Source organism: Tenacibaculum maritimum NCIMB 2154 (genome assembly GCF_900119795.1).
Taxonomy (GTDB): Bacteria; Bacteroidota; Bacteroidia; order Flavobacteriales; family Flavobacteriaceae; genus Polaribacter; species Polaribacter maritimus.
On sequence record NZ_LT634361.1, the window covers coordinates 1,888,773 to 2,770,000 of the forward strand.

The window sequence follows — 881,228 nt, forward strand, 5'->3', positions numbered from 1 at the left end:
TCAACATCATGACAATACCTCCTACAACTTCTCCTTTTCCATCTCTTGTCATCGCTCCGTATCGAATGGCACTTCCTAATTGTACTTTAGCAATATCTTTAATTAGAATTGGAGTTCCATTTGCTGCGTTTTTAACAACTACATTTTCAATATCTTCAGGTGTTTTTACCAATCCTTGACTTCTTATGAAATAAGCTTTTGGATTTTTATCAATATAGGCTCCTCCTGTGTTCTGATTATTCTTAGAAAGCGCTTCTAACACTTCATTGATACTTACCTCTAATGTTTGCAAACGCTCTGGTTGAACAGCTACTTCATATTGTTTTAATAGGCCTCCAAAGCTACTTACATCTGCCACCCCTTCAAGTCCTAATAGTTGGCGGCGAACAATCCAATCTTGAATAGAGCGGAGTTCCATTGCTGAAAACTTCTTTTCAAATCCTTCTTTAGGAAATAATGTGTATTGGTAAATTTCTCCTAATCCTGTAGTTACTGGTGCCATTTCAGGAGATCCTATTCCTTCAGGAATGTTACTTTTTGCTTCTCCTAGTCGTTCATTTATTTGCTGTCTTGCCCAATAGATATCTACATTATCTTCAAAGACAATGGTTACAACACTTAATCCGAAACGAGAAAAAGACCGTACTTCTTCTATCTTTGGAATGCTTGACATAGTCATTTCTATAGGGAAAGTAACTAAACGTTCTATATCTTGTGCTGACTGTGACGGTGCTGATGTTATTATTTGCACCTGATTATTTGTGATATCTGGCACAGCATCTATAGGTAATTGTTTTAAAGAATAAACTCCCATACCAATTAACATGACTATAAGGGCACCAATTATCAATTTATTTTTAATTGAAAATTTTATAATGCTATCTAACATTTTTCATTTGTTTAATTTTATTTTAATACGATTTTATTAAGATAATTTTTTAAAGCAGCGAAACTAGCTTTACATCATTTGCTCTGATAATCAAATGATTTTATTATCTAAAACAGCAACCTTACTTCTGTCTTTTTTATTGATAGAAGTATATGCGATTGCTTAAATTTTAAAATAAAATTAAATTTGTGGTGGCTGAAAAAGCTCATCTAAAAAACTAGATGCATTTAGCTCTTTATAAAAATGTATGCGTTTTCTTGCTTGAGAAAATCTTACAAATTGAAAACTAAAATTAGGTGTTATTATTGCACTTGAAACTCCCACAATAGTGCAATGGTGGTGGTGATCTGTATTTCTTTCTTCTTCTGTATCGTGTTGATGATGTTTTTGATGGTGTCCTTTTTCCAAACTATTGAAATGAACTTCGGAAGTATTTTCAAAAACAATTGTATCAGCATGCGCTTGTACTGGTGGTACAAGGAGTAATAATGTCAATATGATAAGTATTACTTTTTTCAACACAGATATAATGAATGTGCAAATTTATAAAAAAATAAAATCCTTTTTATTTTTTTAACCGATCCTTAACATACTCTACTTTTGTTTTTCCATGCCCTATGGGCTTTCCATCTGCTCCTAAACTTACCATTACTATTTTATCTATTTCGATAATTGTTTTGTGGGTCAGTTTATTACGAACTTCACAACGCAATGTTATGGAACTCTTTCCAAATGCTACTACTTCTATTCCTATTTCTATAATATCTCCTTGCTTTGCTGAGCTAACAAAGTCTATTTCAGACATAAATTTAGTTACTGTTCTCGGTATTTCTAATTGAATAATTGCATAAATACCTAACTCTTCATCAATCCATTGCAATAGACGACCTCCAAATAAGGTTCCGTTTGGATTTAAATCTTCTGGCTTGACCCATTTTCTTGTATGAAACTTCATTCTCTTGAATTTTAATTTTTTATATTATATTTTTCCATAGTATTTTCTAATAAACCATTCTGTAGCTAGTAGAGTAGCTATAAAAAGTAATATCCATTCCCAATCTATCAAGTTTTGGGTGGTCTTTATTTCTTTCTGAGTTGTATAAAAAGACCTATCTGCTATTAACTTTTCCTTTAACCCGACTACTTGGCTTGGATAAAATAATTTCCCTTTTGTTCTTTCTCCTAATGCTTTTAATTTCTTATTGTTTCCATTAACAAACTGCTCTTCTACTTCATAATCTGTTATTTTAAACCTACCATAAACTTTTAACTGCTGATTAGCAACTGATACTTGATATGAATAATTTCCAGGTGCTAAACTTTCTATGCTTACTTGGTATGAATTTCCTACCAAAGACATAGGAAGCCTTTTTATAGACTTCGTTGCCTTATTGGTTAGTGTAAGTTGTAAAGAAGCTCTATTGTCAAACTGATAGTTTTTATCCAAATAAAAAGCTGAAATATTCACCACTGAATTTGCTGGATATAAATTTTCTCCTTCAACTTCTAACCTTGCCCTTTTTTTGTTTGTACTTAAATATTGAACAATATTTCCTATAAACGCATCAAATTCTTCAAAGGTATTCTCCTTACGAAATAAACTAGCTCTCCATCTCCATATCCCTTCTCCAAATAACGCAGTTATTTTTTGGTTATTTTCCTCAAAAGTAGCTAATAATGGTTGCTTCGTTAATATTCCTGAGATCTTTTGAAAAAGCAATGGTTGAAATACTCCTTTTGCAGTAATCTCACCGAATTTATCTTGAAGAGGAGGCAAACCATTAAACCCGATATTTTTCTGCTGAAAGGTTAAAAAACGATCATTATATCCTCCTCCATACCTTTCTAATTTTTGAATGGTGTTTTTAGTAAAAAAAGATTGTTGTTTGTTTAAAAAGCCCCAGTCTGTTTGAGCTCCTGAAACAATCATATAGTTTAATTTTTCAGCATTTAACCACTCAAACAGATTCTTAAACTTATTATTCGGCTGATATAATATAAGCAACTGATAATCATTTTTATAGTTATTTTTTTTAGACAAATCTAAAATTTCAACCTTACGTTGTTTATTTACTTCTATTGCTTTTTTAAGAGCTCCTAAATCTGGATGATTAATTGAAGATACAATTCCTATTTTAAGTTGTTCATCTATTACTTCTACAGAAAAATTTTTATAGTTATTCTTAGTATTCTTTTCTTTAGAAATTTCACCTACTACAGCTTTATAATACCCTATACCTTCTTTTAATGAAATTAAGTTAACTCTTATTGTTTTTGTATTATTTTGAGGCGTAAAATAAATCTTTTCTGAATATATATTTTTCTCATTTCTATATATTGAAAACTTGGTAGTCACCTTCTCTTTTCCTTCATAATAAAGCATTACTTCTACTGGAAACTTGTTTTTTATATAGCTATATTTATTTACGTTTAATCGCGCTATTTTTATGTCATTGTATGCAGTTGTATCCCCTAATGCAATAGGATAAATACTTTGCTTACTTGCTATAAATTCATAATCGTTCCCTATTGTTTGATTTCCATCAGTAAGCATGATAATTGCTCCTAGATCATTTTCATACAAATTATTTATAGATTGAATTGCTTGGGAAATATTTGTTTGATTTTTATCAAATGATAAACTATCTAAAGTTTTTATATCTTCATCGAAAGCAAAATAATTTACCTCAAATTTAGAGTTTAGCGCTTTACTTTTTTTGAACTCTTCAACTATTTTTTTTGCTTTTTCTGTTTCTTTAAAATGTTTTATAGAAAGGGAATTATCTATAGCAACAGCCAATACTGGCTTCTTATTTTTAGTTGTTTTTGTGGTTATTTTTGGGTTTATAAATAACACAAACAATAAAAAAAGACTGATTAGTTTTAAGGAAAATAAAAGAATATTGACCTTCCTTTGATCTTTATTTTTATAAAAATACTGAAAGAATGCAATAGCAGTACTTACTAAAAAAGCTACAAAAAGATATAGAAGTATTGTTGTTTCCACTATTTTTATTTTAGAGTGTGAATATAAAAATATCTAATCTTCCTAAAAAATATATTCGCCATAATATTTTAGATCTCTCAATAACTGATTTTAGTAGTTCTTCTTCCTTATCATTGGAACCATCAATGAATTATAAGATGATTTGTAAATTTGCCTCATAAAGCTTTTACTCATGAATACGCAACTAATAGCGAGTAATGAAATTACAAGCAGAAACAATACTCTTTCTAAACTTATTTATTGGATGGGTGGATTCATTTACAAAGGGGAAGGCAATTCAATGGAAATATCTATAAGACTAATTATGCTAGATATGGTCATCACTTGACTTTCTCAGGTATTGGTTATTCATAATACTGCTTCAATTCTCTTCTTAATTACTACTACACTCACAGCAATGAATACAAATGTAACAACTATAAGCTATTAATTTTTTAAAACTGTCTTTTACTTCCCTCTCTTTAATTACTTTAACGAATTTACTTTGGTAAATATATAAAATAGTCAATTTGTTTCTTTAGGCTTCTCTTTAAACATTTTCATAAAAAGCATAAAAGCTATATTTCTTGCCCTTTCTTTGGCTTCTATTGCTTTTCTACCTTCAAACAATTCATCGACCGTACTACACCAAAGCTCTAACCACTTTCCAAAATGTTTTTGAGTTATGCTATAATTATATACAATATCTATATGCTGATGTACTTTTACTGGGTTTCCCTTGAATTTACGAACAAAAAACAAATTAGTTTCCCAAAAATCAGTTAACTTTTCAAGATGATGGCTCCATTCGTTTGCTGAAATCATTTTTAAAAAGATAGGTCCTATGAACTCATCTTTTTTTATCTTATCATAAAAAGTGGATACCAATATATAAATATCTTCTCTATTTTCTATTTCTTTTAATTCCATATTTATAAAATATTATATGCTCAAAAGTATATCTTTATACCATTTGCAATTTATGACTTAAATCATAATGATTCACAACGAACTTTTATTAAAATACGGAGCCAAGACTCAAGAATACACAAAAAATAAAATTATTTTTTCTGAAAACGAGTATGCTAAAAACTACTATCAAATAATTTCAGGAGCGGTAAAAATGAGTAATTTTAATGATGACGGAAAAGAGTTTATCCAAGGAATTTTTTATAAGCAACAGAGTTTTGGAGAACCTCCTTTATTTATCAATGTAACCTATCCTGCTAATGCTATAACTTTAGTAAAAACCACCCTTTTTATACTTCCCAAAAAAGCTTTATTACAGCTACTTTATGCACAGCCCGAAATTCATTTGAATATAACAAAAAGCTTAGCCAATAAATTATATTATAAAGCAATCATTGCCTCTGAAATATCTAATCAAGAACCTACACATAGAATTATTAGATTTTTTGATTATTTAAAAAATGATGTTCACCATATCAATGGCTCTTTTAACTTTAAAGTACCTTACACTAGGCAACAAATTGCTGATATTTTAGGCTTGCGCGTCGAAACTGTCATACGTACGATTAAAAATTTAGAGCAAAAAAAAGCGCTTAAAATTATCAACAGAAAAGTTTTTTGGTAATTTTATTAATTTTCACCAATAAAAATACCAAAACACCTCTATAAAGTTATAAAACATAAGGGTTTTCTACGTTTTCATCAATTTGCTTTTTGTGCTTTTTTTAACATTAAAGCTGTCTTATTTATAGTTAAATTAGCATAAAAATAACCCAAATAAATATGAAAAAACATGTACTTATCCTGTTGTGCTTTTTACCTTTTTTAAATGGTTTTGCACGAACTAACTGTAATGAAGAACAAAAAATAACTAGCTTTAGAAACGCTAGTTTCAAAACATTTTCAGCGCTTCATAAATCAGTGAACATTAACAACAATAGTCAAATTCAAAACCCCAAAACTAATGAACTCCTAATTAACAACAAACAAACAGAAATTACTGCTTCGAGCTTTAAGAAAGCACAACAGTATAACTTAACAATAGACACTAATAATGGTGGAAGTATTACTATGAAAGTTAATGGTGCTGTATTGGCACCTTACCCATACCCTACTAATGCTGTATTTGATGAAAATACAGAGGTTACACTGAATGCTTCTCCTAGTAATGGATATGAATTTGTTGAATGGATTGGGGATGTGACAGGAAATACAAGCTCCTTAAAGATTACCATGGATAGTGACAAAAAGGTTACAGCTGTTTTTAAAAAGGCGCAACAACACACCTTAACCGCAGATGTTAGCAATGGAGGTAGCCTTATCATAAAAGTTGGAAATGTAGTCACCAATCCTTATCCATACCCTACCAAAGTCGTGTTTGATCACAATACGGAAATTACATTAAATGCCAATCCTAATAATGGTTACGAATTTGTTGAATGGACTGGTGATGTGACAGGAAATACCAATCCTTTAAAGATTACTCTAGACTCAGATAAAAACATTACTGCTGTTTTTAAAAAAACTGCTAATGTATTAACATTAAATGCTTCTAATGGAGTTATTGCTGTAACAGCCAACAATTTAACCCAAACTCCTACTAAGTATCCTATAAGCGGAAACTTTCCTCCCAATACTATGGTTTCACTGAATGCTAAACCTAGTAATGGATACAAATTTGTAAAATGGACTGGAGATATTACTGTTAATACTCCTATTGCAACCATTAAAATGGATGGTGATAAAAATGTGACCGCTGTGTTTGAAAAAGACGCTACTCCCGTAGTGTATATTCCTGATGCCAATTTTAAAGAGATTTTAATAGGCAAACAACTCATTAACACAAATAATGATAATGAAATACAGGTAGCGGAGGCAGAAGCTTACTCAGGAGTAATTTATGTTTCTGGAGAAGGAAAATCAGAAAGTAAAAAAATCAAGGATTTAACTGGTATCGAAGCTTTTAAAAACTTAGTTGAACTTGATTGTAGCTATAACCGAATTAGTTATTTAGTTCTATCTAATAATCCTAAACTAAAAATTGTTAATGCTAATAATAATCAAATTTTTTATACTGGTTTATTTAGTTGTACGGAGCTTAAAGAGTTAAAAATAGAAACTAATTTGGTGCCTAACTTAGATTTATCTGAAAATACAAAGCTAGAAGTGTTACAATGCTCCAATAATAGTTTACAAGAATTAAGTGCACCTAATAGTCCTATTTTAAACATATTGACCTGTAGTAACAATCAGCTTACCACATTAGATACTTCTAATAATCCGAATCTAAGCTCTTTAAAATGTAATGGAAACCTACTTACAAAATTAGATATTTCTAATAATACAAATTTAGAAACCTTAAATTGTGCTAATAACAACCTTAGCAATTTAAACATCAATATAGGGCATTTATTAAACAACTTTGATGCTACAAATAATCCTAACCTTACTTGTATTGAAGTTGATGATATAAACGCTATTCCTGCTCCATGGTATAAAGATGCTATTGCTCAATATAGCACCAATTGTAATGCTACAGCTGGTGTTGACGACATCTTTACAAGTAAATTAAGTATTTATCCTAATCCTGTAAACAATTTACTTCGTATTACTAAAAACCAACATCAAGATATTAAAAATGTACATATTTTTAATATGGTTGGACAAAAAATACTACAAACTGATGAGTTAACTATCAATTGTAGCGAACTCTCTAAAGGTGTGTACATCTTGAAAGTTGAAAGCACTGATCATAAAACTGGCATAAAAAAGTTTATTAAAAACTAAGCTACTTTATTATAAGATTCAAGAGCCCCTGCTTTTACCTCAGGGGCTTCTTTATTTTAAGAACCTTAAAAGAGGTTCTTTTATAAGGAATTTTTAGTCTTTTTTTAACATTATTCTTAATTAGATTATCTCTAGATTAGCGCCCAAAAAACAACCTGATTAAACATGAAAAAAATCACCCTTATTCTGCTATGCTTTGGCTATTTTTTTAGCGGCTTTGCTCAAAATAATCTTGATGGCCAAACAATAATTAACATTCCTGATCCTAATTTTAAAGCATATTTAGTAGCTAATAAACTAATTAATACTAATAATGACAATGAAATTCAAAAATCTGAAGCAAACAACTTTACAGGAAAAATATATCTTAATGATAAACTTGATGAAGAAGGAAATTATATAAGAGACCTGAGAAATGATGAAAAAGTATCTGACTTAACAGGTATTGAGCATTTTAAGAAATTAAAATTTCTTGCCTTGCAATCTAACCTGCTAAAAACATTAGATATCTCTAAAAATACTGCTTTGGAGGTACTCAATTGCAGTAGCAATCAACTAAAAACATTAGATATCTCTAAAAATACCGCCTTGGAGGTGCTTTATTGCGGTAAAAACCAACTAACACGTTTAGACATATCTCACAATAACAATTTAAAAAAATTATCTTGTAGAGTTAATAAGTTATCTGAATTAAATCTTACTAATAATACAAAACTTGAAGAATTATCTTGCGATGCAAATAAACTACGTGAGCTAGATCTTTCTAAAAACCTTGCTCTAACATTTTTATATTGCACCGATAACCAACTTACTCGTTTGAATACGTCTAATAATCCACAATTAGCGTACTTATTCTGCGGTAGCAATAATATTGTTGACATAAATACCCAACATAATCCTTTATTGATTAGATTAGATTGTAGTCGTAATAAACTAACAACATTAGATGTTTCCGATAATAAAGAGTTAGAAACCTTCTTCTGTTCATATAATGCACTAGAAACATTAGATCTTAGTCAAAATAAAAAGTTAGCATATTCTTTTTATTGCGATAATAATAAACTCAGCTCTTTAAACATTAAAAATGGTAATAATCATAATTTAAAAAACTTCGAAGCTCATAATAACCCTAATCTTTTATGCATCCAAGTAGATGATGTTAACTTAGCAAATGGACAATCTACAGATTTATGGATGAAGGGTAGAAATGCTAAATATAAAAACAACTGTAATACTTTTAACTTTACAGTTAATATTAATGATAAGGAAGGAAAAATAAATACCACTCCTGCTCTTATTGATGATAGTTATGATAAAGGAACCGTCGTTACATTAGAAGCAATACCTAATACAGGGTATGAGTTTTCTGAATGGGCTGGAGATGTTACTGGAAAAATCAACCCATTAAACGTTACAGTAAACGCCGATAAAAATATTACTGCTATTTTTAAAAAAACGCAACATACACTAACAATAAATGCTAATAATGGAGCAGTTACCATAGGCACTAGTACGATACATTTAACTCCCTCTTCTTATCCTTCAAATGAGGTTTTTGAGTACAATACATCCGTTTCGCTACATGCTGTTCCTAATAGTGGTTACAGGTTTGTTAGATGGCTTGGAGATATTGATAATGATCATGCTTCTACCTCTATAAAAATTGTGATAAACAATCATAAAAGTATTACTGCTGTTTTTGAAAAAGAACCTGTAGTTTATATCCCTGATCCTAATTTTAAAGCATATTTAATAAAAAACCCGTTTATCAATACCAATAATGACGATGAAATACAAGTTACAGAAGCAACAAAATATTCTGAATATATATATATTCCTAACCGTGAGCAATCAGAAAGCAAAAAAATCAAAGATTTAACAGGTATCGAAGCTTTTATAAATTTAACAGAACTGAACTGTAATTATAATCTAATTTCTCAATTAAACCTTTCTAAAAATACGAAATTAAAAAGGGTACACTGCTCTAACAATAAACTTACCAGTTTAAACATAGGTTCTAATTTAGTATTAGAGGAGCTCTATGTTGATAATAATCAAATTACTAATTTAGATACCTCTAATGCTCTAAATCTAATTAAATTAGCAGTAAACTCTAATCAAATATCAACTATAGATCTCTCCAAAAATTTAAAATTAAAAGATTTTAGCTGCTCCAATAATCAGCTAACTGAATTAAGTACAATTCATAACAAAAACTTAGAATGGTTACTTTGTAAAAATAATCAGCTTACCAACTTAGATTTGAGTGGTATGAGAAACCTAATCGTTGCTGATTGCTCTAACAATCAAATTGCTGATTTAACAATTTCCAACACCCCTAAATTAAAAGATCTATCATGTGCTTATAACCAACTTAATTCATTAGATCTTTCTAAAATTCCTTCATTAGATCGATTAGATTGTAATGATAATAAAATTTCTGAGCTAGATTTCTCTAGCAACAAAAACCTAACCAGTGTAGCTTGCTCTAACAACCTTCTTGTCAAGTTAAATATTAAAAATGGACATAATGAAAATATCAACTATGTATCTATATGGGGCAACTCAGATCTTGCATGTATTCAAGTTGATGATGAGAACGCTATTCCTAACTCTTGGCATAAAGATGCTATTGCTCAATATAGTACCAATTGTAATGCTACAGCTGGCATTGATGATGTCTTTACAAGTAAATTAAGTATTTATCCTAATCCTGTTAATGGCATACTTCGCATTTTGAGTCCTTATCAAGATATTGAAAACGTACGTATTTTTAATATGGTTGGACAAAAAATATTACAAACTGATCAGTTAACTATTAATTGTAACGAGCTCTCCAAAGGGGTGTATATCGTAAAAATTAAAAGTACTGATAATAAAACTGGCGTAAAGAAGTTTATTAAAAACTAAAGCGTTTGTATTGTAAATCAAAAAAGTCCTTCTTTTTATAAGAAGGACTTTTTATCTTTATATAGATATACAAAGTCATTGATAACTGCTACATCAATTTACTACTTTACTTTCTCTCTTTTTAAATATTTGATTAACTTATAAAAGTAATTGTAAATGGATAATTTGGCATCTGATCATTACTTGCCTTAATCGCATTAATAATTGGAAATATCATATAAAAGACCCATAATACTAAAAAGCCTACGATTCCTAATCCAAAAAATAAAATTAATGGGATACATATTAAAAAATAAATAAACATGGTAATACGAAAGTTTAAAATAGCTTTACCATGCTCATCCATATGCAAAATTTCATCTTTCGTTGACACCCATAGTATTAGCGGTACCACAAATCCTCCTATTCCTGTGACGAAATCTAACAGTTGACTCAAATGAGTTAAAACTAATAACTGGTTGTTTTTTTTCATAATCCCCTTTTTAAATGGTTAGTTTGATACTTATCAGACGTAGTGTTTTGTTTTCTGTTACAAAAATAACTTCAACATTCTTATTTTTCTGTAACAATTTTCTCTATAGGCTTTATTCTATATTGATAAAACGTGTTTTTTCATTTCCAAAATCATCAATTACTGTAATTTTATAATTCCCTTTTTCTGGTTGTATAGCCTGCTCATGATAGTGTTGTGTAACTCCGATAAACTCATCATTTAAATACCAATATACCTTTGCTTCGGCATCAGTATGCATTAATTTTAAAACTACCGGATTTATCTGAGATGCTTCGTTTTTTGTTAAAAAAATTTTCGAACTGTTTTTGGTAGGAAACACAAAGTCCATAGTATTTCTTCCCGCTATACCAACACAATCATTTCTATAACTCGGTAATTCTCTATAATCAGTATTTTTTTGCTGATAATAATGCGCTATTAAAGGAGGTAGTACAAACCATGGTAATACCTTGATTTTGCTTACTGATTCGCAATTAGAGTGGACTTGATATTGAACCGTACTATCTACTGTTATTTGCCTATGATATGGACATGACTTCCCTTTAACTCCATTTTTAGGAATATTTCTTAACTCCCATTCACATATTGGAAGTGCTAAATAGCCACTTTGTTTACAAATACGCGCTGCTACCAAATCTTCATAAGGTGTTGCAAACCAAGTTGACTTTGGCAATACGTCAAAAACATCAAACATCAAAGGAGCAGCACTTCCCACTCCTGTTAAATCTGATCTTCCTTCTCCATCAGAATTACCTACCCATACACCAACTACATATTTTGGAGTCGTCCCAATTGCCCAAGCATCTTTGTTTCCAAAACTTGTTCCTGTTTTCCAAGCAACTTTTTGAGAAGTATCAAAATATTTCCAAGCTTGATCTGTATAAGGTCTATTGACCTCTGTTAATACCTCTAAAACAGTAAATGCAGTTCCTGCGTCAATATCATTATTTTCTTTTTTAATAGCTCCAAAATTTACCGTATCAGTATGCTTGTAACTAGGAGTTACAAACTCTTTTTCGTAATAATGATACTGCAAACTTTTATAATGATTTACAATGCCTGCATATGCTGCAAAAGTTTTACATAAATCCCATAAGCTAGCTTCTGCTCCTCCTAAAATTAATGGCAAACCATAATAATCTGCTGACTTATCAATATCTTGGATCTTATACCTTCTTAAATGTTCCCTAAACTTTTCCAATCCATATGTTTGTAACATGCGTACTGCTGGAATATTTAATGAACGAGTTAATGCTTCATTTGCATGTACTGCTCCATCAAACGTTAAATCAAAATTATTAGGGCTATATCCTGCTATTTCCGTAGGAATATCAGCTATTAATTGAGTAGGTAGCAAATCTCCTGATTGTAACATTTCTGCATATAAAAATGGTTTTAAAGTACTTCCAGTACTACGTGGCGCTATAACATTATTCACATCTTTTTGGTGCGCTTTATCTGTAGGCGAATTTCCTACATAGCTCACTATTTTTCTTGTAGCTACTTCTAACACCAATACTGCCATATTATATACTTCGTTTTGTTTTTGGCGAAAATAATGCTGCTGTACTAAAGAATTCACTTGTTTTTGCGTATGGATATCAATAGAGCTTTGTACATACTTCCCTTCGTGTTTCTTTGCAATTTCTTGCACTAAATGAGGGGCTATTGTAGGCAAATCAAATGGTTTTTGGGGCAAGCTTTCTTCAATAGCTAGCATGTATGTGATACTATCTATTGCTGCTGCTTCATATAATTTTCTTAAAAGTCGATTTCTTTTCCTTTTCAATCGTTCTTGATTTTTACCTGGATAAATTAATGAAGGAGCATTGGGCAATACTGCTAAAGTAGCACTCTCTGCCCAAGAAAGTTGATCTGGTTGCAAGCCAAAATAACGCCAGGATGCCATTTCCAAGCCAACTACGTTTCCTCCAAAGGGAGCATGCGAAGCATATAGTTTTAATATTTCTTCTTTGGAATACCTAAATTCTAATCGAGTTGCCAATAGCAATTCTTTTATTTTTTCAGCATAAGATCGTTTTTTATGGTTTCGTGCCAAGCGAATGACCTGTTGGCTAATGGTACTTCCTCCTCTTACCACTCGCTTTGCTTTTATATTTTCTACCAATGCTTTTCCTATAGATATTGGATTAAAGCCAAAATGCCAATAGAAATGTGCATCTTCAAACTTCAAAATACATATTTCAAATTTTTTAGGTACTGAGGCTACTTCGGGGAAACGCCACTGTCCATCTTTTGCTATTACAGCTCCTAATAATTCGTGATTTTTTGCGGTAACTACTGTAGAAGTTGGCACCTCAAACAATTTCCTCGGCAAACAATAGTAGTAAGCAATTATAGATATGCTTACAATAATTATCTTTATCGGGTGTTTCCTAAAATAAGTTAAACCATTGTTTATACAGCAATATATCCCCTTAAAGAAATAGTCTTTTTTCATTTTACATCCAACTTTCTATACCTTCTTATTTATTTGAAGCCATTATTACAGTACGTTTTAAAAGGTTTACTATACACAACTATGATTTTATTGGAATCGTAAACCTTATACTGTTTATTGGCTATATGTTAGCATTGCTTTAAAAAAAGTGAACATCGCATTTTTTTATTTCTTATCAAAATACTGTCTTTTCCTTCAATTTATTACTTCAATCCATTGTCCTTTCGTACGTGCTACATAATCATTATCATACATTGCCTCTACTTGTATTCCTGGTAGATAATACCTTCCTAAATAAGAAGCATTTAATAATACTTGGAATCGTTTTGTTTGGTGGCTTCTTACACTAAAATAATTCCTAATACTTGCATCACGAATATCTGTATAATCTACTTTTGAAGTACTTGTATGATTCCCAAAATCTGTAAAACGTGTATTTATAATTTCCCAACCAGAAGGAATTAACGTTGTTAATGCTACATTTTTAATATGTTTATTCGTTGTATTTTTAACCGTTATTTCTGCAATAAAATTAGTACCCTGTGCGATCCTTGTAGGGAGCATACTAGCTCCTTCTTTTGTTTTATAAACAATGGAGGTTTCCAAATTATTCTGCATTACCTTTTCGGATCCTACCGGCAAAATTCCTTTATGAAATACACGTACATATAGTACTCCTGTTCCATGATTTATAGCTTTAAAAGTATTTTCTTTTTGGCTACCTTTTAAATCTTGTGTGTATAATGCTTTAGAAATTCTTACTTTTTTACTCGTTCCATTCAATGAATAACTTGCATTAATTCCTTCTGCTCCTCCATTTTTCAAGGCATATTTACTCATTGCTAGTAAGCTAAAAGCAGTAGTTTGAGTACTCATCCATGCTTCGCTCGACAAGCTTTCTGCTATTATTTTAGCTAACTTTATAGCCTTTGTTTCGTTTTGTAATAAGGTATAGGTTTCTAAAGCCATTGCTCTATTTCTCATTTCCGATCCATAATTTGAGTAACGTCTTTTAGCATAGTTTTTTGTAGTTAATGTTCTCAAAATTGCTTTTGCAATCGGTTCTTTTCCTATAATTGCATACGCATTTGCCAATCGCATTTTTGCTTCATTAGAAATACCATTTGTGCTACGCAAACGATTCATAGAGGCCAAATCAGCACTATTTGCCAAACTCAATGTATATAATCTATAGGCTTGTGACAATGCATTGTTATCATAGCTATTATTATTCCTCCAACTTCTTGCACGCTCTTTTTGATACCCTATCCATGCTGTTTTAAAACCTATAGGTAACGCGTATCCTTTTTTAGCAGCTTCTATCATGAAATGCCCTGCATAAGAAGTTCCCCAACTATCAGCACTACTCCCTCCTTGCCAGTAAGACAGTCCTCCATTTGATAATTGAAAATCAGACAATCGTTGTATTGTTGCTTTTATATTTCGTTCTATAGCTTGTTGCTTTTCTTCAGATAATTCAAAGATTTCAGGCAAATACACTTGTGGAAATGCACTTGATGTAGTCTGTTCTACACAGCCATGCGGGTACTGAATTAAGTACTCCATACGTTTGGTAAAATTCATTGGTGGTAAAGTAGATAACTCCACACTGATAGCATTTGTTCCTTTAGTTCCAAAATTTGTAAAATAAAGTTCATTTTCGGCATTTGATTTTAATACCATATCCTTTACTTCCGTTGTAATTGGATTAGGATTCAATACATCTATTGCTACTTCATACGATGCTTTTTCACTTCCTGATCTTGCTATTACCTTTACTTTTCCTATTCCTTTAAAGTCATTTACTTTTAGTTTAAAATATGCCATTTTTTCACCTGGTTCATTGAATGAAAGTTCTTGGCTAGCATTGCTTATAATTGTGTAAGAAGCATCAGGTTGTACAGTTACTGCTACTCTCTTTACGCTTGGTTTCATGGCAAATACAGTTACTGGCAAAGTAACCGTTTCTTGTGGTGTTATTTTTCTGGGTAAGGATGCTAAAATCATCACAGGTTTACGTACAAAAGCCGTTTTTTCACTACTTCCATAAGCTTCCTTATCTGTATTCGCTGCTACAACCATTGCCTTTACAGCTCCTATATACTTAGGTATTTGAATGTGATGCTTTTTTGTAGCTCCTTCTTTTAAGGTAAATGGGCCTAAATACCTTACCATGGGTTTAAAACGGTTTGCTTTTTTATTTTTGCTACCTGCTTCTGACTCATCACCTCCAATACTTAATATTTGATTTACTTTTCCACCATAGGCACCAATAACATCATCAAAGATGTCCCAAGTTTTTACTCCCAATGACTGTTTTGCATAAAAGGTATTCCATGGATTAGGGGTTTTAAATCTTGTTAAATCCAATAAGCCTTCATCTACTACAGCAATAGTATATGTCATTGGTTTTCCTTCTTTTTCTTTGACCTCAAGAGTGGCTATTGTTTCTGGCTGTAATTCTTCAGCCATCTTAATTTCTGGCGTTAATTTTGTTGTTTCATCAATTACTTCCATTGGAATAGTTCCATACATACGCATGGGCAAATCATTTTCTGTTTGGTGATGTGCTTGTAGTAATGAAATATTCACAAATACGTTAGGTGTATAAGTTGGTAATACGGGAAAATTAAACGTGGTTTGTTGCGCTGTTGTAGTTACCCAAAAATGATCGAGTACTTGTGTTCCGTTTTCAATCGTTATTAATGCCCTACCTCCTTCTGAAGATGGAAATTTTATTGTAGCGGTTTCATGTATTTTATAAGATTCCTTATCAGTAGTACACACCAACATCGTAGCATTGGTTTTGTCTTGGCTACCTCTTTTCTTTCCATACCAAGATGGCCAATCAAAATAAGCCACATTTGATGTTACGTGTTTGCTTTTTCTGTCTAATACTTTAATCAGGTAACGCCCCCAATCATTCTTATCAACTTTTAAGTCAAAAGCTCCTTTTCCATTTGCATCAGTAGTTACCGTTACTGTTTTATATGGTTCATGGTAATTTGTTCCATCATAGTTAGAAAGTCCATCATTGGTTGTATTCCACCACCAACGCCAAGATAATTTATATATCTGTACTCTTAAAGTATTAGGGATTCCTACTCCTTTTTCATTTACAGAAACAACGTTAAAAGTATAATTTTCATCTGTAAACAAATAGTTTTTAGATTGTTGTTCCTCAGCATTTAGCAATCCTGCATAACTTGTATAAGGTGATACTTTTTTTGAAAATACATCCGTGCTAAAATCTCCTCCATTTTCATACACCTTAGTAATAAAGCTAGCCTTTAACATGCCAGGTGCTCCTCTATTCAATTTAGGTTTTACTGAAAAAGTAGCAAGTCCTTCTTCATTTAAAGTTCCTTCACCAACCCTGAACTCCTCTGTACCAAATCTTTTAGCCACATCATCAAAGTTATAGTTTTTAAACGTTGAAAATACTGTTTTTGTTTGTCTAAACTTTCCATTAATATCTATCTTCAAGTCTTTTGCTATGGCTCCGTGTAACCATTTTACGACTACCTTTCCTTTCATAGAACTGTTTGCCTTTATGAATTCTTCTTCCTCCGTCATACTGAATTGTATTTTTAGGCGGTTTGGCTTAATCGTTTCTATTTTTAATGTTTTCTGAAATACTGCTCCTCCTACGCTTACACGTAATTTCCAGTTTCCTGTAAGTGCATTTTCGTTGGTTTTTGGTGCGTATGCATATACATTGGCTTTGTTTTTATAAAGTAGCTTTCTATGTATCAGTTTTCCTTGGGGATTGAGGAGCTCAAATTTTATAGGATGCTTCTCTGGAATGGGGTTTGCTTTATCATTTAAAACAAATGTTAAAAAGAGTTGGTTACCAGGCCTCCATACACCTCGTTCTCCATAAAGGTATCCCTTTATTCCTTTTTGAAGCTTTACTCCTGATACATCAAACTTACTCATAGATAAGGAGTTTCCATCGTTTAATTTGACATAGGTTGTGCTATTTTCTTTGGTTATTGCAGCAAAAAATGCATTGCTTATTCCTTCAAAGATAGCGACTCCTTCTTTATTGGTTTGTGATGTTTTGATTGGTTGTTGTTGTAAATTGTATAAAGTTACCTTTGCGCCTTCTTCTGGCGCTGTTGTTAACAAATTGGTTACTGCAACAAAAGTAGTGGCATTGCTCCCTTTTTTTACAATAACTCCTAAATCGGTAGCTAAAATATTCGTACTAATTTTTTTATCATAATAATATGATGCAGTACATGGATCGTCTCGTTCGTTCCAATCGTAGGTATCATAATACTCGTCATCGTAACTAATACGGTCATAATTTTCAGTTGCTATTTCTTTTTTTCCATAAATAATCGTTGTTTTTGGTGCTTTTTGATCACAAACATAATTTGAATATGCTTCATTAAAGGATAAGGCTACACGATACATTGCTCCAGGTTCTATAGTTGTGATTTCTGATAGATCAATAGCAAATACATTTTCTTTATCCAAATCAAGACCTTGGTTGCTTAGGTTTACTGTATATTTAGCAACGGGTCTTCCTACATAATTTAAGCTCCCTTGATTGTTTACATTGTTCGTTTGTAAAAACTGTAATATATTGTTTTTGTAAATTTTATAAACTGTTGCGTCAACTGCTTTTAAATTAACTGCTTTAAAGTTCAATTTTACATTAGAGGAATTGGGTAATATGGATCCGCTATTTATAAAACTGACGGAAGGTTTTAGCTGTTCAAAATACAGGGTTTTACTGTAGTTATTCTTTAAAGTGTATCCTCCAATACTTTGTATTCCTTTAAACACTTCAATAGTTACATTATTTTTAAAAGAAGCTCTTGGATAAAGGGTAACTATGTTCTTTTTAATGCCATAAGTAAATTTTCTTTTTTGGGTATTTGTCAACTGAATTAGTCCTTTTATATGCTGTGCTTTTTTGATTGGATCGGAAAAACTGATTTCGATGTATTGCTTATCATCATTTACTACTTCAATGTCTAAGATTTTAAAGTTATTTTTTCCTGCAATGGTTAGTTCTCGAGTTCCTTCTGATGCGGAAGCTATTTCTACTCCACTCCAAGAAACTTTTAGGTCTTTATTTTCTTCAAAGCGTTGTAAGCTATCTATTTTAAAATGTACTTTTGAAGCCAGTGGTTCAAAGGTTTCAAAAATTATTTTTTTAGGCTTTCCTTCATAATTTGCCGTTATAATAGTTCCTAATTTAGCGGTATCAATTACATCACTTGCTGTTAATACCCCTGTTACGGCATACCAATCTTTAGTTAATACAGTTGGCGATTCTAATGCTACGTTAAATAATAGCTCTTTCGTTTTTACTTTTATTGTAAAATCTTTTAAATCGGGTGAAATATCTTCATAAAGCTTCGATAAATGCAATGTTATTGTATATAAGGCATTGCTTTTTAGTTTTTCTTTGGGTATAAAGGATAGTACTTGATCTCTAAATAGTACTTCTCCTTCTACTTTGGGACTTATGCTTATAACATCTTCTGCTATTGTTGCTTCTCTAAGTTCTTTTTTTAAAAAGAAATCGAGTTTTGGTACCACTGAAATCATCTTTTCAGGATACATGGTGATGTACTCGCTGTAGGCATGTATATTGCTTTCTGTGGCTGTTGTTTTTTTACAGGCGTTGCTTATGAATACCAATAGTAATATACTAAGTAGCTTCATTGTTTTTTTCATAACAAATGGTATTTAATTATTTTTTTAGTGTTCCAAAGTTACGTTTTTATAAAAAATACACCCAAGCTTTTTTCTTTTTTTTCTAACTTCTTGAAGTTCTAAATATGCATTGGAAATGCTTCGTGTAGGTATGCTGTTATTCCAATTAGCTTAAAAGGATGTCATTCTAATTGCCTTTTAAAGGTGTTTGGAATCATCCACTCGTTTTCTTCTTTAAAGGTTAACTGGTACATATTCTTTATTTTAACAAATATCAAGAAACTTCAATCGTATATTTTACGGAATACAATATATATACTTATTTTTGTGGCATGATACAAAACGATACTATTATTGCTTTAGCAACTCCTGCTGGAGTTGGAGCTATTGCTGTTATTAGACTTTCTGGTGAAAAATCTATTGAAATTGTAAATTCTTTTTTTAAATCTGTAAAAAAAGAAAAATCATTACTTCTTCAAAAAACTCATACTTTACACCTAGGTCATATTGTAAATAATGGTGTTGTTTTAGATCAAGTTTTAGTTTCTATTTTTAAGAATCCGCATAGCTATACAGGTGAAAATGTGGTAGAAATTTCTTGCCACGGTTCTAGTTTTATTCAACAAGAAATAATTCAGTTGTTTTTAAAAAATGGTTGTAGAATGGCGGATAACGGGGAATTTACTATGCGTGCTTTTTTAAATGGCAAAATGGATTTGAGTCAGGCAGAAGCTGTGGCGGATGTGATTGCTTCGAATTCTGCTGCTAGTCATCAAATGGCGATACAACAAATGCGCGGGGGTATTACTAATGAGCTAAAGGTACTGCGTACACAGTTATTAGATTTTGCTGCTTTAATTGAATTAGAACTCGATTTTTCTGGTGAGGATGTTGAATTTGCTGATCGTTCTAAGTTTAAAGAATTGGTGGCTAAAATAACATTGGTTTTAAAGCGTTTGATTGATAGCTTTGCTTTTGGTAATGCTATGAAAAATGGAATTCCTGTTGCTATTATTGGGGAGCCTAATGTTGGGAAATCGACCTTACTAAACACCTTATTGGATGAAGAAAAAGCTATTGTTTCAGATATTGCAGGTACTACGCGAGATGCTATTGAGGATGAACTTGTTATTCATGGGGTTGCTTTTCGTTTTATTGATACGGCAGGGATTAGAGAGACTAAAGATTTTGTTGAAAATATTGGTATAAAAAAAGCGTATGAAAAGGCTGAAAATGCTCAGTTGATTCTCTTTTTAATTGATGCTCATAAATTTATAGATTCAAGCGAGGAGTTTTTACAAGAGATTAAAGTTATTAAAAAACGTTTTCCTAACAAGCGTTTATTGGTTATTGCTAATAAAATAGATACTCTTTCTTGTCATGATACTGCTATTTTACAATCAGAAATCGACCATTTGATTTTACTTTCAGCAAAACAAAAAACTGGTATCGAAGCATTAAAATCGCATTTGACTTCTTTGGTTAATACAGGTGCTTTAAGTAATAATGAAACTATTGTTACCAATTCTCGTCATTTTGAAGCTCTTACTCATGCTTTAGCGTCTATTCATGCTGTACAGGAAGGGATTGACTTAGGTATTTCTACTGATTTATTTTCTATTGATATTCGTGAGTGCTTACGTCATTTAGGAAATATTACTGGTGAGTATGATGTTGACAAGGATATTTTAGGGCATATTTTTGGAAATTTCTGTATTGGGAAGTAATTACACTTCCTTTTCTTAGCTAACCTCTTCTCTTATTGATGTTTACAGGTTTTCAACTTCTCTTTTTTGCCATAATTCAAATATACTATTTATGGACTCAATTAATTCGTCTCAACAAATGTAGACACTCCATACGCTTTACCAAGAAACTTTAACCGTCAAAAGTATTTGGAGGTAGCCAAAAAACTAAACATTCCTGCAAAAACAGCCGAAGGCTATATCACCAGTTTCATAAAGTCTAACCTTATTCACCGTGAGCAACAGGACACGTATATAAATCTCTCTATTGAGGAAAGTAAGGGTGTTGAGGATGCTAAGGATTAACTATCCTTGGTTTCCTCTGTTTCCTTGCAATTCTCAGACTGATAAGTTTTTGTAAAATCGAAATAAAATTTAAGAAAACAATCCTATCTTTGACAAAAGATGTCCAAATTTATTTTTCCAGAAAAAACAAGAAATGTCTATAAACGAAACATTTGGTGAACACATAAGGAATTTAAGAGAGCAATCAGGCTTACCACTTAGAAAGGTAGCAGCATCACTTGATATTGACCCATCTACATTAAGTAAAATTGAAAGAGGTGAAAGGTCTGCAAATAAAGAAATGGTTCCCATTTTGGCTAAAATGTTTAGTGAAGATGAAAATACTCTTGGTTTAATTCTGATGAGTGATAAAGTAGCAAATGAATTATTGGCAGAAGAAAATCCAAATGAAATTCTGAAAGTGGCAGAGGAAAAAATAAAATATTTAAAGAACAAGAGCTTGGAACAAGGCTCACTTGATTTTGACGAACAATGAGCATTGAACAAAGACGTGAAGCATTAACAAACCTTGTTAATAGATATAACCAATTTAAAGAAGAAGGTCGCCTCGACTTAACTTCTGAAGAGACTATTCGTACCTGGCTAAATGAAATGTTGGGTATTTTCGGATGGGATGTACAAGACACTTCTCAAATACTACAAGAAAAAACACTAACACAAGCAGAAAGGGATAGATTAAGAGAAATTGGATCTACAAGTATTCGACCTGACTATACATTCAAATTAGGCAAAGAAAAGCTTACATTTTTAGATGCAAAGGATATAACTGTAGATTTGAATACAGATACTTCTGCATCCTTTCAGATTAAATCATATGGTTGGTCAATTTTAGCACCTTGTGCTTTCATATCAAATTTTGAACAGTTTGCGATTTATGATTGTGGTTATATCCCCAACAGAGAACAAGCAGCAGAATTTGGTAGAATTTTCTTAACTGTAGATGAGTATATTGATAATTTTGAACTTTTAGATAATCATCTATTCAAGCCAAATATTTATGGAGGAAGATTGGCGGAATTATATTCAGGTAATGAGGTTGAAGGAATTAAAAAGGTTAGTCCTGATTTTGCTTTTGCAAATTTCTTATCTGGCTTTAGACTTACATTAGCGGCTAATATTCTTGAAAATAATAATGAAGCTATAGCAAATGACACATCATTGTTAAGCTATGTTGTTCAGGTTATTATAAACAGAATCCTTTTTATCAGAGTATGTGAAGCAAGGAGATTAGAAGAAAATGGTCTATTACTGCAATTTAAACAAGAAGGTTTTTGGGAGAGATTTAAAGAATCTTCATATTTAGATTTCTATCAACATTATGATGGTCCTTTATTTGATCGTATTGATAGTATTCATAACCTCACAATTAATAATGAAATTTTTGATGAACTCTTATCATATCTATACTACCCATCTCCTTATAGGTTTGATGTAATCCCAACTAAACTTCTTGGGGACATTTATGAAATCTTCCTTTCAAAAAAGCTGATATTAACTGAGGAGGGTGTTTCAGATATTCTAAAAACTGAGTACATCAAATCAAAGGGAGCAGTAAGTACACCACAATTCTTAGTAGATGACATATTAAAAAGAACCTTAATAAAACAAAATCTTATAGATTCAGGTGTTGAGGGTGTTTTAGGTATATCTGCGTTAGATATTGCTTGTGGTAGTGGGGTCTTTTTGATAGGTCTTTATGATTATTTAGAAGACATAGTTCTCGAAATTCAGAGTATTGCACCTAACGAGGCATATAGCCATTTATTCAGTCATACAGAAACCGAGCTTATATTAAACCTTAGAGGAAAGCAGGCTATAATAAAGAATTGTATCTATGGTGTTGATATTGACCCTGAAGCTGTAGAGGTTGCGAAAATGTCTCTTGCTCTTAAAGCTATTGACAATGAAGAATATCCTGAAGCTTCTGAACAAATAGGTTTATTCGGTGAGCAAATATTAAATGGTATAGGTTTAAATGTAAGATGTGGCAATTCTCTTGTTGATTCATCTGTTCTCACTCAATACCCTGAAATTTTAGCCAATGATGAAGAGCTTTTTAAAACCCGACCTTTTGATTGGCAAACTGATGATTATTTTCGTGATGTTTTCGACAATAATGGAGGATTTGATTTTATAGTAGGTAACCCTCCTTATGTTGAAGTTAAACACTTTAATACTGAATTACCTTTTATGCACTCCTTTATCAAGGATACATATACAACAGGGAATAATGGTAAAATTGACCTTGCCGTCCCTTTTGTGGAAAGAGGATTATCTGTGTTGAATGACAACGGTCGTTTAGGTTTTATTGTTCAAAAACGATTTTTTAAAACAGATTATGGTAGTAAGATTCGTGAATTAATCTCATCTGGAAACCATCTATCAACGATAGTTGATTTTACCACACAAAGCATTTTTAAAGGAAAAATGACCTATGTGGCAACTCTTGTTCTAAGTAAATCACCTAATGAGCAATTTTATTACCACAAAACGGAAGATAGTATTGAAACATTACCCGCTTATCTTCGTGAATTATCGATTGCTGAAATTGACGAAACACCATTTTACAATCTACCAAGTGAATCAATAACTGCAAACCCTTGGAGTTTTGATGACCCAAGTTTACTACGCATAAAACTTGATTTGGCAGAATTAGGAACTTTTGGTGATGTTGTTAATGTAAAAGTAGGTCTACAAGCTTTAAAGAATGAAGCTTATCATATTAATGCAATAGATATTTCAGAAGGTATAATTACAGGGCGTTCTAATTGGCAGGATGAAATTACTATTGAGGAAGGAGCTTGCAGACCATTAATGTGTAATATTCAATTTTATCCTTTTAGACCAGATACAACGGACACCTATGTAATATTTCCATACGATATAATTGATGGAGAAAAAAGAGAAATTCCTTATCCTGAATTTTGTGAACGTTTTCCGTTGGCAGGTGCATATTTGGATGGTCAGAGAGCAAGATTAGAAGGTCCAACGGCTAATGGTGGTGTTCAAACAATGCCAATTAGAAACCCACAAAGGTATACCGTAGATTATTGGCATATTTATACCAGAGCTAATAATATAGAACACGTATACCCAAAAGTCCTTGTGCCTATGACTACAATGGACACTTTTGCAACTGTCACTTTATCAGAACAAATTTATTGTGATAATGCGAATATGTTTTTTATTCAAATTGATGAAGTTTCAGAAGATCGCCTTTTTGCTGTATCGGGAATAATAAATTCAATTGTATTTTCTGTTTTGGGTCGTTCTATTGCAAACCCTCAGTCTAATGGATATTTCAAGTTTAATAAGCAGTTTTTAGAACCAATTCCATTTCCTGTTGAAAATTTCAATAATTCTCCTGAGTTGGTAAATCAACTTGCTACAGTTTCAAGAGATATAAAAAATAGGCAAGATCAGTATCGTAGAAACCCAAACAACAGAAACACTTTAATACCTGTATTAAGACAGCTCTGGAATCAGTTGGACAATTTAGTTTATTCATTATATGGATTAACTGAAGAACAAATCGCCTTTTTTAATGAAAGAGGTCGTAATGTGAACAGGGTAACATTCTTAAATAACTGGATGTAAAATGAAAAAAATATTTGAAAATATAGTAAAGAAGCATTCGGAAGATAACGCCTTTTTAGATCAATTATTTACATCTGTTTACCTTTATTCAAGGGGTATTTATGATGTTAAGAATAAATTTATAAAAGATCAACTTCTTGAAAAAGACCACGAACTGGTATTGAGTGTTTTACCTCAAATCGGTTCTGAACTTTCTACTCAATCTCTAATCGAACTTTTTGAAATAGCAATCCCAAGAGATGAGCAGCAGACTAATGGTGCTGTATATACTCCTGATGTTATAAAGGATTATATAGTAGATACTACACTAACAAAATTCATAGATAAATTAGATACAGTATTAGTAGCTGATATTTCTTGTGGTTGTGGTGCATTTCTTTATTCTTCAGCTAAAAAGTTAAAACACAAAACTCAGCAACCATATAGAGATATATTTTCTCAATTGTATGGGCTTGACATAAGTTCTAACAGTTTACAAAGAGCTAAAATCTTATTATCACTTTTGGTAATTGTAGAAGGGGAAGATGAAGAAGGATTTAGCTTCAATTTATTTGAAGGCAATGCCTTGAATTTTGATTGGCATAAAATTTCGTCAGTAAAAAATAACAAAGGCTTTGATATAGTTGTAGGGAACCCTCCTTATGTAAGAGCAAAACATATAGATAGTGCTTCAAAGAAGCTACTTAAAAATTGGAAAGTTGCTTCTTCTGGTAATCCAGATTTATACCTTCCCTTTTTTGAAATTGGTATGCACTGGTTAAATTCTAATGGTGTTCTTGGTTATATTACTGTTAACTCATTTTTCAAAAGTGTTAATGCAAGAGGTCTAAGGAATTATCTATCTAATAATGAGTTTCCTTTAACGATTATCAATTTTGGTCACGAGCAAATATTTGAAAAGCGACTAACATATACTTGCATCTGTTTTATTGATAAACAAAATGATGGCAATGTTTCCTACACAAAAGCTACTTCAAAAGATTTATTAAATAAAAAAAGTTTTAACTATTCAATTCTTAATTACAATAACTTAAACCATCATAGGGGATGGCTTTTAAATAATACAAAGATTGTTTCTAATATCAACAGAATTGAAAATGCAGGACCAAGCTTAGATCAATTATACAGTATTAAAAATGGAATAGCCACATTGAGTAATGATGTATACATTTTTAAACCTATAAATGAGGATGATTCAAATTATTACTTTATAAAAGACAAGAAAGAATACTCTGTTGAAAAGACTATATGTAGAGAGATCATCAAGCCAAATATCCTTAAAACTGAAAATGAAATTGATGAAGTTAAAGAGAAAATAATTTACCCCTATACAAATGGTATAGCCCCACTCTCTTTAATGAAGGAAAGTAAACTCCAAGACGAGTTTCCATTGGCATATAATTATCTTTTAGATTATAAGAGTCAACTTGACGAAAGAGATAAAGGAAATGGAGATTATGGTGCGTGGTTTGCCTTTGGTAGAACACAAGCTCTAAATGATAAAGGGTTAAAACTTTTATTCCCTTATATGGCTAAAAAGCCTCATTTTGTATTTACTGATAACTCAGATATGCTTATTTATTGCGGATATGCAATTTTTTCTGAATCTGAGGAAGAGCTTCTAATTCTAAAAAGAATACTTGAATCTGATGTATTTGATTATTATATGAAAAATACAAGTAAACCATACTCTTCGGGCTATTATTCCTACGCTAAAAACTATGTAAAACATTTTGGGGTATGTGAGTTATCTGATAGAGAGAAAACAGAGCTTTTAAGCTTTAATTCTAAAAAGCGTATAAATCAATTTGTATCAGATAAATATGAAATACTAATATAAAGCAGATAGAAATACTCATTAGATAATGCAAAATCACTGTTTCAACATATTAACTTTTAACCATCCACAGGAAGAACTAACACTCTACTTTACTAATGTAGAAAATGAAAGCCTAACAAGGATATTTCACAAGTTAGTTCCTGATGAGGTTATTGAGGAGTTTGGAGAACACGAGCATTATTATACATCATTCACAACAGAAGTTGAAGGCTTTTATCCAGTTACCAAAGCGGTTAATCCAAGCTATGAGATAAAGGAAGATGAAAACGGAGAAGAACGCTCATTTAGAGTTCACAATTCAGCAATATCGGTTTCTATATTAAAACGGTATTACAACGCACTCATACACGAATACTTTAAAAGGAAAGGCTTTTTGGTCAAACCTAATTTTGTTAGTGATACAGAAATTTGGCTACCAAGTAAGAAATACGATAAAACAGGACAATTTAACCTGGACTACCTAATAAATTTGGGATTAATTTCATCAAACCTCTTTGTTAAAACTCATTCTTATTTTGACTTCCATTTCTAAAGGAGAAATATACCCTAGACTAGAGTGAAGTCTTTCGTTATTATACCTATTTATGTAACCTTCAATACTGCTGAATAATTGTTTATAATAACCATATTTAAAATGGTATAACCTATTCGTGCTTAATTGTTTTAAAAAAGCTCTCTGCTACTGCATTAGTAGTATCAGAAACCCATTTTTCTCCTAATTTTAAACTTGTAAAATTTCTATCTAATTCGTTTTTAGCAATCGATAAATTATCATAGGAGTTAGTAGTCGCTACATATTTCCTTTTTATAATACTTTTTAGTCTTAGTTGTTTCATTAGTAGCCCAGTATAAGAACGTGCATAAACTAAACCTTCTCTTTCCAACATTTTTTGAATACGATAGCTTCCGTAAATTTCTCTACTTTGTTCGAAATGAAATTTAATTCTCTCTTTGAGTAAAACCTTAGAGGGTAGTATTTTTATTACATCCTTGTGTTTTAACCAATAGTAATAAGCATTTTTGCTAACTTTCATACATTTACACATCTTCTCAACAGGATATACACTTACATTTTTTAAAATGAATTTATATCTCATTTGTCGCTCTTGGAGAAGATGCTCACGTTAATTAGTTTTCATGATAAAAACAGGCCTTATTCATAAAAATCTGATTAAGAATTCAATAGTTAACGTGAGTTCGACGTAAGAAATCTATTTTTACTATAGTAAAAAAGCAGAAAATTTAGTATATTAAAGTACTGAATTCCAACAAACTAAAATTATTCTGCTTATGATTTCTGACACTAAAATAATTGAAATATTTTGTAATCTTGACGATTTTATGAAAAAAATTTAAACAGTTTTAATAAAAAACAGTATTTCAGAGAGTTCTAAAGTTAAAAAGCGCAAGAGAAAATCCAAAATGAGTAAAAGTGAAGTAATGACCATTATGGTTATTTTTCATCTAAAATCCTATCGAAATTTAAAACACTTTTATTTGTATTATGTGTGCAAAATACATGGATTATTTCTTTCCTGATCTTGTCTCCTATAATTGATTTGTAGAACTACAAAAGAAAGTTATTCCACCTTTAGCAGTGTATTTAAAATTACACGGATTAGGAAAGTGTTCTGGTATCTCTTTTATTGATTCCACAGCACTAAAAGTGAGTCATTATAAAAGAGAAAAACAACACAAGGTATTTAAAGGAATCGCAGAAAAAAATTACGGAACATTCGGTTAGTTCTACGGTTTTAAACTTCATTTAGTCTGTAATGATAAAGGACAAATAGTTGATTTTATGATTACTAAAGCAAATGAAGATGACAGAATCCTTTAAAGAACAAGTGCTTTCACGATAAGATATTTGGAAAAATATATGGTGATAAAGGTTATTTAGGCAAAGATTTATTCGATAAATTATTTGTGGATGGTATCCATTTAATTACCAAATTAAGAAAAAACATGAAGAAGAAAGCTCTTGATTTTATGGATAAAGTTTACTTAAGAAAAAGAGCCATTATAGAATCTGTAAATGACGTATTAAAAAATACCTGTCAGATTGAACATTCTAGACATCGCTCGTTTGATAACTTCTTAGGAAACCTAATTGCTGGATTGATTGCTTACTCTTTTCTTGAATCAAAACCGAGCATTAAAATACAAAGATTCTTACCTAATCATGGAATAAGTTAAGTCGAACTCACGTTTACTAGTATGCCTAACATCTTGAAACAACTCTTTCCAAAAAGGTTTTAAAAATATCTAAAGAGATCATTTCTTATCCAGCAAGAGGATTGAAGGTCTATTAGCAAATAGCTCTGATTCAATAATTGGGTTCTTCAATTTATTTATAAAACATTAGATAGATACCTAATTATTTATCCAGAGCAGGATGTAAAGGTTTTCGCTCTTTTTCTTTTTTTGTATCAGTTATTTTTCTTGAATATTTCCTTCCATTTAAAAACTTTCCTATAAATGTACTTCTTACTAGATAATGATAGCTTGTAAAAGAAATAATGGTAGTACTAATAATGACTATTACAAATTTAGTGATGGCATGTACTTCCCAACCAATTAGCAATGGTGCTATAAAAATGGTTAGGGTATAGTGTACTAGATATACCCAATAAGATGCATCGGAAATATACCTCATTCTTGCTGAATGGTTACTCGCATATCTAATAAACAATCCAGTTATTCCAAAAATGAATAACCATACTTCTAAAGATTGAACAAGTATCTTGATCATATTTCCATAAGGTGCTGCTATTAATTTTGATTGCTCTATACTCAATCCTATCGTAAATAAAACAAGTGCTAAAATTGTACACATCCAATCTAATTGCTTAAAACTATTTAATTGTTCTTTAGATTTGTATAAAATCCAACCAACCATATAAAAAGAAAAGTAAAAGATAAACACATTTAAGCTAGGTTTGAAGGAATTAGAATGTGGAATAGATGGTGTTCCTATTATTAAAAAAACAAACGCAGTCATTCCTGCAAAAATAAAAACTCTTAAAAATGGTTTTTTAAAAATATTATTAGAAATCTGTAAAAAACCAGTAGTGTGCTTTTTAGGTACCTTTTTAAAAACTGTAGCTATGATAACGGAAGTAATTACAAAGTATATCAGATAATATAAAAACCAGAGGTGCCATGTAACATTCGGTAAAAAACTAAGAAGGTTTGTAAAATAAGCAGCAGCTTCTTTTATAGGATAATTACTTCCTGAAAAAACTGCTTTTGCAAAAAGTTGAGCAAATTGAAGGGTTGGATGAAGCAATAAGAGAAAGACTATAAAAGGAAAGACTACCCTAGTAACTCTATTTTTTAACATTTTATAAATACCTCTTTCGTAAAATAGCATTGCTCCAAAGAACCCTGCTATAACCATAAAAATAGGCATACGAAAAGAGTGTATTAATACAAAAATAATATCAACAGTTATGTGCGTTGTATTTGGATCTTTATGAAATCCAAACTCAGTTACTGTATAGGGAATTGCTGAGTGAATTACAATTCCTAACAACATCATAATTGCTCTCAAAGAATCTAATGAGTGTATTCTTTCTGTTTTGTTTGCTTGTAGCTCCATTTTTTATTGCTATTCTTTATTTATTGCAATTCTACACAAGGTTTTATCCCTCTATTTGTTCAAACATATTTACTTTTACTGTTTGTTATGCAACGTTAATCAAACGTACATTTTATTTCAATATAAATCAAATGAACCTTTCTCAGAGCATCGTTTTTAATACTATTTTAACCTTTTTACAGACTCCTATTATCTCTCTTTTAACAATTACTGCTATGAATTAACATTCTTCATTAACCTCTCTCATTTCTAATGCTAATTCCTACAATCAATCTTAATTGTGCATTTTTTGGTGTAATAAAAAACGCCTTAGAGTATATCTTACTCTAAAGCGCATTTGCCTTGTTTAAACCCGTAAATTAAACAAGCTTACTCATTATTTCTTTACAATATAAAAATAAGATCTTCGATTTAGTTGATGTTCTTCTTCACTACACTTATTTCTATGTGCGTCATCACAATGATTTAATAATTGATCTTCGCCATATCCTATTGCACTCGCTATTCTTGAACCCTCAATACCTCGTGAAATTAAATAATCTCGGGTAGATTTTGCTCTGTTATCTGATAACTTACGATTGTATAATTTTGACCCTCGACTATCTGTATGCGACTCAATTTTAATCACCATATTCGGGTGGTTATTCATTACAGATACAATATGTTCTAGTTCATACGCTGCATCTTCACGGATATTCCATTTATCAAAGTCAAAATAAATTGGGTTAATTACAATCTGATCCTCTACAATCAACGGAGTTAATCCTAAATCAGCTTCATTTCTATAATTTGACTCGCTATTTGTTACTACTTTCTTTTGCGCCGATTTATAATCTAGTTTTTCTGCTAAAACTACGTAGTTTGATTTACAATCTACTTTTTCAAAATTATATTTTCCTCTTTCATCGGTTTCTTTAGTCATTACAATAGCTCCTGATTCATCTATTAATTTAACAGTAGCTCCTGCTAAACTCGCTCCTGTACGAGTATCTGTTACAATTCCTACGATAGACTGGGTACAATCATAAATTAAAAAACTATAAATATCATCATCTCCTTTACCTCCTTCTCTATTCGATGAAAAGAATCCTTTATTTAATTCTTTATTTAATATAAAACAAAAATCATCGCGATTGCTATTGGTTGGACTTCCTAAATTTTCTGGTCGCACATAAATACCGTTTTCTTTTTTACTTTCAAAGATATCTAATAGCCCTAAGCCCAAATGACCATCTGACGAAAAATACAACGTTTCGTCTGATCCTATAAATGGAAACATCTCTCTACCTTCTGTATTAACTGGCCTTCCTAAGTTTTCTGGTTTCCCATAACCTCCTGATGCTTCTATAGATACTTTATAAATATCTGAAGATCCTAATCCTCCAGGCATATCTGATACAAAATACAACGTTTGCTCATCTACACTTAATGCTGGATGCCCTACGGAGTAGGATGGATTGTTAAAAGGGAGTTCCTCTGGAGTGGTCCATTCTCCGTTTTTTAATATGGATTTATATATTTTTAAACGAGACGTTCGTTTTTTATCTTTATGCAAACGCTTTCCATCATAGTTATTACGTGTAAAGTACATCGTTTGGCCATCTTTGGTGAATATTGCATTTGACTCATGGTATTCTGTTGCTATTGGTGATTTTAATGATTCTACATCATTGACGTCAAGAATATCATCCAACGATCCCTCAATATCTCCTAATTCTATAACAGATTTATATAAGTTTAGATAAGGTTGCTTATTCCATTTATACAACCTCGAATTGATTCCTACTGGCTTTGAAGATGCAAAGTAAAATTTATTTCCTTGAATAAAACCTCCAAAGTCAGAGTACTTCGTATTGCTTGATAAATTATGTATATTCAAATAAGTATCAGGCTTGTTGGTATAGGCTGAAAAGTAATTTTTATTAGTTAATAATTCACCACCACGGCTATCTCCCTTTTTTAATGCGCTAAACTTTAACATCCAACTATCTGATAAAGATTGCTCCCCATTACTCTTTAAACTTTGAGCATATTTAAATAAATACTCCGGAGATACACTGGACGCATACTTGCTTAATAACTCTCCATACCAATGTGATGCTTCCTTCGTTTCTGAATTAAGGTAATGGCAATCTCCTAAACGTTCCAAAACTAATTGTGATCGATCTCCTCTATCATACAATCTCTTGTATAATTTTGATGCCTTTTTATAAGAGTATTCTTTAAAATACCGGTCCGCAGCATATTTTCGCTGACCAAAACTAAACGTGGTTACCAATAAGGCAACGAATATTAATATATAGTGTTTCATAACTGTTCCTTATTTGAGTTAAAAAAATCTTGGTGATAGTACGCTTACCTCCTTAAAGATCTCATAGCGTAACATAATCTCATGAGTTCCTGAATTGTAATTCTGCAAATTACTCGTTGTCAAATCATAAGCATATCCTATATGAAGACCCTCCGTTACTTGAAATCCTAAAATACCACTGATCGAATCATCCCAACGCCAAGAAATACCTGCATTGAATCGATCATGGAATAAAAAGTTCGCTGAAACATCTAAAGATAAAGGTGCTCCGGATACCACTTTTGTTAAAACCGCAGGTTTAAACTTTATACGATCGTTTAAATCAAAAACATATCCTGCTATTAAAAAATAATGCATACGCTCTGCTGCTACAGATTCTAAATCATTATCATAATGATCCGTTCGTAAGAAATTTGGAACAGAAATACCTGCATACCATTTTGGGGTATAATAATACAACCCTGCTCCTACCGTAGGTAAAAACTTATTATTGATATTTTCATTCAATAATTTATCTGTGATATGTCGATACCTCCCTTTGCTCCAATCAATATTAAACAAACGAGCTCCTAGTTTTAGTCCGAAGGCAAAGTTCCCTTCATCACTAGTACGCAAAGTGTAAGAAGTATTCACATCTAACGACGTTTCATTTACGGGACCAATCTTATCATTTACCAAATTAACCCCTAAGCCTACCCCACTATAACCTAGTGGAGTATCGTAACTTAGTGTTTGTGTTTGTGGGGCTCCTGTAAATCCTACCCATTGTGTACGTGCCAAACCTGTAATTGTTGTATGCCCCCGCGATCCAGAATACGCAGGGTTTACACTCATCGTATTATACATATACTGTGTGTACTGAGGGTCTTGCTGACCATATATTGTAAATGATAGCAAGAATATTCCTAGTAATAAAATATTGCGTTGTAATGAAATATTCATATTGCTTTGTATTTGTGTTAATCTCATGTTTCCTCTGAATTTATACTACCTACCTATTAATGTATAACCATCCTTTTAAAGGCTCTTTCCCTACTTTGCTCAAATCTAATACATAAAAATAGGTTCCTGCTGGTAACTTAGACCCCTCACTTATATTTACACGACCATTTGAAATTCCTTCAAAAGTATTATCATATCCTTTCTTACTATATACCAAATTACCCCATCTATTATAAATCTCTAAACTATTATTCGGGTATTTGTTGATAGCATCAATATAAAAAGTGTCATTATCACCATCGCCATTAGGCGTAAGCTCGTTATAAATAGTAATATCCGGATCACCTAGTGTAACATTTAAAGTAGCACTATGCGCTACGCTTCCACAAATATTATCAGGATGAGTTACTGTTAGCGTATATACTTTTCCATCCAAACCTGATACATCGCTGATACTTAAAGTCTTCGTTTTTGCACCTAAATAGACTCCTTCATCTGATAAGTCTATCCCATCTTCTTGCCACTGATAAATAATAGCATCTGAAATATCTATTGCTGACGCCGCTGTATAATCTGGAACTGTGGATGATGCTGCTCCTGAATAAGCAACTGCTTTTATAGCTGTTGCATTGCTAATTGTAAATGTAGTTGCGCTACCTCTAGAAACTTCTTGATCTATTAATTCGCTAGCATCTACCGTCAACTGAACAGCACTATCTTCTCTTCCTGTTACACCATCATAATTGGTAGTTAAAATAGCTCCTCCAGTAGTTACTTGCCCTACATTATTAAATCCATCTCCATCTGCAATACCATCATTGTCTTCATCAATTCCTCCTGACTCTATTACGTCATTACACCCATCATTGTCAGAATCTAAATCTAAATAATTAGGAATACCATCTCCATCAGTATCACAAGATACCGATGCTAAAGACACAAAGATTTCATCTATCAATAAAGTATTATCCAATTCTCTTATATTATTATTATAAATCTCTACAGTTACCGTAGTAGTAGTCGATGTAAATAATAATTCAAATTTTTTCCAGTCTAATGTAAACGTACCTGTATTTATAGTTTGTAGTACCATTCCTAAATCATCTTTTACCTCAATTCTAGCATCAGGGTAAGCAATTGCTTGTTTCCCTATAGCTTCTTTGGCTGCTGCTGCAAAGAAACTATAGGAATATTCTTGATTTACTTCTACATTAATACTTTCTTTATATATTAAAACAGGCGCTGATCCTTTAGGGTTATCTAACGATAAATATCTTCCTTCTGGATCTCCTGTTGCATCTGCTCCTGACTTTGATTGGAACCACGGTTTTCCTACGAAGTCAGGATTTGAACCTATTCTAACATCTCCTACATTACCTACTGGCACATTTGAATGATTTATTAGAATATTCCCCTTTCCTGAACCAAAGTTTTCTAATGAAACAAAACACGGTTTCTCATTTACATCTAAAATTCCATCATTATCATCATCTAAATCTATTGAATCTACTATACCATCTTCATCTGTATCTGGTTCTACAATTATTATAGCAATTGCCGTAGTACAATTTGCGGGTGATGCATTATCACAAATAGTATATTGAAAACTATCTGTTCCACTAAAATCCGGATTAGGAGTATAGGTTACTATGTCATCGCTTGGGTCATTTGGTGTGCCTCCGTTATCAATCGTCACCGTTCCATTTACGGGATCTGTTGTGGTTAAATTTCCACTAGTTGGTACGTTACTATCATTGGTATAAATATCAACGGTTACTGGAGTATCTTCTCCTGTACTAGCTATATCATTTCCTGACATTGGGGTTACATTTACTCTTACTGTTGAAGTGGTACAATTTGCGGGGGATGCATTGTCACAAACTGTATAATCAAAACTATCCGTTCCTATAAAACTAGCGTCTGGTGTATAAGTTACTACATCATCACTTGGATCATTTGGTGTACCTCCATTATCAATTGTTACCGTTCCATTTGCTGGATTCGTTGTTACTAAAGATCCATTTGTTGGAATATCATTATCATTTCCATAAATGTCAACAGTTACTGCTGTATCTTCTGTGGTATTTGCTACGTCATCTTCGCTATCAAGTATAGCTCCTACCGACACATTTACTGTTGCCGTAGTACAATTTGCTGGCGATGCATTATCACAAACCGTATAATCAAAAGAATCTGTTCCATTAAAATCAGCATCTGGTGTATAAGTTACTATGTCATCACTTGGATCATCTGGTGTACCTCCATTATCAATAGTCACCGTTCCATTTGTAGGGTTTGTAATATTTAAAACTCCATCTGTTGGGATATTACTATCATTGGTATAGATAGCAACGATTACGGGCGTATCTTCTGTCGTATTTGCCATATCATTCTGACTATCTGGTGTAGCCCCTACCGATACATTTACCGTTGATGTAGTACAATTTGCTGGCGATGCATTATCACAAACCGTATAATCAAAAGAATCTGTTCCATTAAAATCAGCATCTGGAGTATAAGTTACTACGTCATCACTTGGATCATTTGGTGTACCTCCATTATCAATAGTCACCGTTCCATTTGTAGGATTCGTTGTTACTAAAGATCCATCTGTTGGAATATCATTATCATTTCCATAAATGTCAACAGTTACTGCTGTATCTTCTGTGGTATTTGCCGTATCATTCTGACTATCTGGTGTAGCCCCTACCGATACATTTACCGTTGATGTAGTACAATTTGCTGGCGATGCATTATCACAAACCGTATAATCAAAAGAATCTGTTCCATTAAAATCAGCATCTGGTGTATAAGTTACTATGTCATCACTTGGATCATCTGGTGTACCTCCATTATCAATAGTCACCGTTCCATTTGTAGGGTTTGTAATATTTAAAACTCCATCTGTTGGGATATTACTATCATTGGTATAGATAGCAACGATTACGGGCGTATCTTCTGTCGTATTTGCCATATCATTCTGACTATCTGGTGTAGCCCCTACCGATACATTTACCGTTGATGTAGTACAATTTGCTGGCGATGCATTATCACAAACCGTATAATCAAAAGAATCTGTTCCATTAAAATCAGCATCTGGTGTATAAGTTACTACGTCATCACTTGGATCATTTGGTGTACCTCCATTATCAATCGTCACCGTTCCATTTGCTGGATTCGTTGTTACTAAAGATCCATTTGTTGGAATATCATTATCATTTCCATAAATGTCAACAGTTACTGCTGTATCTTCTATCGTATTTGCCGTATCATTCTGACTATCTGGTGTAGCCCCTACCGATACATTTACCGTTGATGTAGTACAATTTGCTGGCGATGCATTATCACAAACCGTATAATCAAAAGAATCTGCTCCATTAAAGTCTGGATCTGGTGTATAGGTTACTATGTCATCACTTGGATCATTTGGTGTACCTCCATTGTCAATCGTCACCGTTCCATTTGTAGGGTTTGTAATATTTAAAACCCCATCTGTTGGGATATTACTATCATTAGTATAGATAGCAACGATTACGGGCGTATCTTCTGTGGTATTTGCCATATCATTTTGACTATCTGGTGTGGGCACTACCACTACTGTAACCGTTGATGTTGTACAAACCAACGGCTTCGTTTTATTACAAACTGTATAATTAAACGTATCTGTTCCTACAAAACCGACATCTGGTGTATAAGTTACTACGTCATCACTCGGATCATTCGGAGTACCCCCATCATTAATCGTTACCGTTCCATTTGCTGGATTCGTTGTTACTAAAGATCCATTTGTTGGGATATCATTATCATTCGCATAAATATCAACCTCTATCGGTGTCCCTTCAATTGTTTCTTCATCATCATTTTGGCTATCTGGCGTAGGTATCACGGTTATCTCTACTGTGGACGTAGTACAATTTGCTGGTGATGCATTGTCGCAAACGCTATAATCAAAAGAATCTGTTCCATTAAAGTCTGGATCTGGTGTATAGGTTACTATGTCATCACTTGGATCATTTGGTGTACCTCCATCATCAATTGTTACCGTTCCATTTGCTGGATTCGTTGTTACTAAAGATCCATTTGTTGGAATATCATTATCATTTCCATATATATTCACTCCTATAGACATATCCTCTAAAATACTCGCCATATCATCCTGGCTATCTGGTGTAGGCATTACGGTTACCTCTACCGTTGCTGTAGCGCAATTTGCTGGCGATGCATTATCACAAACACTATAATCAAAAGAATCTGTTCCATTAAAGTCTGGATCTGGTATATAAGTTACTACATCATCACTTGGATCATTTGGTGTACCTCCATCATCAATCGTTACCGTTCCGTTTGTTGGATTCGTTGTTACTAAAGATCCATTTGTTGGAATCCCTCCATCATTATTATAGATATCTATATCTATAGGAGTATCTTCCATTGCATTTATATCATCATTATTTACTTCCGCTACAACCAATACATCTATCACAGCTGTATCGCAATTAGTTGGATTTACTACTTCACAAATTTGATAAGTAACCTTATAAATTCCTGCTGGCGTTCCTGCTGGCACTTGAACATCTCCATTAGATGCTACTATTATATTTGCAGCATTAGCCTCTGTCGTAATCGTTATATTTCCCACAACTATAGCTGCACCATCCAATGTATCATTATTAGCTACCGCATTTCCAGCAACTCCTCCTATGGCTCCATTTACACCAGTTCCACTAAAGTTATCATCTACTGCATCAATCAATGGAACTATTTTTAAGGTTGCTCCATGTTGTATATCAGTACAATAATTATCTGAATGCGTAATTGCTAAAGTATATACTCTTCCATCTAAACCAGTTACATCACTAATTCTTAATGTACTTGTATCTGTTCCTGAAAAAACACCTCCATCAGAAATATTAAATCCATCTTGAAGCCATTGATAAATGATGCCTCCAGAAACATCTACTGCAGAAGCATCTGTATAATCAGGAACTGTTGTAGGAGCCACCCCTGTGTAGGCCGTTGTACTAATTGCTGATGCAGAAGTAATCGTAAATGTAGCTGCCGCTCCTCTTACCGCTATTTGATCTTCTAAAGCAGTAGCATCTACTTCCACTTTAGTAGCCACTATTTCGTTTCCTGTCACTCCATTATAATTTGCTCCTGGTCCTCTTCTTCTTTCCGATTTAATTACCAGTCCTGCTGCATCAATTCCATCTCCATCTACCTCCCCATTTATATCATCATCTACCCCTCCTGATTCAATACTGTCAAAACACCCATCATTATCACTATCAAGGTCTTCACAATCAGGAATTCCATCATTATCTGTATCCAAGCTCTTCTTTCTATAAAATAAGCTAAAACCAACAAAGTTATTTGCATTAATTATTGAAGGTGTGTCTGTATTATCTATATCTATATTAGATATTGTAATACTTGTTACTGTTTTATCAGTATCTCCGTATAAAAATATAAAATTATTTTGCTCTATAGGATCATTTGCAGAAGCAGTATTTACAATATGCTCCGCTGTTCCTGTTGCTGGATCCCAAGTCATATTTAAAACTCCCAAATAATCTGATTTTTTAAAATCATTTGCAGTAGCAGTACCCCCTGAGAAGGTAAACTTCAAATCTTGATAAAGATCTATATCATACAAAAACAACCCTATTTGATTTGCTGGAATAGGAGTATTGAAAGTATATGTAACAAAATTTGTATTGATATTAGGAATATTTAATAGCCCCCTATCATTATCTCCTGTATTTTTTATTAAATAAGAGTCTTCTATAGCTAATGAAAAATTTGGAGCGAAAGTAGCTCCGTTCAAAGCATTTATTGTAACTGTTGTATTCGTCGGATTTGTATCTATAGCAATAGGAGTGTTAAAAGTTCCTCCCACTGTTTCCATGATAAAGCAATTTTCATTTTCATTTGTTATTCCATCATTGTCTTTATCTGAATCGCAAATATCCGAAACCCCATCATTATCTAAATCAGGGTTTCCTGATGTAACTGGGTCACATTGATCGTTTACAATAATAGCTATAGCTATAGAAACTTTTTCTCCGTATAAGATTCCTGAAACTGTTACCTCATGAACACCAATTCCTGAAGCTACCGGATCAAATACCCCATTTTTTCTATCAATGATACCCGGTCCTGAAAAATAAACTTCGTTTATATTTGGATTTAATTCTGATGGAAATATTCCTAGAGAAAACGGTGCGTCTCCCGTTGTATAAAAACCTTTTTCTGGGAAATCAATTTCAAAGAGGTCTTTTAAAATCGCTTCGTTTAATTTATTGTTTTTCTTAGATTTTTCATCTACGTTGGCTAAGGCTCCATATTGACTTATTTCTAATGTATTCAATATCGGATTAAATATAGGAAACATAGAAGTTTGAGAAGATGCTATTTTTAAAATTGCTGAGTTTTCTCTTGAAATACCTGCAAGGATATTTAAAGAAAAAAACATCACTCCTACAAATAGAAGATTGCTTTTAGAGGTTTTCTTTTTCATAAAAAAGTACTTTTTATTCATATATTTCATTTTTAATACCTGTTTTAAACTAACTTTATGATACAAGAAAATACATAACGATTATTTTTCGTTATCTATTCGGCTTAAATTTATTACGCATAGGACTATGTAAACTCTACTAAATCAAGTTTACTTCAATCTGGATGTAAAAAATGGGTATTTTATTATTATTGCTATAAATTAAAAGGGGGTAGCAAAATAGATTTACTTTTTATTTTTCTTATTTATCAATTTTTTAAAAAGTATTATAGGAGGTGCTACTGATAATGACGAGGTCAATATATCTGTTTTCATTGAAGGGTTATTTTTATGGTTATTTTTTTCGATGCAAACATACTTCTTTTTTTAAACTTTTTATGATTATTTTAAAAAAAAATGATTGAAATATGTTATGAATCAATCAAATATATTTATTTAAGGTTACACATAATATTAGCCTACAAAGATTTCAATAACTCTTTACAATCTATTTTTACTTGGCTAAAAATAATTTCATAATAAATTATGTTTATTCTTATGATTTTTTAAAATTAGACGTATTATTTTTGATAAAGCCTAAATGTAACAAGCTTCCATTTCTTTCTCTTATTTTTTAATTAAAAATAGGGGATAAAAAACATACTAAATATCAATTCAACCTTACCAAAAAAATATTTTACCCCCTATTTATCGTTATATTTCTTCACTTCACTAATTTTTAACAAAGTAAGCCTATAGTTAATATGGAACTTTTGCTTTATAAATTATCGCTGTTTTCTTAGTACTAATACTATAATCACTTCCTGGTTTTAAAAATACTGATCTCCCTTTTACTAGGGATAATGCTGATTTTTTTTCTAAAATAGTTACTTCTCCGTCCATAACTAGTAATATTTCAACTGTTAGCACTTTTGCTTTATAGACTTCTTTTCTTGATATATGTATTTTACTAAGTTCAAAATCTTTTGCACTTGTATAGTATATCCGTTCCAGCCCATTCTTTTGTAATGTTCCTTTTAGTAAATTAGGTATTGTTCCTTCAAATACTATATGCTTTAACAATTCAGGAACATCTATATGCTTTTTTGTTAGACCTCCTCTTAAAACATTATCCGAATTAGCCATTAATTCTATATTTTGCCCTTCTAAATACGCATGTGGCACTCCTGCTTTTTGAAAAATAGCTTCTCCTTTTGGAACATTTACCAAATTAAAAAAATAAATAGAAAAAATACCTTTATCCATTTTCCTTCTACCTGAAAGTGTTTTCATTGCTTTTGCTGCCCAATAATCAGGATTTTCTTTATGTAGCTTTCCTTTTTTATATAAAGGTATTATCCTTTCTCCTAGAGGAATTAATATCGTATTCACTTCTTCTTTTGATAATTCCATTACTTTCTTATATAAACCAAAATATCCTTTCTTTTTGAATGTTTTCATGAAGCATGAAAGCTCCTGAGTATTCTTCAATCTGTTTTTTAATTTTCTTTTAGTCAAAAAACCATGTAACAACCAAAAATCACTAAGTGCTACCATTATTTCTGGTTTATGATTATCATCTTTAAAATTCCTATAGCTTGCAGTTAGAGGGATTCCTAATTCATTTTCTCTTTTAAACCCTATTTCTGCCTCTATTTTTGTTGGATGAACTTGAATAGAAAGCATACTATTGACATCTAAAACTTTAAATAAAAATGGTAACCTCCCATACTTAGTTGCTATTTCTTTTCCTAAGTTTCTCTTTAAATTTAATTTTAAATACTTATCTAACGATAGATTTCCACGCCCCGTTTTGATTATAGATGGAGCTTTTTTATGAGCCCCTAACCAATATTCCGCATCATTTTTTGCGGACGTCTTACCTCCTAATAATTTAGATAAGTACTTTTTACCTCCCCATGCATAATTTTGAATTCTACCTTTAAGTAAAAACATATTGAGCGTTGTTTTGATAGTACTTATCATGTGTTATTTTTTTAATATTTAAATCTTTTTATTCGTTTAAGTTTTCATCTGCTTTCTATGAATTTTTAGAGATCCAAAATAATTTCTTTTTTGTTATTATTTTAACATCAGTATTCTGCTCGTTCTCTTTTCCTCTATACTCCCAAACAATTTGCCCCAATTGCCCTACTATCTTCATGGAATCTGCCATTGATAATTTAGATCCATCAACATGTACCCACCTTTTAAGAGGCTTTTCACACATCATTGCTCTGGCCTTCTCTATTCCATAATACTTTTTCATTCTCATAAATATTTCAACATCAAACAACCATTTAGTTACAAACTTTTTATCAAAAGCAATATTGATAACTTCTCTTTCAAATATTTTAGCTCCACATTGGGTATCTTTAAAATTCATGGATAAAATTGTTCTAATGATATAATTAATAGTAAGACTGATTATTTTTCTAGCTGAATCCTTTGCTATATTCGCTCCCATTCTGGCAATTCTAGAACCGCTAACTATTTTAAATTCAGTTTTTTCTATAGTAGATACTAAATCATCAAAATCTGCTAAATCTGTAGATAAATCGGCATCTAAAAAACCTATGTAATCTAAATATTCAAAGGTAAACATATGCAACATCCCTAATCTTACGGCTTCTCCCTTTCCTCCATTTCTTTTACAATCATAAACGGTTATAAAATCCTCTCTCCCTTCTTTTAATCGATTTAACACTTTTAATGTTTTATCAGTACTTCCGTCATTTACAAAGCATAAAACATACCCTGAATTTTTATCAACAAAATCAATAAACTCTTTACTTAATAATCTTTTCTCTTCATTATAACAAGGTATCACTACCCCTACGCATCTCTGCTGAATTATGGTATTATTACGATTTCTAACCCCTTCTTTTTTAGGAACTCCTATTAATCTCTTTACTCTAGCACATACCTCATTCAAACTTAGTGGTTTTTTCATATAATCGTTAATCCCCATATCAAAGCTCTCCGTAATCATCTCATCATCCGTATTTCCTGAGAGCACCATTATAGGTACCTCTGATTTTTTAGTATTTCTTATATGCATAATTATTTCCATTCCTGAAATAGTAGGCATATTCATATCTACAATAACTAAATCGGGTTGAAATGAGCTATACAGCGCTATTCCTTTTAATCCATTTGTTTCTGTTATTACTTGGTAGCCTAGCTCTTTAAACCTTGCTTCTAAAGGAATTAAAACTAATTTTTGATCATCAATAATAAGTATTTTCATGGGGGATGTTTTTTATAGTTGTGTGTTAAAAGTAATGCTGATTATTTCTTAATCAGGTCTCTTTCACCTAAAAAGCTATTTTCTTTAGATGAGTGGTCTTCTAATAAGGGTTGAAACTTATTAATAACTATTTGACATATAGCATGCTAAAGGATACTTCTAAAGCTCCTTTCTCAACTTTCTTCGTACTAAAAAGAAAGTTTTTTAAAAAAATGCAAATTGGACTTGGTGTAGTTTCATTAGGGGATTTTTTATTATGATTATACGCTAAAAGCAGCTTCGGTTATTCAATAAATAGCTGATTTTTAAATAAAAGTAATTTTCTTTAGACGAATGGTACTTTAATGAGGTCTAATAAAAATTATATTTCTATTAAATCAGTTATATTTATAGTATCCTAAGATATCAATTTTTTTTAAATGAAACAACCTTCAAACAAATACCTAATATTTGCTGTACTTATTGGTATCGTATTCCATGGTACTTCTATATTTTTTACTTTAGAAAACACCTATGATGCATTAATACACCTGTTTTTTGCAGAACACTATGCTTCTAACTGGTTTGAGCCTTGGAATTTTAAATGGTACACAGGGTTTACGGTAATGAGTTATCCTCCATTAGTACACCAATCTATTGCTGCTCTTTCTTTGATTGGAGGCTTAAAGTTTGGTCTTTTTGTTGTTACTATTATAGAGGTACTATTGTTTATTACAGGGGTATATCGTTTTGCTTTTTTAATTACAGCTAATAAAAAGGCCTCTGGATATGCATCTGTTTTAGCCGTTTTTTCTTCTTCTTTTGTAGAAACTCTTCATATTTTCGGACAACTGCCTAGTATTGTAGGGATTTCTGTACTAATGCATGCTTTACCAGAAATATATATGTGGTTAAGAACAGGAAAATATAATTATCTTTTTATTTCACTTTCTTTAATTTCTGTTACGGTAACTTCACATCATGTAACTTCTATTTTTGGAATTGTATTTTTTATCTTTCCTTTAATAGGTATGGCTGTTATGGATGCTTCTCGCGAACAGGTAAAAACAGTGAAAATGGTTACTTTTAAATTGTTTTTTAAAACGTTATCGGGTTTATTTAAACGAATTATAAGTTTTGTATTGCTTTCTTTAGGGGTTATTATTGGTGCTATTTTGCCTTATTGGATTGACTCAAGAAACAATCCTATTACTCAAGTTCCTATACCACATGGCTCTCGTGATAATTTTATTGAAATATCTTCTTCTGGATTGGTTTTTTTCATAATTCCTTGGGGAATTCTACTTTTCATATTTCCTTATTTCTTTTATAGATACTTTACCAAGCGCTATTTATTCTTTGGACTTTCTTTTTCTATGTTATTTCTTCTAGGTACTGGAGGAACCACTCCTATTCCTAGAATTATATTAGGTGACAATGCCTTTAACATACTAACTTTAGATAGATTTACTCTTTGGGCTTCGATTATGTCTTTACCCTTATTTGGAGAATTCGTTTGTCGATTTGTAGAAGGTGATTTAAAAAAACTTATTCAAAAAAAGTTTGGAAGAGATTATTATAGATTGATAGGAGGAGTGCTCGCTGGTTCCTTCTTATTTATGACTGTTTTTACAATAAGTCTAGGCTATTTTAGACCGTTACAACCTCAAAAGATTAAAATGTTACCTATCGTTAACTTTTTAAATCAGGATCAACATGACCAGTGGAGGTATTTAACACTCGGTTTTGGTGATCAAATGGCATGGCTATCTGCTCTAACGAATGCAATGACTGTAGATGGAAATTACCATTCCGCAAGAAGGCTTCCTGAGTTAACTACAAGATCTATTGAACGTTTAGAAAATTCTAAATTTAAAGGAATTGCCGGAATTGGTTCTTTACAACAATTTTTAACAACTCCTGAAAAATACAATTTAAAGTATATTTTTTCTAACGATAAATTTTATGATCCTATCTTATATTTTTGTGGATGGCAACGCTTATCTAGATTAGAAAATGGTGTTTTAGTATGGGAAAAAATGAATGTTCCTCCAATAGCAACTATCATTCCTAAAGAACATATTGCCACTTGGCTAAGGTTTTTATGGGGAATTGTGCCTTTTCTAACCTTAGTAGTTGCTTTTTTACTAAATCTTCAATCAGTATTTAACCCTCAAATGAAGGTCAGCAGAGCGTTGGTTCAAAAAAACTTGAAAATAAAAAAGTTTTACTCTAATTTTTCTGAAAAGATATTGAAGATAAATCATATTTGGGCCGGTTTTTTGATTGTTTTGATACTATATAGTATGTACATCTTTTATTTGAAAAATGATACTCAACGATCTCCTGAAAATGTTATAGAGGCTTATTATGATGCTTTAGATTTTAATAAATTTGAAAAAGCACATCGACTTATAAATCCTCAAAAAAATATTTCTATTGCACAATACATGTTGGAAATCTCGGTAACGGATGGTTTGTTAAATTCTTATGCTAAGCTAGATGCTTTAGAAACTGAAGTAACTAAAAGAACTCCTCATTTAGCTACTCTAAAAGTAAAATCTTATTGGATTACTCCTTTAGAAAGAATTAATAAGATCGATTATAAAACTGTGATAAAACTAGACGGAAAATGGTTTATAGAACCAGATGATATTGATTTAGATTTACCTCCTGATCAATTATATACTGATAATAGTACCACTTATTTTAATCAAGGTAGAAAACGTATTACAACAGAGCAAACACATCATGAAGATGTCTTGAAGCAACCTGTGCTTGAGATTCTTTCTGCTAAATTAGTAAACTATAAAAGTCATTATGCTATTATTGGAGAGATTCAAAATATAGATAACGTGCCTGCGGATGTTGTTTTAAAAGGAACTTTATATAATGAAGAAAACAAAGAGTTGGCTAGTTATAATGCAAAGTATCATATGAAGCATAAACTCATGCCTAAAGAAATCACTTCTTTTAGAATCAATTTTGAAGGGATTGCTTGGTCTAGAGTTCAAGATTCCATTCCAAAAACATTTAACCCTGATGAATTTACTCCTATTCAACTAGAGGAGCAACCCACTAAATTTAACATACACGCCGCTGGAAATGTTTCTGGAGCCGATTTACACAAAAGTGCTACATTAAGTGAAGTCAACGTTTATGAAAAAATGATTACAGGAAACTTATTTAATAGCGGTATTCAAGAAATAACCATTCCTCAACTAATTTTTACTTATTATGATGATAATAAAAATATGCTATGGGTAGATCATTTATTTTTAGGGGAAGGTATTAGACAACAACGAAAGCAATATTTCGAATATGAGCTGTTAGATGATAGTTCTGTTGATGTCATAAATACTGATATGACTTACTGTTTTGTTAACGGACTTCCTAACGAAAATATATCTAATCAAATGGTTCCTAATAGAATCCAAAATCATACTAATAATAAATTCCAAAAAATAGTGCATCCTATCTATAAATTTGTTAAAATTGAAATGAATAGTTATATCGGTGAACCTAAATAAATGATACCTATTAAATATACATACCTGCTATTATTAAGCCTGTTTGTCCTATCTCCTAGTACAAGCGAAATGGCTATAGGGCTTACTGAAAGAATTTCTCTGGTAAGTAGCGCCAAAGAATACGTAGCGGGCAATACTATTATTTTAGAATTCTCAGGAACCCAAGATACTTCTATTCGGCTATATTGTACTAATAGTTATGGTAGTACTATATTAAGCTCTGAAGTTAAAAACAATCGCTTGTTTTTCTTTTTCCCTGATTATATGAGCGACAAGGCTAGTGTTATCAATTGGAAGTTATTGGCTACGGGCAAAAATGCCCTCTCTGGAAAATTCACTATTATCCCACAACCTAAACCAACTACCATGGAAACTTATTTAGGTCCACCTAGTATAGTAGCTGGTGGCAGAGATTTTTCTATGCTTGTAGTAATCCCTACTGATGCTTTAGACAATCCTATAAAAGAAAAAACTAAAGTCGTCATACAAAATCAATTTAATAAAGCTAAAAAACGTAAGCGAACTTTTACCAAAAATTTAATTTCTCATACTAAAATATATTCGCCTAAAAAAAGTGGAAGAATGTTAATTTCATCAACTTGCTTAGGCTTGGATTCAAAGGAATACAGCTTAAATGTTATGCCTTCTACTTCTTTAAATTTCAAAATATTTGCTCAACGTCATCATAAATATGCGGATGGCAATCAAATTACTACTTTCACTACTTCTATACTGAAAGATGCTAATAATAACATTGTTAGTGATGGTACTTTTGTTGAGTTTTTTATCACTAATAAAAAAGGAAATATTTTGAAAGCTATGGCTGCAACTATTAATGGAGTGGCTACAGCGCGAATGATTCATCCAGATTATGAAGAAGAATGGCGTATTAAAGCTTATGTTATTGGTATTGCCGAAAGTAATACCTTATTTTTAAAATATCAGAAAGCAGTTACTACTTTCAATGTTACTTTTTCTCATGAAAATAGAACTATTGAAGTAGGTCCTTTGAAAAGCTTTATGGATCAAATAATTCCTGATGGCTTACAAGTAAAACTGGCTGTTTATCAAAATGGAACTCTTCAGAGAGAAATGGTCAAAGAATCAAGAGATGGTTATGTAAAGTTTACATTAAATCCTAATATTTTTAGTGATGGAATGTATGGTATAGAAATCACAACAGCAGGAATTACGAGAAAATTTCAAACTAAAAAACTATGGTAAAAACAGATAGAAATATTATACGTGGACTTCTAATTTTATCTTATGTCTTCGTTATTTCAATACTATTATTTCTTATTAGTACTATCTTTAACTATTTTAATACTGGTGCTGATAGAAGTAAAATGCTCCATATTAACATCAAAAAAACAGATAAGTATTTACCTAAAATAACTTGGAAAGAAAACGGTAATGAAGGGCGTTTTATGGATTCGCAAACATTACTTGATATAGAAAATGACTATTTAGATGCTTGGCATGTAAGGCATATTGCTTATAAAACGAATAAAATTTTAAGTATTGATGACTATTATACTGAAAATGCTCAAAAAAGCATTCTCCACTTCATTGAAAAACATATAACCAATGATATTACTATTGAATCTACAACTTTAGAGCACCACCCTGATATTCTTTTTTTTAGCGAAGACGGACAATTGGTTGTTCTTGAGGATAAGAATATTCTTGAATATAAAAAAATGTATGTGGGTAATAAATTAGTAACTGAAGATACTGAGGTTGCTAATTACAAAATAATACTATTGTTAGAAGATGGTTTTTGGAGAATTCGCCATTTTGTAAAAGAAAAAACAACTTCTTATAATAAAAAATCTACTCCTGTTTCTTCTCCTTTTTTGAATATAAGAGGGATCAATTATTATCCTCAAAAAACCCCTTGGAATATGTTTGGTGAACAGTTTGATATTGATGTTATTAATAGGGATTTTGAAATTATTAGAGATGCTTGCTTAAATAGTATTAGAGTTTTTGTTCCTTATGTTGATTTTGGAAAAGCAAAAGTAAAAAAAGACAAATTAGATAAACTAACGCAAGTATTGGATAGTGCAGAAAAAAATGGATTAAAAGTAATCCTTACTCTTTTTGATTTCTATGGTAATTATGAAGTACTTGATTGGACACTAAACCACAGACACGCTGAAACCATAGTAACTGCTCTAAAAGATCATGAGGCTCTTTTAGCATGGGATATTAAAAATGAACCTAATTTAGATTTCAAATCCAGAGGTAAAAACGATGTAATAGCTTGGTTAAAACATATGATTTATCTTATAAAGTCTATTGATACTACTCACCCTATTACTATTGGTTGGTCTGATGCAGAAAGTGCAACTATTTTAAAAGATGATGTTGATTTTGTTTCTTTCCACTATTATGAGGATTTGGAAAATTTCGAAAGTATCTACCAAACACTACAGCAAAAAATTACAGATAGACCTATTGTTTTGGGTGAATTTGGGATTTCTTCTTATAGTGGGTTATGGATGCCTTTTGGCGGATCAGAAGAAGATCAGGCAGCCTATTACCAAGAAATGCAAAAAGTTATCAAAAAACACCACATCCCTTTTATGTCTTGGACGCTCTATGATTTTAAGAAAATTCCTGCTGGAGTAGTCGGAACTCGCCCTTGGCGTACAAATCCGCAAAAGGAATTCGGATTTATTAACTTAAATGGAGATAAAAAAGCTTCTTTTAAATTTATTGCAGAATAAATAATACCAATTAAACTTTAATTTAAGTTAAATTTATTATCTTTAAGGTATGGGAAGACTGACTCAAATCCGTATTAGAGAAGATTTAGACACATTAGAATCGTACAAACAAAAAGTAACCAATTTTAAGAGTTCACAAAAGCTTAAAGTTTTGTTTTTAATTAGCTCAGGAGGTTATAAAACATTAGGTCCAATAGCTAGTATCCTTTCTATCAATTATAGTACTCTTCATAGATGGTTGAAGATATATAGAGAAAAAGGAATAGATTATTATCTAAGTCCAGACAAACGTAATAGATCCTCAAAAATAATTACTCCTGCTATTCACAAGGAGTTACAGAATCTGTTGAACCAAGAAAGAGTTCAATTCAATGGTTATAAAGATGTTCAAAAGTGGTTAGAAGTAAATCACGGTGTTAAGATTGAATATCAATGGCTTTGGAAATACTTAAAAACTAAATTAGGTACTACTCTTAAAGTTCCAAGAAAAAGTAACGTTAAGAAAGATAAAGATGCTTCGGCTGAATTTTTTAAAACTTCCTGATAGGTTTAATTCGATTAGAGATAGTCTAAATAAGAATAATAGATTTGATAGCGTCAATTTATATTTTCAAGATGAATCTCGATTTGGTCTGAAGACCTTTGTAGGTAAATGTCTATCGTTAGTAGGATTAAAACCAGTAGTGTCTTACCAACATAAATTTTCTAATACTTACCTGTGGGGTAGCTATTCTCCTATAAATGGAGATAGTTTTGTGTGGGAAATTAATGGAGTAGATTCAAAAATATTTGAAGCCTATTTAGCGGCTTTTTCTCTACATAATCCTAACGAATATAAAATTGTAGTTATAGATAATGCCGCTTTTCATTCCTCAAAAAATATTAATGTGCCTGATAATATTTTTCTCTTGAGAATACCTCCGTACACACCAGAACTTAATCCCTGTGAACAAATATGGCAATATATCAAGTATCGTTTTAGAAATAAGTATTTTCAAAATATGACAGAATTAAAACAATGGTTATATCAAATTGTAAATCAAATGGACAATGAACTTATAAAATCAATTGTAGCTGATTATAGATACAAAGAAATATTTATAACGCATTTTAAAGTTTAAATCGTATAATTCTATAAACATAAAAAACTTCTTACTCTTTTAGGCTTTTTCTTAAAAAATATAAACCAATTAATCTTATTTTTAGCTACGTCAATTTACTAGAAATATCTCCACAACAATCTTTGTTTTTAATAATGCCCCAAAAAACCTCCTTACAATTTGTAAAGAGGCTTAATTTACCATAATATTCCTTCCTAAAACAATAGCTTTCAATAAGTATTTTTACAATTACTCCTTACATATTCATCTTTTAGAGTTTCTAATTTTACTATGGGGCAATTTTTTTGGATGTCTTTGCTTTAGATATCATAATTTTTTCAAACTCATTGATATACATCGCTGCTATACGTTCCATTGGAAACGCCGTTGCTGCTTTATAGTTTGCTTTCGCTATTTTTAAACGATGCGCTCCATTTGTTACTAAGGCTTCTATAGCTTTTGCTAAGCTAACAACGCTATTAGGCTCAAAAAATTCTCCTTGGTATCCTTCGTCCTGCACCAATAAAGCTAAATCTCCTAAATCAGGCATAACTACCGCTTTTCCATAACTTCCTGCTTGATGAAGTACTCCCGAGCTTCCTGTGGTAGAAGTATAGGGAAAAACCACAACAGTGCTTTCTTTAAATAAAATAGGTACCTCTTCTTCCTCTACATACCCAGTGAACCTAATTTGCGATACATCTTTATATTTTTCTTGTACTCCTGCTAAATACCCTATTACATTTGGGTTATCTGTTCCTGCAATAACTATTTCTAGATTCAATCCAGTAGTTTCTCTCACTCTTAAAACTGCTTCAATCATTATTTCTACTTTCTTATAAGTTCCGAATTTACCAAAAGCCATTATTTGCAAAGGGTCTGTTACTAAATTATAATCTGGTTCTTCTTGGGTTATTTCAAAAGTTCCATGAGGAATTTTTACAACATTACAGGTTTGGTATTTTTCTACTAGTATTTTTACATATTTCTGCATCGTTACGGCAACAATATCTGCCTTTAAAATTAATCGAGTTAACAACGTTCCTATCATAGCATATATCTTTTTTGCCAATTGATTAGAGGCAAAACCTGCCTTATTCAAATCTACCTGTTCTAAAATATTATGTAATAACACTATGGTAGGAACTCCTCTCAATTTACTAACCCATGGCAATATCAACCCTAACGCTGCTGGTATTTTTTTGTCCCCAAACTTCATAAACTGTAAATTAAATAAAACAGCATCAGGGCTCGATTTCTGAATAGCTCTAGTTATCGTAAAAATATTTAGGTAACTATTAAACTCCCAACACTCCATTACTGTTATTTTACACCCTTTTTCAGAAAAGTCAACTTCTCTTTGCTTTGAAGTTTTATCGGTTAAAAGAATTAATTCTGTTATTTTTTTGTTCTGATGAAAACTCTTTACCAAATGGTAAGCATATTCATTTAACGTTACTTTACTTGGAGGGTACGCTGTTATAATAGCTAATTTCATGGGGGATTGGTTTTATAATGGTATAAATTAAGATTTAAAAAAATTGGAGATGATACACCTCTATCGTTTACTGCTTAACAAAGCATATGCCTGAAGATTTACTTTGCTTTATCTTTATAATACTTCCATAGAAAAAAAGACAATTGCACTGCTAATAATAATGACATTGCTATAATTTGCATATGCACAACTTCCTCTAAGCTCTTATGAAAAAAAATAACGAGTACTATTTGAAGCATCCCAAAAAGCCCAGACAATATAACGGGAGTATATTCATCTATTGATAAATAATAATACGCAAAAATATTAGAAATGGCAAATACACCAGTTGCTAATGCATATTTCCACAATAAGGGAACTACTTCTAAATAATCTCCTCCAAACAATAAATAAATAATTTGATTAGGAAAAAGTAAACAACCTAAAATAATTAAAATAGTAATCAAACTAATGGCAATTACATATTTTAATAATACCGAAAGTGTAGGCTTTCCTTCTTTCTTTAATTGAACAACGGTAGGTAATAATAACATTACAAACATCCAGGCAATGAAGTAAACTACCCTTCCTATTAGCGCTAAAGAAGCATATAAACCAGCATTATATCCATCAAAGTAATGCTTTACTAGTAATATATCGCTATTGTTAATTAATATTTGCGTTAGTTCGTAAAAAGCAGTTACTATAAAAAAATTACGAACCATTTTATTTTCAATGATTCCTAATACTTTTGACGTCACAAATGATATTCTTTTGTATTTAAATGGAACCAACCCCAAAAGAAAAGAACAAAAAATACCTATTGAAACAATTAAAGAAGTATCTATTTCTAAGAGCATCAATAATCCCATCGTTAATACTAAACGACTTAGCATTTCTGCCTGGTAAGTTACCGATAGAGAGGTAAATTCTTTTTTCCCTTGTAACAATCCTCTATTGACGCTCATCATAAAATAAATAGGCACTCCTAAACCAAATACGATGAAGGTATTTACCGATGATATTTTAAAAAATGTTTGTAATTCAGAAGAAAAGATAATAATCAAAGCTCCTAATCCAATTCCTGTTGCTAGCGCATATTTGAATGTTTTAGCTATAAAAGGTTCCAAAGTATCTCCGTCAAAAGCAACTAAAAACTTAGCCGTTACTAATTGAAAGGTCATTGCAAGAAACGAGAGTACTAATAGAAAAGTTATTAGCACTGCTGCATCAGCAAATTTCTCAGGGCCTAAAAACCTCCCTAGCAAAAGATTGTATAGGTAGTTTCCTCCACTTACCAAAAGAACACTTATCATAAATAAGTGTTCTGACGTTATTTTATTTTTAACTTTTCTAGTCAATGTTATCATAGTATAGTTTGTTTTTTATTAACCAAATATTAAGCTACCTGAGAACTATTGAAGTCATCATAAATATCTTTACATCCATAACCTATAATCAAAAAGACTTTATGATTTTCTGATGCTATATAAGTAAGTTTTTTCATGGCTTTTAATCCGTCTCTATCAATCTCGATTACATGATCTATATTGATAGTTACTTTTTTATTTTGAGTAATCATATATTCAAAATGGGTTGTAAAAGGGATTACCGTGCTGGTATTGATTTTTCCGTGTAAATAGAACACTCCGTTTTTTTCTGTAATTTGTAAAGCCATAATTTTAAAGTTTTTATAATTGATTATACTACAAATCTCTTTATATATCCCTAAAAAAAATGAATTTATCGTTAAAAAACCATTTACTTTCGATGAAAGATTAAATGCTTATGCTTAAATTGCAATATCTAAAAAGATAATATGATTTTGTACAGAATAAACCTCTTCATTTTCCTCTTTATTAGTATTTCTGGTATTTCACAAAACATGAAAGACGGCTTTGCTTATTTAGATACTGGTAAATACAAACAAGCTGAATTTTTTTTTAAAAATATCTTAAAAATATATCCTACGAATAAAACAGCGAGACTTTGTTATGGTAGAGCTATTGGACTCAATGGAAATCCTAAAAAAGCACAAGTTATTTTTACGGACTTATTAAGAGATTATAGAGATGATTTCGAAGTGAAATTAAACTATGGAGAAGCGTTATTATGGAATGAAAAATTCTTTAAAGCTAAATTCTATTATAAAGATTTAGTGGATGAAAATAATCAAAGCTTTTCTGCTTTATTAGGATTAGCCAATACGCTCTCTAACCTAAAAGAATATAAAGAGGCTCTAGTGTATGTAAATAAGGCTTTAGCTGTTTCTCCAGGAAATCCAAATGCCTTAATCTCTAAAAAGTATATTTCTCTAGGATATGCTTATCAACAACAGCAATTTCAACAGTACGAATTGGCTGAAACACTTTTAAAAGAAAGTTTACTCTTAGCCCCTAATGATAAGGACATTTTATTAAATCTTGCCGATTTATATTTAATCATGGATGAACCTAGAAAGGCAGAGGCAACCTACTCTATTTTAATTGAGAGTACACAGGATATAGAAAATAAGTTAAGTGCCTTAAACGGCTTAGTATTGGCTGCTCATTTACAAGGAAAAGAAAAAAAAGCTTTAAAAATCAGCCAACTCGTATTTAATACTTTTCTAGGAGATAATATTGATAAAACGCTTGTTAGAAAGGCTACTGAGCGCTACGTTCAAGCACTAATTTGGAATAAAAAATATCAAAAGGCAGAAGCTGTTATTACTGATTTACAACGCAAAAGATCTTATAAAAACATACGCACATTACTTAGAAATAAAGAATATAAGAAAGCAGAAACTTTAACTTCTGAATTAATCAAAGAGCAATCTTATGCTAATTGGCTTCTTTCTTTAAGAGCTACTTTAAATATTTACAAGGGCAACTTTAAAAAGAGCTTATCTGACTATAATTTAGTTTTAGCAAAAGACAGCGCTTCTTTTAATGGTAACCTTGGTAAAGCTAATGCTTTAAAGGCAGCTGGATTTTATGATGAAGCTTATAAAAGTGCTGAAAACACCCTGCTTTTTTATGAAAAACAAAAAGATGCTACTGATTTTATCAAAGCTTTAAACAGAAGGTTCACTCCTTATTTTGACATCAAAGCTTCCTTTTCATTTGATAATGGAGATAATGATGCCTATTCTTGGAATGTAAGTACAGCAGTTCCTCTTTCTACTAAAGTAAGCGTATTAGGAAGCTACAAATATAGAACAACTACCAATAGTATCAGTAATACCAAAGCTATTACTAATAATTTTCATCTTGGAGCTTCCTATCAAATTTTAAATAATCTCACTTTAAAAGGTCATTTAGGATTGATTTCATCAGAAGTTATTACTAAAAAATACGATCAATTTTTAACAAATATTTCTTTTAGTTTAAAGCCTTTTAAATTACAAGACTTGGAAGTTGGGTATAAAAGAGAAATTCAAGACTTCAATGCAGCATTATTAGATAGAGAAATTATGCAGAATAATTTTTATGTCGATTATAATTTAAGTACTAATTTTAATCTAGGTTGGTTTACACAATATTATTATACATTTCAAAATGATGATAATGTAAGAAATTTATTTTTTACTTCCTTATATTATAAAGTGATAGATAATCCATTTTTAAAAACAGGAATAAACTACCAATACATTGCTTTTAAAAATCAAGTTCCTACAATATATTTTAGTCCTAGAAGATTCAATGCTGTTGAAGTGTTTTTTAATATTATAAAAGAGGAATCCCTTCTTAAAAAAAACGGCTGGTTTTATGAATTAACTGCTGCTACGGGGTTTCAATTTATTGAAAACAACAAAAGGCAAGGAACTTACAGATTTAAAGGGAAAGTAGGTTATAAACTATCTGAAATAAGCTTGCTAAATATTTATGGCACCAGAAGTAATATTGCTTCCACTACTGCTGCTGGTTTTATATTTACAGAGATGGGAATTCGTTTTAAATGGTACCTATTCGACAAACCTTTATTTAGAAAAAGACTATTTTAAACAACCTCAAAAAAATCCCCCTAATAGTCTAAAAGGGGGATTTTTAAAAATATATTTTTTACAGTAAGTTTAAGCGCTTCATTAACTCTGGTCTTTTAGACCTACTTACTGGTACAACATCTCTCTTAATCAATACGCTATTATCTTCTATATCTATTATCTTCTTTAAATTTATGATATAAGAACGATGCACTTTTAAAAATAGCGAATCAGGTAGTTTTTCTTCAATCTTCTTCAAAGTAGAATGAACAATATAATTCTTATCGTCTGTTTTTATATTTATATAATCTCCTTTTGCTTCAATAAGATAAATGCTTGGCAAATCAATTTTAATCAAACGTCTATCAATATTTACATAAAAGTCATTACTATATGTTTCTTTACGCTCATTTTCCAAGGACTTTACCTCTAAAGCCTTTTTTTTCATAACTTTTTGAATTGCTCTTTCAAAACGATCAAAAGTTACAGGTTTTAATAAATAATCCACAATACATTCGTATTGAAAAGCTTCTAATGCAAAGTTAGGATCGGAAGTTGTTAAAATTACTTGAGGAGGATTTTTTAATGTTTTGACAAAATCAAAGCCTGTAAAATCAGGCATATGAATGTCTAAAAAAATAAGATCTATTTCATTTTCGTTTAAAAATTTAATTGCTTGTAAAGCGTTGGGGAATTCATCTACAACTTGTAAAGACTCCATCTCTTTACAAAGTGTTTTAATAACGGTTCTTGCTAGTTTTTCATCATCTATAATAATACAATTCATAAAACTTAAATAGTTTTTAAATACTCAGTAATAGTTACTAGAATTTTTTCAAAATCTTGAGCTTTATCAAGTTTATGCTCTCTTAGATTATGTTCAAATTCATTGGCTAATTTGTAACTTTTCTCAAGACCTAAAATACTAATTTTATGTTTAATTTTATGAACATTCCCTTCTATTTTTTTAAAATTTCTGCTTTCTAAATTTTTATAATATTCTCTTTTTTCTTCTGGAAATTCTGTTTTAACAATATGAATAAGTTCTTTTTTGATTGCTTTATCTCCTCTTGCTAATTGTGCTATATAGGTTAAGTTTGGCTGCTCCATATAATTATTTTTTAATTGTAAAGTAAAACGTTGTTCCTTCATTAAGCTTTGAATCTAACCATATTTCTCCATCATAAAGATCTATGATTTTTTTAACGATGGAAAGCCCTATACCAGTTGACTCACTGCTTTCTTTTAGAAAATGGAAAATTTTAAAGATTTTATCGTGATATTTCTGCTCTATCCCTATTCCGTTATCTTGTATTGAGAATTGATAAAAAGATTTGTTCTCTATAAAATCTACCTGAATAATTCCTTTTTCCTTATCATTAAATTTAATTGCATTACTGATCAAATTTTGAAACAATTGTTGAAATTTTGTTATTTCTCCATTTACAACAGGCATTTTCTTAACTATTTTGATGGAAATATTTTCTGGAATAAAAAGTATTTTCTGTAAATTCTCCAAAACCTCATTCAAATCTACTTTTTGTTTTTCTACAACCGTATCAATACTTGAATAAGTAAGGACATCTGAAATTAATTGCTCCATTTTTTCTAGTGTTTCTTCAATAAGATTAAAATTACTCAATGTCATTTCATCAAACTTTCCTTCGTTATCTGATTTTATCCAAGAGGTCAAGGCATATACACTTCTTAATGGAGATTTCAAATCATGAGAAACAATATGGGCATATTCATTCAATTCATCATTACTCTTTTCTAACTTCTTTAAAAGTTGAATATTTCTAATCTCTGCTTTTTCTCGCTCTCTTATATTCAATGCACTTTTTAATTGCATAGAAATTAAACTAGCTATATTTTCTATTGTTTGTAAATGCTCTTTTGTAAAATAATTTTTATCTATATGTTCAGAATCAATAACTCCAATTACCTTGCCTTCACTAATAATAGGAACGGTTAATTCCGATAGCCGTACTTGATCATCTACAATATATCTACTGTCTTTACTTGTATTATTAACAATTTCTCCTTTTCCTGTTTTTACAACGTGCCCAACAATACCACTTTCAATTGGTAAACTTATTTTATTTATAATTTCCTTTTGTTCATTTGTTTTGGATCCAAATGCTGCTATTTGTTCTAATGTTTTTCTTCTATAATCTACCAAATAAATAACACAATCTTCAGTATCTAAATAATTCGCAATTTTCTGAGCTACCTCCCAAGCTATCTCATAAATATTAACTTTTCCTAGAATAGATTTTGCTAAATCATTAATCATATGGATAATCAAAGATCTTTCTCTTTCAAATGTAACATCCTCTACCAAAGCTACTTGACATTGTATATTTCCCGAGCGATCTCGTACTGCATTCACACTTGTTTTTGCCCATAGAATAGAATTATTCTTTCTTCGATATCTTTTATTAATAACGAAATTATCTATCTCTCCAGAATCCATTTTTTCTAAATATATTTTAGATTCTGGCAAATCTTCAGGAATAGAAATATCTTCAATGGTTAACCTTTCTAATTCTTCTTCAGAATAACCTAATAATTCTTGAAAAGATTTATTCGTTCTTAAAATCCCTCCAAACTGTGTTAATGCTATTCCTAAAGAAGAGTTTTGTACAATTATATCAAGCTCTTTTTTCTGAGCTTCCATTGCTTCAGAAGTTCTCTTCAACTCTGTAATATTCCTTATAATTCCTTGAGCTGCTACTGTTTTTTGCTTTCTATCGTAAACTAAACTAGCATTTATATGTACCCATTTAACACGATTCCTTTTAGTTACAATCCTAGCTATATAATTTGAAAATATCCCAGCTTTTTTTAATTTCTCAAAAGATTCAAATGCATATTCAGCGTCCTCTGGATATATTAAATTCATTACATTCAATCCTTCTTTTGCTATATCATAGCCAAAAAGATCTATGGCAGCGTCGTTCATTTTAAGCACATTACCACTTAAATCAATCATTAAATAAGCATCTAAGATATTTTCAAAAACACCTTGTAACTGAGAACTTTTTTTATTTAATAAGTCTTCAAGTTTCAAGTTTGTTTCTTTTAACTCTTCTGATAACGTATATAGCTCTCTCGACTTATCTTCTAAAATTTTCTCCGCTGCTTTTCTTGCCGCTTTTTCTCTTTTTAATGCACGCTTTAGTATTTCTATTTCTGATGAACTCATTCATTTTTGTTAATAATAAACTTTACTTCCGTTCCGTCTTCTTTTATCTTTTCTAAAATAATGGTGGCTGTACTATCAAAATATTCAAAAGTTTTATTCATCAACCCTAAACCAAAATGATGCATAGCTCTATTAGATTTATAAATTAATATTAGTGATTTTTCTGTTTTCTCTTTTACTATAAATGTAGGTAATTCTGCATCTGGATATATTTTTTGAACCTCAACATGAATATGATTTTCTATTGATGCAAGCATTTCTATAGGATCTTTATAGGTTTTTAAAAGCCCTGGATAACTCTCTTCTAAAACGCTAAAAAAATGCTCCGCATATATTAACAGCAAATCGTCTGTAGATACTCCTGTGTTTTTGCTTAAATTTTGAAGTAACTGTAACATTTCTGAAAAACGATATGTTCCTATAGATGTATATACTCCTCCTGATTCTAACTCAGATGCTAAAATAATTTTATCCACCATCTCTAATCCAAACTTATCTTCTACTAAGTCTAGAAATTCTGTAAAAACGATACCTTTCATTTATTTTACTTTAAATTCATTTTCACTCCAATAATTTAAAACTGCTGCTATCTTTTTAACATAATCATCATATTTTAAAGGCTTTAACATATAACCTGAGACTCCTATTTTATAGCAACTTAATAAATCTTTCTGATTGTCAGATGTTGTCAATATAATTGTTGGAATGTGCTTATAATTTTCATCATTTTTCAAAATTGATAAAAATTCTATGCCGCTGACTTTTGGCATGTTTAAATCTAATAAAATTATGTCAGGTAATTTCGTTTTATCTTCTAAAAATTTAAGTGCATCCTCCGCATTTTTGGCTTCCTTAACTGTATGCTGTAATCCTAATAATGAAATTGTTCTTTGCATTTTCATTATTTCAATAATATTATCTTCTATTAGTAGTATATCCAACTTTTTTTTCATCTCACTTATAGGTATATCTAATTTACAAAGCACAATAGTACTTCAATAGTTAGAATAAAATTCTTTTTCCCGCTTAACTAAAATTAAAGTATCGATGACTGGTTTAAAAGTATCGATAAACTATTTTTTACTAAAAAACTAAATGCCTATTTCAGTAGCTAGGATCTTTTTGTAAAACTAGTTAAAATATAGTAATTTTGTCCCTTTTACACACTATGAAAATTCAAGATTTAGTTGGAGAATACCATATCATAGGTACTAATCAGGATATAAGTTCCAATCCTTACAAAGGAATCCTCTCTTTAAAGTTAGATTTCCATAATAGAATTGTAGCCAAATGGATTATTTCCGACAACCAAGAACAATTTGGTACCGGTTTTTTTAAAAACAATATTCTTGTTATTAATTTCAACTATAAAGATGATAATAGCTATGTATATAAAGGCGTAGTTGTTTACCAATGCCTTTCTAATAATATCTTAGACGGCTTTTGGTCTGAAAAACATGGAAATCCTTTATACCTTGGGCAGGAGCGCTGCTTTAAAATATCTCATAATAAACTACTCAATTAATAGAAAAAAATGATGTTATGTCTCTGTAATTCTTCAAAAACGTATAGTAATTGTTGTAAAAAAGCTCATGATAATATTTTTACAGTAGCAACAGCAATATCTCTAATGCGCTCTAGATATACTGCTTTTGCTTTAGGAAATATCGAGTATTTACAAAAAAGCCACCATAGTAGTACTAGACCTTCTAAACGCGAAAAGGAAGAAATTCTTCAATGGACTAAAACTGTTCAATGGTTGAAATTAGAAATATTAAATACTACGCAAGGAGATATCAACTCTGATAAAGGTACCGTAGAGTTTAAGGCTTTTTTTATTGAAAATGGTATTCTCGATTGTATTCATGAGAACTCTGTCTTTTATAAAGAAAATAAACATTGGGTATATCATAGCGCTTATTAAGCTTTAAAATAGATTCAAAAAAGACTATACTCAATATCACTCCTAAATCATTCAGCAAAATTTAGCTCATCTGCGTCTCAAATGCATGGAAATCTCCCATACTTATTTATTTTCTAAAAGCATTTCAAAAATCATCTGATGTTCCTATTAAATACCTTCTAAAGTACCGAAAAGAAGCTTGCTTTCTAGCTATTTATTCTTTTGTTATAGAATATTTATGCGTAAAACTTAAACTCGCTACTCCTTATTAACTGAAGGTGGTAACTTAAGAGTTTGTTTTAATATGGCCTATTCTCTTCCTTTTAAAAATAGAAATCGTACTCTAAATCGCTTCATCAAATAGTCGCCTCATCAAATTAGGGATAATTTTACGAGGCACTCCACTTTTTTTAGTAGCTTTGCTCCCCCATAATAAAAAAACTGTATTTCCCTTCAATATATGAATACAAAAACCACCTATAACCATCTTATTATCAAGGTTATAAATGACGAAAAATCATTCATAATCAATTAACTATCTTTAGTGCCACTTCTTTTTTTAAAAGAAATAGTTAGCACTTCCATATCCTTTAAACTAATACTTACTAAATAAATAATTAAAGGTTTTATCAACAATTTAAATACCATAATACATCTTAACTATAATACCCTATTTATGAAAAAAATAAACCTCTTCTTATTGGTTCTTTTATCCTTAAACGGATCCATAGCTTTTTCTCAAACAATCATCTTTCAACAGCAAATACTTACAAGTACAGACGATGCTGAAGAAAAATTTGATGGTTCTTACGTTTCTACTTCTAGTTCTGATATTGAAATGGCTTATGATACTTGGAACGATCAAGGCTTACAAAAAATAGGCTTGCGATTTGACAAGGTTACGATTCCTTCTAATGCTACAATAACAAATGCATATATTCAATTTACAGCTAAAGGAGATACTTCTGGCACTATTGCTATGACCATCAAAGGTGAAAATACAGCGCAATCTATTCCCTTTGAAAATAAAATCTATAACATTTCCAATCGATCTACTACAAATGCTAATGTAATATGGAATCTTACCAAATCTTGGGCTGATGAAGAAACTGAAAGCATCCAAAAAACACCTAATATAAGTGCTATTGTTAGTGAAATTATTACTTCTAATGGATGGAAAAATGGGAATCCTATTACCTTTATTATTAATGGAACAGGCGATCGTTCAAACTATCGAAAAGCATATTCTTTTGACGGAAATGCTTCTCTAGCTGCTAAACTAGTGGTAGCATATACTTCAAACTCAAATCACGATCTAGCATTATCTGCCATTATTAATCCTACTACAAATAGCTACGCTAATCCTGCTACCCCTGTTCAAGTAAAAATTTCAAACTATGGAAATTCCATTGCTTCTAATTATGACGTTTCTTATTCAATAAACGGCAACTTAATTGCTACGGAAACAAGCAACACACCTCTTTCCATTGGAGAAAGCACCATATTTACGTTTACACAAACGGCCGATTTAAAAACCACTGGAAATTACAATCTAAGTGCTTCCGTTACTATTAATGATGACGAAGATACTAGCAATAATACCCTAGCTACTTCTATTTCTGTAATCAATGAAATAGAAGATATATTTTTTACCAAAGGAAGCTCTTGGCGCTATTTAGATACAGGAACAAATCCTGGAGATTTATGGAATACTTCTGATTTTAATGCTCGCTCTTGGAAAGAAGGCATTGCTCATTTCGGTTTTGGAGAGGGAGATGAAGCAACTATCATCAACGAAGGACTCGCTACCTATTATTTTAGAAAAAAAATTGACGTTCCTGATGTTACTGCATTAAATGATGTCTATCTTCATATAATACACGATGATGGCGCTATGGTTTACATTAACGGTAAGGAAGTTGTTCGTACTGAAACAATGCCTTTGGGAGTCATTGAACATACAACAACAGCAAGGCAACGCGCTAACACAACCAATGAAAATAATTTTTATACCTACAAAGTAAACGCCAGCTATTTTGTGTCAGGCACAAATACTATTGCTATTTCTATACATAATAGCAGCCTTTCTAGTAGCGATCTTTCCTTTGATTGCTATATTACTCCTAACCATACTTATCAACAAGATGGGCCTTATGTCCAATATCATGGAAATGATATTATAGTAAGTGAGGTTACTCCTAACGGACTAGTTAGCAATACTTATACTTCTAAAAGTGAAGTCACCTTAACTTGTAAACTTCCTCATATGGGAACCAGCTTCTCTTTTCCTTTAAAAACAGAAATCAATACCGAGGTTTCTGTTTATCCGACATCCCCTTCTAAATTCTTAGTCATATCTGATTTTGATGGAAATATAGAAGCTTTTACCATGCTACTAAAAGGAGAAGGGATTATTGACAATCAATTTAATTGGACTTATGAAGATGGACACCTCATTATTACAGGTGATTTATTTGATCGTGGATTTCATATAACTGAGTGTATGTGGCTGTTATACAAATTAGAATCTGAAGCCATTGCTAAAGGAGGAAAAGTACATTTAATTATAGGTAATCACGAGATGATGAACATGACTGATGACTGGAGGTATGTAGAAACCAAATACTTTAACAACGCGCATCTTATGGGGAAAAGAATGTTGGACTTATACGATGCTTCTACTGAACTCGGAAGGTGGTTAAGATCTAAAAATATTATTGAAAAAATTGGGAATTATGCATTTATGCATGGAGGAATCAGTAAAGAAGTCGCTGAATTAAACCTTACCTATGATCAAATTAATAATTATGGACGACTTGAAATGAACAGTGCTCCTTGCTACGGAGATTGTGCTACCGTTACTGGTGGTGATGGTATTTATTGGTCTAGAGATATGGCTAAAGAAACATATTCACAAGAAACAGTGGATGCTATCTTAACCCAATTTGATGTTAAACGTATTATCATAGGCCATACAAAAGATGCCTCTATACGAGCTCTTTATAACGAAAAGGTAATGGCTATTGACATGTACCATATAGATAATTTTTACGATGGTTATATGGAAGCTTTACAGTTTCAAATAGGATGTTTTTATCTATTTCATACTGATGGTATAAAAGCAAATAGTAATTATACTCAAATAGGAAATTGCGACAATACTACTTTAAATTTATTGGATGTTAATAAAGAAAATAACTTTAAAGTCTATCCAAATCCTACAAATCGTTTTTTGAATATCCAACTTCCTACAAATCTATTAGAGAATTACGCTTATACTATTGTAGATCAAACAGGAAAACAAATTGCAGCAGGTAAACTGTATTCAGCACTATCAAAAATAAAAGTTGACTCATATGCTGCTGGGAAATACATACTAACCCTAAAAAGCTCAACATCAACCATAACTGGTTATTTTATTTTAAAACGCTAAAACAATGAGTGCTATTCTCTAAAATAAGAATAGCATATTTTGCTACTATTATGGTTTAAAATTTCTATAGTTTTTTTTACAGTAGTTTTAAACCATAAATAGCATAGTGATATAATGCTATGTTAAAATTTTTATCTTATAATTTCTTCTCATTTTATATGCTTAAATTTAGTCTCTATATAAAAACTATGTCAAAAACTAAATAATACTACTTGTACTTTAAAACTATTGTAGTAAAAGATAACTTTTTTCCTCATACAAATTATAAAAATCAAGTACGATCTATACATTTGGTAGTAGTAAAAAAGAGAACGCTTACCTCAATTTCTTTAATTTACAAATAGTACTAATACTTCGCTTTAATGAAATCAACCGATATCAACCTAAAGGAAATAGAAACACAATTAAGTTGTCCCAATGGAGCATCTGGGATTAAAATTGGAGAAAACATGAATGAGTCAAATATTGGAATGACACTGGCTTCTATCAACATTTTAAACATTACAGAAAAAGATAGCCTTTTAGAAATAGGTCATGGAAATTGTGGGCATCTCAATGAACTCTTCAAAATTACAAATGATATTTCTTACACTGGGTTAGAAATATCCGAAACTATGAAAAAAGAGGCTCAAAAAATTAATAAAAAAATTATTGCTAATACGCGCACTGAATTTCACCTATACGATGGAATTACAATTCCCTTTCCTAAAAATTCATTTTCAAAAATATTTACAGTGAATACTCTTTATTTTTGGAACAATCCAACTTCTTTTTTAGCTGAAATATACCATGTATTAAAACCTTCTGGTACCTTTGTTTTAACTTTCGCTCAAAAAGAATTCATGGAAAACCTTCCTTTTGTAAAAGATAAATTTAAATTATATGACATCGAAGAAGTAAAAAAACTTATCAAAACTTCTGCTTTTTCAATTACATCAATAACTACTCGTACTGAAAGAATTAAAAGCAAAGCTGGCAACTGGGTCAACAGAATCTTCTACCTCATAAAAGTAACAAAGAATAGTTTTCCTAATGAGTAATTATAGCTAAAAAATTAGCATAACACCTTTTTTATAAAATATAACTACAAATCAATCATACCCCATTACAAATGACTTATAAAAATAAAAAAGCCAGTAACACTTGGTTTTCTAAAGTAGATGCTTCTATTACAGAATGGATGTGCCGAAATGGCTACTTATTAATACGAATTTCTATCGGAATTGTATTTCTTTGGTTTGGATTTCTTAAGTTTTTCCCAGGGCTGAGTCCTGCTCAAGAGCTTGCTACAAAAACAATTAGAAGCTTAAGTTTTAACCTTATCCCTGACCTTTTCATTATTAACGGACTGGCCTTTATAGAAATGCTTATTGGCATCGGACTCATTTCTGGTAAATTTATGCGAGAAACATTACTATTATTATTCTTACAAATGACAGGGACTTTTACTCCTATCTTCCTTTTTCCTAATGAAATTTTCACACATTTCCCTTATGCTTTAACTTTAGAAGGACAATACATTATTAAAAATTTTGTATTAGTTTCAGCTGGAATTGTACTAGGCGGAAATCTTAACAAGAAGAACGCTCAATAGGTAATAAAAAAACATTAAAAACGACCATACTAAAAACGACTAAAAATAGTTAATTTCATATATCAAATTATACATATTTTGAGTTTTAAATACAAACTATTTATACCAATAAAACATACATCGATGAGGCATCAAATTATTTTACTATTGATTATTATAACTACCAAAGTTTTTTCTCAAAACAACTTCCAAAAAGATTCTATATCACTCATTTTCATGGGAGATATTATGGGACATACTCCTCAAATAAAAGCTGCTTTTAATGCTAATACAGGAACCTATAATTATGATAATGTATTTGAAAAAGTAGCCCCAATTATCAAAGAAGCCGATTTTGCTATAGCGAATCTTGAAGTTACATTATCTGGAGCTCCCTATAAAGGTTATCCTCAGTTTTCTTCTCCAGATGCACTTGCTATAGCTTGCAAAAATAGCGGAATGGATGTCTTAGTTACCGCTAACAACCATTCTTGTGATGGCGGAAAAAAAGGAATTTTAAGAACCATCAATGTTTTAGACTCTTTGAAAATAAAACATACAGGGACCTTTAAAAATTTTTCAGATAAAGAAAAAAATAATTTATTAATCCTAAACAAAAACAATATAAAAGTAGGTTTATTGAATTACACTTATGGCACCAACGGTTTAAAAGTTCCAAAGCCCACTATAGTTAATCAAATAGATACATTAGCTATGTTAGCTGATATTCAAAAAAGCAAAGCGTCAGCCTTAGACAAATTAATTGTACTTATTCATTGGGGTAATGAATACCAATCGCACCCCTCTAAAAAACAATTAAAAATTGCTGACTTTCTTTTTAAGAATGGAGTAGATATCGTTATTGGTGGGCATCCTCATGTTTTGCAAAAAATGGAACATTTCAAAAAAGATGCTACTAATAAGAAAGAGCGCTTTATTGCCTATTCGCTAGGCAACTTTATCTCTAACCAACGCACAAGAAAAAGAGATGGTGGGGCTATTTTAAAAATAACATTAACTAAAAAAAATAATGAGGTTACTATTACCAATCCTGGGTATTATTTAACATGGGTAGATAAAACATTTACTAATGGGAAACTAAACTACAAAATAATACCATGCGCTACTGCTTCAGAAAACAACTTTGAGGATATGGAAACTAGTCATATAAAAAAAATGAAATTATTTATGTCTGATACAAAAGCTTTATTTGACAAAGAAAATACCAATGTTAAAGAAATAACTATTGATAAAAATAATAAGCTTTCAAATAACTAAAAGATAAAGCCTCAAAACCATGTTCTTTAAATACTATATAACCTTATTTTTTATACTACTATATACCTCTTTTAGTATAGATGTTTGTGCTCAACATCAAAAAAACGACAAAGCAATAGCAAATTTCTATAAGAAAAAAGCAATAACTTATTTATTAAAAAATGAAATAGACAGCTACCAGCAACTATCTTTTAAAGAAAAGGGGCTCTATTTTTACAAAGATTCCTTAGAGAAAAGCAAACATAAAGAGCACTACTTTATTTCTTGGAAGGATTTTAAAAACCTAAAAAAAGATTTTGAAAATCAACCTCTTGATTCAATCTACAAGCAATTTATAAGCAATACCCACTATATCAAGGTTAGAAACAATAGCATTCCTAAACAAAATAAGATAAAAATTGCCATAAGCCCAGGGCATTTAGCTACAAATTTTAATGAAGCTAAGTACGAAAAAAAATATATTGAATTTGAAGATGGAAAAACTAAATTTTATGAAGCTGAATTAAATTTAACAACTGCACTTCTTTTAAAAAAAGAGCTTCTAAAAAAAGGGTTTGAGGTTTTTATGACTAGAACAAGAACAAAGCCTGATATATGGGGGTTAGGATTCGAGCAATGGAAAGTTAAAAAATTTGATACTACTTTAAAAGAGTATCTAGATGCAGGAGATTTTTCTAAAGAACAAGTTGATTGGTTCAAAAATGAAGCAACCGAACAGCAAATATTCAAATACTTGTATGTTAAATCAGAATTAAAAAAAAGAGCCGAAGTAATCAATCAGTTCAACCCTGATATTACTATTGCGATACATTATAATGTCGATGAAAAAAATGAGGATTGGAAAGTACCTACTTCTAAAAATTATATGATGGCTTTCGTGCCTGGTTCTTTTTTAAAAGAAGAACTAAACAAACCTCTAGATAAATTTAATTTTTTAAAGCTTTTAGCTACTGATAATCTTAAAAATTCTATACAACTATCTAAAAACTTTATACAATCATTTTCCAAAACATCTTGTATTCCCATTGCCAAAATGGAAGACGCCATTTATTTAGACAAATTTAGCCTACCTACTGAAAAAAGAGGTGTTTTTGCAAGAAATTTAGCAATGACCCGACTTGTTCATTCTCCTATCCTTTATGGTGAACCTCTATATCAAGATCATAAAAAGATAGCAAAATCATTAAATCTACATAATCCTGATATTCCTCAAAAAAGAGTATCAAAATATATCATAAAAGTAGTCAAAGCGTATTACAAATCAATTTTAAACTATACCAAAAAATTAAAATCTCATACTAAAAAGTAAATCGCATATTATTAATCTATTTTTTCAATATCAAGCATCTTTTTTACTTATACAAAACGAATGAGCGTTAAAAAATAGTTATTTATTAAATACTTTATTTTACTTTTATCCTAATATATTGCAAGTATAAAAATCAATAATAAATCTAAATATAACAATGAAAAACTATTTATCTTTTTTGTTAATCGCTACCATCTTTGTAGGTTGTTCTGATGATAAAGCTGCTGTAAAAACAAAAACTGCCGTTGCCACTATTAAGGCTAAAAGTAACAGTAATGTTTCTGGAGAAGTTATTTTTACTGAAACCAATGGTAAAGTATCCATGGTAGCCAATATCAAAGGGTTATCAGCAGGAAACCATGCCATTCACATACACCAAATTGGAGACTGTAGTGCTGATAATGGTTCTTCTGCAGGAGGCCACTGGAACCCAACTAATGTTGGCCATGGAGTATGGGGAACAGCACCTTTTCATATCGGAGACATAGGCAACATCGTAGGCGATGCAAATGGAAATGGAACAATTTCTAGAGAAACCGATTTGTGGTGCGTTGGTTGCAAAGACGAAACTAAAAACGTAGTAGGAAAAGCAATTATCATTCATGAAGGCCCAGACGATTTTACTTCACAACCATCTGGTGCTGCAGGGCCTAGAATAGGTTGCGGGGAAATTACATTAAAATAATACGTTTAATATTAAAAACATTCTAATAATGGGATTGAATACTAAATATTGGTATTCAATCCCTTTATTAACCTTTATAAACTAAATATTTAAAATAAAAATTCAAAAAAATGAAAGTAAATGCATATGCAGCTACAGAAGCTGGAGCAAAACTAACCCCTTATTCATATGAGCTGAATGAACTAGGAGATGAACAAGTAGATATTAAAGTAGCTTATTGCGGTATTTGCCATTCTGATTTAAGCATGATCAATAATGAATGGGGAATGAGTCAATATCCTATTGTTCCTGGTCATGAAATCGTTGGTGAAGTTGTTGCTGCTGGTAAATCAGTAAAAAACGTAAAAATTGGTGATAAAGTCGGTTTAGGATGGTTTGCTGGTTCTTGTATGAGCTGCCAAGAATGTATGGATGGTTCTCAGCACCTCTGTGCTAATAATGAGGCTACAATTGTAGGACGACATGGTGGATTTGCGGACTATGTTAGAGGACATTGGTCTTGGGCCATTCCACTTCCTAAAGCGATTGATATGAGTAAAGCTGGCCCTTTACTTTGTGGAGGTATTACCGTTTTTAATCCTATCATATTAGCTGGTGTAAAACCAACTGACACTGTTGGTGTTATAGGAATTGGAGGACTTGGACATATGGCTCTTAAGTTCTTGAAACATTGGGGATGCGAAGTTGTTGCTTTTAGTTCTAATCCAGATAAAAAAGAGCAAATTTTAAATATGGGAGCCAACAAAGTTATTAATTCGAAATCACCTGAAGAATTAGAGAGCATTGCTGGTAAGCTAAACTTCATTCTAAATACTACCAATGTTACATTAAACTGGGATGCTTACTTAACTACTTTAGCTCCTAAAGGAAAACTTCATACTGTAGGTGCTGTTTTAGAACCAATGGCAATTCCTGCATTTAGCCTAATTGGAGGTGAAAAATCTGTAGGGGGAAGTCCACTAGGAAGCCCAGCTTTAACAAAAACAATGCTTGATTTTTGCGTAAGGCACGAAATTTACCCTACCGTAGAAGAGTTTCCTTTTGAAAAAATTAATGATGCTATAACGCATTTAAAAGAAGGGAAAGCTCGATATAGAATCGTTCTTAAAAACTAATTAAGTGAAATCAGTAATGTGCTTTTAAAACTCAAATTCATTATGTAATAAAATGGTGCTTTTTTTCTTAGAAGTGATTTAGACTTTTTGTTTTGAAGCAAAAATCTAGGATTTTGCCCCCTAATAAGTCTTTTTTGAGTTACATAGCCTTAGCGACGTTGTAAAAAAGCTAAAATTAGAGTGAAATAAGACAACTTTGCTGACATCAGAAAAAGTTAAAACCGCTTCTTAATTAAAAAAGACATTTCACCATAATAATCGTAGCTTTAAAATAATATTACCATATAGAAGTTTACTATTACTCCTACCTTATTTTATTTTTACAAATTTTTTAAGGTAGGTTCTACTAAGTAGTCTAAAATTTAATATGGTAAAAGAATGGATCTACTAACTCAAATATGCCATCAAATTGAAAAACATTCACCATAGACTAAAATAATCTGTCTTAAAAGAAACTAAATTGAAAGCGATCTCCTAGAAAAATCATATAACATTAATAGATAAAAATAACGAAAATAAGTAACTTTGGAATACCATTTTTAGAACAACTAGAACGAGAAAAAGACATTTTAATCAGCGCTACTCTTAAAGAATACCAAAGGGTTAAAAAAAGAAGCCCTCAATTATTTCAAGAAACCCCTAATAAACATATTGCTTCTTATTTAAGAATGACTCCTGAAACACTCTCTAGAATCAAAAAATCTTGATTTCAATCAATTCTTTTTTATTTACTAAACCATAACTTTACACCAAATAAATAACCATGGAAACCAAAGTACTTATCAAAAAATTAATACAACTAACTAACTAGCGAAAATATAAAATTTGTAGAAAGCCTTACAAACCTTCCTTCTCAAAAGTTAAGTTACAAGCAAACCCCTGAGGTTTGGAGTATTTTAGATTGCATAGAGCATTTAAATCGATCCCGTAACTTTTATATTCCAGAAATAACAAAAAAATAGAAGCCAATAATTATCCTTATAGCGACGTTTTTAAAAGCAGTTTTTTAGGAAATTATTTTGCTCAAAGTATGCTTCCTAGAGAAAACATCAACAAAATGAAAACTTTTAAAATAATGAATCCTAATAATAGTTTATCAACTCCTATTATTTTACAAGAATTCATAAACCAACAAAAAAACTACTTATTTTACTTAGAATAAGCTAAAAAAAAGAATCTTACAAGAATTAAAACTTCCATTTCAATATCAACAATGGGCAAAACTAAGATTAAGATTAGGAAATACATTTAAAATAGTTATTTACCACAACTTAAGACATATTATACAAATAAAAAACATTTTAAAAAATATTGAAGCAGCTTAAGTAGTAAGCTCCCCTACCCTACGTATTTCGTTTTTTTCAAAGTACTTAATACTAAGAAAGAAGCTAAGAAAAAAATTGCCAATGACAATACTGACCATTGCATAGAGTTTGTAATAGCATACAACAAACCATATACAAAAGTTCCTAAAACAATAGCTATTTTTTCAGTTACATCATAAAAACTAAAATAAGTAGCATGGTCTTCTGTTTCTGGTAACAATTTAGAATAAGTAGAGCGCGTTAATGACTGTATGGCTCCTTGCACCAATCCTAATAAGCCCCCCAAACCATAAAAATAGTACGCTACATTCTCCTGCTCTTTGTCTAACATAAAAGCGCAGCAACAAACCAACATCCAAGTAATAATGGTTAGTTTCAAAGCCTTAATATTTCCCCATTTTTCAGATAATCGAGAAAAAATAAAAGCTCCTACAATAGCTACTACTTGTACCAATAAAATAGTTACAATTAAATTCATTGCTGGTAATCCTAACTCCGAAGAACCAAAAATAGCAGCCATCAAAATGATGGTTTGCACCCCTATGCTCAATAAGAAAAAAGATATTAAAAATCGTGTTAAATTAGGACAATTCTTTACTTCCTTAATAACTACTTTCAATTCATGAAACCCCTTCCAAATATAATCTCTGCTAGGTTTCTTATGAAATACATTGTTAGGCAATCTTTTAAACGTTATTTGCGCAAAGCCTAGCCACCACAAACCAACCATCACAAAAGATATTCGAGAAGCCATTCCAGCTGTAATGCCAAACAAATCTGGCATTTGTATCATTATTAAATTAATAACCAGCAATATAATAGAACCTATATAACCATATATAAACCCTTTAGCACTGGCTCTATCTTGTTGTTCTGGTCTTGCCACCTCTGGTAAATACGCATTGTAAAAAACCAAACTCGCCCAAAAACCAATGCTTGCTAAAATAGTAAAACCAATACCTACCCAAACGCAATCCACACTATCAAAAAAATACAGACTCATCACAGATAAGGATCCCATCCAACAAAAAAACTGCATAAACTTCTTTTTACTTCCTGTATAATCAGCAATACCAGATAACACAGGAGAAATAAATGCTACTACTAAAAATGAAAAAGATAAAGCATAGCTGTACAAACTATCAGGGTGCTCCCATTCCATTCCTAGAAACCGTACTTTTTTATCTTCTGTAAGCGCTGTATAGTATAACGGAAAAACAGCTGTACTAATTACTAATGAATATACTGAGTTCGCCCAATCATAAAATGCCCAAGCATTTATTAATTTTTTACTTCCTATTTTCAACATAGATATATGGGGATTATTTTTTTAATCGGATGTACGTATCATCTTTTTTATAAAACAAAAAAAGCCGTTCTTAAAAGAACGGCTGGCAATATAGTAAAACTATTTTAGTTAACTATTTTTTCATTGCAGTATTCGTTTGTCTATTAAATTTAGCGGCTAATCTTTTTGCTTCTGGCAAATAGCTACGCAGCGTTGAAATTCTAGTTTGATTTGATGGATGCGTACTTAAAAACTCTGGAGGAGTTTTTCCTCCCGCCTTTTTACTCATACGAATCCATACATTAACTGCCTCTTCTCCATTATACCCTGCCATTAACATAAAAACCAAACCTAACTTGTCTGCTTCTGTTTCATGCGTTCTACTAAATGCTAAAGTACCTAATTGAGAGCCTATACCATAAGCCATGTTCCATATCTGAGATTTTTTGCTACTTGCTGTTCCTATAGCTACTGCTGCACCACCTAATTGTTGCATTTGAGCTGACGACATACGTTCTTGACCATGCTTAGCAAAAGCGTGGGCTACTTCATGTCCCATTACCGCTGCAATTCCATCTGTATTGGCACAAATTGGTAAAATTCCAGTATAAAAAACTACTTTCCCCCCTGGTAAACACCAAGCATTTACATTTTTATCTTCTACTAAATTAAATTCCCATTTATAAGTATCAGCCTCTGCTCCCATACCATTTGCTCTCATAAAACGATCTACCGCTGAAGCCACTTTTTTACCTACTGATTTTATCTTATTGGACATCTTTACATCCGTAGAAATCTTATTTTTTTCCAAAAAGCCTTTATACTGAGCAAAACTTGCAGGCAATACCTGTGAATCACTTACAAAATTAACACGGCTTCTCCCAGTAATAGGCACTGTACTACATTGTGTAAATAGCAATACTACAGCAACTAATCCTAAAATTCTTTTCATTATATTCTTATTGTTTAGATTTGGTTTACTCTTCATATGACACTTTTAAACAAAAAAGTCACTTCAAAATAATTTTGTTAAAATTACAAATTCTATCTTTATCCTAAAAATACTTTTATAGTAATGACTAAATTATATAATACTAAAAAACTACCATTAAGCATAGAACCTCCTAAATCACTTATATACGCCGCTAATACATTGCAATTTTTTTCTCATAGACTAGCCGTATTATTCACTCAAAAACTATTTGCTACACCTGTTAAATTTAGCACTCCTGAGCGAGAAAGATTTATGGAAAAAAGTGCTCAAAAAAAAGTACTCACTATAAAAAGTATCGCTCAAAAAGTACATATACTTTCTTATGGATATTCAAAAAAGAAAATACTACTAGTACATGGATGGTCTGGCAGAAGTACTCAATTATTTTCTTTTGCTGATCGCTTGCTTGAAAAAGGATATATGGTCATTTCTTTCGATGGTCCTGCCCATGGTAAATCAACAGGCAAAACTACCGCAATGCCTGATTTCTTAGAAACAATTACCGCTATTAATGACGAATACGGACCTTTTCATGCTGCAATAGGACATTCTTTTGGCGGAATGTGCTTATATAATGCTGTGGCTAATGGTTTTAAAATTAAAAACTTAGTAACAATAGGCGCAGGGGATACCGTATCAGAAATCATCAATAATTTTACTAATAACTTAAAACTAAAACCCCTTATTGGTAAAAACATAAAAACTTATTTCGACCAAAAATGGCGTACAAATATCGACACATATTCAAGCAGTAATAATGCTAAAAATATAAGCATACCTACTTTAGTCATACATGACTCTCAAGACGGAGATGTTGCTGTAAGTTGTGCTCAAAATATTCGTCAAAACTTACAAAACGGAACTCTTTTAATTACTAAAGGTTTAGGGCATACTAAAATTTTACGTAATAAAGATGTAGTGAATCATACTATTAATTTTATTATACAAAACGAATGAAATACTTAATAACAATTTTCTTTTTTAGCTTATTTATAAGCTGTATTGGAAATGCCCAAACAAAAGAAAAAGCAACCTATAAAGTTGTGAAAACAAAAGCGGAATGGCAAAAAGCATTAACGCCAATGCAGTACTATGTATTACGAGAAGCTGGAACAGAAAGACCATTTACTAGCAAGTTAAATAAAAACTATTCTGACGGAACCTATACTTGCGCTGCTTGCAATACTCCTTTGTATGAATCAGCTCATAAATTTGACTCTGGAACAGGATGGCCTTCATTTGACAGAGCTATTAAAAATAATGTTGAGTTAGATGTAGATTATAAAATAGGATATGCACGTACTGAATTAAAATGCAGCACCTGCGGTAGCCATTTAGGGCATTCATTTGATGATGGTCCTAGTAAAACAACTGGAAAACGCCATTGTATAAATGGGGTCGCTTTAAAATTTATACCAAAATAAGAATACAGCCGAAGTAGTAGCTGTTTTATGTATCCTGAAATAATAAAGAAATCGCTTAAACACTATTTTTTAAGCGATTTCTTCTTTTAATATAAAATATCGTACACAACTTTACCAAACCAACCGCATCACAAACTCACCTTAAAAAAATCAAGAACTATAATATCCCATTCTTAATAATTAAGATAGAGTACAATCTTAGCATATATTTTTCCTTGTTTAAAATTAGATAAAAGCTTTCTTTATTTCCACAGTTCCAATTCATAAACGAAAATATTAGTTTACAAGCTATTTATTTTTTTATCTTAAATAAAAAATAGGAGATTTAGCACTGTGAATATCTTTCAAAGATCACAAACGCATCCACTGTTATTTTAAATAATAATAAATTTATTATATATTAAAGCTTTTAAAATTTAGAATTTTTACTTTTGTTTTTTCAACACAACAACAAAATGAATTTAACACAACTTAATGCCATCTCTCCTATTGATGGACGATACAGAAACAAAGTAGCCAATCTAGCAAATTATTTTTCTGAACAAGCTTTAATAAAATACCGTGTAAAAGTAGAAATAGAATATTTCATTGCACTTTGTGAGATCCCATTACCTCAACTAGAAAATTTTAATCATAATTTATTCGTTGATTTACGTAAAATATATGAGGACTTCACTGCAGAAGACGCTCAAAAAATAAAAAAAATAGAAAGTGTAACCAATCATGATGTAAAAGCTGTTGAGTATTTTATCAAAGAAAAATTTGACACACTTCAACTTGAAGAATATAAAGAATTCATTCACTTTGGATTAACTTCTCAAGATATTAATAATACTGCAATTCCATTATCTATAAAAGACGCAATGGAAGAAATATATTACCCTACTTTGGATACCTTAGTGTGTAAACTTGCCGACTTATCTGAAGAATGGGAAAACATCCCCATGTTGGCAAGGACTCATGGACAACCTGCTTCTCCAACTCGTTTGGGTAAAGAATTTTTTGTTTTTGTAGAACGCATCAATAATCAAGCAATACATATACAGCATACTCCTCATGCAGCTAAATTTGGAGGAGCAACAGGGAACTTCAATGCACACCAAGTAGCATACCCTAGCATTGATTGGAAAAACTTTGGAACTCATTTCGTTGAGAATATACTAGGATTACACCATTCCTTTCCTACTACACAGATTGAACACTATGACCATATGGCTGCTTTATATGATGGGTTAAAACGTATTAATACTATTTTAATCGATTTAGATAGAGACATATGGACCTATATTTCTAATGATTATTTCAAACAAAAAATAAAAGCTGGTGAGGTAGGATCTTCTGCAATGCCGCATAAGGTAAATCCTATTGATTTTGAAAATTCAGAGGGGAATTTAGGAATTGCTAATGCTATTTTTGAACACCTTTCTGCAAAATTACCTTTATCTAGGTTGCAAAGAGATTTAACAGACAGTACTGTTTTGCGTAATATAGGAGTTCCTTTCGGACATACATTAATAGGTTTTGCCTCTACTTTAAAAGGGCTAAACAAACTTCTTTTAAATGAAAGTAAATTTGAAAAAGATTTGAATAATAATTGGGCGGTAGTAGCAGAAGCTATACAAACCATTTTGCGCAGAGAAGCCTATCCTAATCCTTATGAAGCTTTAAAAGGACTTACTAGAACTAACGAAGAAATTACGCAAACATCTATTGCCAATTTTATTGATACATTAGATGTTTCTTCTGACATTAAGAACGAGTTAAAAGTTATTACTCCTTCAAATTATACAGGAATTTAAATGTTTTACATTCATTAAAGAGAATACCATGAATATCATCATTTTTGGACCTCCTTTATCGGGCAAGGGCACTCAAAGTAAAAAAATCATGCAAGATTTTGCTATCACCCATCTCTCTACTGGGGCTATTTTAAGAATAGAGAAAGCAAAAAAAACAGCATTAGGAATTAGTGCCGCTGGATATAGTGAAAAAGGACTTCTTGTTCCTGATAATATTGTTTCCAAAATTGTAGAATCCTGTTATCAAGATAACAAAGGGCAACGAGGTTTTCTATTTGATGGTTATCCCAGAAATATTGAACAAGCCAAACACTTAATTAATGTCTTACAAAAAGAGGATGTCCTTATAAACCTTATCATCTATTTAAAGGTTCCTAAAGAAGTTCTTTTAGAAAGGGCTCTCATAAGAGGAAGAGAACAAAATAGAGGAGATGATAAAGACTCAGATATTGTTATTAAAAGGATTAATGAATTTAGCCAATTTACTATCCCTGCGATAGGATACATTAAAGAAACAGGTGTTAAGGTTTTGGAAATCGATGGAACGCAATCAATTGAGGAAATTTATGCTAAAATAAATCTTGAATTAAACACTCCAACATATCAATCATAATAATGAAAAGAAACAGCAATCAAATACAACTTAACGCTCAAAAAATAACTTTTTTGCTGTTAATAAGCCTTTTAGCTTCTTGTACTCCTAAAAAGGAGAATAGTGAGGGTCGTTTTAAAAAAGGCATCTTTGAAATTCCAGCAGGAACTAATTTCGATAAAGAAACTATCATCAGAAAAGACAGTCTCCAAATTAGTAAATATGGAAATCATATAGATACGCTAGTTATCAAATGGAAAAATAATTTTTTCTATACCTTGCGTTACCTAAATCCCAAAAATGATTTACAAAAAGACCCTATGTTTGTGCAAATAAACAAAGTCCGTGAAAACTCTTATGATTTTACTGTAAAGGTTGGTTTTTCTAGCTTTTCTAAAAAAGGAACTATTTATAAATTAAAAGATTAAAAGCTTTCAACAACATATAACCCTTATACTATCTCTTGTACTACTGATTCCTTCAATAGTACAAGGGATTCACATGCTTCAAAAACACGAGCATACTGTTTGTAAATCTGTTTCAGATCACCATATACATGAGTTACGCTTTGATTGTTCTGATTTACATTTGCAAATAGAACTATTTTCTTCTATTGTTTTTCAAAAAACAGCCGTCATTCCTCAATATTTTTATACTGAAAACATCTTATACAAGCCCAAGCAGGCTAATAAGCTATTCATCAGTAAAAAGCACTCTAGAGGACCTCCTTATCATGTTATATAGATCTTAAATTCTTATAAAATTGAAATTACTTGCTATTTCTATTTACTATAGAATGAACAAAGTTTCTTTTGTAAATATATAAACTCGTTTAAGTTTTTAACACATGCCAATTATGATTCTACACGATCATAATTGGTATAAAATTATATGCAAACGCTTTTGAGCCCCCTAAAGCTTTTAATAGCATTTACCAATTGAAACTACCCTATAAAAAGATTTTTTTAAAACAAGCTTAAATTATACCTAGTATAAATTGTATAACATTGCTATGAAAATTAGAAAAAGACAAGATAATAATTTTTCAATAAATAAAAGATAGTAAATACCATATGAAAAAAATAATATACCTCCTATTCCTTATAGGATTCTCAGCAATATATGCACAAAAAAACACTCTTACAGGACGTATTACCAATACGCAAAACAGTCCTCTAGAAGGTGTTGAAATTTATATCAATAAACTACATAAAGGGACTACTACTAATGATAATGGTAATTATACCTTCAACAATATCCCTAATGGAAAAACTAAAATAAGCATTACTTACTTAGGGTTTAAGACCATTATCAAAGAAATCATTTTTAATAACCAAAGTCAAACGTTGAACGCTCAATTAGAAGAAGCCATTTTTGAAATAGAGGAAGTCATCATAGCTACACCTTTCAACAAATTACAATCAGAAAACGTAATGAAAGTAGAAAGACTTTCTGCTACATCACTGCAAAAAACAGGAGCAACTACACTAGCAGAAGGAATTACTCATATCCCAGGAGTTTCGCAAATATCTACAGGCGCTTCTATTGGAAAACCTGTAATTAGAGGATTAAGTGGTAACAGAGTATTGGTATATACCCAGGGAACTCGACTAGAAAATCAACAATTTGGCGCTGAACACGGTATTGGAATTAACAGCTCTGGTATAGAAAGTATAGAAGTTATCAAAGGACCTGCATCATTATTATACGGTTCTGATGCCCTTGGAGGAGTTTTATATATCAATCCTGAAAAATTTGCCACAGAACATCGTTCAAAAATAATGCTAAACCAACACTATTTTAGCAATACTCTAGGTAGTAATACCTCTTTAGGAATCAAAAGCTCAACAGATACTTGGAAATTTTTAGGACGTGGTACTTATACCTTCCATTCTGATTATAAAATTCCTACTCATCAACGAGTAACGAATACTCGCTTCCAAGAAAAAGACTTAAAATTAGGAATCGGCTACAATAAAACCAATTTCTCATCTGAACTACGTTATAACTTTAACAACTCTAAATTAGGAATACCTGAAGAAGGAATTAACGTTCAAAATAAAGAAACAACACCACTTATGCCCTACCAAAGTATAAACAATCATATCATTAGTTTACACAATCACTTCTTCCTTGGAAAATCTCAATTAGATGCGGATATAGGATATACCTTTAATCACAGGCAGGAATTTGAAGAACATGAAGAGCATGAAAATGAAACAACAGAAGAACACGAAGCGCATGAAGAAGGGGCTTCTTTAAACATGAAATTAAAAACACTTAGCTATAATTTCAAGTACCACTTTCCTAAATTTAAGAAATTAGAAACCTTATTAGGGCTCCAAGGAATCTACCAAACAAATACTAATTTTGGAGAAGAAATCTTAATTCCAAATGCTAGAATCAATGATATCGGTGCCTTTTTAACGGCTAATTATGAAGCTAGTAAATCTCATATTTTTCAAATAGGGATACGCTTTGATAATCGAGCTATAAAAACAGAAAAACACGAAATACAACATGATGATGAAGTACACACTTTTACTCCTATCAAAAGATCATTCAATAGCTTTACAGCTTCCCTAGGGTACCGAACAACACTATTCAAAAAAATTCAAACAAGAATCAATATAGCAAAAGGGTTTAGAGCTCCTAATTTAGCCGAATTAACTTCTAATGGAGTACATCACGGTACCAATCGCTTTGAAGTAGGAAATGCAAACTTAAAAAATGAGGAAAATGCTCAATTAGATATATCCTTAGACTATAATACTGACCATTTTGAACTCTTTGCTAATGGATTCTACAATCACATAAATAATTATATTTATAGCAGCCCTAATGGAGCAGTAGAAGACGGAGTTCCTGTATATAATTATCTCCAAGACAATGCAAAATTATACGGGGGTGAATTTGGCTTCCACTTGCATCCACATCCATTAGACTGGTTACATTTAGAAAGTACTTTCGAAACCGTTATAGGAAAGCTACACAACGAAAATTACCTTCCATTAATTCCTGCGAACACCTTAAAAAATACCCTTAGAGTAGAATTTGACTACAATACATGGTGGCAACAAGGATATGCTTCTATCAGTTTAAACAATACTTTTTCTCAAGAAAACATCAGTCAATTCGAAACAATAACAGCAGCATATAACCTTGTTAACTTAGGAATAGGAGGTAATATTATTTTAGGAAAAACCACCTTTAATACTTCCATTGCTATTAACAACCTTTTCAATAAAAAATATATCAATCACCTATCTAGACTAAAAAGTGATGGTATTTTAAACCCTGGTAGAAATATTGTCTTAGCATTAAAATTCACATTATAATATGCACTATCCGCACCTTTTACTTATAACTAATAAAAGAATCCTTTTTAGCGCTTCTTAAAACTACGTAAAGATCACCAATACTAAACGCAGAAGAATTTTATTTCACTGCGTTTATTTTTTTACTTTTGTATCATTGTATATGTCTTTATTAACTTCTTTTCAATTCTCAATAAAATGAATGGCATAACAATTTAAAATACACTCTATGACTCCTACTATCCTCTTCTACATCCTAATAGGAATTTTATCACTTAGCTTCTTTATTAGCAAAGTATTAGACTATCTCAATGCCCAACATTTTGAAGATGATATTCCTAAAGAACTCATTGATGTTTATGATACAGAAGCCTATCAGAAGTCTCAAGATTATAAAAAAATAAATTACGAATTTTCAAATATTACCGATACCTTTTCTATAGTGGTTACACTTGCCTTTTTCTTTTTGAATGGATTTAGATATCTTGATGATTTTGTGAAAAGCATTTCACAAAATAGCACCATAGTAACACTACTATTTTTTGGTATTATTATGATTGGCAGCGATCTCTTAAGTATTCCTTTTTCATACTATAGAACCTTTGTCATTGAAGAACAATTCGGATTTAACAAAACCAATAAAAGGACTTTTTTCTTAGACAAGCTTAAGGGTTGGTTAATGATGGCTATTCTTGGAGGAATTATCCTAACACTTATGTTGCTCTTATACGAGCTAACCCAAACGTCTTTTTGGTTATACTCTTGGATATTGATAGCTGCATTCTCGATTTTTATGAATATGTTTTACGCTCAATTAATCGTTCCCTTATTCAATAAACAAACACCTTTAGAAGAGGGTGAATTAAAAACAGCCATTGAAAATTATGCTAAAAAGGTAGGTTTTGCACTAGATAATATTTTCATAATTGATGGCTCAAAGCGTTCTACGAAAGCAAATGCATACTTCTCAGGGTTTGGCAAACAAAAACGAATTACACTATATGATACACTACTCACAGATCTTAATACCGATGAAATTGTTGCTGTTTTAGCACATGAAGTCGGTCATTATAAGAAAAAACATATCATTTTTAATTTAATAAGCGCTATACTACTAACAGGGATAACATTGTTCATACTTTCTCTTTTCATTAACTCCTCAATACTATCAGAAGCATTAGGCGTTGGCATGCCTAGTTTTCATATAGGCCTCATTGCTTTTGGAGTTTTATACACCCCCATCTCAGAAATCACCTCATTATGCATGAATTATATTTCAAGAAATTTTGAATATCAAGCTGATAATTATGCTAAAGAAACCTTCTCTGAAATTGCCTTGATCTCCTCCTTAAAAAAGCTTTCTAAAAACAGTTTAAGCAATTTGACTCCGCATAAATTTTATGTTTTCGCTCACTATTCACACCCTACTTTACTTGAACGTATCAAAAACTTAAAGAACTCAATAAAAACTTGCTAATTAAAATTCTTTATGCTACTTTTCCTATGCAAAACAAATCGTTTTTAATTTTACGGAAGAAGTAGCCTATGACATATACAGCAACCCTAGAGGAAGAAAACAAAGAAATAGCAAATCGTTATAAAGATTTAGTAAAAAACACCTACAAAGACCTTTCTAAGGAAGACAACACCTTAATACGAAAAGCATTTGATATTGCTGTAGAGGCGCATAGCGAGCAACGAAGAAAAACAGGGGAACCTTATATCTTTCATCCTATTGCTGTTGCCAAAATAGTGGCCAATGAAATTGGTTTAGGTGCTACTTCTATTGCTGCTGCATTACTACACGATGTTGTAGAAGATACCCACTATACTATTGAAGATATGGAGCGCTTATTTGGTAAAAATATTGCACGCATTGTCAACGGTCTTACTAAAATATCAAATCTAAAAAAAGAACAAAACTATTCTTTACAAGCAGAAAACTTTCGTAAAATGCTGCTTACCTTACATGATGATGTACGAGTTATCTTAATTAAAATAGCAGACCGGCTACATAATATGCAAACTATGGATGCAATGCCATCTCATAAACAAGTTAAAATAGCCTCAGAAACCTTGTATATATACGCACCTTTAGCACATCGACTAGGCTTATACAATATTAAAACTGAATTAGAAGATCTGGGCTTAAAATATACAGAACCAGAAGTGTACACTGATATACTTACCAAAATAAAAGAAAGTAAAGAAGAGCAACAAAAATACATTACCAGTTTTACAGATACTCTAAAGACAGCCCTTAACAAAGAAGGTTTTTCTTATAATATCAAAGGGAGATTCAAATCTATTTTCTCCATTAGAAGGAAAATGCGTAAACAAAATGTATCCTTTGATGAAGTGTATGATAAATTTGCTATTCGTATTATTTATACTCCTACTTCTAAAGATGAAAAATTTGACGCTTGGAAAATTTATTCTATTGTAACAGATTTCTTTAAACCAAATCCTTCTCGACTTAGGGATTGGATTTCTCAACCTAAAACAACTGGATATGAAGCTTTGCATATTACAGTAATAGGCCCTGAATCTAAATGGGTCGAAGTACAAATTCGCTCAGATAGAATGGACGAAATCGCTGAAAAGGGCTATGCTGCTCATTTTAAGTATAAGCAAGGAAATCTTAAAGAAAATGGATTAGAAGGTTGGCTCAATAAACTGAAAGAAACTCTTGAAAATCAAAATATAAATGCTGTTGATTTTGTTGAAGATTTCAAGCTGAATCTATATGCTAAAGAAATTTATGTCTTTACGCCAAAAGGCGACTTAAAATCACTTCCTAAAGGAGCCTCTGCTTTAGATTTTGCTTTTTCAATTCATACAGGAGTAGGACTAAAATGTCGCGGTGCCAAAGTAAACGGGAAATTAGTTCCTTTAAATCATCAACTCAATAGCGGCGATCAAGTAGAAGTACTGACTGCTTCTAATAATAAACCCAACATTCGATGGCTTGATTTTGTTATAACAGCTCGTGCAAGAACAAAAATAAAAGCTGCTCTAAAAGAGGAAGAAAAGAAAATAGCTGAAGAAGGAAAAGCCATTTTAGCCAGAAAACTACGTCATTTAAAAATTACTTTGAACGAAAAAGTAATTAATGAACTGGCTAATTACTTTGAACTAAAAACAAGTTTTGACCTCTTTTATAGAATTGGTAATGGCGCTATAGACAACTCTCAATTAAAAGCTTTTGCTAACCAACGTAGCGGAGCAATCATGTCTTTCATAAAAAATCGATTCAAAAGAGTACCTTCTAAAGAAATTATAAATAAGGAAGAAGTTACTCATAAATATGACGCTTTAGTTTTCGGAAAAGAAGAGCAAAAATTAGACTATAAATTAGCAAAATGTTGTAATCCTATTGCAGGTGATAAAGTTTTTGGATTTGTAACAATTAACGAAGGAATTAAAGTCCATAAGAAAAACTGTCCTAACGCAATTTCTTTGCAATCTAACTACGCCTATAGAATTATGCTTGCAAAATGGATTGACTCTTCTAAACAAGAATTTAAAGCCATTTTACATGTTAGTGGAGTTGATAACAAAGGGATTGTTAATAATCTTACCCGTATAATATCTAGCAATATGAACGTATTTATAAACAGTATTAATATAGCGGGAGAAGAAGGTGTCTTTGAAGGTAAACTATCACTAAGCATTAAAAACATCAATCAATTGAACAAATTGATAGCTAGTATTCAAAAGGTTGATGGAGTACAAAAAGTAGAACGTATTAACACTTTATAAATATCCTTTCTACTTATTTTTAAAATTAATTCAGAAATTAACGTAAATTTGCCACTTCGTAAAAATTATAATCAATGAGTAACTCTGTTGAAAATCAAGAAATCGTTAAAAAAGTATTTACCGCTTTTTTAGAGGAAAATAAGCATAGAAAAACCCCCGAAAGATATGCAATACTTCAGGAAATCTATGAGGTAGATGATCATTTTGATATAGAATCTTTATATATCAATATGAAAAACAAAAACTATCGTGTTAGTAGAGCTACACTCTACAATACCATAGATTTACTATTAGACTGTGGTTTGGTTAGAAAACATCAATTTGAAGGGCAAACCATGGCTCGCTATGAAAAAAGTTACTTTGATAAAAACCATGACCACGTTATCCTAACAGATACAGGTGATGTAAAAGAATTTTGTGACCCACGAATTCAAATTATCAAAAAAACTATCGAAGATGTTTTTGATATCGATATTCATAACCACTCTCTTTATTTTTACGGAACGAAAAGACAGAATAAAAAAGACTAACACAATACACAAACACAACTAAATGGCTGTAGATTTATTACTCGGATTGCAATGGGGAGACGAAGGAAAAGGTAAAATAGTAGATGTACTTACCTCTAATTATGATATTATTGCTAGATTTCAAGGAGGACCTAATGCAGGGCATACCTTAGAATTTGATGGTATCAAACATGTATTAAGAACAATTCCTTCTGGAATCTTTCATAAAAAGTCAATAAATGTAATTGGAAACGGGGTAGTAATAGACCCTGTTGTTTTTGTACAAGAATTAGAAGGACTTAATAAGTTTGATATTGATTATAAATCAAAATTAATTATCTCTAGAAAGGCACATGTTATTTTACCAACTCATCGCTTACTAGATGCTGCTTCTGAGGCTTCTAAAGGAAAAGCAAAAATAGGCTCTACCTTAAAAGGAATTGGACCTACCTATATGGATAAAACGGGCAGAAATGGTATTCGAATTGGTGATTTAGAGCTAGATAACTGGAAAGAAAAATATAGAAATCTAGCAAATAAGCACGAAGCTATGATTAACTTCTATAATGTTGACGTACAATATAATTTAGAAGAAATGGAAGCAGAATTCTTTACTGCGGTTGAGCGACTCAAAGAATTACAGTTCATCGATAGTGAAGAGTATTTAAATAAAGCTCTTAAAGAAGGTAAAACAATTTTAGCCGAAGGAGCTCAAGGTTCTTTGCTTGATATTGATTTTGGTACATATCCCTTTGTTACCTCTTCTAATACAACTGCCTCTGGGGCTTGTACTGGTTTAGGAGTTGCTCCTAATAAAATTAAGGAAGTATATGGAATATTTAAAGCCTACACTACACGCGTTGGTTCAGGTCCTTTTCCTACAGAATTATTTGATGAAGTTGGTGAAGAAATGGCAAAAGTGGGTCGTGAGTTTGGAGCTGTAACAGGAAGGCCAAGGCGTTGTGGATGGCTAGATTTAGTGGCCTTAAAATATGCTTGTCAAGTAAATGGAGTTACTCAATTAATGATGATGAAAGGAGATGTTCTTTCTGACTTCGATCATTTAAAAGTTTGTACTTCTTACGATTATAAAGGAAAAACGATTACTCATTTACCTTATAATATTGAACCTGAAAATGTAACTCCTATTTATACAGAATTTCCTTGCTGGAAAGAAGATTTGACTCAAATGACAGCAGAAAGTGAGTTTCCAAAGGAATTAAACGAATACATTGCTTTTTTAGAGAAAGAATTAGAGATACCTATTAAAATAGTATCTGTAGGTCCGGATAGAAAACAAACTATTCATAGATAACAAATAAAAGCAAAAAGAGGCTATTTTTAAGTAAAATAGCCTCTTTTTTTATGCTTACCCCTATTTACTTAAGCTTCACTACATCTATTTTTCCTCACAATTCAAAAATAATTGACTTTTAAAACTTTCTGAGAAATGGAGAAGCTTACAATTTAGATCAACACGGCTCTTTTCATAACCACAACCTTTATTTGGGATTGATCTATAAAAACTTTAATAGATATTCTTAGATCATAAAAAAACCCACTCAAAGAAAATTGAGTGGGAAAATTGCTATGAAAAAGAAAAAGTGTAATTGGATATCTCCAACTACACTTCAAAGATAATATCTTTTTTTAAAGTGACAAAACTTTTTTACAAAATTTATTTATTTCTAAGAAAACATATCTTTTACCTTTTCAAAAAATGATTTATCCGATCGTTGCGGACTAGGCGCAAAGTTATCGTCTTCTTGCATTTTTTCAAAGAATTGCTTTTGTTCTTTTGTTAGCTCCTGCGGAGTCCATACATTAATATGTATTAAAAAATCACCAGTACCATAGCGTTCTATACTTGGCAATCCTTTTCCTTTTAATCGAAGGATCTTTCCAGATTGCGTACCTGAATCTATTTTTATTTTTACTTTTCCTGTAACTGTTTCTATTTCTTTAGAAGTTCCTAAAACAGCTTCTGAAAAATTAATGTACAAATCATAATGGATATTACTTCCTTCTCTCTTTAATTTTTCATGCGAAATTTCTTCTATTAAAACTAATAAATCTCCTGCTATAGAATTTTTACCCGGTGCTTCATTTCCTTTCCCTCCTACTTTTAGTTGAACTCCTTCTGAAACTCCTTGCGGAATATTAATTGATACTGTTTCTTCACTTACCACTAAACCTTGCGCATCTGCCCCATTAGGCTTACTCTTTATCATTTCACCCGCTCCATGACATGTAGAACAAGTTGTGGCCGTTTGCATTCTACCCAATATAGTATTGGTAACTCTCATTTGCTGCCCTGACCCGTTACAGGTCGTACAGGTTTTATAAGTAACCCCTTTTGCTTGTACCTTTCTACGTACTTTTACCTTTTTCTCTACTCCATTTGCAATCTCTTCTAAAGTTAACTTTACCCTTATACGGAGATTACCTCCTTTTACTCTTGCTTGTCGTTGTCTTCCTCCACCGCCGAATCCACCACCAAATCCACCGCCAAAAATATCACCAAATTGACTAAATATATCATCCATATTCATTCCGCCGCCGCCAAATCCGCCGCCGCCATGACCTCCTTCAAAAGCAGCATGACCAAATTGATCATAACGCGCTTTCTTATTCTCATCGCTTAAAACCTCATAAGCCTCCGCTGCTTGCTTAAATTTTTCTTCCGCAGCTGAATCATCCGGATTTTTATCTGGATGATATTTTATTGCCATTTTACGATATGCTTTCTTTATTTCTGCCTGAGATGCAGATTTTGAAACACCTAATATTTCGTAGTAATCTTGTTTTGCCATTTTAATTTCAATTGATAACTAACAGTCTATCATCGTATTTTTACCCCAAACTGTTAATCAATAATTAGTAATTGTTATACTTGCCCTATAACTACTTTTGGATAACGGATTATCTTATCTCCTAACTTATACCCTTTCTCTACACAATCTATAACCTTTCCTTTCAAATCATCAGAAGGCGCTGGAATTTGGGTAATTGCTTCATGAATTTCTGTGTCAAAAACATCTCCTTTAGCTACCTCTATGGCCACTAACCCTTTTTGTTCTAATGTTTTTACCATTTTCTGGTAAATTAATAAAACTCCTTTACGCAATTCTTCTGCTTCTTTATCATCTTCAATATGCATCAAGGCTCTTTCAAAATCATCCAAAATTGGCAGTAAAACTGTCATTAATTCCTGCCCTGCTGTTTTAAACAACTCAATACGTTCTTTAGTGGTTCTTTTTTTATAATTTTCGAACTCAGCAAATAAACGCAAATACTTATCCTTTTCTACTTGAATCAACTCTTCTGTTGTTAACTCTTTAGCCATTTCTTCCGCTGTTTCCTCTACCACTTCCTTAGTTTCTTCTGTTGAAGCTCCCTCCGCTGTATCTTTTATTGCTTCCTCTTTTATATTTTCTTCTTTACTCATTTTCTAAAGTATCATTAAATTGTACACCTTTCATTAGCAAGAATACTGCCAATAAAAAAATAGTGCCAACTTGACACTATTTTTAGTAAATCTTTTATAAGAAATAGTAAGATTCAGTGCTATTTTTGTAGCAACTAGCCTTCTATTCTTTCTATTTTGGCTCCTATAGATTTTAAACGTGCTTCAATATTTTCGTAGCCTCTATCTATTTGCTCTATATTATTAATAATACTTGTTCCTTTTGCTGATAAAGCAGCTATTAATAAAGATATTCCTGCACGAATATCTGGAGAAGTCATTTTAGTAGCTTTTAACTGACTGTCAAAATCATGTCCTATTACTGTAGCTCTATGCGGATCACATAGAATTACTTTTGCTCCCATATCTATCAGTTTATCTACGAAGAACAAACGACTTTCAAACATTTTTTGATGAATCAATACAGTTCCTTTTGCTTGTGTAGCTACTACCAAAATAATACTTAATAAGTCTGGCGTAAAACCAGGCCATGGGGCATCTGATACTGTTAATACAGAACCATCTATATAGTTTTGAATTTCATAACTTTCTTGTTCTGGAATATAAATATCATCTCCTTTTCTTTCTAATTTAATTCCTATTTTTCTAAACACATTTGGTATTTGCCCAAGGTCTTTCCAACTTACATCTTTTATTGTTAACGCTGAACGCGTCATAGCTGCCATACCTATCCAACTTCCTATTTCAATCATGTCTGGAAGCACATTATGCTCACAACCTTTTAAACTATCAACTCCTGTTATTTTTAGTAAATTAGATCCAACTCCTGTTATTTTCGCTCCCATAGCATTCAACATTTTACATAACTGTTGAATATATGGTTCGCAAGCTGCATTATAAATAGTGGTTATCCCCTCTGCTAACACAGCCGCCATAATAATATTGGCAGTTCCTGTTACAGATGCTTCATCAAGTAACATTTCTGTTCCTTTTAAACCTTCCTGTGCTTCTACTCCGTAAAAATACTCCTCTTTATTATAGCGAAATTTTGCTCCTAACTTTATAAAACCTTCAAAGTGGGTATCTAAGCGCCTTCTTCCGATTTTATCTCCTCCCGGTCTTGGAATATACCCTCTACCAAAACGAGCTAATAGCGGTCCTACAATCATAATAGACCCTCTTAAAGAACTTCCATCTCTTTTAAATTCTGCTGATTCTAAGTATGACAACTTAATATCATCAGCCTGAAAGCTATATGTATTGGCTGCCAGTTTTTCTATTTTTACGCCTAGCTCTCCTAAGATAAAAATCAGTTTATTAACATCAATTATATCCGGTATATTTTTGATAATTACCTTTTCAGGAGTCAATAAAACAGCACAAACAATCTGCAACGCTTCATTTTTTGCCCCTTGCGGTGTAATAGTTCCACTTAATTTGTGCCCTCCCTCAATTTTAAATGACGCCATGAATTACCTCTTTCTGTATTTATTATTGTTATTTTTTCCTTTCGAGTGTTTCGTATTCTGACCTTGCCCCGATCGTTTCTTTAGCAGTTCTTTGCTCTCTGCCAATTTTTCTTCTGTTTCCCTAAGATCTATTCTACCATCAGACAATTCAAATAAGTGCTTAAATATTACGGCATCATCTACGGTGTCTTTGTTCCAGTTTAAATAACATTTCTTCATATGATTTGCTATTGTAAACACAAGAGCTTCTTTTTTATCTCCTTCTTCCCAACTTAAGGCAATATCTATCATCGTTTGAATATTATTTCCATAATAACGGTATCTAGAAGCTGATTTAGGATAAGGTAATCCTTCTGGCTTTCCTTTCAACTCCTCTTTTGAAGGCTTTTCATAAGGAGCATCAGCATCTAACTGAAAATCAGACATGATAAATAATTGATCCCATAACTTATGCTTAAAATCAGGAACATCTCTCAAGTGGGGCTGTAAATTCCCCATTACATCTACAATTGCCTTTGCCATTGTATTTCTTTCTTCCTTGGTTTCTAATGCCATACAATGATCTACTAATTTTTGTATATGCCTACCATATTCTGGTATAATCATTAATGGTCTTTCTGAATTATATTCTAAATCAAATGTCATTTTTATGTTATTTTTTGTGAAGTGTTCTCAATACATTTTCTTTTTCTTCTACATCAAAAGAAAACACTCGAACTGACATGTTTATAATCATCATTATTAAACGCTGCAAAATAGGGATTTATTTTGAGTTTCAGTCAACTAATCTCTATCCAATTACTTTTAATTTTGCGAATTGCAGTAATAGTTTCTTTTTACCTACCGTTCCAAATTTAATTTCTGCTTTTTTATTAGGTCCTTTTCCTTCTAAACCAAGTACTTCTCCCGTTCCGAAACGATTGTGTTCTACGATATTACCCACTGCTATTTCTCCTGTAAATGAATTAGCACTAGAGGTAGTGGGTTTATTAGGTATTTTTTTTAATTTTTTAGCAGGAACTAATGTTTTTTTCTCTTTTTTATCTAAAAATTCCTTTCGCTTCTTTTGGATTGGTTTTTGAAATCGGAGTCTTGTTGGCTCTTCATCTTCAAATATCCCTTTATCTACAAAACGGTTGATTGCCGACTCTGGTCTTTTAGGAGCTATGTGCGCTACATACTTTTCATCTATTTCTTCCAAAAATCTACTGGGTTCTCCATCGGTTAATTTTCCCCAACGATAACGCGTTTGCGCATAAGTAAGATAAGCTACTTTTTCTGCTCTTGTAAGCGCTACATAAAATAAACGTCGTTCTTCTTCTAATTCACTACGCGTATTCATACTCATTGCCGATGGAAATAATGTTTCCTCCAACCCTACAATATACACGTACGGATATTCTAGCCCTTTTGATAAGTGAATGGTCATTAGCGAAACTCTTGGAGTATCATCTTTTTCACTATCAAAGTCAGTTGCCAACGCTACATCTTCTAAAAAAGCGGTTAGAGAAGCATCTTCTCCTGTTTCTATTTTATCGGTTATGAAGTCTTTTATTCCATTTAAAAGCTCCTGCACATTTTCTACCTTACTAATTCCTTCAGGAGTTCCATCTTTTTGTAAGTCTTTAACAAACTGTGTTTTCTTTGCTACCAAATCGGCTATTTCAAATGCATTTTTTGTTTGCGCTTCTATTTGAAAACGCTGCATCATATTAGCAAAGTTTTGTAGTTTGTTTTTTGTTCCAGCATTTATCTTTAAATCAATTTTATCTATATTTTTAACGATTTCGAATATTGATTTCTTATAATGATTCGCCGCAATCATTAATTTATCAATTGTTGTTGCTCCTATACCTCTTGCAGGATAATTGATAATTCTTTTTAAAGCTTCTTCATCATTAGGATTGATTAACATTCGCAAATAAGACAGTAAATCCTTTATTTCTTTTCGTTGATAAAAAGAAATACCTCCATAAATCTTGTATTTTATGTCTTTTTTTCGCAATGCATCTTCCATTGCTCTTGATTGCGCATTTGTTCTATATAAAATAGCAAATGAATCGTTGGTCAATTGCTCGTTCATTTTATTTTCCCAAATAGACTGCGCTACGAATCGTCCTTCTTCTCCATCAGAAATAGTTCGCATTATTTTTATAGGTTCTCCTTCATCATTTGCCGTCCAAACCTCCTTATCTAATTTCGTTTTATTCTTATCAATTACGCTATTAGCCGCTTCTACTATATTTTTTGAAGACCTATAATTCTGTTCTAGCTTAAACGTTTTTACATCTGGATAGTCTTTTTGAAAATTTAAAATATTATTAATATTAGCTCCACGAAAGCTATAAATACTTTGAGAATCATCTCCTACTACGCATATATTCTGGAATCGATCCGCTAAAGCTCTAACTATTAAATATTGAGAATGATTTGTATCTTGATACTCATCTACCATAATATATCTAAAGCGGTCTTGATATCTTGCTAATACTTCTGGAAAGCGAGCTACTAATTCATTTGTCCTCAATAATAGATCATCAAAGTCCATTGCTCCTGATTTAAAACATCTATCTACATATTCTTTATAAATTTCTCCTACTTTCGGCCTGCTTGCTTGCAAATCGGCCTCTTGTAAATCTGAATTATTAAAATAAGCTCTTACAGTTATTAAACTATTCTTAAAAGAAGATATTCTTCCCAAAATCTGCTTGGGTTTATATCGTTCTTTATCTAATTTCATTTCTTTTATAATTGTTGTCAATAAACGAACAGAATCTTGAGAATCATAAATCGTAAAGTTAGAAGGGTATCCTAATTTATCTGCTTCTGATCGTAATATACGCGCAAAAACAGAGTGAAAAGTTCCCATCCACAAGTTTTTAGCCTCACTATGCCCTACTACCCCTGCAATACGCTCCTTCATTTCACGTGCTGCTTTATTTGTAAAAGTTAGTGACAATATGTTAAACGCATCAACCCCTTGCTGCATCAAGTGAGCAATTCTATAAGTTAGCACCCTTGTTTTTCCTGATCCTGCACCTGCTATTATTATCATTGGGCCGTCTTTTTGTAAAACGGCTGCTCTTTGTGGTTCGTTAAGTTGCTCTAAATAAGTTTCCAAGTATTATTTTTATTGAAAGAATTTGATGCTCGAAATTTAAGTATTCTTTAGTTGCTATTATTAGTGTAATCCTTTTTTTTATTCACAAATTTCTCTTTGCTATTCTTTATTTCCTTAAAGTTTCGCTGCTTACTCGATAATAGTTGAATATTTTTTATTTCTTTTAAATAAATTATTCTGGTAGTTAGTACTATATTCGCACTCTTAGAAGTTATTATTTTATGGAAAACAAAATATTAGAAGGGCTAAGTTATGCTTTGCCTGCCATTGTAACTGGTTTAGTAGCCTATTATTTTTTTAGTAGCTTTTTGAAACATAATGCAACTGAAAAAAAATTTAAGGCTTTGGCTGAAAGAAAAAGAGCGTCTTTGCCTATAAAACTCCAAGCTTATGAACGTTTGCTCTTATTTTGCGAGCGTATTCATCCATTAAAGTTATTGGTCAGAGTAAAACCTATTGGAAATAACACCAACGCTTATTTACAACTACTTATTGGTAATATGGAACAAGAATTTGACCATAATCTTGTACAACAAATTTATATTTCTGAAGATACTTGGACTGCCATTATTACAGCTAAAATTGCAATTATAAACAAGTTAAAAGAGCTTTCTGAAACTGCCAAAACTGCTGATGAGTTAAGAGAAAATATCTTAGCTAATTATTCTAAAAATATTTCTCCTACTGAAACCGCGATTTCTTTTATTAAAAATGAAGTAAGAAAGCTTTTATAAAAGTGGAGTACTTGGGGGTATGTTCTTAAATTCATGAAATTAGGAGTTCCTTCTAAAAGATCACCTTGGTACAAAATATACCAAGGTGATTTTTTTATTAAGGTTATTTTTCAATAGGCAACTTATGATTACTTCCCCATTCTGTCCATGAGCCGTCATAAACACCATAGTTTTTATAGTTTGCTATATCTGCTCCTAACGCTAATATACAAGCAGTAATTCCTGATCCGCAAGAAAACATCATCTTTACTTTTTCTTTGTTCACCTTTTCAAATAAGATTTCTAATTGACGCGAAGATTTCATCAACCCTCCCTCTTGTAACAGTCCATAAGGTAAGTTAATTGCACTAGGAATATGACCTGATCTTACTTCTTTTCTTGGTTCAGGCTCTTCTCCTTTAAATCTACTGGAAGAGCGCGCATCAATTATTAATGAATCTTTTACACTCAGTACAGTTAATAATTCTTTTGTGCTAATTATCTTTTTATTTTGGAAATTCACCGTAAAATTTCCTCTTGTTTTCGCAGTTATGATTTTCTTATCTTCCGTAGGAAAGCCTTTACTTTTCCATTCAGGGAAACCTCCATTTAAAACTGCAACATTTTCAAAGCCCATCACTTTAAACATCCACCAAACTCTAGGACTTGAATAAGTTCCTAAATCATCATAAACAATGATACAACTGTCTTTTGAAATTCCTAGCTTTTGGCTTTCCTCTTCAAATTTATCAGGAGGCAGCATTGTATTCGGTAATGGAGAATTTTGATCCGAAAAAATAGTTTTTAAATCGAAAAATAAAGCTCCTTTTATTTGTTTCTCTTCTTCCTTAAAATCATCTTTATTTCCTATTTTTTTTATCGTTGCATTTAATATTACCAAATTCTGATTCTCCATATTTTCATACAGCCAATCAACAAATACAATAGCTTTATGTACTCTTAATTCCATAAATAAAACTTATTACTATACGACCCTTTATTTATTTAACAGCTTCATAATGATCATCCCAATTTTTTGGAGCTGGTATTCCTAATTTGCCAACTGACTTTGCTACAATCATAGAAACAGTTGCATCTCCTGTTACATTTATTGTTGTTCTTAACATATCTAAAGGTCTATCAACAGCAAAAATTAAGGCCAATGCTACAGGGTACAAATCTTTTGGAAATCCCACTGACTCTAACACTATAACTAACATCACCATTCCCGCTCCTGGCACAGCGGCACTTCCTATTGACGCTAATAACGCTGTTAACACAATAGACATTTGATTCGCAAATCCAAGCCCCTCTGGCCATAGCACCTGCATTACAAAAACAGCTGCTACTGCTTGATACAAGCTTGTTCCATCCATATTTATAGTTGCTCCAACTGGTAACACAAAACTTGATACTTCCTTATCTACTCCTATATGCTCTTCTACACGCTCCATCGTTACAGGCAAGGTTGCCGCGCTTGAACTTGTTGAAAAAGCCAATAATTGAGCTGGACTCAATTGTTTTAAAAACCACATAGGGTTTTTCTTAGTGTAAATACTAACCAAAATACAATAAAAAATAACCATTGCTAACAAACCAATAATCACCACTCCTGCATATTTTAACAAGGCTAATAAAACTTTTGGGTCTCCTGAAGTAACCATAACATTTGCCAGTAATGCAAAGACAGCATAAGGAGAAACTAACATAATGATATCTACCATTTTAAGAATAGCATCATTTAAACTATCAAAAAAGTTTTTTAATGGTGCAGCTTTCTTTTCCCCTATCAACAACATTGAAATTCCTAAAAATATAGTAAAAAATATAACCCGTAACATCGCCTTATTATCACTCATCGCCTTTACAGCATTATCTGGAACCATATTTACTACGAATTCCAATGGTCCACTTTTTTGCTGTTTTGTAGCCTCTGTTATTTTGGCAGAAATACTAGAGCTCCCTGCATATTTTTCTGTTAACTTATCTACTGTTTCTTGAGAAATTCCATTGCCAGGTTCAATCATATTTACTAGAAAAAGACCTATAGTAATAGCAGCTATAGTCGTTCCTATATAAATGATAATGGTTCTAACACCTATATTTTTAAATTTTGAAATATCTTTTAAATCTGAAATCCCTTTTATTAATGATGCAACTATTAGAGGCACTGCTATTAACTTCAATAATTTCACAAAAATAGTTCCTAATGGTTTTATCCAATCAGCCACAAAATCCTTCCAACCAAATTTAAGGGCTAAAAAACCGAATATCAATCCCACAACCATCCCTATTAAAATTTGCCAATGCAATGCTATTTTTTTCATATCTACTAAGTAATTTATGTTTTTATTAACTTTTACAAGTTATGGGTAAAGATAAAAAATACTATAAAGCATCCTATTTTTAATGCTCTTTTTTAGTTTTTCTTGTGACTTCCTTTTTGTATCTTGTGTCTTAATTTATGTAAAAACATATTTATCATTCATATTTAAACAATAAAAATGGCAGGAATTTTAGATTTATTGAATAGCGACTTAGGGAAAACGATTATTTCAGGTGTAGCAGGATCTACTGGGCAAGACACAGGAAAAACAAGTAGTGTTTTAACGATGGCTTTACCAGTGCTAATGAAAGCAATGCAACGAAATACCACTACTCCAGAAGGTGCTGCGGGGTTGATGGGAGCTTTAAAGAAACATGACGGAGGTATTTTGGATAACTTAGGCGATTTATTTGGAGGTGGTGTTAACGATGATGTGACACAAGACGGAAGCAAAATTCTAAACCATGTTTTAGGTGATAAACAACAAGGTGTAACACAAATCATTGGTCAAAAAGCTGGAATAGATAGCGGTTCAGTTGCCAATATTTTAAAAACAGCTACTCCTCTTTTAATGGGAGTGCTAGGACAGCAATCACGTCAAAATAATGTAAATAATTCAAATCAACTGAATGGTTTACTAGGAGGGTTGCTAGGTGGTAACGATACACAACAAGAACAAAGCTTTTTAGAAAAAATTTTAGATGCTGATGGTGACGGAAGCGTTATTGACGATGTAGCTGGAATGATTTTAGGAGGTGGAGAACAAGGAAAATCTGGAGGTCTTGGTGGGCTTCTTGGCGGTTTATTTGGAAAATAATTGCCATTTTTACAAAAAATATAAAAGGTCAAACAAATTTTGCTTGACCTTTTTCTTTTATATACTTTTGCATCAAACTTTATTATTCTTATGGAGAAATTAAAACAGCGTTGGGGAATTACGAATAACTGGAGTGTTATAGCAATATTTATTGTATTTGCCATCAATGGCTCTTTTGCCGCTTGGGTTGCCAAACCTATCACTACTTTCTTAGGGATTTCTCCTGATATAACTAGCCCTTGGATATACTACCCATTGCGCATATTACTCATTTTTCCTATTTATCAAACTACCTTACCTATCGTAGGCTGGCTCTTTGGACAATTTAGCTTCTTTTGGGAATTTGAAAAAAAGTTTCTAAGCCGATTAGGGCTAGGGTTTTTATTTAAAAAATAAGTTTTAAACTCTTTAAAAGTAACTTCTTTTTTTACCTCTTTTCCATTGCTCTATTATCTTTTTTAAAGATATAAGAATAACACCACATTAAAGTAAAAGTAGGAAGTACATCTATCCCTGGCATTGCTTCTTCTATAAAATTTAAAACCGCTCCTATTTTTCCCTTTTTTCCATCATACATTCTCATCATCAAATAAGCAGATATAGGTGCCCATATAATATCTAATAATTCACCTACTCCTGGAATTATAAAAGAAACATACCCTATCACATCAAAAAGTAAACTCAATACTAATTTTCTTCTTTTACTCATCTGGCAAATTATTTAATAACAAGCGTTTTACGTTCCCTCCCATTATTTTCTGAATATCTACTTTAGAAATCCCTAACTTCAACAACTCTTCAACAACTAAAGGTAAGCCAGTAACATCAATACTTGCTTTTACTGCCCCATCAAAGTCAGATCCTAATGCAACAAAATCTACTCCTACAAGATGTACTACATATTGTATGGCTTTTGCTGTTTTTTTCACAGAACTTCCACAGACTGCTTTAGGAAACATAGCAATGCTAATTAAACCTCCTGTTTTTGCTATTCCCTTAATATGCTTATCAGATAAGTTCCGAACATTGTTACAAGTTCCTTTGACTCCAGTATGAGAACTAACAAGTGGCTTCGTTGTTATTTTTAAAATATCATCAATCATTTTTGGAGAAGCGTGCGCTACATCAACAATCATATTTTTAAGTTGCATTCTTTTTATCACTTCCTTCCCAAACGCTGTTAATCCTCCTCCAGAAACACCATGTGCAGATCCTCCTAATTTATTATCAAAAAAATGGGTAGGCGCCATCATTCTTACCCCTGCATTAAATAATACATCTATATTTTCTATATTTCCATCTAAAGCATGAGCTCCTTCTACTCCTAAAAATCCAGCAGTGATCTTAGGATTTTTTTCTTTCTTTAATATATAACTTTCTAAATCTTTTTTAGAATTAATTATACTAAACTTTCCTTTAGATTTTTCAGCAAAATCATACAATCTCGAGCACTGTATCAATGCCCTTTCTGTTAAACTAGTCCACGATTTAAAAGAATTTCCTTGCGCTAACATAAGCATTGTTATTTGATCCGTATCTGCTGCATTTTTATCAAAATTTTGTCCTTTGGGCGATTTTGTTACAATGGTAAATGCCTGCAACCCCATATTTGCTTCTATCATTCTAGGAATATCTACGTGTCCATAGGTTTTAGCATCCAATAAATTTCTCTGCCATAGTAATGCATCACAATGCATATCTGCTATAAACTCCAGTGAATCATATACTTCCTTAGCTTTCTTCGAAACTTGATACGGAGGTAATAAAGCTGTTTTATTTTGCATTTTATCTACCTGTGAAGGCATTAAAAGAGTTGCCAAAAAATATAATGTGATCAATCCTGTTAATATATTAAATAGCTTTTTCATTTTACATTTTTATAATTATTATATGAACTTTTAATATGTTTGCCTAAAGTAATCATTTCTATGGATTTTAACACGTTTTTATCAAAAGTCCCTCTTATCAAAACAAAAAGACTAGGAGGTCTAGATGCTCAATTCAAACTAGCTCCAGAGATGCGTTTGCGCTATTCCGAAAATAAAATAAAAGCTTTAAACCCTAGAAAAGCTGCCGTTTTAGCTTTATTTTACCCTAACGAAGCTTCTCAAACCTGTATTTTACTAACTAAAAGAGCTAGTTATAAAGGCACTCATTCTGCACAAGTAAGTTTTCCTGGTGGAAAAGTTGATAAAACAGATAAGAACTTACAAGAAACTGCTTTAAGAGAAGCTCATGAAGAAATGGGCATTCCAAAGAATTTAGTAACGGTACTTCGTGAAACAACAGACGTTTATATTCCTCCTAGCAATTTTTTAGCAACTCCTTTTATTGCTGTAAGTTCACAAAAACCTGATTTTATAATGAATGAAGAGGTTGCCGAAACAATTGAAGTTCTGGTTGCAGATTTATTAAATGACGCCAACATTAGCGCTGTTAACCTTTCAACTTCTTATGCTACAAATATAAATGTACCCTGCTTTAAACTAAATAATTATACTGTTTGGGGAGCAACTGCTATGATGTTAAGTGAAATTAGAGAACTATTAATTTAACATTCTTAGGTAATTCTTTCGTACTTTTGTATTTCGCTCTTTTTTTAAAAAAGCGATTTTAACTAATAAACTAACATATAATGCCTCTATTAAAAAGAAATCCTTTTGGACATATTTTATTTTTAAAGAAATGGTTAATTAGAATCTTTGGCGTAATTTCTCACGGTCGCTATCGTAGATTTAACGACTTGCAAATTGAAGGCTCTGAAATCATTAGAGATCTCCCCCATGCTAATGTTCTGTTTGTTTCTAACCACCAAACTTATTTTGCGGATGTTGCCGCTATGTTTCATGTTTTCAATGCTTCTTTAAAAGGACGCGTTGACAATATTAAAAACATAGGGTATATCTGGAATCCTAAATTAAATTTATACTATATTGCTGCAGGTGAAACTATGCGATCTGGTTTACTTCCTAAAATATTCGCTTATACAGGGTCTGTTTCTATTGATAGAACTTGGCGTAGTGCTGGAAAAGATATCAAAAGACAAGTTAAGATGTCTGATATTTCCAATATTGGAAAAGCCTTAAATGATGGGTGGGTCATTACTTTTCCGCAAGGTACAACCACCGCTTTTAAACCTATTAGACGAGGAACGGCACATATCATTAAAACCTTTAAACCAATAGTTGTTCCTATTGTTATTGACGGTTTCAGACGCTCTTTTGATAAAAAAGGGCTACAAATAAAAAAACGAAATGTATTGCAATCTATGGTAATAAAAAAGCCATTAGAAATTGATTATGAAAACGAAAGCATGGATAGCATTGTCGAGAAGATTCAATATGCAATAGAACAACACCCTTCATTTTTAAAAGTATTATCTCCAGAAGAATTAAAGGAGCAAGAAGATTTCATTAGAAGCAGACGCTTCTGGGGAGCTGACAACAAAGAAGAACGTAAAAATTAAGAAATATGGCAAATAAATCAATTTTGAATGAAAAGTCTTTAGATTTTTTAGAAAGATACTTGAATAATGCATCTCCTACAGGATATGAGTGGGAAGGTCAAAAAATTTGGATGGATTATTTAAAGCCATACGTAGATGAATTCATTACTGATACTTATGGTACCGCTGTTGGTGTTATTAACCCAAAAGCTAAATATAAAGTAGTTATAGAAGGACATGCTGATGAAATTTCTTGGTATGTAAATTATATTTCGGATAATGGGTTGATCTATGTCATTCGCAATGGAGGTAGTGATCACCAAATAGCTCCTAGTAAAATTGTAAACATACATACTAAGAATGGGATTGTTAAAGGCGTATTCGGATGGCCTGCTATTCATACACGTGATAAAGGAAACGAGGAAGCTCCTAAACCAGATAATATTTTTATAGATACTGGCTGCGCTACCAAAGAAGAAGTTGAAAAATTAGGAGTACATGTAGGCTGTGTTATCACTTACCCTGATGAATTTCATGTTTTAAATGGTGATAAGTTTGTTTGCCGCGCTTTAGACAATCGTATGGGAGGATTTATGATTGCAGAAGTAGCTCGTTTATTAAAGGAGAATAACAAAGAACTACCTTTTGGATTATATATTACAAATTCTGTTCAGGAAGAAATTGGCTTACGTGGTGCAGAAATGATTACCAATACAATTCAACCAAATGTTGCAATCGTAACTGATGTAACGCATGATACTACCACACCTATGATTGACAAAAAGAAAGAAGGTCATTTAGAAATGGGGAAAGGACCTGTGATTGCTTATGCTCCTGCTGTTCAACAAAAGTTACGTGATTTAATTACAGATACTGCAACAATTAACAAAATCCCTTTCCAACGCTCTGCTTTGTCAAGAGCTACTGGTACTGACACTGATGCTTTTGCTTATAGTAATGGTGGTGTTGCAGCTGCATTAATATCATTACCGCTTCGTTATATGCATACTACTGTAGAAATGGTTCATAGAGAAGATGTGGAGAATGTGATTAAAATGATTTATGAAACATTATTAAATATAAAAGAAGGAGAAACGTTTTCTTACTTTAAATAAAACCAAAATCCCGCTTTTACGCGGGATTCTTTTTTATGGACGAACTAATAGCTATTGTTGATCATACAGGAAATTATACAGGAAAAACCTGTTTAAAGTCAGAAGCACATATAAATGGATTTTTTCATTTAACAGTGCACATTTGGTTATATACTAGTAATGGTAAAATTTTGCTTCAAAAAAGAGCTCCTTCTAAAAAAGTTTTCCCCAATATGTGGGATATTTCAGTAGCAGGTCATGTGGCTGCTAGTGAAAAGATCATGACCGCAGCTCTCAGAGAAGTTAAAGAAGAAATAGGATTAAAAATAACAGCGAAAGAGCTTTTTAAAATAACTGTGCGCAAACATCAAATATCACATTCAAATGGAATTCAAGATAACGAATTTCATCATGTTTTTATTACCGAACTAACCTGCCCTTTTGACTCATTAACCCTTCAAAAGGAAGAAGTATCTGAACTCAAATTATATCCGCTTGAAACTTTGAAGAATACTCAAAAGCTGAATAATATATTGCTTCCTCAGTATCACGATTATTATTGCTTCGTGTACGATAAAATCTTAGAAAAAATCAACTCATAATGCCTATCTTCCCACTATAATATCTGTTTATTTACAGGCCCGCAATTCCTAAAAACAAGCATAAAGGTTTATAACACCTAGCTATCCTTCTAAAAAAATTCAGTTAGAAGGCTATCAAGTGACGTAAGATTTAGCATTAATATTCCATTTACTTCCCTTTCCTCAAAATAAATAATGAAATTAGAACCAATACTAAAAAAACTTATTCCTTCCAAAAAAGCAACATAATTATTAGTTTTTAATGTAAGTTTGCTACCTTAAAATTACAAATTTCACATGGCTACTTTATTGATAAACATCAAAGAATTAATTCAAGTAAGAGAAAATACTATTACCAAAGTTTCAGGAAAGGAGATGGGGATTTTACCTACAATTAAAAATGCTTTTCTGTTGCTCGAAAACGATCAAATAATTAACTACGGCAGTATGGATACTTTAGACACCTCTGCTGATGAAATTATTGATTGCACAGGTAAAATGATATTGCCTACATGGTGTGATTCTCATACCCATATTGTGTATGCTGGTAATAGGGAACAAGAATTTGTAGATCGAATTAATGGATTGACTTACGAGGAAATTGCTAATAATGGAGGTGGAATTTTAAATTCTGCTAAAAAACTACAGCAAACTAGTGAAGAAGATTTGTATCATCAATCTGCCCAACGATTAAAAGAAGTTATTTCGTTAGGTACTGGTGCTATTGAAATAAAATCAGGATATGGGCTCACAGTTGATGCTGAACTAAAAATGCTACGTGTCATCAAAAAACTTAAAGAAAATTTTGAGCTACCTATTAAGGCAACTTTTTTAGGTGCTCATGCCTTTCCGCAAGAGTATAAAGAGGACAAAGAAGGCTATATTGATTTAATTATCAATCAAATGCTTCCTCAAGTTGCAGCAGAAAACCTAGCTGAATTTATAGATGCTTTTTGTGAAACAGGATATTTTTCTGTTGAAGATACTTCCAAGATTTTAGCAGCAGCAAAACCATACGGATTGATTCCTAAGGTTCATGTCAATCAATTTACAACCATTGGAGGTATTCAAATGAGTATCGCTCAAAATGCTTTATCTGTCGATCATCTAGAAGTAATGAATTCAGAAGACATCAATGCTTTAAAAAACACGGATACAATGCCCGTTGCACTTCCTTCATGTTCTTATTTTTTAAGCATCCCATATACCCCTGCTAGAACTATTATTGATGAAGGACTTCCTTTGGCCTTGGCTACAGACTTTAACCCTGGATCAACCCCCTCAGGCAATATGAATTTCGTGGTAGCAACTGCTTGTATAAAAATGAAAATGACTCCTGAAGAAGCTATAAATGCCGCAACAATCAATGGAGCCTATGCTATGAACCTATCTAATCAAGTTGGAAGTATTACCAAAGGCAAAAAAGCTAATTTTATAATTACTAAAGAAATTCCTAGTTACGGATTTATTCCTTATAATTTTGGTACTAACGTAATTGAAAGCGTTTTTATTAATGGTAAAAAAATTTAATATGTTACATATTTTCACGCAAGATGAAATCCGTCAATTTATAAACCTTAGAGAAGGTGAGGTAAAATTAGGAGAAGTTATTTCTACTATTCATGATCCTGAAAACTTTTTCAAACAGGTAGAAAATAGCAAATCAAAATTCGTTATCATAGGAGTTCCTGAAGATATTGGGGTGAAAATGAATAAGGGAAATGGCGGAGCACATACTGCTTTTACCCCTAGTTTAAAAGCTCTTCTTAACATCCAAGAGAATCAATTTATAACAGGAAAAGATATCCTTCTTTTAGGTTATTTAGATTTTTTAGAGGTAGCTCATGATTTTACTCCTGATGATCCTGAAAAAGGAGATTACTTGGTAAAGCAAATTGATTTAGAATTATCAAAATTAATCCATTTTCTCATTTCGGTAGGAAAAACCCCTATTATAATTGGAGGAGGCCATAACAATTCCTACGGAAACTTAAAAGGTTTAGCTACAGCCAAAAAATCCTCTATTAATGTAGTCAATTTAGATGCTCATACTGATTTGCGAAAACTTGAAGAACGCCATAGCGGTAATGGATTCTCTTATGCTATACATAATGGCTTTTTAGATCATTATTTTATGTTCGGGTTGCATCAAAATTATACCCCTCAATATATTTTTGATCGTATTCATGAAAACATGAAGCTGGAGTACAATACTTTTGAAGCACTAGAAATATACAAATCTGTTCCTTTTGAAAACGAATTACAACGAGCTTTAAACTTTATCAAAGAAAAGCCTTTCGGTATTGAAGTTGACTTAGACGCTATCCAAAATTTTCCAAGTAGTGCAATGACTCCTACTGGATTTTCACCGCAACAAACTCGACAATTCGTTCATTTCTTCGGAAAGAACAAGAACGCTAGCTACCTACATATATGTGAAGGAGCTCCTTCTGTGATGCAAGATGACCTAGCTATCAATCAAGTAGGTAAATTTATAAGTTATTTAATTACTGATTTTATAAAAGCGAACAACAGACGCTAAGTAATTTTTCATAGCATGCTCTAAAATATTTTTGAAATAATGTAACAAAATGTATTTTTACACTACTCATTAGCATCAACTAATTAAACTTTAAGTGCAGAAAGATCTAGAAGCTAAATTTTTATTAGACTTTGAGCAAAATCAAAATATTGTTCATAAGGTATGTCGAATTTATACGACCAACCAAGACGCACATAATGATTTGTTTCAAGAAATAACAATTCAGCTTTGGAAAAATTATAGTAAATTTAGAGGAGATGCTAAATTCAGCACTTGGATGTATAGAGTTGCTTTAAATACAGCAATTTCTTTATACAGAAAATCAACTCGAACTATAAAAACGCAAGACATTAGCGACTTTGCTTATAAAATAAAGTCTAATGATTATGATGACACCGAAGAATTGCAATTAAAAGCCTTATACACTGCCATTCATAAATTAAACGATATTGATAAAGCATTGATATTTTTATATTTAGAAAACAAACCTTATAAGGAAATTTCAAAAACTTTAGGTATTAGTCAGGTAAATGCTCGTGTGAAGATGAATCGAGCTAAAGAAAAACTTAAAAAAGTATTAAACCCATAATATATGGATTTATTAGAAGGATATAAAAAAGCATGGGATAATCAGCCTAAAGAAGTTAATATACTGTCAAAAGCTGATATTTATAAAATGGCACATTCAAAATCGTCTTCTATCGTAAAATGGATTTTTATTATAGGACTTTTGGAATTTGCGATATTAAATTCTCTTTATTTCATTATTGATATGGAGGCAACCTATCAAAAATACAATAGTTTGGGGCTGGGAAAATTTGTTTTTTATTCTCAGATAATAACCTATCTTATCTTGTTTTACTTTTTAGCAAAGTTTTATTTGAATTATAAAAGTATCTCTGTTATTGAATCAACAAAAACGTTAATGGCTAAAATTTTAAAAACTAGAAGAACAGTAAAGCATTATGTTTTATTCAATCTTATTTATGGCTTTATACTTTCTGGCATAGTCACTATATCAATGATACAAACCAACATAGAAGAGCTTAGTTCTAAAAAACTATCATTATTCATTTGCCTAGCAATTATTAGCACAATAATATTGCTCGTACTCATTTGGGGGTTTTACCAACTAATTTACGGTTTTTTACTACGTAAACTAACTATTAACTATAAAGAATTAGCAAAACTTGAAAATTAAACATACTATGAAAAAAGGAATCGCTTTACTATCCCTTATATGCTCTCTACACCTTTCATCTCAAAATACTACAAAATCTGATTTTTGGAATCATGTTCGCTATGGAGGTGGTTTGGGGTTGTCTTTTAGATCTAATAACACTACAGTTTCCATATCACCAAGCGCACTCTACGAATTTAATGACCAATTTTCTTTAGGAGCTAGTTTAGGGTACTTATATAACAAACAAAATAGTTTAACATCAAATGTTTTTAGTGCCAGTATTATTTCATTATATAACCCCATAAGTCAAATACAAGTATCTGCAGAACTTGAACAGTTATTTGTAAACCAAAATTTACTAGGGTTCAAAAATAATTATAATTACCCCGCTCTTTACTTAGGAGTAGCTTATAGATTTGGAATGGCTTCTTTAGGTATTCGATATGATATTTTATATGATAAAGATACAAATATCTATATTTCTCCTATTTCTCCAATCATTAGGTTTTACTTTTAACTTAGCTTAATATAATTTTTTAAGTTCTCTTAGTAGATAATGGTGCATTTCATCTGTATAATTTAAATGAGTAACAATTCGTAATTTACCTTCTCCCATAGCTATTAATAAAATCCCTTTTTCTTTTAGCTTTTTTATAAATTCCTCTGAACTTATAGCTTTATCTACATAAAAAATAACAATATTAGTTTCAATAGGTTCTACTTTCGTTATATAAGAGCATTCCTTTAAAACCGCTCCTATTTCTTTTGCTTTTTGATGATCTTCTTTTAAGCGATTAATATGATAATCCAACGCATATATTCCCGCAGCAGCTAAAAAACCCACTTGTCTCATTCCTCCTCCAAATAGCTTACGAATTCGTAATGCTTTTTCTATTTCTTTTTTTGTTCCTACTAAAACAGAACCAACAGGAGCTCCCAACCCTTTTGACAAGCATATAGAAATTGTATCAAATAATTTTCCATACTGCTTAGGTGTCTCGCCCTTCGCTACAAGAGCATTAAACAACCTAGCTCCATCTAAATGATACTTCAAATCGTGTTTTTTTGCTACTGCTCCTATCTTTTGCAGTTCCGAAAAATCCCAACAAGCACCACCTCCTTTATTCGTAGTATTTTCAATACATATTAACCTATTATACGGAGTATGTATATCTGGCTTATCTGAAACAAGTGAAACTAATTGCTCACTCGTAAACATCCCTCTATCTCCATCAATTAAACACGAAGTTACTCCTGAATTAAAAGCTACCCCACCTCCTTCATAGTTATATACATGCGCCCATTTATCACAAAACATACGATCACCTGGCTGTGTGTGTAATTTTATTCCTGCTTGATTAGCCATAGTTCCTGACGGAAAAAACAATGCATCTTCCATGCCAAACATAGTTGCTATTTTCTGCTGTAATTTATTTACCGTAGGATCTGCTTTGAAAACATCATCCCCTACTTTAGCTACTAACATTGCTTCTAGCATTCCTTTAGTTGGTTTTGTAACCGTATCACTAATTAAATTGATTTCCATTTACTATATAATTTAGTTTGAAAGTGTATTTTTGTACCGATTATGATAACAAACGAACAACTTAAAAATATTTCTGAACGAGTTGACAAGTTAAAGAGCTATTTGGAAATTGACAAGAAATTAATAGAAATTAATAATGAAGAGGAAAAAACCGCTAATCCTGATTTTTGGAATGATCCAAAAGAGGCAGAGATTTTAATGAAATCACTTCGATTCAAAAAAAAGTGGGTTGAAGATTATAACACCTGTGTTTCTTTAAATGACGATTTAACCGTCTTATATGAATTTTATAAAGAAGGAGATATTGAAGATGAAGAACTCTTACAGCAATTTGAAAAAACAAATTCTTTTTTAGAAGATATCGAATTTAAAAATATGCTTTCTGAAGAAGGAGATCGCTTAAGCGCTACGATCCAAATCACTGCTGGAGCAGGAGGTACCGAAAGCTGTGACTGGGCTGAAATGCTTACTAGAATGTACACCATGTGGGCTGAAAAGCAAGGTTTCTCTTTAAAAACCTTAAATTACCAAAGTGGTGATACTGCTGGTATAAAAACAGTTACTATAGAAATAAGTGGCGATTACGCTTTTGGATGGTTAAAAGGAGAAAATGGCGTACACCGTTTAGTTAGAATCTCTCCGTTTGATAGCAATGCCAAACGGCATACTTCTTTTGCTTCTGTGTATGTGTATCCTGTGGCTGATGATAGTATTGAAATAGATATAAATCCTGCTGATATTGAGATCGTAACTGCAAGGTCAAGCGGTGCTGGTGGGCAAAATGTAAATAAAGTTGAAACTAAAGTACAACTAACCCATAAACCTACGGGTATTAAAATTTCTTGCTCTAATTCACGCTCTCAACATGATAATAGAGCTACTGCACTACAAATGTTAAAATCTCAACTATATGAAATAGAATTGCAAAAAAGATTGGCTGCGCGTGCTGATATCGAAGCTAATAAATTAAAAAATGAATGGGGAAGTCAAATTAGAAATTATGTAATGCATCCCTATAAGTTAGTAAAAGATGTGCGTACAGCTCATGAAACAGGAAATGTAGATGCTGTAATGGATGGAAATATTAACCCTTTCTTAAAAGCCTATTTAATGTTAAATGGACAGAAGGAAAAATAAATTTTAATGGATATGATAAAAATATACCACAACAATAGATGTAGTAAATCTCGTTCAGGATTGGAAATTTTAGAAACATCTGGAAAAGAATTTGAGGTTGTAAAATACCTTGAGCAACCTCCTTCTATTTCTGAACTCACAAAAATCATTAATTTACTAAATATAAAACCTATTCAACTCGTTCGTAAAAACGAAGCTGTTTGGAAAGAAAATTATAAAGGTAAAGAACTTTCTGACACTGCTATTATGGAAGCTATGGTTGAGTACCCTAAATTAATTGAGCGCCCAATAGTTATTAACGGTAATAAAGCTACTATAGGAAGACCTCCTGAAAACATACATAGTATCCTTTAATAACCAGCTTTTACATAGCAAATATTATATATCAGTTTTTACTAAAACTTGAATTAATTTAACATGAAGTCTTCTTTTTTAAGAAGGCTTTATAGTTTTATCTTTTGATAATTACTGAAATAAAAATAACTTTTCTTTAAACGAAACTAAGCCTAAGTTATTAGTAACATTAGTTATTGGATAGAAGATTTAATAAACCCCGTACCATAGCCTAAAAACTGAACCGATGTTGTTAATATGCTAAGAGCAGCAACATTTAATTTTTTATTTTGAATAAGTGAATCTACAAATATTGCTATAAAATATAATCCATAAAATATTAAAAACTCCCAATACCCTAAAAAAGATAACAGAATCCCTATACATAAAAACAATATAAACAGCGAAGGAAACCAGTAAGTTAATTTAGCTGTTGTAGGATATTTCTTATTCAATATTGGGCGAGCTGCTCCAAAAGAAAAAGTTTGCTTTAAAAATTGCCCTATAGTACTTCTTCTCTTATGAAAAACAAAAGCCTTTTCTATTAATTGCGTTTCAAAGTCATTTTTCCATAACCTAAATGTCAAGTCAATATCTTCACCCACCTTCATTTTAGAAAAACCTTTTGTTTTTTCAAATGCTTTTTTAGAAATCCCTAAATTAAAGCTACGGGGTTGAAACTTACCGATTGCCTTTTTCTTTCCTCGAATACCTCCAGTTGTTAATACTGAAGTCATTGAATAATTAATTGCTTTTTGTAATGGCGTAAAATCACTATGCGCTGCATCTGGCCCTCCAAAAGCATCTGTATAATTTTCTCTTAAGTTTTTTTTGACCTCTTGTAAATACTGAGTAGGAACAAGCACATCAGAATCTAGAATTATAAAATAATTCCCTTTCGCTTTATTCATTCCAAAATTACGACTTTCTCCTGCTCCACTATTTTCTTTAAAGAAATAACGAATACAAAGCTTTGATTTATACTTTTCTACTATTAAATCGCACTTTTCTGTTGATCCATCCTCTACGATTACAATTTCAAAATCATCATGAAAATTTTGTTTAATAAGACTGCCTAGTAATTCATCAATCTCTTGAGGCCTATTATAAACGGGAATAACTATTGAAAATGATAAGTTCATCATTACCTTTTTAGCACATTTGCTATTCCTGTCCAAAGGTCAATTCTCTTTTGTAATGCCTCCTTTGCATAACTTTCTACCTCATTCCATTTTTTAGCATCATTGCCGCACAATTCCTCAATCATTTTTAATGATAAAGGACCATGTTCATCTCCATCTAACTCAATATGCCTTCTTAAATAATAGGTTAATTTACTATAACTAACATTATTTCCTTCTTCTGCTTTTTGAACGATTTCTAAAAACATATCTGGAATTACATCTTCTCTTCCAAAAGTAAAACTTGCTGCTATAATATGCGGTTGCTCAGTTTTTATTACCTCAAAGGTAAAATTAACAAAATCTTCTACCTCTTTGAGTACTTTTATTTCCTTTAATATTTTATCTATAGATTCCCTTTCTTTTATTTTCTCTATAAAAGTGGTAATTTGAGTCATATCGGCTCCTACCTGCTCCATAGCATCTAAATACATCTCAAAATGGCTTTTAGGTTCGCCTTTTTCATTAATATCACTTTCTTCTCCGTGCACAATTTCATTTACAAATCTTGCTGTTGTTGGATTTACCACGGGAATCCAAGGTAAGCTAACACATGTTAACTTTTGCTGTAATGCTTTTAATAGCGACATAAAATCCCAAACAGCAAATACATGGCTTTCCATAAAAATTCTTACATCTTTAATATCACTTAACGCCTCATACAGCTCATGCTTTTTTAACACTTCTCTAAGTGGCTCTACTCGCTTTTCTATTGATAAAATTCTTTTCATTTTGTCCCCTCTTTAAATAAAAAATGCAAATTTACTAATTTGCATTTTTTATCCATCATAAAATTGAAAGCCTTTTTATTTATTCTCTTGCAAACTTTTCCATCACGTCATCACTTACTCCCATATTTGAAAAACCTCCATCATGAAATAAATTTTGCATAGTCACTTTTTTCGTCAAATCAGAAAATAAAGAAATCGTATAATCAGCACATTCTAATGCTGTTGCATTCCCTAAAGGAGACATCTTTTCTGCATATGATATAAAATTATCAAAACCTTTTACCCCTTGACCTGCCGTTGTTGGCGTTGGTGATTGAGAAATGGTATTTACACGTACTTTTTGATCTCTTCCAAAGAAATACCCAAAACTACGAGCTATCGACTCCAAATATGCTTTATTGTCAGCCATGTCATTATAATCAGGAAAAACTCTTTGCGCTGCCATATAAGTTAACGCAACAATACTTCCCCACTCACTCATCGCTTCTTTGTTATATAAAACATTCATTACTTTATGAAAAGAAATTGCTGAAACATCCCATCCTTTTGTTGTAAAATCATATTTAGGATCTGTATAATGACGCCCTTTACGGACATTTACAGACATCCCTATAGAGTGCAATACAAAATCTATCTTCCCTCCCAAAATTTCCATTGATTGCTCAACTAATTTGGTTAGGTCTTCCATAGAAGTGGCATCTGCTGGTATAATTTCTGAGTTTGTTTTTATCGCTAAATCTTTTATTGCCCCCATTCTCATTGCTATAGGTGCATTGGTTAACACAAACGTGGCTCCTTCTTCATGTGCTCTTTCTGCTACTTTCCACGCAATAGAATTTTCATCTAAAGCCCCAAAAATAATTCCTTTTTTACCTTTTAATAAATTATACATATTTCGTTTATTAATGTTTATTAATTAAGCTTAACCTTTCAAAAAAAGTCATTTTACTCTTCACTCTTAATAAAGAGCTATTAATTTCTTCCATATAATTGGAAGCTGTTGAATTTTTTCTTGCTAATAAATAATTACGATAAGCCTCTTTTAAACTCCCTATAAGTTCCTGCGCTTTTCCTAACTGATTATAAATAGTTCCTTTATCAACAAATCTTCTTTGTAAGGCTTTAGTCCCAAAAGAAATCATTTCTTCATAAGCTCCCATATCAATTAGGAGGTAAGAAAAATTATGATATGCAGAATGGTAGCTACTACTTAGCTTAATACATAATTTATAATGCCTCTCTGCCTTTTCATAATCTACCATTTTGTAATGGTAAATCCAACCTAAATAATTATGAAACTTTCCAAAATTTGGATACTCTGCTAAAGCTTCAAACAAAACTTCTTTTGCTTCAATTATTTTATCTTCTGAAATCAATTTATCTGCTTCAAATAATACGTTTTCTGCCTCATTAAAATTTTCCATAATTTTTCTTTTTTAAGCAAGTAATTCTTTGGCATGTGTAATTGCTGATGCTGAAATATCTTTTCCACTTAACATCTCTGCAATTTCTACAATACGTTCATCTTTTGTTAATTCTTTTAATCCAGATGTCGTAATGCCTTCTATTTCTTTTTTAAATACTTTATAATGTTGTTTTCCTTTAGCTGCTATTTGTGGTAAATGCGTAATCGTAATTACTTGCATGTTTTTACTCATTTCTTTCATGATAGCCGCTATTTTATTAGACACTTCTCCTGAGACTCCTGTATCTATTTCATCAAAGATAATTGTTGGCAGCTTTGTGTTTTCTGATAATATCTTCTTGATAGAAAGCATCACTCTAGAGAGTTCTCCTCCCGATGCAACTTTTCTTAGTTCTCCAAAATGACCTCCTTTATTAGCCGAAAACAAAAAATCTAGTTCATCTTTTCCGTTTGAAAAGTAATTACCAGACGCCTTTACTTGAATAGCAAAACGGGCGTTGGGCATTCCTAGTTCTGCTAATAAAAACTCTAATTCCTTTTGTAACTTTGGAATTACTTTTTTTCTTGAATTAGAAATCATTTCAGCTACCTCATTTAATTTTAGCGTAACTTCATGGATGTTTTTTTCTTTTTCTTGTATAATTTCTTCTGCATTTTCAACTTGACCTACTTTAACAGATAGTTCTTCTTCTATTTTTTTTAGTTCTGCTATAGATGCTACTGAATGTTTCTTTTGTAAATTATAGATTAATTGCAGCCTATCATTTAATGCTTCTATTTCATTAGGATTAGAATCTATATTTTCATTAGCATTCTCCAACTCTACAACAATATCATCTAACTCAATTTTAATACTAGAAATTCTTTTATGTAAGTTTTCATAATCTTTAGAGAAACTAGCTATCTTACTCAAACTATGCTCTAATATATGCAACTGAGATTGAGTACCTACTTCCTCACTGACCGTTATTTGCAATGCTTCTGAAAGGCTTAATTTGATATCTTCTACATTATTTAGCTTTTCTAGTTTTACTTCTAAATCTTCTTGTTCTCCTTCTTCCAGTTTTGCTTCACTCAGTTCTTGAAATAAATGCAGATTGTACTCATACTGCTGCTGAAACTCTTCTTGTTCTTTTAGCAATAAATCCAGCTCTTTTTTTAATGCTTGGTACTTTTTTAACCCTCTCTTATAAGAAGCTATTTTAGTTTGATTTTTTGCCAAAGCATCAATAATACTAAATTGAAAACCTGTATCCGAAAGCTGCATCGTTTGATGCTGTGAGTGAATATCTATTAATTTAGATTTGAGTTCATTTAAAACAGATAGCTTAACAGGAGTATCATTTACAAACGCACGCGATTTCCCTGATGGTAGAATTTCTCTACGTATAATCGTATTTGCCTCATAATCTAAATCTACTTGGCTAAAAAAGTTTTGTAAATTATAATTTTCAAGTAGTAGTTCTACTTCAACGACACATTTCTTAGAAGTATCTTTTAATGAAGATAAGTCAGCTCTATTTCCTAAAACTAATCCTAAAGCTCCCAGTAAGATAGACTTACCTGCTCCTGTTTCTCCTGTAATAATTGATAAACCATTGGTTAAATCAATCGAGAGATGATTGATTAACGCATAATTTTGTATTGATAGTGTTGTTAACAAATTGTCTTATTTGAAAAATAAAAAATCTTTTTGAATTAATACGGCAAATAGTAAGCTATGGCTCTTTTTTAATCCTTGACAAAATTAATTAATTTTTTGCCATTTATCTCTGTTAGTTGGCGAGACTTTCTGTAAAACTTGCTTCATTTTTTGTGGATTTTTTCCTAAAGCTCCATCAGAAAACATATTGACTATTTCATCTGATTTAGCATCTAAAAACATACGGATCATAAGGTTTCCTATACTTATATTATACAGACTTTCTAGTTGTTCTACACTTGTTTGTATATTTTTTTTAGCTTCTTTTTCATCTTCACTAAAAACATCAAGTCCTTTTATATGGTAATTATAATAAATAGTACGCAATGGATCGTATTTGGCAGACAGTAAATTATCAATAATAGAAAAACGGCTTTGTTTTCCTATGACGTTTTTCCAACCTGCTCCTCCACTTTGCTGAGCCTGTAACATTACATTTTCTGCTTCTTTTAAATAATCTTCCCCTCCTTTCAAGGCAAACGTATCTGCATCTATTCCTATAATTGTATATACATAAAAAACAATCGTAGATATTAAATTACTATCGAAACTTGTTGGATTATATATTAATGGATCAAATTCATTATAGGTAAAACTAAAGTCTGTGTCATTAATATTTAGTATAGGGGTTTCATATGTCGAATTATAAGCAGGTCTTGTTGACTGTACTTGCAAACTTGCATCAAAATTGTTATTAGTTTGAGAATTAATAATAATGTTAAATGCACAATTAATTCGCTCTTGCACTTTCACCTTTTTCTTTGTCCATTCTGTTTGATTAAGGAACTCAGTCAATGACTTTTCAAGTGTTTTATATACCTGTTTGTTAGAGCTTTGAATCTTATCGGCATTAATTGTTACCAATGCGTTGAGTTCTTGCGCATTGATTAAATTTATTGAAAGCATTGCTAAGACAATGGATAGAAAATAATTACGCATTTATGATCATTTAATTTGTTAAATCGAACGCAAGTCAAAAATTATAAAAAAACTTTTCAACTGCCTCCTAATTAATGCTAAGATAGCATTTTTATAATTTCATGAATGATATCTTTAGCTACTGCTTCTTTCGATTTCAACTCGAATGGTATTTCATTCAAATTTTTATCAATAATTGTTACCTTGTTAGTATCTGTTGCAAATCCCGCTCCTTTATCTCTTAACGAATTTAATACAATTGCATCTAAATTCTTACGCTGCAACTTCCCTTTCGCGTTCGTTAACTCATCATTCGTTTCTAATGCAAAACCTACTAAAAACTGACTTTCTTTTATAGCTCCTAAAGAAGCCAAAATATCTTTTGTAGGTGCTAACTCTATCTGTAACGAAGTATCTTTCTTTTTTATTTTCTGAGTAGCTATATTTTTAGGTTTGTAATCAGCTACTGCAGCCGATAAAATAGCAATATCTATATTTTTATAGTACTTATGTGCTTCTCGGTACATTTCTTCAGCCGAAACCACATCAATTCTATTTACAAAAGAATGGTGTATTTTTTGAGAGGATGGCCCTGTTATTAAAAAAACCTCTGCCCCTAAATTCGCCGCTGTTTTTGCCAATTCAAAGCCCATCTTACCAGAAGAATGATTTCCAATAAACCGAACGGGATCTATTGCCTCATAAGTAGGGCCTGCTGTTAGCAATACTTTTTTTCCTCGTAAAGGTAATTTAGAAAGCATATCTTTTTCTATAAAAGAAATAATATCTTCTGGTTCTGCCATTCTTCCTTCTCCTACCAAGCCACTTGCTAATTCTCCCGAAGCTGCTGGTATTAATATGTTTCCAAAACGTTGCAATTTTTTTAAGCTGACCTTTGTTGAGGAATGTATATACATGTCCAAGTCCATTGCAGGAGCAAAATACACCGGGCACTTTGCTGACAAATAAGTTGCTAACAACAAATTATCACAAATACCATTTGTCATTTTAGAAAGCGTATTTGCTGTTGCTGGAGCAATAAGCATTATATCAGCCCATAATCCTAATTCCACATGATTATTCCACAATTCATTCTCTTCTTCTTTTTCATAAAATGTAGAATGAACAGGATTCTTAGATAATGTAGAAAGTGTAAGCGGGGTTATAAAATCTTTAGACGCAGGAGTCATAATTACTTTGACCTCTGCGCCTGATTTTATAAACAAACGAACTAAATTCGCTGTTTTATAAGCAGCTATTCCAGCAGTAACACCTAATAAAACTTTTTTACCGCTTACTATAGACATTATTTTGCTTCTGGAGTTCTGTGATACACATTACCTTTTAACCATTCTTCTACAGCAATTGCAGTTGGTTTAGGTAATTTCTCATAAAATTTAGAAACTTCTATTTGTTCTTTATTTTCAAAGACTTCCTCTAAGCTATCGTTATAAGTAGCAAACTCATCCAACTTTTCTATTAGTTCTTTTTTGATATCTCCATTAATCTGAGTAGCTCTCTTTGCTATTACAGAGATCGCTTCATAAATATTTTCCGTTGGAGCCTCAATAGCTTCTTTATCGTAAGTAATAGTACTTAATGCTGCCTTTGTATCTTTATAATTCATAATTAACTTTTCTTTGCGAATTGTTCTTGTTCCTTGTTTAATTTTGCTAACATTTTATCCGAATCTTCCATAAATTTTGATGTTGGAAAATTTCTTTTTAGCTTTTCATATGCCTTCATAGCATTTTTCAGGCGTTCTTCCTTTCTACGCTTGGTACTCTTTAAAGCATAATCATGAGCTGCTTTTAAACGAAAATACAGTGCTTCTTCTTTAAATTCAGTACCTAAGTAATCTGATAATAAATTATCAAAAGCTGTGATTGCTGCTCTGTAGTTTCTTGAATCATAGTCAGCGGTTCTATAATAAGTTTTTGCTATTTCAAATGACTTTCTTTCCAACTTATAGCGCAATTTCCTGTAATACTTATTAGCTTCATCTATTCTACTAGAAGTTGGATATTTATCTATAAAATCTTGAAAAGAACTTAACGCTTTATCCGTATCTGTTGGTTCTAGGCTAAAAGGTGGCGACGCTTTATAATAACTTAATGCTGATAAAAACGCTGCTTCTTCTACCTTTGAACTTTTTGGGTAATTTTGGGTAAATCTATTAAAGTAGTATCCTGATAACTCATAATTCTTTTCATTAAAATTAGATTGTGCTACCATAAATTGTATTCGTTCCATTTGAGGCTTACCTCTATAGGAAGGGGTAACCTTTTCAAATAAACGCAAAGCCTTACTGTACTTTTTAGCTTCATACATTTTTACCCCCATTTTATACTGATCTTCTACTGCTCCTCTATTTAACACCTTTTGATACTCACTACAAGAAGCAAATATTAAAGTCATTATACATAAATACGCGAAATTTTTCATTTTTTGCATCTGGCAAAATTAGTGATTAATTATGAATTATTAAAACGAATTTTAAGAGATAAAATTCGTTGATGCAATTAACTGTAAAAACTTTACTCATCGCAATTACCATTGCTAAAAATTTGTTAATCTTATATTTGTTCTCCTGTATCTTCTACAGTAATCAGTTGTTTGATATCATTATCAAACAGGTAGAATCCACTTTTATCATCACCTATCAAATTGATTTTATCTAAGATATTTCTTGCTAAAGCTTCCTCTTCTATTTGCTCTGAAACATACCATTGTAAGAAATTGTGTGTAGCATAATCCCTCTCTTCTAAAGTAATATGTACCAATTCATTAATTGACTTCGAAACCATTATTTCATGGTTAAATAATTCTTGAAACATGTCTTTAAATGATCCAAACTCTGTTGGCGGTGCTGATAATTCTGACACTATGGCATGCCCTCCTCTCTCATTTACAAACTTAACCAACTTTAGCATATGTTGGCGTTCTTCATCTGAATGTGCATACATAAACTGGGCGATCCCTTCAAAACCTAAATTTTCAGCCCAAGACGCCATTGCTAAATATACTTGAGAAGATTCTGCTTCAATTCTTATTTGCTCATTAAGTGCCTTTTCTATTGTTTTTGATAACATATATTAATTTTTAAAAATATTTTATTCTGAATTATTCTACAAATATCATAAAAAAAGACTACAAATAGCTTTTGTAGTCTTAACTCTATTGAAATTTTTATTTAGATAAGTTATAAACTGCTTACGTACTCTTTTATTTTTCTTTCCAAGTCTGCTGATACCTTTACTAAAGGCAGGCGAACTTCTTTAGATACAATTCCTATTTGATCTAAAACAGCTTTTATTCCCGCAGGGTTATTCTCCTCAAAAATATAGTCTATGATATCCATTAATTTATAATGAATTCTATATGCTTCTTTGTTCTTTCCTTCTAAGCCTAACTGAATCATTTTAGAAAACTCTTTTGGAAACCCTTGCCCTATTACAGAAATTACTCCTGCTCCTCCAGCTAAGACCACTCCTAATGCTAGATCATCATCTCCTGAAATCACTAAAAAATCAGCTGGCTTATCTTTTAATAATGTCAAATATTGTTGCGTATTATTTCCTGCTTCTTTCACCCCAATAATATTGTCAAAATCTCTTGCTAAACGCAAGGTTGTAGATGGCAACATATTTTTAGCTGTTCTTCCTGGTACATTATACAGTATAATAGGAATAGGGCTTGCTAGTGCAATTCTTTTAAAATGCTCATAAAATCCTTCTTGAGTTGGCTTATTATAATAAGGAGCCACTGAAAGAATCGCATCTATACCTGTTAAATTTCTAGTTGTTAATTCTTTTACCACATTAGCGGTATTATTTCCTCCTACTCCTAAAACCAAAGGAAGCCTACCATTATTAACGCGTATAATCGTTTCAATAATCTGTTGTTTTTCTTCCTCTGTTATAGTTCCACTTTCTCCTGTAGTGCCATTAATAACTAAATAGTTTGTTCCGTTTTCTATATTGTATTCCACCAATTTAATAAGCGCATCATAATCTACACTCAAATCATTATTAAAAGGCGTAACTAATGCAACTCCTGTACCTATAAACTTCTGCATTATATTTTTTTTAAAATCGTTAAATATTTATGTATTTCTTTATTAAAGATTGACGTATCGAAAGTACCATCTGTTATTATTAAATCAAACAAACGATCATCAATATCAGCAAAACCTATTTTAAATTTAGCTTGCGATAGCAAAGTTAACATATTCAAGTATAAATTAGATTGAGATGTGCAATTTATAAGTACATCGTAATCCTTTTTAACGAAACTTTTCAAATTGTTAGATTTCAAACTTCCTCTTCTTCCAAAATCTTTTTCCGTAAAATAATTAAACCCTCCTATTACCTCATTTTTTGAATCTGATTGATATACTAAAACAGAAATCAAGTTAATATTTACGTTTAACTTTTCAGAAATATCTTTTAAACTTATTTGATTTTCAATATCCTCATCTATTAAAACAGCTACTGTTTTTATTTTATCAGATGTATCTTTAGATAATCGTTTTTTTTCTATTTCTTTGTCGTAAAACTTTTGGATAGAGCCTTCTCTCAGAGTGTTAAAAATCATTCTTAAATTAATTACCTTAGCTAAAAGACAAATGTAACTAAAAAGCACAAATTTTAATGAAAAAACTAACGATGATAACCTGTTTGTTTTTTTTCTTAATAGCATGCAAGAAAAAAAAACAATCGCTTACTAAAATTACCGCTAAAACTATTTTAGTAGATAGTAATATCCCTACCAATGACGCTATTACTAGAACCATTGCTCCCTATAAAAAGAAAATGCTTAAAGAAATAACTACCATTCTTTCTCATACTGATAAAGATTTAACTAGGCTCGACGGAAAAATGCAAAGTTCTTTAGGGAATTTATTAGCTGATTTATGCTTTGATATTGCAAATCCTATTTTTAAAACTAAAATGCATAAAAACATTGATTTCGCAATGTTTAATTATGGAGGTATTAGAGCTGGAATCCCTGCTGGAAAAATAACAAATAAGCACGCTTTCGAATTAATGCCTTTTGAAAATAGTTTAGTTGTTGCTGAGCTTTCTGGTGAAAAAATAATCGAATTAATCAACTACTTTATAAATAACCAAAAAGCACATCCTCTTTCAAAACATATAGCATTAACTATTTCAGAAAATAACTTTACTCTTAACATAAACGGAGTTCCTTTTGATAAAAATAAAAACTATTTTGTTTTGACCTCCGATTATTTACAAAATGGAGGAGATAAAATGATTTTTTTTAAAGCTCCTATCAGCTTGACAAAGCTGGATTATAAAATGCGAGATGCAATTATCACCTATTTTAAAAATACCAGTCCAATAACCTCTGAATTAGATAACCGCGTAATCATTAAATAAGATGAATAGAAGAAATTTTATACAACAAACAACTGCTGCTTCTCTTTTAACTGCTATTGGTGGCCTTACATTGCCTTCTTTTACAACCAAAAAAAAGAAACAAATTACCATTTTACATACAAATGATACGCATAGTCATATTGAGCCTTTTGAACAATCTCACTATAAATATGCTAATAAAGGGGGGATTGCCAGACGCGCCTCTGCCATTCAAGCTATTAGAAAAGAGAATCCCAATACACTACTCCTAGATGCTGGTGATATTTTTCAAGGTACCCCTTACTTTAATTACTTTGGAGGTGAATTAGAGTTCAAATTAATGAGCATGCTCAAATATGATTTAGCCACATTAGGCAATCATGATTTTGATAATTCTATCGACGGCTTTTATAAGCAACTTCCCAATGCTAAATTTGATTTTGTTTCTGCCAATTACAATTTTAAAAATACTATTCTAGACGATATTGTCAAGCCTTATAAAATTTTTATTAAAGATGGTATTAAAATTGGCGTTTTTGGTCTTGGCGTTCAGCTAGATGGATTAGTTGATCCTAAGATGTATAAAGAAACAAAGTACTTAGATCCAATTGAAATATCTCAAGATATGTCTAGAATATTAAAGGAAGACAAACAATGTGATTTGATTATTTGCCTTTCTCATTTAGGTTACTTCTACAAACAACATCCTACAAAAATTTCTGACTTAAACTTGGCTCAAAAGACCAATAATATTGATCTAATTATTGGAGGGCATACACATACTTTTTTACCTAAGCCAACTATTGTAAAAAATATAGATGATAAAAATTTACTTGTTAATCAAGTAGGTGCTTATGGTATTAATCTAGGTCGCGTTGATTTTTATTTTGATGAGTATGATAATAAATCTGCTAAAGGAACAACTATTTTGCTGTAAGTTTTAAAAAACCTTTCGTCTAATTAGAAAATGATAATTAAGATGAAAAAACACCTCCCTTTAGTCTTAAAGATAATAGTTGCATTTATTCTTTTACAAACGCTATTTTTCAAATTTACAGGGGCTCAAGAAAGCGTAGATTTGTTTACTAAAGTAGCTGGAAACGAAAATGAAAAGATCATGAGAATCGGGACAGGCATTTTAGAATTGATTGCCACTATTCTTTTATTTACCCCTAATAAAGCATGGTTGGGGGCTTTGCTTTCTTCAGGGGTAATGGGAGGTGCTATTATGTCTCACCTCACTGTACTAGGAATCATACATAATAATGATGGAGGCACTTTATTTATCTCTGCAATTGTTGTACTAGCAATTAGTAGCTTCTTACTTATCTTCGATAAAGGAAAGATTCCCCTTTTTCGATAAAAAATGTAATTATTTGATTGTTATTTATAAAAGAGGGATTTAATAATTATTAAATCCCTCTTTTTAAATGTTACTTTATCGTAATATAATTTTCTAGTTTACCTTTTTATAAGTGTTTTCAGCACTCTGCTTATAATTTAAAATTTACTATGTACAAACCATAAACCTAACAAACTAGACTTAGTGCTTTCTTAATTATCAACCACTTTTAGCTACTATTGCCTTTACAATTAAATATTGAGAGACAACATATAAAGTTATTATCAAAATATCAAATAAATGCTTTGGAGTATAAAAGTTATTTAAGGCAATCATACTATCTGAAGCTATAAATAATAAAGCCCCTAAAAGTAACCAACTATTTTCTAGCGATTTTTGTTCCTTATAATTAAGTAAAGCACAAGTACCAAACGCAGAAATTGCTAGCCCGTATATAATTACAGGCACCAGCATATTTCCTAAATTAGCTGAAATAAAAAATAGTATTGTTCCGAAAAAAGTTATAAATGGAATTGCTGCCTTTATCAATTTTCTTTTTGATATAATTTTTAGAAAACTTGCTGTCATTTTGATATACATAAAATGAGCTATTAAAAAAGCTCCTAATCCAAAGACAAAGTATTTTTTTTTATCTAACAAGAAAACATCTCCCCAAAAAGAAAAAAACAATCCACTTACCAACCAAAAATTAGGCTTTTTTACTGACAATAAATATATTACTACAAGAATTGTCATTAATAATGGTTTAAAAAATATCTCTATAGTTTTGTTTTGTATAATTACAGCATATATATCTATTATTGCTACTAGGATAAAAAGTATAGATACGAACACTATTTTTATGTGCTTGGTCATGATAGAATAATATAATTAATATGATATATACAAATGTAACTCATACCGCTTATAAGTTACAATCATAAAAAGCTTTTTCTTTCCGTGTTATTAGAAAAACAAGATACAAGCAATAGATACGTTCATTTTTATAATTAATCTAAAATAAAAAGATTTTCGTCATTATTAATGGTATAAAAATAAGAGCATCTTATGAATGCTCTTGCTTTAATAACTGCAAACCATTTACGATTAACGAATCATTTCTATAAATTTTTGTTCTGAAATTATTTCAATTCCTAAATTTTGTGCTTTAGTCAATTTACTTGGCCCCATATTATCTCCAGCAATAACATAGGTTGTTTTTTTAGAAATAGAACTACTTACTTTCCCTCCATTATCTTCAATTGACTTTTTCAACTCATTTCTTGTCATCTGATAAAAAACACCTGAAACCACAAATACTTTCCCTGCCAACTTATCTGTTTGGTTTTCTAAACTTTTCGCGGATACCTCTAGCTGAATCCCATAAGATTTCAACCGATCGACAAGAACCCTATTTCTTGAATCTGCTGAAAACTCAATAATACTTTGCGCTATTCGGTCTCCTATTTCATCTACTGCTACCAAGCTCTCAAAATCAGCTTTCATTAATGTTTCCATCGATTTAAAATGTTTTACTAATTTTTTAGCTACAGTTTCTCCTACAAACCGAATTCCTAGTGCAAATAATACCTTTTCAAATGGTATTTCCTTTGACTTTTCAATGCCATCAATTATATTTTGAGCCGATTTTTCTGCCATTCGCTCTAAGGGTATTATTTGCATAGCTTTCAACTCATATAAATCTGCATAACTTTGAATCAATCCTTCCTTTCTTAATAAATCAACAGTTTCTCCTCCTAAACCATCAATATCCATTGCTTTTCTGCTAATAAAATGCTGTATTCTTCCTGTTATTTGAGGTGCACAGCCAAATTCATTAGGACAGTAATGTTTCGCGTCTCCTTCTGTTCTCACTAATTTTGTATTACACTCGGGGCAGTTGGTTGCGTATATTGTTTCTTTAGACTCTTTGGCTCTTTTTGTTAAATCAACAGCGATAATCTTAGGAATAATTTCTCCTCCTTTTTCTACAAAAACAGTATCATTTATACGAATATCTAACTTCTTTATTTGATCTGCATTATGTAACGATGCTCTTTTTACAATAGTTCCTGCCAATTCTACAGGAACTAAGTTTGCTACTGGAGTTATTGCTCCTGTTCTTCCTACCTGATAGGTTATTTCATTCAATACCGTTGATACCTGCTCTGCTTTAAATTTATAAGCAATTGCCCATCGAGGCGATTTAGAAGTATATCCCAATTCTTCTTGCTGTTGTAAATCGTTTACTTTTATCACTACTCCATCTGTTTCATAAGGTAATTCATGACGTTTTTCATCCCAATAATTCACAAATTCAAAAACTTCTTCTATCGACTTTGCTAATACCATAGTATTAGGTATCTTAAACCCTACTTGCGTAGCTTTCTGCAAACTCTCAAAATGGGTTTTGTACTTACGTTCATCAGTAACAACCTGGTATAACAAACAATCTAAAGGACGTTTAGCAACTTCAGCGCTATCTTGCAATTTTAAACTTCCACTTGCCGTATTTCTCGGATTTCTATACGCTTCTTCGCCATTTGAAATGCGCTCTTCATTCATTTTATGAAATCCGTCTAAGGGTAAAATAATTTCTCCTCTCATTTCGAAATCCCCCAAAAATTCACCACTGGGTTTCAATGGAATTGATTTTATCGTACGGATATTAGCTGTAACATCATCTCCTCGAAATCCATCTCCTCTTGTTACTGCCTTGATAAACTCTCCTTTTTCATATGTTAAATTAATAGAAGCTCCATCATATTTTAATTCGCATGTATATGCTGTATTATCTTCTCCCAATATTTTACGGATACGTTTTTCCCAATCTAATAAATCTTCTTTAGAATAGGAATTATCCAATGAATACATTCTATTCTTATGTGCAACAGTCTCAAAACTTTTTGTTATTCCTCCTCCTACTCGTTGCGTTGGTGAATTTGGATCAAAAAATTGCGGATTCTCTTCTTCTAACTTTTCTAATTCTTTTAATTTTATATCAAACTCATAATCAGAAATGGTTGCATTATCTAACACATAATAATTGTGATTATGTTGACGTAATTCTTCTCTTAGTGCCTCTATTTTTTGCTTAATTGCCATTTTTTATACTAGCTTTCTTATTTTAAAATCTTATTTTTTTCTTTATCATGATTTATTTTTATACACTTAAAATAAATCATACCTTATGTTTTTGAAATCAAGGATTAAAATCATTAGATAATTCCCCCTCTCTTTACTGACATAATTTATTATTAAAGTTTCCAAAATATATAATTGTCCTAAACCAGACAACTCTTTTTTAATTTAATTGTATTTAAACGGTATAAAAAAAGCAAGCTTTTAAAGGCCTGCTTCCATTTATATTTATTTGATAGGTATCTATTTGTATAACAATAGTAAGGTTTTAAAAGATATTTTTTAAACTATTACCTTTTTTAATCTCTTTTCTTTTCCTTAAAACTTAACACCTGCCTCTTATTCTTAGTTTTCTCATATGCTAATCAATTATTTCTGCATCTTGAATTTCAGAATCCTCATTCTTATTTTTATTATTCTGCTTCCCAAAATAATATCCTAAAAAAAGAATTCCTAAATGAGATATTGTTCCAATTAAGTAAGTAAGAAATTTCTCATGATTATTAGCTAAGCAAAAAGCAGAAAAGCCTAAAATTATTAACGTAAAAATCACACCAAAAATTAATGATTGACTTCTATTTTTTCTTTTTTCCTTAGGTGCTTTTTCAAGTAATTTTTCTTGTATTGTTAGTGATTGCTTCGCTAAATCTGCTTGACTTTTTAAATGCTGTTTTTTTAGTTCTAATTCAGATTTTTCTAAAGATATTTTTTCTTTTTGAACTTCAATAAACTCCTTAAACATTGCGGAATCTATTGGTTTGCTATTTCCGCTTGATTGCTGTCTTAGTTTATTACCACTCATATTCCACAACAAACTTACCTAAACTATTAGAACCTAGCTTAGGAGTTACAAAATTTACATTTTCTACTTTTTCAGAGTTTTTCTCCAACAATTTTAAAAGTTTTTTCGATGTAACAACTTTTCTTTTATAAGGAAGTATTTCAACTTTATTTCTTAAATTTACTTTTGTTCTCATATCTATCAAGCTTACAATTTTACAAATAAACTAAAAAATAGTTTAATTTAATAAACTAAATATACAAAATATAAGTTAATTTTCAAACTGCTATCCAATAGTACGTATAGAATATTGCTATATCTCTCCTTTTCCAAGAGTTATCTTTTCACTTTTCCTGTTAATAAATTAACTCCTTTAGGTAATGGGTTTCCTGAAGAACGACGAAATGTTACTACTTGTCCTACGTGCCAAATAGCATCAGCAATAGGACCGTTTAATTGATTCCAAAACGGATACTCTTTATCTCCTCTTTTCATAACCATAGAAGATATTTTTTTGCTTTCTTTTAATATTTCACTTGTTTTCTTAAAATTTTCTAACGTTTTTTCACGTAACTTATGAAAAGATAAACTACCTTTTTTAGGAATATCCATCTTCTCTTTACTAACACTACTCAAAGTTACTATGGATAAGTTTAAAATATGCTCTAAAGTACTTCGTGTATTCCTCGCTTCTTTACTTGGTTGATACTCCAAATCTTCCTGTTTTAAGCCTTCTGTAGCCCAATAATAACGAAAACCAAGCCCATCAACCATCCTCCCCGCTACGGCTCCTGCTGTGTATTCTCTTGGGGGCGCTGGAATTTCAAAATATGGCAATTTACCTTGTGCTTTTATAGTTAGTCCCAGAAAGAACACCAGTACAGAAAAAAGTCTTTTCATTTGTTTTTATTTTAGGCTAATTTATGCAAAAGAGATTTCTTTTACAAATTGATTTTACCACTACTTTTCAACTCTAAAAATTATATATTTCCTTTATCATCTACATAGCTCTTTAAAAAGTAAACCTCCAAAATAATCTTGTTTTGGAGGTTTACTTTTTAAGCTTTCAAACTATTAATAATAAGTATATCGTCTTACTTTTGCTATATGCTTTGCCAAACGCATTACTTGATGAGAATATCCATATTCATTATCATACCATATGTAAATTACGATAGTATCACCATCTGCAATTGTAGCTTTACTATCAAATATTGATGGCGCTGTAGTTCCTACAATATCAGAAGAAACTAATTCATGGTCCATAGAGTATTTAATTTGCTCTACTAACTCTCCTTCTAATGCATATTTTTTCATTATTGCATTAATAGCATCTACTGTTACCTCTGAATGTAATTGTAAATTTAAAATAGCCAATGAACCATTAGGTACTGGTACACGAATAGCACTTGATGTTAATTTCCCTTCTAATGCAGGTAATGCTTTTGCTACTGCTTTTCCTGCTCCCGTTTCAGTAATCACCATGTTTAAAGCGGCTGCCCTACCTCTTCGGTATTTCTTATGCATATTATCAACTAAGTTTTGATCATTTGTATATGCATGAATCGTTTCTAAATGTCCTTTTTTTATTCCGTAGTTATCTTCTAATACTTTTAAAACGGGTGTAATTGCATTTGTGGTACAAGAAGCTGCCGAGAATATATCGATCTCATCTGGGTTATTTTCTCCTTGATTTACTCCATGTACAATATTAGGAATCCCTTTACCTGGAGCAGTTAATAATACTTTACTAGCTCCATTGGGTACCAAGTGCCTACTTAAAGCTTCTTTATCTCTAAAAGCTCCTGTATTATCAATAATCAAAGCATCTTGAATTCCATACTCTGTATAATCGATATCTTCTGGTTTTGATGCTGAAATCATATGTACTGTAGTACCATTTATGATTAATGCATTATTATCTGCATCAATTTCAACCGTTCCTAAAAAATCTCCATGAACAGAATCTATACTTAATAAAGATGCTCTCTTTTCTAATACTGTTTGGTTAATTTCTCCACGAGTAACTATAGCTCTCAATCTTAACTGAGAACCTTTTCCCATTTTACTCATTAACTCACGAGCTAGTAAACGGCCTATTCTACCAAAACCGTACAGAACAACATCTTTAGGAGCTATTTCTGTTGCTTCCGTAGCTCCTTGTAATTTTTGTGTTACAAATGCTACTTTATCTTCATTTTTATCTTCATTTAAATGAGATTCATATGCTAATTTCCCTATATCTAATTTTGATGGAGGTAACGCTATCGATTGAATTGCTTTTGCTATTTCTAAAGCATCATCTATAGATATTGGCTTCGCCACAAACTCTTTAGCATAATTAATTAAGTTTAAAACTTCACTAGCTCTTTTATCTACTAGTGGGTTTCTAAACAATACCAATTCAATAGATTTATCATACCATAAATCATTTACAATGTTAATAAATTCTACCGTTGCTCTTCTTGTTTGAGCCTGTACAGTAACTTCTTTTTCGTAATCTGTTATTGTTGACATAGTTGTGTGTTAACTAAATTTAAAAAATTCCTTGCAAAAATAGTTATTTCAATCGATTTCGTAACTCTTTTTTTAAATAAAAAAACTGCTTTTAAATAAATAAAAGCAGTTTGCATAAAATACATTTAATTTACTGTCTAAATCCGTAACGTTCTCTCTCTCCTTTCAAGTTAATTACTTCTATAAACAAAGGAGCATTACTTCTGGCGGCACTTGTCAATCTTCTCTTTGCATCCAATCCATCTATGACATCCTCTTTATTAATTTTTGTAATTATATAACCAGCTTCAACTCCATACGCCATTAAATATCGATTAGCATTTTGCAATACCTTTGCTCCTCCTTTTACTTTGTACTTTTTTATCTCTTTTTTTGATAAATCTTTTAGCACCAATCCTAACTCACGAATTTCTACAAAATCTTTTTTACTTAATACTACTAATTTTTCTAACTTATTACCTTCCCTTAAAACAGTCAAAGTAACCTCTTCTCCAGGTCTCTTAGCCGATAGTTGCCCTTTTAAATCAGAAAATTTAGTAATTCTATTATCATTTACTTTTGTAATAACGTCTCCTTCTTCCAACCCAGCTTTTTCAGCGCCACTATCTTCTGTAATTGCTCCTACCTTTACTCCTTCAATTTCTTCACTATTTCTTAAGTCTGGCGTAAAACCTATCAATGCTTCTTGCACATCTCCATATTCCAATAAGTCATCAATAATTTTTTTAGCAATATTAGAAGGTACTGCAAAAGAATATCCTATAAAAGATCCTGTTTTTGATGAAATTGCAGTATTTATCCCCATCAATTCTCCACGAGTATTAACTAATGCTCCTCCGCTATTTCCTGGGTTTACAGCTGCATCTGTTTGAATGAACGAGTCTATATTTGTGTTTCCTTCTAAATCACGTCCTTTTGCACTAACAATACCTGCTGTTACGGTTGACGTTAAGTTATAAGGATTCCCTACTGCTAATACCCATTCTCCTATTTTAACATTATCAGAATTACCAAAAGGAATATATGGCAATTCCATATCTGTATCAACCTTTAGCAATGCTATATCATTTTTAGCATCAGCGCCTATTAATTTTGCTTTTACTTTCTTTCTACTATTTAGCGTTATTTCAATATCATTTGCTCCATCAATTACATGGTTATTTGTTATAATATAACCATCAGAGGAAATGATAACTCCACTACCAGTACCTACTTGCTCATACTTTTTTTGCCCACTTCCTCTCCCATAAAAATACTCTGCCCATGGATTTATTTGCGTTTTTAATGCTGTGTTCTTTACATGTACTACTGCATGTACTGTTCTTTCTGCCGCCTCTGTAAAATCAGTTGGACTACTTGAATTGTTAACTACTATCGGATTATAATTTGTTTTTACCGTTTGTAATGTTGGTTTTTGAGCTTGTTCTACAAATACGGGTTTCTCTATTAAGAACTTATATCCTGCAAGAGAAATTACTCCACCTAAAAAGGCTGCCCCTAAAATTCCTATAAATTTCTTCATACTTTTTTCTTAATTTTACATTCAAATATACAATTTTAACATTTAAAAAAAATCTGTTTAACTCACTTTTAACGCTCTTTAACCGTGTTTTAACAATCAATTTAAATAAGATTAATGCTTACCTTTGCCTTCAATGAATTTAACTTTTTATAAATATCAAGGTACTGGAAACGATTTTATTTTAGTGGATAATAGAGCTAAAATTTTTCCTAAAAATAATACTAAAATTATTAGCCAACTATGTCATAGACATTTTGGAATAGGTGCCGACGGATTGATTTTACTCGAAGAGGATTTTGATACCGATTTTAGAATGATTTACTATAATGCTGATGGATATGAAAGTACCATGTGCGGTAACGGGGGGAGATGTATCGTGGCTTTTGCTCATAAATTAGGAATATTCCAAAAGGAAACTTCTTTTATTGCAATTGATGGGATACATTATGCTGCTATTAAAAACACCTCTGTATCTCTTCAAATGATTGATGTTGATACTATTGAGATGCACCCTAATTATATTTTTACAAACACAGGGTCTCCTCATCATGTACAACTTGTTGAAAATATTACTGACTTCAACGTTTTTTCGGAAGGCAGAAAAATTAGAAACGCTATTTATGGTTTAGAAGGTAGTAATGTTAATTTCGTAGAACAAATTAACCAAAATACTTTTAGGGTTAGAACTTACGAACGTGGAGTCGAAAATGAGACTTTAGCTTGTGGAACTGGAGTTACTGCGGTTGCTATTGGAATGCATACTTTACAGAAGACGAATGCTAATACTATTCATCTCCTAGTGGAAGGAGGCGAGCTAGAAGTTTCTTTTTCTAACGAAAAAAAGCTTTATAGTAATATTTTTTTAACAGGAAAGGCTACATTTGTATTTACAGGTACTATTGATATTTAATGCAACTATTACAAGGAAAATATATTCATCTTAGAGCCTTAGAGCCAGAAGATCTTGCTTTTTTATTTGAGATAGAAAATAATGAGGTTTTTTGGGAGGTAAGCCATACAATTGCTCCTTTTTCTAAATTTTTACTGAAACAATATTTAGAGAATGCCCATTTGGATATTTACGAAGCAAAGCAGTTACGGTTAATTATTGAAAATAAAGCTTCTAAAACTCCTATTGGTATGGTTGATTTGTTTGATTTTAACCCACAACACAAACGTGCTGGTATTGGAATTCTCATTCATCCTCTCTTCCAAAAAAAAGGATTTGCTTCTGAAGCACTATCTGTTTTAATTCAATATGCTTTTAAATACCTACATCTACATCAGTTATATGCGAATATTACGTCAAATAACACGAATAGTTTCAACTTATTTGCAAAACATAATTTTAAAAAAATCGGGATTAAAAAAGACTGGATTTTTTCTAACGGAACCTTTAAAGACGAAATTTTATTTCAATTAATTCATGAATAAAAAACTTATCTACGGAAGCACCATCATTTTATTTCTAGCTGTAGGCGCTATCTGCTTTAACTTTTATCAAAAAATATTTTCAAAAAGTGTTCTTAAAAGCGGAGCCATTTATCTTCGTTCAGATGATACTATTACTAAAGTAGCTAGCCTCATCTCCCCTTTTATATCAAATCCTGACAATTTTATTTGGGTTTCAAAACTGAAAAAATTTACCAAACCTAAAAGCGGAATGTATTTTTTAAAAGAAGGGATGAATATGAACGAAGTAGTAAACCTATTGAGAAGTGGAAACCAAACTCCAATTAAAGTTTCTTTTAACAATCAAGATACTTTAGAGAAATTGGCAGGAAGAATCTCCCAACAAATAGAAGCTGATTCGCTTTCTTTAATCACTGCTATGAGAGATAGTAACTTTCTCTTGAAAAACAACTTTACAGAAAAATCTGCTTTGGGAATGTACATTCCTAATAGCTATGAATTTTATTGGAATACTTCTGCTGAAAAATTTCGTGATAAAATGCTACGAGAATTCAAACGATTCTGGACTCCTTCTCGTGTAAAACAAGCTAAAAAGATAGGGTTAAATAAACATCAAGTAATCACCCTTGCTTCTATTGTTCAAAAAGAAACTGCTCAAAAAAGTGAGCGTCCAATTGTTGCAGGTTTGTATTTAAATCGATTTCATGATGATTGGCCACTACAAGCTGATCCCACCGTTATTTTTGCGCTACGAGAACAGAAAGGTCAAGATTTAATTGTTAAACGGGTATTGTCTGAAGATTTAAAAATCGATTCTCCTTACAATACTTATAAATATAAAGGGCTTCCTCCTTCTCTAATTGCAATGCCTGATATTTCTTCAATTAATGCTGTATTAAACCCTAGTAAACATAAATTTTACTATATGTGTGCTAGTATTGATAAAATTGGATTTCACGACTTTGCTAAAAGTTTAGGAGAGCATAATAGAAATGCTGCTAAATATCAAAGATGGATCAACCAAAGAGGCATTAAACGTTAACATTAGTTAAAGTAGTAGATCTATAAAAATTACCGAAGAATGGTACTAACTTTCTAACAAACCTTCTTTAGTAATAGCATATTCGTAAAAATACAGCTATATAAATCAAAACATTTCAAATTAATACTATTTTAACTTATTGATTATCAAATATTTAACTTTTATATACTATATTTGCCCCGCTAAACAGAAAGTAATATATTATTAGAAATTTTTTATTAATCTTAGTTTTTGTAACTTTTACTAACTTTACTACTACTAATCCTAAAGAACGTAAAACTACGCGAATTGCCACTGTAAAGAATAACGATACTTTTAAAATTCCTTTTCTACAAAAAGACTTTATTGGTTTTAAAGAAGCTTTAGCTTTTAAGGAATCACAAGGAAAATATACTATTGTAAATAAGCTTGGATATCTAGGAAAATATCAGTTTGGAAAAAATACTTTACATCGTCTTGGTATATACAATACCTATCTCTTTTTAAAAAACCCTGAACTGCAAGAACGCACCTTTGTTGCTCTTTGCAAATTAAATAAATGGATTTTAAGACGAGATATTAAAAGAAACCTAGGCAAAAAAATTAAAGGCATTGAGATTACCGAATCAGGTATTTTAGCCGCCGCTCACTTGAGTGGTGCTGGTAATGTTAAGAAATTTCTAAGAACCAAAGGTCATAGCAATGCCCAAGATGCATTTGGCACTTCTATCGCGTTCTATATGAAAAAGTTTAGTCATTATGATGTTTCAAATATCATAGCGAATAAAAGACCTAGGGTCTAAAAAATTTGCTATATTTATTATGCAATTAATAATGAATAATAAATATAGCAGGTCTTTTATGTAAATCAGCCTTTTCAAATTTCCACTCCTTTGCTGATAATGTTCTTATATATTCAGAAGGAAGCGTAATATCGCAAGCTATACAAATTTGCGTAGTAGGTGAAAGGATTGCTCTTAAATCTTCCAACATACTCTTATTTCTATAAGGAGTTTCTATAAAAATTTGAGATTGATTTTTCTCTTTAGAAGTTTTTTCTAAATTTTTAATAGCTTTTTTTCTTTCAGATTTATCTATCGGTAAATATCCGTTAAATGCAAAGTTTTGCCCGTTCATGCCTGAGGCCATCATTGCTAAAATAATAGACGAAGGTCCTACTAAAGGCACTACCTGTATCCCTTTCTCGTGGGCTAACTTTACAATACTGGCGCCAGGATCTGCAATAGCAGGAACCCCTGCTTCAGAAAGTAACCCTACATGAACTCCTTCATTACAAATATCCAGATAATTTCTTGTTTCAAATTCACTTGAATATTTATCCAATAAGTGTAACTGCAAGGATGACTGCGGCTTTGTTGGTGTTATTTTCTTTATAAATTTCCTTGCTGATTTTTCATTTTCAACAATAAAATAATCTATTTGCTCTACTACCTTTTTAACAGATATAGGCATTACCTCTAAAGGCTCTGTATCTCCTAAAGTTGTAGGGATTAAGTATAATTTTCCAATCATGATTAGGGGTATTATAATTTCGACACAATGCTATCGCATGCTTCATTTAACATTTGATATACAATCTTAAAACCTTTATCTCCTCCATAATATGGATCAGGAACATTATTATTTTCACTTACGGCAACTTCTTTTAAAATAAGCTTAACTTTTTCCCGATCTTCCTTATTTTTAGCTAAGGATAAAATATTTTGATAATTACTTTCATCCATTGCATAAATCAAATCAAAATCAAGAAAATCACTATATTCAAATTTTCTTGCTCGTTGATTTGTAATATCAATTCCATTTTCTCTAGCTATCAAAATAGATCTTTTATCAGGCTGTTCGCCTTCATGGTATGCGGCTGTACCTGCTGAGTCAACAAAGACTTTTTTTGAATCAACTTTAGACTTTAAAATACCCTCTGCTAGAGGAGAACGACAAATATTCCCTAAGCAAACCATCAGTATTTTCATCTTTTATGCTTGTTAAAAAGTTAACTTTTTCGTTAAATCATCTACGTATTTTCGGAATTGCTTATCCGTTTCCGTCAGGTTATCTACAGTTTTACACGCATGCAAGACTGTTGCATGATCTCTTTGACCTATCTGTGAGCCTATATTTGCTAACGAAGACTTAGTCATTCTTTTAGCGAAATACATTGCTAATTGACGAGCTTGAACTATATGTCTCTTACGAGTTTTAGATTGTAAAGTAGCAACATCCATATCAAAATATTTTGATACTACCTTTTGAATATAATCAATAGAAACCTCTTTCTTAGTATTCTTCACAAATTTATCAACTATCTGCTTAGCTAATTCCAAAGTAAATTCTTTACGATTGAAAGAAGCTTGCGCAATCATTGATATCAGCACCCCCTCTAATTCACGTACATTCGATTTAATATTCTTTGCTACATATTCAACAATATCTTCTGGCATTTCTACACCATCTCTATATAATTTGTTTTGAAGTATCGAAATACGCGTTTCATAATCGGGAGATTGTAGCTCCGCTGAGAGCCCCCATTTAAATCGAGACAATAAACGTTGTTCAATATCCTGCATATCCACAGGCGCCTTATCTGAGGTTAAAATTACCTGTTTGCCATTTTGATGTAAATGGTTAAAAATATGGAAAAAGACATCTTGTGTTCCTGCTTTTCCTGATAAGAACTGAACATCATCAATAACTAAAACGTCAATCATCTGATAGAAATGGATAAAATCATTTCGTGTATTTGATTTTACAGAATCTATAAACTGTTGAGTAAACTTCTCTGATGAAATATATAAAACTGTTTTATCCGGATACTTGTCCTTTATTTCAACACCTATAGCGTGTGCTAAATGCGTTTTTCCTAGCCCTACACCTCCATAAATTAATAATGGATTGAAAGAAGTACCTCCTGGCTTATTCGCTACCGCCATACTTGCTGACCTTGCTAACCTATTGGAATCTCCTTCTACAAAATTCACAAAATTATAATTAGGGTTCAGTTGCGATTCTATTTTAACCTTCTGTAAACCTGGAATTACAAAAGGGTTTTTTAGCTCTCTCTTTGACTCTATAGGAGCCGTTACCTTCTGAGGTTTCAGAGGGTTACGATTTGAACTAGGAATCTTTACTGTTTGAGGGTTATTACTACTATACGTATTTTCCATACGCACGTCATAAACTAATTTTGCTTCTTTACCTAATTCTCTTACTAAAGCAACTCTTAATAGTTTTATATAATGCTCTTCTAACCATTCATAAAAAAATTTACTTGGAACTTGAATCGTCAAAGCTTCTCCTGCCAACTTGACAGGCCTAATCGGTTCAAACCACGTTTTATATGCTTGTGGTTTAATGTTATCTTTAATAAAAGATAGGCATTCATTCCAAACTGAATCGGCAGTTTTAGTCATTATATAATTACGAATAATATTGTTAATAAAAATAGGTATTTAAGCCCCCTCATCATACCCTTTTCATAGGTTATACAAAAGTGTGAATAAAAAACAGGATAAAAAAATCATTTCCCTATTGATTATTAATTTTTTTTTCCGTAGAATTCATAAATTTTTAAACTAAAAAAGTAATGCTATCACACATATTTTCATTCAGAGTAAGATATGCAGAAACGGATCAAATGGGGGTTGTTTACCATGGTAACTATGCCCAGTTTTTTGATATAGGACGCACTGAGTGGCTTCGTTATCTGGGAGTCACTTATAAAGATATGGAAAAAAATGGAATTATGCTCCCTGTAATCTCATTATCTTCCAATTTTAAGAAATCAGCTTACTATGACGATTTACTAACAATTAAAACAAAATTAAAAAAACTCCCTAGCGTTAAAATAGAATTTGACTACGAAATTACTAATCAGCATCAAGAAATCATAACCACAGGAAGCACTGTTCTTGCATTTATGGATGCATCCAAAAAACGACCTATTCGGTGTCCTCAAAGTATCTTAAATAAGATAACAAAATCTTTAAAATCATCGCTTCCCAAACATTAATAACTAAAGCACAAAAACTTAGCATCTAATGAAAATATACACTAAAACAGGAGATAAAGGAACCACGGCTTTATTTGGTGGTACACGAGTACCTAAAAATCATTTAAGAATAGAATGTTATGGAACTGTTGATGAACTCAATTCGTATATTGGTCTAATAAGAGATCAACAAATATCAAAAGACATTCAAAATGACCTCCTAAAGATTCAAAATGACCTATTCACTCTTGGCGCTATGCTAGCAACTCCTCCTGAAAAAGAAACACTAAAAAATGGCAAAGAACGATTAAATATTCCTAAAATAAATCATGCTTCTATTAACTTCTTAGAGAAGCAAATAGATCATATAAACAAAGCCTTGCCTCAAATGACTCATTTTATATTACCAGGAGGGCATCAAACCGTGTCATTTTGTCATATTTCGAGATGTATTTGCCGTAGAACAGAACGTTTAGCTGTCGCTTTAAACGAAGAAGAAGCGATAAATAACGACATTTTGATGTACTTAAACCGACTTTCTGACTACCTTTTTATATTGGCACGGAAATTGACACAAGACTTATCAGCTGAGGAAGTTAAATGGATTCCTGAGAAAAAAAATTAAGTTCTTTTTTTATTACTGATAGATTTATCAAAAAAAACTTGACTATTTAAGTAAAAAAATTATTTTTGCAAGGAAATTAAAATCTAATAAAATGTATTGGACATTAGAATTAGCATCATATTTAGCAGATGCACCTTGGCCAGCCACTAAAGACGAGTTAATAGATTACGCAATTAGAACCGGTGCTCCGTTAGAAGTTGTTGAAAACTTACAGGACATTGAAGATGAAGGAGACGCGTATGACTCGATTATTGAAATATGGCCAGATTATCCTACTGAAGAAGACTACCTTTGGAACGAGGATGAATATTAACAATGTAAGAAAAATTATAAAAAGTCTCAATTAGAGGCTTTTTTTTTGTTTATTTTTAAACATCCATATTAACTATAATATCAGTCTGTTTAATAAAAAAATAACAGATTAATTAACAATAAATTATACAAATGAATATCTTGAACTCTGTTATTAAATTATTTGTTGGAGACAAACAGCAAAAAGATTTAAAAACATTACAGCCAATCGTAGACAAAGTAACATCATTTGAAAAGAAAATCAGTCAACTTTCAAATGACGAATTGCGTCAAAAATCAAATGACTTTAAAACTAAAATAAAAGAAGCTACCAAATCTTTTAACGAACAAATTGCTACCTTGGAAATGGAAGCAAAATCTGCTGATATTGATCGTCAAGAAGATATTTATGCTGAAATAGATGAGTTAAAAGATCAATCTTATAAAGCCTCAGAAGCTATTCTCCAAGAAATTATGCCTGAAGCTTTTTGCGTAGTTAAAGAAACCGCTAAGCGATTTACCAATAACAAACAACTTGAAGTAACCGCAACTCCTTTTGACAGAGAATTATCTGCCTTCAACCCTCACATTACTTTAGATGATCAAAAAGCCTATTGGGCGAACTCTTGGGATGCTGCAGGAAAACCCGTTACTTGGGATATGATACATTACGATGTACAACTAATGGGAGGAGCTGTTTTACACCAAGGTAAAATTGCTGAAATGATGACAGGAGAAGGTAAAACATTAGTATCTACCCTCCCTATATATCTAAACGCTTTAACAGGAAATGGAGTTCATGTCGTTACAGTAAACGACTATTTGGCTAAACGTGATAAAGCTTGGATGGCTCCTATTTTTGAATTCCACGGGTTAACTACAGATTGTATTGACTACCACCAGCCAAACTCTGAAGCTCGTAGAAAAGCTTATAATGCTGATATCACTTACGGTACCAATAACGAGTTCGGGTTTGATTACTTACGTGATAATATGGCTAATTCTAAAGAAGACTTGGTGCAACGCGCTCCTAACTATGCTATTATCGATGAGGTTGACTCTGTTTTAATTGATGATGCGCGTACTCCTTTAATCATCTCTGGACCTGTACCACAAGGAGATAGACATGAGTTTAACGAACTCAAACCTTTAGTTGCTGATTTAGTTGCTCTTCAAAGCAAATATTTAGTAGGGGTTTTAGCCGAAGCTAAAAAATTAATCGCTAGTGGAGACACCAAAGAAGGAGGGTTTCAACTACTAAGAGTTCATAGAGGATTGCCAAAAAATAAAGCTTTAATTAAATTCTTATCTCAAGAAGGTGTCAAACAAATCTTGCAAAAAACAGAGAATTTTTACATGCAAGACAACAATAAATTAATGCCTGAAGTTGATGCAGAATTATATTTTGTCGTTGAGGAAAAAAATAACCAAATTGACCTCACTGATAAAGGTATCAATCATTTGTCTGATAAAACTCAAAATGATACTTTTTTTGTTTTGCCTGATATTAGCGTAAAAGTTGGAGAGATCGATAAAAGTAGTGCTTCTCCAGAAGAAAAAGCAAACCAAAAAGAAGAATTATACAGAGACTTTAGTGTTAAAAGTGAGCGAATTCACACTATGAATCAACTGCTAAAAGCTTACACAGTATTTGAAAAAGATGTTGAGTATGTAGTCATAGATAATAAGGTGATGATCGTTGATGAACAAACAGGTCGTATTATGGATGGTCGTCGTTATTCTGATGGGCTCCATCAAGCTCTTGAAGCAAAAGAAAACGTTAATATTGAAGATGCTACACAAACTTTTGCTACAGTAACCCTACAAAATTACTTCAGAATGTATCGCAAGTTATCAGGAATGACAGGTACTGCTATTACTGAAGCTGGTGAGTTATTAGAAATTTACAAACTAGATGTTGTTGAAATACCTACTAACAAACCTATACAACGAGATGATAAAGAAGATTTAGTTTACAAAACAGCTCGTGAAAAATATAATGCTGTCATTGAAGATATTGTACAACTAGTTAATCTAGGAAGACCTGTGTTAGTAGGTACTACCTCTGTTGAAATTTCTGAATTATTAGGTAGAATGTTACAAATGCGTAAAATACCTCATAATATATTAAATGCAAAACTACATAAGCGCGAAGCTGATGTAGTTGCCGAAGCTGGAAAACCAGGAGTAGTAACTATTGCTACTAATATGGCTGGTCGTGGTACAGATATCAAACTTTCCAAGGAAGTAAAAGATGCTGGTGGTTTAGCCATCATTGGTACAGAGCGTCATGATTCTCGCCGTGTAGATCGTCAGCTACGTGGTCGTGCTGGTCGTCAAGGAGATGTAGGGTCTTCTCAATTCTATGTTGCTTTAGACGATAATCTAATGCGTTTATTTGGTTCTGATAGAATTGCTAAAATGATGGACAGAATGGGATTAAAAGAAGGGGAGGTCATTCAACACTCCATGATTACAAAATCTATTGAAAGAGCTCAGAAAAAAGTAGAAGAAAATAACTTTGGTATCCGTAAACGTTTATTAGAATATGATGATATTATGAATGCACAACGGGAGTTTGTTTATAAACGCCGTCGTCATGCTTTAGATGGAAAACGACTTGAAGTTGATATCGCTAATATGATTTACGATACTTGTGAGTCCATTATAAAAGAAAATAAACCTACTAAAAACTTCCAAAACTTTGAGTTTGAATTGATTCGCTTTTCTTCAATGACATCTCCATTTAGCGAAGGAGAATTCAATCAAGCAACAGAAAAAGAGCTCGCTGATAAACTATATGAAATCATTACCGATCATTACAAAAAGGATGCAGAAAAAAATGCCTTACAAGCTTTCCCTGTAATTAAAGATGTATATGAAAACGAGGGAGATAGATACGAAAGAATTGTAGTCCCTTTTACAGATGGAGCAAAAACACTACAAGTTGTCACTAATTTAAAAGAGGCATATGAAAGTGAAGGTAAATCACTTGTTACCGATTTCGAAAAAAATATCACCCTAGCTATTATTGATGAAAATTGGAAGGATCATTTACGCAAGATGGATGAACTGAAACAAACCGTTCAAAATGCTACTTATGAACAAAAGGATCCTTTGCTAGTTTATAAATTTGAAGCCTTTAACTTATTCCAAGATACTATTGATAAGATCAACAAAGAGGTGCTATCTTTCCTTTTTAAAGGAAAATTGCCTTCTCAAGACGCTTCACAAGTTTCAGAAGCACACGAGCAAAAACCTGAGAAATTAAACTTACGTAAGGATGATGTGCAGAACTCTACACAACAAGCCATTCAGAATTCACGTCAAGAAGAACCTGAAATTGTAGAAACAATCGTTCGAGAGCAACCTAAAATAGGTCGTAATGAACGTATTACTATTAAAAACGTAATGACAGGAGAAGAAAAAGAAGTAAAATACAAACAAGCCATTCCACTCCTAGAACAAGGTACGTGGGTACTCTATAATAAATAAAATTACTAAAAAGCTCAGGAACACATACTCCTGAGCTTTTTTATTATTTACCAATCAATTTGTTTCATTCTATTATTCTTTAAAAAAGCATTCGCTTTAGAAAAATGACTGTTTCCAAACCAATACCCTCTATTAGCACTTAATGGAGAAGGATGGCCTGAGGTTAGTACATGATGTTTTTTTACATCAATTTTTTTCCCTTTTTTCTTTGCAAATCCACCCCAAAGTAAAAAGATAACATTTTCTTTTTCTTCTGAAATCTTTTGAATAACAGCATCCGTAAACTCTTCCCATCCTTTATTTTGATGACTCCCTGCTTCATGAGCTCTTACTGTTAAAGTTGCATTAAGCAATAAAACTCCTTGATTAGCCCAATGAGATAAATCACCACTATCAGGATACGCTTTTTTTACATCAGTTTCTAGTTCTTTAAATATATTTACTAAAGAAGGAGGATGCCTTACTCCTTCATGTACTGAAAAACACAAACCATTTGCTTGATTTACACCATGGTAAGGATCCTGCCCTATTATTACCACTTTCAAATCTTCAAAAGAACAATAATCAAACGCTGAAAAAATGGCTGTTCCTTTAGGATAGCATACATTTTCTGCATATTCTTTCTTAACGAAGTTTGTTAGTTTTTCAAAATAAGGTTTATCAAATTCTGATTGCAAAATTTTCTTCCAATCTTGTGCTATTCTTACTTCCATCGTAACTAAATTAAAATATCCTCCAAATATTGCAAAAAAAAATGTTATTTTTACGAATCTGTTAAAAAAACAAAACTAGTATGAGAAAAAAATTATGCGTACTCCTATTATTTTCAATAGGAGTTACCTTTGGGCAAATGTCTCCTGACTACAAAGGAGGGTTTAAAGTTAAATTTGATGAAAAAGGAGATAAATACTTGCGTATTATCAGCTTTTTACAAGTTCAAGCTAAATACAATAACGACGTACAGAGCGATGTATCAAAAACTTCTTTTGAATTACGTAGAGCAAGGTTACTTGCTTTCTCGCAAATTAATAAAGACTTCTTGGTCTTTTTTCACCTAGGCTTAAACTCTTTTAATAGAGAAAGCTTAAGCCCTCTAGGCAAAGGAGAGTCTTCTCAATTCTTTCTTCATGATGCTTATTTACAATATAAGCTATTTGGCGATTATTTATACTTAGGTGCAGGACTTCATTATTACAATGGTATTTCGAGGCTTAATAACCAGTCTTCTACCAATATGGTTACACTATCTAATAACCGCTCTTCATGGGCTACCGTAGGATTGGCTGATCAATTTGCAAGACAATTAGGTGTTTTTATCAAAGGTTCATTAGATAGAGTTAATTATAGATTCAGTGTTAACGAAGCAAACGTTTCTACCCTAGATAAAGCTCAATTAACGGCTAATACCATCCGATATCAAGGTAATAAAATACTAGGTTCTAGAGAAGCTGGAAGAACCTTTTCTGGATATTTTGACTACAACTTCCTTCAGCAAGAAAAGTCACTTCTTCCTTACATGGCAGGAAGTTACCTTGGAGCTAAAAAGATATTAAACATAGGAGCAGGTTTCTTTGCACACCCTAATGGAGTAGTTTCTCAAGATGCTTCTGGTAATACAACTGGTCATGATGTTAACATCTTTTCTCTAGATGCTTATTACGATGCTCCTCTTAAAAATGGTGCCATATCTGCCTATGCGCAATATCAAAATAGTGATTATGGTACAAATTATAATTTTGGTCCATACGCTTCTGGAAATATGTTATACGGACATGTAGGTTATTTAATTCCTGGAAAAAATAATAAATTCCGCGTACAACCATTTGTTGCACATTCATATAGAACAGCGGATGCCATACCTAACGCAACATACAATTCTACAAAGTTAGGTGCTAATTTTTTCTTAAGCGGTCATAATTCTAAATTCTCTATTGAATATCAAAGGGACAACACATTTGCTGACGTGAACACGAATTTAGTAACGGTTCAAGCACAAATCTTATTTTAATTAAATATAACACTAATTTATGGGAGATTTCATTAAAGAAAGTATTTTTATACAGGCCTTACTAGCTTTTTCACCGATTTTAGCTTCCGCTATTTTACTAGTTGGCTTACGTTGGTCTGCAAAAAGAACAATGCCTATTATTTATTTTTTAGTTGCATTCATTGCCATATTTGCTTGGCAGGTGCCTACACAAAGAGTTCTTGCATCAACTTTACAAGGACTAATTTACACAGCTTCTATTCTTTGGATCGTTTTTGGAGCAATCCTACTTTTAAATACATTAAAGAACTCTGGAGCTATAAAAACTATCCGAAAAGGTTTTATTAATATCAGTCCTGATAGACGTATTCAAGTAATTATTATCGCTTGGTTATTTGGATGTTTCATTGAAGGAGCTTCTGGATTTGGAACTCCAGCAGCAATCTGCGCACCACTTTTAGTAGGGCTAGGTTTTCCAGCAATGGCAGCTGTTATCATAGGAATGATGATCCAAAGTACCCCTGTTTCTTTTGGAGCTGTAGGAACTCCTGTACTCATTGGAGTTAAGGGAGGCTTAGATTATGAAAATATTGGCAAGCAATTAACTCAAGGGGGCAGCTCTTGGGATGCTTTTTTACAAATTATCACATCTGAAGTAGCTATCACACATGCTATCGTAGGAACATTAATCCCTTTATTTATGTGTGTCATGATGACTCGTTTCTTCGGAAAAAATAAATCATGGAAAGAAGGGCTAGAAATTTTACCCTTTGCTATTCTATCTGGATTGGCTTTTACAATTCCATACGCTTTAACAGGAGTTTATTTAGGTGCTGAATTCCCTTCTATTATAGGAGCTTTAGTTGGCTTACCTATAGTCATTCTAGCAGCTAAAAATAAGTTTTTAACGCCAAAAAAATCTTGGGATTTCCCTGAGAGTTCTTTATGGCCTACAGAATGGCTAGGGAACCTACAAAACAAAGTGGATGATTTGACTGAAGATGTCAAGAAATCTAATATGTCTTTAACTAAAGCATGGATTCCTTACTTATTAGTTGCCTTACTCCTAGTGCTTAGTAGAATTCCTGAATTAGGAATTGGTAGCGCTTTAAAATACATCAATATCAATTTTAATAATATTTTAAGTCAAGAAGGTATTAAAGGTAGCTTCGCTCCTTTATATTTGCCAGGAGGAATTATGGTTGTGGTCGTTCTCTTAACATATTTTATTCATAAAATGAAGCCTAAAGAGTTGTCTAGTGCTGTTGTAGAATCTACCAAAACGCTAATTAGCGCAGGATTTGTGTTAGTATTTACAGTTCCTATGGTTAGAATCTTAATTAATTCTGGCGTAAATGACTTAAATATAGCAAGTATGCCCGTTGCTATGGCTGAATTTGTTGCAAATAATGTAGGTAAAGTATATCCTATCTTTGCCCCTACTATTGGTGCTATGGGAGCTTTTATTGCCGGAAGTAACACAGTAAGCAATATGATGCTTTCTCAATTTCAATTCTCAACAGCTGTTTCTTTAGGTGTTTCTGGAGCTGTATTGGTAGCATTACAAGCTGTAGGAGCTGCCGCAGGAAATATGATCGCTATACACAATATCGTAGCAGCATCAGCAACTGTTGGCCTTTTAGGTAAAGAAGGTAGCATCTTAAGAAAAACTATAATCCCTACAATTTATTATGTAATCTTTGCTGGAATTATAGGCTTAATCATGATATATGTTTTAGGAATTACAGATCCTTTACTTACTCCTCCTGTAAAATAGAAATATAAAATATCAAGTAAAAAATGTCTTTTAATATAAACACTAACTATCCATCAATAGAGCATCTTCGTGTTAAAGCTAGAAAAAGAATGCCTAAGTTTTCTTATGAATACTTAACAGAAGGATGTAATGACGATTTAAATGTATATAAGAATACTGCAGAAATCAGAGATATAGAACTTTTACCTCAGTATTTAAGTAAGCATACACATTCCAATACTAAAAAGGTATTATTTGGTCACGAATACGACGCCCCTATAGGTATTTGCCCTGTAGGTTTACAATCACTAATGTGGCCAAAAACTGCAGAAATTTTAGCTAAAACTTCTGTAAAACATAATATTCCTTTTATATTAAGTACAGTAACGACTTTAAGCATAGAAGAAGCCGCTAAAATAACAAATGGTAAATTTTGGTTTCAATTATACCATCCTGCTGATAATAAAATCACAGATGATATATTAAAGAGAGCTAAAGATAATGGTTGCGATGTATTAGTACTTCTATCTGACGTACCCACCTTCGGATACCGTCCCAAAGATATTTATAATGGTCTAGGAATGCCTCCTAAAATGATGCTAAGAAACATTATTGAAGTTCTCAGAAAGCCCAGATGGGCTTGGGAAACATTAAGAAATGGTGTTCCTTCTTTTAACACTATGGAGAAGTATATGCCTAAAGGCATGGATTTACAACAATTAGGTGCCTTTATGGATAAAACCTTCTCAGGAAGGTTAAATGTTGATAAAATCAAAAGAATTCAAGATAAATGGGATGGAAAAATAGTTATCAAAGGAATTGCTAGCTGTGAAGATACTCAAAAGGCAGTAGATTTGGGTATTGATGGTATCATAGTATCTAATCATGGAGGAAGACAACTAGATGCTGGGCCTTCTACTATAAAAACACTACATCCTATCGTTGAAAAATTTAAAGGACAAATACAAATAATGATGGATAGCGGTATGCGTACTGGTCCAGACGTTGCTAGAGTTATTGCCTCTGGCGCTGACTTTGCTTTTCTTGGGCGCCCTTTTATGTATGGTACAGGTGCTTTAGGAAAAGCAGGTGGTGATCAAGTAGCTTCTATTCTTAAAAGAGAGTTTCAACAAGTAATGGAACAAATTTGTTGCGAAAGAGTAGAAGATTTACCTAATTTCTTAATCAGAAAGTAACAAAATAACTATAGCTTTGCATTAGCTCACTTATTATAAAAGCACCTCTTCTTATAAAAAGGGAGGTGTTTTTTATATCTGTAATTCATAAAAAAACAAAAAGAATTTATAGCTTTGCTATCCATATAAAAACTTTTTTTTTGAGCATACAAATTTCTGAGAAGACATTACACGATTTAGAATTTCCTACTATTTTAGAACAAGTTTCAGAATTTTGCATTTCTGATTTAGGAAAAGAAAAAACCTTATCAACAAAACCTTTTACTAATAAAAAGCAATTATTTTTTGAACTAAACCTAGTTAATGAATACTTAGCTTCTTTTACTAGTGAAAATAGGATACCCAATCATTTCTTTGATAATATTATTGAAGAAATAGATCGACTTTCCATAGAGAATAGCTTTTTAGAAACAGGAGCTTTTTTACGTTTGGCTACCACTACAGACACTGTAAATGAGCTTAAAAAGTTTTTTACTAAATTTAAGGATTATTTTCCTTCTCTCTTTTTGCTTAGCGAACGAATAGAACTTGATACATTTATTGCTGATACTATAAAAAAGATTATTACTTCGCATGGAGTTGTTTCCGATAATGCTTCTCCTCTGTTAAAACAAATTCGGAAAGACATAGCACAAATACGCGGTAAAATTTCTGAAAGCTTTTCAAGAGCTTTAAGTAAAAATATATCTTCAGGATATTTAGATGATATTAAAGAAACTATTATAGATAACCAACGAGTACTTGCTGTTTTAGCAATGCATAGACGAAAAGTAAAAGGAAGTTTACTAGGTGCATCAAAAACAGGAAGTATTGTTTATATTGCTCCTCAAGCAACACTTGCCTACAGTAGAGAACTTCAAAATTTATACTACGAAGAAAAGCAAGAAATTGTAAAAGTTCTAAAGAAACTAGCTGAATTAATTAGACCCTATACTCCTCTATTAAAAAAATACTTAGATTTTCTAATACATTTAGATAATGTTGCCGCTAAAGCAAAATATGCTCAGGAAATTAATGGTCTATTACCCAATATTTCCGAAGAAAAGAAAATACTTTTTAGAGACGCCTTCCACCCTATCTTATGGAGAAAAAATAAAGATCAGAATGTCCCAACAATACCGCAAACACTTTCTTTAAATCAACAACAACAAATTATTGTCATTTCAGGACCTAATGCTGGCGGTAAAAGTATTACTCTAAAAACAGTGGGCTTGTTACAAATTATGTTGCAAAGCGGCTTTCTAATTCCTGTACATGAACGAAGTGAAACATTTATTTTCTCCACGGTATTAACAGATATTGGAGACAATCAATCCATTGAAAACCAACTAAGCACCTATAGTTACCGCTTAAAAAACATGCGTAACTTTTTGCGAAAATGCAATACAACTACCCTATTTTTAATTGATGAATTTGGTACTGGTTCCGATCCAGAGCTTGGAGGCGCCTTAGCCGAAATATTTTTAGAAGAATTTTATCAAAAAGAGGCTTTTGGCATTATCACAACCCATTATGCTAACTTAAAGGTTTTAGCTAATGAACTTGATAATGTAACCAACGCAAATATGCAATTTGACGAGCGCACTCTAGAACCCTTGTATAAATTGTTTATAGGACAAGCAGGTAGCTCTTTTACCTTTGAAGTTGCACAGAAAAATGGGATTCCTTATAGCTTAATTAACAAAGCTAAAAAACGTGTTGAAACAGAAAAAATTAGACTGGATAAAACTATTTCTAAATTACAAAAAGAGCGAAATCGTTTACAAAAAAACTCTGATAATTTAGAAAGACAAAAACGTAAGGAGCAACAACATTTAGAAAGTCTTCAAGAAAAAGAACAAAAAATTAAGGATAAGCTATCTGGTTTTCAAGATTTATATGATAATAACCAACGTATGCTATCACTTGGTAGAAAGACAAATGAGATTCTTAATAAGTATTTCCAAACCAACAACAAAAAAGAACTCTCCAGTAGTTTTACAAAATGGGCTCTCATAGAAAGAACCAAACATCTGAAAAAGAATCCTCCTAGCATTAAAACAAAAAATCAAAAAAAACAAGAAAAAGTTATTGCTCAAAAGCAAAAAGAAATTGTTCAACAAATTGAGAATGAAGTACTCAAAAAAGTAGTAGAAGTTAGAAAAGAAAAAAAATTAGAGGCTAAAAAAATAGCAAAAGCAAAAGCTGATTATATCTTTAAAATTAATGATAGGGTTCGCTTAATTGATGGAAACTCCGTAGGAACTATTGAAAAAATCGAAAAGAAAAATGTATTTATCAACTATGGTATGTTTACCACCAAGGCTTCTACGGATAAATTAGAACTTGTTGAAAAAGCTAAAAAATAACCTTATACTTATCCCATTTAAACTAAGATCATTTATTGTTCTGAAATGATCTTAGGCAAACTCATAAAAATAATGCTCGAAGTAAAAACGTCGAGCATTATTTTTTTGTAATTATTTTTAGTTTATATTAATTATCATTCTGTATCGGATAATAATATTATTTACTCAAATACATCTTACGTCTTGAATATAAATCATAAAACTGATCATCTTTTAAGCTATCTATAAACAAAATACTCTCTCCTGTCGATTTCATCTCTGGTCCTAGTTTTTTATTTACATTTGGAAATTTATTGAATGAAAATACTGGTTGTTTAATTGCATATCCCTTTAATTGAGGTTTGAAATCAAAATCAGTTACTTTCTTATCTCCTAGCATTACTTTTGTTGCATAATTTACATAAGGTTCTCCATATGCTTTTGCTATAAAAGGTACTGTTCTTGAAGCTCTCGGGTTTGCCTCTATGATATATACTTTATCATCTTTAATTGCAAATTGAATATTAATCAACCCTACTGTTTTTAAAGCTAAAGCAATAGTTTTTGTATGATCTTTTATCTGTTGCATCACTAAATCTCCCAAGTTAAATGCAGGCAGAGTTGCATTAGAATCTCCTGAGTGTACTCCACAAGGTTCTATATGCTCCATAATTCCTATAATATACACGTTTTCACCATCACAAATAGCATCTGCTTCTGCCTCTATAGCTCCATCTAAATAATGATCTAACAACAATTTATTATTAGGCATTCTTCTTAATAAACCTACTACATGTTCTATTAATTCCTCTTTATTAATGACAATCTTCATTCCTTGTCCTCCTAACACATAAGAAGGTCTTACCAAGATTGGAAAGTCTAATTTTTCTGCCAGTGCTAGTGCTTCATCAGCTGTTTCTGCTATTCCAAATTCCGGATAAGGAATATTATTTTCCTGTAATAACCTAGAGAAGCTTCCTCTATCTTCTGCTAAATCTAACGCCTCAAAGCTTGTTCCTAAAATTTTAATTCCGTATTTCGTTAGCTTCTCTGCTAACTTTAAAGCGGTTTGTCCTCCTAATTGAACAATAACCCCTTCTGGCTTCTCGTGCTTAATGATGTCATAAATATGTTCCCAAAAAACAGGCTCAAAATAGAGTTTATCCGCGGTATCAAAATCAGTAGATACTGTTTCCGGATTACAATTGATCATAATTGTTTCATAACCACTTTCAGCAGCTGCCAGCACTCCATGAACACAACAATAATCAAATTCAATTCCTTGCCCTATTCTATTTGGTCCCGATCCTAAAACAATGATTTTTTTCTTATCTGAAACAGTACTTTCATTTGCTACCGTTATCTCTCCATCTGCGGTTTTAACCGTATTTTCAAAAGTTGAGTAATAATATGGTGTTTTTGCTTTAAACTCTGCTGCACAAGTATCTACTAACTTATAAACTCTATTAACTCCTAACTCTTCTCTCTTACTATATACCTCACTTTCTAAACACCCTAGCATATGTGCTATTTGTCTATCTCCATACCCTTTTTGCTTTGCTTCTAATAGCAACTCCCTGTCTAAAGTATCTATAGTATATGTAGCAATTTCTTTTTCTATTTCATATAGTTCTTCATACTGTCTTAAAAACCACATATCAATTTTTGTGATATCATGAATTTTACTCAATGGAATTCCTATCTGAATCGCATCATAAATAGCAAAAACACGATCCCAAGAAGCATTTTTCAATTTCTCTATGATCTGATCATAATTTTTATACCCTTTTCCATCTGCGCCAATTCCATTACGTTTAATTTCTAAAGACTGAGTGGCTTTATGCAAAGCTTCTTGAAATGAGCGTCCAATTCCCATTACCTCTCCTACCGACTTCATTTGCAACCCTAACACTCTATCAGATCCTTCAAATTTATCAAAGTTCCAACGAGGTATCTTTACAATCACATAATCTAACGTTGGTTCAAATAATGCCGACGTTGATTTGGTAATTTGGTTTTCTAATTCATCTAAAGTATAACCTATTGCTAGCTTTGACGCTACCTTTGCAATAGGATATCCTGTTGCTTTACTAGCCAAGGCAGAAGAACGAGATACTCTTGGATTGATTTCAATAGCTATGATTTCCTCTTTTTCATCAGGAGAAACCGCAAACTGAACATTACATCCTCCTGCAAAATCACCAATTGAGCGCATCATTTTAATAGCCATATCGCGCATCTTTTGATACGTTTTATCTGATAACGTCATTGCTGGAGCTACCGTAATAGAATCTCCTGTATGGATTCCCATAGGATCCATATTTTCAATAGAACAAATGATAACCACATTATCATTTTTATCTCTTAACAGCTCTAGTTCGTATTCTTTCCAACCAATTAAAGCTTTATCAATCATTACTTCATGAATCGGAGATATTTCTAAACCACGTGTTAATAATTCATCAAAATCTTCTTTATTATGAACAAAAGAAGCCCCTGCTCCTCCTAATGTAAATGAAGCTCTAATAACTAGCGGAAAACCAAACTCTTGTGCTATTTCTTTCCCTTTAAGATAAGATGTTGCCGTTGCTTGAGGGGCCATTGGAATTCCTATATCCAACATTAAATTTCTGAATTTCTCCCTATCCTCAGTTATGTTAATAGCTTCAATATCAACCCCTATAATTTCTACTTCAAAATCTTCCCAAATTCCTTTTTCATCAGCTTCAATACATAAATTCAATGCTGTTTGCCCTCCCATTGTAGGTAAAACGGCATCAATTTGTGGATGCTCTTTTAAAATTTGGATTAATGATTTTGTTGTTAAAGGCAATAAGTACACATGATCCGCCATTGAAGGATCTGTCATAATTGTTGCAGGATTCGAATTAATTAAAATTGTTTCGATTCCATCTTCTCTAAGTGAGCGTAACGCTTGTGTTCCTGAATAATCGAATTCACACGCTTGACCAATAACGATTGGGCCAGAACCGATGATTAAAATTGATTTAAGGTCTTGTTTTTTAGGCATTTTAAAGTTTGTTGTATTGTTGTGTAAAAATAAAAATTACTTAAGTATAAAAAAAGGTGTTACTAAAAATAGTAACACCTCAATTATTAACAATTGTTAATCATTATTTCTTATGTCTTGCTTCAGATGAAACAGAAATTTTCTTTCTTCCTTTTGCTCTTCTTCTAGCTAATACTTTACGACCATTAGCAGAAGCCATTCTTTCTCTGAAACCGTGTTTGTTTCTTCTCTTTCTTTTTGATGGTTGGTACGTTCTTTTTGGCATTACTTATATTTTTAAAAATCTTCTTTAAATTACATATTGCTTTTGTGAAATTCCGTCTGCTAAAAGCGTTGGCAAATATACAACTAGTTTTGTTTTTCACAAATACTATCTCAAAAATATTTCAAATATTTTTTATTTGTTTTTTTTATTCACTTTTTGTTTGCGAAAACTTGGAGAGTTCTTACTTTTGCCCAAACCTAATAATACCATGAACAACACTAAATACGTTTTTGTAACAGGAGGCGTAACTTCATCACTAGGAAAAGGGATTATTGCAGCTTCTTTAGCTAAATTATTACAGGAAAGAGGCTATTCAGTAACCATTCAGAAACTAGACCCATATATTAATATAGATCCAGGAACTTTAAATCCATACGAACACGGAGAATGTTTTGTTACTGAAGATGGTGCTGAAACCGATCTTGATTTAGGTCATTATGAACGTTTTCTAAACATCCCTACTTCTCAAGCAAATAACGTTACAACTGGAAGAATTTACCAATCTGTAATTCATAAAGAGCGTAAAGGAGAATTTCTAGGAAAAACGGTACAGGTTATTCCTCATATTACTGATGAAATCAAGCATCGTATCCAAATTTTAGGTAAAACAGGGGAATTTGATATTGTAATCACGGAAATTGGAGGTACTGTAGGAGATATTGAATCTCTACCATATGTAGAAGCTGTTCGTCAATTACAATGGGAATTAGGAGATGAAAATGCCATTGTTATTCACTTAACTTTAGTACCTTATTTGGCTGCTGCTGGCGAGCTAAAAACAAAACCCACGCAGCATTCTGTAAAAATGCTGATGCAAAGTGGTATTAGTCCTAATATTTTGGTATGCCGTTCTGAACACCATATCAATGATACTATCAAACGTAAGCTAGCGCTCTTTTGTAATGTTAAAAAACAAGATGTCATTCAATCTTTAGATGCTGAAACAATTTATGACGTACCTAATTTAATGTTTAATGAGGGATTGGATCGAGTTGTTCTAGAAAAATTAGAATTATCTACAGATAAGCAACCTGCTTTAGAAGCTTGGAATAATTTCTTATCAAAGCATAAAAATCCTACCTCTACTATTGAAATTGGGTTAATCGGAAAATATGTAGAATTGCATGATTCTTATAAATCAATTACTGAAGCCTTTATTCATGCCGGCGCTACTAACGAAACAAAAGTTAAGATCCGTTGGATTCATTCTGATGAGTTAACTTCTAAAAATGTTATACAAAAACTAGAAGGTATCAATGGAGTTTTGGTTGCTCCTGGTTTTGGAGATCGTGGTATTGAAGGTAAAATTAAAGCAGTACAGTATGCACGTGAAAATCATATCCCATTTTTCGGAATATGCTTAGGAATGCAAATGGCTGTTATTGAATATAGCAGGAATATACTCGGGCTTAAAGATGCTTTTTCTACAGAAATGGATGAAAATTGTAAAACCCCAGTAATAAATCTAATGGAAGAGCAAAAAAGCATTACTGAAAAAGGAGGTACAATGCGTTTAGGTTCTTGGAATTGCGAGTTATCTAAGGATTCGAAAGTATATGCTGCCTACAGAAATACTTCTATCCATGAGCGTCACCGCCATAGATACGAGTTCAATAATGCTTATAAAGAACAACTTGAAGCTGCTGGAATGAAAGCTACTGGAATAAATCCTGAAACTGGCTTAGTAGAAATTGTTGAAATAGATACTCATCCTTGGTTTGTGGGAGTGCAATATCATCCCGAATATAAAAGCACTGTTTTAAATCCACATCCCTTATTTGTCAATTTTATAAAAGCAGCTTTAGAACAATCTAAAAAATAAGAAAAAAAGCCAACAAAATACGTGTAGAAATGTTGGCTTTTTTTTATACACTGCACTAGATTTACCCTTTTAACTTTACACCAAAACCATCAACTATTTATAGAACGCTGAAGCTTTTGAAATTATACGATGTTGAAATAAAGAAAAGGTACTCAAAGTAATGCTTTTTGGCAAACTGAAAAGTTTTGAATCAGCTTATTAAATGGAATACTCTTTGAACTATTAGTATTCGCTAAATTAACCGTAACAAAACATCTTAAAAATCATAGAGTTTTGCTACATTTGTCGAGTTTTTCTCTAAATCCTTTTTTAGAAAAATGACAAATTGACATTATAACATACATCAATGGAAGAAAAAAAATTTGATTTCAATTCCTTAATAGGAATGATTTTACTGGGGGCAATCATGTTTTGGTATATGAGTAGCCAAAAGCCAGAAGTACAACCAGAAAATACCACCAACCAAGAAATTATTGATTCTACAAAAATAAGCAGTACTCCTGCTGAAAGAATCAATACAAATATTCAAAACGATTCTTTACAACAATTAGCTTTAAAAAGTAAACTAGGTGCTTTTGCTCATAGTGCTATCAAAGGAAAAGAAGGAACAACTACCTTAGAAAACGAAGTTTTAAAATTAACTATTTCTAATAAAGGAGGGCAAATTACAGAAGCCTTAGTCAAAAATTATTTTACTTACGATAAATTGCCCTTATATTTGATTAAAGGCAATAATGCTTCTTTCAATATTAATTTTGGAACTACAGACAATAGAGTTTTAAATACTAAAGAACTATTTTTCGAGCCTTCTCTCACCAAAAACGGAACATTGACTGTACTTTCTATGAAGTTAAAAGTTTCAGATAGCAAGTTCTTAGAATATCGCTACGAAATGTCTCATGACCAATATATGGTGAATTTTGCTGTTCGTTCTCAAGGATTAGGAAATATCATTAATACTTCTCAACAAATCAATCTCGATTGGAAATTAGAAGCATACAGACATGAAAAAAGTCAGCAAACAGAAAATATGTATTCAACTTATTACTATAAAGCTGACGACGAGGTAGAATATTTAAGCCCTAAAGATTCCGAAAATGTAAATGATGTTAATTGGGTAGCTTTTAAACAGCACTTTTTCTCTTCAATATTACTAACTGACACTCCTTTTAATAATGCTACCTTAATTTCACAAGACTTTAAAGGTGAAGAAATTGACAGTGTTTTTACAAAAACATATAGCTTAAAAACTCCTTTAGTTGTAAATAATGGTGAGTTGAACTACAATATGAAGTGGTATTACGGTCCTACAAACTATAATTTATTAAAAACTTATGCTAAAACAGATTTAGATGAAATAGTAGATTTAGGTTGGGGAATTTTTGGATTTTTAAACAGAACTATTTTTTACCCTGTTTTCAATTTGTTAAAAGGGTTTATGAGCAACTACGGCTTAATTATCATTTTAATGACTATTGTAGTACGTATCCTAATGTCTCCACTAGTTTATAAATCTTATTTATCAAGTGCTAAAATGAAGGTTATCAAACCTGAGATGCAAGAAGTTAACGACAAGTATCCAGGAAAAGAAAATGCCATGAAACGTCAACAAGAAATAATGGCTATACAACGAAAAGCAGGAGTCAGCATGATGTCTGGATGTATTCCTGCATTGCTTCAAATGCCTATTTTCTTCGCTCTGTTCAGATTTTTCCCTTCTAATATAGAATTACGCCAAAAAGGATTTTTATGGGCTACCGATTTATCTTCTTATGATACGATCTTCAAACTTCCTTTTAAAATTCCTTTTTATGGAGACCACGTAAGTTTATTTCCAATACTTGCATCCATTGCTATTTTCTTTTATATGAAAATGAATCAAAGCCAACAAGCAAATATGCAACAACCAACACAAGAAGGAATGCCTGATATGAGTCAAATGATGAAGTATATGATTTACTTCTCTCCTCTTATGATGTTATTCTTTTTTAACAACTATGCAAGTGGCTTAAGTTTATATTATTTTGTTTCAAACTTACTAACCATTGCAATCATGTTAGTTATTAAGCATTATGTTATTGACGAGAAGAAAATTCATGCTCAAATAGAAGAAAATAAAAAGAAACCTGAAAAAGCAAAAAGCAAATTTCGTCAACGTTTAGACGAAGCAATGAAACAAGCTCAAGAGCAACAAGCCGCTCAACAAAGACGAAGAAAATAAAATCTCTAAAAACAAGTAAGAAAGTCCTCAAAATTGAGGACTTTTTTTTTAAACCTTTGCTAGTTTAAAATGTCTAATTATAAATGTGCTCAATACCTCTTCTTATGAAAAAACTATTACTATTTATTTTCTGCATTTATAACATCTCTCTTTATGCACAAAAACCTAAAATGCATACAAAGCAAACAACCTTATTATCAGGCATTGTGCTAGAAGCCTCCACCAGACAACCATTAGAATACGCTACAATCATATTGACAGATTTAAAAAATCAGCAAATTACAGGTGGAATTACGAATGAAAAAGGCCTTTTTTTGATTCGAGTTCCTCAAGGAAGTTATGATATTAACATAGAATTCATAGGTTTTAAAACAAAACAATTATCTAATAAAATACTAACCAATCATACTTCATTAGGCACAATCCTTCTTTCAGAAGATACAGAAACTCTTGAAGAAGTAGAAGTCATTGCTGAAAAATCAACCATTGAAATTCGACTCGACAAAAAAATATATAATGTTGGTAAAGACATGACTGTTAAAGGAGGAAGTGTCAGTGATGTTTTAGACAATGTTCCTGCTGTTCATGTAGATGCTGAAGGAACAGTAAGCCTTAGAGGAAATGAAAATGTTCGTATTTTAATAGATGGAAAACCCTCTTCTTTAATAGGCTTAAACAGTACAGATGCATTGCGTAACCTTCCTGCTGAAGCCATTGAAAAAGTTGAAGTAATCACCTCCCCTTCCGCACGCTACGACGCAGAAGGAACTGCTGGGATTTTAAATATCATTCTTAAAAAAGGTAATATCCGAGGAGTTAACGGTGCTATAAATCTAACAACTGGTATCCCTGAAGTTTTAAGTATCTCTCCCAATTTGAATTACCGCGCACAAAAAATCAACTTATTTTCTAATATGAATTACTCTTACCGCAAGAGCCCAGGAAATTCACAAACTTTTTTCACCAATTTTAATCCAGATGCAACTATTAAGGATTTTCGCAATGAAGATCGTTTTTTTGACAGGAAAAACACCAATATAAACACCTCTTTAGGTTTAGAATATTACCTTACTAAAAACAGTTCTATCACAAGTTCTTTTTTCTATAAAAAGAATAATAGTCATACTACTACTACTAACTTCACAGAAAATAGCAATCTATCAAACTCCTTAACTTCTACTGAAAATAGAATTGAAAATGAAGATAAAAAAACTACTGATAAACAATATACTTTAAATTATACCAATAACTTCCATGGAAAAGGCAAAAAACTGGTCATAGAAGCGCAATATAATGATAGCAGCTCTTTAGAAAATGCTCCTGTTTCTGTAGCTGGCATTTTAGAAGAAATCAATTCACAAATTACCAATTCCAAAGACTTCCTATTTCAAATCGATTACCTCATTCCTTTCGGAAAAAACAGTCAACTTGAATTTGGACATAAAACAACTGTGCAAGACCTCTTTTCAGACTTTAAAGTGCGCGACAAAAATGGAACTCCTTTTGAATACGATCCTTCTAATGCTATTGATTTCAAGCAAAATATTTATGCTTTTTACATACAATATGGCAATCGATTACGCGATTTTTCTTACTTGCTAGGCTTACGAACTGAAATTACAGATATTGACTTAGCAGTATTGACCACAAAGGAAGCTTCCAATAAAAACTATACAGAATGGTTTCCTACCATAAACTTAGGATATGAACTGAATAAGTATGCTCAATTAACTTTAGGGTATTCTAGAAGGCTTAGAAGGCCTCGTCACTGGTTTTTAAACCCTTTTGAATCTCGTAGTTCAGCAAGAAATATATTCAAAGGAAATCCAGATATCAATCCAACTTTTACTAGTTCTTTTGATATAGGATATACTAATAAAATTAACAAATTAATTATTAACACCTCTATTTATTATCAGCATTTCACAGACATCATGCAAGCTATTTCTTTTACTGAAAGAAGAATACAAAATGGAAAATCTTTCGATGTTTTTATTAGAACTCCTGTAAACTTAGGTACTGAAAATCGTTACGGATTTGAACTTACCTCTAATTACTCTCCTTCTAAAAAAATACGTTTGTCTGCTACATTTAATTATTTCCATTTTAATATAGATGCTTTTACATATACTTATAATAACCTACAATCTGTTTTTCTAGATAAAGTAAATCAAAATAGTTGGTTTGCTCGTTTTAATACTCGCATTAGTTTGCCAGCTAAAATTCAATGGCAAACTCGCTTACTATATCGCGGTGCACAAACTACTGCTTTAACTGATAGAAAAGGTGTTTTTATAACAAACTTAGCTTTTAGTAGAGACTTTCTTAAAGACAAGGCTTCTTTGATATTAAACATTAATGATCTGTTTAATTCTCGTAAAAGAAATAGTACTACTTATTACGGGGGAAGAATTACTCCAGTAACTATTTCAACAGCAGCTTTTCAATGGAGGGAACGACAAATATCTTTGAGTTTTACTTATCGCTTCAACCAAAAGAAAAAAAGACCAAAACAAAACCACTCAAGAACGAGTGGCAGTGGTGGTGATTTTGAAGGCTAGAATAGGATATTTCTTTAAAAGCTTAATTTGAAATTCCTTGATTTAATATTTTGCCTTGGCTATCATTGGAATTCATATGAAAAAGAGCAGAGTTTAAAGGAAGCTGAAATCTACAAGTCTTCTTATTTAGAATAGCACTATTTTTGAGAATGCGCCTTTAAAAAAAGTGTGTGCACTCAACATATTTTACTTTTTTAACCTCTAATTTCTTTTTATAAAAAAAACTCGTTCCTTAAAATAAAAGAACGAGCTTTATAATATATGTTTAGAATTGCTATTATTTTCCTTCAGCAGCTCTCTTTGCTTCTTTCTTTAACTTTATATTTTCCCAAATTGTTCCTCCAATCCAATAAGGAACGACAAATGTTAACAAGAAAATCAACAGCCAAAAACCTGCTGTAAAAATAAACATGAATAATACCAGTCCTGAAAATTCTGAAAAATCTAACATTAGTTTCTTATTAAATATTGTTACGCCACAAAATTAAAACTATTTTTCTTTTTCGCACAATAATTTCAAAATAAATTATGATAAAAATAAATTTTTAAAAGATCGAGAATTTGTAATTTAGCATTTTATTAATTTTTAGCATTTAAAATCATACTCAAAATGAAATATAGAATCGAAAAAGATACTATGGGACAGGTAGAAGTTCCTGCAGATAAATATTGGGGAGCGCAAACTGAGCGTTCTCGTAATAACTTCAAAATAGGTCCTGCTGGATCAATGCCCTTGGAGGTGGTTTACGGTTTTGCTTATTTAAAGAAAGCCGCTGCTTATACCAATGCTGATTTAGGTGTTTTAAGTAATGAAAAACGCGATTTAATAGCGCAAGTTTGTGATGAAATTTTAGATGGAAAACACGATCATCAATTTCCTTTGGTCATTTGGCAAACAGGTTCTGGTACACAATCAAATATGAATGTGAATGAAGTAATTGCGAATAGAGCGCATGAGATTGCTGGGAACGTGATAGGTGAAGGTGAAAAAACAATACAGCCCAATGACGATGTAAATAAATCTCAATCTTCTAACGATACTTTCCCTACAGGAATGCACATTGCTGCTTATATAAAAATTATAGAAACAACGATTCCTGGAATTACACAGTTAAGAGATACTTTACAAGCTAAATCAGAAGCCTTTGCTAACGTTGTAAAAATTGGACGTACCCATTTAATGGATGCTACTCCTTTGACATTAGGACAAGAATTTTCTGGATATGTTGCGCAGCTAAACTTTGGTTTAAAAGCATTAAAAAATACTTTGGCGCATCTATCTCAATTAGCATTAGGTGGTACTGCGGTAGGTACTGGTTTAAATACACCTGCTGGATATGACGTCTTAGTAGCCAAATATATTGCTGAATTTACTGGACTGCCATTTGTTACTGCTGAAAATAAATTTGAGGCATTAGCTGCTCATGACGCATTGGTAGAAACACATGGAGCACTGAAACAATTAGCTGTTTCTTTAAATAAAATTGCCAATGATATCCGACTAATGGCCTCTGGGCCTCGCTCTGGTATTGGCGAAATTATCATTCCAGCTAACGAACCTGGTTCTTCTATCATGCCTGGAAAAGTAAATCCAACACAAGCTGAAGCAATGACAATGGTATGCGCGCAAGTTATGGGGAATGATGTAGCTGTAACTATTGGAGGAACCCAAGGACATTACGAATTAAACGTATTTAAACCAATGATGGCGGCAAATGTGCTAGCATCAGCTCAACTAATTGGTGATGCTTGCATTTCTTTTGATGAAAATTGCGCAAGCGGTATTGAGCCAAATCAAGCTAGAATTACTGAATTATTAAATAACTCTTTAATGTTAGTTACTGCTTTGAATACTAAAATAGGATATTATAAAGCTGCAGAAATTGCAAATACTGCACACGCAAACGGAACTACTTTAAAAGAAGAAGCTGTTCGCTTAGGCTATGTTACTGAGCAACAATACGACGAGTGGGTAAAACCTGCTGATATGACTGGTAGTTTAAAATAAACTAATTCAGCTTATATAAAACAAGGGCTGCAATTAATTTTTGCAGCTTTTTTAGTGAATAGAATTAACTTTATAATAATAATAAATGAAAAATCACGAAGAATTTATGAGTGAGGCTGTAAAAGCAGCTTTAAAGGGAATGAATAATAATGAAGGGGGCCCATTTGGCTGCATCGTGGTAAAAGATGGAGAAATTATAGGACGCGGAAATAACAAGGTTACTTCTACTAATGATCCTACAGCTCATGCAGAAGTAACTGCTATTAGAGATGCGTGCAAGAATATAGGCTCTTTTCAATTAGATGGTTGTATTGTATATACTTCTTGTGAGCCTTGCCCTATGTGCTTAGGAGCTATTTATTGGGCTAGACCTGATAAGGTATATTATGGAAGTAATCAAGTAGATGCCGCTAATATTGGTTTTGATGATGAGTTCATCTATAAAGAAATTCCATTACCTTACGAAAAAAGAAGTATTCCTTTTGAACAAGTTGGAAGAGATATTGCTTTGGCACCTTTTCAAGAATGGACTAAAAAGCAAGATAAAATAGCTTATTAATACAGGTATTTCCAAAACAAAACGAATAAAAAACACCTTGTAAATAAAAAATACAAGGTGTTTTATTTATATAAGTACCCTATTTTTTTATTCTTCTTTTCCTAGAGATAATAAGTTGGCAAATAATTTATAGGCTCCTGAGACTCCTGCTGGTAATTCTCTAAAAAAGCTCAATCCTGTATATATATAATTTCCTTTTCCATAACTAGCAACTAATAAACTTCCTTTTTTAGCACTTTCTCCTTTATCTTTCATAGACAATATAGGTGTAAACTCACTGCCCCATTGATTCGGAAAATAAAGCCCTCTTTCTTGTACCCATCCTTTAAAATCTTCATCTGTTATAATATTCGGATACTTTAATACGGGGTGTGTTTTTGCTATAATTTTTACTTCAGATTCTTCATCTGTTACACGATCTCTCGATAGTTTTAATTTGTATGGCGCTTTTATAGCTACATTTCTATTAGTATTATATTGGACAATCATATTGCCTCCATTTTTCACATAGTCTAATAAATACTTTTGCTTAAATTGCAATGCTGGCAAAGTATTATATGCGCGAATTCCTAAAACAATTGCATCAAATTGCTGTAAATTTTTATCGTTAATATTTTCAGGTGTTATTTCTACAACCTTATAACCTATTTGTCGCAAACTTGCCGGCACTGCATCCCCTGATCCTTGAATATACCCTATCGTATTTCCTTTCTTCTTAATATTTAATCGTGTAACCTTAGCTATGGACGGTAATAAAACCGATTGCTTAGGAATATGCGAATACTCTATTTCTACCAATTCCTTAGTGTATTTTTGTCCATCAACCATAGCCGTTGCTTTTAAAGTTCCTTCTGATTCATAGGCTGGAGGCGTTACTGTAAACTGTACAGTCTCTACCAATCCTTTTTGCGTAATTTCAAATGGTATTTCTGCTGGTGTTACCTCCCAACCCGTTGGCACTTCCAACGCAACAATACCTTTGCTATTTTCTGCTCCTGAGCGAATTTCTAAAGATATTTTTTGCGAAGCATCTTCCGAAAAAACAAATACTTTGTTTTTTAGCTTTGTTGTTACTTTAGGAAGTACTTCAAACGGTTCATAAATTTCTCCCTTATCTCTTTTAGCATACTTGTGAACTACATTTTTTACAAATGAAATTGCTGTATCTTCAATCATTAAATTGAACTGAACCTGAATGGGTCTCCTACTTTCTGGAGTTCCTATATTTTCCTGATTTGTTACCTTATACATTCCCATACTCCAAGGCAGCTGTAACCAATAAGGTGATGAGTATCCTTTATTTTTAATGACAATCCTCTCTTTAAAGTTCACTTTTTTGTTAGGAGCTAAATCAATCTCTTTTTTTAAAACTTTTCCTTCTGGTATTATTTTTATTCCTGTTAACTCCATAGAAGCTGAACTTCTATTCAACACTTCAAAATGAAGTTGAACCGATTCTCCCAAGGTACTACTTGAACGTGCTGCAGAAGCCTCTAAATAAATTCCTGAGCAAGCTAAAATAATTTCCTTAAGTTCTTTTAATTTTATCTCTTTCCAATGCGTATCTCTTAACTCACCTATAAGCTTATATGCTTCTATAAAAGCAGGCAAATGTTTGGAAGGGTTTACAAAGTCGAAATTTTCTTCTACTTCATATAAAATAGCTCCTATTGCCCCTCCTCCTTCTATCCTATTCCATGTAGTGTTAATTCCTGAAAAGGCATCATTTTTGTCCTTTGGAAAATCTCCTTTTAAAAATTCTACATACTCTTTCTGGCTTCCTCTTGTACTCAATCTTCCAAAACCTTGGCATAAATGTTGGCTACTTGCTATGGATGCCAACTCATTATTTGACAATCCTTTTAATGGGTAATAGCCTCCTACATCAAATTGTAACATATTACTCTTATTTGCTTTTGCAAATTTTTCTTGGCTCCCATAAAACCACCAAGAAGTGTTAAAGAATAATCTTCTAGGTTTCCAAACAGCTATTTTTTTAAGCTGACTTGTATATTTCGTTGGATCATTTGCTAAATCAAATGCTTCAACACTTAACATTGCTGATGACGTATGATGCCCGTGAGTAGTTCCTGGAGTTCTATGGTCAAACCTATTAATAATTACATCTGGCTTAAATTTACGAATCGCCCAAACCACATCAGCTAGTACCTTATCTTTATTCCATATTTTTAAAGTTTCATCAGGATGCTTTGAATATCCAAAATCATTCGCTCTTGAAAACATTTGCTCTCCCCCATCTACACTTCTAGCCGCTAATAGTTCTTGTGTACGAATTACTCCTAATAACTCTCTGATTTCTGAACCTATTAAATTTTGCCCTCCATCACCTCGGGTCAATGATAAATATCCTGTTCTTGCTTTTACATGATTTGCTAAATAAGCAATCAATCGAGTGTTTTCATCATCTGGATGTGCTGCAATATACAATGCTGTTCCTAAAAAGTTAAGCTTTTGTACCTTTTCATATACTTGGTTTGATGTTAATTTCTGAGGTTTTTGAGCTACTATTGATAAGTTAACCAATAAGAAAAAACATCCAAAAAAATATTTTTTATTCATTTGAAATAATTTGAATCGTAAACAAATGTAGTTTTTTTATAAGTGTATCCTATCAAATTAACAAAACGCTAACATTTAGCTACTTAAAAAACATTCATCTTTAAATCCTATTAAATATAATCTTTCTTGGGCTCGTGTTACCGCAGTATATAACCATCTTAAGTATTCAACACTGGGTCCTTCTGGCAAATAAGGTTGTTCTATAAAAATAGTATTCCATTGTCCTCCTTGAGACTTATGGCAGGTCATAGCATACGAAAACTTTACTTGAAGAGCATTGAAATATTTATTCTTTTTTATGGCTATAAACTGTTTATATTTTGATTCATTTGCAAAATCTTCTTTCACAGCTTCGTATAATTTATTGGATTCTTCATAAGTTAGAGAAGGACTTTCGCTAGTTAAAGTATCTAATAATAAAACTGTTTCAAAAGGTTTCATATCAGGGTAATCAATCATTCTAATTTCTACTTCTGCAAACTTAAATCCATACAGTTCTTTTACTGTATTAATTCTCATTACTTCACAGATATCTCCATTTGCAATAAAACCTGCCGATGATGCGTCTTTTAGCCAAAAATAATTGTTTTTAACCACCATAACATAGTCTCCCGTAGAAATATCATTTTCTTGTCCTCTTATTTTATAACGAATTTGCTGATTATATTGATTGGCTCTTTTATTAGACCTTACAATTATAGCCGTATCTTCCACCCCCATATCACCATCATAAGCGGAAGTTATAGCATTTTGAATATCATCACCATCTTCTAACCTGATAATATCTGGAAAATTTAGATCAAACTGAAAGTGAGTTGCTCCTCCTTGTAATAGCAAACGTAAATCTGTTGCGTTGAATAAAATTCCTGAGTTTTCTTTTTGACGAACTACCTCATCTAACTCTATCTCTGTAACTTCTTTATTAAAGTCTAAAGCAAGTTTATCTGCTTCTAAAGCAGGACTCACATCTAATTTAACAGGAGGCAACTGGGCGGTATCTCCAATAAAAACAATCTTACAATTTTTACCCGAATATACATACGATATCAAATCATCTAGCAACGAACCATTTTCAAACAACTTAGCACTTTGAGGTCTATCTGGTATCATTGAGGCCTCATCTACTATGAAAACAGTGTTATTATGTTTATTCGGTTGCAATACAAAATCGACTGCCCCATTGCTTTGTTTCTTAGGAAAATAGATTTTCTTGTGTATCGTTAAGGCTTGTTTTTTTGAGTATCCTGAAATTACTTTAGCCGCGCGTCCTGTTGGAGCTAATAAAACAGCTTTTTTTCCTGCTTTCCATAAGCTATTTACGATTGTACTTATGGTTGTTGTTTTTCCTGTACCTGCATATCCTTTCAATAAGAACAAAGCGCGAGTATCTTTGGTAAAAATAAACTTTGTTAGCTCATTTATAAGGAGGTTTTGCTTGTAAGTAGGTTCATAAGGAAATTTTTGAATAATCTCTTTGTAAAAATCAGCTTCGGTTTTTATCATATTATAAATAATTCACAAAGATAAGCCTATTTATAAAGAAAAGTTTTCTTCATTGAAAAAAAATTGTAGATTTGCGACTATCACATATTAAAAATTAAAAAAATGAATTTAGTATTAATGATTTTAGCAGCTGTTGTGGTTGCATTTATTTTAGCATTAGTTATTGTTAAATTTGTACCACTTAAAATGAGATGGCTAGTTTCTTTATTACTCTTAGGTGCTTCTGTTTATTTAGGGTGGAAGATTTATGAAGGAGTAATGAGTCCTATTAAATTTAACGAAGACAAGCAAATACGTTACGCTAAGGTAATTCAAAATTTGAAACTAATTCGTGATGCTGAAGTAAAATACAAACAGGTATATGGAACATATACTAAAAATAAAGATACTTTGCTTAACTTCATTGAAACTGGTAAATTAGCATTAACAGAAACTAAAAATGTTGAAGAAAAAGTAGATAAAGGTGGAGGCATCTTTGTGACTGTTTCTAAAAGAAAAATAGATACTATAGGATATGAAGATGTAAAGAAATATTTTGATGGTAAAGACTATAAAAATATGTTTAACGTTCCTAATACAGCCAAACAATATACTTTAGAAACTGCTGAGATTGAAAAAGTAGCAGGATTAGTTGTTCCTGTTTTTGAAGCGAAAATAGACAAGGAAACTATTTTAAAGGGAATGGATCGTTCTTTAGTAAAAAGAGAGTTAGAAGCTGTTGAAACAGATCAAATTAAAGGCGCTTTTGTTTCTGTAGGTTCTTTAGAAGATGTAACAACAGGTGGTAACTGGCCTCCTTCTTATGATAAAATAACCAACATTGCAAAAAAATAGTACAAGAAACAATATTGTTTCAGAACATAAAGATTTATCCGTCCAATTCAGTTTGGATGGATTTTCTTTTTGCATCAAAGATGCTTTGTCTCACAAACCTATTTGTTTTACAAAATATTCTTTTGATCAAAAGATAGCTACTCCTGAACTACTCCTTGAAAAGATTGAGCATATCTTTTCTTCTGACCCTGATTTGCAGCAAGATTTTAAAAATACTATTGCTATTCATCAAAGTAACTTAGCTACACTGGTTCCTAATGAATACTTTCAGGAAAAGGAATTAAAAACATATCTTAACTATAATATCAAAACGTTGGCTACTGACTTTATTGCCTTTGACGATTTACAATGTATAGAAGCCAAGAATGTGTACGTACCCTACGTTAATATCAATAATTACCTCTTTCAAAATTTTGGGGAATTTGAATACAGACATCACGCTTCTGTGTTAATTGATAAATTATTAAATCACACTAAAAAAGATGGTCGCTCCTACTTTTTCGCTCATGTTTTTAAAAGCCAATTGGATATCGTAGTTTTAAAAGACAATTCTTTGCTTCTTTACAACTCTTATCCTTTTAATACTAAAGAAGACTTCCTTTACTATCTTCTTTTTACTGCAGAGCAATTGGGACTAGATCCTAATGAATTTCAACTTACTTTTTCTGGAGATATCGAAGAGAACTCTGCTATTTATACAATTACTTATCAGTATATTAGAAATATAAATTTTATCAGTACTACTTCAAACTTTTTTAACAATTCAAACGATTTTTCTAACCATTCTAATTTTATTCTTATTTCATAATGCGTATTATATCTGGAAAATATAAAGGAAGACGATTAACTGCTCCTAAAAACTTACCTGTTAGACCTACAACAGATATGGCAAAAGAATCCTTATTTAATATTCTTAATAACTTGTATTATTTTGATGCCATCTCTGTCATGGATCTTTTTTCTGGTACTGGCAATATTAGTTTTGAATTTGCTTCTCGCGGAAGTAAAGAAATATATGCTGTTGATCAACATTTTGCTTGTATAAAATTTATTCAAAGTATCGCTGAAAATTTGAATTTTGATATTCATACTTATAAAAGTGATGTTTATAAATTCTTAGAAAAAACTCCTTTAAAGACCGACGTGATATTTGCAGATCCTCCATACGATTTCGAAAAGGAAGAGTTTTTAAAGATTGTGAATACCGTTTTTGAAAGAAATCTTTTAAATGATGATGGATTACTAATTGTCGAACATTCAAAGCATACCGATTTATCTAGCCATCCAAAACACAGTTATGATAAACGCTATGGTGGAAATGTGTTTAGCTTTTTTGAGAAAGAATAGCTTTCCCTCTAATTAAACGCATTTATAAATTCTAAAATACCGCTACTTTTAAATTAAAAATAGCGGTATTTTCGTATGAAAAATAAAATGCCAATAGAAAGCTTTCCCGAAATTTATATTCAAGATTTTAAACAACAGCACGACCTGTTGATTTACGACTTTAAAATGACTCGCAATGTCATTAAAAGCAAAGTCAATTTGAATATGAATATGTTTAGTTTCTTACCTGCTGGTAGAAAGCAATTACATTTTGCTAATGCTTCCATTTCCGTTGATAAAAAGCAATCATTATTATTAAAAAAGGGAAATTGGCTTTGGACAGAGTTAATGGACTTTGACACTACTTATTTTTGTAAGCTTTTTTTCTTTTCTGAAAAAAAGTTAATCGATTTTCTTAATAAATATACTAATAATGCTTCCCCGTCTAAAGAAGAAACTCCTTATTTCATTATAGAAAATGATTCTTATATTACATCCTTCTTAAACTCTTTGTCTAATATAACCTCTTTACACTCTAATTTATCAGCCTCGCTCCTCTCTATAAAATTCGATGAAATACTACTGTATTTACTCAATAAATACGGAACTATATTTGAATTGTACTTACACACTTTAATTTCCAGAGAAATATCTTCTTTTAAGTCCATTATAGAAAAGAATACCTACTCCAATCTAAAACTTGAAGAAATTGCTTTTTTATGTAATATGAGTTTATCTACTTTTAAGCGTCGCTTTATTTCAGAGTACAATGAAGCACCAGGAAAATGGTTAAAAAACAAACGATTGCAAAGGGCAAAAAAAATGTTAGAATCAGGTAATTTAAAACCTTCCGATATTTATTTAGAAATGGGATACAATAACCTATCTAACTTTAGTACTGCTTTTAAAAAGAAATTTGGAGTGAGTCCTAAAAATATTTTCTAGTTTAACCTCCTCCAAAAAACAGGTTATTATTTTATTAATATAATACCTTAAGATATTTTTATGCATTATACTAAAAAAGTTTGAATACCTATCATTTATAATAAAATAATTAAGGCAGCATTCGTAAATTCTATATGGTTATTTTGACCTTTTTTCATAAATGATTGAACTGGATGAATAACCTATACAACAAGAGTTGTCCATACATTTGCCCCTGAATTAAAAATGCTTTTTTAAAGCTAAAAAATAAATCTTATAATACATTATGGCAAACGTAAAAAAACCCCTTTTCAAAAAAAGATATGAAAATTTTATCGATGGGAAATTTGTTCCTCCTGTTAAAGGAGCATACTTCGACAACGTATCTCCCGTAGATGGTAAAGTATTTACCCAAGCAGCTCGCTCTACAGAAGAAGACGTTAACTTGGCACTAGATGCCGCTCATAAAGCTTTTCCTACATGGAGTAATACTTCTGTTACAGAACGTAGCAATATACTCTTAAAAATAGCTCAAATAATGGAAGATAATTTTGAGCTATTAGCTACTTCAGAAACTATTGATAACGGAAAACCTATTAGAGAGTCTCGCGCAGCTGACATTCCTTATTGTATTGATCATTTCCGCTATTTTGCTGGTGTTATTCGCGCCGATGAAGGTAGTATCTCTGAGCACGATAAAGATACTGTAAGTATTGTTTTACACGAGCCTCTTGGTGTAATTGGTCAAATAATTCCTTGGAATTTCCCTTTACTTATGTTCACTTGGAAAATTGCTCCTGCTTTAGCTGCTGGATGTACTATCGTAGTAAAACCTGCGGAACAAACTCCTACAAGTGTAATGGTTTTAATGGAGTTAATTGCAGATATTTTACCTCCAGGTGTATTAAATATTGTTACTGGATTTGGTATCGAAGCAGGGCAGGCTTTAGCTACTTCTAATAGAATTGCTAAACTTTCTTTTACTGGCTCTACCGAAACAGGAAGAAAAGTATTACACAATGCTGCTGAAAACATCATACCCGTTACTATGGAATTAGGTGGGAAATCTCCCAATATTTTCTTCCCTTCCGTTGCCGATAAAGATGATGACTTTTTTGATAAAGCTATTGAAGGAGCACTAATGTTTGCTCTTAATCAAGGTGAAATTTGTACTTCTCCTTCTCGTATCTTGGTACATGAAGACATTGCAGATCTTTTTATTGAAAAAATGAAAATTCGCTTAAAGCACGTAAAAACAGGAAATCCACTTGACCCTGAAACAATGATTGGCTCTCAAGTATCTAAAGAACAATATCATAAAATTCTTAACTATATCAATATAGGTAAAGAAGAAGGAGCTGCTGTTTTAGCGGGTGGATCAGCAGGAAATTATGAAGGTGAACTTTCAGAAGGTTATTATATACAACCTACCATTTTAAAAGGAAATAACACCATGCGTGTATTCCAAGAAGAAATTTTTGGTCCTGTTGTTGCCTTGACTACTTTTAGTTCTACTGAAGAAGCTATCGCTATTGCTAATGACACTTCTTATGGTTTAGGAGCTGGTGTTTGGTCTCGTGATGCTCATGAATTATACCAAGTTCCAAGAGCCATCCAAGCTGGTAGAGTTTGGGTTAATCAATACCATACATATCCTGCTCATGCTCCTTTTGGAGGTGTTAAAGAATCAGGATTTGGTCGTGAAAACCATAAAATGGTATTAGATCATTATCGCGTTGTAAAAAACATGCTTATTTCTTATGATAAAAAGCCTGTAGGCCTTTTCTAATAATATGATAAAGCCTCATTTATAATGGGGCTTTATACCCATATAAAAAACGCTTTCTTTTCCAATAATTTCAAATTGTTATTAGTAATATACTATTCTAAAAACTTTATTTTACAAGTAAATACTCCTAGGTATCTTTCGTAATTTTTCGTATATTTATATGGCAAAAGAAAGGCTCTTGAATACTTAATAATCAAGCTTTAACTCTTGCTAAAAATCTTATTTACAAACTAAAAATAAAGCAATATGAAATTTTCTAACTATGGATTTATTATGATAGATCCAAGCTACACCGAAGAACAGTCAACAGCATTAAAAGCGAATGGTTTTACAACTACTGTATATTGCGTACAGGATATTAATATGGCTTGTAAAGCCGCTAAAAAGCTACAAGATAAAAGAGTACATCTTATCGAGTTATGTGGTGCTTTTAATCATGAAATGGTAACTCAAATTATTGAAGCCGTTGACGGAAAAGTTCCTGTAGGAAACATCGCTATGCGACCAGAGGAAAGTGAGAAATTTATGTCCTTTTTAAATAAAGAACCTAGCTTAACTTAATTTTTTTCTGATACCAGATATTGAAGTGGTTTCAATTTTTTCTGATGCCTGCAAATTTTCCTTATTTCATCCTAATTTTAGGTTGTTGTCACAATGTAGCTAAAGCTATGTTGCTCAAAAAAAGACTTCATTAGGGCAAAAAATCCTAAATGTTCGCTTCAAAACAAAAAGTTGAAATCACTTCACTAATTATGCCAAGGAAATTTCCTTGGCATAATTTATTGCAAAATTTCAATAGAAACTAAATAATAGTACTTTGCCCCATATGAATATTTTGAAAATTTATATTGCTATCTTCTTGATTTTGTATGTAATCAGCAATAAAATCTCCCACCTTAGATGTAGTAAATGGTTTTTCTGAATTGATATCCATTGTCGAAATTCCCAATTCTAATGACTTCTGAACGGCACTATTGATAGCTTCCGCTTCTTCATGCAACCCTAAATGATCTAACAGCATTGCTGCTGATAAAATAGAGGCTAACGGATTCGCTATGTCTTTTCCTTTTGCTTGTGGAAAAGAGCCGTGAATAGGTTCAAACAAAGCATCTTCCTTTCCTATAGAAGCTGATGCTAACAAACCTATTGATCCTCCTATAACACTTGCTTCATCTGAGATGATATCTCCAAATAAATTTTCTGTCAAAATTACATCAAATTGCTTTGGATTTAAAATGATTTGCATTGCTGCATTATCTACAAATAGGAAATCTAGCTTTACATCAGGATATTCAACAGCTAACGTTGTAACAGTTTTTCTCCATAATCTAGAAGTTTCCAATACATTTGCTTTATCTACTAAGGTTAATCTTTTTTTTCTATTTTGAGCTGCTCTAAAAGCTAAATGTGCTATTCGTTCTATTTCTTCTTTAGAATAAGAACAGCCATCAAAGGCAATATTACCATCATCACTCAATTCTTTTATTCCAAAGTAAATACCTCCTGTTAACTCTCTATAAATAGCAATATCTGTATCTTTAACAATCTCTTCCTTTAGAGGGGAGTTCCTAATTAATTGATCATATGCCTTTACGGGGCGAAGATTACAGAATAATCCTAATTCTTTTCTCAATCGTAATAATCCTTGCTCAGGACGTACTTTTGCAGAAGGATCATTATCATACTTAGGATCTCCAATAGCTCCAAATAGTATAGCGTCTGAATCTTTACATAAAGCTATTGTTTCATCTGGTAATGGAGTTCCTGTTTTATCTATTGCACAAGCCCCCATCAACCCCTCTTTGTAAATAAAGGTATGTTCATATACAAACCCTACTGCATTGATCACTTTTTTTGCCTGTTCTATCACCTCTGGTCCTATACCATCTCCTGGTATTACTGCTATGTTAAATTTCATAATTAAACTTTTAATTAGACACCCAATCTGCTTCCTCTTTTCCCTTCAATTAAAAAACAGATATTGAAGTAGTTTCAACTTTTTCTAATGTCTGCAAATTCGTCTTATTTCACTCTAATTTTAGCTTTTTATCACAGCGTAGCTAAAAGGCTAGCTTACTCAAAAAAGACCTCATTAGGGCAAAAAACTAAATGTTTGCTTCAAAACAAAAAGTTGAAATCACTTCATTATTAAATTTATATATTTTCTTAATAAACGTTATTTATTGATTCAATTCAAAAACTTCGATAAGCCTTTTTTTACTCATTAAAAAGTCAATATCATCATATCCTTTTAATAAGCAAATCTTTTTATATGGATTTATATCAAATGCTTCCACAAAATGGTCTCCTTTTACAGCTACTTTTTGATTTTCTAGGTCTATTTCAATAGCTACATCAGGATTTACCGTTACTTCATTCATCAAAAAGTTTAAATACTCCTTAGATACTTGCACTGGCAGCAATCCATTATTCAATGCATTTCCTTTAAAAATATCAGCAAAAAAACTACTAATAATTACTTTAAATCCATACCCTGATAACGCCCACGCCGCATGCTCTCTACTAGAACCACATCCAAAATTATCTCCTGCAATTAAAATCGTTCCTTTATAACGCTCATTATTCAAAACAAAATTCGAGTTAATGTTGCCATCCTTTTGATAACGCCAATCTCTAAACAGATTATCACCGAACCCTTCTTTATCTGTTGATTTTAAAAATCGAGCGGGTATTATTTGATCTGTATCTATATTTTCTGTTGGCAATGGAATCCCTGTATCAATCAATCTATCAAATTTTTCCATTAATTCAATTGCTTTGTAAAGTTAGTAATTTTTCCTTCTATTGCAGCCGCAGCCGCAGTTAAAGGACTTGCTAAAATAGTTCTTGCTCCTTGCCCTTGCCTTCCTTCAAAGTTTCTATTAGAAGTAGAAACACAATATTCTCCTTCTGGAATTTTATCATCATTCATGGCTAAACAAGCTGAGCATCCAGGCTGACGTAATTCAAATCCTGCTGCTTCAAAAATAGTTTGTAACCCTTCTTCTTTTATTTGTTTAGCCACTCTTTGAGAGCCTGGTACTAACCATGCATTCACATGCAAAGCTTTTTGTTTTCCTTTTACATAAGATGCTGCTATTCTAAAATCTTCTATCCGAGAATTTGTACAGCTCCCTATAAACACATAATTTATAGGTTTATTTATTAAGTACTCTCCTTTTTGAAAATTCATATAATTTAATGATTTTTCAAAAGAAGCATCCTCTTCAAATGGTATTTTCTCTGTTATTTTTATTCCCATTCCAGGATTCGTACCATAAGTGAGCATCGGTTCGATATCTGCTGCATCTAATGAATACTCTTTATCAAATTGCGCATCTTCTTCTGTTTTCAATGTTTTCCAATACGCTACTTTTTTATCAAATGTCTCTCCTTTAGGAGCAAATTCTCTTCCTTTTATGTATTCAAATGTTGTTTCATCAGGCGCAATTATTCCTCCTCTTGCTCCCATTTCTATGCTCATATTACAAACAGTCATACGCCCCTCCATTGACATTTCCTCAAATACATTGCCTGCATATTCGCAAAAATACCCTGTTCCAGAATTGGTACCTAGTTTAGCTATAATGTATAATATAACATCTTTAGGCAATACCCCTTTTTTTAATTTTCCATTTACATTCACCCGTAAACTCTTCGGCTTTTCCAATAATAAACACTGACTAGCAAACACTTGTGCTACTTGGCTTGTTCCTATACCAAAAGCAATGGCTCCAAATGCTCCATGTGTTGACGTATGACTATCTCCACAAACCATGGTCATTCCAGGCTGCGTAATTCCTAATTCTGGAGCTATTACATGAACAATCCCATTATTTTCATGACCTAACCCGTACAAGGTTATATTATTTTTTTTACAATTTTCTGTTAATTGGTCAAGTTGCTTACGAGACAAAGCGTCTTTAATTGGTAAGTGCTGATTTTCTGTTGGTGTATTATGATCAGCGGTAGCAACTATTTTATCTGGCCTCGCCAAAGGAATTCCGCGGTTTTCTAATTCTTTAAAAGCTTGCGGACTTGTAACTTCATGAATCAAATGTTTATCTATATACAAAATTTGCGGTCCATTTTCAATGGTATCAACCACATGTGCGTCCCAAACTTTGTCAAATAATGTTCCCCTCATTATAGTATCATTCTTTTAGGTAAATTATAAATACCTTTATCATAATCTTTTGATTATAAAACAGTAAATATAACCTTATTTATATTTTAAGCTATTCTTATTTTTGAAACTTTATTTACCTCCTTCATTATTAAATGAATATCATTATCTATTACTTCTTTTTGTTTATCTGCAAAAGATAAAAATGTTTTATATGCTGCATCTAGCTGTATTTTTGTTAATTCATATCCTATTTTTTTTGCTCTATAGGCCAATGCTGCTCTACCACTTCTTGCTGTTAAGACAATCGATGTTTCATTTACTCCTACATCTTCTGGGTTCATTATTTCATAAGTTTCACGATGCTTAATAACCCCATCTTGATGAATTCCTGAACTATGAGCAAATGCATTTGCCCCTACAATTGCCTTATTAGGCTGTACTGGCATCCCCATCTTTTCACGTACCATCATACTGGTATCATATAATAATTTCGTATTAATATTTGTGTGTAAATTTAAATATGGATGTTGTTTTAACACCATAACTACTTCTTCTAAAGCTGTGTTTCCTGCTCTCTCTCCTATCCCATTAATTGTACATTCTATTTGACGGGCTCCATTCATAATTCCTGCTATGGAATTTGCAGTTGCCAATCCTAAATCATTATGACAATGACACGAAATGGTTACCTTATCAATATCTTTCACGTGTTCTTTTAAATAGTTTATCTTAGCACCATATTCTTCTGGTAAACAATACCCTGTGGTGTCTGGTATGTTTAAAACTGTTGCTCCTGATTTGATTACTTCTTCACATACTTTTGCCAAAAACTCATTGCTGGTTCTTCCTGCATCTTCTGCAAAAAACTCTACATCTTCTACAAATTTTTTAGCATAACCAACTGCTTCTTTTGCTCTTTTAATGACCTCTTCTTGCGTACTATTAAACTTATATTTTATATGAAAATCGCTTGTACCGATTCCTGTGTGTATCCTTGGTTTTACAGCTACTTTTAATGCCTCTGCTGCTACTTCTATATCTTTTTTAACTGCTCTCGTTAAACCACAAACTGAAGCATTTTTGACTAATTTAGCCACTTCATTAACTGATGTAAAGTCTCCTGGGCTTGACACAGGAAAACCTGCTTCAATAATATCTACTCCCAAAAAATCTAACCTTTCCGCTATTATTAGTTTCTGATTAGTATCTAATTTACATCCTGGAACTTGCTCTCCATCTCTAAGGGTAGTATCAAAAATTTGAACTTTATCGTTTTGCATATATCTTAAAATGATTGTCTAAATAAAAATCAAATGTATATATTGGCTTTTCAAAAGATTTCTTTTTCAAAAAGATTAATACGATATTTAACCATCAAACAAAAAGACTAAAAAACTAACAATCAATAACTTATGACTAAAAACCTTACAGTTTCCAATCATCAAAATGATGCTCTTTTTGTTCTAATAAAATCCTTATCGAAATCAGAAAAACGCCAATTTAATCTATACATAGGAAGATTAGGAGGAAATACTGACGCTAAATTTTTTTCACTTTTCAAAATTTTAGATAAACAAAAGTACTATAGTGAAAAAGAAATCATAAAAAGCGGTATTGTTAGCAAGCAACAACTATCCAATTTAAAAGCGCATTTATATAAACAAATATTAATTAGCTTGCGTTTAAATCCTGCTCTTAAAAATATCCGAATCCAAATTAGAGAGCAATTAGATTTTGCAACTGTCTTGTATCAAAAAGGGTTGTATAAGCAAAGTTTAAAGCTCTTAGATAAAGCTAAAAGCTTAGCTTTGGAGAATAATGAAAAAAACATTGCTTATGAGATTGTAGAGCTTGAAAAAGTTATTGAAAGTCAATACATCACAAGAAGCATTCATACAAGAGCTGATGAATTAACCATTCAAGCAAAAGAATTAAGCTTGCAAAATGTAATTACTAGTAAGCTGTCTAATTTGTCATTGCAACTATACAGTACATTATTAAAAAATGGTTATGTGAAGAATGATACTGAACTACAAAAAATCAACACTTATTTTAATACCAAACTTCCAAAATATGATTTTAAACATTTAGGTTTTAGAGAAAAATTATGGCTATACAAAGCTCATTTATGGCGTAGTTTTTTAACACAAAATTTTTTACAAAGCTATAAATATGCCGATAAGTGGGTTAGTTTATTCACAAAGGCTCCTAAAAATATTTATGTACACCCTGTTTTTTATTTAAAAGGGAAAAACTACCTATTAGAAAGCTTATTTTTCTTAAAGCATTCTTTAAAATTTAAAGATGAGCTTACTTTTTTCGAACAGGAAATCGCTACTAAAGCGATTCCTTTAAATAGCAATACAGAAATACTCATTTTTCAATATCTCTATTCTAACAAACTACACTTGCATTTTTTGGATGGTAATTTTAAAGAGGGAGCATATCTAGTTGATATCATCAATACTAAAATAGAAGCATTTAAAAATAGACTTGATAGCCATCACATTGTTATTCTCTATTATAAGATTGCTTGTTTGTATTTTGGAATGGGGAAAAATGAAACCTGTATTAAATACCTGAACAAGATTATTAATTCAAAGAATTTAAAAGTAGCTGATGATTTGCAATGCTTCGCCAGGGTGCTCAGCCTTATTGCTCATTATGAATCTGGGTTAGATCATGATTTAGAACGACAATTTAAAGATACCTATCGCTTCTTACTTAAAATGGAAAATTTACAAGAGGTTCAAAAAGAATTCATTGTTTCTATAAGAGATCTAAGAGATGTTTTTCCACATCAAATAAAAAAAGAATTCCAAAAAATATATGCTCGTTTAAAGCCTTATGAAGAACATCCTTATGAAAAAAGAGCTTTTTTATACCTAGATATTTTATCGTGGTTAGAGAGTAAAATTCAAGGTAAAAGCGTAGCTTACATAATTCAAAAAAAATCATTCAAATAAGCTACGCTTCTCTTTCTGTGTTCTATCAATAATTTCTGAACTTAGCTGTTGCTTGAAAAACGTGTTCTAGAATTTCTTGCTCTTGTGCATCAAAAACCTCATTTCTACGCTTCATAACAGTTTCAGCAACTTCAAAAACTTTAGCCGTTTTATATTCTGTAAAACCAGCAGCTCCTCCCCAACTAAATGATGGCACAAAATTTCTTGGAAATCCACTTCCAAAGATATTTGCCGAAACCCCTACTACAGTTCCTGTATTAAACATTGTATTAATTCCACATTTAGAATGATCTCCCATAATTAAACCACAAAATTGCAATCCCGTTTTTGAAAAACGCTCTACTTCATAATTCCATAATTTTACTTCAGCATAATTATTTTTTAGATTAGAATTATTCGTATCTGCTCCAATATTACACCATTCTCCTAAAACGGAGTTGCCTAAATAACCTTCATGCCCTTTATTAGAGTTTTGAAAAAGAACTGAATTATTTACTTCTCCTCCTACTTTACAATTTGGTCCTATAGTTGTTGCTCCATATACTTTAGCTCCCATTTTTAATGTTGCTTTTTCACATAGAGCTAGTGCACCTCTTACCACTACTCCTTCCATTATTTCTGCATTTTTACCTATATAAATAGGTCCTGTAGCAGCATTTAATGTAGCAAAATTCAATATAGCGCCTTCTTCTATAAAAATATTTTCTTTGTTAATATAATTGATTGTGTCTGGAATTTCTTGCGAGGTTCTTCCTTCAGTAATTAAATCAAAATCTGCTCGAATTGCCTTATCGTTTAATGAAAAAACATCCCAAGTATTTTTTATTTGAATCAAATCTTCTTTAAACTCTATCTGCTCATAAGTACTAAAATCAACTTCTTCTTGTGTATCCAAAGTATAAAAGGCAATCACATCTTCTCCTTTAAATACCGCTTGATTATGCGTTAATCCTTTTACTATTTCAACTAAATTATTAGTTGGTAAAAACGAAGCATTTATAAATACATTTTGCTCCATTTCTAACATTGGGTACTTAGCTCCTAAATATTCTTCAGTAAGCGTAGTCGTTGTCAACCCTAAATATTTCTCCCATTTTTCACGAATCGTTAAAATTCCTACCCTTATTTCTGCAACTGGTCTTGTATATGTAAGTGGAAGTAATGCATTACGAACATCACCATCAAACAATATATAATTCATCTTTTAAAATTTTATACAAATATAAAATAATGCACCTTAACTCTAATTAAAATAAGCTTTCTATTAGTATTTTTAAGGTTTTTTCAGATAATGTCATCAATCAATTGATTTTCTCAGAATAAAAAACAGCTTTTTAGAGCTTAATTAATTACATTTTCATATATCAAACTCACGCTCAATAGTTTCTATAAATTTTGCTACATAGACCTCTACTACCATTATTCTTGTTTTCTTTTCTACTCTTTATTCTTCGGTTGTTGCACGATCCTAATATCTTATTACATGTTCCTAAAGTGCATTGTTACACTTTCTTAGTAAGTTACTAGGGTGTTTTACAAAAAAAAGCTTAACTTTTTAGAACTTCGCTATATTCTTGCTAAGTTTATTTAATTAACTTATAAGTAGTATATAACTAATGTGATCGCCACGTAAAAAACTACGTTTTATTATTGTATAAAAGCAGTACACTAAAGTATTGAATTACAAAACACTGAAATTGCCTAAGCGAGAAAAAAATAGGAAAAAGAGCTATGATAGCACCTGTAAATGATATCTTGAAAAATACCTACCAAATTAAGCACGCTAAGCATTGCTCCTCTAACCATATTTAGCAAGCTTAATGACTAGACACACTGCTCGCTCCTTTCTGGATACTACACCGAGCATTAAAATGCAGCTATTTTTACCAAATAATTGGAATAAGTTACGTCAAACTCACATTAACTTATATGATAAAAACCGATTCCTTCTGCAACCAGTTTTTATCATGATAGCTTCTTTTTTCTATTCTTTTATGAATTGTTGAGCACCTAATTTACCATCAGCAGCTACTCTAAAAATATAAGTCCCTCTACTTAAATCTTTTACTATTATCTTATCCTTTCTAGATGATACTTCTTCCGACTTGATAAATTTTCCTGAAATATCATATACATCAACTTTTGCTGTTGAAATTTCAGTTGGTAATTGAACTGTCACCTCCTTTTCTGATGAAGGATTTGGATACATAGAAAAATTTAATCGCTTAGCTTCTTCTATTCCTAAAGATTGGATACTACCCGTTGTTGCTAATACCACCTTATCTCCTGAATCATTAACTCCATTTCCATTTGCTGCTACAGCTGCCGCATAAAACTTCACTAAACTTTCAGAAGTTGATGGAGATCTCCATTTAAACGACCATGTTTTTAAATTGGTTCCATTATGAGTTATCCTTTGCCCTGTAACTCTTGAGCCTGTTCCTGCAATAAAAGTCCCTATCTTAGAGTTATCACTAATTTTTTCTGCCGTTAGCTGAAAACCGCTTGTTGCTGTTGATGATGATAATGCAACTGTTACATCATACACTGTATTAACATCGTATCCTGTACTAGGAATATTTGTTGTAATAGCTAAAGAAGCTCCTGATGCTCCACCTGTATGACAAGTAGCACAACTTGCTCCTCCATCACCTAAAGATCCTGTTCTTCCATCGTTTCTTCCTCCTGAACTAGACATTAAAACAAAAGCAGAAATTGGAATTGATACTAAAAATAATTTAAAAAAGTAATTTCGATTCATACGATTCAAATTTTGGTTAATTTGAGAAATAGTCGCTTACTATGGTGTAAAATTTCACCAACCCCCTTATTTAAAAACAATATAAATAACTACTAATCAACACAGTAACACTATAAAAATATGCTTTTATTACTGAAATAAAAAGAGAGCTATCATTAAGTAATTTATAATATCACTAAAAGTTATTATATTAATTGTACTTTTGGCTTATGAAAAAAATACTTGCTCTCATTATTCTCGCTATTATATTGATGGCCGCTAGTTATTATGTTTTTATATATTATGTACCCTATAGTGAAGGCGTTCGTTCAGGCGAATTAATAAAAATTAGTTATAAAGGAGTAGCAGTCAAAACTTGGGAAGGCGAAATTAGTCAAGGCATTTCTGGGGCACAAATTTTTGCTTTTTCTGTTGAAGACAAAGAGAAGCAAGTAATCAAAGACTTAGAAAAATTTCAAGGTCGCTATGTAAAAGTTACTTATAAAGAACGTTTTGGCACCTTTTTCTGGCTCGGTGATACCAAATATTTTGTTACAAAAGTAGAGGAAGAACAATCTCCACATTTCAAAAGGCTTATAAATGAATAAAAACTATAAGCATGTTGAAGAAACTCGTATTACCATTTCTGAGTTAATGCTTCCTTCTCATGCTAACTTTAGCGGTAAAATTCATGGAGGCTATATTTTGTCTTTGCTAGATCAAATTGCTTTTGCCTGCGCTTCAAAACACTCTGGAAAATACTGTGTTACAGCTTCTGTTGATACCGTTGACTTTTTAAATCCGATTGAAGTTGGCGAATTAGTTACTATGAAAGCCTCTATTAACTATGTAGGAAAAACATCTATGGTTGTAGGTGTTCGTGTAGAAGCTGAAAATATCATTACAGGAATAAAAAAACACTGCAACTCTTCTTATTTTACGATGGTTGCTAAAGATGCTAAAGGAAATAGTAGCTTAGTACCTGGTCTTATAATTGAGGATGACATTGAGATTCGTAGATTTCTAAAAGCAATCAAAAGAATTGAAATGAAGCATAAACGTAAGCAAGAATTCGATCATGAAGATTTTATTCCTCATGACTACTTAAAAGACTTGGAAAGCTATCATGTTAAAATCAAGTCAAACAAAAGTAAATAACCATCCCCTTTGATAGGTAATCTTCTACTACACCTTATCCCTTCTACTTCTCACTCTTCAATTTCTTTATGTTTATATAGAAGCTTTACTCTCGTTGTTTCCCTTTAAACACATCGTAAATCATAGTATTTCACTATTTTATATTCCTTTTTTTATAAAAAGCACAACAATTATCCTTGCCAAATTCGTCTTATTATTCTAAAATTGCAACCTAATAAAACCTAACTTAATTTCAGTCTCTATGAAAAAAAAATACCTTTCCCTTTTATTTTTTGCATTTGCTATTGCTATAAACGGTCAAACAAATCTAATTACAGATGGAGGATTTGAGAATTGGTCTACTACTACTACTTTAAGTGATTGGACTACCGAAAACAACATCTCTCAAAACTCATCGGATTTTTCTGAAGGAAACTTCTCTGCATCGCTAGTAGTGACTACCGATAATATTCAACCAAAAGTACGCACTAAAGTTCCTATGAGTAGTGGTGTTGAATACACCGTTTCATATACTTATAAATATGTTGATGCTAATTATGGGGGTACACACCCTATCAACTTGAATATCTCTCGTACGGGAAGCGCTACCACTCTTTCTAGTAATCGATTTGCTTCTAACAATAACTGGAACGAAGTCACAAAATCATTTATTCCTGACCAAACAGGCAACTATGATTTAAGTATTTCTACTGCAACCTTTAATGGAGAATCTTTTCAAGTATTAATAGACAATGTAAAAGTGTATGACAAGAGTAATCATGAAATCGTTGTTATTCCTGATGCTAATTTCAAAAATGCTCTTTTAAATCATACTCCTACAATTGATACCAATAACGACCTTGAAATTCAAGTTAGTGAAGCCGAAGCTTATACTGGATCGCTAAATGTTAGTCATAAAAATATTAACAGTTTAATAGGAATAGAAGCTTTTATAAATATTACAGCGTTATCATGCGATAGAAACAATTTAACTAGTTTAGAAATCAATAATAATATTCACTTAGCCTATTTGGGATGTCGTCAAAATAAGATTGCAACAATTGATTTAGCTAAAAACATAGCGTTAAAACAATTATTTATATCTCATAATAGATTGACTAATTTAAACCTCTCTGAAAATATTAATTTAACAAATGTAGGTTGCGTAGGAAATAATTTGACTGACTTAAATCTTTCTAAAAACTCTAAGTTAACTGAACTATTTTGCTTCTTTAACAAAATTACGAGACTGGATCTTTCTAAAAACCGCTTTCTGACCGCTGTAAGTTGTAGAGAAAACGAGCTAAATTACCTAAACGTAGCTAATGGAAACAACCATCTTTTAAATCTATTGAGCGCTGAATCTAACCCTTTATCTTGTATTCAGGTAGATGATGTTACGAATGCTGAAAATAATGCAAATTGGATTAAAGACCCTCATACAAACTATAGCACGAATTGTGTAACTTTCACACCTGAAATTGTTAATATTCCTGATCCTAACTTTAAAAAAGCACTAGTATCTGATCCTGCCATCAATGCCAATGGAGATACTGAAATACAGGTTTCAGAAGCTTATGATGCTACCCAAGTAAGTGTTAGCGATCAAAATATTAACGACTTAACGGGTATAGAGGCATTTCTTAATATTACCTTTTTAGACAGTTCTAACAATAATTTAACTACCTTAGATCTTTCTAAAAATACAAAGCTAACTACTGTATGGATTTCTAAGAATAATTTAACTCACTTAGACCTTTCTAAAAACATCCATCTAACTGGTCTTAGCATCTATGAAAACTCGTTAACCAATATTGACCTTTCTAACAATACTTCTTTAACTAACTTCACTTGCTCCAACAATCAATTAACGAACCTAGACATTTCTAAAAATGTTAAGCTAGCTGATTTAGGATGCGGAGGCAATAAGCTTACCCATTTAGACCTTACTCAAAACACTAACTTAAGAGAGCTTAACTGTGGTGATAATCTCTTTTCTACAATTGACCTTTCTAAAAACCTCCTTCTAAAGAAATTAATCTGCGGTTCTAGTAAACTTACTAGTTTAGATGTTTCTAATAACAATCAACTAGAAATTTTTTCTTGTGCTTCTAGTGCTCTAACTAACCTAGATCTTTCTAAAAATACTGCTTTAACCCATATCAGTTGTCATTACAATGAACTAACTAACTTAAACATAGCTAATAACCACAATACAAAAATTACTCAATTCAATGCTACTAATAATCCTAATTTATATTGCATCTCTGTTGATGATGTAACTTACAGCAACAATAACTGGAAAACAATAGACAACCATACAAGTTTTAGCACGGATTGTTCTTCTGTTAAAAAGCTAACGATTCACTCTGAAGGAGGTACAGTAGTTACAAATCCTTCTTCTACTAATGGTTTATTCACCAATGATACCGAAGTTATTTTAACAGCAAGCCCTGACGCTTTTCATGAATTTACCGCATGGAGTGGAGCTTATACTAGTACTGAAAATCCATTGAATATTACCATGGATACTGATAAAAAGATTACGGCTAATTACAAGAAGATAAAACACACTGTAACTATAATAAGTACTTATGGAACAGTTACAAAAACACCTGATGCTTCTAATAATATTTACGATGATGGTACTGAAATTACATTAACAGCTAGTCCAAATAGTGGATATAGACATACAGGATGGACCAAAGGGAACACTACTCATTTCTCTAATTCATTTACTACTAAAATAACAGAAGACGTTACCATTATTGCCAATTACACACAAACTCGTACCCTTACCTTAAATGCTAATAACGGAATTGTTACTACAGATCCAACTCCGAATCATGGTACCAATAACAATTATGATGATGGAATGATCGTAATATTAACAGCAACTCCGAATCCTGGTTTCCAATTTGATAGCTGGAGTGGAGATGTTAGTGGTAATCAAAATCCACTAGACCTCACTATGGATACCGATAAAAATGTGACCGCTAAATTCGTGGAAGTTCCTTCTAATGTTACAATTACTGAATTTGCAACTGGATTTGATTCTTCTCTTGAAGGAATTGCTATTGATCATAATAATACCGTTTATGTTTCAGAACATAACACAGGAAAAATATATCGTGTAAATACTGATGGTACTAGAACCGTATTTGCTTCTACTGGTTTTAGAGCTAATGACATTGCTTTTAATGAAAATAATAAACTTTTTGTTGCAGAACCTTTCAATGGAAAAATTCTGGAAGCAGATAGCTCTGGAAAACTGACACAGTATGTCAATGCTTTTGGTGATTCTCCTTACGGAGTTACCTTCTACAATAATTCTTTGTATTACGTATCAGAAAATAACTCCAAAGTTGTTAAAGTAGATAGTAATTTAACTAAAACAGATGTAGCAACACAACTATTTACTCCTGAAAGTACCGATTTTGACTCTAATGGCAATATGTATATTACAGATAGAAATGACCGAAAATTGATCCAAATATCTATGAATGGCACAAGAACGGAAGTAGCTAGTGGCTACCCTGCTATTAGAGGAGTAGTTGTTGTTAATGATATCGTTTATTTTACTACTTACAGTGCAAATACAAACAAAATTGTAAAATACAATAGTCTTACTAATACTGTTAGTGATTATGTTACTACAAACTTACAACAACCTAGAAATCTGGAAGTAGATCAACTAGGAAATATGTATGTTACAAATCAAGGAAATGGAAGTATCATTAAAATTTACGATGAAGATTTAAAACCTCAAGTTACTGCTGGCATTGATGATGAAAGTTTTAGCAATAGCCTAAACATCTTCCCGAATCCTGCTACAAATAATATTCAAATACATACTAATACCCCTCTAAGTAGCATCAAAGTAATAAACCTTCTAGGGAAAGAAGTTTTAAAAACAAATTCCCTCAATATTGATATTTCAACACTACCAAAAGGAATGTATTTTTTAAAAATTAAAGGAAAAAATAGTACAACTGCTACTAAAAAAATTATTAAGCAATAATACCTTTAATTCAAAATTGATAGGAAAGATTTCCTACTATTATTATTTTAATTTTTCAAATAATTTCAAAACCTCTTTATAATTTTAAAGAGGTTTTTTCATAGCTTTCTGATATAGTAAATGTCATTTAGGTCAAATAACCTATTAAAAAGGGAGGTATCCCCCCCTTTTAATAACTTAAACAAAAATATATTTGACACATCAATAACCAACTTTTTTATTATGTGTAAAACAATTGCAAAAAATCAACGAACAGCTATTTTTGTTACTATAGGAATACTTTCCTTGTCTTTAACTTTTGCTATACTAGGACTTATAGCAAATCTCGCTATTTGGACTACAGCAGCTTCTGTAGGATTAATGTCACTTTCTTTTGCGATGGCGTTAGGAGCTAGAGGAAATATATGGAAGCTACTAGATGAGTTACCAAAATTGCTTGAATGTTTGTATCAAAGTAACAATGATAAGTGCTTAAGTTTGTTTCACAAAATTAAAGCTAGTGTAAAGCTTATTCATGGACTATTAATTGTTTGTTGTATCTTAATCATTTCAGCCGCAGCAATCTCTTGGTTACCTCTATGGGGCGCTATTGCCATTGGAGTAGCTATCGCTATGATTGGTACTTGCTTAGGGCTGATCATCGCATTGGCAAACCATTACACCAAAATTATAAATTGTATCGTATAATGACTAAATACCATTCTCCCTTAAAATAACTAAGAGAGAATGGTTTTGTTTTATTAGCATACCATATCTGTATTTGGAAACTTCCTTACAGGTTGTTTATCCTGCTTTGAGCGAGCTCTTGTTGCTAGAACAACTTGTTTCTTTTTTACAATAAAAAGTAAAAAGAAACTTACTAAAACAATACGCTCTTCCATTTTTCATCAAACCCAGAACCAAAATTTATATCAATCCCACTAAGTCAGGAGACTTCGCGCAACTAACTGGATTAATCATATCGTTTATATTTTCTTACCTCTATTGCTCTACCAATCCCTGATCCGTAAGCTTGTATTTAGTTACTTCTTTTCGAATTTCTTTAACTGGATACATATTGTCTTCCGTACTGTTTTCTTCATCCCAGATTTTGAAAATTTTATAAACTTCTAAATCATCATGATCTAACTTAAAACCTATATCATGATAACCAGTTGTAACACTATCCCCATCTAATGCCAGGGAAGAACCATAAAGTTGAATAAACTCTTTTGTTTGGCCGTTGTCAATGATTGCCATTTTCATGTATAAATTATCACTATCACAAGTATAAAATAGCAATCGATATTTTATGGTTTCATAATGCATGATATCCCATACACTTCCTCCTCCACAAAGATTACCTTCAACGACCTCATTTAAATTTTTAAGTTTAAACTTTTCTAAATCATCTACATATTTACCGCTTAAAAGTTTATCATTTGTTAATGGAAAAAAGTCTATTTTATTTAGACCGAAATAATATAAGCAGTTCTTATTCTCTTTTAAAGTAAATTGGGTTTCGAAATGTTTTACCTTACCAATATAGCTTTGCTCTTTATCTGATAAAGTGACTTCTATAGTAGAGTCAGGTTTATACCAAGACTTGGTTTTATAATACGTATTTAGGTCTTCACTTTTAAAAACATAACCTTTACGAGCAAAAATTTCATTTCTAATTAAACGTAATTCTTCTTTGGTTTTTACTTTTAACACTTCTTCTGATAAGTACTCAAATGATGATGTTACTACTTTAGGTTCAGTTTGTCCTTTACAAAACAAGAAAACATATATTATTAGAAATACTACTATTCTTTTCATTATAATTGTTTTGTATAATTTTTAGGTCTATAATTGTTAAGTTTCATATGATTGATAAAGCCAATAGGATGAAAATGATATACCATATCTGTATTTGGAAACTTCCTTACAGGTTGTTTATCCTGCTTTGAGCGAGCTCTTGTTGCGTTAATACCTACTTTCTACTTCTTTTAATTTAACTTCCTTACCGTTATCTATAAGCGAACTTTTAGCGTAAAAGTCTTCTCCTTTTTTATATATTCTAGCGAGTGGTTTACTTTTATCGCCTTTATATTCATCATCGTCCTCAGCCTCTATATAATAAAGCAAAACACCTTCGTTTGTTCTAACTTGTCTACATTTATAATCAAACTCGCCTTCATAACCCATCATTTGAAAAACAATATATTCTTCTTCTAAATATTCTATAATATAACTTGTCTCATTAATACGATCTCCAGGGTTTATTACGTAATCAAAAGAGTAATATTTATACTCACCTTCTTGTTCGTTGACCTCTAGAGTTGAAGGTTTAGATTGGCCATTTAAAGAACTGCTTATCTTTGATATTTTTAATTTTTCTTTCTCTATGACAGTAACATAAATTATATTGTCATCACTATCATAATAACCTTTCTCACGAGATACACTATAAACGTTATTTTTATCGGTATCCTCTACTTTTAGTGTTTTCAACCATTCTACAGTAGAATCTTGGGCATTTATTATGTAGTCATACCCTTTAACTTTGTTTATTTCATTAATTAAATCTTTTGTTAGATAAAATTCATAATCTATTGATTCTTCATTTAATGGGTCTTCTAAATACTTAATGTACTTTGTATAAAATTCAAGAATAAAATCTTTAATCTCTATTCTTGCTTGGATATTATCAATAGAATTATCATTTTTTTCTACATTAAGTACTGATCTATTATCTATTAAGACATCTTTATTGTTTTTAGTACCTCCTTTACATGATAAAAAAGAAGATATAAAGATAAATACAATTAAAAATTTAAATATTCTATTTATTCCCATCTGTATATTTTATAATTTGGCTTTGCTTTTCTGTAGGCATTCCCTGGATAAAGAGTTTTTTGAACAAAATCAGAAACCCAATTTTCGCCGTTCCACATGGCTATATGACCGTGAGGATTATTTGTAATAACTTTCGATAACTGATATATCGCCTTTTTGATAATTCCCTGCAGAGACCTCTTTGAAACCTTTATGTAATAAAAATGGACCATAATCTTTTGCAGAGCCTGGACGTTGATCTGCTTTAGCCTTACACCATATCTCCATTCCACCAGCTTGCGGAATTGTACTCATAGATCTTATCAATAACGAAATCTTAAGTCGGGAGGTTTCGTGTAGCAGAGTATTTTTATTCTTCTTCTTTTAGCTTAATCTCTTTACCATCTTCAATAAGAGGACTGGTAGCATAAAAATCATCTCCTTTTTTATAAATGGTAATTAATGATTTGCTAGTATCGCCTGTGTATGCTTCATAATCTAAAGGCTCTTTGTAATAAAGTTTAAGACCGTTTTCAGTTACTTTCTTAGCACATAAATAGGCGAACTCTTCATCATAACTACTTTTTCTAAAGACAACGTTGTTTTCATCAAAATCTTCTAAGGTATATGTGATGCCTATTCTTGGTTCTTCTGAAGGTTTTATATAATAAATTAATTTATAGTAGGTATATTCATGTGTTTTCAGTTCTGAAAAAACAATATCAATATTTGCTTTCTCAAAATTACTATCAAGATTTACGATCTTATAACCGCCATCAACCGATTTAACTCTAGCATATATTACAGTTTCATGCCCCATATTAATAAATTGCACTTTAAACACATCATCTTTTTGCGTTGTAGAAACTTTTAAAGTATTCAAATCAAATATCTCATAATCTTGCGCATCAATTATTAAGTTTCCGTCATCTATTCTATTTATATATTTAATCAAATCTTGAGATAAGTATTTGTTAAGATTATAATTGAATGTAGCATTATTGATTTCAGTCAAATACGAAGTGTAAAAACCTCTTACTAAATTAATTGGGTTGTTTTGAGAGACTTGCTCTTCTATTTGAGCTGTCTCTTCCTTTTTTACTTCAGCTTTTTGTGTAGCTACAACGTCGGTGGCATTCTCTTTTTTTACCTTCTGTTTACATGCAACAATGAAAAGTGCAAATAGAAAAATTATTAGAGATTTTAATATTTTGTTTATTCCCATCTGTATATTTTATAATTTGGCTTTGCTTTTCTGTAGGCATTCACTGGATAAAGAGTTTTTTGAACAAAATCAGAAACCCAATTTTCGCCGTTCCACTGAATCATTCTTTCCAAAATCATCACACTCCTCTTTAGAAAAGCACTCAATACAAGGTTGCTCAATATATTTATAATTTTGTTTCAATTTACTTTCAACAAATAAACTTCCATCAATATTCCATAATTGTTTTTCTTTCTTCAAACGAACTGTATCAGGTCTATCTTCTGTTAAATTGTATGTTATCAAAAATTCACTTTCGTTTATTCTCTCTTTTTTTAGAATTGCTTTTTTATAAACACCATCTTGATGAGTAGTTATTATTAAAGTATCTTTTCTTATAATTATTTTTTCGACATTAGCATCACAAGGCTTGTAAATAATTAATTTATTTTGACGTTTCGTCAAATTAATAAACTCATAATTTTTTTTATGTAAATCAACTTGCTGCCCTTTACTACTACAACTTACTAGCATTAAAGTGACAATATTCAAAAAAAAGAATATTGAATTTTCAAATAATTTCATAGTTAGTCTTTCTTATTTAATTGAATTAAAGTTAATCTATTTTCTTTGGTAGCACGTGCAATTTGAGTAACTGTGAATTTTCTTCCGTCTTTTCCTCCTCCTGCATTAACATCTTCATTTATTAATTTATAACCATCAACTAACTTAAATCTATATTTTTCTTGTGCTCCTCTAAAAGTACCCACATCCCAATATGGATATATAACTTTTCCGTTTAAACATTTTCTTCCAACAATCAATACAAAATGATCTGTAGTAATTACAAACTTTCAAAACACTTTTAGATAGAATAGCTGTATAGGAAGCAGAACTAATTTTTTATTTTGTATTTAGTCACTTTAGGGTTATTCATCTGAATATTAATCTCCTGATTAGTAATACCGTATTTTTCAAAAATAACCAAATTTTTACCTTTAGAAGCTATTATGCGTCGTTCACCAGATTTTTTGATTTGATATGAGTAACTTAACAACTCTCCTTCTGTATTATGAGTAGAAACAAAAAACGGGCATCCATCACATTCACGCTCTCCAATAACAAATAAAAAACTTCCTGAGTCACCATTTAATTTATATGCTTCAATATTTTTTGGAAGTTTATCATAACCAGATGGTATGGGTATTTCTAAATTTATCTCTCTTTTACCAATATTTAATTCAAAAATTTTATAGTTAACTTTTGTGTTTTTTTCATAGTTTTTTTCTGCTTTTGACTTTTTTTTGTTGGTCATTTCACCAAGTGCAATGCATTGCTCCTCTGTATAACATTCTAAACAAGGTTGTTTTAAGAGTCTAAATGACTTGGAATTATCCAAATCTACTACAAAAGGAGGGATGCCCCAATTCTTATTGGAAAAATTATCTTTCCTTTTGCATGTCACTTTATAAACCCTTTTTTCTTTATCAAAGATTCTGAAATCATAATAATCTCCATTTCCATAATAGATTCGGAAACCATCTCTAAATTCTTCCGTATATGATATTTTCTTTTTCAAGTCTTCAACTACTTCAATGATTTCTAGTTCGTTTTTTGCATTCCATTTAAGTTTTCTGGTTGGTCCATCACATGGTTTGTATATAATAAACTCTCCTTTTTTCTTAGAAACTTCAATAAAAGTTTTAAACTTAAAATTATTAGTTAATGCAGAAGATTCTTTTTGTCTGTTTTTACAACAGGATAGCGACAGTAAAAACGTAACTATTAATAAAATTATTTTTATAAAATTCATGTTAATTTTTTCTTACTTGTGAAACAATATATTTATGACTAGGCTTATATTTAGATGTACCTCTTAAAGTATTATCTTCTTCTAAAAATAATTTATTCATAGGATGAATTCCTTTATCTCCATAATTAGTTCCTACTTCATAAAAACTAAAATATCTTTTATTATTCTCACAGCCTCTGCCTTTAATAATAAAAAAGTGATCCGTAGTTTTATCTGTATTTTTCTTAAATGTGAAGTTATAATGTAAACCAACTAGAACTGGATTTCCTTTCTCTAATTCAGAATCTATATATTCTATTCCTTTTATTGCATTTTGATTATTAATAGAAATTGTTTTAGCTTCTGAATCCTCTGTTACTATAAGGATAGGATTAATATTCTTTCCTGAAGAATCAGGTAAACCTGACTTCATCAAAAGTTTTTTAGAAGTTCTAAAACACCCTTCTCTATTTCCCGCTTCATCTTTATTGAATTGACTCATCCAAGGTACCCTATTTGATAAATCAATATTTTCTTTACCACAACTAGTATCATTATCATCATCACTACAACAATCGTAGCCAAGTTGTTTAGCTGTTCCCCAAGGCATTTTTAGAGTAGTAATACCATTTAATTCTTCTTTATAGTATTTAGTATATTCAGCTAATATTTCAAATAAATTTTCTTCCCTTTGTCCGTGACCAGAACCAGGTAAGCTAGCCCACTCTTTTCTACATTTTCTAATAGCTTCTGTAATGTCTCCTTGTTTAATTAAGTCTAAAGACTTTTTTTTATCTGCCAATAAGTAAAGACAATATTTATCCTGACTTTCAGGTGAAAAATCTGACAATCCTTTTTTCTTTCTCCAATTTACAAAAGGGGTATCATTCCAATTTTTTTGTGTAATCTGATAAGCACCAGCAGCATAAGAATAATCTTCAATACTTGATATATATACTTTTACATTTGGATGACCGCTAAAATCTTTACCATGGTCGCTAAAATGAGTACCTCCAACAATTCTCTCGTATCCTTTTTCATCTTTAGTACCTTCGCCTATTCGAAGCATTCTCATAAATGCTCTAACTCTTGCCTCTCCATAGCAAACTCCTAAACCATTGCCTCCTCCATAAATCAATTTCATATGATTAACAAAGCCAATAGGATGAAAATGATATACCATATCTGTATTTGGAAACTTCCTTACGGGTTGCTTCTCCTGCTTTGAGCGAGCTCTTGTTGCTGGAGCAACTTGTTTCTTTTTTACAATAAAAAGTAAAAAGAAACTTACTAAAACAATACGCTCTTCCATTTTAATTGACTAGAAATAGGTAGTCCAACTATATTATTACTTATTTGTACCTGAGAGATGCTCACGCTAGCAGGGTACTTAATTTACTCTTTTAATGATGTTACAATATTGATCATCCCAATCGAAGTAACCATCTATACTCTCAACTTTGTTCGTTCTTTTATTATAAACACCTAACCATTTCTTTTTTATAGTATTGTTATCTAATATTTCAATTTCTGCAATGGGATGTGTTTTTGAATAATGCCGTGATTCCATAGGTGGCTCATATTTAGTATAAAAAGTTTTGTAAAACAAAGCATATTTATTAGATGATGACTTTATTTTTCTAGCATCGCATTGAAGATACAGAACATCTTCTATTTTTATTTCTATATCATTTCTAAATATTTCAGTAGTATTATCTGATACATTTTCAACTTCATAATCTTTATTTGATATTTTCAAATAAGCTCCACTGTGCACTTCTTCTCCGTCTTTATACTCACACGAAAAATTTCCTTCTATTGGTAAATCATCTATCAATTCAGAATAAACATTCGAATTTATAATTTCATCTTCTTTTATGACAACTTTTTCTTTTTTAGGTTCTGGAAAATTACCTTTAGTTACAAAACTTTTTACAACACTTTTATTCCTAACAATACTATCAACTCCATCAAAATATCTTAAATATCTTATCTCCCATTCTCCAACCCCTTTATTTTTATTCAACCATTTAAACTTTGCATAATCTATTTCTGAATGCTTAAAATTTATCTGATATGTATTATTAATTAAGGTTACAGAATCAAATGGTATTTCAAAATAATATGTTTCATAAACATCAAGTACTGTATGAAAAAGATTCTTTTCTGTTTTAATTGAATTTCCTGCATTATAATCTAGTATATTTTTATAGGTGTTATACTTATCATATTCAGGATTACTATGGATATATATCCATGTTTTGTTAGCAATATCATCAGGCAAGCCTTTTAATATTTTTTGCTTATTATTCAACAAACTTTTCTTATTCTCTTGAGCATTATTTTTACAAGATATTATCGTAAAAAGTAATATAAGTGAGAAAACTAATCTATTCATATTATTTGAAGTTTCCATTGGTTTTGTTACCTCTGATTTGAGTTAATGTATAAGTTCTAGTTAGGTTATGTTGCGGTGTAGGCTTCCCCTTTTTCGAACTGATTATTAATCCAAATATATGAATTTTACGTTTTAAAACAGGATTGACATTTTTCATTATATTTTTTTATGTCAATCCTGTTTTAAAATGCGCCCAGCGGCAGCGACACAATGTTGTTTCGCATACGGGATTGGAGCCATATCGTCCAAAGCATCATGCGGTCTAAAATTATTATAATCGTGCATCCATATCTGGGTTTGCTCTCTGACTTGATGAATGTTTTCAAAAATATATTTATTTAAAACCCCTCGTCTATATGAACCGTTAAAACGTTCTATAAAAGCATTTTGTGTGGGTTTTACTGGTTCTATATATTTAAAATCAATTTCATGCATAGCACTCCAAGTAGCGGTTAAATTAGCTATAAATTCCGGACCATTATCCATACGTATCTTTTGTGGTTTACCTTTACGTTTTAACAGATGATTTAAAACGTAAACTATTCTATTACTAGGTAACGAAAAATCTACTTCTATATGTAAAGCCTCTCTATTAAAATCATCTATGATAGTAAAGCCTCTAAATCTTTTTTTATTCTCTAATACATCTGTTACAAAATCCATACTCCAAGTTTGGTTGAGTTCTGTAGGAACTATTAAAGGTTCTTTTATTCTTGCTGGCAAACGTTTCTTCACCTTCCTTCTCAGTGGTAAACCTAGTGCTACATAAACTCGATGAACTCGCTTGTGATTCCATGGATTCCCTTCATTGCGTAGTCGTTTATAAGCTTTCCAAAATCCTTCCTCACAATGGTCAATAGCCTTTTGTTTTAAGGCTAATTCAATTGGTGTATCGTCTTGTAATTTTGGCTTATAATAATATACGCTTTTACTCATTTTTAAAACCCGACATGCCCTGCTTATGCCGTAATGAGAAAGGTCAATACTTAAGGAGCGCTTAACGCAAGGCTTTAAAGCTTTTTTTCGATAATCTCCTTTGCCATTTGGTGATCTAATGCAAGAGTAGCATACATTTGCTTTAATTTTCGATTTTCTTCCTCTAATTCCTTTAGACGTTTGAGCTCTTTAACATTCATACCTGCGTATTTACTACGCCATTTATAAAATGTTGCCGAACTAACTCCATGTTCTCTGGAAATTGCTTCTACGGTTCTACCGTTTTCGTATTCCTTTAAAATCTTTGCGATTTGCTGGGGGCTAAATTTACTTTTCCTCATAATTACTGTTTAAATTTAATACTTTTTTTTATACTTTTAAACAGTTCGGTTTGTAGGGAAGCTTACAGCGGTATTCCTGTAATTGACCAATTATCATTTATATACAATCTATTATCATCATGTTGTCCTTTGTCTGAATAGCTTGTCCCTACTTCATAAAAAAGAAAATATCTTTTTTCATTTTCATAACCACGACCTACTATAATTACAAAATGATCAGTAGATTTATCATGATTTTGCTCGTATTTAAACCCTTTTGTCTTTTTTATTTTTTTATATGTATGGCGAACACCAACTAATATGGGGTTTCCTTTTTCTAATTCTTGATCTAAATACTCGATAGCTTTTTTTGTTCCATCATCAAGTATTATTATAGAATTATTTTGCTCAATTGCAGTTTGGATTACATTACTGTAATCATTAAAACCATAAGAATTTTTAAGCTCTATTTTTTTACCTAATTTTCCTCCGTTTTTAATTCCGCCATATTTCAATAATTCTATGGAAGCTCCATAACAAGAAGTTTGTTGTCTAGATTTCCAACCAAATAAATCAGGACTCATTTGTGTTTGCCTTGGTATAAAAGGTCTAAGGTCAATATCTGATTTACCACAACTCTCCGATTCATCAATTGTGTTTTCTGTAGTATAACAATCATAACCAAATTTCTTTAAAAATATCGATACCATCAATTAAATCAGATCTCCTTTTAAATGGTCGAATAGTATTAGATAATTGTTTTTTCAAGTCGAAACCCTGAGAGCCATCATATATTTCTAAATGCAACATGAAAATATCGAATCCTTTAACAACTCCTTTATGCCATGCTCTTAAAAAACCTGTTTCCCCTATTAATTGACCTTGAATAATGCTATCATCTTGCTTTACTTTTACTGCGGAGTCCTCAACTTCTCCATAACGAGCAATAAACTCTTTTCCTGATTTACTTTCATGTAAAACTGTAACTGCATCTGTTCCATCTGCAAAGGTAATTGAGGTTGAGACTACACTACCAGTTTTATCTTCCTTCAGATTCTAATTTGTTTAAGTAAATTCTTCCATTGATTTTATTAAAATAAACGTATAAAGTTTCTTCGCTCAATTCTCCATCGTCCGTTTCTTCTTGTGATAAATTATAATAACAATAAATCTCACATTTCAATTTATCCGTGTTATCATTAATTTTATTAATCATTATATTTTGATTTAAACAATCTCTACTCTTTATATAACTGATTATAAAGTCTAGACTAATATTCTCTTTATTTTTAAAATACTTTGAAAAATTTTCTTTTGAGGGGTTATTTAAAAAGAATTTTATATTATTTATATCTGTACTTGTAAATAATTTGGGATTTTCTGCATCTACCTTACTTGTCTTTTCAAATTTAATTTTAGAAAGATCAATTTTTGTTTTTTCATAAATTAACCTGTGAGCATTTTCCTTTATTTCATTAGACACAAAGTTAATTGCAGCTATACTTTCAGCAAATTCTATCTTACTTTCTGCATTTTGAAAATAGGTAGGAATATCAATATCAAAACTTATTTTCTTATTATTCCAAATATTAATCTTTAACAATTCTGGTTCTTCACCATCACAACTGTGTACTATCGGAAAATATAAAATTTGATTTTTCTCTTGGCTGAGTATCTTTATTTCTTTAGTAGGAACTTTTAAATCGCATAAAGGACTTTGATTTTCAAAAGAATATTTGTCTATTAAGTTTTTATTTTCATAAATTAAAACATCTAATTCCTTTAAAAAACCACTTGTTCCGATTTCTCCTTGTTCCTTCAAGAAAAAATAAGAATTTAGTTTTTTACCATTGTTTTCAAAATCAATTTGTTTAATTAATTTTTTATCGTTGTATTCGTCTCCCAATATATCTTCAAGTCGAATTGTATTCTCTACTTTTTCTAAAATTGAGTTATCGATTTTTACTTGTTTTTTACAAGATGCAAAGAGAGTTAAGATTAAGTTAGCGAGTACTAGATAATGTCTCAAAGCTAAGGTTGGTGTTTTTAATATCATCATATTCGTAATCTTTATTTTCAGGAGTATAATTTTCAGGTATTCTAAAATAGTCTATCACAGATTTATCATATCTAGATACACATACTTTACCATTTGTTGTTTTATCACCACCTGTTTGATTTCCTCCTAGTAAATAAACATCATTACCCTCTACATTTACAACAAAGCCAACATGTCCTCTACCATCATCATTTTCACCCCAATCTATAACAGCTAAGGAACCATAAATAGGTTTGTCTCTTGAATCTGCTTTACCCCAATTTTTCCAATTAGTTGCTTTAGCCGTTATCTTTCCTGTATATTCTTTTGATTGTGTAAATACCCAACAAGCAAAAGAAGAACACCAAGCCCATTTCTTATCATCGCTTATATTACTACCAGTATGACCAGCAGATGCATGATATTCGAGTACTCTTGGATTATGTTTTGAGCCAGCTATTTCATCCAACTAATATTTTTGTTATCAAATTGTTTAAATGTTATCTTACCAAATTCTTGTTTGGTATACATCTTCTTTGGCAATTCTTTATTGGGGTTTCGTCTATCAGTATAAGAGAATTTTTGACTATATAAGTATATCTCATCAGTAGATTCGTCATACTCAAATGTAATATAATTGTCAACAAACATCCATCCATCACAAATTGATTCCTCTATAGTGAAATAATTATTTTCGAATATTAAATCATTAAACCCCTCAGTAGGACAACTGTCCGAATTTACACTTGATAAAACTTTTACACTTTGTCTCCATATATTAAAGCCATCATCACCGTTAATTAATATAGACAATAAGTTATTATCCATCTTTTCTCCTTTTAATAAAAGAAATGCATCTTTTTTATTGTCACCGTTTATATCGTATAAATATTTTTTGATAAGCGAGTAACCAAGCTTTTGATATTCGTTTATTTGATCTTGTAAAGTTATCTTATCATCATTACAATTTTCTTCAACAACTTTGTAGTTATTTAATTCTTTGGTGGTAACAACTGTAAAGTTATTTGGTAAGTGCCAAACACCAATACCTTTTTCAAATTTTAAACTAATATTTACTAATGACTTACCAAAAGATTTAACACCTTGAAATTCCACCTCCCGACCTTCTTGGACAATAGAGGTATAATTATAAGTTTGACTTTCTATGCCATAATTGACAATGATACTATTTATATCTTGTTTAACTGAAATACTTGTATTTAAGGCATCACATGGTTTATAAACTATGAAATCTCCTTTTGTGTTTTTAGTCAATTTATGCCATACACCATAAACTGTTTGTTTATAATTGACTTTAGAAGTTACACTATTTTTACACGCTAAAAAAGTTAATATTACAAAAAGTTTAATTCCTGCGCACTTGTGCGACTGTATAAGTTTTTTTACCATCTGGATGTTTTCCTTGTATTAGTTGTTCTGATTCTTTTATAAATAATCTGTTTGTCTCTTTTGTACCTTTTGATAAATGTTTAGTTCCGACATCAAAATACCTGTAATATTTATTTCCATTTTCACAACCTTTACCAACAATCACTAGAAAGTGTTCAGTTGTTTTATCCGAATTATACTTTTCATTTCTACCGTCATCTAACCCCACAATAATAGGTTTTTTATTATCTAGTTGTTGATCTAAATATTTTATTCCTAATTCAAAATCTAATACTTTTAACACTGAACTATCCTTTTGACTAGCTGTAATTATTGGATTTATATTTTTTCCTGAACTAGCAGGTGGTTTCGTGTAGCAGAGTATTTTTATTCTTCTTCTTTTAGCTTAATCTCTTTACCATCTTCAATAAGAGGACTGGTAGCATAAAAATCATCTCCTTTTTTGTATATTTTCATTAAAGGCTTGCTTCTATCTCCTGTAAATTCATTTATTCCTGTATTCTTCTTATAATGAAGTTCCACTCCTTTTTGAGACTTTTTTTGTAAACATTCATATTCAAATGAATCATTACGAGAATCCATGTTAATAACAACAATATCATTATCAATGTATTCTATTCTGTACTTTAGAGCATCCATTGGATCATCTGGCTTTGTTCGATATTTAAAAAGATAATAAGTAAATTCATCTTCGTTTATAGAATTATTTTTGTTAAAGTCCGTAGGAATTGTGTATTGATCATTAGTAAGCTCTGTTATTATACATGAATTACCTCTTGAAACAATTTTAACGTCAGTAAGTACTTCTTTATTCATATTGATAAATGAAACTCTATAAATATCTATTTTTTTGGTTTTTAAAACTTTTAATGTATTTAAATCAAATTTGCCATAATCTTGAGCGTCAATAATTGCATTATAATCTAATTTATTGAGAACATTAATTAATTCCTCAGATAAATATTCCCTAAATACACATGTATTAGTATACTCATTCAAATCTCTCAAATACTTTGTGTAAAAGCTTTTTATAAAATCAATTTGATCAGTTTTAGAAAACTGATCTTTCAATTCCTTTTTTACAATTGAAGTATCGTCGGAATGCCCATTATCATTTTTTTGATTGCCTTTACATGAAATTATGAAAAACGCAAAAAAAGAAATAACTAAAAGTTTAAAATCTGTATTTATTCCCATCGGTAAGTTTTATAATTTGGTTCTGCTTTCCTGTAGGCTCTACCAGGATAAAAATAGTTCTGAATAAAATCAGAAACCCAGTTTTTACCATTATACATCTGTATATGACCAGCTTTGTGCCCTGAAAAAGATTCTATAACAACTATATCTCCTTTTTTATAATCTCCATTAGACACTTCTATAAATCCTTTATGAAGTAAAAATGGGCCATAATTACACGCATAATTAGGCCTTTGTTCAATTTCAGTTGCTCCCCATGTTTTCATTCCTCCATTTTCTAATGCCCATCTAACATATTTAGCACATTTACCTACAGCTGTATCATTAGCTCCTGCTCTTTTATTTAATCCTTCAATTGCTTTATTTAAATCAAGCCCTTCCTTTTTATTTTCTATCAATTCTTGCGCTTCAGGCTCTTTAATTCCAAACTTTTTTAAAAACCCAGGTTCTAAATGTAAATCTGATTGTCCTGCTAACTCTTCCCCAAGATATTTATCATACGCTTCCCATTGCTTTACCCTAGCGTTATGTATAGCGTCTTTTATTTCTCCCTTATCAGTAAGATCTATACACTTAGTACATGAACAATCTTTGTCACAAGTGCAGTTACTAGACGTATTGGTGTCTGTGTACTAATTAATCGCATTTTTCAAGAATCATAGGAGACTCTATACCGTCCTCATTCTCACCTTGATTAAATATTATTTTTCGATAATCTCTTTTCTTTTTCTCTTTATTATAAACACCGTACCAATATAATTTAGCTTTATTATTAGTATCAAAACCAAAATGACCTATAATACTATCTTTAGAATATTTATTCCAATCAACAAATTTCGTTTTAGAGGCATCTGGATGCAATTTTAAAACCAAGCTATTTTCTGTTAATTTATAAGCACATGGTATAAAAAAATCTTCTTGATCAAAAGGCATAAAGAAAGCTCCTTTTTGCTCTGGATCTATTGATAAAGTCGCATAATACTCTCTTAAATTTTCACAATCTATAAACCAACTTCCTGAAGCTTTTGTAATACTTACATTTGAATCAAAACTTATTTTAGGCTGTTTTATAGACTTATACTTAACTAAATCTTTTTTTGATTTATCAAATAAAACAATGCTCTCAAGAAAATCGGGGTTTTCTGAAAACCTTAAAGTATTGTCACTCTTACTATATTTAAAATACAAATCTCTTTGAACTCCACTTGGATAAGATATCTTTACCTTTATCTTGTCTGAAAGAGTTTCTGTTTTTAATACATTATAATCTACCCACTCTACAGGATCTAAGTGTTTTATTTTTGTTTTATCAAACATAAACACACGATGATTCATATCGAAGGTAAAGTCTTGATATACATAATAATACTCGTTATTCACCTTTAATACTTCAAAAAAAGTTTTACCTATCAAATTTTCATATGAAAAAGGGTTCTTAGTAGTCTGATTTTGATCTATAACTAAAGCTGTTTTCTGATTTACAAAATCACGGTTCTCTTTGTTCTTTGAATCTGTATTTTCCTTCTTACATGAAATCAATAAAAACAGACTAAGAAAAAAATAAACTTTCATATATTTAAATTTTATAATTTTTTCTAACCTGTGTCATTATATACCTTTTACCTCTAGAGTTAGACACAAATCTATTACTTTCCACACTAAAATAATAATCTCCTTTACCTCCATTATATGTACCTACATCCCAGTAATTATACACAATTTCACCTTCTAAAATACTCCTCCCAATAATTAAAACATAATGATCTGTAGTGTCTTCATTTATTTTTCCAAACTTTCTGTATTTAAATGTATGATCAACACCGACCATAATAAGATTTCCTTTTTCTAACTCACTATCAACAAATACAATAGATTCTTTAAATTTATCTTCATAATAAACAAAATCGTCTCTACTAGTATTTTCTTCTGCTAACTGATAGTAACATCCTTTTTTCTTTCTTAAAGGTGAAGGGGAAGAAGATCCTCCTTCTGGTTTTAAACCAAGCTGCGCTAAAATTGCTCTACAAGTATCATTACAACTAGGCCCTCCTCCTTGTTCATGAAATACTACTTTTTCTCTTAAATCTATAGCTTTTTTACCTAATGAACTCGTCCCTGTATAGAGTTCATTGGACTTAGCAGTAATGCCTAATTCTTTTAAAAAACCTTCTTTTAAATATAACGGTGATTTACCTTCTAGCTCTTCTAAATAATATTTTCTATACCTTTCCGCAACATCTCTTCTAGATTTAACACCTTGACCGTGTTGAGAAGGGGGTAAACTTGCCCACTCATTACTTGCGTAATCCTTACACGCTTTTAATATTTCTTTATCTTCTATTATTAAGTCCAAGATACCTTTTCTATAATGTTTTAGAATTATAACTGCTAATTTATCCTGAGATTCTGGTGAAAAATCAGGTATATTGTATTTTTTAATTAAATCCCTAGATTCTTTATAATCATCAGAAGCAACATAATATGTTTGCCCTTTTAGATTTTTCTTTTTAATTAATTTATACCCTGATAATCTTTTATGGGTAAACCCCATAATTTGATACGCTCCTGCCGCAGAAGAAGTATATTTACCTGCTGTAATTTTATTATCAGGATGTGTGCTATAATCATTAAAGGTTTCATGACTATATAATGTTTTATATCCTAAATCTCCACTTTTTTCTGTTCCTTCTGCCCATTGTATAACTCTTAAAAATGCTCTTACTCTAGCTTCACATTTACACTCTCCATTCCCCTGCGGGAACATAAGCCTCATTTGATTAACAAAGCCAATAGGATGAAAATGATATACCATATCTGTATTTGGAAACTTCCTTACGGGTTGCTTCTCCTGCTTTGAGCAAGCTCTTGTTGCTGGAGCAACTTGTTTCTTTTTTACAATAAAAAGTAAAAAGAAACTTACTAAAACAATACGCTCTTCCATTTTTCATCAAACTCAGAACCAAAATTTATATCAATCCCACTAAGTCAGGAGACTTCGCGCAACTGGATTAATTCTTTTTTAAAACCCTAAATTCTCCTTTTCTATCAATTAAAGAAGTAGCAATGTATTCGTTATCTTTAATAATAAGCTTTAATAACAACTCTTCATCAGGCTCTTGGCTGTAAATAAATAAACAACCTTCTTTTTCTATTGCATAACTTTTTTTGTATCTAACATATTGATAACCATAGCTTTTTAAATTAACTGAATCTAACGAAATATATAAATCGTAATGTTTACCTTCTCTCCAATCTTCATCCTCTTTAGCGTCTGAAAATTTATAAAACCCTTCCCATTTTTTGGTAAAGCTACTTTCTTTCGATGTAAGATCATCTTCCTTATAATTATCCGAACCATTACAAACAATATCGTAAGGCTTTGCATTAAATATTTGCCCCTTAAAAATTGTCCATTTAACTAAGCTTCGATCGTAATCAAGAATTTCTACTTTAAATACATTTCCATAATTACAGTTTTCTTCGATTGTTATTTCTAAAGTTTTTGAATCAAGTTGCTTTACATTTTCGATTTTACATTTTGAAGGTTCAACTCCATTGTATTCATGAAAATACCCATCTTTAATTGTAATGCTTCTAGCATACTCATGACAAGGAGTTTCATCTGCTAAATCAACCCATCTCTTTGAAGAAATAAACTTTTCAAATTCTTCTTGTTTAGAAAAATACTCTTTACCTGTTGTAAGGTTTTTATTCTCATAAACTAAATCATTGTTAACTTTACTCTCTGAATTTGCATTATTAGTCTGTTGTTTTCTATAACAACTAGTTATAACAATACTTAAACCTATTAAATATAATACTTTTCTCATTTAGTTTTTTCTTACTTGACTTACTGTATATTCTTTCCCTTTATTGTGTGCAGGAGATCCTTTTAAAGAATAATCATCTCCTAAAAACAACTTATTACTAGCATGTTGTCCATAATGCAACCAACTAGTACCAACTTCGTAAAACCTATAATATGTTTTATTGTCTTCACAGCCTCTGCCAACTATAACAACATAATGATCTGTAGTTCCTGGATCTCCCAGATCAGGATTTGCATTAATTATTTTTCCATTATGCCTATAATTTACTGTATGATCTAAACCAACCAATACAGGATTTCCTTTTTCTAACTGACTGTCGATATATTCAACACCTTCTTTTGTTTTAGCGGTTAATTTTAACTCAGTATGCTTGTCATCCTCCAAAGCAGTCATAATCATCCCTGTTTTATAACCAGAGGTTTTACCAAGTCCTGCACTCATCAATAATTTTTGAGAAGTTCTCCAACAACCGTCTGTTTGCATTTTCCCATTCTTTTTTTCACTTTTATTAAATTGAGATATCCAAACAACCTTATCTGTTAAATCAATACATTTATGTTCACAAGCGCAAGGCTTACAATCATTTGAAGTATTGGTCTCAGGAATTCCTTTATCATACCATTCTTGTATGGCTTCAGCTATTTCCCAAATATACGTTTTTCCTCCAACTTTGCCATGTCTTTCATAAACTTTTCCTTTACTATTTTTTTTAAACTTATCTTCTTCTCTATGAAAAGTAGGGTTTTTATGGTAAGCACTTTTTTTATCTCCAATGGCATCGTCATCAAAAACAATATAGTCTGGTTCATTTCCACGCCCTACAGCTGTAGGCCACAAAATAGCTAAATAAAAATCTGCTAATGTTTTTAGTTTACCTTTATGCCGAGATAAAAAACATTCCACATAGCATAATTGATCTTCGGCAGTCATGTTCTTTAAATCTCTCTTTGTAATTTTTGCTTTATATATAAAGTAATTCTTATTTAGTTCTTTAATTGCAAGATTACCAAATTGAATCAATCCTACATATCCGATACCATCTGCATCCTTTGCAAGACCATTATCAATACTAGGATTAAATTTCCCACCAGTCTCCAGTGCCATTGCAGCCATCAAATGATTCGGATCACATTCAAGGCGTTTAGATATTTGAACTACTCGTTTTCTAAATTCACAAGAAACTTTTTTACCCCAAACGAGTTCTGGACAATCTCCGTTTCCACCTTCCCCTGAAATAAGCCTCATTTGATTAACAAAGCCAATAGGATGAAAATGATATACCATATCTGTATTTGGAAACTTCCTTACGGGTTGCTTCTCCTGCTTTGAGCGAGCTCTTGTTGCTGGAGCAACTTGTTTCTTTTTTACAATAAAAAGTAAAAAGAAACTTACTAAAACAATACGCTCTTCCATTTTAATTGACTAGAAATAGGTAGTCCAACTATATTATTACTTATTTGTACCTGAGAGATGCTCACGCTAGAGGGAGGAGCGAGTAGATATTGTGTTTTCGTTATTATAAATTTCATCATAGAATTTTTCCGTATCAATTGTCTTTATATTATAATACAACCCTTTAAGTTCATATTTGGTCGTTTCTCCTTCATCATAGGATTCAGCATAAGCTTTAAACATTTTTAAAGTTTCTAGATTGTTATCATAATACCAAAATGTTTCGACAAAACTTCTATTATCATCTAAATTCTTTATTTTTATAATACTATTCTCTTCTACTTCTATGTAATGATAAGAGGTTTGAAAGCTAGGGTTCTCAAATTTTAATGTTTTTCCATTTTCTAAGTGTATTTTAAAATATTCCTTATCATCACCTTCAAAATTAGCATGCTTAATTGAGATAGGTTTACTTTTTGATAATTCTAAGTCGCTTTTATTATTTAAGGAATTCTTTTTCTCTGAACTGACTATAGTTACATTACTATATAGTTTTTTATTAGCTATTTTATGTTCAAAGGAATATTCTTTCCATATTGATTTAAGTCCATTTGAAAAAGAAGAAGGAATGTCACTACTTATATCTGTTATTTTGCCCTGAGGATTATTTAATGTTAATTCGTCAAATTTATTTACCCCAATACCATATACAAAATATCTTCTATACTGTTTGGTATCAAATAAAATAGCTTTTAGACTCTTTGGTAATTGTTCTGTTTTGTTTAAATAACGATGAAATAAGTATACAACCTCAGGATAAGAGTCGTTATTTAGATCAATTATTTTAAAAGAACCTTTAATATAATCAATACTACAGGAAGTTTCATTGTTATTAGAATCTTCTTTAGGTATAGATTCTTTTAAAGAATCTATCAAATCATTACCTTGATACAATTCGAACGATATTATATTGCCCTTATCGATAATTTTCATAGTAAGCTCCTCCTCACTAGTTAAAGACCGTGCCTCTATTTTCTTTATCTTTCCTTTACATGAGCTCAACAAAAGAACTAATATAAATATAACTGCTAATTTTCTAACCATTTTAAATATCTATCTAAGTGAAGAATAAGTTTCGGAAGGATTGTTTATATCTATAACAGGTAGATTTTCTTCTTCCCACTCTGTTTTGACAATAAATCCTTTAGGCTTCATATAAAAAGCTATTTTATCAGATGGATAAGAAGAGAAACAAACGCTTTCATCACCACCAACCTTCAAATTACCTATTACACCATTTTGGTTTCCTCCAAGTAATACTATTTTTCCTTTACTGTTTTTACCAACAACAAAACCAACATGACTACCTGAATAAACTGCTAACGCACCTAAAAATGGTTTTTTGTGATCTTCACCTTCTTTCCAGCCTCCAATGGTTTTTCTATCTGCATTTAGATATTTATTATTAGCAGGCCCCCACTCAAAAGCTCTAACTTGTATTCCCGTTTCATTTTTATATGAAGGATTTCCATTTAGATAGCAATAATTTACAAAGGCAGCACACCAAGGTACTTCTGACTTTAAGCCTTTAGAAGTTGTTGAATTGAAATATGATTTTTCAATACGATCACTTAAATTTTTCTCCTCTTCTATATAACCTAAATGTGTGTTATACTCTACAAATGCAACTTTAAGCCATGGTGGGACTGCTTGTAAGTTATCAGTACTTGATTTAGAGAAATTATTAATACAATCCAATTCATAGCGGAATATACTTTTTAAAACTTGATAATATTTAGCCCTTTTCTCTATTCCCTTTTTACCTCCATTAATAACCTTTGAGATAATTCTTTGTTTAGAATCTGCCTCAAGTGAATGATCTAAAAGACTTTTCTTTTTATAAATTTTGTTTACCCAGAACCAACCTGCTGAATCCATCGCATATTTAATATCATCAGAGATATGTTTTTCATAATTATTACTGCGCAATTCGAGTTCTGCATCAGTTTTTCCTTTTAATATACCTTCTGAATTTTTAGCTGCATATTTTAAATATTTGATTTGAGTATTACGCCAAGTTAGCTGCATAAAACCTCGTCCCTTATATTTTGGACCATCACCAATTACAGTATTTCCATTATCTTTGGCTTCGGGATGTCCCCCATTTGGGTTATAATAGTTTCCTGTATCAAATTCCAAACCAGTAGTAAATCTTGCTGATTCATGATATATTTGAGTTAAAAAATGTATTTTCTGAATACATTGATTGATACCATATTTTCTAGCAGTTTTATTGAATTCTTCTGTTAATCTTTCAAATGTTTTATCTTCATTTGAAATAGCACAATTATCGTGATTTAGAATAGTTCCTCCACCTAATCCTTCATTTTTTCTAAGCCTTTTAACAATACGTGTAAAATCTTCTACAGCAAAATCCTTATTACAATAACATTCTCCTTCTTCCCCAAAAATGAGTTTCATTTGATTAACAAAGCCAATAGGATGAAAATGATATACCATATCTGTATTTGGAAACTTCCTTACGGGTTGCTTCTCCTGCTTTGAGCGAGCTCTTCTTGCTGGAGCAACTTGTTTCTTTTTTACAGAATCCTTTTTGGGAGCTTGCTTTTTTAATGCTTCCTTTTTTGCTATTTCCTCATCACTATCAAACACATTAAAACAAGTAGCTCCTTCCGTAGAAGAACTAGTTAATAAAGACAAAGGCTGCATTTTTAAATCTGCTCCCAATACCCTTACCTCTTTATGTGCTCCATAAGGCAAGGCGGACGCTTCTTTCCAAAACATCAACTTACTCACTTGCTCCTTTATAGCAGCTAACTTTTCTTCCTTTAATTCTTCCAACTTTTGAGTATCTTCTCCTAAGTCTCTTTGATATCCTATATAATAATTGTAAAAACCTTCTACCTCCTTTGCAATCTCTTCTGGAGTATAAGACCATTCTATCTTATGCTTACAAACCATCTTTGAAATCTTTTCTTGTGTTTCCAAAAGGGCATATGCTGCCTCCAATTCAAAGAAATCCAAAACATCGTCTTCCAGTACCCCTAATTTTCGCCACATTGTTTCTACAAACCTACTTTCAGTTGTGCTAGCTTCTCGTAAATCTTTGATATCGTACATATATTCCTTTCCTCCATCAACCAATTCAAAACCAAAACGCTCCCAATGATATCCATTAAAAGCTTTCTTTTCCAACCCTTTTGCTGGAATCCAACCTTCTTGCTTATAAGAATCATTTCCTATGGTATAGCTACAGCGAACTTTTAAGTACTTTTTCTTTTTTACCATACATTCTTTAGCTCCACGAAGATCTACAACTACTTCTTTATACAGCTCCTCCTCTTCATCTTTTTTTGACACTTCCAAATATGCTGTGTCTATAAAACGATTCAATAAAACTTTTTGATTTTTTGCTATAGGTACTTTTACTGCTTTACAAACTTTTACCTTTTTTTGCACGGTTCGGTCTTGAGTAACAATATAATCCAAAAGCCCTTCAAATACATTTAGCCTTTTAGGCACCTCTCTTACTTCTTCCTTTTCTTCATAAACAACATTCTTGCTCAGAGCATCCAAAGGCACCCAATAGCCCTTCTTTCCTCCTTCTTTTGGATAATACTTTACCTTACGCTGTACTTTGCTATTTCTTAATCCGTGACAAAATAACTTACTCTCTCCTTCTATCAGTAGCCCGTCAAACCGTTTATTAATATTTTCAAAATTTAAAATATGGTAGCCTCGTATCCTATTATACCCCCTCATTTTACCATCAGCACTACTTTTATTAGGCGTATATAAGTCCCTTTTATCCACAATTTTATCCACAAACTTAGGTACATTTATTTTTGCATAGTTTCCTCTTATTTCCACGATTTTTACAGGCAAATTCTTTTCTAATTTGACAGAAACAGAAAGCTTTTCTTTTAATTTCGTTCCTTCTGGTAAAGTTATAAAATTTTTACCTGTTACCGTAGCTCCAAAAGTATTTTTTAAAAAATCTTCCACTCCTTCTGTCATAAAAACATCCAATTGTGATGCGCAGTACCACGGAGTGTTTTCACCATGCATGGCTCCTGTATATCCTATATAAACACCTGATTCAACAGGAATATCGCTTGCCGTAATAGCATTTTTTGTAAACGCTTTAGTGTTTAAAATTTTTCGTTTTTCAAAATTTCCTTTATGACTAACCCCTTCATAGCCTTTGATACGGTACCAGTTCCCTTCTTTTTTTACGATCTCTACTGTTTCATTATAAGGTATAATAGCTGTAATTGCTTTTCCTGGTGCCTCTCTTACCCTAGCTCCTTTGTCTGTTGGAAAATCTTCTTTAGTATTGATCCGATATCCTTCTCCTTCTTTTTTTACCTTTCCTTTTTTAGTATAAATATAAATATCATCGTAAATGGTTCCTGTTTCATCTTCATAAACGACCCGTGTATAACTATTTTCTGTTACAAAATTTCCTGCAGTATCTTTATATTTTTGAACAATCGTTCCATAAGGTATGATTACCTTAACCCCTGAAGCCCCTCTTTGTACTTTTCCAGCTGCATTTAAAACCCTTCCATTCAATCCTGCTTTCTTAAAACTACTATCGTACCTTTCCTTTTTAATCACTTTCAATTCCTCTTTACTAATAAAGTCAGGAAAAGGCAACCCTAATTTTTCTTGCTCTTTTAAAGGCATTAAATGATTATATAAACTATAAAAGGTTACTTGTTTTTTTTCTACTTTATCCGTCTCTTCTTTCGTTTGAACTTCTTTTGTCAATTCTAAATCATGTTGCATTAAAATAAAGCTATTTGAGTAAGTGTACTTTTTTTTACTTGCTTTTTGGGTTCCCTTTAACACTTCATATTTTTCCTGTAACCGATATGCTATTATCCTTCCTTTTGCTATAGTTTGTATTGCTTTTTTAGCCCCTTCTAAATGAATCCCTCCGTGCCAAGTATTGAAATGACTTATCAAATATTTTCCGTATGAATTCGTAAATTTTAAATCTTCTTTGCTTCCATTTTTTTCTGGATATCCTATTTTCATAACTTTTTCATCTATAAACTCAAACTAAAGTTACCTAAGTGACCTTCGTTTAAAAATGCTCTTTTAATTTTCTCTTGCTCTTTTTTAGCCGCTGTTATTTTTTCGCCATTTCCTGAAACCGCAGCCAGCACCTTGGTTCCAAAACCTATTTTAGGAAATGGAATTTCTTCTATTGCTTTGATCGCTTTTGGTGCCTGAGTTCCTGTTCCTATCAACACCGTAGTATTTCCTTCACTCACAACCCCTCCATGAGCTGTTTTATCTCCTTGTGTTACCGCAGGTTTGCCACCTATCAGAACTGTTGAGCACCCTTCTACAATGGTATCTGGAGGGCCTTGGCAACTACATTTATCCCCCATAACAGCCGCTGGCTTATTTCCTATTAATACGGTAGGTACTCCTTGTCCTATAATCCCTCCTCCTTTATGCGCTTTACTACCACTATACATAGGGCAAGTATGCTCGTGTCCTATTGTTGCTGCTTTTCCTGGCATTTTTTACTAATTTATTTTTACAATTCCTCCTGATATCTCTGTGATGCTATCACCATTAACTTTAGCTGTATTTCCTTGTAAAGAAACCTCCGAACTGCCTTCCAATGAAGTAGCTACTGCCTTTAAAGTAGCCTTATTAGAAGCCTCCATCTGTAAGTTACTGCTACTTTTTATACTTGTATTTTCAGTTGATTGCAATTTTAATGCAGTATTTGCCATCATTACAGTATCTATTTCTGATACACTTTCAATATTTTCTTGCGCATGGAATCGTATATTTTCGGTAGCCGCTATTTTGATATTTTTAGCCGCTAACTCTAAATTTTCTGTAGCTTGTATATAAAGAGATTTCTTTTTAGTGTCAAAAGTGATAATGCTTCCGCCATTATCATAAATATGGATCTTTTCCTTTCCTTTAGTATCATCTAGTTCTATGGTATGTCCACTACGCGTTTTTAAACTTTTTACACTATTCTTCTTTTTTCCTCCCCCAGCACTATCAGAGTGATGTAAACTTCCTAAAACAAACGGACGATTAGGATCATTATGGTGGAAACCAATAAGTACTTGATCTCCTTCCTCTGGAATAAACACATATCCTCTATTCTTTTCTACCACATTGCTATTTCCCGCATCTGGTGCCAGTACTTGAATCCAATTAGTAGTCATTTCATTTTCTTGCCATAACATTTTTACTTTTACCCTCCCTTGTTCTAACGGATCTTCATGATCTACTACAATAGCCCTTTGCGTACCTGCTATTGCTGGTGTAATTTTCGGCTCAGGCAAATACCTACTATTTGCAGCAATAGCTTTAAATTCATTTTCATATTCTCTTCCTTGCCCTTCTGTATGCGTAATCTCTGTAATCAAATAACTATCACCAACATGTTTTTCTTTACTAGTTAACCGAATAACGCTACCTATTTCCAATCCTACAAATTTACTCTTCGCCTCCAATACATCAAACTCACTTAAAATGCTTTCCGTTTTCCCTAATAAATAACGATCCATTTCATATTTATCTCCCAATACCGTTTCAGGCATGCCTAATGTTTTCTTTGGATATAATTTCATGGCTGCATTCAACGCATATTCAGAAATAGCACTAGTTACCTTGTCATTTTTAGCAGGAGTTTCTAACATTTTATTTTCCCTATAACTAAAGTCGTATGCCCTTTGAGATACCGCAGCAGTTTTAGTCGCTATTTTTACTTCATAAACCTCTTTATTATATTCTAAATCAATGCAACTCTTTCCTTCTTTAGGTTTTCCAAACACAATATATTCTCCCTCATAATAAAACCATTCATGGTACTGCTTTGCCAAACGTTGCAAATACCTAAAATCACTTTCATTATACTGACATTGATAAGGTATGGGAAAATCTGTTTCTGGTGCAATCATTCCTCTCATACCCGATTCCTCTAAAATACTTTTCACTATTTGCGGCATCGCTTTATCCGTCCAAGACTTTAACCTATCTCCTGACTCTAATAAAATTGTTTTAGAATAGCCTTTCAGCAATGTATGTCCATACTCTCCTTTTGACATTTCAAAATCCATTGCAGTAATCCTTCCTAAAAAGTCGTATTTTTCTATTTCAATATAAATCGATTTACCAATATATTCCTTAGAACTAAAAATATCCGTTCCTTTTGTAAGGAGAAATATCTCATTATCTAATGCCACTTCAAAAGTATGATGCGCATTTATTTTCTGTACTAATTTTAAACTTACATAGCGATCTATAGACACGCCGTCTATAGAAATTCGACAAGGATTTCTCTTTAACATATTTCTCTTTTTTATAACTTTTATCTATTCTTTTTTCAATGCGCTGCCTTTTTCTTCTTTCAAAAGATATTAGGGTACCACTACATATTTTGTAAACGCAATTTAATTTACCTGCTCTCTAGCTAGAATGCCATAAACAGTCCCCAAATATAACTTTTTTTCCTTAATTTGCCAATAGAATACATTTTTTTTTATTTTTTCAGCCACCTCAATACAAACACTTCAATATATACTCATAACAATTTTCTTTACACAAAAAGTTGCTATCGCAAACAAATGCCTGTAAAATATTTCTAACTGGTACTTTCCTTTTTTATAAATTAAACAAAATTCTATTACTTCATTTTGTTTGTTATAAAACACATGGCTGCCATCATGTAAAACTCTCTCCAAAAATAATACCCTTTCCTTTATACAAATTGCTACAATAAAATACCACTATTATTTATATTTCTTTTTACCAAGAAAGCTACTAAAAACAGTTATTATCTTGATGGTCTCAAAAGGCAATTCGTCTTAATTTATATAAAGCCCAAACTTTTACACTTTCTTTTGTAATTTAGTTGCTTTAAACTCTCGTAAATGAATAAAATTCTTATTACTGGCGGAAAAGGACTCATAGGAAGCCATTTATGTAAAAAGTTGGAAAAAGCAGGCTATCAAATAGCTATTTTAACAAGAACTCCTGTTCATAAAAATGAATATAAATGGGATGTCAATCAACAATATATCGATCCGGAAGCTTTAAAAAACACCACGCATATAATTCACTTAGCTGGTGAAGGAATAGCTAATGAACGATGGACAAAAATCAGGAAGCAAAAGATTAGAGATAGCCGAATAACATCAATACACTTATTGCTGCATAAAGTCAAAGAGTTACAAATACCCTTACAAGCCTTTGTTTCTGCATCTGCTATAGGGTATTACGGAGCTGTTACTGCTGATACTATTTTTAAAGAAAGTGATGCACCTGCCACTGATTTTATAGGAACTACTTGTAAACAATGGGAAGATAGTGCACTACAATTCTTAAATGAAAATATTCCTACTACCATTTTAAGAACAGGAATCGTATTAACAAAGCAAGGAGGAGCCCTAGAAAAAATGAATACTCCATTTTTTTTGGCTACGCTAGGAAGTGGCCAGCAATACATGCCTTGGATTCATATTGACGATTTGTGCAACTTATATCTCAAAGCCATCCAATCTGATCGTTTTACAGGTATTTTTAATGCTATAGCTCCAGAACATCATACCAATCGTACTTTTACTAAAGCCCTCTCTCAAATAACTAACAAAAGTATTTTTCCTTTTGCCATTCCTTCTTTACTATTTAAAATAGCTTTTGGTGAAATGAGTCTTCTTCTTCTACAAGGAAGTAGGGTTTCTTCTGAAAAAGTAGCTAGCTCTTACACTTTCAAATTCCCTAACTTACCAATGGCATTGACTGATATTTATTCAAAAAAGCAACCACTATGACCGCTACATTAAAAAATCCTGTTTGGTATTCGCTTTGCGAAACGCATAAAAAACATACCATCGATTATGATGGAGTAAAATTTTACAATCCAAAAATTTCCTCTTTTGGTGCCTTTTTAAGGCATGATTATGATCCAAAAGCCCTCAACGAATACGCAAAACTTGCAGGAGATTTCTTTTTAGTTAGCGAAAAAGAAACACCTTCCTTTGACGCCTCTTTCGTACAACTAAACAAAAAAATGGAAGGCTGTCAAATGGTATTAAATAAATTTGTTGATTGTGAAATCACAGAAGAAATAACCGTTCTTACAGAAAAACACCTTCAAGAGATTTACAATTTAGTGTGGTTAGTAATGCCTGGTTATTACAAAAAACATACTTTTTATATGGGAGCATATTTCGGTATTTTTAAAGACCAAAAGTTAGTTGCTATAACAGGGCAACGTATGCAAACAAATTCTTTTATTGAGGTGAGTTCTGTAGTGACGCATCCTGAGTACACTCGTAAAGGCTTTGCTAAACAGCTAGTAGCCCATACCACCAAAGAAATCTTAAAAGCCCAAAAAACGCCCATTTTACATACTACTAAAGGAAATAGCGCTATTAAGCTGTATGAAAACTTAGGGTACAACATCACCAGAGATATGAATTGGTGGTATTTTAGAAAAAAATAAAGCGAGGAAAAAACCTCGCTTTATATCTAATATTTTACATTAAAGATTAGAAATCTTGGTTCACATCCCAAGCTTCTAATAATTCTTTAAATGTTTTAATAAACATTCCTCCTAAAGCACCATTTACCACTCTATGATCATATGAATGAGAAACAATCATCTTATGGCGAATTCCTATAAAGTCGCCATCTGGTGTTTCTATTACCGCAGGCTTTTTTACAATTGCTCCTAAAGCCAATATAGCTACCTCCGGCTGGTTAATGATTGGTGTTCCTGTAATACTTCCAAAACTACCTACATTAGTTACCGTGTAAGTTCCTCCTTGAATATCGTCTGGTTTTAATTTATTAGCTCTTGCTCTCTTTGCCAAATCATTAACTGCCTTTGTGATTCCTACCAAACTTAGCTGGTCTGCATTTTTAATAACAGGCACTATTAAATTTCCATCAGGCAACGCCGCTGCCATTCCTAAATTAATATGCTTCTTTTTTATAATGCGATCTCCATCTACAGAAATATTAATCAAAGGGTGCTTCTTAATTGTAGAAGCTACTGCCTGCATCAAAATTGGCGTAAAAGTCAATTTCTCACCTTCCCTTTTCAAAAAGGCATCTTTTACCTTATTTCTCCATTTTACAATATTGGTGACATCTATTTCTATAAAAGACTGTACATGAGCAGATGTTTGTATGGAAGCTACCATATGCTTAGAAATTAATTTCCCCATACGACTCATTTCTATAATCTCGTCCTCTCCACTTACTGAAATTGGAGTTGCTTTTTCTACTACCTTCACTTCTTTTTTAGTAGGAACTACTTTAGCTTCTAAATTCCCTCTATCAGCTACATACAAAAGAATATCAGCTTTCGTTACTCGTCCATCTTTTCCTGTTCCTATAATCCCTTCCAATTCTTCTTTTGAAATACCCTCAGTTTGTGCAATACTTTTTACTAACGGCGAATAAAACTTATCTGTATCACTATAAGCTTCCTTTACTGTTATAGTTGTACCAATCTCTTTAGCTTCTGCAACTGTTTTTTCAATAGCCGCTACTTCTTTTGGTGCCTCTTCTTTGCTAACTTTCTTTTCCTCAGAAACATGTTCTCCTCCCGCTGTTTCAATAATAGCTATTGTTTCTCCTACTTGAACAACCGCATCTTTATCAAATAAAATTTCGACTAAGGTTCCTTCTACCTCACTTGGCACTTCAGAATCTACTTTATCAGTAGCTATTTCTACCACAGCATCATCAAGTTCTACCGTATCCCCTACCTCTTTTAACCAAGATGTAATTGTTGCTTCTACAACACTCTCGCCCATTTTAGGCAATTTAAGTTCAAATCTAGCCATTGTGTGTCTTTTTTATTGTTCGCGAAATTAGTAAAAATCTTCTATTTTTTTGCTTTTTTAACTATAAAATATATAAACTCTCGCGATATTTTGATACATTTTTAACAATAAAAAGTATTAAACACACTTTTTTCTATAATCAAATCTTTTTTTTAGCTTAAAAAATTATCAAATTAACAAAACATCTTCCTAAGATTCTTAAAACTTCTCTAAAAAGGAATTCTTTCCCTTTTTATTTACAGATAGAACTTCGTATTCCACGTGATCGTTTAGGTCTGTTTCAACCTATCGTCTTGGCGTTGAGGAAGATTATACAAGAGAGGTCATTGGCATTGTGAACATCCCCTCTGAATCAGCCTCTGGTTGGAAAGAAGTATTAACATCTATAAAACAACGTGGTCTTCAAAAAATAGAATTAGATACCATAACTCCATTAGTTTTTAAAAATGCTGCACATCAAAAATGTGTCGTTCATTTAAAGAGGAATATTTTAAACAGAGTGGCTTCAAAACATAAAGAACAAGTTGTTGAGGATTTAAAAGGAAGTCTTTATTTAATCTAGACCTATCAAAAAACAATATTAAAACAGCATTTAAGAGCCTTAAACTGTTTCTGATAAATGGTCAGGGCACTAGAAACATATGGAAAAAATAAGCCTTAACTTGATGAATGAACTCTATTTTACATACACAAATTGGATAGAACCTTTAAATAAAGAGTTTAGGCATACTTTTAAAATTAGAAACTCAATGCCTAACTATGGATAAAGAAGATACTTATTTTAAATACCCTATTTATAATTTTAAATTTCTATCAAAATTAAACATTTCAAATCTTATAAGTCGAGATGAGACAGATACACTAAGTTGGACACTACCAGCCTTTATAAACCTTTAATATAATACAAAGGAGGTTAGCTAACTTAAAAAGCCCTTATATCTAGTATATTCCTTTTGGAAATAAATTCCATAAAAAAAGCTCTTAGTTTTTTAACTAAGAGCTTTAAAAGCAAGGCAACGACCTACTCTCCCACCTGTGGCAGTACCATCGGCGCTAATGGGCTTAACTTCTCTGTTCGGAATGGTAAGAGGTGAGCCCCATCGCTATAATCACCTTAAATCGTTCAGTATATTCCAACTGTAAAAGTTAACATATTAGTAAAAAAATATCCTAATCAAATCATTATAACGAGTCTATCCTCCCCTCACATGGAGGGGAAGACCATACATAAGCCTATGGGTTATTAGTACTACTCGGCTATGACATTACTGCCTTTACACCTATAGCCTATCAACGTTGTAATCTCCAACGACCCTTTAAAGAAATCTCATCTTGTAGTGGGTTTCGCGCTTATATGCTTTCAGCGCTTATCCCTTCCCGACGTAGCTACCCAGCAGTGCTCCTGGCGGAACAACTGGTACACTAGAGGTCAGTCCAACTCGGTCCTCTCGTACTAGAGTCAGATCTACGCAAATTTCTAACGCCCACAGCAGATAGAGACCGAACTGTCTCACGACGTTCTGAACCCAGCTCGCGTGCCACTTTAATGGGCGAACAGCCCAACCCTTGGGACCTTCTCCAGCCCCAGGATGTGACGAGCCGACATCGAGGTGCCAAACCCCCCCGTCGATGTGAGCTCTTGGGGGAGATCAGCCTGTTATCCCCGGAGTACCTTTTATCCTTTGAGCGATGGCCCTTCCATGCGGAACCACCGGATCACTATGCTCTACTTTCGTACCTGATCGACCTGTATGTCTCTCAGTCAAGCTCCCTTATGCCATTGCACTCTTCGCACGGTTACCAAGCGTGCTGAGGGAACCTTTAGAAGCCTCCGTTACTCTTTTGGAGGCGACCACCCCAGTCAAACTACCCACCAAGCACTGTCCTCATTGCTGAGTTAGAATCTAGATAAGCAAAGGGTGGTATTTCAACGATGACTCCACAACCCCTAGCGAGGCCGCTTCTTTGTCTCCCACCTATCCTACACATTACTTATCCAAACACAATACTAAGCTATAGTAAAGGTTCACGGGGTCTTTTCGTCCCGCTGCGGGTAATCGGCATCTTCACCGATACTACAATTTCACCGAGCTCATGGCTGAGACAGTGTCCAGATCGTTGCACCATTCGTGCAGGTCGGAACTTACCCGACAAGGAATTTCGCTACCTTAGGACCGTTATAGTTACGGCCGCCGTTTACTGGGGCTTCATTTCATTGCTTCGCAAATGCTAACAACTCCACTTAACCTTCCAGCACCGGGCAGGTGTCAGGCCTTATACATCATCTTTCAATTTAGCAAAGCCCTGTGTTTTTGATAAACAGTCGCCTGGACCTTTTCACTGCGGCCCTCATTACTGAGGGCGACCCTTCTCCCGAAGTTACGGGTCTATTTTGCCTAGTTCCTTAGCCATGAATCTCTCGAGCACCTTAGAATTCTCATCCCAACTACCTGTGTCGGTTTACGGTACGGGTTCTTATAATCTGAAGCTTAGAGGTTTTTCTTGGAAGCCCTTAGGCACACTATCAACGCATCCGAAGACTTGTTGTACTTTCACATCTCAGCTAGATCCACGGTTTTTCCTATGGGTCCAATACCTAAATGTTTCAACGAACTATTCCGTCAGTTCGCGGTGCTTTCATCACTCCGTCACCCCATCGCAATTATAACAAGTACAGGAATATTAACCTGTTGTCCATCGACTACTCCATTCGGATTCGCCTTAGGTCCCGACTAACCCTCAGCTGATTAGCATCGCTGAGGAAACCTTAGTCTTTCGGTGAGGGGGGTTCTCGCCCCCTTTATCGTTACTTATGCCTACATTTTCTTTTCTATACGCTCCACGCTATCTTACAATTATGCTTCTACGCATATAGAATGCTCCCCTACCACTTTATATATTATATAAAATCCATAGCTTCGGTAATATACTTATGCCCGATTATTATCCATGCAGAACCGCTCGACTAGTGAGCTGTTACGCACTCTTTAAATGAATGGCTGCTTCCAAGCCAACATCCTAGCTGTCTAAGCAGTTCCACCTCGTTTATTCAACTTAGTATATATTTGGGGACCTTAGCTGATGGTCTGGGTTCTTTCCCTCTCGGACATGGACCTTAGCACCCATGCCCTCACTGCTGAAAAACATTTTATAGCATTCGGAGTTTGTCAGGAATTGGTAGGCGGTGAAGCCCCCGCATCCAATCAGTAGCTCTACCTCTATAAAACTTTTATTCAACGCTGCACCTAAATGCATTTCGGGGAGTACGAGCTATTTCCGAGTTTGATTGGCCTTTCACCCCTACCCACAGGTCATCCAAAGACTTTTCAACGTCAACTGGTTCGGTCCTCCACTATGTGTTACCACAGCTTCAACCTGCCCATGGGTAGATCACTCGGTTTCGCGTCTACTACTACTAACTATGCGCCCTATTCAGACTCGCTTTCGCTTCGGCTCCGTATCTGAAATACTTAACCTTGCTAGAAACAGTAACTCGTAGGCTCATTATGCAAAAGGCACGCCGTCACACAGTTAATGTGCTCCGACCGCTTGTAGGCGTACGGTTTCAGGTTCTCTTTCACTCCCTTACTTAGGGTTCTTTTCACCTTTCCCTCACGGTACTAGTTCACTATCGGTCTCTCAGGAGTATTTAGCCTTACCGGATGGTCCCGGCAGATTCATACAGGATTACTCGTGTCCCGCACTACTCAGGATACCACTATAATTATTAATCTTACCTATACAGGACTATCACCTTCTTTGGTTAGTCTTTCCAAACTATTCTAATTCAATTAATAATCAATATTGTGGTCCTACAACCCCATTATTGCCGTAACAACAATGGTTTGGGCTAATCCGCGTTCGCTCGCCACTACTAACGGAATCACTTTTGTTTTCTCTTCCTCCGGTTACTTAGATGTTTCAGTTCACCGGGTTTACCCCTATTGCTAGGTGACATGTCTTCAACATGACGGGTTGCCCCATTCGGATATTTGCGGATCTTAAAATATGTGCTTCTCCCCGCAACTTTTCGCAGCTTATCACGTCCTTCATCGTCTCTGAGAGCCTAGGCATCCGCCATACGCCCTTATTTAGCTTATTGTTCTTTTGCTCTAGTGATTACACTAGAACGAGCTCTTTATATTTATTTATTTTTTTATAAAAATATCTTGTTAATCTTAAGATTAACACTCTATCTTGATTCTTTACGATATCATTTTACCAATATGTCAATGAACGTTTTCAGATTTACATCTGATTGTGGAGAATATCGGAGTCGAACCGATGACCTCTTGCGTGCAAGGCAAGCGCTCTAGCCAGCTGAGCTAATCCCCCATATGAAATTTAGATTATAAAATCCTCAATCTTGTAATGTTGAATCCTCTAACTTCCAGAATTTCCTTTTTTTTTCTAAGTCTTAATTTTGTAGTCTCGGGCAGACTCGAACTGCCGACCTCTACATTATCAGTGTAGCGCTCTAACCAGCTGAGCTACGAGACTGTCTAAGACAGCTTAAGCATATAAATACACTTAAATCATTCTCTTTTTTTTTAAGATCTTAGTCTATATTTTAAAATTAACAGCAAAGAGTAAAACTTCCTTTTGTAACTCACCATCTTTCTCTAGAAAGGAGGTGTTCCAGCCGCACCTTCCGGTACGGCTACCTTGTTACGACTTAGCCCTAGTTACCAGTTTTACCCTAGGCGGCTCCTTGCGGTGACCGACTTCAGGCACCCCCAGCTTCCATGGCTTGACGGGCGGTGTGTACAAGGCCCGGGAACGTATTCACCGGATCATGGCTGATATCCGATTACTAGCGATTCCAGCTTCACGGAGTCGAGTTGCAGACTCCGATCCGAACTGTGATATGGTTTGTAGATTCGCTCTCTGTTGCCAGATGGCTGCTCATTGTCCATACCATTGTAGCACGTGTGTAGCCCAGGACGTAAGGGCCGTGATGATTTGACGTCATCCCCACCTTCCTCGCGGTTTGCACCGGCAGTCTCGCTAGAGTCCTCAGCTTTACCTGCTAGCAACTAACAATAGGGGTTGCGCTCGTTATAGGACTTAACCTGACACCTCACGGCACGAGCTGACGACAACCATGCAGCACCTTGTGAAATGTCCGAAGAAAAAGCTATCTCTAGCCCTGTCATTCCACATTTAAGCCCTGGTAAGGTTCCTCGCGTATCATCGAATTAAACCACATGCTCCACCGCTTGTGCGGGCCCCCGTCAATTCCTTTGAGTTTCAATCTTGCGATCGTACTCCCCAGGTGGGACACTTATCACTTTCGCTTAGTCACTGAGACATTTCCCAACAACTAGTGTCCATCGTTTACGGCGTGGACTACCAGGGTATCTAATCCTGTTCGCTCCCCACGCTTTCGTCCATGAGCGTCAGTAAATACGTAGTAGACTGCCTTCGCAATCGGTATTCTATGTAATATCTATGCATTTCACCGCTACACTACATATTCTATCTACTTCCGTATTACTCAAGTCAACCAGTATCAAAGGCAGTTCCATAGTTAAGCTATGGGATTTCACCTCTGACTTAATCGACCGCCTGCGGACCCTTTAAACCCAATGATTCCGGATAACGCTCGGACCCTCCGTATTACCGCGGCTGCTGGCACGGAGTTAGCCGGTCCTTATTCTTACAGTACCGTCAAATACCTACTCGTAGGTACGTTTCTTCCTGTATAAAAGCAGTTTACAACCCATAGGGCAGTCTTCCTGCACGCGGCATGGCTGGGTCAGAGTTGCCTCCATTGCCCAATATTCCTCACTGCTGCCTCCCGTAGGAGTCTGGTCCGTGTCTCAGTACCAGTGTGGGGGATCTCCCTCTCAGGACCCCTACCTATCGTTGCCATGGTAAGCCGTTACCTTACCATCTAGCTAATAGGACGCATAGTCATCTTCTACCGATAAATCTTTAACTTTAAAACGATGCCATTCCAAAGTGTTATGAGGTATTAATCTTCATTTCTAAAGGCTATCCCTCTGTAGAAGGCAGATTCTATACGCGTTACGCACCCGTGCGCCGGTCGTCATCTGTAGCAAGCTACAATGTTACCCCTCGACTTGCATGTGTTAAGCCTGCCGCTAGCGTTCATCCTGAGCCAGGATCAAACTCTTCATTGTATAATCTTTAATATTATGAATGAATAAGTTTCAAAAGAATTACTTTATTATATAAAGTGGTTATTCTACTCTTTGTTTACGCTGTCAATTTCAATATTTTCAATGAACTTATTATTCTAATCTTTATGCAAACTAAAATAATCTCTTGTAGAAATGTTAGACTCGAACTAACTGATTTTTTTATTTAAAATCTTCCAAATTTTCTTGAACGCTACTCTCTTTTAGAAAGCGGTTGCAAATGTATAACCTTTTTTAAAACTGACAAACTTTTTTTTGAAAAAGTTTTTTTTTGAATTTTAAAAGCTAAAAAATCAACTCCTCGTTATTAAACAAGCGCAAATATAAAACTTTTAAATCTCTCGAAACAAACGTTTTTTAACTTTTATTTAAACATCTACAAGCCCAATCTCTCAATGATCTTTACTAACTTTGCTTATTTGCCCGTTAGCGGCTGCAAATATAGAAACTATTTATACAATAACAAGCCTTTTTTTGCCCTTTTTTATGCAATACAACGCAACTTCATAGAAAACAACACCTTATAGAAGCAAAGTTTTTTATTGTTATTTATTCCTATCTTGTAAAAATTACATTTACTAGCTATTTCTTCTTCTTTTTAGAGCGTCTTCTCATCTTTGAAAACATCTCTTTATACGCACTTACGTCTATATTCCCTCTTTTATTCGTCAAAATTTCCATAGGTTTAAAAATCAATTTAGGTTCTTGTTCTTCCAACTTTTCATCTCTAAAAGCTCTTTGCAATATATTTTCTATTAAATAATCTTCATTTACTTGCTCCGGATGATATTCACTTTTTAATGATAGTTTAAATATATTAGCTGTGGTATTATACCAGAATGCTTTCCATCCGCTTCGCAATTGCTTGATATTATCAAAAACCGTTTTTCCTGTTTGACGATGAATCAGTTTAATAAGAATGCGCCCTTCTGTTCTGGTCATTTTCTTTATCTGATCGGTAAATTCACCTTCTACATAATCCTGCACTCTCCTAACATATTTGCTTCTTTTTCTCTTTGATGTGATTCTATCTAATCGGTTATTTAAGCTGTCCAACCTTTGAGAAGCTAACTTTGCATAAGGGTATGCTTTAAATACCTTTCTTTTAAACCAATAATAATATCGTAAATCTTCTTGCGATTTAAATTTATTTCTGGGCAACACCGAAATCTCCTCTAATTGAATCATTAAAGTATCTCCATCTTTCACCAAATAATAATCATCTTTAAAATTTGGCAAGGTATCTTTTATCTGAGCTTTGCTCGATATTGATAGTAACAATACGTATATGTATAAAATATTTTTCATCTGTTCTTTCTTTACAAAAAAGAAGCCAAATATGCTTTGTTTTACATTAAAATAAAAAGACTCATGAATTAATCATGAGCCTTTTTATTAAATTATTTCTTGCTATTCATTCATCATTACTTCTGCTACCTGTTTATAGGTGCCTTTTTCTAATTTTTCTCGAATAGCTGAGAATGCTTGAATTGTTTCATCTACATCTTCTTGTGTATGGCGCGCTGTTGGTATCAATCTTAAAATAATAAATCCTTTTGGTATTACAGGATATACAACTATAGAGCAAAATACTCCGTGATTTTCTCTCAAGTCATGTACCATCGCCATTGCTTCGGGAATATCTCCTTTTAAATATACTGGTGTAATACAAGTTTGAGTAGTTCCTAAATCAAAACCAGCATTTCTCAGACCTGATTGCAATGCTTTTGTAATTTTCCATAAGTTTTCTTTTAACTCTGGCATTGTACGAATCATATCTAAACGCTTTAAAGCACCTTTTACCATTGGCATTGGCAGTGATTTTGCAAACATTTGCGAACGCATATTATACTGTAAATATTGTATTACATCTTCATCTCCAGCAAAAAAAGCACCAATACCAGCCATTGATTTAGCAAAGGTAGCAAAATACACATCAATTCCATCCTGTACTCCTTGTTCAAAACCAGTACCTCTTCCTCCTTCTCCAAGCGTTCCAAAACCATGAGCATCATCTACCAATAAACGGAAGTTGTATTTTTCTTTTAAGGCTACAATTTCTTTTAAGCGACCTTGTTCTCCTCTCATTCCAAAAACACCTTCAGAAACCAATAAGATTCCTCCCCCTGTTTTTTCTGCCATTTTAGTTGCTCTCATCAAGTTTTTCTCACAACTTTCTATATCATTATGACGATATACAAATCGTTTTCCTTGATGTAAGCGAACTCCATCAATAATACAAGCATGTGTGTCCATGTCATATACTATGATATCTTCCTTATTTACTAAAGCATCAATTGCAGAAACCATTCCTTGGTATCCAAAATTTACCAAATAAGAAGCTTGTTTACCTACAAATTCAGCACATTCTCTTTCTAACTGCTCATGATATTTTGTATGCCCAGACATCATTCTGGCACCCATTGGATAAGCCATTCCATCAATTGCAGCAGATTCTCCATCTACCTTTAACACTTCTGGATGGTTTGCCAATCCTAAATAATCATTGATACTCCAAGTAACCACTTTCTTTCCATTAAAAGACATTCTATTAGATATAGGCCCTTCTAACTTAGGAAATACATAATATCCTTCTGCTTTATCTGCCCATTTACCTAACGGTCCTTTATCTCCTTTAATTCTTTCAAATAAATCTTTTACCATTGTTACTTTTATGATTTTTATAAAGTGCGAAAGTAGTACTTTTTTAACAGTTTATCAAATAGCTTTACTTCATAGTTAGCACTAAATCATTCGTATTTACTAATTTTCCTTTATCCAACTCTATCTTATCTATAATTCCGGATTTTACTGCTGTTACCGTTGTTTCCATTTTCATAGCTTCAATAATAAATAAAGGCTGGTTTTCTTTTACCTGGTCTCCTTTTTTGACTAATACATTAGAGAGTAATCCTTGTAACGGTGCTCCTATTTGATTTTTATCAGCGCTATCTACTTTTTTATTTTCCTTTTTATCAACCTTAATGGCAGTGTCTTTTATTAAAACATTTCGCATTTGACCGTTTATTTTAAAGAAAATACTTACGTTTCCATTTTCATCTGGAGCACTTTTTTGCATCAAAGAAATCAATACGCGCTTTCCTGGTTCTAAATCTACCAATATTTCTTCTCCTATTTCCATTCCAAAGAAGAAGTTTTTTGTTGGTACATTCATCACGTTGCCAAATTTCACATGGTTGTTATAAGCATCTACAAACACCTTCGGGTATAGCTTATACGATAAGAAATCTGTAATTTCTAGTGCTCTCCCCATTCCTTTTTTAAACATCTTTTTAAAATCGGCAAATTCTTTATCAAAATCAATTGGTTCTAAATGAGCGTTAGGTCTATCTGTGTAAGGTTTTTGGTCTTTTAATACAATTTTTTGTAATTTTTCAGGAAAACCTCCTACTGGCTGCCCTAAATCTCCTTTAAAGAAGCTGATTACTGATTGTGGAAACGAAATAGTATCTCCTCTTTCCATCACATCTTCTACTGTTAATTTATTACTAATCATGTATTGCGCCATATCGCCTACGACTTTAGAACTTGGAGTTACCTTAATAATATCTCCAAACATCTTATTTACTTTTCCATACATTTTAGTTACCTCCGGAAACTTATCTTCTAAGCCCAATGCTATTGCTTGGCCTTTTAAATTAGAATATTGCCCTCCTGGTATTTCATGATTGTAAACCTCTCCTGTTCCTGATTTCAAACCGCTTTCAAATGGGTAATAATAATTACGAACTGTTTCCCAATAATTAGAGTGCTCTGCTAAACTATCTGTATTTAATGGATTTTCACGTTTATCGAATTTCAACATTTCTACCAAAGAGTTAAAATTAGGTTGTGATGTTAATCCTGACAAACCTCCTAAAGCTACATCTACAACATCTACTCCTGCCTCAATTGCTTTTAAATACATGGCTGATTGTACAGATGATGTATCATGAGTATGTAAATGAATAGGAATATTAATTTCTGATTTTAATGCTGAAATTAACTCATAAGCAGCTTGTGGCTTTAGCAACCCGGCCATATCTTTTACTCCTAAAATATGTGCACCTGCATTTTCAATATCTTTAGCTAGTTGTAAATAATATTTTAAGGAATATTTTGTTTTTTCTGGATTTAAAATATCTCCCGTATAACATATTGAAGCTTCTGCCAATCCTTGTGTTTTATTACGAACATGCTCAATACAAGGTGCTATAGACTTCATCCAATTTAAAGAATCAAAAATTCTAAAAACGTCCACTCCAGTTTCCCAAGATTTTTCTACAAATTTTTCTAGCAAATTATCGGGGTAAGCTGTATATCCGACTCCGTTAGATCCTCTTATGAGCATTTGCAATAATACGTTAGGCATTGCTTTTCGTAATAATGCCAGTCGTTCCCATGGATTTTCTTGTAAAAATCGTAAGCATACATCAAAAGTAGCTCCTCCCCAAACTTCCATACTAAAAATCTCAGGATTACTTTTTACATAACCTTCTGCTACTTTTAACATATCCGTTGTTCGCATTCTAGTTGCTAATAAGCTTTGGTGTGCATCTCGCATTGTGGTATCTGTAAAATGAATCTTTTTTTCATTTTTTAGCCACATTGCAAATTTTTCTGGCCCTAGCTCTGTCAATAAATCTTTTGTTCCTTTTGGGTAGGCGTCCATTTTAGGACATTCAGGAACAATTGGTTTTATAAAAGTATGGTTTGCGTTTATTTTCTTTACATCTGGATTTCCGTTTACAATGGTTTCTCCTAAAAAGTTAAGTAATTTATTGGCTCTGTTTCTAGGTTCTTTAAATTCAAAGAGTTTTGGTTCGTTCTTAATAAAGTTAACGGTTACTTCTCCATCTTTAAAAGTTGGATGCCTTAATATATTTTGAAGAAATGCAATATTAGTACTTACTCCTCTTACTCTAAATTCTGCCAAAGCACGCAACATTTTTCTACATGCCCCGTCCAATGTTCTACTTCTTGCAGAAACCTTTACCAACATTGAATCAAAAAACGGTGATATTTTTACTCCTTGGTATATACTTCCTGCATCTAATCGTATTCCAAAACCAGAAGCACTACGATACGTAGTTACGGTTCCATAATCTGGTTTAAAATCATTTGCTGGATCTTCTGTAGTTACTCTACATTGTAAGGCATATCCTGAAATTTGAACGGTTTCTTGGCTTCCTATTTTTATTTGTTTATCTGATAACTTATATCCTCCAGCAATAAACAATTGGGTTTTTACCAAATCAATATTGGTAACCATTTCTGTAACAGTATGTTCTACTTGAATACGCGGATTCACTTCAATAAAATAAATACTGTCATCTTCATCTACTAAAAACTCAACAGTACCTATATTATTGTAATCCACCGCTTTACATATATCAACTGCATATTTATATAGGTTATTTTTGATTTCTTCTGATACTCCTAGTGATGGTGCAAATTCAATTACTTTTTGATAACGGCGTTGTACGGAACAATCTCTTTCATATAAGTGTACTATATTTCCATGCGTATCTGCTACAATTTGGATTTCTATATGTTTCGGGTTTTCTACAAATTTTTCTAGGAAAACGGTATCGTCTCCAAAAGCATTCAATGCTTCTCTTCTTGCTTCTGGAAATGATTTTTTTAGATCTTCTTCTGTTCTAATCACACGCATTCCTCTTCCTCCTCCTCCAGAAGCGGCTTTGAGCATTACAGGAAATCCGATTTTATGAGCTTCTTTAATAGCAATTTCTACTGTAGTGATATCAACACTACTACTTTGTATAATAGGTACTTGATTTGCTACGGCTACTTCTTTTGCCATTATTTTGTCTCCTAATGCTTTTAAAACGCTTACTTTAGGACCTACAAAGACAATTCCGTTATCTTCACATTTTTGAGCAAATTCTGCATTTTCAGATAAAAATCCATACCCTGGATGGATGGCATCTACTTTGTTTTCTTTTGCTACTTTTATGATTGCATCAATATCCAAATACGGTTTTAAAGGCTCATCATCATTTCCTATTTGATAACACTCATCTGCTTTATACCTGTGTAAGGAGTATCTATCTTCATAAGTATATATACCTACTGTTTTAATGCCTATTTCTACGCAAGCTCTAAATATACGTATTGCTATTTCACCCCGATTTGCAACCAGCACCTTTTGTATTTTCATTTAATTTGTTTTTAAATAGTTTTGTTTGTTAAATAATTGTGTTGAAAACGAAGCTAAATTAAATTTTAAATATTGATTTTCAAGTAAAAAAAACATTTTTTTATCCTCTTTAATTTTTTTATTTGCCCCTGTTGTTCTTGTCTTTTTATTTTGATGGTATAAGATATAAAAAACAGTAATTTTATACTCTTATTTTTTTTCTTTTTAAGAAAACTTTAAGCTAAATATCGGATTTTCTTGCTATTAAGGTTTTTATATTTTTATAGTTTTGTTTCTTCTTAAAATTTTATAGTATGAAACTAAAATCTATTGCATTATTAACTGCTATCTTTTTTATTTCTTGTGAAAAGAATGGCAAAAAGAAAAAAGAAACTTTTCCTATAAAAGAGCAACAAACTTGGCAATTAGCAGCCAAGGTTAAAGGTTTGTCTCAACCTGAAGGAATTACCTTTGACCCTGCTCGCAATGTATTATTTATTTCAAATCAAAATGATAAGGAAGCTGGCTTTATAAGTAAAATGAGTCCTGATGGTAAATTAATTGCTAAAGAGTGGGTAAACGGTTTAGCAAACCCTAAAGGAATTGAAATTGTAGGCAATAAACTTTATGTGAGCGATGATGGCGTTTTGATTGAAATAGCTATTGATGAAGCTAAAATCGTTAATCAATATAAAGCTAAAGATGCTAAATTATTAAATGACGTAACTTCTGATGTTAATGGTACTATTTATGTTTCTGATATGCTTGCTTCTGCTATTTATAAATTGGATACTCTTGGAAATTTTACCAAATGGTTAGAAGATCCTAAATTGGAGTTTCCTAATGGGTTACTTGTTAAAGATAAAGATTTATATGTTGCTGCTTGGGGTGAAATTCCTAATGAAAAACCTATGGAAGCGCAGCAAGGTAATGTGTTAAAAGTTTCTTTATCTGATAAAAGTATTACCAAAGTTAGTACTAAAAAAGTAGGCAATTTAGATGGCATACAATCTTATGAAAATGGTTTTTTACTGTCTGATTGGATGAATGGAGCTATTTATCATTTTACAAACCATACACCTCATTTATTATTTACCTCTTCAAAAGGAAGCGGTGATATTGCTTATGCTAACGAAAAAATATACATTCCAATGGCTTTAGAAGGAGAAGCTTTAATTTATCATAAAAAATAATGGTTTTTTAATGTACACAAGACGAAATTATACGGTAAAAAGTATGCTTCTTTGGACGCGAAGAAGCATTTATATTTTTATTATTCTATCTACTATTCCTGTTTTACTATATACGGTATTACGTTGGTACTGGTTACACTTGCCTTGGTTGCCTATTGGTTTAGTAGGTACTGCTGTAGCTTTTATTACAGGGTTTAAAAACAATACTTCTTATAGCCGCCTATGGGAGGCTCGTAAAATTTGGGGCGGTATTGTAAATACTTCTCGTTCTTTTACTATTATGGTCAATGATTTTATTGATGTAAAAGAAGGAAATGCTTCTATTACGAAAAAAGAGCTTGCTGACATAAAAAAAAGATTAATCATGAGGCATATTGGTTGGATGACTTCTTTACGTTATGCTTTACGCTCTCAAAAGCCGTGGGAGCTTAGTTATGTAAATAAGGCAGATAGAGAATATATTGACAGCAGAATTAAGGTTTCGGAGCATACTATTCCTTTAGAAGAGGCATTGGCTCCTTATCTTTCTGATGCAGAAAAAAAATACGTTTTAAATAAAAAAAATAGACAAACTGCTTGTATCAACCTACAATCAAAAGACTTAAAGACACTAAAAGACAATGGTTTTATCTGGAAATTTTCGTATTTAGAAATGGAAAGAACCTTAGTACAACTTTACGATTTACAGGGAAAGGCTGAACGAATTAAGAACTTTCCTTATCCGAGGCAGTTTGCTACTTTAAATAGGTTTTTTGTTTGGATTTTTATTTTCTTTTTACCTTATGGTATGATGTGTGAATTTGACAAAATTGGAAAAAATGTTGTTGCTTTTATGGAACAATTCAAGCCTTACCCTGATGTGGGCTACCATCATCTTATAGAGCTAATTGGCATTCATTTTGTTTGGTTTACAATTCCTTTTAGTGTAATTATTGCTTGGATTTTTCATACTATGGAACGTATTGGGGAAACTAGTGAAAATCCTTTTGAAGGAAATACTAATGATGTTCCTATTACGACAATGGCACGTGATATTGAAATTGATATTCGTCAAATGATTGGCGATGATGAAAACGAGATTCCTGCGCCAATTCCTGAACAGGATCATATACAAATGTAAATGGTAGTAGGTGATGTTATAAAGGGACTCTTACGATAGAATCCCTTTTTTTACTTCATCTACTTCTATTTGGTAATCATACTGTAAATCTTCATGCAATGTTTTTATTGATTTTTCTATCAACTTTATTTGTGTTATAAGTACTTTTTGCATTCTTGGACTTTTATGTATAGAGGGAGTAACTTTTTTTAATTTTGTGCAGAAATATAACAACAATACTACTTCTGTTTCTTTTTTCTTTGAATAACGGATATATTTCTTTGTATTCGTTAAAATTTTACGAATACTTTTTCGGATATAAAAATAGCTCTTTGTGTTAATTTCACTAAATAACACATCCAATTCTTCTTTAACTTCTAGGATATATGCTTCTTCTTGGTAAGATGCAAATAGCACATAAGTAAGTAGCTCTTTATTTTCTTTCTTAAATCGAGCCAGCTTCAAGCATACATCTATCAGTTCTTTCGTATTTTTATGCGCTAATTCTTCTTTTAAAACTTTTATTGAAACTGCTTTCATATTTCTTTTGAGGTGCATATCAATTACCCATTGAGTTTGTTGACATCATTTCAAACTACAATTGGTATAAAGCGGTAATATACCTAAAAAACCTCATAGGTTTATGTCCTATAAGGTTTTAATATACTCATTATATAGATACGCTAATTGTAACTTATTGAATACTCGGTACTGCTACCATTTCATTTACTTCAGCATTATAATCTACACCTGCTACTTCAAATCCGAATAAATTAAAGAAATCATCACTATACCCTTTTAAATCTGCTATTTCTGGCAAATTTTCAGTAGTTGCCTGTTTCCATAATTCTGCTATTTCTTGTTGAACGTCTTCACGCATTTCCCAATCGTCAATACGGATTCTTCCTTTGTCATCTAACGTAAGTGCTCCTCCATATAATCTTTCGCTATATAATCGTTGAATTTGTTCTATACATCCTTCATGAATTCCTTTTTCTTTCATTACCTTAAATAATAATGATATATATAATGGAATTACAGGTATTGCAGAACTTGCCTGTGTAACTAATGCTTTATTTACTGAAACATATGCCTTTCCTCCTATTTCTTTTAAAGTGTTTGTAATTGTAAATGCAGTAGCTTCTAAATCATCTTTTGCCGCTCCAATGGTTCCTTTTCTATATACTGCTTCTGTTAATGAAGGCCCTATATAAGAGTAAGCAACTGTAGTTACTCCTTCTGCCAATACATTTGCTGCCTTTAATGCATCCATCCACATTTTCCAATCTTCTCCTCCCATTACTGTTACTGTATTTTCTACATCTTCTCCTTCTGCAGGTTTTATGGTAACCTCTGCTACTTTTCCTGTATGAAAATCTACGGTTTTATTAGAAAATATTTCTCCTATTGGTTTTAATACCGATTTAAAACGTTTTCCGCTTACAGGATGAGTTCGCACTGGTGACGCTAAGCTATAAATTACTAAATCTATATGTCCTAAATCTTCTTTTATCAAATCAATCACCTGCTCTTTTACCTCATTTGAAAAAGCATCTCCATTAATACTTTTTGCATATAATCCTGCGGCATGGGCTTCTTTTTCAAATGCTGCTGTATTGTAAAAACCAGGAGATGCTGGCCTTCCTTCACTTGCTGGTTTGTCAAAAAATACGCCAATAGTTGCTGCGTCTGAACCAAATGCACTGGTTATTCTTGACGCCAAACCGAATCCTGTTGACGAGCCTATAACCAATACTTTTTTGGCTCCTTTTATTTCTCCTTTTGACTGGATATAGGCTATTTGTTTTTTTACATTTTGCGCGCAGCCCGTTGGATGGGCAGTTAAGCAAATAAAACCTCTAGTTTTTGGTGCTATTATCATGGTTTGTTTGTTTTATTTTTTTTATAGCAAGTTGATTTTCTCGTATTTTTTTTTCAATCATTGCTAAGATTCTTTTGTTTATTTCCGTATCATGTTTCTCGTAAAACAAGAATTCACTTACCGTAAAATGCCCTACAATGCCCCCTATTAATTGATTTCTTGAAGGGATATTCTTTTTTAAAATACCTGCTATTACTTTTTCATATTCTTTTTCTTTTATGTTAGAAAGAGCTACTTTTTGTTTGCTACAAAAAAAAGCGGCCATTTGTAGGATGAATGAATGTTGTAATTTTAAAATTGGACGTAGGGTCCTATTTTGAAAATCTTCAATAGGAATTGTTGATGACAAATTTAAAGCAGGTCTAATACTTAACTTTTTATTATCCATTTAAAAAATTAACCACATTTTTTTCTATACGATGTAATACTTCTTCTGTATTTGCTTTCACAAATTTTTCTCCTGTTATTTGCTCGTATAATTCAATATATCTGTTAGATATTTCATTAATTTTTTCATCTGACATTTCAGGAATCTGCTGGCCTTCCTTTCCTTGAAAGCCATTTTCAATTAACCATTGACGTACAAATTCTTTTGACAATTGTTTTTGTTTTTCTTTTTTTTCTTGGCGTTCTTCATAGCCTTCTTTATAAAAATAACGCGATGAGTCAGGAGTATGAATTTCATCTATCAATACAATTTTTCCTTCTTTGGTTTTTCCGAACTCATATTTGGTATCTACCAATATTAAGCCACGAGCAGCTGCTATTCTAGTACCTCTTTCAAATAATTTATATGTGTATTCTTCTAATATTTGATACTCTTTTTCTGATACAATTCCTTTGGTTAAAATTTCTTCTCGTGAAATGTCTTCATCATGCGCTCCATGATCGGCTTTTGTTGAAGGGGTTATTATAGGCTTTGGAAATTTGTCATTTTCTTGCATTCCTGCGGGCATTTCAACTCCGCAAAGTACTCTTTTTCCTGCTTTATATACACGCGCTGCATGGCCTGACAAATAGCCTCTAATTACCATTTCAACCTTAAAGGGTTCGCATAAATGCCCTATGGCTACGTTTTCATCAGGATTTGCTATTAACCAATTCGGAACAATATCTACAGTATCGTTCATCATTTTGGTTGCAATTTGATTTAGTATTTGTCCTTTAAATGGTATTTGACGTGGTAAAATAACATCAAATGCTGACAGCCTATCAGAAGCTATCATAACCAATACTTCATCATTAATATTATATACTTCTCTTACTTTTCCTTTATAAACAGATTTTTGCTTTGGAAACTTGAAATGAGTTTCATTAATTGTGTTCATATTATTGTTGTGTTGTTGTTGGCTGCAAAAGTACGCTAAAAACTATTTTTACCAATAAAAAACGACAGTCGATTTGCCTCTTATTATAGCGCTTCTTTTTTGCTTTATGTTGTTTCTATACTTTTATAAGCAGTAATAATCTTTTTTATCAAACGATGGCGTACTACATCTTTATCGTCTAAATATATTTGCCCTATTCCTTTAATATCTTTTAATGCTAATAGAGCTTGCTTTAATCCTGAAATTTGTCTTCTTGGTAAATCTATTTGCCCTGGATCACCAGTAATAATAAACTTTGCATGCATTCCCATTCTTGTTAAAAACATTTTCATTTGCGCATGGGTTGTATTTTGTGCCTCGTCTAATATTACAAAAGCATTGTCTAAAGTTCTACCGCGCATGAATGCCAAAGGAGCTATTTGGATGATTCCTTTTTCTAAATAGGATTCTAATCGTTCATGCGGTATCATATCTCTCAATGCATCGTATAAAGGTTGCATATATGGATCTAGTTTTTCTTTTAAGTCTCCTGGTAAAAATCCTAAATTTTCACCTGACTCTACCGCTGGGCGAGTTAAAATAATTCTACGAACTTCTTTTTCTTTTAAGGCTCTTACTGCCAAAGCTACTGCGGTATAAGTTTTTCCTGTTCCGGCGGGTCCTACTGCAAACAACAGATCGTTTTTTTTCATGGATTCAACCATTTTTTGTTGGTTGATTGTTTTTGCTTTAATAGGTTTACCACTTACGCCATGCACTAAAACATCTGTGTCTTTTCCGGAAGTTGCTTTTTCTTCTTTTCCTGTAGAAGTTAGCAAACGTTCAATGCTATTTTCGTCTAGCTTATTGTATTTTATAAAATACTTTACAAGCATTGCTAAACGTTTTTCAAATTCATCTAAAATTTCGGGTTCTCCGTATATTTTAAGGGTATTTCCTCTTGCTACAATTTTTATTTTCGGATAGTAGGTTTTTAATTGTGTAATGGTACTGTTTTGTGCACCAAAAAAATCGTTAGGATTTATTTCCGTTAGCTCAATAATGCGTTCGTTCAAATGATTTATTTTTAAAGTTATCTTATTTTAGTGTTATAATCTATGATTCACAGTTATATAAAACAGTCCTTTGATTACAGAAGAAATTTAGTAATAATTTTGAATAATTGCGTAGCTTTGCCAAAATTTTTTAGCATTTTTTTTACAACTAATTAATAGAAAGCTTTTTAATGTCTCTGATTACATTAACAACAGATTTTGGAACCAAAGACCACTTTGTGGGTGCCGTAAAAGGAGCTATCTATACAGAGCTTCCTGATGCTAGAATTGTAGATATTACTCATGAAATATCTCCTTTTAATATTACTGAAACTGCATATATTTTAAAAAACTCTTATAAAAGCTTTCCTAAAGGCACTATTCATATTGTTGGGGTAGATTCTGAGTTAAGTGTAGAAAATAAACATATTGCTATTGCCTTGGATGATCATTTTTTTGTTTGCCCTGATAATGGCTTGATTTCTATGATTGCCTCTGAAATAAATCCTACTAAAATTGTTGAAATTAATATTCATGATCGTGTTGAAAGTAGTTTCCCTGTTTTAGATGTTTTTGTACAGGTAGCTTGTTTTATTGCTCGTGGCGGAAGCTTGGATGTTATTGGAAAGGAAATTCAATCGTATAAGAAAATTATTGAAATTCAACCTAAGGTAAATCAAGCAAAAACAACCATTATTGGTGGGGTTATTTATATTGATAATTATGGAAATGTTATTAGTAATATCCATAAGAAAATGTTTCATGAAATCGGTAGAGGGCGTCATTTTAAAATTACTGCCAGAAGGTATTCTTTTACAAGAATATATAGTAAGTATAATGATATTGTTGACTATACGCTGGATGTAGAAAGGCGTCAGAATGATGGTGATAAACTGGCTATTTTTAATGCTGCTGGTTTTTTGGAGATTGCCATATATAGAAGTAACTTAAAAACTGTTGGTGGGGCTTCTTCATTACTTGGTTTGGGGTATAGAGATTCTATTACTATTGAGTTTATAACTCCTGTTACCCCTGAATTTACAGTCTTAAAATAAAAAATATGTTTGTTCGCATTGTTAAAATGAGTTTTCATCCTGAAAAAATTGAAGCGTTTCTCTTTAATTTTAATGAAAAGAAAGAATTTATACGAAAATCGGCTGGTTGTCGTTTATTAGAGTTGTATAGAGATAAAACAAATCCTAGTATTTTTTTTACGTATAGTTACTGGGATACGGAACAGGATTTAGAAAATTATCGGAATTCTGATTTGTTTAAGGGCGTTTGGGCTAAAACAAAAGTTTTATTTAATGACAAACCGCAGGCTTGGAGCCTTGATAAACTAACTTCTTTACCGTAATATTAATTAATTTTGAAATTATAACTAATGTTTCCTATATTAAGAAAAGAATTTAATTCGTTTTTTGCTTCTCCTATTGCTTATTTGGTTATTGGGGCTTTTTTAATGGCTAATGGTTTATTTTTATGGGTTTTTAAAGGCGATTTTAATATTTTAAATGCTGGGTTTGCTGATTTGAATAGCTTTTTTTATTTGGCTCCTTGGGTGTTTTTATTTTTGATTCCTGCTATTACAATGAAAAGTTTTGCGGATGAGTTTGGTAGTGGTACTATTGAAGGCTTAAGGACTAAACCTTTAACTGATTGGCAAATTGTGCTTGGTAAATTTTTAGCGTCGCTTTTGTTAATTGTGCTTGCTTTGCTACCTACTTTAACTTATGTTTATACGGTGTATGCTTTAGCAAATCCTACTGGAAAAATTGACCTAGGGGGCACTATAGCTTCTTATATTGGCTTGTTATTTTTAGCGGCTACTTATACGGCTATTGGTTTGTTTACTTCTACATTTTCTAAAAGTCAAATAGTTGCTTTTATTGCTAGTGCTTGTATTACTTTTTTCTTTTTTTATGGATTTGATGCTATGGCGGGTTTATTTGACAATAGTTATGCCATACAGCAATTAGGTATTTATGAGCATTTTAAGAGTGTGAGTCGTGGGGTTATTGATTCTCGTGATCTTGTTTATTTTATCAGTATTACTTTTTTCTTTTTATTTATTACCAAAATACAATTAACTAATGAATAAAAAACTATCACCTATTGCTTTCTTGCTTTTTGGAATATTCATTGTAACTATTATTAGTCGTAAAATATATACGCGTATTGATCTTACGCAAGATAAGCGTTATACTTTATCTAGCACTACTAAAAATAGTATTGCTGCTATTGATAAGCAACTGATTATTAACGTGTATTTAGAGGGAGATTTTCCTGCTGAATTCCAACGTTTACAAATAGAAACTCGTCAGTTTTTGGAAGAATTAAGAGCTCTTAACCCTGCTATTTATTTTAGGTTTATTAATCCTGATAGCCATCGAAAAGCCTTGGTTAAAAAAGGAATGATGCCTAGCCAATTAACGGTAGAGGAAAACGGAAAACTGTCTAATGCCATTATTTTTCCGTGGGCTGAAATAACATATGGGCATCAAACAGAAACGGTTTCTTTATTACCCAATTCAGTTGCTAAAACTCAAGAGGCTCAATTGCAAAATGCAATTGAAGGTTTGGAATATTCTTTTACAAGTGCGATCCATACTGTTGTGAAAAATACTAAAAAAACAATTGCTGTATTAAGTGGTAATGGCGAGCTAGAAGATCTTAATTTGTATAGCTTTTTGAGTGAGGTGGGTAAAAAGTACCGCTTGGCGAAGTTTACTTTGGATAGTGTAGCTGTTGCGCCTGAAAAAACGCTGAATCAGCTTACTAAATATGACATGGCTATTATTGCTAAGCCTACTCAAAAGTTTACTTCTGAAGAAAAATTTACCTTAGATCAGTTTATTGTACATGGCGGAAAAACACTATGGATGCTTGATAATGTGCAGGCAGATCAAGATAGTTTATTGGTGGACGGAAAAATGTTGGCATATCCTAGAGATTTAAATTTGACGGATCTTCTTTTTAATTATGGGGTTCGGGTAAATGGTACTTTGATTAAAGATTTGTATGCTGCTAAGATTCCATTAGCAACGGGTACTATGGGAAATCGGCCTCAATTTCAGCATTTAAATTGGTTTTTTCATCCTCTGGTACATGGAAATCCTAATCATGTTATTACTAAAAATACGGCGCCTATACGCTTGCAGTTTGCAAACCCGATAGATACTTTACAAAATGGTGTTAAAAAAACGCCTTTATTATTGAGTTCTATGTTCACTCAAACTGTGGGGACTCCTAAAATTATTGAGTTGGCTAGTATTGCTAAAACACCGCAACAAAATGCTTATAAGGGCGGGCATCAATTATTTGCTGTGCTTTTGGAAGGGGCTTTTACTTCTGCTTATAAAAGTAGGGTGCATCCTTTTACAACGCCTTTATTTATGGCTAAAGGTATGCCTAATAAAATGATTGTTATTGCTGATGGTGATGTTGGTAAAAATCAAATTTTAAAAGGAAAACCTACCGATTTGTCTATAGATAAATGGACGGGGGAACAGTTTGGTAATAAGGATTTTTTGTTAAATGCTGTTGATTATCTTTTGGATGATAATGGTATTATTGACTTGCGTAATAAAGCTATTCAAATTAATCACTTAAATAAACAACGTGCTTATAATGAGCGTACTTTTTGGCAATTTTTTAATATCGGATTGCCCCTTTTAGTTTTGTTTGTTTTTGGTTTTGGTTTTAATTATTGGAGAAAGAAAAAATATTCGTAAGTTTTTAATGCGTAATTATTTCTTATTTATCTAGTAGCATTATACGCAATTAATTCATTGATAATTGTTGGTACTCTACTTTCAAAGCTCTTTTGACTCAGTTCTTTTTCATGTAAAGAACTATTTTTTAAGGCTATTTTATTAGTTGCTACTATTATATCTTCTATGGTTGTAATTTTAAATATGGTGTTGTTTTTATTTAAATAATAGCAGGTAGGGTATTCAATGTTTCTTATTCCGTAAATCATTTCTCCATAACCGTCTTCCAAACCTTCTAAATTTGCGGTTGTAAAATAAATGATATGGATGGATGGGTGGTACTTATTAGGAGTGCAATCTTCCGGAGATTTTTCTCTATATAGTTTGTTATTACACAACGGATTGGATTCGTGGTTTTTGTTAATCAGTAAAATAAAGGTAACTTTATCTTGGTATTTTTCAACCAAGATATTCAACGCTTCCAGCTCTCTATTGCACTGCTCTACTCTTCTGGAAAAGGTTTGAATGTAAACAGGTTTACCTGTTTTATTTAAATGGATAGTGGTTCCTTTTTTATCTTTGAAGGTTAAATTACTCATTTTCATTCCTACAAGTTTTTCATCTAAATATTTTCTCAATGGGTTTTTAAAAAGTTTTCTTTTTCCAGAAGATAAATAGTCTTTTCTGCTTTGCTCCAAGCATTCGCTAATTGCTATTGCATATGTAGGGACTCTTTTACAATGGATAAAAGAGCATAAAATAAGTGCCAAAAAATAGTCTTTTACTTTCATAGTTTTTTACAATTAAGGAGTAAATATACTATTATTCAACAATATAGTATAAACTGTATTTGCTGTGTCTTGTTTTTTTCTCTCGTAAAAACGCTGTACAAGATTTCAACTTCATTTTTTGTACAGCGTTTTTTTCTCTTGTAAAAACACTGTACAAGATGTTAACTTCATTTTTTGTACAGCGTTTTTTTCTCTTGTAAAAACACTGTACAAGATTTCAACTTCGTTTTTTGTACAAGGTTTGGAATGCGTTCTAAAAAGTTTGTACAGATTTCCCCTAAAAATCAATGGGTTATATTTTTAAGTTAAAATAATCATCCCTTTTTTTTATGAGGGGAACGGGATTTTTATCATGGTATTTGGAGAGGATAGAGTTTTTTTAGGGGGTAAGTTTATTGTACCTCAAACCAATTTTGATGAACAGGCTCGGCATCCATAGCAATAAAAATGCTTTTTTAGTTTAAAAAGAAGTATTCTTAAGTAATTTGAATTTACCCTTTTCAATTCTATATTCTTTCCAATTATTACTATGAATACCCTCCTCACCTTCATTAAATTCATATATATATATATATATATCATTATTTTTTATATAAAAATAAGTACTCTTATTAACTAAGGCTTCGATATAATTTTCATAACTAAAAACAATTAGAGAATCTTGTTTTTGATTATTTTTCGTAGAGTATAGATTTACAAACTTATAGTCATCTGAATCAGATTTTTTGTTAGCTAATGCTAGGTAGTAATCAATATAATTATTATTAAACAGCTCTTTTTTTTCTTCTAAACCTCTAAAAAAATCGTATTCATAATTTATCTTATAGAAGTTACACTTTTGATTAAACTCTTCTCTTTCTTTTTTACTATCGCTTAATATTCCCGAAGGCCTCCTACAACTTTTATCTATAGTTTTTATAAAACTGATATTAGAAATTAAAGAATCTCCTAATTCAAAATTTATACTTTTTAAAGCGTGTTTTTCCTGAGTATTCTTATCTTTTAGTGATGACTTACAAGAAAGTGATAATAAGGCTAATAAAATTATGTAGGCTTCCCCTTTTTCGAACTGATTATTAATCCAAATATATGAATTTTACGTTTTAAAACAGGATTGACATTTTTCATTATATTTTTTTATGTCAATCCTGTTTTAAAATGCGCCCAGCGGCAGCGACACAATGTTGTTTCGCATACGGGATTGGAGCCATATCGTCCAAAGCATCATGCGGTCTAAAATTATTGTAATCGTGCATCCATATCTGGGTTTGCTCTCTGACTTGATGAATGTTTTCAAAAATATATTTATTTAAAACCCCTCGTCTATATGAACCGTTAAAACGTTCTATAAAAGCATTTTGTGTGGGTTTTACTGGTTCTATATATTTAAAATCAATTTCATGCATAGCACTCCAAGTAGCGGTTAAATTAGCTATAAATTCCGGACCATTATCCATACGTATCTTTTGTGGTTTACCTTTACGTTTTAACAGATGATTTAAAACGTAAACTATTCTATTACTAGGTAACGAAAAATCTACTTCTATATGTAAAGCCTCTCTATTAAAATCATCTATGATAGTAAAGCCTCTAAATCTTTTTTTATTCTCTAATACATCTGTTACAAAATCCATACTCCAAGTTTGGTTGAGTTCTGTAGGAACTATTAAAGGTTCTTTTATTCTTGCTGGCAAACGTTTCTTCACCTTCCTTCTCAGTGGTAAACCTAGTGCTACATAAACTCGATGAACTCGCTTGTGATTCCATGGATTCCCTTCATTGCGTAGTCGTTTATAAGCTTTCCAAAATCCTTCCTCACAATGGTCAATAGCCTTTTGTTTTAAGGCTAATTCAATTGGTGTATCGTCTTGTAATTTTGGCTTATAATAATATACGCTTTTACTCATTTTTAAAACCCGACATGCCCTGCTTATGCCGTAATGAGAAAGGTCAATACTTAAGGAGCGCTTAACGCAAGGCTTTAAAGCTTTTTTTCGATAATCTCCTTTGCCATTTGGTGATCTAATGCAAGAGTAGCATACATTTGCTTTAATTTTCGATTTTCTTCCTCTAATTCCTTTAGACGTTTGAGCTCTTTAACATTCATACCTGCGTATTTACTACGCCATTTATAAAATGTTGCCGAACTAACTCCATGTTCTCTGGAAATTGCTTCTACGGTTCTACCGTTTTCGTATTCCTTTAAAATCTTTGCGATTTGCTGGGGGCTAAATTTACTTTTCCTCATAATTACTGTTTAAATTTAATACTTTTTTTTATACTTTTAAACAGTTCGGTTTGTAGGGAAGCTTACAATTAAACCAATATTTAAATTATTCATTACTTATTTTTTTATGACTTTTACATTATTTTTATCAAAATCCCCCGAGTGTAGATGCGAATTGTGAAGACTACCTCCATCTTCACAATTATCAAAATCTGAAAAATATTTTTTATTACCTACTAGAATTTTAGCGAAGTGAAATTTATCCATAGCATTAATTATTTTTTGGTCAGTCTTTTTTACCCACTTATATATAGTATCAACACTCTTGCCATTAACATGTTCTGAACTTGGAAAACACGAACCTTCAGAAAAGCAACTTCCAGTAGTGGTTATTTGTGTTTTTAAATCTGCTAAAGCTCCTATAAAACCAGCTAAACATTCAGGTCCAGTATACCTTCTTTTAGTGCTAGAAAATTTATACTCTATTGATAGACCATCTTTTTTATACGATAATGAATCAGGCATCTTGACTAATTCTACATCATTCTTTTTGGCTTTATATAATCGCCATATCTTTCCTTTTGTTGGGTGTTTTCCATATTCAGCTATGTCACCATTGATGTATTTAACTCGTCTTTCAGTGCTACCTTCACTAACTGTTTTATCAGACTCAATTTTAGAATGAGTTGGCTTGGTTTTATGTGTTACTCCATTTTTCTTTTCTTTTGTAACATTACTTTTAACGGTACAAATCTCATGCTCTTTTCCAGATGAATCGTGATAAATATATTTGTATTTATTTTGTGAATTATTTTCACCATAAATAAACTTTTCAATCTTCCCATCTTGATAAATATGATACTCATTAATTTTGTCACTTTCTCTTAACTCAAACCAATTCCCTTCACCATAATACCAAAGGTTAGGGCGATTATCAAAAACCTCTTCATATTTTACCTCAAACCAATTTTGATTAGCGGGCTCGGCATCCATAGCTATATAAAAAGGACTGGTTTTTCCTTCGGCTTTGTTTAAGGCGTCTTTGTATTGTTTGTTTTCTTGTTGGTCTGTAGATTGTAAGGTGATTTTAGCAATGGCATGATCTTTAAAATCAGCTGCATTGAGCGCATTACTTTTTTGGGAAAACTCACCAACAACCGCCTTAAAAGCAAATACTTTTTTATTATTTTGAGTTACATATATCGGTTCTTTCGTTGTTGTTAGTGCATCGGTATCTCCTCCTTGTTTTAGGTTTAAAGTTATTTCTCTATCTGGCATATATTGTGTTTGTATAACAATATATACCTCCTCTCCTAATTGCGCACTGGTTCGTTTGGTAAATTTAATCTTTTAAAATAACCAGTGCTGTCTATTTCATACTTATTTAAATATTCTATTTGTTCAATTTCTTTTTCTTCTTCAAAATCATAGCAAGACTGTTTGTCTATTATTTTAATAAAATAATTTCCATCAATATTAAAACTTCTATCCCAACCACATTCATAAGCTTTTCCTCCTACCTCTATAAGTTTATCGATAGATCTATCATTAGTGTTTATAGTTTGTAATTCGAAGTATGGTAAATAACAATCTTGTTCTTTATTTAGATAAACAAATAATAGTACCTTGCATTTGTTTTTGTTAGGTAATCTTTTATAAAAGTATGCGCTTCCTTGGTAAGGATATCCAATTGGAACATCTATCATAATCAAAGTGACACACTTAATCTAAAAAGCTGATTTTCAGTGATTTTTAAGGTTTAAAAGCTCCATTTTGCCCCATTACCATTTTGTTTTGTCCTCTATGTCATAAAAAAAATCTACAGGATTATATTTATCTTCTTGATCTATAACCCACTCGTTAAAAGAATTCCATTCACCACTGCAAAAGAATTCCTGATTTCTTTTGGAAAGTTTTCTATTCTTTATATCTAAAAAAATACAATAATACTTTTCAATACTTTCTTTTTTATCTCTTACATCTAAAATTCCTCTTTCCAAAGAGTGAAGTGTTAGATATTTTTGATTAGGAGAAAAATCATCTAACGAATTACTTTCAAAACATAATGACTTATCTGTATTTAATAAAAAAACTTGATTCTTAACTTTATCTTTAATTTTTAACATATTCCAACATTCGTTTTCCTTATTTAGAAAATAAATGATGTAGTTATTCAATTCAAAAATTAAACTGTCTTGTTTTATTTTCTTTTCTACTAGCTTAAGTTTTTTTGGAAAAATTTTATTGTTTTCTACTTTAAGCTTAACTACTGATTTCGTTTCTTTTTGTTCATTTTTTTTACATGAGTTCAAACAGACAAAAAAAATAATTAATAATTTACTAAATTCTTTTATCATAATTCTGCTTTTAAGTGTTTGTATCTGCTAGGAGCCACGCTCTTACCATTACTTTTTGACATTCTTCTATTTTTACCATAGTCGTCTAATATACTCTTTTCATAAGTCGAATGGTTATTTTCCCAATCATTAGGATTTCTTGAAACTTTGCTTTTATGTTTCTTTTTATCTTTCTCTTTTTTATTAAACTCTTCTACTTCTTTATCCTTTTTTATAAAGAAATTATCTAAAGCCTTACCTAAATCGGTCTTCACATACGCAGGTCTATTAATATGATGATCTAATACAACAGCTTTACCTAATTTTGATTTTAGAAACTCCTGAATTTTATAATTGTATTTTTTTGGCGTCAATCTAATAACCCTTGATAACCTTTTCTGGATATCAACCACCTGTAAACTCTGAAAGTCAACATCTTTGGAAACTTTCACTATTGGTTCTAATAATTTACAATCTATTTTTTTTGCATATGTGGTACTATCAAAACCCTTCCTTATTTCTTTTTTTAATTTACTTCCGTCTAGTTTTTTATTTAAATCTTTAAAATACATTTTTGTGTCACTCTCTAATATCCACCCACAATCTTCAAAGTATTCTTCAAACTTCTTTGGATACTCTTTCTTAAAACGGCTGACTTGCTTTGGAAATTCACCTTTACCTTCTATATTAACAGTTTTCTGTATAGCTCCTACTGAAAATATCTCACTATCATAGGACTGGACTGAATCAAGTTTTCCTTCATTTTTAGTAACAGCAACTATAATCTCTCTTTCTTCAGTTGTTACTTTTTTATTCTCGATTAATTTTTTCCAGCCACTATATGTTTTTGTTGAAATACTACCAAAATAAACAGGTCCGTATTGGATTATAGAACTTCCTGTATATTTAACACATTCAAATTTCAGGTTTAAACTTTCTCCACAATCGCAGCCTTTCTTCAACTCAAACCAATTTCCATCCATATCCAACCAATAGTTTGGAGTACTCCGCTGGTCTAATTCACCATTTTTATCTGGATTCGTACCATTATAAGCTACTTTTATGTTATTTGGGCTATGGGCATCTACCAATAAAAATAAAAAAGCTTTTTTATTAGGTAATTTTTCAAGTGCTTCTTGTTCTTTTTTATTGTCTTTACTACCCAATGTTATTTTAAATATTGCCCAATCTATAAAATCATCTTTATTGGTGATACTATTATCATGTGCATACGCCCCTATTTTTGCTTTCGCTAAGGTACTTTCCCCTTCATCATGCTGTAATAGTAAAGATGAATTGTTTCCGTGTAATTCTGGAGTCTCGGTTTTTCCTTGCTTTACATTTATGGCAACGGTATAATTATGTAAATTATCGGTTTTTACCAATACATATACCTCATCGCCTAAATGGGCAGAATTTAAACGCTTAAAGTTTACTTTTGTTCCTTTTTCTTTTTGATTTTCAACTATTAAAGCATCTCCTACTTTTATCGCATTGCTTGTTAAATTATTATCTTTTTTTAGTTTTGCAACCGTAGTTTTTTTCTTTTTGGCTATTTTGCTTAAATGATCGCCTGCTTTTACGGTATAGGTTTCTTTTACCGTTTCATATTCTGGTTTACTGATGCGTTCGGCAAAATAGGCATCTAATACGCGATTGTGTTTTATGTTAAGTCTGTTTTCTGGAAATACGGTTAATCTACTCATCTTTTTCTTATTTAGCGTTAATTGCTTCTTCTTGCTGTGCGACTACTTTTAGCTTTATTTTATGGGTATTGGCGGTAATATGAAAGTTTTTAATACAATCATCTTCAATTCGTTCACCATTATATATAAAGTCTTTGGTATGATTGCTAAGGTCAATAGTTATGATTTGTCCTATTAAATTTTGAGTGCTTACTACTGCATATATTTCCTCTCCTGTAGTGGGGTTGGCTTGTGTATTCCCTTCTAAGTCCGTATAAAAACACTTCATTCGAGGCCTCGTATCCTCCATGCTTTGAGGTTTGTATTCGTGCCTAGGAGTCCAAGACTCATTCCAAGATTTAATTAATGGAGGTAGGTTTTTAAAATATTGTATAGCAGCAGAAAGGGTTAGCTCAGTAATCATTCCCCTTTGTACATCAAAGTACTCCTTATAATAAATAGGCAAGCAATCAACTAACTTATATTTAAAAAGGATTTGCCCATCAAAATCGTCTTGATAAAATACCACTTCGGCATTTTTTAAAGTATATAGGTTATAAGGATACGCAATCGTTTTATCCTCCATTCTATGTGTAAACATCCATTTTAAAATATGATCTTCCTCTCCTTTGGGTGTAAAAAAAACAGTAACATACCCGCCAAGAGTTTCAGTAGCTGGTCTTCCTGTTTTTCGAGTATAGCGCTCGTATTCTACCAATACATGTTGTAGTATTCTTTCTACATTTCCAATATATAATTTAGCAACAATAGGCATTCTTTTACTTTTTAATAACAGTTTTTCTTCTTCAAATGTATTTAAAAAAACAATAAAAAACAAAAATCTAAAAATAAAAATACAAAGGCTAGTGTGTTTTAAATGAGCGGCTTTTGATTCACAGCGTATAACTACGTATTCTTATGCAAGTACAATTACGTAGCACCAAAAACAAAGTAACAATATTCTTTATTTTATTTGTTTTTTGTTTTTTTTAAAAAAATTAAACACCCCTCTTTTAGTTATATAAATTGGGAGGTTTCCTTTTTTGTACAGCGTTTTTTTCTCTCGTAAAAACACTGTACAAGATTTCAACTTCATTTTTTGTACAGTGTTTTTTTCCTTCGTAAAAACGCTGTACAAGATGTTAACTTCATTTTTTGTACAGCGTTTTTTTCCCTCGTAAAAACACTGTACAAGATTTCAACTTCATTTTTTGTACAGTGTTTTTTTCCCTCGTAAAAACGCTGTACAAGATTTTATAAAACTTTTTTATCTTTTTTTTAGGGGGTTATGGAAACCCATCGGTACGATTGCTTCCTTTGTTATTAGTTTTGAATATCCATATACTATAACTGCGCTGCTATAAATGCTTGTTGAACGATGAAAAACTTCTTTTTTATTTTTAATATAATTACCGTCTTATGATTAGAAAAACCCTTTTTTTTACGAACAAATGTTCTTTGACTACTCAATATGAACAATTATTAATTACAACTGCTCATCGCAAAACATCTATTCCTATGGAAGATATTGGCTTTGTGGTTATAGAACATCAGGAGGTTTATATCAGCATGCCTACTATTTCTAAATTGAGCGATTATAATATTGCTGTTATTTTTTGTAACAATAAGCATTTGCCACAAAGTATGCTTTTAAATTTGGATAGTCATCATATACAACAGGTGCATTTTAAAAATCAAATAGCAGCTTCTGAGCCTTTAAAAAAACAATTGTGGCAGCAAATTATAAGGACTAAAATTACGAATCAAGCAATATTGTTACAAAAGATAGGCAAGGGCAATACTCCTTTGTTGTTTTATGCTGCCAAAGTGTTAAGTGGTGATAGTAATCATAGAGAAGCCGTGGCGGCGGCTTATTATTGGAAAAACTTGTTTGATTTTGATTTTAAACGGGCTCGTAATGGTTGTTTTCCTAATCTTTTTTTAAATTATGGTTATACTGTATTGCGTGCTGCTGTGGCTAGAGCGCTTTCTGGTAGTGGTTTATTAAATACTTTAGGGATTCACCATCATCATAAATACAATGCTTTTTGTTTGGCGGATGATATTATGGAACCTTACCGACCTTTAATTGATAAAAAGGTGCTGGATATTATGGAGCAATTTGATGGTACTTTTTTAACGCCTTCTATTAAATTGGCTCTTTTAGAAACGTTGACACAAACGGTTTATTTTGATGGTAAAAAGCGTCCTTTAATGGTTGCTTTATCTGTTACAACTAGCTCTTTACAGCAATGTTTTTCTGGAAAGACTAGAAAAATAAAATATCCGAAGCTATGGATTTAAATGCTTATAGAGTTATGTGGTTATTTGTTTTTTTTGATTTGCCTACAGCAACTAAAAAAGATCGGAAAAATGCACAGTTATTTCGTAAACAGCTTTTAAAAAATGGTTTTACCATGATGCAATTTTCTATATATATTAGGCATTATGCTAGCAGTGAACGTGCTGATGTACATGAAAAAAGAATACAATCTGTATTGCCTCCTTATGGAAGAATAAGTATTTTAAGAATTACAGACAAGCAGTACGGAAATATGATGAATTTTTGGGGTAACGCCCAAGAAGCGTCTCCTCCTCCTGTTTTACAACTAGAATTGTTTTAATACCTTATTTATTAAAGTGGTTTCAACTTTTTCTGATGCCTGCAAATTGGTCTTATTACACGCTAATTTTAACTTTTTATCACAACATAACGAAGCCTATGTTAGTTAAAAAAACTATTTTTTTGCTTCCAAACAAAAAGTTGCCACCAATTTATTGATAAAAAGAAAAATATACAATAGGAATAAAAAAATGCTTCAAATAAAGCCTTTCTATCTTTATAAGAAGCATTTTTACAATACGATACAATACCTTAACTATATAGTTACCAAGCGCTAAGCCGCTAACGAATATCGTTATCTCTAATCTTTTATCAAACCACAACAAGGTGTTCAATACTGTTACTTTAACTTCTAATATCGTTATCTCTAATCTTTTATCAAACCACAACAATCGCTGGAACATATTTTTGCGCACTACCAATATCGTTATCTCTAATCTTTTATCAAACCACAACTAACAAGGTTTATAATGCTTTTGGTAAACGAATATCGTTATCTCTAATCTTTTATCAAACCACAACCAAAAAATTGTAATTTCAAGAAGTTTAATAATATCGTTATCTCTAATCTTTTATCAAACCACAACTCATTAAATCTCTTCCCTTCTTATAATTCTAATATCGTTATCTCTAATCTTTTATCAAACCACAACAAAGTATTCAATACTGTTACTTTAACTTCTAATATCGTTATCTCTAATCTTTTATCAAACCACAACTTAAAAAGATTAATATTTTCAATCCTCCCAATATCGTTATCTCTAATCTTTTATCAAACCACAACCTGGTTAGGTACACAAAGCTATATTCAAATAAATATCGTTATCTCTAATCTTTTATCAAACCACAACTACGTCCGTTTAAGACAATCATTTTTTTCTAATATCGTTATCTCTAATCTTTTATCAAACCACAACAAAAAACCACTTAAAAAGTAAGTATATCAAATATCGTTATCTCTAATCTTTTATCAAACCACAACTGTACTTAGGCGTTCTTTAATTAAATTTAAATATCGTTATCTCTAATCTTTTATCAAACCACAACAAGAGTTAAAAACCAAAGAGTACGAATATGAATATCGTTATCTCTAATCTTTTATCAAACCACAACTACGGGTAATACCATAATCCATTAATTCTTAATATCGTTATCTCTAATCTTTTATCAAACCACAACTAAATCATGTTTAAACAATAAAATATGAAAAATATCGTTATCTCTAATCTTTTATCAAACCACAACGTGTCTCCCCAAATATAATTATCCTCGTGGAATATCGTTATCTCTAATCTTTTATCAAACCACAACGCTTATACGGAAACGCTCAATTCAGAAATTAATATCGTTATCTCTAATCTTTTATCAAACCACAACTATGTAATGTAGTAAGCTCCTCCGCTATCTAATATCGTTATCTCTAATCTTTTATCAAACCACAACTATAACGGACGAATTGCATGACTTTACCCTAATATCGTTATCTCTAATCTTTTATCAAACCACAACCTCGTGGTTGGTTTTATACATTACACGCAAAATATCGTTATCTCTAATCTTTTATCAAACCACAACTAATTCACTTAATTTTACGTTTTTTAATTTAATATCGCTATCTCTAATCTTTTATCAAACCACAACCAAACCATCTAAATCAACGTGAAAGGTATCAATATCGCTATCTCTAATCTTTTATCAAACCACAACAAAGGTGTTTCAAGTATGAAAGATTTTTCCAATATCGTTATCTCTAATCTTTTATCAAACCACAACACACTAAGCTTAGTTTCTATTAATAACAAAAATATCGTTATCTCTAATCTTTTATCAAACCACAACTGTTCAGAAAGGATATTTAGATGTAAGTTAATATCGTTATCTCTAATCTTTTATAGTTCAAAAGATGTTTATATATTTCAAAGAACGTTAATGCTATAAGCACTATGCTTTTACTATTTTTCCTATGCTATTTAGTTTTACCTTAATAGGGTTCATTGTTTTCCATCCTTTTTTTCCTTCTCCTAAACTAGTAATACGAATATATTCTTTTTTTGCGGCTTCGTCTGGTCTTGCATCTGAATGTTTTCTAAAACTATAATCTTTGCTAGATATTTTTTGCACTTTGTATAAATGCTCTTTTAGCAGGCTGTTATCTTGCCATGCTTCCTCAACTGTTTCTATGTCTAAGCCAAGTACAAACATATCATTTTTTTGGAGTATTGCTAGTTTTTCTTTCCCCTTTTTTGGCATTTTAAACACGTCTATTTCTTGCTTTTTGCGTTCTACCGCTTCCCAAAAGCTAACTACTTCTTCTTCCATGATTCCTTTGGCATTTTTATAAATTAATATATGGTGATTGTTTTTGGGGTTTACATATTGGTTGACAGTATTTTTTAACGGTACTGCCTTTCCTATTACCTCTCTTATTCTTACTTTTTTAATAGGAACAGGAGCTCCGTTTTTATTGGGTAAGAAAATTTGAGGCACTCTTTGTCCGTTTTCTGCTAGTTTGTAAAAGGTTTCTGATGGTATTTTTCCTTTTACAAAGCCTCCTAATTTTTGTATTCTTTTAAAAATTAGATTTTTAATTGTTGGATCTACTACTTTTTCTAATTTTTTTTCAGTAGTTATGCTTTCTATGGGTTTTCTTATATGATAAGCTTCTTCTTTACCAGGAGCTTTTCTTTTTCCGTACACTGACTCTTTGTGCAAGAGGCCTCTTGCGGCTATTCCTTTATTGGTATATGGCTGTCCGTTTTTTATAACCGTGTGTTTTCTTACGGTCAGTAATTTTTTTTCTTTTTTATGAGATACTAAAATGCCCGTTATTGCTACTGCTGCATCTACTCTAAAAGATGGCCAAGGCATTGCAAAGTCTTTTAGTTCATAATTTCTGTCGTACCTATTCCACTGGCTTAGAGCTTGTACATGCCCCGCTGTTATACAAGCCATTACCAAAGCATCTATAGCATGGTGCCTATGGTCATGCCTAGTTTTTGCGTTTTCTACTTCATTTAAAATACTATTTAATCCCCAATGGTGGCGTAGTGCCGCGGTTGCTTGCCCTGATGCTACAAGTACGTTATTGCTTATTTTAGACAGGTAATTTTTAGCTTCTTTGCTAATATATCTTGTGTCATTTAATTGACGACTTACAAAGTCTTCTTCTCTTTTCTTTTGCACAAAATGTTTAAACTTATTGTAAGCATTGGGATAATTCGGGTATTTGTTTTTAAAGCATGCTAAGGCCTGTTGTTTTACTTGCGCCCATTTTTCTTCGCCTTGCTCATCATGATAAAATTCATAGGGTGTTTTATTTTTTTTCGCCCTATTTTCATTAGCATAACAAAGTGTTTTATTCATAAAGCTATCATTTAATGAACGGCTCCATGGGTAAATGTGTTCTATTTGAATTTCGCCTGTAAAAAGCTTATGAATAGGAATTTTTGTATTGGTATATGGGCAAGTATGGTTGCATTCTTCCCATAGTTTGTATTTTAATATATTGGTTGGCGTTGCTCGTTGTGCTAAATTTTCCAATTCTTTTTGTATTCTGTTATTTTCTTTTTCTAAAAATTGTTGTTGTTTTCTTATTTCATACCTATTTTTTTTTGATGTTTTTAAATCTCTTGCCAATTCTATCTTTATTTCGTCAGGTTTTCCGTAGGTAGTTATTAGCTCGTTTACCAGTTTTCTGACTTCAAAAAGGGCTTTGATTACGATTGGGTTTTTTATTTTTTGTATTTCTTTATCAGCAATATCTCCTACTGGTAATTTTGGTGCTATAGTAGTAGCTTTTATAGCACTACTATGGTGGTATAACTTTTTGAGCTGCGTGGGGGTACAGGCCAAGGTTGCTGCTAACATTTTTTTTAAGGGTGCTAAATAGCCTCCTTTTATATTTGCACGTACTATTTCAGGCACATTGTTTTTTACAAATTCTTGGTGTGTTTGCCAAGTGTTACCTAAAGCATTTTTAACCCCTGCCAATGCTACTGCTACATCATACATAAAGCCTTCTTTTAAAAAAGGTAAAATTCCGTTAATGGCTTTTCTACTTAGGTTGGCATAACCTTCTTTTAAATTGAATTTTGAAATTTTAATGGCTTTTTCTTCTGTAAATTGCCAATGGGTCATGGCATAGTTTTTTAATTTTTCACGATCGTCAAAAAAAGACAATATGTGCCAAATATTTTCTTGCTCTTCCTGAGTAAAGTTGAACCATTGCTTGCCAAAAAACTTCTTATTTGATAAGTTACTAATGGTGTGTGTACCATAAATAATAGCGTCATCTTTATAATTGAACTGGTATTCTTTTTCTGTTTTTCCTATGGCTTTTCGTATTTTTTTAAATGCTACTTTTTCTGCTGATAGTAATAGTGTTATTATTTGATGGCGCTCTTTTTGGCTAATGGGATGGTGGTTTCCGTTAAAATCGCATGCCAATGTATTTATCCATTGGTATATTCTAAAATACTCAAAGGGAATGGAACTTATGCTGGCTTTTGTTTTTTTAGGTTCCAAGGTACAGTTGCCTACTAGATGTTTTTGAGAGCGTAATGGCCTTTGATGAAACAGGATACCATCTTTTTTATAGCCGTCTTTTTTTCGTCCTCCCAAATGGGTTTTTAGAGAGTTGGTTAATACTGCATGAAATTGTTTTTGAAATTCCCAAATCATTTCAAATTCGTCTATATACATTTGCCTAGTAGTATATCTATTTCTTATACGTGCTACTTTTTTTACATATGGGGCGTGCTCTTTAGGTTGTATTGTATGCAAGTAACTTCCTAAAGTGATGCTTTGGGCTATGCTTTGTTGAGTACTAGCGATCCCTACTTTCTCTTGTTTTAAATCGCCTTTAAAAATAGCACTAGTTTCTTTGGTTGCTGCTCCTGCGCTTCTGCTATTGCTCAAAAAACCTCTGCGCTGTATCATATGATAAAATATGCGTCCTATTTCATGCAAAGAAATAGGTGCTTTAATAGCTTTGGCTCTTAATTCATACGGATTAAGTTGAAACCATTTTTTTAAAACTTCGGTGTCAAAAACAGTGGTTTGATTCCAATTTTCTAAGGCCTCTGGGGCTATGGGGCATAGTTGGTGTTTGGCCAATTCTTTTAATAGGTACCGCTTGCGTAACCTGCGTCTAAACAATTGTCTTCTGACTCCTCTTGCTACTGTTCTGCTAGCATTTTTTGACATTTCTTTTCCTTCTCCGCCTCCTAAATCTACTACCCCTTCTGAAAATACCCTACTTCCTACTCCTATTATTTTTGAGGTTGTGTTGTTTATTAAAGCCCAACCAATGGAGTTGGTACCTAAGTCTAATCCAAGTATTGTTGACATTGTTTTAATAGCTTTTAATTTCTTATAAAAATAAAAATTGTTTGGGGGCTTAACAAGCTTTTTTTATTATATTTGAACTGTGAAAAAAATTACTCTAATCTTTAATTCTTATCACAATAAGGCTATATGCCGTAGAAGAAATTCTTGAGTCCTGCTTCGTGTAGGACTTTTTTTATAGCATCTATTTTGGTTATTGTCTGTTTTTTATTGAAGTTTTTAGTAGCCTCTCGTTGTTATAGCTATCCTTCCTATTTTAAGAAGGATCTTTTGCTTTTGGATTCCTTTTTTTGTACAATTTTTTGCCCCTCTCTAAAAAGTTTGTACAAGATTTCAACGTCATTTTTTGTACAGTGTTTTTTTCCCTCGTAAAAACGCTGTACAAGATTCCAACTTCGTTTTTTGTACAGTGTTTTTTTCTCTTGGACTACCTAATAAATTTGGGACTAATTTGATCAAGCCGCTTTGTTAAAATTCATTCTTATTTTGACTTCCATTTCTAAAGGGGAAATATACCCTAGGCTAGAGTGAAGTCTTTCGTTATTATACCAATTTATGTAATCTTCAATACTGCTGAATAATTGTTTATAAGAACTATATTTAAAACGGTATAACCATTCGTGTTTAATTGTCTTAAAAAAGGATTCAGCTACTGCATTATCCCAACAGTTTCCCTTTCTACTCATACTCTGTGTTATTTTTCTATTAAAAGAAAATAAGTTAGTTATTTTATTAGAAGCATACTGCACTCCTCTGTCTGAATGAAAGATAAACTTATTTGTAATAGCTCTATTATTACTTGCTAAATTCCACGCCTTCATTATTGTATTTTCAGTGGTCATATCTTTACTTAAAGACCATCCAACTACCCTTTTATCTGCTAAATCTATTATTGTTGTCAAATAATTCCAATGATCATTTACACGTATATAAGTAATATCAGAAACCCATTTTTCTCCTAATTTTAAACTTGTAAAATTTCTATCTAATTCGTTTTTAGCAATCGATAAATTATGATTGGAATTAGTAGTTGCTACATATTTCCTTTTTAGAATACTTTTTAGTCCTAGTTCTTTCATTAGTAGCCCAATGTAAGAACGTGCATAAACTAAACCTTCTCTTTCCAACATTTTTTGAATACGATAGCTTCCGTAAATTTCTCTACTTTGTTCGAAATGAAATTTAATTCTCTTTTTGAGTAAAACCTTAGAGGGTAGTATTTTTATTACATCCTTGTGTTTTAACCAATAGTAATAAGCATTTTTGCTAACTTTCATACATTTACACATCTTCTCAACAGGATATACACTTACATTTTTTAAAATGAATTTATATCTCATTTGTCGCTCTTGGAGAAGATGCTCACTGCCTTTTTTAATATATCGCGTTCTAACTTAACCTCTCTAAGTTCTTTCTTTAGTGCTTTTAATTCTTGCGCTTCTACCGATAACTCACGTTTCTTAGAGAAATCTCCAGATTTAGCTTCATACTCACGTTTCCAACGTCTTATGACTCCGTCATTAACACCGTATTCTTCACTAAGAGATTTTGCTTTTCTTCCTGATTTTAAAAGCTCTACTAGCATTACTTTAAAATCATTATCATACTTTTTTGCCATAATTCAAATATACTATTTATGGACTCAATTAATTCGTCTCAACAAATGTAGACACTCCACTCTCGTAAAAACGCTGTACAAGATTTCAACTTCGTTTTTTGTACAGTGTTTTTTTCCCTCGTAAAAACGCTGTACAAGATTTCAACTTCGTTTTTTGTACAGTGTTTTTTTCCCTCGTAAAAACGCTGTACAAGATTTCAACTTCGTTTTTTGTACAAGGTTTGGAACGCGTTCTAAAAAGTTTGTACAGATTTCTATTGAAAATCAATGGGTTATGTTTTTAAGTTAAAATAATCATCCGTTTTTTTATGAGGGGAATGGGATTTTTATCATGGTATTTGGAGAGGATAGAGTTTTTTTAGGGGGGTAAGTTTATTGTACCTCAAACCAATTTTGATGAACAGGCTCGGCATCCATAGCTATATAAAAAGGACTGGTTTTTCCTTCGGCTTTGTTTAAGGCGTCTTTATATTGTTTGTTTTCTTGTTGGTCTGTATTGTAAGGTGATTTTAGCAATGGCATGATCTTTAAAATCAGCTGCATTGAGCGCATTACTTTTACCTTATTGAGATAAAATGGTTAATGATATATACTTCGCTTTTTTTCTGTCTTTTTCGCTAATAAATTTTAGATACAAAATATTTTGATCTTTCCAAAAAAAGCTTTCTAGATAGGTATCTGAAAAAAAATGATATGGTTTAAAATATACTTTTTGCAATTGTTTTTTTACATACTTATATATGTACACATCTTCCGATGGAGGGAAAATATCGTTATATGTTTCATAAGGATTATAATCAACTACAAATATGATGTTTTTGTCTTTAGAAAAGTAAGGATAGCTTGGTATTGTATCAATACTTTTATCGTCTTTATCTAGTAGAAGAAAATAATCCCTTTCATATTCTTGAACGCTTATTATAAACTTAGTAGCTTTTTTACTTTGGACTTTGCGGTATTGGATGCTGTTTTCGTCATAGGGGGTTCCTAAATTATCTTTGAAAAAAATAGTTTCTCCATTATTTAAAAATAAATTGGTAATCGTATCATTTTTATTTTTTTTCTCTAATTGAAATCGTGATAATGCATTGTTGTTATCAAATTCGTTTTTGCTAATTATAGATTCATAAACGCTAATTTTCTTTTCAGAGTTTTGCGATTTACACGCTGAAAGGAACATTACGGTCAATGAAATTATTGATAATAAGTATTTCATTCTTTTACTTCTGTATAATCGGGTTTATAAGATTGAATATGTAGATGGTCATTGTGATTGTTTTTCTTATCGTTTTTACAGTGATTTAACAGCTTGGTAGATTCCCCTTTTTCATTTCTCTCTCCATAATATTGAGAAATCATGCTTTTCCATCCAAATTTAAATAATTCATCATGAAACTTGTTTTGCCTTATTTCGTCTAACCCTTTCCATCCTATCGATTTATTGTCAACAGAAAGGTCTGTTTTTCCTCCTTTTTTATTATCCCTTAAATATCTAAAATCTCCATTATATCCATTTTTATGACTTACACTAGGTTTAGAGCCTCCATTAGAATGACTAAACCCATTAAAAACAAAGTCTTTATAGCCACAAGATAACATTGCTCCAAGTAAACTAGCCAGAGTTTTACTATTTAGATATTTTCTAGATGAATTTATTTTTATTTCGAATTTAGTTTTACCATCATCGCTTTTATAATTTTCTAATTGATCAATATTTATTAAATCTACTGTTTTACCTCCGTATAGTGCTCCATATTTATTTTTTATGGTTTTATATTTAAAAATACCTAAGTCATGTTCATTTTTTTTCTTGTCAATAAATAAATACTGATATTTCTTTTTGTATTTTTCTTCTATGGTTTTAGGAATTCGTTTTTCTATTTTTCCATTATCATATATATAAAAAGTAGGTAAATTTAATTTTTGAGTAGCTCTTAACTCAAACCAATTCCCTTCACCATAATACCAAAGATTAGGGCGATTATCAAAAACCTCTTCATATTGTACCTCAAACCAATTTTGATGAACGGGCTCGGCATCCATAGCTATATAAAAAGGCGTTTTCTGTAATTTACTTAATAATTTCTTAGACTAATTTTTCTATTTATTTTAGCTATTGTTAATTCAAGATAATTTTATGTAATCAGTTTTAAAAACTAACCTTATAACAAGCGATTTAAATGTTTAAAATTTATGCTAAACCTATACTCATTTAACAATACCTATTTTAAATTACCAATTACGAAAGATGATAAGGAGTCTTTTTTATAAATATATCTATCTATATACTCAGTGAAGCCAGAGTTTTTAATTTTCCTTATTTCTTTGTCTAACCTCTTTATATATTTGCTTTTAGCATCTAAAAAAATACTGTCTGTTACAAATAAATTATTTGTGTTTTTCCATAAGAATATCTTATCGTTATTAAAAAATAATGAATCTTTAATATCTTCAAATGTTTCTGTTACTAACAATAATTTATTGTTTTCGTAATAAAAACCATAGTATTTAGATATTTTTTTAGCATGAAAACCTATTTCTTCTCTTGAATTTTTAGATGAAACCCAAGTGGTTAAACCATCATAATCATAATCAGGATGTCCATATACATCACTATTGTCATCTAAAGGATCTTCAAGAAAACCTTTTTTTAATTTTAGTTGAGTACTTTTATAATCTCCAATTAATTTCTTATTTATTTTTTTAGGAAATATAGATTGATAATTAGGTTTTGCTATTGCATATTTCGGAATAAATAAACTATCATTTTTCTGTTTTTTTGCTATATTCTTTTCTGATTTTTTTTCTTTACAAGAAAACAAGAGAGCAAGAAAACAAGAAAACAAGAAAATAAAATTGTTTTTCATAATTATTTATAATTTGGATTAAAATTTTCTTTACGAAGGTGTAAATGATGATGATGATGAGCTAAATGAGTAGTATGACTCTCTTTAAGTCTAAAAGTTTTTTTGTTTAATATAATATCATAACTATAAAAACTACTCCAGCCAAATTTAATTAAGGCATCAATAAACTTCTCTGTTCTATCAACATCTAAATCATTAGGGCTTGTATTTATATGTAAAGCTGTATTTCTTTTGTCTTTTCTTAAATATCGAAAATCTCCAGCAATACCGTTATAATGTGATACGCTTGGAGCTCCCGTACCATCTTTTGAAGTAAAGCCATTTATAGCGACATCTTTATAATCATTTTCTGCTAACGCTCCCAATAAACAAGCATAAGCTTCAGGATTTATATATTCTCTATCCGTATTATCTTTAAGTGTAATCTTAATACCATTTTTATCATAAGAAATAGGTAATTTCAATTTAATTAATGGTACTTTTCCTATATCGTATTTATAATATCTGACATCTTTTCCTACTTTGATTTTTTTCCACTCTTTTTTGTAAATTGAAGAGCCCTTCTTCCATTTTTGAGCTTTAACAACATCAAATGTTCCTAAATTATGTTTACCACCATTTTTATCATGATATACATAGCTAACTTCTTTTAAACCTTTAAAATCCAATTTACTTATTTCTCCTGTATGGTAAATATTCAGAATATTATCTACCTTCAACTCAAACCAATTCCCTTCACCATAATACCAAAGGTTAGGGCGATTATCAAAAACCTCTTCATATTGTACCTCAAACCAATTTTGATGAACGGGAACATCATTTATTATAATTCCAACCTAGTTTAGCTAGTATAAAAAATTACTATTTCAAAACATTATTTCTTTCTAAAATAATTTTTTCTAAAATCCTTTTTCCTTCTTTGTAATATTCAAATACATAATGTAAGCTTCCCTACAAACCGAACTGTTTAAAAGTATAAAAAAAAGTATTAAATTTAAACAGTAATTATGAGGAAAAGTAAATTTAGCCCCCAGCAAATCGCAAAGATTTTAAAGGAATACGAAAACGGTAGAACCGTAGAAGCAATTTCCAGAGAACATGGAGTTAGTTCGGCAACATTTTATAAATGGCGTAGTAAATACGCAGGTATGAATGTTAAAGAGCTCAAACGTCTAAAGGAATTAGAGGAAGAAAATCGAAAATTAAAGCAAATGTATGCTACTCTTGCATTAGATCACCAAATGGCAAAGGAGATTATCGAAAAAAAGCTTTAAAGCCTTGCGTTAAGCGCTCCTTAAGTATTGACCTTTCTCATTACGGCATAAGCAGGGCATGTCGGGTTTTAAAAATGAGTAAAAGCGTATATTATTATAAGCCAAAATTACAAGACGATACACCAATTGAATTAGCCTTAAAACAAAAGGCTATTGACCATTGTGAGGAAGGATTTTGGAAAGCTTATAAACGACTACGCAATGAAGGGAATCCATGGAATCACAAGCGAGTTCATCGAGTTTATGTAGCACTAGGTTTACCACTGAGAAGGAAGGTGAAGAAACGTTTGCCAGCAAGAATAAAAGAACCTTTAATAGTTCCTACAGAACTCAACCAAACTTGGAGTATGGATTTTGTAACAGATGTATTAGAGAATAAAAAAAGATTTAGAGGCTTTACTATCATAGATGATTTTAATAGAGAGGCTTTACATATAGAAGTAGATTTTTCGTTACCTAGTAATAGAATAGTTTACGTTTTAAATCATCTGTTAAAACGTAAAGGTAAACCACAAAAGATACGTATGGATAATGGTCCGGAATTTATAGCTAATTTAACCGCTACTTGGAGTGCTATGCATGAAATTGATTTTAAATATATAGAACCAGGAAAACCCACACAAAATGCTTTTATAGAACGTTTTAACGGTTCATATAGACGAGGGGTTTTAAATAAATATATTTTTGAAAACATTCATCAAGTCAGAGAGCAAACCCAGATATGGATGCACGATTACAATAATTTTAGACCGCATGATGCTTTGGACGATATGGCTCCAATCCCGTATGCGAAACAACATTGTGTCGCTGCCGCTGGGCGCATTTTAAAACAGGATTGACATAAAAAAATATAATGAAAAATGTCAATCCTGTTTTAAAACGTAAAATTCATATATTTGGATTAATAATCAGTTCGAAAAAGGGGAAGCCTACAATATGAGGTTGATAAAATTGATTTTTCGATAAATAATTCTTCAGAATTCATCATGTTATTATTCTCTATACGCTTAAGTATACTTTTAGCTTTCTTTTTATCAATCTCTCCATATGAATTAGACATCGAAACATTTGTCCAATAATCTTTATTTATTTTTTTTGCTACCTCAATAAACTCTTCTTCAAAATTTAAGACAGGTTCTGAAATTTTATAAATTTCGTTTTCACAAAACATTTCCTCTTCTATATTTTTAGCCAAATTTAAAGCTATTTGCTTTTTCTCTTCAGCAAAGAATACAAAATCAACTCTGATTAAACATTTGACTTTAATTGAATTTATAGATTTACTCTGAATCATAAATTCGTTGTCGCCTAAAAATTCTGACTCTAAATACTTCTGATGAATAACTACTGTATTTCTTTTATTTGCTATCTCAAAATCTAAACTAGGGGCATCTATTGATCTAACGTTTTTGAATATTATATTAAAATCTTTTAAGTTTACTAAAAATTGATTATCGTATATTTTTAGATTTTCTTTGAGAATACAATTTTTATTCGAGTTAAATTCATCTTTATTTAAATTATTGACGACGAATTTCTTCCGACTCTTTTTTTTGTTTAATTGTATTTCACAACTAAAAAAAGAAAATAGTATAATTAATATGTATTTATATTTCATCCTATCTTAAATTGATTTGATTGTCTCTATTTGTTGATTCGATAGTCCTATATGACCATGATCTTTATGATAACTTATGTCTTTTGTGCCTTTTATATTTTCCCCTAAAACAGTTTTCATATTTGTACAATAGTTTTTTCTAAAACCGTATTTATATGCTATTTCAAAAAAGATTTTATTCTTTTCTTTACTAAAATCAGATTGATCATTATTTCCATGAAAGCTTACTCCTTTTTTGTTTAAATATCTGAAATCGATATCTAACCCTTTTCTACCTCTCTTTCCTCCATGTCCACTATGATGTTTAGAACCTGGTTGCCAAGGATCCTTGCCATCTTCTGAAGACATATCTCCTAAATGAATTTCCCATCCTTTATTATGAATTTCATTAATCACTCCAAAAATTGAAGCGGCAGTTTTTGGTAATAAATAATGATCCCCAGCACCATGATTTTTATCACCTTTATCAATAGTTCCATAACGGTTGAAGCCGTTTCCAGAAGCAGGAAATTTTACTAATCCATAAGAGTTTTCTTCTAATGTATAGATTAGTTTAAAGTTTCCTGAATTGGTTTCGATTAAATAATCATTTTTTAAATTTTTACCTTTTATTAATTTTATATTCCCTGTTTTGCAGATATAATATTGCGAATTATCAATTTTTACCTTCAACTCAAACCAATTCCCTTCACCATAATACCAAAGGTTGGGGCGATTATCAAAAACCTCTTCATATTTTACCTCAAACCAATTTTGATGAACGGGCTCGGCATCCATAGCAATATAAAAAGGACTGGTTTTTCCTTCGGCTTTGTTTAAGGCGTCTTTGTATTGTTTGTTTTCTTGTTGGTCTGTAGATTGTAAGGTGATTTTAGCAATGGCATGATCTTTAAAATCAGCTGCATTGAGCGCATTACTTTTTTGGGAAAACTCACCAACAACCGCCTTAAAAGCAAACACTTTTTTATTATTTTGAGTTACATATATGGGTTCTTTCGTTGTTGTTAGTGCATCGGTATCTCCTCCTTGTTTTAGGTTTAAAATATCTCTACAATCGCAGCCTTTCTTCAACTCAAACCAATTTCCATCCATATCCAACCAATAGTTTGGAGTACTCCGCTGGTCTAATTCACCATTTTTATCTGGATTCGTACCATTATAAGCTACTTTTATGTTATTTGGGCTATGGGCATCTACCAATAAAAAACTTTTTACTTAACAATTCTTTCTAAAACTCGCTTTGGAATTATAACTTCCTTACCTTTTTTTTGCATTTGTTTTACATATATCTGATACGTTTTTTTTGCTTTTTCAAAACTTCCTACCCCCCAATATGAATCTCCTAAATTGATATAGGCAACTGTTCTGTTTGGATATTGTTTGATTATTCTTTCTAATAAGTAAATGGCTTCTGTATATAATCCTGATTGCTCTAAGTAATAGGCTTTATCATTGTAAAAAGTCAGATTCGTATTTTCTATTTTCAGTTTTTTTACTAAACTTATAAATTTAAGACTACAATAAGAAATACGTTCATAATAGTTTGTGCTATTACCATAATTTTGAATGAATATAGTATCTCTCGAATAAATACATTTAAATGCATTATCGAATATTAATTGTTTGCTCTCATCATTATCTATTAAAGATAATTTCCCTGTTTTTTTTACTTTAGAACCATTAAAAAAAGTGTATAAATATTCCTTGCTATTTTTAAGGTGAATTTTTATCCAAAAATCACAATCCTCATTATATTGATCTGGAAAATAAATACCATCAACTAAAAAAGTCTTTTGACTTCTCTTTTTTTTGACTTCTTTTTTAATTAATATTTTACTTTTAGTATCTTTTCTATTTTCTCTACATTGAATAAAAAAAACAAATATTACTAACAACAACAAAAACTTATTATTTTTCATCTTTTAATTGTTTTATTCTTAATTCAGCTGCATCTCTTACTTTTACATAGGTCTTTTTATTTTTACCTTTACCTTCTGTTTCTTTAATCGATAAAAATTCTGAAATTGACTTGATACCATACCAGTTTTTTTTTGAATAATTAGCATTCGTTAATTCTACAAACCTTTCGTACCCCTCAAATGATTTTACTTTATCTTTTGTACAACCTGACTTAGATAAATCTGGATCATGCCATAACCCCCAAGCAAACGAAGCTCGTTTATCATTATAAGCAGCGCTTTTATTGAACTCATAATTGTAAGCTTCCCCTTTTTCGAACTGTTTTTTAATCTTTTGAATCGGAATAAGAATATTTTACTTTTTTATAATTATGCCTTCAGAAGTAATTAAATATTGTGAAATTTTAGAATAATTAAAATTATTTTCCTCCCCTTCATTAAAGTACCTTATTCGTATATTGTAGTCTTTATCTATAAAAAATAATTTGGTTCTAGATATTATTCCATCAGTATAGCTAAAATAGATATTCATTTCATCAACTATTTTCAAACTTGAGTTAAGAATAACAATATCTTTCCTACTGATATTTATAGGGTTTCCATCATAATCAAGTGCTGATGATAAACCATCAAATATTAATATTGAATAATTATTTTTTTTAGGAAGTACTTTTGTTAATTTGAAATAATTATAAGTATCATTAGTTCTAAGAAAAAAAACGTCTTCCTCATTTCTTGAGTCTGAACTTGTAGGCTTATAAAAAGAATTATATTTTAAGTTTTTTATTGGTTTAAAATACAGGCTTGGTTCACCATTTATGGTATCATAATAATTAAATAGTTTTACAGAGTTGATATATTCATTATCTAACTTTTCTTTAATTAACTCTTTTTTTCCAATAGGTAATTTTGACTGTAAAAGAGAAAAATCTTCTTTATTTTCTATCTGAATAACAGTTTTGTTTTTATCTAATTTATTATGGTTTTTTGATTTACAATTAATAAATAAAAACAAAGAAATTAACATTAAAGTTTTATCTAATTTCATTTTATTATTTTTTATAATTTGGCTTTAAAACACCAGAGTGTAAATGATTGTTGTGTAGTTTACCTCCATCTGTGGTGTTAGTGTATTTTTTCTTACTTGAACCTCTTAGTTGAGAGGTGAATCCAAATTTATGCATTGCATTAATAAATTTCTGTTCATCCTTATCATTTAAATAACTCGTATCTATACTTTGCCCATTTATATGACTCACGCTCGGATAACAAGTACCATCTTCCTCACAAGCTCCTCCAGATTTAAGTGTTAACCCCGTTTCTGCCAAAGCCCCAACAAAGCAAGCAAAATGCTCAGGTCCACAATATCTTCTTGTAGTCTTTGTAAAACTATAAATAACTGATTTATCTGTAATTTTTTTATTAATACTATCAGGCATTTTTACTAAATTTTTTGTCCCACTCCCTTTTTTATAAGTTACTAAACGATGAGTGGTTTTCTTATCAGGATTATAAAATTTACCATATGTTCTTATAGTTCCGTTAGGGTACGAATATTTTTTTCTGCTAGAGTCATGAGAATATGTTATAACACTACTAGTATTATAACCGCTTTCTACAGTGTGTTTCGTTTTTTTATCACTAGAAACGCCTTTTAACCTCTCATCTATTTTTAATAACTCGCAAGTACAAATGTTATGTTTACCACCATTTTTATCATGATATACATAGCTAACTTCTTTTAAACCTTTAAAATCCAATTTACTTATTTCTCCTGTATGGTAAATATTCAGAATATTATCTACCTTCAACTCAAACCAATTCCCTTCACCATAATACCAAAGGTTAGGGCGATTATCAAAAACCTCTTCATATTTTACCTCAAACCAGTTTTGATTAGCGGGCTCGGCATCCATAGCTATATAAAAAGGACTGGTTTTTCCTTCGGCTTTGTTTAAGGCGTCTTTGTATTGTTTGTTTTCTTGTTGGTCTGTAGATTGTAAGGTGATTTTAGCAATGGCATGATCTTTAAAATCAGCTGCATTGAGCGCATTACTTTTTTGGGAAAACTCACCAACAACCGCCTTAAAAGCAAATACTTTTTTATTATTTTGAGTTACATATATCGGTTCTTTCGTTGTTGTTAGTGCATCGGTATCTCCTCCTTGTTTTAGGTTTAAAGTTATTTCTCTATCTGGCATATATTGTGTTTGTATAACAATATATACCTCCTCTCCTAATTGCGCACTGGTTCGTTTGGTAAATTTAATACTTTCCTTTACCAAAGCAATGTCTATACAGTCGCCTTTAGTATAATTGCTTTTACTTAATGCTGCTACAACCTGTTCTAAGCTTGTTTGTTGTTTATTAATGAGTTTTCCTTGTAGGTTTTTATAAATTATTTTGGCTATTTTACGTTTTCTTTTTTTAGTTCCCGTGTTATTATTTCCCTTAAAAGTATAAGAAATAGCCTCTGTTGTTTTTTCGGTACTTACAATTTCTTTTTTAGCAAAATAAGCCGTTTTTACCGTTTGTACTTTTATATCGAGGGAGTTGCTAGGGCGTACTATTAAATTTTTCATAGTGTTTAATTTGTTAAAATTTCTCTATCTTCTTCTTGCTGTGCGACTACTTTTAGCTTTATTTTATGGGTATTGGCGGTAATATGAAAGTTTTTAATACAATCATCTTCAATTCGTTCACCATTATATATAAAGTCTTTGGTATGATTGCTAAGGTCAATAGTTATGATTTGTCCTATTAAATTTTGAGTGCTTACTACTGCATATATTTCCTCTCCTGTAGTGGGGTTGGCTTGTGTATTTCCTTCTAAGTCCGTATAAAAACACTTCATTCGAGGCCTCGTATCCTCCATGCTTTGAGGTTTGTATTCGTGCCTAGGAGTCCAAGACTCATTCCAAGATTTAATTAATGGAGGTAGGTTTTTAAAATATTGTATAGCAGCAGAAAGCGTTAGCTCAGTAATCATTCCCCTTTGTACATCAAAGTACTCCTTATAATAAATAGGCAAGCAATCAACTAACTTATATTTAAAAAGGATTTGCCCATCAAAATCGTCTTGATAAAATACCACTTCGGCATTTTTTAAAGTATATAGGTTATAAGGATACGCAATCGTTTTATCCTCCATTCTATGTGTAAACATCCATTTTAAAATATGATCTTCCTCTCCTTTGGGTGTAAAAAAAACAGTAACATACCCGCCAAGAGTTTCAGTGGCTGGTCTTCCTGTTTTTCGAGTATAGCGCTCGTATTCTACCAATACATGTTGTAGTATTCTTTCTACATTTCCAATATATAATTTAGCAACAATAGGCATTCTTTTACTTTTTAATAACAGTTTTTCTTGTTCAAATGTATTTAAAAAAACGATAAAAAACAAAAATCTAAAAATAAAAATACAAAGGCTAGTGTGTTTTAAATGAGCGGCTTTTGATTCATAGCGTATAACTACGTATTCTTATGCAGGTACAATTACGTAGCACCAAAAACAAAGTAACAATATTCTTTATTTTATTTGTTTTTTGTTTTTTTTAAAAATTAAACACTCCTCTTTTAGTTATATAAATTGGGAGGTTTTCTTTTTTGTACAGCGTTTTTTTCTCTCGTAAAAACACTGTACAAGATTTCAACTTCGTTTTTTGTACAGTGTTTTTTTCCCTCGTAAAAACACTGTACAAGATTTCAACTTCGTTTTTTGTACAGTGTTTTTTTCCCTCGTAAAAACGCTGTACAAGATGTTAACTTCATTTTTTGTACAGTGTTTTTTTCCCTCGTAAAAACGCTGTACAAGATTTCAACTTCGTTTTTTGTACAAGGTTTGAAACCCGCTCTAAAAAGTTTGTACAGATTTCTCCTAAAAATCAATGGGTTATGTTTTTAAGTTAAAATAATCATCCGTTTTTTTTAGGAGGGGAATGGGATTTTTATCATGGTATTTAGAGAGGATAGAGTTTTTTTTAGGAGAGGCATTATTCTTATACAAAAAATAGATTTGAAATATGCCTCCTATTTCCTTTTGAGGAGGAAAGGTTTAAGTTTGCCTGTCTTACTTGTTTTTATACTTTTATTTCAGATTTTTTTATATAAAAGCTACGTAATTCTACTAGAATTCAACTAAGTAGTTTTACCAGACAAAAACATAAGGTACTCAAAAACAAAGAATTAACAAGCAGCACTGTTTTTTACCTCAGAGCTTCCATTATAAAAAGGAAATTATTTTTACTAGCTTTGAATATTGGTGTCAGACATTAATTATATGTTGAATGTATCCTAAAAATAAATCAATACCGTTTTGATGTAGATTTTCTTTTTTATTGAAGTAGCCATAAAAAAGAAAGCTTTACTAGTGCTACTTTCACAGAACTCATTGAAACTTTTTGAACTTAAAAAAGTTTATTTTCTAATGTAGCCTCTTATTACAACTAGCTACTGTATTAAAAAACATACAACTTATTTTGTTGTCAAATACTGCAAAAACAATAAATACCACTGTTATACATGATGCTTATTTTTTCCCTTCTCTTTTTCTTATTACTTGCTTTCTTATTAATTAGGTTATTTATTATTTGGTACTTTAAAACAATTAAAAATAGATACCGTCTTGAAAGCAACTATCTATTCAAATATGCAATCGGCATCTTATTTACTGCATTTTGTATTATCAACTCCCAAATTACTCCCCATATTATTAACTGGATCATTGGTAATATAAACCAACAATTCCGTACAAATTATACTCTATTAAGTGTACAACTAAATACGCCTACTATCATAACCTATGGCATATTTTGCTTAGCGGTAATTATTTTATTGCACATGGCTTTTAAAACAAGAAAACAAAAAGCTTTTCAAAACTTTTTTGCCGGAAAAGAAGAACCTAAATCTGAAAAAAAAGAACTGTTATTTCCAAAAGATCACTTTTACGAGTCTCCAATATTTTACGAAAGAATAAAAAGATACATTGAACTTAAATACAAAAAGCAAAAACTATTTTTAAATGTATCTACCAAAGATCAATTACTGTATGGTTCGTATAGTGAAGGCTTTAGGCACTACTTTATAATTATAAAATATGTAGAAAATAATACTGATACGGTTATTTCTGAAGTAACACAACAACGCGCTTTACAAGAAATGAAACGTTTAAAAACGGTATTAAAACACAATAAAAGCAATATTACTTATTTATATGATTATTTTTATATCATCAATAAAGGTAGCTTTGCGCCTTCTGCTATTCCTGGTTTTTATACAAAAACAGAAGATGCTATTTTAAATGAATTGATTGATTTTAATAGTTATTTGAACTCGCTTATATTCAAGTATAATAACAATAAGATATTTTCAGCAATTGCCAAAGACTCTGAAAAGAAAACACTTTCTGAAACATTTATAATGCCTAGCTATTCGTTAGATAATAATAGCCAACCTACACTTACTTTAGAAGAGTATGTAACAGATTGGCTTGAAAAATCTCCTACCTCTAAACACTTGGCTTTGCTGGGCGATTATGGAATGGGTAAAACCTCCTTCTTAACCTATTATGCAAGTAATCTTGCCAAAGATATTTTAAGTAAAAAAAGAATCTTACGGTTTCCTGTATGTATTTCTTTAAACAATACTTCGCCTAGGCACGGAGGTATAAAAAAAACAATTAGTGCTTTTGTGGCTGAAAACTTAGGGGTAGATTATGAATTGTTTGAAATACTTATTCATAAAGGCAAAATTCTTTTTTTACTAGATGGTTTTGATGAAATGGGATTTGTTGGAACTCATGATGACCGATTTAAACAAATTAATGAAATATGGAAATTGGCTTTTAAAAAGAATAAAATACTCTTAGCTGGACGTGCTTCTTATTTTCCATCAAAATTTGAATTAGAGCAAACCTTAAATATTATTAAAGAGAGCGATCATATAATTCAAACACAGCCTTATTGTAGTAGCATTCGTTTAAAATTACTGGACGAAACTAAAATAAAAAGCTACATTGCCAAATACTATAAGGTAGAAAGAACTGCTGAGTTTTTTGCTTGGCTTGAAAATTCTCCTAGTATATTAGAGCTATGCAAACGCCCTTCTTTAATGCATATTATTAGAGAAATGCTCCCTAATTTGTATAGAAGAAATGCTACGGAAATAGAAAACCCAGGAAATGCCATAGAAAAATATATTGATTATTGGATTAACCGACAAGAAAGCAAAAATATTCAATCGGCTTTTTCTAACAACAGTCAAAAAAGAACCTTTATCAAATCGTTTTTTAAACATATTGCTGCTCAAATATTTATTTCCAAACAGTTTAAAATACGTCCTGATTTTATTAAAGAGGAACTACAACAATGGGTTGAAAAATATGCGATTAAAAACTTATCTAAAAAATACCAAAAAGAGGGATTTGAAAATGAAATCCTGACAGGATATTTTATTGAACTAGAAAATGATTACTTTAAGTTTGTTCATAAATCGTTTTTTGAGTTTTTTGTAGCAGAAGAAATTATTAACGCTATTAAAACAAATAAATTTAAAAGTAGAATTTTATTTGAAGATTGGTCTAACCCTATTGTTAATTTTATTTATGATTCCATTCCTAACAATTTAAAGCTTAACAAAAATATTCCTGCTCTATTGCTTTTAATGCAAAATGGCTGGCGTAGTAAAGTTAAAAATTTTATGGCTAGAGTTTTTCTTAAAAATGGAGAGTTTATTATTGGCTTAACCATTCTTTTCATAATTATTGCGGCTGTATTTTTTTATTTTACATGGGTACCCTTGTCAATCATGGCCTTATTATTTCTTTTTATTCCTTTTTTATTGGGCTTAATCATTACTATTTCTATATTACAATACGCTTTAATTCAGTTTTTTAAAGTTAATAAAAACACCAAGTTTATCATAAAAGCTTTTAAAGTGGCTTTTATAAAAAAACAATTTGAAGTTCAAAACAACCTTGATGTGGTATTGCCATTGTTAAAACAACGCTCTTCTCCCCACATTCCTCTAGAAAACATCACCTTTACCTCGCAACTTTTTAAAAATTGTAATTTTTACCGCCTTCGAAATGTAAAGTTCTATCGCTGTAAATTCAATATCCCCATACTTACTAGCTGCCATTTACATCAGGTAGATTTTGCCGACTCAAAAATGGATCCTATTATCTTTCTCAAATGCCGTTTTACCAATGTTAATTTCAGCAACTTAAAACTTATCCTTTCTGAATCGAGAGCGCACCTGCCTCATAAATTGACTCCCCATAAAAACACAACTCCTTTAATGTATTTTAAAGATTGTAAATTTGATAATACTACCTTACATAATTTAAAAAAGTTTATGAAAAACAACAATTTACCAATGGAAGCAAATGGTATTAGTGGTTGTAGCAACTTTAAAAAAAGTATTCGTGCTACATTCGATATAAAGAAAATTGACCCGTCCACACTTCCTAAAGTAAATTTTTTTAAGGAGCTTGTTTAATTTTTTTCAACTTCCTAAAAAATGCTACTTTAAGCACCTTATTAACTTTTTGAGGAATATGTATAAATAACTATGTAATATAGAAAGGTAACCTTCTATACTTATTCCTTAAATTTGTACAAACTAAAAAAACAATGAAACTCAACATCAAAGACAAGTTTAATAAAGAATTACCTTCTGATCCTGTGCTAGCAAACACCCGTAGGCAAGTAAAAGAAGCCTGCTTCTCTTACGTAACTCCCAAAAAAACGTCTGCTCCTCGCATAATACATACTTCAGAAGAAATGGTATTTGCTTTAGGGCTTTCTAAAAATGATGTGAATTCAAACTTTTTTAAAAATGTTTTTACAGGAAATGAACTACTTCCTAATACCCAACCTTATGCAATGTGCTATGGAGGACATCAGTTTGGAAATTGGGCGGGACAATTAGGAGATGGCCGTGCTATTAATTTATGTGAAGTGGAATACCAACAAAAAAACTGGGCTTTGCAGTTAAAAGGTGCTGGAGAAACTCCTTACTCCAGAACAGCTGATGGGCTGGCTGTTTTACGTTCGTCTATTCGCGAGTATTTATGTAGTGAGGCTATGTTTCATTTAGGAGTACCAACTACACGTGCTTTGTCATTGGCACTTTCGGGAGACAATGTATTAAGAGATGTTTTATATAATGGAAATGCTGCTTATGAAAAAGGAGCTATTGTTTGTAGAACTGCCGAATCTTTTTTGCGCTTTGGTAATTATCAAATTTTTGCTGCCAGAAATGATCAAAAGAATTTAAAAAAACTGGTAGATTATACCATAAAACACCACTTTTCTTTTTTGGGAACTCCTTCTAAAGAAACGTATATCAACTTTTTTAGAGAGGTTGCCAAAAGAAGCTTAGAAACAGTAATTCATTGGCAACGTGTAGGATTTGTTCATGGAGTTATGAATACTGATAATATTTCAATACTAGGACTCACTATTGATTATGGGCCTTATGGTTGGTTGGAAGGATATGACCATGGCTGGACTCCAAATACCACTGATAATGCTCTTAAAAGATATAGATATGGTACACAACCTGAAATAATGTACTGGAACTTATATCAGTTAGCAAATGCTTTGTATCCTATTATTGGGGAAGCTAGCCCTTTAGAAGAAATTTTAACAACTTATGCAGATGATTTAACGGATGCTTATTTAAGCATGATGAGAGCTAAATTAGGACTTTTAAGTAACAAGGATGGAGATTTAACGCTTATTGCCGATTTGGAAACTTTGCTGCAACAAGCAGAAACGGATATGACTATATTTTTCAGGGTATTAAGCAATGTTAAAAAATCTGATACTAGTAAAAAAGCAATGGATATTGTTAATGAAGCTTTTTACAAACCTGAAGAAATTCAAAAAACACTCCAAGAAAAATGGGCACAATGGTGCAACTCTTATATTACGCGATTACAGGAAGAAACTACTACTGATGAAGATAGAAAACATGCAATGAATCGTATAAATCCTAAATATGTTTTACGTAATTATATGGCGCAATTAGCTATAGAAAAAGCAGATACAGGAGATTATACGCTTATAGAAACATTGCATCAATTATTAAAAAAACCTTATGACGAACAACCTGAAAACGCAAAATGGTTTGCCAAAAGACCAGAATGGGCACGCCATAAAGTGGGCTGCTCTATGCTTTCTTGTAGCTCATAATGAACTCGCTGTTCAAAAAGTTTCAAAAGACCAATAAACAAATACTATATGTTAATGAGTACTGTTAAAAATGGATTTCCTACCTTTTTATGGAGAGTGACTTAAAGGAACATGAAAATGAGTCTGACCTGCCATAAGCCTATCTTTTAAAGGTAGTGCTATATTTGATAGCACTCAAAATAGTTGTCCTGATATGGTTATTGGAAACGTACACCGCCTTTTTTTTAATCAACGTATAAAATAATGCATCAAAACTTTAGTACTCTTTTAAGCACAATAAAGAAATGTAATACTTGCGCACAATTTCTTCCAACCCCTCCCAATCCTATATTTTCAATTTCAACAAATTCAAAAATATTGATTGTGGGACAAGCTCCTGGAAAAAAAGTAGCTCAAACAGGCATTCCTTTTAAGGATAGAAGTGGTGATAACTTAAGAAACTGGCTACATGTTAGTAAAGAGCAATTTTACAATACTACTAACTTTGGCATTGTTCCTATGGGCTTTTGCTTTCCTGGAAGCAATCCTAAAGGAGGGGATTTTCCTCCAAGAAAAGAATGTGCCCCTCAATGGCATCCTGAACTTTTAAAATATAGTACTAACATTAAACTCATATTGTTAGTAGGCACCTACGCTCAAAAATATTATTTAGGAAAAACAATGAAAAAAAATCTAACAGAAACAGTTAAGCATGGTTATGAATACCTTCCTAAGTTTTTCCCACTAGTGCATCCCTCTCCTTTAAATTTTAGATGGCAAGCTAAAAACCCTTGGTTTAAAACAGACGTGGTTCCTATGCTACAACAAAAAGTTGCTGAAATTTTACATAGTTCTTAACCTTACTTACTCTTCATAAATCATGCATTATCATACAGCTTTTAAAACAACATAAAATACCATGTTACACTATTTAAATAAAATTAAAGAAGGCTTTTCAGAAGGAGTTTATGAGAATAAAAAATACGGCATTACGAAAACAACATTTAACCAAGGAAAGTCAATAAAACTGTACGCAAAAGAATTAGGAGGCAACAATTTCATCAGCCTTAATTATTATATCACCAAAGAAAATGAATTTCTAAAACCTTGCGAAATGCCTACACAAAAAGTAATTACCTTTTTACAAGATGTGCAATTAAATGAAGCAAGCTCTTCTTAAAAGAATAAATTAACGCAACGAGCAAAATATACCTCCTTACAGGAATTATGTCCAATTATTAGCGCTCGTAAATTCGTAATTTTGTAAGAGCAAAAAAAGAAATAACATCAATAAATCCTTAAAATTAAAAAGCATGAACAATTATAAAAAAGCATACATAGCAGGTGGATGTTTCTGGGGAATGGAAGATTTATTTAGAAAGCGCCCAGGAATTAAAGATACAGAAGTAGGCTATATTGGCGGTCAAAATGAACACCCTACTTACAAAAATCATCCAGGACATGCTGAAGGAATTGAATTGACCTACGATCCTTCTGAAACAAGCTTTAAAAATATTTTAGATTATTTTTTCAGAATACACAATCCAACTACCATTGATAGACAAGGAAATGATATTGGATCCAGTTATAGATCTGCCATATTTTTTCAAAATGATGAAGAGAAACAAGTTGCAAAAGAAGTCATACAAATAGTAAACGACTCCAGAAAATGGGAAGCCGATGCAGTAACTACCCTAGAACCTTATACTACGTTTTGGGTTGCTGAAGAATACCATCAAGATTATTTAGAAAAGAAACCTAACGGTTATACTTGCCATTTTGAAAGGTTTGATAGCTTTTTAAAAAACTAAATAGACCTTGCCGTAAATTAATAGCACTAAAGGGTAACTATTTTTGAACAGTATAGTTTTATAAAAATAAACCATAACTTTAGTGCTTCCTTTGCTTGTTGCAAAAAAGTCATTCGTAATAGCCATTACAATTTGGTAAACAATCAAGTGCAAAGGAATAGTAGTTTTAATTATTAAAATGCTACTATACTTTACCACCACCAAAATAAACCTTAATAAAATGAGTAATCTAAAATTTAAAAACACCCGATTCAATCCAGCAACAACTCCTTTTCTTGATATTGCTAAGCAAATGGCTAAAGCATTTGGATATACTGCCGATTTAGCTACTGATAGAAAACTTGCTCAATTATTACGCTTGCGCGTAGCCCAAAAAAATGAATGTGCCTACTGCACCATTTTACATGCAAAAACTTCTAGAGAAATTGGTATTCCAGAAGCAAAAACAGATAATATTTCTTCTTGGTGGAATAGTGAATTATTTACCGAAAAAGAAAAGATCGCATTGGCTTATTGCGATATCCTTACAGAAGGAAGTAACAAAAACTTTCAAAAATATCATGATGCTATGACCACACAATTTTCAGAAAAAGAAATTGCAGAAATAGCGGCAATTGTTATCAATATGAATGTTTGGACACGATTAAAATTAGCACAAGGAGAAATTCCTTATTTTGAATAGCCATATATGAATGCTTGTAAAAACATAGGGTTGGGTACTGCTGCAATAGGAAGACCTAGCTATATTAATATAAAAGATACCTTTTCAAAAACAAAAACTTTTTCGCAAAGTGCTTTCAAAAAAAAAGGGATCGCATTGCTTGATATTGCCTATGAAAATGGCATAAGATATTTTGATACAGCACCAGGATATGGAATTGCAGAAACGCTATTGATTGACTGGGTGAAAACTAAAAATGACCCAAGCATTCTTGTAGGTAGTAAATGGGGATATACTTATACTGCTAATTTTGATCCGAATGCCATACAACATGAAATAAAGGAGCACAGCCTAAGCAAATTAAACGCACAATGGCAAGTATCTAAACAATTACTTCCTTATTTAAGGTTTTACCAAATTCATTCAGCTACGTTAGCTACTGGAGTTTTAGAAAATCAAGAGATTTTAGAAAAATTACATCAATTAAAAACAGTCCATAACCTTCAAATAGGAATCACAACCTCAGGAGCCAATCAAACAGCAATATTACAAAAAGCACTTTCCATAAAAATAGCGGGGGTAGCATTATTTTCTGTATTCCAATGTACTTATAATCCTTTGGAACAAAGTATATACGCTATTGCCAAAGAAATTAGCAACCAAAATAAACAACTGATTCTTAAAGAAGTATTAGCAAATGGTAGGGTATTCACCAATGAAGCATATCCGCATTATACCAATTTTTATAATTATTTGCATGCCTTAGAAATAAAATACAAGGTAAGTAGAGATGCTATTTTAATGCAATATGCTGCAACACAATTTCCTAAAGCCATTGTACTGAGTGGAGCACATCATAATTTACAATTGCAAAGTAACCTAAAAGCGCTACACCTGAGTATATCCCCTGACGAATTGGCTACTCTTTCTAGCTTTAAAACTGCTCCTGAACTATACTGGAGTGAACGCAAACAACTCAATTGGAATTAAAATGGAAAATACCATGTTATTATTACAACATCCGTTGCCTGAATGGCATATAGAGCCTATTTTTAATACAGAGGCTCCTACTGTTAAAACTTATAAAGGAAAACCATTGCTTATTTTATTTTTTAACTTGGGTTGTCCAGGGTGCAAAGGACGAGCACTTCCTTATGCTAATAGAATGGTGGTTGAAAACGGAACTCAATTAAATGTTATAGGCATTCATTCACGGTTTGAAGGACCTGAATATAGCTTTTCTGATTTTAAAGAAGCGCAAGAAAAATACTACATACGTTTTCCTTTTTATAAGGATAGTGATATGCTCAAAACTTTCAAAAAATACCATGCAGGAGGCACTCCCCACTGGCTATTAATAAATTCAGAAGGGGTACTTGAATATAGTATTTTCGGCTCTGATCCAAACAATGCATTGCTCCGTTTAGACTTAAAAATAAAGGAATTAATTTCTTGATAAATGGACCTTTCCCTTATGCTAAATAACAACAACTCTATTTCAAAAAAATAAAGAAAATTCACTTTATTTCGACTAGATATAAATTAGCAGAAACAAATACCTTAACGCTAGATTTTAAGCGCGATTTTCGTTAAATTAGTAGCTGAAATATACTATTTCATACTTAAATTTAACCCCCTAATTATAATGAAAAAATTAGTACTCTTAATTCTTTTCAGCATAACGATATGCTGTAAAAAAAACAATGAAAAAGATCTTATTTTTCTAGGAAAAAACGCTTATGAATATCCCGTTTGGGAAGAAATGCTCCTCCTAGATAAAGTAAAGTTTTCTGATATTGTAGTAGCTTTTAAAGCTTATAAATCAAACAATATTTTAGATAAAGAAACCATAGAGCATTTCGAAAAGCTTGAAAAAAGGATAAAACCAACATTAGATAGTGAAGGCTACTATATTTCTAAACAAGCTCAATATCAAAACCTATTGGCGTATAGAAAGGCCAAACCTAATGGCAATGCCTCACAAACAATATACGGCAAATCTGCTTCTTTTGTTAGTGCTGAAATACCTAATAAAGATAGCTATGGAAGATGGAAAAATTTGGGACCTTTTGGTGACCCAGAAGTAAGATGGTCTGCTACTGGAAATGGTGCTATGCAATATATTAAAATGCACCCTACAAATCCTGCCATTATGTATGCTTGTTCTAGAAATGGTGGCCTATGGAAAACCATTAACTATGGTAAGAATTGGACTCCTGAAACAGATTATTTTGCAACCAACAATACTTCTTGTATTGAAATTTGCCCTAAAAACCCTGCCATTCTTTACTTAGGAGCTGCGGAGGATCAAAAAATTTGGTATTCTTCTGACGAGGGTAAATCTTGGGAAGATAGAAGTACGGGAATTTCTGGTACTATATACGATATACACTCAGATCCTATAGATGACACAAGAGCAATTGCTGCTACTTCTAATGGTATTTATATCACGCAAAATGCTGGAATGAATTGGACTTTAAAACTTAGTGGAAGATATACAGATATTGATTTAACAGATAACTGGGACTTAATTGTAGTGGCTAATGATCATAATGATCTAGCTCCTGTCATCCATTTTTCAAAAGACAAAGGAGATTCTTTTATAGCACAACAAGTTACCACAGAACTTAATGAAGTAGATAAATTTTATGTAGGTATTCACAAACCAACATCGGGTACTGGGCCTACACAAGTTTTTGCTTACGGACTTGTTAACGGTAACACCCCTACACTATTTGTTGGATTATGGAAATCTGATTATATCCCTACTCCTACGAATGGTGCTTCTCATTTTAATTTTGCTAGAATTCAACATCCTACCTATGCTTATCCTAACGGACCAACGCCATTAACGGCTGCTGATAATGATGATGGATTCAAGGCGGAAACTTCTGATTATTATGGAAGTGTGAATCCTAATACAACCTCTACTTGGATTGGTGATTTCTATGTAAGTCCTAATGATCCTAATAAACTACTAACCTTAAGAGAAAAGTTTTGGGGCAGTAGAGATGGAGGAATCATCTGGGAGTTTAAGCCTAGCTATGGAGGTAGCAACTGGGCAGATAATAGATACGTAACTACAAATGTTGCTAAAGATTCTGTTTTTTGGTGTAATGATGGAGGTATGTGGGCCATTAAAGAAAGTGATTTATTTCCTACTGAGGCTATACTAACTGCTGCTGGCTTATCTGAAAGTGCTTATATGGCTAGTAAAGTTGTTGGTAAAAATGGAGATATTTGTGTGATAGAAGGTAGCCAAATGGATGTGAGTCAAATGAATAAAGGTGTATTCATTACAGGCGGGCAAGATATTGGTCAAATATTTACTAGAAATGGAAGAGATTCACATGTAGCTTCTGCGGATGTGTATAGAGGTCGTATCAAACCTACTAACGATAAGCAATTCATTACGGGGGGCTTAAAAGTTCAATTAGAAGGAGAAACAGGAACTTTTGAAGTGTATAACCATATAGAACCCGACCATTTTAACGCAAACCGATTATACGGTTTTACCAAAGGAACTACTCGATTGGTTCGCTCTCCTGATGGGCAAGATGGATGGTTAGTCAATGGTTTTAGAGGAGAAAACCGAGCAAATGCAGGAGGGCACTCTTGGACTCCTACTCATAATAATTGGGAAATTGTTGCTATTGAATCCTCTGGTATTACCAACTTAAGAGCAGGTACTTTTGAGCAATCTAGAGCAAATGCCGAACTTGCTTTTCTAGGAGATGAACAAGGTGGAAAACTTTTTTATACCGAAAACTTATCTGCTGATGCTCCTACTTGGATACAACTACCAAATGCTCCTAAAGTATCTCGATACAGAATAGCAACGCACCAATACAATGAAAATATTATTGTTGTTGCCAGCAATTCTGGAGTGTATATTTCAAAAGACAAAGGTCAATCTTGGGCAGCTAGAGGCGCTTTCCCTGGAAATAATCCTGCCGCTGTTTTAATGGATAGAAATACTTCAGAAGGAATTTATGTCATGACAGGACTCACAGTATATTATATTGATGAAAATTTAACGGAATGGGTAGAATTTAACCAAGGGCTCCCGCTGCAAAATCTTTCAGATATGCGAATTGCTTACTACCCTAATAACGATAATAGGCTGTATGTATCAAAATATGGACGTGGTGTATGGGCTTCTAATTTGCAATCTACTTTAACTGAAATTCAAAACAAACCTATTGCCGATTTTTCTATTCATGGAGGCAGCTCTAATGAAATTTTGATCGGAGAAAAAGTACAATTACTCAATCAATCATCTAATAGCACTGAATTGGCATGGACAATTGAAAACGGAAACGATGTTTTTAATATTTCTAATGAAAATAGTCCGAAACTAACATTAACGACTCCTGGATACTATAAAGTTACCTTAACAGCTACCAATGCTGAAGGAAGTGATACCGCCATAAAGGAGCAATTTATTTATGTTAAACCAACGCCTATAACGCCTAACTGTAAAATAGAATATACTAGAGAAATTACCTGGTTTAAACGCTTTAGAGTAATTCGCATGGATGAAGATACTTTTAACACCTCTTCTAATGCCGATTATATTTCTTCTCAAAAAGAATTCAAAATAAGAAGAGGAGAAACAGTAGATGTTTATATGAAAAATAACTGGTATCAAGACACCAAGTATTTCTATACAAAAGCGTGGATTGATTATAATAACGATGGTGTTTTTAATGAAAATACCGAAGAAGTTGTAGACAGCAAAGGAATAGCTGGTGAATTTACAACTACATTTACGGTTTCTAAGGATGCGGAACTAAACAAACCTCTTTTAATGAGAATTGTAGCTTTAGAATCAGATACCGCTCCTATACCTTGCCAAAAAACGGGGTATAAACAAATTATTGATCTCTTTGTACAAGTTGTTCCTTCTGTAAATTTTGAATCCTCGCATAGCAATGTTACCTCCAATAGTGCACAACTACAAACCAATTATACAGGAACCACCCATCCTACAAGTGCTGGTTTTGTATATGCTAAATTTGATGGAGAACTTACTGTTGACAATGCCGAAGTAATTACGCACAATGGTACTTTAAACAACGATGACAACTATACCTCATTAGTAACTGACTTAGCTTATAATGCTACCTATTATTACAGGCCTTTTGTGCGCGATGCTTATGGAATATACTATGGAAATAAACAACAATTTCAATTAGCTCCTTATAAAATGCCATTAGCTGAAGGAGTTATTGCCACAAACCTAGGAAACAATCAATGGAAACTAAAAGGATTGGTTATTCCAGAAGGAGCTCTCCTTGATGAGGTAAGCATAGAATACGGTGAAGATCATTTTAACAATAGCATTGCTTTTAATCCGAATTCTTATGACATGAATACTAGTTTTAACATTACTACAGAAATTAACACCGTTTTAGGAAGCGCATATCAATTTCGAGTAAAAATGGTTGAAGGCGACAAAACGTATTATAGTAATAGTATCAAATTTGATACTAACCAAACTATTTGTACACCTGTAATAAGTAATAGTCCTTGGTACAAACGAATTAGAAATGTCACTTTTGATGGACATAGTAATAACAGCTCAGGAAGTGCTGGCTATGAGGATTTTACAGACATTGTATTTGATACTAAAAAAGATCAAACTTATACTATTTCCGTAACAGATTCATATGCTCCTGGATACAACCTAAGCTATCTTGTATATATTGACTATAATAATGATGGTGATTTTAACGATTATCACGAAGTGGCTGCTCAAGGAACTCCTAATGCTGAAACCTTTACAACTACCATTACCATTCCTTCAGAAGACGTTGTTTATAATACCAATTTAAGAATGCGAGTGATGGGATATAACGGATCCGCTAATCAATGTAGTATTGGTACGGGGCAAATTGAAGATTACACTATCAATATAGCAGCTCCTGTATCAACTCTAGCACTAGAAAAACACGAAGACAATACGACTCTTAAGGTATTTCCTAATCCAGTAGATGCTACGCTTTTCTTATCTACCGAAAATTTAGAAGGAAACACCCTCGAAATTTTCAATAACAAAGGAAAATCAATGCACACAAGTAAAGTATTTACAACAAGCCCGACAAAGCAAATAGACGTTAGTCAATTAACTCCTGGAATTTATATTCTAAAGGCCAGAAAGGATAAAAAAGAGAAATCTATAAAATTTATAAAAAGATAATGAAAGCTGTTTGAAATAACCAAATAATTGCAGAAAGTGAAACTACAGAAATCGTAGAAGGAAATCATTATTTCCCACCAGAAAGCATCCATAAAGTTTTTTTTAAACATAGTAAAACACAGAGTACCTGCCCTTGGAAAGGGCAGGCCTCTTACTATACGTTACTTGTAAACGGGCAAGAAAATAAAGATGCTGCTTGGTACTATAAACATCCCTCAAATAAAGCAAAGCATATTAAAAATTATATTGCCTTTTGGAAAGGTGTAAGCATAAAAATATAGGATATGACACAATGGTACCTACCAATTACAATACTACCAGCCATAGGCATGCTCATCATGTCAACTACAAGTCAAATGATGGCATTGAGTACAGAGATTAATTTGCTACTCTCCGAAAAATGTACAGATTTTCAGCATTTAATTTCTGCCAAAAAACTTAAACAACTAGGACTTCTAACAAGGTCTAGTGCTTTACTTTACTTGGCTGCGGGAATTTATGTACTATCTGGCATTTCTGGAGCTGTATTAAAAAATGAATCATTTTTTGACCCTCCTAGCTTACTACTATACCTAGGTACCGTATTAATTTTTATTGCATTCGTATTGTTAATCATCTATGCTTTTAGAGCAGTTGGCATACGAAAGTTACAATTTGAAAATAACCATAACTTATAAGCAAATGTTAATTAAAATAGCATTCGGTGGAGGTTGCCACTGGTGTACTGAAGCTGTTTTCCAATATTTAAAAGGGGTCCAAAAGGTACATCAAGGATGGGTTGCCTCTACAGGAGATCATAGCAGTTTTTCTGAAGCTGTCATCATACATTTTTTTCCCAACCAAATTTCCTTAAAAACGTTAATAGCAATTCACTTATACACGCATAAAAGTACTAGTGAACATTCTATGAGAAAAAAATATCGTTCTGCCATTTATACTTTCTCCGAAGAACAAAAATTTGAAAGCATGCAAATTCTAAAGGAGTTTCAAAACGAGTTTGACAATAAAATTATTACCAAAGTATATCCCTTTTCTGCATTCAAACCTAATACAGAAAATTTCCAAGAATACTACAAAAAGAATCCTAAAAAACCCTTTTGCGAAACCTTTATCAATCCAAAATTAAGGTTGTTATTAAATATGTTTTCTAAAAATGTAAAAACAGAAGAGCTCTCTCACTTAATCAATTAAAAAATGAACACACTACAACTAAACATTACCAATTCAAAGGAATATAAATTACGTGCTTATATGGAATTACCTGCAAATCAAAAACCTCAATATTATGCGGTTTTTGCTCATTGCTTTTCTTGCCATAGTAGTATTAATGCTGTTAAAAATATTAGTAGATCATTAACCAATCATGGTTTTGGTGTGGTTCGATTTGATTTTACAGGCTTAGGAAGAAGCGAAGGAGATTTTTCTGAAAGTCACTTTTCCGCCAATGTTGATGACTTGATTGCTGTAAATAATTATATTACTGAAAATTTTAGTGCCCCATCATTACTTATAGGACATTCTTTAGGTGGAGCTGCTGCAATAGTAGCCGCTTCCAAATTGGCTAATATTAAAGCTGTTGCCACTATAGGAGCTCCTGCAACTGTTAACCACGTTACGCATTTATTTTCTCATGCTATTGAAGAAGTGAAAACAAAAGGAGAAGTTGAAGTTAATATTGGAGGCAGACCTTTTAAAATAAACCAAGAGTTTGTAGCTGATTTTAGTAAAACAGACCTGCCCGCAATTACCAGAAAACTACGCAAACCACTACTCATCATGCATTCTCCTATTGATAAGGTTGTTGAAATTGAAAATGCACACCAACTGTACCATGGAGCTAAACATCCTAAAAGCTTTGTGAGTTTAGACAAGGCAAACCACCTGCTTACAGAACGTAAAGATAGCTTGTATGCTGGAAATATGATAGGAACGTGGGCGCAACATTTCTTTGAGCCTCAAGAAAATATCATGCTAGCACCTGATGGCGAACAACTCGTAGCACACCTAAATTTAGTAGAAGATCATTTTACCACTTCTCTACAAACTCAAAAACATTCCTTTATTGCTGATGAACCTACTAACTTCGGCGGAAATGATTTCGGTCCTTCTCCTTACGAATATTTAAGCGCTAGTATTGCTTCCTGTACCACTATGACTTTAAAGCTATATGCACAAAGAAAGCAATGGGACTTAAAGGAAGTTTATGTTTATATATCTCATTCTAAAAAACATGCAGAAGAACTTGGCTTAGATACTCTTGGTAGCATAGATCATATTTCAAAAAAAATAAAACTGATTGGCAACTTAGATGATAAACAGCGTGAACGGTTAAAAAATATTGCCTCAAAATGCCCTGTACACAAAACAGTAGCTAGTGAAGTATTCTTTGAAACAAACTTAATATAATGCCATGAATAAAAAGGAAAGCTTATTATTAAGATTCAAAACTACTCGGAAACAAACGGAGGTATTTTGTAATCCTCTAAAAAATGAGGACTATTCTGTTCAACCTGTTGTAGATGTATCTCCTCCTAAATGGCATTTAGCTCATACTACTTGGTTTTTTGAACAGTTTATACTGGTCAAATATCTTCCTAATTATAAAGTGTACAACACTGATTTTGCTTATTTATTTAACAGCTATTATAATAATGCTGGAAAACGTGTTTTAAGGCCTAATCGTGGATTAATGACGCGTCCTACTGTAAAAGAAGTATATTATTATAGAGCTTATATCACTGAGCAAATTTTAATGTTGTTCCATAATAATGTTGTTTTTTCTAATGAAATTGCACAACTTATAGAAATAGGAATCCATCATGAAGAACAACACCAAGAGTTATTAGCTTATGATATCAAATACATCTTAGGGCATCAGCCTACCTTTCCTGCCTTTGAATCTTCATTACAGCTTCCTATTGAAAATGATACTTTAACATATTTTAATATCGAAGAAGGTGTCTATAAAATTGGGCACCAAAAAAATAGTTTTTCATTTGACAATGAATTAGGGGTTCATAAAGTATATCTCAATCCTTTTTCCATAGCAAACAAACTCGTTACCAATAGAGAATTTATCGAGTTCATAGCTGATGGCGGCTATCAAAACTTTAATTTATGGCATGCTGAGGGCTGGGATTTTATTCAAAAAAATGCTATTAAAGCGCCTCTATATTGGCACCAAGTAAATAACGAGTGGAAATATTACAATTATAATGGACTCCAAAGTATCAATTTAGATTTACCAGTAACACATATTAGTTATTATGAAGCTTTTGCATTTGCTGAATGGAAAAAAATGCGCTTACCTACAGAATTTGAATGGGAAGTAGCTTCCGATAAATTTAACTGGGGAAATCTATGGGAATGGACAGGCAGTGCATACCTTCCTTATCCTAATTATAAAAAAGCAGAAGGTGCTCTGGGAGAATACAATGGAAAATTTATGGTAAATCAACATGTACTTAGGGGGGCTTCTATTGCAACACCTAAAGAACATCGTAGAAAAACTTATAGAAATTTCTTCCCTCCTAATTTGAGGTGGATGTTTTCTGGAATTCGTTTGGTAAAATAAAGACTAGATTTTTACTTTAACTCTCTCTGTTCATTTTTACATTCACTATTTACCCTCTTTTTTATTATTAATAAATAACTAAAAAAACAAACCGATTCATGAATCATACTTTTGCCAAAGATATTATAAAAGGTTTTTCTAGTAAGGAAAAACATCTTTCTTCTAAATATTTTTATGACGATAACGGGAGCAAGATCTTCCAAGAGATCATGCAAATGCCCGAATATTATTTAACAAATAGCGAATTTGAAATACTATCACTACAAGCACAACAAATAATAGAAGCTGTAAATTTTAAACAACCTTTTAATATTATTGAGCTTGGCGCGGGTGATGGCTTTAAAACTTTTAAACTACTTGAACATCTCGTTCATAACCACATTGATTTCCAATACATTCCAATTGATATTTCAGAAGGAGCAATGAACAATTTAGTACGTAATTTAAAAGAAAGGCTCCCTAACTTAAAAATAAATCCTAAAATAGGAGATTACTTTGATGTTTTAAATAAAGAAAATGTGCACACGCAAACCCCTAGCCTTTTATTATTCTTAGGAAGTAATATTGGAAATTACCTCTATAAAGATGCTGTAAACCTAATGGAGCTCTTTAATAAAAATATGAAAAAGGGAGACAAACTACTACTCGGAGCTGACTTAAAAAAGAATCCTAGAGTAATTCAGTTTGCATATGATGATCCTCACAAAATAACAAAACGTTTTAATATCAATTTGCTACTTCGAATCAATAAAGAGTTTGAAGGAGATTTTAAAATAGATGATTTTGATTTTTACTGCCATTACAACCCCATCAACGGAGAAGTTAGAAGCTATCTTATAAGCCTCCGAAAACAAACTGTTTACTTAAAAAAAATAGCTCAGCATTTTAACTTTGATTATAATGAGCTGATATGGACAGAGCTGTCTAAAAAATATGATCTTGAAGAATTGAGCTCTTTAGCTCAAAAAACAAATTTTAGTGTGGAAAAGCATTTTTTAGACTGTAAACATTATTTTACAGACACACTTCTAAGAAAATAGTTATTTTTATTTAAAAAGGGCAAAACTAAATTAGTATTGCCCTTCTTAAAATTACCTTTATTTGGTTATTATTTTTCCTCTTTGAATTTTATCTTTAGTCATTATTGTATAAAAATAAACTCCTGCCTTTTGAATTGCTTTTATCCTTTGATTTTCCTTTACTACTGACTTGTAGATAGCCTTTCCTTTAACATCAAAAATTGATAAAACAGCTCGCTCTCCTATATTTTTAAAAGCAAACCCATCTTTTTGAGATGACAAGTTAGGATACAAAACAATCTTCTTTTCACTAGCAATGGCTCCTTCACTTGACAAGGTACTCACTGCTGTTGATTTTAACATTAATTGCGTTGCTGAATTCAATTGCGGCTCCCCATCTCCTACTGGTTGTAAATTAGCTATATCAATGGTATTAAATACTGCTATTTGGTTTTCTGATGAATCCGTTGCTCCTATAAGTGTCCATTCTTCATCGGTGTTCCTTTCTCTTTTATAGATATTGTAATCAATGCTAGGATCTAAATTATCAAACCCATATAACTCTAACTTATCCAACGTTCCTATAGTACTCTCTGTTCCATAATTATCAATAATATAATACTCCTTATGGTACTCAAACCCTTCTTCAGGAACTATATTTGGATGCAAATTTATTTTTGAAGCATACACTGCGCCATTAAAGTTATTTGCTCCTGTAGTCAACCTCAATTTAACCTCATCAAAATCATAAACCGTATGATTCCCGTCAATTACCATCTTTTGAGAAACTCCTGGTCCAACAGGACAAGTAGATTCTTCTATAATAGCATTATTAATCACAGATAAATCATTACTTCCTTTTACATCATAAATTACATTACTCCCATTAATATCATTAAATTGGTAGTAAGCAAAAATAGCAGCATCCATATTAATAGGCTTCGTTAAATGCCTTTGCGCTCTAATTTCATCAAGAGTAAGTGCTCTATTCCAAAAAGTAGCCTCGTCAAGCATTCCTTTATACTTCCTATCATTTCTAAGATTATGAATACCTAAATCAATTCTTTTTATATCCAAGGAATTAAAACTTCTATTAATTTCATACGTTTTTTCATTAAGTACTAAAGTTACTTTACTAGTAGTATATATTAAAGCTACGTATGACCATTTATCTTTAGGTACAACTAATCCTGAATTATACCACCAAAGCCCTCCTGAATGGGTTCCTAGTTCATTTTTACTATTTTTAAAATCTAACGTAGGCCCCCCTGGAATAAAAAACACTGAAGAATAATTAGGCTGAATACCGTTAGGCTTAATCCACCCTGTAAATGTAAATGCATCTGTTTGAATAGATTCTTTTGGAGAAGTTGTTAAATATTGATTATTTTCTCCTGTAAAAACAACTGCTTTTTCCGGGCTAGGCTGTGGACTACACAAACTTCTATTAAATTTAATAATATTCTGAATAGTTTTAGTACTAGTTCCTTGAGGGTTCGTTATTGTTAATGTAACATCATATTCTCCTGGAGTAGCATAAGTAACTTTTGGGTTTCTAACAGTTGTTGATGATACTGATTGAGCTCCTGGAAACTCCCACTCCCAAGTAGCATTTGTATGATCTAAAATAGAATAATCTTCAAATTGGATTTCCTCTCGATTACAAAAAGCTTCTTTATGAGAAACCATTGGCTGTGCTTTTGGTTTCGATAATTCATAAAAATCTCTTTCCCAAACACCTCTGTTACCTGCCATTCTTATTTTACTCTTTTTATAAAATAATTTAGCATCTAATAATCTAAAGCTTTTAGGAAGACCTGAAGAAATATTCACCCAATCAGCCATAGTATTATTCTTATAAAAAGCCTCTCTTGATCCGAATACATAAACTCCTCCATCCGTTCCGTCTTGAACTTCTATATCTCTTAATACAATTCCATTTAATGCATCAGTTGATAAATTTTCCCAATTTTCTCCTAAGTCTGTCGATTTATATACTTTTTGCGAAGAATTCCCCGACTTATCAAAAGCTATGAAAAGCTCATTTTCAGCATTTAAACTAAGTGTATATTTATTAGAATATATCGGCAAGTTCAATTCCTCCCAAGTTACGCCACTATCTACTGTTTTATACAATTTCACAGAAGCTCCAACATGTAAATTTACGAACATAATTGCCGGATTAGCTCTAGAAATTTCTATTCCTCTAACAGTATTCCCCGCTATTCCAAATTCTTTTAGTAACTCATAATTCTTACCATAGTCTTCACTTTTCCATAATTTATTTTCACTTCCTAAATATACATTGTTCCACCATCTAGGATCATTAACTATTTCACTTTTCTCAAGGCTATTTCCTGATTTAGGATATTTTGAAAAATTAGGAATTGATGTGACATTTCCTTGCAAGGTTTCTGGAATTAATTTACCTCCTATGTCATCATGATATACTTTTCTATTTTCTCCTAGATTTACAAATCCAGTTGCACTCTCACCACCACCTAACCTTATCGTAGTTCCATTTTCGTAATTTTCATGATAAGCCATATTTCCATTATGGTATCTCCCTCCTACAAGAACATCTTCATTCCATCCTTGGTCAAACCCCCATAATTCACAAGTTGTAATTCCTTTCATTCTAGATTCTATAATTTCTAAATCAGGACCATAATAATCAATTCCACCATCACTACATACCCAAACATCATTCCCTTGGATTAGAATATCTTGTTGATCTGGATGTCGGTAATACGGCTTACAATTGCTACATCCATACCCTCCATGTACCTTAAAAGTAACTCCTCCATCAGAAGATCTAAAAAGATTTAACATCCCCACTAAAAATTCATCTGCATTCGTATCTGAAACATCTATATCTGCATTATAAAATCCTTGGTCATAACTTCCTCCGCAAACATTAAAAGTTGACATTGCCCAGTGATCACAAGAATAAGGTCCTCCAGGGTTATTATCAGGTTGCCCATCACCATTACCATCATAAGGTAGGGTCCAAGTTTCTCCTGCATCATCACTTCTATAAACTCCCAGATAATTTAAATCTTCTGCGTAGCTAACATCTGATCCTAGCAATAAAACATATAACCTATTACCGTCTGCCTTTGTATTTGCTATTTTAGCACCTTGCGCATGAGCTGCCTTACCATTATTAGTAGGTGTAAACCAACCTGTTATTTTTGCTTCAAAACTAAGTCCATTATCCATAGATTTCCATATTTCGTAGTAATTTCCTGTTGTATTATATTTTGCTGCAAAAACAGTGCTTGGATCATCACTCTTAAACTCAATATCAGTTACCTTATCCGTTAAAATATCAGTCCATGTTTGCCCAGCATCAGCACTTCTTTTAAGACCAAAGTTACCTGCCAAATACAATATGTTTGTATTCGCATAATTTATTTCTATATCATATTGGTAACTTGTATTTAATATAACATTCCAAGTTTGACCTCCATTTGTAGTTTTATATAAATCTCTATTCAAGGCTATATATACTATATTTTCATCAGTAGGATCTATTTTAATAGCTTGTGCATTGCTTTGGAAGATATCAGCTCCTACTTCTATCCAATTCAACCCTTTATCTACTGATTTAAACACTGCTCCTGTTTCTGTACTACAAAACAATACATTAGGATTTGATGGAGATTGTGCCATAGCATAAACATTTACTTGAGCAGATACAGTAACTCCTCCATTATCTAGAGCAATAGTTTGTATTGGAGCTACAGGAGACCAATTAGTACCCAATGTACTCTTTGGATACACCGATTTTTGTTCTTGGATGCCTTCTTCTTCTGAAATAAAAATATCTCCTTTATTCGTATAATAATGATTTTGAGATACAATTCTATAAAAATGCTTATAATTTTGCGTATGAGTTGTTTTTTTAAGAAGATTCACGCTATAATACTTATCATAAGCTTCTTTTATTTTAAAAAAATTAGGGTTTTTACTATACATTAATCGTACCCATTCTGGATCAGAATCTTTTATTGGTGTACCTAATGTTTTAAATAATTCTGGGTATTTAGGATTAGGAAATCCATTCTTGGTTTGAGCAAATGAAATTGCTACCAAGCAAAAAAATGCTAAAAAAAGTTTTGTTTTCATATTGTTTACTTAGATAAGTAAAATCAAAACCAATCTAATTTATTTTGATAACTATACAAATATTAATTAGGAAAGGGTTCAATTCTTTTGGGGGTTATATTGAAAGGGTTAAAAATATTTTAGACAATAATAAACAACTAAAAATAAAGTGTTTAAAACACAAAAAAAGTTTATTTTATTATCAATAAAGTTATAGGTAAATTTATGAAATATAACTTAATTTTAACAATTTAAAATTGAAAAAGTATCGTTTAAAAGAAAAATATATTAAGTCCATATAAGAATAAAAGATTACAAAATCGAGCCCGTAAATCCTTTACCTTTTTTATGATTTTTTTTACAAAATTGTTTTTCTTTCAAAAAATGCTGTGAAATTTCGCTTTCGTATCTCTACAAAACGCGAAACTTTAAAAATCAAAAAAATAGAATTTCTTCAATTAAATTGCCAACAAATCATCATACTGAAATACATAATTCAACTTTCTTTGTAATTTTTCTGAACTAATAATTTTATATGACAATATTGCTTCCTCTATAAACTCAGGAACTTCTAAACCTAGTTTCAATTTTGCATTTGTATAAAACTCTCTTCTAGTCGGATGATGATTTGAACAGGCATTTAACGTTTCATTCCAGCATTCTTGATTGATAATTTCCTGAATAACACCAATGCAATCCTCTCTATGAATCATATTTACAAAACCATTGGGCTGCCCTATTTTTCTCCCTTTAAACCAGTTACCTGGATGCCTATTTCCTCCCAATAATCCTGCAAATCTTATTATCGTAGCGCCAAAATCAGACTCCTTTCTAAACAAGTTTTCAATATCAATTAGCGGTGAGTTTGATGTAGCTTCCTCTTCTTTTATCACTTTGTTTAAATTTTCATATACCGATGTTGAACTTATAAAAATGACTTGCTTTATAGTTGATTGCCTTATTTGAGAAATCAACCTGTTAAAACTTTCATAATCTTTTGAGGTAATCGCTACAATAAGAATTTCCGAAGCTAAAAACTCACCTATTTCACTTTCTTGAGAAATATCTATCAGAAAAGGAATTATTCCTACTTCTCTTAATGCTTCCAATTTTTCTTCTGAAGTTGTAGATCCTTTTACTACATACCCTTTTTTCAACAAAGAGGCTGCTAGGGGTTTTCCTAGCCAACCACAACCTAAAATACTAACAGTTTTCATCACAACAGTTATCGTTTTTTACTAATTTACAAGATATTACAGCTAATAGTGCCCCCAATACAGGTGCCAAAATATACAACCATAAATGTTCCAAATGCCCAGATATCAATGCAGGAGCAATAGAACGAGCAGGATTCATTGATGCTTTTGTCATAGGGCCTGCAAAAATAGCCTCTAATAATACCATACCTCCAATAGCGATACCTGCCATGGTTCCTACTTCTCTACTCCCTGTAGATACATTTATAATCGTTAACATTAAAAAAAAGCTCAATAAAAATTCTAAAATAAAAGCTCTCCAAGATTCCATAGAAGGAATTGTTGCGCCTAAATACTCACTCTTAGGAAATAACAACCACAATACCACACTTGCTAAAATGGCTCCCAAAAGCTGAGCTACTATATATTTCGGCACCTCTCTCCAAGAAAACTTCTTCGCGTATGCAAAAGCAATAGATACGGCTGGGTTTAAATGTGCTCCAGAAACTTCTCCAAAAGCATAAATCATTGCCATTACAGCAAACCCCCATGTCAAACCAATCCCTACGTGCGTTACCTCTCCTCCTGTTACCTCATTTATAGTCATAGCTCCTGTTCCACAAAAAATTAAAATGAATGTACCTATAAATTCTGCAAAATATTTTTTCAATGGTCTTTTATTTTCTTCAAATATACAACCCTTTATTTTAAGTTTTCATTAACATTTACAATTGTAATTCATTGTAATTTTATCGACATAAAGTAAAACAAACCTTTCTATTATGAAAAAAATATTATTAAGTTTATTAATTATTACGGCTACTGTTAGTACAAACGCACAGGTCAAAACTCCACAGCCTAGTCCTTCTTCTAAAATCGAACAAAAAGTAGGATTGACGGATGTTACCTTAGAATATTCAAGACCTGGTATGAGAGGAAGAGCTATATTTGGCGATTTGGTTCCTTTTGGTAAAACTTGGAGAACTGGTGCTAATGCAAATACAAAAATTACATTTACAGATCATATTACCATTGACGGCAAAGAGTTAAAAGAAGGAACTTATGCTATTTATACAATTCCTAATAAAAATTCTTGGGAAGTTATTTTTTATAATGATAGTTCAAATTGGGGAGTACCAGAAAAATGGGATGAGACCAAAGTTGCTTTAAGAACTTCTATTAAACCGACGCCTATTTCAACTCCTGTTGAAACATTTACTATTACTTTTGACAATTTAAAAAATAATGCTGCTACCTTAGGAATATTATGGGACAAAACATATGTAGGAATTCCTTTTTCTGTACCAACAGACAGTACTGTTTCTGCTAGTATAAACAAAACAATGCAGGGCCCAAGTGCCAATGATTATTATAAAGCTGCTGTTTATTATTTACAAGAAAACAAAGATATTAACCAAGCTAAAACATGGATTAATAAAGCTGTTGCCATGACCAAAGATCAACCACGCTTTTGGTTTTTACGTCAACAATCTTTAATTCTTGCCAAAGCTGGTGATAAAAAAGGAGCTATAAAAGCTGCGAAAGCTTCTTTGGCTGGTGCTAAAAAAAGAGGAAATGCTGGTTATGTTAAAATGAATCAAGAGTTTTTAGCTAAAATGAAATAATACCTTTCTACAATTATTTTTAAAAACTCGTAACAATACATAATAATTGTTACGAGTTTTTGCTTTCTATAATATGCTCGTTACTCATGAATACTTATTATAAAAAAATATACCATTAATAATCAATAAATTAATTAAATTTAAAGGGTAATTAAAAAACCAACTAAATGAAATTCCAAAAAACACCACGGTTCCTTTTTATTTTATTTTTATTTATTTTTCAAATTAATTATTCCCAAAGTAACAATTATACTATTGGGGTAGGAATATCAGACATTACTGGCCAAATTGCTGAAAGTGCATTCTTTGGCTATGGAGATCCTTTCTTCAAAAATGGAGGTATCAGAGACAGACAGTATGCTAGAGCTTATATTGTAAAAGATATTCATCAAAATAGCGTCGTATATGTTTCTATTGATAAAGGAGCCACTTTTCAATCTGTAAATCTAGCTGTCATTGAAAAACTCCGCGAAGCATATGGTAATTTATACACAGATACTAATGTTGTTATAAGTGCCACACACACACACGTTTCTCCAGGAGGATACTCCCATTATGGGTTATACAATACTTCTACAGGCGGTTTTTACAAAACTAACTTTACTATTTTAGTTGATGGAATTTTTAATGCCATCCAACAAGCACACAATAATTTGGCTCCTGGAAGAATCTATTATAATACAGGATCTTTAACAAACGCTAGTATCAATAGATCTCTTGTAGCCTATAATTTAAATGCTGATGCTAATGACTACATAAGTATTGATGACCAAATGACCGTGCTAAAATTTATTCAAGGAGACACAGAAGTTGGTATGATTTCTTGGTTTGCTGTACACCCTACAAATTTATCAAATAGCTATAAATATGCAAGCGGAGATAATAAGGGGCATGCTTCCTTAAAATTCGAAAGACACAAAGGTGCTTCCTATGGAAAGGGAGCCGCTACCTTTGTTGCTGCTTTTTCAAATAGCAATGCTGGAGATATGTCTCCAAATCTAAATCAACCTCTTCCTAGTGATCTATACACCAATGCTACAGGGCCTGGCAACAACGAAGAAGAAAGTACTGAAATTATAGGAAACCGTCAGTACTATAAAGCTCTTGATTTATACAATAATGCACACATACAATTAATAGGAACTATTAAAGCTGTTTCAAGATATAGTGATTACTCTAATATTCTTGTTTCCCCAAAATTCACCGACGGATACTATCAAAGCACTTGCAAGGCCGCGCTGGGCATTTCTTTTAGAGCTGGCGCCGAAGATGGTAGAAGTGGAATTGGTAAAGAGGGGCAAACAAGATCAAATCCAACTGCTGGATTCGAAGTTGATAGATGTCATATGGAAAAACCTATAGATCCTCTTTTTTATGTAGGAGCTAATAACAATGATCCTAAAACTCCAAAGATATTACCTACCAGTATCTTAAAAATAGGACAATTAGGAATATTAGCAGCTCCTGCTGAGTTTACTGTTATGGCAGGAAGAAGAGTTAAAGCTACCGTTCTTGAAAATAAAAATACAGAAATTCAATATACTGTTTTTGCGGGATATTCAGACGCTTACTCTGGCTATGTTACCACTAGAGAAGAATATGCTTCTCAACAATACGAAGGAGCAAGTACACAATTTGGTCCATGGACTTTAGCTGCATACCGGCAAGAATTTGAAAAACTAACCTCCATATTAGCAGATCCAAATGTGACACCTTGGGATACCCCAGCCCCAATACCTCCTAGAAAAAATTACATAGGTAGTGATAAAACTGTTCCTATTCTTTTTGACGATATACCTTGGTTCAAAAGTTTCGGGAGTATTTTTTCTAATACGAATGACAACTATTCTACTGATGAAATAGCAGAAGTTACTTTTTGGGGAGCTCATCCTAATAACGACCCTAAAACTAACAGTACTTATTTTAGAGTGCAAAAAAAAATAGGAGATTCTTGGGTTTCCAAATATGAAGATAGAGATACTAATACTAAATTAATTTGGAACAGAGACGGGGTTGCTAATTCTAAAATCACTATACAGTTTAAAATTACCTCCGATGTTGAAAGTGGTCACTACAGAATCATCCACCATGGAAAATGGAAAAATGGATGGAATGGAAAACTGACTCCATATACTGGTATTAGTAATACTTTTTACATCCATCAAAATTTTAATAGAGCTGTACCTACCTCTAAAAATACAATTAATAACATTCTTATATACCCAAATCCTACCTCTGGAGCTTTCACTATTATAAACGAAAGGCTATTAACGGGGAATTATAGTATTACAAACGCGATGGGGCAAATAGTTAAAAAAGGAAAATTATCTTCAAAAAGCCACCATCTGATAAATATGGATGTGCTTCCTGGAATGTATTTTATAAAAACAATATTCCAAAATGGAGAAACAAATACCATCTCTATCGTAAAAAAATAATTTTAACCAATAAAAGTAAAACATTAACATTACCAATAAATTAACAAAAAAAAGAAATACTATTTTACCATCAGAAACCTATTCAAACTAAAAAAAAGGCAATAAAATACCAATAAAAATCATAAAAACAACCTTTTATATCTAATCTTATAAAAAATCTGTTTTTCGGCATAGTTATTGATTTAACACTACTTTAACATAAAACCAGAACCGTATGAAAAACTATGTATCAAACAGTTTAAAATTGGTGGGATAATTGTTAAAGAAAAGGAAGAAAGAAAAACTGAAGTATTTTTACTTCAGTTTTTTCTATTTAAACATATAATAGTTTGTTAATTTCTTTGAAAAGAGGCACAAAAAAGCTATTTTCGGTGCTTATAAACAATTAAAGAATTAAAAACCTAATAATGAAGAGACTACTACTTTTATCCCTAATAGGAGTTGTTATAGTTGCATGTAAAAAAGAACCTGTGAAAGATTATTTAGTTTTATCAGGTAAAATTGGCAATTTCAAAAAAAGAGACATAACTTTAAAAGGCTTTGGCTTCGAAAAAAAGATTTCTTTTGACAAAAGTACTAACTCTTTTGTAGATACCTTAAAAATTCCTGATGGCTACTATACTCTTCAAGCAAATAAAAAGCTCGTAAATTTATATTTAACTAAAACTGAGGATACTGAAATCTTCTTTGATTACAAAAAAATAGATTTCATTACTTTTAATGGACCTAATGCTAGAATTAACAACTACTTTGTAGAAAAAGCTGATAAATTTCCTAAGATTATAGGAAATGCAAATAAACTATTCTCTCTAAATGAAGAAGAGTTTCTTAGCAAGATGGAAGCATACAAAGAGGCTCTTACTGAATTAGCTATTAGCTCGGAGTTATCTCCTGACTTTCTAAAGAAAGAGGTTAGAAATATTGATTATGAATACATGAGAAATCTTAATAATTATCAAGATTATCATAGACTATTATCTAAAGACAAAGAATTTGTTGTTTCAAAAAACTTTCCTACTGTAATAAACGACTTAAGCTTTGACAATGGAGATGATTATAAGAATTCTTTTTCTTATCGTAAAATATTAGCAGAACAGCTAAAGAAAATTACTACTAAAAAAAATGGGGAAGATGGTGATTATGATTTAACTTACTTAGAAACCGTTCAAACAGAAGTAAATGATTCTTTGGTTAAAAATGATTTATTATTTAATAGTGCTAAAACAAGTATTACCTACACAACCCATCTAAAAGAATTCTACAAAAAATTCATGGCATACTCTTCTAACAAAGCACACAAAGATGAAATTACGAATATCTTCCATTTGTTAGAATTAACTTCAAAAGGAAAACCTTCTCCTAAATTTGTAAACTACGAAAATTATAATGGAGGCACCACTTCTTTAGATGATCTGATTGGGCATGGCAAATACCTATATATAGATGTTTGGGCCACTTGGTGTGGTTTTTGTAAAAGAGAAATCCCTTTGCTTAAAAGATTGGAGCAACAATATGTAGGAAAGAATATCGAATTTGTTAGTATTAGTGTTGATTCAAAAAATGCTTATGATAAATGGAGAACTACTATTGAAGAAAAAGAAATGTCTGGAGTTCAATTATTTGCCGATAAGTCCTTTGCTTCTGATTTTATTAAGAAATATTCTATAAAAGGACTTCCGAGATTTATATTAATAGATCCTGAAGGAAAAATTATCAGTCCTAATGCACCAAGACCTTCTGAAGGAGAAAAGTTAATTAAAACACTGGATGAATTAGGAATTTAATAAAATAACAAACAAAAAAAGCCGCTGATTAGCGGCTTTTTTGTTTTAAAACCTATTATCTCCATCCAAAATATTCCCCAAACCGCCCAAAATACTGCCTTCTCCTCTATCTCCTGAATTGTTGGGAGCCATTGCCAAAACCCTACCTGCTAATCTACTAAATGGAAGCGATTGAATATACACTGTACCAGGGCCTTTTAAGGTAGCAAAAAACAGCCCTTCTCCTCCAAAAATTGTATTTTTAATTCCTCCTACAAACTCAATATCATACTCAATATCATAAGTAAACCCTACAATACAACCCGTATCTACTTTTAATACCTCCCCTGAAGACAATACCTTTTTTGCCATAGTTCCTCCTGCATGAATAAATCCTAGACCATCTCCCTCCATCTTCTGCATAATAAATCCTTCTCCTCCAAAAAGACCTCTTCCTATTTTTTTGGAAAACTCAATCCCTATAGAAACTCCTTTCGCTGCACATAAAAATGCATCTTTCTGACAAATAAACTTTCCATTAAACGCCGTTAGATCAATTGGTATTATCTTACCGGGATAAGGAGATGCAAATGAAATCTGCTTTTTACCATGACCATTATTAGTAAAAACAGTCATAAATAAACTCTCTCCTGTCAGAATTCTTTTTCCTGCTGAAAAAATTTTACCCAATAATCCTTTTTCTTGATTAGATCCATCACCAAATATCGTATTCATTCCTATTTCATCATCCATCATCATAAAGCTACCTGACTCTGCTACAACCCCTTCTCTTGGATCTAACTCTATCTCAACATACTGCATCTCTTCTCCGTAAATGCGATAATCTATTTCATGTGCATTCATATTTTTTATTTTAATCATTTTTTACAAAATATAAGAAGTCAACCCCTACAATTTGTTACATGTTTTTGTGCTAAAAATCATTCTTTTAACTTAATACTCCACTCGAACTCAAATTTAGAAACAGAAATTCCTTCATTATTAACCCCAACTGATTTCATTACTACAACTTGTCCTTCTCTTGTTTCAATAGACTTATGTATCGCTTTTCTAATCAATTCACCATCTTTACAAACAAAAGTAATTTTTCCAGTAGCTTTTTTAGTAAAGGTCGCATTCATATTAGTAACTAACATAGATATTTTTTTTCCCGAATTATCTATCTCTTTCATTACCAAAGCTCCTGTAGCCAATTCAGCTGCCATTCCTTGAATTGCCCAAAATAGCGATTTAAAAGGGTTTTGGTTTACCCATCTATGTTTAACAGTTACACTACATTCACAATCATTAATATGCTTAACTCTGACCCCTGTAAAATATGCAGCAGGCAATTTTAGCATCGTAAAAGCATTAATTTTTCTAGGTGTTAATTTCATTCATTCTTTTTAAATGTTCCAAAAACAAAGTTATTTTCAGAAAAAGTGTTAAATTTTAATTTGCTTCACAATGTATGAAAAATATCTAACCTCGTTGTATATACTATAAAAACAATATTTTTTTTATAAAAACAGTACTATGTATTGCATAATACCTTTTAAAAACTATATATTTGCATAAAAAAGTATTATACAATAATCTTAAGTCATGAAAAATAATAGCGATCATATCAATACTTCTGTAATAGATCTAGCAGGGCTCTCAAGATACTTACTTTCTATAAGAAGTATCATTATCACTTTAGTAGTATGGCAGGTATTAAAAAAAAGAAGCATTTTTCTGGACGGTCATGAAAAAGAGGTCTTAAATTTTAACATGAGTCTCGCTTTATATATCTTTTTACTTAATATTTCTTTTATCCCTCTATGTTTCACTTCTTTCTTTAGTACATTTCAAGGTTTACAGCAAACGAATAAAGAAGAAAAATATCATTCCTCTCTTACCACCATTAATCTTATAAAATAAACACCATATATGAAGATAGAAAATACCAAAGCACAAATGCGAAAAGGTGTACTAGAATATTGCATTTTATCTATCCTACAAAATGGAGATGCTTATACTTCTGAAATATTAACTACACTTAAAAGCGCAGAGATGATTGTTGTTGAAGGAACTATTTATCCATTATTAACACGCTTAAAAAATGCAGGACTCTTGACTTATAGATGGGAAGAATCAACCGCTGGTCCTCCAAGAAAGTATTACGTCTTAACAGAAAATGGAAAAATGTTTCTTAAAGAACTTGACAAAACATGGGGAAACCTAGTGAATGCAGTTAACTTAATTACAAGCACAAAATCAACTAAATAATGAATAAAACAATTAATATAAACCTCGGAGGGTTCTTCTTTCATATAGATGAAACAGCCTATCAAAAACTAAAGCGTTATCTAGATGCTATTGCCTTATCCCTTAGTAACGATCCACAAGGAAAGGACGAAATCATTGCCGATATAGAAGCACGAATTAGTGAGCTACTACTAGAACGAATTACAGATGCTAGACAAGTTGTTAATAATACTGATATTGATGATATCATTACAATCATGGGGCAACCTGAAGATTATACGGATACCGAAGATGCTTTTACGGATTCCTCTTCTTCTAAAAGGAAAACAAACGTTAGAAAATTATTTAGAGATGGTAACGACAAGTTTTTGGGTGGGGTAGCCTCTGGACTTTCTCATTACTTTAATATTGATGTTATTTGGGTTCGTATTGCTTTTATTGCATTGACTTTTGGCTTTGGTTTTTCTCCTCTTGTGTATATCATGTTATGGATATTACTTCCTGAAGCAAAAACTACTTCTGAAAAGTTGCAAATGGAAGGAGAAGATGTAAATATTGATAATATCGAAAAGAAAATACGTGACGAATTTAACTATTTTTCTTCAAAAATTAAGGATGGAGCAAGTGAACTAGGTGATAAATTTTCTAGTGCAGATTATGAAAAGTTACGGAATCAAACAAAATCAGGGCTTCATGATTTTTTAAATACCTTGGGAAAAATAACTACTGCCATCTTCAGCATTTTTGGTAAATTCATAGGCGTATTGCTGATGCTTGTAGCTGCTATTGTTTTACTTTCATTAATTATCGGTGGTTTTTCAATAGGGAGTCTTGAATTCATCAATATAGGAAATAACATCACCTACTACCCCGCTTTCTTCTATGATTCTATTCTTCCTAAATGGATACTCATTTTATTGTTCTTAATTGTCATAGGAATTCCTTTCTTAATTTTATTTATTCTAGGATTGCGAATTATATCAAGTAGTATCAATAAACTTACTAAAACAACTTCTTTAACTTTATTAGGAGTTTGGATTTTAGCTGTTTTCGGACTAACATTTACTGGAATTGAATATGGTACTACAAAGGCATATGATGGTCTTAAAGTTACAAAAAGTAATCTTCCTTTTAACTCAAAAGATACCATACATCTAAAAGTGGTAAATAATGATGAATTATACTATAGACACAATTTCAGAAGAAGAAAAAGCCATCACATAGTAGATTTTAATGGCAAAGAAAAATCATATTGCAATAATGTAAAAATAGATGTTCAAGAAAGTGACATCAATATTCCTTTTATAGAAGTAAAAAAACACTCCGAAGGTAAAAATCGTAGAGAAGCAAATGAATATGCCAAAGAAATCCTTTATCAATTCAATACAACTAATAACGAAATTATACTAAACGGATATTTTTTAAGCTCCCCCAACAATCTCTATAAAGATGAAAGTGTTCTCGTTACTATTTATATTCCTAAGGGTACAACTATATTTTTCACCCATTCTTCCAAACATTTTCTATATCAAATAGATAATACCGAAAATATCTATGACAAAGATATGATTAATCATTATTTTAAAATGGGGTCTAAAGGATTTTACTGCACTGATTGCTATGCATACGAAACCTATATAGAAGAGAAAAAAAATAATAAACCACCCCAATTAAAAGCCAACGATAATCGTGCACAAATTGAATTTTAAAAACTCATAAAATATTATAACTATGAAAAATATTTCTAAAACACTTATACTCTTGATACTAGCTACCACATTATCTTCATGTCTCTTTAATAACATTAAAGGGATATCAGGTAATAGAAATGTAATCGAGCAACAACGAGAAGTAAAAGGAAACTATTCTAGCATTGCTATTAGTAATGGTTTAAATGTGTATATCACCCAAGGAAAAGAGAGCAACATAAGAATAGAAGCAGACGAAAACCTACACAACGTCATAAAAACAGAAATCCAAAATAAAGTCTTAAAGATTTATGCTGAAAAAAACATAAAAAGTGCTAAATCTAAAGATATTTATATTAGCACCCCTTCTATAAAAAGCATTACCAGCAGTAGCGGAAGTTATGTAATTACTGAAAATACATTAACTGCCAATACCTTTACTATACAAACTAGCAGTGGTTCTTATGTGAAACTTCGAGTAAAAACAAATATTCTTTCATCTAGTTCTTCAAGCGGTTCTAATTTAAATATTATAGGAGAAACCGACCAATATACTGGAAATGCTAGTAGTGGAAGCACTACAAATGCTTATGATTTAACAAGTAAAGTAGCTATCATAAAAACTAGCAGCGGAGCTAGTATTCAAGTTTTCACTACAAATGAAATCAATGCAAAAGCTAGCAGCGGAGCTAGTGTAAGCTATAAAGGAAACCCTAAAAGGGTATTTAAAAAATCTTCTTCTGGAGGAAACATTCACGCTTATTAAACATCTCAAAAAAAATCAAAAAAATGACAAAAGAAATGATATATCTATTTTCCACCATTTTAATAAAACTTGTTATTCTCATTTTTACCTTATTACTTTCCTGGATCGTGAATATATAATGAAGTGGTTTAAATTTTTTTTGATGCCTGCAAAGTTGTATTATTTCACCCTAATTTTAGCTTTTTTTCACAACGTAGCGAAGGCTATGTTACTCAAAAAAGACGTTTTAGGGCAAAAAAACCTAAATTTTCGCTTCAAAACAAAAAGTTTAAATCACTTCAAAAATACCAATAATAGCTTTCATTTGGTAAATAATAATATGGATGTAGTTGGCATCATAAACCTAATTACACACTAATACTTGGTTTTATTAGTTTACTTAAAAAGGTCGCTTTATGCGGCCTTTACTTTTTAATATCCGTTCTATACTTTCTAACAACAATTTTATATTACGAATTCTTCTATTTAGGAATTAAAATTACCGAAACAAAACTAACATTTTAACAAAATTCTTAAATTGGCATCACATCAACTTGTAAATATCTTTATCATCAAAGATCTCCACCCCTTAAAATAATATACATATTGGTTTTAATATATTTTCAATTAAATTAGCATTTTTATAACCTTTATGCCTTAATAAAACATGAAACAATTTATACTACATATTTTGCTACTAACATCACTGTCCGTAGCAACCCAAAATTTACCTAACGGTTTCGTGTATTTAAAAGACATAGCTCCTTCTATAAAATCTGATGTACGCTACTGCTCTCACAACAATTTTATAGGTACTCCTATTGACGGTTATGAAAACAATATTGTAATCACTACCCTTCCAACAGCAAAAGCTTTACAAAAAGTTCAAAAAAAGCTCCTTTCAAAAGGGCTAAGTCTAAAAATTTTTGATGCTTATCGTCCTCAAAGAGCTGTCAACCATTTCGTTGCATGGGCCAAAGTCTTAAAAGATACTGTAATGAAGCAACAATACTATCCTAAAATTCATAAAAAGCACCTTTTCAAACTGGGGTATATAGCTTCTAAATCAGGGCATACTCGTGGAAGTACAGTGGACTTAACTATTGTAAATTTAAAAACAGGAAAAGAACTAGATATGGGAAGTCCTTATGATTTTTTTGGACCTATTTCACATGTACTCTCCAAGCAACTTACCCCGAAGCAACATGCCAATCGCTTCTTACTAAGAAAACGAATGCTCGAAGAAAACTTTAAACCTTATAAAAACGAATGGTGGCACTTTACACTACGAAACGAACCTTTTCCTAAAACTTATTTTAATTTTCCAGTAAAGCTTTAAGAAATCTTATAAAAATAAAAATGGTATCATATTTGCTTAAGAAATAAATCATATGAAACACCTATCACAATTACTTTTATTAATAATGAGCTTCACAAAGCTTCATTGTTTTGCCCAGCTAGACAATTCCTTTGGAGGAAACAAAAATAAGGGGAGTTCCTTAGAAACTATCTCCGCTCCTGTTACCACAATTAAAAAGCCCACATCACTAGATTTTAATAACAGCAATGGGTTTAAAACCGCTCATAAAAAACAGCAACAAAAAGAAAGGAATATTGCCCTAGAAAAAGCCATAGAAACTAAAGGAATTTTCACCCCAAAAATGCTAGCAAAACAACGCTACCTAAAAAACATGGAGGGCTTTAGATCCGAAATACCTATGATTGATAAAGACTTAGGATCTTTTAACACTAAATCCAAAAACATTCATATCAGTGGAGCTGATTTCGGTCAAATAGATGGAGATGTTATTTCTATTTATAGAAATGGTGTCAAATTATTTTCTAATTATACCCTAGGAAGAAATACAAAAATTTTCACGATCCCTCTTGAAATAGGCTTTAATAAAATAGAAATTTTAGCCATTGATGAAGGAAAACTCAGACCCAATACTGGAGCATTTACTATTTATGATGATTATAAAAATGTATTTTTATCTGACCTATGGTCTCTTGCTAAAGGGGCAAAAGTCATAGCCCATGTCATAAGAGAAAAATAAGCTTAAAAGTACCTAACTACTGCTATGAAATAGTAAAAATGGTTACAAATCAAACCATTTTTACTATTTCCTGTTAAACTCTTTTTTTAAGTTATAGAAAACTACTACTTTTGTAGTTAGACTTTATTTTTTTTAAGTCAAACAAACATTAAATAAACAACTATTCATAATGAAAAAAATCACTAAAGAAACCTACGTCAATTGGTATAGAGATATGCTATTTTGGAGAAAGTTTGAGGATAAATTAGCAGCAGTTTATATTCAACAAAAAGTAAGAGGTTTTTTACACTTATACAATGGTCAAGAAGCCGTATTAGCAGGTGCCTTACATGCTATGGACTTATCTAAAGATAAAATGATTACTGCTTATCGTAACCACGTTCAACCAATAGGTATGGGAGAAGATCCTAAAAAAGTAATGGCTGAATTATACGGAAAAGCAACAGGAACCTCTAAAGGTATGGGAGGATCAATGCATATTTTTTCTAAAGAATTTGGTTTTTACGGAGGTCATGGAATAGTTGGAGGTCAAATACCTTTAGGAGCAGGTATTGCTTTTGCTGACAAATACAAAGGAAGTGATGCTGTTACTTTAACCTACTTTGGTGATGGAGCTGCTAGACAAGGTTCCTTGCATGAAACATTTAATATGGCTATGAACTGGAAGTTACCCGTTGTTTTTATTGTTGAAAACAATGGATATGCCATGGGAACATCTGTAGAGAGAACTGCAAACCATACTGATATTTGGAAACTCGGTTTAGGTTATGAAATGCCTTGTGGTCCTGTTGACGGAATGAACCCTATTAAAGTTGCAGAAGCTGTAGATGAAGCAATTCAAAGAGCTCGCCGTGGAGATGGCCCTACTTTTTTAGAAATGAAAACATATCGATATAGAGGTCACTCTATGTCTGACGCGCAACATTATCGTACGAAAGATGAAGTTGAAGAATATAAAAAAATAGACCCTATAACCCAAGTTTTAGATATCATTAGAGAGCATGAGTATGCTTCTGAAGATGAAATCAAAGCAATTAATCAGGAAGTAAAAGATAAAGTGGCAGAATGTGAGAAATTCGCAGAAGATTCTCCATTCCCCGAACTGAATCAGCTACATGATATGGTATATGAACAAGAAGATTACCCTTTTATCAAATAAATTATGGCAATAGTAATAAATATGCCGCGTTTAAGTGACACCATGGAAGAAGGTGTTGTGGCACAATGGATCAAAAATATAGGTGATACTGTGGAAGAAGGTGATATTTTAGCTGAAATTGAAACGGATAAAGCTACTATGGAATTTGAGTCTTTCAATGAAGGTACCCTTCTACATATTGGAGTTCAAGAAGGTGAAAGTGCTCCCGTTGATAGCTTATTGGCTATTATCGGAGAAAAAGGAGAAGATATTTCTGCTTTACTAAGCGGCGCTACCACTACTTCTTCTTCTGAAGAAAAAAAAGAAGAATCTCTTGAAAAAAGCACATCAGAAACTACTACAACTTCCATTCCTGAAGGCACTGTAATTGTTACAATGCCACGTTTAAGTGATACTATGGAAGAAGGGACTGTTGCTTCTTGGTTAAAACAAGTAGGTGATTCAGTTGAAGAAGGTGATATTTTAGCCGAAATTGAAACAGATAAGGCTACTATGGAATTCGAATCCTTTAACGAAGGTACTATATTGTATATTGGTGTTCAAGAAGGTGAGAGCGCTCCTGTTGATAGCCTATTGGCTATCATTGGTAAAGCAGGCACAGATATTTCAAACCTTACAAAAGGAGGCAATACAAATCTAACCGTCACTAGTACTCCTAGAGAAACAACAAAAGAAGCCCCTACAACTGAAACAAAAACTACTGATAATAAGACAAATGAAGTTGCTATTAGTAGTACTTCTACTCAACGAATTTTTGCATCTCCTCTTGCTAAAAAAATAGCAAAAGATAAAGGTATTTCTTTACTAGACATCAAAGGATCAGGAGAAAACGGACGCATCATAAAAAAAGATGTTGAAAACTATACTCCTAGCATTCAAACAGCAGAAATTGTTTCTCCAAAAGCAACTACCAATACAATCAACCCTTCGCCTATTACAGATAATACAATAACTTTTGGTGAAGAGCATACTGAAGAAATTAAAAATTCTCAGATGCGAAAAGCAATCGCAAAAGCCTTATCTGGCTCAAAGTTTTCGGCACCTCACTTCTACTTGAATATAGAAGTTGACATGGAAAATGCAATTGCTTCTCGTAAAACAATCAATAACGTTCCTAATGTAAAGGTTTCCTTTAATGACATGGTTGTAAAAGCTTCTGCCATGGCTTTAAAAAAACACCCACAAGTAAACACTAGCTGGACAGATAATACCACGAAGCACCACAGCCATATCCACGTAGGCGTAGCAGTAGCGGTAGATGAAGGGCTAGTAGTTCCTGTTGTAAAACATACTGATGCATTGAGCTTAACTCAAATAGGAGCTTCTGTAAAAGATCTTGCTGGAAAAGCTAGAAATAAAAAAATTACCCCTGCTGAGATGCAAGGTAGTACATTTACCGTTTCTAACTTAGGAATGTTTGGCATCGAAAGCTTTACTTCTATCATTAACCAACCGAATTCAGCTATTTTATCTGTTGGAGCAATCATTGAAAAACCTGTAGTCAAGAATGGAGAAATTGTAGTTGGAAATACTATGAAATTGACCTTAGCTTGTGACCACAGAACCGTTGACGGTGCTGTTGGAGCTCAGTTCTTACAAACCTTAAAAATGTATATAGAAAACCCTGTAACCATGTTAGCTTAACCTGATTACCAGTGTTTTACAATAAAAAAAGCTCGGATATCCGAGCTTTTTTTATTATTTTTTCATAGTTTTGTTTTGTTAATGAAAAAGAAAAACTATGGAAAAGAAATTATTATTCTTGATTCTTGCGTGTATTTATACCTTAAGAAATTACTCTCAACAAATTTGGAAGCAAACTAACAACTACTATAATGGTAAACAGAATCCTACCAAATATTACAACTCTTTACAACTCAACAAAGACTATTTCTTAACAATTGTCAAAAATGCTCCTAGCAGCACTCAACGAGAATCTTTTTCTAAAATAACACTTCCTATCAACGAAAAAGAGTTTGAAATTTTTGAAATTTTCAAAACTTCTTATCTAGCTCCTGAATTAGAAGCGAAATACCCCTCTATAAAATCTTTTATCGGTAGAAGTCTAACTTCAAACAAAATTGCTAGAATTAGTTATTCTAAATATAGTGGATTTCATGCAGCTATAAGTACTAGTAAAGGAACATACCTCATAAAACCTCATCATATAAAAAGTAACAGCTATTTATGCTACGATAAGAACAGTGGTCCATCATTTTCTAACTTTGAATGCAATACTATAGCAACTGTCAGAAATATGAATAGAGGCAAACAAAAATACGTAGCAAATGATCAATATTTAAGAAAATATAGACTTGCCATAGCAACAACAGCTGCATATTCTAATTTTTTCTTAACAGGAAATGAAAAAAGCAACGCCGAAAAAAAAGCTATTGTTCTTTCTCATATCAATAACTCTATCACAAGAATAAATGGCATATTCGAAAGAGATTTCGGTATAACAATGGAACTAATACCTAACAATGATACTTTAATTTTTTTAACCCCTGAAACTGACCCCTTCAATAGTAATGATTATAATAATAGCTTACAAACTACCTTAGATAATTCTATTGGAAATACCAACTATGATATAGGCCATCTCTTTGCTTATGAAATAAGCATACACGGAAACGCTGGTTGTATTGCTTGTGTTTGTACCGATCAAAAAAAAGGAAGTGCTTTTACTGCTCACAATGCTCCCGATTCAGATCATTTCAATTTAATTGCTAGCCATGAATTCGGACATCAATTTGGAGGGTACCACGTGCAAAGTAGCGCGAATTGCAGAAGCTCCATAGGTTTACAGGAAGTTGAACCTGGCAGTGGTAGTTCTATTATGAGCTATGCTGGTATCTGCTCTCCTATAGTACAAGAATCACCCGATGACTATTTTAACTATGTTGATATTAGAGATATTATTCAATGGACTCGAAATGAAAGCTCTTGCGCTGAATTAATCCCTACAAACAACACTCCTCCTAATGCCAACGCTGGAGACAACTATATCATTCCTAAATCAACTCCTTTTATTTTAACTGGATCAGGAACTGATATAGATCATTCCTCTATTTTATCATATTGCTGGGAACAAAACGACCCCGAAGATCCTAAATCTGTAGAAAGTCCCCAGCCAAGTTGGACAAAAGGTCCTTTATTTAGAAGCAGACCTCCTATATACAAACCAACTCGATATATTCCTCAATTATCCGACGTAATTAATGGAAATTTTACCCCTAAATGGGAAGTACTTCCTGCTGTTCAAAGAACAATGGATTTTGCATTAACCGTTAGAGATAACGCAATTATTGGAGCTAAAACAGCATCTGATGAAATGACGATCACTGTTACTGACAATACTGGCCCTTTTATCGTTACCTCTCAGAATACTACAGAAACATGGCATGTTGGAGAAATAAAAACAATTAATTGGAATGTAGCAAATACTAACAATCCTCCAATTAACACTTCTCATATAAACATATTATTATCTACAGACGGAGGATATACATATCCATATACAATAGCATCTGATTTAGAAAACAACGGAAGCGCTATAATAACAGTTCCCGAAATAGAAAAATCGACCAAAAGAGGTAGAATTATGATACAACCTAAAAATAATATTTTCTATGCAATAAATGCAATGGATATACATCTCAATACCTCTGAATTTACGATGAGTTTTCCTGAAAGCCATAAAGAAATATGCAAACCGAACGAGATTATTTATAATTTTACTTATAAAACTTATGTAGGCTTTAATGAAATTACCACCTTTACTACTGAAAACCTACCTCAAGGGTTCAATGCTACATTTAATCCTTCTGCTGCTTCAAAAAACAACACACCTATTACACTTACAATATCCAGTACGAATAGCACCCCCACAGGAAGAACAGATTTTAGTGTCATTGGTCTCTCTAACACGGTTAGAAAAAAATCTTTCCTTTCCTTTCATACCTATAACAATTTCTTAACCTCTCCTACCTCTCTTAAACCAGCCAATAATGCCCAAGAAGTAGATACTGACACTGCCCTAGAATGGAATTTTGACATCAATGCTAAAAACTATACTATACAACTCTCTAAAAATCTCGATTTTTCTAATATTATTGAACAAGCGAATACTACTGAAAACATTTATCATCCTAATCGACTTGCTCTAAATACTACTTACTTCTGGAGAGTAAAAAATGAAAATATATGCAGTGAAGGAACGTACTCTAAAGTTTTTTCTTTTACAACCAAGTGCTTCCCTCCTGAAAATATCCTTATTACGAATATTACTAAAAATTCAGCAAAAATAACTTGGACGGATAGCTATTCATTAAACTGGGAGGTTCAGATTGTACCTGAAGGAACCTCATTTACTAATACTGGTATCAATACATATACTCCTTCATATACCCCTTTATACTTAATACCTAGAACTAATTATGATGTTTACATACGATCTTTATGCAGTAATACCAACCGTAGTTCATGGGTTGGTCCTTTTTTATTTACCACACTACCTGATTATTGTAACGGAGGGCTCTTTTATGACACAGGTGGCTTTCATAGAAATTACTTAAATAATGAAAATACGATTACTACAATACTCCCTTCAAAAGCTACAGACATTGTTGAGGTCTCTTTTAGTAAATTTCATATAGAAGACGGCTACGATTATTTGCTCGTATATAACGGTAATAGTACTAATAGTCCTCTTATAGGTAATTACACAGGAAGTACCTCACCTGGAACACTTCGTTCCAAACAAGGGCAAGGTCTAACATTTTCTTTTATTTCCGACGATTCTATAACAAATACTGGCTGGGTTGCTACTGTTGACTGTATCACAATCACCTGTCCTCCTCCTCATAATTTATCTAGTCATAACACCACTTCTAATAGTTCAAATATTAGCTGGACCAGTAATGGAACTGAAACCGAATGGTTACTAGAGTACGGAGTTAAAGGGTTTACGATTGGGAAAGGCATAAATAAGATTTCAAAAAGTACCACCTATACATTAACAAACCTTATTCCACAAACGGAATATGATGTTTATCTCAAAGCTATTTGTGGAAACCTTCCTAATGATGATGACAGCAATATCATAGGTCCTATTAGTTTTAAAACCTCCTGTGGCATCTTCAATGCGCCATATTTGTACAATGTTGAAGATCAAAATCTAAATACTCCCATTCATGATTGTTGGTCTACTACTCCTAGCCTACAGGAAGCTCATTACTTTTGGGAGGTGCAACGTGCTACTTATAGCGAATCTAAAACAGGACCTTACAAAGCTCACGAAGGAGATCAATATTTCAGAACGACCTCATATACCAATGCTTCTTCTGGAGATGTTGCTGTTTTAGAAACTCCTTTTGTAAATATTTCTTCTCTAGAAAACCCTGTATTACATTTCTTCTCATTTCTATACGGAAGTCATATAGGAAGTCTCCATATAGATATATTCAGTAACGATACTTGGATAAATGACATTTTAACTTTAAGCGGAGCGCAACAAAACAGCTCTAAAGACCTTTGGCACGAACATCTAATCAATTTAAAAGATTTTTCTGATATTGTAAAGATTAGGTTCAGAGCAATTGCTAACGGCAATACTTTTAATGAAATTAACATTGATAAAATTAGCTTTACCGAAAAGCCTTCTTGCCCATCTCCTACCAATATTCAAATTTCAAATACAACAATAAATTCTTCTAATATTTCTTGGAGCTCTAATGGGGAAGAATCTGAATGGGTTTTAGAATATGGAGAAGAAAACTTTCATATAGGTAATGGCACTATCCTTACTATCAACTCAACTCCTTTTACGCTAAACAACTTAAAATCAAACACCTCCTATGACTTTTATTTAAAAGCAAATTGCAGCAACAAAGAAAGTAATAACATTGGTCCTTTCAAAATAAAAACAAGGGCTAATTGCACTGGTGATAACTTCTATGATTCTGGTGGTTTTGACACCATGTATTCTAACAATGAAAATTATACTACTACTATATTTCCTCCTAATGAAACCCATAAAATTACTGTAAATTTTCATTCTTTCGAGCTAGAAAGTTGTTGTGATGAGCTGCTCATTTTTGATGGTCCTAACACTGATGCTCAACTAATTGGTATCTATACAGGAAACAACTCTCCTAACAAAATAACATCTACCCATTACTCAGGTGCTTTAACTTTTAAATTTACCTCTGATAGCTCTATAACCTATCCTGGATGGGAAGCCTCAGTTTCTTGTGAAGGGACTCTTGGCTATCCTTCAATTTTTGAAAATGAAAACTTTCACTTTTTTCCCAATCCTGTACATGAAATACTAACAATTTCTTCAAATGACTACATCAAGCTGATAGAAGTTTATAATATCATCGGGAAAAAACTATTAAACCTTACTCCTCACAAAGATTCTTTGTTTTATAAAATTGATTTCACCTCCTTCTCCAGTGGTGTATATATCGTTAAAATTTATAGGAATAACAATGTATCTTCACTACGAATACTGAAGAATTAGCACTATCCAATAAAAAATACCAGTAACCTATTCAGTACTGGTATTTTCATCGTTTTAGTTAATACCTAAACATTGATTGTTCTTTTATATATAAAATTCTCTTATAATTTTCTCATTTTATTCAATAACCAAAAATCAGCTAACACCAAAGCAGCCATCGCTTCAACAATAGGCACTGCTCTTGGTACTACGCAAGGATCATGTCTTCCTTTTCCCTTTATTTCAGTAAGCCTTCCTTTTGAATTTATAGTCTGCTGATTCTGCATAATAGTAGCAACAGGCTTAAAAGCAACCCTAAAATAAATATCCATTCCGTTACTTATACCTCCTTGAATACCTCCTGATAAGTTTGAGGTAGTTTTCCCTCCTTCTTCAAAAGTATCATTATGTTTGGAACCTTTCATCTTAGCACCGCAAAAACCGCTTCCAAACTCAAACCCTTTAACGGCATTTATAGATAACATAGCCTTTCCTAATTCTGCGTGTAACTTATGAAAAATTGGTTCTCCTAAACCAACCGGAACATTTTTAACAACACAAGTTATCGTTCCCCCAATAGTATCCCCTGCTTTTCGTATTTCTTGGATTTTCTCAATCATATTTGTTGCAGACTCTTCATCTGGACAACGGACAATATTACTTTCTATTTTTCGAAAATCTAAATCTTGATATGGTTTATTTATAAAAATATCACCTACTGATGAAGTAAATGCATTAATTTCTATCTGCGCTATTAATTGCTTCGCTAATGCTCCCGCAACTACCCAATTAGCTGTTTCTCGAGCTGAAGTTCGCCCTCCCCCTCTGTAATCTCTTATCCCATACTTCTTATCATAAGTATAATCTGCATGTGAAGGCCTATACACATCTGTGTTATGATTATAATCCTTTGATTTTTGATTGGTATTTTTTATCACAAATCCGATGGAAGTACCCGTCGTAATTCCTTCAAAAATACCCGACAAAAATTCTACTGTATCAGGCTCCTTTCTTTGCGTTACTATTTTAGATTGCCCTGGTTTACGTCTGTCTAATTCAAATTGAATTGCTTCAAAATCTACTTTAAGACCTGCTGGAATTCCATCTATAACTCCTCCTATTGCCACTCCATGAGATTCTCCAAAAGTTGTTACCTTTAATGTATTTCCAAAAGAATTAAACATACTATCAAATTTTATACTGAGTTAAGAATGCGAAATTAGCATATAATATTATAAGAACATAACTTTATTTTATAGATATGATTGTAAATTATCGCTACTTCTTAATACCCCTAATTTAAGAGATCTCTTCTCTACTAAAAAAGCACACTCATAATTCACTAATAAACAACACACTATCAAAAAACCATAAAAAAAACAGTGTTTTTTTTTTGTATTCTATAAATAGTACATATATTTGCACCCGCAATCAGACAATGATCTGGTGAGACACTCAGGAGAAATGGCAGAGTGGTCGAATGCGGCGGTCTTGAAAACCGTTGACTGTAACAGGTCCGGGGGTTCGAATCCCTCTTTCTCCGCAAAACCTTTACTATTCTTAGTAAAGGTTTTTTTGTTTTTATAATTAAGTAAAAAATAAAAGAGAAAATATTTTTATATTCCAAAAAGGATTATATATTTGCATCCGAAATCAGAGAATATCTGATAAGGCGCTCAGGAGAAATGGCAGAGTGGTCGAATGCGGCGGTCTTGAAAACCGTTGACTGTAACAGGTCCGGGGGTTCGAATCCCTCTTTCTCCGCGAAACCTTTACTATTCTTAGTAAAGGTTTTTTGTTTTTATTAATTACTCCCTATAATTTAAGAATAGTTAGAGATCATGGATCAACCTCATTTGTTCTGGTTAAGCAAAAATCTGAGTTAATCTGTATAGGAAAAATTCTGCGTTTCTCACCCCTCTAAATTGTGTTCTAAATGCTTTTACCTTTGCATTGAAAGATTCCGCGGAAGCATTTGGGATTGATCCCTTGCCCTGCCTTATTTCTCCATACTATTTATCAAACTTTGATAAATAGTTTTTCGAATTCCTTCCCCAGAAATAAACCAACCTCCATATTTTTTATCATATTCTTGAGTTATTCTCACAGCAGCCTCTACCTCTTCAAGGGTTTTTCCTTGAAAGATTTCCTCCTTAATACGATCTCTAAGCACCACTAACATTTCCTTATAAGAAGACAGTTCTTTTTTATTTGAAACCTTCCGATGCCCCGGAATAATTTTAGTTTCTTTGTTCGCTAATAACAATACCTTATCAATCGCATTGATATATCCTTGAATACTCCCTCCCGACTCCAAATCAATAAATGGATATTTTCCTTGAAAGTAAGTATCCCCCATATGAATTACATTACTTTTCATAAAAAACACAATCGCATCTCCATCAGTATGAGCATTATGAACATGGGATATTAACATATCTTCTCCATTTAAATGAATCATCATATCTTCTGTAAAAGTTATAACAGGCAATGCTTCTTTTGATGCAGCTTCTTTCTCTTTTCCTCTAACAAATTGTTTTACACTCATTCTTCTCCTTACATTTTTATGAGATACAATTACCGCTCCTTCCTTTCTCATATTTTCATTTCCTCCTGTATGATCGCCGTGCCAATGCGTATTTACTAAGTATTTTACAGGTTTTTTTGTAATGCTCTTTATTGCAGCGAGTATTTTAGGTGTTAAAGGAGCAAACTGATCATCTACCATAAACACTCCTTCATCTCCTATATGCAACCCTATATTTCCACCTTGCCCTGTTAACATATATACCTTATCGGTAACTTTGTGTGTTTTTATAGTAACTTCTTTTTTTTGCCCCCATACTCCAAGAGTACATAAAATTGCCACTGATATTAGTATTTTTTTCATCAAGGATAAGTTTTGTATCTATCTTTATTCAAATTTCGAAAATTGATTTCTTTATAGTACGTATGTTTGAATATCCGTCGAATAGCATCTTAACTCATTACATATTTTCTCATCAAAAAATGAGTCCCTATTAACTTTACCTCAAAAGCCTTTCCTATAAGATCAAATCCTTGTTCTTTATAAAAACCAGCTGCATTATCTCTTGCATTACACCAGAGTACCCTTATAGTTCTATCTCTTAAAATAATTAAAGATTTCTCCAATATCATTGCTCCTATTCTCCTTTTCCTCCACAAAGGTAGTACAGCCATTCCTCTAAGCTGGTATTGACTTCCTCTAAATAATGGATTCTCAAACTCCATAAAAGTTGCCACACCCAATAACTCATTTTCTTTAAAAGCACCTATATGGAATGTATTTTCGTCAAAATCTCCATAAAACTCAAAAGGCAACTCAATTCCTTTTCTTAATACCTCAATTCTAATAGCATAAGTTTCTGAGGCCTTTATTTTTTTTATTTCTATCATTTTAATAGTATTATATATCTTTATATCAAATTATAAAAGCAATGAATATCCATTTTAGTCCTATTAAAAAAGAGCATATATCAATAATACTCCCTTTATTACAAAAGTTAAACACTAAAACACCTCCTAACATCTTAAAAGATCGCATTTTAGAAATGGTAAATTATCAAAATTATGAATGCCTAGGCGCTTTTGATCGCACAAAATTAATTGGTATTTGCGGTTTATGGTATAGTTTAAGGCATTACATCGGTAAAAGTGTTGAACCAGATCACGTAATTATAGATGAACAGTACAGGGGGCAAAATATTGGTAAAAGATTTTTTGAATATATTTATGAGCATACAAAAGCGAAAGGCTGTGAAGCTATAGAATTAAATACTTACACTGGTAATACTAAATCGCACAAATTTTATTACAACGAAGGTTTTGATATCTACGGTTTTCATTTTCTGAAAGTTATGCGTAAAGACAAAAAATTTTACTAATTTTTTTCGAGAAATTCTTTGTAGATACTAAAAAACCTTCTATATTTGCAACCGCTTTACTGCGGGAGTAGCTCAGTTGGTAGAGCGTCAGCCTTCCAAGCTGAATGTCGCCAGTTCGAACCTGGTCTCCCGCTCTAAAATTTCCTTTTAGGAAACTAAACATAGACAAGTTGTAGTAAAATACAATTTTGCTTTACTGCGGGAGTAGCTCAGTTGGTAGAGCGTCAGCCTTCCAAGCTGAATGTCGCCAGTTCGAACCTGGTCTCCCGCTCTAAAATTTCCTTTTAGGAAGCTAAACATAGACAAGTTGTAGTAAAATACAATTTTGCTTTACCTGCGAGAGTAGCTCAGTTGGTAGAGCGTCAGCCTTCCAAGCTGAATGTCGCCAGTTCGAACCTGGTCTCTCGCTCTAAAAACCGAAACAAAAGTTTCGGTTTTTTTTATTCATTTCATTTAAACCTACATTTTTTGTAATCTATCTCCAAAAGCTAATAACCCTATAATAGGAACCGCTAAGAATGCAATAAACATTTTATTTTCTGAAAACAACGCAGGAAATAATAATAAGGTAATGATGAACCCACCAATTGCTCCTCCTAAATGAGCAGCATGTCCTACATTTCCTAATTGTTTTTTCATTCCATAAATTGAGTATAACAAATATCCTATTCCGAAAATATAACCTGGCATTGGAATAGGAATGGGAAACATTATTAATTCCATACCTGGATACAACATGATTGCTGCATATACAATTCCTGAAACAGCTCCAGAAGCTCCTATTGCGCTATAATAAGGTGCTCTTTTATGTCTATAAAGTGAATACATGCTTCCTCCTAGCAAACTTCCTATATAAACAACCATAAAATTTATGCTTCCTAGACTATTTGCTACAATATCTCCAAACAAATACAATGCATACATATTGAAAAATAAATGAATATAATCTGCATGTAAAAACCCCGAGCTAAACATTCGAAATTTATCACCGTTTAAAATTTCACTAATTTGAAATTTATATCTATCAAAGAAAAAACGGTCATTAAAGCCTTTTAAAGAAACCAAAACCGTAGCTATAATTACTACTAATACAATTCTACTCATATTATATTACATTTTTTAGTTAGCAAACATAGCTAATTCTTGCAATAGTCTTGTGTGTTTTCAATTTTTATATTCGATATTTGCAACTTAATTGAAGTATATGTCCTTTTTAGTATTTGCACTTACTTACCCTTTTATTTGGCTATTATCTAAATTGCCAATGTGGTTTCTTTATTTAATTTCAGATTTCTTTTTCTTCCTAATTCACTATGTTTTTGGTTATCGAAAGAAGGTTGTTGAAAGTAATTTAAGAATGGCTTTTCCGCAAAAAAGTAATGCTGAAATAAAAAGTTTATCCAAAAAATTTTCTCGCCACTTTACGGATTTAATCATGGAAAGCGTTAAAGCTTTTTCTATGAGTGAAAAGAGCATGCGAAAACGTTATGTTTATAAAAATATCAGCCTTATAAATGAGCTTGCACAAAAAGGAAAAAGCATTGTTCTTACGGGCTCTCATCAAGCTAATTGGGAGTGGTCTTTTGGACTCCCTATGTTTGCCAAACTTAATTGCTATGGTACTTATACCAAAATCCAAAACCCCTATTTTGAGAAAGTAATAAAATCTTCAAGAAAAAAATTTGGTTATGATGGTACTGTTACTACTTTATTCAACAAAAGCGTTAATGATAGAGTTAAAAAAAATATTCAAAGCTTATATATTTTATTAAGTGACCAATCTCCACAAGTAGAAAAAACGAAATATTGGGCTAACTTTTTCAATATAAAGGTACCTGTTCATACAGGTGCTGAAATATTAGCTAAAAAGCATAACTTTGTAGTGGTTAATATGAACATAACGAAGAAGAAACGTGGATATTATGAGGCTGAATTTCAATTGATAACAGAAACTCCTAACAAGTTAAAAGACTTTGAAATTACGGATAGATATTTACAAATAACAACACAACATATAACCAAACAACCCGAATTCTATTTATGGTCTCATAAGCGTTTTAAGCATAAAGACAGGTATGACGAATGGCACAAAAAGCAAACTTTAAAAAGTAGCCATATTCCTCAATCTGTTTAAGTTAAAATAGATGTATTACTACTCTTTTACTTAAAAGTAACTATAAGAATTCTTGCTTAGAAAATATTTTTATACGTATTTATACTAGAAATCAACTAGGTATAAATACGGAAAACAAAGTCTAAATACCTGTAGGACAAAAAAATAAATAGCACTCTCTTAAAATTACATATAAGCACCTTATAAATAATTCCACATTTTTTAATATTTTTGATAAATAAGGGGAGCCTTCCCTTAAAGAAAAGCTATATCATAACCTTCTAATAAAAACTAATAAAAAAATAGCAATGATGAATCATATCGAAATAAAAGAAACAGAAAACATTTCTGAAGAATCCTACCAAAAAAATTTATCTAAAGTAAAATTGAAATTAGAAGAATCTGTTGGCACTTATGATTTAGAGCACGCTGAATTTGTTGCTAGCAAGGTATTTAATAATACTCCTGGGCTTTACAATAGGTATAAAATTTTAAAAAACAATGAGCTCATTGCTTTCTTAGAAACTTTTAAAAGCAAAAACCTCATACAAATTTACACTAGCCCTGTAAACCTACAGTAGAACAATATTTAACCATATAAAAAAATCAGCGTTACTTAAAAAAGCAACCCTGATTTGATCTCTAATATTTCGATTTACAGATAATTATTATAATAACGAAGTAACAGATGATTGGAGACCTCTAAATTCATTTATAATATCTTTAACAACCTCTTTTGCCGGTTTAATTTTATGAATTAGGCCCGCTATTTGCCCTATTTCCAATTCTCCTTCTACTAAATCTCCTTCAAATATTCCTCTTTTAGCGCGCGCTCTTCCCAACAATTCTTTTAGTTCTTCTATAGACGGGGACTTCTGATACAACTCTTGAATTTGTTTATAAAATTCATTTTTAACCAAACGTACAGGAGCCAATTCTTTTAAAGTCAAGTGAGTATCTCCGTCTTTAACGCCTATGATTGCTTCTTTAAAATTATTATGTGCTGAAGATTCTTCTGTAGCGGCAAATCTACTACCTATTTGAACCCCATCCGCTCCTAGAACCATTGCTGCTAACATTCCTTTACCCGAAGCTATTCCTCCCGCAGAAATTACAGGTATTTGAACCTGCTCTTTTACCATTGGAATCAATGTAAATGTAGTTGTTTCTTCTCTTCCATTATGCCCTCCTGCCTCAAAACCTTCACAAACAATGGCATCAACCCCTGCTTTTTCTGCTTTTAATGCAAATTTTACGGAACTTACCACATGCACTACTGTAATACCCTTTTCTTTTAAAAAGGAGGTCCAAGTTTTAGGGTTTCCAGCAGAAGTGAAAATAACTTTTACACCCTCTTCTACTATAATATCCATTATTTTTTCAATATCAGGATATAACATTGGTACATTTACGCCAAAAGGCTTATCTGTTGCTTTTTTGCATTTTTGAATATGTTCTCTTAGTACTTCTGGGTACATAGAACCTGCTCCTATCAGCCCTAATCCTCCTGCATTAGAAACTGCCGATGCTAATTTCCATCCACTAACCCAAATCATTCCCCCTTGAATAATTGGATATTTTATATTCAAGAGTTTTATTATGCTATTTTCCATTTATTTTTTAATTAACTTCACCGTTTTTCTCAAAGCTCCTTTACTCAACTCTAATATATAAACTCCTGACTTTAAAGATGAAATATCCATAGAGTTCCGTTTATTTTCAAAAAATAGTTGCTTTCCTAAAACAGAAAACACCTTTACCTTATAATCTTCCAAACTTCCTTTATCTATCTTAAAATTAAGGTATTCATCTACAGGGTTAGGGTAAATTGTAATTCCTAAATCTTGTAAAGTATAAGGTTTTATACTCAATGTTTGCTTTGCTAATTCAAAATTAGGGATTCCATATCCATAACGATCGTCTGGTGCATTATATCTATCTGCTGACTTTTTTATAATATCTACAATTTCAGCATGTGTTTTATTAGGAAAGGCTTGCCAAAAACACGCAACAACTCCTGCCATAATAGGAGAAGAAAAAGACGTACCATTAGTAGTTCTCGGTGTTCCTGTTCTATAATCAATTACATAGGCTGATTGCCCTTGGGCTAGCACATCTGGTTTTACTCGACCATCTGAAGTAGGACCATAAGAACTAAAGCTGGCAATTCCTTTTGATGAGTTTACAGCTCCGATAGTAAATACTGATGGTGCATCTGCAGGTACTCCAATATATTTCCAACTATCATTTCCCGAATTCCCAGCAGCATTGACCAAGATCATTCCTCTTGAAACTCCTATTTCAGCCCCTCTAGTTATAAAAGCGGTTTTACCGTCCATATCGGCATACGTATAGTTATACTTAGCATTATCAAACGTAGTATATCCTAAAGAAGTATTAATAACATCTACTCCTAAACTATCGGCTCTTTCCGCTGCTTCTACCCATAAACTCTCTTCCAGAGGTACCTCATTAGCAGCATCTTCTGATATAAATAAATAAAAAGATGCATCTGGCGCTGTTCCTACAAAACTTCCTTCTATATATCCTCCTATATCAGATAACACATGAGTTCCATGAGAATGCCCTGTATAGAAATTTACATTTCTATTTACGAAATCGTACCCTCCTAAAATCTGATTATTATCTCGCAATCGTTTAAAGCCGGCTAATGTATTTACATTGGGAAAACCTGCATCTATAATTGCTATTTGCATTCCTGTACCGGTAAACCCTTCTCTATGTAAAAAGTCTCCTTTTAACATTTGTATTTGATTGGCTGCATTACCGTAATCAAAGTTTGTGGTAATTTCAGCGAACTTATTTGAACGATTCGTATTATTACTCTTTGCTATGATATTTCTCCCTTTGCTCAGATTCTTATTAGCAAATTCTATTTTATCAATAAAATTAAAATCTGTTTCCAATGCCCTTATCACAGCTTCGTTACCTTGTACATGAATTGCATTTAGCCATTTGGACTTTGCTTTTACTGTAATTCCTTCTTTGTTTTTTATTTGTACATAATAGCCTGCATCTATAGGGACGTCTTTATTATCTATGTTTATATTTTGTCTTGCTCTTCTATCTAAAGACCGTTGAGAAAGCATTGTTAATGGGTTTGCTATAAAGGTAGCTGCGTTCGGCTTATCTTTTAAAAAAACCCATGCATCTTCTTGAGAGTAAGATGTAGTAGTTGTGTACGCCGTAAGTAAAAAAAGTAGTAATTTCTTCATATATCGAAATTACTACTTTTTTCTTATTTATACCATTTTACCTTTTAAAAACAAACGAATAAATCGTCTTTTTTACGGAAGTACTTTTAAAAATGGTGTATGGTTATTTTTGATTCATTTAGTTTAAGAAATAACCCCTGACCCTAAAAGTTCTTCATGAACATACCAAGCTACAAATTGCCCTTCTTGTATGGCGGATTGTTTGTTTTCAAACTCCACAAACATCCCTTCTTTTACTTTATACAAAGTAGCTTTTTCTAAGGCTTGCCTATATCTAATACGCGCCTCAACTTGCATTGAATTTCCTTCTTGAAGCGCTAAATCTTCTCGAATCCAATGTAACTCTTCATTTGACACAAACAACACATTTCTATACAAGCCTTGATGGAGCTTTCCTTCTCCTGCGTAAATTACATTTTCAACTACATCGGTTTCTATCACAAAAAGAGGCTCTTTAGTACCTCCAACGGCCAACCCTTTGCGTTGTCCTTTAGTAAAATAATGAGCTCCTTGGTGCGTTCCTACTACCTTACCAGCTTCTTTATGATATACAAATTTCTTCGAAAAATATGTTAGTTCTTCTTCTTTACTACCAAATTCTGGAATTGAGGTTGTGTATTCTGAAAAATCATTTGGTATTTGTACAATAACTCCTTCTTTAGGTTGTAGTTTCTGTTGTAAAAATTCAGGTAGTCGAACTTTTCCTATAAAACACAAACCTTGGGAATCTTTTTTATCGGCTGTAATTAAAGCTGCTTTTTTAGCTATTTCTCTAACCTCTGGCTTGGTTAGTTCACCTATGGGAAACAAGGCTTTTTCCAATTGGGCTTGTGACAATTGGCACAAGAAATAAGATTGATCTTTATTCATGTCTTTTCCTGCCAGCAACTTATATACTGTTTTACCTCCAATTTCTTCTTCAGCTTTCCTACAATAATGCCCCGTTGCAACATAATCTGCTCCTAATCCTAGCGCTATGTCCATAAAAACATCAAATTTTATTTCTCGATTACATAACACATCTGGATTAGGTGTTCGACCTTTTTCATATTCGTCAAACATATAATCCACAATACGATGTTTGTATTGCTCACTTAAATCTACTACCTGAAAAGGAATTCCTAGTTTATCAGCTACAATCATAGCGTCATTACTATCTTCTAACCATGGGCATTCATCAGAAATTGTTACACTATCATCATGCCAATTCTTCATAAACAAGCCTATTACCTCATATCCTTGTTCTTTTAATAAATAAGCGGTTACGCTACTATCTACCCCTCCTGAAAGTCCTACTATTACTCTTTTCATTTTAAAAAAAATTGGCTACAAATTTACAAATTTATAGCCAATTTCATGGTTAAAAACCAAATGATTCCCTTTCTTGAAATCATTCTACTTTTATGGTATGCTTTCGTCTTCTCTTTGAATTTGAAACAGCTTCTCCATCCATATAAAACTCCCATTTCCCTATTCGCTTTCCTTCTTTATAAACTCCTTTTTCTTTAATTCCTCCTTTTAAATCGAAGTACCTAGCAGGGCCTTCTAATTTTCCTGCTGCATAATTTTCTTCCTCTATCAAAATGCCATCTTCTGTATATTTCTTAGAAATGCCATGCTTTACATTATTTTTGTAATTGCTTTCTTCTGTAACCTGCCCATTACTATAGTAGTTTTTCAAAACGCCATCTAACTGCCCATTCTTATAAAACTCTTCTGAAAGTAATTTTCCATTGGTAAAAAAGTAACTCCATTTACCTACCCTTTTCTTACCTACCATCGTTCCTTTTGTTTTTAGTTTTCCTAAAAGAGTGTAAAATTTAACCTCAGCAGAATCAGAATGTTTCGAAAATTTCTTAATCATTACTGGTTTCCTCGGTGCTTTAATATCATAATACTTAAACACTCCTATTTCCTTCCCATTTTTAAATTGGCCTTCATATCTAATTTTCCCATTTTTATAGGTCTTTCGCCAAATTCCCTCTCGTTCACCGTTTTCGTTGCATTGATTTATCTTTTGCCCTTGTACTTCTATTCCACTAAAAAGCAAGAATAAAGTAGGAAATAACAGTAATCTCTTTATTTTTAACATAAATTAGATTTTTTTCGAGAACAAATATACACAAACCATACCAACCTAAAAGTAGCTTCTTTTATTACTCAATTAAAAAAACAGGAAACTAAATCGTAAAAAATAATGAATATTACAGCTCCGCTTCTTTAGCTTTTTATTTAAACATTCTTATTTACTTTATTCGTGCAATCATAAAATACCTAAAAAAAACATGGCAAAATGCCTTTTTACTACTAACTTACTGAAATACATGTATTAAGATTAGCATAGCAATTCTTGTTAATTTATATAGTGCTACGGTGTATGGTCTTTCTAAAAAAAGGAAGTCATCTATCCTGTAAATTTTATGTTACATTTACTATCAGTTTGGCGCGTTTTTTGAAATCATCACTACCTAATAAAAAACAACCAATTTTTAACATCACTATTTATCATGCATCATTTTTTTTATATTTTAATCATTAGCCTCTTCTTTAGCAGTTGTAAAACAAATAAGCAAAAAGAAATGGTAGCTCCGCACTCTACCGAATATGCTTTGGATTATGAGGGACTTTATAAAGGTACTTTTCCTTGTGCCGACTGTAGTGGCATTCAAGTGAGCTTGCTGCTTACTAAAAACAATACTTTTCGCTATGAAACTACTTATCTAGGAAAGGGGCATTATATAGAAAAAGGGAACTATAGCGTTAAAGAAAAGATCCTTACTTTAAAAGAAGGTAACAGAAGCATCTACTTTCTTATAGGAAAGAACAGGTTGTCTTTTCTTGGCGAAGACCTAAAAGCTGCTACTGGCCAATTTGCGAGCTACTATGAACTAAAAAAACAACAGGAGTTTAATTTTATAGGAGCATACGAAACCTTTAACGAATCAAAAGGGGGCTATACAAATACACTATCTATTCAACCTAAAGGGAAAAATTTTGATGTCCAATTTTCTGCTTCAAAAGTTAATGGGTTTAAAAATTGTAATTTCAAAGGAATTGCCCATAAAAAAAATGATACTCTTTGGGTAAATATCGCTCATAAGAGCGACAATGAAGCTATACAGATGTACATTGCTCCTTCTCATGATAATTTGGGAGTGGAAGTTTTTACCTCTGATTTTGAAAAACGATTTACTATGATGTTCTATTGTAGGGGTGGCAGCTCTATTGCCGGAAATTATATGAAAAATACCATTACTAATAATAGTATTGGTGTTTTTAACAACCAAACTACCATCAGCAAAGTACTTCATCAACTTCCGCTTGCACAAATACAAAAAAAAGAAGGATATGGTGAATTTAAAGATGCTATATATGATGACTATGAAATATCTAGACACTACGGTGAGCCTCTTTTTACGATTACTCCAAAAGACACAGGAAATGTACATCAAAAAATAAATAGGGTTCTTGTTCTTAGCCCCTTTTTTAAAACAGAAAAAGGAATTACAAAACATGCTACATATGGGGCTATCAAAAAGGCTTATACTATTGATAAAATGGAACCTACCAAAACCCATATTGTATTAATCGTTGATGAAATTAATGCTAGTTTTAGTATTTTAAAAAGTGAATTGAATAAAGGTTGGTGGGATGATACTACCAATACGATTGATTCGAGTAAAATACCTCTTGATGCTAAAATAGATGATTTTGTGCTTTGGTGGAATAAATAACAATCATTGCACCAATATCGATACGTTTTAAAAAGCAGCTTAAGTTTGTCATTACTTAAGCTGCTTTTTATAATAAAATAAGATACTTTTTTTATAGTTCTTCAATATTTGTTGGTCTTCGATATCCTTGAAATGGTTGCTTTAACAACTCTTTTATCTCTCCATTTTTAACCTCATTAGGAAAAGTATCAACTCCATATACTATTTTTTCACGATCAAGTTCCATATAAGTACCTAAAAGTCGATCCCAAATAGAAAAGATGTTTCCATAGTTAGCATCTGTATAAGGTAATAAATTATGATGGTGTACTTTGTGCATATCGGGAGACACTATAAAATAGCTCAATAACTTATCTAGCTTTCTTGGCATTTTGATATTTGCATGCGTTAGTTGCGTAAATATCAACGACATTGATTGGTACAACATTACAATAGCAATAGGAGTGCCTACTATAAAAACACCTAATAGCGTAAATGCAAATCGGATGATACTTTCTAAAGGATGGTGCCTATTGGCTGTCGTTGTATCTACCTTATGATCTGTATGATGAACCAAGTGCACCATCCATAATAATTTTATTTTATGTTCTGTAAAGTGTGCTAAATAAGCACCAAAAAAGTCTAATAGTAACACTCCTAAAAGAGCATATAACCATAAAGGCATTTCTGGCAACCAATTAATTATTCCAAAATTAGTTACGGTTACCCAATCTGCTGTTCGTAGTAATAAAAAAGCAAGTGCAACGTTGATGATAATTGTAGTTCCTGTAAAAAATAAATTTGGAATTGCATGTTTCCATTTTTTATACTTAAAATCAAATAAGGGAACGGCGCCTTCTATTATCCAAAAAAAACTGATTCCTCCTACCAAAATCAGACTTCTATGACTTGATGGAATGGTTTCAAAATAAGCTAGTATTGTTTCCAAATAAAAATATTTTCTTTAAAAGTAAGAAAAAATCACTTAAAACCACAATAAATACATACATAAACATCTATATATCAAAACAATATCTTGTTTCTTTTTATGTAAAATAAATTATTTTCTTTTTATTTTCGGATTCGATTTTAGCGGTAAACGTTTTTTTAATTTTTCTATGATTCTATAAGTTGCAGGGCAAATTTCTGTGTTTTTTAGTGTTAAATCTGCTATTTGAATAAATTTTCGTCTATCGGTATGCGGGTATTCTGCACAGGCTTTTGGACGAACGTCATAAATAAAACACGTATTATCAGTCGTATCTAAAAATGAGCAAGGTGCAGTTTTCAATACCATAAAATCATCCGCATCTCTCTCTAAATACTGTGCTACAAAATCACGTACCTTCATTCGTAAATGTTTCGCGATCCGTTCTATATCTTTTTCTGTAAAAATTGGACTGGTTGTTTTGCAACAATTTCCGCACGTTAAGCAGTCTGTTTTTTCAAACTCTTCTTCATGCAATTCCTGCATTAATACATCTAAATGCTTAGGGGTACGTTTTTTTAATGTAGCAAAATATTTTTTACTCTCTTTTACCGCTTCTTTTGCTAGTTTGGGTAAGTGCTCCAAATCTTTATCCATTGGGCAAAAATACTTATATAATTTGATAGAATCAGTTTAAATACCATGCGCGAAAAAATCAAAATAATTTATGTAATTTTGCTCTTCAATTTTCAATCGCAAAATGAATATTCAAAATCTAATAGAAACCAAAGTAAAAGAAGGATTTTTATCCTTATATCAAGTAGCAATCCCATCGGTAGAATTTCAGGCTACTCGTAAAGAGTTTGAAGGTGATATTACTGTAGTCGTTTTCCCTTTATTAAGGTATAAAAAAGGGAATCCTGTTCAAATTGGAGAAGACTTGGGAAACTATTTGGTAGCTGCTATTCCGGAAGTTACAAATTATAATGTGGTAAAAGGTTTTTTAAATTTAGTGATTGACGATCGCTTTTATACGGATTTTTTCAATAGCATTCATACAAATGTAAATTACGGACTGCAAGCTACTGCTAAAAATGAACAAGCAATGCTCGTGGAATACTCCTCTCCTAACACTAATAAACCATTACATTTGGGGCATGTTAGGAATGTATTACTAGGGTATTCTGTTTCTGAAATTATCAAGGCTTCTGGTAAAAAAGTATATAAGACTCAAATTATTAATGATCGAGGAATTCACATCTGCAAATCAATGCTTGCATGGCAAAAGTTTGGCCATGGAGCAACTCCTGAATCAACAGGTTTAAAAGGGGATAAACTGGTTGGTAATTATTATGTGAAGTTTGACCAAGAGTATAAAAAAGAAATTGCCGACTTAATAGCTCATGGACACCCTGAAGAAACTGCTAAAAAGGAAGCGCCTTTATTTTTAGAAGCACAAGAAATGCTTCGTAAATGGGAAGCTGGTGATAAAGAGGTGGTGGCTTTATGGGAAATGATGAATGGCTGGGTATATACTGGTTTTGATGTTACTTATAAAAATATTGGGGTTGACTTTGATAAGTTATATTATGAAAGTAATACTTACTTATTAGGTAAAGATATTATTGAAGAAGGATTGTCAAACGGTGTTTTTTATAAGAAAGAGGATGGCTCTGTATGGTGCGATTTAACGAGTGATGGCTTGGATGAAAAACTGGTGTTGCGTTCTGACGGAACGGCTGTTTATATGACACAAGATATTGGAACGGCTGTGCAACGCTCTAAAGATATGCCTGATGTTAATGGTATGGTATATACGGTTGGTAATGAGCAAGATTATCATTTTAAAGTATTGTTCCTTATCTTAAAAAAACTAGGATATTCATGGGCTGAGCAATTATACCACTTAAGCTATGGAATGGTTGATTTGCCTTCTGGAAAAATGAAATCTCGTGAAGGAACTGTTGTAGATGCGGATGATTTAATGGATGAGATGACAGGAACTGCGAGAAGTATTTCGCAAGAATTGGGTAAATTAGAGGGCTATTCTGAAGAAGAAAAGGAAAAACTTTATAAAATTATTGGGCTAGGTGCCTTGAAATATTTCATCTTAAAGGTAGATCCTAAAAAAAGAATTTTATTTGATCCAAAAGCTTCTGTTGATTTCCAAGGAAATACAGGACCTTTTATTCAATATACCTATGCTCGAATTCAATCTATTTTAAGGAAAGCTACTTTTGATTATTCAAAGGAGTGCACGGTAGCACTACATGAAAAGGAAAAGGAACTTATTAAGCAATTAACTTTATATCCTGAAACTATTCAATTAGCCGCTGCAAATTATTCGCCTGCTCTTATTGCCAACTATACGTACGAGTTGGTAAAAGAATTCAATTCTTTTTACCAAAACGTATCTATTTTAGGAGAGGAAGATCAAAATAAAAAAATATTTAGAGTACAATTGGCAAAAAAAGTTGCCGACACTATAAAATCAGCATTTTCTTTGTTAGGGATTCAAGTTCCTGAAAGAATGTAAAAAATAAACAAACAACAATAAAAACATACACATGAAATACGACGTATTAATAATCGGAAGTGGACCTGGAGGTTATGTAACGGCTATTAGAGCCTCTCAATTAGGCTTTAAAACCGCTGTAATCGAAAAAGAAAACTTAGGTGGAATTTGTTTGAACTGGGGGTGTATTCCTACAAAAGCTTTACTAAAATCTGCACAGGTTTATGATTATTTAAAGCATGTTGACGAATATGGCTTAAAAGCTGAAGCTATTGATAAAGATTTTGAAGCCGTTATTAAACGTAGTCGTGGCGTTGCGGAAGGAATGAGCAAAGGGGTTCAATTTTTAATGAAAAAAAATAAAATTGACATCATTGATGGTTTTGGTAAGGTAAAAGCTGGCAAAAAAGTAGCTGTAACTGCTGCGGATGGTAGTATTACGGAATATAGCGCTGATCATATTATTATTGCTACAGGTGCTCGCTCTCGCCAATTGCCTAATTTGCCGCAAGATGGTAAAAAGGTAATTGGATATCGTGAAGCAATGAGCTTGCCTAAACAACCTAAATCTATGATTGTTGTAGGATCTGGCGCTATTGGAGTGGAATTTGCTCATTTTTATAATGCAATGGGAACTGAGGTAACTATTGTTGAGTTCATGCCTAATATTGTTCCTGTTGAAGATAAAGATGTTTCTAAACAAATGGAGCGCTCTTTTAAGAAAGCTGGTATAAAGGTAATGACAAATTCTTCTGTTGAATCTGTTGCTACTTCTGGAGAGGGAGTAAAAGCAACTGTTAAAACTAAAAAAGGAACTGAAGTTATAGAGGCTGATATCGTACTTTCTGCTGTGGGAATTAAAACGAATATTGAAAATATTGGTTTGGAAGATGTGGGAATTATTACTGATAGAGATAAAATTTTGGTAAATGATTGGTACCAAACTAATATTCCTGGGTATTATGCTATTGGCGATGTTACTCCGGGTCCTGCTCTTGCTCATGTTGCTTCTGCAGAAGGAATTACTTGTGTTGAAAAGATAGCAGGAATTCATACTGATGCTATTGATTATGGTAATATTCCTGGTTGTACTTACGCTACTCCTGAAATTGCTTCTGTTGGTTTAACGGAAGAAAAAGCGAAGGAAGCTGGCTACGAATTAAAAGTTGGAAAGTTCCCTTTTTCCGCTTCTGGAAAAGCGAAGGCTGCTGGAACTCCTGATGGATTTGTTAAAGTTATTTTTGATGCGAAATATGGAGAATGGTTAGGTTGCCATATGATTGGAGCTGGGGTTACTGATATGATTGCTGAAGCCGTTTTAGGTCGTAAATTAGAAACTACAGGGCATGAGGTGTTAAAAGCAATACACCCTCACCCTACTATGAGTGAAGCTGTTATGGAAGCTGTTGCTGATGCTTATGATGAAGTGATTCATTTATAGTATGTTGCAATAAATATCTTATAAAAAACCTTGCACTACACTTGCAAGGTTTTTTATTGTTCTACATTGTACTATTTAGTTTTACATTGAATATTTAAAAACAATAAGAGTATTAAAATCATTATTCTCATTTTAATTCTACTTTGGTTAACCGTAGTAAACTTAATATATCTTTTTCGTGAGCAATAAAGCGATTATAATCAAAAAGTGGAGGATTATCAGTATAGTATGGCATTATATCCATTTCTCCATTTTTAGGATATGCTTTTGCGTTTGAACTTTCGGATTGAGTTATCGTATTGACACTTCCTTTATGACCATAAGAATAAAATGTACCTCCATAGGCTTTTAAAATAGTGTGACCAATTTCGTGAGCAGAAGTATCCATAAATTCTAGATTTTCTCCCAAACCAGAAGTTGTACTTTTTTCTTCTCTATATGGACTACCTAATTAATTCGGGACACTAACCCAGTTCATGGGGTTACGAAAAATAAATACTATTAGTTTAATACAAGTAAATAAGGTAATGCATATGGCTGCCATCGCTTATAACCTAAAGAAGTGCTTAAATTTTCTAAGAAAAAAGGTAATTAGTTATTTTACACATCTATTTTTATATCCGTATTATACAAAACTTTATTTCGATGTTTAATTTCATTTGGTTCGAAATAGTCTCCACCTCTGACTTTCAACCAGTTTGTTTCTTTCATTAAAGAAACAACTTCGTTGTTTACTAAATCTCTGTGCTTTTCCTTATCATGTTTAGATATATTTTTCACAGAAACCAGTTCAATCGGCTCATACATTTCGCACCATTTATGACCTTTTTTGTTGAATTCTTTGAGTATTCCAAGTTTAATATTTTTCGCTGTTCCCACAAAGAATTTCCCCATCTTTAATTTAAGTACAAAAATGAATACTCCGTGATAATTTAGATTAAATCTTTTTGGGTTTTTTATTGGTAATAGTTCATTACCAAGGTCGGAATTTTTACAAAGTAAAAACCTTAATCTTTCGATGTCAAGAGTGCAAAAATCTCCACCTCTCACATTTTTCCAACCATATTTTTTCATAAATTCAATCGTTATTGAATTCTCTAAAAACATTGCTTCGGAAAGTTCTGTAAATCTTGTTTCAATTATTTCAATTATCTCAATTGGCTTATTCAATTTAGTCCAATCAGAGCTTGATTTGCCTTTTTTATGCTTTCCAAATCGATCTTCCACGTCTTTTGTTTGTCCGACATAATATTTATCATCTTCAAGTCGTAAAACGTATATTTTAATCATTCAAGTTTTCTTACTTATGAGAGTGAGTTTAATTAACTACAACGTTCTCGGCTATTAGTTTTTGCGTGAATTTAGGAATAAATTTTATAACAAAAAAGGTAAAAAGTGACCATAGAGTATCATTTTTGATTTTATTCAATACAAACCTCTTTAAAAACAAACAGCGGTTGGTTTTGAGCTCATTCTATTTTAGTTTTTGAAGGTCTCCTAAAAAAAACAAAAGCCCTAAAAAGGGCTTGGTTTTATATCTATTTTCGTAAAATTATAGGCTTGTACAACGGTTACCATTGTTAGGCAATGTTTTTATTTTCATAGAACAAGTATTATTAGTTTTTCTATTCGTGCCTTCAGAATAGGTATGACTGTATCGGTATATTATCTTCTTTTATTCAAATTACTATAATTCTACTTTATTTAAGTAATATTTTGTTAGGTCTTTATTATTTTCTAGGAGCCATTCTTGCCAATCTTTTGAAGCATTATATTTTTTGAAGAGTTTGTGTTTCTCATTTTCATTTAAACTTACCCAAGAAGGGAGCCAAGATTCTGTTGCATAAATCTCTTGAATGCCTTGCCTCCAACAAGGACTTCCGTGAAATGAGTTTGGAAAGGCTACCCAAAAAGGGTATAAATTGGTGTTGTCTTTAAGCTCTTTTTTTAAGTTTTCTAACAAATCAATATCCTTTGTATAAACAGAAATGGCTACATAATATTTAGAAACATAATTTACTCCTATTTTTGAAGTACGTTTTTTATTAAATGTAGTATCTAAGATTTTATTTATTTTTTTACTTACAACTTTTCTGTTTATTTTTTTTTGATCAATTTCAGGGCGTAATTTTTCTACCCACGGAATAGGTAAAAAAAAATCAGTACTGTATTTATAATTTTTAAAAAAAGAAAACATAGTTTATTATTTTAATTTTCATTTATATGGTCTGCTATCCAATCTGCTCCAAAATAACCAGCAGTACCAAAAACAAGACCTCCAATAGCACCACACAGAATAGCACCAGGTCCACTAACTAAACTTAAAGTTGCACCTGCCGAAGCTCCTATTTTAGCACCAACAATTGCACCTCCCCATCCACCAGCTTGTCTAATCATTTCAGCGACGATTGGTTTAGAAGAATCTTCTTCTATAGATTCGTTAGTAGCTTTGCCTAGCTCATAGGCTGATAAAACTATTCCAACTACGGCAACTACTCTTAATCCTTTTACTAATCGTATTGTCCCTTTAGATTTAATCATATCTGGAGCAACATGTCCTTCTAATAATACTTCTTGCTCTGTATTTTTAACAACGTTTATAAGTTTATCAATTCTAGCTTTAGCACTTTCTGTAAAAAGTCCTTCTTTGTATTTTTCTAAATGAGTTATAATCTCACTAGTACTATAAATCTTTCCTCCTGATTTTTCAAATTTATTCTTATCAATGTAATGAAGAGTTCCTTCGATTGTTGGAGCACCACTTTTTAGTGTACTTGCAGATAAAAATTTAGAAGGTTTATTGTTTGCTACATGTTCTGCTATTGTAGCAGCTGAATTAGGAGCTTTGGCTTCCATTCCAAAGTATTCGGAAGGAGTACCATGAATTATTCTGTCAAAAAACATAGAAGTGTTTTTAATTGGAGGGACTCCAACTTTTCTAGTTATTTTACCAGAAGGTAAAATTTCTTCAAATATTATAAATGTAAAACCGTGTCCTTCTTTTACAATTTCTAGAAAATCATTTTCTTTAGTGAGTAACGGGTTTTTGATATCATTTAGAGTTGTCTCCCAAGATAACTTAACACTAAGATTATCTACATCAGGCTCATTAGCAAATACTTCGTCCCAAGCTGGGTCTAAATCTAAATTGATAACGACTTTATTATTTTTAACATTAGTTTTATAATTGACAGTTATTTTCTCTTTGTTTCCAATAATATTTACCCCTTGATCTATCAAGTTGAAATTTAACTCCGTATTATCGGGAATGTTTTTTGTTTTAATATGAAAATAGGTGGTTTCTCCAATAGAAGCTTTATTGATTTTATTTTCACCTTCGAAATCAGAACTCCACCAACTATCTATGATTTCTTCTTTCAGTTGCTTTTCAGTTTCTTCCCCTTGAATTTCATTTACAGGTGTTTCATATACCGGTGTTTGGTATTGTTCTGTAATAGAAAAAGTTTTTCTCCAATCAGTAGTGTATTCTAATTCAGAGTTTGGAGTTTTAACACCTGCAGAAGTTATTTTTAACCTGTTTATCATCGGTTCTTCATTACTATTGGAAAAAGTGGTTTGAAAACCTATCAAATAACAGTCGTAAAAGGTCATAATTTTAGATCCTCCGTTTAAGTAAGGATAGAAAATTTGAAGTTCAATTTTTTCTATAGCTCTTTCGCTAGTCATCCATTCTTCAAAGTATATACTTTCAGTAGCTTCAATTTCCATTTCAAGACCTTTAAAACTTGTTAGTTGTATAGGCCTACTTTGTTCATTGACTTTTTTACTAAATCCGAAACGATATGATAGTAAATCTATTTCCTTATTTTCTATAATTAATTTGGCTACAAAGCTCATTTTTTGTTTTAAGGGTTGGTTTGGTTAATGTTACCTAACGTTCTCGGCTATTAGTTTTTGCGTGAATTTAGGAATAAATTTTATAACAAAAAAGGTAAAAAGTGACCATAGAGTATCATTTTTGATTTTATTCAATACAAACCTCTTTAAAAACAAACAGCGGTTGGTTTTGAGCTCATTCTATTTTAGTTTTTGAAGGTCTCCTAAAAAAACAAAAGCCCTAAAAAGGGCTTGGTTTTATATCTATTTTCGTAAAATTATAGGCTTGTACAACGGTTACTATTGTTGGCTTTAGTTTTTTAATTCATCAATTGTCTAAAGTTAGGTAAATCTTCAGGTAATTCATTTGTTATTGTTAGTTTATGAGAAAAATCTGTTGGTTCAAGTTTTAAAACTTTAGTATTGTCATCGATAGTTATTTTGTGGTTGCTTTTCATTTTAAAAATTTCTTTGTGTTCAAGATGAAAACTTTTAATGCCTGTTCCAATATCGACTATGAAATATTCACCATAATTTATTTGTCCGAAAGATTTATCATTCACAAGGACATTTACTTTAGTTGTAGTTCCGCAAGTTATAACAGGACAATAATAATGTCCGTTGTATATCATTATTCTTCCATTTCCAAGATTGTCTAAATTAACTTCTTGATATGGTAAATAGACATATTTTTTTTCTGAAACTAGTGGTTTTATAGCACAAGAAGACATAATAAGAATTACGCTTAATAGTACAATCTTTTTTATAATAGTTTCTGGTTGTTTCATTTTTTTTAGAATTAAAGTCAACGTTCTCGGCTATTAGTTTTTGCGTGAATTTAGGAATAAATTTTATAACAAAAAACTTAGGATTGAAAATCCTTTCGGGTTTTCATAAGTAGTCGAGAAGTAGCAAGTACTTATAGCCATTGTTACAAATAGTACTTCATCTAAAATTCGGTTCTTTTATCCCAAACATATATGTCTTTTGGTGTCATTTCATCATACCAAACCGTTATAAAATTCAAACTATCTTTTTCCCATGTTAATTCTTCTATCTTTATTGTATTACTTAATACTTCCTCTTTCGAATAAATATTAAGTAACTCTATTCTAAATTCAGTTGGTCCATCATTTAAAATAAAACTATCATATTTAAAAGGTTTTCCATATTTTTCAACTGCTTTTATTTTATTTAAAACCTTTAAGTCATTAAAAACTAAACTATCTTGAGTTTCCATTATTTCAATATCTTCCAATATGTTGCTTGGTAATTGTTTTCTCATTTTAGAATTTTTAGAGATGTTGTCACAACTAAGAATCAAATAAGACAAACAAATAATATATTTTTTTACCATAATTAATATTTGCTAAAGGTAGATCTTGTTATCATTGTATTTAATTCTGATATTATAAAATCTAAATGACGATCTCTTAATTCATCACCTACATTCATAAGACTGTTTTTATCCATAGAATAGGAAGATGAGTTGTATTCGTCACCATGACCTACAGCAATTGAATTTCCGGCGGAGTGTCCAAATTCATGAACAACAGGATATTGAAAATAGTTTTTACCTTGAATAATTCTTTTTTGTTTCGATGTATCTAAAGTATCTAAGTTCATTTCTTTAGAATACCATTTGACATTGCTTTTCATGAATGTCTTTGAAGGATTTTTTTTCACATTAACTTTCCAATGTTCTCCATATTGTACCCATTCAATATCAAAATTTACATCCCATCTTTTCTTTATATTTCTTATTGCAAAATCAGAAGTTCCTTTAACTTTTAAAAAAAAGTGTTCACCCCAACTATTCCAAATTAAATTATCTACTTCTTTATGGAATTTTTGTTTTTCCGAATATGTCCACCTTGAAGTATTCATAGAATTAAACCAAAAGTATCGCCATTTTTGTTTTATTAAAATTGTTCCTCGACTTTCTTCAATATGAATATCCATTCTGTCGGTATACTTTGAGTAATATCCCATAATCTCGTTCTGTATTATTTGTAACGTTCTCGGCTATTAGTTTTTGCGTGAATTTAGGAATAAATTTTCTAAGAAAAAACTTAGGATTGAAAATCCGCGAGTATTTTCATAAGTAGTATGGAAGTCAAAACAAGAATGGGGTTTAACAAAGCGGCTTGATCAAATTAGTCCCAAATTTATTAGGTAGTCCAACTTCATTTTTTGTACAGCGTTTTTTTGCCTCGTAAAAACGCTGTACAAGATTTCAACTTCGTTTTTTGTACAGCGTTTTTTTCCCTCGTAAAAACACTGTACAAGATGTTAACTTCATTTTTTGTACAACGTTTTTTTCTCTCGCAAAAACACTGTACAAGATTTGGAGTTGGTTTGCTGTACAAAGTTTTAGACATACTTAAAAAAGTTTGTACAGATTTGTGTTGAAAATCAATGGGTTATATTTTTAAGTTAAGATAATCATCCATTTTTTTTATGAGGGGACTGGGATTTTTATCATAGTATTTGGAGAGGATAGAGGAATTTTTAGGTTTATAAACTAAATGCTGCTTCCTTTTTAGAGAAAAAAACAAGGCAAAATTACGGTAGTACTTATATAATGGTTGCGCTAGTAATACCATGTTTTAGTTTGTAAATAGTGTAATTTTCTATGTATAAAAAACAAAAACCTTATCTTAGCTAGTGAAGTAATTGCAACTTTTTATTTTAAAGAATAAAAACATGTGATATCTTCTAACTTTTAAAATACTTAAGTCACCCAATTGGTCATTTTTATTGTATGAGATTTATGAAAAAACAAACATACTACTCCGTTTTTATATTCCTATTATATTTATGTCATAATAGTTTTTCTCAAAATGCGATGGGAAAACTCCGAGGGTATATTTATGATGCGTATGGATTTCCCTTGGTGGGGGCTACTGCTATTTTAGAGGGTACCGAAAAAGGAGCTACTACCAATATTGATGGTCTTTTTATTATTGAAAATATTGTACCGAATACGTATAATGTTACTGCTCGTTATGTAGGTTTTGAAGCTACTACAGCGTTTAATATTATTGTAAAATCTGTTGGAAATCAACCTTTCACTTTTACATTAAAAGAAAGTAGTAATACACTGAATGAGGTTCTTATCAAAAATAGCCAGGTATCCAAACCAAAAGAAACGCCGGTTTCTTTTCAAAAACTTTCTGCGGTAGAAATTGCTACTTATCCGGGGGAAATAATGATATCGTAAAGGTTGCCCAATCTTTACCTGGTATTTCGCCTTCGCCTGGTGGTTTTAGAAACGACTTAATTATTCGGGGTGGCGGTGCTAATGAAACGGTGTATTATTTAGATGGGGTTGAAATTCCTAACATCAATCATTTTAGTACGCAAGGAAGTGCTGGTGGCCCTGTTGGTTTGTTAAATGTTTCTTTTATGGAAAATGTAAATTTATCAAGTTCTTCTTTTGGTGCTCAGTATGAAAATCCGCTTTCTGGAGTTTTACAATTCAACCAACGTTTTGGTAATAGAAATACATTTGCTGGCAATGTTAGGGTAAGTGCTAGCGAAACGGCGCTTACTTTAGAAGGGCCTTTATTTAAATCGGATGCTAAAGAAAGTAATACTAGTTACTTAATTTCTGTAAGACGTAGCTATCTTGAATTTCTTTTTAAGTTGATTGGCTTGCCTATACGACCTAATTATTGGGACTATCAATATAAGGTTACTCACCAATTGGGAAAAAATGATGAACTGCATCTTATAGGCCTTGGTAGTGTGGATGATTTTTCTGTTGAAGTTCCTGCTAATTTTGACCAAGAGCAGCAGGCAACCTTAGAGCAAGCTCCTTTTATTGAGCAAAAAACAAATACGATAGGGCTTTCTTGGAAGCATCGTTTTCAACATAGTGCTAACTTTATTCGTACGGTTTTAAGTAACAATAGATTGCAAAATACGTTTACAAGGTTTGGGGATAATGAAAATGAAAAAGATCCTTTTTTTGTAAATGATGCTGTTGAACAAGAAACAAAACTGCGGTTTGCATACCATTCGTTTTTTAAGGGCTTTACATTAAAAACAGGTTTTAATGCTCAAATTTCAAACTATCAGAATACGACTTTTGACGAACGAAATGCTTTGCATTACAATAGTAATATTCGTTTTTTTAAATATGGTGCCTTTGCCAACCTTACCAAATCGTTTATAGCAAATACATTGGATGTTTCTATGGGGTTTAGGGTGGATGCAGATACGTTTACTCGTACGCGTTTTTTGGATACTTTTTCTCCAAGAATTGCTGTTTCTTATGAATTTATAGATACTTGGAAAATGAGTGCTTCTGTGGGTCGTTATTTTAAAATAGCTCCTTATACGATTTTGGGATTTAAAAACCAGCAAGGAGCTTTGGTGAATCAATATAGCAATTATACGCGTTCTGATCATTATGTACTGGGGCTATCTAAAGCGTTTAGCAAATCGGTAAGTCTTTCACTAGAGGGATTCTATAAAAATTACGACGATTATCCTGTTTCTATAAGAGATGGAGTGTCATTAGCTAATAAAGGAGCTGGTTTTGAAGTATTGGGTAATGAACCAATTGCTATGGTTGGTAAGGGGCGTGCTTATGGTTTGGAATTTTTATTTCAACAAAAATTGACCCGTAATTTTTATGGAATCTTGTCATATACGCTTTTTTATAGCGAATTTACAGGTCTTAATTCCAACAAATACCTTCCGTCTGTTTGGGATAGTAGGCATCTTATTTCTTTTACGGGGGGATATAAACTGCCTCGTAATTGGGAGTTAAGTTCTCGATGGCGATTTGCGGGAAAAACGCCTTTTGTTCCAGTAAATGTGGAGGCTTCAACACCTGTTTATCCTGATATTCTTTTGGATTATGATCGTTTGGGGGAAGAAAAACTGAATGTGTTTTCTCAGGCTGATGTTAGAATTGATAAAAAATGGAATTTTAGTAAACTTTCTTTAAACTTATTTCTTGAAATACAGAACGTACTTTTTCAAGATATTCCGAAAGCTCCTAAATTTGGGCTTTATCGAGATGCTAACGGAATGGTAACATCCCCTAGAACATTGCAAAAAATACAAGCGAGTAATAATGCACCTATTCCTGTGATAGGTATCGTTATAGATTTTTAATGTGACTGCCTATACAACGTTTTAACAACCTGATATTAAATAACTTTAAAATGGCTCCTCTATTGGATGTTCCTTAAAGTAATCTGATATTATTTTTCTTTTTTCATCATTAGACTCAAAGTTCTCTTGCTTTATCCAATAAAAAGACCCTCGATACCCGATCTTACTATCAAATGTATAAATAGCTATTTCTTTCTTCGGAGCAAATAATGTATGCATCGTATAGTCAGTATCTACCCGATGCTCTGTATTTTCATCAATTCCATCGCCATACTTAAAGAAAGTCAAAGACCATTTTGCATTTTTATTTTTATACAAAAAGCTGTCTTTTTGGATATAATTTACCACAAAGCTATCTACTTTAGTTTTATGTTTTTCGTTCTCTTTATCAAAGTTTTTTATCGCAAAAAAGTCATCTCTACTCAACTCATAATATTTTTTATTTTCTTTATAATGAGGAAATTCACCTATATCATTCGGTTTTAAATGGTATATCTTAAGACTTTTGTCTTTTTCTTTGGACTGGCATGCAAACAATAAGCCCATTATAAGCACCCCATAAAAAACCATCCCTTTTAAATGTTTCATATTAACTAATTTTACCATGACTCCTTTATTGGATGTTCCTTAAAGCAGTCTGATATTATTTTTCTTTTTTCTTTTACCACTGAATCTCCATCCTTAAAGTAGTAACCCGTTGCTATATACCCCTTTTGGAATCTCGAACTAAAAGAATAATAGCACCGCCGTTTTTCAAAAGCAAATAACGTATGTATGGTATAATCCGTATTATATGCATGTTTGGTATTTTTATCAATCCCATCACCATACTTAAAAAAAACCAACGACCAATAAGTGTTTTTATTTTTATACAAAAAGCTGTCTTTTTGGATATAATTTACCACAAAGCTATCTACTTTAGTTTTATGTTTTTCATTCTCTTTATCAAAGTTTTTTATCGCAAAAAAATCACTTCTAGTTTTTGAATACCATCCATATACACCAACCGTGTCCTTCTTTATATATAAACTATTCGGTTTTAAATGGTATATCTTAAGACTTTTGTCTTTTTCTTTGGACTGGCACGCAAGCAATAATACCATTATAAGCACCCCATAAAAAATCACCTCTTTTAAATGTTTTATATTAGCTAATTTTACCATGGCTCCTTTATTGGGTGTTCCTTAAAGTAATCTGATATTATTTTTCTCCTATTCTTATCTATTTTTTTAGGGGAGTACTCAATCCAATAATTAGACCCAATATACCCTACTCTACTGTCAAAATAAAAATTACATATTTCTTTTCTTTGAGCAAATAATGTATGAATGGTATAATCAGTATCTACCCGATGCTCCGTATTTTCATCAATTCCATCGCCATACTCAAAAAAGGATAAAGAAAATTCTGAATTTTTATTTTTATATAAAAAGCTGTCTTTTTGGATATAATTTACCACAAAGCTATCTACTTTGGTTTTATGTTTTTCATTCTCTTTATCAAAATTTTTTATCGCAAAAAAATCACTTCTAGTTTTTGAATACCATCCATATACACCAACCGTATCTTTATTTACATGAACAAGATTCGGTTTTAAATGGTATATCTTAAGGCTTTTGTCTTTGGGTTGGCACGCAAACAATAAGCCCATTATAAGCACCCCATAAAAAACCACCTCTTTTAAATGCTTTATATTAGCTAATTTTACCATGACTCCTTTATTGGATGTTCCTTAAAGTAATTTGATATTATTTTTCTATCTTCATGCACTATGGAATCTCCATCCTTAAAATAGTAATTAACTTTTTTATATCCCTTTTTATATCTTGAATTAAAAGAATAAGCAATTTGTTGCTTCTCAAAGGCAAATAACATATGTATGGTATAATCCGTATTATATGCATGTTTGGTATTTTCATCAATCCCATCACCATACTTAAAAAAGGTTAAAAACCACCTTGCATTTTTATTTTTATACAAAAAGCTGTCTTTTTGGATATAATTTACCACAAAGCTATCTACCTTAGTTTTATGTTTTTCGTTCTCTTTATCAAAGTTTTTTATTACAAAAAAGTCATCTCTACTCAACTCATAATATTTTTTATTCTCTTTATAATGAGGAAATTTACCTATATCATTCGGTTTTAAATGGTATATCTTAAGACTTTTGTCTTTGTCTTTGGATTGGCAAGCAAACAATAAGCCCATTATAAGCACCCCATAAAAAACCACCTCTTTTAAATGTTTTATATTAGCTAATTTTACCATGACTCCTTTATTGGATGTTCCTTAAAGTAATTTGATATTATTTTTCTATCTTCATGCACTATGGAATCCCCTCCTTTAAAATAATATGTAGGAATATGATCTCTTAAAGCAAATGAGTAAACAACTTCTCTCTTTTTAAAGGCAAATAATGTATGAATGGTATAATCAGTATCTACTCGATGCTCCGTATTTTCATCAATCCCATCACCATACTTAAAAAAGGTTAAAAACCACCTTGCATTTTTATTTTTATACAAAAAGCTGTCTTTTTGGATATAATTTACCACAAAGCTATCTACCTTAGTTTTATGTTTTTCGTTCTCTTTATCAAAGTTTTTTATCGCAAAAAAATCACTTCTAGTTTTTGAATACCATCCATATACACCAACCGTATCTTTATTTACATGAACAAGGTTTGGTTTTAAATGGTATATCTTAAGACTTTTGTCTTTGTCTTTGGGTTGGCACGCAAGCAATAAGCCCATTATAAGCACCTCATAAAAAACCACCTCTTTTAAATGTTTCATATTAGCTAATTTTACCATGACTCCTTTATTGGGTGTTCCTTAAAGTAATCTGATATTATTTTTCTCCTATTCTTATCTATTTTTTTAGGGGAGTACTCAATCCAATAATTAGACCCAATATACCCTACTCTACTGTCAAAATAAAAATTACATATTTCTTTTCTTTGAGCAAATAATGTATGAATGGTATAATCAGTATCTACCCGATGCTCTGTATTTTCATCAATTCCATCGCCATACTTAAAAAAAACCAACGACCAATACGCATTTTTATTTTTATACAAAAAGCTGTCTTTTTGGATATAATTTACCACAAAGCTATCTACCTTAGTTTTATGTTTTTCATTCTCTTTATCAAAGTTTTTTATCGCAAAAAAATCACTTCTAGTTTTTGAATACCATCCATATACACCAACCGTATCTTTATTTACATGAACAAGATTCGGTTTTAAATGGTATATCTTAAGACTTTTGTCTTTGTCTTTGTCTTTGGATTGGCAACCAAACAATAAGCCCATTATAAGCACCCCATAAAAAACCACCTCTTTTAAATGTTTTATATTAGCTAATTTTACCATGGCTCCTCTATTGGATCTTCCTTAAAGTAGTCTGATATTATTTTTCTTTTTTCTTTTACCACTGAATCTCCTTTTTTAAAATAGTAACCAGTGGTTTTATATTTTTTCTGATAATAAGTATCATTAGACTCAAAAGAATAATAGATTTCCCGCTTTTCAAAGGCAAATAGCGTATGTATGGTATAGTCCGTATTATATGCATGTTTGGTATTTTCATCAATCCCATCACCATACTTAAAAAAAACCAACGACCAATACGCATTTTTATTTTTATACAAAAAGCTGTCTTTTTGGATATAATTTACCACAAAGCTATCTACCTTAGTTTTATGTTTTTCGTTCTCTTTATCAAAGTTTTTTATCGCAAAAAAATCATTTCGAAGTAATTCGTAATACCTTTTATTTTCCCTATACTCTGGAAGTTCACTAATATCATTCGGTTTTAAATGGTATATCTTAAGACTTTTGTCTTTGGCTTTGGGTTGGCACGCAAACAATAAGCCCATTATAAGCACCTCATAAAAAACCACCTCTTTTAAATGTTTCATATTAGCTAATTTTACCATGACTCCTTTATCGGGTGTTCCTTAAAGTAATCTGATATTATTTTTCTTTTTTCATCATTAGACTCAAAGTTCTCTTGATTTATCCAATAAAAAGACCCTCGATACCCGATCTTACTATCAAATGTATAAATAGCTATTTCTTTCTTCGGAGCAAATAATGTATGCATCGTATAGTCAGTATCTACCCGATGCTCTGTATTTTCATCAATCCCATCGCCATACTTAAAGAAAGTTAAAGACCATTTTGCATTTTTATTTTTATATAAAAAGCTGTCTTTTTGGATATAATTTACCACAAAGCTATCTACTTTAGTTTTATGTTTTTCATTCTCTTTATCAAAGTTTTTTATCGCAAAAAAATCACTTCTAGTTTTTGAATACCATCCATATACACCAACCGTATCTTTATTTACATGAACAAGGTTTGGTTTTAAATGGTATATCTTAAGACTTTTGTCTTTGGGTTGGCACTCAAGCAATAATATCATTATAAACACCCCATAAAAAATCACCTCTTTTAAATGTTTTATATTAGCTAATTTTACCATGGCTCCTTTATTGGATGTTCCTTAAAGTAGTCTGATATTATTTTTCTATCTTCATGCACTATGGAATCTCCATCCTTAAAATAGTAATTAACTTTTTTATATCCCTTTTCATATCTTGAATTAAAAGAATAAGCAATTTGTTGCTTCTCAAAGGCAAATAACGTATGTATGGTATAATCCGTATTATATGCATGTTTGGTATTTTCATCAATCCCATCACCATACTCAAAAAAGGTTAAAAACCACCTTGTATTTTTATTTTTATATAAAAAGTTGTCTTTTTGGATATAATTTACCACAAAGCTATCTACTTTAGTTTTATGTTTTTCGTTCTCTTTATCAAAGTTTTTTATCGCAAAAAAATCACTTCTAGTTTTTGAATACCATCCATATACACCAACCGTATCTTTATTTACATGAACAAGATTTGGTTTTAAATGGTATATTTTAAGGCTTTTGTCTTTGGGTTGACACGCAAGCAATAAGCATAAAAAAATAAAAAAGGGAAAAAATCTAATAGTCGCCATAGCAAAAAAATGAAAAGTTAAACACCGAAGTAAATGGCTTTTTCCCACGTTGGTGTTGCAGTACCCACATATCAGTCAATCCTCCAATCCCTAATTTAGCAGCAGGAGAAGCCTTCGTCAAATCGCCTTCCGTAACTCCAAAATCGTCTCGTATTTCAACAGAAATTAAGGCTGCCCAATTGCATTTTTTAGGATTGTAAAAAATTGCCGACAAATTGACAATGAGTTTTTGAGTACCTCCTACTAAAATTTTTAACGTAGGGCTAGAATTCCATGAAAAACTAGGAGTTCTATAATCCTTCTCTTTTAACCCTACTTTCGCAAAATCTCCTCCATAAGCAAACATCAACTCTTTAAACTCGGTAGATATTTGCTTTATTAGGTTTTGTCCTTCAGGAGAATGTTTGATTGCATGAGAAAGACCTCCATCATCATACCACATTTCTCCTTGTTTGGTCATAAAATGATTTACAAAATCCTTGGCATAATAAGCAGCATCCGCCTGATCTATATGTTTTTCCCAATAAGCCCCTGCATAAATTCCTGTCTTTAAGGTCAACTCTAAATCAAAAGCCAAATAAGCATCGCTCATAAAACGAGTAGGAGCTACCAAGGTTTTTACCAAAGCACTGTTGGGTTTTTTACTTCGAGAAAATTGAAAATCAGGCCCTCCACTACTAAACTTACCAATATTCAAAAGTTCATGAGGTAACTTTCCTTGCACAGTGGCAGCAATGCTATCCAAACGGAATCCTAGTTTATCAACTTTTTTGTAATCAGGAGAAGTCTCTCTCTCTATTTCATGAATAAGACTTCGGCAATCTCTTAAATCAAATGTAATCATACGTGTTCTTTTTTTACATGGCATTCATTTTTGCACCATTACTAACTTATTTCTTTTTACTAAAACAAAAAAACAAGAAACAAACGAATCTTAAAATCAAAATGATCAAAAAAAAGAGCTGTAAGGTGCTGTAACAAAGCTACTAAAAATAAGATTAAAATTATTTTCATATTTTTTATAAAAAAAAGAAACCTAAAACCAAAAACCCTGATTATTAACATGTTGAATTTTAAGCTACGTAAAAACACCGAGCCAAAACCTAGTAAAATTACGTAGCTTTTTTTTTATAAATCAAGTAGAAAACAGTAGAAAAAACACCTAAAAAAACAATCTTTTGCGTAAAAAAAACAGTAGAATTTTGTTTTCAAAAAGAGTACATTCAAAATTGATGCCTAGCACTATGCCAAAAAAATTTATTTTGTAAAAACGAGGCTTCTTTCACCTAACTTAAAAACAGCATGATTTTTATGCTCAATAACACCATTACTGTATCCTTATTTCTTGGTGTATTCACAAGTTATTGAGCAATTTTATTATTTTTATTAAAACATGGAATAGCCGGCCTATCTATTCTTTATTCGTATATTTCAACAAGGAGTTTTTTACCCTTATAAGAAGCTTACTTTCTCTTTTTTCTTAGAGGAAAAATAAAGCCCCATTTGCCTAAAGCATTATTATTTTACTTACCCCCTTCTTTTATTATAAAAACAGCGCCATTTTACTAGTAAATTATGGCGCTTTTTTTTGAAATAACTGTATGCAGGTAGCAATTCCCATTACCAAAACGCAACCTAACAAATTTAGCCACAAATAAGGCAACCAATCAACATACCAAACCAATACAATAAGTATTTGAGTAATGATTGCGGCTATAAATACGGCATTTCCTTTGACAAATTTCACAAAAAAAGCAAGTAAAAAAATTCCCAATACATTTCCATAAAAAATAGAACCTATAATATTTACTAACTGAATTAAGTTGTCAAATAAATTAGCTACACAAGCTACTAAAATTGCCAAAATTCCCCAACCTAATGTAAACCATTTTGACGCTTTCACATAATGCTCTTCACTCCTATTAGCCGCTACATTTCTTTTATACAAGTCAATAGCCGTAGTACTTGCAAGGGCATTTAGCTCAGAAGCGGTAGATGACATTGCTGCAGATAAAATTACCGCTAGTAAAAGACCTATTAAACCTCTAGGCAAATTGTTTAATATAAAATGAATAAACACATAGTCTTTATCATTTGTTTCTACAGAAGCATCTGCCTTTTTTATGATTTCTTTTGCCGCATCTTTAACTTCAGCATCTTGTTCATTTAAAGCTTTTATACTAACCAATTCATTGGTTTGTATTCCATTAAGCAGTAACTCTTTTTTACGTTGCTCTATTTCTTGATGCGTTTCTTGAAGTTGTTTATAGGTTGTTGCATACGCTGATGAATAGACCGCCTCATTAGCTTTCGGATTAAAATTCAATGGCGAAGGGTTGAATTGGTAAAATACAAATACCATTACCCCTACTAATAAAATAAAAAACTGCATTGGCACTTTTAGCAATCCATTAAAAATCAACCCCAATTGACTTTCTCTAGCTGATTTTCCTGATAAATATCGTTGTACTTGGCTTTGATCTGTACCAAAATAAGAAAGCATTAAAAAAGTTCCTCCAATTAACCCTGTCCAAACAGTATAACGATTGCTAAAATCAAATGAAAAATCCAATACATTCATTTTTCCACTTGCTCCTGCAATTTCCAACGCTTTTACAAATGTAATCTCTTTAGGTAGGTATTGCATTACCAAATAAAAAGCAATTAACATTCCTAAAAAAATAATAATCATTTGTTGCTTTTGCGTAACATTTACCGCTTTTGTACCTCCTGAAACTGTATAAATAATTACTAAAACTCCAATAATGATGTTTAAGCTTATCAAATTCCAACCCAATACTGCTGATAAAATTATTGCAGGAGCAAAAATGGTAATTCCTGCTGCCAAACCGCGCTGCACTAAAAACAAGAACGCTGCTAGGGTACGAGTTTTTAAGTCAAATCTGTTTTCTAAAAATTCGTAGGCTGTATATACTTTTAATTGGTGATAAATAGGTATGAACACCATACAAATAACAACCATGGCAATTGGCAGCCCGAAATAAAATTGTACAAACCCCATTCCACTATGAAATGCCTGTCCTGGGGTTGATAAAAAAGTAATTGCACTTGCTTGAGTGGCCATTACCGATAGCCCTATGGTCCACCATTTAGTATCATTCCCACCTCTTATATAATCGTCAACACTTGCATTTTTTCGAGTTACATAAGTTCCGTATCCTACAATAAATACTAGTGTAATAGATAAAACGATCCAATCTAATAATTCCATTTCTAGAAATTTTATAAGGTGAAATAATTTGTAATTACATAAAATAATAATATGTACACTACATTAGCTATTAAAACGGCTGTATATTCTTTTTTCCAAATATATTTTTGTCCACTCATAGTATTAGTACACTATCTTTTTTTATAAAAATCGTCTGTCAAAGCTGTTTTACTCAATGTTATTTCTTCAAAAACAGTAGGCTCCTTTGCTGGTTCTAATGGAGCTCCATTTTCATCTCTTTTATACCATGTCATTGACTTCGGTAACAATACTCCGTCCACTTCTGTCCATGCTCCATATTTTATCAACTTTACAGTATCACTTGCTTTTTTGCTAAAAAATGTAACGGTGTATCCCAACCATTCCATTTGATAAGTCTTAGGATTGTAATATAAGTAATAATTATCTTCAGGAGAAACTCCTACTCCACTATTGTATGAAATTTTAATTCCAGGATAGCTAACTCCTTCAAAAGTAATCGGTGCAGCTTCTTCATATACAATACCATCATCCGCTAAAATAAACGGCATTGCGTAAAAGTAAAAATACAAATTGTAATAAAAATCTGCATTTCCCTTAAAAGAAGCAGTATCTTTTTGCTGTACCCACGGCTTTTTTCCATCAAAACCAATTGTATAATCAGTTCCCGCTATCAATGCTTTTCTACTATATAAATCAGTAGTATGCTCCTCATCTCCTTTTCTAAAAGACAGTACTTTTTTTTGTTTCCAAGTTGCTAACCCACCATGTTTTTTAAATACTTTTACTAAAGCCTCTGGATACCCTTTATAAACATTAGCTTCTGTTGCTTGTTGCTCCTTTTTTGCTGTTGCTTTTTCTTTTTTAGCACAAGATGCAAAGCCTATCATAGCTACTATTATAAATACAGTTATTTTTTTCATTGTATGATTATTATGTTTTATTAAACACTCGGTCGGAATTCAATAATAAACTTACAATGAAAACTAACAAATAATGCAGTCATTTAAACTTTTTGCTTGGAAGCTAAAATTAGGGGAAAAGTGAAACCAATTTGTAGGCATCAGAAAAAGTTTAAATGACTGTAATTTTAATTTATCAATTGATAACTATAAAAATAAAAGTCTTTTCTTCTTTAAAAATAGTTTCAAATTACTACGATTATAAAACGAGCTTTTAAAATAACCAAACAATACTAATCATCATGTTTTGAATGCGCTGAATACGTCCTCCATTTTTCCAAACAAGTAGTAATATCGTCTGGTACTTCTGAATCAAATTGTAAAAACTTACCTGTTACCGGATGCGTAAACCCTAATGTTTTTGCATGCAGGGCTTGCCTTGGCAATGTTTTAAAGCAATTTTGAACAAACTGCTTGTATTTTGTAAAAGTAGTTCCTTTTAAAATTTCATGCCCTCCATAACGTTCATCGTTAAAAAGTGTATGCCCAATATGCTTAAAATGTGTTCTTATTTGATGAGTTCTACCTGTTTCTAATTTACATTGTACTAAGGTAACATAAGTCAATCGTTCTAATACTTTAAAATGTGTAACAGCATGCTTTCCATAATCTCCTTCAGGAAAAACATCCATTTGCAAACGATTTTTAAAACTTCGCCCAATATTTCCTTCAATGCGTCCTTCGTCTTCTTCAATATTCCCCCAAACAAGCGCATAATATAAGCGTTCAGTAGTACGATCAAAGAATTGCTTTGATAAATGTGCCATGGCAAATTCTGTTTTAGCAACTACTAATAACCCACTGGTATCTTTGTCTATTCTATGTACTAAGCCGGGGCGCTCATTACTATTACTTGGTAAATTTTCTATATGATGAATAAGCCCGTTAACCAAAGTACCTGAATAATTTCCATGCCCAGGGTGCACTACCATTCCTGCTGGCTTATTTACCACAATTACAGCATCGTCTTCATATACGATATTCAAAGGAATGTTTTCTGCCACTAATAAATTTTCTGGAGGCGGATACGAAAGTACTACGCGTACTACATCATTTGGCTTTACCTTATAATTTGACTTTACAACAACATCATTTACTAATATGTTTCCTGCTTTTGCTGCTTGCTGAATTTTATTTCTGGTTGCATTTTCTATAAAATTCATTAAAAATTTATCGACTCTTAAAGGCACCTGCCCTTCACTAGCAGTAAATCTATAATGCTCATATAAATCATCATTTTCTATTTCTTTATTCGTATCTTCCTGCATAAAATTCTGCTTACTCTTTTATCAAATTATTGTAAGATATGATATCGTGGTTAATGATTTCCATCACCTAATATCAAATCTATTGTACTATTTTTGGGTAGTTTTCCTCCTATTTTTAATTCTTTTCCTTTATATTTTAGCCCTCTTACAACATCTTTTCCTATATCTTTTACATAGCTATAGTTGGTACCTACTAAAAAACCTATAGAGCGTAAATGCGTAGTGGCTTGCCTTTTGGTACGTCCATTTAAATCTGGGATTTCAATATCTCTGTACTTTGACGGATTTAAGGTGATGTATATTTTACGTTTTTCTTTTACCAAATCTCCTACCTCTGGATTCTGTTCTATTACCGATTTTGCTGGGTAAGCAGGATTATAGCTTGCGGAATCAAGTACTATAAAATCTAATGTAAGCTCTGCTAATTTTTGTTGTACTTCTTTTAAGGACATTTTGTGCAAGTCAGGCACCTGTATTTTTTGGTTGTGATTGGTTGTATTTCCTAACCACCACTGTAATCCGAAAACAAATAACAATAGTCCTACAAATGCAATGACTAATTGTTTTAAAAATAATTTACTTTTTATAAACTGTATAAAACTCATAGTTGTTTTTTTTAGCTGCACAAATATATAAAAACTAAACGTTGGTCTTTCAACTTATATTTTGATAAATTTGCTATTACCAAATTTTAATCATGAAAAAAACTATTGCCATTGTCACGGGAGGGTATTCTTCGGAAGTAGAAATATCTTTAAAAAGCGGAAATGTTGTTTACCATCACTTAAATAAAGAGCTATATACTCCTTATAGGGTGCTTATTTTTACTGAAAAATGGGTTGCTTTAGATGACCAAGGAAATGAGTATGCTATTGATAAAAATGATTTTTCTTTTAGTCTTGGCAATCAAAAAATAATATTTGATTGCGTGTTTAATGCTATTCATGGAGCACCTGGTGAAAATGGAGCCCTTCTTGCTTATTTTGATTTGATAGGAATGAAACATACTTCAGCTCCTTTTTACCAAATGGCATTAACCTTTAACAAAAGAGATTGCCTAAGTGCTGTAAAACAATACGGTATTCCTACTGCTACTGCTGTTTACCTTAATAAAGGAGAAGCTATTAATATTACTAAAATTATAGACAAAGTAGGGCTTCCTTGTTTTGTAAAACCTAATAATGCTGGGTCAAGCTTTGGAATTTCTAAGGTACATAAAGCAGCAGAAATGCTTCCTGCTATAGAAAAGGCTTTTCAAGAGGATCGTGAAATTTTGATAGAGTCTTTTTTGGATGGCAAGGAAGTTTCTGTCGGTGTTATTCAATACGAAGGAGCTACAAAAGTACTCCCTATTACTGAAATCATATCTGAAAATGATTTTTTTGATTATGAGGCTAAGTATGAAGGAAAATCCAAAGAAATTACACCTGCTCAATTAACTCAAGAAACTACTCAAAAAGTGCAAGAAATTGCTAAAAAGGTATATACTGCTTTAAATATGCGTGGGTTTTCTCGTTCTGAATATATTTTGGTTGACGGAGTTCCTCATTTTTTAGAAATGAATACAGTGCCTGGAATGACCGAAGAAAGTATTTTACCACAACAAGCAAAAGCTGCCAATATTAGTTTAGCTGATTTATTTGGAAATGCTATTGAAACTTCCTAAGTATTTCAATATATACAGTAATTTATTTACTTTTATATCATAATCCTTTTCTTCTTTTTTTTGAAGAATATTAAACGAGACTAACAGACATGAAAAAAGCAGTTTTCCCAGGTTCTTTTGATCCTATTACATTAGGGCATATAGACATTATTAAGAGAGCAATACCTCTATTTGATTCCATTGTAATTGCGATTGGTGTAAATACCGATAAAAAATATATGTTTTCTATTGAAGAGCGCAAAGCTTTTATTGAAAATGCCTTTGCTGAAGAACAAAAGATAACGGTTGAAACGTACCAAGGGTTAACCGTTGACTTTTGTAAAAAAATGAATGCTGATTTTATTTTGCGCGGGCTTCGAAATCCTGCCGATTTTGAATTTGAAAAGGCCATTGCACAAACTAATCGTAAGTTATCAGGAATAGAAACGGTGTTTTTATTAACGAGTGCTGAAACTTCTTTTATCAGTTCTTCTATTGTTAGAGATGTTATGCGTAATGGTGGAGATGCGTCTCTTTTAATTCCCGATGCTGTTTCTAATCGTCAATAAACAATACGATTCTTTTTATAAAAACTTAAATTATTAAAGCTCAAATTCCACCTATAGGATTTGGGCTTTTTTTTGATTTTTTAGCGAAAAAAAACGACGCAATAAATCCAAACTCCGCATTGCTATTGAAATCAACATATAGCTCAACAGAGTTTGGATAAATTACTTCCTTTTATATTTTAAAACTTTCCTACATAAAGTAAACAAGTACAAGAACTACTATCGCTGTAATAAAAATAAAGGGGAATCCTAATTTAAAATAAGACAATAGTTTTCTATTATCTACAATATTTCGGTACACTAGTAATATAATTGAACTGGTAATAGAAATGTAACTAAGAATAATAACAGACTCTAAAAACGTATTATATGGCAACTTAGGTAAAAGGGAATTAGAAAAAAAATTGAATGCCACTACGGTTAACAACAAAGTAAATCCGATATTCAATTGATCTGTATAGGATTTAATCCAAAAAATAACCCAAGATGAAAATACTATCAAAAATAAAGGAAAAAGAACTTGCCATAAATAATAACCTGCTTTTCTTTTAAATTTAATTACGAAGGACGCTCTAGAATACGCATCTTCTTTGTTATTTGAGCCTTCAAAAAAACCTCCTTTATATTTCATTACCTTTATCTTAGCATAGTGTTCTTTAATTTTCCATTCAGGATCTATACTACTAAAAGATGCGTCATAAAACAAATCAGGATCCACAAATACAAGCTCATTTTTTTTGTATAAAAAAGATTCAAAATTTATTTCAAAAACCTGTGTATCAAAAGGAAATGTAATTAAATTCATCTTAGAATGAAAAGAACAATTAAAGCGCCTTCTAAATACAACAAAGCCATCTTCTCCAATCGTTAAAACTTTATTATCTATAATAACGTCATCTAGCTTATTCATAAATTCTATATCAGGCATCCAAAAAAAGTCCTTTTTTAATTCTTCTATTTGATTAGCGTAATATATAGCACTACCTTTTGTAAACTTTGTATTTTTAATGTCAGCTTTACTAGCTTTCCATTTTAGAACTAAATATCCATCAACTTGAAAAGTCGAATTGATCGTTTCTATATCATATATCTTATTTATATAAAGTTCTATTGTTACTTGCTTTGCCTGAGCTAATAACGAATTAAAAAAAAAGAAACAAAAACCAATAAAAAATACATTTCTAATTTTCATACTATTTACTAAGTTAAATATTGTTGATTTTTAAGTACGTAAATGCACTATTGCCACTTTAAATAATCCTACTATTAACTCACTATAAAACCTACCAAATAACATTTTAACATACTGCAAATTAACTACACTCATAAAGTATAGCTACTTTATTGTACTCATGAACAATGGGCTAGGTAAATATGTTTCGTTAAAACTAAGTATAGACAATTGCTTTAAAAACTTCTATTACATTTTTTAAATAGGCTGTAATACATAACCAAGTATCAGATTCTTATTCTCTTTTTGATGCATCAAAATTACTTGGTTAATTAGAAATTTCTTTTCTTGATTAGACTTATTCTTAGATTGATTATAAATCATAGACAAGACTCCGTATTCAAACCATGGACGAACAACTTTTAAAACAGCATATTCTACTCTGCGGTTTTTATGAAAAAATAATTTAGCATCAGTTTTAACTGAATAGTTACTTAATAAAGTAATATTAGTTTCTCCAACAAATGTTTCTATCTTATTTAATGATTGGTTGGCAAGTACTTTTTTAATTAAGCCACATTTTAAATTTACTTCAAAAGATTTTTTTGTACAATCATAAAGAGCTAATTCATTAGAATAAAAATCATCTAACCCTTGAGTTAATGGATAAAATTTGGTTTTATCTTTTTTGTAAATTGTATTAAATATTTTGTTAAAAGAGTACAACTTGTTTAACTGCATTCTTGCAGAATCTGCATTCGTTGATTTTGAAGACAAAAACGATAATGAATTAGAATCAATATTAAAAAATACCCGTTCATAAAACAAATGCCTTTTCTCGTAATCAGATAATTCAAGATCAGCTATACGAGACAAAACCTCAGCATAAGTAGGGGCTTCATTGTTTATACGGTTGCTTTTGCTAATATGGCTTGCTTTGCAACTTGTACAAAGCAATACACCATAAGTTAGTAGTAGTAATATATATACTCTAGTGTTTGGGGGTTTTAAGAAGTGCATGTAACGGTATATTCTATTATTCTTCTGTATTTTTACTCTTTTCTTTATATTGATCTCCTTGTATATCTGATCCTGTAATTAAAATACCTAATGAAGAAGTTATTCGTTCAATAACACTGTAAAGTATTCCAGAAATCATTCCTCCAAAAAAAGCAAAAAGGAACTTTCCAAAGTATATTTGAGAGGTTTGGATTTCTGGAATATTAATATATAGAATTTCAGAAAGTATGAATCCAGAAAAAATTCCTTCAATTAAATACTCTATTCTAAAAGACTCTATTTTTTCACTAATTAAAGAATGTAATAATCTAAAAGATGTACCTAAGCCAGAAATAACAATAGAAAACATCAAATTGTAAAATAACATATAACCAGAGCTATCTAAAATAGTTACTTGACTACTTTTTTCATTAATACTCTCTAAAATAGCTAAGGCTACAAATAAGAGTAAAAATACAGCCGCAATTACAGAGGCTTTGGTTGTTTCTCCTGTTTTAAACAAACCATTAACATTGCCAAAAATAGATTTTCTATTACCATCAACAATGGTTTCTAGCTTTCCTTTTATAAGGATTAATTTATTTAAAGGAAATGACTCTCCTACATTTAAAGCTTGAACATCTTCTACTATTTCATTTGGAAGCTCAACACTTTTAATTTTTATTGCTCTTGAAAATATACGATTAATGCGCTTTATTAAAAAGTTTCTATACCTCTTATTTGTATCTATTGTCATTTATTAGTAGCTTTTATAGTTTTTCTTATAATGACTTATTCTAAAACTTAAGGCAATACCGTATGCATATAGTTTAAGAAAGTTTAGTCAAATGGTTTGATTATTATATTCTTTAATTAGTAATTTTTTTATGTAAAATCTGAAATATCAGGATTGGTGTTAGGAATCACAGGGTTTTTTTCACATACAAATCCAATTAATTGCATTCCTTTAATTTCAATAGCACCTTCACTTACATTCGTTGTCAGCTTGCTATCAGATTCTTCTCTGTTATAGTTTGCCGAAATAGATATGGGACCAAACCCTGCTTTGGTTTTGGTATCTAACTTGCTTTCACTTTCTTTTAACGCTTTAGCAAGAGAAGAAGATTCTATAGTAACATCTTTAATAAAAACAGCTGATCTTGACAAAAAAGGAAATTGACCTTTAGGAGGTGTTTGCCCATCTGAAAATAACGTTATTGGCGAGTTCTTTGAAAATCTCCAACCTGAGCTTCTAACAAACTCTGGTGAAAACCAAGGTCTCGAAATTGGTGCTTGAGCAAGTGAAAAAGTAATTTTGAATTTTTCCTCTTTTAGATCCAAAGAAGAATTTTTAGAAGAATAATTAGTCTCATTTGATCCTGAAAAAAGCCCCCAACGTGCTTTTACATCAGTTTCTAAAGATTGTGAAATTTTATTTTCATGTTTATCTACCTCTTCTTTATTAAAGGTGAATTTTGTCCAATTATTTTCTGTAAGAAAAGTAGCTGGATACAAAGTTGTTTGATAAAAATCTGTTCCTGAAGTAGGGTTAGTTATTTTCGCATTTTCAAATTTAGTTAATAAGTCTTTTTTATAAACCTCTAAATTTCGTCGAGTTATAGAATCAATTGCAGCAACAATTTGCTGGTATTCATTTTTAAACCCTTGAGAAACCCAAGCATCATACGCTGCATTTACTTTTTGACGAAGAATCTTACCATTTAAAGAAAATTCTTGTACAGCTCTGGCATCAGTACTATTTAAAGCATTTAATTTTAACGAGTTAAAAGAAACCAAGGCATCTCTATAATGACTCTCGTATTCTAAGTATGCCTTTTTTAATTTACCATCTACTACTTTCGTCTTTTTCTCACCTGTAATTATATCCTCAAATTCAACTGTTTCAGAGAGAAGCTTTCTAAATCTATCTATTTTTTTCTGTTGATCTTCTGTTAATTCTTGATGTGCTACTTCTGAAAATCTTAAAAGGATATCATAAACAGCATTAATACTTTCACTTTTAGGAGAATATATTAATTGGGTTTTTGCGTCATCTATAAATTTACCTGCTGCAGGAATGGCATTCACTAAATTAGCAAAATTTTCTGCCGAAATATATCGTTCTCTAACAATATCAGCCTTTTCTCTTCCTTTTCGATCTCCCAATCCTTGTTGGCTTCCAAACCCATAAAGGTTAAAATCCAAATCTTCAAAAGAAAAAGGTATTCCTGGCATAACCCAAGACACAGCGAAATCACTTGAAGATAGTTGATCTGTTCCTGCTGTTATAGTTTTAAAAATTTTTGATAATAAAGACTGAACGACTTGTTCTGGTTTATAGTCCATAGTAGTTATTTTTGATTTAATGATTAAATAATTTTCAATTTATTTTTACTAAAATACCTTGTAAAAACCTGTTTTTTTTTAAAAGTTTAAAATACTAAGTGCTTTAGCTTTTATTTATGAAGAGGAAGGTGTTAAACGTTAAAATAAGTTTCTGCTACACCATGCTCAAATGCATTGGAAACAAATGACTCCCCTAGAGATAAATTAGGAAACTTTTTAGTGAATTGAACGGCAATTAATGTTGCTATAAGCTTGTAAGCTGCTTCAGTAGGGTGCGCTTTATCTGATGTTGCAAAAAAGCCAAATTTTTGAGCAATCACTAACGTTAATATTTTTTTGAAAGAACTATCCTTATCCGTTCTTGTTAAAATATCTGATAGCGTATTATATAATGCTACGTCTTTTTTATATAATTCACTAGTTAAAGATGTTAATAGGTTTTTTGAAGAAATTTGATCAATTACAGCTTGAATTTTACGAATATCTTCAACATGTTTATCTTTTTGTGTTGCATAGTATTTTATCGCAAACTCTACGCGGTTTATAAATAATCCTGAGGTTAATAGAATTAGCTTTAATGCTTTTGTAAACTTCTTATTTGCTTTTTTAATTTTAGGTAAAATATCTAGTAACGTTTTCGAAACGTTTTTATGTAAAACAATTTCGTTATCCGTTTTTAAAGCTGTTTTTATTTGATCATTAATCGTATTTATAAACTCTCTTAATATAGTACCTTCTTTTTCTTTTGATAAGTCAATTGAATTTAAAAAATTTCTTAAAGCTTTTGACAATGGCACAGGATCTTGAGAGTCAGAATAGTACTGAACAGGAACCCCAGCTGCTTGATCTATTTTAATAATATCTAAATTATACAAGTTTTGCTGTAAAAAGGTAAATGCATCAAGTACTGTAAACCTACTATCTTCCTTAGCTGGAAAAGATTCTTTAAGAAGTCTGTTAAATTCTATAGTTGCATCACGCAAACCTCTTACTTCTTCAGACTCTGGATTTTCAATATATCTTACAGCACTAGAAGGATCAGGATTATTAACAATAATAAAATGGTTTTCACTAGCACTATTATGTGCCTTAGTAATTTCATCAACCTCATGACACAATGCTGTTAAACGCTGTACCGTTTTTTGCATTAACTCAATTCCTTTTTGATTTGTTACAATATCATTCAGTCCAAACCAAACTATGAATAAATTATTATTCGGTTTATCGTTTTCTGTTTTTTCTAAGTCTTTTTTATAGTCACTAACTTGTTCTTCAAAAGTTGTAAGCGCAAATTTGTGTATCAAGCCTTTGGGTGTATCAGCAACAGCTCCTCCAGTAGCGTAATTACAATACGATAAATTATTATTTTTTGAACCTATTCTAGACTTTTTTAACGACAGATGATTTGATGTAAGTTTATTTGCTTCTTCTGGAGAAAGCCCATCTACCAAACTACTACCGCCTGACCATTCCCATATAAAATCTGACCAGTTTTTATTGTCACTAAATCTTTTAATCTCGTTTACTCTTACTTCTCCAAGTAATCTACCAAGAATTCCTGTTCCTGTATCTGCTTTTACACCAATATCAGAAAGGCTATCTCCGAAAACAACGATTCTTTCTACGTTTTTCATTTTTAAAAATATTTTAAATTTATTTATACTTTAATTTCTATTCGTTTTATTTCTATCCAGACGTGTTTTTACCAAACAATTGTCTCGTTTTTTTTAAATTTGTTGAAATAATTTATATGATTTGTGTAATGCAAAATGTAGTATTTCGACTTACACTTGTATATTGGAAATCTCCATCTCCTGATGAGAAACTTCTTTAATTTGGAAGTACAATTTTACGCAATAAAATCCCTTATTTACCCCTTTAAAAAATCATTATTCCCAATAGCTTTATAGCTATATTTTATAAAAATTATAAGCAGAAATACAATCTACTTTTTAAGAAAAACACATTTGAATTCTTATGAATTTTAACACTCTTTATGATTCTTACTAAAATCATCTAGAAGCCAATTTTTTAAATCTAAAAAAAATTAAGAAAAAGCCTTTTTGAGAGCATTTCACATCATTTTACCTCGCCAAAAAGATCACCCTCAAATACACCTACACACCGTTCACACCTCTCTAAAAAACAACTGTAAAAGCTCTTTTTATGCTTTTTTTAACCCTTTACCTACCCCTCCTAACAACAAGACACCCAACCTGCTTAAAACCGATAAAATGTTATTTCACTGAACACTAATTAGATATGATTATTGACCTTTTTTTTACTAAAAAGCGATTGTTTTAAACAATGCTTACAAATAGGCTTACTACTTAATTTAATCAGTCAAAAATGTATTAGATATTCCATAATTAACATCTCTAGTTTTAATTGTATTTTTTTGTTTAAAAACGTCATTGCAGTACCACGATTTGACATCCCCCGACTTCAAAAACAAACACTCTATAGTTTGCTTCGTGACTTACAATGACGATATTTAAAAATTCCTTTTTATTTAAAGAAAGTACTATTTTTTTGATCTAAAATTCTACCCGAAGTTTTTAAATCTTAATCCATAAATGAATAATCTGTATAACCTATTGATGTGCCCCCTCCAAATAAAGTGCGACTCTGATCAATCCGATTCATTTTTGCATTTAGTTTTACACGTTTTGGATAATCAGGATTCGCTAAAAACTTTCTACCAAAACCAACTAAGTCAACCAAATTATTAGCTAATAATATATTTGCCTCTTGCGGCGTTTTATTTCCTGTCGCTATTATTGTTTTACTAAATACTTCTCTTAATTGCATTCTAAAATAAGTAGGTATTTTAGGGGCATCATCCCAATCTGCTTCACATAAATGAATATAAGTTACCCCTAATTTTTCTAATTCTTGAGAAGCTACCATAATCGTATCTAAAATTTCAGGGTCATTCATGTCTTTAAAGCTAATAAATGGTGACAAACGAACTCCTGTTTTTTCGCTTCCGATTTCGTCAACTACTGCTCGAGTAATTTCAGTTAATATTCGAACTCTATTTTCTCTACTTCCACCGTACTCATCTTTTCTTATATTTGAGTTACTTCTCAAAAACTGGTCTATCAAATAACCATTTGCTCCATGAATTTCCACACCGTCAAACCCTGCTTCCATTGCATTTTTTGCGCCTACCCTAAACTCTTCAATAACCTGATTAATATCTTTTTTATTCATTTCTTTTGGTTCTTCTACTGGTATAAAAAACGCATTTCCATTTGATGCTCCATCAAATATATACACTGTAGTTTCTTTCGCTATTTTAGCCGATGGGGCCAATGGTTGTAACCCATTAACTTGCGAACTTGAAACACGACCAACATGCCATAATTGTAAAAATATTTTACCTCCCTTTTTATGCGCCTCATTAGTTACTAGCTTCCATCCTTCAATTTGTTCTTGCGTATAAATACCTGGGGTTCTTGCATAACCTTTTCCTTGTAAAGAAACTTGAGTTGCCTCTGTTATGATTATCCCTGCAGACGCTCTTTGTCCATAATATTTTGCCATCAACACATTAGGCACATCATTTGGCTGCGTGGCTCTTGAACGCGTCATAGGAGCCATTAAAAAACGATTCTCTAATAAAATTCCGTTCATATCATAGGGGCTGTGCAATGTATATTCCATAAGTATGTTATTTTATTTCTTTTTTGCTTAAGTAGCTAGCGTTAACACCCTAGTTTATTTTTTCAATATCTAATAATTTAAAGGCATCTTTATTATTAATAGACCGTTGCTACTTTTGCTTGTTTATCATTTTAATATTACTTTTTGATACTGCAAAATTAGAGAGGTTGGTAATCGCTTTTATTGTATAAATGCATTGTATATTTGTACAAATACATCTTTTTAATGCCGCAACGATTTTACATCACTAAAAATTTAGATCTTCTTGAATTTGAAGCAATCAACGAATGGGGCTATCCAAGACATAAGCATAACTTTTTTGAACTTACCTATATTTTAAAAGGCAGCGGACAACATCTTTTAAATGAGAGTACTATTGATTATACGAAAGGGGATTTGTTTTTTTTAACTCCTAAAGATGAGCACGAATTTATAATTAATGAACCTACAACTTTTGGTATTCTAAAATTTACAGAACAACTACTCTTAGAGAAGGCTAATTTAGCTGCAAGTATGCATTGGAAAAAAAACTTAGATACCGTTATACTTCATACCAATAATATCCCTAAAAGTATTATTACCTATGACACTGATAGGTTACAATTATTTTATTTGTATGAATTGATAAAGAATGAAATAGAAAATTCTTTGATGTATAGTAGAGATGTTTTACTCAACTTATTTGGTACCTTATTGATGCTGGTTTCAAGAAACTTAAAATCGAACCTCTTAAAAATAGAAAAGCCATATGACTCCGAAAAAGAAAAAATAAATTCCATACTAACTTACATAAGACAAAATGTTCTTAATAAAGAATTGATTAAGATAAAGGCTATCGCTGAAATTTTTTATATGTCTCCCAACTATGTAAGTATTTTTATAAAAAAGCACGCAGGCATTTCTATCCAACAATACGTATTAAAAACTAAAATAGAAATAGCAACACGTCTTTTAAAGCAAACTAACTTAAATATTTCAGAAATAGCAGATAAAACAGGTTTTTCGGATTCTAGCCATTTTAATAAAACTTTTAAAAAATACACAGGCAGAAATCCGAGCGCTTTTCGATAATTAGCTTGCCATGAATTGGCTTCTTCTTCATTTTTTATTTCTAAAAAAATATATTATAAGTCATATTACGAAGAATATATCAATATGCCATTTATAATGAGTTTTTTACGCTAATTTATTAGGCCATTTTACCCCTGCTGTTTCATCATGATATTGAATAGCAGCATTCATCGCTACGCTACCAAACTCTCTTACTAGATTGCAGGTAGCATATTTAGTAGATTTTTGTGTATATTCTTTTAACCAATTCGACAATACTTGCTCTTCCTCATTGCTTCTATTCGGATAAACAACTTTTATTCTTTTTTGCTTGATTCTATAAGGCTTAGGCGTAAGACGGGCACGATAACAATTCTGTCTTATACACAGCAATCTATATAAATGATCTGCATTAAAATCAGCCATCATTCTTTTGGATTCTTTGCTTCTAGGATTAAAATCTTTATTGGTCACTAAAACCCTATACCCTTTGCTCGTTTCATAAACCCTAAAACCGAAGTCAGCATATTTATGCTGTTTGATGGTTTTTACAATTTTTTGAAGCATTAATTCTTTCACTGGTATCTTCTTCTTAAAAAGCATCTCCAAAATTGATTTTGAATAAGAATCGATATCTATAAACATCATATTTTTTGAATTCAAAACCAAAGCTCCATACCTATTTCTTGTAACGATATTTTGCTCATCAATTTTTTCAATAATCTCCTCGATGATATCCGATTCATATTCCGCATTTTTTTCGAGTTCACCATTAATTATTTTCTGAACGCTGTCTAATTTCCTCTCAGCGTCTTTGATAGCGTCTAATTCAGAGATATTAGAGCCTCCAAAAACCTTCGATGATTGTTTTATTCCGTTAAGATTTAACTCCTTTGAATGTTCAATCCAGAACTTAAAAATTCTCATAATTTATTTGCTATTAGCTATTTTTTCTACCAAAAATAACCAATATTATTATACTATTGACTTTTAACACAAAAAACGTACCTCCGTTTTTTCATTTTATCCAAATATTTAATGAAATGATTTAATTTTTTTGTTTTGAAGCGAAAACTGCTTTTTACCCTAATAAATTCTTTTTAAGCAACATACCCTTCACTAGGTTGTAAAAAAAGCTAAAATTAGAGTAAAATAAGACCAATTTGCAAGCACCAGAAATAGTTGAAACCACTTCGAGAACTACTTCCTTACTAATTACTGTGCTTTTTACATATTTTAACAACTAACTTTACCGCTTTACATATTAATTCTTTCATTTTTTGGAAGAAAAACAAAACAAAAAATCAAGATTATAATAAGAAATTACTTCGTCACTTTTTTCGTAATTCCACGTGCTACAAGGTACATTGCAATCCTTATTTCTTAATTTATTCGTAAATTGTAAGTAAGTTTTAAGGACACATGTAACAACTGCTTGTTATCGTGGCATCATCTCATTTTCATAATAATAGTCTTTTGCTTTCAGAAAATGAGTAAAGAAATTGAAATTTCAAAAAAAACACCTATTAAAATCGCCAACAGGCTATTCTGGTTACTTTATTCCCTTGGTGCATTGGTATTACTTTAAACTCTTTTACCCCTAATTTTTTACTAGATTTTTCTAGGCTTTCTATATTATCCTTTTTAGAAACTAAACTTGTAAACCAATTACTTACCGTCGAGTACTGAGAACTTTCATATAAATAAGTATGTAAAAAAGCTTTCTCTCCTCCTATATACCACAGTTCATTATGATTCCCTGAAAAATTCCGAACAGCATTGTTTCCTAAATTCCTAGACTTTCTTCTATTTGCCCCTATTGCTTCTTCTGCTGATTTATAAAAAGGTGGATTACAAATTGTTACTGAAAAAGCATCATTTTCTTCTATAATCCCCTTTAAAATATGAGTTTCATCAAATTGCTGCCTTAATTTAATAAAAGCATCCAAATCATTATCATCAATAATATCTTGAGCACTATCCAATGAATCTAAATCTATATCTGTTCCAACAAACTTCCAACCATAAACGGCACTCCCTAAAAGCGGATACACACAACTAGCACCTGTACCAATATCTAAAACAGTAACTTTTTCATCTCCTTCAATTAAATCTGCTAAATGATGAATGTAATCTACTCTCCCAGGAATTGGCGGACATAAATTTGCCGCAGGAAAGTTCCAATGCTTTATTCCATATTCTGATGATAATAATGCTGCATTCAATTCTTTTACTGCTTTTGGATCTGAAAAATCGATAGACAAGTTACCATACGAATTTTTTACTATAAAAGGAACTAATTTTTTATTTTCTATTGATAGTTTTTCAAACGCGTAACCATTTCTATGCTTGTTCTTAGGATGCAATCCTAATTTTAATTTTGTCATATTTCTAGTACAGTAAAATCCAACTGCAACGGCTTTAGATTATTTTTTAGTATTGTAATAAATTCCTTGCCATACTCCAAATAGTATTCAGAAAAATTTCGTTGTCGCTCCTCTAAACTTTGATTTGGTAGTATTTCATTTTGCAAAGCTACAATTCTTTCTACTAAGTCTTTTTGTTTTCTTTTTTCTGCACGCAATAAACGTTTTTCCAAATTTAACAATCCCTTTAATTGCTTTTTTTCTTGGGCATTTACAGCTCCTAAAAAAGAAATATCTGTTGCTGTTGCTACTTTTTTTAATGTTTGAAATTGCTCTTGTAAAAACGCTCTTTGCTTTGTAAAATCTATAGCACACTCCGTTTTTTCTAGTACTTTGATGCTTAGTAAATCATTTTGCTTCAAGAATAGCTCTTCCACTGAAACATTTAATTTTGCTAATTTTCTTGCTTGTTTTTCAGAAATTACTTGAACCGAATTACGTAATAATAAAATAGGATACGGTACTTTTACTGCTTCAAAATACCTCTTTAGCTCCAGCCAATACGCCTGCTCTCCTCCTCCTCCTATATAACAAAGGTTGGGTAAAATTACTTCTTGATATAGTGGACGCATGATTACATTGGGCGAAAAGCGCTCTGGAAATTCAGCGACTTCTTTTAGTATCTCCTTTTCATCCCATGATACATTAGTGTTATTCACCTCATAGCTTCCCGCTTTGTAAACAATACGCTCACGAAGATTATTCGTTAAATAAAAAAGGTTGATTTCACGTGGATTCACTTGTACTTTATAACGCTTGCTAAATTCAGTTATAGTTTCAGTAACTTTTTTAAAAGAAGTCTGCTTCAATAACTCTTCTTCTATAAAAGGAGTAAATTCTCGCTTTAATGCTTTATCATCAGCATCTATGATTACCAAACCATATTTTCCTAACAACTCATTTGCAATATAACGGGTTGCCGCTGCTAAATTTGTATGTTTTAAGTACCCTTTTGCAAATAGCTCTCTTAAATAAGTAGCATTTTTAGAAGTCCCTAAATGTTCTGAAAAAGCTTCAAAAACCTCCTCTAGCCCTATTGTTGAAAAGCGCCCTACGGCTCCTCCATCAGGACGGTTCCATTGTACTTTTTTTCCTTGAAAATTAAAATAATTTATTTCTTCAAAGTCATGATCTTCCGTTGCCATCCAATATACAGGCACAAAATTATGAGCAGGATACTCTGCTGATAATTCTTCACATAAATTAATTGCTGAAATTATTTTATATAAAAAATACAAAGGACCTGTAAACAAATTTAATTGATGTCCTGTTGTTATTGTAAAAGTGTTTTCTTTTAAAAGGTTATTTATATTGCTAAGCGTTTGCTCAGAAGTTGCTAAGTTTTCATATTGCGATTTTAAAGCAGTTACCAATACTTTTCTTGTGCTATTTTTAAATACTAATTGCTTCTCTTCTAATTGCTTTTTAAATCCTTCTAAATCAGAAAAATTATTATAAAAAGGGGTTATCTCTTTGTTCTTTTCTAAATAATCTAACATTGTTTTAGAAAAGAATCCTGTTTTTTTAAATGGAATACTGGTTACTTTCATAAATAATTTTTTCCTTTAAAACATCCTTTCTAAAGGCTCTTGTTGTAATGTTGTTAAAAGATGGCTGGGTGAATTGTTTGCATAGCTGAACAAATGCTTTAAGTTAGCATCATCCACTATTAGACTGAGAGTTTTACAATCATTTTCGTTCGTCGTCATACTCCAAAAGTACAAATTTTTGATGGTTGGTCGCGCTCTAACCTATTTTCTAACACATTTTTAACTTGTTTCTTTTTTTAACCATCTATTTAGCTATTTTTACATTCAGATATAACAACTAATATGCAGTTTAAAAATCCTGAAGTTTTATACTTTTTAGCCTTGTTAATAATACCTATTCTGGTACATTTATTTCAATTACAAAAATTTAAAAAAACATCTTTTACAAATGTTGATTTTTTACAGAAGTTAGTTTTGCAAACTCGTAAAAGCTCTATATTAAAAAAATGGCTCATTTTATGTACCCGTTTATTATTATTAACGGCTGTCATCATTGCTTTTGCTCAACCTTATTTTTCTTTAAAAGAGACTAATGAGAAGCAACGTAACTTTATATATTTAGACAATTCTTTAAGTATGAGCGCTGAAGGAGCCAGTGGCAAGTTACTTCCTATTGCTACTCAAACAATACTGGAAAATATATCTAACGACGATTCTTTTTCTTTGTTAACTAATGCTAATTTTTACAAGGATATATCTTCTTCTGTGTTGAAATCAGTTCTTTTAAAAGTTACCAATACCCCTAAAAAGCGCTCTATAAATGATATTCTATTAAAAATTGAAGCGACTCATAAAGATGGAAATTCTTCAAAAAATATATTAATTTCTGACTTTCAGAATGTCAATACTAGGAATTTCAAAAACACGTCTCAAGCACTTACACTAGTACCTCAGCTAGTATCGCAAACTAACAATCTTGCTATTGACAGTGTTTTTATAACCGCTAATAATGCTACTAGTTTTACCTTAAAGGTTCTTATCAAAAACCAAGGAGTAAAAAAAGAAAATATTCCTATTGCTATATTAAATGATCAAAAATTAGTAAATAAACAATCTTTTTCTATAGAAGAAAATAGCACTAAAGAACTCTCATTCTCTATTCAAAAACAAGCTGTTTTTTTAGGAAAAATCCAGTTAACCCATAACGATGCTTTTTCTTTTGACAATATATTTTACTTCGCAATAAATAACACGCAAAAAATCAATGTTTTAAGCATTGGTAAAACAACTGATTTTCTTTCCAAAATATATACTTCTCAAGAATTTAATTTTACGAGCACTACGGTTAAAAATACCAACTACAATACAATTCAACAACAACAACTAATTATAGTAAATGAGCTTAAAGAAATTCCTTTAAGCTTAATTGCAAGTTTAACTGAATTTTCTAAAAAAGGAGGGCATTTAGTTATAATTCCAAACGCCGATTCAAATACAGCTTCTTATAATTTATTTTTGAAGAGTTTAAAGGTTGGAAAAATTGCTCCTAAAAAAACGGATTCTTTAAAAATCACAGCCATAAACTTTAGCCACCCCTTGTTACAAGATGTTTTTTCAAAAAAAGTCCAAAATTTCCAATATCCAATAGTGCAAAGCTACTATCCTAGTTCTTTTAAGCGCTCAAGCAACGTATTATCTTTTGAAAATACCACAGCTTTTGTTAAAAGTATAAGTGTAGCTCATGGAAAATTATATTGGATAGCTTCTTCTTTAACAAAATCGAATAGTAATTTTACCAACTCTCCGCTCGTTGTTCCTCTATTCTATAATTTTGGGCAACAAAGCTTACACCCCTCTAAGTTATACTATACTATTGATAATTTGAATACTATTGATATTCATAGTAAACCTAATAAAAATACCATATTGCGAATGCAAGGAAACGAGACTACTTTTATTCCGCTACAGCAAAAATTTCAAAACAAAGTGGTACTTAGCACTCTTGAACAACCTTTGATTGCTGGCTTTTATAAAGTTTTAAATGAAGATAAAATTGAAAAAACGATTGCTTTTAATTATGCAAAAGAAGAAAGCTCCTTGCAGTTTTTGAATAGCAGAACGCTTTCTAAAACTCATAAAAATATTACTAGTAATACCTCTATTAAAGATGTATTTCAAAAAATTAATACAAAAAATGAAGTTCATTGGCTTTGGAAATGGTTTTTAGCCTTAGCCATTGTATCTTTGCTTCTAGAAATTTTTATTTTAAAATTCTTTAAATCATGAGCACGCTCATTAAATCGGCAACAATTATAGCCCCTATGGGCTTCCTACACAAGCAACAAAAAGATATTTTAATTACCAATGGTGTCATTGAAAAAATTGCTGACACTATTATTCCTAATAAAGGAGATACTGTTGTAGAACTAACTAATTTACATGTTTCTTCTGGATGGTTTGACACTAGTGTTTCTTTGGGCGAACCAGGTTACGAGGAAAGAGAAACTATTCAACACGGAATCGAGGTTGCTGCTAAAAGTGGATTTACAGCCATTGCACTCAACGCAAATACAAATCCTTCTATAGATCATAAATCGGCTGTTGAATTTCTTATTCATAAAGCACATGGAAATGCTACCAACTTACATCCTATTGCTGCTTTAACCCAACAAAGTAAAGGAATAGAAATGGCTGAATTGTATGATATGCAACAGTCTGGAGCAATTGCTTTTGGCGATTATAATGCTCCTATTGAAAATGACAATCTTTTAAAAATAGCCTTGCTATATGCTCAAAATTTTGATGGTCTTATTTTAAGTTTTCCTAAAAACAATAAGATTGCTGGAGAAGGAGTGGCTCATGAAGGGGTGAATAGTACGCTGCTAGGACTTAAAGGAATTCCTGCTTTGGCAGAGGAAATGCAAGTTGCAAGAGATTTATTTTTATTAGAATATACAGGAGGAAAATTACACATTCCTACAATATCTACAGAAAAATCAGTAGCACTCATTAAAAATGCAAAAGAAAAAGGTTTGAATGTTAGCTGTAGTGTTGCCGTTCATAATTTATTTTTAACGGATGATGAGTTACATGGATTTGATGGAAATGCAAAGGTTACTCCTCCTTTAAGGACTTCAAAAGATACAGCAGCACTTATCAAAGGGGTACAAGAGGGAGTTATTGAAATTATTACTTCAGACCATAATCCTATTGATATTGAGCATAAAAAAGTAGAATTTTCTACAGCTAAAAATGGTACTATTGGATTGGAAAGTGCTTTTGGAGCGTTAAATACGCTTTTTGATACTGATACTATTGTAAAATGCTTAAGCGACTATCCTAAAAAAAGGTTTGGCATTCCTCAAAATGAGATCAAAGAAGGAGCACAAGCTGATATAACGCTATTTACACCTGATTTACCTTATACTTTTGAAGAAAAAGACATCTTATCAACTTCTAAAAATAGTATATTTATAAACAAAAAATTAAATGGTAAGCCTTATGGGGTTTTCGCCAATCGTAAACTAATTTTAAATACATAGAAAATGGAGTTACTTAATGTTAATGAAAAAGGTAAAACAAATGCCATTATAAGTTACCTTACCATAATAGGAACTATTGTTGCCATCATTTTGAACAACAATCAGAAAAATCACTTTGCTAGTTTTCATATTCGACAAATGATTGGACTCCATATTTTATCCGTGCTAAACTCTTGGATTATCGCAACCTATTTTAATTTTTTTGCTTCTATGGTTATTAGTGTACTACTTTTAGTACTTTGGTTCATTGGTTTTATGGGAGCTATTAATGGAGAGGCTAAGAAAATTCCGATATTCGGAGATCAGTTTCAAGAATGGTTTAAAAATGTTTAACAAATTTATTATCAATACGCAAGTACATCCTAACCAATCTGCTTGCTTATTTTTTATATACTGGACCCTTTTAATCGCTTTGATTTTACATGAGTTCACTTAAAACTTTATTTAAAAAATGCTACATCATATTGTAAGAGCTCCTAAAAAAACGAGTGAAAACCCACCTTTATTAGTTTTGCTACATGGCTATGGAAGTAATGAACAAGACTTATTTTCTTTTGCAGAAGAATTGCCTGAAGAATTATTAATTGTTAGCGCACAAGCCCCATATGACATGGGCGGATTTGGTGGTTATGCTTGGTATGCTATTAATTTTGACGATCAGAATGGTAAATTTTCTGATTTAGAACAGGCCAAAACCTCTGTCCACAAAATTGCTTCATTTATTGATACGCTAATAGCTAAATATCAAACTAACAGCTCCAATACATTTGTACTAGGCTTTAGCCAAGGAGCTATTTTAAGCTATGCCTTAAGTTTTTTGTATCCTAATAAAGTACAGCATGTAATTGCTTTGAGTGGCTATATTAATGAAGATTTATTACCTAAGGAAATTCCTACGGGAATTAAAACGGATTACTATATTTCTCATGGAACCGTTGACCAGGTTTTACCTATTGAGTGGGCTAGAAAAGCTCCTAAAATTCTAAGCGAATACCAATTGCATAATGATTATTCAGAATATCCTGTCGGACATGGAGTAGCACCTCAAAATTTTTATAGTTTTAAAAAATGGATTGAAAACCGCTTGTAATTTTTATGCTAAGCTCTTTTATTTTTTTTAGATGGAAAAGAAAGTCGTATTTTTCTTATGCTTCAGCCTTAAATATTTAAAAGAGTTTCCTAGAAATAAAGGGGGAAATCCTCTGTTTTTACCTGAAATTATATAAAAAAAGCTACTTCTTAACTTTTGTTATTCTTTTTTTAATATTAGTTGTATATATTTGTGGTTTAATAAGGTTTTTCTTTGAATAAATATATTTTTGTTAACTATTTTATTTATTGCGGCACAGCTAAATCCTGAAATCTAATTTATATGCAAAGAAAAAATCTGATATAAACCTTTATATTAAAAACCCCTTGTTAAAATCTTAAAAAAAGCTCTCTAAATAAAGAGAGCTTTTTAAATTTCAAAAATCTACTGTTAAAGTCCTGTTTTTATATAAAATAAACCTGTATTTTTGCTTTAAAAAACATGAATGGAATTTTAAATCAAGATACTTTATACTTTTGGAGTGCTCCTTTTTTTATAGTTATCATCTTATCCGAAATCTACTTTAGCTATAAAGCTAAAGTTAAAAATTACGATTTCAAAGATACTTCTACCAATGTTTACTTTGCTTTAGTTAATTTCAGTTTGGATTTATCTATGAAGTTTTTCTCGTTTTTTGTGATGGGATTATGTTACAATTATAGATTGATAAACTGGGAAAATCAAGGGTGGATTTATTGGCTCGTTGCATTTATTGGGCAAGACTTTTTATATTATATACATCATTATGTTGACCACCATTCTCGTTTTTTCTGGGCAGTACATGTAACTCACCACAATTCAGAGTACTATAATATTTCAACAGGGTTCAGGTCTCCCGTACTACAGCCTTTATTTCGCTATATGTTCTTTTTACCATTAGCTTTTGCAGGAATAGAACCGTTACACATTATGTTTGCCTATGCGATGAATCAAAATTACGGAACGTTATGCCATACGAACTTTATAAAAAGTAAGCTTGGTTGGTGGGGAAAAATATTTGTTACTCCTTCTCATCATAGAGTTCACCATGCCTCTAATGTTAAATATCTAGATAAAAATATGGGAATGGTATTAATTATATGGGATAAAATATTTGGTACCTTTCAACCAGAAGAAGATGAAATTAAATATGAAAAAATAAGATATGGACTTACCAAACCCGTTGAAAACAAAGGTCCTATCAATATTATTTTTCATGAATGGAAAGAAATTTTTAAAGATTTTTTCAACAGAAAAAAACACCTCCCTTTTGGACTTCGACTTAAATATGTTTTTATGCCTCCTGGATGGAGTCATGATGGTAGTAGCCAAACCAGTAGAGAATTACAAAAAGAATTGAAAACTAAAACAGCTTCTAAACATTAAGTTTAGAGGCTGTTTTTTATAATAGCATTTGCTTTATTTCTTTAATTAAAATAGCATCATTCGTATGCAATACTATTTTAAAATCTGATTCGAATGCTCTTTTGTTTTTACTTTTTGTATCACATCTGCTATCTTCCCCTCTTCATCAATTACAAAAGTGGTTCTATGAATTCCATCATACTCTTTCCCCATAAATTTTTTTGGTCCCCAAACCCCAAAAGCGTTAATTACAACTTTTTCTTCATCCGCTAATAAAGGAAAAGGCAATTCATGCTTATCAATCCAGTTTTGCTGACGCTTTGCTGAATCTGCACTTACCCCTAAAATAGCATATCCTTTAGCTAAAAAAGTGTGATAGTTATCTCTTAAGTTACACGCTTCTGCGGTACATCCTGGCGTACTTGCCTTCGGATAAAAAAACAATACCAATTTCTTTCCTGCATAATCTGCTAATTTTACAAGGTTTCCTTTTTCATCCTGAGCTTCAAAATTTGGTGCTTTATCTCCTATTTTTAATGTCGTCATCTTTTAAAATTTGTATTGGAACAAATATACAAAGTAGCTAAGAAAACTTTGTAACTTTGTAGCTGTAAACTTTCTAAATAAGATAAGAAGCCAATGACTAAAGTAGAAAAAGTCCAATTCGTAATAAATACCCTGAATGAACTCTATCCAGAAATTCCTATTCCATTAGATCATAAAGATCCATATACATTATTAGTAGCAGTTTTACTATCTGCACAATGCACTGATGTACGTGTCAATCAAATAACTCCTCTGTTATTTGCCAAAGCGGACAATCCGTACGATATGGTTAAATTAACAGTAGAAGAAATTAAAGAAATTATCAGACCCTGCGGTTTATCTCCAATGAAATCTAAAGGTATTTATGGGCTTTCAAAAATATTAATTGAAAAATACAACGGAGAAGTACCTCAAAGCTTTGAAGCTTTAGAAGAACTTCCTGCCGTAGGACATAAAACAGCAAGTGTTGTTATGAGTCAAGCTTTTGGAGTTCCTGCTTTTCCTGTTGACACTCATATTCAACGTTTAATGTTTCGTTGGAACCTGTCTAATGGGAAAAGCGTTGTACAAACAGAAAAAGATGCCAAGCGCTTATTTCCTAAAGAAGCATGGAATGACCTTCATTTGCAAATTATTTGGTATGGTAGAGAATACTCTCCTGCTCGTGGTTGGGATTTAGAAAAAGATATCATTACTAAAACTATTGGGAGAAAATCCATTCTAAACGAATACTTAAAAAAAAATAATACGCTATAAACCTAAAAAAGACAAGCTATATGTAACAGCTTGCCTTTTTTTTATATTGATTTTAACATATAAATAATATTATATTTTAAGAACTTTCTCTGTTATTAGCTGGTTCTTTTCATCCAATATCCTTACAATATACACTCCTTTTGGATAGTTAGACATATCAATATTCATATCATATACATTTAGCCTATCATAAGATGCAGCTACTCTCCCATTTATTCCTGTAATCTCGACTTTTTTGAGGTGATTTATTGAAGAAAGTACCAGCATATTCGTATTCTCTTCTAAATAAACTTGCATGTCTTTCTTCAACTTTAAAGGTATATTAGCTCTTTGTACGCTAGTATTTCCTGTATATGGAGATGGAGCTACTTTTACAGGCGAATTTACATCCAAAGTTAGAGAAGTGCTTGATCCTGCCGAAGAATTTGTAGGCATGGTAAATTGCAAATGTCTAGAATTACTTACTCCTGAAACTTCTATAAAAGCATTAATCGTAGCTACTTTTTGAGTTGGATCTGCTACATGCACTTCCACTGATGTAGTACTTATCTTTTTTAATAGCATGATACAAGGTTGATCTACCTCAATTGTTATCCCATTTTTGTTATAAGTTCCTGCTTCATAAAAAATAACCTGTAACATATCCAACCCTGTATGCTTAACTGCTTGGATATTCCCTGTATTCTCTTCAATTACAATATTACTTTGATTATATGATTGCATTGCAGACGCATCTGCTGTATTAGGTACTACAATATATGCATAACTTGCGTTCATAGGAGTTGTTCCATGGTCAATCCATAACTTAAATACCTCTTTGTTAACTGCTGTGTTAGGTCTTGCATCATTTATGCTTTTCCAAGTTCCTGATTCCGATTGGTTACTTAACATTATATTTCCTCCTTGCGGAAAAACATAACCTATTTTATTATGTAAAATCCAGTTAGCTCCTGTTTTGCCATGTTTTCCTTTCGATACCATAGTGGCACTTCCTTTTTCAGAAACAATAACATCTCCTTTTAAAAGACTTTGATTCACCGTAGATGAAACAGATTCTGTTGCTGTAGAACTTATCTCTGCTCCTAAGCATACTACCTCATCATCAAAAAAGAACCATCCTTTTTTTGATGGCGTATTATACTCCTCTTGCTTATAAGCCGTAGCACCATACTTCCCATCAGAAACCCCTCCTGTAAAAGTAGATTTCCCTAACACTCCCCATTGGGCAGGTAAAGTAAGCGTTGCTAATTCTGGCACTGTTACTCCTGGTACCTTATTCCAATCCCAAACAGGAAAAATATTATCATATTCATCTCCATCTACTCGAATAGCACTTCCTCCATCAGCCAAATAATTTCCTTTTAAATTTTCTTTATTTCCATTTTCTGTTTTCTTTACCCTTGTAGAAGAAGTTCGTACAGAAAAACTATATCCTTTTCTTGAGTGCACTGTATAATCCGATCTCCAAAATTGGTTATGCGCGTCGGTTATCATATAATCAGCCCCTTGAGTTCCTTTTAACCTTTTAATAGCAGCCTCATATTCTGCTGCATTTGTAGGATCTAATGTTTTTAACTTTTCTATCGTTTTTACAAAAGAAGTTCCTTTGGTAGCATCCTTTCTACTAATCCCTCTACCAACAGTACTAAAATCAGCATACTTCCCTCTAAAAATTTTTAAGACTGTATTTCTTGCATATTGAATAAGCGCATCTAATTTATTCTTTTGTAAAGCATAGCTTGTTCCTTGCAAAAGGCTAATTGCTGATAATTCTTCTTTTAAAAATACTGCTCCGTAAGAAAAAATAGCCATTTGCGGTCCATGCTGTCTAAAAGAATAATCATGCTGTAACCCTTCCTCATCATCAGTAAGCGCTATAGATAAAAAAGCTTCATCAACTCCTGTTTTTAACACGGTAGCATCTTGTGTCAATACTCCTCTATAGACATAATGAGTTGCGATATCTATTTTATTAGCCCCTAAACCTTCTTTGTCAGGAGTTCTTCCACTTGCCATTTGCGTCAATAGTGGAGTTTCTACAGCAGAAGGTATCTTACTAGCTCCATCTCTAAGAAGTATCAAAACAACCCCCAATTCTTTAGGGCTTGCTATTTCATTCCACCACCAATTTGTTGATTTTGTAGTATAACTCCCCCAATACTTCAAACTTTCCTCTATTTTAGGAAACAAAGTTGCACTTTGATAATGCTTACTTCCTGACAATGTATAAGCAGTTGCTAATTTTTTCAACCGTTTCAAATGCTCAAACGGTTTCCATAAAGTACCCGAAGTATCTGTATAATCTATTCCTGTCCACGAACCATCTGTTTTCATTGTTGACAAATCAGTATCGACACTAGTGTCAAACGTAGTAAGATTACTAGGCGTTGCACTCCAAACACCTGCCCTTACATTATCCATTATTTTTTCATAATCACTTTTTTGTGCATACATCATAGAACAAAAATGCATCACAAAAAATACCAATATAAAATCTCTTTTTTTCATCATTATGTAAATTTATTATTTAAGTAATTTCTTTACTAAAATTACATATAATCCTATCATACAAATTGTTAAAAAAGATTTCACATAACATTTCATAATAAAGAGGCAGCTTTACATAAAACATATAAAAAATTGATTCTTAATCCCAAAAAACAAAATTAATTCTCTTAATTTTAGTTAAAAACTAACTTTTATTCACTTTAACAATTTCAAAAAAAAGAGATTTTTAACGCTTTTTTAAGATTATTTCCTTTTTCATTCTTTTCAAAAAGTGTTGTTGCTTCAAATTTCTCTTCAAACCCTTTCTTATACAAAAAAGCCTCAACGTTAGTTGAGGCTTTCTATCTTAATTCAAATTCAATTCAATAAAATGGTTCGATTGGGTTTTTATCATTTTTAAAGATTTTGAAAAGTCAATCAATAATTGAATTGTTTCTTTCTTAGGAACCTTCCTGAAATCAGCTGGTTTGTCAGAGTAAATTTGCATCATATGTACTATTTTTTATAGCTTATTTTCAAGTATTTAACGATGCTTTACTAATTATATTGCTAATGAGTTAAAATAATTTCATTTTTTTCAATAATTTTTCTCAGATTAATCAATGCATAACGCATTCTTCCTAGTGCTGTGTTAATGCTAACTCCTGTATTTTCAGATATTTCGTTAAAACTCATATCCTTATATATACGCATTTTTAACACCTCTTTTTGCTCCTCTGGTAATTCTTCTATAAGGTACCTTACCTCTCTTAGCACTTGCTCCTTTATTATTTTTCTTTCCGCATTTAGTTCTCCATCACTTAATACTGAAAAAATATCAAATTCATCGGTGTTTTTAAACGCAGGCATTCTGTTATTTTTTCTAAAAAAATCTATGACTAAATTTTGAGAAATACGCATTACCCAAGGTAAAAATTTACCTTCCTCATTATAAGTTCCTTTCTTTAAAGTTCGTATTACCTTTATAAAAGTATCTTGAAAAATATCTTCTGTAATGTCTCTATCTTGTACTTTACTGTAAATAAAACTGTACAAGCGTTGTTGGTGTCTTTTTATTAAAAACTCAAGAGACAATTCGTCTCCTTTTATATAATTGCTAATTAAAGTACTATCTGGGGTTAAATTTTTACGCATTTCAAATCACTTTAAAAAAGCTAAATAGCTTTTTAATTATAACTTAGATATAATAATCTTAAAAGTAATTTTGTTTTATATACGTATGTTTTTTCGGTTATTTTGAGGTTCAAATATGTAATTTTTTTTTCAGACATACAAGTTTTCCATCATATTTTTATAATTCTCTATAAATTTCTTTCTTTAAAAACTATTGATTCTTTTTTTCTTTTCTTATCTATAAAAATGTAATTTTATCGCTTATTTTTCAAATCGAATGAAAGCAGATATTTCTACAATTAACCCTAAAGAAAATATTATTATTAAGGGAGCTAAACTCCATAACTTAAAAAATATTGATGTTGTTATTCCTCGTAATCAACTTGTTGTTATTACAGGTCTTTCTGGCTCTGGTAAGTCTTCATTAGCTTTTGATACTTTATATGCAGAAGGACAAAGGAGGTATGTAGAAAGTTTATCATCTTATGCACGCCAATTTTTAGGTAAGCTCCACAAACCAAAAGTAGATTATATCAAAGGTATTGCTCCTGCTATTGCCATTGAGCAAAAGGTAAATGCTACCAATCCTCGTTCTACCGTTGGTACTTCTACTGAAATTTACGATTATATCAAACTGCTATATGCTCGTATTGGTAAAACATTTTCTCCAAAATCTGGGAATGAGGTTAAAAAACATACAGTTACTGATGTTGTCAACTTTATAAAAACATTTGATGAAAGAACAAAATTATTATTACTCGCTCCTATTACTATCCATAAAAATAGAGATATCAAAACTCTTTTACAAGTTTTAACACAGCAAGGATATGCAAGAATAAAGTACGGCGAAGAGATTCTTAGAATCGAAGATTTTTCTCCAGAAAACTATAAAGGTACTCCTCTTTATTTAGTTATTGATAGAATTATTACAAAGGATAACGAAGATTTTTATAATCGTTTAGCAGATGCTGTACAAACAGCATTCTTTGAAGGGAAAGGAATTTGCTGTATTGAGCATTTGCCTGATCATAAAACCACTTCTTTTAGCAACAAATTTGAATTGGATGGCATGACTTTTTTAGAACCTAATACTCACTTGTTTAGCTTTAATAACCCTTATGGAGCTTGTGCTACTTGCGAAGGTTATGGGAATGTCGTTGGAATTGATGAAGACTTAGTTATTCCTAATACTGGCTTATCAATATACGAAGGGGCTATATTTCCTTTTAAAACCGATAGCTTTAAAGAGTACAAAGAAAACTTAATAAATAATGCTTTCAATTTTGATATTCCTATTCATAAGCCTTGGTTTGAATTAACCAACCAACAAAAAAAGCTTGTTTGGAATGGTACCAAAGCTTTTCATGGAATTCATCACCTTTTTAAAAAGTTAGAAGAAAAAAGCTATAAGATTCAAAATAGAGTCATGCTCTCTCGATATCGAGGCAAAACAACCTGTTCTGTTTGTAATGGAAAGCGATTGCGACAAGAAGCTAATTATGTAAAGGTGTATGGAAAAACAATTTCCGACTTGGTAACACTCCCTTTAAATGAATTAACTACTTTTTTTAAAAACATTACTTTAAATACTTATGAAAACCAAATTGCGAAACGATTGCTTTCAGAAATTAACAATCGATTGCAGTTTTTAATCAATGTTGGGCTAAGTTATTTAACCTTAAATAGAACATCTAATACCTTATCAGGAGGAGAAAGCCAACGGATTAATCTTGCTACTTCTCTAGGAAGCTCTCTAGTTGGTTCTATGTATATTTTAGATGAACCTAGTATTGGACTACACCCTAAAGATACTACTCAATTAATTAATGTTTTAAAACATTTACGTGATTTAGGGAATACAGTAATCGTGGTTGAACATGATGAGGAAATTATGAGAGAAGCTGATTATATTATTGATATTGGACCTAAAGCGGGCTCCTATGGAGGAAATGTCGTTGCTGAAGGTACTTTTGACGAAATTTTAGCTTCTGATTCCTTAACTGCACAATATTTAGCTTCTACTTTGAAAATTGAAACGCCTAAAAGTCGTAGAATTTCTAAAAACAGTATTCAAATTATCGGAGCCAGAGAACATAATTTAAAAAATATTGATGTCACTTTTCCTCTAAATAGCTTAACTGTTATTACAGGAGTTTCTGGTAGTGGAAAAAGCACCTTGGTTAAAGAAATTTTATACCCAATCATGCAAAAGAAATTGATTGGCTACGGTAATAAAATAGGACAATATAGTGCGGTAAAAGGAAGTTTTGAAATGCTCAAACATGTTGAGTTTATCGATCAAAATCCTATTGGTCGCTCTTCTAGATCAAATCCTGTAACCTACATTAAAGCTTATGATGATATCCGTTCACTATTTTCTATACAAAAACTATCTAAAATAAGGAATTACAAGCCAAAGCATTTTTCTTTTAATGTAGAAGGAGGGAGATGCGAAGTTTGCAAAGGTGAAGGAGAAGTTACTATTGAAATGCAATTTATGGCTGATGTTCATTTACAATGTGATGCTTGTAATGGAAAACGCTTTAAGAAAGAAATACTAGAGGTCAAATTTGACGGTAAATCTATTGACGATATTTTAAATTTAACCATTGATGATGCCATCCATTTTTTTGAAAATAACGAGATCTCTAAAATTGCTACGAAACTAAAACCTTTACAAGATGTAGGATTAGGTTACGTACAATTAGGGCAATCTTCTTCTACACTCTCAGGCGGAGAAGCACAACGTATTAAATTGGCTTCCTTTTTAGTAAAAGGAACTACAAAAGATAAGGCGTTATTTATTTTTGATGAACCTACAACAGGACTACATTTTCATGATATCAAAAAGCTTTTAGACTCTTTTAATGCGTTGATTGATAGAGGACATTCCATTATAGTTATTGAGCATAATATTGAACTCATTAAATCTGCTGACTATCTCATTGATCTCGGGTTAGAAGGCGGTAAAAATGGAGGCAATCTTATTTTTAGCGGAACTCCAGAAGAATTGGTTAAATGCAAAGCATCTTATACAGCAACCTATTTAAAAGACAAATTATAATCTAAAAGGTCAGAAAATTAATTTTTAATTCTCTGACCTTTTTTAAGATTTACTATTTATTACCTAAAATAATTGGCATTAATTAACTAGCATCTCCCTGTTTTTCTATTAATTAACGGTCCAGTTTCTAGGTGTTTTTAAAACTTCAACTAGTCTGGCTTCTTCCGACCCTTCACTTGGTTGGTAATCATACTTCCATTGTACTATTGGCGGTAAACTCATTAAGATACTTTCTATTCGACCATTGGTTTTTAATCCGAATAATGTTCCTCTATCATGTACCAAATTAAATTCTACGTAACGCCCTCTACGAACTTCTTGCCAATTTCTATGATCTTCTGTATATTCTAAATCTTTTCTTTTTTCTACGATAGGTACATAACTCTCTAAAAAACTGTTTCCTATTTCTGTTACAAAATTAAATCGGTCTTCCATTGAAAACTCTTCTGTTTCTTTAAGGTAATCAAAAAATAGACCTCCAATTCCTCTAGCTTCATTTCTGTGTGAATTCCAAAAATAATTATCGCATGTTTCTTTGAATTTAGGATAGAACTCTAGGTGATGCTTATCGCACGCTGACTTACAAATGGAATGAAAGTGAATGGCATCTTCATCAAATAAATAATATGGAGTTAAGTCTTGTCCTCCTCCAAACCACTGCGTTATAATATCTCCTTCTTCATTATACATTTCAAAATAACGCCAATTAGCGTGCACGGTAGGCACAAGTGGGTTTTTAGGATGTAGCACCAAACTTAATCCGCATGCAAAAAAGTTGCCGGCTGTTACTTTAAATTGTTTTCTTAAAACCTCTGGTAGCTCACCATAAACGGCTGATATATTTACCCCTCCCTTTTCAAAAACAGCACCATTTTCAATCACTCTCGTTCTACCTCCTCCTCCTTCTTTTCTTTTCCAAAGGTCCTCTTTAAATTTTGCTACTCCATCTAATGTTTCTAATCTAGAAGTTATTGTATCTTGCAATTCTTCTATATATGCGTAAAATTTATCTTTCATTTATTGATACTCGTTTTTTACCTATAATTTTCTTCTAATTCTATTCTCTTTATTGTTTCAACAGTTGCCGCTGTTACAGATAGTGGTAGCACTAAAATCACTCCTATAAACGGAATCAATAAAAATAATATAAATACGATTCCATTTCCTATAGCTAGTCCTTTGTTTTTCCTTACAAAATTAATACTTTCTTTATATTTAAAATGCCTTTCTAATGTGTAATCCATATTTCCAAAACCAGCATAATAAGCTTGGATCAGAAATAATGCTATTGTAGCAAAAACTCCAACTACAGGGATCAATCCTAATAACAAAATAGGAATCGTTATTACCAATTCTCTCACTAGATTCCTTACGCTAATTCTACCTCCTCTTATTAATTGCTCTTGAAAAGAGGTATTTCTATGTTTATGTTTTTCTCCTCTAAGATATACTTCTATCTTTTCAGAAACGGGACTCATAAATGGAGCTGACAACGCCATTACAATATGCTTATACAAAATAAGTCCTATAAAAAAAACAACTAGCCCCCCTATAAAAGAACTTATAAAGGCTATTGTTTCCTTTCCAAACTCCCATTTCCAAAAGTCACTTATATAACTACCAATATCATCTGACAATCCATAGGATAGAGAAGCTATAAAAATGGCAGTTATTAAACTAACCAACATTGGTATTCTAAAATATTTCCATAACTTCAATTTAAAAATTAAAGTTGCTGCCCCAAAATAGGCTTTAATTCCTCTTAGCATATTTTTAATCATTTAATAAAACTATTATTTCTATAAATAGTAAAACCTCTTTCTAAATTAAGAAAGAGGTCTTATTTAATATTGTAAAAAGTTATAATATTGGTTTGATAAATGCTTCTAACTGTTCTTCATTTACCTTATTAACTTCATCCCATCCCATTTTTTTAGTTGGAGATACAGCTCCTCTTTTAAAATCAAGTATTAGTTTTCTTTTTGAAATTAAATAAGCAGAAGGATAGTCTAGCTTATGAGTAAACCCTGCTATTTTTATACTAGATTTGTTTTTCATTTTTTCTGTAGAAGGAACTAAAACAATTCTTTTATCCAATTTTTTAGCCATTCGTTCAACGCCTTCTTTTTTATCCCAAAACAACATTACGAATGCGACTTTATCATGGTACTTTTCTACTAATTTATTAAGCGCTGGTATTTCTCCCCAACACGGAGCACACCATGTAGCTGCCGTTAAAAGTAACATTGGTTTTTTAATTTCGTTCGTGCTTACTACTGTACCATCAATTGCTGTAAAATCATAGTTTGATATATACTTATCTTTGATACAATTATAAACAATATCATTTAACATAGCCGCATCAGTACTAGCCGTAGCAATACAATCATCAACAATATCTTTATAATATATTTTTTTCTGTGAAAAACCTTGCAATGTTAACAAAAACGTTAAAACCAATAATACTCTTCTCATGGGTTTCTAGGGGATTTATTACTTTATATTAAATTTTATATTCTTTGACTGCATCTATAAATGCTTTTGCATTTTCCAATGGTATATTTGGTAAAATTCCGTGCCCTAAGTTAACAATATATTTATCTTTACCAAACTCGTTAATCATTTCATGCACCATTTTTTTAATTTCTGTTGGTGGAGACAACAATCTTGAAGGGTCAAAATTCCCTTGCAATGTCATATTTCCTCCTGTTAAATATCTAGCATTTCTAGCCGAGCACGTCCAATCAACTCCTAATGCAGATGCATTTGATTTTGCCATTTCTGGCAAAGCAAACCAACATCCTTTCCCAAAAGCTATTACTGGCACTTCATCTTTTAAAGCTTCTATGATCTGGTTAATGTATTTCCATGAAAACTCTTGATAATCTACTGGAGATAACATTCCTCCCCAAGAATCAAAAATCTGCACTGCATTCACACCTGCCTTTACTTTTGCTTTTAAGTAAGTAATTGTTGTTTCTGTTATTCTTCTAAGCAATTCGTGTGCCAAAACTGGTTTAATAAAGCAAAATTCTTTTGCTTTATCAAAATTCTTAGATCCTTGACCTTGCACTACATAGCATAATATTGTCCACGGAGAGCCTGCAAAACCTATTAACGGAATTTCATCATTTAATTTTTCCTTAGTTGCTTTTATAGCTTCCATTACATACCCTAATTCTTCCGCTACGTCTGGTATTATAACACTATCTAACCCTTTTTGATCTCTAACAGGGTTTGGCAAATAAGGACCAAAATTAGGTTTCATTTCCACCTCAATATTCATTGCCTGTGGAATTACTAGTATGTCTGAAAACAAAATCGCTGCATCCATTCCATACCTACGAATAGGCTGTACTGTAATTTCCGATGCCAGTTCTGGTGTTCTACAACGCGTAAAGAAGTCGTATTTTTTTCTTATTTCTATAAATTCTGGTAAATACCTACCCGCTTGACGCATCATCCATACCGGAGGTCTATCAACCGTTTCTCCTTTTAACGCTCTTAAAAATAAATCGTTTTTTATCATGTTTAGCTGTTAGTTACTGGCTACTTCTTTTGCTTTCTTTTAAAATATGACTCCGTTTATCTTCTTTCTAACAGAATGCAAAAATAGTCTTTATTTTCTTTTTGTTTTGTTAAATATAACTTTAATTCGAAGGAATTATTTTTTAAAGCTTATAAAGGTATTCTATTTCTTTACTTTTTCTTCTTTATCAATAACTACAATTTTAAATTTAGGACCTCCTTCTATAAACTTCTCTTTTACTTTTTTAATACACCTTACTTTATTCCATATTAGCTACCTTTTCCATACTCTTGTCAATAGCTTTTGCTATTTTTTGTATATCTTTATCACTTAACGCAGAAGATAAAAACCAAGCTTCAAATTGAGATGGAGGTAAAAACACTCCATTACGCATCATCTCCCAAAAGAAAACTGCAAATTTTTTGGTATCAGAAGCTTGAGCCTCTTCAAAATTGGTTACTTTTTTAGCGGTAAAAAAGGGATTAATCATAGATCCAAATCTATTAACGGTTATTTCTATCCCGTATTTCTTTGCTTTTTCTAATAAAAAGACTTCTATAATTTGTGCTACTTCATTGAATTTTTCATAGGGGTTTTGTTTTTTTAACGTTGTTAAAGTTGCTATTCCGGCAGCCATTGCAATAGGGTTCCCACTTAATGTTCCCGCTTGATACATTTCTCCTAGGGGTGCTACCATTTCCATAATTTCATTACGCGCTCCATAAGCTCCCACCGGGAAACCTCCTCCTATTACCTTTCCTAAACACGTAATATCTGCCTTAACTTCAAACAGTTCTTGTGCTCCTCCAAATTTAGACCGAAAACCGGTCATTACTTCATCTATAATTAGCAGTGCTCCTTTAGATACTAAATATTCTTTTAACTCTTTTAAAAAATTATTTTGAGGTGTTACTACCCCCATATTTCCTGCAACAGGTTCCAAAATTACCCCAGCAATATCATCATGTTCTTCAAAATGAGCTTTTACACTATCCAAGTCATTATACTTTGCTATTAAGGTATTTTTAACAGCTCCTTCTGGCACTCCTTTACTCCCTGGCAAACTTAATGTTGCTAACCCTGACCCCGCAGCTACTAATAATGCATCTTGATGCCCGTGATAGCAACCTGCAAATTTGATGATTTTATCTTTACCTGTGAAGGCTCTTGCCAATCGAATTCCGCTTAAAACAGCTTCTGTACCTGAATTTACAAAACGTACTTTATCCATTCCTGGAAAAGCATCACAAACCATCTTAGCTAATTTTATCTCATTCTTTGTAGAAGCACCAAATGAGTATCCATTTTTTAGCGCTTTTGCTATTGATTTCTGCACTTTTTTATGACGATGCCCTAAAATCATAGGTCCATAAGACAAAACTAAATCTACATATGTATTATCATCTACATCTGTAATTTTACTTCCTTTTGCTTTTTTTATAAATAAAGGATTTCCTCCTACTGAGGCAAATGCCCTTACAGGAGAGTTCACAGCTCCTACTAAATTTTCTAATCCTTGTTTATATAGTTTTTGCGAGTTTTTAAAATTCATTTTTTAGTTTTTAGCTTTTTTCATTGGTGGGATATCACCAATGAAAAATTATTTTTTTAACAATATTCTTGCTGCCTGCTTTGCAAAATAAGTAATAATAATGTCTGCTCCCGCTCTTTTCATTGATAACAAGCTTTCCATCATCACCTTCTCTTCATCAATCCAACCTTTTTCGGCAGCTGCTTTTACCATAGCGTATTCACCACTTACATTATAGCAAGCAATTGGTCTATCAAAATTATTTTTTAAATCTCTTATGATATCTAAATAAGATAATGCTGGTTTCACCATTAAAATATCTGCTCCTTCCTGATCATCAAAAGTAGCTTCTCTCATTCCTTCATCTCTATTAGAAGGATCCATTTGGTACGTTCTTCTATCTCCAAATGAAGGTGCTGAATCTACGGCTTCTCTAAAAGGGCCATAAAAACCCGAGGCATATTTTACGGAGTACCCCATAATTGGTAAATTTGAGAAACCTGTATTATCCAACGCCTCTCTCATCATTGCAATTGTTCCATCCATCATTCCTGAAGGAGCTACCATATCTGCTCCTGCTCTTGCATGAGAAACCGTTTGTTTTGCTAGGTTTACTAAGGTAGCATCATTATCTACATCATTATCATGAATTACTCCACAATGTCCGTGATTTGTATATTCACAAAAGCAAACATCTGTAATTACATATAAACTCGGATAATTTTTCTTTATAAAGCGAATGGCTTGCTGCATAATTCCATCATCATTCCACGTTTCGGTTCCTTCATCATCTTTCTTAGATGGAATTCCGAATAACAACACCGCAGGAATATTCAATGCAATGACCTCTTCTATTTCTTTTGCTATAGTATCTAAAGAATAACGCTTGATGCCAGGCATTGAGGGTATTTCCATCTCAATATCTTTACCTTCCTCTATAAATAATGGGTAAATAAAATCGTCAACAGACAACTTTGTTTCTCTCACCAGTCTTCTTATTCCCTCTGTGCGACGTAATCTTCTTGTTCTAAACATATGCTTATTTTAGGTATTCTTTATTTTTTAACAAAATGTAAGTTTACCATTTCTATAACACTTTCTACTGTAGGCACATTTGCTACCTGCACATTTTCAAAGTGCTTTCTCGCTTCTTTTGCAGTACTTTCTCCAATACAAAAAGCTATTTTATTCGCTTTATTCTTTTCAATATAACTGGCTACTGTAGAAGGGCTATAAAAAAGTATTCCATTTACCTTTTCTGCTACTTGAACGGGACTATACATAGTTTTGTACACTTCAACTTCATTCACTACAATATTATTTTCTGCTAATACTTTAGGCAATGTTTCTAAGCGTAAATTACTGCAAAAATAAGTGACTTCTTCTCCCTTTATTTTATCAGAAAGATAAACTGCTAGCTTTTCTGCATTTCTTTCAGAATGAGCTACCTTTCCTATTTTTTGTTCAATGAGTTTTTTAGTTCTTCTACCTACGCAATAAATATTTTTAAATTGTAATTCCTCTGGAGAAAAGTTATGTAAAATAGCTTCCACTCCATTTTTGCTCGTTATAATTATATGTCTTATTTCATTTTTCACGATTTTAGGAGCAATTCTATTAAACCTAGTTTTTATAAAATCACTATCTTCTATATTTACAGAAATAGGTAATAGTTTTTTCTGCATTTCAGAAAGCTTCTTTGTAGAATAGATTGCAAATTCTCTTTCCAATCCTTCATCTTCTGCCATGATTTGTTTACCTCCTCTATTGATGATATAATCAGCACAATCTTTTGCTAGATATCTATGACGTCCTAATTTTGCATTTTTAGTAACTGATAATTTTTTCTTTCCATCTCTACTTAACAATACTCCTTTGAAATTTATTTCTTCTGTTTTCTCATCAATGTAAGCCAATGCTCCTATTGGAGCGGTACAACCTCCTTCTAATCTATTTAAAAACTCTCTTTCTATATTAGTACAAACTTGGGTTTCATAATGGTTTAACTGTTCACAAGCATCTTTTACAAAATCATCTTCCTCCAACGCAGTAATCATTATGGTTCCTTGTGCTGGTGCTGGAATCATCCACGAAAGGTTAATAGCTCCTTTAGGCCTCAATCCTATTCTTTCTAAACCTGCCGCTGCAAAAACAGCTCCGTTCCACTCATTGTCTCTCAATTTTTGCAAACGTGTATTTACATTCCCTCTTAAATCGACTACTTCGTGTGTTGGGTATCTGTTCAGCCATTGCGCTTTTCTTCTTAAACTTCCAGTGGCTATGACTCCATTAGGCTGGGCAAAGAATTCTTCATTATCCTTCAATACCAAAATATCATTATAATTGGCTCTTTTTAAAACAGCTGCCTGTATGATTCCTTCTGGTAATACCGTTGGTACATCTTTTAAAGAATGAACAGCAACGTCTATGTCTCCATTTAACATTGCTATATCTAAATTTTTAGTAAAAATTCCTGTAATTCCTAATTCATATAGAGGTTTATCTAGAACGATATCTCCTGTTGATTTTATAGGAACAATTGCTGTTTCGTAACCTAATTCATTTAATTCATTACGAACTTTGTTCGCTTGCCACAGTGCTAATTGACTGTCGCGCGTTCCTATCCTAATTGTCTTTTGCATTGATTGTTTCTAACTTTGTTCCAAACATTTTCGACATTACTTCAATTGTCTGATTTACAGAAGTTTCTTCGTTTTTTAAATGTTTAACAAACTGTGTGGTTATTTTTTGTATGAATCTTGACGTGATGACTTCTGCTTGAGTTTCATCAAAGTCTTTAATTTTTTTCTTGTGAAAATTTATTTCATCTTGTTGAATAGCTTCTAAAGATTGTTTTAATGCATTAATAGCTGGAGTAAATCGCCTATGGTTTAACCATTCATTAAATTCTTCTTTATGCTTTTCTATAATAGTTTCTGCAAGAGGTACTTCTTGCTGCCTAATTGCCAATGTTTCATCTGTAATTTTTGACAATTCATCTACGTTTACTAAAACAACATTCTCTAATTCAGCCACTTCTTTTGAAACATTTGCAGGCATTGACAAGTCTAGTATTAGCATTTTCTTATCTGCCCTTACATGCTCTTTAGTAATGGTAGGAGTATCTGCACCAGTGGAAACTATCAAGATATCAGTAGCTTCTATTTCTTCTGATAAATTAATATAGGATCCTTTCCTTATATAGGGATGTTCTTTTACAAAGTCATCTACTTTTTGTGCCGTTCTATTGATTAAGCAAACCGACTTGTTTTCTGTATATTCTGCTAGATTTTTACAAGTATGCTTTCCCATTTTACCCAATCCAAAAACTAAAATATTCTTTGTATTGTAATCTGGTAAATTTTTGGTAATGTACTGCACTGCCGCATAAGATACAGAAGTTGTTCCTGAACTTAATTTTGTTTCATTTTTTACTCGTTTACTAGCCTGCATCACATGGTTTAGTAAGCGTTCAAAATATGCATTGGTAGTTTCTATTTCCTTTGCTTGTCTATACGCCTGCCTTAATTGTCCTACTATTTCATAATCCCCTAATATTTGGCTATCCAAGCCTGTTCCCATTCTAAACAAATGGTTTATAGCATCTTGGTTTTTATGTACGTTTGAAACTTTAGCAAATTCTTCCACTGATCCGTTAGAATATTTGCATAGCATACTGATTAATTGAAAGGGATGCTGTGCAAAACCTGTTATTTCAGTTCTGTTACATGTTGAAAGTACAAAAATGCCTTTCATCCCTTTTTCTTTAGCTTCATTTAAAAGTGCTATCTGCTTTTCTTTTGATAATGAAAATTTACCACGAATAGTTGCGTCTGCCTTCTTATAGCTAACTCCTATATTGTATAAATTTGTATTGTATTGTTCCGTATCCATTCAATCTACTTCAAAAAGTCGGGTCAAAAATATAAATATTGGTCTTATAAAAATATCGTTTGAAGAACTTTTAATGTCGTTTTAAGTTTTTTAGATATTTTTTAGTCGTAAAATGTACATATTTGTTTATTTTTGCGGTGTTTACGGGCGTTACCTGTTTTTTTATATAGAATGGTTCTAAATAAAAATATTTTAAATTATCGTTTAACTCATGTCAGAAAATATCGCAGAAAGTACATTTAAAGAAGTTTCTTTAGAACCTGGTTTTTTTGTTCTAAAATTCCAAAATAACACTGATACAATCGAGCACTACAATAGAGATATCGATAGCTCATATATACAATTACATTACTGTGTTAAAGGAAATTGCAAATTCAACTTTAACAATAATAACTATAGTTTAAACGTATTGGATAGACATTCTATATTCTTATACAATCCGCAACAAAAACTACCTATTAATTTAGAAATTTTACCTAAAACCTCTTTGGTTTCTATTTTAATCTCGATTGAAAAATTTCACGCATTATTTTCAAAAGAAGCCGCTTATATTCCTTTTTTAAGTGAAGATAACAAAAATAAAAAGTACTATGATGATACTGAAATATCACCAAATGTTCTCATTGTTCTTCAACAAATACTTACTGCCAAAAACCATAGCTCTATAAGAAACCTATACATCAAAGGAAAAACTTACGAATTACTGAGTTTGCATTTTGACAGCGGAGAAAATACAAGCGATGAATATTGCCCTTTTTTAGTGGATGAACAAAATGTACTCAAAATAAGAAAGGCTAAAGATATTATTATCTCTAGAATGGCTGAGCCCCCTAGTTTACAAGAGCTCGCTAGTGAAATTGGGTTAAGCTTAAAAAAACTAAAGGAAGGCTTTAAACAAATTTATGGAGATACCGTATATAGTTTCTTATTCGATTATAAAATGGAACATGCAAGAAAACTACTAGAAAGCAATCAACACAATGTAAATGAAGTTGGACTGCAAGTTGGCTATAGTACTGCCAGTCATTTTATTACCGCTTTCAAGAAAAAGTTTGGTACAACTCCCAAACAATATGTAATTAATAATAAGCAAACAAACGAATCATAACAAGTGAAACAATTAACCCATTACGATATTAAAAATAAAGAACAACAGTTTCCTATTACGATTGTTTGTGATGCTATTAGGACACCGGAAAACATTGGAATGTGCTTTCGTATTTCTGAAAGCTTTGGTGTTTCTAAAATATATTTACATAAAACATCTCCTTCTACTGAAAATAGAATTGTAAAAAAAACTGCCAGAAATACACTTCAACAAATTTCTTATGAGCTTTATGATGACTTTGAAACGACTATCCATCAGTTAAAAAAAGAAGGAAATACCATTATTGGTATTGAAATTACTGATGAGAGTATTGCTATTCAAGATTTCAATTTTGCTCAATATGAGAAAATCGTTTTACTTTTGGGAAGTGAACGCAATGGTATAGAAAATATTAATTTGGTAGATACAACAGTCGCTATACCAATGTATGGAAAAAATTCTTCTATGAATGTCATTCATAGTTTATCTATAGCACTGTATGAAGCTACCAATCAATTAAAAGACAAATAATGAAAGGAATTTTACTGATAAACCTTGGCTCTCCAGACAGCACTCAAGTTAAAGATGTGCGTAAATATTTAGATGAATTTTTAATGGATGAACGTGTTATTGACATCCCATACTGGAAGCGTTTCTTATTGATTAAGGGAATTATTTTACGTACGCGTCCAAAAAAATCAGCCGAGGCTTATAAAAAAATATGGTGGAAAGAAGGCTCTCCTCTCGTAGTTATTTCTGAACGTTTTACTAAAAAAGTAGCAAACAATACTGAAATGCCTGTTGCTTTAGCAATGAGATACGGATCTAACAATATTGAAAAAGGATTTAAAGAGTTAGTAAATAAAGGAGTAAACGATATTTTAATTGTTCCTTTATATCCTCATTATGCAATGTCTTCTACTGAAACCGTGGAGGTAAAAGCAGAGGAAGTAAGAACAAAATATTATCCACATGTAAAAACCGAAGTTCTTCCTTCTTTTTACAACCACCCTGACTATATCAAGGTAATGAGTGATAATCTCAAAAAAAATCTAGAAGATTTCGATTACGATCATATTTTATTTTCTTACCATGGCATTCCTGAGCGACATATTTTAAAATCCGATCCAACAAAACAGCATTGTAAAATTGATGGCAGTTGTTGTGAAACGGCCTCTGTTGCCCATAAAACTTGCTACCGACATCAATGTTTTGAAACCACCAAAGAAATTGCTAAAAAATTAGGCTTAAAAGAAAGTAACTATAGTAATTCTTTTCAATCAAGATTACTAAAAGATCCTTGGCTAAAGCCTTATACTGATTTTGAGTTGGAACGACTTCCTAAAGAAGAAGGTAAAAAGAATCTTGCCGTTATTACTCCTGCCTTTGTAGCTGATTGCTTAGAAACCCTAGAAGAAATAGCTATGGAAGGTAAAGAAGAGTTTATGGAGAATGGAGGAGAAACTTATAAACACATTCCTTGTATGAATGATAATGATGACTGGGTTGCTGTTATGAATAAATGGATTGATACATGGGCTGCAAAATAACATAGATAATATATAGTTGAGGTTTGTACAATACTTTTTCTACAAAACCTCAACTTAAAATTGCCTTAGATACGATATCTAAAGCGTTACTAAATTTCAATTTTATGGATTTTTTATACGTAAAAGCGCTACACATTATTTTTGTAGTCACCTGGTTTGCTGGATTATTTTATATGGTTCGTTTATTTATTTATCATGCTGAAGCAGAAAAAAAACCAGATCCTGCTAAAGAAATTTTACAAACTCAATACCAACTAATGGAAAAGCGACTATGGTATATTATCACATGGCCTTCTGCTATTTTAGCTAGCTTCTTTGCTTTTTGGCTATTATATAAGAATCCCATTTATTTAGAAATGCCTTGGATGCATGTAAAACTTTCTTTTGTTTTAGCCTTATATTTTTACCAAGGAGCTTGCCATAAAATGTTTCAACAATTTCAAAAAAATAACATAAAGTATTCTTCTTTTAAACTTCGTATTTGGAATGAAGTTGCCACTATTATTTTATTTGCAATTGTATTTTTAGTGGTCTTAAAAAGCGCCATCAATTGGGTATGGGGAGTCGTTGGCATTCTTTTAGTATCTATTTTATTAATGCTAAGCATTCGATTGTACAAAAAAGTACGCGCCAAAAAGAACTGGGATAAACAGGTTCAAGAATTAATTGACAAAGACCAAAACAGCAATTAAAACCAAAGAGCTCACTTAAACAAATCCTATTAAGAGAAGTTAAAAAATTAATCCATAACTTATACCTTAACTTCTCTCAAATGAACAGGGGCGTTTTAATTGACAATTACTTTTACTTTTTTAATTTATTGTTTCAAAAATATTCAAATGCTTTTTCAATACTCCTGATGGAGTATTTTTTGTTTCATCAAAAACTTTTGTATCTCCAAACAAAATAAAACTATCTTTTGCTCTAGAAACAGCTACATTTAACATATTAGGTTTATTATCTTTATCAAAGAATAATGTTCCTTCATCTTCGCTACTATATACAGAACTAAACAGTACAATACTTCGTTCTGCTCCTTGCAATGCATGTACCGTTCCTAATTTAATAGCATTTACTTTAAATCCACCATCTATCAATGCTTTTGACAATTCCGTTTTCTGACTTGTAAACGGCGTGATGATTCCCAGTACTTCCTCTACCGAACTAACATCATAAGCTTCTTTGATTGCTTCCTTATTTTTATGTAACCAAGAAATAATCGCTTTTACTTCACTCAAATTACAACGACTATTATACTTTCTTTCACTTACCCCTTCTATATGATATGCCATCATTGACGGAAATATTTGATCTGCTTTTGCTTTTCCTTTCATTGGTTTCAACACTCCTCCATAAGCAAGTTCATTACAAAAACCTATTATTTCATCATTGCACCTTCTGTGCTCAAGCAACACCAATCCTTTTTCTTTTTCAGCAATTAATGCCGTTTCAAATTCACATGCATTTTGAGCCATTTTCATAATACTCCCACTCGAAGCTAAAAATCCAATATCATCCAAATAATCTCCTTGACTAGCACTTATTTCTATATTTTCGCTTGCCAAATTTCCAATATCAATTTTTTTAGGAATCGACCAAATAGGCTCTATTTGCTTTAAATCGCCTACTACAATAGCCTTTTGGGCTAAAGAAAATACAGGGATACTTACTTCAGGAGTCACCTGCCCCGCTTCATCGATAATTAACAGATCTAAAAAATTATACAAAGGGAGATATTCAAAAAGCGGGTTTCCTTCTTCGCTTTCTCCTTGGTACTGACTGTATAAGAAATGGGTAGGCGCCATATAAAAAGTTGCTACAAAACAAGGCGTTAACATTGCTCTTCTCTTCCACTTAGCTTTTACTGCATTTTCTCCTGTTCCTTTTTCGGTGCCATTTTCCAGCGCCTCCTCCGTTGCTAGCAGCCATCTAGCTTCCCAATAGTGAATTGCCAACAAAAATACCTTATGACGTAAGGTAACATCTATCTCGTCATAAAAAAAGCGATGTTCCTTACTTCCCTTTGCCATTTTTTCATACTCAAACTCCCACATTTTTGATTCTGAAACAAAAGGATATCCTTTAATATTATTTTGCTGCCTCCATTTATTTAGCCTTAAATTTGACTGCAACGCTAAATTTAGGTCTGCAATACATTTTTTTATAAATGACAAAGCTTTTTCATTGCTTGACAGCTGCTCTTCAGCTACTTTAAAAATATGATTTTCATTTGCTTCTAATAAGTTATCCGTTTTAAAATAATAGCGTATTTGATCTATAAAATTAGCTTCCTTTGCAGCTCCTTTTAACTTTGTTATCAACTCCCTCCAATCTTGCAATTGTGAAAGTTTAAAAGTGTTTTTTTGAATATAATCTTCTTTCCTTAATAAAAAACTATTTACATTGTCTATTGAATTGATATAATTGCTAGAGATTTCTACCCCTTCTATCAACTGATCTTCAATCAACATAATTTCTTCTTGAAGATTCATACAAGCTTCTTCTAGTGAATTTACACCGAAATCAAAATAATCATTATACTTATTTAAAAAATAATTTTCTGCGTCATATATATACTCCTCATTTTCTAAATCGCATAAGGTTCCTTCGTGCCCAAATAAATTCCCTTTTAAATAATTAATCTCTTTTAAAGATTTTTCATTTTTAGAATTCGAAGGCAAATAGGTTGCATAGCCATGAAAATCAGGAATCCAGCGTTCTGAAAGCCCTTCTAAACTACTTTCAGAATTGATAAAACTATCTATAATATTAGTTACTGCTTGATTGTTACTCGAACATGCTAATATAATAGGCGCCTCTTCTCCATGAATTGCTGCTTTTACTACCTCAGTTGCTACCAAACTTTGTAATAAAGTTGTTTTACCTGTTCCTGGAGGTCCATTTACTGCCGAAATAGCATTACTTTCTGCTGTTAAAAAAGATAATAACGTTTTACGTTGACTTATTGACAAAGGAAACTTATCTGACATCTGCCCTAAATGCAAATGATTGTAATTCAAAAAACCTTCGTCTGTAACAGGAGGTTTTCGCAATCTGTCATTGGGACTGATTATTTTAGATAACAAGGGCAACTCTTCTCTTTCCTTTAATATATTTTGATATAAGAAAAGAATGCTTTTTGCCGTTGCTATTTTCGAGCTTGTTGCAAAATACATTACTTTATATAAAGTATGATACCCCCTTGCTTTATAGTTACCTAAATTACTATGCGTTATCTCAGAAAAAACATCATTTATATACAACCAATAATCGCTCCATGCAACTCGTTCTTCTTCTTCATCTACAACTTCTGGCCCCTCAAGGTCTCTAGCTTCAATAACTGCATCAATAGAAGAAAAAATAAAATCATTTTTAGCATCAGCTATTGGATCTAAAAAATTTCTTACGATTAAAGGGAATAACTCTTTAGGAGCTGATAATTGCCCTAAACGATTTAATGTTGCACTGATCCAAAAAGGGTGTATTTCTTTCTTTTTTGCATTTTTATCCTTTGATTCGTAAACTAAAGAAAAAGGTGCTATCAGTATTTCTGTTTCTTCAACTTTATGCCATTTATCAGTATCTTTTTTAGTAATTCCTCTTAGCCTATTAATCCTCCTTTCCTCTGCATCAAGTATGCTCGTCGCGTTTTTTCCTATAATAGCTCCAACACTTAAATCACAACTATTTTCATTAAACAAGTTTTTAATCCTTGTAATATCTACTGCTAAATTCTCACTGTCTGATAAACTATTTTTATAATATTTCAACCAGTTTCTTTCGTTACTCATTCTGCCCCCTTTAATTTGAATTAGTAATTTATTTTCTAAAAAAAGAGTGCGAAAATAAGTTTAAAATTGGTTTTTATTTAAGAAAGAAAATTTTTTTATTAAGTAAATTATGCTATTTATAGGATAAAAATTTATAGTCTCCAAATCTCTATTTCAGAACTAAATCAACACGATACTATTTAATTTTCAGCATCTAGAACCTCCTAAAAAAATAAAAGACTGACAACACAACACTTTAAAGACTATTTTGCTACCTGTATCTAATCTTATCTTACTATTAAAATCATCACTATGCCTATTGTCAATTTCCTTATTCTTTCCTACTCTACGAAAAGTTTTATACGGGAACGTTTTATCTAAAAACAGCCGCTATCACAAAACAAGCAATTCTTTCCACTCATTAGACTCTGCAACTGATTTTATAATATTATTTCTTTTCTTTAATAAATTAGTCATGTATTTCTTAAGAAAAAGAATGTCTGCCAGTTTTCCTAAAATTCCCAGAGGAGCTTTATACTCGAAACAATCAATCATTAAAGTTTCTCTTTTCTTTGTATATCTAAAGTAATGCTTATGCTTAAACTCCTTAAAAGCTCCTTGCTCCATTTCATCCATAAAATAATTTGGTCTATCAAACGCTGTAATTCTTGAAGTTAATTTTTGATAAACCCCCATATGCTTAGCTCTCCATGTTACAAACTCACCCATAGCAATCAAACCTTTTGTTCTTCCTGCAACAGCCTCCTCTTTAGTTTCCTTTGTAGATATTTTATGTAGGTCTATGCTTCTAGAAAGATCGAAGACAATACTCTTTTCTGCTTTTATTTTAGTTTGGAGTTTTATAATTGGCATTGTTATTAACTATATATTCTTTATCGTTTCTACTAATTCTTCAATCATTAACTTAAAATTCATCATCACATCCAAACATCATACACGTTACTCATTTTTTCCAGCTAAAGGTAACCATTCCTTTAGAAAACTTACCCTTATTATCTCAAAATAATAGCGTATATTCAGCAGAAATACCTACAATAGCCTTTTTAAAAATATTTGCGAACAATCTTTATTTTTACACTTTACCTCTAAGATACTCGAAATAACATCTTTTCGCACCATAAATTTCCTGATACTATTTTTTACTCTATCGCTACAATTTATTTACTACTTTTAAAAACGATTTAAGCTTTATATTACTATGACGAAATTTATACTAACTATTATATTGACATTCCTCTCTAATTTGATATGGACTCAAAACGAACATGATATCTCCGAATTTAGCCCTGTTTTAAATCAATTTTATGATGTCAGGGATTTTTGTATTTCAAATGATGGAAAAGAAGCTTTCGTTACACTTCAGGCTCCTAACGGTGTTATTTCTCAAATAGTAACTATTACGAAGAAAAACAATAAGTGGACAACTCCAAAACTTCTTCCTTTTTGCAACACTTATAAATATCTAGAACCTTTTTTATCTTCTGATGGTAAGCGTTTATTCTTTGTATCTGATAGACCTTTAACGAATACTTCTACTACTAGAAAAGATTTTGATATTTGGTATGTGGAAAGAGCAGATATAAATGCTGCATGGTCAAGTCCTGTAAATATAGGAAAACCTATTAGTTCAAATTTGGATGAATTTTACCCTACTCTTAGTGAGAATAATAATTTATATTTCACAATGAATTCCCCGAACGGAAGAGGAAAAGACGATATTTATTTTTCAAAATGGAATGGAACTACTTATTTACCTCCGGTACTTCTTAACGAAAATATTAACAGTAACGGATACGAATTCAATGCTTTTATTTCTAAAAAGGAAGATTTTATATTATTTACTAAGTACAATGAAAAAGGAGGACAAGGAAGTGGGGATTTATATATTTCTAAAAGAAATAGCAACGGAAAATGGGACAAAGCAGTAAATATGAACACTCCTATAAATACAAAATACATGGAGTATTGCCCTTTTTATGATGAAAAACGTCAAATTTTATACTTTACAAGTAAACGGCAAAATATAGCGCCTAAAAAATTTAAAGATATTGCCGATTTTAAAGAATATATTCAACAACATAAAAATGGACTTAGCAAAATTTATAAAATACCTATTAAACTGAACAGGTAAAAGCATTTATCTTTTGAATAGCTCTTTTTTTTTATAAAAGACTTTTCCTTACTTTCGCCAGCTTTAAATGACCTTTTAAACGATAAACCATGAAAAACTTATTAATTTTATGCATCGCTATTATTACATTGGGGACTTCTTGTTCTTCTAATGATGAAAAGAATTTGGACCCTCTTATAGGAAACTGGTACAAATTTTCTGAAAACAAAAAGGAAGTCAATGACTGCGAAAAGAAAACTACTCTTAATTTTAAAGAAAATGGAGATTACTCAATAAGCTTGTATGAAGCACTTACTAATGGAGACTGTATTAGTGATGGAATGGATACTGGAAAATGGGCTAACAAAGGAAATAATAACTACGGAATTATTCTTGCGGGAGATAATTTTGAAGTCATCCAAAAAATAACTTTTGGAGAAAACAGCAGTAGTTTTACTTTTACCGAAAAAGAAGAAGACGGAACAACTTATACAACTACTTATAAAAGAAAATAAACAAGCTAAAAAACGGATTTAAAAATTTAAATCCGTTTTTTATGCTTTTAATGATTGAGAAAAAGGAATTCTATTTACAATACTTCTTCCTAAAGTTACTTCATCAGCGTACTCTAATTCATCTCCTACAGAGATGCCTCTTGCAATCGTTGAGGTCGTAATTCTATATTTTTCAATTTGCTTATAAATATAGAAATTGGTAGTATCTCCTTCCATTGTTGAGCTCAATGCAAAAATAATTTCTTGTACAACTCCTTCTTTTACTTTATCTATCAAGGAATCTATCTGTAAATTTTGTGGACCAATACCCTCAATAGGTGATATTTTTCCTCCTAACACATGATATACTCCTTTAAATTGTGCCGTACTTTCAATAGCCATTACATCTCTAATATCTTCTACTACACAAATAATTTCAGCATTCCTGTTAGGATTACTACAAATATCACATAAAATAGTATCGGAAATATTATGACATTTCTTACATAGCTTTATTTCATTTCTTAAACTTATTAAAGCCTCTGTAAGATATTTTGTGTGATCCTTAGGTTGTTTTAATAAATGTAATACCAAACGAAGTGCAGTTCTTTTACCTATTCCTGGTAATCGAGATACTTCATTCACTGCATTTTCTAATAATTTAGATGAAAAATCCATAGCTGCAAAAGTACAATTTTTGCCCTATGATTTACCATTTTATTTAGGCTAAAAAAACTATCTTCGTGGCTCAAAACAAAAACGAAATTCACAATGAGTTTAGAAATAAAAAACCTAGCACCTAAAATAGTATGGGAGCACTTTGCAGACTTGAATGCAGTGCCTCGCCCTTCTAAGAAAGAAGAAAGAGTAATCCAATTTATGGTTGACTTTGGTAATAGATTACAACTTGAAACATTTGTTGATAAAGTTGGTAACGTAATCATACGTAAACCTGCTACTTCTGGAATGGAAAATAGAAAAATGGTGGTTATGCAAGGACATTTGGATATGGTACACCAAAAAAATTCAGATACTGTTTTTGACTTTGATACGGAAGGTATTAAAATGTTTGTGGAAGGAGACTGGGTAAAGGCCAAAGGAACTACCCTTGGTGCTGATAATGGTTTGGGCGTTGCTGCTATTATGGCTATTTTATCTTCAACTGATATTCCTCACCCTCCTATAGAAGCTTTATTCACCATTGATGAAGAAACAGGGATGACAGGTGCTTTGGGGCTGGAAGCAGGTATTTTACAAGGAGATATTTTATTAAATTTAGATACTGAAGAAGATGATGAAATAGGTATGGGATGTGCTGGTGGCGTGGATATTACTGCTACCAGAAATTATTCCGTAGAAACCGCTCCTGAAAATACTATTGCCTATGAAATTGCCATCACTGGACTAAATGGAGGGCATTCTGGAATGGATATTCATAAAGGCTTAGGAAACGCTAATAAAATTATGAATCGTTTACTATTTGATGGCTTTGAAAATTTCGGACTGCGTGTTGCTGAAATAAATGGAGGTAGTTTACGCAATGCTATTCCACGTGAAAGCTTTTCTAAAGTAGTGATTGATGCCGTTTCTAAAGAGCCTTTTTTATATGAGACTAGTGAACTTATCAAACACATTAAAACTGAATTTGCTACACTAGAACCCAATTTATCTATTGATTTAAAAGAAATAGAGGCTCCTAAAAATATAATGGATTTAGGAGTTCAAGAAGGACTTATAAAAGCACTTTATACCGCTCTTAATGGCGTGTACAGAATGAGTCCTGACATTGAAGGATTGGTAGAAACATCTAACAATATTGCTCGTGTTATTGTTAAAGATGGCACTATCAAAATAGGTTGTTTAACGCGTTCTTCTTCCGAAACAAACAAATGGGATTTAGCAAACTCTTTACGTGCTGCTTTTGAATTGGCTGGATTTAATGTTGAACTTTCAGGGTCATATCCAGGATGGCAACCCAATGTAAATTCAGAAATTTTAAAGCTAGTTGCTGATTTGTATGAGAAGTTACATCATCAAAAGCCAAATGTAGCTGCCTGTCACGCTGGTTTAGAGTGCGGTATTTTAGGGCAAAATTATCCGAATATGGATATGGTTTCTTTTGGTCCTAACATTAAAGGAGCACATTCTCCTGACGAAAGGGCACAAATTTCATCTACTCAGAAATTCTGGAACTTCTTATTAGAAATTCTAAAAAACATCCCTAAAAAATAAAAACGAACCATCTTCACTTTTGAATTAATTAATAAACTTGTTTGAACTCTCAATTAGGTTTAAATAAGTCTCACCAAAAGCCGCAATTAAAAAATTGCGGCTTTTTGCTTACTTTTACCAAATGAACTTTCTTGCTCATTTATATTTATCCGCTAACAACACCAATATTATGGTGGGTAATTTTATTGCAGATCACCTTAAAGGAAATAAATTTACTCATTATTCTCAAGAAATTCAGCAAGGAATAAAACTGCATAGAGCCATAGATACCTTTACTGACAAACACCCTATTGTAAGAAAAAGTAAGCGACGCCTGCATCCTAGATACAGGCATTACGATGGCGTTATCATAGATATTTTTTACGATCATTATTTAGCTAAAAATTGGCATTTATACTCGGCTATTCCTTTAAATCTTTATACGCAATCCATATACCATTTATTGCAAACAAATACTAGTATTCTTCCTAAAAGAACGCAAGAACTCCTCCCTTATATGATTTCCTTTGATTGGTTATACAATTACCAATTTTTAGATGGGATTGCAAAAGTCTTAAATGGAATGAACACGCGAACCAAAGGGCGCTCACAGATGAATTTAGCTATCAATGATTTGAAAGACCTTTATGCAGAGTTCGAAAGCGATTTTACCTTATTCTTTAAAGAGCTACAAGAATTTTGTAACCATAAACTAATAACTAAACACTTATTAACATGAAGAAGCTAGTAACTTATGTATGGATTATTGTTTTATTTACTCTTTGTAAAAACGCTAATCAAAAAGAAAAAACAGTTGGGCTCGTAAGCTCAAAAGCAATGGTTGTTTCTGCTAGAGAAGAGGCTTCTAAAATAGGTGTTAGCATTCTTAAAAAGGGAGGAAACGCTTTTGATGCAATGGTTGCTACTGAACTTGCCTTAGCTGTTGCTTATCCTTATGCTGGAAATATTGGCGGCGGTGGATTTATGGTATATCGAAAAAGCAACGGAGAAATAGGTGCCTTAGATTATAGAGAAAAAGCACCTCTTGCTGCTACTAAAAATATGTTTCTAAATAAAGAGGGAAACATCATCAAAAACAAAAGTACTCTTGGTGCTATGGCAGTAGGTATTCCAGGAACAATAGCAGGTGTTTTTGCTGCGCATAAAAGGTTTGGAAGCTTACCGATATCTATTATTTTAAAGCCTGTTATTGAACTAGCTAAACAAGGTGTTATTGTTACCAAAAAACAAGAAGAACGCATCAAAAAATACCAACCTTACTTTTTAAAAGCTAATAAAAAACCTATTCTTTTTGATACTGTTTGGAAAAAAAACGATACCATAAAATATATGGCACTGGCAAATACTTTACAGCGTATTTCAACCAATGGCCGTGATGAATTTTACAAAGGAGAAACTGCTAAAAGACTCGTAAAATTTATGCGAGAGAACGGAGGAATTATGACGGCGGAAGACCTTGCCAAATATAAAGCTAAATGGCGAACTCCTATTACTTTTAATTATGATGACTTACGTGTTATTTCAATGTCTCCGCCTTCAAGTGGAGGAATTTGCCTTGCTCAAATTATGAATGCTATTGAACCTTTTGATTTGAATACTTTCGGGCATAATAGTACAAAAACAATTCAAATCATTACAGAAGCTGAAAGACGTGCTTATGCAGATAGAAGTCACTTTTTAGGAGACCCTGATTTCGTTAAAATACCAATAGACACCTTAATTAGCAAAGCATATACCAAACATAGAATGGATAACTTCTCTTTTGCCAAGCCAACTCCCTCTAAAAATGTTTCACATGGCACCGTTGAAATGATAGAAAGTAACGAAACAACTCATTACTCTATTGTTGATAAATTTGGCAATGCGGTTTCTGTAACAACTACTATTAATGGTGCTTACGGCTCTAAATTATATTGCACTGATTTAGGTTTTTTCTTAAATAATGAAATGGACGATTTTAGTAGCAAGCCTGGTGTACCCAATATGTTTGGTTTAGTTGGTGCTAAAGCTAATGAAATTGCTCCTGAAAAACGTATGCTAAGTTCTATGACCCCAACCATCGTTGAAAAGAATGGAAAACTATGGATGGTTGTTGGAACCCCAGGAGGCTCTACTATTATTACCTCTGTTTTACAAACCATATTAAATGTACACGAATTTAATATGGGAATGCAAGAAGCCATCAACCAACCTCGTTTCCACCATCAATGGCTTCCTGATGAAATTATGATGGAACCTCACGGATTTGACACTAACGTAAAACAGGAATTACAAAAAATAGGATATCTTTTAAATGAAGAAAACGCTCCTGTCATAGGAAAAGTAGAGGGAATTTTAGTGCTTCCTGATGGAAAGTTAGAAGGAGGAGCTGACCCTAGAGGTGATGATAAAGCTGCTGGTTATTAACCTTTAAATAAAAAACACTTCTTTGACTCTTTTAGAAACTCATCAAGTACCTTCCTTAAAAAACCCTATTCGATTACAAGAATATGGAGTAGGCATTTTTAAAACAATTCCTACCAAATCCGGATTAAAAAAAGCAATAAAAAAAGGACTTATTCGAGTAGATAAAACTACCGCAACAACAGCACTGTTCATTAATGGAAATGAACGTATTGAATTATATAATTCTCCCAAAAACACATCTCATAAACCCTTTAATTTTCCTTTAAAAATTCTTTTTGAAGATGCTTACCTTGCTATCATTTATAAACCTCCTGGCATCTTAGTAAGTGGTAACTCTTTTGCTACTATAGACAATGCTTTACTTCAAAATTTAAAGAAAAGTACTTTATCCGATGCAGTACGCCCAAGGCCTGTACATCGACTTGATTATCCGACTAGTGGATTGCTTTTGGTGGGTAAAACAAGTACTAGTATCACAGCCTTAAATCAATTATTTGAGCACAAACAAATTCAGAAAACATATCATGCCGTAGCACTTGGCAAAATGGAGCAATACGGCACTATTAACTTTCCTATCAATAATAAAAAAGCCCTTACCCATTATAAAGTACTGCAAACTGTCCCTTCGCATCGTTTTAAGTTTTTAAATTTAGTAGAACTATCTCCGAAAACAGGAAGAAAACACCAATTAAGAAAACACCTACTAGCCATTAATTCTCCTATTTTAGGAGATAAAGATTATTACATCTCTAATCTCATATTAAAAGGAAAAGGTCTTTATTTACATGCTTCTTCTGTAAGTTTCATCCACCCTTTTACTGAAAAACATATAGTAATTACTAAAGAACTTCCTAAAAAATTTCTAGCTATATTTTCTACGTCTTGAGAAAATAATTTTACATTTGTAATATACTATATCTTTTTATAGTTATACTTATTATGCTAATGAAAATGATATTAAATCAATTGAAAACTCTTTTTGATTTCTGTCTTCAATATAACGAAATCTATTTTTATTACCTACAAGAAATAAAGGCTATAAAAATAGACTTCAATAAATGTTAATACCAATAATATCGATTCCGATAGGTAAAACGAAACATACTATTGCGCACAAGTACATTAATATGAGTTTTATATAAAACCACTACCCCAAAATCATGAACATCTTTAAAAAACTATTTGGCAAATCAGAAGAAAAAAATTCTTCCAAAAAAAATAACACCTCCCACTTTTCTAAAACAAACAAGGTAGATTTCAAAAACTTTACAGATTTAATCAACCAAAATGCAGGATTTACCCTTGAAAAACAACTCAATTTTAACGATTTAACAAAGGGACTAGCTTGGAACATCGACTTAAACACAGCTACTTTATCCTTTGATAAATATCATTTTCCTATTGAGGTAATAGGCTCTTTATCATTCAATGATTACTCTTGGATGTGGGGATGGGCTAATGAGAAAAGTGGAATCCCTAAAAACCTTCTACAAAGCTCATTAATATTAAAAAAAATGGGAGAAGAAAAACAAATTAAAGAATTTACAAAAGGGCACTTTAAGGCTGAAGAAGGGTTTGAACACCAAATGGGAATTGTTGCTAGCGGGCTTCTTAAGGCAGATGCCTACTTTTGCGCCAACTATAAGCAAGGAACAATGGTATTGATCATAAAAAGTGATCTAATTCCAAAAATAAATGAACATCAACTGGATAAAATATTGACAACTTTCCCGCAAGTGATTGATGGAATTGACTTAAATCATAAAGAAAGTTTTAAAAACTATTTGATTGATCGAAACCTTGAACTGAATTTGCAATCAAAAAATAAAATTGAGGGAACAAAAAATAATAGAACCATCGTTGCTGAGTTTGATAATTTGGATAGGTTGGTATCTCTTAATGGAACTATATAGCTGGCTTATGCTTCATTATACCACATATATCAGACATTTTTTCTTAAAATAATTTATCCTCAAATTGAAAAACCAATACCTTTTTAAATCGGAGAGATTAGGGTTTCGTAAATGGAAAGAAAGCGACCTATCTGAATTTGCTAAAATAAATGCAGATTTAGATGTAATGGAACATTTTCCAAAACCCCTAACAAAGAAGGAAACTGCCGATTTTATTAAACGTGCTAATAATCAATACAATAAAAATGGTTGTTGTTATTTTGCTATAGAAATACTAAAAAGTGGTGAGTTTATTGGTTTTATTGGTTTAGCTCTCCAAAACTATAAAACAGATTTCACTCCTGCTATTGATATTGGTTGGCGACTAAAAAAAAGTGCTTGGGGAAAAGGGTTTGCTACAGAAGGAGCTGGCAGATGCATCGAATTTGGTTTTCAAAAACTAAACTTAAAAAATATCATTTCTTTTTGTACCGAAAAAAACAAAAATTCAGAAAATGTGATGAAAAAAATTGGAATGAAAAAAATAGGAACATTTAATCATCCTAAGCTTAATAAATATCCTAAATATGAAAAATGTATCTGTTATGAAATAACCCAAAAAGCGTGGAAAAAACATAGCACTAGCTTATCTCGCTAAACGACCTACAGAAGATAAATTAATGAAAAACTTTGCTTTTGAAATTGCAAAAAGAAGATTCTATTTATTGCTCTAGTACCTAGAAGGATGGTAATTTGATGGAATATGTAATTTTTAATAAAATCACACACTTATGTACTTAAAAAACAATAAACTTCTATTCAATTAACTTATCTTTTTTAGGTTTGTAGTCTCTAAAAGAAAATAAACGATCTTTTTTGTAGTAAAATGAAAAAAATAAAAGAATCCTCTACTTACACTTATTCCGAAGGTACTTATAATAGCAAAAATCTACTGGCAAGATTTTCACACAGATCAAGATTCTCCGTAGCAATTAAGCTTACCCTTGAAAAAGAATTTAAAAGTATTTTAGATTACGGAGCTGGTGATAATAAATTTTTAAAAGAGCTTGATCTTAAAAAAGGCAATTTAATCATGACTGCCTTTGAGCCCATTATGGAAAATAAGCCTATTGAAAATATTGAAATTATTACTAAGCTTAGCGATTTAAAAAAAAATAACTTCGATGTAATTTCTTGCTTTGAAACACTTGAGCATTTCAATGAATCCTCACAATTAGAAATGTTAAAAATATTTTTTGATAAATTAAAGGATAGCGGAAGAGTAATTATTTCTGTACCTATTGAAATTGGATTCCCTTCTTTAATCAAAAATATTCGAAGAAAAAGCTCTTTGAAAAATAGTATTAAATGCTTTCTAGGAATAGAAATTCCTGAAATTAGAAACTCAGAAGGATACATTTTTTCTCATCTTGGCTTCCAACATAAAAAATTAGAAAAATTAATTTCTAATTATTTTCATATTACTAAAAAAGTAAACTCTCCTTTTAACAAACTACCAGAGCAACTAAACTCACAAGTATTCTATATCTTGGAAAAGAAATGTTGATTCTCTTTTTTTCTAACCTAGCATAGCCCTAATCCAATACATCCATAAACTTATGAATAACAGATAATTATTCAGTTTTCTTTTAGTATTACAGAAGACATAACGAAATATTTCATGCAATGCATGAAAAAGAGGCTGCCTTTTCAGGCAGCCTCTTTCTTTGCATAAAGTAATGCTATAAACTACTTCTTAACTACTGATATTGTTTGCTTTGCATCAGCAGTAATCATCTCTATAAAATAAAGACCTTTCAAATCATCTAAAGGCAATACTATATCATTTGCATTTCTATACAATGAATTATGTAATAAACGCCCTTGAGCATCAGACACCTTAATTGTTACCTCTGGTAATGGTAAACTAAAATTAACTGTAACCGATGTAGATGTTGTTGGATTCGGATAAGCGTTTACTACAACTCCTAAAGGAATAGTGTTATCATTCGTATCAGGAGCAACTCCTTCTCCTTCTCCTTCTCCTTCTCCTTCTCCTTCTCCTTCTCCTTCTCCTTCACAATAATCGTCCTCTTCTTCTTCCTCTTCTAAACAATCATCCTCGTCTGCTACTAAAGATAATTTCAATATGAACGTATCTCGCTCTTTTCCTGAAATTAAATTCTCTTCTATTTCATTTACATTGAAATCAACGGTACCCTCAAATGATCCGGTTGCATATAAATTATAATCATTATCTATATGAAATCCTTCTCCATAATCTCCTCCAGTACTTCCTACAGCTCTTATCCATTCTAAACCTCCATACGCATTTACCTTTTGCATAAATATTTGTGATTCTCCTTCAGATGCCACAACCTCATCTTCATCTCCTTCACACTCCCAGTCTATTTTTATATCATCCGTAAAAAATCCTATTCCATAACTATTTCCATATTCATCTAATACTATTTCATTCAAACGACAATCTAAATAACTTTGCGTTGGCATAGCCCATAAGAAACCTCCTGCTGAATCTAATTTAATTAAATAGTTATTCGTATTTCCTATTGAACTGATTGTATGAACTCCTTCATTTGGATTCACATCTAATTCATCTTGAAAAGTACCTGAAACATACACATTATTCTCTAAATCATTCGCAATACTATAAGCCGAACTCATAAATTCATTCTTAAGCATTTTTGCCCACTGAAAGCTCCCCTCTTTATCTAACTTGGTTATAAATGTAGCTCCCCTACTCTCTGTTCGTAAAATATGCGATGCCTCACTTGGATCAAAATCCATTGCACGACCAAAGTGCCCTGCAACATATACATTGTTATCCTGATCTAATGACAACGCCTCTGTGGTTCCATAACCTGACGCTACTCCTTCAAAATGCTTTACCCATTTAAATTCTCCATCTAAGCTCATCTTTAACGCAAAAAGACTCTCTCCTTCACTAGCTATCTGAACTGCCGAACCACGAACCTCTGTTGTTAATTGACCAGTAAAAGAGCTTGTTACATACAAATGGTTGTCTTTACCCAATTGCATAAAACCTTTATCTGGTACTCCTCCTGTTCCTATTTGTTTCGCCCAAATAGTATTTCCATCTGAATCTAATTTTAATACAAATACATCTGTACCATATTTCGCAGTCATCCATAATCGCTCTTCTCCCAAATCAAAATCTGCAGTACCTTCAAACGTTCCTAATACATATAGATTGTTATCCGCATCAGCTATAATACGACTTACTTGTTGTGTAGAAGACCCCATAATTTGCTTTGCCCAAACATGGTACCCCTCTGGAGTTAATTTTTGAATATAAATATCACTCGCTTCTTTATAACCATTAGTCAATCGCTTACCATCTAAATAAGTATCAAAATCAGCTATTCCTTTAAAAGATCCCGTTACATATACATTTCCATCACAATCTGTAGTTATTGATTCTCCTTCATTATTAGAATCTCCTTTCAATTGTTTTCCCCAAACATATTCTAAGTTATATACCTCCTCTTCTTGATCCTCTTCACAAGACCAACCATCACCAACAATAGACATTTTCAATACAAATGTATCTCTCCTTGTTCCTGATGTCAATTTTTTTTCAATAGTATTGACATTAAAATTTACTTCTCCTTCAAAAGATCCTGTTGCATATAAATTATAATCATTATCTATATGAAGTCCCATCCCAAAATCAGCTCCTTCTGCTCCTATTCCTTTTACCCATTCTAATGTTCCGATTGGGCTAATTTTTTGAATAAGTATTTGATTACTTCCTTTTGACGAAACAAGCTTTTCATTGTCTTCTTTTCCGTATTTTATTGTTCCACTAAAAAAGCCTAATCCATAAGAATACCCTTCTTTGTCAACAACAATCTCATTTAACATACAAAACTTATCACTCCTTGTTGGAGTTGCCCATAAAAACGCTCCCTCTGAAGTTAATTTAAGTATAAAACTATTGCTTCCATAACGAGGTAATGCTGTAATATGATACACCCCTTCATTCGGATTTATATCTATCGTTCCTGAAAATCTTCCCGACACATATAAATTATTACGAGCATCATTCGCTAAAGAACCCCCTGAATTCACCATAGCCCCCTTTATTTTTTTAGCCCATTTAAAATTCCCATCAGTATCTAATTTCGCTATAAACATAGCTCTTTCTCTTTTTCCTTCCGTTTGTAATAGATACTCTCCTGCACTTGGATCAAAATCTACTGAAGCTGTAAAATGACCAGATATATATATACTATTGTCTTGATCTAACGATAAAGAGTTCGCATAAGTCGCTCCTTTTCCTTCAAACTGATTTGCCCACTTTAAACCTCCATCAAGTCCCATTTTTAAGATAAAAACACTTTCTCTCTCTGAACTGAAGTTAATTGATTGCCCGCCTATTGTTGCTGACAAGCTATCTCTGAAGAAACCTGTTACATACAAGTTATTATCGGTTCCTATTGCTATAGAACCTGTATCTGCTGATTGGTGAAGGAAAGACCCACCTGTACTTATTTGCTCTACCCAAATCGTATTTCCTTCTGGATCTAGTTTTAAAATAAATATATCAGAATTCCCTTTGGCTGCTAACCATTTTTCTCCTTCTCCTAAATCAAAATCTGCTTTTCCTTTAAAAATCCCTATTATATAAATGTTATTCTCATAATCTGTAATAACACGTCCTACATTTCGAGCAGAAGTTCCTTTTATTTGCTTTGCCCAAACGTGCTTTCCATTAGAATTCCGTTTTTGAATATAAACATCTCTCTCTCCATCTGTTTTTAAAATTCCTCCTTTTTCAGTTGGATTAAAATCTGTGAAATTGGCAAACTTACCAACTATATAAGTATTATTGTTAAGATCTGTAGTAACATAATTCCCTGAATTACTATCTGCCCCTTTTATTTGTTTTGCCCAAGTTAGCTCTAAATCTTGCGGATTGACCTCGTTTACATAGTCATAGTTATCTTCTACAATTTCTTCTTCAACTACTACTTCATCTTCTCCTACTGACATTTTCAACGTAAAAGGATCTGTTCTATCATTAGAAGTTAATAACTTTTCTCCTCCATTCATATCAAAATCTACTGTTTCAGAAAAACTCCCCGTAACATATAAGTCCGAGTCATTCTCTAAGTGGATTTCCTCTGCTTTCCCTCTTCCTACATTCATTCCTTTAAGTGATTTTAATTTTCCATTTACATCTATCTTTTGGATAAAAATCTGCTTCTCTCCTTTCTTTTGAATGATCTCAGTGCGGTTTTCATATTCTGCTATTATATCTCCATCAGATGTTCCTACACCATACGAATTTCCTTCACTATCCAGTACAAAATCTTCAATACTGCAAAAACTACCGCGAGCTCTAGTTGTTTTTACCCAAATAAATTCACCTTTCGGACTCCATTTAAGCACATAACCATTTGCCATACCTAACGAAGTAACCTCATGAACTCCTTCATTAGGGTCCATATCTACCTTCCCTGAAAACCCCCCAGCTATGTAAAGATTATTTTCTTGATCGTTCGCCATTGCGAAACCTTTGGTACGAACATTATCTCCATCTATTTTTTTAGCCCATTTAAAATTTCCTTCAGTATCTAATTTAGTTATATATGTAACTATAGCTCCATTAGCTCCTAATTCTCCTTCTTCTGAATCTTTATCGAAATTTATTAAGTCTGAAAATGACCCTGAGACATATACATTATTATTTTGATCGGTAGAAATTGATTCTGCATTAACAATTCCTCCTTTACCATCAAAAATTTTTATCCAGTCATACTCCCCTTCAAGGCTCATTTTTAATACTAAAGCAGCATCTCCCTCCGTTTTAAAAAATTCCTCCTTTCCGTTTTTTATGATAGATAATTCTCTAGAAAAGGAATTTGTCATATACAGATTATTATCCTTTCCTATTTTAATATCACCTTTACCATCACCTCCATATATTTGTTTTACCCAAATTGTATTTCCTGCTGGATCTAATTTTAGAATAAATGAATCATATTTTCTGTCACTTTTTGAAGTTAGCCAGTTTTCCTCCTCTCCCAAATCTATATCTATTTTTCCTCTGAAATATCCCAAAATATAAACATTTCCTTCGGAGTCAGTAATCACGCGATGTGCCTCTTTAACAACAGTTCCTTTTATTTGTTTTACCCAAAGATGTTTTCCTGCTGAATTTCTTTTTTGCAGATATATATTTGCATATTCTGAATTTTCATTTATAACGATTCCTCCTTCGTCTGGATCAAAGTCGCCATATTTTGCAAAACGTCCTAAAGTATATACATTCTTATCAAAATCTGTAATTATGGAGGTTCCGCTTCCAAAATTCCTTGTTTTGACTTGTTTTGCCCACAAGAACTTCAAATCTTGTGCATTTCCTTTTGCTACACAAAAAATCATTAATAATAATACGTACAGTTTTCTCATTTTAATTTAATTTATAAGGGGTTAATACAGCAATATATCGGTTATAAACAACTACTCACAACTCTTTTTTTTAGTAGCCATAAAAAACGGATACATTTGCTATCTAAAGTTACTCTAAACCTAGCTATCTTCCTAATAATTAAATAGTTTTACACGCGTACTGTATAAAAGCCAAGGTTTTTATTTTATAGTTTTTTTAACATTTTCTCTCTTTTTTAAAAGAGTATGTTACGTAACATCAAACAGCTTACAGTTTTCTAAAAAAACAATGAATACCATTATTTAATTTCCATTTCATCTTTTTTGTTTTTTCTTCTAAAAAAAACAAAAAAACCTCCCTTTTTGAATACTTTTTACCCAAAAAATCAAAATACCAACATCAAAAAAGACAAAAAATTATCTCTAAAAAAGTATTCAGGCTCCATAAAGGGCTAAAATACCATCACTTTATGGAGTATTAGATCTTAAAAAGATTTTTTCAAAAGGTTTCTATATTTTTCTTAAAAATGCTAAAATCAAATACTAAAAAAAGAAAACTCCTTTAAAGAAAAATAATAAATCTTGTACATTTGCAGCTATGCGAATAGATATTATTACTGTAGCTCCAGAACTACTAAAAAGCCCTTTTGAGCACTCCATGATGAAACGTGCTATTGATAAAGGCCTAGCCGAAGTTCATTTCCACAATTTACGGGAATACGGATTAGGAAATTACCGGCAATTAGATGACACTCAATTTGGAGGAGGCGCGGGAATGGTTTTAATGATTGAACCTATTGATAAATGTATTTCTAAACTACAATCAGAAAGAAACTATGATGAAATCATTTACATGACACCAGATGCCAAAACATTAAATCAATCAACTGCTAATATGCTTTCTCTGAAAGAGAATATTATCATATTAACAGGGCACTATAAAGGAGTAGATCAACGTGTGCGTGACAAATTTATCACTAAGGAAATATCTATTGGAGACTATGTATTGACTGGCGGAGAACTAGCTGCCGCCATTCTTTGCGACGCTGTAATTAGACTCATTCCTGGTGTTTTGGGAGATGAGCAATCAGCTTTAACGGATTCTTTTCAAGATAATTTACTGTCTCCTCCTGTATATACACGCCCTTCAGAATATAATGGATTGAAAGTGCCTGAAATACTTCTTTCTGGTAACTTTCCTAAAATAGAAGAATGGAGAAGTAAGAAAGCTTATGAACGTACACAACAAATAAGACCTGATTTATTAGGTGAATAGTTTTTATCCACCACTGTTTAAAATAGCCTATCAAGCTAATTATCAGATTAAAAAATATTTCAATTTTATTTTATCAGCAAAAAAATATTTCTAAATTTGCAAACTCAAAATTAACCTCTGACGAAAATCGTGAATGTTAGTTATTGAAAACCATAAAAAATAAAAAAATGGAAGCTTTAATTAAATTTGTACAAGACGAATTTGTAACAAAAAACGAATTACCAAAATTTGCAGCAGGTGATACTATTACAGTGTATTACGAAATTAGAGAAGGAGAAAAAGTACGTACTCAGTTCTTTAGAGGAGTAGTAATCCAACGAAGAGGTAGTGGTTTAACAGAAACTTTTACTATTAGAAAAATGTCTGGTACTGTAGGTGTTGAACGTATCTTCCCTATCAACTTACCTGCCATCCAAAAGATTGAAGTAAACAAAAGAGGTGTTGTTCGTAGAGCTCGTATCTTTTACTTTAGAGGTCTTACTGGTAAGAAAGCTAGAATCAAAGAAAAAAGAGGTTAAAATACCTTCTTTAATTATAAAGAAAGCATTATGGAGTTCAAATTCTATAATGCTTTTTTTATCTCCTTGAATATTACTTTGCTCATCTCCCACTCATAAAATTTAGTGTTTTCTAACAAAATTATACTGTGCTGATCCTAGTATTTTTCACTCCCCCTCTTTCCATTTTGAACGACAAGTTCATTTGAACTTTTTCAATGAGTAACAGCCTTCATGTGTTATAAAAATATTATTGCATTTATTTCTCATAGCTCTACAAAACTCTTCTTATTCTTTATTCTTTTCTTTCATCCCTCCACTTCTTCTTTTATCAAATCCTTAATAAAACCCCCTAATTAATAATATTTTAGCATTAGAAATATCATTTGGAATGCTTAAATTTGCATCACTTCAAAACTAAAATTTTAATTATCACTGAATACACACATTCTTTGTGTGTTTAAAACAGAAAACATATGAGTAAAACAGCTAAAATTATGTACACGAAAACGGATGAGGCTCCAGCTTTAGCCACTCGTTCGTTTTTACCAATTGTAAAAGCTTTTACAAAGACCTCTAATATTGAGATTGAAACAAAAGATATTTCTTTAGCAGGAAGAATATTAGCCAATTTCCCTGATTATTTAAAAGAGGAACAACGAGTTGAAGATGCTCTTGCTTTCTTAGGAGAATTAGCTAAAAAGCCAGAAGCTAATATCATCAAACTTCCTAATATTAGTGCTTCTGTTCCTCAATTAAAAGCGGCTATCAAAGAACTACAAGCTTTGGGGTACGCTCTACCTGATTACCCAGAAGAAGCTACAACAGAAGAAGAAAAAGCTATTCTTACTCGCTACAATAAGGTTAAAGGTTCTGCAGTAAACCCTGTACTACGCGAAGGAAATTCTGATCGTCGTGCTCCTAAAGCTGTTAAAAATTATGCAAAGAAAAACCCACATAGGATGGGGGCTTGGAATGCTGATTCTAAAACTCACGTAGCTACGATGTCTTCTGGTGATTTTGCGCATAACGAAAAATCTACGACAATTACGAACTCTACAGAGGTAAAAATACAACACACAGATTCCAATGGAAATGTTACAGTTTTAAAGGATAAAATTTCATTACTAGCAGGGGAAATCATCGATGCTACAGTAATGAGTAAAAAAGCACTACTTGCCTTTTTAGAAGAACAGGTTACAGACGCTAAAGACAAAGGAGTACTATTTTCATTACACATGAAAGCTACAATGATGAAAGTATCTGACCCTATTATCTTTGGACATGCTGTAAGAGTTTTCTTTAAAGATTTATATAAAAAGCACGCACAAACTTTTAACGAAATTGGAGTAAACGTTAATAATGGTTTTGGAAACTTATTGAGCAATCTTGAAGAATTAGCTACTGATAAGAAAGAGGAAATCTTGGCGGATATCAATGCAATTTATGCTAATAATCCAGATGTTGCAATGGTTGATTCTGATAAAGGTATTACAAACCTACATGTCCCTTCTGATGTTATTATTGATGCTTCAATGCCTGCAATGATTCGCACTTCTGGGCAAATGTGGAATAAAGAAGGTAAACAGCAAGACACCAAAGCGGTTATTCCTGACAGTTCTTATGCTAGCTTATACCAGACTACTATTGAATTTTGTAAAGAAAATGGAGCATTTGACCCTACTTCTATGGGTACTGTTCCTAATGTTGGCTTGATGGCACAAAAGGCAGAAGAATACGGATCTCACGATAAAACTTTTGAGATTACTGCTAATGGTAAAGTGGAAGTTATAGATGCAAATGGTACAACTTTAATGGAACACAATGTTGAGGAAGGCGATATCTGGAGAATGTGCCAGGTAAAAGATGCGCCTATACAAGACTGGGTTAAATTAGCTGTAACACGCGCTAAAGCAACCCAGACTCCTGCTGTTTTCTGGTTAGATAAAAATCGTGCACATGATGCCGAAATCATCTTGAAAGTAGAAAAATATTTAAAAGATCACGATACAACGGGCTTAGAAATTAAAATTCTATCTGTTGCTGAAGCTACTGCATATACACTGCAAAGAGTAAAAGAAGGAAAAGACACTATTTCTGTTACTGGTAACGTACTACGCGACTATTTAACAGATTTATTTCCTATTCTAGAGCTAGGCACTTCTGCCAAAATGCTTTCAATTGTTCCTTTAATGAATGGTGGCGGTTTGTTTGAAACTGGTGCCGGCGGATCTGCTCCTAAGCACGTACAACAATTTGTTGAAGAAAATCATTTAAGATGGGACTCTTTAGGTGAATTTTTAGCCTTAGCTGTTTCTCTAGAACACTTAGGAACGACAAACAATAACCCTAAAGCTACAATTTTAGCAGAAACTTTAGAGGATGCTACTGATAAATTACTAGACAATAGAAAATCTCCTTCTCGTAAAGCGAAAGAATTAGATAATCGCGGTAGTCATTTTTACTTAGCAATGTACTGGGCAGAAGCGCTTGCTAAACAAGATAAAGATGCTGAATTAAAATCAGAGTTTACAATAATAGCAAAGGAAATGAGCAATCATGAAGAAATGATTGTAAATGAATTGAATAAAATCCAAGGAACTCCTGTTAATATTGGAGGTTATTACGAACCAAATAATGAGCTTGCCGATAGCGCAATGCGTCCTAATAATACTTTAAACGCTATTTTAAGTAACATATAATTTACAATAGTTTAATAAATCCGAAAGCGAATAATATTTTTATTATTCGCTTTTTAGTTTTATGTTAAAGAACGATAAAACTATCTTTTTAGCTCCTAGAATAAGGAGTAAATTATAAGTATTTTTGACCTATGAGCTTTACAAAAACAACAGAACAAACTTCTCACTATAATCATCTTGAAAAGATGAGCATTTCTGAATTATTAATCAATATCAACAACGAAGACCAAACGGTGCCTTTAGCTGTTGAAAAAGCAATTCCTCAAATAGAAAACCTAACTATACAAATAGTCAATGTGTTAAAAAAAGGCGGCCGCCTTTTTTATATCGGAGCAGGCACTAGTGGAAGACTAGGTATTGTTGATGCCTCGGAATGCCCTCCTACTTTTGGCGTTCCTCATGAACTTGTTATTGGTTTAATTGCTGGTGGTGATACCGCTATACGAAAAGCTGTTGAATTTGCTGAAGACTCTACCCAGCAAGGATGGATGGATTTACAAAATGAAAAAATATCAAGCAAAGATATTGTTATAGGAATTGCTGCTTCAGGCACCACTCCTTATGTTATTTCGGCATTAGAAACCTGTAATAAAAACAATATTCTTACTGGCTGTATTACTTGCAATCAAGGAAGCCCCCTAGCTAAAACCGCACAATACCCTATAGAAGTTGTAGTAGGACCTGAATTTGTTACTGGCAGCTCTCGCATGAAAGCTGGAACAGCACAGAAATTAGTACTAAATATGCTCTCAACAACTACCATGATTCAATTAGGAAAGATAAAGGGCAATAAAATGATAGACATGCAACTATCTAATAAAAAGTTAGTTGACAGAGGCGAAAAAATGTTAGTTTCTGAGCTTCAAATCGACCAAGAGGAAGCAAGCTCCCTTCTTAAAAAGTATGGCAATGTTAGAGAAGCCATTAAAAACTTTAAATCACATGACTAAAACGACAACTCCTTCCTTCGAAAAAGGGTTAAAGCAACTTCTATTCTTATTAGGACTCTTAATCTTTTCTCCTATTATTTTAAGCTTTGGCTTTAAAGCACTAAGAATATATACTGAGGCACCTAAAGCTTACGTTGCTTATTTATTATTAGCACTAGGAGCTAGTTTAATTTTATTTACCATCTACTTCGGTTTTAAAACTTTTAAAACTTTTTTAGATATCTTATTTGAAAAATAACTTTGAAAACACGCATACATAAATTACTTAACTGGGAGCACTGGCCTTCATATATGTTTTATATCCCTAATTTACCTTATGCCTTTTATTTAGCGCTAAAAGCTAAACATCTTACTTTTTTTAGCGCCGCTAACCCTTCTATAAAAAGCTCAGGGAATGGAACCGAAAGCAAATACCAAACTCTTCAATTAGTTCCTAAAAAATATAGACCAAAATCAATTTTAGTACCTGCTAATATTGATTTTAAAGATGTTCTTACTGCAATAAAAGACCAAGCCATCACATTTCCTTTAATTGCTAAACCTGATATAGGATTCCGTGGCTTACTTGTTGAAAAAATATTCTCAAAAAACGAGTTAAAAACGTATTTAGAAAGGTATCCTATTGATATTATTATTCAGGAGTTTCTTGATTATAAGTATGAGTGTGGGGTATTTTACCTCAGAAACCCTAAAGATAAAACGGGGAAAATATCTTCCTTAACATTAAAAAGATTTTTATCCGTTATGGGTGATGGAAATACTACTTTAAAAGAGTTAATGCTTTCTGAAGAACGTGCCAAATTATACCTTCCTCTATTGGAAAAAATACACCAAGACAATATAAATAAGATTCCTAAAAAAGGTGAAAAAGTATTCCTATCCTCTATTGGAAATCATTCTAAAGGAACAGAATTCATTAATGGCAACCACTTAATAACAAAAGAATTAGAAAAATCATTTGATACATTAAGTAAAGTCATTCCTGGGTGGTTTTATGGGCGTATAGATTTAAAATACAATTCCTTTGAAGAATTAGAAAAAGGGTTAAACTTCAAAATATTAGAAATCAATGGAATATTAGCTGAACCAACACATATGTATGATGCTAAAAACTACACTTATTTTAAAGCTTTAAAAACAATACGTCTTCATTGGAATTCTCTTTTTAAAATAGCAACAGCTAATCATAAAGAGTTTGACATTCCTTATAAAAGTCCTAAGAAATTTGCAAATGAGCTATTGGAATTAAAAAACTATGTTTCCTTCATAAAAAAACTACGCTAAAAAATAAAATGTTCTTACTTTACCAATAGTTTCCTAGGAGTCGTTGGGTTATATCCGAAATCAGCATCAGGAAGCTCAATTCCTAATCTATCAACAATAAAACCAATACTAGCATAATGATGTATTGCATGGCTATGTGCTTGAATTAAAGCTGCACCCAATGTATAATTTGCAGTTAACCTCCCAGTACCTAAATCATCTGTTACAGATACAATGATATTAAAATCAACTTCCCTTATTCCATTCAGCTTCTCTAAAATTTCATTAAAATAAGCAATTCCAAATGCTGTTTTACGCTCCGCTAATTCATTTCTCTTTCTATCAGAAAAATCAACTTTTCTACTATCTATCCCATTAAAAACACAAGCAAAAATATCCAATACATGACGCATATTATTTCCTATACTTGAATAATAAGGAGGCACTTCTTTATTACTGTATTGTTCATCTGTAATAGCATTTAGTAATTTAATTCCTCTCCTTAAGTTTTTATCAATGGCTTCAATCATAAAAGAAATAATTTTCAAAATAGGTCGCATAAAGATACTTCTTTTTACACGTTTGTAAAAATATTTCAAAAAACCATACAACCCCATACGAATAAAGGTATCAAACATTCTTAAAACTTTTCAAAATAGCCCCTTTAACAATTTTGGCATGCTCTTTGAAAAATTAAGTAAATATATGCGGAAGCCGAAAAGCAAATAGAGTAAGCAAAATCCTAAAATTAGTCATTATGAGAACAGGGATACTTTTATTATTTAGTATGATAACATTAGCTACAGCTAATGCGAAAGAAATCAAAAAATCAACTACCAATACCAAAATTAATAATCGCTATAATGACGTTGTTACCTTTATTGAACGCGGCGTGCAATTCCATGTCTTTTTAAATGGTGATTTTGATTTTAATACTCATTTTAGAGATACGAAATATGTTGACTATCGTGGCAGACGTACTAGAGCAAAGAGTAATCATGGAGTACGTATTGAACGTGACTATCGCGGACGTGTAAGGCGAGTAGGAAATACCTTTATTAATTATGATCTTAGAGGAAATGTAAAAAGAATTGGTACTGTATATATCAATTATCGCTTTGGACAATTGTCGCAAGTAGGAAATCTTAGGATCCAATACGACCGTTGGGGAAATCCTTTATTTTATGGAACTGTAAAGTACAGCCGTTACAACGATGATTATTGTAATGACAACTTTACTCTTGACGATAATTTAGGAGATGTTTGCGATTATGATGATATTTATTTTTACAAAAAAGGATTTAGAAATAATTATCGCAAATTTAAAGAAGACAATAACTTCTATTATTACAAAGCTAAACCTAATGCTTCAATTGGAAAAAGAAATCGTATCTTAAAAAGAAGAAAACCTAATAATAATCTATATTATAAAAAATAAAAATAACTAAAAATTGCCAAACTAATACCATTCAACAACAGCCTCAAGATCGCACCTAAAAGAATGGAAATGAAATTAATTTAAAAGTCTTATACAAAGTCAGAAAGAAAGTACGCACTCTTCTTTCTCCTCTTATAAAAAAACCTCCCTTAGAAATTACGAAGGGAGGTTCAATATATTAACTAGGGCTTTATATACAAAGGATTATCTCGGTAAATATCCTGATTGGATACCTAAAATATTTTTCAATTCTCTATTATTATTTAATACAGACTGCCCCACGCAAGCTTCTATAACAGCATCGTTAGCAAAATCCATTACAATCCACCCTGATCGCTTCATCACCCCATACTGCAAAGGCCTGCTTGTTCCATAAGGAAACTGCATCTTTTCTTTAATATAAGTTGCTACTCTTGGGTTAATAGCACTCGCTACGCTAACAGGATAAGCAAAGGCGCTTGCTCCTGATGTAAAGGTGATTGCTAATTTATCTTTATTACTTCCAAATTGAGTTCTATAAATATTATCAGCAATTCTTCCAAATTTCCAATTAATATCTCCTGGAAGTATTGTGTTGATATGATAATAATCAGATACATAACCACTCACAATTTCTCCACTATTACCTCCTTTATAAAAGCTTAAATGAAGAGACAAATCAGGACTCCCTTTCCAGCCTCTATAAAAAGAAGTTCCCACGAAAGTTTCTCTACTTACTGGAAGTATCTTACCTCTTACAGCTCCAATCTTACTTAGCGGAGACCAGTTTTTTAAAAGAACACCTTCATTTGAAAAAGCATTAACCTTACCATTATAAAGATTTACCCAAGTACTCTTGTCTCCTGAATTTTCTTTTTTAGAAGACACCACTATCACCTCTGTTGGGTTTCTTTTTAGGAAAGCACTCATTTCTTTTAGTACCTCCATAAAAGTAGTTCCTAAATAAATAGGTCCATGATATGCATATAACTTTCCTTCTAAAGCATCAAACCTCAAATCGAAATACCTAATTCCTGCCTCCAACTGCCCTCTTATGCTTCTACTTTGATTATTGGCTAAAGGGGTAACATTAATAGCTGCCGAATCGTGCGTTCCTGGAATAGTAATATCTAATAATCTTGTATCATCATCTAAAGAAGACATCCAATTTTCTTTAGAATCAGTACTTCTACTCAAATTTCTTCCACCGTCTAACTTTGCCCTCATTTCATTATAAGTTAGCTCTAAGGACTCTTTCCTTTCTAAAGGCAATTCATCTGTTGAACATGAATTTAATAACAGGCTCAAGCCCATTGCATAAATGATTCTTTTTTTCATTTTGATTATATATTTGGTCATTGCTAGAACGCAATAACTAGGGGTTACTTAAGTAGATGATTTACAAAATAGCTTATAATACAAAAGGATTTCTTCCTTACGGAAAAAACCCTTCTTTTGGGGTGGAAGATGGGGCTCGAACCCACGACCCTCGGTACCACAAACCGATGCTCTAACCAACTGAGCTACAACCACCATTTGTAATTCGGTTGCAAATATATAACCTTTTTTAGTATCTACAAAGCTTTTTTTTAAATTAATTTACTTAAATTTTCAACAGCCACATAACGTTCTGATATAAAACCTTCTGCATATTCCGTTCCTATAAGCCTTCCTAAATCTTTTGCTCTATATAAGATACTATCTGTAAAGTTTTGGCTTGTAATTGGTGTTTCAGGCTCCTTACTTTCTGGATCATAAAACTGAGAAGCATATGCTAATACTGAATCCATTTTTATATCCATAAAGCCTGTTACATCTACCACAAAATCTGGACTCATATTCTTCCACTGTATATAATGATATACTTGCTTAGGTCTCCATTTACTTTGAAGCATACCATCTATTGATGTTTCTATCTTTAGCAAACCACTTAAAAAACAAGCATCCGAAACTAATCTACTTCCTTTTGGATGATCTATATGACGATCATCAACAGCATTACAAAGTACTATTTCGGGCTGGTATTTTCTCAGCATTTTTATAATTTCCAATTGATGTTTCTTGTCATTCAAGAAGAACCCATCAGCAAAACCTAAATTTTCACGAACAGAAACCCCTAATATCTTTGCGGCTTTTTCTGCTTCTTGATCTCTCAATTCAGCTGAACCTCTCGTTCCTAGTTCTCCACGAGTTAAATCTATAATTCCTACTTTCTTGCCTAAAGATATTTCCTTTGCTATAGTTGCCGAACACCCTAACTCTACATCATCTGGATGCGCTCCAAATGCTAAAATGTCTAATTTCATAATTATTATTCTAAAAACAGCTAATTTACAAAATCATCAGTATTCTCGTAATTTTTACTGTTTTAATATGAATCTAGCACTCAAAAATCATGAACCTATCTTTTTTATTTTTAAATTTTCATCTAGAAGCCTTCTTCTTGTTATTTCTCTATTAAATAAATTCAATATCTTCGCTCTTATGATTTCAATAGTAATAATAGGAAATGGCAATGTGGCAACTCACTTAACAGATGCATTTTTAGCTTCTAGAGAAGTAAATCTTGTACAAGTTTTTGCACGTGATATTGAAAAGGTGGCTCATTTAAAACATCAAACTTCTACTACCAATAGCTTAAAACTACTAAAAAATGCTGATATTATTATAATTGCTGTTTCAGATGATGCTATCTCAGATATTGCTGATAGCATCGCTTCTAAAAGCGCTTTAGTGGTACATACTTCAGGAGGCGCCTCTATAAATTTACTTAAAAATAATTCTAGAAAAGGGGTTTTTTACCCTCTTCAAAGCTTTTCTAAAGATAAAAAAGTAGATTTTAAAACGATTCCTTTATGTTTGGAAGCTCAAACTAATGAAGACCTTATCTTGCTTGAAAAATTAGCATTGACTATTGGAAACACTATATATCATATTAATTCTGAACAACGCAGACAATTGCATATAGCAGCTGTTTTTGTAAATAATTTTGTGAATCATTTATACCATATAGGAAGCGATATCTGTGAAAAACACGACATTCCTTTTGAAATACTACATCCTTTAATTATAGAAACAGCCTCTAAAATACAGCAACTATCTCCTAAAAATGCACAAACAGGACCAGCAATACGAAATGATCAGAAAACACTGATTAGCCATTTAAAATCCCTTTGCTCTCAACAACAATATATATATAAGATACTTACTAAATCAATTCAAGAAAATGGAAAAAAGTTATAAAGAATACCTGCCTTTTATCAATACACTTATTTTTGACGTGGATGGGGTATTAACAAATGGAATAGTAACCATAATGCCGAATGGAGAAATGATTCGCCATATGAATATTAAAGATGGGTACGCCTTAAAAGCCGCAGTAAATGCGGGGTTTAATGTATGCATTATTTCTGGAGGAACTAATGAAGGGGTTCGTACACGTTTGGCAAATTTAGGGATTAAAGATATTTATTTAGGGGCCCATGATAAAATACAACAATACAACGAATTAGTAGAAAAATATGCGCTAAGCCCTGAAAAGATTTTATATATGGGAGATGATATACCTGATTATCCGGTTATGAAACTAGTAGGTATGCCTTGTTGCCCTAACGACGCAGCTCCTGAAATTCAACAAGCTTCTAAATATATTTCTTACAAAAAAGGAGGAGAAGGCTGCGTAAGAGATGTCATTGAACAAATTATGAGAGTTCAAGGCAAATGGAATGAAGATTTTAGCGCACGATACGATTAAATTATTTGGAATACTCTTTGCTTAACATTAATTATAAACCATAAAAATTAAATTTATACATACATGAAAAAATCAATCATTATCATAGCATTACTTTTAGTAACTACTGCTATCAACGCTCAATCTATTTTTGGAAAATGGGAAAATAGAGATGAAGACACTAATAAAGTAGATTCTGTCATTGAGGTTTACGAAAAAGATGGAAAAGCTTTTGCCAAAATTATTGAAATTACTAATGAAGACAGAAAAAATGCTGTATGTGAAAAATGTAGCGGTAGTAATAAAAACAAACCTATCTTAGGTATGAATATCTTAACAGGTTTAAAAAAAGATGGAGACGAATGGTCTGGCGGAAAAATATTAGATCCTAAAAATGGAAAAGAATATAAATGTTATATCAAACTAGAAGGAAAGGATAAGCTAAAAATACGTGGATATATTGGTTTTTCTGCCTTTGGTAGAACTGCTTTTTGGTATAGAAAAAAATAATCACTTCTTTTAAGCTTATATCATCAAATCATACTGATATTAAAGCTTGAAAAAAGCGCTAAAAAATCTCGGTACTTTTTAAGTACCGAGATTTTTTATGTTTACACCTTTCTGATGCAACCTTATTTCTATAAAGTGATACTCTCATTTATGTGTCTAACCCTAATTTATGCCCTGAAATAGCATAATATAATATCAATCCATAACAAGGAAACAATATCCAATAACTAGCAGTACTTGCTTCAGATAACGCCATAGTTTCCTCAATTCCTTGTCGCATCAATTCACTTTTTTTAACATCTACTAGTTTTCCATATAAAGGAGGAATCATAGCTCCTCCTGCAATTGCCATGATTAATAATGCTGAAGCTGTTTTTGTAAACTTCCCTAACCCTTCTAAAGTCAAAGGCCATACAGCCGGCCAAACCAATGCATTAGCAATTCCTAGTGCTGCCACAAATAATACAGATAAAAAACCTGTACTAAATAAAATACATGCCGTAAATATTATGCCTAAAACTGCGCTTATTTTCAACGCCAAAGCTTGGCTAATATACTTAGGAATTGCAATGGCTCCTAAAGCATAAGTAACTACCATCGCCATCAAAGTAAATGTTGTAAAAAATTTAGCATCTGTTCCTGGAATCCCTAAAGAAATTCCGTAAGCAATAATAGTATCTCCCGCAATAACTTCAGCGCCTACATATACAAATAGAGTAGCAACCCCTAACCATAAATGCGGAAACTGAAAAATACTCGTTTTGCTTTCTTTTCCTTTATTCTCTTGCTCCATAGATACAGCTTCTACATGTGGTAACGGTGCTTTCCTAATTAAAATTCCTAAAACCAATAATACGGCTGCCATGATGATATATGGCAATACAACACTATCTGCCATAATATCTAATAAACGATCTTTTTCTTCTGTATTTACTGTTTGTAATTCCTCTTTAATCTTATCTATTCCTGATAATAAAATTGCTCCAAAAATAAGTGATCCCAAAGCTCCTGCTACCTTATTAGCTATTCCCATTATTGCAATACGTTTTGCAGCACTTTCAATAGGACCTAAAATGGTTATATATGGATTTGAAGCTGTTTGTAATAAAGTCATTCCAACTCCTTGAATAAAAATAGCTACTAAAAATAGCCAATAAGTCCTTGCCCCTGCTGCTGGTATAAAAATTAATGCACCTACCGCCATAATAATCAATCCTAAAGACATTCCATTTTTATATCCCGTTTTATGAATTACATACGAAGCTGGCAATGCCATCAGTACAAAAGAAATATAAGATGCTGATGCTACTAAATAAGACTGAGCATCAGTTAATTCATTAATCGTTTTCATAAAAGGAATCAAAGCCCCATTTATCCAAGTTACAAAACCAAAAATAAAGAACAACCCGGCGATAATAAGAACAGGAATCATCATTCCTTTATTTTCTGATTTTTTTTGCTGTAATTCTGACATAATTAATTGTAAAGTTTAGTAGTTTAATCAAGCTATTACCTTTATAAAGAAAAGTAACAACAAGCAAAATACTTATTTTCTTTATTAAAACAGCTTTTTTCTGCGAATCATTCTCTTTAATCCATCTCTGTTTGTAAAATAATCTGTTTTGCTTGACTTATATATTTTCTTCCTATCGGAATTCTTACCGTTCCTATTTCTACTGAATTCCCCTCTATCGACTTTACCTTCTCTAAAGAAATAATATAAGATCGATGAATTCTCAAAAACTTTTGACTAGGCAACTCTTCTAAAATATTTGTTAGTGATTTATGTACAATATAATTTCCTTCTTCTGTATATACCTTTATATAATCCTTTAAGCTTTGTATGTATAACATATTTCACTTTAACCAACTTTTTTTCTACTTTTAAAAATATAAAAGAATCTTGATCTCCCACATTCTGGACTATATTCTTTGTCAAATACAATTGTTGAGTTACCTTATTAATTGCTTTTAAAAACCGAGGAAAAGGAATAGGCTTTACTAAATAATCCAAAACATTCAAATCATAACTTTCAGCAGCATACTCTCTATAAGCCGTAGTCACAATTACATATGGTTTTACAGATATGCTTCTTAAAAACTCCAGACCGTTCATCCTTGACATGTTAATATCTAAAAACATCACATCTACTTTTTCTACTTCTAAAACAGGCAATGCCTCAATAGGATTTGTAAAAGTTCCTATAACTACTATCTGTCGGAGCTCTTGCAAATGGTTCTTTATCACCTTTACTGCTAAAGGTTCATCATCAATAATAATACAACTAATTCTCATTTTTTATACATTAAATCCTATATCTCTCTTATATACTAAACAGGAATTGTTAGCTCCACCACATAGTTATTTTTTTCCACCATCGTTTGTAAAGAAAAACGATCCTTAAAAAGTAATGCCAATCTCCTTCTGATGTTTTCATTTCCTATTCCATGTTGTTGTTCTTGATTTACTAACGGATTACAATTATTAATTACCCTAAATTTTAAATTTCCATTTTTAGTCTTCTTAAATAAAACTACTATTACGAGCTTATTTTCCTCTCCTATTCCATGCTTAAAACAATTCTCTATAAAAGATAAATACAACAAAGGCGGTACCTTATCCTCTACTATGCTTCCTTCAATCTGCATTTTTGTAATAACCCTGCTTCCATGCCTTAAGGTTTCCAAATCAATATAATTCTGAATATATCTTATTTCTTTATGAATGCTTACTGTTGGTGCTTTCGCTTCATAAAGAATATACTCCATAATTTCAGATAGCTTTAACACTGTTTCTGGCGCTTTTGACGATTTTTCTAATGTTAAAGCATATAAACTATTTAACGTATTAAAAAAAAAGTGAGGTTGAATTTGAGCTTTTAAAAACTCCAACTCTGTTTTTAACTGGATTGCTTTTAATGCTTCATTTTTATCCTTTTCGTAAATCCAATCTACTGTTAACTTAATAGCTGTTGCTAATGCCACTACATAAAGCTCTCCTATAGTAACTGCTATAAAATGATTTATAATAAACGCTTGTTGGCCTCCTACTGCTTCCGTCCATATATTTTTAGTTACCAAAACATAATTTAACCCTGTTCTTATAACATATAATAACAACAAAGAAATCAATAAATATATGATGTAAACACTGTATCTTTTCGTTAATAAATACCTAGGGATAAAATAGTATAAATTAACATACACTATAATTATATGCAATGGAAACTCGACTAAATTGGATTTGAATGAATACCAATAATTATCAAAATAGCTACCCCAACGAATAACATTAAAAGAAAAATATCCTATCCAAAACAACACATGGTATTTCCTTCTTATAGTGGCTTCCGTGTACTTAAGAAAATGTGTATTCAAGGGAATTTATTGGGAATTTTCGATGTTATTATTTTAATAGTGGGGAATTTAATATCTTTTTCCTTTGAAAGCAAGAAAAAACGGATCGTAATACTCATTCAAAAAATCTTCCTGTGGTTTACAGGAAGATTTTATTTTAAAACTATTTAGTCCTACAGTACACTGAATATCCTTATAGAATTCTATAAGACTAAAAGAGTCATAACGTTCATATAAACATTTTCTACCTATAATTCGGTAAAGAAAATTCAAAAGCACTTCCTTGATTTAAGTAACTTCTCACCTCAATCTTTGTTTTATGTAACTCCATTATTTTTTCAACAATAGCCAAGCCCAAACCAACTCCCTCTTTTTTATATTTAGTTTCCGTTTGAGCAAATCTTCTAAAAATAAGCTTTCTATTCTCTTTATTAATTCCTGAACCTGAATCCTTAATTCTAACTTTCACCTTATCGTTATCATTAAACAATATGATTCTTATCTTTCCTTTAGAAGGAGTAAATTTAATCGCATTATCCATAAGGTTTAGTATGGCTCTTTCAATGAGCATACTGTCTCCTTTTACTAACGGAATCAACCCCGCTGCTTCTACAAAAATTTTAATTTCTTTCTCCTTCGCCAACAAATCATAACGTTTTTTTATTCCATACACTAAATCTTCTATAGAAAAAGGAATTGTTTCTGGTTCTATTTGCTTAGCTTCTAACTTAGAATACTCAAAGAGCTGCGATACCAACTTCTTCAAATAATCAGTGCTCTTTTCTATAATTTGAATATATTGCTTCCTATCTAAAGAAGTTATCGTATTTTCTTTCATTTGAAGGGTTTCAATATAGCCTTGCATCGTTGTTAAAGGACTCCTTAAATCATGGCATATATTTGCTATCAGCTCTCTTCTTAAAGAATCTACCGCTTTCATTTCTTCTATGTTTTTAGAAATAATATTTGCCATATTATTGTATGTTACAGCTAAAATACTTAAGTCTGAAGTTTCTGCATTTTTTATTCGACAAGACAAATCTCCCTCACTAAAGCGATTGACGCAAAAAATGATTTTTCTTAAGTTCTTAGTTAAAAAACAAATACATAACCACCCTATAAAAAAAGAAAAAATCATTGTAAGAATTGCTATTTCTGTAATGATCATTAAAAAATAACAAGAAAAAAGAGACTCATTAATCTTTTCAAAAGTTTCTCCTTCTAAAACAATATAAACATAGCCTTTCCTTCCTTCTTTTTCAAAAGGGGCCGCCGAAAATATTTTCTTTTCTCCTTTATTTTTAGGGTCATCTCCTAAAATATAACCTCCTTCATTAATAAACTTTTTAATCGGTTGTAAGCTTACTTTTTTCAAAGGTTCAGAGCTATTCGAATGGTCCAATACAACAGAGTATAAAATTTCGCCTTTTTCACTCAATAAATATACTTCAATAGCTCTATTTACGGCCATCATATCATGCATTAAATCGTCAAAAAGAAGCTTATTTACCTTTCCATTTTTTAAAAATGGAGAATGGTACTTAAACTTTTCTTCTACTAAATGATTGGCCACATTTGCATTTAATTTTTGAGAGGTCTCATTATAAAACTTCTGGCTGAAATACAACGTTGTTGCTACGTATATTCCTCCCATTAAAACTATAATTAGCGAGAATGCCAATATAAGTTTTTTTATCAGCCTATCTGAAAGGGTTTTTGAAGATCTCATTAAATTTCTTCATTAAATTTATACCCTACTCCCCAACGCGTAATAATATATTTAGGCTTTGTAGTATCTGTCTCTATCTTTCCTCTTAATCTATTTATATGAGAATTAACAGTATGTTCATATCCCTCAAAATCATATCCCCAAATAATTTTTAATAAGTTTGCTCTATTATAATTCTTACCAGGATTAGAAGCCATTAAACTCAATAAATCAAATTCTTTAGGCGATAAATCTACATTTTCTCCATCTACAAGAACTTTCCTTTTATTCAAATCAATACTCAATCCTTGAAATTCTAAAAGCTCCTTTTTATCTTTTTGTTCTCCATCATTATTCATCTTTACCCTTCTCAGTATCGCTTTTACTCTTGATATAAATTCTCTAATACTAAAAGGTTTTGTTATATAATCATCTGCGCCTATTTCTAACCCTAATACTCTATCAATCTCTTCTACTCTGGCACTTAGCATTATAATGGGAGTGTTTAATTTAGCTCTTATTTTTTGGCATACTTCTACTCCATCCATTATAGGCATTGTTATATCCAATACTACTAAATCTGGCTTCTCACTAAATACTAATTCCAAGCCATCTTTACCATTATAGGCTTTACATATTTCAAACTCTAAATCTTTTAAATGAATTTCAAGCAATTTTACGATCTCTTTATCATCTTCTATGATTAATACTTTTTTCTTCATTTTACTTTATGGTTTTTGTTTTAGAATACCAAAAATAGATTTAATTTATTTTTCTATGCTCATGCCTCTTCTAATGACTTCCATAGATGTGATCTTATTTTGATTTTTTCGTGAACTTTTCGTGATACTATTTTAAGTGATTTGCCATATTAAACAAGACATTATTTATAGAACCCCTTCAAGGCTTCTATTTTTTATAGCTGTCTGTATTAAAAAGTATTTAACCCATTTAATATATTATATTATGGAAAAAGAATCAAGTGCTTATGGCATTTATCAAAACAATCAATTCTTTCCTTCCTTAGCTCCTTTTAGCTTTGATAAAAAGGAAATTAGTCATTTAACGCTTAAAGACCAGCTTTTATTTGAACAATATGGAAGCGGAATTAAATTAGCAACACCTTTCTTAAATGTATTAGACGCTTTTGAACATTGGCTTGAATTAATGCCAAATGCAATAGCTGCAGAACATTTGACTGAAAAAATCACCTACAAACAACTAGATGATAAAGCCACTATTTTGGCACTTATCTTAAAACAAAAAGGAGTAAAACCCGGTGATAAGGTTGGTTTATATGTTAGCAGGTCAATATCAATGCTCGTAGGAATTATTGCTACCTTAAAATTAGGTGCCTCTTATATTCCTCAAGATGCCAGAATCGTTCCTAAAAAAATGTTAGGGCAAATTAACGAAGTTTGCAACCTAAAAATCATCCTGTCTTTAGCTCCTTATGAGCAAAACATCCCTTCTTTTAACGGTGAGGAAGTTATTTTTATAGATAAAGAGTTAGAAAACCCTATTTATAAAAACTTATATGGGGATATAAAACTTATTAGGCATAAAAATACTGTTGAAAATCCTATTTGCTTTATTCTTTTTACTTCAGGAACTACTGGAACTCCAAACGGCGTAAAGGTTACACATAAAAACTTGTGTAATATCTTATACAATCCTTCTGGTAATTTAGGAATCCATCCAGGAACTAAAGTTTCTCAAATATTGAATATTTCATTTGATATGTCTGCTTGGGAAATATTAGGTTGCCTAGGGAATGGAGGAACACTACTCATCAGAGATAAAAGTATTAGTGAAACCGCTCAAAAAGCAAATGTCATCATTGCAACACCTTCCATACTTACTACTATTAATCCTGATGAATGTAAACATGTTACCTCAGTTGCCGTTGCTGGAGAGCCTTGCCCTACGGTTCTCGCTCATAAGTGGTCTCAAATATGTGATTTTTACAATTGTTGTGGCCCTACTGAAACCACAATAGTGAATACTATGAAAAAGTGCGATCCTAACATTACCGAACTTTCGATTGGTAAACCTACTCCCAATAATACCGTTTATATACTAGATGAGCATAAAAAACCCCTTCCTATTGGTGAAGTAGGAATTATGTGGGGAGGAGGCGACTGTGTTACCGAAGGGTATATCAATAATAATCTGCTAAATGATACGAGGTATGCTTATGACCCTTTTATCAATGATGGGAGTAAAATGTTTAATACAGGCGATTTAGGAAAGTGGAATGAAGAAGGAGAACTTGTTCACTTCGGACGTGTTGATGATCAAGTAAAAATCAAAGGATTTAGAGTAGAATTAGATGCTATTTCTAAAATTATTGAAAGGTTTGCTGAAGTTAAAAGAGCGGTTACTATCAAACATGAAAACATCTTAGTTGCCTTTTTAGGAGCAATGACTACAATAAATGAAATTAACCTAGCAGCTATAAAAAAAGCCATTGAAGAGGAACTCCCTTATTATTATCTGCCTAGCGAATTTATACTAGTAGATGAATTGCCTAAAACACCTAGAGGTAAAATAGATAAAAGAAAGTTAAGATATTCAATAAAGCATTTATAATATTATGGAAAACATTGTTCTACCACCACAAAAAAATTGGCTTTATAAACTCGGGAAACACCCTCGGTTAAAGCCCTACAATAGAGTATTTATTCTTATAATGGCTGTTAATCTGATTGTATTTACTTTTTCAGTAACAACATGGAATTGGTTTTCAAAAGACGGAATTGCGCTGAATGATATTTCCAATGCAATCTTATTTAATTTTGCTTTGGCCATCTTAATCAGACAACAATATGTAGTCAACTTACTTTTTAAAATTGCTACGAGTGCTCCTAAAAATTGGCCCTTAAGCATTCGTAGAATCTGCGCAAAAATATACCATTTTGGAGGCTTACATAGCGGTGGAGCTACAATGGGAACACTCTGGTATTTTATTTTCGTAGGTTCTTTATACTACCATTACAGTAATGGACTATCTGGCGTAAATACCTTTATCATCTCATTAACCAGTGGAGTACTTCTTTTGCTTGTTTTCATAATCATCATGGCTTTGCCTACTATTCGAGCAAAGTACCATAATAGTTTTGAAGTTACCCATAGAATTGGGGGTTGGTCGGCTTTGCTACTTTTTTGGGTACAAATGATAGCCTTTATTAAAGTGCAAAATCAAGGAGTTGACTTTGACTATATTGCTCTTTTTTCTTCTCTTAACTTCTGGATTCTAATAGCTTTAACAATAAGTGCCATTCTCCCTTGGCTTCGATTGAAGAAAGTTGATGTTCATATTTCAAAACCTTCTAATCATGTAGCACTTGCTGCTTTTGACTATGGAGTTACTCCTTTTGCAGGATCATCAACAGTAATTAGTCGAAACCCTTTATTTGAATGGCACGCTTTTGCTAATGTTCCTTCTCCTAATAAAGAAGGGTTTAGATTAACTATTTCAAGAGCTGGAGACTGGACTGGTAAATTCATTTCTGAAACTCCAAATAAAGTATGGGTCAAAGGAATTCCCACAGCAGGAGTAGGAAATGTTGATAAATTATTTAATAAAGTGGTTTGGATTGCTACAGGAAGTGGTATAGGTCCTTGTATTCCTCATTTACTATTAAACAAAACTCCTTCCTTACTCATTTGGGCTACAAGAACTCCCGAAAAAACCTACGGAAAAGAATTGATTGAAGAAATAAAGGAAGTGCAACCAAATGCTATCATCTGGAATACAGATACTCATGGAAAACCTGACTTAGTAAAATTGGCTTATAAAGCTTACAAAGATTTTGGAGCTGAAGCGGTTATCTGTATTTCTAATCAAAGTTTAACCAATAAGGTAGTCTATGGAATGGAAAGTAGAGGAATTCCTGCCTATGGAGCTATTTGGGATTCTTAAATCAAAACATGAACACATGAATATTTTATTTGAAAGGCAAGGTAGAGTACTTATTGCCGAATTAAATCGACCTAAAGTCAATGCATTGAATACTGAACTAATGCACGAACTAATTGAAGGACTCCAAAAATACGATCGAGATCCCACCATCGGGTGCTTTATTATAAAAGGGAATACCAAATTTTTTTCCGCTGGTGCTGATATTTTGGAAATGTCTACAAAAACTTATGAAGAAATGTTTAACGAAGATTACTTCGCTTATTGGGAATTGTTTTCAAGAATAAGAACTCCTAAAATAGCAGCAGTATCTGGCTATGCGTTTGGAGGTGGCTGTGAACTCGCTATGATGTGCGACTTCATTTATGCTTCTGATAAAGCTGTTTTTGGACAACCTGAAATTAAACTGGGAGTCATCCCTGGAATAGGAGGCTCTCAACGATTAACCAAATTAGTAGGGAAATCAAAGGCAATGGAAATCATATTAACAGGAAGAAGCGTTGGTGCCATTGAAGCTGAAAAGATTGGCTTGGTTTCAAAAGTTTTCAAGCAAGATACTTTCTGGAATCAAGTTCTAGAAAATGCAAATACCATTGCAAATTATTCAAAAACAGCTTCTATTACGGCTAAAGATGCTGTAAATCAAGCGTTGGAGTCTAGCTTAAAAGATGGAATCATTTACGAAAGAAAGATATTCCATGCATTATTTAATACTAAAGATCAAAAAGAAGGCATGAGTGCCTTTTTAGAAAAAAGAAACCCAAATTTTAATTTATAAAAAAAGAAATCATCATGAAAAAATTAATAATCATTGCATTGGTACTGGCATCTCAATTTATATATGCCCAAGAAGAAAAGAAAAAAGAAAAGAAAAAAACGTCATTTGCAATCATGCCAATACACAACAGCGTTGCTGGTTTTAATAATGTTTTTTTAGGCTCTATTGAATTAAAAAAGAATTTAAACCTAACCTTCTATAGTATCTTTTGGAACAATCCTACATTTGGAAACCTACAAACTGGTAGTGACTTATTCTTAGAAACAGGTGTTGGATTAGGCTTTACTGCCGCTAAAGGAAAGTGGTATATTAACCCAACCTTAGGATTTGGACATGGTAAGTTTCTATCAGGTGGAACGGAAACAAGGTTAGCAGAAGGAATCATTCCAAGCATCTTTACTGTTTATAACTCTGGAAGATTTGAGTTAGAAGCATATCTTGCCTACTATAAGAATATCAGAGATGAAGGCAACTCAAGAGATTTACTACTAAATTGGGTAATTCCTGGTGTAAAAGTAACTAATAACTTTTCTGCAGGAGCATTCTTTGAGCAATTCTCTCAGTTACAAACTGATAATAACTTAAACGAAAAGGAAATCTACCAATTTATGGGAGGATATCTAAAGTTTTCATTAAACAATGGAGTTTGGTTCAGATTGGCAGCTGGTCCTAATCTAGCTACTAGCTTAGGAACTTCTAAAGAGTTTTATAAAGTACAAGCCTTTATTCCCCTTTAAAATAATTTTAAATTAAAGTTCGAAAACCACAAAACTTATCTATATAAGCCTTTGTGGTTTTTTCTTGGTTATAAGAGTTCGATTTAAAATAGTTTTAAATAGGTATTTCTTAATATAAACATCCTTATTCATTCATTAAAAACAAATAGAATTATCTAATAAATTTATAGTATTCTTTAATCGAAAATAAGCTAGCATTTTTTTCTTCAAGATTATAGTAATACTACACCTAAAAAACTAATGAAAAAAGGAAACTATTTACTCCTTTCTAAGGGACTTCTATTTACTTTACTATTGCATAAAAGTTCCCTAAAAGAAATTCTTTTCTTTCTATTATGTGACAATGGCATAACTCTATAAAAGCTCCTAAGTCTTAAACAGCCTCCTAAGTCCCTTCTTTTTCTTTAGATATGCTTGTCAGTCCTATAAAAAGGGCTACCAGCCTTTAATATAATTCAAAGGAGTTAGCCTAGTTTAAAACTTAAAAAGCCCTTATATCTAGTATATTCCTTTTGGAAATAAATTCCATAAAAAAAGCTCTTAGTTTTTTAACTAAGAGCTTTAAAAGCAAGGCAACGACCTACTCTCCCACCTGTGGCAGTACCATCGGCGCTAATGGGCTTAACTTCTCTGTTCGGAATGGTAAGAGGTGAGCCCCATCGCTATAATCACCTTAAATCGTTCAGTATATTCCAACTGTAAAAGTTAACATATTAGTAAAAAAATATCCTAATCAAATCATTATAACGAGTCTATCCTCCCCTCACATGGAGGGGAAGACCATACATAAGCCTATGGGTTATTAGTACTACTCGGCTATGACATTACTGCCTTTACACCTATAGCCTATCAACGTTGTAATCTCCAACGACCCTTTAAAGAAATCTCATCTTGTAGTGGGTTTCGCGCTTATATGCTTTCAGCGCTTATCCCTTCCCGACGTAGCTACCCAGCAGTGCTCCTGGCGGAACAACTGGTACACTAGAGGTCAGTCCAACTCGGTCCTCTCGTACTAGAGTCAGATCTACGCAAATTTCTAACGCCCACAGCAGATAGAGACCGAACTGTCTCACGACGTTCTGAACCCAGCTCGCGTGCCACTTTAATGGGCGAACAGCCCAACCCTTGGGACCTTCTCCAGCCCCAGGATGTGACGAGCCGACATCGAGGTGCCAAACCCCCCCGTCGATGTGAGCTCTTGGGGGAGATCAGCCTGTTATCCCCGGAGTACCTTTTATCCTTTGAGCGATGGCCCTTCCATGCGGAACCACCGGATCACTATGCTCTACTTTCGTACCTGATCGACCTGTATGTCTCTCAGTCAAGCTCCCTTATGCCATTGCACTCTTCGCACGGTTACCAAGCGTGCTGAGGGAACCTTTAGAAGCCTCCGTTACTCTTTTGGAGGCGACCACCCCAGTCAAACTACCCACCAAGCACTGTCCTCATTGCTGAGTTAGAATCTAGATAAGCAAAGGGTGGTATTTCAACGATGACTCCACAACCCCTAGCGAGGCCGCTTCTTTGTCTCCCACCTATCCTACACATTACTTATCCAAACACAATACTAAGCTATAGTAAAGGTTCACGGGGTCTTTTCGTCCCGCTGCGGGTAATCGGCATCTTCACCGATACTACAATTTCACCGAGCTCATGGCTGAGACAGTGTCCAGATCGTTGCACCATTCGTGCAGGTCGGAACTTACCCGACAAGGAATTTCGCTACCTTAGGACCGTTATAGTTACGGCCGCCGTTTACTGGGGCTTCATTTCATTGCTTCGCAAATGCTAACAACTCCACTTAACCTTCCAGCACCGGGCAGGTGTCAGGCCTTATACATCATCTTTCAATTTAGCAAAGCCCTGTGTTTTTGATAAACAGTCGCCTGGACCTTTTCACTGCGGCCCTCATTACTGAGGGCGACCCTTCTCCCGAAGTTACGGGTCTATTTTGCCTAGTTCCTTAGCCATGAATCTCTCGAGCACCTTAGAATTCTCATCCCAACTACCTGTGTCGGTTTACGGTACGGGTTCTTATAATCTGAAGCTTAGAGGTTTTTCTTGGAAGCCCTTAGGCACACTATCAACGCATCCGAAGACTTGTTGTACTTTCACATCTCAGCTAGATCCACGGTTTTTCCTATGGGTCCAATACCTAAATGTTTCAACGAACTATTCCGTCAGTTCGCGGTGCTTTCATCACTCCGTCACCCCATCGCAATTATAACAAGTACAGGAATATTAACCTGTTGTCCATCGACTACTCCATTCGGATTCGCCTTAGGTCCCGACTAACCCTCAGCTGATTAGCATCGCTGAGGAAACCTTAGTCTTTCGGTGAGGGGGGTTCTCGCCCCCTTTATCGTTACTTATGCCTACATTTTCTTTTCTATACGCTCCACGCTATCTTACAATTATGCTTCTACGCATATAGAATGCTCCCCTACCACTTTATATATTATATAAAATCCATAGCTTCGGTAATATACTTATGCCCGATTATTATCCATGCAGAACCGCTCGACTAGTGAGCTGTTACGCACTCTTTAAATGAATGGCTGCTTCCAAGCCAACATCCTAGCTGTCTAAGCAGTTCCACCTCGTTTATTCAACTTAGTATATATTTGGGGACCTTAGCTGATGGTCTGGGTTCTTTCCCTCTCGGACATGGACCTTAGCACCCATGCCCTCACTGCTGAAAAACATTTTATAGCATTCGGAGTTTGTCAGGAATTGGTAGGCGGTGAAGCCCCCGCATCCAATCAGTAGCTCTACCTCTATAAAACTTTTATTCAACGCTGCACCTAAATGCATTTCGGGGAGTACGAGCTATTTCCGAGTTTGATTGGCCTTTCACCCCTACCCACAGGTCATCCAAAGACTTTTCAACGTCAACTGGTTCGGTCCTCCACTATGTGTTACCACAGCTTCAACCTGCCCATGGGTAGATCACTCGGTTTCGCGTCTACTACTACTAACTATGCGCCCTATTCAGACTCGCTTTCGCTTCGGCTCCGTATCTGAAATACTTAACCTTGCTAGAAACAGTAACTCGTAGGCTCATTATGCAAAAGGCACGCCGTCACACAGTTAATGTGCTCCGACCGCTTGTAGGCGTACGGTTTCAGGTTCTCTTTCACTCCCTTACTTAGGGTTCTTTTCACCTTTCCCTCACGGTACTAGTTCACTATCGGTCTCTCAGGAGTATTTAGCCTTACCGGATGGTCCCGGCAGATTCATACAGGATTACTCGTGTCCCGCACTACTCAGGATACCACTATAATTATTAATCTTACCTATACAGGACTATCACCTTCTTTGGTTAGTCTTTCCAAACTATTCTAATTCAATTAATAATCAATATTGTGGTCCTACAACCCCATTATTGCCGTAACAACAATGGTTTGGGCTAATCCGCGTTCGCTCGCCACTACTAACGGAATCACTTTTGTTTTCTCTTCCTCCGGTTACTTAGATGTTTCAGTTCACCGGGTTTACCCCTATTGCTAGGTGACATGTCTTCAACATGACGGGTTGCCCCATTCGGATATTTGCGGATCTTAAAATATGTGCTTCTCCCCGCAACTTTTCGCAGCTTATCACGTCCTTCATCGTCTCTGAGAGCCTAGGCATCCGCCATACGCCCTTATTTAGCTTATTGTTCTTTTGCTCTAGTGATTACACTAGAACGAGCTCTTTATATTTATTTATTTTTTTATAAAAATATCTTGTTAATCTTAAGATTAACACTCTATCTTGATTCTTTACGATATCATTTTACCAATATGTCAATGAACGTTTTCAGATTTACATCTGATTGTGGAGAATATCGGAGTCGAACCGATGACCTCTTGCGTGCAAGGCAAGCGCTCTAGCCAGCTGAGCTAATCCCCCATATGAAATTTAGATTATAAAATCCTCAATCTTGTAATGTTGAATCCTCTAACTTCCAGAATTTCCTTTTTTTTTCTAAGTCTTAATTTTGTAGTCTCGGGCAGACTCGAACTGCCGACCTCTACATTATCAGTGTAGCGCTCTAACCAGCTGAGCTACGAGACTGTCTAAGACAGCTTAAGCATATAAATACACTTAAATCATTCTCTTTTTTTTTAAGATCTTAGTCTATATTTTAAAATTAACAGCAAAGAGTAAAACTTCCTTTTGTAACTCACCATCTTTCTCTAGAAAGGAGGTGTTCCAGCCGCACCTTCCGGTACGGCTACCTTGTTACGACTTAGCCCTAGTTACCAGTTTTACCCTAGGCGGCTCCTTGCGGTGACCGACTTCAGGCACCCCCAGCTTCCATGGCTTGACGGGCGGTGTGTACAAGGCCCGGGAACGTATTCACCGGATCATGGCTGATATCCGATTACTAGCGATTCCAGCTTCACGGAGTCGAGTTGCAGACTCCGATCCGAACTGTGATATGGTTTGTAGATTCGCTCTCTGTTGCCAGATGGCTGCTCATTGTCCATACCATTGTAGCACGTGTGTAGCCCAGGACGTAAGGGCCGTGATGATTTGACGTCATCCCCACCTTCCTCGCGGTTTGCACCGGCAGTCTCGCTAGAGTCCTCAGCTTTACCTGCTAGCAACTAACAATAGGGGTTGCGCTCGTTATAGGACTTAACCTGACACCTCACGGCACGAGCTGACGACAACCATGCAGCACCTTGTGAAATGTCCGAAGAAAAAGCTATCTCTAGCCCTGTCATTCCACATTTAAGCCCTGGTAAGGTTCCTCGCGTATCATCGAATTAAACCACATGCTCCACCGCTTGTGCGGGCCCCCGTCAATTCCTTTGAGTTTCAATCTTGCGATCGTACTCCCCAGGTGGGACACTTATCACTTTCGCTTAGTCACTGAGACATTTCCCAACAACTAGTGTCCATCGTTTACGGCGTGGACTACCAGGGTATCTAATCCTGTTCGCTCCCCACGCTTTCGTCCATGAGCGTCAGTAAATACGTAGTAGACTGCCTTCGCAATCGGTATTCTATGTAATATCTATGCATTTCACCGCTACACTACATATTCTATCTACTTCCGTATTACTCAAGTCAACCAGTATCAAAGGCAGTTCCATAGTTAAGCTATGGGATTTCACCTCTGACTTAATCGACCGCCTGCGGACCCTTTAAACCCAATGATTCCGGATAACGCTCGGACCCTCCGTATTACCGCGGCTGCTGGCACGGAGTTAGCCGGTCCTTATTCTTACAGTACCGTCAAATACCTACTCGTAGGTACGTTTCTTCCTGTATAAAAGCAGTTTACAACCCATAGGGCAGTCTTCCTGCACGCGGCATGGCTGGGTCAGAGTTGCCTCCATTGCCCAATATTCCTCACTGCTGCCTCCCGTAGGAGTCTGGTCCGTGTCTCAGTACCAGTGTGGGGGATCTCCCTCTCAGGACCCCTACCTATCGTTGCCATGGTAAGCCGTTACCTTACCATCTAGCTAATAGGACGCATAGTCATCTTCTACCGATAAATCTTTAACTTTAAAACGATGCCATTCCAAAGTGTTATGAGGTATTAATCTTCATTTCTAAAGGCTATCCCTCTGTAGAAGGCAGATTCTATACGCGTTACGCACCCGTGCGCCGGTCGTCATCTGTAGCAAGCTACAATGTTACCCCTCGACTTGCATGTGTTAAGCCTGCCGCTAGCGTTCATCCTGAGCCAGGATCAAACTCTTCATTGTATAATCTTTAATATTATGAATGAATAAGTTTCAAAAGAATTACTTTATTATATAAAGTGGTTATTCTACTCTTTGTTTACGCTGTCAATTTCAATATTTTCAATGAACTTATTATTCTAATCTTTATGCAAACTAAAATAATCTCTTGTAGAAATGTTAGACTCGAACTAACTGATTTTTTTATTTAAAATCTTCCAAATTTCCTTGAACGTTACTCTCTTTTAGAAAGCGGTTGCAAATGTATAACCTTTTTTAAAACTGACAAACTTTTTTTTGAAAAAGTTTTTTTTTAAATTTTAAAAGCTAAAAAATCAACTCCTCGTTATTAAACAAGCGCAAATATAAAACTTTTAAATCTCTCGAAACAAACGTTTTTTAACTTTTATTTAAACATCTACAAACCCAATCTCTCAATGATCTTTGCTAACTTCGCTTATTTGCCCGTTAGCGGCTGCAAATATAGAAACTATTTATACAATAACAAGCCTTTTTTTGCCCTTTTTTATGCAATACAACGCAACTTCATAGAAAACAACACCTTATAGAAGCAAAGTTTTTTATTGCTTCAAAACTAACGAGGGCTAATACCCCTATTCAACCACCACTTTATTTCTATTTGCCTATAGTATTCTCTTAAAAAGAGCGTAAAATATCCTTATAAACAAAAAAAGACTGCCTTCTCAGACAGCCTATTCACAAAAATATTTCACAATAGCTACTCTAACTTTAATATAAATATCCCATTTTACCTTGTTGGAAATCGCGCATCGCCTCCATGATCTCCGTTTGAGTATTCATTACGTAAGGTCCATACTGGGCTATTTTCTCTTTAATAGGTTCTCCTGAAAGAATCAGTAAATTACTCTCTTCTTTTGCTTTTATTCGAATTGTATTTCCATCAAAATTAAATGAGATCATTTGATGTTCTCCTTTTTTCAACCTTCCTTCTCCGTTTATCAAAGCTTCCCCTTCTAAAAGGTACACTAATGAAGCATGATGAACTGGAATATCAATATCTACTTCTTCTGGCGCATTCGTTTTCAAAATAAATACGTTCACTTCTGTTTGAGTTTTTATCCTCCCTTCTATCCCCTGCTGCTTCCCTGCAACCACCTTTAACTTAAACGTTTTTTCCTCATTCTCAACAAATGGAATTTCCTCATTTTTTATGTGCTGATACCCCGCAGGAATCATTTTCTTTGTTGCTGGTAAATTTAGCCATAGTTGAATTCCCTCTAGCTCTCCTCCTTTTTTAATAAATGCTTTACTTGGTCCTTCTGAATGTATTATACCTCTTCCTGCTGTAATCCATTGAACATCTCCTTCTTTCACTAAAATTTCATTACCTAAAGAATCTCGATGTAATTGCTCCCCTTTAAAAAGCATTGTTATTGGTTCAAACCCTCGATGAGGATGAGCTCCTACATCAAAAGGATTGCTAAACTCACTAATTACATAAGGTCCATAATGGTGTAGTAATAAAAATGGATCTATATTTTCTATATGTTTATTTGGTAAGGGTTGCCTTAATTTTATAACTCCCATATTTACTAGCGGGCTCCCCACCTTATAATCTATTCCTTTTAAAACTTTGCTCATAATCCTTTATTTCTACAAATTAACCCCTAATTTTATCTAGCAAATTACTAAGTAATGCGCCTTCTTCTTCTGATAAGTTTTCTATAAAATCTAGTTTTAAATTAGTGTCTATAAGCTCCAGTAACGCTAACCCTTTCAAAGTAATACTAACATATATAATTCTCTTATCATGCTTTGCCCTTGTTCTTTCTATAAACTTTTTGCCATATAGTTTATCCATTAACCTAGTAGTATTGGGGGCCCTTTCAACCATTCTATCTTTTACAACTTGAACTTTAACAGCCTTCTCTGCTCCTCTTAAAATCCTTAATATATTATACTGCTGTGATGATATTCCGTAATCTTTAAAGAAATCGCTTTCTTTACTATTAATCCAATTAGCCGTATATTTAATATTGAGTAAGGCCTTTACTCTATTGTTCGGAAATTTAGATTTTATATCTTTTGAAATATCTCCCATAATCACATTATACTATACTGTAACAATCTGTTTCACATTCATTTTGCTTCAATTATAAAGATTTTTGTAATCTTGCTACTCCTTCTTTTAACTGCAACTTTAATGATTCATTGATTATTTCTCCATCTTTAAAATTTTCATTAAATTTCGGTAATGAAAAATCAGCTATGATATTTCCACCCATATGAGGAAATCCATTTTTTGCAATTGTCAATACAGAAGCTCCTCCTCTTCCTCCTGGTGAGGTTGCCATTAGAAGCATTGGGATATTACTCCAAAACTTTTGTTCAATGCGAGACATCCAATCAAAGATATTTTTAAATGCCACTGAAAAATTCCCATTGTGTTCTGCTAACGACAAAATGATTCCGTCTGATTCTCTTAACAATTGATAAAAAGCTTTCGCATTTTCTGGAATCCCATTGTCTGTTTCTTCATCAATTCCATAAATTGGCAATGTAAAATCATTTAGATCTAACATATTCGTTTTTATATCATCAGTATCTGATTCTATTAAATTAGAAGCATAAACGACTAATTGTTTATTTATCGAATTCTTACTATTACTTCCTGCAAAACTTATTATTTTTTTCATGACTTTGATGGATTTTCTATTTTATTGTTATGCAATACTTGGCAAATATACGAAAAATATATTCCATGGAATATATTTTACAAAAAGTTAGCTAATAGCTCGTATTCTACAATCAATTTAATATACTTTTATTCCTTATTTTTAGTATTATACATTCCTCAAAAGATGGATTAGGCTCACTTATATAAATCATTCTTGCATTCACTATTGTTGTACCATCTTTAATCATCATTACTACAAAACTTATTTTTTGATGTATTGTTCACAGTAAAAGACACCTCTACATTAAACTTCTGAATATAAACATTATCTCTAATTTTTTATCCATCTGGCACTACGTCTCCAAGTACATTTGTTAATAGATATCTAAATACACGATCGTGTACAAAATTAGATAATGAACTCCCACCTTTATAACAAGTTGTACAATTAACTTGCTTACTAACAAGGCTCTAATTTAAAAAAAAGCTACTAGTTTTACTCTCAGTAAATTTAACTTTTGCTTTTATAGTCATATTGGTATTATTTAAAGTAGATTCTAATAAGGTTCTCAATTTAGACTTTTGATGATGATAAGAAGAGTTCGGCAGGAGGTAGGTACTATGGATTTTAACGCTAGTCAGCTCTAAATATTTTTTTACATTAATAACATTTTACAAAACAAATCTAAAAGGGTACACTATTATGCCTTGGAGGAAGTTATGTAAATGGAGCGCATCGATTTGTCTTGCATTATGGTAAATAGCGTGGGGATTTAGTTTGCATGGAAGGAGTTTTGCCTATTTACTCCTGAAAACACAGGACTTACTACTAATACGATTTAAACTTTAAAATGCGTTATAAATATTTCTTTGTATCTATAATCAGCTACAATTGATTTTATAAGTTCATTGTCCATTTGATTTACAATTTGATATAACCATTGTTTTAATTCTGTCATATTTTGAAAATACTTATTTCTAAAACGATACTTGATATATTGCCATATTTGTTCACAGGGATTAAGTTCTGGTGTGTACGGAGGTATTCTCAAGAGAAAAATATTATCAGGCACATTAATATTTTTTGAGGAATGAAAAGCGGCATTATCTATAACTACAATTTTATATTCGTTAGGATTATGTAGAGAAAAAGCCGCTAAATAGGCTTCAAATATTTTTGAATCTACTCCATTAATTTCCCACACAAAACTATCTCCATTTATAGGAGAATAGCTACCCCACAGGTAAGTATTAGAAAATTTATGTTGGTAAGACACTACTGGTTTTAATCCTACTAACGATAGACATTTACCTACAAAGGTCTTCAGACCAAATCGAGATTCATCTTGAAAATATAAATTGACGCTATCAAATCTATTATTCTTATTTAGACTATCTCTAATCGAATTAAACCTATCAGGAAGTTTTAAAAAATTCAGCCGAAGCATCTTTATCTTTCTTAACGTTACTTTTTCTTGGAACTTTAAGAGTAGTACCTAATTTAGTTTTTAAGTATTTCCAAAGCCATTGATATTCAATCTTAACACCGTGATTTACTTCTAACCACTTTTGAACATCTTTATAACCATTGAATTGAACTCTTTCTTGGTTCAACAGATTCTGTAACTCCTTGTGAATAGCAGGAGTAATTATTTTTGAGGATCTATTACGTTTGTCTGGACTTAGGTAATAATCTATTCCTTTTTCTCTATATATCTTCAACCATCTATGAAGAGTACTATAATTGATAGAAAGGATACTAGCTATTGGACCTAATGTTTTATAACCTCCTGAGCTAATTAAAAACAAAACTTTAAGCTTTTGTGAACTCTTAAAATTGGTTACTTTTTGTTTGTACGATTCTAATGTGTCTAAATCTTCTCTAATACGGATTTGAGTCAGTCTTCCCATACCTTAAAGATAATAAATTTAACTTAAATTAAAGTTTAATTGGTATAATATTATTTTATTTTTCTAATCGGATTATATGTTTTCTATCAGAAACAAAAAACTCAACATTCACTGATGTTGAGTTTTTTATTCCTATCTTCCTCTATAAAAACTATCAATCAATACCTTGCTTAATAGAATCTATTTGCTCTTGAAGCTTCTTAATTTTATCAATTACTTCTTTCCTTTTAGATCTTATCTGTACAGTATCTATCCTAAATTTTTCAGTTTCTAAAGTTCCTACATCTTTCTTATTTTTAAAATAATTATTCGTTATTTCACTTTCTTTCCAAGCTTCTCCTAACTGGTCATAAACTCTCCTATTCCATTTGCTTGGGTGTTTTGCATCTATCCATACTACATCTCTATACTCACTATCTATCAATGCCAAATCTGGTGTTGCAGAACCATCAAAATTATTTGATCCTTCTCTTACTGCCGAAATAGTTCCTAAAAAAAACATTCGTTTTCTACCTGCTATATTTTTGATATACGGTCTGAATTCAACAGGTTTATTTACCGACCAATCAAATTCCTTACGAGATTCTATTACCTTTAAAGGCATTGCTGAAACCCCTGCATATCCCTGCTTTTTAGAAGCGTGATCATAATAATATAATTTATCTGTTCCATCTGCTGGGATAAAAACACTATAAGTTAAACTTGTTCGCTCATCTCCTATAGGCTCTAACCCAAACCAATGATACAATCCATTATAAGTAGCTAATTTTGTTTCTGAAAAGTTAAAATCAGTTACAAAGGGCTGTTGATTTTGATCATCAGATAGATTTGGAATTTTAACTGCCGTTTTCATATTCCAAGGCAAAGGGTCACTGAAACCTCCTATAAACTTTAATGACTCAGCTTGTAATTTAGACACCTTCTCTGATAATATATTTTGCCTTGTTAAATAGGGGTAATTTCCTATTTCTTCTGGAGCGATGTAAGTACCTCTCCCTATTAAAATTCGCTCTACATAATCTTTAAAATTATGCTTTCCATTTTCAATAACCATAACACCTCCGAAGCTAGGATAAGGAAACAAAAAACCTTTCCATTTAATTAAACTTACTACCTGCACCCACTCTCCTTTATCATTCTTCATATAAAACGTATCACTAGGCTCTAAGGTAAATAACTGAAAAAGATTAAATCGTTGCACTACTGCATTGTATGTGTTCCTACTAAACTTTAAGGATTCCCCTATTGAAAACGTAACAGAGATCCTATTCTCATTCGAAAATCTTGGAAATGGTGTTGTACTTGAAACAGAAAATACCTCTTCAATATCATCGCTAACTCCTTGCCAAACATATTTTTCTGTAGGTTGAATTGCCATCGTCCATTTATTAACTGAATCAACTCTAACCAAGTGAGGTAAAGATACATCTTTGGTTTCTCCTACTGATTCATTCGCCATTGAAAAAATATTACGCAAAGGTTGTATTCTCTCATTTTGCGTTAATGGTAATTCATTTATTTGAATTTTATTTAAATGATTAAAAACATTGTAAGTTTTCATATAATCATACATTTTAAAATGCCAACCAACTATATATAAAAAACTAATAAAGAATATACTACCTCCTAAAATTAATATTCTCTTTCCTAAATTTGATGTCTTTCTAAAATTTCTTATTCCTAAAATTAGCACTGTTATGCTTAACAGAAACATGAATATATATTTTCTAAAAAATAACAATAAAGGCTGATAATCATCTCTTAAAATAAATAAAGTTACCAATATTAAAAAAGATAATAATATCACCCTTCTCTTTTCTTTTCCTCCTTTTTGCCAATATTTTTTAATCATCCTGTTATATTTTTTTAATCTCTTCAATGGTTTTCTGTATAAAACCTCTTACATTAGCTGTACATCGCTCACTCTAAATTAAAATATTTTTATATTTTCTTTCCACTAATTTATGCCCTTACTTTCTACAATAACCCTTTGTCTTTTAGCCTTTCTCTGGCACTTTTTTCTTCTTTTTTAGAGCCTTCTTCTGTTTTCTTTTCTGAAATCGGAGTAATGTTTTCAGTCGTTAAGTTTTCTATAAACTCTTTTCCTTTTCCTATAGAATCCTCTACCATACCTTCTATCAATTCTGACTGTTCTTCTATTATTTCTGTTGATTTTATAATAAAACCCGCTACATAAGTTCCTATCACAGTACCTATAATCATAGAAATGAAAACAGATACTACCCCTATTGTTATTGGAATTATCAATTGAAGTATAACCGTTGCGATTAAAAAAAATGCGGTAACAAAGACTAATCGCAGTAAAAAAGTTTGCTGATACACAAATCCTTTACGATCTGTCAACCCCATCTGCAAATCTTTAGAGTTCAACATCTTATCCAAAAACCTATATCCCCTATTTCCTTTAGACTCTCTCCAATACAATAGTATTCCTAATAATATAGCTGCTATAAATACGATAAGTTCTGACGTCATGATTATATGTTTTTGTTAATTGTTGTAATTACCCAATTTTGCATAGACTCACTCCAATTCAAATACTTCTTATAAAACTGTTCTTTCTCATACCAATATAAGAACAATACATCATTTGGCGCTATGTTTACTAACAATTTCCAAACTAAATCTTGATCCTTAACACCTAATGAGCTATGCGGTTTATGGAGTGAAAAATATATTTCTCGATCAATGATATCGTGCATCTGAACTTTAGTATCTTTTTTTATCTTTTCTAAATACCTATCTACACTCATTACTTCTTTACGAGCTTCAATACTAATTTTATTCAAATAACTTTTAAATAGCATTTCATCTTCTAAAATAGTTTCTATCGGATGGCGAGTGTTTTTTAAATATTTTGAGAATAAAAATTTTTTAATTCTTTCATAACGCTTTAGAGTCATTTTTTCTTCTAAATCACATTCTATTATCAAGTGGTCACGTAACTTTTCTACCAGCTCTGCATGTGATATATGATACATCAAAACCTGATACTCTGTATCTTTAACAGCTTCTTTGTAAGCTTTTTCTTCTTCAAAAACTAAAATTGGATCTAAAAAATCACGCAACAAATAAATACCGCCAAACGCCTTTGTATAAAAAGAATCCGTTTTAAAAGTAATTTTTTCTAACGTTAAATCTCGATCTCTTAAATCTCCATATCTTTTTCCTGAATCCAATAATTGTTGGTGTATATTTTCATTTATAAAGTTATTTTCTTCATGAAAAGTTTCAATAAGCTTTAACTGTTCTTCTTTTGCTTGGTCCAAATCATCTATTAATCGAAAACAAATGGTAATATCTCTATATTTTAAAATATCCAATGGAGTATAAAAAACATCTATTTCCTGATCAAAATCCACACAAATTGCTGAATCACGCGTTATATCTTGAATTTTCTCTCCATAAGTTTTAAATACCAATTTCATCAAATCTTTATCAAAAGAGTGAAATGGATTATATACGGGGAGTCCTTTTTGAAGTGGCGTAACGATAATACAATGCGGATTCGCATCTCCATTATTTAAATAATAAGTACTTTTCTTTTCTTCTGCTACCTCTGGACTCCAACCAATTCCATCAATATAAAAAGAGGCTAATGTAGTTTCTGATAATCCTAACATCAACAAGCATTTATTATAGCGCTCTACCAGCTCTCCACTAATAAAAACCAATTCACCTCTATATAGGCTAGCTTTTTTTAATTTTTGCATTCAATTAAATTATTTATTTTGGCATATTGTAATAAAATTATTGTTTTAGCATCTTTAATTTCTCCTGTTGCAACCATACGCAATGCTTCTTCAAAAGGTATTTCCAGCACCTCTATATCTTCTGCCTCTGATACTAAACCTCCTCCTTTACTAACTTTCATATCATCCGTATATTCCCCTATAAAATAATATAACATTTCAGTAACTGAACCTGGAGAAGAATATAATTCTAAAATTTTTTCTACCTTCTTTATTCTATATCCTGTTTCTTCTTCCGTTTCTTTAATAATACAATCTTTTTCATTGTCTCCATCCAATGACCCCGCGCATGCTTCTATAAGATACCCTCTTTTATTTCCATTAATATAAGTTGGCATTCTAAACTGCTTTATCAAAACAACCGTTTTCTTTTTTTTATTATACAAAAGAATGACAGCTCCATTACCTCTATCATAACACTCTCTTGATTGAGTTACCCAAGTTTTGTCAGTTAATTGATAATCGAAAGTAAGCTTATTTAAAACATACCAATCATCTGATAAAAGCTCTTTTCTTATATTTTTAACCCTATTATTTTCCATTCTAAAGTAAGTCTTTTTTATATTAATTACGATACTAGTGTGTAAAATTAGCTTAGTTATAAAACTGTTCTTGCTAAAATTACTTACCCCTAAAGTATCTTTTATCAAAAATCGTTCAAATTAGTATTCTCTTATGTTAAATAAATTAAAACACATAATCTCTTCGTCTTTCTATAATTTAATTACTACCCTTTTAGCCTAGAAGTTTGATGGTAATTTATTAAACTTTCTTCAATAGTCAAATCCCATTCAGCTTCACAAATAGAGGAGATTCGATGTTTTTTTAATATTTGAAGCGCTTCTTCAATTTCCTTTAAAATGGTTTCATATACAGGAAACTTAATTCCATAAACTTTTTTGATTATCAAACTATTTGAATTCCAAGTATATTGCCTCTTATTTAACTTATATAACCTTTCAAAAAGAGCTCTTGAAATATATTGTTGTTCTTGCTTTGGGTTAAATAATATCATTATTTCAATCCATCTTTGGTGATCTAAAAGCTCTTTTTCACTTGAAATAATACAATAATAGTTATCAATATACCCTGACACACTAACGTTATTATTTTCAAAACCAGTTTCTATAAACTTAGTAAACAGTTGTTTTTTCAAAGCTCTTTTCCTATCTCTAAACCTTATGCTATCTCCATATTTATAATAATAGGTTCCTACCAAGATTGTTATTATTATAGCCAATGTAAACATAGAGACCAACATTTCTAACCTTTCTTCAGCCTTGTGATTTAAAAGAAAAACAGGAAACATCATTCCAATCGAAGTTCCAAAAACAGGAAGATAATATGCAATAAAATTAGCTTTCATTAGCTTTCGTACCCCTTGCTTTCAAATTCCTTTCTCGCTTTTAAATCAACTGTCAACTGATTTACTCTTTCAGCTACCTTTCTCTTAAAATCAGTATCAGCAATGGTTGCTACATTATCTAGATAACGCACAACTTCTTGTCTTCTTACTTCAGAAAAATTTAACCCTTTCATGTTTGATTTCATCAATTCTTGAAGCATATGAAACTTTGTTTTATAGTTTTGCTTAAAATAAAATTCTGGATTCTCAAACCAATCTTGTTCTAAATCAAAATCTGTTAACCTTAATGAAATAGCTGATTGAATATTACGCACATCTCTTGATGAGAAAAAAGGAAATATCTGTTGAATTTCTTTGTATAATGTTGCATAAAATAAGTGCTGATTTGTTTTATGTAGTTTTTCAGCCTTATCATAAGCATCTAAAACCCGTTGTTCTGTAGGCTTTTCTATAGTATTTAAAATATCTCCCATATTTTTTGCCAACCCTTGATCTTTTAAATATTTATAATCTGATGGACTTGCCATATTCACAAAATCGGGCATTGTTTTTTCCAACTTACGCCACCATAAATGATCTTGATCTAGAAAATCATGTGTTGTTCTTGCTCCATCTATCTTAAATCTTCCCTGTACGCGAGATATTACTGCTTTATCTAGCATCTCTGGTAAATTTGTAAACAACCCTATCGAGCTATTTCCATAATTTACAGCATAAGCACCCTCCGTATAACGTAGAAAAACTCCTATTACTTCTTTCACTCCGGCTGAAACCCCTTGAGTTGTTCGTTCTTGCAAGTTATTTTCTGCATCATCTATAGGTGCAAAAATTAACTTTGTAGGATCTTGCATTGGCTTCATCCATCCTACCATTTTTTCTGCTGAACCGCCTTGAAAAGTAGAAATCAATGTATCAGGCATCGGGTGAAATAAGAATGGAATCTGTAAATGATCGCAATGTTCTTTTAAACGAGTTGCTATAGCTGCTATCAACATACTTTTTCCTGTTCCAGGAATTCCATACCCCATAAAAACAGGCATAAAACCACCCAGCTCTTGAAAGGGATTCTTTTGTGTGTCGAAATCGTAACTTAACATTCTTTCTGTTAACCTTCTTGCAAAATGCTTTGCATCCCTATTTCCTACAATTTGCTCAAATTGAATCTTATTAAACACAACACTTTTAGCAGTTCCTGAAAAAACATTCTCCCACCCTGAAATTGTAAATTCACTATTTTCTAGTTTATAGGTTCTATCAAGTATGGTTTCTGTATATTCTAAGCTACTTTTTCTAAGTTGAATTTCATCTATTAAAGCTTCAAAATAAACGACTGTAAAATCAAGGACATCTTTATCTGACTTTATAATATCTGGGTGTCCTAAATATTTTTCGTAGTAAAACAGACTACAAGCAACTCCTTTTAATGGCGACAATAATGAAACTTCTGGAATTCCAGCAAACTTTTGCTTCATGACAGACAAATCATCTGATGCTTGCGGTTTTAAATCATATAAAATCTTATACGAACTCGCAAATAATTGAAATGCTGTTGCTGTTTGCATTTTGCTTTCAAATGCTCTTTTTCTACTTGAATCTAATGCTGAATTCCTTTCCACTAAACTTGACAATCCCGAAGCATCATAATAACTATCTTTGATCCAAATCCCTAAGGTATATCCTTCTTGAATTGCATATAATGTTTGATTCAAATATATAGGTATTGCAATAGCATCTGGCAGCAATCGTTTTTTTAAAGCTAATACCGTTTTTGATATAGAGGTTATTTCCAAGACTCCACTGCCATTATTAGCTCTTGATAAATACAATAAAATGGATTCATCTTTGGAGTTTTTATCTTTATTTCTTGCTCGTTGCCCTTGCTTCCATTGAATACTTTTTAAATACCCACTTGCTTCTTCTCGAAGTAGCGCTAGTTCATTTTGTTTTATTGGGAAAGTCGAATTCTGCTCCATAGTTTTTTATTTGTACTTGATTAATAGCATAATATAGCTATTTCTTTTATTTTTTTTTATAAGGGTTTATTAAGTTTGTGTTAGGCAAAGGAGTATTCTTTTTTAGGTATTTATTAAACCAACCTATTATATCCTTGAATTTTTCTTTTCTAAACTGAGAAATCCCATGGTTTCCTCCTTCGTAAATTTTTAAACGATATGGTATTTTATATTTCTGAAATTCTAGAGCCAATTCTAAACTCTGAGTTGCCCTCACATTCCAGTCTGCACTACCGTGTAATAAAAAGATAGGAACATTTTTTGGAAATTTATTTACCCATTTTATAGCAGAGCGCTTTGTTAACGCTGCTTCTTTATTTTTATAGTAATTAGGAATCAATTCTGCTAGGACTTTAGTTTCCATATTAGGCCGAGCTTGAATAGCCTTAAAGCTATTGGATACAGCACCTCCTATAACAGCTGTTTTTATTTTATTTGTTTGGGTTAATACTTTATAGGCCATCATTCCTCCTCTACTCCAACCCAATAAACCTATTTTGTCAGCAGCTACATTAGGTAGTTCTTTGACAACATCCAATAACGCTAAAACATCATTAACATCTTCTCCTCCAAATTGATCTTTTCCTTCACTATTTCCTCCTCCTCTATAATTACACCCTATTACTACATATCCTTTACTCGCTAGGTAAGAAAAATATGACACCACACCTATTCCTTTATTTTCTCGGCTTCTAAACAATCCTAAGGCATTAAAATTTCTATTTCCTCCTCTATTAAATACTATAACTGGGTACTTTTTTTTCTTTTTAGGAATTGCTGCAAAAGCTTCTATTTTTAACCCATTGCTTAAATACTTGATTTTAAAAATATCAATACTATCTAATCTTTTATAAGGTTTCTTAAATATTTTTTCTTTTTGATTTTTATATACCTTAACTGCATAATCACTCCAATTTACCTTTTCCTTCTCTATAATTTTAACTTCCTGCCCTCGTATGCTAAAAGTAACAAAATATAGTAGTAACAGGCATATATATCTATTCATTTTCATTTCATTTTGATATCCGCCATTTGGATTGGCGGTTTTGCTAAACTATTTAGCTTTTTAGGCACTTTATTATGTAGCATTTGTATGATACGGTGCGGCGCAAAAATATATTTCTGATAAGCTACTTCACCCCATTTTTGCATTATTTGTTTTGAAAAAAAACCACCTTCCTCAAAAGTATTTCCTGAAAAAACTTCATCTATTTTGAAAGATAATGCATATGATTCTAAAGATATTTCTTTTTTAGCGATTCCTTCTAAAATAGCATGAGTAATTTCGTTTTCATCTTTTGCAAAAATATTATGTAAAGGGCCTAAATCTATTCTTTTGATATGCTTTGGATGAATATCTGGCAACTTTTTATCAATATTGTATGCCATAGTATCTAATGGCATTTCCCTATCAGCACTTTCTTTCAATACTTGATACAGTAATTCTTTTCTTCTTTCTATCGATTTCCCTTTATATTCAAAATACATAAAACAGATATAAGGTCTGTTTTTACTGATATCATAAAAACTCCAACTTGTCAAAAAACTTCCATTACTTTTATTAGAAGCTTCTATTATTTTTCCTTGTACAAATCTGTTAAATATATAGTTTTGATTTACCGAAGAATAATAAATTATTGAAGCAGCCTGAAATAAACGATTTTTTCTTACGGGCTCTTTTTTTCGAAGCAATGTATTTAAAAATTCTTCTTTTAAGTTTTTTGCGTCTTGTAATTTCGTTAAATAGTCGTTACGCAACGCTAAATCATTATATAAATATCTAAATTCAAGGTAATTTGGAAATCCAGAATCCGTTAAATCTACTTTCATATTACTTTCTTCATCATACATATACTTGATACGCATCGCTTCTATTGAGTAAAGTAGTAAATCAGTATATTGTTTAAACAGTGTTATTTCTTGATGGTTACACAAACTATTTTGTTGTACCCTTACAATAAGTTCTTTCAAGATAAAATCCACCATCTTATGATAGAAAACATATTGCTCTTTAGAATTTAAAATTGCCGAATCTAAAGGTGTTACAATCATATTATTTTATATTTTCAATAAACAGTATTCATGATACAAATTTGAATACTGTTTATTGGAGATGGTATTTCTTTAAGATAGCATATCATCATTATCAGGAGCAGTCTTAACTGCTTCTTTTGGTTTTTCTTCAGAAGTTTTCTTATTACCCGCTGTTTTATAATAATCAGCAAAGAGCTCCTTCATATCAATACCATAACGATCTGCAAAATTCTTTTGAATATCTGTATCTTTTTCTCTGATTTCCTGCAACGCTTCTGCATAAGTACTATACACCCCTTTCATGACCTTTTCATGAACTGGTATATTATCCATCATTTCTTGACGCGCTCTTGCACTCGCTGTATGCATAGAAGCCAATGTTTGCCCTATATGCTCATCTGTTTTTACTCCTAAATGCTCCAAAATAGCAGCAAATTCCTGATCTGTCCTTGCTTTTAAAGCTACTACATAACCATCATAATACTTCAGCCTTTCCTCTGTATCTGACTTTAACTTTGCTCTATGCGTTTGTAAATTACTACGTAAAGAGGTCAATACTTTTATTGTTAAATTATGCTTATGTACAAAGCTATCTTTACTAGCTGCCAATGTAGTATATGCATTTTTAAGTCCCTCTAACTCTTCTACTTTTTGCTCTATAGTAGTCACTTTACCAACTACTTCTGCATAGGCTGCAGATTGCTTATCTACAATTTCCTCTAACGCTTGACGAGCTTGCTTTAACAACACGTATTCAGCTTCCAATTTATCTTCTACCTCTTTCTTTTTTTCTAAGGCTTTCGTATGGTTTTTCGTTGCTTCAACAATAGCTGTCTGTAACTTATCTTCTACTTCTTTTATTTCTACCTCACGAGTTTTTAAACGAGATACTGCGGCTTGAGATTTATACGATAACTCTCCCAGTAATGTTTCTATATCTGCGCTTTCAATACGTTCTTGAAACATTGCCTTAGCTTTATTATCCGCTCCATCTCTTGTTTTTTGCGCTTCCTTTAATTCTTCTCCAGCTCTTTTAATCTTACCTTTCCTTCCTAGGAGGTTATTCCACCATGTATCTGGTTTATTTTCTGCATCCTCTAACTCTATTTTAGCACGCTCTAGTGCTTTTTGAGCATTATCAATAATCTTTTGCTCTGCTGCATTTAATGTTGAAAACTTTTCAAAAATAATACCTACCTCATCTTGGTAATCTGTTAAATCTTTGATTGCATCTAAAAGTGTTGTTCTATCTTTCTCGGCCATATTCACAACATCATCTAGAGTTGCATTTAGTATCTTTTGGCGAGTTTCTGGATCTTCTTCTTGTGCTAATTTAGACTTCATTGTATCAATTGTCTTACCCCAATTGACATCTACCTTTTCTGTTTTTTCATTAGAATTAGTTTCTAATAAATCGAAATCATCAGACATGCTATTTTGTGTTTTTTTTAGTTGAACAATTTTTAGAGGAGCAATTTCGTTATTTTTTTTTATTAATAACATATTTTGCTCAAAATATATGTAACTCTTTTTCTTATTTTGTTACATCACACCGCTTCTTCTTCCTAAAAAAAGAAAACACCATTAAAGATTTTCTATTTTTTTATCTTAAGCCATCTAAAAAACAATACTTTTCTTCCATAAATAATGATGCCATTAAGGAGCTGTCATAAATTTAACACTTCTAAAAAGCTCCCTTGATAATGATCAAGGAAGCTACTTCACTACTAAAAATTTATAAAACAACTAATTATAAATTCTTTTCTATTAAAAAACATTCTTTAAAGCTAAACTAGAGCTTTCTTTACTTCCTGCTTACCTGTTTCAAATTGATTAGAAGTATTTTTCTCTCCTCCCGCTTTTAGTGCTTTATCTCCAGCAAAAAACACCTTATGATCATCTCCTAAATTTGAACCTGCCATTCGCTGATGCTTAACACATGAAACTCCTTTACGTATTTCTTGTCGTTGTACTCCTCTCACATAAGCTAACATACCTTCTTTTCCAAAATAGCCCTCTGTAAGATCATTCATATGAAGTGCTGTTGTATGGTAAGTAGGTAACGTGATTAAATGATGAAAGATCCCAGCTTCTCTTGCCCCATCTTCCTGAAAAGTTCGAATCTTCTCATCTGCTAATTTACACAGTTCAGATCCATCATATCTAGCATCCATTAAGTTATTCTTATCATACATCGAAACATCTTTCCCTTCTGCCTCCATCGCTTCATAAACTTGGTTACGAAAATTAAGTGTCCAATTAAACGAGGGTGAATTATTATATACCAATTTTGCATTTGGAATCACTTCTCTTACCCTGTTTACCATATGAGCGATTTGTCCTACGTGTGGTGTTGGAGTTTCAATCCACAACAAATCAGCTCCATTTTTAAGACTTGTAATACAATCTAGCACTACCCTATCTATATTAGAACCCTCCTTAAATTTATATAACCCATTTGCCAACCTCATAGGACGAACCAACTTCCCTTCCCTTTTTAATAATATATCACCTTCATTAGCTTCTTCAACACTCAATTCCTCTGTTTCTACAAATGCTAAATATCTTGACGCTAAATCACCCGATTCCTGACTAACAGGTAGTTTTTGAGTAAGTCCTGCCCCTTCAGAATCTGTTCTTGCTACAATAATTCCTTCTTCTATCCCTAATTCTAGGAAAGCATATCTAATTGCATTTAATTTAGCTATAAAATCTTCATGAGGTACCGTTACCTTACCGTCTTGATGCCCACATTGTTTAGCATCTGACACTTGATTTTCTATTTGAATAGCACAAGCTCCAGCTTCTATCATCTTTTTTGCTAGCAAATAAGTAGCTTCTTCATTTCCAAATCCAGCATCTATATCAGCTATAATAGGCACTATATGCGTCTCAAAATTATCTATTCGTTCTTGTACATCCTCCCCTTTTTCAAGTCTTCTAAATAAATCATTCAATTCAATAGCATCTGCTTGACGTAAAAAATCATAAATTTCTTTAATCAGAGCAGGAACTGCTGTTTTCTCATGCATAGATTGATCTGGTAATGGTCCAAATTCTGAGCGCAAGGCAGCCACCATCCATCCTGAAAGATACAAGTACCTCTTACTAGTTGTTTTATGATGCTTTTTAATAGCAATCATCTTTTGTTGAGCCACAAACCCATGCCAGCATCCTAATGATTGTGTATATTTTGAGGCATCTGCATCATAAGCAGCCATATCTTCTCTCATAATAGCTGCCGTATATTTAGCAATATCTAAGCCTGTTTTAAAACGATTTTGAACAATCATTTTAGCAGCATTTTCAGGAGTTATAGCATTCCAAGTATCCCCATATTTCTTTTTAAGAGATTTTACTATTTCTAACGCTGAATTATAACTTCCTTGAGCTAAATTTTTCATAAATTTGTTTTTTAATGAGTTATTTTATTATCGGATAACCTCCCCTTTAAAATGTTGCCGCATTTTTTAGGGGCTTTTTTATTTATTATATTATATCTCTTTATATATATTGGTATGCAGGCAATGTTAGAAACTCTACAAAATCTCTAGTTAGCACTAAGTCGTCAAAAATTTGAATAGCCTTATCAAACTCTCCCTCTTCATACTGAGAGTGTCCTACATATTTTTTTATCTGCGCTATTTCTTCTAACTTTAATTGTTCATACATTTCCATAGAAAAATTCGTACCTCCTTCTAGCTCAGCATTATTATGCAACCATTGCCATACTTGAGTTCTTGATATTTCTGCTGTAGCGGCATCTTCCATCAAATTATATATTGCCGCAGCACCATTTCCTCTCAACCATGATTCTATATACAAAATACCTACATTAATATTTTTACGAATCCCTTCCTCTGTTATGGTTCCTTTTGGCCATTCTACTAAATCTTCTTCGGTTACATTCACATCCTCTCTGGTAACATGAATTTGATTTTTTGTTTTCATATATTTATCAAAAACCTCTGTTGCCAATGCAACCATTCCTGGGTGAGCAACCCAAGTTCCGTCATGTCCATTTTTAACCTCTTGCTCCTTATCTTTTTTCACCTTAGCATAAGCCAATACGTTCGCTTCCTCATTGTTTTTTATTGGTATTTGCGCCGCCATTCCCCCCATAGCATGTACTTTTCTTTTATGGCAACGTTGGATTACCCGTAATGAATATGCCTTCATAAAGGGAGTTGTCATTGTCACCTGATCTCTATTAGGCACTAAAAAATCTGAATGGTTTCTAAATTTCTTGATATATGAAAAAATATAATCCCATCTTCCGCAATTTAGACCTGCCATATGCTCCTTTAGTTCATAGATAATTTCGTCTAATTGAAAACTAGCCGTAATGGTTTCAATCAATACCGTTGCTTTTATTGACTTTTGGGGGATATTCAAATAATCTTGCGAAAAAACAAACACATCATTCCACCAGCGAGCTTCTGTATAGTGTTCTAATTTTGGTAAATAGAAATAAGCTCCTGAACCTTTTTTTCTCAATGTTTTTATATTATGAAAAAAATACAGCCCAAAATCTACTAAAGATCCCGACATTTCAACACCTTCAACTAAAAAATGTTTTTCATTTAAATGCAACCCTCTTGGACGAACTAACAAAGTAGCTACTTTGTCATTTAATTGATAGGATTTATCCTTTTTTTCATTATAAAAAGAAATAGTTCCATTAACAGCATCTCTTAGATTCATTTGACCATTTAACTGATTTACAACCCCTGGAGAATTACTATCTTCAAAATCTGCCATAAATGTTTTAGCTCCAGAGTTCAATGCATTGATAACCATTTTTCTATCCACTGGACCTGTAATTTCAACCCTCCTATCTAGCAGATCTTCTGGCAATTCTGCACACACCCAATTCCCTTCACGAATATCTTTTGTTTCTATTGGAAAAGTAGGATATTTTCCTGTATCAAAAACATCCTGTTTTCGTTGTCGCTCCTCTAGCAACATCAATCGTTTATTATTAAACCTATCATGTAACTCTAATAGAAAAACCTTCGCTTCATCTGATAAAATCTCCCGATACCGATGCGATTCAAACCCCTTAAAATCAACTTCCTTTATACTATTTTTTTGTTCCATGATTATTTATTTTTTCAATTTTACATTACAATATTATAAAATATAATTGAACTCTACAAGCGAACGTTCGCTAAAATTAATAAAATATTATTTTTTATTAATTCGCTAATTTACATACCTTTGAATTACGAATATTTTAATTGATTATCTTGGAAGAAGAATATATCCGCTTAATTTTTGGACTCAAATTAAAACAAATACGAACTGAAAGAAAGCTTTCTCTCTTTGGCTTAGCTAAACTTACTGGTTTATCTAAATCGTATTTAAATGAAATTGAAAAAGGAAAAAAATACCCAAAAACCGATAAAATTGTACTTTTATCAGAAAACCTAGAAGTTCCTTATGACCACTTAGTTTCTTTGAAATTAGATAAAAACTTAGCTCCTATAGGAGAAATTTTACAATCAAAGATTCTTAAAGAAATTCCGTTAGACTTATTTGGCATTAAAGAAAATAACTTAATTGATATCATAGCAAATGCTCCTGCTAAGGTAAATGCTTTTATTAGCACTATTATTAAAATTTCTCAAAACTACAACTTAACAAGAGAAAGCTTTTTTTTGGCCGCTCTTCGCTCTTATCAAGAAGCGCATAATAATTATTTTGAAGAAATTGAAAATGAAGTCGAAAATTTTGCCAAATCATACCATATCGATTTAACCCAACCTATACTTTCTAAGGATTTAAAAGAAATACTAATAGAAGAATTTCATTACACAATTAACGATAAAGAGCTTTCCAAACACGAGAACTTATCAGAATTAAGAACTATTTTCATCCCCAAGAAAAACACCTTACTTATATATGACAAGATAAGTGAAGCTCAAAAAACGTTTATCTATGCTAAAGAACTAGCTTATAATTTTTTAAACATAAAAAACAGGCTATATACATTTCCTTGGGTTAAATTTGACAGTTTTGATCAGGTTTTAAACAACTTTATTGCTTCTTATTTTGCTGGCGCTCTGATCATTCCTAAAAATACTATCACAGAGCAACTAACAAATTTCTTTGCCTTAGATAATTGGAACCCTTTTGAATTACATAAAATAATCAAACACTATAATTGCTCGCACGAAACCTTCTACCAACGATTAACTAATATATTGCCTAAACACTTTAATATCAAAAATCTGTTTTTTTTGCGATTCACTCACAAAAAGAATTCTCCTTTATACAGATTAAACAAAGAACTCCACATTACTCAGCAACAGGCACCTCATGCAAATAGAAACAATGAGCACTACTGTAGAAGATGGATTTCTATAAAGACCATTCAAGATTTAGAAAATTCAAAAAACAACAAAGCTACTTTTGGGGTTCAAATCTCCTCTTATAAAAATCAGAAACACGAATACCTTGTGTTATCTTCTGCAACACCTGATCCTTTTAAAAAAGAAATTACTCGAAGTGTAAGCATCGGAATGCTATTATCTCCGCATTTAAAAAAGAAACTTCATTTTTTTAAAGAAGGGGTTTTTAACAAAAATACTGTAGGAGTCACTTGCGAAACATGCCCTGTTCAAAACTGCTTAGAGCGCGTTGCAGAACCCTGGAGGTTAGAACGTCAAAATCAACACTATGAGATTGAAAAGACCGTAGAAAATATCATTCTCTCATATCAATAAAACATACTTGAATTTTCTTATGATTTTCTTATTTTAGCACATCTAAACAAGACAACTTTATGGATATTAACTTCAACAAAAACGAAGATTACAATAGATTACTAGCTTCTGATTTACGCAAACGCTTTGCCAAAGTAACCTTAGGAGGCGGACAGAAACGTATTGACAAACATCACGAAAAAGGAAAAATGACTGCTCGTGAACGTATCGACTATTTGTTAGATGATAATGCTAAATCTATTGAGATTGGCGCTTTTGCTGGAGATGGAATGTATAAAGAACATGGCGGGTGCCCTTCTGGAGGAGTTGTTGTTAAAATTGGATACATACAAGGAAAACAATGCATCGTAGTTGCCAATGATGCTACTGTAAAAGCAGGTGCTTGGTTTCCTATTACTGGAAAAAAGAATTTACGCGCTCAAGAAATTTCTATTGAAAATAAATTACCCATTATTTACTTAGTAGATTCTGCTGGAGTTTATCTACCTATGCAAGATGAAATTTTTCCGGATAAAGAGCACTTTGGCCGTATTTTCAGAAATAATGCTATTATGAGCAGTATGGGAATCACTCAAATTTCTGCCGTAATGGGTAGCTGTGTTGCTGGTGGAGCATATTTACCTATTATGAGTGATGAGGCTTTAATTGTAGATAAAACAGCTAGTATTTTCTTGGCTGGCAGCTACTTAGTAAAAGCAGCAATTGGTGAAAGTATTGATAACGAAACACTAGGGGGTGCAACTACTCATTGCGAAATTTCAGGAGTGACAGACTACAAGGCTTGTGATGATAAAGATGCTCTTAATAAAATAAAAAATATCATTGATAAAATCGGCGACTATGATAAAGCTGGCTTTAGTAGAAAAAAGGCTTTCCCTCCAAAAGAAAAAGAAGAAGATATTTTCGGAATTTTACCAAAAGCTCGTAATGAGCAATATGATATGCTAGAAATCATCAAACGTTTGGTTGATAATTCTGAATTTGAACAATATAAAGAAGGCTATGGTAAAACAATTATCACCGGCTATGCCCGTATTGACGGCTGGGCTGTAGGAGTTGTGGCTAATCAAAGAAAATTAGTCAAAACTAGAAAAGGAGAAATGCAGTTTGGAGGCGTTATTTATAACGACAGTGCCGATAAAGCAACTCGTTTTATTGCTAATTGTAATCAAAAGAAAATTCCCTTAGTTTTCTTACAAGATGTTACTGGTTTTATGGTTGGTAGTAAATCTGAGCATGGAGGCATCATTAAAGACGGAGCTAAAATGGTAAATGCCGTAAGTAACTCTGTGGTTCCTAAATTTACCATTATTATAGGAAATTCTTATGGAGCCGGAAACTACGCTATGTGTGGAAAAGCTTATGACCCTAGATTAATTGCCGCATGGCCTAGCGCAGAACTAGCAGTAATGAGTGGAAATTCTGCTGCAAAGGTATTGCTGCAAATAGAAACGGCTTCTTTAAAGAAAAAAGGAGAAGAAATTACTCCCGAAAAAGAAGCACAACTTTTTGATCAAATAAAATCACGTTACGACAATCAAATATCGCCTTACTATGCAGCTTCCAGAATATGGACCGATGCTGTTATTAATCCTTTAGATACTAGAACTTGGATTTCTATGGGAATTGAAGCAGCAAATCATGCTCCAATAGAAAAACCTTTCAACTTAGGCGTTTTACAAGTTTAATATTTATCAATCCCCCTTAAAAACAGCATCATTCTATGAAAAAAGGAATTATCACAACAATCATTATCATCATACTTGGTTTTATAGCTTACCAAGCATATGTTTTTACTAGTACAAACGAAGACAACATCAACCCTATATATTTAATTCCTAAAGATGCTGTTTTTATTATAGATACTGAACGACCTATTGATACTTGGGATGAAATAAGTCATAGTACCATTTGGAAACACCTACAACAAAATTCTTATTTTAGAGGCGTTACCGAAAGTTTACATAATTTAGATCAGACTTTTAAAGAACAGCAACAGCTAATTCAATTTCTTGGTGAGCGAAATTTATTGATTTCTGTTCATGTTTATAAACCTAAAAAATATGGTTTATTTTATACCGTTGACCTACAAAAACTTTCAAAACTTGAATTTTTAAAAAATAATATTTCAAAACTAGCAGGAAATAACTTTAACGTTACTAAGCGTAAGTATCACAACCATGAGATTACCGAACTGTATGATAGAAAAAAAAGAGAGACTTTATATATTTCTTTTATAAAAAACCAGCTAATTGCCTCTTATACCCATATATTGGTTGAAAACGCAATTGATCAATATGCAGTACCTATTATTGGAAGAGATTTAAACTTTATTGAAATCAATCAAGAAGTTACTCGTGATGGATTTTTTAAACTTTTTATACAATATAAATACCTTAAAAATTACCTATCGTGCTTTTCTAACAAAATAAACTTAAAACCTTTAAATGTTATTCAAAACTCTTGGTTGTACTCTGGTTTCGATGTAGGTCTAAAGGAAAGTGTACTAATTCAAGCAGAAGGACACACTAATTTTAAACCTTCTTCCGATAGCTACCTTCAAGCATTACAAAAGTCAGGCAAAGGAGAAAGAACTATTGCCAACATTGCTCCTAAAAATACGGCCCTATATTTAAGCTTTGCTTTTGATAGCTTTAAAGATTTTCATGACAATTTCGAAGCTCTTAATGAGGAAAATCAAGAAAGCTTTGAAGCTTACACCAAACAAGTAACTGAGATTGAAGATCAATTGGACATTAATCTTAAAAAGCATGTTTTTAGCTGGATTGGCAATGAAATTGCAATACTCCACATTAATGATGCTATTTCAAAAAAGCAAAAAGATGTTGCTGCCGTTTTAAAAACAAATGATATTGATAAAGCCAAGGAAAATTTAAATTTTCTCCTTTCTCAAATCAAAGAAAAAACACCTTTAAAATTCAAACAAATAAATTATAAAAATTATGTCATTAACTTTTTAGATTTAAAGGGGTTCTTTAAGATTTTGGCAGGCAATTTATTTGAGAAAATGGAAAAGCCTTATTTCACTATTATTGATGATTGTGTTATTTTTAGTAATAGCCCTAACACCTTGAAAGAAATTATAAATACTAAAATTGCTAATTTTACACTTTCTTCTTCTAAAAATTATACTAGTTTTAACGATCAATTCAACCAAAAATCAAGTATGTTTCTTTATATAAATACTCCTTATATTTATGAAGATTTACTAAGTTTTACAGATAGGAAAACTCGTAATGAGCTCACCAAAAACAAAGATTACTTTATTTCTTTTTCTCAAATAGGTTTACAATTAACATCTGATGGCGGGCAATTCAAGAGTTATCTAGCATTGTTTCATGAAGATCCTAAGCTAGTAAACAAACAATTACTAGCGGATAAACAACTTCAAAAAGAACTCACTAAAATAAAAGGTATCTCAGAAACTACAGCTGAAGAAAATATTTTCACCCTTTCAGAAATATTCCCTACAGACTTAAGTGCCTCTTCCTATAAAAAGTATTATGATACAGGCGAGTTAAAATTCGAAGTAGAATTAAAAGATGGTCGCAAACACGGTGATTATACTTCTTACTACAAAAATGGAAAAGTTAAAGTTAACGGAAAATTTAAAAAAGGAAAACAAGTAGGTATTTGGAGAGCTTATTCTAAAGAAGATGGAAAACTTTTCTCAAAAAAAGACTTCTAACTTTCTCTACCTATTAAATCATAAAAAAATAGTTAAGCAATGTTTTTTATATTAGAAAAACATTGCTTTCTTTTATAAGTCTATCTAAAACATTCTTATTTTTATTCTATAAATTGAATAAACGAACAGGATTATCCCCAAACATTTCTTGTAAATAACCTTTGTTCTTTCTACATTTGCTCTATATCAAAATTAATACAAAAATGGGTAGAGCATTTGAATTTAGAAAAGCAAGAAAAATGAAACGCTGGTCAGCAATGGCAAAAACATTCACCAGAATTGGTAAGGATATTGTTATGGCTGTAAAAGAAGGAGGTCCTAATCCTGAAACCAACGCCCGTTTAAGAGCTGTTATTCAAAATGCAAAAGCGGCAAACATGCCTAAAGACAATGTTGAAAGAGCCATTAAAAAAGCATCTGATAAAGATACCGCAAATTATAAAGAAGTTTTGTTTGAAGGATATGCTCCTCACGGTATTGCTATTGTTGTAGAAACCGCTACCGATAATAATAATAGAACTGTAGCAAACGTGCGTGCTGCTTTTAATAAATGTAACGGTAACTTTGGCACCTCTGGTTCCGTTATTTTTATGTTTGATCACGCTTGCAACTTCAGAATTAAAGCAGAAGACTTAAAAGTAGATTTAGAAGAATTTGAGCTAGAAATGATTGAGTTTGATGTGGAAGAAGTTTTTGAGGATGAAGACGGTATCTTAATTTACGCTCCTTTTGAGCAATTCGGAGCTATTCAAAAATATCTAGAAGAAAACAATTTAGAAATTTTATCTTCTGGTTTTGAAAGAATTCCTACGACAACTAACAAATTAGAAGCTGAGCAACAAGCTGATGTAGAAAAATTACTAGAGCGCTTAGAAGAAGATGATGATGTGCAAAATGTATATCACTCTATGCTTGTAGAATAGAAAATAACATAGTTATGAACTCAACTCCCTTTACCTTTCACTAGCTAAAGGGTTTTTTATTTTTATTACAAATTATTACTTACCCAAATATTTCTCTATATCGCTTGTAATTCACTCCTTCTTTTCCTTTCCAAGCTCCCAAAGGCAATACGATATCAGAACGGTGAGAAGTTTTTAGTTTTTTACTCGCCTCGTTAATTTCCTTTACCGTTAAAAACTCATCATACTTAGATGCTACCAAATTATTCGGTAACACTCCACACTCTGATAATGTTAACAAAATACCATATCGCTTGTACCTATCCGTTTTAGGTAATAATTTACTTTTAGCAATTCTCTTTTCTAATCTCCCAGGCGTTTCATCAGGCATTGCATCTGCTACTACATCTAATAGTTTGACTAATCTAGTATCATCTTCCTCAGTAACTTTTGGCAAATCATACGTTAGGACCTCTTCCAATTCAATTAAATTATGAATAGGCATCTCATTCCATGAATGCCCCAAGTAATACGTATAAAGTTGTTCTGTTTTATCAATCGTTTTCTTTTTAGGCAATCCGCATATTTCACAAACTTCTTCTCCCTCAAATTCGTGTTTTACTAAGTTTTTAGTATAAATATAACTCATTAATGTTTGCCTTCCTCGCGGAAACTCTCCTGAAATACCTTTTAAAAACATAGCCTTAGCAAAGGCTAATGTTAATTTATTATTCTTTTTTAATCCTATTAATCTTTCTAAAGAGTCATCATGTTCAAAAACCTCAAAGTTATTTGGCAAAAAGCCACTGATTTTCAACAAATTCAGTGCTTCTCCATTTACCGAACTAGGAATTTTATGCTCATGCCTATCTAGTTCCGCATTATAAAATCCGTTTTCATGAAAATATATTTTCTTTAAAATAGACATTACTTTCTTATTCATTTCATTATCTCTTAAGTTAGCAACTAGAAGTTATCTTCTAAATTTTTAAACATTTTTTATAAAAGACAAGTACTTTCCCCTACTTTCTTTAACAGGAAGCCATACAAAGCTTAACTTCTTATCATTATCAGAGCGCTGTCTTTCCCACTACCCTCACAGTTCCAAGCATTAATCCCAAATAGGAATGATCCTTTCAAAATTTTATAAAAACAAAAAAGCTTCACTAATTAAAGTGAAGCTTTAAGTGAGCCCTGAAGGATTCGAACCTTCGACCGCCTCCTTAGAAGGGAGGTGCTCTATCCAGCTGAGCTAAGAGCCCGTAGTTTTTATGTTTCTACGAAAACAGTGTCGGGGTGGCAGGATTCGAACCTGCGACCTCCGCGTCCCAAACGCGGCGCGATAACCGGGCTACGCTACACCCCGAAGGTTATCTTTTTTTTTGCGGAGAGACAGGGACTCGAACCCTGGCGACAGTTACCCGTCGACAGATTAGCAATCTGCTCCATTACCACTCTGGCACCTCTCCTTTGCAACTTTTGGTTTGATTTCTCACATCTCAAATTGCGAGTGCAAATATATAACCACAAAAGGGATTACACAACTTTTTTTTGAACTTTTTTTAAACTTTTTTTTCGTAATTAAGCTATCATTCTGGATACTCGACTCTTAGGTGATAGATATTCATTAATTTTTTTTTGATCACTTTTTTAATCAACTCTATTTCTCTAAATGTTATATCCGAATTTACGAATTGAGCTTCTGATTTTTGCTTCTCTATGATTTTATTAATTAAGTTGTCTATGGATTGCGCCGTTGGATTTTTTAAACTTTTAGAAGCAGCCTCTGCTGCATCACACATCATTAAAATAGCTGTCTCTTTTGAGAAAGGAATAGGTCCTTGGTACTGAAATTTTTTAGGATCTACTTCTTCTCCTGGGTTTTCTTCTTGCTCTTTCTTATAAAAATAATAGACCAAACTTGTTCCATGATGAGTTCTTATAAAATCTATAATTCTATCTGGTAACTTATACTTTTTTGCTAATTCAATTCCCTTAATAACGTGATCTAAGATAATGCGAGCGCTATCTTTTGCTGAAAGATCATTATGAGGATTTACTCCTGTAGATTGGTTTTCTGTAAAATACATAGGATTTAAAATTTTTCCTATATCATGATACAATGCTCCAGTACGAACTAGCATAGAGTTTGCTCCTATTTCATTGGCTGCCGCTTCTGCTAAATTTGCTACTTGCATAGAATGCTGAAATGTTCCTGGTGCTTTCTCATTTAACTCTCTTAGCAATCTAGAATTGGTATTAGACAATTCTAATAAGGTTACATCAGACATCAATCCGAATACCTTCTCATAAAAATAAATAAAAAATACGGATAAAAATGAGAGTAAACCATTCGCTGCAAATAGCACAAAATAAGTAAAGTTAATTTGTGATGCATTTCCTTCTTTAATAATAGAAAAAGCAAAATAAGTTAACATATATATTAATGTTACTTGCCCTATAGATATGAATAAATTTGCTCTTCTATACAATTCTGATACTGTTAAAATAGTAACAATTCCTGCTATAATATGCAAATAAATAAACTCAAAGCTATTAGGTACTATAAATCCTAATAACAATACTGTGAGTACATGAGCAAACAATCCTAAACGAGCATCAAAAAACGCCTTTAAAATAATTGGTAAAATGCTCAGCGGTACAATGTATAAATAAGATGCATTGTATTTTACTACCATCGTTTGTATTAATATCATTAAAAATATATTAAAGAAAATGAACGTAACTTTATTATTATCTTCAAAGATCTCTTTACGATATTTCTCTAAAAAAAGCAATAACATTAATAACGCTAAGGAAACTAAAATAGCATACCCAAAAACAATCCAATTATAATTTGCTTCTGTCCAAACTTTTGACTCAGACTCTTTCTTTAGAGAATTTAAGATGTTTAATTTTCTTCCTTCAACAATATCCCCTTTCAAAATAATAAGCTCTCCATCGGAAACCTTTCCTTTGGTGTATGAAATATTACCCAATGCTTCATTAAGCCCTCTTTCTGTGTAACTACTATCAAATGATACGTTAGGCTTTAGTATTTCTGAAAGAATATTCAATAGTTGATTTTGCCCGTATGCATACGGAGTATCTCCTAAATTGTCTGTTATAATTTTAAAAACCCCTTTGGTACTCAGTAATTTTTTATAAGATATATCTTCTACCTCGTTCTTTTTCCTAAGTGCAACAATATCTGATATATTATTAATTTTTTGCTGGCTTGCCACATCTAAAAATCCATGATCGTACACTTTATCAATAATAATAGTTCCTTTTTCTGTAAGCTTATTCCATTCTTTTAAAGATAATTCATCATTCAATTTAATTAATTGTACTCGATCTTTAAATGTTTCCTTTACTTCTTTAAAAACATCTAGGTCATACTCAAAAAATTGTTTTATATTTTCTTTGATTTCTTTTTTTTCTAAATCAATTTCTTCGCTTGTTTTTTGAATTGCAAAATCAAAAGTAGCATATAAATTATCATATTGCCAGGGTTTCCCTTTGTTAAAATCATACTTGAACTGCCCCCCTTTTGGCAATAGATATACAATAGAAATGGCCGTTACTAAAAACAATAATCCCTTATAAACAATTGTATTGTTTTTATATATTTTATTAATAAAATTATTCATTGAAAAGCTCTTAAAAAGACAAACTTACTCTAAAAAGGGGCGGTAACAAAAAATGAATTTATTTATTCCTGAAAAAAGGTTATTTTCGCAATGTAAAATTCAGAGTAACAACATAACTAATGAACAAAATGAAGGAAGTCGTTATCGTATCAGTCTCAAGAACACCTATTGGAAGCTTTTTAGGAAGTTTATCTACAATACCTGCACCAAAATTAGGTGCTATTGCTATAAAAGGAGCTTTAGATAAAATAAATTTAATCCCAGAAATGGTTGAAGAAGTTTTTATGGGGAATGTTGTTTCTGCTGGATTGGGACAAGCTCCCGCGCGTCAAGCGGCTATCTTTGCTGGAATACCTAATTCTGTACCATGTACTACCGTTAATAAAGTGTGTGCTTCTGGTATGAAATCTATCATGTTAGCTGCGCAGACTATAGCTTTAGGAGATGCCGATGTTGTAGTTGCTGGAGGAATGGAGAATATGAGTATGATTCCACATTACCAACATGCTAGGACTGCTACTAAATTTGGTCCAGTAAAAATGGAAGATGGATTACAAAAAGATGGATTGGTAGATGTTTATGAGCAAGTTGCTATGGGGGTATGTGCAGATGAATGTGCTGTTGAACACGAATTTTCTAGAGAAGATCAAGATGCTTTTGCTATCGAATCTTATAATCGTTCTGCAAAAGCTTGGAGCGAAGGTAAATTTAACGACGAAATAGTGCCTGTAGAAATTCCTCAAAGAAGAGGAGCTCCTATTATTTTTTCTGAAGATGAAGAATATAAAAACGTAAAAATGGAAAAAATCCCTGCTTTACGCCCTGCTTTTACCAAAGAAGGTACTGTTACCGCTGCAAATGCCTCTACAATCAATGATGGAGGAGCTGCATTAGTTCTAATGTCTGCTGAAAAAGCAAAAGAACTAGGCATCCAACCTCTAGCCAAGATTAAAGGGTATGCAGATGCTGCTCATGAACCTAAATGGTTTACAACAGCTCCTGCAAAAGCACTCCCTAAAGCGTTGGCTAAGGCTAATATAACTATAGACGATGTTGATTATTTTGAATTGAACGAAGCCTTTTCTATTGTAGGATTAGCAAATATGAAAATCTTAGGTTTAGCAGCTGATAAAGTAAATGTCAATGGAGGTGCCGTTTCTTTAGGACATCCATTAGGTGTATCTGGGGCGAGAATTGTCATTGCCTTAACTTCTATCTTAAAACAAAATAATGCTAAAATTGGTGCTGCTGGTATTTGTAATGGAGGCGGTGGAGCTAGTGCTATAGTTATTGAGAAAATTTAATCTAACATTTTATAATTTACAATTTTTATATGCGCTACGGCATTTGTAATTTAAGTATTGTTCCACTTCGTATAGCACCTACTGATACTTCAGAAATGGTTAGTCAAGTACTATTTGGCGAGCACTTTAAAATTATAGAGCAAGAAGACAAATGGAGTAAAATTTGTTTAGCTTTTGATAATTACGAAGGCTATATTGATCGTAAACAATACGAAGAAATTACAGAGGAAGTTTTCAATACTTTATCTGATAACAAGCAATACTATTCTGGTGAATTAATCGATTTTATTACAGATAACAACAACCATTTAACCACGATACCTATTGGAGCAACCCTTCCTTTCTTTAATGGAAGTAATTTCAAAATAAACAAACATATTTTTTCATATGATGGAAAGAGTTTATCTGAAAAACTCCCCAAATCAGCTATCATTGAAAAGGCTTTCTTGTTTTTAAATACTCCTTATTTATGGGGAGGAAAAACCCCGTTTGGCATCGATTGTTCTGGTTTTACACAAACCGTTTATAAACTTTGCGGCTACTATTTACTTCGTGATGCCAAACAGCAAGCAGCTCAAGGAAATGTACTAAGTTTTATAGAAGAAAGTGAACCTGGTGATTTAGCTTTTTTTGACAATGACGAAGGTATTATTACTCATGTAGGAATTATTATGAGCGATTATAACATCATTCATGCACATGGTAAAGTGCGTATTGACAAACTAGATCATAGTGGTATTTATAATATAGATACCCATAAACACACTCATAAGCTCCGAGTCATAAAAAAAATAATACCCTAATAAAAAAGCGGAAATATTAATTAATATTTCCGCTTTTTTATTGCTACAAATAAACTTTTTATTATTTCATTGACTGGTAGATTTCTCTATATTTTTTAGCCTTATCTGAAACCTCTAAAACTTCATATAAATTCATCAATGTTTTTACCGTATCAATACTTCTCTTTAAACTATCTGCTTTTTCTAAATACGGCAAAGCTTCTTTATATACCTCTTTTTGTTGTAATGCCAACGCATCGTACTTCTTAAAATTTGATAAGTTTTTATTCATTTCTTCAACAATAGCTTTGTCTTTTTCTAAAGTAGCCACTGCTAAATTCATATAAGCATCTGAATACTCAGGGTTTAATTCAATCGCTTTCTTATAATAATCCTTTGCTTCCTTTACTCTACCTTGGTTATAGTTAGTAACTCCCAAGTTATAATATAAAGTAGGATTATTTGGATCCATTTTTACAGCTTCTTCCATTAATTTTCCAAACTTATCCATTTGTTTTAACTGAATATACATATCAGCCTCGTTTAATAATAAGTTTAAATCTTTAGGATTTGCTTTACGAGCTTCAACCAATGCTGCTATTGCTTCATCTGTTTTTCCTTGTTCTTTTAAAATTAAAGCAATATTTTTTACGATTGTTGCATGCTTAGATTCAGTAGTTTTATTTTCTGGCTTTATATATTGACCAGTTTTTACCATTAAATCTCTTTGCGTCTTAGAACCTAAATTTTCAACCTTTCCTGTCACTTTATTAGTTGCTAAATACTCAACAGCAATCCCCGTATATCCTTTTTCTTTTAACTCTTTATAATATTCTAAAGCTTTATCATAATCTTTTGCTTGCGATGCAGAAATAGCAGCATTGAAAGCAAAAGCTGTGTCTGTTGGACTTAGTAAGTAGGTTAAATAAAAATTCTCAGCAGCATTTTTATAATCCTTATCGTTATTATACAGTCCTATTGCTTTTTGAGAAACTTCTTGAATCATCTCGTTCAACATAGGAGCTGCTTCCTTAGTATATTTTGCTTTTCCTGATTTTTTTTCGAAAGCCATTAAATCATTAAATGCTTTAGCTGCTTCTTTATAATCTTTTTTTCCTGCAAAAGCTTTACCTCTTAAATAGTAATACTTTGCTTGGTACTTAGCATCTGCCTCACCTATTGAACTTTTTAATGACTCAATTACTGTAATAGCTCCTGCAAAATCTTTATTTCTTATTGATTTATCAGCTGTTTTCAACTCTGATTTCTGCGCCATCAATCCTATTGACATGAATCCTAAAGAAAGTGTTAAGATTTGTTTTTTCATCTTGATTTGATATTTAATTTGGATAATTTTTAATGTTTTATGTTAATTCATTTGAATTATTTTCAATTTCTATGCCATTTTCCTCATCCTCTTCTTCATGCATTACTTTAGCTACTGCAGCAATACTATCAGTTTTTTTAATATTAATCAAACGCACTCCTTGAGTTGCACGTCCCATAACACGTAAATCCTCTACTGCTAACCTTATAGTTAAACCTGATTTATTAATAATCATTAGATCATTAGAATCATCAACATTTTTGATTGCTACTAGCTCTCCTGTCTTTTCTGAAATATTTAGTGTTTTAACACCTTTCCCTCCCCTATTCGTTATTCTATAATCTTCTAGTTTAGAGCGTTTTCCATATCCTTTTTCTGAAACAACAAGAATATTACTTTCCATATCATTTACAGCAACCATACCAATTACTTCATCTTCATCATGTTGTAATGTTATTCCTCTTACACCAGAAGCAGTCCTTCCCATCGGCCTAGTTTTAGCTTCTTCAAAACGGATAGCTTTTCCTGATTTTAAAGCTAACATTACTTGGCTATCTCCTGTAGTTAGTTTTGCTTCAAGCAATTCATCATCCTCCTTTATCGTTATTGCGTTAATACCATTAGTTCTTGGTCTAGAATATTGCTCTAAAGGTGTTTTCTTTACCTGACCTCTCTTTGTCGCCATAATCACATAATGGCTATTCACATAAGCTTCATCCTTTAAATCTTGAGTTACCAAAAATGCTTTTACCTTATCATCTTGCTCAATATTTATTAAGTTTTGAATAGCCCTTCCTTTCGCATTCTTTCCTCCTTCTGGAATTTCATATACGCGCATCCAAAATACTTTTCCTTTTTGGGTAAAGAACATCATATATTGATGATTCGTTCCAACAAATAAATGTTCTAAGAAATCTTCATTTCTTGTAGCAACTCCTTTTTGTCCACGTCCTCCTCTATTTTGAACTTTATATTCATCAAGATTCGTACGTTTTAAATACCCTGCATTAGAAATAGTTACCACCACCTTAGAATCTGGTATCATATCTTCAATACGCATATCTCCTCCCGCATAGTGGATTTCAGAGCGGCGCTCGTCACCATATTTATCTCTAATGTGTACTAATTCATCTGTGATAATTTGATAACGTCTAGGTTCATTTGCTAGAATATCCTTTAAATCAGTAATCGTTTCCATGATTTCATCATACTCAGCACGTAGTTTATCTTGTTCCAGTCCTGTCAACTGACGCAAACGCATTTCAACAATAGCTCTTGCTTGTATTTCGGTCAATTCAAAACGTTCTACTAATTTTTCACGTGCTTCATCTGCATTCTTTGATCCACGGATAATTGCTATTACTTCATCAATATTATCTGAAGCAATAATTAGTCCTTCTAAAATATGAGCTCTTGCTTCTGCTTTCTTTAGTTCAAATTCTGTTCTACGCACTATTACTTCATGGCGATGCTCTACGAAATGATGAATTAATTCTTTTAAATTTAACTGCTCTGGACGCCCATTTACCAGTGCAATATTATTAACACTAAATGATGTTTGAAGCTGTGTATATTTAAATAATTTATTTAAAACAATATTAGGAATAGCATCTCGCTTTAATATGTAAACAATACGCATTCCTTTTCTATCCGACTCATCGCGAATATTAGCTATTCCTTCTATTTTTTTATCATTCACTAATTCGGCAGTCTTTTTAATCATCTCTGCTTTATTAACTTGATAAGGAATTTCAGTTACCACAATACACTCACGTCCTTTTACCTCTTCAATAGTAGCTTTGGCACGCATTACTATACGGCCACGACCTGTATGAAATGCATCACGTACTCCATCATACCCATAAATAATTCCACCGGTAGGAAAATCAGGAGCTTTAACATGCTGCATCAACTCGTCTATTTCGATATCTCTATTTTCTATATAAGCTATCGTTCCATTCACTACCTCTGTTAAATTATGAGGTGCCATATTTGTTGCCATTCCCACAGCAATTCCTGAAGCGCCATTTACTAGCAAGTTAGGAATACGTGTTGGTAATACAGTAGGCTCCTGTAAAGTATCATCAAAATTTAACTTATGATCTACTGTTTCTTTTTCTATATCAGCTAACATTTCCTCTGAGATCTTTTGCATTCTTACCTCAGTATAACGCATCGCTGCAGGACTATCACCATCAACAGAACCAAAGTTTCCTTGTCCATCAACCATCATATAGCGAACACTCCAATCTTGTGCCATACGTACCATAGAATCATATACAGATGTATCTCCATGGGGATGATACTTACCTAATACTTCTCCTACAACTCTTGCTGATTTTTTATATGCTCCTGTTGCTTTAATTCCTAATTCATGCATTCCGAATAAAACTCTTCTATGTACAGGTTTTAAACCATCCCTTACATCTGGTAGTGCCCTCGATACAATTACCGACATCGAATAATCGATGTACGCAGATTTCATTTGTTCCTCAATGTTAATCGGAATCAACTTCTCTCCGTCTGCCATATATTACTTTTATTATTAATTACTATTTTGTTTTGTTTAAAAAAGTCATTCCTAGAATTATACCCTTCCTAAAAATCACTTTCATTTCGCTTTAAAAAAAATATTTTTTTTAAAACAAGGCAAGATACAATAAACCGATTTTTTTACAAAGGCTTTCATCTTATCTTTTATTGTGAGTTATTAACATTTTAACTTAGTTTTTAACAGCTTTATAACACTTATAAATCGCATTGTTTTTTTAATTATTTTTCCGTCAGAATGGCAATACTCAACGATTGGCACTCTTTTTGTAATTCTTTATAAAAATTTTCTACTAACTTTACACAAGATAGAATTCAAATATATGGACGATAATTTTTCACCAAAAGTTAGAGATGTTATTACTTTTAGTAAAGAAGAAGCTCTTCGTTTAGGGCATGACTTTATTGGTACCGAACATCTTTTATTAGGACTGATTAGAAAAGGCGAAGGAAAAGCTATTGAGATATTAACAACCTTTGATGTTAATTTAGGATTAGTGCGCAAAAAAATCGAGCAATTAAATCCTGCTACTCCTTCAATTCACACAGATAGGAAAAGAAGTTTGCATTTAACAAGACAAGCTGAAAAAGCCCTAAAAACCACCTTTTTGGAGGCAAAGCTATACCAAAGCGAAGCTATTGACACAGCACATCTACTGCTGTGTATCCTTCGTAATGAAAATGACCCAACAACAAAGCTTTTACACAAATATGATGTAAATTATGACGATGCAAAAGCTTTGTATAAACAACTACATATGGAAGACAATGACCTACCCATTACCCCCATCTCTGAAACCCCATCAGATGATGGTTTTTCTAACGAGAAATCAAACCCGTTTGGACAACAATCTCAAAAAGGAAAAACTTCTAAAAAATCCAAGACTCCCGTTCTTGATAATTTTGGGCGTGACTTAACCGCTCTTGCCGAAACAGGAAAACTGGATCCTGTTGTAGGACGTTTGGAAGAAATAGAACGTGTTTCTCAAATTTTGAGCAGACGAAAAAAGAACAACCCGATGTTAATTGGTGAACCTGGCGTTGGTAAATCGGCCATTGCTGAAGGCCTCGCTTTACGCATTGTTAACAGAAAGGTTTCTAGAATTTTATTTGACAAACGCATCGTTTCTTTAGATTTAGCAAGCTTAGTTGCTGGTACGAAATATCGCGGACAGTTCGAGGAGCGAATGAAAGCCTTGATGAATGAGCTTGAAAAAAATGATGACATCATTCTTTTTATTGATGAAATACACACTATTGTAGGTGCCGGCGGTGCCACTGGATCTTTAGATGCTTCTAATATGTTAAAACCTGCATTAGCGCGTGGAGAAATACAATGTATTGGAGCAACTACACTTGATGAGTTTAGGACAAACATAGAAAAGGATGGTGCTTTAGAACGCCGTTTCCAAAAGGTAATCGTTGACCCTACTAGTGTCGAAGAAACTATTCAGATTTTACATAATATAAAAGGAAAATACGAAGAGCACCATCATGTTGACTTTACCGATGAAGCAATTGAAGCTTGTGTAAAACTCACGAATAGATACATGACTGACAGATACTTACCTGACAAAGCCATTGATGCACTAGATGAGGCTGGGTCTAGAATCCATATCACTAATATTGTTGTTCCTCAACAGGTATTAGAGCTTGAAAATGAGCTTGAAAAGATCCGTGAGCGAAAAACAAAGGCGGTTAACGGCCAAAAGTATGAAGAAGCAGCAAAATTACGTGATGACGAAAAAAATATGGAAGCCGCTCTTGATTCTGCCCAAAAACAATGGGAAGAAGATTCTAAATTAAATAGAGAAATTGTTACCGAAGACAATGTAGCAGAGGTAGTTTCTATGATGACCGGAATCCCTGTTAATAGAGTTGCTCAAGCCGAAAGTAACCGTCTAGCTGATTTACCTGATATGATTAAAGGTAAAGTGATTGGCCAAGATGAAGCGGTTACCAAAGTTGTCAAAGCTATTCAAAGAAATAGAGTAGGATTAAAAGATCCTAACAAACCCATTGGTTCTTTTATTTTCTTAGGTTCTACAGGGGTAGGAAAAACACAACTTGCTAAAGTACTCGCGAAACAATTATTTGATTCGGAAGAATCTTTGATTAGGATCGATATGAGCGAATATATGGAAAAATTCGCAATATCTCGTTTAATTGGAGCACCTCCTGGGTATGTGGGTTATGAAGAAGGAGGACAATTAACTGAAAAAGTTCGTAGAAAACCTTACTCCGTGGTCCTTTTAGATGAAATAGAGAAAGCGCATCCTGATGTATTCAATATGATGCTTCAAATATTAGATGACGGATTTATCACGGATAGCTTAGGTAGAAAAATTGACTTCAGAAATACAATTATTATCATGACCTCGAACATTGGAGCTCGAAAGCTAAAAGACTTCGGTTCAGGTGTCGGGTTTGGTACTAGTTCTAAAAAAGAACAAGCAGACCAACATGCTAAAAGCATCATTGAAGGCGCTCTAAAAAAATCTTTTGCTCCTGAATTCTTGAATAGAATAGATGATGTCATTATTTTCAATTCTCTGGAAAGGGAAGATATCCATAAAATTATTGACATTGAGCTGGATAAACTTTTACATCGTATCAGCGATCTTGGTTATGCTTTAAATCTGAGTGAAAAAGCCAAAGACTATATTGCTGACAAAGGTTTTGACAAACAATATGGAGCGAGACCTTTAAAGCGTGCTATACAAAAGTATATCGAGGACGCTTTGGCCGAGGAAATTGTAAGTTCTAAATTAGATGAAGGGGATACTATTTTTATGGATTTAGATGAAGGAAATAATCAATTAACTATACAAATAACTAAAGGAGAAAAACCTCAAGAAACCCGAACAGAAATTGACTAAGAAAAAATCCCGAGCTATTCAAAATTAGCTCGGGATTTTTTCTTCAAATTCTATAAAACTACCACCTCCCTATTGTAGTCAGATATGATTTATTTGGATATCTTTGCCATTTATTACTACAATAAACAATGTTTCAAAAAATACCTAACTATACGAAATACATTTTCAGTAATGTGTTTTTCTTATTTCTATACATTTTTCTTTTTAGAATTATTTTTTATTTCTTTTTTGCAAAACTAGAAGATGCTTCTACCCAAGAAATCAGCAATGCATTCCTGTTGGGTGCTCGATTTGACCTAAAGCTAGCCGTCCTAATTATTCTACCCCTAGCTTTCCTTATTTTTATTATTAACTATCGCTTCTTTAAACATTCTTTTTATGAAAAAGCAAGCAATATATACCTTACACTAGCTTATATAACCATTACATTATTTTATGTTTTCGATTTTGGATACTACGATTATTTAGACATACGCTTGGATGCTTCCAGCTTAAGGTTTCTAAGCAACTTTAAAATATCTTCTCAAGTTTTATTGGAAAGCTACCCTGTATTCAAAGGACTATTCCTTCTTGCTTTGCTAAGTTTTGCTTTCTATAAATTTTCTCAATGGATTTATAAAAAGTTTTCAAATCATCATGAAAGCAACTCCCAAAAAGCAAAAGCCTTCTTTATTATAATTCCTTTATTATTACTAGCTTTTGGTATTTACAACAGTATTACACATTACCCTTTACGTTGGAGTCAGGCTTTCTTTTCTAAAAATAATCACGTAAACCAATTTTCTTTAAATCCTATTTTATACTTTTTTGATAGTTTTAAGTTTAGAAGTGAAAGTTTCGATTTAAATAAAACAAAGCAATTTTACCCTGTAATTGCAAAACAATTAAACCTACCTAAAGACACCCTTTTATTTGAGCGTAAATTCTTAAAGAAGTCAGAAATACAAACACAACCTAATATTGTTATTGTAATGCTTGAATCTGTTGGAGTAGTCCCTATGAGCTATTACAACAACCCTATTCTAACCACCCCAAAAATGGATAGCATCATTAAAAAAAGTATCAATTTTAGTAATTTTTTCGTTCATAAGGCAGGAACTGCTGGGAGCGTATTTGCTAGTATTACTGGGTTGCCTGATATCGATGGAGTTAGAACTGCTTCTAGAAATCCGATGATTATCGATCAACGCATTATTTTCGATCAATTTAACAATTACGAGAAGCTTTACTTCTTAGGAGGAAGCGCTAATTGGGCTAATATTAGAGGGGTATTCCAATCAAACATAACTAATTTAAAGATATTTGAAGAAGGTAGTTACGCAACAGAAAATCGCGCCGACGTATGGGGTATTGATGATTACGAATTGTTTAAGGAATCTAACAAAGAATTGGAGAAGATACACAAAAAAGGAAAACCTTTTATTGCTTATATCCAAACAGCCACTAACCATATGCCATTTACAGTTCCTGAAAAAAAAGAAACATTCACCCCACTTAGCAATAAAGACATTAGTAGTAAAGAATTAAAGAAAGCTGGGTTTGATGGTATTGAAAGATTGAATGCTTTGCGCTATTTAGATTTCAATGTTGCTAAATTCTTAACAAGGGCACAGCAGTCAGGATACTACGATAATACTATATTTTTATTTTTCGGAGACCACAATACCTCCATGAGAAAGACAAATTCTTTTGCCAAAGAGTTTGACTTCGACAACATACAATTGCATCATGTACCTTTTTTCATACACGCTCCTAAATATTTGAAACCACAAACTATTTCAAGATATACTAAATTAGTAGATATTATGCCTACAGCAGCTGGATTAGCTAATATTAATTACACCAACTACACACTAGGTTCTAATGTATTAGACAGTACCAGTATGAACGGCTCTTTTGCTTTTTTATATAAAAGTATAAAGGGTGAACCTGGAGTAGCTATTTTAAAAGACAGCTTATATTATACCAAAGCCACTGTTAGCAATACCACTAGTTTGTACAACTTAAACAGTAAAAGTTTCATTGACATAAAGCAGAAACACCCTATAATAGCACAACAACTGGATAGCCTCATTAATGGCTTTTACCACGGCACTAAATATTTGTATTATAATAATAAAAAAACTAAATAGTTTTTAGTTTTTTATCAATAAGAAATAATGCTACTTTATAGAAAATAACCCCTATTAACAAACCATTAATTGCTCCACAAAAAATATCAACTGGAAAATGAACCCCTAAGTATATTCTACTATAAGCAAATATCAATGGAAAAAAAACTAAAAATTTAATTTTCGCATACCTCTTTTTTAATAATAATATAATAAATACACTAAAAGCCGTAGAGGTTGTGGCATGGCCAGAAGTAAAACTAAAACTTTGTGGGTTTATTAGTTTAGGACGCAATAAATGATTAATAGTAATATCATTATTAGGTCTCAAACGCTCAAAAACCCCTCTTATAAAATTCGTGTATTGATCAGAAAATGCTACCATTATTATTAACACTAATAAAAGCATTCCTCCCTTTTTCCAGCCAAAAGCTTTAAATATAAGATATATTATAAAAGCAAACAATGGAATCCAGTTAAACTGATTGGTTATAAACAACCAAAAAGCATCCCATTGCTCACTTCCTAAGTTATTTAGATAAATTAATAACTCTCGATCTCTTTGTAATAAATTTTCTATCAAAATTATTTCCCTACTTTTAATATTTCTATCTCAAAAATAAGATCTGAGCTTGGAGGTATTGGTCCTGCTCCTCTTTTACCATACCCTAAATAATCTGGTATAAATAAACGAGCTTTCTCTCCTTCTCTCATCATTTTAACTCCCTCTTTCCAACCTGCAATCATTCCCATTGCATCAATAGTAAAAGTAAATGGAGCTCCTTTATCAATTGTTGAATCTATCTTCTTTCCTTCAGCTGTATATAATGTATAGTTTACCGTTGTTGCCTGTGCTGGATTCACTTTTTTACCTTTTCCTTCTTGAATTTGTAAGAATCGTAAACCTGAATCTGTTTTCGTAGCCTTAGATATTCCCATTTTCTCCTGAAATTTCTTTTTCAACTCCTCCAACTTCTTTTGTCTTTCTTTCTCTTTTTCTTCTACATTTAACAACTCTTCTTCAAAAACTTTAGCAGCATCAAATTTCTTTGCTTCTTTACCTATTCTTATAATATGGATATGTTCTATTCTATCATTTTGCTGAATACTATCAACCACCATTTGCCCTGATGTAACCTTTCCAAAAATAGAATGTTTACCATCTAACCAAGGAGTAGCTTTGTGTGTAATAAAAAACTGACTCGAGTTTGTTTTAGGCCCAGAATTTGCCATTGACAATACCCCTGGAGCATCATGTTTATACAATAACCTACCTATGGAATCACTAGGAAACTCATCTGCAAATGCATATCCTGCATTTCCTCTACCTGTTCCTAAAGGATCTCCTCCCTGAATCATAAAATCTTTGATAACTCTATGAAACTTAGTTCCGTCATAAAACTTGGTACCTTTTAGCGAATCGGTCATTTTCGGATGTGTTCCTTCTGCTAAAGACACAAAATTAGCTACAGTCATAGGAACATCTTTTGCGTATAGTTTTAATAAAATGTCGCCTCTACTGGTTTTAACATCTGCATAAATTCCATTGTCTAAATCTGGATATTTAGCCGCCTTACATGCAGAAAATAAGATGGCAAAAACGATAAGGGTTTTTAAATACTTCATAATAAATAGTATATAGTAATTGGTTAACTAAAAAAACGAGTTCAAAAAATGAACTCGTTTTTTATTTTTTCTTAATAGAATTATTTTACTTCCAATAACTCCACTTCAAAGACTAATGCTGAAAATGGCTTGATTTTTTCTCCTCTCTTCTGCGCTCCATATGCCAACTCTTGAGGAATAAAAAATTTGTATTTTGATCCTGGTTTCATTAACTGTAAACCTTCTGTCCAACCTTTAATTACTTGGCCTACTCCAAATTCTGCTGGTTGTTTTCTTTCTACAGAGCTATCAAATACTTGACCATCTATGGTTGTTCCATGGTAATGAACCTTTACTCTTGAATTTGCCTTAGGTGTTTCTCCTTTACCTTCTTTTAAAACAACATACTGCAATCCACTATCGGTTGTTATTACCCCTTCCTTAGCTTTGTTCTCAGCTAAAAACTTTTCATTTTCTTTTTTATAATCTCCGAACTCTTTTTCAGCTTTGACAGCAGCCTCTTCTTGTTGCTTCTTAAATTTTTCTTCTTGTTGCTTTCTAAAGTATCCACTTATTACTTTACTAAGATCTTTTCCTTCTATCAGTAGGTTTGTAGAATCAATACCGCTCTTGTATCCTTGAATTAATAATTCTGAATTTAATTCATTAAAGTTCGTCTTTAATTTATTAGCCATATCCAAACCAATTGCATAACTTACGGAATCTATTTCATTAGTTAAAGATTTCTTGGTTACTGCACCTTCTTTCCCGCAAGACACCACAGCTAATGCTAAGGCAACACCTGCTAATACTTTAGTTACTTTCATTTTTTTATATTTGATTTTATATCTATTAACGTTACTGTACTTTTTATCGTTTTGTTCATTCCTATTCTATTTTCATCCCCTACTACACCAAAAGCTCTATAAGAAGGAATCACAAATGTAATGGTTTCTCCTTTTTTCATCAACTTTATTCCATCTTGTAATGCAGGAATAAAATCTTCCTTATCTATTTTATACTCTTTCTCTCCTAATTCTTCTTCTGAATAAATAACTTCATTGTCCAAGCCTTTTATATTATACCTGATTATTACTACATCTTCAGGTTTTGGCTTCGGCGCTTCTTCTATTTTTTTAACATTATAAGTGTACCAAAAACCGCTCGCTGATTTCTGATAATTCTCTAGCGTATCTTTTTCTATTTCTTTTTTTATGATCCTATTTTCGAACTTAACAAGTCGCTTTTTTTGCTCAATAACTTCTTTATAAAAGTTAGTAGTCGTATGTTTTTTAGGTCTTCTTGCTACTGATTCTTGGCAGGAGCAAACAAAAAAGCTTATTAGTATGCCACTTAATAATATATTAAACCTCATAAGACATTTCTAATTCTCGTTGGTATTTCGGCAATAGCTCCTCAAAACGATGAACCGTTTCTTCCATTGACATTTCAGATCTACCTCCTGCTGCATTATCATGCCCTCCTCCGTCAAAATGATTACGTGCAAATTTATTTACTGAAAACACCCCTTTAGATCGGAAAGATATTTTTATTATTTTTTGCTCTTCATCTTCAATAAAAATAGCTGCAAATACAATTCCTTTTATAGACAACGCATAGTTTACAACTCCTTCTGTATCTCCTTTTTCATAACCAAATCGTTTTTTCTCTTCTTCTGTTAAAGTTATAAAAGCCGTTTTATACTCTTGCTTAATTTGCAAATTACTCAATGATTGCCCTAATAACAGTAGCCTTCCATATGAATTTGAATCATATACATTGCTATGAATACGATCATTTTTTGCTCCTTTATCTATTAAGTCAGCTATAATTTTATGCGTTTTACTAGTTGTTGAACGGAAACGAAAAGATCCTGTATCTGTCATAATACCTGTATATAAACAAGTAGCGATACCTTCATCTATCAAATTCACATCATCATTCATTTCAATAAAATTATACACCATCTGACATGTTGATGACATACTAGGATCTGAGTACATATATTTAAACTCATCTGGTTGTTGATGGTGATCTATCAATGCAAAATCATGCTCATATTTTTTTAATTTCCCTTCCATATCGCTCCCCACTCTATGCAATGCATTGAAATCTAACAAAAAAACAATATCTGATTTTGCTATTGCTTTTACACTCTGACTATTTTGACGATCAAATCTCTTTACGGTTTCTGATCCAGGTAACCAATGTAAAAAGTCGGGGTACTCATTAGGCATTACCACAGAAGTTGTATGCCCTTTCTTATTTAAATAGTGCATTAACCCTAGGGTTGCTCCAACAGCATCTCCATCTGGGTTTCTATGGCCAATGACAACTATACTCTTAGGTGTTGCTAAAAATAATTTTAGCGCATCTATGTGTTTTAAAATCATAAGTGACAAAGATACAATTCTTTTAAAAAAGAATGGTATATTTGCCGCGATTTTAAAAAACGAAAAAATTTTTATAATGGCAACAAATAGAACTTTTACAATGATTAAACCAGATGCTGTTGAAAACGGACATACTGGAGCAATCTTAGAAAAAATTAATGCTGCAGGGTTTAGAATTGTAGCAATGAAAAAAACTCAAATGACTAAAAGAGATGCTGAAACTTTTTATGCAATTCATAGTGAGCGTCCTTTCTTTGGTGAATTAGTTGAGTTCATGACTCGTGGTCCAATTATTGCCGCTATTTTAGAAAAAGACAATGCTGTTGAAGATTTCAGAACTTTAATTGGCGCTACAAACCCAGCAGAAGCTGCAGAAGGAACTATCCGTAAAATGTTTGCTACTTCTATAGGTGAAAATGCTGTTCATGGTTCTGATTCTGATGAGAATGCTGCTATTGAAGGTGCTTTCCATTTTTCAGGAAGAGAAATGTTTTAGTCTCAAAATTTAATACACAAAAAAGCTCGCTATCTTAGATGGCGAGCTTTTTGTTTTTAACTTATTTTTTTATCTCTACTCTCTGTAAACATTCACTTTCAAACTTCCATTTTAATAAAATTATTATCTTTGATAAAAACTAAGCTATATAAATTGCTATTTCCCTTCTTTTCTAATTATTTAAGAACTTAGTTTTAACTATTTTAAAATTTTATAAAAGCACCTAAAAATCTAAAGTTATGTTAGAAAGATTATTATTTAAACACTTAACTAAAAAAGGAATTACTGCATATTTCATTGGTACCCTAACCTTATTCGCTATTTTAGCTTACTACTTACTGGCAATCATAGGGTACTCTTTAGAAGAGGGTAGAACTCCTTTTTTTATTGGTATTGTTATTTTAAATATACTATGGGCTGGAATTTGCCTTGTTTTTTGGAAAAAACCAACAAAAGAAACCAAATAAGACACATCTTCCCTTTAAAAACGCTCCTTCTTATTTTCAATCATATGTAAATAATATACGAACCACTAATTTATCAAATATGAAAAAAACATTCACCTTACTTTTTTTTCTTTTACTAGGAAAATTAACTGCTCAAATAGCACTTCCTAAAACAATTTCTAATGAAGAAAAAATCTATGGTTTGTCTAAATTTTGGAGCGAAGTAAATTACAATTTTGTCTATTTAAATAGAATTGACAAACAACGATGGGATAAACATTACCAAACATTACTCTCAGAAGTTCAAACTACTGAAAATGATTACGAATATTATCGTTTACTTCAAAAATTTTGCGCTGAATTAAAAGATGGCCATACAAATGTTTGGTTACCAAAAAATATTAGGCAACTTATTTTAAATGCTGAATTTGGTGATTATCGGTTTTATTTAAAAAATATTGATGGAAAAGCTGTGATTTCTAAAATCAATCTAAGTAAAAAAGAAGAAATCCCCATTGGTAGTGAAATCATCGAAATCAATGGCATCCCTACTCAAAAATACCTCAATATTCATGTAAAACCTTACATCGCTACTTCAACTTCTCATATCCTAGAAAACACTGCTGTTTCAGAACTGCTAAAAGCACCCATAGGCACTACTTATCTATTAAAAATTAAAAAACCTAATCAAGAAACTATTACTCTTCGCCTTTCACTAAAAAAGACTCTCGAAGAAAAAACCTACCCTCCTTCTAAGAAAAAAGCAGTAGTAGATTTCAAATGTCTAGAAAACCAAATTGCATATCTTGGACTTAACGATTTCAGCGACCCGAAAACCAGCTCTATTTTTATCAAAAAATTACCAGAAATAAGGCAAGCTAAAAAATTAATTATTGATCTAAGAAATAATTTTGGAGGGAATACAGATATCGGTACTTCTGTTTTAAAATATCTTACTTACGACAACCAACTACAAAGCTCAAAATCATCTAGTAGGTTACACATACCAACTTTTAAAGCTTGGGGACTTATTTATAACCTAAAAGCTAAAGATACTCTTCAAGGCTCTGGAGAAAACAGGAAAATGATCCGCCAAGCTTATTTGACAACTCAAAATAGCTTTTTCCATGAGTTTCCTTATGCAACGATAGAAAATCATCTTAAAAAATCAGAACGTATTGTTATCCCTATTGCCATTTTAATAGGAAATTATACTGCCTCAGCTGCAGAAGATTTTCTTATTGCAGCTAACAATCAAAAACATATAACAACCATAGGAGAACCTACATATGGGAGTACTGGGCAACCTATGCTATTTAACTTACCAGGAGGTGCAACTGCAAGAATCTGCACCAAAAAAGACACCTTTCCTAATGGGCAAGAATTTGTAGGTTTTGGTATTCAACCTGACATATTCGTAAAGAAATCTTATCAAGACTACCTAAATAATACTGACCCTGTACTACAAAAGGCTATCCAATATCTTAACAAAGGTAAATAATAATCTATAAAATAAGGCGCGAGTTGAATAACTCGCACCTTATTTTATTACTTAGCAATCAATTCTCTACCATAAAAAATTATTACAATTCTTTTAGTCAATTGAATTTAGAAAACAACTTGACTACGCCAACATTAACCGTTTTATCAATTCTTCTCCCATCTCTTCATTCATCATTTTTATAATCTTATCCTTGCCATAATTTAACTCTTCTCTTAATACAGAAGAAGACAAACGAACTATTAATGTTTTATTTTGCAACTGAACACTTGTCGTATAAGAAGCCACACCAGCTCCCATTAGTTTTTCCCAAGCTTCCTCAATATGTATTTTTTGCATTCCTTTACCCAAATTATTCTCTTTGATAAAGGCTTCCATTAAATCTTTAATAATATTCGATTCATTCTCTCTTTTTGCCACTTGATTTACTTTATAGTTTAAATATTTGATATTTCTTATTGCTCTGTTTCAATACATTTTCTGTTCGATCAAAATGAGTGTCCGTTACAAAAATTTGTCCAAACTCATCATTATTTACTAAATTAATTATATGAGAAACTCTATGTTCGTCTAGTTTATCAAAAATATCATCAAGCAATAAAATAGGAACTACTTTAGATTGCTTCTTTATAAACTCAAATTGTGCCAACTTTAAAGCTATTAAATACGATTTTTGCTGCCCTTGAGATCCAAATTTTTTAATCGGATACCCATCTATCTCAAAACTTAAATCATCTTTATGAATCCCTGACGAAGTATATTGCAACACCTTATCTTTCTCTAAACTCTGAAGTAGTAAATTTTCCAAATTCCTATCGTGCATTTGGCTCTTATACGTCAGATTTACGCTTTCTTTTTCTCCTGATACAATTTGATGCTTCTCATTAAAAATAGGAACAAAATCTACTAAAAATTCTTTTCTCTTTTCATAAATTTTTGTACCATACTCTACTAATTGCTCATCATATACCTTTAAGTTCAAAGCATCAAAAGTTCTATTTGCTGCAAAATACTTTAGCAGTGCATTTCGCTGACTCACAACTTTATTATAAGAAAGCAAACTATTCAAATAGCTCTTATCTTGCTGAGAAATAACCCCATCTATAAATTTTCTACGAGTACTACTACCTTCTACAATTAGATCTCTATCTGCTGGAGAAATAATCACCAAAGGCAATTGCCCTATATGTTCTGAAAATTTATCATAAACTTTTCCATTTCGTTTTAATATTTTCTTTTGCCCTTTTTTTAAGCTGCATAAAATTTTTTCTTGACGATCATTCAATAAGTAATCCCCTTCTATTACAAAAAAAAACTCCCCATGTTTTATGTTTTGACCAGCAATTGCGTTAAAATAACTTTTAGCAAAGGATAAATAATAAATAGCATCTAAAACATTCGTTTTACCAACACCATTGCTTCCTACAAAGCAGTTTATCTTTTCCTGAAACTCAAATGACTGAGAGCTGATATTCTTAAAATTGACTAGTGAGATTTTTTGTAAATACATATACTTTCTAAGCTGCAAAAAACGGATCGCAAATTATTGAAAATTTACGAATTATACGCTTTTAAAATCCAATTAAAAAAACTATTTTTGCCGCTACTAATTTTTAATCAATTATGGCAACATACAAGAAAAGAGGATATAAACCTAAGAAAGAAAAGGTTGTACAAGAAGATATAGAAGAAACATTTGATGAAACACAAAGCACAACAGCTGAGGTATTTAATACATTAGATGATACTGCTAATAAATCTGAACAATGGATTGAAAAAAATAGTAAATATTTATTTTTTGGGTTGATTGCCGTAGCAGGCGCTATATTAATTTCTTTAGCCTACACTAAATTTGTTGCGGAACCTTCAGAAAGAGAAGCTTCTAACGAATTAGCTTATCCTAGAAATTATTTTGACCAAGCTACTACTTCCGCAGGAGTTGCTGCAGATTCATTATTAAACTTAGGTTTAAACGGATACGGTGGTAAATATGGTTTTATAGATATTGCTAGTAAATTTAACGGTACCAAAGCTGGAAATTTGGCAAACTATTATGCGGGTATTTCTTATTTAAAAATGAAAAAATACGAGCAAGCTATTGAGTATTTAAGTAACTTTAGTTCTGATGATGAACTATTGGGGCCTACTGCTTTGGGAGCTATCGGTGATGCTTTTGCTGATATCAACCAATTGGATGATGCTTTAAGTTACTATGAAAAAGCTGCTCACAAGAAAATAAACAACTATACAACTCCTTTATTCTTGTTTAAAGCAGGACAAATAGCAATGACTTTAAAGGAATATCGTAAAGCAGACAAGTTATTCACAGAAATAAAAGATGATTTTTCTAAATCTAATCAAGGTAGAGATATAGAAAAATATATCAACAGTGCTAAATACGCAAAGTAAGCTTTTTTAAGCCGCTGAATAAGATTACTAAAAATTAAATATGGCTACAACAAATTTATCTTATTATGATAAAGCAACAATCCCAAATGCGAAACCTTTTCGATTTGGGATTGTTGTTTCTGAATGGAATCCAGAAATTACAAAAAACCTAAAACAAGGTGCTATTGACACCCTAATTGATTGCGGTACGAACACTGAAAACATCATTACTTGGGAAGTTCCTGGTAGTTTTGAACTAGTGTATGGCTGTAAAAAAATGATAGAAACTCAAAAAGTTGACGCTATCGTTGCTATTGGAAACGTTATTCAGGGAGAAACCAAACACTTCGATTTTGTTTGCGAAGGGGTAACTCAGGGTATCGTTGATCTGAATATCAAATACGACGTTCCTGTTATCTTTTGCGTTTTAACAGACAATACAAAACAGCAATCTCTTGATCGTTCTGGCGGAAAGCTAGGGAATAAAGGAATTGAATGTGCTGTAGCAGCTATTAAAATGGCAGCTATTAAAAATCAAGAGAAAAAGATTAGTACGCTAGGTTTCTAAAAGCTTTTAAAAAAGATTTAGTAGAATACTTTTAAACAATTCTTGACCACTTCTCCTTATTTCAGTAACTTTGAGCTTCTTGTTCTTTTATTTATGTTAAAATAACAAGAAGCAACTATGACTATTTCCTATGGGATTCATTAAAAGAGAAAATAAAAAATTTGAATATAAACCTCGCTATTACAAGGGAGAAGGAAATCCGTATGAGTTCAAACACAAGTTTGATGCATACAGAACTTCTGTTGGTAAAAGCAAAGGATTAAAAGGAAAATTTGTTGCAGCAATTGATGAGTTTAAAAGTTCAAAAAACGGAGGTTTTAATTCAACTATCGTGATCATAGCAGCAATTTTATGTTTAATTTTTCTGTTTATAATTGATTTTGATCTCTCTATATTTTTATCAAAAAATTAATGTCAGACATTATACAACTCCTTCCTGACCACGTTGCAAATCAAATTGCCGCTGGTGAAGTCGTTCAACGTCCTGCCTCTGTGGTAAAGGAACTATTAGAAAATGCAATTGACGCAGGTGCCAATTCCATTAAATTATTATTAAAAGATGCTGGAAAAACATTGATTCAAGTTATTGATAATGGAAAAGGAATGAGCCCAACAGACGCTCGATTATCTTTTGAACGTCATGCTACTTCCAAAATAAAAGAAGCACAAGATTTATTCAATCTAAACACTAAAGGCTTTCGAGGAGAAGCATTGGCTTCTATTGCTGCTATTGCGCATGTAACATTAAAAACTAAGCAAGAACACGAAGAACTTGGTACACAAATAAAAATAGAAGGTAGCAACATCATTTCACAAGATGTAGTTTCTACCGCTAAAGGTACTAGCATTGCTGTTAAAAATTTATTTTATAACATTCCAGCAAGACGAAATTTTTTAAAGTCTGACACCATAGAAACTCGTCATATTATAGACGAGTTCCAAAGAGTTGCTTTAGCACATCCCGATATTTCTTTCTTACTACATCATAATAATAATGAAGTATATCATTTAAAAGAAAGTAATTTACGAAAACGTATTGTAGCTATTTTTGGTGCTAAAATGAATGAAAGATTAGTTCCTATAAATGAAAATACTGATATCATAACAATTAACGGTTTTGTTGCAAAACCTGAATTTGCCAAGAAAAAACGTGGAGAACAATTTTTCTTTGTCAATAATCGTTTTATCAAAAGTTCTTACTTAAATCATGCCGTTGTAAATGCTTTTGAAGGATTGCTTGAACACAATGCGCATCCTTCTTATTTTTTATATTTAACTGTTCCTCCTGAAAGCATTGATATTAATATTCATCCAACTAAAACAGAAATAAAATTTGACAATGAAAAGGCTTTATACGCTATTTTACGAGCTACTGTAAAACATAGTTTAGGACAATATAGCGTTGCTCCTGTTTTAGATTTTAATAGAGATGCTACCTTGGATACTCCTTATGACTTTAAGGAGAAAAAAAGTGTTTCGATTCCTAAAATCACAGTAGATCCTAATTTTAATCCGTTTAACAATGAGCCGACGGCTCCAATTTCAACGAATACTAGTAGCAGTAGTCATGTAAATAAACCAAATAGTTCTTCTAAGAAAAACTACCAGCAAGAATATAAAAAAGATGCGGGAAATTGGGAAGCTTTGTACACAAGCTCCATGCCTTTTGAAATACCGAAACAAGAAGAGCTGTTTGAGTCTCAGCAAGAAACACAAACAGGAAAAACATTTCAAATTCAAAAAAAATACTTGTTAAGTTCTATTAAATCAGGAGTTGTTTTAATCAACCAATCTCTAGCACACCAACGTGTTTTATATGAAGATTTTTTAGAAAGTATTACCGTAAAAGAAGCTAGTAGCCAGCAATTATTATTTCCTGTAAGCATTTCTTTTTCTTCTTCAGATATTGAAATGATTTATAGTATCAAATCTGACTTAGAAAGTGCTGGTTTTGGTTTTGAAGAATTTACTATGGATAGCGTTGTTGTAAAAGGAATTCCTACTTCTATTACCGAAAGCCAGATTACTTTAATTTTGGAACAATTGTTAGATGATATGAAATTAGAAGTACCTGATACTAGTTTTAGTCATTTTGATGTTATGGCAAAATCATTTGCTAAATCATTAGCTATCAAAACAGGAACTGATTTAAATACTAAGGAACAAGAAAATTTAGTAAATGATTTATTTTCTTGTAAAGAACCTTCTATTTCTCCTTTTGGGAAACCTACATTTAAAACACTAACATTAAACGAAATAGATACTATTTTTAATAATTAAAAAATAACCGATGCCTAAGTTAACTGAAGCCATAAAACATTTAATTATTATCAACGCCATTTTATTTATAGCTCCTCAGCTACTAAATATGGATTTGACCAATATTTTTGCTTTGCATTTTCCTAAAAATAATCATTTTGGAATTTGGCAATATATTACGCATATGTTTATGCATGGTAGTTTTGCTCATATTTTATTTAATATGTATGCTCTTTGGGCTTTTGGAACTCCCTTAGAACATATGTGGGGACGCAATAAATTCTTGTTTTTTTACTTTTCGGCAGGCATTGGCGCCGGACTCATTTATTCTGCTGTAAATTACTACCAGTTTCATACAATCTATGAACAGCTTGTAGGATTCAACCTTTCTGCTAGCGACATTCAAAACATACTAGACTCTGGCCGTTATAATGACCAAATCATCTCACTTCCTAGAGAAAAAATGAGCGAATTTTACAGCTTATACCATACCCCTGCCGTTGGTGCCTCTGGAGCTGTTTATGGGGTACTCGTTGCCTTTGGAATGGCATTCCCTAATGCTAAATTAGCATTGATTTTTCTACCAATTCCAATTGCAGCAAAATATTTTATCCCCTTAATGATTTTAGGAGATTTATTTTTTGGTGTCACCAAGTATTCTATTGGTAATGTAGCTCATTTCGCACATATTGGGGGAGCTATTATTGGATTTATAATTGCTTGGTATTGGAAAAAAAATCAATTTAGAATGCTATAAAATCCTAGCTATTTAATTCCTTAGTAATATTTTAAGATGACCTTCTTTCAAAACATTCAATATCGTTTTAAAAATGCCAATATCGTAGAAAAATTAATCTATATAAATATTGTTATTTTCTTATTGGTCTTTTTATCAAATACGTTTGGCTTTCTATTTGAGTTGAAGCAAAATTTTCTTGTAAAATGGCTTTCATTACCAGCTAGTTTTAATGGCTTTTTAACCAAACCTTGGACACTTATATCTTATGGATTTTTACACGTTGATTTTATTCATATCTTATTTAATTTAATAGCCTTATTCTATATTGGAAATTTATTTTTAGAGTATTTCACACCTAAGCAGCTGATTAATTTTTATGTATTTGGAACAGTATTCGGCGGACTTATATTTTTATTGAGTTATAATTATTTTCCTGCTTTACTAAAAAATAATAGTACTAGTGTTTTACTAGGTGCATCAGCTGGGATTTCAGCTATTTTTATTGGAATTGCAACCTACATACCTAATTATCAATTAAAAATACGCTTTATAGGCTATGTTCATTTGTGGAAACTAGCTGCTATTTGGATCGCTTTAGATATTATTCAAATACCGATGGGAAATGCTGGCGGGCATTTAGCTCATATTGGCGGGGCATGCTTTGGCTTTTTATATGTCAGCCAAGCTAGCAACACTTCTATTGATATTTTTTCTCCTTTAAAAAATTTCTTTCAAAAGAAAGAAAAGCCTTTAAAAACCGTTTATAAATCAAAGACAGCTACTAAAAAAGCAACTACTAAAAATGAAAATCAACAACAAATAGATGCTATTTTAGATAAAATTAGTAAGTCTGGCTATGATACGCTGACTAAAGCTGAAAAGGACTTTTTATTTCGTCAAGGCAAAAATTAAATGAAAAAACTATCATTAGTTAATAAACTCTTATTCTTTATAAATTCGATCATAGCAGCCACACTACTATTTTCTTATCTATTGCCATTTGTTTCTCCAAAAACAATCCCTGCTTTTGCTGTATTTAGCTTACTAGTTCCGGTTCTTATTATTATAAACCTTATTTTTTGCATTTATTGGTTGCTTAAATTCAAAAAACAATTTATACTCTCGGGGTTAATATTAGCCATTGGGTGGTCTTTTTGCCCTCCTTTTTATAAATTTTCTAACAAAGAAATCTTACTCAATGACGATGTGAAAGTTATGAGTTATAATGTGCGAATGTTCAATCATTATAAATGGAGCGAAGATCCCACAATTGCTCAAAAAACATTCGATTTTATTACTGAAAAGGAGCCTGATATCTTAACTATACAAGAATTCTATTTATCTCGTAAAATTAGTTTCAAATACCCTTACAAATACATCAAAACAAAGTCTAAAACTAATAAATTTGGACTGGCAATCTATTCTAAATATAAAATCATCAACTCGGGGTCTTTAAATTTTAAAAAAAGTGCTAATAACGCCATTTTTGTTGATCTCTTAAAAGGGAAGGACACTATTAGAGTTTACAATCTTCATCTGGAATCGTTAAAAATTAATCCTAATAAACAGCATTTTGGAGAAAAAAATTCAGAAAAATTATTCAAACGACTTGAAGCTGGTTTTTTAAAACAAGCAGATCAGACAGCCCAGTTTCTTTCGCATCAAAAGCAGTTTAAAGGAAAAAAAATTATTTGTGGCGATTTTAATAATACCGCCTATTCTTGGGTATATAAACAAATAGCCGCCAATAAAAAAGATGCTTTTACAGAAGCTGGAAATGGCCTTGGAAAATCATTTAACTATCCATTTCCTATGCGTATTGATTTTATTTTAACAGATACTTCTATAACAGTAAATCACTTTAAAATATATCCTGTAAAATACTCTGATCACTTCCCTATTTTAGCTCGTTTAAATTGGAAGTAATACGTATATTATAAGTGTATTTGCAATGGCATCCTTTCTTTATAAGTAATAAAATATTAAAAATGAACTGAATGAGTGTTCTTTATTTCTCCAATAACAAAAGTACTATGGGCACTTCCTATATTGGCTATAATACCAAGTCTATTTAAAACAAACTCTTGATAATCTCTCATATTCTTTACCCTTACCTTCAATAAAAAATCATAATCTCCTGAAATGTTATAGCATTCTGTTATTTCTGGTAGTAATTGAATGTCTTTTACAAATTTATTTCCTATATGTTTTGTATGCTCTTTTAAAGTAACGCTACAAAAAACAATTAATCCTTTGTCTAATTTCTCTGCATCTAAAACGGCTATATACTTTTTTATAACTCCCAATTGCTCTAACTTCTTTACTCTTTCAAAAACTGGAGAAGATGATAAATTCACTTTTGCAGCAAGGTGTTTGGTAGTAATATTAGAATTGTGCTGAAGAATTCTAAGTATTTTTTTATCTACCTCGTCAAGATCGTCTATTAAAGGTGCAGGATATTTTTCTGTCATTGTTCTAATTTTTATTTTAAAAAGTAAAAATCACTAAAAAAAATCACTAAAAAAAAGTAAAAAAACCGAAATAAAACCTTTTAAAGGGATTTAGATCTATACATCATAGATTTGTACCAAAAATATAACTTAAAAAATCTATCATGAAAACTTATATTCTAGGATTTCCGCGAATTGGAAAAAAAAGAGAGCTAAAAAAGGCATTAGAATCTTACTGGAAAGGGCAAACAACTACTGAAGCCCTTCTTGCTACCGCCAAACAAATAAGAAAAGAAAACTGGCTCTTACAACAAAAGAATGGCATTGATTTTATTCCTTCTAATGATTTCTCTTTATACGATCAAATGCTTGATACTTGTTTAATGCTTGGATGTATTCCCGATCGATTTGAAGGAATCAAGAAAAATAAAAGCGAGCTTGATTTATACTTTGCTATGGCACGCGGATACCAAAGTAAAGAAGAAGACGTAATTGCTATGGAAATTACCAAATGGTTTAATACAAATTACCATTATATTGTTCCTGAGTTTAAAAAGAATCAGACATTTAACTTTTTTTCTAAAAAAGTCATCTCAGCATATAAAGAGGCTAAGGAGCTCGGTATTGAAACCAAACCTACTTTAATTGGTCCATTAACCTTTCTTCATTTAGGTAAATCCAAAGAAGCAAATTTTGATAAAATTTCATTATTAGACAATCTTTTAAGTACTTACCTATCAGTCATCAATGAACTTACCAAAGAAGGAGCTAGTATTATACAATTTGACGAGCCTTGTTTAGCACTATCAATAACCACTGAAGAAAGACAAGCTCTAAAAAAAATATATACAACAATAGCACAAGCATTTCCTAGTTTAAAAATTGCTCTTGCTAGCTATTTTAATCACTATGGTGAAAATTTAGAAGCTGTTTTAAATCTTCCTGTAAGTATCATCCATCTTGATTTAATAGAGGCTCCTTCTTTATTAGAAGATATTCTTAAGAAAAAACCGCTATCAAATAAGGTTATTTTTTCTCTTGGTCTTATTGATGGTAGAAATGTATGGAAGAATAATTTTGAGGATTCTTTATCTTTTATTGAAACTGCAAAAAAACAACTTCCTCTTGAGAATATATGGATTTCAACTTCTTGTTCTTTATTACATTCTCCCTACGATCTTGACTTAGAGCGCGAAAATAATCATATTTCTACTGACATTATGAAATGGTTGGCCTTTGCCAAGCAAAAAATTGTAGAACTTTCAAACTTAAAGAAAATTGTACTCAACAATGATACCGCTCTTTTAGAGGAAAACAAACAAGCTCATATTGAGAAAAAAAACTCTACAAAAATCCATAACCTTGAGGTAAAAGAGCGAATAAAAGCACCTTTTTATATCGAAAGAAAAAGCAGTTTTCCTTCACGAAAAAAATTACAACGAGCATCTTTAAAACTTCCTCTATTTCCTACTACTACAATAGGGTCTTTTCCGCAAACAAAAAGTGTTAGAAAATGGAGAGCTGAATATAGAAAGCAATTACTTTCTAAAGAGAAATATGAAACTTTGTTAAAAAACGAGATAAAAAAGGCTATTTCTTTTCAAGAAAAAATTGACCTTGATGTCTTAGTCCATGGAGAATTCGAAAGAAACGATATGGTTGAATATTTTGGTGAACAACTAAACGGTTTTACTTTTACAAACTTCGGGTGGGTACAAAGCTATGGCTCTCGCTGTGTAAAACCTCCTATTATTTTTGGAGATGTTTCTCGTTCAAAACCCATGACTGTAAAATGGACCGAATTTGCGCAATCACTTACTAAAAAACCAGTGAAGGGAATGCTTACAGGGCCTGTTACTATTTTACAATGGTCTTTTGTTAGAAATGATCAATCCTTGCATACCACTTGCAAACAGATAGCCTTAGCCATAAGAGATGAAGTGATTGATTTGGAAAAAGCTGGAATTAAGGTTATACAAATAGATGAACCTGCTATAAGAGAAGGGCTTCCTCTTAAAAAAGCTGATTGGAATACTTATTTAAAATGGGCTATTGAATGTTTTAAAATAGCTGCATCAGGAGTTCAAGATAGCACTCAAATACATACGCATATGTGCTACTCTGAATTTAATGATATTATTGAGCATATTGCCAATATGGATGCTGATGTAATTACTATTGAAACCTCTCGATCTCATATGGAGCTACTAGATGCTTTTGTAAAATTCAAATACCCAAATGAAATTGGACCAGGAGTTTATGACATTCATTCCCCTAGGGTTCCTTGTTCAACAGAAATTGAAACATTATTACATAAAGCATTAGAAGTTTTACCTCATGAAAACGTTTGGGTAAATCCTGACTGCGGGTTAAAAACAAGGAGTTGGACGGAAACGGAGCTTGCTCTAAAGGAATTGGTTAAGGTTTCTAAAAAATTAAGAAATACCATTACTTGCACGGCAAAATAGTTATTATCTGCATCATACAAAAAACAACTCTTTAGCATTCTGAACTCAAAATCAGTTTTCTAAAGAGTTATTCTTTTTAACCCGTTTTAGATTTAGTAAATCAATTGGATTTATTCCTACCCCTTCTACATTTTTACGCGTAAATCGGATCACTTCATCGTAGTATAAAGGAATTACGGGAGCTTCTTGTATAAGAATACTATCCATTTGTTGGTATAAACGGTAGCGCTTTTCTTCGTTTACTTCCTTGATTGACTTTTCGTATAACGCGTCATACATTGTATGCTTAAAATGGGTATAATTAGGTCCATTAGGAGTAAAATTTTTGCTATAAAACAAAGACACATAATTCTCTGCATCAGGATAATCTGCTATCCAACTCGCTCTAAAAACAGGAAGTTTTCCATTTGCTTTTCCTTGACGTAATGTAGAAGGCGGAATAACATCTACCTTCACCTCTAATCCTATTTTTTGCAGCTCTCGTTGCATATATTCACAAATATCCAAATAACTACTATTGGTTGTTATTACTATTTTAGGATTTGAATCTCCTGTTTGTTGCCTATACCTTTTAACAAGCTCTTTTGCTTTTTGAGGTTGGTAAGTGTACCCCTTTTGATGATTAAAAGAAGGAAGCCCTTGAGGAATGAATCCGTTTATTGCTGGAGTTCCGATACCATTTCGTAAAAATTTAACCATTTTTTTACGATCAAAACCATAATTAATAGCTTGCCTGATTAGTTTTGACTGCGTTGGTACCGTTTTGTCTCCCTCTAAATAAATCCCCAAATATTCCGTATTCAAATACGCCCCTGTTTGCATATTTACCAAAGCTTTGTATTTACTTTTCAAACTTCCATCCGTATTTAAAATATCATCTTTATAAGAAGCGTCTAAGCTTTTCATAAAGTCTATATTTCCTTGAATAAATTGTAAAAACTCACTTTGTTTATCTGGCAAGAAACTAATTGCAATCGCTTCCATATAAGGCAACTTATTTCCTTGAGAATCCTTTTCATGGTATTCTAAATTTTTACGCAATACCAATTTGGTATTCTCTACCCATAATTTAAATTGAAACGGTCCTGTTCCAATAGGATTTGCACGAAATTGATCTCCAAAATAGCTAATTGCTTCCTTAGGAACCACGGAGCAATACTTCATTGCTAACAACCCTAAAAATGGCGGAAAAGGCTGCTTTAATTGGATCGAAAAAACGGAATCATTTTCTGCTTTAAAACTACTTACATTCTGCAATACCCAACCTCCAGGAGAAGCTACCTTTTTATCTAGTAACCTTTTAAATGAATAGTCAAAGTCTTCTGCTTTTACCAATCTTGTTGAATCTTTTCCAAATAACACATGCTTATGAAACTGTATTCCTTTTTTTAATGTAAAAGAATAATGCTTCCCATTTTCAGAAATTGTCCAACTTTTAGCTATATCCGGTTGTATATGCAAACTATCATCTAATTGCACCAATCCATTAAATAATTGATTTACCGCCCAAATATTACGTTGATCTTTTGCAAAAGCAGGATCTAAAGAGGTTATATTAGCATGCTCATTATACCGAAAAACCATATTTTCATTGCGTTCTGGCTTCTTTGTTATACAAGAAAAAAAGAAAAAACTCAATAATAACAACTTGATAAATAGCACTCCACTATCTTTTCTATTTTTTAAAAAAAACATAAAAACAATCCATCTAGATAACTTAATAAAAGAAACGAACAACCTCACCTTTACTCTTTTTCTGTAAGTAATTTTACCGATTTTATTTCAAGAACATCTATCACATCGTCGTGCTTTTTATGAAGCCCTTGTCGCAAAATTTTACTTTTTCGGGCCACTAACGTTGCCATTACTGGAACATATGGCGCTTTTTCATTCTTTGTTTTTTCTTGATATAATTTTGTTAAGCTTCCTTCTTTCAAATCATTTACCCAATATACTTTTGATGATCCTAAAGGTTCAAAAACAGCTACTTCCTCACCAATCGTAAGGTATCCTTTGATAGGAGTTTTTGAGAAGAGAACCTCTTTATCAGACATTTTCATTAATTCATACCTATTTGCTAGGCTTGAAGTGTCCTTTTTTCCTTTTTTATTCAAAAGGAACAACCTACTTTCTCCAACTTGATACATAAGAGTATCTTTTTTAGAATTTAAAATAATACGCCCCCCATCTTTTGTAAAATAAAAAGTGCCTTCATCATTAAAATACCCTTGCTCTGACCCTACGTAAAAATCTGATTTTACATATGTTTTATCGGTTTTAAGTTTTACTGTACTAAGAATTCCAGGGCAGCTCGCACAAGGCAATAATCCCTTATAAACCCCATTCCAATCCAATGCAAGTTCAGCTGTATGCTCCTCTACTGCTTCTATTGCTGGTTTTTTGTACTCTTTTGCATTATTCTCCTCCTTTTTATTTTTACAACTTGATAAAGCAAAAGCTATTAGTATTAAAATATATATGTTTTTCATTACTCTAAAATTAAACGATGATAACTTGTTATTTCTTTTTGCCAAAGTTCGCTAATTTTATTCAAAAGCCACCTATAAAACAATATGCTTAATTTGTTCGTACTCATTTTCTATAAATTCATTTTTTTAATTAGTATCCTTCCTAATTTACTAAACAAAACCAAAACCTTAGAAATTTCACTTTTACCCTATCTTTTTTGAAGCGTATGGTAATTACTTTGGATGAAAAAAGGATAAAAACAGCACTGAAAAACAGCTTTTTTTGGCAAAATGGAAAGGTTTAAACGAGTTCATTATTTAGAATATTGTAAATTTGCCAATTCAAACTAATTTAAAAGGGTTTGAAATAAATATGATGTACGAACATACTGAATTTTTGGAAGTTTTTTAATTAATTCTCCTCTTTTTCAATAATGTAATTTTAGAATGAATACAGATAAAAAAGTAGCTTTTTACACATTAGGTTGCAAGTTAAACTTCTCAGAAACCTCTACCATTGCAAGAAACTTTGTAAATGAAGGATTTGAGCGTGTTGCGTTTGAAGAAAAAGCTGATGTATATGTAATTAATACCTGCTCAGTAACGGACAATGCTGATAAACGATTTAAATCTATTGTAAAGTCAGCTTTACAAAAGAATGATGATGCTTTTGTAATTGGAGTAGGTTGCTATGCGCAATTAAAACCAGAAGAATTAGCGGCTGTTGACGGTGTTGACTTGGTATTAGGAGCTACTGAAAAATTTAATGTCACAAGTTATATCAATGATTTAACCAAAAATGATATTGGTGAGGTACATTCTTGTGAAATTGAAGAAGCTGATTTTTATGTAGGTTCTTATTCTATTGGCGATAGAACTCGTGCTTTTTTAAAAGTGCAAGATGGATGTGATTATAAATGCACTTATTGTACCATACCATTAGCCCGCGGCATTTCTAGAAGTGATACATTGAGCAATGTATTGAAAAATGCCAAAGAAATTTCTACCAAAGGAATTAAAGAAATTGTTTTAACAGGAGTTAATATTGGTGATTACGGTAAAGGGGAATTTGGAAATAAAAAACATGAGCATACATTTTTAGAGCTTGTAAAAGAACTTGATAAAATTGATGGCATCCACCGATTACGCATTTCATCCATAGAACCGAACTTATTAAAAGATGAAACTATTGATTTTGTTTCCAAATCAACTGCTTTTGTTCCTCACTTCCATATCCCTTTACAGTCTGGAAGCGATACTTTATTAAAAAAAATGAAACGTCGTTATTTACGTAAAGTATATACAAATAGGGTTCATAAAATCAAAGAAGTAATGTCTGATGCTTGTATTGGTGTAGATGTTATTGTTGGCTTTCCTGGTGAAACAGATGAGCTATTCTTAGAAACTTATAACTACTTAAGTGAAATGGATATTTCTTATTTACATGTTTTCACATACTCTGAAAGACCTAATACAGAAGCTATTGAAATGGAAGGGGTTGTTCCTAAAAAGGTTAGAGCAAAACGCAGTAAAATGCTACGAGGTCTTTCGGTAAAAAAGAGAAGAGCTTTTTATGAAAGTCAACTAGGTAATACTTTAACTGTGCTATTTGAAAGCGAAAACAAAGAAGGATATATCCATGGTTTTACAGAAAATTATGTAAAAGTAAAAACGCCTTGGAATCCTGCGCTTATAAATACATTGCATACGGTAACCTTAACTAAAATTGATGAAGACGGTATTGTTCGCTTTAATTTTGTAAAAAACACGGCAATTGCTTAATTTGGCATATAATTTGAAAAACATATTACTTACCCCTTTTTTAAACAATAATCTTATGAAACACATTACTTTTTTAACCCTTCTTATCATTTCTTTCAGTTGTGTTTCCTCTAAGAAAACTACAACAGAAGAGCGTAATATGAATAATAATATCACTACAACAAAAATTATCAGAGGTGAGCTCATTGCCGTTGTAAAAAATCCTAAGAAAATGGATGAAGCCAAACAATTAATTACCAATAGTGGTTTAATTTGGGATTCACTTCTTTCTGATCAAGAAGATTTAGCAATTGTGTTGATTAAAGTACCAGTAGAAAAACATGACTTTTGGATAACGCGCTTGATACAGTCAAATACTTTTTTAAGTGTTGAATCCAATGCTCCAATGCTCGCTAAAAATATTATCGAAAAAGCTAAAAACACGCTAATCAGCCTTCAAAAGTTACCTTGCTATGGAAAATGCCCTACTTACAACCTAACTATTTATAACGATGGAAAAGCGGTTTATAATGGTCTTGAAAATGTAGCTATAAAAGGAGAGAAAACATTTCAATTAACAACAAAACAGCTTAAAGAACTTACTAAGAAAATTACTCAAAAACCGTTTACTAGTTACCAAGATAGTTATGACAATCCTCGTATTGCTGATTTATCAACTACCCTTATTTCACATGGAGGAAAACAAATTCAAGTTCGTTTATGGAACGAGGTTCCTGATGATTTAGTAGCTATTTATGAATATTTAGAAATGATCGCATTAGATAAAAAAATGTATGAATAACTCCAATAAAATTCCAGTTTATTGCGTTCCTGGTTTAGCAGCCAATTCAAAAATTTTTGAATTTATTTCTTTACCTAAAGATACATTTGAAATGTATTATTTAGAATGGCTCATTCCGTTACATATAGAAGAAACTCTCAGTGATTATGCGCTACGCATGTGCGCGCTTATTCAACATGAAAACCCTATTTTGATAGGAGTTTCTTTTGGAGGAATTTTAGTGCAAGAAATGAGTAAACTTATAAAAACTCAAAAAGTCATTATTATTTCTAGCATAAAGAATAATCAAGAATTCCCTAAACAATTAAAACTTATAAAATCTACAGGAGCTTATAAATTATTCCCCACTAAAATAGTAGCACATATAGAAGATTATGAAAAATATTTTTTGGGTGGTTTTTTAAAAAAGAGAGCTGAAATGTATAAAATTTACCTTTCTGTTAGAGATCCTCTTTATTTACATTGGTCTATTTACAATGTGCTACATTGGAATCAGAAAGAATCCTTGCCCAACATCATACATATTCACGGAACAAACGATCATGTTTTCCCTTTAAAATATATTAATAATGCTATAGAAATAGAAAAAGGAACCCATGCTATGATTTTAATAAAAGCCAAAAACATTTCTAAAATTATTCAAGAGGCTTTAACTTGTTAATCAAACTTCCTTTTTTTATTTTTAGTAACTCTAATTTTTTTCTGTTATGAGCAAAACACTTGCACGCCTTTTATCATTAGTCTCTTTTTTAGCAATTGCTTTTTTATTTACGAATGCTATGGGTATTTCCAACATTCAACTTATAAAAAATGTTAGCGATAAATATGAAATAAGAGCCGTTAAAATACCTACTTATTTAGAATTAGCTAGTGAAAGAGTTCCTATAGAGCGAGCAAATATTAAGGAACGTATAGATCGGGAATTACTCGTAAATACCTATTGGCAATCAAATGGATTGCTAATGATAAAACGCTCTTATAAATATTTTCCTATTATTGAACCTTTATTAGCAAAGTATGGATTGCCAGATGATTTCAAGTATTTATGCGTAGCAGAAAGTGGTTTACAAAACAACAGATCTCCTGCTGGTGCCGCTGGCTTCTGGCATTTTTTAAAGCAAACAGGAAGAGAGTACGGTTTGGAAGTTAATAAAAATGTTGACGAACGCTACCATTTAGAAAAAGCTACCAAAGTAGCTGCGGCATATTTAAAAAGAGCAAAAGAAAAATTTGGTTCTTGGACATTGGCAGCAGCGGCATATAATGCAGGTAGTGGGCGTATTTCTCAACGTTTAAAAGAACAAAAGGTTAATGATTATTATGATTTATTATTAAATGACGAAACTTCTCGCTATGTTTTTAGAATACTGGCTTTAAAAGAAATTTTAACCAACCCTGAAAAATATGGCTTTGTTTACGATCAAGAAGACTTGTATCGTCCTACTAAAACCTATACGGTTAAAATTGATACTGCTATTACAGATATTGCTTCTTTTGCTAATAAGTTTGGCGTTACATATAAGCAATTAAAATTAGTGAACCCCTGGTTACGAGAAACCAAGTTAAATAATAAATCGAGAAAAGTATATCAAATTAAAATTCCTATTATATAATAGGATTTTTTTTACCTATTAAAATTTCAAGTTACCTTAAAAGAAAGTAAACCTATCTTTTTTATTCCAACCATAAGCATTGAAACGCATCCTTTATTTTAGTTATTTCAACGAATAAATGACATTATACAGTCCGTATAACTCGGCCTACTATACCTGATTCTAACTGTACCTTTATACCATGTGGATGACTGGGTGATTTTGTTAAAATTTTACCCACAACTCCCCTCGTGAGCTCCCCTGTTCTTTGATGCTGCTTTTGAACTATTTGAACCTCTTTTCCTATTTTTATATTTTTTCTATATTTTCCGTCACTCATTTTATACTCTTTTGCTTGGTATTAGGCTACAAGGAAAAAAAATTCACTAACCTAAGTTATAAAAAATAAGAAAGCCCATCAAAATTTGATAGGCTTTTCTCATTAAAAAATTAAATAGTAATATTATATTATAATACTCTTACGTTTACCGCGTTTAATCCTTTTTTTCCTTCTTGTAAATCAAATTCAACTGCATCGTTCTCACGAACCTCATCTACTAAACCTGACACGTGTACAAAATGTTCTTTGTTTGTTCCTTCTTCTGTTATAAATCCGAATCCTTTTGATTCATTGAAGAATTTTACTGTACCTTTATTCATTATAAAAAATTATGTGCTGCCAATTTAATTATTAACAACGTTTATTGCTGCGAAGGTAACCTATTTTTTCTTAGTATTCCGTAATTTATTAGCTTTCTTTTATATATATGTTTATGGTTCCTTTAAACAGAAACAAAAGTTTTCTTATTTCTAATAAATAAAAAGAAAACAAACAAGTTTATACTAAAAACGTCTATTTACAATTGCAAATAGACGTTTTTCAAGCTTTTCAGAAAATATTTTTTTATTAATTGAATTCTGTATTCATTTTTAAGTAATCTAAAAACTCTCTTTTAGTTTCCTTGTCTTTAAATTTACCTCCAAATTCAGCAGTTACCGTACTACTTTCAATATCTTTGATTCCTCTTGAATTAACACATAAATGCTTTGCGTCTATAACACAAGCAACATCTTCTGTACCTAATGCTTCTTGCATAGCTTGTACTACTTGCATGGTTAATCGTTCTTGCACCTGAGGTCTTTTAGAAAAGTACTCTACAATTCTATTCATTTTTGACAATCCTATTACTTTTCCATTAGAAATATAAGCTACGTGAGCTCTTCCTACAATAGGTAATAAATGGTGTTCACACGTGGAGTAAACTACAATATTTTTCTCCACTAACATTTCTCCATAATTATAGTTATTGTCAAAAGTAGATGCTTTAGGCTTGTTTTCAGGATTCAATCCCATAAAAATTTCATTAACAAAAGCCTTTGCAACTCTTCTTGGAGTTCCTTTCATGCTATCATCTGTTAAATCCATACCAAGCGTTTCTAAAATATCTTTTACAGATTCTTGGATTTTTTCTATCTTTTCCGAGTCAGAAATATCAAAAGCATCAGGTCGTAAAGGCGTTTTAGCCGATGTACTCACATGGTTCTCTCCTATTTCGTCTATTCTTTCGTCATTCATTTTGTTGTTGTTCACTTCAAACATTTCTTTCTTATTATTAAGGCACAAATTTACAACATTGTTATTAATTTACTGCACTATATTTATCAATTCGCTTAAGGAACAAGTTGTTTGCTCTCCTTTTAGCATATTTTTAAGTGTATAAACTTCGTTTTCTATTTTAGATACAACAAATTCAATTTCTCTATTAGTTACATATTTCCATTGTTTTTTTTGTTGTTTATTACTCGTTCCTACATCAGGATATAATTCACTTTTAATCCCCTTTGCTCTTAATTCTTTTATTGCTTTTAACTGTGGCATATTCATTTCTGAATCAAAATTCAAAAACAATACTTTGGGCTTTGGTAATTTCACAGCGTTAAACAAATCTAATTCTTCCAGTACTAAATAAATACGATCCAGTCCGAAAGAAATTCCAACCCCACTAACATCTTTCAACCCAAAAATTCCTGTCAAATCATCATAGCGTCCACCACCACCAATAGATCCCATTTTTACTTCTTTAGGTGCCGCTACTTCATAAATAGCTCCTGTATAATAATTTAATCCTCTTGCTAAAGTTACCTCTACTTCTAAAGAAGCAGAAGTCAACCCTAATGTTGCAATTGAATTTATTACAAACTCTAATTCAGCCACTCCTTTCAGCCCTTCTTCAGAGTTTGCTAACATTTCTTTTAAAGAAGCTAGCTTGTTCCAATTAGATCCAGAAAAATGGAATAGCGGACTTACTTTTTCTATAGCTTCTGGGGCTATCCCCTTAGCCAACATTTCATTTACTACACCTTCTTCTCCTATTTTATCTAACTTATCTAAAGCTACTGTAAAATCTATAAGTTTGTCTTTTGCTCCAATAACTTCTGAAATACCCGATAGTATTTTTCTGTTATTAATTTTGATAGTCGTTCCTGTCAAACCTAACTTACTAAAAACGGCATCATATAATTGTACAAACTCTACTTCTTGCAATAATGATTTGCTACCTACCACATCTGCATCACATTGGTAAAACTCTCTAAAGCGTCCTTTTTGCGGACGATCAGCTCTCCAAACAGGTTGTATTTGATAACGCTTAAAAGGAAAAGAAATTTCATTTTGATGTTGTACTACATACCTAGCAAAAGGCACTGTTAAGTCATAACGCAATGCTTTTTCTGAAATTTTAGAAATAATTTTTGTACTTTCCTTTGCTTTCAAAAGGCTTTCATCTACTTTTTTTAAATAATCTCCAGAATTTAAAATTTTAAAAATTAACCGATCACCTTCTTCTCCATATTTTCCCATTAATGTAGCGGAATTTTCAAAACTCGGTGTTTCTATAGGTTGAAATCCAAAAGTTTCAAAAGCACTTCGAATCGTATTAAATATATAATTGCGTTTTGCTACTTCTGTTGATGAAAAATCTCTTGTTCCTTTTGGGATACTTGGTTTCATAATACTGTTTGTGTTTCATCTCTTTAAATAGCTTGTATGCTTTTTATGGCACACCAATTCCATTTAAAGAAAAAATTCTACTTAAGCAGGCAAATATCAACATTTTTGATGTAAATATTATCTAGAAAATACTCTTTTATTTTTTTGCTTTAATCTATAAATAGCGGCATTTAACTCAAAGCCTAATAAGAGTATGATTGCATTTAACCATACAAATAGCATCAATATTAATAATGTTCCTATAGAACCATATAATTGGTTATAGGTAGCAAACTTTAATACATAAATACCAAATAAGTAAAAGGTAAATAATGACAATACTGCTGTTAGAATAGCTCCTGGCGAAAAAAACTTTACATCTTTTCCTTGTTTTGTTCCATATCTAAATAACATGGATACGATGGTAAAGTTCATTAATAAAAACAAAAAACCTCTTCCCCAATAAAATAAATTCAAATCGCCAGTATTGAGCCACCCGTGCTCGTCTATTTTTGCTAGCGCTATTTGATAAAAAATAACCAATGCTACAGTTACTACTAAGAACAATGCCATTAGTAAAGAAACCGCCAACGATATAAAATAGGCTTTAAAAACATTTCTAAATTCTTTGACATGGTACGAATATTCAAAACCTCCAAAAATAGCATTCACGCCATTAGTCATTAAAAAAATAGACGCTAAAAATCCGAAGGATAATAACCCTCCATATTGATTATTAATAATATCATTTAATACTGAATCTACTGCTGAAAAGGTTTTTGGGGGTAATATTTCTGAAATGAAAGTAATTAAGCCTTCTTGAAATCCTGCTATTGGAATGTACGGTATTAAGGTTAATACAAATAACATAAATGGAAAAATTGCCATAAAAAAGCTGTATGCAATTCCTCCAGCTCTTGTTGTTAATGCTCCTTTTACAATGCCTAAAATGTACATTTCTATGACATCGTATAAAGACATTCCTTCCAATCCTGGAATTTTTATTTTTTTCCCTATTTTCATAAACCAGCTTAATACTGGCACTTTAGCTAAGTTATCTTCTATTCTCTTTGTCATTTTTTTTATATTCAAGATACTCTTTTATCAATGAACGCAATCATGTAAAGCATCTTTTAGACTTCTAAGGAACGTTTTTTCTACAAATTTACTACAATTTTATATCTATCTAACAAACCTATCAATCCTTCTTTTGAAAACTTGGCTCCTTTTAAAAAGTTTTTTTCTGGATCAATACTATAATTCATGGCTGTTTTAAAATCCGCTTTTTCGATATTTGTTTGGTAAAATACCGCTTTCTCTAACGTAGTATTATCAAAAACGGCATTTACTAAATTAGTTTCTGTAAAATCTACAGCCTGTAAATTACAGTTTATAAACTTTGTATGGGGTATTTTTAATTGGTAAAAGGAGGCATAGTTAAGCGCGCAGTTTTTAAAACTAAATTGCAATAAAAAAGGATCGCATTTATCAAACTTCACCCCTATCATTTTACAATTGATAAAAGCAACATCTTTAAAAGCTGTGTGATGTATTATGGTATTGCTAAAATTACAATTTATAAATTCACATGTTATAAACTGAATATTAGATGCATGTATATTTTCAAAATTACAACACTCAAAGGAACAGTTGTCATAAGTTCCTTTTTCGATTTTTGTTTTGGTAAAATCTATTTTTGTAAATGATGTATCATCAAAATAAGCTTCCATAGTAAAATAATAAGGGGCAAAATTATCGGTTCTCTTATTGCAATCCTCTAGCTTTTAACATAGGAGTTGTTTGCGGATTTCTACCTGCAAAAATTTTATACATTTCAGCATAATCCATTGTGTTTCCTTTGGAAAGGATTTCTTCTCTAAATTTTTGTCCGTTTTTACGCGTTAATAAACCATTATTTTTAAACCAATCGTAAGCATCATGACTCAACATTTCTGTCCATAAATACGAATAATACCCTGCTGCATATCCTCCGCTAAAAATATGCGCAAAGTAAGTGGAACGATACCTTGGAGGTACTTCGTTTATTTTTAGGTTCATTTTTTGCAATGCTGTTTCTTCAAACTTATCGATATCTGTTATTTTAGTAGCTACTGAAACTGTATGCCATTGCATATCTAAATTAGATGAACAAAGGTTTTCTATGATAGCGTAACCTTGATTAAAAGTTCCTGCTTCTTTTATTTTTTTCAATAAGCTATCAGGAATCACTTCTCCTGTTTTATAATGCAATGCATAATTATGCAGCACTTCTGGATGCATTGCCCAATTTTCATTAAATTGAGAAGGAAATTCTACAAAATCTCTTGCTGTGCTAGTTCCTGAAATAGAAGCATATTTTTGATTTCCAAACAATCCGTGCAAGGCATGTCCAAACTCATGAAACATGGTTGCTACTTCATCAAAACTAATTAATGCAGGGGCTCCTTTAGCTGGTTTAGAAGAGTTACATACATTATATATCACAGGTTTTTGCTTGCGCAATTTAGATTGCTTTACCAATGCATCCATCCAAGCACCTCCTCGTTTACTATCTCTTGCAAAAAAATCTCCATAAAACAATCCTAACTGATCTCCATTTTCTTCAAACAACTCATATACCATAACATCTGGATGATAGGTGGGAATATCTGTACGTTTTTTAAAGGTAATTCCGTACAACTTATTTGCTGCATAAAATACTCCTTTTTCTAAAACTGTTGTTACTTCAAAATATGGTTTTACTTCTTCTTCATTTAAATTATACTTTGATTTTCGAACCTTTTCGGCATAATGATTCCAATCATATGGTGTTAGCTTAAAGTTTTTTCCATTTTTATGAATTTCTTCTTGAATTTCTTTTACTTCTGATGCTACTTTATTTAAAGAACCTGGTATTAAGTTTTTCAACATTTCAAAAACCTTTTCAGGTGTTGTTGCCATAGTGCCTTGTAAACTCCAAGCTGCATAATTGTCAAATCCTAAAATTTGCGCTTTCTTAGCCCTCAATAGCACCATTTTCTTTACAAGTTCACGAGTATCATATACTCCTGTATCGGTTCTATGAATAGATTTTTCAAATAGTTGCTTGCGTAATGTTCTATTTTCTAATGACTGCAATATGGGTTGCTGCGTCGTATTTATCAATTGAATTTCATAAGCATCTTCTTTTTTCAACGCGGCTATCTTTTCTTCAGAAATTCCTTTTAAAGCTTCTTTGCTCAATACTTTAATTCCTCCTTTTTTACTTGCTTCTAATAATTTTTTTCCAAAATCATTAGACAAGCTAGCTAACTGCGAATTGATTTCTTTTAATGCTTCTTTTTGGTTTTCAGCTAAATTAGCTCCTGCTTTTACAAACTTTTTATAATATTCTTTTACTAAATGTGCCGATTCTTTGTCTAATTGCAACGTTGCAAGTTGTTCGTAAACCTCTTTAACTTTTTTGAACAGAGCGGTATTCAAATAAATATTATCTGAATGTTTGGATAATTTTGGCGCTAATTCTTTTTGATTTGCTTTTATCGTATCATTGGTATGAGCACTTGCTATTACTGAAAAAACCGATTGTACATTGTCTAAAGTTTTACTACTTTCTTCTAAAGCTAATATGGTATTTTCAAAAGTTGGTTGATCTTTATTCTCTATAATTTGAGTAATTTTTTCATTTTGAAATTTCATTCCCTCTAAAATCGCGGGCATAAAATGCTCATTTTTTATTTTTGAAAAATCAGGTGCTCCATAAGCAAGCTTACTTTTTACTAACAACGGATTTTCTATTGTATTTGCTACCATTTCTTTTTTTACTTCTTTGGTATTATTACAGGCTATTGCAACCAACAAAATTCCTGCTACTACTATGTTTTTTTTCATCTGTATCTAAATTATGTATCCTTCTTAAAAGTTTTGCTAAGCCACTATATATTCATGTTATTCTACTGCTTTTAAACTTAAGTCTAAATTATGAACAGAATGCGTTAAGGCTCCTGATGAAATAAAATCTACGCCACATTCAGCATATTTACGAATTGTTTTTTCATTGATTCCTCCGGAAGATTCTGTCAAACAAGCATCTCCTATTAAAGCCACTGCTTTTTTAGTATCCTCATAATTAAAATTATCTATTAAAATTCTATACACTCCGTCATTTAATAAAATTTCTTTGATTTCTTCTAAGCTTCTTGCTTCTACAATAATTTTAATATCTAATTTTTTTGCTGCTAAATATTTTTTTGTTTTGGTGATTGCAGCTGTTATCCCCCCCGCAAAATCAATATGATTATCCTTAATCATTACCATATCATATAAAGCAAACCTATGATTTTCTCCTCCTCCTATTTTTACGGCCCATTTTTCTAGAGCTCGAATTCCAGGCGTTGTTTTACGGGTATCTAGTACTTTTGTTTGGGTACCTTTTAAAAGGTTTGCAAAGAAATTTGTTTTTGTTGCAATAGCACTCATGCGTTGCATGGCATTCAACACTAAACGTTCTGCTTGTAAAATAGACTGTGATTTTCCGGAAACATAAAAAACAACATCTCCATAAGCTACTTTTTCTCCATCATGTATGAAGGTTTCTACCTTTAAAGTCGGATCTACATATGCAAAAACCATTTTAGCAAACTCAACACCTGCTATAATTCCTTCATCCTTTACTAACAATTTTGCTTTTCCTTCTGCTGTTTCAGGAATACAAGATAATGAAGTGTGGTCTCCTTCTCCAATATCTTCTCGTATTGCATTTGCTATTATTAACGCTAATTCTTTATTAAATTGCTCTTTTGATATCATATTTTTTGTATTCTGATGTAAAAGTACTAATTCGTAACTCATAATTCATAATTTTGCCTTATGAAAATTAAACTACTGGCTATTGGTAAAACCGATGACAAAAACCTAATTCAATTAATTGATACGTATCAAAAACGCCTGAAACATTATATTAAATTTGAATTGGAAATTATTCCTGATATTAAAAACGCTAAAAATCTTAGTAGCCCTCAACAACGAGAAAAGGAAGGGGAATTGATTCTTTCAAAAATTCAAAATACAGATCAATTGGTACTACTGGATGATAAAGGAAAAGATTTTACTTCTATAGGGTTTTCTGAATATCTTCAAAAAAAAATGAACTCAGGTATCAAGCAATTGGTATTGGTCATTGGAGGTCCTTATGGTTTTTCAGATGCTGTATATAAAAAAGCTACTGGAAAAATTTCTCTTTCTAGAATGACATTTTCTCATCAAATGATTCGTCTTTTTATTGTTGAACAACTTTATCGGGGCTTTACCATTCTTAAAAATGAACCCTACCATCATGAATAAGCCTTATAAGTTTTATTTATTTTTAAATTTTATTTTATAGTAAAAAAGACCTACTTTTGTCGCCCCTAAAAAATACTAAGATCAATATGAAAACATTAAAACTTTTAATAACCCCTGTTTTTTTCATGTTTTTTGTCAGTCTTCAGCAAACTTTCGCTCAAAATGACATCAAATCCCTAAAAACAAAAATAAAAAGTAAAGAAAACCAAATTAGTGTTAATGAAGAAATTCTAATGAGTGGTATTAAAACACTAAAACGTGTAAAAGCTAATTTAGAGGATTTTAAAACTAGTAGAAAAGCTACCAAAGAAAATATTGATAGGAAAGAAAAAATTGTTGCTAATATACAAAACAGGCTTAGTAAATTAAATGTTCAAATTGAGGATCAAAAAAAGCAATTGGCTTCTTTTAAAAGAAAATTGAACAAAAAGAATAAGCGAAATCCTGCTCCTATTGAAACTCCAGCAAAAGAAGTAGTTGAAACTACTGATAGTAGCAATGCTTTACCGACTACTATTGATGATGATAAAAAAGGGCTAGCTTTGCGTAAACAACAACTGCAAGCTGCTCAAAAAAAGCTTGAAGAAGAGCGAAAAGCAAAAGAAATTGCTTACTTAAAACAACAAGAAGCGTTGCGTTTAGAAGCCGAAAAACTAAAGCAATTACACAATGAAATTAAAGCAGAAGAACAATCTATCATTAAAGAAAAAAGTACTTTAATTAGTGATTATGAAGATGATATTAGTATTAATGAAGAAATTTTAGTAAGTGCTAAAGAAGGATTGGCTAAAATGGAAGCTAAATTGGAGGAAGCTAAAAAAGATCCTACTGCTTCTAAAGAAAGTATTTCTCGTAAAGAAACAATTGTTCTTAAAATTAAAAAGCGTTTGGAAAAAATTCAAAGCGATATTGATGCTAAAAAAGCAGAACTAGCAAAATTAAAGTCTTAAGTAATTTTTACTTGATATGACATAAGAAAGCGAAATTTAGCAATGCTAAATTTCGCTTTCTTATGTGAATTTGTTTTTTATTTATATATGGGAAAGCCAATATTTATGAGCCATGGTCAATATTTGGATCGCAATGCTTCACCTATACAAATGAGGAGTACAAATTTACCTTTTTTTAGAATTGACAAAAAGGAATTATTAAATATATATATACCTAATGTACCTATTATTAAGGAATACAAACTAAATTTAACGACAGATCCTATTTTTAGTCAATCAAACATCAAGAGTATTTATTCTATGGGAATTAATTTTCTTAGAAATAAATTAGGCAGTCAAGACGATGAATTTATCGTAACCTATCAAAAAACACCTCAAGAACTTGAAATGATTTACATAGGTAATAGATATAAAAAATACGGAGATCATGAATTGAAAAAGTACTTTTATAAAGAATGGAATGCAGTAGCGAGTTATAAATTAACGGAAAAGTCTAGTTCTTGGAAATCAAATTTTAATTTAAGTCCCGCTCCTTATATTTTTCCTAATTTTATAGATTACAAAGTAGATATTTATGGATTAGCACATAGAGGAAATGAATGGCAAGGAAAAAGATTAATCGTAAAATAATATATATATGAAAAATTTAATTTTTATTATGATTTGTTTGTTTATTACAAACTTATATTCACAAGAAAAAAAAAGAAAGAGTACCCCTTTTCATACAGTTGACTTAAGTTTTTCAATACCCAATCAAACAAGATACGATTCCTCTTTATTAGATCCTAATGGAGCATATCTTCGAGATTACGATATTGAACTACGTAAAGCAGCAACCTATGGAGTTACCTATACCTACAATTACCCTCTTTTAAATAGACTTTATTTAGGTGTAGTAGGAGGATATTCAAATCATATAAGTCCTAAAATATCAAATATCAAACTAGGTGGAATTTTAAGGTATAAATTTATTGATGCTCTCAATCCAGCAAACTTTTATTTACTAGTAGCACGTAACATATCTTTAAATGAATATTTTAAAAATGGATTTGGAAATATTAGAGTAGGAATGTCCTTTTCTGTTTTAGATAAGAAAAATTATAATTTAATGTTAGGTGGTTTTTGGGATTATAGTAGTGGCGAAACTAAGAAGCCTATTATCGATCCAAATGAAGGTAAGGGATTTATTTTTTTAAAATCTTACGGTATAAGTTTTGGCGTGCAATTTTAAATTCAAAATGTCTAGCTTGTATTTTAAATAAAAAAAAAGCATACACCTATATTAAAAAGATATAAGTAAAAAAGGCTAATCATCTAAAAAGATGAAAAGCCTTTTAATTGTAATTAATTGAATACATAACCTAAAATTTAGACATGATCCTTTCACAGATATACAGAAATAAAAGTTTTTGAAAGGAACTGGGAAACCTTTTTTAAAAATACTTATCAATTCTAAAAGTAAACGATAAATCCCAATAAAAGCTAATAATGTAAGCTTACACTTGTACAAACTTTTACCCCAATTTCTTGTACAAACTTTTTTACCCACTTCAAAAAACTTGTACAAAATTTTACCCCAATTTCTTGTACAAACTTTTTTACTCACTTCAAAAAACTTGTACAAACTTTTACCCCAATTTCTTGTACAAACTTTTTTACCCACTTCAAAAAACTTGTACAAACTTTTACCCCAATTTCTTGTACAAACTTTTTTACTCACTTCAAAAAACTTGTACAAAAAGAAACTCAAAATCAATTGATTACAACTTAAAACGGCAATAACAGTGACTTTTTTTTTATAAATGAGCTACTCTCCTATTTTTTATGTAGAAAAAAAACAATCATTATAGGTTCATTTTATAAAGAAAGGCTACGCCCTATTAACAGCTAAAAAAGCATTACATTTGCTGTTGTAAATTTCCATATACAATGAAACTTGTTTTTGCTACTAATAATGTAAATAAACTTATTGAAGTTCAAAAAATGCTTCCTAGTACTATTCAATTACTAAGTTTAAAGGATATTGGTTGCTTTGATGATATTGAAGAAACAGCTACTACTTTGGAGGGCAATGCTACCATTAAAGCGAATTATATTACTCGTAAATTTGGTTACAATTGCTTTGCTGATGATACAGGCTTAGAGGTGGAAAGCTTGCAAGGTGCTCCTGGAGTATATTCTGCTAGATATGCTGGAAAAGAAAATAATGCAGAAAAAAACATTCAAAAACTTTTAACAGCTTTACAAGGCCAGCCTAATAGAAATGCACAATTTAGAACCGCTATTTGTTTAAACTTAAATGGTGAGCAGTTTTTGTTTGAGGGAACTTGTAAAGGTTTTATTACTATTGAAAAACAAGGAAACAACGGTTTTGGATATGATCCTGTATTTCAACCTGAAAACTTTGATGTGTCTTTTGCAGAAATGACTCCTGAAGAAAAAAATAGTATTTCCCATAGAGGGCTAGCAATTCATCAATTAATTACTTTTTTAAAATCTATTGGCTAATTGAATTCAACAAAGAAATATACAAAGCGCTTTATGCTTTTATCCATTTTATTGGTGTTTCTTTTTTTTTCTAACATTAGTATAGGCTCCGTATCCATTCCACTAAACGATATTTTTAATACTTTGTTAGGTAAAATGGCTTCTAAAGAAAGTTGGCAAACCATTGTGTTGCATTATAGGTTGCCAAAATCTATTACTGCTATTTTGGTAGGTTCAGGACTTTCTATTAGTGGTTTATTGATGCAAACTTTATTTAAAAACCCATTGGCGGGTCCTTTTGTCCTAGGTATTTCTTCTGGAGCTAGTTTAGGAGTAGCTTTACTCATTTTAGGAGGGCACTTTCTAGGAGGCATCTACGTAACATTTGCTCTTGCTAATTGGTCAGTTGCCATTGCCGCTAGCTTAGGCTCTTTTTTGGTTTTAGCAACTATTATTATACTAGCCCGTACAATTAGAAATACCATGTCTATTTTAATTATAGGCTTAATGTTTGGTAGTGTAACTGCTGCAATTATTAGTGTATTAACTTATTTTAGTGAAGCAGCACAAATTCAACAATATCTATTTTGGAGTTTTGGTAGCTTGGGCAACTTAACTTGGAAACAATTAATCGTTTTTGGAGCTATTTACCTAGTAGCTATGCTTTGTACTTGCTATATTGTAAAACCGTTAAACAGCCTTTTACTTGGGGAAAATTATGCCAAAAGCTTGGGGATTGACATACAAAAAAATAGAATCATGATATTACTTATTACGAGTTTATTAACAGGAGTTATTACTGCTTTTGCTGGACCTATAGCTTTTATAGGCTTGGCAGTTCCTCATATTGCTAAAATGGTATTTGCTACTTCCAATCATAAAATACTACTTCCTGCTACTGCTATTATAGGCGCTATTGTTTTATTAATTTGCGATGGTATTGCACAACTCCCTACGAGTGAATTTACATTACCTATCAATGCCATTACCTCTTTATTTGGAGCTCCAATGGTTATTTGGCTGTTGGTTAGAAAAAGAAAAATATTTGTATAAGAATATGAAAAAGTTAGCTTTTTTTAGCTAATTTTCTCTTTTAAAAATAAAAAACAATCAAAACACAAGATAACATTCTTCATACAACGCAACTTTCTATTGGCTACCGTTCTAAAAAAAAAGAGCAAACCATTGTTTCAAATATCAATGTATCTTTTAAAAAAGGAACTTTTATTGCACTATTAGGAAAAAACGGTATTGGAAAATCTACCTTATTACGTACGCTTGCCAATGTTCAAGCGCCTCTTAAAGGAAGTATTTATTTGAATAACCAAGCCATTTCAACCTATACCCCTCAACAATTAGCTACTTGTATGAGCTTGGTACTTACTGAGCATTTGCCTGAAAGTCAACTAACGGTTTTTGAGCTCGTTGCACTTGGACGCCAACCTTATACAAATTGGATAGATCAATTAACTAAAGAAGATGTTCTTAAAATTTATTGGGCTATTGAGCAAACAGAAATAACACATTTAAAAAACAAGCGTTTTTATGAATTGAGTGACGGGCAGTTACAACGTGTTCTTATTGCGCGCGCATTAGCGCAGGATACCGAAATTATTATTTTAGACGAACCTACCGCGCATTTAGATATTCATCATACTTTTAACGTTTTTTCTCTTTTAAAGAAACTTATTAAAACAACTCAAAAAACAATTATCATTTCTACCCATGAGGTAAATTTAGCCATACAACTGGCTGATGAATTTGTTTTATTAACTGAAAATAACGTGTTTAATGGCAATGCTGATACTTTAATTGCGCAAAATGTCTTTGACGAATTATTCCCTAAAGAACTGATTGCATTTAACAAAACCTTAAAACAATTCATGATTCAAAAAGCCTAAGTTTGTTAGCCTCCTAGTTTTTATTACTTTTGGGAGCAAATCAACGTACGTAAAAGACTAACAATTAATGAAAAAAATACTTTATATAGCTAGTGCTTTGGCTTTTGTGGCTTGTGGATCAAGTAAAGAAGTGTTAAACGAAACTCCTAAAGATACGGATTATGCTAAAAAATATGCTGAAACGATCACTGCTAAAGATTTAGGCAAACATTTATTTGTATATGCTTCTGATGAATTTGAAGGTAGAGATACTGGATCGCCTGGACAAAAAAAAGCCGTTGCTTACTTGAAAGATTTTTATAGTAGCCAAGAAATTCCTTCTCCTTTAGGAAAAAACACCTATTTTCAAAAAGTTCCTGCTGCTTTTTTAAGCAATAACCAACGCGGAATTCCTTTAAAAGATTCTGAAAATGTAATTGCTTATATTAAAGGAAGTGAAAAACCAAATGAAGTAATTATCATTTCTGCTCATTTAGATCATGAAGGTATTAAAGATGGAAAAATTTATAACGGTGCTGATGATGATGGCTCTGGAACAGTAGCTATTTTAGAAATTGCGCAAGCTTTTAAACAGGCCGCCAAAGCAGGAAAAAGACCTAAACGTTCTGTTGTTTTCTTACATGTTACTGGAGAGGAAAAAGGATTGCTAGGGTCTAAATACTATACAGAAAATCCTATTTTTCCTTTGGCCAATACAGTAGCTAACTTAAATATTGATATGGTAGGAAGGGTAGATGAACTTCATAAAGAGACGCCTAACTATGTGTATTTAATTGGTTCGGATAAGTTAAGTACAACGCTACACAATATTTCTGAAGAAATGAACAAAAAGTATATGCATATTAACTTAGATTATACTTATAATGATGAAAATGATCCTAATCGTTTTTATTACCGTTCTGATCATTATAATTTTGCGAAACACAACATTCCTATCATTTTTTATTTTAATGGAGTTCACGAAGACTATCACCAACCGTCTGACACTCCTGATAAAATTGATTATGATTTATTAGAAAATAGAACTCGCTTAGTTTTTTATACTGCTTGGGAACTCGCTAATAGAAATGAGCGTATCATAGCTGATAAAGTGAAATAAAACGACATACTACGAACTTTTTAAATAAGAACCTCGCCATATTGCGAGGTTTTTCTTTTTGTCATATCTTTATTTTCTAAATTAATCTTATAAAAAAATGTCCTCTTCAAAAAAAATTCCCTTCACATTCCTTTCCAAATTATCCTTTTCCTTACTAATGGATACATCAGAAAAAACAGCTTTTCTAATGAAAAAAAACATCTATATAGCCAGTGCATTACTACTTGCGGCTTGCGGCACTAATAAAGATACCTTAACTTATACACTAACCAACTCAGATGGTGCTAAAAAATATGCCGAAACTATTACTGCAAAAGAACTAAAAACAAATTTGTTAGCATATCATGCTGATGGTATTAAGCAAAAGAAAAGCATTGCTTTTTTAAAAAATAATTATACAAAGCAAGGAGTTACTGCTCCTTTAAGCAATAGTAATTATCTTCAAAGAGTTAGTCGCCAACGCAAAGAGCAACCGCAAGATGCTAAAAATGTAATTGCTTACATTAAAGGAAGTGAAAAACCCAATGAAACAATTCTGATTTCTACACATTTAAATCATGGCAACTCCAAAGAAGTTGATGCCGATCATTCGGGTACTGCTTCTCTTTTAGAAATTGCAAAAGCATTTAAAAAAGCGGAGAGAGCAGGGATACGCCCTAAAAGATCCATTGCTTTTTTACACCTTACGGGAAGTGAAAAAGGAACACTTGGTTCTGAATATTATATTAAAAATCCTGTTTTCCCTCTCCAAAGCATTGTGGCTAATTTAGATATTGATATGATTGGTAGTGTTGATGCTTACCATAAAAACAATCCTAATTATGTATATGTAACGGGTTCTGACAGGTTAAGTACTGAATTGCACCGTATTTCTGAAATGATTAATAAGAAGTTTACCAACATTCAATTAGATTATTCGTACAGTCATCAATATGATACAGATAGTTTTTATGCCCAATCACATCATGCAAATTTTGTTAAACATAAAATACCTGTTATTTCTTACTTTAATGGTACTGAAGAAACAACGCGTACTCCTATTAATTATGACTTGCTAAAAAATAGAACTCGTTTAATTTTTTATACTGCTTGGGAGTTGGCTAACAAAGCCAATCGCCTTATTATTGACAATGCTGTTTATAACCAAGCTTACCAAGAAAATTACCAAAGAGATGGCATTATAGACATCATTAACAAGGCTCGTAATTCTTATGTGTTAGTAGATCCTTTTCAAAAAAATGTAGCTGCTTCTGTTGCTGCTATCAAAGCGAGAGGAAACGAAGTAGGTGCTTATATAAATATTGGCGCTGGAGAAACGTATAGAGATGATTTTAACGCTATGAAACCTTTTTTAGTGAAAAAAGTTTGGAGCGAATGGGATGGTGAGTATTTTGTAAATACCACTACTACAGGTATTGTTGATTTAATGAAAGCGCGTATAGATAAAGTTGCTGCTTGGGGGTGTGACTGGGTAGAGTTTGATAATATGGATTGGTTTTATGATGATGAATCAAGAGCTACTTATGGCTTTAAAGTTACTAAAGAAGAAGGGGTGGCTTACTACCAAGAGCTTTGTGACTATGTACATGAAAAAGGCATGAAGTGCATGGCTAAAAATACTGTTGAAAATGCTTCTAATTTTGATGGTGTGCTTTATGAATCTTATAAAAAGAATATGAATTGGTGGGATGAAGCTGGAACGCAACGCTTTTTAGATGCGGGTAAGGTAGTTATCATCAATCATTACAACGAAAAAAAATGTGAAAATGCCTATTTAAAATATAAAAGCATCTATAAAGGGAATATTTCTTTTATTTGTGAAGATGCGAAACTAGAAAAATACGTGCACTTTAATAAATAATAGGCACTACTCTACAAAATGTGTAAGTTCAAAATATCAGGATTAGGTTATTTATAGTCTAATCCTGTTTTCAGATATAGCTAAAAATTGATGTAATATTATGCTCCAATTTATTAGGTAGTCCAATCCATATTACTACCATCCTCCAACACGTTCTCGTTCTGTTTGTTGCGCTGGTGTTGCTTCTGGTGTAGGAATATTACTACCATATAATGGTTTGGGAAAACCTAGTTTTTTTCTACGCTCAAAATCTCGCTCTCGATACGCATCAAAAGCCGTACCTGGAGGTAAAGGACGATTTTTATCCATATACCATACATAAAAACTCCAATCTTTATAAGGTTCACTTCCATAAAAAGTATATAACAATGTAAACCTTCTAGGATTAAACGTATTTACAAATTTTAAGTATTCACTATCTACATAATCATCAACACCTCCTGTTACTGTAATGACTGCATGCAGCTCTTTAAACCTTCCTTTTAAAGGCTTTCGAAAATAACTATCAGGATAGGTTACCATACCTGTCAATCTATTTAACTCAAATATTTTATAGTTTTTATTCGCATACAATCCGTAAATCATCCAAAACAAACCGCCTAATATTAAAAGGATAAACAGCAGGATATAATATTTATCATTTTCAGGCAACTCGGTATCACCTGGCATAAACAACCCTATAACACCAAAGGCTACAGCTCCAATACCCCAATACAGGTTTGATGTTAAAAAAATACGGTGTGACTCAAAAAATATCTGATCATCAGCTTGTTTTAGCATCCCTTCTTCTCCTATCTTGCTAATAAAGTCTTTGTCATATACTGTAGGGTATTCTAATATTCTATGTGGTTGTTTCATTCTTAGTCAATATAATATGCCATTTTTTATTTTACCTTCACTGTATTCTTCGTCTTATATTAGTTATTTCAAATAGCAATCCATATTACTACCATCCTCCAATACGTTCTCGTTCTGCTTGTTGCGCTGGTGTTGCTTCTGGTGTAGGAATATTACTACCATATAATGGTTTGGGAAAACCTAGTTTTTTTCTACGCTCAAAATCTCGCTCTCGATACGCATCAAAGATCTCACCTGGAGGTAAAGGACGATTTTTATCCATATACCATACATAAAAACTCCAATCTTTATAAGGTTCACTTCCATAAAAAGTATATAACAATGTAAACCTTCTAGGATTAAACGTATTTACAAATTTTAAGTATTCACTATCTACATAATCATCAACACCTCCTGTTACTGTAATGACTGCATGCAGCTCTTTAAACCTTCCTTTTAAAGGCTTTCGAAAATAACTATCAGGGTAGGTTACCATACCTGTCAATCTATTTAACTCAAATATTTTATAGTTTTTATTCGCATACAATGCATAAAACATCCAAAACAAACCGCCTAGGATTAAAAGGATAAGCAACAGAATATAATATTTATCATTTTCAGGCAACTCGGTATCACCTGGCATAAACAACCCTATAACACCAAAGGCTACAGCTCCAATACCCCAATACAGGTTTGATGTTAATAAAAAAGCAAATGATCTAAAAAAAACCTTATCATCAGCATGGTCTGAAAGCTCTCCGTTTTTTTCATAAACTGTAAAGTCTTTGTCATATACTGTAGGGTATTCTAATATTCTATGTGGTTGCTTCATTCTTAGTCAATATAATATGCCATTTTTTATTTTACCTTCACTGTATTCTTCGTCTTATATTAGTTATTTCAAATAGCAATCCATATTACTACCATCCTCCAATACGTTCTCGTTCTGCTTGTTGCGCTGGTGTTGCTTCTGGTGTAGGAATATTACTACCATATAATGGTTTGGGAAAACCTAGTTTTTTTCTACGCTCAAAATCTCGCTCTCGATACGCATCAAAGATCTCACCTGGAGGTAAAGGACGATTTTTATCCATATACCATACATAAAAACTCCAATCTTTATAAGGTTCACTTCCATAAAAAGTATATAACAATGTAAACCTTCTAGGATTAAACGTATTTACAAATTTTAAGTATTCACTATCTACATAATCATCAACACCTCCTGTTACTGTAATGACTGCATGCAGCTCTTTAAACCTTCCTTTTAAAGGCTTTCGAAAATAACTATCAGGGTAGGTTACCATACCTGTCAATCTATTTAACTCAAATATTTTATAATTTTTATTTGCATACAATCCGTAAAACATCCAAAACAAGCCGCCTAATATTAAAAGGATAGGTAAAATTCTTTGCTGGTTATTTTCTGTTGAAGCTATCAACCATACACCAACTACAATACCTCCAATACCCCAATACAGGTTTGATGTTAATAAAAAAGCAAATGATCTAAAAAAAAACTTATCATCAGCATAATTTAAGAATTTTCCTTTTTTTTCACAAACTATAAAGTCTTTGTCATATACTGTAGGGTATTCTAATATTCTATGTGGTTGTTTCATTCTTAGTCAATATAATAGTTATTTCAAATAGCAATCCATATTACTACCATCCTCCAATACGTTCTCGTTCTGCTTGTTGCGCTGGTGTTGCTTCTGGTGTAGGAATATTACTACCATATAATGGTTTGGGAAAACCTAGTTTTTTTCTACGCTCAAAATCTCGCTCTCGATACGCATCAAAAGCCGTACCTGGAGGTAAAGGACGATTTTTATCCATATACCATACATAAAAACTCCAATCTTTATAAGGTTCACTTCCATAAAAAGTATATAGCAATGTAAACCTTCTAGGATTAAACGTATTTACAAATTTTAAGTATTCACTATCTACATAACCATCAATATTTCCTGTTACTGTAATGACTGCATGCAGCTCTTTAAACCTTCCTTTTAAAGGCTTTCGAAAATAACTATCAGGATAGGTTACCATACCTGTCAATCTATTTAACTCAAATATTTTATAGTTTTTATTTGCATACAATCCGTAAATCATCCAAAACAAACCGCCTAATATTAAAAGGATAGGTAAAATTCTTTGCTGGTTATTTTCTGTTGAAGCTATCAACCATACACCAACTACAATACCCCCAATACCCCAATACAGGTTTGATGTTAAAAAAATACGGTGTGACTCAAAAAATATCTGATCATCAGCTTGTTTTAGCATCCCTTCTTCTCCTATCTTGCTAATAAAGTCTTTGTCATATACTGTAGGGTATTCTAATATTCTATGTGGTTGTTTCATTGTTAATTGATATAATAAGATTGTAATTTTGATATACTTTTTTCTGAAATAATTTTAGGTTTTCGCAAAGCTTCCTCTTTTGGCATGTTTACTAATTTTACATTTGTAACACCAATTCTTTGCCCATACCTATGAGCAGAAAAAACACTTTGCATTAAATTCGTATTGGTATTTATTTTATTATGGGTTTGAGCATGCCCAAAAATATAGCGAGGTTCCGTATGAAAGCTTGTAGGAATATACTCTCCATCTGCTACCTTAATTCTACATATAAATAACACTTCTCCTTTAGGATATTCTTCAAGATTGAATATAAAATCATTAGGCAAACCAAAACTTATTTGGCAATTAGGGGTTAGCTCCTCATTATTAAAATAATTCTTTTGAGGTGCTTCATATATAAATGTTGTTATAGCTATACGCCCGTTCGGACGCAATGCTGCTTTTGTATTTATGCCATAAGGATAGTACCAAGCTTTTATAGCTAACTGATCTAAATCATTAATTTTTTGTGCAGAATAAATGGATGCTTTAAAACGATGGGTAATGGCATTATATTTATAAAATCCCTTGTGATAATCTATATATTCATGAGATGCTGGCTCTACAATGACAATACTTGGTACTAAAATATCTAAAAGAGCAGTATAGGCTTTTTCAAAGTTAGTATAAGTTTTAAACTCATCGGATTGCACAGAGCCAAACCAAGGATTGTTCATGGTTTTAGCAGGATTAACAACCAAACGTGATATGTACTCTTGTGACGTTTCATGTGCACTAGGTATTGCGGCAAAATCACTTAAAGGGTAGTTTTTAAAATAAGCTTCTAGTTCCGAATCTTTAAAATACTTAGCTGCCAAATAATAACACCCTACCAAAGCACCTCCTAATAAGGCAGCAGGCCAAAACCCTAAGCCAAATACCGCTGCACTACCACTAACGAGCATGCTTATATCTGCAAATAAAAAAGTAGCTCCAATGCCCGATGCCATTGCATAAATAGTAGCTGCATCATTGTCACGCAATGAAAAACTTAAATAACTGTCTCTTGACGCGGTAAATACAGTAATCGCAGAACTAATTATTTTAAGAGCACCTACATTTCGTGTAAAATTTCTCACCCTTCCCAAAACAACATCACTACCTAGCCCTCTTTTAATCAAATATTTATCATATAATTTCATTTCTTTAATAAGCGTTCCTGTTGCCGCTCCTAGCTTTACACTAGCAAAAGCGAACTCTTCTTGCTTCTTATAAGATAAATCTTTAGAAAGATTTTTCACTGCTTTTCCCCATACATAAGCTTCTATCATCAATACTACCCCAGCAAAAGCATTCGATTTCAGAAATTTTTCAACTTCACTTTTAAACCGTTTAGGCAGGTTGCCTTTCAAGTTTACTTCCAGCTTACCATCTTTTACCAATTGGTCAGCATTTTTCCTAGTCATTTTTTCATACTCCAAATGCCAATGTTGTTTATATTTTTTCAGAGTGGCAGGTTTCCCGTTTATTTCATACGTTAGTTTTTTTCCGTTTATTTCTGTTTCAAAATTTTCTAAGGCTTTAAATTTAAAGACCGCTTTCCTCGTTTTTTTATCTCTAAAATAACTCACCTTACCCGTTATAGGCATTTCTTTTTGCTTTAATACGGTAAAAGCTCCTACATAGGTTTCATGATTGGCATAAGCTTTAAATATTTTTTCTATTTGCTTAATTGTCTTTTTAGTTAAACTAAGCTTATTAATATCTTGTATGTCAATTGAAATATCCAATATTTTAGTACTTTTCTTAAAATATTCTGGATTTTTGTTATATAATGTTTCATTTATTTTTTTGTACCATTCGTCATGTACAAGTTGGTATTCCTTGTTTAAATCTAAATGCCTATCGTACATGTTTGGGTATTGCCCCAAAACAATAAAATGTTCTGCTACCAAACCTTTCGCGTCTTCAATATCATCTGCAATACCGCTAAAACAGTACTCTAAAGCATCCTGATAATAGTCTGATTTCATAAAGTTTCCTAAATCATCTCTATAGCTATTAATCACACTCTTTTGAGCTAGTCGTTCTTTCTTTCCTAATATCTTCTCTAGTTTTTTCTTGCTTGCTCCCCCGTGTTCTATAAAGGCACCCAAAATTCCTGCTGTATATACATTAGCAACTTTATCTTTTGTAGTATTGATTGTTTTTTCACCATACTTATCGGTATTCTCATGAGTATTGTACACAAAATCATACGAAAGTTGCGCCAAACGAAATAAATATAGTATTTGCTTTGTTGTTTTATTGTCATCAATCGTAACTTTTTTTCCTTGCAGTAACAATTTAAATACCTCCTTTAAAGATTTACCTGTTTGTAAACTCGTTATTATGGCTTGCAACCGTATAATTTCTCTATCAATACCTAAACAAATTTCATCTGCTAAGGTTGTAGGATCATGAAAAGTAATAAACATATCTTCCAATGTTTCATTAGCTTCGCCATTTTTTTTAGCTTTCTGATCTTGCGCTCTTTCAGTAATAAAAATGTCATTTAAATTATCTTGTAATATACTAGCAAAAGGATGTCTGTTAGGAAAAGTGGCTTTTACTTGATGAAAAGGCAATAGCATTGCGTTTTCTTCTGCTTGGTATTCCTTTGAAAAACCATTGCATTCAATAAGCTGCATTCTTTCCTTTTTTTCATTACTAGCATTTATTTCATTAAAATATTTTCGTGACCATTGTACAGGTGAAAAAGCGACTCTTAGTTTCTTCCCTTTTTCTACCATTTTATAACTTATTTTTTCACTTTGCTTTTTCCTTATATCTAAATATTCCCCTGTTTTTTTATCTTTAGAATACTCCCATAAAATATGAGATAACATACCGCATTTATCTACTGCTAATTCATAATACTCCTCTGGGTCTTCATCATTTATTAAGTAAATATATCCTTCACACAATGCCGTTCGTGTAAGGCTAAAGTTTTTTAATTGAGGAAGTCCATATTCCTTAAATTTTTCTTTTTTATATACAACTTCCTCCAACGCTATCGTTTGCTTAACTTCTTTTGTATCCTTATTATAAACAATAACATCTTCTGTTGCTTTATTCAATAAAAGTATTTCGGCAGTATCTTCCTTTGCTATGACTGCTTTTTCTACTTCTACGTCTATTTCATCTTCTACTGGCGTTGCTTTATCTAATAAACCATATCTAAAAAAATGCAACCGAATACCTTCTCCTTCAACTGTTATTTTAGGAGATTCATGACAAATAACCTCTTCTTGATTACAGGTAAACGAGTATTCAGCAATTTTTAAATCTTTTTCATATGATTTTCTTTGTAACTTTTCAAGCTTTTTGTTTCCCATTTTCTTTTATATACTAGCTTTTTAATTTTATACATTGAATGATTTCAACTTTTTGTTTTGAAGCAAAAATTTAGGATTTTTTGCCCTAATCAAGTCTTTTTCGGGTAACATAGCCTTAGCTACGTTCTGATAAAAGATTAAAATTAGGGAAAAATAAGCCCCATTTGCAGGCATCAGAAAAAATTTAAATCACTTCGTTATCATCTTCTTCTATTTCCCAAATGACATCTACCTTTTTATCATGAACTACTCCTGTTACTTCTTCTAAAACAGTGTTTACAATGTTTCTCGTTCCTTCTTCATCCATTTCTTTTTTATGACGAGATACGGTAAGTGTAACCGTTTCTCCTTCTGCAAAATTTACTGTAGATGCCCTAAGTGTTACTTTCCTTAATACTTTAGATTTTTTAATTATCTTTTCTTCTTTTATCCACCTTAAATTATAAACCCGTTTATCTCCTTCAATATTTTCTGTTTTTTGGCGTATTTTTTTTTGATTTGCAATGGCTTTATTAGCATTGCCTAATATTCTATTTGCAAATGTAATTTTGGGAAAAGGTATTTCTTTTATAGGCATTATTGTAGTAGGTGAAGCTCCCTTACTACCTATTATAATATTTGAAGACCCAGAAACAACCACACCTCCATGTGCTGTCATATCTCCTACACAAGCTATTAGTTTTCAGTTAATTAATACGGTTGGATTTCCTTGTACTATAGTATCTGATGATCCTACGCAAGTACATAAGCTTCCCATAGTTGCTACTGGTTTGTCATTAAATAAAACGTTAGATTCTCCTTGAATTACTGGACCTCCTACATGGGGTATTGTTCCGCTACACATAGGACATATATGATTACTCCCTACTATTGCCGCTGGTTTTCCTTCCATAACTTTTTTTCTTTTTAGTGTGCATGAATCATACTTTTCTATTTGCTTGGATAATCATTTAGAATTCCAAACTATAAGTGCTTTTCAAAGATACACTTTTTCTTAAAGTTTACTACAAGAACAACTCGTTTGATTCCTCGTTTTTTTAAGCCCTATGGAGCATCGTTATTCTTTATGCCCACTTGTATATTGAATTCCATTCGTTTTTTGGTATGCAACATGAATGCAATATAAACAACTGTAACCCAGAAACCGACAACACTCTTATATACAACACATTAAAAACCAACGACTACTTTTTTGGAATATCTTGATATTATAAGAACACCTAGCGCTTTTAGGTATAAAAAAACAGCTATGTATTGGCTTTTCAACTCCTACCCTAAAGTAAAGGGGGTAAAAAATTGGTTGCCAAACAGTGTGAGATCGAACTGGCGTTGCATAATGACATAACTCCATAAAAAAAGGCAGTATCCTAATAAGAATACTGCCTTTTTTTGTTGGTAAATAACATTTATTATAAATCAATTTCTTTTAATGCTTTTATGTTATTTCTTTCTAAAAAGGCATCAATAGTTTCAAAATGTTCTATAACACGTTGTTCTTTAAATTCAAATACTTTTTGCGACAATCCTCGTAAAAAATCTCTGTCATGAGATACTAAAATCAACGTACCATCAAAATTTAATAAAGCTTCTTTAATTACCTCTTTTGATCGTAAATCTAAATGATTCGTAGGCTCATCTAAAATCAATAAGTTTACAGGTTCTAACAAAAGTTTTACCATTGCCAAACGCGTTCTTTCTCCTCCTGATAATACTTTTACCTTCTTTTCCAAATCATCTCCACTAAACATAAATCGCCCCAAAATATTTTTTATCTGGGTTCTAATATCTCCTTCTGCAATTTCATCTACTGTTTGAAATATGGTTAATTCTGGATCTAATAGCGAGGCTTGGTTTTGTGCAAAATATCCTACTTTAGCATTGTGCCCTAACCCACACGTTCCTTCAAAATCTATGGCGCCCATAATGGCTTTTATCATGGTAGATTTCCCTTCTCCATTTCTTCCTACAAAGGACACTTTTTCACCCCTAGCAATTGCAAAACTAGCTTCTTTAAAAACAGTTAAATTGCCATATTTTTTAGTAAGGTTATCCACTCTTACAGGATAGTCTCCGGATCTTGGTGAAGGTGGAAATCGTAATTTTAAAGAAGAAGTATCTACTTCATCTATTTCAATTGGCACTAATTTTTCAAGCATACGCTCTCTAGAAGCTACTTGATTTGTTTTAGAATAGGTGCCTTTAAAACGTTCTATAAAAGCTTTATTATCTGCTATTATTTTTTGTTGCTCTTGATATGCTTTTAATTGATGCGCTCTGCGCTCTTTTCTTAACTCTAAATAATGAGAATAGGTGGCTTTATAATCATGAATAGTTCCCATGGTTACCTCAATGGTTCTATTTGTAATTGTATCAATAAACGCTTTATCATGAGAAATTACAACTACTGCCTTTGCTTTATGCAGTAAAAAGTTTTCTAACCAAATTACCGATTCAATATCTACATGATTTGTTGGCTCATCTAGCAAAATTAAATCGGGTTTTTGTAATAAAATTTTAGCCAACTCAATACGCATCCGCCATCCTCCACTAAAGGAGGATGTGGGACGATCAAAATCATCTTGCTTAAACCCGAGTCCTTTTAAAGCTTTTTCAACCTCTGCATCATAATTTACCTCTTCCAAAGCATAGTAACGCTCTCCTAAATCAGCAACACGTTCAATAATTTTCATGTATGCATCCGATTCATAATCTGTTCGAGTTTCTAACTCCTTATTCAATGCATCCATTTCGGCTTTCATATCAAAAACTCCTTGAAATGCCTTCGCTGCCTCTTCTCTTACCGTAACTGCATCTTCCATTAATAAATGCTGGGGTAAATAGGCTATTACTGCTTCTTTAGGAACTCTTACTCCTCCTTTGGTTGGTTTAGAAACTCCTGCTATAATTTTCATCATAGTAGATTTTCCTGCCCCATTTTTCCCCATGAGTGCTATCTTATCATTTTCGTTAATTACAAATGAAACATCACTAAACAATGTATGTCCGCTAAATGCTACTTCTAATTGATCTACAGTAATCATGTTTATTAATTTTTGAGGAGCGAAAATATTGAAATTGTTCCAATAAAGTCTTCTTTTTTGCACTGCTGTTCAAATTCGCTACAACTTTTAAGTATCTTGTTAAAAAGACGCGTTATCTCTTTTATACTACATTGCTTTTCATAAAATGAGCCATCGTGTTTTAATGCAAAATTCGAAATAGCAACTCTTTTAAGATATCCGCTTGGGGCATTCCATTGGCACCTACTCCTTTGCTTTTTACATCAGCTTCTCTTAAAAGGGCTATAATTTGTGATACTTTTCGCATAGGGTAATTATTAGCTGCGGTTACATAATCACCTACAAAATAAGGATTCACTCCTAAATTTTTGGCTACTGAAGCTTTTGATTTGTCTTTTAATCCGTGATACATTAATAACTGAGTAAAAAAACTATTTAATAATGATATGGTCATTACTAACGGATTGTTTTTAGGGTTTTGAGCAAAGTAATTAATAATTCTATTGGCTTTTAATACGTCTTTTTGCCCTACTGATTTTCGTAACTCAAAATTATTAAAGTCTTTTGATATGCCTATATTTTCTTCAATATGTACTGGATTAATAATGGTTGCTGCTGGTAAAACTGAAATAAGTTTTTCTAATTCATTGTTAATTTTACTTAAATCGGTTCCTAAAAACTCTACCAACATTTGCGCTGCTTTGGGCTCTATTTGGTATTTTTTAGCTCCGAGAACTTTACGAATCCAATCGGAAACTTGATTTTCGTATAATTTTTTACTCTCAAAAACTACTCCGTTTTTAGCAATTGCTTTATATACTTTTTTTCGCTTGTCTAGTTTTTTGTATTTATAGTTAAGAACTAAAACCGTGGTAGCTTGCGGATTTTCAGCATAGCTTTCTAGTTTATCAATAGTACGACTTAAATCTTGTGCTTCTTTAACAATTAATACTTGCTTTTCAGCCATCATTGGGTAACGCTTTGCGGAAGCTACTATTTCTTCTATAGATACATCTCTACCATACATTACTACTTGGTTGAATCCTTTTTCTGACGCTTCTAAAATATGTGTTTCTATATAGGTGGAAATTTTATCAATGTAGTAAGGTTCTTCTCCCATTAAAAAGTAAATGGGTTTTACGATTCCGTTTTTAAGATCATTTACAATATGTTCTGCCTCGTTCATGTATTTTTATATGCTATTTCGCTATCGTTTTATTGGTTCTTTTCTTTATGAGAACTCTTTTTTATACCTTTGAAAAATGCAGCAATTGAATCTTCCTGAGTATTTTTTCAAGCTCAAAAGTAACGAAAAACACACGTTTATCTTTGATAGAATTCGAAAAAAATATGTAGTCTTAACGCCTGAAGAGTGGGTACGTCAACATTTTGTTGAATTTCTTATTCATGAAAAAAAGTATCCTATTTCTTTAATTGCATTAGAAAAGCAATTGGTTATAAATAACCGTAAAAAAAGGAGTGATATTTTAATTTTTTCACCCAATGGAATGCCTCATATTGTTGTAGAATGTAAAGCGCCTCATATTAAAATAACGCAAGATACTTTTGACCAAATTGCTCGATATAATTTGGCTTTAAAAGCTCATTATTTAATTGTTACTAATGGATTGGAGCATTATTTTTGCCAAATGGATGCGGTTCATGAATCGTATCTTTTTTTAAAGGAGATTCCTAATTATAATTCGTCTTCTTTTAGCGACTCAACTCATTATTAAATACTTACTTTTATATTTTTGAAAACAGCTATTGTCATATTAAATTGGAATGGTAAAGAGTTATTGGAACAATTTTTACCCTCTGTTATTAAATACAGCGCTCAACTTGCTGATATTTATGTAGCGGATAATGCTTCTTCTGATAATTCTATTGCTTATATACAGCGCCATTTTCCTAGCATTAAAATTATACAGAATACCGTAAATGGAGGTTATGCTAAAGGGTATAATGATGCGCTACAACACGTAGATGCTAGTATTTATTGCTTGCTAAATTCGGATATTGAGGTTACTGAAAATTGGTTACCGCCTGTTATTAATGTGTTTCAACAAGAAAAAAATACAGCTATTATTCAACCCAAATTGCTAGATTTTAAACAAAAAACAATGTTTGAATATGCTGGTGCTGCTGGTGGTTTTATTGATGCTTTTGGGTATCCTTATTGCCGAGGTCGTATTTTTAATGATGTAGAAACCGACTTGCAGCAGTTTGATGATACTGCGGCTATTTTTTGGGCATCAGGTGCTTGTTTTTTTATTCGATCAGAGGTGTTTCATGAATTGCAGGGATTTGATGAAGATTATTTTGCGCATCAAGAAGAAATTGACCTTTGTTGGCGTGCTAAAAATAAAGGTTTTGATATTATGTATGTAGGAGGGGCTACGGTATATCATGTAGGGGGGCTACTTTAGAGGAAACGAATCCGCAAAAAACATTTCTAAATTTTAGAAATAGCTTGTTTAATATTCTTAAAAATGTGCCTGCGCCATTCTTTTTACTGATTCTTTTTGCGCGCTTGATTTTGGATGGAATTGCTGGTCTAAAATTTCTTTTAAGCGGAAAACCTATGCATACTTGGGCTATTGTAAGAGGGCATTTTAGTTTTTATAAAAACTTTTTTAAAATGATAAACAAACGGAAATCACTTGCAAAAACTTTTAACTATAATTTACATACTTCTATTATTTGGCAGTATTTTGTTTTGGGAAGAAAAAAGTTTAACGATTTAAAATAATAGTTATAGGCTTATTTAATGGAGTAAGGTATTGCCTCTTAATCATGTTTTTTGGTCGATTAGTAATTGGCTGTGGCTTACAAATTGTATAGGTGTGAAACTATCGGAATTGAATTTAACCCCGATAGTGTTTTATTTATTGAAGTGTTTTTTGTGTAACATAGCCTTTAAAATTAAGGTGGCATAAGCATCATTTATAGGCTTTAGAAAAGTTTAATTAAACCACTTCATTGAGTTCTATACTCCTATTTCCTTTTATTTTATCTAAAAAATTTGCTTCTGAATACGGTAATAAATCTTTTGCTACTCCTAATACACTTATAATATCATACTCACTACAATGGGGTATATCAAAATTACACATGCCTTCCATAGCACTTTGGCTTACATTTATAATGGCTCCTATAAGCTCTATTAACTCGGCATAACTACCTACTTTCATTTTTACTTCTGATACTTCCTTATTATATTCTTCTAAAGGTGTTAAGGTTTTTAAATACATTGTTTTTAATACTTGAATCTCTTCTAAGTTCATACTTTTAAATTTTAGGGATTATATAATTTTTATTATAACGCAATGCCTCCGCGGCTTTTATTGCGTTGTTGTTATTTATAATTGCTCTATAAAAAAATGATGCTTCGCTATTTTTTACGCTTTCTTTTAAAAAACGCTGTATTTCATATCCGTAAAGGCTTATTTATGGCTGGCTATTTTTTTTATCATTTCTAACATTTCTTCTCTTTTTTCTGGCTTGGTGTTTTTAAAGGTAAATTTTAATAAGTTCATTAATACATCAAGAAGATTCTCTTCTTCCCTTTTAGAAAACCTCATAAGGTAAAATACCACAGCTAAAATAATTAATGAGCTAAATAGAGTTACTAATAAATATTGCATTAGACTATAATCTTCAAACTTTTGAAATATCCAAAACGTGACAAATAACTTAGTTGATAAATAAGAAACCACTATCAATTGTGATCCAAAATAAACCAAAGAATTATTCTTTTTGGGCACATATCGAATAATTAAAAAAAAAGCAAATACAGAAATAAAAATATCAGCTACATTTCTACCAAACCTCTCTAAAAAATAATGCTTACTATCAAAACTAAACACTCTCTGATTTTCAATTTCCTTTTCCCTCTTATTGAAAGCCTCTTTTTTAATTTTATTAACTCTTATATAATCCCTATACTCCATGGTTCCTTTTGACATATTTTTCAACTGAGTTAAGGAAATAGAGTTCCTTTTCTTAGCTAGCTGAAAGTTTTTGTCTGCCTTTTTATAGGACTCAGTAAAAGGGTCAACAGCTCTATAAGATAAAGATAATACAACCAATAAAATTGGTATTAATATGTAAAACACAAGGTTTTTAGTCCTCCTCCATCGTCTCTTCCTTAATTCCATCCCCAAGATCTGTGGTTGAATCTCCTTTATTAACCCCAAATAGTTCTTGTTTTTCATCTAATGTTTTTATGGTTTCTTCAGTAGTATCCGTACATGATACCATTCCCACAAATAATAATGCTGCTAACGTTTTTAAAAAAGTATTCATTTTTAGTATTTTAAAATTAAAACACTAAAATACAATTTTAAAAAGGCTTATTACTTGTTCATTTTGCTTACGCTTAATAATAATTGTGTTTTGTATTTTGCTGCCAATACTGCTAGCTGTATGTTGTCTTTTACATTTAATTTTTGTCGAATTCGTTGGGTATAACTACGAAAAGCGCTGCTACTTATATGCATTTTACTACTAATTTCATTGGGTGTAAATCCTTTTAGCAGCCATACCATAAGCCTTGCTTCTTTGGGCGATAATATGTCTGTTATTAAATACTGTTCTCCTATTTCTAACTGCTTGTCTATAACAGCATCTCTAACCGATTCTGAAAAGTATTTTTTTCCATTAAAAACGGCTTTAATAGCTGCTACAATACATGGTACGGACTCTTCTTTTAAAATATAGCCTTTGGCGCCTAATGCCATTGCTTCTTGTATTACAGCAACATCATAATAACTGGTTACTACAATTGTTTTTATATGGCTGTTTTTTTCTGATAACTGCTTTAGTGCCTCTAACCCGTTAAAGCAAGGAATAGATAGGTCTAAAATTAATACATCGGAAGCATTTTTGCTTAACCACTCTACCACCCCAACCCCATCAGAAGAGGCTCCTACAACCGTTATTCCATGGGCTTTTAAGAGTGCTTTATACCCTTCAATAACTACTGGATAATCATCTACTAAATAAACTTTCATTGTACTTGTTTTTAGTAACTATGGCAAAGTTATACAAAGCAATTGAGCTTGATTGTGGACGTTTGTCCAGACATAAAAAAAATACTGTTTTTAGCATGGTGGTTGCTATTGGCTACCTCAAAAAATTGGCTACTGAATAGGGTAATAGCTTATTTGCCAACCCCAATACTCTTACAATAGCTCACTGATTACAGCAAACTGCTGCCTTATGATACCAATTGTTTGCTCAACATAGCAAACAGTATTTTTTTACCACAGCAATAGGTTAGCTATTTTTAGCTATTTTTTTAATCATTTCTAACATTTCTTCTCTTTTTTCTGGCTTGGTGTTTTTAAAGGTAAATCTCAATAAGTTCATTAACACATCGAGAAGATTATCTTCTTCTCTTTTAGAAAATCTTATAAGATAAAATACCACAACTAAAATAATTAATGAGCTAAATAGAGTTACTAATAAATATTGCATTAGACTATAATCTTCAAAATTTTGAAATATCCAAAATGTAACAAATAACTTAGTTGATAAATAAGAAACTACTATCAATTGTGATCCAAAATAAACTAAAGAATTATTCTTTTTAGGCACGTACCTAACAATTAAAAAAAAAGCAAATATAGAAATAAAAATATCAGCTACATTTCTACCGAGTCTCTCTAAAAAATAATGCTTACTATCAAAACCAAATACTTTCTGGTTTTCAACTTCTCTTTTTCTCTTATTGAAAGCCTCTTTTTTTATCTTATGAGCTCTTATATAGTCTTCATAAACTTTAGTTCCTTTAGAATATTCCTTTACATGAGTTAAAGCTACAGAATTCCTTCTCTTAGCTAACTGAAAGTCTTCATCTGCCTTTTTATAGGATTCACTAGAAATATCAGTACCTTTATATGATAAAGATAGAACAACCAATAAAATTGATACCAATATATAGAATATAAACCTTTTAACCCTCGACCATCGTTTCTTTTTTAATCCCATCTCCAAGATCGGTGGTTGCATCTCCTTTTCTAACTCCAAATAGTTCTTGTTTTTCATATAATTGTGTTATCGTTTTTTCAGTAGTATGCTATACAACCAATACACCATACAATTGTTAAAAGTTTAAAAAATATTTTCATTTTAAATGTTGTAATTGTTACTATACAATAAAAGATTCCTGTCTATTCCTCGTCCATATTTGGATTATCTCTATCTCCTCCTGATACATCTGTAAAAGAATCTTCTTTGTTAATTCCAAATAGTTCTTGTTTTTCTTCTAATTGTGCTATCGTTTTTTCAGTAGTATCCGTACATCCTATACAACCAATGCACCATACAATTATTAAAAGCTTAAAAAATATTTTCATTTTAAATGTTGTAATTGTTGTTATACAATAAAAGATTCCTGTCTATTCCTCGTCCATATTTGGATTATCTCTATCTCCTCCCCCATCTCTTGGATCGTCTGTAAAATAATCTTCTTTGTTAACCCCAAATAGTTCTTGTTTTTCTTCTAATTCTGCTATCGTTTTTTCAGTGGTATCCGTACATGCTATACAACCAATGCACCATACAATTGTTAAAAGTTTAAAAAATATATTCATTTTAAATGTTGTAATTGTTGTTATACAATAAAAGATCACTTATTAATCTTCTGTATCATCTGGATCTTCTTCATATTCATCCCCTGGAACACCAATTTCATTTTTATTAACCCCAAATAGTTCTTGTTTTTCTTCTAATTCTGCTATCGTTTTTTCAGTGGTATCCGTACATGCTATACAACCAATGCACCATACAATTGTTAAAAGCTTAAAAAATATTTTCATTTTGAATGTTGTAATTGTTGTTATACAATAAAAGATTCCTGTCTATTCCTCGTAACCATCGGGTTCATCCCTATCTCCTCCTGATACATCTGTAAAAGAATCTTCTTTGTTAATTCCAAATAGTTCTTGTTTTTCTTCTAATTCTGCTATCGTTTTTTCAGTAGTATCCGTACATGCTATACAACCAATGCACCATACAATTATTAAAAGCTTAAAAAATATTTTCATTTTAAATGTTGTAATTGTTGTTATACAATAAAAGATTCCTGTCTATTCCTCGTCCATATTTGGATTATCTCTATCTCCTCCCCCATCTCTTGGATCGTCTGTAAAAGAATCTTCTTTGTTAATTCCAAATAGTTCTTGTTTTTCTTCTAATTCTGCTATCGTTTTTTCAGTAGTATCCGTACATGCTATACAACCAATGCACCATACAATTGTTAAAAGTTTAAAAAATATTTTTATTTTGAATGTTGTAATTGTTACTATACAATAAAAGAGCGCTGTTTATTCCTCGTAACCATCGGGTTCATCCCTATCTCCTCCTGATACATCTGTAAAAGAATCTTCTTTGTTAATTCCAAATAGTTCTTGTTTTTCTTCTAATTGTGCTATCGTTTTTTCAGTAGTATCCGTACATGCTATACAACCAATGCACCATACAATTGTTAAAAGTTTAAAAAATATTTTCATTTTGAGTGTTGTAATTATTACTATACAATAAAAGAGCGCTGTTTATTCCTCGTAACCATCGGGATTATCTCTATCTCCTCCCCCATCTCTTGGATCGTCTGTAAAAGAATCTTCTTTGTTAATTCCAAATAGTTCTTGTTTTTCTTCTAATTCTGCTATCGTTTTTTCAGTAGTATCCGTACATGCTATACAACCAATGCACCATACAATTGTTAAAAGTTTAAAAAATATTTTCATTTTGAATGTTGTAATTGTTGTTATACAATAAAAAATCGTTTATTAATCTTCGTCCATATCGGGTTCATCCCTATCTCCTCCTGATACATCTGTAAAAGAATCTTCTTTGTTAATTCCAAATAGTTCTTGTTTTTCTTCTAATTCTGCTATCGTTTTTTCAGTAGTATCCGTACATGCTATACAACCAATGCACCATACAATTGTTAAAAGTTTAAAAAATATTTTCATTTTGAGTGTTGTAATTATTACTATACAATAAAAGAGCGCTGTTTATTCCTCGTAACCATCGGGATTATCTCTATCTCCTCCCCCATCTCTTGGATCGTCTGTAAAATAATCTTCTTTGTTAACCCCAAATAGTTCTTGTTTTTCTTCTGTTGGAAATCCAAACGATAACTGGAACCATAATGATTGATGAGAAAAAACAAAAAATAGCTGACCACGAAAAAATTACTATCCCTCTTCAATACGCCTTTTATTTAAAAAGTACAATTGATATATAACATAATCCAAATAACCATGCTAAAAACATACTCAATAATGAGTACGATATTTTATATTTTATTTTCTTCATATGGTTTTGATGTATTTACTAACGTGTATAGTATTGATACTGACGTTGTACTCTATCATTTCAGCATCAATGATTATTTTTTGTAGATTTTATTTAAGAAATTTATATGAATCTATTATGTTGTTTATATGGTTAATAGCAATTATTTTGAATGCGCAAAAGTATATAAATCTTTCATCCCTAAATAATTCTCTTTTTTACAAGTAAAATCGTTATACATAAATTCAGTTAGTCTTATTCCATTAGGTGCTATTACTATTCCTTGCACATTCATTCCACAAAATCCATCTTTATACTTTAAGTTTTTATTTTTTCTGGTGCATTCAGGCGCTTCATTACCCACCATAAGAAGCACTTTAACTATATTTCCGTTTTTTAAAAGCACCTCATCTTGTAAAACTTTATTTTTTCTGTTTTGCTCTACAAAATAAACAGGAGGACACATTTTAACTGTTTTTGAAATAAGTACTTCTTGGTTGTTTCTATAAGCCTTTATAAAAGCAATATTATCTTTTTCAGCTAGTATAAATTTATACCCAAAAGCAAAGCAAGTATCTGTTACTATCGCTTTTTTTTGTGCAAAACAAGTCATACAAAATAAGTTAATTACTAATAATATGTTTTTCATAATGTGTTTTATTTTTTAAATTAAAATATCATTATTTATGGTAGCTCCCAAAACCAAACTTCTTTTGCTTTAGAAAAATAGTCTTTAGATCCTGCTTTCATTTCGCTACCATTCCAAATATCAATATGATCCATTGCTCCCCAACCATCTTTAAAAAAAACCAATCCTTTTTTATTCCTATAATCTTTGTGAGTGGTTTCTCTTTTAACCGAAGCATTTCCAAATTTATTGGGTTGTGTTAGCATCCAATCTGCCAATTCTTGAGCCCTAAGAACATGATTACATTTTTTATGCTCTGGGGTCCAACATATAACCCCTTTAAAAGTATTCATATTAATATTTGACTTTAAAAAAGTAGCTCCCATTCTTATAGCGCATTGATTTGCAAAGTTACATAGGTTTGCAAACCCTGGATGATTGTTCCAAATTGCAATAAATTTTACCATCTTTTATCTACTTTAGTTATTTATTGTGTCATTTTTAAACTCATGGCTACTCGTCAGTTTTACCAATATTTAAAAATAATTGCGTTTTATATTTAATAGCCAATAAAGCCAGTTGAATATTGTCTTTAACCCTTAGTTTTTGCCTAATTCGTTGGGTATAATTACGAAAAGCACTGCCGCTGATATGCATTTTGTCGCTAATTTCATCAGCAGCAAATCCTTCAACCAACCATTTCATCACCTCTGTTTCTTTGGGTGATAATACATCCGTAATTAAATGATTGCCTCCTAAAGCCAATTGCTCATCAATAATTACCTCTCTAACCAATTCAGAAAAGTATTTTTTTCCATTAAAAACAGCTTCAATAGCAGTTACAATACACGCGGCTGATTCTTCTTTTAAAATATATCCTTTTGCTCCTAATTGTATCGCTTTTTGAATGACAGCAGCATCACAATAACTAGTTACTACAATTGTTTTGATACGGCTGTTTTTTTCTGATAAATATTTTAGTACATCTAACCCATTAAAACAAGGCATAGAAATGTCTAAAATTAATACATCACAAAAGTTTTGATCTAGCCAATCTATCAATCCATATCCGTCAGAAGAAGCCCCTACTACCTTTATTCCATGAGCTTCCAAGAGAACTTTATATCCCTCAATAACCACAGGATGATCATCCACTAAGTAAACTTTCATTTTTATTTTTATTAAGTAACACAAATCTATACAAAGCGATTTGCTCAAATTGTGGACATTTGTCCAGAGCCATAAAAAGTATTTTTACAAAAATGAATATACAAAAAATCTATCACAGAAATAATAAAAATTATTTTCTTTTATGTTTAACATCATTACACACAACATATTATAATTCCTCTTCTCATTAATACTGTATTTATCTGTATAAATCTTTTCACCTACTTTTTCTGTACAGCGTTTTTTTTTCTCGTAAAAACAGGCTACAAGATTTGAGCTTCGTTTTCTGTACCCTATTTTTTTCTCTCGTAAAAACACTGTACAAGATTTGAGCTTCGTTTTCTGTACAGTGCTTTTTTCCCTCGTAAAAACGCTGTACAAGATTTCAACTTCATTTTCTGTACAGTGTTTTTTTCTCTCGTAAAAACGCTGTACAAGATTTCAACTTCATTTTCTGTACAGTGTTTTTTTCTCTCGTAAAAACGCTGTACAAGATTTCAACTTCGTTTTCTGTACAAAGTTTTGAATCCTCTCCAAAAAGCTTGTACAGTTTTACACTATAAATCAATGAGTTACATATTGATCTTAAAAATAGTAGTGCGTTTTTTATGAGTGAACTGGAATTTGTTTCATGGTATTCAGGGAGCATACATGAACTTTTTAGGCCGTAGGTTGACTTTTCTTTATTTTTTGGAGAGGTAATGGAATCACGATTGTATCGTGCAGCAGATAACTAGTTTGGTCTGTAAATTATGTATTTATTAAGAGAAGCTACTTTAAGAATTGGAAGTAGTTTTCTTGTTTTTAAAAGGTATGAAAATTATTACTTGGTGTATTATGTATATGTATTTATTTTTTAGAAATACTTCTAAAGTATGCAAAAGAACCAACCATATTAGTAATATAATTGCGTTTAGGTTATACTGATTAAGATAAATACCACACGATGCAATCGTACGGCAACCCTAGAAAGGGCTATTTCAAATATTTTATCAATTTACATTTAATTAGCTTAGCAGGATTATTCGGGTCTTTTACGTCAACATCATCTATTGAAAACTTCTTGTCAATGATAGATTTAATTTTTTGTTTACTTTCCATTGGAAATGAATCATACTTCGAAATTGGTATGATACAAACAACTTCAAATTCATTTCCTCCTGTTTTATGTAGATAACTAAACACCTTTCGAGGGTTTTCAATTTGCCACATTCCTCTAATCCTTAGATTTGTAATTCCTAAAGGGTCAACTTTATTTACTCTTCCAAGTTCTTTTGTTTCCGAAAAGACAACATCTGAAATAGTTTTGATTCCATCTGAAATCGTATTCCTAATTCTTTGATATGTTTCGTGTTTTGCGGCGTAAACATTACCATAAACTAGCCAAAGTGATTTTAATTCAGAATCAGTTGTATGTCCAACACAATAAATTAAATCCTTAGTTGTCCAATCTTCACACTCTTTGCACTCTTTTGTAATCATTGGACTATTAGCATGAATATCTGCCTTTGGGTAAGAACTATTTAAAGCTAAACTACTTCCTGCACTTTGTGTCTTCTTAACTTCAATAGCATCACCACCTTTAATCATTATATCAGGTGGATTGTTTTGTGACCCCAACCAAGAAAACTTTTGATTGAAGATTTTCATTCTGTCTTTTTCATCTTCCGTTTGAAAAGTGTTAGCAAATGAATCTTTGATATAGTTTTCTAAAGCATCTCCCATACTATTTGCTCTGTTGCTACCCGAATAAATAGATTTTAACTTTCTTTCTGGAAATGATACGATATTATAAATCGATTCTAATATATTGGTCATATTGAGTGTAATTCTTTTACGGTTTGTTTGCTCTTAATATTTTCGACTAATTCGTTAGTTTTTATTTGATTTTTAATACTCTCAGCTAAAAACTTTGCCATATTAACTGGCACTGCATTTCCAATCATTTTATAACCAGCTGCAATTTTTTGGTAATGAAATATAAAGTTGTCAGGAAAAGTTTGGATTCTTGCACACTCTCTTACGCTTAATCGTCTGTATAAATGTTCTTTTCCTGGAACAAAAACACGTTTATTTTTCTCAATAAATTCCATTTTTGGTGCTTGTGGATGAATTGGTGCGTGCCTTCCTCCTGCTTGAATAGTAAAAGACTGTTCATTCCAAGCCCTAACTCTGTTTCTAGACATAAATATTGAAGAAAAACTACCAATCATATATTCATGATTTGGTATTAAACAATTGTTTCCATTTGTGTTATTATATTCTCGAGCAGGTAAAACTCCTTCTTGTAAATCTCCGATCGCTGTTTTCAAATCAATTTTTGGAAAAGTTTTTGTTGGAAACTCGTACTTAAATCCTAAATCTTTTCTAATTCCGATAAAGAAAACACGTTTTCTGTCTTGCGGTACATTATAGTTACAAGAATTAAGCATTTTAAATGAAAGCTCGTAACCAACTCCTGCGTTTCTAAACAATTCCTTTATGCCTTCTAAGGCTTCTGTATGTTTAGAAATTAGCATTCCGCTAACATTTTCAGCCAAAAAGAATTTAGGTTGTTTTTCTTCTAGAATTCTTATGAAATCGTAAAAAAGTTGTCCTCTCTTATCTTTAATTCCTCTTGCAGCACCTGCTTCGCTCCAACTTTGACAAGGGGGACCTCCAATAATGCCATCACAATCAGGGACCTCATTGGCAGGAATATTTACAATACTTCTTTTATCTAAATTGGTTTTTTTATGGTTCTTTTCATAAGTTTCCCAAATATCTTTATCATATTCGTTTGCCCAAATTACGTCAAATCCAGCTTTTTCAAAGCCCAAATCCAATCCACCTGCTCCTGCAAAAAATGATACTACTTTCATAATACTTTTTTCTTTATTGTTCTTCTATATTCTGCTTTTTCTTCGGCAACTTTAAGTAGTTGTTTTGAGCAATTGTATTCATATATTGATTTTCCAATTTGGTCGGAAACATACTCATTCATTATTTCTTCAATTTCAAGTTGGAATATTTTAGATAATAATGGAATTCGCTTCTTGCCAAATTCTCTTTTATCATTTTCTATTTTGCTCAAATTAGCAGCATCTAAGTTTAATTTAGCGGCTAATTGAGTCAACGTTAGATTATTTTCTAATCTTAATTTCCTTATGTATTCTCCAAATGTGGTTCTCATAAGACTTGTCATTTTTTGACAAATCTAAATCTTTTTGTCGATTTATTCAATTAGTCAGTTGGAAAATTTTAGCTTTTCTGTTTTTTAGAACGCTGGTAAAATCGAAAGTATTAAAGTATGTAGTTGGTTTCAGCTTGTATATAACTTGCCATAATACATATAAAAATCTTTTCTAAAACTACTTATACTTATATGAGCACATTTTCTATTTTAATAATAAGCTATTACCTTTTAATCTACTTTTTCTGCATCCTATTTTTTCACCTCGTAAAAACAGGATACAAGATTTGAGCTTCATTTTCTGTACAAAGTTTTGAATCCTCTCCAAAAAGCTTGTACAGTTTTATACTATAAGTCAATGAGTTATATATTGATCTTAAAAATAGTAGTGCGTTTTTTATGAGTGAACTGGAATTTGTTTCATGGTATTCAGGGAGCATACATGAACTTTTTAGACCGTAGGTTGACTTTTCTTTATTTTTTAGAAGTAAAACCAAGCAAAAAATAAAGAGCAAACTAAAAGGCCAGTTACTTGCATTCAAATATGCACTAAGTATATACCTAGGCGATGATTAACCTTATTTTTTTAACTAATTACAAAACATCTAAGCTTCCTTTTCCTTCTCTTATTACTTCTGGTGTTTCAGTAGTTAAATCAATAATTGTAGAAGCATGATTGTCTCCAAACCCTCCATCAATAACAACATCTACCCTATTTTGCCATTTTTCAAAAATCAGTTCAGGATCTGTTGTGTATTCTATGATTTCATCTTCATCATGAATGGATGTTGATACGATTGGATTTCCTAAAGCCTCTACAATAGCTCTTGCAATAGTATTATCTGGCACTCTAATTCCTACTGTTTTACGCTTTTTAAAAACCTTAGGCAAAGAGTTACTTCCTGGTAAAATAAAAGTATATGGCCCTGGTAAACTTCTTTTTAAAACTTTATAGGTAGCCGTATCTATTTGCTTTACATAATCTGACAAGTGACTCAAATCATTACATACAAATGAAAACTTAGCTTTTTCTAGCTTTACCCCTTTTATTTTAGCTATTTTTTCTAAAGCTTTTGTATTAGTAATATCACAACCCAAACCATATACGGTATCTGTTGGATAAATAACGAGCCCTCCTTTTTGCAATACTTTTACAACTTTTTCTATTTCCTTCTCATTAGGATTTTCCGAATATATTTTTATAAACTCTGCCATGTTCTAATAATTTTCAAAATCAAAATCATCCAAGCTTTCAAAAGTATCAAACCCACCAAGCTCATCTTCAAAATCTTTTTCAAGCTCATCTGCCTTAAATTCTTTTTCAGGAACTTTTACAGGTACTTTTCCTACAGACAATACCGTTTTTGACCCTTCAATAAACGCTTCCGAAATTTCAATTACCTCTACATAAAATGTCCACATCGCTAAAAAATCATATACATAAATTAGCTTATCTCCTTCTTTTAACAAGGCATTACTTAATGTTTCTGTAGCCATAGACACCCCCTCTCCTGCTTCTGCCATATTAAATAATGGAATTTCTTCTCCTTGATTCCACTCACTATCAGCTCTATAAAAAGAAGCCATTTCTTGTCCATTAAAACCAAAACTATTAATGATTGCAAAATGTAACTTTTCTAAACTTACATTTTCATTAATTAAAAAGGTTCTGATTACATCTTCCTTAGTGTCTAAAATTACGCGTACTTTATACATGTTTGTTTGTTAATTCGTATGGCAAAAATACGACAAAATATATGTACTTTTACAAGGTTAAAAAGTAATTCAATATACCTACATGGAAAAAGTAGCATTCCTGAACCAATGGAGTAAAAACACCCTAATGGAAACCTTAGACATAACGTTTACAGAAGTGGGAGAAGATTTTGTTATTGCTAAAATGCCCGTAAGCTCTAAAGTACATCAACCGTATGGAATTTTACATGGAGGTGCTACGGCTGCTTTGGCTGAAACTGTTGGTAGCGCGGCTTCTGCCCTGTTTGTTGATGGAAAAACAAAAATTGTAAAAGGTATTGAACTAAGCATTAACCATCTAAAAAGTAAAAAAGAAGGAACTGTTTTTGCTACTGCCAAAATGGTACATCAAGGAAGAACCACACATTTATGGGAAATTAGAATTGTGGATGAAGATCGTAATTTAATTTCCTTGTGTAAAATCACTAATATTATTTTAGATAAGAAATAATGCTTACAAAAATCGTCAAAATAACGGTAATTGTAATTGCTTTCTTATTGGCAGCTGTATATGGTATCTTCTACTACTTTTCTACTCCTAAGTCAGCTACCGAAGTACTCGCTATTTTTAAGAATACAGATAAAAAACCCATCTTAACCTATCCTTCTTTCAAAGGTTTTACCTATAGAAAATTGGCCATACAGCAAGACACCACATTACCTACTCTCGTTTTTGTTCATGGGGCTATTGGAGCGGCCACCAACTTTAGCAAATACATGAAAGATCAAATGCTTTTAACAAAGGCAAATATGATTTCTTACGACAGAGTTGGGTATAATTACAACGATAAAAATACAGTACAAGAAAATATTGCTTTTGAAACAGCTCTTTTAGAAAATTTAATTGCTGACATTCCTCCTCATAAAGTAATTATAGTAGGGTATTCTTATGGAGGTCCTATTGCTCTTGCTACCAAAAAGAAATACAAAAAAATAGTTTTACTTGCTCCTGCTGTGTACAGCAAAGTAGAGCCTATGCCTTGGTTGGTAAAATTTTACCAATGGAAGCTTACTCGCTGGTTAGTTCCTAAAATTTGGAAAGAAGCTAGTAAAGAAAAACTATCTCATCAACAAGAATTGACAAAGTTTGAAAAAACATGGTACACCAGTCCTAATACTATTGTGTGCATTCATGGCACTGCTGATTGGGTTGTTCCTTTTTCAAATGCCGAATTCTTACAGGCACAGTTTCCTAAAGAACAATTAAAATTGATTTCAATGAATGAGGTTGGACACAATTTGGTTTGGAGTCAATTTGATTTTATAAAAAAACAATTATTAGCACAATTAGATTGAATATTTTTAAACACATTACTACTGCCTATCAAAAGCAACTTCCTTTTGTAGTTTATAGAAAACCTTCTTCAGAAAGAATTGCTGGTTTTTTTCAAAAAACAGATGAATTGCACTTTGCAAATGATTATACAGAAGAAGGATTTGTTTTTGCTCCTTTTAACAACACCGAACAAAGCATTTTAATTCCTAAAAAAAAGGCTGACTATATAGAAGAAACTATTGTTGTTAACCTAGAGAACACTTCTATAAAAAGCGTTGATACTGTTACTAAAAGTACTCTCGCTGCTCAAAAAAAACATGTTGACCTCGTTCATAAAGGTATAAAAGCCATACATAAAAATGAGTTTAAAAAAGTGGTACTTTCTCGCAAAGAGAGCATTTCCTTATCCAATACCGATTTTATCAATATATATCAAAAACTCCTACACACCTATCCTTTAGCCATGGTTTATGTTTGGTTTCATCCAAAAATAGGTTTATGGCTTGGAGCAACACCTGAAACCTTACTAAAAATAAAAGGAAATACCTTTGAAACAATGTCACTCGCTGGAACCCAATTATACAAAGAAACCCTTGATGTAACTTGGAGTCAAAAAGAAATTGATGAACAGCAATTTGTAACAGACTATATTATTGAAAAGTTACAAGAAAAAGAAATTCCAATCACTGCTTCCTCTCCTACTACCGTACAGGCTGGTAGCTTAGTACATCTTTGCACTAAAATTACAGGAACATTCCATTTCAAAAACACTGAGCTTATCAATGCCCTGCATCCAACTCCTGCTGTTTGTGGACTTCCTAAAAAAAGGGCTAAAACATTTATTCTTGAGCAAGAAAATTACCATCGTTCTTTTTATACCGGTTTTTTAGGTGAGCTCAATTTAAAACCCAATCATGCTACTATAAAAGAATCTGATTTATACGTAAACCTTAGATGTATGCAACTTAAAAATGCAGAAGCCCATATTTTTATTGGAGGAGGTATTACCAAAGATAGCAGCCCTGAAAAAGAATGGCAGGAAACAGTATCAAAAGCCAACGTAATGAAAAAAGTATTGTGATTTGTATTTATAAAAAAACCACAGTATTAATTCCTGTGGTTTTTTATGTAAATTGAATTTAAAATTTTAGATACCTCTTACTGATGAATACATTCATTTAGTAAAATATATCAAAAATATTTTTTCTAAGACTTAGGTTTAAATGTCATCAAAAGAAACATCAGTAAAGCTTTCTGCTGACTTTACTTCTCCACTTACTTCTTCCTTTTTATAGTCTTTCTGATGACGCTCACTAATTACCTCACCTCCTTTTTCATCCAATATATACTGGGTTGCTTTACCTAGCATTTCTTGAAAATCAGCAAAATCTTCTTTGTACAAGTAAATTTTATGCTTTTGGTAATGGAATGATCCATCATCATGTGTAAACTTTTTACTTTCTGTAACAGTTAAGTAGTAGTCATCCGCTTTAGTAGATCTTACATCAAAAAAATAAGTTCTTCTTCCTGCTCTTAAAACCTGTGAAAAGATTTCTTCTTGTTCAACTCTCTCGTTCATAATTCTAAAAAAATAGTCGTTGTTATTCCGTTTATTAAGACAAAGCTACTAAAATATTTTAGGTAGTCATACTAAAACTAAATTTCTTTTTCTAAAAGTTGTTGCTCATATAACTCTTTATAGTATCCTTGCTCCTCTATTAACTGATTATGAGTACCTTTTTGCACAATTCTACCTCCATCTAAAACAATAATTTTAGTAGCATTTTTGGTTGAAGAAACCCTATGGCTAATAATAAATGTTGTTTTATTTTTAGAAACCTCTTCTAAATTTGATAATATTCTTTCTTCTGTTTCTGTATCTACCGCAGAAAGACAATCGTCAAAAATTAAAATTTTCGGGTCTTTAATGATTGCACGAGCAATAGATGTACGTTGCTTTTGTCCTCCTGAAAGCGTTACCCCTCGTTCTCCTAGCACCGTGTCATATCCTTCTTTAAAACCTATAATATTCTCATGAATTACCGCCTTTTTAGCTGCTTCTATAATTTCTTCTTTCGTTGCTGCTTCCTTTCCAAATTTAATATTGTTTTCTATCGTATCCGAAAATAAAAAAGGATCTTGAGGTACAAAACCTATCTGACTACGAATAGCATTCAAGTTACATGCTTTAATTGGTTTTCCATCAATAAGAACGCTTCCTTCCGTAGCATCATACAGTCGTGCTATCAAATTTACTATAGATGATTTTCCACTTCCTGTTTTTCCTAAAATAGCAATGGTTTCTCCTTCTTTTACTTTAAAACTCACTTCTTTTAAAGCTGTTATATAAGTATCGTCATAAGTAAGAGATACTTTTTCAAAGGTTACTTCTCCTCTTACAACAGTTGCTTCTTCAACTTCATTTTTAATTTCTGGAACTTGCTCTAAAAACTCGTTAATACGTTGTTGAGAAGCTTCCGCCTGCTGTACCATAGAAGTTACCCAACCAATAACTGCCACAGGCCATGTAAGAATATTTACATACAAAATAAACTCCGCAATAACACCTATTTTTATTTCTCCAGCAATATATTGCTTTCCTCCTATATAAATTACTAGTAAATTACTAATACCTATTAAAAGAATCATTAAAGGAAAAAATAATGCTTGCACCTTATGTAGTTCAATATTCTTTTCCCTACTCTCATTTGCCAAATCGTTAAATTTTGCTGCTACAGTATTTTCTATACCATACGATTTTACCACATTTATTCCAGAAAAAAACTCTTGGTTAAACGTTGTTAACTTTGATAAATACTGCTGTACAATCGTACTCCTTTCATTAATAATTTTACTTAAAACAAAGATAGATACTGACAAAACAGGAAAAGGAAGCATGGTATATAACGTTAGTTTTACATCTGTTTTTAGCATTTGGTACATTCCTATTCCAAATGATACCACCATGTTTGTAGTGTACATAACAGCAGGACCAAAATACATACGAACCTTAGAAACATCTTCACTAATACGATTCATTAAATCTCCTGTTCTATTCTTCTTGTAAAAATTAATAGATAACCTTTGGTATTGCTGATAAATTTCATTTTTCAAATCAAATTCAATCAAACGAGACGTCACAATAATGGTTTGGCGCATCAAAAAAGTTAGCGCTCCAGCGCCAATAGCAGCCCCTATAATAAGTAATACATTCATCAATAATTCATGCTTCACTACAGTAATACTTGTGGTTGTTTTGGCTACATAAGCCTCAACCACATCAAAAGAGGCTCCTATGATCTCAGGAATTTTAAGAGATAAAAATTTGGATAAGATGGTAATAAAGACCCCTATAATTAGCCTCCATTTGTATTTTACAAAATATTTATTTAGATATTGTAACGCTTTCAATGATATTAATTTTAAAAAAAACAAATATATTCTATTTATCAGACAACATTTACCTTATTATTACTAAAAAAAACATAATAGCGTATCGTTTATTTTGATAGTAATTACGAATATCATACTTTTGCTACTGAATTTTTGAGAAATACACAATTCTCTTTTTAAAAACCATATAAACAAATGACATCAGAAATCATTGATACTAAAGACCTTAAAAGCGATCCTGTTTTTGGACAGCTTTCTTTTGATGGTCACGAACAAATTGTTTTTTGTAACGACGAAGATACAGGTTTAAAAGCAATTATTGGAATTCACAATACCGTTTTAGGCCCTGCTTTAGGAGGTACTAGAATGTGGCAATACAATAATGAGTGGGAAGCCTTGAATGATGTATTGCGTTTGTCACGTGGAATGACGTTTAAAGCCGCTATCACAGGATTGAACCTAGGAGGTGGTAAAGCAGTTATTATTGGCGATGCAAAAACTCAAAAAAATGATGCTTTAATGCGTAAATTTGGCGAGTATGTAAACTCTTTAAGCGGAAAATATATTACTGCTGAAGATGTTGGAATGGAAACTAGAGATATGGATATTATTCGTGAAGTAACTCCACATGTAACAGGTATTTCAGAAAGTAAAGGAGGAGCAGGAAATCCTTCTCCTGTAACTGCTTATGGAGTATATATGGGAATGAAAGCTGCCTCTAAATACCAATTTGGTACTGATAATTTAGAAGGAAAAAAAGTATTGGTTCAAGGAGTAGGTCATGTAGGAGAAACTTTAGTAAAGCATATTACTGATGAAGGCGGACAAGTATTTCTTAATGATATTAATGAAGCTCGCCTAGCTGAATTAAGTAAAAAATACAACGCTAATGTAATATTAGGAAACGATATTTATGGTTTAGATGTTGATATTTATGCCCCTTGTGCATTAGGAGCTACTATTAATGACACTACCATCAATCAATTAAAAGCAAAAGTAATTGCTGGAGCTGCTAACAACCAATTAGCTGATGAAATAAAACATGGCAAAATGTTAAAAGACAAGGGCATTGCATATGCTCCTGACTTTTTAATAAATGCGGGAGGTATTATTAATGTATATGCTGAGCTAGAAGGCTATAATAGAGACGAAATTAATCGTAAAACTGAAAATATCTATAATACTACCTTAGACATTTTTAACCTTTCAGCAAAGGAAGATATCACTACGCATAACGCAGCGCTTAACATTGCACAAAGTAGAATAAATACTCGTAAAAAAGAACAGCAATCTTAAGTAAAAAACAATAAATAATACTATTTTTGCAGAGCGTTAGAAACAAATTCTTTCGCTCTTTTTTTTAAACCCAAGTTCTTTAGAAATGATTAACAGAAGACATATTCGAGTTAAAGTAATGCAGTCTGTATATGCTATGCAACAATCTCATCATGATGATTTAATAAAGGAAGAAAAATTTATTAAGCATAGTATTCAAAAAATGTTTGATTTATATGTATTAAACATCCAACTACTTTCCGAAGTCCAACAATTAGCTGCTAAAAAAATAGCTTTATCTAAGAAAAAAATTCTTGCTACTAAAGAAGATCTAGACCCCAATACTAAATTTATTCATAACAGACTTATTAATATGATTCCTGATAGTGTTAGTATTGATAGCTATGTTGAAATTAACAGGCTTCATAACTGGCAAGAAGATGATGAATATGTTAAAATTATATGGGACGAACTTCAAAAAAGTGAATTGTATAAAAAATACATGAGCACTGTAGAGGACTCCTATAATGTGGACAGAAGCTTTGTGATTGATTTTTTTAGAGAAATTATTGCCCCCAATGAAAAACTAGCAGAATACTACGAAGATAAAATGATCTCTTGGGTAGATGATATTCCTTTTATAAACACTTGGGTATTAAAAACATTGAACAAACAAAAAGAAAACCGCTCTTTTATGTTAGGCAATCTGTATAAAGATGATGATGACAAACAATTTGTGTCTGATTTATTTAGAAAAACAGTGCTTCACCAACATAAATATGAGGACGATATCAAAGATAAAACACCTAACTGGGAGGCTGATAGAATTGCTGAAATTGACATGATTCTAATTAAAATGGCAATTACTGAATTTCTTCACTTCCCCTCCATTCCTAGCCGTGTAACTATTAACGAGTATATTGAACTTGCAAAAGATTACTCTACAGAAAAAAGTGGCTACTTTATTAACGGAGTATTGGATAAAATATCTAAAGACTACGAAGCTACTGATAGAATGAGAAAAGTAGGTAGAGGATTATTGTAAATAATTCTTATTTTTACAGACAAATTTTTAATTTAAAAACTTTCAATAAAATGAAAAAAGTATTTATAGCAGTTGTAACCTTAGCTTTGTCTTCAGTTATGATTTCTTGTGGAAATAACAATGCTACATCAAAAGTAAAGAAAGAAAATGTTTTAAACGCTGAAAAAAGAGATAACGATATCAGTAAAGGTGCTCCTGTTATTAAATTTGATAGAACTGTACATGATTTCGGTACTGTAAACGAAGGAGAGATTGTTGAAACTTCTTTTACTATCACCAACTCAGGAAATTCTAATTTAGTAATTACCAATGCACAAGCTACTTGTGGTTGTACTGTACCTGTATGGCCAAAAGAAGCTATTGCTCCTGGAAAAACTGGAGAAATTAAAGTTAAGTTTAATACTAGTGGTAAACCTAACAAACAATCTAAATCTGTAACATTACACACCAATACTGCGCAAGGTAGAGAGGTTGTAAAAATAACAGGAATGGTTACACCTAAAAACAAAAAACCGAATGCATAATTTATTTTTGCAAGCAAATGGAGGTGGGCTTATGAGTATGCTGCCTTTTTTAGCCATGATTTTGGTACTTTACTTTTTTATGATACGTCCACAAATGACACGTCAAAAAAAAGAAAAACAATTTCAAGCTGAAATAAAAAGAGGAACCAAAATTGTTACTACTAGCGGTATTCACGGAAAAGTAGTGGATATTAACGAAACTGATGGAACGGTTACTGTTGAAACAGGAGCAGGTAAAATAAAGTTTGAGCGTTCTGCCATTTCAATGGAAATGAGTAAAAAATACGTGAAAACAAATACTGCTAAAAAATAATACCATTGCTACAAAATAAAAAGTGAGCTTGAAAGCTCACTTTTTATTTTTAAACTTTTGAACCGATTTAACTTTTTTCCATTTCCTAAAAATTGCCTTTTCCAATTGCTTTTATTTTTTTTATCTTCATACAAAAAGACTTTAATAGCATGCTTAAAATAAGTTCTTTCTATAAATTAGACCATATTCTATACCATTGAAAAGATTAACTAAAATACCTAAGGCTTTTATCGCTTTTTTAGTGATTTCTATATTTTTTTGGCTATTAACAAAACTATCCAAAGAATATACTACTACAATTAATGTACCCATAGCATACATTAATTTACCACAGCATAAAATACTTCAAAAAGACACTCCCAAACGGATCAATCTATCTATAAAAGGTTCTGGATTTAAATTATTTACGGCTAATCTTGAAAATATCACCTTAAAACTAAATGCTGCCAACATTTCAAAGGAAGTAAAAAACAGCTATTCTCTTTCTTTAAAAAAACAGCTAAACGAAATCAAAAAACAGCTTCCTACTGGTCTCGCATTGCAACCTCTTGAAAACAATATCATCTACTTAAGCTTGGATAGCTTGTCTTCTAAAAAAGTTCCTGTAGAAGCCAATCTAAAAATCACTTATGAAAAAGGATACAATCTTTCTGGTAACATCATTCTAGAACCTGACAGCATTCAAATTTCTGGAGCAGAAACAGCTATAAAAAATATCGAAAAACTAACACTGCACCAACTACCTCTCAAAAACCTTTCAAAAAACACCACAAAAAACATTGAAATCCACGAAGCTAAAGTGCTAAAAAAAATCAAATTTTCTCACAATACCGTAAAAGCCTATATCAAAATAGATAAATTTACAGAAGGCTATTTTGAAGTACCTTTTACCTTAAAAAATGTTCCTGCTGATACAGAAATCAACACTTTTCCTAAACTGGTAAAAGTTTCTTATACAGTAGGGCTAAAAGATTTTAATAAAGTGAATGCGAACTCGTTTTCTATTATTTGCGATTATAAAAAAACAATAAACAATAATATTGATTACCTTATTCCTGAAATAGAAAATCAACCCAAACTTATTAAATCAGTAAAAATTTCTCCAAAAAAAATAGAATATCTAATTCACAAATAATGGTTGTAGGTTTAACAGGAGGCATTGGAAGCGGAAAAACAACAGTGCTCAAAGAATTTCATAAATTTGATAATATCGCAATATATATAGCTGATATAGAAGCTAAAAAATTAATGAATAACTCTAATGAAATTAGAGAAAAAATAACCAACGAGTTTGGAAAAAAAGCTTTTCTAAACGAGCAATTGAACCGCCCGTTCTTGGCCAATATCGTTTTTAGCAATAAAGAAAAGCTAGCTACCTTAAACGCTATTGTTCATCCTGTAGTAACACTACATTTTAAAAATTTCATAGCAGCCAATAGAGATAAAGCTTTCATTCTTTACGAAAATGCCATCCTTTTTGAAAACAAAAGCAACCTAATTTGTGATAAAATAATAACCGTAACCGCTCCTAAAGAATTACGCATTCAACGTGTCTTAAAGAGAGACCAGTCCTCTGAAAACGAAATCATTAACCGAATGAATAATCAATGGAGCGATACCAAAAAAACACTTCAATCTCACTACATCATCGAAAATATAGATTTTAGCGAAACTATGTTAAAAGTATCCGAAATTCATAATAAATTAACTAAAACGAGCACTTAAAATAAAAAGCCCTTAATAATAATTGTTAAAAAAAACTTAATTTTATAATTATTTTTGTTAATCTAAGTTAAAATAACAACCCCCTAATTTTATTAAAGTACTTTTGAATAATGGGTAAGAAAATTTTTATTCTCATTGTATTTTTAATGAGTGTTTCTTTAATCGGTATTATTTCCGTGCAAGTATATTGGATTAAAGATGCCATAAAAAACAAGCACCAAGAATTTGAAACTGACGTGCGTATAGCATTGGCAAGAACCGCTGAAAGAATCAAAGAGAAGGAAAGAGAGGAATCTTACAGAGAATATAGTAAGTTCTTTGAAAATGATCAATTTAGAACAAACGCAGAAATAAAAAACTTTTTATTTCAACAAATTGATACTATCGGTAAGCAGAAATTCACATTTGGTTCTACCATATTGGAAGAAAATTTTAAAATTCCTTCTGGTTTCTTAGAAAATGATTCTATTATACTCAAACGTTTTTCTGGTAAAGAAGATTTTTATTATTCTAAGATAGCTGGAGACAATAAAGAATTAGCGAATACTTTGGGCGAAAATAGATTTTCTGTTTTCAAGCATTATTCTAAATGGGAAAAGGAGCACTTAGATTATATGTTTTCTCAAAGAAAGCGCATCGTTCCTATTCATAAAAGAATTAATAATAGAGCACTAAACAATACCTTAAAAGAAGAGTTTTTAAAGCGAAATATAAATCTAAACTTTAAATATGGAGTTTATGAAAATGGCTTAGCAACTCCATTAAAATCTGGGTACTACACTGTAAATACAGAAGACAGCCATTATTATCCTTTATTTGAAAATCATCAAGGAAATAGCAATTTCAAGTTATATGTAACTTTTCCCGATGAAAAAAAAGAACTCCTTTCTAATATGATGTGGATCTTTTTACTTTCTATATTCTTTATAGTCATCATCATTATTGCCTTTTCTAGCTCACTATACCAACTCGTTCGTCAAAAGAAAATATCTGAAATCAAAACAGATTTTATCAATAACATGACACATGAGTTTAAAACACCTATTGCTACTATAAATTTAGCCTTAGATGCTATTAAAAACCCAAAAATCATCAATGATGAAGAAAAAGTAAAACGATATGTTCAAATGATTCGCGATGAAAACAAACGAATGCATGGCCAAGTAGAAAATGTATTGCGAATGTCTAAATTAGAAAAGAATCAAATTGATCTTAGTAAAGAAGCTATTGATGTTCATGACATTGTAGAAGAAGCCATTGAACATGTGCAATTATTAGTTTCAGATAAAAAAGGAAATATTAACATACATTTTAAAGCGATATCTACTGAAGTCTTAGGAAATCAATTTCATTTAACCAATGTTTTTGTTAACATTCTTGAAAATGCTATTAAGTATTCTGAAAGAGCTCCTATGATTGATGTTTTTACAGAAAGCACTAACAAATATTTTATTTTAAAAGTGAAAGACCAAGGTATAGGAATGAGCAGAAACGCTCAAAAATATGTTTTCAATAAGTTTTATAGAGAGCATAAAGGAAATATTCACAACGTAAAAGGCCACGGATTAGGTTTGTCATACGTAAAAGAAATCATTGATAACCATCATGGAACGGTTTATGTTGAAAGTGAAAAAGGAAAAGGAAGTACATTTACAGTTAAACTACCATTAATTTAAATTGAAGGGAATATGGGAAGTAAAAAAATATTATTAGTTGAAGACGATCCAAATTTTGGAACGGTATTAAAAGATTATTTAGCATTGAATGATTACAATGTAACGCATGCTAAAGATGGCATTGAAGGGTTAATTATGTTTAAAAATGGTGACTATGACCTGTGCATTTTAGATGTAATGATGCCTCGTAAAGACGGCTTCTCTTTGGCGGCAGACATTCGTGCTACTGACAAAGAAGTTCCTATTGTTTTTTTAACAGCAAAAACTTTAAAAGAAGATGTTTTAAAAGGATACCAAGTTGGTGCTGATGATTATTTGAACAAACCTTTTGACTCTGAAGTACTACTTTTTAAAATAAAAGCAATTTTACAACGAAAGGAATCGGAAAAAACTACAGATACAGAGCAATTTGAATTTACAATCGGACAATTTTCTTTTAATTCAAAATTACGCCATTTAAGCTTTAACGGTGGAGAAGCTCAAAAGCTATCTCCTAAAGAAAACAAACTGCTACGTATGTTAGCCATCCATAAAAATGATTTAATGCCTAGAGAATTGGCCTTGACGAAAATCTGGAGAGATGATAATTATTTCACTTCTAGAAGTATGGATGTTTATATCGCTAAATTACGTAAGTATTTAAAGCTTGATGAAAGTGTTGAAATTTTAAACATCCACGGAGAAGGGTTTCGATTGATAGAAAACCAATAAAATACTGCTTTTTATAAAGAAAAAACACTTTACTTTTAACAATTGTAAAGTGTTTTTTTTTTATCGCAATGGAACCTTCTTGAAAAGAAGACTGAAAGTAGCTCTCTTACTAGTATTAAAGCCTTTTTTATTCCTCATGAAAATAACATTTCTATTCAAAATAATCAAAAACAAGCCTTTTATCTGTAACAAAACTTTATGCAAATCGTTTTATCAACATAACTAATTAAAAAATTCTTTGGAAACAATACTATCTCTTAGAAATCTAAATAAAAAATACGGAAATGTTCACGCTGTAAATAACCTTTCTTTTGATATTCAAAAAGGAAATATTTATGGAATACTAGGACCTAATGGAAGTGGTAAATCTACCACATTGGGCATCATTTTAAATGTAATTAATAAAACTTCTGGTGAATTCAATTGGTTCAACGGAAGACTTTCAACGCAGGAAGCTTTAAAAAAAGTAGGCGCCATTATTGAACGCCCCAACTTTTATCCCTATATGACTGCTAATCAAAACTTGGAATTAATTTGTAACATAAAAAATGTTCCATATAGTAAAATAGCAGAAAAATTAAAAGCTGTAAACCTTTACGAACGCAGAAATAGCAAATTTAGAACCTATTCCTTAGGAATGAAGCAACGCTTAGCCATTGCCTCTGCCCTTTTAAATGATCCTGAAATTTTAATTTTAGATGAACCTACCAATGGCTTAGACCCTCAAGGCATCCATGAAATTCGCGAAATTATAAAAAACATCTCCAACAACGGTACTACAATTTTGCTAGCATCTCATCTATTAGATGAAGTTGAAAAAATATGCGATCATGTAATTGTCATGAGAAAAGGTAAAAAATTATACAGCGGTCGCCTTAACGAAATTACTGCAAGTAATGGTTTGTTTGAATTGAAAGTTGAAAAAGAAGAAAAAAAGCTCTTACACATTCTTAAATCGCATCCTGCAGTAGCCTACACTCAAAAAGAAGGAGACACCATCATTGTCAACTTAAAAAAAGAACTCTCTGCCAGAGATATAAATGCTTTTTTGTTTCATAATGGTATTGTACTATCTCATTTAATAAAGCGAAAACCTAGCTTGGAACAGCAATTCCTAGACCTAACAAATAACCAATAACCGCTTTTTTAATCATTTTACTGCTAATACTTACACTTTTACCAACATGTTACGATTATTAACTATAGAATTTCATAAACTTAAACACAATAGAGCCAGCAAGGTGCTTTCTATTATATATTTTGTACTATTAACTTCCATTGCACTGGTGGCTGCTATTAAATTTGATATAGGTCCTATTAAATTCCATTTAGCAGATCAAGGTATTTTTAACTTCCCTTATATCTGGCATTTCAACACATATATTGCAGCCATTTTTAAATTCTTTTTATTATTGGTTATTGTTTCTATGACAGCAAATGAGTACAGCTACAAAACACTCAAGCAAAACCTAATTGATGGCTTAAGTAAAAAAGAATTCATCCTTTCTAAATTTTATGCCGTTGTGGTATTTGCTGCAATTTCTACCCTCTTTGTTTTTATAACCTCTTTAACCCTAGGACTCATCTACTCAGACTATAATGAGTTTTCTATCATAACTTCTGGCTTCATTTATTTATTCGCTTTCTTTATAAAATTAGTAGGCTTCTTTTCTTTTGGCTTATTCTTAGGTATTTTAATCAAACGTTCTGCTTTTGCTGTGGGTGCCATGCTTATTTGGCTTCTGAATGAAAATATGATTAGAGGCTATCTTTACTCGTTTTTTGATACTGCCGAAAATACTACAGAAAAAGTCAATCAAATTATGCAATTTCTTCCTTTAGAAGCCATGTCTAACCTTATTAAAGAACCTTTTACCAAATTAGGTGCTGTAAAATCTGTTGCGAAAAGAATGGGAGAAACGATTGTAAAAGATTTTTCCGTTAATTACGCTGATATATTCATTGTATTGGCTTGGACATTTATTTTCATCTACCTTTCTTATATACTCTTAAAGAAAAGAGATTTATAAACACTTCTAGTACTTATTTCATCATGGCAACTGCAATCTTTCTTTTGACTTTTGTTGTTGCCATTATTTTATACTTTGCTTAAAAAAAGAAGTTTTATAAGCCTTTTTACTTATTTTAGCCTTTTTTCTAATTATTTTTCTAATGAAAAGGCTTACTATATTATTTTTCACCTTATCCTGTGCAGTTAATTTATTTTCTCAAAAGGAGGCCAACTATTGGTACTTTGGGCAAAATGCTGCTTTAAATTTTAATTCAGGAACTCCCGTCCCTATATTGGGCTCTTTGTTAAGTACCACTGAAGGTTGCTCTTCTTTTTCTGATAGTAATGGAAATTTGCTGTTTTATGTTGGAGCGCCAAATACTGGAGCTTCTAATTTAACTGTTTGGAACAAAAACAATAAACCCATGCCTTTTTGTGATGTAGCCAATGGCGGACAACCATTACAAGGAGATGCTTCCAGTTCTCAATCTGCATTAACAATTCCTGCCCCTGGAAAACCAAATATATACTACCTCTTTACGGTAGGAGCTCCTTCGAGTAATAATCAAGGTTTTTGGTATTATACCATAGACATGACTAAAGACAATGGTAATGGTGATATTATAGCAGGGCCTATAGACTTGTCTGAAAATAGAGCTACTGACTGGAGTGAAAAAATTACTGCCGTAAGGGCTAAAGAATGCAATACCTTTTGGGCCATTTCCTTGCTGCGTTCTGATACTTTTTATGCTTATAAAGTAAATAGTACTGGAGTACATGGTACTCCTGTTAAATCTAAAATTGCAGGACTTAGAATCAACGATCCTAGGGGATATCTGAAAGTATCGCCAGATGGTAAAAAACTTATTGCTGCAAGCATGGGATCTGGAACTCATTTATTTGATTTTGATGCTACTACAGGTATCGTATCAAATGCGCGAATTTTAAACGTTTCTGGAAATAGCTATGGGGTTGAGTTTTCTGCTTCAAGCAAGAGATTGTACATTTCTACAGGAGACTTTTTAGGGGCTACTGAAAATTTATTTCAATTTGACATGAGCCTGCCTAATATTAATGATATCAACAATTCTAGGTATTTAGTGCATAGTTATTACAACACTAGAGGGGCACTGCAATTGGGGCCTAATCGTAAAATTTATTGGACAAGTGATAGCGCTACTAGTATTAGCGTTGTTAATAATCCTGAGGTACTGGGTGCTGGTTGTAATTACGCTCACCAATCTGTTAATTTAGGGGGGGCTATCGCCAGCCAAGGATTGCCTCCTTTTATTTCATCTTTATTACTTCCTACCGAAATTAAAGATTTAGATAATGACCAAAAATTAAATGACTTAGACTTACAATTTTGCTCAGGAGCCAATAAATCAATTGCTCCTAATCCTGTAGATCCTAATTTAATACAACCTGCAACTGTTGTTACATATACTTGGTTTTTTGAAGATGCTACTGGAACTACTAATCAGATTCATAATGATCGTGTTTTAACATTAACAAATATTTCTCCAGCGAATAATGGTAAATATACCTTAGCAATCAATTATACGAATACTTGTGGTGATTTGATCAAACAAGAAGGTACCTTCTCTTTTGAAGTGTTTGCTCCTGCTACTGCTACCAAACCGTTAGATATTTATTATTGCGATAGTGATAATGATGGTCTTCATAATTTTGACTTGGCTGCCTTAAAAAATGGGGACATATTAAACGGACAAGATCCAAATACTTTTGACGTATTATTTTTCTCAACAAAAGCAGATGCTGAAAACAATGTTACTGCCAATAGTTTACCTACTCCATATACAAACCCTGCTCCGTTTAGTACAACAACAATATATGTTAGAGTACATAACAAAAAAGCACCTAATGCTTGTTTTGCTTTAACCGAATTTGAGCTAAAAGTTAATGGCCTTCCTGTTCCTGCAACACCTCCTTTGTATAGGGTATGTGATGATATTGCTAATGGCGGCGATACCGATGGCTTTTTCAATGCTTTTTTACTAAATACGAAAGACACGGCTATTTTAAATGGATTGGATCCTACCACATACGATGTATTATATTATACAACTGCTGCTGCTGCTCAAACAAGAGATGCTGGCCTTTTAATAGATAAAACCGCTCCGTATAGAAATATCGTAAAAGATACACAGCCTATCTATGTACGTGTGGAAAATAAAAATAATACCAATTGCTTTGATGCTAGTGTTTCTTTTAATTTAGAGGTGGCTAAAAAACCTGTGATTAAAAACAATCCTGCCAGCCTAAGGCAATGTGATGATAACGCTGATTTAATTACTACTTTCAACCTTACAAAAGCTCGAATAAATATTTCTGACAATTACACCAACGAAACATTTACATACTATGCTACCCAAGCGGCTGCCATTGCAGGAACTCCTGAAATTGCAGATCCTATTAGGTATCCTGTAAATACCAACGGGCAGGTTTGGATTAAAACGACCTCCATACATGGTTGTAGTCGTATTTCTAGTGTAAATTTAGTGGTTGGATATGCTGCTGATTTGGCTTATAACAAAGTATTTGAAGCTTGTGATGATCTTTTAGATATTGATGGAAATGATACTCCTGCTATGAATGATGATACTGATGGTATTACTACATTTGATTTTAGCGTGGCTACTAATGAAATTAAAAACCTCGTTCCTAATCCTGCTATAAGACCTAACTTAGAGGTACTTTTTTATGAAAACCCACAAGATCGAGTAGCTGCTGTAAATGAAATTACTGATATCGCAAACTACCGAAATAAGCGCATTCCGAATACAACAGGTACAAACTTTCCGATTTATGTAAAAATTGTCAATAAGACAAATAATGACTGTACTGGCTTGGCTACCTTATACCTAAAAGTAAATACCACTCCTATTGTAAATGATATTCCTGATATTGTAGAGTGTGATGACTATATTTCTGGTGCTTTAAACGATGGAAAAAATGTAAATATGGACCTTCGTAATTATACCGTAGCAACCATTTTAGGCCCTACGCAAGCCGTAAATGATTTTGAAATTACCTACTACCATACTAAAAACGATGCAGACACCAAAAATAATCCAATCACAAATGACACGACCTATACAGGTACTCATAACGAAATCATTTATGTAAGGGTGGAGCATAAAACTTCGGGGTGTTTTAACACGCATAAAAACTTTAAAATCCTAATCAATCCGCTTCCTACAATCCCTAATAGCATTCCTAAAATAACGGTTTGTGATGTTCCTAATGCTTTTGATGGCGATGCTAGAAATAGATTGGCTAATGGTATTAACTTGGCTGAAAGAGATGTGGATGTTCTTAATGGTAAAGATCCTGCTCTTTTCTCAGTAAGTTACCATACCTCTTCACAAGATGCTATTGATGGACTGCGACCTCTTAATAAGAATAATTTTTCTAATGATCCTGGGCTTACTACATTTCCGGCTGATTTTAATACGGATGATCCTGCCATTCAAAAGGTATATGTTAGTATTCTTAATGAAACTACTCAGTGTAGGTTCGGATTTGTTGTATTGGATGTTGTAATTTACCCGAAACCTAATACACCTGCCATAATTGCTCCGTACATTGCCTGTGACAATACGTCTGATGCCAATGCGGATGATGCCAATGGTGTGAATGGGGATATTACTTTGAAAAATAAAAAACCAGCAATCTTAGCAAACTACACACCTGCTGAACATGCTAATTTCACCGTAAGCTATCATACTTCTTCTACGGATGCCATGACAGGAAGCAATCCATTGAATGAAAATCTATATGAAAACAGTACCAACGGAGAAACTATTTATGTAAGGGTTTTAAATAACTTAACCAAATGTGTGAGCTATGATACTTCTTTTACGATTCAAATCAATCCTTTGCCTTCTTTTGATGTTCCTGCTGATCAGGTGTACTTTTGTTTAAATACAGCTACGCGAAAAATAGCTGTTGAAAATGCTGGGGCTATTTATGATTATGAGTGGACTAATGAGGCAGGACAGGTTATTGCTGCTGGTGAAGATCTTATCGAAGTTCCTATAACAAGCGCAGGGAATTATACGGTTACTGCTACTATGAAAGATGGCACTAACTGTAATCGTACAAAAACAATTAGCGTTAAAGCCTCTAATATTGCTACGATAAATGATGCCAATATTCGAGTAATTGATGATACGGATAATAATACTATTGAAATTATAGATACTTCCTTACTTGGTCCTGGAAATTACCAATACCTCCTGCTTGATGCAGATGGTGCTATTGTAAAAGATTTTCAAGAGGAACCTCTGTTTGATCAGTTAGAAGGAGGAATCTATACGCTTGTGATCAATGATAAAAATGGTTGTACTCCTGATACAAATTTTGAAATATCTGTAATTGAATTTCCTAAATTCTTTACCCCTAATGACGATGGCATTAAGGATACTTGGCATATCAAAGGGGCCAATGCTACTTTTTATCCTTCTAGCGCAATTCATATTTTTAATAGATTTGGTAAAGTGGTGGCTACAATAGGCATTGATGATTTGGGTTGGGACGGACGCTATAAAGGGAAGCAGTTACCTCCTAATGATTATTGGTTTAAAGTACAATTAATCCATAGAAATAAGAAAAAAGTAATCAACAGAACAGGTCATTTTTCGCTTTTAAGGAATTAATTCAAGCTTGATAAATTACCTTTCATACGGATACTTTTTATGTAAAAGTATCCGTATTTTTGTAATATGGATTTTAAAATTGAATCGGAATTTTCTCCTACAGGAGATCAACCAGAAGCGATCAAACAATTAGTGAATGGAATTGTATCTGAAGAAAAATACCAAACACTATTAGGAGTTACAGGATCTGGAAAAACATTTTCAATTGCCAATGTCGTTGCCCATGTAAATAGGCCTACTTTGGTACTTGCTCATAATAAAACATTGGCAGCTCAGTTATACTCAGAGTTCAAACAATTTTTTCCTAACAATGCTGTGGAATATTTTGTTTCTTATTATGACTACTACCAGCCTGAAGCGTATATTCCTGTTACAGGAACGTATATTGAAAAAGACCTTTCTATTAATGATGATATAGAACGTTTGCGTATCAGTACCACCTCTTCATTACTTTCTGGACGTAGAGATGTACTCGTTGTTGCCTCTGTTTCTTGCTTATATGGTATAGGAAACCCCGTGGAATTTAAGAAGAATGTGATTCCTATTGAAGTGGGGCAGCAAATTACACGAACCAAATTTTTACACTTGTTAGTAACCAGCTTGTATGCGCGTACCGAAATAGAGATTAAAAGTGGTACTTTTAAGGTAAAGGGGGATGTGGTTACTGTTTATCCTTCTTATGGAGATCATGGGTATCGTGTGCATTTTTTTGGAGATGAAATAGAAGAAATTGAGTCTTTTGATTTGGAAAGTACGCTTACGTTAGACAAGTTTGACCAATTGACCATTTATCCTGCAAACTTATTTGTTACTTCTCCAGATGTTTTGCAAAATGCAATACATGCAATACAGGAGGATATGGTAAAACAGGTAGCTTATTTTAAAGAAATCGGAAAGCACTTAGAAGCAAAACGACTGCAAGAAAGAACAGAGTTTGATTTGGAAATGATTCGTGAATTGGGCTATTGTTCTGGTATAGAAAATTATTCTCGTTATTTGGATGGACGAGAGGCTGGAACGCGACCTTTCTGCTTGTTGGACTATTTTCCTGAGGATTATTTAATGGTGATTGATGAGAGCCATGTGACGGTGCCGCAAACGCATGCCATGTATGGAGGAGACCGAAGTAGAAAAGAAAATTTAGTGGAATACGGATTTCGATTGCCGGCTGCTATGGACAATAGACCTTTAAGGTTTGAGGAGTTTGAAGCTTTGCAAAATCAAACTATTTTTGTGAGTGCTACTCCTGCTGATTATGAGCTGGAAAAAACAGAAGGGATCTTTGTGGAACAGGTCATTCGCCCTACGGGTTTATTGGATCCTATTATTGAAATACGTCCTAGCCTAAATCAAATTGATGATTTAATAGAAGAAATTCAAGTACGTGTTGAAAAAGACGAACGTACCTTGGTAACTACATTGACCAAACGAATGGCAGAAGAATTAACCAAATACCTTACAAGAGTTGCCATTCGCTGTCGTTATATCCACTCTGATGTGGATACTTTAGAGCGAGTTGAAATCATGCAAGACTTACGCAAAGGTTTGTTTGATGTGCTTATTGGGGTGAACTTATTAAGGGAAGGATTGGATTTACCGGAGGTTTCTCTCGTAGCTATTTTAGATGCTGATAAAGAAGGTTTCTTACGCTCTCACAGGTCTTTGACCCAAACTATTGGTAGGGCTGCTCGTAATGTAAACGGGCTTGCCATTATGTATGCTGATAAAATAACAAACAGTATGCAACGTACTATAGACGAAACTGAAAGACGTAGGGAAAAACAAATTAGGTACAATACCAACAATGGCATTACTCCTAAACAAATCAATAAGAAGATTGATACTACCTTGTCTAAAAATGCGGTGAGTTCATACCATTATGACAATGCCCAGCAAAAAGTTGCGGAACAGGAATTGGAATACTTGCCTAAGGAAACTATAGAAAAGCGCATTCGTCAAAAAAGAAAGCAAATGGAAGCTGCGGCAAAGGAACTCGACTTTTTAGTAGCAGCGCAATTGCGTGACGAAATCAAAGTGCTCAAAGAAAGTATTACATAATCTTATCTTGTAACGGCTCTTTTATAAAAAATAAGAGAGCACTACTTAGTTCGGTGCATTCATAAGAAAAATATAGCCCATTAAAAAGCCTCACTTAAAAAAGTGAGGCTTTCCTAAATATATTTAACTAAAATTAATTCTTAAGCACCTAATACTTCTTGAACTTTATCTGCTGCTTCTTGAAATTCAGTAGCCGAAATAATTTCCATACCACTCGTATCAATCAATTCTTTTGCTTCTTTAGCATTGGTACCTTGCAAACGGCAAATGATTGGTACATTAATCTTATCTCCCATATTTTTATAAGCATCAACAACACCTTGCGCTACACGATCACAACGAACGATTCCTCCAAAAATATTTACTAAGATTGCTTTTACATTAGGATCTTTTAAGATGATTCCAAAAGCCGTTTCTACACGTTGTGCATCTGCCGTACCTCCTACATCTAAGAAGTTTGCAGGCTCTCCACCAGACTCCTTAATTAAGTCCATCGTTCCCATTGCCAAACCAGCTCCATTCACCATACATCCCACATTTCCATCCAAATCAACATAGTTTAATCCAGCCGCTTTTGCTTCTACTTCAATCGGATTTTCTTCACGTAAATCACGCATTTCTACGTAATCTTTATGACGGTACAAAGCATTTTCATCTAAAGACACTTTTGCATCTACTGCCATAATTTTGTCGTCAGACGTTTTTAATACAGGATTGATTTCAAATAATGACGAATCCGATTTTACATAAGCCGTATATAAAGCTGTTACAAATTTTGTCATATCTTTAAACGCCGCTCCTGATAATCCTAAATTAAAGGCAATTTTACGTGCTTGGAAAGGCATTAATCCTAAACTAGGATCAATCTCTTCTGTAAAAATTAAGTGCGGTGTTTCTTCTGCTACTGTTTCAATATCCATACCTCCTTCTGTAGAATACATAATCATATTTCTACCCGTAGCACGGTTTAATAAAACAGACATATAATATTCTTCTGGTTCAGAATCTCCTGGGTAATATACATCTTCTGCTACTAGTACTTGGTGTACTTTTTTTCCTTCTGCGGAAGTTTGAGGAGTCACCAACATCATGCCTATAATATCATTGGCTATGCTTTCTACCTCTTGTAAGTTTTTAGCTAACTTTACTCCTCCTCCTTTTCCACGACCACCTGCGTGTACTTGAGCTTTAATAACATGCCAACCTGTACCTGTTTCAGCTGTTAATTGTTTAGCCGCCTCTACAGCTTCTTTATGATTATGAGCTACAATTCCGCGTTGAATTCTAACGCCAAAGCTACTTAAAATCTCTTTTCCTTGATATTCGTGTAAATTCATTTTGTAAGAATATTTTTAACGTGAACAAAAGTACAAATTCAAAATGAAAACCATCATGAAAAACAACAATTTTTGATGTATGGAGCAATTGCTACTCGCTTCATCCCTAGTCTTTTTTAACATTTATTTAATATCTTAAAATGTAATGACTAGTATCTTGCACTGTCTCCTTAACAGGAATCAACGTTTTTTACGCGTATCTATCCCCGTATATGCTGTAATAATTTTCATCGGATTAAAAACTACGTAATGCATTTTAAAACGCTTCTTGCTGTACCCTTATTACTCCTTTATGGTAGCTATTCGTTTTCTCAAATCAATCTTCATCGAAAGAAAACCACCATAAAAAGGACGAAAACACCTCCAAAAATTGATGGAATCTTAAACGATGTGGCTTGGGAGGATGCTGAAATACTGACTCATTTTAGCATGGTTCGTCCTGACAATGGCAAGCCAGCTCCTAGTACACATAAAACAACGGCTACATTGGTATATGATGACAATGCTATTTATGTAAGTGCTTTTATGTATGATAACAATCCGAGTAGCATTCCTATGGAATTTACCAATAGGGATGTGATTGGGAATACGGATTTATTTGCCATTACGATCAACCCAAATGATGACGGGCAAAATGCTTTCCAATTTATTGTACAGAGCACGGGAGGGCAAGCAGATGCTACCATAGCAAATGGTCGCGAAGATTTTAATTGGAGTGCGGTTTGGGATAGTAAGGTGGCTGTTACAGATAAAGGCTGGGCGGTAGAACTTAAAATTCCTTATAATGCCTTGCGTTTTGCCAACCAACCTGTACAAAATTGGGGGGTCAATCTTCATCGAAGAATCCAATCATTGAACGCGCGATATACTTGGAATCCGATTGATAATACCACAGGAAGATGGAGCCAATATGATGGCTTGGTAGTAGGACTGACAAACATTCATCCTCCTACTCGATTAAATTTTTACCCTTATGCTTCTACTTCGGTACAAACTTCTAATACGGAAAGTATTACCGATTGGGCTGTTGGTATGGATCTTAAATATGGCATTACTGAAAATATTACTTTAGATGCTACCTTGATTCCTGATTTTAGCCAAGCTGCTTTTGATAATGTGACGCTAAATTTGGGGCCTTTTGAACAGCAGTTTTCAGAGCAGCGCCAATTTTTTATAGAGGGTACTGATTTATTTTCTAAAGGAAACCTATTCTATTCTAGACGAATTGGTGGAAAACCTATCGACCAGTTTCCTATCAGTAATCAACTTCATAGTGAGGAAACAATTGTAGAAAAACCAACCAAAGTGAATATGCTAAATGCTATTAAAATTTCTGGTCGTACTCCAAAAGGATTGGGAATTGGTATGTTGAATGCGATTACAGAAAAGACCACTGCTGAAATACGAAACAATGCCACACAAAGCACTAGAGAAGTCGTTATCAATCCACTGTCTAATTACAATATCTTTGTATTGGATCAGCAATTTAATAAAAACTCATCCGTAAGCCTTGTCAATACCAATGTGATTCGTAATGGGGCGTTTAGAGATGCGAATGTTACAGGACTGCTTTATCATATAGAAGATAAGGCGAGTAAGTACCACCTTGATGGTGCTGTAAAAAGGAGTGCTATTTCAGATGATATTGATGCACGAAGTCCTGGCTATGCTTTGGATGCTAAAATAGGAAAGCATTCAGGAAACTGGCGAGGAAACTTAGGCTATAGTTTTGAAAATAATAACTATGATCCTAATGATATGGGAATTTTACGCAGCAATAACAAACAACGTATTTATGGTTTTGTTGGGTACCGATTGCTAAAACCTAAAGGTATTTTTAATCGGTTGGGTACCAACCTTTCTTATGCGATCCATTACCTACACCAACCAGCTACCTATACAGGAACGCGTGGAGGGCTTTCTTTTTGGGCGCAAACTAAAAAGCGCTTTGATTTTGGGGCTGATTTGAATTACAATACAAAACAAAAAGATTTTTTTGAACCTAGACAGGGTACTACTAGCGGTGTTTTTTTTGAAAGACCTGAACGCATACATATAAGACACTGGGGGTCTAGCGATTACCGAAAGAAAATGGCAATTGATTACCGCTTCTATCGTACTTTTTTTAACAATCACCCGAAAAATAATTACGGCTTTTTTATATCGCCTCGATACCGTTTTAACAATCGGTTTTCTTTGTTATACGGACTCCGATTTCATAAGGTTAATAATGATCAAGGCTATGTGACTACAATAACCGCTGATGACGTAGCTGAAAATGCTGATGTAACGCCTTTTTTAAATGCGATTGTATTTGGACAAAGAGATCGGTTTACTTATAATAATTCGCTTTCTGGCAAATATAGTTTTAGTGTAACCTCATCACTTGCCTTAACGTTTAGACATAACTGGAGCAAGGTGCCTTATCAAAATGCCTTTTTCAAACTGGCTGCTGATGGGCAATTAACCCCAATTGCTTATACGGGAACGCATGATATTAATTTTAATAACTGGAATTTAGACCTCAATTACCAATGGCAATTTGCACCGGGGAGTCAACTTATCGTTTTTTATAGGAATTCCATTTCCAATTCCAATTCCAATGCTACGCAAAGCTTTCAGGAAAATCTCACGGAGCTGTTGCGTGCTACGCATCAACATACTTTTTCACTCCGACTGGTCTATTTTATTGATTACAATACGCTTAAAAACCTCTTATAAATACACTATAGAAGCTCACGAACCCTTCCTGCAACTTGCAGGGAGCTTTCGTGGAAGCTACAGACCCTTCCTGCAGCTTGCAGGGAGCTTTCGTGGGGCTACAGACCCTTCCTGCAGCTTGCAGGGGGCTTTCGTGGAGGCTACAGACCCTTCCTGCAGCTTGCAGGGAGCTTTCGTGGGGGCTACAGACCCTTCCTGCAGCTTGCAGGGGGCTTTCGTGGAGGCTACAGACCCTTCCTGCAACTTGCAGGGAGCTTTCGTGGGGGCTACAGACCCTTCCTGCAACTTGCAGGGAGCTTTTGTCTTAAAGAAATGTGAAAACTTCTCCTATTTCTTCCTCCATGCACTTAAAATTTGTATAAAACCAATATGAAATCGTTGAAAACCCACGTTAGTTACAAACTTTTTTATACTTTCGTCCAAAAAAACAATACGATGTACTTTTTTTCGTAGTAATCTAAAACCTACGAACGAATTCATAAAAGCACATCTTAATGGAAATAACCAATGATTATTGCTAAAAACATACAAAAACGTTACGGGGATGTTGAAATTTTAAAAGGGGTGGATCTCCACATTCAAAAGGGGGAAATTGTTGCCATTGTAGGGCCTTCTGGTGCAGGAAAAACTACCCTGCTCCAAATTTTAGGGACTTTGGATACACCTACGAACTCTTCTGAATACCAACTGCGTATCAATAATCGCCCTTTAAAAAATTTGCCTGACTCAAAGCTGTCTTCTTTTAGAAATAAGCATATTGGTTTTATTTTTCAATTCCACCAGTTATTGCCTGAGTTTACGGCTTTGGAAAATGTTTGTATTCCTGCCTTTATCCACGGAGTTTCCAAATCAGAAGCTACCCAAAGAGCAAAGGAGTTGTTGGATTTCTTAGGCTTGTCGCATCGCTATCATCATAAACCCAATATGCTTTCTGGAGGAGAGCAACAACGGGTAGCGGTTGCAAGGGCTTTGGTAAATGCTCCTGCTGTTATTTTTGCTGATGAACCTAGTGGAAATCTTGATTCTACTTCGGCTAAAAACCTACACGAGCTGTTTTTTCAACTTAGAGATCAATTCGACCAAACGTTTGTTATTGTTACCCATAATGAGGAACTCGCTGGAATGGCGGATAGGAAACTAGTGATGAAAGATGGTCGTATTGTATAAGTTTACTTTTTTGATACGTTAATAACGATGAAGTTTGCAGATATAAAAATGTTTTTGGATGAAAAAGTAGCGTTGTATAACCACCCTACTTTTATTGAAAGTGACCCGATTCAAATTCCACATCAATTTTCTAAGAAAGAGGATATTGAAATTGCTGGTTTTTTGGCGGCTACCATTGCTTGGGGCAATCGTGCCATGATTATTAAAAATGCAAATCGGATGATGGAGCTTATGGACCGTGCTCCTTTTGATTTTATTTTGCATCATCAAGAAAAGGATTTACAGGCTTTTGAGGGCTTTGTACATAGAACTTTTAATGCCATTGACTTGAAGTTGTTTGTGCGCTCTTTAAAGCATATATATACCCGTTATCAGGGATTGGAAGCGGCATTGGCTATTGAGGATGGAACAACGGATTATAAAACGGCGATTCATCGTTTTAAACAGGTCTTTTTTGAGGTGCCGCATGAAGCTAGAACCCTTAAACATGTTTCGGATCCATTAAAAAATTCTGCTTCTAAACGTATAAATATGTTTTTGCGTTGGATGGTAAGAGAGGATAAGTCAGGGGTTGATTTTGGGATTTGGAAACAGCATCGTCCTGCGCATTTATCTTGTCCTTTAGATGTGCATTCTGGAAATGTTGCTAGAAAATTGGGGCTGTTAACTCGAAAGCAAAATGATTGGAAAGCTTTAATGGAATTGGATGCTTCTTTAAGAAGTTTTGACCCAAAAGACCCTGTAAAATATGATTTTGCCTTGTTTGGCTTGGGGGTTTTTGAAAAGTTTTAGAGCAAGGTTAATAGCCTCCTTCATAAGCTGCTAATGGCAAATGTCAATTTCAATAAAAATTAATCATAAAAAATGCCAATCCTGTTTTAAAACGTAAAATTCATATATTGGGATTAATATTTAGTTCGAAAAAGAGGAAGCTTACATTATAGTACATAGATGTTTAATTCTTCGCAATCGTGCTCATTGCCAAAAATGAATACTTCATCTCTCATAGGTATTTTTATTTCCCTAATTTTCCTGTTTATTCGTTCAAAGCATAAATGAATTTCTAAGTATCCATCAAGTAAGAATATTTTTTTTATCTTTTCCAAATACGCGCTTGCTACTAGTGCTTCGTTAATTTGATCTACTTTTTCTTCTCCTAAATATTCTATGTATTTCAAGTATTCATTAAGTATAGTTTCATAATTAAATAGACCAACTCCGTTAAATAATTCTTTCTGATAGTCAAATTTTAGATATTCTTGCCCCGAAAGAAGTTTATATTTATAATTACGATCATCAAAACCACAAAAACAAGCTTCAGGGTAATAATCATGTTCTAAAAATAGTAAATTAAGTTTGAAATTATTTCTTTCTTCCGGAATATCAAGAGCAATGTTCGTAAGATTATCTATCATTTGCTGTTCTATATTTTCTTGAATTCTTTTTTTATCTCGATTTTGAAGTTCTTTAATTAAATTCTGTATCTCGGAATGAAGCTTGTTATTATTCAATAATTCTGTCAATTCTCTTTTCAAATCTTCTTTAAGACTCTTAATATCAACACCATAACTTGGAAGCCAAGTAATATTTTCAAAGTTATTCAATTCTTGTTGAACTGCTTTTTGAAAAGAAAATTCATTATTAAACAGTCTAAATGAATTATCTAGATGGAATTTTAAATTTTCTTTTATTGCTTTATTTTTATTCATTATCCCGTATTGCTACTAACGTTCTCAGCTATGATTTCGTTGTGGAATCATCCGCAGGATTATTCCGCTTGGAGACCAGCTGTTGATTAATACTTTTATTTTGGTGTGTCACAAAACCACAATGAATTATAGCCATTGTGCCTGTTGGACAACTCGAAGATATAGAATAATTGTTTATCTTAGTTTATGCAAGGCAAGAAGATCTACCAAGAGAAATTATTTCACAACTTTCAATGAAGTGACCGAGTAGCTAAAACAAACTTTTATAAGCGTTTGGCAGCAGTTTTAAATTTAGATTATTTGTATTCATCTACCCAAGTGGACTACCTAATAAATTTGGGACACTAACACAGTTCATGGGGTTACAAAAATAAATACTATTGGTTTCATACGAGCAGATAAGGTAATGCATATGGCTGCCATCGCTTATAACCTAAAGAAGTACTTAAATTTTATAACAAAAAAGGTAAAAAGTGACCATAGAGTATCATTTTTGATTTTATTCGATACAAACGTCTTTAAAAATAAACAGCGGTTGGTTTTGAGCTCATTCTATTTTAGTTTTTGAAGGCCTCCTAAAAAAAACAAAAGCCCTAAAAAGGGCTTGGTTTTATATCTATTTTCGTAAAATTATAGGCTTGTGCAACGGTTACCGTTGTTGTGTGTAGGTTATTTTCGAGGTAAAAAGAAACCTTTGATACAGTTCATGTTTCTAATACAGATTTGGATATGACTTTTTTTCTGAACTCCAGCTCCAGGAAATGCAGGTCCTCCTTCTGTGAAAACACCTCTAGCCGAGTCAAACTCTTTTATTGAAGTGTTTTTGTCATTTTTTATTTCTTCTTTTATTTTTTGATGTAGGTATTGAATGACAGCACAGTCTAATTCTCTAATCAGCAAGTCTTTATGCTTATCTTCTTTAACGTCCTTATTCTTAGGTAACTCTTTACCAATAGACGAAAAATCCTTTTCCATCAATTTATAATAAATTGAAAGCATTTTTATGAATTCACTATCAATTAAATCTAAGCAGTAATCTAGGGTAAAAACAACTCCAATAACCGAAGCTTTTTTTATTTTTCCTCTTTTTTGTTTGTCTTTAGCCCATTCTAAGGCTCTGTCATAGTTGTTTTCCCAAACATAAAATCCATGTCCTAGCCAATCAAAAGGTTTTTCACTAATTTTTACATTTTTAGGTTTTGTGAGAAGTTCATCTCTAGCAGATTCGTCACAGCCGTGAAATCCAATTAAAATGCTAGACCTTGAACTATACATTTATTCAGCAACAGAAAGTACTCTTTCTAAATTAGGAAAAGATTTAGTCATTTTCCCTTTTTTAGTTATAATACCTGCTGAACTTAAAGAAGCTATAGCTGCCTCCTTAGAAGTTTGTTCCTTTTTTAATTTTGCTGCCAAAGCAACAAGTAATGATGTTTGTTCTTTTTTCATACGAAATAAATTACAATTCAAATATACAAAAATTATTCGATTATTCTCTAAACGTTCTGTAAGTTTGTACACAACGTTCTCGGCTATGAGTAGTTGTGTGAATTTAGGAATAAATTTTCTAAGAAAAAACTTAGGATTGAAAATCGGCGAGGATTTTATAAGTAGTATAGCTATAAGTTACCCTAAAAACCGAACTGTTTATAAGTATAAAAAAGTCGCTTAAATAAATTTGGGACTAATTTCATCAAGCTGCTTTGTTACAACTCCTTCTTATTTTGACTTCCATTTTTAAAGGAGAAATATACCCTAGGCTAGCGTGAAGTCTTTCATTGTTATACCAATTTATATAATCTTTAATCCTGTTTTAAAACGTAAAATTCATATGTTGGGATTAATATTTAGTTCGAAAAAGAGGAAGCTTACATTACCATCCAAATTTTGTTTTTTCTTTCAAACCTCTAACTTCCCAATCGTTTAAACTAATGGTATTTGTTTTGTAAAAATCTCTGCTTTTAGTAAGATTACCAAAACCTGGTCCAGTATATCCATAATCAGAAGGATTATGCGTATAAACAACTCTATCAGCAATGATTAACTCGTAAGCAGGAAAATCATTATGCCAACCTTTTACTTCTATGTTAATAGATTTATTAGATAAGTTTTTAAAAAGTTCGATTCCTAATTCAAAATCAATATTAGGAGAAAAAGGTTCTGCAAAAGGATAACCAGCAGAAGCAGAAACCTTGATTTTTGTGGTGTCATTTCCTTTATCAGAAAAAGAATGCCTTTTTGAATTACTAATTGATATATCTAAAGGGGCTTCGTCTGAACGGTCAGAATGTAACTCACTACAAACGCCAATATACATGTCTTTGTTTGATGCACGAGGCGTATCGTCATAAAAAGGAATCCGTTTTATATATGCTTTTACTTGATGGCTTAAGCCTGAGTGCTGGGTATTGTTATCACCCTGCTTCTTATGTCGTTTATGTTTAAACAACTCGCTTTCAGAATTATAATTTCCAATTTTAGTTAAATCAATTTCTGCATTTATTGCTAATCGAGTGCTATGCTCGCTATGATGATGAAACATTTCAACATTGTCAGTTGCATAATAATTAGACAAAGAACCTGGTTCAGGAAGCCAAGTATGTTTTTCAATATCAAAACTACTTAATTGTCTTATAAACTCTTCTTTGTTGTCAAGTAACTTAAAACGATTTGTATTTTCAAAATAACTTAATAGAGGTTTGCCAAGTGACTTGGGTATAAATGCCTGAAATTTTATTGAAAGTGGAAACATTTTTTCTGTTTTTTACAAATTATTATAACGATTAAATTTTTCATTGAATACGTGTGTAGGTTCCTCTATGTAAAAATTAGATTTTTTCTGTTTTTTGTGCATCCAAATATCTTTTTCCTTTTTGTTCATAAAAAAATAGTTGTAATGTTTTTTATTGGTCACAGTAAAAATAATGATGGGGTCGTATTGATATCTAGATTCTGAAAAAAATACACATATCCCTTTATTACTTTCATATGTAGCGTATTTACCATCAGCATCTTTAATAATTTCATTATCTAAATCATTTTCATAATAAATTTTTAGTCCACCTTTATTTTGATAATTTTGTTTGACTCCTAGAAACGGGATAGCATTATTATGAAATTTAAATTGGGTTTTGGCAATACCTGTCGTATCTACTTTTATTATTCGGGAAGCTCCTATTCCTAAAAATCCTCCAGTCCATTTTTCTTTTTGTCCATTAGGTCTGTCATACTGTATCGCAACAATACCTTCATAATTTTGGGGAAGAATAATAGTTTGTTTATAAGGTCTCCAAACATACCAAGAAGCTAATAATACATAGATAAATGGTAAAATAACTAAACTAAAATCCCAAAGTTGTAATTGCTGTTTCGTTAATTTTGTTTCTATTCTATTTTTCTTATAGACCGTTTTTAAGATAAAATAAATTAGAAGTAATGCTATTCCAATTATAGATATTCTCCATAGGTTCGTGAATATAAAACTAATCATCAGTAAAAAACCAAATACTGTATAATATATCCCTATGTTTCTTAGTCTTTTCATTTTGCTTGTTTTGAACTCAGTTTTTTTTATAGTAGCCAACGTTCTCGGCTATTAGTTTTTGCGTGAATTTAGGAATAAATTTTCTAAGAAAAAACTTGGGATTGAAAATCGGGGAGGATTTTATAAGTAGTATAGCTATAAGTCACCCTACAAACCGAACTGTTTAAATGTATAAAAAAGTCGCTTAAATAAATTTGGGACTAATTTCATCAAGCTGCTTTGTTACAACTCCTTCTTATTTTGACTTCCATTTTTAAAGGAGAAATATACCCTAGGCTAGCGTGAAGTCTTTCATTGTTATACCAATTTATATAATCTTTAATCCTGTTTTAAAACGTAAAATTCATATGTTGGGATTAATATTCAGTTCGAAAAAGAGGAAGCTTACAAAATGCTTGAAATTTTATTGAAAGTGGAAACATAGCTCAGTTTTTATGGTAGTACTCTTGTAATTTATAATATTGATTATATTCATTCTTTAGTTTGTGAACATTGAAAAATGTACCAAGTATAGGTTCATGATTATATTTAACTTTATATTCATTAATCATTTCTTCTTCACTCATAAAATAATTATTATAATTTTTAGACTTTGTAATTACAAAAATAATTAATGGATACTTCGTATGTCCTGTAAAATATATATTTGGGTCCTCTATGTTTTGATTTTTATAAATTTGATATTTACCATCAGCATCTTTAATAATTTCATTATCTAAATCATTTTCATAATAAATTTTTAGTCCACCTTTATTTTGATAATTTTGTTTGACTCCTAGAAACGGGATAGCATTATTATGAAATTTAAATTGGGTTTTGGCAATACCTGTCGTATCTACTTTTATTATTCGGGAAGCTCCTATTCCTAAAAATCCTCCAGTCCATTTTTCTTTTTGTCCATTAGATCTGTCATACTGTATCGCAACAATACCTTCATAATTTTGGGGAAGAATAATAGTTTGTTTATAAGGTCTCCAAACATACCAAGAAGCTAATAATACATAGATAAATGGTAAAATAACTAAACTAAAATCCCAAAGTTGTAATTGCTGTTTCGTTAATTTTGTTTCTATTCTATTTTTCTTATAGACCGTTTTTAAGATAAAATAAATTAGAAGTAATGCTATTCCAATTATAGATATTCTCCATAGGTTCGTGAATATAAAACTAATCATCAGTAAAAAACCAAATACTGTATAATATATCCCTATGTTTCTTAGTCTTTTCATTTTGCTTGTTTTGAACTCAGTTTTTTTTATAGTAGCCAACGTTCTCGGCTATTAGTTTTTGCGTGAATTTAGGAATAAATTTTCTAAGAAAAAACTTGGGATTGAAAATCGGGGAGGATTTTATAAGTAGTATAGCTATAAGTTACCCTACAAACCGAACTGTTTAAATGTATAAAAAAGTCGCTTAAATAAATTTGGGACTAATTTCATCAAGCTGCTTTGTTACAACTCCTTCTTATTTTGACTTCCATTTTTAAAGGAGAAATATACCCTAGGCTAGCGTGAAGTCTTTCATTGTTATACCAATTTATATAATCTTCAATCCTGTTTTAAAACGTAAAATTCATATGTTGGGATTAATAATCAGTTCGAAAAAGAGGAAGCCTGCAAAATGCTTGAAATTTTATTGAAAGTGGAAGCATTTGTTGTATTTATTTTGTTGATTCTTTATATTGATTATCTAATTTATAGTATTTCGCATATTTTTGATTTAATTCATGTTTATCTGGAGGATAATTTTTATAAGGATTTTTATTATATTTTTCTTGGAGATTCTTTTTTTCATCTTTACTCATAAAGTAATTACGATAAAGTTTAGGTTTTGTAATTACAAAAATCATTAATGGGTAATAATCGAATCCTGTAAAATAAACATATTCTTTATTAATATTATTCTTCCATTCAAAATCAGAAGCTTTATTAATTTCATTCCTTAAATTATTCTTATAATAAATTTTTAGTCCACCTTTATTTTGATAATTTTGTTTGACTCCTAGAAACGGGATAGCATTATTATGAAATTTAAATTGGGTTTTGGCAATACCTGTCGTATCTACTTTTATTATTCGGGAAGCTCCTATTCCTAAAAACCCCCCAGTCCATTTTTCTTTTTGCCCATTAGGTCTGTCATACTGTATCGCAACAACACCTTCATAATTTTGGGGAAGAATAATAGTTTGTTTATAAGGTCTCCAAACATACCAAGAAGCTAATAATACATAGATAAATGGTAAAATAACTAAACTAAAATCCCAAAGTTGTAATTGCTGTTTCGTTAATTTTGTTTCTATTCTATTTTTCTTATAGACCGTTTTTAAGATAAAATAAATTAGAAGTAATGCTATTCCAATTATAGATATTCTCCATAGGTTCGTGAATATAAAACTAATCATCAGTAAAAAACCAAATACTGTATAATATATCCCTATGTTTCTTAGTCTTTTCATTTTGCTTGTTTTAAACTCAGTTTTTTTAAATAGTAGCCAACGTTCTCGGCTATTAGTTTTTGCGTGAATTTAGGAATAAATTTTCTAAGAAAAAACTTGGGATTGAAAATCGGGGAGGATTTTATAAGTAGTATAGCTATAAGTTACCCTACAAACCGAACTGTTTAAAAGTATAAAAAAGTCGCTTAAATAAATAGTTCCAAATTTATTAGGTAGTCCATTCCTTATCCAAAACAATTACACCAACAGGGAGTTTTGAAAAGTTTTAGAGCGAGTTTAATAGCCCCCTTCATAAGGTGCTAGTGGCAAACTGTTTAAGGTATTTCGATGCATTCTCCATTTGGGCATGAATGTATCCATATAAAAAACAAACCTATCGTTATGATGTCTTTCTAATAAATGCACCAATTCGTGTACGATTACATATTCCAAACAGGTTTTTGGTTTTTTAGCTAGCTCTAAATTTAACCAAATTCGCTTTGCTTCAATATTGCAAGACCCCCATTTGGTACTCATTTGTTTGATGCTCCAATCGTGGCATTGTACCCCAATAATAGGCTCCCATTTGGCTAGCAATACAGGAATTTGTTTTTTTAACTGGCTGCGGTACCATTCTTTCATTAAGGTGGCTTTTTGTGCTCGGGTTGTTGTTGCCTTTACATAAAAATCCAACCGTTTTACGCGGTTAAATTCAATTCTATTTTTCCCTTTTTCTTCAATAATGACATGTAACAAAACTCTTTTCCCTTGAATATAATGGCTTTCTCCGGATACATAGGTTCTTGGGGTTTCTCGAGATTGCCCTGCAAAGGATTTGATATGTTGTTTGATCTTCCCTAGTTTTGAGATGGCAAACAGGCGTACTACTTCGGGAGCTGTTTGTTGTGGAACGGATAGCCTGATACTGCCCGTAGGAGGATGCACTGCTAAATACATATTGGCTATATTTTTCCGTAGCACCTCTATTTGGAAATTGGCTATTTTTATGGTTTCTATACTAATACTCATGCTGTGCTTTAATGATTTTCATCAATGCTAAGGTTTTATCCATATCCACAACAGCCTCATTGATGGCTAACATTAGCTTTTTTTCTTTAATGCCTCCATCTTTCCATCCATCTAATTTATTTTCAACAATTATTTTATCTAAAGTCAATGCCAATGCTTCGTTCCTTTCTACATTATCATATAAAGCCTTTTTTCCTCTTGTATCCAAGGCTTCTGGATAATCATTGGTGTTATTTTCATTAGATACCTTCTCCGCTAACTCCTTAATTTGCTCTAAATATTTCTCATATTCTATAGCCTCCTTTTTTCGTAACTGAATTAGTTCGTCTAAAAGCTTAGACATTTTTTCATAATACTTTGGATTGGCTTGAGATTCTTCAATGATGACTTTACGTACGTTATTTTCAATGGTTTCTGCAACTGCTTCTTGCTTTGTCTTATTTACATAAACCATATCTGGTTCAGATACTTTAGTGATTAAACCTACCAGAGTTTGATTTTCAAAATCGGATAGTTTGCGGCTCGATTTAGCATCTAAATACATGTCCATTAATTGGCGCATTCCTGGTTCAAAACGTTTAAAATCTAAATAATCACCACTGGCTTGCTTAATGGTATCTCTTATATCTGAATAGTACTGTACTTCTTCTTTTATCTTTTTAGCTTCTGCGTCAGAAAATCCAATTTTATGCATTTCGTTGGCAATATTGGCATAGGCTCTAATTAAGGCAACCACTGCCTTGTATAAAAACACTCTTTTTTCTTCTGTATTTTTTAAATCTTGTGCATTTTCTGTGTTTCCGCAAAAGTACCTAATATAATTGGGTTCGTCTTTAGGATGCACGGGTTCACATAAAGCACTTACAACTTCTAAGGCTGTTTCTAAACGGGTTTTTCCTGCTTCTTGTCTATCTTTTAATAAGCCTTTTACATCTTCTTCATCATAATTATCAAACACTTCAGAAGTATAATCTGAAATAGATTTTTCTAAGCTTTTAAATAAATCTTTATAATCTATAATATATCCGTATTCTTTTTCATCGCCATCTACTCTATTTACCCTGCATATTGCTTGAAACAACCCATGGTCTTGCATCTTTTTATCAATGTATAAATACGTGGCAGATGGGGCATCAAAACCCGTTAGTAATTTATCTACAACAATGAGCAGTTTCATTTTAGCGGGTTCGTTGATAAAAGTAGCCTTTGCTTCTTCTTCAAATGCTTCTGTAGATTTTCCTTTTAGCATTTGCGTATATACCTCATATTTTAAGAGTTTATCGGTAAGTGCTCCTTCGCCTGCTCCTTCTCCTTTAATATCGGCATGATGTGGTTGGTATGAAGTGATAATCGCACATTCTTTAAAACCAGCACGCTGAAAAAGTTCGTAATACTTACAGGCTTGATATACAGAGCCTGATACTAGCATGGCATTTCCTCCTCCAGAAGAAAGCCTAGGTATTACTTTAAAATCTCTTATGATATCAAATACAATTTTTTCTAATCGCGATTTAGATCCTAATACTTTTTGCAGGGTTCCCCAACGTTTTTTTAGTGCTATTTTAGCCACATCAGTCAACCCTTTTGTTTCCGCATCAAACCATTCATCAACACTTTGCTGGTCGGTTACAAATTGTGCTACATCTCTTGCTTCGTAAAGTAAATCCAATACAACACCATCGTCCACCGCTTCATCAAATTTATACGGATTGCCAATATAAGTACCAAAAACTTCAATAGATTTTTGTTTGTCTTTTTTGAGTAGCGGTGTTCCTGTAAAACCAATAAACAAGGCATTGGGTAATATGGACTTCATGGCTTCATGTAGCTTCCCTGATTGTGTACGATGGCATTCATCTACAAATACATATATATCTCCTTTGGCTCGAAAATCTGATCCGAAACTTTGTGTTAATTCTGCTATATAAGATTCATAATCACCACTTTCATCGTTTCGTCTAAATTTATGTACCAAGCTACTAATAAGCATTGCTGTTTTTTGGTTTAGAACACTTAATAAATCCCGACCACTTTTTGCTCGGTATATGGTTTCGTCAACCCCTGCAAATAATTGCTCTATTTGACTATCTAATTCTTGGCGATCGGTAATAATTAACACCCGGCTATCTTTTATATTCTCTCGAATCCATTTCGTGAGCCAAACCATGGTTAACGATTTACCAGATCCTTGGGTATGCCATACAATACCTCCTGTTCTGGTTTGGATATTGTGTTGTGCTGCTTTGATTCCAAAAAATTGGTTGGGTCTGCTTAATTTTTTAACTCCTTTATCATATACCACAAAGTCATGGATTAATTCTAGCAAGCGTTCTTTTTCACATAATTGAGCAATATGTTTGTCCAATACATAATCATAGTGTACCGCACTTTCTTCTTTCCATTGTAAGTAATACTTCTCTGGAGTACCTATGGTACCGTAGCGGATTCCTTGCGTATCATTTCCTGCCAATATGAATTGCATGGTGGTAAAAAACTGCGGAATAAATGCAGGTTGTTGATTGTCTATATTTTGACGAATCGCGTCTGTTACCCCCACCTTGCTTCTTTTCAACTCTAAAATTCCTAAAGCAATCCCGTTTACATAAATGACAATATCGGGTCTTTTGTTGTGTTTTCCTTGTACGGTAACCTCTTCTGCAATGGCAAAGTGATTGTGTTGTATATGCTTCCAATCTACCAACCAAACCGTTTCTTTTTGTTTCCCTAATGCTTCTCTTACAGATATACCATAACGCAATAGTTTATAAACTTCTTTATTTGCCGCATACAAATCGTTGGCAAGATTGGTTACTGCCTTCATAAAAATAGAAATGGCTTTTTCTGAAAGCGTTGCAGAATAGCCTTGCGCGATAAGGTATTTTAATAGCAGGGCTTCTTCTACGGGATATTTACGTACTTGTTTTTCCCAATGACCAAGATAACTATACCCTAATTGGTGTTGGAATAGTTGTACTACTCTATTTTGTGTTGCTCTTTCTGATTTTCCTATATCGTACATTTCTATTTTTTTCTATTCAATTTAATGCCATCCCCCCTATTCACTCAATACCACTTTTTCTTTTTAAGCCTATTTAATGTTATGATTCTTACGTTTCTTCGCTATACCAACCTCGTGTTACCAGTTAACAATTCTTCTAGCATCCCTTGTTTAAGTTGTTGGTATTTTGCTTTTTTGGTTTCTAATTGGGTAATTTCTACCTCCATATCATAAAGTATCCTAATAATTGCTTTTTGCTCATCAATTTTTGGGATATGAAAGTTAAATTTTGACATATCTGAGCCATAAAGATGATAGACGGTTGTCCCACTAATTAAGGACATTATTTGTTGTTTATTCATTGATATTTGGTAGCTTAAAAACGCTCCGTATAAGGATTTATTAGGTCTTATTACGAGTACATCTCCGCCAAGAATAATATCATCTTCAAATAGAGCACTTGCAGTAGCTAATCCGTTTGGTGTAACATCAGAAGTAGGCATCAATACATCATTTTCTTTTGAAAGAAAAATATCCGAATTTTCGTTTGTACGACTCCTTACTGATGTTATTATATGGTTATAATTAGTAAATAACTCCCCATAGTGGATACATTTATATTTTCCTTCTTCAATAATATCAGACTTTGGCAACCCTTTACCTTTATAGAAATCTGCTTTTTCCCCCAATTTCTTCTCCACCCACTCCCCAGAAAACCCAGGTAAACGTTTCCCACCTTTATGCGGTGGCGTTAACAACTGCTGCATGGCACCTTGTTTGATGGCTTGTTTTTTAGCTATTAAACTTTCTAAACTTGCAATCAGGTCATCCATATCGCTTAAAGCGGTAGCGATGGCTTTTTGTTCTTTTATAGGAGGAGCTATGACTCTAATATTTAGACAAGATTTCTTATTTAATTTAGGTTGAGCTGTTCCTGAGTTAAGTAAAGAATAATCTAGGCTTTCCAAGTATTCAGTAAGAAAATTTATATTAAAGAACTTGTTTGGTTTCATCACATGTGCGTGATTGTTAACCCAAGCTTTTCCTTTAATAATAAAAGCTAGTGGTAAATTTCTGCTTAGAATATTCTCACCATCCTCACCTAATAATATCAATTCATCATCAAATATATAATCATTGACATAATCTATAATTCCAGAAGCTCCATAATACGGATAATTTCCCGACACTCTCTCATTTGCCTTTATAGGTCTCCTTTTTCCGTCTAAAAACTCTACAGCTTCAGAAAGGCTAATAACAAGCCAATCCTCTGGAATCAAACCTACCTCGGTTTGCTTAAACCCCTGTTTCGTTGTTAACTCCATACCAATCCCATCGTTTTTAAGTGTTCGCTTACCTTATTTTCCAACACATTGGTAGTACCATCCAATTCCGTTAAGGTATGCTCATAACGCGCTGCTAACTCTTGAATACGGCTAGTTAAACGCTGCGAAATCGCATCCATTTCCGTTTGTAAGGTTGCCTGTAAGCTTGCCAACCATTTTTTATCCACCACCAATTCGCGTACTTCTTCTTCCGTTAGTTTTCCATATTGCGCCAAGCAAAGCGCATCCAAATCCGTTGCCATTGCTTTGGCCTCCTTTTTTAAACTCGCTTCTTTATTAAAAAGCTTTAGCAATTGGTTCGCTACCTTAAATGCCGCTACTTCGGTAGGCTCGTCTTTAATTTCTTTGAGGTACTTACTTAGAGTCGTTTTGGTAATCCCCCCTTTATCATTGGTAGCCTCCTGTAGCAATCCTTCTTCCCCCGTATGCTCTTCTATCCATTCTGCACTCTTTGCCTGTACACTTTCTAGCTCCGCCTCTACCGCCTGCAATGCTTGTTGTTCTTTAGCTAAGTAAGTATCTATTATTAATTTCTTGGGGAGTACATCACACGTCCAACCCTTATCCACTTCTTTACCTTTCTTATTCTTTTCAATAACACGCTTGGTATTCGCTACCCATCCCTCTTCTATTAACAAATACACATCATCTTTAAGCGTACTATTCCAATAATCTAACAAATGCTGATACACATCATACTTATTGACCAATGCCTTATTAGCATAACGAATCAGCAAATCTTCCGCAATGGTTTTAATAAACACTTTAGGTTTGGTTGTGCTATCAATACTATTAAAAAAAGCATGATTTGCCGCAGCAAACTCCTTAAAAGTAAGATCTAGCGTGGCATGATAGCTCTTAAAATCGGGATGTTGGTAAATGGCATGCTTGATTTCAGATGTTGCCACATTCAAACCTAAATACCCCGCTCTTAAAGGACTCAATAAGGTTTGTTTAAGAGTTGGATACACCTCCCAATACTCTTGCAAAGCAGCTATATCTCTTTGCGGTATCCCTCCATTTAAATGCCCATCCAAATCTTGAATATCTTCCGCTTCCTGAGTATCTATATACCTAGGGATGTTTAAATTATATTCATTCTTTTCAATTTCTGCAAAAGGCACACAACGCGCATACCTATCCACTTCCATTTGCGAATTAAACACCTCCACAATTTTGTACAAATCTTGTTCCCGCAAACGGTTTTTATTTCCGTCTTTCATAAACCCTTTGCTTGCATCTATCATAAACACCCCTTTACGTTTATTAGCATGTTCCTTATCCAATACAATCACACAAGCAGGAATTCCTGTACCATAAAACAAATTAGCAGGCAAGCCAATAATTCCTTTAATCCACTTACGTTCTAGTATGTTCTTTCTAATTTCTGCTTCCGCATTTCCTCTAAACAAAACCCCATGCGGTAAAATAACCGCTCCCTTTCCTGTACTCTTTAAAGAACTTACAATATGTAATAAAAAAGCATAATCCCCATTTTTTTCTGGAGGAACTCCATAGCCTTTAAAACGATGAAATACATCATTCATAGGCACAATACCACTCGTCCAGTTTTTTACAGAAAACGGCGGATTCGCCACAACAAAATCAAAACGCTTCAACCGTCCATCCTCTTTAAACTGAGGATCCGTAATGGTATTTTTACTAGCAATAGAAGCCTCAGGATGGCCATGAAGCCACATGTTCATAATTGCCAATCCTTTAGTAGCAATATCCTTTTCTTGTCCGTACAAAGTCAACCCATTAGGTGCTTCATCAGCCACTTTTAACAACAATGATCCCGAACCACAAGTAGGGTCATACGCAGTATAAGAAGGCCTATCAGCCTTATCCACTTCAATGACCTGTGCTAAAATCCTAGACACCTCCGCAGGCGTATAAAACTGTCCCTTACTTTTTCCAGATTCCGTAGCAAAATGACGCATTAAAAACTCATACGCATCTCCTAAAATATCATCATCCTCCGCACGATTATTTTTAAAATTCAAGCCTTCATGCTCAAATATGGCAATCAATTTTGACAAACGATCCACCTTTTCTTTACCCGATCCTAATTTTTCATCATCATTAAAATCCGCCAATTCCATAGCACCTTCCAAACCATTGGCAGCAAATAGCGGTTTTAGAATATCCTTATTAATTCGGTCACCAATATCAGGTTGCCCCTTTAAAGCCACCATATCCTCAAAAGAAGCCCCCTTCGGCACCTCAATCAAGCTCCTAGAATTTCCTGCATACTTATCAGACACATACTTTACAAAAAGCATGGTGAGTACATAATCTTTGTATTGAGAAGCATCCATTCCGCCACGTAATTCATCACAACTTGCCCATAAAGAGCTATATAAATCCGATTTTTTAATTGCCATTCTAGCCAGTTTGTTTTTATAATAAAAAAATGTTCTATTCTATTTTATACGCTCTAAATGTATCAATAATCAACACAACATACAAAATTTCCCCCTGATATTATCCACTTCCAAACGAACTGCTAATTTCTTAGCATCCCATTAGAAAAATACCCCACCCTACAGCATAATATGTACTTTAAAGAGGCCTCTTTTTTTGAAAAGTGTTTGAATTATAGTATATTTCCCCTTATTTTGTTGATTGACATGAAAAACGATTTAAAAAACATGCTTTGCTTGGACCTCTATGTAGCTTCTTTAAGCCAAGAAGCTTATACCAACCTACAACCCGCATTGGCAACCCCTACTAAAAAACACCTCCACATACGAAGTTGGGGGATTCAAAATTTATTTAAGGAAAATACGCTTGCCAAAGACATCAAGGCACTACATACATTCGCTTTGGCATTTCAATGGCAAAATGACCTGCGTCGTATTTTACACAAGAACCCCTCTTATGAAACCCTGATTCTAACCAATGCTTCTAAAGAGATTGTTTGGGTAAATGATGGCTTTCAAAAAATGACGGGATATGACAAAAGTTTTGCCTTGCATAAAACGGCAGGATTTTTACAGGGTGAAAAAACCTCTCTAGCTACCCGAAAAAGAATCCGAAAAAAGCTATTAAAAAACAAGCCCTTTAAAGAAGTCATCCTTAACTACAGAAAAGACCAAACGAGTTATGAATGCGAATTGACAATTTTTCCGCTTGCTTCCAAAGCAAAAACAACACATTTTTTAGCCTTGGAAAAAGAGGTGGTTTGATGCTTTTTTAAGGCAATAATTTCAAATCGCAATACCAAAATCCAGTACTCGTACTTTTGGGCGGCTTGGTGGTGGTATTTTGATAACAATTTTCAGACGTTTCTTCTTCTAACCGATACGATTTCAACACCTTTTCCCCTATTTCAAAACGTATGGGCTTTTGAAATATAGGTCCCTCAAAACAAAAGGTATGAAACTCTCCATTTTCTCCACAAACATCTACCCCATCAGGCAATTGACTTATAAATTCTTCATCAATAACTCTTCCTACAAACTCTTTGCCCAATAGTGTTGCATTTACACAAACAGTGATGGCTTTAAAGCCCAAAGCAAGAAATGCTTTTAACAGTTGCTTGGTGTCTTGTTTCCATAATGGATACACCCCTGTAATTCCTACCTCTTTTAGTTTTTCATCTCTATATTGCCTTAAATCTTCCAAAAAGATATCTCCAAAAATACCATGTTCCAATCCCTCCAATTTCAAGCGAGTGGTCTTTTCTCTCATCTTTTCATTGTATAAATCCATCGTAACATTTGCAGGGAGATATATTTTTTCTAGCGGAATTCCAATACTTTTAGCCTGTGCCTCCAATAAGCTTTCATGAAGCCCATGCATTGAAACCCTTTGGTAATCTTGATTAACATTCGTTACCAACGTGGTTACCTGATAACTATTTCCTTGCAATATTTGATACAACGCATAAGCAGCATCTTTTCCAGAGCTCCAATTAAAATAAGCTTTTTTCATATGTTTGGTATTGAGGTTCTTTGTACCTTATAAGGCAATGAAACGTATTTGCGATACCTAAAAAAAGACTTGCCTAAATGACAAGCCTTCTTAAGTTTATATTATTTTGAATGTTTTATCTTTCTTTTTTGATGCAAGCTAACAGGTTTCTCTTGTTTTACCAAAGGCGTTCCATACAAATCAAAATCGCCCGCCTCATCAATTTTAATATCGATAAACTCTCCTATTTTAATATAATGTTGCTGTGCATCTACAAGAACATCATTATCTACATCAGGCGAATCAAACTCTGTACGTCCGTAATAATATGCCCCATCTTTTCTATCAAATAAGCAACGGAAAGTTTTTCCTACCTTCGCTTGATTCAACTCCCAAGATATTTGACTTTGTACTTCCATAATTTCGTTCACCCTTCTAAACTTCACCTCCGCAGGCACATCATCTTCCAAACCATAAGCACCTGTATTTTCTTCATGCGAATATTCAAAAGCTCCCAAACGCTCAAAGCGCATTGCTTCAACCCAATCCTTCAACTCTTGAAATTGCGTTTCTGTTTCACCAGGATACCCAACAATCAAGGTAGTACGAATGGCCATATTAGGCACTGCTTCACGAAACTTATGAATCAATGCCGTTGTTTTTTCATGCGTGGTACCACGCTTCATTGATTTTAAGATTTCTGTATTGATGTGCTGCAATGGAATGTCAAGATAATTGCACACCTTAGGTTCGTTTTTCATGACCTCCAATACGTCCAACGGAAATCCAGAAGGAAAGGCATAATGCAAGCGAATCCATTCAATACCTGCTACCTTTACCAATGCTTTTAACAAATCCGCCAAAGCCCTTTTCTTGTACAAGTCCAATCCATAATAAGTTAAATCTTGTGCAATTAACATCAATTCTTTAATGCCTTTTTTAGCCAATTTTTCAGCTTCAATAACAATGGCTTCTATAGGAGTTGACTTATGTTTTCCTCTCATCAAAGGAATGGCACAAAAAGAACAAGGCCTATCACACCCTTCTGCTATTTTTAAGTATGCATAATGCTGCGGAGTGGTTGTCAAACGCTCTCCTATAAGTTCATGTTTATAATCTGCTTCTAAAACTTTTAATAGATTAGGCAAATCATGCGTTCCAAAATATTGATCTACATTGGTAATTTCACTTTCTAAATCTGGTTTGTATCGCTCACTTAAGCATCCTGTTACAAAAACTTTATCTATTTCTCCTTTTTCTTTTCTTTGTGCATGATGTAGGATCGTATCCACAGATTCTTCCTTTGCTTTTCCTATAAATCCACAAGTATTAATGACTACAATGTTACCTTCATCGTTTTCATCTTCATGCACAACCTCTTTTCCATTTGCTTTTAATTGCCCCATTAAAACTTCACTATCGTAAACATTTTTAGAACAGCCTAAAGTAACTACATTGATTTTATTTTTTTTGGTTGTTTTTGTACGCATTGTATTATCATAAATTTAGGTTGCAAAAGTACTACTTTTCAACGTTTTTGCCCTATAGGCATCAAAAAAAACTCCTTTCATTTTAGAAAGGAGTTTTATAAAAATATGCTTTTGTTTATATAAAGAATGAATCTACAAATTCATTTTTATTAAACACTTGTAAATCGTCGATCCCTTCTCCTACCCCGATGTATTTTACAGGGATTTGAAATTGGTCTGAAATACCAATCACTACGCCTCCTTTGGCTGTTCCATCCAATTTGGTAACGGCTAAAGAAGTTACTTCTGTTGCTTTGGTAAATTGTTTGGCTTGTTCAAAAGCATTTTGCCCTGTTGATCCGTCCAATACTAAGAGTACATCATGCGGCGCATCTGCCACCACTTTTTGCATGACTCTTTTTATTTTTGTCAACTCATTCATGAGGTTTACCTTGTTGTGCAAGCGCCCTGCGGTATCAATAATTACCACATCTGCATCTTGTGATACTGCTGATTTTAAAGTATCAAAAGCTACGGATGCAGGATCAGACCCCATTTCTTGCCTTACTATTGGAACTTCTGTTCTATCTGCCCAAACTTGTAACTGGTCTATGGCTGCTGCTCTAAAAGTATCTGCTGCTCCTAAAACAACTTTTAATCCTTGCTTTTTAAATTGAGCTGCCAACTTACCAATAGTGGTTGTTTTACCAACACCGTTCACCCCCACAACCATTAATACATAGGGCTTTTTATTTTTAGGAATGGTGAATTCAGTGTCATTCCCTAGGTTTGTTTCTGATAAAAGACCTGCTATTTCTTCACGAAGAATTTTATTTAGCTCGCTAGTTCCTAAATATTTATCTCTTGCGACTCTTGCTTCAATTCTATCAATAATTTTCAAAGTAGTAGCTACGCCAACATCAGAAGCTACTAGTATTTCTTCCAAGTTATCTAGTACATCATCATCTACTTTAGATTTTCCAGCTACAGCTTTAGATAATTTTGTAAAAAAACTTGTTTTTGTTTTCTCCAACCCTTTATCTAACGTTTCTTTTTTTTCTTTTGAAAAAATTTTCTTAAAAAAACTCATTCTGTTTAATTTATGATCGTTTTTAATACTATAAAATCTATGCCATTTATGCTTTATGGTCAGTATGTCAGATTTTGATCGAATTATATATGCCTTTTTGTAACTAATAGCGTCATATACTGCTAATAATCTCACGTATCTTTTGAACCATGATGGAAATAAACGCTTTTTTCTATGGAGTTTATTTCATATGATAATGGGTATAAACTTTTCTTTCTATCCTCATTAAAACTTTTTTTATTGCCCAAAGCATCACTGTTTGGAGCTGTTTTTTGTTTTTTCTTCTATCACAAGAGTATCTTGTGGTGTACACAAAAGGCTTGTAACACACTGCTTAGGTGTAAAAAGTTTACTTGGGTTGCTTTTAGAAGCACAAGTTTTCAAAAATACACATTTTTACATAGAACTCATCTTGACGTTTCATTTTTAAGCCTAAGCGTATTAAAATACTTTTAAAAAAAATGCTTTTGAAAGTCATATTAACTCCTAGGTATCAAAAAATAGGGGAGTTCATATATAAAAAAAGCTACTCTCTAAATGAAAGTAGCTTTTTTTTAAAATTGTGTACAAGAATTATTTCTTTGCTAAGAAATCATTTACTTGTGTAGGATCCATGATAGCTTCAACAAATGTGTAAGCTCCTGTTTTTGGAGACTTTACCATTTTGATAGCCTTACTTAATCTTTTCGAACCTGTTTGTAACGATGCTACTGATTTTTTTGCCATGTTCTAATATTTTATATGACGTTTTTAACTAAAAACGTTAATTATTTAATCTCTTTGTGAACTGTCATTCTTTTCAAGATAGGATTGAATTTTTTAATTTCCATTCTATCTGGAGTATTCTTCTTATTTTTCGTAGTGATGTAACGAGAAGTTCCTCTCTCACCTGATGCTTTGTGCTCAGTACATTCTAAAATAACCTGTACTCTGTTTCCTTTTTTTGCCATCTCTCTAAAATTTTATCTAGTAAGGAATTATTTTGTTAAGAAACCTTTTTCTCTCGCTTCTTTAATAACAGCAGAGATTCCTTTTTTGTTAATATTTTTTAATGCAGAAGCTGATACTTTTAATCGAATCCATTTATCTTCTTCTGGAATGTAAAAACGCTTTACCATTAAGTTAGCGTTAAACTTTCTTTTAGTTCTATTTAATGCGTGAGAAACGTTGTTCCCAACCATTGCTTTTTTACCTGTAAGTTCACAAACTCTAGACATCTTCTTGACAGTTTTTAGTGTTATTTCTAAACGAGGTGCAAATTTATGCATTTAAATTCATTGCACAAAAATATTTCTCGATTAAATTTTATTTTAATTTGAATCTATTATAACTGAGGCTAAGCATCTAACCTTCTGGAAGCGTAACTGGGCGCGAATTTACAAAATTATTTTAATAAATATGCTTGTAGTAGCTCTAAAGATTTATGAACAGTTCTTTGGAGTACTTTTTCTCGAGGCTGTCCAAAATTAAATTCCGCTACTTCAACGCCCTCTTTCGTTGCAATTGCGATATATACGATTCCTACACTTTTATCATTATGGTCAGTAGTTGGCCCTGCATTACCTGTTACTGCAATACTATAATCTGTTTTTAGCCGTTGTAAACATCCTTTTGCCATTTCTTCTGCTACTTCTTTACTTACTACGGTATGTTTATTTATGGTTTGCGGTAGTACGCCTAATAGTTGTTGTTTTACCGCTGCTGTATAGGTTACGAAGCTTCCTTTAAAATAAGCAGATGCTCCAGGTATTGCTACCAAACTAGCTGCTATTTTGCCTCCCGTTAAGCTTTCTGCGGTACTTATTGTTTTACCTTGTTCTTTTAGTAATTCTCCTACTCTTTTCTCTATTGAATCTCCATCTTCTAACCCCACAATGATATCTGGTAGTAATTGCTTTAATTTTTCCAATTCCTTTAAAAGCGTATTTTCTACTATTTCTTTCTCATCTCCCTTTGCTGATAAACGCAAACGAACCCTACCTATAGCGGGTAAATAAGCTAACTTTATAAAACTTGGTAGTTCATTTTCAAAATCTTCAATACGCTCTGCAATAATACTCTCCCCTTGCCCATAAGTTATTAGTGTTTTGTGCATTATAAAAGGCAAACGAAACTGTTGCTGTAATTTAGGAAGCACCTCGTTTGTCATTAAGCCTTTCATTTCATAGGGAACTCCTGGTAACGAAACAAACACCGTATTGTTTTCATAAAACCACATTCCAGGTGCGGTTCCTACCGCATTCATTAACAAAGTTGCTTTAGACGGAAGTTGTGCTTGGTAACGTTGAATTTCTCTATAAGGATGGTTTCCTTTTAAGAAAAGCGCTTTGATATGTGCTACTATTTCAGGGTACTCTACAATGTTGTCATCTTTAAAATACCTTGCAATTGTTTTTTTAGTTATATCATCTTTTGTTGGTCCTAATCCTCCTGTTAGAATAACGATATCAACTCTACGCTCTGCCTCTTTTAAGGCTTTTAAAATATGTTGTTCGTCATCTTGAATAGAAGATATCTGATACACAGAAACCCCTATACTATTTAGTGCGGTTCCTATCCATTGTGAATTTGTATCAACGATTTGCCCAATAAGAATTTCATCTCCTATGGTAATTATTTCTGCATTCATATTGTATTATTGATAAAAAAAAAGCGCAAGGTATAAATTGATACTTTGCGCTTTTTATAAAACTTATTTGATCTTTATTTGAAATGCTTGTTTTCCGGATAGGATTCCGCACAACACATCGTTTTCCTGAACTTTTCCTACCCCTGCTGGAGTTCCTGTAAAAATAACATCTCCTTTTTTTAAGGTAAAATATTCTGAAACATAGCTAATCAATTCCTCTATTTTCCAAAGCATTGTTTTTGTGTTTCCATCTTGCACTACTTTATCATTTTTCAGTAACTGGAAAGGTATATTTTCCAAATCAAATGCTGACTTAGGATAAAATTCACCAATAACTGCACTTCCATCAAATGCTTTTGCTTTTTCCCATGGAAGCCCTTTTTCTTTACAATGCGATTGTACATCACGGGCAGTAAAATCAATTCCTAAACCTATTTCATCATAATATTTATGGGCAAATTTAGGAGCAATATGTTTTCCTACCCTGTTAATTTTTACCAATACCTCTACCTCATGATGTACATCATTCGAAAAAGGCGGGATAAAAAAAGGCATTTTTTTAGGCAATATAGCAGAATCTGGTTTTAAAAAAACAACAGGGTGCGCTGGCTTTTCATTAGACAACTCTTCGATATGCTTGGCATAATTACGCCCGATACAAATAATTTTCATGTATTTTTATTTCTGTTTGATACCTCTATCTTTTTATGTGCTCTTAAGGAATCCAAACCTTAGGAAAGTTAGGTTTTCTTTTTTCAAGAAAAGCATCGCGTCCTTCTTTAGCTTCCTCAGTCATATATGCCAATCTGGTAGCTTCTCCTGCAAACACCTGTTGCCCTACCATTCCGTCATCTGTTAAGTTCATTGCAAACTTTAACATTTTAATAGAAGTTGGTGATTTAGCTAATATTTCTTGTGCCCATTGGTAAGCTGTATCTTCTAATTCATCATGTGGAATTACGGCATTTACCATTCCCATTTCATAAGCTTCTTGTGCGGAATAATTTCTTCCTAAGAAAAATATTTCACGAGCTTTCTTTTGCCCTACCATTTTTGCTAAATATGCAGAACCATATCCTCCATCAAAAGAAGTTACATCTGCATCTGTTTGCTTAAAAATAGCATGTTCTTTACTCGCTAAAGTCAAATCACAAACCACGTGCAAGCTATGTCCACCTCCTACGGCCCATCCTGGAACTACACAAATGACTGCTTTTGGCATAAAACGAATCAAACGTTGTACTTCTAAAATATTTAATCGGTGGTATCCATCATCACCTACATATCCTTGATGCCCACGAGCCGTTTGATCTCCTCCTGAACAAAAAGAGTAAACGCCGTCTTTGGTTGAAGGTCCTTCAGCGGATAATAAAACAACTCCTATGGACGTATCTTCTCCTGCATCATAAAAAGCATCATATAACTCTGAAGTCGTTTTTGGGCGGAATGCATTACGCACATTAGGCCTATTAAATGCAATACGCGCTACTCCATTTGACTTCTTATAAGTAATATCTTCGTAAACTTTTGCAGTTTTCCACTCTGCTTGTATCATATTTTCAAAATTTTATCGTTCTTTACTGAGCAAAAATAGCACAATAACTTTATTTTTCTTTTTATATTTGACTAATATAACCCTAGGTACTTATGAAACATTTTCTTTTACTTATAACAATATTTATTTATACAACGTCTTTTTCTCAGAAAATAATTACAAAATCATATGATTCTAAGAAATTAAATAAAGAGAGAACTCTAAAAATATTCTTGCCTAAAAACTATACAAAAGATACTATTTCAAGCTATCCATTAACAATTGTATTAGGAGATGAATACCTTTTTGACTTATATGTGGGAAGCTCCAAACTATTTGCTGATGCTGATATGGCACCTAGGCAAATTGTAGTAGGAATTGATATGAAAAAGACGTATAATAAAGATACTTCAATTGTTCCTGCAAACAAAGCGCTTACAAGTACTGCCAGCTCTTTTTACGATTTTATAAAAGAGGAGGTTATTCCGTACATGGAAACTTCTTACAAAGTGTCTCCTTTTTTAACTATTGTAGGAGAAGGCAAAGCAGCTAATTTTCTTACCTACTATTTAAAAGAAGTAACGCCTGTTTTTAATGCCTATGTTTGTATAGCTCCTGCCTTTTCTGAAAGTACTGTAAATATTATCAACTCTTATAGTTTAAAAAGACTTAATGCTATTGATAACACCTTCTTTATTTATAGTAATACTAGCAAACATACTTCCAGAAAACAACATAACTTTTTTAATGAAGTAAAAGCATTGATCTCTTCTTATGATGCTAAAAATCTTCGAGTTAATTTTGAGTCTTTTAATGATTCTCCTAATTTATTATCATCCATAGGAGAAGCTGTTCCTAGGGCTATTTCACAGATATTCAAATTATATGCTAAAATTTCTAAAGAAGAATTTAATAAACACATCAAAGATCTTCCTCCTTTAGAAGCTATTAAATACGTAGAAAAAAAGTATTTAGATATAGAGTACTTATACGGCACTAACTTGAACGTGCGCTTAGACGATATTTATATTATTGAAGAAATTGTAATGGATAGACAAGATGGTGACTACCTACGCGTTTTAGGTGATTTTGCTTTGATTAAGTATCCTGATTTGCATCTGGGTGATTTTTATATTGGTAAATACCATGAATTGGGAAAGGATTACGAAAAGGCAGATTTTTATTATAAGGCTGCTTATGGTAAAATGGAATTATCTGACCCTAATGCTGATGCCTTTTATGAAAATATAAAGCGGGTAAATAGACTGATGAATAGTGCTCCAGAGGAACATTTAAATTTACAAGAAGAAGAAAATTTAGAAGAGCAAGAGGAAGAACAACAAGAAGATGAGCAGCAAGAAGATCATGAAGAACAAAAAGAGGGAGAATAAATAACTCCCTTTTTATGTTAAGCTGATTCTATCTGAAGATATTACGATCTTTTTATTCTTGTATAAATTACCAATAGCTCTTTTGAATGCTTTTTTACTCATTTGTAAATGAAATTTAATAGATTCAGGAGAGCTTTTGTCAGTTAAAAGTAAAAAGCCTTTTTCTTTTAACTTATTCAGAACAACTTCTACATCTGTATCGATGACACTTTTAAAACCTTGGGGACGAAGGCTAACATCTATTTTTTCGTCTTCGCGAACTTTTTTAACATAGCCTTTCATTTTCATTCCTTCTTCCACTTCAGAAAAGATTTCATTTTTATACAAAAGACCTTCAAATTCCTCATTTATCAACACGGTATATCCCAACATTGTTTTTTGTCCAATTATTAAATCTACCTTATCTCCTTCGTTTAAATATTCCATTCTGTTATAATTGTTTAAAATAGTTTTGCAAAACTACGTCGTTAATTTCTTTTGGAGTGCTTATTTCTAATATTTTTGGTTGCTTTCCTTTTTCATAAAACCTTTGCAAACTTTCTTGTAAACTTTCTACGGTATCTGCAAAACAATATTCAAAACCATACATCTTACATAAATGTACCGCAGTTAAGTTATGAGAAGTTTCAAAATAATCAATTGCATTGGTTGTTTTAGGCCCCGGTATAAACCTAAAAATTCCGCCTCCTGAATTATTAATAAGAATAATTCTAAAATTATTCGGAATATAATTGTTCCACAATGCATTACTATCGTAAAAGAAACTCAGATCTCCTGTTATAAAAACTGTTTGCTTTTTATTCGTTGCAATAGCTGCTCCAATGGCCGTACTAGTACTACCATCAATGCCGCTTGTTCCTCTATTACAAAAAACAGCTAGCGATTTTTGAATTGAGAATAATTGAGTATATCTAATAACAGAACTATTACTTAATTGCAACTGGCTTTCTTCAGGGATGCTTTTTAACACCTCTTCAAATACCTTCAAATCTGAATATGCAACGCTATTTAGGTATTTTTGATGTTTCTCTCTTCTATATGCACGTTCCTTTAACCATTTATATTGAAAATTACTCGATCTATTTTTTCTATCTTTTGCCAACTTCTCTAAGAAAACTGAAGGAGATTCTTGAACAAACTCTGTCAAACAATAATAGGTATCCATCGCATTATTTTCATCTATATGCCAATGATGTTGAGGCGGATGATTTCGTAAAAATTGCTTTACTTTTTTAGAAACAACCATTCCTCCTAAAGTTACCAATATTTCTGGTTTCAGTGCTTCGAAATCTTCCTCTTTTAATGAAAAAATTAATTGATCTATTGCATTGATAAAATTTGGATGGTGCACATTAGAAATTGTTTCTGTCATGATTAACACAGTGTCATCTTCTGCAAAAAGTGCTAAAGCTTCTTGAATTTTTTCACTAGGAAAATTACTCCCTATTAAAATTATTTTTTTAGCAGAAGAATTCCATATTGACAAGAATGTTTCGTAATTGACCTTCGCTTTTTCTTCCTTTAAAAACCTATTATTATAGGTGGTACTAAAAGATTTTTTTACTTGATTTAATACGAAAGGAGCTAAAACATCAACCGTTTCATATAATGGCTCCTTAAATGGTACATTAATATGAATAGGTCCTTTTTTATAAGTAGCTGTAAACAATGCCTTTGCTAAAAGATCTGAATTTTCTTCTAAAGTGCCTGCGGCTTCTTTTAAATTTGCAGCAAAAAGAATGTGATTCTCAAACACATTTTCTTGGCGAATCGTTTGACCATCTCCTATATCAATTAATTCTTTAGGCCTATCCGCAGAAATAACGACCAGTGGAATATTACTATAAAAAGCTTCAGCTATTGCAGGGTAATAATTTAACAATGCAGAACCAGAGGAACATACAAGCCCTACAGGTTTTTGAGTTTGTTGAGCAATTCCTAATGCAAAAAAAGCAGCACATCGCTCATCTACTATACTCAATGCTTCTATTTCTGGATGATTTGAAAACCCAATAGTCAATGGAGCATTTCGAGATCCTGGAGAAATAACAACCGTATTGATATCAAACTGATGACAGGCAGCTATAACAGTTTGTGCGAGTTCTTTTTTTGGGAACATTCTTTTGTAATAACATTAATTTTTTGTGGGTATAAGAAAACGGAAAGAGGTCAGCATACAAATTCAAGTTCCTAACCTCTTATAGCTATTACTTAGTTTCCCTTTTTGTAGTCTGCTAAAAATTTAGCCAAACCAATATCTGTCAAAGGATGCTTTAACAATCCTTCAATAGCACTCAAAGGACCAGTCATTACATCTGAACCTAGCTTTGCGCAATCAATAATATGCATCGTATGACGTACTGATGCTGCTAATATTTGCGTATCAAACATATAATTGTCATAAATCTGACGGATTTCAGAAATTAAATTCAATCCATCCGTAGAAATATCATCCAAACGTCCTATAAATGGTGAAACATAAGTTGCGCCTGCTTTTGCTGCCAACAAAGCTTGCCCTGCTGAAAACACTAATGTTACATTCGTTTTAATACCTTTTTCCGAAAAATACTTACATGCTTTTACCCCATCTTTTATCATTGGTAACTTTACAACGATTTGAGGATTTAAAGCTGCCAATGCTTCGCCTTCTTTTATCATTCCTTCATAATCAGTAGCAATTACCTCTGCAGAAACATCTCCATCAACCAATTCGCAAATTTTCTTATAATGGTTAATGATATTACCTTCTCCAGTAATTCCTTCCTTTGCCATTAAAGATGGATTCGTAGTTACTCCATCTAAAATACCTAGTGCTTGTGCCTCTTTTATTTGCTCTAAATTAGCGGTATCAATAAAAAATTTCATGTATTTATTTCTTTATAAGTTGTGTTTTAGTATATTTTTTTGAGTAGCAAAGGCATCTCTTACCCGCTCTCTTCTTCTTAAGTATGGTGCGAATTTACAATTTATAATGGTTCATCAGTAATTTTTCATACCATTTATCAGGCAATACTCTTTTCAATACAATAGAAAACTTTTCCATAAAGCCCCCCACTTTGTAGTGTATTTTTCTTTTTTCTGCTTCAATAATTTTTAAAACAGCCTCTGCCATTAGTATTGGATCCATTCCTTTATGCACATGTGCATCCATCAATGCTAAGTTTTCTGCATATTTCTCTTTATATGCAGAATCTTCAAAGACAGGTGTATGATACCTTCCTGCGGCTATATTCGTAGCAAAATCTCCAGGAGCAACATTTACCACGTCTATTCCAAAATTTTTCACTTCCATACTCAGTGCCTCTGTAAGCAGCTCCAAGGCTCCTTTACTAGCCGAATAAACCCCTCTATAAGGTAACCCCATATATCCTGCAATAGAAGTTATATTTATAATGATCCCTTTTCTTTGAGTTCTCATTTGTGGCAATACCGCCTTCATCACCTCTATAGCTCCAAAAAAATTCGTATTAAAGTTACGCTTCATCTCTTCTATAGGAGTATCCTCTATAGGTCCTGTAATTCCTTTCCCTGCATTATTAATCAGTACATCTATTCTTCCTTCTTTTCTTATAATAGCATTTACTGCTTGTTGAATGGTTTCTTTGTTTAAAACATCTAAAGCAATTAACTTAAAAGGATAATCTCCTGATTTTTTAGGACTTCTACTCGTTCCATATACTTGGTAATTATTTTTGTGCAAAAAAACTCCAATAGCTCTTCCTATACCAGAAGAAGCTCCAGTTATTAAGACAACTTTAGTCATTTATTGTTCTTATTAAGCGTTATATAATTTTCCGTTTCTATTTTTAAATACTTAGGGCAAATATCTTAAAACTAAACGAGGTGTACTAACAACTCGTAAATTTAGCTTAAATACTCAATTAAAAATTTTATTTTTGTTTAAACTCTTTGATAGAATTATGTCACACGATTTAAGTAATTATAGAAAAATTTACGAAAAACAAGAATTGCTAGAAAGCAATTGCCCTGAGAATCCTATAGAATTATTTCAGAAATGGTTTTTAAATGCTGATGCTTCAGATACTGTGGAAGAAGCCAACGCAATGACTGTTTCTTCTATAGGACTAGATGGTTTTCCTAAAAATAGAGTTGTTCTTCTAAAAAAATACACTTGGGAGGGCTTTATTTTTTATACTAATTATGATTCAGAAAAAGGGAAGGCTATTTTAGCTAACAACCATATTTGCTTATCTTTTTTTTGGGCAGGATTAGAGCAACAGGTTATTATCAAAGGAAAAGCGGAGCAATTAGCTAAAAATTTATCCGATGGATACTTCGAGTCTCGCCCTGATGGTAGTAAGCTAGGTGCATGGGCTTCCAAACAGAGTGACGTTGTTGCTTCAAGAACTGTATTAGACGAGCGACTATCTTTTTTTGAGCAAAAATATAAAGGAGCAGAAATCCCTCGTCCCGAAAATTGGGGTGGATACATTGTAAAACCCGTTTCTATTGAATTTTGGCAAGGCAGACCTAACAGAATGCACGATAGAATCAGGTACGCATTACAAGCTAACTTTTCATGGAAAATAGAACGATTAGCTCCTTAATTTTTTATATTTACACATCAATCTTTAACTATTGAATGAAGACACTTTATATTGTTCGTCACGCTAAATCTTCTTGGAAATATAGCAGCATAAAAGATATTGATCGCCCTTTAAAAGAAAGGGGAATTAATGATGCACACTTGGTTTCCAAGGTTTTATCCAAAGAACTAGAAAAACCTGATGTTTTTGTTTCTAGTAGTGCCAATAGAGCATTGCATACTGCTATTATTTTTTGTGAAAATTTTAAATACCCCCTTTCTAATTTGCAAATAAAAAAGCAGCTATACAGTTTTAGCGATGGCTATTTAGTAAAAACAATCAAGGCTTTAGATGATAATTTCAACAGTGCCATTGTATTTAGCCACGATCACGGCATTAATTCTTTTGTCAATAAATTCGGAGATAAACCTATTGCACATGTTTCAACATGTGGAGTGATAGGAATTCAATTTGACAATAAACACTGGAAAAGTATAAAAAAAGGAACCACTATTCTTACCGCTTTTCCTAAAGATTATAAATAAAAATATTTTGTTAGAAATTAAAAAATATGCAGCCATAGATATTGGCTCAAATGCAATTAGATTGTTGGTTTCAAATGTTATTGTAGAAAAAAATAGGGAACCTCAATTTAAAAAATCATCTTTGGTTCGCGTACCTATTCGTTTAGGTGCTGATGTTTTCGTTTCTGGAAAAATTTCAGAAGCAAATATTACTAGAATGATAAGTGCTATTCAAGCATTTAAATTGCTAATGGATGTACATGGTGTAGAGCGCTATAAAGCTTGTGCTACTTCAGCAATGCGAGAGGCTAAAAACGGTAAAGAAGTTGCCCACCAAATATCAAAAGAAACGGCTATTGATATAGATATTATTAATGGTAAAAAAGAAGCCGCTATCATCTCTTCAACAGACCTAAGTGAACTCATCCAAGGTGAAGCTTCTTATTTGTATGTAGATGTTGGAGGTGGTAGCACTGAATTTACTGTTTTTTCAAAAGGGAAAATCATTAATTCAAAATCCTTTAAAATGGGAACTGTAAGGCTTATAAATAATAAAAAAGCAGAAAATAAAGCCATGTTTAAGGAGGTAGAAAAATGGATTAAAGAAAACACCAAAGATTTAAAAAGAATTTCTTTAATTGGCTCTGGTGGAAATATCAACAAAATCTTCAAGATGTCTGGTAGAACTATAGGCAAGCCAATCTCTTACATTTATCTAAATGCCCAATACCAGTTTTTAAAACAAATGAGCTATAAAGAACGTATTTCTGAACTAAGCCTAAACCCTGATAGAGCGGATGTTATTGTTCCTGCTACTAAAATATATCTTTCAGCTATGAAGTGGAGTGGAGCACGAAAGATATTCGTTCCTAAAATAGGCCTTTCTGATGGCATCATTAAGAGCCTATATTTCAATAAACTATAATTTGCTTTAACGTTTAAAGTTATTTGATTATATTTGTAGGTATGTGACTTTCTCCCCTAGGATGTGTCATAGGTAAAAGTTAAACAATCAAAATAAACTTTATTCATTATGAAGAAACTATTATTATCTGGATCATTATTAATGTTCGGATTGACCGTATCTGCACAAGACCTGCCTACGAATGCAGAGCCGGGGAAATGTTATGTCCGTTGTAAAACTCCAGAAGTATGGAAGAACCAAGATATATCAATTGAGGTAGCTCCTGCTTATAAGAGAATTGTAACGCATCCTGCCGAATTCAAAACAGTTACAGAGCGTGTTTTAGTTGATGAAGGATCTCAAAAATTGGTTATTGTTCCTGCTAAGTACGAAATGAAAGACTTTACTGTTGTTACTGAAGAAGGTAGTGAGCGTTTACGTAAGATAACTGCTAAAACGAACATTGAAGACGTTACTGTTCTTACTCATGAAGCAAGTCAACGTTTAGAAAAAGTTCCTGCTAAATATGAAATGAAAGATTTTACTGTTGTAGTCAATGAGGCTTATCAGAAAGTTAAAATCATCCCTGCTAAATATGAAATGAAAGATGTTGAAGTAACCATTCAAGAAGCAAGCCAACGCTTAGTGAAAGTACCTTCTAAAACAAGCGTTGTTACTGAAACTATCGTAGAAAGAGAAGCTAGCCAGCGTTTGGAAGTTGTTCCTGCTAAATACGAAATGAAAGATGTTACTGTTGTCGTAAAAGAAGCTAGCCAACGTTTAGAGTTAGTTCCTGCTAAATACGAAATGAGAGATGTTACTATTGTAGAAAGAGAAGCTAGTCAACGTTTGGAAGTTGTTCCTGCAACGTACGCTACTGAAACAGTATCTTACCACAAAAAAGACTTTGGTTCTTCTTTAAGAGTAATTCCTGCTGCTTTTAGTAAAGACAGTGAAACGATTGAGTTAAGAGCGAAATCTGCAAGATGGCAAATGAGCGATAAGGCTCCTGACTGTGAATCTTCTGACCCTAATGATTGCCGTTACTGGTGTTACAGAGAAGTACCTGCTCAATATACAACAATCAACAAAACTGTATTAGACAAAGATGCTTCTGTGGTTTCAACACCTAATTGTGACGAAAGTAAAGCTGGCCCTAATGGATGTGGTAACGCTACTTATACAAAGAGAGTCATGAAAACTCCTCCAACTACCAAAGTTATTGAAATTCCTGAAGTTACTAAAGTTATCAAGAAAAGAGTTATGGTGACTCCTCCGACTACTAAAGTTATTGAAATTCCTGAAATAACTAAAGTTATTAAGAAAAGAGTTATGGTGACTCCTCCAACTACTAAAGTAGTTACTATTCCTGAAGTTACTAAAACTATCAAAAGATATGTAACAACTCCAGAAACTACTAAAGTTGTTAAAATTCCTGCTGTAACTAAGATTATCAAGAAAAAAGTAATGGTGACTCCTCCAACTACTGAAGTTATTGAAATTCCTGCCATCACTAAAACCTTTAAGAAAAGAGTTATGGTGACTCCTCCAACAACTAGAGTTATTGACATTCCTTCTAAATCTACCGTAATTAAGAAAACGGTTATCTCTCCTGAAACTGTAGAAACAGTAGCTATTGACGAAAGAGCTAAAACATTCAAAAAGAGAGTAATGGTAGCTCCTCCAACTACAAAGCTTGTAAAAACTGAACCAAAATACGCTACTTTAACAAAGACAGTATTGGTAAAAGATGCTTGGAAAGAGGAAGTTCCTGTAGATGCTAAATACAAAACAGTAACTAAAGAAGTTTTAGTTTCTAAGGGAGGCTTAACTACATGGAAACCTGTTGACTGTAAATTAGTAACGAATACTCCTTTACCTATCAACTGGAATTTAGGAAGTGCTACGTTAACTCCAGCAGCTAAACGTATTATTGATGCTCGTTTATTACCTGTATTGAAAGATGGAGTTGCTGTAGCCATTGAATCTCATACAGATTCTAGAGGTAACAAAGTAAACAACCAACGCTTATCTGAAAGAAGAGCACAAGCCGTTGTAAACTACTTAGTAACTAAAGGAGTTAATCCTAGCCAATTAACTGCTAATGGTTATGGTGAAAATAAATTAACAAATAGATGTGCTGATGGTGTTTCTTGTACTGAAAGAGAGCACGCAGCAAACAGAAGAACAACATTTAGAGTTATTAGCCAAAACTAACAACTAATACCTCTATAACGCTCTCTAACAAGAGTATCAAAAAAACCTCGCAATATTGCGAGGTTTTTTTGATACTCTTGTTAAAATATTTCATAAAGCAATAGCAGTACCCTACAAACAATAATACATTAATAGCTACTTATCGCACTTATTCCTCTCTTCAAATTTTACATTGAGTAAAATAGTATTCTGGATTGGAATGAATTTATAAACAATCCATCTAATTTGCCCTCCCAATACCTCCATAGGGATCCACAATCAGATGAACTTTTTTATATCTTTTTTAAATTTAATTCAGTAAGCCGATACAGTATCTCTATGATTGTCAAAAAACAACGCGTAATATCCAATACTATCATTAGCTACCTTTTTTGCTATAAAATACCTAATAAAAATCCCTAAACCACTCTTTACATTATATCCCCAAACACAACACCTTCCTTATCAGTATCACACATTTTTCTCTCTTCCTCCCACATTGCTTTATATCCTACTATTAAGGAAAATACATTTTTCCATATTTAACTAAAATTCCAACAACGATAAAAATAATTGCTATTTTCATCTTATTTTTTACCTTTTTTATTTCTTTTATATATAAACTACGGTAAATAAAAAAGCCTAAAAACTGAAAAAAATCAGATTTTAGGCTTTTTTATAAATGAAACACTCCCTCCTTACTCCGTTCTAAGATATAAAGTATCTAGTTCCATTTCTCTTTGCATCCATGAGCGCAGTTCTTTTTCTTTCTCCTTAAGAACATTATCAGGAAGTTTATGATCCCATATTATTGTTGCTTCAGGAATTGTATCTATTTTTATAAAATCTTTAGACGTTAGCAAATTAGCAAAACGAATCTCTTTAATGTTGTGGTATCTAATTTTAGCATCCTTAGCAATTCTACTAAAAGCAATTACCTTCTTATTGTAATTCAAAGCATCTCGTTCTATTCGCTGATTCAGTATAGTTATCGTTTGTTGCAATTCCATAATTTGTTTTTGCAATCCTGAAATAACATTTTTACTCTCTTTTAATTCTTCTCTACTATCTTTATAAGCCTCCGAAATTAACTCATAACTTTTTGTATCACTTCCTTTTATTTCTAGTTTTACACCTCTTAAACTTGGATACAAAGGATTGCTATTTAATTCATTTAATAAATCATTTTTAGTGGCATCTGTAATTTCATTGAAAAAATTTAACGATAATGTCTGGTCTATAGAATTGAAATCGTAGTTCATTAACTGTAATTCTTTATTAGACTTGACCTCCGCTGATATATAATTTTTAATCTGAGCATCTACTCTACTCTGATTTAATGCTATTATAAATGTATAAATAGCAGGAATCATGACCAAAAAGCCAACGACAGTTGCTATTGTTGCATACCGTTTTCTTTTTGCCGCATTAGCATATCTATGCATTGGAAAACTCAACAACTTTAATACTATAAAGGTTGCCAAAGCAATGAATATGGTATTGATTGTAAACAAATACATCGCTCCTAAAGCATATGTAAATCCTATAGAATCTCCTGAAATCCATTTTGCCAATCCATAACCAACCGTACACAAAGGAGGCATTAAAGCCGTAGCAATTGCCACACCAAAAATTACAGACGCAATTGTTCCTTTTTTCGTTCTAGCTACCATTAGCGCTAATCCTCCAAAAAAAGCAATAAGTACATCTCTTATATCTGGTTTAGTTCTTCCTAATAACTCAGAAGTATCTTCACTTAAAGGAAAGAAGTAAAAAAATATAAATGATGCTGAAAGACTTAAGATAATCATTGTTGACAAGCTAACAGCCGATTTCTTAAATACTTCAATATCATTAATTGCAAATGCCATTCCTATACCTAAAATTGGTCCCATTAATGGCGAAATTAGCATGGCTCCAATAACTACTGCTGTTGAATTTGCATTTAACCCTATAGAAGCTACAAATACCGCAAAAATTAAAATCCACGCTGTTGCTCCTTTAAAATCAATATCATTTTTTATTGCCTCTATCGTAGCTTCATGATCGGTATCTTCTCGAAAATCTAATAATTCCTTTAAATATTTTTTAACACTTTCTATAAGCCCCTTTGCTCCTTCTTTCATCTCCTTCTTCGACTGCTCTACCGATTCTCCATTGGTCATCTTTTCTTCCATCTATATAATTTTATCTTTTATGAACTCGGGAAAGATACAAAATTTCATTTTTACAATTCACTCTCTATTCCAAAAAACTGACCTATTGAGCCACCTGCTATTTCTAAACATATTTCTCAATCTTATTAAACTAATTTCTATATACTCTTTATTTAGTAGAGATCTTTCCGTATAAACACCTACGCAAAAGCAGGTAATTATACTAATTGCTGATCCTTTATTTACCGCATACCTTTGCAAAAAAATACAACTATAAATACATGAATAATGATTAAAAAAATCACCCTACTAACCCTTATTTTACTCTTTTCCTTCAAAAATTCATTTGCCGATCAAATCGACAAAGAAACAGCTATTTCCATTGCTACAAAATGGATTAATTTTAAAAGACAAACGCATGCAAACACCTTTCAAAATTCAACTTTTTCTCCTAAAGAATTTGCTTCTATAAAAGAAGTTTCTTTCAAAAAACAGATCGTTTACTATATTGTTAACTTTAAGAAAGGCGGATTTGTAATCGTTGCTGCAAGTAATAGTACAAAGCCTATTTTAGGATATTCTAATAACTCTTTCTTTGATGCTAGTTCTAAAAACCCTACCACTAAAAACCTACTGAATGCCTACAAAACATTTGTTTATAAAAATGTGCTAGCTCAAAAAGTAAAGAGAGAAAAAACTGACAGTCATAACAAATGGAATCAATTACTAAAAAAAAGTCCTAAAAATCAGTTTAAAGCAAAAATGATCATACCATTTATGGGAGATATCTTATACAAACAATCTCAAGGATTCGAAAAGTTTTGTCCTAGTAGTGATGATGAAAAAGCTGTTGTTGGATGCGTAGCCACTGCAATGGCTCAAGTAATGAGGTATTGGGAATTTCCTACAACAGGTAAAAGCCAAACTTCTTATAACCATAAGAAGTACGGAACTATTAGCGTTAATTTTGAAAACCAGCGATACGACTGGGATAATATGTCTAAAATAAATGCTGATGATGAAAATGCAAAACTATCGTATCACGCTGGTGTTTCTGTTAAAATGAATTATGGAATATCTTCAAATGGAGGTTCTAGTGCTCGTACACGCGATGCTTTATCTGCTTTAAAAAAGAACTTTAAATACCATAAAGATGCCAAAATGATATACAAACACAACTATTCTGACGTAGAATGGAGTAATATTATAAAAGAGCAACTTGATGAAAAAAGACCTGTTTTATATACTGGAAGAAGTGAAAATCTTTTAGATCCTACAACACTCAGTTCAGGACACCTATTTACTTTGGATGGATACGACGCTACTGAACAAGGTGATTTTTTCCATATCAATTGGGGATGGGGAGGAAGAAGTAATGGGTTCTTTTCTTTAACTGACATGGTTACTCATGATGGTAGATATAATTGGATAGATAATAATGCCATTATTATTGACCTATACCCTACCAATATGGCTCCTATATTTAAATATAAACCAACTACTACTATTGATGCTGATACTTTTTACAAATATAAGGTTAACGTTTGGGACGAAAATCGTAACGATATTGTAACGGTATCTCTAAAAGAAGGTCCTTCTTGGACAAGTCTCCTTTTTGAAAACGGAAACTATGTACTAAGAGGAATCCCTACTCATAATGATATTGGTAAACATACAGTTGTCATAGAAGCTACCGATGGCATCAATAAAACTACTCAAGAATTTAACTTAACAGTATTAAAAAAAGAAAAGTACTGTAGGTCAAAAGCATACAAGACAGAATATGAATGGATTGATGCTATTTCTTTTGGAGGCATGGTAAATACAAGCGGTCGAAATGGTGGTTATACCAACTTTATGAATAAAACAGCTACTATAACTGCTGGAACTACTAGCCCATTAACCATTACTACCGGTTCCATAGGCTCACCATACACAGAACACCTCAGTACTTGGATAGATTATAATCAAAATGGTATTTTTGAAGAAAGTGAAAGAATCGTAAATCAAGCTACCAATAGCATTCATAACACCTATTCAATCAAAATTCCAAACAATGCCTTGTCTGGAATAACTAAAATGAGAGTATCTATAAAATACGGAACTCCTCAAACAGCCTGCGAAATATTTAGCAACGGAGAAGTTGAAGATTATAATGTAAATATCATTCGAACATCTTCTCGCAAAAATAAAACTACTCAATATATCGATAAGAATATTCCCTCTATTGATTTACAGATATACCCGAACCCATCAAATGATTTTATAAATATTAAAACTTCGACGCTCCTAAAAAGTGGGTATTATCAAATTATTGATATTCATGGAAAAATTGTGATTCAAAATTCATTGACACCTTCTATCGATATTAAAAAATTAAAAACAGGAACATACTTTATAAAGATATTCGACAAAGACAATCACTATTCAAAATCATTTATAAAATTTGAAAGATAAACTAACCTTTTTTATTTAGTTATGCGTCTTTTTTAAGAGATTAATTGCATTTTAGCATAGGTTTTATCTAGAAATCCTTCCCTCTTCTTCAAACTATTAAGAAGAGGGATTTTTACGTAACCGTAACTTTTAAGAATGATCCTAAATAATTCCATAAAAAAACCTTAATCAATAAGACTAAGGTTTTTTTTGTGGGGAGAGCAGGATTCGAACCTGCGAAGTCGTAAGACAACGGAGTTACAGTCCGTCCCATTTGGCCGCTCTGGAATCTCCCCTAATTATTGCTATTTTTTCTTAAAAAAAGATGCAATTAAGTGACCGGGCTGGGGCTCGAACCCAGGACCCTCTCCTTAAAAGGGAGATGCTCTACCAACTGAGCTACCCGGTCATTATTTTCTTTTTCTGCTTAGCGGTTGCAAATATACAGACCTTTTTTGTTTCTACAAAGCTTTTTTATCAAAAAATAAAATTATTTTAGTTTTCATTTCACAATAACCTATTTAACAGTTTTTTATCAAAAAATTATTTTTCGGATAAATAAGCTTCTCTTACCTTTTTAAATAAGTTTGAAGAATATACAAAGCTTACTACAGCTTCATTATTTGTTTTGAAAATCTCTTTATTATTGCCTTCCCAAGCTTTATAGCCATCTTTTAAAAAAACAATTTTTTCACCTATTTCCATAACCGAATTCATATCATGTGTATTAATGACTGTGGTTATTTTATATTCTTCTGTAATTTCTTGAATTAAATTATCTATAACAATGGCTGTTTGAGGATCTAATCCTGAATTTGGTTCATCACAAAATAAATACTTCGGGTTCATCACTATGGCTCTTGCTATAGCAACTCTCTTTTGCATTCCTCCAGATAATTCTGCTGGGAATTTTTTATTTGAATTTTCAAGATTCACTCTTTTTAGTACAAAGTTAACCCTTTCTAGCATCTCTTCTTCTGGCTGCTTGGTAAACATTTTTAAAGGAAACATAACATTTTCCTCTACTGTTTGCGAATCAAATAACGCACTTCCTTGAAAAACCATTCCTAACTCTTGTCTTAACTCTCTTTTTTCCTCTAAAGAGAGTGCCGTATTTACTCTACCATCATATACCACTGTTCCTTTTTCTGGGAGATGAAGCCCTATTAGTGATTTTAAAAAAACCGTTTTCCCAGAACCACTTTGACCTATAATCAAACTTGTTTTTCCTGGTTCAAAAGTAGTCGTTATTCCTTTTAAAACCTCTACCCCATTAAAACCTTTATGTAAGCCTTTTACTTCTATCATTTTACGTTAGCAACATTTGTGTTAAAAAATAATTCGTTATAACAATAACAACTATTGTCCAAACTACCGACTGCGTACTTGCTTTTCCTACTTCTAACGAGCCTCCTTTTACAAAATATCCATGATAAGACGGTACCGTTGCTATTAAAAAAGCAAATACCAATGTTTTTATAATTGCATAGGTTAGCAAAAATGGATTAAACTCCATCTGTACCCCCGTTATAAAGTCTATCCCCGAAAACAACCCTGAAAATACTCCTGCAACCCATCCTCCAAAAATTCCCAAAAACATTCCTAAAACAATCAAGAATGGATAAAAAAATACGGTTGCTATAACCTTTGGTAATACCAGATAATTCAAAGAATTAATTCCCATTACCTCTAATGCATCTATTTGTTCTGTAACTCTCATAGTACCAATACTAGATGTTATATAAGACCCTACCTTTCCTGCCAATATGATTGAGCAAAAAGTAGGTGCAAACTCTAATATTACCGATCTTTTTGCTGCAAAACCTATCAACGATTTTGGAATGAAGGGGCTTTCTAAATTTAACGCTGTTTGTAAAGCTATAACCCCTCCTATGAAAAATGAAATAAACGCTATAATTCCTATAGATTTTAATCCTAATTCGTCAATTTCCCTAAATATAGCTTCTTTAAAAACTCTAGCTCTTTGTGGCTTGGTAAAAACCTCTTTCAACATTAAAAAATACTTACCAATATGTTCGATGTAATTCATCTATTTCTTTTCTTTCCGCTAAAGTATTAAAATTAGCTTAACTCTTCACCTATTGTTTCATTTAACTACTCATTTTTACTTACTTTTGACCAACAATAACGAAAATATTCTAATGAAAAAAAATATATTACCCATCGCTCTTTTTATGCTGATTGCAATAACTGGCTTTTCTGTTAAACAAAAAGAAAAGCCTAAACCCAAGCTAGTTATTGGTATCGTTGTAGATCAAATGCGCTATGATTACTTAGTTCGTTTTTCTGATAAGTATGGCGATGGAGGCTTTAAACGCTTATTAAAAAATGGCTTTTCTCTAGAAAATGCACATTATAATTATATTCCGACTTATACGGCTGTTGGACACACTTCTATTTATACAGGAACCACCCCTTCAAACCATGGTATTATAGGAAATAACTGGTATGATAAATTTGCTAAAAAAGCTATTTACTGCGTTGATGATAATTCTTATACCTCTATAGGGTATGAAGGTACTGGAGGGCAAAAATCTCCTTATAGAATGCTTACCACTACAATAACCGATCAATTGCGTTTAGCTCAAAACATGAAAGGGAAAACAATTGGAATAGCAATTAAGGATCGTTCTTCTATTTTACCAGCTGGACATACTGCGAACGCCGCTTACTGGTTTCAAGGAGGCTCGGAAGGTAAATTTATCAGTTCTTCTTTTTATATGGACCAACTGCCTGAATGGGTACAACGCTTTAATGCTTCTGGAAAAGCGGATGCATATTTAAGTAAACCTTGGAATACTTTATATGATATCAGTACTTATACGGAAAGTATTACGGATGATAATAATTTTGAACAACCTTTTAAAGGAGAAGATAAGCCTGTTTTTCCTCACAACATTCCTAAACTTCGTAAATACAATGCTAATTATAGTATTTTAAAAGCAATTCCTGCTGGAAACTCCATCACGGCTGATTTTGCTAAAGCTGCTATTATTGGAGAAAAACTAGGTCAAGGAAGATACACCGATTTCTTAACCGTTAGTTTTTCTTCTACAGACTATGTAGGACATCAATTTGGAGTTGCTTCTAAAGAAATAGAGGATACTTATTTACGTTTAGATAAAGATTTAGAAAGTTTTTTTAACTTCCTAGATACTCATATTGGGAAAGAAAATTATACTTTATTTCTAACAGCAGACCATGCAGCTGTACAAGTTCCTGCTTACCTACAGTCTCTAAAAGTTCCTGCTAACTATTTTAGCTATAAAAAGTTTACAAACTTTATAAATAACAGCACTCAAAAACACTTTGGCTCTGATGAGTTAGTTGAAAACATTTCTAATTTTCAACTATTTTTAAATAAAGAAAAAATAGCTTCTTTAAAGTTAAATGCGAATGAAGTAGCTCAAAAAATTGCTGATGAAGCAATTAATTATACAGGTATTTACAAAACCATTACTGCTAAGGCACTACAATCGGCTAATTTTGAAAAAGGAATTTTAAGCTCTTTACAAAATGGATACAACCAAAAGTTTTCTGGGGATGTTTTATTAATTCCAACTCCATCTACCGTTAGCTATCCTAAAAAAGGAACTACACACGGATCTGGTTATTCATATGATACACATATTCCTATTATATTTTATGGAAATGGAATTAAACAAGGCAATTCAAAAAACGCATATCGTATTATAGATATTGCTCCTACTATTTCTAATTTATTGCAAATTGAATTTCCTAATGGAAATACGGGAAATATTATTACTGAAGCTTTAAAGTAGTCTTCTAATTTTTAAATTTAGAATTTTCTGCATGTAGCTTTATAGCCCTGTTAGATAATATAATTCCTACTGCTAAAGAAATAAAAGCACCTGCTGAAATTCCTGGTATAAAATGAATAAATAAGAAAAAATCATAGGCTCCATGAAAGAATGTAGCCAATATAAGTCCAGTTAAATTTAACTGGACTTTGTATTTTGAAAATTTCGCTTTTCCCATAAAATACCCCATCAATATTGCAAATGTTGCATGTGCTGGAACAGCTGTAAAAGCACGCGTAATTCCTGTTTCTGCACCATATTGAAATACATATAAAATATTTTCAAGAGTAGCAAACCCCATAGAAACCATTACTGCATAAACAATCCCATCAAAAGGCTCATTAAATTCTTTATTAGGTTGTGCATAAAATCGAACTACTAAGTATTTCGAAAGCTCTTCTACAAAACCAACAGTTATAAATGCTTTTATAAACATTTGAAAGATGCTTTTACTATCCGTTATGGGAAATATTCTATGCAATATACCTCCTAAAACAGCTGTTAGCAGAATACTAAAAGTTACTCCTAGAATAAAATTTTTCGCTAAAAAAGCTACCGGTTCCTTTTCAAATTTATCTTTAAAGTAAATGTATGACATGATAATCATTGCAGGAGCAACTCCTAATAACAACAAACCCATCTGTTTATTTTTTATTCGGTAAAAAAACTTCCGCCATCATACAACGTGCACTGCCTCCTCCACAAGTTTCTATTGTTTCTAATGACGTATGAATGATAGGTGTATGCCTCTCTATTTTTTTTACCTGCTCCTTTGTTAAAGAGTGGTATGCAGAAGTACTCATTACCAAAAGTGGAGCTCCTTCTTTTCCTTTTACTTGTAACATATTACCTGCAAACTCATTCACTTGCTTTTCTGTGATAGCAATGACTTCTTTTCCATCAGATTTTAAGTGCTTTAAAACATTCTTTTTTTCTTTTTTATCATCTATAGACTCTAAGCATATTACTGCAAATGTTTCACCAATACACATCATTACATTTGTGTGGTAAATAGCTTCTCTTTTTCCTGCTACTGTTTGATTTGCATTAAAAATAATAGGAGTATATTCAAAATCTTCACAAAACTCTATAAATAATTCCTCATCTGCCCTAGGTGACAAAGCACAATATGCCTTCCTATTCTCACGATCTAAAATCATACTTCCTGTTCCTTCTAAAAAAATGCTTTCTTCCTCAGCACTTGTATAATCAACGACACTTGTTATTTCAAAATTTTGTTCCTCTAATAACTCCAGTACATCCTCTCTCCTCTCTAACCTCCTATTTTCAGCAAACATAGGATATACCCCTACCATTCCGCTCTCGTGAAACGACACCCAGTTATTAGGAAATAAAGCATCTGGAGTATCAGGAACTCTTGTATCTTTAATAACAATGACATTTACTCCTTTACTTTGCAATTTTTCTACAAAAGTATCAAACTCTTTTTGAGCTTTCATATTAATTGTTTCCGGTAGTGCTTCTGTGATTTCCTGCTGGTAATAATTATTTATGGCAGTTTGTTCGTTCATTCTAAAACTAGCCGGACGAACCATTAATATGGTGTTTGTTGTTTGTTTCATTCCTTTTATTTAATGCGCTAAAATAAAGAAATTGATTTGCTTCTTATATCATTTTTTTATTGAAGTTACCTTATAAAAAATGATTTTTTTTCTTTTTATTGCTAAAAAAAGCGAACTTTTCAGTTCGCTTTTTTTTATAATTCTTTAATTTTTTCGGTAACTTCCTCCAAAATATCAAAGGCCGTTTCAGCCATCTTATTCCCTTTAAGATCTAAAAGCGGATTTACTTCTACAAATTCTACACAAACCACTTTTTCACTTTCTAGAAGGCTTTTTATAATTTCTGTAATTTCCTCTTGGTCAAACCCTTTAGGTACTGGAGTTCCAGTTCCATAAGAAATCATGTCGCAATCCATTGCATCTACATCAAACGAAATATAAAGAATATCACAATCGGATAATTTATCTAAAGCTTCATTTACACAAGTTTTCAACCCACGGTAACGAACCTCTGCTACCATATAGTTTTTAATCCCATACTTTTCAATTTGCTTATCTTCTGGTTCTTCTGTATCGCGAACTCCAAAAAACACAATATCCTCAGGCTTTACCTTTTGCCCTTGTATTCCTATATTTTTCATTCTTTCCCACAATTCAGAAGTTTCTCTACTCACTTCATGATTTACCTGACAATCTAGGTTGTCATCTGAAATGGCAGCTGCTAGGGGCATTCCGTGGATATTTCCTGACGGAGATGTATATGGAGAATGTAAATCTCCATGAGCATCAATCCAAATAACTCCTACTCTCTTTGTCGGATACGCTGATTTAACCCCACTTATAGTTCCTAGCGCTGAAGAGTGATCTCCAGAAATAACAACAGGGAATCTACCTTCTTGTAAATTTACCTTCACATGATTACTCAATCTTTTACATTGATTAAAAACACTTCCTATTCGTTTTCCAAAAGAATTATTTTCTTTATTATAAATAGATTCATTTTCTGTAATTACATCTTCAAATTCATATTGATCAAAATAGTTACTTTTTTTATTTATGGCTGCTATTTCTATAGCATCAATCCCCATATCAGAACCTCTTGTTCCTGCTCCAATATCTGATCTATTCTTTATAATTTTAATTTCCTTCATCTTCCTAATTTAATCCAAACTAACAAACTTTTTTAAATTTTTTCAATGCATTAAAAAATTACAAGCTTAAGTACCTTTTGATCTTTTTAATTTTCAACTGTACTTATGGCTCGTTGAAGTCGTTTAAACTTTTTCTTATGCTTGCAAATTTACCTTATTTCATCCTAATTTTAGCTTTTTCTCGCAACCGCAGTTAAGGCTATATTGCTCAAAAAGGACTTCATTAGGGCAAAATCCTAAATTTTGCTTCAAAATAGAAAGTTAAAATCACTTCATTTCAAAAGATTTCAATATTAGTTAAAACTCTTAATTTTCATTTAAATTCAAAAAAGCCTAGTAAATTTATACTTTAAAATTTTAATCATAAAAAATGTCATTTAAAATAATTAAATGACATTTCTTTTTTATCTTTTATTAATTTCTACAAATGCTCTTTCTTTCTCTCCAATATACACTTGACGAGGACGACCTATCGGTTCTTTGCGCAAACGCATTTCTCTCCATTGCGCAATCCACCCTGGTAAACGCCCTAGAGCAAACATTACTGTAAACATTTCTACAGGAATTCCCATTGCTCTATAAATGATTCCTGAATAGAAATCCACGTTAGGATATAATTTTCTTTGAACGAAATAATCATCATTTAAAGCCTCTTGTTCTAATCCTTTAGCCACATCTAAAATAGGGTCTTCTATTCCTAAATCTGCCAAAACCTCATCTGCTGCTACTTTTATTATTTTAGCCCTAGGATCAAAGTTTTTGTAAACTCTATGTCCAAATCCCATTAAACGGAAAGGATCATTTTTATCTTTTGCCTTAGCCATGTATTTTTTCGTATCTCCTCCATCTTCTTTTATAGCTTCTAGCATTTCTAAAACAGCTTGGTTAGCTCCTCCATGTAATGGACCCCAAAGCGCTGAAATACCTGCTGATAATGATGCAAACAGACCTGCATGAGAGGATCCTACAATTCTTACCGTAGATGTAGAACAATTCTGCTCATGATCAGCATGTAATATCAGTAATTTATCTAATGCATTTTTAACTATTGGGTTTACTTTATACTCTTCATTAGGTTTTTCAAACATCATTTTCATAATGTTTTCTACATATCCTAAGTTGTTTGATCCATAATTTAAAGGCAACCCTCTCTTCTTACGCATTGTCCAAGCTACTAGTACAGGAAATTTAGCTAAAATTTTAACAATAGCATTGTACATTTCCTCTTCTGAGTCAACGTTTACAGAAGAAGGATTAAATGCTACTAAAGCACTTGTTAACGAAGATAAAACTCCCATTGGATGTGCGTTTCTAGGGAATGCTTCTATAATTTTCTTTATATCCTCATCTACAATTGCTTTTTCTTTTATATCTGCATGAAATTTTTCCAACTGCTCTTTTGTTGGCAATTCTCCAAAAATCAACAAGTAGGCAACTTCTAAGAAATCTGCTTTTTCAGCTAATTCTTCTATAGAATAACCTCTATATCTTAAAACTCCTTCTTCTCCATTTAAAAATGTAATGGCACTTTGGCAAGAACCTGTATTTTTATATCCTGGATCAATAGTAATAACTCCTCCTGTTGCTCCTCTTAAGGTCTTAATATCAATTGCTAATTCGTTTTCTGTTCCTTTCATTATTGGGAACTCATAGCTGTTTTCGCCAATCTGTAGTTTTGCTATATCTGACATTCGTATCTTTACTATTTTAATGTTTGAGTGAGTTGCGAATATACCATTTTTTGTAGGATTTTGAAAATTGCTATTAATAGATTTTTAATACGGTAATATAGATACTAAATAATATGGAATAGTCAAAAGCCATTGTAAAAGAAAATCATAAGGTTTTTAACATTTCATTTAAGAATTAACAACTAATTTTATTCCAAAACTACAAACCAAAGCTCTTCTATTGTATCAATTACAAGTTTTCGTATAAGAAAAAACTCATGCAAAAGCATGAGTTTTTTCTTATATTTCTACCTTATTTTATCTTAAATGCTTTTTCTTGAGGATAGTAAGCCACACTTTCCAGTTGTTCTTCAATTCTTAACAGCTGGTTGTATTTTGCCATTCTATCAGAACGAGACGCTGATCCTGTTTTTATTTGCCCTGTGTTTAGGGCTACCGCTAGATCTGCAATTGTATTATCTTCTGTTTCTCCTGAACGGTGACTCATTACAGAGGTATATCCTGCATTATGCGCCATATTTACTGCTGAAATCGTTTCTGTTAAAGTACCTATTTGATTTACTTTAATTAAAATCGAGTTCGCTATTCCATTCTCAATTCCCCTTGATAAGCGATCTACATTTGTTACAAATAAATCATCTCCTACTAACTGTACTTTATTTCCGATAATTTCCGTCAAGTATTTCCATCCTTCCCAATCATTTTCATCCATTCCGTCTTCAATAGATATAATTGGATATTTAGCGGCCAATGCTGCTAAATAATCTGCTTGCTCTTTACTTGTTCGTATCTTTCCTTTGGCTCCTTCAAACTTCGTGTAATCATATTTTCCATCAACAAAAAATTCTGCCGCAGCACAGTCTAAAGCAATCATTACTTCTTCTCCAAACTTATACCCAGCATTTTTAGTAGCTAGCGCTATCGTTTCAATGGCATCTTCAGTGCCTTCTAAAGTTGGTGCAAAACCTCCTTCATCTCCAACTGCGGTGCTCAAATTTCTATCGTGCAACACTTTTTTTAGGTGATGAAAAATTTCGGATCCTACTTGCATTGCTTCCGTAAAATTATTTGCTTTTACTGGCATTATCATAAATTCCTGAAAAGCAATTGGTGCATCTGAATGCGATCCTCCATTAATAATATTCATCATAGGTACTGGCAATGTGTTTGCTGAAACACCTCCTACATACCTGTATAAAGGCAAACCTAATTCATTTGCCGCTGCTTTGGCTGCTGCTAATGAAACTCCTAAAATAGCATTCGCTCCTAAATTAGATTTATTAGGCGTACCATCTAAATCTATCATCATTTGATCTATTGTATTTTGCTCAAAAACAGATGTCCCTAATAGTTCTTCTGCAATAGTTGTATTTACATTTTTTACTGCATTTAAAACACCTTTGCCCATATATTTCTCACCTCCATCACGCAACTCAACAGCTTCGTGCTCTCCGGTTGATGCTCCCGAAGGTACAGCTGCTCTTCCTAAAACCCCATTTTCTGTAACTACATCTACTTCTACCGTAGGGTTACCTCTTGAATCAAATATTTGACGTGCGTGAATGTTGATTATGATACTCATTATTGTTTGTTTTTAAATAATATACGAAAGTAGCGTTTTTTAGCATATTTTTAAAAATATAAATGGTATTTAATTGGGGATTATTTCTATTGTTTTTAAGCTTCCTATATTAAAATTTACTTGTATATTTTTATACAGATCTTCTAACGATAGATTTCCTAGTATTTTACTAAAATTATTCAATGCATCCATTTTTTCTTTGGCTGTTATACTTTTTTGCAATACAGCTTCCCATTGATAACTATTTTTACTATTAAAAACTGCTTGATATTGCAATAAAACTTGCTTTTTGTAAGTCTTAAAATTTCTTATTTTAATATGTTTTCTCTTCATTGCTTCTAAAAAATTCACTACAAGTTTTTTTGCTTTTTTTACATCTTCTTTTTTACAACTATAATTAATATTAACCACAAAAAATGGCTGGTTATAGGTATGTTTTTCAACCATTACTTTTGGAGCATATGCAATTCCATATTTTTCTCTTAATAGGTCTGCTACTTTCTCTTGTAGCATTTTTTCAAAGATAGCTATTAGTAAATTATTCTTAAGATTCGGAGCATACTGGTTATAAAAAAACAATGTAGTTGCTACTGTTTTTTTAAAATTTTCTTTTTTATACTGAAAATTATTTTCAAAATCTTCTCTATAAAACAACGGAGTATTTTCTACCCTTCGTCTGCCCCTCTTTAAATTCCCTAAATATTTATGCAATATTGGTTTGATACTTGCTATTTCAAAATTCCCTATAATAAGAATTTTCCAATCATTTCCATATGAAAATAATCTTCTATAAAATAAATGCATTTCCGATAAGTTTAGTCGATTATAGTCTTGAATGGTCATTGCTACCTTCCTTCTAGGAAAATACATATTTGTAAGTTCTGCTTTCTTAAAATCTGCTGCTCTCCCTTTCGTAATGTCTTTATCAACGAATGTGTTCTTTAGCTTGATTAGCTCTTCTTTTATCAATTGCTCAAATACTTCTTTATTTTTCCTTGCCGATGTTAATTTAAGGTACAAGTATTTAAAGAATTCTTCTATATTTTTTTCTTCTGTATATCCTAAAACCATTCGCTGGTACTCCGTAATATTAAAAGACAAGCCCATTTTCTTATCTTCTAAATATTTTTGCAATGCTGAGTAACTTAAGTTACCCACTCCTCCTAGTTCCATATAAGAAACAGTGGCTTCATAAGAAGCATATAAACTATCTGGTAAAAATGAAGTTCCTCCTTCGGCTATTCCTACTATTCTAAGCTCTTTTGTACGATCTTTTATTGGTTTTAAAAATAACGTTAAACCACTAGAATATTTTAATACTGTAATGTCTAAATTATTATAATATTTTTCTTGTATAGGTTTATTTATTTCTAGCTGCTGGATGTTAAATTTGACCTTCGACTTTAACTGTTCTTCCTTCTTCTTTTGTGGTATGCTAAAAATATATGGTAATAACTTTTCTGAATGAACTTCTTTCAACAGCTTCTTGAAGCTGCTCGTAGAAAACGGTGTACTCATTGCTACTGGACAAGTTATAAAAATTCGCTTTTTAGCTTCTTTATATAATCTATTGGCTAATTTTTTAAGTTTCGAATTGCTTATTTCTTTCAGGTCGATGTCTTTTTCTACTAGAACTCTTTCTTCTTCTAAAAACATTGCCTTCAAATTTTGAAGGGTATATAATTCATCTTTTACTATTAGTTCCTCGTCACCTTTATAATGCTTGGCTTCTTTCTTAGAAATCCCTTTCTCTGCTAATCGTTTTATTTCTAGTAAAATGATGTTTATAATAGTATGCAGATTTCCTTTTGTACTACATGAAATCGTCCAATAATTAACATCTGATAAAAAATACGCTTCACTAATACTTAGCGAACTTATTTTTTCTTTTAATATCTTTTTTAATCTATTAGACAAAATCTTTTTAAAAAAATGAATATTTGATTTTTCTTTCAATCTTTTTGATTCATGCTTCAATCCAAAATGCAAATATATTTTCTTGTCTTTAGTTTTGGTATTGGTAACGGTTAAAACCTCGTCTTTTAACTTGTTATATAAGCCGTATTTCTGCTCTTTTTCCCTTCCTTTTTTCTTATTTTCTTTAAAAATTTCTTTAATTAACTTTTCCGTTTCTTTGGTGTTGATAGGACCTGCTACAAAAATACCTGATCTTTGAGATGAATACAATCTGGTATAAAATGAGGCTAATTTTTTGGGCGTTATGCTGGTAATACTTTTATATGTTCCTATTGGACTTCTTTCTTGGTATAAGCTCGTTCCTAACTTAAATTTAAAATGCTTATCAGTTTCTTCTCTGCTTTCTTTTTCTGCTAAAACTATTTTTTTTTCTATTACGATATCTTTTTCATTTAAGTGCAATCCGTCTAAAATATCTGCGAAAAAATAATATATCTGTTTTTGGACTTTTATGCTTGCTTTATTTGGAAACCTTATTGTATAAAGGGTATAATCATAATTCGTTACGGCATTATAATGCTTTCCTAACTGTAGCCCTTGCTCTTTTAAAAACGCTGTAAATGTTTTTTTTGTAAAACGTTTACCTCCTCTAAAAGCCATATGCTCTAAAAAATGTGCATACCCTAACTCTTCATCTGTTTCATTAATTGATCCTGTTTTAATAATGAAATAGAATAATGTTTCTGAATTATTTGGAGAAGTCTCTCTTATAAAAAACTGAAGTTTATTCGGCAGTTCTCCTATACTTAAATTTTGAGCTTTCAATTTATTTGGTACTCCTCCATAAAATATGGCACTCATAAAAATGAGTATCTCTGTTATTTTTTTAAAAAAATTAATCATTCTAGAGATACTCATCATAAAAAATGTATTTATCTTATTATTAATTATTTAGTCCAGTAAATTTTACAGTAACAGTATCGTAATCTCCCGAGTTTTCGTGATCCGTATTAAATACAAAATTCATTTCTCTTTTTATAGTGTCATAATTCGCTTTTGGAGCTACCCAATAACCACCACCCCAATCATCTGTTAGGATAGGACTATACCCAATATAACTATTTGGATGTATGGAACCTCCTTGTACAATATCTTCTTTTAACCTAGCATTTTCTTTAGCCAGAGCTACTAATTCATCCCACAGTGGAAATTCATATTCAAAATTAATAGCCGATTGATTATATTTTCTATCTGGATCCAAAAAATTGGTATCTAAACTATACGAACCATTCTCACCTACAAATGCAATAGAACCATCTGCTTTAAATTCAATTTCATCAACTTTTACATTAAAGCTATATTCTTTATTTTTCCATTTAGTTACTCTAGCATTTCCTAATGCTTTTAGAACAGCTTTTGGTGCAGGAGGCGCAATATTAACATCGGGATGATTCCAATCTGTAGTATTTAAAATAGTTTCATGTCTAAATACATATTGTAAATATTCTGTTAAACCAAAAGCGTTCCTAGTCATTACCAACAATGGTTTTTCTTTTGTTGCTTTTTTACTTAAAGTGATATGAGTTACTCCTGTATATTCTTTAGTTTCTGAAATATCAAAAGGAGCGAAACTTCCCTCTGGTGCTGTTTTGACTATAGTTTTAACAGGTATTTTACCAATCCACATTGTCAAATTAATCCCTTTCTTTTTGTAATATTCTAACAAGTCTTTTTGAACTTGCGTTAATGGTGTAAAACCTTCCTCCTTTTTGATCGTAATTATATAATCATTTGCCAATAGTATTTTATTAGAAATGCCTTTATAAGCAACCAATTGGATCTTAAAATTCACATTTTCTATCAGTATATTTTCAGCATCTGATTTTCTTTTGGTCTTAATGGATAGTATTCCTTTTGTCTGATTTTTTGCAATCTTTACTTCATTTGTAATTGATAATAAATTTGGATAGTTTACTAAGTTTTCCAAATCAAATGTTAATACAATATCCTTATCAAAAGATGTATTTAATATCACCTCATAACTTAGTTCTTTTTCTTCTCCTTCTACTACCTCTGTAACTCCTTTATTAATTAAAGTTACAGATACATCTCCCGTTAAAGATGGAGCTACAAGGGCTTCACTACTACAAGATACTATAAAAGTTATCAACAACAAATACAATACTGATTTAATTATTTTCATATTATTTAATTTAGCTATTAGTTAACGTTGTATTAGTTTTCAATTGAAATTACTGAAATAAAAATTGCTTGATACACTCCCAAAGTAATCCCAAATAATAATCGATGCTATTTATTACCAAGCACTATTCTGCTTTGCATATTTATTTTCTTTTATTTCTACAGCCGGTATAGGAAACTGCCACCTAAAATCACTCGGCAAAATCTTAAAAATAGCTGTATTCATTTTATAGTTTACACGTTCAACCACTTGATCATTTCGTTTGATATCAAAATACCTTAGCCCTTCTCCTATAAATTCTTTTTGTTTTTCTTTTAGTAACTGCTTAAAAAAAGCGGTTCCTGTTACGTTAATTTCCTTAGCCCTTCGAAGCAATAAAAAATTATTGAGAACCTCTTTTGACGCTATTTCTTTGTTTTGCTTATACAAACATTCTGCTTTTATAAAATAAACTTCGGCCATACGTATAGCTGCTATTGGTTTTATAGCTGTATCTGCTATTTCAGTTCTATATTTTCCTAAAAAATTAGCCTCTATGATTGAATTATCTAATAATGTAAACGCTCTTTTTAATAAAGAAGAGGCTTTTCTCACATCGTTGGAATCGTAGGTTATCAAAGGGTTTACATAATATTCGTCTTCATTCATTTCTTGATCATAAATATCACTGAAATAAGATGATGTACTTTCTAAAGCTAGTAAAACCTCCTCTTGATTCTCTATATTTTTCCACATTTTAGCAAAAGAAAGCTCATTGATAGAAGATATCGCTAATAACTCATCACATAACTCTATTGCTTTCCCATATTTACTCCAATTTAAATACACTTTCGCCAATAATGCTTTAGCGCTTCGTTTAGAAAATCTAAATATCGTATTGCTTTCTCTAGGAAAAAGCCTTATTGCTTTTAGTAGTAATATTTCTATTGCTCTAAAAGACATTTCTAGTGTACTTCTAGGTAACTCTTCTGAAATAATCTTGTTTTTAAGAATAATACCTAACTCATTTTTAGTCGCTTCCGTATAAGTAGGAGCATATAACTGTACCAACTCAAAAAAAGCATATGCTTTTAAGCACAATGCCTGCGCTTCTATGTATTTCAACTCTTTTTCTTCCTTCTTTACTACTATTGAAATAGTAGAAATACGACCCAATAATACATTTGCATTCATTACTGTTTTATAATAATTTCTCCAAAGTTGGTCTGATAACAATATAAGTTCTCTTTTCTCCCATTTATACAATCTATAATCAGTTAGATTATCATCTATGGTGTGATTCGGATAAAAATCATCAACCAATTTTGAAAAATTAATTCGATTATTCTTTGGGAAGGCTCTATATACACTTGATAATGCTTCATTAGCTATTTCAATAGCATCAATGGTTTCTATTCCTGTAATCTCATCTTCCACAGGAAAATCTAATGAGCACCCTGTAAAAAAAAGCACACAAAAGAGCGATAATAATTGCTTCATTTTTCTAAAATGTTAAGTTTGTTCCAACCGTAAATATAGGTTGTGATGATCCTTGTAAATTAGCTGATTCTGGGTCTCCTCCTTTAAAACTACTCCATGTTGCTATATTTTTTAACTGTGCATACATCGTCCAATTTTTAATAAACGAACTTCCTATTTTCCTTAAGTAGGAGTCACTGAATCTATAGCGTAACATTATATTATTTAATCTAATAAAATTTGTACTCCCTATAGTATTCGTATTTGCATATTGAGCTGTTTCATAAAAATTATTACCATTTAAAAATAAGCTCTTATAAGTTTTATGGTCATCACCTGGAGTAAACCAAGTTTTATCTAGATGTCCTTTAGGTAAATTTCTATAAGAATCTGCGGCATCATATACTTTAGTTTGGTTTGTATAAACCGCCTTCCCTCCAAAACTATAATATAAATCAAATGAAACTTGCCATCCTTCATATATAAAATTATGGTACCACCCCCCTGTATAAGGAGGGGTAGCATATCCTAAAATTACAAAATCATCTTTCTCTGGTTTCCCTGAAATTCCATTAAGAATACTTCCATCTTTTCGTTGAAAAATGGGGGTTCCATCTGCTGCATTAATACCTAAGCTAACAAGTCCATAAATCAAATCAGCTGGTTTCCCTTCTTCATAATCAGGGTATGGATTACCACTTAAATTTAATGTTTTACCTTCATACAAATCAACCACAATATTTTTATTATAAGCAATATTAGCAGTAGTCATCCACGTAAAGCAAGTTGTGTTTATAGGAGTCGCGTTTATTGTAAATTCTACACCTTGATTATCCATTACTCCAATATTCTTCAACTGTTCTGTAAATCCATTTGATGGAGCTATAGGAACTGTTAATAACATATTATCTGTACGCCTATGATAAACTTCCACGCTTGTATTAATATTGCTAAATAAACCTATATCCATTCCAAGATTTATGGATGTATTTTTTTCAGGAACTACCTCTTTATTAAATAAGCTTTTTAGATAAAGCTCTCGAATTCCTTGATATCCATTTGCTCCATAAGTAAATGTAGGAACAATCAAAGACGGAGTAATGCCTGATAAACTAGCTGTAATCCCATAGCTTCCTCTAAGCTTTAAATTACTTATCGTCCCTTTTTCATTCTTACTAAACTGATACCCCGCTCCTACTGCCCAAAAGGTATTCCATCGTTTATGATTAGGTAATAAAGAAGCACCATCTCGTTTATAACTTCCATAAACATCTACTTTATCATTCCAAACATATAACGCTGATACACCATACCCTAAAACAGCATCCGTTGTTTTAGAAGAGGAAGTAACCGATTTCCTCGTGCCTGTAATATCATTATTAATTCCTGCTCCTGACAAAAGCTTGCTTGGCAATCCATATCCAGCGATTCCTATAAAATCATTAGAATTTTTATAATAATCAGTATTTCCACTTAGCGAAATATGATGCTCTCCAAATTCTTTAGTGTAATTAACACGGGTATTCGCTGTAAAATTTGTGGTAATTAATTTTCTTTTAGAAACTTTACCTCTTTCCTTTACTGGAAATCCTGATGAAATTTCAGAATAAGCTGTTGGAGGTGTAATCGCTAAAGATTCTGTAGCCAAATAATCCATTCCAATAATAGATGAAACGTATAAATCCTTAGCTAATGTGGCTGTAATGTTGGCTGAAAAATTAAAACGACTATCTACTTCACTTTTGCGATATTGATTTATTAAATTTTTAAATGTTCTATTCGGATAAGAAATTAGCGTTCCTTTTTCTTTTTCCTCATACGGATTTAACTGGTATATTAAACTTGTAGGTGAATAATTAGACGAATGAGGAGTGGTACTTTCAGAGAAACCGAATCCTGAATTCAGCATCACATAAATATTTTTAGACACGTTGTATTCATAATTTGATCTTCCTGTAAATCGCTCTATTTGATTCCCATCAAATTTTCCACCTTGTTTCGTAAAATTTCCAGAAATATAAAATCTAGTATTTTTACTTCCTCCTCTACTGCTTAAATTATATGATTTATACATACTCATTCTAGATAGCTCATGAAACCAATTAGTGTTAATTCTTTTAATTGAATCTAGCCGTCGTTTTCCTTGAGCTATCAATTCATTAATATTAATTGCATTAGGATTCTTAATCCTTATATACTCTTCTGAATTCCTATAACCAGGAGTTTTAGGATTTTTAGACAGCCGTTCGAAATTTAGTTTTTCTTCGGTTTCCATCATCAATTGGCTAGGGTTCCCTCTAAAAGTAATTCCTTGTTGTAAAGAAAAAGAATATGTTGTTTTTCCATTGACACCTCTCTTACTAGTTATTTCTATCACCCCATTAGCTGCTTTTACTCCATACAGTGCATTTGCCATTGCATCTTTAAGTATCTTAATTTCTTTTACATCATTAACATTTAATGTTTCAAAAGCATTAGCACTTATTACCTGACCGTCTAATACAAAGAGGGGTTCATTGGCCTTATTATCAAAAAGTATTCTGTCTTCTTCTTTTACTCCATTAGTTTTAATTGGCAAAGTAGAAGTTCCTCTTATTCTAATTTTCAAAGGTTTCCCTAGTTCTCCATCCGATTTTATGGTAAGTCCAGCTACTTGCCCTTGAAGAGATTCCATAATATTTGAAGTAGCACGTTTCTCTAATTTAGCTACCTCAATATTAGCTGTTACGCCTGTCGCTTTTCTTAGAGCGATATCATTAATATTTTTTTTAGCTACTATTACAACTTCATCTAAAAATTCTTCCTCTTGCTGTAAATACACAGTTATATTATTCTTATGAGTAATTTTATAAACATGTTCCTTATACCCTAAATAATTAAAAACAAGCTTTTCCTTTGGCTTTACGCTAATATTAAACTTACCTCCTAACCCCGTGACAGTTCCCTGATTAGTACTAATATTATAAACAGTAACATTAGCTAATCCTTTTTTGTTTTTAGCATCGATAACCATTCCTTTTAAAAAAGTTTCCTGACCAAAAAGAATATTTGCTATAAGTAAGAATATATAAAGAACAATATACTTCATTTATTTAGACTTAATAAAATTAAAACAAAACTATAAAATCATTTGAAACAAACAGAATTTTAACTAAATATTTTTTTTACACTAAAAAAGGCTTTCGTTATTCTAACGAAAGCCTTTTAGTCATTAATTCTTTTAGGATTATACTACCCTTTTTTAATATTTTCTATAAACTGGTCAAATAAGTATTCTGCATCATGAGGTCCAGGACTTGCTTCTGGATGATACTGGACTGAAAATACATTTTTACTTTTCATTCTAATTCCAGCGACCGTATTATCATTTAAATGAACATGAGTAATTTCAACATCATCATGAGCTTCGGTTTCTTCTCTGTTGATAGCAAATCCATGATTTTGAGAAGTGATCTCTCCTTTCCCTGTAATCAAATTCTTCACAGGGTGGTTTATTCCACGGTGCCCATTATGCATCTTATAAGTTGATATTCCATTTGCTAATGCAATAACTTGATGTCCTAGGCAAATTCCAAATAATGGTAAATTTCTCTTTATAATTTCTTTGGCTACATTTTGTGCTTCTATTAAAGGTTCTGGATCTCCTGGTCCGTTTGATATAAAATATCCATCTGGCTTAAATGAGCTCATTTCTTCAAAAGTTGCGTTATAAGGATATACTTTTATATAAGCATCCCTTTTCACTAAATTTCTTAAAATGTTCTTCTTAATACCAATATCTAAAGCCGCTATTTTATAAGTAGCATTTTCTTCCCCTACAAAATAAGGTTCTTTCGTAGATACTTTTGAAGCTAATTCCAAACCTTCCATATTTGGAATTTTATCCAATTCTTTTTGAAGTTTTTCAATATTATCTACCTCTGTAGAAATGATAGCATTCATCGCTCCATGATCTCTTATATAAGATACTAGCGCACGAGTATCAACATCGGAAATTGCTACAAGGTTATGCTCTTCAAACCAAGTTTTTAAATTTCCATCAGAGGCTACTCTTGAGTGGGTAAAACTAAAATTACGGCAGATTAACCCTGAAATTTTAATTCCTTCTGATTCTACTTCTTCATTATTAATACCATAGTTACCTATATGAGCATTAGTAGCCACCATCAATTGCCCAAAATAAGAGGGATCTGTAAAAATCTCTTGATACCCTGTCATTCCTGTATTGAAGCAAATTTCTCCTTTTGAAGTTCCTTCTATTCCTATTGATTTTCCGTAGAAAACAGTTCCATCAGCTAATAAAACTAATGCTTTTTTGCGTGATTGATATTTCATTTAGTGCGTTGTGTAATTTGTGCAAAAATATAAAAAAGGTGCTAAATACAAATTTTTACCTTTTTACTTTCCTTAAAATATTATTTACGATTATCTTTTTATATGTTATACCTAATAAAATTTGACTATTTTTTTATCAAAAACTAATATGTTTTTTCCATATATTTTAATATCTCAATTAGATCTTTTTCTTTTTTAAATGACAATTTATGCTCCTTAGCATATTTTCGTATTGCCTTAGCTTCTTTACCTATGATCTCTAAAATAGCCTTACGTTTTAAAGCTATTTTAAAGATTTTATTCCCCTTATTAATAAAATAGTCTTCTTTTAATTTATAGAAATCTTCAGTAGTCTTTTTTTGAGTCATAGGATTAAAACTTCCTTCTTTGACAATCACTTTATATCGCTTAAAAAAGCGTATCTCCTTTCCATCGTATAGTACATTGAAAAAAACTTCTTTATTTTTATAATTGTATTTTTTAAATATTTTTTCCCTTATTTTCACATACTCAATATTGAGCTTATTAAATATAAAAATAGAGTCTTTAGATATTTTAGATGCAAAATCATCTTTCAATGCATCATAATTCGAATTTGGTAACTTGAATGATTTTTTATCCTTTGTGAAAATAGTCATTGTATTCGTCCAATTTTCATAAAGAAAAACAGTTCCTTTGATATTATTGTCTATGTATTTAGTCAACCACATCCCATTAGAAGATAATTCCCTATTCTTTTCATAAAAAGCAATAGTACCCCCTTCGTCATTCCTTGTTTTTACCTCCGTTATTTGTGCTATTGCGTCTAAACTTGTAAAAAAGACTACAATTAAAATAATTCTTATAAGCATCTTTTATATTTTAAGATTGATTGCAGGTATAGCTATTTTTTATAAAAAAAGCGATAAACACTTAAGTTTATCGCTTTTATATGATTGATATAAATTATCATTCTTATTCTTCTGTAGTTTCCTCAGTTGCAACATCAACAGTTTCAGTTGTAGCAGAACCGTCAGCTTTTTTTCTTCCTCTACGAGTAGATTTTTTAGCTTTCTTTCCTTTTGGATTATAAATTTCGTTATAATCAACTAATTCAACCATTGCCATAGGAGCGTTATCTCCTTGACGGTTACCCAACTTGATAATACGAATATATCCCCCTGGTCTATCTCCTACTTTTACAGAAATCTCTTTAAATAATTCCGTTACTGCATATTTGTTACGTAAATAACTAAATACAATACGACGATTATGAGTTGTATCTGATTTAGACTTTGTAATAAGTGGCTCAATAAATTTACGAATAGCTTTTGCTTTAGCTACTGTAGTATTTATACGTTTATGTTCTATTAAAGAACAAGCCATATTAGCTAACATCGCTTTCCTATGCGAAGCTTGTCTTCCTAAATGATTGAATTTTTTTCCGTGTCTCATGACCTCTTTGTTTTATGCTTTCATCTTGCTCAACCCTTTCTGAGGAGCAAAATATGAAAGGTTAATCTCTATCTAATTTATATTTACTTAAATCCATTCCAAAATTTAAGTTTTTATTGATCACTAACTCTTCTAACTCTGTCAATGATTTTTTACCAAAATTTCTAAACTTCATTAAATCGCTTTTATTAAAAGATACTAAATCTCCTAATGTATCTACTTCCGCCGCTTTTAAGCAGTTTAAAGCCCTAACAGATAAATCCATATCTATCAATTTAGTCTTTAATAACTGACGCATATGCAATGATTCTTCATCATATGTTTCAGTTTGCGCTATTTCATCCGCTTCTAAAGTAATACGCTCGTCAGAGAATAACATAAAGTGATGAATTAAAATTTTAGCAGCTTCTGTTAAGGCATCTTTAGGGTTGATAGAACCATCTGCATCAATATCAAAAACCAATTTCTCATAATCTGTCTTTTGCTCTACACGAAAGTTTTCTACAGCATATTTTACATTCTTAATTGGCGTGTAAATTGAGTCTGTAAAAATAGTTCCTAACGGAGCTCCTGCTCTCTTGTTTTCTTCTGCTGGAACAAATCCTCTTCCTTTCTCTATGGTTAACTCCATATTGATTTTTACCGATTTGTCCATATTACAGATTACTAAATCTGGATTTAATACTTGAAATCCTGAAATAAATTTTTGCAAATCTCCAGCAGTTAATTGCTCTTGACCAGAAATAGCGATAGATACACTTTCTCTATCAGATTCTTCTATTTGCTTTTTAAAACGTACTTGTTTTAAATTTAAAATAATTTCAGTGATGTCTTCTACGACACCTTGGATAGTTGAGAATTCGTGCTCAACTCCATCAATTCTCAATGATGTAATAGCGAAACCTTCTAATGAAGATAATAATACCCTTCTTAGAGCATTACCCACTGTTAGACCAAAGCCAGGTTCTAAAGGTCTAAATTCGAATCTTCCTGAAAAATCAGTAGATTCTATCATTATTACTTTATCTGGTTTTTGAAAATTTAAAATTGCCATATTTTTTTCTTCGTTTTAATTGTTATTTGGTTGCGCGGTTTATAAGTTTGAAGAAGTACGAATAAACCCTTTGGTCAAATACCAATATGATTAATTTATTACTTAGAATATAATTCTACGATTAATTGCTCTTTGATGTTTTCTGGGATTTGTAATCGCTCTGGAATTTTCACAAAAGTTCCTGATTTTTGATCTGTATTCCAAGTTAACCATTCGTAAACATTACTATTAGATGCCAAAGCATTCTCGATTGCAACTAAAGACTTCGACTTTTCTCTTACCGCTATTATATCACCTTCTTTTAAACTGTATGATGGAATATTTACGATTTCACCATTTACAGTAATATGACGGTGAGATACTAATTGACGAGCAGCACTACGCGAATTAGCAAGTCCTAATCTGTACACTACGTTATCTAAACGAGCCTCGCATAACTGTAATAAAACTTCACCTGTAATTCCTTTAGATGCAGATGCTTTTTTAAATAAGTTAGAGAATTGACGCTCTAAAATACCGTAAGTGTACTTCGCTTTTTGCTTCTCCATCAATTGAATAGCATATTCAGATTTCTTACCTCTTCTTCTTGCATTTCCATGCTGTCCTGGAGGGTAATTTCTTTTTTCGAAATTTTTATCATCTCCGAAAATTGCTTCTCCGAATTTACGAGCGATTTTAGTTTTTGGTCCTGTATATCTTGCCATTTCTTTGTTGTTTCAGTAGGGATTATGAATTAAGGCGTACTCCTTCGATAATCTAAATATCCTACTTTATTAAAAATATTATTTTTTGAAATAAACGCACGATTTAAAATCACGGTAAAAAACCGTAATTTTAAAATCGTATGCTATTAAACTCTTCTTCTTTTTGGAGGGCGACATCCATTGTGTGGCATTGGAGTAACATCAATGATTTCAGTAACCTCAATACCTGCATTATGAATAGATCTTATTGCAGACTCCCTACCGTTTCCTGGTCCTTTAACATATACTTTTACTTTACGTAAACCAGCTTCTTTTGCAACTGCTGCACAATCTTCCGCAGCTAACTGAGCTGCATAAGGAGTATTCTTTTTAGAACCTCTAAAGCCCATTTTACCAGCAGATGACCAAGAAATTACATCACCTTTTTTATTTGTTAAAGAAATAATAATATTGTTGAAAGACGCAGTTACGTGAGCTTCACCAACTGATTCTATTACAACTTTACGTTTTTTTGAATTTGATTTTGCCATATCTTTTTGTATTTAGATATTAAGGAGAAACCTTAACTAACTAAAATTATTTTTTCTTGTTAGCTACAGTTTTTCTCTTACCTTTTCTTGTACGAGAGTTATTCTTAGTTCTTTGTCCTCTTAAAGGAAGACCAAGTCTATGACGAATACCTCTTTGACAACCTATATCCATCAAACGTTTGATGCTCAATTGAACTTCAGAACGTAACTCTCCTTCAATAGTAAAAGTACCTACTTTCTCACGAATTGCTGCAATTTGCTCATCCGTCCAATCTTGTACTTTTACACTTTCATCTATGTTTGCTTCTGCTAAAATTTCTTTAGCTCTGCTTCTTCCTATACCAAAGATATATGTTAAAGAAATAACACCTCTTTTATTCTTTGGAATATCAATACCTGCTATTCTTGCCATTACCCTTGTCTTTGTTTAAATCTAGGATTTTGTTTATTAATCACGTATAACTTGCCTTTTCTGCGTACAATCTTGCAGTCGGCACTTCTTTTTTTAATTGATGCTCTTACTTTCATCAGTCTTGTTTTTTAATATCTGTAAGTAATTCTTGCCTTTGATAAATCGTATGGACTCATCTCCAGCTTTACCTTATCTCCTGGCAATAATTTGATATAATGCATTCGCATTTTACCTGAGATATGAGCTGTAACAATATGTCCGTTTTCTAATTCTACACGAAACATTGCATTTGATAACGCTTCTGTAATGGTTCCGTCTTGTTGAATTGCTGGTTGTTTAGCCATAATTACTTCAATGATTTTCTATTACTATTCCCAGTTTTCATTAAACCATCATATCGACTGTTTAATAAATATGAGTTAATTTGTTGAATGGTATCTATTGCAACTCCAACCATAATAATTAAAGAAGTTCCTCCATAAAATAATGCCCAATTTTGCGTAACGCCAAACTGTACTATTATAGCTGGAAGAATCGATAATGCAGCTAAGAAAATTGAACCTGGTAATGTGATTCTAGATAATATTGAATCTAAATAATCAGCCGTCTCTTCCCCTGGTTTATATCCTGGAACAAAGCCATTACTTCTTTTCAAATCTTCTGCCATCTTATTCGTTGGGATTGTTATTGCCGTATAAAAATAACTAAAGATAATAATTAATAAGGCAAATATTACATTGTACCACAACCCGTTTATATCTTGTAAACTACTTAATGTTGGAAACTTTTGAGCCAAAGCAACAGGTAAAAACATGATTGCTTGTGCAAATATAATTGGCATAACTCCTGCCGCATTCAGCTTCAATGGAATATATTGCCTTGCTCCATCAACATCTTTGATGTTTGTAACGGCGGTACGTCTAGCATATTGAACTGCTATTTTTCGAACTGCTGTTACTAATAAAACAGTTAATAAAATTACAACAAACCATATAATTAACTCTATTAAAATCATCATGATTCCTCCAGCTCCTGTACCTGTTACTTTAGAGACAAGCTCTTGTACAAATGCACCAGGGAAGTTAGCTATAATACCAACAGTAATTAATAATGATATTCCATTACCAACTCCTTTGTCTGTAATACGTTCACCCAGCCACATTGCAAATATTGTACCTGCTGTTAATAGAATCATAGATGAAACCCAAAAAGTAGCTCCTCCAACTAAAAAAGCCGATTCTGGTAAACCAAATTGATTTTTAATCAACGCTATATAACCTGGTCCTTGGAACATAGTTATAAGAATTGTAAGCCATCTTGTAATCTGTGTAATTTTCTTACGTCCACTTTCTCCATCTTTTTGCAGTTTTTGTAAATAAGGTACAGCAATACCCATTAACTGAACTACAATAGAAGCAGAAATATAAGGCATTATACCAAGTGCCATTACTGACGCTCTAGCAAATGCCCCACCTGTAAATGCGTTTAAAATTCCTAAAAGACCTGTGGCTGTACTATCTTTTAATCCAGCTAACTGTAATGGATCAATTCCTGGTAATGGAACTGTAGCCATAAAACGATACACCGTAATTAAACCTAGTGTTAAAAGAAGTTTATTTTTCAACTCCTCTATCTTCCAAATGTCCTTTAAAGTATTTATAAAATTCATCATTTACGTTTTCTTATAAAGTAACCACTTCACCTCCAGCTGCTTCAATAGCTGCTTTTGCTGATGCAGTAAATTTATGTACAGTGATATTTAATTTCGCTTTTAACTCTCCACGGCCTAGTACTTTTACCAAATCATTTTTTCGAGCCAATCTATTCTCTACTAAAATATCTAAAGTAACTGTATCTGTAATTTTTCCGCTATCTACTAAAGCTTGTAATTTATCTAAATTTACACCAACATATTCTTTACGATTAATGTTAGTGAATCCAAATTTAGGAACACGTCTTTGAAGAGGCATTTGACCTCCTTCGAACCCTATCTTACGAGAATATCCAGAACGAGATTTCTGACCATTATGTCCTCTAGTAGCAGTACCTCCTTTACCAGATCCTTCACCACGTGCTATTCTTTTCCCCTTTTTTACAGATCCTTCTGCTGGTTTTAAGTTATGTAAACTCATGATTATTTATTGTCTTATTTAACTTCCTCTACAGAAATTAAGTGTTTAACTGTATTTACCATACCAACAATAGATGGAGTTGCCTCATGTTCTACTGTTTGATTCATTTTACGTAAACCTAATGCTTCTAACGTTCTTTTTTGATTTTTAAAGCGACCGATTTGACTTCTTACTTGTGTAATTTTAATTTTACTCATCGTTTTAAATTTTATCCGTTAAAAACTTTCTCTAAAGAAATACCTCTTTGTTTTGCTATTGTTGCTGCGCTACGCAATTGTAACAAAGCATCAAAAGTAGCTTTTACCACATTGTGAGGATTTGATGATCCTTGAGATTTAGATAATACGTCATGAATACCTACAGACTCTAATACTGCACGTACTGCACCACCAGCAATAACTCCAGTACCATGTGAAGCTGGTTTGATAAATACCTTAGCTCCTCCAAATTTACCTTTTTGCTCATGTGGTAATGTTCCGTCAATAATAGGAATACGTACTAAGTTTTTCTTAGCGTCTTCTACTGCTTTTGCTATTGCAGAAGCAACATCTTTAGATTTTCCTAAACCATGACCTACAACTCCATTCCCATCTCCTACTACTACGATAGCAGAGAAACCAAATGCTCTACCTCCTTTAGTAACTTTAGTAACACGTTGAACGCCTACTAATTTATCTACAAGCTCTAATCCGCTTGGTTTTACTCTTTCTACGTTTTTATATCCTTGCATAATATAATTTCTTAAAATTTTAAACCAGCTTCTCTAGCAGCGTCAGCTAATACTTTAACTCTACCGTGATATAAATATCCGTTTCTATCAAAAGCAACAGTGTCCACTCCTGCTTTGGTAGCTTTTTCAGCGATTGCTTTTCCTACTGCTGCTGCAGTTTCTGCTTTAGAACTAGATGTAATTTCTTTATCTCTTGACGATGCAGATGCTAATGTTACACCTGCAACATCATCTATTAATTGAGCATAAATCTCCTTGTTACTTCTAAAAACCGACAATCTTGGTTTTGTAGCTGTACCAGTAACTATTTTTCTAATTCTATGCTTAATACGTTGTCTTCTTTCAAGCTTTGATAATGCCATAATATAATAAATTATGCAGATTTACCTGCTTTTCTTCTTAATACTTCTCCTACAAACTTAACTCCTTTTCCTTTATAAGGCTCTGGTTTACGGAAACCGCGAATTTTAGCTGCTACTTGACCAACTAATTGCTTATCATAAGAAGTTAATTTAATTATTGGATTTTTACCTTTTTCAGAAACAGTTTCTACCTTAACTTCTGGAGCTAATTCTAAGACAATGTTATGTGAAAAACCTAATGCTAAATCTAATTTCTGACCTTGATTTGAAGCTCTGTAACCAACACCGACTAATTCTAATTCTTTAGTCCATCCTTTACTAACTCCTTCAATCATATTATTCAGCAAAGATCTCATCAAACCATGCTGTGCTTTGTGAGTCTTGCTGTCAGATGCTCTTTCTAAAACAACTTGAGCATCCTCTATATTTACAGTAATTCCTTCAGAAATAGTTTGAGTTAACTCTCCTAATTTCCCTTTTACTGTAATTATATTTTCTTTTACGTTTACATCTACACCTTGTGGAATGCTAACTGGATTTTTTCCTATTCTACTCATTTCCTAAGATTTAATAAACGTAACATAAAACTTCTCCTCCAACATTCTCTTGACGTGCTTTCTTGTTAGTCATCACTCCTTTAGATGTTGAAACAATTGCAATACCCAATCCGTTTAGTACTCTAGGCATCTCTTTAGACCCTACATACTTACGTAAACCTGGTGTACTGATTCTTTGAATCTTTCTAATTACTGATTCTTTTGTTTCTCTGTCATACTTTAATGCTATCTTTATTGTTCCTTGAACTTTATCGTCATTGAACTGATAACTCAAAATATAACCTTGATCAAACAAAATTTTAGTGATTTCCTTCTTCAATTTTGAAGCTGGAATCTCTACTACTCTGTGTCCTGCTGCGATAGCATTTCTTACTCTTGTAAGAAAATCCGCGATTGGATCTGTGTACATATTGATTAAATTTGCGGTTTTGGTATTTAGTTATCTCTATTTAAGTTACGGCTTTCACCGTGATACACTAAACCTGAAACCTATTAATATTTATTTACTAAAAAAAATAGATTGGCAAATATACACAATCTATTTTTATTATTTCAAATTATTTTTGACCTCTACCAACTTGCTTTTGTTACACCTGGTATCAATCCTTGATTTGCCATTTCACGAAATGTTACACGAGAAATTCCAAATTGACGCATATACCCTTTTGGACGTCCAGTTAGTTTACATCTATTATGCATTCTAATTGGCGAAGCGTTTTTTGGTAACTTCTGTAATGCTTCGTAATCTCCAGCTTCTTTTAAAGCTTTGCGTTTCTCGGCAAATTTAGCTACTGTTTTTGCTCTTTTGCGTTCACGAGCTTTCATTGATTCTTTAGCCATCTCTTAATTCTTTTTAAATGGTAAACCTAATTCTTTTAATAATGACTTTGCTTCTTTATCAGTTGTTGCAGATGTTACAAACGTAATATCCATACCACTAATTTTTTTCACTTTATCAATACTAATTTCTGGGTAGATGATTTGCTCAGTAATTCCTAAATTGTAATTACCTCTACCATCAAAACCATTTGCTTTAATTCCGTTAAAATCTCTTACACGTGGTAAAGAAGCTGTAACTAATCTATCTAAGAATTCATACATTTTTTCACCTCTTAACGTAACTTTTGCTCCAATTGGCATTCCTTTACGTAATTTGAAGTTTGCAATGTCTTTCTTTGATATTGTTGAAACAGCCTTTTGACCTGTAATTGCTGTTAACTCTTCTAAAGCATAATCTATCAACTTCTTATCAGCGATAGCTCCACCAATACCTTTACTAAGTACAATTTTCTGTAACTTAGGTACCTGCATCACATTGCTATAGCCAAATTCCTCAGTAAGAGCACTAACAATTCTACTCTTATATTCTGCTTTTAATCTAGGTACGTAACTCATGATTATATTGCTTTATCTGATTTTTTTGAGAATCTTACTTTCTTATCTCCTTCTATTCTATATCCTACTCTTACTGCTTCACCATTTTCTACTAAAGCTAAGTTTGATACATGAATTGGAGCTTCTTTCTTTACAATTCCTCCTTGTGGATTTGCTGCGCTAGGTTTCGTATGCTTTGATATCATATTAACACCTTCTACTACAACTCTATTTTTCTCCTTTAGGATTCGTAAAACTTTTCCTTCTGAACCTTTGTGATCTCCTGCAATTACTTTTACAGTATCTCCTGATTTAATTTTAAACTTTTGCATCTTTTTATCGAATTTAAAGCACTTCAGGTGCTAATGATACTATCTTCATAAATTGCTTCTCACGTAATTCACGAGCAACAGGACCAAATACACGTGTTCCTCTCATTTCCTCTGTAGGATTTAAAAGTACACAAGCATTATCATCAAATCTAATATATGATCCGTCTTTACGTCTTACTTCTTTTTTAGTACGAACAACAACAGCGCGAGATACTTGACCTTTCTTTACGTTTCCGTTTGGAGTTGCAGACTTTACAGTTACTACAATTTTATCTCCAACACTAGCGTAACGCTTTTTTGTTCCTCCTAAAACTCTTATTACTAAAACTTCTTTTGCTCCAGTATTATCTGCGACTTTTAATCTTGATTCTGTCTGTAACATATTATTTAGCTCTTTCTAAGATTTCTACTAATCTCCAACGTTTAGATTTACTTAAAGGTCTTGTTTCCATGATTCTTACCGTATCTCCTATGTTGCAATCATTCTTTTCGTCGTGCGCAACGTACTTCTTAGTCTTTAATACGAACTTTCCGTACATTGGGTGTTTTACTCTTTTTACCTCATTAACAACTATAGATTTCTCCATCTTGTTACTAGATACAACACCTATTCTCTCTTTTCTAAGATTTCTTTTTTCCATCTTTAAAACTGACTATAGAATTATTGTAATTCTCTTTTGGTTAATTCTGTTGCAATTCTTGCAACAGATCTTCTTAAGCTTTTTAACTGCAATGGGTTTTCCAATGGAGTTATGGCGTGAGCCATCTTAAGATCCGTATAATTTTTTTTCAACGCAACTAACTGCTCTTGTAAGTCAGCGATAGATAATTCTTTAATTTCTGATTGTTTCATTGTGTATAGAATTAAGCGTTAAAATCAAAATCTCTTGCGATAACAAACTTCGTTTTTACAGGAAGTTTTTGTGCTGCTAAACGTAAAGCTTCTTTTGCTACTTCCATTGGTACACCACCAACTTCAAACAAAATTCTACCTGGTTTGATAACAGCAACGAAATGATCAGGGGCACCTTTACCTTTACCCATACGTACTTCTAATGGTTTTTTAGTAATAGGCTTATCTGGAAAGATTTTAATCCAAAGCTGTCCCTCTCTTTTCATATGACGAGTTGCCGCAATACGAGCTGCCTCTATTTGACGAGAAGTCAATAAATTCTGATCCAAAGATTTGATTCCGAACATTCCGTTAGAAAGTTGGTTTCCTCTTTGAGAATCCCCATTCATATTACCTTTGGCCTTCTGTACCTTACGGTATTTTACTCTTTTTGGCTGTAACATTTCTAATTTCTAATTTTAAAAATTATTTTCTTTTGCGAGATTGACGTTTTCCGTTACCTCCTTTAGCACCACCTTTTTGCTTAGATAATCCTACTAATGGAGATAGCTCACGCTTTCCATAAACCTCACCTTTCATAATCCATACTTTAACTCCGATTCTTCCGTAAGTTGTATGAGATTCTACAAGTGCATAATCGATATCTGCTCTAAAAGTAGAAAGAGGAATTCTTCCTTCTTTATAATGCTCAGAACGTGCCATCTCTGCTCCATTTAATCGGCCAGATAATTGGATTTTAATTCCTTCAGCATTCATTCTTATTGCAGCAGCTATAGCCATCTTTGTAGCACGCTTATAAGAAATTCTATTTTCTATTTGACGAGCTACACTAGCTGCAACTAATTTTGCATCTAATTCAGGTCTCTTAATTTCAAAAATATTAATTTGAACTTCCTTACCTGTAATTTTCTTAAGCTCTTCTTTTAACTTGTCTACCTCTTGACCTCCTTTACCAATAATGATACCTGGACGTGCTGTAGTGATAGTAACGGTTACAAGTTTTAAAGTACGCTCAATTATTACACGAGAAACACTTGCTTTAAATAACCTAGCATTTACATACTTTCTTATTTTATCGTCTTCAGCTAATTTATCTCCGTAGTCATTTCCACCATACCAGTTAGATTCCCATCCTCTGATAATTCCTAAACGATTTCCTATTGGATTTGTTTTTTGTCCCATTTCTACTTTGATTAATTACTAATATTTTTAGAACCTAACTCTAATGTAACGTGATTAGAACGCTTACGAATTCTATGAGCACGCCCCTGTGGAGCAGGTCTTAACCTTTTTAACATACCTGCGCTATCTACACAAATTGATTTTACAAATAATCCTGCATCTTCAATGCTAGCATCTTCATTCTTAGCTTGCCAGTTTGCGATAGCAGACATTAACAATTTTTCTAAGTTTCTTGACGCCTCTTTTGGACTAAATTTTAAGATTTGTAAAGCTTTTTCAACTTCAACACCTCTTACTAAATCTGCTACTAAACGCATTTTTCTTGGTGATGTAGGACAGTTAGTAAGCTTAGCGAAAGCTCTTTGCTTTCTTGCTTCTTTTAACTGTTTTGCCATGTTTTGTTTACGAACTCCCATTTCCTACTATTTTTTTCCTTTATTTTTTGCACCAGCGTGTCCTCTAAAAGAACGTGTTGGTGAAAATTCGCCTAATTTATGACCTACCATGTTTTCTGTAACGTAAACTGGAACAAACTGCTTTCCATTATGAACAGCAATAGTTTGCCCTACGAAATCAGGAGTAATCATACTTGCTCTTGACCAAGTTTTAATTACAGATTTACTTCCTGCTTCAACGTTAGCTAACACTTTCTTCTCTAACTTATAGTGAACGTAAGGTCCTTTTTTTAATGATCTTGCCATGATTTATTATTTCTTTCTACGTTCTATAATATACTTATTACTAGCTTTAGTTTTAGATCTTGTCTTAAATCCTTTAGCTGGAATACCGTTTCTAGATCTTGGATGACCTCCAGAAGAACGTCCTTCACCACCTCCCATCGGGTGATCAACTGGGTTCATTCTAACAGCGTTTGTTCTTGGTCTTCTACCTAACCATCTAGACCTACCTGCCTTACCAGACACTAATAGTTGATGATCTGAATTAGATACCACTCCAATCGTTGCCATACAAGTTAACAAGATTAATCTTGTTTCTCCAGAAGGTAATTTTACTGTAGCATACTTACCATCTCTTGCCATTAATTGAGCAAAAGAACCTGCAGAACGAGCCATTACCGCTCCTTGTTCCGGACGTAACTCTATACATGAAATAGTAGTTCCTAATGGAATATCACTTAAGTACATAGCATTTCCTATTTCTGGAGCTACATTTTTACCTGAAATGATCGTTTGACCTACCTTTAAACCGTTTTGTGCAATTACATAACGTTTCTCACCATCAGCATAACTAACTAATGCAATAAATGCAGTACGATTTGGATCGTACTCAATAGTTTTTACTGTTGCAGGAATACCTTGTTTATCTCTTTTAAAATCGATAATACGGTACTTTTGTTTATGACCTCCACCGATATTACGTGTAGTCATTCTTCCCTGATTGTTTCGACCTCCAGATCTTTTTTTCGGAACTAATAATGATTTTTCCGGCTTATCAGTAGTAATGGTGTCGAACCCATTTACTACTCTAAAACGCTGACCTGGTGTTATTGGTTTTAATTTTCTAACTGACATTCTGTCTTTTCTTAAAGATTGTTATAAAAATCAATAGTTTCACCTTCTGCTAACTGAACAATTGCTTTCTTGTATCCACTCGTTATCCCTGTTACCAAACCTTTTTTAGTAAATTTAGTATTTCTTTTAATTGGATAATTCATTGTTTTTACAGAGTCGATAGCAACGCCATAAGCTGCTTCAACAGCTCCTTTTATTTCTAACTTGTTAGCTCTTTTGTTTACAACAAAAGCATAGCGGTTATTTAACTCGCTATCATTTGTTGCTTTTTCCGTAATAATAGGTTTTATTAAAATACTCATTTTTGTTTCCCTATTTGCTTAAATTAGATTCAATTTTCTCTAAAGATCCTTCTGATATAACAACCTTAGCTGCATTCAAAATACCGTAAGTACTCATTTCTGAAGTACCTATAACTCTAGAGCTTTTTAAATTTCTTGACGATAAGTACACGTTATTATTCGATCCTTCTAAAACGAATAAAGATTTTTTAGCGTCTAAACCTAATGCTTTTAGTACATTGACAAAGTTTTTAGTTTTTGGAGTATCAAAATCAAAATTTTCTACTACTACTAAATTATTGTCTTTTGCTTGCATACTCAAAGCTGACTTACGTGCTAAACGCTTTAAGTTTTTATTCAACTTGAAAGAATAACTTCTTGGTCTTGGTCCGAACATACGTCCTCCTCCTTTAAAAACACCAGACTTAATACTACCTGCACGAGCTGTACCAGTTCCTTTTTGTTTCTTTATCTTTCTTGTACTACCAGCTATCTCAGCTCTTTCTTTAGATTTGTGAGTACCTTGTCTTTGATTAGCCAAATACTGCTTTACATCTAAATATACCGCATGATCATTTGGCTCTATTCCGAATACCTCGCTAGAAAGTTCTACTTTTCTACCAGTATCTTTTCCTGTAATATCTAATACTGCTACTTTCATTATTTCTGAATAGTTACGTAAGCGTTTTTATGACCTGGAATTGCTCCTTTCACAACAAGTAGATTCTTTTCAGCAACTACTTTTAACACTCTTAAGTTTTGAACCTTTACTTTCTCTCCACCCATTCTTCCTGCCATACGCATTCCTTTGAATACTCTAGCTGGATATGATGCTGCACCAATTGAACCAGGAGCTCTTAATCGGTTATGCTGACCATGAGTTGCTTGTCCAACACCACCAAAACCGTGACGTTTAACAACCCCTTGAAAACCTTTACCTTTAGATACACCTGACACATCTACAAATTCTCCTTCTGTAAAATGTTCAACTGTGATAGAGTCTCCTAATTTGTACTCCTCTTCAAATCCTTGGAATTCAACGACTTTTTTCTTAGCAGTGGTACCAGCTTTTTTAAAGTGACCATCTAAAGCTTTATTAGAGCTTTTTGCTTTTTTGTCATCGAAACCAAGTTGTAGTGCGCTATAGCCGTCAACCTCTTCGGTTCTGACTTGGGTAACAACGCAAGGACCTGCTTCGATTACTGTACAAGGAATATTCTTCCCGTTTTCATCGAACAAACTGGTCATTCCAATCTTTCTTCCTATTAACCCAGACATTTTGTTTAGATTTTAGACGTTAAACTCTTTTTTAGTTCATCGCGTCTATTATTAATAAATATTTATTTGAAACCTCCGTTTCGAATATCCTTACAGAATTCTCTCCAAAAAAAACAGCGCAAAAACAATTTCAACGCTGAATATGTTTTTTACCGTTTTTCCTTCGCGAAACCCTCCGGACATGTTTTTCTGTCTTTATTTTCAGAAAATTTACAACTTCCTGAAACAAATCAGGTTGCAAAAGTAATAAAAAACTTTCGATTTGAAAAATCAAACCGAAAGTTTATATTAAATTACACTTTTATTTCAACTTCAACACCGCTTGGTAATTCTAGTTTCATTAAAGCATCAATAGTTTTAGATGAAGAACTATAAATGTCTAATAATCTTTTGTAAGCAGATAATTGAAATTGCTCTCTAGATTTTTTGTTTACGTGTGGTGAACGTAATACCGTAAAAATCTTTTTATTTGTTGGTAATGGTATTGGTCCGTTTACAACTGCACCAGTACTTTTTACCGTCTTTACAATTTTTTCAGCAGATTTGTCTACTAAATTGTAATCGTAAGACTTTAATTTTATTCTAATTTTTTGACTCATCGTTTTTTATTTAGTAGATTATCCTTTTGCAGCTGCAATTACTTCCTCAGAAATATTTGACGGTGTTTCTGCATAGTGAGAAAATTCCATAGTAGAAGTTGCTCTACCAGAAGACATCGTTCTTAAAGAAGTTACATATCCAAACATTTCAGATAATGGAACTAATGCTTTTACTACTTTAGATCCTGCTCTATCTGACATATCAGAAACTTGCCCTCTTCTTCTATTCAAATCTCCTACAATATCTCCCATGTTTTCTTCAGGAGTTAACACTTCTAACTTCATCAATGGTTCCATGATCTTAGCTTTTGCAGCTTTTGCAGCAGCTTTATACCCCATCTTAGCAGCTAATTCAAAAGACAATTGATCAGAATCCACTGGGTGGAAAGATCCATCTTTTAATGTTATCTTCATAGAATCCATTTCATATCCTGCTAAAGGACCATTCTTCATTGCTTCTTTGAATCCTTTTTCTACAGAAGGTACAAATTCTTTAGGAACGTTCCCTCCTTTAATGGTTGATTCAAATTGTAAACCTTGAACTCCTTCATCAGCAGGTTCCATTGTAAATACAATATCAGCAAATTTACCACGTCCACCAGATTGTTTCTTATAAACTTCTCTGTGATCAGCTGTTGCCGTAATGGCTTCTTTATATTCTACTTGCGGCTGTCCTTGACTTACGTCCACCTTAAACTCACGCTTTAAACGATCTACAATAATATCTAGGTGTAACTCACCCATTCCTGATATAATTGTTTGACCTGAAGCCTCATCAGTTCTTACTGTAAATGTAGGATCTTCTTCTGCTAATTTAGCTAAAGCAATTCCTAACTTATCTACATCTGCTTTTGTTTTAGGCTCAACAGCAATACCAATTACAGGATCTGGAAAATCCATAGACTCTAACACAATAGGGTGTTTTTCATCTGATAAAGTATCTCCTGTTTTTATACTCTTAAACCCTACTGCTGCACCAATATCTCCAGCTTCGATATAATCAATAGCATTTTGCTTATTTGCATGCATTTGATAAATACGAGAAATACGCTCTTTTTTACCCGAACGATTATTTAACACATAAGAACCTGCATCCAATCTTCCTGAATAAGATCTAAAGAACGCCAACCTTCCTACAAAAGGATCTGTAGCAATCTTAAATGCTAATGCAGAGAAAGGTTCTTTTGCATCTGGTTTACGAGAAACTTCATCTCCTGTATTAGGATCAGTACCTATAATAGCATCTTTATCGAGAGGAGATGGTAAATAACGACATACAGCATCTAATAAAAACTGTACTCCTTTATTTTTAAATGCAGAACCACAAATCATAGGAATGATAGCCATATCCATAACCGCAGCTCTTAAAGCAGCATGTACTTCTTCTTCTGTAATAGAATCTTCATCTTCCATGAATTTTTCTAACAAGTTTTCATCATAACTTGCTACTTCTTCAATCAATAAAGCTCTGTATTTTTTAGCCTCTTCTTTTAATTCTTCAGGAATTTCAATCACATCAAACGTAGCTCCTTGTGTTTTATCATGCCACACAATAGCTCTGTTTTTCACTAAATCAACAATCCCTTTAAAATCAGCTTCTTCTCCGATAGGTAAAACGATAGGCACTGCATTAGACCCTAACATCTCCTTAACCTGAGTATTTACATTCATAAAATCAGACCCTTGACGGTCCATTTTATTCACAAACCCAATTCTTGGAACCTTATAATTATCAGCTAATCTCCAGTTTGTTTCTGATTGAGGCTCAACACCATCAACTGCTGAAAATAAGAAAACTAATCCATCCAACACACGTAATGATCTATTTACCTCTACTGTAAAATCAACGTGACCTGGAGTATCAATAATATTAAAATGGTATCCTTTAGCATCAGCTGTTGGAGCTCCATTTTCTGTTGGAAACTGCCATGTACAAGTAGTTGCAGCAGAAGTAATTGTAATACCTCTTTCCTGCTCCTGCTCCATCCAGTCCATCGTAGCGGCACCATCATGTACTTCTCCAATTTTATGAGAAACACCTGTATAGTAAAGTACACGCTCTGTTGTTGTTGTCTTACCCGCATCAATATGCGCAGCAATACCTATATTTCTTGTAAATTTTAAATCTCTAGCCATTTTGAGTCTATCTAAAGTGTGAGAATGCTTTATTTGCTTCAGCCATCTTATGAGTATCTATACGCTTCTTAACAGCAGCACCTTCCTCTTTTGCAGCGGCCAATACTTCAGCAGCTAAACGTTGTGCCATTGTTTTCTCGTTTCTTTTACGAGTGTATAATATCATCCATTTGATAGCCATAGATACTTTACGATCTGGTCTAATTTGCATTGGTATTTGGAATGTAGCTCCACCTACACGACGAGAACGAACCTCCACATGTGGCATTACATTTGACAAACCATCTTTCCAAATCTCTAAAGCTGACTTTTCTTCATCAGTCTTTTTTTGCTCTACGATATCCATTGCATCGTAAAACACTTTAAAAGCTACAGACTTTTTACCATCCCACATTAAGTTATTCACAAAACGTGTAACTAATTGATCATTAAATTTTGGATCTGGTAAAAGGACTCTTTTTTTCGCCTTTCTTTTCCTCATGTCTTTACATTAAAAAAGTTAATTAATTTTTACTTCTTTGGGCGTTTTGCACCATACTTTGATCTGCGTTGAGTTCTTCCCTCAACTCCCGCTGTATCTAAAGCTCCACGTACTACGTGATACTTTACACCTGGCAAATCTTTTACCCTTCCACCTCTAACTAATACTATCGAGTGCTCTTGTAGATTGTGTCCTTCTCCTGGGATGTACGCATTGATCTCGTTTCCGTTTGTCAACCTTACCCTTGCTACCTTTCTCATTGCTGAGTTTGGTTTCTTAGGTGTTGTTGTATAAACACGAGTACATACCCCTCTTCTTTGAGGACATGAATCTAAAGCAGCCGATTTACTCTTCTTAGTTATTTTGGTTCTTCCTTTACGTACTAATTGTTGTATCGTTGGCATACTAATTTGTTAATAAATTACGTTTATTATAATTCTACTCTCTTTTTTAAGAGTTTGCAAATGTACAATTAAATTCTAATTATTCAAATATCAGCTAGTTATTTTTAAATAATTACCTCTTATTGTAATCTATTTTTCTTTTTAATTTATCTTAGCCTTTTAATCACCATATTATTTTGACGCTATCTCTTAAATACATACCCCCACTAATCCTACTATTAACCTTAGCCAACCCCTCTTTTTCTCAAAAACTAAATCTGAAATTCTACACTAAAGACAGCACCGAAAACCTTTTTCTAAAAAAACTTAAACTCCCACAAAAAAAATACTCCTCTCAAAAAAGCATTCATAAAAACATCTACAAACACCTAGACAAACTAAAACATTTTGGCTTTTTTTCACCCAAAATAGATTCTATAAAAAAAACTGACAACACATACGTTGTCCACCTATCTCTCGGCAACAAAATAAACAATGCTATACTGTCATATTCAAACCATAACTCAAAAGAGCAAACTATAAAAATCCCTATTCAAAAATTAGACTCCTTACTTCAATCTATCTCTAGCAAAACAAGCTCAAAAGGCTTTCCTTTCTCCGAAATAAGCTTAAAAGACATCAGTATAAAAGAAAAAACACTTTTTGCTACAATTAACACAAAATTATCTAAGCAAAGAAAAATTGACAAAACCATCATCAAAGGATATAAAAATTTTCCTAAAACCTACCTTAAACACCTTTTAAAAATAAACCGAAACACTATTTTTAACAAAAAAAAGCTCCAAAAAATCTCTTCCCATATGAAATATATTGACTTTTCAAAGGAAGTAAAAAAACCAGAAGTTTTATTTAGTAACGATTCTACCATTTTATTCTTATACCTAAAAAGAAACAAACTAAGTAACTTTAATGGCATTATTAATTTTTCCTCAAAAGAAAATAGCAATAAAATCGTTTTCAACGGACTCCTGAACCTAAATCTAAAAAACACCTTTAATATTGGAGAAGAATTATCTCTTTTATGGAGGGCAAATGGAGAAGCACAACAAGATTTCAATATATCAACCAAATTCCCTTATATATTCAACACCCCTTTAAAACTGAATACAGATTTCAATATATACAGGCAAGATTCAAGTTACATAAACACCAAATTCTCAACCAAACTAAACTACTCTTTAACCCCTAAGAACACCTTTTTTTTAACCTATCAATCAGAAAATTCAAATAAAACTTCTCTTTTAACTACAACAGAACCAACAGCAACATTTAACAACACCTTTATAGGATTCGGATTTACACACAAATCTGGTCAAAAAAAACCACTATCTCAACATACTTTTCACTTAGAAGGAAACTTCGCTTATGGCTTTAGAAAAAAAACGGTTGACAAAGAAAAGCAATTCAAAATACACTTAGAAACCAGCTTATTCCTTCCTTTAAACCTGAAGAGCGGTATTTACATAAAAAACAACACTAGTTACTTGCATTCTAAAAATTACCTACAAAACGAAGTTTATAGAATCGGAGGCTTAAATTCCATAAGAGGATTCAAAGAACAACATTTCTTTTCTCCAAAGTATAGCTACTTCAACCTTGAATACAGACATCTAACCTCTGCTTCTTCATTTTTATACTCTATCAGCGATATAGGATTTATACAAAACATAGATTTAAGCACTCAAAAAGCACTTACTCTAGGACTTGGCTACCTTTTCAAGATAAACAGCTCTAACCTTAATATTGGCTACACCTTATCAAACGAATCTTTATCTGTATTTAAGTTAAAAAATTCAGCAATTTTCATCAATTTCTCTAATTTTTTCTAACCACGTTACCTTTTTACAAAATACATTGATATTTCCTTAATTTTTTCACATTTTTTTATGTTAAAAAATTGGTATTTTAAGATTATTTTAAGACTTTAGCGGCTAATTAATTCAAATAATTACATAATGAAGACAAAGTTTAATGGAATCTTAACGCTATTTCTAGCGTTGGTCGTGCAAATTTCCTTTGCACAAGAAAAGACTATTTCAGGTACTGTTTCTGACAATTCAGGTCCTTTACCAGGAGTAAACGTTCTTATTAAAGGTACCTCTAAGGGTACTGAAACAGATTTTGACGGAAAATATTCTATCAAAACTACATCTGGCGACGTTTTAATTTTCCGTTTTATTGGAATGAAAACTGTCAATAAAACTGTTGGAAACTCAAATACAATCAATGTTACTTTAGAAGAAGATGCTAATGTACTAGAAGAAGTTGTTGTAAAAGGGGCTCTTGGTGTAGAAAGAGTAGAGAAATCTATAGGGTATGCTCAACAAAACTTAGCTGGAGATGAACTATCTACTGCTGTTGAATCTAACCTAGCAAACTCTTTAGGTGGTAAAGTTTCTGGTATACAAATCACTAATAGTTCTGGTAGCGTAGGAGCATCTACTCGTGTTGTTTTAAGAGGACCTACTTCTATTACAGGTAACAACCAACCTCTTTACGTTATTGACGGAATTCCTGTAAATAACCAAAATTTCGGTAATGCTGGTGGTAATGGAGGTGTTGATTTACCTAGTGGTATCTCAGATATCAATCCTGATGACATAGAATCAATTTCTGTATTAAAAGGTCCAAATGCCGCTGCACTTTACGGTATTAGAGCTGGAAATGGAGCTATTGTTATTACTACTAAAAAAGGTAAAAAAGGACACGGATTAGGGATCAACTATACCTCTTCTGTAATGTTTCAAAACCCTTTAGTACTTCCTAATTATCAAAACTCTTATGGTCAAGGATCAAACCCTACTTATTTCCAATTCGTTGATGGTCAAAATGGTGTTGGAGATGGTGTTGATGAAAGCTGGGGAGCTCCTTTAGATGTTGGTTTGGAATTTGTTCAATTCACTTCTTTTATTGACGGAAGAAATGGAGAACCAATGCCTTGGGTTTCTAGACCTGATAACGTGAAAGATTTCTTTAATACAGGTTCTGTAATAACTCATAACGTTTCTTTCGCAGGATCTCAAGAAGATGTTACTTATAGATTTTCTGCAGGTACGTTTGACCAAGAAGGAATTGTTCCTAATACTGATTTCTTTAAAAGAAATTTAGGAGGTAATGTTAACTGGACTGCTAATAATAAACTTACTATTGGATTCAATGCTAATTATACAAATTCATATAGTAACAACGTATCTTCAGGAGGTTATAGCGCAAACAACCAAGTACAACAATTGGTATGGTCAGGTAGAAACGTTGATATCAATGCCTTAAGAAATTATCAAAACTTGCCTTTAGCAGGTGCAAATACAGGTGCTGCAGGAACTCCTTTAAACTGGAATACTCAATATCAAAACAATCCATTTTGGGCATTAGACAACAACACCAACACCTATAATAGAGATAGGTTAATAGGAGCAGCTAACTTGGCTTATAAAATAAGCGACGATTTTAGCATTAGCACTAAAGTTAGTATGGATCAATTTAGCCAAAGAGAAGAAAGAAGAAGAGCTAAAGGGACAAACGAGTCGCCAAATGGATCATATACAGAAATATTAAGAAATTATAGAGAACTTAATACAGAAATATTAGCTTCATATAACAAAGATTTAAGCGATGACTTTAAAATAAGTTTAAACGCTGGAGGGAATAGAATGTATAGGAAATCTAATCTATTTAAAGGTGTAGCTCCTGCTTTACAAGTAGATAAATTATGGTCTTTAGACAACTTAGCTGGGGGTAGTACCTTAGAGACCGATGATGATATTAATGCTCAAAAAATTAACAGTATTTACGGTTTTGCTAACTTTAATTATAAAGACTATTTATTCTTAGAAGTTACTGGAAGAAATGACTGGTCAAGTGTTTTACCTACCGCTAATAACTCTTTCTTTTATCCTTCTTTCAACCTAAGTGGTGTTATTTCTGATATGGCTGACTTAGGACAAACAATAAACTACCTAAAAGTTAGAGGTGGTTGGGCGAAAGTTGGTAGTACAGGTGCTTTAACTCCTTATAACCTTAGACCTGTATATGAAATAACTACTTTAGGTTCTATCACTGTTGCAGACATTAATACTCAACTGTGGAACTCTAATTTGAACCCAGAATCAACTACAAGTTTGGAATTAGGTTTTGAAACAAGGTTATTCAATAATCGAGTATCTTTAGATGTAACTTATTACGCTACAAAAAGTGAAGATTTATTACTTCCTGGATCTATTTCTAGAGGTTCCGGTTTTAATAGTGCTTGGAATAACTTAGCTACTATGACTAATAAAGGGATCGAACTTCAATTAGGTACTACTGCTATCAAAACAGAGGATTTTAAATTAGGAGTAGATATTAACTTTGCTAAAAATGAAAATTTAGTAACAGATATAAAAGGAGATCTTGAAGCGCATCAACTTAACAGATATTGGGGATCTTACCTTAGAGCTAGAGAAGGGCAACCATACGGTACCATAGAGGGTAGAAAATTCAAGAGAAATGCAAAAGGGCAAATAGAGATTAATCCAGCCACAGGACTTCCTTTAATCAGCAAAAAAAATGAAATTTTAGGAGATGTACAGCCTGATTGGACTGGTGGTGTGAGATTATCTGCTGACTACAAAGGCATTAAATTATCTGCTTTATTTGACGCCAAAATAGGTGGAGAAGTATATACTATGACTCATGCTTGGGGTAGATACTCTGGTATATTAGAAGAAACTATTAATGGTAGAGAAACTGGATTGGTTGTTCCTGGTGTCTTAGAAGGAACAAATACGCCTAATAATTTAGTTGTTACAGCGAAAGCGTTTAATCATGGAGCTTTTGGTAATAATGTGGAGGAATCATCTGTATTCGATGCTTCTTATGTAAAGCTAAGAGAAGTAGTTTTATCATATAGCATCCCTAAAGATTGGATTGAAAATACTGGAATAAACGATTTAAAGTTTTCTTTAGTAGGAAGAAATTTAGCTATCCTCCATAAAAATGCTCCTCATATTGATCCTGAAACAGGGTTTAGTGCAAACAATCGTGACCAAGGTTTAGAATTTGGTCAAATCCCTTCGGTTAGCTCTTACGGATTCAACATGAGTCTTAAATTTTAATAAAAAATACAAAACATGAAAAAAATATTTTTATTGTTCATATCTTCCTTACTAGTCTTCACTTCATGTGATAAAGGCTTCGAAGATTTAAATACAGATCCAAATAATGCCAGTATAGTTGACCCTAATTTACTTTTAGGTAATGCTTTCTTTGGAACAGCCAATATAACCTATAGTACAGGTGTCGCAGGAGACCAAGGCTCATGCTGGGCTGAACAATGGTCAAAAGTACAGTATAATGACGAAGCAAGGTACTCACCTAGATCAGGAACTTCAAATGATATTTGGTCTTTATATGATCGCATACAGGAGTTTAAAGACGCTGAAAAATTAGCTTTAGCAAAAGGAGATGACCTAGTAGCTGGAGTAGCTATTACCATGCAAGCGATGGTTTACCAAGTATTAACTGATTTATTTGGAGATGTTCCTTTTAGCGAAGCTAACTTGGGAGCTACAGGAAACTTTACACCAAAATATGATCGCCAAGAAGATATCTATGCAGGTTTAATTGCCTTATATGATGATGCTATCTCAAAATTAAGCTCTGGTGATGGTTCTATTACACCTAGTACAGATAGAATCTTTTCAGGAGATGCTACTAAATGGTTAAAATTTGCAGCTTCTCTTAAATTTAGAGCTTTGATGCGTATTTCAAATGCAACAAATGTTACAAATTCTGCTTTACAAAATATCGATGCTCAATTGACTGCATTGCTTCCTAATTTAATGACTTCAAATGAAGATTCTGCTTATATGCATTATTTTGAAGCAAGCCCTAGTGCTAATCCTTTCTTTGAAACCATAAAAGAAGGAAATCGTATTGAGTACAGAATCGCTACAACTTTAGTTGATCTAATGAGTAACTCTAATGATCCTAGGTTAGCTAAGTACGCACAACCTACTCCAGATGGTAATGGAATTGTTGGAGCAGGTATCGGAGTTTCAGACCTTCCTAATTCTCAATACAACTATAACAATACTTCTCAAATAGGTACTGATTTTCTAAAACCAGAAACTCCTGCGTATTTCTTACGTTATGCTGAAGTTGAGTTCTTAAAGGCTGAAGCTGCTCAAAGAGGCTTAATTTCTGGATCAGCAGCTGAGTTTTATGCAAACGGTATTACTGCTTCTTTCAACGAAGTAGGCGCTTTAGGAGCTACTGCATTTATAGCAGCAAACTCACTAAATGCTAATACTGCTTTAAAACAAATTGGAGAGCAAAAATGGGTAGCCTTGTTTGGCCAAGGTTTCGAATCGTGGATTGAATGGAGAAGAACAGGTTTCCCTGTTTTAAGCGGAGCTGTTAACCCAATAGAAATTACCTCTATACCTGTAAGATACACATACCCAGGAGAAGAGCAATCTCGTAATGCTGCTAATTATAACGATGCTGTAGCTAGCCAAGGTGCTGATTTATTAACTACCAAAGTTTGGTGGAATAAATAATAATTTAACTAAAATATTATTACAATGAAAAATATAAATTTTATACTCACCCTTTTTGCTTCATTAAGCTTGATTTTTACTTCATGTGACGATACGGGTGAAACTACAATAGCTGATCAAGGAATTAAAAGCGGAGGAGTTGTTACAACTTTGTCTGGTTCTAGCGCCAAATTATTAGGTATCGCTTTAAACCCTAATGATTTAGCTAATTCGGAAGTTACTTTAACGGATGAAAATGCTGAGCTACTTTTAAAAGTAACTGCTGAACCTGGTCATATACCATCAGGTGTTACCAAATATGAGTTAGTAAAGTCATTCAAAGATGGAGCTGAAGTTTCTGTCAAAGAATCTACTTCTTTACCTTTCTCTTTGGAATACAATACTGTAGATGAATTCTTAAGTGGTCTAGACATTGATAAGAAAAAACTACGTATCGGAGATAAAATAGACTTTAAAGTAAAAGTACATCTAAGTAATGGAGATATCTTTTATCAAACTACTAGTAAAAATAACATTAGTGCAACTATCAATTGTTTTGCTGATTTATCAGGAACTTATTTAGTAACTAATGATGCTTGTATGCCTTCTTTTACTACTACCATCTCAAATAATGGAGATGGTACATGGCGTATTGAAAGTGGAGATGGTGGCTTTTTACACTTATGTACTACTAATGCTACTCTAGTAAACTGGGCTAATATTACTGTTGTTTGTGGAAAAATACAACCTACTAGCGACCTTAGATTCGGCTCTAGTGCAGGGACTTATGACATCGGAGATATTAAAGGTGGTAATTGGGATGAAACCAATGGAGTTCTTACAATGGAACATTCTCAATCATTCTTTGGATCTAATCCGACTTGGACATCAACATACACTAGACAATAAGACTAAAATAATATTCTTTTTATTATGAAAAAAACTTTAAAATATATTAGCCTAGCTATAGTCGCAGGCTTGACTTTAAGCTCTTGTAATGATGAGCAAAGTGGATTAAATTCTTCTAATTATAAATGGGAAGGTTCTACTGTTACTTTAACTACTTCTACTCCTACATATACTATTAGCGAAAAAGGTATTAGTGGCGACGATTTTGTTATTGAAGTAAATGCTTCTATAGCAAAACCTCAAGCAATTGATGCTATAATTGATTTAGTAAAATTATCTGGTACTGCTAACTCATCTGACTATACGTTAGGGCAAATTAAAATACCTGCTGGGTTAACATCTGCCAAAAGCTCTATTAAAATACATAAAACAGGAGATATAGAAAAAGACGAAAACCTTGTTGTCGGGGCTGTTTCAAAAGGAAATTTTACTATAAGCAATTTTAAATTACCGATTAATATTACTGATGATTACATCAACGATCAGTTAGTCTTTAACGCAACATGGGCTGGTAGCTATACTTATACACCAGCTACGCTTCCTGCTTCTGTTACTATCAATTTTTGTGATATAGATATTGATGTGCTTTTATTTGATGAAAACAATAATCTTGTCGGTCCTATTTCAGAAACTACAAGTTGTACAGAAACAGGCGCTTTATCAGGTCTTGCTGATGGTAAATATAAAGTTGCACTAAATATATATAGAAACCTTTTAGCTGGTTTAGGTACGAATCAACCCTTACCTGTAACCCTTACTTACAACCAAGACTTTTTTATTGATAGTACTACTTTTGTTTATTCTGGCCTTAACACAAACAATGCTTCAGGAACTGTTTTCGTTGCAGAAGTTGAAGTAAAAGATGGTTATAAATACACAGTAACGCCTTTATAAAAGGATAAGTATTTCTTATATTAAAATAAGTAGCGGTTATTGAATAACACCACATTCAATAGCCGCTTTTACTTTATTTCAATTTTCACCTAATCTTTTAAGTAACTTATTTATTTGAAACACCCCTGTTTTTTTTAAATAAAAACCTCATAAACAAACAATTGCCCTCCCCATACTCAAACTCCTTAATTTTAAATACCTTTTTTCCCCTTCACTAGGCAAATCTTCTTCATTTTTTTGAGCTATTTATTCTGTTAAAATGATTGTTAAATTAATATTATTTTAAGACTTTAGCGGCCGATTAATTCAAATAATTAAATAATGAAGACAAAGTTTAATGGAATTTTAACGCTCTTCCTAGCGTTAATTGTGCAAATATCATTTGCGCAAGACAAAATTATTTCAGGTGTTGTTTCTGATGAATCAGGCCCATTGCCAGGAGTAACTATAATAAAAAAAGGAACTACAATTGGTGTAGAAACTGACTTTGATGGTAATTATACTATAAATGCCAAGTCAGGAGATGTTCTTGTTTTTAATTTCGTAGGAATGAAAACTACTCAAAGAACTGTTAAATCATCTAATCAAATAAACGTTGTTATGGAAAATGACAATGTATTAGAAGAAGTAGTTATTCTGGGGTACAACAGTAAAAGTAAAGACATTCTTACCTCTGGGGTTTCTACAGTTACAGCTCAAGAAATTTCTGCAGTCTCATCAACTACGAATATTACGAATGCTCTGCAAGGAAAGGCTGCTGGAGTTGTTGTAACCGCAGCAAATGGAAAGCCTGGGGAAGGTGCCTTCGTAAGAATTAGAGGTATCGGTTCAGCAAATGCTGGGCAAGAGCCCTTGTATATTGTAGATGGAATTCCTGTTTCTGAAAGTGATCTAAATCTAATTAATAGTTCTGATGTTGAATCAATATCTGTATTGAAAGATGCTTCATCTACCGCCGCTTACGGTGCTAGGGGATCTAATGGTGTAGTTGTTATGACTACTAAACAAGGAAAGCAAGGTGCTAAAGCTAAAATAAAATTCAGCTCTCAAATTGGATTTAGTGAGAAAGTTAAAGATAACTTTACTATGATGAATGCTGAACAAAAGCTTCAATACGAACGCGAAATTGGTAAGGGAACAGGCTCTAATCTTTCAGAAAATGAGTGGAATAGACTTGTAAGTTATAACCACGATTGGCAAAATGACCTACTAAAAACTGGTTTTATTAAGTCAAACGGTATATCCATCAGCGGAGGTTCTGAAAAATCTAGTTATTTTGTTTCTTTTAAATCTGAATCCGATACTGGTATCATTGATGGTTTAAATGGATTCGAGAGAACAACTGGTAGAATTAACTTATCTAGTGAATTAAATGACTGGTTAGACTTCAGAATTACTAGTGGTGTTTCACATACTTTTTCTACAGAACCAAGAGATACCAATAACGTTCAGAATCCTTTTGCTGCAATGTACACATACAATTCTTATGAACCTTTATATAATTTAGATTCTAACGGAAACATTATACTTGATTCCAATGGTCAACCTACTTATAATTTAACTCATAGCGGATTTTCTATATCTGAGGCCATTAGAAATAATCCTTCTTCAGAAGAATACTTAAGATTTATAGGTTCTGCAGCTTTAGATTTTAAATTTCTAGAAAACAAATTAATTTATACACCTCAAATAAGTTTAACTTATAATACTCTGAGATCTGAATCTTACATTCAACCAGGTTCAGTACTGGATGGCTATATCGGTGACAAGAAAGCTCCAGGTATAAAAACAGATAGGGGTAACAGCAGTTTTACTTATAACTTTTTAAATAAAATTTCATATAATGATAGTTTTGATGAAGTTCATAATTACGGAATAACGCTTTTCACCGAATTTTATAATAACAATTTTAGAAGATACAGGCTTTCTAGTAAAGGTTTTCCTTCTCCTGACTTAAATACTCAAGACAATTCTGCTGAGCCAACAAATGCAAGCTCTTTTAGAAGTGAAGAAACCTTATTCTCAACCGCTGCCTTATTAGATTATAATTATAACGAAAAATATGTATTATCAGCATCTTTGAGGAGAGATGGATCTTCTCGTTTTGGTGATAATAAAAAATACGGTGTTTTCTGGTCTGCAAGTGCTGCTTGGAATATTCATAAAGAAGTTTTTTTAAAGGCTAACTTTATAAACGATTTAAAACTACGTGTTTCATATGGTACTTCTGGAAATGATAGAGTCCCTGGAAGATATAGCTCTTTAGACACGTATAGTCTTACAAGTTACAATGGAGAATCTGCTGCATACCCTAATAACGTTCCTAATAAAGATTTACAATGGGAATCTAAAGCTTCATTCGATTTAGGTCTTGATTTCACTTTATTCAACAGAAGAGTAAACGGAGTAATAAACTATTTCAATACAAAAACGAAAGATTTAATCTTCCAAGAAAATTTAGCGCAATCAACAGGAGCTGCTGGAAATCCTAGCAGATTTGTAAACTTAGGTAAAATTTCCTCTACAGGACTTGAAGCTGAATTAAACGGAGATCTTATTAAAAATGAAAATTTTACTTGGAATTTAGGAGCCAACATCGCTTTTGTTAGAACAATCGTTGATGAACTACCTGGCGGTTTAGATAAGCACCCTAGTAGCTACCCTAATATCATATTAAGAGAAGGTGAACGAATGAACACCCACTTCTTAGTTCGTTATGCAGGCGTTAATCCTAAAAACGGTAGGGCTTTATATTATGACAAGAATGGGGTTATTACAGAGAAATACAACCCTAACGATGCGGTAGTATTAAAAGATAAAACACCCTCTCCTGATTTTGATGGTAGCCTAAATACCAAACTCTCTTATAAAGGAATTAGCTTGTCTGCAAATATGTACTTTAAGTATGGAAATTATATTTATAATAACCAAGAATCTCAGCACTTAACTGATGGAAATTCAATTGTAGATAATCAAAGACTAGATGCTTTTAACTTCTGGAGAAAACCTGGAGATGTTAACGTTTTACCAAATCCAAAAGACCCTTTAAACACTTCTGAAAGATCAGACCGATTTTTACAAGATGGATCTTACCTAAGGTTAAGAAGTATAAAATTAGGATATGATCTACCTAAAAAGTGGTTAGGAAAAAATAGTTTCTTCTCCGGAGTGAATATGTATCTACAAGGTCAGAATATATGGACCTATGCTCCTCACTTCAAAGGTGATCCTGAAGTTGGATTTGCTTCTGAAGAATCTGTGGGTAGAAATTCCGTAGGTTTTATACCTGGTGCAGCAAACTTAAACAGCTACCCTACTGTTAAATCTTTCTTATTAGGTATAGACGTAACATTTTAATTAAACTAAGAAAAAATGAACAAAATTTTATTAACACTAGGAATAACTGTTGGAGTTCTTTCATTATCGTCATGTGAAGATCAATTAACCAACACCCCTCATAATTCACTAACCCCATCTTCGCTTTTCTCAACTCCTAATGGTTTTTCAAACGCCATCAAAGGGGTTTACTCAGGTATGATCGGTAACGACAGGGATGCTTCTAAAGATTACTATGGGGGAGATTACTATTCTGTACCTGATATATTGAGTGATAATCTTATTATCAATCAAAAAGGCCGACAATCAAAAAGAACTCTATACGACTGGTTATACAACAGTAATAGTTACAGCGGTTTTGACCTATACGCTGATGCCTATAAAGCAATTAACAGATGCAATAGGGTCATTGAGAATATAAATAATCTAGCAGAAGGAGCATTCAAAAATAATATAGAAGGGGAAGCTTTAGCTATTAGGGCTCTAGCACACTTTAATTTAGTACGAACTTATGCTCAAATTCCTACTCAGTCCACTAATGCAGGTGAATCTCTAGGCGTTCCTTACGTAACTAGCAGTGCCCCTCTTCTAAAACCTGTAAGAAATACAGTTAATGAGGTGTATGCTAATATTGTTTCTGATTTAATTGCTTCAGATAACTTAATAGCAACTTCAAATGGAACTGGTCGATTTAACAAAAATACAGTAGCTTCTATTTTATCGCGAGTTTACTTATATATGGGAGAATGGCAAAATGCTATAAATGCAGCTAATAAAGTAGCTGGTAATGTAGCTTCTATCACTAATTTTCCTAAAGTATGGAAAGATGAAAGTTTTGAAGGCGTTATTTCTCAATTCTTAATTAGAAATATTGATCAAATTGCCATAGGTACGGAATATTCGCAAACTAGCGCTACAAGTGGTGTTCGATCTGAGTATGTAATATCATATGATTTTTATCAAAAGTACAAATCTAATGATATAAGAAAAGATTCTTATATCTCTACAAGTCCTTTTGCTGGAACAAACTATAACCACATTGCCAAATATTTTGGAAAATCAGGTCAAACAAATAATATAGTAAATGCAAAAGTTATAAGAATGGCAGAAGTCATGCTTAATAAAGCTGAGGCTTTATCAGAACTACCTGGTCAAGATGCAGCTGCCCTAATAGCCTTAGATGCTGTAAGATCTAAACGATATACAAACTTCGTCTCTGGAGGGGAAACGGGGCAAGCACTAAAGGATGCTATTGCTCTAGAAAGAAGATTAGAATTGGCTTTCGAAGGACATCGTTTTTATGACATCAAGCGAAAGGGAGGTGCTATTAATAGACACACTACTTTCGGAGATTTAGCAGATGGTACTGGCGTAGCTCCTGTGTTCAAAACTTTGAAAGCAGGAGACCATAAATTTCAATTGCCAATCCCTCAAGATGCAATGAATGCAAATCCTAATTTAGTTCAAAACCCAGGATATTAAAAGTAGCATAATAATGCTTAGAAAGACCACCTCTACAAAGAGGTGGTTTTTTTTTGCTCTATATTTACCCTACCTTTGCAAAATGAATAATGAAACAACAAATATTTTTGGTATTAGATCTATTATTGAGGCTATTCAAAGTGGTTCTAGTATTAACAAAGTATATCTCCAAAAAGGGTTAAGAGGAAATCTCTTTTTTGAGCTAGATAAACTTATCAAACAGCATAAAATTTCAACGAGTTTAGTTCCTATTGAAAAACTAGATAGGCTATCGAAAAATAACAATCACCAAGGAGCAGTGGCACAAATATCTCCTATCGAGTTTTATAATCTGGACATATTAATTGAAGAAACTTTGGAAAAAGGAGAAACCCCTTTATTTCTTTTATTAGATCAGCTTTCTGATGTTCGAAATTTTGGTGCCATTATCAGAACAGCAGAATGTACTGGTGTAAACGGCATCATCATCCAAAAAAATGGTAGTGCTCCTGTGAATGCTGAAACTATAAAAACCTCTGCTGGTGCTGCTTTTAAAACACCTATCTGTAAAGTGGACCACATTAAAGATGCACTATTCATGCTACAGGCTGCTAATATTAAAACTGTAGCCGCAACTGAAAAAACAGAGGACATTGTTTTTGACATTGATTTTAAGCAACCGATAGCAATTGTAATGGGATCTGAACATAGAGGAGTCAACCCATCTATATTAAAAATGGTAGATTATAAAGCTAAATTACCCTTACTAGGTGAAATAAGTTCATTAAATGTGTCTGTTGCTTGCGGTGCTTTTTTATACGAAACTGTTAGACAAAGAATGAGTTAACCCAACTCATTCTTTATTTCTATACTATCTTCAAACTCTTCTTGATTTTCTAGTGGAGGAATATAATTTCCTGCTTCATCAAAATGGTCATCAAACGCTGTTTTTGAGAACTGAAAAGGTACTCTCACAACTCCTTTCTTTCTATATAAAAAAGCAAATAGAAAGCCTATAAGAAATCCTGATAAATGGCCTTCCCATGACACTTCCTCCTTAACTGGAAAAATATACCAAATCATGCTCCCATATAAAAAGATAACCATTAGAGATAAGGCTATCAAACGATAGTGTTTTTTTATAATTCCACTAAAAAAGATAAAGCTAAACAGTAAATAAACAATTCCACTAGCACCTATATGGTAAGAATCTCTAGCAATACACCAAGTTAGAAATCCTGTTAAAAAACCTCCATATAGTAGCACTTTAAATGCAACTTTTTTATAAAAATAAAAAAGACTTCCTACGAGTACTAATAAAGGTATCGAATTATTAAAAAGATGTTTGGTATCACTATGAATAAAGTGTGTAAAAAAAACCCCCTTAAAACCTGCTATCGTTCTCGGGTATATTCCTAACTTATTAAAGTTGAATCCAAACCTTATTTCTACCCAATATACTAACCAAATTATAAATACATAGAGTAATGGTACTCTTACCACTAAATCTGAATATTGAAATTGCGTTCTTTTTTCCATCATTTTTAACTAAACAAAAATTTTTCCAAAGTAAAAATACTGTATATCTGTCAGAAATCTTTATTATTTTTACGGGATGAATGAACCTTTGGCAGAACGTATAAGACCGCAACATTTAGAAGATTATATCAGTCAGCAACATTTAGTTGGTAAAAATGGTATGTTAACAAATCATATCAAACAAGGAATCATTCCTTCTTTAATCTTATGGGGGCCTCCGGGAATCGGTAAAACAACACTAGCTAACATTATCGCAACTGTTTCTGAACGTCCTTTTTACACTTTAAGCGCTATTAACTCTGGAGTAAAAGATGTCAGAGAAGTCATCGAAAAGGCTAAAAAAAGCGGAGGGCTATTCACACAAAAAAACCCAATTCTTTTTATTGATGAAATTCATCGCTTTAGCAAATCTCAACAGGACTCCTTGCTCGGAGCTGTTGAAAAAGGTTGGGTTACCTTAGTTGGAGCTACTACCGAAAACCCTAGTTTCGAGGTCATTCCTGCATTACTCTCTCGCTGTCAAGTTTATATTTTAAATTCTTTTGACAAAGAAGACCTCATAGCTTTACTTCATAGAGCTATGACTAAAGATAAGTTTTTAGCGAAAAAGAATATTATTTTAAAAGAAACAGATGCGTTATTACAAGTTTCAGGCGGTGACGCTCGGAAACTATTAAACATATTTGAACTACTTGTTTCTTCCGAAGAACACATCGAAATCACCAACGAAATGGTGCTACAAAAAATTCAAAAAAACACCATTCGTTATGATAAAACTGGCGAGCAACACTACGATATCGTCTCCGCCTTTATCAAATCTATTCGAGGTAGTGATCCCAATGGAGCTGTTTACTGGTTAGCTCGTATGATTGAGGGAGGTGAAGACGTAAAATTCATAGCAAGAAGAATGCTAATAGCGGCTTCAGAAGATATTGGCAATGCCAATCCTACTGCCTTGATACTTGCTAATAATACCTTTCAAGCCGTTTCCGCAATCGGTTATCCTGAATCAAGAATTATATTGAGTCAATGCGCCATCTACTTAGCAAACTCAGCAAAAAGCAATGCTTCTTATATGGCTATTGGAGAAGCACAAAACCTAGTCCGTACTACAGGAGACTTATCTATTCCTCTACATTTACGCAACGCACCTACTAAGTTAATGAAGGATTTGGATTACGGCAAAGATTACCTCTATTCTCATAATTATCAAGGAAACTTTGTTCATCAAGAATTTTTACCCGATGAAATAACCAATACCAAACTATACGAACCAGGTAATAATCCTAGAGAAAATAGCTTTAGGGAAATATTAAAACAACGTTGGAAGGAAAAATACAACTATTAAAATTTAATTTGATAAGTAGTCAATCGTATTAAGCGATTATTTTCATAATATTCAACCAACCAGTTTCCATTTTCTCTATATAAAACTCCCTTCTTTCCCTTTAAAAGATATAGATTCGGTTTTCCTGTTTTTAATATCTGAAAAACTACTTCTGGCTTGGTATTTATCAACTGAAAGCCATTGCCTTTTGCTTGCGCATACAGCACTTCCTTAGCAGTACTTATAGTTGCTATGCTCTCTTTTTCAATATTTTTCTCTGCTAGGCCCTTTTCTTCAATTGTAGGAATTCCTTTCGATATGCTTTTTTCTTCCTTATAAGAATAATTTAACTGTTGAATAGATTTAAAAGCCTTCCTTATTGCCTCATGGTATGCTTTTTTGTATTCTTTGAGCTTACTTTTTCCTTCTCTAGAGGTAAATACTACCTTATTATAGCAGTCTTTTAACTCAATAGTATTTTTAGTATAAAACAAACTAGACTTTTTCTTCATATTTACGGTCAATGCTAGACATCTATTTCTAGCAACATCCTCTGGTAACTTCTCATTATCTAAAAAAGCTGTAAAACCATACTTGTTAAATAAAAATTTTGTTAACGAACTTGTTTGATACTGATTTGCTTTCTTTAAAAACCCAAAATGATTTGGTATAATGATATATTTATAGTTATTCACACGGTTTTGTGCTATCAAAGCTGTATTCACAAAAAAGCAAAATGCAATTATTTTTTTCATATTAATTCATTATTAAATTTATTCCAAATTGAAAAGAAGTATAATTTGAGTCTGCAATATCGGTAAATTCAATGATATTGTCCACCATTCCATAAACATTTGCTGCCCCTAAATTCATAGATATTCCGAATCCTAGATTAGAAAATGAGTACTCATCAAAAGTATATGTTACTTTTGTTTTAAAAGAATCTCCAAAAGCTCTTTCATAAAACCCCGTCAGTGCTAACTGGGGACCTAAAGGTCTAAAAGTAGCATGTAATTGACCTCCTATTGCATTATTAAAATAATTTTCATAGGCCATATCACTACAATTCTCCTCCCTTCTATTTTTTCCCCATTTGTATTTTATAGCTCCATTGAACTTTACAGGTTGAGCTACTACATATGAATTTGTATTTTCTTCGCTAGGTACTTTTTCTTTAAAGTCATCCTCCAATGCTTTCCAATAGTCAGTAGGATTGTTTGGGTCATATTGAAATTCAATTCCCGAAAATGTATAATCTCCTTTAACTTCTCCATTTTTAATATTTTTTGAATAGTTAATGAACCCTAAATCTAATAAACTTGCTGTAAGCTCCACTTGAGGAGATACGTGATAAGTTACTCCTAAATCGACACCCAATCCTAAATTACCTCCTAAAAAGGTTTTATTAAGAACATCCCCCATTTCTAGTGCTATTTTAGCATCTTCATTTACAATACCCGAACTATGAATACTCGCATTTATATTATTTAAATGATGCGTGTAGCTACTATTCCTCCCTAAAACTGTTCTAAATGTTCCTGTATTTCCTTGGGTTTGAACATTTATTGCTCCAGAATAAATCTTTAGCCTACCTCCTACCGTCAGTTGCTCATTCAACTTTCTAGCGGCTCCCACATGTAAAACTCCTTGCACATTTGCTTTTAGCATTACTTGCCCTATTGAAAAAGCTCTATTAAGATGTGCCCCATTTCCTTCATTTAACAATTGTAATATATCTTTCGGTACTTGACTAAAAACAGCCACCTCTGTGTAAAAACCAAAGTTCAAATATGTTTTTTTATCTAGCTTAACCCCTCCGTTAAGTACCTCTACTTGACTATTAATTGCTATATGATCGTTTACTGCAAGCTTACTTAGCACTCTATTCACTTTATTAGTGAAGCTAACATTATCATCACGAAATAGGTCGGCTACCGTGAACCCAGTACTTCCTAAGTTAGTGGAAAAACCTGATAAAAGAGGTATTCCTACATGGTATTTATAATTTACCTCCGCTCCTGGGTTTAACAATAATGCTTGTGGTATTTGATCAAAACCATACAATACCTGTTTATTTTGACTGCTCAAATTATATATTGCAATCATAAATACAAAAACTCTTATCAGAATATGCTTCATCTTTTATTCTATTTTTAAATAAAGAGTTACTCCTGATTGAAAATTAATTTTTTTCGGATCTTTTACATCAATAATAGACCCATCGGCAGTCGGTTTCAACCTCAATCTCGTTTGTATTTGCTTAGCTGCTAAAAAAGCTGGAGTATTTGCTACTATAACTTCTTCCTTGTGTTCGAGTTCAGCTCCATTTATAACCAATGTAGGAACACTATACATTATTTGGTCATTTTCATCTAAAAAGAGAAACTCTACTTCGAAAGTTCTGTCGAATTGGTTTTGTATTTTAAACTCTAACACCGCTCTTTCTAAATTATTCTGCATTACACTATTATCAAAAGCATTAAATTTAGAAGTATCTACAACCTCGTTTATCTCTGTATCAGTACCTTCTATAACTAGATTCGTTTGTGTTACATAAAAATTAATAAGTGCTAACTTTACTTCTGGAGTAGCCACAAAATCATTTACTTGATCTATATCTATATTTTTCACACATGAAATAGAAAATACAGATAATACAAAAACCATTATAAAAGACATGGGAGTAGTATTCATATTCATACGATTTGGGGATTAAAAATCAAAGATACTGTTTTAATTCTATCAATGATTGTATAGTGCTTATTCCTTTTATATTTTCTTTTTTTTCCAAATTACAATAAATTGCTGACATGCCCATATCTAATCCTCCTATAACATCTGCTTCATAACTATCACCAATCATTACACTATTTTTAGGCGTTGCTTTTGCCAGCTTCATTGCATAAGCAAATATCTTAGGATCCGGTTTTTTCACTCCAATACTTTCAGCAGTTATGATATGTGTAAAGTACTTTTTTATTCCTGACTTTTCCATCTTTAAATGTTGTACTTCTTTAAATCCATTCGTTATTATATGCAACTCATATTTTTCTTTTAAATAGTCTAGTATCTCAATTGTCCCTTCAAATAAATGATTGTAGTCTGATAAAAAATTAATATAATCTTCAGAAATTGCAATGATAAGTTCTGTTGAAATACTATAAGTCAATTCTTCAAATGTCTCTTTCAACCTATTGTATCTTAACACCTCTTTACTTACTTTTTCTTCTCTATAAAGTTTCCAATATTTAAAGTTAATCGGTTTATATATTTTCAAAAAATCAGTAATTGAAACGGGAATCTTCCGTTCTTCAAATATCCTTTGAAAAGCTAATTCTGAGTTCCTTTCAAAGTCCCACAAAGTATGATCTAAATCAAAAAAAATATGCTGAATACTCATAATCTCTCAAAAATAAAAATATTTAACCGTTAAAGAAGTATTTTAGCGGTTTATTATAAATCAATTTGAAGCAAAAAAAACATATTCTTTTCCTCTGCGGTTGGTATCCTTCTCGCGTATTTCCTTATAATGGAGATTTTATCCAAAGGCATGCCGAAGCTGTTAGCTCCAATTATCAAGTTAGCGTTTTACACCTTGTTTCTGATGCTAATTGTAAAAAAAGTACGCATATTTCTCATGAGATAAAAAATACGATACAAACACATATCGCTTATATAAAACCAAGTAAAAACCCTATCATAAAAGGGATTAGGTTCTATATTGCTTTTCAAAAACTTTTAAAGAATATTGGGTATTTTGACCTTGTACACCTCAACAAGCTGTATCCGTTTGGTATTTTTGCCTTATATTTAAAATGGGTAAAAAAGAAAAATTATATCATTTCGGAACATTGGACTGGTTATCACCCTCCTCTTTCTAAAAGTATTTCTAACATTTCATTATTTTTATCCAGATTAATTGCCAAAAACGCTTCTTTTATATGCCCCGTTTCCTTTGATTTAAAAAAGTCTATGGAAACGCTAAAATTATATGGAAACTATAAAGTGGTTCCTAATGTTGTTGACACCTCTTTATTTACTCCTCAACCGAAAAAAGAAAGGACTTTTACCATATTACATATTTCAAATATGGTAGATACTCACAAGAATGTTTCTGGAATTATAAAAACAATGGCAACTTTAAATCGTACTATTAGTAATTTCAAACTTATACTGATTGGGGAAGGAGTTTCCAAATACAAACCATTAGCTATAAGTCTTCATATTGCTTCTAAAATTGAATTTATATCTCAAATACCTCATCATAAAGTTCCTAATTTTATACAAAAGGCTGATATTTTTGTCCTATTCAGCAATTACGAAAATCTTCCTTGCGTAATTTTAGAGAGCTTTTCATGTGGCACACCTGTCATCACTACAAACGTAGGAGGAATTAGCGAATTTTTCCCTGACGATTTCGGGAAACTAATTGCTCCTAAAAAGGAAGATGAGCTCCTAAAAAACATCTTATTTTTCTACCATAAAAAAGAACAGCCTTCTTCTGAAAAAATGCACCAATATGTTGTTAAACATTTTAGCAAAGAGGCTATTTGCAAATCGTTTTCTAACCTTTACAAAATAAGTTTTTAAAATGATTTACAAGGAATTACACCCCTACCTTAAAGGCTTTTTTAGTAGATCTGGAAGCTATGTTTTTATAGCTACTATTATGGCTAAAGGCTTGTCTTTTTTAACTTCTTTAGCCGCCTTATACCTAATTCCAAGTAAAACATTGGGAGCTGTATTGTTTGCTTATAATATCATTACTTTTTTAATTCCTATTAGTGGATTAGGACTGCATCAAGGTTTGCTTAGGTATGGAGCTATTTTAAAAGATCAAGATACAAAAGATAGTTTATTCCTTTACGTTTTTAAAAATGGTTTTTGGGCATCTTTATTACTAACTTTCATTTTGGTATTTATTTCTATACTCATTCCTTTCCAATTTAAAGAAACCTCAAAATACTTGGCTCTCTTAGCTTTTTTGTTAATTCCTTCTTATATTCTTGGGATTATTAAAATTCAATTCCGATTAAAAAATGATAATAAGTCTTTTGCTTTTTCAGAAATTGTATATCATAGCATTTTGATAATAAGTGTGGTACTCTTGTCTTATTTTTATAAAGAAATGGGGTATATAGCTGCGCTGCTTATAAGTCCTGCAATTACTTCCTTTATTTTTATCAAAAAGCTACGGATTAATTTCCAAGCTAAAAAGAAATTAGCTATAACCAATTACCGCTTTTGGAAATATGGTTTTTTTACAAGCTTATCAAACGTTATAGGCCAGCTTCTTTTTGTGATAGATATTTTATTAATAGGGATTTTATTAAATGATCCCAAGATGGTTACCAATTATCGGTATGTTTCCTTAATCCCCTTTAGTTTGCTTTTTCTTCCAAGGGTTTTTATAAATACTGATTTTGTTGCTTTTACGGAGAAGATTGACGATAAAAAGTATATCATTAATTATATAAAAAGTTACACTATTTTATTTTTAATTATAAGTATAATTTTCACCTTCATTTCATTTATTTTCTCAAATCAAATTTTAAGTACCCTCGATGAAAGCTTTACCCAATATAGCACTGCTTTTTTCATATTGACTATTGGTATATCAGGAATTTACACCTCAAGAGGTTTATATGGAAATTTATTATCTTCTATCGGAAAAGCTACCGTCAACTATTATATTGCTTTAAGCGGACTGGCTTTAAATATTATCAGCAACTATTTCTTAATTCCTTTATATGGAATCACTGGAGCTGCTATGACTACTGCTTTTTTAATGTGGGCTACCGGACTTGCTTCGTTAATTTTGTTCTGGTTTTTTTATAAAAAAAGAATCAAAAAAATAACTATTTAAGGCATAGTATGTCTCTTTTTTTGCACCAAAACTCCTATAAAAACGGGCTATCCCCTCTAACATAGATCCTTCAAAATCTAAAATTAGATCGCTCTCAGAAAATGTTTCTATCAACTTGGTAACTAAGAGTGTTGCATACCCTCTTTTTTTACCTTCATTACTTATGATAGGCATTAAATAAGTAATCCTATGTTTATCTTTTAAAAACAACAAACTAGCCATTAACGCATTATCCTCTTTTATTCCCCATATAAAAATATATTGATTTTTTAGCTTTGCTAAATTCTTTAAAATGGAGAAAGGATAAGAATCTAATTCATAATTTTTAGGGACTTCTTCTATAAATTTAATAAAAAGCTCACTATCTAAATTCTTTTCTAAAGTAAAATTTCTTTTCTCAGCCTTTTTATAATCTCTTTTACGGTTTTTATTATAGTTTTTAAAAATTTCAGTTTTTCCTTTCTTTAAAGAGAGTACATAATTTTCCCTTTGCATGGCCTTAGGTATATCCATCTTATTTTGAAAATTAAATTGTAAAACAACTTTAAAAAAATATTTCGGTATCTTTTTTATAAACCTTACAACTTCTCTCTCCAAAATTACATTTTTAGAAAACACTCCTAACTGTTGGCAAAAATAAGGTTGTGTAATATATGCTATAGCATACCTCCTCTTCCAAGGTAAAGGCATTACTGCTTCATAATCATTCAACACCAACACAGCCCAACTTTCTGCTACAATATCTAAATACCATGAATATGCATAGAGCATACTTTGTATTGACGCTTCTATACATTCATCATACTTTTCAACATCCAATTCTTCTCTTTTGAGGTATTTTATCATTTAGATGTTACTATTTTCAGCATTGATTTATATACATTTCCCCAACCTTTCCATCGTAGATAATTACTTAAACTTTCGTTATGAAATAACGTAATAAATACTCCATTCACTTTTTTAACTTCATTCTTTAAATCTCGGATTCTTCCCAAAGACTGTTTAGGGGTCAACTTCATATAATCGTTTAATGTAGTATCCATTAATGCAAACGAAAATATTTTTAAGGGTGTTTGAATTTCAAAATCTAAATCATAAAAATAAAAAGGGGTACAAGTACTCGCTCTAAACCCTACATGATCTGCATATCCCATAGAGTAATCTTCTACAATTTCTAAATCTATTAGTTTTTGGTATGTTTCAGGCAAATTGAAACGCAAATAGTGTTGTCTGGAGCGTGTAATTGGCATATTTGTTATTCGTTCCATACGTTCCTTTTCCTTTTTCAACATAGAGGCATCCTGCATCGTAAAATAAGATGGATGCAAACCTACGCGGGCATAGTCAACCATCTCTTTTATCAATAGTTGAAAGTTGTTTTTAGAAGAAGACACATTCGTATCAAATGTTGTATAATCTCCTATTAGAAAGAAGAATATCGTTCTAACATCATATTCTTTTTTTAATGAAATTAATTTATCAAAAGTTTGAAAGGGATCTTTTTTTATTCTAAAAACAATAGCCATTCTATTCCAAAGATTAAAAAGATTTAATTTCCCTACATCATTTAAGAAGCCTCCTATTGTTCTCACAAAACTTTTATGCCTATACGCATAGGCATTATCTACATCTATAGTAGAAATAAACTGAAAATTCCTTTCTTTATATTGATACGTTGGAAAGCGCTCTTTCAAAGCCTTTAATAACTTAAAGGCCCATATATCAATAATAGGTTTTTCTAAAAAACCATATTTATAAGCAATACTTTTTTCTGCTGAAAAGCGCCCATGTTTATCTTTTACATGAGGTAAATACTCTTCATACCTTGTTATCAAATAAAAACTTGCTGCAAAAATATCAAACGGAATTACTGATTTAGAACCTGCTGAGAAAAAACACGGAACGGTATCCCAGTTACCCATATTAATTTCTAAGTCATTTACTCCTTGCTCAAATAATAATGCATTGGATCTAATAAAAAACTCCTTTCCTAAAGGTACTTTAGTATATGATAGCTTAGGGCCGTTATGAGCTACAAATGTTTCTATTTTTGAAGTGAAATCAATAGAGATTTTCAACGTTCTGGTAAAAATATGTTTAAAAATATAACGAACTCTAGGCGTTATCTTATGGGTGTATATAAGTATCATAAGCTTTCTAATAGGTATCAAAACCTATAATATTCCTTCATCTGCAAAGCTAAAATATATTTTTTCAGCAATAATTAAATGATCTAATAATTTTATATCTAAAAAAGTTCCTGCCTCTTTAATCTTCTTTGTAATTTTAATATCTGATTCACTTGGCTTTACTCTTCCTGAAGGATGATTGTGACATACGATCATTCCTATACAAGACAATTCCAATGCTCTTTTATACAAAGGTCGAACATCTACCAAAGTGGCTGTCAATCCTCCTTTGCTAATCTTATGTTTTGCTAATACCTTGTTCGAATTATTAAGATATAAAACCCAAAATTCTTCGTATTCTAAATCTCCTATAATTGGACGCATCAGCTTAAATACATCTGAAGAACTCATTATCTTAGTTTTTTTTAACGCATTTTCAAACTGGCGCCGTCTTCCTAATTCTAGCGCTGTGATAATACTAATTGCTTTTGCCTCTCCAATTCCATTAAATTTAGTTAATTCTGCTACTGATAACCTTGCCAACTTCCTTAAATTATTTCCTACTGATTGAAGGATTCTCTGAGATAGCGCTACTGCTGTCTCTTTCCTATTTCCTGATCCTATCAAAATAGCAATCAATTCAGTATCTGATAAATTTGATTGTCCTTTTGCTAATAGCTTCTCCCTAGGCCTATCATCAAGTGCCCAGGATTTTATGGTTAACTTTTTCATATATTCATAACTTTTCTATAAATATATGTCTTTTTTTTGCACACGCCAAACAAGCACACTATCTTTGTTGTTTATTCTGATTTTAAAGTATATGAAAATTATCATAGCTGGAGCAGGAGACGTAGGGTTTCACTTGGCTAAACTACTTTCATACGAATCTCAAGATACGTATATCATTGATTTTAACGGAGAAAAGTTAAACCACATCAACAATCACCTTGATGTAATCACTAAAAAGGGAGATGCTACTTCTATAAGACTTTTAAAGGAAATAGGTATAGAGTCTGCTGACTTGTTACTGGCCGTTACTGAGAGTCAAAATACCAATTTTACCATTTCTGTAATTGGTAAAGCTTTAGGAGTAAAAAAAACAATTGCTAGAATAAATAATCCTGAATTTGTAAAAAATGATGAAATAAACTTTCAAGATTTTGGCGTTGATTTTATGATTTCACCAGAAGAATTAGCTGCTGATGAAATAAAACTACTACTAAATCAATCATCATTTAATGATACTGTTGCTTTTGAAAATGGGGTTTTTAATGTGATGGGAACTTCCCTGAGTTATAAGTCTCCTATCGTTAACTTAACTGTCAAAGAAGCTAAAGATAAATTTTCTAATGTTGATTTTATCACTATTGCTATTAAACGAGAAGGAATTGCTCAAACTATCATTCCAAGAGGGGATACTGAATATAAAATAAAGGATCAGGTGTATTTTTCTGTACCAAACTATAGTATTGACAAACTATCTCCTATTATCGGAAAAAAACAAATTGATATTAAAAATGTAATGATTCTTGGAGGTAGTAGTATTGGTAAAAAAACAGCAAGAAACCTCTGTAAAGAAAATTTCAAAGTTAAATTATTCGAAAAAAATAAAGATAAAGCATTAACACTTGCGGAAGATTTAAGACATACTTTAGTCATTAATGGAGATGGAAGGAACATAGAACTTCTTGAAGAAGAAAACATTCGTGAAATGGATGCTTTCATCGCAGTTACAGGTGACTCTGAAACAAATATAATGTCTTGTTTAGTAGCCAAATCTAAAGGAGTTAGAAAAACAATTGCTTTGGTAGAGAATATGGACTATATAAACATATCTCAAACTATAGGCATCGACACACTTATCAACAAAAAATTAATTGCTGCCAGTAACATATTCCGTCACATCAGAAAAGGAGAAATATTAGCACTTGCCAACCTATACAATATAGACGCCGAGGTTTTTGAATTTGAGGTGCAACCCAATGCCGCGGTAACCAAAAAACCTATCAAAGAACTTCGTTTCCCAAGAGAAGCTGTTTTTGGAGGTATTATACGCAATGGAAAAGCAATTATGTCTTTTGGAAGTAAGCAAATTCAAAGTGGTGATAAAGTAATTGTTTTCTGTTTACCAGAAGCTATAACTACCGTAGAAGAATTGTTTAATTAATATGGAAAATCTTAACCTTAAACTTATTTATCGTTTTTTAGGACTTACTGCTACTTTAAACGGAATTTTCATGCTCATGGCAATTCCTTTCAGTTTTTACTTCCAAGAAACTGCTAAGTTAGGAATTTTAAATGCTGGAATTATTACCATATTTATAGGAGCATTACTTTATTTTTTTAATAAACCAATCAATAAAAACTTACAAAAAAAAGAGGGGTATTTAATTGTATCCTTGGGTTGGCTGATCCTTTCTCTAACAGGAATGCTTCCTTATTTACTAACAGGTAGCATCCCTAATATTACAGATGCATTTTTTGAAACCATATCAGGGTATTCTACTACTGGTTCTTCTATCTTAACAGATATAGAATCTATGCCTAAAGGGATTCTTTTTTGGCGTAGTGCAACGCATTGGCTTGGAGGGATGGGAATTATTGTATTAACTATTGCTATTTTACCATTGTTAGGTATTGGAGGAATGCAATTATTTATGGCAGAAGCTCCTGGGCCTTCAGCAGATAAATTACACCCTAGAATTACAGAAACTGCTAAACGGTTATGGCTAATATACGTACTCTTAACTTTTGTTCAATTTTTACTATTAAAAATTGCTGGTATGTCTTGGTTTGATGCTATAAATCACGCTATGGCAACTGTTAGTACGGGTGGATTTTCTACAAAAAATAATAGCATTGCTTTTTGGAATGGAATACCAATGGTACAATATATCATTATCTTTTTTATGTTTATTGCTGGAACTAATTTTGTTTTAACATATTTTGCCTTAAAAGGAAAAATTCAAAAAGCTTTTCAAAATGAAGAGTTCCGCTATTATCTATTTGGAATACTGGGTATTTCAACAATAGTAGCTTTCACCATATTATTTTTACAAGATCCTAATTTACAAACTACAATTGCACATCCTAAACCTTATGGAGAAATAGAAAGCGCTATTAGACATTCTCTATTCTCCGTAATATCTGTAGTAACTACTACTGGTTTCGTTACTGCTGATTTTACTATGTGGAGTTTTTTTGCTACTGGTATTTTCTTCTCTTTATTTTTTGTAGGAGGATCTGCAGGATCTACTTCAGGAGGAGTCAAAATTGTGCGCCACATTGTAATGCTAAAAAACAGTTTTTTAGAATTTAAGAAATCACTACATCCTAATGCTATCATTCCCGTTCGGTATGATCGAAAAGCTGTTAATAAAACCATTGTTTTCAACATATTATCGTTTTTTATTTTATATATGTTGATATTCATGATAGGAACAATTGCATTAGCATTACTTGGTTTAGACATACAATCTGCATTAGGAGCTTCTGCTTCTTCCTTAGGAAATATTGGGCCTGCGATAGGAAGCGTAAGCCCTGTTGATAATTTTAGTCATTTATCAATAGGCGCTAAATGGGTATGCTCTTTTTTAATGCTTATTGGACGTTTAGAACTTTTCACTGTTCTTATTTTATTTACTCCTTTCTTCTGGCGTAAAAACTAGTGCTAAAAAAACGAATACCATTTTACTGGTTGAAACTACCAAAAAACCTCCTCTACTTTCCTGTATGAGAATACCAACTTATAACTAATATGACTCAAAATTTAATTTGTTACTTTTCATATAAGAAAAGTAGCAAACGCGTTATCTGAATGTAAAATATTCAAACACAGTCTCTTTTTTATTTCATTTTTAATAAATTTGGAACCTATCTTAAATTTTTAATTATGAGACACAACTATTTTTTTATTATTCTCTTATTATTATTTGGAGCTAGTCATAATATTAGCGGTCAAATAATCTATAATGCTGACTTCTCTAATGATGGAGATGGCTTTGCAGATCATACCTCTGCCGCTCCTCCTGTAGCTGGTCCTACAAGTGTTGGTCCTTTTGGAAGTATCTCTAACCAATGGAACTTATCCTATGATACAACTCCTAATACAGACGGTTCTACAAACTCATTCAAAGTATCTGGTGGCGCCTTAATATCAGATGACTGGGGAGGGCAAGGAATATTTACAAGTCAAGCAATTGACATCTCTTCAGTTACCACAATCAGTATTGCTGCTTTAGGAGCTAATAGCGGTGCAAATGATGGTAAGTTTACGTATTTTTACATATTAGATAATGGCACTAGAGTTGAAACAGTAATTGGTGCTACAAGTAATGGAGATACGGTCAATTATGCTGTTAACAATTTAGATGTTTCAGGAAGCAATACTATTCAAGTAGGCTTTGAATTTAGTGAAAATGGTAGTGGAGATGGCTATACAGTTAATTCTTTTACTGTTACAGCATCTTCTAGTCCAGTTGTAAGTTTTGACGCTGCCTCTAGCTCACAAAATGAAACCAACGCTACATTTAACACGTTACTTCCTGTTACATTCTCTAATTATAATGCTGATGTTACCATTGGAGTTACTGTTAATGCTGGAAGTACCGCTGAGCCTAGTGATTATACTCTGAATACTTCCTCTATTACTTTTACGGGAAATGGAACTGAAAATATTTCTTTAGATATTAATGATGATGCCGATTTTGAAAGTGAAACTATTATTTTAGACATTGCTGTTACTTCTGGAAATGCCAACATTACTATAGCACAACATACTGTTACAATAAGTGATGATGACCTTCCTATTGTAATTAATGAAATTCTTGCGGATCCTGATTCTTCTAACGGAGATGCTAATGGTGATGGTATTGTTAGCACAACAGAGGATGAATTCCTTGAAATTTATAATATTAGCGGAGCAGATCTGGATATTTCTGGCTGGACAATAGCTGATGCCATTCGTGTTCGCCATACTTTTCCTAACGGAACCATTATTCCTGCTAATGAAGCTATTGTCATTTTTGGAGGGGGTACTCCTGTTACTGTTCCTGGAATTGTTCAAGTTGCTTCCACTAATGCTTTGGAATTAAATAATGGAGGCGATACTATTACTATTAAAAATAATACTGGAGCTACGGTTTTAGTTGAAAATTATGCTTCTGCTGGAAACAATCAATCAATTGCTCGAAATGATGATATCAATGGTGCTTTTGTAAATCATTCTAACATTCCTACGAATCCTGTTATTTTTTCTCCTGGAAGAGACAATACAGATAATACCCCTTTTTCTTCAAACTTAAAATGGACAGGGGTTACTGATACTAATTGGAATACTGCTACTAACTGGATTGGAAATACTGCTCCTACCTCAACAAGTAATGTTATCATTCCTGCCAACTTAACTAATTACCCTACTATTTCTGCCCCTATAACTGTAAGTACTATTAACATTGAATCTGGAGCTTCTTTAATAGCAAATGCTACAGTAACAGGAACTGTAACTTACCAAAGAAATTTACCTACAAACAACTGGTATTTAGTTTCTTCTCCAGTGGCTGGTGAAACCATTGAAAATTTAATTTCTAACCATATTTTTGCTTCAGGTACCGGTGCTAATATTGGTATTGCTCCTTATAAAAATGATGGAAGTGCTTGGAATTACCAGACAAATACCGCTACCGGAGCTATTGCTTCTGGACAAGGAATTTCGGTTAAAACAGCTACTGCTAGTACTATTCGTTTTACAGGTACTGCACATACAAATAATGTTCTTTACCCTATTACGCAAGCTACTAACAACTTAAACTTAGTAGGAAATCCTTTTACCTCTTATGTTAATTTGGGAGCCTTTTTTACTGATAATGCAACAGGAGCAGTTCTTTCTGAAGCTACTGTGTGGCTATGGAATCAGGCAACAAATAGCTATGATTTAAAAATGTCTGGTACTGATGCTAATTTCCAAATTGCACCAGGTCAAGCTTTCTTTGTGAGTGCTGGAGCCAATACAAATGTAACCTTCAATACTTCTAATCAAAGTCATCAAGCTGATACATTTCAAAAAAACAATAGTACCCCTGAAATTCAAGTAGTGCTATATGCTAACGAAAATGGAAAAACAACGTCAACCAAATTGTATTATACCAATAAAGCTACAAAAGGACTTGATGATGGTTTTGACGGAACCATGTTTGGAGGCATCAATTATACCTATGCTTTATATTCTCAATTAGTGGCTGAAAACACTGGAAAAAACTATGCTATCCAATCTTTACCTAGTACAGATATGGAAAATACCATCGTTCCTATTGGATTAAAAGCAGAAGCTGGTAAAGAAATTATTTTTTCTGCCAATTCAATTAACCTACCTAATGGTCTTCATGTTTATTTAGAAGACCGAAGTAATGGTACTTTTACAAATCTATCTGAAAAATCGCATACGGTTACACTAAATAACGCTACGAACGGCACTGGTCAATTTTACCTACACACCACCGCTCAAAAACTAGGCATTGACGAAGAAAATAGTTTATTGAATCATGTTAGTATCTATAAATCATCTCCAAAAATTTTGACTATTGCAGGATTACAAGCTAAAAATGCTTCTTTAAATATTTTCTCTTTACTTGGAAAAAAGGTAGTTACACAACAATTCAACTCAAACGGAACTACCTCAATTAGCATACCTAAATTACCTGCTGGAATATACCTTCTAGCGTTAAAAACTAAATCAGGTAAAATCAATAAAAAAATTATTTTAGAATAATTAAAAACATCTTTTCATGAAAAAACAACATAAAGACACAGATATATCCCGTAAAGAAGCTTTAAAAAAAATAGGAAACTATGGTAAATATGCAGCGCTAACCGCTCTAGGTACCTATATGCTATTAAATCCTAAAAAAGCGCAAGCACAAAGCCCAGAAGATCCTGGTAGCGGTGGATTTTAAAATACTTCATGTGGTACAAACACTACTCATAAAACCTCGATTTTAATCGAGGTTTTATACTCTTAATCTCTTACTATCCCTGTATTTTCCATCATTTTTATATTAACAACTAAATTATATACAAAATTTTATAATGTAAATAGTATTCTTATTTTTATACATATGATTTTACAAAAAGAAATTGAAGATAAAACTATTGTTTGGTTAGCGCATAGCAATCAATACCTCATCGTAGAAAACATTGTAGCTAAAATTCTCCATGCATTAGACAGTGGAAGTTCTAAAAAAGAAATTAAAAACACATTACTCAATTATATTGATATACCTAAAGAAAAAGCTGATCGTTTTATTATTGATATTGAAAAACTACTACACAAACACATAACTCATCAAAAACCTCACGTTTCTTATAACTTGCCTGAAAATTTCATTTCTACCAAATATTATAAAATCAATGGAACTCTTTTTTTTATTGAATTTTTATCTGACTATGAAGTTTCTTTAATACATCCTAAATTTGCACACCTAGAAATAGCCCCTACAGAAACATTCGATTTCCATTATCAAGTATTTACTCAAAATGAGCATATTTTTTTCTTGGTAAACAACTCTCTTATCGATGCTTGGTCAGTAAAAGAAAGTCATTATTTCCAAGGAAAATTTTCAATGAAAATTATTGAAAGCATCCATAAAAAAGAAGAAACTCAATGGATGGGCATCTTCCATGCTTCTGCTGTAAGCAACAATAAAGAAGCAGTCTTATTTCTTGGCGATTCTGGCAACGGAAAAAGTACTTCTCTAGCGCTATTACAAGCCAATGGTTTCAACTGTCTTGCTGATGATTTTGTTCCTATAGCTAGTCAAAATCAAGAAGTATATTCATTTCCTTCCGCTATTTCAATCAAAGAAAATAGTTTAGGTACTTTATTACCCATATATCCTGAGCTTGAAAACGCCGCAGTGTATCATTTCAAATCCCTCCATAAAACCGTTCGTTACCTTCCTCCTAAAGTCAATAATGCCCACCAACATCAAAAATGCCATAAACTCGTTTTTATAAAATACCAAAAAAAGGAAGATCTTTCGCTACAAAGAATATCCAAAAAAAGTGCTTTTCAAAGGTTAGTTCCCGATTCTTGGTTATCTCCTTCTCCCAAAAATGCACAAAGTTTTTTAAATTGGTTTAGTTCATTAACTTGCTATGAGCTTACATACTCGAATAATAAAAAGATGATTGAATCTGTTCAAGAAATATTTGCAAATGAATTATAAAGAAGCTCTTTTTTTTATAGGAAAATGCCTAACCATTACCCATGAAAAACACAATCGTACTCTTGTTTCAGAACGTATAAAGAAACAAAAAGTTGATTGGGATCAAATTGTTAAAGCAAGTACGGCTCATTATGTTTTTCCTGCTTTATATTGCAATTTAAAACGCGCTAACTTACTGCCCTTTCTACCAAAAGAGCTTGTCAACTATATGGAGTATGTTACTGATCTAAATAGACAAAAAAACCTACAAATTATTGAACAAGCTTTAGAAATCAATAAACTACTCCTAGCAAATGGCATCCTTCCTATCTTTTTAAAAGGTACTGGTAATCTGTTAGAAGGCTTATACGATGATATTGCCGAGCGTATGGTGGGAGATATCGATTTTTTAGTCTCAAAAAAAGACTTTAACAACACAATAGCCATTTTAATACGAAATGGCTATTCTAAAAATGAGGAAACTACTTTAGACAGTACGCTTATGAGCAGACATTATCCTAAAATTTTTAAAAAAGGAAAGATTGTAGCTACTGAAATACACTACAGAATGGTTTCTGATCCGTATGAAAAATATTTTAATTATGACCATGTAAAAGATACCCTATTAAAAGCTAATAATATTGCTACACTATCTTATAAACATCAAATATTAATGACTGCTTTTAATAAACAAATGAATGATAATGGCCAATTATACAAAACTATTTCGTTAAGAAACTCCTATGACCTCTACCTTTTATCTAAACAAACCCCTCCTTTAGAAGTAGTAAAAGAGTTCAATCATTATTTTATTTCACTAAATAACTTTCTAGCAAGCTCTAATTTTATACTTAATGCCCCTAGCGCAATTAATTTTCAAAGAAATAAAGCAAGTGAAAAATACCTCAAAAAGGTACTTTACTTTATTGATTTTCCTAAAAGAGAAAAATACAATAGAAAACTGCATACTATTATATTTCGATTCAAACGACTCATTAAAACTATAATTAAAGCTGCTTATAAAAAAGAGTACCGTACCTATCTTATCCATAGAATAAAATACGTTTTCAAATAGCTAAATAAGTCCTTTTACCTCTTCAAAATCCAAACCTCCATAATTTCCAGAACTCATTAATAACAATACAACATTAGATAAATCTTCTGCAAATAAATACTCCTTAAACTCCGTTGGGTTCGTATAAACAATCAAATCATCTCGTTCAAAAGCATCTGCTATTTGCTGTTTACTAACTTCCTTTAATTGCTTAATTTTTACTGCTTCGGGAGCATAAAAAACTACGGCCTTATCCGCTGCTTCCAAAGCTCCTTTGTATTCTGCTAAAAACGCAGTATTCAAACTGCTATAAGTATGTAATTCCAAACAAGCCAACACCGTTCTTTCTGGATATTGGGTTTTTACCGCTGCGGTGGTAGCTTTCACTTTACTTGGACTATGCGCAAAGTCTTTAAAAATAACTGTTTTTTCATTTTCGGCAATTTTTTCCAAACGTTTACTTGCTCCTTTAAAGCTAGCTATTGCTTCGTAAAACTCGTCCTCATCTATTCCCATATGCTGGCAAATCCATTTAGCTCCTGCTAAATTTTGTAGATTATGTTTACCAAATATCTCTAAAGGCAAACTCCCATCAGGAGTATCTATGTAAGTGGTTCCATTTTCTATAAAATATGTTGGCGTTTTGTACGGATATTTTTTAATCGGATGCTCAGAGCTTTCTACTACTTGTTTTACATGTTCGTCTTCTTCATTATACACCATTATCCCGCCATTTGTTAACGAATTTGTAAAAACAGCAAATTGCTCCTTATAATTTTCGAATGTAGGAAATACATTAATATGATCCCAAGCAATTCCACTTAACAAAGCAATATTAGGCTTGTATAGGTGAAACTTAGGTCTTCTATCCATAGCTGAGCTCAAATATTCATCACCTTCCAATACAATAAATTCATTTTCTTCTGTTAAATGCACCATTGTTTCAAAGCCCTCTAACTGAGCTCCTACCATATAATCAACTTCTTTATCATGGTAATTCAATACGTGCAATATCATTGAAGTTATCGTTGTTTTTCCATGTGACCCTCCTATAACAACACGTGTTTTGTTTTTAGACTGCTCATATAAAAAGGCTGGATACGAATAGATCTTTATACCTAATGCTTTCGCTTTCTGCAATTCAATATTATCTTCTTTTGCATGCATTCCCAAAATAATAACATCTATATCATTGGTTATTTTTTCAGGAAACCACCCATATTCCTTTGGTAATAAACCGTAATTCTCTAATCGTGATTTTGAGGGATCGTGAATGGTATCATCACTTCCTGTAATTTGGTATCCTTTTTGGTGTAATGCAATGGCTAAGTTGTGCATTGCACTTCCGCCAATAGCTATAAAATGTACATTCATTTGATATTAAATTGGAGAGGTAAAAATACAAAACCAAACAACAATTTAACTATCTTTAAACCGAAACTCATTGAAAAGTTATATACACACATTCAAAAGAGTATTTTACACATTTTAAATTGCGTATTGCTTAATAAGTTACGTGATTTGATGCATAATTAAGAATTTAAGTTATGAGAAAACTGACAACTGTTTTACTAATGATTTTTTTATTTTCAACAACGATAAAAGCACAAGAAAGCTACCAGAGTTTATGGAACAAAGTAGCTCAGTATGAGGCTGACAATCTTCCTAAATCTGCTTTAAAAGAAGTAAACTCGATTTATAAAAAAGCAGAAAAAGAGCAAAATTCGCCTCAAATCATCAAGTCTTTGTTTTATAAAAGTAAATTTTCTTTACGACTACAAGAAAATGCTCAACTAAAAATTATCAATGAATTTAAACAACAAATTTCTAAGAGCACTACTCCTACTAAAAATGTTCTAGAAAACATCCTTGCCAATTTATATTGGCAATATTTCTCACAACACAAATGGCAATTTTACAATAGAACTCAAACAACAAAGCCTATAGATAAAAATGATTTTAGAACTTGGGATCTAAACACGCTATTCCAAGAAATTCATAAACATTACCAAGCTTCTTTGGCCAACGGACTTATTTTACAGCAAACGGATGTTCGTGAATTTTCTGAAATTCTACATACAGCAAATACTTCCAAAATATACCGTCCTACTCTATTTGATTTTTTAGCTCATAATGCACTTGATTTTTATAAAACAAACGAAATAAATATTACCAAACCTTCTTATCAATTTAAAATAAAAAACACTGAACTTATCAATGAAGCAAAATTATTTGCTAGTACAACACTAAAAACTAAAGATACTCTCTCATTATCTTTTAATGCTTTGAAAATATACCAAGAATTAATTCTTTTTCACTTAAAAGACAAAACCCCTGAGGCTTTAGTAGATGTGGATATAAAGCGATTAAATTTTGTTAAACAACATGCCACTTTTAATCGCAAAAAAGAACGCTATTTGCAAACCTTACAAACTTCAAAAGAGCATTATAAAAATAACGCTGTTAGCGGACTATATGCTTTTGAAATCGCAAATACCTATTACCAGCAAGCCAATAAATATGTGCCAAATCAAAATGAAGAGCATCGTTTTAAAAACCAAAAAGCACTTGCCCTTTGCCATGAGATTAATAGTGATTTTCCTAAAAGTGATGCTGCGCAAAAATGCGAGCGATTAGCTTATCAAATACGCTTAAAATCACTACAAATCACTGCTGAAAAATTCCTTCCTATCCATCAATATTCACGCGTGCTTATTAACTATAAGAATATACATAAATTATTTTTTTCTATCTACAATATAACCCCTTCACAGCTTGCTACTTTCAAAAAGATCTATGACAAAAAAGAACGTATTCTTTTTATAAAAAAACTCAAAAAAACAAATTCTTGGGAAAGCAACTTAAAAAATGAAGAGGACTACCAACTACACCGTACCGAAATTAGCATCCCTAAATTAGCACAAGGTTCTTATTTATTCATCGCTTCTTCTGAAAAAAATATTACTCCCGAAGCTACAATAGGAACTACTGATATCCAAGCTACTAACTTAGTATTTATTACCAATACAGAGCGTCATCAAAACAAGTATCAAATAGTTGATAGAAATACAGGAAAACCAATACCTCAAGCTAAAGTAATATTTAGTAACAAACCTTATCAACGTTACGGAGATCGTATTCATAAAGCATTTACTACTGATAAAAATGGGGCTTTCAAATTTACTCCTCATAAAAAGCATTATGGAAATGTAAATGCCATCGTACACCATAAAGGAGATCATGCTATTTTTGGTAAATTTTATATCAGTGAACAATATTTTACTCCAAAAGAAGCTACTAAGACTTATATAAACTCCTTTTTATTTACTGATAGAAGTATTTATAGACCAGGCCAAACCATACATTTTAAAGGTATTGCTATGGAAAAAACCAAAGAAAACACACAGGTAAAGCCAAATAGAAAAGGAACCATCATTCTTAAAGATGCTAACGCTCAAGTAGTAAAAAAACAGGTATTCACTACCAATGAGTTTGGATCCTTCTCTGGAAGCTTTATACTTCCAAATACAGGAATAACAGGTATTTTTTCTATGCAAACAATCATTGATGATCATACGGATTCTACCACTATTTCTGTAGAAGAATATAAACGCCCTAAATTTGAAGCGCATTTTGCTCCTATAAAAAAAAGCTATGCACTTAATGAAGATATCACCGTTCATGGAAATGCAACATCTTTTTCTGGAGCAAATATCACAGCGGCAAAAGTAGCCTATCGCGTACACAGAAAAGTAGTATTTCCACGTTGGTGGTACTCCTATCGCCCTGCATTTGTTTCTAATTCTCAAGAAATTGCACATGGGGAATCAGTTACTGACACTTCTGGAAATTTTACAATCAAATTCAAAGCAATTCCTGATGAAAGTATTGCTCCTGAAAGCATGCCTATTTTTACGTATGAAGTTACTGCAGACCTTACAGACCTTAATGGAGAAACCAGCAGTACAACAACGTATATCAATGTGGGCTATCATTCTTTAATTGCTGATATCTCTATGGAAGATACTATCCACAAAGACGTTCACAAACAAGTCATAAATATTCACACCAAAAATGTAAGCGGAATTTTTACCCCTGCTAAAGGTACTATTCAAATTTACAAGCTGGTTCCTCCTAAGAAAATAGTACGCAAACGCCCATGGAATGCTCCTGATTATCAAGAGATCCCTGAAGGGGAGTTTCACAAAAAATTTCCTCATGACACTTATAAAAACGATGACAATCCTAAACATTGGAAAAAAGGAAAACTTACTCTTAGCCTTCCTTTTAATACTGAAAAAAGCAGTGAAATTAAATTAAAAGGCTTCAAAAAATGGCCTTCTGGTAAATACATTGTTGAGCTAGAAAGTACAGACAAACAAGGAAATAAAATAAAAAACAAACATTTTTTCGAACTTTTTTCTACAAAAGACAAACTACCCTCTGATAACCAACTATTCAGTGTTCAAACCAATAAAGAAACCTACAATAGCAATGATACCGCTCTCGTCACCTTTAGCAGTCACTCAAAAGATATTACTATAATGGTTTCTGTTGAAAAAAAGCACCAAATAGTCGATCAATATTATATACATTTAAATAAAAGTAGTAAAACAATCGAAATACCTATTACTCCAAATGACAAAGGCGGATTTGCGGTTAATTGGTCTTTTGTTAACTATAATTCTTTTCAAAAAGGGAGTTTACTCATAAAGGTTCCATATCCAAAAACAGCATTGGAAATTGACATAGCAACGTTTAGAGATAAGTTACAGCCTGGACAGCATCAAACATGGAGCTTTACAGTAAAAGGGACTAAAAAAGATAAAGTTTTAGCGGAGTTATTAGCAGGAATGTATGACGCTTCTCTTGACCAGTTCAAGTCTAATGACTGGAATTTTTCTCCTATTGATACTCCTATATATACTACTTTTAATCATACAGAGGATCGGTATAGTTTTCAAAATACTTCTTTTAGTATTCAAAACTTAAATACTTCCTTTTCTAATAATTATCAAACTAAAAATTATGATCGCTGGAACTGGTTTGGTTTTTATTTTCAAAAACGCAGAGAAATGATGCTAAGAGGTGCTGCAATGGGGGCTCCTCGTACGATGAACATGAGAGGAACGCAAAAAGAACTCATAATGCAAGAGGAGGCTGTAAATAATTATGATAGCAATACTTTAGCAACAGTACCGCCAACAAATACTTCTAAAAAAGACCAAAAAACAACGCCTTCAAAGGGTATTCATATACGTAAAAACTTACAAGAAACAGCTTTTTTCTACCCACATTTAGTAACAGATAAAGATGGAAATATCACTTTTAACTTTACTGCTCCTGAAGCATTAACTCGATGGAAATTGCAATTATTAGCACATACTAAAGAATTGCACAGCGCTGTTAAAACACTAGAAACCGTTACACAAAAAGAGCTAATGGTAATTCCTAACGCTCCTCGTTTTCTCCGAGAAGGTGATACCATTTCTTTTAGCACTAAAATAAGCAACTTATCCTCTAATGAACTGAAAGGAACAGCTCAATTGATACTCACAGATGCCATTACAGGAAAAGTAGTTGATTTATGTAACAATTCGAAAAAAACATCCAATCAGCCCTTTATTGTAGATGCGAAAGGCAATACAAATATCTCTTGGAGATTATCAATCCCCCAACATTTACAAGCAATACAGTATAAAGTAATTGCAAAATCGGGAAGTTTTTCTGATGGAGAGCAACATATTTTACCAATACTGTCTAACAGCACTTTAGTTACAGAAACGTTGCCACTTTGGGTTCATGGAAATTCCTCTAAAACTTTTATTTTAGAGAAATTAAAGGCGAATCGTTCTGCTAGTTTAAAAAACCATCAATTAACCCTAGAAATAACTTCTAATCCTGCTTGGTATGCTATTCAAGCTTTGCCTTATTTAATGGAATATCCTTATGATTGTAGCGAGCAAACTTTTGCTAAATATTATGCCAATTCTTTAGCTAGTCATATTGCCAACTCAAATCCTAAAATTCAAGAGGTATTCCAACAATGGAAATCTAGTAATGCATTGCTTTCTAATTTAGAAAAAAATCAAGCTTTAAAATCGTTACTCATCCAAGAAACTCCTTGGATACGCGATGCGCAATCTGAAACCGAACAGAAAAAGCGTATTGCATTGTTATTGGATATAAACCACATGAGTAATCAACAACAAAGAAGCCTACATAAACTTCAAAATATGCAAATGAGTAATGGCGGATTTCCTTGGTTTAAAAATGGACGTTACCCTAGTAAGTTCATTACCAACCATATTGCTAGCGGATTCGGACATCTAAAACATCTTGGCGTTACCCCTCCTCATAAAAGCACCGCTATAATGGTACACAAAGCTGTTCATTTTCTTGATCTTGAAATCGCAAATGAATATAAAAAACTACTCGAATTAGCAGCACAAAAGCATGCGAATGATAAAAAGAGGTCTGATTTTTTAAATCAAAATCATCTTAGCCACTTTGCTTTGCAATATTTATACATGCGTAGTTTTTACACTAATTTAACCATTCCTTCAAACACCAAAAAGGCCATTGATTATTACAAAAAACAAGCAACTATGTATTGGCAAAAACAAACATTATTAGGTCAAGGCTTAATTGCCCTTGTTCAATTTAGAATGGGTAACAAAACGATTGCTCATAAAATCATAAGGGCTTTAAAAGAAAACAGCATCTCTTCTGAAGAATTAGGAATGTACTGGAAAAGCAATCAACCTAGTTGGCATTCGTATCAAGCTCCTATAGAAACCCAATCGTTATTAATTGAGGCTTTTTCTGAAATTGAAAACGACCTTACTACTATTGATCGCTTAAAAACATGGCTTTTAAAAAAGAAACAAGTAAATCGTTGGCAAACTACAAAAGCTACCACCGAAGCTATTTATGCATTGCTTTTAAATGGCAGCAAGTGGCTTGCTATTGATCATACCGTTACTGTACATGTAGGCAATACAACTGTACTATCTTCTAACACAATGAACAAGCCAATTGAAGCAGGCACAGGTTATTTTAAAACCTCTTGGAACTCAGAAGAAATAACTCCTAAAATGAGTACAATAAACATAACGAACAAAAATGAGGGCATTGCTTGGGGGGCAATGTACTGGCAATATTTCGAAGATTTGGATAACATAACCGCTGCTGAAACTCCTTTAAAGCTGAGTAAAAAACTTTTCTTAAAAAGGAATACTGATACTGGAAAAGAATTAAAAGATATTACTTCTAAAACTAGACTAAAGGTTGGCGACTTAATTACTGTAAGAATCGTGTTGCGTTCAGACAGAGATATGGAGTTTATTCATATGAAAGATATGCGAGCTTCAGGTTTAGAACCTATTCAAACCCTTTCTAAACATCAATGGCAAGATGGATTATATTACTACCAGAGTACTAAAGACGCTACAACAAATTTCTTTTTTGATCGTTTACCAAAAGGAGTTTATGTTTTTGAGTACGATCTGCGCGTTAATAATTCAGGAAACTTTAGCAATGGAATTACGACAATACAAAGTATGTATGCCCCTGAATTTAGCAGCCATTCAAAAGGAAATCGAATATTAGTTGATTAAAAAAGGAAAATTATGAGAAATTTATTTTTATCTATTGGAGTGATGATTGCTTTTATAGCAACAGTTAACGGACAAGCTATTTCAGAAAATGCGATTGGCCTCCGACTTGGAAGTAATAACGGATTTGGTGCTGAAATATCTTATCAGCGAAAACTAAGTGACGTGAATCGATTAGAAGTTAATTTGGGCTTAAGAGGTGACAATTCATATAGTGCTTTTAAAGCGTCTGGGCTATATCAATGGGTATGGCAATTGGAAGATAAGTTTAACTGGTATGCTGGTGCTGGTGGAGGAGTTGGAAGTTGGAAGGTAAAATCAACAGATGATTCTGAAGCTTTTGTATTTGCTGCTGGTATTATTGGTATTGAGTATCATTTTGATATCCCATTACTTATTTCTTTAGACTTTAGGCCTGAAATAGGTTTTAATAGCAATATTTATAGTGGGCTTAATTCTGATTTTGGATTGGGAGTTCGCTATCAATTTTAAAAACTTAAAAAAACTCCTCAATAGCTTAGAGGAGTTTTTTTTAATACTTTTCAAAATAACGGTAATGTGATCTCTTTTCTTTGTAAGGAAAAACCTGCATTCTTACGTATCATTGTAATCTTTTATTTTTGGGAGGGTATCCGCTTAATATATCTGTAACTATCTCTTTAAAATAAATATCACGCTCTTTTGGCGTCGTTTTTTCTTTTATTTTTTTAGTACTTATGCCTTGCCAAAATAGCTGGTTGGTATTAGCTGTAACAAAATCAATGGTAATTTCTTGATGAATTTGGGTGCTACCAATAGGAATACCTCCTAAAACACCAACAGCTACATTTCCAACCCCTAGCCCCGATACACTAACAATACTTCGTTGCTCTCTTTCTAATTCCTTTAGCATTACATGTATATAAAAATCAGGAGTTTCAGCCTTTTTTAACCCTTTATTTCCCAAATAATTATCAATAGTATGCAATACCCTCTTTTTATCTAACGCATTCAATCCTTCTCCCACATCTTCAAAAAACTGATATGTTTTATAGGTCGAAAAGTTTGTTTGTTTATCATAATCATAAATGGTTTTAGATGAGGAGCATCCTACTGTTAATAAGAATAAAAAGTATGGTATGTATTTCATTACTATAGCGCTGTTTTAGTAAAAATTTGTTTGTTCTAAAATGGGAATCTTATCTTTTATACTAATTTCAAACTTTAGCTAAGATTAAATTACCATCTATGCAATTAATCAAAAACTGTTCCACTAACAAAAGAAAAAGCCTTACAATTGCTTGTAAGACTTTTATTTGCTTGGTTAGTTTTTTCTTTTATTTCACGGCTTTTAAAGCATCTATGTTTCCATAACCATATTCTGAATGTTTATTTGGATAAAACTCTGATGCTTGTCTCATTTTTTCTAATACTTGCTCACGAGACCAAGTTGGATTTTTTGACCAAACCAAAGCAGCAATCCCTGCTGTAGTAGCTGTTGCAATAGATGAACCTCCTACATATGTTTCTTTACCATCATAATAGCTCAATCCTGGTAAATTAACTCCTGAGCTACGCTCCATTTGAATTGTAAAGTCAATTTGTGAACCTGAATGACAAATATCACAATTCTCATATTCTCCTTCTTTAACTCCTGTTACTGCTACTGTTTCTGGCATACTAGCTGGAAAAATAACACCATACCAAGTAGTAAATGATGTAGAAGTTCCTCCAGCAGCTAGCACCATTTTACCTTTGCTATGTGCATACTTTATAGCATCTGCTACATTACTGATGTTAAAAGGATTTCCTAAAGACATAGAAATTACCTTTACATCACTTCTATTCGCCAAAGCTGTTAAAGCCTCTACAACTCCTCTTTTTTCATGATAATCATCAATCACCACGTTTTCTACCGCTCTATAGCTTACTAAATTTGCATTATAAGCAACACCTACTGGTAAATTATCGTCATTTCTAGGCGCTGTTGCCATTGCTGCCATCTTAGTTCCGTGCCCACATTTATCATCTACTCCATCATAATTATTAGACCATGCCCACCAAGAATCTACAAAAGACCCATATTTTTGGACTGTTCTTCCTGATGAGTATCCATCATTAAAGTATTGATTCATCCATTTTTGTTCTGGTGACAAACCTGAATCTATAATTCCTACAGTAACTCCTGCTCCTGTACTATATTTCCAAGCTTCTGGAATATTATGAAGATCAAAATTCCAAGGTACTCTAGCTCCCGGAGCAACCGTTCGGTAATCTTCTGTATCTATAGTAAAAGCATCATATCCACATCCTGATCCTCCTGAAGAAGACTCTTGGCGAGGCGCTGCGTCTTGCGTTGTTGCAAAATATGCATAGCCACTTGGTTCTATATAACGTACTCTACTATCTTTCAATAATGCTACTATCGTTTCCTTTTTAGTCACCTTTATATCAACAACATTGATACTTTCATTTACATATACTTCTGGTGAACTTCCTTTTGCTGCAGCATCCGTTCCTTCTATCTTTTGAACTAATTGGATAACTTCATTTTTAATATTACTAGATGCTTCACTTCTCGCAAATTCATTTTTAGAAGCTCCATAACCTATCGTTAAAATATTATCTCCTAGTTTTACAGCGCTATAAATAGTATGGGCATCTACACTTGACCATCTAAAATCTCCAGTTGCTTGAAGTGAATTATCAATTACCTTATTAATCTCGGTTCTTGAAAGTAAGTCTCCCTGCTGTACTGCTTCTCCTAGGTCAATTGTTTCATGTTGAGAACATGAAAACATAGCCAATACTACAGATAGGCTTAAGATTGTTTTTTTCATTTTAAGGGTTTTTTTGGTTAAAAAAATTTTGACGAAAATATAAAATTTTAACCAAAAATTAACTATTGTTAACAAAAAAACGATAGAATTTTTAAATATTCTATAAATAAAAACAATATTTAATATTTTTTCACCTTCTTTTACTGCTCCAAAGTGCCTCGCATCACTTTTTTATAAGCACTCTTGTTGGCGTATCTTTTCCTTCAATAATGCTCTTAGTACCTAGCGCTATTGCCTTAATTGTTGCTGTAATATTTGCTATGTTTAGCGTTGTTGCTTCATCAGAAACGTTGTGGTAATGTATATCTTTATCTATGGGACCTGTAGAAAAAGTATGCGATGGAATACCCAATTTGGCTAAAGAAGCATTGTCTGAACGAAAAAATAAATTAAAGCTCGGATAGGGATCGGGATATAACTTATAACCAGTCCCTTTTAAGTTCTTTTGTATAATTTTGCCAAAATTTGAACGTTCAAAACCTGTCAGCCATGCACTTTTGGCTCCATAGCTCGATTCTTTCCCTATCATTTCTATATTTATTCCTGCAATATATTTAGATGCATTTACCTGTTTTCCAAAATAGGTGGATCCAAGTAGCCCCATTTCTTCCCCTGTAAAAGCTATAAAAACAATGGTTCTCTCATTAATAGCTTCTTTTTTAAAATATGCTGCTAATGTCAAAACGGCAGCAACTCCAGAGGCATCATCATCTGCTCCGTTAAAAATTACATCTCCTTCTTTTCCTTTTTTCATTCCTAAATGATCGTAATGCGCTGAGATAACCACATATTCTTCTTTTTTACTTTTTCCTTCTAATACTCCTATTATATTAGACATTCCGATTTCCTTATGTCTAAAGTTTTGACGATAACTTACTAAATTTTCAAATGTTTTTAATCCAATTTTTTCGAATTCATTTTCAATATACTTCGCTGCTTTTTCAATACCTAATGTTCCTGGTTTGCGTCCTTCCATCTCATCTGATGCTAGCGTATATAAATGTTTTTTTACCGTAGCTTCTTGGATAGGAATGTTAATTTCTTGGGTAGAAACTATTACTTTTCTTTTGTAATCTCCTTCTTTTGAATGACTTATTTTTTGAGTTTCCTTGCATGAAAGTAATAATATCGTGGTCATTATAACCAGTATCATAGGTATGTTTTTCATCTTTTTTTAGTTTTTAGAAAGCGATAAATATAGCCAATTTAATTTCTTAAATTTGCTAAAAAATTTTCAACATGGATTTATCTCTTATCCCTAATATAAAACATACCAACGCAAATAACTTCTTTTTACTAGCAGGCCCTTGCGCTATTGAAAGTGAAGACATGGCAATGCGCATTGCTGAAAAAGTCATTGACATTACTACTAAGTTAGAAATCCCATATATTTTTAAAGGTAGTTTTAGAAAAGCCAATCGTAGCAGAATTGACAGCTTTACAGGAATTGGTGATGAAAAAGCGTTACAAATTTTACGCAAAGTTTCTGAAACCTTTAAAGTTCCTACTGTAACTGATATTCATGAAGTAGAAGATGCTTACAAAGCTGCTGAATATGTGGATGTATTGCAAATACCTGCTTTTTTAGTAAGACAAACTAATTTAGTAGTAGCGGCTGCAAAAACAGGTAAAGTTGTTAACTTAAAGAAAGGACAATTTATGAGTCCAGAAGCAATGCAACACGCTGTAAAAAAAGTGCACGACACTGGCAATAACAACGCTTGGATTACTGATAGAGGCACCATGTTTGGATACCAAGACATGATTGTTGACTTTAGAGGAATTCCTACCATGCGTAACTATGCTCCAACCATATTAGATGTTACACACTCCTTACAACAACCCAACCAAAGTAGTGGGGTTACAGGAGGAAGACCTGATATGATTGAAACCATTGCTAGAGCTGGTGTTGTTAACCAAGTAGATGGTTTGTTTATTGAAACCCATTTTGATCCTGCTAATGCAAAGAGTGACGGTGCTAATATGTTGCATTTAGATTATTTAGAAAAGCTACTCACCAATTTAGTTGCCATTCGTAAGACCATCAACCATCTATAAACCGTTTGACATGCTTTAATGGTTATTATCATGTAAAACCAATACGAGAAAATAAAGCAGCAAAAAAATATGTATTACGGTCATTTTAAATCATAAAAAAAGAGCGCCAATAAGGCGCTCTTTTTTTATGCTACTCAGGTTATTTTTCTAATATTCTGAGTATTTCTTCATTCTCTTGCATTCGAGCGTGGTCCAATGCTGTATTTCCTCTACTATCTTGCAGACTAACATCTGCCCCATACGCTATCAATGCTTTTACGATGGCAGCGTGCCCAAACGTTGCTGCAAAAATCAAGGCAGTTGCTTGGTTGTAATTTCTTTTATTTACATCCGTACCATGCGCTATTAGCTTTTTTACAATGCCTTCATATCCTTTAAAACAAGCCCCCATTAAAGCAGTATTTCCATAAATATCCTGCACATCTGTAGCAGCTTTATGCGCCAATAAGAAATCAACGGTTGCTTCTTGATTATTATAAACAGCTAGTATTAAAGGAGTAAACCCCTTATTATTAAGGGTATCTATTATTTTAGCATTTTCTTTATATAGCCTTTTTATAGCCTCTGTATTGCCTATTCTACTATAATCAAAAATAGTATCTTGTGCATACAATACTACACTGCACAGCAATAAACAAAGAAGGGTTATGTTTTTTTTCATTTTAAAAGAAGGTCTTATATGAAGCTCATTCTAACTTTTTCATCTTACCAAAAAATAGCTGTTTTGAACTGTATTTTTTGTAATTCTTCCTATAGAATCCCAAATAGGCATTACAGCACTTATTTACTATTTCCTAAAAAGTTTTAAGAAGTTAGACGATTATTTTGCAACACCTAAACTTTTAATGCCCATTTAAAACGTCAATAGCATTTCAAGTTTAAGTGTTGAATTAAAAAAAGTGTATTTATAAATTAATTATTATTAGTGATGGCCTCCCATAAAATCTTTTTGAGAAAAACCTAATGCTTTAGCTACTCTCATACCATAATCTCTATCAGCTCTGTAAAAATAAGTAATCATTTTCTTTTGAATTTTCTTATCTTTTACCTGACCTAAATCTCCTACTAAATTAGTAATTAAGTGTTTTTTATCTCTCTCTGACAAAGCTCTATAAAAATCACCCGCTTGCCCAAAGTCATTCGTTTTACCAATTTTCTTTTGAGTAATTGTTACTTTCTTCAGGTTAGTTTCTGATGCTTTGTACTTCGTATCTTCTGCTAATTTCACCTTATTACTTGGCTGATAATTGATATCTGGATTTGGAAACTTACCATTAGTTGCACTTGAATATCCATCTGAATTATAGTTTACTACTTTTACCTTAGGTCTATTCACTTCAATTTGCTGGTTGTTAGGCCCTAATCTATGACGTTGCGTATCAAAATAAGAAAATAAACGTCCTTGTAATAATTTATCTTCAGAAGGCTCAATTCCAGGAACTAAATTACCAGGTGACATGGCAATTGACTCTACTTGTTGGAAGTAGTTTACAGGATTTCTATTCAACGTCATAGTTCCTATTTTAATCTTTTTAATTTTTTTAGCTGGCCAATCTTTAGTAGCATCCAAAGGCCAAAAATCAAAACTATGCAAATCCTCTGGTTTAATTAACTGCACATATAAGTCCCATTTCGGATAGTTTTTATCATCAATATCCGCTCTTAAGCTTACCGTAGCATGTTGCCAATCCTTTGCCTGTTGCGCCGCAGCTTCTTTAATATCAAGGTTTTTTTCCCCTTGTTTGCTTACCCATGAATATTTTACATACGTTACCTCTCCTTTATCATTCACCCATTTGAATCCGTGAACACTACTTCCATTCATAAACTGATATCCTTTAGGGATTCCTAAATCAGTATATAAACGAGTAATCATATGCGTTGCTTCTGGCACATTGGTAAAAAAGTCGAAAAAGCGATTCGGGTCTTGTTTGTTTGTTACTGGTGATGGTTTTAAAGAGTGCACCATATCTGGAAACTTAATTGCATCACGAATAAAAAATATGGGTAAATTATTTCCTACCAAGTCATAGTTTCCTTGATCTGTATAAAACTTAACCGCAAAACCTCTTGGATCTCTTGCTGTTTCTGGCGATCCTTTTCCATGAATTACTGTAGAAAAGCGCACCGCTAAATCCGTTTTCTTTCCTTTTCCTTGAAACAAGTCAGCTTTGGTGTATTTAGACATATTTTTGGTACTCTCAAAATATCCAAATGCTCCAGCCCCTCGAGGGTGTACGACTCTTTCTGGAATACGCTCTCGATCAAAAGCTGCTAATTTTTCAATCAAGTGAATGTCTTCTAATAATACAGCACCATAGGCGCCTACGGTTTTAGAATTTTGGTTGTCTCCCACAGGAGCTCCTCCATTGGTTGTTAGCACTTGCCCATGCATTAAGGTGCTCGCAAAAATTCCGATAATAATAGGTATTTTTTTCATTGTTGTGAATAATTTTAATCAATACCCAAAGGTATCACTTCTCTTTATATTTATACTATTAATACTTTAAATGCGTATATTTACAAAATAAATAATAAGATATGACAATACAACAACTTAAATACATTGTTGCTTTAGATGCTAAAAGGCACTATGTAAAAGCCGCGGAAGCTTGTTTTGTTGCACAGCCTACGTTAACCTTACAAGTCAAAAAATTAGAAGAAGAAATAGGAACCGTTATTTTTAATCGCGATAAATCTCCTTTGGTTCCTACTCCAATTGGTGAAATATTAATTGCAAAAGCAAAAGCCATTTTAAGAGAAGTAAACGAGTTTACCGAATTTGCTTACGGGCACAAAACGGATTTAACAGGAGAGTACACTCTTGGAATTATTCCTACTATAGCCCCTTATCTTTTACCTCTTTTTCTTGAAGATTTTGTAAAAAACCATCCTGATATTAAGCTGATTATTAAAGAAATGCAAACAGAACAAATTGTAGAGTCACTACATAATGGAACTTTAGACATTAGTATTCTATCAACACCCTTAGAAGATGCAAGCTTACGAGAAATCAATCTTTATCAAGAACCGTTTCTTGTGTATTGCCAAGACCCCAAGCTTTTTAATAATTCAGAAAAAATTCATCAAAAAGATCTTACTCCTGAAAACCTCTTATTATTAGAAGAAGGACATTGTTTTAGAAATCAAGTATTAAATATTTGTAAAGAAAATGAAACAGAGCGGCATCGCGGTTTTTCTTTTAAAAGCGGTTCTATACAAACCATCAAAAACCTAGTAAAAGCAGGTCTAGGTTATAGCCTTGTTCCTCAATTATCTATTCAAAATAGTGCCGAAAAAAAATTTGTTAAAAAATTTAAAGACCCTATTCCTACACGAGAAGTAAGTATTGTTGTGAATAAAAGTTTTGCTAAAGAACGGTTCTTAGAGCATTTGTTAATGGCTATCAAAAAGAATATTCCTAAAGACATCCAAAAAATTGACAACTATATTAAAGTGCGCTGGAAATAGCATTACTCTCCCCACTGCGCTCTACTTTTTATAATAGGTTAGCAGTGGGTTCATTTACTCGAATGATAACTGAAATTGTGGTGCAAGAGATTTTCTATCCTCACAACTCCAAACCATATTGATTTAAGCCTCCTTTCTTATCTTTCTTAGAAGTTCCTCTAACCCATTTAATTTTAACTCATACACCAATCCTAACATTTTGCCTAATTTTCCTTTTGGAAACCCATGATTTCGATACCATACAATATAATATTCAGGAAGCTCTATTAAATACGTTCCTTTGTATTTACCAAAAGGCATCTTCATTTTTGCGGTATCTATTAAAAACTGTTTGTCTGGCAGCATGAAATTGGTTATAAAATAAACGATTCTATTATATACAAAGCCCCAATGATACTATATTTTACCCAATTAATCATGACTTTATTTTTAAAACTAACCAGCATACAAAAGTTCCAATCCCATACAAACAACCTACACTTCTTATAAATAAAGAATTACATCGCAAACTCAGAAGTAGCAAATTCCATAAAGATATTCCTTAATACTTCACGCTACAGTAAGCCACCAAAATGTACTTCTTACTAACTTGCAGGCAAATACACCTCCCTTAAAAAATCTATTTACTGAATTGAAATAGCACCATACAAACCCCATCCCCCTCATAAAAAACACTCTTTTCTAGTTTCCACAAACACAACAACCTGATTTTCAATACAGATCTGTACAAACTTTTTTAAGTATGTCTAAAACTTTGTACAGCAAACCAACTCCAAATCTTGTACAGCGTTTTTGCGAGAGAAAAAAACACTGTACAAAAAACCAACTCCAAATCTTGTACAGTGTTTTTGCGAGAGAAAAAAACACTGTACAGAAAAACAACTCCAAATCTTGTACAGCGTTTTTACGAGAGAAAAAAACACTGTACAGAAAAACAACTCCAAATCCTGTACAGCGTTTTTGCGAGAGAAAAAAACACTGTACAGAAAAACAACTCCAAATCTTGTACAGTGTTTTTGCGAGAGAAAAAAACACTGTACAAAAAACCAACTCCAAATCTTGTACAGTGTTTTTGCGAGAGAAAAAAACACTGTACAAAAAACCAACTCCAAATCTTGTACAGTGTTTTTGCGAGAGAAAAAAACACTGTACAAAAAACCAACTCCAAATCTTGTACAGTGTTTTTGCGAGAGAAAAAAACACTGTACAAAAAACCAACTCCAAATCTTGCACCCCATTTTTCAGAGTAAAAAAACAGGGCACAGCAAATAAGAATTCAAAAAATAACAGCTAATGATGGAAATAAGGAGATGCTATACTACCAAATCAGTAACATCCTTCAATAAAAAAATAAGGTTCTTTATGAACTTACGGGCAAACTCAGTGGTAGTGATTGCCCTCGTCGGCTACCTTATAAAATCAAGGAACACTACATCACTTTCGTTACAAAAAACGAACAAAATTAATCTACTACCGTTCTTAACACAAACAAATAGCGATTCCAAAAAAAAGCTTAATTTTTTACACAAAACACCATACAAAGCTTAATATTAATACTTAAATTTATACCTTCATAAAAAGTAGCGGTAATTATTTGACGATACTTTAAAAAATGTAATTGTTAAAAAAAGATTTTAGTTTGTTTCTTTAACAAACAAATTTTTAAAATGGTATTGCGTTAAAAAGAGTATTACATCAAAACTTCCATTACTTCGCCTTTTTAATCCTAAGGAATACTCCAAAAGGTATTAAAAAACACCGTACCTCTCTTTTGCGATATGAGGTATAAAAAAGAAAAACAAAAATTAGTAAAACAAGAAAGATGTTAAAAGAAAACCCCTGCAAAATTGCTATAGATGGCGTACCTATAACACGTTAGGTAAGTTTAAAGTTAGTACAGAAAATCAATTAACATCACACCTTTGAGATTGCCTTAGATAATGAAATTTTTATCGCTAAAAAAGGGACGGATATTTTTACTCCTAAAAAATACATTGATCCCTAATTACACAATCCATGAAAATACCATCATACGAAAACGCCAAGTCTATTAACCATGATAAAGTACCTACAAACAATACTATTATGTGCGCTATTAACAAATTGCAATCACAAACCGATAAAAAAATTTGATTGGCTAGCAGGAGGCTGTACTCCTAAAAATTACCCCATACATCTATACACAGGAAACTATATTTTTGAAGATGGCAACCAACTATACATTCCAGTTCCTTATAAAGGCGATGGCGACGGTTGGGGCAGCAGAGGTACAACTCACGTAGTTGGAGAACAATATAAGCCTATCCCGATACGTTTGACACTCTACTGGATGTCTTTTGCTGAAAAAAAGTGGTATCAAGGCAGTTGGGAACTTCCTCAGAAAAAAATAATCGCCTTATTTGAAAAAGGGTTTATCGATCGTAGAACAAATAAAAAAGACAATTATACAAAAATCGTAACTGGTATGACTCCTAATGGAGTGGTTGTAGTATGGCTTTCTGGGGCAGGTTATGTAAAAGAAGTGGCGCGATTTCAAGCAGAAGAAGCTACATGGCCTTCTATGGAAAAATTAATGCCAGGCAATCCTACCATTAGCAAAGAGCAGTATTTGAGTTTAAATAGTACCGTTGAAGCCTATCTTGCTAAAAATGGAATTCCTACGGGGTTATGGGACTATTATCGTATCAGATATAACTGGCATCCAAAAATAAACTTACTAGATGAAGGTACCAAACTCAAAATAGTTGCTTCTCATTTTTTCAATGGAGAACTTGAAACTTGGGTGGTTGGCCGTATAGATGGTTGGGAAACTAGAGCCATCCCCAAAAGATGTGTTATTCATTGGGAAACCAAACTGTTCAAATACACCACTATCATAACGTTGGATGACCGTACCATTTTTAACACCTTTCAAACAGCTTTTGGTAGCGAAACCAACCAACGGGCTGATTTTACTGTAACCCTAGAAAACAGAAAAGTAAAGGACGTGTTTCTACAAATAGGAGCAATAAAAACACCCGTCATTCCAAAACAAATCAAGCAATATAAATACCCTAAAAAAAACGCTCCCAAATGATTTTTTTTAAAAGCAAATTGATCCATCGCAAACCTATATAAGGAAGCGTGCAGGCTATACTGTACAGAAAAACAACTCCAAATCTTGCATCCCATTTTTCAGAGTAGAAAAACAGGGTACAGCAAATAAAAATTCAAAAAATAACAGCTAATGATGGAAATAAGGGAGATGGACTACCTTATAAAATCAAGCAACACTACAACACTTTCGTTACAAAAAACAAACAAAATTAATCTACCACCCTTCTTAATACAAACAAATAGCGATTCCAAAAAAAAGCTTAATTTTTTACACAAAACACCATACAAAGTTTAAAATTAATGTTTAAATTTATACCTTCATAAAAAGTAGCGGTAATTATTTGACGATACTTTAAAAAATGTAATTGTTAAAAAAGATTTTAGTTTGTTTCTTTAACAAACAAATTTTTAAAATGGTATTGCGTTAAAAAGAGTATTACATCAAAACTTCCATTACTTTGCCTTTTTAATCCTAAGGAATACTCCAAAAGGTATTAAAAAACACCGTACCTCTCTTTTGCGACATGAGGTATAAAAAAGAAAAACAAGAAAGATGTTAAAAGAAAACCCCTGCAAAATTGCTATAGATGGCGTATCTATAACACGTTACGTAAGTTTAAAGTTAGTACAGAAAATCAATGAACATCACACCTTTGAGATTGCCTTAGATAATGAAATTTTTATTGCTAAAAAAGGGACGGATATTTTTACTCCTAAAAAATACATTGGAAAATCTATTTATATTGAGATAGAAGATTATGATTTCTTAGGAAGAATAACCTCCATCGATTTTAAAATGTCTAAAGGAGAGTTTGGGCATACCTTATTAAAGGGATATTCTAAAACTATTTTATTGGAATCAGGAAACCGATTAAAGTCTTGGACAGATAACACCATGCCTCAAATAGTAAAAAGCATTTTGGATGCTGCTAATATGAGAGGTATGATTGCTCCAAAAACAGCCTTTACCATTCCTTATCAATGCCAATATAATGAAAGTGACTTTGCGTATTTACAGCGCCTAGCAAAACAATATAATGAATGGTTTTATTATGAAGGGGAATACCTTGTTTTTGGAAAACCTAAAGAAGAAAAAAGTCCAATACACCTAGAATACAATCAAGAAGTGTATGCCGCTAAAATAACCACCCAAACTGCTGCGGTATCTCAAAGGGCGTATGATTTTAACTATGAAGGAAATAAATTATTAGAAGCAACTGCTAAAAATGATAAAATTACCAGTGCTATTTCTGAACACGCATTAAATGCCGCCATAAATTTATATCCTAATAACGTATTGGGAATTCCTGAAACAGTTTTAGCAGATCAATACCAAGTAGATAATTACCTCTTAGGAAAAACAGAAAGTGCTTTAAGTGAGTTTGATGTATTGGAGGCTAAAAGTAAATATGTAGGCTTGGAAATAGGAAGCGTTATTAGGCTTTCTAGTAACGGAAAATATGTTGGAGGTACGTATTTAATTACAGAAATTACCCATACACAAGCACAAGATAAAGAATATGAAAATGAGTTTAAAGCCATTTCATCTAATAGCAGGTATTTGCCAGCTCCTAAAGTAGCTCCTTTAACGGCAGGTAGTCAAAGGGCTATAGTAATAGATCATGCAGACCCGTTACATAAAGGACGGGTAAAGGTAAAAATGCTGTGGCAAGAAAATGAAATGGAAACGAATTGGATCCAAGTACTGGCTCCTGATGCAGGAAGTAGTAACGTTGTAAATAAAAATAGAGGGTATGTATTTATTCCTGAAATAGGTGATCAGGTAATCATTGGTTTTCATCATAACGATCCAAATCGTCCATTCGTTTTAGGAAACCTCCATCATGCTAACAGTGCAGCGGGAGGACGAATAGATAATAATATAAAGAGTATCAAAACTCGCTCTGGCCATGTCATTGAATTTAATGACGCTCATAAAGCGGAAGCTATTACCATAACAGATCGTAAAGGAAATCATATCCTTATAGATACCGCTGCTGAAACAATTAGTGTACATGCTCTTAAAGACCTTCGTATCAACGCTGGTGAAAACATCCATATTGCAGCGGGTAAAAATATTTCAATCAGCGCTGGTGAAGACCTAGATCAAGCTGCTAGAAATAACATCAGTATAGATGCTGGTAAAGACATGACCATAAATGCTTCTGGAAACTTAGTAGAAACGGCGGATATGCGCAACGACTTTATTGAAGATAATTTCTTGCAACAAGCCACTAGCACAAACGTTTCAGCCAATAAAGTAACCTTATTAAGTGCAGCGGAAGACTTGACCATGCAAAGCAGCCAAATCGTAAATATTAACAGTGCTGAAAAAAGTAAATTATTTTAACCATGGCGATGATAAAACGAGCAAAAAACTATCACATTTTTATAGAAAACACCCACAACACCTCTGTACAAAAAGCATTTATGGTTACTGCCGATGGGATCCATATAGAGGCTAGAAATGGTGCTTTAAACTTAATCAGTAACAAAAAAGTAGTAAACAATGGCGGCTGCAAAAATTAAATTCGGAACATACGCAGCTACACCTCCTGTATTCAAACCAATAGAAGCTAAAGCTATTGTACAGTTTAGAACGCATAGTGCCTATCATGGTGAATTTGGTTTTGATTGGATGCGTATGGGCGATACTGGTAAACTAGGAGATACTTGGTATGCTAAAATAATTGGCGAGTATGAAGGGCTATGGGATTTTAATAAGGAAGAATATGAAGGAGGTCTTTTTGAAATAAAAGATTGGGCTTATCAAAAACTCATGCATGAATTTAAGGTCATGGCAATTACTTGGAAAAAAGATTTTTATATCATTCCCATTGCCACCATATATCCAAAAAGATCTGCTGAGTTCACATTAAAGGTAGAGATTGAAGAAGAACCCGAAGAAATAAGTTATCAATTTGACACAACATTTTTTTCTCTAAACAAAACAACCATCCCCTCCCTTGCAAAAGGAAAACACCAACTAACCAATGAATTGAAAATTACCTGCTTAAAAGAGTTTGCTGTTACTCAAAATATTGACGTTATTGCCAAAAGTAGCAATGGTAAAAAACATCTTGTTGGACGCTTAAAAATAAAAGCTAATGACAAAGCCAGCAGGCGCCAAGCTAACATTGTTTTTGTGAATGTGATTACGAGTATTAATGGAGGAAAAACAAAAGGAATTCTTGATGCTGATAAAATAAAGCAAAAAGAATATTTGACCAAGTTTTTACAACAGGCTTTGGTAACCCCTCATATTGTGAATGAGAAGCTAGATTTATGGGAAACAAAAAAAACTAGCACACAAACCCTAAACAAAAACTATACAATAGCCACAAAAAGAAGAAAAATATTTAACAAATACCACAATACTTCGGGAGAAAACCTGACCCAATTTCTTGCCAAAGAATTTAATAGTATTCCTGCCAATGCTCCTTATAAAGAGTATTATAAGGTGTTTTTTATGGGGGAATACGGCGCTAGAAAAAAATCCAATGGCGGCTTGCAACCTTTGGGCGGGCATGCCAATGGAATTCCTTCTAAAGAATGCGTCATGTACTTCAACCCAAAAGAATTTGTGGTTACCCATGAACTACTCCACTGTATGGGCGTATTTCATAGCTTTAACAACAATAGCAACTATACTTTTTTAAGAGGAAAAACCGATAATATTATGGACTACTCCCATTTATCCACTCCTAAAATTCCTCAACTAAGCACCTGGCAATGGCAATGGAAAATATTGACCGATGCCAACGAAAACGAACCTTAAACATGAAAACACACTACCTATGGATACTATTTGTCTTATTGCGCTGTGGCCCTCAAAAAACAGCAGAAAAACAAATAACGCAACCCCTTAAAGAAGAAGGGATCTTTTTACACCAATTAACAAAAACCATGACTACACAAGCTTTAGACGCACTAAAACAACAAGGTTATCAATATAAAAAACAAGATACTTTTTTTATCAAAGACGGAAAACTAGATATTGAATACCTTATGAAAAATGGGTATAAGTATGGCGATGGAAGTTTTTCTAGTTACGAAGAAACACTAGAAGACGGTACCATCATATATATATCAGGATATCGTAATAGCTATACTAAAGAAGTAAGAAAAGAAGGTGATTATTTAGGTACCTTATATGAATACTACCCTTCTGGTGCTTTAAAAACTGTAGGAGCATATTATCCCAACTATTTTACCAAAGGAACTTGGTATTGGTACAACGAACAAGGGCTCATCAATAGACTTAAAGAATATGACAAAGACTATGCTTTTACTTGGGAAGAGGTATTAAAATTTATGCAAGAAAAACAGATCTCAAAAGAAAACATCATGTATATCAACCGTGGAATGGCAGAAGAAAAGAACCCCAAAACCCCTTATTGGGCGATTGCTAAAATTACAGGAAGAGATAGCTACAATAGACCTACTACAGTAACTTTTTACGAATTAGATGGCAATACAGGAGCTATAATTGAAGAAGAACTTTTAGATTATACCCTTGAATATTAAGCTCCTTATACAAAACGCTTTCTATGAAAATACACTACCTATGGATACTATTTGTCTTATTGCGCTGTGGCCCTCAAAAAACAGCAGAAAAACAAATAACGCAACCCCTTAAAGAAGAAGGGATCTTTTTACACCAATTAGCAAAAACCATGACTACACAAGCTTTAGACGCACTAAAACAACAAGGTTATCAATATAAAAAACAAGATACTTTTTTTATCAAAGACAGAAAACTAGATATTGAATACCTTATGAAAAATGGGTATAAGTATGGCGACGGAAGTTTTTCTAGTTACGAAGAAACACTAGAAGACGGTACCATCATATATATATATCAGGATATCGTAATAGCTATACTAAAGAAGTAAGAAAAGAAGGTGATTATTTAGGTACCTTATATGAATACTACCCTTCTGGTGCTTTAAAAACTGTAGGAGCATATTATCCCAACAATTTTGCCAAAGGAACTTGGTATTGGTACAACGAACAAGGGCTCATCAATAGACTTAAAGAATATGACAAAGACTATGCTTTTACTTGGGAAGAGGTATTAAAATTTATGCAAGAAAAACAGATCTCAAAAGAAAACATCATGCACATTCGCCGTAGAATAACTTCTATAAACAAAGAACAAAAACCCAATTGGTATATTGCTAAAATTACAGGAAGAGATAGCTACAATAGACCTACCTCTGTTATTGGATATCAGTTAGATGGCAATACAGGAGCTATAATTGAAGAAGAACTTTTAGACTATACCCTTGAATATTAAGCTCCTTATACAAAACGCTTTCTATGAAAACACACTACCTATGGATACTATTTGTCTTATTGCGCTGTGGACCTCAAAAAACAGCAGAAAAACAAACAACGCAACCCCCTAAAGAAGAAGGGATCTTTTTACACCAATTAGCAAAAACCATGACTACACAAGCTTTAGACATACTAAAACAACAAGGTTATCAATATAAAAAACAAGATACTTTTTTTATCAAAGACGGGACATTAAACATCAAAGAACTCCAAGAAAAAGGGACTGCTATTGAAGCATCAGATGGCTATCAAACTTTTACCTCATTTTATTATGAAAAAACTACAAACAACTTAAGCATATCTTTATCAGGAGACTCCATATATGGCTACTCAAAAAAAATAGCTAAAAAAGATGACTGGATCGTCCAACACTATCAGTATGACAATAAAGGATTTATAAAAAGAATAGGGAGCTATTATCCAAATCATGTGGATTTGGGAGTTTGGTATGATTACACCCCTAGTGGACTAGTTGCTTTTAATAATTTAGATACTCCTTATGCTTTTTCATGGAGGCAGATCGTATCATTTATTAAGAATAAAAAAATTAAAAAAGAACATATTTATGAAATCAGACGTTGGGTAGATGAAGACACTAAATACCCCTACTGGCTTATCTCAATTATCATAGAAAAAGATGGTCTTGGGAGTCCTACAGTTATCACACAATATCTCTTAAACGGAAATTCTGGTAAGTTGATTGATAAGAAGAAAGTAGAGGTAACTAGGTACTTTCCTCCTTTTGATAATTAAGAGAACTAACAAACAGCATAATTTTCAACATTTATAAAGATATTCTTTACTGATAATGGTTATAGTTTATAGACATAGTAATCAACCAGAAACCTTTAAAACGTTTTTCTAAACTGATAATATTATGGACTACTCCCATTTATCCACTCCTAAAATCCCTCAACTAAGCACTTGGCAATGGCAATGGAAAATATTGACCGATGCCAACGAAAACGAACCTTAAACATGAAAACACACTACCTATGGATACTATTTGTCTTATTGCGCTGTGGACCTCAAAAAACAGCAGAAAAACAAACAACGCAACCCCCTAAAGAAGAAGGGATCTTTTTACACCAATTAGCAAAAACCATGACTACACAAGCTTTAGACACACTAAAACAACAAGGTTATCAATATAAAAAACAAGATACTTTTTTTATCAAAGACGGGACATTAAACATCAAAGAACTCCAAGAAAAGGGAAATGCAGTTGGATCTTCTGGGAACCTCCAAAAAACTACTGCTTACCACTACAATACCATATTGAACGATAAAACTCATGTTTATATATGGGGAGATGATTTAAGTGGCTATACTAAAGAAGTAAGAAAAGAAGGTGATTATTTAGGTACCTTATATGAATACTACCCTTCCGGTGCTTTAAAAACTGTAGGAGCATATTATCCCAACTATTTTGCCAAAGGAACTTGGTATTGGTACAACGAACAAGGGCTCATCAATAGACTTAAAGAATATGACAAAGACTATGCTTTTACTTGGGAAGAGGTATTAAAATTTATGCAAGAAAAACAGATCTCAAAAGAAAACATCATGCACATTCGCCGTAGAATAACTTCTATAAACAAAGAACAAAAACCCAATTGGTATATTGCTAAAATTACAGGAAGAGATAGCTACAATAGACCTACCTCTGTTATTGGATATCAGTTAGATGGCAATACAGGAGCTATAATTGAAGAAGAACTTTTAGATTATACCCTTGAATATTAAGCTCCTTATACAAAACGCTTTCTATGAAAACACACTACCTATGGATACTATTTGTCTTATTGCGCTGTGGCCCTCAAAAAACAGCAGAAAAAGTTTCTCCATTAACAGAAGATCGAGATATGCTACTCCGTTTAAGAAAACGATACCTTCACTTTTCTTCTATGTATGGAAGTGTATCTGGATCTAATATCCCTAATTACACAATCCATGAAAACACCATCATACGAAAACGCCAAGTCTATTAACCATGATAAAGTACCTACAAACAATACTATTATGCGTGCTATTAACAAATTGCAACCACAAACCGATGAAAAAATTTGATTGGCTAGCAGGAGGCTGTACTCCTAAAAATTACCCCATACATCTATACACAGGAAACTACATTTTTGAAGATGGCAACCAACTATACATTCCAGTCCCTTATAAAGGCGATGGCGGCGGTTGGGGCAGCAGAGGTACAACTCACGTAGTTGGAGAACAATATAAGCCTATCCCGATACGTTTGACACTCTACTGGATGTCTTTTGCTGAAAAAAAGTGGTATCAAGGCAGTTGGGAACTTCCTCAGAAAAAAATAATCGCCTTATTTGAAAAAGGGTTTATCGATCGTAGAACAAATAAAAAAGACAATTATACAAAAATCGTAACTGGTATGGCTCCTAATGGAGTGGTTGTAGTATGGCTTTCTGGGGCAGGTTATGTAAAAGAAGTGGCGCGATTTCAAGCAGAAGAAGCTACATGGCCTTCTATGGAAAAATTAATGCCAGGCAATCCTACCATTAGCAAAGAGCAGTATTTGAGTTTAAATAGTACCGTTGAAGCCTATCTTGCTAAAAATGGAATTCCTACGGGGTTATGGGACTATTATCGTATCAGATATAACTGGCATCCAAAAATAAACTTACTAGATGAGGGTACCAAACTCAAAATAGTTGCTTCTCATTTTTTCAATGGAGAACTTGAAACTTGGGTGGTTGGTCTTATAGATGGTTGGGAAACTAGAGCCATCCCCAAAAGATGTGCTATTCATTGGGAAACCAAACTGTTCAAATACACCACTATCATAACGTTGGATGACCGTACCATTTTTAACACCTTTCAAACAGCTTTTGGTAACGAAACCAACCAACGGGCTGATTTTACTGTAACCCTAGAAAACAGAAAAGTAAAGGACGTGTTTTTACAAATAGGAGCAATAAAAACACCCGTCATTCCAAAACAAATCAAGCAATATAAATACCCTAAAAAAAACGCTCCCAAATGATTTTTTTAAAAAGCAAATTGATCCATCGCAAACCTATATAAGGAAGCGTGCAGGCTATACAATCATCCTATAAGCAATTACAGCAAAAGAGGTGTCATGACACGAATATACAATCCGTTTACAATAAAGAATTCGAATGAGTGCTAAATACCGTACCTATAAAATACAACAAGGTGATACACTAAATAGCATTGCCGAAAAACTGGAGGTGGCTCCTGAAGAGTTAAAGAAATTTCACAATAGCAAAAGTAGCTTTAACAATGTACTTCCGTTTTCTGGAATTCCAGCACATCTTACAGAAATCATCATTCCTACTATTGGATTTGGATTGGAAGATGGAAAAGAAGTATGGTTAGGAAAAGGAACTCCTATTCGTGTAAATAGACTTCAATATAATGGCGATTTATTTTGTGCTCCTTTTACAGGAAACTGGTCATACGGTATTGTAAAAACAATTAAAAATGGAGAAAAAACAACAACCATCACCTATACCGTAAATCTCAATTATTACCTTACTGATGGCATTCGTTATGTATCTGTTGACATGGTTTCGGATACCTTTGTTAATGACAAAAAGCCAGATTTAATAGTTGATGAACTTGCGCTAGCCTGTACCAAAACCCTATACCCAATACTCTTTAAAATAAACACAGATGGTACTTTGAATAGTATAGAAAATCATGCCGCTATTATGGAACGCTGGCTCCTGTCTAAAAAACAGCTATCCAGATACTACAAAGGCAATACTGTTAAAGAATATCTACACCATTTTGAAAAGGTTATTAAAGAAGCACCACTGCTACTACACTACCTTCAAAATGATTGGTTTTTTCACTTTTATTTTGATGCTATTTACCATGGATATAGAAATTATATAATGGAATATACTAAAAAAATACCCCTGATTCCTTTTACGGCTAAAGTAGCGTATCAAGTGACGCAAGTCTTACATCCTTATTTAGAAAATAATTATATCCGCATACAAAGCAAAGGGCATTGTACAGATAAACGCAGCCATAACGACTTGGAAAATGGCTATTATTTTCCTACTGATCCCTTACAAAGCTCCACCGTTAAAGGAAACTACCGAGCTGTATATATGCTCCATCGCAAAACATCTAGGATCAAATACTTGTATATCGAAAGCACATTAAAATTATCTAAAGAAAAACACATGACTATCAGTATTTCCGAAATAGAAAACACCATTCCTAAAGAAAATCTAAGGCATCCTAAAGAAATTAAATCTGCACGAAAATCGCCGTGGTGGCAGCAAATAATATAACCCCTTAAAAACATCGTTATGAGTGAAAAACACATCGTAGTTCAAGGAGCTACATGCGAATGCCAATACGGCAACGCACCAGACATACTAAAAGTAGCTTCGCATAGCTATGAATATGCTAATGACAAAGAAGCTCGTCAAAAACCAATTGCTACCTCACTAGAAATTGGCCAACCCTTTGAAAAGAACACCTTCGGAAATTGCAAGCTCCAACCTACTCCTGGAGGCTATAAGCCTTGCCAACCAAACCTTACGGAATGGCAGGGTTTTTATGAAGATGCCATCTTAAAAAATGGCGGCTATATTCTTTTAGAAAACAGCAAAGCTATTTGTGCCATTGCAGGAGCTCCTTGTGTAAAAGTAGCTGACCATGCCCAAGTTGCTGAGGCATGCTCTCAAAATATGAAAAACGCTGATAAAGATACCAGCGCACAGTTAAATCCAATGGTGAACCCTGCTGAAATTGGAAAAGTACCAACCTTAAAAAGCGCTATAGAAGAAGGTGCCTAAACATACATAAATATGCCTAAAGGAGTTAAAAAAATTAAAATGTGTAAAGGGAATTATTACCCTGACAAAACGCGTTCTTTAACCACGCAAGTTACTATTGAAGCAGATCAATTCGTTAGCTTTAGGGTTGAAGAATGGCTTCCTGACACGACAGAAGCTGAAAAAAAAGAAGCTATTTTCTGGATACGACAGTCGCAAGACCGAAAAACAATTCATTATAAAGCCAAACTTCCTAGCTATCGCTTTAAAATCCCTAAAAAAGAATGTGGTAATGTTTCGTATTATATAGAAGGTAGTAGGTCAGGAAATCGCGACTTTAAAAATCAATCGGGTATTTTTGTTACTGGATATGCGCCTAAAAAAATTATTCGTACTCAATGGACCAAAACTAAAGGAGGAACTTCCATTAAAAATAAACAGGCAAAGACTCCTATTTTGTATGGCGATCCTATTTTTTTATATGCACATACTGAAGGACTTAATGGATACAACGATATTTCAGTAGAAATATACAACCAACAATTAGGTACTGATAAAATTATTTGGATATACAATAAGGTGGCTTGTATTGATGGTGATATTAACTTAAAAATACAAAACACCTCTCAATGGATGTCTAGCGTAAGAAACCTTCAAGAAATAGAGCAATTTTTTGTAAAAATAAAACATAAGGGCGCTTATATTTTTGATAATTACCATGATGATGAACACGCTATTTATCTGAATATTAAAAAGCAATTGGTACATACCATACCCAAGGCTCCTGAAAATATTACTCCTACCAAAGTATATGAAGCTGCAATAAACCCTACTCGCTATGAACCTTGTAAGTTTACTGAAATTAATATTATTGAGCATGGCAAAGCTCCTTTTACCGTGTTTAAAGATGGGCAAGTTCTTGCAGGAAAACGCTATGTCAAACAAACCATTCATCGTGCCATCTATTTTGATTTTAACGATACGAGTATCAACAATAGTGCTCAAAAAAAACTCAACAATATTTTAGGTTTTTTATTAGCGCATCCTGGTAGCAACATACAAATGAGTGGCTATGCTTGTGTAATAGGCGATTGTGAATACAACCAAAAACTCTCACAAAACCGCAGTGATGCTGTAAAAGATTTTTTTACCAAGGGGGGTTTAGATACACATCGAATTACCAGTGTGGGTAGAGGCGAATACAATACGAGTGACGAAGATGGTGTTGAACATAAAAATGAAAAAGAATATATTCTTGCCCGAAGGGTTGATATTTCTTTTCATTATAATGCCCATGATGCCAAGGCGCTTGTATATGAAACAATAGCTCCTAGCAGCCCGAAACCTATTTCTATAAATGTGAAAAATTTTCAAGTAGATGACTGCTATCGGGCGGATAAAAAAAAACATATAAAGCAAATTCTTATTGCATCTCCTGACGGAGCAGCACAACAAAAAGCAACAAGCTATGCCACTTTTTCAATACAATCTACCATTTCAAAACACAATCCATATCCGTTACAATACATATGGCCTAAATGGAATTTTATACGTACCGTAAACAATCAAAAAATAGATGCTGCTGCTCTTTACCGACTTACCATTAATAGCTGTAGCTATTATTCTTTAACAGATGAAGCTACGCTTATTATAAAGGCATATCCTGATATTAAGTGGACCTTAAAGTTCTTTTTAAATCTTACAAACCTCTTAGCAGTATCTTGGAAAAACCAACCTGCTTCAAAACATAAAGAATTACAAAAAAAGTCTGGAAAGACTAGTATGGAAACACGATGGAAGCAAAAAGAAACTTCCTTTGGTTTCAGCTTAAAATCAGCATGGAATAAACAAGAAGGTTATTTTTCTAAAGAACGAGAACTTAAATTAGCATACAATGCCAAATTCAAAAAATTTTACGACCTGTTTGCTTCTATGGGAAATATGTCTAAAGCAATTATCCATAAAACAAAAGGGCGAATACGAAATATAGGCTTTAAAAATATTCCTATCATTTTTGAAGTAAAACCGCCTAATTTAAGCCTAGATGGAACTTGGTTTCTCGAAAAAAAAGAACATACAGTAGGTACTAATGTAGATTTTTCATTAAACGCCACCCCTTTAATAGGCCTAGACATAACCATAGACCTACTTTGTTTGGCAACAAGTGCAGTAGCAGGTGCCATTACAGCAGGAGGAGGAGCTGAACCTGCTATGCGTCTTTACAGAATCATTAAGGGACATCTGAACAATGGTATAAAAATGGGGACTAAAGATGCTGGGGCAGAAGTAAAGGCGGATGTTTATATTGACTTACAGATATCAAACACCATCAAAACAAAGGCGGACTTTAAATTTAATACCGCAGGAAAAGCAACAGACGCTCAATTTAAATTAGAAACCAACAATACCTTAAAAGTAGAAGTAAAAGCTGGAATGTGGGTAAAAGCAGAAGTTGCTTTGGTAGTTGTTAAACTAGAGGGCTATTTTGAAATGAGTGCAAAGGGAACATCAGCAATCACTCTTGGCCATGAAGTTAATTATGACGACAAAGGGCTATACTACCGTCCCGAACTAGGTTTTGATGGAATTACCGCCGACTATATTATTAAAGCTAAAGTAGGCTTGTCTTCTACCAAAACTATTTTAAAAGAAGGCACTCCTAGCAACGAAAATATGGCTATTTTAGGCCAAGGAAAATGGACCCTAGCCCCCTCTTTTGATGTTGTCAAAAGCTTAGAAGAGCTTTTTGGCTTTAGTGCCAACATTCCATTAATAAAAAATTAAAAACTTTAACCCTTTAAAACATGCGTATATCTAAAATAATCATGGTCATTCTTATGGCAACAACAACGAATTCTTGTAGCTCACAAAACAAAATAGACCTATTGGCTGCATTGCAAAACAAGACTTCCTTGGAACAACTGATTCCAAAAGAACAAAGAGCATTATTTTTCTATGATAAAATAGACCCTGCTTCAGGAACTCCAGTTATGGTAACCACTAAAGAAACAGATCGCTATACCTTTGGCACCTATAACATACCTCCCAACCCCACAAAAGTAAGAAGAATTAATAACCAAATTGGAATTTGCTTATACAAGGCACTTAACGATAATCATGAAAATAAGATTGCGGGAATTTGGATCGATATGAAAAAAGTAGATAATCGTTTATTTGAATACTTAAAAGAGCTCTATGGAGCTCCAAAAGAAATTAGACCAAAACCTACCGTCCAAGAAACTACCGCAGAAAGAAGAGCGCGCCTCGGATTAAAAAATGAAGGAGTTGTTCAAAAAAGGACAGAAAAACAACGTATTTTACATGGAAGCAATAATTTTCTTTGGCAAATAAACGATATGACCATTATCTATAGTGATTTTTATCGAGCTCATACAACATATATTGATGACGATGGCAATAAGATTGCAGATCCTAAAGAGGAGCAATATATAAATTCTTCGGTCTATATCATTAGGAATGATGCAATGGACATGACCACTCCTGGGCGTACCTCTGCTCAAAGGTTCATAGCCACTTTTAAACAGTAATTCGCAATGGAACGAAACAAATTGATGGGAGCCATTTTGATCACAATCATGATGGCCTCTTGTAACTCACAAAACAAAATAGACCTATTGGCAGCATTGCAAAACAAGACTTCCTTGGAACAACTGATTCCAAAAGAACAAAGAGATGTTTTCTCATTTGATAAAATACATCCAACAACAGGAACTCCCATTCTGATTGATAGAACAAAAACAGATCGCTATACCTTTGGTACCTATAATATACCTCCCAACCCCACAAAAGTAAGAAGAATCAATAACCGAATTGGTTTCTATTTGTACAAGACCCCTAGCGATAATCATGATAATAAAATCGCAGGAATTTGGATCTATATGAAAAAAATAGATAATCGTTTATTTGAATACTTAAAAGACCTCTATGGAGCTCCAAAGGAAACTAGCCCAAAACCTACCGTCCAAGAAACTACCGCAGAAAGAAGGGCGCGCCTCGGATTAAAAAATGAAGGAGTCGTTCAAAAAAAGACAGAAAAACAACGTATTTTACATGGAAGCAATGATTTTCTTTGGCAGGTAAACGATATGACCATTGTCTATAGTGATTTTTATCGAGCTAACACAGCATATATTGATGACGATGGCAATAAGATTGCAGATCCTAAAGAGGAGCAATTTATAAGTGCTTCGGTCTATATCATTAGGAATGATGCAATGGACATGACCACTCCTGGGCGTACCTCTGCTCAAAGATTGATAGCCACTTTTAAATAGTAATTCGCAATGGAACGAAACAAATTGATGGGAGTCATTTTGATCACAATCATGATGGCCTCTTGTAGCTCACAAAACAAAATAGACCTATTGGCAGCATTGCAAAACAAGACTTCCTTGGAACAACTGATCCCAAAAGAACAAAGAGATGTTTTCTCATTTGATAAAATAGACCCTGCTTCAGGAACTCCCATTCTGATTGATAGAACAAAAACAGACCGCTATACCTTTGGCTCCTATAATATTCCTCCCAACCCCACAAAAGTAAGAAGAATCAATAACCGAATTGGTTTCTATTTGTACAAGACCCCTAGCGATAATCATGATAATAAGATTGCGGGAATTTGGATCTATATGAAAAAAATAGATAATCGTTTATTTGAATACTTAAAAGAGCTCTATGGAGCTCCAAAGGAAACTAGCCCAAAACCTACCGTCCAAGAAACTACCGCAGAAAGAAGAGCGCGCCTCGGATTAAAAAATGAAGGAGTCGTTCAAAAAAAGACAGAAAAACAACGTTTTTTACATGGAAGCAATGATTTTCTTTGGCAGGTAAACGATATGACCATTGTCTATAGTGATTTTTATCGAGCTAACACAGCATATATTGATGACGATGGCAATAAGATTGCAGATCCTAAAGAGGAGCAATATATAAGCGCTTCGGTCTATATCATTAGGAATGATGCAATGGACATGACCACTCCTGGGCGTACCTCTGCTCAAAGATTGATAGCCACTTTTAAACAGTAATTCGCAATGGAACGAAACAAATTGATGGGAGTCATTTTGATCACAATCATGATGGCCTCTTGTAACTCACAAAACAAAATAGACCTATTGGCTGCATTGCAAAACAAGACTTCCTTGGAACAACTGATTCCAAAAGAACAAAGAGATGTTTTCTCATTTGATAAAATACATCCAACAGCAGGAACTCCCATTCTGATTGATAGAACAAAAACAGATCGCTATACCTTTGGTACCTATAACATACCTCCCAACCCCACAAAAGTAAGAAGAATCAATAACCGAATTGGTTTCTATTTGTACAAGACCCCTAGCGATAATCATGAAAATAAGATTGCAGGAATTTGGATCGATATGAAAAAAGTAGATAATCGTTTATTTGAATACTTAAAAGAAATCTATGGAACTCCTAAGGAAATCAGACCAAAACCTACCGTCCAAGAAACTACCGCAGAAAGAAGAGCGCGCCTCGGATTAAAAAATGAAGGAGTCGTTCAAAAAAGGACAGAAAAACAACGTATTTTACATGGAAGCAATAATTTTCTTTGGCAGGTAAACGATATGACCATTGTCTATAGTGATTTTTATCGAGCTAACACAGCATATATTGATGACGATGGCAATAAGATTGCAGATCCTAAAGAGGAGCAATATATAAATTCTTCGGTCTATATCATTAGGAATGATGCAATGGACATGACCACTCCTGGGCGTACCTCTGCTCAAAGATTGATAGCCACTTTTAAATAGTAATTCGCAATGGAACGAAACAAATTGATGGGAGCCATTTTGATCATAATCATGATGGACTCTTGTAACTCACAAAACAAAATAGACCTATTGGCAGCATTGCAAAACAAGACTTCCTTGGAACAACTGATCCCAAAAGAACAAAGAGATGTTTTCTCATTTGATAAAATAGACCCTGCTTCAGGAACTCCCATTCTGATTGATAGAACAAAAACAGACCGCTATACCTTTGGCTCCTATAATATTCCTCCCAACCCCACAAAAGTAAGAAGAATCAATAACCGAATTGGTTTCTATTTGTACAAGACCCCTAGCGATAATCATGATAATAAAATCGCAGGAATTTGGATCTATATGAAAAAAATAGATAATCGTTTATTTGAATACTTAAAAGAGCTCTATGGAGCTCCAAAGGAAACTAGCCCAAAACCTACCGTCCAAGAAACTACCGCAGAAAGAAGAGCGCGCCTCGGATTAAAAAATGAAGGAGTTACTCAAAAAAAGACAGAAAAACAACGTATTTTACATGGAAGTAATGATTTTCTTTGGCAAATAAACGATATGACCATTGTCTATAGTGATCTTTATCGAGCTAACACAGCATATATTGATGACGATGGCAATAAGATTGCAGATCCTAAAGAGGAACAATATATAAGCGCTTCGGTCTATATCATTAGGAATGATGCAATGGACATGACCACTCCTGGGCGTACCTCTGCTCAAAGGTTCATAGCCACTTTTAAACAGTAATTCGCAATGGAACGAAACAAATTGATGGGAGTCATTTTGATCACAATCATGATGGCCTCTTGTAACTCACAAAACAAAATAGACCTATTGGCAGCATTGCAAAACAAGACTTCCTTGGAACAACTGATTCCAAAAGAACAAAGAGATGTTTTCTCATTTGATAAAATACATCCAACAGCAGGAACTCCCATTCTGATTGATAGAACAAAAACAGATCGCTATACCTTTGGTACCTATAACATACCTCCCAACCCCACAAAAGTAAGAATAATTAATAATGTAGTTGGTTTCTATTTGTACAAGACCCCTAGCGATAATCATGAAAATAAGATTGCGGGAATTTGGATTCGTATGAAAAAAATAGACGATCGTTTATTTGAATACTTAAAAGAAATCTATGGAACTCCTAAGGAAATCAAACCAAAACCTACCATCCAAGAAACTACCGCAGAAAGAAGAGCGCGCCTCGGATTAAAAAATGAAGGAGTTGTTCAAAAAAAGACAGAAAAACAACGTATTTTACATGGAAGCAATAATTTTCTTTGGCAGGTAAACGATATGACCATTGTCTATAGTGATCTTTATCTAACTCAAACAGCATATATTGATGACGATGGTAATAAGATTGCAGATCCTAAAGAGGAGCAATATATAAGCGCTTCGGTCTATATCATTAGGAATGATGCAATGGACATGACTACTCCTGGGCGTACCTCTGCTCAAAGGTTCATAGCCACTTTTAAATAGTAAATGACCATAAAGATATTACCATACTTAAACCTTATAAATAATTATCAATGCAACGAAACAAATTGATGAACAAGACTATTCCTGAGCGTACAGTCGCTCCAAAATTAATAACCACTTTTAAACAATAAATTACCATGAAGATATTACCATATTATATGATTGATTTCAGCGCTGCTGCCTGCCTATTTGAAATTAGAGTTAATGACTACCCTGTTATCACTCAAAATATAGCAGGACAGGTATCTACATATATTCCCATAAACTATGCTATATTAGAAAGTGGAAAGCAAGAAGTTTCTATCACCATGCTTCCTTTAATAGGAGAAACCTCTTTGCATCCTAAAGCTTATTTAAAATATAAGGTAATGTTATTTGATGTTACTAATGACTTTGTTTTCAAAGAAGAATTCACTAGTTTTCAGTCAGAACAACTTGCAAAGAATCACCTCCCTGTAGTAAAGCAAACTTCTTATTTTCGTGCTACAGTGCCCTACCAACTCAACGCTTGGCAACACGGAATCAATCTTACATCAAAAAAAGACCTAAAAAACAAACTTCTACAAAGCTGCCAAGAAATAGCTTCAATAATAGAGAAAAAGGAGTATAGCACTTTTGAAAAAATGATTCTTAAAAGAGAACAAAACATGGCTACTGCTATGTATTTAAACCAACAAGAATCGTCGTCAAGAATTACGGAACTCATTCAAGATTTAAAAGCTGGCTTTAAAATGATGCCCATTCCCAAAGAAAGTGTCGTAAGGATATTGGGCTTTGGAAAAGTAGCGGCATTGAAAAAACCCAATGGTGAATCAGCTTTGTATCTTTTTAACGAAAAAACCAACCAAGAATTAATGCTTGACTTTACTTTTTATATTCCAGAAGGAAAAACAAATTTTGAAATTATATAAATGATATTGGCTATCATATTTTCAAAGATTCCTAGAGCATTAACAAAAGCTGTATTAGACTTGTATATTGCAGCCTTTTTTATCTAAAACTTCAAAAGGCAACATCTTACAATGTATTCAATTTGCAAATAAAATTAACCTAATAAGCATTTTTTATTAGGTTAATTTTAACGCATAAAAAAGGTAAGCACTCACATTTTATCTGCTCTATAAAACATTCGTCCATCTAACAAACAAACCTTCAATGAAATATTTCATCAAATTAGTATTGCTATTTATCAGCACACAAAGTTGTAAATCACCATCAGATTTTGATTTAGCAACACTAACCTTACAAACCGAAAAAATTAGCAGTATAGTACCTGATATTAAACACAGAAAGAGCATACATATTTATGGTAATAAGGGCATTGAATATGTAATTACAAAAGACGATCGTTTTTTAAACTTTAAATGAATCAAAAAATAGAATTAGCAGCTTAGTCAACGACTTAAAGAATGGTTATGACTATATACTATTTGACCCCCAAACAGCCATTCCTATCATCACTGCTTATGGTTATAAAATTGCATTAAAAAAAATAAATGGTGATCCCGCTTTAGGATTTGGTAATAAAGAAAAAAATGAGCAACTCATGCTAGACATAGTTTTCTACTTTAATAAAAAAACAAATACGTTTGAGATCATATAAAATGGAGATAAGGCACAAACCCCATCCCCCTCATAAAAAACACTCTTTTCTAGTTTCCACAAACACAATAACCTGATTTTCAACACAAATCTGTACAAACTTTTTCAAGCATGTCTAAAACTTTGTACAGCAAACCAACTCCAAATCTTGTACAGCGTTTTTGCGAGAGAAAAAAACACTGTACAAAAAACCAACTCCAAATCTTGTACAGCGTTTTTGCGAGAGGAAAAAACACTGTACAGAAAAACAACTCCAAATCTTGTACAGCGTTTTTGCGAGAGAAAAAAACACTGTACAAAAAACCAACTCCAAATCTTGCATCCCATTTTTCAGAGTAAAAAAGTAGGGTACAGCAAATAAAAATTCAAAAGACAACAGCTAATGATGGAAATAAGGGAGATGGACTACCTTATAAACTTACGGGCAAACTCAGTGGTAGTGATTGCTCTAATGGAATTGCGGTGCATAGCACAACATAGAGAATTACAGAAAGAGGGATAGTTATACTAACTAAGGCATCGTATGTTACTGAATAGCTCGTTTCTTTTTAAGTTATTTGTCGTTAAAAAATAAAACTATCAAGCCAAGACCATATTGGAACTTGTTACCTAAAACAAGCCTCAAAATAATCACAGCCATCTATCAGTAAAATACGATGCCTTGTAGAGGAGGCAATTTTTTATGTTGCACTTCATTTTTGCTTCGCCTTTCCTCCAAAAAAATAAAGAGAAAGACACAAAGTAAGTCAACCAACCTTTCTTTGCCTCATGTTTCTACAAAAATAGAGGTATGATTCAAAAAAGCTTATTCCTTTCCATCAACATACGCTTGTAAATAAGCATAACGAGGAGTTAATTTTCCATCTTTTGTCATTCTTGCTCTCTCCAAAATCCCCTCTTTATCACCATTATAAAACGCAGGAATTACCGCTTCTAAAAACATTTCTCCAAAACCTTCACTAGCATCTTTAGGCAGTTCACAAGGTAAATTATCTACTGCCATTACTGTAATAGCTCCTTCTTCTTTAAAATCTACTTCCGTTTCAGTTACAGGATCATAACCATATATAGGGTTTGCAATGGTGGATGCTCTTAAGGTAGAAGCTACTGGCCCATCTACATCACAAGAAATATCTGCAATCAATTTAATATTAAAATCAGCATGCCTAGCATCTTCACGAGTAAACAAATACGGAGCGCCGTCACCATAAAAATGTCCTGCTATAAAAAAATCTGTTTCCTTTGCATAAGGCATAAAGTTACTTTCATATCCACTCGGATCTTTATAAAAAGCAAATTTTTCACCTACTTTACCATCTTTGCGTTTGTTATACTCCATTACATCTACCATGCAATAAACGGGTTCTGTAAATTTGGTGGTTAGGTACAAAGCGTCACTTACTTGCTTTATCTGTAAGTGATCTAAAATTTCTTTAGCTCCATAGGCTACTTTTCCTGTTCCAGATAAAAGTATTTTAATAGGTGGCAATGTAATAGCATCTAACTCTTTTTTTACGGCATCTAAATCAGATAGGTTTTCTACTTTAGGTAAAGTGAATCTGTTTTCTTTTAATCCTAATGCTCTAAGTCCATTATACGCCCCTACCAAACCTGCATAACGTCCAAAACCAATTAAACGAGCGCCGTTTTCTTTGACAATTGTTTCATGATCTAACAATTCTATATTTTTTGCTAAGATTGCTTTTAATAAATCTCTGTTATAGGGTTGTTTTTTTATGGTATGTGAAAAGAAAAAGTATTTTTTATTAGGAATCAATGCTGCTACTGGAACCTCTTTTACGCCTAATAGTACTTCACAATCGGAAAGATCTTCTGTTACTTCAAATCCTGCATCTATATATGCTTGGTCTGAAAAAACTCGGATATCTGAACGTTCTACTTTGATGGTTGCTTGTGGAAATTTTTTTTGTAATTCTTGCAATCTTTCTGGAGAGAATACCACTCTTTTATCTGGTGGGTTTTTGCGTTCTTTAATGATACCGAATTTCATTCTTTATATGTATTAAAATTAAACAATTTAGACCTTATTGTTATTCTTTATAACAATAGTTGCAAAAATACTTGTTTTTTAAGTATTCAGCAAACAGTATTTTCTTATATTTGCTTTCTGTAAATTTGCAAACTATTGGCATTGCCTTTGTTAGTGTATTTACGGTGCTTTCTTTGACATATTGGGGACGACTGGTTTTGACAGCAAGGTCAGTGAAATTGTAAGCATACCGAGGACTGAAATAATGCTCGTTAAACTTATTTCAAACATTTAAACGGCGAAGATAACTACGCTTTAGCTGCATAATCTGAATTAATAGTAAGATTGGCCTCGGCACACAAGGTGTGCAAGCTTTATGTCCACGAAAAGCCTTGGTTTATGGCGTTTCATTTTTGGGCATCGTAAAAATAAACATAGAAAACTTGGTGCTTCAACAAGTTTTTGAAATTTTAGAAGATACGTTTGTAATAGGCTGTTTTTGGTCGGTTACATTCCGAAAATCAAACAAAAACTAAGTATGTAGAAAGCTTTTGAGCTGCTTGTTTGGACCCGAGTTCGATTCTCGGCGTCTCCACTTTTAACCTCGTAAAACACTGATTTTGCGAGGTTTGTTTTTTTTTGGACGTCTGTTTTTGTGTCTAATTTTAGAATATGTTTTTTGATTTTTTCAACCAAATGATTAGAAAAACTAATTTTTTATTGGTCAATTGCATTAAGTTATAAGTTCTTTTTCAATAAAAAATAATAGTTTATTTGAAGATTGATTAAACTTAAGCAGTGAATCTTCCGTACTGTCTATATCATCAAGGTTAATACCACTAATTACAAACTTTGTATAATCATTCAAAATACTATTTACAGGTTCTTTTTTGATATTGTTTGAAGTAATAGGATATAACAACCCTGAAATTACTAATTGTTTCTTCTTATTGTAATATGCCTTATAAGTATGAATCTGAAAGAAATCTGATCTATCTACATCTAAATAATGACCTTTCATAAGTTTATATTTAGCATCAAAAACAGCTACCTTATTACCTTTGCTTAATACAATGTCTGGAATTAATTTACGCGAATAAAAGCTACCTTTATAAGATTGTATTGTTTCAGATTCTACTTGCCATCCTTCAAGTTTAAACTTTTCTTGGAATATTTTTAATAAATACATTTCCCAAATTTCAGCCATATCTAAAAAGAATGCGTAACCGTGCTTATTTGAAGCTTGATTATTCATTGTTTTGTTAGCTAAAATGGATATTGATAAATCTAATACTTCTTTGAAGGATTGGTATATTTTTGGCAATTTAGAAGTATCGTAGAATAATTGCCGATTTAAAGATTTACCTCTCGCTAATTCTAATTGGTGTATTATTTGAATTGCGTTTTTTGGTAGTTTATTTATTTGTGGTAAACCGTAACTTTTTGATAGTTTTTTAAATGTTTCATATAACAATGATGCTATATCTGGGTTAATCGTTTTTTCATAACTTGACGATATTAACTTATTGCTGTTTTTATAAGGTAATATACTATCTCTAACTTCTAACTTACCCTTTATTTGTGCTCCAGAAAAAACCCTTTTCTTATTTGTACGAGGTAAACCATACTTATTTGCCTGTATTAATTTAGATAACCAAATTTTAGCAATTATACGTTTTATGTAATCATCTGTGGTGTCAGATTTACTTAATGATTGTTTACTCTTTGCAAATTTGAAATTAAAAATGATTTCTAATAATTCAAATAAAAATAATTCACCAAATCTTGGTTTAATAATAATTTGATATTCTTCCTCTTGAAATATAAATGAAATTTCACCTACAAATCGATTCACCCACCATTGATTATTATAATAATTAAAAACAGGTTCAGCATCTCTTTCTTTATCAGAAAAATGGAAAAATGAATTTTTAGAAACAACTTGAGAGTTCACAAATTGAATTATGTCATAAGACAACTCATTACCAATACAAGTACTTTCTTTTAAATGAATTATATGCTTATTAGTATTAATCAAGTGATGCTTGGAAGAAAGTGTTGTTTAAATCTTGAATCGTTTTTTTCTTTTCATCTTCTTCAACGTTACCTAAATAAGCTTCTAAAATAGGTTGAATAGAAATATCCCAAAGAATAGTTGCAGGACCATTGGCTCTGAATAATTTATCTTTAATTCTATTTGTTTTATTATTAATAGCTTTAAAAGATGAATATATATCCACTATTTCAGCAAAAAATGTATGACCAATTTCAAACTGTTTTCCTAATTCATCCTCATTAGATATGGCAATATTTAAAGCATTTGCAGCATTTATTAATCGTTCTATATCTCTATGTGATAAGCCTGCCTTTTGTTTTTCATTTTTTAAATAAGCAATATCTTGTAAGATACCAGCATTGTAACCGTAAGGGAACCATAAAAAACGACGTCTTAAAGCGAAATCTATTTGCTCTAAAGAAAAGTCGATTTCATTCATTGTACCAATTATGTATAAATTATCTGGTATGTTTAATTTGAAGTTACCAACTGCTGTTACAATATCTTCATTTCTATTTTCCATTGCTGAAAAAACTTCTCCAAAGACTCTTGATAAATCAACACGATTGATTTCATCTAATATCAAAACGTGAGGTAAATTGTCACTATCATTTTTTGCTAAAGCACAATACTCAAATAGTTTGCCTTTTTGTGGTTTGGTTTGTTTATCAACCAATTGCATTCCTGCAACAAAATCTTCGTATGTATAATTTGCGTGTAATTGAAGTCTATGTATTCTATCATTAACAATCGATTCACTATTTGAAAAGAAGGTATCAAGATTCCCTTTATTTTTTAGATAACTTTCTTTTATAAGTGCATTTGCTATTGTATTTGCAGAATGGGTTTTACTTGTTCCTGGTGGGCCATATAAAACAATCGCTTTTTTGTATAATATTGCTTGTAATTCATCATACGGTATATCACTTGCACTATAATTCCATAGTTTTCTTAGGTCATTTTCGTAGAAGTCAAAACCTTCATTTCTCCATTTATTTAGCTTTTCTCTTATTAATAAAATACATTCATCAGCATTGGTGTTTTCACCTTCTTCTTCCTTAATTAGCGACCTAAATGTATGGTAAATTTGAGCTTTATGACCATTAGAAGCAATTCTTTCGTAACGACCTGGAAAAGCACAATATGTTAATATATTACACATCGTAAGAGCCTTATTTTGAAACCTTTCTCTAAATTTTACATCTACAAAATATGTTTCATTCTCACGATTGTATTTAAGATATAAACAAATGGCTTCTACCCATTTTTTTAATTCTTCTAAATCAGCACCTTCAGATTGTTTTTCAACAAGTGTTTTAATTAATTCAATATTAAATGCTATCTCCCAATATTTATTGGTTTTATGAAATTGACCAGCACTACCAAAACCGTATTTATACGGTTCATCATTTATTTTTGAATGCTCTAAACCGGTTATTGTTTTTGTGTAATTTTTCTTTGTTGCTGTTTGCAAGTCATTCACTGAATAAGACCATAACCACTCTGCGTGAGCAAATACAAGTTTTTCATTATATGAAGCTCCTTCAAATTGACTTGCTAACTTTTTTTGAAATTTTAAGTCCTTTTCATCATTATCATTGTAATTTTCAATAAATCTACCTTGAATACTATTTATAGTTTCAATAGAAAGTATATTCGTGTCATCCGTTAAAATGCTATTTTTATGTATTACAAATGAATTGATAAATTCATCGAAAAGCTCGTGTATTCTTGCCCAATTAGGATTTCTCATTTTTTAAAATTTAATTTTATTTACCAATGCCTCTTACACGAGCATCATATAATTCGTTAAACCACATTGTTTTAAATAGCGTGTTAATCTTATCTTCTGTCATTTTATTGTAAAAATCTAACTTCTTATCAATGAAGTTTAAAAACTCGGAATCAACCTTTTCATCAAATTTATCTTTAATATTATCCTTTGAGTTTTCTTTATTAAAATACGACATCAATTCTTCATCTGAATGCAAAGTGCTTTTTACCTTTCTTACCTCCAGTTTATCTTCTTCCGAAAGCTCAATACCATAGGTTTCATTTAAAACCTTTATTATTTTTGTTAGAAAATCTAATTCATCATCGTTTCCTCCCATAGCTCCACTTGGTTTCATTCCCTCTTGTTCACCGTAGCCTTCTCCTGGCTTCATTGCCAAGTTTGTTGTGTATTTATGCTGAATTTTATAACTGTCTAACTCAACATCGTTTATAACATCTAGTGGCAAGGTAGATTTAGCATAAGGCAGTTTTTTAATCAATGCTGTTAAAAACACATACACTTTTTCTAATTCTACATCCGTAAATGTGATGATTTGGCTTAAAAAACGATATAGCTTCACAAAAGAACTAGCTGCGCTTTTAAATGCTGCTTGGTCTTCCTCTTCCAAGTTATCTACAAAACGAGCTGCTATCTCCTCTAAAATAGGTTGTAGTTTTTCAAAGTTATTTTCTTCTGTAAAGAATATACTGGCAAAAGCTTCTACTTCTTGAGGATAATATACTTCAAAACTTTCCACTTGATTTAAACTATCATAAATTGCATTTGGGTCAGTTAAGTTTTCTTCCTGAATAAAGTTTTTACCGTAATATTTTTGAAAATCTGCTTGTACATCTTCTGGGTCGTTTACAAAATCTAATACCATAGTAGATTCCTTACCTCTAGCATTTCTATTTAAACGCGATAAAGTTTGTACTGTACTTGTACCTCCTAATTTTTTATCTACAAACATTGTGTGCATCATAGGTTCATCGAACCCTGTTTGGTATTTGTTTGCTACAATTAACAAGCGATATTTTGGTAGTTTAAGCGCATCGGGAATGCTAATTTTCCCATCTAAATCGTTCATATTGGTTTCGGTGTATTCCTCACCTGTTTCATCATCCTTTACAGTACCTGAAAAAGCCACTAACGCTTCGTAAGGTAATTTCATTTCTCGCATTACATCGTCAAATTTTCTTTTAAAACGTACTGCGTGTAAACGTGATTTGGTTACGAGCATTCCTCTTGCTTTCCCTTGAATTTTATTTTGAGTTTCGGCTGAAAAATGTTCTAAAATAATACGAGCCTTCTTTTCAATTGCGTGGTCTTGTAAATCGACATAATTACCTAAAACACGTACTGTTTTTTTCTTTTCGTATTCTTTATCTTCTATATCGCTACGCTTAATTAATTTATAATAGCGTTTAAATGACATATAATTTTCTAATACATCTAAAATGAAACCTTCTTTAATGGCTTGTTCCATTGAGTAAATATCAAATGGTTCTTTACCACCATCTGGTTGTACTGTACCAAATAACTCAATGGTTTTAGGTTTTGGGGTTGCGGTAAAGGCAAATTGTGAAATATTAGGCTGTTGCCCTTTTTTACTGATTTCATCTGCTATTACCTCATCTAAATCCTTTGCAGGTGTATCTTTTTCTGCTGCTTCTTCTAAACTTAATGCTTTACGCATATGCCTTGAAGTTTCACCGGATTGTGAACTATGCGCTTCATCAATAATTACTGCATATTTCTTATCTAACTTTTGAGATACCTCATCTGAAATTACAGGGAATTTCTGTATGGTAGTAATTATGATTCTTGTTCCGTGTTCTATTTCTCTTTTTAAATCTTTCGCCGTTGTTTTTTCATCTAAATAAGCAACCATACCTGGTATGTTATCTATCTGCCTGATGTTTTCTTGAATTTGAGTATTTAATACACGTCTATCCGTTAATACAAAAATAGAATCGAATAAGGCTGTTTGGTCTGTATAATTTTGGTAGAAATTAGCCAAACGATATGCTAACCACGTGATGGTATTAGATTTACCTGAACCTGCAGAATGTTGTATTAAATAGTTAGTGCCTGTACCATCAATTTTTAATTGGTCTAATAAACGCCTAACCGCTTTTAATTGATGAAATCTAGGAAATAATAACTTGGTAGATTTTTTTTCTACAATTGCTTTTGTTTTTGGGTCGTAGGCTTTGTCTACATCTTCTTGTAGATTGATAAAGTTTTGCGCTAAATCCAATACTGAATCTTTACGTAAAATATCTTCCCAAACATAGGCTGTGGCAAAGCCATTAGGATTGTAATTACGTAAACCTTGATTAAAAGGCAAAAAGAAGGTTGATTTACCATCTAATTTGGTTGTCATAAATACTTTTTCTGTACCGATAGCAAAGTGTACTAAACAACGTTGAAACTCCAACAGGGGTTCGCCATTTGGGTCACGATCCTGCATATACTGTTTAATGGCATTGTGGTGGTTTTGCCCTGTAAGTGCATTTTTTAATTCTGCTGTAGCTACAGGAATACCATTAATAAAAAAACATAAGTCTAATTCATTATTATTTTTAGTAGAATATGCTAATTGCCTAATAACAGACAATCGGTTTTGTGCATACCAAGTTTCGTGCTCTGGTGTTTTGTTATTAGCAGGTTGAAAATAAACCAAATCTAAACGCTCACCCGAAATGCGTAATTTACTACGTAAGGTTTTTAAGGTTTTGTTGTTGCGTAAACTTTTGGCAATCGCTTCTACTATTTTAGTATCTGTAGCTATCCCTAAATGGGTTTGTATGTTTTGGTATTTTTTTGGTTGACTTTCTTTTATAAATGCCAATACATCTTCTGGTATGATGCATAATTTTTTATCGTACTTGTTTTTGTGTACCACATTATACTCTTTAACCTCTTGGGTTAAATAGTTTACAATATGGTCTTCAAAATGTATTTCTTTGGTTCCTCCTGCCATAATATTATCTATTAATCATTTTTTTGTGTGCTGCCTTAAGGATATCAGGTTTTGACATTGCAACTTTATCAAACAACACTATCTTCTCTCTTAATGAGAGATACACTTCATCTGTATTATTACACCACCACTTATAAAACTCTACTGGTTTGTTTTTGTATGGCACTAAAGCTTTCATAGGTTTATCGTATCCTTTAAAGTTAATCCTTAATTTTAATCCTAAAGACCTTTTAAAATATTCATAATGATGCAATTTCAATCTATTAGAGAGAATATCAAATACACTTTTATCAATTGTAAATTGATGCTTTCTTTTTTCTTGATCAAATGCAACTGGGTTATGATTCAACCATTCACTAACCTTTAGTGTTTCTTGCTTACCATCTACCTCAATTGTCAATAAATTATCCATATTATAATAGGTTTCTGAATTGGCTTTAAAGATGTGAATGTTATTATCTTCCTTTTTACTTTTATCAGTATAATCTCCTGTTAGTTTTTTAGCTTTTTTATTAAGATGTTTAATAATATCTAAGTCATTAGATTCATTAGATTGATAGTTTTCTTTTAACATATCTACATCTTCACCTAAAAAATAGTCTTCTATAAAATCCCAACGCTCTTTGTTGGTAAATCCATTTAAAAAGAAATGATCAAAAATTTCATTACTTAAATAATGACGTTCTAATGTTTTTTCTAATAATGTATTTTTATAATATGAATTGTTTGCATCACGTTCTATACGTTGCGGATCGTTTATACGAATGAACACCATTGGGTTTTCACCTCCCTTTATTTCAAAAGTTCCTATTTGTAGCATTTCCATAAAGTAACCTAAACGCACATAGGTTACAGCATTAGATTCTTTATTAGTTATAAACCTATTTACAATTGCCTCGTCTGTATTTTCAAAAAGGCGACCAAACCTTTTGAGCATCGCTGCAAATGCTTGTAAATAACGATTATTAAATACACGGTATTTGTATTGATGTCTTTCCTTTTTTCTCTGCAAAAATGCCCCATCTTCAATAACACCTGGTTGTATCATTCTTCCAGAGAATGTAGACAATACAAATTTTGATAATTTTTCTGCTTTTACATCGTCTTGTAAAACGTTCTTTAGCTTTGCTTGTAATTCTTCTTGTGTAAAAAAGCCTTGCATTTGAACAAAAGCTTGTTGCAATGCGTTAAACAAAACATCTAATTGCTGGTAAGCTTGATTGTAATTAATACTTCTTTCAAATGAAATTTTTAATTGTGGTTTCACTTCTACATTAATTCCTCTAAAAAGTTTACCATTATAAAATTCACGTTTTAGACTAGGAAAACTTTTATCGCTAAAGTTTTGCATCCATATTTTATCTAAATCAACCTCAACTATTACGTTTTGGTATAATTTAGTAATTTCTCTTACCGCATTGGGATAATGGTTCTTTAGCGTTGCAAATTCGTGTTCACTAACACTTGCAAAAACCACAACGAATAATTTTTTAGGACGAGCAATTAAAACATTGAACCTATTTTTTGCCAAATAATCTTTTTCAATCATCATTAAAGCTGTGAGTACCTTTTGATCGAGGTCTATGGCATTTTCAAAAATATGACCAAAGTCGTCTATAGATAAAAGTAGGTTTCTAGATTTATGTTTTAGATAGGCTTTATGTATTTTTTCTAACACTTCTCTAATTTGGTACTGGCGCAATGCAGACATACCGTGAAGTGCTTTACTAAATCGCTGATCTTGTGACGAGTAATTTAAAGCTGCATATCCTTTTATTTTAGGATTTCTTGCAACCCTTCCTATTTCTTGTACATAATCTGGTAGTAAACCTGATGGTGCGTGATGATAGACCACTTGGATGTCTGATATATCGACACCCATACCAAATGCTTTGGTAGATACCATTACTTTACGATCGCTATTTTTAAACTGTCGGTATGCTAATTCTTTTAAATGGGAATCTAATGAACCATAATACCCAGTGGCTATATCTGGCGCATCGTTTAATTCTGATAAAATTTGTTTGATGTGTTTGGTATAAGGTGTATACACCAAGGTTTTTAAACCAATTTTATCTATATCTCTAATAAAAGAAACGGTTTGATTGAGTTTACTACGCTCGTAACGAGACTCAAATTTATCGTAGTTATTAATAACAAACTCAATATCGTCTCGTTTTACTTGCCCTATAAATATATGTGGGTTTTGCATTACCAAACTATCGATACTATCGAACACCATATCGTTAGAACCTCCATAAATAGCTGTAGCTGTAACAGCTACCATTGGAAACTGTATATTTTTATACTTGCGTATTTTACGAATGTGATTTCCTAAAAACCAATAATCTACTCTAAAATCTCTTCCCCAAGTAGTAATAAGGTGTGCTTCATCTATAACCAACAGTCCTAAAGTTCGTTCGCCTATAAAGTGGGATATGTCATAAGAAAGTAATAACTCTGGTGACATATACAAAATATCAATCTCACCATCTTTACAGTTGTCTATAATACGTTCTCTATCTATTAAACTTAATTCACTATTTAAATAGGCTACTTTGTTATATTCTCTATCTGCAATAATGCCTTTTACTTGATCTTTCATTAAGGCTATTAATGGTGATACTATAATTGTAACATCGCCGTTTTTAGACACGTGAAATGATGGTAATTGAAACAATAAAGACTTACCAGCACCCGTTGGTGCAGTTAAAAATAAATCTCTAACTTCTTTACTGGCTTTGGCATTTTCATACTCTTGTATAATGGTATCTACTATTAAACCTTGAGAGATTTCAATAATTTCTTTACTTGAGTTTGGGTTTTTATAAACTTTTAAGTTTCTAAAATTAGCGTTATTGCCCCAATATTTTTTTAATGCTGCTGTAGTTTCAGGTAATGGTTTATAATCTTCTTCAACAGAAACTTCTGGTAGAAAAAACAACTCGCCTCCTAAAATTTCTAGAAAGGCATTTATTTTTCGTACTAAAGCTTGAGCGTTTTCGTTTTTAGGTTGCTTTTGGTGTTGCTTGATAAAAGCTACTTTTTGATTTGAACCTTGAAGCACATTGTTAACAAACACATCTAAATCGTATGCATCAGAAAGGTCTATGAGGTCATAATCTCCTATAGGCTCATCAAACTCTAGTTCGCTTTCCTCTTGATGTAACTGTATGGTTTTTATTTGTTGCGACACAGATTTTAGAGCATAAAAATATTCATCACCAATTTTTAATTGTTCTGCGTGATGCAATGGCATATTGTCACTACGCCTTTCTATATTTTCTTTTTCTTCTTTTTCTAGATAAAACTTTTTATCTAGTGGGTACAATTGTCTTAAATTATCTTCAAGAATAACCAAACGATCCATAAAAAAAGATGCATCTATATAACTGAACAAGTACGTTAATTGCGCATAAGAAATTAAGTGATACTCTTTGGGTGTGTTTAAAGTGGTGAAAAAATTGGCAAACCATTCTTTACTAAAAGTTGTGTGCTCTTCTGACAGAAAGGTAGCTTTATCTGTAATATGCGTTTCTTCGAACCTATTTAAACAATCTGCGTTAATACCTTGGACTACAAAAATAGCATTAGCCTTTTTGTGACTTTGAATGCATTGACTAATTTTTGAATGGTAATAGGTTGCTATGTTCATTTTAAATATTTAAAATTATTTATACTGTTAGGCAATTAACTTTTTTCTCCATTTATTTAATTCCTCTGCTATTTCGTATAGTTCTTTGGTAACGGATTCTTCTATAAGGTTATTTAAGGTTTTAATAAACTCTTCGGGATTTTCAAAATAGCCGTACAAATCTCTATTTTCTTGAAGCTTTTTGTACAACCATTGCATTACATTACCGCGTTGTATATGCTTTTGGTGCTCTTTTCTTTTACTATTTAAGGCTTCGTGATTGTTATAACCAGAATATACGTGACTTATAAGCTCATTACGTTGTTGCCAACCTGTAGCATTGGTTTTTGAGCTATTAATTTCTAGCTCCTTTTCTAACTCTAGAAATGTTTTTACAAACCGCTTTTGTATGTCTAACGCTGCCTTATCCATAATTAGCTATTTGGTAGTTGCCAATCTCTAACATCAATTTTACCCGTTACTGCTTCTGAAATTAAAGACTGACGATAGGCTTTGAGTTTTTGGATAGAATTTTTAATTTTATAAATTAAATCATTTGCCTTTTTAATTTTAATATTTATAAAATTCTTTATCTCAATTTGTTCTTCAACTGGTGGATTTGGTATTTGAATATTCATTAAAGCATCTTGAGTAAGCTTCGGTTGTGCTGAACCTTCAATTATCGGTGTAAAATCAATTAATTCTAGTAATTCAGTATAAAACTCAATATCTCCTATTTTAGGATGAAGTATATGCGCGTGATTGTTAACCCAATATTTACCATCAGCAATAAATACCAACCTTTTTGAACGTGATATAAGATTTGCTCCATCTTCTCCAATCAAAATATTTTTCCCTTCAAACAAATAGTCTTCTACTTTATCTATGACCCCTGAAGCTCCATAATAATCATATACTTTATTTTTCATTACACCTCTTTTAGATGAACTTAGAGGAATTCTAATATTATTTAGATTATTTAAGACATACTTCAACTTAACTACCTCCCAATGCTCTGGAATTTCCCCCAACCACTCAATACCACTATCTTTTAAGGCTACATTTTTATTTAACCCTTTGGTTACTGCTTCGTTAATAATGGCTTGTCGTTGCTCTTGTAGTTTTTGTATTAGGGTTTCTTTTTTGCTAATTAAGGTATCTATTAATTGGGTATGGTAATCGAGATAGGCTGCGATTTGGGTTTGTTCTTGTTTTGGTGGTAATAACATTTTTAAGCCTTTTAAAACATCACCACTAACGTGAGGAATACCCATACCAATTGTATTCTCTTGAATATGTTTTTCACCTAGTTGTAATAAATAATTAAGATAAGTTGACTCAAAATCAGAATCAGTTATATCAATTTTCGCCATAGTTGATGAGAGCACACCCTTTTTAGCTTTCACAATTTCACCTGCTTTAGAACCATCCCATAATATCAGAATATCTCCATCATCTACAAACACTAATCCTTTTTCATCTATTGAAGCATAAGTAGGATTTGAAGTTTTATCTCTTAAAAACTCCATTGACAAATATGGCAATAAATTTTCACCACTTTCATCATAATCAACTTTAGGTTTTCTTCCTTTGGTAATATTGCTAATCCATTTTAGGCTTACGCTTTTCCAATTTTCTGGAATCTTACCAATCCATTCTACATCACTATCCTTATATGTTTCGTATGCTTTTTCCATTAGCTAATCAAGTCTTTTAATAAGTTAGCAATGTCATTCTCCAAGGTTATAATCTCCCTTTTAATTTCACTCGCTGGTCGTAAAGGTGTATAGTTGTAGAAATACTTGGTAAAGTTAATTTCGTAACCAATACGGGTTTTATCGTAATCTATCCACGCATTAGGTACGTGTGGTTTTACTTCGTTTTCAAAATAGGTTTCTACATCTTCAGTCAATGGAACACTTTCTGAATCTCGTTTTTTGGTGTCTGGTTTTGGGTTGCCTTTACTGTCTTTAACAATATTCCCTTTAGCATCTACTTTAGGCTGTTCTACCGTTAATTGGTAGTAGCCAAAGTATTCGTTATCGAATATTTTAGAGTGGTCGGTTTCCTCGAAGTTTTGGTACATTTCCAATAACTGCGCAATGTGTTGCGATGTGATTTCGTTTCGTTTGTTACCCAAACTCTTTTTGTTGGGTTGGCAGAATAGGTGTTTTTCTTTATCCTTTCCATTTCCTTCTGTAATTATGGTTTCTTTAGCATCACCATTTATCAACTGCACTTTCCCTTTACGATGTGGTGCTTTATTATTGGTTAAAAACCAGATGTACGTGTTAATACCTGTGTTGTAGAATAAATCTTTAGGTAATGCCACGATGCATTCTAACCAATCGTTTTCTATAATCCAACGACGTATATCGCTCTCACCACTACCCGCAGCACCTGTAAATAAAGGAGAACCATTGGTAACCACACCAATACGAGAACCTTCACGCTCCATTTTAGAAAGCATATGCTGTAAGAACAGTAATTGCCCATCGCTTACTCGTGGTGTACCTGCATAGAAACGTCCAGAAGGGTTTAAAGCTTCATTTTCAATAAACTTTCGGTCTTTTTTCCACGTAACACCATACGGTGGATTTGCCATCATATAATGAAAGGATTTTCCCTGAAAACGGTCTTCGCTAAAGGAATTACCGTGTTTGATATTATTGGCATCTTCTCCTGTAATTAAGGCTTCAGATTTAGCAATAGCATACGATTGTTCGTTTATTTCTTGTCCGTAGGTTACCAATGTTGGTTTATGATTACTATCGGCACATACCTTGTCGAGAATAAACTTTTTACCCAAGTTTACCATACCACCAGTACCACAAGCAGGGTCAAAAATGGTACGAATGATGCCTGGTTGCGATAACTTTTCTTTTTCGCCTGCGAACAAGAAATTATTCATAATTTCAATGACATCACGAGGTGTAAAATGCTCTCCTGCGGTTTCGTTAGATTGCTCGTTTGAGATACGGATTAATTCCTCAAATACATAACCCATACCGTGATTGTCGATAGCCTCTGTATGTAAATCAATTTTACAGATGGCATCAATCATTTCGTATAACAATCTGTTTTTTACCAAACGTGCTACAATTTTATCGAATTGAAAACTCTCTAAAATTTCTTGTACTTCTGGGTTAAAACTTTGCAAGTAGTTGTTAAAGTTAATTTCTATGTATTGTGGTTCGTCTTTTAACGACTGTAAGGTATGTTTAGAGGTATTGTAAAATTTTAAGCCACCTGCTGCTTTACGCAACACAGGAATTAATTTTTCTGAAGATAGCTTATCGTGGAATTTTTCGAAAGTTTCACGAACTTTGGCATTTACTGGTTGTAAAATACAATCTAATCTGCGGATCACTACAAACGGTAGAACTACATCGCCAATTTCATTTTTTTTGAAGGCATCACGTAATACATCGTCTGTAATCTGCCAAATAAATCCTACTTCTACTTTGTTATTTTGGTTGCTCATTTTTAGTGCTTGTTGTCTTTTATTTTGTTTGACATTGCAAATATGGGAATAATGTGTGCATTATTGGTGCACAGATTATTTTAATTAATTTAATAGACGGTTTTTGATTGTTTTGTTTTTGTTACATCCGAATAACATTCTTCCTGAAGAATTCCCATTAACACTCACATACTCACATACACTGTTGGAAATTTTTTCCAATTTTATTATTGTATTATCTGATGCTTGAAAATATTTTGTACCAAGATTATCTAAATTCGAAAATATTTCAAAATGTTCAAATTCATTATCAAACCTTACGTCTTCGATTTTTTTTGCGTGAAAAACATCATAACCTTGATCGGTTTTACCAAAAACATAATTACTTATTAGACGTCTTCTATGAATTGTGGATCCAAGCACTAATTCAAGGTTAATTTCGAATTCTCTTAATGGTTTTATTAACGCTACTAATTTCCCATATTCTTTAATCCACCATTCATTAGTTTTGTCATTATCTTCTGCAAAAATTGTTACGTCATAATCAATAGCCAATTCATTTGGTAGATAAGCATCAAGGAAATTAACCAAATTACTAAACCCTCTATTTAAATTATTATCTTCATTATTGAAATAATAATTATCTGTTATAATTAAACTATTTGATAATGGTTTATCAAAACTTAAAATTCCTTTCCAATTTGTATCAATTGTTTGTGCTTTTTCTAAGTCTAAAGAGAATGCAAAAGTAAAAATACTCTCAGGAAGATTACTAGTTGAATATACTGCCATTCCATAATCTTTACGCACATTTAGAGCTAAATTATCTTCTATGTCTAATAAAAAAATTGATTTTGGCTTATCTACAATTTGAGTTAAATCTGTTTTTATGTTTGTAAAATAAGTATCTAACGCTACTGGCAACTCCATTGTAGCCGAAGCGTTATATGCTATAAAAATTGGATCTTCTGCATCTAATAATTTCTCCTTCAAATCACTATCATTGATATTAACACATACAGGTAAACCACTTGTAATAACTTTGTGCCAGTGAGGAAAATATTCAGAAAACAAAGCTATGTTGTCCAATATTTCTTTTTCGGTGTATAGGGTTGTCATTAAGCTTGTTTTTTACGTAATTCTTTAATCATCTTCATTGTCAAACTACCTGCTTCATTGTAAAATCCAGGACCAAAGTCTCTATCAAACTTTCCTTTTGAATTGAACTTCATTTCGTAAGGTCCTTCTTTTTTATGAAAATAAAATATTTTAAAAGGATTAGGATTTAATTCATCATTTAATATATAATCTTCTTGAATTGCAATTAACTGAGCTTTTCTGATTATGTATTCTGAATGTGTTTCTACTAAAAACTGCACATTTTTACTAGATACTTCCAATAGGAAATCGCTCAATTTTGATTGCAATTCAGGATGTAAATTCAATTCCGGCTCTTCAATTAATACTGTAGGCTTATTCTTCTTATTAACCTTTTTATCATAAATAATCGTTGCTAACTTTAAAATAAGACTCATCACTTGAAGTGACCCCATTCCTTTATCTGATAAGTGATTTTGAGCACCATCTTCTAAAACGTGGAATTCGTAAGCCTCTCCAGCATAAAACTCTATTGAAAAATCTTCGCCAACTTCAAATTCCTTCATCCAATATTTTACAAATTTTTTCGAATCAGCCTTTTTATCTAATCCAGCTTGTTTAAAATTATGTATGGCTTGCGCTAAATCATTATTCTTATCACGCAAAGCAAATAAGGCAGATTGCTTACTAGGATTCGCTGGTATATAATGAAAAGATTGCTCGTTGATGATGTTACTCACTTTGTTTGCCCATTTTTCTAGTTTTCCTTTATTTTGATGAACTTCAATAGAGTTAGGATTAAAATCATCATCTATATTATTTCTAGCTGTTTCTGCATCTTTTTTATATTGAATATCATTAAACCATAGTACAATACTTATAAACTCTTGTATCATCGTGTCTTCAGATAATACAATATTGTCAAAATCATCATCATCTTCCTTTACCTCATACATATCCTCTACACGCAAAAATTTGAGTGGATACGTGACATCATAGTCATAGGCTCCTTCCTCTTTTACATCTCTATTTAGTTTATCAATTTTTTCGATTTGTTTTAAAATCCCATTTTTTTTATCATTAAGTGCTAAATATTCTTTTGATGCTTTAGAAGGTATATTTACAAGTTCTTGTTCAATTTTCAGAAGATCTTCAGATAAGCGTTGCTTTTGCATATCGATTTCTTGAACATTTGAATCAATAAGTTTTTGCCCTTTTTTTAGGTTTATGTTTTCTTCTATATAATCGACCTTTAAAGAAATAGCATCATTAGGATCGTTAACAGTAAAGGTTTGAACTTTTGCTTTGGTATTATCATCTTTACCTGTAATAACTACAGAAAATTCTATGTTATTTAGTATGACTTTAAACTCAATTAAATCAGAGGTTGACTTATTATTTTTTGCTCTACCAAAGGTTACAATATTCGCATCTTCGAGTACCGAATTATCAAAAGAAAATGTATTATATAGTTGATTTTGTAAATAATCCATCATTAAAAGTTGGGCTTTCACCATTGTAGATTTACCTGAATTGTTTCGTCCTACCATATAGGTAATATTTCCTAATTGAAGCATTGGGAAATTTTGGAAACGTCTGAAATTTTTAAAGGAAATACCTTTTGTTTGTTTTTTCATTTTTTCAAATATTGTTCTTATTAGTGCATTGTATATACACTGTTATAGTTTCCCATCATCATTTTAGTTCTTTCTTTTAAAGATTTCCTTAATGCTTCAGGTTCTAATACTGTTAATCTTTCTCCGTATTGTAGTAGCACACTTTCTAATTCGTAATTTGGAATGAGCTGTAAGCAAATATCAATATAGTCTTGTTGTTCTTGTTTAATCTTTTGAGAACCGTGTAATGGTTTTGTTTTAATATATGGCCATAATGATTTTTCAATTCTTATGGTTATTTCAATAGGGTTTTGATTTTCGTCAAAAGTTACACCAATAATATCTTCAAAGTATTCTTTAAAATCGATACTAGTTTCTGCATATTGCTTATCTGATATTTCAATATTAATTATACGGTCTAATGCCAAATTGGTAATGTTATCAAAGTTCGGGTTTTGACCAAATGAAAACCAACGATTATTATACTGCTTTAAGTAATAAGGATGAAACTCTATAATCGTGTTTAATCCCGATTTAAAACTCTCATAAGTGACTAATAAAACCGTTTTATTAATAATGGCGTGATATAACGTATTAATAAATTCTTTACCCTTTAAAAATTCATTCTGATCGAACTCAATAATTTCATTAGCCTGTTTACCAAATTGAAAGGATGCTTCTAATCTGGTGGTTATATTTTCAATCCATTCAAATTGAGGTAAGCCTTTAAATCTGTTTAATGTTATTAATGTTTCCTTTAACTCTAATGCTTCTGATTCGGTAAGCGGTTGATTATTGATAGAGAAATTTACATCACTGTAGTAATAATATACCTTTCTACCCATTTTATCCTTTTCAATGGGTGCGTTATAACCGTTCTCACTCATCATAAAAGCTATATCGTCATATACTTGCCTTTTCTGAACACCTTCTGCGTTTCCTGTAAAGTTTTCAATAGCAGATTGACAGGTATTTACTAAATCATCAATAAAATACCTTTTAGATTTATTTCTGAAACATTTATCTAATGCTTGGTATCGGATTATGGTGTGTTTTGTGTTTGGCATGAAATAAATATTTGATTTTATAGCACTTTTAGTAAGTAAAAATAAAATTATTATTGTAATCTCTCATAAATTTATGAGATTTTACCACTAACTATTTTTCGATTCTAAATTGAAGTTGAAAAGAGTTTTCGTTTTTTAAAAAAGGAAACGCAAAATGCGCAAAAAGATAATAGATAAAACTCAGGTTTTAATGTAATTGTCTCTGTAATCTTTTTACGCAAAAATTGAAAAAGTTAATGAAACCATTATTTTATTGAAATTATCGAGAAAAGATTTAAGGAAAGTAAATATCATAATATTTTTTCCTATTATTGTTATGTGATTGGCAAGAACTATTTCGCATAGTTAATTTTAAACTTGTATAATCATGAATGATATTTTTTTTAATACCAAAAAACAGGCTCTCCTTTTATATGGGCAAGGGGCTAAAACCGATGCGTATTCACTTGTTTGGAATGAAATCCCATTTAACAAAATGGTAGATTGGTATTTGAAGAAAACAAAAAAAGCTTTCTTTAAAGATGATTTTTTTTACAATTCATTTTTAACTAAACAATCTGCTGTTTGGGTTAGGGAAGCCAAAGCTATTGAATTATGGAAAAATTATCTTATACATAATACTTCCATAGAGTTTGAATATTATGTAGCCTATAATAATCCAGATCTTTTTATTGAAGGCTATAAAGAAACATTACTTTTCTTAGATAATTCTCGATTACTAACTTTAAAAAATGGCAAGTTACCACCAGCTGTTAAAGAGGAAATCTTAATATGGGAAAAACTTTCAGATTTGCTAAATACTACATGGAATAAAGTTTCTTGTAAAATTAAAGGTTTAAACAAGTCTAAACATGAATTTATTGTTGCCTCATGTGCTGCTTTTGAAGCGTATGTCTATAATAACAATCAAGACCCTATTAAGTTTCAATATGGAGGTGATGTTTTAAGTATATTAATTGCTTATGCACAGTCTGAGATACAAGAAGAAACAAAAGAGCTTACATATGAAAACATCTATCAAATTTACCTAGAAGAAGTATGGAAAAAAGAGTTTAAATCTATATTCACTTTAGTGAACGAATATGTAATTAATAAAGATATTATATATAGATATGCCTATGAACCTAGATTAAAAGTTAAAATAAATGATATAGGTGAAATAGTAGTTTTAGAAGATGAAGTATTTAACATTAAATGGAATTATGATGCTGATAGATATTCTTTGAATGAAAATATGTATTATAAACTTGGAGTAGAATCTTACGCAGAACATTTGGAAAAAGGACAAATTATTTTTCATAACAATAATAAATCTGAAGAGAATATTATGGGAAATGCATTGTGTAATGGAATCAAACTTGCTATTAATGATTTAGGTATGAAAGAAAAAGAAATGAAAAATAAAATTCCTTTACTTACGGCAATTACTTTTTTACAGGGGTTAGCAACAAGAAAATATCATACATTTATAAAGCCTTTACATAATACCGCCTCAAAAAGTAAAAGTACTTATATAGAAGGAACATTATCGTTACAAAATAAAGAACTTATACTTATTTCTGATGTTGAAAATTTTCATCAAATGACAAATAATTCAGGGATAAAGTGTTCCACAGAAAATATGGAAAAGATCATATCTAATTTTTCTTTTAATTGGAAGACTAATCGGAAGATAAAAAAATTTGATCCTTTTAAATTAACTATAAATTTATGGCAAAAGCCATTTATAAAACTAGGAGGAAATATTATAGCTCCAATGTCTATTTTAACAAGTTTTGTAGGATTATATGCAATAACAGAAGCTTTATTTAAAAATTTTAAACCAGATGACGGAACTTCTATTGAAAATATATTGTGTGAATATTATAAAGACATGCCATGGGATACTAAGATTGAATTAGCAAGTGTTCAAGAAAAAGGAGATGTAGATGTTATAATGGAGGATGATTTACATATTGTTTATTTACAATTGAAACGTACTAGTCAGAAAACGAATACTTTTGAGTTAGCTAAACAAAAAAAACAAGATAAAAAAGCAATTTCTCAACTTCAATTAGCAGCAGCAACATATAAAGGTAAAAAACAAATTCATTTATGGTATGTATCGACCGCTTTGGAAGGGTTAGGAATTAAAACTAATAATGTTTTTAAGGTAGGTTATCAAGATTTACTTCATATTAGTAGGTTAAATTTATATAGTAATAAGTTAAAATCATTGGAAGGTTTTATAGAAATTGTAGAAACGGATCAGTTCTATAAAGATAATCGTAATAATAATTAATCACCTAGATTAATTATTATGCCCATAATGAAAAATATCAACCCTGTTTTAAAACATAAAATTCATATATTTGGATTAATAATCCCTTCGAAAAAGGGGAAGCTTACACAATGGTACATAGAGATTATAATTCTGTTAATGGTTTCTTACAAGTCTCTATATTTTCTGATAGAACAGAAATAGCTAATTATGGTGGTTTACCAGAAGGTATTACATTAAAAGACTTAAGAAGAGAACATAACTCTATACTACGTAATCCAGATATTGCTAAAATATGTTTTATAAGAAAGTATATAGAAATGCTTGGAAGTGGTACTTTAAGAATGATTAACGATTGTAAGAAGAATAAGTTTAAAACACCTTCTTGGAAACAAAAGAATAATATTACTACAGTTGTTTTTCCGGAACTTAAAGCTATACTTAAAAATGACGAGGGTGTAAAAAATGAACTTATTAGTATTTATGAAATTATTGAAACAACACCTAATTTAAAAACTAAAGATATAGCTAGTATAATAAATAAAGGTTTATCAACTACAGAACGTTATCTTAAAAAGTTAAAAGATAAAGATTTTATTGAATTTGTAGGTTCTTCTAAAACTGGTGGCTACGATATTAAAAAAAATTAAGATGCACTTATATAACTTAAAATCCAAAGAATCAATTAGTATTCTAAAAGAGAAACCATTCAAGTTAGAAAAAGAGATACAATCCCTTTTTGAAAATAATTTAAAGGAGCTCATGAATTTACAATTGGTAAAATCTGAGTTTTCTATTAAAAACAAACGCATTGATACTTTAGCGTATGATACACAATCAAATGCATTTATAATTATTGAATATAAGCGTAATAAAAACATTAGCGTTGTTGACCAAGGGTTTACCTATTTAAGCTTAATGCTTGAAAACAAAGCGGATTTTATTATAGAATATAACGAAACTTTAAAGCAACATTTAAAACGTACCGATGTAGATTGGAGTCAAACAAGGGTCGTTTTTGTTTCAACGAGTTTTACAGAAAATCAAAAAACAGCCACCAATTTTAAAGATATTGCTATTGAATTGTGGGAAGTAAAACGTTATGAAAACAATTTAATTAGCGTAAACCAAATAAAGAAAAGTAAATCAGCAGAGAGTATAAAACCCATAACAGCTAGCAATACACAATTAGAAGCAGTTACCAAAGAAATCAAAGTTTATACCGAAGAATTTCATTTAGATGGTTATCCAGATAAAGTGAAAGAACTTTACGAAACCTATAAGGAAGCTATTTTACATCTAGCGGACGATATAGAATTAGTCCCTAAAAAATTATACATCGCTTTTAAAAAGGATAAAAACATAGCTGATATTGTTACACTTAAAAAAGGGATTAAATTATTTATCAACTTACCAAAGGGCAAACTAGAAGATCCTAAAAACTTAATGCGTGATGTATCAAATACAGGACATTGGGGGAATGGCGATTATGAATTAATGATAACGAATACTGATATATTAGAATATGTTTTGTATTTAATCAAACAGGCAATATAGCTTAGAATACGGTACTACAAAGTGTATCTGCTTAAAATATCAGGGGTTGATTATTTATAATATACCCCTGCTTTTAAATAGTGCTAAAAATCAATTCTTCACAAAGACCATGCGCGCAAAACGGTAAAAAAGACCTTTTTTAGCTCTATAAAATACCGGACTCCCAATTTTTATTTTTAAAAATCTTCACAGGATTTATGCTAATTTATATTTATTTGTCGATTTTTGAAATCCCCTAAAAAGGAAAAAACTATAATTAAAAACCTTATAAAAAACAATTATGTTTAATATTCATCCATTAAACGAAAGTGTCGTTCGTAATTTCAACAAAATCACCTACCGTTTACTGCTCTTTCCGTTTGCATTATTATGCTTATTGAGTATTTTCTTTATTGCATCGTCAAACGATAGCAACTATGTCAACCATTATATGTATTTTCAAAAAGAAGCCTTTTTATATCTAAATAACAAACTAGCTACTTTTCCTGATATCGCATTTAATACAACCCAATTGGGTGATGTACTCATTTCTTTTCCCCTACTAACTATTTTTATAATATATGCCCCTAAGCTTTGGGAAGCGCTCTTCACAGCCTCCCTCCTTTCATTAGTGATATCTGCTAGCTTCAAAAAAATATTTTCCATACCAAGACCCGCCGCCGTATTTGATCATGATAGCTTTGTTATTTTAGGAAAAACATTAACAGGAAGTACCTCTTTTCCTTCTGGGCATTCCATTGCTACTTTTGTAGTAATCACAGTATTATTATTTGCCTTTATGCCTCAAAAAAATAGCACAAAACTCCTTTGGTCAATAAGTTTAATAGCATTGGGCTTGTTCATTGCTTCTTCAAGAGTTGCCGTAGGAGCACATTATCCTTTTGATGTGGTTGTAGGAAGTATACTCGGCTATATGATTGCCATTATAGGCATCAAACTCAATGCTAAAATAAATGGATTCATTTGGATTAAAAATCGCCGATACTATCCTTTTTTTATGCTTATTTTTATAATTTTAATGTTTTTAATCGGTCATAAAATAATTAAAAATAACATCCCTATATATTACATTTCATTCCTTTCACTAACCATTTCATTATACACAATAACAAGTTCTTATGTTAAGAAAAAAAATTAAACTATATTATTTTGCGCTCATTATTAGCCTTCTCAACTTGATTTTATATCATTTTGCTTTTTATCAATTCATTGTCAATCATATTGAAGTTGCAAGCTTAAATGGTATGGTATTGCTCATAAGCTTAACCTTATTGGCTATTGTGTTGAATGCCTTGGTATTTTATATAGGACTCTTTTTATTGGGGATTGTAGGAAAATGGCTCTTGGTACTCTTTTTTAATACCAATGCCATTGCTTTGTATTTTATAAATACCTATGGTGTGATTATAGACAAAACAATGATTGGTAACATCCTCAATACACGTTTTGAAGAATCTAGCAGCTTCTTTTCTCTTCCGTTAATTTTATATGTTCTTTTTTTGGGCATTATTCCTAGTGTCTTTCTTTTTAGATTCACAATCATCTCTGTAAAAATCAAACAGTTTTCCTTTCATGTACTCGCAGCATTATTTTTTTTACTAACGCTTGCTTTTGCCAATGCTTCTAATTGGTTGTGGATTGATAAACATTCAAAAACTTTAGGTGCTATTGTAATGCCTTGGTCATATGTAGTAAATACAATTAGGTTTTTTCAACATCAAAGTGAAAAAAATAAAACCCAAATTTTATTACCCAATGCTACTCTCAAAAACAATACAAAATCTATTGTTGTGCTTGTGATTGGTGAATCTGCCAGAAGTGCTAATTTTTCATTATATGGTTACCATAAAAAAACCAATCCCATACTTTCTACAATAAAAGACCTTCATGTATATCCTGCAAAATCAGCCGCTACCTATACCACTGCTGGTGTTAAGGCTATTTTAGATCATAAAGAAACAAACCAACTGTATGAAATCTTACCTAATTATTTAGATAGAAATGGAGTAGCTGTTATTTGGCGAACTACCAATTGGGGAGAACCTACGGTTAAAGCTAAAAATTATGCGAATAAAGAGGCATTAAGGGCTGCTTGTAAAAAACCAACGTGTTTGTATGATGAGGTATTATTACATGATTTGAAAACCGAAATACAAAATACTAAAAAAGATAAGATTTTTGTGGTGCTGCATACAAGTACGAGTCATGGACCTACTTATTTTAAGAAATATCCAGCGCAATTTAATCAATTTACTCCTGTATGTAAAAGTGTAGTATTGGCGGATTGTAGTCAAGAAGAATTAATCAATGCTTATGACAATACCATTCTTTATACTGATTATATACTGGCCAATGTAATTAAGGAACTAAGGCAGTTAGATGATTATCAAACCACTATGCTGTATGTTTCCGATCATGGGGAGTCTTTAGGCGAAAAAAACTTATACATGCATGGAATACCTATGGCCATTGCTCCTAAAGAACAAGTTGAAATACCTTTTATTGCTTGGAGTGCTACTGATAGTATCGTGTTTAAAGAGCCTTATGAGGTTTCTCAATACCATGTTTTTCATAGTGTTCTTGATTTATTAGCTATTGACAGCCCTATTTATAATGAGCAAATGAGTATTGTCAAAAAAAATAATTGATTGGTGCTGCTTTATAGCAGCATTGCATGTATAAAGGTTTGTAAAAATAGAAGGGGGAGGTATTTTTTTTATTTTTCTCTTTTAAAAAGGAGCTTTACAATACCTTAACGCCAAAAAACAGCTCAAAATCAACAATTTAACATACAGTCCTTTTTCTTTTGTTAAAAACAATAAAAAAAATTAGGAATACTTATTTTTTTTGTTGTATATTTGTACCAGTTATTCGGAGATATCCGAATACACTTTTTCTTTTTCATAGCAATTTTCCCGCTCAATTCTTTTGAGTGGGTTTTTTTATGCTTTTAGCCTAGCTCCCCTTCCTACCACATAATAACTTTATTTTTTTTCTAAAAAAATTAGGTTTTACTATTTTTTATTTCGTATATTTGCCTTAGTTATTCGGAGATATCCGAATACACTTTTTCTTTTTCATAGCAATTTTCCCGCTCAATTTTTTTGAGTGGGTTTTTTTATGCCTTTTATTCAAATTACAACAATCACTATGGTGGAGTTTTCCCATAAATTTTAGTAAGGAACTTTATTTTTTATTGAAGTATTTAGTAACCTCGCTGTCATGGTATCCCTCCTACTTTAAGAAGGATCTTTTGCTTTTTGACTCCTTTTTTCTGTACAAACTTTTAAACTACCCTCAAAAAGTTTGTACAAATTTTCACCTCCATCTTCACAATTATCAAAATCTGAAAAATATTTTTTATTACCTACTAGAATTTTAGCGAAGTGAAATTTATCCATAGCGTTAATTATTTTTTGGTCAGTCTTTTTTTCCCACTTATATATAGTATCAACACTCTTGCCATTAACATGTTCTGAACTTGGAAAACACGAACCTTCAGAAAAGCAACTTCCAGTAGTGGTTATCAAAAACCTCTTCATATTTTACCTCAAACCAATTTTGATGAACAGGCTCGGCATCCATAGCTATATAAAAAGGACTGGTTTTTCCTTCGGCTTTGTTTAAGGCGTCTTTGTAGCTTTTATCGGTATGATTGTTAGAAGATGCTAATTTTATTTTACAAATAGCGTGGTTTTCGAAATCTTTAGCATTAATTATAACATCTTGTATTTTATTTAATCCGAAGTAAAACTGTCTATTTCTTTGATAGTACTAATTAATTTCTCCTGTTTTAATAATAATTCTTTTTGAGAAAAATCTTGATTTTTTAAATAAATTGTTTCACTTTTTTTTAACAAAAAAGTGTCTATATAAGATACAGTTTCTGATTCATCTTTAGTGTCATACTTTGTTCTTTTTTCAACTACAAAAAAAGCTTTATTTAAACTATCCTTATAAATAATGAATGTATTAGAAACTCTAAAATCTTTGTCATAAAAACTGGTCGTGTACTCTATCTTTTTTTCTTTTGTTTCCATATCTTCTAAAACTTCAATAAAAACTGTCTTATCGTCTTTTATAAAATCCCCACCACCATTTGGCTCAAGAGTTTCAGATATATCAATTTTTTTAGCTCTATCAATAAATTCATTAATAAAGAAATCTTTTGCTTTTTTATTAAGTACTATTAACGAGTCTTCGGTAATTAAACTTTTATCCAGAGTTAATGAATTTATATCAGTTCTTTTCTTAAATTTACAATTAAATAGTAATACCAACAGTGTAAGTAATATATATTTTTTCATCTGCATAATTTAATTATTTAAAATTAACTTTGAACTGTCTAGAATGTAGATGGTGGTGATGACCACTTAAATGGTCGCACTTTTTGAGGAGTTGCTTTTCTTTTTGCTCTTTCTTTAACTCGAATTTATAACTGTAAAATTTTGGCCAACCAAATTTCACAAAAGCATCAATTAACTTTTCCTGTCTTGTTATATCTAATTTTTTTGCACCCTCTACAGTATCTATATGAAGACTTGCTCCTGTTTTATCCTTTCTAAAATATCTAAAATCTCCGTGTTTACCATTAACATGTGTTTTACTAGGGAAGCCATGATTATCTTTACTAGTAAAACCAACTATAACTATATCCTTATATCCAACTCTTGCTATCGCTCCTAAAATACAAGCAAATGCATTTGGATGAATATAGGGTCTTGTTCCATCTGATTTAAGACTAAACTTCAAATTAACACCTTCATTATTATAGTCTTTACTAGATATCTTTATCAAAGGTGTTTTCTTTCCTGTTTTTACATATTTTCGAATTTTACCTGCTTCTTTTCCTTCTTTAGTACCTTCTATTACTATTTTATCATTATAAGTATACTTATTTCTTTTGTTACTTATTATTTGCTTTTTTGTATATCCTGAAGGAACTGAAGTAGTGGTTTTACCATTTTTATATTCATCAACCTCAATAATATCATAAGTATCTTTCAAATCATGTTTTTTACCATCCTTATCGTAGTAGACATATTTTACTTTAGCCTTATCTTTTAAATCTACTTTATCTATCTTTCCATTATAATAATGTAGGCTTCCCCTATTTCGGCTACTTCCTTACTCTTCAACTCAAACCAATTCCCTTCACCATAGTACCAAAGGTTGGGTCTATTATCAAAAACTTCTTCATAAAATACTTCATACCAACTTTGGTCGGCAGGTTCGGCATCCATAGCTATATAAAAAAATGTTTTCTGTAATTTATTTAATAATTTCTTAGACTAATTTTTCTATTTATTTTAGCTATTGTTAATTCAAGATAATTTTATGTAATCAGTTTTAAAAACTAACCTTATAACAAGCGATTTAAATGTTTAAAATTTATGCTAAACCTATACTCATTTAACAATACCTATTTTAAATTACCAATTACGAAAGATGATAAGGAGTCTTTTTTATAAATATATCTATCTATATACTCAGTGAAGCCAGAGTTTTTAATTTTCCTTATTTCTTTGTCTAACCTCATTATATATTTGCTTTTAGCATCTAAAAAAATACTGTCTGTTACAAATAAATTATTTGTGTTTTTCCATAAGAATATCTTATCGTTATTAAAAAATAATGAATCCCCTTCAAATATAGCATCATCATTGTATTTTCCTTCAAAAACACATATCAATTTACTTTTTTCATAAAAAAATAAATATTCTTTATTTATTTTTTTAGCATTAAAATATATTTCCTCTCTAGGATATTTAGGCGTATTCCAAGTAACCAAAGTACCATAATCATAATCAGGATGTCCATATACATCACTATTGTCATCTAAAGGATCTTCAAGAAAACCTTTTTTTAATTTTAGTTGAGTACTTTTATAATCTCCAATTAATTTCTTATTTATTTTTTTAGGAAATATAGATTGATAATTAGGTTTTGCTATTGCATATTTCGGAATAAATAAACTATCATTTTTCTGTTTTTTTGCTATATTCTTTTCTGATTTTTTTTCTTTACAAGAAAACAAGAGAGCAAGAAAACAAGAAAATAAAAAAATAAAATTGTTTTTCATAATTATTTATAATTTGGATTAAAATTTTCTTTACGAAGGTGTAAATGATGATGATGATTAGCTAAATGAGTAGTATGACTCTCTTTAAGTCTAAAAGTTTTTTTATTTAATATAATATCATAACTATAAAAACTACTCCAGCCAAATTTAATTAAGGCATCAATAAACTTCTCTGTTCTATCAACATCTAAATCATCAGGATTAGTGTCTATGCGTAAAGAAGCAACCTTTTTATCTTTTCTTAAATATCGAAAGTCTCCAGCAATACCGTTATAATGTGATACGCTTGGAGCTCCCGTACCATCTTTTGAAGTAAAGCCATTTATAGCGACATCTTTATAATCATTTTCTGCTAACGCTCCCAATAAACAAGCATAAGCTTCAGGATTTATATATTCTCTATCCGTATTATCTTTAAGTGTAATCTTAATACCATTTTTATCATAAGAAATAGGTAATTTCAATTTAATTAATGGTACTTTTCCTATATCGTATTTATAATATCTGACATCTTTTCCTACTTTGATTTTTTTCCACTCTTTTTTGTAAATTGAAGAGCCCTTCTTCCGTTTTTGGGCTTTAATAACATCAAATGTTCCTAAATTATGTTTACCACCATTTTTATCATGATATACATAGCTAACTTCTTTTAAACCTTTAAAATCCAATTTACTTATTTCTCCTGTATGGTAAATATTCAGAATATTATCTACCTTCAACTCAAACCAATTCCCTTCACCATAATACCAAAGGTTGGGGCGATTATCAAAAACCTCTTCATATTTTACCTCAAACCAATTTTGATTAGCGGGCTCGGCATCCATAGCTATATAAAAAGGACTGGTTTTTCCTTCGACTTTGTTTAAGGCGTCTTTGTTTTGTTCTAGAAAAATTAGCCTTCAAAATCTTCGCAACTATGATTTTCTAATTTGAACATTTCTTTCTTAGTTATATAGAAGTTGTTTATTCTGAAATCTTCTATTTCTTCAAAATTTTTATTTAATACAATATTATAGATTGGAGTTGCTTCTATTTTAGTTAAAAACAATATTATTTCTTTGTTATTTTGAACAAAGTATATTTCATATCCTTTATTAATTTTATTGATTTTATTAATTTTAAAAACTCTTTTTTTAGCTGTTTCACATATGTTTCTCAAAATTAAACTGTTATTAATAAATTTAATATTAGCTATATCACAAGAATAACACGCACCAGAAAAATCATACATATATTTTTTTAAAGGGTCTTCTTCTTCTTCATTAACAGATAAGCCTATCATATCTTGATTTAAAATTTCTTTTAAATCAAAATCTAAATCTTTATTATTTTTTTTCCTTTTTTTTACATCTGTTTTTATTAACTGAATTCTGTCTTTCTCTTGTTGTATAGTTTTTTCTTTTGTAGTTGTTTTACAACTAAGAAAAAAAAATAAAATGATAGAGGTAATATATTTCATAATAGAAGTTTATTTAATTATTTTTTTTGACTTTGAATTGTTGTAGGATTCTTCTAATAAAGGAAGAGGATCTATTAAGTCTTTTCTTCTTTGAAAACTTCTGTTTTTAGAATAGTTAGATGATTTTGCATACATCATATCACTATATTTTACAGTTTTATCTGTTAACTTACCTGTTGCTTCTCCTGTATACATTTCAATATGTAGCATTCCTCTTTTATCTGATTTAGGTTGTTTTATATTTGGTATTAAAAGCCCTACTTCTGCAATTTTATCTCCTTTTTTTACTTTATCTCCTTTTTTTACCTTAATGTTATTTTTACTAACTTCTCCGTATCTAACATATAATTTTTTTCCTTTTTTGTACTCGTAGCTGTGTTCTATTTCAATAGCCCAAGTATCGTAGTAAAAAGCATAAACACTTTTTACAATTCCATCGTCCATAGCATAAATTGACTCTCCAACTTCATAATATAAATCTCTAGCAGCATGAATACGATTAGAAGGTCTTTTATATCCAAAAGTAGGAGCTTTTTTTTCATGCAAAGTATAATCATAAGGTTTATAATCATTATTTTTAAAACCATCAGGGTGATTTAGAGGTATAGTTTTAAAAGGAAATAGTAACCCGCCTTTTTCTAACTCAAACCAATTCCCTTCACCATAATACCAAAGGTTGGGGCGATTATCAAAAACCTCTTCATATTTTACCTCAAACCAATTTTGATTAGCGGGCTCGGCATCCATAGCTATATAAAAAGGACTGGTTTTTCCTTCGGCTTTGTTTAAGGCGTCTTTGTATTGTTTGTTTTCTTGTTGGTCTGTAGATTGTAAGGTGATTTTAGCAATGGCATGATCTTTAAAATCAGCTGCATTGAGCGCATTACTTTTTTGGGAAAACTCACCAACAACCGCCTTAAAAGCAAATACTTTTTTATTATTTTGAGTTACATATATCGGTTCTTTCGTTGTTGTTAGTGCATCGGTATCTCCTCCTTGTTTTAGGTTTAAAGTTATTTCTCTATCTGGCATATATTGTGTTTGTATAACAATATATACCTCCTCTCCTAATTGCGCACTGGTTCGTTTGGTAAATTTAATACTTTCCTTTACCAAAGCAATGTCTATACAGTCGCCTTTAGTATAATTGCTTTTACTTAATGCTGCTACAACCTGTTCTAAGCTTGCTTGTTGTTTATTAATGAGTTTTCCTTGTAGGTTTTTATAAATTATTTTGGCTATTTTACGTTTTCTTTTTTTAGTTCCCGTGTTATTATTTCCCTTAAAAGTATAAGAAATAGCCTCTGTTGTTTTTTCGGTACTTACAATTTCTTTTTTAGCAAAATAAGCCGTTTTTACCGTTTGTACTTTTATATCGAGGGAGTTGCTAGGGCGTACTATTAAATTTTTCATAGTGTTTAATTTGTTAAAATTTCTCTATCTTCTTCTTGCTGTGCGACTACTTTTAGCTTTATTTTATGGGTATTGGCGGTAATATGAAAGTTTTTAATACAATCATCTTCAATTCGTTCACCATTATATATAAAATCTTTGGTATGATTGCTAAGGTCAATAGTTATGATTTGTCCTATTAAATTTTGAGTGCTTACTACTGCATATATTTCCTCTCCTGTAGTGGGGTTGGCTTGTGTATTCCCTTCTAAGTCCGTATAAAAACACTTCATTCGAGGCCTCGTATCCTCCATGCTTTGAGGTTTGTATTCGTGCCTAGGAGTCCAAGACTCATTCCAAGATTTAATTAATGGAGGTAGGTTTTTAAAATATTGTATAGCAGCAGAAAGCGTTAGCTCAGTAATCATTCCCCTTTGTACATCAAAGTACTCCTTATAATAAATAGGCAAGCAATCAACTAACTTATATTTAAAAAGGATTTGCCCATCAAAATCGTCTTGATAAAATACCACTTCGGCATTTTTTAAAGTATATAGGTTATAAGGATACGCAATCGTTTTATCCTCCATTCTATGTGTAAACATCCATTTTAAAATATGATCTTCCTCTCCTTTGGGTGTAAAAAAAACAGTAACATACCCGCCAAGAGTTTCAGTAGCTGGTCTTCCTGTTTTTCGAGTATAGCGCTCGTATTCTACCAATACATGTTGTAGTATTCTCTCTACATTTCCAATATATAATTTAGCAACAATAGGCATTCTTTTACTTTTTAATAACAGTTTTTCTTCTTCAAATGTATTTAAAAAAACAATAAAAAACAAAAATCTAAAAATAAAAATACAAAGGCTAGTGTGTTTTAAATGAGCGGCTTTTGATTCACAGCGTATAACTACGTATTCTTATAAAAGTACAATTACGTAGCACCAAAAACAAAGTAACAATATTCTTTATTTTATTTGTTTTTTGTTTTTTTTGAAAAAGATTAAACACATCTCTTTTAGTTATATAAATTGGGAGGCTTCCTTTTTTGTACAGCGTTTTTTTCTCCCGTAAAAACACTGTACAAGATTTCAACGTCATTTTTTGTACAGCGTTTTTTTCCCTCGTAAAAACACTGTACAAGATTTCAACTTCGTTTTTTGTACAAGGTTTGGAACGCCTTCTAAAAAGTTTGTACAGATTTCCCTTAAAAATCAACGAGTTACATATAAATATTAAATTTATTTGGATTTTTTTATAAGAGAACTGCAATTTTTATCTTGATATTCGAGGTAATACATAGGCTTTTTAGGAAGGTAGTAAAGAGCTTTCTCTTTATTTTTTGAAAGAAAAACGAGGCAAAGAAAGCTTTGCTAGCTTACTACTTATTGTAGTATCTGTACGTTTTAATCACCGCCTTTTTATTGTAGAAGCTGGTATTCTTTTTTGACAATTTGCCTTATAAATTTGAATTACCTTCCAGATACCTTTTTAACTAAAAACGAAGCATAATGGGTGTCCGTAATAAAATAGCTATACGAATAGATACTTTTGTTTTATCATTTTAATAAACTAAAAATATGAACACCTTACAAGCAATCAAACCAGGACCAAAGCCTAAAAAAGAAGATGGTACTCCTGACAGAAGAAGACGTGTTACCCCTGAAACCAAACCTAAACATCCTGATTTAAAACCGCATAAACATAAGACGGGCGATTGATCATTGCTAATTTTTAAAACATTTATTAATTAAAAAGTACATAATGGCATTTACTGAGGAAAAAATTCAAGAAATATAGGAAAAAGGCACTCCTATTCCTAAATTCGACCCTAATAAATTTAGAAAAGATCAATGCGATGCATGGATCTTTAGAGACCAATATGGTAACAGAGATTCAATATATGGTTGGGAAATCGACCATATAACACCTCTATCCAATGATGGCGGCAACGAAAATTCAAATCTTCGCCCTTTGCAATGGCAAAATAACATTGCTAAATCTAATGGAAAACTAACCTGTGCAATCGTTTCAAAAGGCACTAAAAACATAAAAAAATAACAATGGCAACATATGGAATCTCTGGAGCATGGGAAGATGCTACTGGCGCAATAACTCACTATACCCTTCATCTAATCATCAATCATCAAATTCGTAAAGCTTCAATAGAAACAAAAGCTGATGTAATACAGCTTGTAAACAACCCAAAAAACACTGTTAACACTTTAACTTGGGATTATTCCTCTTGTAATTGGAAATATGGTAAAACAGTACATACAGTTACCAGAAATAACGATACCTATTTAAGATCTGGTCCTAACAACCAACAAACTGATAATTTGAAACACCTAATTCATTATCTAATTTAGTACCTATCAATTCGGAGCATTCTTTTAAGTTTCAAATGAATACATCTGAGATATAAAAAATAAGAAAAGCTACTTTAAGAAATTGAAGTAGTTTTCTTATTTCTAAATGGTATAAAAATTACTACTTATGCAGTACGCCCCTGCATACATGTTTAATTTTTAAACCTATAAGAAAAAATAATAGTGGAAGTAAAAGGGCTAGTATGTTTTTTATTTTTCAGCTTGTTTTGATAAGAAAAGTTTTATTGGACGCAGAAACATCAGTACCTTTTAAATCTTTAATAAACGTGAATTCGCCCCCCTTAAACAATACTAAAAAAGAGTACAATTCACTTAAAAAAAACAACTATATCCCAATCACAAACAATTATTTTTCAAGTAATTTTCAACAGAAAATAGTACTAAGAATCAATACCGCTATAAAAATATTCTTCATACCAATTGTACTCTAAAACACCCTCCATCTTATAAAATGTTAATCCGAGTGCTTTTCAAAAGAAAAGGATATCAAAAACTGTATTAATTATAAAAATTTCCAATACCTATTGCAGTTTACAAGCTTGAGTGAATAGCAACACACTCGAAATAACAATCGCTTTTTAATAGAAACTCCATAGTGAATAAGCCCCCGCTTATTTTATTATTGAATCCACCTTTAAAAAAGGCGTATTAAAAAAGCTGTATTCGTAAAACCATTTTTAATCATAACGTTCCTAAAAAGAATGTTCTTTCCATCAACAATGTCCTTCTTGATTAATTTTGATTGTTTATTTAAACGTCCCACAACCAAATGCCAATTTCAAGAACACTTTTAATAGTAAATCATATTTAAAAATAATTTAGTAACTAAAAGTTTTACCACTACAAACATACTAACAAAAAACGAAAATACACAAACAATTACTAACTTTTTTCTTTTTAAATTCATATAAAACTAAAAAACAAAAACATTATTCGCTATTTCAAAACACTCCCCTCTCCTTTCATGCCGCTATATTTTCTTAAAACAACACTACAAAAAAATCATTGACCTCCACAAATCTCAACTCATACACAACACATTTTACCGACAATACACTAGGGCTTCACCGAAAAAAGAAACTCAAAAAAGAACTAACCAAGTAATTTTAAAGCTCTAAAACCCTCTAATTATGAAAAAAATACTACTATCCACAATACTCTTTTTAGCAAGCTGGTGTTTCACTGCTCAAAATTACAATTACTTAGGAACCTATACCGCTGACGGCACTCCTAATTACCTAGAAACCCCTGGTGATGATGTTCCTGCATCAACCCTTGAGCTAATTAACAATGCCCTCCCCGAAACCTTTCAAGTACCTACTTACAATCCTCATTATATTACCTCTGGTTATGATAGCGATATTTACGTAACACAAACTACTGACGTATATATGACCTTTGTGGATGAAGGTGCTGGGTTTAGAAATGTCATTGGTTTTTACACTTATGATATTAACAACCCTCCTGCAACAGCTCCTTCTGATGAAGAAATTACCATCATATTTCCTAACAACTCCAAATGGGGTAGCGGTGGTGGACTGCAAACAGGTGACAAAGTTAAATTGGGTACTTTTAATGCAGGAACAGGTATTGGCTTTATACTTATTAGTAATGGATGGGATGGCAATCAGGTTACTTATGGGTATTGGCGATTGTATTCAAACCCTAATTTTAATCCCGAAACCGACGTTTCTAAAAGGCACCATAACGTATTAATTAAAGACAATGATAATGAGCTTATTATTTTAGGATATGAAGATATTCATAGAGAACACTCTTGGTGCGATCATGATTTTAATGATGCTTTATACTATATTACTGCAACAAATTATACAGATATTGCTACTACAAATATTGTAAGTTCTGATACTTCTACGGATGTATATTCTGCTAATTTAGGTGGTTTTGAAAGTAAAGGCGATTTATCTGGTAAAATGGCTTTGAAAAATATTAATAGATTAAAAACAAACAAAAAAGCTACTGCTAAACAACAGCAACAGCTATTCAATACACATGCTAGAAGTGAAAATGATTTGGCGATTTATTTTCCTGAAAACGGAATGTTTGAGCTGGAAGAGGCTTATATATCTACCTCAACAGATCTTATAAACTATGCCAATGCCACTAATGTTTTTTCTGTAGATTATTATCTGGATGATGAAAGGGTATCTGCTGCTTTAGTAACAACTACCGAATCTAAAATATACGACCATGCGAAACATATTTGTGATCGCTTAAACGGATCTACCTTAAAAGATGTTAGAGCAGTTACTATCAATGGGCATCGGATGATCTTTTCTATCATAGAGAGAGATAATGGCTATATTGAATATACTGTAAGTTTCTCCATTTTGCAAGGGGATACTGAAAATAAACTACTCAGCCTATGGAATATTGGAGACTATCCGACGGGTGCTTATATGAATTTTCAAATATGGGGAAAATCCATGGGACAACTATCTCACCTCATCAATCATATTATAACGAAATTAAGCGCACAAAAAACACTGGTTTCTGCAAGCAATATAACGCAGCATATTCCTACTGTATTTATTAGCAGTGCTACATACAAGAATAAACAATTACAACTTGATTTTATTAATAAATCAGCTACAAACAATATTACTCTTAATGCTAATATTAGAAATACTGAGCAACTCGATTTTTATAATATCAATCAAGAAATTAGTTTAACAGGAAAATACAATGAGTCTATAACTTTTGAAACTGGATTTATGTTTGATGGTGGGTTTGCCATTTTGAATAAAGAGAATGCTACTTATGACAATGTATATTTGGCTGATGGAACTTGGGGAATTGATTATAATGCGGATAAAACAACCGTAAACTCCTATGTGATTCATGAACAAATAGACGCGCTTAACGAAACGGTATATCAAATGGAAAGAGGCGCTTTGGTAGATGCTACTACAACAGGAACGTTTAACCTTTTCAGATATCCTTTGCCTGGTGATTTGGCACTAAACACAGAAGACTTTAATAGCATTCAGTTAAAAATTAAAAACAATGCGCCTGTTGTAATTTCGTTAGTTACTCCTGATATAAATGATTGGGAAGATCGATGGACTTATACCATTCCTGTACATGAAGAAGAAGAGCTCATTAGCATTCGCTTTGATGAATTCAAGAACCAAGCAGGAAGCAATAATGGCAGTATCGATGCTATCAAAATGATCATGCTTTCTGTACACGGAACTGAGGAAACACCTGTTGATTTTAATTTGGATGTTAATGAGGTTGCTTTTGCTAATAACACACTACTATCAACAACAACATTTGACCTCAAAAAGCATGCTGTTTTTAACACCCCAAATCCGTTTAAAACAAGCACCATCATTCACATTCCACAAGAATCCAATCGCGTAACACTGGAAGTTTACGACCTTTTAGGACGCACTATTTACAAGGAGGTTTTGAATACACTTTCTAATAAAAAATCTATTCAATACCAATCTTCTAAAACCAATACCGGTCTCTATTTTTACAAATTGACTGACGATGCTAATAATATCTTTAAAGGCAAATTTATGACGGTTGATTAGCTTGTAAAAAAAAACAATACGTATAGCAAAGTAATAGCCTTTGGGTTATTAAATATGAGAGGGCGAAAAACTTCACCATTTTTGGTGGAGTTTTTTTATCGCAATACAATTCAAAAAACTGCAATAAAAAATATAAAAAACTAACTTACAGATAAATAACAACAAAAAACCCCTAAAAAAGAGCTCGACTCCAACTAACATAAGTTCGTCTAAACATACGTACTATTAACCGAATAAGCCTAAACACAAAGGAACATATGAGTAGTTTTATACTTCTAAAACGATGTATTATGAGAAAATTTTTACTTTTTATTACCCTTAGCATTGCCATGCTTGTAAGCGGTCAAAACTACAATTATTTAGGCACCTACTCTTCTAATGGAACTCCCAACTATTTAGAAAATCCTGGCGATAATGTATCTGTATCTACCTTAGAACTTATTGACAATTCTTTGCCTGGAACTTTTGACATTCCTACTTATTTTCCCCATTATTTAACCTCTAATTATGATTATGACATCCATGTAAACCAAACTACAGATGTATATGTAACCTTCGTTGAAGATAATGTAGGGTTTAGAAATACATTGGGCTTTTTTACCTATGATGTAAACAACCCTCCTACCTCTCCTCCTGCTGATGAAGAGGTAACCATCATTTTTCCGAATGCATCAAGATTGGGCTTTGGTGGTGGACTTGAAATTGGCGACAAGGTAAAAATAGGTACTTTTAATGCAGGTACTGTGATTAGCTTTGTACTTTTAAGTAACGGATGGAATGGTAGTGAGGTTACTTATGGTCATTGGCAACTGTATTCGAATCCTAATTTAAACTCAGGAACCGATCCTACTTTAAAACAACAAACTGTTTTATTAAAAGATGATGCTAGCTCTCTTATTGTATTGGGGTATGAAGATTTACATAGAGATCATACCGACTGCCAATCTGATAGCGACTTTAATGATGTGATATTTTATGTAAGCGCCTCTGAATACTCAAATCTTACAACTACGAATATTACGAGTGCCTCTATTTCATCTGATGTGTATTCTTCAAACTTGGGTGGTTTTGAAAGTAACGGAGATTTACCAATGGCTATTGCTGAAAAAAACATGGTTCGATTAAAAGAGAATAACGAACTTGATAAAAAAGAAATACAGCCTACATTTAACCTAAATGCTTACAAAGCAACGAATAACTTGGCTGCTTATTTTCCTGAAACAGGAATGTATGATCTAGAGGAAGGACGTATTTCAACTTCATCAGATCCTATAAATTACTCCAATGCTACAGATGTTTTTTCTTTAGATTATTACCTATATGGAGAGCGTGTTTTAGCCGGATTTGTAACCACTACTGATGCGCGTATATACGACCATTCAAAACATACTTGCGATCGTTTAAACAGATCAGAATTGATAGATGTTAGAACTGTGTTGGTAAATGGTCACAACATGGTGTTTTCTATCATAAAAAGAGATAATGGTTATATAGAATACACTCTTAGCTTTTCTGTTAAAAAAGGCGATGTTGAAAATACACTCTATAGTTTTTGGAATATCAGTGATTATCCTGAAGGAGATTATATCAATTTTCAAATATGGGGTAAAACAATGGGGCAAGTTGCAAACCTAGTCAACCACATTACCAACAAATTGGCGGAAGAAAAAGCCTTGGTATCAAATTTTGCTGAAAATACGATTCCTACAGTAATTGTATCTTCTGCGGCTTATAAAAACGAAAAGCTTGTACTTGACATTATCAACACCTCAGGTACCAAAGAAGTTCGTGTTGAAGCTAGTTTAAGAGAAGCAGAACAAAACAATCATTATTCCATGAAACTTCCTATCCGTTTATCAGGAAATTATTATGAAACGATAGAAATAGCAACAGGATTTATTTTTGATGCTGGTTTTTCTCTAATTAATGATGAAAATAATACGAAAGATAACTTTTACGTTGCTGACGGAACTTGGGGTATTGATTTTGCCACGGACCAATCATCACTTAATAGTTATGTTGTTTACGAGCAGGAAGAAGCATTGAATACAGCAATCTATCAAGTAGAAAGAGGTGTAAGTTTATCAGGAAATACCAAGGGTACTTTTAACCTTTTCAGATATCTTTTACCTGGAGATTTATCATTAAACACCAAAGACTTTGATGGAATTCAACTGCTTATGAAAAATGACCATCCTGTAATGATTTCACTAGTTCCTTCCAATATAAATGACTGGGAAGATAGATGGGTATATACAGCACTTGAAAATACTGAAGAAACACTTGTATCTATCAAGTTTAATCAATTTCATAACCAACACGGCATGAACCCTGGTAGTATTGACGATATTAGAATGGTTATGTTTTCGGCTGACGGAACGGAGGAACATCCTATTACATTCAACTTAACCGTGAATAATTTAGCGCTACACAACTCAGCAGCTTTATCTGTAGATACTTTTGAAGTAACTACTAAAGAAGCTTTTAACTATCCAAATCCGTTTACAGAAAGTACTACTTTTAGCATTCCTAAAGCTTCAGAAAGCGTTCACTTAGAAGTATATGATATTTTAGGAAGAACTGTTTATCACAAAACGCTAAAGACATTATCAGACAGAAAATCGGTAAGGTATGACGCTATTGAAACTACAATGGGAATTTACTTCTACAAAATAACGGATGATAAAAACAATACTTATAAAGGAAAATTTATGATCATAGACTAATTAACACTCTTATATATACATCGCAAAAAAGGAGCTGATTTTCTCAGCTCCTTTTTTATAAAAAATATATTCGGTTACTTGTGATTCCTACCTACTTTAAAAGGGTCTAAAAAAATACTTTTAATTTCAGTAATTTCAAATGGTATTAGATGGTTTCTCCTAATTCTTTCAATTTAGAAGTATTTTCAACCATCATTAACTCATCTATAATCTTTTGAATATCTCCATTTACAATATTAGACAAATCATATAATGTCAATCCAATTCTATGATCTGTAACACGGCCTTGTGGATAGTTGTAAGTTCTAATTTTTGCAGATCTATCACCTGAAGTAACCATGGTACCTCTTTTAGCAGCATCTGCTTCTTGCTTTTTAGCCAATTCCATATCATACAAACGAGAACGCAATACTTTAAACGCCTTCTCTTTGTTTTTATGCTGCGACTTTTGATCTTGACATTGCGCTACCAACCCTGTTGGTATATGTGTTAAACGAACTGCTGAATACGTAGTATTTACCGACTGACCTCCTGGTCCTGAAGAACAGAAAAAGTCTATACGTACATCTTTTGGGTTGATTTCTACATCAAATTCTTCTGCTTCTGGAAAAACCATACAAGTAGCTGCGGAAGTATGTACGCGTCCTTGTGTTTCTGTTTGCGGTACACGCTGTACACGATGTACTCCTGCTTCAAACTTTAATGTTCCATATACATCTTCTCCAGACACCTCAAATTGGATTTCTTTAAATCCTCCATTAGTACCTTCGCTAAAATCTACTGTAGATACCTTCCAGCCTTTACTTTCACAATATTTAGTGTACATTCTAAATAAATCTCCTGCAAAAATACTTGCCTCATCTCCTCCAGTACCCGCACGCAACTCTACAACAGCATTTTTAGCATCTTCTGGATCTTTAGGAATTAATAAAAACTTTATTTCTTCTTCCAATACCGGAATTCTTTCCTTAGCCTCATCTAACTCCATTTTTGCCATTTCTACCATTTCAGCATCACTTCCGTCAGCTAGAATTTCTTTAGCTTCTTCTATGGAGTTTAATAAAGATTGATACTCTTTTGTTTTTTCAACAACCTTTCCTAAATCTTTGTATTCTTTATTTAACTGTACGTAACGTTTTTGATCAGAAATAATATCTGGCTGAATAATTAAATCTGAAACCTCGTCAAAACGTTGCTTTACTATCTGTAACTTATCTAACATCTTACTCTTTTCTTGGAGTGCGAATTTACAATTTTAATTTTATATCTTTTACGGAAATTCTTGTTATTCATATAAGCACCCCCGCATATGGTTTCTTTCTTATTGGCATGACTACCTACAAACAGCTACATAAAAAACTGTTCAAATTAGTATTCAAACGTACCAAATTCACTTTGAATGGTTAACTTTTTAGTATCAGAAGCCACTACCTTTCCTACCACCTTAGCCGCTACGTTAAACGATTTAGAAATAGCAATAATATCTTCAGCAACTTCAGGAGTTACATACAATTCCATTCTATGCCCGCAATTAAATACTTGGTACATCTCTTTCCAATCTGTTTTTGATTGCTCTTGTATCAATGTAAACAATGGCGGCACTGGAAACAAATTGTCTTTTATAATATGTAAATCATCTACAAAGTGTAATATTTTTGTTTGCGCCCCTCCTGAACAGTGAATCATTCCATGAATAGTGCTAGAAGTATATTTGGCTAAAATTTCTTTAATAATTGGCGCATAAGTTCTTGTTGGTGACAATACCAATTTACCTGCGTCCAATGGCGTTCCACTTACCTCATCTGTCAATTTTACATTTCCTGCATACACCAAATCAGCAGGCACTGAGCTATCAAAACTTTCTGGGTATTTTTCAGCTAAATACTTATGAAATACATCATGACGAGCAGAGGTCAATCCATTACTTCCCATACCCCCATTATATTCCTTTTCATAACTTGCTTGCCCAAAAGACTCCAAACCTACAATAACGTCTCCTGCTTTTATATTGGCATTATCAATAACATCAGCTCGTTTCATACGTGCTGTTACTGTAGAATCTACAATAATTGTACGCACCAAATCACCTACATCAGCAGTTTCTCCCCCCGTTGAATGAATCGTTACTCCAAACTTTTTCAAATCTGCCAATAACGCTTCCGTTCCATTAATAATTGCAGACAGCACTTCTCCTGGAATATTACTTTTATTACGTCCTATTGTAGAAGACAACAAAATATTATCAGTAGCCCCTACACATAATAAATCATCAATATTCATAATTAATGCATCTTGGGCAATTCCTTTCCAAACTGAAACATCTCCAGTTTCTTTCCAGTACATATAAGCTAATGACGATTTCGTTCCTGCTCCATCTGCATGCATCACCAAGCAATAAGCATCATCATTAGTTAAATAATCAGGTACTATTTTACAAAAAGCTTTAGGAAACAATCCTTTATCTATATGTTTGATAGCGTTGTGTACATCTTCTTTAGATGCTGAAACTCCGCGTTGTGCGTAGCGTTTAGAAATTTCTTGACTCATTGTGTTGTGTTGTTGTTTGACAAATTTACTTTTTCTTTTTGAGTTTACCCCAGTTCTGATTTGAAATTACCCTAAAAGAAAATGATGTATTTTTTATTTTTGTGCTATTACGTAGCAAATGACACTATCTTGTAAACAGCAATTCTCTATATTTTGTAAGCGGCCATAAATTATCATCTACCAATAACTCTAATTTATCAGAATGATAGCGAATTTCCTCAAAATAAGGTTTTACTTTATCACAATAAGCCGTTGCTTTCTTCTGAACTTCTAAGGCATTGGCTTGTTTTCGCTCTTCATTCATTTGCTCTATCTTTGAATTGATTTCTGCAATGTGCTGCGATATTTTCTGAATCAAATCTATTTGCTCTTTCGCATACTTTTCAAATTCTTTTCCAAAAATTTCTTTCAATCCTTTTACATTTTCTATCAACGTATTTTGATAGCGTATTGCAGTGGGTATCACATGGTTTCTTGCTACATCTGCCAATACCCTGCTCTCTATTTGAATTCGCTTAGTATATTCCTCTAATTCAATTTCATAACGTGCTGCTACCTCTATCTTATTCATTACATTCATTTCTTCAAACAATGAAATCGCCTTTTTAGAAACCTTAACCTTCAACGCTTCTGGCGTTGTCTTATGATTACTCAACCCTCTCTTTTTCGCCTCTTTTTCCCAAGCTTCTCCATACCCATCTCCCTCAAATCGTATTTTTTTAGACGCTTTAATATACTCTCTTAAAACATTAAAAATAGCCTCATCTTTCTTTAATTTTTTAGTTTCAATCAATTCATCTACCTCTATTTTCAACGCTTTTAACTGCTTTGCTATAATTGTATTTAAAACGGTCATTGGACCTGCACAATTAGCCCATGAACCTACTGCTCTTAACTCAAACTTATTTCCAGTAAAAGCAAAAGGAGATGTTCTATTTCTATCTGTATTATCAAGTAATATCTCTGGTATTTTACCAACAATATTTAACTTTAAATCTGTTTTTTCTTGCGGAGATAGTTTGCCTTTGGTTACATTTTCTAATTCGTCTAAAACAGCAGATAATTGCGACCCTATAAAAACAGACATTATTGCTGGAGGCGCTTCATTTGCCCCCAATCTATGATCGTTACTTGCACTCGCAACAGAAGCTCTTATCAATTCTTCATAATCATGTACTGCTTTTATGGTGCTGACAAAAAAGGTTAAAAACTGTAAATTTTTCATAGGGGTTTTTCCAGGGCTCAATAAATTAACTCCTGTATTGGTTACCAAACTCCAATTATTATGTTTTCCTGAACCGTTAATACCTGCAAATGGCTTTTCATGAAACAATACTTTAAACTGATGGCGTTGCGATACTTTTTCCATAACGTCCATTAACAATGAATTATGATCTACCGCTAAATTTGCTTCTTCAAAAATAGGAGCCAGCTCAAATTGATTCGGTGCTACCTCATTGTGCCTTGTTTTTACAGGGATTCCTAACAACATACACTCATGCTCTAAATCTCTCATAAAACTCATTACCCTTGTTGGAATTGATCCAAAATAATGATCTTCCAATTGCTGCCCTTTTGCAGATGAATGTCCTAGCAATGTTCGTCCTGTAATCATCAAATCTGGGCGAGAAGCCGCTAAAGCTGTATCTATTAAAAAATATTCTTGCTCCCAACCTAATGTGGCATTTACTTTACTAACATTTTTATCAAAGTATTTACAAATAGCCGTAGCTGCTGTATCTACTTCTTGCAATGCCTTTAGCAAAGGAGCTTTATTGTCTAACGCCTCTCCTGTATAAGCTACAAAAACTGTGGGAATACATAAGGTAGTACCATATATAAATGCTGGTGAAGTAGGATCCCAAGCTGTATAACCCCTTGCTTCAAAAGTATTTCTAATTCCCCCATTCGGAAAACTTGAAGCATCTGGCTCTTGTTGAACCAATTGCCCTCCTCCAAATTTTTCCATCGCTCCTCCGTCCGCTGCAGTTTCAAAAAAAGCATCATGTTTTTCAGCCGTTGCCCCTGTTAATGGCTGAAACCAATGCGTATAATGAGTAGCTCCTTTAGCCAGTGCCCAATCTTTCATACTCGCCGCTATTTGATTGGCTACCTTTCTGTCAATCTTAGTACCGTATTCAACAGCATCCATTACGCTCTGGTATGCCTCTTGAGTCATATGCTGGCGCATGGCTTGTTCATTAAATACATTTTTTGCAAATAACGCTGAACGACGCTCTTTTTCTTCAATAAGAATAACTTTTCTATTTAAAGTTTCTTGTAAAGCACTAAATCTAATGGCAGACATATTATATATAGTATAAAATTTGAGGTCAAAAATACATTTTTTTAAATTATTAATAACATACCCCTTAAAAAAACAGGGTAAAACTAATTTTAAATCTACTTTTTTAAAAAAACACCCCTTAAAATTTTGAGTTAACTAAAAAAATAATGACTTTTGTTGTATAAACAAAACCTAAACAACAGTTATGAGTAAATCTAAATTAGAATATATTTGGCTAGATGGTCATAAACCAACGCAAAATATGCGTAGTAAAACTAAAGTTGAAGAAAACTTTAGCGGAAAATTAGAAGACTGTCCTATATGGTCTTTTGATGGAAGCTCTACAGAACAAGCTTCAGGAGGCGCTTCTGATTGCTTATTAAAGCCAGTAGCTATTTACCCAGATCCTGTTAGAAAAAATGGGTTCTTAGTAATGTCGGAAGTTTTAAATGCAGATGGAACTCCGCACGCTTCTAATGCAAGAGCTACTATTGATGACAATGATGATGATTTTTGGTTTGGGTTTGAGCAAGAGTATTTTTTAATGGATACTAAAACCGACTTGCCTTTAGGATTCCCAAGAGGAGGTTTTCCTGGCCCACAGGGTAAGTATTATTGCTCTGTTGGAGGTCGTTATACTTGGGGAAGAGAAATTGTTGAAGAACACGCAGACTTATGTATTGAAGCGGGGTTAAACTTTGAAGGAATTAACCAAGAGGTTGCCCCAGGGCAATGGGAATTTCAATTATTTGCTAAAGGTGCTAAAAAAGCAGGAGATGAAATTTGGATAGCTCGTTATTTATTAGATAGATTGACAGAAAAACATGGCTATTATATTGAATACCATCCAAAACCTGTAAAAGGAGATTGGAATGGTTCTGGTATGCATGCTAATTTTTCTAATACTACTTTAAGAACTTGTGGTTCTAAAGAAACGTACGAAAAAATTTGCGAAGCTTTTAGACCTCTTACAGATGAACACATTGATGTTTATGGAGCAAACAATGATGAGCGTTTGACTGGTTTACATGAAACGGCACACGTTTCTGACTTTTCATATGGAATTTCTGATCGTGGTGCTTCTATCCGTATTCCTATTATTACCGTAGAAAAAGGCTGGAAAGGATGGTTAGAAGATCGCAGGCCGGCTTCTAATGCAGACCCTTATAAGGTTGCAGGGCGTATTATTAAAACCATAAAAAGTACAAAACTTTAAAAAAAACAATAATACCATAAAAAAGAAGCTGTCTGAAAAGGCAGCTTCTTTTTTATGGTATTTGATTATCATTTAAAACTCTCTAAAAAAAACTAGCTAACTTATGGTTGCATATATAAAAGCAATATAAGCACCTAATAGTACTATTCCGTCTTTCCAATTCAAATGCAACTTTTTTGATAAAAAGGCCAATGGTAATATGGAAAAAGAAACTCCTAGCATCCAATAAATATCATGCGTTATCAAGCTTATTGCTTCTGGCTTTACCTGTATAGGTGTTATCATTCCAGTAATTCCTAAAACTGCTAAAATATTAAAGATATTCGACCCTACTAAATTCCCTAAAGAAATGGCTTTTTCTTTGTTTATGACCGCTATAATCGAAGCTGCTAATTCTGGTACACTCGTTCCTACAGAAACTACCGTAACCCCTATAACAGCATCGCTTACTCCTAAGCTTTTTGCCAAAGCTTTTGCTCCTCCTATCAATAACTCAGAACCTGCCCACAAACCAATAGCTCCAAGCGCTAAAAACAATGCTATTTTAAATAGAGGAAGCGCTTCATCATCTTCTGGCATTTCATCTACAACTGCTTGTTTTTGAAAACGAAGTAAGTATATCAAAAAAGCTATTAATGTAATAAATAAGATACCTCCTTCATACTGCTGAATGGTATGGTCATATGCTATAAAAAAATACAGCATCAAAGAAGCCAACATCATAATAGGCCAATCGGTTTTGTAAAAACTTTTTTCTACATCAATCGTTGATAAAATAACGGTGATTCCTAAAACCAAGCCCAAATTAGCAATATTAGATCCTATTACATTTCCTACTGCCAACCCTGTAGCACCATCTAATGCCGATTTTATACTTACGATCAATTCAGGTGCTGAAGTAGCAAAAGAAACCACCGTCATCCCAATTACTATTTTAGGTATATTTAATTTTAATGAAAGTGCTACCGCTGCCTTTAACAACCAGTTTCCTCCAAAAACCAATAATGTTAAGCCTAAAATTATATAAAGAACATTCATGAATTTATTTTTTTTGCGAAGATATGAATAATGTTTTTAGCCTTAAAACTGGATTCCTTATCAAATCCATTTGCTTGAAAAAAGACAAACGTTTTTTAATTTAAAAACACCCTCTTTTAAAATTTTTTCAAAGGCAAAAAAGACAAGCATACTGTAAATAGCTATCCTACTGCATTTCTTTTCCTTTGCTTTTAGTTTCTACTCTAAAAACCTCCTTTAAACCATTATATTTTAAAACAAAAACCAAAGATACAATTACAAAAAACAACTTAATTCAAGAACTACACCTTTCAATTTAAAACAATATACATTATTTAAACTTTAAATATAAATCCAAAGAAATAAAATTACATTCAAAAATTTGACAATATGATTTGCCTTGCCATATATTCACAAAACAATTTCGAAATTACCAATATTTACTAACTAAAAACCAATTAAAAATGACATTACTTCTATTAAAAATAATTACTATTATATTTAATTCTATTATCCATATTTTGTTTTAACAACCATAAAAACCAATAACCATGTTCAAAATTTTAGGAATATTATTCACCATCTTTATACTTTACATCATTTTTTTCAAACCTAAATCTAAAAATGAAATTAAAAGACTTAATTAATATGCTTTTTTAATGAAAAAGAAAAATCGCAACGGGAAGATTAGAAAAAGAAAAAACTCCAAATTGACTTAAAAAAGTCATCAATTATATGAAATTGGAAATTGGCGCCAATACTTCCAAAATAATTAACAAAAGTAAAATGCTATGAAATATAGATTGATAACGTAGTGGTTCACCTTCCAAACCTTAACGTTCTTTACATACTTATATGAATGCTTAGCAAATTACGGTTTCTTAGCTGCTTATTATTGAAAAGTCAGCTAAACAAAATATTAAAGATATTTTATAATGATTAGTAATGTCAAGAGAAACCTGTTAGGGATTTACTCACATAGGCTTATTCATAAACTCAATAGCAACTCTTTTGGAAGAAAAACTCTTTGATAAACTCATAATTACTGGTATTACAGGATTATGATGAAGAACAAATAACTAAACAGCCTTTTATTTTTTATCGAATTACGTATGCTTTTTTATTTTAATAGTAACTCCATCATATTTGATAAAATTTACATGAGAAAGCTTCCCTGTCCGTACAGAATGAGATATCAATTTAAAGCATCTTCTAAGATTGATATAGTGAAAATAACTACCGGTATATTGTTTCTCATAAGATTATTTGAAAAGCTATAAAAAAAACAAATCATTAAAATAAACTATCAAAACAAACCTCTCAATATCAATAACTTATACAGGTGTTAATTGTTGTTAATTGTTGTTAAAAGTGGCTTAACGCTCAATTTCCATGTCAATTTTTCAATACCTTTATAAGTAATTAAATTAAATAAATAAAATTATGAAATCTAGATTAAAGTTGGCTGTTTTTACAGCTAGTATGCTTGCAATTGTAAGCTGTTCAAATGACAACAGTTTCCAGCAAGAGGAGGCAATTAACGCCTCAAATTTTGACAAAGTAAATTACTACTCTAGTAGAGGTGTAATGAGTCCATTAACAGATGGTGAAGCTTTATTTATACTAAAAAATAAGGAAGCTTTGCTTACTTCACAAACCCCACAGTCAGATAAAGCAGCTGATGCAGCAGCTGATATTATTACGCTCCTAAAAGGAAAAGCAAAGAGCACGACTGTTCTAACTGAAAATCAAATAAATGAAGCTAATAATGTTTTAAAAAAGCTAATAACAACTAATGCTGATCCTAATGCAACAAGTATAGCTACAGAAATTGTAAACAATAATTTACTCCATCAGCAAAGTAATAGGCCAGCAAACATGGAGCTTTTTAATGTGGCGAATCGTAAATTTCTAGAGAGTATTTATAAATCAGGAATAGCCAGCTCTTACCAGAGGACAGGAGTGTTAGCTGCACAAGCAGGTGGTGCTACAGCCAATCAAATAGAAGAAAAAAAACAAGAATGGATTGAAAATAGGATTTTCTTTTACGTGAAGGGTCTTTATGTAGAATACAAAGAGGATTTTATAAAAAATAATCCTTGGGCTGATCAACAAGTTACAGAGTATGAGTTTAAAAACGAGTTTAAAGGAACCGAGGAAGAGAAAGAGGTAGTAAGACTACTCGCAGAAAATGACCTAAAACGATACAAATCTTTCTTAAATGGAAAAAGTGGGGCGAAAAGAGCAGCTAAATTAAACGCGACTAGTAAAAAAACAAAAGATGACGCAAAAGCTTTTATTCAAACGCTTCCAAAAGACCATTTCTTAATAAGACTAGCAGAAATAGCAATCCCAAGAGAAAAATATCAAGAAGGGGCCATTACTGCTCAGTATGTGTATGGAGGTAAAAAGCAAAATGAAGGTGATATAATCAAGGATTATATCCAACTTGTAGGAGAAAGTGACGCTGAATTACTTAGATTCTGGACCAATAGCCAAATTGGCTGGGAACAAGATTTATCAGAGTTTAGAGCAATGCGCAGAAAGGAAAAAGTTACTGCTGCAGATATTGACATATTCATTGGTAGTGATAAAAAAAGTCAGACGCAGAGAGATGATGAAAACAACTGGAAGCCTCTGGTAGCGTATATTCTTGATAAGAACTCAATACAATAAGTATTTTAGTTAGTTGAAAAGAGGGAATAGATGCGTTTGTAATCTTTACCAACACCATTAAAGCCCTCTTTTATAGAAGATTCAAAGAACCTGATAATTTTCAATATAGATAATTATCGGGTTCTTTTTATTGGTAAAAAATGTTTTTTTTATTTGACAGCTTTGTATTTACCGCAATACGTACCATTTAAAACCACCTTTGATATTCGTAACAGCTTATTAATCGCTTTTTTACAAGAAGAGCAATAGGATTACAATACAAAGTGTTCTTTTTCTTTTCTTTAATTAAAAATCCTTATTTTTGATAAACAACCAAATTCATCGATGAAAAAATTCGGATTTAAAACTTTAGCGAAACTAAACAAAGTACTCTTACCTTCCTTCACTAAAAAAGGATTGGACATTTCTAAGGCTTCAAAATTCCAATTAGCAATTATTGGATGGAAAGCTTATGTTACTATAAACTCATTAAAGTAAAACACACATTATGTTACAAAATCATGTTAGAATTTTTACAGGAAGCGCTATTTTAGTAAATAGATTAAAATTTTTATTAGACGAAATAAATATAACTTCCATTATCAATAATGGTATTGAAGCTGGCAGATTAGCAGGCTTTGGTACGCTGGCTGAGTCTGTTGACCTATACATCTTAAAAAAAGATGTTGCACTCGCCTCCTCAACAATTGAAAAATTTCAAAAAGAAATTACAAATTAATTTTGCAGAAGTAAAAAACATTCTTATATTTGCACCCGAAAAAAGGCCATGTGGCGCAACTGAATAGCGCACTTGATTACGGCTCAAGAGGTTGCAGGTTTGAATCCTGCCATGGTCACTAAACCCTTTAAAATCAATGATTTTAAAGGGTTTTATTTTTTATACAAACAAGATCATTCACAATAGCAATAAAACTTCTCTTAGTTATAAAATTACTTATTACATTATGGATATTCGTAAAATAAATATTGTAATATTTTAGTAGCTTTGGCTATTGGTTTAAGCTCATATCAATTATTATTCAAAATCACCTGAAAAGGAAATAATCATTTTTTTCTTTACAGAAATTATATAAAACAAATACATTTTTTTGTTTATATCTTCTCTTTCAAAAAAACACTTCCTATTTCGGTATTTTTAAATAGTATATGTATGAATGCTCCTTACAAATACTTCAAAAGAATTTCTTTTGTTATACCCAACAAATTATTGGAGATAGAAATAAGTATTTTAACTAAGGAATTAAGATATTGATAAACTATCATAACACCGTAAAGAATAACACATGAACGAAATCATTTGTCCTAATTGTAAAAAAGCTTTTAAAGTTGATGAAGCGGGATTTGCCGATATATTAAAACAAGTTCGCGACCATCAATTTGAGGAAGAACTAAATAATAGATTGCTACTTGCGGAAAAAGAAAAACAAAGCGCTCTTAAACTTGCGGAAGCTAATCTTAGAAATTTATTTCAAAAAGAATTGGCTAAAAGAGACCGAGAATTGACCAATTTCAAGGCTAGAAATCATGCAGAGGTTACTGAGAAATTAGCTAGAAAAGAAATGGAAATAACCAACATGAGATCTAAAATTCAAAGTGCTGAAACTGAAAAAAAACTTGAGGTTTCTGAAGCTGTGAAAGCTATTGAAAAAGAACGTGACAACTTAGTAAATACGCTAAGAATAAAAGAAACTGAAAAACAGCTTCTTGAAAAGTCTATTAAAGAACAATTTACAAGTAAACTCGCCGTAAAAGAGCAAACTATTCAAATGAAAGATGATGAAATTGCACGTTTAAAAGACTTTAAATTAAAGCTTTCTACAAAAATGATTGGTGAAACTTTGGAACTGCATTGTGAAGCTGAATTTAACAAACTTAGAGCTACCGCTTTTAGAAATGCGTATTTTGAGAAAGATAATGATGCTAGAAGAGGAAGCAAAGGAGACTATATTTATAAAGAAACTGATAATACTGGAAACGAAATCATTTCGATTATGTTTGAAATGAAAAATGAAAATGACGAAACTGCTACTAAAAAAAGAAATGAGGATTTTTTTGCTAAACTTGATAAGGATCGCAAAGACAAAAATTGTGAATATGCCGTGCTTGTTTCACTTTTAGAGTCAGATAATGAATTTTATAATACTGGAATTGTTGACGTATCTCACAAATTTGATAAAATGTATGTAGTGCGCCCTCAATTTTTCATTCCTATAATTACACTGCTTAGAAATGCTGCTATGAACTCCATGAAGTATAAAGCAGAGTTAAATCTAATTAGAAATCAAAATATAGACATTACCAATTTTGAAGAAAAAATAAATTCTTTTAAAACAGGCTTTGCCAGAAATTACGATTTAGCTAGCCGTAAATTTAAAACAGCTATTGACGAGATTGATAAAACCATTATCCATTTACAAAAAACAAAAGATGCTCTTCTATCTTCTGAAAATAACTTGCGATTAGCAAATAATAAGGCGGAGGGGTTATCTATTAAAAAATTAACTTATGGAAATCCTACTATGAAAGCCAAGTTTAATGAGCTCAATGACTAATTTTACATTCTTAAAATAAAAAAAACCTAATAAGAAGTGGCAAGAATATACTATCATAAAAAAGAGCTGGCTGGTTTACCTATTAAAGACGATGATTTACACTTATCTTTATTTAACTACCTTCTTAACAATGCTACTGCTTCTAAATTTAAATTACAGGATAGCTATATCACTTCTTTTTGGGGATTTAAAAGAAAGAAAATTCCATGCTTTAAAGAAGTTCTAATTCTTAAAGATGATATTTTTTACAATTCTCCTGAAGGAAGTTTTTATTTGCCAAATGGAATCATTTTTTATGATAAAAATGATTTTAATTTTCCTTCAAAATTCTACTTTATAAGCCAAATTAACAATCAAATAGAATTAAGAAAATGTAATGGTGGGCAACATGTAAAATGGTTTCAAATTCCTGAATTACACAAAGCTGTAAAAGCTCCTAATATTTTTCAAAAAATAAAAAACACCCTAATAGCACTTAAAGGAAATATTGACGCTGCCCCTAGCAAAAAAATTAAAAAGGAATTACCACCTGTTAGCAAACTTCAAGAAGAAGCTTTAAGAAAACTAGTAAAATACTGTATTCCTAACCCAAAAGCTAGCACGAAAACTATAAATTTCATCAACGCTTTAAAAAAAGATCGAGAAAATTATTACAGCCTTCTTTATTTTGTGATCACTTCTTTAGAAGATCATCTTTTAAACTTTATCGTACGTATTGACTGGAAGTTAGAAGCTGAATATGTAAGAGAAGAAATACAAAATATTTTAAATAAGCATTACCCTAACCGCAATATTCAATTACCTTCTTATGAAAAAAGTATTATTATTTCTGTAGAAGGAGTTTTTAAAGATCTGGATGATTTACTACGAAAAAAAGGACTGCAACTCTCTTTTATAGATACACAATCTGATGAATATATCTTTATCATTCATAAAACAGCAGATGAGAAAAAAGTAAAAAGCACTGTACATAATATTGGTTATCCATGCCATAGCAGATCACAATTAACTGCATCACCAAATTCATGATTATTTTTTTTATAGTTTTTGTTACTAAATGATTTTTAGTTGTTTTAAGAAAAGCATTTCGGCCCTTATGTTTATAAGAGCCAAAACACTAAAAAAGAACAAAAATTAAATTTTTAAATACTCACTTCTCCAGTAAGACTATTTAAAAATGCTTTTATAGCCTGTATATCATCATCTTCTAAATCAATATTCAGTTGTACCTCTCCCATAATTCGAATAGCTTCTTCAATATCAGCCACGCTTCCATCATGAAAATATGGAAATGTTTTTGTTACATTTCTTAAAGAAGGCACCTTAAATACATATCTATCTACTGCTTCTCCTGTTAATTCATAACGCCCATTATCTATATTTTTACTACCTGTTTTTACCCAATAAGGATTTTCTTCACTACCAAAAGATCTAAATTTATTTCCTCCTACCAGAGGTCCGTCATGACAAGAAACACAGCGATTGGTCATAAAAAGAAACATTCCTTTTTTTTCTTTTCCCGTCAATGCTTTGGCATCTCCTTTTAAAAACTCATCGAACCTAGATGGACTCAACAGAGTTCTTTCAAAAGCAGCAATAGCACTTGTAATATTTTCAAAATTTACAGGTTCAATTTCTTTAGGAAAAGCATTTTTAAAAAACGTTTTATATTCTACTATCCCTTGAATCTTTTCCACTACACTCTGCTCATCATCCATTGCCATTTCTATATGGTTAAGTATTGGCATTCCTGCTTGTTCTTCTACTGTGCCTACTCTACCATCCCAAAACTGAGTAAAATGCAATGCGGCATTAAAAACAGTAGGCGAGTTTCTTGTTCCTTTCCTACCAGCTACCCCCAAAGAAGTTGCTAAATTATCTGTTCCAAACTTATTTAAATCATGGCAAGAAGCGCAACTTATGGTATTATTTTTAGATAATCGAACGTCTAAAAACAATTTCTTACCTAACGCAACTTTTTCATTTGTTAATTTATTTGCGTCTATTTCTGCATTTGCTGGAAGCGGATTGTCAAAATACTTCTTAGCCTCTCTAATTAATCCTTCATACTCATCATCGGATTCATCTGGTTCTTCTACCACCACTTCTTTTACAACCGCAGCTTCTTTACTGCAATTAAATAGTGAAAAAGTAAAAATTAGCAATAGTATTCTTTTACAAAAGAAATTAAAATTCATGAGTTTTGTTTTTTTGCACAAATAAAAGAAATATATTTGCACTATCTAAAATTAATCTAAATTAAAATAATGAAAAGAATAATTTTTATATTGGCATTTATAACTTTCCTACCAATAGCATGCACGAATAGTGAAAAAGGAATTCCTGAAAAAGATGCAGGTGGTACAACTACCGAAGAACAAAGCTACCTAGACCCTAAGGTGAACGAGTTTGTTAAAGTAGAAAAAAATGATGACGGTACCATTTTAGTTAACAACCTTTTTACAAACCCTAAAGATAATAAAGGAAACTTAGTTTATGTAAAATTCAACTTAGAACAAGCCAAGGTAGTTACTGGTGACGATTGGGATATCGCTTTTTTTAATAGAGCTATTATTGTTAATGGAGGTGAATGGACTCAGGGATATATATCTTATACTGCTCATGAACCTGAAAGAACTAAAGAGGCTTCTGTAGCAGTTATTGATGGCGATTTTAATACCATGAATAGTGTACCTAACAACGTCGTTTTTAAACAAGATGGAAAAGATAAAACAGCTATAGACGATAGAGGCAAAGGAATGTTTGATCCTTATGAAATGCATGATGACCATGTTATCAGAGCTAAAAAAGACAAGCTTTTACTTATTAAAACCATAAATGGTAACTACGCAAAATTAAAAATAGAAGATATTTATAAGGATGGGGATCATACAGGTGATATGAATGAGGTTCTTGCTAATAAATACCCTTACTATACTTTTAAATACTTCTATAATACTACAAAAGGAGATAAAACTTTAAATTAATAATAAATAAATACAATAATTATGAAAAAAATAAGCTTATTAACAACGGTATTATATACTATGTTACTACTTGTTTTAACTTCTTCATGCTCTAAAGAGAATTTAGTGCTATCTGACGGTAACTCTAATACAGAGCACCCTGATGCGGGAAATTCAGGTACAGATAATCCTAATCCTGAAGATCCTAATGTTACCACTCCTGATACTTTTACAATTCAAACAACTGCTATAGGTAACGAAAGAGAAACTGCTGAACAAACAGGAATCTTTCAAAAATTTAGCTTTGCTAAAGGAGGAGTTGTTGATGGCAGTAGTGATGACTGGGATTTTGCCATTAGAGGACGTGCTATTTTAGTTAATGGATTAGATCAATTTTCTACTAAAACAAGAATAGGATTAATTAATGAACCTAAAAGAACTAAAGATGTTGCGGTATATGTTGCTGATGACTTATTTGAAACTAGAACTACCGCATTAGATCTTCCTAGTAATCTTTATTTTCAAGATTGTTTTAACATCGGAGGAATTACAGGAATTACTACAGCTATAAGCTGGCTTCCTAGAAAAGGGTATAATGACCCTAGAAAAGTTTGGTATTTCAGATCTTCACAAGACGAAAGTCTTTTACTTTTAAAGCCTGTTGTTTTCGTATTTAAAACACATGACGGTCATTTCGCTAAAATGGCTATCAAAGAAGTAAAAAGAACGAATACAAACTTTGAGGAAAAAGAAAGCTTAGAGTACGTTATTCAATACTATTACAATCCTAAAAAAGGAAATCCTAGCTTAAAAGCATAATATTTTACTTTACAAAAACCAAGAAATCTTATTTACTTATTATTATTCCCCAATAAAAGCACTTTGGAATGGACCATTCCAAAGTGTTTTTATTTCTGCTTAATACCTTACTAGCATTCCGTATTTTAACTTTACTATATACCAAAGTTAAAAGCTCCTACTGTTTTATCAACAAAACCTAAGTTTTCAATACTTTTAACCTTATTTATATTTCCTAATACCACTATGCTGGTATTTCTACTGAATCATATCTCTTAGCATGCAACAGCAACTCTCTTATTTTTTGTTTTGATAGGCTTTTGCCTAATATAAGCCTTGCAAATTCGCTATTTGAACCTTGGTAAAAATTCAAATATTCTTGAACCAACAGCTCTTGAACATCAGTAGAAAGGTATGTATTTCCTTTATATACTTCCTCTAGCCCTTCAAGAATATTTGCATAAGCAAATTGCTTGGAAATATAACCTTCTGCGCCATTCTCCATTGTTTTTTTTATAAAATCTAGTAATAAATATTCCGATACTACAATTACTTTTTGAGCAATCGCATACTTTTTTAAATACTGAAGTACTTCTATGCCATTTTTCTTTGGCATATCTATATCTAAAATCACAATATCTACCATATTATTATGTAGCCATTCAATTAACTCTTCCCCATTAGAGGAACGCCCTATGATTTTTATAGAAGTATTCTGGGTAGCTTTAAAGAGAGATTCAAATCCATCTGCTATTAAACTACAATCATCTGCAATATGTACAGTCATTTTTGAAGGTGTTTTCTATTCTGCCCAAATGTAAATAGGTTTATTGAATAAATTTGTAGAGGAGATCAATTTTTTCTATTTATAATAACAAAGTGGTTTAAACTTTTTCTTAATAAATAGAATACGAGTAATAATAGCTTAGCCCACTTAAAACAAAATTAGTTCTATAAATTAACATTATTTAATTCATAAAATTTCTAAATTTGGCTCTAAATATCAAAATTTTCAAAATGCTAAACAATAAACAAATATTAAGCCTCTTTTTACTTATTTTATTTGCATTTTCTTCTTGTTATAAGCAAGCCAAGAAAAAAAATAATATTACTAATTCTTCTGATAAAGAAGTCGTTATTCAAGAAAAAAAACAAAATGGCGCTAATGCCAAGGATATTCTTTCCCAAAGAATAAAAAATTATTTAACTACTGTGTTTTTAGATGAATCAGATTTAAAGATAATGCCCGTAGAAGATCGAAAATTTCAGTACACCTCAATTGATTTAAATAATGACGGAATCGATGAAATATTTGTTTATTTGAATTCTAGATATTTTTGCGGTTCTGGTGGTTGTACATTTTTGCTTTTAGATACTAATTTAAATTTAATTACAGAATTTACTGTAACTAGACCTCCTTTATTAGTTAGTGATACAATGGAAAATAATTGGAAAAAATTATATTTACTATCAGATGGTTATAGAGAAATGGTGTATAATATTCAAAACAAATCATACCCTGCAAATCCCTCTGTAGAAAAAGAAGTAAAAGATTTTAATACAAAAAACCTTACGACATTATTTTCTTCTGAAAAAACCTTTTCTTATTAAAACGATAAACTTCGTAATAAGCTACGAAACAAACTCTCTAAAATATTTTTTCCATAATTTAGTATTATTTCTTACGGTAGAACATTTACAGTTCAAACAAAAGTTCAGTTTTTTTTAATGAGAAACTGAACTTTTTATTTTCTCTTAAAATAGAAAAAACCTTAAGTAAACACTTAAGGCTTTTTCGTCTAACCAAACTTAGTATAAAAACTAACTACTACTACTATCTTTATGAATTTCTATCATTTCATTTTACAAAACATCTTTTTAAAAAAGTCTGTTATGTGATCTTTTTGAAGAACTTTAAAAAAGTTAATTCAAATAATACACTTTCAAACATCCTTCATTTTCATCTACACTTATTTGACACTACTTTTTTTGATTCGTCACATTTTAACCAAAAAAAACCAAAAAAGTTTTTTTTTGGTTTTTTAGTGAAAGTATCTTCTGATAGCAATTCGGTGCTCGGGTATAGACTTATCATAGTCTTGTATCATTAATTCTAATATTTCGGGAGGTTTTATTCCTATTTCTTTTTTGGAAGCATATTTAGAAACATACAAATTATAACGGGCTTCTTCGTTTCTTTCAAAAATTAAAAAATGCGCTGGATTTAATTCTGAAAAGGAAATTTCATTATTTGAAAAGGTATCTGATTTATCTTTAAAAAAATCAGAAAACTCATAGTACTTTAATACATTTTCCATATGCTATACCAATTCTGCGGATAAACCTAATTGCAACAATTTAGAGCAACGAGGTTCTAAATCTTCATAGGATCCTGATTTTACAGTACACTTTCCTTTATAATGTACTAAAACAGTACATTGTTCAGCTTGCTCTAAAGTATGCTCGCATACATCTACCAAACTATGTATCACATAATCAAATGTGTTTACATCATCATTATGCAATACAATTTCATGTTGTAAAGCTTCTTGTTCTAAGACATCAGCTTGTTCTTGTATTTTTTCCTGAGTACTCATTTAACAAAGTTATGAATTATTACACTAAAAATAAAATTACCCTTTTAGGTATTTTAAGGCTACCCAGTTATTACGTTCTAATGTTTTATCAAGCTTCAAACCATATTTTATCACTTCTTCGTTAATAACAGGAATGTCTTCTTTATAAAACCCACTCAATAATAAAACTCCTTCTTTATGTAAGCAATTAGTATATATTTCCATGTCCATCAACAATATATTTCTATTAATGTTAGCAATAATCAGGTCATATTTTTTATTATTTAGCAACGCCGAATCTCCTTCAAAAACAGCAATGTGCTTGCTATTATTCCTCTTTATATTTTCTAACGAATTTTCGTAGCACCAATTATCAATATCAATTGCATCAATAGGATTTGCTCCTCTCATTTCAGCAAAAATTGCTAAAATTCCTGTTCCGCATCCCATGTCTAATGTTTTCATACCTGCAACATCCATCTCCAATAAATGTTGTACCATCATATGAGTTGTTTCATGATGCCCTGTTCCAAAACTCATTTTTGGTTCTATTACAATATCATATGGTAAATTAGGATTTTCATGAAATGGCGCACGGATACTAACTTTAGCATCCACTTGAATGGGGGGGAAGTTTTTTTCCCACTCGGCATTCCAGTTCGTTTGCGCTATTTCTTGTTGCGTATATTTTATAGAAAACTCACCAGCATTTAAAATAAAGATATCATTTAAAATCTCTTTATTCCAAAAATCTTTTTGAATATAAGCAACAACTCCTGTTTCATTTTCAACAAAGCTTTCAAAACCAGCTGCTCCTAATTCTGCTATTAAAATTTCAGTTGCTGGCTCCTTTGGTGAAACTATAAAACTATATTCTATATATATATTATCCATTATAAACTTATTACGTAAAAAAACTGTCTAAAAAGTAACATATCGCTGTTGCTCCGACTGTTCGAAATAACGACAATGTACTTTTTAGACAGCTTTTCTATTTTTTAACTATGCAAAAATACGAATTTGTTTAGATTGCTTTGATTATTGCTGAAAAATCTTTTGCATTTAATGCCGCTCCTCCTATTAAACCACCATCTACATCTGGCTTTGAAAATATTTCAACGGCATTGGCTGGTTTCACACTTCCTCCATACAAAATGGAAGTATTATCTGCCAATACTTCACTATATTGACGCGCTATTAAATTTCTTATAAATGCATGCATTTCTTGTGCTTGCTCCGGCGAAGCTGTTTCTCCTGTACCTATTGCCCAAACTGGCTCATACGCCAATATTATATTTTTCCATGCCGCTGCTTCTAATCCAAACAATGTATTTTTCAATTGGTTTTCTACCACTTTAAAATGGTTTTCTTTCTTTCTATCTTCCAATAGCTCTCCGAAACAAAAAATCACTTCCAACCCATTGTCTATAGCTGCTTTTACTTTTTTTGCTAAAATTTCATCTGTTTCTCCAAAATACGTTCGTCGTTCTGAATGTCCTAAAATAACCGTTTTTATGTTTATTGACGTTAGCATATCGGCAGATACTTCTCCTGTAAAAGCTCCATTAGCAGCTTCATGCATATTTTGTGCAGCTACCTCTATTTTACTTTTTTTCACCTTTTTTAAGGCTTCTTTTAGATTTACAAAAGTAGGCGCTATAATAACTCTTGTTCTTTTAAGCTGCTTTTTCTTTACAACATTACGTAATTCTTTGATAAGTTTTTTAGTTTCATCAATATTATGATTCATTTTCCAGTTTCCTGCTACAATATTTTTTCTCATTTTTTAGTTGATTTGGTTCTGCTGCTTTTTTATCCTGCTAAAATAAGTTATTTTTTATGTTTATTAAATAACGCCCTTGTTAGCTTCGTTTTATTAAATACTTCTATTTTTCCTGTTTCATTTATAATTACATAGCGAGGAATCCACCTTAAGCTCAAAAATTTGCTTAAATCACTATCCCATCCCTTCTCCATAAAATAATGATTTCCTTGTACGTGAAATCTATCAATTCCTTTTTTCCATTTGCGAACGGATTTATCTAATGACAAAAAGACAAAAGGGATCTCTGGATTTTCTTTTTGCATTTGTTTTATATTAGGCAAACTAACAATACAATCGCTACACCAAGAGGCCCATGCATTTATTACTATTTTTTTTCCTTTATATTTTGCTAGTACTTCTTCAAAGCTTACAGAGGTTCCGTCTAAAGCAATTACACGATCTTCTAAAGCTTTTTTTGAAAACTCAGTTTGATCTTTTGGAACACAGCTACTTAACAACACTATACAAATTAATATTACTTTTTTCATTTTAATGCAACTTCCTTTTTATTTTTAATACATCAGCTGTATTATACACACGAATCTTACCTTCTTTATTTAGCAGTATAAATCTTGGTATTGTTTTTAACTTTAAAAATTTACCCAACGCTCCTTTTCCTTTTTTAGGAATATAATATTGCTGTCCTTTAACTTTCATTTTTTCCAATCCTCTCTTCCAATCGTAATACGAATGATCTACCGACAAAAAAATATAATTTACATCTTTATATTTTTCTTGTAACAATATCACTTCTTTAAAACTATCTTGACTAAAGGGGCAATAGGTAGCATACACTTGAATAAAACTATCTTTTCCACTATTTTCCTCAAGTACTTCTCCCAATGTTATAGTATCTCTAGCAGTAGTCACCATCTTTTCTTCCAATGACAAATCGTTAAATTTTTTAGGCTGAAAAACAGCACAACTTGTAAAAAAAATAAAGAGTATAAGGTAATATTTCATAATTTATTCAATCTTATTCTAGGGTCTAGCCAACTATATACCACATCTACACAAATATTAATCCATATAAATAAGGTAGCTACTACCAGTACGCTTCCCATTATCACAGGTAAATCTAATGTGTTCAATGCATTTACAATCTCTTTCCCTAATCCGTTCCAATTAAAGATATATTCTACAAACACTGCTCCTGCCAACATGGATGCGAACCACCCTGAAATTGCAGTTACTACTGGATTTAAAGAATTTTTTAATGCGTGTTTCTTTACTACTTGGTAGCTAGTTAAGCCCTTTGCGTAAGCAGTTCGTATATAATTTTCATTCAGGGTTTCTAATAACGAATTTCGCATCAATTGAGTAACCACTGCTAACGGACGAATTCCTAAAACCAAAGCTGGGAGTAATAAATTTTTCCATTGAATATAGCTCCCTTCCCCAAAGTCATCTACTTCATAAAAACTTCCTGTCATTTCAAGACCTGTGTATTCATGCAATACAAACCCAAAAAGCCACGCAAATAATATGGCCGAAAAAAAAGAAGGGATGCTCATACCTAAAGTGCTTATTACAGCAATAACTCTATCAAAAAAAGTATCTTTATATAGTGCGGAAAGTACTCCCAATAAAATTCCTATAATTATTGCAATTACAATAGCAAACATGGCTAAAACGGCTGTATTAGGCAAGGTTTCTAAAATGACTTCAGAAACCTTTTTTCCGTTTTTCTGAAAAGATTTTCTTAAATAAGGGTATTTTACTACCATGCTGTATTCTCCTAACTGAATAAGTTTTATATACGTATATTTTTCTTCGGATAAAAAGGTATAATTTTTTTTGTCTTTATTATGAAAAGATATTGGAGATACATCGTTTAAGTAATATAAATACTGGGTTAAGACAGGTTTATCAAAACCATATTTAGCTCGAATATTTTTTAATTGCTCCGTGTCTTCTCGTTGGTCTAACATCATACGAGCAGGATCTCCTGGTAAAATATTGAATAATAAAAAGATAACTGTTACGACCCCAAAAAGCGTTAAAAAGGCGTAAAAAGCTTTGTTTAAAACATAACTAATCATCCTAACAAAGATAACAGAAACTCGCAAAAATATGTACCTTTGCTTAACTTTTATTACAACTAATGACAACACAACAACTTGTAGATCAAATCCGTAAAAAAAAATCATTTTTATGCATTGGTTTGGATGTCGATCTTACTAAAATTCCAGCACATTTATTACAAGAAGAAGATCCCATTTTTGCATTTAACAAAGCTATTATTGATGCTACGCATCACCTATGCGTTGCTTATAAACCCAACACTGCCTTTTATGAAGCATATGGTTTAAAAGGATGGAAAGCACTAGAAAAAACGATACAATACCTAAATGAAAAGCATCCTGAAATTTTTACTATTGCTGATGCTAAACGAGGAGATATTGGCAACACTTCGAGTATGTATGCCAAAGCATTTTTTGAAGATTTAGCTTTTGATTCTATTACAGTTGCTCCTTATATGGGTAAAGATTCCGTTGAACCTTTTTTGGCTTTTAAAGATAAGCATACTATTTTACTTGCTTTAACTTCTAATCAAGGCGCCTTCGATTTTCAAACATTAAATGTACATCACCAAGAACTATATAAGGAGGTTTTAGAAGTTTCCAAAACTTGGGAAAATGCAACTAACTTAATGTACGTTGTTGGGGCTACCAAGGCAACTTTTTTAGCTGATATCAGAAAAATTATTCCGACGTCATTTTTATTAGTTCCTGGTGTTGGTGCCCAAGGTGGAAATCTTACAGAAGTTTGCAAATACGGAATGACGGAGGATGTTGGCTTACTTATCAACTCATCACGCGGCATCATTTATGCCTCACAACAAAATGATTTTGCGCAAGATGCAGCCCAAAAAGCAAAAGCGCTCCAACAACAAATGGAACTCCTTTTGACATAAAATTAAAAAGCCAAGGTTAATGACTCCTTGGCTTTTTTATCGATTAATTCAACATAGAGTTAATTTCACTTTGAACTGAACTTATAAAGTAATTCAAATAATTATAATTCTGAAGACAAATGTTTAATGTAACTCTATGACTAAGATACTCTTTACTTTACCTCATAAAATCTTTTTGATTTGAGTTACTTCTTTTTTGATTTGAAAAACCATTGTATTTTTTACATAAATATTACACAATAAGTTAAAAAAATAAATTAAAAGAAGTATTCCCCTACCCCTTAATAACCAGGGTTTTGAGTATTATTAGGATTTAAATCCAATTCATCTGATGGAATAGGCAAAATTGTTTTATTAGCTCCAAATGCTGATGCTGCTATATTTGCTTGTCCAGCCCTTCTTAAAGACCTTTTATTCCTTAACAAATCCATTCTCCTTTGCCCCTCAAAACATAATTCTTTTCGTTTCTCGTTCAAAATAACATCTAAATTAACTGAAACTAAAACAGGCAATCCTGCACGCGATCTCAAAGCATTGATATCATTCAATGGAGAATCTCCTATATTCGTCAACCCTCTTAAATTTGCTTCTGCTCGAATTGTGTACATTTCTGTTACTCTAAGAATAGGTGCATTATCTGAATTATTTACTCCGTCAGGAAATTTAGTGGTAAATGTAGAGGTTTTGCCAACCGCATCAGTTCCTTCAACATGTAATGTTGTGAATCTTAAATCACCAGGTTCTAATGCATATTCGTCTAATAAATTTTGTGAAAAAGGAGCATCTCCTCTACCAACGGGTGCTGGGTTTGCTAATCCTGAAAAGCCCTGCCCACCAGTTTGCCCATCTACCGCATTATTTATAATTTGAAAAATATGCTCAGAAGAATCATTTTGATTGAAAAATAGATAATTTGGAGCTAATTCGTAGCGAGACGACTGAATCACTTGATTTGCATAATCTGCCGCTTTTGAAAACTCATCTCTATACAAATATAGCCTTGCTAATAAAGCCTTTGCAGCTCCTTTACTAGCTCTTCCTCTACTTGTTACCTCTAGCAATCCTGGAATTGCTTCTAATAAATCTTTTTCAATAGCTGCATGTACTTCATTTACGGTACTCCTTGGCAATTGAAACAAGCTCAAATCTCCTTCAAAAAAATCTACAATTAACGGAATTCCTAAATTACTTCCGTTAGATACTTGAAAAGGCTGCGCAAATAAATTTACCAAATTGAAATTTGTAATGGCTCTAATAAACTTTGCTTCAGCTATTATTCTTTCTCTTTCTGCTTCAGATAGATCTGGTATATCTGTAGTAGGTAATTTATTAATCAAGAAGTTTGCAGGAGAAATTACGTCATATAAATTTCTCCAATATCCTGAAACGGATCCGTTATCTGCTATCGTCGTATAATCTCTAATTTCTTGAAAAGTTGGAAAAGACCCTTTAAAGTCTATATTATCACTCATCCACTCTTGTGTTAACTGAGTAGTTCCATTAAAAGCAGCATCATTTCTCATCCTTCCATACGCACCTACTAAGACCCCTTCTGCTAAAGCTGCGTTAGACAACACCACTCCTCCCGTTAAACTTCCTTCTGGGGCAATGTCTAAACTACTTTCACATGATGATACGAATATTGACAATATTCCTAATAGTATATAAATTATTTTATTTTTTTTCATCTGTATCGTTGTTTTGAATTAATTAAAATGTGATTTTAGCTCCAACCAAGTATGATTTCGCCTGAGGTGCTACAAAAAAGCTTTCTCCTAATGTTAAAGGGTTCGTACTATCTGTAACCTCTGGGTCTCTATCTCCTAAATCACTGCTTTTAATAGTTAATAAATTTGTTCCTGTAACATAAATTCTTAACCCTTCAATAAAACTTGTCTTTTCTAAAATACTTTTAGGAAGAGTATACCCTAAAGTCACATTTTTTAATCTCAAAAACGAACCATCTTTTAACTGATTTGTAGAACGAGTTCTAAACAATCCAGCGGTTGCTCCGTCTAACTTTGGAAAATAAGCTTCATCTCCTGGTTGCTGCCAATAATCTAGTAATCGGGTACTTAAACCAAAACCAATAGGTGCATCCGTAAATCTAATTCCTCCAATATAAACATCATTTCCATATGAAAAATTAGAAAAAATATTTAAATCAAAATTCTTATACTTAAATGTATTTGTAATTCCTCCATAAAAATCAGGCTGTGCATTTCCTACTATTTTCCTGTCATCTGGAGTTGGTGAGTTTGTAATATTTCCATCGGCATCTAACCACTCTGCTTCACCTGTTTGCGAATTAACTCCTACATACCTTATCAAATAAAAGCTATTTGCTGACTCTCCAACTACTGCTCTCTGAACAGCTGATCCTGGTATAAATTGCCTTCCTTCCGAATCTACACTTGCTCCTGGGAGCGATAAAACTTCACTTTCAACAGTAGATAAATTTATTTTGGTAGTCCATTCAAAATCTTCTGTTCTAAAATTTACAGTAGTTAAATCAAATTCGAAACCTCTATTTTCTATCTCCCCTGCATTTCTAGCTACAGAGAAAAAACCTGTTGTTAAAGGAAGAGGTACATTTATTAATAAGTTATCTGTTCTTTTTTCATAATAATTCATATTAAACGAAATTCTATTATTAAAAAAAGCTGATTTAAATCCTACATCTAACGTTGCTGTTTCTTCCCATTTTAAGTTAGGATTTTCGGCAGTACTTGGAGATAAACCCGATAATCCGTTATAATTTTCTCCTTCAAATAACCCTAAAGCTGGGAAATTACCTCCTATTCGGTCGTTCCCTGTAATACCGTAACTAGCTCGTACACTCAAATAATCAAAAAAGCCATCCTCTAAAAAAGATTCTCTAGAAAGCACCCAGCCTCCTGCTACAGCCCAGAAATCACCAAACTTATTATTGCCTCCAAACTTAGTTGATCCATCTCGTCTATACGATCCTTCTATTAGATATTTTCCTAGGTAGTCATAATTTAATCTAGAAAATAATTGCCCGTATAACCTATTTTGCGTTCTGCTACTAGTTGTTAAAGGAAAAGTAGAGGCACTATCTACATTTAATAAATCATCTGATAAAAAACCTGTTCCTTGCACTCTAGTCACATTCGTTTTTGTTTCCTCATAAGAGGTTCCTAACAAAAGTCCTAATGTATGGCTTCCAAACGATTTATTATAATTCAACGTAGCTGTTAATAAATTTCTATTTATAAAAACCACTCTATTATCTGCTGAACCTCCTGGTGTGTTTATTTCAACACTTCTCTGTGTCTCTTCTATTTGAGTACGATCAACACCATAATCAATTTTTGCTTTTAAGCCTTCAACAATTAAAGCCTCTAAGAATGCATTTCCTATGATTTTTGTAGTGTTCACTTCATGCTTATCTAAAGCCTCAATTGCCAATACATTACCTATAAACCCTGTATTTACAAAATTCCCATCTTCATCAAATGGAAGTACATTTGGAGTTTGTAAAAAACCTACTGTTATTGGTGAAAAGGTACTATTTTCTGTACTAACTCTGTTATTTTTAGATGCCGATACTGATAAATTCATCCCTGCTTTTAACCAATCATTTGCCTGTGTATTAACATTAATTCTAGCCCCTGTTTTTTCTAAATCATTTCCTATAATAAACCCTTCTGAATTAGAGTGATTCAGTCCAAAATAATAAGTAGATTTTTCTGAACCTCCTGAAACTCCTAAGTTTTCACTCGATGAGATTCCTTTACGAATAACATTCTTTAACCAATCAAAACCTTCTCCATCTAACCCTAAATCAGTAGCCGTTAACGAAGTTCCATTTATTAAATTAGATCTAGCCACATTAAAATCAGCATACTCATTAATATTCATCATTTCTTCTAAAAAAGTAGCTTCATTCACTGATGTGCTAAGGTCTAATGTTACTCTAGTTGCTTGCCCTAACTTCCCTTTTTTAGTAGTAATCAAGATAACTCCATTAGAACCTCGCGTACCATATAAAGAAGTTGCTGCTGCATCTTTTAACACAGTAAATGTGGCAATATCTTCTGTATTTACATAAGATAATGGATTCAACCCCGTATTTCCACCGTTACTTACCGTTTGATTTTGATCATCAATAGGCACTCCATCAATTACAATTAATGGATTTGCTCCACCTGTTAAAGAGCTAACTCCTCGAACACGTATCACTGAGGCAGCTCCTAAAACTCCCGAAGACCCTACAACTTGAACTCCTGAAGATTGACCTTGCAATAAATCTTGAGGTGCCGTTGCTTGAATATCTTCAATTGCCTCTTCTTTTATTACAGATATATTTTGTACGATTTTCCTTTCAGATTGTTCTCCATATCCAACAACCACAATCTCTTCCAGAATATTTGAATCTTCTTCCATCACTACATTGACTGTTGTAGCTTTTCCTACTACCTTTTCTACTGTTTTCATACCCACAAAACTAAAAACAAGAACCCCTCCTTCTTTTGCTTTTATGGAATACTTCCCATCAAAATCTGTTTCTCCTCCTGAAGCTGTTCCCTTCACTAAAACACTAACCCCTGGTAATCCTCCTGATTCATCTGTTACAGTTCCTGTTATTATCTTTTCTTGTGCAACAACATTCAAAAAAGTTGCTAAAAACAATAACAGAATTACAGTGCTTCTATAACCTTGTTTCATAAATTATATAAATTTTTGTTAATTAAATGTTTTTAAATGTATTGGCTTTAAAACCTATAGCAGCTCGGTAAGAAGTCAAGCGTATTAAATTTGATGTAAGTAGCTTCTATTTAAAAGTGTATGGCTTTTGCGGTAAGAAAAAGTGGTTTATATTACTTTTTCCGAAAGAATAAATGATTTTAAACGACTTATAAAAGAGTTTAAAAGACTTATTTTTGATGTAAGTACCCCATAATGGCTTATAAACACCTCTCAACAACTAAGTGTTAATAAACCTAAAACCTTATTTTGTTTACTTAAAACATCTTATTTTAATGAAAATATCTACCATTATCATCGATGATGAAAATTTAGCGAGGCATCGGTTAGCTAATTTAATTGAAGACATTGAGGAACTTGATTTAATTGCTACTGCTAGTAATGGAAAAGACGCCATTGATCAAATAAATAGTTTAAAGCCTCAACTTTTATTCTTAGACATTCAACTAAAGGATATGACTGGCTTTGATATTTTAAACAAGATCAATAAGTATGATGATTTTTCTGTGATTTTTGTAACGGCTTATGATGAATATGCTCTGAAAGCATTCGATTTTTTTGCATTTGACTACCTGCTAAAGCCTTTTAAAGATGATCGGTTTTATAGCTCTGTTAAAAAAGTAATTTCTAAATATCATGTAGATAATTCTTTGAATAATAAAATGAACAGTCTATTAGAATATGTAAGAGAATATACGCCTCCTATGCATCGAAAAGAAATAAAAAAACTCCCTATTAAATTAGGAAACAAAGTTTCTTTTATAAAAACAGATGCTATAAAATACATCGTTGCTTCTGGTTATTATGCTGAAATTTATACCGACGAAAAGAAGTATCTTTTAAGAGAATCTTTAACGAATTTAAGTGATAAATTAGATCCTACAAAGTTTTCAAGAATCCACAGATCTACCATTATTAATATTGATCATATTCATGAACTAATTCATTCTAATTATGGTGAAATAGATATCAGAACATCCGATAATAAGCTTTTCAGAATTAGCAAAAGTTATAAGAAAGATTTTCAAAATTTTATTGGATTATGATGCTCAGCTCTTTTAAAAAGAAAGTGAACCTTAGCTTAATAGCAGCTTTATCTACGTTTTATACTATTGCCTTCCTTATTCGAATATTAAAAATAAGTTATTTAAAAATATCAGGTCTTGAGTTTATAGACTACACTTGGAAAGAGCTTCTTATTGATTATTTATACATTGATTATATAACCATCATTATTTTTACACTGATTGTTATTTATAGTTCAAAGCAGATGATTGAGAAACATCTCTCTTGGACAAAAATAATTACAACCCACCTAACAATAGCCATTCTAATAGGGCTCATTGTATATTACCTTTCTACTTTAGTATTTGTAATTTTAGGACAATGCCCTATATCTCACTTAAATCCTGCTATTTACTTAAATAAAATTGTTAATAATATTGTATTTATTTTCTTAATTAATTTCGGAATGATGCTCATCGTTTACATTTATTTCCATTCTAAAAAAATTAAAAAAATAGAATTTGAAAGAAACACTTTGAAAAACCAATTAACGCTTTCTAAGTTGAACCTTTTAAAGTCTAATCTCCAACCTCATTTTCTTTTTAATACCCTCAATAGCATTGCAACACTTATTTATATTGATAAGAAGTTAGCTCAAAATACTATTGTTGATTTAAGTGACTTGTTAAGAATATTGCTTAATATTCAAGATGAAAATTTAATTTCTTTAGAAGAAGAGCTTTTTATGCTATCAAAATACAACAACATTATGAAAGTTCGATTCTCTGATCATTTTTCTTTTGAAAAAGACATTGAAAAGAATTTAATGAGCGCGAAAGTTCCTAGTTTTTTACTACAACCTATCATAGAAAATTCTATTAAATACGGGTACTCTCAAAATCATATTGATTTGTGTATTAAGTTGACTGTAAAAAAAGTAAACCAGCAAATTATGATTACTATTTGTAATAATGGAGCCCCTCTAATGAAAGAGTTTTCTGAAATAGTACAAGGAATTGGTATTAGCACAACAGTCGAAAGACTTGAAACTTTATTCAACAATAATTTTAGCTTCCATATGGAAAACAAAAAAAATGAAGTTGGTGTTATTACTACTATAAAAATTCCTCATATCATTTCTTAAACATAAAACTTATTTATTTCTAGCTGAAAAACAACATATATTACTTCTTTTCCTGCTATTAAAACTGCAATACCTCTCTAGAAGAAAGCACATACTCTTTCCTTATTAAAAATTATAATTAACTGATTTTCAAAATAGGAATGCGTAATTTTTTCTACTCACTCCAAAAAGTTTGTATAATTTCTTTATGTATTTTTCTGTACAAGATTTTTTACCCCCTCTAAAAAGTTTGTACAATTTATTTACGCATTTTTCTGTACAAGATTTTTCACTCCCTCTAAAAAGTTTGTACAATTTCTCTACGCATTTTTCTGTACAAGATTTTTTACCCCCTCTAAAAAGTTTGTACAATTTCTCTACGTATTTTTCTGTACAAGATTTTTTACTCCCTCTAAAAAGTTTGTACAGTTTCTCTATAGAAATCAATGAGTTACATCTTTAAAACTAAAATAATAGCACTTTTTTTCATGAAGCAATTGGACTTTTATAGAAGTATTAGGATTCAGTAATGAACTTTTTGGGTTTATGAATGAAGCTCTTCTTCATTTTTTTGAAGGAAAAACCCAACTAAAAATGAAGAACTACATAGGATATCACTCCGTTACTTTTTTTTAATTTACCTCTGATTAAAAAAATAAAACAATAACGGCTATACGTAATTTCTTTACCTAAAATGAGCAGTTACCATTTGAAATTATTGTAAAAAAACTAGCAGTGAGAAAATTCCCACTGCTAGTACTTGTAAAACTGATTTTAAATTTAAAATACGATATTTTTAAAACTTATTCAACAATTAGCCTTTCACTCATCGTTTCAGACGCTGTTGTCAGTTTATAAATATATACTCCAGATTTCAATGATACTTCTGAATCACTTAAATTAAAGTCTATATGATGTAGTTTATTTCCTTTAACTTTCTTTGCAATAAAAGTATGTACTTTTTGTCCTAAAGCATTATATAAACTAATATCTACAAACTCATCTTTAGCCACTTGGTAAGTAATACGTGTATGGTTTTTCACTGGGTTTGGAATATTTTGCCCTAAACGATACCCTTTACTAACTTTTGTATTTGGCTCTTCAGACTTGGCTGTAAAATTCAATACATATGGACTTTCTAAATCTCCAATTTGCTTCCCTCTTTCAAAACTTAAAGAATTATCTAAGCTTAAGATTTGCTCTCCATCAAATAATTTAAAGGCAACATCTCCTTCTGCAAATCCTCCTATTCCCATAAAGTAATGATATACATCATCCACTAAAGTAGGCTTGGCAACTCCTCTAATTTCTCCGTTTACAAAAGCTGCTATTACATATTCTTTAGTCACATCAAGATCAAGAGATTCTAAAGTAGCTACCGCATACATAAAGCTAGGGAATTGATTTCTATTCACTTTCCAGTTGATTGCTTTAGCTTTACTTAGATACGCTTCTGAAGTATTTTCTGCTACTACTGAACGTGCAAAAGAACGAGGTGTTTTAGTCGCTATTCCACTATAATTCAGAATTCCTTCTTTATGAGCTTTATACTTATACCCTAAACCTGGTGTTAAGTGCGTTAAACTACCAATCCAACCTTCTCCTTCTTTATATTCAGCATGTAAACCTCTTCTCTCGATTCTATCTCCATCACTAACTGTAGTTGAATTCAATGATCTTAAGGCAATAGGAATTGTTTGTAAATCGCTAGGGAAATAAGGAATTGAAGTAAACTCCATGTCTCCTGCTACAGCAATATTAGTGTCAAGCGATACATGAACTCCTTCTATAGTCACAAATTTTGATCCTTTTGAATATAATAAGTACCCTTTACGAACATCTAATTCACTTGCTTCACCTTCTTCTAAATTAAAAGTTCCATCACTATTAACAGTCGCAATTAATTTCAAGCTAACTGCATCATGTATTTTATCTCCTCCTTGGAAACCTTTTATGCTACTCAAAGGTAATGTCATATCAGTATTATTTCCTTTTAAATTAAAGCTTACTTCTTGGAAACCTTCTACTAATGAAATTCTACGAGATACGCGCTCTCCTACTGTTAACGTAACAGGGGCACTAGCTTTTCCTATAGTTTTAAACTCAAATGAATACACTTCTTTAATTCCTTTGTACTCTGTACATTCAGAAGCATCCCATACTCTAAAACTTAAAGTTCCTTCTTCTCTTATATTTCCAAAAATACTAAGATTAACCAATCCGCTAGCATCCACATGCGCTTCTCCTCTATATTCATCATTCAAATATGCTACCACAATATCTCCTGAATCTATAGATGGAGTATTATCTATAATAAGGCTTCCAACAATACTCATATTACTTATAAACTTATTTGAATTAAAGTCTTCAGCAAAATCAGGTACCGCACAAGTTACAATTACCTCCAAATGGAAAGCCTCCACTCCTATTGGTTTATCTTTACCATCAACCGTTTGGAATACTTCTATATATACGTCAGCAGCATGTTTTCCTGGATTTAAATATGGTGCTACAACAAATTCTAAATCTCTTTCAACAAAGCTTGCCGCTAAGTTTTGGAAACTATTTGCCTTAATTGCTGTTCCATCTTTCTCAACAGTTAACCAAGAAGGTAGTTGTTTGAATCTATATTTAACAGGGCTTCCTCCTTTTGAATTATCCAAATCAATTGATGAAACTGTAGTGCTTGTTCCTTGCTCTTGACGAACAGTTAAATTATTTTTAGTCCAAGCAATTGTATTTCTGTTGACAATAAAAGACCATGATTTTCCTTTTAATTGGTTTCCAAAAGGATCTTCCAAACGTCTATTACGAATCATTGCTGTTAACTGAGCTCCTTCTACGAAAGAGGCATCAAACACAGGAATGATGTGTACTTGCGTATCATTATTAGATACTTCTAGCTGGTATTGTAAATCTTTAGCTACTTTGGTAACATCTAACGGCGCTGCTTTAGAAATACCTCTTACAAAACTCAATCCTTTTTGAGTAGTTGCCAAAGCATTTCCAGTATAATCACGAATTGCCTCATCTGGCGCTCCGTTAGCTCCTTTTAATGCATTATCATCAAATACAAAGTACGCTACTAAACCTACCTCATTTCCAACTAATTGCTCATCCATGTATTGTACAATATCTGATGGCGATCTATCATTAGTCCAAATACGCATTTCATCTAATTTTCCAACAAATGAAGTTCCTCCATTGTTTTTAGCTATTTCAATAGCATCTTCATTTGTAACTAAAGCAGCTATAGCTCCTCCACCTACAGAAACACCATTATAATATACCGTTGCTGTGTTTACTCCATCATATACAACTGTTACATGCGTCCAGTTAAAAGGTTGCAAGGCTTTAGCACTTTCTACTGTATTGTTCACCTTAATTTTACCTTCTGGAGTTAAAGCAATACTGAAGTTATCTCCTTTTTTAACAATCTGTGCATTAGCACTTCCTGCTGGCAAAGAACTTGGATTCACCCACATTTCAATAGTAAATGGTTTTCCTGCTTCTAAATTAAACTCTGGTCTATGAGGTACGATCACCTCGTCATCAACATTATCAAACTCAGCAGCAACTAAATCTTGAGGAAGTCCTCCTAAAATTCCTCTTAAAGAGAAACTACTATTCACTACTGTTAACGGATTAATAGCCCTATTGAATTCAACATTAATGTTTCCTTCTTTTAACACTCCCCCATTTATTGGATTCGTCTTAATAACTATTGGAGCTACTCTTGCGATGGTTCCTTTTACAAAAGCTGTTGGATTTTTTCTACTACCAGCTGCTTCGTTTGCACATACAGGTGCTATTCTAAAGTTATATGCTCCATCAGATAAACTTGAAACATCTGCTTGGTAAGAAATAATTCCTGTTGCGCTGTCCATATTCTCTTTTAATTCTTTTAAAGACAACTTCTTAAGCTCAAAAGTTTTATTATTTCCTGGCAAAGCATACTCTAAAGCTACTGAAAAATCTTCCGCTACTTGATCATTCACTACTTCTGGAATTCTAAACTTCACGTCTAACTTATTTCCACTAGTATTATTTACCACCCAGTTTTCTTCTGGCGCACTTGTTGTTATTTCACCAATACAAGCTCCTTTAAAGTGTGCTGTTACTGATATTTCTTGGAAAGGAACCACGCCTACTTCTGCATACTCGTCTTGACGATAGCTACGGAATCCATCTCCTGCTTGCTCACATTCTGAATAAATTCTAATTTTAATATTCTCGTATGAAATTTCCTTTGGAGCATCTAGCCCTCTAGTAATCTTCAACTGCGCTTTTATTTCCTTTTGAACTCCTGTTTCAGAATCTCCATCTAATCCAAAAGAAATAGGTGAAGAGGTTCCTGGTTCAAATATAGGCGACTCATTTAAGAATACTTGTGCTCCGTTACCATTTGAAGCTCCTGCCATACCTACTATATAAGTTTTACGAGTACGGTCTTTAGCTACCTGTGTATTACGTAATGTTAAGTTATACAAAATAGACCCGTCTCCTGAACCATATTTTTCAGCGCTATCTATTACAATTTCTACCCCTTCTCTTGGTACCGTACCTGATTCAAACGGACAGCTACTTTGCCCTGCTACTGTATAAAATATAGGAGTATCATACATTTTATCTCTTGCCATACGAACACTAAACTGATCTCCTGCATCTCCATCTGATAATGTAAAGCTATCCTCTCTTGAATTTCCTCTTCCTGTGCTATAGCTATTTTCAATAGTTCCTGAAATATTAATTTTAGTATTCAAATTAAAATCTACTCCAAACGCATTGATCTTAGTCTTTACAACTCCGCCACCTCCGCCAGAACTACTTGTTGAATTACTAGAGTTCTTTTCGTTAGCTCTTGAAAGCGTATAGGTTGTAGAAGTTCCACCACTAAATGACAATTGGGTATCTATTTTCTCAATTGTACTTCCTAAATCTTCTCCTACTGATTTTAGATCAGAAGTTGTTTCCGCAAATGATCTTGTATGATCATTCATATACTTCAATTGTTCTTCTCTAGACTTTCTCTTAACAATCTCTTTCCATCTCTTGATTTGATATACATAATTAACAATCTGTTTATCTGTATCTTTTGAAGATATGTCAATATTAAATCCTTCAATAGTTTTTGCATTTTCTAACGAATTTCTTTTCGCTATTTCCTCTTTTGGAGTTGAAAACACTTGGTCATATCTACTGATTAATAAATCTTGTAATTTTACAATGATATTATCTTCAATATCTTGTCTTGTATATACAAAAGGAGTGAATTTATCTGCCGTCATTACCGCCTTGTCATAATCTATCATCGGTTGGCAATTTTCATCTATTAATAAAGTTTTTCCTGTTCCAAAAGTAAGTACTCTTGAAGTTCCTATAAATACATCTGCATCTTGCCCTACAATAGTTGCACCAGAAGACGTACTAATTGATTGGCTTAAAGAAACACTTCGTCCTCCTCCTTTTGAATGCCTATGACCAGTATTAATATTAAAATCTCCTCCACCTAAAGCTTTACTTTTAGTTATAGTTCCTATAATTCCTTGAGCAGCTCCTACTCCTAGTGGGGCAGCAACAGCTAAAGTAACCGTTTGTACTTCTACATCAGCTCCTGCAGTAATAGAAGTATCTAAACTATAATTACCGCCACCTCCTACAGAGCTGCTATATGAATATGTAGCCCCTCTACTTAAGGTAGATGAACTTGCATCTCCTGGTGGATCATACAATACAAACCCTACTGTTGGATCCGTTAATGTAAAGTTTTCATTACCTCTCTGTGCTCCTGTAATATAAGAAGATTTTTTTACGGTGATATTACGACCTTTATGTGCTACTACAATGTTTAAGTCACGTAAATAATCTCCTATAAAGTTAGGACTTCCTGTAAAGGTTAAGAACCCTTGCTTTCCCGAGGCATCTGTTTTTCCTTTTGTAGGTGCTAAAATCATCTTTCCGTTCAAGCCTACTTCTGCTCCTTCTACATAACATTTATTTCCACCATATTCTTCGAAAACGGATACTACTGCTAAGATGCTTTTTCCTGACTCTAATTTATAAATAGTACTATTATCTCCACAAGTTGGATCAATTTTTTTACTCTCCAATACCGCCTTTTCTTTAATGTTTTCAAGCTCTTCTTTACTAACATCATACAATGTCAATGCTGCTTGTAACTCATTTCTGTATGGGAAATCATAGCTCTTATTTCCTCCTCTTAAGTCAATAATAGATGATTGTACTACATCTGTGGTTCCTTCTCTCGTTAGCTCCACTCTATATTGACCTGGTAATAAGTCATGAATTGTAAATAAGTTATTTTCATCATTAAAATCACTTGTTGTAATTGTTTTCTCGTAACGAGGAAATGCAATGTCTGTTCTTGTAATAGTACCTGTCCAATTACCTACGCTATTATTACATGGAATTACAATGTTTCCTACAAAAGATCTTCTTGTTATATTTTCAAAATTGATATTTGAAGTAGGCTCTGTAAGATTAAATAAGTACTCCTTATTATTTTTTGGGTTGACTAACTTATTACTATCTCCTTCTTTAAAGGCTACATAATCATATTCAAATTTTCTTAAGTATTTAGAACTTGACGTTTCATTAAAATAAGCTCCACCTTCTAACAATAAATAGTTATTCTTAGTTCCTGATGCCACTGCTAAGTTAATAGCTCTTGTTCCTATTTTATGCTCAAAAGTATATGATAGCTTCAAGTATTGTTCATCTTTTGCTACGACGTTACCCGCTTTAAGTTTATTTAATTCAGGTGCGTTGTAATGAGCATTTCTAAACTCTAATATATCCATATTTGCCAAAGAGAACTCTTTCATTTCTGTTTCACTAACATAACTTGCTCCTACATATACCTTACTATCAATAGCTTCTCCTGTATAAGCTTTCGTCTGGTAGTCTCCATTTACCCAAAGACCTATTACACTATTTTTAACATCTTTTGTTATTCCAAAGAAAGTATATTGAGATTTTCCTTCTATTACTTTAGAAATTAATTCTGTGTTACCTGATAATAATACCAATTGATTATTATTTCTTAACTCTAACTTAAGCGCTCCCCAATGTAATACTGTTTGTAACTCAGGAATTTTTGCTACCGCCGTATTTCCTCCTGGGTTTGGCAATTCTACATCTGGTTTTATAAAACCTGACCACGTAAATCCTTCGTTAGCCGCTACTGCAATACTCTCTGACGACACTGCATATCCTTTGTTTTTAAAATCTAAACTAGAACGATCAATAGCTACGCTATTTCCTTCTAACCTAGGTTGCCCTACTGAAACACTATGTCTTTTAGGCGCTCCTGTAATTCTATAAACCCCTTGTTTATCTGTTCTTACTAAAGAACCTTCCTCCACGCTAGCTACTTCTTTTCCGTTTAATCTTATTCCTGTACTTTGTATTGTTGGATATTCTATAGACTCTCCTCCTCCATTTGCTACTAAATACACCACCTTACCAGAAATATCGTACTGAGAAATATTGGTAAAGCTTGTTGCACTTGGCTGCTCTGATGATAATGTTCTTTCTATATTATTAATTCGAGATACTGGAGAAAATTCATTATTAGGTTTTGAAGGTATTATTTCATATTCTAAATAATTATTAGCTGAAGTAACACTTTGCTTTCCTGTATTAATGCTATTAAAACTATAAAGCCCGTTATCACCAGTATATACTCCATAAACAATAGGTTTGTTTACAAAAGCATCTCCCTTTGCAATTCTTTGAAATGGCTGCGTTGTAGTTGTTAATGGAGTCATTGAAACTCCTTTAAATTTCCCTAAAGTGAGTGCAGCTTGGTTATAAATACTAGTAGCATCTTCCATGTCAAAACGATAATAAGCAGCTAAACCAGGTAAATTATTTGCTCCTAATATTAAATTCCAATATTTATATATTTGCGTAGCATTTTTCTTTCCTCCCCAAATACGAATTTCATCCAAATCATAAGTATGCGTTACCTGAGCATTGAATGAAAACCTAGAAGCTCTATTTAACCCTGTAATAAATTTTTTATTTGTTGTTTTATTGGCTACAATAGGACTCTCTTTATCAGTCGGTTGACTCACTCCTCCATCAATATATACCGCTCCTCCCGTTGCATCAAAAGTAAATGCATAATGATGCCAATATCCATCATTTGGCTTAGCTGTTGTTAAATAAGTAATGGCTTTAGGATTATTTTCCGTTTCTCTTGAACGAATCTCCATTTGGGCAGCTCCCATACGAATTTCTCCTTCTCCTAATTTAAACACTGTATTTACCCCAGTATTATTAGTTACATCATTACGATACCAGAATTCGATAGTTCCTTCTCCTTCTCCTATTTCAAATAAAGATACATCATGAATATCTACTGGAGTACTCCCTTTTGAAAAGCGCAATGCTTTTCCCGGCAATACTGTTTCTTTTAATGTTTTAGCCTCTATCAATACATCTTGCGTAGCAACTCTATTTGCTGTTTCTACACTTCCTCTTACTTCTCCATTTGCAAAAACAAATCCATTGTCTTCTCCTGGCTTACTTCCTTCAATTCCTTCAGCAGTTACTTTATATTTGTACAACTCATTTGGTAAAATTTCATCATCATCAAAAGTCAAGTACGACGAAACAGCATCACTTGAAGTTGGTACATAAGTATCAACAGTAGCAAACCTACTACTTGGATCTCCTATATTTCTTCTTTGAATAATATAATTAGTAGCCCCAGAAATATGCGGCCAACGCAATTGAATAATTTGTTTACCTGAGCTTTTTCTTCCTTCTCCATCCGTTGCATATAAATAAACATCTTTTAAACTATATATTGGATGGTCTGCTTCTGTAGTTAACTTTGCTAAAGTTACTTCTTCTTCTCCTTTTGAAATTTTACTTATTACTCTTGAACTTGCAGGCACTTCTACTCCTGTTAAAGAAGCTACTAGATTATCCCATAATGTTTGCTGTATTGGTAAATTTGACACATATTGCTCAACAAAATCATTTTTTGCATATGCTATTACCAATCCATTACTATTTAAGCTCTTTAAATCATCTGCATTAGAATAGGTCAAAGATTTTTCGCTATCAATCTGTTGCAAAGTACGTACTCGGTTCCAAGCTCTATATTCTGCTATACTCAACTGCTCATCTCCTGTTACCATCATATACATTTTCTCTGGAGAAAATCCTGTACTAGGAAGTGTTAAGTTTGCTTTTTGGGTACCATCAACAACTAAACGAAGACTTGAAGCTTCTGTATTGATTGTTACGGCAATATGATGCCATTTATTTTCCCAAAATTCCTCATTATCTCTTCCTAACGATATCGTTTGAGAAGTGGCTCCCATTTTAGCTTCTAATTGAACTCCTGAACCTATTAATGAAAATTCCTGATTTCCTGATAATAAGTTTGAAAACTTCCATGCTCCCATCTTCGATACTCCTGGAACAATGTTTTCCATATGGCCTTTCATGACCCAAAACTCGATAGTAGCTTGCCCTTTTACTCCTGTTTCTAGTAATTGACTTGTTACTTTATTTTGAGTATCAAAATGCGTGGTATATCCATTATGCCCTTGTAAAATCAATACAGGGGGTCTTTCTATTGACTGACCTACGATGCTTAATGATAGTACAAGCAAGCACCACATTAAGTATATTTTATTGGTATGTATTTTTGAATTCATTTATTTCTTTTTAAAAAACGTTTGGAATTGTTGCCAATCGGAAAGAAAAACTTTGATCTAACTTTCCATTACCAGCAACACTATTTGCGATCATGACACCGTCCTCTTTCTTTTGAATAGCATAACGGTTTTTAGCAGCTGTTTGAATAGCTATTAATGCAGCGTCTTTGTTACTATTAACAACAATCTCCCAAGTAAATTCGGTTACATCTTTTGTTGTTATCTTAGCAAACGCTACTGTGTTTGAGCTTCTATCTACTTTCAAAAAGTACTCTGGTGATTTTACCGAAGCAATTAATACCTTCCCTTTTTTTCCTTCAATACCTTTCAAGATAAAAGATTGCAAATACGCTTCTCCTTTATTTTCAACCGCTCCTACTTTACGCAACTCTGCTGTATTTGTAGCTGTGTTATGAAACAATGCTTTTGTTTCTTCTCCAGAGGTTAAAAATCTAAAAATCTTGTTATCGCTATTATCCTGCTGTGCATTGATAGCTCCTATATGACCTATAAGCCATACCACAAGTATGTATGTATATTTTTTCATTATATATTATTTTTTAGACTTCACTAACGTTTCTAGTGCTTCTAATTTTTGTAAAAGAGTTTTCATTGTTTTTTCTTGAGCTTGGATTTTCTCTTCTTGCTCAATTGTATATAGCGTTAACTCCTCTACTTTTTCCACTAAAAGCGTATTGATTTGCCCTACATTCATTCCTTCTTTTACCACTTCCTTTTCAGTTGGCATATTGGGTAAATGCTTATTTTCTTTGATATAAGAAGCAACCTCATTTAAAGGCATTAAATGATATTCTTTTGCAAAAACGTAATCAGGAAATGTAGTGACATTTAAGCTTATTTGATCTAAGGTTAACTTTCCTCTTTCTAATCGCGCCATTTCTCTATTTGATCCATCTTTAAAGAAAATAGTTCCATTTTGTTTTCCATTTGCATTAGCTCTTAGGCTTAAATTTCCATAAGATTGAAATGTATTACCTCCTCTTACGGTAAAAGTACCATCTTTAACCCTTGCCATTTCATTATTTTCGCTATCTAAAAAGGCTACTGCACCTTTCTCTTTATTAGAAATCCCTGATTTTAATTTTAACAGCCCTGGTGCTGCAATAGTACTAGCCATATTTAAAGTAAAAACACCGTCTTTTAACTTCGCTATTTCTTCATTTTGATGATTTTTAAAATAAATATTATTGCTATTCGAATCTGTATCTGATGTAACAATATCTTTTTCTTTCACTTTTAAAGTTAAATTACCTAAACCCTGAAATTCTCCTTCAGTTGAAACTCTTCCCCAAAAATCTCCATTTTTTGCAGAAACTCCCGTATGACCTATCAGTGATAGATTTCCATTTATTGAAACTGGTGTAGAAAATACTGATAATTTTTTTCCCACTTTTAATTTAAAATCTTTTAACGAATTGCTATTCTGACCTACTTGAAATAAAATAGGTTCTTCATGATTTGAATTATCGCTATTAGCTCTTAATATTAATGCCCAAGTTTCACTTTTCACAGTTGAAAAATGGAAAGACTCCTGTGCACTAACTTCTTTTATTCCTCCTATTAAACCTAAAGCCATTAATACAGCTACTTTGATTGTATTTATTTTCATTTTTAAAATATTTAGTTTTCTATTTATAATTAATTCTGATCGTTTTTTTATTTTTAACAAATGTTTTTACCAAACATTCGTTTATAACATATATGCCCTCCTATAAATAATTTATAAAGTATGTATCGCACGAATTTGTAATGCTAACTTACAAACAAGGCTAAAAAAATTTCATCTTTTTAGGAGAAAATCTTCTTATTACGGATGCAAATCTATATCACAAAATTTCTTTTTATTTCTTTAAATAATTGGTATTAACAATAGGTCTATAACAATTATCTATAAGTAGTACCAATAGTAATACAAAGCTTATTTTAGATTAACTAAATCAGAATTATCATAAAATTTAACACTTTTTATGACCTTAAATAAAACCCACATAATCAGCGCTTTAAATAAATTTAAATTAAAATAAAAAAATTTATAAACGTTTTACACCACTCTACTCCATTAAAAGCAGATAATTATGCTAATAAATGACTCGTTTCTTAACCATACACAAATTTTCATTCCTAAACTTTTTTATGTTTTTTTTAACCTTTTTCTTCTAAATTATTTTTTCTGAATTCCATTCTCTTATGCATTTCTAAAATTGACTGTCAATGAAGCCTAGCAATTGATTTTTTTTATTTTTTTCATAATAATGCACTCTTACTAGAAAGAAAGATAACAACATTAGAAAAATCAATAATTATTTATATTCAAAATTTTAAATTAGGATTGGTTATATTGCATCAAAAAACATTGAAAGATCAATTAGGTAGAAGTGTCTCTATTTCTCCTCCTATAAAAAGAATTATCTCCTTAGTTCCTAGTCAAACAGAGTTATTATTTGACTTGGGACTAGAAGGCTGCATCGTTGGAATTACGAAATTTTGTGTACACCCTCCTTCTTTAAAAAAGAGTAAGGTTATTGTTGGAGGTACCAAAAATATCAATTTAAAAAAAATCGAAGCTTTAAAACCTGATATCATTTTATGCAATAAAGAAGAAAACACCAAAGAAATAGTTAAATCTTGCGAAAAAATAGCACCTGTTCATGTATCCAATATCCAAACTATCCACGACACACTACTACTGATTAACCAGTATGCTCACTTGTTTCACTGCCATACTAAAGCGAATGAAATAACTAAAGAAATCCATTTTAAGCTATCTGTTTTCAAAGATTTCGTAAGAAATAAAGGAACTAAAAAGTGTGTATATTTTATTTGGAAATCTCCTTGGATGGTAGCTGCGAATAATACTTTTATCAATCATTTATTGAAGGTAAACAAACTGGATAATGTATATCGCTGTAAAAAACGATACCCTGAAATTACCCTTACTGAACTCTCTTTAAAAGATAATGTTGAATTGCTTTTCTTATCATCAGAACCGTATCCTTTTAAAGAAAAACATGCCATCGAAATCAAAAAAAGTTTTCCTACAGCAAAAGTTATTTTAGTGGATGGCGAAATGTTTTCTTGGTATGGCAGCAGATTACTAAAAGCGTTCGACTATTTTAGAGCGTTACATCGTCAAATTTGACATATTGTCGTTTAAGTATCTAAGTCTATCCAATTTTTCAAGAACTCTCGTTGCTTTATAAGCTGATCGATCACTTTTACATTCATCTATATACCTATATGCATTTGCTTTTTCAATTAAACGACTATACTTTTCCTCCAAAGATTGTTTATATACTTGTAATTGATTTAATCGTGGCATTCTTTACGTATTAACTATTCCTTAAATATACATAAACATTTGTAATAAAGATCATTACACCATCAAAATACTAAAAAAAATTTCTATAAAAAAAGCTCTCCAACGGAAAGCTCTTATTCTCTTAATTTTATTTCTCTTATTTTTTAATATTTATCCTGTAAAGCAAAAACTTGGCGTAACAAGGCCGTATTTCGTAAGCCTACCTTCTCTCGAATCCCTTTTTCTTCCACTGCTATCATCGTAAATACTCCTTCTAATGCTTTTTTGGTTACATAATCTGTTAAATTAGGATTTACCTTCTTTACAAATGGTATGTTATTGTACTTGTTTATCAAATTTTCCCATATTTTATCTGCTGCTACCTTTGCAAAAGATCTTTTAATTACGGGTGCAAACTGATGGTACAAAGCTGTATTCGTTTTTCCTTGCAAATAAGTAGTAGCTGCATTCTTTTCTCCAAGCAAAATATTCTTAGCATCTGCAAATGTGATTCCTTTTACTGCACTTACAAAAATAGGGGTTGCTGTTTTTACCGCATCTTCTGCTGCCCTATTTAATACTTTTATACCTTCATCTGCAATCTTATTCAATCCTACTTTACGTAATCCTTTATCTACCACCTGCAATTCCTCTGGTAATATAATTTTTACCAATTCATTTCTATAAAAACCATCTTTTGCTGTTAACTTAGATACTTGGTGTTGAATACCATTATCTAAAGCTTGACGCAATCCATTTCCTATTTGCGCTTGGCTTACAGCTCCTCCTTGCATTTGAGTTGCTTGATTCACTACCTTCTGTAATTCTGCACATCCAGAAAATTGAAATACGAATACTAGTAATATTAAAACTCTATTTATCATCTTTAATTTATTTTTTATTATTTTTAGATACAAAAAACACGGTATCGTCACTATCATTTAAAACGATCCGTTCTCTTATCATACCCATAAGGGCAGTGCCTACAACCACTTTTACAACAATACCCCCTTTTTAAATGATATTTTTCTGTAAAAACTTTATATCCATCTTCATTCAGATAGTAATCGTCCTTTTCTAATTCTATTCGTTGTTTAAACATAACTACAAAGATATTCGATTTTATTTAAGCTACCGAATTTACCACTTTTCCTTTGTTTTAATAATCAATATTGATTTCTTTATAAAAAGAATCAATACTATTGTTCTTTTTTTATGCTAAGTTTTTCTTAACTTTATTGATATAGTAAGCACTAAAACAAATTAATTTTTAGAAACTTGCTTCCCCCTTCAAAATCAAACTTATTTTTAATTCTTAACTACATTTCATTATCAAAAGAGATTGTTTGATATAATCTAATTTTCTGTAATAAAAATATAAATCACTATAAGTCGAATTGTTAAAAGCCGTATTCATATCAAGTAAAAGTCATAAGAAACAACTTCTTATTTCTCATAAAAAAGGCGCTAATTTATGCTTCTTTCTTAAAAAATTAATACGAAATGACGTTTTAATTATAAACACCAACTGGGGTGTAGAAATTTATTATAATTCTCTCTTAGATTATTCTAACTCTATCTTAAACTCCTTCCTTCTATTCCTTTCCAAAAAAGGTGCTATGGCTAATGACTACAATGTTGTTTTTATAAAAGACACAACAGCATTTACTCAAAGAAGTACTCTCTATTTTTCAAAACTAGCTAATATGCCGTTGGGGTTTTCTAATTATTCAAAAAGTGTACTACATCAATTGAATATCTATGAAAATAATACGGTAAAGAAAATGATCTTTAAAGCTTGGCAAGAAAGCTTACTTACCATCTTTAAAAATCAAAAATCTTCAAAAAAGATATACCCTTTTTTAACAATGCTTCAATATGCACATTTGGAAACCAACTACCCGCCACTTTTAAAAAAATTACTCAGAGGAACATTAAGTTCTTTAAGATCTAACTGACCTAAAAAGAGCTTTGTTGAATTCAATACAACCAAGCTTCTTTTTTTGCATTTAATAAATAGGCTTTTATTTTTAAGGATACGCAAAAATTAGATGTTTAAAACTCCACTCTATTTTTTTTAATCGAAGTAATTTAAACTTCTTGTTTTGAAGGGAAAAGTTTAAATCACTTCAGCATATAGCTACAAGCAAAAAACATAAAGAAGCTCAAAATTTATTTTTTGTGATGAGGAGGGTACTCACTCATTATTTTTGCTACGAACTCTTTTATACGGGCTTCTTTCTTTTCTATATTATGCATTCGTAAAGCTCCTGTTCCTATACCTTGCCACACCAATTCTTTGTTCTTAGCTTCTATCAAATCAATAAATAATGTTCCTTCGGTGTATTGCGAGACTGTTACTGGATTCACTCCATAATACCAAGGATAGTAGAAACCATTAAAACTGTTATCTGTTATGTTTACTCGCTCACGCGACTTGGTAAACAAACTTATTAAAATATCTGGATTTGAAGATTTTGTCATTCCTTTCGCTAATAACTCGCTTTCAATGGCCCTCATAATTCTTTTTTTATCCAAATCAGAAATAGAAGCTTTATCAATTCCTTTTTTATAAAAAGCAAATGTTTTATACTTATCAAAATTCACCTTTGTATCATAATCTGTTGCAACTCTAACCGAACTGCAAGAGCTCATTATCAAAAGTAGTATAGGCACTAAAAATAATTTTACTAACTTCATGTTTTAGGTTTTATTATTAAATTTAATTAGACTTTCTCAATTTTAAGAGCATCAACAAATATGCCATAACTTTTTTTTAAACTTTATCACACTTATTACAAACCAACTAATTTTATTTTGTTGCTATTTCGTTTTTTTTCAATCAAAAATAGTAATTTGGTGATATTATTGCACTGAAAATAGTAATGATTTTTGTTTCGAAATATATGGTTCCGAAGGGGTTTGCTGGCACTACCCTATATCCTTTTATCTTTTTAAAAAGAAAAGATCTAAAGCAAGATCCTATACTTATTAATCACGAAAAAATTCATCTAAAACAGCAATTAGAATTGCTGATTATCTTTTTTTATCTCTTATATGGCATAGAATGGTTCGTTAAGTTTTTAAAATATAAAAATGGATACGTTGCTTATCAAAACTTAAGTTTTGAGAAAGAAGCTTATCAAAATGAATGTGATTTCTATTATACTCAAACCCGAAAAAAATGGGCTTTCATCAAGTATTTTTAATTCCTATATTTTTCATAAAGTACCTCTGCTATATTTACTCTTTAAATAACTCAACTCCTATCCCCTTCTTGGTTCTTTATAAAAAAGAACACCCTTCACTTAAAACCTTACAAATAAAATTATTTTAAAAAAACTCACTAATTATTTTACTAATTTACTACTAATTATTTGATTTCTTTGAAAATTATTTAAATTGCAAATCTAATTTTCTATAAATTTTACGAATGGAACAAATAGCACCTTATAAACCCACCTATAAAGTAAGAATAGTAACAGCAGCATCACTTTTTGATGGCCATGATGCGGCTATTAATATTATGCGAAGAATTATTCAATCAACAGGCGTTGAAGTAATTCACTTAGGACATGATAGAAGCGTAGAAGAAGTAGTCAATTGTGCCATTCAAGAAGATGCCAATGCTATTGCCATGACTTCATACCAAGGGGGACATACTGAATATTTTAAATATATGTATGATTTGCTAAAAGAAAAAGGAGCAGGCCATATTAAAATATTTGGAGGTGGCGGAGGAGTCATTCTTCCCGAAGAGATTAAAGAATTAATGGATTATGGTATTACCCGTATTTATTCTCCTGATGATGGGCGTGAACTAGGATTGCAAGGAATGATTAATGATTTGGTAAAAACTTCTGATTTTCCTATTGGAAACGAGCTACAAGACGAGGTAAATTCTCTTTCCAAAAAAGAAATAGGAAGCATTGCTAGAATTATTTCCGCAGCAGAAAACTTTCCTGAGGTTGCAAAAAAAGCCTTAGATGTCATACATGAGAAAAATAAGAATACAACAACTCCTGTTTTAGGAATTACAGGAACTGGCGGAGCAGGAAAATCATCATTAGTTGACGAATTAGTTCGAAGGTTCTTGATGGATTTTCCTGAAAAAACCATTGGGTTAATTTCTGTGGATCCTTCTAAACGAAAAACAGGTGGAGCCTTACTAGGAGATCGTATCCGTATGAATGCGATTAATAACAAGCGTGTTTATATGCGTTCGCTTGCTACCCGTCAATCAAATTTAGCTCTATCTAAATACGTAAATGAAGCTGTTGAAGTTTTAAAAGCTGCCGAATTTGACCTAATTGTATTAGAAACTTCTGGAATTGGGCAATCTGATACAGAAATTATAGAGCATTCTGATACATCTTTATATGTCATGACTCCCGAATTTGGAGCTGCGACACAACTGGAAAAAATTGACATGCTCGATTTTGCGGACTTAGTTGCTATTAATAAATTTGATAAACGTGGTGCTTTAGATGCTATACGCGATGTAAAGAAACAATACATGAGAAATAACAATCTATGGGAAGTTTCTATGGATGATTTGCCTGTTTTTGGTACAATTGCTTCTCAGTTTAATGATCCTGGAATGAATACGTTATACAAACGTATTATGGATAAATTGGTTGAAAAAACAGGTGCTGACCTAACATCAAAAATGGAAATTACAAAAGAAATGTCTGAAAAAATATTTGTAATTCCTCCAAGTAGAGTTCGTTATTTATCTGAAATAGCAGAGAACAATAGAACATACGATAAAAAAGTACATCAGCAAGTGAATGTTGCTCAAAAACTCTATGGTATTTACCAAACCATAACTTCGATTGTAAATTTTCCTATAGAAATTACCAAAGCTGGTTTCAATGAGAATGCTATTTTAACTAACAATACCATTAAAGAGGAGGAAGTATTTTTAAAGCTCTTATTAGCTCAATTTGAAAAAGTTAAACTAAATCTCGATCCTCACAATTGGGAAATTATTTTAAACTGGCAAGAAAAAGTTCAAAAGTATAAGAATCCTGTTTATACTTTTAAAGTACGCGATAAAGAAATTAAAATAGCTACACACACCAAATCACTTGCTCACTCTCAAATTCCAAAAGTAGCCCTACCAAAATACCAAGCTTGGGGAGATCTGTTACGTTGGAACTTGCAAGAAAATGTTCCTGGGGAATTTCCTTACGCTTCAGGATTGTACCCTTTTAAAAGGACTGGGGAAGATCCTACAAGGATGTTTGCAGGTGAAGGCGGCCCTGAACGAACAAACAGGCGCTTTCATTATGTAAGTTTAGGCATGCCTGCAAAGCGTTTATCGACTGCTTTTGATAGTGTTACTCTTTATGGAAACGATCCTGGTCATAGGCCTGATATTTATGGCAAAATTGGAAATGCTGGTGTTTCTATTTGCTGTTTAGACGATGCTAAAAAATTGTATGCTGGTTTTGATTTAAGCCACCCTATGACTTCTGTTTCTATGACTATTAATGGGCCTGCTCCAATGCTACTTGGGTTCTTTATGAATGCCGCTATTGACCAAAATTGCGAAAAGTATATCAAAACACATGGTTTAGAGGCGGAAGTAGAAGCCAAATTTAAAGAAATTTATGATTCGAAGGGCTTAGATAGACCAAAATACCAAGGAGAACTTCCCGAAGGAAATAATGGCTTAGGATTGATGCTACTCGGCTTAACTGGTGATATGATATTACCTACTGAAACCTATGCCCAAATTAAAACGGCTACCTTAGCACAAGTCCGCGGAACAGTGCAGGCTGATATTTTAAAAGAAGATCAAGCACAAAATACCTGCATTTTTTCTACAGAATTTGCACTTCGATTAATGGGAGATGTGCAAGAGTATTTTATTGAAAAACAAGTTCGTAACTTCTACTCTGTTTCTATTTCAGGATACCATATTGCAGAAGCTGGAGCCAATCCTATTACGCAATTAGCATTAACCTTAGCAAATGGATTTACTTATGTTGAATATTATTTGTCCCGTGGTATGGACATTGACAAGTTTGGCCCTAATCTTTCCTTCTTTTTTTCCAACGGAATTGACCCTGAATATTCGGTAATTGGTAGAGTTGCCCGTAAAATTTGGGCAAAAGCATTAAAATATAAATACAATGCTAATTCAAGAGCTCAAATGTTAAAATACCATATTCAAACTTCTGGCCGATCACTACACGCTCAAGAAATTGACTTCAATGATATTCGTACTACTTTACAAGCGTTGTATGCTATTTACGATAACTGTAATTCTTTGCATACAAATGCCTACGATGAAGCCATTACCACTCCTACCGAAGAATCAGTACGTAGGGCTATGGCTATTCAGTTAATTATTAACAAAGAATTGGGGTTAGCTAAAAATGAAAATCCAATTCAAGGTTCTTTTATTATTGAAGAACTTACAGACTTAGTGGAAGCTGCTGTTTTAGAGGAGTTTGATAGAATTACAGAGCGCGGCGGAGTTTTAGGTGCTATGGAAACCATGTACCAACGTTCTAAGATACAAGAGGAAAGCTTGTACTACGAAACGCTAAAACATACAGGAGAATTCCCCATTATTGGCGTAAACACCTTCCTTAGCTCTAAGGGTTCTCCTACTGTACAACCTGCAGAAGTTATACGCGCAACAGAAGAAGAAAAGCAATTCCAAATTCAAACAAAAGAATTACTTCACAAAACCAATACCCAAAAAGTAGAAGAGCAATTGGCTATTTTACAAGAAGCTGCTATTCAAAATGAAAATTTATTTGATAAATTAATGGAAGCTACTAAATACTGCTCTCTCGGTCAAATTACGCAAGCTTTATTTAAGGTAGGTGGTCAGTATAGACGAAATATGTAAGAAAAAATAATTAGAAGATTGTACCCAACTAACAAAGCACTCTTAAAACTAAGAGTACTTTGTTAGTTATTCTCATATAAAATATCACTCATTTATTTTCTACTTTTTAAAAATATTGGCGTAAAAACTATCCATTTGATCCTCTTCAAACTGAAAACCTTGCTGCAATAACTTTTCAGGAAACACCTTTCTACTTTTTAAAAGTAATTCTGTTTCTGTTCTCATAACAATAGCTCCTATTTTCAATAACCAATACGGAAGATTTATATAAAAATAAACTCCTAGTTTTCTCCTTAGTTTTTTTTGAAAATCTACATTTCTTATCGGGTTTGGCACACACAAATTATAAATTCCTTCTTCTTTATTTATTAAAAATTTAATGGCTCTTACATAATCTCTTTCTGTAACCCAACTTATAAACTGACTCCCTTTTCCTTGCCTTCCTCCTAAACCAAATTTTGCCATTCTCTTCATCAATGGAAAAGCCCCTCCTTTATTTCCTAGTACAATTGCTGTTCTGGTTATAATTTTCTTTGTTTTTGGAAACCTGTAAGTATTAAATACTGCCTCCCATTTTTTACACACATCCATTGAAAAATCTGTTCCTATATCTCCATCTTTTTCTTTCATTAATTTCTTTTCTGAATGCTTATAAATAGTTGCTGAGGAAGTCTGGATAAATACCTTAGGAGGATGCTTCAAACGTTGAACAACTTTACACAATAACGACGTACTTTCTATTCTACTCTGGTAAATAGCTTTCTTATTTTTTACTGTATAACTACAGTTTACTGATGTACCTGCTAGATTTATTAATACGTCCGCTCCTTCTAAAAATTGTGTCCAATACCCTTTTGAAACCCCATCCCAACATAAAAAATGCACATTATCAATATTTACTTGCTGCGTTCTAGTCAGTATATAAATAATATTTTCTTTTTCTTTTTTAAATTCATTTACGAGCAACTTTCCCAAATATCCATTTCCCCCAGCGATTACTATTTTCATAATATTTATTATTAATTTATTTCTTGGCTATTTTAGAGAACAGCCATTTTTTTCTTTTTTAAATTCTATAATATACGTTCATATATATGCAGGTAATACAGACTCCCCATGCAATATCCGTATGACAAAGTAGTTTATCACTACTTTCGCAAAAGGAAAATAAAAGAAAACTATTCCTACTCTATTTATCCAAGTGATTATTAATATATTTATTTTCATACTTTCAGAATTTATTGAAACATTGTTCTTAAATTTTTTTATCGCTTTATAATTTTAGTAAAATTAGATAATAACCAATGTTCATCAGCTTTTATTACTTTATCTAAAATTCCATTTACCTTCGTTGTTACCGATGACAAATCACGCATTACTTTTTTAAACTTTGTAACTTCTTCTGAAGTTTCTTCCACCTCATCTTGAAGTTCTTGTAAAATTTTTAAAACGGGTTCTATTTCTCTCTTTTTTCGCTCCTTGGTAATTTGCTTAAACAGTTCCCAAATATCTTTATCTGCTACAAAAAACTCCTTTCTCTCTCCTGCTATGAACTCCTTTCTTACAATTCCCCAATCTATCAAAGCTCTTACATTCATATTCACATTACCTCTAGATATTTTAAGTGCTTCCATGATATTCTCAGCAGATAAAGGCGTTGTTGAAACTAACAATAAAGCGTGTACTTGTGCCATTGTTTTATTAATTCCCCAATTCGTCGCTAAACTCCCCCAGGTATGAATGTACTTTAACTTTGCATCTTCTAAGTTCATAAGGCAAATATAGTTTTTTTTAACTAAACTTTCAATAATTATTGAAAATAAAATAACTTTCTTTTTTGCTATTTTCCAAAGACTAAGAAAAACCTTGTGTCAAGTTTACAATAACTTAATCGACGATCTTTGCTTATATTAATATTTTGTCAGAACTTTAACTTGATTTAATGTGTAACCCCCGTAAAAACTCAATCAATATGAGCAAAATCCCCCTATTCATTTTATGCTTATTCCTTAATGGACTTTTATTTTCTCAACAACATAGTAAAAGAATTATTATTAAAAATCCAACTCGTAAAATTCAACAAACTTTAATTAAAAATGGAATAGATCTCAGATGCGGCGCTGTTCATAAAGCAAACAGCCTTCAATTGGAAGTTTCTCAAAAAGAACTTTTTATCTTAGAAAAAGAGAAAATTCCTTACAATATACTCATTGAAAATGTTACTTCTTTTTATAAGGAAAGAATCTCAGAAGATTTGCCCAAAGCTATTCATGATTTGCAACAAAGAAAAGAGAGAAATAATTTAAACAAAAGAAACTCTTCTTCTACTAATGCTAATAGTAGTTTGCAGTACAATGATTGCAACGAAGTAGATTGGACAGTACCTAACAACTTTAACTTAGGGTCTATGGGAGGTTGCTTAACAGTAAGTGAAACCATTGCAGAACTCGATGAAATGCATGCCAAATTTCCTCACCTAATATCAGCCAAATTAGATGCTTCTCCTACTCACCAAAAAACATACGGAAAAAAAGAGGGTACAACCACTTGGGAAGGGCAAACTATATATTATGTTAGAATTACTGGAAACCAAAACATTCCAGAAGGATCAAAACCTCAAATATTATACACTTCAATGATTCATTCTAGAGAGGTTAGTAGCCTAATGAGTAATATCTATTTTATGTGGTATTTATTAGAGAATTATGAAACAGATACCGCTATCAAAAACCTGGTAGATACTAACGAACTATATTTTATCCCTATCGTAAATCCAGATGGATTAAAATTGAATGAAGAAATAGCTCCTAATGGAGGCGGAATGCAACGAAAAAACTTAAGACCTGATAATGGTGGCTCTGGAGTGGACTTGAATAGGAATTTTGATTACTTCTGGGGAAATGCTGGTAGCGGATCTTCTGGATATCCTGGTAGCGAATCTTACAGAGGGCCTGCTCCTTTCTCTGAGCCCGAATCACAAATTTTAAGAGATTTTGTTTTGAATAAAAATTTCAAAGTTTGCTTGATGAACCACTCCTTCGCAAACGCTATTCCTCATCCATATGGAGGAAACCCAACATTTGCTTCTGGTAGAGAAGATGAAATGCATAAGTGGCATGAAGATATGACTAAGTACAATCGATACATCTCAGGTGCTACTATATTTTCTCCTGCTAATGGAGTGGCTGATGATTGGATGGTTGGAGGAAATCCTGATGCAAACGGCGCTATAGGATCTGGAAAAAAGATCCTTTCAACAACCCCTGAGCATGGGAGTAGTGGGTTTTGGCCATCTCCTTCTGAAATAGTTCCTATTGCAAAAAGAGCAGTTCGAATTTACCTAATGAGTGCATATCAAGCTGGTAAATATGCAAAACTACATGATTTGACACAAAGTGATATCAATACACTCAATTCAAATATAACTTTTGGTATAGAACGTATAGGCCAAACCCCTAGTAATTTCACACTGTCAGTAACTCCTATTTCTAACAATATCAGCACCATAACTTCTCCTAGTACAATTTCTGGATTGGATATTCTCACACAGCAAAAAGTGACGGCAAAACTAACATTAAACAATACCATTTCTCCTAATGATAAGATCGCGTATAATGTAACATTATCAAACGAGGATGGAGTTTTCTACAATGCCAACTTCGAAAAATATTACCAACCTGCTATTTTACTAAATGACAATCCTGATACTAATGGTTTGTCTAACTGGAATAGCAACGGATGGGTAAGCACTACTAGCGATGCTTTTTCTGGAAGTACAGCGCTCAGAAGCAATAGTAGTAGTCCTTATCCTAATAATAACACAAGCCTTCTTACTAGTAAAGATTCTTATAATTTTTCGAATAATAGTAAAACAATAGTCCAGTTTTATGCTAAATGGGACATTGAAAGGAATTTCGATTTTGTAGAATTACAAGCTTCTACCAATGGTACAAACTGGCAATCTTTATGTGGCAATTATAATAAACCAAATGCTACTTTATCTAGTAATAACTCTCATTCTCAAAAAAGTAATACTAGCCAATCTTTTCAAGAAACAAATAGTTCAGGAAGAGTTTATGATGGAGATCAAATGGATACTTGGATAATGGAAGAAATTGTAATAGATAGTAACAATAATAACTTTCTTTTCAATGCTACTAATGTTTTTTTCAGATTCAGGTTTAAATCTGATGCTAATAATAAAAAAGAGAGTTACTCTACTACCTACGATGGTTACTTTATAGATGATTTCAAAATTATCGGTATTAATTTACCTTGCGAGGTAAGCACTCCTAAAGACATTATAACAACCAACGTATCCAGTAATAATATTACACTAAAATGGAACGGTCCAACTTCTGCAAAATATGATCTTAGATATAGAAAAATGAATGCGCTTCAATGGACATCAGTTACCGATATAGAAAATACTTTATATACGATTACAAACTTACTTCCAACAACCACTTATGAAGTACAAGTTCGTTCAAAATGTAACACGAATACTTCTTTGTATGCCCCTCCAATAAATATTACAACGACTTCTGTTAATTATTGTAACTCAAAGGGGATTACCGTTTCTGATGAGTACATTCAAAAAGTTACTTTAGGTACTATTGATAATGCTTCTGAAGGAGAAGGGTATGGCAATTTTACTGCTATAAATACAACAATTCAAAAAGGCACTTCGAATACTATTACTATTGTCCCAAAATGGACAGGAAGTACTTATAACGAAGGATATGGGGTTTGGATTGATTACAATCAAGATGGAGATTTCTCTGATAATGGAGAAACCATCATCACAAAACCCCCATCTAAAAACACTTCTATTAACGCTTCTTTTGTCGTTCCTTCATTTGCACTATCAGGAAATACAAGAATGCGGGTTTCTATGAAATATAATGCTACACCAACAGCCTGTGAAACCACTTTTCAATATGGAGAAGTAGAAGATTACACTGTTAATATCGCAAATTTACAACCCGATACAATAGCTCCTACCCCTCCTTCAAATCTAAGTGCTAATACTATTGAAGCAACTTCCTTAGTATTAAATTGGACTCCTTCTACCGATAATATCAAAGTTAGTGAATACGAAATTTATCAAGAAAATCGGAAAATCGCTTCTGTAGAAAACACAACCTATAACGTTACAGGCTTGACACCAAAAACAACTTATGATTTTTATGTGATCGCTAAAGATATTGCTAGTAACAGCTCTACTCCTAGTAACCTTATCAGCATAGAAACCTTAGGGAACGAAATAAACTACTGCAAATCCAAAGGAAATAGAGTTAGCTATGAATGGGTTGATTACGTTTCTTTTGGAGGAATGACAAATTCAACGGCTGCTAATAGCGGATATGCTGATTTTACTTCTAAAATAGCTACCATAGCAAAGGAAACTACCACTACATTAACAGTAAGTGCAGGCTTTGCTAGTTCAGCTTATTCTGAAGCATTTACGGTATGGATTGACTATAATCAAAATGGTGTTTTTGAAACAAGTGAAAAAGTGATGTCTAACTCTTCCAAGAGTGCAACCTATCGAACTTCAGAAGTAACAATTCCTGCTAGTGCTCGTGTTGGAAAAACAAGAATGCGCGTATCTATGAAATATAACGGATCACCAGATCCTTGTGAAAATTTTGAAGACGGGGAAGTGGAAGATTATACTGTCAACATTATTGATGCACAACAAAAAACAATACACTACAATACAACAGCTGGAATGCATCTGAAAGTTTCTCCAAACCCTACAAACTCATCTATTATAGTAACAGGTATTCATTCTAAAAATGCTCGATTCACTATTGTTAACTTAATGGGGCAACCTATAAAATTTGGAGCAATTAAAAACAAACAAATGATTCATCTTACTGATTTAAAAAAAGGTATTTATTTGTTAAAAATAAGTAATAATGGAAAAGGTATGGTGCAAAAAATAATTAAAAAATAATTGGCACTACTCTGAAATTATGCTCACTAAAAAAGCCCCAGAATAACGAATTCTGGGGCTTTTTTTATCCAATTTCTTTTAACAATACATTCACTGCTTTTTTTAACTGAGCATCTTCTCCTCGATCTTTCCAACCAGGAGCATTCTTTATTAAAAAGTTAGGTACTGCTGGCGCTTCATTTTCCATGTTTTCACCTGAGTTTTTCACATACCAAGCTCTAAAAGGCATACGAATAAATCCGTTCTGTAAAATCTTTGCTCCTGTAGAAATAACAGCTCCAAAAGTAGGTTGTCCTACCAATTTCCCTAATCCTAAATTTTTAAAGGCATGTGAAAAGATTTCAGCATTTGAATAGCTATTCTCATTACACAAAGCCACTAAAGGTTTTGTATTTACTGATAAAATAGCACGTTCATTAAACGGATAATTGTTTTCAAATTCCTTATGATTCTTTAAACTCTTAGTAGCTCCTCTAGGAACAGTATAAGCATGCTGCTTTACATTCAAAACCGCCATTAAGCGATCTGTTGTCCATCCACCTCCATTATACCTAACATCAATTACAATGCCTTTTTTTCCATAGCCACTCGCTTTTAACTCGCGCTCAAAACGCTCAAAACTATGTATATTCATCCCTTGTATGTGAATATATCCCAATTGTTCATCAGAATATTTATCTACTAGCTTCTTACGAGAAGCTACCCATGCTTCATATTGCAACTTCCGCAAGCTTCCTTGAGGGCGAATAATGACTTCTTCATGATTTGATAACGTTAATAAAATCTCAGTATCCAATGTATTTTTTAGCAAGCTATAAAAGTTCGTGTTTTCATCAATCATTTGACCGTTTACACTTGTAATAATATCCCCTACTTTTAGCTTACTTTGTATTTTATCTGCTACAGAGTTTGGCAATACATAATTTATACGAACTCCTTTTTTGGGTTGATTTGATACTTCTAAACCCAAAAGACCTACATTATCTCTGGTTACCTTTTCTTTGTTTGTTCCTCTATATCCCATATGACTCGCATTCAGCTGCCCTAACAATAAATTATACATATATGAGTAATCTTGTTGAGTTGTTGCTGAAAGCACCCATGGTTTATATTTTTTCACCAAACCTTTCCAATTATATCCATGAAAATCTGGATCATAAAACCCTGCTGTTAAAGCGCGAATCCCTTCATTAAAAACTTGTTCATTTTCTTTTTTAACATTAACCGTATATGTAACTTTATGAGGCAAAGGAATGATCTTATCAGATTTCATATCTAATTCTTTGATTCCTCCATTTGAAGTAAAATAAACTTTCCCCCCACTTCTTTTAAAGTTATTTGCCTTTGTAGCTCCTTTTATAAATTTAGGGTTACTCCCATCCCATTTGATCTTATATAAGTTACGTTTTTTACTAATAGGATCTGTTGCTGTAAAATACATAAAATCACTATCTTCACTAAACATAGGGTTATACTCCTCATCTTGTAACGATGTAACCTGCACTAAACGATTATAAATTTCATTCTCGTCTATTTTTACATTTATCTTTTTCTCTTTGGATTTTTTTTCATCTAAATCCGTTTCCTCCGGGTAGTATGCTCCTTCTTCATGATCTATCTTTGATTTTTCCCAATCCTTTCTATCTAGCCAAACCATCCAAACGTCATTATTAATACCGTTCCTATTCGATAAAAATGCTAATTTCTTTCCATCTGCGCTCCAAACAGGAGAAAAATCACTTCTTGGATGCATGGAAACATTCATTTTTACCTTTTTATTTTCAACGGATTGAATAAAAATTTCGCTGTCAAAATTTAGATCTTCCTGTGAATATGCTATAAACTTACTATCTGGACTCCATGACACTCCTTTTGCAGGTGCCCACGAATTTGAGTAGATTTCTTCTTTTTTAATTTCTCCCTTATCAAACGTTCCTATAAATAACTTTCCTAAACCAACTTGATAGGCTATTTTTTTCTTATCGGGTGATATCACAATCATTTCTACATCTTCATGACTCGCAATCAATTTAGTAACTTCAACTTTTAAACTTCTATCCAAATCGACCAAGGTATCCTTTGATGTAGCTTTATATATTTCAAATTTTCCTTCTCTATCCGAAAGAAATACAACTGTTTTATCATTCAACCAAGTCGGAGATTTATCTCTAAAAAAATGTTTACTTATATTATTAGATTGTTTTCTATCTTTATTGTTTTTTTTGATAAAAATTTCTCCTCCAACTTCTATTGCTATATTTTTTCTATTAGGAGAAATTGCATAATTACTCACTCCGTTTAACACCGTTTTGGTTTCTTCTAAATCAAAATGATTATCAGAATTAATATCTATGGTTATTTTTTCCGTTTTATCTTTTTCTATTCTATAAAGCTCTAAGCCTGTTAAATATACTACAGTCCCATCATTACTTACAGAAAACGTACGAACTCCATCTTTTTGATAATCAGTCAACTGAACAAACTCACCTTTCTTAGTTCCTTTTTTAGAAATACTTTGCTTATAAATATTATAACGCCCACTTTCTGCTCCTATGTAATATAGGTTTCCTTTTTCATCCCATTGAGGAGAATGCTCATTCTTAATGCTAGTTGTAATTTGAATATACTTTTTAGTTACTGTATTATAAATCCAAACATCACGCTGTGCTGCTCCTGAATAATCTTCACGCGCAATACGACATGCACCTTTTACAAAAGCTATTAATTTTCCATTAGGAGAAACCGTTGCCATTTCACCATAAGCAGTAAGAAGCCTTTCTGGTGTTCCTCCATCTTCTTTAACTGTATATATTTGTGCATCCCACTCTGGTCCTTTAAAAACCCTCGCGGTTTTAAAAACAATAGTGCCCTCATTAGTCCAATCTGTTGGAATATTCATTGTAGGATAGTACGTTAATTGCTTTGGGATTCCTCCATTTATAGAAGTCGTAAAAACATTATCATTTCCGTGCCTATTAGAAGAAAATGCTATTTTATTTCCTCTAGGATTCCAAACAGGATTACTTTCGTATCCTTGATGAATAGTCAACCTCTTAGTCTCCTTACTACGAAAATTATATACCCAAATATCACCATGATATGAAAATGCCATTCGGGTAGCATCAGGACTAATTACTGGCTTTCGAATCAGTTTACCATTAGCTACTGAAAAGTTACACATAAAAAAAAGAATTAAAATCAGCGCTTGCATTTTCCTCATAGATGTCTTTTATATTAGAATAGGTGCAAAATAGAAATTTAGTTAGTATTTTAAAAAAAACTACACCTTTTTATTCAAAATCATAACTAAAAATTAATATAATCTTAGAATAAGTTTCTATTGATAAGTCTTTTTATGATTCGCATCAATTCTTTATTATTTTCTCAATAACATACTTGTCACTTTTCACTTCCTTTATATAAAAAAGATAAGTTCCTTTATTCAAATCTCCTATATAAATTTCTTTCCCAGTAACTTCTTTACAAAATTGCCCCTTCAAATCATAAATTTTTGTCCTTAAGAAATTATACCCTTGAATTGTTATCATATCTTCAGATGGGTTAGGGCCCAATATAAATGGCTTCTTTATTGGGTCATTTATGGATAAGGTTTTAGAATTTAACTTTATCAAAGCAGGTGACTTACTTTGATAGCTCTCTGACGTTAAATAGTACTCGTCTTCACTTATAGAAAGAATGCTTTCTATTTGAGTAGAAGTATTATTAGGTGGCGTTATCGTATAACGGCGAATATTTCCATTAGAAAAATTCGTTGCATTAAAGTCTCTAATTTCTATGATAAAATTTACATTAGGAGCATATCCCGTGAGTATCACTGTGTTTGAAATCTGATTATAATCAGCTCCTGTTACAAAGCCTTGGGCATTTATACTACCAATGCTACTAATTTCATAAGCTCCAGGAGATTTGGAAAGCGCATAAATATTAGTTTGAGAATTCACCCAGTTCTTGGTAAAAAGATATAAGACATCTTTGTAAGCAATTAAAGCTTCTGCATCAAAATTTGTGGCATATGCGTTTGATGAGAAATCCGTTTGCTCTGAATACTTAAACTTTATTTCTTCGGCTTCTACTGTATCATCAGTAGTTCCTAAATAATCGGTAATAGGAATACGATATACCTTTAAATCTCTTCTATTTCCAAAGTTATTCCCAAAATCACCTATATAAATATAATCATCATCATTAGCAAGATCCTCCCAATCAATATTCGTTGCATTTTTTACTGTAACTATTCTAGTAACAGCCCCTGTTATGTCATCAAACTCATATAACTCTGGTTTTGAACCAGAATCGTTATGAGTAATTAGTTTCCCGTCTATTTTTATTAAGCCAGAAGTTTCTTGAATTGAACTCGGCAAAATTGTTTTTAGAGAAACTTCTTGTCCATAGGTTAAAAAAGATAAGACACTAGTAAAAAAAATTAACGGTAATAAACTTGGGGATTTCATAAAATAAGCTATTAAATATCTAGAACAAAAATAATTCTTTTTAAACTAAATCATCAACTTATTTTTTGAGTAGTTCTCTCTCTATTATCCTAGAAATCTCACCTGATTTCATTTATAAATTTATTAATTCCTAGTACCCCATTTTTGGCAAGTTCTTTTATAAAAGCAGAGCCTATAATTGCTCCATTCATATATTCACAAGCAGTTGCAAAAGTCTTTTTATCAGAAATACCAAACCCTACAATTAATTTACTTTTCAGGTTCATTTCTTTTATCCTATTAAAATAATTCACTTGTTGCTCAGAAATTTCTCCTTTAGCTCCTGTTATTGATGCAGAAGCCACTACATAAATAAATCCTTCTGTTAAAGCATCTATTTTACGAATTCGCTCTTCTGAAGTATGAGGCGTTATTAGAAATACATTTGTTATTCCATAACTTTTAAATAGCTCTTGATAATGATTCTCAAATTCTACCATAGGTAGATCTGGAATAATTACTGTATCTATTCCACACTTCTTTACCTCCTTACAAAACTCATGTTCTCCGTACGTTATCATTTGATTCAAATATCCCATCAACACCAAAGGTGTTTTATTAGATCCTTTAATAACTGCTAATTGTTGAAATATAATGTCTAAATTAATTCCATTTTCCAAGGCTACACTGCTACTATGTTGAATAGTAGGTCCATCTGCTAAAGGATCTGAATATGGTAATCCTACTTCTATAAAATCAACACCACTTGTACTTAATTCACGAATAACCGATGTTGTGTCTTCTAATTTTGGAAAGCCTGCTGTAAAGAAAATAGAAAGCAGGTTTTTATTTTTTTTTTGAAATATACTTGTAATTGAGTTCATTTTTATTCAGTTGTATCAGTTCATCTATCAGAGTTCATTCTTAATCATCAAGTCTTAGTATTTTGTTAAAGCCAAAACTTTTAATTTTTTATAAAAGCAATTAGTCTTCTAAATGCTTAATATATGTTTCTAAATCTTTATCTCCCCTTCCGGACAAGTTAATTACAACCACTTGATCCTTTTTTAAGCACATCTTAGGTAATACAGCTAATGCGTGCGCACTTTCTAAAGCAGGAATAATCCCTTCAATTTTTGTTAATTCGTAAGCTGCCTCTAAAGCTTCCTTATCAGTAGCATTCATAAACCTTGCTCTATTGGTTTCATGTAAATAAGCATGTAATGGCCCTACTCCAGGATAATCCAATCCTGCAGAGATTGAATAAGGTTCTACAATTTGCCCATACTCATCTTGCATTAAAATTGTTTTACTTCCATGAATTACCCCTATTCCTCCTAACTGAGAAGTTGCTGCACTTTCACCAGAATTAACCCCTAAACCCGCTGCCTCTACGGCTATCAATTCCACTTCTTCATCTTCTAAATAATGATAAAAAGCACCCGCTGCATTAGACCCACCTCCTACGCATGCTATAATCGTATCTGGGTTTTCTTTACCTGTTTGCTTTTTTAGCTGCTCTTTCATTTCTTCCGAGATTACCGCTTGTAATCGAGCTACCATATCAGGATATGGATGCGGTCCAACAACAGATCCTATCAAATAATATGTTTCAGGATGCTGAATCCAATAACGGATAGCTTCATTAGTAGCATCTTTCAATGTTTTACTCCCACTAGTTGCAGCAACTACCTTTGCACCTAACATTTTCATACGCGCTACATTTGGTGCTTGCCTTTTTATATCGGTTTCTCCCATAAAAACAACACATTCTAAATTCATCAATGCACAAACTGTTGCCGTGGCTACTCCATGCTGCCCTGCGCCTGTTTCCGCTATAATTTTAGTTTTCCCTAAATGTTTTGCCACTAAAATTTGACCAATGGTATTATTTACTTTGTGAGCTCCTGTATGATTCAGATCTTCTCTTTTTAAATAAATAGTAGCTCCATATTTTTCTGATAAACGTTTTGCTAGATATAATGGACTAGGCCTACCTACATAATGTTGCAATAAATCTTTATACGTTTTCTGAAAAGCTTCTGATTCAATAATTTTCAAATAATTATCTTCTAATTCTTTTACGTTTGGGTACAACAATTCTGGTATAAATGCCCCTCCAAATTGCCCATAATAACCATTTTTATTAGGTTGAAATTTCATTGGTCGTGTTATTTTTATTTTAAATACTTGTGTGTCTAATAATATATAAGTCCTCTATTTTTTTTATAATTTAAAACTACAAATCATGCTCTAAACAACTATTTATTTAATTGCATTTTAAACTCTTTAAGCTTTTCTACAGATTTAAATCCTGCTTTTGTTTCAAACCTGCTATTTACGTCTAGTGCATACATAGGCAATTTTGTTTTTTCTAAGTTTTTAATAGCCTTCACCTCATCCAATCCTATTCCTCCACTTAAAAAAAAGGGTTTCGCTGTATTATACTTCGCTAATACATCCCAGTTAAAAGTAACTCCATTTCCTCCACGTTCTTTCCCCTTAGTGTCAAATAGAAAAAAATCTACCTCTTTTTCATAAGGCTTTAGTAAAGCAAAATCAAAATCATCTTTAATTCCAAATACTTTTATAATCTCTATATTCGGTAAATATATTCTTAATTCTTGAACATACGCTACTGACTCGTCTCCATGTAATTGAACTGCTTCTAATTGATATTCTTCTACAAGAGATACCACTATTTCTATATATTCATTTACAAAAACACCTGTTTTCTTAATATTTTTTGGGAGTTCTGGAATGATCCCTTCAAAATTTCGTTTCGATTTATCATAAAAAATAAAGCCTAGATAATCAGGACGTATTCCCGCTACCTCTTGAATATTCTCTATATATTTCATTCCACAGACTTTTAGTTTCATCTCTTTTCCTATTTTAAAAGCCATACAGCCCGTTCTATTTATTTCAATTGATCTATAAATTCTTGACAAGCTTCTCCTGGGTTTTCTGTTTTCATAAAAGTTTCTCCTATTAAAAAACCATTAAATCCATATTCTTTTAACCCCATGATCACTCTAGGATCTGAAATACCACTTTCTGAAACCTTAATACAACTCTCTGGAATTTTATTTGCCAAAGCAATTGAATTTTCTAAATCTACCTCAAATGTTTTCAAATTTCTATTGTTAATTCCAATAATTTTATTGTCTAGTTCTATTTTATCCAAATCTTCTTGAGTATGTACCTCATACAATACCTCCAACCCTAAATCATTTGCTAACTGTCCGTAATTTTTAAGTTCTTGCTTTGTCAAGCAAGCTGCTATTAACAATATTACATCTGCTCCAATGGCCTTTGCTTCTACAATTTGGAATCCATCAACAATAAAATCTTTTCTTAAAATTGGCTTTTGTTGGTTAATTATTCTTGCTTCCATTAAATCTGCCATCGTCCCTCCAAAAAAGGAAGTATCTGTCAAAATAGATTGTGCTGCCACATTTGCATTCAAATATCCATTTGTTACTTCTGCTACAGAAGAAGTATCGTTTATAATTCCTTTTGAAGGAGACTGGCGTTTGAACTCTGCTATAATCCCCGTTGAATGCGGAGCTAATAGTGATTTTTTCAAGGAAACTGCTGCTCTTTTGAAGTTCGGACTTTCTACCAACCTTTTTACAGGAACTTCCGTTTTAATTTTCGCAATCTCTTTCTTTTTAAATGCTATTATTTTATCTAAAATTGTCATATTGTACTCTTTTATCGTTCTTTAACGAATTTTTGCTTTTAATAATGTATCTATTACATCATAAAAAGGAATATGGTTTCTTTCCTTTTTTATTTACAAGCCCAAAATTACCCTATAAGTTTTTGAAGCGCCTCCTTTGCTTTCAACCCAAATAATGAATCTTTGGCCTCTTCAAAAGCACTTTCAAAAGTTTTATTTTTATCAAAAGTTTTTAATGCAAATGCTGTATTCGTTAACACTACATTATTCTGTTCATTTGTTCCTTTTCCGTTAATGATATTCATGAAGATTTCAGCAGCCTCCGCAACAGTATCTCCTCCAAAAATATCTGATTGTAAAATTTGTTTTTGCCCTAAATCTGCAGGTGAAATCTGCTGTTCTGCATCTTTAGTAAACAGTTTAAAATCTCCTGTTAATGAAATTTCATCATACCCATCTAAAGCATGCACTACTCCATAATTTATATTACATTCTTGCAATATATAATTATACACCCTAGCAACTTCTAAATTAAAAACACCTACTAATTGGTTTTGCGGCGTACTCGGGTTCACTAGAGGCCCCAACATATTAAAAAATGTTTTTACTCCTAATTCTCTACGAATAGGAGCTACTACTTTCATAGCAGGATGAAATAATGGTGCATGCAAAAAGCAAATATTTGCCTTGTCTAACTGCTTCTTTAAAAGGCTCTCATCATTCGTGAATTTATAACCTAAAAATTCCAACATATTAGAAGAACCAGATGCCGATGAGACTCCATAGTTTCCATGCTTGGCCACTTTATTTCCCGTACCAGCAACAATAAAAGAAGTTAATGTCGAAATATTAAATGTATTCTTTCCATCTCCTCCTGTTCCACATAAATCAATCGTATTGAAATCTGATAAATTTACTTTTACCGCTAATTCTAACAGAGCCTCTCTAAATCCTGATAATTCATCTACAGAAACAGGCCGCATTAAAAACACTGTAATAAACGCTGCTATTTGTGACGTATTATATTTTTCTTGGGCGATATTAATTAAAACTTCTTTTGACTCATTTTTAGTCAATCGTTTCTGTTCAAAAAGAGTATTTAGTATTTTTTTCATTTCTTTCTATATGGTATTGCAATAAAAAAGGAAGCTTTTCAAGAAAAGATTAGCTTTTTATTTTTACTGTTAGAAGGCATTATTTTTTTATGCTCTCTATAAAATTTTGAATCATTGTTTTCCCTTCTGGTGTTAAAATACTTTCTGGATGAAATTGAACTGCTTCTAAATGATGCTCTCGATGACGTAATGCCATAATACTATTATTGTCATCAATTGCAGTTATTTCCAGTTCTTCTGGAAAATTATTATAAGAAGCAATCCAAGAGTGATAACGAGCTGCTTCAAATTTTTCTGGAATATCTTTAAACGTTATTGTGTTCGTTTGTATTACCTTCATTGCTGTTGCCACGCCATGAAAAACGTCATTTAAATTTTCCAGCTCACCACCAAACACCTCTGTAATAGCTTGTAGCCCCAAGCAAACTCCAAAAATAGGAATCTTACCCGCATAGGTTTTTATCACTTCTTTTAAGATTCCTGCTTCTTCTGGTATTCCTGGACCTGGCGATAAAATAATCCCGTCATATCTTTTGATTTCATCTATTGATATTTCATCATTTCGATATACATCTGGCAACGTTCCTGTAATATCTTCTACATAATGCACCAAATTATAAGTAAACGAATCGTAATTATCTAATATTAATATGTTCATGTTTTTTAGTATTGAATATAAAGCATCCTTCTTTTTACTTCTTTTTCATAATGCCTTTTGCGAATTTATATTTCTTCTGCTAACACCAATGCTTTCTTTAACGCTGCTAATTTATTATTTACCTCTTGCAACTCATTTTCTTCTTTAGAATTAATCACAATACCTGCTCCTGCTTGATAAAAGAGCGTATTGTTTTTACTTACAAAGGAACGAATAGCTATTGCTTGGTTTACATTTCCATTTAGTCCTATAAAACCTACACATCCTCCATAAAAGCCTCTTGTTTGATTTTCATATTTATCAATCAACTCCATTGCTTTGTATTTCGGAGCTCCGCTCAAAGTTCCTGCTGGAAAAGTATCTCCAACAATTTCTATTGGGTTTCCTGTAATTTTACCTGTAACAGTAGAAACTAAATGAATTACATGACTAAAGTATTGTACTTCTTTATACGTTTCCACAGTTACGTTAGTTGCATGCTTACTCAAATCATTTCTTGCTAAATCTACCAACATAACATGCTCGGCATTTTCCTTTGGATCATTTGCCAGTTCCTTGGCTAGCTCAGTATCTTTTGCATCATCTCCTGTTCTTCTGAACGTACCTGCTATTGGATTAATAATTGCTTCTTTATCTTCTATTTTTATTTGTGCTTCTGGAGATGATCCCATTAATTTAAAACTCCCATAATCAAAATAAAATAGGTAAGGAGATGGGTTTATAGACCGTAAAGCTCTGTACACATTAAACTCGTCTCCTTTAAATTTTTGCTGAAACTGACGTGATAATACCAACTGAAAAACATCCCCTCTTTTACAATGCTCTTTTGCTTTACGTACTCCATTTTTAAACTCTTCATCTGTTATATTTGAAGTTTCCTCGCCTTCAAAATTGAATTGATACTTTGCAAATGATTGAGAATTCGCTAAGTTTTCTATTTCTAGCAATCTTGATAATTCTCCTTCTGGTATATTTTCTATTAAAATCATTTCATTTTTAAAATGATTAATTGCTATGATAAAACGAAAAAAACTGTACTGCAACATTGGTATTTCCGAAGGTGCCTTCTTCGAGTTCAACTCAATTGTTTCAAAATATTGAACCGCATCGAATGTAGTATAACCATACAAACCATTAAACGATTTTATATCTTCTGTGCAATCCACATTTACCAAGCTACTATAATGATCGAATTGCTCATAAAAACTACGTCCGATTTCTTTCTTATCTAACTCTTTCTTTTGATAAGAAAAAGACATTTCGTTTTCTTCTGCTTTAATAGTTACCAAAGGTTCTACGCACAAAAATGAATAACTATTCTCTTTACTATGATAATCAGAACTTTCTAACAACAAACTATTAGCATATTTGTCTCTTATCTTCAAATATAAACTTACTGGCGTAATTGTATCTGCCAACTGTTTTTTTGATATTGTCTTAAATTCTATTTTTTCCATTATTTACATACATATCTGGTTAAACGCAGTTAAAACCTTTTTAAACTCTTTTCTTTTTGATGGCTTCTCGACTGCGTTCGAGCTGACATCTTAATTTTCACCAAAATAAAAAGGCTTATCGTGAGATAAGCCTTTTTATTTTAATATATACATATAGGTTTTTTCTCACTTATTCATTAAGAGAGTTCCACCACCATATGTTGTTTTGTTTTACCATTATGTGACAAATGTATAATAGATTTTTAATTTTTCAAAAAAAATCTATTCTTTTTTATCTTTAACTAACAAAGCATTAGTAACAAGAGCTATATTTTATCAAAAAAATTACAATTAACAATTTTAAAATAAAAAAAAGTTTAAAAATGAAACTAAAAAGACTGACATAGTTTTCAAAAATAAATACTATATCGTTATTTGCATCATAATATTAAACAAAAACAACAAAAATTTCGATATTGATTCGAAATGATCGATTAAAATATAAAGTTATGTGTGGAATTGTATGTGCATTTGATTTAAAGCAGTCTTCTGAAAAATTAAGACCTCAGGTATTAGAAATGGCAAAAAAGATTAGACATCGGGGTCCAGACTGGAGTGGTATTTATAGTGATAATAAAGTGATTATGGCGCATGAGCGCTTGGCTATTGTAGATCCTGCTTCCGGTCAACAACCTCTATTTAGCGGTGATAAAAAATTAGTTTTAGCTGCCAATGGAGAAATATACAACCACAGAGAATTACGTAAACAATTTGAAGGTAGTTATGAATTTCAAACAGCTTCTGATTGTGAAGTTATTTTAGCTCTATATAAGGAAAAAGGAGTCGATTTTGTTGATGAAATGAACGGAATTTTTGGATTTGCTTTATATGATACTGAAAAAGATGAGTATTTCATTGCTCGTGACCATATGGGAATCATCCCTTTATATATTGGCTGGGATCAGCATGGAACTTTCTATGTAGGTTCTGAACTAAAGGCTTTGGAAGGAATTTGTACCAAGATAGAATTATTTCCTCCTGGGCATTATCTGTCTAGTAAAGATGGTAAATTCGTAAAATGGTACAAAAGAGACTGGACTGACTATGAAGCGGTAAAAGAAAACGAAACAAGTATTGCGGAAGTTCGAGAAGCTCTAGAAGCTGCTGTTCATAGACAACTAATGTCTGATGTACCATATGGTGTACTTCTTTCTGGGGGATTGGATTCTTCTGTAACTTCTGCTATTGCTAAAAAATATTCGCAAAAAAGGATTGAATCTAACGATACATCTGAAGCTTGGTACCCACAATTACATTCTTTTTCTGTAGGACTAGAGGGCTCTCCCGATTTAGCTGCCGCGCAAAAAGTTGCTGATCATATTGGTACTATTCATCATGAAATAAAATTTACTATTCAAGAAGGGCTTGATGCTATTAGAGATGTTATTTACAACATAGAAACCTATGATATTACCACTATCCGATCTTCTACCCCTATGTATTTAATGGCTCGTGTAATTAAATCTATGGGAATAAAAATGGTATTATCCGGTGAAGGCGCTGATGAGATTTTTGGAGGGTATTTATATTTCCACAAAGCTCCAAATGCTCAAGAATTCCACGAAGAAACAGTTCGTAAGTTGGATAAACTTCATATGTATGATTGTTTACGAGCTAACAAAAGTTTAATGGCATGGGGTATTGAAGGACGCGTTCCTTTCTTAGATAAGGAGTTTATGGATGTTGCCATGCGTATCAACCCAAAAGATAAAATGATTAATGGTGAACGCATGGAAAAATGGGTGATCCGCAAGGCCTTTGAAGATATGCTTCCTGAAAGTGTGGCATGGAGACAAAAAGAACAATTTAGTGATGGTGTTGGTTATAGCTGGATTGATACCTTAAAGGAAATTGTTGAAAAGGAAGTTACAGACGAACAATTAGCTAATGCTAAGTTTAAATTCCCAATACAAACTCCCCAAAATAAAGAAGAATTTTATTATCGTTCTATTTTTGAAGAACACTTTCCTAGTGACACTGCCGCTTTAAGTGTACCTCAAGAGGCTAGTGTGGCATGTAGTACCGCTACAGCTTTAGAATGGGACGAAGCTTTTAAAAATATGAATGAACCATCTGGTAGAGCAATTGCCAATGTTCATGATGATGCTTATTAATTTATTTCTAATTTAAAATCACTTAAACACCCTGCTAAGAACAGGGTGTTTTTTTTATATAAATTATTTCTATGGTATTTTTTTAAACAATTCTTATTAATTCTAAATAAATATAATGTACTTTGTGCAAATTTTATAATTACATAAAAATGAAAAAAAAATACCTCTTCACGCTAGTTTTCGTATTCATATCTAGCATAATTTTCTCTCAGGTTATCACTATTGGTAATGGAACTGAAACCGATGATCAAATCCCTATTAACCCTTACTATACCTACACATATTCTCAAAACCTATACCTATCCTCAGAAATAAACCAATCTGGAACAATCTATCGCATTACATTCAAAGGTAAATCAGGGTTAAACATCCCTAACTCTAATGAATGGGTTGTTTATTTAGGACATACTAATAAAAATTCTCTTGCTAATAATAATTGGATTCCGACTACTGAAATGTCAGAAGTATTTAACGGAACTGTTTCTATCAAAAATGATAATATTACTATTCACCTAGACACTCCCTTTCCTTATGACGGTATTAACAACCTTATCATAGCCGTTGATGAAAACGGGAATGGGTACGATTCAGATAGTAATGACTTCTTATCTTCTAATGTTTCTGAAGTTCGCTCATTGGTTTCTAGAAGCGATAATGAAAACCCAGACCCTGCTAATATCAGTACAACAATACCTATCCAGCAAAATGCCATTGCTAACATTGATTTAGATTTCAACATAGTTCCTTGCGCTCCTACATCAACACTTACGGCTACAAATTTAACTACAACATCTGCTTCTTTAAATTGGAGTAATGAAGCCAGTGCTACCTCTTGGATTATAGAGTATGGAGTGAATGGTTTTGAGTTAGGTAGTGGCACTACTATCAATGCAAATACAAACCCAACTTTAAGCATAAATAATCTAAATTCAGGAACTACTTACCAATTTTATGTAAAAACAGTTTGTGAAAACAACGCTACAAGTTCTTGGTCACTTCCTTTCAGCTTTTTTACGAAATGTGACACTTATAGTATTCCTCATTTTGAGGGTTTTGAAAATAATTTACAACACGACACCCCCCTATCTAACTGCATTACACAGGAAAATGTTTCTGGCTCACAATCTTGGAAAGCAAACAACACTTTCACCACTAACAATAGAGGCGCTCATACAGGAAATTGGAATGCTTTTATGCCTGACAGCAACGAGGACTGGTTTTTTATCCCTGTTCAACTAACAGCTGGAATATCGTATATGACAGAGCTATATGCCCGTCAAAATAAAGAAACTGGAGCTAAAATTACTATCAAATACGGAACTAGCAATAATGCGAGCTCAATGACTGAAACAATCCTCGATGAAAAAGAGGTTACGAATGGTATCTATCAAAAAATAAGAGGAAGTTTTACCCCTAATGCCACAGGAATATACTATATAGGCTACCTAGGTAAAACTGAAAATTTCAATTACTTATCTATTGACGATATCACCGTTAAAGAAACTCCATCTTGTTTAAGCCCTAATGATTTAAATGCTACAGAAATTACTGCTCATACTGCCAACTTGAATTGGAGCAAAGAGGGAAATGAAGCCTCATGGGTGATAGAGTATGGAGAAATCGGAACTTCACAAGGAAACGGTACTACAATCAATGTAACTACAAACTCTCATAATTTGGTAGGTTTATCTCCTAATACAGATTATCATTTTTTTGTAAAGGCAACTTGCAACACAAGCAATAGCATTTGGACTGGCCCTTATAACTTTAAGACACTCTGCGCTGATTATACCATTCCATACTTTGAAGGTTTTGAAGCAAACTATACAAATAATACCCCCATTGCAAATTGCTTAAATCAAGAAAATATTTCCGGATTACAATCATGGACTGCTAATGAGAACAACACAGCTAATAACAGAAAACCACGTACAGGAAATTGGAATACCGTCTTAAGATATAGTAATGAAGACTGGCTTTTTATTCCTATAAAACTGAATGGAGGCACCTCTTATACCGTTCAATTTTACGCAAGACAAAGTGCTTCTACAGGAACCAGTGTGCTCGTTAGCACTGCATATGGTACTGCGCCTAATTCAAGTGCTATGACTAATACCATTATAAACGAGAGAGAAGTTTTCAATGGGGATTATCAAAAAGTATCAGGAAACTTTACTCCTACTAATTCGGCTACTTACTATATAGGTATCAAAGGAAAACTAAATAGCTCTAGTTTGTACCTTTCTATAGATGATATTAAAATTGATGTATCACCAAATTGCCTCGCTCCTAAAGATTTAAACTTTTCAAATTTATCAGATACTTCTACATTACTAAACTGGACTCCTGAAGGAAGTGAAACTAACTGGCAAATAGAATATGGTCCTACTGGATTTACACTGGGAAGTGGGAATATAATAAATACTTCTACAAATACTCATAACTTAATCGGATTGACAGCAAATACAGCTTATGAATTTTTCGTAAGAGCTAATTGTGGTACTGAAACTAGCGAATGGAGTAATTCTGCTAAATTCAAAACAACCTGTAGCCCCTTTACAGCTCCTTATGTTCAGAAATTCGATCAGGAAAGTACTCCTTTTATCGATTCTTGCTGGCTTACTAAAGTTGAAAACTCTACAGGAGCATCTACTTCAATTGCTATAAACTCTTCTACTACTAAAAGCTCCTCTGCCCCTAATAGTATTAAATTTTATAACGGAAATGATCTTAATGGCGATTATTATTTAATTTCTCCTAAATTTTCGGATTTAGACAAAACAAAACGTATCCGATTTAGAATTTATAAAGACATTAGTGGTGATAATGAAGGGGATTCTTTCGAGGTTGGAGTTATTACTGACCCAAGCAACACCAATACTTATTCTAGTATTGAAAGTTTTACAGAATCGGATTTTACTGAAGACACTTGGAAAGATGTATTTATAAATTTTGATACTTATACAGAAGGAGCAGCTCATATTGCTATTAAATACAAACCAGGAACAGACACGTATAACAATTGGTATTTAGATGATTTTATTTATGATATAACTCCTACAACTGTTCCTAGCTGCGCTAATAACGTAGTAGCTGTTGCTAATAATTCTAACTGTGGAAATAATGGAGTCGTATTTTCTTGGGATACGGTTACAGGGGCTGAGGCTTACCAACTAACTATTGGAACAACTTCAGGAGGAAATGATATTTTAAACAACGAAATTTTAACTCAAACCAATTATTCTCTACAATACACTGACATAAATACCACTTACTACTGGAAGGTTACTCCTTACAATAGCATAGGGAATGCAAATTCTTGCGAAGAAAAAAGCTTTAAAACGGTAGATAACGGCTGTTATTGCTTTCCTTTGTCTTCAAATACTTCCACCTATATTAGTAATTTCACTACTTCTCACGCCCTTAGAAATATTAATAATAATAGTGGATTCGCCTCAAATGGTTACGCTGACTATTATGATACCGTAAGCCTTACAGAAACTACTGGTGGAAGCTTCCTTTTTTCTGCTGAAATTGTTGGAGGCACTGCGGGATTTGCTCTTTGGGTAGATTGGAATAATGATTTCCGTTTCGACCCTAGATCTGAGTTATATGAACCAGCCTCTACAAATCTTGGTAACGGGCCATTTGTTGGAGCTGTTATAATTCCAAATTATGTAACTAATGGTAATACTTATAGAATGAGAATTATTACCGATTACAATGACTTAGATCCTTCTGACAACAGTTGCTTGTTTGACAATATCAATTCGAGAGGTGAGGCAGAAGACTACAAAATAATCATAGACAATTCTGTTTTAAGTAATGGTGATGATGTGAAAGTTTCGACATTCAATTTGTATCCAACCCCTGTAAAAGAACTATTAAAAATAGAATCAAGAACTCCTATAGAAAATATTAGCGTATCCAATATGCTAGGACAAGAAGTTTTAAAGATCGGAAATATTAACAAAAAGAGCACCAGCATAAATCTAGCTCCTTATAAAAACGGTTTTTACATTATAAATCTATCTAGCAAACAAGCATCAGAATCTATTAAGATTATTAAAAATTAATTATTCTGACTTTGTAAGTTATAAAAGAGGCTGCTTTATTTTCTAAACAGCCTCTTTTTTTGAACTACATTCCTATTTTATAATTATTTTCATCACCTATAGATATGAATAAGCTCTAAGCTTTACATTTTTGCTAAAAAACATAATACCTTCATAAAAACACGTTTTCATGAAGGTATTATCGATTTATAAAGCTAAAAAATAGTTTTTTTAATTATAATCCAAGAAGAAAGGAGACATATTTACCTTCGCATTCCCTCTAGCTCCTCTATAATCAGTATAAGTTTCATATTTTTGTACCGTATAAAAAGAGTCCACATAATCATCACTATCTGTGTACCAGCTATTTGGCATCGCCTGAATAATTGCACCCGCAACTTGACCTAAAACATTTACCCAAGGTTGCGTTGATACCGTTCCTATTATTTGAAATACACCGTTAACAATAGTCGTTACTAAATCCTTATAATTTATATTATCATCTTTCTCAAATAATTGAATGTTAGCTGCCTCATAACCATAATCATCCCAAAATAATAGTATTTGATTTGGGTAATAATCCGTTCCTTCATAATCTAAATAATACATCGGTATCACTTTAATTTCTGGTTTATTTCCATCTTCTCCTCCTCTTATTCCTGAAGTAATTGCATAAATTTCTGCTGCTCCTTTAATCCAAGGCTCTTCATCATTATCTAAACTAATTTTATCTAACTTCGTTGTTTGAATTCCATCATGATCACCTTCATGCGCTGCTGAATTTGACTTAAAAGCCATTTTACCTCCTGCTAACCTAGCATTTTGAACTCCTTCTAACCTTAATTGAGCATTCATATACTCAACTTCCTTCTTTAACGTTTCAAAACCATCCGTTTCAATTACGATGACAGGTTGTTTTGGAGGATTTTTAACATCAAGATATACTACTTCTTTATTCATTGTATAAGCCTCAATTACAGACCAATCTTTCTCATTCCCTTCTGGTGCAAAAGAGAATAAAACATTAGAAAAATCTACATTATTCTTAGGGTTATGCATCCATACTTCTAAAATCTCTAGCTTATCTGAATCAGACTCTGCTACAGATCTACTTTCTGATTGAGTAGCTCTCTTAGATAAACTATTATAAGCCTTTTGGCGAACAGCTCCTGTCTTAGCTCCCTCTTCTAAGATCTTAGACATGACTACACTCGGTTTTTGCTCTTTTAGCAATCCTAACGTCATATCTTTAAAAGCTACATCTTTCATCAAATCAATAAAATCAAGAGTTACCTCCTTTTTATTAATTGAATTTGTTTCTAGTTTTTGATCCGGTACTGTTAATTCATCCGAATTATTACATCCTACTAGTAGTAACGAAACTACTAAAGTCTTCATTAAAGTTTGAAGGGTTTTCATTTTAAAAAAATTTATTTTAGTTAATAATCACCTCAAACATACAAAAAACGCATTATATTATGTTAATTTTTATATTTTTTTAGTTAAAAAACTTAAAAAACAACATTTTATATTTTTTAACTGAATCCGAAATCTGTGTTTTAAGAGCTTATTATAATTTCCCTAAAAAAAGAAAGAAAAATAAAAAGAAAAAAACCTCTTAAAAGCCCTTTTTAAGACGTTTAAGCAACTTTAAATCATATTACCAAAAACACCTATAAAAAACCTAAAAACTTTATTATTAGACTTATAAATTGTATTTTTGTATATGCACGAAAACAATTGTATTAAGCAGTTATTTTCTTAGATAACAAAAACAAAAATAAAACTCAACAAAATGAGCGAAGAAAAAAAACATAATTATTCTGCTGATAGTATTCAAGCACTAGAAGGAATGGAGCATGTAAGAATGCGTCCTTCAATGTATATTGGAGATGTTGGTGTTCGTGGTTTACACCATTTGGTATATGAAGTCGTTGACAACTCTATTGACGAAGCGTTAGCAGGGCATTGTGATCATATAGATGTAATTATCAATGAAAACAATTCTATAACCACCAAAGATAACGGACGTGGAATTCCTGTTGGTATTCATAAAAAAGAAGGAGTTTCTGCCTTAGAGGTCGTTATGACCAAAATTGGTGCCGGTGGTAAATTTGATAAAGATTCTTATAAAGTTTCAGGTGGGTTGCATGGTGTTGGTGTTTCATGTGTAAATGCTTTATCTGACCATTTAACAGCAACAGTACATAAAGAAGGAAAGATTTGGCAACAAGAATACGAAAGAGGTAAAACACTATATCCTGTTAAAACTATTGGAGAGACTGACTTTACAGGAACCATTGTTACCTTTTTACCAGATAAGTCTATCTTTCAGCAAACAACAGAGTATAATTATGATACTTTAGCTACCCGCTTACGCGAATTAGCCTACCTAAATAAAGGAATTACTATTACGTTAACTGATAAACGCAATAAAGATGATGAAGGCAATGATATTATGGAAACTTTCCATAGTACCGAAGGACTTCCTGAATTTGTAAAGTATCTAGACAATACTCGTGAGCAATTAACTGCTGGTGTTATTTCTATGGAAGGTGAAAAAAATGGAATTCCTGTTGAAGTTGCCATGGTTTATAACACTTCTTATTCTGAAAACTTACATTCTTATGTAAACAATATTAATACGCATGAAGGAGGAACACATTTATCTGGTTTTCGTAGAGGATTAACAGGTACTTTAAAAAAATATGCTGAAAACTCAGGGCTCCTAAAAAATGTAAAGTTTGAAATTGCTGGTGATGATTTTAGAGAGGGGTTGACTGCTATTATTTCTGTAAAGGTTGGAGAACCTCAATTTGAAGGCCAAACTAAAACTAAATTAGGAAATAGAGAAGTTACTTCTGCGGTATCACAAGCAGTTTCTGAAATGCTAACAGATTATCTGGAAGAAAACCCTGACGATGCTAAAACAATCGTTCAAAAAGTTATTTTAGCTGCGCAAGCGAGACACGCCGCTCGAAAAGCTCGTGAAATGGTACAACGTAAAACCGTAATGAGCATTGGTGGCTTACCTGGTAAACTTTCTGACTGCTCTGAAACAGATCCTGCTTCATGTGAAATTTTCTTAGTCGAGGGAGACTCGGCAGGTGGTACTGCAAAACAAGGTAGAGACCGTAACTTCCAAGCTATTTTGCCATTGCGTGGTAAAATATTAAATGTTGAAAAAGCCATGCAACATAAGGTTTTTGAAAACGAGGAAATTAAAAACATGTTTACTGCATTAGGAGTTTCTATTGGAACAGAAGAAGATCCTAGAGCATTAAATTTATCAAAATTACGTTACCATAAAGTAGTCATCATGTGTGATGCCGACGTAGATGGATCTCACATTGCTACCTTAATCTTAACCTTTTTCTTTAGGTACATGAAAGAAATGGTAGAGCAAGGTTATATTTACATTGCAACTCCTCCTCTATATTTGGTTAAAAAAGGACAGAAAAAAGAATATGCATGGGATGACAACCAACGCGATTTAATCGCTCAAAAAATGGGAGGCTCTGTAAATATTCAACGTTACAAAGGTCTTGGAGAAATGAATGCTGAACAATTATGGGATACTACGATGAATCCTGAATTTAGAACATTACGACAAGTTACTATTGATAACATGACAGAAGCTGATAGGGTGTTTTCTATGTTAATGGGAGATGAAGTACCTCCCCGTAGAGACTTCATAGAAAAGAATGCCAAATATGCCAATATTGATGCGTAATCCTTTTCTTTAATACTAAATAAAAGCCTTAACTATTTTATGTTTGTTAAGGCTTTTTTTTACTTTAGCCAACTCAATCAAAAAAATTAAAATTATGAAAAAAAACATTGCTCTTTTAGTTCTCTTTATTTCTATTTCAATAAGTTCTTATTCTCAAAATGGTGGACTAGAATCTATTTTATTCGCAGCTGAAGATGCTAGTAAACTAACTGGTGCTTATATAAGTCCCGCTATGAAAGGTTTAGTCCATTCTATGAATGGAGGGTGGTACCATACAGCCAAAGTTCATAAAAAATTTGGTTTCGATATTTCCATAGGAGCAAATATCTCGTATGTTCCTAAAGCAGATGAAACTTTTAACATTGCAGCTCTTGGACTAACTAAAACAACCTCTACCTCGCTTACCGCAGCTACCATAGCCGGTTCTCAAAACTTACAAAGTCCTATGACTATCAATACCAATATAGATGGACAAGACGTAACTGCCACCTTTAAACTTCCCGGAGGTATAAAAGAAGACCTTCCAATAAATGCTATTCCTTCTCCTGCTGTTCAAATAAATTTAGGACTACCTTATAAGTTTGAAGCAATGTTACGATTGATTCCTAAAATAGGCAGCAATGAAACAAAAGGGCAATTAGTTGGATTAGGACTCAAAAAAGAAATTACCGATTGGTTCGGTCCTTTAAACAAATTACCTCTGCATGTTTCTTTATTAGGAGCATATACTAACATGTCTATCGACCATCGTATTATGGATGATAATTCAACAGACAATATCGTCATCTCAAACGGAAACGCTAGTTTTAAAATTAATTCTTATACTATTCAAGCAATTGCCTCTCTCAACTTTCCTATAATTAATATATATGGAGGCATTGGATATGGAGCGGGAAATGCGAATATAAATATTAATGGAACCTATGATTTGACCTATAATATCAATGGAGGAGGTACTCAGGTAGAAGTAGCTAAGGATCCAATTCGTCAAAAATTTAATGCGAATAGCTTTAGAGGTACTATCGGAACACGATTAAGCTTAGGCTTCTTTAAAATCTTCGCAGATTATACACTTCAAGAATACAATACTTTAAACGCAGGTATTGCCTTTAGTTTTAGATAAATTTATCTATTATTTAAAAAACAAAAAAGAGGTACTATATAAAAAATGGCACCTCTTTTTTGAATAGATAATTCTACATCTTATTTATTCATACATTTCTTGATAGTACTTTTGATAATTTCCACTAGTCACATTTTCTAACCATTCACTATTTTCAAGGTACCATTTTACTGTTTTCTCTATTCCTTCCTCAAATTGCAAAGAGGGTTCCCATCCTAACTCTTCTTTCAACTTTGTAGAGTCAATAGCATACCTTAAGTCGTGTCCCGCTCTATCTGTTACGTAAGTAATAAGCTTTTCGGAAGTTCCTTCCTCTCTACCTAATAATTTATCTACTGTTTTTATAATTACTTTTATCAAATCAATATTTTTCCACTCGTTAAACCCTCCTATATTATACGTTTCTCCATGTTTCCCTTTGTGAAAAATGACATCAATAGCCCTCGCATGGTCCTTAACATATAACCAATCTCTTACATTTTCTCCCTTTCCATACACCGGAAGAGGTTTATTATTACATATATTATTAATAAACAACGGTATCAGTTTTTCAGGAAACTGGTACGCTCCATAATTGTTAGAACAATTTGAAATTACAATAGGCAACTTATATGTATCACTAAATGCTCTTACGAAATGATCAGAAGATGCTTTTGATGCAGAATATGGAGAATGGGGGTCATACGCTGTAGTTTCTAAAAAATAACCTTCAGCGCCTAATGATCCGTAAACTTCATCTGTAGATACATGATAAAACAACTTATTTTTGAAATCATCTTTCCAATATTCTTTAGCCGCTTGTAATAAACTAATTGTACCTAAAACGTTTGTTCTTGCAAATGAAAAAGGGTCTTTTATTGATCTATCTACATGTGATTCTGCTGCTAAATGAATCACTGAATCAATACCATGTTCAGCAAAAAGATTTCCTATCAATTTATAATCACAAATATCTCCTCTTACAAAGGTATAATTGCTCTTTTCTTCTATATCTCTTAAGTTTTCTAGGTTTCCGGCATAAGTTAATGCATCCAAATTTACTATATTATAATTTGGATACGTATTCACAAATAACCTTACTACATGCGATCCTATAAATCCCGCTCCTCCTGTTATTAATACATTTTTCATGTTGAATATTATATTGCCTTAAAATCCACTAAATCTTTATCTTTCTTTGATAAAATCACCTCTTCCTCTTTTACTTGCCAATCAATGAGTAAATCTTCATCATTCCAATTAATTCCTGATTCATGGCTTGGAACGTATTTATTATCTACTTTATAGGCAAAGGTTGCACTTTCACTCAACACAACAAAACCATGCGCAAATCCCCTAGGAATAAATAATTGCTTTTTATTATTTCCAGATAACTCCACTGCTACATGCTCTCCGTAAGTATCAGATCCTTTCCTTATATCAACAGCTACATCTAAAACAGCTCCTTCAATACACCTTACTAATTTTGCTTGTTCATAAGGTGGCTTCTGGAAGTGTAGCCCCCTTAGAACTCCTCTTGAAGATTTAGATTCATTGTCTTGAACAAAGGTAATATCTCCAATATGTTCCTTAAATTTTTCAAGATTAAACGATTCTAAAAAGTATCCTCTATCATCTCCAAAAACAGTAGGTTCTATGATAACTACCTCTGGTATTTTTGTTTTGGTAAACTTCATATTTTATTTTTTCGCCAAATTCAGTAAATACTGTCCATATGCATTTTTCATCAACGGCTTCGCTAATTTAACTAACTGTTCTTTATCTATATACCCCATATAATAAGCAACCTCCTCTAAACAAGCAACTTTTAAACCTTGTCTTTTCTCTATGGTTTCAATAAACTGACCTGCTTCCATTAAAGAATCGTGCGTTCCTGTATCCAACCAAGCATATCCTCTTCCCATTAACTCTACTTTTAATGAATTTCTTTTTAAATATTCTTGATTAACCGTTGTTATTTCCAGCTCACCTCTATCAGAAGGGGTCACATTCTCTGCGATATTGATTACACTATTAGGATAAAAATACAACCCCACAACAGCATAACTCGATTTGGGTTCTTTAGGCTTTTCCTCAATAGAAATTACATTTCCCGATTCATCAAATTCCGCCACTCCATAACGTTCAGGATCATTTACGTAGTATCCAAAGACTGTCGCCTTATCCTCTACTTCTACATTTTCTTTAGCCTTTTGTAACATCTTAGTAAGTCCGTGCCCATAAAAAATATTATCTCCCAAAATTAGGCACACATCATCCTTTCCTATAAATTCTTTTCCTATAATAAAGGCCTGTGCCAATCCATCTGGTGAAGGTTGTTCTTTATAAAACAAATGAACTCCTAACTCCTCTCCAGTTCCTAAAAGCTTTTTAAAATTAGGTAAATCTTCTGGAGTTGATATGATTAAAATATCTTTAATACCCGCCAACATTAATACTGATAGCGGATAATATATCATAGGCTTGTCATACACAGGGAGTAATTGTTTAGAAACTCCTTTTGTTATTGGATACAATCTAGTTCCAGATCCTCCTGCTAATATTATTCCTTTCATAATTTAGTATTGTTATGTTTTACAAAGCATCGTTAAAAATATCAGCCTTTATATACTACCCCTTATTATACCTTTATCCTTATTTTTTTATCAATTTATATATTGACTCCCTTATCCTAACTCTATCAGCATCCGTCAAATTAGATCCCGAAGGTAAGCATAAACCATTCTCAAATAATTTTTCTGCAACATCCTCCCCATAATAATTATAATCTTTAAATACAGGTTGTAAATGCATAGGCTTCCATAAAGGACGAGACTCTATACTATCTTCTAATAAGCTTAAACGTAGATCCTCCCTTGTAAACCCTGTTTTGATACTATCTATCACAATAGCGCTAAGCCAATGGTTTGAAAAATAACCTTGAGTTGGCTCATCAAAAACAGTTATTCCATCAACATTCTTAAATAGGGATCTATAAAATTCATGATTAGCTCTCCTATTATGGACATGATTATCTAATACCTCCATTTGTCCACGTCCAATACCAGCAGTAATGTTGCTCATTCGATAATTATACCCCACTTTTGAATGCTGATAATGAGGCGCTTCGTCTCTAGCTTGAGTTGCTAGAAAAATAGCTTTTTGCTTATCTCCTTTTCTTTTACAAACTAAAGCTCCCCCTCCTGAAGTAGTAATAATTTTATTTCCGTTAAAAGACAAGATACCAAAATCACCAAAAGTTCCACATTTCTGTCCTTTATAAGTAGCTCCTAATGCCTCTGCTGCATCTTCTATCAAAGGTATTTCATATTCCTTTGATATTCTTACTATCTCCTGCATCTTCGCTGGCATTCCATATAAATGGACTACAATTATTGCTTTCGGCTTTTTTCCCTTACTAATTCTATCTTGAATAGCCTTTTCCAAGACTATAGGACACATATTCCAAGTATCTTTTTCGCTATCTATAAAAATAGGATTTGCCCCTTGATATCTTATAGGGTTTGCTGATGCAGAAAATGTCATGCTTTGGCAAATAACTTCATCTCCTAAACCAACACCTAGTAAAATAAGCGCCAAATGAATGGCTGATGTTCCAGATACCAAACAAGATACCTGAACTTCTCTTTCAAGGTATTTTTCTAAATCGTCCTCAAAACCATTTACATTTGGTCCAAGCGGAGCCACCCAATTCGTATCAAAGGCTTCTTTTATATATTTTTGCTCACCACCTCCCATATGAGGTGAGGATAACCAAATTTTATCCATTTTTGCTTTTTAAAATTATTTATTATTTTTTCCCATAAATGTCTCCATAGTAGCATTAGTCTTTGAGCTTATTCCCTTTCTATCTAAAACCTTTTTTATTGTTAAAATCAATATTTTTAAGTCTATAAGAAAATTTACATTGTCCACATACCATGTGTCTAACTCGAACTTACGTTCCCAAGATATCTCATTTCTACCATTTACCTGTGCCCAACCTGTAACACCAGGTTTTACATTATGTCTTCTTTTTTGTTCTGGGGTATATCTTTCTAAATATTTAACTAGCAATGGTCTTGGTCCAATTAAAGACATATCTCCTTTTAAAACATTTATCAATTGAGGAATCTCATCTAAAGAATTTGACCTAACAAACTGACCTATTCTTGTAATTCTTTTTTCATCTGGGAGTAACACTCCTTTAGAATCTCGCTCATCCGTCATTGTTTTAAGTTTTATTATTTCAAATATCTCATCATTTTTGCCAGGTCTCTTTTGTAAAAAAAATACCCCTCCTTGGTTTATTTTTAGTAAAACAATGACTACTAACAACACTGGGAATAAAACTATCAATCCTATAAGAGATAAAAGTACATCTATAATCCTCTTAAAAAAACAACTATATAATTTCATTTATTAACTGTCCTTTGTCATTTAACTTAACTCCTTCCTTGATTACTTTTGCTGGATTCCCAGCGACAATGCAATTGCTTTTTATATTCTTTGTAACAATTGCTCCCGCTCCGACAACAACATGATTACCTATCGTGATCCCTGGCATAATTATAGAATCGACTCCTATAAGGCAATTGCTTCCAATGTGAGTATCTAGTTTTAGCGATCTTAAATGGTCATGTGCTAATATTAAACTATTTGCCAATATCCATGTGTTATCTCCTATATAAATGCCACTAGGATTTATACTTTTATCTAACCTTGCTTTATAAGATATAATAACATTTTTACCTATATTCATTCTATACCTTTTCCTTAAAAATAAGGGATATATCTTTGATAAAAAATTCCAAAGTAACTTTCTCATTAATTATTATTTTTAATAATAGCTGTAACTATATTTTTTAACGATTTTCTTGGTTTCCACCCTAAGTTTAATAACCTATCTCCATTAATCATGGAGCTAGATCTAATAGTTTCATCTTCTCCATAAGCGATGGTGTCATTCTTATTGGGTAATTGCCTTTTTACTTCCTCACAATATTCTCTCATACTTACATTTTCTCCACTAACATTAAGAACACTATTATCTAAATCTTTACTTATCAGATATTTCACAGCTTCAGATACGTCCTCAATATCTATCAAATTTGTATTATTATTAGGATTCGCTATCACTATTTCTTGACCTGTAATATAGTTATGTACTATTTTCCCAAAAAAACCCAACTGATTCATCTCATTTGTATTCAGTATCCTAGGAAAGCGAAGGTGTATTATTTTTGTTTGAACGCTATATTCATTTATAGATGTGAAAAAATCTTCTATTATAATTTTTTGAAAAGCATAACTTGTTTTAATTACAATATTGGATTCTTCTGTTTTGGATACATTTAATTCTTGATCATAAACTGACTGTGATGATATATTAATTATTTTAGGAATTTTTGCTTTGGCTATTTTAGGAATCATTTTATAAATATACCTTACTGCATCAAACTTTAATTCATCCTCTTCAAAAGCAAGAGCACTAACAAAATTTATTAAAATATCACTCTGAGTAAAACATGTCGTTAATTTATTATCATTATCTGCTACTATCTCAAAAAATGAACCTTGAAACATCTCCCTATATTTAGCCATAGATGTAACTCTGCTAATAAGATAAATTTTAGAATACTCATTAAGATCTAATGATTTAACAAAATGTTTACCCACAGAACTTCCTGCCCCTAAAACTGTTGCAATTTTTTTTCTTTTTTTGCTCTCTACCACTGGTATCGTAGTACAGGCTACTTGTCTTACTCCTACTTTGTTAATAGCATACCCATCAATAAATGCTGGCTTGTCTAAAAAATTTCTTACTAAATAATCTACTTCGTTAAACCCTAATAATGCTCTATTACCTGTAATTCCAGTAAACCTCATGTTCATTTCAAAAAAGAAAAGGCCTTTCGGAGTAATTCTTCCCTGTATGTTTACTGGACCTTTTACCTTTTTATCTTCTAAAAGCGGGACAAATTTCAAAATCTCATCCAAATGCTCAAATTTCTTTGGATTTATTGGTTCAATAAAAATAGGGACACCATTTTTTAATGTATTCTTAGAAATAAAAGTAGCTGTATGCTTAGAGTCTTTATTAAATAAAATTTGAATAGAAATCTCAGATTTTTGAACAAAAGAACCACTTTCAACAGCTTTTTTTATCGATAAATAGTTAGGATCTTCTTTTTCTGGAAATAAATACGGTTGTATTATATCTTCTTCTTTTAAAAAATGTAAATCCTCAATACTATTTACAATAGTTATACCCTGAGAAGCAGACCCTCCACTAGGCTTCACTATCGCAGGGAAAATACTTGTATCTATATTTAAATTAAACTCTTTTACAGAAAATGTTGGTACAATTTTGCACCCTTTTGAAGCAAAATAAGTGTACCAATCTTTCTTATCTCTACTAATTTCTGTAATAGAAGGTTCAGAAACTAATACTTCTATATTATTACTATCAAACTCTTTTAAATTATTTGCAAATAATGTTAATTCATGATCATGACCAGGTATTATGATATCTACATTGTTTTCTTTACAGATTGCTATAATTTCTCCTATATAACCATCTGCGTACAAACTTCTTACTTGGTAAAATTTATCACAAAAACTATGAGCATAAACGTTTCTATTACCATCACAACCAATTATTTTATAATCTCTTTTTAAATTTAAAGAATCTATAACAGATTGCCCAACTCCAGAACCTACACAGGTTACCAATACTTTTATCATATTTTATTTCAAAAGTTTGTTAAATTTTTTCTTGTCAAAGGTATCATATATTCCTGAAGAACTAATATTTTTTTTAGATGCATTTGATACAAAAAAAGAAAAATCTTTTATTCCATATAAATATTTAAGCCCTTCAAATTTAGAATCTAATTTCTTTTTAGAATCTAATCCATTAAACATAATTTTACCTATCTTTTTCCCTAAACTTAATGCTTCATATACTACTGAAGAGTTTTCTCCTATTATAACCTCATGCTTTAATACAGAGATCAATGAGTCAATGTTTTTATTATCTAGAACTATATTCTTTCTATTATGTAGCTGCTTTTGCTGAGCTGAGCTGAGCGCTTCTTGCGGATGTAGGCGAATACTGAAACTATATGTACTATATTGCTCAGCTAACTCCAACGTAGTCTTCAATATTTTATCCGTAATTGCTGGAGAAGAAACCATCAATACCGTTTTCTGATTTACTTCTATATCAGCCTTCACCAATAACCAACTATTATATGCCCAACCAATATTAACTTGCTTTTTTATAGGTATCGAAAATTGTTCTCCAATCCATTTAACTCCGAAATTCAAAAAAATATCTGGGTCGATTTCTGGTTGATAATCTCCTGTGTACAATACCGTTTCAGAATGTGTAATACCATGTTGTAATTCCAAAACTTCTATGTTTTTGACCTTTGCTGCCCTAATAAATGGTAAAAAAACAATTCTATCTACCACAAATATTTGCCTCGCACCTATAGCTTTTAATATTAAACTAGAAAAAAAATAATGTATTAAAAACTCTCCTATCTTGTAGGAAATAATTGACCTAATCTTTTTAGATAAAGAAAAATACATAGAAGCATCTTTAACAAGTTTATGTATCTTTTTACCATAAATTATATATATAACAGGAGCTATTAGTACCCCAATTAATTTTGATGTGTAATCAATAAAATCAGAAATTTTATAATCCGCATCTTCATTATATCTAGGACTGAATTGCTTCCCACTTAGGTTTCTTTGTAATACTAGTGTATTGCTTTTAAGATTTGACTGCGCTATTAGTGGGTCAGTAAACTTATCAAAATAGCCCTCATCTTGCTGACTTAATCTAGGAAATGCAAGTACCAAGTATTTGTATTTTTTTCTTCTTAAAATTATGCCGATAAATTGAAAAAACGATGTGACATAGTTGAAAAGAACTTCTCTAAAAGGTATTCTTACTTTTGTTGTTCTATTAGTAAATCCTATTTCTTTATTTATTTTGTTAACTCGAACAGGGAATCTTACAAGCCTCCAAACAGCTACTCCCAAAATTTTAAAAGAATATAGATTAAGACTCTTTTCTTTTATTTTTATCTCTTTCAGAATCTCATTTTCACTTCTCATATAAACGCTCTTTATCATTTAGACTATTCTTTTCTATGTTATTATTAGATAACAAGGCAACCATAATAAACAAAACAGGGACAAAATCAAATAACGTTAAAAATAAAACACTATCTGTATAACTTCTTACAAGTATTGAAAAGAAGATACCACTTAAAAATATCTCTTCTCTAATCAATTTTATCAAACTTGTAATAACTATAGGTATAATAACAAAAAATGCCAAACCAGAAAAGTAATGCAATCTTATATATGAGTTGTGCGGATTCAAACCATAATGTTGGAACCAATAATTATCTTCATAATTATAACCAGTGAAAAAAGTTATTATATCTATATTTGACAAATAGGCTCTTTGTATAATCCCTCTTGATGGAGAAGATACTCCATCCTTAGAAAATTTACTAAACACTTCGATATTCTCAAATATTATTTTTATCGAATCCCAATTTGCGATTGCAAATGCTATAATTGGAACTATAAAAGTTATAAATAACCTCATTTTAACCAAGCGCTTTTGGTATCTAATCCTTAACCATAAAACTAACAAAAAGATTAACAATGTTGTTAAAATCCCAGACCTACCGATAGCTAATATTGAAAAAAAAACTGCCAATAAAGCTGGTAAAATAGGTATTACTTCCTTTTGCTTATATTTGATAACATATATTATTGCTATATTCATTATTAGAATAATGGAAACATAATTTTCGCTAACCGTTCCGTTTAATACGCCAATCAGATTTTTATGAAGAATAAAATATGTCAATAAATAAAAGCAAAAAATATAAAAAGGAAATGATACATACCTCGTATTAAAACGATTAGAAAATATAAAGTAGCCCAATATAGGGCTTGTCAAATAATAGATTGTAAAAGGAGTTAGCGTGCCATTTATCAACTGCACAACCAGCGTATATCCAAAAATACAACTCATTCCCAAAAAAAACTTTTTATGAATCTTTAAGAATACTTTTTTATTTCGAATTCTAAGGCCAATGTATAATACTAGCAACAATAAAAAAGCAAAAATCACGTAACGAACCGAAGCAGTAAACAAATAATAGATACTGGCTAAAAATAAATAAATACTTAACAGAATAGACCTCTTAAACATAATCTATACATCTACAATTTTAGAATTCTTAAAAATACTTTTTATTAGCTTCCATGTTTGCATAATTCCTTTTGCATTTAAACTTAAAAAAAGAATCAATGGCCCTAGGTACAAATAATTAAATTCATTATAAGAAATGGTTATTACAAAGCTCAATATAAACGGAAGCATCCATTTTAATGGAAATACATCTAAAAATGTATATTTGAAGCTATTTTCTTTATGAATTAATTTTCTACCTAAATAGCAAATAACAAATATGTAAATACAATAAGTTATCATTGTTGCTAGGATGATATATTCATAATTTAACTTCAAAATAATTACAAAAATATAATTTAAGAATATATTTAACACTAAAGCCAAAAATGCTACCAAACTAATCTTTTTTTCCTTCTCTTTGGCTATTAATAATTCTTGATAACCAAATGAGTTTATATAGATTACTGCTGTTAAAGCAATTATTGAAAATACTTTTACCGTAGAATTATAAACTGGAAAATATAATAATAACAAAGGATAAAATAATATAATTAGATGAATTGAAAGGTGAGATATTGTAACATAAGAACCTCTTAAAAAATTTAACAATTCTATTGTTTTTTGATTTTCTCCTTTTGAAAATCTATTCAATAGTTTTGGAAAAATTAAAAATGACATTGATTCAAATAAAAGTAACACAGAACTTGCTAACGTAAAAGCAAATGTAAAGTATCCAAATTCATTCACGGAATAATAATTCCCCACAAAAGTTCTTGTGGTAATAATAATTAAATAAAAACAAGCATTATAAATAAATAAATAGATCCCCTTAACCTGTACTTCCTTAATCAACTTCCAACTCACAAAAGGTTTAAATGAAACTGGTGATGTAAGCAAGTAAAACAAAAAGGACAACAATGATGCTACAAGTGAAATTTTAATTAACATAAGTAGTAATTCCTCTTCTTTGTAGAACATAATGACAAAGAACATTAGTAGAGGTTGCGCTGTTTGGTTAAAAACAATAGCTCCTAACTTACCAAAGACTCTAAAAACATTTGAAAAGAAAAGATTAAAATGGTTTAAAATAGCAATCATTACAACGTACGGAACAAAATTACCAAATAAATACTTAGAACCTATATCAATGGATAAAAAGGATATTATTAAAAAAAACAAACTTATCAAAAAAGAAAGAATGCATAATAACGTTACCCCAACACCTATAACTTGAGAAACATACTTAAAGTCAGATTTATGTATTGACGCAATCGCATTCGTAGCATTGGATATTCCAAAATTCATTCTCAATAAATACTGTAAAACCAACATTACAAATCCCCAAACACCTAAATAATAAACACCAAGATACTTTGCTATTAGTAAAGAATTTAAAAATTGGAGCCCATATGTAGCATAGCGACTAGATGTGTAGAAAAAAACTTTATTTTTTAATAATTTTAGAAAAAACATATTTTCATTAAGCTTTAGAACAGGTAAGACTTTTTTTCCTCTACCGTTCCAAAAGCCTTTTTCTTATTTAAATTCATAATTATATTTTACTTAGGTCTTTAAAATTCTTATTTGCTATAGGCACAGGAGCTTTAAAGGTTCCTTCAAACTATTTTTTTTTCTCTAATACTCCGTTATTATTATAAGCCTATTTCATATTCAAGAGAATATACTTAATATTTACTTCTCTAATTCTCCTCTGCTTTAATATTTCTTACAACATATAATAATCTACTTAAAACTTCTTTTCTTTCTTGTACTACCATAAACAATTTCGATAGGTTTTTTAAATTATCAAATTAACTTTAATCATATTTACAAATTCTTCTTTCATTCATAACAAAAGAGCTCTTTATATACTAATTGGCTTTTCTATAGTTCTAGAGCCAAAAAAGATTTTCTCTCAATTACGACAATAATTCCTAATCCATTGTCAGAAAGATCGAGCCGTATTAACATTTAGCCATTACTTAACGATGGAATAGGTTATCTCATTAAAAAACAACACCCCTCTATTATTATTCTAGTTAAAATAATCATTGTTTGTTCTTCTAACACAACCTGTTATCTTAATTACATATCGTAACATTTGCTCTCCTAAAAAATTGATTTACTTTTTATTAATTCTCTAGTTTCTTTAAAATTTAGTAAATAAGTATCTGGTATTTATACCAAAAAAGCAAATAAAGTTTGTAAAAATAATTAGGCGGCTGTAATTACCTTCTATCTCGTTTTTTATCCATCTCTAAAATAGGTTAACATTATTCTGAAGTTCTATTATTGATAGCTATCTCGTATTTAGTTTCTATATAATTATTAACCCACTCTGAGCTCTCTTACCTTCTTAAACTAAGAAATTAGCTTACCTGTAATAACTTAACTATCATCCCGTTCCAACTACTGTTTTCCGTGTACATTCTTAAATAATCTCATCATACTACAAAATCTTCATCTACATGCTTCACAACTAACTCGCGTAAACTCTCTACCGTTTCCCAATCTGAATTAGTGCTAGAATCGTATGAAAAACCTTTGGGAACATCTATTCCTTCAAACTCTTTCTTATATTCCTCTTTTGAGTATTGTGAATAAGGTGACTGTTGAGGTAAAATCACATAATACTTCCCTATATCAACCGTATTATATGAATCTGAAGATGTTATCATTTCTTCGTGCAACTTTTCTCCTGGTCTAATACCTATTATTTTATGCTCTAATTCTGGAGCTATTGCGGTTGCAACATCCGGCACTCTGTATGATGGTATCTTCGGAACAAAAATTTCTCCTCCCCATGCTTTTTCTATCGCATAAAATACCATTTCACACCCATCTTTCAATGAAATATTAAATCTAGTCATTTTTGGATCTGTCAAAGGCAAAAACGATTCTTTATTTTTCTTTTTCTTTAAGAAAAATGGCATAACAGAACCATTTGACCCCATAACGTTTCCATACCTAACAACAGAAAACTTAATGTCTTTATTACCTTTTATATTATTTGCTGCTATAAACAACTTATCCGATGCTAACTTAGTAGCCCCATATAAATTTATTGGTGCAGCAGCTTTATCTGTCGATAGGGCTACAACACTCTTCACTTCGCATTCTAAAGCTGCATCAATAACATTTTCCGCTCCATTGATGTTTGTTTTTACGCATTCCATTGGGTTATATTCCGCTAAATGAACATGCTTCATCGCTGCTGCATGAATTACAACATCTATTCCTTTAAATGCTCTAATTAAACGAGCTTTATCCCTAACATCTCCTATAAAATATCTTAATTGCGGGTATTCTTTTTCTGGAAACTCTTGAGCCATTTGAAAATGCTTTTGTTCATCTCTTGAAAAAACAACTAATTTTTTCACATTAGGATAACGCTCCAAAATAAGTTTGGTAAACATTTTTCCAAATGACCCTGTTCCTCCTGTTATTAATACTGATTTATTATTTAAATCTAACATCTATTTCCTATTTGATAATATTCAATTTTTACAAATAAAAGTACAACATTACCTTTCTTCATTTTTTTATTAAAATTCGGTATGCAATAGTACTACCACTTGATTAACTCTACATTCTTTTATCCAGCTTTTTAAACCAATCTTTAGCTAAGACTGTTGCACCTCCAATAATAACTCCTAAAAGCAACCAAACAGCCAAAATTATTATTCGTCTAGGTTTCGACTTCATAACAGGTACACTCACTGGTTGTATTACTGTAAAAACGGGTGTATTTTCCTTTAACTTTATTCTTTGCATTTCTAACTGCTTGGCTACTTCAGAATACACACTATAAGCAAGGTTATATTCTGACTGGAGTCTTTCTAAATGCGATTGAGAGCGTGATGTCATTAAGTTTCTATTTCTATCTCTAAAATTAGCCAAAACAGTTTGTTTTACTTCAAAATTATTCTTCAGCTCATTATACCTCTCTTTTATAAAATTAAATTCATCTTGTACCTTTTCTGTTTTAAAATCAATTATTGCTCTTTGTAATAACTCTTGTACTTTTTTAGCCATTTGTGCAGCAGGTAGCGCCTCTGGCATTGAAAAGGAAATTTCTATAAAACCATCTTTACTATTAACTACCAAGCTTAACTGTTCTTCTAATTGTTTAGAAAGATCATTTTCCTCTATTGATACTCTATAAATAGTATCTTTGATAGATTTAGGATCTATTACCCCTTCTTTTTTAAATAGACTTGATAGCTTACTGGGAAGACCTATGGTATATTCTTTAATAAAAGAAAGTACCCCTATACCTTTATATTTCTGATAGTAATCCTTGTAAGTAATCTCTTCATCCTTATTAGAAAATTTCAAAAATGTATTTAACACCTCCTTTTGAAAAGGAACACTCCTTACAATTTTAGGATATAAATTAGGAGAAATGTTACTAGCCGTATTCGCCCCTCCTAAGTTGATTCCAGCAATAGCTGCTAATCCACCTAAATTACCTCCAACTTTATTATTCGCACTTTGAGGAACAACAATAGTTGAAGCTATATATTCTTTCTCTGAAAAAACTGCGACAAACAAACCTACTAATCCAAAACAAACAATAAATCGAATAACTGTTTTTTTACCTCTTCTAATTATTTTATATAATTCTAATAAATCTATTTCAGACTCCGTCCCACTCGAACTTACATTACTCATTGCCTACTACTTATCTGTTAAACTCTTAACTAACACTCCTAAAGTCGCCAAACCAGTAGTGATCCCTATAACTTCTTGTGGCGTTATTTTTCTAGTGCTTTCAGTTTTTTTTGGAATTAAAATTACGGAACCCGGTTTTATATCAGGATATGATTTAAAAAAAAGAAAGCTTTTCGTCGTTTTTATATCTCCGTTAGGATAAATCACATATGCTCTACTTTTCTTAGCTTTTGGAGAAAAACCTCCTGAATTTTCTATATAATGTTCAAAAGACCTTCCTTTTTCATACCGAACTAATGATGGAGACAAAACTTCTCCCTCTACCTTTACTGTTTGTCTTTCCGAAGGTATAAAAAGCTCATCTCCTTCCTCCAATATTAAATCAAACTTAGAATTCTGACTTCCTTTTTCTAATATTTTTTTCAAATCTATACCTATTTTAAATACCTTTTTTACATCATTTTGAATAACGCTTAAAGTATCTTTTTTTGCAAAATCAGAAATTACCTTTGCTTGCTTTTTGTCTTCTAACGTATTATTTTTTCTAGTTAAAAATGCTCCTTCAATATAAGCATATTTAGTAAGCCCTCCTGCTTGTTTTATCAAATCTGAGATCTTTTCATTTTTTCCTCTTAAAGAATATTCACCTTCAAAGTTAATCTCTCCTTTAATAAAAACTGTTTTCTGTTTTGTATATCCTTTTAAATAACGAACAGTAACAATATCAAAAGGTTTTAATACAAAATTATTACTAGCACTTCCTTCTAAATTATTATTCGCTTTAAGATTAAAATTCTCGCTTATGGTTTCAAAACTGCCATCTTTTAATCTTCTAGAAACATCAATAACATTTGAATCTGCTCCATCTTTTAACCCTCCCGCAAGAACTATCAAATCTTCTATTTGCATTCCCTTCATAAAATCGAATTTATTCGCTTTATTTACGGCTCCATTGATTGTTATAAATTCTTTTTCTTTTAATTCTCCTTTTTTGAAAACATAAATACTATCGTTTTCTTTTAAAAATAAATCTTCATTTTTATCTCTCAATGAAAAAGAAATAGTTTCTTTATTCGCTTCATCATACGTCCTCACTATAATCCCCCTATCTAAAAAAGCATCTCTTGTTACCCCTTCTGCTTTCTTTAATAAAACGTCTAAAGATAAATCCTGTTTATATTCATAGTTACCTGGCTGAAATACAGCACCCGCTATAACTATTCTATTCGAGAACTCATCTATAATTTCATTAATTCTTATAAAGTCTCCATCTTTTAAACTTTCGGTAGATATTTTTCTTGATGGTATCTCTACTATCTCTTTTTGCTTGCCATTTACTCTTTCTACAACGATATTATCCTTGTAAGCATTTGAAGCAAAACCACCACAATACATTAATAAATCTGAAACTTTTTCAGTTCCTTTAATTTCATACAGACCTGGTCTCTTCACTGCTCCTTCAATTGTTACAAGATTATCATAAGGACTAACTATAATAACATCTTGATCTTGGACTGTTATATTCCCAATTGATTCTCCATTAATTATATAATTATAAAAATCAAAACTAGCTATATTTTTACCCTCTCTAAAAAGTTTAATATTTCTAAGAGTTCCGCTTTTAGTAGGACCTCCAGCCGCATATAATGAATTTAGAACTGTTGAAAAAGCGCTTAATGAATACGACCCTGGAACTTTTACCTCTCCAACAATACTAACTTGTACATTTCTTATTTCTTTAATAGATACCGATATATTCACTTTATTGTAACTACTAGATGAAGCTCCTAACCCTGAATAAATTCTTTTTAAATAATTTTTCACCTTAGTTTTAGCAGCTTTAATCGGTAAACCTGCTAAGTAAATATAACCAACTCCTTCTATACTTATAGCCCCTTGTTTACTTACCTTACTTTCATAATTAGCTTCAGCGGCGCCCCATAAATCAATCGAAATGACATCTCCTGGTCCAATAATATAACTCTCAGGAGTTGCTATATTTAAATTTGGCGTAAATGAGATATTAGGATTATTAAAAAAGTCATATCCAAAAAGTTTCTCTTTCTTTTCTTCTTTTTCTCCTCCCATTAATCCAAAATGCAAATCCTCCTCATCAACATCTGAATTCTTTTTTTTATTACTCTCTCTCTCCTTCTTTGAACTATCAACTCCTAAGTTATTAATTCTAGTCTTTAATTTTTGAGCTTCTAATTCAGGCATTCCTTTAGTTTTAGCAATTGTTATCGCTTGTTCTAACGTATAGCCTTCTTTTTCAATTTTTTCTTTATAGTTTATTAATTGCTTATTTGACAGCTGATCAACTTTAATCTGGCTTAAATCTCCTTGAATATTTTGAGCTTCAATCAAGTTAATACATAAACTGAATAACACAAAAGCTAATAAAACATTTATTTTTCTTAATATCATTTTTTTATTTTCCTATTGAATAATACTCTATATTTTTATTATGTAAATTATTGACATCATATTGATTTCTCGCGTCAAAGATAGTATTATTATTCATTAATTGCTTCATTTTCTCAAAGTCTGGAGAACGGAATTCCTTCCATTCTGTTAATAATAGCAGGGCATCTGCTTTTTCCAATACTTCATATTTATCCACCCCATAAAAAACATCTAGAGTTGCAAAATATTTGTTTTTTGCCTGTTCTATAGCTTTGGGATCATATACTTTTACTCTCCCCCCTCTTTTGATCAATTCTTCAACTACATAAACAGATGGAGCTTCTCTCATATCATCTGTTTCTGGTTTAAAAGCTAATCCCCAAATAGCAAAAGTTATCCCTGACAAATCTTCTCCAAACTTTTTTAAGACCTTGTTCAGAAAAAGCCTCTTCTGAGCTTTATTAACCTTATCTACAGAAGATATTAGCTCTGGAATATATCCATTCTCTCTCCCTAAATGAATAAGAGCAGAAATATCTTTTGGAAAACAAGTACCTCCATACCCTATTCCTGGATAAATAAAATCATATCCTATTCTTTTATCTGACCCAATACCTACACGTACATTATTAATGTCTGCACCAACTCGCTCGCAAATATTAGCCATTTCGTTTATAAATGAAATTTTTGTAGCCAGCATTGCATTTGCAGCATATTTTGTCATTTCCGCAGAAGCTATATCCATAGTTATAAAACGGTCATGAGTTCTAAAGAAAGGGCTATATAATTGCTTCATCTTTGAAAAGACCTCTTGATTTTCTGCTCCAATAACAACCCTATCTGGTTTCATAAAATCATTGATAGCTGCTCCTTCTTTCAAAAACTCTGGGTTTGAAACTACATGAAAATCTATATTTTCACTTCTCTCTTCTAATTCGCTCTTAATAATTTCTTTTATCTTGATTGTTGTTCCTACTGGCACGGTAGATTTCGAAACGATAATCTTACGCTTTCCAATTGTCTTTCCTATAACCTTGGCAACCTCAAAAACACTTGAAAGGTCAGCTCTTCCGTCTTCTTTCATTGGTGTTCCTACCGCTATAAAAATAATCGACGCTTCCTGAATTGCTTTCTGAATATCTATCGAAAAAAAAAGATTTTTTGACAAATTATTGTCTATTAACTCTTTCAATCCTGGTTCATAAATAGGAACTATTCCTTTACTTAACCCTTCTATTTTCTTCTTGTCAATATCTACGCAAACAACTTCATTCCCCATTTCTGAAAAACAAACCCCAGTTACCAAGCCCACATATCCAGTACCTATAACCGCTATTTTCATTTTATTAAATGGTGTTTTTCTCCCAACTTTACTAATTCTTTATTTCTAATATCATGAACTATTTCAATAGATTGCTTAGCATCTAACAAACCAAAACCGCTTCCTCTTAGTATTTCTTTATAACTTTCTGTGTGCAATTCAGTAAAACCTCCACTAAACTCAATTTCTTCATTATCTACGGTTATCGAACGATAAGTTCTTTGCCCTTTTTCTCTTATTTCCTTAGGCAAAGATTTCTCATTTATAGACAAAAACCAACGCACTCTTGCTTTTGAAAACTCTAAATACCCCGCTGCTTTATCCTTTTCTCTAACATGCACAACATTCTCATGAACCTCACCGAACACCCAAGAAAGCATATCATAAAAGTGAACTCCAATATTCGTTGCTATGCCTCCTGATTTACTTTCATCCCCTTTCCACGAAACGTCATACCAATTTCCTCTCGATGTTATATAAGTCAAATCCACATCGTACTTCCCATTTTTATTTTCCGTTTCTACTTTTTCCTTTAAGGCAATAATACTCGGATGCAATCGTAATTGGAGAATTGTATTTATTTTGCTTCCTGTTTCTTTTTCTATAGCCTCTAAAGCATCAACATTCCATGGGTTTAGTACCAAAGGTTTTTCACAAATAGCATCTGCATTTCTTCTTAGTGCCATACGAATATGTGAATCATGCAAATAATTTGGAGTGCAAATACTTACATAATCTAACTGAATATTTTGTTGGCGTTTCAACTTTTCTATATGTCTATCAAATCGTTCAAATTCAACAAAAAAGTCAGCATTAGGAAAATAACTATCCATAATACCAACACTATCAAATTTATCTAGAGCTGCTATTAAATTATTATTAGTATCTTTAATCGCTCTCAAATGACGTGGAGCTATATATCCTGCTGCTCCTATCAAGGCAAAGTTTTTCATTACAATGTCTTATTTACTTGTTCTTTAGATAAAAAGCCTTTTACATCATAAACCACCGCGTTGCTTTTTTTTAATCTTAATAAATCTATATTCTTAAATTCATGGTGAGAAACTGCTAAAACTATAGCATCGTATTTTTTACCATAAAGCTTCTCTTCTGCCTGAATCCCATACTCTTCTAGCACTTCTTCTTTTCTTACCCAAGGATCATAAATAGCAACCTTTATGCCATAACTTTCTAATGCTCTATAAACATCCACAACTTTCGTATTTCTTATATCTGGACAATTCTCTTTAAAAGTAATCCCCAAAATTAAAATTTCAGCATTTTTAACCTTTACATCCTCTGCTATCATTAATTTTACAACTTCTGCTCCTACGTGCTCTCCCATACTATCATTCAAACGCCTTCCTGATAAAATTATTTCTGGATAATAACCAAATTGTTGTGCTTTTTGAGCTAAATAAAAAGGATCTACACCTATGCAATGCCCTCCTACCAAACCAGGTTTAAAAGGTAAAAAATTCCATTTTGTAGAAGCTGCTTCAAGCACTTCGCTTGTATCTATTCTCATCAAATTGAAAATTTTAGCCAATTCATTTACAAAGGCTATATTAATATCTCTCTGACAGTTTTCTATTATTTTGGAAGCTTCAGCTACTTTTATAGAAGATGCTAAATGAGTTCCTGCTTTAATTACAGAAGCATATAAATCATTTACTTTCTCTCCTGTTTCCTTTGTTGAGCCCGAAGTTACTTTTAATATATTTTCTACAGTTCTTATCTTATCACCAGGACTTATTCTTTCTGGAGAATATCCTACATAAAAATCTTTATTGAATATTAGACCTGACTCACTCTCCAAAACAGGAATACAATCTTCTTCAGTAGCTCCCGGATAAACCGTTGACTCATATATAACAATATCTCCTTTATTTAAAACACTGCCAATCGTTTTACTAGCATGTAATAACGGGTCCAAAATAGGTTGATTGTTCTTATCCACAGACGTTGGAACAGTAACAATATAATAGTTACATTCTTTTAAATGATCTACATTCGAAGTTATATACAATCCTTTATTTTCAAAGGTGCTATCTTCTACTAAAACAGTTTTCAATAAATTATCATCAACCTCCAAGGTAACATCTACCCCTTCTTTCAATTCAGACACCCTTCTTTCACAAATATCAAAACCTACAACAGCATATTTTTCTGCAAAAAGTCTAGCTAAAGGCAATCCTACATAACCTAACCCTATTATTGCAATTTTTGATACATCCATCTTTTTTAATCTTTACTATTTTTATACACGTAAATACAAGTCTGCAAAAATACATAAAAAAAAGCTCTAGCAAAACGTTCTTAAACGCAAAAAAGTCCTCATCAAAATGATGAGGACTTTTCGTGGGCGCGAAGGGATTCGAACCCCTGACCCCTTGGGTGTAAACCAAGTGCTCTGAACCAACTGAGCTACGCGCCCTAGACAATTAACATTAAAGGTTTTATTTGTGGGCGCGAAGGGATTCGAACCCCTGACCCCTTGGGTGTAAACCAAGTGCTCTGAACCAACTGAGCTACGCGCCCTTTAATTGCTAATTGCGGGTGCAAATATATAACAGTTTTAGAGATAAACAATAAAAAAAATCATTTTTTTTTATAAAATTTCTGAAACTACAAATGTGCTACCTCCTATATAAACTAAATCTGTACACTTAGCCTCCTTTAAAGCTTCACTATATGCTTGATTTACAGAATCAAAAACACTTCCTTCCAAACCTACCTTATTTGCCTCCTCTTTTATTTTTTTTTCTGGCATTCCTCTTGGAATATTTGGTTTGCAAAAATAATAAATCGCTTCTTTAGGAAACATTGGTAGTACTTCTTCTATTTTCTTATCAGAAACAACCCCCAATACAATATGAAGTCTATCATAGCTTTCAGCTTTTAACTGTTCTAACACATAATTCAATCCCTCTTTATTATGAGCGGTATCACAAATTACTTTAGGACTATCTTTTAAAATTTGCCAGCGCCCCTTTAGCTTTGTATTTTTAACAACATTAATCAAACCCCTTCTCATTTCATCTTCAGAAACCTTAAAACTTCCTTTTTTTAAAACTTTGATAGCTTCAATTGCCGTTTTTACATTATGCTTCTGGTAATTCCCAAGTAAATCAGTTTCTAATTTTTGGTTTTCTTGGTCAGAAGCAAAAAATATTTTTGCTTCTTCCTTATTAGCCTTCTCTAAAAAAACCTTCTTTACCTCTTCCTGTTTCTCTCCTATCACAACAGGAACTCTTTTTTTTATGATACCTGCTTTTTCTAAAGCTATTTCAGGCAACGTGTCTCCTAAAAATTGGGTATGATCTAATCCTATGTTCGTAATAACAGAAACTTCAGGTATTATAATATTTGTAGAATCTAGTCTTCCTCCTAACCCCACTTCTATGACAGCAATATCTACTTTTTTCCTCGAAAACTCTTGAAATGCCATACCTACTGTCATCTCAAAGAAAGACACTCCTTGGTTTTCTAAAAAATGTTTATGCTTTTTAACAAACTCTACAACAGCTTCTTCAGAAATTTCTAGACCGTTAATCTTTATCCTCTCTGTAAAACTCTTTAAATGCGGCGAAGTATATAACCCTACTTTATACCCAGCCTCTTGTAAAACAGAGGCTATCATATGGCTTGTTGACCCTTTTCCGTTCGTTCCTCCAACATGAACAGACTTAAAACTTTTCTCAGGAAAATTCAACTCTTTTGTCAACGCCTTTATATTTGTTAAATCTTTTTTAAACGCTTTTTCCCCTTGGCGCTGATACATAGGTAGGCGAGAAAACATCCAATCTACAGTTTCCTTATAAGTCATTTTTCTTTTTTTTGGATTTTCAATCTTATTTAGACAAAGAGAAGTTATATATAATTGTTCCTTTTTGCTTTTGAGGCGCTTCCCCATCTGCATTCCATTTTGTTCTTAACGCAGCTTCTTTAGCAGGTCTTAGCAAACACGGATGAGTATTCGTTGATCCCTTAACACCAGGAACGGCTTTAATCACTTTTCCATCTTTATTCACTTCGATACTGACAACAACCCTTCCTTCTTGCTCACAATTAGGCTTTTCAATAGGCTTAGACAATGCTTTTCTTCCAGCTAAGTTATAATTCCCTCCCGATCCTTTACCTCCATTCCCGTAATATTTACTAGAACTAGGATCTCCGTTTTTATCTCCTTTTACTCCTAGCTCCTTATCATCTCCCTCGCCTTTTAGTTCACCCTTTTTAGAATTTCCTTTCAACAGACTATTCAACGCATCTGTAGTTGCTTTAGACGGCTTTGGTTTTTCTTTTTTTATAGCATTCTTTTTATCAATTACATTAGATATCTCCTTTATTTTTTTCTCCTTTTTAATTTCTTTTTTTTCCACAATAGAGACCTCCTTAAAACTCTCTTTCGTAATTATTTCTTCTACTGACTCTTTAGAAACCTCTTCTACTTTCTCTTCTTTGTTTTCTTCTACCTCCTCTGCCTTAGGTATTTGCTTAGTTTTTTCTATAGGTGCTCCACTACCTACATTAGAACTCCCAAAATTAATAGCAACTCCATACTCCTCTGGAGGATCCAGATATTTCATCCCATAATTAAACACTCCAAACAACAACAATATCAAAATTAATATTGTTAATATTGCAGACTTACGTTTATGTTCTGTATTTAACACTTTCATCAACTCGTTTTTTCAATACACTACTTCTACAAATCTTTCTATTTACCTTTTACTGCTAAAATCATTTTCAACTTATTTCTATTAGCTATATCAATAATTCTCATCACATTTTTATAAGGAACATTCTGATCTCCCCTAATAACAACTGTTTTCTTTTGGTCTCCTCCTACTGCTTTAAGTAACTCTATTTCTAATTTATTTGACTGAACCTTTCGTTTATCTATATAAAAGGATGAGTTTTTAGTAACCGTAACTGCTACTGAGGTGTTATTCTCTGTTTTTCCACCTGCTTTGGGTAATAAAACATCTATTGCACTAACAGTTACTAACGTTGAAGTCAACATAAAAAATATCAATAATAAAAAAACGATATCCGTCATTGATGACATATTAAAACTAGGATCTACTTTATTTCTTCCTTTTAAATTCATTACACAGGCTCATTTAATAAATCTAAGAATTCTACTGACTTTGCTTCCATTTGATAAACCACCTTATCGGTTTTTACTACCAAATGATTATACGTTATATAAGCCACAATACCTACTATTAGTCCTGCAACTGTAGTTGTCATCGCCGTATATAAGCCATCTGACAACATTTTAATATCTATTTGACCTCCTGAGTTAGCTATTTCATGAATAGCTACAATCATACCTATTACAGTTCCTAAAAAACCTATCATTGGAGCTGCTCCTGCTATTGTTGCGAGTACAGATACATTTCTTTCTAATTTATACACCTCCAATTTTCCTGCATTTTCAATAGCTGTATTAATATCTTCCAAAGGCTTCCCTATTCTTGAAATCCCTTTAGCTATCAAACGCGCTGTTGGTATTGGCGTATTATCACATAAATCTTTAGCACTTTCCAGATTCCCGTTAGAAATATAATCTTTTATCTGATTCATAAAATTCTCATCTACTTTCGACGCTGCTTTTATTGCAAAAAAGCGCTCAAAATATACATATAGCGCTACTGCTAGCAAAACAAACAGCAATGCTATAATAATTTGACCACCTAAACCGCCATCCATAATCAGGTTATAGATAGACAATGTTTTTTCTTCTGATACTACTTCTTGTAATTCTTCTTGAAAAAATGGAGACATAAACGTATTTATTTTATTATTGTTACTTAAAACGAAAGTAGTATTTAAAAATTGTTTGCAAAAAAAATCCTGAGAAAACTTCTCAGGATTTTAATATATTATTATAATAAGCCTAATCTCTTACTAAACAAAAGACCTTATCGCCATAAAAGCTATTGCTCCTACTATAAAACCAACAAAGGCCAACCATGAAATTTTCTTAAAATACCAAAAGAAATCTATTTTTTCCATCCCCATCGCTACAACTCCTGCCGCTGAGCCTATAATTAACATAGAGCCTCCTGTTCCTGCTGAAAAAGCAATAAAGTGCCATAATGGATTGTCTAAATTTTCAGAGAACATTCCCAAAGAAGCTGCTACTAAAGGAACGTTATCAATTACTGCTGAACCAATACCTAATAATAAAACTACTAAATCAGACACCCTAGTTCCATTTAGCTCTGTTCCTATTAGTGGTATATTTTCTTTTAAACTATCTGCAAATCCAAATAAAATTCCTAACGACTCTAATGCCGCTACTGCCATCAAAATTCCTAAGAAGAATAAAATACTTGGTAATTCTATTTTAGACAAAGAATGATGTACAGGGCTATGATGCGCATGCGCATCTGACTCGTGACTATTTACTTCTGTTAAAGAAAATTTAGATCTACTATAAATCTCTGCAAAAGTAGCTACTACTGCCAACGAAAGCATCATTCCTACATAAGGAGGTAAGTGAGTTATTGTTTTAAAGAAAGGTACAAATACAATTGCCCCCAACCCTAAATACAGCATTCTTGCACTATGCGGACCTGGTTTTACATCATTAGCTTTTTCATCTACTTGAATATCCCCCTGAAAAGCAGGTAAAAATGAAGCTATAAAAGAAGGCACTACCATACACAACAAAGAAGGTATTAACAAATAAATTGCTAACATTGGAGTTGTTACTTTTTTACCTATCCATAACATTGTTGTTGTTACGTCTCCTATTGGAGACCAAGCTCCTCCTGCATTGGCCGCTATAATAATTAACCCAGCAAACCAGATTCTATCCTCCCTACTTTTAACTATTTTTTGCAAAATAGAAATCAATACAATAGTAGCTGTTAGATTATCTATTATAGCTGATAAAATAAAAGCCAGAATAGAAAATATCCATAAAATCTTCTTCTTACTTCTGGTTTTTACGAAAGTTTTAATTGTTGAAAACCCATTGAAATAATCAATAATTTCAACAATAGTCATTGCTCCTAAAAGGAAAACTAATATTTCAGCTGTTTTCCCTAAATGATGCAATAAAGTTTCTTCAACCATGTGCATTTTCCCTTCATGATTCAGAGAAGTGTACCCTTCTGTTAGCAAACTATGCTTTCCAGAATCAAACCACTGTGAAAAGTTATCTGCACCTAAAGCAACCAATGCCCAGCAAATAGCCATCATTATTAACGCGGGGATTAATTTATCTAATTTTAAATTGTGCTCTAGAGTAATGGCTAAATACCCCATTACAAATACTAAAATAATAGCTGATTCCATAATTATATTACTTACTTGTTTATATCAATTCTTTTAATGCTATTTCAAATGCTGTTGAACAAATTTTTGTTTTAGAAGCACTTCTTGCAAATGTTCTTTGTAACGCCTTTTTAATAACGTTGGAAGTGTCATCGAATATGGCTTTATCTTCCATTGGCAAGCTTACTTTTGCTTCCATTAGATAAGCAAAAACTCGTGCAATACCACAATTCGAAATAAAATCAGGTAATAAACTTAAATGATTGTCTGTGTATTCCATAATTGGTCCAAAGAAAATCTCTTTATCTGCAAAAGGTACATTTGCTCCAGGAGAAATAACCTCCAATCCTGTATCAATCATTTGTTGTACTTGATCTTGAGAAACCAATCTTGAAGCTGCCGCTGGTATGAAGATCTCTGCTGGCAGACTCCATATTTTTTGATTGATTTCATCAAAGGAGATCATATTATCAGCAACTAATTTATTTCCATCTTTTGACAAAAAGAGTTTTCTCATTTCCTCCATAGAAAACCCTTCTTCATTAATAACTCCTCCGTCTCTATCAATAATACCTACTACCTTGGCTCCTAACTGAGTTAAATAATATGCAGCAGCCGATCCTACATTTCCAAAACCTTGTACGATAGCTCTTTTTCCAGAAATATTACCTCCATAAATGTTATAGTAATGTTTCACTGCTTCTGCTACCCCATACCCTGTTAACATATCTGCTACCGTATATTTATTAGATAAATCTGGTGAATATGCTTCGTCTTCAATTACCTTAATTACTCCTTGACGTAACTGACCTATTCTATTTATTTTATCTGCTTCCGTTGGTTTAAAATGCCCATTAAAAATCCCTTCTTGAGGATGCCACACTCCACAACCTTCTGTGATAGGAATCACATCTTTATCCGCATCCACATTCAAATCTCCTCCTGTACCGTAATAATGCTTTAACAAAGGGGTTACTGCTTTATACCAACGTTCTAAAACGCCTCTTTTCCTCGGATCATTAGGATCGAAATTTATACCTGATTTCGCCCCTCCAATGGCAGGTCCAGAAACGGTAAACTTCACTTCCATTGTTTTTGCCAAAGACAGAACTTCGTTCTTATTCAACCCTTTACGCATTCTTGTTCCTCCTCCTGCTGCTCCTCCACGAAGTGAATTTATAACAGTCCATCCTTCTGCGTCTGTTTCTTGATCTTTCCAGTGAAAAACAATTTCTGGCTCTTTCTCTTCGTATCTCTTTAGTAATTCTTTCATTTTATATCTTTACTATGCATTCAACTTTCATGTTTTTTTCGATAGCCTCAATTTTTTCTCAAATAATACCCCGTGTCGGGGTGCTAAAGTTGTTCCATTTTTAAGATTTTTTATCATAAGAAAAGACCGAAATCTTTATTATCACAAACTTACTCTAAAAAAATGATTGCCCAAATTTTTAACTTAAAATCCTATTTGGATAAAAAATAACACCAGAAGAATGATCTTTAATAGCTCCTGTAACTGATCTTAAACAATTCACTTGGTTATCAAGACGCAATAGTCCTAAAAAAGCAAATATCAATGCCTCTTTATAGTTAATAAGTTTTTTTTGAGGAATTACTACTCTTTCTTTTGAATAAAATTCTATTCTTTCTATCAAAAAACTATTAAAAACGCCTCCTCCCGTCACTAAAACAGTATCATTTTTATGAGCAATCTTTCCTATCTGCTGCCCTATATGCTCTACAAATGTTCTTAAAATGGCTGGTATATTTTCTTCTAAGCGATCTATCATCGGAAAAACATTTGTTTGTACCCACTCCAACCCTAATGATTTTGGGGCTTCTTTCTTATAATAAGTTAATGAATTTAGCTGCTGTAACAACTTTTTATTAATTTTCCCTGATCTAGCTATCATTCCTTTATCATCATAAGCCAAGCCTAAACGTCTGGTATAATGATTCAAAACAATATTTACAGGACAAATATCAAATGCTACTCGTTTTTCTTCTTTTTTATATGAAATATTAGCAAATCCTCCTAAATTCATACAGTAATCGTAATTGAAAAACAACAGTTCATCTCCTATTGGCACTAAAGGAGCTCCTTGCCCACCTAACTGAACATCCTGCGTTCTAAAATCGCAAATCACTTTTTTTTGGGTGATATTCGCTATTTTCTGCCCATCTCCAATTTGCAGGGTTTTCTTTTTTTCTGGCTGATGAAGTATCGTATGCCCATGAGATGCTATAAAATCAATATAAATAATTTTCTTTTTACAAATAAAATCAGCAATAACAGCTCCTAAGAGCCCTCCATAAGCCAGATTTAGATAGTCTAATTTTTCTTTTGAATAAAAAATTGCGTTCCTCAAATCACTTTCCCATCTCTTTGTATATGGAATCGTTTCTGCTTCTATAATTTCAAAATAAGCAGTATCCTTTTTATCAAATCGAGCATAAACCAAGTCAATACCATCCAAAGAGGTTCCCGACATTACTCCTATCGTATAAGTAAACTCTCGTTTCACACCTTATTCTCTCTATTTTACTATTTTAATTCTTATCTCTTCTCTCTTCCTTATTGTAAAATTAACATTAAAAAAGTATCTTTGAGCACTATTTTTACGAATTTAACAAAAATAAAATAATGGATTTTAGCCTTACAGAAGAACATATGATGATTCGTGATGCTGCACGAGATTTTGCACAAAACGAGTTATTACCAGGTGTTATTGAAAGAGATAATAAGCAAGAGTTTCCTGATGAATTAGTTAAGAAAATGGGAGAGCTTGGTTTTTTAGGTATCATGGTAGATCCTAAATATGGAGGAAGCGGAATGGATACTTTTTCTTATGTATTAATCATGGAAGAGCTTTCTAAAATTGACGCTTCTGCCTCTGTTATGGTATCTGTTAACAACTCACTAGTATGCTATGGTTTAGAAGCTTATGGTACTGAAGCACAAAAACAAAAGTACTTAACAAAATTAGCCACCGGTGAGCATATTGGAGCTTTTTGTTTAAGCGAACCTGAGGCTGGCTCTGATGCTACCTCACAAGCAACTACTGCTGAAGACAAAGGCGATTACTATTTGCTAAATGGTACTAAGAATTGGATTACTAATGGTGGACGTGCTGATACTTATTTAGTAATTGCCCAAACTGACCGTAGTAAAGGGCATAGAGGAATCAACGCGTTTATTGTTGAAAAAGAGATGGAAGGATTCCATATTGGACCTAAAGAAGATAAACTAGGAATTCGTGGATCAGACACACATACACTACAATTTAACGATGTAAAGGTGCCTAAAGAAAATAGAATTGGTGAAGATGGGTTTGGATTCAAATTTGCTATGAAAACTCTTTCTGGAGGACGTATAGGAATTGCATCTCAAGCATTAGGTATCGCTTCTGGAGCTTATGAGTTAGCTTTAAAATACTCTAAAGAGCGTAAAGCTTTTGGCACAGAAATTTCCAATCATCAAGCCATTGCATTCAAATTAGCTGATATGTACACCGAAATAGAAGCTGCTAGGCATTTAGTTATGAAAGCTGCTTGGGATAAGGATCAAGGTAATAACTATGATACTTCAGGTGCAATGGCTAAATTATATGCCTCTAAAGTAGCTATGGAACAAACCGTTGAAGCTGTTCAAATTCATGGTGGTAATGGTTTTGTAAAAGAGTATCACGTAGAACGTTTAATGCGCGATGCTAAAATTACTCAAATTTATGAAGGAACCTCTGAAATTCAAAAAATTGTAATTTCAAGAAGTTTAATTAGAGGGTAGAAATCTCTAACGAAACTTAAAATACACTCCAAATAAAAAAGAAAAGCCTATTTCATACTCGAAGTAGGCTTTTCTATGGTTTAAAAGTAATACCTTTTTAGTTTTTAAACTGAATATCATGTAAATGCAATCCAGAAGCTGGAGCTATGTTTTTAATAAATTCGATATCAGAATCAGGATCTAAACTCTCTTTAATAAAATTCAAATCACAAGTTCCTTTTCCTAAGTCATGTAATCCTCCCATTATCAAACGAACTTGATTCCTTAAAAAACCAGCTCCTTTAATTCTTAAAACAAAACTCTCCTTCGGGAAAAAAGATGCTGTTAACTCTTTATTTTCTTCAATCCTACAATATACAATTTCTCGTTCCACCTTTGTATCTTCAGAAGGTTTCGTACAATACCTTTTATAATTATGAAAACCTTCAAATAAAATTGCGCCTCTTTTCATTAATTCTATATCCAATTCTTCTCTAAAGCGTGTTAAAAAAGGAGCTGCATATGGGTGATTTTTCTCTCCATAAGAAAAGTAATAACGGTATTCTTTTAATTTAGGATGCTGTATAATATTAAACTGTTTATCTATATCTTCTATTTTCAATGCTCGCATATCTCCAGGAGCATTCGCATTAAAGTCAGCCATAAACTGATCGAAATCTACTTTCTGATCAATAAAAAGCTGAAAAGCAAAACAACTTGCTGACACTCTCGCATCTGTTCTTCCAACACCTAAACTCTTAAATCGTATTCCTTTATATATATACTTTAATGTTTTATCTAAAAAAAGATGCCCTGTTTTTAAATTAGGTTGCTTCTGCCAACCATGAAAACGAAAACCTAAGTACTGAATAGTGACTAAATAAGAATAGCTATAACTCATAATGGTCAAAACTACTCTTTTTTTCTTTTTATTTTCTCTAAAAAAACTAAAAACCTACACAACAAACAGTCAAAAACTCCTTTTTTTTTCATAAAAGCGAGTTTTTACCAAGCTATTAAAAAAACAAATACAAATATGGAAAGTATATTGCTTATAAATAACGTATTGATGACGATTTGCATGGCACTAGCCTCCTTCATACATTTAAGTTTCTCGTTATTAGAAATTGGATTAACAAGGCAAAAAACACTATAAACATCTTATTTAAAAACATATTTACCACCACAGATTTACTATTGTATTTTTTATGCAGATTCAGCTTAATATATCCTAGTAGTTTCAACGGTATTTTGGGCTTCGCTGAATTTGGCTTAACCCCTACTTAACTTCCCTAAACACATTAGATTTAACTTAACGTGAGTTCGACATAAGCAAATCACCTAAAACATTGATTAACAAATCTTTTTACATTTTTTCTGTTTATCGACTATTGAATTCTTAATCAGTTTTTTATGAATAAGACCTATTTTTATCATGAAAACTGATTAGCTAGTGCACCTTAAAAAGGTAACTGATTAATATTCATCAATTATTACATCGAACTCACTTTAAATTACAATTAGATGATCCTGTAGCTACTGCTCCTGTTTATTTAATATGCAACTTTTGGGACATACTTACTGTTGGCATATTTGGAAAAATAGCAAGCTTACAACAAATATCTATTCAATTAATAAAAATCAGTTCCTATGTGACCTGCTCTATTACTTGTTTTATAATTTTTTGCCTCTTGAGAAAACATTAGGAATTAGAGTTTCTGAGAAAGAAGAATTAGATGGTTTAGATTTCCATGAACATGACTTAAATGCTTTCCCTGATTCCAGACTAAACGACCATTAATTACAAACCTAATTTTCAAATAGATAAATACCAATACCTAATTTTAAATATTCTCAAAAAAATGCATTAAAAAAATAAATTCAATGCATTTTTTTTATTAAATTTTTATTTTAGATATAAAAAACATAATTTTATATAGATTTTAATAAAGATAACACAATAAAACCATGAAGAATCAAGGCCTTTATTTAAATGATTATGAAACTGCCAACTGCGGTGCTGGTTTTATATGTAATTTACACGGAAAAAAGTCAAATATTATTATTCATAACGCTTTGGAAATTTTAGAAAAACTAGCGCATAGAGGGGCCGTTAATTCAGATGGAAAAACAGGAGACGGTGCAGGTATTTTAATTGACATTCCTCATGATTTCTTTAATAGAGTTTGTAGTTTCAAACTTCCAAAACCAAAAGAATACGCGGTAGGTATGGTTTTCCTGCCCAAAAATGAACATCAATTTCAACATTGTATTTCCCTTTTTGAATCTGAACTTAAAAAACAAAACTTAACTATCTTAGGTTGGAGACGCGTACCTGTAGATACTTCTAACTTAGGTAAAATAGCGGCTAAATCAGAACCAAGAATTTATCAAATTTTCATTTCTAAGCAACATACTGAGCTGACAGACTTACAATTTAATGCAAAGTTATTTGCCGCTCGTAAAATAACAGAACATTTAGTGGAAGCTTCCAAATTATCTCAACGCAATTTGTTCTACATCCCTAGTCTTTCAACGAATACCATTATTTATAAAGGATTATTAATTCCAGAGGATATTGGGCGGTATTATATTGACCTAAAAGAACCCGATGTAGTAACTCGCTTAGCACTAGTTCATCAACGTTTTTCTACCAATACATTCCCTTCTTGGGATTTAGCGCAACCTTTTAGGTATATGTGTCATAATGGGGAAATTAACACCCTTCGAGGAAATGTGAGCAGAATGAGAGCTAGAGAAGAACTTATGGAGAGTGATTTATTTGGAGAAGATATTAAAAGACTTTTTCCTATCGTTTTAGAAGGAAAATCTGATTCTGCTTCTATGGATATGGTTGTTGAGTTTTTATTAATGACTGGGCGCTCTCTTCCAGAAGTTATGATGATGATGGTTCCTGAAGCTTGGGAAAAAGATTTGACTATGTCTAAAGATAAAAGAGCTTTCTATGAATATCATTCTTGTATTATGGAACCTTGGGATGGACCTGCTTCTGTTCCTTTTACTGATGGTAATTATATTGGTGCTTTGTTAGATAGAAACGGACTAAGGCCTTCGAGATATACTGTTACTAAAGATGGTTTCGTTATTATGGCTTCTGAAATAGGCGTTGTAGATATTCAACCGAGCAATGTAATAGCGCACGGGAGACTAGAGCCAGGAAAAATGTTTTTAGTTGACATGAATGCAGGAAGAATTATCAAGGATACAGAAATTAAAGATGCTATTATTTCTAAATATCCTTATAAGGAATGGATCTCTTCACATACTCTTCCTTTAGCTGAAATTCCTTATACATCAAATCTATCTCCAATAGAAGCTACTGATTATACTACTAGATTACGTTTATTTGGTTATACAAATGAAGATATCGTTACGATGATCACGCCAATGGCTACCGAGGCTAAAGAAGCAATTGGCGCTATGGGCACAGATACTCCTTTAGCGGTGCTCTCTAATAAACCGCAACTCTTATATAATTATTTCAAGCAACTATTTGCTCAAGTTACTAATCCTCCATTAGATGGAATTAGAGAAGAAATCGTAACAGCTATTAGCTTGGCTATTGGAGAAGATAGAAATATCTTTGAGATTATTCCTGAACAAGCAAAAAAGCTCAGAATCCAAAATCCTGTAATATCTAATGACGATTTGGATAAGATTAAAAATATCAATCATCCAGATTTTAAAACAATAACTATTCCTATTGTATATGAAATTGAAAAAGGGGTAAATGAGCTTGAAAAAGCCTTAGATACTATTTTACTCACAGCAGAAAAGGCTATAGATAACAATACCAATATTATCATTTTATCAGATAGAGGTACTGATAAAAAACAGGCCCCTATTCCTGCACTATTAGCTTGCTCTTATATACATCATTCATTAAATAAAAGAGGTAAACGTTCTAAATGTGGCATTATTATAGAAACTGCCGAAGCAAGAGAACCTCACCATTTTGCTACCTTATTTGGTTATGGAGCTAGCGCCATTAATCCTTATCTTGTAAATGAAATTATCAACACTCAAGTAAAAGAAGGAGCTATTATAGGAATAGATGCCGAAATGGCTGTTAAAAACTTTAATAAAGCTATAGGAAAGGGATTATTAAAGATCATGAATAAAATAGGCATCTCAACACTACATTCATATAGAGCTTCTCAAATATTTGAAATATTAGGACTCAAAAAGTCTTTTGCTAATAAGTATTTTCCCTTTACTCCTACAAGAATAGAAGGTATTGGGCTATACGTACTGGAAAAAGATATTGCAAAAAGACATACAGCAGCTTTTACGCAATCAACTACTAATAACACCTTGCCTTTGCCTATTGGAGGAGATTATAGATGGAGAAGAAACGGGGAAAAACATTTATTTAATCCAACCACCATTTCTAAACTTCAACAAGCTGTTAGAACTAAAAGTATTGAGAGTTACAAAACATATGCCAATGCTATCAATGAACAAAACAAAAACTTAATGACCTTAAGAGGTCTGTTTGAATTTAACAACTTAGATCCTATCCCTATTGACGAGGTTGAACCTTGGACTGAAGTTGTAAAAAGATTTAAAACAGGGGCAATGTCATATGGATCAATAAGTCAAGAAGCTCATGAGAACTTGGCTATCGCTATGAATAAAATTGGAGGGAAAAGTAATTCTGGAGAAGGCGGTGAAGATGTAAAAAGATTTAAAAAACGCTCTAACGGAGACTGGAAAAATAGTGCTATTAAACAAGTTGCTTCAGGTAGGTTTGGCGTAACTAGCAATTACTTGACTAATGCTAAAGAAATTCAAATAAAAATGGCGCAAGGAGCTAAACCTGGAGAAGGAGGACAATTACCAGCTGAAAAAGTACTTCCATGGATTGCGGAAGTTAGAAACTCAACTCCTTATGTTGGACTGATCTCTCCTCCTCCTCATCATGATATCTACTCTATTGAAGATTTAGCTCAGTTAATCTTTGATTTAAAAAATGCGAATCGAGAAGCTCGTATCAATGTAAAATTGGTATCTAAGGTTGGAGTTGGTACTATTGCCGCTGGTGTTGCTAAAGCGAAAGCCGATGTTATTTTAATTTCTGGATTCGATGGTGGTACAGGGGCTGCTCCTCTTACTTCTTTAAAACACACTGGTTTGCCTTGGGAACTAGGGTTAGCAGAAGCTCAACAAACTCTTGTTTTAAATGATTTAAGAAGTAGAGTTGTTTTAGAATGCGATGGGCAATTAAAAACAGGAAGAGACGTTGCTATTGCGGCATTATTAGGAGCTGAAGAATTTGGTTTTGCTACAGCTCCCTTAGTAGCTTCAGGTTGTATTATGATGAGGGCATGTCACTTAAACACGTGCCCTGTTGGCATTGCTACACAAGATCCTGAATTACGTAAAAACTTTAAAGGAACACCCGAGCATGTTATTAATTTCATGTATTTCGTTGCGGAGGAATTGCGCGAAATTATGGCACAATTAGGCTTTAGATCTTTAAAAGAAATGGTAGGACAAGTTCATAAAATAAATACTAAATCAGCTATTGATCATTACAAAGCTAAAGGATTGGATTTATCTTCTATTTTATATGCACCTCAAAAAAAGAATCCGATTTTACACAATACAGAACAACAGAATCATAATTTAGAACAGGTATTAGACACTCAAATTTTTAATGATGCTAGAGGTAGTATTCAACATAAAATTAAAGCTTCACTAGATTATCCTATTAAAAATACTGACAGAGCCGTTGGAACCCTTATTAGTAATGAAATATCAAAGATTCACGGACAAAATGGCCTGCCTAACGACACTTTAAAATTATACTTTAAAGGTGCTGCTGGACAAAGTTTTGGTGCTTTTGCTACTAAAGGAGTCACCATGGTTGTTACTGGAGCAACTAATGATTATTTAGGTAAAGGTTTATCTGGAGCCAAAATTATTATCAAAAAACCCAAAGAAGCTAGCTTTAATGCTGCTGAAAATATTATTACCGGAAATGTATCTTTTTATGGAGCTACTAGTGGAGAAGCTTATATAAACGGAATCGCTGGAGAACGATTTGCCGTCCGTAACTCAGGAGCTACTGCTGTTGTTGAAGGCATTGGTGACCATGGTTGTGAATATATGACTGGCGGTACTGTTGTAATTCTTGGTAAGACAGGCAAAAACTTTGCCGCTGGAATGAGCGGCGGAATTGCCTATGTGTATGATAAAAATAGAAATTTCACAAACAACCTATGTAATCTAGAAATGGTTGATTTGGAATCCTTGGAAAACAATGATTTCTCTGAGTTGCAGAAACACTTAAAAAACCATCTTCAATATACTGAAAGCTCTCTTGCGAAGAGCTTACTCAACAATTGGGAAAAAGAAAAAGTTTATTTTACTAAAGTTTTCCCTAAAGATTATAAAAGAGCACTAGAGAAACTAGCAAGTGAAAATAATATTCAACAATTAACAGCGTAAATCATGGGACAAACAGGAGGTTTTAAATACTATAAAAGACAAAACGAAACTAATTTAACTATTGAAGAACGGCTAAAAAACTATAATGAATTTACCATACCAATTGCTCCCGCTTTTTTACAAAAACAAGGTGCTCGCTGTATGGAATGTGGAGTTCCTTTTTGCCATAGTGGGTGCCCATTAGGAAACTTAATTCCTGATTTTAATGATATGGTTTATCAAGGAAACTGGAAAGCTGCTTTGCAAATACTGCATAGTACTAATAATTTTCCTGAATTTACGGGAAGGCTCTGCCCCGCTCCTTGTGAAAAATCTTGTGTATTAGGCATTATAGACAACCCTGTTTCTATCGAAAATATAGAAAAATCAATTGTAGAAAGAGGTTTTTTAGAGGGCTGGATTCTCCCGAATCCTCCTAAAAGAAGAACAGGAAAACAGGTTGCTATTGTGGGGTCTGGTCCAGCCGGTTTAACTACTGCTCAACAACTGAATAATGCAGGACATACCATAACGGTTTTAGAAAGAGATGATGCTATTGGCGGTTTGTTAAGATATGGAATTCCTAATTTTAAATTGGATAAAAAAGTTATTGATCGTAGAGTTGCTATTCTCAAAGCTGAAGGTATTATTTTTAAAACGAATACAAATGTAGGTGTTAATTATCCTATTGAAAAATTAAATGATTTTGATGCAGTCGTTTTATGCGGGGGAGCTACACTTCGTAGGACGCTCTCTATCAAAGGAGTCAATAGCAAAGGAGTCGTGCAGGCGATGGACTTTTTAACGCAACAAACTAAAAGTATCTTTAATCACCAAACTATAAAAGCACCTCTTTCCGCAAAAAACAAACATGTTATTGTTATTGGAGGAGGAGATACGGGGGCTGACTGTATTGGTACTTCCAATAGACAAGGAGCTAAATCAGTTACTAATTTCGAAATCATGCCTAAACCACCTATAGAAAGGAGCGATGCTACTCCTTGGCCTTTTTGGCCTATGCTATTAAAAACAACCTCTTCTCATGAAGAAGGTTGCGATAGAAATTGGCTTATTAACACAAAAGAATTCATTACAAATAAAAAAGGAGAATTAACCGCCTTGAAAACAGTAGATGTTATGTGGAAGACTACTCCCGGAAAAAGGCCTATACTTATAGAAAAACCGAATTCAGAAAGAATATGGAAATGTGACTTAGCACTCTTAGCCTTAGGTTTTACAGGTCCTGAAAAAACACTCAGTACTCTACTAAATTTAAAAATAGATCAAAAAACAAATTACAAAGCCACTAATTATCAAACTAATAATCCTAATATTTTTACGGCAGGCGATATGCGTCGCGGGCAGTCTTTAATCGTTTGGGCTATTTCTGAAGGAAGAGAAGCCGCCAGAGCTGTTGATCAATACCTAATGGGAACTAGCCATTTACCTACTAAAGGAGAAGGGGATTTATTAAATGCTTAATTTAAACTATATTCGAACAAAAAATAGTGTTTATATCAGCCTATAAATGTTTTTTATGTTGATTATTTCAATAACTATTATTAATAAAACCATTTGAAATTAGTAAATGGTATATCATATAAAACAAAAGATTAATGAAGAATAGAAAACTATTAATGATACCGGGTCCTATTGAATTTGAACCTTCTGTATTGAGAGCTATGGGAGAAGTGACAACAAGCCATGTTGCTCCTAATTTTATAGAAACTTTTGGAAATTGCTTAGACATAATGCAAGAACTATGGAAAGCCCCAAACGGACAACCTTTTATTATTACTGGGAGTGGTACGCTTGCCATGGATATGGCTATTTCAAACCTTATAGAGTATGGAGACAATGCTCTGGTACTTTCTACGGGCTATTTTGGCAATCGCTTTAAAGACATTTTAACTACCTACGGAGCCAATGTAACCATGCTTAGTGCCTCTATAGGTAAAACAGTTCCATTAGAGGATATAGAAAAGGCTTTGAAACAAAAGAAATACAAGCTACTAACCATGACGCATGTTGACACCTCTACAGGAGTCCTTATAAATCCTAAACCTATCGCTGATCTGGCTAAAAAATACAATGCGTTAACTGTGCTAGATGGTGTTTGTTCTGTAGCTGGAGAGAAAATAGAGCAAGAAGAATGGGGAATAGATGTTGTACTTACAGGGTCTCAAAAAGCTATTGGCGTTCCTCCTGGTTTGGCATTACTTGTTGCTTCTCCAAAGGCGATGACAACTTGGAAAAATAGGAATACTCCTGTTCAAAGCTATTATTCAAATTGGAAATATTGGCTTCCTATAATGCAAGCTTACCAACATAGAACTCCTTCTTATTTTGGAACTCCCTCTGTTAATTTAATAAGAGCTTTAGAAGTTAGCTTAACCACCATCAAAAAACAACATATTGATACAAGAACTGCAATCCATAAAAAATACGCTACTGCTTTTCGTAAGGCTATTGAAGCTATTGATCTGAAAATACTGCCTTTTTCTAATGAAATCGCTGCTAACACTTTAACTGCTATTTACTATCCAACAGGGATTGATGGAAATGAGTTTAGAAAAAAAGTAAGTGAATTAGGGGTGATTATTGCTGGAGGACTTCACCCTGAAATAAAATCAACTTATTTCAGAGTTGGTCATATGGGAGCAATAAACACTGCCGACATAATAGCTACTTTAAGCGCTATTGAATACGGATTGTCTAAAGAAGGGCACCCCTTTACTTTAGGTAATTCTTTAGCAGCCTTTCAGCAAGCACTATCTTCCTAAAATCTAACGAACCACTAAATAAACCATTAGGCTAAACCGATGGTTTATTTATCTACTGCAAAAATCTTTCTAAGCTCCTGTATTACATTTCCTTTTCCTGAAACGGTAATCTCTCCTATTTTATCCGCAATCTTCTCTACGTATTCCATTTCTTTTAATGCAAACAGCATTTCATTACTTTCCATTAATTTAGCTGTATTTAGCAGACTTCTAGTTGAAGCTGTTTCTTCTCTTCTTGTTATGATATTAGCTTGCGCCCTTTTTTGTGCTACCAACACCTGATTCATAATTTCTTTCATATCTCCTGGTAAAATAACATCTCGTATTCCACAGTTGATGATCTCAACGCCTAATTCAGTAGCTTTTTGAAAAGCTTCTTCAAAGACTTTTTCGGCAATACGCTCTTTTTCAACCAATACCTCATCTAAAGTATAACTTCCTATATAACTTCTTAAAACCAATTGCATTAAAATATATAATTGTTTTTCATAATCTTTATTTTCTAACAATGCTTTTTTAAGATCAGTAATTTTATATTGAGTATAAAAATTGATTCTGACACTTGCTTTATCTTTAGTTAGCAATTCTTGCCCTGCTACCTCTAATTGCAATTGTCTCATATCAGCTTTCATTACTTTAATGGTATTCTCATTTTTCCAAAATCTATAAATTCCTCCCGCTATTTCCTGTACACACTCATCATTTATTAGTAGCAATGCTTTTTCATAAGCCGCTACCTCAAAACATCGTATATACTTGTACAAAGCATGATAATTGAATATTTTTTTGTGCAAACTTTCTTCAATAGTCACTTCACTTATATTTACTCTTTGAAAGCTTCTATGTATCAACCCTTTCCAATAAAAATACCTTCCAGCCTCTAAAACTTTATAAAAATTTCCATTTTCATAAACAATAACCAATTCACTATCTGCCACTTCAACAATTTCTATCTTCTCTGTAAAATTCTCGTCTTTTAGCAACACTTCTATTGCTATAGGAGGCGTGAACTCTTTCGATAAATCACATACCATAACTTCCTCTCTGAAAAACTGCCAATGAGTTCCTGTTGTTAACAATTTCTTATAATCACCACTTTTAAATACTAGCCCTATTTTACCTGTATTAATTCTAATTCTTTTCATTCTTTCTTTTAACTTTTATACCGAATATATTTCTATACTATTTTTATCTAATTAACTCTATAAAGAGCTTCGTTACTATTTTTAAAAAACGATATGTTTTAATGCTTAGCAGATCACGGAAGAAATTCGCGTAAATACAGTTAATAATTTATAATTATAAATGGATTGAGGTTGTACCTAACACCAACTGATTTATAAGAAACCATTATTCGCCATAATTAGTTGTAAAAACTTCAAGGTTTTCATTTAAGTGCTCTTTTAAAGAACTCATTAAAAACATATCATTTTCTTCTATAAACATCAGTTTTACAAGATGATGAGCTTATTAATAAACAGTACTACTGTTTGAAATCCCTAGCGTCAAAATCTAGTATCTTACCATTAGACTTTGCTCTTTCAGGCAGTGGGATTCGAACCCACATGATTTTGGCGATTATTTTTGGCTAATAATCAAAACCTTTAAGCTAAGTTGTATATAAAAACCGAATACAAACTTGCACGGATTTATACAATGGTGCTATACAGAAACACTCAACTAGACTTACTTAATATCTTACGTTTTATATGCATACTTACTATGGTTTAAAATAATGAAATAGGAAAGAAAAGACTATCTATCTTGGTTATTTTGATTGGTATTATGTACCTCATTCTTATCAATACTCTCCTTTTTAATCCTTTCTATTAACTCCTTATCTTTTAATAACACTGCAAATATCAAATATATCTACGCAATCTATTTGCGTAGATATAAAAAAAGTATTTTCAAGAAAACTAAAATCGTAAACAGCTCTTTTAATAGTCGCTTTTTGATATTAGTACCAACTCATTTAAATCGCCTTAGCTGCTGTTTTAATCTCTTTCCAGCAAACTTCTTTTTCTTACCTACCTTCTTTTTCTACAAACACTTGCATCATGCTTATTCTTTCTAAAGTTCAGATCATCTTTACAGCTATTCTTTACCAATTCTTTTAATTGATGTTCACTATAACTTCCTTATTTTTCTAAAAAAAGCGTCCAGAAAATTAATTTTGGACGCTTTCACCATCTTTGAATACTATTCTTGTCTGGTATATTTATTTAAAAAATTGCGGCTTAGCCTTCATTTTATATAATTTAACGTGAGTTCGACTTAACTTATTCCAAGATTAGGTAAGAACCTTTGTATTTTAATGCTCGGTTTTGATTCAAGAAAAGAGTAAGCAGTCAATCCAGCAATTAGGTTTCCTAAGAAGTTATCAAACGAGCGATGTCTAGAATGTTCCATCTGACAGGTATTTTTTAATACGTCATTTACAGATTCTATAATTGCTCTTTTTCTTAAGTAAACTTTATCCATAAAATCAAGAGCTTTCTTGTTCATGTTCTTTCTTAATTTGGTAACCAAATGGATACCATCCACAAATAATTTATCAAATAGATCTTTGCCTAAATAACCTTTATCACCATATATTTTTCCAAATATCTTATCGTGAAAGCACTTGTTCTTTAAAGGATATCTGTCATCTACATTTGCTTTAGTAATCATAAAATCAACTATTTGTCCTTTATCATTACAGACTAAATGAAGTTTAAAACCGTAGAACCAACCCAATGTCCCGTAACTTTTTTCTGCGATTCCTTTAAATACCTTGTGTTGTTTTTCTCTTTTATAATGACTCACTTTTAGTGCTGTGGAATCAATAAAAGAGATACCAGAACACTTACCTAATCCGTGTAGTTTTAAATACACTGCTAAAGGTGGAATAACTTTCTTTTGTAGTTCTACAAATCGATTATAGGAGACAAGATCAGGAAAGAAATCATCCATGTATTTGCACACGTAATACAAATAAAAGTGTTTTAAATTTCGATAGGATTTTAGATGAAAAATAACCATAATGGTCATTACTTCACTTTTACTCATTTTGGATTTCCTCTTACGCTTTTTAACTTTAGAACTCTCTGAAATACTGTTTTTTATTAAAACTGTTTCAAATTCTTTCATAAAATCGTCAAGATTACAAAATATTTCAATTATTTTAGTGTCAGAAATCATAAGCAGAATAATTTTAGTTTATTGGAATTCAGTACTTTAATATACTAAATTTTCTGCTTTTTTACTATAGTAAAAATAGATTTCTTACGTCGAACTCACGTTAATTTAAATATGCTCACGGTTTACGATGGCTTTCTTTTTATAATTCGAAATTCAAAATATAATTTTTTAAGAACCCTCATCTACAAAAGGCTCTACAAGTCCAATAAACTCCTTATTTGATTTTTTCCATCGCATACCATGCCCAGAAGAGACTCGTATTTCGTAAACCAATTCATGTTTATAATGGTAATATACATTCCACCAAGTCTTATACTTCAGTATTTCTACTACCCTCTTTTTCACTTCTCTTTCTTTCTCCTTCGGATTTCCTTTTAAAATCCCCCAAAATGAATTTTTAGTTCTTTGATTATGCTTTTCAAAAGCCCTGACTACTTTTGATATTTGAGGATTCACCAGTTCAAAACTTGCTGCAAAAGCTTCCTTTTTCAAAAGAGGGATTCCATTTATTGTCCTTGCTGTAGCTGGTGTTATTCGTTGTCCTAAAATAACAAGAAAGTCTTGGATACCAATTGATAAAATTCTTTTTTGAATTTGACTCAAATCTTCTTCTTGGATTAAAAACAAAAAACTATTGTATATTTCCTTTCTGTTAATTAATAATTCTTCTGAAAACACAGGCGCTCTAAATCTATTTATAAACCTATCATCATCCCAATATGACACAATATTAAAAGCAATATCTTCAAAATGTTCTTCTTTAAAGTTTAATAAGAAATGAGCTCTCCTTATTCCTGCTATTCTTTTTTGTACCGTTATTAATTTTACAAATACTTTTTCTTCCATATTTTTTAGGACATTACTAAAGAAGGATATTCTTTAGGTATTAAATGCGCTATAAGATTAAACCATTTGGAAACACGCTCTAAAATCCATGCATCACTCGTTACGCCAATATACTTACTTTCTGCTATAATTTTATCAGGATTATTCTCTAAAAGCACCTCCCAATTCAAATCCTTTTCCTCAGCGTATGCCGTTAACAATGTTTTCATTCTCCCACTATTAGATATAGGTTTGTCCAATACCCATATTATCTTTCCAATCCTATACAACTTACTAAAGTTTGCAATGAGCTTTATTGCTGTTTGGGTTTGTTTTACGCTTTTATATGTTCCGTACAATGTAGATAAATCTCTATAAACTCCATCTTTCCCTTTAAATAGATAGGCTTCTGACAGCATGCTTTCCAACAATATAATTTGATTAAAACCATCAATAATAAGTGTTTGATTACTCAAATCAATTACTGACACTTCCTTATGCAACCTATTGGTTACCGATGTATTACCTGCTGACATTCCTCTCATTGCTTGTTGCTGACGCTTACGAAGCTTATACCTATTTCCTACCAGTTTACATGATGAAGGTGCTCCATATCCTCTTTCTAACAAAAAAGACATATCGTAAACAGCTTCTTTCATCTTTGCTTGCATGAATAATTCACCAAATAAATAATCATCGTTACCTTCTTTTCCTCTATTCTTCATTATTTTAAGATTTTATTTCAATAAAAATACAATGCCGCTAACTCTTTATAATAGTTATCCATTATTTTAAGTTAAAATTAACTGTTTTTAGATATCAAATACGATAATCATCTCTGTCCACTCCCTATCTTTGCTTTCTTTTTGATAAACAATTATGAGCTTAGAAATTTTCGCCATCTACGGTTTTTTGCTATTATCCATTATTGCTATTCCGTTTCAAAAGAAACTCTTTAAACGAATTCCAATATGGACTTTATTACTTAGTGTTTCCCTTCTTTCTGCTTTTCTTTTTAAAAGAACCTCTGTAAATTCTCTAGCTTATACAATTATTTTTGGTAGCGTAGTTTACTATTATTATAAGCTCAAAAATCTGATTCTTTTTCTAACTGTTATCCTATTAGCCATTCCATTATTTTTCCATTTCCCTTTATTAGAGTTTACCAACTATAATTATATCAAAGGAGTAATATTAACTCCTAATGCTGTTCCTTATAGCCTTTATTTTAATTTAGATAAAACCTTAATCGGAATTTTCATTATTGGTTGTAATTTTCAGCAAAAAACTTTTAATTTTAATAAAACCGGAAAGCTTCTAGCTCGTTTATTAGCTCTTATGATTGTTTTCCTATTTATCTCTTCTTCTCTCATTGGTTATACTAAATTTGAGCCCAAAATACCCTCTTTTATAGGCGTTTGGATAATTACTAACTTATTCTTCACTTGTTTCGCAGAAGAGGCTTTATTTAGAGGTCTTATACAGCAACAAATCAATGAGGCTCTTTCTGGAAAATATGCTAATATTCTTAGCATAACAATTGCTTCTTTACTATTCGGACTCGCTCACTTTACAGGAGGGGTTTCATATATATTACTAGCTTCTATAGCTGGCGGGTTTTATGGCTATATCTATTACAAAAGCCATAGAATTGAAAGTGCTATCGCATTGCACTTTATATTTAATTTAGTTCATTTAATATTCTTTACCTACCCCGCTCTTAAACCCTGATTTACAACAGATAACAACTTATATATCCAATTGAAATCACCTCATTTTTTTGAAATAGTTTCAAATTATTAACCATATTACTTTCGTTTCTTTCTTCTAATTATTATTTCTCTTCCAACTCCCCACCACCATACGATCATAAGGTAATACTTCATCAACCATTTCTCCTAAACTGAATACTCCCATTTATTTCCATAGCATTTCTGTATTTTTATAGGCTGATGGTAACTCCGTAATGTCAATTTATTTTGAAAAAAAACGGGCATCTAATCCTTTTGCTTCTTGATTTGTAATTCATTTAAGATTCTATCACGAATTACCTCATGATTTATTTTAATCTTTTTTCTTACAATCTGTAAGGCTTCCCAATAATTCTCCCCTCAGATGTTTCAAAAAGAATCCATGCATTTTGCTTCAACGTGTCTGGGGATAGCTTCTTTCTAAATTGCTCCGCAATACACATTCCTCTTTTATACGGATTCACCCCAGATCCACAGTTTCCATGATGAGTTACCAACATGGTGCTCTTAGTCTTTTTTGCCCCCCTACAAACAAAAAATGATTTCCATCTCCTTAGGTCGTTCCCAAATGGCTTTTAGCTACTGAGATACATTGCTGATTGTTCAAAAAGGAATTTTTTGCGATCTCTTCTAATAAATTCATAGGAAAAGGAAACTGAGTACTTCTATCTCTTCCTCCTGATCCAAAATGAGCAGTATTATAAACTACATCTAATACCTATTTGAGGGCTATCTTTGCTAAATCTATTAACATCACATAACAACCGATATCTACTGAATACATCTCTGAATGAATCGCATTTCTAGTTACTACAATTCTTCCTACTCGAACCGTTTCTATACCTCTTGTTCGACAAGCATCTGGCATAATTGCGTCATTTATAATTGTTGGTACTTCATTAATTTCCATAGATTGAATTACAGCATCAACATTTGCTTTTTCTAAATCATTTTCTGCTGCTATATCAATATTAAAATGTACTGGATTTTTATATAAGGTTAGCTTTAGCTTAAATTGCTTTAAATAAAGTATTATTTCTTCCGCCGGCATCGTTTTCTTGAATTAATAAACTCTATCGGCTCTGAAAACCATTTTCCTGATTCGAATCCCATTTTTATTCACTCTTTCCCTACGACTTTTCTTTTTATTTTCTATCATACCTTTTATAATTATGATGCAAATATTCTATACTAATACGCAATTATTTTTCGTAGTTATCATTATTTAGTATTTTTATCAAAAAAATTGAATCCTATGGTAAACTTGGAAAACAGATTTCACAACACCATTTCCTTATATTCTCAAGAGCAAAATTTGATACGTTCTTTATGGCTCGAAATCAATGACCATTATACAGAGAAACATCGTGCATACCATAATAAAACTCATTTAATAGAACTTTTAAATTATTTGGACACCTATAATGAACAGATCTTAAATCCTACTATTCTAGAACTTTCTATATTTTACCATGACATTATTTATAATGTATGGAAAAAAAATAATGAAGAAAAAAGTGCACTGCTTGCTATTAATAAATTAGCTAAAACAAATTTAACCCCTACCGATTTAATACTTATCCAACAACAAATATTAGCTACTAAAATCCATTTCGCTGAAGATAATGATACAAAGTGGCTGATTGATTTTGACTTAGGTATCTTAGGAAAACCCTATAAAACTTATCAGAATTATACTCAATTAATTAGAAAGGAATACAAGCTTATTCCTGAAACAATCTATAAAAAAGGACGGAAAAAAGTACTTACTCATTTTATTCAAAAACCTTTTATTTATGCTACAGATAGTTTTAGAAACTTATATGAAAAGCAAGCTAAATCTAATTTAATAAACGAATTAAATTCTTTATAAATGGCATCAAATAAAAATGCGCTAATTAGGTATAAAACCATCGATCAATGTTTAAGAAATACAATGAAGCGTTGGACGCTTAATGATTTAATTGAAGCTTGCTCCGATGCTTTATATGAATACGAAGGAAAAGAAACCTATGTTAGCAAACGCACCATACAATTAGATATTCAACTTATGAGAAGCGATAAATTAGGTTATAATGCCCCTATTGAGGTATATGAACGTAAATATTATCGCTATGCTCAAAATGAGTACAGCATCATGAATATTCCTGTTACTAGCAAAGATGTAAAAATTATGAATGAAGCGATCCAAATACTACGCCAGTTTAAAGAGTTTTCTTTATTCAAAGAAATGGGAGGTGTTTTAAAAAGGCTGGAAGATTCTGTGTACACTTCTCAAAAAAACAACAAGGCTATCATTCATTTAGATAAAAATGAGCAGCTAAAAGGCCTACGATATATCGATCCTATTTATGAAGCTATTCAACATAAAAAGGTCATTACAGTAACCTACCAATCATTTAAAGCGCGAAAGCCTAGCAACAAAACCTTACATCCTCAATTACTAAAAGAATTTAACAATCGTTGGTTTTTATTAGCTAATTATAAAAATAAAGAAATTACTCTTGCTCTCGACAGAATTTCTAATGTTTATATTGAAGAGCAACTCAACTATGTAGATTTAGAAATAGATGGAGATATTTATTATAAGGATGTTATTGGAGCTACCGTTTCCAATACACGCCCTCAAAACATCTTATTTTCAATAGAGGCTAAAATAGCTCCTTATGTTATAACCAAACCTTTTCATAAATCTCAAACCATAGTAAACAGAAGTAAAAACAACACGGTGTTTAGTATTAAAGTACAACACAACTTTGAGCTAGAACGTTTAATTTTAGGTTTTGGGGACAGCATTGAAATATTAAAGCCAGAGCGGCTAAGAAAACGCATTGCTCACAAACTGAATAATGCTTCCAATAGATACCAATAAGTACTTCTTACAGCCCATTCTTTCTTTGCCCCTCTTTTATGTCTATTAAAGTCATTTTTTAATAAATCATAACAATTTTATCGTTTTTGCAGCACCTTGCTATAGCTTGTCGCTAATTCTCTTAATCTTCTTTAGATATGTTTATCAGCCCTATAAAAAGGGCTACCAGCCTTTAATATAATTCAAAGGAGGGTTAGCTAATTTAAAACTTAAAAAGCCCTTATATCTAGTGTATTCCTTTCGGAAATAAATTCCATAAAAAAAGCTCTTAGTTTTTTAACTAAGAGCTTTAAAAGCAAGGCAACGACCTACTCTCCCACCTGTGGCAGTACCATCGGCGCTAATGGGCTTAACTTCTCTGTTCGGAATGGTAAGAGGTGAGCCCCATCGCTATAATCACCTTAAATCGTTCAGTATATTCCAACTGTAAAAGTTAACATATTAGTAAAAAAATATCCTAATCGAATCATTATAAAGAGTCTATCCTCCCCTCACATGGAGGGGAAGACCATACATAAGCCTATGGGTTATTAGTACTACTCGGCTATGACATTACTGCCTTTACACCTATAGCCTATCAACGTTGTAATCTCCAACGACCCTTTAAAGAAATCTCATCTTGTAGTGGGTTTCGCGCTTATATGCTTTCAGCGCTTATCCCTTCCCGACGTAGCTACCCAGCAGTGCTCCTGGCGGAACAACTGGTACACTAGAGGTCAGTCCAACTCGGTCCTCTCGTACTAGAGTCAGATCTACGCAAATTTCTAACGCCCACAGCAGATAGAGACCGAACTGTCTCACGACGTTCTGAACCCAGCTCGCGTGCCACTTTAATGGGCGAACAGCCCAACCCTTGGGACCTTCTCCAGCCCCAGGATGTGACGAGCCGACATCGAGGTGCCAAACCCCCCCGTCGATGTGAGCTCTTGGGGGAGATCAGCCTGTTATCCCCGGAGTACCTTTTATCCTTTGAGCGATGGCCCTTCCATGCGGAACCACCGGATCACTATGCTCTACTTTCGTACCTGATCGACCTGTATGTCTCTCAGTCAAGCTCCCTTATGCCATTGCACTCTTCGCACGGTTACCAAGCGTGCTGAGGGAACCTTTAGAAGCCTCCGTTACTCTTTTGGAGGCGACCACCCCAGTCAAACTACCCACCAAGCACTGTCCTCATTGCTGAGTTAGAATCTAGATAAGCAAAGGGTGGTATTTCAACGATGACTCCACAACCCCTAGCGAGGCCGCTTCTTTGTCTCCCACCTATCCTACACATTACTTATCCAAACACAATACTAAGCTATAGTAAAGGTTCACGGGGTCTTTTCGTCCCGCTGCGGGTAATCGGCATCTTCACCGATACTACAATTTCACCGAGCTCATGGCTGAGACAGTGTCCAGATCGTTGCACCATTCGTGCAGGTCGGAACTTACC

At 32.2% G+C, this 881,228-nt stretch carries 736 protein-coding genes, 18 tRNA genes, 8 rRNA genes, 1 other RNA gene, 4 pseudogenes and 1 CRISPR repeat array (2 of these 768 cut by a window edge); of the genes and pseudogenes, 311 read left to right on the plus strand and 456 right to left on the minus strand.

The features are described from left to right. The 4 genes from MARIT_RS08470 to MARIT_RS08485 form a co-directional block, all read right to left on the minus strand. Positions 1–889, minus strand: the start of a protein-coding gene (locus tag MARIT_RS08470; protein WP_100211283.1) for a CusA/CzcA family heavy metal efflux RND transporter. Its footprint begins 3,425 nt before the window's first position; only the first 889 of its 4,314 coding nucleotides appear in the window; the start codon lies at positions 887–889; its stop codon lies beyond the left edge, outside the window. Positions 890–1,069: 180 nt separating this feature from the next. Further along, positions 1,070–1,384 carry a hypothetical protein gene (locus tag MARIT_RS08475; protein WP_159254639.1) on the minus strand — a complete coding sequence of 105 codons (315 nt, stop codon included), beginning with the start codon at positions 1,382–1,384 and terminating at the stop codon, positions 1,070–1,072. A gap of 70 nt (positions 1,385–1,454) precedes the next feature. After that, positions 1,455–1,844 carry an acyl-CoA thioesterase gene (locus tag MARIT_RS08480; RefSeq protein WP_024741782.1) on the minus strand — a complete coding sequence of 130 codons (390 nt, stop codon included), beginning with the start codon at positions 1,842–1,844 and terminating at the stop codon, positions 1,455–1,457. Positions 1,845–1,868: 24 nt separating this feature from the next. Beyond that, a complete protein-coding gene (locus tag MARIT_RS08485; RefSeq protein ID WP_231975116.1) occupies positions 1,869–3,896 on the minus strand; it encodes a vWA domain-containing protein in 2,028 nt (675 codons plus the stop codon). A gap of 172 nt (positions 3,897–4,068) precedes the next feature. On the opposite strand from MARIT_RS08485, the gene MARIT_RS15490 reads away from it, so the two are divergent. Further along, on the plus strand, positions 4,069–4,224 hold the full coding sequence (locus tag MARIT_RS15490; RefSeq protein WP_157926231.1) for a hypothetical protein: 156 nt from the start codon (positions 4,069–4,071) through the stop codon (positions 4,222–4,224). A 176-nt stretch (positions 4,225–4,400) separates the two neighbouring features. Here the strand turns inward: MARIT_RS15490 and MARIT_RS08490 are convergent, their stop codons facing one another. After that, positions 4,401–4,805: a group III truncated hemoglobin gene (locus tag MARIT_RS08490; protein ID WP_024741784.1), complete on the minus strand. Its 405-nt coding sequence runs from the start codon at positions 4,803–4,805 to the stop codon at positions 4,401–4,403. Positions 4,806–4,872: 67 nt separating this feature from the next. On the opposite strand from MARIT_RS08490, the gene MARIT_RS08495 reads away from it, so the two are divergent. From MARIT_RS08495 to MARIT_RS08505, 3 genes are all read left to right on the plus strand, one after another. After that, on the plus strand, positions 4,873–5,469 hold the full coding sequence (locus MARIT_RS08495) for a Crp/Fnr family transcriptional regulator (RefSeq protein WP_100211285.1): 597 nt from the start codon (positions 4,873–4,875) through the stop codon (positions 5,467–5,469). A 158-nt stretch (positions 5,470–5,627) separates the two neighbouring features. After that, positions 5,628–7,631 carry an InlB B-repeat-containing protein gene (locus MARIT_RS08500; protein ID WP_100211286.1) on the plus strand — a complete coding sequence of 668 codons (2,004 nt, stop codon included), beginning with the start codon at positions 5,628–5,630 and terminating at the stop codon, positions 7,629–7,631. A 165-nt stretch (positions 7,632–7,796) separates the two neighbouring features. Continuing rightward, on the plus strand, positions 7,797–10,541 hold the full coding sequence (locus MARIT_RS08505) for an InlB B-repeat-containing protein (RefSeq protein WP_100211287.1): 2,745 nt from the start codon (positions 7,797–7,799) through the stop codon (positions 10,539–10,541). A gap of 133 nt (positions 10,542–10,674) precedes the next feature. On the opposite strand, the gene MARIT_RS08510 is transcribed toward MARIT_RS08505, so the two are convergent. The 3 genes from MARIT_RS08510 to MARIT_RS08520 all read right to left on the minus strand — a co-directional run bounded on the left by MARIT_RS08510 (position 10,675) and on the right by MARIT_RS08520 (position 19,213). Beyond that, a complete protein-coding gene (locus MARIT_RS08510) occupies positions 10,675–11,013 on the minus strand; it encodes a DUF4870 domain-containing protein (RefSeq protein WP_100211288.1) in 339 nt (112 codons plus the stop codon). 112 nt (positions 11,014–11,125) lie between these two features. Then, positions 11,126–13,516, minus strand: coding sequence for a penicillin-binding protein 1C (pbpC, locus tag MARIT_RS08515; protein WP_100211289.1), 2,391 nt, complete (start codon positions 13,514–13,516; stop codon positions 11,126–11,128). Between the two features lie 195 nt (positions 13,517–13,711). Beyond that, positions 13,712–19,213, minus strand: a complete 5,502-nt coding sequence (locus MARIT_RS08520) for an alpha-2-macroglobulin family protein (protein ID WP_100211290.1) — start codon at positions 19,211–19,213, stop codon at positions 13,712–13,714. A gap of 311 nt (positions 19,214–19,524) precedes the next feature. On the opposite strand from MARIT_RS08520, the gene mnmE reads away from it, so the two are divergent. The 5 genes from mnmE (at position 19,525) to MARIT_RS08545 (ending at position 27,212) form a co-directional block, all read left to right on the plus strand. Then, complete coding sequence (mnmE, locus tag MARIT_RS08525; RefSeq protein WP_100211291.1) at positions 19,525–20,919, plus strand: tRNA uridine-5-carboxymethylaminomethyl(34) synthesis GTPase MnmE; 1,395 nt, start codon at positions 19,525–19,527, stop codon at positions 20,917–20,919. A gap of 457 nt (positions 20,920–21,376) precedes the next feature. Further along, the gene (locus MARIT_RS08530) at positions 21,377–21,718 is read left to right on the plus strand and encodes a helix-turn-helix domain-containing protein (RefSeq protein WP_100211292.1); all 342 of its coding nucleotides are present in this window, start codon (positions 21,377–21,379) and stop codon (positions 21,716–21,718) included. Further along, entirely contained in the window at positions 21,715–24,840 is a 3,126-nt protein-coding gene (locus tag MARIT_RS08535; protein WP_100211293.1) for an Eco57I restriction-modification methylase domain-containing protein, read from the plus strand. Before MARIT_RS08530 ends, MARIT_RS08535 begins: the two co-directional genes overlap by 4 nt. A 1-nt stretch (position 24,841) precedes the next feature. Further along, positions 24,842–26,680: an Eco57I restriction-modification methylase domain-containing protein gene (locus MARIT_RS08540; RefSeq protein WP_100211294.1), complete on the plus strand. Its 1,839-nt coding sequence runs from the start codon at positions 24,842–24,844 to the stop codon at positions 26,678–26,680. A 25-nt stretch (positions 26,681–26,705) separates the two neighbouring features. Then, positions 26,706–27,212 (plus strand): hypothetical protein, encoded by a 507-nt coding sequence (locus tag MARIT_RS08545; RefSeq protein WP_100211295.1) that lies wholly within the window; start codon positions 26,706–26,708, stop codon positions 27,210–27,212. On the opposite strand, the pseudogene MARIT_RS15905 reads toward MARIT_RS08545, so the two are convergent. Continuing rightward, positions 27,165–27,801, minus strand: a pseudogene (locus MARIT_RS15905) (IS3 family transposase); the annotation flags it as partial. The gene MARIT_RS08545 and the pseudogene MARIT_RS15905 overlap by 48 nt on opposite strands. 169 nt (positions 27,802–27,970) lie before the next feature. On the opposite strand from MARIT_RS15905, the pseudogene MARIT_RS16240 reads away from it, so the two are divergent. Further along, a pseudogene (locus MARIT_RS16240) lies at positions 27,971–28,876 on the plus strand (IS982 family transposase). Between the two features lie 181 nt (positions 28,877–29,057). Here the strand turns inward: MARIT_RS16240 and MARIT_RS08565 are convergent. The 6 genes from MARIT_RS08565 to MARIT_RS08590 form a co-directional block, all read right to left on the minus strand. After that, positions 29,058–30,281 (minus strand): acyltransferase family protein, encoded by a 1,224-nt coding sequence (locus MARIT_RS08565; RefSeq protein ID WP_100211297.1) that lies wholly within the window; start codon positions 30,279–30,281, stop codon positions 29,058–29,060. Between the two features lie 376 nt (positions 30,282–30,657). Continuing rightward, the gene (locus MARIT_RS08570) at positions 30,658–32,592 is read right to left on the minus strand and encodes an OmpA family protein (protein WP_100211298.1); all 1,935 of its coding nucleotides are present in this window, start codon (positions 32,590–32,592) and stop codon (positions 30,658–30,660) included. Positions 32,593–32,610: 18 nt separating this feature from the next. Further along, positions 32,611–33,561 carry a PorP/SprF family type IX secretion system membrane protein gene (locus tag MARIT_RS08575; RefSeq protein ID WP_231975126.1) on the minus strand — a complete coding sequence of 317 codons (951 nt, stop codon included), beginning with the start codon at positions 33,559–33,561 and terminating at the stop codon, positions 32,611–32,613. Between the two features lie 22 nt (positions 33,562–33,583). Then, positions 33,584–40,075 (minus strand): Ig-like domain-containing protein, encoded by a 6,492-nt coding sequence (locus tag MARIT_RS08580; RefSeq protein ID WP_162288610.1) that lies wholly within the window; start codon positions 40,073–40,075, stop codon positions 33,584–33,586. A gap of 717 nt (positions 40,076–40,792) precedes the next feature. Beyond that, positions 40,793–41,989, minus strand: a complete 1,197-nt coding sequence (gene manA, locus MARIT_RS08585) for a mannose-6-phosphate isomerase, class I (RefSeq protein WP_100212022.1) — start codon at positions 41,987–41,989, stop codon at positions 40,793–40,795. 85 nt (positions 41,990–42,074) lie between these two features. After that, a complete protein-coding gene (locus tag MARIT_RS08590; RefSeq protein ID WP_100211301.1) occupies positions 42,075–43,283 on the minus strand; it encodes a response regulator in 1,209 nt (402 codons plus the stop codon). Positions 43,284–43,702: 419 nt separating this feature from the next. On the opposite strand from MARIT_RS08590, the gene MARIT_RS08595 reads away from it, so the two are divergent. Genes MARIT_RS08595 through MARIT_RS08615 form a run of 5 tightly spaced genes read left to right on the plus strand, consistent with a single transcriptional unit; the run spans position 43,703 to position 50,645 of the window. Further along, positions 43,703–46,792, plus strand: a complete 3,090-nt coding sequence (locus tag MARIT_RS08595; RefSeq protein WP_100211302.1) for a hypothetical protein — start codon at positions 43,703–43,705, stop codon at positions 46,790–46,792. Next, on the plus strand, positions 46,793–48,016 hold the full coding sequence (locus tag MARIT_RS08600; protein WP_100211303.1) for a hypothetical protein: 1,224 nt from the start codon (positions 46,793–46,795) through the stop codon (positions 48,014–48,016). Then, positions 48,010–49,524 (plus strand): cellulase family glycosylhydrolase, encoded by a 1,515-nt coding sequence (locus MARIT_RS08605; protein ID WP_100211304.1) that lies wholly within the window; start codon positions 48,010–48,012, stop codon positions 49,522–49,524. Before MARIT_RS08600 ends, MARIT_RS08605 begins: the two co-directional genes overlap by 7 nt. A gap of 49 nt (positions 49,525–49,573) precedes the next feature. Further along, entirely contained in the window at positions 49,574–50,068 is a 495-nt protein-coding gene (locus tag MARIT_RS08610; RefSeq protein WP_024742594.1) for a helix-turn-helix domain-containing protein, read from the plus strand. Beyond that, a complete protein-coding gene (locus tag MARIT_RS08615; RefSeq protein WP_100211083.1) occupies positions 50,037–50,645 on the plus strand; it encodes an IS630 family transposase in 609 nt (202 codons plus the stop codon). Before MARIT_RS08610 ends, MARIT_RS08615 begins: the two co-directional genes overlap by 32 nt. Positions 50,646–50,913: 268 nt before the next feature. On the opposite strand, the gene MARIT_RS08620 is transcribed toward MARIT_RS08615, so the two are convergent. The 3 genes from MARIT_RS08620 to MARIT_RS08630 all read right to left on the minus strand — a co-directional run bounded on the left by MARIT_RS08620 (position 50,914) and on the right by MARIT_RS08630 (position 53,779). Next, on the minus strand, positions 50,914–52,122 hold the full coding sequence (locus MARIT_RS08620; protein ID WP_100211305.1) for a glycosyltransferase: 1,209 nt from the start codon (positions 52,120–52,122) through the stop codon (positions 50,914–50,916). A gap of 98 nt (positions 52,123–52,220) precedes the next feature. Next, positions 52,221–53,471 carry an MATE family efflux transporter gene (locus tag MARIT_RS08625; RefSeq protein WP_100211306.1) on the minus strand — a complete coding sequence of 417 codons (1,251 nt, stop codon included), beginning with the start codon at positions 53,469–53,471 and terminating at the stop codon, positions 52,221–52,223. Positions 53,472–53,500: 29 nt separating this feature from the next. Beyond that, positions 53,501–53,779 (minus strand): hypothetical protein, encoded by a 279-nt coding sequence (locus MARIT_RS08630; RefSeq protein WP_100211307.1) that lies wholly within the window; start codon positions 53,777–53,779, stop codon positions 53,501–53,503. A 207-nt stretch (positions 53,780–53,986) separates the two neighbouring features. Here MARIT_RS08630 and MARIT_RS08635 point away from each other — a divergent pair, with 207 nt between their 5' ends. Beyond that, a complete protein-coding gene (locus MARIT_RS08635) occupies positions 53,987–56,086 on the plus strand; it encodes a tetratricopeptide repeat protein (protein WP_231975127.1) in 2,100 nt (699 codons plus the stop codon). 58 nt (positions 56,087–56,144) lie between these two features. Here the strand turns inward: MARIT_RS08635 and MARIT_RS08640 are convergent, their stop codons facing one another. The 5 genes from MARIT_RS08640 to MARIT_RS08660 are packed head-to-tail and all read right to left on the minus strand — an operon-like array spanning position 56,145 to position 60,226. Next, a complete protein-coding gene (locus MARIT_RS08640; RefSeq protein WP_024739878.1) occupies positions 56,145–56,852 on the minus strand; it encodes a LytR/AlgR family response regulator transcription factor in 708 nt (235 codons plus the stop codon). Positions 56,853–56,857: 5 nt separating this feature from the next. Further along, the gene (locus MARIT_RS08645; protein ID WP_024739879.1) at positions 56,858–57,175 is read right to left on the minus strand and encodes a histidine kinase; all 318 of its coding nucleotides are present in this window, start codon (positions 57,173–57,175) and stop codon (positions 56,858–56,860) included. Positions 57,176–57,179: 4 nt separating this feature from the next. Then, positions 57,180–59,273, minus strand: a complete 2,094-nt coding sequence (locus tag MARIT_RS08650) for a PAS domain-containing sensor histidine kinase (RefSeq protein ID WP_100211309.1) — start codon at positions 59,271–59,273, stop codon at positions 57,180–57,182. Continuing rightward, positions 59,270–59,812 carry a heme NO-binding domain-containing protein gene (locus tag MARIT_RS08655; protein ID WP_024739881.1) on the minus strand — a complete coding sequence of 181 codons (543 nt, stop codon included), beginning with the start codon at positions 59,810–59,812 and terminating at the stop codon, positions 59,270–59,272. The genes MARIT_RS08650 and MARIT_RS08655 overlap by 4 nt, the downstream gene beginning before the upstream one ends. Continuing rightward, positions 59,813–60,226 (minus strand): response regulator, encoded by a 414-nt coding sequence (locus MARIT_RS08660; protein WP_100211310.1) that lies wholly within the window; start codon positions 60,224–60,226, stop codon positions 59,813–59,815. A 215-nt stretch (positions 60,227–60,441) separates the two neighbouring features. On the opposite strand from MARIT_RS08660, the gene MARIT_RS08665 reads away from it, so the two are divergent. From MARIT_RS08665 to MARIT_RS16175, 10 genes and pseudogenes are all read left to right on the plus strand, one after another. Further along, positions 60,442–60,798, plus strand: a complete 357-nt coding sequence (locus MARIT_RS08665) for a hypothetical protein (protein WP_024739883.1) — start codon at positions 60,442–60,444, stop codon at positions 60,796–60,798. 9 nt (positions 60,799–60,807) lie between these two features. Next, positions 60,808–61,197: a YchJ family protein gene (locus MARIT_RS08670; protein ID WP_231975128.1), complete on the plus strand. Its 390-nt coding sequence runs from the start codon at positions 60,808–60,810 to the stop codon at positions 61,195–61,197. Between the two features lie 655 nt (positions 61,198–61,852). Further along, positions 61,853–64,609, plus strand: coding sequence for a metallophosphoesterase (locus tag MARIT_RS08675; protein WP_100211311.1), 2,757 nt, complete (start codon positions 61,853–61,855; stop codon positions 64,607–64,609). Between the two features lie 362 nt (positions 64,610–64,971). Then, the gene (locus MARIT_RS08680; RefSeq protein WP_024739886.1) at positions 64,972–65,649 is read left to right on the plus strand and encodes a class I SAM-dependent methyltransferase; all 678 of its coding nucleotides are present in this window, start codon (positions 64,972–64,974) and stop codon (positions 65,647–65,649) included. A 71-nt stretch (positions 65,650–65,720) separates the two neighbouring features. Beyond that, positions 65,721–66,203 carry a DoxX family membrane protein gene (locus tag MARIT_RS08685; protein WP_024739887.1) on the plus strand — a complete coding sequence of 161 codons (483 nt, stop codon included), beginning with the start codon at positions 65,721–65,723 and terminating at the stop codon, positions 66,201–66,203. 123 nt (positions 66,204–66,326) lie between these two features. After that, positions 66,327–67,460, plus strand: a complete 1,134-nt coding sequence (locus tag MARIT_RS08690; RefSeq protein WP_100211312.1) for a CapA family protein — start codon at positions 66,327–66,329, stop codon at positions 67,458–67,460. A 19-nt stretch (positions 67,461–67,479) separates the two neighbouring features. Further along, a complete protein-coding gene (locus tag MARIT_RS08695; protein WP_100211313.1) occupies positions 67,480–68,769 on the plus strand; it encodes an N-acetylmuramoyl-L-alanine amidase in 1,290 nt (429 codons plus the stop codon). 157 nt (positions 68,770–68,926) lie between these two features. Continuing rightward, positions 68,927–69,454, plus strand: coding sequence for a superoxide dismutase family protein (locus tag MARIT_RS08700; RefSeq protein WP_024739890.1), 528 nt, complete (start codon positions 68,927–68,929; stop codon positions 69,452–69,454). Positions 69,455–69,564: 110 nt separating this feature from the next. Beyond that, a complete protein-coding gene (ahr, locus tag MARIT_RS08705) occupies positions 69,565–70,569 on the plus strand; it encodes an NADPH-dependent aldehyde reductase Ahr (RefSeq protein WP_100211314.1) in 1,005 nt (334 codons plus the stop codon). A gap of 539 nt (positions 70,570–71,108) precedes the next feature. Further along, a pseudogene (locus MARIT_RS16175) lies at positions 71,109–71,276 on the plus strand (Crp/Fnr family transcriptional regulator); the annotation flags it as partial. Positions 71,277–71,907: 631 nt separating this feature from the next. Here MARIT_RS16175 and MARIT_RS08720 read toward each other — a convergent pair. Together MARIT_RS08720 and MARIT_RS08725 are read right to left on the minus strand one after the other, a co-directional pair. After that, positions 71,908–73,203, minus strand: coding sequence for an MFS transporter (locus tag MARIT_RS08720; RefSeq protein ID WP_100211315.1), 1,296 nt, complete (start codon positions 73,201–73,203; stop codon positions 71,908–71,910). Between the two features lie 112 nt (positions 73,204–73,315). Beyond that, a complete protein-coding gene (locus tag MARIT_RS08725; RefSeq protein ID WP_100212023.1) occupies positions 73,316–74,134 on the minus strand; it encodes a M48 family metallopeptidase in 819 nt (272 codons plus the stop codon). 123 nt (positions 74,135–74,257) lie between these two features. Between MARIT_RS08725 and MARIT_RS08730 the strand changes: the two genes are divergently transcribed. The 11 genes from MARIT_RS08730 to MARIT_RS08780 all read left to right on the plus strand — a co-directional run bounded on the left by MARIT_RS08730 (position 74,258) and on the right by MARIT_RS08780 (position 86,894). After that, the gene (locus MARIT_RS08730; protein ID WP_024739894.1) at positions 74,258–75,133 is read left to right on the plus strand and encodes an alpha/beta fold hydrolase; all 876 of its coding nucleotides are present in this window, start codon (positions 74,258–74,260) and stop codon (positions 75,131–75,133) included. Then, positions 75,130–75,600 (plus strand): peptide-methionine (R)-S-oxide reductase MsrB, encoded by a 471-nt coding sequence (gene msrB, locus MARIT_RS08735; protein WP_024739895.1) that lies wholly within the window; start codon positions 75,130–75,132, stop codon positions 75,598–75,600. Before MARIT_RS08730 ends, msrB begins: the two co-directional genes overlap by 4 nt. 455 nt (positions 75,601–76,055) lie before the next feature. Beyond that, positions 76,056–77,399: an adenylosuccinate lyase gene (gene purB, locus MARIT_RS08740; RefSeq protein ID WP_024739896.1), complete on the plus strand. Its 1,344-nt coding sequence runs from the start codon at positions 76,056–76,058 to the stop codon at positions 77,397–77,399. Between the two features lie 28 nt (positions 77,400–77,427). After that, complete coding sequence (locus MARIT_RS08745) at positions 77,428–78,012, plus strand: adenylate kinase family protein (RefSeq protein ID WP_100211316.1); 585 nt, start codon at positions 77,428–77,430, stop codon at positions 78,010–78,012. Between the two features lie 2 nt (positions 78,013–78,014). Next, on the plus strand, positions 78,015–78,419 hold the full coding sequence (locus tag MARIT_RS08750) for a hypothetical protein (RefSeq protein ID WP_100211317.1): 405 nt from the start codon (positions 78,015–78,017) through the stop codon (positions 78,417–78,419). A 73-nt stretch (positions 78,420–78,492) separates the two neighbouring features. Then, positions 78,493–78,735: a hypothetical protein gene (locus MARIT_RS08755; protein WP_100211318.1), complete on the plus strand. Its 243-nt coding sequence runs from the start codon at positions 78,493–78,495 to the stop codon at positions 78,733–78,735. Between the two features lie 329 nt (positions 78,736–79,064). Continuing rightward, positions 79,065–81,329 (plus strand): TonB-dependent receptor, encoded by a 2,265-nt coding sequence (locus tag MARIT_RS08760; protein WP_100211319.1) that lies wholly within the window; start codon positions 79,065–79,067, stop codon positions 81,327–81,329. A gap of 208 nt (positions 81,330–81,537) precedes the next feature. Then, positions 81,538–82,785, plus strand: coding sequence for a M48 family metallopeptidase (locus MARIT_RS08765; protein ID WP_100211320.1), 1,248 nt, complete (start codon positions 81,538–81,540; stop codon positions 82,783–82,785). Positions 82,786–82,853: 68 nt separating this feature from the next. Then, entirely contained in the window at positions 82,854–85,070 is a 2,217-nt protein-coding gene (locus MARIT_RS08770; RefSeq protein ID WP_024739902.1) for a RelA/SpoT family protein, read from the plus strand. A 74-nt stretch (positions 85,071–85,144) separates the two neighbouring features. After that, positions 85,145–85,600 (plus strand): Fur family transcriptional regulator, encoded by a 456-nt coding sequence (locus tag MARIT_RS08775; protein WP_024739903.1) that lies wholly within the window; start codon positions 85,145–85,147, stop codon positions 85,598–85,600. Between the two features lie 22 nt (positions 85,601–85,622). After that, the gene (locus tag MARIT_RS08780) at positions 85,623–86,894 is read left to right on the plus strand and encodes an adenylosuccinate synthase (RefSeq protein WP_024739904.1); all 1,272 of its coding nucleotides are present in this window, start codon (positions 85,623–85,625) and stop codon (positions 86,892–86,894) included. Between the two features lie 373 nt (positions 86,895–87,267). On the opposite strand, the gene dnaJ is transcribed toward MARIT_RS08780, so the two are convergent. The 5 genes from dnaJ to MARIT_RS08805 form a co-directional block, all read right to left on the minus strand. After that, complete coding sequence (gene dnaJ / locus MARIT_RS08785; RefSeq protein WP_024739905.1) at positions 87,268–88,392, minus strand: molecular chaperone DnaJ; 1,125 nt, start codon at positions 88,390–88,392, stop codon at positions 87,268–87,270. A gap of 74 nt (positions 88,393–88,466) precedes the next feature. After that, on the minus strand, positions 88,467–89,027 hold the full coding sequence (locus tag MARIT_RS08790; protein WP_100211321.1) for a nucleotide exchange factor GrpE: 561 nt from the start codon (positions 89,025–89,027) through the stop codon (positions 88,467–88,469). Between the two features lie 134 nt (positions 89,028–89,161). Beyond that, positions 89,162–90,475: a UDP-N-acetylglucosamine 1-carboxyvinyltransferase gene (murA, locus tag MARIT_RS08795; protein ID WP_024739907.1), complete on the minus strand. Its 1,314-nt coding sequence runs from the start codon at positions 90,473–90,475 to the stop codon at positions 89,162–89,164. Positions 90,476–90,478: 3 nt separating this feature from the next. After that, entirely contained in the window at positions 90,479–91,120 is a 642-nt protein-coding gene (locus MARIT_RS08800) for a DUF4290 domain-containing protein (protein ID WP_024739908.1), read from the minus strand. A gap of 145 nt (positions 91,121–91,265) precedes the next feature. Then, complete coding sequence (locus MARIT_RS08805) at positions 91,266–93,596, minus strand: ATP-dependent helicase (RefSeq protein WP_100211322.1); 2,331 nt, start codon at positions 93,594–93,596, stop codon at positions 91,266–91,268. A gap of 221 nt (positions 93,597–93,817) precedes the next feature. Here MARIT_RS08805 and MARIT_RS08810 point away from each other — a divergent pair, with 221 nt between their 5' ends. Further along, positions 93,818–94,330, plus strand: a complete 513-nt coding sequence (locus MARIT_RS08810; RefSeq protein ID WP_024739910.1) for a DUF7935 family protein — start codon at positions 93,818–93,820, stop codon at positions 94,328–94,330. Positions 94,331–94,433: 103 nt separating this feature from the next. Here the strand turns inward: MARIT_RS08810 and MARIT_RS08815 are convergent, their stop codons facing one another. Both MARIT_RS08815 and MARIT_RS08820 read right to left on the minus strand, forming a co-directional pair. After that, positions 94,434–95,279, minus strand: a complete 846-nt coding sequence (locus MARIT_RS08815; RefSeq protein WP_100211323.1) for a sulfurtransferase — start codon at positions 95,277–95,279, stop codon at positions 94,434–94,436. Positions 95,280–95,310: 31 nt separating this feature from the next. Next, on the minus strand, positions 95,311–96,636 hold the full coding sequence (locus MARIT_RS08820; RefSeq protein WP_100211324.1) for a dicarboxylate/amino acid:cation symporter: 1,326 nt from the start codon (positions 96,634–96,636) through the stop codon (positions 95,311–95,313). Between the two features lie 177 nt (positions 96,637–96,813). On the opposite strand from MARIT_RS08820, the gene MARIT_RS08825 reads away from it, so the two are divergent. Further along, complete coding sequence (locus MARIT_RS08825; protein WP_100211325.1) at positions 96,814–97,452, plus strand: DUF937 domain-containing protein; 639 nt, start codon at positions 96,814–96,816, stop codon at positions 97,450–97,452. Between the two features lie 90 nt (positions 97,453–97,542). Beyond that, positions 97,543–97,848 carry a DUF6787 family protein gene (locus MARIT_RS08830; RefSeq protein WP_024739914.1) on the plus strand — a complete coding sequence of 102 codons (306 nt, stop codon included), beginning with the start codon at positions 97,543–97,545 and terminating at the stop codon, positions 97,846–97,848. A 31-nt stretch (positions 97,849–97,879) separates the two neighbouring features. On the opposite strand, the gene MARIT_RS08835 is transcribed toward MARIT_RS08830, so the two are convergent. Together MARIT_RS08835 and MARIT_RS08840 are read right to left on the minus strand one after the other, a co-directional pair. Next, the gene (locus MARIT_RS08835; protein ID WP_100211326.1) at positions 97,880–98,161 is read right to left on the minus strand and encodes a hypothetical protein; all 282 of its coding nucleotides are present in this window, start codon (positions 98,159–98,161) and stop codon (positions 97,880–97,882) included. Next, positions 98,154–99,320, minus strand: a complete 1,167-nt coding sequence (locus MARIT_RS08840; RefSeq protein WP_024739916.1) for a dipeptidase — start codon at positions 99,318–99,320, stop codon at positions 98,154–98,156. The genes MARIT_RS08835 and MARIT_RS08840 overlap by 8 nt, the downstream gene beginning before the upstream one ends. 60 nt (positions 99,321–99,380) lie before the next feature. Between MARIT_RS08840 and MARIT_RS08845 the strand changes: the two genes are divergently transcribed. From MARIT_RS08845 to MARIT_RS08885, 9 genes are all read left to right on the plus strand, one after another. Continuing rightward, the gene (locus MARIT_RS08845; protein WP_024739917.1) at positions 99,381–100,007 is read left to right on the plus strand and encodes an NUDIX hydrolase; all 627 of its coding nucleotides are present in this window, start codon (positions 99,381–99,383) and stop codon (positions 100,005–100,007) included. A gap of 80 nt (positions 100,008–100,087) precedes the next feature. Beyond that, the gene (locus MARIT_RS08850; RefSeq protein WP_024739918.1) at positions 100,088–100,918 is read left to right on the plus strand and encodes a lysophospholipid acyltransferase family protein; all 831 of its coding nucleotides are present in this window, start codon (positions 100,088–100,090) and stop codon (positions 100,916–100,918) included. A gap of 5 nt (positions 100,919–100,923) precedes the next feature. After that, positions 100,924–102,012 carry a M42 family metallopeptidase gene (locus MARIT_RS08855; RefSeq protein WP_024739919.1) on the plus strand — a complete coding sequence of 363 codons (1,089 nt, stop codon included), beginning with the start codon at positions 100,924–100,926 and terminating at the stop codon, positions 102,010–102,012. Between the two features lie 35 nt (positions 102,013–102,047). Further along, positions 102,048–102,593: an NUDIX hydrolase gene (locus MARIT_RS08860; protein WP_024739920.1), complete on the plus strand. Its 546-nt coding sequence runs from the start codon at positions 102,048–102,050 to the stop codon at positions 102,591–102,593. A gap of 276 nt (positions 102,594–102,869) precedes the next feature. Further along, positions 102,870–104,102: an imidazolonepropionase gene (gene hutI / locus MARIT_RS08865; protein ID WP_024739921.1), complete on the plus strand. Its 1,233-nt coding sequence runs from the start codon at positions 102,870–102,872 to the stop codon at positions 104,100–104,102. Between the two features lies 1 nt (position 104,103). Further along, complete coding sequence (locus tag MARIT_RS08870; RefSeq protein WP_024739922.1) at positions 104,104–105,114, plus strand: formimidoylglutamase; 1,011 nt, start codon at positions 104,104–104,106, stop codon at positions 105,112–105,114. Between the two features lie 94 nt (positions 105,115–105,208). Continuing rightward, complete coding sequence (locus MARIT_RS08875) at positions 105,209–105,703, plus strand: RNA polymerase sigma factor (RefSeq protein WP_024739923.1); 495 nt, start codon at positions 105,209–105,211, stop codon at positions 105,701–105,703. 3 nt (positions 105,704–105,706) lie between these two features. Beyond that, positions 105,707–106,315, plus strand: coding sequence for a hypothetical protein (locus MARIT_RS08880; protein WP_024739924.1), 609 nt, complete (start codon positions 105,707–105,709; stop codon positions 106,313–106,315). Positions 106,316–106,322: 7 nt separating this feature from the next. Next, on the plus strand, positions 106,323–106,814 hold the full coding sequence (locus tag MARIT_RS08885; protein ID WP_038025208.1) for a hypothetical protein: 492 nt from the start codon (positions 106,323–106,325) through the stop codon (positions 106,812–106,814). 6 nt (positions 106,815–106,820) lie between these two features. Here MARIT_RS08885 and MARIT_RS08890 read toward each other — a convergent pair whose 3' ends face one another. Next, the gene (locus tag MARIT_RS08890) at positions 106,821–107,843 is read right to left on the minus strand and encodes a threonine aldolase family protein (protein ID WP_024739926.1); all 1,023 of its coding nucleotides are present in this window, start codon (positions 107,841–107,843) and stop codon (positions 106,821–106,823) included. A gap of 42 nt (positions 107,844–107,885) precedes the next feature. On the opposite strand from MARIT_RS08890, the gene prfB reads away from it, so the two are divergent. Together prfB and arsC are read left to right on the plus strand one after the other, a co-directional pair. Next, positions 107,886–108,980, plus strand: a complete 1,095-nt coding sequence (gene prfB / locus MARIT_RS08895; protein WP_024739927.1) for a peptide chain release factor 2 — start codon at positions 107,886–107,888, stop codon at positions 108,978–108,980. A gap of 12 nt (positions 108,981–108,992) precedes the next feature. Beyond that, a complete protein-coding gene (gene arsC / locus MARIT_RS08900; protein WP_024739928.1) occupies positions 108,993–109,334 on the plus strand; it encodes an arsenate reductase (glutaredoxin) in 342 nt (113 codons plus the stop codon). A 173-nt stretch (positions 109,335–109,507) separates the two neighbouring features. Here the strand turns inward: arsC and MARIT_RS08905 are convergent, their stop codons facing one another. The 12 genes from MARIT_RS08905 to MARIT_RS08960 form a co-directional block, all read right to left on the minus strand. Then, positions 109,508–110,455: a glycosyltransferase gene (locus tag MARIT_RS08905; protein ID WP_038025209.1), complete on the minus strand. Its 948-nt coding sequence runs from the start codon at positions 110,453–110,455 to the stop codon at positions 109,508–109,510. Between the two features lie 2 nt (positions 110,456–110,457). Continuing rightward, on the minus strand, positions 110,458–111,225 hold the full coding sequence (locus tag MARIT_RS08910; RefSeq protein ID WP_038025201.1) for a DUF3050 domain-containing protein: 768 nt from the start codon (positions 111,223–111,225) through the stop codon (positions 110,458–110,460). A gap of 79 nt (positions 111,226–111,304) precedes the next feature. Continuing rightward, the gene (locus MARIT_RS08915; protein WP_024739929.1) at positions 111,305–112,117 is read right to left on the minus strand and encodes an enoyl-ACP reductase FabI; all 813 of its coding nucleotides are present in this window, start codon (positions 112,115–112,117) and stop codon (positions 111,305–111,307) included. 10 nt (positions 112,118–112,127) lie between these two features. Further along, on the minus strand, positions 112,128–112,649 hold the full coding sequence (locus MARIT_RS08920; protein WP_024739930.1) for a hypothetical protein: 522 nt from the start codon (positions 112,647–112,649) through the stop codon (positions 112,128–112,130). Between the two features lie 12 nt (positions 112,650–112,661). Then, the gene (recN, locus tag MARIT_RS08925) at positions 112,662–114,314 is read right to left on the minus strand and encodes a DNA repair protein RecN (protein ID WP_024739931.1); all 1,653 of its coding nucleotides are present in this window, start codon (positions 114,312–114,314) and stop codon (positions 112,662–112,664) included. 84 nt (positions 114,315–114,398) lie between these two features. Then, complete coding sequence (gene porD, locus MARIT_RS08930) at positions 114,399–115,292, minus strand: type IX secretion system protein PorD (RefSeq protein ID WP_024739932.1); 894 nt, start codon at positions 115,290–115,292, stop codon at positions 114,399–114,401. A gap of 77 nt (positions 115,293–115,369) precedes the next feature. After that, positions 115,370–116,578: a bifunctional phosphopantothenoylcysteine decarboxylase/phosphopantothenate--cysteine ligase CoaBC gene (coaBC, locus tag MARIT_RS08935; RefSeq protein ID WP_024739933.1), complete on the minus strand. Its 1,209-nt coding sequence runs from the start codon at positions 116,576–116,578 to the stop codon at positions 115,370–115,372. Beyond that, on the minus strand, positions 116,578–116,898 hold the full coding sequence (locus tag MARIT_RS08940) for a DNA-directed RNA polymerase subunit omega (RefSeq protein WP_024739934.1): 321 nt from the start codon (positions 116,896–116,898) through the stop codon (positions 116,578–116,580). Before MARIT_RS08940 ends, coaBC begins: the two co-directional genes overlap by 1 nt. A gap of 2 nt (positions 116,899–116,900) precedes the next feature. Further along, positions 116,901–117,725 (minus strand): outer membrane protein assembly factor BamD, encoded by an 825-nt coding sequence (locus tag MARIT_RS08945; RefSeq protein ID WP_024739935.1) that lies wholly within the window; start codon positions 117,723–117,725, stop codon positions 116,901–116,903. 122 nt (positions 117,726–117,847) lie between these two features. Next, the gene (locus MARIT_RS08950) at positions 117,848–118,363 is read right to left on the minus strand and encodes a ferritin (protein WP_024739936.1); all 516 of its coding nucleotides are present in this window, start codon (positions 118,361–118,363) and stop codon (positions 117,848–117,850) included. 110 nt (positions 118,364–118,473) lie between these two features. Then, on the minus strand, positions 118,474–119,349 hold the full coding sequence (gene dapA / locus MARIT_RS08955; protein WP_100211327.1) for a 4-hydroxy-tetrahydrodipicolinate synthase: 876 nt from the start codon (positions 119,347–119,349) through the stop codon (positions 118,474–118,476). After that, on the minus strand, positions 119,349–119,867 hold the full coding sequence (locus MARIT_RS08960; RefSeq protein ID WP_024739938.1) for a DUF6913 domain-containing protein: 519 nt from the start codon (positions 119,865–119,867) through the stop codon (positions 119,349–119,351). The genes dapA and MARIT_RS08960 overlap by 1 nt, the downstream gene beginning before the upstream one ends. Before the next feature lie 56 nt (positions 119,868–119,923). Between MARIT_RS08960 and MARIT_RS08965 the strand changes: the two genes are divergently transcribed. Genes MARIT_RS08965 through MARIT_RS08975 form a run of 3 tightly spaced genes read left to right on the plus strand, consistent with a single transcriptional unit; the run spans position 119,924 to position 122,015 of the window. Then, positions 119,924–120,673 (plus strand): 5'-nucleotidase C-terminal domain-containing protein, encoded by a 750-nt coding sequence (locus MARIT_RS08965; protein WP_100211328.1) that lies wholly within the window; start codon positions 119,924–119,926, stop codon positions 120,671–120,673. A 1-nt stretch (position 120,674) separates the two neighbouring features. Beyond that, the gene (locus tag MARIT_RS08970; protein ID WP_024739940.1) at positions 120,675–121,589 is read left to right on the plus strand and encodes a bifunctional metallophosphatase/5'-nucleotidase; all 915 of its coding nucleotides are present in this window, start codon (positions 120,675–120,677) and stop codon (positions 121,587–121,589) included. Between the two features lie 42 nt (positions 121,590–121,631). After that, entirely contained in the window at positions 121,632–122,015 is a 384-nt protein-coding gene (locus MARIT_RS08975; RefSeq protein ID WP_095341172.1) for a DoxX family protein, read from the plus strand. A gap of 198 nt (positions 122,016–122,213) precedes the next feature. On the opposite strand, the gene MARIT_RS08980 is transcribed toward MARIT_RS08975, so the two are convergent. From MARIT_RS08980 to MARIT_RS09010, 7 genes are all read right to left on the minus strand, one after another. Continuing rightward, positions 122,214–122,870, minus strand: coding sequence for a lysoplasmalogenase (locus tag MARIT_RS08980; protein ID WP_024739942.1), 657 nt, complete (start codon positions 122,868–122,870; stop codon positions 122,214–122,216). 231 nt (positions 122,871–123,101) lie between these two features. Then, positions 123,102–125,099, minus strand: a complete 1,998-nt coding sequence (ligA, locus tag MARIT_RS08985; protein WP_100211329.1) for an NAD-dependent DNA ligase LigA — start codon at positions 125,097–125,099, stop codon at positions 123,102–123,104. Between the two features lie 397 nt (positions 125,100–125,496). Then, positions 125,497–125,937 (minus strand): YrzE family protein, encoded by a 441-nt coding sequence (locus tag MARIT_RS08990; RefSeq protein WP_024739944.1) that lies wholly within the window; start codon positions 125,935–125,937, stop codon positions 125,497–125,499. Then, positions 125,927–126,112 (minus strand): hypothetical protein, encoded by a 186-nt coding sequence (locus MARIT_RS08995; protein WP_024739945.1) that lies wholly within the window; start codon positions 126,110–126,112, stop codon positions 125,927–125,929. Before MARIT_RS08995 ends, MARIT_RS08990 begins: the two co-directional genes overlap by 11 nt. Before the next feature lie 140 nt (positions 126,113–126,252). Next, the gene (locus tag MARIT_RS09000; RefSeq protein WP_024739946.1) at positions 126,253–126,816 is read right to left on the minus strand and encodes a hypothetical protein; all 564 of its coding nucleotides are present in this window, start codon (positions 126,814–126,816) and stop codon (positions 126,253–126,255) included. Positions 126,817–126,990: 174 nt separating this feature from the next. After that, a complete protein-coding gene (locus MARIT_RS09005; protein ID WP_024739947.1) occupies positions 126,991–128,433 on the minus strand; it encodes a glyceraldehyde-3-phosphate dehydrogenase in 1,443 nt (480 codons plus the stop codon). A 130-nt stretch (positions 128,434–128,563) separates the two neighbouring features. Next, positions 128,564–129,955 carry a trypsin-like peptidase domain-containing protein gene (locus tag MARIT_RS09010; RefSeq protein WP_024739948.1) on the minus strand — a complete coding sequence of 464 codons (1,392 nt, stop codon included), beginning with the start codon at positions 129,953–129,955 and terminating at the stop codon, positions 128,564–128,566. Between the two features lie 133 nt (positions 129,956–130,088). Between MARIT_RS09010 and dapF the strand changes: the two genes are divergently transcribed. Genes dapF through mltG form a run of 3 tightly spaced genes read left to right on the plus strand, consistent with a single transcriptional unit; the run spans position 130,089 to position 132,410 of the window. Continuing rightward, positions 130,089–130,865: a diaminopimelate epimerase gene (gene dapF / locus MARIT_RS09015; RefSeq protein WP_024739949.1), complete on the plus strand. Its 777-nt coding sequence runs from the start codon at positions 130,089–130,091 to the stop codon at positions 130,863–130,865. Then, positions 130,865–131,389, plus strand: coding sequence for a GNAT family N-acetyltransferase (locus tag MARIT_RS09020; RefSeq protein ID WP_024739950.1), 525 nt, complete (start codon positions 130,865–130,867; stop codon positions 131,387–131,389). Before dapF ends, MARIT_RS09020 begins: the two co-directional genes overlap by 1 nt. After that, positions 131,382–132,410, plus strand: coding sequence for an endolytic transglycosylase MltG (gene mltG, locus MARIT_RS09025; protein ID WP_024739951.1), 1,029 nt, complete (start codon positions 131,382–131,384; stop codon positions 132,408–132,410). Before MARIT_RS09020 ends, mltG begins: the two co-directional genes overlap by 8 nt. Before the next feature lie 807 nt (positions 132,411–133,217). Here mltG and MARIT_RS09035 read toward each other — a convergent pair. Genes MARIT_RS09035 through dnaA form a run of 3 tightly spaced genes read right to left on the minus strand, consistent with a single transcriptional unit; the run spans position 133,218 to position 135,817 of the window. After that, positions 133,218–133,922, minus strand: a complete 705-nt coding sequence (locus MARIT_RS09035) for an SAM-dependent methyltransferase (RefSeq protein WP_024739952.1) — start codon at positions 133,920–133,922, stop codon at positions 133,218–133,220. Positions 133,923–133,933: 11 nt separating this feature from the next. Then, positions 133,934–134,380, minus strand: coding sequence for a low molecular weight protein-tyrosine-phosphatase (locus tag MARIT_RS09040; protein ID WP_231975133.1), 447 nt, complete (start codon positions 134,378–134,380; stop codon positions 133,934–133,936). Positions 134,381–134,392: 12 nt separating this feature from the next. Next, positions 134,393–135,817 (minus strand): chromosomal replication initiator protein DnaA, encoded by a 1,425-nt coding sequence (dnaA, locus tag MARIT_RS09045; RefSeq protein WP_024739954.1) that lies wholly within the window; start codon positions 135,815–135,817, stop codon positions 134,393–134,395. A gap of 173 nt (positions 135,818–135,990) precedes the next feature. Here dnaA and MARIT_RS09050 point away from each other — a divergent pair, with 173 nt between their 5' ends. The 4 genes from MARIT_RS09050 to secA all read left to right on the plus strand — a co-directional run bounded on the left by MARIT_RS09050 (position 135,991) and on the right by secA (position 140,806). Then, a complete protein-coding gene (locus tag MARIT_RS09050) occupies positions 135,991–136,416 on the plus strand; it encodes an acyl-CoA thioesterase (protein ID WP_100211331.1) in 426 nt (141 codons plus the stop codon). Positions 136,417–136,444: 28 nt separating this feature from the next. Next, a complete protein-coding gene (locus tag MARIT_RS09055) occupies positions 136,445–137,020 on the plus strand; it encodes a cob(I)yrinic acid a,c-diamide adenosyltransferase (protein ID WP_024739956.1) in 576 nt (191 codons plus the stop codon). A gap of 91 nt (positions 137,021–137,111) precedes the next feature. Then, positions 137,112–137,333: a DUF2795 domain-containing protein gene (locus MARIT_RS09060; RefSeq protein WP_024739957.1), complete on the plus strand. Its 222-nt coding sequence runs from the start codon at positions 137,112–137,114 to the stop codon at positions 137,331–137,333. 131 nt (positions 137,334–137,464) lie between these two features. Beyond that, on the plus strand, positions 137,465–140,806 hold the full coding sequence (secA, locus tag MARIT_RS09065) for a preprotein translocase subunit SecA (protein WP_100211332.1): 3,342 nt from the start codon (positions 137,465–137,467) through the stop codon (positions 140,804–140,806). Positions 140,807–140,853: 47 nt separating this feature from the next. Here the strand turns inward: secA and MARIT_RS09070 are convergent, their stop codons facing one another. Next, entirely contained in the window at positions 140,854–141,519 is a 666-nt protein-coding gene (locus tag MARIT_RS09070; protein ID WP_024739959.1) for a uracil-DNA glycosylase, read from the minus strand. A gap of 80 nt (positions 141,520–141,599) precedes the next feature. Here MARIT_RS09070 and MARIT_RS09075 point away from each other — a divergent pair, with 80 nt between their 5' ends. From MARIT_RS09075 to MARIT_RS09090, 4 genes are all read left to right on the plus strand, one after another. Then, the gene (locus MARIT_RS09075; RefSeq protein WP_100211333.1) at positions 141,600–142,814 is read left to right on the plus strand and encodes a porin family protein; all 1,215 of its coding nucleotides are present in this window, start codon (positions 141,600–141,602) and stop codon (positions 142,812–142,814) included. Between the two features lie 19 nt (positions 142,815–142,833). Next, complete coding sequence (locus MARIT_RS09080) at positions 142,834–144,570, plus strand: L-lactate permease (protein ID WP_100211334.1); 1,737 nt, start codon at positions 142,834–142,836, stop codon at positions 144,568–144,570. A gap of 23 nt (positions 144,571–144,593) precedes the next feature. Beyond that, on the plus strand, positions 144,594–145,745 hold the full coding sequence (locus MARIT_RS09085; RefSeq protein ID WP_024739962.1) for an alpha-hydroxy acid oxidase: 1,152 nt from the start codon (positions 144,594–144,596) through the stop codon (positions 145,743–145,745). Positions 145,746–145,885: 140 nt separating this feature from the next. After that, positions 145,886–148,093 carry an endonuclease MutS2 gene (locus MARIT_RS09090; protein ID WP_024739963.1) on the plus strand — a complete coding sequence of 736 codons (2,208 nt, stop codon included), beginning with the start codon at positions 145,886–145,888 and terminating at the stop codon, positions 148,091–148,093. A gap of 157 nt (positions 148,094–148,250) precedes the next feature. On the opposite strand, the gene carB is transcribed toward MARIT_RS09090, so the two are convergent. Together carB and rpmH are read right to left on the minus strand one after the other, a co-directional pair. Continuing rightward, the gene (carB, locus tag MARIT_RS09095; RefSeq protein WP_100211335.1) at positions 148,251–151,103 is read right to left on the minus strand and encodes a carbamoyl-phosphate synthase large subunit; all 2,853 of its coding nucleotides are present in this window, start codon (positions 151,101–151,103) and stop codon (positions 148,251–148,253) included. A 103-nt stretch (positions 151,104–151,206) separates the two neighbouring features. Next, positions 151,207–151,368: a 50S ribosomal protein L34 gene (gene rpmH, locus MARIT_RS09100; RefSeq protein WP_024739965.1), complete on the minus strand. Its 162-nt coding sequence runs from the start codon at positions 151,366–151,368 to the stop codon at positions 151,207–151,209. 208 nt (positions 151,369–151,576) lie between these two features. Here rpmH and MARIT_RS09105 point away from each other — a divergent pair, with 208 nt between their 5' ends. From MARIT_RS09105 to MARIT_RS09115, 3 genes are all read left to right on the plus strand, one after another. Next, positions 151,577–153,190 carry a CTP synthase gene (locus MARIT_RS09105; protein ID WP_100211336.1) on the plus strand — a complete coding sequence of 538 codons (1,614 nt, stop codon included), beginning with the start codon at positions 151,577–151,579 and terminating at the stop codon, positions 153,188–153,190. A gap of 346 nt (positions 153,191–153,536) precedes the next feature. Next, positions 153,537–155,411, plus strand: coding sequence for a membrane protein insertase YidC (gene yidC, locus MARIT_RS09110; protein WP_100211337.1), 1,875 nt, complete (start codon positions 153,537–153,539; stop codon positions 155,409–155,411). Positions 155,412–155,515: 104 nt separating this feature from the next. Continuing rightward, a complete protein-coding gene (locus MARIT_RS09115; RefSeq protein WP_162288611.1) occupies positions 155,516–157,972 on the plus strand; it encodes an outer membrane beta-barrel family protein in 2,457 nt (818 codons plus the stop codon). 277 nt (positions 157,973–158,249) lie between these two features. On the opposite strand, the gene MARIT_RS15650 is transcribed toward MARIT_RS09115, so the two are convergent. Beyond that, the gene (locus MARIT_RS15650) at positions 158,250–158,423 is read right to left on the minus strand and encodes a hypothetical protein (RefSeq protein WP_024739969.1); all 174 of its coding nucleotides are present in this window, start codon (positions 158,421–158,423) and stop codon (positions 158,250–158,252) included. A gap of 159 nt (positions 158,424–158,582) precedes the next feature. On the opposite strand from MARIT_RS15650, the gene fumC reads away from it, so the two are divergent. Beyond that, positions 158,583–159,980 (plus strand): class II fumarate hydratase, encoded by a 1,398-nt coding sequence (gene fumC, locus MARIT_RS09120; protein ID WP_100211339.1) that lies wholly within the window; start codon positions 158,583–158,585, stop codon positions 159,978–159,980. A gap of 85 nt (positions 159,981–160,065) precedes the next feature. After that, positions 160,066–160,539: a nucleoside deaminase gene (locus MARIT_RS09125; protein ID WP_024739971.1), complete on the plus strand. Its 474-nt coding sequence runs from the start codon at positions 160,066–160,068 to the stop codon at positions 160,537–160,539. 87 nt (positions 160,540–160,626) lie between these two features. Here the strand turns inward: MARIT_RS09125 and MARIT_RS09130 are convergent, their stop codons facing one another. Together MARIT_RS09130 and MARIT_RS09135 are read right to left on the minus strand one after the other, a co-directional pair. Next, positions 160,627–163,119 (minus strand): PIG-L family deacetylase, encoded by a 2,493-nt coding sequence (locus tag MARIT_RS09130; RefSeq protein WP_024739972.1) that lies wholly within the window; start codon positions 163,117–163,119, stop codon positions 160,627–160,629. Positions 163,120–163,194: 75 nt separating this feature from the next. Then, a complete protein-coding gene (locus tag MARIT_RS09135; RefSeq protein ID WP_100211340.1) occupies positions 163,195–164,622 on the minus strand; it encodes an ATP-dependent DNA helicase in 1,428 nt (475 codons plus the stop codon). 102 nt (positions 164,623–164,724) lie between these two features. On the opposite strand from MARIT_RS09135, the gene MARIT_RS09140 reads away from it, so the two are divergent. The 6 genes from MARIT_RS09140 (at position 164,725) to MARIT_RS09165 (ending at position 170,056) form a co-directional block, all read left to right on the plus strand. Then, on the plus strand, positions 164,725–165,456 hold the full coding sequence (locus MARIT_RS09140; protein ID WP_100211341.1) for a hypothetical protein: 732 nt from the start codon (positions 164,725–164,727) through the stop codon (positions 165,454–165,456). Beyond that, entirely contained in the window at positions 165,443–166,264 is an 822-nt protein-coding gene (locus MARIT_RS09145) for a DUF3822 family protein (protein ID WP_024739975.1), read from the plus strand. The genes MARIT_RS09140 and MARIT_RS09145 overlap by 14 nt, the downstream gene beginning before the upstream one ends. After that, positions 166,264–166,803 (plus strand): 16S rRNA (guanine(966)-N(2))-methyltransferase RsmD, encoded by a 540-nt coding sequence (rsmD, locus tag MARIT_RS09150; protein WP_100211342.1) that lies wholly within the window; start codon positions 166,264–166,266, stop codon positions 166,801–166,803. Before MARIT_RS09145 ends, rsmD begins: the two co-directional genes overlap by 1 nt. Before the next feature lie 87 nt (positions 166,804–166,890). After that, a complete protein-coding gene (locus tag MARIT_RS09155; RefSeq protein ID WP_024739977.1) occupies positions 166,891–167,727 on the plus strand; it encodes a helix-turn-helix domain-containing protein in 837 nt (278 codons plus the stop codon). A 265-nt stretch (positions 167,728–167,992) separates the two neighbouring features. Next, positions 167,993–169,495, plus strand: coding sequence for an aldehyde dehydrogenase family protein (locus MARIT_RS09160; protein WP_024739978.1), 1,503 nt, complete (start codon positions 167,993–167,995; stop codon positions 169,493–169,495). A gap of 246 nt (positions 169,496–169,741) precedes the next feature. Beyond that, on the plus strand, positions 169,742–170,056 hold the full coding sequence (locus MARIT_RS09165; RefSeq protein ID WP_024739979.1) for a DUF6506 family protein: 315 nt from the start codon (positions 169,742–169,744) through the stop codon (positions 170,054–170,056). 241 nt (positions 170,057–170,297) lie between these two features. Here MARIT_RS09165 and leuB read toward each other — a convergent pair whose 3' ends face one another. The 4 genes from leuB to MARIT_RS09185 all read right to left on the minus strand — a co-directional run bounded on the left by leuB (position 170,298) and on the right by MARIT_RS09185 (position 174,904). Continuing rightward, positions 170,298–171,413 (minus strand): 3-isopropylmalate dehydrogenase, encoded by a 1,116-nt coding sequence (gene leuB / locus MARIT_RS09170; RefSeq protein ID WP_024739980.1) that lies wholly within the window; start codon positions 171,411–171,413, stop codon positions 170,298–170,300. 262 nt (positions 171,414–171,675) lie between these two features. After that, complete coding sequence (leuD, locus tag MARIT_RS09175) at positions 171,676–172,260, minus strand: 3-isopropylmalate dehydratase small subunit (protein WP_024739981.1); 585 nt, start codon at positions 172,258–172,260, stop codon at positions 171,676–171,678. After that, positions 172,260–173,642 carry a 3-isopropylmalate dehydratase large subunit gene (leuC, locus tag MARIT_RS09180; protein WP_024739982.1) on the minus strand — a complete coding sequence of 461 codons (1,383 nt, stop codon included), beginning with the start codon at positions 173,640–173,642 and terminating at the stop codon, positions 172,260–172,262. The genes leuD and leuC overlap by 1 nt, the downstream gene beginning before the upstream one ends. An 86-nt stretch (positions 173,643–173,728) precedes the next feature. Continuing rightward, positions 173,729–174,904 (minus strand): 2-isopropylmalate synthase, encoded by a 1,176-nt coding sequence (locus tag MARIT_RS09185; RefSeq protein WP_024739983.1) that lies wholly within the window; start codon positions 174,902–174,904, stop codon positions 173,729–173,731. A 132-nt stretch (positions 174,905–175,036) separates the two neighbouring features. Here MARIT_RS09185 and MARIT_RS09190 point away from each other — a divergent pair, with 132 nt between their 5' ends. After that, positions 175,037–176,590: a hypothetical protein gene (locus MARIT_RS09190; RefSeq protein WP_100211343.1), complete on the plus strand. Its 1,554-nt coding sequence runs from the start codon at positions 175,037–175,039 to the stop codon at positions 176,588–176,590. A gap of 25 nt (positions 176,591–176,615) precedes the next feature. On the opposite strand, the gene MARIT_RS09195 is transcribed toward MARIT_RS09190, so the two are convergent. Both MARIT_RS09195 and MARIT_RS09200 read right to left on the minus strand, forming a co-directional pair. Then, complete coding sequence (locus MARIT_RS09195) at positions 176,616–177,791, minus strand: GlmU family protein (RefSeq protein ID WP_024739985.1); 1,176 nt, start codon at positions 177,789–177,791, stop codon at positions 176,616–176,618. A gap of 783 nt (positions 177,792–178,574) precedes the next feature. Further along, positions 178,575–179,351 carry a choice-of-anchor V domain-containing protein gene (locus MARIT_RS09200; RefSeq protein WP_100211344.1) on the minus strand — a complete coding sequence of 259 codons (777 nt, stop codon included), beginning with the start codon at positions 179,349–179,351 and terminating at the stop codon, positions 178,575–178,577. A gap of 209 nt (positions 179,352–179,560) precedes the next feature. Here MARIT_RS09200 and MARIT_RS09205 point away from each other — a divergent pair, with 209 nt between their 5' ends. The 4 genes from MARIT_RS09205 to MARIT_RS09220 all read left to right on the plus strand — a co-directional run bounded on the left by MARIT_RS09205 (position 179,561) and on the right by MARIT_RS09220 (position 185,175). Continuing rightward, positions 179,561–179,938: a 6-phosphogluconate dehydrogenase gene (locus MARIT_RS09205; RefSeq protein WP_100211345.1), complete on the plus strand. Its 378-nt coding sequence runs from the start codon at positions 179,561–179,563 to the stop codon at positions 179,936–179,938. Continuing rightward, the gene (locus tag MARIT_RS09210; protein ID WP_024739988.1) at positions 179,931–180,488 is read left to right on the plus strand and encodes an acyl-CoA thioesterase; all 558 of its coding nucleotides are present in this window, start codon (positions 179,931–179,933) and stop codon (positions 180,486–180,488) included. Before MARIT_RS09205 ends, MARIT_RS09210 begins: the two co-directional genes overlap by 8 nt. A gap of 241 nt (positions 180,489–180,729) precedes the next feature. Beyond that, complete coding sequence (locus tag MARIT_RS09215; protein ID WP_100211346.1) at positions 180,730–184,488, plus strand: InlB B-repeat-containing protein; 3,759 nt, start codon at positions 180,730–180,732, stop codon at positions 184,486–184,488. 222 nt (positions 184,489–184,710) lie between these two features. After that, a complete protein-coding gene (locus MARIT_RS09220) occupies positions 184,711–185,175 on the plus strand; it encodes a hypothetical protein (protein WP_024739990.1) in 465 nt (154 codons plus the stop codon). Positions 185,176–185,469: 294 nt separating this feature from the next. Here MARIT_RS09220 and MARIT_RS09225 read toward each other — a convergent pair whose 3' ends face one another. The 26 genes from MARIT_RS09225 to MARIT_RS09340 form a co-directional block, all read right to left on the minus strand. Then, positions 185,470–186,288 (minus strand): YARHG domain-containing protein, encoded by an 819-nt coding sequence (locus tag MARIT_RS09225; protein WP_100211347.1) that lies wholly within the window; start codon positions 186,286–186,288, stop codon positions 185,470–185,472. Positions 186,289–186,435: 147 nt separating this feature from the next. Continuing rightward, entirely contained in the window at positions 186,436–187,308 is an 873-nt protein-coding gene (locus MARIT_RS09230; protein WP_100211348.1) for a hypothetical protein, read from the minus strand. Between the two features lie 117 nt (positions 187,309–187,425). Beyond that, positions 187,426–187,602: a hypothetical protein gene (locus MARIT_RS15495; RefSeq protein WP_157926234.1), complete on the minus strand. Its 177-nt coding sequence runs from the start codon at positions 187,600–187,602 to the stop codon at positions 187,426–187,428. 55 nt (positions 187,603–187,657) lie between these two features. Further along, positions 187,658–188,512, minus strand: a complete 855-nt coding sequence (locus tag MARIT_RS09235; protein ID WP_100211349.1) for a hypothetical protein — start codon at positions 188,510–188,512, stop codon at positions 187,658–187,660. A gap of 69 nt (positions 188,513–188,581) precedes the next feature. Then, on the minus strand, positions 188,582–189,076 hold the full coding sequence (locus MARIT_RS09240) for a hypothetical protein (RefSeq protein WP_100211350.1): 495 nt from the start codon (positions 189,074–189,076) through the stop codon (positions 188,582–188,584). A gap of 2 nt (positions 189,077–189,078) precedes the next feature. Next, complete coding sequence (locus tag MARIT_RS09245; RefSeq protein WP_100211351.1) at positions 189,079–189,315, minus strand: hypothetical protein; 237 nt, start codon at positions 189,313–189,315, stop codon at positions 189,079–189,081. Between the two features lie 71 nt (positions 189,316–189,386). After that, positions 189,387–190,304, minus strand: coding sequence for a hypothetical protein (locus MARIT_RS09250; protein WP_100211352.1), 918 nt, complete (start codon positions 190,302–190,304; stop codon positions 189,387–189,389). A 1-nt stretch (position 190,305) separates the two neighbouring features. Then, positions 190,306–191,595, minus strand: a complete 1,290-nt coding sequence (locus MARIT_RS09255) for a glycoside hydrolase family 24 protein (RefSeq protein WP_100211353.1) — start codon at positions 191,593–191,595, stop codon at positions 190,306–190,308. Positions 191,596–191,673: 78 nt separating this feature from the next. Then, positions 191,674–192,699 (minus strand): hypothetical protein, encoded by a 1,026-nt coding sequence (locus tag MARIT_RS09260; RefSeq protein WP_024739998.1) that lies wholly within the window; start codon positions 192,697–192,699, stop codon positions 191,674–191,676. After that, entirely contained in the window at positions 192,683–192,838 is a 156-nt protein-coding gene (locus MARIT_RS15610; protein ID WP_162288612.1) for a hypothetical protein, read from the minus strand. The genes MARIT_RS09260 and MARIT_RS15610 overlap by 17 nt, the downstream gene beginning before the upstream one ends. 14 nt (positions 192,839–192,852) lie before the next feature. Continuing rightward, a protein-coding gene (locus tag MARIT_RS09265; RefSeq protein ID WP_100211354.1) for an IS3 family transposase occupies positions 192,853–193,958 on the minus strand; the annotation gives its coding sequence in 2 pieces (ribosomal slippage) (positions 192,853–193,697 and positions 193,697–193,958; 1,107 coding nt in all). A 62-nt stretch (positions 193,959–194,020) separates the two neighbouring features. After that, a complete protein-coding gene (locus MARIT_RS09270; RefSeq protein WP_100211355.1) occupies positions 194,021–194,647 on the minus strand; it encodes a hypothetical protein in 627 nt (208 codons plus the stop codon). 329 nt (positions 194,648–194,976) lie between these two features. Beyond that, positions 194,977–195,996 (minus strand): hypothetical protein, encoded by a 1,020-nt coding sequence (locus tag MARIT_RS09275; RefSeq protein WP_157926235.1) that lies wholly within the window; start codon positions 195,994–195,996, stop codon positions 194,977–194,979. Continuing rightward, the gene (locus MARIT_RS09280; RefSeq protein ID WP_100211357.1) at positions 195,941–196,444 is read right to left on the minus strand and encodes a CHAP domain-containing protein; all 504 of its coding nucleotides are present in this window, start codon (positions 196,442–196,444) and stop codon (positions 195,941–195,943) included. Before MARIT_RS09280 ends, MARIT_RS09275 begins: the two co-directional genes overlap by 56 nt. Beyond that, entirely contained in the window at positions 196,432–197,250 is an 819-nt protein-coding gene (locus MARIT_RS09285) for a hypothetical protein (RefSeq protein ID WP_136438397.1), read from the minus strand. Before MARIT_RS09285 ends, MARIT_RS09280 begins: the two co-directional genes overlap by 13 nt. Before the next feature lie 91 nt (positions 197,251–197,341). After that, the gene (locus tag MARIT_RS09290; RefSeq protein ID WP_100211359.1) at positions 197,342–197,668 is read right to left on the minus strand and encodes a hypothetical protein; all 327 of its coding nucleotides are present in this window, start codon (positions 197,666–197,668) and stop codon (positions 197,342–197,344) included. Positions 197,669–197,751: 83 nt separating this feature from the next. Next, positions 197,752–198,582, minus strand: coding sequence for a hypothetical protein (locus tag MARIT_RS09295; protein WP_100211360.1), 831 nt, complete (start codon positions 198,580–198,582; stop codon positions 197,752–197,754). Continuing rightward, on the minus strand, positions 198,573–198,980 hold the full coding sequence (locus tag MARIT_RS09300; protein ID WP_197706274.1) for a hypothetical protein: 408 nt from the start codon (positions 198,978–198,980) through the stop codon (positions 198,573–198,575). The genes MARIT_RS09295 and MARIT_RS09300 overlap by 10 nt, the downstream gene beginning before the upstream one ends. Positions 198,981–199,218: 238 nt before the next feature. Next, entirely contained in the window at positions 199,219–200,154 is a 936-nt protein-coding gene (locus MARIT_RS09305; RefSeq protein WP_157926236.1) for a hypothetical protein, read from the minus strand. Between the two features lie 4 nt (positions 200,155–200,158). Next, a complete protein-coding gene (locus MARIT_RS09310; RefSeq protein WP_100211362.1) occupies positions 200,159–201,523 on the minus strand; it encodes a glycoside hydrolase family 24 protein in 1,365 nt (454 codons plus the stop codon). A gap of 67 nt (positions 201,524–201,590) precedes the next feature. Next, a complete protein-coding gene (locus MARIT_RS09315) occupies positions 201,591–202,412 on the minus strand; it encodes a hypothetical protein (RefSeq protein ID WP_100211363.1) in 822 nt (273 codons plus the stop codon). Continuing rightward, on the minus strand, positions 202,413–203,825 hold the full coding sequence (locus MARIT_RS09320; RefSeq protein WP_100211364.1) for a hypothetical protein: 1,413 nt from the start codon (positions 203,823–203,825) through the stop codon (positions 202,413–202,415). A 66-nt stretch (positions 203,826–203,891) separates the two neighbouring features. Further along, entirely contained in the window at positions 203,892–204,908 is a 1,017-nt protein-coding gene (locus MARIT_RS09325; protein ID WP_100211365.1) for a hypothetical protein, read from the minus strand. A gap of 9 nt (positions 204,909–204,917) precedes the next feature. Further along, the gene (locus tag MARIT_RS09330; protein ID WP_100211366.1) at positions 204,918–208,868 is read right to left on the minus strand and encodes an SH3 domain-containing protein; all 3,951 of its coding nucleotides are present in this window, start codon (positions 208,866–208,868) and stop codon (positions 204,918–204,920) included. Between the two features lie 11 nt (positions 208,869–208,879). Next, entirely contained in the window at positions 208,880–209,362 is a 483-nt protein-coding gene (locus tag MARIT_RS09335) for a PAAR domain-containing protein (RefSeq protein WP_024740000.1), read from the minus strand. Between the two features lie 6 nt (positions 209,363–209,368). Beyond that, positions 209,369–211,159, minus strand: coding sequence for a type VI secretion system Vgr family protein (locus tag MARIT_RS09340; protein ID WP_084339836.1), 1,791 nt, complete (start codon positions 211,157–211,159; stop codon positions 209,369–209,371). Between the two features lie 582 nt (positions 211,160–211,741). Between MARIT_RS09340 and MARIT_RS09345 the strand changes: the two genes are divergently transcribed. Both MARIT_RS09345 and MARIT_RS09350 read left to right on the plus strand, forming a co-directional pair. After that, positions 211,742–212,641 (plus strand): TIGR01777 family oxidoreductase, encoded by a 900-nt coding sequence (locus MARIT_RS09345; protein ID WP_100211367.1) that lies wholly within the window; start codon positions 211,742–211,744, stop codon positions 212,639–212,641. Then, on the plus strand, positions 212,638–213,315 hold the full coding sequence (locus MARIT_RS09350) for a GNAT family N-acetyltransferase (protein ID WP_100211368.1): 678 nt from the start codon (positions 212,638–212,640) through the stop codon (positions 213,313–213,315). Before MARIT_RS09345 ends, MARIT_RS09350 begins: the two co-directional genes overlap by 4 nt. 46 nt (positions 213,316–213,361) lie before the next feature. On the opposite strand, the gene MARIT_RS09355 is transcribed toward MARIT_RS09350, so the two are convergent. Then, entirely contained in the window at positions 213,362–214,666 is a 1,305-nt protein-coding gene (locus MARIT_RS09355; protein ID WP_100211369.1) for a dihydrolipoamide acetyltransferase family protein, read from the minus strand. A 334-nt stretch (positions 214,667–215,000) separates the two neighbouring features. Here MARIT_RS09355 and MARIT_RS09360 point away from each other — a divergent pair, with 334 nt between their 5' ends. Next, a complete protein-coding gene (locus MARIT_RS09360) occupies positions 215,001–215,228 on the plus strand; it encodes a transposase (protein ID WP_231975134.1) in 228 nt (75 codons plus the stop codon). Between the two features lie 446 nt (positions 215,229–215,674). On the opposite strand, the gene rrf (MARIT_RS09365) is transcribed toward MARIT_RS09360, so the two are convergent. From rrf (MARIT_RS09365) to MARIT_RS09400, 8 genes are all read right to left on the minus strand, one after another. Further along, positions 215,675–215,783 (minus strand): 5S ribosomal RNA (gene rrf / locus MARIT_RS09365). Positions 215,784–215,889: 106 nt separating this feature from the next. After that, positions 215,890–218,768: ribosomal RNA gene (locus MARIT_RS09370) — 23S ribosomal RNA — on the minus strand. 159 nt (positions 218,769–218,927) lie between these two features. After that, a tRNA-Ala gene (locus tag MARIT_RS09375) sits at positions 218,928–219,001 on the minus strand. Between the two features lie 91 nt (positions 219,002–219,092). Then, positions 219,093–219,166: transfer RNA gene (locus tag MARIT_RS09380), tRNA-Ile, on the minus strand. A gap of 126 nt (positions 219,167–219,292) precedes the next feature. Then, positions 219,293–220,812 (minus strand): 16S ribosomal RNA (locus MARIT_RS09385). The 16S, 23S and 5S rRNA genes sit together here with 2 tRNA genes alongside, the layout of an rRNA operon. 600 nt (positions 220,813–221,412) lie before the next feature. Continuing rightward, positions 221,413–222,138, minus strand: coding sequence for a DUF4294 domain-containing protein (locus tag MARIT_RS09390; protein WP_100211371.1), 726 nt, complete (start codon positions 222,136–222,138; stop codon positions 221,413–221,415). A gap of 102 nt (positions 222,139–222,240) precedes the next feature. Continuing rightward, entirely contained in the window at positions 222,241–223,494 is a 1,254-nt protein-coding gene (locus tag MARIT_RS09395) for an aminotransferase class I/II-fold pyridoxal phosphate-dependent enzyme (RefSeq protein WP_100211372.1), read from the minus strand. A 64-nt stretch (positions 223,495–223,558) separates the two neighbouring features. After that, entirely contained in the window at positions 223,559–227,011 is a 3,453-nt protein-coding gene (locus MARIT_RS09400) for a pyruvate carboxylase (RefSeq protein ID WP_100211373.1), read from the minus strand. A 293-nt stretch (positions 227,012–227,304) separates the two neighbouring features. Here MARIT_RS09400 and MARIT_RS09405 point away from each other — a divergent pair, with 293 nt between their 5' ends. Continuing rightward, a complete protein-coding gene (locus MARIT_RS09405) occupies positions 227,305–228,183 on the plus strand; it encodes an SMP-30/gluconolactonase/LRE family protein (protein WP_100211374.1) in 879 nt (292 codons plus the stop codon). A gap of 10 nt (positions 228,184–228,193) precedes the next feature. Beyond that, a complete protein-coding gene (locus tag MARIT_RS09410; RefSeq protein ID WP_100211375.1) occupies positions 228,194–229,303 on the plus strand; it encodes a bestrophin family protein in 1,110 nt (369 codons plus the stop codon). Between the two features lie 30 nt (positions 229,304–229,333). Here MARIT_RS09410 and MARIT_RS09415 read toward each other — a convergent pair whose 3' ends face one another. From MARIT_RS09415 to MARIT_RS09435, 5 genes are all read right to left on the minus strand, one after another. Beyond that, positions 229,334–229,822 (minus strand): hypothetical protein, encoded by a 489-nt coding sequence (locus tag MARIT_RS09415; RefSeq protein WP_024742333.1) that lies wholly within the window; start codon positions 229,820–229,822, stop codon positions 229,334–229,336. Positions 229,823–229,976: 154 nt separating this feature from the next. Further along, positions 229,977–231,164, minus strand: coding sequence for an enoyl-ACP reductase FabV (gene fabV / locus MARIT_RS09420; protein WP_100211376.1), 1,188 nt, complete (start codon positions 231,162–231,164; stop codon positions 229,977–229,979). Beyond that, entirely contained in the window at positions 231,142–231,552 is a 411-nt protein-coding gene (locus MARIT_RS09425; RefSeq protein ID WP_024742335.1) for a hypothetical protein, read from the minus strand. Before MARIT_RS09425 ends, fabV begins: the two co-directional genes overlap by 23 nt. Next, complete coding sequence (locus MARIT_RS09430) at positions 231,545–232,492, minus strand: phosphoribosylaminoimidazolesuccinocarboxamide synthase (RefSeq protein ID WP_024742336.1); 948 nt, start codon at positions 232,490–232,492, stop codon at positions 231,545–231,547. The genes MARIT_RS09425 and MARIT_RS09430 overlap by 8 nt, the downstream gene beginning before the upstream one ends. A gap of 104 nt (positions 232,493–232,596) precedes the next feature. After that, positions 232,597–233,547 (minus strand): PhoH family protein, encoded by a 951-nt coding sequence (locus tag MARIT_RS09435; RefSeq protein ID WP_024742337.1) that lies wholly within the window; start codon positions 233,545–233,547, stop codon positions 232,597–232,599. A gap of 170 nt (positions 233,548–233,717) precedes the next feature. Here MARIT_RS09435 and MARIT_RS09440 point away from each other — a divergent pair, with 170 nt between their 5' ends. The 4 genes from MARIT_RS09440 to gldG are packed head-to-tail and all read left to right on the plus strand — an operon-like array spanning position 233,718 to position 237,260. Next, on the plus strand, positions 233,718–234,581 hold the full coding sequence (locus MARIT_RS09440; RefSeq protein WP_024742338.1) for an SAM hydrolase/SAM-dependent halogenase family protein: 864 nt from the start codon (positions 233,718–233,720) through the stop codon (positions 234,579–234,581). A gap of 5 nt (positions 234,582–234,586) precedes the next feature. Continuing rightward, positions 234,587–234,883: a putative quinol monooxygenase gene (locus tag MARIT_RS09445; RefSeq protein ID WP_024742339.1), complete on the plus strand. Its 297-nt coding sequence runs from the start codon at positions 234,587–234,589 to the stop codon at positions 234,881–234,883. 27 nt (positions 234,884–234,910) lie between these two features. Further along, positions 234,911–235,627 (plus strand): gliding motility-associated ABC transporter permease subunit GldF, encoded by a 717-nt coding sequence (gldF, locus tag MARIT_RS09450; protein WP_024742340.1) that lies wholly within the window; start codon positions 234,911–234,913, stop codon positions 235,625–235,627. Beyond that, complete coding sequence (gene gldG, locus MARIT_RS09455) at positions 235,620–237,260, plus strand: gliding motility-associated ABC transporter substrate-binding protein GldG (RefSeq protein ID WP_100211377.1); 1,641 nt, start codon at positions 235,620–235,622, stop codon at positions 237,258–237,260. The genes gldF and gldG overlap by 8 nt, the downstream gene beginning before the upstream one ends. 26 nt (positions 237,261–237,286) lie before the next feature. On the opposite strand, the gene MARIT_RS09460 is transcribed toward gldG, so the two are convergent. The 7 genes from MARIT_RS09460 to tssD (MARIT_RS09490) form a co-directional block, all read right to left on the minus strand. Beyond that, complete coding sequence (locus MARIT_RS09460) at positions 237,287–238,030, minus strand: hypothetical protein (protein ID WP_024742342.1); 744 nt, start codon at positions 238,028–238,030, stop codon at positions 237,287–237,289. A 1,142-nt stretch (positions 238,031–239,172) separates the two neighbouring features. Next, positions 239,173–240,278, minus strand: a protein-coding gene (locus MARIT_RS09465) for an IS3 family transposase (protein WP_100211354.1) whose coding sequence is annotated in 2 segments (ribosomal slippage) — positions 239,173–240,017 and positions 240,017–240,278 — 1,107 coding nt in all. Because the reading frame shifts where the segments join, the coding sequence is not laid out codon by codon here. A gap of 96 nt (positions 240,279–240,374) precedes the next feature. After that, positions 240,375–241,535 carry a hypothetical protein gene (locus MARIT_RS09470; RefSeq protein WP_100211378.1) on the minus strand — a complete coding sequence of 387 codons (1,161 nt, stop codon included), beginning with the start codon at positions 241,533–241,535 and terminating at the stop codon, positions 240,375–240,377. A gap of 35 nt (positions 241,536–241,570) precedes the next feature. Continuing rightward, entirely contained in the window at positions 241,571–241,963 is a 393-nt protein-coding gene (locus MARIT_RS09475; protein ID WP_100211379.1) for a hypothetical protein, read from the minus strand. 75 nt (positions 241,964–242,038) lie between these two features. Continuing rightward, the gene (locus MARIT_RS09480; RefSeq protein WP_100211380.1) at positions 242,039–242,614 is read right to left on the minus strand and encodes a hypothetical protein; all 576 of its coding nucleotides are present in this window, start codon (positions 242,612–242,614) and stop codon (positions 242,039–242,041) included. Continuing rightward, the gene (locus MARIT_RS15500) at positions 242,611–244,299 is read right to left on the minus strand and encodes a LysM peptidoglycan-binding domain-containing protein (RefSeq protein ID WP_157926237.1); all 1,689 of its coding nucleotides are present in this window, start codon (positions 244,297–244,299) and stop codon (positions 242,611–242,613) included. The genes MARIT_RS09480 and MARIT_RS15500 overlap by 4 nt, the downstream gene beginning before the upstream one ends. A 7-nt stretch (positions 244,300–244,306) precedes the next feature. After that, on the minus strand, positions 244,307–245,053 hold the full coding sequence (gene tssD, locus MARIT_RS09490) for a type VI secretion system tube protein TssD (protein ID WP_136438668.1): 747 nt from the start codon (positions 245,051–245,053) through the stop codon (positions 244,307–244,309). Positions 245,054–245,697: 644 nt separating this feature from the next. Here tssD (MARIT_RS09490) and cas1 point away from each other — a divergent pair. Then, positions 245,698–246,582, plus strand: a complete 885-nt coding sequence (gene cas1 / locus MARIT_RS09495) for a type II CRISPR-associated endonuclease Cas1 (RefSeq protein WP_024742460.1) — start codon at positions 245,698–245,700, stop codon at positions 246,580–246,582. Continuing rightward, the gene (gene cas2, locus MARIT_RS09500; protein ID WP_100211382.1) at positions 246,573–246,902 is read left to right on the plus strand and encodes a CRISPR-associated endonuclease Cas2; all 330 of its coding nucleotides are present in this window, start codon (positions 246,573–246,575) and stop codon (positions 246,900–246,902) included. Before cas1 ends, cas2 begins: the two co-directional genes overlap by 10 nt. A 287-nt stretch (positions 246,903–247,189) precedes the next feature. Continuing rightward, positions 247,190–248,740: a CRISPR direct-repeat array (repeat unit 36 nt; unit sequence AATATCGTTATCTCTAATCTTTTATCAAACCACAAC). A 102-nt stretch (positions 248,741–248,842) separates the two neighbouring features. On the opposite strand, the gene cas9 is transcribed toward cas2, so the two are convergent. The 7 genes from cas9 to MARIT_RS09530 all read right to left on the minus strand — a co-directional run bounded on the left by cas9 (position 248,843) and on the right by MARIT_RS09530 (position 257,451). Continuing rightward, positions 248,843–252,250, minus strand: a complete 3,408-nt coding sequence (gene cas9, locus MARIT_RS09505; RefSeq protein WP_100211383.1) for a type II CRISPR RNA-guided endonuclease Cas9 — start codon at positions 252,248–252,250, stop codon at positions 248,843–248,845. A gap of 452 nt (positions 252,251–252,702) precedes the next feature. Beyond that, positions 252,703–253,865 (minus strand): IS3 family transposase gene (locus tag MARIT_RS09510; RefSeq protein ID WP_100211384.1). Its coding sequence is split into 2 segments (ribosomal slippage): positions 252,703–253,625 and positions 253,625–253,865, totalling 1,164 coding nucleotides; the frame shifts between segments, so codons are not numbered across the junction. Between the two features lie 372 nt (positions 253,866–254,237). Next, positions 254,238–254,408, minus strand: a complete 171-nt coding sequence (locus MARIT_RS15505; RefSeq protein WP_157926238.1) for a hypothetical protein — start codon at positions 254,406–254,408, stop codon at positions 254,238–254,240. Between the two features lie 19 nt (positions 254,409–254,427). Then, on the minus strand, positions 254,428–255,081 hold the full coding sequence (locus MARIT_RS09515; RefSeq protein ID WP_157926239.1) for a hypothetical protein: 654 nt from the start codon (positions 255,079–255,081) through the stop codon (positions 254,428–254,430). Beyond that, entirely contained in the window at positions 255,078–255,908 is an 831-nt protein-coding gene (locus MARIT_RS09520; protein ID WP_100211386.1) for a hypothetical protein, read from the minus strand. Before MARIT_RS09520 ends, MARIT_RS09515 begins: the two co-directional genes overlap by 4 nt. Positions 255,909–256,087: 179 nt before the next feature. Continuing rightward, positions 256,088–256,732, minus strand: coding sequence for a hypothetical protein (locus MARIT_RS09525; RefSeq protein WP_100211387.1), 645 nt, complete (start codon positions 256,730–256,732; stop codon positions 256,088–256,090). Between the two features lie 2 nt (positions 256,733–256,734). After that, positions 256,735–257,451, minus strand: coding sequence for a hypothetical protein (locus tag MARIT_RS09530; protein WP_100211388.1), 717 nt, complete (start codon positions 257,449–257,451; stop codon positions 256,735–256,737). Positions 257,452–257,739: 288 nt separating this feature from the next. Here MARIT_RS09530 and MARIT_RS09535 point away from each other — a divergent pair. Further along, positions 257,740–258,845, plus strand: a protein-coding gene (locus tag MARIT_RS09535; protein WP_100211389.1) for an IS3 family transposase whose coding sequence is annotated in 2 segments (ribosomal slippage) — positions 257,740–258,001 and positions 258,001–258,845 — 1,107 coding nt in all. Because the reading frame shifts where the segments join, the coding sequence is not laid out codon by codon here. A gap of 62 nt (positions 258,846–258,907) precedes the next feature. Here MARIT_RS09535 and MARIT_RS09540 read toward each other — a convergent pair. From MARIT_RS09540 to tssD (MARIT_RS09565), 6 genes are all read right to left on the minus strand, one after another. Then, positions 258,908–259,624, minus strand: a complete 717-nt coding sequence (locus MARIT_RS09540) for a hypothetical protein (RefSeq protein WP_100211390.1) — start codon at positions 259,622–259,624, stop codon at positions 258,908–258,910. 6 nt (positions 259,625–259,630) lie between these two features. Continuing rightward, positions 259,631–260,824 carry a hypothetical protein gene (locus tag MARIT_RS09545; RefSeq protein WP_100211391.1) on the minus strand — a complete coding sequence of 398 codons (1,194 nt, stop codon included), beginning with the start codon at positions 260,822–260,824 and terminating at the stop codon, positions 259,631–259,633. 11 nt (positions 260,825–260,835) lie between these two features. Further along, positions 260,836–261,543 carry a tetratricopeptide repeat protein gene (locus MARIT_RS09550; RefSeq protein ID WP_100211392.1) on the minus strand — a complete coding sequence of 236 codons (708 nt, stop codon included), beginning with the start codon at positions 261,541–261,543 and terminating at the stop codon, positions 260,836–260,838. A 355-nt stretch (positions 261,544–261,898) separates the two neighbouring features. After that, entirely contained in the window at positions 261,899–262,591 is a 693-nt protein-coding gene (locus MARIT_RS09555) for a hypothetical protein (protein ID WP_024742555.1), read from the minus strand. 4 nt (positions 262,592–262,595) lie between these two features. Continuing rightward, positions 262,596–264,125: a hypothetical protein gene (locus tag MARIT_RS09560; RefSeq protein ID WP_100211393.1), complete on the minus strand. Its 1,530-nt coding sequence runs from the start codon at positions 264,123–264,125 to the stop codon at positions 262,596–262,598. Positions 264,126–264,130: 5 nt separating this feature from the next. Further along, positions 264,131–264,883 (minus strand): type VI secretion system tube protein TssD, encoded by a 753-nt coding sequence (gene tssD, locus MARIT_RS09565; protein WP_157926240.1) that lies wholly within the window; start codon positions 264,881–264,883, stop codon positions 264,131–264,133. Between the two features lie 1,181 nt (positions 264,884–266,064). Between tssD (MARIT_RS09565) and MARIT_RS09570 the strand changes: the two genes are divergently transcribed. The 15 genes from MARIT_RS09570 to MARIT_RS09645 all read left to right on the plus strand — a co-directional run bounded on the left by MARIT_RS09570 (position 266,065) and on the right by MARIT_RS09645 (position 284,007). Next, complete coding sequence (locus tag MARIT_RS09570; RefSeq protein WP_100211395.1) at positions 266,065–269,040, plus strand: NACHT domain-containing protein; 2,976 nt, start codon at positions 266,065–266,067, stop codon at positions 269,038–269,040. A 134-nt stretch (positions 269,041–269,174) separates the two neighbouring features. Further along, the gene (locus MARIT_RS09575) at positions 269,175–270,740 is read left to right on the plus strand and encodes a protein adenylyltransferase SelO (protein ID WP_024741273.1); all 1,566 of its coding nucleotides are present in this window, start codon (positions 269,175–269,177) and stop codon (positions 270,738–270,740) included. 243 nt (positions 270,741–270,983) lie between these two features. After that, the gene (locus MARIT_RS09580) at positions 270,984–271,577 is read left to right on the plus strand and encodes a uracil-DNA glycosylase family protein (RefSeq protein WP_100211396.1); all 594 of its coding nucleotides are present in this window, start codon (positions 270,984–270,986) and stop codon (positions 271,575–271,577) included. A 61-nt stretch (positions 271,578–271,638) separates the two neighbouring features. Continuing rightward, the gene (locus tag MARIT_RS09585) at positions 271,639–271,899 is read left to right on the plus strand and encodes a hypothetical protein (RefSeq protein ID WP_024741271.1); all 261 of its coding nucleotides are present in this window, start codon (positions 271,639–271,641) and stop codon (positions 271,897–271,899) included. A 133-nt stretch (positions 271,900–272,032) separates the two neighbouring features. Then, positions 272,033–272,530: a peptide-methionine (S)-S-oxide reductase MsrA gene (msrA, locus tag MARIT_RS09590; protein ID WP_100211397.1), complete on the plus strand. Its 498-nt coding sequence runs from the start codon at positions 272,033–272,035 to the stop codon at positions 272,528–272,530. 220 nt (positions 272,531–272,750) lie between these two features. After that, positions 272,751–273,212 (plus strand): carboxymuconolactone decarboxylase family protein, encoded by a 462-nt coding sequence (locus tag MARIT_RS09600; RefSeq protein WP_024741269.1) that lies wholly within the window; start codon positions 272,751–272,753, stop codon positions 273,210–273,212. Between the two features lie 6 nt (positions 273,213–273,218). Beyond that, positions 273,219–274,181, plus strand: coding sequence for an aldo/keto reductase (locus MARIT_RS09605; RefSeq protein WP_100211399.1), 963 nt, complete (start codon positions 273,219–273,221; stop codon positions 274,179–274,181). Between the two features lie 13 nt (positions 274,182–274,194). Continuing rightward, positions 274,195–274,647, plus strand: a complete 453-nt coding sequence (locus MARIT_RS09610) for a TlpA family protein disulfide reductase (RefSeq protein WP_157926241.1) — start codon at positions 274,195–274,197, stop codon at positions 274,645–274,647. 189 nt (positions 274,648–274,836) lie between these two features. Beyond that, complete coding sequence (locus MARIT_RS09615) at positions 274,837–279,393, plus strand: GEVED domain-containing protein (RefSeq protein WP_100211400.1); 4,557 nt, start codon at positions 274,837–274,839, stop codon at positions 279,391–279,393. Positions 279,394–279,419: 26 nt separating this feature from the next. Then, a complete protein-coding gene (locus MARIT_RS09620) occupies positions 279,420–279,674 on the plus strand; it encodes a DUF427 domain-containing protein (protein ID WP_317042299.1) in 255 nt (84 codons plus the stop codon). Between the two features lie 3 nt (positions 279,675–279,677). Beyond that, a complete protein-coding gene (locus MARIT_RS09625) occupies positions 279,678–280,070 on the plus strand; it encodes a hypothetical protein (RefSeq protein ID WP_024741265.1) in 393 nt (130 codons plus the stop codon). A gap of 4 nt (positions 280,071–280,074) precedes the next feature. Next, positions 280,075–280,584, plus strand: a complete 510-nt coding sequence (locus tag MARIT_RS09630) for a peptide-methionine (S)-S-oxide reductase (RefSeq protein WP_024741264.1) — start codon at positions 280,075–280,077, stop codon at positions 280,582–280,584. A 3-nt stretch (positions 280,585–280,587) separates the two neighbouring features. Then, the gene (locus tag MARIT_RS09635) at positions 280,588–281,799 is read left to right on the plus strand and encodes a bifunctional alpha/beta hydrolase/OsmC family protein (RefSeq protein WP_024741263.1); all 1,212 of its coding nucleotides are present in this window, start codon (positions 280,588–280,590) and stop codon (positions 281,797–281,799) included. 4 nt (positions 281,800–281,803) lie between these two features. Beyond that, positions 281,804–282,967, plus strand: coding sequence for an ergothioneine biosynthesis protein EgtB (egtB, locus tag MARIT_RS09640; protein WP_100211401.1), 1,164 nt, complete (start codon positions 281,804–281,806; stop codon positions 282,965–282,967). A gap of 98 nt (positions 282,968–283,065) precedes the next feature. Then, complete coding sequence (locus tag MARIT_RS09645; RefSeq protein WP_024741261.1) at positions 283,066–284,007, plus strand: L-histidine N(alpha)-methyltransferase; 942 nt, start codon at positions 283,066–283,068, stop codon at positions 284,005–284,007. Between the two features lie 57 nt (positions 284,008–284,064). On the opposite strand, the gene MARIT_RS09650 is transcribed toward MARIT_RS09645, so the two are convergent. From MARIT_RS09650 to MARIT_RS09660, 3 genes are all read right to left on the minus strand, one after another. After that, positions 284,065–288,117, minus strand: a complete 4,053-nt coding sequence (locus MARIT_RS09650) for a VPS10 domain-containing protein (protein WP_100211402.1) — start codon at positions 288,115–288,117, stop codon at positions 284,065–284,067. A 437-nt stretch (positions 288,118–288,554) separates the two neighbouring features. Beyond that, positions 288,555–289,313: an SDR family oxidoreductase gene (locus MARIT_RS09655; protein WP_100211403.1), complete on the minus strand. Its 759-nt coding sequence runs from the start codon at positions 289,311–289,313 to the stop codon at positions 288,555–288,557. Continuing rightward, on the minus strand, positions 289,300–289,962 hold the full coding sequence (locus MARIT_RS09660) for an MIP/aquaporin family protein (RefSeq protein ID WP_024741258.1): 663 nt from the start codon (positions 289,960–289,962) through the stop codon (positions 289,300–289,302). Before MARIT_RS09660 ends, MARIT_RS09655 begins: the two co-directional genes overlap by 14 nt. Positions 289,963–290,074: 112 nt before the next feature. Here MARIT_RS09660 and MARIT_RS09665 point away from each other — a divergent pair, with 112 nt between their 5' ends. The 3 genes from MARIT_RS09665 (at position 290,075) to MARIT_RS09675 (ending at position 295,139) form a co-directional block, all read left to right on the plus strand. Next, positions 290,075–290,917 (plus strand): DUF2911 domain-containing protein, encoded by an 843-nt coding sequence (locus tag MARIT_RS09665; protein ID WP_024741257.1) that lies wholly within the window; start codon positions 290,075–290,077, stop codon positions 290,915–290,917. 167 nt (positions 290,918–291,084) lie between these two features. Continuing rightward, positions 291,085–293,355 carry a neutral/alkaline non-lysosomal ceramidase N-terminal domain-containing protein gene (locus MARIT_RS09670; RefSeq protein ID WP_100211404.1) on the plus strand — a complete coding sequence of 757 codons (2,271 nt, stop codon included), beginning with the start codon at positions 291,085–291,087 and terminating at the stop codon, positions 293,353–293,355. Between the two features lie 407 nt (positions 293,356–293,762). Further along, positions 293,763–295,139, plus strand: coding sequence for a TlpA family protein disulfide reductase (locus MARIT_RS09675; RefSeq protein ID WP_024741255.1), 1,377 nt, complete (start codon positions 293,763–293,765; stop codon positions 295,137–295,139). A 45-nt stretch (positions 295,140–295,184) separates the two neighbouring features. On the opposite strand, the gene MARIT_RS09680 is transcribed toward MARIT_RS09675, so the two are convergent. Both MARIT_RS09680 and MARIT_RS09685 read right to left on the minus strand, forming a co-directional pair. Then, positions 295,185–295,982: a TIGR00266 family protein gene (locus tag MARIT_RS09680; protein ID WP_024741254.1), complete on the minus strand. Its 798-nt coding sequence runs from the start codon at positions 295,980–295,982 to the stop codon at positions 295,185–295,187. Positions 295,983–296,059: 77 nt separating this feature from the next. Next, positions 296,060–296,515 carry a DUF4442 domain-containing protein gene (locus tag MARIT_RS09685; protein ID WP_100211405.1) on the minus strand — a complete coding sequence of 152 codons (456 nt, stop codon included), beginning with the start codon at positions 296,513–296,515 and terminating at the stop codon, positions 296,060–296,062. A 208-nt stretch (positions 296,516–296,723) separates the two neighbouring features. On the opposite strand from MARIT_RS09685, the gene MARIT_RS09690 reads away from it, so the two are divergent. The 9 genes from MARIT_RS09690 to MARIT_RS09735 all read left to right on the plus strand — a co-directional run bounded on the left by MARIT_RS09690 (position 296,724) and on the right by MARIT_RS09735 (position 309,543). Beyond that, the gene (locus MARIT_RS09690; protein WP_100211406.1) at positions 296,724–297,041 is read left to right on the plus strand and encodes a DUF4870 domain-containing protein; all 318 of its coding nucleotides are present in this window, start codon (positions 296,724–296,726) and stop codon (positions 297,039–297,041) included. A 9-nt stretch (positions 297,042–297,050) separates the two neighbouring features. After that, complete coding sequence (locus MARIT_RS09695) at positions 297,051–297,389, plus strand: PadR family transcriptional regulator (RefSeq protein ID WP_024741251.1); 339 nt, start codon at positions 297,051–297,053, stop codon at positions 297,387–297,389. Further along, positions 297,389–299,077 (plus strand): PspC domain-containing protein, encoded by a 1,689-nt coding sequence (locus MARIT_RS09700; protein ID WP_100211407.1) that lies wholly within the window; start codon positions 297,389–297,391, stop codon positions 299,075–299,077. Before MARIT_RS09695 ends, MARIT_RS09700 begins: the two co-directional genes overlap by 1 nt. Before the next feature lie 22 nt (positions 299,078–299,099). Then, positions 299,100–299,822 carry a head GIN domain-containing protein gene (locus MARIT_RS09705; protein ID WP_100211408.1) on the plus strand — a complete coding sequence of 241 codons (723 nt, stop codon included), beginning with the start codon at positions 299,100–299,102 and terminating at the stop codon, positions 299,820–299,822. Positions 299,823–300,468: 646 nt separating this feature from the next. Further along, positions 300,469–301,140: a M15 family metallopeptidase gene (locus tag MARIT_RS09715; RefSeq protein WP_100211410.1), complete on the plus strand. Its 672-nt coding sequence runs from the start codon at positions 300,469–300,471 to the stop codon at positions 301,138–301,140. 52 nt (positions 301,141–301,192) lie between these two features. Continuing rightward, positions 301,193–301,858, plus strand: coding sequence for a hypothetical protein (locus MARIT_RS09720; RefSeq protein ID WP_024741246.1), 666 nt, complete (start codon positions 301,193–301,195; stop codon positions 301,856–301,858). A 169-nt stretch (positions 301,859–302,027) separates the two neighbouring features. Beyond that, on the plus strand, positions 302,028–303,017 hold the full coding sequence (pdhA, locus tag MARIT_RS09725; protein ID WP_024741245.1) for a pyruvate dehydrogenase (acetyl-transferring) E1 component subunit alpha: 990 nt from the start codon (positions 302,028–302,030) through the stop codon (positions 303,015–303,017). A 3-nt stretch (positions 303,018–303,020) separates the two neighbouring features. Continuing rightward, positions 303,021–304,661, plus strand: coding sequence for a pyruvate dehydrogenase complex dihydrolipoamide acetyltransferase (locus tag MARIT_RS09730; protein WP_100211412.1), 1,641 nt, complete (start codon positions 303,021–303,023; stop codon positions 304,659–304,661). Positions 304,662–304,758: 97 nt separating this feature from the next. Continuing rightward, positions 304,759–309,543, plus strand: a complete 4,785-nt coding sequence (locus MARIT_RS09735; RefSeq protein WP_100211413.1) for a reprolysin-like metallopeptidase — start codon at positions 304,759–304,761, stop codon at positions 309,541–309,543. Between the two features lie 101 nt (positions 309,544–309,644). Here the strand turns inward: MARIT_RS09735 and aroC are convergent, their stop codons facing one another. Then, positions 309,645–310,706: a chorismate synthase gene (gene aroC, locus MARIT_RS09740; RefSeq protein ID WP_100211414.1), complete on the minus strand. Its 1,062-nt coding sequence runs from the start codon at positions 310,704–310,706 to the stop codon at positions 309,645–309,647. Between the two features lie 274 nt (positions 310,707–310,980). On the opposite strand from aroC, the gene MARIT_RS09745 reads away from it, so the two are divergent. Together MARIT_RS09745 and MARIT_RS09750 are read left to right on the plus strand one after the other, a co-directional pair. Beyond that, positions 310,981–311,065 (plus strand) — tRNA-Ser (locus MARIT_RS09745). A gap of 136 nt (positions 311,066–311,201) precedes the next feature. Continuing rightward, positions 311,202–311,286: transfer RNA gene (locus tag MARIT_RS09750), tRNA-Ser, on the plus strand. Between the two features lie 235 nt (positions 311,287–311,521). Here MARIT_RS09750 and MARIT_RS09760 read toward each other — a convergent pair. Both MARIT_RS09760 and MARIT_RS09765 read right to left on the minus strand, forming a co-directional pair. Beyond that, complete coding sequence (locus MARIT_RS09760) at positions 311,522–312,412, minus strand: MBL fold metallo-hydrolase (protein WP_100211415.1); 891 nt, start codon at positions 312,410–312,412, stop codon at positions 311,522–311,524. 89 nt (positions 312,413–312,501) lie between these two features. Then, on the minus strand, positions 312,502–312,939 hold the full coding sequence (locus MARIT_RS09765) for a GNAT family N-acetyltransferase (protein WP_100211416.1): 438 nt from the start codon (positions 312,937–312,939) through the stop codon (positions 312,502–312,504). A gap of 41 nt (positions 312,940–312,980) precedes the next feature. Between MARIT_RS09765 and MARIT_RS09770 the strand changes: the two genes are divergently transcribed. The 4 genes from MARIT_RS09770 (at position 312,981) to MARIT_RS09785 (ending at position 313,836) form a co-directional block, all read left to right on the plus strand. Beyond that, positions 312,981–313,427 carry a GNAT family N-acetyltransferase gene (locus MARIT_RS09770; RefSeq protein WP_024741239.1) on the plus strand — a complete coding sequence of 149 codons (447 nt, stop codon included), beginning with the start codon at positions 312,981–312,983 and terminating at the stop codon, positions 313,425–313,427. Positions 313,428–313,488: 61 nt separating this feature from the next. Beyond that, positions 313,489–313,561, plus strand: a tRNA-Gly gene (locus tag MARIT_RS09775). A 64-nt stretch (positions 313,562–313,625) separates the two neighbouring features. Continuing rightward, positions 313,626–313,698: transfer RNA gene (locus MARIT_RS09780), tRNA-Gly, on the plus strand. A gap of 65 nt (positions 313,699–313,763) precedes the next feature. Next, positions 313,764–313,836 (plus strand) — tRNA-Gly (locus tag MARIT_RS09785). Positions 313,837–313,886: 50 nt separating this feature from the next. Here MARIT_RS09785 and MARIT_RS09790 read toward each other — a convergent pair. After that, the gene (locus MARIT_RS09790) at positions 313,887–314,531 is read right to left on the minus strand and encodes a rhomboid family intramembrane serine protease (protein ID WP_100211417.1); all 645 of its coding nucleotides are present in this window, start codon (positions 314,529–314,531) and stop codon (positions 313,887–313,889) included. Positions 314,532–314,631: 100 nt separating this feature from the next. Here MARIT_RS09790 and MARIT_RS09795 point away from each other — a divergent pair, with 100 nt between their 5' ends. Next, positions 314,632–315,561, plus strand: a complete 930-nt coding sequence (locus tag MARIT_RS09795) for a lysophospholipid acyltransferase family protein (RefSeq protein ID WP_024741237.1) — start codon at positions 314,632–314,634, stop codon at positions 315,559–315,561. Positions 315,562–315,848: 287 nt separating this feature from the next. Further along, complete coding sequence (locus MARIT_RS09800) at positions 315,849–316,121, plus strand: hypothetical protein (RefSeq protein WP_024741236.1); 273 nt, start codon at positions 315,849–315,851, stop codon at positions 316,119–316,121. Positions 316,122–316,208: 87 nt separating this feature from the next. On the opposite strand, the gene MARIT_RS09805 is transcribed toward MARIT_RS09800, so the two are convergent. The 4 genes from MARIT_RS09805 to MARIT_RS09820 form a co-directional block, all read right to left on the minus strand. Further along, positions 316,209–317,153, minus strand: a complete 945-nt coding sequence (locus MARIT_RS09805; protein WP_024741235.1) for an NAD(P)H-dependent flavin oxidoreductase — start codon at positions 317,151–317,153, stop codon at positions 316,209–316,211. Then, positions 317,154–318,776, minus strand: coding sequence for a S8 family serine peptidase (locus MARIT_RS09810; RefSeq protein WP_024741234.1), 1,623 nt, complete (start codon positions 318,774–318,776; stop codon positions 317,154–317,156). Positions 318,777–318,899: 123 nt separating this feature from the next. Continuing rightward, positions 318,900–320,087, minus strand: coding sequence for a tRNA 2-thiouridine(34) synthase MnmA (mnmA, locus tag MARIT_RS09815; RefSeq protein ID WP_024741233.1), 1,188 nt, complete (start codon positions 320,085–320,087; stop codon positions 318,900–318,902). A gap of 79 nt (positions 320,088–320,166) precedes the next feature. Continuing rightward, positions 320,167–320,868 (minus strand): toxin-antitoxin system YwqK family antitoxin, encoded by a 702-nt coding sequence (locus tag MARIT_RS09820; RefSeq protein WP_024741232.1) that lies wholly within the window; start codon positions 320,866–320,868, stop codon positions 320,167–320,169. Positions 320,869–321,283: 415 nt separating this feature from the next. Here MARIT_RS09820 and MARIT_RS09825 point away from each other — a divergent pair, with 415 nt between their 5' ends. Then, positions 321,284–322,510, plus strand: coding sequence for a copper resistance protein NlpE (locus MARIT_RS09825; RefSeq protein ID WP_100211418.1), 1,227 nt, complete (start codon positions 321,284–321,286; stop codon positions 322,508–322,510). Between the two features lie 91 nt (positions 322,511–322,601). Here the strand turns inward: MARIT_RS09825 and MARIT_RS09830 are convergent, their stop codons facing one another. After that, a complete protein-coding gene (locus MARIT_RS09830) occupies positions 322,602–323,438 on the minus strand; it encodes a sterol desaturase family protein (protein ID WP_024741230.1) in 837 nt (278 codons plus the stop codon). A gap of 111 nt (positions 323,439–323,549) precedes the next feature. After that, a complete protein-coding gene (locus MARIT_RS09835) occupies positions 323,550–324,074 on the minus strand; it encodes a YkgJ family cysteine cluster protein (protein WP_100211419.1) in 525 nt (174 codons plus the stop codon). A 103-nt stretch (positions 324,075–324,177) separates the two neighbouring features. Here MARIT_RS09835 and argS point away from each other — a divergent pair, with 103 nt between their 5' ends. Together argS and lpdA are read left to right on the plus strand one after the other, a co-directional pair. After that, a complete protein-coding gene (gene argS, locus MARIT_RS09840; protein ID WP_100211420.1) occupies positions 324,178–325,953 on the plus strand; it encodes an arginine--tRNA ligase in 1,776 nt (591 codons plus the stop codon). A gap of 31 nt (positions 325,954–325,984) precedes the next feature. Next, on the plus strand, positions 325,985–327,373 hold the full coding sequence (gene lpdA, locus MARIT_RS09845) for a dihydrolipoyl dehydrogenase (protein WP_024741227.1): 1,389 nt from the start codon (positions 325,985–325,987) through the stop codon (positions 327,371–327,373). 127 nt (positions 327,374–327,500) lie between these two features. Here the strand turns inward: lpdA and MARIT_RS09850 are convergent, their stop codons facing one another. The 7 genes from MARIT_RS09850 to MARIT_RS09880 all read right to left on the minus strand — a co-directional run bounded on the left by MARIT_RS09850 (position 327,501) and on the right by MARIT_RS09880 (position 333,172). Further along, the gene (locus tag MARIT_RS09850; protein ID WP_157926242.1) at positions 327,501–327,782 is read right to left on the minus strand and encodes a hypothetical protein; all 282 of its coding nucleotides are present in this window, start codon (positions 327,780–327,782) and stop codon (positions 327,501–327,503) included. A 191-nt stretch (positions 327,783–327,973) separates the two neighbouring features. Continuing rightward, positions 327,974–328,663 carry a GIY-YIG nuclease family protein gene (locus MARIT_RS09855; protein ID WP_100211422.1) on the minus strand — a complete coding sequence of 230 codons (690 nt, stop codon included), beginning with the start codon at positions 328,661–328,663 and terminating at the stop codon, positions 327,974–327,976. Positions 328,664–329,060: 397 nt separating this feature from the next. Then, positions 329,061–329,570, minus strand: a complete 510-nt coding sequence (locus MARIT_RS09860) for a hypothetical protein (RefSeq protein WP_024741225.1) — start codon at positions 329,568–329,570, stop codon at positions 329,061–329,063. 11 nt (positions 329,571–329,581) lie between these two features. After that, entirely contained in the window at positions 329,582–331,231 is a 1,650-nt protein-coding gene (tssD, locus tag MARIT_RS09865) for a type VI secretion system tube protein TssD (RefSeq protein ID WP_100211423.1), read from the minus strand. 299 nt (positions 331,232–331,530) lie between these two features. After that, a complete protein-coding gene (locus tag MARIT_RS09870; protein WP_100211424.1) occupies positions 331,531–331,998 on the minus strand; it encodes a hypothetical protein in 468 nt (155 codons plus the stop codon). Between the two features lie 161 nt (positions 331,999–332,159). Continuing rightward, the gene (locus tag MARIT_RS09875) at positions 332,160–332,495 is read right to left on the minus strand and encodes a hypothetical protein (protein ID WP_024742564.1); all 336 of its coding nucleotides are present in this window, start codon (positions 332,493–332,495) and stop codon (positions 332,160–332,162) included. A 74-nt stretch (positions 332,496–332,569) separates the two neighbouring features. After that, on the minus strand, positions 332,570–333,172 hold the full coding sequence (locus tag MARIT_RS09880) for a hypothetical protein (RefSeq protein ID WP_100211425.1): 603 nt from the start codon (positions 333,170–333,172) through the stop codon (positions 332,570–332,572). A gap of 811 nt (positions 333,173–333,983) precedes the next feature. Here MARIT_RS09880 and MARIT_RS15765 point away from each other — a divergent pair. Beyond that, a complete protein-coding gene (locus MARIT_RS15765; RefSeq protein WP_197706275.1) occupies positions 333,984–334,433 on the plus strand; it encodes a carboxypeptidase-like regulatory domain-containing protein in 450 nt (149 codons plus the stop codon). A 23-nt stretch (positions 334,434–334,456) separates the two neighbouring features. Continuing rightward, entirely contained in the window at positions 334,457–336,340 is a 1,884-nt protein-coding gene (locus MARIT_RS09885) for a TonB-dependent receptor plug domain-containing protein (protein WP_231975215.1), read from the plus strand. Positions 336,341–336,385: 45 nt separating this feature from the next. Here the strand turns inward: MARIT_RS09885 and MARIT_RS09890 are convergent, their stop codons facing one another. The 14 genes from MARIT_RS09890 to MARIT_RS09955 all read right to left on the minus strand — a co-directional run bounded on the left by MARIT_RS09890 (position 336,386) and on the right by MARIT_RS09955 (position 347,400). Then, a complete protein-coding gene (locus MARIT_RS09890; protein ID WP_157926243.1) occupies positions 336,386–336,928 on the minus strand; it encodes a hypothetical protein in 543 nt (180 codons plus the stop codon). Between the two features lie 11 nt (positions 336,929–336,939). Next, the gene (locus MARIT_RS09895) at positions 336,940–337,503 is read right to left on the minus strand and encodes a hypothetical protein (RefSeq protein WP_100211427.1); all 564 of its coding nucleotides are present in this window, start codon (positions 337,501–337,503) and stop codon (positions 336,940–336,942) included. Next, positions 337,497–338,051, minus strand: coding sequence for a hypothetical protein (locus MARIT_RS09900; RefSeq protein WP_100211428.1), 555 nt, complete (start codon positions 338,049–338,051; stop codon positions 337,497–337,499). The genes MARIT_RS09895 and MARIT_RS09900 overlap by 7 nt, the downstream gene beginning before the upstream one ends. Beyond that, the gene (locus MARIT_RS09905; protein ID WP_100211429.1) at positions 338,045–338,608 is read right to left on the minus strand and encodes a hypothetical protein; all 564 of its coding nucleotides are present in this window, start codon (positions 338,606–338,608) and stop codon (positions 338,045–338,047) included. Before MARIT_RS09905 ends, MARIT_RS09900 begins: the two co-directional genes overlap by 7 nt. Next, positions 338,602–339,135 (minus strand): hypothetical protein, encoded by a 534-nt coding sequence (locus MARIT_RS09910; RefSeq protein ID WP_157926244.1) that lies wholly within the window; start codon positions 339,133–339,135, stop codon positions 338,602–338,604. The genes MARIT_RS09905 and MARIT_RS09910 overlap by 7 nt, the downstream gene beginning before the upstream one ends. 11 nt (positions 339,136–339,146) lie before the next feature. Next, positions 339,147–339,713: a hypothetical protein gene (locus tag MARIT_RS09915; RefSeq protein ID WP_100211431.1), complete on the minus strand. Its 567-nt coding sequence runs from the start codon at positions 339,711–339,713 to the stop codon at positions 339,147–339,149. Next, positions 339,707–340,261 (minus strand): hypothetical protein, encoded by a 555-nt coding sequence (locus MARIT_RS09920; protein ID WP_157926245.1) that lies wholly within the window; start codon positions 340,259–340,261, stop codon positions 339,707–339,709. Before MARIT_RS09920 ends, MARIT_RS09915 begins: the two co-directional genes overlap by 7 nt. An 11-nt stretch (positions 340,262–340,272) precedes the next feature. Beyond that, on the minus strand, positions 340,273–340,827 hold the full coding sequence (locus tag MARIT_RS09925; RefSeq protein WP_100211433.1) for a hypothetical protein: 555 nt from the start codon (positions 340,825–340,827) through the stop codon (positions 340,273–340,275). Continuing rightward, positions 340,821–341,309, minus strand: a complete 489-nt coding sequence (locus MARIT_RS09930) for a hypothetical protein (RefSeq protein WP_157926246.1) — start codon at positions 341,307–341,309, stop codon at positions 340,821–340,823. The genes MARIT_RS09925 and MARIT_RS09930 overlap by 7 nt, the downstream gene beginning before the upstream one ends. Positions 341,310–341,340: 31 nt before the next feature. After that, on the minus strand, positions 341,341–342,198 hold the full coding sequence (locus MARIT_RS09935; RefSeq protein ID WP_157926247.1) for a hypothetical protein: 858 nt from the start codon (positions 342,196–342,198) through the stop codon (positions 341,341–341,343). A 729-nt stretch (positions 342,199–342,927) separates the two neighbouring features. Continuing rightward, positions 342,928–344,586, minus strand: coding sequence for a sodium:solute symporter (locus tag MARIT_RS09940; RefSeq protein WP_100211436.1), 1,659 nt, complete (start codon positions 344,584–344,586; stop codon positions 342,928–342,930). Positions 344,587–344,717: 131 nt separating this feature from the next. Next, complete coding sequence (locus MARIT_RS09945; RefSeq protein WP_024741442.1) at positions 344,718–345,488, minus strand: DUF6503 family protein; 771 nt, start codon at positions 345,486–345,488, stop codon at positions 344,718–344,720. A gap of 272 nt (positions 345,489–345,760) precedes the next feature. Then, on the minus strand, positions 345,761–346,795 hold the full coding sequence (locus MARIT_RS09950) for an RluA family pseudouridine synthase (RefSeq protein ID WP_100211437.1): 1,035 nt from the start codon (positions 346,793–346,795) through the stop codon (positions 345,761–345,763). Between the two features lie 50 nt (positions 346,796–346,845). Beyond that, positions 346,846–347,400, minus strand: coding sequence for a PASTA domain-containing protein (locus MARIT_RS09955; protein WP_024741444.1), 555 nt, complete (start codon positions 347,398–347,400; stop codon positions 346,846–346,848). A 92-nt stretch (positions 347,401–347,492) separates the two neighbouring features. Here MARIT_RS09955 and MARIT_RS09960 point away from each other — a divergent pair, with 92 nt between their 5' ends. After that, positions 347,493–348,461, plus strand: a complete 969-nt coding sequence (locus MARIT_RS09960) for a D-alanine--D-alanine ligase (RefSeq protein ID WP_100211438.1) — start codon at positions 347,493–347,495, stop codon at positions 348,459–348,461. A gap of 89 nt (positions 348,462–348,550) precedes the next feature. Further along, positions 348,551–349,009, plus strand: a complete 459-nt coding sequence (coaD, locus tag MARIT_RS09965) for a pantetheine-phosphate adenylyltransferase (protein WP_024741446.1) — start codon at positions 348,551–348,553, stop codon at positions 349,007–349,009. Positions 349,010–349,199: 190 nt separating this feature from the next. Here the strand turns inward: coaD and MARIT_RS09970 are convergent, their stop codons facing one another. From MARIT_RS09970 to MARIT_RS09995, 6 genes are all read right to left on the minus strand, one after another. Continuing rightward, positions 349,200–350,201 (minus strand): ligand-gated ion channel, encoded by a 1,002-nt coding sequence (locus MARIT_RS09970; protein WP_024741447.1) that lies wholly within the window; start codon positions 350,199–350,201, stop codon positions 349,200–349,202. A gap of 237 nt (positions 350,202–350,438) precedes the next feature. Beyond that, on the minus strand, positions 350,439–351,200 hold the full coding sequence (locus tag MARIT_RS09975) for a hypothetical protein (RefSeq protein WP_157926248.1): 762 nt from the start codon (positions 351,198–351,200) through the stop codon (positions 350,439–350,441). 16 nt (positions 351,201–351,216) lie between these two features. Further along, complete coding sequence (locus tag MARIT_RS09980; protein ID WP_024741449.1) at positions 351,217–351,936, minus strand: hypothetical protein; 720 nt, start codon at positions 351,934–351,936, stop codon at positions 351,217–351,219. A gap of 128 nt (positions 351,937–352,064) precedes the next feature. Continuing rightward, entirely contained in the window at positions 352,065–353,525 is a 1,461-nt protein-coding gene (locus MARIT_RS09985; RefSeq protein WP_100211440.1) for a hypothetical protein, read from the minus strand. A gap of 131 nt (positions 353,526–353,656) precedes the next feature. Next, entirely contained in the window at positions 353,657–355,159 is a 1,503-nt protein-coding gene (locus tag MARIT_RS09990) for an SGNH/GDSL hydrolase family protein (RefSeq protein WP_100211441.1), read from the minus strand. A 931-nt stretch (positions 355,160–356,090) separates the two neighbouring features. After that, entirely contained in the window at positions 356,091–357,194 is a 1,104-nt protein-coding gene (locus MARIT_RS09995) for an alkene reductase (protein WP_100211442.1), read from the minus strand. 225 nt (positions 357,195–357,419) lie between these two features. On the opposite strand from MARIT_RS09995, the gene MARIT_RS10000 reads away from it, so the two are divergent. Then, complete coding sequence (locus tag MARIT_RS10000) at positions 357,420–358,265, plus strand: AraC family transcriptional regulator (protein WP_100211443.1); 846 nt, start codon at positions 357,420–357,422, stop codon at positions 358,263–358,265. 105 nt (positions 358,266–358,370) lie between these two features. Here the strand turns inward: MARIT_RS10000 and MARIT_RS10005 are convergent, their stop codons facing one another. From MARIT_RS10005 to bshC, 3 genes are all read right to left on the minus strand, one after another. Then, positions 358,371–359,171 carry a hypothetical protein gene (locus MARIT_RS10005; protein ID WP_100211444.1) on the minus strand — a complete coding sequence of 267 codons (801 nt, stop codon included), beginning with the start codon at positions 359,169–359,171 and terminating at the stop codon, positions 358,371–358,373. A gap of 599 nt (positions 359,172–359,770) precedes the next feature. Continuing rightward, the gene (gene rlmF / locus MARIT_RS10010) at positions 359,771–360,631 is read right to left on the minus strand and encodes a 23S rRNA (adenine(1618)-N(6))-methyltransferase RlmF (RefSeq protein WP_100211445.1); all 861 of its coding nucleotides are present in this window, start codon (positions 360,629–360,631) and stop codon (positions 359,771–359,773) included. Further along, complete coding sequence (gene bshC / locus MARIT_RS10015; RefSeq protein WP_100211446.1) at positions 360,628–362,220, minus strand: bacillithiol biosynthesis cysteine-adding enzyme BshC; 1,593 nt, start codon at positions 362,218–362,220, stop codon at positions 360,628–360,630. The genes rlmF and bshC overlap by 4 nt, the downstream gene beginning before the upstream one ends. Before the next feature lie 282 nt (positions 362,221–362,502). On the opposite strand from bshC, the gene MARIT_RS10020 reads away from it, so the two are divergent. The 5 genes from MARIT_RS10020 (at position 362,503) to MARIT_RS10040 (ending at position 368,157) form a co-directional block, all read left to right on the plus strand. Then, the gene (locus MARIT_RS10020) at positions 362,503–364,446 is read left to right on the plus strand and encodes a BatA domain-containing protein (RefSeq protein WP_100211447.1); all 1,944 of its coding nucleotides are present in this window, start codon (positions 362,503–362,505) and stop codon (positions 364,444–364,446) included. Further along, a complete protein-coding gene (locus MARIT_RS10025; protein ID WP_100211448.1) occupies positions 364,443–365,702 on the plus strand; it encodes a dihydroorotase in 1,260 nt (419 codons plus the stop codon). Before MARIT_RS10020 ends, MARIT_RS10025 begins: the two co-directional genes overlap by 4 nt. A gap of 3 nt (positions 365,703–365,705) precedes the next feature. Next, positions 365,706–366,035 (plus strand): DUF4870 domain-containing protein, encoded by a 330-nt coding sequence (locus MARIT_RS10030; protein ID WP_100211449.1) that lies wholly within the window; start codon positions 365,706–365,708, stop codon positions 366,033–366,035. A gap of 118 nt (positions 366,036–366,153) precedes the next feature. After that, on the plus strand, positions 366,154–366,792 hold the full coding sequence (locus tag MARIT_RS10035) for an alpha/beta hydrolase (RefSeq protein ID WP_024741460.1): 639 nt from the start codon (positions 366,154–366,156) through the stop codon (positions 366,790–366,792). 441 nt (positions 366,793–367,233) lie between these two features. Beyond that, positions 367,234–368,157 carry a sterol desaturase family protein gene (locus tag MARIT_RS10040; RefSeq protein WP_100211450.1) on the plus strand — a complete coding sequence of 308 codons (924 nt, stop codon included), beginning with the start codon at positions 367,234–367,236 and terminating at the stop codon, positions 368,155–368,157. 72 nt (positions 368,158–368,229) lie between these two features. Here MARIT_RS10040 and bcp read toward each other — a convergent pair whose 3' ends face one another. Further along, positions 368,230–368,682 (minus strand): thioredoxin-dependent thiol peroxidase, encoded by a 453-nt coding sequence (gene bcp / locus MARIT_RS10045; protein ID WP_024741462.1) that lies wholly within the window; start codon positions 368,680–368,682, stop codon positions 368,230–368,232. Positions 368,683–368,775: 93 nt separating this feature from the next. Here bcp and MARIT_RS10050 point away from each other — a divergent pair, with 93 nt between their 5' ends. Then, complete coding sequence (locus MARIT_RS10050; RefSeq protein ID WP_024741463.1) at positions 368,776–369,438, plus strand: endonuclease III domain-containing protein; 663 nt, start codon at positions 368,776–368,778, stop codon at positions 369,436–369,438. 69 nt (positions 369,439–369,507) lie between these two features. On the opposite strand, the gene MARIT_RS10055 is transcribed toward MARIT_RS10050, so the two are convergent. The 3 genes from MARIT_RS10055 to MARIT_RS10060 all read right to left on the minus strand — a co-directional run bounded on the left by MARIT_RS10055 (position 369,508) and on the right by MARIT_RS10060 (position 373,080). Further along, positions 369,508–371,949, minus strand: a complete 2,442-nt coding sequence (locus MARIT_RS10055; RefSeq protein WP_100211451.1) for a polysaccharide lyase family 8 super-sandwich domain-containing protein — start codon at positions 371,947–371,949, stop codon at positions 369,508–369,510. Between the two features lie 343 nt (positions 371,950–372,292). Further along, complete coding sequence (locus MARIT_RS15510) at positions 372,293–372,436, minus strand: hypothetical protein (RefSeq protein WP_157926249.1); 144 nt, start codon at positions 372,434–372,436, stop codon at positions 372,293–372,295. Between the two features lie 59 nt (positions 372,437–372,495). Beyond that, a complete protein-coding gene (locus MARIT_RS10060; protein WP_100211452.1) occupies positions 372,496–373,080 on the minus strand; it encodes an RNA polymerase sigma factor in 585 nt (194 codons plus the stop codon). A gap of 256 nt (positions 373,081–373,336) precedes the next feature. Between MARIT_RS10060 and uvrA the strand changes: the two genes are divergently transcribed. Further along, on the plus strand, positions 373,337–376,123 hold the full coding sequence (gene uvrA, locus MARIT_RS10065) for an excinuclease ABC subunit UvrA (protein WP_024741466.1): 2,787 nt from the start codon (positions 373,337–373,339) through the stop codon (positions 376,121–376,123). Between the two features lie 108 nt (positions 376,124–376,231). Here the strand turns inward: uvrA and hemF are convergent, their stop codons facing one another. The 8 genes from hemF to hemA all read right to left on the minus strand — a co-directional run bounded on the left by hemF (position 376,232) and on the right by hemA (position 385,077). Next, on the minus strand, positions 376,232–377,140 hold the full coding sequence (hemF, locus tag MARIT_RS10070) for an oxygen-dependent coproporphyrinogen oxidase (protein ID WP_100211453.1): 909 nt from the start codon (positions 377,138–377,140) through the stop codon (positions 376,232–376,234). 17 nt (positions 377,141–377,157) lie between these two features. Further along, complete coding sequence (locus MARIT_RS10075; protein ID WP_024741468.1) at positions 377,158–377,904, minus strand: EI24 domain-containing protein; 747 nt, start codon at positions 377,902–377,904, stop codon at positions 377,158–377,160. A gap of 79 nt (positions 377,905–377,983) precedes the next feature. Further along, the gene (locus tag MARIT_RS10080) at positions 377,984–378,598 is read right to left on the minus strand and encodes a TlpA family protein disulfide reductase (RefSeq protein WP_024741469.1); all 615 of its coding nucleotides are present in this window, start codon (positions 378,596–378,598) and stop codon (positions 377,984–377,986) included. Between the two features lie 28 nt (positions 378,599–378,626). Further along, positions 378,627–379,652, minus strand: coding sequence for a uroporphyrinogen decarboxylase (hemE, locus tag MARIT_RS10085; RefSeq protein WP_100211454.1), 1,026 nt, complete (start codon positions 379,650–379,652; stop codon positions 378,627–378,629). A 259-nt stretch (positions 379,653–379,911) separates the two neighbouring features. Beyond that, positions 379,912–381,204: a glutamate-1-semialdehyde 2,1-aminomutase gene (gene hemL / locus MARIT_RS10090; protein WP_100211455.1), complete on the minus strand. Its 1,293-nt coding sequence runs from the start codon at positions 381,202–381,204 to the stop codon at positions 379,912–379,914. A gap of 48 nt (positions 381,205–381,252) precedes the next feature. Further along, positions 381,253–382,218, minus strand: a complete 966-nt coding sequence (hemB, locus tag MARIT_RS10095) for a porphobilinogen synthase (protein ID WP_100211456.1) — start codon at positions 382,216–382,218, stop codon at positions 381,253–381,255. Positions 382,219–382,238: 20 nt separating this feature from the next. Next, positions 382,239–383,825 carry a hydroxymethylbilane synthase gene (gene hemC, locus MARIT_RS10100; protein WP_100211457.1) on the minus strand — a complete coding sequence of 529 codons (1,587 nt, stop codon included), beginning with the start codon at positions 383,823–383,825 and terminating at the stop codon, positions 382,239–382,241. Beyond that, complete coding sequence (gene hemA / locus MARIT_RS10105) at positions 383,809–385,077, minus strand: glutamyl-tRNA reductase (protein ID WP_024741474.1); 1,269 nt, start codon at positions 385,075–385,077, stop codon at positions 383,809–383,811. Before hemA ends, hemC begins: the two co-directional genes overlap by 17 nt. Before the next feature lie 211 nt (positions 385,078–385,288). Between hemA and MARIT_RS10110 the strand changes: the two genes are divergently transcribed. From MARIT_RS10110 to MARIT_RS10125, 4 genes are all read left to right on the plus strand, one after another. Then, entirely contained in the window at positions 385,289–386,185 is an 897-nt protein-coding gene (locus MARIT_RS10110) for a helix-turn-helix domain-containing protein (RefSeq protein ID WP_024741475.1), read from the plus strand. A gap of 3 nt (positions 386,186–386,188) precedes the next feature. Next, a complete protein-coding gene (locus MARIT_RS10115; RefSeq protein ID WP_024741476.1) occupies positions 386,189–386,695 on the plus strand; it encodes a TrmH family RNA methyltransferase in 507 nt (168 codons plus the stop codon). Further along, entirely contained in the window at positions 386,695–387,714 is a 1,020-nt protein-coding gene (gene hemH, locus MARIT_RS10120) for a ferrochelatase (protein WP_024741477.1), read from the plus strand. The genes MARIT_RS10115 and hemH overlap by 1 nt, the downstream gene beginning before the upstream one ends. 104 nt (positions 387,715–387,818) lie before the next feature. Next, positions 387,819–388,406 (plus strand): CopD family protein, encoded by a 588-nt coding sequence (locus MARIT_RS10125; RefSeq protein WP_100211458.1) that lies wholly within the window; start codon positions 387,819–387,821, stop codon positions 388,404–388,406. A 120-nt stretch (positions 388,407–388,526) separates the two neighbouring features. On the opposite strand, the gene MARIT_RS10130 is transcribed toward MARIT_RS10125, so the two are convergent. Both MARIT_RS10130 and MARIT_RS10135 read right to left on the minus strand, forming a co-directional pair. Beyond that, positions 388,527–391,505: an AAA domain-containing protein gene (locus MARIT_RS10130; protein ID WP_100211459.1), complete on the minus strand. Its 2,979-nt coding sequence runs from the start codon at positions 391,503–391,505 to the stop codon at positions 388,527–388,529. Between the two features lie 372 nt (positions 391,506–391,877). Further along, positions 391,878–392,357: an SRPBCC family protein gene (locus MARIT_RS10135; RefSeq protein WP_024741480.1), complete on the minus strand. Its 480-nt coding sequence runs from the start codon at positions 392,355–392,357 to the stop codon at positions 391,878–391,880. A gap of 346 nt (positions 392,358–392,703) precedes the next feature. On the opposite strand from MARIT_RS10135, the gene MARIT_RS10140 reads away from it, so the two are divergent. After that, positions 392,704–393,636 carry a PD40 domain-containing protein gene (locus MARIT_RS10140; RefSeq protein ID WP_100211460.1) on the plus strand — a complete coding sequence of 311 codons (933 nt, stop codon included), beginning with the start codon at positions 392,704–392,706 and terminating at the stop codon, positions 393,634–393,636. 89 nt (positions 393,637–393,725) lie between these two features. Beyond that, the gene (locus MARIT_RS10145) at positions 393,726–394,130 is read left to right on the plus strand and encodes a lipocalin-like domain-containing protein (RefSeq protein ID WP_100211461.1); all 405 of its coding nucleotides are present in this window, start codon (positions 393,726–393,728) and stop codon (positions 394,128–394,130) included. A gap of 39 nt (positions 394,131–394,169) precedes the next feature. On the opposite strand, the gene recR is transcribed toward MARIT_RS10145, so the two are convergent. After that, positions 394,170–394,787: a recombination mediator RecR gene (recR, locus tag MARIT_RS10150; RefSeq protein ID WP_024741483.1), complete on the minus strand. Its 618-nt coding sequence runs from the start codon at positions 394,785–394,787 to the stop codon at positions 394,170–394,172. A 93-nt stretch (positions 394,788–394,880) separates the two neighbouring features. Here recR and MARIT_RS10155 point away from each other — a divergent pair, with 93 nt between their 5' ends. The 7 genes from MARIT_RS10155 (at position 394,881) to MARIT_RS10185 (ending at position 402,206) form a co-directional block, all read left to right on the plus strand. Continuing rightward, entirely contained in the window at positions 394,881–396,341 is a 1,461-nt protein-coding gene (locus tag MARIT_RS10155) for an aminoacyl-histidine dipeptidase (protein WP_100211462.1), read from the plus strand. Positions 396,342–396,462: 121 nt separating this feature from the next. Further along, positions 396,463–397,059, plus strand: a complete 597-nt coding sequence (locus tag MARIT_RS10160; RefSeq protein ID WP_231975136.1) for an acyl carrier protein phosphodiesterase — start codon at positions 396,463–396,465, stop codon at positions 397,057–397,059. Next, on the plus strand, positions 397,056–398,747 hold the full coding sequence (ggt, locus tag MARIT_RS10165) for a gamma-glutamyltransferase (RefSeq protein ID WP_024741486.1): 1,692 nt from the start codon (positions 397,056–397,058) through the stop codon (positions 398,745–398,747). Before MARIT_RS10160 ends, ggt begins: the two co-directional genes overlap by 4 nt. Positions 398,748–398,769: 22 nt before the next feature. Further along, positions 398,770–399,633: an RluA family pseudouridine synthase gene (locus tag MARIT_RS10170; RefSeq protein WP_100211463.1), complete on the plus strand. Its 864-nt coding sequence runs from the start codon at positions 398,770–398,772 to the stop codon at positions 399,631–399,633. 274 nt (positions 399,634–399,907) lie between these two features. Further along, the gene (locus MARIT_RS10175; protein WP_024741488.1) at positions 399,908–400,660 is read left to right on the plus strand and encodes a DUF6882 domain-containing protein; all 753 of its coding nucleotides are present in this window, start codon (positions 399,908–399,910) and stop codon (positions 400,658–400,660) included. Between the two features lie 64 nt (positions 400,661–400,724). Then, positions 400,725–401,297 (plus strand): GNAT family N-acetyltransferase, encoded by a 573-nt coding sequence (locus tag MARIT_RS10180; RefSeq protein ID WP_100211464.1) that lies wholly within the window; start codon positions 400,725–400,727, stop codon positions 401,295–401,297. Between the two features lie 228 nt (positions 401,298–401,525). Then, positions 401,526–402,206, plus strand: coding sequence for a methyltransferase domain-containing protein (locus MARIT_RS10185; RefSeq protein ID WP_024741490.1), 681 nt, complete (start codon positions 401,526–401,528; stop codon positions 402,204–402,206). A gap of 182 nt (positions 402,207–402,388) precedes the next feature. Here the strand turns inward: MARIT_RS10185 and MARIT_RS15615 are convergent, their stop codons facing one another. Beyond that, a complete protein-coding gene (locus tag MARIT_RS15615; protein ID WP_100211465.1) occupies positions 402,389–407,098 on the minus strand; it encodes a T9SS type A sorting domain-containing protein in 4,710 nt (1,569 codons plus the stop codon). A gap of 577 nt (positions 407,099–407,675) precedes the next feature. Between MARIT_RS15615 and trmD the strand changes: the two genes are divergently transcribed. The 6 genes from trmD (at position 407,676) to MARIT_RS10220 (ending at position 413,786) form a co-directional block, all read left to right on the plus strand. After that, a complete protein-coding gene (trmD, locus tag MARIT_RS10195; protein ID WP_024742228.1) occupies positions 407,676–408,353 on the plus strand; it encodes a tRNA (guanosine(37)-N1)-methyltransferase TrmD in 678 nt (225 codons plus the stop codon). Positions 408,354–408,520: 167 nt separating this feature from the next. Further along, a complete protein-coding gene (rplS, locus tag MARIT_RS10200; protein ID WP_024742229.1) occupies positions 408,521–408,871 on the plus strand; it encodes a 50S ribosomal protein L19 in 351 nt (116 codons plus the stop codon). 455 nt (positions 408,872–409,326) lie between these two features. Continuing rightward, on the plus strand, positions 409,327–411,552 hold the full coding sequence (locus MARIT_RS10205) for an NADP-dependent isocitrate dehydrogenase (protein ID WP_024742230.1): 2,226 nt from the start codon (positions 409,327–409,329) through the stop codon (positions 411,550–411,552). A gap of 131 nt (positions 411,553–411,683) precedes the next feature. Next, positions 411,684–412,502 (plus strand): N-acetylmuramic acid 6-phosphate etherase, encoded by an 819-nt coding sequence (murQ, locus tag MARIT_RS10210; RefSeq protein WP_024742231.1) that lies wholly within the window; start codon positions 411,684–411,686, stop codon positions 412,500–412,502. Continuing rightward, on the plus strand, positions 412,495–412,740 hold the full coding sequence (locus MARIT_RS10215; RefSeq protein ID WP_024742232.1) for a DUF6095 family protein: 246 nt from the start codon (positions 412,495–412,497) through the stop codon (positions 412,738–412,740). The genes murQ and MARIT_RS10215 overlap by 8 nt, the downstream gene beginning before the upstream one ends. A 2-nt stretch (positions 412,741–412,742) precedes the next feature. Then, on the plus strand, positions 412,743–413,786 hold the full coding sequence (locus MARIT_RS10220) for a hypothetical protein (RefSeq protein WP_100211466.1): 1,044 nt from the start codon (positions 412,743–412,745) through the stop codon (positions 413,784–413,786). A gap of 14 nt (positions 413,787–413,800) precedes the next feature. On the opposite strand, the gene MARIT_RS10225 is transcribed toward MARIT_RS10220, so the two are convergent. Continuing rightward, entirely contained in the window at positions 413,801–414,403 is a 603-nt protein-coding gene (locus MARIT_RS10225; protein ID WP_231975137.1) for a DinB family protein, read from the minus strand. Positions 414,404–414,522: 119 nt separating this feature from the next. Here MARIT_RS10225 and MARIT_RS10230 point away from each other — a divergent pair, with 119 nt between their 5' ends. After that, positions 414,523–415,203 carry a hypothetical protein gene (locus MARIT_RS10230; protein ID WP_100211467.1) on the plus strand — a complete coding sequence of 227 codons (681 nt, stop codon included), beginning with the start codon at positions 414,523–414,525 and terminating at the stop codon, positions 415,201–415,203. Between the two features lie 204 nt (positions 415,204–415,407). Here MARIT_RS10230 and MARIT_RS10235 read toward each other — a convergent pair whose 3' ends face one another. The 3 genes from MARIT_RS10235 to bshB1 form a co-directional block, all read right to left on the minus strand. Beyond that, positions 415,408–416,520, minus strand: a complete 1,113-nt coding sequence (locus tag MARIT_RS10235; RefSeq protein ID WP_100211468.1) for a phosphatidylinositol-specific phospholipase C domain-containing protein — start codon at positions 416,518–416,520, stop codon at positions 415,408–415,410. Positions 416,521–416,638: 118 nt separating this feature from the next. Next, positions 416,639–416,715, minus strand: a tRNA-His gene (locus tag MARIT_RS10240). A 56-nt stretch (positions 416,716–416,771) separates the two neighbouring features. Beyond that, positions 416,772–417,488, minus strand: a complete 717-nt coding sequence (bshB1, locus tag MARIT_RS10245) for a bacillithiol biosynthesis deacetylase BshB1 (RefSeq protein WP_024742237.1) — start codon at positions 417,486–417,488, stop codon at positions 416,772–416,774. A gap of 178 nt (positions 417,489–417,666) precedes the next feature. Here bshB1 and MARIT_RS10250 point away from each other — a divergent pair, with 178 nt between their 5' ends. The 3 genes from MARIT_RS10250 (at position 417,667) to MARIT_RS10260 (ending at position 419,425) form a co-directional block, all read left to right on the plus strand. Continuing rightward, a complete protein-coding gene (locus MARIT_RS10250) occupies positions 417,667–418,425 on the plus strand; it encodes a Rossmann-like and DUF2520 domain-containing protein (protein WP_100211469.1) in 759 nt (252 codons plus the stop codon). Beyond that, positions 418,409–418,936 carry a KdsC family phosphatase gene (locus tag MARIT_RS10255; RefSeq protein WP_100211470.1) on the plus strand — a complete coding sequence of 176 codons (528 nt, stop codon included), beginning with the start codon at positions 418,409–418,411 and terminating at the stop codon, positions 418,934–418,936. The genes MARIT_RS10250 and MARIT_RS10255 overlap by 17 nt, the downstream gene beginning before the upstream one ends. Before the next feature lie 63 nt (positions 418,937–418,999). Beyond that, the gene (locus MARIT_RS10260; protein WP_167381782.1) at positions 419,000–419,425 is read left to right on the plus strand and encodes a DUF2147 domain-containing protein; all 426 of its coding nucleotides are present in this window, start codon (positions 419,000–419,002) and stop codon (positions 419,423–419,425) included. Positions 419,426–419,573: 148 nt separating this feature from the next. Here MARIT_RS10260 and MARIT_RS10265 read toward each other — a convergent pair whose 3' ends face one another. The 6 genes from MARIT_RS10265 to MARIT_RS10285 all read right to left on the minus strand — a co-directional run bounded on the left by MARIT_RS10265 (position 419,574) and on the right by MARIT_RS10285 (position 425,212). Continuing rightward, positions 419,574–420,899 (minus strand): sugar MFS transporter, encoded by a 1,326-nt coding sequence (locus tag MARIT_RS10265; protein WP_024742241.1) that lies wholly within the window; start codon positions 420,897–420,899, stop codon positions 419,574–419,576. A gap of 116 nt (positions 420,900–421,015) precedes the next feature. After that, positions 421,016–421,279, minus strand: coding sequence for a LytR/AlgR family response regulator transcription factor (locus MARIT_RS16125; RefSeq protein WP_317042254.1), 264 nt, complete (start codon positions 421,277–421,279; stop codon positions 421,016–421,018). Next, on the minus strand, positions 421,209–421,721 hold the full coding sequence (locus tag MARIT_RS10270) for a LytR/AlgR family response regulator transcription factor (RefSeq protein ID WP_317042255.1): 513 nt from the start codon (positions 421,719–421,721) through the stop codon (positions 421,209–421,211). Before MARIT_RS10270 ends, MARIT_RS16125 begins: the two co-directional genes overlap by 71 nt. Positions 421,722–421,756: 35 nt before the next feature. Beyond that, the gene (locus MARIT_RS10275; protein WP_231975138.1) at positions 421,757–422,803 is read right to left on the minus strand and encodes a sensor histidine kinase; all 1,047 of its coding nucleotides are present in this window, start codon (positions 422,801–422,803) and stop codon (positions 421,757–421,759) included. A gap of 223 nt (positions 422,804–423,026) precedes the next feature. Beyond that, positions 423,027–424,436, minus strand: a complete 1,410-nt coding sequence (locus MARIT_RS10280) for a sensor histidine kinase (protein ID WP_231975139.1) — start codon at positions 424,434–424,436, stop codon at positions 423,027–423,029. Positions 424,437–424,510: 74 nt separating this feature from the next. Then, complete coding sequence (locus MARIT_RS10285; protein WP_024742245.1) at positions 424,511–425,212, minus strand: response regulator transcription factor; 702 nt, start codon at positions 425,210–425,212, stop codon at positions 424,511–424,513. A gap of 244 nt (positions 425,213–425,456) precedes the next feature. Here MARIT_RS10285 and MARIT_RS10290 point away from each other — a divergent pair, with 244 nt between their 5' ends. The 4 genes from MARIT_RS10290 (at position 425,457) to MARIT_RS10305 (ending at position 429,927) form a co-directional block, all read left to right on the plus strand. Next, a complete protein-coding gene (locus MARIT_RS10290) occupies positions 425,457–427,082 on the plus strand; it encodes an AMP-binding protein (protein ID WP_100211472.1) in 1,626 nt (541 codons plus the stop codon). Between the two features lie 100 nt (positions 427,083–427,182). Then, positions 427,183–428,415: a ferredoxin reductase domain-containing protein gene (locus MARIT_RS10295; protein ID WP_197706276.1), complete on the plus strand. Its 1,233-nt coding sequence runs from the start codon at positions 427,183–427,185 to the stop codon at positions 428,413–428,415. 16 nt (positions 428,416–428,431) lie between these two features. Beyond that, a complete protein-coding gene (locus tag MARIT_RS10300) occupies positions 428,432–429,190 on the plus strand; it encodes an enoyl-CoA hydratase-related protein (protein WP_100211474.1) in 759 nt (252 codons plus the stop codon). 14 nt (positions 429,191–429,204) lie between these two features. Continuing rightward, on the plus strand, positions 429,205–429,927 hold the full coding sequence (locus tag MARIT_RS10305) for a DUF6733 family protein (protein WP_024742249.1): 723 nt from the start codon (positions 429,205–429,207) through the stop codon (positions 429,925–429,927). Between the two features lie 567 nt (positions 429,928–430,494). Here the strand turns inward: MARIT_RS10305 and rrf (MARIT_RS10310) are convergent. The 21 genes from rrf (MARIT_RS10310) to aceB form a co-directional block, all read right to left on the minus strand. Continuing rightward, positions 430,495–430,603: ribosomal RNA gene (gene rrf, locus MARIT_RS10310) — 5S ribosomal RNA — on the minus strand. Between the two features lie 106 nt (positions 430,604–430,709). After that, positions 430,710–433,588: ribosomal RNA gene (locus MARIT_RS10315) — 23S ribosomal RNA — on the minus strand. Positions 433,589–433,747: 159 nt separating this feature from the next. Further along, positions 433,748–433,821 (minus strand) — tRNA-Ala (locus tag MARIT_RS10320). A gap of 91 nt (positions 433,822–433,912) precedes the next feature. Then, positions 433,913–433,986, minus strand: a tRNA-Ile gene (locus MARIT_RS10325). Positions 433,987–434,112: 126 nt separating this feature from the next. After that, positions 434,113–435,632: ribosomal RNA gene (locus tag MARIT_RS10330) — 16S ribosomal RNA — on the minus strand. A gap of 726 nt (positions 435,633–436,358) precedes the next feature. After that, the gene (locus MARIT_RS10335; protein WP_100211475.1) at positions 436,359–437,231 is read right to left on the minus strand and encodes a pirin family protein; all 873 of its coding nucleotides are present in this window, start codon (positions 437,229–437,231) and stop codon (positions 436,359–436,361) included. A 19-nt stretch (positions 437,232–437,250) separates the two neighbouring features. Next, positions 437,251–437,691, minus strand: a complete 441-nt coding sequence (locus MARIT_RS10340; protein WP_024740967.1) for a MarR family winged helix-turn-helix transcriptional regulator — start codon at positions 437,689–437,691, stop codon at positions 437,251–437,253. A 52-nt stretch (positions 437,692–437,743) separates the two neighbouring features. Then, positions 437,744–438,286, minus strand: a complete 543-nt coding sequence (locus MARIT_RS10345) for an NADPH-dependent FMN reductase (protein WP_024740968.1) — start codon at positions 438,284–438,286, stop codon at positions 437,744–437,746. A gap of 820 nt (positions 438,287–439,106) precedes the next feature. Beyond that, positions 439,107–439,715, minus strand: a complete 609-nt coding sequence (locus tag MARIT_RS10350) for an IS630 family transposase (protein ID WP_100211083.1) — start codon at positions 439,713–439,715, stop codon at positions 439,107–439,109. After that, entirely contained in the window at positions 439,684–440,178 is a 495-nt protein-coding gene (locus MARIT_RS10355; protein WP_024742594.1) for a helix-turn-helix domain-containing protein, read from the minus strand. The genes MARIT_RS10350 and MARIT_RS10355 overlap by 32 nt, the downstream gene beginning before the upstream one ends. 154 nt (positions 440,179–440,332) lie before the next feature. Continuing rightward, positions 440,333–442,030 (minus strand): hypothetical protein, encoded by a 1,698-nt coding sequence (locus tag MARIT_RS10360; protein ID WP_100211476.1) that lies wholly within the window; start codon positions 442,028–442,030, stop codon positions 440,333–440,335. A 125-nt stretch (positions 442,031–442,155) separates the two neighbouring features. Next, positions 442,156–442,674 (minus strand): hypothetical protein, encoded by a 519-nt coding sequence (locus tag MARIT_RS10365; protein ID WP_100211477.1) that lies wholly within the window; start codon positions 442,672–442,674, stop codon positions 442,156–442,158. A 2-nt stretch (positions 442,675–442,676) separates the two neighbouring features. After that, positions 442,677–443,912, minus strand: a complete 1,236-nt coding sequence (locus tag MARIT_RS10370; protein ID WP_100211478.1) for a DUF6638 family protein — start codon at positions 443,910–443,912, stop codon at positions 442,677–442,679. Continuing rightward, positions 443,900–444,493, minus strand: a complete 594-nt coding sequence (locus MARIT_RS10375) for an NUDIX domain-containing protein (protein ID WP_024740972.1) — start codon at positions 444,491–444,493, stop codon at positions 443,900–443,902. The genes MARIT_RS10370 and MARIT_RS10375 overlap by 13 nt, the downstream gene beginning before the upstream one ends. 185 nt (positions 444,494–444,678) lie before the next feature. Beyond that, positions 444,679–445,317: a hypothetical protein gene (locus tag MARIT_RS10380; protein WP_100211479.1), complete on the minus strand. Its 639-nt coding sequence runs from the start codon at positions 445,315–445,317 to the stop codon at positions 444,679–444,681. After that, positions 445,317–447,290, minus strand: coding sequence for an AAA family ATPase (locus tag MARIT_RS10385; RefSeq protein ID WP_100211480.1), 1,974 nt, complete (start codon positions 447,288–447,290; stop codon positions 445,317–445,319). Before MARIT_RS10385 ends, MARIT_RS10380 begins: the two co-directional genes overlap by 1 nt. Before the next feature lie 46 nt (positions 447,291–447,336). Beyond that, a complete protein-coding gene (locus tag MARIT_RS10390; protein ID WP_157926250.1) occupies positions 447,337–448,335 on the minus strand; it encodes an alpha/beta hydrolase family protein in 999 nt (332 codons plus the stop codon). Between the two features lie 2 nt (positions 448,336–448,337). After that, the gene (locus MARIT_RS10395; RefSeq protein ID WP_100211482.1) at positions 448,338–449,381 is read right to left on the minus strand and encodes a hypothetical protein; all 1,044 of its coding nucleotides are present in this window, start codon (positions 449,379–449,381) and stop codon (positions 448,338–448,340) included. A 72-nt stretch (positions 449,382–449,453) separates the two neighbouring features. Further along, on the minus strand, positions 449,454–450,794 hold the full coding sequence (locus MARIT_RS10400) for a coiled-coil domain-containing protein (protein WP_024740977.1): 1,341 nt from the start codon (positions 450,792–450,794) through the stop codon (positions 449,454–449,456). 356 nt (positions 450,795–451,150) lie between these two features. Further along, positions 451,151–452,767: an isocitrate lyase gene (locus tag MARIT_RS10405; protein WP_100211483.1), complete on the minus strand. Its 1,617-nt coding sequence runs from the start codon at positions 452,765–452,767 to the stop codon at positions 451,151–451,153. A 100-nt stretch (positions 452,768–452,867) separates the two neighbouring features. Beyond that, complete coding sequence (gene aceB / locus MARIT_RS10410; RefSeq protein ID WP_100211484.1) at positions 452,868–454,463, minus strand: malate synthase A; 1,596 nt, start codon at positions 454,461–454,463, stop codon at positions 452,868–452,870. Between the two features lie 149 nt (positions 454,464–454,612). On the opposite strand from aceB, the gene MARIT_RS10415 reads away from it, so the two are divergent. The 4 genes from MARIT_RS10415 (at position 454,613) to MARIT_RS10430 (ending at position 460,723) form a co-directional block, all read left to right on the plus strand. After that, positions 454,613–456,091, plus strand: a complete 1,479-nt coding sequence (locus MARIT_RS10415; RefSeq protein WP_167381783.1) for a helix-turn-helix domain-containing protein — start codon at positions 454,613–454,615, stop codon at positions 456,089–456,091. Positions 456,092–456,150: 59 nt separating this feature from the next. Next, positions 456,151–457,779 carry an acyl-CoA carboxylase subunit beta gene (locus tag MARIT_RS10420; protein ID WP_100211485.1) on the plus strand — a complete coding sequence of 543 codons (1,629 nt, stop codon included), beginning with the start codon at positions 456,151–456,153 and terminating at the stop codon, positions 457,777–457,779. A 35-nt stretch (positions 457,780–457,814) separates the two neighbouring features. Beyond that, positions 457,815–459,800 (plus strand): DUF3352 domain-containing protein, encoded by a 1,986-nt coding sequence (locus MARIT_RS10425; protein ID WP_100211486.1) that lies wholly within the window; start codon positions 457,815–457,817, stop codon positions 459,798–459,800. A gap of 203 nt (positions 459,801–460,003) precedes the next feature. Next, positions 460,004–460,723: a YebC/PmpR family DNA-binding transcriptional regulator gene (locus MARIT_RS10430; RefSeq protein WP_024740983.1), complete on the plus strand. Its 720-nt coding sequence runs from the start codon at positions 460,004–460,006 to the stop codon at positions 460,721–460,723. Positions 460,724–460,802: 79 nt separating this feature from the next. On the opposite strand, the gene MARIT_RS10435 is transcribed toward MARIT_RS10430, so the two are convergent. From MARIT_RS10435 to MARIT_RS10455, 5 genes are all read right to left on the minus strand, one after another. Continuing rightward, positions 460,803–461,645, minus strand: coding sequence for a hypothetical protein (locus MARIT_RS10435; protein ID WP_100211487.1), 843 nt, complete (start codon positions 461,643–461,645; stop codon positions 460,803–460,805). Positions 461,646–461,890: 245 nt separating this feature from the next. Next, positions 461,891–461,964 (minus strand) — tRNA-Arg (locus MARIT_RS10440). 29 nt (positions 461,965–461,993) lie between these two features. Beyond that, positions 461,994–462,068 (minus strand) — tRNA-Pro (locus MARIT_RS10445). A gap of 19 nt (positions 462,069–462,087) precedes the next feature. Then, positions 462,088–462,171 (minus strand) — tRNA-Ser (locus MARIT_RS10450). Between the two features lie 120 nt (positions 462,172–462,291). After that, positions 462,292–464,355 (minus strand): HD family phosphohydrolase, encoded by a 2,064-nt coding sequence (locus MARIT_RS10455; protein WP_024740985.1) that lies wholly within the window; start codon positions 464,353–464,355, stop codon positions 462,292–462,294. Positions 464,356–464,483: 128 nt separating this feature from the next. Here MARIT_RS10455 and MARIT_RS10460 point away from each other — a divergent pair, with 128 nt between their 5' ends. Beyond that, a complete protein-coding gene (locus MARIT_RS10460) occupies positions 464,484–465,659 on the plus strand; it encodes an acetyl-CoA C-acyltransferase (protein ID WP_100212030.1) in 1,176 nt (391 codons plus the stop codon). 29 nt (positions 465,660–465,688) lie between these two features. Continuing rightward, positions 465,689–466,462 carry a C40 family peptidase gene (locus tag MARIT_RS10465; RefSeq protein ID WP_100211488.1) on the plus strand — a complete coding sequence of 258 codons (774 nt, stop codon included), beginning with the start codon at positions 465,689–465,691 and terminating at the stop codon, positions 466,460–466,462. 61 nt (positions 466,463–466,523) lie between these two features. Here MARIT_RS10465 and MARIT_RS10470 read toward each other — a convergent pair whose 3' ends face one another. Further along, the gene (locus MARIT_RS10470; protein ID WP_024740988.1) at positions 466,524–467,768 is read right to left on the minus strand and encodes a tetratricopeptide repeat protein; all 1,245 of its coding nucleotides are present in this window, start codon (positions 467,766–467,768) and stop codon (positions 466,524–466,526) included. Between the two features lie 37 nt (positions 467,769–467,805). Continuing rightward, on the minus strand, positions 467,806–470,298 hold the full coding sequence (gene gyrA / locus MARIT_RS10475; protein WP_024740989.1) for a DNA gyrase subunit A: 2,493 nt from the start codon (positions 470,296–470,298) through the stop codon (positions 467,806–467,808). Positions 470,299–470,641: 343 nt separating this feature from the next. On the opposite strand from gyrA, the gene MARIT_RS10480 reads away from it, so the two are divergent. Beyond that, positions 470,642–473,197, plus strand: a complete 2,556-nt coding sequence (locus MARIT_RS10480) for an ATP-dependent Clp protease ATP-binding subunit (RefSeq protein WP_024740990.1) — start codon at positions 470,642–470,644, stop codon at positions 473,195–473,197. Between the two features lie 128 nt (positions 473,198–473,325). Next, positions 473,326–475,329: an LTA synthase family protein gene (locus tag MARIT_RS10485; RefSeq protein ID WP_100211489.1), complete on the plus strand. Its 2,004-nt coding sequence runs from the start codon at positions 473,326–473,328 to the stop codon at positions 475,327–475,329. Here the strand turns inward: MARIT_RS10485 and MARIT_RS10490 are convergent. The 5 genes from MARIT_RS10490 to MARIT_RS10510 form a co-directional block, all read right to left on the minus strand. Beyond that, positions 475,322–475,891 carry a phosphatase PAP2 family protein gene (locus MARIT_RS10490; protein ID WP_231975140.1) on the minus strand — a complete coding sequence of 190 codons (570 nt, stop codon included), beginning with the start codon at positions 475,889–475,891 and terminating at the stop codon, positions 475,322–475,324. The genes MARIT_RS10485 and MARIT_RS10490 overlap by 8 nt on opposite strands. A gap of 2 nt (positions 475,892–475,893) precedes the next feature. After that, on the minus strand, positions 475,894–476,934 hold the full coding sequence (locus MARIT_RS10495; protein WP_024740993.1) for a peptidylprolyl isomerase: 1,041 nt from the start codon (positions 476,932–476,934) through the stop codon (positions 475,894–475,896). Positions 476,935–477,014: 80 nt separating this feature from the next. After that, complete coding sequence (locus MARIT_RS10500; protein WP_100211490.1) at positions 477,015–477,740, minus strand: FKBP-type peptidyl-prolyl cis-trans isomerase; 726 nt, start codon at positions 477,738–477,740, stop codon at positions 477,015–477,017. Further along, a complete protein-coding gene (gldI, locus tag MARIT_RS10505) occupies positions 477,737–478,288 on the minus strand; it encodes a gliding motility-associated peptidyl-prolyl isomerase GldI (RefSeq protein ID WP_100211491.1) in 552 nt (183 codons plus the stop codon). Before gldI ends, MARIT_RS10500 begins: the two co-directional genes overlap by 4 nt. After that, entirely contained in the window at positions 478,278–479,306 is a 1,029-nt protein-coding gene (locus tag MARIT_RS10510) for a DHH family phosphoesterase (RefSeq protein WP_024740996.1), read from the minus strand. Before MARIT_RS10510 ends, gldI begins: the two co-directional genes overlap by 11 nt. Before the next feature lie 76 nt (positions 479,307–479,382). Here MARIT_RS10510 and MARIT_RS10515 point away from each other — a divergent pair, with 76 nt between their 5' ends. From MARIT_RS10515 to MARIT_RS10525, 3 genes are all read left to right on the plus strand, one after another. Continuing rightward, positions 479,383–479,802, plus strand: a complete 420-nt coding sequence (locus MARIT_RS10515) for a nucleoside-diphosphate kinase (RefSeq protein WP_024740997.1) — start codon at positions 479,383–479,385, stop codon at positions 479,800–479,802. A gap of 239 nt (positions 479,803–480,041) precedes the next feature. Then, positions 480,042–480,269, plus strand: a complete 228-nt coding sequence (locus MARIT_RS10520) for a hypothetical protein (protein WP_024740998.1) — start codon at positions 480,042–480,044, stop codon at positions 480,267–480,269. 79 nt (positions 480,270–480,348) lie between these two features. Next, positions 480,349–481,749, plus strand: coding sequence for a S41 family peptidase (locus tag MARIT_RS10525; protein WP_100212032.1), 1,401 nt, complete (start codon positions 480,349–480,351; stop codon positions 481,747–481,749). A gap of 123 nt (positions 481,750–481,872) precedes the next feature. On the opposite strand, the gene MARIT_RS10530 is transcribed toward MARIT_RS10525, so the two are convergent. Together MARIT_RS10530 and recF are read right to left on the minus strand one after the other, a co-directional pair. After that, positions 481,873–482,169 (minus strand): DUF721 domain-containing protein, encoded by a 297-nt coding sequence (locus MARIT_RS10530; RefSeq protein ID WP_024741000.1) that lies wholly within the window; start codon positions 482,167–482,169, stop codon positions 481,873–481,875. Positions 482,170–482,179: 10 nt separating this feature from the next. Beyond that, entirely contained in the window at positions 482,180–483,259 is a 1,080-nt protein-coding gene (gene recF / locus MARIT_RS10535) for a DNA replication/repair protein RecF (protein WP_024741001.1), read from the minus strand. A gap of 113 nt (positions 483,260–483,372) precedes the next feature. Here recF and MARIT_RS10540 point away from each other — a divergent pair, with 113 nt between their 5' ends. From MARIT_RS10540 to MARIT_RS10570, 7 genes are all read left to right on the plus strand, one after another. Then, positions 483,373–484,158, plus strand: coding sequence for a tetratricopeptide repeat protein (locus tag MARIT_RS10540; protein ID WP_024741002.1), 786 nt, complete (start codon positions 483,373–483,375; stop codon positions 484,156–484,158). 40 nt (positions 484,159–484,198) lie between these two features. Further along, on the plus strand, positions 484,199–484,705 hold the full coding sequence (gene ribH / locus MARIT_RS10545; RefSeq protein ID WP_024741003.1) for a 6,7-dimethyl-8-ribityllumazine synthase: 507 nt from the start codon (positions 484,199–484,201) through the stop codon (positions 484,703–484,705). Positions 484,706–484,835: 130 nt separating this feature from the next. Continuing rightward, positions 484,836–485,117: a hypothetical protein gene (locus MARIT_RS10550; RefSeq protein WP_024741004.1), complete on the plus strand. Its 282-nt coding sequence runs from the start codon at positions 484,836–484,838 to the stop codon at positions 485,115–485,117. Further along, positions 485,117–486,985, plus strand: coding sequence for a DNA mismatch repair endonuclease MutL (mutL, locus tag MARIT_RS10555; RefSeq protein ID WP_100211492.1), 1,869 nt, complete (start codon positions 485,117–485,119; stop codon positions 486,983–486,985). The genes MARIT_RS10550 and mutL overlap by 1 nt, the downstream gene beginning before the upstream one ends. A gap of 10 nt (positions 486,986–486,995) precedes the next feature. Then, positions 486,996–487,721: a rhomboid family intramembrane serine protease gene (locus MARIT_RS10560; protein ID WP_024741006.1), complete on the plus strand. Its 726-nt coding sequence runs from the start codon at positions 486,996–486,998 to the stop codon at positions 487,719–487,721. Positions 487,722–487,757: 36 nt separating this feature from the next. Continuing rightward, a complete protein-coding gene (locus MARIT_RS10565; protein ID WP_024741007.1) occupies positions 487,758–488,615 on the plus strand; it encodes a rhomboid family intramembrane serine protease in 858 nt (285 codons plus the stop codon). Continuing rightward, positions 488,616–489,629 carry an endonuclease/exonuclease/phosphatase family protein gene (locus MARIT_RS10570; protein WP_100211493.1) on the plus strand — a complete coding sequence of 338 codons (1,014 nt, stop codon included), beginning with the start codon at positions 488,616–488,618 and terminating at the stop codon, positions 489,627–489,629. A 56-nt stretch (positions 489,630–489,685) separates the two neighbouring features. Here MARIT_RS10570 and MARIT_RS10575 read toward each other — a convergent pair whose 3' ends face one another. Beyond that, complete coding sequence (locus MARIT_RS10575) at positions 489,686–490,147, minus strand: Lrp/AsnC family transcriptional regulator (protein WP_024741009.1); 462 nt, start codon at positions 490,145–490,147, stop codon at positions 489,686–489,688. A 170-nt stretch (positions 490,148–490,317) separates the two neighbouring features. Here MARIT_RS10575 and metE point away from each other — a divergent pair, with 170 nt between their 5' ends. Next, complete coding sequence (metE, locus tag MARIT_RS10580) at positions 490,318–492,621, plus strand: 5-methyltetrahydropteroyltriglutamate--homocysteine S-methyltransferase (RefSeq protein ID WP_100211494.1); 2,304 nt, start codon at positions 490,318–490,320, stop codon at positions 492,619–492,621. Positions 492,622–492,672: 51 nt separating this feature from the next. Here the strand turns inward: metE and MARIT_RS10585 are convergent, their stop codons facing one another. Further along, on the minus strand, positions 492,673–494,316 hold the full coding sequence (locus tag MARIT_RS10585) for an ABC transporter substrate-binding protein (RefSeq protein WP_051398831.1): 1,644 nt from the start codon (positions 494,314–494,316) through the stop codon (positions 492,673–492,675). A 50-nt stretch (positions 494,317–494,366) separates the two neighbouring features. Continuing rightward, positions 494,367–495,110, minus strand: coding sequence for a copper resistance protein NlpE (locus MARIT_RS10590; protein ID WP_100211495.1), 744 nt, complete (start codon positions 495,108–495,110; stop codon positions 494,367–494,369). A 426-nt stretch (positions 495,111–495,536) separates the two neighbouring features. Here MARIT_RS10590 and mtaB point away from each other — a divergent pair, with 426 nt between their 5' ends. The 4 genes from mtaB to MARIT_RS10610 are packed head-to-tail and all read left to right on the plus strand — an operon-like array spanning position 495,537 to position 499,265. Continuing rightward, positions 495,537–496,871, plus strand: coding sequence for a tRNA (N(6)-L-threonylcarbamoyladenosine(37)-C(2))-methylthiotransferase MtaB (mtaB, locus tag MARIT_RS10595; protein ID WP_024741013.1), 1,335 nt, complete (start codon positions 495,537–495,539; stop codon positions 496,869–496,871). Positions 496,872–496,926: 55 nt separating this feature from the next. After that, positions 496,927–497,652, plus strand: a complete 726-nt coding sequence (locus MARIT_RS10600; RefSeq protein WP_157926251.1) for a DUF6438 domain-containing protein — start codon at positions 496,927–496,929, stop codon at positions 497,650–497,652. Next, entirely contained in the window at positions 497,645–498,313 is a 669-nt protein-coding gene (locus MARIT_RS10605; RefSeq protein WP_100211497.1) for an alpha/beta hydrolase family protein, read from the plus strand. The genes MARIT_RS10600 and MARIT_RS10605 overlap by 8 nt, the downstream gene beginning before the upstream one ends. Positions 498,314–498,359: 46 nt before the next feature. Beyond that, positions 498,360–499,265, plus strand: a complete 906-nt coding sequence (locus tag MARIT_RS10610) for a lytic transglycosylase domain-containing protein (protein WP_100211498.1) — start codon at positions 498,360–498,362, stop codon at positions 499,263–499,265. A 124-nt stretch (positions 499,266–499,389) separates the two neighbouring features. Here MARIT_RS10610 and MARIT_RS10615 read toward each other — a convergent pair whose 3' ends face one another. From MARIT_RS10615 to nadC, 8 genes are all read right to left on the minus strand, one after another. Next, positions 499,390–499,584, minus strand: coding sequence for a YwbE family protein (locus MARIT_RS10615; protein WP_024741017.1), 195 nt, complete (start codon positions 499,582–499,584; stop codon positions 499,390–499,392). Between the two features lie 128 nt (positions 499,585–499,712). Continuing rightward, entirely contained in the window at positions 499,713–499,904 is a 192-nt protein-coding gene (locus MARIT_RS10620) for a cold-shock protein (protein ID WP_100211499.1), read from the minus strand. A gap of 247 nt (positions 499,905–500,151) precedes the next feature. Continuing rightward, positions 500,152–500,844: a GTP cyclohydrolase I FolE gene (folE, locus tag MARIT_RS10625; RefSeq protein WP_100211500.1), complete on the minus strand. Its 693-nt coding sequence runs from the start codon at positions 500,842–500,844 to the stop codon at positions 500,152–500,154. A gap of 45 nt (positions 500,845–500,889) precedes the next feature. Further along, positions 500,890–502,254: a histidine--tRNA ligase gene (gene hisS, locus MARIT_RS10630; protein WP_100211501.1), complete on the minus strand. Its 1,365-nt coding sequence runs from the start codon at positions 502,252–502,254 to the stop codon at positions 500,890–500,892. Between the two features lie 117 nt (positions 502,255–502,371). Continuing rightward, positions 502,372–503,310, minus strand: a complete 939-nt coding sequence (locus MARIT_RS10635; RefSeq protein ID WP_024741021.1) for a YihY/virulence factor BrkB family protein — start codon at positions 503,308–503,310, stop codon at positions 502,372–502,374. 80 nt (positions 503,311–503,390) lie between these two features. Beyond that, positions 503,391–503,963 (minus strand): pentapeptide repeat-containing protein, encoded by a 573-nt coding sequence (locus tag MARIT_RS10640; RefSeq protein ID WP_100211502.1) that lies wholly within the window; start codon positions 503,961–503,963, stop codon positions 503,391–503,393. A gap of 34 nt (positions 503,964–503,997) precedes the next feature. Continuing rightward, a complete protein-coding gene (locus MARIT_RS10645; RefSeq protein ID WP_100211503.1) occupies positions 503,998–506,103 on the minus strand; it encodes a M3 family metallopeptidase in 2,106 nt (701 codons plus the stop codon). A 57-nt stretch (positions 506,104–506,160) separates the two neighbouring features. Continuing rightward, a complete protein-coding gene (gene nadC, locus MARIT_RS10650; RefSeq protein ID WP_024741024.1) occupies positions 506,161–507,021 on the minus strand; it encodes a carboxylating nicotinate-nucleotide diphosphorylase in 861 nt (286 codons plus the stop codon). A gap of 60 nt (positions 507,022–507,081) precedes the next feature. On the opposite strand from nadC, the gene rlmH reads away from it, so the two are divergent. The 9 genes from rlmH to MARIT_RS15520 all read left to right on the plus strand — a co-directional run bounded on the left by rlmH (position 507,082) and on the right by MARIT_RS15520 (position 515,853). Continuing rightward, on the plus strand, positions 507,082–507,555 hold the full coding sequence (gene rlmH, locus MARIT_RS10655) for a 23S rRNA (pseudouridine(1915)-N(3))-methyltransferase RlmH (protein WP_024741025.1): 474 nt from the start codon (positions 507,082–507,084) through the stop codon (positions 507,553–507,555). A gap of 86 nt (positions 507,556–507,641) precedes the next feature. Continuing rightward, the gene (locus MARIT_RS10660) at positions 507,642–508,505 is read left to right on the plus strand and encodes a hypothetical protein (protein ID WP_100211504.1); all 864 of its coding nucleotides are present in this window, start codon (positions 507,642–507,644) and stop codon (positions 508,503–508,505) included. Positions 508,506–508,592: 87 nt separating this feature from the next. Then, the gene (locus tag MARIT_RS10665) at positions 508,593–509,135 is read left to right on the plus strand and encodes a hypothetical protein (RefSeq protein ID WP_100211505.1); all 543 of its coding nucleotides are present in this window, start codon (positions 508,593–508,595) and stop codon (positions 509,133–509,135) included. 7 nt (positions 509,136–509,142) lie between these two features. Next, complete coding sequence (locus MARIT_RS10670; protein ID WP_157926252.1) at positions 509,143–509,736, plus strand: hypothetical protein; 594 nt, start codon at positions 509,143–509,145, stop codon at positions 509,734–509,736. Positions 509,737–510,434: 698 nt separating this feature from the next. Then, the gene (locus tag MARIT_RS10680) at positions 510,435–511,013 is read left to right on the plus strand and encodes a non-canonical purine NTP diphosphatase (RefSeq protein WP_024741029.1); all 579 of its coding nucleotides are present in this window, start codon (positions 510,435–510,437) and stop codon (positions 511,011–511,013) included. Positions 511,014–511,046: 33 nt separating this feature from the next. Next, the gene (locus MARIT_RS10685; RefSeq protein ID WP_100212033.1) at positions 511,047–512,045 is read left to right on the plus strand and encodes a FecCD family ABC transporter permease; all 999 of its coding nucleotides are present in this window, start codon (positions 511,047–511,049) and stop codon (positions 512,043–512,045) included. Positions 512,046–512,188: 143 nt separating this feature from the next. After that, on the plus strand, positions 512,189–512,893 hold the full coding sequence (locus MARIT_RS10690; RefSeq protein WP_317042300.1) for an ABC transporter ATP-binding protein: 705 nt from the start codon (positions 512,189–512,191) through the stop codon (positions 512,891–512,893). A gap of 67 nt (positions 512,894–512,960) precedes the next feature. Then, complete coding sequence (locus MARIT_RS10695; protein ID WP_100211508.1) at positions 512,961–513,992, plus strand: M28 family metallopeptidase; 1,032 nt, start codon at positions 512,961–512,963, stop codon at positions 513,990–513,992. A 187-nt stretch (positions 513,993–514,179) separates the two neighbouring features. After that, complete coding sequence (locus tag MARIT_RS15520) at positions 514,180–515,853, plus strand: endo alpha-1,4 polygalactosaminidase (RefSeq protein WP_024741033.1); 1,674 nt, start codon at positions 514,180–514,182, stop codon at positions 515,851–515,853. Positions 515,854–515,988: 135 nt separating this feature from the next. On the opposite strand, the gene MARIT_RS10705 is transcribed toward MARIT_RS15520, so the two are convergent. From MARIT_RS10705 to holA, 9 genes are all read right to left on the minus strand, one after another. Next, on the minus strand, positions 515,989–516,711 hold the full coding sequence (locus tag MARIT_RS10705) for a hypothetical protein (RefSeq protein ID WP_100211509.1): 723 nt from the start codon (positions 516,709–516,711) through the stop codon (positions 515,989–515,991). Positions 516,712–516,799: 88 nt separating this feature from the next. Further along, positions 516,800–517,522, minus strand: a complete 723-nt coding sequence (locus tag MARIT_RS15770; RefSeq protein ID WP_197706277.1) for a hypothetical protein — start codon at positions 517,520–517,522, stop codon at positions 516,800–516,802. 88 nt (positions 517,523–517,610) lie between these two features. Then, positions 517,611–518,312 (minus strand): hypothetical protein, encoded by a 702-nt coding sequence (locus MARIT_RS10715; protein ID WP_100211510.1) that lies wholly within the window; start codon positions 518,310–518,312, stop codon positions 517,611–517,613. A 43-nt stretch (positions 518,313–518,355) separates the two neighbouring features. After that, the gene (locus MARIT_RS10720) at positions 518,356–519,057 is read right to left on the minus strand and encodes a hypothetical protein (RefSeq protein WP_100211511.1); all 702 of its coding nucleotides are present in this window, start codon (positions 519,055–519,057) and stop codon (positions 518,356–518,358) included. A gap of 2 nt (positions 519,058–519,059) precedes the next feature. Beyond that, entirely contained in the window at positions 519,060–522,416 is a 3,357-nt protein-coding gene (locus tag MARIT_RS10725) for a toxin VasX (RefSeq protein ID WP_100211512.1), read from the minus strand. A gap of 184 nt (positions 522,417–522,600) precedes the next feature. Then, positions 522,601–523,074, minus strand: coding sequence for a Rossmann-fold NAD(P)-binding domain-containing protein (locus MARIT_RS10730; RefSeq protein ID WP_084339910.1), 474 nt, complete (start codon positions 523,072–523,074; stop codon positions 522,601–522,603). Between the two features lie 24 nt (positions 523,075–523,098). After that, positions 523,099–523,308, minus strand: a complete 210-nt coding sequence (locus tag MARIT_RS15920; protein ID WP_084339911.1) for a PAAR domain-containing protein — start codon at positions 523,306–523,308, stop codon at positions 523,099–523,101. Between the two features lie 517 nt (positions 523,309–523,825). Continuing rightward, entirely contained in the window at positions 523,826–525,457 is a 1,632-nt protein-coding gene (locus MARIT_RS10735; RefSeq protein WP_100211513.1) for an ABC-F family ATP-binding cassette domain-containing protein, read from the minus strand. A gap of 160 nt (positions 525,458–525,617) precedes the next feature. Beyond that, positions 525,618–526,622: a DNA polymerase III subunit delta gene (gene holA / locus MARIT_RS10740; RefSeq protein ID WP_024742345.1), complete on the minus strand. Its 1,005-nt coding sequence runs from the start codon at positions 526,620–526,622 to the stop codon at positions 525,618–525,620. Between the two features lie 76 nt (positions 526,623–526,698). Here holA and MARIT_RS10745 point away from each other — a divergent pair, with 76 nt between their 5' ends. Together MARIT_RS10745 and MARIT_RS10750 are read left to right on the plus strand one after the other, a co-directional pair. Continuing rightward, positions 526,699–527,172, plus strand: a complete 474-nt coding sequence (locus MARIT_RS10745) for a type I restriction enzyme HsdR N-terminal domain-containing protein (RefSeq protein ID WP_100211514.1) — start codon at positions 526,699–526,701, stop codon at positions 527,170–527,172. A gap of 18 nt (positions 527,173–527,190) precedes the next feature. After that, positions 527,191–528,188 (plus strand): annotated as a pseudogene (locus MARIT_RS10750) (glycosyltransferase family 2 protein). 217 nt (positions 528,189–528,405) lie between these two features. On the opposite strand, the gene MARIT_RS10755 reads toward MARIT_RS10750, so the two are convergent. From MARIT_RS10755 to MARIT_RS10850, 20 genes are all read right to left on the minus strand, one after another. Beyond that, positions 528,406–528,723: a hypothetical protein gene (locus MARIT_RS10755; protein ID WP_024742348.1), complete on the minus strand. Its 318-nt coding sequence runs from the start codon at positions 528,721–528,723 to the stop codon at positions 528,406–528,408. Between the two features lie 159 nt (positions 528,724–528,882). Then, positions 528,883–529,404, minus strand: coding sequence for a hypothetical protein (locus MARIT_RS10760; protein WP_157926253.1), 522 nt, complete (start codon positions 529,402–529,404; stop codon positions 528,883–528,885). Between the two features lie 157 nt (positions 529,405–529,561). After that, entirely contained in the window at positions 529,562–529,744 is a 183-nt protein-coding gene (locus tag MARIT_RS10765) for a hypothetical protein (RefSeq protein WP_024742350.1), read from the minus strand. A gap of 50 nt (positions 529,745–529,794) precedes the next feature. Next, positions 529,795–530,451: a response regulator transcription factor gene (locus MARIT_RS10770; RefSeq protein ID WP_024742351.1), complete on the minus strand. Its 657-nt coding sequence runs from the start codon at positions 530,449–530,451 to the stop codon at positions 529,795–529,797. A 265-nt stretch (positions 530,452–530,716) separates the two neighbouring features. After that, on the minus strand, positions 530,717–531,487 hold the full coding sequence (locus MARIT_RS10775; protein WP_024742352.1) for a hypothetical protein: 771 nt from the start codon (positions 531,485–531,487) through the stop codon (positions 530,717–530,719). 125 nt (positions 531,488–531,612) lie between these two features. After that, positions 531,613–531,798, minus strand: a complete 186-nt coding sequence (locus MARIT_RS10780; protein WP_100211516.1) for a hypothetical protein — start codon at positions 531,796–531,798, stop codon at positions 531,613–531,615. Positions 531,799–531,840: 42 nt separating this feature from the next. After that, positions 531,841–532,035: a hypothetical protein gene (locus MARIT_RS10785; RefSeq protein ID WP_100211517.1), complete on the minus strand. Its 195-nt coding sequence runs from the start codon at positions 532,033–532,035 to the stop codon at positions 531,841–531,843. A gap of 42 nt (positions 532,036–532,077) precedes the next feature. After that, positions 532,078–532,260, minus strand: a complete 183-nt coding sequence (locus tag MARIT_RS10790) for a hypothetical protein (protein WP_100211518.1) — start codon at positions 532,258–532,260, stop codon at positions 532,078–532,080. Between the two features lie 42 nt (positions 532,261–532,302). After that, entirely contained in the window at positions 532,303–532,488 is a 186-nt protein-coding gene (locus tag MARIT_RS10795; RefSeq protein WP_100211519.1) for a hypothetical protein, read from the minus strand. Between the two features lie 279 nt (positions 532,489–532,767). Beyond that, a complete protein-coding gene (locus MARIT_RS10800; RefSeq protein ID WP_100211520.1) occupies positions 532,768–532,953 on the minus strand; it encodes a hypothetical protein in 186 nt (61 codons plus the stop codon). A gap of 42 nt (positions 532,954–532,995) precedes the next feature. Next, positions 532,996–533,190 (minus strand): hypothetical protein, encoded by a 195-nt coding sequence (locus MARIT_RS10805; protein ID WP_100211521.1) that lies wholly within the window; start codon positions 533,188–533,190, stop codon positions 532,996–532,998. Between the two features lie 42 nt (positions 533,191–533,232). Continuing rightward, positions 533,233–533,418, minus strand: coding sequence for a hypothetical protein (locus MARIT_RS10810; RefSeq protein WP_100211522.1), 186 nt, complete (start codon positions 533,416–533,418; stop codon positions 533,233–533,235). 488 nt (positions 533,419–533,906) lie between these two features. Next, on the minus strand, positions 533,907–534,392 hold the full coding sequence (locus tag MARIT_RS10815; RefSeq protein WP_157926254.1) for a hypothetical protein: 486 nt from the start codon (positions 534,390–534,392) through the stop codon (positions 533,907–533,909). Between the two features lie 35 nt (positions 534,393–534,427). Further along, complete coding sequence (locus MARIT_RS10820; protein ID WP_100211523.1) at positions 534,428–534,838, minus strand: type VI secretion system amidase effector protein Tae4; 411 nt, start codon at positions 534,836–534,838, stop codon at positions 534,428–534,430. Positions 534,839–534,884: 46 nt separating this feature from the next. Continuing rightward, complete coding sequence (locus MARIT_RS10825; protein ID WP_024742355.1) at positions 534,885–535,541, minus strand: response regulator transcription factor; 657 nt, start codon at positions 535,539–535,541, stop codon at positions 534,885–534,887. A 975-nt stretch (positions 535,542–536,516) separates the two neighbouring features. Beyond that, positions 536,517–537,359, minus strand: a complete 843-nt coding sequence (locus tag MARIT_RS10830) for an NgoPII family restriction endonuclease (protein WP_084339902.1) — start codon at positions 537,357–537,359, stop codon at positions 536,517–536,519. After that, positions 537,356–538,402 (minus strand): DNA cytosine methyltransferase, encoded by a 1,047-nt coding sequence (locus tag MARIT_RS10835; RefSeq protein ID WP_024742136.1) that lies wholly within the window; start codon positions 538,400–538,402, stop codon positions 537,356–537,358. The genes MARIT_RS10830 and MARIT_RS10835 overlap by 4 nt, the downstream gene beginning before the upstream one ends. Beyond that, positions 538,399–538,713 carry a helix-turn-helix domain-containing protein gene (locus MARIT_RS10840; RefSeq protein ID WP_024742137.1) on the minus strand — a complete coding sequence of 105 codons (315 nt, stop codon included), beginning with the start codon at positions 538,711–538,713 and terminating at the stop codon, positions 538,399–538,401. Before MARIT_RS10840 ends, MARIT_RS10835 begins: the two co-directional genes overlap by 4 nt. Before the next feature lie 594 nt (positions 538,714–539,307). After that, a complete protein-coding gene (locus tag MARIT_RS10845) occupies positions 539,308–539,928 on the minus strand; it encodes an L-threonylcarbamoyladenylate synthase (protein WP_024742138.1) in 621 nt (206 codons plus the stop codon). Between the two features lie 3 nt (positions 539,929–539,931). Further along, positions 539,932–540,429 (minus strand): IS1096 element passenger TnpR family protein, encoded by a 498-nt coding sequence (locus MARIT_RS10850; protein WP_024742139.1) that lies wholly within the window; start codon positions 540,427–540,429, stop codon positions 539,932–539,934. Between the two features lie 82 nt (positions 540,430–540,511). Here MARIT_RS10850 and MARIT_RS10855 point away from each other — a divergent pair, with 82 nt between their 5' ends. The 3 genes from MARIT_RS10855 to MARIT_RS10865 are packed head-to-tail and all read left to right on the plus strand — an operon-like array spanning position 540,512 to position 542,825. Further along, a complete protein-coding gene (locus MARIT_RS10855; RefSeq protein ID WP_024742140.1) occupies positions 540,512–540,919 on the plus strand; it encodes a PaaI family thioesterase in 408 nt (135 codons plus the stop codon). After that, a complete protein-coding gene (locus tag MARIT_RS10860; protein ID WP_100211524.1) occupies positions 540,919–541,764 on the plus strand; it encodes an alpha/beta fold hydrolase in 846 nt (281 codons plus the stop codon). The genes MARIT_RS10855 and MARIT_RS10860 overlap by 1 nt, the downstream gene beginning before the upstream one ends. Then, positions 541,761–542,825, plus strand: coding sequence for a chorismate-binding protein (locus MARIT_RS10865; protein ID WP_100211525.1), 1,065 nt, complete (start codon positions 541,761–541,763; stop codon positions 542,823–542,825). Before MARIT_RS10860 ends, MARIT_RS10865 begins: the two co-directional genes overlap by 4 nt. A 138-nt stretch (positions 542,826–542,963) precedes the next feature. Here MARIT_RS10865 and MARIT_RS10870 read toward each other — a convergent pair whose 3' ends face one another. Next, a complete protein-coding gene (locus MARIT_RS10870; RefSeq protein ID WP_024742143.1) occupies positions 542,964–543,323 on the minus strand; it encodes a PUR family DNA/RNA-binding protein in 360 nt (119 codons plus the stop codon). A 77-nt stretch (positions 543,324–543,400) separates the two neighbouring features. Beyond that, positions 543,401–545,155, minus strand: coding sequence for an ABC transporter ATP-binding protein (locus MARIT_RS10875; RefSeq protein WP_100211526.1), 1,755 nt, complete (start codon positions 545,153–545,155; stop codon positions 543,401–543,403). A 177-nt stretch (positions 545,156–545,332) separates the two neighbouring features. Between MARIT_RS10875 and MARIT_RS10880 the strand changes: the two genes are divergently transcribed. From MARIT_RS10880 to uvrB, 12 genes are all read left to right on the plus strand, one after another. After that, a complete protein-coding gene (locus MARIT_RS10880) occupies positions 545,333–546,433 on the plus strand; it encodes a Glu/Leu/Phe/Val family dehydrogenase (protein WP_024742145.1) in 1,101 nt (366 codons plus the stop codon). Between the two features lie 85 nt (positions 546,434–546,518). Then, a complete protein-coding gene (gene nusB / locus MARIT_RS10885) occupies positions 546,519–547,457 on the plus strand; it encodes a transcription antitermination factor NusB (RefSeq protein WP_024742146.1) in 939 nt (312 codons plus the stop codon). Positions 547,458–547,507: 50 nt separating this feature from the next. Further along, complete coding sequence (locus MARIT_RS10890; protein WP_024742147.1) at positions 547,508–547,981, plus strand: DUF1573 domain-containing protein; 474 nt, start codon at positions 547,508–547,510, stop codon at positions 547,979–547,981. Then, on the plus strand, positions 547,974–548,294 hold the full coding sequence (yajC, locus tag MARIT_RS10895) for a preprotein translocase subunit YajC (protein ID WP_024742148.1): 321 nt from the start codon (positions 547,974–547,976) through the stop codon (positions 548,292–548,294). The genes MARIT_RS10890 and yajC overlap by 8 nt, the downstream gene beginning before the upstream one ends. Before the next feature lie 196 nt (positions 548,295–548,490). Continuing rightward, complete coding sequence (locus MARIT_RS10900; RefSeq protein WP_024742149.1) at positions 548,491–549,429, plus strand: CdaR family protein; 939 nt, start codon at positions 548,491–548,493, stop codon at positions 549,427–549,429. After that, positions 549,429–550,019, plus strand: a complete 591-nt coding sequence (coaE, locus tag MARIT_RS10905; RefSeq protein ID WP_038026046.1) for a dephospho-CoA kinase — start codon at positions 549,429–549,431, stop codon at positions 550,017–550,019. The genes MARIT_RS10900 and coaE overlap by 1 nt, the downstream gene beginning before the upstream one ends. A gap of 110 nt (positions 550,020–550,129) precedes the next feature. Continuing rightward, complete coding sequence (locus MARIT_RS10910; protein WP_024742151.1) at positions 550,130–551,695, plus strand: sensor histidine kinase; 1,566 nt, start codon at positions 550,130–550,132, stop codon at positions 551,693–551,695. A gap of 12 nt (positions 551,696–551,707) precedes the next feature. Further along, on the plus strand, positions 551,708–552,406 hold the full coding sequence (locus MARIT_RS10915) for a response regulator transcription factor (RefSeq protein WP_024742152.1): 699 nt from the start codon (positions 551,708–551,710) through the stop codon (positions 552,404–552,406). A 238-nt stretch (positions 552,407–552,644) separates the two neighbouring features. Next, positions 552,645–553,544, plus strand: a complete 900-nt coding sequence (locus MARIT_RS10920) for an ABC transporter ATP-binding protein (protein ID WP_100211527.1) — start codon at positions 552,645–552,647, stop codon at positions 553,542–553,544. 46 nt (positions 553,545–553,590) lie between these two features. Then, positions 553,591–554,436: an ABC transporter permease gene (locus MARIT_RS10925; protein ID WP_100211528.1), complete on the plus strand. Its 846-nt coding sequence runs from the start codon at positions 553,591–553,593 to the stop codon at positions 554,434–554,436. A gap of 142 nt (positions 554,437–554,578) precedes the next feature. Then, a complete protein-coding gene (locus MARIT_RS10930; RefSeq protein WP_100211529.1) occupies positions 554,579–559,099 on the plus strand; it encodes a T9SS type B sorting domain-containing protein in 4,521 nt (1,506 codons plus the stop codon). A 66-nt stretch (positions 559,100–559,165) separates the two neighbouring features. Next, a complete protein-coding gene (uvrB, locus tag MARIT_RS10935) occupies positions 559,166–561,157 on the plus strand; it encodes an excinuclease ABC subunit UvrB (RefSeq protein WP_024742156.1) in 1,992 nt (663 codons plus the stop codon). A 140-nt stretch (positions 561,158–561,297) separates the two neighbouring features. On the opposite strand, the gene sucC is transcribed toward uvrB, so the two are convergent. Continuing rightward, the gene (gene sucC / locus MARIT_RS10940) at positions 561,298–562,494 is read right to left on the minus strand and encodes an ADP-forming succinate--CoA ligase subunit beta (protein ID WP_024742157.1); all 1,197 of its coding nucleotides are present in this window, start codon (positions 562,492–562,494) and stop codon (positions 561,298–561,300) included. 249 nt (positions 562,495–562,743) lie between these two features. Here sucC and MARIT_RS10945 point away from each other — a divergent pair, with 249 nt between their 5' ends. The 3 genes from MARIT_RS10945 (at position 562,744) to MARIT_RS10960 (ending at position 567,174) form a co-directional block, all read left to right on the plus strand. Continuing rightward, entirely contained in the window at positions 562,744–565,215 is a 2,472-nt protein-coding gene (locus tag MARIT_RS10945) for a DUF5916 domain-containing protein (protein WP_100211530.1), read from the plus strand. A gap of 507 nt (positions 565,216–565,722) precedes the next feature. Continuing rightward, positions 565,723–566,382 (plus strand): ABC transporter ATP-binding protein, encoded by a 660-nt coding sequence (locus MARIT_RS10955; RefSeq protein ID WP_024742160.1) that lies wholly within the window; start codon positions 565,723–565,725, stop codon positions 566,380–566,382. Positions 566,383–566,409: 27 nt separating this feature from the next. After that, positions 566,410–567,174, plus strand: coding sequence for a TIGR02757 family protein (locus MARIT_RS10960; protein ID WP_024742161.1), 765 nt, complete (start codon positions 566,410–566,412; stop codon positions 567,172–567,174). A gap of 146 nt (positions 567,175–567,320) precedes the next feature. On the opposite strand, the gene MARIT_RS10965 is transcribed toward MARIT_RS10960, so the two are convergent. From MARIT_RS10965 to MARIT_RS11030, 14 genes are all read right to left on the minus strand, one after another. Beyond that, positions 567,321–568,091, minus strand: a complete 771-nt coding sequence (locus MARIT_RS10965) for a hypothetical protein (RefSeq protein ID WP_100211532.1) — start codon at positions 568,089–568,091, stop codon at positions 567,321–567,323. 669 nt (positions 568,092–568,760) lie between these two features. Continuing rightward, positions 568,761–569,366, minus strand: a complete 606-nt coding sequence (locus MARIT_RS10975; RefSeq protein WP_100211533.1) for a hypothetical protein — start codon at positions 569,364–569,366, stop codon at positions 568,761–568,763. After that, positions 569,367–569,540 (minus strand): hypothetical protein, encoded by a 174-nt coding sequence (locus tag MARIT_RS15525; RefSeq protein ID WP_157926255.1) that lies wholly within the window; start codon positions 569,538–569,540, stop codon positions 569,367–569,369. Between the two features lie 244 nt (positions 569,541–569,784). Further along, a complete protein-coding gene (locus tag MARIT_RS10980) occupies positions 569,785–569,898 on the minus strand; it encodes an IS3 family transposase (protein ID WP_100212034.1) in 114 nt (37 codons plus the stop codon). A 66-nt stretch (positions 569,899–569,964) separates the two neighbouring features. Beyond that, positions 569,965–570,843, minus strand: a complete 879-nt coding sequence (locus tag MARIT_RS10985) for a hypothetical protein (protein WP_100211534.1) — start codon at positions 570,841–570,843, stop codon at positions 569,965–569,967. A 12-nt stretch (positions 570,844–570,855) separates the two neighbouring features. Continuing rightward, positions 570,856–571,635, minus strand: coding sequence for a hypothetical protein (locus tag MARIT_RS10990; protein WP_157926256.1), 780 nt, complete (start codon positions 571,633–571,635; stop codon positions 570,856–570,858). 209 nt (positions 571,636–571,844) lie between these two features. After that, positions 571,845–571,958 (minus strand): IS3 family transposase, encoded by a 114-nt coding sequence (locus MARIT_RS16185; protein WP_100212034.1) that lies wholly within the window; start codon positions 571,956–571,958, stop codon positions 571,845–571,847. A 102-nt stretch (positions 571,959–572,060) separates the two neighbouring features. Continuing rightward, the gene (locus MARIT_RS11000; protein ID WP_157926257.1) at positions 572,061–572,864 is read right to left on the minus strand and encodes a hypothetical protein; all 804 of its coding nucleotides are present in this window, start codon (positions 572,862–572,864) and stop codon (positions 572,061–572,063) included. 209 nt (positions 572,865–573,073) lie between these two features. Further along, positions 573,074–573,187, minus strand: a complete 114-nt coding sequence (locus MARIT_RS16190; protein WP_100212035.1) for an IS3 family transposase — start codon at positions 573,185–573,187, stop codon at positions 573,074–573,076. A 108-nt stretch (positions 573,188–573,295) separates the two neighbouring features. Then, positions 573,296–574,090, minus strand: a complete 795-nt coding sequence (locus tag MARIT_RS11010; protein WP_157926258.1) for a hypothetical protein — start codon at positions 574,088–574,090, stop codon at positions 573,296–573,298. A 276-nt stretch (positions 574,091–574,366) separates the two neighbouring features. Next, on the minus strand, positions 574,367–575,098 hold the full coding sequence (locus MARIT_RS11015; RefSeq protein WP_024740671.1) for a M48 family metallopeptidase: 732 nt from the start codon (positions 575,096–575,098) through the stop codon (positions 574,367–574,369). Beyond that, positions 575,088–578,117 (minus strand): type I restriction endonuclease subunit R, encoded by a 3,030-nt coding sequence (locus tag MARIT_RS11020; RefSeq protein WP_100211538.1) that lies wholly within the window; start codon positions 578,115–578,117, stop codon positions 575,088–575,090. The genes MARIT_RS11015 and MARIT_RS11020 overlap by 11 nt, the downstream gene beginning before the upstream one ends. A gap of 101 nt (positions 578,118–578,218) precedes the next feature. Then, positions 578,219–579,421 (minus strand): restriction endonuclease subunit S, encoded by a 1,203-nt coding sequence (locus MARIT_RS11025; RefSeq protein WP_100211539.1) that lies wholly within the window; start codon positions 579,419–579,421, stop codon positions 578,219–578,221. After that, positions 579,412–581,829 carry a type I restriction-modification system subunit M gene (locus MARIT_RS11030; protein ID WP_100211540.1) on the minus strand — a complete coding sequence of 806 codons (2,418 nt, stop codon included), beginning with the start codon at positions 581,827–581,829 and terminating at the stop codon, positions 579,412–579,414. Before MARIT_RS11030 ends, MARIT_RS11025 begins: the two co-directional genes overlap by 10 nt. Before the next feature lie 246 nt (positions 581,830–582,075). On the opposite strand from MARIT_RS11030, the gene MARIT_RS11035 reads away from it, so the two are divergent. Further along, positions 582,076–582,633, plus strand: a complete 558-nt coding sequence (locus MARIT_RS11035; RefSeq protein ID WP_157926259.1) for a PAS domain-containing protein — start codon at positions 582,076–582,078, stop codon at positions 582,631–582,633. A gap of 7 nt (positions 582,634–582,640) precedes the next feature. On the opposite strand, the gene MARIT_RS11040 is transcribed toward MARIT_RS11035, so the two are convergent. From MARIT_RS11040 to MARIT_RS11080, 9 genes are all read right to left on the minus strand, one after another. Then, positions 582,641–583,381: a Dph6-related ATP pyrophosphatase gene (locus tag MARIT_RS11040; RefSeq protein WP_100211542.1), complete on the minus strand. Its 741-nt coding sequence runs from the start codon at positions 583,379–583,381 to the stop codon at positions 582,641–582,643. 101 nt (positions 583,382–583,482) lie between these two features. After that, complete coding sequence (gene rimO, locus MARIT_RS11045; protein WP_100211543.1) at positions 583,483–584,850, minus strand: 30S ribosomal protein S12 methylthiotransferase RimO; 1,368 nt, start codon at positions 584,848–584,850, stop codon at positions 583,483–583,485. Positions 584,851–584,965: 115 nt separating this feature from the next. Continuing rightward, positions 584,966–585,919: a signal recognition particle-docking protein FtsY gene (ftsY, locus tag MARIT_RS11050; RefSeq protein WP_024740664.1), complete on the minus strand. Its 954-nt coding sequence runs from the start codon at positions 585,917–585,919 to the stop codon at positions 584,966–584,968. A gap of 573 nt (positions 585,920–586,492) precedes the next feature. After that, on the minus strand, positions 586,493–586,645 hold the full coding sequence (locus MARIT_RS11055) for a DUF4295 domain-containing protein (protein WP_084339855.1): 153 nt from the start codon (positions 586,643–586,645) through the stop codon (positions 586,493–586,495). Positions 586,646–586,686: 41 nt separating this feature from the next. Continuing rightward, positions 586,687–586,869, minus strand: a complete 183-nt coding sequence (gene rpmG / locus MARIT_RS11060) for a 50S ribosomal protein L33 (protein ID WP_024740663.1) — start codon at positions 586,867–586,869, stop codon at positions 586,687–586,689. Positions 586,870–586,896: 27 nt separating this feature from the next. After that, the gene (gene rpmB / locus MARIT_RS11065) at positions 586,897–587,136 is read right to left on the minus strand and encodes a 50S ribosomal protein L28 (protein WP_024740662.1); all 240 of its coding nucleotides are present in this window, start codon (positions 587,134–587,136) and stop codon (positions 586,897–586,899) included. 167 nt (positions 587,137–587,303) lie between these two features. Further along, complete coding sequence (locus MARIT_RS11070; RefSeq protein WP_024740661.1) at positions 587,304–588,548, minus strand: competence/damage-inducible protein A; 1,245 nt, start codon at positions 588,546–588,548, stop codon at positions 587,304–587,306. A 63-nt stretch (positions 588,549–588,611) separates the two neighbouring features. Continuing rightward, positions 588,612–589,220 (minus strand): fumarylacetoacetate hydrolase family protein, encoded by a 609-nt coding sequence (locus MARIT_RS11075; protein ID WP_024740660.1) that lies wholly within the window; start codon positions 589,218–589,220, stop codon positions 588,612–588,614. 43 nt (positions 589,221–589,263) lie between these two features. After that, entirely contained in the window at positions 589,264–590,103 is an 840-nt protein-coding gene (locus MARIT_RS11080) for a 1,4-dihydroxy-2-naphthoyl-CoA synthase (protein ID WP_024740659.1), read from the minus strand. A gap of 92 nt (positions 590,104–590,195) precedes the next feature. Here MARIT_RS11080 and MARIT_RS11085 point away from each other — a divergent pair, with 92 nt between their 5' ends. Then, complete coding sequence (locus MARIT_RS11085) at positions 590,196–591,473, plus strand: hypothetical protein (RefSeq protein WP_024740658.1); 1,278 nt, start codon at positions 590,196–590,198, stop codon at positions 591,471–591,473. Between the two features lie 12 nt (positions 591,474–591,485). Here MARIT_RS11085 and MARIT_RS11090 read toward each other — a convergent pair whose 3' ends face one another. The 4 genes from MARIT_RS11090 to MARIT_RS11105 form a co-directional block, all read right to left on the minus strand. Next, the gene (locus MARIT_RS11090; RefSeq protein WP_100211544.1) at positions 591,486–591,899 is read right to left on the minus strand and encodes a S1 RNA-binding domain-containing protein; all 414 of its coding nucleotides are present in this window, start codon (positions 591,897–591,899) and stop codon (positions 591,486–591,488) included. A gap of 4 nt (positions 591,900–591,903) precedes the next feature. Then, positions 591,904–593,592, minus strand: a complete 1,689-nt coding sequence (menD, locus tag MARIT_RS11095; RefSeq protein WP_100211545.1) for a 2-succinyl-5-enolpyruvyl-6-hydroxy-3-cyclohexene-1-carboxylic-acid synthase — start codon at positions 593,590–593,592, stop codon at positions 591,904–591,906. A gap of 92 nt (positions 593,593–593,684) precedes the next feature. Then, the gene (gene fsa / locus MARIT_RS11100; protein WP_024740655.1) at positions 593,685–594,338 is read right to left on the minus strand and encodes a fructose-6-phosphate aldolase; all 654 of its coding nucleotides are present in this window, start codon (positions 594,336–594,338) and stop codon (positions 593,685–593,687) included. A 94-nt stretch (positions 594,339–594,432) separates the two neighbouring features. After that, positions 594,433–595,236, minus strand: coding sequence for an SDR family oxidoreductase (locus MARIT_RS11105; protein WP_024740654.1), 804 nt, complete (start codon positions 595,234–595,236; stop codon positions 594,433–594,435). Between the two features lie 157 nt (positions 595,237–595,393). Here MARIT_RS11105 and pdxH point away from each other — a divergent pair, with 157 nt between their 5' ends. The 4 genes from pdxH to MARIT_RS11125 all read left to right on the plus strand — a co-directional run bounded on the left by pdxH (position 595,394) and on the right by MARIT_RS11125 (position 599,665). After that, positions 595,394–596,041, plus strand: coding sequence for a pyridoxamine 5'-phosphate oxidase (gene pdxH, locus MARIT_RS11110; RefSeq protein ID WP_024740653.1), 648 nt, complete (start codon positions 595,394–595,396; stop codon positions 596,039–596,041). Positions 596,042–596,076: 35 nt separating this feature from the next. Further along, on the plus strand, positions 596,077–596,565 hold the full coding sequence (locus MARIT_RS11115; RefSeq protein WP_024740652.1) for a SixA phosphatase family protein: 489 nt from the start codon (positions 596,077–596,079) through the stop codon (positions 596,563–596,565). A gap of 7 nt (positions 596,566–596,572) precedes the next feature. Further along, positions 596,573–597,469 carry a Ppx/GppA phosphatase family protein gene (locus MARIT_RS11120; protein WP_024740651.1) on the plus strand — a complete coding sequence of 299 codons (897 nt, stop codon included), beginning with the start codon at positions 596,573–596,575 and terminating at the stop codon, positions 597,467–597,469. A 108-nt stretch (positions 597,470–597,577) separates the two neighbouring features. Next, a complete protein-coding gene (locus MARIT_RS11125; protein WP_100211546.1) occupies positions 597,578–599,665 on the plus strand; it encodes an OmpA family protein in 2,088 nt (695 codons plus the stop codon). Between the two features lie 677 nt (positions 599,666–600,342). Here MARIT_RS11125 and MARIT_RS11130 read toward each other — a convergent pair. Beyond that, the gene (locus tag MARIT_RS11130) at positions 600,343–601,821 is read right to left on the minus strand and encodes a DUF389 domain-containing protein (RefSeq protein ID WP_024740648.1); all 1,479 of its coding nucleotides are present in this window, start codon (positions 601,819–601,821) and stop codon (positions 600,343–600,345) included. A 267-nt stretch (positions 601,822–602,088) separates the two neighbouring features. Between MARIT_RS11130 and MARIT_RS11135 the strand changes: the two genes are divergently transcribed. After that, positions 602,089–604,257, plus strand: a complete 2,169-nt coding sequence (locus tag MARIT_RS11135) for a C10 family peptidase (RefSeq protein ID WP_100211547.1) — start codon at positions 602,089–602,091, stop codon at positions 604,255–604,257. A gap of 192 nt (positions 604,258–604,449) precedes the next feature. Here the strand turns inward: MARIT_RS11135 and MARIT_RS11140 are convergent. From MARIT_RS11140 to MARIT_RS11155, 4 genes are all read right to left on the minus strand, one after another. Next, positions 604,450–604,532, minus strand: a tRNA-Tyr gene (locus MARIT_RS11140). Between the two features lie 40 nt (positions 604,533–604,572). Then, a tRNA-Lys gene (locus tag MARIT_RS11145) sits at positions 604,573–604,645 on the minus strand. Between the two features lie 134 nt (positions 604,646–604,779). Further along, positions 604,780–605,544 (minus strand): ABC transporter ATP-binding protein, encoded by a 765-nt coding sequence (locus MARIT_RS11150; RefSeq protein ID WP_024740646.1) that lies wholly within the window; start codon positions 605,542–605,544, stop codon positions 604,780–604,782. Position 605,545: 1 nt separating this feature from the next. Beyond that, positions 605,546–606,286 (minus strand): MlaE family ABC transporter permease, encoded by a 741-nt coding sequence (locus tag MARIT_RS11155; protein WP_024740645.1) that lies wholly within the window; start codon positions 606,284–606,286, stop codon positions 605,546–605,548. A 112-nt stretch (positions 606,287–606,398) separates the two neighbouring features. On the opposite strand from MARIT_RS11155, the gene pafA reads away from it, so the two are divergent. Beyond that, positions 606,399–608,039, plus strand: coding sequence for an alkaline phosphatase PafA (gene pafA / locus MARIT_RS11160; protein WP_024740644.1), 1,641 nt, complete (start codon positions 606,399–606,401; stop codon positions 608,037–608,039). A gap of 4 nt (positions 608,040–608,043) precedes the next feature. On the opposite strand, the gene MARIT_RS11165 is transcribed toward pafA, so the two are convergent. The 43 genes from MARIT_RS11165 to rpsL all read right to left on the minus strand — a co-directional run bounded on the left by MARIT_RS11165 (position 608,044) and on the right by rpsL (position 642,305). Then, positions 608,044–608,718 carry a PrsW family intramembrane metalloprotease gene (locus MARIT_RS11165; protein ID WP_024740643.1) on the minus strand — a complete coding sequence of 225 codons (675 nt, stop codon included), beginning with the start codon at positions 608,716–608,718 and terminating at the stop codon, positions 608,044–608,046. Positions 608,719–608,722: 4 nt separating this feature from the next. Beyond that, positions 608,723–609,661, minus strand: coding sequence for a citrulline utilization hydrolase CtlX (gene ctlX, locus MARIT_RS11170; RefSeq protein WP_024740642.1), 939 nt, complete (start codon positions 609,659–609,661; stop codon positions 608,723–608,725). A 134-nt stretch (positions 609,662–609,795) separates the two neighbouring features. After that, positions 609,796–610,752 carry an arginase gene (gene rocF, locus MARIT_RS11175; protein WP_024740641.1) on the minus strand — a complete coding sequence of 319 codons (957 nt, stop codon included), beginning with the start codon at positions 610,750–610,752 and terminating at the stop codon, positions 609,796–609,798. A 404-nt stretch (positions 610,753–611,156) separates the two neighbouring features. Beyond that, the gene (locus MARIT_RS11180) at positions 611,157–612,443 is read right to left on the minus strand and encodes a citrate synthase (RefSeq protein WP_024740640.1); all 1,287 of its coding nucleotides are present in this window, start codon (positions 612,441–612,443) and stop codon (positions 611,157–611,159) included. A 292-nt stretch (positions 612,444–612,735) separates the two neighbouring features. Next, positions 612,736–614,025 carry a phosphopyruvate hydratase gene (gene eno / locus MARIT_RS11185; RefSeq protein ID WP_024740639.1) on the minus strand — a complete coding sequence of 430 codons (1,290 nt, stop codon included), beginning with the start codon at positions 614,023–614,025 and terminating at the stop codon, positions 612,736–612,738. A 69-nt stretch (positions 614,026–614,094) separates the two neighbouring features. Beyond that, a complete protein-coding gene (locus MARIT_RS11190) occupies positions 614,095–616,803 on the minus strand; it encodes a M16 family metallopeptidase (RefSeq protein ID WP_162288613.1) in 2,709 nt (902 codons plus the stop codon). Between the two features lie 82 nt (positions 616,804–616,885). After that, positions 616,886–618,145, minus strand: coding sequence for a DUF4929 family protein (locus MARIT_RS11195; protein WP_106381725.1), 1,260 nt, complete (start codon positions 618,143–618,145; stop codon positions 616,886–616,888). A gap of 114 nt (positions 618,146–618,259) precedes the next feature. Then, positions 618,260–619,624 (minus strand): RagB/SusD family nutrient uptake outer membrane protein, encoded by a 1,365-nt coding sequence (locus MARIT_RS11200; RefSeq protein WP_024740636.1) that lies wholly within the window; start codon positions 619,622–619,624, stop codon positions 618,260–618,262. 4 nt (positions 619,625–619,628) lie between these two features. Beyond that, positions 619,629–622,691, minus strand: a complete 3,063-nt coding sequence (locus MARIT_RS11205; protein WP_100211549.1) for a SusC/RagA family TonB-linked outer membrane protein — start codon at positions 622,689–622,691, stop codon at positions 619,629–619,631. Between the two features lie 143 nt (positions 622,692–622,834). Continuing rightward, positions 622,835–623,938 (minus strand): glutamine-hydrolyzing carbamoyl-phosphate synthase small subunit, encoded by a 1,104-nt coding sequence (carA, locus tag MARIT_RS11210; RefSeq protein WP_024740634.1) that lies wholly within the window; start codon positions 623,936–623,938, stop codon positions 622,835–622,837. A 143-nt stretch (positions 623,939–624,081) separates the two neighbouring features. Then, a complete protein-coding gene (locus MARIT_RS11215) occupies positions 624,082–624,789 on the minus strand; it encodes a hypothetical protein (protein WP_024740633.1) in 708 nt (235 codons plus the stop codon). 103 nt (positions 624,790–624,892) lie between these two features. Continuing rightward, positions 624,893–625,372 carry a 50S ribosomal protein L17 gene (gene rplQ / locus MARIT_RS11220; RefSeq protein WP_024740632.1) on the minus strand — a complete coding sequence of 160 codons (480 nt, stop codon included), beginning with the start codon at positions 625,370–625,372 and terminating at the stop codon, positions 624,893–624,895. A gap of 61 nt (positions 625,373–625,433) precedes the next feature. Continuing rightward, on the minus strand, positions 625,434–626,426 hold the full coding sequence (locus tag MARIT_RS11225) for a DNA-directed RNA polymerase subunit alpha (protein WP_024740631.1): 993 nt from the start codon (positions 626,424–626,426) through the stop codon (positions 625,434–625,436). A 98-nt stretch (positions 626,427–626,524) separates the two neighbouring features. Continuing rightward, positions 626,525–627,130, minus strand: coding sequence for a 30S ribosomal protein S4 (rpsD, locus tag MARIT_RS11230; RefSeq protein ID WP_024740630.1), 606 nt, complete (start codon positions 627,128–627,130; stop codon positions 626,525–626,527). 146 nt (positions 627,131–627,276) lie between these two features. Next, complete coding sequence (gene rpsK / locus MARIT_RS11235; protein ID WP_024740629.1) at positions 627,277–627,660, minus strand: 30S ribosomal protein S11; 384 nt, start codon at positions 627,658–627,660, stop codon at positions 627,277–627,279. A 46-nt stretch (positions 627,661–627,706) separates the two neighbouring features. Further along, positions 627,707–628,072: a 30S ribosomal protein S13 gene (rpsM, locus tag MARIT_RS11240; RefSeq protein WP_100211550.1), complete on the minus strand. Its 366-nt coding sequence runs from the start codon at positions 628,070–628,072 to the stop codon at positions 627,707–627,709. Continuing rightward, complete coding sequence (ykgO, locus tag MARIT_RS11245) at positions 628,072–628,188, minus strand: type B 50S ribosomal protein L36 (RefSeq protein ID WP_084339853.1); 117 nt, start codon at positions 628,186–628,188, stop codon at positions 628,072–628,074. The genes rpsM and ykgO overlap by 1 nt, the downstream gene beginning before the upstream one ends. A 12-nt stretch (positions 628,189–628,200) precedes the next feature. Next, on the minus strand, positions 628,201–628,416 hold the full coding sequence (infA, locus tag MARIT_RS11250) for a translation initiation factor IF-1 (RefSeq protein WP_024740627.1): 216 nt from the start codon (positions 628,414–628,416) through the stop codon (positions 628,201–628,203). Between the two features lie 2 nt (positions 628,417–628,418). Then, positions 628,419–629,741 carry a preprotein translocase subunit SecY gene (secY, locus tag MARIT_RS11255; RefSeq protein ID WP_024740626.1) on the minus strand — a complete coding sequence of 441 codons (1,323 nt, stop codon included), beginning with the start codon at positions 629,739–629,741 and terminating at the stop codon, positions 628,419–628,421. Positions 629,742–629,754: 13 nt separating this feature from the next. Beyond that, the gene (gene rplO, locus MARIT_RS11260) at positions 629,755–630,204 is read right to left on the minus strand and encodes a 50S ribosomal protein L15 (RefSeq protein ID WP_024740625.1); all 450 of its coding nucleotides are present in this window, start codon (positions 630,202–630,204) and stop codon (positions 629,755–629,757) included. A 14-nt stretch (positions 630,205–630,218) separates the two neighbouring features. Continuing rightward, positions 630,219–630,401, minus strand: coding sequence for a 50S ribosomal protein L30 (rpmD, locus tag MARIT_RS11265; protein WP_024740624.1), 183 nt, complete (start codon positions 630,399–630,401; stop codon positions 630,219–630,221). A gap of 11 nt (positions 630,402–630,412) precedes the next feature. After that, positions 630,413–630,937 (minus strand): 30S ribosomal protein S5, encoded by a 525-nt coding sequence (rpsE, locus tag MARIT_RS11270; RefSeq protein ID WP_100211551.1) that lies wholly within the window; start codon positions 630,935–630,937, stop codon positions 630,413–630,415. Positions 630,938–630,945: 8 nt separating this feature from the next. After that, positions 630,946–631,296 (minus strand): 50S ribosomal protein L18, encoded by a 351-nt coding sequence (rplR, locus tag MARIT_RS11275; RefSeq protein WP_024740622.1) that lies wholly within the window; start codon positions 631,294–631,296, stop codon positions 630,946–630,948. Positions 631,297–631,307: 11 nt separating this feature from the next. Then, a complete protein-coding gene (gene rplF, locus MARIT_RS11280; RefSeq protein WP_024740621.1) occupies positions 631,308–631,853 on the minus strand; it encodes a 50S ribosomal protein L6 in 546 nt (181 codons plus the stop codon). Between the two features lie 10 nt (positions 631,854–631,863). After that, positions 631,864–632,262 carry a 30S ribosomal protein S8 gene (rpsH, locus tag MARIT_RS11285; RefSeq protein ID WP_024740620.1) on the minus strand — a complete coding sequence of 133 codons (399 nt, stop codon included), beginning with the start codon at positions 632,260–632,262 and terminating at the stop codon, positions 631,864–631,866. Positions 632,263–632,423: 161 nt separating this feature from the next. Continuing rightward, positions 632,424–632,693, minus strand: a complete 270-nt coding sequence (rpsN, locus tag MARIT_RS11290; protein ID WP_024740619.1) for a 30S ribosomal protein S14 — start codon at positions 632,691–632,693, stop codon at positions 632,424–632,426. A 3-nt stretch (positions 632,694–632,696) separates the two neighbouring features. Beyond that, complete coding sequence (gene rplE, locus MARIT_RS11295; protein WP_024740618.1) at positions 632,697–633,248, minus strand: 50S ribosomal protein L5; 552 nt, start codon at positions 633,246–633,248, stop codon at positions 632,697–632,699. 2 nt (positions 633,249–633,250) lie between these two features. Then, positions 633,251–633,559 carry a 50S ribosomal protein L24 gene (gene rplX, locus MARIT_RS11300; protein WP_024740617.1) on the minus strand — a complete coding sequence of 103 codons (309 nt, stop codon included), beginning with the start codon at positions 633,557–633,559 and terminating at the stop codon, positions 633,251–633,253. A 13-nt stretch (positions 633,560–633,572) separates the two neighbouring features. Next, entirely contained in the window at positions 633,573–633,941 is a 369-nt protein-coding gene (gene rplN / locus MARIT_RS11305; RefSeq protein WP_024740616.1) for a 50S ribosomal protein L14, read from the minus strand. A gap of 1 nt (position 633,942) precedes the next feature. Beyond that, a complete protein-coding gene (gene rpsQ / locus MARIT_RS11310) occupies positions 633,943–634,200 on the minus strand; it encodes a 30S ribosomal protein S17 (protein ID WP_024740615.1) in 258 nt (85 codons plus the stop codon). A 20-nt stretch (positions 634,201–634,220) separates the two neighbouring features. Continuing rightward, positions 634,221–634,412 carry a 50S ribosomal protein L29 gene (gene rpmC, locus MARIT_RS11315; protein WP_100211552.1) on the minus strand — a complete coding sequence of 64 codons (192 nt, stop codon included), beginning with the start codon at positions 634,410–634,412 and terminating at the stop codon, positions 634,221–634,223. An 11-nt stretch (positions 634,413–634,423) separates the two neighbouring features. Then, on the minus strand, positions 634,424–634,855 hold the full coding sequence (gene rplP / locus MARIT_RS11320; RefSeq protein ID WP_024740613.1) for a 50S ribosomal protein L16: 432 nt from the start codon (positions 634,853–634,855) through the stop codon (positions 634,424–634,426). Positions 634,856–634,877: 22 nt separating this feature from the next. After that, positions 634,878–635,594: a 30S ribosomal protein S3 gene (gene rpsC, locus MARIT_RS11325; RefSeq protein WP_024740612.1), complete on the minus strand. Its 717-nt coding sequence runs from the start codon at positions 635,592–635,594 to the stop codon at positions 634,878–634,880. Between the two features lie 11 nt (positions 635,595–635,605). Continuing rightward, positions 635,606–636,010 carry a 50S ribosomal protein L22 gene (rplV, locus tag MARIT_RS11330; protein ID WP_024740611.1) on the minus strand — a complete coding sequence of 135 codons (405 nt, stop codon included), beginning with the start codon at positions 636,008–636,010 and terminating at the stop codon, positions 635,606–635,608. A 6-nt stretch (positions 636,011–636,016) separates the two neighbouring features. Then, positions 636,017–636,295, minus strand: a complete 279-nt coding sequence (rpsS, locus tag MARIT_RS11335; protein WP_024740610.1) for a 30S ribosomal protein S19 — start codon at positions 636,293–636,295, stop codon at positions 636,017–636,019. A gap of 6 nt (positions 636,296–636,301) precedes the next feature. After that, positions 636,302–637,126: a 50S ribosomal protein L2 gene (rplB, locus tag MARIT_RS11340; RefSeq protein WP_024740609.1), complete on the minus strand. Its 825-nt coding sequence runs from the start codon at positions 637,124–637,126 to the stop codon at positions 636,302–636,304. 11 nt (positions 637,127–637,137) lie between these two features. Continuing rightward, positions 637,138–637,428, minus strand: a complete 291-nt coding sequence (gene rplW / locus MARIT_RS11345; protein ID WP_024740608.1) for a 50S ribosomal protein L23 — start codon at positions 637,426–637,428, stop codon at positions 637,138–637,140. A 10-nt stretch (positions 637,429–637,438) separates the two neighbouring features. Next, entirely contained in the window at positions 637,439–638,068 is a 630-nt protein-coding gene (rplD, locus tag MARIT_RS11350; RefSeq protein ID WP_024740607.1) for a 50S ribosomal protein L4, read from the minus strand. Beyond that, positions 638,068–638,685 carry a 50S ribosomal protein L3 gene (gene rplC / locus MARIT_RS11355; protein ID WP_024740606.1) on the minus strand — a complete coding sequence of 206 codons (618 nt, stop codon included), beginning with the start codon at positions 638,683–638,685 and terminating at the stop codon, positions 638,068–638,070. Before rplC ends, rplD begins: the two co-directional genes overlap by 1 nt. Before the next feature lie 293 nt (positions 638,686–638,978). Further along, positions 638,979–639,284, minus strand: coding sequence for a 30S ribosomal protein S10 (gene rpsJ / locus MARIT_RS11360; RefSeq protein ID WP_024740605.1), 306 nt, complete (start codon positions 639,282–639,284; stop codon positions 638,979–638,981). 18 nt (positions 639,285–639,302) lie between these two features. After that, a complete protein-coding gene (gene fusA / locus MARIT_RS11365; protein WP_100211553.1) occupies positions 639,303–641,420 on the minus strand; it encodes an elongation factor G in 2,118 nt (705 codons plus the stop codon). Between the two features lie 7 nt (positions 641,421–641,427). Then, positions 641,428–641,901: a 30S ribosomal protein S7 gene (rpsG, locus tag MARIT_RS11370; RefSeq protein WP_024740603.1), complete on the minus strand. Its 474-nt coding sequence runs from the start codon at positions 641,899–641,901 to the stop codon at positions 641,428–641,430. 29 nt (positions 641,902–641,930) lie between these two features. Beyond that, on the minus strand, positions 641,931–642,305 hold the full coding sequence (gene rpsL, locus MARIT_RS11375) for a 30S ribosomal protein S12 (protein WP_024740602.1): 375 nt from the start codon (positions 642,303–642,305) through the stop codon (positions 641,931–641,933). 800 nt (positions 642,306–643,105) lie between these two features. On the opposite strand from rpsL, the gene MARIT_RS15530 reads away from it, so the two are divergent. From MARIT_RS15530 to rlmB, 8 genes are all read left to right on the plus strand, one after another. After that, entirely contained in the window at positions 643,106–644,134 is a 1,029-nt protein-coding gene (locus MARIT_RS15530; RefSeq protein ID WP_157926260.1) for a BamA/TamA family outer membrane protein, read from the plus strand. Positions 644,135–644,260: 126 nt separating this feature from the next. Further along, complete coding sequence (locus tag MARIT_RS11385; RefSeq protein ID WP_100211555.1) at positions 644,261–647,398, plus strand: SusC/RagA family TonB-linked outer membrane protein; 3,138 nt, start codon at positions 644,261–644,263, stop codon at positions 647,396–647,398. Positions 647,399–647,413: 15 nt separating this feature from the next. Continuing rightward, positions 647,414–648,844, plus strand: coding sequence for a SusD/RagB family nutrient-binding outer membrane lipoprotein (locus MARIT_RS11390; protein WP_100211556.1), 1,431 nt, complete (start codon positions 647,414–647,416; stop codon positions 648,842–648,844). A gap of 24 nt (positions 648,845–648,868) precedes the next feature. Continuing rightward, positions 648,869–649,732 carry a hypothetical protein gene (locus tag MARIT_RS11395; protein WP_100211557.1) on the plus strand — a complete coding sequence of 288 codons (864 nt, stop codon included), beginning with the start codon at positions 648,869–648,871 and terminating at the stop codon, positions 649,730–649,732. A 24-nt stretch (positions 649,733–649,756) separates the two neighbouring features. After that, positions 649,757–650,626, plus strand: coding sequence for a hypothetical protein (locus MARIT_RS11400; protein ID WP_100211558.1), 870 nt, complete (start codon positions 649,757–649,759; stop codon positions 650,624–650,626). A 321-nt stretch (positions 650,627–650,947) separates the two neighbouring features. Continuing rightward, entirely contained in the window at positions 650,948–653,983 is a 3,036-nt protein-coding gene (locus MARIT_RS11405; protein WP_100211559.1) for a SusC/RagA family TonB-linked outer membrane protein, read from the plus strand. Positions 653,984–653,998: 15 nt separating this feature from the next. Further along, positions 653,999–655,444: a RagB/SusD family nutrient uptake outer membrane protein gene (locus MARIT_RS11410; RefSeq protein WP_100211560.1), complete on the plus strand. Its 1,446-nt coding sequence runs from the start codon at positions 653,999–654,001 to the stop codon at positions 655,442–655,444. An 82-nt stretch (positions 655,445–655,526) separates the two neighbouring features. Continuing rightward, positions 655,527–656,270 (plus strand): 23S rRNA (guanosine(2251)-2'-O)-methyltransferase RlmB, encoded by a 744-nt coding sequence (gene rlmB / locus MARIT_RS11415; protein WP_024740594.1) that lies wholly within the window; start codon positions 655,527–655,529, stop codon positions 656,268–656,270. Here the strand turns inward: rlmB and MARIT_RS11420 are convergent. Beyond that, positions 656,267–656,965 carry a rhomboid family intramembrane serine protease gene (locus tag MARIT_RS11420; RefSeq protein ID WP_317042263.1) on the minus strand — a complete coding sequence of 233 codons (699 nt, stop codon included), beginning with the start codon at positions 656,963–656,965 and terminating at the stop codon, positions 656,267–656,269. The two genes, rlmB and MARIT_RS11420, sit on opposite strands and share 4 nt — an antisense overlap. A 73-nt stretch (positions 656,966–657,038) precedes the next feature. Between MARIT_RS11420 and MARIT_RS11425 the strand changes: the two genes are divergently transcribed. Next, entirely contained in the window at positions 657,039–658,310 is a 1,272-nt protein-coding gene (locus MARIT_RS11425) for a replication-associated recombination protein A (protein ID WP_100211562.1), read from the plus strand. Here MARIT_RS11425 and MARIT_RS11430 read toward each other — a convergent pair. Genes MARIT_RS11430 through MARIT_RS11445 form a run of 4 tightly spaced genes read right to left on the minus strand, consistent with a single transcriptional unit; the run spans position 658,307 to position 661,689 of the window. Then, complete coding sequence (locus MARIT_RS11430) at positions 658,307–659,044, minus strand: hypothetical protein (RefSeq protein ID WP_024740591.1); 738 nt, start codon at positions 659,042–659,044, stop codon at positions 658,307–658,309. The genes MARIT_RS11425 and MARIT_RS11430 overlap by 4 nt on opposite strands. Before the next feature lies 1 nt (position 659,045). After that, the gene (locus MARIT_RS11435) at positions 659,046–660,428 is read right to left on the minus strand and encodes a DUF5723 family protein (protein ID WP_024740590.1); all 1,383 of its coding nucleotides are present in this window, start codon (positions 660,426–660,428) and stop codon (positions 659,046–659,048) included. Between the two features lie 3 nt (positions 660,429–660,431). Next, positions 660,432–660,983: a hypothetical protein gene (locus MARIT_RS11440; RefSeq protein WP_024740589.1), complete on the minus strand. Its 552-nt coding sequence runs from the start codon at positions 660,981–660,983 to the stop codon at positions 660,432–660,434. A 25-nt stretch (positions 660,984–661,008) separates the two neighbouring features. Continuing rightward, positions 661,009–661,689, minus strand: a complete 681-nt coding sequence (locus MARIT_RS11445; RefSeq protein WP_038025378.1) for a YjjG family noncanonical pyrimidine nucleotidase — start codon at positions 661,687–661,689, stop codon at positions 661,009–661,011. Positions 661,690–661,754: 65 nt separating this feature from the next. Between MARIT_RS11445 and MARIT_RS11450 the strand changes: the two genes are divergently transcribed. Together MARIT_RS11450 and MARIT_RS11455 are read left to right on the plus strand one after the other, a co-directional pair. Beyond that, the gene (locus tag MARIT_RS11450) at positions 661,755–662,879 is read left to right on the plus strand and encodes a glycosyltransferase family 4 protein (RefSeq protein ID WP_100211564.1); all 1,125 of its coding nucleotides are present in this window, start codon (positions 661,755–661,757) and stop codon (positions 662,877–662,879) included. A 1-nt stretch (position 662,880) separates the two neighbouring features. Continuing rightward, entirely contained in the window at positions 662,881–664,155 is a 1,275-nt protein-coding gene (locus MARIT_RS11455) for an MATE family efflux transporter (protein WP_100211565.1), read from the plus strand. Here MARIT_RS11455 and MARIT_RS11460 read toward each other — a convergent pair. From MARIT_RS11460 to radC, 3 genes are read right to left on the minus strand one after another with little or no spacing between them, the layout of a single operon-like run. Then, positions 664,102–665,001 carry a hypothetical protein gene (locus tag MARIT_RS11460; RefSeq protein ID WP_024740585.1) on the minus strand — a complete coding sequence of 300 codons (900 nt, stop codon included), beginning with the start codon at positions 664,999–665,001 and terminating at the stop codon, positions 664,102–664,104. The genes MARIT_RS11455 and MARIT_RS11460 overlap by 54 nt on opposite strands. Next, positions 664,998–666,305: a polysaccharide deacetylase family protein gene (locus tag MARIT_RS11465; RefSeq protein WP_024740584.1), complete on the minus strand. Its 1,308-nt coding sequence runs from the start codon at positions 666,303–666,305 to the stop codon at positions 664,998–665,000. The genes MARIT_RS11460 and MARIT_RS11465 overlap by 4 nt, the downstream gene beginning before the upstream one ends. A gap of 24 nt (positions 666,306–666,329) precedes the next feature. Then, positions 666,330–667,016: a RadC family protein gene (gene radC / locus MARIT_RS11470; RefSeq protein WP_024740583.1), complete on the minus strand. Its 687-nt coding sequence runs from the start codon at positions 667,014–667,016 to the stop codon at positions 666,330–666,332. A 91-nt stretch (positions 667,017–667,107) separates the two neighbouring features. Between radC and trkA the strand changes: the two genes are divergently transcribed. The 6 genes from trkA (at position 667,108) to MARIT_RS11495 (ending at position 675,563) form a co-directional block, all read left to right on the plus strand. Beyond that, the gene (trkA, locus tag MARIT_RS11475) at positions 667,108–668,454 is read left to right on the plus strand and encodes a Trk system potassium transporter TrkA (RefSeq protein ID WP_024740582.1); all 1,347 of its coding nucleotides are present in this window, start codon (positions 667,108–667,110) and stop codon (positions 668,452–668,454) included. 1 nt (position 668,455) lies between these two features. Next, a complete protein-coding gene (locus MARIT_RS11480; RefSeq protein WP_100211566.1) occupies positions 668,456–669,955 on the plus strand; it encodes a TrkH family potassium uptake protein in 1,500 nt (499 codons plus the stop codon). A 224-nt stretch (positions 669,956–670,179) separates the two neighbouring features. Further along, entirely contained in the window at positions 670,180–673,053 is a 2,874-nt protein-coding gene (locus MARIT_RS11485) for a lamin tail domain-containing protein (protein ID WP_100211567.1), read from the plus strand. A gap of 16 nt (positions 673,054–673,069) precedes the next feature. After that, positions 673,070–673,237: a hypothetical protein gene (locus tag MARIT_RS15655; protein ID WP_167381784.1), complete on the plus strand. Its 168-nt coding sequence runs from the start codon at positions 673,070–673,072 to the stop codon at positions 673,235–673,237. 162 nt (positions 673,238–673,399) lie between these two features. Further along, positions 673,400–674,509 (plus strand): phosphoenolpyruvate carboxykinase (ATP), encoded by a 1,110-nt coding sequence (locus MARIT_RS11490; protein ID WP_024740579.1) that lies wholly within the window; start codon positions 673,400–673,402, stop codon positions 674,507–674,509. Beyond that, positions 674,499–675,563 carry a nucleotidyltransferase domain-containing protein gene (locus MARIT_RS11495; protein ID WP_024740578.1) on the plus strand — a complete coding sequence of 355 codons (1,065 nt, stop codon included), beginning with the start codon at positions 674,499–674,501 and terminating at the stop codon, positions 675,561–675,563. Before MARIT_RS11490 ends, MARIT_RS11495 begins: the two co-directional genes overlap by 11 nt. Here MARIT_RS11495 and MARIT_RS11500 read toward each other — a convergent pair whose 3' ends face one another. Next, on the minus strand, positions 675,564–676,916 hold the full coding sequence (locus MARIT_RS11500; RefSeq protein WP_024740577.1) for a UDP-N-acetylmuramate--L-alanine ligase: 1,353 nt from the start codon (positions 676,914–676,916) through the stop codon (positions 675,564–675,566). Between the two features lie 173 nt (positions 676,917–677,089). Here MARIT_RS11500 and MARIT_RS11505 point away from each other — a divergent pair, with 173 nt between their 5' ends. Together MARIT_RS11505 and MARIT_RS11510 are read left to right on the plus strand one after the other, a co-directional pair. Then, on the plus strand, positions 677,090–683,161 hold the full coding sequence (locus tag MARIT_RS11505; protein WP_100211568.1) for an alpha-2-macroglobulin family protein: 6,072 nt from the start codon (positions 677,090–677,092) through the stop codon (positions 683,159–683,161). Positions 683,162–683,173: 12 nt separating this feature from the next. Continuing rightward, a complete protein-coding gene (locus tag MARIT_RS11510) occupies positions 683,174–683,650 on the plus strand; it encodes a hypothetical protein (protein WP_024740575.1) in 477 nt (158 codons plus the stop codon). A gap of 109 nt (positions 683,651–683,759) precedes the next feature. On the opposite strand, the gene MARIT_RS11515 is transcribed toward MARIT_RS11510, so the two are convergent. The 3 genes from MARIT_RS11515 to MARIT_RS11525 all read right to left on the minus strand — a co-directional run bounded on the left by MARIT_RS11515 (position 683,760) and on the right by MARIT_RS11525 (position 687,145). Continuing rightward, a complete protein-coding gene (locus tag MARIT_RS11515; protein WP_024740574.1) occupies positions 683,760–684,287 on the minus strand; it encodes a DUF4136 domain-containing protein in 528 nt (175 codons plus the stop codon). 187 nt (positions 684,288–684,474) lie between these two features. Further along, on the minus strand, positions 684,475–685,977 hold the full coding sequence (locus MARIT_RS11520; RefSeq protein WP_024740573.1) for a S8 family peptidase: 1,503 nt from the start codon (positions 685,975–685,977) through the stop codon (positions 684,475–684,477). A gap of 163 nt (positions 685,978–686,140) precedes the next feature. After that, entirely contained in the window at positions 686,141–687,145 is a 1,005-nt protein-coding gene (locus MARIT_RS11525) for a M20/M25/M40 family metallo-hydrolase (RefSeq protein ID WP_231975141.1), read from the minus strand. A 71-nt stretch (positions 687,146–687,216) separates the two neighbouring features. Here MARIT_RS11525 and kdsA point away from each other — a divergent pair, with 71 nt between their 5' ends. Then, positions 687,217–688,035, plus strand: a complete 819-nt coding sequence (gene kdsA, locus MARIT_RS11530) for a 3-deoxy-8-phosphooctulonate synthase (protein ID WP_024740571.1) — start codon at positions 687,217–687,219, stop codon at positions 688,033–688,035. A gap of 139 nt (positions 688,036–688,174) precedes the next feature. Here the strand turns inward: kdsA and MARIT_RS11535 are convergent, their stop codons facing one another. Both MARIT_RS11535 and MARIT_RS11540 read right to left on the minus strand, forming a co-directional pair. Continuing rightward, the gene (locus MARIT_RS11535; RefSeq protein WP_100211569.1) at positions 688,175–688,696 is read right to left on the minus strand and encodes an ankyrin repeat domain-containing protein; all 522 of its coding nucleotides are present in this window, start codon (positions 688,694–688,696) and stop codon (positions 688,175–688,177) included. 261 nt (positions 688,697–688,957) lie between these two features. Beyond that, the gene (locus MARIT_RS11540) at positions 688,958–690,475 is read right to left on the minus strand and encodes a catalase (RefSeq protein ID WP_024740569.1); all 1,518 of its coding nucleotides are present in this window, start codon (positions 690,473–690,475) and stop codon (positions 688,958–688,960) included. 101 nt (positions 690,476–690,576) lie between these two features. Here MARIT_RS11540 and MARIT_RS11545 point away from each other — a divergent pair, with 101 nt between their 5' ends. Next, entirely contained in the window at positions 690,577–691,506 is a 930-nt protein-coding gene (locus MARIT_RS11545; RefSeq protein ID WP_024740568.1) for a LysR substrate-binding domain-containing protein, read from the plus strand. Positions 691,507–691,629: 123 nt separating this feature from the next. Here MARIT_RS11545 and MARIT_RS11550 read toward each other — a convergent pair whose 3' ends face one another. Next, complete coding sequence (locus MARIT_RS11550) at positions 691,630–691,851, minus strand: DUF3820 family protein (RefSeq protein ID WP_024740567.1); 222 nt, start codon at positions 691,849–691,851, stop codon at positions 691,630–691,632. Positions 691,852–693,562: 1,711 nt separating this feature from the next. Here MARIT_RS11550 and MARIT_RS11560 point away from each other — a divergent pair. From MARIT_RS11560 to MARIT_RS11660, 22 genes are all read left to right on the plus strand, one after another. Then, positions 693,563–694,582, plus strand: a complete 1,020-nt coding sequence (locus MARIT_RS11560; protein WP_100211571.1) for a DUF2931 family protein — start codon at positions 693,563–693,565, stop codon at positions 694,580–694,582. Positions 694,583–695,155: 573 nt separating this feature from the next. Beyond that, entirely contained in the window at positions 695,156–696,952 is a 1,797-nt protein-coding gene (locus tag MARIT_RS11565; protein WP_100211572.1) for a type VI secretion system Vgr family protein, read from the plus strand. 8 nt (positions 696,953–696,960) lie between these two features. Then, on the plus strand, positions 696,961–697,131 hold the full coding sequence (locus MARIT_RS15535) for a hypothetical protein (RefSeq protein ID WP_157926261.1): 171 nt from the start codon (positions 696,961–696,963) through the stop codon (positions 697,129–697,131). Next, positions 697,112–698,380 carry a hypothetical protein gene (locus MARIT_RS11570; protein ID WP_024742517.1) on the plus strand — a complete coding sequence of 423 codons (1,269 nt, stop codon included), beginning with the start codon at positions 697,112–697,114 and terminating at the stop codon, positions 698,378–698,380. Before MARIT_RS15535 ends, MARIT_RS11570 begins: the two co-directional genes overlap by 20 nt. Positions 698,381–698,382: 2 nt before the next feature. Then, positions 698,383–699,129 (plus strand): hypothetical protein, encoded by a 747-nt coding sequence (locus MARIT_RS11575; RefSeq protein ID WP_157926262.1) that lies wholly within the window; start codon positions 698,383–698,385, stop codon positions 699,127–699,129. Between the two features lie 23 nt (positions 699,130–699,152). After that, positions 699,153–699,497, plus strand: a complete 345-nt coding sequence (locus MARIT_RS11580; protein ID WP_157926263.1) for a hypothetical protein — start codon at positions 699,153–699,155, stop codon at positions 699,495–699,497. A gap of 191 nt (positions 699,498–699,688) precedes the next feature. Continuing rightward, the gene (locus tag MARIT_RS11585; RefSeq protein WP_100211575.1) at positions 699,689–699,901 is read left to right on the plus strand and encodes a hypothetical protein; all 213 of its coding nucleotides are present in this window, start codon (positions 699,689–699,691) and stop codon (positions 699,899–699,901) included. A gap of 23 nt (positions 699,902–699,924) precedes the next feature. After that, positions 699,925–700,695 carry a hypothetical protein gene (locus MARIT_RS11590; protein ID WP_157926264.1) on the plus strand — a complete coding sequence of 257 codons (771 nt, stop codon included), beginning with the start codon at positions 699,925–699,927 and terminating at the stop codon, positions 700,693–700,695. Positions 700,696–700,920: 225 nt separating this feature from the next. Further along, positions 700,921–701,688: a hypothetical protein gene (locus MARIT_RS11595; RefSeq protein WP_157926265.1), complete on the plus strand. Its 768-nt coding sequence runs from the start codon at positions 700,921–700,923 to the stop codon at positions 701,686–701,688. A 23-nt stretch (positions 701,689–701,711) separates the two neighbouring features. Continuing rightward, positions 701,712–701,933, plus strand: coding sequence for a hypothetical protein (locus MARIT_RS11600; protein WP_157926266.1), 222 nt, complete (start codon positions 701,712–701,714; stop codon positions 701,931–701,933). Positions 701,934–701,935: 2 nt separating this feature from the next. Then, positions 701,936–702,955, plus strand: coding sequence for a DUF2931 family protein (locus MARIT_RS11605; protein ID WP_100211579.1), 1,020 nt, complete (start codon positions 701,936–701,938; stop codon positions 702,953–702,955). 136 nt (positions 702,956–703,091) lie between these two features. Then, on the plus strand, positions 703,092–704,240 hold the full coding sequence (locus tag MARIT_RS11610; protein WP_100211580.1) for a LysM peptidoglycan-binding domain-containing protein: 1,149 nt from the start codon (positions 703,092–703,094) through the stop codon (positions 704,238–704,240). 18 nt (positions 704,241–704,258) lie between these two features. Further along, positions 704,259–704,750, plus strand: coding sequence for a DUF4280 domain-containing protein (locus MARIT_RS11615; protein WP_100211581.1), 492 nt, complete (start codon positions 704,259–704,261; stop codon positions 704,748–704,750). A 12-nt stretch (positions 704,751–704,762) separates the two neighbouring features. Next, the gene (locus tag MARIT_RS11620; RefSeq protein ID WP_100211582.1) at positions 704,763–707,513 is read left to right on the plus strand and encodes an OmpA family protein; all 2,751 of its coding nucleotides are present in this window, start codon (positions 704,763–704,765) and stop codon (positions 707,511–707,513) included. Positions 707,514–707,533: 20 nt separating this feature from the next. After that, positions 707,534–708,277, plus strand: a complete 744-nt coding sequence (locus MARIT_RS11625; protein ID WP_157926267.1) for a hypothetical protein — start codon at positions 707,534–707,536, stop codon at positions 708,275–708,277. 6 nt (positions 708,278–708,283) lie between these two features. Continuing rightward, positions 708,284–709,024 carry a hypothetical protein gene (locus tag MARIT_RS11630; RefSeq protein ID WP_157926268.1) on the plus strand — a complete coding sequence of 247 codons (741 nt, stop codon included), beginning with the start codon at positions 708,284–708,286 and terminating at the stop codon, positions 709,022–709,024. Positions 709,025–709,033: 9 nt separating this feature from the next. Continuing rightward, on the plus strand, positions 709,034–709,777 hold the full coding sequence (locus tag MARIT_RS11635) for a hypothetical protein (protein WP_157926269.1): 744 nt from the start codon (positions 709,034–709,036) through the stop codon (positions 709,775–709,777). A gap of 6 nt (positions 709,778–709,783) precedes the next feature. Then, a complete protein-coding gene (locus MARIT_RS11640) occupies positions 709,784–710,524 on the plus strand; it encodes a hypothetical protein (RefSeq protein ID WP_157926270.1) in 741 nt (246 codons plus the stop codon). 9 nt (positions 710,525–710,533) lie between these two features. After that, on the plus strand, positions 710,534–711,277 hold the full coding sequence (locus MARIT_RS11645) for a hypothetical protein (RefSeq protein ID WP_157926271.1): 744 nt from the start codon (positions 710,534–710,536) through the stop codon (positions 711,275–711,277). Positions 711,278–711,283: 6 nt separating this feature from the next. Beyond that, positions 711,284–712,024 (plus strand): hypothetical protein, encoded by a 741-nt coding sequence (locus tag MARIT_RS11650; RefSeq protein ID WP_157926272.1) that lies wholly within the window; start codon positions 711,284–711,286, stop codon positions 712,022–712,024. 137 nt (positions 712,025–712,161) lie between these two features. Beyond that, a complete protein-coding gene (locus tag MARIT_RS11655; protein WP_157926273.1) occupies positions 712,162–712,935 on the plus strand; it encodes a hypothetical protein in 774 nt (257 codons plus the stop codon). Positions 712,936–713,179: 244 nt separating this feature from the next. Continuing rightward, positions 713,180–713,392, plus strand: a complete 213-nt coding sequence (locus MARIT_RS11660; RefSeq protein ID WP_100211589.1) for a hypothetical protein — start codon at positions 713,180–713,182, stop codon at positions 713,390–713,392. 1,039 nt (positions 713,393–714,431) lie between these two features. Here MARIT_RS11660 and MARIT_RS11670 read toward each other — a convergent pair. Beyond that, positions 714,432–715,637: an NAD(P)-dependent oxidoreductase gene (locus tag MARIT_RS11670; RefSeq protein WP_024742308.1), complete on the minus strand. Its 1,206-nt coding sequence runs from the start codon at positions 715,635–715,637 to the stop codon at positions 714,432–714,434. Between the two features lie 183 nt (positions 715,638–715,820). Here MARIT_RS11670 and ssrA point away from each other — a divergent pair. Beyond that, positions 715,821–716,214: a transfer-messenger RNA gene (ssrA, locus tag MARIT_RS11675) on the plus strand. Positions 716,215–716,349: 135 nt separating this feature from the next. Here the strand turns inward: ssrA and MARIT_RS11680 are convergent. From MARIT_RS11680 to MARIT_RS11725, 10 genes are all read right to left on the minus strand, one after another. Then, on the minus strand, positions 716,350–717,654 hold the full coding sequence (locus MARIT_RS11680) for a 5-methylcytosine restriction system specificity protein McrC (RefSeq protein WP_100211591.1): 1,305 nt from the start codon (positions 717,652–717,654) through the stop codon (positions 716,350–716,352). Next, complete coding sequence (locus tag MARIT_RS11685; protein WP_100211592.1) at positions 717,647–719,425, minus strand: AAA family ATPase; 1,779 nt, start codon at positions 719,423–719,425, stop codon at positions 717,647–717,649. Before MARIT_RS11685 ends, MARIT_RS11680 begins: the two co-directional genes overlap by 8 nt. A 16-nt stretch (positions 719,426–719,441) precedes the next feature. Then, entirely contained in the window at positions 719,442–722,432 is a 2,991-nt protein-coding gene (locus MARIT_RS11690) for a type I restriction endonuclease subunit R (RefSeq protein WP_100211593.1), read from the minus strand. Positions 722,433–722,436: 4 nt separating this feature from the next. Then, positions 722,437–726,087, minus strand: coding sequence for a DEAD/DEAH box helicase (locus MARIT_RS11695; protein WP_100211594.1), 3,651 nt, complete (start codon positions 726,085–726,087; stop codon positions 722,437–722,439). A 27-nt stretch (positions 726,088–726,114) separates the two neighbouring features. Next, on the minus strand, positions 726,115–726,498 hold the full coding sequence (locus tag MARIT_RS11700) for a hypothetical protein (protein WP_100211595.1): 384 nt from the start codon (positions 726,496–726,498) through the stop codon (positions 726,115–726,117). 2 nt (positions 726,499–726,500) lie between these two features. Then, on the minus strand, positions 726,501–727,763 hold the full coding sequence (locus tag MARIT_RS11705) for a restriction endonuclease subunit S (protein WP_100211596.1): 1,263 nt from the start codon (positions 727,761–727,763) through the stop codon (positions 726,501–726,503). Beyond that, positions 727,763–729,550, minus strand: coding sequence for a type I restriction-modification system subunit M (locus MARIT_RS11710; RefSeq protein WP_100211597.1), 1,788 nt, complete (start codon positions 729,548–729,550; stop codon positions 727,763–727,765). The genes MARIT_RS11705 and MARIT_RS11710 overlap by 1 nt, the downstream gene beginning before the upstream one ends. Positions 729,551–729,634: 84 nt before the next feature. Beyond that, positions 729,635–730,648, minus strand: a complete 1,014-nt coding sequence (locus MARIT_RS11715; protein WP_100211598.1) for a hypothetical protein — start codon at positions 730,646–730,648, stop codon at positions 729,635–729,637. Beyond that, positions 730,648–732,264 carry an AAA family ATPase gene (locus MARIT_RS11720; RefSeq protein WP_100211599.1) on the minus strand — a complete coding sequence of 539 codons (1,617 nt, stop codon included), beginning with the start codon at positions 732,262–732,264 and terminating at the stop codon, positions 730,648–730,650. Before MARIT_RS11720 ends, MARIT_RS11715 begins: the two co-directional genes overlap by 1 nt. Before the next feature lie 20 nt (positions 732,265–732,284). Then, the gene (locus MARIT_RS11725) at positions 732,285–733,310 is read right to left on the minus strand and encodes a helix-turn-helix transcriptional regulator (protein ID WP_100211600.1); all 1,026 of its coding nucleotides are present in this window, start codon (positions 733,308–733,310) and stop codon (positions 732,285–732,287) included. Between the two features lie 367 nt (positions 733,311–733,677). Here MARIT_RS11725 and MARIT_RS11730 point away from each other — a divergent pair, with 367 nt between their 5' ends. The 5 genes from MARIT_RS11730 to eptA all read left to right on the plus strand — a co-directional run bounded on the left by MARIT_RS11730 (position 733,678) and on the right by eptA (position 739,775). Then, entirely contained in the window at positions 733,678–735,591 is a 1,914-nt protein-coding gene (locus tag MARIT_RS11730) for a hypothetical protein (protein WP_100211601.1), read from the plus strand. A gap of 110 nt (positions 735,592–735,701) precedes the next feature. Next, positions 735,702–736,220 carry an ATP-binding protein gene (locus MARIT_RS11735; RefSeq protein ID WP_100211602.1) on the plus strand — a complete coding sequence of 173 codons (519 nt, stop codon included), beginning with the start codon at positions 735,702–735,704 and terminating at the stop codon, positions 736,218–736,220. A gap of 1 nt (position 736,221) precedes the next feature. After that, positions 736,222–737,127: a DUF5655 domain-containing protein gene (locus MARIT_RS11740; RefSeq protein ID WP_100212037.1), complete on the plus strand. Its 906-nt coding sequence runs from the start codon at positions 736,222–736,224 to the stop codon at positions 737,125–737,127. A gap of 280 nt (positions 737,128–737,407) precedes the next feature. Beyond that, entirely contained in the window at positions 737,408–738,265 is an 858-nt protein-coding gene (locus MARIT_RS11745; protein WP_231975143.1) for a phosphatase PAP2 family protein, read from the plus strand. Then, on the plus strand, positions 738,246–739,775 hold the full coding sequence (eptA, locus tag MARIT_RS11750) for a phosphoethanolamine--lipid A transferase EptA (RefSeq protein WP_100211604.1): 1,530 nt from the start codon (positions 738,246–738,248) through the stop codon (positions 739,773–739,775). The genes MARIT_RS11745 and eptA overlap by 20 nt, the downstream gene beginning before the upstream one ends. Positions 739,776–740,366: 591 nt before the next feature. Here the strand turns inward: eptA and MARIT_RS11755 are convergent. The 9 genes from MARIT_RS11755 to tssD (MARIT_RS11790) all read right to left on the minus strand — a co-directional run bounded on the left by MARIT_RS11755 (position 740,367) and on the right by tssD (MARIT_RS11790) (position 746,839). Further along, positions 740,367–740,669 carry a hypothetical protein gene (locus MARIT_RS11755; RefSeq protein ID WP_100211605.1) on the minus strand — a complete coding sequence of 101 codons (303 nt, stop codon included), beginning with the start codon at positions 740,667–740,669 and terminating at the stop codon, positions 740,367–740,369. Positions 740,670–740,864: 195 nt separating this feature from the next. Continuing rightward, positions 740,865–741,434 (minus strand): hypothetical protein, encoded by a 570-nt coding sequence (locus tag MARIT_RS11760; RefSeq protein WP_100211606.1) that lies wholly within the window; start codon positions 741,432–741,434, stop codon positions 740,865–740,867. Positions 741,435–741,447: 13 nt separating this feature from the next. After that, complete coding sequence (locus MARIT_RS11765) at positions 741,448–742,134, minus strand: hypothetical protein (RefSeq protein WP_100211607.1); 687 nt, start codon at positions 742,132–742,134, stop codon at positions 741,448–741,450. Between the two features lie 71 nt (positions 742,135–742,205). Beyond that, a complete protein-coding gene (locus MARIT_RS15540; RefSeq protein ID WP_157926274.1) occupies positions 742,206–742,370 on the minus strand; it encodes a hypothetical protein in 165 nt (54 codons plus the stop codon). 179 nt (positions 742,371–742,549) lie between these two features. Continuing rightward, positions 742,550–743,209 carry a hypothetical protein gene (locus MARIT_RS11770; protein WP_100211608.1) on the minus strand — a complete coding sequence of 220 codons (660 nt, stop codon included), beginning with the start codon at positions 743,207–743,209 and terminating at the stop codon, positions 742,550–742,552. Positions 743,210–743,211: 2 nt separating this feature from the next. Continuing rightward, entirely contained in the window at positions 743,212–744,033 is an 822-nt protein-coding gene (locus MARIT_RS11775) for a hypothetical protein (RefSeq protein ID WP_100211609.1), read from the minus strand. A 68-nt stretch (positions 744,034–744,101) separates the two neighbouring features. Beyond that, entirely contained in the window at positions 744,102–744,668 is a 567-nt protein-coding gene (locus MARIT_RS11780) for a hypothetical protein (protein WP_100211610.1), read from the minus strand. Between the two features lie 9 nt (positions 744,669–744,677). Beyond that, the gene (locus tag MARIT_RS11785) at positions 744,678–746,081 is read right to left on the minus strand and encodes a peptidoglycan DD-metalloendopeptidase family protein (protein WP_100211611.1); all 1,404 of its coding nucleotides are present in this window, start codon (positions 746,079–746,081) and stop codon (positions 744,678–744,680) included. 5 nt (positions 746,082–746,086) lie between these two features. Next, a complete protein-coding gene (gene tssD, locus MARIT_RS11790; protein WP_157926240.1) occupies positions 746,087–746,839 on the minus strand; it encodes a type VI secretion system tube protein TssD in 753 nt (250 codons plus the stop codon). An 801-nt stretch (positions 746,840–747,640) separates the two neighbouring features. On the opposite strand from tssD (MARIT_RS11790), the gene MARIT_RS15660 reads away from it, so the two are divergent. The 4 genes from MARIT_RS15660 (at position 747,641) to MARIT_RS11805 (ending at position 754,739) form a co-directional block, all read left to right on the plus strand. Next, positions 747,641–747,781 carry a hypothetical protein gene (locus tag MARIT_RS15660; RefSeq protein ID WP_167381785.1) on the plus strand — a complete coding sequence of 47 codons (141 nt, stop codon included), beginning with the start codon at positions 747,641–747,643 and terminating at the stop codon, positions 747,779–747,781. Positions 747,782–748,123: 342 nt separating this feature from the next. Beyond that, a complete protein-coding gene (locus MARIT_RS11795) occupies positions 748,124–748,429 on the plus strand; it encodes a DUF3892 domain-containing protein (protein ID WP_100211613.1) in 306 nt (101 codons plus the stop codon). Between the two features lie 1,151 nt (positions 748,430–749,580). Next, on the plus strand, positions 749,581–752,013 hold the full coding sequence (locus MARIT_RS11800; protein ID WP_100211614.1) for a DUF4114 domain-containing protein: 2,433 nt from the start codon (positions 749,581–749,583) through the stop codon (positions 752,011–752,013). 290 nt (positions 752,014–752,303) lie between these two features. Beyond that, entirely contained in the window at positions 752,304–754,739 is a 2,436-nt protein-coding gene (locus MARIT_RS11805; RefSeq protein ID WP_024740369.1) for a DUF4114 domain-containing protein, read from the plus strand. A gap of 145 nt (positions 754,740–754,884) precedes the next feature. On the opposite strand, the gene prfA is transcribed toward MARIT_RS11805, so the two are convergent. The 3 genes from prfA to MARIT_RS11820 all read right to left on the minus strand — a co-directional run bounded on the left by prfA (position 754,885) and on the right by MARIT_RS11820 (position 759,594). After that, positions 754,885–755,961: a peptide chain release factor 1 gene (gene prfA, locus MARIT_RS11810; protein WP_024740370.1), complete on the minus strand. Its 1,077-nt coding sequence runs from the start codon at positions 755,959–755,961 to the stop codon at positions 754,885–754,887. Between the two features lie 146 nt (positions 755,962–756,107). After that, a complete protein-coding gene (locus MARIT_RS11815; protein ID WP_024740371.1) occupies positions 756,108–757,286 on the minus strand; it encodes an AIR synthase related protein in 1,179 nt (392 codons plus the stop codon). A 124-nt stretch (positions 757,287–757,410) separates the two neighbouring features. After that, the gene (locus tag MARIT_RS11820; protein WP_100211615.1) at positions 757,411–759,594 is read right to left on the minus strand and encodes a glutamine synthetase III family protein; all 2,184 of its coding nucleotides are present in this window, start codon (positions 759,592–759,594) and stop codon (positions 757,411–757,413) included. A gap of 184 nt (positions 759,595–759,778) precedes the next feature. On the opposite strand from MARIT_RS11820, the gene MARIT_RS11825 reads away from it, so the two are divergent. Next, positions 759,779–760,789, plus strand: coding sequence for a glutamine synthetase beta-grasp domain-containing protein (locus MARIT_RS11825; RefSeq protein WP_100211616.1), 1,011 nt, complete (start codon positions 759,779–759,781; stop codon positions 760,787–760,789). A 96-nt stretch (positions 760,790–760,885) separates the two neighbouring features. On the opposite strand, the gene MARIT_RS11830 is transcribed toward MARIT_RS11825, so the two are convergent. Continuing rightward, positions 760,886–761,827 carry a calcium/sodium antiporter gene (locus MARIT_RS11830; RefSeq protein ID WP_024740374.1) on the minus strand — a complete coding sequence of 314 codons (942 nt, stop codon included), beginning with the start codon at positions 761,825–761,827 and terminating at the stop codon, positions 760,886–760,888. A gap of 1,422 nt (positions 761,828–763,249) precedes the next feature. Between MARIT_RS11830 and MARIT_RS11835 the strand changes: the two genes are divergently transcribed. The 6 genes from MARIT_RS11835 to MARIT_RS15685 all read left to right on the plus strand — a co-directional run bounded on the left by MARIT_RS11835 (position 763,250) and on the right by MARIT_RS15685 (position 768,063). Continuing rightward, positions 763,250–764,482, plus strand: coding sequence for a hypothetical protein (locus tag MARIT_RS11835; RefSeq protein WP_100211617.1), 1,233 nt, complete (start codon positions 763,250–763,252; stop codon positions 764,480–764,482). Between the two features lie 324 nt (positions 764,483–764,806). Continuing rightward, on the plus strand, positions 764,807–764,959 hold the full coding sequence (locus MARIT_RS11840) for a hypothetical protein (protein ID WP_024740376.1): 153 nt from the start codon (positions 764,807–764,809) through the stop codon (positions 764,957–764,959). A gap of 10 nt (positions 764,960–764,969) precedes the next feature. Continuing rightward, positions 764,970–765,200 carry a DUF2007 domain-containing protein gene (locus MARIT_RS11845; RefSeq protein ID WP_100211618.1) on the plus strand — a complete coding sequence of 77 codons (231 nt, stop codon included), beginning with the start codon at positions 764,970–764,972 and terminating at the stop codon, positions 765,198–765,200. Between the two features lie 44 nt (positions 765,201–765,244). Continuing rightward, a tRNA-Arg gene (locus tag MARIT_RS11850) sits at positions 765,245–765,318 on the plus strand. Positions 765,319–765,765: 447 nt separating this feature from the next. Continuing rightward, entirely contained in the window at positions 765,766–767,034 is a 1,269-nt protein-coding gene (locus MARIT_RS11855; protein WP_024740378.1) for a DUF2130 domain-containing protein, read from the plus strand. 36 nt (positions 767,035–767,070) lie between these two features. Next, entirely contained in the window at positions 767,071–768,063 is a 993-nt protein-coding gene (locus MARIT_RS15685) for a DUF6630 family protein (RefSeq protein WP_174683269.1), read from the plus strand. Between the two features lie 113 nt (positions 768,064–768,176). On the opposite strand, the gene MARIT_RS11865 is transcribed toward MARIT_RS15685, so the two are convergent. Beyond that, the gene (locus MARIT_RS11865) at positions 768,177–769,232 is read right to left on the minus strand and encodes a cytochrome-c peroxidase (RefSeq protein WP_100211619.1); all 1,056 of its coding nucleotides are present in this window, start codon (positions 769,230–769,232) and stop codon (positions 768,177–768,179) included. A gap of 69 nt (positions 769,233–769,301) precedes the next feature. On the opposite strand from MARIT_RS11865, the gene MARIT_RS11870 reads away from it, so the two are divergent. Together MARIT_RS11870 and MARIT_RS11875 are read left to right on the plus strand one after the other, a co-directional pair. After that, entirely contained in the window at positions 769,302–770,021 is a 720-nt protein-coding gene (locus MARIT_RS11870; protein ID WP_024740380.1) for an HmuY family protein, read from the plus strand. Between the two features lie 21 nt (positions 770,022–770,042). Then, positions 770,043–770,819, plus strand: coding sequence for an HmuY family protein (locus MARIT_RS11875; RefSeq protein ID WP_100211620.1), 777 nt, complete (start codon positions 770,043–770,045; stop codon positions 770,817–770,819). Between the two features lie 223 nt (positions 770,820–771,042). On the opposite strand, the gene MARIT_RS11880 is transcribed toward MARIT_RS11875, so the two are convergent. Beyond that, positions 771,043–771,585, minus strand: coding sequence for a response regulator (locus MARIT_RS11880; RefSeq protein ID WP_024740382.1), 543 nt, complete (start codon positions 771,583–771,585; stop codon positions 771,043–771,045). A gap of 230 nt (positions 771,586–771,815) precedes the next feature. Between MARIT_RS11880 and MARIT_RS11885 the strand changes: the two genes are divergently transcribed. Next, positions 771,816–772,409, plus strand: coding sequence for a hypothetical protein (locus MARIT_RS11885; protein ID WP_100211621.1), 594 nt, complete (start codon positions 771,816–771,818; stop codon positions 772,407–772,409). A gap of 431 nt (positions 772,410–772,840) precedes the next feature. Here the strand turns inward: MARIT_RS11885 and MARIT_RS11890 are convergent, their stop codons facing one another. The 7 genes from MARIT_RS11890 to MARIT_RS11920 form a co-directional block, all read right to left on the minus strand. Continuing rightward, positions 772,841–773,116, minus strand: a complete 276-nt coding sequence (locus tag MARIT_RS11890) for a hypothetical protein (protein ID WP_024740384.1) — start codon at positions 773,114–773,116, stop codon at positions 772,841–772,843. 3 nt (positions 773,117–773,119) lie between these two features. Next, positions 773,120–773,395: an ATP-dependent Clp protease adaptor ClpS gene (locus MARIT_RS11895; RefSeq protein WP_024740385.1), complete on the minus strand. Its 276-nt coding sequence runs from the start codon at positions 773,393–773,395 to the stop codon at positions 773,120–773,122. 36 nt (positions 773,396–773,431) lie between these two features. Beyond that, positions 773,432–774,268, minus strand: coding sequence for a 50S ribosomal protein L11 methyltransferase (gene prmA, locus MARIT_RS11900; protein WP_100211622.1), 837 nt, complete (start codon positions 774,266–774,268; stop codon positions 773,432–773,434). Between the two features lie 130 nt (positions 774,269–774,398). Then, positions 774,399–775,157, minus strand: a complete 759-nt coding sequence (gene tpiA / locus MARIT_RS11905) for a triose-phosphate isomerase (RefSeq protein WP_024740387.1) — start codon at positions 775,155–775,157, stop codon at positions 774,399–774,401. A 47-nt stretch (positions 775,158–775,204) separates the two neighbouring features. Next, positions 775,205–775,687, minus strand: coding sequence for a TlpA family protein disulfide reductase (locus MARIT_RS11910; protein WP_100211623.1), 483 nt, complete (start codon positions 775,685–775,687; stop codon positions 775,205–775,207). A gap of 1 nt (position 775,688) precedes the next feature. After that, complete coding sequence (locus MARIT_RS11915) at positions 775,689–776,162, minus strand: TlpA family protein disulfide reductase (RefSeq protein ID WP_100211624.1); 474 nt, start codon at positions 776,160–776,162, stop codon at positions 775,689–775,691. Continuing rightward, a complete protein-coding gene (locus MARIT_RS11920; protein WP_024740390.1) occupies positions 776,159–777,241 on the minus strand; it encodes an ABC transporter permease in 1,083 nt (360 codons plus the stop codon). Before MARIT_RS11920 ends, MARIT_RS11915 begins: the two co-directional genes overlap by 4 nt. A gap of 62 nt (positions 777,242–777,303) precedes the next feature. On the opposite strand from MARIT_RS11920, the gene pyrF reads away from it, so the two are divergent. Further along, positions 777,304–778,116, plus strand: a complete 813-nt coding sequence (gene pyrF, locus MARIT_RS11925) for an orotidine-5'-phosphate decarboxylase (RefSeq protein WP_024740391.1) — start codon at positions 777,304–777,306, stop codon at positions 778,114–778,116. A 281-nt stretch (positions 778,117–778,397) separates the two neighbouring features. Here pyrF and MARIT_RS11930 read toward each other — a convergent pair whose 3' ends face one another. Together MARIT_RS11930 and MARIT_RS11935 are read right to left on the minus strand one after the other, a co-directional pair. After that, positions 778,398–779,804, minus strand: coding sequence for a RagB/SusD family nutrient uptake outer membrane protein (locus MARIT_RS11930; protein WP_100211625.1), 1,407 nt, complete (start codon positions 779,802–779,804; stop codon positions 778,398–778,400). Between the two features lie 22 nt (positions 779,805–779,826). Beyond that, positions 779,827–782,808, minus strand: coding sequence for a SusC/RagA family TonB-linked outer membrane protein (locus MARIT_RS11935; RefSeq protein ID WP_100211626.1), 2,982 nt, complete (start codon positions 782,806–782,808; stop codon positions 779,827–779,829). Between the two features lie 314 nt (positions 782,809–783,122). Here MARIT_RS11935 and MARIT_RS11940 point away from each other — a divergent pair, with 314 nt between their 5' ends. Continuing rightward, a complete protein-coding gene (locus MARIT_RS11940) occupies positions 783,123–783,893 on the plus strand; it encodes a LytR/AlgR family response regulator transcription factor (RefSeq protein ID WP_231975144.1) in 771 nt (256 codons plus the stop codon). A 23-nt stretch (positions 783,894–783,916) separates the two neighbouring features. Next, positions 783,917–784,996, plus strand: a complete 1,080-nt coding sequence (locus MARIT_RS11945; protein ID WP_157926275.1) for a sensor histidine kinase — start codon at positions 783,917–783,919, stop codon at positions 784,994–784,996. Between the two features lie 782 nt (positions 784,997–785,778). Here the strand turns inward: MARIT_RS11945 and MARIT_RS11955 are convergent. From MARIT_RS11955 to MARIT_RS11965, 3 genes are read right to left on the minus strand one after another with little or no spacing between them, the layout of a single operon-like run. After that, the gene (locus MARIT_RS11955; RefSeq protein WP_100211629.1) at positions 785,779–794,673 is read right to left on the minus strand and encodes a LamG-like jellyroll fold domain-containing protein; all 8,895 of its coding nucleotides are present in this window, start codon (positions 794,671–794,673) and stop codon (positions 785,779–785,781) included. Between the two features lie 10 nt (positions 794,674–794,683). Continuing rightward, complete coding sequence (locus tag MARIT_RS11960; RefSeq protein ID WP_100211630.1) at positions 794,684–795,220, minus strand: hypothetical protein; 537 nt, start codon at positions 795,218–795,220, stop codon at positions 794,684–794,686. A 6-nt stretch (positions 795,221–795,226) separates the two neighbouring features. Further along, on the minus strand, positions 795,227–796,303 hold the full coding sequence (locus MARIT_RS11965) for a hypothetical protein (RefSeq protein ID WP_157926276.1): 1,077 nt from the start codon (positions 796,301–796,303) through the stop codon (positions 795,227–795,229). A 744-nt stretch (positions 796,304–797,047) separates the two neighbouring features. Here MARIT_RS11965 and MARIT_RS11970 point away from each other — a divergent pair. Further along, complete coding sequence (locus MARIT_RS11970) at positions 797,048–797,833, plus strand: ABC transporter substrate-binding protein (RefSeq protein WP_100212039.1); 786 nt, start codon at positions 797,048–797,050, stop codon at positions 797,831–797,833. Here MARIT_RS11970 and MARIT_RS11975 read toward each other — a convergent pair. From MARIT_RS11975 to MARIT_RS15545, 3 genes are all read right to left on the minus strand, one after another. Next, the gene (locus MARIT_RS11975; RefSeq protein ID WP_024740401.1) at positions 797,816–798,013 is read right to left on the minus strand and encodes a Lacal_2735 family protein; all 198 of its coding nucleotides are present in this window, start codon (positions 798,011–798,013) and stop codon (positions 797,816–797,818) included. The two genes, MARIT_RS11970 and MARIT_RS11975, sit on opposite strands and share 18 nt — an antisense overlap. A 143-nt stretch (positions 798,014–798,156) precedes the next feature. Then, the gene (locus tag MARIT_RS11980; protein WP_100211632.1) at positions 798,157–798,876 is read right to left on the minus strand and encodes a DUF4197 domain-containing protein; all 720 of its coding nucleotides are present in this window, start codon (positions 798,874–798,876) and stop codon (positions 798,157–798,159) included. 53 nt (positions 798,877–798,929) lie between these two features. Beyond that, the gene (locus MARIT_RS15545) at positions 798,930–799,094 is read right to left on the minus strand and encodes a DUF5522 domain-containing protein (RefSeq protein ID WP_157926277.1); all 165 of its coding nucleotides are present in this window, start codon (positions 799,092–799,094) and stop codon (positions 798,930–798,932) included. 517 nt (positions 799,095–799,611) lie between these two features. Here MARIT_RS15545 and MARIT_RS15550 point away from each other — a divergent pair. After that, on the plus strand, positions 799,612–799,950 hold the full coding sequence (locus tag MARIT_RS15550; RefSeq protein WP_157926278.1) for a hypothetical protein: 339 nt from the start codon (positions 799,612–799,614) through the stop codon (positions 799,948–799,950). 214 nt (positions 799,951–800,164) lie between these two features. Here MARIT_RS15550 and MARIT_RS11990 read toward each other — a convergent pair whose 3' ends face one another. Next, positions 800,165–800,692, minus strand: coding sequence for a DUF4136 domain-containing protein (locus tag MARIT_RS11990; RefSeq protein ID WP_100211634.1), 528 nt, complete (start codon positions 800,690–800,692; stop codon positions 800,165–800,167). Between the two features lie 733 nt (positions 800,693–801,425). Here MARIT_RS11990 and MARIT_RS12000 point away from each other — a divergent pair. Beyond that, positions 801,426–804,860 carry a methylmalonyl-CoA mutase family protein gene (locus MARIT_RS12000; RefSeq protein ID WP_100211635.1) on the plus strand — a complete coding sequence of 1,145 codons (3,435 nt, stop codon included), beginning with the start codon at positions 801,426–801,428 and terminating at the stop codon, positions 804,858–804,860. 99 nt (positions 804,861–804,959) lie between these two features. On the opposite strand, the gene MARIT_RS12005 is transcribed toward MARIT_RS12000, so the two are convergent. Both MARIT_RS12005 and MARIT_RS12010 read right to left on the minus strand, forming a co-directional pair. Then, the gene (locus MARIT_RS12005; RefSeq protein ID WP_231975145.1) at positions 804,960–805,868 is read right to left on the minus strand and encodes a TIGR01777 family oxidoreductase; all 909 of its coding nucleotides are present in this window, start codon (positions 805,866–805,868) and stop codon (positions 804,960–804,962) included. Between the two features lie 257 nt (positions 805,869–806,125). Then, the gene (locus MARIT_RS12010; RefSeq protein ID WP_024740408.1) at positions 806,126–806,632 is read right to left on the minus strand and encodes a GbsR/MarR family transcriptional regulator; all 507 of its coding nucleotides are present in this window, start codon (positions 806,630–806,632) and stop codon (positions 806,126–806,128) included. A gap of 200 nt (positions 806,633–806,832) precedes the next feature. Here MARIT_RS12010 and MARIT_RS12015 point away from each other — a divergent pair, with 200 nt between their 5' ends. Further along, complete coding sequence (locus MARIT_RS12015) at positions 806,833–810,822, plus strand: M14 family metallopeptidase (RefSeq protein WP_162288614.1); 3,990 nt, start codon at positions 806,833–806,835, stop codon at positions 810,820–810,822. Positions 810,823–810,886: 64 nt separating this feature from the next. Here MARIT_RS12015 and MARIT_RS12020 read toward each other — a convergent pair whose 3' ends face one another. The 9 genes from MARIT_RS12020 to MARIT_RS12060 all read right to left on the minus strand — a co-directional run bounded on the left by MARIT_RS12020 (position 810,887) and on the right by MARIT_RS12060 (position 822,188). After that, complete coding sequence (locus tag MARIT_RS12020; protein WP_100211638.1) at positions 810,887–814,042, minus strand: S41 family peptidase; 3,156 nt, start codon at positions 814,040–814,042, stop codon at positions 810,887–810,889. A 145-nt stretch (positions 814,043–814,187) separates the two neighbouring features. Beyond that, positions 814,188–815,294, minus strand: a complete 1,107-nt coding sequence (locus MARIT_RS12025; protein WP_100211639.1) for a secretion protein — start codon at positions 815,292–815,294, stop codon at positions 814,188–814,190. A gap of 98 nt (positions 815,295–815,392) precedes the next feature. Beyond that, positions 815,393–816,157 (minus strand): tryptophan synthase subunit alpha, encoded by a 765-nt coding sequence (trpA, locus tag MARIT_RS12030; protein WP_100211640.1) that lies wholly within the window; start codon positions 816,155–816,157, stop codon positions 815,393–815,395. Between the two features lie 100 nt (positions 816,158–816,257). Further along, positions 816,258–817,436 (minus strand): tryptophan synthase subunit beta, encoded by a 1,179-nt coding sequence (trpB, locus tag MARIT_RS12035; RefSeq protein WP_100211641.1) that lies wholly within the window; start codon positions 817,434–817,436, stop codon positions 816,258–816,260. Positions 817,437–817,534: 98 nt separating this feature from the next. Then, positions 817,535–818,155, minus strand: coding sequence for a phosphoribosylanthranilate isomerase (locus MARIT_RS12040; protein ID WP_100212040.1), 621 nt, complete (start codon positions 818,153–818,155; stop codon positions 817,535–817,537). Positions 818,156–818,193: 38 nt separating this feature from the next. Next, positions 818,194–818,979 (minus strand): indole-3-glycerol phosphate synthase TrpC, encoded by a 786-nt coding sequence (trpC, locus tag MARIT_RS12045; RefSeq protein WP_024740415.1) that lies wholly within the window; start codon positions 818,977–818,979, stop codon positions 818,194–818,196. A gap of 107 nt (positions 818,980–819,086) precedes the next feature. Beyond that, a complete protein-coding gene (gene trpD, locus MARIT_RS12050; protein WP_024740416.1) occupies positions 819,087–820,073 on the minus strand; it encodes an anthranilate phosphoribosyltransferase in 987 nt (328 codons plus the stop codon). Positions 820,074–820,152: 79 nt separating this feature from the next. Beyond that, positions 820,153–820,731: an anthranilate synthase component II gene (locus MARIT_RS12055; RefSeq protein ID WP_024740417.1), complete on the minus strand. Its 579-nt coding sequence runs from the start codon at positions 820,729–820,731 to the stop codon at positions 820,153–820,155. 65 nt (positions 820,732–820,796) lie between these two features. Further along, positions 820,797–822,188 carry an anthranilate synthase component I family protein gene (locus MARIT_RS12060; protein ID WP_024740418.1) on the minus strand — a complete coding sequence of 464 codons (1,392 nt, stop codon included), beginning with the start codon at positions 822,186–822,188 and terminating at the stop codon, positions 820,797–820,799. A 488-nt stretch (positions 822,189–822,676) separates the two neighbouring features. Between MARIT_RS12060 and asnB the strand changes: the two genes are divergently transcribed. Next, positions 822,677–824,341, plus strand: coding sequence for an asparagine synthase B (gene asnB / locus MARIT_RS12065; RefSeq protein WP_024740419.1), 1,665 nt, complete (start codon positions 822,677–822,679; stop codon positions 824,339–824,341). A gap of 149 nt (positions 824,342–824,490) precedes the next feature. Continuing rightward, positions 824,491–828,417 carry a fibronectin type III domain-containing protein gene (locus MARIT_RS12070; RefSeq protein ID WP_100211642.1) on the plus strand — a complete coding sequence of 1,309 codons (3,927 nt, stop codon included), beginning with the start codon at positions 824,491–824,493 and terminating at the stop codon, positions 828,415–828,417. Positions 828,418–828,627: 210 nt separating this feature from the next. Here MARIT_RS12070 and MARIT_RS12075 read toward each other — a convergent pair whose 3' ends face one another. Beyond that, complete coding sequence (locus MARIT_RS12075; protein ID WP_100211643.1) at positions 828,628–829,815, minus strand: DUF3103 family protein; 1,188 nt, start codon at positions 829,813–829,815, stop codon at positions 828,628–828,630. 376 nt (positions 829,816–830,191) lie between these two features. On the opposite strand from MARIT_RS12075, the gene gyrB reads away from it, so the two are divergent. After that, positions 830,192–832,129: a DNA topoisomerase (ATP-hydrolyzing) subunit B gene (gene gyrB / locus MARIT_RS12080; RefSeq protein WP_100211644.1), complete on the plus strand. Its 1,938-nt coding sequence runs from the start codon at positions 830,192–830,194 to the stop codon at positions 832,127–832,129. A 94-nt stretch (positions 832,130–832,223) separates the two neighbouring features. Then, complete coding sequence (locus MARIT_RS12085; RefSeq protein ID WP_100211645.1) at positions 832,224–833,252, plus strand: DUF6588 family protein; 1,029 nt, start codon at positions 832,224–832,226, stop codon at positions 833,250–833,252. Positions 833,253–833,336: 84 nt separating this feature from the next. Here the strand turns inward: MARIT_RS12085 and rfbB are convergent, their stop codons facing one another. The 25 genes from rfbB to MARIT_RS12215 form a co-directional block, all read right to left on the minus strand. Beyond that, positions 833,337–834,383: a dTDP-glucose 4,6-dehydratase gene (gene rfbB, locus MARIT_RS12090; protein ID WP_100211646.1), complete on the minus strand. Its 1,047-nt coding sequence runs from the start codon at positions 834,381–834,383 to the stop codon at positions 833,337–833,339. A gap of 8 nt (positions 834,384–834,391) precedes the next feature. Further along, positions 834,392–834,928 (minus strand): dTDP-4-dehydrorhamnose 3,5-epimerase, encoded by a 537-nt coding sequence (gene rfbC, locus MARIT_RS12095; protein ID WP_100211647.1) that lies wholly within the window; start codon positions 834,926–834,928, stop codon positions 834,392–834,394. Positions 834,929–834,931: 3 nt separating this feature from the next. Continuing rightward, the gene (gene rfbA, locus MARIT_RS12100) at positions 834,932–835,807 is read right to left on the minus strand and encodes a glucose-1-phosphate thymidylyltransferase RfbA (protein ID WP_100211648.1); all 876 of its coding nucleotides are present in this window, start codon (positions 835,805–835,807) and stop codon (positions 834,932–834,934) included. Between the two features lie 79 nt (positions 835,808–835,886). After that, on the minus strand, positions 835,887–837,020 hold the full coding sequence (locus MARIT_RS12105; protein WP_157926280.1) for a DegT/DnrJ/EryC1/StrS family aminotransferase: 1,134 nt from the start codon (positions 837,018–837,020) through the stop codon (positions 835,887–835,889). A 15-nt stretch (positions 837,021–837,035) separates the two neighbouring features. Next, entirely contained in the window at positions 837,036–837,650 is a 615-nt protein-coding gene (locus MARIT_RS12110; protein ID WP_100211649.1) for a sugar transferase, read from the minus strand. Beyond that, the gene (locus MARIT_RS12115; protein WP_197706278.1) at positions 837,637–838,059 is read right to left on the minus strand and encodes an acyltransferase; all 423 of its coding nucleotides are present in this window, start codon (positions 838,057–838,059) and stop codon (positions 837,637–837,639) included. The genes MARIT_RS12110 and MARIT_RS12115 overlap by 14 nt, the downstream gene beginning before the upstream one ends. Beyond that, complete coding sequence (locus tag MARIT_RS12120) at positions 838,059–839,978, minus strand: NAD-dependent epimerase/dehydratase family protein (RefSeq protein ID WP_100211651.1); 1,920 nt, start codon at positions 839,976–839,978, stop codon at positions 838,059–838,061. The genes MARIT_RS12115 and MARIT_RS12120 overlap by 1 nt, the downstream gene beginning before the upstream one ends. Before the next feature lie 3 nt (positions 839,979–839,981). Further along, a complete protein-coding gene (locus MARIT_RS12125; protein ID WP_100211652.1) occupies positions 839,982–841,382 on the minus strand; it encodes a hypothetical protein in 1,401 nt (466 codons plus the stop codon). After that, a complete protein-coding gene (locus MARIT_RS12130) occupies positions 841,354–842,049 on the minus strand; it encodes a hypothetical protein (RefSeq protein ID WP_157926281.1) in 696 nt (231 codons plus the stop codon). The genes MARIT_RS12125 and MARIT_RS12130 overlap by 29 nt, the downstream gene beginning before the upstream one ends. A gap of 435 nt (positions 842,050–842,484) precedes the next feature. Then, positions 842,485–843,768: an MATE family efflux transporter gene (locus MARIT_RS12135; RefSeq protein ID WP_162288616.1), complete on the minus strand. Its 1,284-nt coding sequence runs from the start codon at positions 843,766–843,768 to the stop codon at positions 842,485–842,487. Between the two features lie 1,139 nt (positions 843,769–844,907). Beyond that, positions 844,908–845,939 (minus strand): UDP-N-acetylglucosamine 4,6-dehydratase (inverting), encoded by a 1,032-nt coding sequence (gene pseB / locus MARIT_RS12145; protein ID WP_024740433.1) that lies wholly within the window; start codon positions 845,937–845,939, stop codon positions 844,908–844,910. 109 nt (positions 845,940–846,048) lie between these two features. Beyond that, positions 846,049–847,137: a Wzz/FepE/Etk N-terminal domain-containing protein gene (locus tag MARIT_RS12150; RefSeq protein ID WP_024740434.1), complete on the minus strand. Its 1,089-nt coding sequence runs from the start codon at positions 847,135–847,137 to the stop codon at positions 846,049–846,051. Between the two features lie 6 nt (positions 847,138–847,143). After that, positions 847,144–849,564 (minus strand): SLBB domain-containing protein, encoded by a 2,421-nt coding sequence (locus MARIT_RS12155; protein WP_100211654.1) that lies wholly within the window; start codon positions 849,562–849,564, stop codon positions 847,144–847,146. A gap of 4 nt (positions 849,565–849,568) precedes the next feature. Continuing rightward, positions 849,569–850,885 (minus strand): UDP-glucose dehydrogenase family protein, encoded by a 1,317-nt coding sequence (locus tag MARIT_RS12160; RefSeq protein ID WP_024740436.1) that lies wholly within the window; start codon positions 850,883–850,885, stop codon positions 849,569–849,571. Beyond that, positions 850,882–851,817, minus strand: a complete 936-nt coding sequence (locus MARIT_RS12165; protein ID WP_024740437.1) for a Gfo/Idh/MocA family protein — start codon at positions 851,815–851,817, stop codon at positions 850,882–850,884. The genes MARIT_RS12160 and MARIT_RS12165 overlap by 4 nt, the downstream gene beginning before the upstream one ends. Beyond that, positions 851,817–853,103 carry a nucleotide sugar dehydrogenase gene (locus MARIT_RS12170; RefSeq protein ID WP_024740438.1) on the minus strand — a complete coding sequence of 429 codons (1,287 nt, stop codon included), beginning with the start codon at positions 853,101–853,103 and terminating at the stop codon, positions 851,817–851,819. The genes MARIT_RS12165 and MARIT_RS12170 overlap by 1 nt, the downstream gene beginning before the upstream one ends. Positions 853,104–853,226: 123 nt before the next feature. Beyond that, a tRNA-Val gene (locus MARIT_RS12175) sits at positions 853,227–853,301 on the minus strand. A 29-nt stretch (positions 853,302–853,330) separates the two neighbouring features. Further along, a tRNA-Val gene (locus MARIT_RS12180) sits at positions 853,331–853,405 on the minus strand. Positions 853,406–853,475: 70 nt separating this feature from the next. Further along, positions 853,476–854,693 carry a bifunctional folylpolyglutamate synthase/dihydrofolate synthase gene (locus MARIT_RS12185; RefSeq protein WP_100211655.1) on the minus strand — a complete coding sequence of 406 codons (1,218 nt, stop codon included), beginning with the start codon at positions 854,691–854,693 and terminating at the stop codon, positions 853,476–853,478. Positions 854,694–854,718: 25 nt separating this feature from the next. Beyond that, the gene (locus tag MARIT_RS12190; RefSeq protein ID WP_100211656.1) at positions 854,719–855,549 is read right to left on the minus strand and encodes an energy transducer TonB; all 831 of its coding nucleotides are present in this window, start codon (positions 855,547–855,549) and stop codon (positions 854,719–854,721) included. A 38-nt stretch (positions 855,550–855,587) separates the two neighbouring features. Beyond that, positions 855,588–855,980, minus strand: coding sequence for an ExbD/TolR family protein (locus MARIT_RS12195; protein ID WP_024740441.1), 393 nt, complete (start codon positions 855,978–855,980; stop codon positions 855,588–855,590). Then, a complete protein-coding gene (locus MARIT_RS12200; RefSeq protein ID WP_024740442.1) occupies positions 855,980–856,660 on the minus strand; it encodes a MotA/TolQ/ExbB proton channel family protein in 681 nt (226 codons plus the stop codon). Before MARIT_RS12200 ends, MARIT_RS12195 begins: the two co-directional genes overlap by 1 nt. 123 nt (positions 856,661–856,783) lie before the next feature. Next, entirely contained in the window at positions 856,784–858,181 is a 1,398-nt protein-coding gene (nhaD, locus tag MARIT_RS12205) for a sodium:proton antiporter NhaD (RefSeq protein WP_024740443.1), read from the minus strand. Positions 858,182–858,200: 19 nt separating this feature from the next. After that, entirely contained in the window at positions 858,201–859,433 is a 1,233-nt protein-coding gene (locus MARIT_RS12210) for a Glu/Leu/Phe/Val dehydrogenase dimerization domain-containing protein (RefSeq protein WP_024740444.1), read from the minus strand. 178 nt (positions 859,434–859,611) lie between these two features. Beyond that, a complete protein-coding gene (locus MARIT_RS12215; RefSeq protein ID WP_024740445.1) occupies positions 859,612–860,685 on the minus strand; it encodes an anhydro-N-acetylmuramic acid kinase in 1,074 nt (357 codons plus the stop codon). Positions 860,686–860,804: 119 nt separating this feature from the next. On the opposite strand from MARIT_RS12215, the gene MARIT_RS12220 reads away from it, so the two are divergent. Then, the gene (locus MARIT_RS12220) at positions 860,805–861,947 is read left to right on the plus strand and encodes an acyl-CoA dehydrogenase (protein ID WP_100211657.1); all 1,143 of its coding nucleotides are present in this window, start codon (positions 860,805–860,807) and stop codon (positions 861,945–861,947) included. Positions 861,948–862,044: 97 nt separating this feature from the next. On the opposite strand, the gene MARIT_RS12225 is transcribed toward MARIT_RS12220, so the two are convergent. After that, complete coding sequence (locus MARIT_RS12225; protein ID WP_024740447.1) at positions 862,045–862,827, minus strand: tRNA pseudouridine synthase A; 783 nt, start codon at positions 862,825–862,827, stop codon at positions 862,045–862,047. A 1,067-nt stretch (positions 862,828–863,894) separates the two neighbouring features. Between MARIT_RS12225 and gltB the strand changes: the two genes are divergently transcribed. From gltB to MARIT_RS12245, 3 genes are all read left to right on the plus strand, one after another. Beyond that, positions 863,895–868,400 carry a glutamate synthase large subunit gene (gene gltB / locus MARIT_RS12235; protein ID WP_100211659.1) on the plus strand — a complete coding sequence of 1,502 codons (4,506 nt, stop codon included), beginning with the start codon at positions 863,895–863,897 and terminating at the stop codon, positions 868,398–868,400. Between the two features lie 3 nt (positions 868,401–868,403). Further along, the gene (locus MARIT_RS12240; protein WP_100211660.1) at positions 868,404–869,861 is read left to right on the plus strand and encodes a glutamate synthase subunit beta; all 1,458 of its coding nucleotides are present in this window, start codon (positions 868,404–868,406) and stop codon (positions 869,859–869,861) included. Positions 869,862–869,995: 134 nt separating this feature from the next. Continuing rightward, complete coding sequence (locus tag MARIT_RS12245) at positions 869,996–871,162, plus strand: pyridoxal-phosphate-dependent aminotransferase family protein (RefSeq protein ID WP_100211661.1); 1,167 nt, start codon at positions 869,996–869,998, stop codon at positions 871,160–871,162. Positions 871,163–871,206: 44 nt separating this feature from the next. Here MARIT_RS12245 and MARIT_RS12250 read toward each other — a convergent pair whose 3' ends face one another. From MARIT_RS12250 to MARIT_RS12265, 4 genes are all read right to left on the minus strand, one after another. Further along, positions 871,207–872,307 carry a slipin family protein gene (locus tag MARIT_RS12250; RefSeq protein ID WP_100211662.1) on the minus strand — a complete coding sequence of 367 codons (1,101 nt, stop codon included), beginning with the start codon at positions 872,305–872,307 and terminating at the stop codon, positions 871,207–871,209. 1,132 nt (positions 872,308–873,439) lie between these two features. Continuing rightward, positions 873,440–874,345, minus strand: coding sequence for an IS982 family transposase (locus MARIT_RS12255; RefSeq protein WP_038026585.1), 906 nt, complete (start codon positions 874,343–874,345; stop codon positions 873,440–873,442). A 168-nt stretch (positions 874,346–874,513) separates the two neighbouring features. After that, positions 874,514–875,191 carry a hypothetical protein gene (locus MARIT_RS12260; RefSeq protein ID WP_100211663.1) on the minus strand — a complete coding sequence of 226 codons (678 nt, stop codon included), beginning with the start codon at positions 875,189–875,191 and terminating at the stop codon, positions 874,514–874,516. 5 nt (positions 875,192–875,196) lie between these two features. Then, complete coding sequence (locus tag MARIT_RS12265) at positions 875,197–875,895, minus strand: DUF434 domain-containing protein (protein ID WP_024740454.1); 699 nt, start codon at positions 875,893–875,895, stop codon at positions 875,197–875,199. 154 nt (positions 875,896–876,049) lie between these two features. Between MARIT_RS12265 and MARIT_RS12270 the strand changes: the two genes are divergently transcribed. Beyond that, a complete protein-coding gene (locus MARIT_RS12270) occupies positions 876,050–876,901 on the plus strand; it encodes a CPBP family intramembrane glutamic endopeptidase (RefSeq protein ID WP_100211664.1) in 852 nt (283 codons plus the stop codon). A 346-nt stretch (positions 876,902–877,247) separates the two neighbouring features. On the opposite strand, the gene MARIT_RS15935 is transcribed toward MARIT_RS12270, so the two are convergent. Both MARIT_RS15935 and MARIT_RS15780 read right to left on the minus strand, forming a co-directional pair. Further along, positions 877,248–877,421: a hypothetical protein gene (locus tag MARIT_RS15935; protein WP_231975146.1), complete on the minus strand. Its 174-nt coding sequence runs from the start codon at positions 877,419–877,421 to the stop codon at positions 877,248–877,250. Between the two features lie 218 nt (positions 877,422–877,639). Next, a complete protein-coding gene (locus MARIT_RS15780; RefSeq protein ID WP_197706279.1) occupies positions 877,640–877,972 on the minus strand; it encodes a hypothetical protein in 333 nt (110 codons plus the stop codon). Between the two features lie 204 nt (positions 877,973–878,176). Here MARIT_RS15780 and MARIT_RS12280 point away from each other — a divergent pair, with 204 nt between their 5' ends. Beyond that, positions 878,177–878,794, plus strand: coding sequence for an HD domain-containing protein (locus tag MARIT_RS12280; RefSeq protein WP_024740457.1), 618 nt, complete (start codon positions 878,177–878,179; stop codon positions 878,792–878,794). Beyond that, a complete protein-coding gene (locus MARIT_RS12285; RefSeq protein ID WP_024740458.1) occupies positions 878,795–879,793 on the plus strand; it encodes a helix-turn-helix transcriptional regulator in 999 nt (332 codons plus the stop codon). A gap of 295 nt (positions 879,794–880,088) precedes the next feature. On the opposite strand, the gene rrf (MARIT_RS12290) is transcribed toward MARIT_RS12285, so the two are convergent. Further along, positions 880,089–880,197: ribosomal RNA gene (rrf, locus tag MARIT_RS12290) — 5S ribosomal RNA — on the minus strand. 106 nt (positions 880,198–880,303) lie between these two features. Next, positions 880,304–881,228: ribosomal RNA gene (locus tag MARIT_RS12295) — 23S ribosomal RNA — on the minus strand; it runs 1,954 nt beyond the window's last position.

Excerpts from the sequence above, each read along its gene's own strand:
- MARIT_RS11975 (WP_024740401.1), bottom strand. The coding sequence starts at position 798,013 with ATGCCACGATTAAATCAATTACAAGTATATAAACAATCTTTGGAGGAA.
- MARIT_RS11830 (WP_024740374.1), bottom strand. The coding sequence starts at position 761,827 with ATGAATGTTCTTTATATAATTTTAGGCTTAACATTATTGGTTTTTGGA.
- MARIT_RS15660 (WP_167381785.1), top strand. The coding sequence starts at position 747,641 with ATGAACACCTTACAAGCAATCAAACCAGGACCAAAGCCTAAAAAAGAA.
- MARIT_RS08645 (WP_024739879.1), bottom strand. The coding sequence starts at position 57,175 with ATGGAGCAGCCAAACTTAACCTATATAGCACAATTAGCAAGAGGAGAT.
- MARIT_RS09985 (WP_100211440.1), bottom strand. The coding sequence starts at position 353,525 with ATGGACTATAAACCAGAACAAGTCGTTCAGTCTTTATTATCAAAAATT.
- MARIT_RS08870 (WP_024739922.1), top strand. The coding sequence starts at position 104,104 with ATGTTACATATTTTCACGCAAGATGAAATCCGTCAATTTATAAACCTT.
- rplV (WP_024740611.1), bottom strand. The coding sequence starts at position 636,010 with ATGGGAGTTCGTAAACAAAACATGGCAAAACAGTTAAAAGAAGCAAGA.
- MARIT_RS08850 (WP_024739918.1), top strand. The coding sequence starts at position 100,088 with ATGCCTCTATTAAAAAGAAATCCTTTTGGACATATTTTATTTTTAAAG.
- MARIT_RS11920 (WP_024740390.1), bottom strand. The coding sequence starts at position 777,241 with ATGATTAGTTATGTTTTAAACAAAGCTTTTTACGCCTTTTTAACGCTT.
- MARIT_RS09950 (WP_100211437.1), bottom strand. The coding sequence starts at position 346,795 with ATGCAGGAAGATACGAATAAAGAAATAGAAAATGATGATTTATATGAG.
- MARIT_RS11590 (WP_157926264.1), top strand. The coding sequence starts at position 699,925 with ATGAAAACACACTACCTATGGATACTATTTGTCTTATTGCGCTGTGGA.
- MARIT_RS11990 (WP_100211634.1), bottom strand. The coding sequence starts at position 800,692 with ATGAAGTTAGTAAAATTATTTTTAGTGCCTATACTACTTTTGATAATG.
- MARIT_RS09260 (WP_024739998.1), bottom strand. The coding sequence starts at position 192,699 with ATGGAAACTTCAAATAATATGAATAGATTAGTTTTCTCACTTATATTA.
- MARIT_RS09575 (WP_024741273.1), top strand. The coding sequence starts at position 269,175 with ATGAAACTCAACATCAAAGACAAGTTTAATAAAGAATTACCTTCTGAT.
- MARIT_RS10810 (WP_100211522.1), bottom strand. The coding sequence starts at position 533,418 with ATGAAAATATTTTTTAAACTTTTAACAATTGTATGGTGCATTGGTTGT.
- rplW (WP_024740608.1), bottom strand. The coding sequence starts at position 637,428 with ATGAGTATTTTAATAAAACCTATTATTACGGAAAAAGCAACAAATGAT.
- pyrF (WP_024740391.1), top strand. The coding sequence starts at position 777,304 with ATGACAACACAACAACTTGTAGATCAAATCCGTAAAAAAAAATCATTT.
- MARIT_RS09675 (WP_024741255.1), top strand. The coding sequence starts at position 293,763 with ATGAAGAGACTACTACTTTTATCCCTAATAGGAGTTGTTATAGTTGCA.
- MARIT_RS08690 (WP_100211312.1), top strand. The coding sequence starts at position 66,327 with ATGAGGCATCAAATTATTTTACTATTGATTATTATAACTACCAAAGTT.
- uvrA (WP_024741466.1), top strand. The coding sequence starts at position 373,337 with ATGAAAGCAGATATTTCTACAATTAACCCTAAAGAAAATATTATTATT.
- MARIT_RS10375 (WP_024740972.1), bottom strand. The coding sequence starts at position 444,493 with ATGGAAAATAATAGGGTTAAAAATATAAGAAAAGAGCTTTTATCAGAT.
- MARIT_RS11480 (WP_100211566.1), top strand. The coding sequence starts at position 668,456 with ATGGAAAATCTTAACCTTAAACTTATTTATCGTTTTTTAGGACTTACT.
- MARIT_RS08665 (WP_024739883.1), top strand. The coding sequence starts at position 60,442 with ATGAAAATTCAAGATTTAGTTGGAGAATACCATATCATAGGTACTAAT.
- MARIT_RS15530 (WP_157926260.1), top strand. The coding sequence starts at position 643,106 with ATGAAATATATTGACTTTTCAAAGGAAGTAAAAAAACCAGAAGTTTTA.
- MARIT_RS11605 (WP_100211579.1), top strand. The coding sequence starts at position 701,936 with ATGATAAAGTACCTACAAACAATACTATTATGCGTGCTATTAACAAAT.
- MARIT_RS10985 (WP_100211534.1), bottom strand. The coding sequence starts at position 570,843 with ATGTTTCCACTTTCAATAAAATTTCAGGCATTTATACCCAAGTCACTT.
- ggt (WP_024741486.1), top strand. The coding sequence starts at position 397,056 with ATGAAGAAGCTAGTAACTTATGTATGGATTATTGTTTTATTTACTCTT.
- holA (WP_024742345.1), bottom strand. The coding sequence starts at position 526,622 with ATGAACGAGGCAGAACATATTGTAAATGATCTTAAAAACGGAATCGTA.
- MARIT_RS09915 (WP_100211431.1), bottom strand. The coding sequence starts at position 339,713 with ATGGTAAAATTAGCTAATATAAAACATTTAAAAGAGGTGGTTTTTTAT.
- MARIT_RS10125 (WP_100211458.1), top strand. The coding sequence starts at position 387,819 with ATGGATTTTTTATACGTAAAAGCGCTACACATTATTTTTGTAGTCACC.
- MARIT_RS09080 (WP_100211334.1), top strand. The coding sequence starts at position 142,834 with ATGGGAGATTTCATTAAAGAAAGTATTTTTATACAGGCCTTACTAGCT.
- hemF (WP_100211453.1), bottom strand. The coding sequence starts at position 377,140 with ATGAAAGATAAATTTTACGCATATATAGAAGAATTGCAAGATACAATA.
- MARIT_RS08885 (WP_038025208.1), top strand. The coding sequence starts at position 106,323 with ATGAAAAAAGGAATCGCTTTACTATCCCTTATATGCTCTCTACACCTT.
- MARIT_RS12055 (WP_024740417.1), bottom strand. The coding sequence starts at position 820,731 with ATGAACATATTAATATTAGATAATTACGATTCGTTTACTTATAATTTG.
- MARIT_RS10570 (WP_100211493.1), top strand. The coding sequence starts at position 488,616 with ATGAAAAAACTATCATTAGTTAATAAACTCTTATTCTTTATAAATTCG.
- MARIT_RS10805 (WP_100211521.1), bottom strand. The coding sequence starts at position 533,190 with ATGAAAATATTTTTTAAACTTTTAACAATTGTATGGTGCATTGGTTGT.
- MARIT_RS10730 (WP_084339910.1), bottom strand. The coding sequence starts at position 523,074 with ATGACAGCACATGGAGGTGTGGTTGTTTCTGGGTCTTCAAATATTATA.
- MARIT_RS12210 (WP_024740444.1), bottom strand. The coding sequence starts at position 859,433 with ATGAAAGAATTACTAAAGAGATACGAAGAGAAAGAGCCAGAAATTGTT.
- MARIT_RS10185 (WP_024741490.1), top strand. The coding sequence starts at position 401,526 with ATGAAAAAAATAAAAGAATCCTCTACTTACACTTATTCCGAAGGTACT.
- aceB (WP_100211484.1), bottom strand. The coding sequence starts at position 454,463 with ATGGAACAAAAAAATAGTATAAAGGAAGTTGATTTTAAGGGGTTTGAA.
- MARIT_RS12270 (WP_100211664.1), top strand. The coding sequence starts at position 876,050 with ATGAGCTTAGAAATTTTCGCCATCTACGGTTTTTTGCTATTATCCATT.
- MARIT_RS11895 (WP_024740385.1), bottom strand. The coding sequence starts at position 773,395 with ATGAGTACTCAGGAAAAAATACAAGAACAAGCTGATGTCTTAGAACAA.
- MARIT_RS12130 (WP_157926281.1), bottom strand. The coding sequence starts at position 842,049 with ATGAATATAGCAATAATATATGTTATCAAATATAAGCAAAAGGAAGTA.
- MARIT_RS09940 (WP_100211436.1), bottom strand. The coding sequence starts at position 344,586 with ATGGAATTATTAGATTGGATCGTTTTATCTATTACACTAGTATTTATT.
- MARIT_RS12250 (WP_100211662.1), bottom strand. The coding sequence starts at position 872,307 with ATGAAAAGAATTAGAATTAATACAGGTAAAATAGGGCTAGTATTTAAA.
- MARIT_RS11955 (WP_100211629.1), bottom strand. The coding sequence starts at position 794,673 with ATGAATTCAAAAATACATACCAATAAAATATACTTAATGTGGTGCTTG.
- MARIT_RS10155 (WP_100211462.1), top strand. The coding sequence starts at position 394,881 with ATGAGTTTAGAAATAAAAAACCTAGCACCTAAAATAGTATGGGAGCAC.
- MARIT_RS11515 (WP_024740574.1), bottom strand. The coding sequence starts at position 684,287 with ATGAAATACATACCATACTTTTTATTCTTATTAACAGTAGGATGCTCC.
- MARIT_RS10665 (WP_100211505.1), top strand. The coding sequence starts at position 508,593 with ATGGGAAAGCCAATATTTATGAGCCATGGTCAATATTTGGATCGCAAT.
- MARIT_RS11840 (WP_024740376.1), top strand. The coding sequence starts at position 764,807 with ATGAAAAAATTCGGATTTAAAACTTTAGCGAAACTAAACAAAGTACTC.
- infA (WP_024740627.1), bottom strand. The coding sequence starts at position 628,416 with ATGGCTAAACAACCAGCAATTCAACAAGACGGAACCATTACAGAAGCG.
- MARIT_RS15650 (WP_024739969.1), bottom strand. The coding sequence starts at position 158,423 with ATGTTAGATTTTTCAGAATTTTCAGGACTGGTATTATTCATGTTTATT.
- MARIT_RS12040 (WP_100212040.1), bottom strand. The coding sequence starts at position 818,155 with ATGAAACTAAAAGTCTGTGGAATGAAATATATAGAGAATATTCAAGAG.
- MARIT_RS08505 (WP_100211287.1), top strand. The coding sequence starts at position 7,797 with ATGAAAAAAATCACCCTTATTCTGCTATGCTTTGGCTATTTTTTTAGC.
- MARIT_RS10030 (WP_100211449.1), top strand. The coding sequence starts at position 365,706 with ATGGAGTTACTTAATGTTAATGAAAAAGGTAAAACAAATGCCATTATA.
- recR (WP_024741483.1), bottom strand. The coding sequence starts at position 394,787 with ATGGATTTTTCATCTAAATTATTAGAAAATGCAGTGAATGAAGTATCT.
- trpC (WP_024740415.1), bottom strand. The coding sequence starts at position 818,979 with ATGACAATTTTAGATAAAATAATAGCATTTAAAAAGAAAGAGATTGCG.
- MARIT_RS10930 (WP_100211529.1), top strand. The coding sequence starts at position 554,579 with ATGAAAAGGCTTACTATATTATTTTTCACCTTATCCTGTGCAGTTAAT.
- MARIT_RS10820 (WP_100211523.1), bottom strand. The coding sequence starts at position 534,838 with ATGGTAAAATTTATTGCAATTTGGAACAATCATCCAGGGTTTGCAAAC.
- MARIT_RS10735 (WP_100211513.1), bottom strand. The coding sequence starts at position 525,457 with ATGATTACTGTAGATCAATTAGAAGTAGCATTTAGCGGACATACATTG.
- pdxH (WP_024740653.1), top strand. The coding sequence starts at position 595,394 with ATGTCACACGATTTAAGTAATTATAGAAAAATTTACGAAAAACAAGAA.
- MARIT_RS10455 (WP_024740985.1), bottom strand. The coding sequence starts at position 464,355 with ATGAATAATTTTATTAATAAAATATATAAAAACAATACAATTGTTTAT.
- MARIT_RS09270 (WP_100211355.1), bottom strand. The coding sequence starts at position 194,647 with ATGGTATCGATATTTTTAAAGAAATTTGGTTATGATTGTTATACTACA.
- MARIT_RS09070 (WP_024739959.1), bottom strand. The coding sequence starts at position 141,519 with ATGGAAGTAAGAATAGCACAAGATTGGAAGAAAATTTTGCAATCAGAA.
- MARIT_RS09410 (WP_100211375.1), top strand. The coding sequence starts at position 228,194 with ATGTACACAAGACGAAATTATACGGTAAAAAGTATGCTTCTTTGGACG.
- MARIT_RS08600 (WP_100211303.1), top strand. The coding sequence starts at position 46,793 with ATGATACCTATTAAATATACATACCTGCTATTATTAAGCCTGTTTGTC.
- trkA (WP_024740582.1), top strand. The coding sequence starts at position 667,108 with ATGAAAATTATCATAGCTGGAGCAGGAGACGTAGGGTTTCACTTGGCT.
- MARIT_RS08790 (WP_100211321.1), bottom strand. The coding sequence starts at position 89,027 with ATGAGTAAAGAAGAAAATATAAAAGAGGAAGCAATAAAAGATACAGCG.
- MARIT_RS10465 (WP_100211488.1), top strand. The coding sequence starts at position 465,689 with ATGCGCTACGGCATTTGTAATTTAAGTATTGTTCCACTTCGTATAGCA.
- MARIT_RS08840 (WP_024739916.1), bottom strand. The coding sequence starts at position 99,320 with ATGAAAAAGCTATTTAATATATTAACAGGATTGATCACATTATATTTT.
- MARIT_RS10755 (WP_024742348.1), bottom strand. The coding sequence starts at position 528,723 with ATGAACTTAGAAGAGATTCAAGTATTAAAAACAATGTATTTAAAAACC.
- MARIT_RS08640 (WP_024739878.1), bottom strand. The coding sequence starts at position 56,852 with ATGAATTGTATTATTATAGATGATGAAAAACTAGCAAGAACCGTTATT.
- MARIT_RS11565 (WP_100211572.1), top strand. The coding sequence starts at position 695,156 with ATGTTAAAAGAAAACCCCTGCAAAATTGCTATAGATGGCGTATCTATA.
- fabV (WP_100211376.1), bottom strand. The coding sequence starts at position 231,164 with ATGATAATAGCACCAAAAACTAGAGGTTTTATTTGCTTAACTGCCCAT.
- rocF (WP_024740641.1), bottom strand. The coding sequence starts at position 610,752 with ATGAAGGAAATTAAAATTATAAAGAATAGATCAGATATTGGAGCAGGA.
- rpsQ (WP_024740615.1), bottom strand. The coding sequence starts at position 634,200 with ATGGAAAAAAGAAATCTTAGAAAAGAGAGAATAGGTGTTGTATCTAGT.
- rpsJ (WP_024740605.1), bottom strand. The coding sequence starts at position 639,284 with ATGAGTCAAAAAATTAGAATAAAATTAAAGTCTTACGATTACAATTTA.
- MARIT_RS10300 (WP_100211474.1), top strand. The coding sequence starts at position 428,432 with ATGAATATTTTATTTGAAAGGCAAGGTAGAGTACTTATTGCCGAATTA.
- MARIT_RS09630 (WP_024741264.1), top strand. The coding sequence starts at position 280,075 with ATGTTAATTAAAATAGCATTCGGTGGAGGTTGCCACTGGTGTACTGAA.
- MARIT_RS15490 (WP_157926231.1), top strand. The coding sequence starts at position 4,069 with ATGAATACGCAACTAATAGCGAGTAATGAAATTACAAGCAGAAACAAT.
- MARIT_RS09795 (WP_024741237.1), top strand. The coding sequence starts at position 314,632 with ATGTCCTTTTTAGTATTTGCACTTACTTACCCTTTTATTTGGCTATTA.
- MARIT_RS11395 (WP_100211557.1), top strand. The coding sequence starts at position 648,869 with ATGAAAAATATAAATTTTATACTCACCCTTTTTGCTTCATTAAGCTTG.
- MARIT_RS10340 (WP_024740967.1), bottom strand. The coding sequence starts at position 437,691 with ATGGGAGATATTTCAAAAGATATAAAATCTAAATTTCCGAACAATAGA.
- MARIT_RS10540 (WP_024741002.1), top strand. The coding sequence starts at position 483,373 with ATGGCAACATACAAGAAAAGAGGATATAAACCTAAGAAAGAAAAGGTT.
- MARIT_RS11495 (WP_024740578.1), top strand. The coding sequence starts at position 674,499 with ATGAATTATAAAGAAGCTCTTTTTTTTATAGGAAAATGCCTAACCATT.
- MARIT_RS09250 (WP_100211352.1), bottom strand. The coding sequence starts at position 190,304 with ATGAATTTTATAAAAATAATTTTATTAATAGTTACGTTTTTACTGTCG.
- rplO (WP_024740625.1), bottom strand. The coding sequence starts at position 630,204 with ATGAGTTTACATAACTTAAAACCAGCAGAAGGATCTGTAAAAAAGGGG.
- MARIT_RS15615 (WP_100211465.1), bottom strand. The coding sequence starts at position 407,098 with ATGAGAAAACTGTACGTATTATTATTAATGATTTTTTGTGTAGCAAAA.
- MARIT_RS09220 (WP_024739990.1), top strand. The coding sequence starts at position 184,711 with ATGTGTAAAACAATTGCAAAAAATCAACGAACAGCTATTTTTGTTACT.
- MARIT_RS10680 (WP_024741029.1), top strand. The coding sequence starts at position 510,435 with ATGAAACTTGTTTTTGCTACTAATAATGTAAATAAACTTATTGAAGTT.
- MARIT_RS11385 (WP_100211555.1), top strand. The coding sequence starts at position 644,261 with ATGAAGACAAAGTTTAATGGAATCTTAACGCTATTTCTAGCGTTGGTC.
- MARIT_RS10645 (WP_100211503.1), bottom strand. The coding sequence starts at position 506,103 with ATGAAAAAAAACATAGTAGTAGCAGGAATTTTGTTGGTTGCAATAGCC.
- rimO (WP_100211543.1), bottom strand. The coding sequence starts at position 584,850 with ATGCGTACAAAAACAACCAAAAAAAATAAAATCAATGTAGTTACTTTA.
- MARIT_RS15495 (WP_157926234.1), bottom strand. The coding sequence starts at position 187,602 with ATGAGTACAATTCCGCAAGCTGGTGGAATGGAGATATGGTGTAAGGCT.
- hemA (WP_024741474.1), bottom strand. The coding sequence starts at position 385,077 with ATGGATACGGAACAATACAATACAAATTTATACAATATAGGAGTTAGC.
- MARIT_RS10285 (WP_024742245.1), bottom strand. The coding sequence starts at position 425,212 with ATGAAGAAAAAAGTATTAATCATAGAAGATGATAAAGAGATCGTAAAA.
- MARIT_RS11410 (WP_100211560.1), top strand. The coding sequence starts at position 653,999 with ATGAACAAAATTTTATTAACACTAGGAATAACTGTTGGAGTTCTTTCA.
- MARIT_RS11825 (WP_100211616.1), top strand. The coding sequence starts at position 759,779 with ATGAGTAAATCTAAATTAGAATATATTTGGCTAGATGGTCATAAACCA.
- MARIT_RS08590 (WP_100211301.1), bottom strand. The coding sequence starts at position 43,283 with ATGAAAATACTTATTATTGATGATCAAAAATTAGTTTTAATTCCTTTA.
- MARIT_RS10590 (WP_100211495.1), bottom strand. The coding sequence starts at position 495,110 with ATGAAAAACATATATATTTTAATACTAATAGCTTTTGCTTTATCAAGT.
- MARIT_RS11835 (WP_100211617.1), top strand. The coding sequence starts at position 763,250 with ATGAAATCTAGATTAAAGTTGGCTGTTTTTACAGCTAGTATGCTTGCA.
- MARIT_RS11075 (WP_024740660.1), bottom strand. The coding sequence starts at position 589,220 with ATGAAAATTATTTGTATCGGGCGTAATTATGCCAAGCATATCGAAGAG.
- MARIT_RS11785 (WP_100211611.1), bottom strand. The coding sequence starts at position 746,081 with ATGAAAAATTTAATAGTACGCCCTAGCAACTCCCTCGATATAAAAGTA.
- MARIT_RS09955 (WP_024741444.1), bottom strand. The coding sequence starts at position 347,400 with ATGAGTTTTATACAGTTTATAAAAAGTAAATTATTTTTAAAACAATTA.
- MARIT_RS11155 (WP_024740645.1), bottom strand. The coding sequence starts at position 606,286 with ATGAATTACATCGAACATATTGGTAAGTATTTTTTAATGTTGAAAGAG.
- tpiA (WP_024740387.1), bottom strand. The coding sequence starts at position 775,157 with ATGAGAAAAAATATTGTAGCAGGAAACTGGAAAATGAATCATAATATT.
- prfA (WP_024740370.1), bottom strand. The coding sequence starts at position 755,961 with ATGTTAGATAAGTTACAGATAGTAAAGCAACGTTTTGACGAGGTTTCA.
- MARIT_RS11725 (WP_100211600.1), bottom strand. The coding sequence starts at position 733,310 with ATGCCAAACACAAAACACACCATAATCCGATACCAAGCATTAGATAAA.
- MARIT_RS09135 (WP_100211340.1), bottom strand. The coding sequence starts at position 164,622 with ATGATAAAAACCGAAGCTGATTTTTACAAAGAGATTATTCAAAAATTT.
- MARIT_RS09155 (WP_024739977.1), top strand. The coding sequence starts at position 166,891 with ATGCCAATAGAAAGCTTTCCCGAAATTTATATTCAAGATTTTAAACAA.
- nhaD (WP_024740443.1), bottom strand. The coding sequence starts at position 858,181 with ATGGAATCAGCTATTATTTTAGTATTTGTAATGGGGTATTTAGCCATT.
- MARIT_RS12260 (WP_100211663.1), bottom strand. The coding sequence starts at position 875,191 with ATGGAAGAAAAAGTATTTGTAAAATTAATAACGGTACAAAAAAGAATA.
- eptA (WP_100211604.1), top strand. The coding sequence starts at position 738,246 with ATGTTAAGAAAAAAAATTAAACTATATTATTTTGCGCTCATTATTAGC.
- MARIT_RS11670 (WP_024742308.1), bottom strand. The coding sequence starts at position 715,637 with ATGAAATTCGGTATCATTAAAGAACGCAAAAACCCACCAGATAAAAGA.
- MARIT_RS09470 (WP_100211378.1), bottom strand. The coding sequence starts at position 241,535 with ATGCCAGATAGAGAAATAACTTTAAACCTAAAACAAGGAGGAGATACC.
- MARIT_RS10060 (WP_100211452.1), bottom strand. The coding sequence starts at position 373,080 with ATGCGTAAAAATTTAACCCCAGATAGTACTTTAATTAGCAATTATATA.
- MARIT_RS09445 (WP_024742339.1), top strand. The coding sequence starts at position 234,587 with ATGTTTGTTCGCATTGTTAAAATGAGTTTTCATCCTGAAAAAATTGAA.
- MARIT_RS11575 (WP_157926262.1), top strand. The coding sequence starts at position 698,383 with ATGAAAACACACTACCTATGGATACTATTTGTCTTATTGCGCTGTGGC.
- MARIT_RS08915 (WP_024739929.1), bottom strand. The coding sequence starts at position 112,117 with ATGTATAATTTATTAAAAGGTAAAAAAGGAATTATTTTTGGGGCTTTA.
- MARIT_RS09255 (WP_100211353.1), bottom strand. The coding sequence starts at position 191,595 with ATGGAAGAGCGTATTGTTTTAGTAAGTTTCTTTTTACTTTTTATTGTA.
- MARIT_RS09200 (WP_100211344.1), bottom strand. The coding sequence starts at position 179,351 with ATGAATCGAAATTACTTTTTTAAATTATTTTTAGTATCAATTCCAATT.
- MARIT_RS09390 (WP_100211371.1), bottom strand. The coding sequence starts at position 222,138 with ATGAAAAATATTTTATACATATACGTATTGTTACTATCAATATCGAGC.
- MARIT_RS09225 (WP_100211347.1), bottom strand. The coding sequence starts at position 186,288 with ATGAAAAGAATAGTAGTATTTCTAATAATATATGTTTTCTTGTTTTGT.
- MARIT_RS10480 (WP_024740990.1), top strand. The coding sequence starts at position 470,642 with ATGGACGATAATTTTTCACCAAAAGTTAGAGATGTTATTACTTTTAGT.
- MARIT_RS10135 (WP_024741480.1), bottom strand. The coding sequence starts at position 392,357 with ATGCCAATTATAAAACTCCAAACTAAAATAAAAGCAGAAAAGAGTATT.
- MARIT_RS15540 (WP_157926274.1), bottom strand. The coding sequence starts at position 742,370 with ATGGATGCCGAACCTGCCGACCAAAGTTGGTATGAAGTATTTTATGAA.
- MARIT_RS11465 (WP_024740584.1), bottom strand. The coding sequence starts at position 666,305 with ATGATACTTATATACACCCATAAGATAACGCCTAGAGTTCGTTATATT.
- MARIT_RS10485 (WP_100211489.1), top strand. The coding sequence starts at position 473,326 with ATGTTTCAAAAAATACCTAACTATACGAAATACATTTTCAGTAATGTG.
- MARIT_RS12110 (WP_100211649.1), bottom strand. The coding sequence starts at position 837,650 with ATGAAATTATATAGTTGTTTTTTTAAGAGGATTATAGATGTACTTTTA.
- MARIT_RS09935 (WP_157926247.1), bottom strand. The coding sequence starts at position 342,198 with ATGATTACATTTGATTTAAGAGATTGCCGAAGTCTTATTCATGAAATA.
- cas1 (WP_024742460.1), top strand. The coding sequence starts at position 245,698 with ATGATTAGAAAAACCCTTTTTTTTACGAACAAATGTTCTTTGACTACT.
- MARIT_RS11535 (WP_100211569.1), bottom strand. The coding sequence starts at position 688,696 with ATGAAAAAAAACATAACCCTTCTTTGTTTATTGCTGTGCAGTGTAGTA.
- rlmH (WP_024741025.1), top strand. The coding sequence starts at position 507,082 with ATGAAAATTAAACTACTGGCTATTGGTAAAACCGATGACAAAAACCTA.
- MARIT_RS15920 (WP_084339911.1), bottom strand. The coding sequence starts at position 523,308 with ATGGAAGGAAAACCAGCGGCAATAGTAGGGAGTAATCATATATGTCCT.
- MARIT_RS11780 (WP_100211610.1), bottom strand. The coding sequence starts at position 744,668 with ATGAAATATATTACCTCTATCATTTTATTTTTTTTTCTTAGTTGTAAA.
- MARIT_RS11650 (WP_157926272.1), top strand. The coding sequence starts at position 711,284 with ATGGAACGAAACAAATTGATGGGAGTCATTTTGATCACAATCATGATG.
- MARIT_RS09480 (WP_100211380.1), bottom strand. The coding sequence starts at position 242,614 with ATGATAAAAGAATTTAGTAAATTATTAATTATTTTTTTTGTCTGTTTG.
- MARIT_RS11440 (WP_024740589.1), bottom strand. The coding sequence starts at position 660,983 with ATGAATACTACTCCCATGTCTTTTATAATGGTTTTTGTATTATCTGTA.
- MARIT_RS12060 (WP_024740418.1), bottom strand. The coding sequence starts at position 822,188 with ATGGAAAAAATAGAATTTAAGACAATATCAAAAAAACAGTTGGCAGAT.
- MARIT_RS09295 (WP_100211360.1), bottom strand. The coding sequence starts at position 198,582 with ATGGGAATAAATACAGATTTTAAACTTTTAGTTATTTCTTTTTTTGCG.
- MARIT_RS12120 (WP_100211651.1), bottom strand. The coding sequence starts at position 839,978 with ATGATAAAAGTATTGGTAACCTGTGTAGGTTCTGGAGTTGGGCAATCT.
- MARIT_RS09340 (WP_084339836.1), bottom strand. The coding sequence starts at position 211,159 with ATGTTAAAGAGAAATCCTTGTCGAATTTCTATAGACGGCGTGTCTATA.
- MARIT_RS11455 (WP_100211565.1), top strand. The coding sequence starts at position 662,881 with ATGATTTACAAGGAATTACACCCCTACCTTAAAGGCTTTTTTAGTAGA.
- MARIT_RS12020 (WP_100211638.1), bottom strand. The coding sequence starts at position 814,042 with ATGAGGAAAATGCAAGCGCTGATTTTAATTCTTTTTTTTATGTGTAAC.
- MARIT_RS11090 (WP_100211544.1), bottom strand. The coding sequence starts at position 591,899 with ATGGAATATTTAAACGAAGGAGATAAGGTAGATTTAATAATTGGACAA.
- MARIT_RS11845 (WP_100211618.1), top strand. The coding sequence starts at position 764,970 with ATGTTACAAAATCATGTTAGAATTTTTACAGGAAGCGCTATTTTAGTA.
- mnmE (WP_100211291.1), top strand. The coding sequence starts at position 19,525 with ATGATACAAAACGATACTATTATTGCTTTAGCAACTCCTGCTGGAGTT.
- MARIT_RS08965 (WP_100211328.1), top strand. The coding sequence starts at position 119,924 with ATGAAAAAACTAACGATGATAACCTGTTTGTTTTTTTTCTTAATAGCA.
- MARIT_RS08510 (WP_100211288.1), bottom strand. The coding sequence starts at position 11,013 with ATGAAAAAAAACAACCAGTTATTAGTTTTAACTCATTTGAGTCAACTG.
- MARIT_RS16125 (WP_317042254.1), bottom strand. The coding sequence starts at position 421,279 with ATGTTATACATACAAAGCTTAAAGGATTATATAAAGGTATATACAGAA.
- mtaB (WP_024741013.1), top strand. The coding sequence starts at position 495,537 with ATGAATACAGATAAAAAAGTAGCTTTTTACACATTAGGTTGCAAGTTA.
- MARIT_RS09540 (WP_100211390.1), bottom strand. The coding sequence starts at position 259,624 with ATGAAATATAAATACATATTAATTATACTATTTTCTTTTTTTAGTTGT.
- fsa (WP_024740655.1), bottom strand. The coding sequence starts at position 594,338 with ATGAAATTTTTTATTGATACCGCTAATTTAGAGCAAATAAAAGAGGCA.
- MARIT_RS08845 (WP_024739917.1), top strand. The coding sequence starts at position 99,381 with ATGGATTTTAACACGTTTTTATCAAAAGTCCCTCTTATCAAAACAAAA.
- MARIT_RS10235 (WP_100211468.1), bottom strand. The coding sequence starts at position 416,520 with ATGAAAAAAAGAATCATTTATGCAATGGGCTTGAGCCTGTTATTAAAT.
- MARIT_RS09760 (WP_100211415.1), bottom strand. The coding sequence starts at position 312,412 with ATGAAAAAAATACTAATATCAGTGGCAATTTTATGTACTCTTGGAGTA.
- MARIT_RS09650 (WP_100211402.1), bottom strand. The coding sequence starts at position 288,117 with ATGAAAACAAAACTTTTTTTAGCATTTTTTTGCTTGGTAGCAATTTCA.
- MARIT_RS10915 (WP_024742152.1), top strand. The coding sequence starts at position 551,708 with ATGGGAAGTAAAAAAATATTATTAGTTGAAGACGATCCAAATTTTGGA.
- dapA (WP_100211327.1), bottom strand. The coding sequence starts at position 119,349 with ATGCAGAAGTTTATAGGTACAGGAGTTGCATTAGTTACGCCTTTTAAT.
- MARIT_RS11870 (WP_024740380.1), top strand. The coding sequence starts at position 769,302 with ATGAAAAGAATAATTTTTATATTGGCATTTATAACTTTCCTACCAATA.
- tssD (WP_157926240.1), bottom strand. The coding sequence starts at position 264,883 with ATGCCTATTGTTGCTAAATTATATATTGGAAATGTAGAAAGAATACTA.
- MARIT_RS08615 (WP_100211083.1), top strand. The coding sequence starts at position 50,037 with ATGCTTCGGCTGAATTTTTTAAAACTTCCTGATAGGTTTAATTCGATT.
- MARIT_RS11960 (WP_100211630.1), bottom strand. The coding sequence starts at position 795,220 with ATGAAAAAATATACATACATACTTGTGGTATGGCTTATAGGTCATATA.
- MARIT_RS08545 (WP_100211295.1), top strand. The coding sequence starts at position 26,706 with ATGCAAAATCACTGTTTCAACATATTAACTTTTAACCATCCACAGGAA.
- MARIT_RS11080 (WP_024740659.1), bottom strand. The coding sequence starts at position 590,103 with ATGATACAAGCAGAGTGGAAAACTGCAAAAGTTTACGAAGATATTACT.
- MARIT_RS11580 (WP_157926263.1), top strand. The coding sequence starts at position 699,153 with ATGAAAATACACTACCTATGGATACTATTTGTCTTATTGCGCTGTGGC.
- MARIT_RS08775 (WP_024739903.1), top strand. The coding sequence starts at position 85,145 with ATGAGTAACTCTGTTGAAAATCAAGAAATCGTTAAAAAAGTATTTACC.
- MARIT_RS11150 (WP_024740646.1), bottom strand. The coding sequence starts at position 605,544 with ATGATAGAAGTAAAAGGCTTACATAAAGGTTTTAATGGGGTAGAGGTT.
- MARIT_RS11965 (WP_157926276.1), bottom strand. The coding sequence starts at position 796,303 with ATGAAAATAAATACAATCAAAGTAGCTGTATTAATGGCTTTAGGTTTA.
- bshC (WP_100211446.1), bottom strand. The coding sequence starts at position 362,220 with ATGAAAGTAACCAGTATTCCATTTAAAAAAACAGGATTCTTTTCTAAA.
- MARIT_RS09900 (WP_100211428.1), bottom strand. The coding sequence starts at position 338,051 with ATGGTAAAATTAGCTAATATAAAGCATTTAAAAGAGGTGGTTTTTTAT.
- MARIT_RS12195 (WP_024740441.1), bottom strand. The coding sequence starts at position 855,980 with ATGAATTTAAAAGGAAGAAATAAAGTAGATCCTAGTTTTAATATGTCA.
- MARIT_RS09035 (WP_024739952.1), bottom strand. The coding sequence starts at position 133,922 with ATGATTGGAAAATTATACTTAATCCCTACAACTTTAGGAGATACAGAG.
- MARIT_RS15535 (WP_157926261.1), top strand. The coding sequence starts at position 696,961 with ATGATAAAACGAGCAAAAAACTATCACATTTTTATAGAAAACACCCAC.
- ykgO (WP_084339853.1), bottom strand. The coding sequence starts at position 628,188 with ATGAAAGTAAGAGCATCAATTAAAAAAAGAAGTGCCGACTGCAAGATT.
- hemH (WP_024741477.1), top strand. The coding sequence starts at position 386,695 with ATGAAAGGAATTTTACTGATAAACCTTGGCTCTCCAGACAGCACTCAA.
- MARIT_RS09805 (WP_024741235.1), bottom strand. The coding sequence starts at position 317,153 with ATGGAAAATAGCATAATAAAACTCTTGAATATAAAATATCCAATTATT.
- MARIT_RS09800 (WP_024741236.1), top strand. The coding sequence starts at position 315,849 with ATGATGAATCATATCGAAATAAAAGAAACAGAAAACATTTCTGAAGAA.
- MARIT_RS11430 (WP_024740591.1), bottom strand. The coding sequence starts at position 659,044 with ATGAAAAAAATAATTGCATTTTGCTTTTTTGTGAATACAGCTTTGATA.
- radC (WP_024740583.1), bottom strand. The coding sequence starts at position 667,016 with ATGAAAAAGTTAACCATAAAATCCTGGGCACTTGATGATAGGCCTAGG.
- fumC (WP_100211339.1), top strand. The coding sequence starts at position 158,583 with ATGAAATATAGAATCGAAAAAGATACTATGGGACAGGTAGAAGTTCCT.
- rplN (WP_024740616.1), bottom strand. The coding sequence starts at position 633,941 with ATGTTACAGACAGAATCAAGATTAAAAGTCGCAGATAATACTGGAGCA.
- MARIT_RS10255 (WP_100211470.1), top strand. The coding sequence starts at position 418,409 with ATGGAAAAAAGTTATAAAGAATACCTGCCTTTTATCAATACACTTATT.
- gldG (WP_100211377.1), top strand. The coding sequence starts at position 235,620 with ATGAATAAAAAACTATCACCTATTGCTTTCTTGCTTTTTGGAATATTC.
- MARIT_RS09685 (WP_100211405.1), bottom strand. The coding sequence starts at position 296,515 with ATGAAATTAACACCTAGAAAAATTAATGCTTTTACGATGCTAAAATTG.
- MARIT_RS12240 (WP_100211660.1), top strand. The coding sequence starts at position 868,404 with ATGGGACAAACAGGAGGTTTTAAATACTATAAAAGACAAAACGAAACT.
- MARIT_RS11930 (WP_100211625.1), bottom strand. The coding sequence starts at position 779,804 with ATGAAAAAAAATAAAATAATTTATATACTATTAGGAATATTGTCAATA.
- MARIT_RS09195 (WP_024739985.1), bottom strand. The coding sequence starts at position 177,791 with ATGAATTATATATTGTTTGATGGTGATGTTCGTAATGCATTACTTCCA.
- MARIT_RS10550 (WP_024741004.1), top strand. The coding sequence starts at position 484,836 with ATGGGATTCATTAAAAGAGAAAATAAAAAATTTGAATATAAACCTCGC.
- MARIT_RS12070 (WP_100211642.1), top strand. The coding sequence starts at position 824,491 with ATGAAAAAAAAATACCTCTTCACGCTAGTTTTCGTATTCATATCTAGC.
- MARIT_RS12245 (WP_100211661.1), top strand. The coding sequence starts at position 869,996 with ATGAAGAATAGAAAACTATTAATGATACCGGGTCCTATTGAATTTGAA.
- MARIT_RS09430 (WP_024742336.1), bottom strand. The coding sequence starts at position 232,492 with ATGAACACAATTAATGAAACTCATTTCAAGTTTCCAAAGCAAAAATCT.
- MARIT_RS11105 (WP_024740654.1), bottom strand. The coding sequence starts at position 595,236 with ATGACTAAAGTTGTCTTAATAACTGGAGCTTCTTCTGGTATAGGAAGA.
- MARIT_RS11770 (WP_100211608.1), bottom strand. The coding sequence starts at position 743,209 with ATGAAAAACAATTTTATTTTTTTATTTTCTTGTTTTCTTGCTCTCTTG.
- rplC (WP_024740606.1), bottom strand. The coding sequence starts at position 638,685 with ATGTCTGGGTTAATAGGAAGAAAGATTGGAATGACCAGTTTGTTCGAT.
- rplB (WP_024740609.1), bottom strand. The coding sequence starts at position 637,126 with ATGTCAGTTAGAAAATTAAAACCAATAACACCAGGTCAGCGTTTTAGA.
- MARIT_RS09475 (WP_100211379.1), bottom strand. The coding sequence starts at position 241,963 with ATGATAGATGTTCCAATTGGATATCCTTACCAAGGAAGCGCATACTTT.
- MARIT_RS10470 (WP_024740988.1), bottom strand. The coding sequence starts at position 467,768 with ATGAAAAAACAAATCTTAACACTTTCTTTAGGATTCATGTCAATAGGA.
- rpsM (WP_100211550.1), bottom strand. The coding sequence starts at position 628,072 with ATGGCAAGAATAGCAGGTATTGATATTCCAAAGAATAAAAGAGGTGTT.
- MARIT_RS09790 (WP_100211417.1), bottom strand. The coding sequence starts at position 314,531 with ATGAGTAGAATTGTATTAGTAGTAATTATAGCTACGGTTTTGGTTTCT.
- MARIT_RS08745 (WP_100211316.1), top strand. The coding sequence starts at position 77,428 with ATGAATATCATCATTTTTGGACCTCCTTTATCGGGCAAGGGCACTCAA.
- MARIT_RS09560 (WP_100211393.1), bottom strand. The coding sequence starts at position 264,125 with ATGAAAAATTTAATAGTACGCCCTAGCAACTCCCTCGATATAAAAGTA.
- MARIT_RS10500 (WP_100211490.1), bottom strand. The coding sequence starts at position 477,740 with ATGAAAGTAACTAAAGTATTAGCAGGTGTTGCCTTAGCATTAGCTGTG.
- MARIT_RS10225 (WP_231975137.1), bottom strand. The coding sequence starts at position 414,403 with ATGTTTGATACCTTTATTCGTATGGGGTTGTATGGTTTTTTGAAATAT.
- MARIT_RS11855 (WP_024740378.1), top strand. The coding sequence starts at position 765,766 with ATGAACGAAATCATTTGTCCTAATTGTAAAAAAGCTTTTAAAGTTGAT.
- MARIT_RS15505 (WP_157926238.1), bottom strand. The coding sequence starts at position 254,408 with ATGCAGCTGATTTTAAAGATCATGCCATTGCTAAAATCACCTTACAAT.
- MARIT_RS10840 (WP_024742137.1), bottom strand. The coding sequence starts at position 538,713 with ATGAGAACCACATTTGGAGAATACATAAGGAAATTAAGATTAGAAAAT.
- bcp (WP_024741462.1), bottom strand. The coding sequence starts at position 368,682 with ATGACGACATTAAAAATAGGAGATAAAGCACCAAATTTTGAAGCTCAG.
- MARIT_RS11115 (WP_024740652.1), top strand. The coding sequence starts at position 596,077 with ATGAAGACACTTTATATTGTTCGTCACGCTAAATCTTCTTGGAAATAT.
- MARIT_RS11205 (WP_100211549.1), bottom strand. The coding sequence starts at position 622,691 with ATGAAGTATATTGTTCTTTATATATTCTTACTTATAGCAAATATTCTT.
- MARIT_RS10835 (WP_024742136.1), bottom strand. The coding sequence starts at position 538,402 with ATGAAAGTAGTATCATTTTTTGCAGGAGCAGGTGGATTGGATTTGGGC.
- MARIT_RS08890 (WP_024739926.1), bottom strand. The coding sequence starts at position 107,843 with ATGGAAATCAATTTAATTAGTGATACGGTTACAAAACCAACTAAAGGA.
- rplQ (WP_024740632.1), bottom strand. The coding sequence starts at position 625,372 with ATGAGACACGGAAAAAAATTCAATCATTTAGGAAGACAAGCTTCGCAT.
- MARIT_RS09920 (WP_157926245.1), bottom strand. The coding sequence starts at position 340,261 with ATGAAACATTTAAAAGAGGTGGTTTTTTATGAGGTGCTTATAATGGGC.
- MARIT_RS10260 (WP_167381782.1), top strand. The coding sequence starts at position 419,000 with ATGAAAAAATCAATCATTATCATAGCATTACTTTTAGTAACTACTGCT.
- rplD (WP_024740607.1), bottom strand. The coding sequence starts at position 638,068 with ATGAAAGTAGCAGTATTAGATATTACAGGAAAAGATACTGGTAGAAAA.
- MARIT_RS08650 (WP_100211309.1), bottom strand. The coding sequence starts at position 59,273 with ATGAGTTCATCAGAAATAGAAATACTAAAGCGTGCATTAAAAAGAGAA.
- ahr (WP_100211314.1), top strand. The coding sequence starts at position 69,565 with ATGAAAGTAAATGCATATGCAGCTACAGAAGCTGGAGCAAAACTAACC.
- hisS (WP_100211501.1), bottom strand. The coding sequence starts at position 502,254 with ATGAAACCAAGTATCCCAAAAGGAACAAGAGATTTTTCATCAACAGAA.
- MARIT_RS12265 (WP_024740454.1), bottom strand. The coding sequence starts at position 875,895 with ATGAAGAATAGAGGAAAAGAAGGTAACGATGATTATTTATTTGGTGAA.
- rplF (WP_024740621.1), bottom strand. The coding sequence starts at position 631,853 with ATGAGTAGAATAGGAAAAAATCCAGTTAGCATTCCACAAGGTGTAGAT.
- MARIT_RS11400 (WP_100211558.1), top strand. The coding sequence starts at position 649,757 with ATGAAAAAAACTTTAAAATATATTAGCCTAGCTATAGTCGCAGGCTTG.
- MARIT_RS15500 (WP_157926237.1), bottom strand. The coding sequence starts at position 244,299 with ATGAGTAGATTAACCGTATTTCCAGAAAACAGACTTAACATAAAACAC.
- carB (WP_100211335.1), bottom strand. The coding sequence starts at position 151,103 with ATGCCTAAAAAACAAGACCTTAAATCAATTTTAATCATCGGTTCTGGC.
- tssD (WP_157926240.1), bottom strand. The coding sequence starts at position 746,839 with ATGCCTATTGTTGCTAAATTATATATTGGAAATGTAGAGAGAATACTA.
- MARIT_RS09970 (WP_024741447.1), bottom strand. The coding sequence starts at position 350,201 with ATGAAAATTAGAAATGTATTTTTTATTGGTTTTTGTTTCTTTTTTTTT.
- MARIT_RS08975 (WP_095341172.1), top strand. The coding sequence starts at position 121,632 with ATGAAAAAACACCTCCCTTTAGTCTTAAAGATAATAGTTGCATTTATT.
- MARIT_RS10830 (WP_084339902.1), bottom strand. The coding sequence starts at position 537,359 with ATGACCAATATATTAGAATCGATTTATAATATCGTATCATTTCCAGAA.
- MARIT_RS11690 (WP_100211593.1), bottom strand. The coding sequence starts at position 722,432 with ATGGCAGGAGGAACCAAAGAAATACATTTTGAAGACCATATTGTAAAC.
- rplX (WP_024740617.1), bottom strand. The coding sequence starts at position 633,559 with ATGCAAAAGTTTAAAATTAAATCAGGAGATACTGTAAAAGTAATTGCA.
- MARIT_RS10850 (WP_024742139.1), bottom strand. The coding sequence starts at position 540,429 with ATGTATAAAGTACGCGTAATTTTAGACACTAAGGAAGATGTAATCAGA.
- ctlX (WP_024740642.1), bottom strand. The coding sequence starts at position 609,661 with ATGAAACAAACAACAAACACCATATTAATGGTTCGTCCGGCTAGTTTT.
- MARIT_RS10870 (WP_024742143.1), bottom strand. The coding sequence starts at position 543,323 with ATGAACGAGAGAGTTGAACAAGAAGAAATCTTTTCACAGGTTTTAAGA.
- MARIT_RS10560 (WP_024741006.1), top strand. The coding sequence starts at position 486,996 with ATGCCTAAGTTAACTGAAGCCATAAAACATTTAATTATTATCAACGCC.
- MARIT_RS09890 (WP_157926243.1), bottom strand. The coding sequence starts at position 336,928 with ATGAAACATTTAAAAGGGATGGTTTTTTATGGGGTGCTTATAATGGGC.
- MARIT_RS10660 (WP_100211504.1), top strand. The coding sequence starts at position 507,642 with ATGAAAACATTAAAACTTTTAATAACCCCTGTTTTTTTCATGTTTTTT.
- rsmD (WP_100211342.1), top strand. The coding sequence starts at position 166,264 with ATGCGTATTATATCTGGAAAATATAAAGGAAGACGATTAACTGCTCCT.
- MARIT_RS09000 (WP_024739946.1), bottom strand. The coding sequence starts at position 126,816 with ATGAAAAGACTTTTTTCTGTACTGGTGTTCTTTCTGGGACTAACTATA.
- MARIT_RS08480 (WP_024741782.1), bottom strand. The coding sequence starts at position 1,844 with ATGAAGTTTCATACAAGAAAATGGGTCAAGCCAGAAGATTTAAATCCA.
- MARIT_RS10305 (WP_024742249.1), top strand. The coding sequence starts at position 429,205 with ATGAAAAAATTAATAATCATTGCATTGGTACTGGCATCTCAATTTATA.
- MARIT_RS09005 (WP_024739947.1), bottom strand. The coding sequence starts at position 128,433 with ATGTCAACAATAACAGATTACGAAAAAGAAGTTACTGTACAGGCTCAA.
- MARIT_RS11910 (WP_100211623.1), bottom strand. The coding sequence starts at position 775,687 with ATGAAAAAAGTAATATTAATTTGTATAGTGTTGTTAAGTAGCTGTGTT.
- MARIT_RS10925 (WP_100211528.1), top strand. The coding sequence starts at position 553,591 with ATGTTACGATTATTAACTATAGAATTTCATAAACTTAAACACAATAGA.
- MARIT_RS10425 (WP_100211486.1), top strand. The coding sequence starts at position 457,815 with ATGAAAAAAGGAATTATCACAACAATCATTATCATCATACTTGGTTTT.
- MARIT_RS09085 (WP_024739962.1), top strand. The coding sequence starts at position 144,594 with ATGTCTTTTAATATAAACACTAACTATCCATCAATAGAGCATCTTCGT.
- MARIT_RS09235 (WP_100211349.1), bottom strand. The coding sequence starts at position 188,512 with ATGGGAATAAACAAAATATTAAAATCTCTAATAATTTTTCTATTTGCA.
- MARIT_RS11405 (WP_100211559.1), top strand. The coding sequence starts at position 650,948 with ATGAAGACAAAGTTTAATGGAATTTTAACGCTCTTCCTAGCGTTAATT.
- MARIT_RS11735 (WP_100211602.1), top strand. The coding sequence starts at position 735,702 with ATGGTACATAGAGATTATAATTCTGTTAATGGTTTCTTACAAGTCTCT.
- MARIT_RS11165 (WP_024740643.1), bottom strand. The coding sequence starts at position 608,718 with ATGGGTTTGTTGTTATTAGGAGTTGCTCCTGCAATGATTATCATGTCA.
- MARIT_RS10110 (WP_024741475.1), top strand. The coding sequence starts at position 385,289 with ATGTCAGAAAATATCGCAGAAAGTACATTTAAAGAAGTTTCTTTAGAA.
- MARIT_RS08910 (WP_038025201.1), bottom strand. The coding sequence starts at position 111,225 with ATGAAAAGAATTTTATCAATAGAAAAGCGAGTAGAGCCACTTAGAGAA.
- tssD (WP_136438668.1), bottom strand. The coding sequence starts at position 245,053 with ATGCCTATTGTTGCTAAATTATATATTGGAAATGTAGAAAGAATACTA.
- MARIT_RS10860 (WP_100211524.1), top strand. The coding sequence starts at position 540,919 with ATGCTTACAAAAATCGTCAAAATAACGGTAATTGTAATTGCTTTCTTA.
- MARIT_RS11625 (WP_157926267.1), top strand. The coding sequence starts at position 707,534 with ATGCGTATATCTAAAATAATCATGGTCATTCTTATGGCAACAACAACG.
- MARIT_RS09240 (WP_100211350.1), bottom strand. The coding sequence starts at position 189,076 with ATGAAATTATTTGAAAATTCAATATTCTTTTTTTTGAATATTGTCACT.
- MARIT_RS09415 (WP_024742333.1), bottom strand. The coding sequence starts at position 229,822 with ATGAAAGCAGTTTCAATAAAAGTTTTAAAAGAAGAATTAGCGCATAAA.
- MARIT_RS08780 (WP_024739904.1), top strand. The coding sequence starts at position 85,623 with ATGGCTGTAGATTTATTACTCGGATTGCAATGGGGAGACGAAGGAAAA.
- MARIT_RS10825 (WP_024742355.1), bottom strand. The coding sequence starts at position 535,541 with ATGAAAGTTTACTTAGTGGATGATCATCCTGTGGTTATTGAGGGATAT.
- MARIT_RS11615 (WP_100211581.1), top strand. The coding sequence starts at position 704,259 with ATGAGTGAAAAACACATCGTAGTTCAAGGAGCTACATGCGAATGCCAA.
- MARIT_RS10080 (WP_024741469.1), bottom strand. The coding sequence starts at position 378,598 with ATGAGAAGAGTATTATTGGTTTTAACGTTTTTGTTAACATTGCAAGGT.
- MARIT_RS09690 (WP_100211406.1), top strand. The coding sequence starts at position 296,724 with ATGAAAAATAATAGCGATCATATCAATACTTCTGTAATAGATCTAGCA.
- MARIT_RS10430 (WP_024740983.1), top strand. The coding sequence starts at position 460,004 with ATGGGTAGAGCATTTGAATTTAGAAAAGCAAGAAAAATGAAACGCTGG.
- prmA (WP_100211622.1), bottom strand. The coding sequence starts at position 774,268 with ATGGATAATATATATATAGAATATAGTTTTATAGTTTCACCAAAGGAG.
- MARIT_RS11000 (WP_157926257.1), bottom strand. The coding sequence starts at position 572,864 with ATGAAAAGACTAAGAAACATAGGGATATATTATACAGTATTTGGTTTT.
- MARIT_RS11510 (WP_024740575.1), top strand. The coding sequence starts at position 683,174 with ATGAGAAATTTATTTTTATCTATTGGAGTGATGATTGCTTTTATAGCA.
- MARIT_RS11730 (WP_100211601.1), top strand. The coding sequence starts at position 733,678 with ATGAATGATATTTTTTTTAATACCAAAAAACAGGCTCTCCTTTTATAT.
- MARIT_RS10640 (WP_100211502.1), bottom strand. The coding sequence starts at position 503,963 with ATGGAAGCTTATTTTGATGATACATCATTTACAAAAATAGATTTTACC.
- MARIT_RS09875 (WP_024742564.1), bottom strand. The coding sequence starts at position 332,495 with ATGAGAAAACAATTACCAAGCAACATATTGGAAGATATTGAAATAATG.
- rpsD (WP_024740630.1), bottom strand. The coding sequence starts at position 627,130 with ATGGCAAGATATACAGGACCAAAAACTAAAATCGCTCGTAAATTCGGA.
- MARIT_RS09165 (WP_024739979.1), top strand. The coding sequence starts at position 169,742 with ATGAAATTTTCTAACTATGGATTTATTATGATAGATCCAAGCTACACC.
- coaD (WP_024741446.1), top strand. The coding sequence starts at position 348,551 with ATGAAAAAAGCAGTTTTCCCAGGTTCTTTTGATCCTATTACATTAGGG.
- MARIT_RS10385 (WP_100211480.1), bottom strand. The coding sequence starts at position 447,290 with ATGGAGCAGAATTCGACTTTCCCAATAAAACAAAATGAACTAGCGCTA.
- sucC (WP_024742157.1), bottom strand. The coding sequence starts at position 562,494 with ATGAATTTACACGAATATCAAGGAAAAGAGATTTTAAGTAGCTTTGGC.
- MARIT_RS10845 (WP_024742138.1), bottom strand. The coding sequence starts at position 539,928 with ATGGCAGAGTTTATAAAAATATATTCGGAAAATCCTAATGAGAAGGAA.
- MARIT_RS15610 (WP_162288612.1), bottom strand. The coding sequence starts at position 192,838 with ATGAAAAATGTCAATCCTGTTTTAAAACGTAAAATTCATATATTTGGA.
- MARIT_RS08655 (WP_024739881.1), bottom strand. The coding sequence starts at position 59,812 with ATGAAAGGTATCGTTTTTACAGAATTTCTAGACTTAGTAGAAGATAAG.
- MARIT_RS11610 (WP_100211580.1), top strand. The coding sequence starts at position 703,092 with ATGAGTGCTAAATACCGTACCTATAAAATACAACAAGGTGATACACTA.
- rpsG (WP_024740603.1), bottom strand. The coding sequence starts at position 641,901 with ATGAGGAAAAGAAAGGCGAAAAAAAGAGTCCTTTTACCAGATCCAAAA.
- dapF (WP_024739949.1), top strand. The coding sequence starts at position 130,089 with ATGAATTTAACTTTTTATAAATATCAAGGTACTGGAAACGATTTTATT.
- MARIT_RS10350 (WP_100211083.1), bottom strand. The coding sequence starts at position 439,715 with ATGCTTCGGCTGAATTTTTTAAAACTTCCTGATAGGTTTAATTCGATT.
- MARIT_RS09870 (WP_100211424.1), bottom strand. The coding sequence starts at position 331,998 with ATGAAACAACCAGAAACTATTATAAAAAAGATTGTACTATTAAGCGTA.
- MARIT_RS09645 (WP_024741261.1), top strand. The coding sequence starts at position 283,066 with ATGAATCATACTTTTGCCAAAGATATTATAAAAGGTTTTTCTAGTAAG.
- MARIT_RS11805 (WP_024740369.1), top strand. The coding sequence starts at position 752,304 with ATGAGAAAATTTTTACTTTTTATTACCCTTAGCATTGCCATGCTTGTA.
- MARIT_RS10795 (WP_100211519.1), bottom strand. The coding sequence starts at position 532,488 with ATGAAAATATTTTTTAAGCTTTTAATAATTGTATGGTGCATTGGTTGT.
- ftsY (WP_024740664.1), bottom strand. The coding sequence starts at position 585,919 with ATGAGTTTTTTTAAGAAAATTTTTTCAAAAGAAAAAAAAGAAACGTTA.
- MARIT_RS09905 (WP_100211429.1), bottom strand. The coding sequence starts at position 338,608 with ATGGTAAAATTAGCTAATATAAAACATTTAAAAGAGGTGGTTTTTTAT.
- MARIT_RS09275 (WP_157926235.1), bottom strand. The coding sequence starts at position 195,996 with ATGATGATATTAAAAACACCAACCTTAGCTTTGAGACATTATCTAGTA.
- MARIT_RS09665 (WP_024741257.1), top strand. The coding sequence starts at position 290,075 with ATGAAAAAAATATTATTAAGTTTATTAATTATTACGGCTACTGTTAGT.
- rplR (WP_024740622.1), bottom strand. The coding sequence starts at position 631,296 with ATGGCATTATCAAAGCTTGAAAGAAGACAACGTATTAAGCATAGAATT.
- MARIT_RS08490 (WP_024741784.1), bottom strand. The coding sequence starts at position 4,805 with ATGGAATTAAAAGAAATAGAAAATAGAGAAGATATTTATATATTGGTA.
- MARIT_RS12255 (WP_038026585.1), bottom strand. The coding sequence starts at position 874,345 with ATGATTTCTGACACTAAAATAATTGAAATATTTTGTAATCTTGACGAT.
- secA (WP_100211332.1), top strand. The coding sequence starts at position 137,465 with ATGAATATCTTGAACTCTGTTATTAAATTATTTGTTGGAGACAAACAG.
- MARIT_RS08995 (WP_024739945.1), bottom strand. The coding sequence starts at position 126,112 with ATGAGAACAAAAGTAAATTTAAGAAATAAAGTTGAAATACTTCCTTAT.
- MARIT_RS08565 (WP_100211297.1), bottom strand. The coding sequence starts at position 30,281 with ATGGAGCTACAAGCAAACAAAACAGAAAGAATACACTCATTAGATTCT.
- MARIT_RS15510 (WP_157926249.1), bottom strand. The coding sequence starts at position 372,436 with ATGATGCAAATTTACTCTGACAAACCAGCTGATTTCAGGAAGGTTCCT.
- leuD (WP_024739981.1), bottom strand. The coding sequence starts at position 172,260 with ATGGAAAAATTTGATAGATTGATTGATACAGGGATTCCATTGCCAACA.
- MARIT_RS09330 (WP_100211366.1), bottom strand. The coding sequence starts at position 208,868 with ATGAAAATAGGATATCCAGAAAAAAATGGAAGCAAAGAAGATTTAAAA.
- MARIT_RS12150 (WP_024740434.1), bottom strand. The coding sequence starts at position 847,137 with ATGAGTAATGTAAGTTCGAGTGGGACGGAGTCTGAAATAGATTTATTA.
- MARIT_RS10855 (WP_024742140.1), top strand. The coding sequence starts at position 540,512 with ATGGAAAAAGTAGCATTCCTGAACCAATGGAGTAAAAACACCCTAATG.
- carA (WP_024740634.1), bottom strand. The coding sequence starts at position 623,938 with ATGAAATATCAATCACGCAAAAAAGCATTAGTTTTATTAGCTGATGGA.
- MARIT_RS10695 (WP_100211508.1), top strand. The coding sequence starts at position 512,961 with ATGAAAAAAATACTTTATATAGCTAGTGCTTTGGCTTTTGTGGCTTGT.
- MARIT_RS10230 (WP_100211467.1), top strand. The coding sequence starts at position 414,523 with ATGAGAACAGGGATACTTTTATTATTTAGTATGATAACATTAGCTACA.
- MARIT_RS08835 (WP_100211326.1), bottom strand. The coding sequence starts at position 98,161 with ATGAGTAAAAGAAGAAAATTAGTATTGAGTTTACTTTTTGATGTGATA.
- trpD (WP_024740416.1), bottom strand. The coding sequence starts at position 820,073 with ATGAAAAAAATACTAAATACTCTTTTTGAACAGAAACGATTGACTAAA.
- secY (WP_024740626.1), bottom strand. The coding sequence starts at position 629,741 with ATGAATTTTATAAATACTTTAAAGGACATTTGGAAGATAGAGGAGTTG.
- MARIT_RS12105 (WP_157926280.1), bottom strand. The coding sequence starts at position 837,020 with ATGGATAAAATTTGGTTATCCTCACCTCATATGGGAGGTGGTGAGCAA.
- kdsA (WP_024740571.1), top strand. The coding sequence starts at position 687,217 with ATGGATTTATCTCTTATCCCTAATATAAAACATACCAACGCAAATAAC.
- MARIT_RS10510 (WP_024740996.1), bottom strand. The coding sequence starts at position 479,306 with ATGATTTTAAAACACATAGATGCGCTAAAATTATTTTTAGCAACACCT.
- MARIT_RS09395 (WP_100211372.1), bottom strand. The coding sequence starts at position 223,494 with ATGGTAAAAGATTTATTTGAAAGAATTAAAGGAGATAAAGGACCGTTA.
- MARIT_RS10380 (WP_100211479.1), bottom strand. The coding sequence starts at position 445,317 with ATGAAAGCTAATTTTATTGCATATTATCTTCCTGTTTTTGGAACTTCG.
- MARIT_RS10515 (WP_024740997.1), top strand. The coding sequence starts at position 479,383 with ATGGCAACAAATAGAACTTTTACAATGATTAAACCAGATGCTGTTGAA.
- MARIT_RS11585 (WP_100211575.1), top strand. The coding sequence starts at position 699,689 with ATGCAAGAAAAACAGATCTCAAAAGAAAACATCATGCACATTCGCCGT.
- MARIT_RS10020 (WP_100211447.1), top strand. The coding sequence starts at position 362,503 with ATGCAGTTTAAAAATCCTGAAGTTTTATACTTTTTAGCCTTGTTAATA.
- MARIT_RS12000 (WP_100211635.1), top strand. The coding sequence starts at position 801,426 with ATGGAACAAATAGCACCTTATAAACCCACCTATAAAGTAAGAATAGTA.
- MARIT_RS11740 (WP_100212037.1), top strand. The coding sequence starts at position 736,222 with ATGCACTTATATAACTTAAAATCCAAAGAATCAATTAGTATTCTAAAA.
- MARIT_RS09895 (WP_100211427.1), bottom strand. The coding sequence starts at position 337,503 with ATGGTAAAATTAGCTAATATAAAACATTTAAAAGAGGTGATTTTTTAT.
- MARIT_RS09765 (WP_100211416.1), bottom strand. The coding sequence starts at position 312,939 with ATGATAGAAATAAAAAAAATAAAGGCCTCAGAAACTTATGCTATTAGA.
- MARIT_RS08720 (WP_100211315.1), bottom strand. The coding sequence starts at position 73,203 with ATGTTGAAAATAGGAAGTAAAAAATTAATAAATGCTTGGGCATTTTAT.
- leuC (WP_024739982.1), bottom strand. The coding sequence starts at position 173,642 with ATGAGGGGAACATTATTTGACAAAGTTTGGGACGCACATGTGGTTGAT.
- MARIT_RS08810 (WP_024739910.1), top strand. The coding sequence starts at position 93,818 with ATGGAAAACAAAATATTAGAAGGGCTAAGTTATGCTTTGCCTGCCATT.
- MARIT_RS09975 (WP_157926248.1), bottom strand. The coding sequence starts at position 351,200 with ATGCACTTCTTAAAACCCCCAAACACTAGAGTATATATATTACTACTA.
- MARIT_RS10705 (WP_100211509.1), bottom strand. The coding sequence starts at position 516,711 with ATGAAACAACCACATAGAATATTAGAATACCCTACAGTATATGACAAA.
- MARIT_RS08605 (WP_100211304.1), top strand. The coding sequence starts at position 48,010 with ATGGTAAAAACAGATAGAAATATTATACGTGGACTTCTAATTTTATCT.
- MARIT_RS09425 (WP_024742335.1), bottom strand. The coding sequence starts at position 231,552 with ATGGATAATAAAAAGTTAAGTATTAGACCTGCTTTAAATTTGTCATCA.
- MARIT_RS11550 (WP_024740567.1), bottom strand. The coding sequence starts at position 691,851 with ATGCTGCCAGACAAACAGTTTTTAATAGATACCGCAAAAATGAAGATG.
- MARIT_RS10025 (WP_100211448.1), top strand. The coding sequence starts at position 364,443 with ATGAGCACGCTCATTAAATCGGCAACAATTATAGCCCCTATGGGCTTC.
- MARIT_RS11420 (WP_317042263.1), bottom strand. The coding sequence starts at position 656,965 with ATGATGGAAAAAAGAACGCAATTTCAATATTCAGATTTAGTGGTAAGA.
- MARIT_RS09820 (WP_024741232.1), bottom strand. The coding sequence starts at position 320,868 with ATGTTAAAAATAAAGAGATTACTGTTATTTCCTACTTTATTCTTGCTT.
- MARIT_RS10460 (WP_100212030.1), top strand. The coding sequence starts at position 464,484 with ATGAAGGAAGTCGTTATCGTATCAGTCTCAAGAACACCTATTGGAAGC.
- MARIT_RS09600 (WP_024741269.1), top strand. The coding sequence starts at position 272,751 with ATGAGTAATCTAAAATTTAAAAACACCCGATTCAATCCAGCAACAACT.
- MARIT_RS08680 (WP_024739886.1), top strand. The coding sequence starts at position 64,972 with ATGAAATCAACCGATATCAACCTAAAGGAAATAGAAACACAATTAAGT.
- cas2 (WP_100211382.1), top strand. The coding sequence starts at position 246,573 with ATGGATTTAAATGCTTATAGAGTTATGTGGTTATTTGTTTTTTTTGAT.
- MARIT_RS12190 (WP_100211656.1), bottom strand. The coding sequence starts at position 855,549 with ATGAAAGTGTTAAATACAGAACATAAACGTAAGTCTGCAATATTAACA.
- MARIT_RS10000 (WP_100211443.1), top strand. The coding sequence starts at position 357,420 with ATGCCGCAACGATTTTACATCACTAAAAATTTAGATCTTCTTGAATTT.
- MARIT_RS09040 (WP_231975133.1), bottom strand. The coding sequence starts at position 134,380 with ATGAAAATACTGATGGTTTGCTTAGGGAATATTTGTCGTTCTCCTCTA.
- MARIT_RS08495 (WP_100211285.1), top strand. The coding sequence starts at position 4,873 with ATGATTCACAACGAACTTTTATTAAAATACGGAGCCAAGACTCAAGAA.
- gyrB (WP_100211644.1), top strand. The coding sequence starts at position 830,192 with ATGAGCGAAGAAAAAAAACATAATTATTCTGCTGATAGTATTCAAGCA.
- MARIT_RS09880 (WP_100211425.1), bottom strand. The coding sequence starts at position 333,172 with ATGGATATTCATATTGAAGAAAGTCGAGGAACAATTTTAATAAAACAA.
- MARIT_RS11720 (WP_100211599.1), bottom strand. The coding sequence starts at position 732,264 with ATGAAAAAACAAACAAAAGGTATTTCCTTTAAAAATTTCAGACGTTTC.
- MARIT_RS11570 (WP_024742517.1), top strand. The coding sequence starts at position 697,112 with ATGGCGGCTGCAAAAATTAAATTCGGAACATACGCAGCTACACCTCCT.
- MARIT_RS09550 (WP_100211392.1), bottom strand. The coding sequence starts at position 261,543 with ATGAAAAATAATAAGTTTTTGTTGTTGTTAGTAATATTTGTTTTTTTT.
- MARIT_RS10585 (WP_051398831.1), bottom strand. The coding sequence starts at position 494,316 with ATGTTTTTTTTAAAAAATAGAAAAGATAGTGGAGTGCTATTTATCAAG.
- MARIT_RS10780 (WP_100211516.1), bottom strand. The coding sequence starts at position 531,798 with ATGAAAATATTTTTTAAGCTTTTAATAATTGTATGGTGCATTGGTTGT.
- MARIT_RS08770 (WP_024739902.1), top strand. The coding sequence starts at position 82,854 with ATGACATATACAGCAACCCTAGAGGAAGAAAACAAAGAAATAGCAAAT.
- MARIT_RS11125 (WP_100211546.1), top strand. The coding sequence starts at position 597,578 with ATGAAGAAACTATTATTATCTGGATCATTATTAATGTTCGGATTGACC.
- MARIT_RS11980 (WP_100211632.1), bottom strand. The coding sequence starts at position 798,876 with ATGATAAATAGAGTTTTAATATTACTAGTATTCGTATTTCAATTTTCT.
- MARIT_RS09515 (WP_157926239.1), bottom strand. The coding sequence starts at position 255,081 with ATGAAATACTTATTATCAATAATTTCATTGACCGTAATGTTCCTTTCA.
- MARIT_RS10035 (WP_024741460.1), top strand. The coding sequence starts at position 366,154 with ATGCTACATCATATTGTAAGAGCTCCTAAAAAAACGAGTGAAAACCCA.
- MARIT_RS09910 (WP_157926244.1), bottom strand. The coding sequence starts at position 339,135 with ATGAAACATTTAAAAGAGGTGGTTTTTTATGAGGTGCTTATAATGGGC.
- MARIT_RS08755 (WP_100211318.1), top strand. The coding sequence starts at position 78,493 with ATGCTTCAAAAACACGAGCATACTGTTTGTAAATCTGTTTCAGATCAC.
- manA (WP_100212022.1), bottom strand. The coding sequence starts at position 41,989 with ATGTTTTTACTTAAAGGTAGAATTCAAAATTATGCATGGGGAGGTAAA.
- pseB (WP_024740433.1), bottom strand. The coding sequence starts at position 845,939 with ATGTTAGATTTAAATAATAAATCAGTATTAATAACAGGAGGAACAGGG.
- MARIT_RS11885 (WP_100211621.1), top strand. The coding sequence starts at position 771,816 with ATGCTAAACAATAAACAAATATTAAGCCTCTTTTTACTTATTTTATTT.
- MARIT_RS11435 (WP_024740590.1), bottom strand. The coding sequence starts at position 660,428 with ATGAAGCATATTCTGATAAGAGTTTTTGTATTTATGATTGCAATATAT.
- purB (WP_024739896.1), top strand. The coding sequence starts at position 76,056 with ATGAATTTAACACAACTTAATGCCATCTCTCCTATTGATGGACGATAC.
- rpsN (WP_024740619.1), bottom strand. The coding sequence starts at position 632,693 with ATGGCTAAAGAATCAATGAAAGCTCGTGAACGCAAAAGAGCAAAAACA.
- MARIT_RS08950 (WP_024739936.1), bottom strand. The coding sequence starts at position 118,363 with ATGTTATCAAAAACAATAGAAAAGGCACTTAATGAGCAAATAAGAATT.
- MARIT_RS08800 (WP_024739908.1), bottom strand. The coding sequence starts at position 91,120 with ATGACATTTGATTTAGAATATAATTCAGAAAGACCATTAATGATTATA.
- MARIT_RS11600 (WP_157926266.1), top strand. The coding sequence starts at position 701,712 with ATGAAAACACACTACCTATGGATACTATTTGTCTTATTGCGCTGTGGC.
- MARIT_RS10765 (WP_024742350.1), bottom strand. The coding sequence starts at position 529,744 with ATGAATACTTTTTTAAAAACGTTAGCAGCATTATTATTTGTGGGAATG.
- MARIT_RS11655 (WP_157926273.1), top strand. The coding sequence starts at position 712,162 with ATGAAGATATTACCATATTATATGATTGATTTCAGCGCTGCTGCCTGC.
- MARIT_RS08725 (WP_100212023.1), bottom strand. The coding sequence starts at position 74,134 with ATGAAAAGAATTTTAGGATTAGTTGCTGTAGTATTGCTATTTACACAA.
- MARIT_RS08830 (WP_024739914.1), top strand. The coding sequence starts at position 97,543 with ATGGAGAAATTAAAACAGCGTTGGGGAATTACGAATAACTGGAGTGTT.
- rpmG (WP_024740663.1), bottom strand. The coding sequence starts at position 586,869 with ATGGCAAAAAAAGGAAACAGAGTACAGGTTATTTTAGAATGTACTGAG.
- MARIT_RS09835 (WP_100211419.1), bottom strand. The coding sequence starts at position 324,074 with ATGGATAAAGATTTGGAGCACTTACCCAAACTAGCAAAAGAAGCGGTA.
- MARIT_RS09400 (WP_100211373.1), bottom strand. The coding sequence starts at position 227,011 with ATGAAAATACAAAAGGTGCTGGTTGCAAATCGGGGTGAAATAGCAATA.
- MARIT_RS09020 (WP_024739950.1), top strand. The coding sequence starts at position 130,865 with ATGCAACTATTACAAGGAAAATATATTCATCTTAGAGCCTTAGAGCCA.
- MARIT_RS08750 (WP_100211317.1), top strand. The coding sequence starts at position 78,015 with ATGAAAAGAAACAGCAATCAAATACAACTTAACGCTCAAAAAATAACT.
- MARIT_RS12010 (WP_024740408.1), bottom strand. The coding sequence starts at position 806,632 with ATGAACTTAGAAGATGCAAAGTTAAAGTACATTCATACCTGGGGGAGT.
- MARIT_RS08880 (WP_024739924.1), top strand. The coding sequence starts at position 105,707 with ATGGATTTATTAGAAGGATATAAAAAAGCATGGGATAATCAGCCTAAA.
- MARIT_RS11935 (WP_100211626.1), bottom strand. The coding sequence starts at position 782,808 with ATGAAACAAGGTTATAGAAGCACTGTAATTCTGTTATTGTTTTTAGCA.
- MARIT_RS10360 (WP_100211476.1), bottom strand. The coding sequence starts at position 442,030 with ATGATTAAAAAATATTGGCAAAAAGGAGGAAAAGAAAAGAGAAGGGTG.
- MARIT_RS10715 (WP_100211510.1), bottom strand. The coding sequence starts at position 518,312 with ATGAAACAACCACATAGAATATTAGAATACCCTACAGTATATGACAAA.
- MARIT_RS10405 (WP_100211483.1), bottom strand. The coding sequence starts at position 452,767 with ATGAAAAATTTAGCTCAAGGAAGTTATAATTCAGCGTTAGAAATAGTA.
- MARIT_RS08970 (WP_024739940.1), top strand. The coding sequence starts at position 120,675 with ATGAATAGAAGAAATTTTATACAACAAACAACTGCTGCTTCTCTTTTA.
- MARIT_RS10295 (WP_197706276.1), top strand. The coding sequence starts at position 427,183 with ATGGCTGTTAATCTGATTGTATTTACTTTTTCAGTAACAACATGGAAT.
- MARIT_RS11040 (WP_100211542.1), bottom strand. The coding sequence starts at position 583,381 with ATGAAAAAAGCTTATTTTAATTGGAGCTCTGGAAAAGATGCTGCTTAT.
- MARIT_RS08675 (WP_100211311.1), top strand. The coding sequence starts at position 61,853 with ATGAAAAAAATAAACCTCTTCTTATTGGTTCTTTTATCCTTAAACGGA.
- MARIT_RS11630 (WP_157926268.1), top strand. The coding sequence starts at position 708,284 with ATGGAACGAAACAAATTGATGGGAGCCATTTTGATCACAATCATGATG.
- msrB (WP_024739895.1), top strand. The coding sequence starts at position 75,130 with ATGAAATACTTAATAACAATTTTCTTTTTTAGCTTATTTATAAGCTGT.
- MARIT_RS09680 (WP_024741254.1), bottom strand. The coding sequence starts at position 295,982 with ATGAATGCACATGAAATAGATTATCGCATTTACGGAGAAGAGATGCAG.
- trmD (WP_024742228.1), top strand. The coding sequence starts at position 407,676 with ATGCGAATAGATATTATTACTGTAGCTCCAGAACTACTAAAAAGCCCT.
- MARIT_RS09440 (WP_024742338.1), top strand. The coding sequence starts at position 233,718 with ATGTCTCTGATTACATTAACAACAGATTTTGGAACCAAAGACCACTTT.
- MARIT_RS12160 (WP_024740436.1), bottom strand. The coding sequence starts at position 850,885 with ATGAAAATAGCGGTTATAGGTACTGGATATGTGGGCTTGGTAACTGGG.
- MARIT_RS09990 (WP_100211441.1), bottom strand. The coding sequence starts at position 355,159 with ATGAAAAACGTAGAAAGAATCGTTGTTTTCGGAGATAGCCTTTCTGAT.
- MARIT_RS10205 (WP_024742230.1), top strand. The coding sequence starts at position 409,327 with ATGAGTAAAACAGCTAAAATTATGTACACGAAAACGGATGAGGCTCCA.
- MARIT_RS11200 (WP_024740636.1), bottom strand. The coding sequence starts at position 619,624 with ATGAAGCAATTATTATCGCTCTTTTGTGTGCTTTTTTTTACAGGGTGC.
- nadC (WP_024741024.1), bottom strand. The coding sequence starts at position 507,021 with ATGATATCAAAAGAGCAATTTAATAAAGAATTAGCGTTAATAATAGCA.
- MARIT_RS15770 (WP_197706277.1), bottom strand. The coding sequence starts at position 517,522 with ATGAAGCAACCACATAGAATATTAGAATACCCTACAGTATATGACAAA.
- hemE (WP_100211454.1), bottom strand. The coding sequence starts at position 379,652 with ATGATAAAAAACGATTTATTTTTAAGAGCGTTAAAAGGAGAAACGGTT.
- MARIT_RS11560 (WP_100211571.1), top strand. The coding sequence starts at position 693,563 with ATGATAAAGTACCTACAAACAATACTATTATGTGCGCTATTAACAAAT.
- arsC (WP_024739928.1), top strand. The coding sequence starts at position 108,993 with ATGATAAAAATATACCACAACAATAGATGTAGTAAATCTCGTTCAGGA.
- MARIT_RS09720 (WP_024741246.1), top strand. The coding sequence starts at position 301,193 with ATGAAACACCTATCACAATTACTTTTATTAATAATGAGCTTCACAAAG.
- MARIT_RS10055 (WP_100211451.1), bottom strand. The coding sequence starts at position 371,949 with ATGATGAAAAAAAGAGATTTTATATTGGTATTTTTTGTGATGCATTTT.
- MARIT_RS10040 (WP_100211450.1), top strand. The coding sequence starts at position 367,234 with ATGAATGGAATTTTAAATCAAGATACTTTATACTTTTGGAGTGCTCCT.
- murA (WP_024739907.1), bottom strand. The coding sequence starts at position 90,475 with ATGGCGTCATTTAAAATTGAGGGAGGGCACAAATTAAGTGGAACTATT.
- ligA (WP_100211329.1), bottom strand. The coding sequence starts at position 125,099 with ATGGCAATTAAGCAAAAAATAGAGGCACTAAGAGAAGAATTACGTCAA.
- MARIT_RS11815 (WP_024740371.1), bottom strand. The coding sequence starts at position 757,286 with ATGAGTCAAGAAATTTCTAAACGCTACGCACAACGCGGAGTTTCAGCA.
- MARIT_RS11595 (WP_157926265.1), top strand. The coding sequence starts at position 700,921 with ATGAAAACACACTACCTATGGATACTATTTGTCTTATTGCGCTGTGGA.
- MARIT_RS08595 (WP_100211302.1), top strand. The coding sequence starts at position 43,703 with ATGAAACAACCTTCAAACAAATACCTAATATTTGCTGTACTTATTGGT.
- MARIT_RS12115 (WP_197706278.1), bottom strand. The coding sequence starts at position 838,059 with ATGAGAAAGTTACTTTGGAATTTTTTATCAAAGATATATCCCTTATTT.
- MARIT_RS09810 (WP_024741234.1), bottom strand. The coding sequence starts at position 318,776 with ATGAAGAAATTACTACTTTTTTTACTTACGGCGTACACAACTACTACA.
- cas9 (WP_100211383.1), bottom strand. The coding sequence starts at position 252,250 with ATGTCAACAATACTTGGATTAGACTTAGGTACCAACTCCATTGGTTGG.
- MARIT_RS08500 (WP_100211286.1), top strand. The coding sequence starts at position 5,628 with ATGAAAAAACATGTACTTATCCTGTTGTGCTTTTTACCTTTTTTAAAT.
- MARIT_RS10890 (WP_024742147.1), top strand. The coding sequence starts at position 547,508 with ATGAAAAAAGTATTTATAGCAGTTGTAACCTTAGCTTTGTCTTCAGTT.
- MARIT_RS09130 (WP_024739972.1), bottom strand. The coding sequence starts at position 163,119 with ATGAATAAAAAATATTTTTTTGGATGTTTTTTCTTATTGGTTAACTTA.
- MARIT_RS10770 (WP_024742351.1), bottom strand. The coding sequence starts at position 530,451 with ATGAAAGTTTATTTAGTAGATGATTATCCAGTAGTTATTGAAGGGTAT.
- MARIT_RS10145 (WP_100211461.1), top strand. The coding sequence starts at position 393,726 with ATGAAAAACTTATTAATTTTATGCATCGCTATTATTACATTGGGGACT.
- MARIT_RS08530 (WP_100211292.1), top strand. The coding sequence starts at position 21,377 with ATGTCTATAAACGAAACATTTGGTGAACACATAAGGAATTTAAGAGAG.
- MARIT_RS09925 (WP_100211433.1), bottom strand. The coding sequence starts at position 340,827 with ATGGTAAAATTAGCTAATATAAAACATTTAAAAGAGGTGATTTTTTAT.
- MARIT_RS11540 (WP_024740569.1), bottom strand. The coding sequence starts at position 690,475 with ATGAAAAAAATACCTATTATTATCGGAATTTTTGCGAGCACCTTAATG.
- MARIT_RS09825 (WP_100211418.1), top strand. The coding sequence starts at position 321,284 with ATGCATCATTTTTTTTATATTTTAATCATTAGCCTCTTCTTTAGCAGT.
- MARIT_RS10005 (WP_100211444.1), bottom strand. The coding sequence starts at position 359,171 with ATGAGAATTTTTAAGTTCTGGATTGAACATTCAAAGGAGTTAAATCTT.
- MARIT_RS11195 (WP_106381725.1), bottom strand. The coding sequence starts at position 618,145 with ATGAAAATAATTAAATCAGTATTGTATTTGTTGTTGATAACTTTTATA.
- hemL (WP_100211455.1), bottom strand. The coding sequence starts at position 381,204 with ATGAATTTTAAAAACTCGCAAAAACTATATAAACAAGGATTAGAAAAT.
- MARIT_RS12220 (WP_100211657.1), top strand. The coding sequence starts at position 860,805 with ATGGATTTTAGCCTTACAGAAGAACATATGATGATTCGTGATGCTGCA.
- rpmH (WP_024739965.1), bottom strand. The coding sequence starts at position 151,368 with ATGCCAAAAAGAACGTACCAACCATCAAAAAGAAAGAGAAGAAACAAA.
- MARIT_RS11800 (WP_100211614.1), top strand. The coding sequence starts at position 749,581 with ATGAAAAAAATACTACTATCCACAATACTCTTTTTAGCAAGCTGGTGT.
- MARIT_RS08685 (WP_024739887.1), top strand. The coding sequence starts at position 65,721 with ATGACTTATAAAAATAAAAAAGCCAGTAACACTTGGTTTTCTAAAGTA.
- MARIT_RS11700 (WP_100211595.1), bottom strand. The coding sequence starts at position 726,498 with ATGGATAAGGCAGCGTTAGACATACAAAAGCGGTTTGTAAAAACATTT.
- MARIT_RS10785 (WP_100211517.1), bottom strand. The coding sequence starts at position 532,035 with ATGAATATATTTTTTAAACTTTTAACAATTGTATGGTGCATTGGTTGT.
- MARIT_RS08855 (WP_024739919.1), top strand. The coding sequence starts at position 100,924 with ATGGCAAATAAATCAATTTTGAATGAAAAGTCTTTAGATTTTTTAGAA.
- rplS (WP_024742229.1), top strand. The coding sequence starts at position 408,521 with ATGGAAGCTTTAATTAAATTTGTACAAGACGAATTTGTAACAAAAAAC.
- MARIT_RS09730 (WP_100211412.1), top strand. The coding sequence starts at position 303,021 with ATGGCAATAGTAATAAATATGCCGCGTTTAAGTGACACCATGGAAGAA.
- MARIT_RS09185 (WP_024739983.1), bottom strand. The coding sequence starts at position 174,904 with ATGCAAAACGATAAAGTTCAAATTTTTGATACTACCCTTAGAGATGGA.
- trpB (WP_100211641.1), bottom strand. The coding sequence starts at position 817,436 with ATGAAATTTCAACCTAATAAAAATGGTTATTATGGGCAATTTGGAGGG.
- MARIT_RS09320 (WP_100211364.1), bottom strand. The coding sequence starts at position 203,825 with ATGGAAGAGCGTATTGTTTTAGTAAGTTTCTTTTTACTTTTTATTGTA.
- MARIT_RS09605 (WP_100211399.1), top strand. The coding sequence starts at position 273,219 with ATGAATGCTTGTAAAAACATAGGGTTGGGTACTGCTGCAATAGGAAGA.
- MARIT_RS10965 (WP_100211532.1), bottom strand. The coding sequence starts at position 568,091 with ATGAATAAAAATAAAGCAATAAAAGAAAATTTAAAATTCCATCTAGAT.
- rpsK (WP_024740629.1), bottom strand. The coding sequence starts at position 627,660 with ATGGCAAAATCAAATTCAAAAAAACGTAAAGTTGTAATAGAATCAGTT.
- rplE (WP_024740618.1), bottom strand. The coding sequence starts at position 633,248 with ATGAGTTACGTACCTAGATTAAAAGCAGAATATAAGAGTAGAATTGTT.
- MARIT_RS11915 (WP_100211624.1), bottom strand. The coding sequence starts at position 776,162 with ATGAAATATTACCTTATACTCTTTATTTTTTTTACAAGTTGTGCTGTT.
- MARIT_RS10175 (WP_024741488.1), top strand. The coding sequence starts at position 399,908 with ATGAACATCTTTAAAAAACTATTTGGCAAATCAGAAGAAAAAAATTCT.
- MARIT_RS11015 (WP_024740671.1), bottom strand. The coding sequence starts at position 575,098 with ATGAGTATTAGTATAGAAACCATAAAAATAGCCAATTTCCAAATAGAG.
- lpdA (WP_024741227.1), top strand. The coding sequence starts at position 325,985 with ATGAAATACGACGTATTAATAATCGGAAGTGGACCTGGAGGTTATGTA.
- MARIT_RS08730 (WP_024739894.1), top strand. The coding sequence starts at position 74,258 with ATGACTAAATTATATAATACTAAAAAACTACCATTAAGCATAGAACCT.
- MARIT_RS09075 (WP_100211333.1), top strand. The coding sequence starts at position 141,600 with ATGAGAAAAAAATTATGCGTACTCCTATTATTTTCAATAGGAGTTACC.
- MARIT_RS10945 (WP_100211530.1), top strand. The coding sequence starts at position 562,744 with ATGCATTTTAAAACGCTTCTTGCTGTACCCTTATTACTCCTTTATGGT.
- MARIT_RS11215 (WP_024740633.1), bottom strand. The coding sequence starts at position 624,789 with ATGCTTATAAGAATTATTTTAATTGTAGTCTTTTTTACAAGTTTAGAC.
- MARIT_RS08635 (WP_231975127.1), top strand. The coding sequence starts at position 53,987 with ATGAAAGACGGCTTTGCTTATTTAGATACTGGTAAATACAAACAAGCT.
- fusA (WP_100211553.1), bottom strand. The coding sequence starts at position 641,420 with ATGGCTAGAGATTTAAAATTTACAAGAAATATAGGTATTGCTGCGCAT.
- MARIT_RS08860 (WP_024739920.1), top strand. The coding sequence starts at position 102,048 with ATGGACGAACTAATAGCTATTGTTGATCATACAGGAAATTATACAGGA.
- MARIT_RS09215 (WP_100211346.1), top strand. The coding sequence starts at position 180,730 with ATGAAAAAAAAATACCTTTCCCTTTTATTTTTTGCATTTGCTATTGCT.
- murQ (WP_024742231.1), top strand. The coding sequence starts at position 411,684 with ATGAGCTTTACAAAAACAACAGAACAAACTTCTCACTATAATCATCTT.
- MARIT_RS09960 (WP_100211438.1), top strand. The coding sequence starts at position 347,493 with ATGAAAAAAACTATTGCCATTGTCACGGGAGGGTATTCTTCGGAAGTA.
- MARIT_RS08765 (WP_100211320.1), top strand. The coding sequence starts at position 81,538 with ATGACTCCTACTATCCTCTTCTACATCCTAATAGGAATTTTATCACTT.
- MARIT_RS11620 (WP_100211582.1), top strand. The coding sequence starts at position 704,763 with ATGCCTAAAGGAGTTAAAAAAATTAAAATGTGTAAAGGGAATTATTAC.
- pafA (WP_024740644.1), top strand. The coding sequence starts at position 606,399 with ATGAAAAAAAATATATTACCCATCGCTCTTTTTATGCTGATTGCAATA.
- MARIT_RS11715 (WP_100211598.1), bottom strand. The coding sequence starts at position 730,648 with ATGACAACCCTATACACCGAAAAAGAAATATTGGACAACATAGCTTTG.
- MARIT_RS11745 (WP_231975143.1), top strand. The coding sequence starts at position 737,408 with ATGTTTAATATTCATCCATTAAACGAAAGTGTCGTTCGTAATTTCAAC.
- MARIT_RS11820 (WP_100211615.1), bottom strand. The coding sequence starts at position 759,594 with ATGTCTGCCATTAGATTTAGTGCTTTACAAGAAACTTTAAATAGAAAA.
- MARIT_RS12165 (WP_024740437.1), bottom strand. The coding sequence starts at position 851,817 with ATGAAAAACTTTGCCTTGATAGGAGCAGCAGGATATATAGCTCCACGT.
- MARIT_RS09700 (WP_100211407.1), top strand. The coding sequence starts at position 297,389 with ATGAATAAAACAATTAATATAAACCTCGGAGGGTTCTTCTTTCATATA.
- MARIT_RS10610 (WP_100211498.1), top strand. The coding sequence starts at position 498,360 with ATGAGCAAAACACTTGCACGCCTTTTATCATTAGTCTCTTTTTTAGCA.
- MARIT_RS12280 (WP_024740457.1), top strand. The coding sequence starts at position 878,177 with ATGGTAAACTTGGAAAACAGATTTCACAACACCATTTCCTTATATTCT.
- MARIT_RS08610 (WP_024742594.1), top strand. The coding sequence starts at position 49,574 with ATGGGAAGACTGACTCAAATCCGTATTAGAGAAGATTTAGACACATTA.
- MARIT_RS08940 (WP_024739934.1), bottom strand. The coding sequence starts at position 116,898 with ATGAATTATAAAGATACAAAGGCAGCATTAAGTACTATTACTTACGAT.
- gltB (WP_100211659.1), top strand. The coding sequence starts at position 863,895 with ATGAAGAATCAAGGCCTTTATTTAAATGATTATGAAACTGCCAACTGC.
- MARIT_RS09735 (WP_100211413.1), top strand. The coding sequence starts at position 304,759 with ATGGAAAAGAAATTATTATTCTTGATTCTTGCGTGTATTTATACCTTA.
- mltG (WP_024739951.1), top strand. The coding sequence starts at position 131,382 with ATGAATAAAAAACTTATCTACGGAAGCACCATCATTTTATTTCTAGCT.
- MARIT_RS10615 (WP_024741017.1), bottom strand. The coding sequence starts at position 499,584 with ATGAGTGACGGAAAATATAGAAAAAATATAAAAATAGGAAAAGAGGTT.
- MARIT_RS11025 (WP_100211539.1), bottom strand. The coding sequence starts at position 579,421 with ATGGAGTTAACAACGAAACAGGGGTTTAAGCAAACCGAGGTAGGTTTG.
- MARIT_RS08630 (WP_100211307.1), bottom strand. The coding sequence starts at position 53,779 with ATGGCTTTACAAATTACAGAAAAAAACGGAGTGTTCTATTTACACGGA.
- MARIT_RS10990 (WP_157926256.1), bottom strand. The coding sequence starts at position 571,635 with ATGAAAAGACTAAGAAACATAGGGATATATTATACAGTATTTGGTTTT.
- MARIT_RS09860 (WP_024741225.1), bottom strand. The coding sequence starts at position 329,570 with ATGTTTTCTTTTTTTAAAAATTATAAATACAGTACTGATTTTTTTTTA.
- MARIT_RS10370 (WP_100211478.1), bottom strand. The coding sequence starts at position 443,912 with ATGCAAAAATTAAAAAAAGCTAGCCTATATAGAGGTGAATTGGTTTTT.
- MARIT_RS11705 (WP_100211596.1), bottom strand. The coding sequence starts at position 727,763 with ATGGAAAAAGCATACGAAACATATAAGGATAGTGATGTAGAATGGATT.
- rfbC (WP_100211647.1), bottom strand. The coding sequence starts at position 834,928 with ATGAAGTTTACCAAAACAAAAATACCAGAGGTAGTTATCATAGAACCT.
- leuB (WP_024739980.1), bottom strand. The coding sequence starts at position 171,413 with ATGAAATTTAACATAGCAGTAATACCAGGAGATGGTATAGGACCAGAG.
- MARIT_RS09325 (WP_100211365.1), bottom strand. The coding sequence starts at position 204,908 with ATGGTTAGAAAATTAGCAGTTATATTTATATTAGTTCTTTTGTTGAGC.
- MARIT_RS11180 (WP_024740640.1), bottom strand. The coding sequence starts at position 612,443 with ATGTCAGATATAGCAAAACTACAGATTGGCGAAAACAGCTATGAGTTC.
- aroC (WP_100211414.1), bottom strand. The coding sequence starts at position 310,706 with ATGTTTAATTCTTTTGGAAATACATTAAAGGTAACAACTTTTGGAGAA.
- MARIT_RS11020 (WP_100211538.1), bottom strand. The coding sequence starts at position 578,117 with ATGTACGATATAGGAAAATCAGAAAGAGCAACACAAAATAGAGTAGTA.
- MARIT_RS08540 (WP_100211294.1), top strand. The coding sequence starts at position 24,842 with ATGAAAAAAATATTTGAAAATATAGTAAAGAAGCATTCGGAAGATAAC.
- rfbB (WP_100211646.1), bottom strand. The coding sequence starts at position 834,383 with ATGAAAAATGTATTAATAACAGGAGGAGCGGGATTTATAGGATCGCAT.
- MARIT_RS10345 (WP_024740968.1), bottom strand. The coding sequence starts at position 438,286 with ATGAAAAAAATAATAAGTTTTGCAGGAAGTAATAGTAAGAATTCGATA.
- MARIT_RS11390 (WP_100211556.1), top strand. The coding sequence starts at position 647,414 with ATGAAAAAAATATTTTTATTGTTCATATCTTCCTTACTAGTCTTCACT.
- MARIT_RS09715 (WP_100211410.1), top strand. The coding sequence starts at position 300,469 with ATGAAACAATTTATACTACATATTTTGCTACTAACATCACTGTCCGTA.
- MARIT_RS10910 (WP_024742151.1), top strand. The coding sequence starts at position 550,130 with ATGGGTAAGAAAATTTTTATTCTCATTGTATTTTTAATGAGTGTTTCT.
- MARIT_RS08990 (WP_024739944.1), bottom strand. The coding sequence starts at position 125,937 with ATGAGTGGTAATAAACTAAGACAGCAATCAAGCGGAAATAGCAAACCA.
- gldI (WP_100211491.1), bottom strand. The coding sequence starts at position 478,288 with ATGAGGTTTAATATATTATTAAGTGGCATACTAATAAGCTTTTTTGTT.
- MARIT_RS09105 (WP_100211336.1), top strand. The coding sequence starts at position 151,577 with ATGAACAACACTAAATACGTTTTTGTAACAGGAGGCGTAACTTCATCA.
- MARIT_RS11545 (WP_024740568.1), top strand. The coding sequence starts at position 690,577 with ATGACAATACAACAACTTAAATACATTGTTGCTTTAGATGCTAAAAGG.
- MARIT_RS09355 (WP_100211369.1), bottom strand. The coding sequence starts at position 214,666 with ATGGCTAGATTTGAACTTAAATTGCCTAAAATGGGCGAGAGTGTTGTA.
- MARIT_RS10605 (WP_100211497.1), top strand. The coding sequence starts at position 497,645 with ATGAATAACTCCAATAAAATTCCAGTTTATTGCGTTCCTGGTTTAGCA.
- MARIT_RS08580 (WP_162288610.1), bottom strand. The coding sequence starts at position 40,075 with ATGAATAAAAAGTACTTTTTTATGAAAAAGAAAACCTCTAAAAGCAAT.
- MARIT_RS08820 (WP_100211324.1), bottom strand. The coding sequence starts at position 96,636 with ATGAAAAAAATAGCATTGCATTGGCAAATTTTAATAGGGATGGTTGTG.
- msrA (WP_100211397.1), top strand. The coding sequence starts at position 272,033 with ATGAACAATTATAAAAAAGCATACATAGCAGGTGGATGTTTCTGGGGA.
- MARIT_RS09405 (WP_100211374.1), top strand. The coding sequence starts at position 227,305 with ATGAAACTAAAATCTATTGCATTATTAACTGCTATCTTTTTTATTTCT.
- MARIT_RS15520 (WP_024741033.1), top strand. The coding sequence starts at position 514,180 with ATGAAAAAAAACATCTATATAGCCAGTGCATTACTACTTGCGGCTTGC.
- metE (WP_100211494.1), top strand. The coding sequence starts at position 490,318 with ATGAAAACTTATATTCTAGGATTTCCGCGAATTGGAAAAAAAAGAGAG.
- MARIT_RS12075 (WP_100211643.1), bottom strand. The coding sequence starts at position 829,815 with ATGAAAACCCTTCAAACTTTAATGAAGACTTTAGTAGTTTCGTTACTA.
- MARIT_RS08960 (WP_024739938.1), bottom strand. The coding sequence starts at position 119,867 with ATGATTTTTAACACTCTGAGAGAAGGCTCTATCCAAAAGTTTTACGAC.
- MARIT_RS10160 (WP_231975136.1), top strand. The coding sequence starts at position 396,463 with ATGAACTTTCTTGCTCATTTATATTTATCCGCTAACAACACCAATATT.
- MARIT_RS10280 (WP_231975139.1), bottom strand. The coding sequence starts at position 424,436 with ATGGGAGGAATATACGTAGCAACAACGTTGTATTTCAGCCAGAAGTTT.
- MARIT_RS10565 (WP_024741007.1), top strand. The coding sequence starts at position 487,758 with ATGACCTTCTTTCAAAACATTCAATATCGTTTTAAAAATGCCAATATC.
- MARIT_RS11660 (WP_100211589.1), top strand. The coding sequence starts at position 713,180 with ATGAAATATTTCATCAAATTAGTATTGCTATTTATCAGCACACAAAGT.
- MARIT_RS08520 (WP_100211290.1), bottom strand. The coding sequence starts at position 19,213 with ATGAAAAAAACAATGAAGCTACTTAGTATATTACTATTGGTATTCATA.
- MARIT_RS09335 (WP_024740000.1), bottom strand. The coding sequence starts at position 209,362 with ATGCCAGGAAAAGCAGCAACAATAGGACACGAGCATACTTGCCCTATG.
- eno (WP_024740639.1), bottom strand. The coding sequence starts at position 614,025 with ATGAGTATCATAATCAACATTCACGCACGTCAAATATTTGATTCAAGA.
- dnaJ (WP_024739905.1), bottom strand. The coding sequence starts at position 88,392 with ATGGCAAAACAAGATTACTACGAAATATTAGGTGTTTCAAAATCTGCA.
- MARIT_RS11055 (WP_084339855.1), bottom strand. The coding sequence starts at position 586,645 with ATGGCAAAAAAATCAGTAGCATCGTTACAAACAGGTTCGAAAAGATTA.
- MARIT_RS11070 (WP_024740661.1), bottom strand. The coding sequence starts at position 588,548 with ATGAATGCAGAAATAATTACCATAGGAGATGAAATTCTTATTGGGCAA.
- uvrB (WP_024742156.1), top strand. The coding sequence starts at position 559,166 with ATGGATTTTAAAATTGAATCGGAATTTTCTCCTACAGGAGATCAACCA.
- MARIT_RS09125 (WP_024739971.1), top strand. The coding sequence starts at position 160,066 with ATGAAAAATCACGAAGAATTTATGAGTGAGGCTGTAAAAGCAGCTTTA.
- MARIT_RS11425 (WP_100211562.1), top strand. The coding sequence starts at position 657,039 with ATGAATGAACCTTTGGCAGAACGTATAAGACCGCAACATTTAGAAGAT.
- MARIT_RS08945 (WP_024739935.1), bottom strand. The coding sequence starts at position 117,725 with ATGCAAAAAATGAAAAATTTCGCGTATTTATGTATAATGACTTTAATA.
- MARIT_RS10335 (WP_100211475.1), bottom strand. The coding sequence starts at position 437,231 with ATGAGCAAAGTTTTAAAAGGAATAGATTATAAGGTGGGGAGCCCGCTA.
- MARIT_RS10050 (WP_024741463.1), top strand. The coding sequence starts at position 368,776 with ATGACTAAAGTAGAAAAAGTCCAATTCGTAATAAATACCCTGAATGAA.
- MARIT_RS10365 (WP_100211477.1), bottom strand. The coding sequence starts at position 442,674 with ATGACGTCAGAACTTATCGTATTTATAGCAGCTATATTATTAGGAATA.
- MARIT_RS10790 (WP_100211518.1), bottom strand. The coding sequence starts at position 532,260 with ATGAAAATATTTTTTAAGCTTTTAACAATTGTATGGTGCATTGGTTGT.
- MARIT_RS11085 (WP_024740658.1), top strand. The coding sequence starts at position 590,196 with ATGAAACATTTTCTTTTACTTATAACAATATTTATTTATACAACGTCT.
- MARIT_RS08760 (WP_100211319.1), top strand. The coding sequence starts at position 79,065 with ATGAAAAAAATAATATACCTCCTATTCCTTATAGGATTCTCAGCAATA.
- MARIT_RS12125 (WP_100211652.1), bottom strand. The coding sequence starts at position 841,382 with ATGATAAAGAGCGTTTATATGAGAAGTGAAAATGAGATTCTGAAAGAG.
- MARIT_RS09310 (WP_100211362.1), bottom strand. The coding sequence starts at position 201,523 with ATGGAAGAGCGTATTGTTTTAGTAAGTTTCTTTTTACTTTTTATTGTA.
- MARIT_RS10290 (WP_100211472.1), top strand. The coding sequence starts at position 425,457 with ATGGAAAAAGAATCAAGTGCTTATGGCATTTATCAAAACAATCAATTC.
- MARIT_RS08905 (WP_038025209.1), bottom strand. The coding sequence starts at position 110,455 with ATGAACTTATCATTTTCAATAGTTATTCCCGTTTATAATAGGCCTCAA.
- MARIT_RS11190 (WP_162288613.1), bottom strand. The coding sequence starts at position 616,803 with ATGAGTGCCATATTTTATGGAGGAGTACCAAATAAATTGAAAGCTCAA.
- MARIT_RS11695 (WP_100211594.1), bottom strand. The coding sequence starts at position 726,087 with ATGAACATAGCAACCTATTACCATTCAAAAATTAGTCAATGCATTCAA.
- MARIT_RS09230 (WP_100211348.1), bottom strand. The coding sequence starts at position 187,308 with ATGGGAATAAATAGAATATTTAAATTTTTAATTGTATTTATCTTTATA.
- bshB1 (WP_024742237.1), bottom strand. The coding sequence starts at position 417,488 with ATGAAATTAGACATTTTAGCATTTGGAGCGCATCCAGATGATGTAGAG.
- MARIT_RS10075 (WP_024741468.1), bottom strand. The coding sequence starts at position 377,904 with ATGATTAAAAATATGCTAAGAGGAATTAAAGCCTATTTTGGGGCAGCA.
- rpmC (WP_100211552.1), bottom strand. The coding sequence starts at position 634,412 with ATGAAACAATCAGAAATTAAAGAATTATCTATCGCTGACTTACAAGAG.
- MARIT_RS11875 (WP_100211620.1), top strand. The coding sequence starts at position 770,043 with ATGAAAAAAATAAGCTTATTAACAACGGTATTATATACTATGTTACTA.
- MARIT_RS12170 (WP_024740438.1), bottom strand. The coding sequence starts at position 853,103 with ATGGATGTATCAAAAATTGCAATAATAGGGTTAGGTTATGTAGGATTG.
- MARIT_RS12200 (WP_024740442.1), bottom strand. The coding sequence starts at position 856,660 with ATGTCTCCATTTTTTCAAGAAGAATTACAAGAAGTAGTATCAGAAGAA.
- MARIT_RS10800 (WP_100211520.1), bottom strand. The coding sequence starts at position 532,953 with ATGAAAATATTTTTTAAACTTTTAACAATTGTATGGTGCATTGGTTGT.
- MARIT_RS09115 (WP_162288611.1), top strand. The coding sequence starts at position 155,516 with ATGAAAAAACTATTACTATTTATTTTCTGCATTTATAACATCTCTCTT.
- MARIT_RS09855 (WP_100211422.1), bottom strand. The coding sequence starts at position 328,663 with ATGATTAAAATATACGTTTTACGACTTGAAGATGATAAATATTATGTC.
- trpA (WP_100211640.1), bottom strand. The coding sequence starts at position 816,157 with ATGAACTCAATTACAAGTATATTTCAAAAAAAAAATAAAAACCTGCTT.
- MARIT_RS11890 (WP_024740384.1), bottom strand. The coding sequence starts at position 773,116 with ATGGAAAATGTATTAAAGTACTATGAGTTTTCTGATTTTTTTAAAGAT.
- MARIT_RS10390 (WP_157926250.1), bottom strand. The coding sequence starts at position 448,335 with ATGAATAGATATATATGCCTGTTACTACTATATTTTGTTACTTTTAGC.
- MARIT_RS12015 (WP_162288614.1), top strand. The coding sequence starts at position 806,833 with ATGAGCAAAATCCCCCTATTCATTTTATGCTTATTCCTTAATGGACTT.
- mnmA (WP_024741233.1), bottom strand. The coding sequence starts at position 320,087 with ATGAAAAGAGTAATAGTAGGACTTTCAGGAGGGGTAGATAGTAGCGTA.
- MARIT_RS09615 (WP_100211400.1), top strand. The coding sequence starts at position 274,837 with ATGAAAAAATTAGTACTCTTAATTCTTTTCAGCATAACGATATGCTGT.
- MARIT_RS11940 (WP_231975144.1), top strand. The coding sequence starts at position 783,123 with ATGAAAATATCTACCATTATCATCGATGATGAAAATTTAGCGAGGCAT.
- MARIT_RS09570 (WP_100211395.1), top strand. The coding sequence starts at position 266,065 with ATGATGCTTATTTTTTCCCTTCTCTTTTTCTTATTACTTGCTTTCTTA.
- argS (WP_100211420.1), top strand. The coding sequence starts at position 324,178 with ATGAATATTCAAAATCTAATAGAAACCAAAGTAAAAGAAGGATTTTTA.
- MARIT_RS09205 (WP_100211345.1), top strand. The coding sequence starts at position 179,561 with ATGAAAAAAATACTTGCTCTCATTATTCTCGCTATTATATTGATGGCC.
- MARIT_RS08535 (WP_100211293.1), top strand. The coding sequence starts at position 21,715 with ATGAGCATTGAACAAAGACGTGAAGCATTAACAAACCTTGTTAATAGA.
- MARIT_RS10960 (WP_024742161.1), top strand. The coding sequence starts at position 566,410 with ATGAAGTTTGCAGATATAAAAATGTTTTTGGATGAAAAAGTAGCGTTG.
- MARIT_RS09610 (WP_157926241.1), top strand. The coding sequence starts at position 274,195 with ATGTTATTATTACAACATCCGTTGCCTGAATGGCATATAGAGCCTATT.
- MARIT_RS09695 (WP_024741251.1), top strand. The coding sequence starts at position 297,051 with ATGAAGATAGAAAATACCAAAGCACAAATGCGAAAAGGTGTACTAGAA.
- MARIT_RS10955 (WP_024742160.1), top strand. The coding sequence starts at position 565,723 with ATGATTATTGCTAAAAACATACAAAAACGTTACGGGGATGTTGAAATT.
- egtB (WP_100211401.1), top strand. The coding sequence starts at position 281,804 with ATGAATAAAAAGGAAAGCTTATTATTAAGATTCAAAACTACTCGGAAA.
- MARIT_RS09625 (WP_024741265.1), top strand. The coding sequence starts at position 279,678 with ATGACACAATGGTACCTACCAATTACAATACTACCAGCCATAGGCATG.
- MARIT_RS10880 (WP_024742145.1), top strand. The coding sequence starts at position 545,333 with ATGACATCAGAAATCATTGATACTAAAGACCTTAAAAGCGATCCTGTT.
- pdhA (WP_024741245.1), top strand. The coding sequence starts at position 302,028 with ATGAAAAAAATCACTAAAGAAACCTACGTCAATTGGTATAGAGATATG.
- yidC (WP_100211337.1), top strand. The coding sequence starts at position 153,537 with ATGGAAGAAAAAAAATTTGATTTCAATTCCTTAATAGGAATGATTTTA.
- MARIT_RS08625 (WP_100211306.1), bottom strand. The coding sequence starts at position 53,471 with ATGATAACATTGACTAGAAAAGTTAAAAATAAAATAACGTCAGAACAC.
- MARIT_RS09460 (WP_024742342.1), bottom strand. The coding sequence starts at position 238,030 with ATGAAAGTAAAAGACTATTTTTTGGCACTTATTTTATGCTCTTTTATC.
- MARIT_RS08815 (WP_100211323.1), bottom strand. The coding sequence starts at position 95,279 with ATGGAATTAAGAGTACATAAAGCTATTGTATTTGTTGATTGGCTGTAT.
- MARIT_RS08575 (WP_231975126.1), bottom strand. The coding sequence starts at position 33,561 with ATGAGATTAACACAAATACAAAGCAATATGAATATTTCATTACAACGC.
- MARIT_RS09520 (WP_100211386.1), bottom strand. The coding sequence starts at position 255,908 with ATGGATGCCGAGCCCGTTCATCAAAATTGGTTTGAGGTACAATATGAA.
- MARIT_RS08620 (WP_100211305.1), bottom strand. The coding sequence starts at position 52,122 with ATGAAATTAGCTATTATAACAGCGTACCCTCCAAGTAAAGTAACGTTA.
- MARIT_RS10720 (WP_100211511.1), bottom strand. The coding sequence starts at position 519,057 with ATGAAACAACCACATAGAATATTAGAATACCCTACAGTATATGACAAA.
- MARIT_RS11030 (WP_100211540.1), bottom strand. The coding sequence starts at position 581,829 with ATGGCAATTAAAAAATCGGATTTATATAGCTCTTTATGGGCAAGTTGT.
- MARIT_RS12085 (WP_100211645.1), top strand. The coding sequence starts at position 832,224 with ATGAAAAAAAACATTGCTCTTTTAGTTCTCTTTATTTCTATTTCAATA.
- folE (WP_100211500.1), bottom strand. The coding sequence starts at position 500,844 with ATGTTTGAAGTGAACAACAACAAAATGAATGACGAAAGAATAGACGAA.
- MARIT_RS10495 (WP_024740993.1), bottom strand. The coding sequence starts at position 476,934 with ATGAAGTATTTAAAAACCCTTATCGTTTTTGCCATCTTATTTTCTGCA.
- MARIT_RS09140 (WP_100211341.1), top strand. The coding sequence starts at position 164,725 with ATGAATTTAGTATTAATGATTTTAGCAGCTGTTGTGGTTGCATTTATT.
- MARIT_RS11645 (WP_157926271.1), top strand. The coding sequence starts at position 710,534 with ATGGAACGAAACAAATTGATGGGAGCCATTTTGATCATAATCATGATG.
- MARIT_RS11640 (WP_157926270.1), top strand. The coding sequence starts at position 709,784 with ATGGAACGAAACAAATTGATGGGAGTCATTTTGATCACAATCATGATG.
- MARIT_RS12285 (WP_024740458.1), top strand. The coding sequence starts at position 878,795 with ATGGCATCAAATAAAAATGCGCTAATTAGGTATAAAACCATCGATCAA.
- MARIT_RS11135 (WP_100211547.1), top strand. The coding sequence starts at position 602,089 with ATGATTAAAAAAATCACCCTACTAACCCTTATTTTACTCTTTTCCTTC.
- MARIT_RS08670 (WP_231975128.1), top strand. The coding sequence starts at position 60,808 with ATGATGTTATGTCTCTGTAATTCTTCAAAAACGTATAGTAATTGTTGT.
- MARIT_RS10400 (WP_024740977.1), bottom strand. The coding sequence starts at position 450,794 with ATGTCTGATGATTTCGATTTATTAGAAACTAATTCTAATGAAAAAACA.
- ribH (WP_024741003.1), top strand. The coding sequence starts at position 484,199 with ATGGCTACAACAAATTTATCTTATTATGATAAAGCAACAATCCCAAAT.
- MARIT_RS11760 (WP_100211606.1), bottom strand. The coding sequence starts at position 741,434 with ATGAAAAAATATATATTACTTACACTGTTGGTATTACTATTTAATTGT.
- MARIT_RS12135 (WP_162288616.1), bottom strand. The coding sequence starts at position 843,768 with ATGAATTTTGGAATATCCAATGCTACGAATGCGATTGCGTCAATACAT.
- MARIT_RS11685 (WP_100211592.1), bottom strand. The coding sequence starts at position 719,425 with ATGAGAAATCCTAATTGGGCAAGAATACACGAGCTTTTCGATGAATTT.
- MARIT_RS11010 (WP_157926258.1), bottom strand. The coding sequence starts at position 574,090 with ATGAAAAGACTAAGAAACATAGGGATATATTATACAGTATTTGGTTTT.
- MARIT_RS15780 (WP_197706279.1), bottom strand. The coding sequence starts at position 877,972 with ATGCCGGCGGAAGAAATAATACTTTATTTAAAGCAATTTAAGCTAAAG.
- MARIT_RS10130 (WP_100211459.1), bottom strand. The coding sequence starts at position 391,505 with ATGAGTAACGAAAGAAACTGGTTGAAATATTATAAAAATAGTTTATCA.
- MARIT_RS12025 (WP_100211639.1), bottom strand. The coding sequence starts at position 815,294 with ATGAAATCCCCAAGTTTATTACCGTTAATTTTTTTTACTAGTGTCTTA.
- rpmB (WP_024740662.1), bottom strand. The coding sequence starts at position 587,136 with ATGTCTAGAGTTTGTGAACTTACAGGTAAAAAAGCAATGGTTGGGAAC.
- MARIT_RS15550 (WP_157926278.1), top strand. The coding sequence starts at position 799,612 with ATGGCTAATGACTACAATGTTGTTTTTATAAAAGACACAACAGCATTT.
- MARIT_RS08570 (WP_100211298.1), bottom strand. The coding sequence starts at position 32,592 with ATGAAACACTATATATTAATATTCGTTGCCTTATTGGTAACCACGTTT.
- rpsL (WP_024740602.1), bottom strand. The coding sequence starts at position 642,305 with ATGCCAACGATACAACAATTAGTACGTAAAGGAAGAACCAAAATAACT.
- MARIT_RS09315 (WP_100211363.1), bottom strand. The coding sequence starts at position 202,412 with ATGAGAAAAGTATTATATTTAATAGGTTTAAGTATTGTTATAACTAGT.
- MARIT_RS11755 (WP_100211605.1), bottom strand. The coding sequence starts at position 740,669 with ATGAAGAGGTTTTTGATAACCACTACTGGAAGTTGCTTTTCTGAAGGT.
- MARIT_RS08700 (WP_024739890.1), top strand. The coding sequence starts at position 68,927 with ATGAAAAACTATTTATCTTTTTTGTTAATCGCTACCATCTTTGTAGGT.
- MARIT_RS08920 (WP_024739930.1), bottom strand. The coding sequence starts at position 112,649 with ATGGAAAATTTTAATGAGGCAGAAAACGTATTATTTGAAGCAGATAAA.
- MARIT_RS11225 (WP_024740631.1), bottom strand. The coding sequence starts at position 626,426 with ATGGCAATTTTAAATTTTCAAAAACCAGATAAAGTAATAATGATAGAA.
- MARIT_RS11460 (WP_024740585.1), bottom strand. The coding sequence starts at position 665,001 with ATGATAAAATACCTCAAAAGAGAAGAATTGGATGTTGAAAAGTATGAT.
- MARIT_RS10620 (WP_100211499.1), bottom strand. The coding sequence starts at position 499,904 with ATGAATAAAGGTACAGTAAAATTCTTCAATGAATCAAAAGGATTCGGA.
- rlmB (WP_024740594.1), top strand. The coding sequence starts at position 655,527 with ATGAATAATGAAACAACAAATATTTTTGGTATTAGATCTATTATTGAG.
- MARIT_RS09525 (WP_100211387.1), bottom strand. The coding sequence starts at position 256,732 with ATGAAAAACAATTTTATTTTCTTGTTTTCTTGTTTTCTTGCTCTCTTG.
- menD (WP_100211545.1), bottom strand. The coding sequence starts at position 593,592 with ATGTTCCCAAAAAAAGAACTCGCACAAACTGTTATAGCTGCCTGTCAT.
- MARIT_RS08695 (WP_100211313.1), top strand. The coding sequence starts at position 67,480 with ATGTTCTTTAAATACTATATAACCTTATTTTTTATACTACTATATACC.
- MARIT_RS15935 (WP_231975146.1), bottom strand. The coding sequence starts at position 877,421 with ATGTTGGTAACTCATCATGGAAACTGTGGATCTGGGGTGAATCCGTAT.
- MARIT_RS09190 (WP_100211343.1), top strand. The coding sequence starts at position 175,037 with ATGACTAAAAACCTTACAGTTTCCAATCATCAAAATGATGCTCTTTTT.
- rpmD (WP_024740624.1), bottom strand. The coding sequence starts at position 630,401 with ATGAGTAAAATTAAAATTACACAAGTAAGAAGTCAAATCGGTCGCTTT.
- MARIT_RS10725 (WP_100211512.1), bottom strand. The coding sequence starts at position 522,416 with ATGGGAAACAAAAAGCTTGAAAAGTTACAAAGAAAATCATATGAAAAA.
- recF (WP_024741001.1), bottom strand. The coding sequence starts at position 483,259 with ATGTATTTACAAAAAATCTCACTAGTCAATTTTAAGAATATCAGCTCT.
- MARIT_RS10975 (WP_100211533.1), bottom strand. The coding sequence starts at position 569,366 with ATGTATAGTTCAAGGTCTAGCATTTTAATTGGATTTCACGGCTGTGAC.
- yajC (WP_024742148.1), top strand. The coding sequence starts at position 547,974 with ATGCATAATTTATTTTTGCAAGCAAATGGAGGTGGGCTTATGAGTATG.
- pbpC (WP_100211289.1), bottom strand. The coding sequence starts at position 13,516 with ATGAAAAAAGACTATTTCTTTAAGGGGATATATTGCTGTATAAACAAT.
- MARIT_RS12185 (WP_100211655.1), bottom strand. The coding sequence starts at position 854,693 with ATGACTTATAAGGAAACTGTAGATTGGATGTTTTCTCGCCTACCTATG.
- hutI (WP_024739921.1), top strand. The coding sequence starts at position 102,870 with ATGGCTACTTTATTGATAAACATCAAAGAATTAATTCAAGTAAGAGAA.
- MARIT_RS09305 (WP_157926236.1), bottom strand. The coding sequence starts at position 200,154 with ATGAAAGTTTATTTTTTTCTTAGTCTGTTTTTATTGATTTCATGTAAG.
- MARIT_RS11520 (WP_024740573.1), bottom strand. The coding sequence starts at position 685,977 with ATGAAAAAAACAATCTTAAGCCTATCTGTAGTATTGGCTATGTTTTCA.
- MARIT_RS09670 (WP_100211404.1), top strand. The coding sequence starts at position 291,085 with ATGAAATTCCAAAAAACACCACGGTTCCTTTTTATTTTATTTTTATTT.
- MARIT_RS09050 (WP_100211331.1), top strand. The coding sequence starts at position 135,991 with ATGCTATCACACATATTTTCATTCAGAGTAAGATATGCAGAAACGGAT.
- MARIT_RS15655 (WP_167381784.1), top strand. The coding sequence starts at position 673,070 with ATGAAAAAACAACATAAAGACACAGATATATCCCGTAAAGAAGCTTTA.
- rplP (WP_024740613.1), bottom strand. The coding sequence starts at position 634,855 with ATGTTACAGCCAAAAAGAGTAAAATACCGTAAGGTACAGAAGGCCAAA.
- nusB (WP_024742146.1), top strand. The coding sequence starts at position 546,519 with ATGATTAACAGAAGACATATTCGAGTTAAAGTAATGCAGTCTGTATAT.
- MARIT_RS08980 (WP_024739942.1), bottom strand. The coding sequence starts at position 122,870 with ATGACCAAGCACATAAAAATAGTGTTCGTATCTATACTTTTTATCCTA.
- MARIT_RS10250 (WP_100211469.1), top strand. The coding sequence starts at position 417,667 with ATGATTTCAATAGTAATAATAGGAAATGGCAATGTGGCAACTCACTTA.
- MARIT_RS10670 (WP_157926252.1), top strand. The coding sequence starts at position 509,143 with ATGAAAAATTTAATTTTTATTATGATTTGTTTGTTTATTACAAACTTA.
- MARIT_RS11865 (WP_100211619.1), bottom strand. The coding sequence starts at position 769,232 with ATGAATTTTAATTTCTTTTGTAAAAGAATACTATTGCTAATTTTTACT.
- porD (WP_024739932.1), bottom strand. The coding sequence starts at position 115,292 with ATGCGTAATTATTTTCTATCCATTGTCTTAGCAATGCTTTCAATAAAT.
- MARIT_RS09995 (WP_100211442.1), bottom strand. The coding sequence starts at position 357,194 with ATGGAATATACATTGCACAGCCCCTATGATATGAACGGAATTTTATTA.
- MARIT_RS09655 (WP_100211403.1), bottom strand. The coding sequence starts at position 289,313 with ATGAAAACTGTTAGTATTTTAGGTTGTGGTTGGCTAGGAAAACCCCTA.
- MARIT_RS10265 (WP_024742241.1), bottom strand. The coding sequence starts at position 420,899 with ATGTCAGAATTACAGCAAAAAAAATCAGAAAATAAAGGAATGATGATT.
- MARIT_RS10775 (WP_024742352.1), bottom strand. The coding sequence starts at position 531,487 with ATGAAAAACAAGAACTATTTGGAGTTAGAAAAGGAGATGCAACCACCG.
- MARIT_RS10355 (WP_024742594.1), bottom strand. The coding sequence starts at position 440,178 with ATGGGAAGACTGACTCAAATCCGTATTAGAGAAGATTTAGACACATTA.
- MARIT_RS09350 (WP_100211368.1), top strand. The coding sequence starts at position 212,638 with ATGACCGCTACATTAAAAAATCCTGTTTGGTATTCGCTTTGCGAAACG.
- MARIT_RS08660 (WP_100211310.1), bottom strand. The coding sequence starts at position 60,226 with ATGAAAAAAAAGTTGGATATACTACTAATAGAAGATAATATTATTGAA.
- MARIT_RS11035 (WP_157926259.1), top strand. The coding sequence starts at position 582,076 with ATGAAAAACGATTTAAAAAACATGCTTTGCTTGGACCTCTATGTAGCT.
- MARIT_RS10140 (WP_100211460.1), top strand. The coding sequence starts at position 392,704 with ATGACGAAATTTATACTAACTATTATATTGACATTCCTCTCTAATTTG.
- rfbA (WP_100211648.1), bottom strand. The coding sequence starts at position 835,807 with ATGAAAGGAATAATATTAGCAGGAGGATCTGGAACTAGATTGTATCCA.
- MARIT_RS12005 (WP_231975145.1), bottom strand. The coding sequence starts at position 805,868 with ATGAAAATAGTAATCGCTGGGGGAAATGGATATTTGGGAAAGTTGCTC.
- coaE (WP_038026046.1), top strand. The coding sequence starts at position 549,429 with ATGGTTGTAGGTTTAACAGGAGGCATTGGAAGCGGAAAAACAACAGTG.
- MARIT_RS10635 (WP_024741021.1), bottom strand. The coding sequence starts at position 503,310 with ATGACAAAGAGAATAGAAGATAACTTAGCTAAAGTGCCAGTATTAAGC.
- MARIT_RS10685 (WP_100212033.1), top strand. The coding sequence starts at position 511,047 with ATGCTTTTATCCATTTTATTGGTGTTTCTTTTTTTTTCTAACATTAGT.
- MARIT_RS11525 (WP_231975141.1), bottom strand. The coding sequence starts at position 687,145 with ATGAAAAACATACCTATGATACTGGTTATAATGACCACGATATTATTA.
- MARIT_RS09635 (WP_024741263.1), top strand. The coding sequence starts at position 280,588 with ATGAACACACTACAACTAAACATTACCAATTCAAAGGAATATAAATTA.
- rpsS (WP_024740610.1), bottom strand. The coding sequence starts at position 636,295 with ATGGCAAGATCATTAAAAAAAGGACCTTACGTTCACTATAAGTTAGAG.
- MARIT_RS09345 (WP_100211367.1), top strand. The coding sequence starts at position 211,742 with ATGAATAAAATTCTTATTACTGGCGGAAAAGGACTCATAGGAAGCCAT.
- MARIT_RS09010 (WP_024739948.1), bottom strand. The coding sequence starts at position 129,955 with ATGAAGAAATTTATAGGAATTTTAGGGGCAGCCTTTTTAGGTGGAGTA.
- MARIT_RS11445 (WP_038025378.1), bottom strand. The coding sequence starts at position 661,689 with ATGAGTATTCAGCATATTTTTTTTGATTTAGATCATACTTTGTGGGAC.
- MARIT_RS10760 (WP_157926253.1), bottom strand. The coding sequence starts at position 529,404 with ATGTCAAAAGGAACCATGGAGTATAGGGATTATATAAGAGTTAATAAA.
- gyrA (WP_024740989.1), bottom strand. The coding sequence starts at position 470,298 with ATGGCAGACGGAGAGAAGTTGATTCCGATTAACATTGAGGAACAAATG.
- MARIT_RS08825 (WP_100211325.1), top strand. The coding sequence starts at position 96,814 with ATGGCAGGAATTTTAGATTTATTGAATAGCGACTTAGGGAAAACGATT.
- MARIT_RS10420 (WP_100211485.1), top strand. The coding sequence starts at position 456,151 with ATGGATATTAACTTCAACAAAAACGAAGATTACAATAGATTACTAGCT.
- MARIT_RS11710 (WP_100211597.1), bottom strand. The coding sequence starts at position 729,550 with ATGAGCAACCAAAATAACAAAGTAGAAGTAGGATTTATTTGGCAGATT.
- rpsH (WP_024740620.1), bottom strand. The coding sequence starts at position 632,262 with ATGTACACAGATCCAATCGCGGATTTTCTTACAAGAGTAAGAAATGCT.
- MARIT_RS09210 (WP_024739988.1), top strand. The coding sequence starts at position 179,931 with ATGAATAAAAACTATAAGCATGTTGAAGAAACTCGTATTACCATTTCT.
- tssD (WP_100211423.1), bottom strand. The coding sequence starts at position 331,231 with ATGAGCTTTGTAGCCAAATTAATTATAGAAAATAAGGAAATAGATTTA.
- prfB (WP_024739927.1), top strand. The coding sequence starts at position 107,886 with ATGATAACAAACGAACAACTTAAAAATATTTCTGAACGAGTTGACAAG.
- MARIT_RS09585 (WP_024741271.1), top strand. The coding sequence starts at position 271,639 with ATGTTACACTATTTAAATAAAATTAAAGAAGGCTTTTCAGAAGGAGTT.
- MARIT_RS11500 (WP_024740577.1), bottom strand. The coding sequence starts at position 676,916 with ATGAATGTACATTTTATAGCTATTGGCGGAAGTGCAATGCACAACTTA.
- MARIT_RS11635 (WP_157926269.1), top strand. The coding sequence starts at position 709,034 with ATGGAACGAAACAAATTGATGGGAGTCATTTTGATCACAATCATGATG.
- MARIT_RS09980 (WP_024741449.1), bottom strand. The coding sequence starts at position 351,936 with ATGACAATAGATACAAATAAGAGGTATAGAAACTTTTTAATAAAGCGC.
- MARIT_RS15525 (WP_157926255.1), bottom strand. The coding sequence starts at position 569,540 with ATGAAAAAAGAACAAACATCATTACTTGTTGCTTTGGCAGCAAAATTA.
- rlmF (WP_100211445.1), bottom strand. The coding sequence starts at position 360,631 with ATGACAAAATTAAAATTAGGATTGCATCCTAAGAACAAGCATAGAAAT.
- MARIT_RS10525 (WP_100212032.1), top strand. The coding sequence starts at position 480,349 with ATGAAAAAAACATTCACCTTACTTTTTTTTCTTTTACTAGGAAAATTA.
- hemC (WP_100211457.1), bottom strand. The coding sequence starts at position 383,825 with ATGCAAAAGACAATTAGGATAGGAACGCGCGACAGTCAATTAGCACTG.
- MARIT_RS10215 (WP_024742232.1), top strand. The coding sequence starts at position 412,495 with ATGACTAAAACGACAACTCCTTCCTTCGAAAAAGGGTTAAAGCAACTT.
- coaBC (WP_024739933.1), bottom strand. The coding sequence starts at position 116,578 with ATGTCTATAGTAAGCGGTAAAAAAGTTTTATTAGGTGTTACTGCTGGA.
- MARIT_RS09945 (WP_024741442.1), bottom strand. The coding sequence starts at position 345,488 with ATGAAAAAAATAACTGTATTTATAATAGTAGCTATGATAGGCTTTGCA.
- MARIT_RS11880 (WP_024740382.1), bottom strand. The coding sequence starts at position 771,585 with ATGACTGTACATATTGCAGATGATTGTAGTTTAATAGCAGATGGATTT.
- MARIT_RS12225 (WP_024740447.1), bottom strand. The coding sequence starts at position 862,827 with ATGAGTTATAGCTATTCTTATTTAGTCACTATTCAGTACTTAGGTTTT.
- MARIT_RS10395 (WP_100211482.1), bottom strand. The coding sequence starts at position 449,381 with ATGATTGTAACACCTTTAGATTCGGCAATTTTAAATTCTAAAGAGCAA.
- gldF (WP_024742340.1), top strand. The coding sequence starts at position 234,911 with ATGTTTCCTATATTAAGAAAAGAATTTAATTCGTTTTTTGCTTCTCCT.
- MARIT_RS10435 (WP_100211487.1), bottom strand. The coding sequence starts at position 461,645 with ATGAATAAGAAAGTAATGTCTATTTTAAAGAAAATATATTTTCATGAA.
- MARIT_RS09705 (WP_100211408.1), top strand. The coding sequence starts at position 299,100 with ATGAAAAATATTTCTAAAACACTTATACTCTTGATACTAGCTACCACA.
- MARIT_RS11775 (WP_100211609.1), bottom strand. The coding sequence starts at position 744,033 with ATGGATGCCGAGCCCGCTAATCAAAATTGGTTTGAGGTAAAATATGAA.
- MARIT_RS11795 (WP_100211613.1), top strand. The coding sequence starts at position 748,124 with ATGGCAACATATGGAATCTCTGGAGCATGGGAAGATGCTACTGGCGCA.
- MARIT_RS09055 (WP_024739956.1), top strand. The coding sequence starts at position 136,445 with ATGAAAATATACACTAAAACAGGAGATAAAGGAACCACGGCTTTATTT.
- MARIT_RS09555 (WP_024742555.1), bottom strand. The coding sequence starts at position 262,591 with ATGAAATTAGATAAAACTTTAATGTTAATTTCTTTGTTTTTATTTATT.
- MARIT_RS11485 (WP_100211567.1), top strand. The coding sequence starts at position 670,180 with ATGAGACACAACTATTTTTTTATTATTCTCTTATTATTATTTGGAGCT.
- MARIT_RS09580 (WP_100211396.1), top strand. The coding sequence starts at position 270,984 with ATGCATCAAAACTTTAGTACTCTTTTAAGCACAATAAAGAAATGTAAT.
- hemB (WP_100211456.1), bottom strand. The coding sequence starts at position 382,218 with ATGTTTAGAACAAGAAGATTACGTCGCACAGAGGGAATAAGAAGACTG.
- MARIT_RS10520 (WP_024740998.1), top strand. The coding sequence starts at position 480,042 with ATGTTAGAAAGATTATTATTTAAACACTTAACTAAAAAAGGAATTACT.
- MARIT_RS10745 (WP_100211514.1), top strand. The coding sequence starts at position 526,699 with ATGCAGCAATTGAATCTTCCTGAGTATTTTTTCAAGCTCAAAAGTAAC.
- MARIT_RS12155 (WP_100211654.1), bottom strand. The coding sequence starts at position 849,564 with ATGATATTAAGAAAAATAAATGTTTTATTAGCTTTTGTGTTATTCAGT.
- asnB (WP_024740419.1), top strand. The coding sequence starts at position 822,677 with ATGTGTGGAATTGTATGTGCATTTGATTTAAAGCAGTCTTCTGAAAAA.
- MARIT_RS15545 (WP_157926277.1), bottom strand. The coding sequence starts at position 799,094 with ATGTTTAAACAACGAATAGAATTAGAAAAGGACGATTACTATCTGAAT.
- MARIT_RS10815 (WP_157926254.1), bottom strand. The coding sequence starts at position 534,392 with ATGAAAAACATATTATTAGTAATTAACTTATTTTGTATGACTTGTTTT.
- dnaA (WP_024739954.1), bottom strand. The coding sequence starts at position 135,817 with ATGACTAAAACTGCCGATTCAGTTTGGAATGAATGCCTATCTTTTATT.
- MARIT_RS10600 (WP_157926251.1), top strand. The coding sequence starts at position 496,927 with ATGAAACACATTACTTTTTTAACCCTTCTTATCATTTCTTTCAGTTGT.
- MARIT_RS15765 (WP_197706275.1), top strand. The coding sequence starts at position 333,984 with ATGAAAAAACAAACATACTACTCCGTTTTTATATTCCTATTATATTTA.
- rpsC (WP_024740612.1), bottom strand. The coding sequence starts at position 635,594 with ATGGGACAAAAAACAAATCCAATAGGAAATCGTTTAGGAATTATCAGA.
- MARIT_RS11490 (WP_024740579.1), top strand. The coding sequence starts at position 673,400 with ATGATTTTACAAAAAGAAATTGAAGATAAAACTATTGTTTGGTTAGCG.
- MARIT_RS09770 (WP_024741239.1), top strand. The coding sequence starts at position 312,981 with ATGAATATCCATTTTAGTCCTATTAAAAAAGAGCATATATCAATAATA.
- mutL (WP_100211492.1), top strand. The coding sequence starts at position 485,117 with ATGTCAGACATTATACAACTCCTTCCTGACCACGTTGCAAATCAAATT.
- MARIT_RS11505 (WP_100211568.1), top strand. The coding sequence starts at position 677,090 with ATGAGAAAACTGACAACTGTTTTACTAATGATTTTTTTATTTTCAACA.
- MARIT_RS09060 (WP_024739957.1), top strand. The coding sequence starts at position 137,112 with ATGTATTGGACATTAGAATTAGCATCATATTTAGCAGATGCACCTTGG.
- MARIT_RS10270 (WP_317042255.1), bottom strand. The coding sequence starts at position 421,721 with ATGAGAATTAGTTGTATTATTATTGATGATGAACCTTTAGCAGTAAAG.
- MARIT_RS11130 (WP_024740648.1), bottom strand. The coding sequence starts at position 601,821 with ATGGAAGAAAAGATGACCAATGGAGAATCGGTAGAGCAGTCGAAGAAG.
- MARIT_RS09160 (WP_024739978.1), top strand. The coding sequence starts at position 167,993 with ATGGCAAACGTAAAAAAACCCCTTTTCAAAAAAAGATATGAAAATTTT.